The sequence below is a fragment of the Microbacterium sp. OVT16B genome, assembly GCF_019969705.1.
GTDB lineage: Bacteria > Actinomycetota > Actinomycetes > Actinomycetales > Microbacteriaceae > Microbacterium > Microbacterium natoriense.
Map to the genome: position 1 here is coordinate 2,377,083 of NZ_JAHXZA010000001.1, position 914,710 is coordinate 3,291,792.

Consider the following 914,710-nt stretch of genomic DNA (forward strand, 5'->3'; position numbering starts at 1 on the left):
GCTTCGATGACCTCGAGTCCCTTGTTGACCAGGGTCGCGGAGTTCGTGGTGACCATGCGCCCCATGTCCCAGGTGGGGTGAGCGAGAGCCTCCTGCGGGGAGACGGTCTCCATCTCGCCACGACTGCGGCCTCGGAACGGACCGCCGGATGCCGTGACGACGAGTCGACGCACCTCGTCGTGCGTTCCGCTGCGCAGCGCTTGCGCCAGGGCGGAGTGCTCGGAGTCCACCGGCACGATCTGACCGGGCGCGGCGGCGGCGAGCACCAGCTCTCCTCCGACGATCAGCGACTCCTTGTTCGCCAGCGCGAGCGTGCGTCCGGCCTTCAGCGCGGCGAGCGTCGACCCGAGGCCGATCGACCCGGTGATCGCGTTGAGCACGACGTCGGCATCGACGTCGCGCACCAGCTGTTCTGCCTCGACGGCGCCGAGAGCGGTCGCATCGACCTGGAAGCGCTCCGCCTGTTCGGCGAGCATCGTGGCGTTCGAGCCTGCCGCCAGGCCCACGAGTTCGAACCGTCGTGGGTTCGCCCGGATGACGTCGAGCGCCTGAGTGCCGATGGAACCGGTGGAGCCGAGGACGATGATGCGACGCATGCCGCCAGCCTATGTCACGCCCTCGGCTCGTCCCGTGTTACTGCGCGACCTCGATCGGGGTGGTCGCGAGGATGTCGACGACGAAGACGAGCGTCTCGTTCTGCAGCTCGTTGCCCTCCGACGCGCCGTAGCCGTCCTTCGGGGGCATCACGACGACGACCTGCGAGCCCACCTTCTGGCCTTCGAGAGCCGTCTTGAATCCGGTGACGACGCTCGTGGTCTGGAACTGCGCCGGCATGGCGCCACGGCTCCAGCTCGAGTCGAACTCCTTGCCATCCGACCACTTCACACCGCGGTACTGCACGGTGACCAGGTCGCCAGAGGCGACGACCGCACCGTCGCCCTGCTTGAGGACGGCAACCTCGGTCTCGGTCGGTGCATCGCTCTTCGGAACCGTGATCGTCGGCGCGCCGTCGTCATCGAGCTTGACCTCGGGCATGCCCTCGGTCGGGTCGACGGCGGTGCCGGACGCGGTCGTCGGCAGCTCGTCGATGGTCTCGACGTAGAGCACGCTCGGGTGCATCCCTTCCCCCGACGCCGGCAGCGTCAGCACGACGCTCGAGCCGATCGGCAGGCACTCCGCGGCCACCGTGAACACCGTGGACTGCGTGGGGTCGACGATCTGCTGCGACTGCTGGGTCGCCAGCAGAGCGGAGAGGACGCCGTCCGGACCGCGCTCCGAGGTGCTGAGCACCTCGTTGGTCGTCGCATCGACGAGCTGGTAGCGGAGGGAGACGAGGTCGCCGGGCTTGACGTCGTCGCCATCGCCCTTGACCACGACGGAGCGCTCGGCTTCCTTGATCTCCGTGCCCTCGGGGACGGTGACCTTCGCGGCGGCGCCGGTGCCGTCGACGGTGACGGCGTCGGAACCGGCGCCGGACTTCAGGTCGGCGAGACAGGAGCTCGACGCCGTGGGGCTCGGAGTGCTCGACGACTCGGGCTTCGAGCTGCCGGAGCATCCGGCCAGGAGCAGGGTCGCCGCGGCGACGGTGGACAGGACGATGAGCGGACGCTTGCGCACAGTGAAGACCTCAGGATCTCTGGTGGGACATCCCATACTCTCGTACGCGGCTTGGTCCGCGCTGGGAGGCGCGGGGGCTGCGCATTGCATTCCGGTAACGGCATGGGATCGGGAGTAGCCTTCTCTGATGACCTCTGAGCAGTCCGTGGAGCCCGATTCCTCTCCCGCGGAGACCGCGAAGCCGCGTCACGCAGGGTTCACCTATGCGCTCGGCCGCAGCCTGATCAGCCCGCTCGCCCGTCTCATCTACCGCCCTCGCATCGAGGGAAGGGAGAACGTCCCCCTCGACGGCGCCGTGATCTTCGCGAGCAACCATCTGTCGTTCATCGACTCGATCGCCATCCCGGTCGCCGCGCCCCGCCCCGTGCACTTCCTCGCCAAGTCGAGCTACTTCGAAGGCACCGGCGCCAAGGGCTGGTTGAGCAAGACCTTCTTCGAGTCCATCGGGGCGATCCCCGTTCGCCGCGGAGCGGGCCAGGCCGCTCTGGACGCGCTGGACCTGCAGCGTCAGCTCCTCGAAGAAGGGCTTGCCGTCGCGCTGTACCCCGAGGGCACCCGCTCCACCGACGGCCGCCTCTACAAGGGGCGCACCGGAGTCGCCTTCCTCGCGTTGCAGACGGGCGCCCCCGTCGTCCCGGTCGGACTGATCGGCACCGACAAGGTCATGCCGGTCGGCGCGAAGATGCCCACCCTCTCGGAGCGCATCACGGTGAAGTTCGGAAAGCCGCTGGATCTCTCCCCGCACGGCCCGGCGACGAGCGGCAAGGCTCGGCGTCTCGCCACCGACGAGATCATGGCCGCCATCCACGCGCTCTCCGGGCAGGAGCTCGCCGGAGCCTACAACGAGGCGCCCGCGCAGGGCGCGATCGAGAAGATCAAGCAGGCGCTTCCCCACGAGCGCCGCTGACCCGTCGCGCTGCGCTCAGGCCTTCTCGGCTGTGACCGTGGCCTCGTGGCGCACGGGGAAGTTCATCGAGTTCGCGATGAAGCACCACTCGTTCGCCTGCGCGTGGGCGCGCTCGGCAGCCTCCACCATCGAGGCCTCCGCCACGACGACCTCCGGCCGCAGCACGACCTCGACGAAAGCGCCCCCGCCGCGGCCGTCCTCCGTCATCAGACCGGACGCCGTGTCGCGGTACGAGACCACGACGACTCCGGCGGTCACGCAGGCGTGCAGATACGACAGCAGATGGCACTCCGAGAGCGACGCGAGAAGGAGGTCCTCGGGGTTCCATCTCGAGACGTCCCCGCGGAACGGCTTGTCGCTCGACGCGAGGATCTCGGGCTTTCCCTGGACCTCGAGAGTGACGTCGCGTCGATAGTCGCGGTATCCGCTGGTGCCCGTGCCGGTGTTGCCCGTCCACGTCGAGGTGAGTGCGTACCTGTGCTCGCCGAGTGCCATGGATACAGTCTGCCAGCGTCGCCCCGCCACGTGCCCCGACGTACGCCCCGACGGCGGGTGACCGCGAGCGCGCCCCCACCGGCGGTAGTCTTGGGTGGTGCTGGAGACTCTCACCGTTCAGGATGCCGTTGAACTCGCCGTCGTGGAAAGAAGCGGCTTCGTGGAGTCCCGCCACGCGGGCGCTGCCGTCGTCCTGTCCCCCGACGGCGAGGTCGTCGCGAGGCACGGCAACATCGACGCGCTGATCCTCCCGCGGTCCAGCCTCAAGCCTCTGCAGGCAATCGCCTGCATCACCGCGGGAGCTCCCCTCGAGGGCGAGCAGCTCGCTCTGTCCACGGCCAGCCACGTGGGCACCGATCGCCATGCGGAGGTCGTCCGCGAAGTGCTCACCCAGGGCGGGCTCACCGAAGATGACCTCGGCTGCCCCGAAGCCTGGCCGAGCGACACGTCGACGCGTGACGAACTCGTGCGCGAGCACGGCGTCCCGACCCGCATCCGCATGAACTGCTCCGGCAAGCACGCCGCGATGCTCCGCGCCTGCGTGGCGACGGGTTGGCCGACCGATGGCTACCTCGACCCCGCGCACCCGCTGCAGGTGCACATCCGCGAGGTCGTCGAGCGCCTGACCGGCGAGAAGGTCGCCCACACGTCGGTCGACGGATGCGGAGCTCCCGTGCACGCGATCACTCTCACCGGGCTCGCCCGCGCGATCCACCGGATCGGAAGCGCGTCCGAGCGCTCTCCCTTCGCACTGCACCGGGTCGCGGGTTCGCTCGTCCGTGCGGTGAAGGAGAGCCCGTGGACCATCGAGGGCCCCGGACGGCCGGACACCCTCGCGATCGAGAAGCTCGGCGTCTTCGCCAAGGGCGGCGCCGAGGGCATCATGGTCATGGTCGCTCCGAACGGGACCACGGTCGCCCTCAAGATGCTCGACGGATCCGCACGCGCCTCCACTCTCGTCGCCGCGACTCTCCTCGTTCGTGCTGGCGCCCTGCCGGAAGCCGACGTCGCCGCTCTTGCGGAGGCCCTTCCGCTCGCCGTTCTCGGCGGCGGGAAGGACGTCGGCGCCATCCGGCTCGGAAGCGGCATCTGAGCGGCCCACCTGTCACCGCCCGTCCAGCACGGGTACGACCACCCTGCGCGGCCCTTCGGCCTCACGCAGCGACCACGCCCGCCCGGCATGGGTGCGGGCGAACGGCGGTGTCTCCCTGACCCCTGCGAGCTGACGGAGGTCGGCGGGGTTCTCGGCCCTGATCAGAACCTCGCCGCGTGTGCGCACCGTCTGCCACAGCGACCAGTTGCGTTGCCAGGTGTCGGTGTCGGCCACGAGAATGGCGGGCCGCGACGACGACGGAGGGGTCGGAGCGAGGAGCACCTCGCAGTCGGGATAGGCCTCGCCGAGAACCCGCGCCACGGAGTGCGGCCCCGACGTGGCGATTGCGGTGACCTCGGCGGTGGGAATCCAGCCAGTAGACGCGATGGGCGCAGTCCACTCGGACGACGCCTCCTCCGGTACCCAGGCGAAATGCGTCTCACGATCTCCCATCCACGCCCGCCCCGGGCCGCGATCGCGATCGAACGTCGCCGAGTCTCCGCCCGCGGCGAGGTGCTCGACCCTGCTGGGCATCCGCAGGAGGGCCCGTCTCGGCAGGGCGTCCAGGAGGCGCCCGACCGGTCCCGATGCTCTGGACGCGGTGAGGACGAACGTCGTGCCCGAGCCTCCTCGAAGGATCCTGTCCCACAGCTGCACGAACAGCTGAGAGTGCTCGGGCGGCAGCTCGGACGCTCTGACGTCGAGATCGTCGCACAGCACGAGATCCGGTCCGCCGGTTCGCGCCAGCTCGGTCACCGCATCCCACGCGCCCTCCGGATCATCGGGGATCCATAGCGCATCGGGACGCTGTTGTCGGAGCAAGCGCAGCAGTGAGGAGCGTCCCGAACCCGCGGCGCCGAGCACGGCAAGTCCGCGCTCCGAGCCGAGCCGCAGCGTCTCCACCGGTTGGCGTTGATGCTCGGGATCGTCCGATCGTCCCAGCAGGACTGCGCCGCTCTCCTCCTCACCACGGAGAGTCTCGAGAGGGATCGTGGAGGTGAGCACCGGCAGCCACGGGCTGGGAGCACGCTCGGCCTGCGACCACCGCATAGCGACCGCACGGAGGTCCGCGACACCGGTCAGCGCCGCTCTCATCACCGCCGGTTCCGAGTCCTGCGGCCGGCGCACCAGCGCCAAGCCTCTCGATAGCGCACCTCCTGGCAGTTCGGCCGCGGCATCCGTGCCGATCACGATGCGGCTGTCGGCCGGATCCCCGACACGCAGGCTCAGCCGGAGAGGGCAGTTCGCCGCCAGTGCGTCCCTGATCACGCCCGACGCTCGCTGCGTGCCGATGATCAGGTGCATCCCCAGCGCTCTGCCTCTGGCGGCGATGTCGGTGAACACCGCTCCCAGGTCAGCGTGTTCCTGCAGCATCGCCGCGAACTCATCGATCACGATCACCAGGCGCGGCATCCCCACGGCGCCGATGTCGCGGGCTCCCGCCGCGGCGAGAACGCCCTCTCGACGCCGGAGCTCTGCGGTCAGGCTGGACACTCCGCGCCGTGCGCCCGCCTCATCCAGGTCCGTGATCACGGCCGCCACCTGCGGGAGCGCGCGGAGGGGCTCGAAAGCGGTACCGCCCTTGAAGTCCGCCAGGACGAAGACGACGCGGTCCGGCCCGTGCACCGCCGCCATCGCCGTCACCCACGAGACCAGCAGTTCGCTCTTGCCCGTGCCGGTCGTCCCGGTCACGATCGCGTGCGGTCCGTCCTCGACGATGTCGAGGACGACAGCCCCCTGCTCTCCGACGCCGACGGCCGCGGACAGACCTCGCCCCTCGGCAGACGACGTCAGCTCCGACAGCATCACCTCATCGGGGAGAGCTCCCGTCTCGTCGTCTGCCGCCGCCACCGCGATCGCCGCTGCCTGCGCCGACGAGATCCCCTCGACGGCGATCTCCTCCATCACGCCCTGAGGCGTCCGCAGGCGGGCTCGACGCGGCTCGATGATGTCCAGCACCGTCGTGACGCCCCCAGGGACGTCACCGTCCCCTGAAGCGATCCAGAGCACGGCGTCCGCCTGCGGGCGCGTATCGCCCTCACGAGCAACCCCGAGCCTGAAGAGCTCTCTGCGCGATCTCCCCGAGGAGACGAATGCCCCGAGGCCCCATTCGACGAGTCGCTCACCCGCGAGCGCGATCCGACCGGCGCCGAACCGCAGATGCACCTGCACGACGAGGGCGCGCACGGCAGCAAGGACCACCGGCTCCGCCCCACGGAGACAGACTCCCCCGCCGAGAGGAACCACGATGGGCGCGTCGGAGAGCACGCCGCATCGTTCCTGGAAGTCTCTCGCCCTTGCGTCATCGGCGCCGGCGGCGCGGACGCCGCTGCGAACGGTTCCTCGTCCGATGACCAGTTCCGTTTCCGCGTCCACCGGATGGGTTCCGCGGAGAGGCGTCTGCACCAGACACGACGCGGCATCGGGATGACGATGATCGAGAAGACGCCGCTCCTCCTCGTGACGACGCGCGAGTTCTCCCTCTGCCCGCTGCCAGTCGCGCTCTCCATCCCGCTCTGCGTCGCGCCTGGTCTTTCGGCGCACCCGCGACCCATCGATCACCGACGCCGCGATCATCAGCGGACCGAGAGCCGCGAAGCAGAGCGCGTAGAGGGAGTCGGTCAGCAGCCACAGCACGATGCCCGACGCGACGGGGACGAGAGCCGCGAGAAAGGGGATCGGCGGTCTCCGGCCGTCGATGGGTGCGGCGGGAATCGAGATCGGGAGGGAGTCCATACCGACCAGTGGACCGCGTACGCGAGAGGCCCGGAGCGTTCTCCACAGCCGAAGGCCGTGGAGCGGCGATCACTCCGCGGAAGTCGATTCCGTGGAGGACGAGTCGTCCACCTGGACGATGATGAGCGTCACGTTGTCCCTGCCGCCGTTCTCGAGCGCGGCCGCGAGCATCGCATCGACGGCGGGACCAGGGGTGCTGTGCTCGCGGAGGAAATGCTGGATGCCGTAGTCGGTGAGCTCTTTAGTCAGCCCGTCCGAGCAGATGACGAAGCGGTCGCCGACCTGGATGTCGATCAGCACGTAGTCGGGCGCCGTCAGCTCGCTCGCTCCGACCGCGCGAGTGATGACGTTGCTGTAGGGGTGCCCCTCGGCCTCCTCGGGGCTGATCTTGCCCGCGGTGATGAGTTCCTGCACCACGGAGTGATCGGTCGTCACCTGCACGAGCCGATCGTCGCGCAGGAGATACACACGCGAGTCTCCGATGTTCAGGGCGACCCAGCGCGCATCATCGCCGTCGACTTCGAGGAAGACGCCGGTGAGCGTGGTCCCTGTGCCCTCGTCGGTCGTCTCCGGATGCGCGGCGATGTCGCCCACGGCGAGCTCCAACGCGTTCTCGATCGCCTCGCGTCCGACCTCGCCCGCGGAGACGAGAGCCTCGAGACGGGTGACCGTGCTCTGGCTGGCGATCTCGCCGCCGGCGTGTCCGCCCATGCCATCGGCGACCACGAAGAGCGGATACTCGGCATAGAACGAATCCTGATTCGTCTCGCGCCGGTGGCCGACATCGGTGACACCCGCCCACGACAGCGCCAGCTGCCGATGCGCGACCGTGACGCTGTGCGTCTTCGTTGTCGTCTCAGCCACGTGCTGCCTCCGGATTGCCTGCGGCGAATCGGGGGGCCTCAGGATACACACACATCGTAGTGGACTTCGGCACCATCTCACCCACGCGCACGGGCACGGCGGTGACTATCGACGCCCTTCCCCACCCGGCACCGACAACGGCAGAGAGCCCCCGGCCGAAGTCGAGGGCTCTCCGCATCAGATCGTCACGCAGGGGGCTGCGTGGGGTCGCTCGGCGCCGCGGGCGGAGCTGCCGGCGGTGCCGCGGGGGGCGCCGGAGGCGTCTGCGGAGCGGCCGGAGGCGTCTGCGGGGCCGGGGGCACAGGTGCGCCGGTCGCCGGAGCGGCCGGAGGCGCGTAGCCGGGCTGCGCCGGCGGGGCGGGCTGCGTGTAGCCGGGCTGTGCGGGAGGAGCGTACCCAGGCTGTGCGGGAGGCGCGTAGCCCTGCGGTGCGGGCGGCGCGTAGCCCTGCGGCGCGCCATAGCCGGGTGCCGGTGCGGCCGGACGCGGCTGCACGGGAACACCCTGCCAGACCGTCGAGTCGGCGAGGAAGCTGTTCGCCGCCCACGGGGCCGGGGCGATGTTCGGGTTCCAGCGCGACTTGTCGAAGGCGTTGATGCCGAGCCAGATGAGCGACAGGAAGATGTAGAGGACGACCCAGATCGCGTCCTTCTGAAGCTTCAGTCCCACGCGCCACGCCGCCAGGGCGAGCAGCACGACCAGCGCCAGGCTGGTGAGGAAGTTGAGGTACGGGATGAGCGTCAACGCCCAGGCGATGAGCACGGCCCACGGCGAGACATCACCGAGCTTCGCGAAGATGAGGGTGTTGTACACGGGCACCCAGGCACGCCACTTGCCTTCGACACCAGCCTTCTCGAAGATCTTCATGAAGAAGATCGCGGAGATCACATAGAACCCCGCGGCGAAGATGAGTCCGATGAAGGCGAAGATCAGGAGGCCTGCCGCAGCGGCGGCGCCTCCTCCGTCGTAGTAGCCGTCATAGAAGTATGAGGATGCGGCGGCCGTCGATGCGGCACCGATAAGTGAGTTCATGATCCCCTCCGGATCCGATGGGCAGTCGCCGAGATACGCTGCGACACAACCATAGCGAGGTCGTCAGCGACGAGCAACGGCCCACGCGGAGCGGACCTCGACGCCGACATGCGGCGTCATTCCTCGACGACGAGTTCCAGAACCCCTGGCTCCTCTGTGTCGCGCAACGTGATGCCCTGTCGGCCTGCCCAGTTCCGCAATGAGCGCAGAGACCCGATACGAGGACGCTGCTCCGCGAGCTTTCTCACCAGGAGCCCCTTGGACTTCTTGTTGAAGTGGTTGAGTGCGCGGCCCTCGTGCGTCACCACGCGCACATAGGCCGACGGGACGGATGCCGGGATCGGTCCGAGCGCGGCATAAGCTTCGCTGCGCAGGTCGAGGACGAACGGCGGTTCCTCCTCGGCGATCGCGGCGCTCGTCGCCTGCGCCCAGTGCCGGCGAAGCGCGCTCAGACCAGGGAGAGACGTCCCCGCGGCGAGGCGGTAGACGGGAATCGGGTCCAGTGCACCCACCGGGCCGAAGGGCGCCGAATGGACCCAGACGTGCGCGCCGAGCCAGCGGCGCGACGCGGAGCTCAGCGAACCGGCGTCGAGAGCATCGAAGAGGACGCCCGTGTACCGGTCGACGGCCGGCATCGTCGCGGACGTGCGCAGCATCCGATTGTGGGCGATGTCGCCCGCCTGACGCTCGCTCAGCTTGAGCACCTTCTTCGCCGACGCCTCGTCGGCGGAGAGGTCGATGAGAGCGTCGATGACGGCGCTGCGGGGGCCGTGCAGTCCGGGGAGCGCCAGCTCGGCCAGGTCGAGCGGGGCGCCTGTCCCTCCCTCGAGCTTGGTCTCCGACGGCGGCAGCAGGATCTTCATGAGAACACCTCGGTGGATACAGACACGTCCGCCTCGGTGCCGCGAGCAGAACTCGCGGCGACCGAGGCGGACGCGGTGAAGATGATCAGGCGATGAGAGCCGCGTTGCCGGCGACGATCGTCAGGTTGTTGCCCTCCATGGAGAGGAATCCGTCCTGAGCGTTCGCCAGCACCTTGGTGCCGTCTTCCTGGGTGATGCGGACCTGGCCCTCGGCGAGGATGGCCAGCACCGGCTCGTGGCCGGTCATGAAGCCGATCTCACCCTCGACGGTCTTGGCGACCACGAGGCTCGCCTCTCCCGTCCAGACCTCCGCCTCAGCGGAGACGAGGCTGACATGCAGCGCCATGGTCAGGCATTCTCCTTCTGGATCTTCGCCCACTGCTCTTCGACGTCGGAGATGCCGCCGACGTTGAAGAACGCCTGCTCGGCGACGTGGTCGAAGTCACCGCGGGTGATCGCATCGAACGACTCGATGGTCTCCTTGAGCGGGACGGTCGAACCCTCGACACCCGTGAACTTCTTGGCCATGTAGGTGTTCTGCGAGAGGAACTGCTGGATGCGACGGGCGCGGGCCACGACGATCTTGTCTTCCTCGGAGAGCTCGTCGACACCGAGGATGGCGATGATCTCCTGCAGCTCCTTGTTCTTCTGGAGGATCTGCTTGACGGTGGTCGCGACGCGGTAATGGTCCTCGCCCAAGTACCGGGGGTCCATGATGCGCGACGTCGAGGTCAGCGGATCGATGGCCGGGTACAGACCCTTCGACGCGATCTCACGCGAGAGCTCCGTGGTGGCGTCGAGGTGGGCGAAGGTGGTCGCCGGAGCCGGGTCGGTGTAGTCATCGGCCGGCACGTAGATCGCCTGCAGGGAGGTGATCGAGTGACCGCGCGTCGAGGTGATGCGCTCCTGGAGGAGGCCCATCTCGTCGGCGAGGTTCGGCTGGTAACCCACGGCGGACGGCATACGGCCGAGCAGCGTGGAGACCTCGGAACCGGCCTGCGTGAAGCGGAAGATGTTGTCGATGAAGAGCAGCACGTCCTGCTTCTGCACGTCGCGGAAGTACTCCGCCATCGTCAGCGCCGAGAGGGCGACGCGCAGACGCGTCCCCGGCGGCTCGTCCATCTGGCCGAAGACGAGGGCGGTCTTGTCGAAGACGCCCGCCTCCTCCATCTCGTGGATGAGGTCGTTGCCCTCACGGGTGCGCTCACCGACACCGGCGAACACCGACACACCACCGTGGTCCTGCGCGACGCGCTGGATCATCTCCTGGATGAGGACGGTCTTGCCGACACCGGCTCCACCGAACAGACCGATCTTTCCACCCTGCACGTAGGGGGTCAGGAGGTCGATCGACTTGATGCCGGTCTCGAACATGGTGGTCTTCGACTCGAGCTGGTCGAAGTTCGGCGCCTTGCGGTGGATCGGCCAGCGCTCGGTGACCTCGATGGTCTCACCGGGCTCGCCGTTGAGGACCTCGCCGATCACGTTGAAGACCTTGCCCTTGGTCACGTCGCCGACGGGGACCGAGATGGCCTCTCCGGTGTCGCGAACCTCCTGGCCGCGGACGATGCCGTCCGTGGGCTTGAGGGCGATGGCGCGGACGAGGTCGTCGCCGAGGTGCTGAGCGACCTCGAGCGTGATCTCGGTGGACTCCTCGCCGATGACGATCGTGGTCTTCAGCGCGTTGTAGATGTCGGGGATCGAGTCGTGCGGGAACTCGATGTCGACAACCGGACCGTTGACGCGTGCGACGCGCCCGACGACCGCGGTCGCCGGCTTGTCAGCCGTGGCGGTGGGGGTCATTTTCGTCTCTCTCCTGATGGTCTATTTGCTCGACGAGAGCGCGTCGGCGCCGCCGACGATCTCTGCGATCTGCTGCGTGATCTCCGCCTGGCGCGCGTTGTTGCGCAGACGGGTGTAGTCGGTGATGAGCTTGTCGGCGTTGTCGCTGGCGGACTTCATCGCCTTCTGCGTCGCGGCCTGCTTCGCGGCGGACGACTGCAGAAGCGCGTTGAAGACGCGGCTCTGGATGTACACCGGCAGGATCGCGTCCAGCACGGTCTCGGCATCCGGCTCGAACTCGTAGAGCGGGTACACGGTGTTCCCGGCCTCCGACTCGTCGGCCTCCGTGATCTCCAGCGGAAGCAGGCGCACGGATTCCGGCTCCTGCGTCATCATGCTGACGAAACGGTTGAAGACGAGGTGGATCTCATCCACGCCGCCGGCGTCTCCCCCGCGGGTGAAAGCCTCGAGCAGCGTGGCCGAGATCTCCTCCGCGGTGTGGAACGTCGGGGTGTCGGTGTCGCCGGTCCACTCCGCCGCCGCGGTGAGGCGGCGGAACTGGAAGTAGCCCACGGCCTTGCGGCCGATGAGGTAGAACACCGGCTCCTTGCCCTGCTCGCGCAGGAGCTCGGCCACCTCGAGACCCTCACGGAGGATCTGCGAGTTGAAGGCACCGGCCAGACCGCGGTCCGACGAGAAGATCACGACCGCGGAGCGGCGGATGTTCTCGGGCTCACGGGTGAGCGGGTGGTCGACGTTCGAGTGCGTCGCGACGGCGGACACAGCCCTCGTCACGGCCCGCGCGAAGGGGCTGGACGCCTTGACGCGTGCCATCGCCTTCTGGATGCGCGAAGCCGCGATGAGTTCCATCGCCTTCGTGATCTTCTTGGTCGTCTGAGCAGAAGAGATCTTCTGCTTGTAGACCCTGAGTTGAGCGCCCATGTTTCAGTACCCCGCGCGATTACGCGCGACGACCCTTGACGATCTTCTCCTGGTTGACGTCCTCAGCCTCGGCTGCAGCGTGCTCCTCGTGACCAGGGGCGCCGATGGCGTGGCCCTTGCCGCCCTGGAACTCCAGGATGAAGGCATCCGTCTGCTTCGACAGCTCCGCGACCGTGTCGTCATCGAGGACGTTGGTCTCACGCAGCGTGTCGAGCACCTTGGTGTTGCGACGCAGGTAGTCCAGGAGCTCACGCTCGAACCGCAGCACGTCCTCGACCTCGATCGAGTCGAGCTTGCCGTTGGTGCCGGCCCAGATCGAGACGACCTGCTCCTCGACGGGGTACGGCGAGTACTGCGGCTGCTTGAGCAGCTCGGTCAGACGCGCACCGCGCGAGAGCTGACGACGCGAGGCCTGGTCGAGGTCGGACGCGAACATCGCGAAGGCCTCGAGCGAGCGGTACTGCGCCAGCTCGAGCTTCAGCGTTCCGGAGACCTTCTTGATCGACTTGACCTGAGCGTCACCGCCGACTCGGGAGACCGAGATACCCACGTCGACCGCCGGACGCTGGTTGGCGTTGAAGAGGTCGGACTGGAGGAAGATCTGGCCGTCGGTGATCGAGATCACGTTGGTCGGGATGTACGCCGAGACGTCGTTGGCCTTGGTCTCGATGATCGGCAGACCGGTCATCGACCCTGCGCCGAGCTCGTCGGACAGCTTCGCGCAACGCTCCAGCAGACGGGAGTGCAGGTAGAAGACGTCACCCGGGTAGGCCTCGCGGCCCGGCGGGCGGCGGAGGAGCAGGGAGACGGCACGGTAGGCCTCGGCCTGCTTCGACAGGTCGTCGAAGATGATGAGGACGTGCTTGCCGCCGTACATCCAGTGCTGGCCGATGGCCGAGCCGGTGTAGGGGGCGAGGTACTTGAAGCCGGCGGGGTCGGATGCCGGAGCGGCCACGATCGTGGTGTACTCCAGAGCGCCGGCCTCTTCGAGCGCGCCCTTCACCGAAGCGATGGTCGAGCCCTTCTGACCGATCGCCACGTAGATGCAGCGCACCTGCTTGGTGACGTCGCCGGACTCCCAGTTGGCCTTCTGGTTGATGATCGTGTCGATCGCGATGGCCGTCTTGCCGGTCTGGCGGTCGCCGATGATCAGCTGACGCTGACCACGGCCGACGGGGATCATGGCGTCGATCGCCTTGATGCCGGTCTGCATCGGCTCGTGGACCGACTTGCGCTGCATGACGCCAGGCGCCTGCAGCTCGAGCTCGCGAACGCCGTCGGTGGCGATCGAGCCGAGGCCGTCGATCGGGTTGCCGAGCGGGTCCACCACGCGGCCGAGGTAGCCGTCGCCGACGGGGACCGAGAGGACCTCGCCGGTGCGGGTGACCTCCATGCCGGCCTGGATGCCGGTGAAGTCGCCGAGGACGACCACGCCGATCTCGTGCTCTTCGAGGTTCAGGGCCAGGCCCTTGGTCCCGTCGGCGAAGGTGACGAGTTCGTTCGCCATGACGCCCGGCAGTCCCTCGACGTGCGCGATGCCGTCGGCGGCGTCGATGACGGTGCCGACCTCGGTCGCTGCGGCGCCGGTGGGCTCGTATGCTGCGGCGAAGTCCTTCAGCGCGTCACGGATGACGTCGGGGCTGATCGATAGTTCTGCCATTGTCTTCCCTTTGTATCTGGGTGCGCGGTTCCCCGCGCGAAGTCGTGTTAGCCCGCGAGCTTCTGGCGAAGGTCTGCGAGTCGAGCGGAGATGCTGCCGTCGATGACGTCATCGGCGATCTGCACGCGCAGACCTCCGACCACGGCAGGGTCGATGACGACGTTGAGCGAGACCTGACCCTCGTAGCGGCTCGAGAGAGCCGCGCTGAGCCTGGTGCGCTGAGCCTCGCTGAGCGGCGAAGCGCTGTGCACCGTGGCGACGACGCGTCCGCGCTGGCTGGAGACGATGTTCATCGCCCGGCTCAGCAGCTGACGCACTCGACGGTCGCGCGGCTGGCGGACCAGCGACGACACGATGACGGACGTACCCGTGCTGACGCCGCCGGAGAGCAGACGCTCGACGAGAGCGACCTTGGCATCCTCTCCCCCGAGTCGGCTGCCCAGAGCGAGCTCGAGCTCGGAGTTCTGGGCGATCACGCGGGAGAAGCTGAACAGCTCGCCCTCGATATCGGCCTTCGGGTCGGCGATCGCCGCCGCGCGGATGGCCAGCTCCTGGATGCCGTCGATGAGCTCATCGGCGTTCGACCAGCGCTCGGCGACGACGGTCTTCAGGACGTTCTGCACGTCCTGGGAGAACCCGCCGAACACCGCTGCCACGACGTTCTGTCGCGCCGCGGCCGGAGCCGCGGGGTCGGCCAGCGCGCCGCTCAGATGCGACGACTCGCCAACGGCGTGCGCGGCGGCGAACAGCTCGCGCGCAGTGTCGATGCTGACGGACGACGCCGCGGCAAGCGCCTCAGTGGATGCCGCGAGTGCCTGAGTGGTCGCGCTGCCCATTACTGAGCCGCCTTCTCGGATGCCTCGAGGTCTGCGAGGAAGCGGTCGACGACCGCCGTCGCGCGTGCATCGTCGGAGAGCGTCTCGCCGACCACGCCGCCGGCGAGGTCGATGGCGAGCGAGCCCACCTCGCTGCGCAGCGAGACGAACGCCGCCTGGCGCTCGGCTTCGATCTGCGTGTGCGCGGTGGCCGTGATGCGCGCGGCCTCGGTGGACGCGGCGTCCTTCGCCTCGGCGACGATCTTCTTGCCGTCCTCACGGGCGGCCTCGCGGATCTCACCGGCTTCGGTGCGAGCCTCGGCCAGCTGACGCGTGTACTCCTCGAGCGCGGCCTCGGCCTGCTTCTGAGCCTCGTCGGCCTTGGCGATGTTGCCCTCGATGGCGGAGGACCGCGCGTCGAGCAGTGCGTACATCTTGGGCAGTGCGACCTTCCACACCACGATCAGGATGATCACGAAGCAGAGGCCCGACCAGATGATGTCGTACCACGCAGGGATCAGCGGATTGTGAGCCGCCTCTTCTGCTGCGGACGTGACAAGAGCGTTAAGCATCCTGTCTCCTTATCGAAGGGGTCGGATTACTGGAAGATGAAGTAGGTCGCGATGCCGATGAAGGCGAGCGCCTCGGTGAAGGCGATACCGATCCACATCAGGACCTGGAGGCGACCGGCCAGCTCGGGCTGACGGGCGACGCCCTCGATCGTCTTGCCGACGACGATACCCACACCGATGGCCGGGCCGATGGCTGCGAGGCCGTAGCCCACGGTGGCGATGTTGCCGTTGAGTTCAGCGAGAACCGTAGTTGCGTCCACGGGTTTTTCCTTTCGTTGGGTGGGAAGGCAGTTGTTGCCGACCCGCTCAGTGCTCTTCTGCGACCGCGAGCTGGATGTAGACCGCGGTGAGGATGGTGAAGACGTAGGCCTGCAGGAAGGCCACCAGGACCTCGAACAGGGTGAAGGCGAAGCCGAAGGCGAAGGTTCCCGCGCCGAGCGCGATCCATCCGCTGCCCAGAGTGAAGACGAAGAACTGCGTCGCCGAGAAGAACAGCACCAGCATGAGGTGCCCGACGATCATGTTCATCAGGAGTCGGAGGGTGAGCGTCACCGGTCGGATGATGAACGTCGAGATGATCTCGAGCGGCGTGACGATGATGTAGAGGAACGGCGGCACACCGGAGGGGAACAGCGAGTTCTTGAAGAAGTTCTTGGGGCTCTTCTTGATGCCGGCGTAGATGAACGTCACGTAGCTGACGATCGCGAGCAGGAGCGGCACGGCGATGATGCTGGTGCCGGCGATGTTCAAGAAGGGGATGATTCCCGTGAGGTTCATGAACAGGATCATGAAGAACAGCGTCGTGAGGATCGGGAGGAACCGGCGGCCGTCCTTGCGGCCGAGCAGGTCTTCCGCGATGTTCACCCGGACGAAGTCCAGGCCCATCTCGACGACGCTCTGGAAACGGCCAGGGACGACGCGCATCTTGCGGGTGCCCAGCCAGAGTACGAGCACGACGATCGCCGTGGCAAGGAACTGGATCAGGTGGATGCGGTGGATGACCAGGTCGCCGATCTGGAAGACGGCGTCAGGGAAGAACTCATCGATCGACGGTCCGTGGAACTCGCCATCAGTGGCGAGTCGTGGCATCAGGGTCGCAGCAAGATTGAACAGCGCGGGCTCCAGCTTCGGGGCACCGGTCAGAACCGGGGCGACGATGGTCGGTGTGCTTCACAGCGCAAGCGCTCGCGGACGAGCGGCGGGCACGTCTCAACCCTATCAGAATCTGAGGGTCCCCTAAGACGCGGAGCCGCCCTCAGGAGTACTATTCGCGGCCCCGGGAGCACGGTCCTCCGGCACCTCGGTGGGCAGTGACGCATCGCTCACCACGGGCAGGCGCATCTTCATGAGGGTCACGGCATCGATCACGAGCGACATCAGGACCCCTGCGACGAAGGAGAGGATGAAGACGGTCGGGTGGATCCACGGCTGGCCGCTGATGAGAACCATGACGAGGAAGAAGATTCCGAGCTTGAGCAGCCACCCGCCGAGGACGATCGCGAAGAACAGCTGCACGTACAGGGGTTCGCCGTACCAGCGGTTGGCGACGAGGATGCTGATGCCGGTGATCGCGAGGAACAGCGCGGCGAGGAGGACGCCGAGCAGTCCGCTCACGAGACCCTGTCCCTGGGCGACGATGTAGCCGACGCCTCCGGCGATGACCGCGAGGATGCCCGTGGCCACCGCCGACCAGATCAGGGTGCGCCGAAGGATCGGCGTGCTGGAAACGGGGCTCGGGCTCATCAGGACTCCACGGGTGTCGGGTCGGGTGCAGCGCCCGCCGCGTGCGTCCTGCGGCGGGAGGGGTTCAGGGTGATGACGAGGCAGGCGGCGATGCCCACGACGCCGAAGGCCACGCCTGGAAGGTACTGACCGGGCCAGTCCTCGCGCGCGCCGACGTACATGAGGAGCACGGCGAGCGAGATCACGGCGGTCCACGCGTAGAAGATGAGGACGGCGTCGCGGTCGCGGTGACCGAGGTCCAGCATCCGGTGGTGGAGGTGCTTGCGGTCGGGAGAGAACGGCGACCGGCCGGCGCTCATGCGGCGGAGCACGGCGAGGCCGAAGTCGAGGAGGGGCAGCAGCACCACGAGCAGAGGCAGCAGGATCGGGATGAACGCGCCGAGGAGACCCGAGCGGCCGATGCGCTCCGGATCGATCATCGACGGGTCGAGCTGACCGGTGAGGGAGATCGCCGACGTGGCCATCAGGAGCCCGATCACCAGAGCCCCGGAGTCTCCCATGAAGATCTTCGCTGGGCTCCAGTTCAGGGGCAGGAAGCCCAGGCACGCGCCGATCAGGACCGCGGCGATGAAGGTGGAGAGGTTGAAGAACGTCGAGGCGCCGGTGTCACGGGTCACGATGTACGAGTAGGCGAAGAACACACCGTTCGCGATGAGGCAGACGCCGGCGACGAGTCCGTCGAGGCCGTCGATGAAGTTCACCGCGTTCATGACGATCACGATCGCGAACATCGTCATGGTGATACTCAGCCAGCTCGAGAAGACGAGCATGTCCCCGAACGGCAGCGAGAGGATCTGCAGACCGCCGCCGATGGTGATGATCGCGGCCGCGAGGAACTGCGCCCCCAGCTTGATCATCCAGTCGAGATCCCACAGGTCGTCGACGACGCCGATGATCGCGATCAGCAGGGAGGCGCCGAGGATGGACCAGATCGCCTGGGGCGGCGTCCAGATCGTGGCGAAGAACGGATTGGCCGCGGAGACGAGCATCGCGACGGCGATGCCGAGGAAGATCGCCACACCGCCAAGGCGCGGCGTGGGCGTCTTGTGCACATCGCGCTCGCGGATGCTCGGGTAGAGCTTGAAGCGGAGGCTGAGCCGCCACACCGCCGAGGTCAGTGCGAACGTGATCGCGGCGGTGAGGATGATCGTGAAGAGGTACTGCTTCACGAATCCCCGTCCTCTTCGGACGGATCGAGGGCCGGCTCCAGCAGGTCGCCGATGACCTCTTCGAGCTGGGCGCGGGAGATCGCGCCGTCACGCAGGATCCGCACGCCGCCCGTGGCCGGTTCGGCGCCGCGGGTCACCAGCGACGTCGCATCGATGATCGTCGAGGCGATGCCGTCGCGGCTCATCCCGTCGGCGAGGTAGACGGCGACGCTGTCGCCGAGCATCCGCTCCGCGTCGAGGGCCGACACGGCTGCCTCCTTGCCGGTGAGGTTCGCGCTGGACACCGCGAGCGGCCCGGTCTCGGCGAGCAGCTCGAGAACGACCCGCCCCTCCGGCATCCGCACCGCTACCGTGCCCCTCGTCTCGCCCAGGTCCCACACCAGCGAGGGCTGCGCAGGGAGCACGATGGTGAGTCCGCCCGGCCAGAAGGCCTCGACGAGCCGCTCGACGGGCTCCGGCACGCTCTCCACGAGAGCGGCGAGGGTGTTGCGCGAGCCGATCAGGACGGGCGGGGGCTGGTTGCGCCCTCGGCCCTTGGCGTCGAGAAGCCGCTGCACGGCCGTCGGCGAGAAGGCGTCGGCGGCCACGCCGTACACGGTGTCGGTGGGGATCACGATGAGCTCGCCGCGGCTGATCGCCTGACGCGCGTGGCGCATACCGGCGAGAAGCTGCGACTCATCGCCGCAGTCGAAGATGGAAGACATGACGGGTCGATTCTAGTCGGGGATGGCTGTGGGGCCACCGGTCAGGGGCGGACGGCCGTCGTCACGCGGTCGCGAAGGGTGAGATCACGGTGGGTCGCCGTCGCACGCCACCCGTCGGCCGCCAGGATGCTGCGGATCTGCTCGCCCTGCAGCTCGCCGTGCTCCAGCACGAGGAGCCCGCCGCCTCGCAGCAGCTCCAGACCCCTGGTGCTGAGGATGCGCACGATGTCGAGGCCGTCCTCTCCCCCGTACAGCGCCATGGCCGGATCGAACAGCCGCACCTCCGGGTCGCGCGGGATCGCGGCGTCGGGGACGTACGGAGGGTTGGAGATGACGACGGATGCCGTGCCGGCGAGGTCGCGGAACGCATGGGCGAGGTCCTCGTTCACGAGGGTGAGGTTCGCGACGCCCTCGGTGTTCCTCCGCGCCCACTGGTACGCCTCGGGCGAGAGCTCGGCGGCGAAGACCCGCGCGTGCGGCACCTCGGTCGCCATCGCGAGGGCGATCGCGCCGCTGCCCGTGCCCAGATCGATGCCGATCGGCTCGGGCTCGGCCGCGGCGAGAAGCGCGTCGATCGCGTACTGCACCACGGTCTCGGTCTCCGGCCTCGGCACGAAGACCCCGGGGCCGACCGCGAGCTCGAGGTGGCGGAAGGGCGCCGTCCCCGTGATGTGCTGCAGCGGCTCCCTCGCCGCGCGGCGCACGACGACGGCGTCGATGGCCGTGGCCTCTTCCTCTCCCGGCGCATCGCCGCGGATGATCGCCGCCTGCACCTCTCCCCTGCTCCGGCCGAGCACGTGCCCGGCGAGGAGCTCGGCGTCGACCAGAGGATCGGGGACGCCGGCCTCGGCGAGACGCTGAGCGGCGGCGTGCACGAGGGCGGCGAGCGAGGTGTCGGGCATGGGTTCCAGCGTAGAGTGCAACCGACCGTCATAAAGGCGAGGCGCATAGACCCCTCCCCTAGGCTGTCGGCAGTCACCCCGCTCAGGAAAGGCCCTTCCATGCCCGGCATCCACTCCGACATCACCACGGCGTTCGGCAACACCCCGCTGGTGCGCCTGAACCACCTCACCGAAGGGCTGGACGCCACCGTCCTCGTCAAGCTCGAGTCGTACAACCCGGCATCCAGCGTCAAGGACCGCATCGGCATCGCGATCGTGAACGCCGCTGAGGCATCGGGAGAGCTGAAGCCCGGCGGCACGATCGTCGAGGCCACGAGCGGCAACACCGGCATCGCCCTCGCCCTCGTCGGCGCGGCGCGCGGGTACAAGGTCATCCTGACGATGCCCGCCTCGATGTCCAAGGAGCGCCGCGTGCTGCTCAAGGCGTTCGGCGCCGAGCTCGTGCTGACCGACCCGACCAAGGGTATGAAGGGCGCCATCGAGGCTCTGCAGGAGATCATCGAGAGCACGCCGGGCGCCGTCTGGGCCCGCCAGTTCGAGAACGCCGCGAACCCGCAGATCCACCGCGAGACCACCGCGCAGGAGATCCTCCGCGACACCGACGGCGACATCGACTTCTTCGTCGCGGGCATCGGCACCGGCGGCACCATCACCGGCACCGGCCAGGCGCTCAAGGCGGCCAAGCCCGACGTGAAGGTCATCGCCGTCGAGCCGAAGGACTCCCCCCTGCTCTCCGAGGGTCACCCCGGACCCGCGAAGATCCAGGGCATCGGCCCGAACTTCGTGCCCGCGATCCTCGACCGCGACGTGATCGACGAGATCATCACCGCCGAGTTCGACGAGTCCATCTCGACCGCCCGCGCACTCGCCGCACGGGAGGGCCTGCTGGTCGGCATCTCCAGCGGCGCCGCCGTCGCGCAGGCGCTCAAGGTCGCCGCGCGCCCCGAGAACGCGGGCAAGACGATCGTCGTCGTCGCACCGGACACGGGCGAGCGCTACCTCTCCACGGCGCTGTTCGAAGACCTCCGCGAGGACTGACCCGCACCGATGGGCATGATCGGCCGAATGCGCGAGGACATCGCGGCAGCGAGGCTCCGCGATCCGGCGGCCCGCAGCGCCGCCGAGGTCGCGCTGCTGTACCCAGGGCTCCACGCGATCTGGGCGCACCGCGTGTCGCATGCGCTGTGGCGTCGCGGACTGCGGCTGCCCGCACGTGCGGGCTCGCAGCTCGCGCGCTGGCTCACCGGCGTCGAGATCCATCCCGGCGCCACGATCGGCCGACGCTTCTTCATCGATCACGGCATGGGCGTCGTGATCGGCGAGACCGCCGAGGTGGGTGACGACGTGATGCTCTATCACGGCGTCACCCTCGGCGGCCGCACGCGGGACTCGGGCAAGCGGCATCCGACCCTCGGCGACGGCGTCGCGGTGGGAGCGGGCGCGAAGATCCTCGGCCCCATCACCATCGGCGCGGGGTCGGTCATCGGCGCCAACGCCGTCGTGACCCGCGACGCGCCGGCGGACAGCATCCTCGTCGGCGTCCCCGCCAAGGCGCGCAGTCGCACGGTCGGCGAAGACACCAGGGCGCTGCTCACCGCACCCGACTACTCGATCTGAGCGTCAGCGGCGGCGGTTGCGCACTTCCTTCTTGAGGAAGATCAGCGGCAGCACGACGCTGCCGATCGCGGTGACGAGCCAGACGATCACCGCGCCCAGCAGCCAGCCCGTCGCGTCGACGATGCGCAGCCCTCCGATGGGCAGCAGCACGACGACGATGAGGGAGATCAGCGTCGAGAAGATGCCGATGCCGCCCATCAGCACAGGGGCGTAGCGGTCGGCCAGCTTGCTGACCCACGGGGAGAGCACGCTCTGCAGGATCGCGAAGATCAGGATGCAGATGACGAAGCCCCACCACTTGTCCCACTGGATCTGGAATCCGGGGAGCAGCAGGTCGGCGACGATGAGGCCGATGCCCGCGGAGACCAGGTACATGAGCGAGCGGAAGAGAAGCGTGATCACGGGCTGAGCCTATCGCTCCCCGCGCGGCCGGTGGGAGCGCAGCGTCTGCGCGTCCACCGGCCGTCGCGCTCACTGTGCGGCGAAGAAGGGGATGGCGCCGGTCAGGATTCCCACGCCAAGCATCACGAGCGACACGATCGCCGCACGCCACAGCACCTTGCGGTGGTGATCGCCCAGGTTCACGCTCGCGAGGGAGACGAGCAGCAGGATCGCCGGGACGAGAGGGCTCTGCAGGTGCACCGGCTGACCCGTGATCGAGGCCCTCGCCATCTCCACCGGGTCGATGCCGAAGTTCGCGGCGCTCTGCGCGAGCACCGGGAGGATGCCGAAGTAGAAGGCGTCGTTCGACATGAAGAACGTGAACGGGATCGACAGGATGCCGGTGATCGGAGCGAGGAACGGGCCGAGAGCGGGCGGAAGCACGTTCGTGATCCAGTTCGCCATGGCGTCGACCATGCCGGTGCCGGTGAGCACCCCGACGAGGACGCCGGCGGCGATGACCATCGAGACGACGCCGACGATGCTCGGCGCGTGGGCGACGATCTCCGACGCCTGGTCCTTAATCCCGCGGAAGTTGATGAGCAGGGCGATCCCGGCGCCCACCATGAAGACGTACGGCAGCGGCATGATGTCGAGCACGAGCAGCACCATCACGGCGAGCGTGAGCACAAGGTTGAACCAGATGAGCTTCGGGCGGAGCGTGGGCCTGGCGGGATCCAGCATCGTGTCGGCCATCGCCGTGTCGGCCGGGTCGACGCTGGCCGCGGCGACCGGACCGTGTCCGCCGGCCACCACCACGATGTTGCCGGTGCGAAGCGCCGCCCTGGCACCGGGCTTGGGCTCAGCGCCGCGGAAGATCTTCGGCACCGTGGCCAGCGCACCGCCGTCGCCGCCCGTGAGCAGCCCGTCGGAGTCGAGGCGTCCGAGGCGTCGCCGCTCCTGCAGCCCCAGGATCCAGGCGAAGCCGAGGGTCACGATCAGCCCGGCGCCGAGCGCGGGCAGCATCGGCACGAAGATGTCGGTCGGCTGCAGTCCCAGCGCCGTCGCCGCACGCACGGTCGGACCTCCCCACGGCACGATGTTCAGGGTGCCGTTCATGAGACCGGCGACACAGGTGAGCACGACCGGGCTCATGCCGAGGCGGAGGTAGATGGGCAGCATCGCCGAGGTCGTGATGATGAAGGTCGTCGAGCCGTCGCCGTCGAGCGACACCGCGCCGGCGAGGATGGCCGTGCCGAGCACCACCTTCGCCGGGTCGTCGCCGAGCACACGGGTGATCACCCGGATGAGCGGATCGAACAGTCCGACGTCGATCATGATGCCGAAGAACATGATCGCGAACATGAGCAGCGCCGCCGTGGGCGCCATCTTGCCGATCGAGTCGAGGATCATGTCCCCGAGACCGAGTCCGGCCCCCGCGAACAGCCCGAACGCCGTCGGGACGAGGATCAGGGCAACCATGGGCGTGAGGCGCTTCGTCATGATGAGCGTCATGAACGCCAGCACCATGGTGAAGCCGAGGAGCACGAGCACCCACTCCGGCGGCACGAACGCCACGTCGTACGTGGGCGCCTCTTCGGCGGCCGCGAGCAGGCCGGTGAGTGCGTGGGACATGCGGTGACTCCTTCGTCATGGCTCCGTCGTCGGCGACGGATCCTGATGAGACTAGGGAATCGGCACGCTCAGGGTGCGGTATCCCGCATTCCCTCCGGTTGTGCGCGTAGCGTGGGTTCTGCGCATATTGCGCGGGAGGAGCACAGTGCCCAGGACGACGTCGACCAGGCCGCGGTTCGCGACGCGTGCGCTCCTGCTGCACCTCGCCACCGTCGCTCTCGTCGTCGCGCTCTGCACCGGCGTGTATCTCCTGCTCGCGGTGCAGCAGCTGCGGGCTGAGGCCGAGTCCACCGCGCTGGGCATCGCCAGGACCCTGGCCGAGGATCCGCAGGTCCGCTCAGAGGTCGCCCACATCTCCGCATCGGATCGGGAACCGGATGCCGATGCGCTCCGTCACGGCGAGCTGCAGCGTCTCTCCACCGACGTCGCCTCGCGCACGGGGGCGCTGTTCGTCGTGATCACCGACGACAACGGCATCCGTCTCGCCCACCCCACCCCGTCGCGCATCGGCGAGGAGGTCAGCACTCCCTACGAGGAGGTGCTCGCCGGCAGCGAGATCGTGGATTGGCAGACCGGCACCCTCGGCGAGTCCGCTCGCGCGAAGGTCCCTGTGCGCGATGCGAGCGGGACCCCCGTCGGAGAGGTCAGCGTCGGATTCGAGCGCGCCGGCGTCTTCGACGATCTGCCGCCGCTGCTCGCCGTGATCGCCCTCACCGCGGCGGGGGCGCTGGGGCTGGCCGTCCTCGCCTTCCTTCTGCTTCGCCGACGGTGGGAGCGTCTGACCCTCGGCGTCCAACCAGAGGAGCTCGTCGCGCTCGTGCAGAATCAGACCGCGGTGCTCGACGGCGTGGACGACGGCGTGCTGGCCATCGACCCGCAGGGAGTCGTGCGCGTGAGCAATGCCGCCGCGGATCGGCTCCTCGGACTCGACGCGCCCGTCGGGCGCCCACTCGACGGGCTGGGCCTGCCCGCTGCGGTCCTCGACACGACGACCGGCGCCCGCGCGCGATCGAGCGCCCTGGTCGGAGACCGGATGCTGTACCTCGACTCGCGCCCGGTGATCCGCGACGGCCGTGCGCTCGGCGACGTGCTGATCGTGCGCGACCGCACCGATCTCGTGGCGCTGACGGAACGACTGGAGACCGTCAGGACGATGACGGCCGCGCTGCGCGTGCAGCGGCACGAGTTCGCCAACCGCATGCATGTGGCCGCCGGGCTCATCGACGCCGACCGTGTCGCCGACGCCAGGTCCTTCCTCGGCGAACTCGTCGCACGCGGCCCGGTGGCGTTCCCCGTCGCGGGACTCGACCTCCTCGGCGACCCGTTCCTGCACTCCTTTCTCGGCGCCAAGGGCGTGGAGGCCGGAGAACGCGGCGTCGCCCTGCGCATCGCCGAGGACACCCAGCTGATCGGAGGCGTGAGCGCCGCCGAAGACGTGGCCGCCGTGCTCGGCAACCTCGTCGACAACGCGGTCACCGCAGCCGTGTCAGGAGAGCGGACGCCGCGCTGGGTGGAGGTCGCGGTGCTGGACGACGATGACGCCCTCGTGTTCACCGTGTCGGACTCCGGCCCCGGTCTGCGCGGGGTCGATCCGCTGTCGACCTCGACGTCGGCCAACGACGCCCCGGACAGCGTGCACGGTCACGGCATCGGCGTCCCTCTCTCGACCGAGATCGCCCGCCGCAGCGGAGGGGACCTCTGGGTCATCGACCCCGGTGACGACGAGCACGGTGCGGTGTTCGCCGCCCGGATCGGCGGAGCCGTGGACCCCGCGCGAGCAGAGCAGCCCGCCCGCACAGACCGGACAGAACAGCAGGAGAAGCCATGACCGACCCCCTCCGCGTGCTCATCCTCGACGATGACTTCCGTGTCGGGCAGCTGCACCAGGGCATCGTCGACGAGCATCCCGGCTTCACGGTGACGGACACGGTGCGCTCGCTCGCCGAAGCCCGCGACAGCATCCGCTCCTCCCGCCCCGACCTCCTGCTGGCGGACGTGTTCCTCCCGGACGGCGACGGCATCGCGTTCGTACGGGAATCAGGGGTGGATGCGATCCTCATCTCCGCAGCCGACGATGCCCCGACGGTGCGCCGCGCACTGAGATCGGGGACGGTGGGCTACCTGAGGAAGCCGTTCGAGCGGCGCGCTCTCTCCGGCCTGCTCGATCGGTACGTCCGCTACCGCAACCTGCTCGCCGGCGACCGCGCGCTCCGCCAGGAGGACGTGGACAGAGCTCTGGCGATCCTGCACGGAGCCGGCGAGCCGGTGTCGCTGTCGCGGTCGGCGACCGAACAGCTCGTGCTCGCCGCTCTCGGCGACGGAGAGGCCTCCGCAGCCGAGGTCGGCGAGCGCGTCGGCATCTCGCGGGCGACGGCGCAACGGCATCTGGCGGCACTCGCCGCGAGGACAGTCGTGAAGGTGCGGCTCCGCTACGGCGCCACGGGGCGCCCCGAGCACCGGTACGCAGCGCGCACCTGACGCCCAGGGCGGGCGCGCCCGCTCAGGACTCGGAGCCCACCGCGGCGAGGCGGGCCTCTTCATCGGCCTGGATGGCCGACTCGATGATCGGCTCGAGAGCGCCGTCCATCACCTGATCGAGGTTGTACGCCTTGAACCCGGTGCGGTGATCCGCGATCCGGTTCTCCGGGAAGTTGTACGTGCGGATGCGCTCGGAGCGGTCCATCGTGCGGATCTGCGACTTGCGGGCGTCGGATGCCACGGCATCCAGCTCCTCCTGCTGCTTGGCGAGCAGTCGGGCGCGGAGCACGCGCATCGCCGCCTCGCGGTTCTGCAGCTGCGACTTCTCGTTCTGCATCGACACGACGATGCCGGTCGGCACGTGCGTGATGCGGACGGCCGAGTCCGTGGTGTTCACCGACTGGCCACCGGGGCCGGACGAGCGGAACACGTCGATCTTCAGATCGTTCTGATCGATCTGGATCTCCTCGGGCTCGTCGACCTCGGGGAACACGAGCACACCGGTCGTGGAGGTGTGGATGCGCCCCTGCGACTCGGTCGCCGGCACGCGCTGCACGCGGTGCACGCCGCCTTCGTACTTGAGGTGCGCCCAGACGCCCTGCGCCGGATCGGAGGACGAGCCCTTGATCGCGACCTGGACGTCCTTGTAGCCGCCGAGGTCGGACTCGTTGCGCTCGAGCAGTTCGGTCTTCCAGCCCTTGGACGCGGCGTACTGCACGTACATCCGCAGCAGGTCTGCGGCGAACAGCGCGCTCTCCGCGCCGCCCTCCCCCGCCTTGATCTCCATGATCACGTCGCGGGCGTCGTCGGGGTCGCGCGGGATCAGCAGACGACGCAGCTTCTCGTGCGCGGCCTGCAGCCCCTCCTCGAGGACGGGCACCTCCGCGGCGAACGTCTCGTCCTCGCGGGCGAACTCGCGCGCGGCGTCGAGGTCGTCGGATGCCGCGACCCATGCGTCATACGCCGCGACGATCCTCGACAGCTCCGCGTAGCGGCGGTTGACCCGCTTCGCGCGCGCAGCGTCGGCGTGCACCGCCGGGTCGGAGAGCTCCTCCTGCACCCGGCGATGCTCGTCGATCAGAGTCTGGACGGACTCGAACACGGCGGCGATGCTCAGCGGATGTTGTTGTCGTGCCCGTGCGCACCCGACGGGAGCGTGGGGATCGACTTCTGCATCTGGACGAGGAACTCGACGTTCGAGTGCGTCTCCTTGAGCTTGCCCAGGACGACCTCGAGGGCCTGCTGCTGGTCGAGGCCGGCGAGGGCGCGACGCAGCTTCCAGGTGATCTTCACCTCGTCGGGAGAGAGGAGCATCTCCTCGCGGCGGGTGCTGGAGGCGTTCACGTCGACAGCGGGGAAGATCCGCTTGTCGGCGAGGGCGCGAGACAGACGCAGCTCGCTGTTGCCGGTGCCCTTGAACTCCTCGAAGATGACCTCGTCCATCTTGGAGCCGGTCTCGACGAGCGCAGTCGCGAGGATCGTGAGGGATCCGCCGTTCTCGATGTTGCGCGCGGCGCCGAAGAAGCGCTTGGGCGGGTAGAGCGCCGAGGCGTCGACACCGCCGGTCAGGACGCGACCGGAAGCCGGAGCCGCGAGGTTGTACGCACGGCCGAGACGGGTGATCGAGTCGAGGAGCACGACGACATCGCGGCCCAGCTCGACGAGGCGCTTGGCGCGCTCGATGGCGAGCTCGGCGACCGTCGTGTGGTCTTCGGCGGGGCGGTCGAAGGTCGAGGCGATGACCTCGCCCTTGACGGTGCGCTCCATGTCGGTGACCTCTTCGGGGCGCTCGTCGACGAGCACGACCATGAGGTGGACCTCGGGGTTGTTCTGCGCGATCGCGTTGGCGATCTGCTGCAGCACGATCGTCTTGCCCGCCTTGGGCGGCGCGACGATGAGGCCGCGCTGACCCTTGCCGATCGGCGCGACCAGGTCGATGATGCGCTGGGTCAGCTTCTCGGGGGCCGTCTCCAGACGCAGTCGCTCCTGCGGGTAGAGCGGGGTGAGCTTGCCGAACTCGACGCGGGTCGCCGCATCGTCGATCGACAGGCCGTTGATCGAGTCGACCTTGACCAGCGCGTTGTACTTCTGGCGTCCCGGCTGCTCGCCCTCGCGCGGCTGCTTGATCGAGCCGACGATCGCGTCACCCTTGCGCAGGTTGTACTTCTTGACCTGGCCGAGCGAGACGTAGACGTCGCTGGGACCGGCGAGGTAGCCGGTGGTGCGCACGAAGGCGTAGTTGTCGAGCACATCGAGGATGCCGGCGATCGGGATGAGGACGTCATCCTCGCCGATCTCGGTCTCGAACTCGTCGGTCGGGGCGCCGTTGGTGCGGCGCTTGTTGCGCTGACGGTTGCGGCTGTTCGCCGAGCCCTGCTCGTCGTCGGCGGGAGCGCTCTGCTGCTGCGGCTCGTTCGCGCCCTGGGCGTTTCCGTTCTGGCCACGGCCACGGTTGCGGCTGCGGTTGCGGTTGCGGCCACGGCCGCCCTGCTCGTCGCCGCCGTCTGCGGCGTCGGCCGAGTCGGGTCCCTGCGCCCCGTCGGCGGCCGGAGCGGCCTGCTTCTCGGCGGCGGGAGCGGCCTCAGCGGGTGCGGCCTCTGCCGGAGCGGCGTCGGCGGCGGGCGCCTCGGCGGTCTCCGCAGCGGGCTTCTTGGCACCGCGTCGGGCGCGGGTGGTGGTCTTCGCGGCGGGCGCCTCGGCATCCGCGGCGGCGGCCGGAGCCTCGGCAGCGGGTGCGGCGGCGGGAGCATCCGAGGCCGGAGCCTCGGTGGTCTCCGCGTCGGCCTTCTTCGCACGGCTGCGACGAGGGGCCTTCGCCTTGGGAGCGGCCTCTGCGGCGTCGGCCGCAGGCGCCTCGGAAGCGGCCGGAGCCTCAGCGGCGGCGGGTGCCTCCGCTGCGGACTTCTCGGCCTTCGCCGCGGCGGTCGCGGTGGTGGCCCTGCGCGGTGCGCGCTTGCGAGCCGGGGCGGCTGCAGCCGCCGGTGCCTCGGCGACGGGTGCCGCCTGGTCGTTCTGGGTCTCGGAGAAATTCTCCACGAGTACTCCCTCTTTGGTCTCGGAGACATGAGCGTCTCGCGCACAACGGGTGCTGCGCGCGATCGCACGGGCTGACGCTCGGCGCCGGCCGGCCTTGGCACCGGATGCTCAGATGAGCGGTGCCTGAAGGATTTGCGTGCGGGTCTTGCAGAGTTGCAATGGGGCCAGATTCACGCAGTTACGTGGAGCCCTCCGCTCGATCCCCCACTGTACCACCACGCACGTCGACCGCGAGCAGCAGCGCTTCCCACGGGGTGTCGGTGACGCGGTTGGCGAGTTCGACGGCGTCCTGGCGGCTGCCCGGTCCGTCGGCGAGCACGAGCACGCTGGGGCCTGCACCCGAGACCACGGCCGCGAACCCTGAGGCCCGCAGGGCCTGCACGAGCCGCTGGGTCTCCGGCATCGCCTCGGCGCGGTAGTCCTGGTGGAGCCTGTCTGCGGTGGCGTCGAGGAGGAGCTCGGGGCTCTGCATGAGCGCGGCGATGAGCAGCGCCGAGCGCGAGACGTTGAAGACCGCGTCCTCCGTCGACACCTGCGGCGGCTGCAGCGAGCGGGCCTTCGAGGTCGACATCGTGTACGAGGGCACCAGCACGAGCGGAGACACGCCGCGGTGCACGAGGAGCTTCTTGTGCTGCGGACCCCGCTCCCCCATCCAGGCGATCGTGAGGCCCCCGAAGAGCGCGGGCGCGACGTTGTCCGGATGCCCCTCGATCTCCGTGGCCAGGCGCAGCAGGTCGGCGTCGTCGATCTCGACGTCTCCGGCGAGCAGCCCCTTGGCTGCGAGGATGCCGGCGGTCACCGCGGCGCCCGATGAGCCGAGTCCACGCCCGTGCGGCACGCCGTTCTCGGCGACGATGCGCAGTCCGGGCATCGGGCGCCCGATGTCGGCGTAGACGTGCCGGATCGTGCGGACGATGAGGTTCGAGTCGTCGCGCGGGATCTCGGCGGCTCCCGATCCGCTGACCTCGATCTCGAGCTCGCCCGCGGGCAGCTCGGTCACCAGCAGCGAGTCGTAGACGCTGAGCGCGAGACCGAGGGTGTCGAACCCCGGGCCGAGGTTGGCGCTGGTCGCCGGAACGGTGACCTCGACGGTGCGGCCGACGGGCATCGTCACTCGCCTTCCACGCGCAGCACGGACACGACGCGCTCGACGACCGCGCTGCCGGCCAGAGCGTCGACGGTGGCGCTGAGAGCCTCCTCGGTGGCGCGGTGCGTGCCGATGATGAGGCGCGCCGTCGGCTCCGACTCCCCTTCGACCGTCTGCACGACCGTCGCGACAGAGACGCCGCCGTCGCTGAGGATGCCGGCGACAGTGGCCAGGACGCCCGCGGCATCCGCCACCTGCAGGGTGATCTGGTAGCGCGTGGTGACGTGGCCGATCGGGACGACGGGCAGGTTCGCCCTGGTCGATTCGCCGACGCCCACGCCGCCCGCGATGTGACGACGAGCAGCGGAGACCACGTCGCCGAGCACAGCGGATGCCGTCTGCACGCCGCCGGCGCCAGCGCCGTAGAACATCAGCGAGCCTGCGGCCTCGGCCTCGACGAACACGGCGTTGTTCGCGCCGTGCACGTTCGCGAGCGGGTGCGACTGCGGCACCAGGGCCGGGTAGACGCGCACCGAGATCGACTCGGCGCCGTTCGCCTCGATGCGCTCGCATACCGCGAGCAGCTTGATGACGAACCCGGCGGCCCTGGCCTCCTCGATCATCGAGGCGGTGATGGAGGTGATGCCCTCACGGTGCACGGCCTCCAGCGGGACGGCCGTGTGGAACGCGAGGCTGGCGAGGATCGCCGCCTTCTGCGCGGCGTCGTACCCCTCGACGTCGGCGGTCGGATCGGCCTCCGCGTAGCCGAGCCGCTGCGCGTCGGCGAGGACGTCGCCGAAGTCGGCGCCCTCGGTGTCCATGCGGTCGAGGATGTAGTTCGTCGTGCCGTTGACGATGCCCATGATGCGCACGACGCGGTCGCCCGCGAGGGAGTCGCGCAGGGGGCGGATGATGGGGATCGCTCCGGCGGCGGCGGCCTCGTAGTAGACGGAGGCGCCCACCCGATCGGCGGCCTCGAAGAGCTCGGGTCCGTGCGTCGCGAGCAGCGCCTTGTTGGCGGTGACCACGTCGGCGCCGGAGCCGATCGCCTGGAGGATGTTCGTGCGCGCCGGCTCGATGCCGCCGATGAGCTCGATCACGATGTCAGAGCCGAGGATGAGCGACTCCGCGTCGGTCGTGAACAGCTCCTTGGGCAGGTCGACGTCGCGAGGGGCGTCGAGATTGCGCACGGCGATGCCGGCGAGCTCGAGCTCGGCGCCCGCGCGGTCTGCGAGCTCGTCGCCGTGACGCAGCAGCAGCGCCGCGACCTGGGACCCTACGGCTCCAGCGCCCAGAAGCGCCACCCGAAGTCGTCTGTACTCTGTCATTTCGCCGCTCCTGCGTCGCTGGTGGTCATGGGTGTCTTTCAGAGGTGTCTCGCTCGCCGTCCGCCGTCGCGCGCCCGCGCGACGGGAGGATCAGCGCTCGATGTCGATGTCGTCGGCGGAGGCCGGGTCGATCCCGGCATCCCGTGCCAGCACATCGGCGATGGTCTCGCCGCGGACGATGATCTGCGCGCGGCCGTCGCGGACGGCGACGATCGGCGGGCGCGGCACATGGTTGTAGTTGCTCGCGAGCGACGCGCAGTAGGCGCCGGTCGCGGGAACCGCGAGCAGGTCTCCTGGCACGAGGTCGTCGGGGAGGTACTCGTGGTCGACGACGATGTCGCCGGACTCGCAGTGCTTGCCGACGACGCGGCTCAGCTGCGGGGCGCCGATCCCCGATCGAGAGGCCAGGCGGGCCGAGAACTGCGCGCCGTACAGCGCAGGGCGGGCGTTGTCGCTCATGCCGCCGTCGACGCTGATGTACCGGCGCACCGCACCGGACTCCAGCTCGACGTCCTTCGTGGTGCCGACCTCGTAGATCGTCACACCGGCGGTGCCGACGATCGCCCGACCGGGCTCGAAGGACAGCGCGGGGATCTCGATGCCGCGAGCGGCGCACCCCTCGGCGACCGCCGCCACGATCTCTCCGGCGAGCGTCTCGATCGGGGTCGGGTCGTCGACCCGCGTGTACGCGATCCCGAAGCCGCCGCCCAGGTTCAGCTGCGGCACGGGCCCGCCCTCGAGCAGCGACGCGTGCAGTTCCAGCACACGGGATGCCGACTCGCGGAAACCGGCGACGCCGAAGATCTGCGAGCCGATGTGGCAGTGCAGTCCGGCGAACTCCAGCCCGCGGATCTCGCGGATGCGGGCGACAGCGGCCTCCGCCTCGGCGAGAGGGAATCCGAACTTCTGGTCTTCGTGAGCCGTGGCGAGGAAGTCGTGGGTCTCGGCGTGCACGCCGCTGATCACCCGCACGAACACCCGCTGCACGGCATCCGTCCGCGCCGTGATGGCTGCGAGGCGCTCGATCTCGATGGCGCTGTCGACGATGATCGATCCGACGCCGACCTCGACGGCGCGCTCGAGCTCGGCCGTGGACTTGTTGTTGCCGTGGAACCCGATGGACGCAGGAGCGACACCCGCCGCGAGCGCGACCTCGAGCTCCCCTCCGGTGCACACGTCGACGCGGAGTCCCTCGTCGACCACCCACCTGGCCACCGTCGTGCACAGGAAGGCCTTGCCCGCGTAGTACACCTGGGCGGTCGTGCCGTTCTCTCCGGCCGCGGCGTCGAAGGCGAGCCGGAACGCACGCGCACGGGAGCGCACCTCGTCCTCGTCGAGGACGAGCAGCGGGGTTCCGAACGTCCGGGCCAGTCCCGTCGCTGACAGTCCGGCGATGGTGAGCGCTCCGTCGACGTCGCGGCGGGCCGATGACGGCCACACGGCGGGCACGAGGTCGTTCGCGTCGTCGGGGACGACGAGCCACTCAGGGGCGAGCGAGTCGGCAGGGGAAAGCACGGAGCACCAATCGTGGGATGGAGCGCGTCACGGGATGCGCGCGTCGAGTTGACCCGATTCTAAGGCAAGCCCCGGATCGCCTCCGTCACGGAGACGTGCCGAGTCAATCCCCTGCACCGACCGACCCGCGGCTCGTAGGGTGGGGCGTGATGAGCACCGAACAGCACACCCCAGGCCCCGCCCGCCCCGGTCCGATCCCCCGCGCCGTCGCCGCGGTCGTGCGCGGGGCGCTCACCCTCGCCCCGGTCCGCGCCGCGCTCCTCTACGTGGAGCGCCGGGGCCCGATGCTGGCAGACAGCGTCACCTACCGCGCGCTCTTCAGCGTGTTCGCCGGAGTGCTGCTGGGCTTCTCGATCGCGGCGCTGTGGCTCGTGGGCAACCCGGTCGCGTGGAAGGCGATCATCGACGCCGTGCAGGCGGTCGTGCCCGGCCTAATCGGCGAGGACGCCGTCGTGAAGCCGTCCGAGCTGCGCCGCCCCCTCTCGTTCTCGATCGCGGGCGCCGTCTCCATCGTCGCGCTGACCGGTTCCGCCCTCGGTGCGATCGGCTCGCTGCGCACGGCGGTCCGCGTTCTCGCCGGCACGGCGCAGGACGACATCCTCTGGATCTGGGTGATGCTGCGCAACCTGCTCCTCGCCGTGGGCATCGGCGCGGCCTTCGTGCTCGCCGCCTTCCTCACCGTCACCGGCCGCGTCGGCATCACGTGGATCAGCGGCCTGCTCGGCCTCCCCGCCGACTCCGCGGTCGCGGAGTGGAGCGTCAGGCTGGTGTCGCTGCTCGTCGTCTTCGCGATGGACGCCGCACTCATCGCGGCCGTGTTCCGACTGCTGTCGGGACTGCGGGTCTCGAGGCGGACGCTGTGGACGGGATCCCTGCTCGGGGCCGTCGGTCTCCTCGTGCTGCAGGAGCTGTCCGGCCTCTTCGTCGGCGGAGCCGGGAGCAATCCCCTCCTCGCGTCCTTCGCCTCGCTGCTCGCGCTGCTGATCTGGCTCAACCTGTCGGCTCAGGTCATCCTGATCGCGTGCGCGTACATCGTCACCCTCCACGAGGAGCAGGGCGACAGGGTGCGGTCCCGCTACGGCGCCACGACCTTCGAGGCGCGGCGGGTCCAGCGCGCAGAGGTCGACCTCGCCATCGCGACCGCGGCGCTCCGTGCGGCGCAGGACGCCGCCTCCTCCGCGAAGCCCTGACGGACCGCCGCGGCGCCGACGGGGTCAGCCCCGGGGGCAGGTTCCCGGCTGCTGCAGGCTGTCGTCGGTGACGATGGCGCCGTTCACGTCGACGTCGATGACCGCACGCGTGCCCGTGATCTTCAGCCCCGTGATCGTGATGCCCGCCGGGAGCTGATCGGCGATGCAGATCGTCTGCGTCTTCGTGAGAGCGGCGCCGACGGAGCCGAGCGTGTCCTGGACCCGGTCGGCGTCGAGCACGATGCCGCCCACGCTGATCCCCTGCGGCGTGAGCTGCAGGTCGCCGTCGACGACGCCGGGGGTCACGGTGACCGAGACCGGGAGCGCGAGTCCGAGAACCTGCACGCTGCCGCTGACCGTGGCGTCCGGTGCGTCGAAAGCGACCTGATCGACCGGGAGGTCGGTGGACGCGAGCAGCGTCGTGAACTGGCTCTCGTCGACGGTGATCGTGCCGGAGGCTCCGGCGAGATCGCCGCCGCGCAGCGGGACGCCCTTCGCCGTGACGTCGGCGGCGCCCGTGATCCCCTGGATCGTCACGGAGTCCGTCGAGAGGTGCAGGCTGTCGAGACGGCCCCCGATGAGCTGCGGCAGAAGGATGCCGTCGGCGTCGACGTCGAGCTGCTGGTCGGCGGGGAGGTCGAGCTGCTCCACGACGATGGAGCGCACAACGCCGGGAAGGATCGCCCGGACGAGGAGCTCCCCCGCGACGGCGAGGAGCGCGAGCACCACCACGATGATGAGCAGCACCCACGGCCACCGCTTGCGCCTGGCCGGGGCGGCGGCATCCACCGTCTGCTCCCCTCCGGGGATCACGAGGGTGGGATGCTCGGCATCGGCCTCGGGATACGGCAGGGTCGGGTTCTCATCGCTCATGCCCCAATCCTGCCGTACCCGGGAGGTCACATCCGTTCGGGCGCGGAGACTCCGAGGAGGTCGAGGCCGTTGCGGAACACCTGCCCTGCGGCATCGTTCAGCCACAAGCGGGTGCGGTGCACGCTCTCGATCGGGTCGTCGCCCTGCGGGATCACACGGCAGTTGTCGTACCAGCGGTGATACAGCCCTGCGAGCTCCTCCAGGTAGCGCGCGACCCGGTGCGGCTCGCGCACCTCTGCCGCGAAGCCGACGATGCGCGGGAACTCCTGCAGCGCGCCGAGCAGGGCGCTCTCGGACTCGTGGGTGAGAGTCTCCGGAGCGAACTCGGAGCGGTCGACACCGGAGTCGGCGGCGTTGCGGGCGACATTGTGCGTGCGCGCGTGGGCGTACTGCACGTAGAAGACCGGGTTGTCGTTGGTGCGCTTCTGCAGCAGCTCGGGGTCGAGGTCGAGCGGCGAGTCGGCGGGCGAGCGCTCGAGCGCGTACCGCAGCGCGTCGGTGCCGATCCAGGACTGCAGGTCGTCCATCTCGATGATGTTGCCCGCGCGCTTGCTCAGGCGGGCGCCGCGGATCGACACCAGCTGGCCGATCAGCACTTGGATGTTCTTCTCCGGGTCCTCACCCGCGGCCCCGGCGACGGCCTTCAGCCGGTGCACGTAGCCGTGGTGGTCGGCGCCGAGCAGGTAGATCTTGTTCTCGAAGCCGCGGTCGCCCTTGTTCAGGTAGTACGCGGCATCCGCGGCGAAGTAGGTGTACTCGCCGTTGGAGCGGCGGATCACGCGGTCCTTGTCGTCGCCGAAGTCGGTGGTGCGCACCCAGACCGCGCCGTCCTCGTCGAAGACGTGCCCCTGCTCGCGCAGACGGTCGAGCGCCTGGTCGATGAGGCTGGTGCCGTCCTCGCCCTTCGCGTGCAGCGTGCGCTCCGAGAACCAGACGTCGAACGGCACGTTGAAGCGGCCGAGGGATGCCTGGATCTCGGCGAGCTGGAACGCATAGGCCAGGTCCCGCGCCACGACGAGCTGCTCGTCCTCGGGCAGCCCCAGCAGGTCGGGACGAGCCTCCAGCACGCGCCCCGCGAGCGTCGTGATGTACTCGCCGGGGTACCCGCCCTCCGGCGTCGGGCGCCCGTTGGCCGCGGCGACGACGGACAGCGCGAAGCGCTCCATCTGCGCCCCGGCGTCGTTGATGTAGTACTCGCGGACCGCGTTCGCGCCGCTGGCGAGCAGCAGCCGGACGATCGAGTCGCCGAGGGCAGCCCAGCGCGTGTGCCCGATGTGCAGCGGCCCGGTCGGGTTCGCCGAGACGAACTCGACGTTCACGCTCACGCCGCGTTGCGACTCGTTGCTCCCGTAGGCGTCGCCGGCGTCGACGATGACCTTCGCGAGCGCTCCGGCCGCGGCAGCGTCCAGGCGGATGTTGATGAACCCGGGGCCGGCGACCTCGGTGCTCGCGACGCCCTCGACCTGCGCGAGGCCGTCGGCGATCTGCTGGGCGAGCTCCCGCGGGTTCGTGCCGAACGGCTTGGCGAGGCGCATGGCGATGTTCGACGCCCAGTCGCCGTGGTCGCGGTTGCGGGGGCGATCCAGCACGATGTCGGATGCCGAGAGCCCGAGCGGCTCGCCCGGACGTCGCTCGGCGGCAATCGGTGCGAGGACGGCGATGAGGGCTTGGGCGAGCGTTTCAGGATTCATAGGCTCCCCAGTTTACGGCGCGTCGACGGGTCGGAATTTGCGCGGAACCCGGCGTGATCTACAGTCATGCCATGAATCCGGTGTTCGACCGTCGTCGTCTGCTCCTCGCGGGGTTCGCCGTCGGAACCGTGCTCGTCCTCGCGGCGGTGGTCCTCGGCGTGTGGAAGCCGTGGTCTCCTGGGCCGTCGAGCGCAGCCGTGGCGGGCGCCGGGCACGACGATACGGTGACGATCGCCCCTGCACCGCTGACGCTGCCCGAGCATCCGACCGTCCTCGTCTTCGGCGACTCCTGGACGTACGGTTCCGCCGCGAGCGAGCCCACTCTCGGCTACGCCTACCTGCTGGCGGACCTCGTGCACGGGACGACGATCGTGAACGGCGTCCGCGGGAGCGGCTATCTCAAGCCCGGCATCGACGGCCCCGCCTTCGGCGAGCGCATCGCCGCGCTCGACCCCGCTCTCGCACCGGACCTGATCATCATCCAGGGCTCGATCAACGACAGGGCGCAGGGAGAGGCCGGGTATCGCGAGGCGGTGACGGCGGCGTGGGACGCGATGGCGGCGAAGTACCCCGAGGCGCAGATCGTCATCCTGGGCCCTGCACCGCACGAGCTGCCGGTGGGAGCCGCGACGGCGCGCATCGACAGGGATCTCGCCGCGCTCGCCGGCGCGCGCGGCTGGTGGTACATCTCCCCCGTCGCAGACGGCTGGATCACTCCGCAGAACTACCGCGACGTGATCGACGTCGACCTCGGACGCAAGCATCCGTCCACCGCAGGACACCGCTACCTGGCCGAGCGACTCGCCGCCGCGCTCGCTGAACTGAGCGGCGCGCCGGTGACGGTGGCCGGTGGTTCGGAGACCACCCCCGAGCAGTGATATTGTCGATCGGTACGCCTCCGTAGCTCAGGGGATAGAGCGCCGGTTTCCGGTACCGTAGGTCGGGGGTTCGAATCCCTCCGGGGGCACACACGGGTTGAAATGTGCGAGCGAGAGCGTCGCGATGTGAACCCAGAGACACGGAAGGGCCCCGCCTGATCAGGCGGGGCCCTTCGTCGTCTCAGGCCTGCGCCGGCCGAACGGCGTAGCGGACGACCGGTGCACCGCCCTTGCGCATCAGCCAGACGGCCGCGGCGAGCGTGAGCACCCAGCCGATCACCTCGATGAGCAGGTGATCGGTCGCGTTCGGCACCGACTGCAGCAGGTACACCCGGATGCTGTTGATCGCCCCGTGTGTCAGGACGGCGGGCCACACGCTGCCCGACCGCCAGCGCAGCGCGAGCAGGAGCGGCGCCCACGGCAGCATGCCCGCGAAGTAGATCACGATGTCCCAGAACGGGAGGTCGCCGATGACGGCGAGGACGGGCAGGTGCCAGACGATCCACACCAGGCCGCTCACGACCGCCAGCGGCCAGAAGCCCCACGATGCGGCGCGGGTGGCCAGCCAGCCCCGCCAGCCGAACTCCTCGCCGATGGCGAAGACCGACTGCATCACGAACACCGGGAGTATCCACACCGCGGTCCCGATGACCTGATCCACAGGGTTGAGCGTCCAGATCCCCGTGGCCACCGCGATGGCGGTCTGGATCGCCGCGATCGCTGCGATGAGGCCGATGCCGATGCCGGCCCAGCCGAACGCTCCGCGCCAGCCGGTCGCGAAGGTCGACCGGAAGGTTCCCGGCCTCCGGATGAGCCACATGATGATCGCGGCGAGCAGCGGCGTCATCTGCATGATCGGAGTGATCACGTTGTAGAGGTCTGTCGGGACGAGCCGGAAGACCATCGGCACGGAGATCGCGAAACACAGCAGGATCGCGATCGTGAAGAACCAGGCGACATCGGCGCCGAGGGGACCGGCGGGTCGGCTGCGTGTGGGAGACACCTTCATGGAGACCTCTGTTCGTCGACGGGAGCGGGCGAACTTTCGTCGCCTCTGGCACCGTAGGCGTGGGCTCTCGACGGCAGGAACGGGGGTAACCCGACGACTCCCGGGGGAAACCCGGAATCACCGATCTCCGACCCTGAGGACGGTCAGTTCAGAGCTGCGGTCTCCGCGATCAGGTCGAGACGGGAGAGGAGGAGCTCCCCCGCCGTCCCCATGGCCGCCACCGCGCACACGATCACGACGAAGCCGATCAGGACGAAGAGGACAAGCCCTCGTCGTCGCTGCACGATCGTGAGCGCCACCGCGGCGAGCGCGCCGAGCATCGCGACGGTCTGCCCGGCCACGGTCGCGAACGCCATGCGCATCGCGGACTCCTCCGTGAGCGCGCCATAGCTGTTCAGCAGCACAGACAGTGCCGCTGGGAGCACGAGCACGCTCATCAGGAGCACGAAGCGGCGGCGCAGCCACCATCGCGGCATCGTCGATACGACGGGGGCATCCACGGCGACTGCGCTCATGGGGCCACCTTAGAGGTCTCCGGCGTCGACGGTCAGCCGTCATTAAATTGTGCACAATTGAATTGTGTGCAAGACTCGCCTCATGCCGATCACCGAAGAGATGGTGTGCTTCTCGCTCTACTCGGCGGCGCGCGCCACCACACAGGCCTATCGCACCCTGCTCGCTCCGTGGGGGCTCACGTACCCGCAGTACCTCGTGCTGGCGATCCTCTGGAACGAGGGAGAGCAGACCGTCGGATCCCTCGGAGATGCGATGCAGCTCGACTCCGGCACCCTCTCCCCCCTGGTGCGCCGCCTCGAACAGGCCGGCCTCGTGACGAAGCAGCGCAGCACGACCGACGAACGCGTCGTCACGGTGCAGCTGACCGAAGCCGGCCGCGCGCTGCGCGCCGAGGTCGCCCCGATCCGGGCGCAGATCGCCGATCTCGCCGGCGTGCACGACGACGACCGCCGCCGGCGGCTGATCGCCGAACTCCAGGAACTCACCGCGCTGCTCCAGAAGAGCACCGCGAACTGACCACTCGAAAGGAATCCACACGATGGACGCTCTCTACACCGCAGAAGCCCTGGCGACGGGCGCAGGCCGCAATGGCCGGGTCGCCACGTCAGAGGGTCGACTCGACTTCGACCTCGCCGTGCCCAAGGAGCTCGGCGGCAGCGGAGACGGCGCGAACCCCGAGCAGCTGTTCGCCGCCGGCTACGCGGCCTGCTTCCACTCCGCACTGCAGACCGTGGCCCGCGCGCAGAAGGTCGCGATCACCGATTCCTCGGTGGGGGCGCGCGTGCAGATCGGCTCCAACGGCGAGGGCGGGTTCGGGCTCGCCGTGCAGCTCGAGGTGGTCATCCCCGACCTTCCCCACGAGCAGGCCGTGGCGCTGGCGGATGCCGCGCACCGGGTGTGCCCGTACTCGAACGCCACCCGCGGCAACATCGACGTCGACATCACCGTCTCCGACGACTGATCCCACAAGGAGAACAGACATGCGTGCACTCATCCACCACACGTTCGGCGAGCCCGAAGAGGTCCTCGCAGTCGAAGACCGCCCGCTTCCGGAGCCCGGTCCGGGGCAGGTGCGCCTGCGCATCCTCCTCTCCCCGATCCACAACCACGATCTGTGGACCATCCGCGGCACCTACGGCTTCAAGCCCGAGCTGCCGGCGGCATCCGGCACCGAGGCGCTCGGCATCGTCGACGCGCTCGGCGACGGCGTCGAGAACCTCACGGTCGGCCAGCGCGTGGCGACGGGCGGAACCTTCGGAGCCTGGGCGGAGTACCTCGTCACCACGGCCGCAGGCCTCGTACCGGTTCCCGACGCGATCCCCGACGAGAGCGCCGCACAGCTGATCTCCATGCCGTTCAGCACGATCAGCCTGCTGCAGTTCCTGGAGGTCGGCGAGGGCGACTGGATCGTCCAGAACGCCGCGAACGGCGCAGTCGGACGGATGCTGGCGCAGCTCGGGGCTGCGCGCGGCGTCAACGTGCTCGGCCTCGTGCGCCGCACCGAGGGCATCGAGGAGCTCCGCGCCCAGGGCATCGAGAACGTCGTCGCGACCGACCAGGACGACTGGCGCGAGCAGGCGGCGGCGCTCACCGGCGGCGCCCCGATCGTCGCCGGCGTGGACTCCGTCGGCGGAGCCGCATCGGGACACGTGCTCTCGCTGCTCGCCGAGAACGGCACGCTCGTCGCCTTCGGCGCGATGAGCTCGCCCGTGATGGAGATCGCCTCGGGAGACGTCATCTTCAAGCAGGCCACCGTCAAGGGCTTCTGGGGAAGCAAGGTCAGTCAGGCGATGGATGCCGCCACGCGCGGCGCCCTGTTCGGGGAGCTGATCCAGCGCGTCTCCGACGGCACCCTCACCCTGCCCGTCGCCGGAGTCTTCGACGCGGCCGACGCCGCGGATGCCGTCCGCGCGAGCAACACGCCCGGCCGAGTCGGCAAGGTGCTCCTGAAGTTCTGAGCGTCTGCGATGTCGAGGGGCGGGGCGCACAGCGCTCCGCCCCTTCTCGTGCTTCACGCAATGTCCGTGCCCAGGGCCACACTGGGGCCATGGACACGATCACTCTCCTGCAGCCGGACGGCCTCGTCGTCAGTCCCGCGTTCAGCCACGTCGCCGTCGTCCCACCCGGCGCGACGACGATCTACGTCGGCGGCCAGAACGGCGTCGACGCGACCGGCGCCGTCGTCTCCGCAGACGCCGGCGAGCAGTCGCTCCGTGCGGTGGAGAACGCCCGCGTCGCGCTCGAGGCCGCCGGGGCGGGTCTCGACGACGTGGTCAGCTGGACGGTGCTGATCCAGCAGGACGCGGATCTGCGTGCCGCGTACGGCGCGGTGGCGTCGACGCTGGCACGCGAGGGCGCACCTCCCCTCGTGACCGCGGCGCTCGTCGCGGGTCTCGGCGTCCCCGGTGCGGTGATCGAGGTCAGCGCCGTCGCCGCGGTGTTCCGCGACTGAGCGCGCGCCGGGCCTCGCCTCACGACGTCAGATCCTGCCGCGCACCGGCGTCCGCTCCACGGTGTCAGCGTCATCGGGCATGGTCATCTCCGCGCGGACCCCGAGCAGTCTGACCTCGCGGTCTCGATCGAGCGTGCCGCCCAGCTCGAGAGCAGCGGCGACCACCTGGTCGCGGTCGAGGGTCGGCTCGGCCAGCTTGCGTCCGAACGTCTTCGTCTCGAAGGGCGCGTACCGCACCTTCAGGTGCACCCGCACGACCGCACGATCCTCGGCCGCGCAGTCGTCGAAGGCACTGGTGGCGAGCTCGCGGATCGCCGCCTCGACCTCCTCCGCGGTCGTGAGATTCCGCTGAAAGGTCGTCTCGCGGCTGTGGCTGCGCGCCACCCAGGGAGTGTCGTCGACGATCGCGGGGCCGATCCCCGCGCCGAGATCGCGGTACCAGACCCCCATCCGCGGCCCGAACTCCGCGACGAGCTCCTGCTGATCGGCATCCGCGAGCTGGCGCACGGTGTCTATCCCGTGCGTCGCGAGCCGCTTCTGCACCTTGGGTCCGACGCCCCAGAGGTCGCGCGTGGGCTTCTCCCCCATCACCTCGAACCAGTTCGCGGCGGTGAGGCGGAACATGCCGCGAGGCTTGCCGAACTCCGTCGCGATCTTGGCTCTCACCTTGTTGTCGCCGATGCCCACCGAGCAGTGCAGCCCTGTGGCCTCCCGCACCGCCGTCTGCGCATCGCGTGCGACCTGCTCCGGATCGTCGGACTCGACGCCGAGGAAGCACTCGTCCCAGCCGATCACCTCCAGCACGACACCCGGCAGCGAACGCAGCGCGGCCATCACCTCGTGCGAGGCGGCCTCGTAGGCCTCATGGTCGACGGGGAGGAAGACGGCGTCATCCGGAGCCTTCCTCGCCGCGATCTTGAGCGGCATCCCCGAACCGATGCCGAAGGCTCTCGCCTCGTACGACGCCGTCGACACGACGGCGCGCTCCGTGGGGTCCCCCCGCCCTCCCACGATGACGGGGAGTCCGGCGAGCTCGGGGCGGCGCAGCACCTCGACGGCCGCGATGAACTGGTCCATGTCCACGTGCAGCACCCAGTCGGCCATGACACGAGTGTGACGGCTGCGAGCCGCGGTGTCACCCCCGGGGACGCGACGACGTCAGGAGACGGCGACGCCGATCGCGGTGGCGACGACGGCCAGCAGCGGCAGCGTGCCCTGCATGAGCGCGGCACGGGTCTTCGACCGGTCCGACAGGACGAGCACGAGCGCGGCGGCGAGCATCATGCCCGTACCGGCGAAGACGAGAGTGAGCCCGACGGTCGCGCTGCCCATGATGTACAGGCCCACCCCGAGCAGCGCCGTGAGCGCCAGGAAGAGGTTGTAGAAGCCCTGATTGAAGGCGAGCTGCTTCATCGTGACCGCATCCGCTTCGCTGGCGACGCCGAAGATCTTCCTCGTCTCCGGCTCCGTCCACTTCAGCGATTCCAGCGCGAAGATGAAGACGTGGAAGGCAGCCGCGGCGGCGGCGAGGACGAGTCCGGCGATGATCATGACTCGATTCTCCCACCGGCGGGACCGGGAGACGTCGTCAGACGAGGAAGATCGGCAGCAGCCCAGGGTTGTGCGCATGCACGAGCACGCCGAAGACCACCGCGTCGAACAGCAGATGCACCGTGACGACGTAGGCGAGCGAGTGCGTGCGGACGAAGATGAACCCCTGAAGCAGGGCGAACGGGATCGTGAGGACGGGCCCCCACGCGCGATACCCGAGCTCCCAGAGGAAGGACACGAACACGATCGCCTGCAGCACGTTGGCGACGGCATCGGGGAAGTGCCGGCGCAGCAGGGCGAAGACCGTGCAGATGAAGAACAGCTCGTCCCAGATGCCGACGGCCCCGACGCCGACGAACAGTCGGGCGATCAGATCGGGAGAGTCCACCACGGGCCAGTTCTGGTAGACGCCGCTGGTGATGAAGTAGAACGGCAGGATCAGCCATCCGAGCACCAGGACGGCGATGAGCCATCCCCACTGCAACCGCCCCCAGCGACGATGCGCGCGCCAGGGGAACCCGATCGCGCGGTCGCGGAACAGGTATCGCGACACGACGTAGGGCACAGCGACCGCCCCGCCGAGGGCGAGGGTGAAGCGCAGCATTGCGAGGTTGTCGAGTTCGGCGGCGAGGGGGATGACGCTGACGATCAACAGTCCGATCCCGATCAGGGACAGGTCGCGCGTGAGCGAGGGCTGCCGACGGATGCCGATCTGCCGAGCCGTCTCGCGCCGCGCTCCCATGCTGACGATCTGGTCGTCGACGGCCTTCCCGCGTTCGCTCAACCAGGCCGTGCCGATGCCGAGCGCGAGGAGCAGCCAGCCGAGCCACGCGATCTGGAGCACGAAGAACGCCGGCGCGGCCGCGCAGACGAGAAGGGCGGGCGCGATGCCGGGCCATACCGCCGTGCCGCGCCCCTCCGCGCTCATGCGCGGTCTCGCCTCCGGTATACGAGGTCGCGGATGTCCCGCCCCTTGGCGATGCCCTTGCGTTCGAAGGCGGTCATGACGCGCCCGTCGAAACGCTCGGCCCATTCCCCTTCGAAGGCCCGCTCGAAGAGCGGCTCGGCATCCAGGACCTCGCGCATCTGCAGCGCGTAGTCCTCCCAGTCGGTGGCGAGCCGCAGCAGTCCGCCATCGCGCAGCGCTCGCGCCGCGGCGTCTCCGAACCCGGGGCGCACCAGCCGACGCTTCGTGTGCTTCTTCTTGTGCCAGGGGTCGGGGAAGAAGATCCACACCTCGGCCGCGGCTGCGTCGGGGAGATACGACGAGAGCACCTCCGGTGCGTTGGCCTCGACGACCCGCAGGTTGCGCGCGTCCTCCCGGTCCGCATCGAGCATGGTGCGCGCTAGGCCTGCGCGGAAGACCTCGACGGCGAGGAAGTCGTCTTCCGGGCGCGACGATGCCGCCGCCACGATCGCGTGGCCCTGGCCTGAGCCGATCTCGATGTACAGATCGGCGTCGCGGCCGTACTCGGACGACGGATCGAGCCGAGCGTCGGGGTGGACGGAGGTCCACGCGATGTCGCGAGGGACGTCGAGCAGGTACTGCGGGGCGAGCTCTGCGAAGGCGCGCTCCTGCGCATCGGACATCCGACCGCTCCTGCGTACGAAGGACACCGGCTCGTCGCGGAAGATGCGGGGTTCGGGCATCCTTCCAGGGTAGTAGAGAGGCGCGGCGGCATCCGCTCCTCCTATCGGGCTACCGCGGCGCGGGGGCCGTCACGAAGTCGATGAGCTCTTCGACCCTGCCGAGCAGAGCCGGTTCGAGGTCGCGATAGGTGTGCACCTTGGAAAGGATCCGCTGCCACGCGATGCCCGTGTCCGCCTGCGTCTCGTACGGCCATCCGAACGCCCGGCAGATTCCGGTCTTCCAGTCCGTGCCTCGCGGGATCTCCGGCCACTTCGCGATGCCGAGCGCCCGCGGGGTGACGCACTGCCACACGTCGACGAACGGGTGCCCCACGATCTTCACGTGACGACCGTGCGGGCCGCGGGAGACGGCGTCGGCGATCCTCGACTCCTTGGAACCCGGCACGAGGTGATCGACGAGCACGCCGTAGCGGCGGTCCGCGCTCGGCGGCTCGGCGGCGAGCAGCTCGTCGAGCAGATCGACTCCCTGCAGGAACTCGACGACGACGCCCTCGACGCGGAGGTCGGCGCCCCACACCTTCTCGACGAGCTCGGCATCGTGCTTGCCCTCGACGAGGATGCGGCTGGGCAGGGCCACGCGGGCGCGCTGGTCGACCACGACGAAGGAACCGGATGCCGTGCGCCGGGGTCCCTGCTCCACCGCCTTCGGCACCGTCAGCCGCACAGGGCGCCCCTCGATCAGGAAGCCGCCGCCGAGCGGGAACAGACGCTTGCGCCCCTTCCAGTCCTCGAGCTCCACGGTGCCGCCCTGCACCTTCGTCACCGCGCCGCAGTAGCCGTCGTCGGCGACCTCGACGACCAGATCGAGGTCGGCTGGCACCTCGGGCACCGGCTTCGCCGCGCGCTCGCGCCATCCCGCGGCGAGCACATCCGATCCGTATCTGTCATCCATGCCATCCAGCGTATGTGTCTCCGCTGAGGGCGAACGGCGATCAGCGCCCGAGTGCTGTCGCGTGTCGGCCCGTATGCATAGACTCGACCCATGGGGCACGGCCACCGGTCGGAGGGACAGGCATGAAGACTCGCTGGCTGACGTTCGGTGCGCTGGTGCTCGCCGCCACCGCCGGACTCATCTCGTCTGGAGCCGCGTACGCGACCGATCCGCTGACGCTCGACCAGGGCTACGTCACCGATGCCGCGGGAGTGCTCAGCGCCGACGAGGAGAGCGCGGTCGAGGCGCGGCTGCAGACCCTCTCCGAGAACTCGTCGGCCGACCTCTTCGTCGTGCTCGTCGACGACTTCACCTCCCCATCGGACAACGCGCAGTGGGCGGACCTCGTCGCCGAGAACAACAACCTCGGAACCGCGCAGTACCTCCTCGCGATCGCCGTGGAGGGGCGCAGCTATTACATCTCCGCCGCCCCCGGCGGCCCGCTCAGCGACAGCAAGCTCGATGACGTCGAAGACAAGATCCAGCCGCTCGCGAGCCAGAACGACTGGGAGGGCGCGATCGTCCTCGCCGCAGACGAGATCCAGGGCGACGGCGGCGCCGGCGCCCTGCGCACCTTCTTCATCGTCCTCGCCGTCATCGCCGCCGCGCTGCTGATCTGGCTCGTGATCTTCCTCGTGCGGCGGTCGCGTCGCGCCGCCGCGATCCGCGAACGCGGAGGAATGCCCGAGAAGCCCGACCCGAACGACCCGTTCTCGACGCTCACCGACGAGCAGGTGCAGACCCAGGCCGGCGCGGCGCTCGTCCAGGCCGACGATGCGCTGACCTCGAGCAAGGAGGAGCTGGGATTCGCCGTCGCGCAGTTCGGCGATGGCCCCACGTCCGAATTCACGGCCGTGATCGACGCCGCGAAGGCGAAGATGTCCGAGGCGTTCGACCTCAAGCAGAAGCTCGACGACGAGATCGAGGACACGGTCTTCGATCGTCGCGCGTGGCACATCCGCATCATCCAGCTCTGCGCCGAGATCGATGCAGTCCTCGACGCCAACACTGATGCGTTCGACGAGCTCCGCAAACTGGAGCAGAACGCTCCCCAGGAGCTCGAGAGAGTGCGCGCAGAGCGCGCGGCGTTGACGCCGGTGCTCGCGGGGGCCGCTCCCGCGCTCGCCTCGCTCGCCGCGGCCTATGATCCGTCGGCGCTCAGCACGGTCGCGGACAACCCGGCGCAGGCTCAGGAGCGCGCTGCGCTGGCCGACCACTCCATCGAGGCTGCCGCCGCGGCCATCGCCGCGGCAAAGACGGGCGATGCCGCGTTCGCGATCCGCACGGCGGAGCAGTCCGTCGCCCAGGCGACCCAGCTCGTCCAGGCCATCACCTCGCTCGGTGCCGAGCTCGCATCCATCGAGACGCAGGCCCAGGCTCTCATCACCGAGCTGCAGGGCGACATCGCGACAGCGCAGCAGCTCCCCGACGGCTCCGGCACGATCGCGCAGGCCGCCGCCGCGACGCAGCAGCAGCTGCAGCAGGCCCAGGCGAACCTCACGGGTGCCGCGCGCAGCCCTCAGCGGGTTCTGGAGGCCCTCACCGCGGCGAACACGCAGATCGACGCGGCGATCGCGCAGGGCAGGGAGACCGTCGAGCGCGCGCGCCGCGCACAGCAGATGCTCGAGCAGACCCTCGCGCAGGCCGACTCCCAGATCCGCGCGACCAGGGACTTCATCGAGACGAGGCGCGGCAGCGTGGGCAGCACCGCGCGCACCCGGCTCTCTCAGGCCGAGGCGGAGCTCACTCAGGCGCTGAGCCTGCGCGCGAGCAGTCCGGAGCAGGCCCTCGCCTCCGCGCAGAACGCCGTCGAGCTCGCACGCCAGGCCAGCTCCTCCGCGCAGTCGGATGTCTCGTCGTACGTCGCAGACGACAGCTGGGGCGGCAGCCCCTACGGCGGCTCCCGCTCCGGCGGCTCCGGTCTCGGCGGAGACATCCTCGGCGGCATCATCGGCGGACTCCTGTCCGGAGGCGGCGGAGGCGGCGGCGGCTCCTCACGGAGCAGCTGGCGGTCCAGCGGCAGCGGCGGCTTCCGCAGCTCCGGGTTCGGTGGCGGCGGCGGACGTTCCAGCGGGGGCGGACGCTCCGGACGCTCGGGCGGACGACGCTTCTGAAACTCATAGACGCATAAGTGAAGATCTCGATCAGGACCCTCTGAAAGGAAAACCGCATGACCAAGCAGTCCATCTTCGGACGAATCTCGACGCTCGTCCGCGCGAACATCAACGCGCTCCTCGACTCTGCAGAAGACCCGCAGAAGATGATCGACCAGCTCGTTCGCGATTACACCAACAACATCGCCGACGCCGAGTCCGCGATCGCCGAGACCATCGGCAACCTGCGCCTGCTCGAACGCGATCACGAGGAAGACGTCCAGTCGGCCACCGAGTGGGGCAACAAGGCCCTGGCCGCGAGCCGCAAGGCCGACGAGATGCGCTCGACCGGAAACGGTGCGGATGCCGACAAGTTCGACAGCCTCGCCAAGATCGCCCTCCAGCGTCAGATCAGCTCGGAGCGCGAGGCCTCTGCGGCCGAGCCGCAGATCGCCGCTCAGACCGAGATCGTCGACAAGCTCAAGACCGGCCTCAACGGCATGAAGGAGAAGCTCGGCGAGCTGAAGAACAAGCGCAGCGAACTGCTCGCCCGCGCCAAGGTCGCCGAGGCGCAGACCAAGGTGCAGGACGCGATCGGCTCGATCAACGTGCTCGACCCCACCAGCGAGCTGGGCCGGTTCGAAGACAAGGTCCGTCGCCAGGAGGCTCTTGCGCAGGGCAAGGCCGAGCTCGCGGCATCCAGCCTCGACGCCCAGTTCGAGAGCCTCGAAGACCTCGGCGAGCTCACCGAGGTCGAGGCGCGCCTCGCCGAGCTGAAGGCGGGCGGCTCCGCCCCCCGCACGGCCATCGAAGGCTCCTGATACACCCCGCGGATGCTCCGGACCCTCCCGGTCCGGAGCATCCGCTCCTTCCTCTCTGGAGGCACCCATGGTGCGTTTCCTCGTCGTCCCGCAGTGGCAGGGTTCTCCCGCCGCCCGCGCGATGCTCCTCATCGACGGCGCCACCGCCATCGCGGGTGATCTCCCCCGCGCCGCGACCACCGTGCTCGACGTCCCGGTCGAAGCCGGCGAGTCGCTGGGCACCGGTGTGCGGCGCCTGAGCGCCTTGCTGCGCACCCGCGACCTCGTCCGCGATGCGATGACCCCCGATACGGTCGTCATCGGCGGCGACTGCAGCGTGACCGTCGCCGCCCTGGCGGCACTGCCCGGAGGCACCGACGACCTCGCCGTCGTGTGGTGCGACGCGCACCCCGACATGCACACCCCCGAGACCTCGCCGTCCGGGGCCTTCTCCGGTATGGCGCTGCGCGCCGTGATCGGCGACGGCGAGCCTCAGCTCGCCCTCTCCCCCGGGATCCCGCGCGAGCGCATCGTGGCCGTGGGCCTGCGCAACCTCGACGACTCCGAGGTCGCGGAGACCGATGGGCTGAACATCCTGTCCGCCGACGACCTCGAATCCGCCGACGCGCTGGCCGACGCCGTCCTGGCGACCGGAGCCGCACGGGTCTGGGTGCACATCGACGTCGACGTTCTCGACCCATCTGAGCTCTCCGGCGTGTCCGAGGCCGCGCCGTTCGGCCTGGCCACGGCCACGCTGAGCGCGGCGATCCGGAGGCTCCGTGAGAGCGTGCCGCTCGCCGGCGCCACCATCTCCGGCTTCGCGCCGCGGACACCAGCCGATGCCGTCGACGACCTCGGCGCGCTGCTGCGGCTCGTCGGCGCGGTCGCGTGATCGACGACTGGCGACCCGCCGCCGAGGCGGCGCTGGTGCGCGGGCGGCGATTCGATCGACGCATCCCGTCGTTCCTGCTCCGCTCCCCGGTCAGCCGCATCGGCTACTGGTGGGGGACGTCCGTCGGCTGGCTCTGGGGATCCCTGTGGAGCACGGGGCCGGTCGAACGCCGCGCAGGGCTCTGGGTGTTCCGCGGGATGCCGAGCTGGACGTTCAATCGCGGCGGGGTGTGCGTCGGCGGCTGCTTCCTCACGGGCGATGACGACCCGAGCGACGCCGTGCTGCGTCACGAAGCCGTGCACAAGGCGCAATGGCTGCGGTACGGCTTCCTGATGCCCGTGCTCTACCTGTTCGCAGGCCGGGACCCGCTGCGCAACCGCTTCGAGATCGAAGCCGGTCTCGAGGACGGCAACTACGTGCGTCGTAGTCCTGCTCGGCGCACCGCAGCGCGCAGCGCAGATCACTCCCCCGCGTAGGCTCTGCCTCCCGGACGCGCGAACGGGCGAGGCCGCTGTGCAGCCCTGGTCAGCAGTCGGGGATCAGCGCTCGATCGGGAGCAGACCGAAGCGCTCCGGCGCGTGGATCTGCGTCGGCTCGACGTCGAGCGTCGAGGTCAGGTGCTCGATGATGTCGGCTGTGCCGAGGAATCCGCCGAGCAGGGTGACGTGCGTCTCGAACTCGTCGTCGATGAGCATCTCGTCGGCCCAGGCGCAGGTGGCGCGCGCGAGCGCCTGCCCCGGTGCGCATGCACGACCGGTGCCGGGTGCGCCGCTGCGGTCGCCGCGGGCGAGCCACGTCACGGTCATCCGACCGGGAGCCTCGATCACGCCGATGTCGGAGGCCTGAGGAACCTCGATGAAGATCCGCCCCGATGCGCACAGGGGCAGCGTGGTGAGGAAGACCTCCAGCTCGGCGAGCGAGTTCTCATCCGCCGTCACGAGGTGGTGGGAACGCCGACGAGCCGCGCGGCGCTCTGCGCGCGTGCTGCGAGTGTCGAGGGAGGTGTTCATCGTGCCTCCATCGTATCACCCAGTGAAGGCTTGCCTAACCTTGGTCGGCAGGTTCGACCAGCGCAGCCCGCAGCGCGTCGAGTTCGGCATCCGTCAACCCGTTCGCGCGCAGGTAGTCGGCCGCAGACCCCCACCGCTCGTCGACGCGCTCGAGCAGGCGGCGCATGACAGGGGCGGGCGACTGCGTCGCGAGGGCGACCGCGTGCACGGCCTCCGGGTGCTGCGAGCGCAGATACGCGGCGATCCGCTGCGAGCGCTCTGGCGGCAGCTGCGACTCCGTGAGCGCGTAGTCGGCGATGATCGCCTCGCGGTCGGCGTCGACCGCGGCGAGCGCGAGGGCGACGGTCACCCCGGTGCGGTCCTTGCCGACGGTGCAGTGCACGAGCGTGGGGTGACCCACGGCGATGATGCGGACGGCCGCGACCAGCCGTTCGCCGCTCTCCTCGAGCAGGTGGAGGTACAGGTCGTCGAGGCTCGTGTCCGCCTCGAAGAACGAGCGCACCGAGCCGAGGAAGAGCGGAAGGTGCGTGGTGTCGGGTCCCGCGATCTCGGTCGGCTCCGCGGCGACCTCCTCGCCGTCGCGCAGATCCACGATGTGACCCACCAGCTCGCTCAGCGCGACTGCGCCGCGCGGGGTCGCCGTCGACAGCTGTCCTGAGCGCAGCAGCACCCCGGAACGGATCCTCCCTCCGGCCGCGGGCATCCCGCCCACGTCGCGGACGTTGTTCACGCCTTCGACGTCGATGACCGTCATGCCTGAGCCTGGGGCGTGCGAGGCGGGACCGGGTAGCGTCCGGCGATCACGATGCGGTTGAAGGCGTTGATCGAGACGCAGGCCCAGCTGAGGGCCGCGTACTCCTTCTCGGTGAAGACCCCTCCGACGCGGTCGTAGACCTCGTCGGAGATGCCCTCCTCGGAGATGAAGGTGAACGCCTCCGCGAGCTCGAGCGCCGCCTGCTCCCGATCGCTGAACACGCCGCTCTCGCGCCACGTCGCGATCTGCATGAGCGTGTCGGTGTCGATCCCGGCCTTGAGCGCGCGGTCGACGTGGATGCGCGTGCAGTACCCGCAGCCGTTGAGCTGGGAGCAGTGGATCATCACCAGCTCCTTGAGCCGCTCGTCGATGCCGTTCGCGGCGCAGATGTCGCCGACGGTCCGGGAGAACTCGTCCAGCGCCCGGTACGCGGTCGGCTCGGTCTTGGACAGGTGCACTCGCGTCTCGCTCATGACTCCATGCTATTCGCTGCGAGAGCGACTGCGGCATCCGGCGATTCCGTCGCCGGATGCAGACTGCTCGATCAAAGCGCAACATGAAGACCGAAAATGCAACACAAGGTCATCTTCTGCTTGTCGATATGCTCCCGAGTTTCCGTGCAGCCCCGAAGCGGGAGCAGAATATGCAGGTGGCGATCGACATCAGCGAGTTCAGCTATCTTCCCGCACAGGCCGAAGCGCTCGGGGTTCCCCTCCCCCGTGTCGAGCGACTCACCCTCTCCCTTCCCGACGGACGCACGCTCAGCGCCCTCCGCTTCGGCACGGAGTCCCCCCGGGTGACGCTCCTGCACGGCGCAGGCCTCAACGCCCATACCTGGGACACCACGGCTCTCGCCGTCCAGCAGCCTCTCCTCGCCATCGATCTCGCCGGCCACGGCGACTCGTCCTGGCGCGACGACCTCGACTACACGCCACGGCCGCTCGCCGCCGACGTCGCTGCGGCGCTCCAGGCATGGACAGACACCCCTCAGCTCGTCGTCGGCCAGTCCCTCGGCGGCCTCACCGCCGCAGCACTCGCCGCCGCGCATCCCGAGCTCGTCGCCGCGGTGATCGTCGTGGACATCACACCGGGAATCGACGTCACCGCCGGCCCCGCGGCTCTGCGCGAGTTCTACGCCGGCCCGACCCACTTCGCCACGCGGGACGAGCTCGTCGACAAGGCCATCTCCCTCGGGTTCGGCGGCACGCGTCCCGAGACCGAGCGCGGCGTCTTCCTGAACACACGGGTGCGCCCCGACGGCCGCGTCGAGTGGAAGCACCACTTCGCGCACCTCGCCGCCCAGGCCCTGGCCGCGCACGACCCCGGGTCCGCGGCATCCCCGTCCGTCCTGCACGAGACCGGCTGGGACGACCTCGCCGCCGTCACCGCCCCGATCACCCTCGTCCGAGCGACGCGGGGCTTCGTCAGCGAAGCGGATGCCGACGAGTGGGAGCGTCGCGTGCCCGGCGCGCGTGCGATCGCGATCGACGCGACCCACAACGTCCAGGAGACGGCGCCGAAGGAGCTCGCCGAGTTCCTCACCCGCGCTTTGTGACGTTCCGTTCCACAGACGACCCTGACCCACCCGACTGATCCCTAGGCTCGATCCACCGGCACACAGCATCTGCCGCACCGAGAGGAAAATCCATGTTCCGTCGCACCCGACGACTCGCGTTGATCTCCGCGATCGCGGCCACCGCCGTGATCCTCAGCGCCTGCACCGGCACCAGCTCCCCTGAGCCCACCGCCACGGCCACCGGCAAGCCCGACCCCGACGCCACCCTGCAGGTCGGGCTCGTCCTCGAGCCGACCAACCTCGACATCCGCCACACCAGCGGCGCCGCCCTCGAGCAGGTCCTCATCGACAACATCTACGAGGGACTGGTCAGCCGCACGCAGGACAACGAGATCGTCGACCGGCTGGCGTCGAAGCACACGGTCTCGGCTGACGGCCTGACCTACACGTTCACGCTGAACGACGGCATCACGTTCCACAACGGCGCGGCGCTCACCTCCGCCGACGTCGTCGCCTCCTACGAGGCCGTGCGTACGGATGCCACCCTGCAGGGCAACTCCGACTTCGCCTCGGTCGCCTCGATCTCGGCGCCCGACGCCGCCACCGTGCAGATCGTGCTCACCGAGCCGAACCAGAACTTCCTCTTCGCGCTCACCGGCCCCGCGGGGCTCGTGTTCCAGGCTGGCGATGCGACCGACCTCAAGACCGCCGAGAACGGCACGGGTCCGTTCACCCTGACCCGCTGGAGCAAGGGCAGCTCGATCACCTTCGGACGCTACGACGCGTACTGGGGCGAAGCCGCCGGCGTCAAGACCGTCGAGTTCCTCTACATCCCCGACTTCACCGCCGGTGTGAACACCGCTCTCGACGGCGGCGTGCAGGTGCTGACGGCGGTCGATCCCAACCTGGTCTCCCAGTTCGAGGGCACCGACTTCACTCTCACCACCGGTCGCACCACCGACAAGGCGACCCTCGCCTTCAACAACAAGAAGGCGCCGCTCGACGACGTGCGGGTGCGTGAGGCCCTCCGCCTCGCCATCGACCACGAGGCGCTCGTCGAGGCCGTGGGCGCCGGCTCCACCCTGTACGGACCGATCCCGGAGCTCGATCCCGGTTACGAGGACCTCTCCGACGTCATCTCCTACGACCCCGAGAAGGCGAAGGCCCTGCTCAAGGAGGCGGGCCAGGAGAAGCTCGAGCTCACCCTGACGATCCCGAACTTCTACGGAACGACCGTGCCGAAGGTGCTGATCTCCGACTTCGCCAAGGTCGGCGTCACCCTCGACGTGAACTCCGTCGAGTTCCCCGCCTGGCTCGAGGACGTCTACACGAACCACGACTACGACCTCAGCTTCGTGCTGCACGTCGAGCCGCGCGACTTCGGCAACTTCGCGAACCCCGACTACTACTTCGGCTACGACAACGCCAAGGTGCAGGAGCTCTACGCCCAGGCGCTGAAGGAGGTCGACGCCGACAAGTCCGCGAAGCTCCTCGAGCAGGCCGCTCGCATCGTGTCCGAGGACCACGCCGCCGACTGGCTCTACAACGGCGCCACCATCACCGCCGTGAGCCCGCAGGTCTCGGGCTTCCCGAAGGACTCGATCAACTCACGCATCGACCTCAGCGGCGTGACCGTCGCGACCGAGAAGTGACGGCGGCCTCCGCTCCGTGATCCGCTATGCGCTCGTCCGAGGAGCCCTGCTCATCGCAGGGCTCCTCGTGTCGAGCGTGCTCATCTTCCTGACCCTGCGGGTCTTCCCCGGCGACGTCGCCCAGCTCATCGCCGGCACCCAGGCGTCGCCCGCCGAGGTCGAGGCCCTGCGTGAGTCTCTGGGTCTCAACCGCCCGCTGCCGGCCCAGTACGTCGAGTGGATCGGCGGCATCCTCCGCGGCGATCTCGGCACGTCGCTGCTCTCCGGCGCCTCCGTGGGCGAGGAGCTGGCACTCAAGGCACAGGTCACGGTCCCCCTCGGCCTCATGGCCCTGTCCATCGCCGTCCTGATCGCCCTGCCGTTCGGCGTGCTCTCCGCGCTGCAGCGCGGCCGTCGCGGCGGCACCGCCCTGAGCGTCGGGGCGCAGGCGCTGGCCGCGGTCCCCGTGGTCTGGGCGGGCATGATGCTCATCGTCGTGTTCTCGGTGTGGCTGGGGTGGCTGCCCCCTCAGGGCTTCCCCCGCACCGGCTGGTCGACCCCGGGCAAGGCGATCGAGTCGCTGCTCCTCCCCGCGCTCACGATCGGCATCGTCGAGGGCGCCATGCTCATGAGGTTCGTCCGCAGCGCCACCCTCCAGGCCGCGGGGCAGGATTTCGTCCGCACCGCGGCAGCCAAGGGCCTCACCCGCACGCGCGCCCTGATCCAGCACGGCATCCCCGCTGTCGGCCTCTCCATCATCACGGTCCTCGGCCTGCAGGTCGCCGGCATCATCGTGGGCTCCGTCGTCATCGAGCAGCTGTTCACCCTCCCCGGGATCGGGCGGATGCTCGTCGCCGACGTCGGCACTCGGGATCTGGTGAAGGTGCAGAGCGAGCTGCTCGTGCTCACCGGCTTCGTGCTGGTCGTCGGCTTCCTCGTCGACCTCGCCCACCGCGCGATCGATCCTCGGCAGCGGGAGGCCGCATGACCCCGCAGTGGCTCCGCAGACTCTGGAGTACCTCCACGGGACGCTTCGGGCTCGTCGTCGTGGCGGTCGTCGTGCTCCTCGCGCTCGTCTCGCTGTTCTGGACGCCTTTCGACCCCCAGGCCTCGGAGATCAGAGACCGATGGATGCCACCGGGTTGGCCGCACCTGCTCGGCACAGACGACACGGGGCGGGACATCCTGAGCCTGATCATGGCCGGCGCGCGCACGACGGTGTTCGTGAGCGTCGGCGCCGGACTCGTGGCGACGTTCGTGGGCGTCGCCCTCGCGGCCCTCGGCGCGCTCACCGCACGCTGGCTCCGCGAGACCGTCGCCGTGTTCGTCGACATCCTCATCGCCTTCCCCGTGCTGCTGATCGCGATGATGATCTCGTCGGTGTGGGGCGGCTCGCTGTGGGTCGTGATCTGGTCGGTGGGCATCGGCTTCGGGGTCAACATCGCCCGCGTCACCCGCCCGGAGCTGCGCCGTGTGCAGCAGAGCGACTTCGTGCTCGCGGCCAGAGCATCCGGGCTCACGACGAGGCAGAACCTCGTGCGGCACCTGCTGCCGAACGTCGCTCCCGTGTTCATCGTGCAGCTGTCGTGGTCGATGGCCGTCGCCGTGCTCGCCGAGGCGGGGCTGTCGTATCTCGGCTTCGGCGCCTCCGTCGTCGAGCCGAGCTGGGGCATCCTGCTGTCCGACCTGCAGCGCTACATCGGCGTGCATCCGCTCTCGGTCATCTGGCCGGGTCTCGCGATCACCATCACCGTGCTGGCGCTGAACCTCCTGGGCGACGGGCTCCGCGAGGCCACCGATCCGACGCTGCGTCACCGCGCGGCCGAGGTCCACACCCCGGCGGTGGTCGCATGAGCCTGAGCGTCGACGGCCTCGTCGTCGAGATCGATGGTCGCCGCGTCGTCGACGGCGTGTCCTTCGAGGTCCCCGACGGATCACGACTGGGGCTGATCGGCGAATCCGGCTCGGGCAAGTCGCTCACCGCCCTGGCGATCCTCGGTCTGCTCCCCGACGGGGCGACGGCATCGGGCAGCATCCGCTGGAACGGCGTCGAGCTGATCGGGATGCCCGACAGGGACCTCGCACGGCTCCGCGGGGATGAGATCGGCATCGTCTTCCAGGAGCCCCGCACCGCTCTCAACCCCATCCGCACCGTCGGACGGCAGATCGCCGAGTCGATCCGCATCCACGAGCGCATCGGACGTCGCGAGGCCAGGGAGCGTGCGATCGCCGAGGCGGCCCGCGTGCGGCTGCCCGATCCGGAGACGATCGTCGACCGCTATCCGCACCAGCTCTCCGGAGGGCAGCGCCAGCGCGTCGCGATCGCGATGGCCCTCGCCTGCCGACCGCGTCTGCTGATCGCCGACGAGCCCACCACCGCCCTGGACGTCACCATCCAGGCCGAGATCCTCTCTCTGCTCCTCGACCTCGTCGAGGAGCAGGGCATGTCGCTGGTCTTCATCACGCACGACCTCGCCGTCCTCGCACAGGTCGCCGTCGACGGCGTGGTGCTCGAGCACGGCCGCGTGGTGGAGTCCGCCCCGGTGGCGACCCTGCTCAGCGCACCGCGCTCGCCGATCACGCAGGGGCTGCTGCGCGATGCGACCGCGACGCTCTGGCGACCGGATGGAGCAGCATCGTGAGCCTCATCGAAGCACGCGCGCTCCGCCGCGACTTCGTGGTGCCGAAGAGGTCCGCGTTCGAGCGCACGCGCACCCAGACGGCGCTCCAGCCCACCGACCTCGACGTCGTCGAAGGTTCCTCCGTCGGCATCATCGGGGAGTCCGGCTCCGGCAAGTCCACCCTGATCCGCCTGCTGCTCGGCCTCGACCGCGCCACGTCGGGCACGGTCGCCGTCGACGGACGCACCGTGGATGCCACGGCGTCCGCCACCTCGCTGCACTGGCTGCGGCGACAGACCGGGCTCGTCTTCCAGGACCCCTACGCCTCCCTCGACCCGCGGATGACCGCAGGGCGCATCATCGGCGAGCCGCTGTGGGCTCTCGGCATCGAGGGCGACCGCCGCGCGAGGGTTCGCGAGGTGCTGGAGCAGGTGGGGCTCGAGCCCGACATGGCCGACCGGTACCCGCACGAATTCTCCGGAGGCCAGCGTCAGCGCATCGCCCTGGCACGCGCGATCGTCCACCGCCCGCGCATCCTCGTGGGAGACGAGCCGCTGTCGGCGCTGGACGTGACCGTGCGCGCGCAGATCCTCGAGCTCCTCGTCGAGCTCCGGCGCACGACGTCGCTGACGCTCATCACGGTCTCGCACGACATCGGGGTCGTGCAGAACCTGTGCGACACGGTCGTCGTCATGAAGGACGGAGCCGTCGTCGAGCGCGGCACCACGGCGGAGGTGCTGCTGTCGCCGACGCAGGACTACACCAGGACCCTGCTGGCGGCCATACCGGTGATCCCGCACCCCGACCGCTGACCCGCGCTGCGCCGCTCAGCGTCCGAACAGACGCCGCCGCCCCGTCGGCGTGAGCGCCTTCTTCATGTACACCGTGCCCAGATCGCGCCCGAACTTGTGGCCGACCCGTCCCATCCGTCCGGCTTCGACGAAGCCGAGCTTCGCGTGCAGCCTGATCGACGCCTCCGCCTTGCTGTCGCTGATCACGGCGACCATCTCACGGATGCCGAGCTGCTGGCAGGCGTCGATCAGCGCCTGCAGGAGCACACCGCCGAGTCCTTTGCCGCCCGCCCCGGGGCCGAGGTAGATCGAGTCCTCGACGGTGTAGCGGTAGGCGTTCTTGCCCGCCCACGGCTGAGCGAGGGCGTACCCGAGGACCACACCCGACGGCGACACCGCGACGAGGAACGGCAGCCCGAGCCTCGTCAGCATGGCGAACTTCTCGCGCCAGTACGGGATGGAGCTGCGCCGCTCGTCGAGGGTGACGACCGAGTTGCTCACGAAGTGGTTGTAGATCTCCCTGACGTGCGGGAGATCGGAGGCGCGTGCGGGGCGGATCGAGTACGAGAACACCTCGGGGGCGGGAGTCGGACGCAGGTGGCGCGGCAGAACACGTCGGCGGTCACCCGGTTCGAACTGCATGCGCTCAGCCTAGAGGCTGCTCTCCGTCGACGCGCCAGTCGACGGCATCCGCGCCCTGCTCCTCCAGCAGGGCGTTCGCGCGGGAGAACGGACGGGAGCCGAAGAAGCCCCGGCTCGCCGACAACGGAGACGGGTGCGCCGACGCGATCACCGGCGTGCTGCCGAGGAGCGGCTGCAGGTTCGCGGCGTCCCGTCCCCAGAGGATCGCGACGAGCGGGCGGTCCCTGGCGACGAGAGCGCGGATGGCGAGCTCTGTGACCTTCTCCCAGCCCCAGCCCCGATGGGATGCGGCGAGGCCCGGTCGCACGGTGAGCACCCTGTTCAGCAGCAGCACGCCCTGATCGCTCCAGGCCGTGAGGTCGCCGTGCGGGGCCGGGGGGATGCCGAGGTCGCTCTCGCGCTCCTTGTAGATGTTGCCGAGGCTCCTGGGCAGCGGACGGACGTCCCGGTCGACCGCGAAGGAGAGCCCGATGGGATGCCCGGGGGTCGGGTAGGGGTCCTGACCCGTGATGAGCACGCGCACCTCGCTGAGCGGGCGGCGGAAAGCGCGCAGCACGTTCGCCCCCGCGGGGAGATATCCGTGGCCGGCGGCCTGCTCCGCGCGCAGCCGCTCCCCCAGCTCCGTGATCACGTCCTGCGCGGGCGACAGCGCCTCGGCCCAGCCAGAGTCTATCTCGCCGTCGACGGCGAGCTGCGCGAGGGTCCGCCCCGGCATCAGTCGTCCGTGCGCACGCGCAGCGGGCCGCGCGCGAGCAGGTGGTTCGCAGACTGGGCCACGGGGCGCATCGTGATGAGGTCGAGGTTGACGTGCCCGGGAGCATCGAGCGCGTAGGCGATCACGTCGGCGACGTCGCTCGCGGCGAGCGGCGAGACGACTCCCGAGTACACGGCCTCCGCGGCGACGGCATCACCGCCGAGACGGTTCAGCGCGAACTCCTCGGTCTGCACCATGCCCGGCGCCACCTCGGACACACGGATCGGCTCGCCGTTCAGCTCCAGGCGCAGCGCGTGCACCAGCATCGCCTCCGCTGCCTTCGCGGCGTTGTAGCCGCCTCCGCCGGCGTAGGCGAGCTGCGCCGCCGTCGACGTGACGAACACCGTGTCGGCGTGCCCGTCGACCGCGGCGGCTCGCCGTAGGAGCGGCAGCAGGCCCTTGACCAGGCGCTGCGTGGACAGCACGTTCGCGTCGTACATCCACTGCCAGTCCTCGGTCGAGGCGTCCTCGATGCGGTCGGTGCCCCTGGCGCCGCCCGCGACCTGCACGAGAGCGTGCACGGGGCCGCTCGCCTCGACATCCGCGACGAGCGCGGCCACGGCATCCGCATCGGTGAGGTCGCACGGGATCACCTGCGCACCGGTCTCCGCGGCGAGCGCCGCCAGCCGGTCAGCGCGTCGCGCCACGCCGACGACGTCCCAGCCCCGGGCGCGGAGCACACGCACCGTCGCCTCGCCGATCCCCGAACTCGCACCCGTCACCACTGCACGTCTGCCTGTCATGCCTCCACCGTATCCGGGACGCGCGGATCGCGCGGCAGGACCCTCAGACCGTGTCTCCCTGCCGTCACTGCGCGTCGGGAGCGGGAGCCGCTCCCCTGCCCTCTTCCACGGCCGCGCCGATCTGCGGCACTCCGATGATGGATGCGGCCAGCATCCGAGGATGCCTCCGGGGTGTTACGTCACATTTCCCCGTCCTTGTTGACAACGGCCGATATTCCGTACTGTCTCAGCAACGGCATTCGCCACAGACCTCTTCAACAGTTCCAGGGGGAACACATGTCCGCACCCGAGACCTGGCGTTTCGAGACCAAGCAGATCCACTCCGGCGCCGCACCCGACCCCGTCACCAAGGCCCGGGCCACGCCGATCTACCAGACCACGTCCTACGTGTTCGACAGCGCGGACCACGCAGCCAACCTCTTCGCCCTGGCCGAGTTCGGCAACATCTACACCCGCATCCAGAACCCGACCCAAGACGTCCTGGAGCAGCGCCTCGCGGCCCTCGAAGGGGGCACCGGCGCCCTCGTGCTCTCCAGCGGCCAGGCGGCGTCGACCTTCGCCATCCTGAACATCGCCGAGGCCGGCGACCACTTCGTCGCCTCCAGCTCGATCTACGGCGGCACCTACAACCTCTTCAAGTACACGCTCGCCAAGCTCGGCATCGAGGTCACCTTCGTCGAGAACCAGGACGACCCCGAGGAGTGGCGTCGCGCCGTCCGCCCGAACACCAAGCTGTTCTTCGCGGAGACGATCGGCAACCCGCAGATCAACATCCTCGACATCCGCGCCGTCGCCGACATCGCGCACGAGAGCGGAGTGCCGCTCATCGTCGACAACACGATCGCCACGCCGTACCTGATCCGCCCGTTCGAGCACGGTGCGGACATCGTCATCCACTCGGTGACGAAGTTCCTCGGCGGCCACGGCACCACCATCGGCGGCGTCATCGTCGACGGCGGCAAGTTCGAGTGGTCGAAGAACGTCGAGAAGTTCCCCGGCCTCACGGTTCCCGACCCCTCGTACCACGGCGCCAGCTACACGGCCGCGGTCGGCGACGCCCTCGCCTACATCATCAAGGCCCGCGTGCAGCTGCTCCGCGACCTCGGCTCGGCCATCGCCCCGCAGAGCGCCTGGAACCTCATCCAGGGCGTCGAGACGCTGTCGCTGCGCATCGAGCGCCACGTGCAGAACGCACAGGAGATCGCCGAGTGGCTCGACAACCGCGATGACGTCGCGACCGTCAACTACTCTGGACTGCCGTCGTCGCCCTGGTACGCCAAGGCGAACGAGTACGCCCCCAAGGGCGTCGGCGCCGTGCTCTCCTTCGAGCTGAAGGGCGGCGTGGAGGCCGGCCGCGAGTTCGTGAACAGCCTGTCCCTGTTCAGCCACCTCGCCAACATCGGCGACGTGCGCTCGCTCGTCATCCACCCCGCATCGACCACGCACGCGCAGCTCACCCCCGAGCAGCAGCTCACCGCCGGCGTCACGCCGGGTCTTGTACGCCTGTCGGTCGGCATCGAGAACATCGACGATCTGAAGGCCGATCTCGACCAGGCCCTCGCCGCGGCTCGCCGCGTGTCGGAGGCTGCACGCGCCTGATCGCCTCCACAGACGCAGAGATGCCCCGGGTTTCGGCTCGGGGCATCTCTGCGTGCGGCCGCGCCGACCTCTGCTCGGCAGGCGCACAGGCGGGGCCCACGAGAATGGAAGACCCCGCCCTGCCGTGAGGAGCACATGATCGACGCCGACACCCGGACCGCCGTGGTCCGGAGACCCCGGACGCGGGCCGCGCGGACCCTCGCCGTCGCCTGCTTCCTCCTGCTCGTCGCCGTCGTGTGCACATGGATTCCCGGGCCGATCGGCACTGCCGGAGCCGCAGCGCTGCCGTGGCTCGGCGCGGCGCTGCTCGTCGTGGCGGTGCTGGCGCTGCTGCTCGCCCGCCGCGTGCTCCTCGTCCTGCTCGTCCCCGTCGTCGTCTGGGCCATGGCGATGGCGCCCGCCCTTCCCTCCTTCGGGGCCGCCGGCACTCCCGCCCTCACGATCGTGAGCCAGAACGTCCGGGCGCACTCCGGCGGCGCCGCGGCATCCGCCGACGAGCTCGCCGACACCGGCGCCGACGTGATCGCGCTGGTCGAGCTCGACGGCGACAGCCTCGCCGTCGCCGAAGGCGCGCTCGCCGAACGCTATCCGCACTCCTACGCGGTGGGCACCGTGGGGATCTGGAGCAGGTATCCGCTGGCGGATGCCGAGCCCCTCACCCTCGGCCTCGGATGGAAGCGGGCGATCAGGGTCACGGTCGAGGCTCCGGATGCCGCCACCGAGGTCTACGTGCTGCACGCGGCGTCCGTGCGACCCGGGCATCAGGACGCCCGCGACACCATGCTGTCGGGGCTGGCGGCGACCGTCGCCGCCGACCCTGCGGAATCCCTCATCGTCGTCGGCGACTTCAACGCGGCGTCGACGGATCCCGCGCTGAACCCCCTGCGCGGAGAGCTGGACTGGGTGCGCCCCACCGATGCGAGCCTGGGGCTGACCTGGCCCGCCGCCTTCCCCCTCACCCGCATCGATCAGGTCTTCACCCGGGGGCTGAGCACGATCTCGTCCACGACACTCCCGGCGGGCAACAGCGATCACCTCGCCACGAAGACCGTTCTCGGCCGATAGCCGCGACCCTTCCGCGTAACCTTCGCCGCGGGGCCCGCCGCCCGGGCGAGAATGGAACCATGGACTGGCAGACGACCTCTGAGGACACGGTGCCGTCGGCGCCGGTGACGGAGGCCGACGTCCGCCTTCTGCGCGCACGCCCCCCGGCGACCGGGGCCTGGCGCGACGGCGACACGATCGGCGGACGCAGGTTCGCGTCCTTCGGCACGTTCGGCACGGAGAGCGGTGTGGAGCTGCCCGGCATCCGACTCGCCTTCGAGACCTGGGGCGAGCTGAACGCCGCGCGCAGCAACGCGATCCTCGTGCTGCACGCCCTCACCGGAGACAGCCACCTCCGCGGCGACGCGGGGGCAGGGCATCCGACCGCCGGCTGGTGGGAGGACATCGTCGGTCCCGGCGCCCCCCTCGACACCGACGAGTGGTTCGTGATCGCGCCCAACATGCTCGGAGGATGCCAGGGCTCGACGGGCCCGGCGAGCATCGCCCCCGACGGCTACGAGTGGGCCTCGCGGTTCCCGTACCTGACGATCCGCGACCAGGTGGCGGCGCAGGTGCGCCTCGCCGACGCGATCGGCATCGACACCTGGGCCGCGGTCATCGGCGGCTCGATGGGCGGCATGCACGCGCTCGAATGGGCGATCTCCCACCCCGAGCGCGTCGATCGCCTCGCCGTGCTCTCCTCGCCTCCGGTCACCACGGCCGACCAGATCGCCCTGAACACGGTCCAGCTCGAGACCGTGCGGATGGATCCGCGGTTCCAGGGCGGTGAGTACTACGACCTCGCAGACGGCGACGGCCCGCACAGGGGGCTCGCCCTCGCTCGTCGCATGGCTCTGCTGAACTACCGCAGCCCGATCGAGCTCAACCAGCGCTTCCAGCGCTCGTGGCAGTCCGACGTGTCGCCGCTCGGCCACGGCGGACGCTTCGCCGTGGAGTCGTACCTCGACTTCCACGGCAACAAGTTCACGCGGCGCTTCGACGCGAACAGCTACATCACTCTCGTCGAGGCCATGAACTCGCACGACGTCGGTCGCGACCGCGGCGGCGTCGAGGAGGCGCTCCGCACGGTCACCGCGACGACGCTCGTCCTCGGGATCGACAGCGACCGGCTGTTCCCCGTCGACGGGCAGCACCGCATCGCCCGCAGCATCCCGAACACGCTCGACGGAAACGACGCCGTCGTGCTCACCAGCGACTTCGGCCACGACGGCTTCCTCATCGAGACAGATGCCGTCGGCCGCCACCTACGACGGCTGCTCGGCAGCTAGGGTCCAGGGCAGCGTCCTGGTCTCGAGGGCGAGCCCGTCCCACCGGAACGCCGAGCCGTCGATGCGGGTGCGGTAGAACGCGACCTCCGCGGTCGTGATCGCGTCCGCGGCTCGTGCGAACCCGAGCAGACCGTGGAGCGTCATCCACGTCGGAGGGAACAGCGACCACTCCCCCGCGCCGTGCCGCGCGAGCGCGTCCGCAGGTCGCACCCAGGCCACGTCTGCGACCTCGGCGGCAGAGGGCCGCACCTCGTCGTCGAGGGATGTGGCGAGGAAGAACCAGGTGCGGAAGCGCTTCGGGGCCTCGGCGGGCGGTGTCCAGCACGACAGCACCGTCAGATCGTCGATGACGACCCCGACCTCCTCGAACGCCTCGCGGGCGGCCGCCCTGCGCGCGTCCTCCTGCTCCGTCCCGCCGGGTGCCCGATCGGATGCCTCGACCGCTCCACCGGGGAACACCCACGCACCGGCGAACGAGCCGCGGTCAGGGCGGCGCATGAGCAGCGTCTCCGGACCGGCATCGGTGTCGCGCAGCAGCACGACGGTTCCGGCGACGGGAAGGTCTTCGGGGGCGTCCACCCCCACACTCTACGACCGGACGATCGCCGTCTTCCGCGACTCCACGCGGAAGGAGAGCAGGGCGATCAGCAGTCCGGCCACCGCGAGCGCCGCGCCGGTCCACGACGGCGCGGTGAAGCCCCAGCCCGCGGCGATCACGAGGCCGCCGAGGAACGCCCCCATGCTGTTGCCGATGTTGAGCGCCGAGTGGTTGAGCGCCGCGGCGATCGACTGGTTGTCTTCGGCCACGTCCATCAGGCGGGTCTGGATCGTCGGAGCGAGGACCGAGGACACGAATCCGACGACGAAGACGAGCACGGCGAGAGACACGATCCAGAACGAGAGCGCGGCGAGCAGCGCGAACACGGCCGCCATGATCGCGAGGCCGAACAGCAGGGTGCGCCGGAGATCGATGTCGGCGAGGTGACCCCCGACGATGTTGCCTCCGGTCATGCCGAGCCCCATCAGGACGAGCACGATGGGCACGACCCACTCCGGCGAACCGGCGACCTCCGTGACGAGAGGGGCGATGTAGCTGTAGACCGCGAAGAATCCGCCGAAGCCGATGGCGCCGACGCCGAGGGCGAACCACACCTGCGGGATGCGGAACACCCGCAGCTCGGAGCGCATCGTGCGCCCCGGCTCGCCCGGGTGCTCCGGCACGAAGAACGAGATGCACAGCGTCGCGAGGGCGAAGACCAGGGCGACCACGCCGAACGCGGCGCGCCAGCCCCACTGCTGGCCGAGGAAGGTCCCGAGCGGCACGCCCACGACGTTCGCGACCGTGAGGCCGGTCAGGATGAAGGCGACGCCCTTGGCCCTGTTGCCCGGGCCCATGACGTCGGCCGCCACGAGAGCGCCGATGCCGAAATAGGCTCCGTGCGGGAGGCCGGCGAGGAAGCGCGAGGCCCCGACGAGCTCGAACGTCGGCAGCACCACGGTGAGGGCGTTGAAGACGGTGAGTGCCAGGGCGAGGCCGATCATGACACGGTGCCGAGGGAAGCGGGCCACGAACCCGGCGATCGTCGGCGCACCCACCACCACACCGAGCGCGTAGAGGGAGATCAGCCAGCCGGCCTGGCTCAGCGCGTCCTCCGGGCTCGACGCCCACAGGGTCGGCAGAAGGTCGCCGGCGATGTCAGGGAGCAGGCCCATCACGACGAACTCGGTCATGCCGATGCCGAAACTGCCGATGGCGAGAGAGAGGAGCGCCCTCTTCGCCGCACCCCTCGTGTCAGTCGAGGGATTCACCCGTAAAGACTACCGGTCGCGCGCGATCACTCGGGCAGCCAGCCGCGGTAGATCAGCTCCGCGCCGTCGTGGCCGCGAGCGGCGTCCCAGAGATCCAGCCAGCGGCGCCTCGTCCCTGCGGGTCTCCACGGATCGGGACGCAGCTCGCTCGGGATCAGCGGGTCGTCTCGGAGCGCGAGCTCCAACGCATCGGCCAGGCGGAGCTGGCGGGCGACCGGCGACAACCCCGCAGGCAGGGCCACGAGCGCGCGATCGAGCTCCGCGTACGCAGCGAGGGTGGGCTGCGCCGGCCACAGCGACTCCACGATCTCCTGCGGATCCGTGACCCCCCTCATCGTGAGGTCGCCGGATGCGGCTGTCACGAGATACGGACCGGCGCCGGCCGGAAGGAACGCGGTCAGGTCGTGCGGCGTCACGTACAGGCCCGTCGAGAAGGGAGCGGCCCCGAGACTCACGATGTCTCTGCGGAACGCGTCGCGGATCGCACGGTGCGACTCCGGTGCGCTGATGCCGAGGAGCCGCCAGAATCCGTCCCAGGGCGCCTGCCCCGCGTCCTGGGCGAAGGCCAGCCGGACCGCGATCCGGTCGATGTCCAGCCGTGCTCGTCCGGACTCCGTGAGCTCGACGACTCCCGCACGTCCGCGACCGCGCTGCTCGACCTCACCGGCGGAGATGAGGCGCCTGAGCGCCAGCCTCACGGGCTGGTCCTCGATCCCCAGCTCGTTGGCGGTGGCGTAGATCAGAGCGAGGTCGACCTCGCCGGCGAACGGCAGGTGCGCTTCGATCAGGGTGCGCGGCGAGATCTGGTCGGTCATGAAGACAGCTCCTTGGTCAGCACCGTGTATCGATCGAAACCGTACACGAACCCCAGCAGACCCAGAGCGCCCGACTCGATCGGCACGAAGCCTCGACGCATGTACAGCGCGCGGGCGCGGGGGTTGCTGTCGACCACCGACAACCGCACGGACGTCGCACCCCTGGTCCTGGCAAGACGCTCTGCGGCATCGAGAAGAGAGGTGCCGATGCCTGCACCGCGCTGGGCGGCGTCGACGCAGATCCCGTCGAGCACGAGCGAGCCGGGATGCTCATCGCGAGCGAGCACGCTGAGGACGAGTGCCGCGCGCAGCGCTCCCCCGGTCGAGAGGTGGCTGCGCAGGGACTTCATGCTCAGCTCCACGGCGCCGGTGCCATCCGCGTGGAAGCCGCACACGCCGACGACGCCTCCCTCGGATCGCGCGACGAGCATCCGATCTGAGCGCATCGCCGCACGGATCACGCGGAGCCCCACGGCATCGTCGCCGAAGGCGGGACGCAGCTTCCTCCGGAACGCCTCCCAGTACAGCGCGCCGATGTGCTCCCGCTCGGACTCGTCGAATCCGAGGTCGATCTGCACAGCGTTCATGGTTCATTTCTATCAGATAGGCTACGTTCGTGCGCAATTCGAACTCTTGGCGAAAGCCCGTCATCATCGCCGGCATCGTCCTCGCCGTGGTGCTCGCCGCCGCGGGCGTGGTGCTCCTCGGAAACGACTACCGTTTCACCCAGACCGCGGTGCAGATCCCGACCCCCGACGGTCGACTCGACGGCGTGCTCACCATGCCGCGCACCGACTCGCCCCGAGGCCTCGTCGTCATGGTGCACGGCGACAGCGCCGTGGACGCGACGCAGGACGGCCTGTACTCCCCCTGGTTCGAGGGCGCGGCCGACGCGGGATTCGCAACGCTCTCCTGGAGCAAGCCGGGAGTCGGCGGATCGACAGGCGACTGGCTGGACCAGTCGATGGACGATCGCGCCGCCGAGGTGAGCGTCGCCATCGACTGGGCCCTGGGCCAGGCCGGCATCCCGACCGAGCGGATCATCCTGTGGGGAGCCAGCCAGGCGGGGTGGGTCATGCCGAAGGTCGTGGCCGCGCGCGACGACATCGACGGCGTGGTCGCGGCGGGGACGGCGATCAACTGGCTCACGCAGGGTCGATTCAATCTCCTCGCCGACCTCGACCACGAGAACGCGACCGAAGCCGCCCGCGCGCAGGCCATCGCCGAGAGCGACGCCGTGCGCGGGCTCCTCGACCGCGGCGCCTCGTACGAGGAGTATCGCGAGATCACCACCGACGATCCGCCGATGACCGCCGAGCGATGGGCGTTCGTCGCCCGCAACATGCACGCCGACGCCACCGCGGACCTCCGCGCCTCCGCGGTGCGGGAGATCCCGGTCCTCCTCCTCATCGGCGAGCACGACCGCAACGTCGACGTCGATGAGACCGAGCGCGTCTACCGCGACGTCTTCGGCTCGGCGCTGAGCGTGCGTCGGGTCGACTCGGCGCACTCCCTGGCGCGTCCGGTCGTCGAAGACAACGCGTTCGTCGGAACACTGATCGGCACGGTGTGGCCGAGAGCTCTCCTCGCTCTGGGCGTGATCGACGCCTACACGGGCTCTCTCCGCGCCATCGACTGAGACTCCGAGACCCTTCGGGGCAGTTCGTCTGGCGCGGCGCTATTCGGCGGACTCGTCGATCGCCGCCTCCAGGCGCTCGATCTTGGCGTCGAGCTCGCCGGAGTAGCCGGGGCGGATGTCCGCCTTCAGCACGAGCGAGACGCGGGAGCCGAACGGCATCACCGCCTCGGTGGCGCGCTTCACGACATCCATCACGGAGTCCCAGTCCGGGCCCTCGATCTCGGTGAACATGCTCGTGGTGCGGTGCGGGAGTCCCGACTCGCGGACGACGCGGACGGCGGCGGCGACCGCGTCGTGCACCGACGCGTCGTCGCGTTCGGATCCTCCGGACGGTGTGCCGCTCGGGGCGACGGAGAAGGCGATGAGCATGTTCACTCCCTGGTGTTCGATGTGGGGCGGGCTGGCACCCGCAGCAGCGCGCGGATGCCGAGGATGAAGAGGACGACGAGGAGGACATTGCGCAGCGACAGCACGATGACGGGCAGCAGCTCTGCGCGCAGCAGGGCGTCGTAGTTCAGCGGATACACGAGGCAGGTCAGCAGCGCGAGAGCCAGCACGACCCCTGCGGGTGCCTTCGCTCTGACGCGATCGAGCACGAGCCAGAGGATGACCGGCGCGAGCAGCCAGGTCTGGAACTGCGGAGACCCCACCTTGTTCATCACGATGAGCGTCGTCGCCAGCGACAGCGCGAGCGGCGGGAACAGCCGGGAGAAATCCGCCCCGCGTATGGCCTTGACGGCGCCGATCACGGCGATGACGAGGACGACGAGCGCCATCAGCGGGGTGAGCGCGGCGCCGACAGCATCCGCCCCCTGCGCCGAGATCTGGAAGGTGAGGATGTCGTAGCTGTACTCGATGCGCGCCGAACCGGCGACGGCGAGCCAGAGGAACGGCGTCGCCGCCACCGCCTCGATCTGCAGGCCGCGGCCGGTCTGCTCGGAGAGGAACCCGAGGATCTCCTGCCGGGCCCCCAGCAGGTACAGCGCGACGATCACCGCGGCGGTGACGGATGCGGCGGCGAGGAGCATTCGCACCCGCGCCTTGAACGCCACGACGGCCGCGAGCAGCAGGGCTCCCGGCCAGATCTTGATCCACGCGCCGACCGTGAGCAGCGCGGCGGCGAGCGCGGGGCGACGGGTGAGCCAGAGCCCGGCGATCACCACGAGCGGCACGGTCACGGCATCGATGCGGTACAGCGCGATGGGGCCGAGAAGGAGCAGGGCCACGATCCAGAACCATGCGGCGACACGTCGCGGTCGTGCCGGAGAGCGCCCGAGCAGCACGCCGAAGGCGATCGCGTCGAGGGCCGTCACCATCGCCGCCCACGCGAGGAGATAGGCGCTCGATGCGCCGAGAGCCGGGATGAGCGGCAGCGACATCGCCTTGGCCAGCAGCATGGGCAGGAGGGCGAGCTGCGGATACACCCAGGTCTCCGTGACACCCACGATCGGTCCACCCGACAGGGCGGATGCCGCCCACGGCTCGTACACGAGCACCACGTCGCCCATGGGCTGGCTCGGGTACACCCAGCCCACGACGACCGTGAACAGGTGCACGAGCAGGAAGGCCGTCCAGAGCCCGACCAGTCGGACGTCGCCGGAGCGATTCACGAGAGCAGGTCCCCGATCGCACGGGGAAGCGCGGCGGCGACGTCCAGGGCGACGATCGGATGCCCCTGACCGGTCGCCTCCGTGCCGATGACTCCCGCGGCGAGCCTGCCCGCGCGGCCGTGAAGCCAGGCGCCGGCGGCGGCGATCTCCGCGATCGGAGCCTCAGGGCACGCCGCGAGCAGTGCGCCGATGACCCCCGCGAGGACGTCGCCGGTGCCCGCCGTGGCGAGCCAGCCGGTGCTCTCTCGGACGCTCAGGACGACCCCGTCGCGATCGGCGACGAGCGTGCGGGCGCCTTTGAGCAGCACGGTGCCGCCGAGCGCTGCAGCGACCTCGGCGACCGCCGATTCAGGGCTCTGATCTGCAGGGCGCAGCCGCAGACTCTCCCGAAGACGCGCGAACTCCCCCGCGTGCGGGGTGACCACGAACGGCGCCGCCGCGCCGAGAGCGAGATCGAGAGCACCCGCGTCGACCACGACGGGCGCGGCGTCCGCGAGGACCTCCCGCAGCGCGGTCGTCTCCTCCTCGGTACGCAGAGCGGCATCGGTGCCGGACCCGATCACCCACGCGCCCACGCGCGAACGACCGGCATCCTGGGCGATCACCGTCTCAGGGCGGCGCGCGAGCACGGCATCCGCTGCCCGGCCCGGCCCGACGTACCGCACGAAGCCGGCCCCCGCCCGCCACGCAGCCTCGACGCCCAGCACGGCCGCGCCCGGGTAGGCGTCCGACCCTGTGCGCAGGGCGACGACGCCGCGCGAATACTTGTCAACGGCGTCCGAGGGCGCTCTCAGGAAGCGCGCGGTATCGCTCCGCGACCACTCTCGGACATCGACCATGACTCCACGTTAGTGCGACGACCCTCGGTACCTCCCGCAGCGGCTAGCGTCGGAGGAGTGAGCATCCTCTTCTCTCCCCTGAGCGTCCGATCCGTCACCCTCCGCAACCGGCTCTGGGTCTCACCCATGTGCATGTACAGCGCGGTCGACGGCGTCGTGCAGGAGTGGCACCACACGCACCTCGCCCAGTTCGCGTCCGGCGGGGCCGGGCTCATCATCGCCGAGGCGACGTCGGTCGTCCCCGAGGGGCGGATCTCGCCGCGCGACGCCGGCCTGTGGAACGACGAGCAGCGCGATGCGTGGGCGCCGATCGTGCAGGCGATCCACGACCGCGGCGCCGCCGCCGGAATCCAGCTCGCCCACGCCGGGCGCAAGGCGTCGACGTGGTGGCCGTGGGCGGCGGAGCGCGGTTCGGTGCCCGCCGCAGAGGGTGGCTGGACCACTCTCGCGCCCTCCGCCGTGGCCTTCGACGGCTTCGCCGAGCCCCGCGCTCTGGATGGCGCCGGGATCGACGCGGTGGTCGAGGCCTTCGCGGCATCCGCTCGTCGCGCGCTCGACGCCGGGTTCGACGTGCTCGAGATCCACGGCGCGCACGGCTACCTGCTGCACCAGTTCCTCTCCCCCCTGTCGAACCTCCGGGAGGACGAGTACGGTGGCTCGCTGGAGAACCGGGCGAGGCTGCTGCTCCGTGTCATCGACGCCGTCCGCGCCGAGGCGGGGGCCGACGTGCCCGTGTTCGTGCGGATCTCGGCGACCGACCACGCCGACGGAGGCTTCACAGCCGAGGAGGCGACGACTGTCGGCACGTGGTCCTCCGAGCACGGCGCCGACCTCATCGACGTGTCCAGCGGCGGGCTCGTCGCTCATCAGCGGATCGACGTCTTCCCCGGCTACCAGGTCGCGCTGGCCGAGACCGTGCGCCGAGGCGGGAGGGTCCCCGTCTCGGCGGTCGGACTGATCACCGCGGCCGAGCAGGCGGAGCAGGTGCTCGTCGACGGTGCGGCCGATGCGATCTTCGCCGGCCGGGAGTGGCTGCGCGATCCGCACTTCGGGCTCCGCGCCGCGCACGAGCTCGACGCGCAGACGACCTGGCCTCCCCAGTACGAGCGCGCCCGCTGGCGCTGAGCCCCGGAGGGCGCGCGGTCAGTGACCGCGCACCCTCCTGGTCGCGTCCTGGACCTCGCCGACGAGCTCCTCGAGGATGTCCTCGAGGAACAGCACGGCGGTGGTCTCGCCCTCCGCGTTCCGCACCTTCGCCAGGTGGCGTCCGGCGCGGCGCATCACGGCGAGCGCATCCTCGAGGTCCGTGTCCTCCTGCACCGGCACCATGTGGTGGATGCGCTTCGCCGGCAGCGGCTCGGCCATCCTCACCTCGGCGTTCGGCCCCTCGGAGGCGCGCAGGATGTCCTTGAGGTGGACGTACCCGATCGGGGTGTCCTCGGCGTCGACGATCACGTAGCGGGAGAACCCGTAGCGGGCGACCGCCTTCTCGATGTCGTCGGGCGTCGTCGACTGCGGCAGCGTCACCAGATCGCTCAGCGGCACGGCGACGTCGCGCGCCTTCTTGTCGGTGAACTCGACGGCGGCCGCCACGGTGCCCGCCGAGTCGGCCAGCACGCCCTCGCGGCGGGACTGGTCGACGATCGTCGCCACCTCGCCCAGGGTGAACGTCGACGCTGCTTCGTTCTTCGGCTCCACGCGGAACAGCCGCAGCACGCCGTTCGCGGCGGCGTTGAGCACCCAGATGACCGGCATGAAGACCTTCGACACCCAGACCAGCGGCGGGGCGAGCAGCAGCACGGCGCGGTCCGGCAGCGAGAACGCGAGGTTCTTCGGCACCATCTCGCCGAACACCACGTGCAGGAACGACACGATCAGCAGCGTGATCGTGAAGGACACGGCGTCGACGACGGCATCCGTCCACCCGAACGCATGCAGCGGAGCGGCGAGCAGATGGTGGATCGCCGGCTCGGAGACGTTCAGGATCAGCAGCGAGCAGATCGTGATGCCCAGCTGCGAGGTCGCGAGCATGAGCGTCGCGTGCTCCATCGCGTACAGCGCCGTCTTGGCCGAGCGGGAGCCCTGCTCCGCGCGCGGCTCGATCTGCGAACGACGAGCCGAGATGACGGCGAACTCGGCGCCGACGAAGAAGGCGTTGCCGATGAGCAGCACCACGAGCCAGACGATTCCCGCCCAATCGCTCATCGGGTCACCTCCTCATCCGCGTCCTCTGATCTCGGGACGTAGCGGATGCGGTCGACCCGTCGGCCGTCCATGCGCACGACCTGGAGCACACCCGATTCGAGAGGCACCTCGTCGCCCACCGCGGGCACGCGCTCGAGGACGCTCATGACGTAGCCGGCGACGGTGTCGTAGACATCGCCCTCGGGCACCTCGACGCCCGCACGGCTGCGCAGCTCGTCCGGTCGCAGCTCGCCGGGGAAGGTCACGCCGTCGCGACCGACGATGACGCCCGCGCGGGTGCGGTCGTGCTCGTCGGACACCTCGCCGACGATCTCCTCGATGAGGTCCTCGAGGGTGACCAGACCCGCGGTGCCGCCGTACTCGTCGACGACGACGGCGAGCTGATAGCCGCGGGCCCGCAGCTCGGAGATGAGTCCGTCGATGTGCACCGTCTCCGGCACGCGCAGCGGCTCGGTGGCGAGCGCGCCCACCGGCACCTCGGAGCGACGGTCGCGCGGCACCGAGATGGCGGCCTTCAGATGGACCACGCCGGTGATGTCGTCGAGGTCGTCGTCGTACACGGGGAAGCGGCTGTGCCCGGTGCGCCGAGCGAGCTGGATGACGTCATCGGCCGAATCACCCGCGGCGATCGCGTGCATGCTGGGTCGTGCCGTCATGACGTCGGCGGCGGTGAGCCGTGCGAAGGTCAGAGTGCGGTCGAGCAGCGTCGCGGTGTCCTCTTCGAGCAGGCCGGCCATGGCGGAACGGCGGACGAGCGAGGAGAGCTCCTCGGCGGTCCTGGCGCCGGAGAGCTCCTCCTTGGGCTCGACGCCCATGCTGCGCAGCACGCCGTTCGCGCTCCCGTTGAGCACGACCACGGCCGGTTTGAACACGGTCGTGAACGCCACCTGGAAGGGGATGACCATCTTCGCCGTCGCCAGCGGCAGCGCGAGGGCGAAGTTCTTGGGGACGAGCTCGCCGAGGATCATCGACAGCGAGGTCGCCACGACCATCGCCACGACGGTCGAGATCGGCGCGATCGCCGCCTCGGGGATGCTCCACGCGACGAAGGTCGGGCGCAGGAGGTTCGACAGCGCAGGCTCCATCGTGTATCCGGTGAGGAGCGTCGTCAACGTGATGCCGAGCTGCGCCGCCGACAGGTGCGTCGACGTGTGCCTGAGCGCACGGATCGTGAGGGAGAGCCGGGTCTCGCCGCGAGCCTGACGCGCTTCGAGTTCGGCACGGTCGAGGTTGACCAGCGCGAACTCGCTCGCGACGAACAGGCCGGTCCCGACTGTGAGCAGGAGCCCCACGCCCAACAGGATGTAATCCATCAGAGGTTCCTCTCGCTATCGAGAGGCGGGCGGTGGGGCGATGTACTGCAACTGGGAGGGTCGTCCATGGTGAGCACGATTGTACAGAATCCGGCTGAGGGTCAGGCACGCCCGAAGCGCCCGCCCTCTCCTGAGCCTCTCGTGCCGACAGCGGCTCGGGCGCAGCACCCCGCGCGACGAGGTTCTCGCGGCGCGACTACCAGCTGACGGGCAGGGCCTTGCCCTCTTCGTAGCCGGCCGCCGACTGAAGACCCACGAGCGCGCGGTCGTGGAACTCCGCCACAGACGACGCACCGGCGTAGGTGAACGAGGAGCGGACGCCGGAGGTGATCATGTCGAGCAGATCCTCGACGCCCGGACGCAGCGGGTCGAGGTAGATCTTCGACGAGGAGATGCCCTCGGCGAAGAGCTCCTTGCGCGCGCGCTCATAGGCGTCCAGCCGACCGAATCGGGCCTGGACGGCCTTGGTCGACGCCATGCCCCAGGACTCCTTGAAGATCCGCCCGTCCGCATCGCGCTGCAGCTCGCCCGGCGCCTCGATCGTGCCGGCGAACCAGGATCCGACCATGACCGACGCGGCTCCCGCGGCGAGCGCCAGCGCCACGTCGCGCGGGTAGCGCACTCCCCCGTCGGCCCAGACGTGGGCGCCGAGCGACCGCGCTGCTTCGGCGGTCTCGAGCACGGCGGAGAACTGCGGACGCCCGACGGCGGTCATCATGCGCGTCGTGCACATCGCGCCGGGGCCGACCCCGACCTTCAGGATCGTCGCTCCGGCGTCGACCAGGTCGCGCACGCCGTCGGCGGTGACGATGTTGCCGGCGACGATCGGCAGTCCGAGGTCGAGCGACGACACCTCGCGCAGCGCGCGCAGCATCCCCTCCTGGTGCCCGTGCGCGGTGTCGACGACGAGGACGTCCACACCGGCCGCGGCCAGCGCACGGGCCTTGGACGCCACGTCGCCGTTGATGCCGACGGCCGCGGCGACCGCGAGACGGCCGTCCGTGTCGAGGGCGGGGCGGTACAGGGTCGATCGCAGCGCGCTGCGAGCGCTGAGGGTGCCGACCAGGTGTCCGTGGCGGACGATCGTCACCATCTCGACACCGGCATCGGTGATCACGTCGAACGCGTGCCGCTCGGAGCCGATGTCGTCCGCGTCGAGCGAGGGCGTGCCCGTGTGCACGAGATCCCCGAGCTGAGCATCCGTCAGCGCGGTCGCAAGGCGTGCGGCGGGCAGGATGCCGAGGATCTGCTCGACCGTGTAGGGGGCCGTCCCCTTCGCCACGACGATGCCGTGCCCCGCGGTCGCGGGGAGCAGTCGGAGCGCCTCGGAGACGGATGCCGTCGGCGGGAGCACGAGGGGCGTGTCCCAGAGCACCGGCTGGTCCTTGACGTCGCGGATCGCGGCGTCCAGGTCCTGCAGCGGCATGTCCTGCGGAAGCACCCCGAGCCCACCGCGTCGCGCGAGCACCGCGGCGAGCCGCGGCCCCGTCACGGAGTTCATGTTCGAGGCGACCAGCGGCAGCGTCGCCGGGGTGCCGTCGTTCGGGGCGAGATCGACCTGCAGACGGCTCGTCACGCCGGATCGGCGCGGCACGAGGAACACGTCCGAATAGGTCAGATCGACGGTGGGCTGCTTGCCTGCGAACTCCATGACTCCACGGTACCGAGATCATCGGCATCTTGGCGCGCCGCGACGACGAATCCCCGGGGGAAACACGTTAGGCTTGTGGGTCGAGAGTGTGCAGACCCGGGCGCATCCTGCGTCCTTGCGAGCACACGTTGAGATTCAGCGATGAAAGAGGGCGATCGAGCGTGTCGAACCAGGTGACCGGCGTCGGGGGCGACGGGGGGTTCGGAGCCAATTCCTGGCTCGTCGAAGAGCTCTACGAGCAGTTCAAGGTGAACCGCGACTCCGTCGACAAGGAGTGGTGGCCGATCCTGGAGAAGTACCAGTCGGATGCCGCGACCGGCACCGCCGCAGCCGCACCTCCCGCTCCCGCTCAGCCCGCGCACCCCGTGACGGCTCCGATCCCCGTCATCGGCGCGCAGCCCGTCGCACGCACCACGGCCAAGCCCGCAGCAGCCGCCCCGATCCCCGCCCAGGCGCCGAAGCCCGAGGCGAAGGAGACGGCAGTCGACGCGGCCGAAGAGGACAAGGTCACCCCGCTGCGCGGACTGCCCAAGACCCTCGCCGCGAACATGGACGAGTCGCTCACGGTTCCGACCGCCACCAGCGTCCGCACCGTTCCCGCGAAGCTGATGATCGACAACCGCATCGTCATCAACAACCACATGGCTCGCACCCGCGGCGGCAAGATCAGCTTCACGCACCTCATCGGCTGGGCGCTCATCCGCACGCTCGACGAGTTCCGCAGCCAGAACGTCTTCTACGCCGAGATCGACGGCAAGCCCTCGGTCGTCGCCCCCGCACACGTCAACCTCGGGATCGCGATCGACCTCCCCAAGCCCGACGGCACCCGCGCCCTCATGGTGCCGAGCATCAAGCGCGCCGACACGATGACGTTCAGCGAGTACCTCGTCGCGTACGAGGACCTCGTCACCCGCGCTCGCAACAACAAGCTCACCGCCGCCGACTTCCAGGGCACCACGGTCTCGCTCACGAACCCCGGCGGCATCGGCACCGTGCACTCCGTGCCGCGTCTGATGAAGGGCCAGGGCTGCATCATCGGCGCCGGCGCCCTCGAGTACCCCGCCGAGTTCCAGGGCGCGAGCGACAAGACGCTGAACGAGCTGGCGATCGGCAAGACGATCACCCTCACCAGCACCTACGACCACCGCGTCATCCAGGGCGCCGGATCCGGCGAGTTCCTGAAGAAGGTGCACGAGCTGCTCATCGGGCAGCGCGGCTTCTACGACGACATCTTCGCCGCCCTGCGCATCCCCTACGCGCCGATCCGCTGGAACGCCGACATCGCGGTGGACCTCGCCGAGCGCGTCGACAAGCAGGCTCGCGTGCAGGAGCTCATCAACTCGTTCCGCGTCCGCGGACACCTGATGGCCGACATCGACCCTCTCGAGTACGTGCAGCGCTCGCACCCCGACCTCGAGATCGAGAACCACGGCCTCACCTTCTGGGACCTCGACCGCGAGTTCGTCACCGGCGGATTCGGCGGACGTCGCATCGCGAAGCTGCGCGACATCCTCGGCGTGCTGCGCGACTCGTACTGCCGCACGCTGGGCATCGAGTACATGCACATCCAGGACCCGGAGCAGCGCCGCTGGTTCCAGGAGAAGGTGGAGGTCAAGTACCAGAAGCCCGGTCATGACGAGCAGCTCCGCGTCCTCCGCAAGCTCAACGAGGCCGAGGCGTTCGAGACCTTCCTGCAGACCAAGTTCGTCGGCCAGAAGCGCTTCTCCCTCGAGGGCGGCGAGTCCCTCGTCCCCCTGCTCGACGAGATCCTCCAGGGCGCCGCGAACGCAGGACTCGAGGGTGCAGCGATCGGCATGGCCCACCGCGGCCGCCTGAACGTCCTCACCAACATCGCCGGCAAGACCTACGGCCAGGTGTTCCAGGAGTTCGAGGGACACCAGACCCCGGGCAACCAGCGCGGCTCCGGTGACGTGAAGTACCACCTCGGCACCGAGGGCACCTTCATCGCCGAGGACGGCGCTCAGCTGCCCGTCTACCTCGCGGCGAACCCCTCGCACCTGGAGACCGTTGACGGAGTGCTCGAGGGCATCACCCGCGCGAAGCAGGACCGCAAGCCCATCGGCACCTTCACCTGGCTGCCGATCCTCGTGCACGGCGACGCCGCGTTCGCCGGACAGGGCGTCGTCGTCGAGACGCTGCAGATGTCGCAGTTGCGCGGCTACCGCACGGGCGGCACCATCCACGTCGTCGTGAACAACCAGGTCGGCTTCACCACGACCCCGAACGACGGCCGCACGTCGGTGTACTCCACCGACGTCGCCAAGACGATCCAGGCGCCGGTCTTCCACGTGAACGGCGACGACCCCGAGGCCGTCATCCACGTCGCACAGCTGGCGTTCGAGTACCGCGAGCGGTTCCACCGCGACGTCGTCATCGACCTGGTCTGCTACCGCCGCCGCGGCCACAACGAGGGAGACGACCCCTCGATGACGCAGCCGCTGATGACCGACCTCATCCAGGCGAAGCGCTCGGTGCGCAAGCTCTACACCGAGTCCCTCGTCGGACGTGGCGACATCACCGAGGAGGAGTACGACCAGGCGAAGGCCGACTTCCAGAACCGTCTGGAGATCGCGTTCGCCGAGACGCACGCCGCCGAGACCGGTGCGACCCCGATCGCCCCCGACCTGCTGCCCGTCGACGAGCAGATCGGCGCGCCCGAGGTCACCGGCGTCGCGAAGGAGGTCATCCAGCTCATCGGCGATGCCTTCGTGAACAAGCCCGAGGGCTTCACGGTGCACCCGAAGATCCAGCAGCTGCTCGACAAGCGTCTCGACATGAGCCGCAACGGCGGCATCGACTGGGGCTTCGGCGAGCTGCTCGCCTTCGGCTCCCTGCTCGTGGAGGGCACTCCGGTGCGTCTCGCCGGTCAGGACTCCCGTCGCGGCACGTTCGTGCAGCGCCACGCGACCCTGCACGACCGCGCGAACGGCCAGGAGTGGCTGCCGCTGTCGAACCTCTCCGACGCCCAGGGCCGCTTCTTCGTCTACGATTCGCTGCTCAGCGAGTACGCCGCCCTCGGCTTCGAGTACGGCTACTCCGTCGAGGCGCCCGAGGCGCTCGTGCTGTGGGAGGCGCAGTTCGGCGACTTCGTCAACGGCGCCCAGTCCGTCATCGACGAGTACATCTCCGCCGCGGAGCAGAAGTGGGGCCAGCAGTCCAGCGTGACCCTGCTGCTCCCGCACGGCTACGAGGGCCAGGGTCCCGACCACTCGTCGGCGCGCATCGAGCGCTTCCTGCAGCTGTGCGCGCAGGAGAACATGATCGTGGCCCGCCCGTCGACCCCCGCCTCGCACTTCCACCTGCTGCGCCGTCAGGCCTACGCACGTCCGCGCAAGCCGCTGATCGTGTTCACGCCGAAGGCGATGCTGCGTCTGCGCGGCGCCACCAGCCCCGTCGAGGCGTTCACCAGCGGGCGCTTCGAGCCGGTCATCGACGACGACCGCGGTCTCGACCGCAGCGCTGTCAAGCGGGTGCTCGTGCACTCGGGCAAGGTCCACTGGGACCTCCGCGCCGATCTCGAGAAGAACCCGAACCCGGAGGTCGCGCTCGTCCGTCTCGAGCAGCTGTACCCGACCCCGATCGACGAGCTGAAGGCGATCACCGACTCCTACCCGAACGCCGAGCTGGTGTGGGTGCAGGAGGAGCCGGAGAACCAGGGCGCCTGGCCGTTCCTGGCTCTGGCCTTCGCCGACGTCCCCGGAGACCGCACGTTCCGCCCGGTCGCCCGCGCGGCGTCGGCCTCCCCCGCGACCGGCTCGTCGAAGGTCCACGCGGCCGAGCAGGCGACGCTGATCCGCGAGGCGCTCACCGTCTGAGCACGTGAAAAGGGCGCCCCGACGTCAGTCGGGGCGCCCTTTCGCGTATCTCTCCTGATTCAGCGGAGGGATGCCGTGGCCGGCATCCGCTGGGCGAAGCGCTCGTCCGTGCTGAGCCCCGCGCTCGCCCGCGCGAGTGCTGCGGCATCCGCTCCCGCGTCGCCGAGCACGAGCAGGGCGGCTCCGAGCACAGGCGGGGCGTCGACGATCGACAGTCTCGCGAACGGGACCCGCGCGGCGAGCCCCTCGGTGATGCCCGCCAGCAGGAGCGGGTCGCGCGCTCTCGCGACGCCTCCGCCGAAGACGACGGGGACGTCGGCATCGAGGAGTCCGAGCCGGTCGATGCATGCGGCCACGTACGCGACGACCTCCTCCGCCTGACGCTGCACGACGGAGCGGGCCACGGCGTCGCCGGCGTGAGCGGCCTGGAAGATGAGCGGCGCCAGTCGGGCGAAGCCCTCGTCGGCCCGGCGGCCGAGGTGGACGTCCTCGATCAGCGCGCTCACGCTCGGCGCATCGATCGCGTCGAGCAGCAGCGGAAGCAGCGCGGTCGCGGGCCCCCGTCCGTCTTCGGCGCGTGCCGCATGCCACACCACGGCGTCGCCCAGCTCGCTCCCGCCGCCCCAGTCGCCGGACAGCGGGCCCAGCGCGGGGAACCGCACCGCGGCGCCGTCCGCTCGCACGCCGATCGCGTTCATGCCCGTCCCGCAGATCACCGCCACCGCGTCGCCCGAATCGGTGCCCGCCCTCAGCAGGGCGTGCAGGTCGTTCTCGGCGACGACCGAGCCCGCCGCCCAGGGCAGCGGAGCGATCGCCGACCGGAAGGCCTCGATCTCATCGGTCAGGTCGAGGCCGGAGAGGTACAGGCCGACGTGGACGAGCCGCCGCGGATCTCGATCGCCGAGAGCCTTCACGACGAGCTCGTCGATGATCCTCACGGACTCGTGGAGGCCTTCGAGCTGCGGACTCGAGCCGTGGCCGCGCTCCCAGGCGATCACGGCGCCGGTCACGTCGAGCAGCACGACATCCGTCTTGGAGCCTCCTCCGTCGACGGCGAGGACCAGATCGGATGCCGCGGTCACGCCCACTCCAGGAACCGGGAGTTCGCCGCCAGCAGCAGATCGGTGAGCTTCTCCGCTCTGTCGTGCTGCAGGACCAGCGGGTGCGCGCGCATCGCGCGGAGCACTCGATCGCGGCCCCCGTGGACCGCGGCGTCGAGGGCGAGGCGCTCGTACCCGGCGACGGCGCTGATCAGTCCGCTGATGTCGTCGGGAAGCGGGGCGACCGGCTCGGCGACGAACCGTCCGTCGATGTGCCTGGCCGGCACCTCGATCACATGGTCGTCGGGGAGGAAGGGCAGCACGCCGTCGTTCCGGAGGTTGACGACCCTGGGCAGCTCGGTGCCACCGCGGATCGCGATGAGCAGCTCGATCGCCGCCTCCGAGTAGAACGCGCCGCCGCGCTTCTCCAGGATCTCGGGCTTGGTGTCGATGGCGTCGTCGGCGTAGATGCCCAGCAGCTCCTGCTCGATCGCGCGCACCTCCTGCGCCCTGGTGGATGCGTGCAGCTGTTCGTGCAGCACCTCGTCGTGCGCGTAGTAGTAGCGCAGGTAGTACGAGGGGATGACGCCGAGCTGCGAGAGCAGCGCGGGTGCGAGCTCGACGTCCTCTGCGAGCTCGCCCAGACGCGTCTCGAGCGCATTCGGCAGCATGTCGACGCCGTCGACGAACACTCCGCGCTCCCAGGTGAGGTGGTTCAGACCGACGTGCGCGAGCGCGACACGGTCGGGGGCGACCCCGGCCTCCGAGGCGAAACGGCGCTGGAAGCCGATGGCGACGTTGCACAGACCGACGGCGCGGTGCCCCGCCTGGAGCAGCGCACGGGTGACGATGCCCACCGGGTTCGTGAAGTCGACGATCCAGGCGTCGGGCTTCGCGTGCGTGCGGACGACCTCGGCGATCCGCAGCACGACCGGAACCGTGCGCAGCGCCTTCGCAAGTCCCCCGGGGCCTGTCGTCTCCTGGCCGATGCAGTCCACGTCGTGCGGCCAGGACTCGTCCTGCTCACGGGCATCCTGGCCCCCGACGCGCAGCTGGATCAGCACGGCATCCGCGTCGGAGACGCCGGCGACGAGGTCGTCCGTCGTCGTGAGGCGGGCAGGGTGCCCTCCTCGGAGCAGCATGCGACGTGACATGCCTCCGACGAGCTCGAGCCTCGTGCGGTCGGTGTCGACGAGCACGAGCTCCTCGATGGGAAGTTCCCTCTGAAGTCGGATGAAGCCGTCGATCAGCTCCGGGGTGTAAGTCGATCCACCGCCGACGATGGCGAGTTTCATCTGCTCTCCTTGTGCTTTCTTCTGTGCGCCCGTGCGGGTCACTGTGTGGGGATTCGGTCTTCGAGCCGGCCGCGGATCTGCTCCACGAGCAGACGCCGGGCTCCGGCGAGAACGGCGCTGTCGCCGGTCGTGCTGAGTCGGACGGAGGGAGTCGGCCGCTCCTCGCTGAGGACGATCTCGCCGACGAGCTCGGCGAGGCGATCCCCGCCCGCGAGCGAGGTCGGACCGCCGAGCACGACGAGCTGCGGATCGAGCACAGCGAGCACGGGCTCGATGGTCACGGCTATGCGCCCGGCGATCTCCCGCAGCGCGCGCTCGTCCCCTGCGATCGCGGCGACGCCCTGCGGATAGCGTGCCGTCGACGGCGCTCCGGCGAGGTTCATGACGTACGCGGAGCCGAGCAGGGCGGTGGTCACGGCACCCGGCTCCCCCGGTCTGCCGGCCACGGTCAGGTAGCCGATCTCACCGGCTCCGCCATGAGCGCCCCGATGGATGGAGCCGCCGAGGTCGACCCCGATGCCGAGTCCGACGCCGATCCAGAGGAGAGCGAAGCTGCCGGCATCCTGAGCGACCCCGAAGGCCCGCTCGGCCATGGTGGCGAGATTGACGTCGTTCTCCAGGGTCGCCGACACACCGAGGCTCGATTCGATCCGTTCTCGGGAACCCTCCGACGGCCAGCCGGGGAGCGTGTCGGTCAGGGACAGCGTGTCGGAGCCGCTGCTGACGGCGGCCTGCAGTCCGACGGTCACGGCCTCGACCGTGCTCCGTTCGGCACCGGATGCCGCGCACGCCGCCTCGATGGCCCGGCCGACATCGCTCTCCGGCGACCGCTCCACGTCGTGGACCGGCAGCTCGATGATCGGATGCGGTGTGCCGAGAGCATCGACGAGAACGGCCTGGATGCCGTCGTCGAGCATGTTGACGGCGACTCCGTTGATCCGATCGTTGCGGACGCCCCAGCTCACGGCGCTCGGACCTCTGCTGCCGGCGACCTCACCGACCGGGGCGACGAGGTCGGCGCGCTCCAGACGGGCGATCATCTGCGTCGCCGTCGGCTTCGACATCCCCGAGAGCTCTCCGAGGCGCGTGCGCGTGAGCGCGCCGTGCTCGAGGAACAGACGAAGGGCTTCGCGGTCGTTCCTGGTGCGCAACCAGGACGAGGTGCCCGGGTCGATCTGTGACATGGATGCTCCTTTCGCTGATCGGGATGGTCGTTCGGGTCGCCGGATCCACCTCCCCGCTCGTGCGGGGTGGCAGGCCGTGCGAACGGTGTCAGTGGATGCCGAGCTCGGCGCGTACCTCGTCGCGGAGCCGACCGAGGTTGTCGGGTTCGGGGGCGGCGGCGAGGAGGGTGCGGGTGTACTCGTGCTGAGGGTGCAGGATCACGTCGTCCGCGGGACCGCGTTCCACGACATCCCCCTTGTAGAGCACCATGATCTCGTCGCTGAAGTGGCGGGCCGTCGCGAGGTCGTGCGTGATGTACAGCACGCCGAGGTTCTCCTCCCGCTGCAGATCCGCGAGCAGATTGAGGACTCCGAGCCGGATCGACACGTCCAGCATGCTCACCGGCTCATCCGCGACGATGAACCGGGCGCCGGGGGCGAGGGCGCGGGCGATCGCGACGCGCTGCCGCTGCCCGCCCGACAGCTCGTGCGGACGCCGGTCCACGTAGTCCGCGGCGGGCGACAGGCGCACGCGATCCAGCAGCCCGAGCACACGCTCCCGCACCTGCGCCGACGACAGACCGGGGTGGTGCAGCCGGATCGGCCGCTCCAGGTGGTGACCGATCGTGTGGAACGGGTTCAACGACGCGAACGGATCTTGGAACACCATCTGCACGTCCGACCGGTACGCGGCCAGAGCTCGTCCCCTGGTGGGCGTCTCGACCCCGTCGATCAGGATGCTCCCCGACGTCGGCGTCTCCAGCTTCATCAGCATCCGCGCGATCGTGGACTTCCCCGATCCGGACTCCCCCACCAGAGCGACGGTCCGCCCGGCCTCGACGGTGAACGACACGTCCTTCACCGCATGGAGGACGGTCGAGCGGAACCCCGATCGCAGATGGAAGTCCTTGCTGAGATTCCGCGCCTCCAGCGACGCCACCGCTTCCGCGCTCATCGGACACCCTCCTGGCTCGCGCCTGTGCGCACGAAGTCCCCGCGCTCACCCGTCAGCGACGGGAAGCTCGACAGCAGCCGCTTCGTGTACTCGTGCTGCGGAGACCGGTAGATGTCCTCCGCGGTCCCCTCCTCCACGATCTGCCCCTGCAGCATCACCGCGATCCGATCGCTGATCTCGATCAGCATCGGCAGGTCGTGCGTGATGAAGATCACCGCGAACCCCAGCCGCTCGCGCAGCCGCATGATCTCCCGGATGATGCCCCGCTGCACGACCACGTCCAGCGCCGTCGTCGGCTCGTCCATGATCATCACCTGCGGGTCCAGCGCCAGAGCCATCGCGATCATCATGCGCTGCCGCATGCCGCCGCTCAGCTCGTGAGGGAAGGAGGTCAGACGCGCCGGATCCACACCCACCAGGGTGAGCAGCTCCTCCGCGCGCGCCTGCTTGTCCCGCCGCGCCATCCCCGGGCGATGCGTATCGAAGATGTCGAAGATCTGCGCCCGCACGTCGATCACCGGGTTCAGGGAGTTCATCGCGCCCTGGAACACCATCGAGATCTTGTCCCACCGGAACGCCCTGAGGCCCTCGCCGTCGAGCGCCACGATGTCGATGTCCCGACCGTCGCGGTCGTGGAACACGATCTCGCCGCTCGTCATCAGCGCCGGAGCCTTCAGCAGCCGGTTCAGTCCGTACGCGAGAGTGGTCTTGCCGCACCCCGACTCCCCCGCGAGCCCCAGGATCTCCCCCCGGTTCAGCGTGAGCGACACATCCCGTACCGCCCGCACCGGCGGATCCACCTCGTACTCGATCGACACGTTGCGCGCCGACAGCACCGGAACACTCATGCGACAGCTCCCTCTCCGCCGATGCCGCGACCGGAACGGCGTGCGCGGCGCTGACGCCGCGCAGCGGCCGGAGCCAGGCGCAGCTTCGGGTTCACGATCTCGTCGATCGCGAAGTTGATCAACGACAGTCCGGTGCCGATCAGGGCGATGATCGCGCCCGGCGGCACGAACCACCACCACGCACCGCTGCCGACGGCCTGGCCCGTCTGGGCGTCGTTGAGCACGGTCCCCAGCGTGATCGATCCCGTCGGCCCCAGACCGAGATAGGAAAGACCCGCCTCCCCCAGCACTGCGAAGATGACGCCGAAGATGAGCTGGGCCGCCAGCAGCGGCACGAGGTTGGGAAGGATCTCGACGAAGATCACGCGCATCGGCCGCTCCCCGGCGACCACGGCGGCGGCGACGTAGTCGCGCGTCCGCAGCGAGCGTGCGGTGCCCCGAAGCACCACGGCGGATCCTGCCCACCCGGTGACCCCGAGCACGAGGGCCACGAGCAGCGAGCTGCGCGCGAGCGCCCCGAGGCCCTCAGTGTGCTGCACGTAGGCCGCGATGACCATCACGAGCGGCAGACCGGGGATCACGAGCATGATGTTCGTCAGCAGCATCAGCGTCTCGTCGAGGACGCCGCCGAAGTAGCCGGCGAGCACACCGAAGACGAGGGCGAGCACGAGCGACACGACGCCGGCGACGACGCCGACGAACAGCGACCCCTGCGTACCCGTGGCGACCTGCGCGAGCACGTCGTAGCCGAGCTTCGTCGTGCCGAACGGATGCTCCAGGCTGGGCGGGAGCAGCGGATCGAAGTCGGCGTTCCTCGGGTCTCCCGTGAAGAGCGGCCCGAGCAGGCCGAACAGGACGATCGCGACGATGATGACGATGCCCGAGAGCAGCTTGCCCGAGAGCTTGGGGAAGACGCGGCGCGGGCGGTCCGCCCGGGAGACCGCGACGGCATGCGTGGAGTCGGCGACGGGCGCCTCGATCAGATCAGCCATTGCGACGCACCCTCGGGTCGATGAAGCCGTACAGAAGGTCGATGAGGAAGTTCGCCGCCAGCACCGTGAGGGTGATCACGAGGAACACTCCCTGCATGAGGGCGTAGTCGAGGCTCTGCACCGACTGGATCATCAGCTTGCCGATGCCCGGATAGCTGAATACCTGCTCGGTCACGATGGAGCCGGCGACGACGAAGCCCAGCGCGATCCCGAAGCCCGCGAGGCTGGGGATCGATGCGTTGCGGGCCGCGTAGGCGCCGCGGATGCGGGAGGGACGCAGTCCCTTCGCCTCCGCCGTGAGCACGTAGTCCTCCGCCATGGTCTGCACCATCATGTTGCGCATGCCGAGCAGCCAGCCGCCGACCGAGGAGATGACGATCGTCGCGGCGGGGAGCAGCGCATGCACGAAGACGCTCCCGAAGAACGGCAGGCTCCATTCGGGGCCTCCGGGGTACTCGAAGACGTCGTAGGCGCCGATGATCGGCAGTATCCCCAGCTGCACCGAGAACACGGCGACGAGCACGAGTGCGAGCCAGAAGTACGGGATCGACTGCAGGAAGGTCGTGATCGGCACGAGCTGGTCGACCCAGGTGCCGCGGAACCATCCCACCCATGCGCCCCCGATGATGCCGAGCACGAAGGAGATGACGGTGGCCGCTCCGACGAGCGTCACCGTCCACGGCAGCGCCGCGGCGATGAGGTCGCTCACCGGGACCGGATACTTGGTCAGGGAGACCCCGAGGTCTCCGTGCAGCATCCGGCCCCAGTAGGCGATGTACTGGTCCCACAGGCTCGATCCCTTGTCACCGCCGAGGAGAGCGGTGACGGCGTCGACCGTCTCCTGCGACAGCTGACGTCCGCCACGGCGGAGCTTGCCCAGCATGATCGCGACAGGGTCGCCCGGAAGCATCCGGGGCAACAGGAAGTTGAGGGAGACGGCTGCCCAGAGCGTCACGACGTAGAACACGATGCGGCGGATCCAGAACTTCACGCCGTCCTCCTCTCGCAGGATCGAACCATGGAACCGGCCTTACTTCTTGACCGGACGCAGGTGCGTCAGGATGACCGCGGATGCCGTGGACAGGTACGGCAGCGGCGCCGCGAACATGTCGCTCTCGGTCGGCCAGCCCGTGAAGTCCGCCGTGTTGAAGAACGACTGCGAGGCGTTCAGCACCACGGGGATGTAGGGCAGATCCTTCGCGATCTCGGTCTGGATCGTCGCGTAGGCCTGCTGCTTCGTCGCCTCGTCGAGCGTGCTTCCGGCCTGGAGCACCGCGGCGTCGACCGTCGCATTGCTGTAGCGGGCGTAGTTCTGCCCCTTCGTCGGCGTCTCGCCGACCTTGGCCGTGGCGGGAGTGGCGAAGTACTGGTCGTAGTTCGAGAAGGGATCGGCGACGAGCGACTGGGTGAGGCCGTACAGCGCGAGCTGGAACTGGCCGTTCGCGACCTGGCTCCAGTACTCGGTCTCCGAGACGGTGCGGGCGGTCACGCGGATTCCGGCCTTCGCGGCCTGAGAGCTGATCAGCTTCGCGGCGTCGTTGTAGTCGGTCCAGCCGTCCGGCGAGAACAGGTCGAGCTCGATCGGCGTGCCGTCCTTGCCGTAGAAGCCGTCGCTGTCCTTCGTGTAGCCGGCCGCTTCGAGGATCTCCGCCGCCGATGCGGCGTCGGGCTTCTGCGGGCTGGTCGCGAGCTCGGGGTCGCCGAGCCACTTCTCGTCGCGCGGAAGCAGCGCGAAGCTCGGGGACGCCTCACCGGCGAGTCCCGCGAAGGCCTTCGAGGTGATGGCGCTGCGGTCGATGGCGAGGTTCAGCGCCTGCCGCACTGCGGGGTCGGTCTGGGCGCCCTCGCAGCCGAGAGACACGTCGGAGCAGGTGGTGATCACCGTCGGGTCCTGCTGCTGGTTCATGGTGCTGATCCGCCCGTTCGACGTGACGCCGTCGGGGTTCGCGATGAACTGGCCGACCCAGTCGAGCTTGCCGGTCTTGAGCAGGTCCTCGGCCGACTGGTTCGAGTCGATGCCGATGTCCTGCACCTCCTTGACGTCGGGCGCGCCCTCGCGGAAGAGCGGATTCGCCTCGAGGGTGTAGGCGGCGTCGGTGAACGACTTGAGCGTGTACGGCCCTGAGCCGACCGGGTCCGTGTTGGTCTCTGTCATGTAGTCGGTGATGTCCGACCAGATGTGCTTCGGGATGATCCACGTCGAGCCGAGGATCATGGAGGTCGCGGTGAACTTGGGCGTCGAGTACGTCACGACGACGGTCGTGGCGTCCGGAGCCTCGGCCGACACCATGTCGGGATCGAGGTTGGAGGCGTATCCCAGGCTGAAGGCGACGTCCTCGGACGTGAGGTCCTTGTCGTCCGACCACTTGAGGTCGGGCTTGATCTTGATGGTGAGGACGGTGCCGTCCTCGTTGAACTCGTATGAGTCGCCGATCAATCCGACGGGTGCGTCCGCCGAGAGCTGGTTGAAGAAGAACAGCGGCTCGTAGATCGCACCGTAGGTCATGTGCGTGGCGGTGTCGACGGCGAACGGGTTGAAGTTGTTGGTGATCGGCGTCATCGATCCGGACCACATCCGCAGCGGGCGGTCACCGGCTGAGGTAGATCCAGCCGGCGCGCACCCGCCCAGGGTGATGGCGAGTGCGGCGGCGCCGGCGACAAGAGGAAGTGCTTTCCTCCAGCGGTTGTCGTGCATGGGAACCTCGTCTCAAGGGCTTCTTTGGCTTGTCGAGCAGAGCGGAAGGGGGATCCGCCCTCGAAGCGAGGTTATAGTAAAGGTCCTTTCCGGTAAAGACCTTTCCAATTATTTTGTGAAGATTCTTTCCGATTGATGACCGCGAGCGACCGCCACGCCCTCGATCACAGGGATCGACGACGAGCGGACCACTCGTGCGAGGTCAGTACCAGATGTCGAGCGCAGGCACGGGGAACGAGGCGAAGGCCCGATCCAGACGCTCTGCGACGTCGGCATCGGCCGCGATCAGCCCGGCCCCGTGGAGCGTCGAGACGCGCACTCCCCCGGCGTACAGCGTGGACAGCACGGCGACGTCTATCGTCGCGTCGACCTCGGCGGCGGACGCAGGCTCGACGGTCGCGACTCCCGACTCGGCGACACGAAGACGCCAGTCTCCCGACGCGAATCCCAGCGCGTCCTCGATGCGCAGCACGACGTCGAGCGGCGCGGAGAAGCGCCGCGCCGACAGCGCTGCGGCGACGTCGAGGATCCTCAGCCAGCCGTGGTCGTGGACCGTCTGCACGACACCGCGCGGGTCCGCGACCAGCCAGGGAAGAGGATCATCGAGGGGACGCAGTTCCGCGGTGACCTCGTCGACCAGGTCGTGCTGCAGGGCGAACCGCCAGAGCGCAGCCGTCGCATCCGGGGTCTCGGCGACGAGCATCCTCACGTGCAGTCCGAAGCGGAAGGTGCCGCCCTTCTCGCCGAGCGTGTAGACGAGGACGCCGCGGACCGCGCCACTCTCATCGAGGTAGCGGACGCCGCGGACCTTGTCGCGCTCGGAATCGGACGGCGACACGCCTGCGAAGCCCTCCCAGCGCGTGCGCCAGCCCGAGACCTGGCCGGGACGGGTGCGCCGCACGCGGTCGTGCACGACGCCGAGATCGTCGGCGAGCTCCTCGCGTTCGCGGTACTGGATGCGCCCTGCGGGAGACGGCCCCGCCCAGCCGGCACGGCGCGTGTCGACCTCGAAGCGCGACATCGGGATGGCCGAGCCGAATCCATAGCGCCCGTAGATCGTCGCCTCGGAGACGGTGAGACCGGCCATCGGCGCCCCCGCGGACGCCGCGGCGCGGAGCTCCCCCTCGAGCAGCGCTCTGGCGATGCCACGACGTCGGTGTGTCGCGGCCACCGTGACGACGCTGATCGACCACATGTCGATCTCGGAGCCGCCCGGCACGGTGAGCGGGGCGACCCAGGAGTTCACGGTCGCGACGGGGAACTCCGCCGTCGGCGAGGCGGGGTCGAACACCGCCGTGTTGCGCCGCGTCTCGAACGGGGTCTTCCCGTACGCGAGCGCCTCGGCCGTGGGCTCTCCGCCCAGGAAGCCGCGGGACACGGCGCGCTGATAGGTCTTCGCGACGCTCTCATCTGCGAAGTCGACGAGACGGTACTCGAGCCCTGCGGCGGCGAGTCGTTCTGCGGAGATCGGTTCAGTAGGGACGTCTCGGGCATCGAGGGTGGTCATGCCTCTACCGTAGCCGGGGGTTCCGACGCGGGGATCGGCCGAAGCGGTCAGATGTCGCCACGGCTTCGATCAGATCAGTGCGCGCTCGCCTGCACCTCGCGGAGACGCGCGAACACCTGATCGCGCAGCTCCTCCGGAGCGGTCTCCTTGCAGGCGCGGGCCACGACCTCGGTGAGCGTGGTCGCGACCAGAGCCTCATCGCGGCACGACGGGCAGTTCTCGAGATGCTCGCGGATCTCGGTGTGCTCGGTCTTGCACACCTCGTTGCGGAGGTACTCCTCCAGATCCTGACGGGCCTTGTCGCAGCCGCAGTCGCTCATTTCCTGCTCCTCGTGTCAGCCGCGGCGATGCCCCGCTCTGCGGCGTAGTCGGCCAACAGCTCCCGCAGCATCCGCCTGCCACGATGCAGACGGCTCATCACGGTGCCGATGGGGGTCTTCATGATGTCGGCGATCTCCTGGTAGGCGAATCCCTCGACGTCGGCGAGGTAGACGGCCAGCCTGAAGTCCTCCGGCACCGCCTGCAGCGCGTCCTTGACGACGGATGCCGGCATGCGGTCGATCGCCTCGGCCTCCGCCGACCGGCTGTGCGAAGCCGTGGTCGACTCCGCGCCGCCCAACTGCCAGTCCTCGAGCTCGTCGATCGTGCCCTGGAACGGCTCGCGCTGCTTCTTGCGGTAGATGTTGATGTACGTGTTCGTGAGGATGCGGTAGAGCCACGCCTTGAGGTTCGTGCCCTGCGAGAAGGTCGCCCACGAGCCGTACGCCTTCACGAAGGTCTCCTGCACCAGGTCGGCGGCGTCGGCGGGGTTGCGGGTCATGCGCATGGCGGCGGCGTACAGCTGATCCATGAAGGGGATCGCCTGCTCCTCGAACTCGCGGCGAGGGTCGCTGACCGTGTCTGCGGTTGCGGTGTCATCCATCACGGGCCAGTCTAGGCCGCTGAGGTCGACGAACTCGCGCTCAAGCGTTGCGAGCATCCTCTCTCCTTCTCCCCGAATGCGGCTCCCGTTCGGTCGGGCGCACATCGGTGTTCACTAAAGTGGGAACCGATGAGCGCCAACAGGTATTCCCCTCCCCTCGTCCAGGGCTCTTACGCCGCGCCCGCCATCGACGGCTCCGTGCACGCGACGGTGACCATTCCCGGCTCGAAGTCGCTGACGAACCGCGAGCTGATCATCGCCGCGATCGCCGACGGTCCAGGGCGTCTGATCGCCCCTCTGCACTCCGACGACTCCCGCCGCATGGTCGAGGCGCTGCGCGCACTGGGCGTCGGCATCGAAGAGGAGGACACGGGCGGCGAGTTCGGCCCCGACCTCGTCGTGACCCCCGCGAAGCTCACCGGCGGCTCCACCATCGACTGCGGCCAGGCCGGCACCGTGATGCGCTTCATCGCCCCGCTCGCCGGCCTCGCCCAGCACGACGTGCACCTCACGGCCCACGAGACGGCTCTGCACCGCCCCATGGGCGGACTCATCAGCGCACTGCGCGATCTCGGCGTCGACATCGACGACGAGGGCACCTGGGCGCTGCCCTTCACGATCCGCGGCCACGGGCGCATCCGCGGCGGCCGGGTCGAGATCGACGCCTCCGCGTCGAGCCAGTTCGTCTCGGGCCTCCTGCTCGCCGCCCCCCGTTTCGACGTCGGCCTGCACCTGGTCCACACCGGCACGCACCTGCCGAGCCTTCCGCACATCGACATGACGATCGAGGCGCTGAGCCGCCGCGGCATCCGCATCGAGCGACCGGCCACCGGCGAATGGCTCGTGGAGGCCGGGGTGCCCCGCGCCAAGGAGATCGCGATCGAGCCTGATCTCTCCAACGCCGCGCCCTTTCTCGCCGCCGCCCTCGTCACGGGCGGATCCGTCTCCGTCACCGGCTGGCCGGTGCACTCGACGCAGCCGGGCCACCTGCTGCCCGAGATCCTCCAGGCGATGGGCGCCCACGTCGGCCGGCACAGCGGCACGCTGACGGTGCGCGCGGGCTCCGGCATCCGCGGCCTCGATCTCGACCTGTCGGCGGCGAGCGAGCTCACCCCGACTCTCGTCGGACTCGCCGCATTCGCGGACTCCCCCACGACGATCCGCGGCATCGGTCACATCCGCCTTCACGAGACCGATCGGATCGCCGCCCTGATCGGGAACGTCCGTGCTCTCGGCGGTCAGGCCGAAGAACTGCCCGACGGGCTGCGCATCATCCCGAGCGCCCTGCACGGCGGCGTCTGGGCCGCGCATCACGACCACCGCATGGCGACGACCGGAGCGCTCATCGGACTCCGGGTGCCCGGAGTCGAGATCGACGACATCGGCACGACGGCCAAGACGCTCCCCGAGTTCACCGTGCTGTGGGAGCGGATGCTGCGGGGCGACTCCGCGTGAGCTGGCTCTCCGACGACGACGACCTCGAGGACGACTTCGAGGACTACGACGAGAGCAGCATCCGCACGCGTCCCAACCCCAAGGGCAACCGTCCGCGGACCAAGCGCCGGCCGGCGCACGACGACGCGCAGATCGGACGGGTGCTCGGCGTCGACCGCGGCCGCTATTCGGTGCTGATGGGCGAGGACACTCCGGAGGAGCGAGCGATCACCGCCACCAGGGCGCGTGAGCTGCGGCGCACCCCCATCGTCACGGGCGACCGGGCACGCGTCGTCGGCGACACCTCCGGAGACGAGGGGACCCTCGCCAGGATGGTCGGCATCGTCGAGCGCACCTCGCTGCTGCGGCGCAGCGCGGACGACACCGATCAGGTCGAACGGGTGATCGTCGCCAACGCCGACCAGATGCTCGTCGTGGTCGCCGCCGCCGATCCGGAGCCGCGCGCGCGGCTGGTGGACAGATATCTCGTCGCCGCCCTGGATGCCGGCATCCGGCCTCTGCTCGTCGTGACCAAGACCGACCTCGCCGACCCCACGGAGTTCCTCTCGCACTTCGACGGCCTCGACGACCTGCGCGTGTTCACGAGCGCCCAGGAGACCATGCCCGTCGAGGAGATCGGCGCGGCGCTCATCGGACACTCCACCGTGTTCGTCGGCCACTCGGGCGTGGGCAAGTCGACGCTCGTCAACGCTCTCGTGCCGACCGCGGGCCGCGCCACCGGTCATGTGAACCAGGTGACCGGTCGTGGACGGCACACCTCCTCGTCGACCGTGTCGCTGCGCTATCGGACTCCCGAGGGCAGCGGGTGGGTCATCGACACCCCCGGCGTGCGGTCGTTCGGCCTCGGGCACGTCGAGCCCGCGAACATCCTCGCGGCCTTCACCGAGCTCGCGCTGATCGCCGAGAACTGCCCTCGTGGATGCACGCACCTGGCCGATGCGCCGGACTGCGCCCTCATCGAGGCGGCGGACCGCGGAGAGCTGGGAGAGACCGGCCGAGCTCGCCTGGACTCGCTGCAGCGCCTGCTGCAGACGTTCGCCGACAAGGCAGAGCAGACACCGGGACGGTGACGCCGTTCGCGTCCACCGCGTGGACGCGTCATGCCGTCGCCCACCCGGTTGGCCGACGCGACGGCGGGTAGGCTGATCGGGTGACTGTGCGACTGGAACCCGGAACCGCTGCCCCTGACTTCTCCCTCCTCGACCAGGACGGCGAGGCCGTGCGTCTCGCGGACCTCCGTGGAGAGAAGACCGTGCTCTACTTCTACCCTGCCGCGATGACCCCCGGCTGCACGACCCAGGCGTGCGACTTCCGCGACAGCATCTCCTCCCTCCAGTGCGCCGGATACCGCGTCGTCGGCATCTCCCGCGACACCCCGGAGAAGCTCGCGGAGTTCCGTGAGCGCGATGGACTCACCTTCACGCTCCTGAGCGACCCCGACCACGCCGTCCACACCGCCTACGGCGTGTGGGGCGAGAAGATGAACTACGGAAAGGTCATCGAGGGCGTCATCCGCTCGACCTTCGTACTCGACGAGAACGGCACGATCACACTCGCGCTCTACAACGTCAAGGCCACAGGGCACGTCGCCCGGCTGCGCAAGCTCCTCGGCATCGACGCCTGATCGGATGCCGACGGGCGCCCCGGCCCCACGGGCGCGGCGTCAGTCCTCCTGAGGACGCCCGCCCTCGGCGCGCGCGCTGGCGATGAGCAGTGCGAAGCCGATGAGTCCGGGCAGCCCCACCCCGGCGACGAAGGTCCACGAGATCGGCTGCACGGTGAGCGACGCCACCGCGAGGGCGATGGCGAGCACCTGGAACACGACTCCTCCCGAGCGCGCCCAGGAGCGCCCCGCCCGCGCGCCGAAGGCGAACGCGATGAGGGCCACTGCGCCGATCAGCGTGAGGACGATGAGGGCGAGCGCGGTGGGGAGGGATGCCGCGTCCCCCGCGCCGAGACCGACCAGCTCGATCAGGGCGAACACGACGAGCGCGAGCCCCTCGACGGCGAGAACCGCAGCCGCGGCGAGAGCGAGTCCTGGTGCACGCACGATGTCTCCTGGGAATCGAATGAGAAGGAGGAAAACCCTTGATTTCGAAGGTTTCATGTAACAGAATAGACAAAGTCATGTGCTCCCACAGCGGCGTGGGGCGGGCTTCCTGCCCGCATCACAAACAGCGAGCATCCGCCCGCATCTGAACAGGGTAGCCGATCCCCGAATGGCCGCCCGAATCCGAGACGTCGCACTGCGACATCTCTTGAAATCCACACCGAGGAGCCCCCATGGACTGGCGCGACAAAGCCGCCTGCCTGACTGTCGACCCCGAGCTTTTCTTCCCCGTGGGGAACACCGGACCGGCCGTGGACCAGATCGAGAAGGCGAAGACCGTCTGCGCCACCTGCACCGTCACCGAGATCTGCCTGCAGTACGCCCTCGAGACCAGCCAGGACTCGGGCGTCTGGGGAGGCCTCTCCGAAGACGAGCGCCGCGCCCTCAAGCGCCGCGCCGCCCGCGCCCGCCGCGCGTCCTGAGACCGACGACGAAGCGGCCCGAGATCCCCTGGATCTCGGGCCGCTTCGTCGTGTCGCGGACTACTTCGTCAGCCAGCGCAGCGGGATGTCGATGACCACTTCGGTCCCCTCCCCCTCGCTGCCGCGCCACTCGATGGTGCCGCCGAGCTCGCCCTGGATGAGTGTGCGGATGATCTGCGTGCCGAGGCCCTGACCGATCCGCCCCTCCGGAAGCCCGTGTCCCGTGTCTCGGACGGTCACCCGCAGGTTCTCCTCCGTGCGGCTGGCGTCGATCGTCACGATGCCCTCCTGCCCGGCGAGACCGTGCTCGACCGCGTTCGTGACGACCTCGGTCAGCGCGAGCGCGAGCGGAGTGGCGTACTCACTCGGCAGCACTCCGAACCGGCCTGTCGACTGGGTGCGGGCGCGCGTGTTCGGCGCCGAGGCGACCTCGGCGACGAGCTTCAGCACCCGATGGAAGACCTCATCGAAATCGACCTTCTGGGTGAGCCCCTGGGCGAGCGTGTCGTGCACGACGGCGATCGAGTCGACGCGGCGCATGGCCTGGGTCAGCGCGTCCCTCGCCTCGTCCGAATGGGTGCGACGCGCCTGGATGCGCAGCAGAGAGGCGACGGTCTGCAGGTTGTTCTTCACCCGGTGATGGATCTCGCGGATCGTCGCATCCTTGGTGATGAGCTCCTGCTCCTGGTGGCGCAGCTCGGAGACGTCGCGGCACAGCACGATGGCGCCGATGCGGGTGCCGTGGTCCTTGAGCGGGATCGCCCGCAACGACACGGTGACGCCGCGCGCCTCGATGTCGGTGCGCCACGGCGCTCGGCCGGTGACGACCACCGGCAGCGATTCGTCGACCTGACGCGAAGGCGGGACCAGGCGCGTCGTGACCTCCGCGAGCGACTCGCCCTCGAGCTCGTCGTCGAAGCCCATGCGATTGAAGGCCGACAGCGCGTTGGGGCTCGCGAACGTCGTGATGCCGTCGACGTCGATCCTGATGAGCCCGTCGGACGCACGCGGCGCTCCGCGGCGCGGCGACGTGGGCGCGGCGAGGTCGGGGAAGCTCCCGTCGGCGATCATGCGGAACAGATCGTTCGCGCATTCGTCGAACGTGATCTGCTGACGCGAGGGGGTGCGCGCCTCTCCGAGGTTGGTGTGCCTGGTCACGACGCCGATGACGGATGTCGAACGCTCCGCACCCCGGCGGTCGTTCAGGATCGGCACCGCGCGGACGCGGGTCGGCGTCTCCTCGAACCAGTCGGGAGAAGAGGAGTCGACGATCTCCCCCGACTCGAACGCGCCCTGCACCTGGGTGCGCCACTGCGGTCGTACCCGCTCGCCGACGATGTCACGGTAGAACAGGGTGGCCGCGCCGCTCGGACGTGCGTGCGCGACGGCCATGAAGGAGCCGTCCTCCGTCTGGATCCACACGACGATGTCGGCGGAGGCGAGGTCCGCGAGGAGCTGACCGTCGCCGGCGAGGCGGTGAAGCCATTCGACGTCGTTGTCGGTCAGGCGGCCCTGCGCTTGGGCGAGATCACTGAGGGTTGACACCCCCCAAGCCTACTGGGGCCGCGCCTCGTACCCGGCAGGTCAGAGCACAGCGAGGGAGGTGGCTCGCCAGCGGCGATCCACCCCGTCGAGGCGGATGGCCACGGCGCGTGTCCGCCCTGGGCCCGCCACGACCACGACGGCCTCCACGACGCCGTCGACCGGCTCGGCGGTACGGATCGATCGGATGTCGAAGGTCGGGCGCGCAGGCGAAACCCCCCTCGCGCTGCGCGCCCTTGCCGACAGGTTCGCCCTGGCCACCAGGCTCCGGAATGCGTCTTCGCTGAACCAGCGGGCGAGCTGATCGACCTCTCTGACCCCGGCGAGGACCTCGAGGACGCCCTGGGTGAGACTGCGCAGCAGCGGAACGGGGTCCGGCAGCTCGGCGCGGGGCGTCGGCTGCGGTGCGAAGTACTCGTGAAGCGTCATCGTCGTGCTCTCGATCGGGGAAAGACTGCGGCAAGTAGAGCACGGGGGCCGTGGCCTGCAGCTCATGCCTCATGATGAATGTGGATAACTCGTACGCACTTCTGACGGGTCCTTTAGTCTCGGTCAGATGCACTGGGACAGACTGTTCGACGACCTCGAAGGCCAGCTCGCCGCGGAGTGGGAGGCGGAGCGGGCGACGCTCGATGCGGAGTCGGAACGGCTGCGGATCTCCCGCCTCGATCTGCGCAGCCGGCTGCGGCTGCTGTGCGCGGAAGGGACCGCGGTGACCCTGGACCTCCCCGGCATCGGCCGATGCGGTCTGCTGCTGCGCTCGCTGGGAGCGGATTGGACCGCGGCGACCGTCACGGCCGCCGACGGCGCGTCTGCAGCAGCGACGGTGCGGATCGTTCCCCTGCATGCGATCCGCGGGCTCGCCACGGACCACGGTTCGCTGCTCGGAAGCCTCGACGACTCGGCCGCGCAGGAGCGATCGATGCGAGAGCGGATGACCCTGGGCTTCATCCTCCGCGATCTCGCCCGTCGTCGTGTGCCCGTGCACCTCACGACGATCGACGGCGAGCGGCTGCACGGCACCGTGGATCGAGCCGGCTCAGACCATCTCGATCTCGCCGTGCATGATCGCGGGGCCGCCAGACGAGCGAGCGCCGTGCACGGATTCCGCATCGTGCCCTTCACGGCGCTCTCCGCCGTGGACCTCTCAGGTGATCAGCTGCCCTGAGCGGACGACGTCCCCCAGACCTCAGGGAAGCTCGCTTCGTTCGACTGACGCCACAGGGCCATGCGCCTGGCCTCCTCCGACTGCTCGGCGAGATACTCGGCGAGGCTCGGCTCCTCGACGCGCCAGCGCGCGGGCGAGCCCAGCTGCGACCCCCGCAGTCTCCCCGCGTAGATCAGCGCGACCACCTCATCGACCTCGATGCTCAACAGCTCCGCCACCTGGGCGGGCGCCAGGAAGCGCGGCGCGGGAGCATCGGAGTCGACCATGCGTCCATTCTCCACCGGACCGAGGAGGAACCTCCCCTCGACATCGACCTGTGGAGAACTTTCGAGGCTCTCGTCCGGATTCTGTGACCATATGGCCATGACATCCCTGACACGATCCCGCCGCGCCTTCTGGGGCGACGTGCGTTTCCTGATCGGCATAGCGCTCGTCGTGATCTCCATCGCGGGGGTCTGGGCGATCGTGTCCTCATCCGGGCGCACGACACCGGTGCTCCAGGCCCATCGCACCATCGTCGAGGGCGAGGCGCTGTCCTCCGCGGACTTCCGGGCGGTGGACGTGAGTCTGGGAGCCCTCACCGATGACTACCTCGCACCACAGGACCTGAAGGCCGGCGAGGTGGCGGCACGGACACTCGCCGAGGGAGAGCTCGTCCCCGCCACCGCGATCGCCACGGCCGAGAGCAGCCGACGCACGACGATCGTGGTCGAGAGCGGCACCGGCATCCCCGAAGACGTCTCGACCGGAACCCCCGTCGACCTCTGGCAGGCGCCTCCGCTGCCTGACGGCCGGGGTTTCGACGTCCCGCGCATCCTCGTCTCCGACGTCGTCATCGGCACGGTCGTCGAGGCGGAGGGGATGCTGGCCTCAGACACGGCGATGGTGGAGGTCGTCATCGATCGCGCCGACGTGGCCGACGTCCTCGCCGCGATCACGGGCGGCGCGGCGTTGTCCGTCGTACCCATCGGAGCGACGCCGTGAGCACGGTCGTCGTCGCGATCGCCGAGCCCAGGGCGAGCATCCTCGCGGCCGAGCTCGAGCTCGAGGGCGTGCGTGTCGCCGCGGTGACCGAGCCGGGGGCGATCCTGCCCCTGCCCGATGGCGTCATCGCCGTGATCGCTCCCGGCACGCGGGCGGTGCTCAGTCCTGCTCTCATCGCCGCATGCGACCGGGCCGGAGTGCGCATCATCCCCGTGGGAGACGGCGACGATCGTGTTCTCTCCCGTTACGGTCTGCCACCCGCGCTCCCGGCGGCCTCCGCCGGCTGGGAGATCGCCGAAGCACTCGCCGCCGATGCTCCGGAGGTCGTTCCGCGCCCCGCAGAACGTCCGCGTCGAGTCATCACGATCTGGGGTCCTGCCGGGGCGCCCGGTCGCTCGACCCTGGCGGTGCAGCTCGCCGTCGAGATCTCGCGCACGGGGCGCCGCACCGCCCTCATCGACGCCGACACCGTCGCGCCGTCGATCGCACTCCTGCTCGGGCTCGGCGACGATGCTCCCGGCATCGCCGCCGCATGTCGCCGTGCGGAGCTCGGAGCCCTCGACGGCGCCGAGCTGACCAGACTGTGCAGCATCGTCGAGACGAGCGGCGGGGAGATCGACGTCCTGTCCGGCATCAACCGCCCCAGCCGATGGCCGGAGCTCTCCGCTGCGCGCCTTCGAGCGGCGCTGCAGGCATGCCGCGGTTGGGCCGACGAGACGATCGTCGACGTGGCCGCCGCCTTCGACGCCGATGAGGAGGCGACCTACGACCTCGTCGGGCCGCGTCGCCACGCCGCCACCATGGCCGCGCTCCAGGAGGCCGATGCGATCGTCGCCGTCGCCGCGGCCGACCCGCTCGGAATCAGCCGCTTCCTGCGAGAGCATGCCGAGCTGCGTCGACTCACGTCGCCCACGCCCGTCACGGTCGTCGTCAACCAGGTGCGCCCCGGCCCTCTGGGCATCGATGCTCGCGGACAGATCCGGCGCACGCTCGATCGCTTCGCCGGTATCACCGACGTCTCGTTCCTGCCGTTCGATCGGCGCTCCACCGACGCCGCGCTGCTCCACGCGGGGCCCGTCGCCGACGTCGTCCCCCGTTCGACGCTCGTCGCCGCTGTCCGCCGCCTCGCGACGTCGCTCTCCCCGTCAGCGGCGACTACTGCCGATAGCTCGAGAGGAAGTTCCCCAGCCGCTCGACCGCTTCGGCGAGCACGCGCGGCTCGGGAAGCGTGACCACCCTGAGGTGATCGGGCGTCGGCCAGTTGAAGCCCGTCCCCTGCACGAGCAGGATGTGCTCCGAGACCAGCAGATCGTAGATGAGCTTGGCGTCGTCGCGGATCTCGTGCACGTTCGGATCGAGTCGAGGGAAGGCGTAGAGGGCACCCTGAGGCTTCACGCAGGAGACCCCGGGGATCGACTCCAGCCCCTCCCACGCGACGTCGCGCTGCTCGTGCAGGCGCCCGGTCGGCGCGATCAGCGCGTCGATCGACTGCACTCCGGAGAGCGCCGCCTGCACCGCGTACTGCGAGGGGACGTTGGGGCACAGCCGCGTGGAGGCGAGGAGGGTGATGCCCTCGATGAACCCCTTGGCATGCGACTTCGGTCCGGTGATCACCATCCACCCCGAGCGATAGCCGGCCACGCGGTACGTCTTGGACAGCCCGTTGAAGGTGAGGCAGAGAAGATCCGGCGCGAGCGTGGCCGTGGGGATGTGCACGGCGTCGTCGAACAGGATGCGGTCGTAGATCTCGTCCGACAGCAGCAGCAGTTCGTGCTCGCGCGCGATCTGCACCATTCCCTCGAGGATCTCCTTCGAGTACACGACGCCGGTCGGGTTGTTCGGATTGATGATGACCAGCGCCTTGGTCTGCGGCGTGATCTTCGAGCGGATGTCCTCGAGCGACGGCTGCCACTCGTCGTCCTCGTCGCACAGATAGTGCACCGGGGTGCCGCCGGCCAGGCTGGTCATCGCGGTCCACAGCGGGTAGTCCGGGGCCGGGATCAGCACCTCGTCGCCCTCGTCGAGGAGAGCCTGCATGGTCATGGTGATGAGTTCGGAGACCCCGTTGCCGAGGTAGACGTCATCCGGATCGAAACGCGGGAAGCCCTCGATCTCCTCGTAACGGCTGACGACCGCACGACGGGCGGAGACGATGCCCTTGCTGTCGCTGTAGCCGTGGGCGGTGGGAAGCGCGGCGAGCATGTCGCGGACGATCTGGTGCGGAGCCTCGAACCCGAAGATCGCGGGGTTGCCCGTGTTGAGCTTGAGGACCCGATGGCCCTCCGCCTCGAGCCGCGCCGCCTCGACGAGGGCGTTTCCGCGGATCTCGTACAGGACGTTCTTGAGCTTCGACGACTGGTCGAAGTGGCGCGATGGTGTCATCGCCCAAGCCTAGCGCCGCTTCGAGACCTCCTCGTCACGCTCGCGAGGCCGCGCTGCGCAGCGCGGCCTCATGCGCCTCTCGCTCGCGTCGGCTGGTGTCGATGTGAGCGAGAGCCAGTGCGCTCGCCCGCTCGCCGTCCCGGGCACTGATCGCCTGGAACAGAGCCTCGTGCTCGTCGGTGACGTGCACGAGGTCGTCGTGCTGGGAGAGTCCCCAGCGCAGCCTGCTGCGCATGCTCCGCATCAGGTCCTGCAGCAGGCGGTTCTCGGCCAGCGCGGTGACGACCTCGTGGAAGTCCGCGGCGGCGCGCCGCGACGTGACCCGATCCTCGATGACGGCGCTGCTCTTCTCCGCCTCGAGCGCCCTCCGCAGCTCCTCGAGTCCGTCTCGGCGATGGCGCTCCGCGGCGAGACGGAAGGCCAGCGGTTCGAGCACCGCACGCACCTCGTCGAGATCCGTCATGTCGGCGGAGGTGAACTCGCGAACCACCGCCCAGGTACGGGGCCGCAGGATGACGAGCCCCTCCCCCTCGAGCACCTTCAGAGCATCGCGGACAGGAACGCGGCTCACGCCGAACTCCGCAGCGAGGTCGCGCTCGATGAGCCTGCTTCCCGGTTCGCGCACGCCGTCGAGGATGGCTCCGCGGATCCAGTCCGCGACTCTGGTCGATTCGAGGACCCGCTCTTCTGCAGTGCTCACCCCGTCATTCTTCCACCGGGTTCCGCCGAGACCCGATCAGCGGTGCGCGGGTCCTCCACTCGACGTCGCCGGCTCTGACGATGCCCTCGTCGAGCCTCGCAGCGGCCCCAGCGCGGATCCCCCGCGCCCTCCCACGACGAAGGGGCCGATCCGTGCGGATCGACCCCTTCGTCTTCGTGGGCTACTTCTTCTTCTTGCCCTGCGCCCTGCGCTGCTCGCGGTTGCCCGCGGCCGGCGCCGGGGCGGCGGCATCCGTCTTCTGGCCGAAGGCGCCGCGCGGGGCCTCGGCCTCCGCCTCGGGCTGCTCCGCCGCTGCGCGTGCGGCCGCGGCCTGGCGGAGACGCTCGGTCGCAGCCTGCTGGACCTGCCCTCGATCGTTGCGCACCTCGACCTCGCCGGCGTCGTTCGCCGCGGAGTACTCGAGTCGCTGCTCGCCGCCGCCCTCGGAGAGACCCTTGGCCTCGACCTCTGCGGTCTCGGCGTCTCCCGCGCGACGGACCTCGACCTCGAGGTTGTAGAGGTAGCCGACCGACTCCTCCTTGATCTGCCCCATCATGGACTGGAACATCGCGTAGCCCTCGCGCTGATACTCGATCAGCGGGTCGCGCTGCGCCATCGCCCTGAGGCCGATGCCGTCCTTGAGGTAGTCCATCTCGTAGAGGTGGTCGCGCCAGCGGCGGTCGAGCACCTGCAGCACGACGCGGCGCTCGAGCTCGCGGGTCGCCGCCTCGCCGAGGGATTCCTCCCGCTTCTCGTAGGCGATCGTCGCGTCGGACAGCAGCTCACGGGTGAGGCCGTCTGCGGAGATGCCGCCCTTGCGGCCCTGGGCTTCGGCGACGACCTCGTCGATCGTCACGCCCACCGGGTAGAGCGTCTTCAGCTCGGTCCAGAGCGCGTCGAAGTCCCAGCTCTCGTTGTGGCCCTCGCCGGTGTGGTCGTTCACGACTCCGGTGATCGCGTCCTCGATGAAGTGCTGCACGCGGTCGGCGATGTCATCGCCCTGCAGGATGTGGCGGCGGTCGGCGTAGATCGCCTCGCGCTGACGGTTGAGCACGTCGTCGTACTTGAGGACGTTCTTGCGCATCTCGGCGTTGCGCGCCTCGACCTGCGACTGCGCGCTGCGGATCGCACGCGACACCAGGCCGGACTCGATCGGCACGTCGTCGGGGAAGTTGGTGCGGTTGAGGATCGCCTCCGCCGCCCCCGACTGGAACAGGCGCATGAGGTCGTCGGTGAGGCTCAGGTAGAAGCGGCTCTCACCGGGGTCGCCCTGACGACCCGAGCGGCCTCGGAGCTGGTTGTCGATCCGTCGCGACTCGTGACGCTCGGTGCCGAGGACGTAGAGCCCGCCGGCCTCGATGACCTTCTCGGCCTCCTCGGCGACGACGGACTTGGTCGCGGCGTACGCCTCGTCCCAGGCGACCTCGTACTCCTCGGGGGTCTCGACCGGGTCGAGCCCCTTGGACTTGAGCTCCTGCACGGCGAGGAACTCCGCGTTGCCGCCGAGCATGATGTCGGTACCGCGACCGGCCATGTTCGTGGCGACGGTGACGGCGCCCAGACGACCGGCGCGGGCGACGATCTCGGCCTCGCGAGCGTGGTTCTTCGCGTTGAGGACCTCGTGCTTGACGCCCTTCTTGGCGAGCAGGCGGGAGAGGTACTCGCTCTTCTCGACGCTCACCGTGCCGACCAGCACCGGCTGACCGCTGGCATGGCGCTCGGCGATGTCCTCGACGACCTGCGCGAACTTCGCGGTCTCGTTCTTGTAGACGAGATCGGCCTGGTCCTTGCGGATCATCGGCCTGTTGGTCGGGATCGGGATGACGCCGAGCTTGTAGGTGGACATGAACTCCGCCGCCTCGGTCTCGGCGGTACCGGTCATGCCTGCGAGCTTGTCGTAGAGGCGGAAGTAGTTCTGCAGCGTCACCGTGGCGAGGGTCTGGTTCTCCGCCTTGACGGGGACGCCCTCCTTGGCCTCGATGGCCTGGTGGATGCCCTCGTTGTAACGGCGTCCGACCAGGATGCGGCCGGTGTGCTCGTCGACGATCATGACCTCGTCGTTCATGACGACGTAGTCGGTGTCCTTCTTGAACAGGGCGAGCGCCTTGATCGAGTTGTTCAGGAACGAGATCAGCGGGGTGTTCGCGGACTCGTACAGGTTGTCGATGCCGAGGTAGTCCTCGACCTTCTCGATGCCGGGCTCCAGGACGCCGACGGTGCGCTTCTTCTCGTCGACCTCGTAGTCCTCGCCGACCTCGAGGGTCCGGGCGATCTTCGCGAACTCGGCGAACCAGCGGTTCGCCTCTCCCGACGACGGACCGGAGATGATCAGCGGCGTGCGCGCCTCGTCGATGAGGATCGAGTCGACCTCGTCGACGATCGCGAAGTAGTGCTCGCGCTGCACGAGGTCTTCCTTGCGCCACGCCATGTTGTCGCGCAGGTAGTCGAAGCCGAACTCGTTGTTCGTGCCGTAGGTGATGTCGGCGGCGTACTGCTCACGGCGAACGGCGGGCGTCTGCCCGGAGACGATGATGCCCGTCGTCATCCCGAGCGCGCGGTACACGCGGCCCATGAGCTCGGCCTGGTAGGAGGCGAGGAAGTCGTTGACCGTGATGACGTGCACGCCCTCGCCGGCGATCGCGTTCAGGTAGGCGGGGAACGTGGCGACGAGGGTCTTGCCCTCACCGGTCTTCATCTCGGCGATGTTGCCGAGGTGGAGGGCCGCGCCGCCCATGATCTGCACGTCGTACGCGCGCATGCCGAGTGTGCGCTTGGCCGCCTCGCGGACAGCGGCGAACGCCTCGGGCATGAGCTGGTCGAGTGTCTCGCCTGCCGCGTACCGCTCGCGCAGCACGGTCGTCTCGTCGCGCAGCTCGTCATCGGTGAGCTTGGAGATGTCCTCTTCCAGCGCATTCACCGCCTTGACGACCTGGTTCAGACGACGGATGACCCGCCCTTCACCGGCGCGCAGCAGCTTCTCAAGAGGATTGGCCACGGATGTCATCTCCCTGTCAGTGGGTGAACAGCCCGCTCGCCGCACGGCGAACAGCAGGCATACGTGCTCATGTTACCGGTCTGTGACCTGCAGATCGTCTGCACGCCGTCTCAGCGGCCCGTGCGGTACCCCGGATGCACGTCGCGATCGACCCCGTGGGCCTCGGCGAGCTTGCCCAGGAGCTCCGCGAGCGTCGTGCGCTCCTGCTCCGTCAGCACCTCGATCGTCGCCGCTTCGTGCGCCGCACCGACCGTGCGCATCTCGGCGAGCACCTCTCGCCCTCGGGCGTCCAGCTCGAGCCGCTGGACCCGCCGATCGGACTGGCTGCGCACCCTCCGCACGAGCCCCTTCTCCTGCAGGGAGTCGATCAGCGCCACCACACGGCTCGGAACGACGCCGAGCTGGCCGGCGAGCTCCTGCTGACTGAGCCCGTCCGACTGCGCGATGAGGCGCAGGATGCCGAGATCGCTCGGCTGCACGCCCAGCGGCGCCACCCGCTCGGCGAATCGCTGGCCGACGGCGGATCCCACCTGGGAGAGCAGGAACGCGATGCGTCGGAATGGCGGGGTGGAGGGTGCGGGCATGTCGACAGTTTATCCACCCACAGTAATCATTCTGTGCTATGAATGATTCATGACTACGACTGAACCATCGACGGCATCCAGCCGTCGCCAGCCCGGCCCGCCTCTCGCACCGATCGCCATCGTCACCATGGCGCTGTTCATGATGTCCCTCACGATCCCGCTGCTCCTCGCGGGCACGACCTACCCCTCCCCGTTCGGCGAGGATCGGGCGATCCTGGACTACTTCCGCCAGAACACCGCCGCCACGACCATCACCGCCCTCCTGCAGTTCGCCGCCGCCCTGCCCCTCGCCATCTACGCCGCCGTCTCGACGACACGGTTGAACCGTCTCGGCATCCGCGCGCCGGGGGTCTCGATCGCCTTCGCCGGCGGCATCCTCTCCTCCGCAGCCATGACGATCTCGGCGTTCGCATCCTGGGGCCTCACACGACCGGCGACCCTCGCGGACGACGCGCTCGTGCGCACGCTCCACGACCTCGCGTTCATCTCCGGCGGGCCAGGCGCCGTCGTCCCTCTTGGTCTTCTCGTGGCAGGCATCGCCGTTCCGGGGCTGCTCGCAGGACTGCTCCCCCGCTGGCTCGCGATCACCGGTCTCGTCCTCGCGGGGATCGCCGTCCTCGGCACGCTCGCCGTCGCCGTGCCCGCACTCGCCGTGCTCCTGCCCATCGCGAGGTTCCCCTCGATGGTGTGGTTGATCATCGCCGCGCTCCGACTCCCGAAGGACCGCGCACCACGGAACCGCACGCCCTGAGGACGTGGGGGTTCCCCTGCATACCCGGTATCCATATACTCGGTATGCCCGCTTCACGCTCAGGGAGGTCCCCCATGTCGGTTCGTCAGAGCCTGCTCGCCATCCTCGATCAGGGCGCCTGCTACGGCTACCAGCTGCGCCATGAGTTCGATCGTCGCACCGGGTCGACCTGGCCGCTGAACGTCGGTCAGATCTACAACACCCTGGAGAGGCTCGAACGCGACGGCCTCGTCGAACGCGGCGACGCCGACGAGCAGGGGCACATCTACTGGCAGATCACCGAGGCGGGCTCGGCGGAGGTCGCCGACTGGTTGTCCTCCCCTGTCGTGCGCGCACAGGCCACGAGGGACGAGCTCGCGATCAAGCTGGCCGTGGCGGCGACCCTGCCCGGGGTCGACGTCGCCGGCGTGATCCAGACCCAGCGCACCGCGTCGCTCACGCAGCTGCAGACTCTGCAGCGCGCGAAGTACGCCGGCGGCGACCCCGAGGGGCCGGAGGAGCTGTCCTGGGCTCTCGTCATCGACTCGATGATCTTCGCGGCAGAGGCGGAGGTGCGCTGGTTGGACCACACCGAGCAGCGGCTCGCGCTGCACCCGCGGCACACCATGGGACTCGAGCTCACCGCTGATCGGCCCAAGCGAGGCCGTCCGGCGAAGACGGATGCCGCACTCGCCGGCGCCGAGCAGAGCTGATGACCGAGACGGTGCTCCGACTCGTCGGAGTGACCCAGCAGTACGGACAGGGAGCGACCGCGGTGTCGGCCCTGTCCGGCGTCGATCTCGACGTATCCCGCGGCGAGCTCGTCGCGGTCATGGGCGCCTCCGGATCGGGGAAGTCGACTCTTCTCTCGATTGCAGGGGGCCTGGCGAAGCCGACGACCGGAGAGGTCATCATCGAGGGTGCGTACCTCAGCGAGCAGTCGCCGAAGGAGCTCGCGCAGCTCCGTCGCCGGTCGCTCGGCTTCGTCTTCCAGGACTTCAACCTCATCCCCACCCTCTCCGCGATCGAGAACGTGACTCTTCCGCTCGAGCTCGACGGGTTCCGCAACGGCGTGGCCAGGCGGGCCGCGGAGGAGGCGCTGCTCTCCGTGGGCCTCGCCGACAGGATCGACGCCTATCCCGACGACCTCTCCGGAGGTCAGCAGCAGCGGGTCGCGATCGCCAGGGCCGTCGTCGGAGGACGCAGGCTGATCCTCGCCGACGAGCCCACCGGCGCCCTCGACTCGGTCACCGGCGAGCTGGTGCTGAGGATGCTGCGGGAGAGGATCGACGCCGGTGCCGCCGGCATCCTCGTGACCCACGAGGCCCGCCACGCGGCGTTCGCCGACAGGATCGTGTTCCTCCGCGACGGACGCATCGTGGACGAGACCAGACGCCAGGGCGCGGAGGTCCTGCTCGCGGGCAGCGGGAGATGACCCGCGGCGGATCCGGTGCGCGCTGGCGCGTGGCCGCGCGACTGGCCCGGCGTCAGGTGCGCAGGGCGATGCTGTCGAGCATCCTCATCGGGGTGCTCATCATGCTGCCGATCGCCGCGATGACCGCGTACGCGATCATCGCGGCCAGCACGATCGCCACCCCACAGGAGCGCGTCACCAGCGAGCTGGGGCGCGCCGAGGCCTGGATCGCGGTGAAGGGGCTCCCCGGCGACGGCTTCTGGCAGTCGCCGACGCAGCCGGACTGGACCGGCTACTCGTCGGATCTCGTCGACGCCCCGTCCGGTACCGCCGTCGCCGACCCGATGGCTCTCCTGCCGGAGGGAACCGCCGCCATCCCCCTCGTCGAGGGCACGGTGCGCGTCGTCACCCCCGACGGCGTGACCGGGATGCCCGCCTGGTCCGGGGAGTCCTGGGATCCGCGACTGTCGGGGCGGTTCGACCTCATCGACGGACGGAGGCCGAACGACGCCCGGGAGGCTCTTGCGACACCCGCGACGATGACGCGGCTGCAGATTTCCGTCGGAGATGCCGTCACCCTCGCCGAGAGCGGATCGAGGTTCACGGTCGTCGGGACGATGAGCGCCGCTCCTCTCGCAGACGATGTCCCCGCTCTCTTCCTCCCGTCGTCCGACGCTCTCGCCGGAGAGAAGCGCTGGTACCTTCCCGAGCACGAACTGGGCTGGAGCGACGTCACGTCCTTGAACGAGCAGGGGATCGTCGCGTTCTCCCGCACGGTGGTTCTGGACCCGCCCGACCTCCGCGGCACGGACGCGGAGCTCCCCTACGACGAGTACTGGTCTGCGCGGTACTCGATGCTCATCATCCTCTCCGCCGCCGGGGTGTTCGCCGCCTACGTGGTGGTCATGCTCGCGGGTGCCGCGTTCGCCGTGTCCGCCCGGCGCCAGCAGCATGCGCTCGCGGTCGCGGCGAGCGTCGGCGCCTCGTCGGGCGACCTGCGCAGGATCGTGGTCCTGCAGGGCACGATGCTCGGGTCGATCGGGGGCGTCGTCGGGGCGGTCATCGGCGTCGGCGCCGCCGCCCTGATCCTGCGGATGCTCGACGACGGATCAGCGACCGCGTTCCCCGGGTTCCACCTCCCCTGGGAGTTCCTCCTCGCGATCCTCGTGTTCGCCGTCATCGTGGGAACGGTGTCTGCCGCGACTCCTGCGCACACCGTGGCGCGCTCCGACGTCCTGGGCGCGCTGCGCGGCTCGCGCCGCCCTCAGACGCCCCGAGCATCCCGACCGGTGCTCGGGTCCGCGCTCATGCTCCTCGGCGTCGCCGTCACGATCGGCTCGGCTCTCGCGGTCGTCGCGGTGACCTCCTCGGACCTCCCGTGGGACTCGCCGCTGCGCACGATCCCGCCGGTCGGCATCGTGGTCGGCCCGATCGTCGCGCAGATCGGCATCCTGCTCTCCGGGCGCTGGCTGCTCTGGATCACCGCACGCGCGATGTCCCGGATCGGGCTGGCCGCCCGTCTCGCCGCGCGGGACGCCTCGACGAACGCCTCGCGCACCGTTCCGGCGTTCGCTGCCATCGCCGCTACCGTCTTCATCGGCGTCTTCGCGCTCGGCGCGTACTCGATGCAGAATGCGCAGTCCGCACGGAACTGGTTCTACCAGGCGCCCGTCGGGAGCATGTCCGTCGCCTTCCAGCCTTCGGACACGGCCGGTCCCTTCGCGCTCACCACGGAGCAGGCCGCCGATGCCGAGACGGCGGCCAGAGAGCTCGCGCACGCGGCGAGCGCCACCGGCATCGCGACCATCGGCGCCCAGGTGCCCGTCTGGATCTACCCGTCAGCCGACGAGGTCCCCGACGACGTCGTCTCGGCGATCGCCCTGCTGCCCGACGAGCATCTCATCGACCCCACGGAACAGGACTCCTACACGTCTCGCGGACAGGATCCGTCGAACCCGCTCTCGGTGATCGCGCCGGAGGAGATCGAGACGGCTCTCGGTGTCCGACTGACCCCGCAGCAGCTGCGGGACTACCGCGACGGCGCCGCGCTCTCCGCCGATCCGCGCTTCGTCACCGACGGGTCCGTCGAGCTCGCCGCGTGGACGGGTGCGCAGGCGTACGAGGGAGGGATGCCGGACAACATCTGGATCTCCGCGGAATCCGTCGATCACGCCCCTGTCTGGCAGAAGACGATCCCGGCGATCTCGGTGCCGCTCCCCCTTCAGCCGACCCTGATCGCGATCGCACCCGACACCGCGGCGTCGCTCGGCATCGCCTGGCAGCCGCGATCTCTCGTCGCGTCCTTCGACTCGCCGCCGTCGGCCGAGACCCGCGACCGCATCATGTCGGAGGCGGACACGCTCAGCACCTCCTCCTGGGCGCTCACCGCCGGATGGGAGCAGGGTCCCCCCGACGATGCGATGTGGATGGCGCCGATCATCGCCGCCGTCGCGACGCTGGTCCTCGGCGCCAGCGCGGTGGCGCTCAGCCTCGCGCGGGTCGAACGCCGGCCCGATGACGCCACGCTCTCCGCTGTGGGAGGGACGGCGGGTCTGCGCCGCCGCATCGGATTCTGGCAGGGCCTGATCATCGCCGGGTTCGGCACGATCGCCGGAGCGGCGGCCGGGGTGCTCCCGCCGATCGGGTTCGCCATCCAGTCGCGCGGCGACCTTCTCCTGGCTGATGCGCCCTGGACCGTGCTCGCGCTCTTCGTGCTCGCTCTGCCGGTGAGCATCGCGCTGGTGAGCTGGCTCGTGCCTCCCCGCAGACCCGAGCTGATCCGACGAACCGCGATCGCCTGACACGCTGTGAGCGAACCGGCGCGCTCTCAGGCGGATGCACAGCCTGCGCATTCGCACGGATTACTAGGATCGGATCATGGCTGGAATTTGGGGCAGACGCAAGCGCGAGCAGGAAGAGCTGGCGGCTCAGGACGCCGATCTCGCACGGCGGGCGGAACAGGCACTGGTCGCGACAGACGAGCGGATCCGTTCGACCTCCGATGAGCTGTCGTTCGCGGAGGCAGAGCTCGGCGAGTCGCTGACCGCCGACCTCAAGGCGGCGCTGACAGCCGTGCGCACCCACCTGCGCGAGGCGTTCCAGCTGCACCAGCTCAACCACGACGAGATCCCGGACACGCCGGAGGAGCTGCGCACACGCAACGCGCGCATCGCACAGCTGTGCGACTGGGCCCAGGATCTCCTCGACGAGAAGACCTCCGTGCTGGCGGAGTCGATCGCCAAGGTGCGGCGAGCTCCCGAGGTGATCGCGCAGGTGCGCGCGGATGCCGCCGCCCTCAGCGCCCGCATCCCGCAGACGAACGACACGGTCAACCGCCTGAACTCCCGGTACGCCGATTCGGCGATGAACCAGATCACCGCGAGCGCGGCCGAGGCGGAGCAGCTCATCGCGTTCGCCACCCACGGCGCCGATGTGTCGGAGCGACGCCGCGCGTCGAAGCAGAACGAAGAGGCCAACCTCGCGCTGGAGACGGCGACCGAGGCCACCCGGCGCGCGTCCGCACTGCTCGACGCGGTCGAGGACTTCGAGATCGAGGCCCTTCGCGCCGAGTCGACGCTGGCCGAGGTCGTCGCCGATTCCCGATCTGACCTCATCGCAGCGCGTACGGCCCCTCAGGTCCCCGCGGTGGCCTCCGCCGTCACCGCGCTTCAGAAGGCCCTGGACGCGCTCACCCCCGCCGGCACCCCCGGCGACCCGTTCGGCGAGCTCTCCCAGCTCCGCGCCGCCAACACGGCGCTCGACGAGGCCATCGCCAAGGCACGGTACCGCGCGGAGAACCCTCTCCCCAGCATCCAGCAGGTGCAGCACGCCATCGATGACGCCGATCGTCAGCTCGGCGTCGCCCGCGGTCTCATCTCCGGACACCGCGGCTGGATCGGCGCGGACGCACGCACACGGCTCGCCGAAGCCGAGCGTCTGCGCGTCGATCTCTCCGACCTGCTTCCCGCCGAAGAGACGCGCGAGGAGGCGCTCACCGGCGCTCGCCGCGTGGCTCACCTGGCGTCAGAGGCGCTGCAGCTCGCTCAGCGCGACATCGACTCCTCACGCCCGCAGGATCAGGGCTGGGGCGGCGGCGGATGGGGCGGTGGACCCCGCGGCGGCAGTCGGGGCGGCGGCGGCGACATCGCCTCCGGCATCCTCGGCGGACTCGTGATCGGCAGCATCCTCGACGGGATCTTCGACTGACACGGCGACGCGTCTTCTCACGCCGAAAGGCCCGGCCCCTGTGGAGGGACCGGGCCTTTCGCATTTCCTCTCAGGAGGCGAGTGCCTCGGACGGCGGCGCCTGGGTGCTCAGCGCGATGACGCCGTAGTCCCATCCCTTGCGGCGATACACGACGCTCGGGTGGTCGGTGCGCACATCGACGAACAGGAAGAAGTCGTGTCCGACCAGCTCCATGCGGTCAACCGCCTCCTCCACCGTCATCCATTCGGCGTCGAAGCTCTTGGTGCGGATGACGACGGGCGAGTAGGCGTCTTCTTCCTCGCTCTGCACCGGGACGCTCCCGGTGGCGACGGCGTGCAGGACGTCGACGGATGCCGGCTGCACGTCGATTCCCTCCAGGGCTCCGCTGCCCTTCTCGAAGTGCGCGCCTCGTGGGTGCTGGCGCCCGTCGACCCTCTTCTCCTTCGCCCGACGCAGCTGCTCGGACATCTTGTCGACCGCGAGGTCGAGGGCGACGAACTTGTCGCCGTCCGTGGCCTCGGCACGGACCACGGGTCCCTTGCCGACCAGCGTCAGCTCGACGGTCTCGTCAGGTACGTGCCCGTTCCGATACACACGGTGGGTGACCTTCACGTCCAGCCGCTGCGCTCGGGACGCGAGCATCTGGATCCTGGCGATCTTCTCTTCGACAACGGTTCGGAAGCGATCGGTGATACCCACTCCGACGCCAACGATGCTTGTTTCCATTGCTGCCTCCTTGTCCCGGTCCACCCGGCCAAGGGCGGACCGTGGTCGCCTTGTTCTGCCCAACCGTAGTCCGCTCGTCGGCCGTTGTCACCACTCAATTGCTCCGTGTCGTCGGTGCGTCTCCTCTGAGCCCGCTGTGACGCGCCGTCGCCGCGAGCGCCACGGCCGCGACGACCTCGAATCCCGCCTGACCGAGCACTCTCGCGGCCTCGTCGAACGTCGCCCCCGTCGTGACGACGTCGTCGACCAGCACGACGCGTGCGCCCTCACCCCGCCGCCGAGCGCGCATGCTCCCCCGCACGTTCTGCGCGCGCTCCGCCCTCCCCAGCCCGCGCTGGTCGGCGCGTGCACCAGAGTGCCCCAGCAGGCGCCACGGAGCGACACCGGCACGCGCGAGGAGCATGTCGGGCACCCGGTACCCCCGACGGCGGAAGGCCGCGCGTGAGGTCGGGATCGGCGACGCACGGATGCCATCGTCGAGCTCATCGAGGAGAGCGCCCGACAGCGTGGTGCCGAGTGGGCGCGCGAGCACCGTTGCGCCCTCTCCCTTCAGGCTGCGAATGCAGCGCGCCGCCACCCCCTCGAACGGCAACGCCGCGCGTACTCGGAGCCCGCCCGGGGTCCGGAGCTCGCGCGGAGCGGGCGTCAGCGCGCCGCGGCAACCCTCGCAGAGGAAGACGCCCGGCAGATCGCAGCCGGCGCACGAGGCGGCGAGCAGGAACGCCCCGATCTCGGCGCCGATCGCGCGCCAGTGTGGAGGATGCATCCACCGATCATGCCGTCCTTCGGCACGGAGACGACGTGAGAGCGGTCGTGGTCACCGGGATCGGTGGAGACTCTCCCTCCGGCTTCACACTGGGGAGGAGAGGTCTCTCAGCGCCCTGCGCGCGTTGCGAGCAGCAGGATGCCCTTGGTCGACTCCCGCCAGGCGGACCCGCTGCGCGCGAAGAGCGAGCCGCTCGAGGCGAGCACCCGCATACCCGATGAACTCTTCGCGCCCGCGATCGACGCCGCCCCGGCCGGCGCGGTCTCCAAGGTCCCCGGGCCTCCGACGATCTGCGTCAGGATCTTGGGCCCATCCACTTCCGTCAGGATGCCGAGGCGATCGGAACCGAGCCACACCACGTCGTTCGCGGGTCCGTCGAGCCGAGCGACCTGCAGGGCGTCGCCGAGACTCGTCGGCATGCCGTTGCCGTCCCGCACCACCGCGGAGACGACGACCCACCGCTCCCCGCCGACCACCACGATCGCGGCCACGCGAGCTCCATCGGAGGAGACCCGGATCGCCGACACCTCGGACGCGCCCGGCCAGGCATCGGCGACATCATGACGCACGACATCGTCGCCCACCGCGAACAGTTGTCCCGGCGCGCTCGCCGGCACGGACCACGTGTAGCCATAGGGGTCGAGAGACGGCGCGATCAGCCCCGGCCTCGCGTCGAGCTCGTCGAGACTGCCACCTCCTGCGAGGAACACCTTTCCGTCCGTGAGCCGGATGGCCGCGTGGGACTCGTCCACCGACACATCGATCGCCGTCGCGGGCAGCGGGAGGCCGAGGACCGCCCCGCTGATCCCGGCGAGCGGGGTGATCTCCGTGCCCACGATGGTCCCGAACGCGCCGTCCTTCAGCACGATGCTCCCCACATCCGCAGGCTCTTCGACGACCTTCACCACTCCCGCGTTGAGGGCGCGTCCGTCGATGGTGAACCGCACCTGACTGACGTGGATGCCCGCCGCTTTGAGCGTCGCCTGGAGCTGCGTGCGCATGCGCGAGAGCGTCGTCGGGTCGAGGCCCTGCGCGGCCCGGTTCAATGCGACGTCCGCGACCAGTTCGGCATCGATGAACACGGCGTCGCGGGCGAGCTTGACATCGGACGGGAACGCGCTCTGGACCGCCGGCTCCAACCACGGGCTGGGTGCGCCCTCGATCAGGGTCTGCGTGACCGCCGTCGCGATGCTCTCGCGTCGAGGAAGCCAGCGGACGTCGGGGACCAGCCGCGACCAGCCCTCGTCGAAGTACTGCAGCGGATAGTCGCCGAACACCTGCGGGAAGCGCGACTGGTCGATGACGATGCCGTTCGGGGCCTTCGAGATGCGCCATTCGCCCTCGGTCTTGACGACGGAGAAGGTGAGGGAGGAGGTCCCCGTGGCCGCCGAGTACGCGCCCGTTCCGTCCACGCTCGCGACCATGTCGATCCCGACCTGGATCTCCACGGTGTCGCCGTTCTTCGCGTCGGAGACGTCCTCCGCATCGGAGACGAACGTCCGCGAGGACGAGCTCTCGTCGATGGAGACGCCCTCACTGGGGCGCCAGGTCGCCGCGAGTTCGGGCGTGAGGAACTTCCTCGCCACGGCCCAGACGTCGGTCGGCGTCACCGCAGCCTCGAGGAAGTCGTCGACGATCTTCCTCGGACTCGCCCCGGGAAGCGGATCCGACGCGAGCAGGAGGATCTCGGGGACCTCTGACGACTCCCCCAGCGCGAGTCCCTGCTTCGGGTCTCCGCTGGTCGGCAGGCCGGTGCACGACGAGAGCAGGAGGGCGGCCGCCGCCGCCGCGACGATCGTGCGCAGGATGCGTGAGGTGCGCCGCGCCATCAGAGGCTCCCCTCGTCGAACAGATGCGGGGGCAGGTCGGCGAGCTCGATCGGCTGGGTCGCATCGGTGAGCTCGGCCAGGGGCTCCTGTGGTTCCAGCGGCACCGGGGACGGCCCGTCGATCACTCCCTGATGACGGGGCAGCGTGAGGACGAAATTGGTGCCCACACCGATCTCCGACCACACCGCGAGGGTGCCGCCGTGCAGCATCGCGTCGCCCAGCGCGATCGACAGGCCGAGACCCGTCCCGCCGATCGTGCGCTGGCGCGAGGGGTCGGCCCGCCAGAACCGGTCGAACACGCGTTCTGCGTCGTCCGGTTCCATCCCGAGGCCGGAATCCCTGACCCCGACGGCGACGGCGTGCTGATTGCTGTCCACCGTGATGACCACGGGGCGTCCTTCGCCGTGCTCGATCGCGTTCCCGATGAGGTTGCGCAGCACGCGCCGCACCCTGCGCGGATCCATGTCCACGGGAGAGTATCCGCCGGGGGCGACGAGACGCAGTTCGGTGTCGTGCCCCTCGGCGAGCGGCCGCATCTGATCGATCATGTCCTCGGCGAGGTGCGCGAGGCTCGTCGCCTCGAGTTCCAGCTGCACGGAGCCCGCATCGTAGCGGCTGATCTCGAGCAGGTCGGAGAGCAGGGTCTCGAACCGCTGCACCTGGGTGTGCAGCAGCTCCGTCGTCCGCGACATCACGGGGTCGAACTCGTCGCGCTGGTCGTTGAGCATGTCTGCCGCGAGGCGGATCGTGGTCAACGGCGTCCTCAGCTCGTGCGACACGTCGGACACGAACCGCTGCTGCACGAGAGAGAGCTCGCCGAGCTCCTTGATCTGCGCCTCGATGCTGTCCGCCATGGCGTTGAACGAACGACCGAGCGTCGCCAGCTCGTCTTCGCCTCGCACTTCGAGGCGGACGCCGAGATCACCGGAGGCGAGCCGAGCACTCGTCTCCGCGGCCTCGACGATCGGCGTCGACACGGTCCTAAGCACGATGAAGGAGATCGCGGCGACGATCGCGACGAGGCCGATCCCGGCGATCCACAGCGTCCGCTGCACGAAGGACAGCGTCTGATCGGCGTCGGAGAGATCGTAGGAGAAGTACATCTGGAACGGACCGGCCTGAGGCACCTTGATCTGCTGGCCGACGATGATCCCCGGCACCTCCCTGCCCGACACCGTCAGCGCGACGGACTGCCATGTCTGCCTGTCGTCGAACTCGACGACGCGGAAGCGCAGCGCCTGCGTGATGAGGTTCTCGCTCAGTCCCGCCGTGAACCCGTTCAGGCGCACGGCGGCCGTATCCGTCCCGGCCTTCGCGTTGATCCGGATGCCCGCGATCCCCTCCGCGGTCGAGTTGCGCGCGAGGTCCCTCTGCACGCTGTCCCACAGCTCGGACAGCGCAGCGGGGTCGTCGCTGATCGCCGCGGAGTCGAGCACGGCCTGGGCCTGATCGACCGCCCTGCGCGCGTCCTCCAGCACTTCGTTCTTCCGCGAGTCGAAGAGATCCCCCTGGATGACGAGCGCCATCGTGACGCAGGTGACGAGGATCGCCAGCGACGTCAGCAGAAGAGTGACGGTCAAGGTCCGGAACCGCAGCGAGCGCCGCCAGAGCAGGCTCAGAGAGGACGGCCAGCCGCGCCAGTCGCGAAGGACAGCGACCGCCGTGGTGGTCGCTGTCGTCGCGGCCATGATGCGCCTAGCCGACGCTCCCGGCGCGGTAGCCGACGCCACGCACCGTCATGACGATCTTGGGGTTGTCCGGGTCGAGCTCGACCTTCGCGCGCAGTCGCTGCACGTGCACGTTCACCAGACGGGTGTCTGCCTTGTAGTGGTAGCCCCACACCTGCTCCAGGAGCATCTCGCGCGAGAAGACCTGCTGCGGCTTGGAGGCGAGAGCGACCAGGAGCTGGAACTCCAGCGGAGTGAGGGCGATCGGAGCCGTTCCTCTGCGCACCTCGTGCGCGTCGACGTCGACGGTGAGGTCGCCGACGCGCAGCTGCTCACTGGTCTGCTGCGGGGCCGGACGGAGCCTCGTGCGGATGCGCGCGACGAGCTCCTTCGGATTGAAGGGCTTGACGATGTAGTCGTCTGCGCCGACCTCCAGTCCGCGGACCACGTCGGCGGTGTCGCTGCGAGCCGTGAGCATGATCACCGGCACGCCGGATTCTGCACGGATACGGGTGCAGATCTCGATCCCGTCCATACCCGGGAGCATGAGGTCGAGCAGCACGAGATCGGGGCGCTGGGTGCGCCATTCCTCGACCGCCCGCGCACCGTCGGCGCAGAACACCGGCTCGAAGCCCTCGGTGCGCAGCACGATGCCGATCATCTCTGCGAGCGCGGTGTCGTCGTCGACCACAAGAATGCGTGAGGTCATAACAGTTACCTTATGGCACTGGGTACCACCGATCCGGTGTCTGCGCATCTTGGACGTGTTGTGACACGATGGGAGCGCACGACGGAGGGAGTGCTGTGAGTGGCCAGACCTGGACCCCTGCCCCGAAGAAGGGGCTCATCCCCCTGCATCCGCTGACGTTCGGGATGCTGCTGGGGCGATCGTTCTCGGCGCTGCGCCACAATCCGAAGGTGCTGTTCGGCTTCGGAGTCGTCGTGCAGCTGTTCGTCGTCGTGCTGAGCTCCGTCGTGATGGGCTACGTGTTCTTCACCACGTTCGCGCGCCTGCAGTCCGTGTCGATCTCGTCCCCCGACTTCGAGTCGATCTTCGCGGGGACCATCGCCATGAATCTCGTCGCCGGCATCGCGGTCGGACTGGCATCGGTGGCCTTCACCGCGATGATGCAGGGCGTCGTCGCGGCCGAGGTCGGATACGGCGCGGTCGGCGTGAAGGCGTCGCTGGGCACGCTGTGGCGCAGGATGGCGCCGTCCTTCTGGCGTCTCGCCGGCTTCTCGATGCTGGCCGTGCTCGCCGTCTTCGGCGTCGTCGCCGTCGTGTTCGCCGTGATCGCCGGGATCATCGTCGCCGTGGGCGGCAACGGGACCGACCAGATCGGCATCATCGTGGCGGTCGTCATCATCCTGATCCTCGCGATGATCCCGCTCTCGGTCTGGCTGAGCACCAAGCTCCTGCTGGTGCCGTCCGTGCTCGTGCTCGAACGCGCGACCCTGCGCGGCGCCCTCGTGCGTTCCTGGCGACTCACGCGCGGGCGCTTCTGGGTCGCGTGGGGCGTGACGATCCTCATCGGCATCATCATGGGTGTGGCCACCCAGGTGGTGAGCATCCCCGTCTCCCTGTTCGCCGGCCTTCTGGGCGGAGTCATCATGCCCACGGGCAGCTCAGCCGACCCCGGCGCCGTGTTCGGCTTCGTGCTGGCTCTGCTGGTGCCGCAGATCCTCCTCCTGATCCTCCAGGCGATCACCCTGGTCGTGCAGAGCACGGCGGGCACGCTCGTCTACGTCGACAGTCGGATGCGCTACGAAGGCCTCGATCAGACGCTGATCGCCCATGTCGAGAGGCGCGACCTCGGCTGGACAGAGGATCAGCTCGGCGATCCCTTCGTCGTCGACCCCGCGCGTGCCGTCACCGACGCTCCCCCGCCCGTGCAGCCGCCGGAGTGGGCGGTGGCGCAGGCCACCTATGCCGCGAGTCAGGGGTACCCCGCACAGGGGTATGCAGCGCAGTATCCGGTGCAGAGCAACCCCACCGCTCCGTACCCGGGTCAGGGATACCCGGTTCCGCAGCAGTACGCCCCGGCGCCGCCGTACCCGCAGACCGGCGCGGCGACCCCGCACCCGCCCGCATACGCACCGCAGCAGCCACCTGCCTACGCTCCGCAGCAACCGCATGCGCCGCAGCCGCCGGCACACGCACAGCAGCCACCTGCTCCGACGTCGCAGCCTCCTGCGTATCCGACGCCCGCGGCGCCGCAGCCGCCCGCCGCGCCCGCACAGGAAGCCGCTCCGTCCGACCGCGCCCCGGAGACCGGGTGGGCTGCTCCCGGTTCCGACGGGGCGGCATGATCCGTCCGTTCGACGACGTCGTCGTCCCCGATGGGGACGACGCGCGACAGTGGGCCGAGCAGGAGCTCTCGAACCCTCGCTACGCGGATGCGAAGCCGACGTGGTTCGATCTCATGGCACGCGACATCGGCCGCTTCCTCGCCGACCTGTTCTCCTCCGACAACTCGAACGCCGTCGGTCCGAGCGCCCTCATCGTCGTGAGCGTCGTGATCTTCGGCGCACTCGTCGCCGCGCTGATCATCTGGGGCCGTCCGCAGCGCCCCCGAGCGGTGCGGCGCGCCTTGGGCGGACTGCTCGGAGCGGACGACGACCGCACCGCGGCGCAGTTGCGGGCCGACGCCGAGCGCAGCGCACGCGCCGGCGAATGGGACGACGCCACGGTCCTCCGGTTCCGGGCGCTCGCCCGCGGCCTCCTCGAACGCGACCTGATCGACCCCGCCCCCGGGGCGACGGCCCAGTCGATCGCGCGCGAGGTCGGCACGGTGTTCGCGTCCGAATCCTCTGCCGTGCGGACAGCCGCCGGCTCCTTCGACGATGTCCGCTACCTGCGGCATCCGGCGACGGCAGACAGCTACGCCCAGCTCGCCGCTGTGGACGAACGGCTCTGCGCACTGCACCCCGAGGCGGTGACCGCATGAGCCTCGTCGCAGAGGACACCGCGACGGCGTCTGCGGCGTCCACCGCGGAACGCCCACCACGTCGGCGCCGTCTTGGCACGCTGGGCGGTTGGGCCATCGTCGCGATCCTCGTGATCCTCGGGGCGTTCGTCGCGATCCAGGTGGGCGTGTCCATGCCGTCGTCACGCGGATCCCTCGACCCGGAAGGAGTCGGCGACTCCGGAGCGATGGCGCTGGCTGAGCTCCTCCGCGACCAGGGGGTCGAGGTCACCGTCGCCCGCTCCCGCGACGACGCCCGCGCCGCACTCGACGAGAACACGACTCTCGTCATGTCCAACCCCTACACCCTCACCGACGAGGGGCTGGAGCGCTTGATCGAGCCGGCCGATCGGGTCGTCTTCCTCTCGACGAGCTCGCACCTGCTCAGCCTGCTGGGGATCGGCACGAGCGCGAACGGCCTCTCCACCCCGGTCTCCGCGGACTGCACCGTGCCCGAGTTCGCGAAGGTCGGCGACATCCGCCCCGACCGGATGTTCGCCCCCGCGGACGGCGTCAAGGGGTGCTTCGGCGACGCGGATGCCGCCGCCGTGCTGGTCGACGACAACGGCGGCGTCCGTCGGACCGTCGTCGAGGCCGGCCGCCTCTTCAGCAACGCGTACCTCGCCGAGGACGGCAACGCGGCGCTCGGGCTCGCCCTGCTCGGCCAGAGCGAGAAGGTCGTCTGGTACGTGCCCTCCTTCGAGGACTCCGACATCCAGGGCGAGTCGCCCGACACCCTCGGATCCCTGACCCCCGGCTGGGTGACACCGGCGATCCTGCTCCTCTTCCTCGCCGGCGCCGCCGCCGCCTGGTGGCGGGGCCAGCGCTTCGGCCCGCTGGTGGCGGAGACCCTTCCCGTGACGGTGCGGGCATCCGAGACCATGCAGGGCCGCGCGCGGCTGACCGCCAAGGCGGCCGATTCCGCACACGCCGCCGAGGCGCTGCGCGACGGAAGCCGACGTCGGCTCGCCAGACGGCTCGGCCTCGCCGTGACCGCGACCCCCGACGAGATCGCGGACGCCGCATCCGACCGGCTGCGCATCCCCCGCGGCACGCTGCAGACCCTGCTGGCGGGACCGCTGCCCGCAGACGACCCATCGCTGATCCTGTTCGCGCGTCAGCTCGACGAGTTGGAGACCTCGGTCGACGACTCGACCCGCAGCCCGCGCACGCCGGAATGACCCTCTCCACACCGACGGAAGCCGAGGACGACACGTGACCGCTGAGAACTTCAACGACGCCGAGCTGCGGCAGGCGATGCATCGCGTGCGCGCGGAAGTGGACAAGGCCGTCGTCGGCCAGGCCGGCACGGTCACGGGCCTGCTCGTCTCACTGCTGGCCCGCGGGCACGTGCTCCTGGAGGGCGTGCCCGGCGTGGCGAAGACCCTGGTCGTGCGATCGTTCGCACGGGCCCTCGGCCTGGACACGAAGCGCGTGCAGTTCACCCCCGACCTGATGCCCGGCGATGTCACCGGCTCCCTCGTCTACGACGCCCGCACCGGCGAGTTCGACTTCCGCGCGGGCCCGGTGTTCACCAACATCCTCCTCGCGGACGAGATCAACCGCACTCCGCCCAAGACGCAGGCGGCGCTCCTGGAGGCCATGGAGGAGCGCCAGGTGTCCGCAGACGGCGTCAGCCGCGCCCTGCCCGACCCGTTCCTCGTCGCCGCGACGCAGAACCCGATCGAGCACGAGGGCACGTACTCGCTGCCCGAGGCACAGCTCGACCGCTTCCTCATGAAGCTCGTGGTGGGCATGCCGGAGCGCGACGCGGAGGTCTCTGTGCTCCGCAGGCACGCCTCGGGCTTCTCGCCGCGTGAGCTCACCGGCGTCGAGTCCGTCGTGACGGCCGACGAGATCCGCGCCGCGCAGGCGGCGGCCGCCCTCGTCGAGGTCACGGACGACGTGCTCGGCTACGTGGTCGACCTCGCCAGGGCGACCAGGCAGTCCCCGTCGGTCGAGCTCGGAGCGAGCCCTCGTGCATCCACCGGCCTGCTCGCGGCGGCGAAGGCGTGGGCCTGGCTGAACTCCTCCACCGCGGTCACCCCCGACCACATCCAGACCATGCTGGTGCCGGTCTGGCGGCACAGGCTCCAGCTGCGCCCGGACGCGCAGATGGAAGGCGTCTCGGCGGATGCCGTGCTCACCTCCGTCGTCCAGCAGACCAGGGTGCCGATCTAGGTGTTCGTCACCGGTCGCCTCGCCGTCGCTCTCGGCATCGGCATCATCCCGCTGGTCCTCGCCGGACTCGCGGGCTACTCGGGGTACGCCGCGCTGGGCATCTGGGCGGGGCTGTGCGCGGTTCTCGTCGCGGTCGACGTGCTCACGGCGGCGAGCCCCGCGAGAGCCGCGGTGACGCGCCGGGTGCCCGCGCGAGCACGACTGGGCGAACACGTCCCGGTGAGCGTCGCGGTGCACAATCTCGGCTCGCGCACGCTGCACGCCCTCATCCGCGACGCCTGGCAGCCGACCGCCGGCGCCGGGCCGGAGCGGCAGCGCCTGAGCATCCCTGCGGGCGAACGCCGCCGCGCGGACATCCCCCTGCTCCCCCGCCGGCGCGGCGAGCTCGTCAGCGAGTTCGTGGTGATCCGCTCGCGCGGCCCCCTCGGCCTCGCCGGCCGGCAGTCGAAGCACCGAGTTCGCGGTGCGATCCGCGTGCTGCCCGCGTTCTCCTCCCGCAAGCATCTGCCCTCGCGGCTCGCACGGCTGCGGGAGCTCGACGGCAACACGAGCATCCAGGTCCGAGGGCAGGGCACCGAGTTCGACTCGCTGCGCGAGTACGTCCGCGGCGACGACGTGCGCTCGATCGACTGGAGGGCGACCGCACGCGCGGGCACGACGATGCTGCGGACCTGGCGGCCCGAGCGCGATCGTCACGTCGTCATCATCATCGACACCGGCCGCACGGCCTCCGCACGCGTCGGCGACGGCACCAGGGTGGATGCGGCCCTCGAGGCCGCGCTTCTGCTCGCCGCCCTGGCGACGCGCGCCGGAGACCACGTGCACCTGCTCATGTACGACCGCGTCGTGCGCGCGAGGGTCACGGGCGTCGACGGCGCCGCGCTGCTCCCGGCGCTGACCGACGCGATGGCCCCCGTGCACGCGCGTCTCGTCGACACCGACTGGCCGAGCGCCTTCGCCGCCGTCCGCACGCTCACCACACGCCCCTCGCTGATCGTCGTGCTCACCGCACAGGATGCCGCGGAGTCTGCCCGAGGCTTCCTCGGCGCCTTCCCCGATGCGTCGCGGGCGACCTCGATCCTCGTCGGCTCGGTGACGGATGACGGCATCTCGGACCTCGCCAGGAGGCGCGACTCGCGCGAGGAGGTCTACCTCGCCGCAGCGGCCGAGCGCACCATGCGCGACGCCGAGAACGTGGCCGACGCGATCCGACGCGCCGGAGGCGAGGCGATCGCCTCCGATCCGGAGACGCTCCCCCCGCGCATCGCCGACCGCTACCTCGAGCTGAAGGCCGCCGGACGGCTCTGAACCGCAGAGCTGCCCGCCGAACATTGCGGCGACATCTTGCACGCCGAGAGCGTCGCCCGGCGCGCAGGAGTCGACTCAGCCGGCGACGAGCCGCGGAGTGCCGGCCTCGTACTCCACGAGGTCTCCGGTCTCGCCTCGACGGTAGGCGCGACCTCCGATCACGAGCATGTAGATGAGGAACACGGCGAGCGCCGCGGCGCCGATGCCGATCTTGACCGGCCAGGGCAGCGACCATCCCGTGACGAAACCCTCGATCAGACCGGCGAGGAACAGCGCGAAGATCAGGCCGATCGCGACGGTCGCGAGAGACCGTCCCTCGGCGGCGAGGGACTCCCCCCTGGTCCGATGGCCCGGCGCGACCCACGCCCAGAACAGGTGCAGCCCGCCCGCGCCGGCCACGAAGATGCTCGTCATCTCCAGCATCCCGTGCGGCAGGATGTAGAGGATCATGACGTCGACCTGGTCGTGCGCGGCCATGACCGCGCCGGAGACGCCGACGCCCATCGCATTCTGGACCATCGCATAGACCGGCCAGATCCCCGTGATGCCGAACAGGACGCACTGCAGGGCGATCCAGAAGTTGTTCCACCACACCATGCCCATGAACACGGCAGCCGGGTTCTCGGTGTAGTACCCGGTGAAGCTCTCATCCGCGTACTGCTTCAGGTCGGCCGGAGTGCCGAGCGTCGCGATCAGGGCCGGGTCGCTGGAGATCCACACGGCGGTGCCGACGGCGATCGCGATGAACGACAGGGCGATCACGAGGGTCGTCCAGCGCAGCCGGTACAGCGCCGCGGGAAGCTGCCTGGCGAAGAAGCGGGCGGCGAGGGTCAGGACGTTGTCGGACGCGCCGGTCAGCCGCAGCCGCGCCCTGATCAGGATCGTCGACAGGTACGCGCCCTGCGGGGACTCTCCCACCGAGGTCTTGAGATCGGCGAGATCCGCGGATGCCGCGCGGTAGCGCACGATGAGCTCGTCGACCCCGGCGCCGTCCAGCCGCGCACGGCTCAGTTCGTCGAGTCGTTCCCACTCGGCGCGGCGTGCATCGGTCAGCGCATCGGCATCCACCTGATTTACTGTACTCATGTCCGTGCCGTTCGATACGTCAGACGAGATGCTCTCCGGCGAAGCCGTGGCGATCGACGTGCAGCCGATCGGCTTCGTGCTGCGGGCGGCCGGAGCGATCATCGACATCCTCGTCAGCGTCGCGGTGTTCGTGATGTGGATCTTCGTGCGTCTGTGGCTGCTCGGCATCGGCGTCCTCGACGAGGCGACCGACACGATCGCCTCGATCATGGCGATCATCGTCAGCTTCGTGGTGCTGCCGATCACGATGGAGGTCGTCCTGAAGGGACGCAGCCTCGGGAAGCTCGCCGTCGGAGGACGCATCGTGCGCCTCGACGGCGGAGCGACCGGTTTCCGCCACGCCTTCATCCGCGCGCTGCTCGGCGTGCTGGAGATCTACATGACCCTCGGCGGCGTCGCCGTCCTCGCCGGCGCGTTCAGCGCTCGGTCGCAGCGCCTGGGCGACATGGTGGCCGGCACGTACAGTCAGCGCGTGCGCACCCCGAAGCTCGTCCCCCTGGCGCCCGTCCTTCCGCCGATGCTCGCGGGCTGGGCGCAGATCGCCGACGTCGCGCGTCTCCCCGATCGGCTCGCCCGCCGCATCTCGCAGTTCCTGGTGAGCGCGCCGCGCCTCACGCCGTCCGCACGCGAGCGCGTGGCCAGGGAGCTGCTGGCCGAAGCCTCGCCGTTCGTCTCGCCGATCCCCGCCGCGCCGCCCGAGGTCGTCCTCGTCGGCGTCACCGTGCTGCGCCGCGAGCGCGAGCGCCGCGCGCTGGAGAACGCCGGCGCGCGCGCCGAGAAGCTGACCGGTCGTCGCGTCGGCGTCTGAGCATCCCGCTCAGTAGCGGTAGTGCTCCAGCTTGTACGGCCCCTCGACGGGGACGCCGATGTAGGCGGCCTGCTCGTCGCTGAGTCGCGTGAGCTGCACGCCCAGAGCATCCAGGTGCAGACGGGCGACCTTCTCGTCGAGAGCCTTGGGCAGCGTGTAGACGCCGGTCGGATACGCCTCGATGTTCGTGAACAGCTCGAGCTGCGCCAGCACCTGGTTGGCGAAGGAGGCGCTCATGACGAAGGACGGGTGCCCCGTGGCGTTGCCCAGGTTCATCAGACGGCCCTCGCTGAGCACCAGCACGCTGCGTCCGTTCGGGAGGCGCCACTCGTGCACCTGCGGCTTGATCTCGACCTTCGAGACTCCGTCGAGCGCCTCGAGACCGGCCATGTCGATCTCGTTGTCGAAGTGACCGACGTTGGCCACGATCGCGAGGTGCTTGAGCGCCAGCAGATGCTGGGTCGTCACGACGTCGCGGTTGCCCGTGCCCGTCACGACGATGTCGACGGCGCCTGCGACGTCGATGAGACGCGCCACCTGGAAGCCGTCCATGGCGGCCTGCAGGGCGCAGATCGGGTCGACCTCGCTGACGATCACGCGGGCGCCCTGCCCGCGCAGGGCCTCCGCCGCACCCTTGCCGACGTCGCCGTAGCCGCAGACGAAAGCGACCTTGCCGCCCATCAGCACATCGGTCGCACGGTTCAGGCCGTCGGGCAGCGAGTGGCGGATGCCGTACTTGTTGTCGAACTTGCTCTTGGTCACCGAATCGTTGACGTTGATCGCCGGGAACAGGAGATCGCCGGCGGCCGCGAGCTCGTACAGGCGGTGGACGCCGGTCGTCGTCTCCTCCGTCACGCCGATGAGTCCGGCGGCGATCTTCGTCCATCGGTCGGTTGACGCGGCGAGCGAGGCGCGGAGCAGGTCGAGGATGATCGTGTACTCGTGCGAGTCGGCATCCGTCGCAGCGGGCACGGCTCCGGCCTTCTCGAACTCGACGCCCTTGTGCACGAGCAGCGTCGCGTCTCCCCCGTCGTCGAGGATGAGGTTCGGTCCGTCGAATCCGGATGCCGACCAGTCGAAGATCCGCTCCGTGCAGGCCCAGTACTCGTCGAGCGTCTCGCCCTTCCACGCGAACACCGGCACACCGCCCGGGGCGTCGACGGTTCCGGTCGGGCCGACGACGACCGCAGCGGCGGCCTCGTCCTGCGTGGAGAAGATGTTGCAGCTCGCCCAGCGGACCTCGGCGCCGAGAGCGGTCAGGGTCTCGATCAGCACGGCGGTCTGCACGGTCATGTGCAGGGAACCCGCGATCCGGGCGCCCTTGAGCGGCTGCGCCGGGCCGAACTCGGCGCGCAGGGCCATGAGCCCCGGCATCTCGTTCTCTGCAAGCCGCAGCTGGTGGCGGCCGGCTTCGGCCAGGGACAGATCGGCGACGCGGTACTCGAGCTCGGGCATGCCCCTATTCTGTCATCCCGTCAGAACCGGATCGCGTCGATGACCTTCACCCGCAGCGCGACGATCGCCGGGATGAATCCGGCCACGGCGCCGACCGCGACCGAGGCGATCAGGCCGATCATGGCCGCGCGCATCGGGAAGGGCGGGATGTCCTGGATCCCGTAGAACATCGAGGTGACCACCCAGTCCGATCGCAGGACGGCCACGACGATCGCGATCCCGATCACTCCGGCGACCGTCGTGGCGACCAGGCTCTCGAGCAGCACCGAGACGAACACCCGCCCCGAGGTCGCCCCGAACGCCCTGCGCACCCCGATCTCACGCACGCGCTGCCGCATGGCGACGAGCTGGATGTTGATCAGGCTCAGGGCGCCGAGCGCGAGGATGACCCCGGCGATGCCTCCGACGACCATCTCGAACGTCGCCATCGCGTTCACGTTCCCCGGCTGCGCGGCCCAGTCCGATCGGATCACCGTGATGGTCTGCCCCTCGGGGAGACCGGCCCGCAGATCCATCGCGAACACCGGCGCGATCTCGTCGACCCTGCTCTGCGAGACCCACACCTCGTACTGCACCTGGGCGCCTTCCGGGAGGGCGTCGACCCTCGCCCGGTAGGAGTCGAAGAGGAGGTCCACCCGCAGCGAGTCGTCCATGTATCCCTGACGCGGGACGACACCGACCACCTGGTAGGCGCCGCCGGCCGGACCCGCGAGCGACAGCGTCGGATGCTGTGCCAGGGGAACCCTGCCGATCCTCTCCCACAGGGCCTCCGTGATGATCACCGGCGGCGCGAGTGCCTCGACGTCCGCGTCGGCGAGCCAGCGCCCGTCGAGCAGCTCCTCTCGGTGGATCTGCGGGTACACGGGGTCGTACAGCCGTGCGTACACGTCGACGATGCCGTCGGGCAGCGCCACGGGCACGCTGAGCCCCTGCACGACCCTCGCCGCGTGACTGAAGTCGAACCGCGCGGCGGCGCCGGCGACGCGTGCGTCGAAGGCGTCCAGGTCGACGGGTGCGCCGTCCTCGCTCATCTGGCTGACGACCAGGGTCGCTGCGCGCCCACCGGATCTGTCCGACTGCTCCGTCTGATACTGGCGCTGATATTCCGAGAACGCGAAGACCGCGGTGAGCGCCGCGACCGAGACGGCGATGCCGATCAGGCTGAGCAGCACCCGCAGCTTGTGAACCCTGATCTCCGCCCAGGCGTCGGCCAGAGCACCGAGGATGCCGGTCACGATGCCTCCTCCGGTTCGGAGGCGGATGACGGCACGGACGCCGCGAGCGTCGACGCCTCGAAGGCGAGGCTGAGGTCGGCCGTCTCCAGGCGTCCGGCATCGAGTCGATAGTGCCGCCGCGCGCGTGCGGCGACGTGGAGATCGTGCGTGATCGTCACGAGCGCGGCATCCGTCTCGGTGGCGACCTCGTCGAGAAGTGCCATGACGGATGCCCCGGTGTCGATGTCGAGCGCGCCGGTGGGCTCGTCCGCGAGGATCAGCACGGGCCTGCGCACCAGCGCCCTGGCGATCGCCACCCGCTGCTGCTCGCCGCCGGAGAGCCGGTCGGCGATCTGTCCGGTGCGATGCCCGAGCCCGACGCGCTCGAGCATGTCGGCCGCGATCCGTCGGCGATTCCAGAACAGTTGGCCGCGTGCGTGCCCGAGCGGCATCATCACGTTGTCGAGCGCCGTCCGCCCCGGGAGCAGGTTGAACTGCTGGAACACGAAGCCGACGTTGTTCCCGCGCAGCCGGTCGAGCCTTCCCGCCCGCATGCGCCGGACCTCCGTGCCCTCGAAGGCGACCGTTCCCGTGGTCGGGGCGTCCAGCATCCCGAGGATGTTCAGGAGGGTCGACTTCCCCGAGCCGGAGCGCCCGACGATCGAGACGTGATCGCCCGCCCCGACCTCGAGGCTGATTCCGCGCAGGATCTCGAGCGTCGAGTCGTCGGCGAGCGTCACGCTCTTGGTGACGTCGTCGAGCCTGACGAGGGTCACCAGTTCGTCCCGCTGTCGCACTGCTCCACCCCTGGTGCGACCTCGTAGCAGTTCTCCTGCACGGGGGCGACGAAGCCGGGGACGAACTGCCTGATCGACTCCCCCTCATCGAGACCCGAGACCACCTCGACGATGGTGCCGTCGTTGACGCCGAGCGTGACGGCGCGCTCCTCGGGGTCGGCGCCGTCTCCGGCATCCACCCACACGTTGCCGCTGCCCGCTCCGCCCTGCACCGCCGTCACCGGGATCACGAGGGCGTCCTCGACCTTCCCGAGTGCGAGATCGAGCGTGGCCGGAAGCCCGGCGAACACGACCTGATCGGTCGGGATCGCGCATCGCACGCTCGCCGTGCCCTCTGGGCTCACTTCGACCCGCACTCCGGTGCAGGTGAAGGGCGCGGGTCCTCCGGTGATCGTGACGGATGCCTCGGTCGGCGCGTTCACGAGCCGGTAGAGCTGCACGGGCTCGACGGTGGCGAGCAGGTGATACCGGGCCGGGGTCATCTTGTAGATCTCGGTCCCCACGCTGGTGGGCTGCCCCTTCACGAGCGCGATCTCGGAGATCTCGCCCGCCTCTGGCGCGAGGACGTCGATGTCCTTCTTCGGATCGTCCTGCGTGATCGTGAAGAGCTTCTGACCGGCGGCGACCGTCGCGCCCTCGCCGACGTGCACCGCGGCGACGGCCCCGGTGATCTCGCTGCGCACGGTGAACGCGTCGTCGCGCGCGACGTTGCCGCTGAGCGAGAGCTCGTTGACGACGGATCCCCGTTCGACCGCGATGACCGGATCGGTGATCGCCGCCTCGGGTACGACCGCCGCCACGGTCTGGTCAGGGAAGAACGCGATCTTCACGAGCGCCACGGCAGTCGCGCCGAGCACGATGACGAGAAGGAGAGGGAAGATCCAGCGACGCCAGACGATCACGGCTGCCTTTCCGGCCACGCCACCATGGCGCGCCCGGAGTCAGCATAACCAGAAAATAGTTTCCGGGTATAGAGAAATGTTCAGGCGCGAAGAGCCTCGTGCCTCACGACGAGCCAGCCTGCGGGGACCGACAGCCTGTCGGCGTGCGGCGCGCACAGGTCGTGGGCGTTGGCGTGGTGCGCGATGCCGAGCGGCCCCAGAGCCGCCATCTGATCGCCGTAGTCGTAGGTGAGCGTCGCCACGGCCTCGCGAGCGCAGCCGACCTTCGAGCAGAGTCTTCCGTCCATCACCGCCAGGCTACGTCCGGCGGACGCCGGTCGGGGGATGCCGCGCCGCATGCGGAGGCACACCGCCTAGACTTCTGAACATGCCCCGTCGTCGCGCCGATCGCGCCTCCGCCGCTCCGCGGAGGGGCGCCCGTCACGGCCGACACGGCCGCCTCGGCCGCAGTGAGGTGGTCCGACCTCCCCTCGCCCCGCTCGACGGGCGGATCGACCGGTTCGACCTCACCGTCGGCACGGCAGTGGAGTTCCTGCGCGGCACGTGGACCGAACTGCAGGACGTGCGCTTCGAGATCGGCGCCATGCCGCTGTACGAATCGGGAGACGAGGTGCCCCGCTGGTACCTCGACCGCGACAACCGGCGCATCGTTCTGTTCCGATTGCCGATCGAGCGGCTGCTGCCGCCCGGTCACGACGACGCAGCCCATCGGCGCATGGCCATAGAAGGCGCCGTGTTCCGTGCAGCGGCGGAGTACGTCGGCCGCGAGCCCTGGGACCTCGGCCACGACCACTGAGCACGCGGCTCAGGGGTAGACGACGACGCTCTTCTCCGCCCCCGCAGGAGGCCACACGGGCCAGACCGCCAGCGCTCCGTCACCGGTCATGGAGACCGACGCGTGCACGGGCGCCGCGCTGCGAACCGAGTAGACGGTGCCGTCGGTCACATCGACCGACGCCGAAGAGCCAGCGGGCACGGTCACCTGCTCCTCCCCTCCGCCTCCGCCCACCGGGCCGACGGTGACCTGCACGTCCTCGGCCTCGTCATTCGTGAGGACGAGGACTGCGGCAGGGCCCGACGGCACGGCGACGAGAGTCTCACCGGTGAACTCCGGTGCGGGCATCGCCCAGGCGAAGTCGCTGCCAGGACCTGCACCGTCCTGCACGCGCACACCGGCCAGGACCGCGGACTCCGCGTCGACCTGCACGGTGTAGAGGCCCGGGTCGAGGTCGGGGAGCCCGACATCGGTCGCGACCCCTGCGGGGATGTCCATCTGGAACACCGCCGATGCCTCGACGTCGCCGACCGCACGGATCGTGACGGTGGCCTGGGTCTCGGACTCCGGCGAGAAGAGCCGCAGCATGTTGGCGGAGCTGTCGTCGCCCTCGTTCTGGAAGATCTGCACCCCGGGGATCACCGGATGCTGCTGCGGGGCGGAGACCGCGTCCTGGAGATCCACGCCGACGGGGTCGAGAGTCTGCATGAGCGACGACTGCAGCACCGCACGGACCGGAGACCCGGTGGCCGTGACATTGACCACGGGAGCAGCGGTGCCGCCGGCGATCGCCGCGAGCGGAAGCGCGATCTGGGCGCCTGCGGGGACGATCGACGTCGTCGACGTGCGCGTGGTCCCGTACACGGTGAGGGTCACGGTGGAGGGCACCGCACCGGGGTTCGTCAGAACGACGAGGTCCTCGGCGCCCGTCACGACGGCCCCGCCGATGAGCCAGGACTCCGTGCTCGCCTCGCGGCACGGCGCCGCCGCGAATCCGGAGAGGTCCTCCGCCTGGAGCGTCACCGACTCCGTCGCGCCGATGAGCGGCGCCTTCCGCCCTTCGACGGCCCCGGTCAGACGGCGCACCTCACCGGCGCCCGCGAGGTCTCCCGCGGTCAGCGAGCCGATCTCCGGTTCGCCCTCGGTGCCCTCCATGGTGAAGCGGGGGCTCGCCGCGGAGTCCATGCGGAGCGGATCGGATGTGTCACGCCCGAGCGCGCGGAAGTCGCCGTTGCAGACGAGCACGGTGTCGCCGGGCAGCGGCGTCACCTCCGCCTGCGCGGGTCGGGAGGACACCGACGGCCAGGGCGCGGTGATCGCCACGACCACCCCGGCCACGCAGGCCACGGCCACCGCGGCCCCTGTGAGAAGGCGGGCACTCGTCGCCACCACGCGGATCGTCCGGTTGCCGCTCATCGTTCCTCCTCCGGCGTCTCGGTGCGATCCCGCACCAGCGGCGCGTCCGGCTCCGGCTCGTCCTGCTCCGGCTCGTCACCGGCATCCGTCGGCGCCGTCTCTGCACCGGCTTCCGTCGACTGCGGCTCATCGGCCGGATCCGGATCCTGAGTCGCGCGCTCATCGGGTGCGACGTCGCCCACGGGGTGGGCGTCTTCGAACTCCCTGTCCTCCGCGTGTCGCGGCAGAACCATCGGCTCGTCCGGCGTGCGTCCCACGATGCGCGACTGCGCACGGGCCGCGCGGCGGGAGGAGCGCGTGGGGATGGAGAGCAGCAGCGCGGCGAAGACCAGCACCAGTTGCACCGTCGTGACGAGGCGCGCCGTCGCGTGCTCGCTCGCGGAGAGCTCGGCCCGATCGGCGGCATCCGCTTCGAGGTGCCAGAGCACTCCGCGCGCGGTGTTGCCGGCCTGCACGAAGCCCGCCCGCTGGTCGAGGGCGGTGACCGCCGACGTGCGAAGCGTGAGCGCCCGATCCCCCTCCCCTTCCGCGACCTTCGCGAGGAGGACGTAGCCGATCCCGAGTTCTCCGAGCTTCCCCGCGGCGTCGAAATCACGCGCCGAGAGCAGATCGACGGAGAGCGTGGTGATGTCCGTTCCGCGGATGTCGGTCGCTGTCGTCAGCATCGTGCTCTGCGCTCCGAGCGTCTCGCTGACGCCCCAGGCGACCTCCGCCGCGAGACCTCCGTCGTTCTGCGGGGTGAGGACGAGCGTTCCGACCGGCTTCTCGCCCTCCGCCTGCGCCGCCACATATGCGGGGAGCGTCGAGGAGGGACCGTCGGTGAGCACCGGCTTTTCGCCGTGGAACGAGAGCAGCGACGGCACAGCGCAGACGAGGACGGCGAGGGCGGAGACGACCGCGGCGACGACGCGCACGCGGGGCATCGTGAGCATGGTGTCGAGCGTGACGAGAGCGGCCCCGGTCAGGCCGATCCAGGCGAGGCTGAGTCCGGCCCCGGGCCAGATCGCGACGGGAGTCCCCTGGGCGAAGGAGACGGCGATGCCGACGGCCAGGAACGCGGTCGCGAGCCCCGCCAGCGAGACGACGAGCAGCGTGATCCCGGCCCGCCATCGCGGTGCCACGGCCGAGGCGAGCGCCAGGAGCGCGAGCGGGGCGAGCAGGACGCCCGCCCATGTGCCCAGCGGCGTTCCCACCACGGCGGTCCAGTCTCCGAACGATGCCGTGGGGAAGCCGGTGGCGAGGGCGAGGCGCCCTGCGGCGTCGGCGCCGGCCTGCGGACCCACCCAGATCTGACCGGGATCGCCGAGGAGAGCGAGGATGCTGCCGTGCCGGAGCTGCCAGATGACGATCGGCGCGAACAGTGCGATCGCGGGCACCGGCAGCCAGAGCAGCCGCACCGCGCCCCGGATGCGTGCGCCGCCGAGGGTGATGCCGATCGCGACCACCCAGAGCAGGAGCAGGGCCGGGGCGAGAGAGGGCGAGCAGGCGGCGACCGCTGCGAAGAGGAGGGATGCCGCGCCGGCTGCTCCCCAGGAGCGGTGCGCGACGACGGCGGAGTGGAAGAGCCAGGGAAGCAGCAGGTGGACCAGGACGCCGGTGGGACGCCCGTCCATGAGCGCGGCGAGGAAGGTGGGCGCGAGCGCCCAGACGACGCCGGCGAAGATCCGCAGCCCGGAGCGATCCGTCACCCGGGTGGCCGCGAACCAGCCGCCGAGGACGGCGAGCGGCAGAGCGAGGATCCACAGCAGCACGAGCGAGAAGGACGGTCCGGCCGGCCACAGGGAGCCGAGGACGGCGACGACGGCCGCGAACGGATCCGCCGGTCCGATCAGATCGACGCCGACGCCGCGCAGGCCCCACGCCGCATCCGCCCACAGCGCCGCGACCGTCGTGCGCAAGGGCAGCAGAGCGCCGCCGCCCAGCACGGGCCAGGCGAGGAGGGTCGTGAACGTCGCGATGCTCACCACGAGAGCTGCGAGCACGGCCCAGGCCCCACCACCCGAGAAGAAGCGGAGTTCGCTGACCGCGCCGCCCTCGCTTCCGTGGCCGTCGTCCAGCCTGCGCCGGAGGTCGCCACGGGTGACGCGGAGAGGGGCGACGCTCGCCCAGCTCGATGTGCGGAAGGAGCGGATGCCGCGCCGCGAGCGGCTGACGGCGCCGAAGCGGAACATCGCGGTCAGCGCTGCTCCCCATTCCGGAGCCACGGCCTCAGGGCGTTTTCCGATGAGATGGGTGATCGACCGCCAGAGAGCGAGAGGAAGCAGGGTCAGCCAGTGGAGCGGGAGCGCGATCGCCGGCGCGTAGGCGAGACGCCGATGCAGCTGGGCCGTCCTGGTCGCGTACGCACGACGGGCGCCCCCTGCAGGCAGCGCGGCAGGACCGTCGGGTGAGACGGCGATGCGCGCGGAGGGCGTGAGGACGACACGGCCCCCGCCGAGACGCGCGCGCACGCCGAGGTCGAGGCCTTCGTCCGCCCCTGCGAGCGCGCGATCCGGCCGGAGGGCGTCGCGCACCTCCCCGCGGATCAGGATGCCGCGGATGTCGGCCCCCAGCGCATCGTCCCTGCCGTCGTGCTGCCCCTGATCCAGCTCGCCCGCGGCGAGTTCCACGGAGCGCCCGAGGGCGGTCATGCTCACGCCGAGCGAGACGATCTCCCGATCGTCGTCGGTCTGCACCAGTTTCGGCGCGATGATCGCCGCCGACGGCGAGCGCTCGAGACTGCCGACGAGGCGTTCGAGCGCACGGGGGTGAGGCGCGGTGTCCTGAGCGAGCAGCCAGATCGCGCTGCCCTCCAGTACACGAGGACGTGCGAGCTCGACGGCGTCGGCGAACGACGTGCCGCTGCGGGCTGCGATGATCCCCTCGACCGTGGCCGCGACGACCTCGCTCTGGCGGATGGATCCGGCATCACCGCACACGACGAGCGTGATCGCCGCGGGCGGGGTCGACTGAGCGCGCAGTGCGTCCAGGGTGCGGAGCAGTTGGGCACGGGCCGATGATCCGGGGCGCGCGACGATGATGGCGTGTACTCGGGCTGGCATGACGTCGTCAGCCTAAGCGCGCACAAGGGGCGGCTGGAGCAGCGGGTGCGGCGCGCCCGCGAAGCGGTGATGCGCGATGCGGTGGATCAGCTGGCGCGGCGCTTGAGCTTCCGGCGCTCGCGCTCGGAGAGTCCGCCCCAGATGCCGAAGCGCTCATCGTTGTTGAGCGCGTACTCGAGGCACTCGCCGCGGACGTCGCAGGAGGTGCAGATCCTCTTCGCGTCACGCGTGGATCCGCCCTTCTCGGGGAAGAACGCCTCCGGGTCGGTCTGCGCGCACAGTGCGTCGCTCTGCCAGGCGAGGGCGTTGTCGTCGTCAGCCTGGACACTGCGAACCCCTGGAACTCCGAGGTTGACCGGGTCGACGAACCAGTTCTCCGGTACCTCGGAACGGTATCCCGTCATGTCGATCCCTCCAACCCTTGTCTCCGCCCCCCGGCGGGCCGTGCTCAACTAATTACACCCGTGTCATTCGCTGCGGTCAAGTCGCGGATGGTAAACCCTCAATCAGATCTTGAAGGTTCTTGACGGCGCATCGGCGTGTCGCGATCAGCGCCCGGGGGTCGCGATGAAGGCCTCACCATCGCCCGAGATCGTCAGGGCGGTCTCCTCGATGCCTGCGAATGCCACGGCGCCGACGGCGACGTCGACGCTCTCCCCGTCCGCCGTGCTCGCCGACACCCGACCGCCGGTCGCGAGCACCATCGTCGGACCCGACACCTCGACGCGCACCGGGGTTCCGCTCAGCACGACACGACGCAGGGCGAAGTCCGGCACGTCGACCGGGTAGTCGGTGATCGTTCCGTCGGATGCGGGACGAAGAACCGGCACCTCCCCCGGCGTCGTGTCGAGGATGGACAGCAGCTCGGCGACGTCGATGTGCTTGGGCGTGAGGCCGCCGCGCAGGACGTTGTCGCTCGCGGCCATGATCTCGACGCCGAGGCCCGAGACGTACGCGTGCAGGAGCCCCGCTCTCAGGAAGAGACCCTCGCCCCTGGACAGCACGACGTGATTCATCAGCAGTGCGACGACCACACCGGGGTCACCGGGGTAGCTGTCGGCGATACCGGCGATCGCACGCAGTCCCTCGGCCCACTCCCCCGTGCTCGTCGCGGCGGCGTGGCGCACCGCAGCGATGATCTCGTCCACTTCGGTGCGCGCGTCACCCGACAGCAGCCATCCGATCGCGTCGCGCAGCACGTCCCCCTCGGCGAGGAGCCGATCCCGAAGCGCGGCGACGCCTGGGCCGTCGCCGAGCAGCGCGAGCAGCCGCAGCGTGTCGCCCACGGGACGCAGCCCGCTCAGCGACTCGAAACGCTCGCTCAGCGCGACGATCAGCTCCGGCTTGTGGTTGTCGTCGCGGTAGTTGCGTCGCGGGTCGGCGGCATCCATCCCGGCTTCCCTCGCCCACCCCGCCTGCGCCTGCGCGATCGTGGGGTGCACCTGGATCGACAGCGGCGAAGCCGCGGCCAGCAGTTTCAGCAGATAGGGCAGCGAGCCGCCGGTCACGGCGTCGAGCGTCCCTCCGCCTGCCACGTCAGCAGGGTCGCCGGGGTGGTCGCCGAACCACACCTCGGCCTCGGGACCCGCTGCGGGATCACGGCCTTCGAGAGCGGCGAGGAGAGTACGGGATCCCCAGGCGTAGTCGCGGGGCGTGTTCGACAGGCTCAGCAGCATGCCCCCAGCGTAGAGCCACGGATGCCGCTCGCGAGAAAGGACGCCGCGCTCAGGTGAGAGTCCAGCCCGGCGCGGTAGCCTGAACGCGATGGCGCAGTACACGAAGCACCCGATCTCCGCCCCGCCCACCGCGCCAGAGCGCGAGTCGACGGGGCATCTCCTGCTGCGCGGCTACATCATCCTCGTGATGTTCGCGACCTTCGCGCACTCCGCGGTGTACAACCTCCTCGGCATGGAGGGAGCGGGCATCACGCTGGGCGTGTTCCTCGTCGCGACGCTCGCGATCGGCATCCCGATGCTCGCGAGGAATCGCCCGCAGACGTTCGCCTGGCGACGGCTCCCGTGGTCCGCGATCGGCTACACCGTGCTCGCACTGGCCTCGCTCGCGTGGTCGCGCTGGCCCTTCGCGACGGCGATCACCTGGGTCCTGCTCGCCACGGTGACGGTGAACGCCCTCTTCATCGCCCATGTCCTGACCTGGCGCGAGATCATCCGCGCGATGGCGTCCGCCTTCAAGTGGATCCTCGGGCTTTCGCTCCTCCTGGAGCTCTGGGTGTCGCTGGTCGTCAAGGCTCCGCTTCTCCCCAACTTCGCCGACCTGCCGGAGGGCAAGCTCGACCCGCAGTGGTACTGGGTGCGCGGCAACCTCTTCGACGGCGGGCGCCTCCAGGGCATCGTCGGCAACGCGAACCTGCTGGGAATCATCAGCCTGTTCGCCCTGCTCACCTTCGGCGTCCTGTTCGCCGCCCGGGCCCGCTGGCGCACCACGCTCGCGCTGTGGATGCTGCTGGCCGCGTTCTTCCTGCTCCGCGCCTCGTCGGCGACGGCGTTCGCCTGCGCCGCTGCCGCAGCCGTCGTCCTCGTCGTCGCGCTTCTGATGCGTCGCGCGAAGTCCCCCGGCGCCCGCACCCGGCTCTACGTGGTCTTCCTCGGCGGCGGGGCCATCGCGGCGGCCGCGGTCTGGTTCCTCCAGAAGCCCCTGCTCGCCCTCCTCGGCCGCGACTCCGACCTCACCGGACGCTCGAACAAGATCTGGACCGCCGTCATCGAGCGCGCGTCCGAGCATCCGGTCTTCGGCAACGGTTTCTCGAGCCCCTGGCTCCCCACCGATCCCGCATTCGCGGGGTGGATCGAAGACCACGACATCACCGTGTTCCACGCCCACAACATGTGGCTCGACGTGTTCATGCAGCTCGGCGTCGTCGGTCTCGTCCTCGTGGCGATCGCGTTCCTCAGCCTGCTCTGGCGCTCCTGGTTCTTCGCGATCGACCGCCCGCGGTGGGATCTCGCGTCCGACCGCGAGTACTCTCCGCTGACGCTGCTGCCGAGCCTGCTCACCGTCGCGCTGCTCGTGCAGGGCCTCACCGAGTCGACCCCGATCATGCTCTGGGGGTGGATGCTGCTCATCCTGCTGTCGTTCAAGATCAAGACCACGCCGCTCGTCGGCATCGGCGAGCGGGAGCACGTGATCGAGCGGGGCGAGCGGCGCCGGCGGGTGCCGTGACGCCGGGTCAGCGCATGAGGCGGCTGCTCACCTCCGCCGAGATGGCCAGGGCCTTCACGATCGCGGTGCTCGCCGCCGTGTTCTCGGCGTTCACGATCGAGCGGATGTCGTCGCCGGTGACCCAGGCGACGATCCTCGCCGTGCTGTGCGCGATCGGCGCGGCCATCCTCTGGGTGCGGAGAGAGGAGCTGTCGCTGCTGCGACTCGCCCCCACCTCCCTTCTCGTCTTCCTCGCCTGGGCGCTCGTCAGCGTCCTCTGGACCACCGACCGGTCCGACACGCTGTTCGGCTGGATGGCGCTGTTCGGATACGGCTTCCTCGCCATCACGGTCGGGCACATCCGGGACACCCTGCAGACCGTGCGGGCACTCGGCGACACGCTGCGCGTGCTGCTGCTCATCTCGCTCGGGCTGGAGATCCTGTCGGGGGTCCTCCTCGACATCCCGTTCACTTTCCTCGGCATCCAGGGCGACCTCGCCAGCGGCGGTCCGGTGCAGGGCATCTTCGGCAGCCGCAACATGCTGGGCTTCGTCACGGTCATCGCTCTGATCACCTTCGTGATCGAATGGCGCTCCCAATCCCTCACCTCCCGCATCGCGATCCCCTCCATCGCACTCGCCGCCGTGCTGGCCATCCTCTCGGCCTCCCCCACCGTGCTGGTCCTCGCCCTCGCCGTCGGCGTCGTCACCGTCGCGCTCACGATCGTGCGGCACGCCCCCGCAGAGCGACGCAACATCGTGCAGTGGGTGCTCGGCGTCCTCGTCGCGCTGGCGCTCGCCGCCGCGTTCGCGCTGCGGCATCCGATCATCGCGCTGATGGACGCCGGCTCCGACTTCTCCATCAGGGCGACGCTGTGGAACACGATCCTCGACTTCAGCGCGGTGAAGCCGATCCAGGGCTGGGGCTGGTTCGGCTCCTGGGCACGCGGCGAGTACCCCTTCACCTACATCAACTTCCAGCTCGACGACCACCACCAGAGCGCCCTCAACTCCTACTTCGATGTGCTGCTGCAGCTCGGCGCCGCAGGTCTGGTGCTGTTCCTGCTGCTCGGCGGAGTCGCCCTGGTGCGCTCCTGGCTCGTGGCCAGCGTGCGTCGTTCGGTCGTGTACGCCTGGACGCCCCTCATGCTCGTGACTCTGGCGGTCGAGTCCATGTTCGAGAGCTTCACGATCGTCGGGGCCGGCTGGTTCATGCTCGTCCTGTGCGCGCTGCGCGCCGGGCAGTCGCGCTCCTGGCGAGAGAACATCGACGCCGCCCAGACCGGCGTGATCCCCACCCTGCGCGCCGAGGGCTGAGTGCCCCGCCGCGCCCTCGGGGGATTCTGAACTGCGCCGGGTAGGCTTGAGATCGCTCGCGGCGTCCTGCGGGCCGAAAGCTTTCGGAGATCCCACTCGTGACCAACGTCCCCTTCGACCCGGCATCCGCGACGATCGTCATCGTCACGTTCAACCGCTCGCACCTCCTCACCGGCCTGCTCGAGAGCATCATCACGATGGATCCGAAGCCCGGCCACGTCGTGATCATCGACAACGCCTCATCCGATGACACCACCGAGGTCGTCGACTCCTTCCGTCCGCGGCTGGGCACCGAACTGGTCTATCGCCGCCTCGACACCAACACCGGCGGATCCGGCGGATTCAGCGAGGGCATGCGCACCGCGTACGAACTCGGGTCCGAATGGATCTGGATGATGGATGACGACGTCGAGGTCCTGCCGGACGGCCTGGCGAAGATGGGCAAGTGGGCACCTCGGTTCAAGAGCATCCAGGGACGCCGCTACGACTACGACGGCAGCGAGTTCTACTGGCAGTACCGCATCGCCGAGCGGATGGGCATCCCTATCCCGTTCGCACCCTCCGGATTCGACGGCTCCGGCTTCAAGGAGATGAACAGCGGCTGCTTCGAGGGCATGTTCATCCACCGTTCGATCGTGACGCAGATCGGACTCCCCGACCCCCGGTTCTTCATCTACTGGGATGACCAGATGTACGGCTGGCTCGCTTCCCGCAAGACCACTGCCGTCATCGTCGACGAGTTCGTCCTGCGCCGCACCCGCGAGATCAAGCAGTGGGACATGGGCATCCGCCACATGAACGCCTCGAGCAACGCGTACCGCTTTTACATCATGCGCAACCGCGCGTACATCAAGAAGTACTACCGCGTGCACGGCAACTACAACCCGGTACTCTTCGGTCTCGGCACGTCGATGACGTTCGCGAAGGAGCTCATCCGGCTCTTCTTCGTCGAGCGCACGGTGCGCGGAACCAGCAACCTCTTCCGCGGGCTGAAGGAGGGCGGCCGGCTCAGCCGCGATCGCTCCTGGCAGCCCATGGCGCCACTGGAGGCATGACGATGAGCGAAGAACCGCAGCCCGAGCTCCGCTGGGCGCCGATCCCGCCCAAGCCGTCCCGCAAGGGACGCGTGTGGCTCGTGATCGGCCTCGTGGTCGCCGCTCTGCTGATCGTCGGCGTTCTGCTGTTCTTCCTCCTCCCCCGCGGCGAGACCCCTTCGCCTGGTGCGAGTGCGACCTCCTCTCCCACTCCGTCGTCTGCCGAGACTCCGATTCTTTCGTCCTCGCCGACGTCTTCTCCCTCGATCCCTCCCGTGAGCACGCCTCCCACGGCGGATCCGACCGTCGACGCGTTCCGGCAGCAAGTCGGCGGCTGGCTCGGAGATGCAGGGCGCGGTCTCGATATCATCGCCCAAGCAGGCGGACAGGATGCCCTGTCCGTGATCGACACTCTCCAGGAGGACGGGCAGCGACTGTCGGATGCGCAAGCACCTTCATCCATCGAGCAGTCATGGCGCGACGGCGTCGACGCCTATGTGCAGAAGCTCGCCGCTCTCCGCACCGCGGTCGTCTCGGGCGGCGCTACGTCCGGAGCGGTCGATGATGCACGCAGCGCGGCAAACTCTCTCGTTGCGCTCGTCGGCCTCTGAGCCGCACACAGACCATACGACGCGGTGAGGCCGATCACCGCGTCTCTGGCCCTCGCATGGACTCGCGCATGACCTCTTCGCCTCGGGTTGAGGCGCGTCGCACGCTCGCCCTGTGGGTCTCTCCGCCTCGCCTCTGACGACGATTCCGAACCGACGAAGCGTCCCGCGAGGTGGCGAAGCGCAGAAACGGTACTACCCGCGCTGATAGATCGTTGTTCCCGAGGCGCCGACCGGCTCTACGACAGGCCGCCACCCCAGATCCTCGAGGTCACCAGGTACCTCTTCGGGCACGCTCGCGGAAATGGAGATGAAGTCTGACCCGTACTTGTCTGCGGCAGCGACGAGCTCTTCCGCAGACATCGCGTCATACAGGAGTGGACCAACGCACTGCTGCCAGCCCCCGAGATCGTCCAAACGATCGTTCCACTGCGTCCACGCCTCGCCGCCGTAGGGCACATCCTTGCAATCCACGACAACCGCGCGCTGCGTGACGAGCTTCACCCATTCCGTCCGCGGGGACGCGATGATGATCTCCCCTGTCGGCACGGCGTCTCGAACGTTCTCGCCCCACGTGCGGAGGTTGGGATCCGAGATGAACGCGAACTGAGGGGTGCGGACGGTCATGCCGCCGTTGAGGGCATTTGCGAGGACGAGGAGGACGCCGAAAGACAGTGCAGACAACGAGACGATGTTCGAATGCGAGTGACGGCCACTTCGCCGCTGAATCATGGCCCATGCCACGACACCGAGCGCGACCAGCCCGAACAGGACGAGGCGGACCTTGAGGTTGCCTGGCCACCCGATCCCGAGAATCAGAGCCCCGAAGCCGAAGAGCCAGACGAACAGGATGGGCAATGATGTACGTCGTGACATCCGTCCGATAAAGGGCACGAAGGCCCCCCAGAGTGCGAACGGGAGCAGGACCGCACCAAGACGATAGACGTTGACCCCCTGCGCGAGTTCCCCGAAGAAGGGGATGCGGAGAGCGTCGGCGATGAACCCCAGCGTGTAGCCGAGTGCTGCCAACCCCACCGTGGCGAGCCAGAGCGGAACCTGCTTGGGGGGCATCAGCGTGACGGTGAGCACGCACAGAACCACGAGACCCAGCGCAGAGAGCTGATCCTGCCACCCCCACAGATGAGCCGAGCAGTGGTAGGGGATGATCTGGTCGCAGATCTTGACGAAGTCCTTGAGGTTCGAAGCGACCGGCCGAATGATCAGCCCGAAAGCCACGGCGGCTCCGGTCAGGCCGAGAGCTCCCGCCAATCTCCAGTCGATGCGGCGCTCGGTGATGAGGTATGCGACGAGCGCTCCGACCAACAGCACTGCAGCGATCGATCCCTGCTGCACATGTACGACGGCGATGAGCGGAGCGATCACCATCGCGAGAACGCGGCGCTGCGTGAGGAAGCAGGCGATGAGCAGATAGATCAGGTTGCCGGACAGCACAGCGGGGAGCGCGACCGCGATAACGGGCGACCCGGTACCACCGACCATCCACGAGGACATGCCTGCGAAGAGGGTCACGCCGATACCGACGCTCCATGGTGCGGACGGTGCGAATCTGAAGGCAAGCATCGTCGTGGCCGTCGCGAACGCGAGGAGCCCGCACGCCCAGTACAGCGCGTAGACGGCAGAGAGCACGCCGAGGGACTCACCGGCGAACGTGATGAAATCGAAGAACCAGTGCGGTTGGGGCGCCGCCTCCATGAACCAGTCATTCGCGAACGCACCAGGGTGTGCCCAGCTGATTCCCTCCGGTGACAGGACGAAATGATCGCCCCACCCGGCTGTGTAGCCGTTCCCGATGTTGCTCCAGATCTCCAGCGTCCCCAAGATCACAGTGAGAAGCCCGATTAGACCGTACCTCCGGAGGAAGTATGCCCTCCGAGAGACTTGTCCGTGCGTCTCGGCCGTCTCAACGTTCTCGTTCTGCATCGCCGTGGTTCTTCCAAACTTGCTCATGTGTGTTCGACGACGTCGGACTCACGCGCCGTGAAGAGCCTACCCAATCCTCGCGCGTAGCTACTGTGAGGAACGATTGGCGCTGTCCGAGTTGTATCGCCCGAGGACCTCGGAGATCGGCCCATCGAGGACGAGCGCTCCCTTGTCCAGGTAGAGCCCTCGAGTGCAGAACCGGCGCAGATCACGTTCGTTGTGGCTGACGAAGAACAGCGTGCGCCCGTCTGCGAGAAGCTCGTCGATGCGCCGATAGCACTTGTCGCGGAAGGACTTGTCGCCGACGGCGAGGACTTCGTCCACGAGCAGGATTGGCTCATCAAGCTGCGAGACCACCGAGAACGCCAGGCGCACCTTCATCCCGTTCGAAAGGTGCTTGTAGGGAGTCTCCTCGAAGCCCGCGAGCTCCGCGAATCCGATGATCTCGTCGTAACGCCGAGAGACCTCCTCCCGCGACATGCCGTGAAGCCCCGCGGTGAGCCGCACGTTCTCGCGCACCGTGAGGTCTCCGACGAAGCCCCCGGTGATCTCGATGAGGGGCGCGACCCCGCCATTGACGCGGACAGTCCCTTCATCGGGGAGGAGAACACCTGCAACGAGGCGCAGAAGCGTCGATTTGCCTTGGCCGTTGCGACCGACGACGCCGATCGACTCTCCCTTCGCCACCGTGAAGGACACTCTCCTCAGCGCCCAGAACTCGCCCGGAAGAGAACGCCTCGACGCCCCGGCGAACATGTCTTTGAAGCTGCGCCTCCCCCGCCTGTTCCGACGAAAGCGCACGCCCAGACCCTCGACTTCAATGGCAGTCGACATCACAGCTCCTTCAGGACCGGACGCTCGAGCGCGCGGAACACCCACGCGCCGAGGCCCAGGATCGCCACGCTCATGACCACGCTCACACTCAACGCGAACGGGTTCCACTGCTCGGGGAAGAACGGCATCCGGTACAACATCAAGATGCCGGCAAGGGGGTTGAAGGCGCCCAGAGTCTGCGCGACGCCCGGAAGGTCGGTGACGTTGTAGATGATCGGCGTCGCATAGAACATCGCGCGAAGCACCAGCGCGGTCGTGCGTTCGAGGTCCACGTAGAGCACGCACAGCGGCGCGACCAGGAGTCCGAGTCCTACGAGGAGGATCGTCTGCAGAATCATTGCCACGGGCATCCACAGAATCCCCCATCCGATCTGCACGACCTGCGCCGGCTCCTTCTCGAAGATCAGGTTCGCGACGATGAAGACGACGAGGACCGGAAGGGAGAACAGGTATTCCATACCCTTGCTGAGCACGATGCGATTGACCCAGATCGACCTGGGTATCGCGGTCGATCTGACGAGTCGCGCATCTTTCTTGAACGCACGCGTGAAGTCGGAGACGGAAGCGTTGAACCACACCCATGGCAGCAACGCGCTGATGAGGAAGACGATGTACGGCTCCTCGCCAACATCTCGATGGAAGACCTGCGTGAACACGAACCAGTAGATCGCGCTCATCACCAGCGGATCCAGCACCGACCATAGGTAGCCCAGAAGACTGGTCGAGTAGCGGACTTTGAGATCTCGAGCGGACAGAAGCCACAACGAGTGCATGTATCGCCGAGGAGTCCCCGGCGCCCCGGTCATGGCCCTGCTCATGCTGCCTCAGTCCCTCGCTTGGGTGAGCATCCCTCGATACCCGCGAACACCTCAGATGGCCGCCGAACGCGAACGGGTCGCGGCAATCTCGAAGCCAGGCTACCGGTCATCGCTCGGAACAGCTTGCACGGCTCACGTCACCGGGGTCGGCGGGGATGCCCGTGGTGCCAACGGCTCACGAGCGACCTCCCGTAAGCTGAGACAAAACGCACATCGGATGGACTCAATGACTCGCAGCACCCCGGTCGCTCACAGCGCCGCGCCTCAGGCCGACACGATGTGGCCGAGGTCGACGACCCTGTTCCTCCTTCTCGTCGGCATCGTTCTGGCCGTGTTCTCCTTTCTCGTGGTGGTGAACATGCCGCCACTGCCGTGGGCGCCGGCCGCTGACGCGCAGCTGCGTGATGCACTCGCAGCGTTCAGTGAGACCGGCGCGCTTCCCGTGTGGACGACGACGTCTCACGCCACCGGCGTCGGCAGCGTGCTCGTGGCCGTCTTCTTCGGAGCATCCGCTTCCTCGCCGTACGCGGCACTCGGAGTCGCGCAAGCCGCCGCAGTCGCGATCCCGATGCTGTGGCTTCCGCTCTGTGTCGCCCGCATCTTCCGGCGTGCGCGCGCCGGGTACGCCTTGATCATGCTTCCGCCGCTGGTCTGGTTGCTCAATTCCGGCACGATCCTCGTGGGAACGCAGTACGGGCTCGCAGACGAGAGCTCCGCCCTGCGCGTCCCCGCTCTGTTCGGCCTGCCCGCCTCGCTCACGTTCCTCGCCCTGTCCATGCTCGTGCTGCTCAGCACTGTCCCTCTCCGCACCCCGCATCAGCTCATCGCCACAGTCGCAATCGGCGCCTTCGCAGGCTTCCTCGCGCTCTTCGACTGGTACGCCGGGCTCGCGGTCGCCGTTGCGGTGTCGGCACTGTGGTGGCGGCGCGCGCCCCGTCGGACACGAGCCTGGCGATCGATCGGAGGTGCACTCGCCTCCCTCCTCATAGGTGTCGCCGTGTACCTCATGTTGTGGGCGCTCCTCGGAGGCTTCACGCAGCCGAGCGGCGTCGCCGCCGCATTCCCCGTGGGCGACGGCAGCCCGGCGGATTCCTTTGACGAGTACTTCAGGCGTGCGCTCTTCGTGATCAAGCACTTCGGCGCGATGATCAGCTTCATCCTCATCGGCCTCGTGCTCGCCCTCACGCGGCGCGCACCTCAGCGGCGAGCACTCGCCGCAGCATCCTGGATCCTGTTGCCGTCGCTCCTGCTCGGCTTCGTCGCCTCGATCGAGAGCCCTCCCACCCTGTACGGGTTCTCACAGCTCTCGGCAACGCTGGGAATGCTCGCCTCGGTCGCTCTGGGCGCGATCGTCTGGTCGATCACGTCCATGCCCTCGCACGTCCGCTCGCTTGAGCGGACGCGCCTCAGCGGACGCCGTCGCAACGAGGGTGCTTCGCCCTCGCCGTTGATGCCGCCCTCCGGTCTCAGCGTCGTCGTACCGACCCGGAACGGCGTGGACGTCCTGGAAGAGACGATGAACGCCCTCGGGGGAAGACTCACCGCGGAAGATGAGATCATCGTCGTCGAGAACGGCTCGACAGACGGAACCACCGAGCTCCTGACCCGCATTGAGAGCGAGTGGCGATACCCCTCGAGCGTCATCATCACCCACTCGGAACCCGGTCTCGGAGAGGCCCTGCGAAAAGGCGCGGAGACGAGCATCGGCTCGCGGCTCCTTCTCACGGCTGACGATCTTCCGTTCGGGTTCACCGACCTCGACGAGTTCACCAGGCTGCCAGCAGAAGCGGCGGTGGCGATCGGGTCGAAAGCCCACCCCGAATCACGCGTCGCCCGGAGCCGCCTACGGACGATCCAATCGCGCATCTTCCGATTCCTTCGCGCTGCGCTCCTCCAGTCGCGCGTTGGCGACAGTCAGGGGACGCTCTGGGTCGACGGCGTGTGGGGTCGTGAATTCGCTCATCTCTCCCGCGAAAGCGGTCTCATGTGGACCACGGAGCTCGTACTCGCAGCCGAGCAGCAGGGCATCGTCGTCCACGAAGTCCCCGTCGAGCTCAGCAACAGGCATGAGACGGGAACGAGTCGTTTCCGTCTCTCGGACGCGTGGCAGTCGTTCATCGGCTTCACCCGACTGGCGGTCTACAAGGACGACTACTGCAACGAAGACTGGGTCCCGTCGACGCGGCCTGAGCACGACGACGAGGAGATCGAGGTCCCGTGACGCACGACGAGGACGGGCTCTCATCGAGCCCGTCCTCGTCGTGCGGAGAAACGCTCCGGTCAGCGCGTGCCGCCTCGGAGCGCGTTGTTCCAAAGTGACAGTGCAGAGCCGATCGCCATGTGCATGTCGAGGTACTGATATGTGCCGAGACGTCCGCCGAAGTGAACGTCCTTCTCGCCCTTGGCCAGCTCCCGGTAAGCCAGCAGCCCCTCACGATCGCTGGAGGTGTTCACGGGGTAGTACGGCTCGTCCTCGCGCTCGGCGAAGCGAGAGAACTCCCGCATGATGACCGTCTTGTCCGAGTCGAAGACGGCCCTGCGCTCCGGATGGAAGTGCTTGAACTCGTGGATGCGGGTGTACGGCACATCCATGTCGGGATAGTTCATGACGCTTGTGCCCTGGAAATCGCGCACGTTCAGGACCTCCCGCTCGAAGTCGAGAGTGCGCCAGCTGAGCGCACCCTCGGCATAGTCGAAGTAGCGGTCCACCGGTCCGGTGTAGACGACCGGGAGCTGGCCGACGGTCGCCTTCCTGTTCAGCGGCTGCGACCCATCGAAGTAGTCGACGTCCAGCTTCACCTCGATGTTGGGATGGTCGGCCATCCGCTCGAGCCAGGCGGTGTAGCCGTCGGTCGGCAGTCCCTCCCAGGTGTCGTTGAAGTAGCGGTTGTCGTACGTGTACCGCACCGGAAGCCGGCTGATGATGTCGCCGGAGAGCTTCTGCGGGTCGGTCTGCCACTGCTTGGCCGTGTAGTCGCGGAAGAACGCCTCGAACAGCGGGCGGCCGACGAGGGCGATGCCCTTCTCCTCGAAGTTCGTCGCGGTCCGCGCATCGAACTCCCCCGCCTGCTCTCGGACGAGCGCACGGGCCTGGTCAGGCGTATATGCGGACTGGAAGAACTGGTTGATCGTTCCGAGGTTCACCGGCATCGGGAACACGGTGCCCTTGTGCGTCGTGTAGACCCGGTGCACGTAGTTCGTGAAGGAGGTGAAGCGGTTGACATACTCCCAGACGGCGGGGTTCGACGTGTGGAAGAGGTGGGCTCCGTATCGGTGAACCTCGATCCCTGTCTCCGGATCGGCCTCACTGTAGGCGTTGCCCCCGATGTGGTGGCGACGGTCGATGACCGTGACCTTGCGGCCGGCATTCGCCGCCCGCTCTGCGATGGTGAGGCCGAAGAAGCCGGAGCCTACGACGAGGAGATCCATTGGACGCACTTTCTGGATCCGCATCGGTCTGTGCGCGGGCCCGCTCCATACTAGGCGACGCCGCACTGTCCGCTCCTGAGAGGCTCGTAGAGCTTTCCCTGGCATGATTGACATTGTGTCCACCACCTCAACGTCTCCGTCGCGCTCGCTGATCGCACGGCTATGGGCACTCGGCCCAGTCCGCTATCTGACAATGGGAGGGCTCGCCTTCCTCTTCGACGCGGGGCTGCTCTGGCTCCTCCACGACGCGATCGGCATCGATCTTGCAGTCAGCACCGCAGTCGCCTTCCTCTTGAGCTTCGCGGTCACGTACACGCTGCAACGCAAGTTCGCCTTCTCCTCGGACAGCTCCGTAGCGCCGAGCGTGTTCCGTTACACGGTCCTGGTGATCTTCAACACGCTCGCGACGACCGCGATCGTCTGGTTCGGCAGCGTCCTCGGCCTGCCCTGGATCATCGGCAAGGTCGCGGCCGTCGTGGCGACGACGATCTGGAATTACTTCGTTTACCGCCACTGGGTTTTCGCCCCGAAGAAGGACAAGGGTTAGTCAGAAGATGTACAAAGGCGCCACAGTAGCCGCAGTCGTTCCTGCCTACAAGGAAGAGCTGATGATCGCCCAGGTGATCACGACGATGCCGGACTATGTGGATCACATCGTCATCGTCGACGACTGCAGTCCCGACGATACAAGCGGTGCTGCCGCAGCAGTCTCAGATTCTCGCGTCACGTTGATCCGCCATGAGGAGAACCAGGGCGTGGGTGGGGCGATCCTGACCGGACACCGAGCTGCCCTCGATCTGGGCAGTGACGTCAACGTGATCATGGCGGGTGACGCTCAGATGGATCCTGAGTACCTTCCTCCACTCCTGGACAAGGTGACCGACGAGGGCTACGGCTTCGCCAAGGCGAACCGCTTTTACTCTCCGGAGTCTTTCGATGGCATGCCGCGCTACCGAATCTTCGGGAACATCCTCCTGTCTTTCATGACCAAGCTCGCATCCGGATACTGGAATCTCTTCGATCCTCAGAACGGATACACAGCGATCCGCACTGAGGTCCTCAACAGGCTGCCACTGAGCAGAATCGCCAAGCGCTACAGCTTCGAGAACGATCTGCTGATCCACTTGAACATCCTCCAGGTACCCGCCGTCGATGTTCCCGTCCCCGCGATCTACGGCGACGAAGTCTCCAGCATCAAGCTGCGCAAGGTCATCCCCGAGCTGCTGAACCGGCTCACCGTCGGATTCTGGACGCGAGTGTGGTACCGCTACGTGCTCTGGTCGTTCTCCCCGATCGCGCTGCTGCTGTTCCTCGGACTCGTTCTGTTCGTCTTCGGCCTCGGCGTCAGCATCTGGCTGCTCTTCCTGATCGTGGGCTCGACCATCGCGACAGCCGGCACCGTGATGCTGGCAGCTCTGCCTCTTATGCTCGGAACGCAGATGCTGATCAGCGCGTTGCAGCTGGATATCCAGGCGAGCCCGTCTACGCCCACCTATCCCCCGTTCAAACCTCGCGACGCGGAATCACGCTGAGGTACGACAGTGGGGTGAGGATTCGTGAATCCTCACCCCACTGTCATTCTCCCTCGCTGTCAGCTGAGAGCTGCCTCACCGAGCGATACGACGGCACCGGACCTGTCAGCGGATTCGAGTGCAGCCTCGACGACCTCAAGCGTGTGAACCGCTTCTGCCATCGTCGACAGCTCCGTGTCCTCGCCCTTGATCGCGTCGCGGAAGGCTTCGAGCTCCGCTTTGAGAGGCTCCTTCTTGGCGAACGCGAATCGCGTCACGTCGCCCTCGGAGACTCCACGGAAGGCCGACACGGACTCCCATTCGAGAGCGGCCGTGCCGTTGGCGAAGAATGTGAGATCACCGGTCGCGGTGTCCGCGATGAAAGTCCCTCGCTCGCCCGTCACGACGGTGACGCGCTCCTTCATCGGGCTGAGCCAGTTGATGAGATGGTTCACGACCATGCCATTGCCCAGCCGGCCGGTTATGGCGATCATGTCCTCGTGGGATCGTCCGCTCTTGAACGCCGTCTGCGCCGACACCGATTCATAGGTCGAGCGAGCGACCCACGCGGTCAGGTCGACATCGTGCGTACCAAGATCCTTGGCGACGCCGACATCCCCGATGCGTCCGGGAAAAGTACTCTGCCGGCGAGTCGCGATCTGATACAGATCGCCCAAGTCACCGGCTTCCAGGCGCGTCCGCAGCTGTTGCAGTGCTGGATTGAAACGCTCGACGTGCCCCACGGCGCCGACGAGCCCCCGCGCGGCAAAGGTCTCTGCGATGCGGCGCCCCACGGTGCTGTCGTCGGCGATCGGCTTCTCGACAAGGGTGTGGACACCGGCTTCTGCGAGTTCGAAGGCCGCATCGGCGTGGAACCGCGTGGGGATCGCGACGACCGCCATGTCGATGCCTGCGTCGATCAGCTCGCTGACGTGGGAGTACACGGGAAGCCCCGTCGCCACCCGGTGAGGATCACCACCGGGATCGGCCACCGCGACCAGCTCGACACCTTCGACATCGCGGAGGAGACGGCCATGGTGGCGCCCCATCATGCCGACGCCTACGAGTCCAGCGCGCAGCGACGTCATCTCAGGCACCTGCCCGGACGAGAGCGTTCACGGCTTCAACGATGCGCTCGAGGTCACCACGAGACAGAGACGGGTGGACCGGGAGCGAGAGTGCTTCTCGGGCGGCCTTCTCGGTCTCTGGAAGGTCGACTCCCGGGGCGAAGCCGGCGAGCGAGGGCAGTCGGTGATTCGGGATCGGATAGTAGACGCCACTGCCGACCTGGTACTCCTCACGGAGCGCCTGCGCGATGCGATCACGATCCTCGGCGATGCGGATCGTGTACTGGTGATACACGTGCGTCGCGCCTACGGCCACAGGCGGGGTCACGACACCCGAGAGGTTCTCATCGAGGAATGCGGCGTTCTCCTGACGAGCACGGGTCCACGCATCCACCTTCGTCAGCTGGACGCGACCGATCGCCGCGTGGATGTCGGTCATGCGAGCGTTGTAGCCGATGACCTCGTTCTCGTACTGCTTCTCCATGCCCTGGTTCCTGAGCAGTCGCACAGAACGCGCCGTCGTATCGTCTGCGGTGGAAACCATGCCGCCCTCGCCGCTGGTCATGTTCTTCGTCGGGTAGAGCGAGAACATCGCGAACTGGCCGAAAGTGCCGACGGGACGCCCGTCGAGAGCCGCCCCATGCGCCTGAGCTGCGTCCTCATAGAGAGCGATGCCGCGGGATTCCGCGATCGTCGCCAGCTCGTTCATGCGTGCGGGGTGCCCGTAGAGATGCACGGGCAGGATCCCCTTGGTTCGCGGGGTGACAGCAGCGGCGACGGCGACCGGATCAAGCGTGAACGAGTCCGCTTCGATGTCGACGAACACCGGAGTCGCGCCCGTGAGCGCCACCGAGTTCCCGGTCGCCGCGAAAGTGAACGACGGCACGATGACCTCGTCGCCAGGGCCGACGCCTGCAGCCAGGAGGCCCAGGTGCAGGCCGGACGTGCCGGAGTTCACGGCGACGACGGGACGCCCCTGGACGAAGTGCTCGGAGAACTCCGACTCGAACGCCGCGACCTCGGGGCCCTGCGCCACCATGCCGCTGCGCATCACGCGGTCGACGGCGGCGCGCTCCTCGTCTCCGATCAGCGGCTTCGCCGCGGGGATGAAGTCCATCAATTACTCTCCTCAGTCAGGTGCCCTTCGACCTCGACGTATCGAGCGTCGGTCTCCGGGCACTTCCACACACCATCGCCGATGTCTTCGAGACGGAATCCGGCCTTGCCGACCCACCCGATCCGTTTCGCCGGCACACCGGCCACGAGGGCGTAGTCAGGAACGTCTTTGACGACGACCGCTCCAGCCGCAACGGTCGCCCACTCTCCGATGGTCACAGGAGCGACGCACGTGGCGCGTGCCCCGATCGCCGCACCGCGTTTGATCGTGACACCGACCGGTTCCCAATCGTGCGCACTCTTGAGAGAACCGTCAGGATTGATCGCTCGCGGATAGGTGTCGTTCGTGAGCACGACGGCCGGCCCGATGAACACGCCGTCTCCGAGGACGGCCGGCTCGTAGACGAGCGCGTAGTTCTGCACCTTGCAGTTGTCGCCCAGAACGACCCCGGTGCCGATGTACGCTCCGCGGCCGATGATGCAACCGCTGCCGAGCCGTGCGCCCTCGCGGACCTGTGCGAGATGCCACACCGAGGATCCAACGCCGAGGATTGCGTCATCAGACACGTCTGCGGAATGGACGATGCGGACGTTCTCGCGCGTCACCGGCGCGTGCTGATCGGGAGCATTCACAACGACTGAGTCTACCCTGCGAAGTCGCGGCGCAAACGGCACGCCGCACCAAGGTACGATGCAAACCGTGCATCTTTCGCTCGAACGCCCTCGTCGCTCCTGGCTGATCGCGGTCCCGATTCTGCTCTTCATCGCGCTCGCGGCCTGGGCGTTCGCTTCGCCGGCCGGGGCGAGCCCCGACGACGATTTCCATCTTCCGTCGATCTGGTGCGGCTTGGGTGAACGCGAAGGGCTGTGCCAGCCCACCGGCAATCCCGAGACCCGGCTGGTCCCGGAAGCGCTGACAGACGCCAGTTGCTACGCGTTCGAAGCGGACAAGAGCGCCCGGTGCTGGGACGCGGAGGCCACTGGAATGGACCGAGCGAAGCGGCTCAACACCGCCCCGCTCTACCCGCCGCTCTTCTATGGGACTCTGTCCGTGTTCGCGAGCCCCGATGTGCAGACCTCGGTCATCGTGATGCGGCTCTTCAACGCCGCGCTCTACGTCGGCATGCTGACGGCGGTGTTCGTCGCGCTCCCTCGCCGCATCAGACCTGCGCTGGTCGTCTCGGCACTCGGCACACTCGTCCCACTGGGCTTGTTCATCATCCCCTCCACGAATCCGTCATCGTGGGCGTTGCTCTCCGCCACCACCGTCTGGATCTGTCTGTACGGAGCAACCCAAACGACGGGGAGACGTCAGTTCGTGCTCTCGTCACTCGCGGTCGTCGGAGGGGTGCTCGGCGCTGGAGCCAGGGCCGATGCGGGCATCTTCGCGGTGTTCGGCCTCGTGCTCGCGGCGATCCTCGGCGTTCGGCGCGGCAAGCGACTCCTCATGCCGGCGATCGCATCCGGCATCATCCTCATCGCCGGAGTCGGCTTCTATCTGGGCGCCAAGCAGGGCGGCGCGCTCGTCAACGGGTTGCCTACGGCCAATCCGCCGCTCACGACCGACGAGCACCTCAGTAACCTGTTGAACATCCCGTCGCTGTGGACCGGTGCGCTCGGCGGCTGGTACCTCGGATGGCTCGACACGCCCATGCCCTCGATGGTGTCCATCCTCGCCTCCGCCGTGTTCTTCGCCGCGTTCGGCATCGGGATCCACCGCCTCACTCGGAGGCACGCTCTTGCCGTCGTCCTCACGGTTGCAGCCATGTGGGGCGTCCCGTTCGTTCTGCTCGCGCAGTCACGGGCGATCGTCGGGGCGGAGGTTCAGCCTCGATACATCCTCCCGCTCATGGTGATCGCCCTGGGCGTCGCTTCGCTGACCACGAAGGCCACACGCTCCTGGTCCGGCTCCCGTGTCATCTTCGCCGGTGCAGCGCTCTCGGCGGCCGCGCTCGTCGCCCTGCACACGAATGTGAACCGCTACACCAAGGGTCTCGACGACATCTCCATCGATCCCGGTGTACGCGCTGAGTGGTGGTGGTCGCTCGCTCCGAGTCCGGGGGCGATCGTCATCATTGGCGGGATCGCCTTCGTCGCCATGTTCTTCGCGCTCGGAGTTTCGCTGAGAAGACCGCGCCCGACCACCACGGAGGCGCCTGAGACCGGCGCGGCGCCGCTCGTTTCAGAGGCATCCGGTGGCGTCAGTCCCGCCCCTACTGTCGCGCCTGACGCACGAAGCTGACTGATGTGATCGGCACCGGGAGCTGTCGGTGCCGATCACGCAGCGATCCAGATGTTCCTGCTCACTGGACTGTGCTGCGGACGGACCGGAATCGGATGCCGTCGATCGCTCCGCGAACCGCCGCTCCGATCTTGCTCCCCCGGTCGCGCTCACACAGGAGCACCTTGATCCACGACTTCGACGCGTAGGCGGCGTCCTCCCAGAACCAGCGCCCGATGCCATAGCGACGGATCATGATCACTCTGTTTCGCGTCATGTAATACTGCCGCATCGGCGAATAGTTCGACAGGTAGACGCGGCGCCCGAAGAAGGTCGCCGGAGTGGAGGCGCCGAAGCGGTGGTCGAGCACCGTGTCGAACACCTTCACGACCGCGAAGCCCGCGGCCCTGGCCCTGAGCGAGATGTCGTGGTCCACATAGTCGACGAAGAGTCGCTCGTCATGGAGACCGATCTTCTCCAGAGCCTCACGGGAGAACAACGCTCCGGAAGAGATGAGCGTCTGGAGCTCGCCGATGCCCTCTCCACGATCGGCGTCATAGAGGAATCCCGTCTCCTCCGCACGCAGTGCGGGTCCTGCCATCGCGACAGGAGAATCCCATTCCGAGAACGCCCTCTTCAACTGCTTCAGCATCCCGTCGGCGACGGTGCTGTCCTGGTCGAAGATCCACACGTACTCGAAGTCGTCAGCCAGCGCACGACGCATGCCGGCGTTGAACCCGGCCGCGACGCCGACGTTCTTCACCTGGTCGATCACGACGACGCCGCTGTCAGACGAAAGCGCGTCGAGAACCTGCGCCGTGCCTTCGTCGTCGGGAGAGTTGTTCACGACATACACGCGCCCGACCTGCTCCCGCAGGCGGGCGATGTTCGACAGGATGCTCGAATCGGGACGAAAGGCGAGGACCACCCCCGCCGTGTCCCCGATCATGCCGCCTCCGCGCCGCCGCTGACGGTGATCTCCGCGGAGACGGTGCCCATGGTCGTGTTGTCGGTGCGGACGCGGAGCACGGCGCCCCTCATCAGCCCATGGCTGCTCGGCTCGCTCACCCCTGCGGCGTTCGCGTTGACGAAGTAGTCCCCGGGCCCGAAGCTGGCCTCTGCGATTCGCAGATCGACACGCGTGCGCCCGGTGATCGGGTCGAGGCGGACCCCCAGGATCTCGGTGTTCGACGCCATGACCATCTGCCCGAGCGGGGTGTCCATGCTGAAACCGATCTCCCAGCGCTCGATCGGACGCAGAGAGTCGACGTGCACCCTGATCGTGAACGGCGAGCCGCTGCCGATCTCCTTGATCTGCTCTCCCTCGTCGTCGAGGAGTTCGATGCCCTTCACCTGGATCGGGTGGATCGTCTCCTCCGAGGGCGCTTCTCCGACCTCGCGATCCGCGAGCACGTCGCGGAGCCCGTCGACGGCTCCGTTGATGTCGCCGTCGAACACCAGCTTCCCGTGGTGGAGAAGGATTCCCCGGTCGCACAGCTCCTGCACCTGCTGCGCCGAGTGGCTCACGAGGATGATCGTGCGCCCCTCGTTGCGGAACTGGTGGATGCGGTCCATGCACTTGCGCTGGAAGGCCTCGTCGCCAACCGCCAGGACCTCGTCGACGAGGAGCACGTCAGGGTCGGTGTGCACGGCCACCGCGAAGGCCAGGCGCACGTACATGCCAGAGGAGTAGAACTTGACGGCCGTGTCGATGAACTCGCCGATGCCGCTGAACTCGAGGATCTCATCGAACCGCGCGTCAATCTGCTCTCGGCTCAGTCCGAGGATCGCGCCGTTGAGGTAGACGTTCTCCCGGCCGGAGAGATCGGGGTGGAAGCCGGCGCCGAGCTCGAGCAGAGCAGCGACACGGCCGCGGCTCTGCACGGTTCCCGTTGAGGGGGCGACGATGCCTCCGATGAGCTTGAGGAGGGTGCTCTTCCCCGACCCGTTCTGGCCGAGGAGCCCGACGGTCGTTCCCGCCTCGATGCTCAGGGAGAGCTCATCCACCGCGGTGAACTCCTCGCGGTAGGCCTTGCCCAGCCGTCCGAAATGGACGATGCGGTCCTTGAGACTGTTGTCCTTGCGGACCGTGAAATGCTTGCTGACGCCGTTCAGACGGATGATGTCCGGTCGCGTCTCGAGGTCGGTGTTGTCGATCGTCAAGTCACAGCTCCTGCGCGAAGTTGCCCTGCATGCGGGTGAACGACCGATGCGCGAACCAGAGGAAGACGGCGCCGATGACACACATCACCAGCATGCGGAGGCCGAGGTTCGGCGGATAGTCGGCGTCGGTTCCTGAGCCCCAGAACGCGCGGTGGAATCCCATCACCCCGATGGTGAGCGGATTCGCCAGGTAGACCTGGAGAATCCACTCGGGCAGCGAGTACGTCGCGACCACGTCCTGCACCATCTTCCAGGAGTAGACGATGGGAGAAGCCCACATGGCGAGCATCATGACGACCTCGGTGAGGTACTGGATGTCGCGCAGATAGACGTTCAGCGCCGCGAGCAGGAGTCCGAGCGCGACCCCCCAGATCAGCACCATGCCGAGAGCCGGGAAGAACCACAGCATCTGGACCGGAGCGGGCAGCGCATTGAGGATGACGGCCGCGACGAGCAGCACCCCCAGCTGGACGAGGAACATGAAGGCGGCTGCGCCGATGCTCCCCAGCGGGAAGATCTCTCGCGGAAGGTAGATCTTCTTCACCAACCCCGCGTTGCCGATGATCGAACCGGTCGAGCCGAAGATCACGTCGGCGAAGAAGGTGTAGAGCGTGAAGCCGGCGAAGAGGTAGATCGCGAAGTTGTCGATCCCCCTCGCCGCGCCCAGGATCTGGCCGAGCACGAAGTAGTAGACCAGGAACTGCATGAGCGGTCTGATCACCGTCCACAGGAACCCCAGGAAGCTGTCCCGATAGCGCGCTTGGAGATCACGCCGGATCAGCATCATCAGCAGTTCTCGACGACGATACAGCTCGCCGAGCTTGCCTCCACGACCGCCGTCGCGCATGCCGCGCGAGTCGATGGTGGTGAACGGCTCGGCGGCAAGCCGAGTGAATCTATCCACTGGGGTAGTCCTTTACGGGGGGTTCGGGTCGACTCAGCCTATCTTCGGCGACGGCCGCGGGCCGTCAATGACGGCTCAGCGTCGTCTCGGAAGTCGTCGACGGATGCTGGAGCTCACACGCACGCGGAGCGCCCTGAGACGATTGCCCGCGCCGGGGTGGTTGCGTCGCATGTACATCCGGATGAAGTCGCGGAGCTTGCCCTCCCCCACGTGGCCGATGCCCCGGAGGAAGGCGATCTGCTCGTGGGTGCGACCTGGCACCGTCGCCGACATCTCATCGAAGTTGAAGTCCAGGGTCGTGTAGCTGACCGCGGCGTACTCCGCATCCATGATCGTGCGTGTGTGGTAGCCGAGCTCGGCTGCCGCGTAGCTCGGTACACGTTCGAGCACGTGCGCGAGTCCACCGTCCTGGTACGCCTCCGCACCGCCGAAGTCGCTGTAGGACCACGGCTGCTCGACGAGCAGTCGCAGTGCCTCGGGACGGGCGATGAACATCGACCCGTACGGGGCGAGCGGGGAGATGTCGTCGAGAGGGACCATGATCCCCATCTGCGCGGCGAGCTTCTCGAAGCCGGGCTTGTTCGCCCACCATGCGCGCCCCATCGTGGGGTATCCGATGTGCACCATCGGCGGGTAGACGATCCCGAGCCCCGGCTCCCTCTGGAAGAGCGCGAGCACGTTCGCCGTGTACCCCGGGCTGGACAGCAGATTCATGAACTGCTGATCCTTGAACGCGCGGCCGACGTTGAAGCCGTCCTGGGGCGTCTTCTTGGAATGCAGCTTCACGACGAGGTCGTACCCGCCGTCGAGCAGGACGTCACGGCATCCGACGAGGAATGCGCTCTGATCGCGGCCGTCGTTCGAGGCGACGACGCGCACGTCGACCGAACGCCCGTCACGAGGACGAGCATCGATGATCTCGCGGATCGCCGCGGCCCGCTCCTCGTCCTGCGTCGTGACGACGAGATCGTAGGAGACGGGCAGCGTGTCGACGCGATCGAGCATCTCGTCGGTCATGTCGACGTAGAAGATGTGCAGGATCGCGACCACTCGCAGCGGCGCCGTCGGATCGTACGAGACGTCGACGTCGCCGAGGACATCGTTGAGACCGAGATCGACGTTGAGGTCCTTCGGCGCGACGTTGCGGGCGAGATTCGCGTAGAGGTGCTCGATCGGGTACCCGTGCGACGCCATGTCCTCGGCGATCCATCGTCCGATGACGGCATGCCGGTCCATGTAGGGCGGCCAGTGGAAGAAGGGTCGCCGCTTGACCAGCGGACATCCATCGGCGATCAGCAGATCGGGGTTGAAGAGAGCAGGATGCTTGGACGGATAGTTCGCTGCGGGGAACGCGGCGGCAGAGGAGAAGCCTGCCTCCGTGAATCGCTGCGTGAACGTCACCTCATGGTTCAGTACCGCATCGAAGTAGCCGGCCATGGGCGGCAGATCCCGCCAGTAGTCGCGCCAGGCCTCGGAGAGGAACATGTTTCGACGCACCGCGATCCAGAAGGACTGCAGATGATCGGGGACCCGACCGGTTCCCGTCGACGGATCCTTCATGCGAACGTTGTCGGTCATACCCCAGAAGTCGAGCTCCTGGGCGCCCATCCGCTCGAAGACCGCGCCGTACGGGCGCACGGGACCGAACCACGTGTCGTTGGTCAGCACGACCTCGTCGAAGTCGGCGAGCCGCTCGCCGAGGTGATCGAGCCCCGCCTTGTGGCCCCAGATGTCGAACCCCTCGTTGGGACGCACGAGGATCTCATCCGTGACCGCCTCGAGACGTGCACGACCTTCCTCCGTGAGGGCGCCGTTGACGACGGCGAGGATGTGCTCGGCGTCTCCGCGCATCTCCCGCAGGGCGTACTCGACGTACTCCTCGATCATTCCACGACGATCGAAGACGACGTACACGACCGCTCTCCGGCTGTCCTTCGTGAGCGCCTGCGGCGTTCCGGTCGCCATCACAGCGCCTCCCCTTCGACGGCGCGCCCTCGACGCAGCACGGTCCGGACCAGATGCATGCCTCTACGGGCGACGCTGACGAAGGGACGCGCGACAGGCGCGAGCGTCGCCGCAGTCTTCGGGTGGTTCAGCCGCACGTACATGCGCGTCATAGCGACGATCCCGCCGGCTCCCGCCCACCCTGCTCGGTGCAGCCACTGGATCTGCTCGAGCGGATAACCCGGCGGTGTGATCGAGAGCTGATCGAGCTTGTATGCGAGATTCGCGTAGGCGATGCCTGCGTGCTCCTGGTTCATCACGGTGCGAACGTGATACCCCAGCTCACCCATCGCGAGCGTCACCATGCGCTCCTGGACTCTCGCCAGGTCGGCTCCCTCGCGCTTTCCGTTCTTCGGAACCTCGTATGAGCGGTAGTCCTGCTCGTCATCGATGAGGATCTTCAGCGCCTCCGGACGTCCGATCCACATTCCGCCGAGCGGAGCGAGCGGCGTCGCTCCATCCAACGGGACACGGATGCCGAGGCGTTCGCACATCTCCTCGGCACGATCTCGGTAGTGCCCCCAGCCGCGCCCGGCGAGCGAGTAGCCGATGTGCATCATGGGCGAGAACACGGCGCCGAGCCCCTGTTCGCGCTGGAACAGCGCCAGGAGCGCGGCGAACTGGCCGGGCGAGGAGATCAGATTCTCGAGCTGGTAGCGACGGAAGTACCGCGCGATGTTGGCCCCGCGCTTGCTGGGTGCTCGTGTATGGATCTTCACGACGAGGTCGTAGGCGCCCGAGGTCAGGACATCGCGGCAGGCGATGAAGAATGCGCTCATGTCCCTCCCGCGCTTCGAGGGCACCACGCGGACCTCGACCTCGGCCATTCCAGGGATCTCGCGCCCGGAGAGCGCGTCGCGGATCTTGACGGCGGCGCCCTCCTCCACCGTCGTGACGACGAGGTCGAAGCCGACGGGGATGTGGACGAGCCTGTTCAGCAGGTGGTCGACCGTCCGCGGATCGGCGCAGTGGGCGACGACAGCGAGACGGAAAGGCGCCGAACGGTCATAGCCTGTGTCGGCATCCGGGAGCACTTCGAGCATGCCCGCATCCGTGTTGAGCGTCTTGGGCTGCACGTTCCGTGCGAGGTTGCTCCACATCAGCTCGATCGGGTACCCGTACTTCGTGATCTCGGTGATCGTGCGTCGCCCGATCACCGCGTGCCTGTCGAGGAAGGGCGGATAGTGGAAGAACGGTCGCCTCTTGATGAGCGGGCACCCGTCGGCGAGCAGGAGATCGGCGTTGAAGAGCGCCGGATGCTCGGTGGGATAGTCGGCCGACGCGAACGCCACGGAGTGCGAGTAACCCTGATCCGCGAAATGCTTCGTGAATTGGATCTCGTGCTTGAGCACGGCGTCGAAGTACGAGGGCATCTCGGGCAGGTCGCGCCAGTACGCACCCCATTCGGGCGAGAGGAACATCTCCTTCCGGACCGCGATCCAGAAGGACTGCAGGTGATACGGGAGCTCACCCTCATTGGTGAACTTGTTGAGGGGCTCCCAGTCGTGGTCGGTCATGCCCCAGAAGTGCACCTCCTGCTCCCCCATCCGCTCGAAGACAGGAGCGTACGGTCGCACAGGTCCGAACCACGTGTCGTTCGTGAGAAGCACCTCGTCGAACTCGGCGATACGGTCGCCCACGTGATCGAGCGCGTCCTTGTGCGCCCAGATGTCGAAGCCGTCGTTGGACCGCACCAGGATCTCGTCGGTGACGGTCTCCAGCAACGCCCTGCCAGCCGTGTCGAGTGATCCGTTGACGACGGCGAGGATGTGAGCCGCGTCGTCACGCAACCCCTGCAGCGCGTACCTCACGAACTCCTCGACCCCACCGCGGCGGTCGTAGACGACGTAGATCACGAGGCGCTTGCCTCCGTCAGGGAATCGTGCTGGCTTCTGCCCCGGCGTCGTCATCTGGTCCCTTCACAAGTCCCGGCGAACCGGGGCCGACTCACAAACGCTCGCCCCGCGCCATGCGCTGCGAACCCATCGAGCCTAGTCAGCGTCCCTGAGCGAGTGCCTTGAGCAGGTACTCCCCGTACCCGCTCTTGCGCAACGGCTCGGCGCGCTCGCGCAGCTCGTCGTCGGTGAGGAAGCCCATGCGCCACGCCACTTCCTCGGGGCAGCCGATGGACAGTCCCTGACGCTTCTCCACCGTGCGGATGAAGTCGGTCGCCTCGGCGAGTGAGTCGAATGTCCCGGTGTCGAGCCACGCCGTGCCGCGCGTGAGGAGCTGCACCTTGAGCTTTCCGCGCTCCAGGTACTCGCGGTTGACATCGGTGATCTCCAGCTCGCCGCGAGGCGACGGCTTGAGGTTCTTCGCGATCTCGATCACATCGTTGTCGTAGAAATAGAGACCCGGGACCGCGTAGTTGCTCTTCGGCTGCGCCGGCTTCTCCTCGAGGGAGACGACCTTGCCCGCCTTGTCGAACTCCACGACGCCGTAGGCCGTCGCGTCATCGACCCAGTAGCCGAAGACCACACCGCCATCGAGCTCTGTGTACTGGCGGAGCTGGGTGCCCATGCCCTGACCGTAGAAGATGTTGTCGCCGAGGACGAGCGCGGCGGAGTCGGAGCCGATGTGCTCCTCGCCGAGGATGAACGCCTGCGCAAGGCCGTCGGGAGAGGGCTGCGTCTTGTACGTGATCGAGACGCCGAACTTCGATCCGTCGCCGAGCAGCCGCTGGAACGACTCCGCGTCATGCGGCGTCGTGATCATCAGGATGTCGCGGATGCCCGCGAGGATGAGCGTCGACAGGGGGTAGTAGATCATCGGCTTGTCATAGACCGGGACCAGCTGCTTGGAGACGCCGAGGGTGATCGGGTGCAACCGGGAGCCTGTGCCGCCGGCGAGAATGATGCCACGCATACCGACTAGTCTCCCTGATCGGCTTCACCTGAACAAACGCCCCGAGTCTCGCGACGGGCTCCCACTACGCTGGATGCCATGCAGAAACTGCTCGTCACCGGCGGCGCCGGATTCATCGGCTCGAACTTCGTGCACCACGTGATCGCGAACACCGACGCACACGTCACTGTCCTCGACAAGCTGACCTACGCGGGCAACCGCGCGTCCCTCGACGGCCTTCCATCCGACCGCCTGCGATTCGTCGAGGGCGACATCGCCGACGCCGAGCTGGTCGACGGCCTGTTCGCCGACGTCGATGCGGTCGTGCACTATGCAGCGGAGTCGCACAACGACAACTCGCTGCACGACCCGAGGCCGTTCCTCGACACGAACATCATCGGCACGTACACGCTGCTGGAGGCCGCACGTCGTCATGATCGTCGCTTCCATCACATCTCGACCGATGAGGTCTACGGCGATCTCGAGCTCGACGACCCCGAGCGGTTCACCGAGTCGACCCCGTACAACCCCTCCTCCCCGTACTCGTCGACCAAGGCGGGCAGCGACCTCCTCGTTCGGGCGTGGGTCCGCTCCTTCGGCGTGCGAGCGACGATCTCGAACTGCTCCAACAATTACGGGCCCTACCAGCACGTCGAGAAGTTCATCCCGCGTCAGATCACCAACGTGATCCGCGGCATCCGCCCCAAGCTGTACGGCGCAGGGCTCAACGTCCGCGACTGGATCCACGCGGACGACCACTCCTCCGCTGTGCTGACCATCCTCGACAAGGGTGAGATCGGCGAGACGTATCTGATCGGCGCCGACGGAGAGAAGGACAACAAGTCCGTCGTCGAGCTCATCCTCACCGAGATGGGGCAGCCGGCCGACGCCTATGACCACGTCACGGATCGCGCAGGCCACGACCTCCGCTACGCGATCGACTCCACCAAGCTGCGCACGGAGCTCGGCTGGACGCCGACGTTCGGCGACTTCGAGTCCGGTCTCGCGTCGACCATCGCCTGGTACCGCGACAACGAGGCCTGGTGGGCCCCGTCAAAGGATGCGACCGAATCGTTCTACGCCTCCAAGGGCCAGTGATGACCGAGTTCGGCAAGGCGCTCTCGTTCACGGAGACCGCGATCCCCGGTCTGCTCATCGCCGAGCTCCCCGTCCACGGCGACTCCCGCGGCTGGTTCAAGGAGAACTGGCAGCGCGAGAAGATGATCGCCGCAGGCCTCCCCGACTTCCGCCCCGTGCAGAACAACATCTCGTTCAACGACGAGGTCGGCACCACTCGCGGCATCCATGCGGAACCGTGGGACAAGTGGGTGTCGGTCGCGACCGGTCGCATCTTCGGCGCCTGGGTCGATCTCCGCGAAGGACCGACGTTCGGCGCGGTGTTCACGGCCGAGATCGACCCGTCTCGGGCGATCTTCGTTCCCAGAGGCGTCGGCAACTCGTACCAGACCCTCGAGTCCGACACGGCGTACGCCTACCTCGTGAACGACCACTGGTCGGCGGATGCCGAGTACTCCTTCCTCAATCTCGCTGATGAGACCGTCGACATCCAGTGGCCGATCCCCCTTTCCGAGGTGGAGATATCCGCGAAGGATCTCGCGCACCCGCGCCTGGCCGACGTGACCCCGATCGCTCCGAAGAAGACCCTCATCATCGGAGCGAACGGCCAGCTCGGCCTCGCGCTGCGCGAGGCCTTCGGAGACTCCCCTCGCTACGAGTACGCGACACGCGACTCCATCGATCTGGCCGATCCCGATTTCGTCTCCTCTCGACGTTGGCGCGACTATGACACGATCATCAATGCCGCGGCATACACTGCCGTGGATCTCGCGGAGACTCCAGACGGGCGCGCAGAGGCCTGGGCCTCGAACGTCACCGGGGTCGCCGCTCTCGCCCGTGTCGCGACGGAGCACGGCATCACCCTCGTTCACATCTCGAGCGACTACGTCTTCGACGGCTCGAAGGACGGTGCATACACGGAAGAGGATGCCGTGCGCCCTCTCGGCGTCTACGGACAGACCAAGGCCGCGGGCGATGCGATCGTGGGCGCCGTCCCCCGTCACTACATCCTCCGCACCTCCTGGGTGATCGGCGAGGGCAAGAACTTCGTGCGGACAATGGCCGCACTTGCACAACGCGGAGTCGACCCCAAAGTCGTCGACGATCAACTGGGCCGACTGACGTTCACTGATGACATCGTGCGTGCGATCCGGCACGTGGGAGCGTCAGGTGTCCCCTTCGGGATCTACAACGTCAGCTCGTCCGGAGAACCCCAGAGCTGGGCCGAGATCGCCGCACGGGTCTTCGAGCTCTCCGGTCACGATCCGAGACGCGTCACCGGGGTCTCCACGGAAGAGTACTTCTCGACGGCATCCGGCCCGGTCGCACCCCGCCCCGCGAACAGCACCCTGGACCTTTCCAAACTGATCGCCACGGGATTCGCTCCGTCCGACCTGCTCACGCAGCTCAGAGCGTACCTGGCCTGATCTCTCGACGGCTCGAGGTATGCGCCTCCGGCCTGTGGCCGCGGTCCCCGCGGTCGGATCGACGGAACCGACGAGCGCGCCGACTATCCCACGGCTACCGTCCGGCACCCGAGTAGGGTGTGTCCTCCGGCTCCGTTGTTTATGCCGTAGGCGCACACCGAGTAGGTGCCCGGCGCCACCGTGATCTGCTGGGCGAAGCCGTGGCGTGTTCCGTACGCGGGGTACGCGGCGCCCACGTCTGCGCGCTCTTTGTCCGCCCAGTAGGCGAGCCCGACCGCTCCGACGTAGATGTGAACGGAGATCGAGTCAGAGGTGTCCGGGTCGATCGCCCACCCGCCGACGGTGATGGTCCCCGGAGTCGCGACGGCTGCCTCGAAGTTCCCGAACGGCGCGCGCCCGGGATCAGACGCCGGCGCCGTGACCGTCGCGCTCTTGCAACCGAGCAGAGTATGCCCGCCCGCACCCGTATTGATCCCATACGCACAGATCGACGACGTACCCACCGGCAACGTCACCGACTCCGCGAAACCATGACGATCCCCATAACCCGGATTCGCCGACCCGACATCCGCACGAACCTTGTCCGCCGTGTACTCCGTACCCGACGACCCCACATACAGATGCACCTTGATCGACGACGCCGTATCAGGATCCAAAGCCCACCCCGACACAGACGCCACATTCCCCGACACCGACACCGACTCGAACGCCCCCACCGGCGCACGACCCTTCTCCGAGATCACCGGCGCCGTGACCTGTACAGTCGTGCATCCGATCGCGGTGTTCACGCCGGGGCCGACGTTGATCCCGTACACGCAGACGTTGCGCGAACCGGGCGGCGCGGAGATCGTCGTATCGAAGCCATGCTTGGTGCCGTACTCGGCATAGGCCGGAGGAATGTCACCACTCACCTTGTCAGCTGTCACTGCGGTGCCGGCGTTGTCTACGTACACGTGAACCGTTGACGGGTCGATCAGGTCGGGATCGAGAGCCCATCCGGTCACGCGGATGCCTCCCTCCACCGCCTTCGCGGTCATGGAGCCGACCGGCAGCCCGCTCTTCGATTCGACGTCACGGCAGCCCAAGAGGACGTTGGCGCCTGCGCCGCTGTTGATCGCGTATATGCACACGCTGACGACTCCCGAGCCGATCGCCGGCACGGTCGCGGAGAAACCGTGGTTGTTCCCTGATCCGGGATAGGCCGCGCCGACATCCGCGCGCGGCACATTCGCGGTGACAGCCGTGCCCACCGATGCGACGTACACATGGACGGCGATCGGATCTGCGGTGTTCGGGTCGATGGCCCAGCCGGATACCTGGAACTGACCGGGCGCCGCCTTCACGAGCTCGATGTTTCCGAAAGGATTGTTGGCCGCCCCCTGAGCCGATCCGAACCAGTCCGTGAAGTAGTTGTAGAAGTTCCTGTTGCCGTAAGACGAGCAGTAGTCGCCCTCTCCGTATCCTGCACGAAGAGCAGCGGCGTTGGGCTGGTACGGCGTGTAATAGTAGAGCGCCGAGGTCGCCTTGTTCGCGACGTAGACGGGCGCGCTGCCGCAGTTGCGGGACGCCGTGGGGTGGTAGAGGATGTTCCAGGTCCTGCCGGGCGCGTAGTACGTGAAGTAGCGGCCCTCCATGTAGATCTTCATCTGCCGCGCAGCGCCGTAGATCTGATAGAAGAAACCGACGTACGCCGGATTGCAGGAGGCGTCATCGGGGCAGCCCTGACCGAGCGCGATATCGTATCGCCACGCGCTGGGCCAGGTGTGCGTCACGAGACCCTGCTCTTTCTGAAGCATGACGATCAGCACCTGGGGGTTGATCCCGCACGACTGAGCGACCCGGTAGATGATCCGCGCAGCGCTCTCGTTCGCGGCGCCGGTGTACCCGTTGCAGTACGTATCGGCAGGCCGACTGGCCGAGGTGATCGAGAAGTCCTTCAGGCAGACGATCGGTCTGCCCTTCTCATCCGTCCCCCCGAGACAGCGGCTGACCTTGCTGTTGAAGAACGACTGGATCTGCGCTTCGGTCATCGTGTTCTTGTCGGTGAACACGGCATCGCTGATCAGGTTGCCCGGATCGAACCCGTCGAGAGTCATCGGCTTGATACCCGACAGCGCCCCTGTCGTCGGGACGGAAGCGGATGGCGCTGCGATCGCGGCCCCCGTGGGGACGAGCACTCCGAGCACGAGAGCGGCGACGGCGATGAGACTCGCCATGGTTCGTCGGGGCACGAAGAAGCGATGCGGACGCGGGGCCTGTCCAGTCATGCGCTCAAGTCTGACGGAAGATTCCCAGGAAAGGGCATCTGACACGCATGATCACGCGGAACAGCGGCCCTCAGAGATCAGCGTGCAGTCCCCACACACGCTCGGCCGAACCCGCCCAGGAGAAGGATCGGGATCGGTCGGCGCCGAGCACGCTGAGCCGCCTCGCACCCGAGCCGAGTGCATCTGCGACGGCATCCGGGATCTCCGACTCGTCCACGACAGCTCCCCCGTCTGCGATCACGTCGCGGTGCACGCCGCTGGCCACGGCGATGACGGGCACGCCGAGCGTCATCGCCTCGACGACGCGCCACGGCCAGGCGGTCTCGTCGGCGGTCGCGACGAAGGCAGCGGCACCCGCGAAGATCGCGGCTCGGTCCTCGACCGGGAGCGCTCCGCGGATGTGCGCGCGGGACTCTGGCAGTCCTGCCGCAGCAGCCAGCTCCGCGAGACGCGGCTCTGAACCCTCTGGCGCGTCGAGCACCACGGCGTCCGCATCGACGGCGGCCGCCGCGGCGAACCCCGCCGTCAGCGACGAGGCCGTCCCCGTGAGCACGATGTACCGAGCGGGGAGCGAGAGCGCTGCGCGCCGTGCCGACGCATCGAGCGGGACGACGAGCGCCCGTGGGGCGGCTCCGGGGATGACCCTGATGCGATCACCGAGCTTGCTGAGCGCCGCGAGCCGCTCGGCGACCGCGTGCGAGGGGACGACGACGGCGTCCGCGTGCTTCACGGCTCTCCGCAGCATCCCCCGCTGCCAGACGATCGTCGACTTCGACAGAGTCTCGGGCGCCTCCCAGGCACGCAGGTCCCACAGCGTCACCGTGGTCTGGTCGTTGTCGTGCACGCGATCGTGCCGGACGAGCGGAGCCATGAGGGATGCCGAGTGGATGAGGCCTCCGCCGACGCCGGGCGCGAGTCCCATCTGCCACGACGCCGCGAGTTCACGGCGCGCGAGGCCGAGCGTGCGCACGTCGGCCATGCCGGCGATGGACACGGTCGATCCCGACGGCACGATCGCCTCCACCCCGCACCCGGAGGGCGCGGTCTCGACCAGACCGGCCGCGAGATCGAGCGCGGCGGCGGCGTGGTCGGCATCGGCGACGTGCACGAGCTGATCCAGAACCACACGCAGCCGAGCACCCATGCCCCCAGGGTAATCGCGGTGCCGCCGGGAACCTGGGAGCCCGGCCCGCATGGCCGCCGATTCCCGGTATCCGCTCACGCGCACAGGCGCCTTCGTGCTTGAATGCTCGCATGAGCGACGGGCGTCTTCCGGTACGTCGCCGGTGGCTCCGTTGGACCATCGGCGTTCTCGTGACCCTCCTCCTCCTGGCCGTCGGCTGGGTGACCGTGCGGGGAATCGGGGCCGTGAACGACCTGCAGCAGGTCGCCGCCTCATCCGGTCAGCTGAAGAAGGCGATCGGCGACGGCGACCTCGAGAAGGCGGCGACCGTCTCCCAGCGCATCGCCCACCACGCCGGGTCCGCCCACGACCTCACCTCCGACCCGGTCTGGCATGCCTTCGGATTCGTTCCGTGGATCGGCCCCAACTTCACCGCGGTGAGCGACGTCGCGGAGATCGCCGATGACATCGCGACAGACGCGCTGAACCCCGTGCTGAAAGCGGCAGGAGATCTCGATCTCGCGAGTCTGGGGTTCTCGAACGGGACCATCGATCTGACGCCCTTCGCCAAGATCGAGCCGTCGCTCGCGGATGCCGACGCGACGCTCGCATCGGCCGTGACGAGGGCACGCCAGATCGACGCCGACGCGACGCTCCCTCCCCTCGCGGACGCGGTCCGCGAGCTGCGCACCACCGTCACGCAGGCGGCGACCGTCGTGGGGTCGCTGCACGGCGCGTCAGCGCTCCTGCCGAGCATGCTCGGCGGTGAAGGACCGCGAAACTACGTGATCGCGATGCAGAACAACGCCGAGGTCCGCTCCTCCGGAGGCATCATCGGCGCCATCGCGCTCCTGCACGCCGAGGGCGGGAGGATCACCCTGAGCCAGCAGGCGTCGACGCGCGACTTCCCCGCGCTCGATGCCTCGCTCTCCCTCAGCGAGTCGACCGTCGCACTGTTCGAGGATCGCCCAGGGCGCTACCTGCAGAACATCACCAACATCCCCGACTTCACCGAAGCCGCGCCGCTCATCGCCGCCCGCTGGCAGGGACGCTTCGGCACCACGGTGGACGGGGTGATCGCCGTCGACGCCGTCATGACGAAGAACCTCCTCGCCGTGACCGGTCCGATCACGTTCGGGCCCTTCACCGCCGACAAGGACAACGTCGTCAGCCTGCTGCTCTCCGAGATCTACGCCGCCGTGCCGGACCCCGCCATACAGGACGAGGTGTTCGCCCAGGCCGCGACCGCGCTGTTCGGCGCGGCGCTCTCGGGAGCGGCTCCGAAGGATCTCGTCGGAGCTCTCGCCACCTCCGCCGACCAGGGCCGGATCCGCGTGTGGAGCGCCCACGAGGACGAGGAGAGGATCCTCGCCTCATCGTCGCTGGGCGGGGCGCTCCCGGTCGACGGCCCCGACGGGACATATGTCGGGGTGCTCTTCAACGACACCACCGGCGGCAAGATGGACTACTACACGGATGCCGAGATCACCACGTCGATCGGCTCGTGCCAGGGGCGTCCGACCACACGCGTGCGGGTGACGTGGACCAACGGCGCACCGGCGGATGCGGCGACGGCTCTGCCTCCTTATGTGACGGCGGACGGCTTCTACGGCGTCGCCGCAGGATCGGTGCGGACGCTGATCACCGTCTACGGGCCCGAGGGGGCGACACCGTCTCGCATCGACCGCGACGGCAAGGAGGACCCCGTGCAGACAGCCACCCTCCGCACGCGGTCCGCCGTGCAGCACGAGGTGCTCCTCGCACCCGGCGAGTCGACGACGATCACGGTCGAGTTCCAGGGCGACGGCGCGGGCGCGCGCCTCACCGAGGTGACCCACACCCCGCTCGTGAGGGACCCCGCGATCCATCGTGAGGAACTGCGCTGCGCCTCGTGACATTGCCATGCAGATGATGTAGTGTCGTCTGCACTGGGGAATATCTGGGTTCTATCATCCTGTCGTGGGGACAGGAAGGGCCCACGCAGTCGAATGCAGGGGTGTGTTCGGGTGCGATTCCGCGTGAATTTCTGGGGAGAATCATGCTGAAGAAACTGGCTGCCATCAGCCTTACCGTTGGCGCGCTCGTGCTCACCGCACCGGTCGCCGCCAATGCCGCAACGGCCGCGTCCGATTCGTACGCGAAGCCGCCGAGCGTGAGCGTCGACGATCCGATCGTCGACATCTGCGAGGTCTCGACCATCGTCTTCGGCGCCGGCTACTTCCAGCCGTCCGAGCACGTGGGCGTGTCGGTGTCCGGACTCAACGCCGCCGATTCGGCGGTCTCGGGCAACACCGCTGCCGCAGACGGCAGCCTCGTCCTGACGTTCCGTCCGCCGTCCAACGGCGAGGGCTCCTACGGAGTCTCGTTCTCCGGCTCGCGCTCGTACACCGCGACCATCACGGTCTCGCACGGGCACGATGCCGCAGCGAGCTGCGACCACGATCCGACGGTCGCGTCCGCCGGCAGCGAGCTTCCGCTCACCGGTGGGATGGAGCTCGCTCTGACGGGCGGCAGCGTGTCGCCGTGGATCCTCGGCGGCGGAGCAGCAGCTCTCGTCGCAGGTGGAGCGCTCGTCGCCGTGGGAGTCTCCCGCCGCAAGAGCGCCTAGATCTGATCGCCGCCCTGTGCGGTGATCGACTGGACGACGGTGATCCCTCCCCCTCCGATCACCGTCGTCTGGTAAATCCGGTGGTTCACCGGAGGCCCACGACCGCCCCCTTCACTCTCAGGTGGCGGCCGTGGGCTTTTTCATGCCCGCGTTACCGCGATGCTCCCGCTGGTATCCGTTGCGAAGGACGTTCTTCGGCATCCGCCGCCCCGGTTCCGACTCCGGTCACGTCGCCGACGAGTCGCGCGATGGCACGGCGCGTCGTCGCCATCCACGGCGACGACGACGCGGGCAGGTCCGATCGCGCAGTCACGGGCGTCGCGCGTGACGTCGGGTCGCAGCCCGCGTCTCATGGGGTCGGCGTCGGGGTCTCCGTCGGCGGGTGCAGCGCATCCTGGATCATCTGGTGGATGTAGCCGAAGTCGATGCCCTTCTCGGGCACCCCGTTGTCAGGGGTCAGTTCGATCGTCCTGACCTGCTGCTCCTTCGCCTTCGTCATGAGATCGAAGAACTCGGGCAGCTTGTCCTGGGGCAGGTCGGTGTGCACCAGGGCGGTACCCGCCGCCGCGACCTCGTTGAAGCGCGTGAGCACGGTCTGCGGCGTGAACTGCGCCAGAATCGCCTCCTGCAGCTGTCGCTGCCGGAGCATGCGGTCCCAGTCGCTCGTCGTGTACCGCGAGCGGGCGTACCACTGGGCCGTATCGCCGTCCATGGTCTGCTCGCCCGGCTCGATCCAGCCGATGGCCCACGAGTCCACGTCGTGGGCGCCGGAACCGGGGGGCGGCCCGCCCTTCGGTAGACGCTCGGCGACGGTGATCTTCACTCCACCCAGCGCATCCACGAGGTTCGCGAACCCCTTCATGTCGAGGAAGACGTAGTACGGGATCTTGATGCCGAGGATGCCCTCAGCGGCATCCTTCGTCGCCTCGATCTCGGGGTTGGAACCCTGCGCCGTCGCGTTCGGGTAGAGGCTCGCGCCCTCGTCCTTGCGGCACACCTGCACGGCGTTCGTGAGCTGGTTGATGCCAGGGCCCCATCCGCACTTCGAGTCGTTGTGCCCCTCGAAGTAGTTGCGGTAGTCGAAGCCGACGAGCTCCGGATCACGCATAGGGCTGTCTTCGGCGAACGGGAAGTTCGGCATGTCTCGCGGGATGCCGGTGATGGTCACCGCACCGGTGGTCGCGTTCACCGAGACGACCGAGATGCTGTCGAAGCGCATCGAGTCGCGTCCTTCGCCGCTGTCGGCGCCGAGCAGGAGGATGTTGTAGTAGCCGTCGCTGGCGGGGAGACTCGGGCCGCTGCTGCCGAAGATGGTCGAGATCGTGCTGCGCACCGTGCCCACATAGGATGCGGCCACACCGGTGACCGAACCGACGAGCCCGAGCAGCAGCAGGGTAACGACAGGAAGCGCGAACTTCGACAGGCCCGGGATCTTCACGAGCCGCACGAGTCTCAGCGTGTCGAAGGTGAGGACGATCCACAGGATGACGTAGCCGACGAGCAGCACCTGCACCACGGTCAGGACGACAGCGGAGAACCATCCGGCGCCGATCGTGAGCCACAGCAGCGTGGGCCGCGCGAAGAGCGCGAGGCCCGCCGCGACGATGACCAGGAACCAGGCAGTGAGAGTGGCCCCCAGACCGAAGCGGCCCAGCCGTCGGCTGCCTGCCAGGAGCTGGGCGGATCCGGGCAGCAGGACGTTGAGAGCGACGAGCCACCAGCCGCGCTTGATCATGGTCCCGGAGTCGGACACGTCGGGATGCCGCAGCGGGCGCGTCTCGATCAGCGGACGCCCGGCTGCACGCGGCGCGGCCAGCGTCACAGAGACTCCTTCAGCCGTTCGTTCTTCCCCTCGACCTGGGACTCGAGTTCACGCGCATAGGCCTCGACCCGATCCGCGAGGTCGGCATCAGAGGTGCCGAGGATGCGGGCGGCGAGCAGTCCTGCGTTCTTCGCCCCTCCGATGGACACCGTGGCGACGGGGATGCCCGCCGGCATCTGCACGATCGACAGCAGCGAGTCCATGCCGTCGAGATAGGCGAGAGGCACGGGCACCCCGATCACCGGCAGCGGCGTCATCGACGCGAGCATCCCCGGCAGATGGGCGGCTCCCCCGGCTCCCGCGATGATGACGCGGAGGCCACGGCCGCGGGCCTCTCGCGCGTAGGACATGAGCTTGTCGGGGGTGCGGTGGGCGGAGACCACCTCCACCTCGTGCGGGATCCCGAAGTCGGTGAGCGCCTGAGAGGCGTCGCTCATCACCCGCCAGTCGGAGTCGGAGCCCATGACGACGCCGACGAGAGGAGCGGTGGAGGAGTGCAGTGGCTCAGTCACCAGATCAGGCTAAGGTCTCGCGCTGTGAGAACCCCCCAGCGGCACACCTCGACGCGCACTGTCGTCGAGCGGGCGACCGCTCAGTCGAAGTGCGCCGCGGCGGCGCGCGCCACGTAGACCGCGTCGTCGAGATCGTCACCCGACACGTTCACGTGACCCACCTTGCGCCCAGGGCGGGGCGCCTTGCCGTAGGTGTGGATCTTCGCGGATGGGTGCTCTGTCATGGCGGCGGCGAACCGCTCGTCGAGCGTCCCCTCGGAAGGGCCCCCGAGGATGTTCACCATGACCGACCAGGCGGCCCGCGGCGAGGTGTCGCCGAGCGGAAGGTCGGCGACAGCACGCAGGTGCTGTTCGAACTGACCGGTGACGGCGCCGTCCTGGCTCCAGTGCCCGCTGTTGTGCGGACGCATCGCGAGCTCGTTCACGAGGATGCGCTCGTCGTCCGTCTCGAACAGCTCGACGGCGAGCATCCCTGTCACTCCGAGGCCTTCGGCGATCGAACGCCCGATCTCCTCCGCAACCTGGACGAGCCTGTCGGGTGCGGCAGGCGCCGGAGCGATGACCTCGGCGCAGACGCCGTCGCGCTGCACCGTCTCGACGACCGGGTACGCGACGATCTGCCCGCCGGGTCGCCGAGCCACCTGCTGCGCGAGTTCGCGGACGAAGCCGACGAGCTCCTCGACAAGCAGCGCCTCCCCCTCCGCCAGTGCATCGAACCAGTCCTGGGCCTCGTCGGCGGCGCGCACCACTCGTACGCCCTTGCCGTCGTAGCCGCCGCGCGGGGTCTTCACGACCCCCTTGCCGTCGTGGGAATCGAGGAAGGTCTTCAGCTCATCGGCATCCCGCACGGCCGCCCAGTCGGGCTGCGGCACGCCGAGCTCGGCCAGACGCGCCCGCATGACGAGCTTGTCCTGAGCGAACTGGAGGGCATCGGGACCCGGGTGCACGGAGACGCCCTCCGCCACGAGAGCGCGGAGCACATCCTGCGGGACATGTTCGTGGTCGAAGGTGATCACATCGACGTCCTTCGCGAAGGCCCGCACCGCGTCCAGATCGCGGTAGTCGCCCACCGCTGTCGCGGCCAGCTGGGCGGACATGCCGTCGCCCTCAGCGAGCACCCGCAGGTCGAGCCCGAGCTCGACCGCCGGAGCGATCATCATCCTGGCCAGCTGGCCTCCGCCGATCACGCCTACACGCAGCGCCATGTGCCGCCTCCATTCGTCATCACCATTCTCCCGCACCGATGCGGGAGCGGGTGACACGGTCTCAACCGACCGAGACCGCACGGCTTCGTCGGCGGCAGAGACGACTCAGATGCCGAAGGGCGTCTCGGCGCCGGACTGCGCGTCTCTGTGAGCGAGGATCTGACTGACCTCGATCTGGTCGGCCAGAGTCTCGTGGACCAGCGTGACGTTGGGCACGTTCGCCAGACGCAGCGGAGCGTCGACGCCGTTGGTGAGCGTGATCGTCCCTGCGCCCCACATGCGCTGCAGCACCCCGCGCCGAACGCCGATCGAGTATCCGCGTGCATGAGACATCTCGCGCCGGTTCCTGGACCCCACGCCGTTGTTGACGATCACCCTGCGCGTGGTCACCGTGACGGTCCGCGAGTGCCAGATCATGTAGGGGACGATGACCAGAAGAACGATGAGCAGCCCCGCCGCCGTCAGCAGCATCCAGTCCTCGAAGGGCGCAGGGAGGTTGCCGTAGAAGTACGCCGTGGCGCCGCACACCGTGATCAGCACCAGCGCCGACCAGAACAGCCGTCGCGCCTGACCGCGGAACTTCGCGATGAGCAGCTCTTCCGTGGGCACGCCGGGAGGCGGCATCGTCGGGCGGCCTCCGAGAGTCACGGGCTGGGTCACCCCTCCATTGTGCATGCACCGTCCGACAACGGCGCCCGCACTCCGGGCGTGTCAGTCTCGGGCGGGGCGGACGTGGACGACATCACCGGCCGAGACGGCGTGCTCGACGCCGTCCGCCAGGACCATGAGGCGCCCATCCTCGTCGAGCGAGAGCGCGGTGCCCTGGAGCGTCCGATCGCCGGGCAGCGACACCGTCACCTCGGCGCCGATGGTCGCACAGCGAGCGCTCGCGGCGGAGTGGAGTCCGCTGGAGACGGCGTCTCCCGCGTCGATCAGCGCCGTGAGGAGCCGGTCGAGGCCGCGCAGATAGTCGGCGATCAGCCGATCGGCATCGGCCTCCGCGCCGAGCACCGCGAACGATGTCGCGGTGGGGACGGGGAGATCGGATGCCGTCATCCCCGTGTTGACACCGGTTCCGACGATCACCGCCTCGGTAGTGGCTTCGGCGAGGATGCCGCAGATCTTGCCTCCGTCGACCAGGATGTCGTTCGGCCACTTCACGGCGACGTCGTGGCCGGGCAACTGCGCGGCGATCGCATCGGACATCGCCACCCCCGCCGCCAGAGGAATCCATCCCCTGGCCTCGGGCCGCTGCGGAAGCGCGCGAAGAACCACAGACACGGCGATCGCGGCGCCAGGAGGGGCGATCCAGCTGCGGTCGAGGCGACCCCTGCCCTCGGTCTGATTGTCGGTCGCGATCACGGAGAGATGAGGCCAACCGCCGGCATCCGCGGACTGAGCCCTCAGGTCGGCATTCGTCGACCCCGTCGCGGAGAGGACGAGCAGCCGCGAGGCGACGGCTCCGGTGAGCGGGAGCTGCATGCTCATTCGTCCACGTCGTCTTCGTCGCCCTCTTCGTCGTCATCGTCCTCATCGGGGCGGACCGCGCCCATCTCGTGGGCGTGCCAGCGCTCCCACTTCTGCATGAGCTGCTCGACGGCGGCGTGGAACTTCTCCGTGGCGACTCCCTGGGTGGTATCGCCGAAGTAGTGCTGCACCCACATGCGCAGACGCGCGATCGCCGCCTCGTCGGCATGGACGCGCTCGACCTCGGCGACGATGTCTCCCGCGGCATCCGCGGTCAGCCACTCGCAATCGGAGAGGTAGCCGTTCGTGTCGACGGACGCCTGCTCGTCGACCGGACGGGTGATCATGAGGGGCTTGCCCACAGCGAGGCGGTCGTAGACCATGGCGGAGATGTCGACGATCGCGACGTCGGCGGCTGCGAGCTGCCAACCGAGCTCCGGGCCGTCGTCGTAGACGTGCTGGGCGGTCGCATCCGCGGCATTGGCCGCCGCGATCGCGGCGACGATGCGTCGATGCGCGGCGCCGTACCCGTCGTCGATGACGCCGCTCCGCGGGTGGGGGCGGTAGAGCACGCGATGACGGCCGGTGGCGAGCAGCGCGCCGACCAGAGCCTCACCGTGCGACGCGATCGAGCCGTAGTGCGCACTCGGGCGGTCGCCCTCCCAGGTCGGCGCGTAGAGCACGACGGTGCGCTCATCGGGCGTGTACGGCAGTGCCCCGGAGTAGTGATCCGCCTGCGGGCGCCCGATCTCGATCGTGCGCCGGTTGATGTCGTAGTCCCACAGCGTTCGGCTGAGTCGATCTCTCGCCGCCTGCCCCGCGACGAACGCGTAGTCGTACGCCTTGTACTGGTTCGTCGTCATGTACATCTTGTCGGACTCGCCGTGGTTGATGAAGACGTGCCAGCGCCGGCCGTAGCGGAACATCTGGAAGTTGCGCGTGTTCTGATTCACGTACAGCACGATCCGGATGTCCTGATCGGCGATGTACCTCTCGAGGTCTCGCACCGTCGGCACGAAGGCGACGGGAGGAGCGTCCTCGTCGAGGAGCTTCTCAGCGCCCGTGGCGACCCGGGACAGCACGACGACGGGCCAGCGCTTCGCGAGCTCGGCCAGCGGACGGTACCACTGACGCATCTGGTACATGTTCACGGCGCCGTCTGCGAAGTACACGGCGACCTTGAAGTGCCCGGAAGGGTGCGGGCCGTCCTCTGCGAGGCGGCGACGCACGCGCTGCACGGCCGAGCGTGAGCGGAGTGCGCGTCTGAGCAGTCGGTAGGCCTTCTTCGCGTCGGACACTGCACCCATCCCTCCAGAGTACCGAGTGGGGGTCGCGCGCTCGGCTCCTCGGCGGCTCCCGAGAGGGATAGAGATGGTTCCGTTATCCGAGAATCCGGTTCCATGTCGATCCGCGGACGCGCCGACGTCACCGCCGCCCTCGGTCAGCGAACCCCCGATCGCGTCATGACATGATCATCATGTGCCTGACCACGTAACCACCGAGCATCCCGACGGGGTGTCCTTCGTCATGCCGGTGCTCAACGAGCGGGCCTACCTCGAGCACGCCGTGGCCTCCGTCCTGCAGCAGCAGCTCGACATCCCCGCCGAGCTCGTGCTCGCGCTCGGCCCCTCCACCGACGGGACGACGGAGCTCGCGCAGCGGCTCGCGAGTGAGGACTCCCGCATTCGTCTCGTGGAGAACCCGGCAGCGCACATCCCGGTGGGACTGAATGCGGCCATCCGTGCCAGCAGGTACGCGACGATCATCAGAGTCGACGCGCACTCCGAGCTCTCCCCCGGCTATGCCGCCCGCGCCATCGACACGCTGGATCGCACCGACTCCGCGAACGTCGGCGGGGTCATGCACGCCGAAGGGCGCACGCCGTTCCAGAAGTCCGTGGCCCGCCTCTACAACTCCCCCGTCGGCCTCGGCGGCGGGGCCTACCACGGTGGATCGCAGGAGGGCGAAGCCGAATCCGCGTATCTCGGCGTCATGCGGCGATCGGTGCTCGAGGAGGTCGGTCTCTTCGACGAGTCGATCAGGCGGGGCGAGGACTGGGAGCTCAACCTCCGCATCCGCCAGGCCGGACACCGCGTGTGGTTCGATCCCGAGCTGTCGGTGACCTACTGGCCGCGCGAGAACTGGCTGCGACTGGCCCGGCAGTTCCGCGCCACCGGTGCGTGGCGCGGCGAGCTCGTGCGCAGGTTCGGCCGGCGCAACGGCATCCGCTTCTTCGCTCCGCCTGCGCTGGTGCTGCTCGTCGCCCTCGCCCTCGTCGTCGGCGTGCTGCAGGCGACCGGCGTCCTCTCCGGCATGGTGTCGCTCGTCGCATCCCTCGTCTACCTGCCCCTCGCGGTCTACGTCCTGCTCGACGTCGCGGTCGCCTTCGCTCCCGGAGGCGGCGGCATCCGACAGCGGCTCTGGACGCTGCTCGTCATGCCGACCATGCACCTCTCGTGGGGACTCGGCTTCCTCGGCGGCGTGCTGCGCGGTGCGGGCGACACCGTGGACGCGTCACGGCTGGGCACGAGGAACACCCCTCTGCCCTGATCAGGATCAGCGGGTGACGTAACCCTGATCCAGGATGCGCGACACGACGCGCTCGGCGGCATGGCCGTCGTCCCTGGTGTTGAACTGGGCACGCCAGGCCGCGTAGCGCTCCGCATAGGCGGACTCGTGCCCCTGGTCGGCGAGGGCGGCGGCCAACTCCTCCTGGGTGTGGACCAGCGGTCCCGGCGCCCTCTCCTCGAGATCGAAGTAGAAGCCCCGGAGCTGACCCCGGTAGTGGTCGAGGTCGGGAACCAGGAAGTACATCGGCTTGCCCGTGACGCTGAAGTCGAACATCACAGAGGAGTAGTCGGTGATCAGCGCGTCGGCGGCCAGGAGGAGCTGCGACGTCTCGGGGAACCCGGTCACGTCGATCACCCGCGCTCCGGCGTGATCGCGCCCGGTGTCGATGGTGCGCGAGTGCCCTCGGACGAGCACGACGGCATCCGCCTGGGCGGCGAGGGCCTCGGGGTCGATGAAGTCGACCATCTCCCTGCGGTCGTCGCGCCAGGTGGGCGCGTAGAGGAGCACGCGCTCCCCCTCGGCGATGCCCAGGGCCGCGCGTACGACCGCAGGATCGCCGGAGACGAGTGCGTCGTTGCGGGGGTAGCCCTCCACCCAGATCGGTCGACCGAAGAACGCGTAGGCCTTGCGGAGGATCCGCTCGGAGTAGGTGTTCTGCGCGAGCAGCACGTCCCAGCGGCGCGATTCCTTCACCACGGCCGCCATGCGCCGAGGGTCGAACCCGGGGCGATGCAGCGCCAGCCTCTTCAGCGGGGTGCCGTGCCATGTCTGGAGGACTCGCTGGCCCGCCTTACGGGCGAAGCGCCGACGCAGCCAGTCGTTCACCACCAGCAGACGTGCGGCCGCCCTGGCTCTCCACCACTCCGGGCTGCCTTCGACGACGGCGATGGCGCCGTCGGGAACGGCGACGGAGAGATCGACGACGCTCCAGTACCGGGTGACCCCCGGCGCCAGCGCGGCGAGGGCCCTGTCGATCGCCTGCGGGTTGCAGCCGATCGTCTTGCCGTAGAAGCTCTCGAAGAACACCGCGTTCTCGGTGCCGCCTGTCTGCGCCACGTAGCGCTCCTCGAGGGTCGACTGCCCCTCCGCGGTCTCGTAGACGGGATCGATCGGCGCGCCGATCGTCACTGCGGCCGCCTGCACCGCGATGCGGAGCCCTGCGAGCAGGGTCGACGGTATCTCCACGGCACCGAGGTCAGCGCCGTCGATCCGCAGCTCGTACTCACCGGCTGGGAGCGGCAGAGCCGCGCCGCCCCATCTCGATGCGCGCAGCGGGAAGACCGCCTTCCAGGTCTTGCCGCCGCCGGTGAGGCGCACGTCGACGCGCGCACGGGCGCCGAGGAGCGTCGCGCTCGCCGGGCGAGCGCCTGCACCCGAGATGATCAGCTCTTCGGCCGACTCATCGATCCGGGCCGTGGTCATACTGCTCCCTTCGGCGCGGGGACTCCCCGCGCGCGGATCACGTCGTAGACCCGCTGTGTGTTGCGTCCGTCGCGGAACGCATGCATCTGAGCGCTGAGCGTAGCGGAACGCACGGACCTCGCGGCGAACGCGCCCTCGTCGGACAGCAGCGGCTCCAGCTGCGCGATCAGCTCATCCCAGCTGCGTGCGAAGTCCTCCCCCGCGACCTCGGCGAAGCCTCCGTAGAACCCTCGGGTCCGTGCGTACTCCTCGGCATCCGGCGCCAGGAAGAGCACCGGGGTCGCGAGCAGCCCCACGTCGTAGGCGAGGGACGAGTAGTCGGTCACGAGCACGTCGACCGCGGGGAGTGCGGGGGTGACGTCGGCGAGGACGCCGGCCCCCAGCATCCGCACTCTCCTGCTGGGCAGAGGCGGCGCGTACCCGCCCTCCCCGAGCGGATGCGAGCGCACCAGCAGCACGGAGTCGGTTCTCTCGAGAGTTCTGATGATGTCGATCCACTGCGCGGCGCTCGGCACCGCCGGATCTGCCGCGCCGTCGCGCCAGGTCGGGGCGTACAGGATGGTCCTGGCTCCGTCGGTCAGCTCGCCGACGGCGCTCACGAGCAGCGCGGATGCCGCGGCTCGACGCTCGTCGGCGGTCCCCGCGGAGAGCACGTCCACCCGGGGCTCGCCGGTGACGACGACCCGGGCGTCGCCGATCCCGAACGCGGACTCCAGCCGACCGCGCGAGCGGTGCGAGGCGGCGGGCAGCACGCGGATGCGCTGAGCGGCGCCGCGGTAGAGGAGACCGACCACCCGGCGCAGCAACGACGCTCCGGGGACGTTCGGCACCTGGGTCGTGGCCGGCGAGTCGAGCCCGATGCGCTTGAGCGGGATGCCGTGCCACAGCTGCACGACGAACGCACCGGCGTTCGCATAGCGGTTCACGTCGCCGAGGCCGTGGGTGACCACGAGCACCCCCGCCCGCGCCGTGGCCCACCATCCGCGGAGTCCGCCCTTGGGGACCGTGCGGATGCCGAGCGCTGCCGCCTCGCGCTCTTCGCGCTCGGACGAGGTCAGCCACAGCGTGTCGTGCCCGTTCGCCTGCGCCAGCCGCTGCAGAGCCAGCGCGCCATCGCCGATCCCGGCTCCGCAGCCGAAGACCCAGCGCCGACCGCGAGGCACGATCAGCGTGCCGATGCGGCCGGCGGCGTACAGCGGGATCCGGAGCAGCTTGGCCGCATTGCCGGAGCCGAAAGAGAAGGACGCCACCCCGCGAGCCTATCGCGCGGGTGACGTCCTTCTCTGTGAGGCGGGGTGCTACTTGGCGAGCGTGCCGAGCGTGACGTCGGCCTCGTACTCCTTGCCTCCGCGGACGTAGGTGACCTTCGCGTCACTGCCAGCCGCCGCGGCCCGCACCTGAGCGGTGAGGTCGCTCGCGTTCGTGATCGGCACGCCGTTGAACGCGGTGACGATGTCATCGGCCTTCAGCCCCGCGGCACCCGCGGCGCCGCCGTCGGTGACCTCGGCGATGTAGGCGCCCGCCTGAGTGGAGCCCTCGACCGATGCCGCGTCGCGGACCGACGCGCCGAGGAGTCCGTGGGTCGCACTGCCGTCCGCGATGATCTCCTTCGAGACGCGCTCGGCGATGTTCGACGGGATGGCGAAGCCGATACCGATGGAACCGGACTCCTCGGAGCTGCCGGAGCTCGCGATCGCCACGTTGATGCCGATCAGCTGACCCTTGCTGTTCACCAGCGCACCGCCCGAGTTGCCGTGGTTGATCGCGGCATCCGTCTGGATCACGGCGATCGAGATCGACTCGGACGTCTGCTGGTTGGTGTTGCCCGGCAGGTCGAACTGGAACGGGCTCGACTGGCCGTCCTGGGGCGTCTGCTGATCCTGCGGCGCATCCTGCGACGACGAGTCCGGCAGAGCCGAGGACGCGATCTGGATGCTGCGGTTCAGCGCGCTGACGATGCCGGTCGTGACCGAGTTCGACAGCCCGAGCGGGGCGCCGAGCGCGACCGCGGTGTCTCCGACGTTGAGCTTCGACGAGTCGGCGAACGTGATGGGCGTGAGACCCTTGGCGTCCTTCAGCTTCACGACCGCGAGGTCGTAGATGGGGTCGGTGCCGACGACGGTGGCGTCGTAGATGCGGCCGTCCGACGTCGTGACCCTGATCGTCGGGTCGGCGACGGCCCCGCCCAGGGTGACCACGTGCGTGTTCGTCAGGACGTAGCCGTCGTCGCTGATGATGACGCCGGAGCCGCTGCCGGCCTCCTTGGAGCCGGCGACCTCGATCGTGACCACGGAGGGCAGCGCCTCGGTGGCGACGGCCGTGGTCTCGTTGACGGATCCGGGGTTGTTCACCGTGACGGTCTGCGGTCCCTCGGCCGATCCGGTCGAGGGGGTGCTGCCGAGCCCGGTGAAGATCGCGCCGCCTCCGAAGCCGGCGACGCCTCCCACGAGGGCGGCGGCCACGACGATCGCCGCGAACTTCACGCCGCTGCGCGGCTTCTGGTCCTTGGTCTTGGCGGCACCGGTGGGGTCGCCCGTCGCGAACGCCTGAGGGGCGCCGAGCGGGACGGTCGGCTGGGTGCCGTCGTGGATGCCGAACGCGGCTCCGGGCGAGGTCGCCGCGATCTGCGGCTGCGCCTGCTGGCCTCCGTAGAACTGGGGTGCCGTGGACGCTGCGGGGGCGTAGGGTCCTGCCTGGGCCGGCTGGCCGAACGGGGTCGGGACCGACGCCGCGGGGGCGACCGGGGCCGACGGAGCGACGGGAGCCGTCTGCGCCGAGGCGAACGTCGACGGGACCTCGTGTCCCTGCGCGACGGGGGCCGCCGGGGCTTCCACGACGGGCGTGGAGGCGACAGCGGGCGTGTCAGCTGCGGCATCCGACGTCGAACGGTCGACGAACGGGGCGGCATCGGTGGTCGGCACGGCGTCGTTCGACGGGAGTGCCGGGTTGTCCTGGGTGTTGTCTTCGTTCATGGTGTCTGCTCCTTCAGCAACGCCCCTTCAGAGTGCCGCCCGTGTCTGTGCGTTTCTTATGTCGAAGGTGAGTTTCGCCTATGGCCTTAGCCTGTTCTTCATGAGTGTCATTCCCGGCGCATGGAGGCGCACGGCAGCGGGCGCAGGACTGCTCGCATCCGACGGAGGCGTCGCGCCCACCATCTTCGCAGAGATGTCTGGACTCGCGGCGAGAACAGGGGCCATCAACCTGGGCCAGGGCTTCCCCGATGAGGACGGCCCCGCCGAGGTACTGGAGGCGGCGAGAGCCGCGATCGCGAACGGCGCCAACCAGTATCCGCCCGGTCGCGGTGTGCCCGATCTGCTCGCGGCGATCAGCGAGCACCAGGAGCGCTTCTACGGGCTTCACGTGGACCCCGCGACCGAGGTGATCGTGACGGCGGGCGCGACGGAGGCACTCACCGCGACCCTCCTCGCCCTCATCGACGGTCCCGATGACGAGGTCGTCGTCTTCGAGCCGTACTACGACTCCTATGCGGCCGCCGCGGCCCTCGCCGGGGCGAAGCTCGTGACGGTGCCGCTGCGGGCGCCGGACTTCCAGCCCGATCGGGATCAGCTGGCCGCAGCCGTCTCGGATCGCACGAGGATCATCCTCGTGAACGACCCGCACAACCCCACCGGTGCGGTCTTCGGCCCCGACGTGCTCGCCGACATCGTGCGCCTGGCGCACCGGCACGACGCGGTCATCGTGACCGACGAGGTTTACGAGCATCTCTCGTTCCACTCCCCGCACACCCCGATCGCGACGCTGCCGGGAGCGGCAGAGCGCACCCTCACGATCTCCTCGGCAGGCAAGACCTTCTCGACGACGGGATGGAAGATCGGCTGGGTGCACGGCCCCGCCGCGCTCATCACGGCCGTCCTCACCGTCAAGCAGTACCTCACCTACGTGAACGGATCGCCGTTCCAGCCCGCTGTGGCCGTCGGGCTCCGTCTGCCCGACTCCTCCTTCGCCGAGGCCGCGGCTACCCTCGAGCGCAAGCACGCGATCCTCGGCGACGGTCTTCGTGCCGCCGGATTCACGGTGCACGCGCCGCAGGGAGGCTACTTCACGGTGGCCGACGCGACGGCGCTGGGAGGAACGGATGCCGCGGCGTTCTGCCGTGCACTGCCGGAGAGGGCGGGAGTCGCCGCCATCCCCCTCTCCGCGTTCGTCTCCGAGGGGCGCCGTGGGGACTACACGGGCCTGGTCCGTTTCGCCGCGTGCAAGCGGGTCGAGGTGCTGGAAGAGGCCGCGAGGCGGCTGTCTGCGCTCGACGCCTGAGTCAGCGCGGCACCACCCGGTAGCGCCGTACCCGCAGTGACGGGTTCGCCGCCCGCACGCGGTCGATGGCGGAGCGCTCCACCGGGGCGACCGCGATCCCCTCCACGACGCCGACGCCTGCGAGCACCACGCCCTGCGGATCGATGATCTGCGAGTGCCCGACGCCGATCGGCGCGGGGTGGTCGGCCGCGATCACGTAGGCGGTGTTCTCGATCGCCCTCGCCGCGAGCAGCGTCGTCCAGTGGTGCTCCTTGAGCGGGCCTCGCACCCACTCGGCCGGGACCACGATCGCGTCGACGCCTGCGTCCATGAGCGTCCGCGCCACCTCGGGGAAGCGCAGGTCGTAGCAGGTCATCAGCCCGAAGCGGATGCCGGCGACCTCGAACGTCGCCGCCTCCCCCACGTCGCCGGCCTCCACCCAGTCCGACTCGGTCTGGCCGAAGGCGTCGTAGAGATGCTGCTTGCGGTACGTCGCGAGGACGCCGTCTCCACGGACCGCGACGACCGTGTTGCGCACACGCTCGTCGTCCGATGCCCGCTCCGCGAAGCCCGCCACGATCACCACGCCGTGGTCTGCGGCGAGAGCGGTGAGCGTCGAGACGAACTCTCCGTCGAGCTGCTCCGCGTTCTCCGCCAGCGAGGCGTCCATCGGCTCGACGAAGTAGCCGGAGTACTCGGGGAACACGACCAGCGCCGCTCCGCGGCGCGCGGCGTCCGCCGTCATCCGCGCGATCCGCGCGAGATTCTCTTCACGGACGGCCGTGGGCGCGAACTGGCATACGGCGACGGGCACGGCTGCGGTCTCGGACATGCACCCATCCTCCCGCATCCCGGGCCGAACAGCCGGAAAAGGCGAAGGCCCCCTGATCAGATTTCCCTGATCAGGGGGCCTTCTCTTGTTGCGGGGACAGGATTTGAACCTGCGACCTCCGGGTTATGAGCCCGGCGAGCTACCGAACTGCTCCACCCCGCGGCACAAGGGATAGCCTAACACGGATTCTGAGGGTGCGCGAATCGAGGCCGCGAACACTCCCCCGAGACGCGAATGGGCGCCCCTCACGGAGCGCCCATTCGTTCATCGGATCGGTGTCACTTGCCCGTGTCGCCGTCCAGGGCGAGCAGGGTGTTGACGGCGTCCGTCAGCCTCTTGTCGGCCTCGGCGAACGCGGTGAGGTCACCGGCCTTCAGCGCGGCCTCACGGTCGGCGAGGGCCTGAGCCGCTGCCGAGAGAGCCTGGGCTTCCGCGTCCGACGGAGGTGGCGTCGTTCCGCCCTCGGCGGGAGGAGTCGTGCCCCCTTCCTCCGGAGTGGTCGGCGTGACCTGCCCGTCACCACCCGCCGCCCCCGCCTCGCCGCCGAACAGGGCATCCAGCGCCGCTGTCAGCGTGTCCTCGAAGGCGACGTTGCCGCCGAAGGCGACCAGCACCTTCCGGAGCTTCGGAACCTGGGTGTTGTCGGCGGACTGCACGTAGACCGGCTGCACGTACAGCAGGCCGCCTCCGACCGGCAGCGTCAGCAGGTTGCCGTACGCGACCTCCGACTTTCCGATCGTCAGGACGTTCAGCTTCTCAGCGACGACCGGGTCGGAGTCGAAGGTGTTCTGCACCTGGCCAGGACCGGGCACGGTGGTGTCGTCGGTGATCTCGAGCAATCGCAGAGTGCCGTAGCCGTCCGCCCTCTTGCCCTTGTCGCCGCCGGCATCCGAGTCGACCGCCAGATAGCCCATCAGCACGTCTCGCGAGCTGCTCGACCCCGAGGAGGCGGGGATGAACGTGGAGAACATCGAGAACCGCGGCGAATCCTGCCCAGGCATCTTCATGCTCAGGTAGTACGGCGGCTGGAGCATCTCCTTGCTCCGCGGGTCCTTCGGAGTCTGCCAGCGGTTGTCGAGCTGCGCGAAGGAGCCTGCATCGTCGATGTGGTAGATCCCGAGGATGTCGCGCTGCACCTTGAACAGATCGGTCGGGTAGCGCACGTGGCTCATCAGGTCGCCGGACATCTCGCTGATCGGCTTCAGCGTGGACGGGTAGACCTTCTGCCAGGTCTGCAGCACCGGATCGCTCTTGTCCCACGCGTAGAGGGTCACGTGACCGTCGTACGCGTCGACCGTGGCCTTGACCGAGTTGCGGATGTAGTTGATCTCGTCGATCGCGAGCGACGGCGTCGGCGTGCTCGAGTCCGCGATCGCCTTGGAGAGGCTCACGCTCGTCGAGTACGGGTACGAGGCGCTGGTCGTGTAGCCGTCGACGATCCACACCACGCGTCCGTCCACGACGCTCGGGTACGGGTCGCTGTCGAGCTCGAGGTAGGGGGCGACCTTCTGCACGCGGGTCTTCGGGTCGCGGTCATAGAGGATCTGAGACTTCTCGTTGACGAGGTTCGAGAACAGGATCTGCTCGGACTGGAACTTCAGCGCGTACAGCAGCTTCGTGAACGTGTCGCCGATCGCCGGCCCCCCGTTCCCGTCGAAGGTCGTCGTCGTGTTGGCATCGCCCTCTGCACCGCGCGGGTAGTCGATCTCGACCGGGTCGGTGCCCTTGGGGGCGCCGACGATCGAGTACTCCGGCGAGTTCTCGCCGAAGTAGATCCGCGGCTCGTACTTCTCCGAGTCGGTGAGGTCTCCCGAGGTGGGCATGCCGCGCTCGATGAACACCGGCTCGCCCGACGCGGTGCGCTGGTTGCCCGCCATCGCGAGCAGCCCGTAGCCGTGGGTGTACACCGCGACGCGGTTGTTCCAGGTGTCGCTGTCGCCGAGGTTCGCCATGTCGAGGTCGCGGACGGCGACCACCGTGTCCTGGGCGACGCCGTTGACCTGGTACCGGTCGACGTCGAGCGTCTGCGGGAACTGGTAGTAATCGCGCGCCTGGTCCTGCTGGCGGATGACGTCGTTGACGATCTTCGGGTCGATGATGCGGATGGAGGCGGTGGTGTCGGCGTCCTCGCGGAGCTGGCCGGCCTCGGCATCCGTCTTCGCGGTGAAGGGGGTCACCTCGACGTCCGCGACGCCGTAGGCCTCCTTCGTGCCGTCGATGTTGCGCTGGTAGAACTGCGACTGGTACGCGTTCTGGTTCGGCTTGACCTGGAAGGTCGTGACGATCCACGGGTATCCGACGCCCACGACGAGAGATGCGACGAGCAGCAGCGCGGTACCGGCGAGCGGGAAGCGCCAGCGTCCGATGATGGCGGTGACGAAGAACAGCACGGACACCACGGCCGCGACCACCGCGAGGATGGCGAGCCCGGGGATCGTCGCGTTGACGCCCGTGTAGGCCGCTCCGGTGATGCGGTCGTCAGGAGCGACGAGGGTCTTGTACCGGTCGAGCCAGAGGCTCGCCGCCTGCACGAGCAGGTAGAGGCCCGCGATGACGGCGAGCTGGATGCGCGCGGGCTTGGAGATGCGCAGCTCGCCCTGTCCGATGCGCACGGAGCCGTAGAGGTACGACACCAGCGCGGTGACCAGGAGGCAGAGCAGAAGGACGGCCGAGACGAACGCGAGGAGGATCGTGTAGAACGGCATCGCGAACATGTAGAAGCCGGTGTCGAGGCCGAACTGCGGGTCGACCGAGTCGGTCGCCACGCCGTTCGCCCACAGCCACACGGTCTTCCACTGACTGGCGGCGGAGAAGCCGGCGAACAGGCCGAAGAAGATCGGCATGCCCCACATCGCGAGGCGCCGGAGCGGCTCGATGACCTCCTGGTAGCGGTCGAGCTGCGAGCTCAGCCGCACGTAGACCGGTCGCAGCCGGTAGGCGAGCTGGATCGCGACGAACAGGGGCGCCGCCATGCCCAGGAAGCCGATGACGAACATGAGCACGGTGGCGAACCACTGCGTCGTCAGCACGGTGGTGAATCCCAGCTGGTCGAACCAGAGGAACTCGGTGTACAGCGACGCGAAGACGAAGAAGCCCGCGATCAGCGCGGCGATGATCACCAGCGAGATCCCGACGATTCGTCGTGAGGTTCGAGGCGTGGCCGGATTCGGAGAAGAGGTCGAGGTCACCGTCCCATCCTAGGCATGCCTTACTATGCGGCGGCTCCCTGTCCGATCACGGAGAGGTCACGGGCGCTGCGCGATCACTTCGTGCAGGTGGGCAGGGAGTCGACGTCTCCCCCGTCGGCGATGACCTCGAGAGCGCTCAGCGACTCCTCCAGCGTCGAGGTGCTGATCACCGTCAACCCCGACGGCACGTGGCCCACCACGTCGGCGCAGTTCGACTCGGGAGCCAGGAAGTAGTCGGCGCCGGCATCCCGCGCTCCGTAGAGCTTCTGACGGATGCCGCCGATCGGACCGACCGTGCCGGCGGCGTCGATCGTCCCCGTGCCGGCGACGTCCTTGCCGCCGTTGAGCTCGCCGGGGGTGAGCGTGTCGATGATCCCGAGCGCGAACATCATTCCGGCGCTCGGCCCTCCGACGTTGTCGAGCTGGATCGTCACGTCGATCGGGAAGTGGTACTCGGTGCGCAGCGAGACGCCGATCAGCCAGGTCGTGACGTCGCCCTCGGTGTGCTTCTGCGGAGTGACCTCCACCTGCTTCTCCTCGCCGCCTCTGAGCACGGTCAAGGAGACGGGGGCGCCGGCGGCATCCTGCACGGCCGTGCGCAGCTGCGTGATCGACGTCACGTCGACGCCGCCGATGGCGCTGATCACGTCGTCGGCCTGGAGCACTCCGTCGGCGGGCGAGTCCGCGGCGGGCTCGACCACGGTCACCTGCGCGCCCGTGTCGTAGCCCAGCTCGCCGAGAGCCGCTGCCGTCGCCTCGTGCTGCGAATCGACCATCATCGCGGAGTTGCGCTCATCGCGCTGCTCGGTCGTGACGCCCTCGGGGAAGACGGAGTCGAGGGGCACGACCGCACGCGAGGAGTCCGACCAGGCGAGCGCGAGCTCGAACCAGCTGGGCGTGCGCTCTCGGTTGCCGACGACCTGGACGGTCGTGAGGTCCAGGCTGCCGGCGGTCTCGAAGGTCTCCGCGCCCTTGACGCTGATGAGCGGCACCTTCTCGCCGTCGGCCCCTGCGGCGGTCCCCAGCGTGTTGTACACAGGGCCGGGTCGCTGGATCACGTACGGCGAGGGCAGGAACGTGAGCACGGCGAGGGAGAGCAGTGCGACGATCAGCGCCCATACGCCCAGTCCGAGCTTCACAGACCGGGTTCGATCCACAGCAATCCTCCGTCGTTCGCGAGCGGCGTACAGCGAACGGGACCGTGCACCTGTCTCGGTGACTAGCGTAGATCCCACGGCTATAGGCGTGCTGAGAGGGCGAGCGAGATGTCAGACAACGATCCGACCCCCGAGGACTTCCAGGAGTTCCTCCGAAGAATGATGTCCGGCCAGGGCGGTGGAGACATCGACCCTGAGGAGCTGCGCAACGCCCTCGGCGGCATGGAGGGTCTTCAGCTCGACCCGGCGATGATGCAGACGATCATGTCCCAGCTGCAGGGCGCCTTCAACGGCGACCCCTGGGAGAACGCGCTGCGTCAGGCCCTGCACATCGCGAACCGCGACGGCCTCGGCATCAGCGACGGCTCCCGCACGTCTCTCGTCGATTCGTTCGCCCTGGCGAACCTGTGGCTCGGCGAGGTCACGACGATCTCCGAGCTGTCGGAGGCCCCCAAGGCCATGACCCGCGGCGAGTGGGTCGAGGCGACCCTGCCCGTGTGGAAGGAGATCGCCGACCCCGTGTCGACGAGCATCGCCGATGCGCTGACCGGCGCCCTCGACACCCAGGTCCCCGAGGAGATGCGCGGCATCGTGCAGGGCGCGGGAAAGCTCATGCGGGGTCTCGGCGGCTCGGTGTTCGCCGCGCAGTTCGGTCAGGTGCTGGGCAACCTGTCGCTCGAGGTCGTCTCCGGAGGAGACGTCGGCATCCCCGTGCTCCCTGCGGGGACGGCGGCGGTCATCCCGCAGAACCTCACCGCCTTCGGCGAGGGCCTGGAGATCCCCGAGGATCAGATCGCCCTCTACCTCGCCACGCGCGAGCTCGCCTACGCTCGCCTGTACCGGCACGCGAAGTGGCTGCACCTGCACGTCATGGCGCAGATCACCGATTTCGCCCGCGGAGTGTCCGTCGACATGGACGCCCTCGAAGACGTCGCCAGCCGCCTGGACCCGTCCAACCCCGAGGAGCTGCGGGCCGCCATCGAGGGCGGCGCACTGCTGCCCGCGCAGACGGAGGCGCAGCGCGAGGCTCTGGCCCGCCTGGAGAACCTCGTGGCGACGATCGACGGATGGGTCGACGTCGTCACGGCGCAGGCGACCTCCCGGCTGCCCGACGGTGCGCGCATCGCCGAGGCTGCGCGGCGACGCCGCGCGGTGGGCGGTCCCGCCGAAGACGCTCTCGGCGCCCTGGTCGGACTCAAGCTCCGTCCGCGCCGCCTTCGCGAGGCCTCCGCCATGTGGCAGGCGGTGACGGATGCCGTCGGAACGGCCGCCCGCGACGCGCTGTGGGACTACCCGGACCTCATGCCCACCGCCGAGGACATCGACGACCCGAGCGCCCTCGTGTCACGACTGCAGGCGCTCGCCCGCGGCGAGCAGCCAGAGGCCGACGAGTTCGACGAGGCGCTCGCACGCCTCCTCGACGGCGATGACTTCTCCGACAGCGGGCCGGACGCCGGTGCGGAAGACGACGAGCCCGGCCCCGGAGACGAACGACCCGTCTGACCGCCGGCGGATGCCTCCGCCACCCTCCACGGACGAGTTGTCCACCGATGAGTCCGGCCCGCCCCACGGCGGCGCCGGACTCTTCAGAATCGGGGCATGCCTCCGCTGACCTCGAAGACGATCACCCGCCTCGACCCCGCGCTGCCGCTGCTGTGGCGCGACGGGGAGACCCTGCAGTTCGGCGTCGACGGCGACGTCAGGGTGCGTGTCGACGCACCCTGGGTCGAGCTGCTTCTCGCGCGCATGGCGAACGGCTTCCGGCGCGCGTCGTTCGACGTCATCGCACACGGTGCGGGTGCTCCCCACAAGCAGGCCAGAGCACTGCTGGCGCGGGTGGAACCGCTGCTCGTCGACGAGGAGGTCTCGTACCGGGCGGCCTGGGTGGAGAGCATCGATCACGTCGACGGACGCGACGAGTACCGGATGCGGGAGGCTCTCGCCGACGAGGGCGTCTCCCTGGGGCGCCGCGAGAGCCGTGAGGATGTCGGCGTGATCCTCGTGCAGGGTGCCGCCGCTGCGCTCCAGTTCGCCCGCTACCTGCGCGAGGACACGACGCACCTGCCGGTCGCGTTCGAGCGCGGCAGGACGACGGTGGGGCCGCTCGTGGTCCCGGGGCGGTCGGCCTGCCTGGCCTGTCGAGACGGCCACGAGCGCGATCGCGACCCCGCGTGGCCGCGGCTGCACACCCAGCTGATCGGTCGCGGCGCCGGCCCGATCTCCGCCGCGCGCGTCGCGGAGGCCGCGACGCTGGCCGCCCGCCTGCTCTCCGACGCGGCGGAGGTGGGGACGTACGCGGAGGTCAGCGCGACGCGCGGCCGGTCGTGGCGCTCGGTGTCGTTTCACGAAGATTGCCGGTGCCGCGTGCCGTCGTCCCGATCTCCGCGAGGAACCTCGACGGCGCCCGTTCGCCTCGACCAGCCGAGCGAGACCAGGACAGCGACAGCGTTCGCGCGGCCCGCGTGACGCCGACGTACGCGAGTCGGCGCTCCTCGTCGATCGCCTCGAAGCCCGTCGCATACGAGATCGGCAGCGATCCCTCGGCCCAGCCCGCGAGGTGCACGTGGGGCCATTCGAGGCCCTTCGCGGCGTGCAGGGTCGACAGCGTCACCGTGCGCATGGTCGGCTCGTGCTGGTCCTTGGCCCTGGCCATCAGCGCGTCGCTGAACCCGCGCAGCGTCGCGTCGGGGCCCGCCTCTTCCGCAAGACGGAGGATCGCGCGCCTGGCCTCCCAGCCGTCGCGCTGCGCACCGCCCGCCGCGGGCGGCTCCTCCGTGAGGCCGAGCTCGCGGAGCACCCGCTGCACCCCGGCGAGGAAGGAGTGCTCGGTCGGGGCCACAGCGGCGGCCCGGAGTGCGAGGATCGCCTGACGCACTTCGGGCATGTTGAAGAAGCGGGTGCCGCCGAGCACGCTCGTCGCGATGCCCTCCGCGGCGAGCGCCTGCTGGAGCACGGCGGACTGCGCGTGTGCGCGGTAGAGCACAGCGATGTCGGCAGGGGAAGCCCCAGCCTCGATCCGCGCGGAGATCGCCGCGGCGATGCCCGCCGCCTCCTCCCCCTCCGTGTCGAAGGCCGTGACCGTCGGCGGATCCGCGCTGAACGAATCGCGCGCGGGGACCAGCTCGAGTGCGCCAGGACGCCCGTGCATGAGGGCGTTGGCTGCTTCGAGGATGGGCGCCTGCGATCGGTAGTTCGTCTCCAGGCGAACGACGGTGGCATCGGGATGACGGCGCTCGAACTCCAGGAGGAACCGCTGCTCGGCGCCCGCGAACGAGTAGATCGTCTGGCTCGCGTCGCCGACGACGCAGATGTCGCGCCGGTCTCCGAGCCACAGCTCCAGCAGCCGGTTCTGCAGGGGCGACACGTCCTGGTACTCGTCGACGGTGAAGTGCCGGTACTGCTCGTGCACGGACGCCGCGACCCGCGGCTCGGCCTCGAGCATCCCCGCACAGGCGAGGAGCACGTCCTCGAAGTCGAGCTGGTGGCGTTCGTCCTTCAGCGCCTCGTAGGCCCGTTGCAGCTCGACCAGCTGCGTGGCGTCGACGCCGCTCACCGTGCGGCCGAGCGCGGCATGCTGGTCGATCGAGAGCATCGAGACCTTGCGCCACTCGATCTCCGACGCGATGTCCCTGAGCGTCGCCGTGCTGGGGCGCAGCCGCATGGCGTCGGCCGCCTGTCCGAGCATCCGGACCTTGTTGTCGATGATGCCCGGTGCGGGCGCTCCGGCGAGCGTGGGCCAGAAGAAGTTGAGCTGCGCGAGCGCGGCGGCGTGGAAGGTGCGCGCCGCTACGCCCTCGACGCCGAGGGCCCGCAGTCGGCCTCGCAGCTCGCCGGCGGCCTTCGCGGTGAAGGTCACGGCCATCACCCGCGAGGGCGAGTACGCCCCGGTGTCGACGCCGTGCGCGATGCGGTGCGTGATCACGCGGGTCTTTCCCGTGCCGGCCCCGGCGAGCACCGCGACAGGGCCCCGCAGGACGGATGCCGCCTGCCTCTGCCTTTCGTCGAGTGCCTCCAGCGCGCTCACGCGCGCTCCTCGTACCAGGCGATGATCAGCGCGCGGGCGATGGAGGCCGGCCCCGGCAGGCCCACCGGACCCTCTCCGGCGAGCGCGGAGCCGATCTCTGCGCGGGAGAACCAGCGCACGTCGATGATCTCCTCGCCGTCTGGGCGCGCCTCGTTCTCGTCCACCACGACGGCGCGGAAGCCCAGCATGAGAGAACGAGGGAACGGCCACGGCTGCGAGGAGACGTAGCGCAGCGATGACAGCCGCACGCCGGACTCCTCCTCGATCTCCCGATGAACGGTGGACTCCAGCGACTCCCCCGCCTCGGTGAACCCCGCGAAGCAGGAGTACATGCGTCCGGCCCAGTTGGCGTTGGCGCCCAGCAGCAGCCGCTCGCCGTCAGCGCTCTCGACCGCGACGATCACAGCCGGATCGGTGCGCGGGAAGTGCTCGCGTCCGCACTGCAGGCACCGGCGGGACCAGCCCGCCTGACGCAGCTCGGTGCCTCCACCGCACGCGGGGCAGAAGGGCGCGTCGCGCAGCCACCCGCCGAGGGCGAGCGCCTCGATGAGGAGTTCGGTGTCGTCGGCGCCGAGTCTCGCACCGAGATCGCGGAGTCCTAGCCAGGTCTCGTCCGGCGCCGCGTCGATCGTGTCGGCCTCAGGCCCGAGAGCCGCGAGCAGGATGGCGGCGCCCTCAGAGCTGCGCCCCAGGAGAGCCCAGGTCGCATCCGCGATCGTCGACGGTGCGACGAGGAGCAGACCGTCGCGGTCGACGCGCACCCGCCCCTCACGCACGGCGACCACCCGGGTCGTCTCCTCCGCACGCAGTCGCTCGATGACGTCCGGCTCCGCGCGGAGATCGGCTGCGCGGTCGATGGGCGTGTGCGGAATGGTCATCGACTCCCTCTCTCACGGGCGTGGCGGGGGCGGAACAGCCCCTGAGCCGACCTACCCTGGGGGTATGGGACGCTCTCCTTTCACTCTAGCCGCGGCAGTGACGGCCGCACTGCCCGGAGCGGAGGTGACGGGCGCACGCGCTCTGACCGCCGATGGCGACGGACGGTTCGACTCCGCGGTCGCCTCACTGCGCGACGGCCGCGAGCTCGCGATCCGGGTCGCCGACGACGACGAGGCCGCGACGGAGCTGGCCGCCGAAGCCCTCGCGCTGCGCGCGCTGACCACCGGCGCCCGCGCGATGCTGCCGTTCCGCGCCCCCGAGTACATCGGCGAGACCCGTCTCGACGATGCCAGGGCGCTGGTGACCGAACTCCTCCCGGGTTTCCAGATCGAAGCAGCGCATGTCCCCGCCGGGCGCGGCGCTGCGGAGTCGATGGGCGCCGCGATCGCCGCAGTGCACGCCATGCCGACCTCGGTCGTGCGCGGCGCAGGACTCCTCACCCGCACCTCTCAGGAGAGCCGCGACGAGATCGAGCGGCTCGTCGATGCGGCGGCGGCGACAGGCCGCGTCCCTGCACGGCTGACGGTCCGCTGGCGTGAGGCTGTCGCCGACGACGATCTCTGGCGCTTCGAGTCCACCGTGACCCTCGGCGGCGTGCAGTCCACCTCCTTCCTCTTCGACGACGATGCGGAGCGGGGACCCGAGGTCTCCGGCATCGTGGGGTGGCATGCCCTGTCCGTCGGAGACCCCGCCGTCGACCTGGCATGGCTCTCGACGGCGCCGGATGCCGCGGCCGATGTGCAGGCCGCCTACGCCCGCGCGGCCGACCGGACGCCGGATGCCGCACTCGAGGTCAGAGGGCGACTGCTCGCAGAACTGGAGTTCGCCCGCTGGCTCGTGCACGGCGACTCCCTGCGCCGCCCCGACATCGTCGACGACGCGGCCGCTCTTCTCGAGGCTCTGGCCGACGGCCTGCACGCCGATGACCTCACGGTGATCACGGCCCGCAACGAGGGCGTCGACTCCGCCATGGACGCGCTCGACCGCGTGCCCGAGAGCACGGTCGTCGCCGTCGACACCTCGATGCAGACCGATGCCTACAACCCCGACGAGCTCTGGCGCGATGAGGACCTCGACTCCGAGACATCGGAGGCCGCGCACCGCGCCGAGGTCGGCAGCCTGGAGACCGAGGACCTCTCCGCCGTGCGTTCGGTCTCGGCGCAGGCGGACGAAGAAGGACGAACCTCCGCCGCCCCGCACGACTCCGAACAGCAGCGCGAGCGCGCCGCGACCGAGGCCGAGCCGGAGGACGAGGCTCAGCGTGCTGCGCGCGCCGCACTCCAGCGCTGGAAGAGCTCCGACTCCGAGTAGACGCGGTCGCCCCTGATCACCAGGTCGTCCGCCACGTAGTAGAGCGCGACGTCGATCTCCTCCAGAGGCACGCCGAATCGGCGATGGTAGGCCAGCCGGTACAGGGCGAGCTGCAGCATCCGCTCCTCGCGCTCCTCCGCCGTGCGCGGCGCCTTGCCCGTCTTCCAGTCGACGATCTCGATGCGGCCTCCGCGATCCTCGCGCCGGTACACCGCGTCGAGCTTGCAGATGACAATATGTCGCGGTTCTGCCATGGTCGCCGACGCCGAACCGGCGCCCGAGCGCTCACTGCTCCGCACACCCGACACACCTGGCGGTTCTGCCATGGTCGCCGAAGCCGAACCGGCGCCCGAGCGCTCACTGCTCCGCACACCCGACACACCTGGTGGTTCTGTCGCGGGCGCCGACGCCGAACCGGCGCCCGAGCCCAGGGCGAAGTCGATCTCGATCTCGACGGCGATGGGCTGCAGCGCACCCCACTCGCTGCGTTCGAAGGTCTCCTGCAACGCCGTCAGATCGGCGGCATCCGCTGACGACACGTCTCCGGGCCCCGCCGTGGCATCGTCCTCGTCCAGCTCCCAGAGCGCCTCGTCGACCCGCGTCCCGATCCCGACCAGCTCGCTCCGATGCTCGACCCACGCATGGAACAGGGTGCCGAGACGCGTCTGCCGGTACGGTCTTTCGGGCATCGGCCTCACGATCGACGACAGCGTGCCCCCGAAATCCGTGACGTAGTCCTTGAACTTCGACGCCGGCACGCGCGTCGGAGGCGCGGCATCCGTTCCGCGCAGTCGCGCGGCGCGCTCCGCGAGCAGCCGCGCCAGTTCGGGCGTGGGCTCCGGGTCGCTCCCCGCGGCCGCGTGCACCGCGGTCGACGCGGCCTCGACGACCGGCCTCCTCGCCCCGAGAGGATCCAGCGGCCACGTGAGGGTGGCGCCCGGACCGTCGTACGGGTTGTCCTCGGGGTCGACGGGCTCGATCGGATCGGTTCCCAGCACCTGCATGGCCTCGAGCAGATACGGGCTCGGATCACGCGGCTTCTTCTGCCCCGCCCAGTGCGCACCGGTGAGCAGCAGATCGGTGCGCGCGCGGGTGACCGCCACGTAGGCGAGACGCCGTTCCTCCTGCTGCTGGTAGTCGCGGTACGCCGCCTTGAACACCGTGAGCGCTCCGGGGGCGTTCTTGCTGGCGCTGGTGAGCGAGGCGACGCCTGCCTTGAGCCTCTTCGCCGGATCGTCCTCGCCGGCGACGGCCTCGTCCGGATCCCAGGTGAAGCGCGGCAGAGCGTCGCGGTCGCCGCGCAGCGCGAACGGAACGACCCCGAAGCCGAACCACCCCGAGGTGTCGGTCGGTCTGCTGGGCAGCTCGTCGGCGACCAGCCGCACGACCGCGACGGCATCCCACTCCAGCCCCTTGGAGCCGTGGATCGTGAGCAGCTGCACCACACCGGGTTCCGGCGGCTCCGGCCGCGGCATCAGCTCGTCCGTGCTCTCGGCCTTGTCCAGCCAGGCCAGCAGGCTCCCGATGGTGCCCCGCTCGTCGGCCGCGAGGAACGCCCGCACCTCGTCCGCGAAGGCGCGCAGCTGCGTCGCCGCGACTCGAGCCGGTCCTCTGGTCTCGTTCGCGGCGAGCTCGATGTCGAGCCGCAGCTCGAGCTCGATGAGTCTGATCAACTCGGAGATCGGCTGCGATGACGCCCGGCGCAGCCGCTCGAGCATCTCCCCCGCCGCCCGGATGCGTGCACGGCCCTCGGCGCTGATTCCCTCCAGCATCCGGTAGTCGTCACGCACGGCCCGCACGACGTCGACCGCGTCGATGATCGAGATCGCCTCGTCGGCGCCGCGCGATGAGCGCAGACGGATGCGGACCTCCTCCGGGAGCGGCCCCATCGCGGTGTCGGTCTCGGAGAGACGGCGGCCGAGGTCGTAGAGGGCGGCCATGTCGGCGACGCCGACGCCGAACCGCGGCCCGGTGAGCAGACGGATCAGCGCCGAGCCCGCGGTCGGGTCGTGCACCACGCGAAGGGTCGAGACGACGTCGACGACCTCGGGGGTCGAGAGCAGACCGCCGAGCCCGAGGATGCGATGCGGGATGCCGCGCGCCGCGAGAGCCGCGGCGAAGGTCTGCATGTGCTTCTTCGAGCGGAACAGGATCGCCCCGGTGTGCGGGCGCCCGGCGGCATCCTGATCGTGCGCGGCCCGGCGGTCGGCGAACCACGCGGCGACGTCGTCCGCCTCGTCGTCGACCGTGAACGCGAAGCGCACCTCGGCCCTGCCGTCTCCGGCGCCGGGGCGCGGGTCGAGCGGCGGGACGTCGAGCCCCGGGCGCTGCAGCGGCACCAGCACCTCGTTCGCGATGTCGAGGATCCGTCTGTCGTTGCGCCAGCTCGTCATCAGGCTGTAGGTCTGCGCGCCGTGACCGCCGGAGAAGGCCCCGGAGAACGCGTACAGGTTGTCGGCACTGGCGCCGCGCCATCCGTAGATCGACTGGTGCGGATCGCCCACCGCCATGACGGCGGAGTCCCGGAACAGTTCGGCGAGGAATCTGGTCTGGATCACCGAGGTGTCCTGATACTCGTCGAGCAGGACGACGCGGTGCTGCTCGCGGAGCTCCTCCCGCACGTCGGGCGCCGACTCGACGATGTCGTACGCGCCGCCGACCTGATCGGCGAAGTCCAGCACACCGCGGCGCTCCTTCTCGGCGATGTAGTCGCGCACCAGACTGGCGAGCGTCGACAGGCTGAGCAGATTGGCCGTGGCCTTCCCGATGACGTCGTTGCTCGTGTAGGGCTCGAACGCACGAGCCTGTGCGACCGCGATGCGCACGGCCTCGTCGAGATCGACCCGATGATCGAGAACGTCGCCGGCGAGGCGCTGGACGGCGTCGATCACGGTGCCGACGGCGAACTCGATCTCCTCGAGCTCGGCCAGGTCGCTGCGCAGCACGACCTCGCGCGCCAGCATCCAGGATGCCGCCTGGCTGAGCATCGCGACGTCGGAGTCCCGACCGATGCGCGCGGCGTGCTCGCGCACGATGCCGTCGGCGAAGGCGTTGTACGTCGACACGCGAGGGCGGATCATCAGCTCCTCGGCCGTGCGCGGGGCGGCGGGATCCCACCCCGTGCCGTACGACTCCGCGAGCTCGTCGAGCACGTGCCGGCGCACGAGCTCGCGCTGGCGACCAGCGACCGCCTCGTCGACGCGGCGGAGCGCGCCCGATGAGACGATCTCGGGGAGATGCGGCAGGAGACCCCGACGACCGTACTCGTCGATCACCGCGAGCCTGACACCGATCCGCTCGGCGAGCTCTCCCGCCGCCTTGCGCGTGAACGTCAACCCGAGGATCTCATCCCGGCGCACGTGACCGTTCGCGACGAGCCAGACGACGCGCCCCGACATGGTCTCGGTCTTGCCGCTGCCCGCGCCGGCGACGACGAGCGCGGGAGCGGGCGGCGCCTCGATCACGCGCTGCTGCGCAGCGGTGGGCGGTGGCTGCCCGAGCGCCGCGGCGATGTCGGTGGCGGAGAGGCCGAGGGTTCCGGGCCAGGTCGGGGTCATGCGCTCACCGCCGGAACGGTGTGGATGCGGCAGGGCTTGACCCTGTTGCCCTGAGTGTCGGCGCAGTGCGCTTCGACCTGAGCCGTGAAGCTCGACGCCGACATGCCACGCGCGGCCTCGGACACCCGCAGGAGGAAAGCCTCTCGTCCCTCGTCGTCGAGGGTGTGCTGATGCGCGATGCGGTAGTCGCTCTTGGCCAGCGTCTTCGACACGATGACGAGCCGCGCGCCGGCGAGCGCCGTGGGTTCGGCCCCGTCGATGAGGCCCTGCTGCACCGCGATCTGATAGGCCGCGAGCTGGGCGTGGGCGAGCACTCCGGAGTCGGACTCCGGGTCGTTCTTGCCGGTCTTGAGGTCGACGACGACCACCCTCTCCTTCTCCGCAGCCGCGGTGATCGGCGCCGAACCGCGCCCTCGGGCATGACTGTGGTCTCCGGAGCCGACGGGATACGCCTCGACCCTGTCGATGAAGCCGTGGATGATCGCCTGCCCGCTCCGGTCCTCCCCGACCTCGTGCACGGCGTGCACGCCGTCGACGTCGATGGCGAAGCGGAACTCCACCTCGCTCGCGATCGCTCGACCGCGGTCGGCGCGCACGTCGCCGAGATAGGCGTGCAGGCGATCCACGAGAAGATCGGCGCGTCTGCGCTCCTTGCGTCCGATCCACTCGGTCTCGAAGTCGAGCTCCGGCCAGTGCTCCTCCACGATCGCGCGCATCCGCTCGAGGTCTCCGTCCGGCACCTTCTCCATCGCCTCGTGCACGATCGTGCCGATTCCGGCCGTGGGGGGCATCACCGTGTCGCCGCCGAGCGCCGAGACCACCCAGTTCACGCCGCACTCCTCGAACGACTCCATCTTCGACGGCGACACCTTCGCCCCGTCGACGGCGAGATCGCGCAGCGGCGCGTCGGTCGTCGGCGGAGTCACCCCGTACCAGTCGGAGGGGTCTGCGCCGGGCACGCCCTCACGCGCCAGCACGGCGAGTTGCGCAGCGGCCTCGGCTCTCGCCGCGGGTGAGGACGAGGTGGTGAGGATCCGGCGATGACGCGCGACCAGGCCGCGAAGGGTGAGCGGATGCTCGGCGGACGCGTGCAGCTCCGGCGGATCGGGCTTCGGCAGGAACCCGAAGAACGGGCTCGGCGTCAGGTCGTCGTCGTCGACCGCGGTGATCAGCAGCCGCGTGCGCGCTCGCGACACCGCACGCACGAACAGCCTCAGCTCGTCGTGCAGGGCCGCACGCCGCCGATCGAGGACACCGGGCTCGGGGACGACCACTCCGTCGCGCACGGCGGAGAGCGCATCGGCCAGCCGCCAGGTCTGCAGCATCCCTCCGCGCAGCCGCACGTTGGGCCAGATGCCGTCCTGCACACCGGCGACGACGACGGCGTCGAACTCGGTTCCCAGCGCCGTCGCGGGAGTCAGCAGCGTGACGCGCCCCGGACGGTCGGGGCTCGACAGCGAGTCCTCGGGCACCTCGCTGTCGAGGATGTCACGCACGAAGACGTCGGGCTTCTCGTTCGGCGTGCGCTCGACGAACCTCTTGGCCGCATCGAAGAGCGAGACCAGCGCGTCGAGCGCCCGCGCCGTCTCCGCCCCGGACGCCTGCAGCGCCATCTCCCGCCACGCGACCTGCAGACGTCGACCGTCGACGGCGCGTGCCTGGTCCCAGATCCGCCACAGCAGGTCATGGATCGTCTCGCCCCGCTCGGCCGCCGCCGACACCGCGGCGATCGTCTCCGCGAACCGCGAGGCGGTGCGCGACTCGGCCGCATCGATGAGGGTGAAGTGCGCGGGCGCGGCGAACGCCTGGCGCAGGAGCTCGCGCGCCGGAGTGGATCCGCCCTGTTCGAGTTCGATGTGCCGCAGCCGCGCACGCAGGCGACGGAGGCCGATGGCGTCCATCCCGCCGAACGGCGTGCGCAGCGCCTCCTCCAGCATCTGCGGAGTTCGCTCCTCGACGGGCGTGAGCGCGAGCCGCACCGCCTCGACGATGTCGCGCACGATGCTCTCGCTGCCCAGCGGACGCTGCACACCAGCCGCTCTGGTCGGGATCTCACGCGCGGCGAGCTCGCCCTCGAGGGTCGTCACCTGACGGGTGTCGTGCGCGATGACCGCCATCCTGTCCCAGGGGATGCCGCCTGCGAGGTGCCAGTCGCGCATCACCCCGGCGATCCTGTCGAGCTCCTCGTAGGGTGACGGGGCGATGAACGTGCTCACCGCCTCGGTCGTCTCGTCCGCGCCGACGGGAGCGGGCGCGCGGCGGTGATCCACCCGGCCGGAGGCGCCGATGGCCTGCGTGACCGTGCGGGTCAGCGCGGTGAGCGCCGGCGCCTGCCGGTGCGGACCGTCGAGGACGTGCACGTCGCCCAGTGCGCCGGCGAGCCGAGCGAAGAGCTCGGGGCTGGCGCCCCGGAAGGCGCCCGAGGAGATGTCGGGATCGCCGAACGCGAGCACGGCGATGTCCCTGCCTCGGAGCGCCTGCACGACGGCCACCCCGCCTCGGGTGAGCTCCTGCGCGTCGTCGATCAGCACCGCTCGCAGCGACGCGAGGGGGCCGAGGGTCGCCGCGTCGGCGGACCGCAGGATCTCCCCCGCCTCCGCGAGGAGGTCTGCGGCGTCGCGGTGGGCGGCCCTGGAGGCGTCGAGCACCGTGCGATACTCCACGAGGAAGTCCGCAACGGCCGCCCAGGTCGGATCTCCGGCCGTTCTGAGCTCGTCCGGTGACGCGCCCATCTCGACGCACTCCGCGATGAGGGCGCGCAGCTCGGAGCGGAAGCCCTTCGACGCCCGCACCGACGGGCTGAGGGCGTCGGGCCACGAGATGTGCCCGTCCTCCTCGTCTCCGGCGAGCAGTTCGGCGATGAGCCGGTCCTGGTCGGCGCCCGTGAGCAGCGCCGGGGGCTCCTCGCCCGCCCTGACCATCGCCCCGCGAACGAGCTGGAACGCGAAGGAACCGAGCGACCGTGCCAGAGGACCCGGCGTGGCCTGGCCGATGCGCACGCCGATGCGGTCGCGGAGCGCGGTGGCCGCCTGACGGCTCGGCGTGAGGACCAGCACCTCCTCCGGCCGCATCCCCTCGACGTCGAGCAGGTGCACGACGCGGTCGACGAGGGTGCGGGTCTTTCCCGTGCCGGGGGCGCCGATGATCACACCGGACGCCGCCGCAGCAGCGGCGACGACGGCTCGCTGCGCGGCATCCTGAGTCACGGATTCCACGCTACTGGGATGTCCGGACATCGGCCCTCCCGCCCGCGGTGACGCCCGCGTGCGCTCACGGCGAAACCGGCGGCGACCGCCGATCCCCGCGACCGCCGCCGGGGTAGAGTTGGGCACAGTCAGCAGCATCAACCACAGGGAGCACGCGTGGAAATCCGCATCGGCATCGTCAACACCGGCCGCGAACTGAACTTCGAGACCTCCGCCAGCGCCGACGAGGTGCGCGCCAAGGTCACCGCAGCCCTCGAGCAGAGCTCCACGCACCTCGACTTCGCCGACGTGAAGGGCAACTCCTACCTCGTCCCGACCGCGAACCTCGCCTACATCGAGCTGGGCACCGAAGAGTCGCGCCGCGTCGGCTTCGTCGCCTGACCCGCGATGTACATCCTCCTCGCACTCATCGGCGCGTGCGTGCTCGGCATCGCCGCGCACTACCTGATCGGCGGACGTGAGCTGCGCGGCGTCGCCGTCACTCCGGCGATCGCGACCGCAGTCGCCGCTCTGGTCTACACAGGCCTGCAGTGGGCCGGTGTCGGCGAAGGCAGCATCTGGCTGTGGCTGGCGAGCGTTCTCGGCTCCGCGGTGATCGCCGCCCTCGCGACGATCGTGCTCGTCCGCGTCCGCACCGGTCGGGACGCCGAGGCCAGGGCTGCGCTCGGCATCTGAACCGGTGGACAGACGCCGGACCCTCTTCTGGATCCGCCTCTGCATCGTCGTGATGATGCTGGGGCTGATCGTCAGCGGCGTCACGGCGTTCCCGCTGCGCGAGGAGCTCGGACTCGCGTCGGGCTTCCTGCGCGACTCCCCCGTCGCCGCATGGTTTCCCGACGCCGTCGCCTGGGTCGAGCGGGTGTCGCAGGCGCTCGTCGACGTCGGCGACCGCTATCCGTTCATGTCGTACGGCACCGATTGGTTGGCGTTCGCGCACCTGGTCATCGCGGTCGTCTTCATCGGCCCGCTGATCGACCCCGTGCGCAACATCTGGGTCATCCAGTTCGGCGTGATCGCCTGCGCCGGCATCATCCCGCTCGCGCTCATCGCCGGTGGGATCCGGGGCATCCCGCTCGGCTGGCAGCTCATCGACATGTCGTTCGGGGTGATCGGGGTGATCCCGATGGTCATCGCCTGGCGGCTCACCCGTCGGCTGGAGTGCGCCACGGAGTGACGGCACGACGACGTCGTCAGGATGCGAGGCCCATCGCGTCCATCCTGCGGGCGTGCGCGCCCATGAGCTCCGTGTAGACGGGCTCGATCCTCTCGTCGTCTGCGGCGGCGAGTCTCTCGGGGCGCAGCGCCGAGCGGCAGACCAGGATCGTGTCCCCGACGAGTCGTCTGGCCCACATCGACAGCAGCGAACGCCACTCCTCGTCGCTCTCGATCGTCTCCTGGATGATCGCGACGATCTCGTGGCGCGCGTCGTCCTCGCTGAGGATCGTCCGCACCTTCTCGCCGATGTCTCCGTAGCTCGACGCCAGCGCGAGGTAGAAGTCGTCCAGCATGCCCGCGGTGATGTAGACGGCCAGCATCGTCTCGCGAGGGCGGGCGCCGATCGTCTTGCGACGGAACGCGTCGAGGTTCTCGCGGAACGGGAGCATGAGCTGCGTGGGATCCTCACCGCGTTCGGAGATGAGGTCCACGATCGCCCGATGCTTCGTGAGGGTCGCCCCCGCGGCGCGGGACAGCGACTCCTTCTCGGAGAGCTCGGGGGTGGCGCGGATCAGACGGGTGAGCGTCTCGAAGTAGCCGAGCTGCAGGTAGGCCGCCTGCCCGAGGAAGCGATTCAACTCGGGTGCGAGCTCGGCGAAGTCGACGCGCGTCGCACCGCCCTGATCGCCCCTGCTGCGCAGCGCGAGGGTGCGACGAGGAGCCCTGCTCCGATTCCAGAACCAATTGACCACGGATGCTCCCCAACCGATCGACTACGGGATCACACTACTCGGGGAGAAGCCATCCCGAGGGTCGGAGCACGCCTCGGGTAGGCTGGTCCCGTCCCCGCCGTCGGAGCGGGGCCCCGCGCCTGTGGCACAAGAGACGGCGTGGATCCGTGACGAGGCGACTCTCCATGTCGCCGGACAGGCATCTGAACACAGTGACAACTTTCTCTGATCTAGGAATCGATCAGGACATCGTCGACGCACTCGCCGCAAAGGGCATCGTCGACGCGTTCCCCATCCAGGAGCAGACCATTCCGCTCGGCCTTCCCGGCCAGGACATCATCGGGCAGGCGAAGACCGGTACCGGAAAGACCTTCGGCTTCGGCATCCCCGTCGTCCAGCGACTCGGCCAGAACCCCGAGCACGGCGTCAAGGCGCTCATCGTGGTGCCCACCCGCGAGCTCGCGGTGCAGGTGTACGAGGACATCGATCTGCTCACCAGCAACCGCTCGACCAGCGTCGTGGCCATCTACGGCGGCAAGGCCTACGAGGGTCAGATCGACCAGCTCAAGGCCGGCGCGCAGATCGTGGTCGGCACCCCCGGTCGGCTCATCGACCTCGCGGGCCAGCGCCTCCTCGACCTGTCGAACGCGACCGAGGTCGTGCTCGACGAGGCCGACAAGATGCTCGACCTCGGCTTCCTCGCCGACATCGAGAAGATCTTCCAGAAGGTCCCGGCGGTGCGGCACACGCAGCTGTTCTCGGCGACCATGCCCGGGCCGATCGTCGCCCTCGCACGCCGATTCATGAACAACCCGATCCACATCCGCGCCACCGATCCCGACGAGGGCCTCACCCAGGCCAACATCAAGCACCTCGTCTACCGCGCGCACTCGCTCGACAAGGACGAGGTCATCGCCCGTATCCTCCAGGCCGAGGGCCGCGGCAAGACCGTGATCTTCACCCGCACCAAGCGTGCGGCGCAGCGTCTGGTCGACGAACTGGGCGACCGCGGCTTCAACGTCGGCGGCGTGCACGGCGACATGGGTCAGGATCAGCGCGAGCGCTCGATGGCGGCGTTCAAGGCAGGGAAGAAGGACGTGCTCGTCGCGACCGACGTCGCGGCACGAGGCATCGACGTCGACGACGTGACCCACGTCATCAACCACACGATCCCCGATGAGGACAAGACGTACCTGCACCGCGCCGGTCGTACCGGTCGCGCGGGCAAGACCGGTATCGCGGTCACCTTCGTCGACTGGGAGGACCTGCACAAGTGGGCCCTCATCAACCGGGCGCTCGAGTTCGGTCAGCCGGAGCCCGTCGAGACGTACTCGTCGAGCCCGCACCTCTACAGCGACCTCGACATCCCCGCCGGCACCAAGGGCCGCCTGGTGACGGCCCCCAAGGCCGAGAAGCCGGCACGGGCTCCGCGCCCCGAGCGTGCGGCGGATGCCGCGGCCGAGGGCACCGACGAGGGCGGCACCCGCCGCCGCCGTCGTCGCCGCGGCGGTTCGGCGGCCGTCGGGTCGACCTTCGCCGAGGGCGCGACGGAGCCGTCGTCATCCGCGTCCGACTCCGGTCAGTCCGCCGATCGCGGCGCCGAGGGCGCCGGAACTCACGACGGCGCAGGCAAGGAGCATCACGACGGCAAGCCGGCACCCGCTCGTCGCCGCCGCCGCCGTCGCGGTGGTTCCGGTGGAACCGGAGCAGCGCCGGTCACCGGCGCCTGAACGATCTCAGAAGGGGCGGATGCTGCGGCATCCGCCCCTTCGTCGTTCCCGACCGGCCCCGCCGGCGGCGCAGGGGGATACACCCAGGTGACCATCACCACCGAGATGATCATCAGCAGGAACCATGAGCTGAGCTTGCTCAACGACACCGGTTGCCAGGACTCGACCTGGTCGGGATAGGCCCAGGCGCCTGCCCAGGTGCCGATGTTCTCCGCGATGTAGATGAAGGCGGCGACGCCCGCGAACACGGCGATCAGGGGAAGTCGCAGTGTGCGACGCCACACGCGCGCATGCATGATCGTCGGCGACCAGAGCAGCACGATGCACACGACGAGCACCCAGCGCAGATCCCAGAACCAGTGGTGGGTGAAGAAGTTCGCGTAGATCGCGACGGCGAGGACCGTCGTCAGCCAGCGTCGGGGGTAGCGCGTGAATCCCAGATCGAACAGGCGGTGCACTCTCACCATGTACGACCCCACCGCCGCGTACATGAAGCCGCTGAAGAGGGGAACGCCGCCGATGCGAAGAATCCCGTCCGCGGCATACGCCCATGACCCGACGTCCGTCTTGAAGAGCTCCATCGCGGTGCCGGTCAGGTGGAACAGCACGATCACCCAGAGCTCGCGGCCCGTCTCGAGACGGAACGCGAGCATGGCGATCTGGATCGCCACCGCGGTGAGGGTCAGCGCGTCGTTTCTGGCGAGCGCCGCGTCATCCGGGTACCAGAGCCGTGCGGCGACGATCGCCAGCAGGAGCGCCGCCCCGAAGACGCATGCCCACGCCTGCTTGAGCACGAACACCGAGAACTCGACGACCCCCGCACGGAAGCCGTCGATCGGGGCGCCCTGGAGGATGCGGTGAGCGACCGCGTCGATGCGCTGCTCGAGTGATGTCGCCCGTTGCATGTGTCGAACAGTAGGGGCCGTGATCGACAAGCGGCCGGGAGAATCCCGACAGGACGCCCAGATTCACGGGTAGCGCGGTGTGGTACCCGTTGCGCGGGCGATGAGCCGCGCCACCATCTCGTCGGAGGTGGTGTTCTCCCCCGGCCGGTTCGGCTTGCCGGTGCCGTGGTAGTCGCTCGACCCGGTCACGATGAGGTCATGGGCTGCGGCGATCTCGTGCAGCATCCTCTTGCCCGCGGCCGTGTTCTCCCGATGATCGATCTCGAAGCCGCCGAGCCCCGCGCCGATCAGACGCTCGATGTAGGGAACGGGCATCATCCGATCTCGTCCGGACGTCACGGGATGCGCGATGATCGCGACCCCTCCTGCCTCCGTGATGAGCCGCACGGCGGTGAGCGGGTCCGGCGCGTAGTGCGGCTCGTAGTAGCCCTCCCTCGGGTGCAGGATGCCGTCGAACGCCTCCGTGCGGTCGCGCACGATGCCGCGGGCGACCAGGGCGTCGGCGATGTGCGGCCTCCCCACCGTCGCGTCCTCCGTGGTCTGCGCGAGCACGTCGTCCCAGTGCAGGTCGTAGTCGCGGCCGATGCTGCGGACGATCCTCTCCGCACGACCGATCCGGTCGTCGCGGATGCGATCGGTCTCAGCGCGGAGTGCCGGATCCGCCGGGTCGAACAGGTAGCCCAGCACATGCACGCTGCGCCACTCGTGCTTGGCCGACAGCTCCATCCCCGGGATGAAGGTCATGCCCAGCGCGACGGCGGCGTCACCGGCCTCCTGCCACCCGGTCGTGCGGTCGTGATCGGTGAGGGCCGCGGTCCGGACGCCATGGGCGTGGGCCTGTCGCATGACCTCCGCTGGCGCCTCCGTGCCGTCCGACTGATTCGAGTGGAGGTGCAGGTCGGCGGGACCGGCGAACGATGAGGCCATCCTCCGAGCGTACCGAGCCGCGACGGCCCGAGGCTCGCGCCGCGGCAGGGACTTCCCAGACACGGCTCATAGGCTGGGAGGGATGCTTCGACTACTGGGGATCCTGTTCACCGCGCTGCTCGCGATCGCGACGGCGATCGCCGTGTGGCCGCAGTTCTTCCGACTCGAGCAGACCTTCCCGTTCGCGCAGATCGTCGCCGCTCGCGGCGTCGTGCTCGGGGCGCTGCTCCTCATCGCCATGCTCTCGCTGCTGCTCCTGTTCGCGCGGCCGCTGCGGGGTTTCGCGGCGTCCGTCCTCATCGTCGCGCTGCTGGGCGCCGGCGCGACCGGAGCGATCGGCATGAGCCGGGGCTTCGGCGGCGACACCCTCCCCGCCGCGACGGAGTCGAGCGTGCGGGTCCTGAGCTGGAACACCGCGGGCGAGGTCGTCCCGGCGGAGACGATCGCACGGCAGATCCTCGACAGCGGGGCCGACGTCGTCGCCCTCCCCGAGACCACGGAGGCCGTCGGAGAGCAGATCGCGATCATGCTGCGCGCGCAGGGGCATCCGATGTGGGTGCACAACGTGCAGTACAAGCCCGACGTCGTGGACGGCCCGAAGTCGTGGCAGACGACGGTCCTGGTCTCCCCCGACATGGGCGAGTACTCGGTGATCGAGTCGTCGACAGACGGCACCAGCAACACGGCACAGGTGCCCAGCGTCGTCCTCATGCCCATCGACGGCACAGGGCCGACCATCGTCGCCGTGCATGCAGTCGCTCCTCGCAGGGAGGAGATGGGACAGTGGCGCAGCGATCTGCAGTGGATCGCCGATCAGTGCCCGCAGGGCGATGTCATCCTCGCCGGCGACTTCAACGCCACGATCGACCACATGGCGTCGCTCGGCACAGGCGGAGGCGACCTGGGCTACTGCCGGGACGCCGCGTCGCGCACCGGCAACGGCTTCAGCGGCACCTGGCCCAGCTCGCTCCCCGAGCTGCTGAGCGCGCCCATCGACCACGTCATGGCCTCGCAGAACTGGACGCCCACCGGATCGTCCGTCATCGGCGACGCCGCAGGGAGCGATCATCGCGGTCTCGTCGTGCAGCTCGAACCCGCGGGCTGAGCCGAGACGAATCGCCGCCCTGCACCGCCGACCGCCCTCGGCCACGAGACGAATCGTCTGCGCCTCCTTCCGGCGACCCGTGCGGCGCGACGAAACAGCCCGCGCAGTGACAGACTTGAGGGATGAACACCGGAGAACGCGACACGATCGCCGAGACCAGCGCCGAGACCGTCATCGAGAACAGCACCACGAACCGCAAGCAGCCGTTCCCGCAGGGCTTCCTCGACACCATCTCCACCGGATGGGCCGAGCGCCCCGAGTCGTTGCCGGCCGCGCGGGCGCAAGCTCCGTACGCGGCCGCTCGCCGTGCGGCCGTGTCCGCGGCGTTCCCCGGGAAGCGCCTCGTGATCCCCGCAGGATCCCTCAAGCAGCGCAGCAACGACACGGACTACGTGTTCCGCGCGCACTCCGCGTTCGCGCACCTCACCGGGTGGGCGTCCGACTCCGAGCCCGACTCGGTGCTCGTGTTCGAGCCGACGGATGCCGGCCACGACATCACCCTGTACTTCCGTGAGCGCGCCGACCGCACGACGACGGAGTTCTACGCCGATGCCACGATCGGCGAGTTCTGGATCGGCCCCCGACCGGCCCTCGCCGGTGTCGCCGCCGATCTCGGCATCGCGACCGATCACCTGGACGCCTTCGCCGCCGGAGCGGACGACCTCACGCTCGGCGATTCCGACGAGCTCGACCGCTTCGTATCCGAGCTGCGCCTCATCAAGGACGAGTTCGAGATCGCCGAGATGCGCCGAGCGGTCGAGATCACGGCGAACGGCTTCGACGACATCATCCGCGCACTCCCCCAGGCCACCGCTCACGCCCGCGGCGAGCGCGTCGTGGAGGGCGTCTTCCACCGCCGTGCACGCGAGGACGGCAATGGCGAGGGCTACGACACGATCGCCGCATCCGGACCCCACGCCTGCTACCTGCACTGGACCCGCAACGACGGAGCCGTCGTGCCGGGAGACCTGATCCTCGTCGACGCCGGAGTCGAAGCCGACAGCCTCTACACGGCGGACATCACCCGCACGCTGCCCGTCTCCGGAACCTTCAGCGAGGTGCAGCGCCGCGTCTACGAGACGGTACGCGAGGCGGCCGACGCCGCCTTCGCCGCCGCGCAGATCGGCGTGCCGTTCCGCGAGGTGCACGGCGCGGCGATGAAGGTCATCGCCGCCCGCACCGCCGAGTGGGGCCTGCTCCCCGTGACCGCCGAAGAGGCGCTGGACGCGGATGCCGGTGGCCAGCACCGCCGCTACATGGTCCACGGCACCTCGCACCACCTCGGCATCGACGTGCACGACTGCGCCCAGGCCCGCCGCGAGATGTACTACGACGGCATCCTGGCGCCGGGCATGGTCTTCACGATCGAGCCCGGCCTGTACTTCCAGATCGACGACCTCACGGTGCCCGCCGAGTACCGCGGCATCGGCGCGCGCATCGAGGACGACATCCTCATGACGGAGGACGGACCGGTCAACCTCTCCGCCGACATCCCCCGCACCGCCGACGAGATCGAGGCGTGGATCGCGCGCGTCCAGGCCTGAGCACCTGCACCGCACACGGAAGACCGCCCGGGTTCCGGATGATTCGCGAGAATCTGTCCGGAACCCGGGCGGTCTTCCGCATCTCGGAGTGGGGTCGGCGACCGGATGCCGTGCGCACAGGACCCTCGGGGCAGAGGTGGTGGGACTGGTCATTCGGGCGGCAGGATGCCCGGAGGCTCAGGGCGCCTCGGCGACGATCTCGACCTTGAACCCCGCGGCGTTCTCGATCCATCCGGCGTAGTGGTCGGGACCGCCCGCGTGCGGGTAGCGCTCGGAGTAGAGCGGGGTCCAGCCGCGCCCAGGGGCCTCTCGCATGACGGCATCCACCTCCGCTCTCGTCCCGCCGAGGAAGGCGAGGTGGTTCACGCCCGAGCGGCGCCGGTCGTGCGCGGCATCCGCAAGGTTCGGTGAGGTCGTCAGGGTGATGTAGGCGCCGCCGTCTCCCCAGCTGGCTCCCCCCGGCCACTGCGCCGTCACGGCATAGCCGAGCCGTTCGAGCAGCCAACCCCACGAGGAGATCGCTCCGTCGAGGTCGTCGACCCAGACTTCGATGTGATGCAGTCCGCTCATCGCCACCTCCTGATCGTCCGTGCTCCGCCCCTCAGGCATGCTAGCTCCCCGCGAAACCCCTCCGAGTTCCGGAAGACACCCCGAGATCCGGAGAGATCGGCACGGATCTGCCGGAACCGGGGCGAAGCGCCGCAGTTCAGCCGGGAATCGGACATTCGGACCCGCGCCAGAACCCATCCCGGGGCCCGGTCACCAGGCCCCGGAGATCCGTGACTGCCGTCAGACGCTGACCGGCGCCCCGCGTCGGGCGAGCGCCGCGGCCATCTGCTGCACGGCCTGCACGATGATCGGGCGCGGCGTGGCCAGGATGAACCGCAGGAATCCGTCACCCGGCGCCCCGCACGCGTTGCCGTCGGTGAGCGCGACCCCCGCGTGCTCGCGGAAGAAGTCGGCGGGCGACCCGTCGATGCCGAGACCGCGCGCATCGAGCCAGGCGATGTAGCTCCCCTCCGCAGGGGTGTAGCCGATCTCGGGGATGTGTGCGGCGAGCAGCTCGCCCAGCAGCCGACGGTTGCCGTCGAGGTAGGCGTGCGTGTCGGCGAGCCACTCCCGCCCGTCGTCGTAGGCCGCGGTGTTCGCGATGATCCCGGGGTTGCTCGCGAGCAGTTCGTTGCGCGTCACGACGGGTGTGGCCCAGACAGCGGCATCCGCGTCGTTGCTGAGGATCACCTGCGCGGCTTTCAGACCGGGCAGGTTCCACGCCTTCGACGCGCTCGTCGACGTGATGGTGTGGTTCGCGGCGGCCTCGCTGATGCTCGCGTACGGGATGTGCACGTGCGGCGCGAACACCAGCGGGGCGTGGATCTCGTCGGAGAACACGCGTCCGCCGTGCCGCTCCACGATCTCCGAGATCGCCAGCAGCTCCTCGCGCGTGAACACGCGCCCCACGGGGTTGTACGGGTTGCACAGGATGAGCATCCCGCCGCCGTCGGCGAAGGCCCTGTCCAGTCCGTCGAGGTCGAACACGTACCTGCCGTCCTGGACCAGCAGCGGGACCTCGACGATCTCGCGGTCGTGCATCGGCGGGATCTTCAGGAACGGCATGTACGCCGGGGTCGGCAGGATGATCTTCGACCCGGGCGCGGTGAAGTGATCGATCGTGGCGCGCATCGCGATGAGCACGTCGCCGACCGGGCGGATGCGCTCTGCGGGGACCTTCCAGCCGTAGGAATCGTCGAGGAAGCGCGCACACGCGTCTGCCATCGCGTCGACGAGGGCGGGAGTGGGATACCCGACGAGGGCCCCGACAGACCCGGTCAGCGCGTCGCTGATCGCGGGCGCGACACCGAAGTCCATCTCGGCGATGAACGCGCCGATGGCGTCAGGATAGGTCGACCACTTGAAGCTGCCGGTCTGCCGGAGCTGGTCGATGCCGATCGCGTCGTAAGCGTGTGAGGTGCCCATACGCCTCCATGCTCTCAGCGCCCCGCGAACTCCGATACGAATGTGACCAATGATGACCCGATATCGGATGCCTCGCGCCGGTGACCCTTGATCTCGAAGGTGTGCCCGCCGCCCTCGATCCAGACGACGCGCGCGTCCTGACAGGTCGCGACCACCTCGTCGAACTGCGACACCGGCTGGATGAAGGGGTCGTTCGTCCCCTCGATGAACAGCTGGGGAACCGCGATCGCCGGCAGATGCTCCGCGCGCGGCTTCTCCGGCTTGCCCGGCGCGTGCAGCGGGTACCCGAGGTAGACGAGACCGTCCACCGTCATCCCTTCCGCGACCGCCATCGACGCCATCCGTCCGCCGTAGGACTTGCCCGCAGCCCAGATCGCCGCCTCGGGGTCAGCCGATCGCGCGAAGTCGACCACCGCGTTCCAGGTCGCGATCGCATGAGCGGCAGGACCGGGCATCCGCCGCCCCTGCTCGACGTAGGGGAAGTTGAAGCGCAGCGTGGAGAATCCCCGCTCGTGCAGCCCGGAGGCGAAACCGGTCAGGAACGGATGGTCCTTGCCCGTGCCTGCACCGTGCGCGATGACGACCGTCGCCCCGTTCGTGCCCTGATCCCAATCGGCCGACACGGTCGTGACCCCGGTCGGCAGCTCGACCTCGATCGCGACCGTCACGAGGCCGCGCTCACTGCTTCGGCTCGGCCTGCTCGCCGTCCTGCTGCACGGGAGCCTCGGACGCATCACCCTCGATCTGCGGCGCCGCGACGGACTCATCCGCAGGTGCGGCCGCTGCCGACTCCGCGGCGGGTGCGGCATCGGCGGGGACGGCGTCCTGCGGCACCGGGTCGGCGGGCCGCGGCGGGATCACCGGCGCGGCGGGCGCCGCAGGGGCCGCACCGGCGGCCGGGATCCGCTCGCCGTACCTGGGCGGCTCGTCGAGGTTCACCGGGGGCCGAGCGACGGTCGTCTGACGCACGGCGCCGAGGACCTTGCGCGCCTTGGCGACGGATGCGGGCAGCACGGTGACCTCGTAGTGGTCGGCCGCGAACTGGGTGACGCTCGCGAAGTCGCGCCGGCGGCGGACGATCGCATAGGTCACCAGGCTGAGCAGCATCCCTAGTGCGACGCCGATGAAGACGAAGCCGACGAAGAGCTGGATCGGCACGTCGGGGTTGCCGAGCACGAGGATCGCCGAGAGGAAGAGTCCGATGAGCACGCCGTTGATCGCCCCCGAGCGCGCGGCTGCGGCGTAGCCGAGGCGGCCGGTGATGCGCTCGACGGTGCGGACGCTCTGGCCGATGATGGCGATGTCGCGCGCCGGCACCTCCTCGGCGATGAGTTTCGACACCGTCTTCTGCGCGCTCTCGTAGTCGCGCACCGAGGCGACGACCTCGCCGGTGTCGTTGCTGCCTGCCGGACGGTTCAACATGCTCATCCGGCCATTGTTCCATGCCCCTCTGGGCGCTGGCTCTGCGCGGCGAACCGGGGCCGCTCACACGGAGGCGCGCACTACGCTGGACGGGTGAGCACACAACGGGTATTCGCCGCGCGCCTGGCAGGCTGCGCCGTCTTCGACCCCGTGGGCGACCGGCTCGGCAAAGTCCGTGACGTCGTCATCGTGTACCGAAGTACCGCCGCCCCGCGCGTGATCGGTCTCGTGGTGGAGATCCCCGGCCGCAGGCAGGTGTTCCTCTCGATCGGACGCGTCACCTCGATCCGCGCCGGCCAGGTCATCAGCACCGGCCTCATCAACGTGCGCCGGTTCTCCCCGCGCGCCGGTGAGGTGCGCGTGCTCGCCGAGCTGCTGGGCAGACGCGTCAGCCTCGTCGACGGCAGCGGCACCGCCGTGATCGAGGACGTCGCGATCGAGCCGAACCGCCTCGGCGAGTGGGCCATCAGCCAGCTGTTCCTCCGCAGGCCGAAGACCAGCGCCTCCCCCTTCGCGAAGGGGCCGACCACGTTCGCCGCATGGAGCGAGGTGTCGGAGGAACGCGCACCCGGCGAGTCCCAGTCGGCGGAGCAGCTGGTCGCCTCGTACTCCGAGCTGCACGCGGCCGACCTCGCCACGACGCTGCTCGACCTGCCTCAGCAGCGTCTGATCGAGGTGGCGGAGGAGCTCTCCGACGACCGCCTCGCCGACGCCCTCGAGGAGATGCCCGAAGACGATCAGGTCGACATCCTCGATCGCCTGGGCGACGAGCGCGCCGCCGACGTCCTCGACGAGATGGAGCCCGACGACGCGGCCGACCTCCTCGCCCAGCTCCCGCCCGAGCGTCTGGAGCACCTGCTGGCCCTGATGGAGCCGGAGGAGGCCGAGGACGTCAGGATGCTGCTGCGCTACGGCCCCGACACGGCGGGCGGTCTGATGACGCCCGAGCCGATCATCCTCTCGGCCGACGCGACGGTCGCCGAGGCGCTCGCGCTGATCCGACGTCACGAGCTGCACCCCGCCCTCGCCGCCGCGGTGTTCGTGACCCTCCCGCCGTTCGAGACACCAACCGGTCGCCTGCTCGGCGTCGTGCACTTCCAGCGCATGCTGCGCTATCCCCCGCACGAACGCCTCGGCGCGATCGTCGACGACAGCCTCGAACCCGTCCCCGTCACGGCGTCCGCCGCCGAGGTGGCGAGGATGCTCGCCAGCTACGACCTCGTGTCGCTTCCGGTCATCGACGCCGCCCACCGCCTCGTCGGAGCGATCAGCGTCGACGACGTGCTCGACTACCTGCTGCCCGACGACTGGCGCACGCACGACGACGACGAGCAGCCGGCGAAGGAGGTGCGCTGATGGCGAAGAACAACGCCAGGCTCGACGCCCCCCTCGGCCGCGGCGCGGTTCGCCAGAAGCCCGTCTCGCGCGACCGCTTCGGCCGCTTCACCGAGTGGATCGCGCGGGCGATGGGCACACCCGCGTTCCTTCTGCTCCTGAGCCTGTTCTGCGTGCTCTGGATCGGCTGGAACACGCTGATGCCCGACAGCGTCCGCTTCGACGACGCCGCGCTCGGGTTCACCGCACTGACCCTGATGCTGTCTCTGCAGGCCTCCTACGCGGCTCCGCTCATCCTGCTCGCGCAGAACCGGCAGGACGACCGGGACCGCGTGCAGATCGAGCAGGACCGACAGCGCGCCGAGCGCAACCTCGCCGACACCGAGTACCTCGCCCGCGAGATCGTCGCGCTGCGCATGTCGCTCGAGGAGCGCAACGCGCAGGCCGTCACTCGCGACGTGCTCCGTCAGGAGCTGAAGGCGCTGCTCGCCGAGCTCGAAGACACCCCAGACAAGAAGTCATGACCTCCGCCGACGCGATCCGCTCGGCGGTCTCGGCGGTCACCGACCCCGAGCTGCGCCGCCCGATCGGCGACCTCGACATGGTGCGCGACATCTCGCTCGACGGCACGAGGGCGCAGGTCGCCATCGTGCTCACGATCGTGGGCTGCCCCGCTGCAGCCCGCATCGAGTCGGACGTGCGGGCGGCCGCGGCATCCGTCCCCGGTGTCGACGAGGTCGACGTCGAGGTGGGCGTCATGACACCGGCGGAGCGCAAGGCGCTCACCGAGAAGCTCCGCGACGGCAGGCCCGCGAGGCAGATGCCGTTCGGCCCCGACTCCCTGACCAGGGTCATCCTCGTCTCCAGCGGCAAGGGCGGGGTGGGAAAGTCCACCATGACCGCGAACCTCGCCGTGGCCCTCGCCGAGCAGGGGCTCGCCGTCGGACTGGTCGACGCCGACGTGCACGGCTTCTCGATCCCCGGGCTGCTCGGCATCCCCGCCGGCACGCAGCCGACCCGCATCGACGACCTCATGCTCCCCCCTGTGGCGCACGGGGTGAAGACGATCTCGATCGGCATGTTCCTCCGCGACGGAGAGGCCGTGGTCGCCTGGCGCGGACCGATGCTGCACCGCACGGTGCAGCAGTTCCTCACCGATGTCTTCTTCGGCGATCTCGACATCCTGCTGATCGACATGCCCCCCGGCACGGGCGACATCGCGATCTCGATCGGGCAGATCCTGCCCCACGCCGAGGTCCTCGTGGTCACCACTCCGCAGGCGGCGGCATCCGACGTCGCCATCCGCAGCGGCCTCGTCGCACGCCAGACCGGACAGCGCGTGATCGGCGTCGTCGAGAACATGGCGGCGTTCACGCTGCCGGACGGCTCCGTGCTCGACCTGTTCGGCTCCGGAGGAGGCGCTGCGGTCGCCGACGCGCTCTCGACCGACGGCCAGGTCCCGCTGCTCGCCAGCATCCCGCTCAGCCCTGCGCTGAGGGTCGGCGGCGACGAGGGCGTCCCCGTCGTGATCGGCGATCCGGCGGACGCAGCGGCCATCGCCATCCGCGACCTCGCCCGCTCGCTCACGGAGCAGGGACGCGGACTCGCCGGGCGCTCCCTGCCGATGCGGGTGAGCTGACGAATGAACGGATCCCTCACGGTCGACGAGAGCCTGCTGCGCCGCATGGCACGCGACGCGTCCATCTACTCGCTCACCCGTCCCTGGGCGCTCGTGATGTGGGCGGCCCTCGTCGCGGCCCTGATCACCAGCATCCTGAACCTCGACGCCGCCGGAAGCGGCGCAGGGGCGCTCACCGCCTGGATGCCGGTCGCCGTGACCCTGCTCGGCCTCTACGCCGTCTGGCTGACCGTGGCGTCCGCACGCCGGGCCGTGCGTGCGGCGATGCCCCCGGGGACGGACGTGTGGGTGTCCGTCGGCGACGATGCGCTGAGGATCGGCGCCGCCACCCGCACCTCCACGGTGCCGTACGCCGAGTTCCAGAGCGTCCGCGCCGGACGGGACGCCGTGCTGCTGAAGCTGCGTAAGGCGTCCGTGGTCACCGCCGTGCCCCGCGCGCTCCTCGCCGACGAGGACATCGCGATCCTCCGCGCGAAGATCGGCTGAGTCAGCGGCGCGCCCTGCGTCGGTCGCGCAGCCGCCGCAGCGGGATGACGATGACGACCAGCACCGCGAAGAGCGGGCAGACGACGGCGCCGAAAGCGAGCAGCGTGCCGACCGCGAAGTCGTTCGAACCGGTGCGGCCGAGCCCGATGCTCCCCGTGCCGAACGTGTCTCCCGCGACGAGGTACTCGCCCCCGTAGGTGTCGAGGGAGTCGACGCAGCTCACTTTGTGCGCACCGGCATCCGCGGCGGTGAACTGCGCGAACTGCTCGAATCCCGGGCGCGGATTCATCCACCACACCGTGTCGTCCCAGGTGAGCGCTGGGGGGCCGTGCTGCGTCACGGGGTCTCCATCCGGAGACACGACGGAGCAGTCCACGGTGCCGAATATGACGGAGTGCCCGCTCCCCCAGAGGCCTGCGGATTCGCCGGCCGCGAGTTCCACCGTCATGCTGTCGCCGACCGGAGTCGGAGCAGCCTCACCGACGGACCGGGCGATGGGCAGAACCCAGAGCATCCAGATCAGCACACCCGCGATCGCGCACAGCGCCGCGGCCGCGAACGCGACCTGATCCTTGTGCCTCTGCTGCGTCGACCCGTCGCTCACGTGGCTTCGATGTCGAACGGCGGAAGGCTCGTGCGCGAGAACTCCGGCCTCTCGATCGGCGAACGCGGTGCGGCGGGGGTCGGCTCCGCGAGCGCCGCGGATGCCGCCGCCGCCGGGGCGGGACCGTCGTCGAACAGCGCGTCGCGGATGATGCGGCGCGGGTCGTACTGGCGCGGGTCGAGCTTGCGCCAGTCGACGTCGTCGATCTCCGGACCCATCTCCTCGCGCACCCGCGACTTGGTGTCGCGCAGCATCTCGCCGCCGCGACGGACCAGTTTCGCGAACGCCTCGGCGTAGCGGGGCAGGCGGTCAGGACCCACGATGAGAACCGCGATCAGCCCGATCAGCAGAATCTTCTCGAACGAGATCCCGAGTTGCATCTGTCCAGGCTACCGCCGCGCCTGCCTCTTCGATGCACGCCGACCGCATACCCTGGGAGAAGTCACACCTCAGGCGGGAGAACCAGGGCTATGAGCGAGCACGACGCGAACGCGCGTTTCCTCCGCGAATCCATCGTGGAGCCGACATCCATCGCCCGCGCCCGCGCACACGCGGTCGAGCTCGGCGCCGCGCCCATCAGCGCAGCGGTCGGCTCGCAGATCGCCGTGCTCGCCGCGGCCACCGGCGCCCGGTCGATCGTCGAGATCGGGACGGGAGCGGGAGTCTCCGGGCTCTGGCTGCTGCGCGGAGCCCCCCAGGCGGTGCTCACGTCGATCGACAACGAGCCGGAGCATCTTGCTGCGGCACGTCAGGCGTTCGCCGATGCGCGCATCCCCGCGACCAAGGCGCGATTCATCACCGGACGCGCGGCGGATGTGCTCCCCCGCATGAACGAGGCCTCCTACGACATCGTCCTCGTCGATGCCGACGCGGAGAACGTCATCGACTACGTCGAGCACGGCCTGCGCCTGGTCAGGACGGGCGGCATGGTGCTCGTCCCGCGGATCCTTGCCGGAGGTCGCGTCGCCGACCCCGTGCAGCGCGATGAGGTCACCTCGGCGTACCGCTCGCTCGTCCAGGAGACGCAGGAGTCCTCCGCGGTGCTGGCGACGGTCTCCCCCGCGGGCGAGGGTCTGCTGCAGCTCATCAGCGTCGAAGCCGACTGAGCTACTCTCGCCGCGCGAGCCCCTCCCCGTGCGCGAGCCGTCGCACGTGGCGGGTCGCTGCACACTGAACCCGCCGTTTCCAACGGTTCGACGCGCCGCGCCGCACTCGCGCTGCCCCGAGACGAGGAAGAGGGCGACGGATCCGAAGATCCGTCGCCCTCTTCTCAGAGTTCGAAGTGTGTCAGGCCGGCGTCACGACCGCGGCGAGCACGTCGTGAAGCTCCTTCGCCTCAGCATCGTTCACGGAGACGACCAGGCGTCCGCCTCCCTCGAGCGGGACACGCACGATGATGAGTCGTCCTTCTTTCACGGCCTCCATAGGTCCGTCTCCGGTCCTCGGCTTCATCGCTGCCATCGTGGCTCCTTTTCCTCGGTGGTATGCAATCAGTTTATCGGGTGTCACCGAGCTCGGGATGTCGCCTGTGAAGAAATGCATCAATCATTTACATTCACGGCACCTGCCAGAAGGTGTTCCCGAGCGCGTAGACGTAGTGGATCCAGGTCCATTGACCGGCGAGACAGGCGAGGAGAACCGCCAGACGCCACAGCCGGGATCGCGGTGCCGCCACCGCTCCCCACAGCGGACTCAGCGGGAGCAGCAGCCGGAACGTGCTCGACTGCGGGAAGAAGACCGCGAGGAGATACAGCAGGTAGCTGGCGCTCCAGAGTCTCAGATCGGCGCCCAGCGCACGCACTCTGCGCGCGTAGAGGAGCACGATGCCGGCCGCCACGACGAGAAGAGCCAGGGCGATCGGACCCCAGGACTGCGGCATCCCCCACTGCCCGAACCAGAACTGGGATGCCTGAACCCACCCCTCGAAGGGGATGAAGCCCTCGACGCCGCCGATGATCCAGTTCGAGCGCCAGGCGAGTTCGGTCGCGAGATAGGCTCCGGCATCTCCCGTGGCGATGCCGGCGATCACCTGCCAGGCGAAGCCGCATGCCGTCGCGAGGGCGCCCGCCGCGACGATGTGAAGGATCTCCCTGCTCGGCAGCGGGTCGCTCCGGCGATGGATCCACCGCAGGATGCCGTGCAGACCGAGGTAGAGCGCGAAGGCGAGCACCCCGGGTCGGGTGAACGCCATCAGCGGGATCAGCAGATACAGCAGCGCATATCGTCGGCGGGCGACCGCGTCGAGCGACAGGAACAGAAGCAGGAGGAACAGCGTCTCGGCGTATCCCACCTGGAACATCGCGGCGATCGGTCCCGCCGCGAAGAAGATCACAGCCCAGGTCGCGGCCGAACGACCGATCCTGTCGCGCAGCAGACGGTGCAGCACGAGGCACGCGAAGTACCCGGCCACCAGCGAGATCAGGAAGGCTCCCGCTCCCCAGGAACCGAACGGAAGTCCCACGATCTTCGCCGCATATGCGTACAGGGGCATGAACGCCCAGGTGTTCTCCGCGACATCGCCGGAATCGGTGAGCGGCAGCGTCGATGGGTATCCGAAGTCGGCGACCGACCAGTACCACTGCGCATCCCAGCCGAGCACGAAGGTCCCGAGTCCCGGCTGCGCCCCGAAGCGCGACAGAGACGTGGACTGGGTCGCGGCGACGATCAGGAAGGCGGTCGTGACCAGGCGCGCGACCACATAGATCACGGCGATGCGCGCCGCATGCGGGACGTGCGCCCAGCGGCGCGCCGCGATCAGTGCGAGGTGAGCCATGCGCGCAGTCCGCGCTCGACGGCGTCGATCTGGGCGAGCGGCACCCGCTCCTCGTCGTGGTGGGCGAGGTGCGGATCCCCCGGCCCGTAGTTCACGGCCGGGATGCCGAGAGCCGAGAACCGGGCGACGTCGGTCCAGCCGTACTTCGGCTGCGGCACCGCGCCGACCGCCTCGACGAACTGCTTCGCGATCGGCGCGTCCAGACCGGGACGCGCACCTTCGGCGGCATCCGTGATCTCGACGTCGAACCCGGCGAGCACGCTGCGGATGTGCTCCTCGGCTTCAGCGGCCGATGCGCTCGGCGCGAACCGGTAGTTGACCTCGACCTCGCACGCGTCGGGGATGACGTTGCCGGCGACGCCCCCGGCGATGCGCACCGCGCTGAGGCTCTCCCGGTACAGCAGCCCCTCGACCTCGACCTCGCGCGCCCGGTACTCGGCGAGACGGGAGAGGATCGGCGCCGCCTTGTGGATCGCGTTCTCGCCGATCCACGCTCTCGCCGCGTGGGCGCGGACGCCGTGGGTGCGCACCACGGCGCGCAGCGTGCCGTTGCATCCGCCCTCGACCTCGCCGTTCGACGGCTCACCCAGGATCGCGAAGTCGGCGGCGAAGAGCTCGGGGCGATCGGCGGCGAGCAGCGCGAGGCCGTTCTTCGACGCCTCGACCTCCTCGTTGTCGTACCACATCCACGTGATGTCGACGACGGGATCGGACAGCTCGGCGGCGAGCTTCAGCTGGACGGCCGTGCCCGCCTTCATGTCGACGGTGCCTCTGCCCCACAGGTAGGGCTGCCCGTCGAGCTCGATGTCCTTCGTCGGAACGTTCCCATTGATCGGCACGGTGTCGATGTGGCCGGCGATCGCCACGCGCTGCGCGCGACCGAGATCGGTGCGGGCGACGATCGTGTTGCCGTGGCGGATCACCTCGAGGTGTCCGTACGCGGAGATCGCCGCCTCGATCTCATCGGCGAGGGTCTTCTCATCACCCGAGACGCTGGGGGTGTCGCAGATCGCGCGAGTGAGTTCGACGGAGGACGCGGTCAGATCGAGCACCATGTCACCAGCCTACTCAGCGCGGCATCCACGAGAACTCGGGGCGACACATGCGAGAACCGCCCGGCCGATGGACGCTACCGTTGAACGCATGACTGACGCGCGCACGGTATGGGGTACTGGTCTCACGACGATCGCCGGAGACGGCACCGTTCTGGACGCCTGGTTCCCCGAGGTCGGCACGGGGACGCCGGATGCCGGCGACACCGCGGCCGGACTGATCACGTTCGAGGCGCTGGCGGGTCCGGACGAGCGTCGCAACGTGACCGTTGAGACCGTTCACCTCGTGATCGACCTCGATGCGGCGCCGACCTCGACGGCCGATGCCTACCTGCGCCTGCACGCCCTCTCGCACCTCGTGGTGCGCCCGAACGAGCTCAACCTCGACGGCATCTTCGCCCACCTCCCGAACGTCGCCTGGACCAACGCCGGTCCCGTGCACCCCGACGACGCCAACCGCCTGCGTCCGCTGCTGCAGCGCGCGGGCATCCAGGCCGCCGGGCTCGACAAGTTCCCACGTCTGACCGACTACGTGCAGCCCGCAGGCGTCCGCATCGCGGATGCCTCCCGCGTGCGCCTCGGCGCGCACCTCTCCCCCGGCACCACCGTGATGCACGAGGGCTTCGTGAACTTCAACGCCGGCACTCTCGGCGCATCGATGGTCGAGGGACGCATCTCGCAGGGCGTCGTCGTCGGCGACGGCAGCGACATCGGCGGAGGCGCGTCGATCATGGGCACGCTCTCCGGCGGCGGCGCGCACCGCGTCTCGATCGGTGCACGCACCCTGCTCGGTGCGAACGCCGGCATCGGCATCTCCCTCGGCGACGACTGCGTGGTCGAGGCGGGTCTCTACGTCACCGCCGGCACGAAGATCGTCCTCGTCGACGGTCCCGTGACCGCCGACGGCACGAAGAAGACCGTCAAGGGCGCCGACCTCTCCGGTCAGGACGGCCTTCTCTTCCGGCGCAACTCGCTGAGCGGGGCGGTCGAGGCCGTACGCCGCACCGGCGTCGGCGTCACGCTCAACGATGCCCTGCACGCCTGACACTCGACGCACGAGACGACGCGACGCGCTGATACGGCGCGCGCTCAGCTCACGCCGCCCGGTCACTGATAGACTGGGCGGCGTTGCTCGTACCGCCAGTCGAGCGACGTCGTCGTCGTAACGGGGTCTCCGAGGACCGAAGCGAGCAGAGATCTGCTCCCACAACCAGCAATCAGCCTGGCCTTTTCGAACGGCGAACCGATGCGCTGTCTGCGCCGTCGCCCACCTCATACCCACCTTTATCAGGCTCGCCGTCATACGTGCGCCCTACGGAGCTTTTCTCTATGCCTTCTTTCCTTGAACTCGGCGTGCCCGCCGAACTCGCCGCCGTTCTCGCCGCCTCCGGCAAGACCGAGGCGTTCGCCATCCAGCGCGACACCCTTCCCGACTCCCTCGCCGGACGCGACCTGCTCGGTCGCGGACGCACGGGCAGCGGCAAGACCATCGCCTTCGCCCTGCCCCTCGTCGCCCGCCTCGCTGCCTCCGGCGGCAAGCGCCGCTCCGGCCTCCCGCGCGGACTGGTGCTCGCACCGACGCGCGAGCTCGCCACCCAGATCGCCGCGACCGTCGCCCCGCTCGCCGAGGCTGCCGGCCTCTCCGTCACGACCGTCTTCGGCGGCGTCAGCCAGCGTCCGCAGGAGCAGGCGCTGCGCGGCGGCGTCGACATCGTCGTGGCCTGCCCCGGCCGCCTCGAAGACCTCATGAAGCAGCAGGTCGTGCGCCTCAGCGCGATCGAGGTCACCGTGCTCGACGAGGCCGACCACATGGCCGACCTCGGCTTCCTGCCCGGTGTCACCCGCATCCTCCAGGCGACGCCCGCCGGTGGACAGCGCCTGCTGTTCAGCGCGACGCTGGACCGGGGCATCGACAGCCTCGCCCGCCGTTTCCTCTCGAACCCGGTCAGCCACGAGGTCGACGAGGAGAGCGTGCCGGTCGGCGAGATGACGCACCGCGTGCTCGTCGTCGACTCCACCGAGAACAAGACCACGCTCGTGCGCGACCTCGCGTCGGGCACCGGCCGCCGCATCCTCTTCACCCGCACCAAGCACCAGGCGAAGAAGCTCGCCAAGCAGCTCACCGCCGCGGGCATCCCCGCGGTCGATCTGCACGGCAACCTGTCGCAGAACGCACGTGAGCGCAACCTGGGCGCGTTCTCCTCCGACCCGGTTGACGGCGGCGTGCGCGTGCTCGTCGCGACCGATGTCGCCGCACGCGGCGTGCACGTCGACAACGTCGACCTGGTCGTCCACGTCGACCCGCCCATGGAGCACAAGGCGTACCTGCACCGCTCAGGCCGCACGGCTCGCGCCGGCGCCGCGGGCACTGTCGTGACCGTCGTGCTGCCCGAGCAGCGCCGTGACGTGAAGGACCTCCTGCGCAAGGCCGCGATCACGGCCCCGCTCGAGGAGCTCACGACGGCCGCCGTCACCGAGCTCGTCCCGGAGCGCGCGCCGCATGTGCGCCCCGCACCGGTCCAGCAGCAGCAGCGTCAGGCGCCCAAGCAGCGCCCGGCCGGCGGCGAGAAGAGCGGCGCGGCGAACCCGCCCGCCCGTCGCCGTCGTCGCAGCTCAGGCAGCGGCGCGGGTGGCCAGGGCCAGCCCGCCGGCGCCCGCCAGGGCGGCCAGCGCCAGTCGCAGGGCGGCCAGCGCCGCGGCGGCGCGCCCCGTCAGGGTCGCTGACCCGCACCCTTCCGCATCGACGCCCCATCTGGCCGTCGACGCCCCGCCTGACAGACGTCAGCGCGATGGGGCGTCGATGCGCAGGTGGGGCGTCGGCGTCTGCCCGGGAAGGGGCACGGGCAGGGCCCGGTCAGTGCTGTACAGCCGCGAGGACGGCCGGGTCGGAGCATCCGCTCACGAACCCGGCGAGCCTGCGCCTGATCTCGACGCCGAGGACGCGGGCGCCGATCCACTCGGCCACGGGAGCCAGCCAGCGGGGCCGGCAGGAGAAGTTGTACTTCCAGACCGCGAGCGTCCCCTCCGGGACCTCGGTGAAGCGCCATCCGCCTCCGAGCTTCTCGAAGAACCACGGACCGCGCTCCATCACCATGCCGACGTTGGTCGGCGGAGCGTAGGAGACGTAGCGGCTCACCATGCCGAAGCCGAAGCGCTGGCGGGTGAAAGTCCGCACGCCCTTGGCTGCGGCATCCGCCCCGTCGAGGAGATACTGCTCGCTGATGAAGCGATCCCAGCGTCGCCGGACGGATCCCGTCGTCTGCGACACCGCGAACGCCGTCGCTGGATCGACCGGAACGATCGCCTCCGCGCTGACGACGGGCATCGCGGTCGGCGGCTCAGCGGGTCTGGAACGTGCGCTCGGGAGACCCTGTGTAGAGCTGCTGCGGGCGACCGATCTTCGTCTGCGGGTCGAGCTGGAGCTCGCGCCACTGCGCAAGCCATCCGGGAAGGCGGCCGATCGCGAACAGCACGGTGAACATCCGCGTCGGGAAGCCCATCGCCTTGTAGATCACGCCCGTGTAGAAGTCGACGTTCGGGTAGAGACGCCGCTCCTTGAAGTAGTCGTCGGCGAGGGCGATCTCCTCGAGCTCCTGCGCCAGGTCGAGCAGCGGGTCGGTCACGCCGAGCTCGGCGAGCACCTCGCCGGCGGCTTCCTTGACGAGCTTCGCGCGCGGGTCGTAGTTCTTGTAGACCCGGTGGCCGAAGCCCATCAGCTTCACGCCCTCTTCCTTGTTCTTCACCCGGTCGACGAAGCGCGACACGCTCTGGCCGGAGTCGCGGATCTGGCCGAGCATGGTGAGGACGGCCTCGTTCGCTCCGCCGTGCAGCGGGCCGGACAGGGCCTGGATGCCGGCGGAGATCGAGGCGAACTGGTTCGCTCCGGTCGATCCGACGAGGCGGACGGTCGAGGTCGATGCGTTCTGCTCGTGGTCCTCGTGGAGGATGAGCAGCAGCTCGAGGGCCTTCGACATGACCGGGTTGACCTGGTACTCCTCGGAGTGAACCCCGAAGTTGAGCTTGAGGAAGTTCTCGACGAAGCCGAGCGAGTTGTCGGGGTAGAGGAACGCCTGGCCGACGCTCTTCTTGTGCGCGTACGCCGCGATCACGGGCAGCTTGGCGAGCATGCGGACCATGTTCAGCTCGACGTGCTCGGGGTTGTGCGGGTCGGTCTGGCCCTCGTAGTAGGTCGAGAGGGCGGCCACCGCCGAGGACAGCACGGACATCGGGTGCGCGGTGTGCGGCAGCGCGGAGAAGAAGCGCTTGAGGTCCTCGTGCAGAAGGGTGTGGCGACGGATCTTCTCGTCGAACTCCGCGAGCTCGGATGCCGAGGGGAGTTCGCCGTAGATGAGCAGCCAGGCGACCTCGAGATAGCTGGTCTGCCCCGCGAGCTGCTCGATCGGGTAGCCGCGATAGCGCAGGATGCCCTTGTCGCCGTCGATGAAGGTGATGGCGGACTTCGTGGACGCGGTGTTGACGAATCCGTAGTCGAGTCCGGTGTAGCCCGTCTGGCGGGTCAGGGTCGAGAAATCGATGCTGTCGTGTCCTGCGGTGCCTCGCACCACGGGGAATTCTGCGGTGGTCTCACCGATCGTCAGCTTCGCCGTAGCCTGCTGCTCTGCCCCTGCGCTCACGCGGGCCTCCTCAAGGGTGTTGATCAAGCCGGAAGTGGCGATGTCACGGCGCACAGCGCCAGGTCGGGTCACGACCGAATCGCCTTTACAGCCTAGTAGCCACCATGACCAACTGTGACATCCGCCAAAAGGACAGCGGACTTCGAGGGAGAACCTACAGATTCTCACCATTCAGGCGACGAGCGGCCTCCAGGATGCGATCCGTCGGAGCCGTCAGCGCCAGCCGGATGTGATCACCGGAGTGGGCGCCGTAGAACGGACCGGGGCCGGCGAGGATGCCGAGACCGGCCAGGCGGTCCATGCTCTCCCAGGCGTCACGCCCCTCGGTCGCCCAGAGATACAGCCCCGCCTCGGATCCGTCGACGCGGAAGCCTGCGGCCTCCAGCGCCGGACGAAGCGCGTCACGACGGGTGCGGTACAGCTCCTTCTGCAGGCGGACGTGCTCTTCATCGCCCAGAGCCACGGCCATGGCGTGCTGCACCGGCGCCGGCGGCATGAGACCGAGATGCTTGCGGGCGGTGAGCAGCTCCCCCACGATGCGCGCGCATCCGGCCACGAAGGCCGCTCGATAGCCCGCGAGATTGGACTGCTTGCTCAGGGAGTAGACGCTGAGCAGATTCGCCCGGCTTCCCCCCGTCACACGGGGGTCGAGGATCGAGGGGATCGGCTCACTCGCCCAGCGTCCGTCCCAGCCGAGCTCCGCGTAGCACTCGTCGCTGGCGAGAACGGCGCCCAGCTCGCGCGCGCGGTCGACGGCGACGCGCAGCTCCTCGACCGTCCAGGTGCGGCCGTCGGGGTTGCCCGGGGAGTTGATCCAGATGAGCTTCGCACCCTCGGGCCATTCCGCGGGGTCGTCGAGGGCGACAGGGGTCGCTCCGGCCACCCGGGCACCCACCTCGTACGTCGGGTACGCGATACGCGGATGCACGACGATGTCGCCGTCGCCGAGTCCGAGCAGCGTCGGCAGCAGCGCCACCAGCTCCTTGGAGCCGATCGTCGGGAGGACGTTCGCGACGGTCAGGTCGCTCACTCCGCGGCGTCGGGAGTACCAGTCGACGATCGCCTCGCGCAGCGCGGGGGTGCCGACGGTCTGCGGGTAGGCGTGCGCGTCCGTGGCCTCCGCCAACGCCCTGCGCACGATCTCGGGCGTCGGATCGACCGGGGAACCGATGGAGAGGTCGACGATGCCGCGTGGATGCTGCGCTGCCCTGTCGCGGTAGGGGACGACCGCATCCCAGGGGTAATCAGCCAGGTCGCGGACGCTCACCGGCTACTCGCCCTGCGGCGGGAGGGCCGAGATGATGGGGTGATCGTGCGCGATGACTCCGACCTTGGCGGCGCCGCCGGGCGAGCCGATCTCGTCGAAGAACTCGACGTTGGCCTTGTAGTAGTCCTGCCACTCCTCGGGGAGGTCGTCCTCGTAGTAGATCGCCTCCACGGGGCACACCGGCTCGCACGCGCCGCAGTCCACACACTCGTCGGGGTGGATGTACAGCGAGCGTTCACCCTCGTAGATGCAGTCAACGGGGCACTCGTCGATGCAGGCACGATCCTTCACATCGACGCACGGAAGGGCGATCACATACGTCACGGGATCAGTCTACGCGCGCGCGTCCGCCTCGGGCGCCGGCGCGGCCGCCTCGGTGCGCACCGGGAGGCGCCGAAAAGAGGGCCACGCCACGGTGAGCAGCACCAGACCGGCGACGATGTAGATCCACACCTGACCGGCCGGCGTGTTCTGGACGACCACGGATCCGCCGGGGCCGACGCCAGAGATCAGCATCAGCATCCCGACCATCCCGAGTCCGGCCGCGACCGTGGCCGCACGGTCATGCGTGAGGGCGCGGATGCCGATCAGGATCGATCCGCAGGCGATCGTGCCGATGATGATCCCGATCGGGACGGGACCCCACATCACGCTGTGGGCGATGGTCCCGGCGACGCCGAAGACACCGCCGACCATCGCCGCGGCGATCCACGACACGATCTTCGAGAGCCACTTCACCCCTCGATCCTACGCGCGCACCCTGTGGACGCAGGGGCGGCTCAGGCGGCGAGGCCCGTGAGGCGCAGCAGCGCGGCGACGAGCGCCGCCGCGAACACCACGACGAGGAACGACTGCCGCAACCACAGCAGCCCGGCGGCGACCAGGAGCGCGGGCACCCGCGCGTCGACGACGACCGCCTGCCCGGCTCCCAGCGTCTGGACCGCGACGAGGGCGGCGAGCAGCGCGACCGTGAGCAGATCGGAGATGCGGGCGGGACGCGGCTCCTCGAGCACCCGGGGAGGCACCAGATACCCCACGGCTTTCAGGGCGAGGCAGATGATGGCGGCGAGCAGGATCGCGCCCCACAGGCTCATGTGCCGGCCTCCGCACGCGGGGCGGGCGCGCTGAACCAGTTGAACCAGCCGACCAGGATCGCGACGAGGGCGGCGACCAGCACGGGGAGCCCCGGCATGATGAACGGGGTGAGGGATGCCGCGACCACGGCCGCGGCGGCGCCCACCGCGATGGCCTGGCGCTGCTTCAGCCGGGGCCACAGGAGTGCGAGGAATGCGGCGGCCGCCGCGGCATCCAGCCCCCACGCCCGGGGATCGCCGAGAACGTCTCCGACGAGCGCGCCGATGAGCGTGGTGACGTTCCAGCCGGCGAAGATGCCGATGCCCGTCACCCAGAACCCGATCCGTCGCAGCCGAGGATCGCTCTGCGAGATCGCGACGGCGGTCGACTCGTCGATCGTGAAGTGCGCGGCCGAGGCGCGATGCATCGCTCCCCCGCCGATGATCGGCGACATCCGCATGCCGTAGGCGACGTTGCGCACACCCAGCAGTGCGGCCGAGGCGACTGCGGACGGCAGGGCGGTGAGTCCGCCGGCGGCGAAGACCCCGACGAAGGCGAACTGCGAGCCGCCGGTGAACATCAGCAGGCTCAGCACACAGGCCTGCCAGACATCAAGGCCTGCCGCCACCGCGAGGGCTCCGAACGAGATGCCGTAGGCACTGGTCGCGAGCACGACCCCGAGCGCCTCCCGCCACACCTCGCGCTCGGCGCTCACGGAGACACTGTTCGATCTGATGAACACATGAACATCATTCTGAACACGCCAGGGCGCATAGTCAAGCGAACGATCGTTTGACATGATGAACACATGGAAGATCTGCGCACCCGCATCGCACGGACCCTGCGTCGAGAGCGGGAGGCCGCGGGGATCTCCGTCTCCGAGCTCGCACGTCGCGCCGGCGTATCGAAGGCCACGGTGTCGCAGCTCGAGAGCGGGGCGGGCAATCCGAGCGTCGAGACGCTGTGGGCGCTCGGCGTGGCGCTCGGGGTGCCGTTCGCCGTGCTCGTCGACCAGCAGTCGCACGCTCCCACCCTGATCCGCGCCGACGACCTCGCCGGGGTGCCGTCATCGGCGGCCGCCTACAGCGCGACACTGCTCTCGGCGAGCCCGCCCGGTGCGCGCCGGGACATCTACCTGATCAAGGCTGAACCTGGAGACGCCAGGAGGTCCGACCCGCATCACCCCGGCACCATCGAGCACGTCGTCCTCATGACGGGTCGGGCACAGGTCGGGCCGGCCGAGGACCCCGTGCTCCTGAACCCCGGCGACTACCTCACCTACCCCGGCGACGCCCCGCACGTCTTCGAAGCGGTCGCCGCGGGCACCAGCGCCGTCCTCATCTCCGAGCTGCGCTGACCCCGGGTCATCGCGAAGGGCGGGCGCCTGCACGAGGCACCCGCCCTTTGCGGCGGTAAGCGCGGCTCACGCAAGCCGCGCGACTCGCGATCAGTACCAGTTGGTGGCCTGGGAGTGGCCCCAGGCACTGCACGGCGTCCCGTACACGGAGGAGATGTAGCCGAGGCCCCAGGCGATCTGCGTGGCGGCGTTGGTCTGCCAGTCGGAGCCCGCGGAGGCCATCTTGCTCCCCGGCAGGGCCTGCGGGATGCCCGTGGCGCCCGACGGGTTGTGGGCCTGGTAGTTCCAGCTCGACTCCTTGTTCCACAGCGAGCTGAGGCAGGAGAACTGGTCCGCTCCCCAGCCGTACTGGCTCGCGGCCATCGACTGGGCAGTGGCCTTCGCCCCGTCAGGGGTGTTCGCCGCTGCGAGGGCCGCTGCCGCCGCGGCTGCCTGCTCCGCTGCCGCGCGGGCCGCATCCTCCGCAGCCTTCTTCTCCTGGGCCGCAGAGAACGCGGACTGCAGGCTGACCGTCGCGGCGACGACCTCGTCCGTCTCCTGGACGAGGTCGGCCGAGCGCACGGCGAGGATCATCGGCGGCATGACGTCGCGCTCCTTGAGCGCATCGATGCCGTCCCGGAGCTCGCTCGTGTCGACGGTCGCATCGATCGGACCGACATCGAGACCCGACGACACGACGTCGGCCGCGAGATTCTCGGCCGCGGTCACGGCGCCTCGCGCCTCCACGAGCGACGTGGAGGCCTCGTCGGCGATCTTCGCCAGCGGCACGGTGCCGGGGATCAGCTGGGCCGCTGCCGGGGTCGGTGCGCCGTTCTCGGCTCCGGCTGCCGATGCGGAGGTGAACCCCACCGTCAGGGCGATCCCGAGGATCGCGGCGGTCGCGGCGCCGAAGAGCAGGGTCGGGCGGCGGGAGGTGACGGCAGCTCGGGCGGATGCCGCTGCGGCGGCGCGCTGAAGCGCACGGGTGTTCTGAAGCATGAAGAGGTCGACTTTCGGGTCGTCGTACGCCCTCGCAGGAGACTCATCGGGAGCTCGTCCCAGGCGCAAGTCTTCGAGTCTGTACGCGCTTCCTGAACGAAAAATCTGTCCGACCTGGACAATTCATGAGAAAAGGGCCCCGTGCGCGCCATCTCGGCGGTACGGGGCCCTTTCGTGGAGGTGCTGGCTAGCGACCTCGCAGGCTATTCTCAGGCGTTCGCGTCCTGACGCTTGAGACGAGAGGTCTCGCGGCCGCGCACGGTCTGGTCGAGGATCACCTTGCGGATGCGAACGCTCTCCGGAGTCACCTCGACGCATTCGTCGTCACGCGCGAACTCCAGGCTCTCCTCGAGGGTCAGCAGACGCGGAGGCGTCATCGACTCGAAGTTGTCGGCGTTCGCCGAGCGCATGTTGGTGAGCTTCTTCTCCTTGGTGATGTTCACGTCCATGTCGTCTGCACGCGAGTTCTCACCGATGACCATGCCCTCGTAGACCTCCTGCGTGGGCTGCACGAAGAAGGACATGCGCTCCTGCAGCGCGATCATCGCGAACGGCGTCACGACGCCCTGGCGGTCGGCGACGATCGAGCCGTTCTGGCGCGTGGTGATCTGCCCTGCCCACGGCTCGTACCCGTGCGAGATCGCGTTCGCGATGCCGGTGCCGCGGGTCGTGGTGAGGAACTCGCTGCGGAAGCCGATGAGGCCGCGCGACGGGACGATGAACTCCATGCGCACCCAGCCGGTGCCGTGGTTGGTCATGTTCTCCATGCGGCCCTTGCGGTTCGCGAGGAGCTGCGTGATCGCACCGAGGTGCTCTTCCGGCGTGTCGATCGTGAGGTGCTCGAACGGCTCGTAGGTCTTGCCGTCGATCTTTTTGGTGACCACCTGCGGCTTGCCGACGGTGAGCTCGAAGCCCTCGCGGCGCATGTTCTCGACGAGGATGGCGAGGGCCAGTTCTCCGCGGCCCTGAACCTCCCACGCGTCGGGGCGGCCGATGTCGACGACCTTCAGCGAGACGTTGCCGATCAGCTCCTTGTCGAGGCGGTCCTTCACCATGCGAGCGGTGAGCTTGTGCCCCTTGACCTTGCCCATGAGCGGCGACGTGTTCGTGCCGATGGTCATGGAGATGGCGGGGTCGTCGACCGTGATCGCCGGGAGAGGACGGACGTCATCCGGGTCGGCGATGGTCTCGCCGATGGTGATGTTCTCGAAGCCGGCGATGGCGACGATGTCGCCGGGGCCCGCGGACTCGGCCGGGTAGCGCTCGAGGGCGCGGGTCTTCAGCAGCTCGGTGATGCGGGCGTTGCTGGTGGTGCCGTCGGCGCGCACCCAGGCGACCGTCTGGCCCTTCTTGAGCGTGCCGTTGAAGACGCGCAGGAGGGCGAGGCGGCCGAGGAACGGGCTGGAGTCGAGGTTGGTGACCCAGGCCTGCAGCGGAGCCTCGTCGTCGTACGCCGGAGCCGGCACGTGCTCGAGGATCGCCTCGAACAGCGGCTCGAGGTCGTCGTTGTCGGGCAGCGAGCCGTCGGCGGGACGGTTCTGCGACGCGGCGCCGGCACGACCGGACGCGTACACGACCGGCACGTCGAGCAGGGCGTCGACGTCGAGGTCGGGCACGTCGTCGACGAGGTCGGATGCCAGCCCCAGCAGCAGGTCGTGGGCCTCCTCCTCGACCTCCGCGATGCGGGCGTCGGGGCGGTCGGTCTTGTTGACCAGGAGGATGACGGGGAGCTTGGACTCGAGAGCCTTACGCAGGACGAAGCGGGTCTGCGGCAGCGGCCCCTCGCTCGCGTCGACGAGCAGCACGACGCCGTCGACCATGGACAGGCCGCGCTCGACCTCGCCGCCGAAGTCGGCGTGGCCGGGGGTGTCGATCACGTTGATCGTGATCTCCTTGCCGTCGGCGTGCTTGCCCTTGTACGTGATCGCCGTGTTCTTGGCGAGGATCGTGATGCCCTTCTCACGTTCGAGGTCGTTGGAGTCCATCGCGCGTTCCTCGACGTGCGAGTGCTCGCCGAACGAGCCCGTCTGGCGGAGCATCGCGTCGACGAGAGTGGTCTTGCCGTGGTCGACGTGAGCGACGATTGCGACGTTGCGGAGGTCTGAACGGAGGGCGTGCGCCATGCAGGAATCCTAAGAAGGTGGTGGGAAACGCCGGGAACCCGACGTTCCAGGATACCGTATGCGCGCAGCCGGTTCCTGAGCGCACGTCGTACGATCGGGGGCGTGACCAGCGTCGACCCGTCCCGCACCCCCTCTCGCGCCCGCATCTGGTGGGAGATCGCCATCGTGCTCGGCCTCGGTCTCGGCCAGTCCGCGGTCTACGCGGTCGTGCAGCTGGCCTACCGTCTGACCGACTCCACTCCCCTCGCGGATCAGACGGCGACGCTGAACCCCTCGCGAAGCGACCGCGAGGTCTTCGACCTCGTCTATCAGGTCCTGTCGATCGGATTCTCGCTGGTCCCCGTGATCCTGGTGTGCTTCCTCCTGTGGCAGAGCTCGCGCCCGCACCTGGGTCGGCTCGGCCTCGACGGCACCAGGATCGGACGGGATGCCGGGCGCGGCATCCTGCTCGTCGTGGCGATCGGCGTCCCCGGTCTCGCTCTGTACCTCGTCGGGCGCGCGAGCGGACTCTTCGTCGCCGTCGACCCCGGAGGGCTCGACGCCTACTGGTGGACGGTCCCTGTGCTGCTTCTCTCCGCCGCGCGAGCGGCGCTGCAGGAGGAGTTCGTCGTGCTCGGCTACCTCTTCGCTCGGCTGAAGCAGCTCGGCTGGGGACCGTGGACGATCGTCCTGGCGACCTCGGCCCTGCGTGCCAGCTACCACCTCTACCAGGGGCCGGGCGCCTTCATCGGCAACTTCGCGATGGGCCTGCTCTTCGGCTGGCTGTTCCAGCGCACCGGGCGCCTGCTGCCGTTCCTCGTGGCGCACTTCGCCATCGACGCGACCGTCTTCGTCGGCTACCCCTGGGCGGCCACCACCTGGCCCGCGCTATTCGGCCTGCCCGGCTGAGCTCGGGTGTCAGGAGTTCGCGATGAGGACCGATGCGACGGCCCAGACGACGATCGCTCCGAGGGCGATGAGCGCCCGCAGGTCCCAGGACCGGACGATCGGAGCATCCGCTTCGAAGGATGCGGTGCGCCACAGCGCGGTGATGTCGGCGAGGTCGTGCTCGCCCCCACGGGGCGGCGTGGGGTCGTCTTCGCGCATCCTGCTGCGCCGCGGACGGGATCGTGCAGGACCGCCGTAGCAGGAGGTCTTGCTCCCGTCCTCGAAGGTGAACTCGAGCTGCCAGCGCAGATCGATGTCCTTCACACGGCTCCAGCCGAACGAGGTGCGCCGCAGCATGTTATGCACGGAGGCGCCGAGATCGTCGACCTGCACGCGGGACACGAAGCTGATCTCGTACAGGACCCACAGCGCCAGCAGCACCCAGGGTGCGAGCAGCGCCGCTTGCGCCCAGCCTGCGCGGACGACGGCGTCGCCGAGCAGGAAGAGCGCGATCAGCCCCGCGAGGACGAGGGTCACGGGCCCGGAGAGCGGACGGAAGGTCCGCCCGCTCTCCGAACCCGAGGGTGAGTTCGCCGTCACTGACCGGCCAACGGGATGGAGGCGCCGGGGATCGCGTGCAGCAGCTTCTCGGTGTACTCCTGCTGCGGGTTCGCGAAGATCTCGTCGACGGTGCCCTGCTCGACGATGCGACCGCGCTCCATGACGCAGACGAGGTCGCTCGACACACGCACGACCGCGAGGTCGTGGGTGATGAACAGGTAGGTGAGATCCAGCTCCGACTGCAGCTCGGCGAGCAGCTTCAGGATCTGGTCCTGCACCAGCACGTCGAGTGCCGAGACGGCCTCGTCGAGCACGACGATGTCGGGCTTGAGCGCCAGCGCGCGGGCGATGGCCACGCGCTGACGCTGACCGCCGGACAGCTCGTTCGGATATCGCGTGATCAGGGCCTGCGGCAGCGAGACCTGATCGAGCAGCTCGAGCACCCGCTCACGTCGGGACGCGGCGTCCCCGATGCGATGGATGTCGAGCGGCTCCGCGATCGTGTTGCCGATGTTGCGCAGCGGGTCCATCGACCCGTAAGGGTCCTGGAACACCGGCTGCATCCGACGACGGAGCGCGAAAGCCTGCGCGGCCGAGAACTTCGACACGTCCTGGCCGTCGACCTCGATCATGCCGCTCGTCGGCTCCTCGAGCTTGAGCACCATCTTCGCGACGGTGGACTTGCCCGAGCCGGACTCGCCGACGAGCGCGAGCGTCTTGCCCCGGGGGATCTCGAACGAGACGTCGTCGACCGCACGGAACGGCTCGCTGCGGAGGAGCCCCTGACGGATCTTGTAGTCCTTCGTGAGCCCCGCGACCCGAACCGTCGGCGGGATCGCCGACAGGTCAGCCAGCGTCTCGATCCCGCGATCCTCGACCTGAGCCTGGATGCGCTGGGACGCGACGCTGGGCGCCGCGGCGACGAGCCGCTTCGTGTACGGGTGCTGCGGATTCTGCAGGATCTCCAGGCTCGGACCCGACTCGACGATGTTGCCGTTGTTCATCACGATGATCGTCGAGGCCCGCTCAGCGGCGAGTCCGAGATCGTGGGTGATGAGCAGCACCGCCGTGTCGCGCTCCTCGGTCAGCGAGGCCATGTGATCCAGGATCACCCGCTGCACCGTCACATCCAGAGCCGAGGTCGGCTCGTCTGCGATGAGCAGCTTCGGGTCGGCCGCGAGGCCGATCCCGATGAGCGCCCGCTGGCGCATGCCCCCGGAGAACTGGTGCGGGTACTGGTGCAGTCGGTTCGCGGCATCCGCGAGCCCAGCCTGCTGCAGCACCTCGATCGCACGGTCCTTGACCTGCTGGCGCCCCTGGGCGAGGCCGTTGGCCCTGATCGCCTCCTTGACCTGGAATCCGATGCTCCACACCGGGTTCAGGCTGGCCATCGGGTCCTGCGGGACGAAGCCGATGTCACGGCCCCGGACCTGCTCGATCTCGTCGCGGCTGAGGGCCGTCAGCTCCCGTCCGGAGAGGGTCACCGATCCCTCGGTGATCCGTCCGGTCCCGGGGAGGAGGTTCACGATCGCGGTGGCGGTCGTGGACTTTCCGGACCCCGACTCCCCCACGATCGCGACGGTCTCGCCAGGGTGGATGTCGAGGTCGATCCCATGGAGTACCTCGCGCATCCCGTCCTGGCCCTTGAACGCGACCTTCAGTCCTCGGACGCTGAGGATCGGCGGCACGCCTTCCTTGCGGGTCATCGGCTCGCCCTCGCTCTCGGGTCGAGGGCGTCTCGGATGAGCTCGCCCAGCATGATGAACGCGAGCACGGTCAGCGTGAGCGCGATCGACGGATAGATCAGCGACATCGGGGCGACGCGCAGAGACGTCTGCGCGTTACTGATGTCACGTCCCCAGGACATGCCGTCGATGCCGACCCCGAGGAACGTCAGGGTGGCCTCCGCCACGATCGCCGCCGCGAGCGACAGCGTCGTGAGCACGAGCAGCGGTGCGATCGCGTTCGGGATGACGTGCTTGATGAGGATGCGGAAGCGCGAGAGTCCGAGAGCGGTGGATGCCGTGACGAACTCCGCCTGCCGCACCCTGAGTATCTCGGCTCTCACGACACGCGCGGTGGACGCCCACGCGAACCCGCCGATGGCGAGGGCGAGGGTGAACACGTTGCGGTACTGCGAGAACACCGTCATCACGACGACGGCCGCGAGCACGTAGGGGATCGAGAAGAAGATGTCGCCGATGCGCGAGAGCAGCGCATCGAGCCATCCGCCGTAGTATCCCGCGATCGCGCCCATGATGAGGCCGATGCCGGAGCCGATGATGGTCGACAGCAGACCGACGCTCAGCGACGTGCGCGCGCCCCAGACGATGCGGGCGTAGATGTCGCATCCCTGGAAGGTGAAGCCGAGCGGATGCCCGGGAGCCGGACCCTCGTTCGAGTTCGCCAGCTCGCAGCCGTCGTTCGGCGGGGTCTGGGTGAACAGCGTCGGCCACACCGCCATGAGCAGCACGAGGGCGACGACGGCCAGCGAGATCCAGAACAGCGGACGACGACGCAGATCGCGCCATCCGTCGCGCCAGAGGCTCGCGGGCTTTCCGGAGACGCGGACCGCGTCCGTGGCGGGCGCCGGCCCAGCGACCGGCGCGACGTAGTGCGAAGAGTTATCGACTGACATAGCGAATCCTCGGGTCGAGAAGTCCGTAGAGCAGATCCACGGCCAGGTTCACCAGGACGTAGATGATGACGAACACGGTCACGAAGGAGACGATCGTAGGTCCTTCGTGCTTGAGCGTGGCGTGGAAGAGGGTGTTGCCGACGCCGGGGATGTTGAAGATGAACTCCGTGACGGTCGCTCCGACCAGCAGCACGCCGAAGTTGGTCGCGGAGTTCGTGATCACCGGGATCAGCGAGTTGCGCAGGACGTGCACGGGGATCACTCGACGGCGAGGGAGCCCCTTGCTGTACGCCGTGCGCACCCACTCCTGGTTGAGCGTGTCGAGCACCGATCCGCGCATGAGCCTCATGCTCGTCGCGAACAGGCTGAGACCGAGCACGAGAGCCGGGAGCCAGAGATCGTTCCAGTCGTTCTGCCCGCCGACCGTCGCTTTGAACCAGCCGAGCTTGATCGCCAGGAAGTACTGCGCGAGGAACGCCACGACGAAGATCGGCATGGACAGGAACACCAGCGACACGACGAGGGCGCCGTGGTCGAAGAGCTTGCCCTTGCGCAGCGCCGAGAACGTGCCGACGACGATCGCGAGGGTGAACTCGATCCCGATCGCCATGATCGCGAGCCGGCCGGTGACGGGGAGCGTACGGGCGAGGACCTCGTTCACGGACTGGCCGGAGAAGGTCGTCCCCATGTCTCCCTGGAAGACACCGAGGATGTAGTAGTAGTACTGCACCAGGAACGGCTGATCCAGGTGGTACTGAGCACGGATGGCATCGATCAGCGACTGAGCCGGAGGCTTGTCGCCGAAGAGCGCGGCGATGGGATCGCCCGGCATCAGGAAGACGAGGGCGTAGATCAGCAGAGTGGCCCCGAAGAACACGGGGATCAGCTGAAGCAGGCGCCGGATGATGTACGAGAGCATCGTTCTCCTTTCGTGGAGGTGACGTACCCATAGGACAAGCCACGAGGCGGCGACGTTGACCGTCGCCGCCTCGCGGCCTATTCTCCCATGGGATTACTTCGTCTTGGTGATCTCGTAGTAGAGCGGCACCGAGTTCCAGCCGAAGGTGACGTTCTTCACCGACTCGCCGTAACCGCCGGAGACGTTCGAGTACCACAGCGGGATCGCGGGCAGGTCCTTCAGGAGGATCTCCTGAGCCTCCTGGTAGTCCTTGATCGCGTCAGCGGAGTCGCTCGACGAAGCGCCCTTCTTGAGCAGCGCGTCGAAGTCGGGGTTCGCGTAGTCGCCGTCGTTCGAGGAAGCGCCGGTCGAGTACAGCGGGAACAGGAAGTTGTACAGACCCGGGTAGTCGGCCTGCCATCCGGAGCGGTTGGCCGTCTGGATCGTGCGCTTGCCATCGGCGCCGCGCTCGTTGACCGTGGCGCGCAGGGTCGCGAAGTCGACGAACGGAGCACCGGAGGCCTCGATGCCGAGCGTGTTCTTGATCGAGTTCGAGACGGCGTCGACCCATGCCTGGTGCGAGCTGTCCGAGTTGTACGCGATCTGGAAGGTGCCCGACCACGGCGAGATCTTGTCGGCCTCGGCCCACAGCTTCTTCGCCTCGTCAGGGTTGTACTTCAGCACGTCGGCGCCCTTGAGGGAGTCGCTCCAGCCGTCGAGCACCGGCGAGGTGAAGTCGCTGGCGGGCGTGCGGGTGTCGTTGAAGATCTTGTCGGTGATCTCTTCACGGTTGATCGACATCGAGATGGCGGCGCGACGCAGCTGTCCCTCTTCGCCCGAGAAGTGCGCGATCTGCTCGCCGATGGTGAACGACTGGAAGATCGCGGCCGGCTGGTTGACGGCACGCTCGCCCAGCTCGTCCTGGAACGTGGCGATGGCGGTGTCCGGGATGGCGTCGATCACGTCGAGCTCGCCCGAGAGGAGGTCGGCGTACGCCGCGTCGAGGGAGGAGTAGAACGTGAGCGTGAGCCCGCCGTTCTCGACCGTGCGGCCGCCCTTGTAGTCGTCGTTCTTGACGAGCGCGATGCTGACGTCGTGCTGCCACGCGCCCTCGCCGTCGAGCTTGTACGGGCCGTTGCCGATCGGGTTCTCGCCGAACTTCTCCATGTCGTCGAAGGCGACGTCGGGAAGCGGGTAGTACGCCGAGTAGCCGAGGCGCGTCGCGAAGTCCGCAGCGACCGGGCTCGTGAGCTCGATCGTGAACGTGTAGTCGTCGACCTTCTTGAGGCCGGTGAGCTCGGAGTCCTCAGCGTCGCTGAAGCCGACGATGTCGCTGAACCAGGACTGGTTGAGCTGCTTGTTCGAGAACAGGGCGCCGTAGTTCCACGCCTTGATAAAGTTGTCGGCCTTGACCTCGGTGCCGTCCGTGAACTTCTGGCCCTTCTTGAGGGTCACGGTGAGCTGCTCGGGGCTGTCGACCTTGATGTCGTCGGCCATGTCGTTGACCAGCGCGCCCTTGCCGTCGTAGTACGCCAGGCCCGCGAAGATCGCGTCGAGGATCTTGCCGCCGCCGACCTCGTTGGTGTTGGTCGGGATGAGCGGGTTCTCCGGCTCCGAGCCGTTCGCCGTGATGATGGCCGTCGACGAGCCGGACGAGTCGCCCTTGTCGGTCTTGTCCGATCCGCCAGACGCGCAGCCCGCGAGCGCCAGAGCGCTAGTCGCGAACAGCGCGATGCCCGCAAGGGCGATCTTGTTGCGCTTCACTTTATGTCCTCCTGTGGACGATTCATCAGGCTGCGCACGCGTCATCGAGTGCGCAGGGATATCTGAGCGTAACCCGGGGCGCGGCATCCGGTCGCACCAAGTGAATGAACCGTTACTGACTTGCGATCATCTGGATACATCCCCGTCACATGACGACACCGCGGGACACAGCAGAACGGCGCCGTGCTCCCCTCGCGGGTCAGGCACGGCGCCGTTCGGCGTCAGACGATGCGGGTCAGGCGAAGGCCTCCACCGGCGGGCAGGCGCACACGAGGTTGCGGTCGCCGTACGCCTGGTCGATGCGGCGCACCGGCGGCCAGTACTTGCCCGCGACGAGCGCGTGAACCGGGTACGCGGCCTCCTCACGGGTGTACGCGTGGGTCCACTCCCCCGAGATCAGCGACACCGCGGTGTGCGGCGCGTGCACGAGCGGGTTGTCGTCGGCGGGCCAGCGCCCGGCGGCCACGGCATCCGCCTCGGCCTTGATCATGATCATCGCCTCGATGAAGCGCTCGATCTCGCCCAGGTCCTCCGACTCCGTCGGCTCGACCATGAGGGTGCCCGCGACGGGGAACGACATGGTCGGCGCGTGGAAGCCGTAGTCGATGAGCCGCTTGGCGACGTCGTCGACGCTGATGCCCGTGGCCTCCTTGAGGGGGCGCAGGTCGAGGATGCACTCGTGTGCGACCCGGCCGCTCTCCCCCGTGTAGAGCACCGGATAGTGCTCGCCGAGGCGCGCGGCGATGTAGTTCGCCGACAGCACGGCCGCGGCGGTCGCATCGCGGAGACCGGCGGAGCCCATCATGCGCACGTACGCCCAGGAGATCGGCAGGACACCGGCCGATCCGTATGGAGCGCCCGACACCGGACCGCCCTCGAACACGAAGCCGCCCGCGTGCTCAGCGCGCTGCGCGAGCGGGTGCGACGGCAGGAACGGAGCGAGGTGCGCCTTGGCCGCGACGGGTCCGACGCCGGGGCCGCCGCCGCCGTGCGGGATCGCGAACGTCTTGTGCAGGTTGAGGTGCGAGACGTCTCCGCCGAGATCGCCGAACCGCGCGTAGCCGAGCAGAGCGTTCAGGTTGGCGCCGTCGACGTACACCTGGCCGCCGGCCTCGTGCACAGCCGAGGTGATCTCCACCACGTCGTGCTCGTACACGCCGTGCGTCGACGGATACGTGATCATCAGCGCCGAGAGCTCCGCGGCGTGCGCGGCGATCTTTGCGCGCAGGTCGGCGAGGTCGACGTTGCCCAGCTCATCGCATGCGACGACGACGACCTTCATGCCGGCGAGCACGGCGGATGCCGCGTTCGTGCCGTGCGCGGACGACGGGATGAGGCACACGGTGCGCTGGTCATCGCCGTTGGCGAGGTGGTAGCCGCGGATCGCGAGGAGTCCGGCGAGCTCGCCCTGAGACCCCGCGTTGGGCTGCAGCGACACCGCGTCGTAGCCGGTGACCTCGGCCAGCCAGCCCTCGAGCTGCGTGATGAGGTCGAGGTAGCCCCCGACGTCGGACAGCGGCGCGAAGGGGTGGATGCCGGCGAACTCGGGCCACGTGATGGCGGCCATCTCCGTGGCCGCGTTGAGCTTCATCGTGCACGAACCGAGCGGGATCATGCCGCGGTCGAGCGCGTAGTCGCGGTCGGCGAGGCTCTTGAGGTACCGCATCATGGCCGTCTCGCTGCGGTGCGCGTGGAACACCGGGTGCGTGAGGTACTCGTCCTGGCGGAGCTGACCCTCGGGGAGGCGTCCGTGATCGGACGCGGCGATGTAGCCGAAGGACCGGCCGCTTCCCGCCGCGAAGAATCCCGCGACACGATCGAGATCGGTGAACGTCGTCGTCTCGTCGACCGAGACGCCGACGGTGTCGCCGTCGACCTCGTGCACGAGGTAGCCCGACTCGTGCGCGAGCGCCGCGATCTCCGAGGCGCGCCCGGGGACGCGGACCCTGAGCGTGTCGAAGAACGCCTCGTGTTCGAGGTCGAGACCGAGCTCGATCAGCCACGTCGCGAGCGCGTCCGCCTTGCGGGCGACGTCGGCGGCGATCGCGCGCAGCCCGTCGGGGCCGTGGTAGACGGCGTACATCGAGGCCATCACGGCGAGGAGCACCTGCGCCGTGCAGATGTTGCTCGTGGCCTTCTCGCGGCGGATGTGCTGCTCACGGGTCTGCAGCGACAGGCGGTAGGCCGGCTTGCCGTCGGCATCCACGGACACGCCGACGAGGCGACCCGGCAGCTGACGCTCGAGTCCCGAGCGCACCGCCATGTAGCCGGCATGCGGTCCGCCGAAGCCCATCGGCACACCGAAGCGCTGCGTCGTGCCGACCGCGACATCGGCGCCGAGCGAGCCCGGCGAGGAGATGAGCGTGAGGGCGAGCAGGTCGGCGGCGACGACGGCCAGACCGCCGGCGAGGTGCGCGGCGTCGATCACGGCGCTCGGATCCCACACGCGACCGGAGGCGGCGGGGTACTGCACGAACACGCCGAACAGCTCGGCCGGCAGCTCCTCCCCCGCGGCGAGGTCGACGGTCACGAGCTCGATGCCGACAGCATCCGCCCTCGTCTTCAGCAGCGCCTTGGTCTGCGGGAAGGCGTCGGCGTCGACGACGAAGACGTTCGAGCCCGACTTCGAGGCGCGACGGGCGAGGAGCATGCCCTCGACCACGGCCGTCGACTCGTCGAGCATCGACGCGTTGGCGGTGGTGAGGCCGGTGAGCTCGGAGACCATCGTCTGGAAGTTGATGAGCGCCTCGAGACGCCCCTGGGAGATCTCGGGCTGGTACGGCGTGTACGCCGTGTACCACGAGGGGTTCTCGAGCACGTTGCGCTGGATCACGCTGGGCGTGATCGTGCCGTAGTACCCGAGGCCGATCATCGGCCGGTTCACCGTGTTGCGCGATGCGAGAGCGCGCAGTTCGGCGAGAGCCTCGGTCTCGCTCGCGGCGCGCGGGATCACGCTCTCGCCGCGCGCCGGAGTGAAGATCGATGCGGGGACGGCCTGGCGCATCAGCGCCTCGACGGGGCTCCCGTCATCGAGCGCGGACTCGACGCCCAGCGCATCGAGCATGATGCGCTGAGCGGATGCCGGGGTTCCGATGTGACGATCGGCGAAGGAGACCACTGGTCGATCAGCCCTCCGTGTGCGCGACGTAGGCGTCGCGGTCGAGCAGTCCGTCGAGCGCCCCGTCGGCGACCTCGACCTTGACGAGCCATGCGTCCTCGAAGGGCGAGGAGTTCAGCAGGGCCGGGTCGTCGACGACGGCCTGGTTGATCTCCGTGATCGTGCCCGCGACGGGTGCGTAGAGCTCGGAGACGGACTTCGTCGACTCCGCTTCGCCGAACACGGCGCCGCGGGCGAACGTCGTGCCGACGGCCGGGAGCTCCACGAACACGATGTCGCCGAGGGCGTCAGCGGCGAAGTCGGTGATGCCGACGGTCGCCACGGAGCCGTCGAGGGCGACCCACTCGTGCTCTTCGCTGTACTTGAGTGCGGTGAGATCGGTCATTTGGTCCTCCGGTAGAAAGGCAGGGCGGTCACGGTCGCGGGGATCCTGGTCCCCCGCACATCCAGGAATACTGCTGTTCCCTCTTCCGCGGAAGAAGGAGCGACGAAAGCCATCGCGATCGGGTGGCCGAGCGTCGGGCTGAGGGCGCCGCTGGTGATCTCGCCGATCGGCGATCCGTCCTCGGCGACGACGGCGTATCCGGCACGGCCCGCGCGCTTGCCCTCGGCGGTCAGGCCGACGAGCACGGGGGCGCCTGCTGCGGCATCCACGCCGTCCTTGCCGACGAAGCGCTCCTTGGCGGTGACGACCACGCGGCCGAGACCCGCCTGGGCCGGCTTGGTGTCGAGGGTGAGCTCATGCCCGTAGAGCGGCATGCCCGCCTCGAGACGCAGCGTGTCGCGGGCCGCGAGGCCTGCGGGGACGAGCCCGTGCGGGGCGCCGGCGGCGAGCACCGCGTCCCACAGAGCAGTGGCGTCGGGGCCTGCGACGAGAAGTTCGAAGCCGTCCTCACCGGTGTAGCCGGTGCGAGCGAGGAGGATGGCCGCGCCGTTGAAGGTGGCGCTCGCCCAGGCGTAGTACTTCTGCTCCGCCCAGGGCACGGAGACGTCGTCGATGCCCTCGGTCGCGGCGAGGATGGCCTCGGCGGCAGGTCCCTGCACGGCGATGAGCGCATAGGCGTCGGAGACGTCCTCGACGACGACCTCGTGTCCGGCGACCCGCTCCCGCAGCGCCGCACGCACGGCCTCGCGGTTGCCGGCGTTGGAGATGATGAGGAAGTCGTCCTCGCCCAGCCGGTAGACGATGACGTCGTCGATGATGCCGCCGGTCTCGGCGAGCAGCAGCGAGTACTTCGCCTTGCCGATCGCGAGCGCCGAGAGACGTCCGGCCAGCGCGTAGTCGAGGTACTCGGCCGCACCGGCGCCGACGATCGTGAACTCGGCCATGTGCGAGATGTCGAAGATCCCGGCGGCCTCGCGAACGGCGTGGTGCTCGGCCAGATCGGACGTGTAGCGCACCGGCATCTGCCAGCCGCCGAAGTCGGTGAACGATGCCCCGAGCGCCTCGTGGCGCTCGCGGAGCGGTGTGTAGCGGGGGTCGGACATGGAGTTCTCCCGGGCTGGAACGGGCGGAACGGCGGCATCGCCGTTCCTTGGAACTCCCCCTCTGTCATGGGCCTGAGAGCTTCACCCGTGGGGGCTTTCACCGTCGGCGGATCGCGAGATCGCTTTTCAGAGTGGCCGGACTCGCGCGGTACGCGTACCTGAGAGATTGGCGGGGAGGCTTGCTCCTTCGGTGCCCGGCTGCGTTCGCCGGGGCTCTCCCGCGTGGGTCATACGGCCTGTGTTCGGTTGTGGGTTCAGTCTAGCGGCTCCGAGCGGTCCGCTCCCGTCGCACTTTGCGTCGCGCGGAGTGGTCCGGGCGAGGAAGAGTGCGACGGGAGCGGATGCCGTCAGCTCAGGCTGCGCCGACGACGCGCGAGGAGCACCCCGCCGAGCGCGAGCAGGGCGGCTCCGGCCGACATCGCGATGACGGGCACGGTCGCGCCGGTCGCCGCGAGGCCGTCCCCTGCGGTGTCCGCCCCGGGGACGACGACGGTTCCCCCGCCGGGGCTGACCGAGGCGTACGCTGCCGCCGCCGCGGCGAGCTCGGCCGCTGCGGCATCGATCGACGGCTGGGGCACGTTCAGCCGCGTCGACAGCGCCCGCGCCGCCTCGTCCGCCGTCCGCAGACGCCGAGCCGCGGCACGGTCGTCGCCCACGGCCGAGGCGACGCCCTTCCTCGTCGACTCGATCGTCGCCGCGAGCACGGACCGATCGACGGCCACCAGCTGAGCCTGCAGCAGGCCGTCGAGTCGGTCGATCTCCGCAGTGGCGGCATCCACCTCGTCCTGGGTGGTGGCCGCTCGGGCGTCAACCGGAGCGAGGATGCCGAACTGCACCCGCAGCGCGACGATCAGGTCGCGAGCGGTCGCGGCATCCGATACCGCGAACCCGAAGTCGTCCCGCTCCGGAGGCGTGACGTCTCCGAGCACCCGCTCGACGCGGGAGACGAGCGGTTCCGCTGCCGCGACGGCCGCGTCGAAGCCCGTACGATCGAGTACGCCGGCCGTGAAGCGGAAGACCCGCGGGGCGCTCGCGTTCGCGTAGGAGTCGTAGGCGACGACCGTCGCCTCGTACTCGGCACCCAGGGTCAGAGTGCGGTCGATCGCACCGCCGACCTTGCCGCCGGCGCGCAGAGCGAGCGGGATCCGCAGCACCGCGGGCCGCGGGGACTGGGTGTACTGGGCGTTGATCCGGTCTCCGGCGGAGAGGAACTCGGCCGTGCTTCCGGTCGCCAGGTTCTTCAGCGTCACGGCGTAGCTCTTGACGTACTGGTCGTCGGCGGCCTGGGGCAGGTTCAGCACCAGGCCTGTCGCCGTCGTGCGGACGGTCGGCTGCGCAGCTTCTCCCCACGCGGGTGCGATCGTGTTGCGATTCGCCGCGGTGTAGATGAAGCGCTCCTTGACGGCCGCGGGGGTGGCGCCGCGCCCGATCACCCAGGTGGGCCCCGCGATGGTGCCGGTCGAGGCGAAGGGCGGGTTCTTCTGGAAGCCCCATCTGCCCTGATCGTCGTAGGTGCGCCCCTCGTCGGCCGCGTAGTTGATGCGGTCGATCTCGACGCGATCCGCGTAGACCTCGACGAGCACGGACTGCGCCGAGGGGATCGTGTACTCCTTGGCGAGCCCCGCACCGAAGGACTGGTACATGGTGTCGGTCTCCTCGTACGACATCGAGCCGTCGTTCACCGATGTGAAAGCGTCCTGGTGGATCGAGCGCTCATCGGTGATGTTCAGGTGCGAGTGCCCGGAGAAGAACACCACCTGGGGGAAGTCGGACAGGTTGGACTTCAGCCCGGGGTTGGACGACTGCGCGCCGTCCCACACGGTTCCGGGGAGCGGACGATGGCCGAAGACGAACACCGGCGAGCCCTGGGTCGCGGGGTCGGCGCTGATCGCGCTCAGACGCCCGTAGAGCCACGACGCCTGGGTCGCATTCCACGCCTCCGTGTTCACGACGAACGCGGGGAAGCCGCCGAGCTCCGTCTCGTAGTAGCCGGCTCCCGTGTGCGGGAACCAGTCGCGCGGGTACTGCCCCGCCATGCGGTCGACGAGGTCGTCGTGATTGCCGAAGCTCATCAGCACGCGGGTGTCGCTCATCCCGGTGCGCGCGAGGTTCTGCTCGAGCATCGCGCGGGGGAAGCGGTGATCGGCGGCCGTGTCGTGGTTGTTGTCGTTGATCTGGTCGCCGTTGGAGATGATCGCATCGGGGTGCGGAGCGATGCGCTGCAGCGCGTCGAAGTACGTCTGCCATTTGGCGACGAGGTCGGGCGCGTCGGAGGAGAGGTGGATGTCGCTCATCACGGCGAACTGGGCGAGCGGCTCCTCCGCTGTCTTGATGACGTATCCGCGGCTGAGCGGAGCGCTCTGCGCGGCGCCCGCGAAGGCGACCGCCGTGAGGGTCGCGGATGCGGACACCTCGACCGGTCCGACATACAGTGCGCTGGATGCCGTCGGCTCCGTGCCGTCGAGCGTGTAGCGGATCGTCGCACCGGGCTCCGCCGTGAGCGTCACGAGTTGTGTGCCGATGTGGCGGCCGGCCGGCAGATCGGCGTTCGGCGCGCCGACGGCGGCGACGGATACGGCAGACGCGGACGCCGCCCCGGTGAGAGCGGGGAGGCCCGCGAAGAGCACCGCTCCCCCCAGGGCGAGGACGGCAAGACGGCGGGTGGGCATGGCGCTCCGTTCGATCGGGGTCGCCCCTCGGGGGCGGGACACGATCGACGGTGCCGGTATCAGGGCAACGACTTGTATATACAGCTTGAACGAACGCTGAATACATCGGCATACTCGTCGCCGTCAGGACGAGAATCCCCCGACTCCCCGGTGAACAGGAGGTCACGGCATGCCGCACGGTGGCGGCAGTCGGATCCGACCACCGCCACCGCTCCGAGCTCAGCCCTTGACGGCTCCGGCGACGAGACCGCTCGTCATCCGCCCCTGCACGATCACGAAGAAGATGATCACCGGGATCGCCACGATCGCCGACGCCGCCATCACCTGGCCCCAGTCGATCGCCTGCGTCGCGCTCTGCTGCACGAAGCCCCGCAGCCACAGCGGGAGCGTGCGGTTGTTCTCCATGATCACGAGCGCCACCGTGAACTCGTTCCAGCACTGCAGGAAGGCGAAGACCCCGGACGCGACCAGCCCCGGCGCCAGCAGCGGAAGCGTGATCCGCATGAACGCCTGGGTGCGGCTCAGCCCGTCGATCATGGCCGCCTCCTCGAGCTCTGCCGGCACGCCGACGACGAACCCTCTCAGCATCCAGATCGTGAACGGCACGACGGCCGCGACGTACAGGATGCTGAGCCCGAAGACGTTGCTCAGCAGTCCCATCGCGGACATCATCTTGTACTGCGCGATGAACAGCCCCTCGGCGGGGAGCATCTGGATGAGCAGGATCGTGATGATGAAGCTCACCCTGCCCCGGAACCGGAACCGGCTGATCGCGATGGACGCGAGGAACGCGAACACGAGACAGACCGCGACCGAGAGCAGCGTCACACCGACGCTCACTCCGAGGGCGGCGAAGAAGGAGGGGGTGAGCACCCGCTCGAAGTTCTTCAGACTCCCCCCGATGGGGAAGAAGGTCGGCGTCGCCGCCTCCAACGTCACCGAGGACAGCATGGAGGAGTTCACCATCCAGTACACCGGGAACGCCCACATGACGGCGAGCACGAGGGCGAGGATGCTGAGCAGCCACACGCCCGGCCGGAACCGCCGGCGCCTGCGCACGGCTACCCGAGACGGCGAGACGGCGATGCCCGATTCGGCGCGTCGCTCTGCGACCGCTGTCATCATGATGTCTCCTCCTTGATGAGGCTGCGCACGTAGAACCAGCTCAGCGCGATCGTGATCGCGAGCACGAAGATCGACATCGCCGCCCCCGCGCCGTAGTCGAATCCGGCCACGCCGGTCTTGTAGATGTAGGTGCCGAGCAGGTCGTAGTCGGTGGACTTCGGCCCGGCGTCCTGCAGGAGGGTGATCTGCGCGAACACCCGGAGGTCCCAGATCAGGTTCAGCAACAGCACGATCGCGATGACGGGCTTGAGCACGGGGAACATCACGTAGCGGAACCGCTGCCACGCGCCGGCGCCGTCGAGCTGGCTCGCCTCGAGCACCTCTCCGCTGACCTGGGTCAGACCGGCGTAGGCCGAGAAGGCGACGAACGGGACGGACATCCAGATGATGATGATCCCGGCGACCGTGAAGAACAGCGCCGGAGTCGTGCCGATCCAGTTGAACTGTCCGACGTCGACCCCCGGGATGAGGTTCAGCAGGTAGTTGACGACGCCGCGGCGCCGGTCGAACAGCCAGATCCACACGGTCATCGCCGCGATCACGGGCATGGCCCAGGCCAGCAGGAGTGCAATCTGCAGGATGAAACGGACGGCGGCGGGCACCTTCGTCATGAGGAGCGCCATGAGGACGCCCACGACCACGGTGATCGCCGCGGTGACGATGCAGAAGAGGACCGAGCGCAGCGTCACCTCCCAGAACGTGGCGTTCTGCGCGATGGAGATGTAGTTGGCGAACCAGACGAAGTCCGGGGCCTTGCCGCCCAGCTGCTGGAGCGCCCCGTACTTCTGGAACGAGGTGATGATCTGCCAGACGACGGGATAGCCCATGCCGAGGAGGAGGACGAGCGACGCGCCGAGGATCAGGACGTAGGGGGCCCAGTTCCGGCGGCGCGCCGGGGGGACGTCGACGGATGCCGTCGACGGAGAAGGTGCGGTGAGGGTCATGAGATCACGAATCCGAGGATCAGAATGCGGCGGGGCTGGACCGGAGTCCAGCCCCGCCGCAGGCGTCAGCCGTTGATGATCGCATCGATCTTGGCGTCGTACTCCTTCGCCAAGGCCTTCACGTCGCCACCCTCGGCGATCTTGCCGAAGAACTCCTCGAGGATCTTCTGCCCCTCGACCGCCGCCCAGCCGGGCGCCGCCGGGGTGAGCTTCGAGTTCAGCGCGGAGTCGACCAGGGCCTTCGCGAACTGGTCGTCGCCGAGGTCGCCGACGAAGTCGGTGTTGGCCGGACCGAGGCCGTTCTTGGCCAGCAGCTTCTGGTAGTCGTCGGAGAAGATGATGCGCAGCAGCTCCTTGGCGCCGGCCTGCTTCGTGCTCTTCGCCGAGATGGCGATGTTGGATCCGCCCGCGAACACGGGTGCGGGCTCGCCCGCCGTCGTGCCGGGCAGCGGGAAGACGCCGAAGACCTCGTCGTTCCACTCGCGCTTCTCGTTGCCCTTGTCGTCGTCGCCGACGTAGTCGCCGATCGACCAGTGCGCCCATCCCGGAGCGATGATGGTCGCGGCAGAGGGCGCCGCGCCGTCCTTGTCGTTGTTGATGTTGACCCACGGGGTCGAGTCATCCTCGGTCGCCGGCGCGTTCGAGGCGTCCTCGAACAGGGTCTGGAACTGCTCCAGTCCGGTGATCGTCTTGGCGTCGGAGAGCGTCGAGACCCACTTGTCGCCGTCCTTCTTCGCCAGCTCGCCGCCGTTCGCGAACACCCACGACACGCCGTTGCGCCAGTCCTGACCGCCGATGTAGAACCCGGACTGTCCGGGCGTCTTGAGCTTCGCGACGTCGGCGTTGAACTCCTCGAGCGTGGTGGGGACCTCGAGCCCCGCGGCCTGCCAGATGTCCTTGCGGTAGGTGACGTAGCGCGAGCCGAAGTAGTAGGGCAGCGCGTACTGCTTGCCGTCGACCTCGCCGACCTCGACGAAGGAGTGGAGCAGCTTGTCTCCGCCGAGGTCCTCGTAGATCGGGCTCAGGTCGGAGAAGGCGCCGGCCGTGGTGAAGGTCGGCGACCACGTGTTGCCGATCTCGGTGACGTCGGGGGTGTTCTTCGCGTCGGGGAGCTGGTTCGTCAGCTTCGTGAGGGCGTCGGTCCAGTCCTGCTGCTGGATCTTCAGCGTGCCGCCGGTCGCCTGCTTGTACTGGTCGACGAGGTACTCGCGCGCCTCGTCCGGCGTGTCACCGCCCATGACCCAGAACGTGATGTCCTGGCCTTTGGCTCCCTCGGCATCGAAGCCGGCGGGAGCATCGCCAGAGGGCGTGTCTCCCCCGCCGGCGCAGCCGGTCAGGGTGAGGGCGAGAGCCGAGGCCCCCGCGAGAGCGGTGAGCGCGAGTCTGCGCTTCCCATTTCGGATCATTCTGGTGTTTCCTCTCGGTGCTGCACTGCAGGAGGGATCTCCGGATGGAGTCGAACCCCGGGTGAGGTCCATTGAACAAACCGCGAAAGGTTTGTTAGGACAGCAACCTAACAAACCCTGCTCGGGGTGACAACCCTCGACGCCGACCGGAGGTAACGTTTCGGCCTCGACCCTCGGATCCGTCATGATTCCCCCCTAAAGGTCGAAAGGACACTAAGATCGACAGCGGAGGTTAAGGTAACTATGACTCAAAGCATCCGCGTGGCGGTCTCGACCGTCATCCTCACGCTGCGGCGCGCGGAGTCGGGCGCCGCCGTGCTCGCCCTTCCGCTCGTGCTGCGGACGCGCGAGCCCTTCGCGGACCAGTGGGCGCTCCCCGGCGGATGGCTCACGGCAGCGGAGTCCCCCGTCGATGCATCCGCCCGCACACTCGCCGAGACGACGGGCCTCTCTCCGAGCTACCTCGAGCAGCTCTACGCGTTCGGAGCGGTCGACCGCTCCCCCACCAGGGTCGTCTCCCTCGTCTACTGGGCGCTGTTGCGACAGGACGACGTCGATGCCCAGATCGCCGCTCACCGCGCCTCGGGTCTCGCCCCCGAGAACGTGCGCTGGTTCGAGATCGACGCCCTGCCCGAGCTGGCTTTCGACCACGCGAAGATCATCGAGTACGCGCTCTGGCGACTCCGCAACAAGGTCGGCTACAGCCGCGTCGCCCACGGATTCCTCCCCGCCGAGTTCACCCTCGCCGATCTGCGCGAGGCGTACGAGGCGATCCTCGGCAGGTCCCTCGACCCGGCGAACTTCCGTCGCCAGGTCGAGGCCTCAGGCAACCTGCTCCCCACCGACCGCTTCCGCACCGGAAGTCACCGCCCCGCACGTCTCTACCGCTACAACACCGATGTCGCGCTGGCCGATCGCGGCCCGCTCGGCCCCGAGGAAACGAGCATCCGATGAGCATCACCTTCATCCCCGTCACCCGCCTCGACCCGTCGGTCGACCACCAGCTCCAGGAGATCGTGAGCGGGGCGTCGACAGACGCCACCTGCAGCACCGATCTCGCGGCCGGCCCCTGGGACTTCGACACCCGTCCCGGCTACGGCCCCGGCTCCTCGATGGGCGACGTGATCCCCACCGGCGCACCCCGGCAGGGTGAGCTGCCGGTCGAGTACCGCGAAGCGGACGAAGACGAGCTCGACGCCCGCATCCGCGCCGCGAAGGAGACGCTGGGAGACCGGGTCGTCGTGCTCGGCCACTTCTACCAGCGCGAGGAGGTCGTGCGACACGCCGACTACGTGGGCGACTCGTTCCAGCTCGCCACGGCCGCGAAGGGCCGGACGGATGCCGCGGCGATCGTCTTCTGCGGCGTGCACTTCATGGCCGAGACCGCCGACCTGCTCTCCACACCGGACCAGGCCGTCATCCTGCCGAACCTCGCCGCCGGGTGCTCCATGGCCGACATGGCCGACATCGACCAGGTCGAGGACTGCTGGGAGCAGCTCGCCGAGATCTACGGCGACATGGACGCGGTCGACGACGACGGGCGCGTCCCGGTGATCCCCGTCACGTACATGAATTCCTCTGCGGCGATCAAGGGCTTCGTCGGCCGTCACGGCGGCATCGTGTGCACCTCGTCGAACGCCGCGACCGTGCTGGAGTGGGCGTTCGAGCGCGGGAGGCGCGTGCTGTTCTTCCCCGATCAGCACCTGGGCCGCAACACCGCCAAGGCGATGGGCGTTCCGCTGGATCGGATGCCGATGTGGAATCCGCGCAGGGCGCTCGGCGGCTCGACCGCCGACGAGCTGGCCGATGCGCAGGTCATCCTGTGGCACGGGTTCTGCTCCGTGCACCGCCGGTTCACCGTCGCGCAGATCGACCAGGCCCGCGCCGAGCACCCCGGTGTGCGCGTGATCGTGCACCCCGAGTGCCCGATGGAGGTCGTCGACGCCGCCGACGAGGCCGGTTCCACCGACTACATCCGCAAGGCGATCGAGGCGGCGACCACGCCTACGACCTTCGCCGTCGGAACCGAGATCAACCTGGTGCGGCGCTTGGCGGCCCAGTACCCGCAGCACGAGATCTTCTGCCTCGACCCTGTCGTGTGCCCGTGCTCGACGATGTACCGCATCCACCCCGGCTACCTGGCCTGGGTGCTGGAGGAGCTCGTCGCCGGACGCACGCCCAACCGGATCACGGTGTCTGACGACGTGGCGGCTCCCGCCCGTGTGGCGCTCGAACGGATGCTCGCGGCGAAGCCCCCGGTCACGGCGGGCGCGAGATGAACGTCATCGTCGTCGGCTCGGGCATCGCCGGGCTGACCGCGGCGCTGCACGCGCACGAGGCCGGGCATCGGGTCTCGCTCGTGACCAAGGGCGCGCTCGGCGACGGCTGCACCGGGTTCGCGCAGGGCGGGGTCGCGGGCGTCTACGGACCAGGGGACTCGGCCGCTCGGCACGCCGCCGACACGATGGCCGCCGGCGCGGGGCTGTCGGACGCCGCCGCCGTCGACGTGCTCGTCGACGACGCGGCCGCGCGCATCGCCGAGCTGATCGCGCGCGGCGTCGCGTTCGACCGGGCACCCGACGGGCGGCTCCTGCTCGGACGCGAGGCCGCGCACAGCCATGCACGCATCGTCCATGCGGGCGGCGACGCCACGGGCGCCGCGATCTCCCTGGCACTGGTCGCCGCGGTGCGGCACACGAGCATCGACGTCACGGAGCACGCCTTCCTCGTCGACCTCCTGATGCGCGACGGATCGGTGCACGGCATCCGCACTCTCGTCGACGGACGTCTGGTGGAGCGCGAGACGGATGCCGTCATCCTCGCGACCGGAGGAGCCGGGCACCTCTACGCGCACACGACGAACCCGCTCGGAACCACCGGCGACGGGATCGCCGCGGCGCTCCGCGCCGGTGCCGCGGTCGCCGATCTGGAGTTCGTGCAGTTCCACCCGACGATCCTCGTGTCGGAGCCCGCGTTCCTCGTCTCCGAGGCCGTGCGCGGCGAGGGCGCGACCCTGATCGACGACGAGGGCCGCCGTTTCGTGTTCGACACCCACCCCGACGGCGAGCTCGCCCCCCGCGACGTGGTATCCCGCGCGATCGCCAGGCAGGCGGCGGCGCAGGGTTCCCCGGTCCGGCTGGACGCGACCATGCTGGGCGCGGCACGGCTGGCGGAGCGCTTCCCCACCATCGACCGGGTGACCCGCGAGCGCGGATTCGACTGGGCAGGAGAGCCGATCCCTGTGACCCCGGCCGCCCACTACCTGATGGGCGGCGTCGTCACGGATCTCGACGGCCGCACGACCCTTCCCGGACTCTTCGCCGTCGGCGAGACCGCGCGCACCGGCGTGCACGGCGCCAACCGCCTCGCGAGCAACTCGCTGCTGGAGGGCGCCGTCTTCGGGGCCAGAGCAGCCGCGGCGCTCTCGGACCCGCACCCGCCGTTCCGGTCGCGAAACCGGTCGGCTTCCCCGCGCCTCGCCGACCAGATTCGCGACCGCAGCGACCGGGTTCGCCAGCGGGGCGGTCACGAGGGCTTCACCCGCGCGGCGCTCCAGCGGCTCATGTGGGACGACGTGGGCCTCCTCCGCACAGAGGACGGGCTCGCGCGCGCCATCGACGTCATCCTGGCCTGGCAGGCGGATGCCGTCGCCCCTGCCACCGTCGCCGAGCACGAAGACGCCAATCTCCTCCTCCTCGCCGCCGAGACCGCCTCCGCCGCACGGAACCGCACCGCGAGCGTCGGCGCCCACTACCTCGAAGCCCCTCGTCTGGAGAGAGTCTGATGCTCACCGCAGCCACCGTCACCCGCGTCGTCGCCGCCGCCCTCGACGAGGACGCCCCCTGGGGCGACCTCACCAGCACGACCCTTCTGCCAGCCGACGCGACGGCGACCGCCGACCTCGTCGCGCGCGAGAGCGGGGTGTTCAGCGGCGGCGAGGTCTTCACCGCCGCGTTCGCCCTCACCGACCCGTCCCTCGTCGTCGACGTGCACGTCGGCGACGGCGACGAGTTCCGCCCCGGAGATGTCCTCGCCTCGGTCACGGGATCCGCGCGGAGCATCCTCACCGCCGAGCGCATCGCACTGAACTTCACGCAGCGCATGAGCGGCATCGCGACTCTCACGGCGGCATACGTCTGCGCCGTGGAGGGAACCGGCGTCCGCATCGCCGACACGCGCAAGACGACGCCGGGGCTCCGCGCGTTCGAGCGGCACGCCGTGTTCTCCGGCGGCGGCCGCAACCACCGGTTCTCCCTGTCGGACGCCGTGATGGCGAAAGACAACCACCTCGCCGTGCTGCAGCGCGCCGGCGGCGACCTCGCCGGGAGGCTTCGCGACGCCTTCGCGCACCTCCCCCACACGACGCACGTCGTGGTCGAGGTCGACCGGCTCGATCAGATCCCGGCCGTGCTCGACGGCGGCGCCCACACCGTGCTGCTGGACAACTTCTCGCTGGACGACCTGCGGGCGGGCGTCGCGCTCATCGGCGATCGCGCACAGGTCGAGGCCTCCGGCGGCGTCAGCCTCGACACCGTCGCGGCCATCGCGGCCACCGGCGTCGACGTGATCTCCGTCGGCGCCCTGACGCACTCCGCCCGTGCCCTCGACCTCGGGCTGGACGTCAGGATCGACTGATGCTGTACCTGGATCACGCCGCCACCTCGCCGGTGCGACCGGAGGTGCTCGAGGCGATGCGCCCGTACCTGACCGGGGTCTTCGGCAATCCCTCGAGTCACCACACGGTCGGCGAGGCCGCGGCGAGCGCGCTCGACGACGCCCGCCGACGCGTGGCGCGGGTGCTCGGGATGCGCGCGGGAGACGTCGTCTTCACGAGCGGCGGCACCGAGGCCAACAACCTCGCGGTCAAGGGGATCGTGCTCGCCTCCCCGCGGCGGCATCTGGTCGTCTCCCCCATCGAGCACGAATCGATCCTCGAGTCGGCCGACTACCTGCGCCGCTTCCACGGCATCGAGGTGACCTCGCCTGCCGTCGACTCGGCAGGGCGGATCACGCCGGATGCCGTCGCCGCCGTGCTCCGCGACGACACCGCGCTGGTCGCTCTCGGCCACGCGAACAACGAGATCGGCACGGTGCAGGACGTCCTCGCGATCGCGGCCGTGGTCGACCAGGCCGGCGCCGTGCTGCACGTCGACGCCGTGCAGTCCGCCGGGTGGCTGCCGCTCGACGGTCTCGGTACGGGCTCCATCGCGATCGCCGGCCACAAGCTCGGCGCACCGAAGGGCATCGGAGCGCTGGCCGTGCGCGGACGGATCCCGCTGGAGCCGCTGCTGCACGGCGGCGGACAGGAGCGCGGGCGCCGCTCCGGCACCGAGAACGTCGCGAGCGCGGTAGCTCTGGCGACCGCCCTGGAACTCGCCGACGCGGAGCGCTCCGATGTCGCGGCCGGAGTCGGTGCATTCACGCAGCGCTTCATCGCCGGAGTGCTCGCCTCCGTTCCGCAGGCCGCTCTGACCGGCGACCCGGTGCACCGGCTTCCCGGCACCGCGAGCTTCACCTTCGCCGGGGTCAGCGGCGAGGCGGTGCTGCTGGAGCTGGAGCGCCGCGGAGTCGTGTCGTCGAGCGGTTCGGCCTGCGCCGCCGGAAGCGACGAACCCTCACATGTGCTGCTGGCCTGCGGCATCCCGCCCGAGGTGGCGCAGACCTCGGTGCGCTTCACGTTCGGGCGGGAGGCTCTCCCCGATGATGCCGCAGCGCAGCTCGCGGCTCTCGTCGCGGAGGCCGTGCGCTCCGTCGCCGATCGCTGAGCCGCCTCCGGCGCATCCGCTCGCCATAGACTCGGCTGGTGACTGCATCCGCTCCGCTCGTGACCGTGATCGTCCCCGGGCGCGACATCGCCGCGTTCGCTCCGGCCGCTCTCGACTCCCTGCGTGCGCAGACGGAATCACGGTGGCGGGCGATCCTGATCGACGACGGATCGACCGACGAGACCGCGGCGATCTTCGCCGATGCCGCCTCCTCAGACCCGCGATTCCGGATGCTCCGGCATGAGGCCTCTATCGGCCTCGGCGCCGCACGGAACGTCGGGCTGTCCCTCGTCGACACCGAGTATCTCGGGTTCCTCGACGGTGACGACGAACTCGCCCCCACCGCCCTCGCGCGACTCACCGGCACCCTCGCGGAGACGGGGAGCGACTTCGCGGCCGCTGCCTACGTGCGCTCGCGCTTCGACGGCGAGCGCTACGTCGCCGGGCGCGTGCAGCCGTGGGTCGCCGCCGCGACCGACCCCGCACGCCTCGGCACGACGATCGTCGAGCACCCGCGGGCGTCCGCGAACATCGTCGCCTGGTCGAAGGTGAGCCGTGCCGCGTTCTGGGCCGATCTGCGCTTCCCCGAGGGCGTCGCCTACGAGGATCAGATCGTCGCGCAGCAGATGTACACGCGCGCCCGTGCCTTCGACGTGATCCCTGACACCGTCGTGCGCTGGCGGCTCCGCGCCGACGGCACCTCGATCACGCAGGGAAAGGCGCAGCTGCCCGTCCTGCTCGACTACCTCACCGCGCTGCGCGGGGGCATCCGGGTTCTGCGCGATGCCGGTGCCCACGCCGCGGTCACGGCTAGACTCGAGCTCATCCTCACCATGGACGTGCCGCCGCTCCAGGAGATCGCCGGCACCCATCCGGACCCCGCATACGCTGCGGCGGTCTCGGCGTTCATCGCCGAACTGCGGTCACTGCCCGAGTTCGCAGACGCCCACCCCGACCCCGACCTCGTCGCCGCGCTCGCCTGGTGACGCCGGTCCACCTCGGGAAGCCGCAGACCGTCACTCCTCGTGCGGCGTGTCACGCCGTGGACACGCCGCCCAGCCGCTGAACGATCCGCGTCTTCCCCCCTCAGGAGACACATGAACACCTATCTCGACTCCCTCTTCGGCCTCGACGGCCGCACCGCCATCGTCACCGGCGGCAGCTCCGGCATCGGCCGGGGCATCGCCACCGCGCTCGCTGCAGCGGGTGCCGCGACCGTCATCGTGGCCCGCGGGGCCGACCGCGTCGAGCAGACCGTGCGCGAGCTCACCGACGCCGGCGGCCGCGCCGCCGGCGTGGTCGGCGATCTGAGCACTCGCGCCGGCATCCGCGCGGTCGCCGAGGCCGCCGCCGAACCCTTCGGCGAACCGGACATCCTCGTGAACTCCGCGGGGATCAACATCCGTCCGGCCTTCGCCGACATCACCGAGGACGACTGGGACGCGACCATGACCGTGAACGCCCTCGCTCCGTTCCTGCTCGGCCAGCGCTACGGGGTCGGCATGGCCGAGCGCGGCTACGGACGACTCATCCACATCAGCTCGCAGCAGGCGCATCGCGCCTTCGTCGGCAGCGGCATCTACGGCGTCTCCAAGGGGGCTGTGGAGTCGCTCATGCGCTCGGAGGCGGAGGCGTGGGGCGGGACCGGGGTCACCAGCAACACCCTCGTGCCCGGTTTCGTGCTCACGCCCCTCAACGCGCGGCTGCAGGAGGACCCCGTGCAGATCGCCGCCCTCGCATCGCGGACCATGATCGGCCGCAACGGCCTCCCCTCCGACTTCGCGGCGGCGGCGGTCTTCCTCGCCGGCGCGGGTTCGGCCTATGTCACCGGGCACTCGCTGTTCGTCGACGGCGGTCTCTCGGTGCACTGAGCGCCGCTACGCCTCGTTCGGATACACCCGCTCCTCGGCGATCGTCGCGTCGAGGAGCGGGACCGGAGAGGTGAGCGCCGCGACGGCATCCTCCCCCGCAGAATCCGCAGGCGCCCTGTCTGCACGACGATCGGCGAACGCGGCAGCGAGCCCTCCGGTGACGGACTGCTCGACCTCCGTCTCGGTGTCGAGCACCAGCGAGGCGGCGACCTGCTGCGCAGCGAGCTCGGCGTACAGCCCGCCTTGGGCGAGCAGCTCTGCGTGGGTGCCGGACTCCACGATGCGCCCCGCCTCGAGCACGTGGATGACGTCGGCGCCCATCACCGTCGACAGCCGGTGGGCGATCGTGAGCGTGGTGCGGCCCTTGGCCGCTTCGTCGAGAGCCTCCTGCACGACGCGCTCCGACACCGTGTCGAGCGCCGAGGTCGCCTCGTCGAGCAGGAGCACCGGCGGATCCTTCAGCAGCACCCTGGCGATGGCGATGCGCTGCTTCTCGCCGCCGGAGAGCCGGTACCCGCGCTCGCCGACGATCGTGTCGTAGCCGTTCTCGAAGCCGGAGATGATGTGGTGGATGTTGGCCGCTGTGCACGCCGCGACGAGTTCGTCCTCCGTGGCGTCGGGCTTCGCGTAGAGCAGGTTCTCGCGGATCGTCGCGTGGAACAGGTAGGTCTCCTGCGAGACGATGCCCACCTGGTCGATGATCGACTCCTGCGTCAGGGTTCGGACATCGGCTCCGGCGAACAGCACGGCGCCGCCGTGCGCCTCATACAGCCGCGGTGCGAGGTACAGGATCGTGGTCTTGCCCGCACCGGACGGGCCGACGAAGGCGACGTGCTTTCCCGGCTCGGCGACGAAGGACACGCCCTGAAGCGTCGGACGCGCATCGGGGGCGGCATCCGGATAGCGGAAGACGACGTCGGCGAACTCGATCCGGCCCCGAGGCCCTGGGGCCTCGGCGACCGTGATCGCCCCCGGAGCATCCTGGATCTCGGGCACGAGGTCGAGGTACTCGAAGATGCGCGCGAAGAGTGCGGACGAGGTCTGCAGATCGAGGGAGACCCGCATGAGCCCCATCAGCGGCATCAGCAGGCGCGCCTGCACTGTGGTGAACGCCACGACCGTTCCGGCGGTGATCGCACCGGTGCCCCCGGCGATCAGATAGCCCGAGACGAGGTAGATGATCGCCGGGACGGATGACATCAGCACCTGGACGACCGCGAAGAAGCCCTGACCGCTCATCGCCCGTCGCACCTGCAGCATCACCTGGTTGCGGTTCTCGGCCTGATAGCGGGCGGACTCGGTGCGCTGCCTGTTGAAGGACTTGGAGAGGAGGATCCCCGAGACGCTCAGCGTCTCCTGCGTGATCGAGGTGAGCTCCGACAGCGACTCCTGCGTCTCGCCCGCGATGCGCGCCCGCAGCTGGCCGACGCGGCGCTGGACCAGGATGAGGAACGGCATCATCACGACGGCGATGAGCGTCAGCCGCCAGTCGATGAGGATCATGGCGACGAGGGACGCCACGACCGTCACCGTGTTGCCGAGGATGCTGGTGACGGTGTTCGTCAGCACTCCGGAGACGCCGCCGACGTCGTTCTGCAGCCGCGACTGGATCACGCCCGTCTTGGTGCGCGTGAAGAACCCGAGCTCCATCGCCTGCAGGTGCTCGAACAGCTTCACCCGCAGATCGCCGGTCACGCTGTTGCCGACGGTCGACGTCAGCCACGTCTGCGCGACGCCGAGCACCGCCGACAGCAGGAACAGCCCGATCGTCGCGAGCACGAGCCACAGCAGCAGATCGAGCTGCGGTCCGCCGCCGGACACCGGGAACAGCGCGTCGTCGAAGATCCGCTGCACGAGGAGCGGAGGGACGACGGCGATGGCGGCGCCGACGATCACGAGCGAGGCCGTGAAGCCGATGCGCCAGAGGTAGGGGTGGAAGAGGGCGATCACCCGCGAGCCGAGCCCGTCGATGCGCGGAGCGGCGGCGTTGATGCGCCGCTGCGCCGCCGCGTCGACCCCGTGGAATCCGCCGCGCGGACCGCCGCCCATGCCCATGCTCATCACGCCAGCGTACCCAGCCCCGCCGACACCGGCTCCGCATCCGCTGAGGGCGGATTCCTGTGAGTTCGGAATGAAATGTCCGAGGCAGCCGTTACGCTGAGTGACTCTCGTGCACTCGCACGCATCCCCTTACCTCGATGCCTTCTGGAGGCCGCCCATGTCTGCCGTCGATACCGGCTCCATCTCGACGACCCCGGCCCCCTCGACAGGCCTGATCCCGCGCAGGGACATGCGCGTGATCTGGGTCCTGCTGACGGCCGCGTTCGTCACGATCCTCAACGAGACCACGATGGGCATGGCGATCCCGCATCTCATCGACGACCTCGGGATCACCCCGATCGCCGCACAGTGGGTCACCAGCGCCTTCATGCTGACGATGGCTGTCGTCATCCCGACGACCGGTTTCCTGCTGCAGCGCTTCACGACCCGTCAGGTGTTCCTGGCCGCCCTCGCGCTGTTCTCCGCCGGCACCCTGCTCGCCGCGTTCGCGCTGGGGTTCGAGATGCTGCTGGTCGCCCGTGTGGTGCAGGCGGGCGGCACCGCGATGATGATGCCGCTGCTCATGACCACGATGATGAACCTCGTGCCGAACGAGTCCCGCGGCCGCATGATGGGCCGCGTGAGCATCGTGATCTCGCTGGCTCCGTCGATCGGTCCGACGATGTCGGGCTTCCTTCTCGACCACTTCGGCTGGCGCTCGATCTTCGTCGTCGTGCTGCCGATCGCACTGGTCGCGATGTTCGTCGGATGGCGTTGGCTGACCAACGTCGGCGAGACGACGAACGCTCCGCTGGATGTGCTCTCGATCATCCTGTCGGCCTTCGGCTTCGGCGGCATCGTCTACGGTCTCAGCCAGATCGGCGCCCTCAGCGAAGGCGGAGCCAACCCGGCGCCGCTGGTGATCGCCCTGGTCGTCGGCGTCATCGCACTGGGTGCGTTCCTGTGGCGTCAGGTGATCCTGCAGCGCAAGGACGACGCGCTGCTCGATCTGCGCGTCTTCCGCTCGCTCGGCTTCTCGCTGTCCATGGCGCAGATGTTCCTGCTCTCGCTGGCGTTCTTCGGAACCATCACGCTCGTCCCGCTCTACCTGCAGAAGGCGCTCATGCTGCCGACCACCGAGGCCGGCCTCATCATCCTCCCCGGCGCCCTGGCGATGGGCCTGCTCGGACCGATCATCGGCCGCATCTACGACGCGCGCGGCACGCGGATCCTGCTGATCCCCGGTGCGATCCTCGCCGCGGCGACGCTGTGGTTCTACACGACCCTCAGCACGACCACGCCGGTGTGGGTGGTGCTGCTCTCGCAGATCACGCTGTCGATCGGTCTCGCACTGTCGTTCACTCCGCTGTTCACGGCGTCCCTCGCCTCGCTCACGCCGAAGTTCTACTCCTACGGGAGCGCCGTGATCGGCACCGTGCAGCAGGTCGCCGGCGCCGCGGGCATCGCAGTCATGGTCGCGGTGTACACCGTGGTCATGAACGCGAACGGCGGATCCGATGACCCGGCGGCTGTCGCCTCCGGGTCGCAGGTCGCATTCCTCATCGGCGCGGTCATCGCCACGCTCACCGTGGTGGGCGCGTTCTTCATCCGCAAGCCGGAAGACGACGGCAGCACCCCGCAGCACGCCGGACACTGACCGGCGAGGCGTCTGCCGCTACTCGGCCTTCTCGACAGGGGGCGCCGGGAAGTGGCAGACGCCGCCGCTGCAGTAACCCGCGGCGTCGTCGCCGAGCAGGTTGAGGGTACCGAGAAGAGAGTGGAGCGTCTCAGGCGCATCCGCGCCGACGCCGTCCCCCTGTGTCTTCGTCATCCTTCGATGGTACGCCTGCTGCGCGGGGATGGCTCCGTCTTCGACGCCCCTCCGCACTGAATCGGAGCACACGACGCGCCCGGGACGAGGAGGCGACGAGACCGACAGCGGATCGACAGGGCCCACCCCCTACGGTTGAGGGATGCTCAGGTCACTCGTCGCCCGCCTCTTCTGGGTGTTCAGCCGCTGGACGCTCGCCTCGGAGCCGGCGCCGACACGGCCCACCGTGCTCATCGGTGCTCCGCACACCTCCAACTGGGACTTCGTGCTGATGCTCGCCATCGCGTGGCGCCTCGGCATCGACGTGCACTGGCTGGGCAAGAAGAGCCTCTTCCGCGGCTGGCGAGGGCCGATGATGCGTGGGATCGGCGGCATCCCCGTCGACCGGGCCGATCCTGCGAGGGTCGTGAACGACGTGGTGAGCCAGGTCAACGACGGCGCCGTCTTCGGGCTCGTCGTCACCCCGGACGGGACCCGCGGCGGCAACGAGTACTGGAAGAGCGGCTTCTACCGCATCGCCGTCCAGACGGGGATGCCGGTGACGCTCGGCTTCGTCGACCGCACGACGATGACCACGGGGCTGGGCCCGACGATCGACCTCACCGGAGACGTCGCCGCCGACATGGACCGCATCCGCGCGTTCTACGCCGACAAGGCAGGTGTCCGCCCCGAGCGCCGCACCGAGCCACGGCTGCGCGAAGAGGGCTCCGCGCCCACGACGCTCTAGACGGCTCCCTGCGCGCCCCGCGAGACTGGGGTCATGAGCACTGATCCCGAGGTGGACGACCTCGCCGACGGACGCGATGAGACGCCCAACGAGCGCGCCGATCGCAACTGGGACGAGCTGATGCAGGAGCTGCGGGTCATGCAGACCGGCACGCAGATCCTCACCGGCTTCCTGCTCGCCGTCGCGTTCCAGCAGCGCTTCACCGAGATGGACGCCGCACAGCACGTGCTGTACATCGTGCTCGTCGCCCTCGCCGCCGTCGCGACCCTGCTCTCGCTGACCCCGGTCGGCATGCATCGCGCCCTGTTCGGCCGGAGGCGCAAGCCCGAGCTCGTGCGGATCGCCGCGCGCATCGTGACTCTCGACCTCTTCGTGATCGGTCTCCTCACCGTGGGCGTGACGACGCTGATCGTCGACTTCACCGTCGGCAGGTCGGCCGGTGCGCTCACCCTCGTCTGCTCCGTGGTGCTCGTCGGAGCGCTGTGGGCGGGGCTGTGGCGGATGCTCGCCGCTCGTCGGGCGGGCTGAGGTGTGAGGACCCTCCGAATCCGCGGTCGAGGGTTGCGGCATCCCTTCGGGTGAGGAAGCGTGGCCCGGACATGTCGTGACCTCGGCATGCCCCAACCGGAAAGGAGAGCACCCATGCTCACCCTCACCGACAACGCCACCGCGATCGTGACGACCCTGGTCAGCCGTCAGAGCGACGCGGCCGATGCGGGTCTCCGCATCCACTCCACCGCCTCCGAGACGGCGGGCGGCGCGCGACTGGCCGTGCAGGTCACCGCGCATCCAGAGCCCAGCGATCACGTCCTCGACGCGTCCGGGGTGCGGCTCTTCATCGACGAGCCCGCGTCGGCGGTGCTCGATGACAAGATCCTCGATGCGGGAGTCGACGAGGCGGGATCCGTCTCGTTCACGGTGCTCCCCCAGACCGTCTGACCTCGCGGTCGGAACAGCGGATGCCGCGGCCCCCGGGTCGCGGCATCCGTGCTGTCCGGCGCCGGGTGGAACGGTGCCGGTCAGATCACGACGTCGATCCGGAGCGGCGTCCGACGCGGTGCGGGGCGGCTGATCCGGATCAGCCGAGCCCGACCACGAGGTTGATGATCGACGCGAGGATGACGGTGCCGAAGAGGTAGCCGAGCACGGTCTGGGCGATCACGACCCGGCGGAACTCGTTGCGCGTGAGGTTCGTGTCAGACACCTGGTATGTCATCCCCAGCCCGACGGAGAAGTAGACGAAGTCGGTGTACTCCGGGTCCTCCTCCTGGTTGAAGTCGATCCCTCCCACCGGCTCGGAGTAGTACATGCGGGCGTACCTCAGCACGTACTCGGTGTGGATGAGCGCCCAGGATGCGGCGACGCTGAGCACGGCGATCCCCGCGAGCAGATACTCCTCGACGCCCGGGGTCTTCTGCGCCTGCACGAGCACGACGAGCACGGCGCCCAGGCTGACGAGGCTCCCGAGGATCGAGATCAGTCGCGCCACTCGGCGACCGGGGGCCTCCAGCGTCGCGTGCGCCCTCGTGTCGGCGGCATCCATCCTCCAGATGAGCAGCAGCACCCAGATCACGTTCGTCAGCGCGAAGACGCCCCACCCGGTCAGGATGCCCGCGGCGACCCCCAGCAACGGCCCCACGGCGATGCCCGCGGCGAGTCCGCCGATGATCGAGAGGAGAGCCCGCAGACGGACGAATGCGCGCGCGGAGGGTGTGGCCATGCCTGGATGCTATCGGGCGAGCCGCATGGCGGGTCGGAGTGTATCGGCGATCCGGCGCGGCTCGGGCGGCCGGATGCCGGTCACAGCTCGGTGACCTGGCCCTCCTCGACGCGCCAGCGGCGGTCGGTCCGCACGGTGTCGAGCATCCGTCGATCGTGGGTGACGAGCAGCAGGGTGCCCTCATACGAGTCGAGGGCCTGCTCCAGCTGCTCGATGGCCGCGAGATCGAGGTGGTTCGTCGGCTCGTCGAGCACGAGCAGGTTTGTGCCGCGCGCCTGCAGGAGCGCGAGCCCCGCGCGCGTGCGCTCTCCGGGAGACAACTCGTCGACCGGCCGGTTCACATGGTCGGCCCTGAGTCCGAACTTCGCGAGCAGGGTGCGCACCTCGCCGGTCGCGTACTCCGGCACCAGGTCCTCGAATGCTCCCGCGAGCGGTCGGGCCCCGGCGAGGAGGGAGCGCGCCTGGTCGATCTCGCCGATCTGCACGCTCGCCCCGAGGCTCGCGGTGCCTTCATCGGGGAGCTGCCGGCCGAGCAGCGCGCGCAGCAGGGTGGACTTGCCCGCACCGTTGGGTCCGGTGATGCCGATGCGCTCCCCCGCGTTCACCTGGAGCGACACCGGTCCGAGGGTGAACGAGCCCTGGCGGAGGACCGCGGCGCTCAGGGTCGACACGACCGAGCTCGATCGCGGCGCAGCGGCGATGCTGAACTCGAGCTGCCACTCCTTGCGCGGTTCCTCGACCTCCTCCAGCCGGGCGATTCTGCTCTCCATCTGACGCACCTTCTGCGCCTGCTTCTCGCTCGACTCGGTGGAGGCCTTGCGGCGGATCTTGTCGTTGTCCGGCGACTTCCTCATGGCGTTGCGCACGCCCTGGCTCGACCATTCCCGCTGCGTGCGCGCGCGGGACACGAGGTCGGCCTTCTTCTCCGCGAACTCGTCGTACTTCTCGCGCAGGTGCCGTCGCACGGTCGCCCGCTCCTCCAGGTACGCGTCGTAGCCGCCGCTGTACACGCGGTTCGTACCCTGCGCGAGGTCGAGCTCCAGCACGCGCGTCACACAGCGGGAGAGGAACTCGCGGTCATGGCTGACGAGCACCACTCCACCGCGGAGTCCGCGCACGAACGTCTCCAGACGCTCCAGACCGTCGAGATCGAGGTCGTTGGTGGGCTCATCGAGCAGCACGATGTCGAATCGCGAGAGGAGGAGGGCGGCGAGCCCCACTCTCGCCGCCTGCCCTCCGGACAGGGAGGTCATCAGCGCGTCCCCGGCGGCGTCGCCGAGGTCGAGTCCCAGTTCGGCGAGCACGGCGGGGACGCGCTCCTCGAGGTCCGCGGCTCCGCTCGCGAGCCAGCGGTCGAGCGCCGCCGAGTAGACATCGGCCGGGTCTGCTCCCGGGCGCGCGAGCGAGGGGTCGCCGAGCGCGGCAGCCGCGGCATCCATCTCCGCTGTCGCGGACGCGCACCCCGTGCGGCGCGCGATGTACGCCGACACCGTCTCCCCCGCGATGCGCTCGTGCTCCTGCGGCAGCCAGCCGACGAACGCGTCGGCCGGCGCCAGCGCGATGCTCCCCGCCTGAGGTTCGTCGAGCCCGGCGAGGAGACGGAGGAGGGTGGACTTTCCCGCGCCGTTCGCACCCACCACGCCGACCACGTCGCGGGGAGCGACGGTGAGATCGAGGGAGTCGAAGAGGGTGCGGTGACCGTACCCTCCGGCCAGGTCCTGGGCCACCAGTGTCGCGGTCATCAGACAATCCTGTCATCGACGCAGGTCGGCGGATGACACGGCATCCCGCTCACTCGCGCTGCCGGCTGTGGTCCTTCAGGTCGGGTGCCGATCGCAGGATGTCGGCGATCTCCTCCTCCGGCCTCGGAGCGACGTTCTCGTCGATCTCCAGTTCCGGGACGGTCGGCTCGCCGGGCGCGGGGATATGCCCGTGAGGGGCATGCTCATCGTGGTCGGGCACGGCTGCTCCTTCGGTCGGTGACACGCACAGCGTACGCCGACCGCGTCGCTGCGGCACCGTCGCGACGCGTACGCTGGGGAGTCGACCGCGATCCTCGCGGGGAAGGAACGGCTCTCCGTGAACATCACCCAGCTTCGACGTTTCGTCGCCGTCGCCGAGGAGCTGCACTTCCCCCGCGCCGCAGAGTCCCTCGGCATCCCGCTCGCCGCGCTCTACTCGACGATCGAGAAGCTGGAGGACGAGGTGGGGCACCCTCTCGTCACACGTGGAGGCGAGACGAAGGTCACCGCCGCCGGGCTGCTCCTGCTCGATGAGGCGAGGGAGCGGATCGCCGCGGAGCCGGCTCCCGTCGCGAAGCCTGTCGCCCCGGCCGGCGGCAAGGCCAAGGCCTCCAAGGGCAGGGGCCGCGCACCGGTGGTCAAGGGTCAGCCCAAGCCCTACAAGAAGCGCCAGGGGCGCTAGGAACCACCTCTGCGTCTCCGTTCCCGTGCCCGCTCACTCAGCGAAGGAGTGAGCTGGTTGCGAGTTCATCACGATCAGCAAGACACTCTCACCGCCCTGCGCTGATGGAGCCGATGGAGCCGATGGAGCCGATGGAATCGATACTGTCTACGCATGCGCCGTATCATCGCCCCCATCATGGTCATCGCCGCCGCCACAGCGTCCCTCGTCTCCTGTGCGGCGACCCCGAAGGCTCCTCCGACACCCTCCTCGATCGAGTCGACGACCACCGAACCCTCCCCCAGCACAGACGAGTCACCTCAGCTCGTGGTGGGCATCAACGGCGTCACCTACATCGAAGGCGCGGATACGGCGAGCGCGCAGTACGACGATGCTGCGGCGCTGCTCGCGCTGCTTACCGAAGCGACCGGTGAGTTGCCGACGCCCACCGAGATCGAGGACCCGCCGGGATACGAGATGGACAAAGTGGCCTACGACTGGGAGGGCCTGAAGGTCATCACGGATGCAGGAGGCACAGGGGCCGCCAGCATCAGCGTCAGCGGGCCCGAGGTCGACGGCGTCCCGATCGCGACAGAGGAGGGCCTCTCCGTCGGCTCGTCCCGTGCCGATCTGTCGGCCGCGAACGGCTGGGACCAATGGGATGAGGACGGCGACGGCACGGCAGACTATGTCGGGCTTGGCGGTGTCCCGGTGCCGGGGACGACGTCCCTAGCGCATCCCGGTGAGGTCGGGATCCTCTTCCTGCTGTTCGTGCTGGATGGCGACACCGTGGTGCAGATCATGGCGCCGTCGAACGACTTCAGCGACCTGTGAACCGCGGCAAAGCGACCCGGCAGCCTAACGTCCGACGGGCATCTGCCCGATCGCCGTCGCGAACAACGAGATCCAGACGATGAAGAACGCCAGCTGCAGAAGGGTACCCAGGATGCCGATCACCATCGCCCATCTCGCCAGCCCGCGCCCGCTCTCCGCATTGCCGAGCGTATCGAGCTGATGCCTCGCGAAGAACGACAGGATCAGACCGGCCAGGGGGATGACGAAGGCCGCGATGAACGCGACGAGCGCCAGGGTGTCACCTTGGCGGATGCGGGGATCTGGGTCACGCGATCAGCATAGGGCGAACTCAGTCCCAGTCGAGGTACTCCTCGATGACCACGGCGGTCTCGATCGGGTGGTGCATCGGGAAGAGGTGGTCGCCGCCGATGGTCTTGATGCTCGACCGGTCGGGGATCGTCGAGTGCAGGCGCTCGGCATTGACCGGCGGGTTCGCGTCGTCATCGGTGCCCTGCACGATGAGCACGGGGATCGCCGGCGCGATCTCGACGTCGGCCTCCTCGACGCCGAGCAGGAGGAGGCCGTTCGCGCGGTCGGGGTGCGCCGCGACGAGCGCGCGCGCCACGGTCCCGCCGAAGCCGTGCCCGCCGATCCACGTGTCCTGAAGACCGACATGATCGATGACGGCGAGAGCATCCTCGACCCGCTCCTCGAACGAGGCGCCGGCAGCGTCGGCCCTGTGCCCGATGCGCAGCACATGGAACCCGGCTTCCTCGGCGAGGTAGTGCGCGACGACGCCGAGCACGTCGGCGGCGAGGCCGTGCTCCTGGATCAGCACGAGCTTGACCGGACCGTCTCCCTCATCGACGAAGGGGATCGCACGTCCGTCGGGCTCGAAGATCTGGGTGTCGGTCATCTGCGTCGGTCTCCTTGCACGATCGATGCTTCGTCTGCGGCGCTGCGCCTGGGTGTATGGGCCGTCGCTAGCCTCAAGGACCGAAACGGCCTCTCCAGCGTATCTCCCCACAACCGTGCGACGGACGGGCGCGTCGCCGGAAGCGCCGACGCCCCTGCTGCTCGGCCGGTTCAGATCGCTCTATCTGGACTTACAGCACGCCCCCGTCCGCCTGATCCGGCTGGCACCGGGGGCAACGCTGCGCGGATGCTCCTCCGAAGACGTGGTCGACGATCATCGTGCCGCACACTGGGCATGCCTGCCCGCCGCGCCCATGGACAGACATGGCTTGGATCTTGGCGGGTTTGAGGGCGTCCGGAGGCAGCCCCCGGCGGTCGGCGAGCGCTCCGCGCATGATGTCGACGGTGGCGGCGAACAGCCTCTCTCTGGCCTCGGAGTCCAGCACCGCAGCGTGCACGACCGGAGAGAGACGTGCCCGGTGCAGGATCTCATCGGAGTACGCGTTGCCGATTCCCGCGACGGATGTCTGCTCCTGCAGCAGCGCCTTGATCTGCTTCTTGCGGGTGCCGAGCGCGCGCTCGAAGTCCTCGCGGGAGAACTCTGCCGAGAGAGGATCAGGGCCGAGTGCCGCGATGCCCGCGACGTCCGAAGGGACGTCCACGATCGCAGTTGTGACAGCGAGGAAGTCGCCCGCGTCGACGATCCGCATCACTGCACCGTCATCGAAGGTGACGCTCGCGACCTCCGGAACCGGCTCTTCGACGGAGACATCTCCTGCCGCCTTCCACCGGATCCAGCCGTTGCGTCCGAACCCGATGATCATCCACCCCGCCGAGGTATCGATCCCGAGGTGCTTCCCGAATCGCCGTAGACCGGAGATTCGCGCGCCGATGAGCGACGCAGGCGGGCGTTCGCGGGTCTTGACGATGCGGAACTCGCCGATGTCGATCTCAGCGATGACACGGTCTCGGACTCGCTCATCGAGGAACTCGACGAGCGCCTGCACCTCCGGAGATTCGGGCATGCGTCCATCGTCGCACCGGCATCCGACATACGGCCGCCGCCCATGGACGCTGACGGCGGTCGATCCATCAGGGAGATGGTGTCAGCCCACACAGGATGCGACTCGCCGCGAATGCTCAGTTGTTGAAGCGGAACTCCACGACGTCGCCATCCTGCATGACGTAGTCCTTGCCTTCGAGGCGGGCCTTGCCCTTGGCTCGGGCCTCGATGACCGACCCCGTCTCGACGAGGTCGTCGAACGAGACGATCTCCGCCTTGATGAACCCCTTCTCGAAGTCGGTGTGGATGACTCCGGCGGCCTGCGGGGCCTTCCAGCCCTTGCCGATGGTCCAGGCGCGCGCTTCCTTGGGGCCCGCCGTCAGGTACGTCTGCAGGCCGAGGGTGTCGAAGCCGATGCGGGCGAGCTGGTCGAGACCCGACTCGTCCTGTCCCGTCGAGGCCAGCAGCTCGGCGGCATCCTCGGGGTCGAGGTCGATGAGCTCGGACTCGATCTTCGCGTCCAGGAAGATCGCCTTCGCGGGGGCGACCAGCGCGGCAAGCTCCTCCTTGCGGGCAGCGTCCGTCAGCACGCCCTCGTCGACGTTGAAGACGAAGATGACGGGCTTCGAGGTCAGCAGGCCGAGCTCGCGGATCGGCGCGAGATCGAGGCCGGACACCGAGAGCAGCACGCCGCGCTCGAGGGCCTCCTTCGCCGCCTGCGCGGTCTCGAGCACGATCGGCTCGATCTTCTTGCCGCGGACTTCCTTCTCGTAGCGGGTGATCGCCCTGTCCACGGTCTCGAGGTCGGCGAGCATGAGCTCCGCGTTGATCGTCTCCATGTCGGACGCCGGGTTCACCGCGCCGTCCACGTGCACGACGTCGTCATCGGCGAAGCCGCGGACGACCTGGGCGATCGCGTCGGCCTCGCGGATGTTCGCGAGGAACTTGTTGCCCAGACCCTCGCCCTCGCTCGCGCCCCGGACGATGCCGGCGATGTCGACGAACGACACCGCGGCGGGGAGAATGCGCTCACTGCCGAAGATCTCCGCGAGCTTGTCGAGACGCGAGTCGGGCAGGTTCACCACGCCGACGTTGGGCTCGATCGTCGCGAACGGATAGTTCGCCGCGAGCACGTCGTTCTTGGTGAGAGCGTTGAAGAGGGTGGACTTGCCGACGTTGGGCAGGCCGACGATTCCGATTGTAAGAGCCACGGAAGTCGAGTCTACCGGGGGCGGATGCCGCGAGCCTGCGCCCGGTAGACGCCCTCCCGGATCCGGATCTCCGCTCGAGATCCGGAAGGTTCACGCGCGACGATCCGGATCCCGGTCGATTGGCCGGGTCTCGGAGCGCCCGGTCGGCAGGATCCCGCCGCAGGACTCAGCTCCTGATCGCGCGGAACGCCCGCGTCACGTACGGCAGATCGATCACGGTATCCCCATGGAGTCCCAGCTCGTCGAACAGGGCGTCCATCTCGCCGTGGACACGCGCCTTCTCCTCATCGGATGCCGTGATGATGTAGCTGCGCGACGACGCCATGCTGTGCAGCTGCTCCCGGGTGATGGGCCGCACCCATTCCCAGGTCTCCTCCTCGAGCTCCCCGAACGGCGTCGCGACCGAGGGGCCTCCCTCGGCCATCATGATCTCGGCGTTGCTGCCGTGCATGATCTCGGTGAGACGGCGCACCCAGTCGGCGCGCTCGTCGCGAAGGTTCCAGATCAGCCCCAGCACTCCCCCGGACTTCACGACGCGCCCGACCTCCGCGGAGGCCGTCACGGGGTCGACCCAGTGCCACGCCTGGCCGAGAACGACGGCGTCGAGACCCGCATCCGGCAGCGGCAGCGACTCGGCGGTGCCGACGAAGGTCGGCACGCCGGGCACGGCATCGCGCAGGGCGGAGAGCATCGCAGGATCCGGGTCGATCGCCACGATCTCGGCGTCCGGGGCCGCGGCGAGCACTCGGGTGAGCTTGCCCGTGCCCGCCCCGACGTCGGCGATGCGCGTGGAACCCGCGGGCATCGGCTCGAGCATCCAGGCGACCGCCTCGAACGGATAGTCGGGTCGCCCCGCCTCGTAGTTCCCCGCCTCTGCTCCGAACGACGTCGCCATATCCTCAGCCATATCGCCAGCCTACGGCGAGTCTTCCGGACCCGCTCGGAGGGCGGGGTGAAAGTGGAGAGGTGCCCCTGGACTTCACCGCGATCGACTTCGAGACGGCGAACTCCAGCCCCGCCTCGGCCTGCTCCGTCGGACTCGTCCGCGTTCGCGACGGCCGCGTCGTCGCCACCGCGGGCTGGCTGATCCAACCGCCCGCAGGCCACGACGAGTTCCAGGAGTGGAACGTCAAGATCCACGGCATCCGTCCGCACGACGTGAGGGATGCCGCCACCTGGTCCGAGCAGTTCGACCGCCTGTGCGCGTTCGCCGGCGCCGACGTGCTGGTCGCACACAACGCCGGATTCGATCTGAACGTGCTGCGCCGCGCCTCGGAGGCGACGGGCGAGATCTGCCCGCCGTACCGCTCGCTGTGCAGCCTGCAGGTGGCGCGGAAGACGTACGAGCTCGACTCCTACCGTCTGCCCAAGGCCGCTGCCGCCGCGGGATTCTCGGAGTTCTCGCACCACGATGCGCTGGCCGACGCCCGCGCCTGCGCCGAGATCGTGATCGACTCCGCCCGACGTGCCGAGGCGTCGGACGTGTTCGGTCTCGCCAGGGCTCTGGGCCTCCGCGTCACCGAACCGGTCGCCGCCGCGGAGGAACGCGCCGTCGCCTGACATCCCGCCGATGTCGGTGGTCGAGGGCATCATCGGATCCATGGATCCTCTGACGATCGTCCTCCTCCTCATCGCCCTCGCGGCCGGTGCCGCCCTGGGCTGGTACCTGCGCGCGGGCCGAGGAGCGGCGGAGCTGGCCAGAGCACAGGCCGAGCTCGCCGCCGCGCGCGACGACCGCGACAGACAGTACGACCTGTATCGTGATGCCGTCGAGCATGCCCGTGAGGAGCAGCGGGCCGAGGCGATCCGCGTGCAGCAGCAGAACGCCGTCCTGACGGCGCTCGCTCCCGTGCGCGAGAGCCTCCAGCAGATGCAGCACAAGGTCGCGACGATCGAGCAGGAGCGCCATGCGCAGTTCGGGTCGCTCGCCGAACAGCTGCGTCGCGCACAGGAGTCCGATGAGGCGCTGCGCGCGACGACCGAGTCGCTCGCCGGAGCGCTGAAGTCGACCGCGACCAGGGGCGTGTGGGGTGAGACGCAGCTGCGGCGCGTCGTCGAGGCCGCGGGCCTCACCCGGCACGTCGACTTCGATCTGCAGTCGACCATCTCCTCGGATCGCGGCGTCGGCCGGCCCGACATGGTGATCAGGCTCGCCGGTGGCGCGTCGATCCCCGTCGACGCGAAGGTCCCCCTCGACGCCTATCTTGAGGCATCGGCGCTGCCGGCGGGCGACGCGCACGAGGCGGAGCGGCGCATGCTCATGCAGAAGCACGTGAAAGCGGTGCGCGCACACATCGACGCGCTCACCAAGAAGGCCTACTGGTCTGGCCTCGAGTCGAGCCCCGAGTTCGTGATCTGCTTCCTGCCGAGCGAGTCGCTGCTCTCCGCGGCGATCGACGAGGATCCGACACTGCTCGACTACGCGTTCAGCCGCCGGGTGGCGCTGGCCTCGCCCGTCAACCTCTGGGCGGTGCTCAAGACGGTCGCCTACACCTGGACCCAGCAGGAGGTGTCGACCGAGGCTCGCACTCTGCTCGCCCTCGGCACGCAGCTGTACGACCGCCTCGGCGTGCTGGCCGGCCATGCCGACGACCTCCGCCGCGCCCTGGAGCGCACGGTCGACAGCTACAACCGCTTCGCCGGTTCACTGGAGAACCGCGTGCTCGTGACGGCCCGGCAGTTCCCCGGCGTCGACTCCTCGACGCTCGACGCGTCACCGCAGGTGATCGGGGGCAGCGCGCGCCGATTCACAGCGGCCGAGCTCGTCAGCGATGTGGATGCCGCCGAGCCCGTGCGGGCCGAGCTGGGCGACGTGCGTCAGCGGCTCGAGGGCGACTGAGGCCGTCGAAACGACCAGAGTCCGACCGGAGTCCAGTCCGACCAGAGTCCGCTCCGATGAGCGACCTGATCAGGCGACGATCAGAGACCTGATCAGACGACGCCGGAGACTCAGTCAGGCGACGCCAGAGGCCTGATCAGGCGACGCCGGGGACGCCCGAGAGCAGGAGGATCACCAGTCCGCTGGTGGCGAGGAACGCGCCGATCATCCACCAGGCGCTGACCTCGTGTCCCTCGTCGCGACGCACGCGGAAGAGCACATCGGCACGGCGAGCCGGGTCGACCGCGTGGACCGTGGCGGCGGAGGCGGCTGCTGCTTTGGCTGCCGCGTCGATCTCATCGACGTTCACCCGGAGGATGCGCCCGGTGTTCGTCGTGACGAACTTGGTCGGCGCGGCCTTCGAATCGCTCGTGTGCTGCGTTGCCATCTGCTTCGCCCTCCTGTGTCTGCGGTGCCTGCGGCTCCGTCGACGGTGAGAAACCCAGAGACAATTGTCACACGACGCGCACGGAAACCACGGCTCAGCGCTCCGGGCAGGGGTTCCGTCTCGATAACGATGCCGCGCGCACCTCAGCTCTCACGATGGCGCGCGTCGCCGTCAGCGCAGGATCAGAGCCACTTCGAGACGAGGTGCTCCGAGGCGATCCGCCGCAGGGTGCCCGATGCGCCGCGCAGCACGACGCTCTCGGTGTAGATGTAGCCGCCCTCGCGACGCACACCCGCGACGAGCTGGCCGTCGGTCACGCCCGTCGCCACGAAGATCGTGTTGTCCCCCCGGACGAGGTCGTCGGCCTCATAGACCTTGTCCATGTCGAGACCGGCGTCGATGCCGCGCTGACGCTCGTCGTCATCACGAGGCCACAGGCGGCCCTGGATGTGACCGCCGAGCGCCTTGATCGCGCACGCGGTCACGATGCCCTCGGGGCTGCCGCCGACGCCGACGCACATGTCGGTGCGCGCGCCGTGGCGTGCGGCGTTGATGCCGCCCGCGACATCGCCGTCGCTCATCAGACGGGTGCCGGCTCCGGCATCCCTGATCTCCTGGATGAGCTGCTCGTGGCGCGGACGGTTGAGGACGGAGACGACGATCTCGTCGACCGGCTTGCCCAGCGCGGCCGAGAGACGACGGATGTTCTCGCCGATCGGGAGGCGGATGTCGACGACGCCGACGCCCGCGGGACCGGTGACGAGCTTGTCCATGTAGAAGACGCTGGACGCGTCGAGCATCGTTCCACGGTCGGACACGGCGATCACCGACAGCGCGTTCTGGCGGCCGGCTGCTGTCAGGGAGGTGCCGTCGATCGGGTCGACCGCGATGTCGCAGAGCGGCCCGGTGCCCGTGCCGACGACCTCGCCGTTGAAGAGCATCGGGGCGTTGTCCTTCTCGCCCTCGCCGATGACGACCTGCCCCTGGAAGGCGACGGTGCCGAGGAAGGCGCGCATGGCGTCGACGGCCGCACCGTCGGCGGCCTCCTTCGCGCCACGGCCGATGAACGGCACCGCACGGATCGCGGCCGCCTCGGTCGCGCGCACCAGCTCCATTGCGAGGTTGCGGTCGGGACGAAGAGGGCTCAGATCACCAGTCAGACTCACCATGCGGCAAGAGTAGCCAGAATCGCGGTGGCAATCGCCTCCTTTCGGGCGAAATCGCAGGAAGGAATCGTGATTCTTAACCGTGCGGCAGAGAGTCCCCCTCCGGAGCGTCATCCCGACGGCATCCCCTCCCCTTCCCGGCTAGAGTGACTGCTGTCCCGGCTCACCTATCGCAGGAGTTCTCATGCCCGTCGCCACCCCGGACCAGTACGCAGAAATGCTCGACCGCGCGAAGGCCGGCGGCTTCGCGTACCCCGCATTCAACGTCTCGAGCTCGCAGACGATCAACTCCGTCCTCCAGGGCCTGACCGAGGCCGGCTCCGACGGCATCATCCAGGTCACCACGGGCGGCGCCGACTACTTCGCCGGCCACACGGTCAAGGCCCGCGCCACCGGTGCTCTCGCCTTCGCCCGGTACGCGACCGAGGTCGCCAAGAACTACCCCGTCACCGTCGCGCTGCACACCGACCACTGCCCGAAGGACGCCCTCGCCGGCTTCGTCGAGCCGCTGATCGCCGCTTCCGAAGAAGAGGTGAAGGCCGGCCGCAACCCGATCTTCCAGTCGCACATGTGGGACGGCTCGGCCGTTCCCCTCGCGGAGAACATCGAGATCGCCAAGGACCTCCTCCCCCGCATGAAGGCGATCAACGCCATCCTCGAGGTCGAGATCGGCGTCGTCGGCGGCGAAGAGGACGGCGTGCAGCACGAGGGCTCGAACGAAGCCCTCTACACGACCTTCGCCGACGTCGACCAGGCCGTCCAGGCCCTGGGCCTCGGCGAGCAGGGCCGCTACATCGCCGCCCTCACCTTCGGCAACGTGCACGGCGTGTACAAGCCGGGCGGCGTGAAGCTGCGCCCGGAGCTCCTCGGCGAGATCCAGGCCGAGGTCGCTGCGAAGTACAACACGGCTGCCAAGCCCCTCGACCTCGTCTTCCACGGCGGCTCCGGCTCGACCGACGAGGAGATCGCCCTTGCGGTCGCCAACGGCGTCATCAAGATGAACATCGACACCGACACGCAGTACGCGTACACGCGTGCGATCGCCGACTACATGTTCAAGAACTACGACGGCGTCCTGAAGGTCGACGGCGAGGTCGGGAACAAGAAGTTGTACGACCCGCGCGCTTGGGGCAAGATCGCGGAGACCGCGATGGCCGCCCGTGTCGTCGAGTCGACCCGCCAGCTCGGCTCCTACGGACAGTCGAAGAGCTGACAGACGAGAATCGTCACGGAATGCCCCGGCCGGGAACGGCCGGGGCATTCTCCGTCTGAGCGGGGTTCTTCCCGGACAGCCGCGAGCCCCGCCGTCGGCGGCGCCGCGCACGGGTTGCGGGTCACGGACCCCGGTAGATGTCCAGGATGCTCGGGGCGTGATCGGGGCGGTGGACCACGACGATCTCGTCGCCGGCCTCGATCCTGCCGTTCTTCACCACGCGGAGGTAGGGACCGAGACGACGCGCATCCGAGAAGCGCTTCACCCAGCCGCGTTCCGCATCGCCGCCGACGCGACGGGCGAACGTCTGGCACGGCGTGCGCGGCATGGTGACCTCGACGATCACGGTCGAGCCGATCCGCCACTGCTCGCCCACCAGGGCCGCGTTCACATCGATGCCCTCGACCCGCAGGTTCTCCCCGAACCACCCAGGAGGAGTGTCGCGTCCGAGCTCGGCCGCCCAGTAGGCGGCATCCTCCTCGGAGTACGCGTACAGCGCCTTGTCCGGTCCGCCGTGATGTCTGCGATCGGCCTGCACGTCGGCGTAGACGCCGTAGGAGCCGACCTTCACCGGCCCCTCGACCGCCCTCTTGTCGATCGCGGTGATCCCGACGGTGCCGGCATCCGGCAGCAGCTGATGGACAGCGCAGACGGCGACGAGACGGCTCATCGCGTCGTCATGCTCTCGAGGTACGCGATGAACGCCGGGTCTCCCATCAGAGGGATCGCCGCGAAGATCGAAGTCACCAGCAGCGTCACCGCGGCGCCGACGAGCGGCACCCACCAGGTGAGCTTGCCCTGGCGCAGCCTCCGCAGCGAGATCACGGCGGTGAGGCACCATCCGATGACGAGCACGATCGCGGCGACCGTGCCCCAGATCCTGCCCTGGTCGTAGTTCGTGAACTCCCCGTCGATCCCCATCACCTTCATGACCTCGGTCATGACCCTGCCGAAGTCGAGGTACGACAGGCCAGCGGTGATGACGTTGACGAGGCCGTAGGCGAGCAGCACGACGGTCGCGAACCGGTCGACGGGGCGACGGGGCGCTTCTGCGGGCGCGGCCTCGGAGGCGACAGGAGCGACGGACTCGACCTCGCTCAGCGGCGGGAGGCCGGCGGCTCTGCGCTGTTCTTCCGGAGTCGCGAGTTCGCCGTACTGTGGCCGCTGATCGATCATCACGCCATGCTAACCGCCCTGGCCTGGAGCGGCATCCAGGCGGAGACGAGCGCTGCTCCCCTGGCGCCGTGCCGCGAGAAAAGCCCCGAACATGATGGCGGCCCCGGCGGAGTGGGGACTCCTCGGGGCCGCGGACTCAGAGCACTGGGGACGCTCTTCATCCAAGTGGGCTGCAGAACGCTGGGGACGTTCCACCTCCTGTAGCGTCGTTGCACTGACGACTACAACTCTGATCATAGGAAAGCGCATGCCATTGCGCTAGATGCAGTTCTTCAAATAGTGAACCGACGGTCAGATACTGAACTCCGCGCCCGGGCCGCCACCGTCCAGAGCATCCGCTCCGAGCTGGAGCGAGAGCCGTCTCGCGGCGCGCCGCAGCGAGGTCACCAGCGTCATGTCGACGACCGCGAGCTCCGCAGGCAGCGAGATCGCCAGGGATGCCGTGACGTTCGGCGCGATGACCGGGACGGCGACGCAGGTGGCGCCGATCGCATACTCCTCGCGGTCGACCGCGAACCCGGGTGAGTGCTCCAGCTGGGCGAGGAGCGTCGCGCGGTCGCTGATGGTGCGCGGCGTGAGCTCCTCCAGTCGGTGCCTGGCGAGGTAGTCTGCACGCTGCTCCTCCGACAGATCGGCCAGGATCTGCTTGCCCAGCGCCGTCGCGTGCGCGCTCGACTGCAGCCCGACCCACAGCTCGACCCGGGGGTTCTGCACCGCATCGACGATGTCGACGAGGTGCATCTCCCCGTCGGCGTAGCGGGAGAGGTACGCCGTCGCACCGACCTCCTCGGTCACGTCTCGCAGCGCCGCGCGGACCCTGGCGAGGAACACGCCCCTGGCGTCGAGCTCCGTCTGGAAGGCGGGGAACCGACTCCCCAGCACGAGCCCGTCGGGCTCGCTGGACAGATAGCCCTCGTGTACCAGGGTGCGGACCAGGTTGTACGTGGTACCCGGCGTGAGGCCGGTGATGGCGGCGAGCATCTTCGCCGGGAGAGGACGGGGCGAGTTCGCGACGATGTCGACGAGGCGAAGGGCGCGCTGCACCGAGCCGATGAGGGTGGGTTCCGCTTCCGCGGCGCTCACTCCTATGCGCCCCCGGAGGCCCGCCCGCCGAGGGCGCGCGCGTCGCGCTGCCCCGTGGCGTCCTGCCTCAGCTCCTTGGGAAGCGAGAACATGAGGTCCTCCTCAGCCGTGCGCACCTCTTCGACGTCGTGGTAGCCGGCGCCGTCGAGAGCATCCAGCACCTCGCGCACGAGCACCTCGGGAACGGATGCTCCGCTGGTCACGCCGACCGTGGCGACGCCGTCGAGCCACTCCTGCTTGACCTCCTCCGCGTAGTCCACGCGGTAGGCGGCCTTGGCGCCGTACTCGAGCGCGACCTCGACGAGACGCACCGAGTTCGACGAGTTCGAGGAGCCGACGACGATCACGAGGTCGGCGTTCGCCGCGACCTTCTTGATCGCGACCTGACGGTTCTGGGTGGCGTAGCAGATGTCGTCGGACGGCGGGTTGTGCAGCTCGGGGAAGCGCAGACGGAGTCGGTTCACCGTCTCCATCGTCTCGTCGACGGAGAGCGTGGTCTGCGACAGCCAGACGACCTTCGACGGATCCTTGACCTGGACGGTGTCGGCTTCCTCCGGGGAGTTCACGACCGTGACGTGCTCGGGGGCTTCACCCGCCGTGCCCTCGACCTCTTCGTGTCCCTCGTGCCCGATGAGCAGGATCTCGAAGTCGTCCCGTGCGAAGCGCACGGCCTCGCGGTGCACCTTGGTCACCAGGGGGCAGGTCGCGTCGATCGCGTGGAGTCCTCGATCCGACGCCGCGTTCACCACTGCCGGCGAGACGCCGTGCGCGCTGAAGACGACATGGGCGCCCTCAGGCACCTCATCGACCTCTTCGACGAAGATCGCCCCCTTGGCCTCCAGCTCGGTGACGACGTGGATGTTGTGGACGATCTGCTTGCGCACGTAGACCGGCGCCCCGTAGCGCTCCAGCGCCTTCTCCACCGCCACCACCGCACGGTCGACGCCGGCGCAGTAGCCGCGGGGAGCGGCGAGCAGAACCCGCTTCTGTCCCTGGACCGGGTTATCCTGAAGCCGCCCGGCCGCCGCACGCACTCGTGGGATACGCGGGGCAGGCAGATGCACGGCAGTCGAAGTCACTCTGGAATTCTACCGCCGCAAAGCTGGACAGAGCCGGGTAGGACGGGAGCACATGACGGTCTTCGAAGCCGAGACGGCGCCGGGCGAGGCGCCGCCCGCCGATGCTGTCGCGCCGCGCGATTCGACGGCGGATGCTCCGACCTCGGTCGCACGGCTGAATGCGACCATCCGCGACTTCGTCGCCAAGTGGAACACGGTCTGGGTCGAAGGCGAGATCACCTCCTGGAACGTGCGTGCAGGCAACGTGTTCGCCCGCCTCAAGGACACGCGCTCGGATGCCCAGATCTCGATCAGGATCTGGTCGAGCGTGCGCGCGCGCATCCCGAACGACCTCGGCGTCGGCGATCACGTCATCGCCGCGGTGAAGTCCGACTACTTCGTCAAGAGCGGCGACTTCAGCTTCGCCGTCTCGGCCATGAAGCACGTCGGCCTCGGCGATCAGCTCGAGCGCCTGGAGAAGCTGCGCGCGCAGCTGCGTCAGGAGGGTCTGTTCGACCCCGCGCGGAAGAAGCGGCTCCCCTTCCTCCCGCACGTGATCGGACTCATCACCGGCGAGCGCTCCGATGCCGAGAAAGACGTGCATCGCAACGCCGAGCTGCGGTGGCCGCAGGTGCGGTTCCGCACCGAGTACGCCGCCGTGCAGGGTGACCGCTGCGTACCCGACACTCTCGCCGCACTCGCCCGGCTGGATGCCGACCCCGAGGTCGACGTCATCATCATCGCCCGCGGGGGCGGCGATCCGCAGACCCTGCTCGGCTTCAGCGACGAGCGCCTCGTGCGCGCCGTGGCCGCTGCGTCCACTCCGATCGTGAGCGCGATCGGTCACGAGAACGACCACCCCCTGCTCGACGACGTCGCCGACCTGCGAGCCTCCACTCCGACGGACGCGGCGAAGCGCGTGGTGCCCGATGTGGGAGAGCAGCGCGCGCTCATCGCGCAGCTGCGTTCGCGCGCGACGACCCGGCTCACGCAGCGCGTCGGCCATGACATCGCGCAGCTGCAGCAGCTGCGCTCGCGCCCGGCGCTGCGCTCCCCCGATCCGATCATCGACAACCGCGCTCAGGAGCTGTGGCTGCTGCAGTCCAGGGGACGCGACACGATCTCCCGCCAGCTCGACGCCGCAGCGCGGAAGACCAGCGAGCTGCGTGCCTCCCTGCGTGCACTCTCGCCCGCGGCGACGTTGGCCCGCGGCTACGCGATCGCCCACCTCGACGGCGGTGTGATCCTGCGCGACGCCGCCGACGCCCCCGCCGGCACTCCGCTGACGATCACCGTCGACCGGGGATCGGTCGCCGCGGTGTCCGACGGCGAGATCTCCGAAGCGCCCTGACGATGACCGGGCCCGAGGGGAGTGTCCCCGGGCACCGCGTAGGATGGTGGGGTGAGCGCGCAGAACGACACCCCGGTTGAGACGCTGTCGTTCGAGGCCGCACGCGACGAGCTCGTGAGGGTCGTCTCCGAACTCGAGCAGGGCGCACCGACCCTCGAGCAGTCGCTGGCCCTGTGGGAGCGCGGCGAAGCTCTCGCCGCCCGCTGCGAGGAGTGGCTGCTGGGCGCGAAGCGCCGCCTGGACGCCGCCCGTGCCACGGGATCCGAAGAGGACGAATCGTGAACAAGCCCGCCCCCATCGTCGCCGAGCTCGGACGCCCGGAGACTCCCGAGGAGACCGCGGCGCGCAAGGCCGAGTCCAGCAGGGCCTACCGCTCCAGCCAGAACGTGCGCAGCCTGGTCGCCGCCCTCATCGTGACGCTGGCGGTCGTCGCCGTCATCGTCTTCGCGGTACCGCGGGGCGAGCCGGCATCCGCCCCCAAGGTCGACATCGCCGGTATCGCCGCCGATGTCGAATCCACCATGAAGCGCCCCGTCATCCTCCCCGATACCGGCACCTTCTGGCGCGTCAACGCGGCGGAGCTGACCAGCGGATCCACGGTCGTGTGGGACGTCACTCTCGCTCCGAAGGGCGACAAGGAGCGCGGATACATCAAGATCGCGCAGGCCTTCGACGCCGAATCCAGCTGGGCCCCGCAGCGTCTGAACGGCACGGCTCCCACAGACACCACCACGATCGGCGGTGTCGAGTGGGATGTCTACCGGGTCGGCGACGCCGGTGCGAAGCAGAACATCACCTACGCGATCGGCACCCAGGCCGGATCCGACTACGTGCTCCTGTACGGGTCGCGTTCGGCCGATTCGACGGCCGAGCTCGCCGAATCCCTCATCCCGCAGATCCACGCCCTCTCGGAGGCCTCATGACCACGGCTCTCACCCCCGCCGCCGCCTGGAAGCAGATGCAGGAGGGCAACCAGCGCTTCGTCGCCGACGAGCCCCGCCATCCCAACCAGGACGTCGCTCGGAGGAAGGACCTGGCCGCAGCGCAGAACCCGGTGGCTACCCTCTTCGGATGCTCGGACTCGCGCCTTGCGGCCGAGATCATCTTCGACCTCGGCCTCGGCGACCTGTTCGTCGTGCGCAATGCGGGCCAGGTCATCGGCGAGTCGATCGTCGCGAGCCTGGAGTATGCGGTGGCCGTGCTGAACGTGCCGCTGATCGTGGTCCTCGCGCACGACTCCTGCGGTGCGGTGCGGGCGGCGATCGACGGCACCGCCATCGACGCCGCTCCCCTGCCTCCGCACATCTGGAAGCTCATCGCCCCGATCGTCCCCGCAGCCCGCAAGGTGCTCGTCGAGAACGGCGGCACCACGGTCGCCGACATCGACTCGGAGCTGGTCGGCCGGGAGCACCTGCGCAACACCGTCAGCGACCTGCTGCAGTCGTCGGAGCTCATCTCCAACGCCGTCGCAGAGGGTCGCCTGGGCATCGTCGGCGCCAACTACCGACTGGCCGAGGGCACCGCCGTCCCGGTCATCACCGTCGGCATCGACGCCACAGACCCCCGATAGAAGCACCAGACACACATCCAGGGGAACGACCCCGAAACCAAGGAGGGTTCGGAATGACCGACACCGAGTACCGCATCGAGCACGACACCATGGGCGAGGTGCGGGTGCCCGTGAACGCGCTCTACGGTGCGCAGACCCAGCGAGCCGTGGAGAACTTCCCGATCTCGGGCAAGGGCCTGGAGTCGACGCAGATCGCCGCCCTCGCGCGCATCAAGAAGGCCGCAGCGCTCGCCAACAAGGAGCTCGGCACGCTCGACGGCGCCATCGCCGACGCGATCGCCCAGGCCGCGGACCAGGTCGCCGCCGGCATCCACGACGGCGAGTTCCCGGTCGACACCTACCAGACCGGCTCCGGCACGTCGTCGAACATGAACATGAACGAGGTGCTCGCGACCCTCGCGACGCGCATCCTCGGCGCGACCGTGCACCCCAACGACCACGTGAACGCGTCGCAGTCTTCGAACGACGTGTTCCCGACGTCCGTGCACATCGCCGTCACCCAGGCGCTCATCGACACGCTCATCCCCGCGCTCGACCACCTCGCCGTGGCTCTCGAGGCCAAGGCCGAGCTGTGGAAGGACGCCGTCAAGTCCGGCCGCACGCACCTCATGGACGCCACGCCCGTGACGCTCGGCCAGGAGTTCGGCGGCTACGCGCGTCAGATCCGCCTCGGCATCGAGCGCGTGCAGTCTGCTCTCCCCCGCGTCGCGGAGGTCCCGCTCGGCGGCACCGCTGTCGGCACCGGCATCAACACGCCGCTCGGATTCCCGCAGAAGGTCATCGCGCTGCTCGCGGCCGAGACCGAGCTGCCCATCACCGAGGCGAAGGACCACTTCGAGGCGCAGGCCAACCGCGACGGCCTCGTCGAGGCATCCGGCGCCCTGCGCACCATCGCGGTCTCGCTGACCAAGATCAACAACGACCTGCGCTGGATGGGCTCCGGCCCCAACACCGGTCTGGGCGAGCTGCACATCCCCGACCTGCAGCCCGGCTCCTCGATCATGCCCGGCAAGGTCAACCCGGTCGTCCCGGAGGCCGTGCTCATGGTGTGCGCCAGGGTCATCGGCAACGACGCGACCGTGGCCTGGGCCGGCGCCTCCGGCTCGTTCGAGCTGAACGTCGCGATCCCGGTCATGGGCACGGCGCTGCTCGAGTCGATCCGCCTCCTCTCGAACGCCTCGCGCGTGCTCGCCGACAAGACCGTCGACGGCCTGCAGGCGAACCTGGAGCGCGCAGCGGCGTTCGCCGGCATGAGCCCGTCGATCGTGACGCCGCTCAACAAGCTCATCGGCTACGAGGCCGCGGCGAAGATCGCGAAGCACTCGGTCGCCAAGGGCATCACGGTGCGCGACGCCGTGATCGACCTCGGCTACGTCGAGCGCGGAGAGCTGACCCTCGAGCAGCTCGACGAGAAGCTCGATCTGCTGAGCATGACGCACGCCGGCTGAGCCGGTCGTCACAAGACGGATGCCGCGGGGACCTGGTCCCCGCGGCATCCGTCTTTCTGCGTCTGTCAGCTGAGCTCGCTGCCCTCCAGCAACTCGGTCACGAGTGCGGCGATCGCCGAGCGCTCGGAGCGCGTCAGGGTGACGTGGGCGAACAGGTCGTGCCCCTTGAGTGTCTCGATGACGCTGGCGATGCCGTCGTGACGGCCCACGCGCAGGTTGTCTCGCTGTCCGACGTCGTGGGTCAGGATGACCCGCGAGTTCTGACCCATGCGGCTCAGGACGGTCAGCAGCACGTTGCGCTCCAGGGACTGCGCCTCGTCGACGATCACGAACGCGTCGTGCAGCGAGCGCCCGCGGATGTGCGTCAGCGGGAGCACCTCGAGGATGCCGCGCTCGACGACCTCCTCCATGACGTTGCCCGAGACGACCGAGCCGAGGGTGTCGAACACCGCCTGGCCCCACGGTCCCATCTTCTCGTCGCGGTCGCCGGGGAGGTACCCCAGGTCCTGCCCGCCGACGGCGAACAGCGGCCGGAACACGATGATCTTCTTCTGCTGCTGGCGCTCCAGCACGGCCTCCAGCCCGGCGCAGAGCGCCAGGGCCGACTTGCCGGTGCCCGCACGTCCGCCGAGGGAGACGATGCCGATGTCGGGGTCGAGCAGGAGGTCGATCGCGATGCGCTGCTCGGCGGAGCGGCCGTGCATGCCGAAGATGTCCCGATCGCCGCGGACGAGCCGGTACTCCCCGTCGCGGGTGACCCGTCCGAGCGCGGATCCCCGCTCCGAGTGGATGATGAGTCCGGTGTTGACCGGCAGCCCCCTGGCGTCCTCGCTGAGGCCGACCTCGCTCTCGTAGAGGTCGCTGATCTCGTCTCCGGAGAGGTCGAGGGTCGTGATTCCCGTCCATCCGGAATCGACGGCCTGCTCGGCGAGGTACTCCTCGGCGCGCAGGCCGAGCGATGCCGCCTTCACGCGCATCGGGAGGTCCTTCGACACGATGGTGACGTCCTGCCCGTCTGCGGCGAGGTGCATGGCCACGGAGAGGATGCGGGTGTCGTTGTCGCTCAGCCGGATCCCGGCGGGGAGCACCGATGAGTCGGTGTTGGCGAGCTCGACGCGGAGCGTGCCGCCGTCGCCCACCTCGACCGGGAAGTCGAGTCGTCCGTGCTCGACCCGCAGATCATCGAGGTGGCGCAGCGCCTGACGGGCGAAGTAGCCGATCTCGGGGTCGTGGCGCTTGCCTTCCAGTTCGCTGATCACGACCACCGGGAGAACGACGGAGTGTTCGGCGAAGCGGAAGAACGCCTGCGGATCGCTCAGCAGCACGGACGTGTCGAGCACGTAGGTGCGGAGGTCCTGATCAGGGCCCTGCGGCGACGCCCCTCGCGTCGTCTTGCGGGTGGACTGCTGCTGCGCGGTGCCTGTGGGCTGCTGCGCTGTACGTGAGGTCACGACCACTCCCGACCCGGGGATTCCCGGCTTTGCGAACGAGTCGACCAGGGGGTCACGAGTCGAGAACCTGAGGCCGACCCGACCGGGCGCCTTGCCCGATGCCTAGAAGGTACGACCAGGCGCGGACATTTCCGCGCGACGACACGCCATCGATTCGTTACGCGCTGATGAACGTCTCGTTGCCGAAGGATGCCAGGGTGTCGTCGAGGAGCTGCAGGGTCGCGTCGTCCGTCCCGGCGTGCGGGGCCAGACGCACCGATGCGCCGCGGGCGGTGACGACGAGCCCGGCGTTCGCGAACGCCGCCGCGAGCCGCGCGGGTTCCTCGGGCGCCAGCGTCACGATCCCCGCGCGGGCGGTGCGCTCACGGGGAGAGCTCACCGCGATGCCGTGCCGGTCGGCGATCTCCAGGACCGCATCGACCCGCTCCGCGAGGCGCTCCTCGATCGACGCGACGCCGGCGTCGCGCACATCGCGGACGCCGATCGCCAGCCGCCCGGCCGCCAGCGTGTCCGGGCGGCTGACCGTGTACGCCTGCCCCGACGCCGCCGGCGCAGGCAGCTCGTCGATGACGAGTCCGGATGCCGTGGTGCCGGTGATCCCGCTGAGGACGGGCACGATGCGCTCCCGCGCCCGCGCGGAGAACCACGCGAAGCCGGTGCCGCGTCCCGCCCTGAGCCACTTGTATCCGTGGCCGACGACGACGTCGGCCGCGGCGTAGTCGGCCTCCACGAGACCGAAGGACTGCACGGCGTCGAGGATCAGCAGACGGTCGGGGCCGATCAGCTCGCGCAGGGCGGCGATGTCGACCCGGTAGCCCGTGCGGAAGTCGACGTGACTCACCGCGACCGCCGACACCCCGTCGTCGAGCGCTCCGGCGACGGCATCCGGCGTCACGCGCCCGTCCTCCGGGGAGATCCATCGCGGCACGAGGGCGCCGTGAGAAGCCTGGGCTGCGCGCTCCAGAGTGAGACTGACGCTCGGGAACTCCCCTGTCGCGGCGACCACAGCGCCCGAGAGTCCGTACAGCGCCTGCATGAGACCGTGCGTCGACGAGCCCTGCAGGGTCACGTCGGCGGCGTCTGCGCCGAGGAGCTCGGCGACGAGCTCCTGTGCCTGCCCGAGGCGCTCCTCCACCAGCGCGAGCGACGACGGACGTCCGCTGCCGAGCAGATCGGCGTCGGCGAAGACCTCCTCGCGAACCGAGGGCGACAGCGGCCCGAAGGCCGCCCAGTTCAGATAGCCGGGTTCGGCGTCGAAGGTCGCGAGGTAGTCGTCGAAAGTGCTCACCGCGTCATTCTGGCACGCCGGCTCAGCGGCCGAAGCGGCGGTCGCGGTCGGCGTAGTCGCGGATCGCGCGGAGGAAGTCGACCTGGCGCAGGTCAGGGCCGAGAGCCTCCACGAAGTAGAACTCGCTGTGCGCGCTCTGCCAGAGGAGGAAGTCGCTCAGCCGCTGCTCACCGCTCGTGCGGATCACGAGGTCGGGGTCGGGCTGGCCGCCCGTGTACAGGTGCTCGCCGATCATCTCGGGGGTGAGATGGGCCGCGAGGTCCTCCATCGTCCCGCCGGAGGCCTCGTGCTTCACCAGGATGCTGCGCACGGCGTCGACGATCTCGTTGCGTCCGCCGTAGCCGACCGCGAGGTTCACATGGAGTCCGGTGTGATCGCGCGTGCGTTCCTCGGCATCCGCCAGCACCCGCGCGAGCTCCTTCGGGAGGATGTCGGAGCGCCCGACGTGCTTGACCCGCCAATTGCCCTCGCGGGAGAGCGCCTCGGCGAGCTCCGCGATGATCTCGATCAGGTCGGCGAGCTCCGCGGAGTCGCGCTTGCGGAGGTTGTCGCTCGAGAGGAGGTACAGCGAGACCACCCGGATGCCGAGCTCATCGCACCAGCCGAGGAACTCCCGCATCTTGGCGGCGCCGGCGCGGTGGCCCTCCGCCGGCGTCGTGTAGCCCAGCTGTCTCGCCCACCGACGGTTGCCGTCGATCATCATGGCGACGTGGTGCGGCATGGACGCGCGGTTCAGGTGGCGGCGCAGTCGGCTGGTGTAGAGCCGGTACAGCGGACCTCGCCCCTGACTCTCCCGTGACATCACTCCCCTACGCTACCGCGCCGGAGGGCCCTGAGCCGGAGCGGAAGCTGTGGATATGTACGCCGCACGGCATGCGGCCCGGCCTAGAGTGAGCACGTGAGCACACCCGAGCCCTCGCTTCCCGACGTCCCGCAGCTGCCGCTCCTCGACGCGGCGGCGAAGGACGCCGCGGTCGAGATCAAGCCGACCTGGCGCGGCTGGATCCACGCCGGCATCTTCCCGATCGCGATCGTCGCGGGCATCGTCCTCATCGCGCTCACGGTCGGAACTCCCGGCAAGTGGGCATCCGCGGTGTTCATGGCGACCTCGCTGCTGCTGTTCGGCAACTCGGCGCTGTACCACCGCTTCAACTGGCGCCCCGCCGTCAAGGTCATCCTCAAGCGCATCGATCACGTGAACATCGTGCTGCTGATCTCCGGAACCTACACTCCGCTCGCCGTGCTCGCACTCCCCCCGGAGAAGGGCACGCTGCTGCTCGTGTTCGTGTGGAGCGGCGCACTGCTCGTCATCCTGTTCCGGGTGTTCTGGCTCAACGCCCCCCGCTGGCTCTATGTGGCTCTCTACCTGGCGCTGGGCTGGGCCGCGGTGATGTACATGGGCGATCTGTTCCGCGCGAATGTCGCGATGGTGGTGCTGGTGATCGTCGGTGGACTGCTCTACACGGTCGGCGCGGTCATCTACGCGATGAAGAAGCCCAACCCGTGGCCGGGTCGCTTCGGCTTCCACGAGATCTTCCACGTGTGCACGGTGCTCGCGTTCCTGTGTCACTGGGCGGCGTGCCTGCTCATCGCGCTTGCTCCGCTGAGCCCCTCGCTGGGCATCCCGGGCTGATCGCCCGGAGGGGCCGCCCTCAGCGCCTCAGCGCCTCAGCGGATCGTCATCGCCCTCGTCGACGATCGGGAGGTCGGCGTCGGTCTCGGTGGCTCTGTCGGCCGCGAGCGCGGCCTCTTCGGCATCCAGCTCCTCCCTGACCTCCTCGCGGTACCGCACGCGCCGGATGCGGCGGTTCATGTCGAGGATGAGCAGGATCACCGCGATGAGGATGATCACGACCGCGGCGAAGCCGACGAAACCGGGGGTGACCAACTCCGGCTTCACCGTCATCGTGGGCGTCGGCATCGGGGTGTCGGTCAGAGCGAGCATGTGTCGGCCTTTCATGCGCAGGTCGCATAACCTGGAACCACCAGCCTAACGACCGGAAGACCCCACCCGTGACGACCGCACAAGAGCTCGACGAACGCTATGGCCGCACCCGCAGGAAGCGGATGCCGTGGATCATCGCGATCGTCGTCGCCGTCGTCGCGATCGGCGCGTTCGGATGGATGACCGCTGTGCGCGAGATGCAGTCGGTGGATGCCGACGATCTCGGCTTCGACCTCGTCGACCAGCACAGCGTGAATGTGCGGTTCCAGCTCACCGGAGTGCAGGGGAAGGCCGTCACGTGCATCGTCGAAGCACTCGACGAGGAGTTCGGCGTCGTGGGCTGGAAGGTCGTGGAGATCCCCGCAGGGGATGACCATTCCCAGGCGCTGTCCGCCACGGTGCCGACCGTGTCGAAGGCCACCACAGGTTTGGTGAACACCTGCTGGGTCGCCTAGACTCGACGCAGACAGACGACGCCCTGGCACCGTGCCGGGGCGTCTTGGCATATCCCCCGCAGGTGCGGCCGGGATACCGAACGAAGGAGCTTCGTCATGTCTACCGATGCTCAGGTTCCCTTCCTCACGCAGGAAGCATACGACCGGCTCGTCGCTGAGCTGGAGCACCTGTCCACCACCGGCCGCGACGAGATCGCCAAGCGCATCGAGGCCGCACGCGAAGAGGGCGACCTCAAGGAGAACGGCGGATACCACGCCGCCAAGGACGAGCAGGGCAAGCAGGAGGCGCGCATCCGCACGCTGGAGAGCCTCCTCAAGACCGCGAAGGTCGGCGAGGCTCCCGCGAGCCGCGGCATCGTCGAGCCGGGCACCGTCGTCACCGCGATCGTCGCCGGCGGCGAAGAGGTCTTCCTCCTCGGCAGCCGCGAGATCGCGGTGGGCAGCGACCTCGACGTGTACAGCGAGGCGAGCCCCCTCGGACAGGCGATCCTCGGCCTCAAGGTCGGCGAGAAGTCGTCGTACGAGGCTCCGAACGGCCGCTCGATCTCGGTCGAGATCGTGGACGTCGAGACCTACACGGGCTGATCGCGTCCCGCATCACACGAAGAAGCCCCGTCCTCACGGACGGGGCTTCTTCGTGTGATGCGCTCAGTCGGGGACGACGATGGGCTCGAAGCCCGCACGGCGCAGCGTGTCGAGCGTGTGCTCGGAGTGCTCCGCGCCACGCGTCTCGACGCTGAGTTCGAGGAACACCTCGCTGATCTGCAGGCCGTGCCCGTGCCGGGTGTGCATCGCCTCGATGACGTTGGCTCCGGCCTCGGCGATGAGCTCCGACACGCGGGCGAGCTGACCGGGCCGGTCGGGCAGAGGAATGCGGATGGTGAGGTACCGACCGGATGCCGCGAGCCCGTGCGACACGACGCGCTGCAGCAGCAGCGGATCGATGTTACCCCCGGAGATCACCGCCATGGTCGTGCCGGTCGCCGTGACCTTGCCGGCGAGGATCGCCGCCACTCCTGCGGCTCCGGCGGGCTCCGCGACGACCTTCGCCTGCTCGAGCAGCACGAGGATCGCACGCGCCAGGTCGTCATCCGTGACCGTGACCACCTCGTCGACGAGGTCCTTGATGATGTCGAACGGGATCGCCCCTGGGCGCGCCACGAGGATGCCGTCGGCGATCGTGGGCCGTGTCTCGATGTCGACGGGGTGTCCGGCCACGAGCGACGGCGGGATCGCGGCCGCGTTCTCGGCCTGGACGCCGATGATGCGGACCGTGCGTCCGAGCTCGGCGGCACGGGCCTTGACCGCTGCGGCGACGCCGGCGATCAGGCCGCCCCCGCCGATGCCGAGGAGGATGGTGTCGACCTCGGGAGCGTCTTCGAGGAGCTCGAGTCCGAGCGTGCCCTGGCCGATCACGATGTCACGGTGGTCGAAGGGGTGGATCAGCACGGCGCCGGTGCGTTCGGCGAACTCGGCCGCGAGACGGAGCGACGTCGCGACCGTCTCCCCCTCCAGCACGACGTCGGCGCCGTAGCCCCTGGTCGCGAGCAACTTGGGGACGGGAACGCCCAGGGGCATGAAGATCGTGGCGGGGATGCCGAGCGACTGCGCGGCCAGAGCGACGCCCTGGGCGTGATTGCCGGCGGATGCCGCCACGACGCCGCGTGCGCGCTCCTCGGGGCTCAGCCGCGACAGCCGGTAGGCGGCCCCGCGGATCTTGAAGGATCCGGTGCGCTGCAGGTTCTCCATCTTCAGCAGCACCGGCGCGCCCAGAATGTCCGACAGCGCACGGGACGGCAGCGTCGGCGTGTGCGAAATCACCTCAGCCAGGCTCTGAGCCGCGTGCTCGAACTCGGTCAGGCTGGGGACTGCGCTCATCGATTGCTCCTTCTCCGCTGCCGCGGGACTGTACTCCAGATAAGGTCCGCATCGGGCTGGGCGCCGGTGCGCCAGGATCCGGTGCTGACGGTGACGGCCGCGACGTTGACGAACGCCGCGAGGGGAACCGCGAACAGCGCCCCGGGGATGCCGCCGATCATCGAGCCGCCGGCGACGACGAGCACGACCGCGAGCGGGTGCACCTTCACCGCGGAGCCCATCATGATCGGCTGCAGGATGTGACCCTCGACCTGCTGGACGAGGAGCACGACTCCGAGCATCGCCAGGGCGATCCACGGTCCGTTGTAGACGAGGGCGAGCAGGACGGCGATCGCGCCCGTGACGACCGCTCCGACGATCGGCACGAACGAGCCGAGGAACACCAGCACGGCGACGGGGATCGCGAGCGGGACGCCGAGCAGCAGCGCGCCGAGCCCGATGCCCACGGCGTCGATGGCGGCGACGAAGAGCTGCGTGCGGGCGTAGTTGACGATCGTCGCCCACCCGTTGCGGGCGGCGCCGTCCGCGGCGGGGCGAGCGGCTCGCGGGAAGAGCCGCAGCGTCCACTTCCAGATGCCCCCGCCGTCGGCGAGCAGGCAGATCAGGATGAACAGGGAGAGCACGGCTCCGGTGACGATGTGCGCGGCCGTTGCGCCCACGACGAGCGCGCCGTTCCAGAGGAGCTTCGCCTGCTCGTTGATGAACGTGCGACCCGCGTCGAGGTAGTCCTGGATCTGCTTCTCGCTGAGGTGCAGGGGCCCGTTCAGCAGGAACTGGCGGAACTCCTCGATGGCGTCGGTGCTGCGCGCCTGAACGTCGGGCAGCTGGGAGCGCACCTGCCAGACCACGAGAGTCATCAGCACGGCGACGATCGCGAGAGTGCCGGCGATCGCGATTGCGACCGCCGCCCAGCGGGGGAACCTGTGCCGCAGCATCCACTCGAACGCCGGCCAGAGCAGGGCGGTGATCAGGATGCCGACCATGAGCGGGATCACCAGGAGCTTCAGCTGGATGACGATCCAGATGAACCCGGCGACCACTGCGGCGATCAGCAGGATGCGCCACGCATAGCCCGCCGTGATGCGCAACCCGATCGGAACGGCCTCGTCGGCCTCTGTGGTGACGGTGCGGTCGGTCGAGACCGGGCGCGGGCGGAAGAGATCCCTCAGCCTCGGACGCTGCTCTTCACTCATCGCCCAAGTCTACGGGGATCACGCGTCGACGAACGCCGGAGCGGCCGGTGTCGGCGCCCGGCGTTACGCTGGCGACGTGACAGATACCCTCAGCGCCGCCCAGGCCAGACGGATCGCTCTCGCCGCGCAGGGCTTCACGCGCTCGCGCCCCGCATCCGTCTCCGCCCGCCACCTGCACACCGTCATGGGGCGGCTCGGCGTGCTGCAGATCGACTCGGTCAACGTGTTCGCACGGTCGCACTACATGCCGCTGTTCTCGCGACTCGGGGCGTACGATCCGGCGCTGCTCGATCGGGTCTTCCTCTCACGCACGACCCACTACGTCGAGTACCTCGCTCACGAGGCGACCTTCATGCCGATCGAGGACTGGCCGCTGTGGCGCTTCCGCCGCGAGTACTTCCGGAAGCGGCTCTCGAACCCCGATTCCTGGGCCGCCGGCAATGCCCGCACGCTCGCGTGGGTTCAGGACGAGCTGCGGGCACGCGGTCCGCTGCGGCCGGCCGACATCAGAGCCGACGCTCCGCGCGAACGCGGCACCTGGTGGGACTGGGACGAGGTGAAGCTCGCCCTCGAGCACCTCTGGCGCACCGGCGACGTCGCCATCAGCGGGCGCAAGGGCTTCGAGCGCACCTACGCGCTGGCCGAGCAGGTCGTGCCAGCGGGCATCCTGTCGCAGGAGATCGCGGTGCCCGACGCGATCCGCGAGCTCACGCGTCGCGCCGCCCGCTCCTCCGGAATCGCGACGGCGTCGGACCTCGCCGACTACTACCGCATCCGTGACCGGTCCGCGATCAGCACCGCGATCGCCGACCTGACGGACGCCGGTGAGCTGGTGCCCGTGCACGTGAAGGGGTGGGAGCGGCAGGGGCGCCCGCTCCCCGCGTGGCGCCACACCGAGGCCGCCCTGCCGCGGAGGGTGGATGCCGCGGCGCTGCTGACGCCGTTCGACCCGGTCGTCTGGTTCCGGGACAGGGCTCTGCGGGCGTTCGACCTCGACTACCGGATCGAGATCTACGTGCCAGCCGAGAAACGACGCTTCGGGTACTACTCCCTGCCCGTGCTCGTCGGCGACAGGATCGTCGCGCGCGTCGATCTCAAAGCCGACCGCGCCGCCTCGACGCTGCAGGTGCAGTCGGCCTGGTGGGAGCCGCAGTCCCGGCCAGCGGAAGACGCGGAGCGCATCGCGGCCGAGCTCGCCCTCGCAGCCGCATGGCAGGGCTTGGAGCACGTGTCGGTGTCGGGCTGGGGAACGGCCGCCGACGCCCTGCACAGGGAGCTCGATGCGAGAGGTGACGCCTCGGTGACGCGCCACGTGCATGCCAGGGAGAGCGCTGCGTGAGCAGACGGGCGGGGTGGATCATCGGCGCCCTCGTCGCGGTCCTGGTGATCGCGGCCGCGGCGTGGATCTGGCTGGCGGCGAGCGCTCCGCCCGCCGCTCGCCCCACCCCGAGCCCCGCGGCGACCACTGCCGCCCCTGCCGCCGAGCGGGCCCAGGCCGCGCTCGACGACCTGCTCACGGCGTGCGCCGACAGCACGGCGAGCGAGCCACCGGAGCACTGCGGCATCCGCATCCCCTGGGGCACCGAGTTCTCCACGGTGAGCGGCATCCGCTATCGCGTCGAGAAGCTGCCCGAGCTGGTGCTGGACGGAGACTCCTTCACGGCGAGCGGCGGAGCGCTCGTCGCTACGGTCAGCGGAACCGGGCAGGACGGTGCCGCGCGCACCGAGACCTATCGCACAGACGACTGGGCGGTGCGCGGCGACGCGAAGGTCACCGACAGCGCGGTCGACCTCTCCGTGTGGTGAGGCGTCGGATGCCGCACGGCACCGCAGTCTGGTGAGCCGTCAGATCCGGCGGGACAACACCGCGCCGTGAGGCGCCAAGGCCCCGTGAAGCACCACAGTCTGGTGAGACGTCAGATCCCAGCGAGGCGTCAGAACTGCACGCGCGGAGGCTCGGAGATCGCTCCGCTGTCGGCCACCTCGAAGAACTCGCGCTCGGTGAAGCCGAGCCCCTTGGCGAAGAGGTTGTTCGGGAACACCTTGATCTTGGTGTTCAGCTCGCGCACCCCGCCGTTGTAGAAGCGTCGCGCGGCCTGGATCTTGTCTTCCGTGTCGACGAGCGACTGCTGCACCTGGAGGAAGTTCTGGCTGGCCTGCAGCTGCGGGTACGCCTCGGCGACCGCGAACAGGCTGCGCAGCGCCTGCTGCAGGTGGCCCTCGGCGATGCCGGCTTCGCCCGGTCCGCCCGCCGACAGCGTCTCCGCACGCGCACGGGTGACGTTCTCGAAGACGGCCTTCTCGTGAGACGCGTAGCCCTTGACGGTCTCGATGAGGTTGGGGATGAGATCCGCGCGTCTCTTGAGCTGCACCGTGATGCCGCTCCAGGCCTCATCGACGCGGACGTTGAGCTGCACCAGCGAGTTGTACGTCGCCCAGAGATAGATTCCGATGAGCAGAACCAGACCGACGATGATCAGTACCGGTACGAGCCATTCCATCAGAGCCCCACCCTTCCTCGTTTTGTCCCCATCCTATCGACGCTCTCTGCGCGTCGACTGGGTACGCCGCGCGGTGGGGTCAGGCGCCGAGCACGCGGTCGAGGTATCGGTTGGCGAAGCGCCGCTCAGGGTCGAGGCGGTCACGCAGGGCCGTGAAGTCGTCGAAACGCGGGTAGCTCTCGCGCAGCTGATCCGCGGTGCGCGTGTGCAGCTTGCCCCAGTGCGGACGCCCTCCGTACTCGACCATGATCTGCTCGACCGCCTCGAAATACGGGGTCGGGTCGGCGCGCCAGTAGCGGTGCACGGCGATGTAGCCGGACGCGCGTCCGTGGGCGGTCGACAGCCAGCGGTCGTCCTCCTGGGCGAAGCGCACCTCGATGGGGAACTCGATTCGCCATCCGCGCTCCCGGATCAGCTCCTGCACGGCACGGAAGGCCGGAACCACGTTCTCGACCGGCAGCGCGTACTCCATCTCGCGGAAGCGCACCGTGCGGCTCTGCGTGAGCACGCGGTGCGAGAGATCGGTGTACGTGCGGTCGCCCGTGAGCTTCACCGCGAGCCTGCTGAACGGCGGCGTGATCGAGGGCACGGCCTGACCGGCCGCGCAGACCACGCGGTACACGCCGTTGGAGAGCAGCGTCTCGTCGATCCACCGCCCGACGGGAGGGAGCGGCTCACGGCGCGTCGACTCGGGGAGCCGCGTCTGCCTCTTGGTGAGGGCGACGTCCGTGTGGGGGAACCAGTAGAACTCGAAGTGATCGGATGACGCGGCGCGCTCGTCGATCGTGGCGAGCACGTCGTCCAGCGGAGCCGGCTCGTCGATCGCGGTCATGACGAACGCGGGCACGCACTGCAGAGTGACCTCGACGAGGATGCCGAGTGCGCCGAGCCCGAGGGCCACGGCGGGGAGCATCTCGGCGTTCTGCTGCTCGTCGATGCGGAGGAACTCTCCGGCGGCGGTGATCATCGTGACGCCGACCACCTGGGTGGCGAGTCCGCCGTATCCGACGCCGGTTCCATGGGTGCCGGTCGAGATGGCTCCGGAGATCGACTGCCGGTCGATGTCCCCCAGGTTCTGCATCGCGAGCCCGTAGGGCGCGAGCAGCGCGGGGATCCGGTGCAGTCTGGTGCCCGCGAGCAGCGTCACCCGACCGGTCGCGGCATCCGCCGACACCAGTCCCTGCAGGTCGTCGAGCTCCAGCAGCACCCCGGGAGCGACGGCGATGCCGGTGAAGCTGTGGCCTGCCCCCACCGCCTTCACCGTCAGTCCCTGCGAGACCGCAGCGGTGACCGCGCGCTGCACACCCTCGGGAGAGCGCGGACGCTCCACTCTGAGGGGCTTCACGGATGCCGAGCGCGCCCAGTTCTGCCAGGTGCCGCCGATTCTCGTCACAGGAACGCCTTTCCCTCGCCCCGGTACGTCGGCAGCTCGTCGATGATCTCGTCGCCGGAGACGAGGTGGTACGCCTCGATGCGCTCCGCGGCTTCTCCGCTCTTGGAGTGGCGGAACCAGACGCGGTCGCCGACGCCGAGAGTCGTCGCCGCTCTCCCCTGCAGCGGTGTCTGCACCTCTCCCGCGGCCTCGCGCGGCATCGTGCGCAGACCCTCCGGCCACACGGGAAGCGGCTGGCGAGACGCCACGGGCGGCCCGGAGGCGATCCATCCGCCGCCCAGCACGGTCGCGATGTCGGCGGTCGGTCTGCGCACCACGTCGAAGGCGAAGGCAGCCGCCGGGGCGGGGCGGAAGGAGCGGTACCCGTCGAACAGGTGCCCGCCGAGCAGACCGCTGCCCGCACTCGCCTCCGTGAGCGACTCGTCGCTGCCCGTGAACTCCAGGGAGCCGGTGCCGCCGCCGTTGAGGAACTCGAGCGGCGCGATGGGAGCGGTCGCGGCGACGATCTCCGCCCTGCGCTCGCGGAGCTCCGATCGGGACCGCGCCTGCACCGCGCGGATGAGCGGAGCATCCGGCCCTGCGGCGTCTCCCTGACCGGCGATCTGAGCGTCGTACATCTGCAGCCCCACCAGCCGGAAGCCCGGACGGGCGACGACCTTGCGAGCGAACGCGGCGACCTCGCCGGCGGTGAACAGTCCGGAGCGGCGCACGCCGATGTGCCCGAGCAGCGGTGAGCGCAGCGAGGCGTCGACGTCGATCGCGACCCTGATCTCCGGACGGTTCCCGGGTCCTGCGACGCTGTCGATGACATCGAGGTGCACCGGGTCATCGATCATGAGGGTGATGCGCGCGGCGGCCTGCTCGTCGGCGAACAGTCGCTGCAGCGCCGCGCGGTCGACGGTCGGATAGCCGATCACGATGTCGTCGTGCGTGTCGGCGAGCCAGAGGGCCTCCGGCAGTGTGAACGCCAGGATCCCGTGGAACCCCGGAAGCGCCAGCACGGCGTCGAGAACCGCGCGCACGCGCACCGACTTGGAGGCGACGCGGATCGGCAGACCACCCGAGCGCACGAGGAGATCGAGCGCGTTGTGGCGCAGTGCCTCTCGGTCGATCACGGCGACGGGCGCCGGCAGATGTCCGGTGGCCGCGGAGAGCCGTGGCCAGTATCGGGCGGGTTCCTCCCACTCGGGCGCGACCGGTGTGGGGCTCAGTTCTTCGGTGAGGTCGAGCACTCCCCCACCCTACGGCTTCTCGGACTCGGATTCACAGAATCGGGAACCCGGTCGCACCCCGGTCGCGCTTGTAGGCTGGCGACGGGCCCCCGTAGCCCAATGGCAGAGGCAGGCGACTTAAAATCGCTTCAGTGTCGGTTCGAGTCCGACCGGGGGTACTCTCGCTCCCTCGCAGCGTCGAGCACGGCAGCATCGGCGAGTGCTGCGGCCTGGGCTCTCGACTCCCGGACCCTGCGGAGGACCAGCACGATGAGCGCCACGGCGATCGCGGCGTACACGACGTAGTCGAGGTATCCGAGGTAGCTCTCGAGCTTCTCGTGCTGCGTGCCGAGGGCGGCTCCGACGCCGATGAGCATCGCATTCCAGAGGCCGCTGCCGACGATCGTGTACACGCTGAAGCGCACCAGCCCCATGCGCGAGGCACCGGCCGGTATCGAGATCAGGCTCCGAACACCGGGGACCATCCGGCCGACCAGGACCGTCCACCCGCCGCTGCGCGCGAACCAGTGCACGCCGCGGTCGAGGTCGGATCTGCTGACCAGTCGCGTCGCCGCGAGGAATCGCACGGCGCGCTCCATCCCGATGGCGCGTCCGAGTCCGTAGAGCAGCAGAGCGCCGATCCACGACGCGAGCGTGCTCCAGAAGATGAGCCAGCCGAGGTGCAGCTCGCCGCTCTGGCTCAGGTATCCCGCGAACGGCAGGATCACCTCGCTCGGGATGGGAGGGATCAGCACCTCCATGAACACCAGCACCCCCACCCCGACGTCTCCGAGGGCGGTGAGGACATCGGCGGCGAAACCGGTCAGTCCGGTGAAACCGTGTTCGGCGGCCGTCGCGACGGCAGCGGCGTGGCTCATCAAGGGCTCGTCTCTGTCAGGGGCTGTGCGGATATCGGAGAAGGCTCGGCTGAGTCATCCGTTCGGGCGTTCATCTGCCGAACAGGTCGCCGATACCCGGGATGCCGAGGTTCCCCAGCTGCTCTCCCCATCCAGAGGCCGTCTCGCCGAGACCGGACACCGTGTCGCCGACCGAGCCTGCGAGGTCCTCCGCGCCGCCCGTGAGCGACTCGACATCGAACCCGCCGGCGAGCGCCTCGACGTCCAGACCGGCGGCGAGCGACTCGAAGTCGACGCCGAAGCCCGCGGCCTGGTCCAGGAGCGGAGCGGCGACGGTGCTGAGCACGGCGCCACCGGCGACCACCCCGAGCACGCCGACCGCGGCGCCTCCCGCGAGCGCTGCGCCCGCGGCGCCCCCACCGCGGACACGCGAGAGGAGCCCGCGCATGCGGCCGGGGTTCATGGCCTCCGCGCGGCCGGCGGCACGCGACAGATCTTCCGACGAGGAAGAGCGCGGACGCTCGCCCGGCGGGAGCTCCTCGCGCATCCGCGCGGCGACGTGCTCGCACTGCTGCGGGGTCAGCCGCGCAAAGGCGTCGCGGTGGATCCTCTCGACCTGCTCGGGGTCGGCCGTGCGGAGAAGGTAGTCGTAGCGGGCGATCGCCGCTCGATCCGACTCGGAGACCGGCGACGCCGAGCTCGCCGGCCCGGAGGTCGTCGGCGCACCGGCCGGCGGGGGCGAGTACCGGTCGGCGGACGCTGGACGCGCCTCCTGGGGTGCGGGCCGATGGGAGGAGGGCTCGGACGACCCCCGCACGACGTCGGCGGCCCGACGCCCCAGGTCGCCCCACTCGGTCGAGCGGGACGCACCGCCGTGTTCACCGCGTGTCGAACCGGTGGTCTTGTCGAGGGCCTCCGTGGCCAGGCCGAGGAGACGGGAGAGCTTTCCCATGGGTGATCCCTTCGTGGAGCGAAGCGGACCGGCGGGGACCACCACGTCGGGACGACGGCAGGGGGGCACCACGGCGGTCCGCCAGGCGGACGCCAAGGTCTCCTCCACCCTCACGGGCCGGCGGGCCGGGACACGATGACATGTCCGTAGTGACGACTGCGCCGCAGACGGGAGTACTCCCCTTGCTCGCCCGAGACTATCCGGCGGAGTTATGCGTCTCCTCCGAGCCACGCGGGAACGCGAAAGGCCCTCCCCGAGCGGGAAGGGCCTCTCGTGCGAGACGAGGCGGACTACTTGGCGGCGACCTTCTCGGCGGCGGGCTTCTTCGCAGCGGCCTTCTTCGCCGGAGCCTTCTCGGCGACCTCGGCCTTGTCTGCAGCGGCCTTGTCGGCTGCGGAGGCCTTGGCGGCGGGCGCCGTCTTCGCGGCTGCCGGAGCGGCTGCATCGGCCGCCGGACGCGGACGAGCGGCGAACTCCTCGAAGACGTAGCGCGGGTTCTGGACCGTCTCGAGGTTCACGAGGTCACGACCCAGCCACAGGTTGTTCCACCAGCCCCAGAGGACCCGCCACTTGCGCTCCCACGTGGGCATCGCGAGACCGTGGTAGCCGCGGTGCGCGACCCACGCCACGAAGCCCTTGAGGGCGAGCTTGCCGGACTGGAAGACGCCGTTGTAGAGACCGAGGCCGGCGACGGCGCCAAGGTTCTTGTGGAAGTACTCCTTCGGGTCCTCTCCGCGCAGCACGGCGACGAGGTTCTTCGCGAGGAGCTTGGCCTGGCGCACGGCGTGCTGGGCGTTCGGCACGCAGAAGCCGCCGACGCCACCACCGGACAGGTCGGGAACGGCCGAGACGTCACCGGCGGCCCAGGCGCCTTCGACGAAGGCCTCCGGGGTTCCGACGCGCAGGTCGGCGCGGGTCTGGATGCGACCGCGCTCCTCGACCGGAAGGTCTCCGCCGCGCACGACGGTCGGGTTGGCCATGACGCCGGCGGTCCAGACGATGACGTCGGTCGGGATGACCTCGCCCGTCGAGAGCTCGACGTTGCCGTCGACCGCGCTCGTGAGCTGCGTGTCGAGGTGCACGTTGGCACCGCGCTTGGCGAGGTCCTTGAGCACCCACTCGCTCGTCTGCAACGAGACCTCGGGCATGATGCGGCCCATCGCCTCGATGAGGTGGAAGTGCGTGTCGTCGAAGCTCAGCTGCGGGTACTTGCCCACCAGGGACGAGGCCAGCGAGCGGAGCTCCGCGAACACTTCGATGCCGGCGAAGCCGCCGCCGACGACGACGACCGTGAGGAGACGGTCGCGCTCGGGCCCTGCGGGCAGCGACGCGGCCTTGTCGAAGTTGGACATCACGCGGTCGCGGATCGCGACGGCCTCTTCGATCGTCTTGAGGCCGATCGCGTTGTCGGCGATGCCGGGGATCGGGAACGTGCGCGACACGGCGCCCGCAGTGACGACGATCTGGTCGTACGCGAACTCGTACGGCTCGCCGAGCGGCGGGGTGATCGTGGCGACCTTGTTGGCGTGGTCGATGTTCGTCACCTTGGCGGTGAGGACGTTCGTGCGCTTCAGGTGACGACGGTGAGCCACGACCGAGTGGCGTGCCTCGATCGAGCCCGCGGCGACCTCGGGGAGGAACGGCTGGTACGTCATGTACGGCAGCGGGTCGACCATGGTCACGTCGGCTTCGCCCTTGCGAAGGTGCTTCTCCAGCTTCCACGCTGTGTAGAAGCCTGCGTAGCCGCCGCCGACGATCAGAATCTTGGGCACAGTGCTGTTCTGAGGCACAGGGGGACAACTCCTCGGAGTCAGGAATGTGGCGTGCGAGCGCGCGCCGATCGGATGCGCCGGGCAGCTGCGGTGACGCCAAGCGCTATCAGGATACCAGGGACTGTGAGCACGACGAGCGGCAGGGTACCGTAGCGCAGTGAATCGGCGCTGGGAAGCAGCGGAGAACCCGGTTCCGTCGGCGAATCCGCCGCCGGAAGAGGCGGCACGGCGACCGGTGTGGAGGTGGGAACCGGGGCGGGCTGGGTCTGCGCGCGGCGGAACAGCTTGACCCATCCGGCGAGGTCGCCCATGGGGTTCTCCGTGACGGAGGGGACGTCGGCGGTGACCGCGCCCTCGGCGTTCAGGAGCCCGTATCCGTAGAGGGGGTCGGGAGCCTTCGTCATGCCGGGAGCGGGAACCGCCGTCTTGATGATGCGGTTGATGACGTTGGCCGCGGACATGTCGGGGTGCGCGGACCGGACGAGCGCGGCGACGCCGGCGACGATCGGAGCGGCGCCGCTGGTGCCGCTCCACGAGGCGAGCGTGCCGTCCGCCGACATGCCGATCAGGCCCTCGCTGGGCGCGGCGACGCCGATCGTGATGCCCTGGGTCGACGCCTCGACGCTCGCCGAGCCGGTCTGGTCGACGCCGCCGACCGTCAGCACCCCCGGGATGGTCGCGGGTGCGCCGATGATGTTGGTGCCGCTCCCCCGGTTGCCCGCGGCGACGACCACCACCACATCGTGCTCGAACGCGTAGAGGAACGCGTCGTCCCAGCTCCGGTCCCAGTCCAGCGTGTTCGTCGTGAACGAGAGGTTGATCACGTCGGCCCCGTTGTCGACCGCCCAGCGCATCGCCTTGGCGACCTGCTCGGTGAACGGGACGGATGCCGATGCGCCGAAGCCGACGGAGATCGAGAGGAGCTTCGCCTCGGGCGCGACGCCGATCATGCCCTTTCCGTCGGGGGCTCCGCGACCTGCGGCGAGGGAGGCGACCCAGGACCCGTGGTTGCCGTCGATCGCGCCGATCGGGGTCCGTCCGTCCGGGGTCCCGCTGCCCGACACGTCGGTGCCGCCCGCGACGGCGCCGTCGAAGATGCCGGGGACCTTGCCGATGCCGGTGTCGATCACCGCGATCGTCGCGCCGGCGCCGCGGGTCGTCTGCCAGGCCTCGCGGATGCGGGCGCCGTCGAGCCAGTACTCGGTCGCCCGTACGGGATCCGAGGGGTCGTCGGGAACGGGCGCGGGCGTCGCCGCCGCTCCGGCGAGCAGGACGGATGCCGCGATCACCGCAACCGCGACGGCGCTGCGCAGCATCCGGCGTCGGCTCATGCCACGGGTTCCTCGCGCACGGCGGCCCCCGGGTCTTCGCACCGGCAGTTCTGCGGGGACCAGGTCGAGCGGGCGAGCGCCTCGTCGCCGATGGGGTTCACGCCGGGCCCCGCCGCGAGAGCGTGACCCGCGAGCGCGTGCAGGCACTTGACCCTCGTGGGCATTCCGCCGGCGGAGATGCCGTCGATCTCCGGCACGTCGCCGAACTGCGCGCGATCGGCGAGATACGCCTGGTGCGCCGTCAGATACGCGGCGGCGATGTCGTCGTCTTCGGCGAGGAGCGCAGCGAGCTCCGGCATCACCTGCGTGGCCTCGAGCGTCGACATCGCGGCCGTCGCCGCGGGGTGCGTCAGATAGTAGAACGTGGGGAACGGGGTGCCGTCCGGCAGCCGCGGAGTGGTGGCGACCACGGTCGGGTTGCCGCAGGCGCAGCGGGCGGCGATGCCGACGACGCCGCGCGCGGGGCGTCCCAGCTGTGCGGACACCACGGCGAGCTCGGCGGGCGTGGGTGCGGGGAACGGCGGGGTGGTCACCCCACCAGCGTAGGGGAGGCCGCCGAGAGGATGCTCGGAGCGACCTGCTCCGGGCGCGTCACTGAGCGGGGACGGCCGTCTGGCTGAGTCCGGCGGCTGTCAGGGTGCGCAGCATCTGCGGCATCCAGTCGGCCGGATCCTCCTCGAGCGTGTCGCTCACCGGCTTCTGCTCCTGTGGCAGCGCCGCGGGGTCGAGGTCGTTGTCGATGAGGTACACGATCTCGCCCGGCTTGACGTAGTACAGCCGCTCTCGGGCCTGCGTGGTGATGTAGGCCGGGTCGGTCCAGCGATCGCGCTCCGCCTCGAGAGACGAGATCTTCTCCTGCGAGACCTGGATCGACGACTCCAGGGCGGCGATCTTCTGACGCTGGTCGATGAAGGTGCCGAGCGTCGGCACGAGCACCCAGGCGCCGAGGACGACCAGGGAGAGCATGATCACCGAGAAGGCGGACAGCCGGATGCCGGAGGCCCATTCCCTGACGTCGACGCTGCGACCTGCTGCGCCCCCTGTCGAGGAGGAGGTCCGCGCGGAGGGCGTCTTCCGGGAGCCTGGCGTCGAGCGCGGCGCGGCGGTGGTCGGCCGCGGAGACGGAGAAGGGGGAGCCGGACGTCTCGCCAAGGCTCCCCCTCTCGTCTGCCGCCTCAGGGCGGCATGGTCAATCGTGCGTGCGCGTCAGCCGATCAGGCCGAGAACCGCGGGAACGCCGAGCGACCCGCGAAGACCGCGGCGTCGCCGAGCTCCTCTTCGATGCGCAGAAGCTGATTGTACTTCGCGACGCGCTCGGAGCGAGCAGGCGCACCCGTCTTGATCTGACCGGCGTTCGTGGCGACCGCGAGGTCGGCGATCGTGGTGTCCTCGGTCTCGCCGGAGCGGTGCGAGAGCATCGCCGTGTAGCCGGAGCGCTGCGCGAGGCTGACCGCGTCGAACGTCTCGGTCAGGGTGCCGATCTGGTTCACCTTGACGAGCAGCGAGTTGGCGACGCCGCGCTTGATGCCGTCGGCGAGGCGCTGCGGGTTGGTGACGAACAGGTCGTCGCCGACCAGCTGCACCTTCGAGCCGAGCGCGTCGGTGAGGAGCTTCCAGTTGTCCCAGTCGTCCTCGGCGAGAGCATCCTCGATCGTGACGATCGGGAAGTCGTTGACCAGGCCCTGGTAGTACTCGATCAGCTCGGGACCGGTCCAGTCCTTGTTGTCGAGACGGTAGACGCCGTCGGAGAAGAACTCCGTGGCGGCCACGTCGAGGCCGAGGGCGATGTCCTTGCCCGGGGTGAAGCCGGCCTTCTCGATCGCCTTGATGAGGAACTCGAGGCCCTCGCGGTTGCTGGGGAGGTCGGGGGCGAAGCCGCCCTCGTCGCCGAGGCCGGTCGCGTAGCCAGCGGCCTTCAGCTCGCTGCGGAGCACGTGGTAGGTCTCGACGCCCCAGCGCAGCGACTCGGAGTAGGTCTCGGCGCCGATCGGGGCGAGGAAGAACTCCTGCATGTCGATGCCGTTGTCGGCGTGCTCGCCGCCGTTGATGACGTTGAACAGCGGAACGGGCAGCACGTGCGCGTTCGGGCCGCCCAGGTAGCGGAACAGCGGCAGGTCGGCGGAGTCGGCCGCGGCCTTGGCGACCGCGAGGCTCACGCCGAGGATCGCGTTCGCGCCGGTGCGCTGCTTGTTCTCGGTGCCGTCGGTCTCGTTGAGGATCTCGTCGACGATGCGCTGCTCGCTCGCCTCGACGCCCTCGATGGCCGGGCCCAGCTCGTCGATGACGGCGGAGACGGCCTTCAGGACGCCCTTGCCCCCGTAGCGGGACTTGTCGCCGTCGCGGAGCTCGTACGCCTCGAACGCGCCGGTGGATGCGCCCGAGGGGACAGCCGCCCGCTGGACGACGCCGTCGTCGAGGAGCACCTCCACCTCGACGGTCGGGTTTCCGCGCGAGTCGAGAATCTCGCGTGCGCCTACAGCCTCGATCAGTGCCACAGAAGTGCTCCTTGTTCAGAAAAGGGGTTTGTGGTGGAGCGACGTCGATCCGTGGCCAGTCTAGCCGTGCCGAAAGTCACCGCACGAGAGCGATGGCCACCCCGTCCCAGCCCTTGACGCCGACCGTCTGCAGCGCGGTCGCGTCGAACCGGGGGTCCTCCCCCAGCATCCGCAGTCCCTCCCGCGTCCCGACGACCTTCGGATCGGTCGCGTCCTCGCGGACGATCTCGCCCTCGCGCCCGATGTTGTCGAGCACGATCACGGTGCCGGGGCGGCCGAGTCTCGCGGCCCAGTCGAGGTAGATCGTGTTCGACTCCTTGTCGGCGTCGATGAACACGAGGTCGAAGCCGCCGACGAGGGTGGGCAGCACGTCGACTCCCCTGCCGATGCGGATGTCCACGCGCTCGCCGACCCCCGCGGCGTCGATGCTCGCCCTGGCGACGGCGGCGTTGTCCGCCTCGGCCTCGATCGTCACGACGCGCCCCTCCGCGCCGACCGCTCGCGCCAGCCAGATCGTGGAGTACCCGCCGAGGGTGCCGATCTCGAGCACGCGCCTCGCGCCGCTCATGCGTGCGAGCAGATTCAGCAGCTTGCCGCCGACCGGTGCGACCTCGATCTCGGGGAGGCCCGCCGCGTGCTGAGCGTCCAGCGCCGCGTCCAGGCCGGGATCATGACCGACCAGGGTGTCGGCGAGGAAGACATCGGCAGCGGCCCAGGCCGAGGGTGTGGAGTCCATGCCCTCAGCCAACCCCGCGCCGCGAGTCCGGTCAAGGGGCGTCCGGCAGCGGGGGCGCCGAGGCCTCGGCCGGACGCGCGGGAGCGGCGAGCTCCGGCTGCGCGCGGAACTGCCCCGTGAGAGCGAGCACCGCGATGATCACCGCGACGACGATCCATCCCGCGACGCCGAGCGGACCGGCCAGCGCCATGTCGGGCTGAGTCGCCGCGACGAGCACGATGAGTCCCGCAGCGGCGTTGAGAGAGCCGTGGGCGATGACGGCGGGCCAGACCGAGGCCGAGCGCAACCGCAGCCAGCCGAGCAGGATGCCCCAGGCCACGCAGCCCCCGACCATGAAGAGGACCCCGGTGACGTCCGTGCGGCCGAAGTTGTAGCCGAGCAGGATGACCGGGCTGTGCCAGAGACCCCAGATCACGCCGCTCAGCAGGAGCGCGGGCCAGGTTCCCATCGGCCGGAGCGCCGGCACCAGCCATCCGCGCCAGCCGAGCTCCTCACCGAACGCGAAGACGCTGTTCAGGATGGCGCCGACGGGGATCATGGCGATCTGCGCGGCGACGACCACCCCGACCGGAGGCAGCGGCGTCCCCGGCGGCAGAGCGCTCTCGAGCTGCGCGGCGAACCCGGAGAACGCGAAGTCGAGCTGGACGAAGCCGAGCGCCGCGGAGAGCAGGATGCTGAGGGCCACGATGATCGGCGGGGCGAGCCAGCCGAGCACGATGAGCCAGACGACGCGCTTCGCCGGGCGCAGAGGCCAGAGGCCGAGGAACCGCAGCCGTCCGCCTCTCGGCGGTACGCGCATCGCGAACACGACGATGAGAGCGGCGATGGTCGGGGTGAGCATCATCACCGGGAGCAGCACTCCGGAGAGGGGCTCGGCGAGTCCGTCGCCGAGCCACAGCGGCAGGCACACCAGCCAGGCCAGCGCACAGGCCAGGACGGTGAAGGCGATGACGGCGGCCCACGGCACGCGGCCACCCCGAGGTGCGATCCGGTCGGTCATGATGCCGTGCCTCCTGTTCTGTCGCCCCGCGGCGTCGCGGCTCCTCGTTCGACGTAGGCCTGCAGCAGCGCCGCGGCTTCCTCGGCGCCGTCGATCGTGACGATGAACGGCCGCTTGTCGCGTCGGCTGATCTCGATGGCCGCCCCGCGGCGCGTGACGATGCCCGTCCTGCCGTCGACCGCGATGCGCCAGCCCCAGCCGCCGAACTCGCCGAAGGGCGAGATGTCGACGGCGCGGGCCGACTCGATCTCTCGGAGGGGGATGCTGATCCGCGGCCAGCCGACGAGCGCCCTGGCGGAGAACCCCTCCGGCGTGACCCGCACGCGGAAGGCGGTGGCTGTGGCCATCGCGATCACGATGACGACCAGCGAGAGCGCGACCACCCACCCGCCTTCGACACCCGTGCCGAGCATGAACGCGGCGAGTCCGGCGATGCCGAGCAGCAGCACGGAGACGGCGATGAGCGCGACGCGCGGCATCGAGGCCGTGCCGAGCCACACGACCCGCTCCCCGTCTGCGACGTGCACGGCGTGGCGGGGCTCGAGCGTGCGTCCCTGCTCGGCGCGCACGCGGGGCTGCACCGCCCAGGCGACCGCGCCGACGACGAGCAGCGCGGCGAAGGACAGCGCCATGACTCCCCCGATGCCCGGTGTCTCGCCCGCATCGGCGAGGCCGCGCTGTATTCCGAGCGAGCCGAGGCTCATGCCGGCGGCGAACGCGGCCATGCCTGCGGCGAGCGCACCCATCAGCCGGGCGGCGCCGCCCCAGTGCGCCCCGACGGCGGAGAGCGTCGTCACGGCCATGAGCACGGGCAGCGCGAGTCCGATCCCGAGCAGCAGCCAGAGGTACGTCGTCGGAGGGCCGAACCCGTCCGCGCCGCTGACGCCCCAGTGCGTCACGACCGGGTCGGGCAGCGAGGGCAGCCACGCGATCACCACGACGGCCGCTGCGGCGGTCAGCACGAGGGGAACGATCACGGCGACGAGGAAGAACGTCAGACGCGCGCGCCGGAGCAGCGTCGGGGGCGTGCGGGTCAGGTCGTGGGTGGTCATGGCGAGACCTCCTGGTTCTCGTCGGGAGTGCGATGATCGGTGCGATCGCCGCGGTGCGAGTGCACGATGCCGGCGAGCATCTCGGCGGAGACGCCGAGTGCGGCGGCCTTGCGCACGAGGACGTCGATGTCGTGCGCGAGTTCGGCGAGCGGGGCGGCGGACGCGGCGATCACGGCGCCCCGGCCACGGCGGAGATCGATGAGGCCCTCGTCGCGCAGCCGCTGGTAGGCGTGGAGGACCGTGTGCTGGTTGATCTCCAGCGCGCCCGCCACATCGCGCGCCGGCGGCAGGCGATCGCCGGGGGCGAGGGCGCCGGCGAGGATGTCGGCGCGGATCGATGCCGCGACCTGGTCGTACAGGGGCCGCGCGCTGTCGGCATCGACTCTGAGCAGCATCTTTCACCTCCCTCTCCCGTGTTCTAGTAATTCTATGAGAACTAGAACAACTGTGGCAACCCTCCAGAGAGCTTTGTGCCGACTCGGACCCTCGTCCAGACTGACGTCATGCGCATCACTCCTCGCCGTCTCGCCATGGGCATGAGCCTGTGGATCCCGAACCTCTTCAGCGGCATCCGCATCCGTCGATTCAGTGAGGACTGGACGCACGCCACGGTCGAGCTGCGCGTGAACGTGTTCACCCGCAACTACGTCAAGACCGCGTTCGGCGGGTCGATGTCGGCGATGACCGACCCGTACTTCTTCATGCTCGTGATGCACCAGCTCGGCCGCGACTACGTCGTGTGGGACACCCGCGGCGAGATCGAGTTCCTCAAGCCGGGCCGCGGAGTGCTCACCGCCGAGTTCGAGGTGTCGAGGGAGCGCGCGGAGGAGATCCGCGAGAAGGCGAAGGGCGGAGCGAAGGTGCTCGAGTGGTTCGAGACCGTCATCACCGACCGCGAGGGCGACGTCGTGGCCAGGGTCCGCCGCGAGGTCTATATCCGCGAGAAGAAGCGGGTCACCGCGGCGCGTTCCTGACGCCCTCGCCCGCCGCCGACACCGCAGGGACCAGCGTGGAGGCGCGGGCCACCAGCGTCGGGGCCAGCCGCACCGTCTCATGCGAGGCGGTCGCGCCCGAGACGAGCCCGAGCACGAGCTCGAGCGCCGTCCGCCCGCTCTCCTCGAAGGGCTGCCGCACGGTCGTCAGCCCGAGCGCCGCGGCCACCTCGCCGTCGTCGTAGCCGACCACCGCCAGGCGGTCGTGCTCCGGCCGTGCGCGCTGCGCGCTCAGGATCGCGGCGGCGAACTGGTCGTGGTTCGCGACGATCGCCGTGGCATCGGCGGCGAGCGCCGCCCGGAAGACGCGGTCGTCGATCGACGCCGGGTCGGAGACGGCGAGCCTGGTCACCGCCACGTGCTCTTCGAGGCCGTCGATGCGCAGCATCCCCGCCGAGACGTAGGCCTCGGACCGCTGCGGCTCGTGCACGAACAGGACCCGGCGATGGCCGAGCTCCGCGAGGTGACGGCCGATCTGCGCGCCTCCGTCGCGGTCGTCCACGAGCACGACGGGTCCGCCGACATCGGCGCGCGTGGGGACGACGTCGACGTACACGACGGGGATGCGCGCCGCGCGACTCGCACGCCTCGCCGCGCCTCCGAGCGGCACGCCCATCACCACGAGCCCCGACACGTCGGTGCGGGTGGGCAGGACGTCGAGCAGCGGCTCGTCGGCGGATGCCGCGGAGTCGAGGTCGTACGGGATGATGTCGACCGCGGCATCCCTGGCCCGCCGCAGCATGCCGGACAGCCTGCGCAGATACGAGGGATAGGTCGTGAACGGCGCGGCGACGGCGATCCGGGCGGCGCCCACCCGGCGCCCGGCCGTCATCCGATAGCCGAGAGCGGTCGCGGCCGCGACGATCCGCTCCCTGGTCTCCGGACGCACCCGGTGCGGGGCGCTGACGGCGAGCGACACGGTCGAGATGCTCACGCCGGCGCGCTCGGCGACGTCGTAGATCGTGACCCGTCCAGGGCGTGCGCGCATGTTCCGGCCTCCGCACTTCATCGAAGTTCTTCGATTCCTCAGACTAGTCCGCAGCCGTCGAAGGAGATGACCGATGCCGAGAAGCCCCCGCTACCGCAGACCGACGCTCGACAGCGCCGTCGCCGCGTACGAGAAGAGGATCGCTCCCGTGCTCGCGCCCGAACCGGCCGATCCCTCCGGGCGCCGACGGGTCGCCCAGGAGAACGACACGGCGGTGAGCGCGGCGCTGGGGATCGAGCCGATCGCCGTGGCGACGGAGGACAGCACCGTCTCCGTGGACGAGCACCCCGACGTGCGGGTTCGCGTGTACTGGCCGGGCGCCGTGCCCGCGCCGCGGGGTGCGGGGCTGCCGATCCTCGTGTACTTCTACGGCGGCGGCTTCACGATCGCCGGCATCGACTGGGTGTCGTGGGACGCGCGGTTGCGCCAGCGTGCACGGGATGCCGGGATCATCATCGTGGCGGCGGACTACGCCCACGCGCCGGAGCAGCGCTTCCCCGCGCAGCCCGAGCAGTGCTGGAGCGCCTTCGAATGGGCGTACGCGCACGCCGAGGAGCTGGGCGGGTCACGGGACCGTCTCGCGGTGGGCGGCGCGTCGTCCGGCGGCGACCTCGCGGCAGCCGTGACCCTCATGAACCGCGACCGCGAGAACAGGCCGATCGCGATGCAGGTGCTGGAGAATCCGGCGCTCGACCTCACGATCGGCCACGCGGATATGCGCGGCATCAGCGCGGGGATGCCGGGCGTGATCGTGCGCACGGCCGGACAGGCCCTCGTGCGGCAGTACGTCGGCGACGACCGCGCACTGGCCAGGCACCCGTACGCGTCCCCGCTGCTCGCCGACAGCCATGAGGGTCTCCCGCCCGCGCTCATCCTGACCTCGGAGCTGGATCCGCTTCGCGGTGACGGTGAGGCCTACGCGCGTGCGCTCTCCGCCGCCGACGTCCCGGTGACGGCGATCCGGTTCATCGGACAGACCCACGGATCCCTGGGGTCCACGGGGTACGTGCCGGCTGCGGATGCCGCGCACCGCATCCTCGTCGGGGAGCTGCGCACCTTGCACGATCGGGGGCGCGCATGACCGGATCCGAACACGGCATCCCTCCGCTCGCGGCCCCCGTCCGAGAGTGGATCCGTCGCGCCGAAGAGCTCTCCGCCGCGATCCCCGGCATCGACTCGGACGAACCCGCCGCACGACGCCTCGCCGCGTGGGAGCTCAGCGACCTGCTCGCGCTGGAGTTCACCGAACCTGCCGGAGACGGCGTGCGCGTCGACGAGATGGTGGTGGCCGGCGGCGGACTCCTCCGTGCACGCCGGTTCCGCCCGGAGAGCGCGAGCGGGCTCCTGCCGACCATGCTCTGGCTGCACGGCGGCGGCTGGGTGGGCGGGACCATCGATGAGATCGTCAACGAACGGCTCTGCGCCGACCGCGCTCTCCGCTCGGGAGTGCAGCTCATCTCGCTTGAGTACCGCCTCGCGCCCGAGCATCCGTTCCCCGCCGCGGTGGAGGATGCGGTCGCCGCGCTCGCCGATCTGCGCCTCCGCACCGACGAACTCGGCATCGACCCCTCCCGGCTCGGCATCGGCGGCAACTCGGCGGGAGCGACGATCGCGGCATCGACGGCGCTGCGCGAACGGGACGCAGGGCGCGCGCTGCACCACCAGACCCTGGAGGTGCTGCCGGCCACCCTGCGGCCGACCGGCGGCTCCTTCACGAGATACCGCCGCGCCTCTGGGATGGAAGGCGCAGAGGTCCTCGCCGACGTCTACCGCGCCGGGGCGCCCCTCGCCGAGGCCTCCCCCCTCGAAGCGTCCGACCATCGAGACCTGCCACCTGCGCTGATCCTCGTCGCGGAGTTCGACCCGCTCCGCGACGGCGCCGTCGCCTATGCGGGGGCGCTGCGCGCCGCCGGGGTCCCCGTCACCCTCCGCATCGGCGAGGGGCATGTGCACGGCTCCCCCGGTGTCACCCGATGGCAGGGAGCACGCGACTGGCGCGATGCGCTCACCGCCGAACTCGCCGCCGCCTACGCCCCGCTCTCCGTCTCAACCACCGCCCGACCCTGAACCGACCTGACCCGACCTGACCCGACCCCTCACCCGCTCTGGAGACGATGATGTCCACCCATGCAGTCGACCCCGTGTTCCCCTCCCCTCCCGTCCCCCCGCTCGCGGAGGACGCCATCCCGGGCGAGCGCCAGACCCTCTGGTTCTGGATCGCCTTCGTCCTCACCTGGCTCGCGACCGGCATCGCCCAGGGCGTGGCCGGCGTCGCCGTGCCCCAACTGCTGAAGGAATGGAATCCCGACCAGGCGACGGGCGACCTCAGCATCGTGCTGACGGTCGGCGGCGCGGCGATCCTCGTCACGACCCCGATCTTCGGACGCCTCAGCGACCGATCCATGTCGCGGCTCGGCATCCGCCGCCCGTGGATCCTCTACGGCGTGCTCGTCGCGGCCATCGGCTACGTCGTCCAGGCCTTCGCGACCTCGCTGTTCCTGCTGGGCCTCGGGGTCGTCCTCGTGCTCATCGGCTGGGGTGCCGTGTCCATGACCGTGCACACCCTGTTCGCCGATCAGATCCGCCGCCGGATCCGCGCGATCATGTCGGCGGTCACCGGGGCCGCGACGACGATCGGCATCCTCGGCGGCGTCGCGCTGGCCGGAGCGGTCGCCGGCACCGGCCAGGTCGGCATGTTCCTGATCCCCGGCGGGCTCGCGTCCGTGCTCGCGATCGCGCTGTTCTTCGCCCTCCGCGACCTGCACCGCACCGTTCCCGCCCCGCCGATGGACTGGCGCGGCGTGCGGGAGACGTTCTGGCTGAGTCCGCGTCGGTACCCGGACTTCGCGTGGGCCTGGGTCTGCCGCTTCTTCATGACTGCGTCGATCGTGTCGGTGACGAGCTACCTCTACCTCACGATCTCCAGCCGTTTCGGCCTGGACGACCCCGCCGAGATCGCGGGCGTGCAGACCCAGGCGACGGCCGCCTTCACCCTCATGAACCTCGTGATGGCGTTCGTGTTCGGCGTGATCTCCGATCGCACGGGTCGACGCAAGCCGACGGTCGTGATCGGCGCGCTGACCAGCGCGGTGGGTCTCGTGTTCGCCGTCGCGTTCGGAGACATCGCGTTCTTCCTCATCGGCATCGCGATCGTCGGCGCGGGGCAGGGCGCATACATCGCAGCCGACGTCGCCCTGATGACGGAGTGCCTGCCGTCGACGGAGGACGCGGGCAAGGACCTCGGCATCGTCGCGCTCGCCTACCTGCTCCCCGGTATCCTCGTGCCCGTGTTCGGTTTCTTCGTGACGCGCATCGGCTCCCCCACCGGGGAGAACTTCGTGGCGCTCTATGTCGGCGCCGTCGCGATGGCGCTCCTCGCCGCCTTCGCGGTCACCCGGGTGAAGGCGGTGCGATGAGCGGGCCCCGGCGGATGCCGCGTGCGGCACGCAACGAGTACCGCCGCCTCCGTGCGGCCTCGGACATGCCTCCGGCGACGCACCCCGACGTGCATCGCGACATCGGCGTCCCGGTCGCCGCCGACGACGGGGTCGCGCTCCTCACCGACCACTGGTGGGCCGACGGCGCCGGCGATCAGACGCTGCTCATCCGCACGCCCTACGGCCGGGACGGCGCCGCGGGGGTCGCCCGCTTCATCGCCGAGCGCGGGCATCACGTCGTGGTCCAGAGCTGCCGGGGCACCTTCGGCTCCGGGGGCCGCTTCACCCCCCTGCACGACGAGGTCGCCGACGGCCAGGCCACGATGCGGTGGCTGCGCGCGCAGCCCTGGTCGACAGGGCGCGTGCACTCCTGGGGCGGCAGCTACTTCGGCGTGACCCAGTGGGCGTACTGCGACGGAGAGCTCCGCCCCGACGCCATGGGCATCGCCGTCTCAGCGCGACGCTTCGACGACGCGATCCTCTACCCCGGAGGCGGATTCTCGATCGACACGCCGCTCACCTGGGCCTATGCCCTCGGCATCCAGGAGCGCCCCCTGCTCGCGCGCCTCTGGGCGCTGCTGCGCGCGCGGAGGGCCTTCGCGCGAGGGGCGCTCACCGCGCCACCGAGCGATGCGGTCCGCGTGGCTCTCGGTGAGGATCCGCCGTTCTTCCGCGACTGGGTCGAGCACAGCGACGCGGGCGACCCGTGGTGGGAGCCGATGCACTTCGCCTCGGATCCGCAGACGGTGCCGCCGGTCACGCTGATGGCCGGGTGGCAGGATCTCTTCCTCGTCGGCCAGCTGCACGACCATGCGGCGCTGACGGATGCCGGGGTCCCTGTCCGACTCGTCGTGGGCGACTGGATCCACGGTGCACCGGAGACCACTGTGCTCGGGGTGCGCGAGGCGCTGCGCCAGTTCGAGGGCACGGGAAGGACCACGGGAGCCCGGGTGGAGATCAGCGGGGGCGGCGGATGGCGCGAGCTCGCCTCCTGGCCCCCGGACAGCTCACCGCAGCGGCTCGATCTGACCGGAGACGGCGGGCTCTCCGCCGCCGACGGAACACGGGCTCCGACCACGATGTCGTACCGCTACGACCCGTCCGATCCGACCCCGGACGCCGGAGGTCGCACTCTCAACCCGTTCGGCGCGGGCCGTCGTAGGCAGCGTCGACGTGAGGCCCGCGACGATGTGCTGGTCTTCACCGGCGAGCGCCTCGCCGAGCCGCTCACCGTGATCGGGGAGCCGTCGATCGAGCTGACGCTGTCATCGTCGAATCCGCGGGCCGACCTCTTCGTGCGGCTGTGCGAGGTCGACGCGAAAGGCGCATCGCTGGCGATCACCGACGGCTACGTCCGGCTCGCCCCGGAGTCCGACTCCGGGACGGCGGCGGGTGAACCACGGCGCATCCGGCTCCCCCTCGCCCCTCTCGCGCACCGTTTCGCCGCGGGGCATCGCCTGCGCGTGCAGGTCTCGTCGGGCGCCCATCCCCTGCACCTGCGCAACCCGGGCACCGACGACCCCGTGCGCGATCACTCGCGACTCGTCCCGAGCACGCAGACGCTCGCGCTCGGCGGCGACTCCCCCGCCGTCCTCTCCCTCCCCCTCGTCGTCGAGGAGGACACCGATCGTTCACCGGTCCGTGGCACGATGACGGAGTGCCCCTCGCCCGCCGCCTGACTCTCCGCGACGCCGTCGCCATCGGCCTCGGATCGATGATCGGCGCCGGTGTCTTCTCGGTGTGGGGACCGGCATCCGCGGTCGCCGGGGGCGGACTGCTCATCGCGCTCGCGATCGCCGCGTTCGTCGCGTTCTGCAACGCCACGGCATCCGCCCAGCTCGCCGCCGCTCACCCCGTCGCCGGCGGCACGTACGCGTACGCGCGCGCCGAGATCGGCCCGTGGTGGGGCTTCGTCGCCGGCTGGGGCTTCGTGATCGGCAAGATCGCGAGCTGCGCGGCGATGGCGATGACGTTCGCGGCGTACGCGGCTCCGGAGGGCTGGCGGGTGCCCGTCGCCGTCCTCGCCGTCGCCGCCCTGTGCGCGGTGAACTGCCTCGGCGTCACCCGGACGGCCCTGGTCACCCGCATCCTCGTCGTCGTCTCGCTGCTCGGCCTGGCCGTCGTCGTCGCGGCCGGGTTCTCGTCCGCACCGACAGCCGCCCCCGTTCCGCTCCCCGACGCGACCGCCTACGGGGTGCTGCAGGGAGCCGGGCTGCTGTTCTTCGCCTTCGCAGGGTACGCGCGCATCGCGACCATGGGCGAGGAGGTCGTCGACCCGGCTCGCACGATCCCCCGCGCCATCGTGCTCGCCCTCAGCGGAGCCGTGCTCGTCTACGCACTGGTCGCCGTCGTGACGCTGCTGGTGCTCGGAGCGGATGCCGCGACGACGGCCGCCCCGCTCGCGGAGATCGTCTCCCGGTCCGGCTGGGACGGCGCGGTGCCGCTCGTGCGGGTCGCCGCGGCGACGGCCTCCCTCGGCGCGCTCCTCGCGCTCCTCACCGGCGTCGGGCGCACGACCCTCGCGATGGCCAGGGAGGCGGATCTGCCGCGGTTCCTGTCGGCGGTCGACGAGCGGTGGCACGTCCCCCTGCGGGCGGAGATCGTCGTCGGGGCGGTCGTGATCGTCATCGTGCTCGTCGCCGACCTCCGCGGGGCGATCGGCTTCTCCTCGTTCGGGGTGCTCCTGTACTACCTGATCGCGAACGCCGCGGCGTTCCGGCAGCACGGCGCGGCTCGACGCTATCCGCGCTGGCTGCAGGTCGCCGGCGCGCTGGGCTGCCTCGTCCTCGTGAACTCCCTGCCGGTCGTGGCCTCGCTCATCGGCACGGGCGTCGTGCTCGTCGGCGTCGGCTACCGGATGCTGCGTCTGCGGCTCGCCCGCGCCTGATCAGCCCGCCGCATCGGTCCGGTATGTGCGCGGGGCGATCCCGAGGACGCTGCGGAAGTCACGGGTGAGGTGCGCGTGATCGGCGTATCCGAGCTCGGCGGCGAGTGCTGCCAGATCCGCACCGGGGTCGACCCGCAGCCGTTCGGCGGCGTCCTGCAGCCTCCTCCGGCGGATCATCGCCGCGGGAGAGAGTCCGACGTAGCGGTGCGCGAGACGCTGCAGGGTGCGCACGGACACTGCGAGACGTGTCGCCGCCTCCTCGGGCGACGTCGCCGCGCTCTCGCCCAGGAGCACGTCGACGAGGGCGTTCGCCTGCAGGGCCACGTCTCCCGCCTCTCCCACGCGCGCGGCGATCCACGCGGAGAACGCGTCGACCGCCCGCTCGCGATGCCCCTCCCCCGACGACATCGCCGCGACGACGGCGGCGCGCAGCTCCGGCTCGTCGAGGATCCGCTCCCCGTCGACCAGGGACGACGGATCGTCGACGAGCGCCGCGACCGCGGCCGGCCTCAGCATGGCTCCGACCGCCCAGCTCGTGCCGCGGAGGTCGCGGTGCGAGGAGCGCGTCGTCGCGCCGGAGAGGGTGACGGCGTCGGGCTCGACCACGAGGTTGAGGGCCGGATATCCGACGACCTCCTGCCGCGAGGACCGCCCCGGCTCGACGTCCCACTCGGGGACCCAGAACCACACCACGAGCTCGCGTGCGGCATCCGTCGGAGGCAGCCGATGGAACTGCGGCAGCCTCGCCGGATAGAGCACGCCGCGCGTGGGGTTCACCATCGCCCCAGCGTACGGTCCGCCGCCGACACGGCACCCGTCGAGGTTGTCGCGGATGTTCAAGCCCGCGGCATCCTCCCCTTCCTACGCTGTCCCCATGACGAACAGCACACCTGCCGGCGCGACCGGCGAGCACACGACAGACGGGCGCCCGCACGGCGCGACCTCGCTGACCCCCTTCCTGGCGATCGCCGGGGCGAAGGATGCGATCGACTTCTACCGCGACGTCTTCGGCGCGCGTGTGATCGACGTGACGGAGTTCGGAGGGGTGGTCGCCCACGCCGACCTCGACTTCGGCGCAGGGCACCTGCAGCTGGGAGAGCCGAGCCCCGACTACCACCTCGTGCCCGCCCCCACCGGGGAGGACGACTGCTACTCGATGGGCCTGTACGTGCCCGACGTCGACGCGGTCGTCGAGCGCGCCGTGGCCGCGGGGGCCGTCGTGCGCGAGGCGCCGTCGGACTTCGTGTCGGGAGACCGGTTCGCGAGCATCCGCGACCCCTTCGGCGTGCGCTGGTCGGTGATGACGCGGGTGGAGGACATCTCCGAGGAGGAGAGCGCGCGCCGCGTCGCCGAGTGGGCGGCGTCGTTCAGCGCCGCACCGGCGGAGTGAGCCGCTCGACGGAACGGCACAGGACGGGCAGCAGCGCCTCGGCCGTCCGACGGTAGCCCAGGGCGCTGGGGTGGAACCGGTCGAGGCTGAACATCTCCTCCGGCTCGTCGAGGAACATCGGTCCGACCGCGCGGCGCAGGTCGACGGCCTCTGCCCCCGCCTGCGCCGCCGTCTCCGCCTGCACCTCCGCCAGACGGCGGGACATGCTCGCGGCGAGGCGGCGCAGCGGCTGCGGGACTGCGCGCAGGGCACCGAGGTCCGGGCAGGTGCCGACGACGACCTCGGCACCCTGGGCGCGGAGTCTCCGGATCGCGTCGTCGAGGTGCTGGGCGGAGACGGACGTCGGGATGCGATGGGTGACGTCGTTGCCGCCGACCACGATCACCGCGACGTGCGGCCGATACCCCTCCGGCACGGCGTCGAGCTGGGAGGCGAGGTCGGGCGACTCCGCGCCGACGACCGCGACCGTCCGCAGCCGGACGGGACGGTGCATCCGCGCCGCCAGCCCCTTCGCGAGCCGGCCCCCGAGCGTCTGCTTGCGTCGCTCGGCGCCGAGACCCGCGGCCAGGGAGTCGCCGAGCAGCAGCAGCTCGATCGGCTCGCCCTCGAACGCGCGGCGCCAGACGCGATCCGCGTCGAGCGACTCCTCGCCGAGCGGCTTGCCGATCCGGCGGCGGGCGATCGCCGCCTGCCTCGTCAGCAGAAGGCGGATGCCGAAGACGGATGCCGTCGCACCGATCCCGAGCGCGGCGAGGAGACGATAGCGGCCCACGCCACGATTCGACCCGACCGCCGTGAACGCCGGGTGAACGGGCGGCCCGAGACCGTCCGCGGGGCCGATGTCGTGGCAGGAGACGAGCGTGTCGACGCGCTCCGCTCGCTCGACGACCGGCGTCACCCGGTCGTCGAGCGAGGAGCGCAGCGACGAGACGACACGCCCCGCACCCGCTCAGCTGAGCGGCTTGAGCTCCAGCTCCGCCGCACCGGGGGCGACGGTCGCGAAGGCGGTGTAGCCGTCGGCGGCCGAGCGCTCGAGCAGCGCCTTGAGGTTCTTCGTGCGGCGCTCCAGGCGCACGCGCGCGCCGTCGGCGACGAGCGCGGCCTTGTGCGCGACGAGCTCCGCGACCGGCACGTCGGCGTCGTGGATGAGCACCACGGCCCGCGCCGCGGCATCCGCGTCGGCGGTCACGAGGTCGACGAGCCGCTCGAAGCCGAGCGAGAACCCGACGGCCGCGACCTGCTGTCCGAGGAAGCGCCCGATCATGCCGTCGTAGCGCCCGCCTCCGCCCAGCGAGTAGTCCACGGAGGGGTGCGCCAGCTCGAAGATCGTGCCGGTGTAGTAGCCCATGCCCCGGACGAGGAACGGATCGAAGATGAGCGGGATGTCGGTGCGGCCGGTGCCGGCGGCGACGGCGTCTCCGATGCCGACGAGGTGTGCGACGATCTCCTCCGGCGCGTCCTCCGGGAGGGCCTTGCGGATCTGCCGCTCGCCGAACGGGTTGTACTCCATCGTCTGCGGACGCCGCAGGAAAGCCTCGAAGGCGTCCACCGCCTGCGCCGCGGCGCCGCGCTCGCGGAGCTCCGCGGCCACGCCGTCGGGACCGATCTTGTCGAGCTTGTCGATCGTGATCAGCACCCCCGGACGCTCCTCGGCGCCGAAGCCGAAGGTCTCCAGCATCCAGTCGAGCACCCGCCGGTCGTTGATGCGCACGGTCGCGCCCTCGAGTCCCAGCGCGTCCAGCGCGTCGAGCGAGGCGACCATGAGCTCCGCCTCGGCCCGCGAGGACTCGTCGCCCATGATGTCGATGTCGCACTGCACGAACTGGCGGTAGCGACCCTTCTGCGGACGCTCGGCGCGCCACACAGGGCCGATCTGGATCGAGCGGAAGACGCCGGGCAGCTGACCGCGGTTGCTCGCGTAGAAGCGGGCGAGAGGAACGGTGAGGTCGTAGCGGAGTCCGAGGTCGGCGAGGGCCGCCGTGTCGTCGGCCGCCTCGCGGATCGCCTCCGCATCGAGTCCCCGGCGCAGGACGTTGTAGGCGAGCTTCTCGTTGTCGCCGCCGATGCCCGCATGCAGACGCGAGTACTCCTCGAGGGCCGGGGTCTCGATCTCGTCGAAGCCGTGCGCGCGATAGCGGTCGCGGATGACGGAGAGGACGCGCTCACGGCGCGCCTTGTCGGCGGGGAGGATGTCGCGCATGCCGCGCGGCGGGTTCACAGTAGCCACGCCTCCATCTTTCCAGGTCGGCGGAGCGACTCGACGACTCAGCGGTCGGACTCGGCGGCGCGGACCTCGTCTTCGAGCACTCGGAGGCGCTCGCGGAGCGCCCGTTCGGCATCCCACCCGCTGTCGCGCGCCAACGCGACGAGCGAGAGGAGCGCGTCGCCCAGCTCGGCCTCGGACCCCGGGGCCTGTGCGGGCTCCGGCACCACGGCGCCGACGCCCTCGGCGCGGCCGACGACCTTCTGCGCCAGCGCGAGCGCCGGCATGCCACGGGGGATGCCGTCGAGCACGCTCCGCCTGGTGCGCTTCTCGGCGGCCTTCGCGGCGTTCCAGTGCACCAGCACCTCCTCCGGCGTCACGGCCGTCTCGCCGGCGAAGACATGAGGATGCCGCCGCACCATCTTCTCGTTGAGCGTGCGGGCGACGTCGTCCACGTCGAAGGGGTCGTCCGGGTCCTGCGCGGCGATCGCCGAGTGGAACAGCACCTGCCAGAGCAGGTCGCCCAGCTCCTCGCGGAGATCGGCGCGCGATCCGCTCTCGACGGCGTCGATCACCTCGTGCGACTCCTCGATCAGGTACGGCACGAGGTCGCGGTGGGTGATCCGCTGCGACCACACGCACCGCTCGCGCACGGCCCGCATGGTCTCGGCGACCTCGCGCAGCGGGTCCTGGTCGGCAGTCGTCATGCGGACTCCTTCGTGGTCATGAGGACGCGGCGGACACGCGACGGTACCAGCCGGAGCGCAGGGACACCACGACCGCCGAGAGCAGGACGGCGATGAGCGAGCCGACGAGAACGCCGAGGATCGCCTGATCGCGGATGCCGTCGTCCGCCGCGAAGGCGAGGTTCGCGAGCAGCAGCGACACGGTGAAGCCGATGCCGCCCAACGCGCCGGCCGCGAGCAGGTCGGCGAACGGGAGGGCGGGTGCGGCGCCGCGCGGACGGATGCGCATGGCGATCCAGCCGAAGAGGGAGATGCCCACGATCTTGCCGACGGGAAGCGCGATCACGATGCCCCAGAACGCCGGCGACAGCTCGGTCGGAGACACAGCCGGGATCACCACGAACGCCGCGACGAAGGCGAAGAGCGGCAGGATCGCACCGTTCACGGTCGGCTCGAGGGCGTGGCGCACGCGCCCCGCAGGAACCGGGGCCATCACGAGCCCCAGCAGCACGCCGGCGATCGTGGCGTGGATGCCGGACGCGGCGACGAGTCCCCAGGCCACGACGCCGACCGCAGCCATCGCCAGCGCGATCGCCGGATGCCCCGTGGCGTGCAGCAGTCGGCTCAGCGCCCAGAAGGCGGCCACCGCGACCACGGCGAGCACGAGCAGCAGCCACTGCACATCGTGCGCGAACAGCACCGCGATGAAGATGATGCCGATGATGTCGTCGAGGATCGCGAGGGCGAGGAGGAACACCCGCACGCCCGACGGCAGTCCTCGACCGAACATCGCGAGGACGCCGAGGGCGAAGGCGATGTCGGTCGCCGTCGGCACGGGCCAGCCCGACGCGGTGCTCGCGTCGCCGGCGATCAGGAGGTAGACGATGATCGGGACCAGCACGCCTCCGGTGGCGGCGATCGCGGGCTGGAGCGCCTTGCGCGGGGAGTCGAGCTCGCCGTGCGTGAGCTCGTGTCGCAGCTCGATCGCGACGACGAGGAAGAAGACGGCGAGCAGCCCGTCCGACACCCAGTGCGCGATGGAGAGATCGAGCGCGGTGCCGGGCACGGCGATGTGGATGTCCAGGACGGCGGCGATCCCGTCGTGCGTGGGCAGGTTGGCGAGCAGGATCCCGAGGCCCGCTGCGATCAGCAGGAGGACGGCGGGGAACTGCTGACCGCGGAGGGGGTTCGCCGAGATGCGCATTCCCACCATGCTACGTGCGGCCGCGTCCGCAGCGGCCGCACGAGACGCGGAGACCGATCGGACCGGCGCCGTTCATGACGAGTTCGTTACGACGCGTCATGCGGGCGGAGCACCCTTCTGCTCCCGGCTACTCTCGAAGGGTGACCCCCGCACAGTCTTTTCCCGAGCCCACGAACACCGAAGCGATCCGCGTCATCGGCCGGTTCGAAGCAGGCCGCGGCATCCCGGACGCCATGCGATCCGACGTGAGGATGCTGGGCGCGCTGCTCGGACAGGTGCTGCGCGAAGCCGGAGGCGACGACCTGTTCGAGGATGTCGAGCGCCTCCGCCTCGCCACCATCCAGGCGTACGACGAGGAGACCCCCGACGCCTTCGACAGGGCGGCGGCGATCGCCGAGTCCTTCACGGTGCAGCGCGCCGACGAGGTGGCCCGCGCCTTCACCTGCTACTTCCACCTGGTCAACCTCGCCGAGGAGCACCAGCGCGTGCGCGTGCTGCGCGAGCGCGCGGGTCAGCCGGGCAGAGAGGATGCCGCCGACACCGTCGCCACCGCCTACGCGCGACTGAAGAGCGAGGTCGGCGAGGACGAGGCGCGCCGTCGACTGCAGGGTCTGCGCTTCCACCCCGTCTTCACCGCCCACCCCACGGAGGCTCGCCGCCGCGCGGTGTCGTCGAGCATCCGACGCCTGTCGGAGCTGCTGACCCAGCACGACGCGGCGAGCGAGGGCGGGGCCGAGGAGCACCGTGCGCGACGCCGGATGCTGGAGGAGATCGACACCCTGTGGCGCACCGCTCCGCTGCGCGCGCAGAAGCCGTCGCCCACCGACGAGGTGCGCACGGTCATGGGCGTCTTCGACGAGACGCTGTTCACGACGGTGCCCCACGTGTACCGCACCATCGACGACGCGCTGCGCGGCGAGGAGTCGGGCGCGAGCGCCCCCGTCGTGCCGGCCTTCGTGCGCATCGGCTCCTGGGTCGGCGGCGACCGCGACGGCAACCCCTTCGTCACGGCATCCGTGACGCGTGAGGCCTCGCAGATCGCCTCGGATCACGTGCTGCGCGGACTCGAGCGCGCCCTGGAGCGCATCGGCCGCACGCTCACCCTCGACGCGGAGGACACGCCGCCGAGCTCCGAGGTCATCGCGCTGTGGGAGGCGTACGCCGCGAGGGAGCCGCGGGAGGCAGCCGAGCTGGCGACCCGCTCCCCCGGCGAGCCGCACCGTCGGGTGATCCTCGTGCTCGCCCGTCGGGTCGCGGCGACCCGGCGCGGCGACGAGCTCCGCTACTCCGGCCCGGACGAGCTGCTCGCCGACCTCCGCGCCGTGCAGGGATCGCTGGCGGAGGCCGGCGCCCGTCGGCACGCCTTCGGCGGCGTCCAGCATCTGATCTGGCAGGTGGAGACCTACGGGTTCCACCTCACCGAGCTGGAGGTGCGCCAGCACTCGCAGGTGCACGCGAAGGCTCTTGCAGAGATCGAGAGCGGCGAGCCCGTCAGCGCGCAGACCGAAGAGGTGCTGGAGGTCTTCCGCGCCATCGCCGAGATCCAGCGCGATCGCGGGCTCCGCGCCGCCGGACGCTACGTCGTCTCCTTCACGCAGGCGGCCTCCGACCTGGCGGCCGTGCACCGTCTCGCCCGGCACGCGCTCGGCGACGATGCCCCCGTGCTCGACGTCGTCCCGCTGTTCGAGACGTTCGCCGACCTGCAGGCCGCCCCCGGCATCCTCGCCGAGGCCGTCGAGTTCCCCGAGTTCCGTGCGCGCATGGCCGCGACCGGCAACCGGCTGGAGGTCATGCTCGGCTACTCCGATTCCTCGAAGGACGTCGGCCCCGTGGCCGCCAACCTCGCGCTCTACGAGGCGCAGGAGAAGATCGCCCAGTGGGCGAGGGATGCCGACATCGAGCTGACCCTCTTCCACGGACGCGGCGGCGCGCTCGGACGCGGCGGGGGCCCGGCGAACTCGGCGATCCTCGCGCAGCCGCCGCACTCCGTCGACGGCCGGTTCAAGCTCACCGAGCAGGGCGAGGTCATCTTCGCCCGCTACGGCGAGCCGGCCATCGCGATGCGCCACATCGATCAGGTGGCCGCGGCGACGCTGCTCGCCTCCTCCCCCACGGTCGAGGAGCGCACGAGCAGCGCGGCCGCACGCTACGCGGACATCGCCCGCACCATGGACGTGTCCTCGCGGGAGCGCTTCTTCTCGCTGGTCAAGGCGGAGGGCTTCGCGCCCTGGTTCGCCACGGTCACCCCGATGGAGGAGATCGGCCTGCTCGCCCTCGGGTCCCGCCCGGCCCGTCGCGGGCTCTCGGTCGAATCCCTCGAAGACCTCCGTGCGATCCCGTGGGTGTTCGCGTGGACCCAGGCGCGCATCAACCTCGCCGGCTGGTTCGGCCTCGGCACCGCACTCGACGCCGTCGGAGACGAGGCGCTGCTGGTCGAGGCCTATCGCGAATGGCCGCTGCTGCGCACCATGATCGACAACGTGGCGATGAGCCTCGCGAAGACCGACGAGCGCATCGCCCGCCAGTACCTCGCCCTCGGCGACCGCGACGACCTCGCGGCTCTCGTGCTCGATGAGCTCGCTCTCACCCGGCAGTGGGTCATCCGCCTCACGGGCGGTGAGGGCCTCCTCGTGAACAAGCCCGTGCTGCAGCGCGCCGTGCAGCTGCGCAGCCCCTACGTCGACGCGCTCTCGCTGCTGCAGCTGCGCGCCCTCCGCGCTCTGCGCTCCGCACAGGACGCGACGGGTTCGGGTGTCGACGAGGAGCAGCGCCGGCTGCTCCTGCTGTCGGTCAGCGGCGTCGCCGCCGGCCTGCAGAACACCGGGTGAGCGGCGCACGCACGTCGCAGAGGACGGCCCGCTCCGCGCGGCCGGTAGAGTGAAAACTCCGCCTGATCCGGCGAAGCACTCACGCGACACGATCGCCCGCGCTCAAATCCCCCTTTCAGAAAGCATTCGCGTGACCGCAACGACGACCCCTGACTTCCATCCGCTCGCCGACTCCGTGCAGCCCGTCTTCGACACGGTGCTCGCCCGCAGCCCGCACGAGCCGGAGTTCCACCAGGCCGTGCACGAGGTGCTGCACTCGATCGCTCCCGTGCTCGAGCAGCACCCGGAGTACATCGACGGCGGCATCCTGGAGCGCCTGGTCGAGCCGGAGCGCCAGATCATGTTCCGCGTGCCGTGGGTCGACGACGCCGGACGTCTGCAGGTCAACCGCGGCTACCGCATCCAGTTCTCCTCGGTGCTCGGCCCCTACAAGGGCGGCCTGCGCTTCCACCCGTCGGTGAACCTCTCGATCATCAAGTTCCTCGGCTTCGAGCAGATCTTCAAGAATGCGCTCACCGGTCAGGGCATCGGCGGCGGCAAGGGCGGATCGGACTTCGACCCGCACGGCCGGTCCGATGCCGAGGTCATGCGCTTCTGCCAGTCGTTCATGAACGAGCTGTACCGCCACCTCGGCGAGCACACCGACGTCCCCGCGGGCGACATCGGCGTCGGCGGCCGCGAGATCGGCTACCTCTTCGGCCAGTACCGCAAGGTCACCAACCGTCACGAGTCGGGCATGTTCACCGGCAAGGGAACCGGCTGGGGCGGCGCCGAGGTGCGCACGGAGGCCACCGGCTACGGCGCGGTGTTCTTCGCTCAGGAGATGCTCGCCGTGCACGGCGAGACGCTCGCCGGGAAGCGCGTCGGCATCTCCGGCTCGGGCAACGTCGCGATCTACGCGATCCAGAAGGCGACCCAGCTCGGCGCGACCGCCGTCACGGCATCCGACTCCTCCGGCTACGTCGTCGACGACGCCGGCATCGACCTCGACCTGCTCCGGCAGCTCAAGGAGGTCGAGCGCGCCCGCATCGTGGAGTACGCGAACCGCCGTCCGAGCGCCCGCTTCGTCGAGGGCGGCAGCGTCTGGGAGGTGCCGGTCGACATCGCCGTGCCGTCCGCCACGCAGAACGAGGTGAGCCTGGCCGACGCCGAGGCGCTCATCGCCAACGGCGTGCGCGCCGTCTCCGAGGGCGCGAACATGCCCTGCGTCCCCGACGCGGTCGACGCCTTCCAGAAGGCGGGAGTACTCTTCGCCCCCGGAAAGGCCGCGAACGCCGGCGGCGTCGCGACCTCGGCACTGGAGATGAGCCAGAACGCGTCGCGCCAGCGTTGGAGCTTCGGCGACAGCGAGAACAAGCTCCGCGAGATCATGGCCGACATCCACTCCGCGGCCTTCGACGCCGCCGAGCGCCACGGCCGTCCTGGTGACTACGTCGCCGGGGCAAACATCGCCGGCTTCGAGCGCGTCGCCGCCGCGATGCTCGCCCAGGGCGTCATCTGACCCCTCATCGACGAGAAGAAGGCCGCCTCCCGCGTGAGCGAGGGGCGGCCTTCTTCATGGCCGGATGCCGTCAGCTCTCGTCGACCGGCACCTTGACGACCTTGTTGTAGCCCGTCACGGCCTGGTTCTCGTCGAACGCGACGACCTTCTTGCGGAATCCCCTCGTGATGACGGCGAGGTAGATCACGCCGAGCACCGTCCAGATGAGCCCGCCGCGCAGCGCATCCTCGTGCAGGTTCGCCCACAGGAGGCCGGTGAGCACCATGCCGATCGCGGGCATCACGATGTAGTTGAAGATGTCGCCCGGCGTCTTCCGGCGGCCCTTGCGGATCGCGAACCAGGCGATCACCGAGATGTTCACGAAGGTGAACGCGATCAGCGCGCCGAAGTTGATCCACGCGGCGATCAGCTCGAGGGTGAAGGGGATGGCCAGCAGGCAGATCGCGCCGACGAGCACGATGTTGAAGGTCGGCGTGTGCGTGCGCGGGTTGATGTAGCCGAAGAAGCGCTGCGGGAGGACGTTGTTGCGTCCCATCACGAGCAGCATGCGGGAGACCGACGCGTGCGACGCGAGACCCGAGGCGAGCGTGGCCGCGAAGCCAGCCGCCGTCAGGACCGCCATCAGGACGTCGCCGCCGACGAGCTTGCCGATGATCGGCAGCGTCGAGTCCTCGACGTACTGCATGTCGCCACCAGGGGCGAACTCGTTCCAGTCGGGGAAGCGCAGCTGCGTGACGTACGAGGCGACGAGGAAGATCGCACCGCCGAGCAGCACGGTGAGCAGGATCGCCTTCGGCATGATCTTGGGATCCTTCGCCTCCTCCGCGTACATCGTCACCGCGTCGAAGCCGATGAACGAGAAGCACACGATCGTGGCGCCCATGAGGACCGCACCCATCGTGACGCCGTCGTGGATGAACGGTGCGGCCGAGGCGAGGGTGGCAGCGCCCTCACCGCGCATCAGCTGTGCGACGACCATCACGACGAACACGGCCATCACGATGATCGAGAACACCAGCAGGATCATGTTCGCGTTCGAGGTGCCGCGCATCGTCATGTAGATGACCGAGGTGACCAGGATGCAGTAGAGCACGACCCAGATCCAGCCCGGGATGTCGGGGAAGAGCGCCTCGAGATAGCTGCGGAGGATGAGGCAGTTCACCATCGGCAGCAGGACGTAGTCGATCAGCGAGGTCCAGCCGACCATGAAGCCGAGGTTCGGGTGGATCGATTCGCGCACGTAGGTGTACGCCGACCCGGCGCTCGGGATCGCACTGGAGATCTTGCCGTAGCTGATCGCCGTGAAGACCATCACCACGAGGGCGACGAGGTACGCCGCGGGCACCACGTCGTTCGTGTCGCGGGCGACCATTCCGAACGTGTCGAAGACGACGGTGGGCGTCATGTAGCCGAGTCCGAGTCCGACGATCGCCCACAGGCCGAGGTTCCGCTTCAGGGTGCCACCGCCCTGGGCGAGCGGCTTGGTCTTTGTCGCCATATGTTCACTCCTTAGGGAACAACGCAAGGGGTCGGAGTCCGGGTCGTCCGACGTTGAGGATCAGTATGTACCCATCCATTCCTCAGCGCGACCCCTAGAACTGATTCGAAACACGCAGTTAACATGACGGAACGGCACGGGATTCGAAGGGGTGGGTCAGCGACTACCAGCCTTCGCGCAGCACCCTGTCCAGCATCCGGACCACATGGTCGGCACTCGCGGCGGTCAGGCACAGGGGCGGCTTGATCTTGAGGACGTTCGAGCGCTCCGAGGTCGTGAGCACGATCACGCCCAGCTCGCGGAGCCGCTCGCAGATCGCGGCGGCCTCCGCGGCGGCGGGCTCCATCGTCTCCCGGTCGCGGACCAGCTCGACCCCGAGATAGAGCCCCTCCCCGTGCACCGGTCCGACGAGCGGATGCCGGTCGCCGAGGTCTCTGAGCGCTGAGGCGAGCCGCTCTCCGATCTCCAGGGCGTTGCGCTGCAGATCGTCCTCGACCATCGCGTCGAGCACGGCGATGCCGACCCGACAGCTCAGCGTGCTGCCGCCGGCGGAGGAGAAGAACTGCCCCTGCGCGGCCAGGGCGTCGGCGACCGCGGCGGAGGTGATCACCCCGCCGATCGGGAACCCGTTGCCCATGGGCTTGGCGATCGTGACGATGTCGGGGAGCACACCTGAGCGTTCGAACCCCCAGAAATGGCGACCCGTGCGGCCGAATCCGACCTGCACCTCATCGGCGATGCACAGACCGCCGGCGGCGCGGACGAGCTCGTAGGCGCCGGCCAGATACCCGTCCGGCAGGAGCACCCCTCCCGCGTTTCCGAGGATCGACTCGCACAGGAACCCCGCGACGTCCCTCCCCTCGGCGGCGAGCATCTCGATGTCGGCGGCGAGATCCGCGAGATAGCGTTCGGCCGTGCCGTTGCCGCGGTAGGTGCCGCGGAAGACGTTCGGCACGTCGGCGACGTGCACCCACTCCGGGCGGGTGCCGACGGCATCCGGGTTGTCGTATGCGCTCGTCGTCACGGCATCGCTGGCCATGGTCCAGCCGTGATACGCCTCGCGCAGCGCCACGATCGACCGCCGACCCGTCGCGGCCTGAGCCAGGCGCAGCGCGAGGTCGACCGCCTCCGAGCCGCTGTTCACCAGCAGGACCGTGTCGAGCTCGCTCCCCTGCGGCATGAGCGCGAGCAGTCTCTCGCTGTACTCGGCGAGCTCGCGGAACAGGAAGCGCGAGTTCGTGCCGAGCGTGCGCAGCTGCCTGTTCGCCGCCTCGGCGACGCGCGGATGACCGTGCCCGAGGCCCGCCACGTTGTTCACCATGTCGATGTAGGCGCGGCCCGTGGTGTCGACCAGGTGGTGCCGCCATCCGCGTTCGATCTGCGGAGGATGCTCGTAATAGCGTTCCTGCGCGCTGGCGAACAGTCGTTCCCTGCGGCGCAGCTCGGCGGCGGACTCGTCGTGCTGCACGAGAGACGCGAGGCCGAGCAACGGGGCGGGGTCGGCGGTGAGACGGCTCCACGCCGCGACGCGGTCGGGAGCGACGAGCGCGGCTCCCGCCGAGGCGTCGGCTGGAGGCTCCGGCGCGTCCTCGCGCCGCGCGCCGATCGCGATCGTTCGCGCATCATCGGAGGCCGCGAGCGCGCCGATGCGCTCCCCCGCCCGCACCTCCCGAGGGGCGAGCCCGTCGATCCGCACGCCTCGGATGCCGAGCACCCATCCGCCATCGAGGACGATCCACGCCCCGCCCTCGTGCACACTCAGTTCGCCGCCGAGCGGCGCGGCGAGGGCGAGCTCCGCGCCGGCCGCGACGTGGACCTCGGTCTCGACCGGCCAGGTCGCGGCGGCATCCGCCGTGTCGATCTCGGTGCGGGTCAGGCGGAACACTCCGTACGGGAGCACCGCGGCCGACGCCCCCGATGCGAACGCCGCGGCGGCGAGAGCGGCCTCGGCATCCGGATCGAGCCAGAGTCCGGACTCCAGCTCCGCCGACTCCACTCCGGGGTCGAGCACGGCCACAGGGCCGGAGAGCTCGGGGAGCAGCGACGCGAGCGGAGCCGCATCCGTCGCCGCCTCGAACCGCGGCGCATCGAACACCAGACGCGCCCGCACGTGCTCCACGACCTCCCGCAGCGGGATGAGGGTCGCGGCGTCGAAGATCGCCTGTTCACCCGCGATGCGCTCCCTCGCGTAGTCGTTGTCTCCGTCGATCTCGAGCTGACGCCACCCGCTGGCGACGAGCAGGCACGCACGGAGCACGACGAGCGGCCACACGGCACGCGCCTCTTCGTCTGTGAGCGGAGCACGGTCGTGGAACGCCGCGATCGTGTCGAGCACCCGCAGCGGACGGTCCGGCTCGTGATGCAGCATCGACGACGCGCACACGGCGAGCTCCGCGACCCTCCAGCCGAGAGCGAGGTCGCCGAGATCGAGGACGGTGCCCGGGTGCAGGCGCGAATCCGTGCCGCGGGTCCCCGTGACGTTGTCGTCGGTGAGGTCGCCGTGGATCGGCTGCACAGGGAGCGCGGGCCCGAGCTCGGCGACGACGGCCTGCGCCTCGTCGGCGGCCGTACGGACCCGGGCGCGGAGCTCCGTGTCGGTGATCGACGACTCCAGCGCGACGGTCTCCGCATAGGCGACGCGCATGTCCCACATGTGCGCCCTGTCGAGGCCGGGATGCCGGAGAGCGGAGAGCGCCGTCACGGAGGCCGCGGCCAGCGCCCCGAATTCGGCCAGCACGACCGGAGCGAAATACCCCGCATCGACCATCGGCTCGCCCGCGGCGAACTCGCTGCGGCGCACCGCGAAGCCCCGCCAGCGCTGCGTGAGCTCGCCGTCGAGCCCTGGCAGCACGGCGGGCACCGAGACGCCGACGCGACGGTAGGCGTCCAGCGCCGCGTGCTGCGCGTCCCGCGCCTCGTCGCCGAAGACCGGGTTGTCGACGCGGAGCACGCTGCGCGCCCCTCCGGCCTCGGTCAGCACGAAGTTGCGGTCCTGATTGCTGCCGAGCTCGCTCGCCGTCGCGTCGAGGCCGTAGCACTCGCGCGCGATCGTGGCGGCATCCTGCTCTGTGACGGCGGGCCTGACCAGGCCTCCGCCCTGTTCCGCGCTCATGCGTCGCGGACCTCGGTGTCGTCGGCGTGCCGCGCGAGGGAGCTGCCGTAGCGCTCCGTGAGCTGCACCATGAGATCGGGGGTGTCGCGGTCGACCCCGAACACGTGGCCGGGGAAGTCCAGCTCGGGCTGGGCGGCGGCGATCTCCGCCTCGCGGTCGGGCGAGAGCAGCTGGACCGGATCGCCCACCGCGACCCAGCCGATCGGGACGACGGCGCCCGCGGGGAGGACCGCCCTGCGGTGCACGATCGCGTTGACGCGCACCTCGCAGCGGTCGCCGATCAGCGCGCCGTTGAAGATGCGGGCCCCCGAGGCGAGGAAGACCTCCTCGCCGACCGTGGCGCCGGCGATGCTCGCGAGCGTGCCGACGAGGGTGTGCGCCCCGATGTGCACCGCGTTCGCGGCGGTCGCCCTGATGAGCGCGTTCTCCATCACGATCACGTGCTCGCCGAGCGTGATCGGGCCGCCCTCCGCGGTGATCACGGCTCCGTGCAGCACTTGGCAGTTCGGGCCGATCTCGACGTCTCCGGAGATCACGGCTGTGGGAGCGACGACGGCGGTGTCATGGATCCGGGGCCGAGCCCCGAGGTGCTCGTACAACATGCCGCCAGACTAGTGCGACGGACGGACGGGCGTGCACGATTCCCCCGCAACCGGGGTGCGGCAGGTGGGTTTCACCTCGCTCCCCCGAGCACGGCTTCGGAGCGGCGGATCGACACCCCGTCGGCATCCCGCTCGTCCTCGGCGTGTCGCGCCCCTGCTCCGAAGTTGTGCTCCGCCGGTCCCGGACGGGGGTGTCGGTGAGAGAGGGGTTCGCGGTCGAGGTCGACAGCCACGGGCAGACGGGAGCCTTCCGGGTCAGCGTCGCACCGGCAGGCTGACGACTACTCCCGCGACGACCCCACGCGAGGCCGCATCATCGCCGCGACGACGGCGGCGACGACCGCGGGTAGGAAGGCGAACCCCACGGTGGGTGCGCCGAGGAAGGCGACACCGAGGAGCAGCCCCGCCGATACGAGACTCACGACCGGCCACCACCTCCCGCGGACCAAGGCGGGGATCAGCGCGATGACGACCGGGACCGCCACGACGAGCAGCATGATCGGACCGTTGTACTGCCAGATGCTCAGGGTGCTGGTGCTCTCGTCCCCCGCGGAGTCCGTGCGCACCACGGTGTAGCTGGGCAGGAAGAGCACGAGCGCCCCGGCGACGGCCGCCAGCACCGTCGACAGCACCTGCAGCGCGCGCTTGACGCTCAGCCGCCCCACGTCAGTCCCGCTGACCGGCCGCGACCGGCTCGGGGAAGAGCGCGGTGAACAGCTGCGCCACCCACTCCAGCAGGGCCTTGTCGGCGAGCGGCTCCAGCCCGACGCCGACGGCGGCGGGCACGGTCGGCATGGGCACGACCAGCGCCTCTCCCCCGCCGACGAGCTTCGCCTTCGGGTAGAGCCGCTGCATCCGCACCTTGATCGAGTCCTCGAAGCGCGCCGGGGCGATCCGCAGGTTCGACCCCATCGTGACGACATCCGTCAACCCAGCCCTCGCGGCACGACGGCGCAGGCGGGCGATGGCGATCAGCCCCTCGACCTCCTCGGGCAGAGTTCCGTAGCGGTCGGTGAGCTCGGCGATGACGAGGTCGATCGCCTCGTCCTTCGCCGTCGCGGCCGAAGCCGCCGAGAGCTTCTGATACGCCTCCAGGCGCAGTCGCTCGCTGTCGATGTAGAACTCGGGGATCCGCGCGTCGAGCGGGAGCTCGAGCCGCAGCTCCTGCCCGCTCTCGACCTCCTCGCCGCGGAACGTGGACACGGCCTCGCCGATCATGCGCAGATACAGGTCGAAGCCGACGCCCGCGATGTGTCCGGCCTGCTCCGCGCCGAGCATGTTGCCCGCGCCGCGCAGCTCCAGGTCCTTGAGGGCGACCTGCATGCCGGAGCCGAGGTCGTTGTTCACGGCGATGGTCTGCAGCCGGTCTGCCGCCGTCTCGGACAGCGGCTTCATGTCGTCGTAGAGGAAGTACGCGTAGGCGCGCTCGCGGCCGCGGCCGACCCGTCCGCGGAGCTGGTGCAGCTGGCTCAGACCGTACTTGTCGGCACGGTCGATGATGATCGTGTTGGCGTTTGAGATGTCGAGCCCGGTCTCGATGATCGTCGTCGAGACGAGCACGTCGAACTTGCGCTCCCAGAAGTCGTCGACGACCTGCTCCAGCTGGTGCTCCCCCATCTGGCCGTGCGCCACGGCGATGCGGGCCTCCGGCACGAGCTCGGCGAGCTCCGCCGCGACGCGCTGGATCGACTGCACCCGGTTGTGCACGAAGAACACCTGGCCCTCACGGAGGATCTCCCGGCGGATCGCGGCCGCCATCTGCTTGTCGCTGCGGGGTCCGACGAAGGAGAGGATCGGATGCCGGTCCTCGGGCGGCGTCGCGAGAGTGGACATCTCGCGGATGCCGGTGACGGCCATCTCGAGCGTGCGCGGGATCGGCGTGGCGCTCATCGCGAGGATGTCGACGTTCGTCTTCATCTTCTTCAGCGCGTCCTTGTGCTCGACGCCGAAGCGCTGCTCCTCGTCGATGATCATCAGGCCGAGGTCCTTGAACATCACCTGGTCGGTGAGGATGCGGTGCGTGCCGATGACCATGTCGACGGTGCCGTCGAGGAGGCCGTCGAGCGTGAGCCGGGCCTCCTTGTCGGTCTGGAAGCGCGACAGCGGACGCACCTTGACCGGGAATCCGGCGAAGCGCTCGGTGAACGTCTCCAGGTGCTGCTTGACCAGCAGGGTCGTCGGCACGAGCATGGCGACCTGCTTGCCGTCCTGGATCGCCTTGAACGCCGCACGCACCGCGACCTCGGTCTTGCCGAAGCCGACGTCGCCCGACAGCAGCCGGTCCATCGGGATGGGCCGCTCCATGTCGGCCTTGATCTCGTCGATCGTCTGCAGCTGGTCAGGAGTCTCCGCGAACGGGAACGCCTCCTCCAGCTCACGCTGCCAGGGCGTGTCGGGGCCGAACGCGTGCCCCTTGGCCCCCATGCGCGCCGAGTACAGCTTGACGAGCTCGACCGCGATGTCGCGCACGGCCTTGCGCGCCTTGCCCTTCGCCGCAGCCCAGTCGCTGCCGCCCATCTTCGACAGCGTCGGGGCCTCGCCGCCGACGTACTTCGAGAGCGAGTCGAGCTGGTCGGTCGGGACGAAGAGCTTGTCGCCAGGGTAGCCGCGCTTGGACGGCGAGTACTCCAGCACGAGGTAGTCGCGCACCGACTTCGTGGCGTTGCGGCCTCCGGTGGAGACCTCCCGCTGCGTCATCTCCACGAAGCGGCCGATGCCGTGGGTCGAGTGCACGACGAAGTCGCCCGGCTTGAGCTGCAGCGGATCGACGACGTTCTTGCGCCGCGAGGCGAGCTTCTTGACGACGCGCTGGTCGCCGCCGATGGTGCGGCCGTAGAACTCGTTGTCCGTGAGGACGGCGAGTTTCGCCTCCGGCACCTGGAACCCGGCCTCCACCGACCCCGTGACGAGGGTCGCGACCCCTCCGTCAGGCAGGCCGGTGAGGGAGTCGACGACGCGGGCGGCGATGCCGCGGTCGGAGAGCACGTCGCGCGCGCGGTCGACGAGACCGGCGCCGGTCGCGATGACGACCACGCGCCACCCCTCCGAGACCCGGGCGTCGACGAAGGAGATCGCGCCGTCGACGTTGCCGTGGAAGGACGGGATCACCACGGCATCCGCGGTGTCGACGTCGGCGTCGCCGATCGAGAACGGGCTCAGCCGCCACAGGACGCCGCCGCGGTCGCGCACGACCTCGCGGAGCTCGGCGATGGTGAGGAAGTCGCCCGCGCCCAGGTCGATGGGGGCGGAGGCGCCCGAGGTCGCCGCGCTCCACGCGGCATCGAGGAACTCGCGGTTGGTGTCGCCGAGCGTGATCGCGCGTGCGGTCGAGCGCTCCGGGTCGATGATCGCCGTCACACTGCCCTCCGGCAGGTACTCGACCAGCGACTTGAGCGGACCCGCGACAGCCGGCAGCAGCGACTCCATGCCCTCGACAGGGATGCCCTCGGCCATCTTCTCGAGCATGCCCGCGATGGCGGGGAACGCATCCTTGAGCGCACGCGCGTTGTCGCGCACGTCCTGCGTGAGGAGGAGCTCTCGGCTCGGCTGCAGGTCGACGAGATCGACGTCTCCCGGCAGCGAGCGCTGGTCGGCGACGGAGAACGCGCGGATCTGGTCGATCTCGTCGCCGAAGAACTCGACGCGGTACGGATGCTCGGAGATCGGCGGGAACACGTCGAGGATGCCGCCGCGCACGGCGAACTCGCCTCGGCGCGACACCATGTCGACGCGCGAGTAGGCGCGCTCGACGAGCTGCTCGGCGACCGTGTCGAGCTCGTTGCCCCTGCTGCCGATCCTGAGCTCGAGGGGGGCGATCTCGCCGAGGTTGCCGGCGATCGGCTGGAGTGCCGCGCGCACGGAGGCGACGACGATCAGCGGGTGATCCCCCGTCCACTCGGCGATGCGGCGAAGGGCCTGGAGGCGCTGGCCCACCGTGTCGGGGCTGGGGCTCAGCCGCTCATGCGGCAGGGTCTCCCACGCGGGGAAGGTGAGCACCTCGGCGTCCGGCAGGTAGGCGCCGAGAGCGGCGGCCAGGCTCTCCGCACGACGCCCCGTGGGCACCACGGCGAGCGCCGCCGCCGTCTGGCCCGCCGCACGACGCTTCTCGAGCAGCCCGCCGAGCACCGGGGCGTCGAGTCCGTCGACGAGGCCGAGATCGGCGTCGGTCTGCGCCCAGCTGAGGGCGTCACGATACAGAGACGCCTCTTCCAAGGCGCGCAGAATCCCCGGAACAGTCACCGGACAAGCTTAGACCGGGGCCTCCGACATCGGGTCGGCGCGCATAGGATGCCGGGATGGAACCGGTCACCCTCACCACCGATCGTCTCGTCCTGCGCACGCCCACGGAGGCGGATGCCGAGGCGATCGACCGCGCCTGCCAGGACCCGGAGATCCCACGCTGGACGACGGTGCCGAGCCCGTACACGCGCGAGCACGCGGACGGGTTCATCCGGATGATCGCCGACGGCTGGGCGGAGGAGACGGGCGCTGTGTGGGGCATCCGGGCGGACGACGCGTTCCTCGGCGTCATCAGCCTCGACGGATTCACGCCGCAGGTCGGCGGCGCGCACGCCGAACTCGGCTATTGGATGGCGCCGGAGGCCCGCGGTCGCGGATATCTGATCGAGGCGGGTCGCGCCGTGGTCGAGTGGGGTTTCGCCGAGCTCGGACTCGCCCGCATCCAGTGGCAGGCGGTCGTCGGCAACATCCCCTCCGCACGTGCGGCCAGGGCGCTCGGGTTCCGCTACGAGGGCCTGCGTCGCCAGGCCCTGACCAGCCCGCGCGGGCGAGATGACGGCTGGACCGCCGGCCTCCTCCCCTCCGACGACCGCACGCCCGTGCCCTGGCCGATCCTCTGACCCTGCCCGCCGTGAGGGGTCGCTGAATGCCGCATCACCGCCCCCGCATCCGGCAGATGCTGACCCCTCACGCGGTCAGACCCGCTCGTACAGCGTGACGACGCACGCGCTGCCGAGGCCGAGGTTGTGCTGGAGCGCGAGAGTGACGTCGTCGACCTGACGGTCACCGGCCATGCCCCGGAGCTGCCACACCAGCTCTGCGCACTGCGCGAGCCCGGTCGCCCCGAGAGGATGACCCTTCGAGAGCAGCCCACCCGAGGGGTTTGTCACGACCTGTCCGCCGTACGTGTTCTGCCCGTCGAGGATGAAGCGCTCGCTCGTGCCCTCGGGCGTGAGGCGCAGCGCCTCGTAGGCGAGCACCTCGTTCGTCGTGAAGCAGTCGTGCAGCTCCACGACCCGCAGGTCGCGCGGATCGACGCCGGCCTCCTCGTAGACGGCATCCGCGGCGCGCTGCGCGATCGATGCACCGACGAGCGCCATCGCGTCTCCGCCGAACGTGTCGGCTCTGTCGCTCGTCATCGCCTGGGCTCGGATGCGCACCGAGGCGTCGAGTCCGTGCGCCCGCGCGAACTCCTCGGTGCAGAGCACCGCTGCGGCCGCACCACAGGTCGGCGGGCAGCACTGCAGCCGCGTGAGAGGCCCGTACACGTGCGGTGAGGCGAGCACCTCCTCCACCGTGATCGGATCGCGGAACACGGCGTAGGGGTTCGCGGCGGCGTGCCGACGGGACTTGACCGTGACGTGCGCGAAGACGGCGGGATCCATCGCGTACCTCTCCGCGTACGCCGCCCCTGCGTCGCCGAAGAACTGCGCGGCCGGTGGCGCATCGGAGGCGCCGCGATGCGCCACCCGCGACTCGGTGAACCGCCACAGCGAGTCCGGGCGGTCGTCGTACATGCTGCCGATCGCGCCCCGGGCCATCTGCTCGAACCCCACGACGAGCACGCAGTCGGCCGTGCCGGAGAGGATCGCCTGGCGTCCCAGCCACAGCGCGCTCGATCCGCTCGCGCAGTAGTTGTTGACGTTGAACACGGGGACCCCCGTCGTCCCCACCCCGTAGACGGCCGTCTGTCCGGCCGCCGTGTCGGCGTAGACGTACCCCGCGTACACCGCGTCCACGGCGTCGAGTCCGATGCCGGCATCCGCCAGCGCCTCCCGGATCGCCCGCTCCCCCATCACGTCGTACGACGCGGTGCGCGAGGGCGTGACGAACGGGATCATCCCGACGCCGGCGACGACGACGCTCACGACGCGACCCGCAGCCCGCGGCGGAGCGCCGGCTTGTCGATCTTTCCGACCGGGTTCTTGGGGAGCTCGTCGAGGACGGTGATGCGAGCGGGGCACTTGAACGACGCCAGGATGCCGCGCGCATGCGCGTCGAGCTCGTCGGGCGTGGCCGCGGCGTCCGCGCTCAACGACACGAACGCGACGGGGATCTCGCCCAGCACGGGATCCGGTGCGCCGACGACGGCGGCCTCCCGCACGTCCGGATGCGTGTAGAGCGCGTTCTCGATCTCCTTGGGGTAGAGGTTCTCTCCCCCGCGGATGATCATGTCCTTGATGCGGTCGACGATCTGCAGGTAGCCGTCCTCATCGAACCGGCCGAGGTCGCCGGTGCGCAGCCATCCGTCCACCACGGTCCGCTCGGTCTCCTCCGGGCGCCCCAGGTACCCGGCCATGACGACGGGGCCGGCGATCACCACCTCGCCGACCTCGTCCGACGCCAGGTGCCGGCCGTCCTCTCCGATCACGGCGACGCGCTGGCCGGGCAGCGGGAGACCGACGGTTCCGGGCTTGCGGGTTCCGTGCAGCGGATTGATGGTCGAGGCGCAGGTCGTCTCGGAGAGCCCGTAGCCCTCCACGATCGTGACGTCGAACCGCTTCTCGAAGCGCTCGATCGACTCGGCCGGCATCGGCGCCGCGCCGCACACGGCGAAGCGCAGCGACGAGGTGTCCGGCCGCACGTCGTCGGGCAGAGAGGAGAGCAGCGCGTAGATCGCCGGCACGGCGGAGAAGTAGGTGGGGCGCAGCCGCTCGACGTCGGCGAAGAACCTGTCGCGTGAGAAGCGCCCGGTGATGCTGACCTGACCCCCTGCGCGCAGCGGGGTCAGCGTGCCGAGCACGATGCCGTTCGCGTGGAACAGCGGGAGCACGAGGAGACTGTGGTCGGCGGGTCCGAGCTCGAACCACTCCACGAACGACGCGGTCATCGCGTCGAGGTTGGCGTGGGTGAGCATGACGCCCTTCGGGCTCCCGGTCGTTCCGCTCGTGTAGATGAGGAGCGCGAGATCGTCGGTCGTCGTCAGAGGATCCCCGAGGACGCGGTCCCCCGCTGCGAGCTCGTCGAGGAGGACGGAGGGGACACCGAGGTCGCGCGTGCCGTCTTCCGCGACGACCAGCACCGCGCCGGCATCCGCGACCTGATACGCCGCCTCCGTCTGCCCGAGGACCGGATTGATCGGCGTGACCGCCGCTCCCAGCCGCCACGCGGCGAACAGCGCGACGATCAGCTCGACCCGGTTGGGCAGTGCCAGGGCGATGACGCTGCCGGCGCGAACACCGCGCGCGTGCAGCGCTCCGGCCGCGGCCTCGACCCTGGCGAGGAGGTCGGCGTTGCTGAGCTCGACGGCGTCGTCGCGCAGGCTGGGCGCCGCCGGGGCCTCGGCGGCGCGGACGGCGGGCAGTGCGGCGAAGTGCATGGATGCTCCAGAGGGATCGAGGGTGCCTGCGGCGGGGCGCCGCGCCGGGGAGGCGCGGCACCCCTGTGGGGTGGTCACACCCGGGTGACCACGGGTTCGGCGACGAGGCCGAAGGCACGGAGCTGCCCCAGCAGCTCGTGGTGCCCGAACGCCTGGCACGCCGAGGCGAATCCCACCCGGCGGGGCGCCTCCTGGATCAGCGAGAACGCGGCGAAGGCCTGCAGCAGTCCGGTCTGCTTGTAGTTGCTGTTGCCGTGGATCACCACGTGCGACCGACCGAGCGGACCGGACGCGTGCACCGAGTCGACCGACCTGTTGTAACGCGGGTTCTCACGCGGCGGCATGCTCGCCTGGAGGCCCGCGGCGATGTCGGCCAGCGCCTTCTCCTGCGCCTCCGGCTCGAGCGGCTTGATCTGCTCCTCGAACATCTGCACCGTCAGTCCGACGTTCTCCATCACGGCGCGGTTGAGCACGCCGCCGAAGGAGCGGACGCTGGACACCCGCGGGTCGTGCTGGAACCAGATCGGATGCGACATCCCGCCCCACGGCACCGCGACGGCCTGCTCGTGGTAGCCGGGCACCGTCACGTCGAACTTCGAGAGGTGGTCCCACGCGACGAGCTGGTTCTGCTCGAGGTAGTACCAGTCGGCCTTGAGGATCGTGAAGATGGTCTGCGTCGACGCGAAGGTCGGCAGCCCCTTCCAGAACACGAGGATGTCGAGGGTGTCGTATCCCCCGGGCTCGAGGGCGATGTTGGCCGCGATCTCGCTCGTCGTGTACATGTGCGCGATGCCGGGAGACAGCAGCAGCCCCTTCGCGGCGAACTGCGCACCCCATCTGTCGCGCGCCGCCATCACCCAGTCCTGCTCGCCGGTGGTGTCGGTGTAGTGCGCCCCGATCTGCAGGGCGGCCTCGACGACCTCCGGGCCGAACTTGATGAACGGTCCCACCGTGTTGCAGATCACCGTGGCGCCGTCGAATGCCTCCGCCAGCGCTGCGGCGTCGTTCTCGACGCCGACGATCTCGTAGTCGGCCGTCTCGATCCCCGGGATCTTCTCCACGACCTCGCGGACGCGTTCCGCATCACGCCCCGCGGCCACGAAGGGCACGCCGAGTTCGCGCAGGTACTCGCAGATCAACCGGCCTGTGTATCCGCTGACGCCGTAGACGACGACGGGCTTGTCCGTGCTCATGGTGTTCTCCTCACATCCCCATCGCGCCGTCGATCGACAGCGTCGTCCCGTTGACGAATGCCGAGTCCGAGGAGAGCAGGAACGCGATCCCCGCGGCGATGTCGTCCTCCGTCGCGAGGCGCCCCGATGGCGTCAGGCCGACCACGGCGGTCACGGCGTCCTGCGCCGAGGGGAACAGCCCCAGCCGTTCCATGTCCCCGGCCAGCTGCGCGCCCATCGCGTTGGGGACGAGCCCTGGGCAGACGGTGTTCACGCGCACGCCGTAGCCGAGACGGCCCGACTCCGCGGCGGCGACCTTGGTGAGCCGCTCGACGGCGGACTTGGATGCCGAGTACGCCGCGATGCCGGGGAAGGCGATGGTCGCCGCCACCGAGGCGATGTTCACGATCGCGCCGCCCGCTCCCGAGCCGTCGTCCTGGCGCATGCTGCGGAAGGCGTGCTTGATGCCGAGCGCCGTGCCCAGGACGTTCACGTCGAGGATCCTGCGCATGTTGGCGGGGTCGAGATCGACGAAGAGGTCGGAGATCTCGATGCCCGCGTTGTTCACGAGGGCATCGAGTCCGCCGAGGGCGTCCAGCGCCTGCGCCGTGGCGGCGCTCCAGGAGGCGTCATCGGTCACGTCGAGGGCCACGAACGTCGCCTGACGTCCGTCTGCCGTGAGCGCCGCGGCGGCTGCCGTGCCGGCCGACTCGTCGACGTCGGCGAGGACGACGGCTGCTCCCCTCTCGGCGAGGACCTGCGCCGTGCGCAGCCCCAGCCCTCTCGCGCCGCCGGTGATCAGGGCACGCGTCCCCGTGAGATCAGTGGTCATGTCGATCCGTTCCTTTCGTCGTTGAAAGCGATGGGGACAGCAGATCAGAAATTTGGACACTTGACAAGGAAAATCTGGACAACTGCCCAAAACTGCCGGTCAGCGCCCTCCGCAGGGCGTATGATCGCTTCACCGAGACCGGAGGAGGCGTGATGGGCGATGCGGCTGTGCGCGCGGAGCGGGCGGGTACCGACAAGTTCGCCGCGCGTCGACGCGAGCTGGCGGATGCCGCGCTGACGGCCATCGCCGAGCGCGGATTCGCCCGCACCGGCCTGCGCGACGTGGCCGCCCAGAGCGAGCTGTCGCACGGGCTGCTGCACTACTACTTCGAGGACAAGGACGATCTGATCGGCCAGGCGATCTGGCAGTACAAGTCGGAGTGCGCGCGGCGCTACGACCCCATCGTCGAGTCGTCGAGGAGCGGAGCCGAGCTCGCCGAGCGGTTCGGCGCAGAGATGGCCTCCACTCTGCGCGACGAGGCCGACATGCACCGGCTCTGGTACGACCTGCGCAATCAGGCCCTGTTCGACGCGGGCTTCCGCGACACCATCATCGCGATCGACGGGCTGCTCAGCGACATGGTGTGGGCCGTCGTCCAGCGCTTCTCCGAACTCGAGGGACGCGCGCCCGTCGTCGATCCGTCGTCGGCCTACGCGCTGTTCGACGGGATCTTCCTCAACGCGCTCATCGCCTATCTGCGCGGAGACCTAGATGCCGTCGAGCACCTGCGCGCCGCCAGCATCCGCCTGCTGCTGAGCGCCGTCTGAGCGTCGCCCCTAGCCGGATGTCGGATGCCGGTGTCAGGATGAGTCCATGCCGGAGATGCCCGAGGTCCAGGGACTGACGACGTTCCTCGCCGAGCGCGCCGTCGGGCGCACCATCACCCGCGCCACGGTGGCGGCGATCTCGGCGCTGAAGACTTACGATCCGCCCATCCACGCACTCCAGGGCGCGGAGATCACGGCGGCGTCCCGCCACGGCAAGTTCGTGGTGCTGACCTGCCGCGACGATCTGCACCTCGCATTTCACCTCGCCAAGGCCGGGTGGCTGCGCTGGTACGACACCCTCCCCACCACGCTGATCAAGCCGGGCAAGTCGCCCATCGCGCTGCGCATCGCCCTCGACGACGGCAGCGGGTTCGATCTCACCGAGGCCGGCACCAAGAAGTCGCTCGCGGTCTACGTCGTGCGAGATCCGCAGGACGTCCCCGGCATCGCCCGGCTCGGCCCTGATCCGCTGGACCCGTCGTTCACGCGCGAGGTCTTCGCCGGCCTGCTCGCGGGGAAGCGGATGCAGATCAAGGGCCTCCTGCGCGATCAGGCCGTGATCGCCGGCATCGGCAACGCCTACTCCGACGAGATCCTGCACGCCGCGCGCATGTCTCCGTACGCGATCTCCGCGAAGCTCGACGACGACGAGATCGACCGGCTGTTCGCGGCGACGCACGCGACGCTGACGGATGCGGTGACCGCGGCCTCCGGCAAGCCCCCCGCTGATCTGAAGGATGCCAAGCGCCGCGGCATGCAGGTGCACGCCCGCCGCGGGGAGGCGTGCCCCGTGTGCGGCGACATCGTGCGGAGCGTGTTCTTCGCCGATCGCTCGATGGAGTACTGCCCGACGTGTCAGACGGGCGGCAAGCCGCTCGCCGATCGCCGCCTGTCGCGGCTGCTCAAGTAGCACCGCGTTCCCTTTCATGTCGCGGAATGAATCTCTGTCAGACGCGTTGAGTACACTCAGAGCATCAACGTGCTCCGGGGTCGGTGTGAATCCGAACCGGCGGTGACAGTCCGCGAGCGTCTCGGTTCCACCGGGATGCCGATCCGGTGGAAATCCGGAACCGACGGTGATGCGAGAGTCATCTCGCTAGTCCGGAAGGGAGGCAGCACGGCGCGCTCGCGCGCGCGTTCTGCATCCCCCGGAGCCTCAGAGGAGGACGACGGATGGCAGTGACCGAGGCTGAGCGCCGCGCGATGGGTCGCGCGCTCGAACTCGCAGCGCAGGGGCCGCGGGGCGTGAACCCGCAGGTGGGCGCCGTCATCCTCTCCCCCGACGGCGACGTCCTCGCCGAGGGCTGGCACCACGGCGCCGGCACCCCGCACGCGGAGGTCGATGCGCTCTCGAAGCTCACGCCGGGCGCCGCCCGCGGAGCGACGGCCGTGGTCACCCTCGAGCCGTGCAATCACACCGGCCGCACCGGCCCGTGTGCCCTCGCCCTGATCGACGCCGGCGTCGCCCGCGTGGTGTACGCCCTCGACGACCCCGGCGCAGTCTCGGGCGGAGGCGCAGAACGGCTGCGGAACGCCGGCGTCCACGTCGAGTCCGGCGAGCAGGCGGATGCCGCGCACGCCCTGATCGACGGCTGGCTCACCGCGCAGCGTCTCGGGCGACCGCACATCACCGTGAAGTGGGCGCAGAGCCTCGACGGACGCGCCGCAGCGGACGACGGCTCCAGCCAGTGGATCACGGGGCCCGCGGCACGCGCCGACGTGCATCGACGGCGCGCGGCCGCCGACGCCATCGTCGTCGGCACCGGGACCGTGCTCGCCGACGACCCCGCTCTCACCGCCCGTGACGGCGATGTCCTGTATCCGCACCAGCCTGTCCCCGTCGTGATCGGCTCGAGGCCGACCCCTGACGACGCCGCGGTGCGCCGGCATCCCCACTCCCCCGTCTTCTACGACACCCGAGACCTGCGGGCCGTCGTGGCCGATCTGCACGCGCGCGGAGTCCAGAGCGTGTTCGTCGAGGGCGGCCCGACCCTCGCGAGCGCTTTCATCGCCGCGGATCTCGCCGACCGGGTGCTCGCGTACGTGGCCCCGGTGCTGCTCGGCGGCCGGCGCCTCGCCCTCACCGACATCGGCGTGCCGTCGATCGACGCGGCCGTGCGCCTCGACATCGACGAGTGGCTGCCGCTCGGAACCGACCTGCTCGCGATCGCTCACCCGGCGACCGCGACCGACGCTCACGACGAAGGAGCTGCCTGATGTTCACCGGAATCATCGAGGAGATCGGCGAGATCACCGCCATCGCACCAGCGGGCGACGGCTGGCGGCTCACGGTGCGCGCCCCGAAGGCCGCGGCGGATGCCGTGCACGGCGAGTCGATCGCGGTGTCCGGCGTCTGCCTGACCGTGGTGGGCTCGACCGCCGACACCTTCGACACCGACGTGATGAAGCAGACCCTCGATGTGGCGGCCATCGGCGGCGCGACCGTGGGCACCCGCGTCAACATCGAGAAGGCGATGCCCGTGGGTGCCCGCCTCGGCGGCCACATCGTGCAGGGCCACGTCGACGGCACGGGAGCCGTGCTGCAGGTGCGCCCCGGCGCGCAGTGGAGCGTGCTGCGGATCAGCCTCCCCGCCGACCTCGCCCCGCTGGTCGTGGACAAGGGCTCCATCTCGGTCGACGGCACGTCGCTGACGGTGAGCGCCGTGAGCGCCCCGTCCGAGGCCGACGCGTGGTTCGAGGTCTCCCTCATCCCGGAGACCCTCGCCGCCACCACGCTGGGCGTGCGCGCGGTCGGCGACCGCGTCAACCTCGAGACCGACGTCCTCGCCCGACACGTCGAACGTCTGCTCGCCTTCCGCGAGCTCGGCGTCGCACAGGAAGGAGGCTCGCGATGAGCCTGTCCACCATCCCCGAAGCGCTCGACGCGCTCCGCGCCGGCCGGCCGGTGCTGGTCGCCGACGACGAGAACCGCGAGAACGAGGGCGACGTCATCCTCTCCGCCGAGCTCGCGACACCCGAGTGGGTCGCCTGGACCGTGCGCTGGTCGTCGGGGTTCATCTGCGCGCCCATGCCCACCGATCTCGCCGACAGCCTGAACCTGCAGCCCATGGTCGCCACCAGCGAGGACGCGCGCTCGACCGCGTACACGGTCAGCGTGGATGCCGCGTCCGGCGTCACCACCGGCATCAGCGCGCACGACCGCGCGCACACCCTGAACGTGCTGGCGAACCCCTCGTCGACCGCGGGCGATCTGATCCGCCCCGGTCACGTGCTGCCGCTCCGCGCGGTCGACGGCGGCGTGCGCGAACGCAGCGGCCACACCGAAGCGGCCGTCGAGCTCATGAAGCTGGCTGGGCTGCGTCCGGTCGGCGCGATCGCCGAGGTCGTCGCCGAAGACGGCAGCATGATGCGGATGCCCGGCCTCCTCGAGCTCGGCGAGCGCGACGGCGTCCCCGTCATCACGATCGAGCAGCTGATCGCGCACCTCAACGAGATCGACCCCGACGGCGCCGTCGCCTCCCCCGGCAGGAGGGTGAGCCTGAGGGCCGATGCGACGGTTCCGACCTCGCACGGCACGTTCCGCTTCCTCGCGTACAAGGACAGGGTCAGCGGCACCGACCACATCGCCGTCGTCTCGGGAGAGCCGACCGAGACCGCGCTGGTGCGCGTGCATTCCGAGTGCCTCACGGGCGAGGCGTTCGGCTCGCTGAAGTGCGAGTGCGGGCCTCAGCTGGACGCGGCGCTCGACGCGATCGAGCAGGAGGGCGGCATCGTCATCTACATGCGCGGTCACGAGGGACGGGGCATCGGGCTCATCAACAAGCTCCGGGCGTACAGCCTGCAGGAGGAGGGGCTCGACACGGTCGACGCGAACCTCGCCCTCGGCCTCCCCGCCGACGCCCGCGAATACGCGGCGGCGGCCGGCATCCTCGCCGATCTCGGCGTGTCGAAGGTGCGCCTGCTGACGAACAACACGGACAAGGTCAACCAGCTGCGCGAGCTCGGGCTCGACGTCGTGGAGCAGGTGCCGCTGATCGTCGGCGTCGGGCCGAACAACCACCAGTACCTCGAGACCAAGCGTGACCGGATGGGTCACATCATCGGAGAGGCGGAGCTCGCAGAGGCTCTCGCCGACGGAAAGGACGACGAATGAGCGGCGCAGGCGCACCCCAGGCCGGGAGCATCGACGGGCGGGGACTCGACGTCGTCATCATCGCCGGTACCTGGCACGACACCATCACGAACGGCCTGATCGCCGGAGCGGAGCGCGTCCTGAACGAGGCGCAGGCGACGCATCGCCTGGTGCGCGTGCCCGGTTCGTTCGAGCTCGCGGTGGCCTCGCAGGCGGCGTTCGCCGGCGGGGCGGATGCGGTGGTCGCGCTCGGCGTGATCATCCGCGGCGGCACCCCGCACTTCGAGTACGTCTCGGCGGCCACGACCGACGGCCTCACCCGGGTATCGCTCGACGCGGGCAAGCCGGTCGGCTTCGGCGTGCTGACCCTCGACGACGAGCAGCAGGGTCTCGACCGTGCCGGCCTCGAGGGCTCCAAGGAGGACAAGGGCGCAGAGGCCGCGGATGCCGCGCTGCGCACCGCGCTCCTCATCAGGGAGCTGCGGGGCTGACGGGCGACGAGGTCGCGCGATCGGACCGAGCGCGCGACCTCGTCGCACAACGGACGACCCCGCAGTCGCGCTCGAAGGCGTGAGCACTGAGGGTCGCCTATCTGGCGCGGAATACCGGTTCCGGCGTACGGTGAGCGCATGGAGATCCTGCGCCACATCGTCCTGTTCGTCCACCTCATCGGATTCGCCGTGCTCTTCGGCTCCTGGGCTGTGCAGGCGTTCGGCGGCACGCGCGAGTTCACACGGCTGATGAGCGTCGGAATGACGATCGCCGCGATCGCCGGTCTCGCACTCGCGGCGCCGTGGGGTCTGCCGGAGGGCGCCGAGATGAACTACGTGAAGATCGGCACCAAGCTGGTCATCCTGCTGATCATCGGAGCCCTGCTCGGCATCGGCACGGCCCGCCAGAAGCGCGGCGACGCCATCGCCCCCGCCGTGTTCTGGCTCGTCGGCATCCTGACCGCCGTCAACGCCGGCATCGCGGCCATCTGGCGCTGACCCCCGACGGCGTAACCCGCGGCATCCGGAGCGGGCGCTCCGCCCCGCCCGCCAGAACTCCGGAGATCGGGCCCGAGCTCCAGGCGTGAACGGGCGCTGTGCTCCGGATAGCCGAGACTTTTCCGGAGTTCTGCACGGCAAGTCCGCGCGGCTCGACGCAGGGGCCTAGTGCCTCCGCGGGGGCGCCGTGCTGCCCCGAACCACGAGCTCGGTGCCGACGAGCGGAGTGTGCCGTCGCTCTCCGCTGTCGAGCTCCGCGAGGAGGGCGTCGACGGCGAGCGCCCCGACGCGCTCCGGATGCTGCTGCACGGTCGTCAGCGGAGGCCACAGCTGCGCGGCGTCCGGCAGCCCGTCGAACCCGACGATGCTGACGTCGCCCGGCACGTCGCGGCCGATCTCGCGGAAAGCCCGCAGCACGCCGATCGCCATCTGGTCGTTCGCCGCGAAGACCGCGGTGACTCCGTCGACCTCTCGGAGGCGGAGACCCGCCGCGTAGCCGGACTGCGCGCTCCAGTCGCCGACCAGGGCGCCGGGGACGTGGAGTCCGCGCGATTCGAGGGTCGCCTGCCAGGCCTCCCGTCGGCGCTCTGCGGAGTAGGACCTCTCCGGACCCGCGACATGCCAGACCGTGTCGTGCCCGAGGTCGAGGAGATGCTCGGTGGCCAGGCGTGCGCCCTGAGCCTGATCGGTGTCGACGAAGGGATGCTCGACCGTGCGGTTCGAGTCGACGAACACGACGGGCAGCGCATCGGGGATCTCCACGTCGGCCTCGTCGAGCTGGTGGGCCTCGATGACGATGATGATGCCGTCGACGGCATGCTCCTCCAGGCGACGGAAGGCGCCGGCGACGGTGTCGCGCGCGCTGGACTCGACCGGGATGAGGGTGAGCGCGTATCCGAGCTGGGCGGCGCGCACCGCGATCGCGTCGAGCGTGCGCTGGTTGCCGTACGAGCTGAACGAGAACATCACGACGCCGATGGTGCGGAATCTGCCCGACCGCAGTGCGCGCGCTGCGCTGTTCGGCCGGTATCCGAGGCGCTGCATCGCCGCCTCCACGCGCTCTCTGGTCGCCGCGCCGACGTAGCCGCGCGCGTTGACGACGCGCGAGACGGTCTGACCGGACACTCCGGCCTCGCGGGCGACGTCCTCCATGGAAGGTTCACGGCGCCGATGCGGCGACTCTGCCGTTTCTGCTGAGGACACGATCACATCCATTCATGTGTTGACGTTGACACACTAACAGTCCATCGCATATGTTGACGTTGACACATGGCGCACCCGACGCCCGAATCAGAGAAGGTCTCGTCGATGACGACAGAAATCACCGCGGCACGAGGTGCGCTGAGCATCCCCCGCCGCGAGAAGCGCAATTGGAACGGCTGGGCGTTCGTCGGCCCCTTCATGGTCGTCTTCGCCCTGGTGTTCCTCACGCCGCTCGCCTACGCGCTCTACCTGAGCTTCTTCCAGGAGAAGCTCATCGGCGGCACGGCCTTCGTCGGCCTGGACAACTACGTGCGAGCGCTCACCGACCCGCAGTTCTGGGAGGCGTTCGGCCGTGTCCTGCTGTTCCTCGTTGTGCAGGTGCCGATCATGCTCGCGCTGGCGCTCGGCGCGGCGCTCGCCCTCGACAGCGCGCGACTGCGGGGAGCATCCTTCTTCCGCATCCTGATCTTCCTGCCTTACGCCGTGCCCGCCGTCGTCGCCGTCCTCATGTGGGGCTACATCTACGGCGACCAGTTCGGCCTCGCCGGCAACGTCAACGACCTCCTCGGATTCGATGCGCTCACGCCGTTCGCGAAGGAGTGGATGCTGGCCTCGATCGGCAACATCGTGACCTGGGAGTTCGTGGGCTACAACATGCTGATCTTCTACTCCTCGCTGAAGACCATCCCCACCGACATGTACGAGGCCGCCTCCCTCGACGGGGCCGGCGCCTGGCGCACGATCTTCTCCATCAAGATCCCCTCCGTGCGCGGGGCGGTCGTCATCGCGACGATCTTCTCGATCATCGGCAGCTTCCAGCTCTTCAATGAGCCCAACATCCTGCGGCCGCTCGCGCCGAACGTGATCACCACGTACTACACGCCCAACATGTACGCGTACAACCTGTCCTTCGCCGGGCAGCAGTTCAACTACGCGGCGACGATCGCCATCATCATGGGCGTCATCACCGCCGTCATCGCCTACGTCGTGCAACTGCGCGGCTCGAAGTCGGAGGTGCGCTGACATGGCTCTCCCCCTCGCCCGCCCGCGGACTCGTCGGAACGACCCCCTGAACCCGCGCAAGTCCAACACGCTCCTCATCGTGATGATCGTGTACGGCCTGTACACGATCATCCCCCTGGTCTGGCTGCTCTTCAGCTCCACCAAGACCCAGTCGGGCCTCTTCAGCTCCTTCGGGCTGTGGTTCGCCGACGACTTCGCCTTCTTCGACAACCTGGCGGCGACCTTCACGTACCGCGACGGCATCTTCCTGCGCTGGCTCGGCAACACGCTGCTGTACGTCGTGGTGGGGGCGGGCGGCGCGACGCTGCTCGCGACGATGGCGGGATACGGTCTCGCCAAGTACCGCTTCCCCGGCCGCCGTGCCGTGTTCGCCGTCGTGCTCGGCGCGGTCGCCGTTCCCGGCACGGCCCTCGCGGTGCCGACCTTCCTGCTGTTCAGCGAGCTCGGGCTCACGAACACGCCGTGGGCCGTGATCATCCCCTCCCTGATCAGCCCGTTCGGCCTCTACCTCATCTGGGTCTTCGCCTCGGAGTCGGTGCCGACCGAACTGCTGGAGGCGGCGCGCATCGACGGCGCCGGGGAGTTCCGCACCTTCTTCACGATCTCGCTGCGCCTGCTGGCGCCCGGCATCGTGACGGTGGCGCTGTTCACGGTCGTCGCGACCTGGAACAACTACTTCCTGCCCCTGATCATGCTCTCCGACCCCGCCTGGTATCCGCTCACCGTCGGCCTCAACCAGTGGAGCTCCCAGGCGATCGGCGCGGGCTCCCAGCCCATCTACAACCTCGTGATCATGGGCTCCCTGCTCACGATCGTCCCGATCGTCATCGCCTTCCTGCTGCTGCAGCGTTTCTGGCAGTCAGGTCTCACCGCGGGAAGCGTCAAGCAGTAGCCTCCCGTCCCCCTCCCTGCAACACCCGGTCCAGAGCTGGACCACCTCCCGAAAGGACACAGCAATGAAGCACCTTCCCTCACCCGCGGTGCGGCGCGCCCTCGCCGTGCTCGCGGCCGGCACCGTCGCCGCCATCGCCCTCGCCGGCTGCTCCGCCGGCGGCGCCTCCGACGGCGGCGGCAGCGCCGCAGGCGACGGCACGTTCGACTCCGTCAAGGCCGCACTCGAGAAGGGCGGCGAGATCACCTACTGGTCGTGGACGCCCTCCGCCGAGGCCCAGGTCGAGGCGTTCGAGAAGGCCTACCCCAACGTCAAGGTCAACCTGGTCAACGCCGGAACGAACAACGACGAGTACACCAAGCTGCAGAACGCCATCAAGGCCGGATCCGGCGCCCCCGACGTCGTGCAGATCGAGTACCAGGCGTTCCCGCAGTTCTCGCTGACGGACTCGTTCGTCGACCTCGCGCAGTACGGCTTCGCCGACTTCGAGGACGACTACACGGCATCCACCTGGGGCTCCGTGACCAGCGACAAGGCGATCTACGGCCTCCCGCAGGACTCCGGCCCCATGGCCCTGTTCTACAACAAGTCCGTCTTCGACGCCGCCGGCATCGCCGTCCCCACCACGTGGGATGAGTACTACGAGGCCGCCAAGGCGATCCACGCGGCGAACCCGAACGCGTACATCACCAACGACACCGGCGACGCCGGCTTCGCGACCTCGATGATCTGGCAGGCCGGCGGCACGCCGTTCCAGACAGAGGGCACCGATGTCACGATCGACCTCCAGGACGCCGGGTCGAAGAAGTGGACCGAGAACTGGAACCGCCTCGTCTCCGAGGGCCTCGTCGCCCCCACCTCCAGCTGGAGCGACGAGTGGTTCCGCGGCCTGGGCGACGGCAGCATCGCGACCCTCATCATCGGCGCCTGGATGCCGGGCAACCTCATCTCCGGCGCCCCTGACGGCTCGGGAGACTGGCGCGTCGCCCCGATGCCGACCTACGACGGCTCGCCCGCCAGCGCGGAGAACGGCGGCGGCGGTCAGGCCGTCACCACCCAGAGCAAGAACCCGGCCCTCGCCGCGGGCTTCCTGTGGTGGCTGAACAACTCCGAGGACAGCATCAAGATCTTCCTCGAGTCCGGCGGGTTCCCGTCGACCAACGCCGAGCTCTCCAGCGACGAGTTCCTCAGCGAGGCGCCGGAGTACTTCGGCGGCCAGAAGATCAACGAGGTGCTCGCGGATGCCGCGAAGAGCGTCGTCAAGGGATGGCACTACCTGCCCTACCAGGTCTACGCGAACAGCATCTTCGGCGACACCGTCGGCCAGTCGTACCAGAACGGCACCGACCTGAACGAGGGCCTCACCGCCTGGCAGGACGCGCTGGTCGAGTACGGCAACGCCCAGGGCTTCTCCGTCAACAAGTAACACCCGGGGCGGGCGCGCCGCACGGCGCGCCCGCCCTCTCATCGAAAGCACTTCATCGTGACCAGCTTCTCCATCGGCGACGACCACTTCCTCCGCGACGGCCGCCCGCACCAGGTGATCTCCGGCGCCATCCACTACTTCCGCGTGCACCCGGACCAGTGGCAGGACCGCATCCGCAAGGCGCGGCTGATGGGGCTGAACACGATCGAGACCTACGTCGCCTGGAACGCCCACGAGCCGCGGCGCGGCGACTGGGACGCGACGGGCTGGAACGATCTCGGCGGATTCCTCGACCTCGTGCACGCTGAGGGCCTCGACGCCATCGTCCGCCCCGGCCCCTACATCTGCGCCGAGTGGCACAACGGCGGACTCCCCGTCTGGCTCACCGCCGACGGCACCGCGCTGCGGTCGTCCGACCCGGCCTACCTCGCCGATGTGAGCGCGTACCTGCGCCGCGTGTACGAGATCGTCTCTCCCCGGCAGATCGACCGCGGCGGACCCGTCGTGCTCGTCCAGATCGAGAACGAGTACGGCGCCTACGGCTCGGACAAGGAGTACCTCCGCGCTCTCGTCGAGGTCACCAGGGATGCCGGGATCACCGTCCCGCTGACGACCGTCGATCAGCCCACGGCCCAGATGCTGGAGGACGGCAGCCTGCCCGGGCTGCACAAGACCGCGTCGTTCGGCTCGCGCAGCGTCGAGCGGCTCGCCACCCTCCGTCGGCATCAGCCGACCGGACCGCTCATGTGCTCCGAGTTCTGGGACGGCTGGTTCGACTGGTGGGGCGGCGTGCACCACGTGACGAGCACGGAGGCCGCCGCATCCGACCTCGATGCGCTCCTCGCGGCCGGGGCGTCCGTGAACATCTACATGTTCCACGGCGGCACGAACTTCGGCCTCACGAACGGGGCCAACGACAAGGGGCGCTACCTTCCCCTCGTCACCTCCTACGACTACGACGCGCCGCTCGACGAGGCCGGACAGCCCACCGCGAAGTTCTTCGCCTTCCGTGACGTCATCGCGAAGCACGCGCCGGTGCCCGACGAGCTGCCCGCGGCGCGCCGCGACGCTCCGACGTTCTCCGTCGCCCTCGACCCCGCCGGCTCCTGGACGGATGCTCCGGCATCCGCCGTCCGCACCGACGCCCCCGCGTCCTTCGAGGAGCTCTCGCACCTCAGCGCGCTCGTGCGGTACGACGTCGACCTCCCCGAGGGGCGCGGCGGCGTGCTCCGTCTCGACGACGTGCGCGACCTCGCCTGGGTGAGCGTCGACGGCGTGCCCGTCGGCACGCTCGCCCGCACCCGCCACGACCAGACCATCGCGATCCCCGACGGACGCGTGCTCAGCATCCTCGTCGAGGATCAGGGTCGGGTGAACTACGACCACCGCCTCGGCGAGCGGAAGGGCCTCATCGGCGCCGTGACGCTGGAGGGGTCGCCCCTCGTCGGCTGGGCGTCCACGCCGCTGGACGTGGCGCAGATCGCCGCGCACCTGCCCCTGACCACGAGCACGAGCACGGCCGGACCTTCGGCGTGGACCGCGGTGCTCGACCTCGATGAGCCGGCCGATCTCTTCATCGACACCGCGGCGTGGAGCAAGGGGTACGCGTTCCTCAACGGATTCTTCCTCGGGCGGTACTGGCGCAACGGCCCGCAGCGGACGCTCTATGCGCCGTCGCCCTCGACTCGCTCCGGGGAGAACCGACTCATCGTGCTCGAGCTGGAGCAGCTGCTCTCCCCCACCGCCGACTTCCTGCCCGGCCTCTCGCTCGGCGTCACCGAGGAGTGAGCGGCCGGTCACCCAGCCGACGCTCAGGAAAGCGTATACTCCGACGTGCTCCGCATGGGGCGATGATCGGAGGAACATCTTGAGCACATCCACCGCGCCGGCGAACCCGCGCTCACGGGTCATCACCGCGAGCCTCGTCGGAACGACCATCGAGTTCTACGACTTCTACGCCTATGCGACGGCCGCCGTGCTCGTGTTCCCCGTGCTGTTCTTCCCGACCGGGAACGACACGACCTCCCTGCTGTCCTCCTTCGCGGTATTCGGCGCGGCCATGGTCGCCCGCCCCATCGGCGCGGTCGTGTTCGGTCATTTCGGCGACAAGTTCGGCCGCAAGGCGACGCTCGTGGCCTCGCTCCTCACGATGGGCATCGCGACGTTCGTGATCGGGCTGCTCCCCACGTTCCAGCAGATCGGCTGGTGGGCGGCGCTCCTGCTGCTCCTCCTGCGTCTCGCGCAGGGCTTCGCACTCGGCGGCGAGTGGTCGGGAGCCGCACTGGTCGCGACCGAGAACGCCCCGGCGGGCAAGCGCGCCTGGTACGGCACGTTCCCGCAGCTGGGCGCCCCGCTGGGCTTCATCATCGCCAACTTCCTGTTCCTCGGCATCAACTGGATGCTGCCGCACTCCGAGAACCCGGCGCTGAAATCCGAGGCGTTCCTCTCCTGGGGCTGGCGCATCCCGTTCCTGTTCTCGGCCGTCATGGTCATCATCGGCCTGTGGGTGCGCCTGAAGCTCGTCGAGTCGGACACCTTCAAGAAGGCCGAGAAGAAGGGCGCGATCCGCAAGCTCCCGCTCGCGACCGTATTCCGCCACCACTGGAAGCAGCTCATCCTCGGCACGTTCATCATGCTGGCGACGTACGTGCTGTTCTACCTGATGACGAACTTCACCCTCGCCTACGGCACCAAGGCGGCTGATCTGGAGACGGCATCCGCAGCCGCGCAGGCCGCAGCGGAGGCGACGGGCAAACCGTTCGACGCCACCGCGTTCGCCGCGCAGTTCTACCCCGGCCTGGGCTTCGGCTATACGGACTTCGTGCTGATGCAGATCATCGGCGTCGTGTTCTTCGGCATCTTCACGCTGCTGTCGGGGCCGATCGCCGACGCCGTCGGCCGCCGCAAGCTGCTGCTCTGGGTCACCGGTGTCATCATCGTCTTCGGCCTCACGTTCAACGCCTTCCTGCTGCCCGCTCTCGATCCGAAGTTCACCGGCGCGCTGACCCAGGCCTTCCTCGTGTTCGGCTTCATGCTCATGGGGGCGACCTTCGGCCCGATGGGCGCTCTCCTTCCCGAGCTGTTCCCGACGAACGTCCGCTACACGGGTTCCGCGATCTCGTACAACGTGTCGTCGATCCTGGGCGCCGCGGTGGCGCCGCTGATCGCGCTCAAACTCTGGGAGTGGGCGGGCGGCGCCCCGTGGCTCGTCGGCCTGTACCTCTCCGCGATGGGCGTGCTGACGTTCATCGCCCTGATCCTCTCCCCCGAGACCAAGGATCACGACTACGACGCCGATCTGGGCGTCGTCGCCCAGCCCTGAGCAGGGCGGGCGAAGAGAGGGCGGCGCACCGCACGGGTGCGCCGCCCTCCGTCGTCCGTCTCAGTAGTCCGCGGTGATCGTCTGCACGGCGCCGTCGAGCACCATCGTCCCGCCGTAGGGCAGGATCCACTGCGGACGGGTGTGGCCGAACGGGACGCCGACGCAGACGACGGCATCGGGGTTGTATCGTCCGACAACGTCGATCACGACGTCGCGCTGAGCGTCGCGCAGCGCCCTCGCCTCACCGGGCGTCGGCCGGAACTCGAAGTCGCTCACGGGAGGGCGCGCCATGACCACGCCCGCGGCGGTGCCGAGGATGCCGAGCTCGCCGAGGCAGCGCAGCCAGCGCGCCACCCAGCCGGCCGGCGGGCGCTCCTCGCTCGTCTCCAGCAGCAGGATCGCGCCCTCGAGCTCGTGCGGCTGCGGCAGACGCCCGAGGAACGCGAGACCGTCGATCGACTCCAGGCAGCCGCCCCAGGTCCGCCCCGCCACCCGCGCGGCGGGGCCCGCCCAGGTCCACGGCTCGGTGGGCACGCGATCTCCGTACTCGGTGAGCGCGAGCGGATCGGCCCAGCGCCGCCCCACGTCCTCCGACTCCCCCGGCTCGGTGATCTCGAGCGTCCCGCCGTCGAGGAGCAGGGCGCGCAGCGCACGCAGGTGCACGTCGTCGACGGCGGGGCCGGGGCCGAGGTGCACCGCGGTCGAGCCGCCGTAGTATCCGCTGATGCCGTGGGTCCACAGCCAGTTCAGGATGTTCGTGTTGTCGCTGTATCCGACGAACGGCTTCGGATCCGCCGTCGCGAGCGCGGCGTCGAGGTGCGGCACCACCAGAATCTGATCGTCTCCACCGATCGTCGCGAGGATCGCGCGGATGCTCGGATCGGCGAACGCCGCGTTGACGTCGGCGGCTCTCGCCTCGGGCGTCGCGTCGAGGAGTCTCGTCGTCGGATACTCCACCGGGACGAGCCCGGTGAGGGTCGCGAGACGGCTCATCGCCTGCTCGTGCAGGGCGGGCGCGACCGCGGGGGCGGCGAAGGCCGGGGACAGCACGGCGACCCTGTCGCCGGACGTGAGCTTCGGAGCGGACAGCATCCGCCCAGTCTGTCTCAGCACGGCCGCCTCCGCACTCCGGCGGGCTTCTTCTGGCCAAGAACGGCCTGATCGACTATTCTTGGACCCGAGCCACGTCGCACTGTCCGTGCCCGCCTCGAGTCATCTCGGCGAACGCCTGCGATCGTTAAGTTCTTCTTACAGATCACGTGCAGAACTGCTCGATGGACGCCGTCGCAGACGCGCCGACAGACTGCATTCCTGAGAGACCACTCTCGCCCCCGACCCGATGGGGGACCGCCTCACAGGAAGCGCGATCAATGGTGAATCGATCTCGGAAAGTGCTGTTCGGAGGGCTCGCGCTCGTCGTCGCCCTCGTGGTGACCGGGTGCAATGCCAACTCCGGCCCCACGGAGTCCACGTCCGACGGCACGGCGACGGCGATGGAGTCCGTCCCCACCGGCGGCACCCTGCACTACCTCTCCCGTCGTGCGAACGAGTCGTGGGAGACCGCGAACGCGCAGATGGTGCCCACGAGCCGCCTGCGCTGGGTCCACCGCGGACTCACCTCGTGGCAGACGTTCCCCGACAAGGAGACGATCCTCACCCCCGACCTCGCGACGGACACCGGCACCACCGACGACGGCGGGAAGACCTGGACCTTCACGCTCAAGGACGATCTCCTCTTCTCCGACGGCACCCCGATCACCGCCGCGGACGTCAAGTACGGCGTCGAGCGGTCGTTCGCCCCGATGTTCCAGGGCGGCCTCGGCTACCACAAGACCCTGCTCGTCGGCGCGGAGGACTACGAGGGCCCCTACGACGGCGAGGAGCTGGACTCGATCGAGGTCGTCGACGACCAGACGATCGTGTTCCACCTCAACCGCCCGTTCGGCAACTGGCCGTGGATCGTGAGCATGCCCGCGTTCGCGCCGGTGCCGGCCGCAGCCGACACGGAGCCGGAGACCTACGGCGAGCACCCCGTCGCCAGCGGCCCGTACATGATCACCGAGTACTCCAAGGGCTCGCAGGCCGTGCTGGAGCGCAACCCGCACTGGGACGAGAAGACCGACGACGTGCGCTTCGCGGGCCCCGACAAGATCGTCGTCGACATGGGTCTGAACAACGACACGATCGTGCAGCGCCTCATCGACGACAAGGGCGATGACAAGGACGCGATCAGCAACGCCCTGATCTCGCCGTCCCAGTTCCAGCGCATCGAGTCCGACCCCTCGATCTCTGACCGCCTCGCCAACGGCCCCTCCGGCTACTTCCGCTACCTCGCACTGAACATGAAGAGCCCCGAGCTGGCGGATGTGCGCGTCCGCCAGGCGATCAACTTCGCCCTCAACAAGGCCGAGGTTCAGAGCGTCTACGGAGGACCGAAGTTCGGCGGGCAGATCAGCTCCACGATCATGACGCCCGGCATGCCGGGCTACGAGGAGTTCGACCTCTACGACGGCGGCGACAAGGGCGACGTCGACAAGGCCAAGAAGCTCCTGGCGGATGCCGGAGTCACCGATCTCACGCTGAGCCTCACCTACCCGACCGATGTGAGCGCGATCGAGGAGAAGGAGGCCCTCAGCATCAAGAACTCCCTCGAGAAGGCCGGGATCACGGTCGAGCTGAACGGCCTCGACTCCGACACCTGGTACGAGCTCGTCTCCTCCGGGGGCGGCGACTACGACATGACGACGAGCGGATGGGGAGCCGACTTCCCGAGCGGCATGAGCACGATCCAGCCGCTGTTCGCATCCAGCGAGATCGGAAACGGCGGCGGGAACGCCTCGAACTACTCGAACCCGGATGTCGACGCCGCGATCGACGCCGCGATCTCCGAGCCCGACCTCGACAAGGCCGGAGAGATGTGGGCCGCGATCGACAGGCAGATCATGGAGGATGCTCCGATCGTCCCGATCCTGGTGCAGCGCACCCAGGCTCTCGCCGGATCGAACATCGTGAACTACTTCATCCCCGCCTACCCGCCGTTCGCGAACGAGCTGGTCGTCGGCATCTCCGAGTGAGCACCATGACCCTGGTCGACACGAAGCGCGCGGAGGGCCGACGCCCGTCGGTCCTCCGCCGCTTCACCCGGAAGCGCTCGGCGGTGATCGGACTCGTGATGCTCGCGATCCCGCTCCTCGCCGGGCTGCTCGCGCCGGTTCTCGTCGCGCTCGAGGGGCAGGACCCGTACTCGTTCCACACGGATCTCCTCGACCCGAACGGCGGTCGGCCGCTCGGCCCCCTCGGCGGCGTGAGCGCCGAGCACTGGCTCGGCGTCGCCCCGGTGACCGGCATCGACCTGTTCGCGCAGATCGTCTACGGCATCCGCTCCTCGCTGTTCATCGCCTTCGCGGCGAGCATCATCTCGATCGTCTTCGCGGCCGCCCTCGGCACCGCGATGGGCTACTTCGGCGGCTGGCTCAACGCGGTCGCCGGACGGGTGATCGACTTCATGTTCGGCTTCCCCGGGCTGATGTTCGTGATCGCCGTGATGGTGATCGTCCCCCCGGAGTTCCCCCGGGAGCTGGTGCTCGTGTTCGTGCTCGCGTTCTTCGGCTGGACGGTGCCAGCCCGGATCATCGGCGCCCAGGCCGGAGCCGTGAACGCCCGCGCGTTCGTCGAGGCCGCACGCTCCACCGGTGCGCCGCCCTGGCAGATCATCCGCCGGGAGATGCTCCCCCACCTCCTCGGACTCGTCGTCGTGCTGTTCGCGATGTCCCTCCCGGCGAACGTCAGCATGGTCGCCGGTCTCTCCTTCCTCGGCGTCGGCCTGCGCGGCGACGTCCCCGACCTCGGCAAGCTGCTGTCCGACTCCCTCCCCTGGATCTACAGCGGCGCCGACGTCTGGTACATGGTCTTCCCCGGCGCCGTGGTGTTCTGCATCGTGTTCGGGGCCACTCTCGCCGGAGACGCGCTCCGCGACGTCCTCGATGTGCGCACGGAGGACGCATCATGATCGGCTACATCTCCCGCCGCCTGTTCACCGCGGTGTTCATGCTCCTCGCGATCGCCTTCGTGACGATCGCCCTCTTCTTCGGCGCATCGCGCGACCCCGCTCGCGCCATGTGCGGCAAGCCCTGCCCCGCCGACACCCTCGCCAAGGTCAGCGCCTACATGCAGACCGACAAGGGCGTCCTCTGGCAGTACGTCGAGTTCGTGAAGGGTCTGTTCGTCGGCCGCACCTACGGCTCCGGTTCGCAGCAGGTGCACTGCGTCGCCCCCTGCTTCGGGTACTCGTTCCCCAACCAGAGCGACGTGACGACGCTCATCGTCGAGCGCCTTCCCGTGACGCTGTCGCTGACGTTCGGCGCCGCGGTGCTCTGCCTCCTCGTCGGCGTCGGCCTCGGCGCGGCATCCGCCATCCGCAAGGGCGGTCTCATCGACAGGTTCTCCGCCGGCTTCGCGATGTTCGGCCTCGCCGTGCCGACGTTCCTCGTGGGCCTGCTGGTGGTGCAGGTGTTCGGATTCATGCTGAACGCGCTCCCCTACTCGGGGTTCGTCCCGATCTCGGAGTCGCCGTGGGAGTGGGCCTGGCATCTGATCGGCCCATGGATGGTGCTGTCGATCATCCTGGCGGCCGGCTACATCAGGGTGACGCGCACCCAGCTGCTCGGCGAGCTGTCCTCCGACCACCTGGTCGCGATGACCGCGCGGGGCGCATCGCCCCGCCGTGTGAACGCGCACGCCGTCCGCGGTGTGATGATCCCGATCGTGGCGATGTTCGCCCTCGACGTCGCCGCGCTGCTGGGCGGCTCGGTGATCGCCGAGAAGGTGTTCAGCCTGCACTGCCTCGGCGACCTCCTGCTCGCGGGGGTGAACGAGTCGGATCTCAGCCTGGTGGTCGGGGTCACCCTGTTCTCCGCCTTCCTCATCATCATCGGCAACCTCCTCGCCGACATGCTCATGCCGCTTCTCGACCCGAGGATCCGCCGTGCCTGAACCCGTGCTCCAGATCGACGATCTCTCCATCTCCTTCGCCCTGGGCGGCGCCGACGTCGACGTCGTCCGCGGCCTCTCGGTCTCGGTCGAGAAGGGCCGCACGCTCGCCGTGGTGGGCGAGTCCGGCTCGGGCAAGACCATCACGGGCCGCTCGATCATGCGGCTCCTGCCTCCGGCGGCGAGCGCGCGCGGCAGCATCCGCGTCGCCGGTCGCGAGATGCTCACCGCCGACGAGAGGGCGCTGCGCCGGATCCGCGGAGCCGACGTCGCGATGGTCTTCCAGGACTCGCTCTCCGCGCTGAGCCCCTACCTCAGCATCGGGGCGCAGATCGTGCAGGCGGTGCGGCTCCACGACTCCTCCGTCTCCCGCCGCGCCGCGCTCGCTCGCGCCGTGGAGATGCTGGACCGCGTCGGCATCCCGAACCCCGCCGAGAGCGCCCGACGCTACCCGCACGAGTTCTCCGGCGGCATGCGCCAGCGTGCGGTGATCGCGATGGCGCTGGTGAACCGCCCCGCCCTGCTGATCGCCGACGAGCCGACCACGGCCCTCGACGTCACCGTGCAGGCGCAGATCCTCGCGCTGCTGCGGGGCCTGCAGGACGAGTACGGCATGGCGATGCTGCTGATCAGCCACGACTTCGGGGTGGTCGCGAGCGCCGCCGACGATGTGCTCGTGCTCTACGCAGGGCGCGAGGCCGAGTACGGGACCCTGCGCGACATCTTCGAACGGCCGGCCCATCCGTACACCGCGGGGCTCAGGGCCGCGACCCCGCGTCTCGACGCCGAGGGCGAGCGGGCGCGGCTCCGCGCGATCCCCGGGGTCCCCACGTCGCTGCGGGACGCAGGGGCCGGGTGCGCCTTCGCTCCCCGTTGCGCCTTCGCCGCGCGGCTCGACGGACGCTGCGAGACCGAACTGCCGGCGCCGACCGTGCGGGGCGCGCGCACCGACGGCCTGCACCGCGCCGCGTGCCACCTCGATCGTCTCCCCGACCTGCAGGAGGCCGCCCGATGAGCGAACCGATCCTCGTGATGACGGACGTCACCAAGCGCTACCGCACGGGCGGCGTGTTCGCCAGGAACCGCAAGACCGTGCTCGCGGTCGACGGCGTCACCCTGCACGTCGGCCGCGGCGAGGCGCTGGGGCTGGTGGGCGAGTCGGGGTCGGGCAAGTCGACCCTGGCGCGGATGGCGAACGGACTGATCGCTCCGACTTCCGGCTCCGTCGTCACCGACGGGCAGGACATCGCGCAGCTCAGCGCGAAGGGCCTCCGCGGCCTGCGGCGCAACGTCGCGATGGTGTTCCAGGATCCGCTGGCCTCGTTGAATCCGCGGCAGACCGTGCGGCAGACGCTCGAGAACGTGTTCCGCGCGCACGGCGAGACGACCTCGACGGCGGAGCTGATCGACCTGCTCGCCTCGGTGGGGCTGGGCTCCGACTACCTCGAGCGCTACCCGCACGAGGCCTCGGGCGGACAGCTGCAGCGCGTCGCGGTCGCCAGGGCGCTCGCGCTCAAGCCCGCCCTGATCATCGCGGACGAGCCGACCTCGGCTCTCGACGTCTCGGTGCGCGCGCAGATCCTCAACCTCCTCGCCGACCTGCAGCGCGATCAGGGGATCTCGTTCCTGCACGTCAGCCACGACCTCGCCGTGATCCGCCTCTACAGCGATCGCGTCGCGGTCATGAACCGCGGGCGGATCGTCGAGACGGGGCCGTCGGACGAGATCTTCCGCTCGCCGCAGCATCCGTACACGCAGTCCCTCGTCGACGCGACGCCGGAGGCGGAGCTCCCGACTCATGACGACGCCCCCGTGCGCACGATCGGGCGCACGTGCGACGATCGTGACCATGACTCACCGAATGACCACGACGCCGTGGTTCGGCCAGAAGCCGGCCCGGCACGAGACAGAAAGAGGACACGTGGGTACTGACCTGTTCGTCCGAGAGTTCGGACGGGATGCCGAAGAGGCTCCCGTCATCCTGATCCTGCACGGCGCCGTCGAGTCCGGCGCCTGCTACGGGGATGCGGTGCACCGTTGGGGGGACGACTTCCACATCGTCGCCCCCGATGCGCGGGGTCACGGCCGCTCGCCCGGACGCCTCCCCGAGCACGAGGGCGTGCCGTCGACCGACGTGATGGTGCAGGACGCGATCGACATCCTGGAGGACATCCTCGAGGAGACGGGACGGCGGACGCTGATCGTCGGGCACTCGATGGGCGCGCGCATCGCCGCCTTCGTCGCGGCCGACGCGCCTCATCTGGTGGCCGGGGTGGTGCTGGAGGATCCGCCGTGGTGGGTGCCGGAGGCCGGCCCCAACCCGTGGCTCAGCGTGGAGCAGACCGAGAAGGACCCGTTCGACTTCGCCGACACCGCGACCGTCGACGAGCTCGTCGAGATGCAGCGCGCCCAGAAGCCGCACTGGCCCGAGGAGGAGCTGCGGCCCCTCGCCGAGGCCATGAAGGCGGTCGACATCGCCTACATGGAGCAGCGCGTGCACGAGAAGCGCCGGATCTGGACCCCCACGGCCCGCCAGATCACCGTCGGACCGACCGGGGTGCCCGCGCTGCTGGTCACCGGGACCGGCGACGTGATCGTCGACAAGCACTCCCGTGAGCGCCTCACCGCGGTCGCTCCCGGATTCGACATCGTCGTGATCGACGGGGCGCACCACTGCGTGCGCCGCGACAAGCCGGTCGAGTACCACCGGCACGTCGACGCGTTCCTCCGCGAGAACGCTCCGTCGACGGGGTCGGTCACTCCACGCTGAACGTGTCGGAACGCGCGAGCGGACCGTGGATCTCCGAGTCGGGCTCGGCGAGCACGGTCCGCATCGCGTCGAGGCCCGCGCGCACCACCGGGTGCCCCTGGTTGTCGCGACGTGTGGTCATGATGACCTTGCGCAGCGGGGCGATCCCCTGCGTGGGCAGGATCGTCACCCACTCTGCGTCCCGCGCGGACAGTGCGGACTCCGGCACCAGGCACACCCCCGCCTCGGCGGCGACGAGCGAGACCGCGGCGCGGTAGTCGTCAGACACGTGCGTGATCGTGGGGTGGAACCCCAGCTCCGCGCACGCCTGCAGCACCATGGTGCGCGAGGGGTTTCCGGGAGAGGGCATGATCCAGCCGTCCTCGATGAGCTGCGTCAGCTCCACACCGTCGGATGAGGCGAGCGGGTGGCTGTGCGGGACCGCCGCCTTGAACCGCTCGATGTAGAGCGGGAACTTCACGATGTCGGGGGAATCGCGCTCGGGGTCGGACTCGTACTCCAGGCTGACGGTGGCGTCGATGTCTCCGCGCATGAGCATGCGGTGGCTCATGTGCGCCTCGGCGTCGACGACCTTGACGTCGATGCCAGGGGCGTTGCGGCGCAGCTCCACGATCGCGGGGGCGACGACCCAGCTGATCGCGGTCGGGAACGCGCCGATGCGCAGCTGCCCGAGGAGGCCGCCGGAGTGCGCGGCGAGCTCCGCCTCGGCGATCTTGAGGCGGGAGTTGATCTCCTCCGCGTGCTCGGCGAGGATGCGTCCGGCGGGCGTCAGCGCGAGCTTGCGCCCCGTGCGCACCATGAGCGGCTGACCGACCTCCCGTTCGAGCGCGGCGAGCTGCTGGGAGACGGCGGATGCCGTGAGGTGCAGTGCGGCCGCCGTGGCGGTGACGGAGTCCGAGAGCACGAAGGCGCGCAGGACGAGCAGACGTCGGGGGTCGATCGTGGCCACGGGGACTCCATCGGCGGGTGGTGGCCGGTCGCCGTTCCGTGCGGGTTCACGCGGCTTCCGGATGCCTCATCCTATCGAGGCGAAGGGTCGGCGCCCCGGTGCCCGGCCGCCCTGTCGGAGGGGACGGATCTGTCGTCAATTCATGTTGACATTCGCCGACTCTTCGATCAGGATGGACGTCAATGATCGTTGACGGAAAGGTCGTGGCTCATGGTGAAGGCATCCGCCGTCTCCGAAGACGGGGCAGAACCCCTGGCCGAGCTGCACCGCCTGGCGGGACTCCGCCTCGACATCGCGCGCGCCGAGGAGGCGCAGGTGCGCAAGGCCCGCAATCTCGGCTACTCCTGGCAGGCGATCGCGAGCGCACTCGGCGTCACGAAGCAGGCCGCGCACCGCCGCTTCGGCCGCAGCTGAACCGGCCACACAGCCCATCCACAGAAACCGCATCGACACGAAGTACGGTCGAAGTACCCACCCCTCTCAGATCGAGGTTCCGCATGTCCAGCACGGCGACGACACGCCGACGCGGACGCGGCGCGCCGCACGACGGTCCCCGCGCCACGTTCCGCCAGCTCCTCCCCTTCCTCTTCGAGCACAAGCGCACGCTGGTCGTCGTCGCCGTGCTCAGCGTCTTCGGCGCCGCGACCTCGCTCGTCCAGCCCCTCCTCGTCGGCCAGGTCATCGAGGCCGTGCAGTCGAACAGCGGCCTCGGCATCCTGATCTGGCTGCTCATCGGGTTCGTCGTCGTCTCCTCGATCATCTCGGGCTACCAGCACTACCTCCTCCAGCGCACGGGCACCGCGGTCGTCCACTCGAGCCGCCGCAAACTCATCGCCCGCATCCTGCACCTGCCGATCAGCGAGTTCGACGCCCGCCGCACCGGGGATCTCGTCTCGCGCGTCGGCACCGACACCACGCTCCTCTACGCCGTGCTGACGCAGGGACTCGCGGATGCCGTCGGGAGCGCGATCCTGTTCGTCGGCGCCCTGATCGCGATGCTGCTGATCGACCCCCTGCTCCTGCTGCTCATCGTGATCGTGATCGGCGTGTCCGTCATCGTCGTCGTGGCCCTGAGCGGACGGATCCGCACCGCGTCCACCGCGCAGCAGGTAAAGGTGGGCGAGCTCGCCTCCGGCGTCGAGCGTGCGGTGGGGTCGATCCGAACCGTGCGCGCCTCCGGCGCCACCGAGCGCGAGACCGAGAACGTGTCCGCACTCGCCGCCGACGCGTACGGCATCGGCGTGCGGATCGCGAAGATCTCCTCGCTCGTCGTGCCGATCGCCGGCATCGCCCTGCAGTTGTCGCTGCTCGTGGTCCTGGGAGTCGGCGGCTTCCGTGTCGCGGCGGGCACGATCACGATCGCCTCGCTGATCACCTTCATCATGTTCCTCTTCATGCTGGTCATGCCTCTCGCCACCACGTTCGGCGCGATCACGTCGGTGAACCAGGCGCTGGGCGCGCTCGGACGCATCCAGGAGGTCCTCGACCTGCCGACCGAGACGCAGGACGACGAGGCCATCGCGGCATCCGTCCCCCGCGAAGAGGCGGATGCCGCCGCGCCCGCCGTCGAGTTCCGCGACGTGCGCTTCCGCTACCCGGAGAACGTCGTCGCCGCTCGGGAGAAGGCCGCGCGCGAGGCGCGGACCCTGCTCGCCGACGCGCACCTGGAGTCGGCGGACGACCCGGCGCCCTCACCCTCTCGCGAGGTCCTCCGCGGCGTATCCTTCACGGTGCCCCGCGGCGCCCGCGTGGCTCTCGTGGGCCCGAGCGGCGCCGGCAAGAGCACAATCCTCTCGCTGCTGGAGCGCTTCTACGACCCCACCGGAGGGTCGATCCGACTCCACGGACACGACGCCCGCACCTATCCGCGCGACGAGCTGCGCGCGCAGTTCGGCTACGTCGAGCAGGACGCCCCGACCCTCGCCGGAACGCTGGCGGACAACCTGCGCCTCGCGGCCCCGACGGCATCAGACGCCGACTGCGAGCGTGTGCTGCGCGCGGTCAACCTCGGCGAAGTGCTGGAGCGCGATCCCCTCGGTCTCGACGCCCCCGTCGGCGAGGACGGCGTGATGCTCTCCGGCGGCGAGCGCCAGCGTCTCGCCATCGCGCGGGCACTGCTCACCGACGCGCCGATCCTGCTCCTCGACGAGTCGACCTCGTCGCTCGACGGCGTGAACGAGCAGCGCATGCGCGAGGCCATCGACGCGGTCTCGACGGACCGCACCCTGGTCGTGATCGCGCACCGACTGTCGACCGTCGTCGACAGCGATCAGATCATCGTGCTGCAGGACGGCGTGGTCGCCGGCACCGGCACGCACGCCGAGCTGGTCGAGTCGACTCCCCTGTACCGCGATCTCGCCCGTCACCAGCTGCTGGCCTGAGTCCGGCCGGCGCACGCCGCCGAACGCGGACTGCCGCGTCGGTCGGTGCCCAGCCGGACAGCTCGGCCGGTCGACTTAGCTCCCGGAAGGAGCGGCGATCTGCCAAGCCGTCACGTGCACGGTCGCACCGGGGATGATGTCGAGTGAGATGTCCGTGGCGGACCGCAGCTCCCCCGGACGCACGGCGATCCACACGCTGCGGGCGGCCAGCTGACCGTTCACCGAGTTCGCGTCCCAGCCGATGACGGCGGAGGCCGCCTCGCCGGGCTGGAGGGTGACGGGTGCGGGTCCAGGGTCCTGCGCCATGAACGCGCCCCCGTGCTCGACGATCACGTCGAGCAGATGCCCGTTCTGGTCGCCGTACGCGACATCGGGATACCCCTCGACGACGCACGGCTCCTCGGAGACGTTCACGAGCTGGATCCACTGACCGCGATGCCCGGTCGCGGCGTCGGTCCCCGGGGCGGTCAAGAACGTGTCCTCCGCGGTGCACGCGCCGTCGGGTGCCGTCCCCTCGGCGGGGGCTGCTGCCGGCACCGGCTCGCCCGGCGCATCGGGGTCTCGCGGAGCGGCGCCGTCGGGATCGGCCAGTTCCTGAGCCTCGACCTCGGCCGTGGCCTGGTCCTGTCTCAGCTGCTCCTGCGCCGCGTTGCTCCCGGCCTCGGCCGCGACGGGCAGCGCGACCAGCGCGACCGCGACGACGGCCGCCAGCACCACGCTCCGCGACCGGAGACGTTCGGCAGGAGTGGCATCGGCCTCCCGCCCCCGCCCTGCCTTGAGGAAGACCAGAGCGGGGAGCCAGCCGACCAGCGCCGCCCACCAGGTGGTCGACATCGTGAACCCCGTGCTCCCCGCGGCGCCCCTGATGCCCGACCAGCTGATCGCCGACGCGACGCTGCCCAGATCCAGGGCGGCGCCGATCGCGAAGGCCGTCAGCACGGCGGCGAGCCAGGCGGCCGCGAAAGCGGTGCGTCCCGTCGCCGTCGACTCCCTGCTCGTCGAGAACCAGGAGGCGAGCAGCGCGAACCCGCCGACGAGCACGACGAGCGTGAGCACGTGCTCGACGATCGCCCAGCCCACGGGGCTCCCGAACATGCCCCATCGCATCGGCGACGGGAGCAGCTGCCCGAGCGTCGCCAAGCTCCCGCCCGCCCCGGACAGGACGTACGGCAGCCAGCCGCAGAAGAACCACAGGACGGCCAGGACGCCGCCCCCGATCAGACCTCGACGCATCGCACTTCCCCCCGGCAGCACCGCGCGGACCGCGGATATCACGACCCTATCGCCGTGAACTCCCCGGTCCGGGGATTCCGCATGCGCGAAGGCGGGATGCCGGAGACCACTCAGCCATGGGTTCGTCTCGAGCATCCCGCCTTGGCGGAAAGGAGGGCGCCGTATCCCCCGATGGCGGCGCCCCGTCTGTGTCAGGCGTTCGACAGCCTGTAGCGCAGCGATGCCAGCTCGGCGCGCAGCGCAGCGGGCAGCTTGTCGCCGAAGGTGTCGTAGAACGCCTCCGTGAGGTCGGCCTCGGTCTTCCACGCCTCGGCGTCGACCGAGAACAGCTCCTCGAGGTCGGCCTCGGGGACGTCGAGTCCGTCGAGGTTGAGGTCCTCCGTGCGGGGCAGACGGCCGATGGGGCTGTCGACCGCGGTGACCTCGCCGGAGATGCGGCGGATGATCCAGTCGATGACGCGCGAGTTGTCGCCGAATCCGGGCCACAGGAACCGGCCGTCGGAGCCGCGGCGGAACCAGTTGACCTGGAAGATCCGCGGCGCGCGGTCGAAGCGGAGCGTGCGTCCGACCTTCAGCCAGTGCCCGAAGTAGTCGGCCATGTTGTATCCGCAGAACGGGAGCATCGCGAAGGGGTCGCGGCGCAGCTCGCCCACCGTGCCCTCGGCGGCGGCCGTGCGCTCGGACGAGATGTTCGATCCGAGGAACACGCCGTGCGTCCAGTCGGTCGCCTCGACGACGAGCGGGACGTTGCTCGCGCGGCGTCCGCCGAAGAGGATGACGTCGAGCGGCACCGCCGCCTCCCAGTCCTCCGAGATCTGCGGGCACTGCGCGGCCGACACCGTGAAGCGCGAGTTCGGGTGCGCGGCGGGGCGTCCCGAGTCGGGCGTCCACTCGTTGCCCTCCCAGTCGATGAGGTTCGCCGGCGCCTCGTCGGTCAGACCCTCCCACCAGACGTCGCCGTCGGGGCGGAGCGCCACGTTCGTGAAGATCGTGTTGCCCCAGAGGGTCTCGACCGCGGTGACGTTGGTCGACTCGCCGGTTCCGGGTGCGACGCCGAAGAAGCCGGCCTCGGGGTTGATGGCCCACATGCGGCCGTCCTCGCCCGGGCGGATCCACGCGATGTCGTCGCCGAGGGTCTCCACCTTCCAGCCGGGGATCGTCGGGCGGAGCATCGCGAGGTTCGTCTTGCCGCAGGCGGAGGGGAACGCCGCGGCCACGTGGTACGCCGTGCCCGCGGGGTCGATCACGCGGATGAGCAGCATGTGCTCGGCGAGCCAGCCCTCGTCGCGGGCGATCACCGAGGCGATGCGCAGGGCGAAGCACTTCTTCGCGAGGATCGCGTTGCCGCCGTAGCCCGAGCCGAACGAGTAGACCTCGAGCGTGTCGGGGAAGTGCACGATGTACTTCTCCTCGTTGCACGGCCACTCGACGTCGGCCTGTCCAGGCTCGAGCGGGGCTCCGACGGAGTGGACCGTCTTGACCCACGGCGCGCCCTCGGCGATCTGGCGGGTGACGGCGTCGCCGACGCGCGTCATGATGCCGATCGAGGCGACGGCGTAGGCGCTGTCGGTGACCTGGACGCCGATGTGCGACAGCGGGCCGCCGACCGGGCCCATCGAGAACGGCACGACGTACATGGTGCGACCGCGCATCGATCCCTCGAAGATCTCGGTCATCTTCTCGCGCATCTCGGCGGGGGCGGCCCAGTTGTTCGTGGGGCCGGCATCCTCTTCGCGCTCGGAGGAGATGAACGTGCGGCCCTCGGTGCGGGCGACGTCGCTGGGGTGCGAGCGGGCGAGGTAGGAGCCGGGGCGCCACTCGGGGTTGAGCTTGATGATCTTGCCCTCGTCGACCAGTCCGCGCAGCAGCCGGTCGTTCTCGGCGCGCGAGCCGTCGACCCAGTGGATGCTGTCGGGCTGCGTGAGAGCGGCGATCTCGTCGACCCAGGCGGTCAGCTCCGCCATCGCGGGGGTGTCGTAGGTCGGCGCCGTCCCGAACGTGCGCGCGGGGGCGACGGATGCTGCTCGAGGGGTGAAGACTTCGGCGATGGCCATGACTGCTGCTCCTTTGAGTGGGGGGCGTTGCATCCATCTTCTTCTGGGTTGAGGGCGATTTTCTGACGAATCGGGCGATAAGAATCTCAATTCTTTCGATAGGATCAAGGAATGGCTACCTCCGGCATCCACCTCACGACCCTCGGCCACCGCATCCGTCACCACCGGCTGGAGAACGGCTACACCCTCGATGAGCTCGGCGCCCTGGTCGGCGTCGCCGGCTCCCAGCTGAGCCTCATCGAGAACGGCAAGCGCGAGCCGAAGCTCTCCCTGCTGCAGGCGATCGCGCAGGCCACCCGCACCGAGGTCACCGACCTCATCTCGGGAGAGCCGCCGAACCGCCGCGCCGCCCTGGAGATCGAGCTCGAGCGCGCGCAGGAGAGCCCGGTGTTCCGCCAGCTGGGCATCGCACCCGTCCGCGTCACGAAGGGCATGAGCGACGAGACGATCGAGTCGCTGCTGGGGCTGCACCGCGAGCTGCAGCGCCGCGAGCGCGAGGCCATCGCGACCCCCGAGGAGGCGCGCAGGGCGAACACCGAGCTGCGCCTGCGCATGCGCGCCCAGCACAACTACCTCGCCGACATCGAGAAGCTCGCCGAGAAGCATCTGCGGGCCGCAGGGCACGTGCAGGGCGCGCTCACCCACCGCACGGTGAGCATCATGGCCGAGAAGCTCGGGTTCGAGCTCATCTACGTGACCGATCTCCCCCACTCGACGAGGTCGGTCACCGACCTCGAGAACGGACGGATCTACCTGCCCCCTGCGTCCATCCCCGGCGGTCACGGCCTGCGGTCGATGGCCCTGCAGGCGATGGCCCACCGACTGCTCGGCCACACGCCCCCCACCGACTACGCGGACTTCCTGCAGCAGCGCCTGGAGATCAACTACTTCGCGGCATGCTGCCTCATGCCGGAGACGGCATCCGTCGCCTTCCTGCAGCAGGCGAAGAAGGACCGCAACCTCGCGGTCGAGGACTTCCGCGACGCGTTCGGCGTCACGCACGAGGCGGCGGGCATGCGGATGACGAACCTGCTCACGCAGCACCTGGGGATGCCGCTGCACTTCCTGCGCGTCGCGGCGAACGGCGCGATCACCCGCGTCTACGAGAACGACGACCTGCCGCTGCCCATGGACGTCACCGGCGCCGTCGAGGGGCAGCGCGTGTGCCGCAAGTTCCAGGCGCGCGGTGCGTTCACGCAGCAGAACCGCACCACGGAGCACCACCAGTACACCGACACCCCCTCCGGGACGTTCTGGTGCTCCACGCAGACCGGCTCGGCGACCGACGGCGAGTTCTCGGTGACGGTCGGCGTGCCGTTCGACGACGCGCGCTGGTGGCGCGGGCGTGAGACCGCAGACCGCGCCGTCTCGACCTGCCCCGACGAGGCGTGCTGCCGCCGACCCCCGTCCGACCTCGCTGAGCGCTGGAGCGGCAAGGCGTGGCCGAGCGCCCGCGTGCACACGCACATGTTCTCGCCGCTCCCCCGCGGCGCCTTCCCCGGTGTCGACGACAACGAGGTCTACAACTTCCTCGGGCGGCACGCCGACGAGTGAGCCCTGACGACGCGTCGACGCGAAGAGGTCAGCGGGCGACGAAGTCGCCGTACCGGGTGAGCGCCGCGTCGACGGCATCCGGATCCAGCGCGGCATCGAAGGGCTCGGCGATCGGCGCATCGCGGTGCCGCCCCACGGCGGCGGAGTGGGTCCATGCTCCGGCGATGCGCCCACCTGCGAGCAGGCTCGCCCTCACCATCCCGTTCTTGCCTGGGCCGATGCGGGCCATGGCGTCGGCATCGGCGACAGGGGTGCGGTCGGCGTAGGAGATGTAGTACTCGTCGAACATCGGCAGTGCGCGCAGCTCGGCGTCATCGACCCCGCGACCACGGCGCGGCCGCACGGCGGAGACGAAGAGCCCCTCCTCGACCTCGGTGACGCGATGCCGCGCGCGTTCGACCGCTTCGCGGGCCGCGCCGAGGGTCAGCCCCGACCACCACGCGAAGTCCGCGGCGCCCGCGGGGCCGTGGCCGTCGATGTAGCGCACGAAGAACTCCGCCAGCGGGTCGTCCGGCGCGACGGCATCGGGCAGGTGCTCATCGGCCAGCACGAACAGCTGCTCACGCCCGACCGCTCCGTCGCGCGCGACGACCGGCCCCTGCACGAGGACGCCGTCGACGCACAGGGCGCCGATGAGGTGCACCCCGCGCTGCGCCGACGGGTCGATGCCCAGCGCCGCGATGTCGTCGAGCAGCTGCGCCCGCGTTCTGCCGCCGTCGGCGAGGCGCTCTCGAAGCGCCCCTCCGACGCGGGCGAGCATCTCCCCGTCGATGCCGAGTTCCCGGTGCCTGCCCGCGACCTGCTTGCGCTGCCGCTCGCCGGTGACCGAGAGCACCCAGCGCAGGTCGGCGGCGGGGATGATGTGCAGCGTTCCCCGCATCGTCCACGACCGCACGAGCTCGCCGCGCGCGAAGGCCCTGTCGACCGCGGAGAGCGCGGGCGCTCCGCTCGTGCGGATGCCGAGAGCCCACCGGCCGGCGAGGAACTCCTGACCCTGCACTGCGAGCATGTGCGAGGCGGCATCCGTCACGGTGCGCGCGGGCGCGGTGAGCCTGTGGGAGCGGAGCCGTTCGGACAGCAGGGCGCTGGGCGTCATGCCCCCATACTGCCGTGCGGCGCCGACATCCGCCCGCTCAGCCCTCGAGCGTCACCCTGCGGCGCGCCGGCAGCACGACAGGGTGCGACCCCGCCATCGTCTCCAGCACGCGGATCACCTGGCAGGAGTATCCGAACTCGTTGTCGTACCAGACGTAGAGGATCAGCGTGTCCTCGTCGGCGATCGTGGCGAGACCGTCGACGATCCCGGCGCGGTGCGAGCCCACGAAATCGGTCGAGACCACCTCTGGCGACTCCACGTAGTCGATCTGCTGGCGCAGGCGCGAGTGCAGGGAGACGCGTCGGAGGTAGTCGTTGACCTGGTCCTTCGTGGCGGGGCGCGCGATCGTGAGGTGGAGCACCGCGAGCGACACGTCGGGGGTGGGAACGCGGATGGAGCTGCCCGTGAGCTTGCCCTCCAGCTGCGGCAGCGCCTTGGCGACGGCCTTCGCGGCCCCGGTCTCCGTGATGACCATGTTGAGCACCGCGGAGCGGCCTCGACGGTCGCCCTTGTGGAAGTTGTCGATGAGGTTCTGATCGTTCGTGAACGAGTGGACCGTCTCGACGTGCCCCTTGACCACGCCGTAGGCCTCGTCGATCGCGGCGAGCACCGGCGTGATCGCGTTGGTGGTGCAGGATGCGGCGGACAGGATGCGGTCCGCGTCGTCGATGACGCCGTCGTTGATGCCGTGCACGATGTTCTTGAGCGGGCTCTTCCCCGGTGCGGTGAGCAGCACGCGCGCGACGCCCGTGGAGTTCAGGTGCTGAGAGAGACCGGCCTCGTCGCGCCAGCGTCCGGTGTTGTCGACGACGATCGCGTCGTCGATGCCGTACGCCGTGTAGTCGATGGCGCCGGGGTCGTCGGAGTAGATCACCTGGATGCGGGTGCCGTTGGCGATGATCTGCTCGGCCTCCTCGTCCACCGTGACGGAGCCCGCGAACCGTCCGTGCACCGAGTCGTGCAGGAGCAGCGAGGCGCGCTTGACGAGGTCGTTCTCCGAACCGCGGCGCACGACGATGGCGCGCAGGCGGAGCCCGCTGCCGCCGCCGGTGTGGGCGATGAGGATGCGCGCGAGCAGGCGTCCGATGCGGCCGAAGCCGTACAGCACGACATCGGTGGGCTCTGCGGCGACGGCGCCGACCGCGGGGGCGAGCACCTCTTCGAGGTAGGCGCTGAGCTCCTGGCCACTGTCCGCGTGCCCCTCGGCGAGACGGGCGACGTCGAGGGAGGAGGCGCCGGGGGTCAGCGCGTGCACGGCCTCCAGCACGGCGAGCGTGTCGTCGAGGACGAGCGGGGCGTGGCCGAGCCGCTCGACGCGGTCGTGCACCTCGACGATGCCCGTGGCCGAGAGCCCGAGCAGGCGGTGCCCGTGCAGAGACGTGATCACGTCGTGCTCGCGCTTGAGCGCGCCGATGAGGGGGATCATCCGCTCGGCGAGTTCTTCTCGGGCGGTCCAGTCGTCGCGCTGTGCGTCGGTCATCTGCATCCTTGCATCTGTGTGGGCGCGCCGAGGGGTCGCCGGCGCGCGGAATTGCCGGGTGAGCTTCGGGGGTGATACCAGGGTACGCGCCGCCGACACACCCTCGCGAATCCTCTCGCGCTGCGGAATCTTTTCGTCTACGCTGGTGGAATAATGAGTACGACAGTCGCCGGCGACGACGCCGATCTGATCATCCGCGGTGGACGCATCCGCACCTTCGACGCCGCGGGCACGACGGCATCCGCCCTGGCCGTCCGCGGGGGACGCGTCGTCGCGCTCGACGCGGATGCCGAGGCCCTGCGAGCCCCCTCGACCGTCGAGCTCGACGGCCGCACCGTCGTCCCCGGCATCAACGACGCCCACCTGCACGCCGCCTGGCTCGGAGCCCGCTGGCCGCACCTCTTCTTCTCCGACACGCCGCCGGAGCATCAGCCGTCCGGCGCCCTCGTGTCGACCGCCGCCGAGCGCCGCGCCGCGCTGCGGCACGCGTGGAGCCTCCTCGCCGAACTCGGCATCACCAGCTACACCGAACCGGGCATCGGCCCCGGCGAGGACGACGGCGAGACCGGATGCTTCGGCACCGACATGCTCGACGCCTACGTCGCCCTGCACCGCGAGGGCGCGCAGACCTCACGGGTCACCCTGCTGCGGCTCTTCGGCACGATCGACGGCGAGAGCACGCTCGCGGACTTCGAACGCGGCATCCGCTCCCCCGCGCCGGAGACCGACGCGCGATGGCTCTCGATCCCCGGAGTCAAGATCTTCGCCGACGGCATCCCCCCGATGGCCACCGCGTGGGTGTGCGAACCCTACGCCGACGGATCGACGGGCCACCTCCTCACCCGCGGCGACGATCCGCTCGCGGCCTTCCGCCGCATGATCGAGCTCGCGGCGGGTGACGGCCTGCAGGTCGCCGTGCACGCCACGGGCGACCGGTCGATCGAGGAGTTCCTGCGCGTCCTCGAGGAGCTGCCCGCCCCGCCGAGGGCGCCGCACTACGTCGTGCACGGCGACCTCGCGACGCACGATCAGATCGCGCGGCTGCGCGCCGTGGGCGCTGGCTTCGCCGTGCAGCCGATGATCGCCGCGCACACGCGCTCCTGGGCGGGAGCGCAGCTGGGCCCCGAGCGCCTCGCCGCGGCGTGGCCGCTCGCCGAGATGCTGTCGTCGGGCGTGCTCACGACGATCACCAGCGACGCGCCCATCGCCTCCCCCGACTGGCGCCTCGGCCTCGACGCCGCACTCGATCTGCTCGGCTCGGACGACATCGCGACCCGCACGGCGCTGCTGCGCCGGATGACGACGGATGCCGCGCGACAGGACGGCGCCGCCGAGTGGAAGGGCTCACTCGAACCGGGAATGGTCGCCGACCTCACCGTCCTCGACGAGGATCCCCTCGAGCCCGGCCGCGCCTTCGCATCGATCGGAGTCGCCAGGACCATCGTCGAAGGACGCACGGTCTTCGTCCGCGACTGAGGCCGCGCACCCTTCACCGCGTTTCGACTCGCTCCGCTCGCTCAACGACCCCGGAAGGAGACCCGGCCGTTGAGCGAGGAGCGCAGCGACGAGACGACGCGCCAGCGATGACAACACCCGCCCCAGGAAAACGGCGGGCGACACGCTCTCGCGTGCCGCCCGCCTCTCTGATCCCCCTCGGACCAGCTCAGCTCCCCTCTCGGGGAAGACTCACACCGCGGTGGCGACGAGCACGCGCGGGCTGGCGGGGAGCGCGATCTTCTCGCGCACCTGCCATCCGGCATCCGTCAGCCATCCGCGCACCTCGGACTCGGGGTAGACGACCGTGCCGTCGATCACGAGGTACTCGCCCGCGTGCAGCGCGTCGATGCCCCGCGGCTCGGCGTCGTCGTCGAGGAAGAAGTCCAGCACCGTCAACGTCGCCCCCGTCCGCGCGGCGGCACGCAGGTTGCGGAAGATCTGCGCGTTCTCCTCGGCGCTGAAGCGGTGGATCACGTGGTTCGCGAACACCGCGTCGTACTCGCCCTGCGGCGTCGCCGTCGCCGTGTCGCCGACCTCGACCACGGCCCGGTCAGCGACCCCTGCCTCTTCGATCGCCTCGGCGATGCCGCCCTCGAATCCGGGAGCGTAGACGAACGTCGTGTGGAGCTCGGGGTTCTGCGCCATGACCGCGAGTGCGAAGCCGGCGGAGAGGCCGCCGAAGTCGAGGGCCTTCGCGGCTCCCGCGAGGTCGACCAGGCGGCCGAACTCCTGCGCGTGCAGGGCGTTGTAGGTCATCACGCCGGCCATGAACGTCGCCCAGCGCGCATCGTCCATCTGCAGGTCGCCCGGCTCGGTCGTGTCGACCGTGTGCGAGAACTGCAGCCAGTGCGGGTAGCTGATCTCGCCGAGGAACGTGAGGAAGGGCGCCAGGTCGATCGCCGAGTCCGCCCCGGTGAGGTAGGCCGCGGCATCCGGCGCCACGCCGTAGACCCCGTCGGCGCGCGTGAGCAGCCCCTTCGCAGCCATCGCATCCGCGAGGATGCGGGCGATGCGCTCGCTCACGCCGCAGCGCTCTGCGATCGCGGAGACCGTGTCGGCGCCGTCAGCGACGGCGGCGAAGAGTCCGATCCGGCTCGCCTCGAAGAGCTGCTTCGAGGCCATGTAGCCCGTCGCGACGTCCAGGATCCGTGCGGCGTCGGGGGTGTTCGTCATGGTGAGTGCCTTTCGTGAGGATGCGCAGGATGCGCTCAGGTGCAATGAGTGTCTACAGTCGTAGGAATTTGAGGATGGGGGAAGCCCCGAACGCGATCCGCACGCGTCAGTCCGCGAGGAAATCGCGCACGGCGGCGCGGAACTCCGGCGCATGCAGCGCGGCGAGATGGTCGCCGGGCACCCGGACCGCACCGGCATCCGGCAGCAGCGCGGCGAGGTCGTCGATGCCCGCAGCCATGCCGTCCTCGGCGCCGCCGATCAGCAGGACGGGCTGCGTCGGGCCCCCGCTCGCGGGGGTGAACGGCTCGGCGGCCAGCCCCTCGATCAGATCGAGCAGTTCGCCGGCGCGATTGCCGGGCAGGGAGACCATGTGCAGGATCATCCCGGTCAGCGGATCCGCCGGAGACGCTCCCCCGTCGAGGGCCGAGCGCGCGGCCGCGAGATCCACCGAGGCGAAGGGCTCTCCAGCGGCGAGTCCGCCGAGCACGAGCCTTCGGACCCGCACGGACGGATGCCGCGCGAGGTCCCACGCCAGCCGTGCCCCGAGCGAGTAGCCGACGAGATCGACCTCCTCCTCGCCCACCGCGGACGCGATGGCGTCGAGCACCCGTGACGTCTGCGCCGTCCCCGACGCCGGGCTGGAGCCGTGCGCCGGCAGATCGACGACGAGGGCCGGTCGGTCGCCGAGCACGCCCTGCCACTCGGCATCCGGCCAGTCCACGGCTCCGGACGACGCGAGGCCGTGCAGGAACACCACAGGGCGACCTGAGCCGGGACGGCGGTGAACGGAAAGGATAGGAGTCACGGCGCGCCGTCCTCTCGGATCAGGCGCGTCGCCGCCGTCGGAGCGGCGTGCGCTCCGACTAGCGCAACCGCGCCAGGAACTGGTCGATGTAGGCCTGGTAGTCGGCGACCCGGTCGCCGTCGGGGTACATGAGGTTGATGACGGTCGCGCCGACGGCGACGGAGATGTACTCGTTCGCCGCGGCCGTGTAGTCCTGCTCCCGGATCGCCCCCTCGTCGCGCGCCGCCTCCATGCGGGCGATCAACGAGGTGCGCCAGTTCGCGAGGTGGCTGCGGTACAGCTCCGCCAGCGACTCGTTCGACATCGCGTACTCCCACAGCGCGAGCAGCACCCGACCGGCCGCGATCTGCTCGGCATCCCGAGGGATCGTCGCCTCCAGCCACCCGCGCAGCGCGTCCTCCGCCGACGCCGACTCCGCGGTGTCCGCGGCGACGCCCTCGGCCATCTGCTCCAGGATCGTCTCGAACGTCGCCGCGACGATGCTCTCCTTGCCGGGGAAGTAGTGCTTCAGCGCCCCGTTCGCGAAGCCCGCCTCCGCGGCGATGCTGCGCATGGTGGCAGCCTCGAAGCCCCCCTTGAGGATGATGCTCTTCGCCACCTCGACGATGTCCCGCCGACGCTGGTCGTGATCGATGATCTTCGGCATGGCGTCCTTTCAGCCTGGTGCTACCGTACAGCCGCATCGCGCACCTCCCGGAGAGCCAGCCATCGGGCACGCCGTTCGCGCTGCGCGGCGGGGTCGGCGACCGGCGACGCCAGCCGCAGACGCTCGGAGTACGGATGCTGCGGGTGACGCGTGACCTGCTCGCCCTCGCCGATCTCCACGAGCTCGCCGCGGTACATCACGGCGACGCGGTGGCAGACGCGACGCACCACGCCGAGGTCGTGCGACACGAAGAGGTAGGCGACGCCCGTGTCGCGCTGCAGTTCGATGAACAGGTCGAGGATCGTCGCCTGGGTGGTGAGGTCGAGCGCGCTCACCGGCTCATCGCACACGATCAGCCGCGGGCCGCGCACGAGCGCCCTGGCGATCGCGACGCGCTGCCGCTGCCCGCCGGAGAACTCGCTCGGGTAGCGTTCCATCGCCGTGCTCGGCAGCCGCACGCGGTCGAGCATCTCGCGCACCTTCGCCGCCGCCGCGCTCGCGCCGATCCCGGTCGTGAGCAGGGGCTCGGCGAGGATGTCGCCGATCGTCATCGCCGGGTTGAGCGAGCCGTACGGGTCCTGGAAGACGACCTGGATGTCGTCGGCCAGCGCGCGGCGACCGCGCCCTCCGAGTCCGCCGATCTCGCGGCCGTCGAAGCGGATGCTCCCCGAGGTCACCGGGGCGAGCCCCAGGATCGCCTTGCCGAGCGTGGACTTGCCCGATCCGGACTCCCCCACGAGCCCCAGGCACTCCCCCGGAGCGATGTCGAGGGACACGCCGTGCAGGGCGCGGAAGGCGCTGCGCCCTCGGCCGTACTCGACGACGAGATCGTTCACTTCGAGCAGAGCGCTCATGCGGACACCTCCGGGGATCCGAATTTCGGACGCATGCGGGAATCTCGGACGATCCCGGCCGAACTCTCCGAGAAACGCGCGAGCGTCCGAATTCCGGAGGACGGATGCTGCGGAGTCATGCGGACACCTCCGTGATGCGTGCGGCGTCGAGCGCCGCGCGCCCCTCCGCGTCGTCGAGGGATGCGGCGATCAGCTCCCGCGTGTATTCCTCGGCCGGATGCGCGAACAGATCGTCGACCTGACCGGACTCGACGATGTCACCCCCGCGCATCACGATCACCCGATCGCAGATGTCGGCGACGACACCGAAGTTGTGGGTCACGATCAGCAGCGCCATGCCGTACTCGGCCTGCAGTTCGCGCAGCAGCTCGAGCACCTCTGCCTGCACCGTCACGTCGAGCGCGGTGGTCGGCTCGTCGGCCACGAGGAGCGAGGGCTTGCCTGCGATCGCGCCGGCGATGAGCACGCGCTGCGCCATGCCACCGGAGACCTGATGCGGATAGCTGCGCATGACCCGGTCGGGATCGGTGAGGCCGACCCTGATGAGCATGGCCCTGGCCCGCTCCTTCGCCGCCGCCCTGCTCAGGCCGTGGGTGCGGCGCAGCGGCTCGACGAGCTGGTGGCCGATCGTGTACGAGGGGTCGAGGTTGCTCATCGGCTCCTGCGGCACGTAGCCGATCTCGCGGCCGAGCAGCGCCTGACGCTGTGTCGCCGTCGCATGGCTGACGTCCTCGCCGCCGATCCAGATCGCATCGGCCTCCGCCCGACCGGTCGACGGCAGCAGGTCCAGCACGGAGAACACCGTCTGCGACTTGCCCGAGCCGGACTCGCCGACGATCCCGACGACCTCGCCGGGGGCGACGTCGAGCGTCACGCCGTGCACGACCTCGGTCTCGCCGGTCGGCGTCGCGTGCACGACGTGCAGGTTCTCGACGCGCAGCGCGGATTCGGCCGCCTGGTGACGTGCGGTTCCGGTGGCCGGCGTGGAGGGGCGCGCCGCGGCATCCGCTCTGCGCCTCGCCACCCGGGGGGTGCGGACCTGCACGAGCTCGGCGAGCGTCGATCCCATGATCGCGAGCACCGCGATCGTCACGCCGAGCGCCGTCGACGGCCACAGCAGCATGAGCGGATAGGTGAGCATGAGACGGAAGCCCTCGAGCATCATGGCTCCCCAGCTGGGGACGTTCGAGTCGCCGATGCCGAGGAACTGCAGGCCGGCCTGCATGCCCATCGCGATGCCCGCGGTCAGGGCGGTCTGGATGATGACGGGCGGGTACACGGCCTTGATCACGTGGCGGAAGATGATGCGCCCGTCGGAGAGGCCGGAGACTCTGGCCGCGTCGATGTAGGTCTCCCCGCGCACGGCGAGGGTCTGCGACCGCGAGATGCGGAAGTAGCCGGGCACCATGAAGACGCCGACCGTCGCCATCAGGACCTCGAAGTTGTTGCGGCTGCCCGCGGCCACGACGAGGAGGATGATCATGCCCGGGATCGACTGCAGAGCATCGCTGATCCACGTCGCCACCCGGTCGAGCACGCCGCCGAAGTAGCCGGCGGCGACGCCCGACGGCACGCCGATCACGAGGGCGACGACGATCGTGATGAGCGCACCCCAGATCGTGGTGCGGGTTCCGTAGATCAACCGGCTCAGGATGTCGCGTCCGGTGGAGTCCCCGCCGAGCAGGTGCTCCGGCCCGGGGGGCGCCTTGGCCGCGGCGAGGTCGACGAGGTTCGGGTCCATCGGCGCGAGCAGCGGCGCGAACACGCCGACGAGCACGATGAGGAGGAAGATCGCGAGCGGGATGTAGCCGCCCGGATGCCTCAGGAAGCGGCGGAACAGACTCGACCGGCGCTTCTGGGCGGCGCGGTCGAACGCTACGCGGATGTCGGTCGTTGTCATGCGACGCGCACCTTCGGGTTGATCCAGCCGAGCACGAGGTCGAGCAGGAGGTTGATCAGGATGACGAAGACGATCGAGATGACCGTGATGCCGAGGAGCATCGGGATGTCGCCGTTCTGCGAGGACTGGTTGGTGAGCTGACCGAGTCCGGGAAGGCTGAAGATCTGCTCGACGACGATCGCCCCCGAGAGCAGGCCGACGAACATGAGCGCGATGACGGTGAGCGCCGACGGAGAGGCGTTGCGCAGGATGTGCAGGTTCACCCGCGCCGGCGAGAGTCCGCGGCTGCGGAGCGTGCGCACCCAGTCCTGGCGGGTCTGGGCGATCACCGCGTTGCGCAGCTGCTCGGACACCGCGACGATGCCGCCCAGGGCGAGCGAGATCGCGGGGAGCGTGATGGACCGCAGCCACCCGTCGACCGACTGGGTCGGCGTCACGTAGCCCACGGCAGGGAACCACTTCAGCTGCACGGCGAACCACATCACCAGCACGAGGCTGATCCAGAATCCGGGGAGGGCGAAGAGGACGACCGAGACGCCCTTGATGACCCGGTCGAACCAGGTGCCAGGGCGGAGACCCGTGATCATGCCGAACACGACGCCGACGACCGCGGTGATCAGGGTCGCGAAGGTCACGACCGACAGGGTCACCGGGACCTTGATGGCCAGCTGCGCGCCGACCGGCTGGAAGTTGCGCCAGGAGGTGCCGAAGTCGAGCAGCACCGCGTGCGACAGCCAGTCCCAGAACTGCACGAGCAGGGGCCGGTCCAGGCCGATCTTCTGCGCCAGCGCCTCCTGCTGCGCCGGGCTCGCCGTGGTGCCGAGCAGGGCGGCGGTGGGATCGCTGATCGCCAGGTGGGCGAGGAAGAACGTGCCGATCGACACCGCGACCAGCAGCAGGATGCCTGACAGCACGCGCTTCGCCGTGAACAGGAGCATGGGGACCTCTCGGGGGTCGGAGGGGGATCGATCGGCATCCGGTCGTTGAGCGACGAGCGCAGCGAGGAGACGAAACGCTGCTCGCCCTCGATCGCTCAACGACCGGGCATGAGGGCGTCAGCCCTTGGTGATGTACCGCAGCGTCGGGAACATCATCCCGACGACCGGCTGGAGCGTGATGCCGGGGGCGCTGTAATACGTGTTGTTCGCCTGGTACCAGACCGACCACCACGCCTGGTCGACCAGGCCCTTGTTCAGCTCCTCGACCGCGGCGGTCTGGGCGTCGCCGCGCTCCGTCTGCACCTTCTCCACGAGGGGCGCGAGCACCTCGTTGTCGGCGTAGTCCGGTGCGGGGTTGAACCACTGCACGCTGGTCACCTGGCGGGCCACGGTGGCGAGCTGGTTGCCATCCATCGCGAGGAACGAGATGAACATCGGGTAGTTCGGGGCGTTCAGCTGGTAATCCGGCATCTGCATGTTGTCCCACGTGACCTTCACGCCGAGCTCGGTGAGAGCCTGCTCCGCCGCAGGCTTCCACTGCTCGAAGATCGGCGACATCGGCATCGAGATCGAGAAGCCGTCGGGGTAGCCCGCGTCGGCGAGGAGGGCCTTCGCCTTGTCCATGTTGTACGCGTAGGTGTCGTTGAGCGCGGGGTCGTTGATGTCTCCGCCGTCGGGGAACACCTGGTTCGTCGCGACCCCGGCACCGCTGCCGACGGCTCCGAGGATCGCAGCGCCGTCGAACGCGTAGTTGAGCGCCTGGCGGACCTCGAGCTTGCCGAGGGGCTCGCTCTTGGCGCCGGTGTGATCGGTGATCACGAGGCCGGCCCAGCCGGACACGCGGGATGCCGTGTTCCAGCCCTGCTCGTCGGCCTGCGCCTGGTTCGCGACGTCGCCGTACTGCACGTTGATCTGACCGCTCAGCATCGCGTTGTGACGAGCGGTGGCGTCCATGATCGGGAAGATCGCGAGCTCGGAGAACGGGTAGGTCTTGGCGTCCCAGTGGTCGGCCACCTTCGTGAAGTGGTACTCGGCCCCGGCGACGCTCGTCGTGCTGTCGAGCGTGTACGGTCCCGATCCGACGGGCTCCTTGCCCAGCGTGCCGGCGTCGATCGCGGCCGGCGATGCCACGTAGCTCCGCCCGAGCCCCATGAAGTAGAGGATCGTGTCGTCGCGCTGGGTGAGGTTGATGGTGAGGGTGTCGTCGTCGACCTTCTCGAAGGAGGCGACGTTGACGTAGGCCTCCCCCGATCTCGCGCCCGCCTTGAGGTAGTCGAGGCTCTTGATGACGGCTTCCACGTCCACCGGGGTGCCGTCGCTGAACGTCGCGTCCGTGCGGATGTCGAGGTCGATGCTCATGTCGTCGTCGGCGACGGTCCAGTCGGTGGCGAGCGACGGGATCGGGTTCCCGTCGGCGTCGAGGGCGATGAGGGCGTCGTAGACGGCGGACAGGTAGGGGCCGTCGAAGCCGATGTCGGCCAGCGACGGATCCCACGAGGTGACATCGAGGAAGTTCCCGATGTTCAGCGCGTCTGGTCCGGCGGCGCCGCTGTCGCCGGACGGTGCGGGTGAGGTTCCGCCGCTGCAGCTGGTGAGCGCGAGGGTCGCGGCCACGGCCGCGGCGAGCGCGAGGGGCAGTCGTTTCATGGTTCCTTCTCTCGGGTGCAGGGAGTGGTGAAGAAGGTACGAAGGGCCTCTAGCCGGGGAGCCGGATCCGACGCCACTTCGATGTGTCGTGCTGGTTAGTCTACATGCGTGGAAAAAGAGCGCAAGGGGCGATTTCGCGACGCGGGCGCCCTGACATGTCGCCGGGCGCGCCAGGCTTGCCCAGGAGCGCAGGAGTTCATCTGCCGGACAGGGAATCGTGCGAGCATCCCCCGCGTTCCTCCCCACGAACCCTCCACGAAAGGCACTCGATGACAGACCGCCCCCGACCGTCGGCCTGGCCGCCGCTCCTCCTCGCGATCGCCCTCGAGGTGACGGCGACGCTCTCGCTGCGCGCCGCCGAGGGGTTCGCGCACCCTCTGTGGCTGATCCTGGTCGTCATCGGATACTCCGGGTCGCTCTGGCTGCTGTCGGTCGTCCTCGACCGAGGGATGCCGGTCGGCGTCGCCTACGGCATCTGGTCGGCGATCGGCGTCGTGCTGACCGCCATCCTGGGCGCCGTTCTGTTCGGCGAACTGCTCGGCCCCGTGCAGATCGTCGGCGTCGGCGTGATCGTGGCCGGGGTGCTGCTCGTGGAGCTCGGCTCTCGCGCCGGTCACACCGCGGAGGTCTCGTCGTGACCTGGGTGCTGCTCGCGCTCGCGATCGCCAGCGAGGTCACCGCGACCCTGAGCCTCCGCGCCTCGGAGGGCCTGCGGCGCAAGCGCTGGATCCCCGTGATCGTCGTCGGATACCTCGCCGCGTTCAGCCTCCTCGGCGCGATCCTCGCGATGGGCATGCCCGTCGGCGTCGCCTACGGCGTATGGGCCGCTGCGGGGGTCGCCGTCACCGCCGTCCTCGGCCGCGTGATCTTCAAGGACCACTTCTCGCTCCTGATGGGAATCGGCGTCGCCCTGATCGCGATCGGCGTGGGGCTGATCGAGTTCGGCGGAGGACACTGACGTCTCGGAGGGCGATTCCTGCGGTCTCCTGATTGAATGAACCTGATCGCAACCGGCAGGAGAGGAGCCACGACGTGGGCACGTGGGGACCAGGGAACTTCGAAGACGACACGGCCGCCGATGGACTGGGCGAGATCACCGACGACCTCATCGCGAAGATCTCGGAGCAGTTCGCTGATGAGGACGATGACACCGCACTGGAGCCGGACGAGTGGGGAGGGAGCATGGTGCCCGCCTGGCTCGAGCTCCTGACGGACCTGGGCTCCGCCGGACGCGTGGGGGCCACGTTCCCCGCCAGCACAACGATCGAGACCTGGCGCGACCGCTACCTGCGCGTCTGGGACGAGTACATCGACGAACTGGATCCCGACGAGGACTACCGGGTCGACAGGCTGCGCGTCCTCACCTCCACCTTCGAGCGCGCACTCGCCCTCGCCCACAAGCGCGAGGCGTAGCCCCCTCTCACCAGGCCCCGTCTGCGCGCACCTCGCGATCGACCCAGCAGTCCGCGAGCGCCGCACGCACCTCGGGTCCGTGGTCGCGCGCGAGGGCGAGAGCCGCGTGGTTCTGCTCGAGCTGCTCGACGCGCGAGGCGCCGAAGAGCACGTTCGCGGTCGCGGGGTTCGACAGGCAGAACGCGATGCCGAGGGAGGCCGGGGTGACCCCGAAGTCCGCCGCGACCCGCGCGACCTCGGGATAGACGGCGGCGATCCGCTCACGGATGCCGCCGACGTCGGCGCCGATCTTGCGCTGCGGAGTGCGACCGGTGGCGAGGATCCCGCCCTCGAACACGTCGGACGCCTGCAGCGTGAGCGTGCCGTCGGCGAAGAGCGGCCCGTAGGCGCCGCCCTCGGCCATCGCCCGACGCGCGATGCCGTACTTGAGCTGTGCGAACACGGGCCCGGCGAGCCCCCGGGCCGCGGCGTCGGCGAGGGCCTGGCGCGTGTGCTCGATGCGCCAGTTGTTGATGCCCCATGAGCCGACGAGCCCCTGATCGATGAGCTCGTTCACGTCGGCGACGAGGCGCGGGACGTCGGGGGCGTCCAGGTAATCCCCCACCACGAGGGTGTCGAAGCGGTCGAGACCCGCCCTGTCGAGCGACTCGGCGAGCTGCGCGCGGAAGCCCTGGTGCGGCCAGTCCCACAGCCACAGCTTTCCGCACAGCACGATGTCGGAGCGATCCACGCCGCTCTCCCGCAGCGCCCGCCCGAAGAGGACGTCGGTCGTCGAGTTCTCCGCGTGCGGACCCATGTTGTAGTACGCGACGTCGAAGAGGCCAGCGTCGAGCTCGACGGCTCGGCCGATCAGCTCGACCGCCTCGGCCTGCGGCATCCTGTCCCAGGTGTTCCACGATCCGAGGGCGAGCGGGGGCACCGGCGCTCCCCCGCGCTGCAGCGGCATGCGGGGATATGTCGGAATGGGCATGAAGGCTCCTTCGGCGTGCACGACTCGGGGTTGTGTTTTTCTATGTTTGTAGAATATAACGGAGACACCCCCGTCAGAGAAGCGTCAGTGAGGACGAGCATGACCGAATCCACCGCCCGCAGAGTCCTGGTCACCGGAGGCGCCTCCGGTCTCGGCCGCGGCATCGCCGCCGCCTTCCGCGCGGAGGGCGCCGACGTCTTCATCGGCGATGTGAACGCGGAGGCCGCCTCCGCCGTCGCCGCGGAGATCGGAGCGACCGCGCTCGCCCTCGACATCGGCGACGAGGCGTCCGTGCGCGCCGCTGCCGAGAGGATCGGCACGACCGGGGGCCTCGACGTGCTCGTGAACAACGCCGGGATCGTGGCGGGAGGGGGCACGCTGCAGGAGGTTCCCGTCGACGTGGTCGACGCCGCCCTGCGCGTGAACGTCCGCGGGACGTTCCTCATGCTCCGGGTCTTCGGAGCGCTGCTCGCCGAGGCCGGCCACGGCACGATCGTGAACATCTCGTCGATCGGGGCACGCCAGCCCACCCCCGGTCTCGGACACTACGAGGCGACCAAGGCCGCGGTCGACGCCCTCACCCGCACGGCCGCGATCGAGCTGGCCCCGTTCGGGGTGCGCGTCAACGCGGTCGCCCCGGGCCCCGTGCTCACGCCGCTCACGGCCGCCTTCGCCTCCGACCCGCAGGCCCGTGAGGCCTGGGAGTCGCGCATCCCGCTCGGCACGATCGCCGAGGTCGACCAGATCACGCCGCTCGTGCTGTTCCTCGCGAGCGACGCCGCCAGCCACATCACCGGGGTCTCCGTCGCCGTCGACGGCGGACAGCTCCTGGTCTGAGAGGACACTCCATGACGCTCCCCACCACGACCCGCGCCGCCGTGCTCACCGCACACGGCGAGCCGCTCACGCTGCAGGACCTGCCCCTCCCCCAGGACGTCGAGCCGGGGGCCGCCCTCGTGCGCATCTCCTGCACGACCCTGTGTGGCACCGACATCGAGATCTGGGAGGGCCGGATGACGTTCCCCGGCATGCTCCCGATGGTGCTCGGGCACGAGATGGTGGGCGAGGTCGTCGCCACCGGCCCAGACACGAAGGACGCTCTCGGGCGCCCCCTCTCCCCCGGCGACCGCATCGGCTGGTCGGAGTCGACGTGCGGCGAGTGCTACGGCTGCGTCGTGCTGCGCGAACCCGTCGCCTGCTCGCGCCGCGGCTACGGCTTCCTCCAGCGCGCCGACGTGCACCCGTTCGCCACGGCCGGCCTCTCCGAGTACGCCTACGTCACCCCGGGGGCTGCGAAACTGCTGCTGCCGGCATCCGTGAAGGACACCTGGGCGTCGATGGCCGGCTGCGCGGCGAAGACCGTCCTGCGGGCGTTCGAGCGCGCAGGGCGGATCCGCCCCGGCTCGACGGTCGTCGTGCAGGGCTCTGGTGCGCTGGGCATCTTCGCCACGGCGGTCGCGAAGATCGCCGGAGCGGGTCGCGTGATCACGGTGGGCGCCCCGGCGTCGCGCCTCGAGCTCGCGGCACGGTTCGGAGCGGATGCGGTGGTCGACTTCCGCGACGGCCCCGTGGTCGAACAGGTCCTCGAGCTCACCGATGGCCGCGGGGCCGACGTCGTCTTCGACGTCGCCGGGGCGCCGAGCGTCGGGCCGGACGCCGTCGGGATGGCCGCCCAGCGCGGCACCGTCGTGATCGTCGGATCCACCGGCCCCGCCGGCGACGGCTTCGCGCTCAGCACCGTCATGGGCAAGGAGCTCACCCTGGTCGGCTCGCTCAACGGCGACATCTCTGACTACTCCCGTGCGATCGGCTTCTTCGAGTCCTTCGCCGACCGCTACCCGTGGGACGACCTGTTCAGCCCACCGGTCGGCCTCGCCGAGGCCTCGGAGAAGATCGCGCACATGCACCAGCTCGATGAGGTCAAGGCCGTCATCGACCCGAGACGGTGAGGACCCCATGACCACGACGCTCCCCCTCCGCGAGATCGGACGCAGCGGCATCCGCTCCTCCCTGTTCTCGCTCGGCTCCTGGCACACCTACGACCGCATGGACTTCGCGGATGCCGTCGGCATGCTGCGCGAAGCGGTGGATCGCGGCGTGAACCTCTTCGACGTTGGCGTGTACTCCGCACCCGGCTCGCCCCCGGTGTTCACCGACGTGATCTTCGCCGGCATGGTCCGCGCGGCCGGCCTCCGCCGCGACGAGTGGCTGCTGTCGTCGAAGCTGTGGCTCGAGGCCTTCGGCGCCGACGGGTTCCGTCCGCAACTCGAGAACGCGCTCATGCGGGTCGGGGTGGAGCACGCCGACCTCGTGATCCTCGGCGACCTCCGCCGCGACGACCTGGAGCTGCGCGACCTCGTGCTCGACCTGGCGCAGCTGACGGATGCCGGGCTCATCCGGGCCTGGGGTGTGAACAACTGGTCGGCGACGAGCATCCAGACCCTGATCGACATCGCGGCCGCCGAGGGGGTCGCCGGCCCCCGGATCGCGCAGCTGAAGTACAGCGTGTCGCGGCGCTCGATCCCCGACGGCGAACCGTTCGCACGGCTGTGGGAGCAGGGCCTGACCCTGCAGGCGTCGGACTGCCTGGAGGGCGGCGTGCTCGCCGGGAAGGTCGACGGCGGTCGCCAGATCGGCCGCGACCCCGGCGACATCCGGGCGCGCATCATCGCCGACGTGCCCGCGTTCACCGAGGTCGCCTCGTCGCTCGGCGTCACGCCGGCGCAGCTGGGCATCGGGTTCACGCTCACCCACCCGGCGCTCACCACGACCTTGTTCGGCGCGTCGAGCGTCGAGCAGCTGCGCGCCAACCTCGACGCCGCCGATCTCGTCGAGCGCGTGGGCGCTGCCGAGCTGCGTCGCCTGGTCGAGCCGTTCTGGGCCGATCGCGGCGTCGTCGACCCCGAGGGCCCGTAGCCGATGCCGTGCGCGCCGCATCGTTTCGTCTCGCTGCGCTCGCCCGACGACCGGGGCAGGAGCTCTCGGTCGTTGAGCGAGGAGCGCTAGCGACGAGACGAAACGCCCATCCCCAACGACCCCAGGAGAGAGAATGACCGCCACCGCCGCCGGACGCCCGACCGTCGCCCCCGTGCCCTTCGACCCCGAGGTGCAGGCCGTGCTCGACGAGCTCGCGAAGAACCCTCAGCCTCCGCTGACCCGCGACACCCTGCCCCGGACGGACACCGATCGGATGTTCCCCGGCCCCGACGCGGTGATCGCCGGACGTGCGATCGTCTGGGAGGACAGGATCATCCCCGGCCCCGCCGGCGCCCCCGACATCGAGATCACCGTCTTCCGCCCACGGGGCAGCGAGGGCGAGGTGCTGCCCGGATTCGTGAACATCCACGGCGGCGGCATGATCGTGGGGCATCGCTCGTGGGAGACCGCGCGCGTCGTCGACATCGTCGAGGGGCACAGGGTCGTCGCCGTCAACGTCGAGTACCGCCTGGCTCCGGAGGATCCGTTCCCCGCGGGCGTCGAGGACTGCTACGCCGCGTTCGTGTGGACGCACGCCAGAGCCGCAGAGCTCGGCATCGACCCCGAGCGCATCATCGTCGGCGGCGGCAGCGCCGGCGGCGGACTCACGGCCGCCGTGGCGCTCATGGCCCGCGACCGCGGTGGCCCCGTCATGGCGGGGCAGCTGCTGCTGTGCCCCATGATCGACAACACGAACACCACGGTGGCGAGCCGGCAGTACGACGGCATCGGCACGTGGCAGCGCGAGATGAACCTGCTCGCGTGGTCGTGCGTGCTGGGCGACGAGCTCGCCTTCAGCGCGGACGCCCCCGCCTACGCCGCTCCGTCCCGCGCCGCCGATCTCGCAGGCCTCCCTCCCGCGTTCATCGAGGTCGGCGAGGCCGAGGCCTTCCGCGACGAGGACACCGAGTACGCGCTGCGCATCTGGGCGACCGGCGGCCAGGCCGAGCTGCACGTGTGGGGCGGCGGGGCGCACGGCTTCGACATGTACATGCCGGATGCCGAGATCACCAGGGCGGCTCTGTCGGCCCGGTCGTCGTGGCTCCGCCGCACGTGGGGGTCCGCCCGATGAGCATCCCCGTCCCCTACGACCCCGAGCTCGTCGCCGGGCTCGACGCGTTCGTCGACCTCGTCGAGATCATCCCGCTGCGCGCGGACACCATCCACGCGAACCGCGACCACTTCGCCACGATCATCCCGCCCATGGACGTGCAGGCCGCCGGCCGCGCCGTCTCCTGGGACGACCGCCTCATCCCCGGCCCCGCCGGAGCCCCCGACGTCGAGATCACGATCGTCCGGCCCGCTCGCCCCTCCTCCGGCCCCGCCCCCGCCGTGCTCTCCATCCACGGCGGGGGAATGGTGCTGGGCACCCGGTTCTTCGGCACCGGGGAGCTCATCGACCTCGCAGAGCGCCACGGCGTCGTCGGCGTCGCCGTCGAGTACCGACTGGCGCCCGAGCATCCGGGGCCGGCGCAGGCCGAGGACTGCTACGCCGCCCTGGAGTGGATGGCGGCGCACGCGGACGAGCTCGGCATCGACCCAGAGCGCATCATCGCGTCCGGCATGAGCGCCGGCGGCGGTCTCTCGGCGGCGGTGGCGCTCCTCTCGCGCGACCGCGGCGGGCCGCGCCTGGCCGGCCAGCTGCTCGGCTGCCCCATGCTCGACGACCGCAACGAGACCGTCTCCAGCCGTCAGTACGACGGCTTCGGCGCCTGGGACCGCAACAACAACGACACCGCGTGGGACGCGATCGCCGGCGCCGACCGGTTCAGCGACGACCTGTCCGCGTACGTCGCGCCGGCCAGAGCGCGCGACCTCTCCGGACTCGCTCCCGCGTTCATCGAGGTCGGCGCCGCGGAGACGTTCCGCGACGAGGCGGTGGACTACGCGCTGCGCATCTGGGCCACGGGCGGACAGGCCGAGCTGCACGTGTGGGCCGGCGGCTATCACGGCTTCGCCGGCTTCTCCCCCGACGCCGAGGTCTCGAAGGCCGCCGTCGCCGCGCGCGAGAGCTGGCTGCGCCGCGTGCTGCGCCTCGGCGGATGAGCGTTCCCCGCCCGCGCATGGGGGCGCTGCGCGCCATGCTCGTGCTCGGGATGCTCGAGGCCTTCGGCCCGCTGTCGATGGACCTCTATCTGCCGCAGCTGCCGCAGCTCGCGGCGTCCCTCGGCACCTCGGAGGCGCTCGGCCAGGCGACCATGTCGGCGTGCATGATCGGGCTCGGGCTCGGTCAGCTGATCGCCGGTCCGCTGAGCGACCGCCTGGGGCGGCGCCTGCCGCTCATGGTCGGCGTCGCCGCGTTCGCCGTGCTCTCGGTGCTGTGCGCCGTCGCGCCGAGCATCGAGCTGCTGCTGCTCGCGCGGTTCCTGCAGGGTCTCGCCGGATCCGCGGGCATCGTCATCTGCCTCGCCGTCGCCCGCGACCAGTTCGAGGGCGTCGAGCTGTCGAGGATGCTGTCGCTGCTGTTCCTCGTCTCGGGCACGGCACCGGTCATCGCACCCATCGTCGGCGGCCAGCTTGCGCGGATCATGGACTGGCGCGGCATCTTCTGGGTGCTGGGAGGTGTCGGCGTCGCTCTGCTGCTCGTGGTCGTGCTGGCGCTCCCCGAGACCCTCGACCGCGATGACCGGCACGGCGGCGGCGTGCGGGTGCTCGCAGGGCACGCGGGCGCCGTGGTGCGGGATCGGCTGTTCCTCGCCGTGCTGTGCGCGGGCGCCGCGGGCGGGGTCGCGTTCTTCACGTACCTGTCGATGTCGCCGTTCGTGCTGCAGGACCGGTTCGGGCTGAGCCCGCAGACCTTCAGCCTCGCGTTCGCCGCCGGAGCGCTCGCGAACATCCTCGGCAGTCAGGCCAGCCGTCTCGTGGTGCGGCGCTGGGGACCGCTGCGGGTGTACCTCGGGGGCATCACGGCCACCCTGATCGCGACGACGGCGTTCCTGGTGGTCGCGATCGGCGGCGCCGGGGTGATCGGCGTCGCCGCAGCGCTCATCGGCTTCATGCTGTGCGCGGGGATCGGCGGGCCGAACGGGCAGACCCTCGCGCTGGCCCACCACGGAGCGCGGGCGGGCACGGCCTCGGCTCTCCTGGGTGTGTCGATGTTCCTCTTCGGGCCCGTGGTCGCCCCGCTCGCGGCCGGCATCGGGGGCACGACCGCGCTCACCATGGCGCTCACGATGACGGCGGCCGCGACCGTGGCCGCGATCTCCGCCTGGGCGTTCGTGCGCCCGGCCGCGCGCGACTGAGCGTCGGCCTCAGAAATCGGCCGAGAAGGCCCCGTCGGACTTGAGCAGCTGACCGGAGATCCAGCGGCCCTCGTCCGACACGAGGAACTCCACGGTCGCGGCCACATCGGCGGGGCGTCCGAGCCGACCCAGCGGAGTCATCCCGCCGAGGGCCGTGCGGGTCTCGTCGTCCATCCAGCCCGTGTCGATCGGACCGGGGTTGAGCACGTTCGCCGAGATGCCCTTCGGCCCCAGCTCGCGTGCGGCCGAGATCACGAGCCGATCGAGGGCCCCCTTCGAGGCGCCGTAGGGCAGGTTGCCGGTGACGTGATCGCTCGTGAGCGCGACGATCACTCCGCCGCCCTCCCCCGCCTGGCGGGCGAACGCGGCGATCATCAGCAGGCTCGCGCGGGCGTTCACGGCGACGTGCAGGTCGAAGCTCTCGGCCGTCGTGTCGAGGATGCCGGACTCGACGTCGTGCGCGTGGCTGAGGATGAGGGCCGTGATCGCGCCGTATCGACGGTTCACCTCGGCGATCAGCTGCTCAGGCCCCTCGGGCGTCGAGAGGTCGGCGGGCACGTCGGCATCGGTCAGGTCGCTCGTGACGACCGTCCAGCCGGCGGCGCGGAGACGGGGGACGATGCCTGCCGCGATGCTGTTCGCGCGGGCGGCGCCGGTGATGAGGGCGAGGGGCATCCGGCCACGCTACCGAATCCGCGCCGGGACCGGGAAGCGCGGGCGCCGTCGCCGGTTCAGAAGCCGAGGCACATGACGGCCACGCCCGCGGCCATCGCCCACGATTCGATCGTCAGCATCTTGGCCGCCCGCCCCTCGTGCACGGGCTCGATGAACCACTCGGCGACGACCGTCCACAGCACGACGCCGACGACGCCCACGATCCCGATGATCGAGAGGACCCCGTTCAGGCCGTGACCTGCGTGCCCCGAGGTCGCGACGGCGTCGGTCGATGCGCCGGACGAGGCGCTCTGGAACGCGCAGACCGCCATGACGAGAGACACCAGGGCGCGGTGGCAGCACGCCGCCGCAGCGGGCGTCCCCCGCACGCCGATCGTCCCGAGCATGGCCGAGAGCAGCAGCACGGCGCCGAGGAGGAGTCCCCGTGCCGCGTCACCGCCGCCCGCCGCGACGACGAGCATCGCCGCCGCCATGACGAGGGCGGACTGCCGCCCCTGCCAGGGCACCGCGCGCCAGGCCGCGACGCAGGCGACCGCCGACACCAGCGCCGCCAGTGCCATCAGCCACGGTGCTGCGGGCAGAATGGGATCCACCCCCGCATTATATTGATCGGGCGCTCAAAATAGCCAGACCCACTTCGGATGCGGCAGGATGGGCAGGTGCCCCGCGTCGTCGACCATGATGAGCGCCGCCGGCAGATCGCCGAGGCGCTGCTCGCGGTGGCCGCCCGCGACGGGCACGAGAGCGTCTCGTCGCGCGCCGTCGCGAAGGAGCTCGGCGTCGCCACCGGCTCGCTGTGGCACTACTTCGACGGATTCGACGACGTCATCCGCGCCGCCGCCGCGGAGGTCACCCGCCGCACCGACGAGCGCATCGCCGCGGCCACCGCGGGACTGCACGGGCTCGCACGACTGGAGGCGCTCATGGGCGAGGTGCTCCCCCTCGACGAGCGCACCCGCAGCGAGGCGCGCGTCGTCGTCGGCTTCTGGGGACGCCTCGCGACGCTCGCGCCGACTCCGGATGCCGCCGCACCCACCCTCGCGACCTGGCAGAGCAGCATCCGCGACGCCCTCGACGAAGCGGTGGCGGCGGGCGAGCTCCGCACGGAGACGCCGACGGATGCCGTCATGGCGCTGCTGCGCTCGATCACCTACGGCCAGCAGGTCGTCGAGGTCACCGAGCCGCAGGATGCCGCGGCCCACGCCGCCGTGCTCGACGGCATCCTCTCCCCCTGGCGCGCCTGACACTCCGCAGCACGCCCCCATCCCGCACCCTCACCCGCGCCTCATACCCCGCCCGCGCAACGCACCCCACACCCGCGCCGTACGCGCCGCCCGCGCAACGCACCCCACACCCGCGCCGCGCACCCCCACCCACGCCGCGCCCGCATTCACACCCGCATTCACACCCGGTCCGGAGGCTGAGGGGCCACACGTCATCGGATCCTCCGCCGGCGATGCGGCGATACGCGACCCCTCACGCGCTCGAAAGGCTTGTGCGCGCGCCCTGAGCCGTCGTACCATCGTCGAAACCCGTTTATTGAGCAATCGCTCGAAATAGTGAGGTACGCCGATGTCCCACCAGCCCGTCACCATCGACAAGATCGCCACGCCGCATCCCCTCGACCCGCTCACGGGCGCCGAGATCGCCGCCGCCAGGGCGGTGCTCGAGTCCGCAGGCCTCATGGGCGACACCGTCCGCGTGCCGATGCTCCTCCCCGACGAGCCGACCAAGGCCGAGCTCGCCGCATGGACGCCGGGCGCCCCCATCGACCGTCGCGTCGATGCCACCCTGCTCGACACCGCCACGGGCGTCGCGACAGAGGTCGTCGTCTCGATCACGCGCGGCGAGGTCGTGAGCGCCGAGCGCGTGCCGAACGACGCGCCGCCCTACGGCCAGCCGCAGTACCTGTTCGAGGAGTACGAGCGCGCGGAGGCGATCGCCAAGGCCTCACCCGAGTGGCAGGCCGCGATGCGGCGGCGCGGCCTCGAAGACCACATGGAGCTCGCGTTCTGCGGTCCGCTCGCCCCCGGATACACGGGGCGCGCCGACGAGGTGGGTCGCCGCGTCATCCGCTCCCTCACCTTCCTGAAGTACGACGAGGACGACTCGCCGTGGGCGCACCCTGTCGAGGGGCTGATCGTGCACATCGACCTGACGGCGAACAGCGTGATCCGCGTCGAGGACGTGGGCGACGTGCCGGTGCCCGCCGGCCACGGCAACTACTACCCCGAGGTGCAGGGCGAGGCGCGCGCGACCCTCAAGCCCATCGAGATCACGCAGCCCGAGGGCCCGAGCTTCTCCGTGTCGGGCTCCCTGGTCGAGTGGGAGAACTGGGCCATGCGCGTGAGCTTCAACGCCCGCGAGGGTCTCGTGCTGCACGACGTGAGCTTCGACGGTCGCTCCGTGCTCAGCCGAGCGAGCGTGCCCGAGATGGTCGTCCCCTACGGCGACACCGCGCCCGGTCGCTTCTGGATCAGCTACTTCGACGCCGGCGAGTACCTCCTCGGCAAGAACGCCAACCACCTGGAGCTCGGATGCGACTGCCTCGGCGTCATCCGCTACCTCGACGGGTACGTCGCCGACGACCACGGGCACCCCGTGCGCATCCCCAACGTCGTCTGCATGCACGAGGAGGACTACGGCATCCTCTGGAAGCACACCGATCTGGCCGGTCGCGCCGACGTGCGCCGCTCGCGCCGCTTCGTGGTGTCGTACTTCTCCACGATCGGCAACTACGACTACGGCTTCTACTGGCACTTCTACCTCGACGGCTCGATCGAGGCCACGGCCAAGGCCACTGGCATCGTCTTCGTCGGCGCGGGAGAACCGGGCGTGCGGCAGAGGCACGCGACCGAGCTCGCCCCCGGCGTCTTCGCACCGGTGCACCAGCACCTGTTCAGCGCGCGTCTCGACGTGGCGATCGACGGCGAGGACAACCGCCTCGTGGAGGTCGAGGCGCAGCGCGTGCCCCTGGGACCGGAGAACCCGTTCGGCAACGCCTTCAGCTGGTCGGAGACCCCGCTCGTCACCGAGAAGCAGGCGCAGCGCGAGGCCGACACCTCGGTCGCCCGGGTGTGGGAGATCCAGAGCGCCTCGCGCACGAACGCCGTGGGCCGCCCCACCGCGTACCACCTGATCCCCGAGCCGACCGCGCTGCTGATGGCCGACCCCGCATCCTCCGTGGCGGCCCGCGCGGCCTTCGCGACCAAGCATCTGTGGGCGACGAAGCACGAACCAGGCCAGATCTGGCCGGCCGGACGCTACCCGAACGCCCACCAGGGCGGTGCAGGCCTCCCCGAGTACACCGCAGACGACCGGTCGATCGACGGCGAGGACATCGTGCTGTGGCACACCTTCGGCCTCACGCACTTCCCGCGCCCGGAGGACTGGCCCATCATGCCCGTCGACTACGCCGGCTTCTGGTTCAAGCCCTACGGCTTCCTCGACCAGAACCCCGCGATGGACGTGCCGGAGTCGTCCCAGGCGCATGGAACCGCAGACGCAGGATGCTGCGGCGGAGGCGCCGCCTGCACCTGCGGCCACTGAGCTGACGCGCGCCTCGAGACGAGGCGCGCGTCAGCTCAGTGCGGCGATCGCCTCGCGCAGGATGCCGTCGGCGCTCTCCAGGGCGGATGCCGCGGCATCCGCCTGAGCGCCCGTCGCCAGCATGAGGAGTGCGAGCTTGACCGAACCCGAAGCGGCGGACAGCGCGACGGCGGCCTCCTCGGCCTCGACGCCGGCGAGCTGCATCACGGTGCGGATGGAGCGCGCGCGGAGCTTCTCGTTCGTGGCGAGGAGGTCGACCATGACCCCGCGGTAGGTCTTGCCGAGCTTGATCATCGACAGGGTCGTGAGCATGTTCACGACGAGCTTCTGCGCGGTCCCCGACTTCAGACGCGTCGAGCCGGAGATGAACTCGGGGCCGGTGACGACCTCGATCGCGATGTCGGCCTCCGCACCGATCGCGGAGTGCGCGTTCGAGGCGATCGCGACCGTCAGCGCGCCGATGCCGCGGGCGAAGCGCAGTCCTCCGACCACGTACGGGGTGCGACCGGAAGCCGAGATCCCGACGACCGTGTCGTCTGCGGTCAGGGCCAGTTCGCGCAGCGACAGCTCGGCGGCATCCTGATCGTCCTCGGCGTTCTCGACGGCGGAGCGGATCGCCGTCTCGCCTCCCGCGATCAGTCCGACGACCATCGACGGGTCGGTGCCGAAAGTCGGCGGGCACTCGCTCGCGTCGAGCACGCCGACGCGACCGGCGGTTCCCGCGCCGATGTAGATCAGACGCCCGCCGCGGCGGAACCGCGCGGTGATGCCGTCGACGGCTGCGGCGATCTCCTCGGCGCGATCGGCGACAGCCTCGGGGACCCTGCGGTCCTCCGCGCTCATCGCGCGCACGAGTTCGACGGAGCCGAGCAGGTCGAGGTCGCCGCGCTCGGTCGTCGAGGCCTCGGTGTCGAGGCGCGAGAGCTCGTCGAGGAGCTCGGTCAGACGGTCGTCATTCGGCACGGTGCGCGAACCTTTCGTGGGGGAGGTCGGTGCGGAGCGCGAGCATCAGCGCTCCGTCGATGGCGTCGCCCGCGGAGGCGACGACGGTGCGGTCGGCGGAGTCGAGGGACGAGGTGAGCCGGGCGCGGAACCATCCGTGGTCGGTGAGGCCGCCGTGCAGGGCCACGTTCGCCGTGCGGGAGGCGGCCACGGTCGTGGCGGTGAGCAGCCTGACCGCCTCGTCGGCGATCGCGCGGGCGACGTCGTCACCGCGCTCGGCGGAGTCCAGGACGAGCGGCGCCAGCTGTGCGAGCCGTCTGGCCAGGGGCTCATCGCGGCCGATCCACGACGGGATGGCCGACGCGGGGCCCACCACGGCCTCGACGGCGGCGGTCAGCACGGTCGCAGGACCCAGGCCCGAAGACGCGCGCACCACCGCGCGCAGAGCCTCCCGTCCCAACCAGGAGCCGCTGCCGAAATCGCCGAGCTCAGGACCCCAGCCGTCGACGAGGCGCACGCCGTCGGCATCCGCTCCGAGTGCGGCGGCGCCCGTTCCCGCGATGAGCAGGGTGCCCTCGGCTCCGTCCAGAGCGCCCGCATGCGCGGTCACCACGTCGGAGGCGACGACGACCGGCGCCCCCGTCTGCCGCGCCAGTCGTCGAGCCAGGGCGGATGCCGCCTGCGGAGCCGCCCAGGCCCCCGCAGCCCCCACTCCTAGGGGTCCGATCGGACCCTCGAATCGCGCGAGCAGCGATACGATCGCATCGAAGGCGGCGTCCGCTCCGTGCGGGGCGGCCAGGCCCGGAGCGCCGACACCGTCGTGACGCACTCGCTCCCGATCGACGACGCGCACGACCCGGCACCGGGTCTTGCCGAGGTCGACGGCGAACGCGGGGGCGGGCGAAGTCATGAAAATAGTCTACGCATAGTCGCGAGGGCGTGAAACAATTGTTCAACGCGGAGAGGTCCGCCACGACCGAGAGGGCGGCATGAGCATCCAGACCACGATAGCCACGGCCACCGAGACGCTGCCACCCTCCCTCGCGCGCATCGCCCGCGCCGTGAGCGACAACCCGTCGATCGTCGTCGACCTCACGATCAACGAGCTCGCCGCCGCGTGCGGCACCTCGGTCGCATCGGTCGTGCGCTTCTGCCGCGCCATCGGCGTCAGCGGCTACGCGGCGCTCCGCGTGTCGCTCGCGACGGAGCTCGGCAGAGAGTCCGCCCAGTTCAGCATGCCCACGGGCTTCGGCTCGGAGATCTCCGCCGGCGACACTCTGCGCGAGGCGACTGCGAAGATCGCCGCCCTCGAGCTGCTGGCGATCGAGGAGACCGTCGGCAACCTGGACTACGACGTGCTCGCGTCCGCGGTCGACGCGATCGACGACGCCGACAGGATCCTCCTCTTCGGCATCGGCGCCAGCCGCCTCGCCGCCGACGATCTGGGCCACAAGCTGCTGCGGATCGGCCGATCGGCGATCGTGCTCTCGGACTCGCACGAGGCGAGCGCCGCCGCCGCGCTCAGCGCCACCAAGTCGGTCGCGATCGGCTTCTCGAACTCGGGCACCACGCTGGAGACCGTGCGCTTCCTGCAGACCGCCCGCGACAACGGCACCGCCACGATCGGCATCACCGGCGCCCCCGACTCCCCCCTCGCCCGCGGGGCGGATCACACCCTCTTCACGCACGCCAGGGAGTCGCGCTTCCGCGCCGGCGCCATGGTCAGCCGCATCGCGCAGCTCGCCCTCGTCGACGCGGTGTTCGTCGGCGTCGCGCAGCGGCGACACGCGCACTCCGTGCACGCCCTGCAGCGCACGGCCGACGCCACCCGCGAGCTGCGCGCCGAGTGATCCACCCCTCGGGCGACGCTTTCGCATGCCGTCGGGAATACCCCAGGGGGGTATTCCCTTGAGTCCTTTCAGAGGATGCCGGCCGTCGGCGTCCCGATCGAGAGGAACCCCGTGTCCACGACACAGAACGCCGGAGCCACCACGCTCCCGAGAGCCCCCCGCCGCGGACTGGGACTGGCGCTCATCGCCGCCGCCCAGTTCGTCGTCATCATGGACACGTCGATCATCGGCGTCGCGCTCAGCGACATCGCCCGCGACGTCGGATTCGCGCAGGAGGCCCTGTCGTGGGTCTTCAACGCCTATGTGATCGCCTTCGGCGGACTGCTGCTGCTCGGCGGGAGGCTCTCCGACCTCTTCGGGGCGCGACGCATGTTCACCATCGGGTGGGCGGTGCTGCTCGCGGGCTCCCTCGCCGCCGGCCTCGCCGGAGACGCCGGTGTCGAGATCGCCGCCCGCGCCGTGCAGGGCGCCGGGGCCGCGCTGATCGCGCCCGCCGCGCTGACGCTGCTCATGACGCTGTTCGGCGGGACACCACAGCTCCCCCGCGCATTCGCCGTCTACGGCGCGGCCGCCCCGATCGGCGGCACGGCCGGCGTCTTCCTCGGCGGACTGCTCACCGAGTACCTCGGCTGGCCCTGGGTCTTCTACATCACCGTGCCGATCGCGATCGCGATCCTCGCTCTCACACCGATCGCGTTCCCTCGCGGCGTGCGAGCGACCGGTCGCGTCGACCTCCTCGGCGCGATCGCGGGCACGGCGGGCCTCGCCCTGGTCGTGTACGGCGTCGTGCGGGCGCCGGAGATCGGGTGGATGAGCATCGAGGCCACCGGATCGCTGGGCGCCGGCATCCTGCTCCTCGGGCTGTTCGTCGCACGGCAGGCCCGCGCCGCCGAGCCGCTGCTGCGCCTCGGGATGCTGCGCCTGCCCCAGCTGGCCGGCGCCAACATCGCCCAGCTCCTGCTGGGCGCCTCCTGGATCCCGATGTGGTTCTTCCTGAACCTGTACCTGCAGAACGTGCTCGGCGCATCGGCGTTCGCCGCGGGCGCGGCGCTCGTGCCGATGACGGTGCTGATCGTGATCGGCATGACTCTCGTCGCCCCTCGTCTGTCGGCGCGGCTGAGCACCCGGACCATGGTGGCATCCGGCTTCGTCCTGCTGGGCGTCGGCGTCGGCTGGCTGGCGCTCGCTCCCGCCGACGGCGTGTACGCGGCGCACGTGCTGCCCGCGTCCCTGGTCGCCGCATCCGGCATGGCGCTCGCTTTCGTTCCGTCGCTGAGCACGGCGATCGCGAGCGCACCGCCGGAAGAGGCGGGGGTCGCGTCCGGCCTCGTCAACACGAGCTACCAGATCGGCTCCGCCGTCGGGCTCGCCGTGCTCACCGCGGTGAGCGCCGGCGCGAGCGTCGACGGCGGGAATGCCGCCGGCTACAGCGCGGCGTTCGTCGGCGCGGCCGTGATCGCCGCGGTCGGGCTCCTCGCCGCCGTCCTCGGCCTCCGCGCACGCCGCGGCTGAGTCAGCGCGACGACGAACTGGGCGGCCCCGGCCTCGGTCACCCCTCTGCAGTGACCGGGACCGGGTCGCCCGCCGTGCTGCCGACGACGGAACCCGCGGTCCGCAGGAAGACGATGATCCAGCTGAAGATCAGGACGGCGGCGATCAGCTCGACGGCCGTGAGGTTGTAGTAGCCGACGGCGAAGAACGCCCCGAGCACGGCGATCACGAGCACGTACGCCCACCCGAACAGCACGAAGACGCGGGGGATCGTCCGCAGGAACCAGGGCAGGCCCACCACGACCACGGCGAAGACGACGGCCATGCCGGTCGCGACGGTGTTGTGCAGCAGGAAGAACTCGTCGACGGGGAAGATCCCGACGCAGGCCAGGAAGACGCCCATGAGGATCAGCCCGCCGCGCACCAGGAAGCGCCCCCGCCGATCCTTCTCGTCGTCGACCGGCAGCCCGGCCGTCGCGTAGCGGGAGATCGTGGTGATCATGACGCCGGCGATGATCAGCGTCGCGTTGAACGCGATCGACGCACTGTTGGTGCTCATGCCCAGGGCGGACAGGTTGTCGCGCCACCAGTTCTCGTCGCTCGAGGCGAGCATCGCGGCGAACGCCCCGACCACCAGGAACACCGCGAGCACCAGCGAGAGCACCATCGGGGTGAGCGCCACCGCGCTGAGGAAGCTCACGTAGGCGGTGAGCGCGAACGCGACGCTGACGAGGATCGCGCCAGGGAAGGCGAACACGGGCGCGCCGATGAAGCTGAGCTCGAGCAGCTTCGCGATGCCGAGCCAGCCGAGATACGCGATCGCCGCGTGCGCGAAGGCGATCGCCGCGAGGTCGTACCAGCGCAGCCGGTCCCCCGGCACGCTGAAGCCGTCGCGCACGGCATCCTCCGCGATCTCGACCGGACGCACGGCGACCCGTCCGAGGACGAACGCGAGCACGGCGGTGAGAGCCCCGCCGTACGCGGCGAAGCCGCCGATCGAGCCGGATCCGCTGATCGCGAGCTCGTGCCCGAAGAACACCGGGAAGGCGATGACGAACCCCAGCACGAGGAACAGCGTCCCGACGATCAGCGCCGTCGCCTCGAACACGGAATCGGATGTGTCCGGCCCCCGCAGCTGTCGCAGCACCCGCATGGCCTGCTCGCCGATCCTCTTCATACTCCGCCCTCCGCTCCACATCCTAGAAGCCGCGCGGGGCGGGCGCAGTCGGTGATAACATCACGGAACGGATCGTATACAACGTCGTCGTTCCACCACCCGAGGTGATCTTTCATGAACGGTGCACCCACGGCTTCCGCCGAATCGGTGTCGACTCTCGTCGCGCGCAACATCAGCGAGTTCCGCGCCGCGGTGTCGGAGTCCTTCGTCCCCCTGCAGGTCTCCAGCAGCGGAGCAGACCACTTCCGCGGCATGATCCGCGCGGCCTCCGTCGACGAGGTGCACGTGACGGACCTGCGCGCGACGTCGCACGTCGTCGAGCGCACCCCCGAGCTCATCGCCCGTGGAGATCGCTCCTACTTCAAGCTGAGCCTGATGCTCGCCGGCACCGGCCTGCTCATCCAGGACGACCGGGAGGCCGTGCTGCGCCCCGGCGACCTCGCCGTGTACGACACCGACCGCCCGTACTCCCTCGTGTTCGACGAGGACTTCCGCACCATGGTCGTGATGTTCCCGAAGCATCTGATCAGCCTGCCGCCGGAGATGATCGGACAGCTGACGGCCGTGCGCATCTCCGGACAGGAGGGTCTCGGCGGCATGGTCGTGCCCTACCTGACCCAGCTCGCCGGCAATCTCGACCAGCTCGCGGGGACCACCGGCGCCCGCCTCGCGCACAGCGCTCTCGACCTCGTGTCCACCGTCTTCACCCGCGAGCTCGGTCTCGACGAGGTCTCCGCCGATCCGCACCGCGCGCTCGTGCAGCGCATCCGCTCCTACATCGACCGCAACCTCGCTTCGACCGACCTCGGGCCCGCCTCGATCGCATCGGCGCACTACATCTCGACCAGGCACCTTCACGGGCTCTTCCAGGAGCAGGGCGTCACGGTGTCGACCTGGATCCGCACGCGACGCCTCGAGCAGTGCCGCAGGGATCTGCTCGACCCCATGCTCGCCGACCGTCCGGTCGCGGCGATCGCCGCGCGCTGGGGGTTCGTCGACGCCGCGCACTTCAGCCGCGCGTTCAAGACGGCCTTCGGCATCTCGCCCAGCGAGTACCGCGCCGCGCACTGACGGCCCGCCGACGGCCGCTGGGCGGCGACCGGCATCCTCTCGCCGCCCAGCGCGCCCGTGCCGTCGCCATCGCCGTGGCGCGCCGCTGTTCGCATCGGCGCGCGGGTGAGAGCCGTCGCCCAGCATCCTGCACTTGCCCCGGAGGGCACGCCGGTTGACTCTCGGCGCGCGATGGTCGCGCGCGCCTTGAGCGGATGAGGCGCCCGGATCGAGCATGAGGCAAGCGCACCGCGAAGCTGCGGTGCCCGGAGCGAGGATGCTCCGCCGTGTGCGACGTCAGGACCTCCATGACCGACATCTCCACCGACCCGGCGCTCGACGAGTGGCGCACCTACGACGAGTTTGCCGCGGGCATCGACACCTTCCGCCTGCCGAACGTGTCCCTCGCGGGAACCGCGGTGGCGCTCACCCTCGACGACGGCTCGGCCTTCTCGCTCGTGTTCGATTCCGTGGCCGTGACGTGGACCGGGTTCGACGCCACGGGGACCGACCCGTACGATGCGGTCGCGGTGCGCGACGACGTCGTGTTCGTCAACATCCCGCTGGAGAGCCGCGAGCGCGAGGCGATCACCGTCGTCTACTCGACCTCGACCCGCAGGGCGACGGTCGTCCGCTCCCGCATCGCCGCCGAGGCTCTCCCCGGCGAGCCGCAGGTCGGCCAGGAGTTCTGGGCCGCGACCGTCGACGGCGGGGAGCCGACGGGCGAGATCCCCGGTCCGAGCCGCGACCTCATCGGCAAGCGCAACGTCTACCGGTACAGCCCGCACCACCTGTACGAGCATGTCTACGTCTCCAGCCAGCGTTACGCCTGGCAGTGCCTGGAGGGCGTGCAGCGCGGCCACGGAGACATGGACCTCTCGACCGTCTGGAAGTTCGCCGACGGACTGTACCTGTTCTGCTTCCGCGAGTTCCGCATCGCCGTCGCCAGCGTCTGGCTGCACGATCTCGGATACCAGCTCATGACCACCGGCATCTTCCTCGGCCTCAACGGAGACGGGGATGCCGAGCACTCCCGCGGCGGCGGCCACATCTATCCCCTCGGCTCCGTCGCCTATCCCGACGCCCAGCCCGTCTGATCGAGGAGCGCGCACATGAGCAACGCAGACATCATCCGCGAGCACTACGCCGCGAGCGACCGCGGCGACCTCGACGGGATGCTCGCCCCCCTCGCCGACGACGTGCAGTGGACCGAGGCGGCGGGGTTCCCCTACGCGGGCACCTACATCGGCCCCGACGCGGTCGCCGCCGGCGTCTTCCAGCGGATCCAGGAGGAGTGGGACGACTACACGGTCGCGATCGACGAGGTCGTCGACGGCGGCGACGTGGTCGTCGGCATCGGCACCTACTCCGGCACCTTCACGCTGACCGGGCGCTTCTTCGCCGCCAGGGTCGCCCACGTGTGGCGGCTGACCGACGGCAGGGTCACCGCCTTCGAGCAGTTCACCGACACCGAACTGGTCAATCGCGCCCTACGCGGCTGACCCGTCGGCACAGCAACACCCGAAATCGAGAGGCAAGGAAGCACATGAACAAGCGAGTAGCAGGCACTGCGGCCCTTATCGCCGTGGCAGCCCTCATCCTGTCCGGCTGCGCCGACGACGGCGGATCGGGCGGAGGCGGGGGCGGTTCGATCGTCGTCGGCTCCGTCAACACGATCAGCGGACCGGCGACCTTCCCCGAGGCCTCGCAGGCGGCGGCCGCCGTCTTCGACGCCTTCAACGAGGCCGGGGGCCTGAACGGCCAGAAGATCGACTACAAGTCGCTCGACGACAAGGGCGACCCCGCCACGGCCACCGCCTCGGCCCGCGAGCTCGTCGGCAGCGACGGCGCCGTCGCGCTGGTCGGCTCGGCGAGCCTCATCGAGTGCGAGATCAACGCCAAGTACTACGAGCAGGAGAGCATCCTCTCCATCCCCGGCATCGGCGTCGACACGGGATGCTTCGACAGCAAGAACATCTCCCCCGCCAACGTCGGCCCGTTCAACGACATGACCCTGACGCTGCAGTACGGCTCCGAGGTCCTGGGTCTCGACGACATCTGCGTCCTGCTCGAGATCGCCGGTTCCACGCGCCCGACCTACCAGGCCGCGATCGACAAGTGGACCGAGATCACCGGCAAGAAGCCGAAGTACGTCGACGACACCGTGCCGTACGGAGCATCCGACTACACGCCCTACATCGTCAAGGCGCGCGAGCAGGGCTGCAAGGCCCTCGCGATCAACCCGGTCGAGCCCGACGCGATCGGCCAGGTCAAGGCCGCGAACGCGCAGGGCTGGGATGACGTGACCTGGCTCTACCTGACGAGCGTCTACAGCGAGAACTTCGCGAAGGCGGTCGACAACGCCGGCGCCGGCATCTACGTGCCCGCCGAGTTCTACCCGTTCACGGACGACAACGACATCAACAAGGACTGGCGAGCGCTGATGGAGAAGAACGACATCCCGCTCACGTCGTTCAGCCAGGGCGGCTACCTCGCGGCGACGTACTTCATCGAGGTGCTGAAGTCGATCAAGGGCGACATCACGCGGGAGAGCGTCAGCACGGCGCTGCAGGACATGAAGGCGATCGACAACCCGATGGTGGGCACGCCCTACGCGTTCGGCACGCAGAACACCGCCGGTTGGCCGATCATCCTGAAGTCCGGCACCAACGCCTGGGAGAAGGTCGCCGACGACTGGCTGCGCATCGGCGAGTAGTCGTACCGCCCGCCGCCGCTCCACTCGCGGCGGCGGGCGCACCTCCCCCTCAGATCAGAAAGGACGCCTCATGCTGCAAGGCGCCATAGCCGGTCTCGCCGCCGGCGGACTCTACGCCGTCCTCGGCGTGTGCCTGACGCTGATGAGCCGCCTCGTGCGGGTCGTCAACTTCGCCCAGGCCGCGACCGGGATGTTCGGCGCGTTCACGGCCGTGTGGTTCGTGAGCAGCCTCGGGCTGCCGATCTGGCTCGGCTCCGTGCTCGGCATCCTCGTCGCGGGGCTCCTCGCCGCGGCGATCGGCTGGATCGCCGCGACCTGGCTCTCCGAGGCCTCGACGACGACCCGCTCGGCGATGACCGTCGGTCCGCTGCTCCTGTTGATCTCGCTGTCGTTCATCCTGTTCGGCAACAAGCCGCAGCCCTTCACGCCGATCATCGCGGGACCCGCCTTCTCCTTCGGGGGCGTCGTCGTCAGCCAGGTCACCGTCGCCACCGTGCTGATGGCCATCGTCACCGCCGTGGTCGTGCGGATCATCCTCCGCCGCACCAGGGTCGGCACGCAGCTGCGGGCTCTGTCCGAGCGGCCGACCACGGCCGAGCTGCTCGGCATCCGCTCGCGTCCGCTGTCGATCTCGGTGTGGTTCGTGACCGGGGTGATCAGCGCGATCGCGATCATCATCGTCGCTCCGACCCAGTCCAGCGACGCCACCGGGCTGTCGATGCTCATCGTCCCCGCGGCCGCCGCGGCGCTCCTCGGCGGCTTCCGGCGGCTCGACCTCGCCGTCGTCGGCGGCATCGTGCTCGGAGTGCTCGGCGGTCTCGTCGCGCAGATCGACGAGGTCGCGCTGGTGCGCAACTTCCTCCCGTTCCTGTTCATCGTGGTCCTGCTCCTGTGGACCCAGCGCAAGGAGGTGTGGGATGCCGCTCGCTGACCGCTCGCCCCTGTCCGACAACCGCGTGGTCAAGGCCGTCTGGCCGTTCGCGATCGCCGCCGTCGCCGTGGGAGTGGGCGCGATCCTCAGCGCCGCCCTTCCCGGCTACTTCGTGTTCCTCGCGATCAGCGCCGTCGTCGCCGCCATCGCGATCCTCGGCCTCGGCATCGTCACCGGCTCCGCCGGGATGATCGCCCTGTGCCAGCTGACCTTCGCCGCCGTGGGCGCGTGGATCGTCTCGCTGCTGAACGTGATGCAGGCCCCCGGAGGCTTCATCGTCTGGCTCGTGCTCGGCGGCGTCGCCGCAGGGCTCGTCGGCGTCCTCGTGGGGCTTCCCGCTCTGCGCCTGCGCGGCGTCAACCTCGCCGTCGTCACCCTCGGGTTCGCGGCAGCCGCCGACGTCACGCTCGTGCAGATCCAGTTCCCCGGCTCGGTGGACGGCACGTCGATCGAGCGGCCCGCGCTGTTCTCCAACGACCGGCAGTTCTTCTTCCTGTCGATCGTGGTTCTCGCGGTCTGCGCGCTCGGGGTGTTCTTCCTGCAGCGCGGACGCTGGGGATCGTCGTGGAAGGCCGTCGCATTCTCCGAGCGCGGAACCGCCGCGGCCGGGCAGAGCGTGCAGGTCGCCAAGCTCACCGCCTTCGCCGTCTCCGCCGCCCTCGGCGGCATCGCGGGTGGTCTGCTCGCCGGACAGGTGCAGCTGCCGTTCGCATCGAGCTTCACGCCCCTGCAGTCGCTGGCCCTGTACGTCCTGGCGATCATGTCGGGCGCGCACCTCATCGACATGGCCATCCTCGGCGGCATCCTCTGGGTGCTCGTGCCCGAGCTGCTCAAGCGCTGGGGCATCGACCAGAACTGGGGCTTCGTCGTCTTCGGCGTGCTCGGGGTGCAGGCGCTCACCGGCGGGACGAACCTCGGTCAGACCGTGCGCGACGTGTTCTGGCGCCGCGCCGACCGCAGGACCGCGAGCGCGGCGCTGACGGCGCTGCCCCCGGATGCTCCCGCCGACGCCGCGGCCATCACGACGACCACCACCGCGACCGTGGACGAGGCCGCGCTCGACGGCGCCCCCGTGCTCACCGTGGAGGGGCTCACCGTGCAGTTCGGCGCCCTGAAGGCGCTCGACGACGTGTCGTTCCAGGTGCCCGCCGCATCGATCATGGGGCTCATCGGGCCGAACGGCGCGGGCAAGTCGACGTTCGTCGATGCGATCAGCGGGTTCCTGCCGAAGCACGGCGGCCGCGTGCTGCTGGGCGACCGCGACCTCGCCGGCCTCTCCCCCACGCGGCGGGCCCGGCTGGGGCTGCGACGCACGTTCCAGCAGGACCGCGTGCCGCCCGCGCTCACCGTTGGCGCCTACGTGCGGTTCGTCGCGCGGCGGCGGCTCGCGGCATCCGACATCGACGAGGTCCTCGAGTTCTTCGGGTGCCCGCCCGCCCGCGCCCGCCTGTCGAGCGTCGACGTCGGCACCCGGCGGCTGGTGGAGGTCGCGGCGAACGTGATCTCGCGTCCTCGGCTGCTGATCCTCGACGAGCCGGCCGCGGGGCTGTCTCACGAGGAGCACCTGGCTCTCGCCGCCCGCCTGCGGGAGCTGCCGTCGCGCTACGGCGTGGCGCTGATCATCATCGAGCACGACCTCGACCTCGTGCGCTCGGTGTGCCCGATGCTCACGGTGCTCGACTTCGGCAAGGTGCTGGCGAGCGGCCCCCAGGCCGAGGTGCTGGCGAACCCCGACGTCGTCAAGGCGTACATGGGAGAGACGGAGCTGCTGTCATGAGCGAACTCGTCCTGGACGGTGTGACCGTCAGCCGCGGCGCCGGGCCGGTGATCTCCGACGTGTCGCTCACCGTGCGCGGCGGAGAGGTGCTGGCGCTCGTGGGGCCGAACGGCGCGGGCAAGACGAGCCTGATCGAGTCGGTGTCAGGCGTGACCCCGCACTCCGCCGGGTCGCTGACGCTCGACGGCGACCCGATCGACAAGCTGTCGCGGGTCGCCAGGGCGCGGCGCGGGATCGTGCACATCGAGCAGGGACGCGCCGTGTTCCCCTCACTCACCGTGCGGGAGAACATCTCGCTCACCGCGAGGACCCCGGCGGAGCTGGATGCCGCGCTCGAGCAGTTCCCCGAGCTGGAGAAGCGCATCGACTCCCCCACGGCCCTGCTGTCCGGCGGCGAGCAGCAGATGGTCGTGCTCGCGCGCGCGTTCGCCGCGAAACCGCGCATCCTGCTCATCGACGAGATGTCGCTGGGGCTCGCGCCCGTCGTGTTCATGCGGCTCATGCCGATCGTGAAGTCGATCGCCGAGTCCGGGGTCGGCGTGCTGCTCGTGGAGCAGTTCACGCAGCTCGCACTCGGGCTGGCTCGTGAGGCCGTGGTCGTCGCGGGCGGTCAGGTCTCGTTCCAGGGGACGTCTGAGCAGCTCAAGGGCGACCCCGAACTGCTGCATCGCGCCTACCTCGGCGGCTGACCGGGCGTCATTCGGGGGCGTCCTGAGGGGCGCTCCCGAAGACGCCTCCGGCGAGGAGGGCGACCCCGCCGGCCAGGATCAGCAGAGCGGCGCCGTGCGTGATCCACCCCAGCACGGTGTCCATGGCGACGAGCGCGTGGATCGCCTCGAGGTTGCGCACCGCGAACCATGCGAGCGCGAGCCCGACGAGCAGCGCTCCCCCGACGATCAGCATCCCCCTGCGCGTTCTCCGCATCCTGCCCCCTCGGTCTTTCCCCTCGGTCTTTCCCGTCGACGCTACCCGACCCGTCCGCGACCAGGAAGGACGGATGCGGCGGCGCTAGCCTGGGAGCATGACCGAGATCGTCCACGTCCGCGCCGTCCTCCTCGACATGGACGGGACCCTCGTCGACTCGACCGCGGTGGTCGAGCGGCTCTGGCTCGCCTGGGCTGCGCCCCACGGCATCGACCCCGCCACGGTGCTCAGCGTCGTGCACGGCCGTCAGGGGCACCAGAGCATGGCGATCATGCTCCCCGAGCGCGACCACGAGATCAACCTCCAGGAGAACCGGGAGATGCTCGCCAACGAGGCGAGCGACGTCGACGGCGTCGTGGCGATCGAGGGAGCCGACGTGCTCCTCGCCGACCTCCTCCCGTTCCCGCACGCGATCGTGACGTCGGCCGACGTGCGACTGATGAACGCCCGCATGGGCGAGGCGGGGCTCACCGTGCCCGCGCTCACCGTCACGGCGGAGAACGTGTCGAGGTCGAAGCCCGACCCCGAGGGCTTCCTGCTCGGCGCGGAACTCCTCGGCATCGATCCAGCCGACTGCGTCGTCTTCGAGGACTCGGGGGCAGGCATCCAGGCCGCCCACGCCGCGGGCATGCGCGTGATCGGCGTCGGCGCCCACGCGACCTCCCACTCCCCCGAATATCACGTCGCCGACCTCACCCAGGTGGCCGTGGTCGCCGTCGACGGCGGGTTCGAGCTGCACGTCGGCTGAGGTCAGGCGTCGCGCGAGGCCTGCATCGGGACGCCGGCGTGTCGGGCCCGGGGGTTCGGCTCCCGCCCTGCACCCGCCAACCTGCAGACGACGTCGCCGAACAGACGACGTCGCCGAACAGACGACGTCGCCGAACAGACACCGCCTGCTCACGCGACCGCGATGAGAGCGCGTCTCGGTCGGCGCGGCTCACGCCACTCGCGTCTCGGGTCCCACCATCCGGGACCCCTGATCTGCGGAACACCCTCCGACATCCGGATCTCCCACCCGGAGTGATCCAGGGTCCGGTGATGATGCCAGCACAGGGGCACCCCGTTGTCGGTGTGCGTCGGGCCGCCGCGCGCGTGCTCGGTGACGTGGTGGATCTCGCACCACGACGCGGGGACGTGGCATCCGGGGATCAGGCACTCGCCGTCGCGGAGCACGATCGCGCGGCGCTGAGTCGCCGTGAAGACGCGGTCGGTCGTACTGATCCCGACGATGCGGCCCTCGTCGAAGAGCACGCGCTGCACGGCCCCTGAGCACGCGGTGTGGACCGCCACGGGTGCCGGAACAGGCGCCTCGACACCGGGCATGGTCGCCCATCCGCCGCTCTCGCGTTCTGAGATCTGCGCAGCGTCGACGTGCACCACGAGGGTGGGGGCCGCGCCGCCGAGCGAGGGCATGTCGTCGTGTCGAGCCGCGATGCCCAGTGCGGCGGCCAGCGCATCGTGCTGCTTCTGCGCCCGCGTGCGCGAGTCGGTGTCGCCCCGCTGCTCCGCGTCAGGACGCGCATCTCCCGTCAGCTCCTCGGAGGGTCGGAACATCACGCCGAGATCGGCGGGTCCTTCGACCTTCGGATTGAGCTGGGCGTCGAAGATCAGCTGCAGCTGCGCATACACCTCGGGCAGGAGGGCGCCGCGGATCGGATAGGCGCCGTCGCGCAGCCGCCCGATGACCACGAAGCGCCGCTGTGACGCGCGCACCTCGATCGGCGTCGAGCCGTCGGGGTCGAGGTACAGCGCGATCAGCTGCGAGTACTGCCGCAGGTCGTCGGGCGTGGCGGGCGGAACCGCAGTCGTACGGCCGTCGTCTTCCCTGACGATGCCCCGCGCCTGATCTGCCAGCTCGGCGTCGGCGCGCAGGCGGTCGGCTGCGCCGATGCGATCCCCCGCCTGCTCCATCGGGCCGGTCGCCGCGAGGAGTCCGGCGACGCCCACCTCCCCGTCGAGCATCGCCTCACGCAGCGCAGGCCACCGCGCAGGCAGGCGCTCCCCGGTGAGCAGGCTCAGCTCTCGACGCAGGGCAGATGCCGCCTTCACCATGCGCGCCGCAGTCGCGGCATCGACGCGGAGCACCCGCTGCAGGAGCTCGTTCAGCGACCGGCATCCGAACGCATCCGGCAGCTCTCGGGCATCGGCATCTGCGGCCGTCTCGACGACGATCGCCTCGAGCCGCCGCAGTGCCTCGCCGGCGCCTCTGAGCACCTCCATCCGCTCGGTCGCGGACAGCCCCGCGAGCATGTCAGCGCCCAGCATCAGATCGAGGTCGATGACGACCCGATCGAGGATGCCGGCGGTGCTGCTCATGACTCCATCCAACCGAGGGCCACCGACATTCGAGGCCGGTTTTCTGCTGTTCAGGGCAATATTCCGGAACAGAGCCGTCAGACACCTCGCTCAACGATCCCTGGCCCCGCCGCGCTCCCTACATCCCGGCGTGGTCGAAGGCGATCGTCGGCACGTCCACCACGTGTGAGCCGCCGTCGGCGACGATGACGGCGCCCGTGATGTACGACGACTCGCCCGATCCGAGGAACCGCACGACCGAGGCGATCTCGGCCGGACGCGCGGGGCGCCGCAGCGGCACGTCAGCGGTCACCGTGGCGTAGGCCTCCTCGCGCGACCCGAGGCCGGCGTGCGTGGCGAACTCGTCCATCTCGTCGTCGGCCATCGGCGTCTGCACCCATCCGGGGCACACCGCGTTCACACGAACGCCGTGCTTGCCGTAGTCGCGCGCGAGCGTGCGGGTGAGGCCGATGAGCGCGTGCTTGCCGACCGTGTACCCGGCCACCGACGGCCCCGCGAAGAGCCCGGCGAGCGACGACACGATCACGATCTGCCCCTTCGACTCCAGCAGCGCGGGCAGCGCCTCGCGCGCCATGACGAACGCGGTCGTGAGGTTGGCGCGGATGGCGGCGTCCCACCCCGCGTCATCCGTGTCGCCGACCGGTGAGAAGCCGTGGCCTCCGGCGTTCGCGACCAGCACGTCGATGCGGCCGAACGTCGCCAGCACCTCGGCCACTGCGGCCTTGGCGGACTCCGTGTCCGCGGCATCCGCGATGATCGCGTGCGCGCCGACCGCCTTCTCCACCGCCTGCAGCGGCTCGGCCCTGCGTCCGACGACGACGACGTGCGCCCCCTCGGCCGCGTACCGCTCGGCGATGGCCGCTCCGATGCCCGTGCCGCCTCCGGTGATGACGACGACGCGTCCGGAGACCGTCGATCCGACTACGAGTCCCATGTGCTGCTCCTGTCTGTCTGGCGCGTGCGCGCTCAAGCGGGGAATCCCGACCGGGCGGTGTACCCGAAGTCGCTGAGAAGGGTGGTGCCGTTGACCGCGCGGCTGCGGGGCGACAGCAGGTACGAGACGTGCGCGGCCACCTCGTCGGCCGTCTGCACGGGGAACGCCGCCTCGTCGAGAGCCGTGTCGCCCAGGTCGCCGCGGCTCATGGGGGTGTCGACGACCGAGGGGGCGACGGTGTTCACGCGGATGCCGGTGTCGGCGAGGTCGACCGACAGCGCCCTGCCGAACTGCACCAGCGCGGCCTTCGACGCGCAGTACGGCGCCATGCCGGGAGAGGCGACGAAGGCGGAGTCGCTGGAGATCAGGACGACGGATGCCGCGGCCGATGCGCGCAGCAGGGGCAGCGCCGCGCGGAGCACGAGGAAGGGCCCCGTGACGTTGACGGAGAGCACGGCGTTCCACTCCGCGAGGGAGACGTCCTCGATGCCGGCGCCCACGGGGCCGGAGATCCCCGCGCAGCACACGACCGCGTCCAGCCTGTCGACCCGGGCGAGAGCCGAGGCGACCTGCGCCTCGTCCGTCACGTCCGCCACGAGGAGCAGAGCGCCGGGGCATCCGCTGGCCGTCCTGGCGAGGGCCGCCCCGTCGCGATCGAGGAGCACGACGCGCACGCCCTCGGCGGCGAGCGCGAGCGCGACGGCCCTGCCGATGCCGCTCCCCGCCCCCGTGACGAGGGCGGTCGTACCGCTCAGATGCAGGTCCATGTCGCCTCTCCTGACCCCGCCGGCGCATCTGTCGATGCGGAGGACGGCGGCGTCCTGACAGTCATCCTGCTCTGCGGCGTCCTCGACGTCGAAGCACCCCGATGCGGCTGTGCACGCTGACACCATCGTCTTTCGCTCAGGGTCAAGCGCGGGCGACGGGGGCGGAGCAGACTCGCTCTATCGACGATCCCCCTCGTCGTCGATGCCGTGCGCGCACGGCCGTCACCGAGCAAAGGAGCCGCCGTGGCAGATCCGATCGCACCATCCGCAGAGCACACCTCCCTCCGCCCAGGAGCCCTGGGCGTCGCCGGCATCGTCTTTCTCGTGCTCGCCGCCGTCGCACCTCTCACGGGCATCGTCGTCGTCGCCTCGCTCGCCATCGCGCTGGGCAACGGCGGCGGCACGCCCATGTCGTTCTTCATCGTCGCGGCGATCCTGCTGCTGTTCGCGGTGGGCTACGCGCAGATGTCGAAGCAGCTCGTCAACGCCGGCGGCTTCTACGCCTTCGTGGTGAAGGGCCTCGGCCGCACCGGCGGACTGATCGCCGGGCTGATCGCGACGCTCGGCTACAACTTCTTCGTCGTGGGCACGATCGGCACCAGCGGCTTCTTCATGCAGACGATCATCCGCGACCTCACCGGCCTCGACGTGCACTGGCTGGTCTGGGGGCTCGCCTCGATCGTGGTGTGCTTCGTGCTCGCCAGGGTCGGCGTCGACTTCAGCTCCAAGATCCTCGGCGTGTGCCTGGTGCTGGAGACGCTGATGCTCGTCGTGTTCGACGTCTCCGTGCTCGTGCAGACCGGCTACGACGTCGCGGCGTTCAGCCCGGAGTGGGTGCTCTCGGGCTCTCTGCCGATCGGCCTGCTGCTCGCCGCCACCGGGTTCCTCGGGTTCGAGGCCACGGCGCTGTTCAGCGAGGAGGCGAAGCAGCCGCTGCGGACGATCCCGCGCGCGACGTACACGGCGATCATCGCGATCGGCATCATCCTCGGCGTCACCACCTGGGCCGTCGTCAGCGCCACCGGCGTCGCGCAGGCGCAGGCCACCGCGGTGGAGCACCTGCCGACCGGCGACCTCATCTTCACGCTGTCGCAGCAGTACCTCGGCGGTCCGCTCACCACGGTCATGATGATCCTGCTGCTCGTGAGCCTCTTCGCGGCGATGCTCGCCTTCCACAACTCCGCCACGCGCTACCTCTACTCGCTGGGCCGCGCGCGCATCCTGCCGCAGGCGCTCTCCCGCACCCGCGCCAACGGCGCCCCGCAGCTCGCCGGCATCGTGCAGGCGTCGTTCGCCGCGATCGTCGCCGTGATCTTCGCGATCGCCGGAGCCGACCCGATCGTCACGCTCGTGCCCGCGATGCTCGGCTTCGGCACGCTCAGCGTGCTGATCCTGCAGGGTCTCGCGGCGATCTCGATCGTCGTGTACTTCCGCCGCAAGGGCGACCCTCGGTGGTGGAGCACGTTCATCGCGCCGGGCATCGGCTTCCTCGGCATCGCGGCGATCTCGATCCTCGCGATCGTGAACTTCGACATCGTCGCCGGCTCCCAGGAGCTCGCGATCCGCCTGATGCCGCTGCTGCTCGTGCTCGCCGTGATCGGCGGCATCGTCTACGGCGCGTACCTGAAGAAGTCCCGGCCGGCCGTGTACGACGGTCTCGCCACCGACCTCGAGCGCGTCAGCGCCCGCTGACCCGCCCCATCCGACAGGAGAAGAAATGACGACCCTGAACCCCGCAGACACCTCGACCTGGCTGCCCCTCGAGGGACTCGCCCCCGGCTTCGACGCGAACAAGGCCCCGCACACGACCGCCCTCAGCGGCCGCGAGATCACCGTCGTCGACGGGCGCGGCACCCGCATCGTGCACCGCTTCGCCGACACCACGGTCACCTGGGACTACCAGCCAGGAGCCGATGACAGCACCGCCGCGGCATCCGACACCGACGACTACGAGGCCGTCGAGGTCGACGAGGACCTGTTCTACGTGCAGTTCCACCACAACTACCTGCCGAATGAGGCCGTCTCCCTCGTGCTCGATCTTCGGCACGGGCGTGCGCTCGCGGTGATCTCGCTCATCCTCCCCGCGCCCGAGAAGGGGAAGACGCGCGTGCAGCACGTCTTCGCCCCGAGCATCATCGAGGGCGCGGAGGTCACCGGAGCAGAGGCCGCTCCCACCACGTCCCTCATCGGCCGCCGCGTCGAGTGGGTCTACAGCACCGAGCACGCCTACGAGCACGTGTACCTGTCCGAGCGCTGGTACTCGTGGCAGTGCCTCGCCGGCCCCGAGCGCGGCCTCGCCGACACCGACGAGAACACCGTGTGGGAGGTGCGCCCCGGCATCTACATCTTCGCGTGGCGCGAGAAGGTCATCCCCTGCGCATCCGTGACGATCGCCGACCACCGCGACGTGAACGCCATCCGCTCGCACGGCGTGCTGTTCGGGCTCGACGAGACGGGCGAGATCCCCACGCACTTCACGTTCGGCGCGCACGGCCGCCTCATCTCGACCACGCACCACAGCGCCGGCCTGGAGCCCGCGGAGTTCGGAAGGATCTGAGATGACGGATGCCGCAGACCTCATCGTCACCGGATCGGTGATCCGCACCGCCGACCGCTCGCAGCCGTTCGCGGAGGCGTTCGCGGTGCGGGACGGCCGGATCTCGGCCGTCGGCGCTCTGTCTGCGGTGTCCGCCCATCGCGGGCCCGAGACGAGGATGCTCGACGTCGGCGACGCCGCGGTCTACCCCGGCTTCGTCGACGTCCACAACCACCACGCCCTCGCCGGCCGCACCGAGCTCTTCGAGCTCTCGCTGCCTCCGTCGCTCACCCTCGACGAGATCCTGGAGAAGGTCGCCGAGAAGGCCGCGACGCTCCCGGAGGATGCGTGGATCATCGGCGGGGTCGTCGCGACGACCCTGCTCCCGACGCTCGCGAACACCGCCTCCCGCCTGCGGCTCGACGAGGCCGCGGGTGGACGGCCCGTCGTGATCGTCGAGGACTCCCGGCACAACCGCTGGGCGAACACGCGCGCCCTGGAGCTCGCCGGCATCACGGCCGACGGCATCCCCTCCGGCGGCGTGACGATCCTCGATCCCGACGACGGCACCCCGACCGGCGTGCTGCTGGAAGCGGCGGGCATCCCCGTGCAGGAGGCGTACGACCGCAGCGGCGGCCTGACCGCGGAGCAGCACGTCGCCGCCTCTCGGCGCGGGGTCGAGCTGCTCAACTCCTTCGGCATCACGACCTTCCAGGATGCGGGGGTCTCGACCGACATCCTCTCGGCGCTCGCGACGCTGGACCGCGACGGCGACCTGAACGCCTGGGTCGTGTCGTCGCTGCTCATCAACGACGAGATCTTCGGCTTCGACCCGATCGGACAGGCGCTCGTCGAGCGCGGCGAGGAGTTCCGCACGCCGCACCACCGGCCGGACTTCGTGAAGATCTTCCTCGACGGGGTGCCGCCGGCGAGGACGGCGTCGTTCCTCGAACCGTATGTGGCGGATGCCGCGCACGGCGCGCACTACCACGGCGAGACGACGATGACCTTCGACGAGCTCCACGGCTGGCTCCGCACGGTCGCGGAGCGCGGGCTCGGCGCCAAGGTGCACTGCACGGGCGACGGCTCGGCCCGACTCGTGCTCGACGTCGCCGAGCGGATCCGCGCCGACGGCGTCACGACGCCGATCCAGATCGCGCACGGGCAGTTCCTCGCCGAGGCCGATATCCCCCGCCTGCACGCACTGGACGTGTCGGCCGACATCTCCCCGTTCATCTGGTTCCCCGGCGTCATCACGCAGGCGCTGGCCGAGGTGCTCGGCGATCGCGCCGAGCACTCCCAGCCGAACCGGGCCCTGCTCGACGCGGGCGCCCTGGTCGCGGGCGGGTCGGACTGGCCGGTGTGCGAATCCCCCAACACGCTGGAGGGCCTGCAGGGGCTGGTCACTCGCGCCGATCCGCTGCACCGCGCGCCCGGCGTGCTGTGGCCGGAGCAGGCGATCACCGCCGAAGAGGCCCTGGAGGTCTTCACGATCAACGCCGCCACGGCCATGGGCCTCGGCGACGAGACGGGGTCGATCGCGGTGGGCAAGTCCGCCGACTTCGTCGTCCTGGAGCGGGATGCGATCGCGGGAGACGCGGAGCGCATCATCGACACGCGCGTGCTCTCCACGTGGTTCTCCGGCAGAGAGGTGTTCGCGGCCGGCTGACCATGCATCGATACGATGAGCCCATGCGCCGCTTCCCCCGCTCCGTCTACTCCGTCGGCGACGAGCCGGATCCGCGGTTCTCCCTGGCCAACGAACGGACCTTCCTGGCCTGGACGCGCACCGGACTCGCGCTGATCGCCGGCGGCGTCGCCCTCGAAGTGCTCGGCCTCGACCTGCACCCGGGGTTCCGGCTCGCCGCGTCGCTGCTGCTGATCGTGACGGGCACCGCGGTCGCTCCCCTCGCCTGGTGGGAGTGGATGCGCGCCGAGCGCGCCCTGCGCCTGTCCCGGCCGCTCCCCGGAGCCTTCTCCGCCCTGCTGCTCGCCGTCGTGGTCATCGTCGTCGGACTGCTGGTCACGGCCGGTGTGCTGTGGCGATGACGGCGTACCGCCCGTTCGACCCGGGGCTGCAGCTCGAGCGCACCGAGCTCGCCTGGCGCCGCACGGCGCTCTCGATCGCGATCGGCTCGCTGCTGTCGCTGCGCGTCCTGCCGATCGCCCTGCCCCCGGAGGCCACGTTCTGGGGCTTCGCTCCGGGTATCGTCGGGCTGCTCTCCGCATGCGCCCTGTGGTTCGCTGCCCACCGACGCCAGCGCAGGCTCGGCGCATTCCTCTCGGGCGCGACCGGCGTCACCCCGCCCGGTGGCGCCATGCTCGTCCTCCTCACCGTGCTCGGTGCGGGGTTCGGAGCCGTCGCGCTGGTCTTCTCCGTGCTGTCGGCGCTGCGATGAGTCCCGGGATGGTGCGCATCCCCGCCGGGCTCCTCCGGATGGGCTCTGACGATCACTACCCGGAGGAGGGGCCTGTCGTCGAGCGCGAGGTGGCAGCCTTCGACATCGACGAGCATCCGGTCACCAACGCCGAGTACGCCCGCTTCGTCGCCGAGACGGGGTACGTGACCGACGCGGAGCGCCCGCTCGATCCCGCCGACTTCCCCGGAGCCGACCCCGCGACGCTCGTCCCCGGCGGGCTCGTCTTCACCCCCACCGCCGGCCCCGTCGACCTCGGCGACTGGCGCCAGTGGTGGCGCTGGCAGCCCGGAGCGCACTGGCGGGCGCCGCAGGGTCCGTCATCGGACGTGGACGAGATCCTCGATCACCCGGTCGTCCAGATCGCCTTCGCGGATGCTCTGGCCTACGCGGAGTGGGCGGGCAAGCGTCTGCCGACGGAGGCCGAGTGGGAGTGGGCCGCCCGCGGCGGACTCGTGGGGGCGCGCTACGCATGGGGCGACGAGCTGCGGCCCTCCGGCATCCTCATGGCCAACACCTGGCAGGGCGAGTTCCCCTACCGGAGCACCGGAGCCCTCGGCTGGTCGGGCACCTCGCCCGTCGGCGCGTTCCCCGCCAACGGGTACGGTCTGAGCGACATGATCGGCAATGTGTGGGAGTGGACGGCGGATGCCTGGACACCGCGCCACGGCATGACCCCGACGGTTCAGCCCGGCGACCGCGTCACCCTCCTCGACTCGGCGGCACGGGGACCTGCACGGCGCGTCACCAAGGGCGGCTCGCACCTCTGCGCCCCCGAGTACTGCCTCCGCTACCGCCCGGCCGCCCGCTCCTCGCAGACCGAGGACTCGGCGACCACGCACCTCGGATTCCGCTGCGCGCTCTGACCGCGCTGCGCCGCACCCGCGCGCTCAGTCGGCGATCGCCTGCACCGCCTCGCCCACGGCCCGCAGCACGGTCCCGTCGTAGGAGGAGCGCCGGCCGGGCACGTACCGCACCGATCGCAGCTCGCCCCCTCCGAACGGATAGGTGCGATGCGCCTCGTGCAGCTCCCAGTCGACGGGACCGCCGTAGTCGTAGCCGACGCTGATGCCCGTGAACGGGGCCATGCCGAGCAGCATGGGCACGTCGTCGACGACCGCGACCTCGACGCCGTCGACGTCGACGCCCAGGCGCCAGCGCAGGTGGGGTCGCTCGTCGACCCGGACGAGCACACGATGCGCGCCCTCCTCCAGGCGATCGCCGCGTGCGCGGTGCATGGCGCCGTAGGCGTTGTACACGAGGAGCGGCCGTCCGTCGTCGACGGCGAGGAGATAGCCGCCGCCCTGGTCGCCGTGCGCCACGATGACGCCCGCCGCCTCCGCGCGGGTCTCGATCTCGATCTCGACCGTGAAGGAGCGCAGCACCGTGAGCTTCGCCGAGCGGAAGCGCTCCAGCGGGGGCCGGAACGGCACGAGCGTCATCGGCGCCGACAGCGGCTCCTCCGTGTCTGGCCGGAGCCGGAAGAGGGAGCCGTCGTCGTCGAGCGGGAACACGGTGTTGCGCCAGGCCTCCGCGTGCCAGCGCTCCGCCATCCGCGCCACGCGCTCCGGATGCTCCGCCGACAGGTCGACCGTCTCGGTGGGATCGGCGGAGAGGTGGTACAGCTCCCACTCGCCCCCCTCGGCACCTTCCGCCTTCGTCGGCGCCGTCGCCGACAGTGCCTTCCACTCGCCCTCCACCAGCGCGCGGCGGCCGACGCACTCGAAGTACTGCGCCTCGCGCCCGTCGGCGTCGGGATCGGCGAGCACGCCCGCGATGCTGCCGCCGTCCATGTCCTGCGCCGTGCGACCACCGCGCTCGGAGAGCGGGGTCACGCCGGCGAGGTCGAGCAGCGTGGGAGCGAGATCGGAGACGAACACGAACTGGTCGCGCAGCCCGCCCTCCATGGGGGCATCCGGCCACGAGATGATGAGAGGAGCGTGCACCCCGCCCTCGTAGGTCGTCGACTTGAACGAGCGAAACGGGGTGTTCGAGACGCGGGCCCACCCCGTGGGGTACTGCCCGAAGAGCCTCGGCCCTCCGATCTCCTCGACGTCGCGGGGCACATCGGTCACCCAGCCCTCCGGCATCCCTCCGTGCGTGCCGAACTGCGCGAAGTAGCTGCGCGTGCCGCTCGGACCGCCTTCGGCCGTCCCTCCGTTGTCGCTCGCGAGGATGACGATCGTGTTGTCGCGCTCTCCGCTGCGCTCCAGCCGTTCGAGGAGCCGCCCGACGCTCTGATCGATCTCGTCGACCGCCGCCGCATACACCTCCATGTGCCGTGCGAACAGGCGGCGCTCGTCCTCGCCCAGCGCATCCCAGGAGGGGATCCGGTCGCCGTCCGCGATGGCGTCCTCCGGAAGCCGGGCGTGCGACGGCACGATTCCCCGTTCGCGCTGACGGGCGAAGCGCTCCTCGCGAAGGGCGCTCCACCCCGCCTCGTAGCGGCCGCGGTACTTCTCGATGTCGGCGTCCTTCGCCTGGATGGGCCCGTGCACCGAGGTGTGCGCGTAGTAGAGGAAGAACGGCTTCTCCTGGTCGTTCACCCGGAGGTCGTCGATCATCCCGATCGCTCGATCGGTGAGCTCGTCGGTGAGGAAGAACCCGTCGGGGAACTCGCGGATGCCGACGACGGAGTTGTCCTGCACGAGGCGGTGCGGATGGTGCAGCGAGGTGAAGCCGTCCATGCTGCCGAAGTACCGGTCGAATCCTCGCTGCAGCGGCCAGCTGGCGCGATCCGCGCCGTCGTGCAGGCGCGATTCGAGCGTGAGATGCCACTTCCCGACCATGAAGGTCGCGTAGCCGCCCGCGCGCAGCGACTCCGCCAGCGTCGGGGCGTCGGCGGGCAGCTCGCAGCTGAACCCCGGATAGCCGGGGTCGATGTGGGCGACGAAGCCGAAGCCGGCGCGGTGGGGGTTGAGGCCCGTGAGCAGGGCGGCCCTGGCCGGCGAGCACATCGGCGCCGTGCGGTAGTTCGTGAAGACCCAGCCGTCGTCGGCGAGGGCGTCGATGTGCGGCGTCTCGATCTCGCTCCCGAACGGGCCGAGGTCGCTGAACCCGAGGTCGTCGATGAGCATCACGATGATGTTCGGGGCCTTCTTCCGCGCCCGTCGCGGCGAGGGCCACCACGGTGCGGAGTCCGAGGTGAACTCGGCGACCCGCCCCTCGAACGCCTCGTATCCGCGTGCCGTCCGATCCGCCATCTAGCCGGCCCTCCTGATCAGCTCGAAGATCTCCGTCCGCAGCTCCGCGAAGGCGGGCAGTGCGCGCGTGCGGAGCTGATCGCGGGGGGCGCCGAAGTCGATCTCGATGATCTCGGTCACCTTCGCGGGTCGCTCGCCGAGCACGACGACGCGGTCGGAGAGGTACACCGCCTCGTCGATGTCATGGGTGACGACGACGATCGTCATGCCGAACTGCTCGCGGATGCGCAGGCACAGATCCTCCAGCTCGAAGCGCGTCTGCGCGTCGACGGAGGCGAAGGGCTCGTCCATCACGAGGACCTCGGGGCGATACGCGATGGCCCTGGCGATGGCGACGCGCTGCTGCATCCCGCCGGAGAGCTGCCACGGGTACTTCGACTCGGCTCCGGCCAGACCGACCGCGGCGAGCGCTGCGGACACCCGCTCCTCACGCTCGGCGACGGGCAGCCGCAGATGCTTCAGCGGCAGCCGCACGTTCTTCTCCACCGTGAGCCACGGCATGAGCGATCGCGTGTACTCCTGGAACACCAGGGCCATCTCCTCGGGCGGCCCGTCGATGGGCCGGCCGTCGATGGCCGCTGTTCCCGCGGTGATGCTCTGCAGCCCGGTGAGGCATTTCAGCAGCGTCGTCTTGCCGATGCCGGACGGGCCGACGATGCAGCACACCTCTCCGACGCGCACGTCGAAGGTGAGGTCGGCGATCACGGGGACCGGACCGTTCTTCGTCTGATAGGACTTGGCGAGGCCGGCGACGCTGAGGCGGACGGGGGCCTGTTCTGCGATGGTCATGAGTTCTTCTCCTGCTGCTGCGAGGCGATGTACCAGCGCAGCACGCGGCGCCGGAAGAGGGTGAAGACGGCCGTGGCCGCGTAGCCGATGATGCCGAGCACGAGGATGCCCGCCCACATGTCGGGGATCGCGAACGACTGCTGCGCGAGCAGCGTGGCCGCTCCGAGTCCGGTCGACGACCCGAGCATCTCGCTGGCGATCATCACGACGAACGCCGTGATGAGGCTGACCTGCATGCCGGAGAGGATGCGCGGCCCCGCGGCGGGCAGCACGACCTGGAACAGGCGTTCGGCCGGGGTGAGCCGGTAGACCCTGGTGACCATCTCCATCGTCGGCTCTCCCGCCCTGATGCCGTCGATCGTCGAGATGAGGATGGGGAACACCGCGGCCAGCGTGATCGACAGCACGCGGGTCTCGTTGCCGAAGCCGATCAGCGACACGAAGATCGGCACGAGAGCCACCGGAGGGATGGCGCGGAAGAAGTGGATGGCGGGCTCGGCGAACCAGCTCAACGGCCGCACGAGCCCGAGTGCGCAGCCGAGGATCACGCCGATGAGCGTGGCGAGCACGAACGAGAGCGCGAGGTTGCCGACCGAGGAGGCGACGCTGCCGAGGAACGCCGGCGTCTGCAGCAGCTGACCCAGGCGGGTGAGGATGGTCTGCAGCGGAGGGAAGAAGGTGTTCGTCGACCCGGCGGAGGCGAGCCACCAGGCGGCGAGCAGCACGACGGGCACCGCGATCTCGGCGCCGACGAGGATCCACCGCGGCGACCCGCTCTGCGACCTGCTGCGGCGCACGCGGGCCATGGTCTGGATGGAGGTGGTCAGGGTCATCTGTGGTCCTGCTTCCGGTACTGCGGGTGCCAGTGCAGCAGCATCCGCTCCCCCTGCTGGCTCAGACCCTGGATGATGAGGCCGAGCACGCCGAGGATGACGACGTAGGCGAACAGCTGCGGCTGATTGCCGGAGATCTGCGACAGCAGCAGGCTCTGTCCGAGCCCTGGACCGCCGCCGAGGAGTCCGGCGACGACGGCGACGACGAGCGAGGTGGGTGCGGCGACACGCACCGCGGTGCCGATGTAGGGCAGGGCGCTGGGGAGCACCACCCGGCCCAGGATCTCGGCCGACCCCATGCCGTACGACCGCGCCGTCGCCCTCGCCACCGGGTCGGTGTCGAAGACGCCAGCCGCCGACTGCACCGCGATCGCCGTCACGCAGCCGAAGAACACCAGGAACACGCCCATCCCGGAGGTCGGACCGAGCACGAGGACGACGATGGGCAGGATCACGATGGGCGGGATGGGCTTGAGGAACTCCAGCGGGACGCGGGTGGCGTGCAGCGCGAGCGGCGACGTGCCGATCGCTACGCCCAGGAGGACTCCCACCACGACGGCGAGGACGAGTCCGAGCAGGGCCATGGCGAGCGTCGCGCCGATGGCCTCCCAGAGCTGCGCGGTGCCGAGCATGCGCACCGCCTCGCCGATCGCCTCGGTCGCGGTGGGCAGCGGCGACGAGGACAGCGGTCCGACGGTCGCCGCCAGCTGCCACGCCCCGAGACCGCACGCGACGCCGAGTGCCCCGACGAGAGCGCCGGCCACGGAGGAGGTGCGCATGTCCGCGGTCACTTCGCGCTGACGATCACGCCGTCGAGCGGAACGGGCTGCGCCAGGAAGCCGAGCGCGACGAGCTTGTCGTTGACGCGCTCCAGCTCCTCGGGGAGCACGGCGAGAGGCCAGTACGGCACCTTCACCTCGTCGAGGGAGAGCGTGGATCCGGTGTACTCCAGACCCGCCGTGATCGCCTCCTCCGGGTGCTCGTTCGCATAGGCGTTGGTCTTGGCCAGCGCCCGCTGGAACGCCGCGATCGCGTCCTCCTTGTTCTCGACCGTGGAGGCGCCGGCGGTCCAGAGCCCCGTCGCGCCCTCTTCGAAGAACCGGACGGACGGCGAGGAGAGCCGGACGGCGCCGATCGCATCGGCCTCGGCCGTGAAGGGGTTCACGAGGCCCGCGGCGTCGACCGTCCCGCTCTTGAGCGCGGCCACGGCGGAGGTGAAGTCGAGCACCACCCAGTTCACGGCGGCGGGGTCGATCCCCTCGTCCTGGAGAGCGTCGGCGATCACCACCTCGAGCTGCGCCTTGCGGGCGGGGATCGCGATGGTGGCGCCCGCGAGATCGGCCACCGAGGTGATGCCGCTGTCCGCGCTGGCATACAGGCCGGTGTCATCGAGGGCGTCGGGGTCTTCGGAGTCCGCTGCGCCGTCGACGTAGCCGTCGGCCGCGCCGATGACCTTGAGCGGGACGCCGCTGGAGAGCGCGTTCAGCAGGGGGATGCTGGGCGAGTACGCGATGTCGACCTGACCGCTCTGCGCGGCCGCGAGGCCGGCTGGCGGGTTCGCGACGATGGATGTCTCGATCTCGAGCCCCTCGTCCTCGAAGAAGCCCTGCGCGATCCCGGTGAGCAGTGCACCGTCGGACGTGAGGCCGATCGTGGCGACCTTGACCGTGGTCATCCCGCCTCCCCCGCCCTGAGAAGGCTCGGCGGCCGGAGACGACGAGCAGGCGGCGAGGGCGAGCACCCCGACCGCGGCCAGGACACCGCCGGCGCGACGGGTGAGTCGATGGACGTTCATTGCAACTCCTCTTCGAGTTAGTCACCAGTTGGTGATTAAAAAGATCGTACTCTTGCCTTGCATTCGATTGGTTACGATTGCATCACATTCGTCACCACGTGGTGACTAAAAGGGTCAAAACTAGAATCGTGAGAACGAGGGGGGCCTGCCATGCCGAAGATCGTCGACCATGACGAACGCCGCGACCACATCGCCGACGCCGCGGTGCAGGTCATCATCCGCGTCGGGTTCGAGAAGCTGACGATGCGCGAGATCGCGACGGAGGCCGGTTACGCGCACGGCGCCATCGCGCGGTACTTCCCGAACAAGCAGAGCCTGCTCACCGCGGCGTTCCTGCGCCTCTACACCCAGGCGAACGATCGGATCCACGCGGGCATCGAGGGGATCCGCGGCCTCGCCGCTCTGGAGCGGGTGTGCCGGGAGATCCTCCCCTACAGCCCCAACGGCCCGCTGTACGCGCGCGTCGTCATCTCCTTCTGGGATCACGCCTCCCAGGACGACGAGGTCACCCGCATCCATCGCGTGAACAACCTGCACTGGCGTGAGCTGTTCCGGCGATTCCTCACCGAGGCGCGCGAAGACGGCGAGCTCGCCGACCACGTCGACATCGAGACCGCGGTCAGCGAGGTCGCCTCGCGCAACGCCGGATGGCAGATGATCGCCGTGCTCATGCCCGACTCGGCGGGCGACGGGCGCCTGAACGACGCTCTCGAGGCTCTCCTCGCGACGTTCCGCCGTCCGAAGGCCCGCGCCGCGCGCTGACACCGTCATCCCCGCGCCGCCCGCTGACACCGTCATCGTCGCCTCCGGCGCTCACGCCCCGAGCAGGAACCTCGCCCCGCGCTCCGCGATCATCGCCGCAGGCGCGTTCGTGTTGCCCGTCGGCACCGTGGGCATGACCGAGGCGTCGATCACACTCAGCCCCGCGATCCCCCTCACCCGCAGCTGCGGGTCGACCACGGCGCCCGCATCGCTGCCCATGCGGCAGGTGCCGACCTGGTGGTGGTAGGTGATGGCGGTGCGGCGCACCCAGTCCTCGACGTCGGCATCGGCCACCTCGGGTCCGGGGTAGACCTCGGTCGCTCCCCACTCCCCCGCGAGGGCGGGCTGCGCGCCGATGCGGCGTCCCTGGCGCACGGACGCCGCGAGAGAGGCCACATCGCGCTCGTCGGCGAGGGCCGCCAGATCGATCAGCGGCTCGTCCGAGAGGCCGGGGCCCGAGAGCGTGAGCGCGCCGCGGCTGTGCGGAGTGACGAGACCGGCCATGAGCGTGAAGCCGTCGTCGCCCCGCGGCTCGAGGTCGCCCCACATCGGCACCGAGAAGTGGATCGGCTGCGTGTCGGGCTCGGCGAGGTCGGGCCGGCTGCGCCAGAACAGGTGGGTCTGCGTCACCGAGACGCCGGGCTGCGGCGGTCCGATGCGTCGCGACGTGGTGAAGATCACCGGAGACAGGAGGTGGTCGTGCAGGTTCTTCCCGACCTCGGGCGAGTCCTGCACGACCGGGATGCCGAGTGCGGCCAGTTCCTCCGCCAGCCCGATACCGGACCTCAGCAGGATCACCGGAGACCCGAGGGCGCCCGCCGAGAGGATGACCTCGTCGGCCCGCAGCTCCTCGGCATCCGCCCCCTCCCCGAGCCAGACCCCCAGCGCCCGACCGTCTTCGACGATGACCGAGTGCACCTCACGGCCGGTGACGACCGTGAGGCGGTCGGCGATCGGCTGCGCATAGGCCATCCACGTGTTCACGCGGCGCCCGTCGCGCATCGTGACCTGCTCCTGCGAGATGCCGTCGAGGGTGCCGGCGTTGTAGTCCGGGTTGTGCGGCAGGCCCTCCTGCATGGCGGCCTCGATGATCGACGCCTGGATCGGTGACAGCGGGTAGTCGTCGGTCACGGGGAGCAGGTCGTTCTCGATGGCCTCGTAGACCGGCTCCACGTCGGACCAGCCCCAGCCGGTCGCCCCGTCGCGCTCCCATCCGTCGTAGTCGGATGCCGCGCCCCGCACCCAGATCATCGCGTTCAGCGCGTGCGATCCGCCCGTCACCTTGCCCCGAGGCAGATGCAGTCGGCGGCCGGCCGCGTGCTCCTGCGGAACCGTGTAGAAGTCCCAGTCCTCGGCGGAGTGCCACAGCTCCCCCGCACGGGACGGGTCGTGGATCGCGGGGTTGGTGTCGTAGCCGCCCGCCTCGATCAGGGTCACGGCGACGCCCGCATCGGCCAGCCGTCGCGCGACGATGGCGCCCGATGTGCCGGCGCCGACGACGATCGCGGTCCGCACGCCTCAGCCCTTCCGTCCGGGGCCGGAGACGACCTGCGTCACCGCGACCGACTTGAGTCCCTCGACGCCGAACTCGAGGCCGTAGCCCGAGCTCTTCACCCCGCCGAACGGCACCATCGGGTGCAGCCCGCCGTGCGAGTTGATCCACACCGTGCCGGACTGCATGCGCGTCGCCGCCTCGCGGGCGGCATCAGGGTCGCTCGACCACACGGACGCGCCGAGGCCCACGTCGACCGCGTTCGCCCAGGCGAACGCCTCGTCGACATCGGAGTAGCGGATGATCGGCAGGGCCGGTCCGAACTGCTCCTCCTGCACGAGGGCGGCGTCGTTCGAGATGTCGGCGATGATGGTCGGCCGGTAGAACAGCTCGCCCAGCTCCGGGGCGGCCTCGCCGCCCGTGACGACCCGCGCCCCCGACGCCTTCGCGTCGTCGACGAGCCGCGAGACGATGTCGAACTGCGCTCTGTTCTGCAGCGGTCCGAGGACGTTGTCCTCGTCGAGGCCGTTGCCCATCGGGACCGACGCCGCGATCTCGCCCAGCGCGTTCACGACGTCGTCGTACACCGAGTCGTGCACGTACAGGCGCTTCATCGCCGCACAGGTCTGGCCGGTGTTGATGAATGCTCCCCAGAAGAGGTCCTGCGCGATGGCCGCGGCATCCGTGCCCGGCAGCACGATGCCGGCGTCGTTGCCGCCCAGCTCCAGCGTGAGGCGGGCGAGGTTGCCGGCCGAGCTCTCGATGATGCGGCGCCCCGTGGCCGTCGAGCCCGTGAACATGATCTTGGCGACGTCGGGATGCGAGGCGAGACGCGAGCCGACCTCGCGGTCGCCGGAGACGCCGATGAGGACGTCGGCCGGAAGGACCTCGTTCATGACCGAGAGCATCGCGAGCACGCTCAGCGGCGTGTACTCGCTGGGCTTCGCGACGACCGTGTTGCCCATGCGCAGCGACGGCCCGATCTGCCAGATCGTGATCATGAGCGGCCAGTTCCACGGACCGATCGCCCCGACCACCCCGGCCGCCTTGTACACGAGCTCCGCGTGCAGGTTCTCGTCGTCGACCAGCACCTGCGACTCCAGCACCGTGGCGGCGTTCGTGCGCAGCCACGCCGAGCACGCTCCGAGCTCGAACCGGGCGTTCGGACCGTTCAGCGGCTTGCCCTGCTCGCGCGAGAGGATGTAGGCGAGAGCCTCCGCGTTCGCGTCGATCGCGTCGGCCGCAGCGAGCAGCAGCTCGATCCGCTTCTCGTGGCCGAGCGCCTCCCAGGCGGGCTGTGCCGCCCTGGCACGTGCGATCGCGCCGTCGAGGACGTCGACCGAGTCGACGGGGGCCCGTCCGATGATCTCGCGCGTCGCGGCGTCCGGGATCTCTCGTCCTGCGCCCTCCGGCGCCTGGATGCGGTCGAGCAGCGCGGCGGCTGCGGATGCGGCGGATTCGGACATCAGGACTCTCCTTCGAGCGGGGGCTTCGACCGGTGGACGGCCCCGGTCCCCTTCATTGTCGGATGCCGCGGCCCGCCGGACTTGTCGCGGAGCGCGCCGGTGATGTCCGAGTGCGAAGGGATCGCGGGAACCCTCCCGTGACCCTCAGGCCCTGGTGAAGTCCTCGAAGATCAGCGTGGTCCGCGTCGAGCGGATCGACGGGATCGCCTGGATGTCCTCCAGCACGATGCGGCGGAGGTCTCGCGCATCACTCGCGCGCACCAGGAGGATGACGTCGAAGTCCCCGCCGACCAGCGCCATGTGCTCGATCTCGGGGATCGCGCGCAGCCGTGCGCTCACGTCCTGCCAGGTGGCCTGCTCGATCGCGAGCATGACGTAGGCGCTGGCGTGGTGACCGAGCAGCACGGGGTCGGTCCGCACGGCGTATCCCGTGATGACGCCGGCCTCGGTGAGCCTCTTGATGCGGGCGTGGGCGCCGGCGCGGGAGATGTGCACGGCATCCGCGATCGCCGTCATCGAGGCGCGGGCGTCCTGACGCAGCTCTCGGAGGATCGCGTGATCGGTATCGTCGAGCGTGATCATGGCACCCCTTCGTTCTGTCGATGAATTCTGACACTTCGATGCCTGAATCAACAATCCTCATCCATTCGTCCAGGATTCGCGGATAGATCTTGGACGAGTGCGCGGAGCGACGCATGCTGGACCCATCGAGTTCGGCAAGGAGGGCGGACGGATGCAGGACACGGACATGCTCCCGCGTGAAGAAGCGGTGCAGCTGATCGACCAGGACGGCGCTGTCGTCGCCGACGACCACTACGCGCTGCCGGACACCGCCAGCCTGCTGCGCGCGTACCGCGGTCTCGTCGAGGGCAGGCGGATCAACGACCAGGCCAGCGCCCTCGTCCGGCAGGGGCGACTCGCGGTGTACCCGTCGTCGCACGGGCAGGAGGCCTGCCAGATCGGGGTCGCGCTCGCCCTCGCCGAGACGGACTGGCTGTTCCCGACCTACCGCGACTCCGTCGCCGTGATCGCGCGCGGTGTCAGCGCCGCCGACACCCTGGTGCTGCTCAAGGGCGACTGGCACTCCGGCTACGACGTGAAGACCCATCGGGTCGCCCCGCAGGCGACCCCGCTCGCCACGCAGCTCCTGCACGCCGTCGGCTTCGCCTATGCGGCGAAGCAGCGGGGCGAGGACACGGTCGTCGTCGCACTCTGCGGCGACGGCGCCACGAGCGAGGGCGACTTCCACGAGGCGATGAACTTCGCCGCGGTCTTCCATGTGCCCGTCGTGTTCTTCGTCCAGAACAACGGGTTCGCGATCTCGGTGCCGCTCTCGCGCCAGACCGCCGCCCCCTCCCTCGCGCACAAGGCCATCGGCTACGGCATGCCGGGGCAGCGCGTCGACGGCAACGACGTCGCCGCGGTCCTCGCGGTGCTCGGAGAGGCCGTGGAACGGGCACGCACCGGCGGAGGGCCGGCTCTCATCGAGGCCCACACGTATCGGATGCAGGCGCACACCAACGCCGACGACGACACCCGCTACCGCGAGCGCGCCGAGGTGCAGGCCTGGGTGGCCAGGGATCCGCTCACGCGCCTCCGCGCGCACCTGACGGCCTCCGGTGTGCTCGACGAGGCGCTCGACGCCGAATACGCGGCCGAGGCCGAGACGATCGCCCAGGCGATGCGCGACGCGCTGAACGCGGATGCCGAGCTCGACCCCGAAGACCTCTTCCGCTTCGTGACCGCGGCCCGCTCGCCGCAGCTCGAGGAGCAGTGGCAGCTGCTCCGCGGAGAGATCGATCGGACCCCCGCCGAGACCTCAGGAGGCGCACGATGACCATCGCCGAGCACGACGTCCGGACAGAGGCGTCGACACCCGCCGTGGCCACGATGAGCATGGCGGCCGCACTCAACCTCGCCCTCGCCGATGCGATCCAGGCGGATCCGGAGGTCGTCGTCTTCGGGGAGGACGTCGGCGCCCTCGGAGGCGTGTTCCGCATCACCGACGGCCTCACGGCCCGGTTCGGCGAGGACCGATGCTTCGACACACCGCTCGCGGAGTCGGGCATCGTCGGCACGGCGGTCGGCATGGCGATGAACGGCATGCGCCCCGTGGTCGAGCTGCAGTTCGACGCCTTCGCGCTTCCTGCGTTCGAGCAGGTCGTCAGCCACGTCGCCAAGCTCGGCAACCGCACGCGGGGCGGGGTGCGGATGCCGTTGGTCATCCGCATCCCGTTCGGCGGCGGCATCGGCGGGGTCGAGCACCACTGCGACTCGTCGGAGGCGTACTACGCGCACACCCCCGGCCTCACGGTCGTCAGCCCATCGACTCCGCAGGACGCGTACTCGCTGCTGCGCGCCGCGATCGCCTCCCCCGATCCCGTGATCTTCCTCGAGCCGAAGAAGCTCTACTGGGCCAAGGGCGAGGTCGACACCTCGGTCACCGCCGAGATCGGCACCGCACGCGTCGCCCGCGAGGGCACGGATGTGACCCTGCTCGCCTACGGGTCCTCGGTGCCGCTGGCTCTGGAGGTCGCCGAGGTCGCCGCCGCCGAGGGGCGCAGCGTGCAGGTCGTCGACGTGCGCTCGCTGTCGCCCTTCGACGACGAGACGGTCACCGCCGCCGTGCGTTCGACGGGCCGCGCGGTCGTGATCGCCGAGGCTCCGGGCTATGTGAGCGTCGCGTCGGAGATCCAGGCGCGGGTGTTCGAGCGCTGCTTCGAGTATCTGGAGGCCCCCGTGCGCAGGGTCACCGGTTTCGACACCCCGTACGCGCCGCCCAAGCTGGAGCACTGGTACCTGCCCGACGTCGACCGCGTGCTCGACGCGATCGACTCGCTGCACTGGGAGGACGAGAAGTGAGCGCCCTCACCGCGCGCGTCTTCCGCCTCCCCGATCTCGGCGAGGGGCTCACCGAGGCCGGTCTCGTGCAGTGGCTCGTGGCCGTGGGCGACACGATCACGACGGATCAGCCCATCGCGGAGGTCGAGACGGCGAAGAGCGTCGTCGAGCTGCCGTCCCCGTTCGCCGGCGTGGTCATCGCGCTGCACGGCTCCCCCGGCGACACGATCGATGTCGGAGCACCCGTGCTCGAGGTCGCGGATGCCGCGGCATCCGACGCCCACGAGGCCTACCGCACCGAGGAGCGCGCAGGCTCGGGCAACGTCCTCATCGGCTACGGCACCTCGGAGCGCGAGGTCAAGGGGCGGCGCCGGCGCCCCGCCGCGCGTCCGGGTGCTCCGACCGTGACTCCGGATCTCTCGTCTGCCGCTCCGGACACCCCGGTCACGACTCCTGAAATCGGAGACCCGCGCATTTCTCGGACGATTCCGCCGACGGCATCCGAGAATCGTACGATCATCCGAAATTCGGATGCAGAGGCGGCCGCCCGTCGACCGGTCGCCGTGCGCTCACCCCTCGTCCGCCGGCTCGCGCGAGACCTCGGCCTCGACGTGCGCCTCATCGCCCCGACCGGGGCGGACGGAGCGATCACCAGGGCCGACGTGCTCCGCGCGGCCGTCGATCACGCCGTGGACGGCGTGACGGCCGCGGCATCCGCTCCCGTGGAGGGCGGTCCGGCGGCGTCCGCTCTCGAGAGCGACGCACGGATCGACGGCCTGGCCGTGCGGTCCCGCACCCGCATGTCGCCCCTGCGCAAGGCCGCGAATGCGACGCTGAGCCGCAGCAGGGCCGAGATCCCCGAGGCGACCGTGTGGGTCGACGTCGACGCCACCGCGCTCTGGAACGCCCGCGCCGAGATGGCGCCGGAGGGCGGACGTGCGCCCTCGATCACCGCGCTGATCGCCCGCTTCGTGCTGATCGCGCTGGAGGACCATCCGCTGCTCGCCTCGCGTCTCTCCCCCGACGCGTCGGAGGTCATCGAGTTCGAGGGAGTGAACCTCGGCATCGCCGCCGACACTCCCCGTGGCCTCATGGTCCCCGTCATCCCGCACGCCGATGCCCTCAGCGCCGCCGAACTCGACGCCGCTCTCCGCGAGCTCGCCGGCACCGCGCGCGGCGGAACGATGCCGCCGGAGCGCCTGCGGGGCTCGACCTTCACCCTGAACAACTACGGCGGCTTCGGCGTCGACGGGTCCGCCGCGATCATCAACCACCCCGACGTGGCGATTCTCGGCCTCGGTCGCATCCTGGAGCGCCCGTGGGTGGTGGAGGGCGAGATCGTCGCCCGACGCATCGCCCAGCTGTCGCTCGTCTTCGACCACCGCGTCTGCGACGGCGGGTACGCCGCCTCGTTCCTGCGACGCGTGGTCGAGCTCATCGAGCATCCCCTCCGCGCCTTCGGGAGGGTGTGACCGGGGGCGCGTGCTGCCGCCAGCGCCCCCGGTGCGCGTCAGTCGCCCAGCTGCGGAAGGGGCGTCATCGTGGCGTCCCTCGCCGTGATGCCGACGATCAGTGCCTCCGGATCCACGGCGTCCCGATCGGTGTGGAACCGGAGCAGCCTCCCGCTGCGGGTGGCGACGTCGTACCAGTCGTCACCCGAGGAGGCGACGGTCACGATCGTCCCTCCGGGGAAGGCCGAGATGGCCTCTGCCACCGGCGAGCCCACGCGAATCTCCCCGGCTGCCGGAAGAGCCTGCCCCTCCTGCAACGGCCGCTCGAGCGAGGCCCTGGTGCCGACGGTCAGCGCCGCGACCTTCGACCCGTCTCCGGACGCCTCGATCAGGATCGAGCCGTCCGCCCCGGGGGCCGCCGCCTTCCACTCCCCACCCGGAAACTCGGGCTCCGCCACGGAACCGTCGGGAAAGACGGACTTCGCACTGTCGAGAGTGTCGCCGAGAAGGATGGGCCCCACGCCGGCGGTCGAGATCTTCCACTCGCTCCAGGGTGCGGAGGCGTCGCCGGTCGGCGCTTCCTCTTCGGTCGGCGGGGTGGCCGTCAGCTTCTCGATGAGCGCGTCACGCGCGTCCTCCGTGCGTGCGTTCATCGCCTCGGCGATGTCCCCGTTGTCGACCTCAGTGCCGTCGGGGAGAGGGGCTTCGAGCACGGTCACGACGTTGCCCGTCGCGGCATAGCCCCGCACCGTGCGCATGGCCGTCCCGCTCCAGTTGTCCGTGAGGGTTCCCGCGAGCGCCCTGACCTCGCCTTCGCCTTCGGTGGCCACACCGTCGAAGGTCACGGCCGCCTCCTTCGTGAACGCGCTGCACTGCTCTGCCCCCTGGACGACCTGGTCCATCAGAGACCGGGCATGCTCCTCATCGGCGAACTGCAGAACCTGCAGGACCCCTGGCACGTCCTGCGCTGCACCCGGCATGCTCCACGTGACGACGCGAGCACCGACGGCGTGCAGAGCGTGCTCTGTGTAGAACACCTCGCAGATCCTCGGGTCAGCGCTCGGTCCGCTTCCGTCTGAGACCTGCATGAGCACCGACGAGGATGCCGTCACCCCCGTCGCCCCGGGAAGGATCTCCGCGATCTCCTCGGGTTCCAGCACAAGGAGATCCAGTTCATCGCCGACGAACGCCACCGGTCCGTCATACGGTTCCGGTGTCTCGGGGGCCGTCGACGGCGTCCCCCCGGGTTCGGACGCCGGCGCGCAGGCCGCGAGACCCAGCAGAACGACTCCGGCCGCGGCGACGACGATCGAGGACCTTCTCCACACACGCAGATGAGACATGAGAACCCTCCAGTTCATTGATCGCACCGTTCTTCGGTGCCCCCTGGTGTCGAGGATAGAGGCGAGGAGAATCCGTGCTCACCTCTGCGTCCATGTCGAGACGGGAATGATATGAATCACATGCCGAGATGAGCATGTGACGACGCCGGCGCCGTCCTACCGCTGTCGCCCCCGACCCGCCGCATCCCGGGTCTGCTGCACGTCCGACGCCGTCGACACGGCCTCGGCCATCCGTCTGCACTGCAATTCATCGACACCGGCCAGGGACGCCCCGACCCGTCCGAGGGCGCGAGGCGTCATCGACAGGCTGGTCGCTCCGAGTCCGACGAGCACCGGTGCGAGCACAGGGTCTCCCCCCGCTTCACCGCAGACGCCGACGGGCTTGCCTGCCGCCCGCCCCGCGGCGCCGACGGTGCCGATCAGGCGGAGCACCGCGGGCTGCCACGGGTCGTTGAGGTCGCCGAGATCGCTGAGGAGGCGGTCGGCGGCGAGCGTGTACTGGGCGAGGTCGTTCGTGCCGATGCTGACGAAGTCGACGACCTCCAGCATCTCCGCGGCCAGCAGCGCGGCCGACGGCGTCTCGATCATGATGCCGACGCGCGTGAGCCCCGCTGCGCGCGCCCGCTCGGCGAACTCCCGCGCCTCCTCGACCGTGGCCACCATGGGCGCCATGACCTCGACCAGCGCGTCCTCCGAGGCGGCCGCGGCGGCGAGGGCGCGCAGCTGATCGTCGAGCAGAGCCGGCGAACGGCGGGCGATGCGGAGCCCGCGCACACCGAGCGCGGGGTTCTCCTCGTCGTCGGCGTTCGCGAACGGCAGCGGCTTGTCGCTGCCCGCGTCGAGCGTGCGCACCACGACCTTGCGTCCGGGGAACGCCGCGAGGACTCCCCGATAGGCCTCGATCTGCTCCTCGACCGACGGAGCCTCCGTGCGGTCCAGGAAGCAGAACTCGGTGCGGAAGAGACCGACGCCCTCCGCGCCGGCCGCTGCGGCGGCCACGGCATCCGCCGCTCCGCCGACGTTGGCGAGCAGCGGCACCTCGTGGCCGTCCGCCAGCCTGCCCGCGCCGTCGAACGGCACGATGACGGCGGCGGCGACCGCCGCGTCGATCCTGGCGCGTGACGGCTCCACTTCGACGGTGCCTCGGTCCCCGTCGACCAGGACGGTCGCGCCCGAGGCGATCCCCGTCGCCCCCGCGACGCCCACGACGGCCGGCAGTCCGAGGGAGCGCGCGATGATCGCCGTGTGCGAGGTCGGTCCGCCCTGCTCCGTGACCAGGGCGACGCAGCGCCCTCCGTCCAGCGCTGCGGTGTCTGCGGGGGCGAGATCGGTCGCCACGAGCACGAACGGCTCGTCCCGCTGGGGCACCCCCGGCATCTCCACCTCGAGGATCTCGGCGATGATCCGGTCGCGGACGTCGCGGATGTCGGCGGCCCGCTCGGCCATCCGACCGCCGAGAGCGGCCAGCCCCTTCTCGTGCGCTGATGCGGTCTCCCAGACGGCGCGCGCGGCGGTGCGTCCCTTCGTCCGCACGAGCGCGGACGCCTCGGAGACGAGTTCGGGGTCGGAGGCCAGCAGCCGAGAGGCGTCGAGGATGTCGCGAGCCTCGCCCGACGCCTCCGCCGTGCGGCCGCGCAGTTCGTCGGCGACCGCGACCGCTGCCCACTCGATCGACGAGACCTCCGCATCGCGGTCGGCCTCGTCGATCACGATGTCGCTCGCGGGTTCCGGCAGCGGCGGCGCGAGACGCACGACGACCGCAGCGGCGGCCCCCGCGCTCACGCCACGGCCCCGCAGCACCGCGCCGGCCGCGACGGTCGCGGGGGGCGCCTCGACGGGAGCGGAAGCAGGCGCCGCCGCCTCGACGCCCTCGCCGAAACCGTCGTGGAAGAGGGCGGCGAGACGCGTGAGCGCCTCCTCGGCGGCGTCCCCGGACGCCGACAGCTCGATCTCATCGCCCTGACGTGCGCCGAGGATCAGCAGGCGCGACAGGCTGGCCGCGGCCGCCTCCGGCCCATCGGGCAGGAGGCGCAGCCGCACCTCGGCTCCCGTCGAGGCCTTGGCGATGAGCGCGGCGGGGCGTGCGTGGATGCCGAGCGGATTGCGCACCCGCACGGTGCGAGTGATCCGCTCCCCCTGCGCCTCTCCGCGCTCGTCCGCGGGTTCCCGCTCGGGCTCGGCCGTGTGCTCCCCCAGCTGCCCGGTCTTCGCCCCCAGAGCAGCGGAGGCCTCGTCGGCGACGACGTCCAGCGACGCCCCGGCCGCCGCCGACACGACGGCGGCGAGGAGTCCCTCGACGAACGGCGCGGGAACGAGCCGCACGGGAACCTCGCTGGTCCGGAACTCCAGGGCGAGCTCGGCGCTCATCACCGCAGACCCCAGATCCATGAGCACGAGCACGCCGCCGCACTCGGGGGCGAGCTCGTCGATGGCCGCGGCCACCGCGGTCGCGTCTGTTCCGAGGATCGGCCTGCCCTCGGCATCCGTTCCCGCCCCTGCCGCGACGCGCACCTGCACGCCGCCGCCCTGCACCATCTGGAGGGCGAGCTCGAGTGCCGCCTCCCCGAGCCGAGCGCTGTGGGAGACGGCGACGATGCCGATCATCAGGAGGCGGCCGCGATCGCGGCGTCCAGCGTCTCGAACAGCAGAGCGGTCGACGCGGCGCCGGGGTCCAGGTGACCGGCGCTGCGCTCCCCGAGATAGCTGGCGCGACCCTTACGCGCCACGAGCGGGAGCGTCGCATCCCGACCCGTCGCCGCCGCGACCGCGGCCGCGTGGGCCGCCTCGCTCACGGAGGCGCCGCCCGCGAGGGCCCCGTCGAACGCGTCGACGGCCGGAGACATCGCGTCGAACATGGTCTTGTCCCCCGCTTCGGGCTTGCCCCGGGCGACGATGCCGTCGAGACCTGCGCGCAGAGCGCCGGCGAGCGACGCGCCGTCGAGGGAGTCGACCGCTCCCGCGCTCATCCCCATACGCAGGAAGAACGTGCCGTAGAGAGGGCCGCTGGCGCCGCCCACCGAGCTGACCAGGGTCATCCCCACCGTCTTGAGCAGCTCATCCGCCGTGGCCGGCGCGCCTCCGCTCAGCTTCTCGACGACGGCGCCCATACCCCGCGACATGTTCGCTCCGTGGTCGGCGTCGCCGATGGCCGAGTCGAGCTCGGTGAGCCAGTCCTTCTTCTCGGCGACGGCCGCGCTGAATCGCGCGATCCAGTCCTGCAGCGCCGCGACTCCCACGTTCCCCATCAGGCGCCCCACCGCAGACCGGGGGTGACGACCGGCGCATCCCACAGCCGCAGGATCTCGTCGTCGGCCTTGAGCACGGTGACCGAGCATCCGGCCATGTCGAGCGAGGTGATGTAGTTGCCGACGAGGTTGCGCACGATCTGCACGCCGGCCTTCTCCAGCAGAGCAGCCACCTCGGCGTACATCAGGTACAGCTCGATCTGCGGGGTGGCGCCCATGCCGTTGAGCATCACGATCACGGGTCCCGTGAAATCGAGGTCGGCGAGGATCGGCTCCACCAGCTGCCGGGCGATGTCGGATGCCGGGGCGAGAGGCTCGCGGTGGCGACCGGGTTCGCCGTGGATGCCGATGCCGATCTCCATCTGGTCCTCGGGGAGATCGAAGGTCGGCTTGCCGGCGGCCGGCACAGTGCAGCTCGTGAGCGCCATGCCCATCGACCGGCCCTGGGCGTTGACGCGCTGGGCGAGTGCGACGACGGAGGCGAGGTCCTGCCCCTCCTCCGCGGCGGCGCCGACGATCTTCTCGAGCAGCACGGTGAGTCCGACGCCGCGTCGACCGGCGGTGTACAGCGAGTCCTGCACGGCGACGTCGTCGTCGACGACGACCGTGCCGACCTCGATGCCCTCCATCTCGGCGAGCTCGGCGGCCATCTCGAAGTTCAGCACGTCTCCGGTGTAGTTCTTGACGATGTGCAGCACCCCGGCGCCGCGGTCGACGGCCTTCGTGGCGGCCTGCACCCGGTCGGGGGTCGGCGAGGTGAAGACCTCACCGGCCACGGCGGCATCGAGCATCCCGATGCCGACGAATCCGCCGTGCAGCGGCTCGTGTCCTGAGCCTCCACCGGACACCACGGCGACCTTGCCCTGCGCCTTGGGCGTCGCGCGCGTGATGACGCTGGTGTCGAGGTCCACCGACAGCTCGGGGTGCGCCGCGGCGACTCCCCTGAGCGACTCGATGAGCACGTCCGCAGGGTTGTTGATGAGCTTCTTCATCGTCCGATCTCCCTTGATCACTGCCTGGCTGAAAGTCGTCGAAATCCGAAAGGAATTCGTTAATGTCGAATATGCTCGGAGTCGGACGGGATGTCAAGACCCCGTCGAGTCGCCGATTCGAGGAAGAATCGTCTGAGAGGGAGGGCCGCATGATCCAGGCCATCGACCGCGCCGCGAAGGTGCTCGAGCTGCTGCAGGGCGCCCGGCATCTGGGCATCACCGACCTCGCCCTCGCGCTGGACCTCCCCCCGTCGACCGTGCACGGCATCGTCAAGTCGCTCAGGGAGCACGGCCTCGTCGCCAAAGAGCGCGGCGGGCAGCGCTACATGCTCGGCCCCACGCTGCTGCGGCTGAGCAACGTCTACCTCGACACCCTCGACGTCCGCGCCCGCGCGATGCGCTGGACGCAGGATCTCGCCCGCCGCACCGGCCTGTCCGTGCGGCTCGGCGCTCCGCACTTCACCGACGTGCTGGTGATCCACCACAACCTGCGCCCGGACGACAGCCAGCAGATGCTCGAGACCGGAGTCGCGATCCCGGCGCACGCGTCCGCGATGGGCAAGGTGCTGCTCGCCTACGATCAGGGGTTCCAGCGGAACGTGTTCGCGCAGCCGCTGCGCAGTCTGACCGGCGACACGGTGACCGACGTCGCGAGGCTCACCCTCGAGCTGCCGGCGATCGTCGAACGGGGAAGCGCCTCTGAGACCGACGAGGCCGTGCTCGGCGAGACGTCGATCGCGGCGCCCGTGGCCGACGCGCGGGGCGACATCGTCGCGGCGCTCGCGGTCGTGATGCCGACCGCGCAGGCCCCGGCATCCGACGTGGTGCTCGCGGCCCTGCGGGAGACGGCCCGCAACATCTCCCGCGAGCTCGGCTCGACGACGTGGCCCCCGCGGGTCGCGCCGGCCGAGGACTGAACAGTCCGGGCCTCGATGCGCACCTCCTCCGCGGAGGCGATCGCCCACCACCCCGCACGAAGTGTCGAGACGGCCGCTGACGCTCCATGCCCGGGTGGACGCGCGCGGCGCATCCACCCGGGCACTCGACGTGTCCCGCGGGCTCGGGTTCTCCCGTGGCTACTCCGCGAGCAGGAAGCCCGCCGCCCGCTCGCCGATCATGATCGAGGGCGCGTTGGTGTTGGCGCTCGGCACGAAGGGCATGACCGAGGCATCGGCCACGCGGAGTCCCGCCACTCCGCGAACCCGCAGCCGCGGGTCGACGACAGCGAGCTCGTCGCTCCCCATCCGGCAGGTGCCCGCCTGGTGGTGATAGGTGCCGACCGTGCGGCGGGCGAAGTCGCGCAGCTGATCACGGGTGGTCACGTCGTCGCCGGGGGCGAACTCTGCCGCGCGGAACGGCGCGAACGCGTCCTGGGCGCCGACCCGGCGCACGAGCTCGATCGCATCCACCATCGCCTCCAGATCACGGTCGTCGGCGAAGATGTTCGGGTCGACGAGGGGAGCATCGGATGCCGCCGCAGATGCCAGGCGCAGCGTGCCGCGCGAGTACGGGCGCACGATGCCCGCGACGATCGTGTACCCCTGCTCCGGCACGGCTCCGCCGTCGGTCGGATACGGCACGTGGATGAACAGCGGCTGCAGATCGGGGGCCGCATCATCGGCCGCGACGGAGGATCGGGCGTAGAACTGGCTCTCCAGGATGTTCCACTGCGGCGGGGCGACCGGGTCCTTCGCCTCGTACAGCACGCTCACCAGAAGGTGGTCGTGCAGGTTCTCGCCGACACCGGGCAGATCGGCCACGACATCGATGCCGAGGGCGCTCAGGTCATCCTTCGGGCCCACGCCCGAGCGCAGCAGCACCGCGGGTGAGCCGATCGCCCCGCCGGACAGCACGACCTCGCGCGTTGCCCGCGCCACTCGCGTCACGCCGTCGACCGAGTACTCGACGCCGACGGCCCTGCCGTCTTCGATCACGACCCGGTCGACGAGCGCATCCGTGGTCACGGCGAGCCGTGCGTCGCCCAGGATGGGGGCGACGAACGACTGCCAGGCCGACGCGCGTCTGCCGTCCTTCGTCGTCGTGTGGTTGAAGCCCGCGCCGTCGAGCGTCTCGCGGTTGAAGTCGTCGGTCGCGGGGATGCCTTCGGCCACCGCCGCATCCACGAACGCCGAGGCCAGGGGGTGCCGCTTGTCCACGGGCACCCGTTCGACGTGCAGCGGTCCGCCTGCGCCGTGGAACTCGTCGGCGCCGTCGGCGTGGTCCTCAGACGCGGTGAAGAAGGGGAAGACCTCGTCCCACGACCAGCCGGCCGCGCCCCGCTCAGCCCAGCCGTCGTAGTCGCTGCGGTCGCCGCGCATGTAGATCATGCCGTTCAGCGAGCTGGAGCCGCCGAGCGTCCTGCCGCGCGGCCAGTAGAGGACCCGCCCGCCCAGATGCTCCTGCGGAGTGGTCATGACCGCCCAGTCGCTGGGCGACATCAGCAGGCCCGGCCAGCCCTGCGGTGAGTGGATGTTCGGGTCGCTGTCCACCGGCCCCGCCTCCAGCACGTGGACGGTGCGCCCCGCGTCGACCAGGCGGCGCGCGATGGCGCTGCCCGCCGATCCCGCGCCGACCACGATGTAGTCGGCGACTTCTGTGAGCTCGGTCATCGCTCGTTCCTCTCTGAACGCCGGGCGGTCTTCGCCCGCTGTCAGATCAGAATCGCCCGGGATGCGGCGGAACCGACCGGCCACCGGCGAACACCGATGTGCCGGACGCGCACGATCGCCGGGGTCAGTGCTGCAGCGCCTCGGCGCGGTACTCGCTCGGCGTGACGCCGAACCGCGTGCGGAACGCCCGGGAGAAGGCCGTGGCGTCGGTGAAGCCCCATCGCGCTCCGATCGACGCGATCTGCTGCCCGACCTGGGTCGGATTGCTCAGGTCTCTACGGGTGGCGTCGAGGCGGCGATGCCGGATCCACGAGCTCACGGTGTCGTTCCTGCCCTCGAACAGCTTCTGCAGATACCGCACCGAGACGTGGTGGGCGGCGGCGATCTGAGCGACCGTCAGCTCGGCGTCGCCGAGATGCGCGGCGATGTACATCTCGATCCTGGTCAGGAGCGCCCTCCGGTCGGCATCCCCTCCGCTGTCCAGCACGAGCTCCAGTCGTTCCCCGAGGGCAGCGGTCAGCATGTCGAGCACGGCGTCGGACAGCGGCATCCGGTTGCGGAGCGTGCCGTCTTCGAGGGCGCTGTCGAACGCGCGCAGCAGCGAGGAGGCGATCGCGCTCACGCCCTCGTGTCCGGAGAACCGCGAGGCCGTCAGCGCTCTCAGGCGCGCCCGATCGATGCGGAGGGTCTCGAGCGGGAACATCACGACCAGCATGCGGAACGAGTCGTCGAAGTCGACGGAGTAGGGGCGCGTCGTGTCGTAGACGGCGAAGTCCCCCGGCAGCAGGATGGCATCGCGTCCGTCCTGGCTGATCACGCTCCGGCCCTGCAGCTGCACGCCGAGCTTGATGTGGCCGGGGTCATCACGGGCGATCTCGCTCCTGGTGCGGCTCACGCGAACGGGCGATCCCGACACGCTGCTCACCGACAACGGCCCGAGCTCCTGCGCCACGAGCTTGCCCGCGAAGCCCGCCCTGGTCGCAGGATCCGCAGACCAGGCCCGGAGGGGCACGAAGCTGCGATTCACGGCATCCGTCCACATGTCGAAGCGCTCAGCGGAGGCCACGTCGCCGCAGTCGAGCACGACCCTGCCCGGGTTCTCCTCGCGTTCGCGATCGCCCATCCATCACTCCTCGCCTCGTCGCGTGACGGACAGCATACGCGCAGTTCGTCGGCGCGCGCCGCGCGAGGTCGACCCGAGGTCAGCGCGACTGGAGCCCGTCCAGACTCACGCGCAGGATGTCCTCGCCGAGCTCTTCGGGGTCTACGGGGCCGCCTGGTCGGTACCACTCGACGACCGAGTTGATCATGCCGAAGATGAGCCTGGTCGCGACCGCCGCATCGACGTCATCGCGGATCAGCCCCTCGCGCTGCGCCTCGGCGACGATCGCCGTGACCCGCTGGTCGAAGTCGCGCCGGCGCCGCAGCGCCGTCGTCTCGACCTCGCTGTTGCCCCGCACCCGCAGCAGCAGGGTCACGGAGGGGAGCTTCTCGGTGAGCACGCGAACGGCTCCTCGGACGATCGAGCGCAGACGGTCGGCGGCGAGCGGATGCTGCGCCACGGCGTCGTCCACGACCTGCTCCAGTCCGTCGAGCGCGTCGTTCAGCGCGAGTTCGAGGATCGCGGACTTGGAGTCGAAGTGGTGGTAGAGCGCCGACTTCGTCAGCCCGAGCGCAGCGGTGAGGTCGGCGACGCTGGTCGCGTCGTAGCCGTGGTCGTTGAACACCTTCACCGCGACGGCGAGCACCTGCTCGCGGTCGTAGCCCGGCCTGCCCCGCTTCGGCGTCGGATCTGCGGGATCGGTGCGGGGCATGCGACCAGTCTGTCATCTCGGAGTTGCCAACCGCCGGTTCATCTGAGAATGTATTCCTGACCGATCGGTCTGAAATTATCTGCCAGTGGCGGCAGACAGGAGGATGACGATGTCCGAGGCCTACCTCGTCGGCGGTGCGCGCACCCCGGTCGGCCGCTACGGCGGCGCGCTCTCCAGCATCCGCCCGGACGACCTCGCCGCCCTCGTCGTCGGCGAAGCGGTGAGCAGGTCGACGGCGCCGGTCGATGCGATCGACGAGGTGATCCTGGGCGCGGCGAACCAGGCGGGCGAGGACAACCGCAACGTGGCCCGCATGGCCGTGCTGCTCGCCGGCCTCCCCGATTCGGTCCCCGGGCTGACCGTGAACCGGCTGTGCGCGTCGGGGATGTCGGCCATCGCCCTCGCGGCGAACGCCGTGCGCGCGGACGACGCCGACCTCATCGTCGCCGGCGGCGTCGAATCCATGACCAGGGCGCCCTGGGTGCAGGCGAAGCCGGAGCGGGCATGGGGCAAGCCGGGCGCGGCCTTCGACACGTCGATCGGCTGGCGATTCACGAACCCTCGGCTGAGCGCACGCGACAAGGCGACCTTCTCGATGCCGGAGACCGCAGAGGAGGTGGCGCGCGTCGACGGGATCTCGAGGGCGGATGCCGACGCGTTCGCGCTCCTGAGCCATCAGCGCGCCCTCGCGGCGATCGACGCCGGACGGTTCGCCCCCGAGATCGTGGGGGTCGAGACGCCCCGCGGACTCGTCGACACCGACGAGGGTCCCCGCCGCGACACCGCGCTCGACGTGCTCGCGGGGCTCCGTCCCGTCGTCGCCGGCGGCGCGGTCGTCACGGCCGGCAACTCCAGCTCTCTCAACGACGGGGCCTCGGCGATCCTCGTCGCGAGCGCGCAGGCCGTCGCCGCGCACGGACTGCGCCCCCGCGCGCGCATCGTCGCCTCGGCCACGGCGGCCCTCGCGCCCGAGATCATGGGCCTCGGGCCGGTTCCGGCGACCGAGAAGGCGCTGCGCAAGGCCGGACTGAGCATCGCGGACATCGGCGCGGTCGAGCTGAACGAGGCGTTCGCCTCGCAGTCGCTGGCCTGCATCCGCCGCCTGGGACTCGACCCCGCGATCGTGAACGCCGACGGCGGCGCGATCGCCCTCGGACACCCGCTGGGATCGAGCGGATCGCGATTGATCGTCACGCTGCTCGGCCGTATGGAGCGCGAGGGCGTGCGCTACGGCCTCGCCACCATGTGCGTCGGCGTCGGCCAGGGCACAGCCATGATCGTGGAGCTCGTGTCATGACGCTGCGCATCGAGGAGCGCGCCGACCGCGTGATCGCGACCCTGGACCGCCCGGAGAAGCGGAACGCGATCGATCAGGAGACGATCGATGCCCTGCACGAGCTGTGCGCAGGGCTCGAGGCCGCGCCGCGCACGCTGATCCTCACCGGCTCCGGAGGAACCTTCGCGGCGGGGGCCGACATCGCCCAGCTGCGGGAGCGCACGGCCGAGGACGCGCGGAAGGGCATCAACGCGACCGCGTTCATCCGGATCCGCGAACTCCCGATGCCCGTGATCGCGGCGATCGACGGCTATGCGCTCGGCGGTGGCGCCGAGCTCGCCTACGCGGCGGACATCCGCATCGCCACCCCCGCCCTGAAGATCGGCAACCCCGAGACCGGGCTCGGCATCATCGCCGCGGCGGGCGCCGCCTGGCGACTGCCCGAGATCGTCGGGGAGGCGAGAGCGAGCGAGCTCCTCCTCACCGGTCGGGCGCTGGATGCCGAGGAGGCGCTGGCCTGGGGGCTGATCTCCGCTGTGCACGCCGCGGACGACCTCCTGCCCGCCGCCCACGCGATCGCAGACCGGATCGCCGCGAACGACCCCCTGGCGACGCGGCACACCAAGCGCGCCCTGCGCACGCCGAGGGCCCAGCATCCGGCCATCGAGCTCGAGTTGCAGGCCGAGCTCTTCGAGTCCCCCGAGAAGCATCGCAGGATGACCGCGTTCCTGGAGCGCCGCACTGAGCGAGCGCAGCGAGACGAAGCGAGGAAGAAGCGATGAGCGACCCCGCTCCCACCCCCCGGCCGTCGAACGAGCGCAGCGAGACGAAACGCCCGCCGGCACGCGTCGGCGTCCTGGGCGGCGGACGCATGGGCGCCGGCATCGCGCACGCGTTCCTGCTGGCGGGGTCGCACGTGACCGTGGTCGAGCGCGACGACGCCAGCGCGGATGCCGCGGCCGACCGCATCGACGACAGCATCCGTCGCTCGGCCGAACGCGACGCCTCCCTCGACGGGACCGCGCTGCGCTCACGCCTCACGACCGGCACGGACATCTCAGCCTTCGGCGAGTGCGACCTCGTGATCGAGGCGGTGCCGGAGGACCGCGACCTCAAGGAGCAGTCTCTCGCCCGCGCGGAGGCCGCCATGCCCGCGCACGCGACGCTGGCGAGCAACACGTCGTCGATCTCGATCGACGACCTCGCCGCCACGCGCCTGCGCCCGGAGCGCTTCCTGGGCCTGCACTTCTTCAATCCCGTCCCCGCTTCGGCGCTGGTCGAGATCGTGCACGGCACGGCGACCGCGCCCGATGTCACCGAGAGCGCCCGCGACTGGGTCGCGGCCCTCGGCAAGACGCCGATCGTCGTGCGCGACTCCCCCGGCTTCGCGTCTTCGCGCCTGGGCGTCATGCTCGGCCTCGAAGCGATCCGGATGCTGGAGGAGGGCGTCGCATCGGCCGCCGACATCGACGCCGCGATGACCCTCGGGTATCGGCATCCCACCGGCCCGCTGCGCACGACGGACATCGTGGGTCTCGATGTGCGCCTCGGGATCGCGGAGGAGCTGGAGCGCGCCTTCGGCGAGCGCTTCGCCCCGCCGGAGCTGCTGCGCCGGATGGTGGCCGAGGGGCGGCTGGGCCGCAAGTCCGGCCGCGGATTCTACGAATGGAATGAGGAGAGATGACCGAGTACCTGTCGAGCTACGTCAACGGCGAGTGGTGGACGCCCTCCTCCCCCGCCCGGGCGACGGACGTCCGCGACGCCTCCACCGGCGAGCTGGTCACCCGGGTCTCCACCGAGGGACTCGACCTCGCCGGTGCGCTCGAGTTCGCCAGGACGACCGGGCAGCGGAGCCTCGCCGCGCTCACCTTCCACCAGCGGGCGGTGCTGCTCAAGCAGTTCGCGCTCGCCCTCACCGCGCGCAAGGACGAGCTGTACGCGCTGTCCTCGCGCACAGGCGCCACGAAGGTCGACTCGTGGGTGGACATCGACGGCGGGATCGGCGTGCTCTTCTCCTACTCGGGCAAGGGCCGGCGCGAGCTGCCGAACGGCACCGTGCACGTCGACGGACCCGTGGAGCCGCTCTCCAAGGACGGATCGTTCCTCGGCCGCCACGTCTACACGACCCTCCCCGGTGTGGCGGTGCAGATCAACGCCTTCAACTTCCCGGTGTGGGGTTCTCTGGAGAAGTTCGCCCCCGCGTTCCTCGCGGGCATGCCGACGCTCGTCAAGCCCGCGACGCCGACCGGCTACCTGGCCGAGGCGATGGTGCGGATCCTCGTCGAGTCGGGGCTGCTGCCCGAAGGATCGCTGCAGCTGGTGAGCGGCAGCGTGCCCGAGCTGTTCGAGAACCTGCGGCTCGGCGACCTCGTCGGCTTCACCGGCAGCGCCTCCACCGCGGAGAGCCTGAAGGCGCACCCGGCCGTGCAGACGGGCGGCGTGCGGTTCACCGCCGAGACCGACTCGATCAACGCCTCCGTGCTCGGCACCGACGCGGTGGAGGGCACCCCCGAGTTCGACGCGTACGTCCGCCAGCTCGTGACGGAGATGACGACCAAGGCCGGACAGAAGTGCACCGCGATCCGCAGGGCGATCGTGCCCGCCGCATCCGCGGACGCCGTGATCGCCGCCGTGCGGTTGCGCATCACCGAGAAGACCGTGCTGGGTGACCCCCGCGCGGAGGGCGTGACCATGGGTCCGCTCGCCTCGACAGCTCAGCGCGACGAGGTGCGGCGCCAGGTGCGGGTCCTGCAGGACGCCGGCGGCCGGGTCGTCGTCGGATCGACCGACGCCCCCGAGGTGCGCCTCGCCGACGGCACGGTGGGCGACGCCCCCGACGGCGCCTTCGTCTCGCCCGTGCTGCTGCGCTTCGACGACGCGCAGTCGGATGCCGTGCACTCCGTCGAGGCGTTCGGCCCCGTCTCCTCGCTGCTCACGTACGACACCACCGCCGAGGCCGCGGCGCTCGTCGCCCGCGGCGGCGGCTCGCTCGTCACCAGCATCGCGACGCACGACCCCGCACAGGCCGTCGAGCTCGCCACGCGCATCGCGCCCTTCAACGGACGCATGCTGCTGCTCGACCGCGACGATGCCCGATCCTCCACCGGCCACGGCTCCCCGCTGCCGAACCTCGTGCACGGCGGTCCCGGGCGGGCCGGCGGCGGCGAGGAGCTCGGCGGCATCCGCGCCGTGCTGCACCACATGCAGCGCACGGCCGTGCAGGGATCGCCCGAGATGCTGACGGCGCTGACCGGCGTGTGGCATGCCGGCGCCGCGGCGCACAGCGGCGGACGGCATCCGTTCCGCAAGTCGCTGGCAGAGCTGCGGATCGGCGATCAGATCGTGTCGGCTTCGCGCGAGGTGACCCTCGACGACATCGAGACCTTCGCGCACTTCACCGGCGACACCTTCTACGCGCACATGGACGAGGAGGCCGCCGCGGCCAACCCGTTCTTCCCCGGGCGCGTGGCGCACGGCTACCTGCTCGTCTCGTGGGCGGCCGGGCTGTTCGTCGACCCGGAGCCCGGACCGGTGCTCGCGAACTACGGACTCGAGAACCTGCGCTTCCTCACGCCGGTCTCCCCCGGAGACGAGATCCGCGTCGAGCTCACGGCCAAGCAGATCACGCCGCGCGAGACCGACGAGTACGGCGAGGTGCGGTGGGATGCCGTCATCCGCAATCAGGAGGACGAGACCGTCGCCACCTACGACGTGCTGACGCTGGTGAGCAAGTCATGAGGCCGATGATGCAGCGTGACAGCGCCTCGGCGATGCTCGGGATGGTCGTCGAACTCGACGAGCCGGGGCACGCGATCGTGTCGATGCCCGTGCGGGAGGACATGCTGAACGGCTTCGCGATCACCCACGGAGGACTCGTGTTCGCCCTGGCGGACACGGCGTTCGCGATCGCGTGCAACGAGGACGAGCGGGTGACCGTGGCCGCGGGAGCCGATATCACCTTCCTGAAGTCGACGCGGGCGGGGCAGACCCTCACCGCGACCGCCGTTCGGCGCGTGGTCAGCGGCCGCACCGGGCTGTACGACGTCACGGTCACCGACGAGATCGGCGACGCCGTCGCCGAGTTCCGCGGACGCTCGATCACCACGAACCGGCCGGCATCGCGCTGAGGCGCGGGCCGTCACGGATGCCGTCACCATGCGCGCCTCTGACGCAGAGAAGGGCCGGGGTCGTCACGACCCCGGCCCTTCCGCGCGTTCGAGCGGTTCAGCGCTGGATCACCTGGGGAGCGGCGACGGCCTTGAGACCGGCGACGCCGAACTCCTGCCCGTACCCGCTGGCCTTGATGCCGCCGAACGGCACATTCGGGTTGATCGCACCGTGCTGGTTGATCCACACCGTCCCGGCCTGCACCCGACGGGCGACCTCGGTCGCGGCATCCACGTCCGACGACCACACCGACGCACCCAGTCCCTGCGACGACGCGTTCGCCCGGCGCACCGCGTCGTCGACCTCGGAGTAGCGGATCACCGGGATCACGGGACCGAACTGCTCCTCGTCGACCAGCGGGGCGCCGTCGTCGATGTCGGCGACGACGGTCGTCTGGTAGAACAGCGGTCCGTGCTCGGGCGCGGCTGCTCCGCCCGTCACGATGCGGGCGCCGCGCGCCCTCGCGTCATCCACGAGCCGGCGCACGACGTCGAACTGCTTCTCGTTCTGCAGGGGGCCGAGCACGTTCGCCTCGTCGAGCCCGTTGCCGCTCGGCATCGCCGCGGCGAGGTTCGCGAGCGTCTCCACGACCTGCTCGTACTGCGAGTCGTGCACGTACAGCCGCTTGAGGGCCGCGCAGGTCTGACCCGTGTTGAGGAAGATGCCCCAGAACAGGTTCTCGGCGATGGCGGCGATGTCGGTGCCCGGCAGGATGATGCCCGGATCGTTCCCGCCCAGCTCGAGCGTGAGCCGCGCGAGGTTGTGCGCCGAGGCCTCCACGATGCGGCGCCCCGTCTCCGTCGATCCGGTGAACATGATCTTGTCCAGCCCCGGGTGCGCCGCGATCGACGCGCCCACCTCGCGGTCGCCCGAGACCACGGTCAGCACGCCCTCGGGCAGGTGCCGGTTGAACACCGCGGCGAGCGCGAGCACCGAGAGCGGCGTGTACTCGCTCGGCTTCACGACCACGGTGTTGCCCATGCGCAGCGAGGGCGCGATCTGCCAGACCGAGATCATCATGGGCCAGTTCCACGGACCGATCGCGCCGACGACGCCGAGCGGCTCGTAGTGCACCTCTGCCCTCGACTCGCCGGCCTCGAAGACGACCTCGGGTTCGAGCGGGGTATCCGCGGCGCTGCGGGTCCAGAGCGCGCACGCGCCGACCTCGAAGCGCGCGTTGGGTCCGTTGAGCGGCTTGCCCTGCTCGCGCGAGAGCAGCACCGCGAGCTCCTCCGCGTTCGCCTCGATCTCGTCGGCGATCGCGTGCAGGATGCGGCTGCGCTCGGCGTGACCGAGTGCGGCCCACCCCGGCTGCGCCGCACGGGCGTCGGCGATGGCCCTGTCCAGGTCCTCCGTGGTGTGCACCGGCGCGTACGCGATCACCTCGCGGGTCGCGGCGTCGGGGATCGGCCGACCGATCCCCTCGGGCACGCTGATCTCCTCCAGGAGCGTCGTCGTCGTGGTCACAGCATCCTCCTTCTCCGCGGACGGCTCCGTCCGATTGCGGCGAGCCTACGAGCCGGCCGCTGCCCGCGACAGGGGCTTCACCCGTTCATGCATCCGCGGCACAGCGGCGTACGTGTACGGCAGATCGCACCCGACCGACACCCGCTGAAATGAAGATGCCGCCCCTGCGACGAAGGAGTCGACCATGACCTCAGAGCTTCCCGAGATCGGGACCGAGACCGAGCTGCACTCGCGCGATGCGCTCGCCGAGCTGCAGCTGCGCCGCCTGCAGTGGACCGTGCGCCACGCGTACGACAACGTGCCGCTGTACCGGCGCACCTTCGACGAGCACGGCGTTCATCCCGACGACATCCGCGAGCTCGCCGATGTCCAGAGGCTCCCGTTCACGACCAAGGCCGATCTGCGCGAGACCTACCCGTTCGGCATGTTCGCCGTGCCGATGGCCGATGTGCGCCGCATCCACGCCTCGTCGGGGACCACCGGCCGGCCGACCGTCGTGGGCTACACGGCGGGCGACCTGGAGCGCTGGAGCGACCTGGTCGCGCGGTCACTGCACGCCGCGGGCATCCGCGCGGGCATGAAGGTGCACAACGCGTACGGCTACGGGCTGTTCACCGGCGGCCTCGGCGCGCACGCCGGCATCGAACGGCTCGGCGCCACGGTCATCCCGATCTCCGGAGGCCAGACCGCCCGGCAGGTGCAGTTGATCACCGACTTCGAGCCCGATGCGATCCTGTGCACGCCGAGCTACCTGCTCACGATCGCGGATGCTCTGGAAGCCGCCGGCCTCGACCCTGCCGCGACCTCGCTGAAGGTCGCGGTGCTGGGGGCGGAGCCGTGGACGAACGAGATGCGCCGGGAGATCGAGCGGCGCCTGAACATCGACGCCGTGGACATCTACGGCCTCAGCGAGGTCATGGGCCCCGGCGTCGCGAGCGAGAGCGTGCTCACGAAAGACGGTCCGCACATCTGGGAGGACCACTTCCTCCCGGAGACCATCGACGGCGACACCGGAGCCACCGTGCCGGATGGCGAGCTCGGAGAACTCGTGTTCACGTCGCTCACCAAAGAGGCGTTCCCGGTGATCCGATACCGCACGCGCGACCTCACGAGACTGCTGCCCGGCACGACCTATCCCGCGGTGCGTCGGATCGAGAAGATCACGGGCCGCAACGACGACATGATCATCCTGCGCGGTGTGAACCTGTTCCCGACCCAGATCGAGGAGATCGTGCTCGGCATCGAGACCCTGACCCCGCACTTCATCCTCGAGCTGCACCGAGCCGGGCGGATGGACTCCCTGACCGTGCGGATCGAGCGGCATCCGTCCCTGAGCGCCGAGGAGTGCGAGGGCGCGGCCGCCGTGCTCAGGCACCGCGTCAAGATGCACATCGGCACGAGCGTCGAGGTGCAGGTCGAGGAGCCGGGGGTGCTCCCCCGCAGCGAGGGCAAGTACAAGCGCGTGTACGACCTGCGCTGAGGTCTCCTCAGTATCCGCCCCGCGCTGCCGATCAGCCCCGCAGGGCCAGCACGAACGGCAGCACCTCGGTGGCACCGGCCTGGCGGAGCACGCGGGCGGCGATCGTGAGGGTCCAGCGGCTGTCGGCCTGATCGTCGACGAGCAGCACCGGCCCGTCCGGCACGTCGAGCCCCTCGGCGCTGAACCGCTCCCAGAGCCCCGCGACGCGGAAGGCGCTGTTGCCGCCGGGCTGACCGGTCGGCCCTCCGCCGACCAGCCCCAGTTCGCCGAGGTACGGCAGCCGGCCGATCTCCGCGATGCCGCGGGCGAGGGAGTCCACCAGCTGGGGGCGGGAGCGCGACGGCATCGCGATGACGGCGACCGGCCGCTGCTCCCATCCCCACCCGGCGAGCACGCGCACGCACCCGGCGAGGAGCTGCGGCGGGACCACGGCATCCGCGGCCCCCGCGCCGAACAGGTCTCGCAGCGCTCCTCCCCAGCCGAGATCGGTGAGCCGCGCCAGCGCGCGCCCCTCGGCCGCCTGCTCGGCCGGTGCGATGCGCCCCTTCACGGGAACGCCCAGCCGGTCGGCGCCGGTCGGCCAGGCTCGTCGTGGCTCGATCGGCACGCCGACCCGATCGAGGGACTCGGATGCCGCGGCCGTCGCCCGCTCCTCGATGTCGCGGGGGAACCACGCCCCGGCGCAGTTGTCGCAGCGTCCGCACGGGACCGCGGTGTCATCGTCGAGCGCACGCTGGAGGAACTCCATGCGGCAGCCTGCCGTCGTCTCGTAGTCGAGCATGCTGCGCTGCTCGGCGACACGCTCCGCCGCGATCCGCTCGTACCGTTCGGCGTCGTAGATCCACGGCTCGCCCGTGGCCACCCATCCGCCCTGCACCCGCCGCACCGCACCGTCGACGTCGAGCACCTTGAGCAGGAGCTCCAGAGGTGTGCGCCGGATGTCGACCATCGCCTCGAGCACCGGGGTCGAGACCGGGCTGTCGCCGAGAGCGGAGATCACCCGTTCGGCGCGCTCCCGATCGGGCATCGACGCGGTGGCGAAGTAGTGCCAGATGTCGCGGTCCTCGACGCCGGGCAGCAGCAGCACGTCAGCGCTCTCGCTCGCACGGCCGGCGCGACCGACCTGCTGGTAGTACGCCACGGGAGAGGACGGGGCTCCGAGGTGCAGCACGAAGCCGAGGTCGGGCTTGTCGAAGCCCATCCCGAGGGCGCTCGTGGCGACGAGCGCCTTGACCTCGTTGCGCTTGAGCATGCCCTCCGACTCCTCGCGCTCGTCGGCGTCGGTCTGCCCCGTGTAGGCGCGCACCTCATGACCGCGCTCGCGCAGCAGTCGAGCGGTGTCGACGGCCGCCGCGACGGTGAGCGTGTAGATGATGCCGGAGCCGGGCAGATCGTCGAGGTGGCTGAGCAGCCAGGCGAGACGACTGGCCGAATCGGGCAGCCGCAGCACGCCCAGCCGCAGCGACGTGCGTGCGAGGGCGCCGCGGATGGTCAGCACCTCGGCATCCGATTCGCCGGTGCCGAGCTGCTCGGCCACATCGGCGACGACGCGGCTGTTCGCCGTCGCCGTCGTCGCGAGCACCGGCACGTCGGCGGGCATCTGCGCGATGAGGTCGCGCAGGCGCCGGTAGTCGGGGCGGAAGTCATGACCCCAGTCGCTGATGCAGTGCGCCTCATCGACCACGAGCATGCCGATGCGGCGCACCAGCGCGGGCAGCCGCTCCTCACGGAAGGACGGGTTGTTCAGCCGCTCCGGCGACACCAGCAGCACGTCGACCTCGTCGCGGTCGAGCTGCGCCAGCACATCGGACCACTCGTGCGCGTTCGTGGAGTTGATCGCGACCGCGCGCACGCCCGCCCGCTCGGCGGCCGCGATCTGGTCGCGCATGAGCGCCAGCAGCGGTGAGACGAGCACGGTCGGCCCCGCGCCCTGCCGGCGCAGCAGCAGGGTCGCCACGAAGTACACCGCCGACTTGCCCCACCCCGTCCGCTGCACGACGAGCGCGCGACGACGACGGTCGACCAGGGCCTCGATGGCCTCGTACTGCCCGTCGTGGAACTCGGCGTCCGGCCTCCCGACCAGTTCGCGCAGTGCGGAGAGGGCGGCGGTGCGGGTGTCGCCGGAGAGCGGAGAGGTCATGCCCCCACTCTGCCTCACGTCGCGGACATCGTCGGCGACGCGTAGATGTCGATGCTCTACCGTTGACCCATGATCGCCCGTGAGCTCGCCGTCGCCCTGCGCGAGGCCGGGCTGGTGTGGCACCCCGCCGAGGGAGACCGCTTCCAGCTCGATCTGCCCGATGAGGTGGAGCTCGAGGCGGAGGCCGACGTCTTCACGGTGAGCGAGATGACGATCGAGGCGCGTCAGACCCCGAGCGGCACCGACCTCGCGTTCAACGGCACCACGGAGTGGGCACTCGACGCCGTGACCCTCGCAGACGCCGTGTGGCTGCCCCGAGAGGATCAGCTGCGCGACCTCCTCCGCGGCACCTTCCGTCGACTGACCCGCCTCGGCGACGCCTTCCTCGTCGAGATCGAGATCGCCGGTGAGATGCTGGCGTTCGAGCATCCGGATCCCGCGGAGGCGTACGGCCGGGCGCTTCTGGAACTGATCTCCCGCTCGCGCTGACCCTCCCCTCCCGCTCCGGGACTCCGGAGATCGGGCGGCGCCGGCCATCCGGATACCGCTCGACTCACGCGTGCGCGAAAGGGGCAGCTCCCGCATCTCCGGTTTCTCCGGAGTTCTGGAGCGCCGGCCCCGAGCACGGCGGAGGGCTCTGTCTTGCGTGCGATGACGCGCCGTGTCAGAATTACCTAACGAACGGTCAGTAAAGAAGGCCGGACCCTGAGGAGTCGATGATGACCAGCCCCGCAGATCTCTCCCTCGTGAACGAGGAGCTCTCCGACGAGGAGCGCCTGTTCGACGAGCTCATCGCGAACGAGCAGCGCATCGAGCCCCGGGACTGGATGCCCGACGCCTACCGCAAGACGCTGATCCGTCAGATCTCGCAGCACGCGCACTCCGAGATCATCGGCATGCAGCCGGAGGGCAACTGGATCACCCGCGCGCCGAGCCTCAAGCGCAAGGCGATCCTCATGGCGAAGGTGCAGGACGAGGCCGGCCACGGACTCTACCTCTACTCCGCCGCACAAACTCTCGGCATCACCCGCGACGAGATGATGGACCAGCTCATCAGCGGCAGAGCCAAGTACTCGTCGATCTTCAACTACCCCACCCCGACCTGGGCCGACATGGGCGCGATCGGCTGGCTCGTCGACGGCGCCGCGATCTGCAATCAGGTCCCGCTGTGCCGCGCCTCCTACGGTCCGTACGGCCGCGCGATGGTGCGCGTCTGCAAGGAGGAGTCCTTCCACCAGCGGCAGGGTTTCGAGATCCTGCTGACGCTCATGCAGGGCACCGAGGAGCAGCGACAGATGGCGCAGGATGCCGTGAACCGCTGGTACTGGCCCAGCCTGGCGATGTTCGGGCCGCCCGACGACCAGTCGCCCAACTCCGCGCAGTCGATGAAGTGGAAGATCAAGCGCTTCTCCAACGACGAGCTGCGCCAGCGCTTCGTGGGGATGCTCGTGCCGCAGGCCGAGATCCTCGGCATCACCCTGCCCGACCCCGATCTGCGCTGGAACGACGAGACCGGGCAGTACGACATCGGCGAGATCGACTGGGACGAGTTCTTCGAGGTGCTCCGGGGCAACGGCCCCTGCAACGCCGAGCGTCTCGAACGGCGCCGCACGGCGCACGCGGAGGGCGCATGGGTGCGCGAGGCCGCGGCCGAGTACGCGCGCAAGCAGCGTTTCGGCTCGCCTGCGGCTCGCTCGACGACCGGTCGGGGAGCGGCGTGATGGCGACCCCCGGCGCCGATGAGCGCGAGCCCTGGCCGCTCTGGGAGATCTTCGTGCGCGCGAACCGCGGACTCAGCCACGTGCACGTGGGCTCGCTGCATGCTCCGGATGCCGACATGGCGATCCGCAACGCCCGCGACCTCTACACGCGACGCGGTGAGGGCGTGTCGATCTGGGCGGTGCCCGCCGAGGCGATCACGACGAGCGACCCAGACGCGAAGGGCGCGTACTTCGAGAGCCCCGCCGGCAAGAACTACCGCCACGCCGTGTATTACACGGCGTCCGAGGGGGTGCCGCACCTGTGAGCGACGACATCCACGGCGACATCCACGGCGACGTCTCCGTCGACGAGCTCCGGCTGAGCGACGAGCTCGCCGGCACCGGGGCGATCGCGGCATCCGCCGACATCGCCGAGTACGCCCTGTGGCTCGGGGATGACGCGCTGATCCTCTCGCAGCAGCTGGGCGCCTGGATCTCGAACGCCCCCGAGCTGGAGGAGGATGTGGCCCTCGGCAACATCGCCCTCGACTTGCTCGGCCACGCCCGCTCACTGCTGCGCTACGCCGGATCCTTCGACGGCCGCAGCGAAGACGACCTGGCCTACTTCCGCGACGAGCCGGAGTTCCGCTGCGCCTGGATCGTCGAGCAGCCGAACGGCGATTTCGCACAGACCATCGCGAGGCAGTTCATCGTCGCGACCTACATGTTCGAGCTCTACTCCGCGCTGCGCGGAAGCACCGACGAGACCTTCGCCGCGATCGCCGAGAAGGCGCTCAAGGAAGTCGACTACCACCGCGACCACGCCGTGCAGTGGGTGCTGCGTCTGGCCGGTGGCACGGAGGAGTCGCGGACCAGGATCGTCCGCGCGTTCGGCGACGTCTGGCCCTACGTCGAGGAGCTGTTCCGCGACGAGCCCCTGATCGACCGCCTCGGAGACGCCGCGGTGCGTCCGTCGTCGCTGCGCGCCGGTGTCGACGGGGTCATCGACACCGTCTTCGCCGAGGCGGAGCTGTCGACGCCCGCCGTCGCCGCATCGTCTGCCGGCGGTCGGCACGGAGCCCACGCGACCCCGCTCGGCCACCTCCTCGCGGAGATGCAGGTGCTCGCCCGCCGGCACCCGGGGGCGACATGGTGACCGCGGGCGAGGCCCGGTCGCAGGCTCCCTCGCTCGACGACCGGGATCACGACGCGTGGCGGATCGCGGCATCCGTCGCCGACCCGGAGGTGCCGGTGCTCACCATCGAGGACCTCGGCGTGCTGCGTGCCGTCGAGGTCGACAGAGACGCCGTGCGCGTCGACATCACGCCCACCTACAGCGGCTGCCCCGCGATGGACGCGATCCGCGACGACGTGATCCTCGCTCTCACCGCCGCGGGGTACGCGGAGGTCGACGTGCGGCTCGTGCTCTCCCCCGCCTGGACCACGGACTGGATGTCGGATGCCGGCAAGCGGAAGCTGACGGAGTACGGCATCGCCCCGCCCTCCGGCCGCGCCGCCGTGTCGACCGGCCCCATCCGGCTCGCCCTCAGCGTCCGCTGCCCGCGATGCGGGTCGCTGGACACGCGTGAAGTCTCCCGCTTCGGCTCGACCTCCTGCAAGGCGCTGTTCGAGTGCCGTGCGTGCCTCGAGCCCTTCGACCATTTCAAGGTGCACTGATGTCGCTGTTCGCCTCCGCTCACACCGCCCCGGCATCCGCCCCCTCGCGCGGCGTCTCCGGCGAGCGCACGCGCGCTCGCTTTCACACGCTCACGGTGGAGGACGTGCGTCCCCTCACCGACGATGCGGTCGAGGTCACGTTCGCCGTGCCCGCCGAGCTCGCCGACGACTACGACCACCTGCCCGGCCAGTACGTGGCGCTCAGGACGACCCTCGACGGCGTCGAGGTGCGGCGCTCGTACTCGCTGTGCCGCGCGCCGGAGCACAGGGGCGCAGGGCAGCCCACGCGCCTCAGCGTCGCCGTCAAGCGCGACGAGGGCGGGCTGTTCTCGACCTGGGCGCAGACCGGGCTGCATCCGGGGTTCCGCATCGACGTGATGAGCCCGCAGGGGACCTTCACCTCGGGTCTCGACGACCTCGACCAGCGCCATGTCGTCGGCATCGCCGCTGGTTCCGGCATCACGCCGCTCATGGCGCTCGCGCACACCGTGCTCACGCGCTCGGAGACCTCGCGCTTCACGCTGCTCTACACGAACCGGTCGACGCTCGACGTGATGTTCCTGGAGGACCTGGCCGACCTCAAGGACCGCTACCCCACCCGGCTCACGCTGCACCACGTGCTCTCGCGCGAGCAGCGCACGGCGCCGGTGCTCTCCGGCCGCATCGACGAGGAGAAGCTGCGGACGATCCTGCGGGTGCTCATCGATCCGACCGATGTGGACGAGTGGTTCCTGTGCGGCCCGCTGTCTCTCGTCGACCTGTGCCGCGAGGTGCTCGCGGATGTCGGGGTGGCCCGCGAGCACATCCGCTTCGAGCTGTTCACGACGGGCGACGAGCCGCTGCGCACCGCGCGCCCGGTCGAGGTGCGCAAGGGCGAGAAGACGTTCCGCATCGAGGTCAACCTCGACGGCGTCTCTTCGACCGTCGAGAGCCCCGTCGACGCCCACGAGTCCGTGCTGAACGCCGCGCTCCGGGTGCGCCCCGACGCCCCGTTCGCGTGTGCGGGCGGCGTCTGCGGCACGTGCCGCGCGCGGGTCATCGAGGGCAGTGTGACCATGACCGAGAACTACGCCCTGGAGCCGGACGAGCTCGAACGCGGCTACGTCCTCACCTGCCAGTCCCACCCCACGAGCGACCGCGTCGTGGTCGACTACGACGTGTGAAGCGGAGCATCCGATGATCGACCTGAGCATCCACGACGACGTCGCCACCATCGTGCTGAACGCGCCGTCGCGCCTCAACGCGCTCGACGAACAGGCGCTGCACGGCCTGGGCATGGCCTACGACGAGGCGGAGGCCGCAGGTGTGCGCGCCCTCGTGCTCCGCGGCGAGGGCCGGGCGTTCTGCGCCGGCCGCGACATCTCCGGCGTGGATCCGAGGGATGACGACGTCATCGGCTACCTCGACGGCCTCGTGACCCCGCTGCTGCAGCGGATGTCGCGGTTCCCCGCGCCGACCTTCGCCACCGCCCACGGAGCATGCCTCGGTGTGGGACTCGGGCTCCTCATCGCCACCGATGTCGTGTACGTGGCGGAGTCCGCGAAGATCGGCTCGCCGTTCGCTGCCCTCGGCGCCACGCTCGACTCGGGCGGCCACGCGCTCTTCCTCGACCGTCTCGGCGCCCACAAGACGCTCGACCTCATCTACACCGGGCGTCTGATGAGCGGCACGGAGGCGGTGCAGTCCGGCCTCTTCTCCCGGGTGCTCCCCGACGACGAGGTGGCGCAGGCGACGACGGATGCCGCGACCGCCGCGGCCCGTGGAGCCACGGCCGCGTTCCTCGCGAGCAAGCGGCTCGTCGCACGGATCCGCGACGAGCGCCTCGCGCTGTGGGATGCGGTGGGCATCGAGAACGCCGCCCAGGCCGCGCTCTGCGACACCGACGACTACCGCGAGGGCTTCGCGGCGTTCCAGGAGAAGCGAAAGCCGGAGTTCCGCGGCCGCTGACACGACGGGAGGACCGCGGCACCTGTGGGGCCGCGCGACTCAGCGCACAAGCTGGCTCACAATCGTCGGATCCTTGATCTTGTCGTCGCTCGCCAGCATCACCACCTTGGAGACGACCTCGGCGGTGCGAGGGTCGTCGTCGACGAAGGGCAGGAAGACTCGTCCCCTGTGCTGCCCCCCGACCGGGATGATGAACAGGGTGTTCCCGGGGATGCGGTGCACGATCCCCGACCCCAGATGCACGGAGTACACGCCCAGTGCCCCCTTCACCCGGACGTGATGCCCGGAGACCTCGATGTTCTCGAGTCCGAGCAGGAGACAGGTCTCCTCGACGATCCGCCGCCTCGCCTCGATCGTCGACTCTGAACTCTGGGGATCGACGCCGCTCGAGTGGGCGACCGACACCACGAGGTCCAGATCCCGCATGGTCTCGGAGTACACGCGCGGCGGCACGTCGTCCAGCGGGATCGCGCGGTGGCTTCCCGCCGGACCGAACCGCACATCGCTCACCGTTGCGTCTTCGGCTCCCGCTGCTGTGTCCCACCCGTCGTCGACGTTGCAGAACACGTGGATCTTCTCGTTGTGGAAGGTGCGCTCATAGCCGATCCCGTAGTCCCGCAGCCACCCCCTGGCGGTGAACAGCCCGGAGGCGCGACGGGCGTCGATCTGGTGGCCTGCGTAGCGGCGAGACGAGACTCCGCCCTCGCCCTTCTCGTTCTCCGTCGGCACATAGAGTTCGCGGAACACCTGCTTGAACGGCTGCGGCCGGCCCCGCGTCATGACCTCATGCTGCAGGTCGGGCCAGTCTCCACTCGCCAGCAGATCGAGAGGGTGAGCGATCCGCAGTCCGCCGACCGGCTCGAACGCGGTGCCGTCGGCACGAACGAGCTCGTCCCCGGCTCCGCTGAGGAACCCGACGCGTCCCTCGCCGTCGACCAGCACGAGGTCGGCCAGCATCCTGCTGAGCTGCGGATGAGAGGTCAGGAGCGCGATCTCCCCTGCCTCGAACACGTCGCCGAGGACGCAGGCGGCCTCGAGCGAAGACCGCATACGCTGCGCCTGCTTCTTGAGTTCTGCGGCGCGGTTTCGGAGAGCCTCGATGCGCTCGACCTTCCGGCTCGCGGCCGGCACCGACGCGAGGGGCTTCCCGGCGCGGTCCACCGCGATCGTCGGCATCCCCTGCGCGTCGATCGACAGGCTCACCGTCAGGTCTCCGTCTGTGGCGGCGACGGGGCCGTGCAGGAGGTCTGTCGCCGTGCGCGCTTCCATGGCCCAGGTCAGCCGCAGCGGGTCACGATATCCCGCGGAGCGGGCGAGGTTCTCGAGCGCGGTGTGCACAGCTGCGGTCTCGGTGGCGCGACGCTGCGCGCCGTTGGTCTTGCCGGTGCTCACGAACGCGCGCAGCACCTCGTACCGCTGCAGCAGCACCTCGGGCTCGTCGGCGAGCGGTAGCAGCCCATACGCGCGCACGGCATCCTGGTGGCGTTTCTCGTGCATCCGAGCGAGCAGCTCCTCCTCGCCGACGCGGCCTCGGAGGACGTTTGCGAACAGCTCCGCCTGTTTGTGCTCGCCGGCCACCGAGGCGTACTTCGCGGCCTTGAGCACACGGTCGAGGTGATCGTCGCCGAGCTCGGCGTGGAACCGGCGGAACCACTCGGCGTCCGCGCAGCCGCGCTCCCGATCGTCCGACGGCACCGCGGTCCGCCTCGCGATCTCCCGCCCCCGATACGCGCGGATATCTCGGTTGATCTCATGGGTGTCGACCGGAGTGTGCGCGTGGAGCCACCAGACAGCCGAAGCGAACCCCGGCCAGCCCAGGTGCTCCTCGAAGACCTCGGCCCACTGCGGCGAGTACACGGCAGTCTCGATCACCCTGCTCTCGGGGATCTTTGCGGTGGCGAACGCCTTCGCCACGGATTCCGCCGTCTCGTCACTCGCCGGGTGGTGCACGCGGATCAGGTGGGCGAAGACCTCCTCCCTGTCCTCCGCGTACAGGTGTCGCCGCGGAATCGGACGGCGCCCCAGGGCTTTCACCGTCGCGACGAGCGTCTCCGCTCCAGTGACCCTCTGCAACGACATCGCCATCCGGGAGTACTTCGTCATCTGGTCGCCGCGCGGGAGCTCTAGTTCGACGACGGCACGCTGCACGTCATCGACCACGCTCTGCGTGGCGGCGGCGGCCCCGGTGATGCCGCTGAGCCTGGCGAGCGGATTGGTCTCGAGACCACGCAGCTCGCTCTGCCGCAGGGGCCGCACGAACGCCCAGTCGACCAGATCGGCACGGGTCGCGATGCCACGCTCGAACGCGGTGCGCACCACCTCGAGCGGCGGCCGGAACCGGAACGGCTGATCGACCGACACGTCGACCTCGTTGCGATACCAAGGGTCGCTCCACTCGACTTTCGGACCGTCCCATTGGTCGACGGCTCCCTCTGGTTCGTCGACGAAGCGGAGGATGCCCCAGAGTCGGCGGAGCCGTTGGTCGTCGAGGGACGTCGGGTCCAGGTAGCCGGACACGCGGCCGAACATGCCACCCTCGCGGGGGTCGCTGCCGATGCGTCTCCGGTCTTCGCCGAAGCGGACGTTCCTGGGCCCGAGGAACCGGCCGGTCGGCAGTTCTGCGGCCAGGAGCGCCAGCAGATCGATCATCGGGTCCGCCCACGTCGCACGCCGCTCCCTGCGGGCGAGGTGGTCGATCAGAGCGACCCGCAACGATCCCTGTGCATCGCCGCGGTCGCGTCCGATGTCGCCGAGGATCCGCAGGCCCATCGCGTCCTGATCCGCGTTCAGGATGGAGAGCAGAGCCAGCTCCACACCGCCGTCGATCAGGTCGCCGCGCACCCGCTCCCACCAGGGATCGACCAGTTCGGCGAGAGGCATGGTCCCGTCATCGCCCGTGCGGAGCTCGTGCCCCTGCACGTTGGCGAGCAGCTGGACGCCGTGATTCGACTGCACCTCGACGTCGGAGTGCTCGTCCATCCATGCCTCGAAAGACAGCCAGATTCGGCGCGCTCCGGGGTGGTAGCCGTCCCATCGCGACCTCGATGGCGCCTGAGGACGCACGGCCGGCGTGCGCTCCTCGACTCCGAATCGGAGCGCGGCCGGACGATCGGAGAACGCGCCAGCGCTGTCCTGAGGCGCCACGGAGTCGGTCTTCCTCCCGAGTCCTGCCATCTGCGCGAGATCCTCCGCGGCCCGCCGCTGATCCGGCGTACCGGCGCGAAGCCGCTCCACCGACGCGATGACGCCCTCCTGCCCCTGCAGCTGCAGGAGCCGCAGCGCGCACTTTCGGATGTCGTCGGCCTTGCGGGTGAGCGCGCGCTCCAGCTCCCTCGCCTCGTCGTCCGTGATCGACTCGACGGCGAAGCCCCGATGCGCGACGCTCCTCACCTGGGACGACGGGTCGAGAAGGAGCCTGAAGAGGTCGGCCCGATGGCCTTCGAGGTTCTTCGCGTACCTCGCCGCCGCTCCTCGACGCACGTCAGGCGACGCGGTCGCGATGTCGATCTCGTCGGTGTCGGAGTACACCGCGACGACGTCGATGATGTCGGTCTTCTTCAGCGTCACCATGCGCGGCGCCATGATCCCGATGTCGACCGCGAGCGGGGAGGTCAGCCGGCCGCTGCGCTCACGCAGTCCACGGGCCGCGGCGGCCGTCAACGTGCACTCCCGGTGCGCTGCGGCGTGGTGCGCGGGCCAGGCGGCGAGCGCCACCGCGAACACCGCCGGGTCGTCGTCTTCGAGGCCGCGGGCCAGCGCGTCGACGATCGACGGGTGCCCGAGCCTGACCAGCATCCGCGACGCAGCGAGCCGCAGCCCCGCATCGTCGTCGTCCATGAGTTCCGCCGCCGCACCGATCGCCACGCCGATGTCGCGCACCGCGAGGGTCCACAGACCGAGATAGGCCTCGATGCGACTCCCCGCGCGGAGGTCGTCGGACGTCGGCGGAGTGCGCAGGAATCGGACGATCGTCGCGACGGCCGCGTCTGCGCGCACCGCATCGCGCACGGTCAGCTCCTCGTCGACCCACCGCGACAGCGCGCGGATCGAGCTCGAGAAGCGGATGAGCCCCTCGTCGGCCACGGTGCCGAGCACACGTTCGATCGCTCCGGGGTGCGCGACGTCGAGCGCGTCGAGGATCGTCTGCCGAAGGCCCTCCGCACGTCCGGCGTCGAGCAGCTGGCCGACCACGAGGTCCCAGGCGCCGGCGTCGTCTGCCGCGAGCAGGGCGACGTAGGCATGAGCCGATGGACCGGCGACCGCATGCGATCCCGAGATGCCCTCGACGAGGATGCGGCGGACTGCGGCGTTGCCCGCGTCGACAGCGGATGCGACGAAGTCTCCGAGTCGCGGATGCTCGGGGAGGTGCAGCAGCCAGGTCGCGTGCCACTCGATCGGCTGCGGATAGTGGGTGACATGACGGATCAGCGAGACGAGTCTCTCCCACCTCGATGGCAGGGTGAACCGGAGGTCCGTGGAACGATACGGTGCGCTACTCCAGGACCCCTGCACGTAGGGCCGTGATCGCGACCACACCCACCAGGACGAGAGCTCGGCGCCGACCGACGGACACAGCGCCTTGAGCGCCTTCGTGCGCGCACGGTCGTCGAGCGCGTCGACCTCGTCTGCGAGGACCCGCGCCGTGGCCCGCACCGCCTCTGCTGCTTCGGGGTCGTGGGCCCCGCTGCTGACGTTCAGGTGGTCGGCGATGCGGCGGGCGAGACGCGGAGCGCCCCATCCGTGCACGTCGACCGGGCGCGGCACGCCCTCCTTGTCGCACGAGCAGAACCTGCTCAGTTCCTCGGTCGCCTGCTCGGCAGTCAGCACGGTGCTCCTATCCGGTGAGCGCGACGAGCCGCACGAGCCGGAGGCGCGAGTGCGGCTCGACCACGATGATGTCGTCGAGTGCGTGGATCCGGACGTCGTCGAGGAAGACGAAGTACAGCTCGTCGTCGAAGGCCTCCACGGCACGGGCATAGGCCCCGTCGATGACGGGGGACGCCGGGAGCGCACGCGGCTCGTGGCCGTAGCGTCCTGTCTCCACACCCTTGACGAGGTCTGCGGGAGTGAGGATCTGCAGGGTCGCTGAGCGCTCCCGATGGGCGACGTAGAGACCCACCTCGTGCTCGACGAGGAAGCGCAACAGCGATCTCAGGGAGTGCTCGCCGCTGATTCCAAGGAGCGTGACGGGCTCGCCGAACGCTCCTCGGCCCGGCGCGGTGCTCTCGACGATCATGGAGCCAGTCTGGCATGGGGCTCCGACAGCGGATGCGCAGGTCGATCCCGCTGGTCGGATGTCGGAGGCCGGTGCCAGACTGCAGTGATGAAGCTCGCGGACGTCGTCGACAAGACCCGGACGATCTCAGCCACGCGGTCGCGGCTCGCGAAGATCGACACGCTCGCCGCGCTTCTCGCCGAGACAGAAGCGGAGGAGCTCCCGGTTCTCGTCGGCCTGCTGCTCGCCGCACCGCGACAGGGACGACTGGGGGTCGGCTGGCGAGGGATCGTCACGCTCGAGGTCACGCACGCGGCGGCATCCACGCTCACCATCTTGGAGGTCGACGGTGCGCTCGATGCGCTCGCGAGCGCCTCCGGCCCCGGATCCGCAACCGCGCGCAACGAGCTTCTCACGGCTCTCGCCGCCCGGGCCACGCCCGACGAGTGGGACTTCCTCGCCCGCTCCATGCTCGGCGAGCTGCGCACCGGCGCACTCGCGGGCGTCCTGCTCGACGCGATCGCTCGGGCATCCGACCGCCCTCCCGCCGCCGTCCGCCGCGCGGCGATGCTGTCGGGCGACCTCGGCGTCACCGCGGTGATCGCCCTCACCGGCACCCCCGACGAGCTCGACGACGTCGGTCTCGTCGTGGGCCGCCCCGTGCTGCCGATGCTGGCCTCGACCGCCGCGACGCCGACGGCGGCGCTGGAGCTGACGGGAGAGTCGTCGGTCGAGTACAAGCTCGACGGCGCGCGCATCCAAGTGCATCGGCACGGAGACGAGGTCGGCGTGTTCACGCGCAGTCTCGCCGACATCACTCACCGCGTGCCCGAGATCGTGGAGATCGTGCGCGGCCTCCCGGCGCACGACCTCATCCTCGACGGCGAGACCCTGGCGCTCGATGAAGACGGAGGCCCGCGCCCGTTCCAGGAGACCATGTCGCGGTTCGGCGCCGAGGCCTCGCGCGATCTCGCGCTGCGACCCTGGTTCTTCGACCTGCTCCACGTCGACGGACGCGACCTCATCGACGAGCCGCTCTCGGTGCGACTGGCCGAACTCGATCGGGTCGCCGAACGCTGGCGGATGCCCGGCATCGTCACGGGCGACGCCGACGCCGCAGAGCGGCTCTCCCGCGATGCTCTCGCCGCCGGCCACGAGGGCGTCGTGGTCAAGAGCATCGACTCGCCCTACGCCGCCGGCCGGCGCGGGAAGTCCTGGGTCAAGGTCAAGCCGGTGCTCACGTACGACCTCGTGGTGCTCGCCGCCGAATGGGGGTCGGGGCGCCGCCGCGGCTGGCTGTCGAACCTGCACCTCGGCGCACGCGATCCCGACGGGGAGTTCGGCGAGCCAGGGGGCTTCGTGATGGTCGGCAAGACCTTCAAAGGACTCACCGACGAACTGCTCCGCTGGCAGACGGAGACCTTCCCGCAGCACGAGGAGAGGCGCACGGCATCCGCTGTCTTCCTGCGCCCCGAACTGGTCGTCGAGATCGCGATCGACGGCGTGCAGCGCTCACCGCGGTATCCGGGCGGCCTCGCCCTGCGCTTCGCGCGCGTCAAGGGCTACCGACCTGATAAGACCCCCGAGGGCGCCGACACGATCCAGACCCTGCGCGCTCTGCTGCGCGGGTGAGTCCCGCGCAGTCTGAGCGCGACGTCCCACGTCAGGCGGAGGGAGCGAGCCCCAGGTCCTCTTCGCGCACCGTGCCCTGGAACGACCACGGGAAGTTGATCCAGAGATCGGTGTCCTTCCAGGCGTAGTCGGGCTGGATGATCGTCGACGGCTTCGTGTAGATGGTGACGGAGCGCACGTCGGCGCCCTTCTCCTTCAGCAGCTCGACGGCGAGCGCGAGGGTGCGTCCGGAGTCGGCGACATCGTCGACGAGGAGCACGCGACGTCCGTCGAGGTAGGCCATGTCGAGCTCTGGGGGCAGCACCTCCGGAGCGTCGAGCACCGTGCCGATACCCGTGTAGAACTCGACGTTGATCGCGCCGCAGTTCTTCGCGCCGAGCCCGTACGCGATCGCGCCGGCCGGGAGCAGCCCGCCCCGAGCGATCGCCACGACGACCTCCGGCTCGAAGCCGCTGTCGAGGATCTTGCGCGCGAGGTCGCGCGTCGCGGATCCGAAGCCGTCCCAGGTGAGCGTCTCGCGCTCGTTCGATGCATCAGTCACCGGTACATTCTCGCTCATGCACGGGCGTCACGCCGCCGGGTCGGAGGATGCGCTACAAACGAAGGACCATGTGCCGCCTCTTCGCCTTCGTCTCCCCCACCCCGTCGTCGGTGCGCCGCGAGCTCGGCGACACCGGTATGGAGCGCCTGATCTCCCTCGCCCGCCTGCACGGAGACGGCTGGGGCTGGGCCGGGGTCGAGCGCCGGGGCGAGGCGCCCGGGGTGCGCAAGTCCGCTCTCTCGGCGGTCTCCGACCCCGATTTCGAGGATGCGGCGACCACGATGGCCCGCGCTGCGATGGTGCACCTGCGGTGGGCGACAGCGGGCATCGAGATCGCCGACCGCAACGCTCACCCTTTCCTCCGCGGCGCCGTGGCCTTCGAGCACAACGGCTCGCTGAAGCCGATCGAGAGCGCCCGCGCCCTGCTCTCCCCCGAGAGCCTCGCCGAGATGACCGGGGAGACCGACAGCGAGATGTACTTCGCCCTCATCCGCGAACGGCTCGCGCTCGGCATCCCGCTCTCCGCGGCGACGGCCGATGCGGCCCGCATGCTGCGCGAGGTCTTCCCTCTCGCGAGTCTCAATGCGATCATGCTCGACCGGGAGCAGATGGTCGTAGTGCGCGCGAGCGCACGCAGCGTGCTCTCCGACGACGACCTCGACGAGATCGCGCAGCATCCGCTGCTGCCCGAGGAGCACAACGAGGACTACTTCGCTCTGCGTTGGACGCGCACGGACGACGGCACCCTGCTGATCGGCTCCACGGGGGTCTCCGGGTACGACTGGGAGGCTCTGCCGCCCGAGTCGGTCACGACGATCCGCCTCGACGACCTCACCGCATCGACGGTGCTCCTGCACCGCGCCGAGTCGGACGTCACTCGAGCCGGGTGATCTCGACGGAGACGAAGAGCTCCGAGGCGCTCGGCCCCGCGTAGACCCCGCGCAGCGGAGCCACGTCGCCGTAGTCGCGACCGTGCCCCACGTACACGTGAGACTCCCCGATCTCGACGAGGTTGGTCGGGTCGTATCCGCGCCACCGTCCCGAGTACCACTCCACCCAGGCGTGCGACTCGCCGATCACCGGCTGCCCGATCCCCGCTGAGGGGTCGGGGTGCAGGTACCCGGACACGTACCGCGCGGGGATGCCGGCCGCTCGCAGCACCCCGAGTGCGACGTGGGCGATGTCCTGGCACACCCCCGAACGCGTCGGCCAGGCGTCGCGCGCCGTGGAGGTCACCCCGGTCACCCCTCGCCGGTACTCCATCGCCTCCCCGACCGTCCGGCAGATCTCGAAGGCCGTCTCGTCGACGTCGCCGCCCTCCGCCTCGATGCGCAGGGCCAGGTCGCGCATCTCGTCATCGGGTTCGGTCGCCGGCGTCTGCGCCACGCACTCGGCGAGCGCGAGCGACAGCGGGATGCGGGCGGACAGCTCGTCCCAGTCGATCGAGGCCGCCGCAGCCGGAGCGGGCCGCACGTCGACGACGCTCGTCGCGGTGACCGACAGCAGCTGGTGAGGCGTGAGCACCTCGAACGTGGAGACCCTCGTGTCCCAGTAGTCCGCGTAGGAGTGCTGGGTGGCGGTCGGCGTGATCTCCAGGTTCGCCTGCAGCACGAACTGCCCGTCGCGCGAATGCGGGAGCATCCGCGCCTCGTTGTACGACGCGGTGGCCGGCTTCTCGTAACGGAACCCGGTCCTGTGCACGATCCGCAGCCGGCTCACAGCGCTTCTCCGATCCACACCGGCATCGCGATCGACGGGAAGTAGCGCTCCCTGATCGCGTCGCTCGCCATCGACATCCCCACCTGCACCTCTTCCATGCTCTCCGACAGGCGATGCACGATGTCGCCGATCGGCCGGTACTCCAGCTCCGACCGCATCCGTCCGAGCACGCGGTGCGCGCGGTCGGGTGCTCCGAACGCGCCGGCCGGGTCGATGCCGCGCAGACAGTCCTCGGCCTGCAGGATGCTCGACAGCACCGAACGGGGGAACAGCCGATCCACCAGCAGGAACTCGAGGGCGGACGCCGCGGTCGGCATCGCCCTGTGACTCCGGAGGTGCGCCTCGTACGCCCCGCAGCTGCGCAGCAGGGTCGTCCAGCTGGGTCCGGCGGCGTCCGTGAGCGACCGGGTGGCGAGGAGCCGTGCGGTCATGTCGGCGCGTTCGATCGACCGTCCGAGCACGAAGAAGTGCCAGGCCTCGTCGCGGCTGGTCGAGGAGTCCACCACCCCGAACGCGAGGGCGGAGCGGTCGCGCACCCAGCGGAAGAACGGGTGGGTCTTGTCGGAGGCGATGCGACGCGGCATCCGCGCGTTGGACTCGTTGAGCGTCTCCCACAGGTCGGTGGAGATGATCTCCCTGGCGCGCCGCGCGTTCTCCCGAGCGGAGGCGATCGAGTGCGCGATGGATGCGGTGTGCTCCCTGTCGAGGGCGAGCAGGCGCACGACGTCGTCGCGGCTCAGCACGACGTCCGGCTCGGCGCTGGTGCCCATGACCGACAGGAGCGCACGGCACGCCGTGTCCTCCTCGACCCAGGGGTCCTCCAGCAGCAGCTGCAGGTGCACGTCCAGGATGCGCGCGGTGCCGTCGGCGCGCTCGACGTAGCGGCCGATCCAGAACAGCGCCTCGGCGATGCGGCTCAGCACGACGCACCTCCCTGCTGTTGCTGCTGCTGTTGCTGCTGCTGGTGGTGCCGCGCCTCGACGTCCTCGTCCTGCGGGGACGAGAGGAACGGAGGGTGCGGGTCCTCTCGGGGAGGCGCGACCACGGCGATCGCTCCGGTGGCGAGCGAGACCTCGTCGGATGCCGGGTCGGGTGCCCCGGCGAGAGTCGTCGGCCCGGTGAACAGCGAGGGGTCGAGCACCCACGTGTCCTTCGAGCCGCCGCCCTGACTGGAGTTCACCACGAGCTGCCCCTCCGGCAGGGCGACCCTCGTCAGTCCGCCGGGGAGCACCCACACGTCGTCGCCGTCGTTCACCGCGAAGGGGCGCAGATCGACGTGCCGCGGACGGAACCCGTCTTCGACGAGCGTCGGGATCGTGGAGAGCTGCACCACCGGCTGGGCGATCCACCCGCGGGGGTCCGCGAGGAGGGTGCGGCGCAGCTCCTCCAGCGTGGCGCGGGAGGCATCAGGCCCGACGACGAGCCCCTTGCCCCCTGACCCGTCGACCGGCTTCACCACGAGCTCGTCGAGCCGATCCAGCACCTCCTCCAGGGCGGCGGGCTCCTCCAGCCGCCAGGTGTCGACGTTGGGGATGATGGGGTCCTCACCCAGGTAGTACCGGATCAGGGCCGGGACGTACGTGTAGACGAGCTTGTCGTCGGCGACGCCGTTGCCCACCGCGTTCGCGATGGTGACGGTGCCGAGCCGCGACGCCAGCATGAGCCCCGGGGCGCCGAGCACCGAATCGGGGCGGAAGTGCTGCGGATCGAGGTACTCGTCATCCACACGCCGGTAGATGACGTCGACACGCGTGGGGCCTGCGGTCGTGTGCATCCAGACCCGTCCGCCAGAGCAGAAGAGGTCACGCCCCTCGACGAGCTCGACGCCCATCATCCGCGCGAGAAGGGTGTGCTCGTAGTAGGCCGAGTTGTGCACTCCCGGGGTCAGCACCACGACGTTCGGGTGATCGACGCCCTCGGGCGCGGCCGCACGCAGCGCCTGCAGCAGGCGCCCCGGGTAGTCGACGACGGGCCGCACGCGGAGGCTGGTGAACAGCTCGGGCAGGGTCTGCGCCATGACCCGCCGGTTCGCGAGGACGTAGCTGACGCCGCTCGGCACGCGGACGTTGTCCTCGAGCACCCTCCACGCCCCGGCCTCATCGCGGATGACGTCGATCCCGGCGACGTGGATGCGCACGCCGTTCGCCCCGACGATGCCCGCCGCCTGACGGTGAAAGTGCGAGGAGGAGCTGACGAGGGATGCCGGGATGACCCCGTCCTGCACGGCGAGCTGCGGGCCGTAGACGTCGGCGAGGAACGCCTCCAGCGCCCTGACCCGCTGCTTCACACCGGATTCGACGTAGAGCCAGTCGTCCGCCGCGACCACGCGCGGCACCACGTCGAGCGGGAACGGGCGCTCCTCCCCCGCGAAGTCGAAGGTCACGCCCTGCGCGAGGTAGCTGCTGGCGAGCGCATCCGTGCGCGCCCGCAACTCGCTGTCATCCATACCGGCCAGAGCCGGGTACAGATCCCGATAGGGGCCGCGCACCTCTCCGTCCGGCGCAGCCGAGAACATCTCGTCCCAGGGTCCAGGCCCGGTCCGCACCGCGCTCCGTCGTGAGGTGTATCCGTTGAACAGCGACTCCATGACCGCATGCTTCCGCGTCGCGGTTTCCGCGATGTTACGGTCGCGAGACGGCGCCGAGTCGGGCCCTCTCGCGCTAGAATCGACGGGTCCGGCTCTGACGAGGCCGGTGCCTGAAAAAGAGGCACGAAGCACCCCGCATCGCAGCGGGGGCGAGACACATACGGAACAGCATCCTCCGTCCCTGTCTCGAAAGGCTTTCGCATGCCCACCGTCTCCGCGCACGTCGCCCTCACCCTCGCCCAGCACATCGACGCCGTCTTCGGCGTGATGGGCAACGGCAACGCCTACTTCCTCGACGCCATCGAGACCCAGACGGATGCCGTCTTCACAGCCGTCCGCCACGAGCAAGGCGCCGTCGTGGCCGCCGACGCGCACTTCCGCGCCTCGGGGCGCATCGCCGCCGGCACCTCGACGTACGGCGCCGGCTTCACCAACACGCTGACCGCTCTGGCTGAGGCCGTGCAGGCGCACGTGCCGCTCGTGCTCGTCGTCGGCGACGAGCCCACCTCCGGCCCTCGTCCGTGGGACGTCGACCAGATCGCGCTCGCCTCTGCCGTTGGCGCCCGCACCTATACGGTCGGACGGGCGGATGCCGCCGCCACCACCGTCATCGCGATCGAGCACGCCCTGACCTACCGCGTGCCCGTGGTGCTCGCGATCCCCTACGACGTCGCCGCCCTCGAGGCCGGCGATGTGCCGCCGGCACCGTCTCCGCGCATCCCCGCGCCGCTCGCTCCGCGCGGGGAGTTCGCCGAGGGGATGCTCGATGAGATCGCGCACGCCCTGCGCGGCGCCGAGCGCCCGTTCCTGCTCGCGGGGCGCGGCGCCTGGCTGGCCGGCGCCGGTTCAGCGCTCGGCGAGCTCGCCGCCCTCACCGGAGCGCTGACCGCCTCGTCGGCGCTCGGCCGCGGCGTCTTCCCCGAGACGCAGTACGACCTGGGCGTGACCGGCGGCTTCGGCGCCGACGGAGCCATGGAGCTCGTCCGCACCGCCGACGTCGCCGTGGTCTTCGGCGCGTCGCTGAACCAGTTCACGATGCGCTTCGGCGAGCTGTTCGCGCCCGGAACCCGCGTCTTCCAGATCGACACCGCCCCCGCGGCCACCCACCCGCACGTCGGCGGCTTCGTGCGGGCCGACGCCCGCGTCGCGGCGGAGGAGCTCGTGACGCGCGTGGCCGCGGCATCCGCCACGTCTGCCGAGCACAGCGTCGGAGAAGAGGCCGCCGGGCCTGCCGGGCCTGCCGGGCCTGCCGGGCCTGCCGGGCACAGCGTCGGAGAAGAGGACGCCGTGCCTGCCGAGCACAGCGTCGGAGCAGAGGCAGGACAGGCCTGGCGAGCCCTCGATGCGCGCGGCGTGTCAGTGCCGGCATCCGAAGCCATGCCCGGTGTTGCATCCGAAGCCGCGCCCAGCGCCGCATCCGAAGCCGTGCCTGGTGTCGTGCCCGCCCGTCCCTGGCGGGAGACGGTCGACGTGGCCGGCTCGCGCGCATACGAGACCGGCGACGACCTCGCCCCGGACGGACGGCTCGACCCCCGCTCGGCGGCACGACGCATCGCCGAGCTGCTGCCGGAGGACCGCGTGGTCGTGTCCGACGGCGGCCACTTCATCGGATGGGCGAACATGTACTGGCCTGTCGCTGCTCCCGACCGCATGATGATGGTCGGCACCGCCTTCCAGTCGATCGGTCAGGGCTGGCCGAGCGTCGTCGGCGCCGCGCTCGCGCGCCGGGAATCGACCGTCGTGCTCACGAGCGGTGACGGCGGTGGCCTCATGGCGATCGCCGACCTCGAGTCCGCTGTGCGCGCGGCGGCCGGACGGGGCATCGCCGTGATCTGGAACGATGCCGCCTACGGCGCCGAGGTGAACCTCTACGGGCTGAAGGGCCTCGCCGAGGGGCCGATGCGCATCCCGGAGGTCGACTTCGCGGCGTTCGGCGCGGCCGTCGGCGCCGAGGGCGTCGTGGTGCGCACCCTCGCCGACCTCGACCGTCTCGGCGAGTGGGCGCGGGAGGATGCGGCCAGCCGCCGCTTCCTGCTCCTCGACCTGCGGATCTCGGGCGACGTCATCGCGCCGTACCAGCAGGAGATCATCCGCGTGAACTCCTGAGGTCGCCGACTCAGGTCGCGTTCCGCATGGTGATCATCCGTGAACTCCCGAGGTCGCCGACGCAGGTCGCGGTCCGCATGGTGAGATGAAGCATGCGCTACGTGTTCCGCCCCAGCGTCCTGAGCACGCTCATCACCACGATGAAGGCGATCGAGGTCCGCACGGAGACCGGCGCCCTCGTCGGGACGATCAGCCGAGGCACGATCAACGGAGCCGAGACGGCAGGGACGTTCTGTTTCGAGCCGGAGGGCGCGACGCCGACGACAGTGGGGATCGGCAGCTTCAGCCGGTCCTGGCTCAAGCGGCTCGTACGTCCTGACTACCTGGTGCGCCGAGACGATCGCGAGGACCGGCTGAGCGACCGGCTCGGCGAGAACCTGCTCTACTTCGCGGTGGACGGAAGGATCGACGGCCGCGACTACCTCGCCCGACAGGACTGGGACGACTCGGTCGAGGTCAAGGTCGATGGCGCCCTCGCCGCACGCTGGAACATCGACGACCTGAGCGGAACGGTCACGATCGACGCAGATCCGGAGGGCATGATCGCGGACCCGGCCTCCACGCTCTTCGCCGTGACCGTGCTCCTGCCCTTCATGCAGATGATCCACTCCGATGAGTCCGAGCTGCTCGAGTCAATTCTCGACTGAGATCGACGCGCGGTTGAGTCGGTCCTCGGTTGAGTCGGTCCTCGACTGAGCTCCATCCTCGACTGAGCTCCATCCTCGACTGAGGTCGGCCTTCGACTGAGGTCGGCCTTCGACTGAGGTCGGCCTTCGACTGAGGTCGAGCCTCGGCTTCGATCCATCATCGACCGAATCGGCCCTCGACTGAGGTCGAGCCTCGGCTGAGTCGGTCGGATGACCTCTGCGGTCCGAAACTGCTCACTAGACCGCAGAGGTCAACCGGTTCGAGCGCCCCTTCAACAGGGGACGAACCGCATCGGGCCGACGCGGCTGCTCTCAGGCCTGCTGGTTCGCCGCCGCGTAGTCGGGCAGCTCCTGCAGGGTCCACGTGTTGCCGTCGGGGTCGTCGAACCAGACGAAGCGACCCCAGCCGAGGTCTTCGACGCCGCGCGTCGTGACGCCGACGGCTTCGAGCTGCGCCTTCGCCTCGTCGGCGTTCGGGACGACCACCTGGATCGTCTTCTGCTGCCCCGGCTCGAGCGGGATGTCGAGACCGGTGCCGAAGGCGATCGAGCAGGCCGACCCCGGAGGGGTCATCTGCACGAACCGAAGCCCCTCGTAGGGCACCTGATCGTGGTCGGGATTGAAGCCGATCTTCGTGTAGAAGTCCTTCGCGCGGTCGACATCGGTCACCGGCACGAAGATGAGCTCGATCTTCCAGGTCATCGCACACACCCTCCATCGCGGGCATCTCCCGCTGCGACCAAGGTACGCGGAGCCTCCGACATAGCGACACCCCCTTCCGCGCGCCTCCACTGACCGTACATCCGACGCCGCATCGCCCCTCCGGCGCCTTCTCAGCCCTCGACAGCTCACCCTCTCAGGCTGCGGCGCAAGACCCTCTGACCGCATCCCCTCAGCCCCTCAGTCCCTCAGCGCCCCGGTCGCAGGCCGCGCCCGCCCCGAGATCCTGACGCCGCCCCCAGATCCGGACACACCAGCCGACTGCATCCGTAACTCGGTCGATCCTCCGGACTTCAGCCACCCGCGCCACACCGCTGCAACACAGCTTCTCCGCCATGCCCCGCTCACCCCCTCAGACCTCAAGCCGCGCCCGCCCCGAGATCCGCACGCCGCCCCCAAATCCGGACACACCAGCCGACAGCATCCGGATCTCGGCCGATCGTCCGGACTTCAGCCGCCAAGGCGAACGACCCACCGGACGTCGACCGATCGGGCAACCCCCTCAGCCCCGGCCGGCTCCCTGCCCCGAGAACCGGACGACGCCCCGAGATCCGCACAACTGACCTGCATCCATCCGGGTCTCGGTCGATCTTCCGGATCTCAGCCGTCCGACGCGGGCCGGACCCGCCCCTGACCCACCCGACGCGGGCTCAGAGCCATCCCTTGTCGAGAGCGATCCGCACGGCCTGCGCCCTGTTCGCAGCCCCGGTCTTGCCGATCGCCGCGGAGAGGTGGTTGCGCACGGTCCCCGCCGAGAGGAAGACCTCCGCGGCGATCGCGGCGGCCGATCTGCCGTCTGCGGCGAGACGCAGCACCTGCCGCTCCCGCTCACTGAGCGGGTTCGCTCCGTCGAACAGGCTCTCCTCGGCGAGGGCCGGGTCCAGCACGCGCATGCCTGCGTGCACGCGGCGCACAGCATCCGCCAGCTTCTCCGCCGGGCTGTCCTTGACGATGAAGCCGCTGGCACCCGCGTCCAGAGCCGAGCGCAGGTACCCTGGCCTGGCGAAGGTCGTGACGATGAGCACGCGGGTGCCGGGATGGGCCGCGCGCAGCAGTCGGGTGGTCTCGATGCCGTCCATGCCCGGCATCTGGATGTCCATGAGGCACACGTCCGGCGCGGTCTCGGCCGCCAGGCGCACCGCCGTCGCTCCGTCGGCCGCGAGCCCGACGACCTCCAGATCGGGCTCCAGGTCGAGCAGGGCCCCGAGCGCTCCCCGCACGAGCGCCTGATCGTCGGCGATCAGCAGTCGGATGCCGTCGGTCACCAGGTCACCTCCACGCTCGTGCCGCCGGACTCCCCCGCGCCGAAGGCGAACGAGGCCCCGGCCGCTGCCGCCCGCTCCCGCATGCCGCGGACGCCGTTGCCCTCGCGCGAACCGGGCCCGGCGCCGTCGTCGACGATCCTGAGCCGCCCTGGCGCGATCTGCACGTCGACCCGCGTGGCGCCGGCGTGCCGCAGCGTGTTCGTCGTCGCCTCCCGGAGTATCCACGCAGCGGTCAGCGCCTGCGCGGCGGAGAGCGCCCCCGGCGTCCCGTCGACGGCGAGCACGACGTCGGCCGACCGCAGCGCGTCGCGGCTGGATGCCAGCTGCTCGGTCAGCGTCGTCGCGCGCGCTCCGGAGACCGTGGCACGCACCCCGGCGATCGCCTCCGCGGTGAGCGCCTCGATGTCGGCGAGCTCGGCCTTCGCCCGCTCGGGGTCGGTGTCGATCAGACGCCTGACCAGCTGGGCCTTCAGCCCGACGACGGTGAGCGAGTGCCCGATCAGGTCGTGCACGTCGCGGGCGACCGCCTCCCGCCCCTCGCTCGTGGCGAGCTCGAGCCCCAGCCTCTCCGCCTCGTTCGAGCGCAGGATCAGCCAGGTGGACACGGTGTTCACGACCCCCAGCAGCACGATGATCGCGAGCACCGTGAGGAAGTCCAGCCCGCCGGGCAGGAGGAACACGCACAGGGCGGTGATCGTGACGGACGCCGCGAACGTGATCCAGTGCCAGACGCGGGTGAGCCCGTACGAGGCGAAGGACATGATGAACGGGAGGAAGCTGAGCGCCGATCCGCCCTCCGCGGGGATCGACACCAGGGCGCAGACGATCAGGAGCCCGAAGGTGACCCACTGCCGCGGAGCGACCGGGCGCCCCAGGCCGCCCCCGCCGCGCATGCCGTACATGAAGCCGACGACGTACAGCACGATGAAGGCGACCAGGGCGGCCCAGCCGACCACCACCCAGGCGATCGGCGCCTCGGAGCGGAGCAGCGACAGGACGGGGTAGATCAGGAAGATGAGCCAGACGACGGCCATCAGCCAGCCGAATCGTGCCCAGGGATCCGCCGGATGCGCGGACCCCGCCCCCGAGCCGGATGCCGCCCATGCCGCGGGCGGAGCACCTGCTGCGGCGAGCGCCGCCGCGTCGTCTCGCTGATCGGTCATGGAACCAACCTACTGACGTGCGCGGGAGCGCTTGGCGCCCGCCATCACCAGCGCCGCGAAGAGCACGACCCACACCGCGACGTTGAGGAGCAGCATCCAGAGCTCGTCGGTCTGCCCCGTGGTGAGCCGTCCTTCGGTCAGAGGCCACCTGCTCAGGGCCACGAAGCCGTAGAGCGGGGTGAACCGGGCGATGTCGAGCATGACCCCGTCGAGGGGCATGAACACGTTGCCGAAGAAGGCGAAGAACGTCATCGAGATCGACGCCAGCGCGGTCGCGGAGTCGCCGTTGAAGAACAGGCCGACGCCGAGACCCCAGAGCCCGTAGATCAATCCGAGTCCGAGGACGATCCCGACGGTCGCGAGCCACCGCCACGCGCCGTCGGCCTCGGCGCCGGTGAGCATCCCGGCGACGAACACCCCGAGCACCGACAGCGCCGCGTAGGAGAAGGCCGTGAGCACCTTGGTGAGCGCATAGCCGGTGGTCGTGAGCGGCGACATCGCCAGCTGGCGGCCCCATCCCTGCTTCGACTCCGTGGCGGCGAGGGAGGTCAGCGAGCTCATGGCGACGGCGGTGCCGTACGCGGCCATCGACGTCATGACGTAGAACGAGACGTTGCCGTGCCCGGCGGAGAGCGTGCCGTAGCTCATGCTCGCGCCGAAGAGCAGGTACATCGCGATCGGCATGGCCAGGGTGAAGGCGAGCGTGTAGGGGTTGCGCAGCTGGCGGACGGCCTCGATGCGCAGCATGGTGGGTGAGAGAAGCATCGGTCAGTCCTCCGTGAGGGCGGTGAAGGCGGTTTCGAGGGTGGGCGCGGCGATCTCCAGATCCCGGGCCCCGGCGTCGAGCAGGGTGCGCGCGGCCGCGTCGGAGTCGGCGGCCTTGAGGCTGAGGCGATCGGCGTCGACGCGGATGCCGACCACGCCCGCGATCGCGGCGAGCCGCTCGACGATCGACATCGACGACCCGGCCGGCAGCGTGGCCGACACGGTGCGCTCGCCCAGGCTCGCCCTGAGCCGCGCGGTGGGGGCGTCTGCGACGATCGTCCCCCGGTGCATGACGACGGTGCGACGGGCGAACTGCTCGGCCTCTTCGAGGTAGTGCGTCGCGAAGATGATCGTGCGGCCGGCGTCGGCGTCGGCGCGCATGACGTCCCAGAAGTGACGACGGGCCGTGACGTCCATGCCGGCGGTGGGCTCGTCCAGCACGAGGATGTCGGGATCGGGCACCATCGCGAGGGCGAACTTGACGCGCTGCTGCTCACCGCCGGAGCACTTCGAGACCTTGCGCTTCGCGAGCGCGACCAGATCGGCGCGGCGCATCACCTCGGGCACCCGATCGAGCGCCTGGCGTCCGTGGAGCGAGGCGATGAGCTCCACCGTCTCGAGCACCGTGAGGTCGCCGAGCAGCCCGCCGGTCTGCAGCACGGCCGCGATCGCCCCGGACTTCGCCGCGGCATCCGGATGCCCGCCGAGCACCGACACCGTGCCGGAGCTCGGTTCGGTGAGCCCCAGCAGCATGTCGAGGGTCGTCGTCTTGCCCGCCCCGTTCGGCCCGAGAAGGGCTGTGACCTCGCCCCGTTCGATACGAAGGCTCACTCCGTCGACGGCCTGCACGCGCCGGTCGCCGACGCCGAAGTGGCGGCGGACGTCGGTCAGCTCGATCACCGCGGATGCGGCTCCTGATGTGTTCATGCCTCCAGCATCGCGACGCGCAGCCTGCGGCGCCGTCGTCCGCTGTCACGCGTTCGACGTGACACGTGTCATGCCGGACGCCCCTGGGGCCGGTTCAGGACGCAGGCAGGAACGCGCCCTCCAGGAACGACTCCAGCTCGGCCACGGCATCCAGCGGCAGGATCGCGGCGACGTACTGGTCCGGGCGGACCACGACGACGACGCCGTCTCGGGAGAGCTCACGCGCCTCGAAGATGTCGGCATCCGTCCAATGCGAGGGGCCGGCGGCGTACACCTTCTCCCAGTCCGTGAGTCCGAGCGGGCCGGTCTTCGGCTGGAACAGCTCGGGAGCCGACGTCACCTCGACCTCCTCGTACGACTGCTGATAGACGGCCTTCACGTCGAAGACGGCGTCGACGTCGGCATCCGACGGGGTGAACCGGGCGAGCACGGGCGCCGCCTCCGCGGCCCACGACTCCAGCGCGGTCCCGTCGCGGTCGCCGAACGCGTAGAGGCGCCAGCGTCCGTCCGCCTTGGCATGGTGGCCGAGGTGGATGGCGTTGCCGTCGCCGACCCGGACGACCTCGGCGGACTTGAACCGCTTGCCCAGCGGGAACCCGGCGGCGAGCGACTGGTGCGCGTCGGAGCCCGTGATCATGGACGCGGTGTACTGCGTCATGAAGCCGGAGGGGAACTCGGCCGTGCCGAGGTAGAAGGTGGCGAGCTCGTTCGGGTCGGAGATCTCCTCGGGCTTGCGGGCCATGAGCGAGGACCATTCGCGGTCGAAGTCGATCAGCTGCTGCGCCACGGGGCGGCGCTCGGACCCGTATGTCGACAGCAGCGCCTCCGGGCTGCGTCCGGTGAGCACGGCGCCGAGCTTCCAGCCGAGGTTGAAGCCGTCCTGCATCGACACGTTCATGCCCTGCCCTGCCTTCGCGCTGTGCGTGTGGCAGGCGTCTCCGGTGAGGAAGACCCGCGGGGTGCGCTCCACGCCGGGGTCGACGTCGTCGAAGCCGTCGGTGACCCGATGGCCGACCTCGTACACGCTGTGCCAGGCGACCTGCTTCACGTCGATGGAGTACGGATGCAGGATCGCGTTGGCCTTGCGGATGATCTCCTCGACCGGGGTCTGACGCACGCGATGGTCGTCGTCCTCGGCCACCTCGCCGAGGTCGATATACATGCGGCTGAGGTATCCGCCCTCCCGGGGGATGTGCAGGATGTTCCCCGCCTCGGAGTTGATGGCGCACTTGGTGCGCCAGTCGGGGAAGTCGGTGTTCACGAGCACGTCCATGACGCCCCAGGCGTGGGCGGCCATCGCGCCGACGTGAGTGCGTCCGATCGCTCCGCGCACGCCACTGCGGGCGCCGTCGCAGCCGACGACGTACTTCGCGCGGACCGTGCGCTCCTCCCCCTCGCGGGGGCCTGCGACGTAGCGGATGCGCACCTCGACAGGGAACTCGCCGTCGTCGTGGACGGTGAGGCCCGTGAACTCGACGCCGTAGTCCGGCACGATCCGCCCCGGGCCGTCTGCGGCGGCCTCGGCGAAGTAGTCGAGCACGCGCGCCTGGTTCACGATGAGGTGCGGGAACTCGCAGATGTCGTAGGCGTAGTCGGCCGTGCGCGCCGTGCGGACGATCTCGTCGCGCTTCTCGGGGTTCGGACCCCAGAAGTTCATCCAGCCGATGTTGTAGGCCTCGGCGATGATCCGCTCGGCGAACCCGAAGGCCTGGAAGGTCTCGACGCTGCGCGGCTGGATGCCGTCGGCCTGGCCGAGCACGAGGCGTCCGTCGCGTTTCTCGATGATGCGGGTGACGATGCCCGGGTACTGCGACATCTGCGCCGACAGGAGCATTCCGGCGGGGCCGGAGCCGACGATGAGCACGTCGATGTCGTCCGGCAGGTCTGCGGGTCGGTCGGCGACTCCCGCCGGGAGCACGCGCGGGTCACCGGAGACGTAACCGTGGTGGTGGAACTGCATCGTCGTCGATCCTTCCGGACTTCTCTGTCGGGTCTTGCGGCGCGAACAGGAGTGTTCTATATTCGAACACACTGTTCTACTATTGAACACAGCTTAGACGCGCCCCTCTCCGACCGCAAGGGAGCACCATGGCCGACACCGCCCCGGCGTCGCAGACCCTCAGCCGCGGCATCCGCATCCTCGAGGTGCTCGCCGACGCCCGCGGCCCGCTGTCGATCGACGAGATCGCCGCCGCCATCGGCGTGCACCGCTCCATCGCCTACCGACTGCTGCGCACCCTCGAAGACCACCGGCTCGTCGGGCGCGACGCCGCAGGAGCCGTCTCGCTGGGCGCGCGCATGGCGGCCCTCGCGGCCGGCGTCGCACAGGACCTGCAGGCCGAGGCCCTCCCCGAGCTCACCGACATCGCGAACGAACTGGGGATGACGGCCTTCCTCGCCGTGCTCGACGGAGAGGACTGCATCACGCTCGCGAGCATCGAGCCCCGTCACGCGGTCGCCAGCGTGGCGCAGCGACCGGGTGCGCGCCACCCGGTCACCGTCGGAGCGCCGGGCAAGGCGATCCTGATGCAGCTCACCCCCGCCGAATGGCCGGCGGATGCCGCGGCGGCGCTGCGCGCGGAGGTCGAGGCCTCCCGCACGCACGGCTACACGACGAGCCACGACGAGGTGATCCCGACCGTGCAGTCGGTGGCCGTGCCCCTCGCGCTCCGGGGCCAGCGCCCTGCGGCGATCGCGGTCGTGCACGTGGCGACGTCGGTCGAGGATGCGGCGATCGCCGAGCGGCTGGAGCGCTCGGCATCCGCGATCCGCGAGGCGCTCGAGGGCTGACGCGGCTCACGCGTTTCGTCTCGTCGCTGCGCTTCCTCGCTCGACGACCGGGACCTTCGCCGGTCGTCGAGCGAGCGCGACAACCCCCACCCCACCGGTCGTTGAGCGAGCGCAGCGCGACGAAACACCCCAACCGACGCCGAACGGCCGCTGAGGCGTTTCGTCTCGTCGCCGCGCTCCTCGATCGACGACCGGCGGTCAGGCCTTCGCGAGACCGCGGATCGGACTGACGGCCTGCTCGGCCTCGTGATCCGGTCCGAGCGGGATGCCGGAGCGGTCGCGCAGCAGCAGCGTCGCGACGAGACCCAGCACGGTCATGCCGGCGAGGTACCAGGTGACGGCCTGCGTCGAGCCCGTGGCCTGCACGATCGCCGTCGCGATGGTGGGGGCGAAGGCGCCGCCGGCGATCGCGCCGATCGCGTAGGAGATCGAGACGCCGGAGAAGCGGATGCTCGCCGGGAACAGCTCCGTGTACAGCGCGGCCTGGGGGCCGTAGGTGAATCCGAGGCCGATCGTCAGGATCGCGAGGCCGGCGAACAGCAGGCCGATCTGCCCCGTGTTGACGAGCGGGAACAGCGTGAAGACGCCCGCGAGCTGCAGCACCCAGCCGATGATGTAGGTGCTGCGGCGTCCGATGCGGTCGGAGACCCAGCCGGCCAGGAGCGTGGTGAGCAGCCAGGTCACGGCGGAACCGGCGACGGCCCACAGCACCGGCCCGCGCTCGAGGCCGATCGGCCCCTCCGGGTTCGTCGCGTAGCCCTGGATGTAGCCGCCGGTCGTCATGTAGCCGACGGCGTTGTTGCCAGCGAACACCAGCGCGGCGATGATCACGAGCAGCAGGTGCTTGCGGAACAGCTGCACGATCGGCATCTTCGCCTTCTCCTTGCGCTCGGCGAGCTCGGTGAACACCGGGCTCTCCTCGACCTTGCGGCGCACGTAATAGCCGACGAGGATCAGCACGACGCTGAGCAGGAACGGGATGCGCCAGCCCCACGCGGCGAACTGGTCTCCGGGGGCGATCGCGGTCATCAGCGCCATCACGCCCGAGGCGAGGAGCAGCCCGAGCGGGACGCCGATCTGCGGCGAGGCGCCGAAGATGCCGCGCTTCTGCCGCGGCGCGTGCTCGACGGCCATCAGCACGGCGCCGCCCCATTCGCCGCCGGCGGAGATGCCCTGGATGATGCGCAGGAGCACGAGGAGGATCGGCGCGGCGAGGCCGATGGACTGGTAGGTGGGCAGCACGCCGATGAGGGCGGTCGCCGCGCCCATGAGGATCAGCGTCCACATGAGGACGGCCTTGCGTCCGAGCTTGTCGCCGAAGTGCCCGGCGAGGAAGGCGCCGAGCGGACGGAAGAGGAAGCTGACGCCCACGGTGGCGAAAGCGATCAGCGCGCTGTTCGCACCGAGCGGCTCGAAGAACAGCTGACCGAATACGAGGCCGACGGCCGTGGCGTAGATGAAGAAGTCGTACCACTCGACGGTGGTACCGACGACCGTCGCGAAGATGACGCGCCGCCGATCGGCCTGCGAGGCGATGGTTCCGGTGGGCGTGAACCCGCCCTGTGACTGCCCGCTCATGGGGCCTCCTTTGCTGGTGACTGCACTGTCACGGCGCACATCCGAGGGGGAAACGAGTGCTTGCCGAGGGGTGAACCGATGATATATGATTTCAGATACGACGCACAAGGCGTCGTCGAAAGCGCGAGGAGGCGCATCCGTGACGGCATCCATCCCCCGCCCCGGCAAGATCATCGCGATCCACCTGAGCTATGCCTCTCGCGCCGATCAGCGCGGCAGGCGCCCCGCCTTCCCCTCCTACTTCTTCAAGCCGACCAGCTCCGTCGCCGCATCCGGCGGCACCGTCGAGCGGCCGGCCGGCACCGAGCTGCTCGCCTTCGAGGGCGAGATCGCCCTCGTCATCGGCACCGCGGCGCGCCGCGTCTCCCTCGTAGACGCCTGGTCGCACGTGGGATGGGTCACGGCCTCGAACGATCTCGGCCTCTACGACCTGCGCGCGAACGACAAGGGCTCGAACGTCCGCTCCAAGGGCGGAGACGGGTACACCCCGCTCGGCCCCGAGTACATCGACGCCTCCGCCGTCGACCCCGCAGCCCTCCGCGTACGCGCCTGGGTCAACGGCGAGCTCCGGCAGGACGACACGACGGCCGGCCTCATCTTCCCGCTCGCGCAGCTCGTCGCCGACCTCTCGCAGCACTTCACGCTGGAGCCCGGCGACGTCATCCTCACCGGCACGCCGGCCGGATCCAGCGTGATCGTCCCCGGCGACGTCGTCGAGGTCGAGGTGGACGCCCCGACCGCGCACGGCGCCCCCTCCTCCGGTGCGCTCGTGACCACCGTCACGCAGGGCGACGTCCCGTTCGACGCCGAGATCGGCTCGCTCCCCGCGGTCGACGACCTGCAGCGCACCGAGGCGTGGGGCTCACGTGAGGCGGCCGGCCTGCTCCCGGTCGCTGAGGAGTCGCAGAACGCCGCATCGACCCCCTCGGATGCCGCATCTTCTGGCTCCTCGGCATCAGGTGCCGGGCTCTCCCCCGAGTTGCGCGCCAAACTCCTCGAGGCGCCGACCGCCGGACTCTCGGCGCAGCTGCGCAAGCGCGGCCACCACTCCTGCTTCGTCGACGGCGTGGCAGCGAACATCGCCGGCACGAAGATCGTCGGCACGGCGAAGACGCTGCGCTTCGTGCCGTTCCGTGAAGACCTCTTCAAGACCCACGGCGGCGGCTACAACGCGCAGAAGCGCGCGTTCGACGCCGTGGACGAGGGTGAGATCATCGTGATCGAGGCCCGCGGCGACGCCACGACGGGCACGCTCGGCGACATCCTCGCCCTCCGCGCCCGCGCCCGCGGAGCCGCAGGGGTCGTCACCGACGGCGGGGTCCGCGACTTCGACGCCGTCGCCGAGATCGGCCTTCCCGTGTTCTCGCAGGGCGCCCACCCGTCCGTCCTCGGACGCAAGCACGTGCCGTGGGACGTCGACGTCACGATCTCCTGCGGAGGCGCGACCGTGCAGCCCGGCGACATCATCGTCGGCGACGGCGACGGCGTGATCGTCATCCCCCCGTCGCTCGTCGAGGAGGTCGTCGACGACGCTCTCGCTCAGGAGATCGAGGACGCCTGGATCGCCGAGCAGGTCGCCGCAGGGCACCCCGTCGACGGGCTGTTCCCGCTGAACGCCGAGTGGCGCGCGAAGTACGAGGCTGCGACGAGCCGCGCATGACCACCGTCGAGAACTCCAGCAAGTCGGAGCGCGCCTACGACTGGATCCGCTCGCGCATCTCGGCGCACGCCTTCGGGCCCGGGTACCGTCTCGTGCTCGGCTCGATCGCCGACGAGCTCGACATGAGCGTCGTGCCCGTGCGCGAGGCGATCCGCCGCCTCGAGGCCGAGGGGCTCGTGACGTTCGAGCGCAACGTCGGAGCGCGCGTCACGCTCGTCGACGAGAGCGAGTACGCGCACACCATGCAGACGCTCGGACTCGTCGAGGGCGCCGCGACGGCGCTCTCCGCCCCGCTCCTCGACGAGCAGGCGCTCGCGGAGGCCGCGGAGGTGAACGAGCGGATGCACCGGCTGCTCGACCACTTCGACGCCCACGCCTTCACCGAGCTGAACCGCCAGTTCCACTCCGTGCTGTTCGAGCCGTGCCCCAACCCGCATCTGCTCGACCTCGTCCACCGCGGATGGGCCCGGCTCTCCGGCATCCGCGACTCCACGTTCGCGTACGTGCCCGGCCGCGCCCAGCACTCCGTCGACGAGCACACGCAGATCCTCGAGCTGATCCGCGAGGGCGCAGAGCCCCTCGAGATCGAGCTCGCCGCCCGCAACCACCGTTGGCGCACGAGGGACGCGTTCCTCGATGCGCTGCACACCCGTTCCACCCACACCCCTGGAGAAGGCTCATGACCGATTCCCGCATCCCCGCCGACCTGCCGGACCACATCCAGCACTACATCGACGGCGCCTTCGTCGACTCGATCGACGGCGACACCTTCGACGTGCTCGACCCGGTGACCAACCAGACCTACACCACCGCCGCCGCGGGCAAGAAGGCCGACATCGAGCTCGCCGTCGCCGCCGCGAAGCGCGCCTTCGACGAGGGCCCCTGGCCCCGGATGCTGCCGCGGGAGCGCTCGCGCGTGCTGCACCGCATCGCCGACATCGTCGAGTCGCGCGACGCGCGCCTCGCGGAGCTGGAGTCCTACGACTCGGGTCTGCCGATCACCCAGGCCCTCGGCCAGGCGCGTCGCGCCGCCGAGAACTTCCGCTTCTTCGCCGACCTGATCGTCGCGCAGTCGGACGACGCCTTCAAGGTGCCCGGCAAGCAGATGAACTACGTCAACCGCAAGCCGATCGGCGTCGCGGGCCTCATCACGCCGTGGAACACGCCGTTCATGCTCGAGTCGTGGAAGCTCGGCCCCGCGCTCGCGACCGGCAACACGGTGGTGCTCAAGCCCGCCGAGTTCACGCCGCTGTCGGCATCCCTCTGGGCCGGCATCTTCGAGGAGGCCGGCCTGCCGAAGGGCGTCTTCAACCTCGTCAACGGTCTCGGCGAGGATGCAGGCGACGCCCTCGTGAAGCACCCCGACGTGCCGCTCATCTCGTTCACGGGCGAGAGCTCGACCGGACAGCTGATCTTCGGCAACGCCGCTCCCTTCCTCAAGGGCCTGTCGATGGAGCTCGGCGGCAAGTCGCCTGCCGTGGTGTTCGCCGACGCCGACCTGGAGGCCGCGGTCGACGCCACGATCTTCGGCGTCTTCTCCCTCAACGGCGAGCGCTGCACCGCCGGTTCCCGCATCCTCGTCGAGCGCTCCATCTACGAGGAGTTCGTCGAGCGCTACGCGGCGCAGGCGCAGCGGGTCAAGGTCGGCTACCCGCACGACCCCACGACCGAGGTCGGCGCGCTCGTGCACCCCGAGCACTACGAGAAGGTCATGAGCTACGTCGAGATCGGCAAGACCGAGGGACGCCTGGTCGCCGGCGGCGGCCGCCCCGAGGGCTTCGACGAGGGCAACTTCGTCGCCCCGACCGTGTTCGCCGACGTCTCCCCCGACGCGCGCATCTTCCAGGAGGAGATCTTCGGCCCCGTGGTCGCGATCACGCCGTTCGACTCCGACGAGGAGGCGCTGTCGCTCGCGAACAACACGAAGTACGGCCTCGCCGCCTACATCTGGACCAACGACCTCAAGCGCGCGCACAACTTCGCGCAGTCCGTCGAGGCCGGGATGGTGTGGCTCAACTCGAACAACGTGCGCGATCTCCGCACCCCGTTCGGCGGAGTGAAGGCGTCCGGCCTCGGCCACGAGGGCGGCTACCGCTCGATCGACTTCTACACCGACCAGCAGAGCGTGCACATCACGCTCGCGGAGAAGTCCCACAACCCCACCTTCGGCAAGAACTGACCCCACCTCTCCCGTTTCGTCTCGTCGCTGCGCTCCTCGCTCGACGACCGGTCCTGAGATCCGGTCGTTGAGCGAGCGAAGCGAGACGAAACGAACGCACGACACGAAAGCAAGGACGCTGACATGACCAACCGCGACGACATGACGCTGACCTCGTCTGGCTTCTACGTGAGCCAGGAGGCGCCGATCCATCCCGCCGACCCCACCCCCACGCCGACGAGCACGCCCCCGGACGTGCTGCGCTGCGCCTACATGGAGCTCGTGGTCACCGACCTCGCGGCATCCCGCCAGTTCTACGTCGACATCCTCGGCCTTTACGTGACGAGCGAGGACGACGAGGCGATCTACCTCCGCTCGACCGAGGAGTTCATCCACCACAACCTCGTGCTGCGCAAGGGCCCGATCGCCGCGGTTGCCGCCTTCTCGTACCGGGTCCGCTCGGCCGAGGACCTCGACCGCGCCGTCGAGTTCTACACGGAGCTCGGCTGCGACGTCCGTCGCAACCCCGACGGCTTCGTCAAGGGCATCGGCGACTCCGTCCGCGTGGTCGACCCTCTCGGCTTCCCGTACGAGTTCTTCTTCCAGACCGAGCACGTCGAGCGGATGTCGTGGCGCTACGACCTGCACATCCCCGGCGAGCTCGTGCGCCTCGACCACTTCAACCAGGTCACCCCCGACGTGCCGCGCGCGGTGAAGTTCATGCAGGACCTCGGCTTCCGCGTCACGGAGGACATCCAGGACGAGGAGGGCACCGTCTACGCCGCGTGGATGCGCCGCAAGCCGACCGTGCACGACACCGCCATGACCGGCGGCGACGGACCCCGCATGCACCACGTGTGCTTCGCGACGCACGAGAAGCACAACATCCTCGCGATCTGCGACAAGCTCGGAGCCCTGCGCCGGTCCGACGCGATCGAGCGCGGGCCCGGCCGTCACGGCGTGAGCAACGCGTTCTACCTGTACCTGCGCGACCCCGACGGCCACCGCGTCGAGGTGTATACGCAGGACTACTACACGGGCGACCCCGACAACCCCGTCATCACGTGGGACGTGCACGACAACCAGCGCCGCGACTGGTGGGGCAACCCGGTCGTGCCGAGCTGGTACACGGATGCGAGCCTCGTGCTCGACCTCGACGGCAACCCGCAGCCGGTGGTCGCGCGCACCGACAGCTCCGAGATGGCCGTGACGATCGGCGCCGACGGGTTCAGCTACACCCGCCCGGACGACGAGGACGCGATGCCGGAGTGGAAGCAGGGCGAGTACAAGCTGGGGCACCAGCTCTAGTCGCGCGTGGCGGCCTACGGGATGTTCTCGTGGGGACAAGAGCGGGGACCCCTACCCCGATTGTCCCCACGAGAACATCCCTCCGGCCCGACACTCGCGCATCAGCCGCAGCCTGTGTCGGTGAGAAGAAGAGAGAAGGAACGGATGCTGTCAGCAGAGGACATCGCGACGATCGCGGCCGAGCTCGCCGAGGCCGATCGCACGCACGGGGTGATCCCGCGCATCACCGCGCGCTATCCCGCCGCGACGGTCGAGGACTCGTACGCGATCCAGGGCGTGTGGCGCGACTCGCAGATCGCCGCCGGCCGCCGGCTGGTCGGTCGCAAGATCGGCCTCACGTCGAAGGCGATGCAGCAGGCGACGGGCATCACCGAGCCCGACTACGGGGTGATGTTCGACGACACCGTGTACGAGTCCGGGGCCGACATCCCCACGGAGCACTTCTCCAACGTGCGCATCGAGGTCGAGCTCGCGTTCGTGCTGAAGCATCCGCTCGAAGGCCCGGACTGCACGCTGGAGGACGCCCTCGCCGCGATCGACTACGCCGTTCCCGCCCTCGAGGTGCTGAACTCGCACATCGAGCTGGAGGGGCGCACGATCGTCGACACGATCAGCGACAACGCCGCGTACGGGGCGATGGTCCTCGGCGACGTGCGCAAGCGCCCCGACGAGATCGATCTGCGCTGGGTTCCAGGGCTCCTCTTCAAGAACGGCGAGATCGAGGAGACCGGCGTCGCCGCCGGCGTGCTGAACCATCCCGCCACCGGCGTCGCCTGGTTGGCGAACAAGTTCCACCAGCACGGCGCGCGTCTCGAGCCGGGGGAGATCATCCTGGCAGGATCGTTCACGCGCCCGATGTGGGTGACGCGCGGCGATGAAGTGCTGTGCGACTACGGACCGATGGGAACGATCGCATGCCGATTCGTCTAGACGCCTCCTTCCGCGAGCAGCTCGCGGCATCCGACCGCTCGCTGATCGGGATGTGGGCCTGCTCCGGCAGCGCGATCGTCACCGAGGTGGCTGCGGGCTCGAGCCTCGACTGGCTGCTGATCGACATGGAGCACTCCGCGAACTCGCTGGAGAGCGTGCTGCTGCAGCTGCAGGTCGCCGCGGCCTACCCGATCGCCCCTGTCGTCCGCGTGCCCTCCAACGACACGGTCGCGATCAAGCAGGTCCTCGATCTCGGTGCGCAGAACATCATCGTTCCGATGGTGTCGTCCGCCGACGAGGCCCGCGCGGCCGTCGCCGCGACCCGCTACCCGCCGGAGGGCGTGCGCGGCGTCGGCAGCGCCCTGGCCCGCAGCGCCCGCTGGAACCGCGTCGACCGCTACCTGCAGGAATCCGCGGCGCACACGTCGCTGACGGTGCAGATCGAGACGGCAGCCGGAGTGGATGCCGCGGCGGAGATCGCCGCGGTCGACGGCGTCGACGCGGTCTTCGTCGGCCCGTCGGATCTGTCGGCGTCGATGGGCCTGCTCGGCCAGCAGACGCATCCCGACGTCGTCGCCGCGGTGGAGCGCGTGTTCGCCGCGGTGAAGGCCGCAGGGACCGCCGTGGGCGTGAACGCCTTCGATCCGACCGCCGCCGACGGGTACATCGCCGCCGGTGCCGACTTCGTCGCGGTCGGCGCCGATGTCGCGCTGCTCGCCCGCGCCTCCGAGGGACTCGCGAGCCGTTTCATCCCCGTCTCGGACGACACGCGGCGCGCCAGCTACTGACCGTCAGAATCGGAGCGGATCCGCCAGCAACGGAGCGAAGGCGGCCTCGGCGGCGCCGATCAGCAGACGATCGGCGCCGAGCCCTGCGGCCGTCACCTCCATCTGCTCCGCCGGCGCCTGCAGCGAGCGCGCCCGCACCTCGGCGTCGAAGCTCAGGGCGTCGCGGGCGCGCAGCATGGCGAGGAAGCCGCCCAGGACCACGATCGACGGATTCAGCACGTTGACCGCGTTCGCGAGCGCGGCCGTGAGCACGCGGCGCTGCCGGTCGATCTCGGCGATCACCTGCGGATCGCTCGTCGCCGAGAGCACCGCCGCGAGGGCGGTGTCGTCCACGGGGCCGAGCTGGGCGGCCTGCAGCAGGCGCGAGCGGTTGACCTCGTCTTCGAGGACGCCGCCGTCGGTGCGGCGGTCGTCGTCGGACAGGATGCCGGGGCGCGTCTGCCCCCACTCCCCTGCGTAACCCCCGGCGCCGCCGATGAGCCGGCCGTCCAGGATGAGCCCTCCGCCGATGCCGCTCGATCCGCCGTTGAGGTACACGACGTCCTCGTGAGCGCGCGCGGCTCCGAACAGGCGCTCGGCGCTCGCTCCGAGAGAGGCGTCGTTGCCGACGAAGACGGGGAGTCCGAGCGCCGTCGCGAGCGCATCGCCGATCGGAGCATCCCGCCACTCCAGGTGGGGGGCGAGTCGCACGATGCCGTCCTCGGCCCTGACCAGCCCCGGCACGGCGAGTCCGATGCCGATGATCCTCGCCGCCGGCCCGGACGACTCCCGCCACCGTCGTACGAAGCCCTCGACCGCCGCGGTGACGTCCTCGACGGAGGGAGGCTCGACGCACTCGACCCGTACGCGCTCGCGCACGCTGCCACCGAGGGCGATGACGCCGATCTCGATCGCGTCGACCTCGGGGTTGACCGCGATCGCGACGACCTGCTCGCTCGGCGCGACGATCGGCGAGGGGCGCCCCACTCGGCGGGTGGTGTCGGGCTCCTGCTCCACGACGAGTCCGTGCGAGACCAGCTCGGCGACGAGGTCGGCGACCGTCGACCTGTTCAGTCCCGTGTCGGCGGTGATGACCGCGCGGGATCGCGGGCCGTCGTGGTGCACGAGCCGAAGCACCTCGCCGAGGTTCGCCCGGCGCACTCCCTCGACTCCGGATGCTCGATCCGTCATCCCCCGCCTCCTCCGCGCGTCGTGCTGCTCCTGCCACGATATCCGCCCGACGGGCGCGCTCCGGTCAGGCCCGACCCTCGTGATCACCGGGGGACGTACTCGACGCGCTCGACGCGCATCGTCGAGTCGGTCGCCGCACCGTTCGACGTGCCGTGGACCCCGATCCAGAGTCCGAGGAAGCCGCCGGTCGCGATCGAGTCGAGCGTGCGTCCGTCCGCCGTGGCGACGGCGACGAGGTCGTCGCCCGACCTTCCCGCCCGCAGCTCGTAGTCCTGACCGCGCGCCCGCAGCATGAGAACGAGGTCCTCGTGCGGCGCTCCCGCGACGACCGCCTCCCCGATCACGCGCTCCGTTCCGGCGCTCCGGTGGATGGCGACCACGCGCGTTCCCTCCCCCGTGACGCCGATGGCGGACAGCCGCACGTGGTCGTCCTCCGACTGACGCACGACGAGTCCCGCCTCCTCGCCCTCGCGCAGATCGCAGGCGATGGTCGCCGTGACGTCGACGTCTCGATGCTGCTGCCGCACACCGAGGAAGGCGCTGCGGGTGGCATCGGCGAGGGTCGCCGGGAGCAGCGGGAGCACCCACCCGTCGCCGTCGGCCGCGGCGATCTCCGAGGGCAGGGCGCGCACGGAGGTCCAGCGCGGATCGCTCGACGCGATGATCCCGCCGACGGGCGCCGCCGCCCGCGGCTGCGCGAACGGCACCTCGACCTCGTGCTCCACGCGACCGATGCCCGGTGCGAAGACCGGCCATCCGTCCTCCCAGACCACCGGCACCAGGAAGGTCTCCCTGCCGAGGTTGCAGTGGTAGCCGCCGTACGGACGCATGCCGAGCAGCACCGCCCACCAGCTGCCGTCCGGCGCCTCCACGAGGTCAGCGTGCCCGACCGCCGTGATGTCGACGCCGCGCCCGAGGTTCCGATGGGTGAGCACGGGGTTGCCCTTGCTGCCGCGGTACGGACCGGTGACGGCATCCGCCCTCGCCACGCTGATGGCATGGTGGAAGTCGGTTCCGCCCTCCGCGGCGAGCAGATGGTAGGCCCCGGCCACCCGGTAGAGGTGCGGACCCTCAGCCCACACCGCGCCCTGCACCGCCCCGCGCCACAGGACATGCTCCTCGGCCTCGAGGGTCATCGTGTGCGGGTCCAGCTCGCGCAGCCAGACCTCGGTCTGATCGTGCCATTCGGGCTGACGGGCCGGTCGCGTGCCGTGCACCCAGATGCGACCGTCGTCGTCGAAGAACACCGACGGATCGATCCCGTCGACGTCGAGCCAGACCGGGTCGGACCAGGGGCCGGACGGGTTCTCCGCCGTGACGACGAAATTGCCGCCCCTCGCGTCGTCCTCCTGGTCCACGAGCGTGCACAGCAGCCAGAACCGGCCGTCGTGGTGCCGGAGCGTCGGAGCGTAGAGGCCGCCCGACGAGCGGATCCCCTCGAGATCCAGCATCCCCGGCCGATCGATGACGTGCCCGACGACCTCCCAGTCGACGAGGTCGCGGCTGCGGAACACCGGGAGACCGGGCAGGTACTCGAACGTCGAGGTGACGAGGTAGTAGTCCTCCCCGACACGGCAGATCGTCGGATCGGGGTGGCACCCGGGCAGGATGGGATTGCTCACCACCGTCATCGCGACACCGCGCGATCCACGATCATCGCCTCCGATGTCGCCACCCGTGCATCCGCCGTCGTGACGGGGTGCGGTGCCCCCGTGATCCGCAGGGTGGCCCGGGCCGTCGCCGTGCCCTCCTCGACGGATGCCGCGGCGTGCGCTCCCACCCAGACCTCGACGTCTCCGGGTTCGACCACACGGGTCATCGACCGGTCGCTGAAGGCGAATCGCTGGGTGGGGATGTCGAAGGTCACCCGCACCGACTCCCCGGCGTCGAGCGTCACCCGGCGGAACGCCAGGAGCTGGGCGACGGGTCTCGTGACGGATGCCACGACGTCGTGCCCGTACAGCTGCACGACGTGGGCGCCCGCCCGGCCGCCCGTGTTCGTCACCGTGACCGCGACCCGGAACGCTCCTCCGGCGGCCACCTCGTCGTCGGCATCGAGCCGATCGACCTCGAACCGCGTGTACGACAGGCCGAACCCGAACGGACGCACCGGAGTCGAATCGGTCGCCGTCACCTCCGAGGGTCCGCCCAGGCGAGGGTGCAGGTACGAGTAGGGCTGCGCTCCCGCAGACCGCGGCAGCGACACCGGGAGGCGCCCCGAGGGCACGACCCTTCCAGAGAGGACTCCGGCGAGCGCCGAGGCGCCCTCCTCTCCGGGGAAGAACGCCTGCAGCACGGCAGCCGGTGCAGACACAGCGTCCAGAGCCCAGCCGATCGCGTACGGGCGACCGGTCACGGCCACCATGACCACCGGCGTTCCCGTGCGCACCAGCGCCTCCACGAGCTCGCGCTGCACACCGGGCAGCTCGAGGCTCTCGGAGTCGTTGCCCTCGCCGACCGTGCCCCGCCCGAACAGCCCGGCCTGGTCGCCGACGACGACGATCGCCACGTCGGCCGCGCGCGCGACGTCGACCGCCTCCGCGAAGCCCGAGCGGTCGTCGCCCTCGACGTCACAGCCGTGCGCGGCGATCACCTCGACGCCGAGAGCATCCGCCTCCTCCGAGAACGCCTCGAGGAAGCTCGGGATGGAGAAGCCGATCGGATGCTCCGGATGATGCGCGAGCACGTGGTTGGCGAACGAATAGCAGCCCATCAGCGCCTCAGGGCGCGCGGAGTTGGGGCCGATCACGGCGATCTTCCCCAGAGGCGTCGCCGCATCGGCGAGAGGAAGGATGCCGTCGTTCGAGAGCAGCACCGCCGACTCCTCCGCGAGCCGTCGTGCGATGTCGCGATGGCGGGGCGAGTCGAGGTCGACTGCCGCGGGCGGCTCGCCGTCGAAGGCGTCGGGCTCCAGCAGCCCGAGCTCCTCCTTCTGGGACAGCGCGCGCAGGACCGCGCGGTCGACGAAGGCCTCATCGAGCGCCCCCGACAGGACGCGCTCCCGCAGCGGCGCCAGATACGCGTCTCCGCTCGGGAGCTCGACGTCGACCCCGGCCGTGAGGGCGGCCTCCGCCGCCTCTCCCCTGTCGCGCGCGATGCCGTGCATCATCTCCAGGAACGCGACGGCGAAGTAGTCCGCGACGACCACGCCGTCGAAGCCCCACGTCTCGCGCAGCAGGCCCGTGAGATGCTCGGCGCTGCTGCCCAGAGGCACCCCGTCGATCTCCGCATAGGAGTTCATCACCGAGCGCGCGCCGCCGTCGATCACCGCCATCTCGAACGGCGGGAGGAACACGTCGGCCACCTCCCTGGGTCCGGCGGAGACCGGCGCGTGGTTGCGCCCCGCACGCGATCCCGAGTACCCGACGAAGTGCTTGAGCGTCGCGTGCACACCGGCGGACTGCAGCCCGCGCACATACGCCGTGCCGGTCACCCCGACCACGTACGGATCCTCGGCGATGCACTCGTCCACCCGCCCCCACCGGGGGTCGCGGATGACGTCGAGCACCGGCGCCAGCCCCTGGTGGATGCCGAGGTCGCGCATGGTCTCGCCGATCGACGCCGCCATCTCCTCCACCAGCTCCGGGTCGAACGAGGCGCCCCAGGCGAGCGGCGTGGGGAAGGTCGCCGCCTTCCACGCGGCGAGCCCGGTGAGGCACTCCTCGTGCACGAGCGCGGGGATGCCCAGCCGGGTCTCCCGACGGAGGCGGCGCTGCTCCTCCCAGAGCCACGCCGCGCGCTCGGCGGCATCGACCGGGCGCGTGCCGTAGACGCGCGTGTAGTGGCCGATGCCGTCACGCGTGATCTCGGCCAGCGCCCCGGGGGCGGCCTTGCCTCCCATCTCGTTCTGCATGGGCGCCACCACCTCGCCGCCCTGGTCGATCCAGTAGCCGACGAGCTGCGCGAGCTTCTCGTCCAGCGTCATCCTGGCGAGCAGATCCCGCACCCGATCGGATGCGTGGGGGAATGCGGGGATGTCAGCGCTCATGTGCGCCTCCATTCGTGGTTCGTGGTCTCTCAGCCCTTGACCGCGCCGGTCAGACCGCCGACGATGCGGCGCTCGAACAGGCTGAAGAAGATCAGGGCGGGAAGCATGGACAGCGAGGTGTAGGCGAGCACACGGGCGGTGTCGACCGAGTACTGCGAGGCGAAGTTCTGCACGCCGAGCGGAAGGGTGAACAGGCTCTGGTCGCTCAGGATGAACAGCGGGAGCATGTAGCCGTTCCACGCGCCGATGAAGGCGAGGATCCCGACCGTGATGACTCCCGGCAGGCTCAGCGGGATCACCATGCGCCAGAAGAACCCCAGACGGGATGCGCCGTCGATCGACGCCGCCTCCTCCAGCTCCTTCGGGATCGCCTTGAGGAACGGCACGAGGATGATGATCGTGGTCGGCAGGGCGAACGCGATCTGCGGAAGGATGATGCCCGCGAGGCTGTTCACCAGCCCCAGGTTGCGGATCAGCAGGTAGAGCGGCGTGATCGCGACGGTCACCGGGAACATCAGCCCCGCGGCGAACAGCGAGTACATGACGCCCTTGCCCGCGAAGTCGTAGCGCGCGATGACGTAGCTCGCCATGACGCCGAGGATCAGGGCTCCCGCGGTGGTGCCGACGGCCGAGATCGTCGAGTTCAGCATCGCGGTCCAGAACTCGGAGCTGCCGAGCACGTCGGTGTAGTTCGCGAACTGCCACGGGGCGGGCCAGCCCGACGGATCCGTGGTGATCTGCGAGTTCGTGCGGAAGCCGCCGATGATGATGTAGAGGATCGGCGTCACGCAGACCGTGATCAGCACGAGGGCGACGAGGTACACGCCGGGGCTGCCCCAGCGCACCTCGGGGGCGGCGCGGCGGCGGCCCCTGGGCCCGATCGTCTGGATCGCGACGGAGGTCTTCAGGGTGTCGGTCATCGTCTGCGCGCCTTTCCGCTGTCTCCGGTGAGTGCGCCCTCGGTGTCACGCCGCAGCACGAAGCGCTGGTAGATGAGCGCCACGACCATGGAGATGAGGAAGAGCATCACGGCCACGGCGTTGCCGAAGCCGTAGTTCCCCGCCAGGTGGCCGTTCTGGTACATGTAGGTCGCCATCGTCGAGGTGCCGGCGGTCGCCGCGATGTACTGCCCCCAGATGATGTTGACGAGGTCGAACAGCTGGAGGGAGCCGATGATCGACAGGAACGCCCAGATGCGGATGGTCGGGCCGAGCAGGGGAAGCGTGATGCTCCACTGCGTCTTCCAGAACCCGGCTCCGTCGATCGCAGCCGCTTCGTAGAGCTCCTCGGGGATCGACTGCATCCCCGCCAGCATGAGGATGACGGCGAACCCGACGTACTTCCACGTGATGATGATCATCAGCGACCACATGGCGATCGCGGGGTCGGCGATCCACGAGTGCTGGAGCGCGCCGAGGCCCCACTTCTCCAGCAGGGAGTTGAGGGCGCCGGCATCCTGCAGCATCAGGCTCCAGCCCGTGCCGACGACGACCTCCGCGATCACGTACGGGGCGAAGATCAGGACGCGGATGACAGATCGTCCGCGGATCTTCTGGTTGAGCAGCAGGGCGAAGAGGATCGCGACGGGCCCCTGCATGATCAGCGACAGGAAGATGATGATGAAGTTGTGCGACACGGCCGCGCGGAACGTCTCGTCCTGCAGCATGAGCACGTAGTTGTCGAGGCCGACGAACTCGGTCGGCCAGCCGAAGCCGTTCCACTTGAAGAATCCGTAGAACGCCGCCATCAGCACCGGGAAGATGACGAAGCCGACGAACACGAGGAGGGCAGGGCCCGAGAGGAGGGCGATCTCGCCGCGCTTGCGCCAGTCAGGGCGCGGCTTCCGCCGCCGTGGGGCCGACGATGCGCCGGCCCCACGGGAGCTCCCCTCAGGCGCCTGAGCGAGCGCCTGGGTGATGGTCATGGCGCGGGTCAGCCCCTGGCCGCCGCGTTCGCGAGGCTGTCGACGAGCTTCTTCGGGTCTCCCTGACCCGCGAGCATCTCCACGACGCCGGTGTTGAGCGCGTTGCCGACGTTCTGGCCGAGGGCCGTGTCCAGCCAGAGCGAGACGTACGGCGCCTTGCTGTACGCCTCCATGAGCGGGATCAGCGACGGATCGGTGACCGCGCCCATCGCGTCCTGAGAGGCCGGGATCGTCTGGAAGGCGACGGCGTACTTCTCCTGCCACTCCTTCGAGGAGACGAAGTTCAGGAACTTCTCGCAGGTGTCGGGCGAGTCGACGGAGCACGAGTATCCGTCCACGCCGCCCATCATGGCTCCGGGGGTTCCCTTGCCGCCGCTGACCTCGGGGAAGGGGAACCAGCCGAGGTCGGGAAGGGGCTTCTGGTCGGGCGTGAGGCTGGCGATCACACCGACGTTCCACGCCCCCATGAGCTCCATCGCCGCCTTGTGGTTGGCGACGAGACCTGCGGAGGAGTTCGCGCCCTGCTGCGCTGATGTCGTGAGGAACCCGTCGTTGAACGGCTCGGTCTCGGCGAAGTCGGCGAGGTTCTGTGCGGCGTCGAGCCAGCACTTGTCCGAGAAGTCCGGCTTGGTCGACAGGTTGGCGATCACGTCCTGGTCGCATGCGCGCACCGCGAAGAAGTAATACCAGTGCGCGGCCGGCCAGGCGTCCTTCGCGCCGAGTGCGATCGGGGCGACGCCCGACGCCTTCAGCTTGTCGACGGCGCCCTCGAGCTCGTCCATGCTGCTCGGCTCGCCGCTGATCCCCGCCGCGGCGAACAGGTCCTTGCTGTAGAACATGCCGCCGGGGAGCACCGCGCTGGGCATGCCGTAGATCTTGCCGTCGACGGTGAAGGCGCTGAACGGCGCGTCGCCGAAGGCCGACTTCACGTCGGCGTCGATGAGCTTCGTGAGGTCCTTGACCTTGCCGGCCTTCACGACGTCGGCGAGCTTGCCGCCTCCGCGTGCCATGAAGATGTCGGGCATGTCGCCGGAGTTGACGGCGGTCTGGAGCTTGCCGTCCATGTCCTCGTTCTGGATCGAGGTGACCTTGACCGTGACCTCGGGGTTGGCCTTGTGGAATGCGGCCGCAGCGTCCTCCCAGTACTGCTTGCCCGCACCGGTGGTCGAGTTGTGCCACATCGTGAGCGTGCTGCCGTCATCGGCGCCGCCTCCCCCGCCCGCGCACCCGGTCAACCCGAGCGCCCCCAGCGTCACGATGGCCGCCCCCGCAGCCCACGCTTTGCGCATCTTCATGCTGTGTCTCCTCTTCATCGAGTTCCGTGCAGCAGAGCGAACCTATTTGTTGTCAGCCACACCAATGTGTTGTGGGCCCACTCTGGCACCTGGACGAGATCGTGTCAAACGATATCGATAACGTTTTCCATGATTAGTCTGTTCTGATGAACGCACGCACCACGATCACCGACGTCGCCCGCGCAGCAGGAGTGTCCGTGGCGACGGTGTCGAAGGCCATCAACGGCCGAGACGGCGTGTCCGCGGAGACCCACGCCCGGATCCTCCGCGTCGTCGCCGAACTCGGATACGAGAGCTCCCTGGTGGCGACGTCGATGAGGAGAGGGCGCACGAACGTCATCGGCGTGCTCGTCGCCGAGTTCGAGCCCTTCGCGCTGCAGTTGCTGCGTGGCGTCTCCACCGCCCTGCAGGACACGCCGTACGACGTGCTCGCGTACGCGGGAAGCGTCTCGGCGGGCGAGCACCTCGGCTGGGAGCGCCGCTCCCTCTCCCGTCTGGGCGGGACGCTCATCGACGGGGCGATCCTGGTGACCCCGACCACGACTCCCCCGCAGGCCGCGGTGCCGATCGTGGCGGTGGACCCGCACGAGGGGCCGCACGGAACGGCGACGGTCGCGGTGCACAACGTCGAGGGCGCACGCACGGCGACGGAGCACCTCATCTCCCTCGGGCACCGCAGGATCGCGCACCTGCGCGGCCGCTCCGATCTCGAGTCGGCGCAGCAGCGCGAGGCGGGCTACCGCTCGGCGCTGGGCGCGGCCGGCATCCCGTTCGATCCGTCCCTCGTGGTCGACGGCGGCTACCGCACCGCGAGCGCGACCGCCGGCGCCCACGCTATCCTGGATCTCCCCGAGCGGCCGACCGCGGTGTTCGCCGCCAACGACCTCACGGCGCTCGAGGCCATGCGCGTCGCCGCCGAACGCGGCCTGCGCGTGCCCGACGACCTCTCCGTCGTCGGGTTCGACGACATCCCCGAGGCGTCGTCGAACAACCCGCAGCTCACGACCGTGCGGCAGCCCCTCGCAGAGATGGGGGCGGCGGCGGTCGGCGTGCTGCTGGGGATGCTGCGCGGCGAGGACCCCGCGCACATCAGGATGCACGCCGAGCTCGTGGTGCGCAGTTCGACGGCGCCGATCGGCGGCTGACCGCACCCCCGGGCGCAGGATCGCAGCGGACGGACACGTTGCGGAGGCCACCCACCCCTGATATGTTCCTGGCAACAACAATTCGCCCTCACCGTGGAAAGCGATCCGAGCCATGTCCCTCACCCCCACCCGCGACGACAAGTTCTCCTTCGGACTCTGGACCGTCGGCTACAACGGCACCGATCCCTTCGGCGGACCGACCAGGCCGCACCTCGACGTCGTGCACGCCGTCGAGCGACTCGCGGAGCTCGGCGCCTACGGCCTGACCTTCCACGACGACGACCTGTTCGCCTTCGGCTCCACCGACGCCGAGCGTCAGACGCAGATCGACCGCCTCACCGGCGCACTGGCCGACACCGGGCTGATCGTGCCGATGGTCACCACGAACCTCTTCAGCGCACCGGTCTTCAAGGACGGCGGCTTCACCTCCAACGACCGCCAGGTGCGCCGGTTCGCGCTGCGCAAGGTGCTGCGCAACCTCGACCTCGCCGCCGAGCTCGGCGCCAAGACCTTCGTCATGTGGGGCGGCCGCGAGGGCGCGGAGTACGACTCGGCGAAGGATGTCCGCGCAGCTCTCGAGCGCTACCGCGAGGCCGTCAACCTGCTCGGCGACTACGTCACCGACAAGGGCTACGACATCCGCTTCGCGATCGAGCCCAAGCCCAACGAGCCGCGCGGCGACATCCTGCTGCCCACGCTCGGCCACGCGATCGCGTTCATCGACTCCCTCGAGCGCCCCGAGCTCGTCGGCGTGAACCCCGAGGTCGGTCACGAGCAGATGGCGGGACTCAACTTCACCGCGGGGATCGCGCAGGCCCTGTTCCACGGCAAGCTGTTCCACATCGACCTCAACGGCCAGCGCGGCATCAAGTACGACCAGGACCTGGTGTTCGGCCACGGCGACCTGCACAACGCGTTCTCGCTCGTCGACCTGCTCGAGAACGGCGGCCCGAACGGCGTCCCCGCCTACGACGGCCCTCGGCACTTCGACTACAAGCCGAGCCGCACCGAAGACGAGACCGGGGTCTGGGACTCCGCCGCCGCGAACATGCGCACCTACCTGCTGCTCAAGGAGCGGGCAGCGGCGTTCCGCGCCGACCCCGAGGTGCAGGAGGCTCTGGCCGCGGCGAAGGTCGCCGAGCTCGCGGCTCCGACCCTGAACGAGGGCGAGTCCTACGACGATCTGCTCGCCGACCGCAGCGCCTACGAGGACTTCGACGCCGACGCGTATCTCGGCGGCAAGGGCTTCGGCTTCGTCCGGCTGCAGCAGCTCGCCACCGAGCACCTGCTCGGCGCGCGCTGATGGCACTGGTCGCGGGCGTCGACTCGTCGACGCAGAGCTGCAAGGTCGTCGTCCGCGACCTCGACACCGGTGCGGTCGTGCGCACCGGCCGTGCACCCCATCCCGCCGGCACAGAGGTCGACCCCGCGGCATGGTGGGCGGCGCTGCGAACGGCACTGGCGGATGCCGGCGGACTCGACGACGTGTCAGCGATCGGCATCGGCGGGCAGCAGCACGGACTGGTCGCGCTCGACGAGTCCGGCCGAGTGATCCGCCCCGCCCTCCTGTGGAACGACACCCGCTCGGCGCAGGCCGCGGCCGATCTCACGGCAGAGGTCGGCGCCTCCGAGTTCGCGTCCCGCACGGGTCTGGTGCCCGTCGCGTCGTTCACCGTCACGAAGCTCCGATGGCTGGCCGACGCCGAGCCGCAGAACGCCGCCCGTGTGGCGGCCGTGGCCCTCCCCCACGATTGGCTGACCTGGCGCCTGCGCGGGTACGGCCCTGCCGACGAGTCCGACCTCGGCCCCGCACTCGGCGAGCTCGTCACCGACCGCTCCGACGCGAGCGGGACGGGCTACTTCGACCCCGTCCGCGACGTCTACGACCGCGAGCTGCTGTCGCTCGCTCTCCGCAGGGACGCGTCGGATGTGGTGCTCCCCCGGGTGCTCGGGCCCTCGGAGCACGTGCAGGGTTCCGGTGGGCTCGTGGTGTCGGCGGGTGCGGGCGACAACGCCGCCGCCGCGCTCGGCATGGGCGCGCGCACGGGCGACGTGGGCGTGTCCATCGGCACGAGCGGCACGATCTTCGCCGTGACCGATGCGCCGATCTTCGACGTCTCCGGCACCGTCGCAGGGTTCGCGGATGCCGCGGGCGGCCGCCTCCCGATCGTCACGACCCTCAACGCCGCGCGCGTGTTCGACGTGACGGCCGCCCTGCTCGGCGTGGACCTCGAGGAGTTCTCGCGGCTCGCCCTGCAGGCGGAACCCGGTGCCGGTGGACTGTCCCTGCAGCCGTGGTTCGAGGGCGAGCGGACCCCGAATCGGCCGGACGCGACCGCGACCCTCTCGGGCATGACGCTCGCGTCGACCCGTCGCGAGAACCTGGCGCGGGCCGCGGTCGAGGGCGTGATCGGCGGTCTCGCGTTCGGCCTCGGCGCCATCCGCGACCTCGGCGTCCGCACGGAGCGCGTGCTGCTCATCGGCGGCGGCGCGCAGAGCCCCGCCGTCGCGGCCGTCGCCCGCGAGGTGTTCGACATCCCGGTCGTGGTGCCGGAGCCGGGCGAGTACGTCGCCCTCGGCGCCGCCGTGCAGGCGGCCTGGGCCCTCGCCGGCATCCGTCCGTCCTGGTAGACGCCGTCCGACCCTCCTCGCCGCGCGTCGCGTGGCAGGATGGTCGGATGCAGAGACGCGAGGACCGCCGATGACGCGCGGGCTCGCCGCGATGCAGGATGCCGGATTCCGCTGGTTCTTCCTGGCGAGGGCGATCACGATGATCGCCGGATCCATGTCGTCGATCGCGCTCGCCTTCGCCGTGCTGGAGATCGACAACGACGCCCGCTCGCTGTCGCTCGTGCTCGCCGCCTTCACGGTCAGCAACATCGTCTTCCTCCTCTTCGGCGGCGTGATCGCCGACCGGCTCCCTCGGGCGCTGATCATCCAGTCGTGCTACGTCATCGACATCCTGACCATCGGGGCGATGGCCGCCCTGCTGTTCACCGGAACGGCGACCGTGCCGATGCTCGCACTGCTCTCCGTGCTGAACGGGGCGTCCACGGCCTTCGTCCTGCCCGCCATGCAGGGGATCATCCCGCAGCTCGCCTCGCCGGAGCATCTGCAGCAGGCGAACGCGATGCTCTCCTTCGTGCGCTCGGCCACCACCATCGGCGGCCCCATCATCGCCGGCATCGTCGTCGCATCGGCAGGCCCCGCCTGGGCGATGGTCGTGCAGGCGATCGGATGGGTGATCGCGATCCCCGTGCTGGCGATGGTCCGCCTTCCTCCGCCGGCGCACGGCGGAGGGACGACGCTGTTCCAGGATCTCCGCACCGGCTGGCACGAGTTCCGCACCAGGACCTGGCTGTGGGTGGTCGTGCTGGCGTTCATGGTGATGAACGCCATCCATGTCGGCGCGTGGGGAGTCGTCGGCCCGTACATCGCGAAGAACGACCCCCGTCTCGGCATCACCGGCTGGGGCTGGGTGGTCAGCGCGGAGGGCGTCGGCATCCTCGTGATGACCCTCATCCTCATGTGGTTCCCGCTGAACCGACCGCTCCGCTACGGGATGATCGGCATGGCCGCGTTCGCGATCCCGCTCACCGTGCTCGGCGTCCACCCCGCCGTCGTCCTGCTCGCGATCGCGGCCTTCGTGGCCGGCGCCGGCGCCGAGGTGTTCAGCACCGGGTGGAATCTCGCGATGATGGAGAACGTACCGGGCGAGACGCTCTCCCGCGTGTCCAGCTACGACATGCTCGGCAGCTTCGTGGCCATGCCGATCGGCACGCTGATCTACGGCTGGCTGATCACCCACAGCGACGTCGAGACCGTGCTGGTCACGTCCGGCATCCTCTATGCGAGCATCGCGCTGACGACGCTGGCCGTGCCGAGCGTGCGGCGCATGGGGCGTCCGGATGATGCCGTGACGACATGAGCGCTCTGGCGGATTCATAGCAATCCGGGCGAGACTGGGGGCATGACCTTCGCCGCGCTCCAGCCGCTCGCCGACCGCTCCGCCCTCTTCACCGCGCTCCGTCAGGATGCCCTCGCCACGGCGACGGACGAGCTCGGCGACCACCGCTGGGATGCCGACATGACGGCGGGCACGATCACCTTCACCGCGAACGCCGATCCGTCGCGCACGCTGGTGACGACGGCTCATCTGATCGCGACGATCGCACCCGGGCCGCGGTCGCTGCTGTGGGCGTGGGCGCACCCGCAGGGTGACGCGCAGGGCGTCGCCGCGCAGCTCCGCGACTACGGCGTCGAGCACGGACTCGCCGAGCTGGCGGAGCCGGAGCTCCCCTTCCCGGCGGACGCCTCCGGCGACGAGGAGTGGATCGCCGCAGCCGCGCACACGATCGCGGGCGTCGCGGTGGAGATCACCGGACGCTCGCCCTACTACTCCGCCCCGATCTCCGGCGGCACCAGGGCGGTCTTCCTCCTCTACGCGCCCGTGCCCGCACTGACCGTCGCATCGGCGACCACCGCTCTCCCCCGCATCCTCTCCGGCCTGGCTCTGCCCGACGCCAGGACCGCCGTGTGGGACCTCGCCCGCCTCGCCGGCTGGAACCTCGCCTGGACCGACGACGCCTACACCGGCGCCACGATCACCGACGCGACGGCATCGGTCACGTTCCGCTTCGACGAGAGCGCGCGCATCACGAACATCGAGGGCACGCTGCAGCCCCAGAGCTGAGATGAGGGGTGGAGGCCGCGGCATCCACCCACCTCCGTCACCGCCCGAGTCGCTGTCGCGCGGTCTTCATGCCCGGGCCGACGGGCACGTGCGTGGTTGCCGCGGCCAGCCCGAACGCGGGCATGTCGACGTACACGGCCTCGAGATCGGCGACGGGCACCTGATACGTCTCGTGCCAGACGCCGACGCTGCCCGACCCCTGCAGCGAGCGCATGAAGTCACGCCACGGCTGCAGGTGCGGGGCGTCGCGGTCGGCGGCGAAGCGCTGCAGATGCTCGGGGCTCTCCCAGTAGGAGAGCAGGATGGTCGTGCGCCCGAACCAGTTGTGGGCGCCGAGCATCCCCGCCTCCGGATGGGTGGCGAGGTGCCGCAGCATCGGCGGCATCTTGCTGGCCGTCCACCACACCTTCCCCAGCTGCCACCAGCGGTTGGCCCGCATGCCGATGACGAAGACGGTGATGTCAGACCGGTCGGGTGCTGCCGTGTAGCGACCGGGGAAGACCTGCTGAGTCATGCGATTCTCCTTGGAACGTTGTTATGTAACTACGTTATGAAACAACGTTACGATAGACTTCCCTCCATGGCAAGACCTGTCTCCTACGACGACGCTCTCCGCGACCGACTGCTCGACGTCACGGCGGAGATGGTCGACGCGAAGGGCCCGGAGCGCATCAGCCTCCGCGACATCGCCCAGTCAGCCGGCACCTCGACCTCGGCCGTCTACTCCCTCTTCGGCGGCAAGGCGCAGCTGCTGGTCGCCGTGATCGAGCACGGCTTCGCGTCGTTCGGAGCCGCTCAGGCCGCAACCGAGCCGGAGGGGCTCCGCGCCCTCGGATACGCGTACCGAGGGTGGGCGAAGGCCAACCCCGCCCTCTACCGCCTGATGTTCGGCGGAGCGATCACGACCGTCGAGGACTGCGCTCCGGATGCCGCCACGACCTCCACCGCGATGGCTCCGCTCGTGCGCGCGCTCGCGGCGCGCGTGCCGGAGGAGCAGGTGATGGCTGCCGCCGTCACGGTGTGGGCGCAGGTGCACGGCGCCGTGAGCCTCGAACTCGCCGGAGTCGCGCCAGAGGTGCCCGACTGGGATGCCGTCTACGATGCCGTGGTCGACGCGGTGGAGCGCTCCTTCCCGCGCGCGTGAGGTGCCGCACGGCGCGCAGATGTGGAAGTCTGGTCGCATGAAGAACGGAATCGTCCGGTTCGCCGCGCTCTACGTGTTCAACGTCGCGGTCCTCCTGCTCATCGGCCTGCTGTTCAGCGGCGTCCGCGTGGGTTTCAACGCCCTGTGGGCGGCCGTGATCCTCACCCTCGCCGCGCTGTTCGTGAAGCCCGTGCTCGGCTCCGCGTTCCGGAAGTCCGCCGCGAAGTCGTCGGCCAGCCGTACGAAGGTCGGCGAGAAGACCGTGCAGTACGCGCTCGTCTACGTCGTCGAGCTCATCGTCTGGGTGCTGACGGTATGGCTGAGCGGGGTGCGCGCGTCGGGCTTCTGGGCGTTCGTCCTGCCTCCGCTGATCCTGCTCTTCGGCTGGATGATCTACGACCAGTTCGACGACAGGCTGCGCGCCAAGGCGGGCGAGGTGTACGACACCGTCTCCGCGAAGATCTCGAAGAGGTCGGATGCCGCGGCATCCGCTCCCACCCCCGACTCCCCCGCGACGACCGAGGCGCGCCAGGAGCTGAACGACGGCCTCACCCCCGAGCAGCGCCGCATGCTCGACGAGCTCGGCTGATCCGCGCGGCGGAGGAGCCCGGTCGTTGAGCGAGGACGCGCAGCGACCGAGCGCCGTGCTGAGCGAGCGCAGCGAGGCGAAGTGACGAAACGCCCCACGGGATGCGACGCGTCAGGCGAGCCGCTCGGCCGCCTCGACCACGTTCGTCATGAGCAAGGCGACGGTCATCGGTCCGACGCCGCCGGGGTTCGGGGAGAGGAAGCCGGCGACCTCGGCCACGTCGGGATGCACGTCGCCGAAGACGAGGCTCTTGCCGGTCTCGGCATCCGTCTCGCGCGTCACGCCCACGTCGAGCACGGCGGCTCCGGGCTTGACGTCTTCGGCGCGGATCAGGTGCTTGACCCCGGCGCCGGCGACGATCACGTCAGCCTGGCGGAGGTACGGCGACATGTCGGGCGTGCCCGTGTGCACCTGCGTGACGGTGGCGTTGATGTCGCGGCGGGTGAGCAGGAGGCCGATCGGGCGGCCGATGGTGACGCCACGTCCGACCACGACGACGTGCTTGCCCTTGAGGTCGTAGTCGTTGCGCAGCAGCAGTTCGATGACGCCGCGCGGGGTGCAGGGCAGCGGCGTGTGGATCGGGTTGTTCACGTTGAGCACGAGACGACCGAGGTTGGTCGGGTGCAGGCCGTCGGCGTCCTTCGCCGGGTCGATGCGCTCGAGGATCGCGTCGGTGTCGAGGTGCTTCGGCAGCGGCAGCTGGACGATGTAGCCGTGGCAGTCGGGATCGGCGTTGAGCTCGTCGATCAGCGCCTCGACGTCGGCCTGCGAGGCATCGGCGGGGAGCTCGCGCTGGATCGAGTTCATCCCGATCGCCTCGGACTGACGGTGCTTCATGCCGACGTAGAGCTGCGACGCCGGGTCGGCGCCGACGAGCACCGTGGCGATGCCGGGGACGATGCCCTTCTCCCTGAGCGCGGCGACGCGCTCGGTGAGCTCGGCCTTGATGGATGCTGCGGCGGCCTTGCCGTCGAGGATCTTCGCGGTCATGCTGTCTCTTCTCTTCCTTGCGTTCGCCGTTCGGGGCGGTGTCCGCCCTCGTCGAGTTCTCGTGCTTTCGCCGAGTGCACGGCTCGTTCGCGTGAACGGGCCGTGCACTCGGTAGCTTCTCGTGCACTCGGCAGCATCCCGTGCAGTCGCGGACGGGATGCCGCGGGCTTACTGCTGCAGGTCGGGGTACAGCGGGAAGGCCGCGGCGAGCGCGTCGACGCGGGCACGGAGCTCCTCGACGTCGGCGCCGGGCTGCAGCGCGAGGGCGATGACGTCGGCGACCTCGGTGAACTCGGCGTCGCCGAAGCCGCGCGTCGCGAGCGCCGGGGTGCCGATGCGCAGACCCGAGGTGACCATCGGCGGGCGCGGGTCGTTCGGCACCGCGTTGCGGTTCACGGTGATGTGGATGTCGTGCAGGAGGTCCTCGGCCTGCTTGCCGTCGATCTCGGCGTCGCGCAGGTCGACGAGCACGAGGTGCACGTCGGTGCCGCCGGAGCGCACGGCGATGCCGGCATCCTTCACGTCCTGCTGAGACAGACGCTCCGCGATGATGGCGGCGCCGCGCAGCACGCGCTCCTGACGCTCCTTGAACTCCGGGGTGCCGGCGAGCTTGAACGCCGTCGCCTTGGCGGCGATCACGTGCATGAGCGGGCCGCCCTGCTGTCCGGGGAAGACGGCGGAGTTGATCTTCTTCGCGATCTCGGCGTCGTTGGTGAGGATGAAGCCAGAGCGGGGGCCGCCGATGGTCTTGTGCACGGTCGAGGAGACGACGTGCGCGTGCGGCACCGGGTTCGGGTGCAGCCCCGCGGCGACGAGGCCGGCGAAGTGCGCCATGTCGACCCAGAGGAGCGCGCCGACCTCGTCGGCGATCTCGCGGAACGCGGCGAAGTCGAGGGTGCGCGGGTAGGCCGACCAGCCGGCGATGATGACCTTCGGCTTGTGCTCGATGGCGAGGCGGCGGACCTCGTCCATGTCGATGGTCGAGGTCTCGGGGTTCACCCCGTAGGCGACGATGTTGTAGAGGCGGCCGGAGAAGTTGATCTTCATGCCGTGGGTGAGGTGGCCGCCCTGGTCGAGCGAGAGGCCGAGCAGGGTGTCGCCGGGGCGGGCGATCGCGTGCAGCACGGCGGCGTTGGCAGAGGCGCCGGAGTGCGGCTGGACGTTCGCGAACTCCGAGCCGAACAGGCTCTTGGCGCGGGCGATCGCGAGCTCCTCGGCGACGTCGACCTCCTCGCAGCCGCCGTAGTAGCGGCGGCCGGGGTAGCCCTCGGCGTACTTGTTCGTGAGCACCGAGCCCTGCGACTGCAGCACGGAGACGGGCACGAAGTTCTCGGATGCGATCATCTCGAGGAACGTCTGCTGGCGCTTGAGTTCCCGGTCGAGGACCTCGGCGATCTCGGGGTCGACCTCGGCGAGCGGGGCGTTGAAGTAACGGTCGGTCATGTGACGTGCTCCTCTGACAACGGATTCGAAAGGGGTGCTTCCATCGGCCCAGGCGCGCGGTCGAATTCCGTGGTCAGTCGCTCCCCGGTGGTAGTCCACCCAGACGCCAGTCGCGACGGTTACGAGCATAGCGGATGCCGCGGCTGTCGAGCGCGGAGATGACGTCAGGCCCTACCCCTGTTCGTGCGACAGAGGGACCCCGAGGCCGCACTCGCCGTGGCCGTATCTGAGCGCCAGCGGAATGGTCTGCGCGGACGACATCTCCCCGATGCCCCAGAGCAGGCTCAGGGCCACGATCTTCCCTTCCGATGCCGGAAGGCCGATGGCGGCGACAAGGGTTCCGCTCTCCGCCCCGACGACGCCGAACCGCCGACTCGCGTCATCCGCGTCGTGCAGCAGCGCATCGAGCTCAGCGTCCTCCAGTTCGTCGAGTCGGACATCGTCGAGCAGGACCGCCGCCGACTCGACGGAGCCCTGGGAGTCGCGGACCATCGACGTCTCGAACAGCGTGCCGTCCACGAGAGCGACGAGGCCGACGGCGACGTAGAGCCGCTCTCCGTCTTCGGCCATACGACACTCGCTGGAGGTGGGCGCAACGACGTCGAGATGCCCCGGCGTGAAGTACAGACGAAACGCCAGGATCACGAAGAATCCGACACCCAGAATCGTGAGGATGATGAAGACCTTCGCCGTCCGGCGCCAGAAGCGCAGACGTTCGACGAGGCTCTCGGACTCATCGTTCTGTGCTCGTTCCACCACCACGGCATTCCTCCGGCCAGGATCGCCACGCGACCTCTGAGCCCACGGTAACGACTGAGCGAAGCGAACGGTGCGTTCGGGACGCGACCGTTATGGTCGCGGGCCTCATCGGGTGCCGTCGGGCCTGGGGGTCAGTTGAGGTCGAACAGGGCGCTGACGTCGAACCAGGGGATCCTCTGGGTACTGAGCGTGCTCATGCCCGACATGCGTACGAAGGATGGCCGGACTTCCCGACGCATCAGCCAACGGAACGGACCGTTCGACAGCGCCGCGATCAGGTTCGCGACATACCAGGCGACAGCCTGCTTTAGAGACGCCTTCTGAGCCCACGAGTGAACCAGGAGCCAGGCCAAGAAGGCGCTGGGAATCACAACCCACAGCGCGAGCCCGCGAAAGAAGAGGAAGAGCAGCCAACCTAGCCCCTCGGGGAAGCTCATCCTCTTGGCTCCTTCCGCGCGTTGGTCCTGCCGCGAATCGCGCCCCGTTTGCGGTTCGCTCATGATCACGCGCCGGCCGCGTAGGTCGCGAGAAGCAGGATGCCGAACACGACCGCGATCGCACCGTACGTGGCGAGGACGGTTCCGCCGCCCATCCTCACTCGATCACGTGTGGGCATTGTCAGTAAGCCGGAGGAATCGTGCTGCCAGCTCGACCTGTCCTTCCATGCCTGCCAGATGAAGCGCAGGCCGAACAGCATCCCAGCACTGCCTGTGATGCTGAGCGCGATGCTGAGCACAATGCCCCCTGCTCCGAGGATCTCGGAGAGAGCGGTCAGGGCACGCAAGAAGTTGTCCTCACGGCTCCGAAAGGACGTCAGCGGCGTCAGGATCAGGAGGCCGGCGCCGATGAGCAGCTGCATCACGGAGATCAGGACCGAGTAGGTCGTCGCGGACATCCGGGAGCCCTTGACGATTCCGGCCTGCGACATGTTGGCAGCAACCCGACGCCGCCCCAGGAGCATGACCGCGCCCGCGGTCAGAAACAGGATGCCGATGGCCATGAGGATTCCGGACACCACCGACATGCTTGCCCCCTCGGTCACCGCTGACGCTCGTATCTGGACGATAGCAGCAGTCGTCACCAGTACGCCCCCAAGCAGCTTTCTGTAGTGGTGGTTCAGGAGCAGATCCGGAAAGGAGGCTTCGAGGCGTTCTTACTCCGACGGCAGAGAACCCGCCTCCGCCAGCGCCCGCTCGCGTTCGACTTCCTCGCGCCAGAAAATGGCGTGATCCTTCGCCTTCACCCAGAAGACGAAGCTGGGCACGCCGAGCATCAGGAAGGGCAGTACGAACGCCGGGCCATTCAGCGAGACTCCTCTCACCAAGGAAACGATCTCGAACAGGACCAGGACTACCCCGAGCACAATGCAGATGGCGGCAAGAGTTCGATAGAGCAACCAGCGCCGGCGGATCTGACGGCTGTCGCGAAAGTCGTATCCGCCGAACATGGCCGTGGCGAGTGCGTGCCACCGACTCCGCGGCCCCTTCACGCCGTCTTGCGTCTTCAAGCCCTGCTCACCCCCACGAGCGCCTCTTATCAGGACTCGATCGTATGTCCCCGGCGAAGTCGACATCACGGGAGTCCGTCGAGTTGTGGTCCACGGCTACGACCCCGCCCCCTCGTCGTCATCGGCCTGCTCCGCGACGCCTGCCGCGATCGCGGCCTCGAACGCCGCTTCGCTCGCGTCGAGGTCTCCCCTCTCGTGTTCGACATCGGCAAGGTCGAGGTACGCACGCGGTTCACCGGCTTCTGCCGCAGCACGGAGCACATCCGCGGCAGCATCGAGGTCCCCGGCCGCGCGCAAGGCATCGCTCAGCTGCCAGCCGGTCGTGGGGTCAAGGGCGTACGCATGCTCAAGTACTGCCCGTCCGGCGTCGTCGGAGCCGAACTCCAACTCCAACTTGCCTGTCGATGGTCAGCGCCGCCCGCAGCACTCTATGAACTTGATTGCGCTGAGCCACTATCCAAGTTCTGCAGGGTTCGACCCATCCATCCCACTCTGTGTGAGATGTTGGCCATGTCTACCAGTCTGACGTATCGAGCAGTCGGCATGTACTTACCCGCACGCACTCCGACGAGTCCCGTAGCAAGAGATAGAAAGATATTCCAGTCGTACCAACCCAGGCACGCACCATAACTGGCCCTCTGTCGCCACGAGTGGACGAAGATCCATGCAAGAAAGGTTGCGGGTATCAATACCAGCAGATACAACCCTCTGAATGCACAGAGAGCGAACAGGACAATGACGTCAAAGATGACGATCATGGCAAGGCTCTCGATCCCGCGGATCGGGGCGTAAGCCTTGGCGGGAGTTCATGTCCAACAGAAGTACCCAATCTCTCCACGCGCTACTCGCCGGCCTTCCGCATCCCGGCCGAAGCGAGCTCGCCCGTGTAGTACCTCTGGACATACTCATCCATGCTCAATCGACTACGTCGAGTCCCTCCGGCGATCTGATGCCCAGTCGCGACGCCGTCGATTCCCGGAGCGTAGGTGACGACGTTGGGATGCAGCGTCTCTCCATCGCGCAGCCGGGCACGCACGTAGGCGACGACTTCCTCACGCGCGGTCTCGTTGTTCCCCTGCACGACACACCCCATCATCTCGCGCACAGTTCCCTCCGCCGTGGTCGCGTACGCCAACCAAACTATGAATCGTCGTTGACTCCACGGGCCAAGACGCAACCGAGATAACTGAATGTCATATGAGAAAGGACCAGGACTCGGAATCGACGCCCACGGATCCGGCAACGGATCGGGCGCATCGGGCCAGTACAGCGGGTTCGTGCCCGTCTCGATAGACGCATCCGGTTCAGGCACCCTGGAGACGGAAGCATCTTCCGCGACACCTAGCAATGCTTCACCGCTAGCGCCATCGGCATCCCTGCCAGGTCGCGGATGCTCTACGCGGTCGCGGAACACCTCGCGACCCGCCGCCACGATCTCGCATCGGTAGTACAACGACGCATCCGCACTGATCACACGCTCCTCCCCCTCTCCCACACCGACGGTATTGAGGGGCTGGTCAAGCTCACGCAACCGCGCGACCAACGTGTCACGGAAGAAGAGAACATCCCGATACGGCAACGCCTCCAATGCCTCCGTCAACTCCGCGATCTTCTCGTCCTCCAACGACCCGCCGAGACAGTCGATCAGAGACCAGAAGCGATCGTTGTCCATCAATGGCCGCGCTGGAGCATCCTTCCCGGTCTCCGGGATCTCGACGGTTCCAACTACCGAGTCCACCCAGGCAACCGGATCCTTGAACGCTGTAGGAAGCACCCGATCCTGAACCAGTACGGGACCCCATTCGGAAGGGACGGGGAAGTTCCACGCCGCCAGCACCCGGAACTCACCCCCAGGCGGCGCGCCAACCCCCGACCAATCATCCTCGTCACGCTGGAACAGCACGAGGTCGTCGAATCGCCGCCCCCTACGGAACACCACGCGCACCGCATGACCCTCCGAGATACGCCCCCCGAAGAACCCGTGAGCTTCCAAGGCCCCCAATCCACCGACACCGTCGGCGCGCTCCATCAATTCTTCCGGCGTCAGGTGTTTCATATCCACTCCTATTTGCAGCTATCCCCTTGCCCCGGCCGACACACACCGTGTTTGTCAACATACGCAATGATATTGCTAGGTTGAAAAACTCGTAAACCGTGATGTTTCGCATCGTCGACCTAAAGGTGTTCCGAGTCACGAGTCCCGCAGTGTTCTTGATCACCTTTGGGACACGCTCAAAGCCCCCACTTCGATCAAAGCATTCACCCCATCACCTCTCCCATGCGGGTATATAGAGGACGGCGTGCGGGCAGACGGAAGGTAAGGGCGGGGGATTGACTCTAGTGACGCCGAACTCACATGGCGCTTATTCACGCCCAGTTGTTGAGTAAATGCGATAGATGACGGCCTCAATTTCCTTTCGAGTCAAACCGATACGCCATGTCACCCCGCTAGGCTTCAGCGGTCGCATACGAAACACCTCTCCGCTTGAGAGCTCTATCGCAAGCAGAGGATAACAGCCCATGAAGGCCCATTCACCACGAATATCTCTTACGTCTGTCAAATATGTACTCGCTACGGGTGTATCTCTTGCACCTTTGGGGATTCTCAACACGCACACCCGACCATCTCGAACTGAGATGCAGCCTTCTTCGAAGTCGACAAGCGGCTGTCCAAGACCATTTTGCATCTGCGCATGATCGAACGCGACAGCTGGGACAGATTTGTTGAGGGAAAGCTCTAGTGCGTATGTACGCACTCGTCGGTTACGCGTAAGAATAACTGCAACGTAGGCGATGTCAATTGCGCTCACGATTAATACACCCAAGCGCACATCAGATCCGAGAGAGGCCGAAGCGAGGAGGAAGAACAAAGCCACACCAGTAATGACAAGGAAGATCACCCACGCACAGTAGTCCGCGAGTCGCATGTGCGGAATTATGGGTTTCAAATGTGTGGCCTTCCATCCGAGGGAACAAGCTGCCATATAGCAAACTGAGATATTGAGAAAATGGTGCCACCTACCCCAGCCCCGCCTCCAACTTTGGTCAAACCCGCTGCGTAGAACATGGTCGCCATGCCGAGTGCAGGCAATTGCGCGATGCAGATCGCATCCAGCTTGTGCGCGACGCAGTCCGCCCCAGTCGCGACCCAGGCAGCACCGATGCTTACAGTCCCTGCAAGTAGGGCAGTCGCTTTCATTGCAAGTAGGCCTGCCGGGGACAACTCCATGAAGGCAGCAGCTATTTCAGCACCGCCCCCGATCGCTCCAGAAACCAGAGAGGTTATATTCGCGATCTTGGAAATGTTTGTCAACGTTTCATAGTTGAAGAGCGATGAAGAGCGGGAGTACGTTGGACGCGATGCTTTCTTCACCGCACGCTGGATGACCGGGGCACTGTTTTTACTGGTGACTCTACCCCCATCAGACAATGGGGCGATCGAGACCTTCTCGCCGCTTAGATCATGCATGTTGACGGGGTCTGGCGGCCAGACGGATGGAAGAAACAACATTCCCTATATCCAGGGATCACCCCAGACGATAGGTTTTGTTCATGGTCCTTCCCCATCTTCTGCCCCTCGTTCCAGCGCCCGTGACCGCCACCGCAGGAGAAGGACGGATGCCGCTCACCGCCGCCTCCTCTGTGTCCGGACCCGCAGCCGCCACGGCGCAGCTTATCGACGCGGTCGCCCGGCGCAGCGGCATCCGGCTGTCCTCCGTCGAGGGCGATGCCGACATCACTCTGCGTATCGACGGGGCCGTCGCGAACCCCGAGGGCTACGGCCTCACGGTCGGCGAGCGCGTCGAGGTCGTCGGCGCCGATGAGGCCGGCCTCTTCTACGGCATCCAGACCCTGCTGCAGCTGCTGCGCGAAGACGAAGACGGCTCCTGGGGCCTCCTCCGCGCCACCGTCGCGGACGCGCCCCGCTTCGCCCGCCGCGGAGTGATGCTCGACGTCGCACGCCACTTCTTCGGCGTCGACGACGTCAAGAAGTTCATCGACGCGACCAGCGCCCTCAAGTTCAACCACCTGCACCTGCACCTGAGCGACGACCAGGGCTGGCGCATCCACATCGACTCCTGGCCGAAGCTCACCGAGCTGGCGGCGACGACATCGGCGAACGGCGACCCGGGCGGCTTCTACTCGAAGGACGACTACCGCGAGATCGTCGCGCACGCGGCATCCCGCCACATGATCGTGATCCCCGAGATCGACCTCCCCGGCCACACGCACGCGATCGGCGTCGCGTACCCGGAGCTCGTCGAGGCGCCCGTGCTGAACGACGGACTGATCTCGGAGTCCGCGCGCCTCGGCCAGCCGCTCCCCGTCGCTGGCGAGACCTACATCGGCTGGGGCGTCGGGCACTCCAGCGTGCGCATCCACGAGGAGCGCACCTACGACTTCGTGCGCGACGTCGTGCGCGAGCTCGCCGAGATGACGCCCGGCCCGTACATCCACGTCGGGGGCGACGAGTCGCTCGGAACACCTCAGACCGACTTCGACCTGTTCGCCGCACGGGCCACCGAGATCGTCGTCGCGGCGGGCAAGACCCCCGTGGCCTGGCACGAGATGGGCTCCGCGGCCGACATCGCCGAGGGCACCGTCGGACAGTACTGGGGCAACACCACCCCGCAGGGCACACACGCCGAGGAGGCAGCGCACTTCGTCGCACGCGGCGGCGCGCTCATCATGTCGGCCTCGAACGTCGCCTACCTCGACATGAAGTACACGCCGGAGTTCCCGCTCGGACTCGACTGGGCTGCCATCATCGACGTCCGGGCCGCCTACGACTGGGAGCCGACAGCCGTGCTCGACGTGCCCGCCACCGCGATCCTCGGAGTCGAGACCCCGCTGTGGAGCGAGACGACCCGCACCATCTCCGAGGTCGAGCAGCTCGTCTTCCCGCGCGCCGCAGCCCAGGCGGAGATCGCCTGGTCGCCGCAGACAGCGCCGGAGCGCACCTGGGACTCCTTCCGCGCACGGCTGGGTGCACTCGCTCCACTATGGAAGGCTGAGGGGGTCGACTTCCACCCCAGCCCCGAGATCCCCTGGAGCGCACGATGAGCGTCCACACCTCCACGACGGGCTCGCTCGTCATCCACTCCGCCCGCGTCGTGGACGGCGGCGAGATCGTCGAGAACGGCTGGGTGCGATTCGAGCACGGCGCCGTTGCCTCGCGCGGCGCCGGATCGGACTGGGCGCCGGCCGACGAGATCGTCGACGCGTCCGCGGTCGCCGGAGCAGACGCCGTGCTCACGCCGGGGTTCGTCGACATCCACGGCCACGGAGGCGCAGGCGCCGCCTTCGACGACGGCATCGAGGCGATCCGCACCGGCAGGGCGCTGCACCGCGCGCACGGCACGACGCGCGCGGTCGTCTCGCTGGTCACGGCGACACTCGACGAGCTCGCGCTCAGCGTCGCCGGCATCGCCGACCTGATGCAGACGGATGCCGACATCCTCGGCTCGCACCTCGAAGGCCCCTTCCTCGACCCCGGGCACCACGGCGCCCACGAGCCGACGCTGCTGCGGCACCCGGAGGCGGGCGACGTCGAGCGCCTGCTGGAGGCGGGGCGCGGCACGATCCGCCAGATCACGATCGCGCCGGAGCTCCCCGGAGGGCTCGACGCCATCCGGCAGATCGTCGCCGCCGGCACCGCGGCCGCGGTCGGGCACACCGATGCGGATGCCGCCATGGCCGTCGCCGCATTCGAAGCGGGAGCCTCGATCCTCACGCACGCCTTCAACGCGATGCCCGGCATCCACCACCGCGCCCCCGGGCCGGTGCTCGCCGCAGCGGCCGACCACCGCGTCGTGCTCGAGGCGATCGCCGACAACGTGCACCTCGACCCGCACGTGATCAAGCTCGTGTTCGACTCCGCCCCCGGGAGGGTCGCACTGATCACCGACGCCATGGCGGCCGCGGGCAGCGCCGACGGCCACTACGACCTGGGCGCGGTGAGCGTCACGGTCGAGAACGGGATCGCACGCGCCGACGACACCGGGTCGATCGCGGGCTCCACGCTGACCCAGGACGTGGCTCTGCTGAGGGCCGTGCAGGCGGGCGTGACACTGCCCGAGGCGGTGCGCGCATTGACCGAGACCCCGGCCCGCGCGATCGGGCGCGGCGAACGGCTCGGCAGCCTGCGGACCGGATCGGTCGGCGACGCCGTGCTTCTCGATGCACAGCTGCGCGTCGCGCGCGTATGGGTGGGTCAGCGGCTCTGAGAACCGCGCATCGCGCGACGACGCGCAGCTCTGCGCTCTCCGGTCGAAATGTGTGTGCGGGGCGGGAGGCCGCCTTCTCCCCAGATCGGCGGCCTCACCCCCACAACAGAGCAGGTGGGCCGGGAACTCCTCCCCCGAGGCTCCCGACCCGCCAGCTGGTGCTGTTACCCCTCGCACCAGCGCCTCAGAACTCCGCCCCCCGGTGGAGCCCTTATGGCTGTCTCTACGTGATGAGACGAACTCAGCCGCCGTTCATTACGCGACTTCCCAGAAAATCTTCGAAAATCTTTCCCCTCCGCCAGGCCACAGATTCGGAAATAGTGAACGACCTGGACTTTTGGCCAAAACTCAAGATCTGCTTTGGACTTTCGTCAGGGGTGGCCTAGCTGAAAGAATCGGGAGAGAATGGAAAAGACGCGTGATGAAGAGCGGTCTCACGCGTCTCTTCATGTGAAGGCGCACCCGCGCCCCACGACAGATGGATGACTGTGGACGACGAGAACACACTGCACGACGACGCGATCGCGGACGCCGACCTGGTTCTGCGCACCCGCTCGGGTGACGCGACGGCCTTCGGCGAACTGTGGCGACGGCACTACCCGTCCGGCATGTCCGTCGCGCGCTCGATCACGTCTTCGATCGACCCCGACGACCTCGTGCAGGAGTCCTACACCCGCATCTACCAGGCGATCATCAAGGGAGGCGGCCCCAACGGCTCCTTCCGCGCCTACCTCTTCACCAGCATCCGCAACACCGCCGCCGCATGGGGACGCTCCCGCCGGGAGTCCGCGATCGATGAGCTCGACGCGGTCGCCGACCCTGACAGCACCGAGCAGGCGGCGAACGAGGCCCTCGACCGCGGTCTCACCTCGCAGGCCTTCCGCAGCCTCCCCTCCCGCTGGCAGGAGGTGCTCTGGTACACCGAGATCGAGCAGATGAAGCCCAATGAGGTGGCGCCGCTGCTCGGCATGAAGGCCGGAGCCGTGTCACAGCTCGCCTTCCGTGCTCGCGAAGGCCTCAGAGAAGCGTGGATCCAGGCGCACCTGCGCAGCGCAGCCCCCGGGTCGGACTGCCAGTGGACGATCGAGCATCTCGGCGCGTACACGCGAGGGAACCTGAGCACTCGCGACCACAAGCGCCTCGAACAGCACCTCGACGAGTGCGCACGCTGCATGATCGTCGCCGCCGAGGCCAAGGACGTCTCGAAGCGCCTCGCGCTCGTACTGCTCCCCCTCGTGCTCGGCATCGCCGGCTCGGCGGGCTACCTCGCCACCCTCCAGGGCGGCGGCGCACCCATCGTCGCGCTGGCGGCCATGCCCTCCAGCGTCGTCCAGGGCGGCGTCGTCGCCGCCGGCGGCGCTGCGGGCGGAGCAGCCGGCGGATCAGCAGGATCCGGAGCCGGAGGCTCTGCGGGCGGCGGCGCAGGAGCCGCCGGAGGCATCTTCACCGGAGTCGGCGCGCTCGTCGGAGCAGGCTCCGCGGCACTCATCGTCGCCGGCGTCGTCGCCGCGGCCACCATTCTGCCCGGCCTCAGCAGCGCTGACCCGTCGACCTCGCTGTCGAACGCCGCGGCGAGCGACTCCTCGTCTATCGCCGCCGACATCGCCCCCGACGACTCGATGTCGTCCGAGGAGACGACCATCGTCGAGCCGCCGGCACCGCCTGCACCCCCGGCGCCGCAGCCGCCGGTCGAAGAGGCCTCTGCACCGGAATCCGCTCCCGTGGTGACGCCGCCGGCGCCCCCGGTGACACCGGAGAAACCCGTCGACCCCGTGAAGCCGGTCGACCCCGAGAAGCCCGTCGACCCGATCGATCCCATCGACCCCGTGGACCCGGTTCTGCCGGAGGGAGCTCCGACGGTCGGGAGCGCGACGGTGAGCTTCTCCTTCGACGAGCAGGATCTGATCGTCACGCACTATCGCGTCCCCGTCACGGGAGTGGCCCAGGCGAAGGTGAGCACTCTCCTCGGCGGCTCGACCGCCGGAAACGGCGAGGTCGTGCTCGTTCCCTCCGCCCTCGACTCGACGACCGGCGAAGGAACGATCGACCTGCGGCCATCGCTGCAGCAGATCTGCGAGAACGCGACGGTCGAGTTCTTCTATGTGGCCGGAGACAAGAAGGGCGCCGTAACGAGCACGACCCTGCGCGAGCTCAACGACTTCTATCCCGAATTCCTCTGCGATTTCGGCATCGGTGTCGTCACGGATCCCCCCGCTCCGACGGAACCGACCAGCACGGAGCCCCCTGCCGAGACCTCGACTCCCGGGCCCGCGGAATCGGCCCCGCCTGCCCCGACCGAGCCCGTCGCCCCGGTGGACCCCGCGGCCCCCATCGAGCCGGCAGCACCGCCCGCACCGGTCGCGCCCGCGCCCGTGCCCGTAGAGACTCCCGCCGCACCTGCTCCTGAGGACTCCGCCGCACCCGTGCAGGCGAGCCTCCTCGGCGCCGCGATCGACACCGTCGCAGACGTCGCCGGCACCGCTCCCGCGCCGGCCGAGTAGCTCCCGAGCGGCGAATAGACTGGGGTCATGCCCCAGGAATCCGCACCCGTACCCGGCGTAGACCGCCCGAACATCACCGCGCTCGACGTGGTGCGCGCCATCGTCCTGGTCGTCGCCGTCGGCACACTCGCGCTCTGGGGCTTCGCCACCTGGCCGCTGCCGTGGAATGTCGTCCTGGGCATCGGCGCCCCCGTGATCGTCATCCTCGTCTGGGCGCTGTTCCTGTCTCCCAAGCCTGTCCTCCGGCTGCACCCGTTCCTCCGCGCGGCTGTGGAGCTGCTGATCTACGTCGGCGTCACCATCGCCTGGTGGCTCATGGACCAGCCCCTCGTCGGCATCGCCTTCGGCGTCGTCGCCGTCGGCGCCGGACTCGTCAGCGGGCGCCGCAGCCTGTCATGACCGCGCTCGAGCAGCTGACAGCCGCTCTCGGCGACCTCGTCGACACCGCCCCCGCCGCGCTCGAGTCCGCACGGGCCGACCGCTCGGGTCACGCCGCTCCCGGTCTCCCTCTCGCCGTCGTGCACGCCGAGACGGTCGAGCACGTCCAGCAGATCATGCGCATCGCCACGGCGACCCGCACGCCGGTCGTCGTCAGAGGCGCGGGAACCGGTCTCGCCGGGGCCGCGAACGGAGGCGCGGGAGAGATCGTGCTCTCCACGGCGCGCATGACCGCGGTCACCGAGATCCGCGCCGATGATCTGCTCGCAGTGGTCGAGCCGGGCATCCTCAACGCCGACCTCAACGACCTGCTCGCCGAGCACGGGCTCTGGTGGGCGCCCGACCCCGCCAGCCGCGCGATCTCGACCGTCGGCGGCAACATCGCCACGGGCGCAGGCGGGCTCCTCTGCGCCAAGTACGGAGTCGTGCGCGACGCCGTGCTCGGCGTCGATCTGGTCCTCGCCGACGGACGACTGCTCCATCTGGGGCATCGGAGCGTCAAGGGCGTGACCGGCCTCGATCTCACCTCTCTCGTGATCGGCTCGGAGGGAACGCTCGGCGTCGTCGTCGGCGCCACCCTGAAGCTGCGCCGGCTCGTCTCCGGCACCACGTGCACGATCACCGCGACCTTCCCCAGCGTGCGGGCGGCCGCCGTCGCTTCCGCGGCGGTGACGGCGACCGGCATCCAGCCCGCGATCATGGAGCTGATGGATGCGGCGAGCCTGGCCGCGGTCGCCGCTCTGCTGTCCCTGCCGGCGCCGGATGCCGGCATGGCGCAGCTGACCATCCAGACCGACGGTCCCGCCGCCGTCGCCGAAGCGGATGCCGTGGCCGAGGTCCTCCGCACGAGCGGCGGCGCCGTGCAGGTCTCGCACGATCGCGAAGAGGGCGAACGCCTGCTCGCCGTCCGCCGATCCATGCACGCGGCCATGGCAGCGCTCGGCACCACGCTCATCGAGGACGTCTCGGTCCCGCGCAGCGCGATGCCGGCGTTGTTCGACGAGATCGCACGCATCGAACGCGAGTACGCGCTCACGATCCCGACCGTCGCGCACGCCGGAGACGGCAACCTGCACCCGAACTTCATCTTCGATGGTCCCGATGTGCCCGAGCACGTGTGGGATGCCGCTGGCGCGCTGTTCCGCGCCGCCATCGCCCTGGGCGGCACGCTCACCGGCGAGCACGGCATCGGCACTCTGAAGAGCCGCTGGCTGGCCGAGGAGCTGGGCGACGATCAGTGGGAGCTGCAGCGGCAGATCACCAGGGTGTTCGACCCCCTCGGCATCCTGAACCCGGGAAAGGTGTTCCATGCCTGACATCCACGTGAGCGCGGCCGTCATCGTCGACGACGACGGGCGCGTGCTCGTCGTCCGGAAGAACGACACCGTCCGCTTCATGCAGCCTGGCGGCAAGCCGGAGGAGGGCGAGTCCCCCGCGCAGACGCTCGTCCGCGAACTGCACGAGGAGCTCGGCGTGCTGCTCGACGAGGGCGACCTCGAGCCCCTGGGCACGTTCATCTCGGAGGCGGCGAACGAACCGGGGCACCGCGTGGTCGCCGAGGCCTTCGCCGCGACGGTCGACCCCGCCGCCGTGACGGTCCAGGCCGAGCTCGCGGAGCTGCGGTGGATCACCCGCGAGGACGCGGAGACGCTCCCGCTCGCCCCGCTGAGCGTGGAGCACCTGCTGCCGATCGCCTGGTCGCGCTAGAGGCGCACGAACCTCACCCCGTTTCGTCTCGCTCCGCTCGCTCAACGACCGACAGCGGACTCGAGTCGAGCTCCCCGGTCGTTGAGCGAGGAAGCGCAGCGACCGAGACGAAACGCTCCGGGTTCAGGTCAGATGCCCTGCCAGGCCGGCTTGTTCGCGAACGTGTAGCGGTAGTAGTCGGCGAGCTTCAGGCGCGACGCGGCGGCCTCGTCCACGACGACGGTCGCGTGCGGGTGCAGCTGGATGGCCGATCCGGGGAGGATCGCCGAGAGCGGCCCCTCGACGGCATCCGCCACGGCCTGCGCCTTGCCCTCCCCGAACGCGAGCAGCACGAGGTGCCGCGCCCGCAGGATCGTCCCGAGCCCCTGAGTGATGCAGTGGCGCGGCACGTCGTCGATCGAGTCGAAGAAGCGGGCGTTGTCCTCGCGGGTCTGCTCGGTGAGGGTCTTGACGCGCGTGATGGAGGCGAAGGACGAGCCGGGCTCGTTGAACCCGATGTGTCCGTCTGTGCCGATGCCGAGGATCTGCAGGTCGACGCCGCCCGCCGCCGTGATGGCCGCCTCGTAGTCCTCTCCCGCGTGCTGGATGGTCGCCTCGGCGCCGTTGGGCACGTGGATGCGCTGCGGGTCGAGTCCGAGCGGCTCGACGACCTCCCTGGTGATCACCGAGCGGTAGCTCTCGACGTGCGCGGGGTCGAGGCCGACATACTCGTCGAGGGCGAAGCCGCGCACCTGCGAGACGTCGACACCGGCGAGCCGCGAGCGCAGGGCCTGGTAGACCGGCAGCGGCGTCGAGCCCGTGGCGAGTCCGAGAACCGCATCCGGACGACCGGTGATCAGCTCGACGATCTCGGCGGCGACCAGCTCCCCTGCGGCTTCCTTGTTCTCGACGATGACGACTTCAGCCATGGGAAACGATCTCCTTCGAAGGGACGGACGCGCCCACGAGGGCGGCGCCGAAAGCGGCCGCCGGAGACCCGGCGGGGAGCATCTCGATTCTCTCATCCAGGTGGAGAGAGCGCATGAACGGCGACGATGCAGCGCCGGCCAGAAGAGCAGAGCGGATGCCGTCTTCGAGACGGTCTCCGAGGGCGGTGAGACCACCGCCGATGATGACCCTGTCGACGTCCGCCGAGAGGACGAGGACGCGCACTCCGGCAGCGCCCCCGGCGAAGAGGTCGGCACGGAGGGCGAGCGCGAGCGGGTCGCCGGACTCCGCGGCATCCAGGATGTCCCGCACGGGGAGCGCACCGGGGCGGCCCCAGGCCTTGGCCAGAGCACCGCCGCCGCAGAGCGTCTCCACGCAGCCGACCTGGCCGCATCCGCAGAGTCGGCCGTTCGGGTCGACGGAGAGGTGACCGACCTCACCGGCCGTGCCGCGGGAGCCGCGCCAGATCCGGCCGTCGACGACGATGCCGGCGGCGACGCCGGTGCCGAGGTTCAGGTACGCCATCGATCCCGCCGCTCCGCGCAGCACCGCAGCGCCGAGGGCGGCGGCCTTGACGTCGTTCTCCACCCGGAATCCGATGCCGAGACGGGCGCTCGCGAGCTCCGCGAGGTCGAGGGATTCCACGCCGAGGTTGACGGCGTGCAGCACACGACCGGACTCCTCGTCGACGAGTCCGGGGATGCCGACTCCGACCGACCCGATGTCGGCCAGATCGAGGCCCGACTCCGCGGCGAGCGTGGTGACGGCGCCGACGACGTTCGCGACGACCTCCTCGCCACCCCATCCGCTCAGGCGACGGACGCGCCCGATGATCTCGTCGTCCTCCCCCACCGCGACGGCGTCGATCTTGGTCCCACCGACGTCGAGGCCGACCCGGACCGGCCTCGCGGTCACGAGACTCCCAGCTGACTGGAGAGCACCATCACCGCGGCTCCGCGCAGGACGATGTCGTCCTGCTGCGTCAGGCGGATCTCCACGTCTTCGAACACGCCCTCCAGAGTGCGGGCGTGCAGGGTCTCGATGGCGGCGTCGATAAGGGTCCCGTCGAGCAGTTCGGCAGGACCGGACAGCACGACCTCGGAGAGGTCGAGCGCGGCGACGATCGGAGCGATGCCGATGGCCATGCGGGTGCCGGCGTCGCGCAGGATCTCGTCGCGCGACTCGGGGGTCGCGTCGATCGCGGCGCTGAGCCTGCTGACGCTCAGCCAGGCCTCCAGGCATCCGTCCTTGCCGCACGCGCAGCGCGGACCGCCGTCGGTGCCGACCACGACGTGGCCGATCTCGCCCGCGGCGAAGCGGCTGCCCAGCAGCGGCTGGCTGCCGGTGATCAGACCGGCGCCCACTCCGCGGCCGATCTTGATGAGCATGAAGTCGGCCTTCGCCTCACCGAAGGTGTACTCGGCGAGGACGGCGGCGTTGGCGTCGTTGCGCACCAGCACGGGCAGGTCGAGGTCGATGCCGAGCTTGGCCTCGAGCGGCAGGTTCGTCCAGCCGAGGTTCGGCGAGCTGAGCACGAGCCCGTCGGGGCGCACGACACCGGGGGTGCCGAGGCCGACGCCGAGCACCGGCTGCGTCGCCGCGGCGACGAGGGTGCGGGCGAGCTCCAGCGTCGCCGCATAGGCGGCGGCGCCGTCTGCGGCCTCTGGGCGCGGAACCTCACGGCGCTCCAGCACGTCGCCGTCGAGGCTCAGGACGGCGCCGACGAAGGCGCTCGGACCCGAGAGGTCGATTCCGACGATCTGGTGGCCGACGCGATCGATGTCGATCAGGATCGGAGGCTTGCCAGGGCCCACGGTCTCGCGGATGCCCATCTCGACGACGATGCCGTCGGCGATGAACTCGGCGACGAGGTCGGAGATCGTCACGCGGGTCAGTCCGGTCTCCCTGGAGAGGTCCGCCCGACTCATCGCCCCCGCGTGGTAGAGCGTCTGCAGAACGAGGGCGCGGTTGTGCCCGCGGGCGTGCTCGGGAAGCACTTTGGAGCGGGAGCGCAGGTGGCGTCCGGGCCCGAAGGCGTGAGTGTTCGCACCGGCGTAGTCTGACGACGATGGAGGACGCGTTTCATCCGATACGGACATGTTTGTTAGTAGACCTTACGAACAAAATTTACGCAACCCCCGCCACACGGTGCGGAACGAGGGTTACCAAAACGTTACATTACTTCGGCGATGATGTCGCCGCCGCTTCCGCCCTCTCTACGAGACGTTCGACCAGTCCCGCGACGATCTCCTCACGCTGAGCGATCGTCAGCGGCTTCCCGGGGATGCCTGGGCGACGCTGTGCGGGAGTCGGACCGTCGAGGGGACGATACCGCACCCCCGCCTGCGCGAGGCGGCGGAGATGGGTCGGCAGGCGTCGCGAGAAGTCCGCGACGTCACCGGAGTCCCCGCCCTCCCACAGCCGCTCGGCGATCGCCGACAGGCGGGGGAAGGCCGAGAAGTCCACGCGGTCCCTGGTCGGCAGATGCTCGGTCCAGATGTTCGCCTGGCCGCCCGCCGCCCCCGGCTCGACCCGAAGCGAGTACGCCCGCTCGATCGTGAGCGGCGGCCCCACCCTGATCGGCTCCTCTTCGGAATCGGACTGCGGATAGTCGAGGTACACCTCCAGATCGGGGCAGGCGATCACGGGGATGCCGCGGCGGAGCGCCTCGCGCATGGCGGCGGGTCCGCGCCAGGCGAGGATCTCCACGCCGTCCGGGACATCCCCCTCCAGCACCTCGTCCCAGGCGAGGGCCATGCGGCCGTTGCGCCGCACCCGCTCCACGAAGTGCGCCGTGAACCACGGCTGCACGTCGTGCGGATCGTCGAGCCCGAGCTCGCGCATCCGCTCCCCCGCTGCGGCGCTCTCCGCCCATTCCGTGACCGGCACCTCGTCACCGCCGATGCCGATCCAGGGTGAGTCGAACAGAGCGCACAGCGCGTCGATGGCCGCGTAGCCGAACGCCAGCGACGCGTCCGTCGGCGCGAGCGTGCGCGGATTCACTCCGAAGCGCTCCCACGCCGAAGACGGCGGTTCTCCGACGTCGAGGTTGCCGAGCTCCGGGTAAGCGGCGAGACCCGCCTGGATGTGGCCGGGCAGCTCCACCTCCGGCACGACCGTCACGAACCGCTCGGCGGCGTAGGCGACCAGTTCGCGCAGCTCGGCATCCGTGTAGAAGCCCTCGTGCACACCCGGCTCGACGGTCGCCAGGACGCCGTGACCCCGCTGCGTCGCCTCGCGACGGGCGCCGACCTCGACCAGCCGCGGGTAGCCGGGCACCTCGAAACGCCATCCCTGGTCATCGGTGAGATGCAGATGCAGCACGTTCAGGTGGTGATCAGCGAGCAGATCGATCAGACGGCGCACGTCCTCAGCCGGACGGAAGTGCCGCGCGACGTCGAGCATCGCACCGCGCCAGCCGTACGCCGGCGACCCCTCCCACGTTCCCGCGGGTATCCGCGCGGAGTCCGCTCCCGGCTCGCGCAGCTGTCGCAGCACGGTCACCCCGCGGAACACCCCCGCAGGGCTCGCCCCGCACACGTCGATGCCGTCGGCGGCGACGACGATGCGGAACGCCTCCGTCCCGATGCGCCCTTCGGCGTCCGGAGCCGCGGCGAGCGACTCGTCGATCCGCAGACGGATCCCCGGCAGCCCGCCGCCCGCCTCCCCGCCGAGGCGGGCGACGCTCGATGCGAGATCGGGCGAGGCGATGATCGGCGTGGCCGATGTCCAGACGAACCCCGGGGCCGACGGATCGATCGCGCTGTGCACGAGCGGGACCGTCGCGCGGTGCGGGGCGGGCGGCATCCGCAGCGCCGCTCCGGGCGTCGCACCCGTGACCGCTCCCCGCTCGACGACAGGGACGCCGCCGACGAGCACCTCGACGACGCCGATCGGGGCCTCCCTCGGCGACTCGAAGGTCGCTCCGGCCGCCACCGTCTCGGGATCGAACAGGACCAGATCGGCGGTGGCGCCCTCGCGGATCACCCCACGCGGCGCATCGCCGCGGTCGAGCCCGAGCCGGGAGGCGGGTGTCCCCGCGAGATGGCGCACGGCCTCCTCCAGCGTCAGCACGCCGAGCTCCCGCACATAGTGCCCGAGATAGCGGACGAACGTCCCGCGCCCGCGAGGATGCGGCCTGGCGCCGATGAGGATGCCGTCGCTGCCCCCGCTGTGGCGCGGATGCGCCATGATCGCACGCACGTTGTCCTCGTCGCCGATGTGCATGAGGATGCCGGTCGCTCCGGCATCCTGCACGATCGTGTCGAGCACGACGTCGACCGGGCGCCGCCCAGAGTCCGCGGCGATCTCCTCCACCGTGCGCCCGACGAGGTCGGCCAGCTCCGGCGCGGTCGTGCCGGAGATCTGGATCGCGCTCCAATCGGCCTTCTCACCGTGGAACCCGTCGCAGCCGATGTCCTCCAGCTCGACGCGCACGGCCTCTCGACCCTCGTCGTCCAGCGCGGAGATCGCAGCGAGCAGGTCGCCGCTCTCGGAGAGCCTGCTGGGGAGCAGTGCCGCCAGTGTGGTGGCTCCGGGGAGGTAGGGGTAGGTGTCGAGCGTCACGTCGACGCCGTCGGCGATCGCCGCGTCCACGAGCGCGAGCAGCTCGACCGCCCTCCCCCGATTGGGTGCGAAGTTCATGGTGGCGTGGGTGAGGTGCACGGGGCAGCCCGTGCGGCGTCCGATCTCGATCGCCTCGCGGTAGGCGTCGAGGGCGGCGCCTCCGTAGCTGCGCGTGTGCGGAGCCCAGTATCCGCCGCGCTCGGCGACCACGCGGCACAGCGCCTCGAGCTCCGCGGTGTCGGCGTACATCCCCGGGGTGTAGGTGAGCCCGCTCGACATGCCGAACGCACCCGCGTCGAGCGCCTCGCCGAGCAGATCCGACATCGCGGCGATCTCACCGGCGGTCGCCCTCCGGTTCTCGTGGCCGACGACCATCATCCGGAGGTTGCCCTGCGGAACCAGGGCGGCCGCGTTCGCCACCGCTGCGGCGTCGATCGCATCGAGCAGGTCGCCCATCGTGCGCCACGGGACGGATGCCGGCATGCCGTTCCAGCCCGCGATCTGCGCGGGGATCACGGATGCCGTCGCCTCGTCGAGCGGCGCGTAGCCGAGCCCGTCCTGGCCGAGGACCTCGGTCGTCACTCCCTGCAGGATCTTCGCATCGTGACGTGCGCCCTCGAGCACGGCGAGCTCGCTGTGCGCGTGCATGTCGATGAATCCGGGCGCGAGGACCAGACCGGTCGCATCGACCTCCACCGCGCCGGGTGGAAGCTCGATGTCGCCGCCGTGACCGTCGCGCATCAGCGCGACCACTCTGGCGCCCTCGATCGCGACATCCGCGAGGAAGCGCGGGGCGCCGGTGCCGTCGACGACCGTCGCATTCCGATAGACCCGTACCGGCTTCTCCGAGCTCAGAAGCATCCCGCCACCGCCGCTCGCGCGCACAGGTGAACGGCGTTCGGAATTAGTACAGGCATCTAACAACGCTACTAGTCTTGAGCCATGACTGTGAAGACCCGCGTTTCCACCGACGCCGCCCCCGCTCCCGCTCACACGTTCTCCCAGGGTGTCCGCAAGGGCCCGATCGTCCAGGTCTCCGGGCAGGGTCCGGTCGATCCGGTGACCAACGAGTACCTCTTCCCCGGGGACGTCGCCGCGCAGACCACGCGCACCCTCGAGAACGTCAAGGCCATCGTCGAGGCGTCGGGAGCGACCTTCGACGACGTCGTGATGCTGCGCGTCTACCTCACCACGCGCGAGGACTTCCCGATCATGAACGAGGCCTACGGCGCCTTCGTCACGGCGCACACGACCAGCGGAGTGCTGCCGTCCCGCACGACCGTCTTCACCGGTCTTCCGCGCGAGGAGATGCTGGTCGAGATCGACGGACTCGCGGTCGTCGGCTGACCTCTGTGGGATCGCAGGAGACCTGGGGTTTTCCGTTGCCTCCTCGTTACCTGCGATCCCGTACAATTAGTGGACAAAAGAGCCACGTGAGAGCCGGGGGGTGAAGTTCGTGACCGATCTGATTTCAGCGCCGGACGCTGCGACAGGGAAGCTGGTGGATGCCACCGCGCCCAGCGAGGGTCCCGCGTCCGTCTCGCCCGCCGACGACGCGCCCACGCAGGCCCTGCCGCCCACCGATGGCGAGCAGCCTCTCGCCTGGGCTCCGATCGAACCTGCCCCGAAGAAGAAGCGCCTCGGACTCTGGATCGGCCTCGGCGTCGGCGTCCTCGCTCTCGGAGCCGGCGCGGCGTCCATGATCCTCATCGCCCCCGGCACCACCGTCGCCGGCGTGTCCGTCGGGTGGATGACGCCGGGAGCCGCCGCCGACGCGATCAGCGCCCACGTCGCCGAGACGAAGATCACGCTCACCGGGGCCGGCGACGACGCCGTGCTGACCGGCGCCGACCTCGGGGCGTCGATCGACGCCCGCGAGCTCGCCGACAAGGCCTTCTCGTCGAACCCCATGTGGAACGTCACCGCGTGGGGCGCCGCCCTTCCCGGCACGATCACCCTCGACCAGGCGAAGTCCGAGGCCGCACTGCGCGACGCCGTTCCGTCGAGCTTCGTCGACCCGGTCGATGCTGCCGTCGCCTTCGACCCCGCCACCGGCGCCTATGCGGTCACCCCGGCCGAGGCGGGCACGGCGATCGACGTCGACGACCTCGCCGCCGCGATCTCCGAGACCGTGTCCGATGGCGGCAAGAACCTGGAGTTCTCCGGCGACCCGACGCCCGCAATGGCGGCGGTCACCGACGAGAACGCCACGACGATCGCGACCTCGCTGAACACGCTGCTCGGCACCATCGGCTTCTACGTCGGCGATGAGCGCACCGTTCCCGTCGACGCCGCCACCGCAGCGAGCTGGCTCAAGGTCGTCGACACCGACGGGAAGCTCAGCATCGAGGCCGACCCCGCGCTGATCCAGGCGACCGTCGACACCCTGCCCGGTCTCGTCGACCGGGCGCCGGTGAACGCGGCGAACGTCACCAACTCGGCCGGCAAGGTGCTGCGCGCTGAGACCGCAGGAGTCAACGGACGCACGATCGGCGACACCTCCGACATCGCGTCGGACTTCGCGACTCAGCTCGAGAGCGGCGACGGCATCTACCCGCTCACGGTCACCGAGACGCCGTTCCAGTCCGTGAACCTGGTGCGCACCGCCGACGTGAACCTCAGGACCCAGACGGCGAGCTTCTACGAGAACGGCCAGCTGGTCAACTCCTGGAAGATCTCCTCGGGGGCCGCAGGGCACGAGACGCAGACCGGCAACTTCACGATCCGGGCGCACGTGCGCATCCAGGACATGAAGGGCGCCGACTACATCACCAAGGACGTCCCCTGGGTCACCTACTTCAACGGAGACCAGGCGTTCCACGGCACGTACTGGCACAACAACTTCGGACGGGTCATGAGCCACGGCTGCGTGAACATGCCCATCTCCGCCGCGAAGTGGGTGTACGACTGGGCGCCGGACGGCGTCGAGGTCTCGGTCCACTACTGAGCAGCTGAGAGAGCGCCCGTCGGTTCACCGGCGGGCGCTCTCTCGTATGTGCTCGCGCGACCTGAGGCGACGTCGACCGCTCGGGCACATCGACGGCGACCGACCCCCATGCATCCGAGATTCGGATGATCTGCCGTTTCTCGGAGGTTATCCCCCGGATCATCCGAAAAACGGCGCTGCGTCCTTTGGGCCCGCATCGACAAAGAAAGGGACCGGATGCTCTCGGCATCCGGTCCCTCTCGTCGTTCAGATCACGCCAGGGCGTCGACGATCCCGTTCAGCGTGGCCGACGGGCGCATGACGGCGGTCACGAGCGCGTCGTCCGGGCGGTAATAGCCGCCGATCTCGACCTTCTGACCCTGCACCGCGTTCAGCTCGGAGACGATCTTCTCCTCGTTCGCGGCGAGGTCCGCAGCGATCGGGGCGAAGGCCGCGGCGAGTTCGGCGTCCTTGGTCTGCGCCGCCAGCTCCTGTGCCCAGTACAGGCCGAGGTAGAAGTGACTGCCGCGGTTGTCGATCGTGCCCAGCGCGCGGCCGGGCGAGCGGTCCTCCTCGAGGAACGTGCCGGTCGCGGCATCCAGCGTCTCCGCGAGCACGCGCGCCTTCTCGTTGCCCGTGCGGTCGGCGAAGTGCTCGAGCGACGCCGCGAGCGCGAAGAACTCGCCGAGCGAGTCCCAGCGCAGGTAGTTCTCCTCGACGAGCTGCTGCACGTGCTTCGGCGCGGAGCCGCCCGCACCGGTCTCGAACAGACCGCCGCCCGCGAGCAGCGGGACGATGGAGAGCATCTTCGCCGACGTGCCGACCTCGAGGATCGGGAACAGGTCGGTGAGGTAGTCGCGCAGCACGTTGCCGGTCACCGAGATGGTGTCGAGGCCGTGACGCATGCGCGCGAGCGTGTAGCGCGTGGCCTCCTCGGGGGCGAGGATCGTGATCGTGAGGCCCTTGGTGTCGAGGGTCGCCAGACCCTGGTGCACCTTGGCGATGATCTGCGCATCGTGCGAGCGGTTGGCGTCGAGCCAGAACACGGCGGGAGCACCCGTGGCGCGGGCACGACCGACGGCGAGCTTCACCCAGTCCATGACGGGGATGTGCTTGGTCTGGGTCGCGCGCCAGATGTCGCCCTTGCCGACCTCGTGCTCGATGAGCACGGTGCCCTCGCTGTCGAGCACCTGCACGGTGCCGGCGGCGGCGATCTCGAAGGTCTTGTCGTGGCTGCCGTACTCCTCGGCCGCCTGCGCCATGAGCCCCACGTTCGGGACGGTGCCGATCGTGGCGGGGTCGAGCGGGCCGTTCGCGATCACGTCGTCGATCACGGCCTGGTAGACCCCGGCGTAGGAGGAGTCGGGGATGACGGCCAGAGTGTCGGCCTCTTCACCGGACTTGCCCCACAGCTTGCCGCCGTTGCGGACGAGCGCGGGCATCGAGGCGTCGACGATCACGTCGCTGGGGACGTGCAGGTTCGTGATGCCCTTGTCGGAGTTCACGTACGACAGACGCGGACCCGCGGCGATGGCCTTGTCGAACGCCGCGGCGATCTCGGCGCCGCCCGTGACGTTCGCGAGCCCGGCGAGGATCGAACCGAGTCCGTCGTTCGCGTTCAGGCCCGCGGCCGCCAGCTGCTCGCCGTACTGGTCGAACACGTCGGCGAAGAACGCCTTCACGACGTGGCCGAAGATGATCGGGTCGCTGACCTTCATCATGGTGGCCTTGAGGTGCACCGAGTACAGCACGTCGTCGGCCTTCGCCGTCTCGAGCGTCTCCGCGAGGAAGGCGTCGAGTGCGGATGCCGAGAGGAACGTCGCGTCGATGATCTCGCGCGGCAGGACCTTCAGCCCCTCCTTCAGCACCGTGACGGTGCCGTCAGCGGCCGTGTGGCGGAAGCTGAGCACGTCGTCGTGGGCGGCGACCCAGGAGCGCTCGTTGTGCTTGAAGTCGTCGTGGCCGAGCGTGGCGACGCGGGTCTTCGAGCCCTCGGCGAACGGCTTGTTGCGGTGCGGGTGCTTCTTGGCGTAGTTCTTCACCGCGAGCGGGGCGCGGCGGTCGCTGTTGCCCTCGCGCAGCACGGGGTTGACCGCAGAGCCCTTGATGCGGTCGTAGCGGGCGCGCACGTCCTTCTCCTCCAGCGAGCTCGGCTCGTCGGGGAAGTCGGGGATGTCGTAGCCCGCGGCCTGCAGTTCGGCGATGGTGCCCTTGAGCTGCGGGATGGATGCCGAGATGTTCGGCAGCTTGATGATGTTCGCCTCGGGCAGGGTCGCGAGGCCGCCGAGCTCTGCGAGAGCGTCTCCCACCTGCTGCTCGGGAGCGAGCTTCTGGGGGAAGGCGGCGAGGATGCGACCGGAGAGCGAGATGTCACGGGTCTCGACCTCGATTCCCGCCTGGCCGGTGAAGGCCTTGATGATCGGGAGGAGGGAAGCCGTGGCGAGTGCCGGAGCCTCGTCTGTGTGCGTGTAGATGATGGCGTCGTCGGTCACCGGGAGGTTCTCCGTTCACGGGGTGATTTGTCTCGATACCAAGATACCTGAGCGACCCTGCGCCCGCTGTCCGCCGGGTCCGGCATCCATCCGCCGTTGGGAAATGTGTCCCGGCTGCGTGTGCGTGCGCCCGCGAGGGGTTAGCCTGGGATCATGTCCGAACTGCGCATGGTCGAACTCTCCGCCGCGACGATCGTCGCCGTGAACAACCTGTCGCTCAAGCCCGGACAGGAGCAGTTCCTCGCCCCCGTCTCGTACGGGATCGCGGCGACGGTGATGAACCCGCAGACCTCCTGGCAGCGCGTGGTTCTCGACGGCGATACCGTCGTCGGCTTCGTCAGTGCCAACTTCGACCCCGAGGCCCCCGAGGAGCACTTCCGCTCCGTGCTGTGGCGCATCAACGTCGACGCAGAGGGCCAGGGCAAGGGCGTCGGCCGCTTCGCGGTCGAGAAGCTCATCGAAGAGGCACGCGCGCGCGGATTCGACCACGTCAACGTGATCTACGAGGCCGGCGACGGCGGACCCGAGGCGTTCTTCCTTCGTGTCGGCTTCACTCCGGTCGGTGAGACCGCCTACGCCGAGGTCGTCGGCGAGATCCGGATCACCTCCTAGACCGGCGGCGGGGTCTCGAATCCCCTCCCCCATCGAGACTCCGTCGCCCTAGACCGGCGGTGACGCATCGTCCGTGCGTCATCCTGCGCGCGGTGCTCGGACGGCAGGCCGGACCGGCTCAGCGGTCGTCGCGTCGACCGCGCGTCGTCCACGCGGCGATGACGGATGCCGCCGCCCCCGCCGCGCGATCGATCGCATCGGCGGAACGCGCGAGCACGTCCTGCGCTGCGTCCTGCCAGGCTGCGGCGGTCGGCGACTCCCCCGCGAGGACGTGAGCTCTGTGCTCTGCAGCCTCGAAGGCGCGCTCGAGATCAGAGACCGCCTGGCGGTAGGCCGAGAAGTCGGCCGGCGTCGCGCGATGCTCGACCGCACGACGCAGCTCGTTCGCCCGGCCGGCCGCGCGCAGGTAGGCCGCTGTCGACGGCTGCTTGACGTCGGTCATCGCGGGGTAGGTGATCTGCAGGGCGGGGTCGGTCTCGTAGCGCATCCAGCGGGCGACGATCGCGTCGTGCTCCGCGCGCAGGATCTCCAGCGGACGAGGAGCGGATGCCGCAGGAACCGCCGCCTTCGCAGCGCTGAGCCGCACCCTGCTCGCCTTGGCATCGGCGTGGGCCGCCTTGAGGTCGCGCTCCCGCTCCCGCAGGATCCGCCGAGCGCCCGCGAGCTGGTCGGCGCTCGCGCGCTGGGCGCTCCGCTCGGCGGCGATGCGGGCGTGATCGGCACGAGCGAGCTTCAGAGCCGTCCGTCGATCGGTCACGGTCCGCTGGGCCGTCGTCAGGTCATGACGGGCGGCATCCACGGCGAGACGGCGTCCGGATCTCCGCGTGCGGCGACGCATCCCGATCGTCCCGACCGCGGCGACGGCCCCCGCGCCGAGGGCTGACGGCGCGATCCACCACCACTCCGCCACGAACAGGAAGGGGTCCATGACTCGATCGTACCCAGCGACTCGCGCGCAGGTCCTGTGCGGCCTCGACGTGCGCCCGGCCCCACCACGATTTTCGGACGGATGCCGGTTTCTCGGCCTATCCCGAGAGAATCATCCTCGAAACGGGCATCCGTCCGAAAACACGGCGGCGCGACCTCTCGTTCACACTTCGGCGCAACGCCGGATCTCTCCACAATCACCCATCGGCGCCCCGCCGCAGCGTCGGACGTCGCCAGAGTGATCCCCATGGATCTGATCACCTGGCTGCGGCAGCGCGATGGCATCGCCCACCGCGCGGACGCCCTGGATGCCGGCTTCACCGTGTCACGCATCCGCGCCGCCATCCGAGCGGACGCCGTGCGTCGCATCCGGGCACGATGGATCGCTCTGCACGATGCCCCGTCCGACCTCGTGCACGCCGCCGAGGCGGGAGGGCAGCTCACGTGCATGTCGCTCGCGCGGCGCCGAGGCTGGTGGGTGCCGCCCGGAGCGGCGGAGCAGGTGCACGTGCACCTTCGTCCGAACGCCGCAACGCCCGGCATCCCGGTCGTCGCGCACTGGTCCGCGTCGCTCGGTCCTTCCCGCCCGCGCCGGGTGCTCGCACGCACGGAGGACGCGCTCGCCCATGCTGCCCGGTGCTTCCCGCTCGATCAGGCGGTTGCGATCTGGGAGAGCGCAGCCCGAGTCGAGCGCGTCTCGATCGACTCGCTGCGCCAGGTCCGATGGCGGGATGCCGTGGCTAGGCGCTGCGCCGCCCACCTGCGCCCCGGAACGGACTCCTCGCTCGAGACCATCTTCCACGTGCGCCTCAGCGCCTGGGGCGTGCGGCTGCGCATGCAGGTGCGGCTCGCCGGCCACACCGTCGACTTCGTCATCGGCACACACCTGATCGTGCAGGTCGACGGATGGAGCTTCCACTCCTCTTCAGCCGATCGCACGCGCGACATCGCCCACGACGCCGCACTGCGGATGCGCGGGTACACCGTGCTCCGCTTCTCCTACGAGCAGGTGATCAATCGCTGGTGGGAGGTCGAGGCGCTGATCGCCGAGGCCATCGCGCGCGGGCTCCACCTGGGCCCCTCCTGACGCCTCTCCAGCCCCCGATCGCCTCTCCCCGGACTTCCTCCCCAGCCCCTCGGCCCCGGTCGCCACTCCGCCTGACGCCTCTCCAGCCCCGCCCCCTCGGCGAACGTATTTCGGACGGATGCTCGTTTTTCGGACGATCCGAAGTGGATCATCCGAAAAAAGAGCATCCGTCCGAAATACGCGGCGCATCCGTCCGAAATACGGGGGCGGCCCGTCCGAAACACGGGACGCATCCGTCACCGACACGCGGGCGGCCCGTCCGAGGGTCGGATGCCGCGCCGGGCGCCGACGACGATCAGACGAGCGTCTCCTGCCAGGCCGCATGCAGCTGGGCGAACTTGCCCGTGCCGCCGATCAGCGTCGCGGGGGTGTCGTCCTCGATGATGCGGCCGTGCTCCATCACGAGCACGCGGTCGGCGATCGCCACGGTCGACAGACGGTGGGCGATGATGATCGCGGTGCGGTCCTTGAGCAGCGTCTGCAGAGCATCCTGGATGAGGCGCTCCGACGGGATGTCCAGCGACGCCGTCGCTTCGTCGAGGATCAGCACCGCGGGGTCCGCGAGGAACGCCCTGGCGAACGAGATCAGCTGACGCTGCCCCGCCGAGACCCGACCGCCGCGCTTGTTCACGTCGGTGCCGTAGCCGTCGGGGAGGGACGAGATGAACTCGTCGGCCCCCACCGCCCGCGCGGCCGCGCGGATCTCGTCGAGCGTCGCATCGGGCTTGCCGAGCGCGATGTTGTCGGCGACCGTCCCGCTGAACAGGTAGGCCTCCTGCGTCACCATCACGATGGCGCGGCGCAGGTCCTTGGGGTGAAGCTTGCGCAGGTCGACACCGTCGAGCGTCACGCGCCCCTTCGAAGGGTCGTAGAAGCGCGAGATGAGCTTCGCCAGCGTGGACTTGCCCGCACCGGTGGTCCCGACGAGCGCGATCGTCTGCCCGGCGGGGATGTCGAGCGAGAAGTTCGGCAGGATCGTCTTCTCGCCGTTGTAGCCGAAGGTGACCTCGTCGAACTCGATGTGACCGCGGGACTCCCACAGGTCGACCGGCTTCTCGGGATCGGGCACGCTCGGCACCTCTTCGAGAACGCCCGACACCTTCTCCAGCGCCGCTGTGGCGGACTGGTAGGAGTTCAGGAACATCGCGATCTCCTGCATGGGCGCGAAGAAGTTGCGCACGTACAGCACGGCCGAGAGCAGCACACCCACGCTCAGCGCGCCGTCGGAGACGCGGATGCCGCCCCACAGCACGACGAGTCCGAGCGTGAGAGCGGCCACGCCCATCAGACCGGGCTCGAACGTGCCGAACAGCAGCATCGAGCGACGGTTCACGTCGCGGTAGTCACCGGCCACCTTCTGGAAGGCGGCGTCGTTGCGCGGCTCCTTGCGGAACGCCTTGACGGCGCGGATGCCGGTCATCGTCTCGACGAACTGCACGATCACCTTGGCGCTGATCACACGGGACTCGCGGTACACGAGCTGCGAGCGGGTGTAGAACCAGCGCATCAGGAAGAACAGCGGGATGCCGGCGAGCGCGAGGATCACGCCCGACTGCCAGTCCCACACGCACAGGGCGATGAAGGTGAAGACGCCGAAGAGCACGCCGGAGACGAGCTCGTTCAGCCCGCCGTCGAGCAGCTCCTTGATCGAGTCGAGGTCGCTGGTCTGGCGCGAGATGATGCGACCGGACGTGTACGACTCGTGGAACTCGAGGCTCAGCCGCTGCGTGTGCAGGAAGATCCGCTTGCGCAGGTCGAGCAGCACCGCCTGGGTGATCCGCGCCGCGATCATCACGTACCACGCGATGAGGACGGCGGCGAAGAGCCCGGCGAACAGATAGGCGAGACCGACCATGAAGGTCGGCATCCAGTCGGCGTGGTCGAGCACGGCGGGCAGCGCCCTGTCGAGGCCGATGCTGATGAGGATCGGCCCCGCCACCTGCAGCGCGGTCGAGACGACCAGCACGGCGGCGGCGAGCACGATCTGCGGGCGCAGCGGCACGACGAGCGAGCCGAGCAGCCGCAGCGAACGACGGCGGATGGCCTGGCTCTCCTCTCGCGTGTAGCGGGAGCGGTCCTCATCCTGGGTTCCGGTGATCGCGGAGCTCATGCCTGCACCTCCTTCTCGCTGATCAGGTCTTCGTCGGCGGCGGCATCCTCTCGGATCCCCTCCTGCACGACCTCGTCGATCTCGTCTGCCGTGTCGCGGATGACGGGGATCGTCCCGGTCCGCGCCGCCTCCTCGGCCTCCAGGCTGGAGATGACGTGGCGGTAGTGGCGGCTCGACTTCAGCAGCTCGGCATGGGTGCCGACGGCCGTGATGCGGCCGGCTTCCAGCAGGGCGACCCGATCGGCGAGCGCGACCGTCGACGGACGGTGCGCGACGATCATCGCGGTCGTGTCGGCGAGCACGTGGCGCAGCGCCTCCTCGACGAGAGCCTCGGTGTCGACGTCGAGAGCCGAGAGCGGGTCGTCGAGGACGAGCACCTTCGGCTTCGCCGCGACGGCGCGGGCGAGGGCGAGACGCTGGCGCTGGCCACCGGAGAGGCTCAGCCCCTCCTCGCCGATGATGGTCTCGACGCCCTCGGGCAGCGCATCGACGAAGGCCGCCTGCGCCACGTCGAGCGCCTCCCGGAGCACCCGTTCGGCCTCCTCGCTGTGCACGTCGAGGTCGGCGCGACCGAGCAGCACGTTCTCCCGGACGGATGCCGAGAACAGCGTCGCGTCCTCGAAGGCCATCGCGATGTGCTGGCGCAGCTCGGCGAGCGTGAGGTCGCGCACGTCGACGCCGTCGAGCGTCACGCGGCCTCCGGTCACATCGTAGAGCCGCGCAGGCAGAGTGGTGAGCGTGGTCTTGCCGCTGCCCGTGAGCCCGACGAGGGCCATGGTCTCGCCGGGGCGCAGCACGAGGTCGATGCCGTCGAGCAGGTCGCGCTCCGAGGCCCCCGCATCCTGGTACCGGAAGTGGGCCGCCTCGAAGGCGAGCTCGCCGCGCGGCTTCTCGATGCTCACCGGGTTCTCCGGATCGGTGATCGAGTTCGTCTCGGAGTAGATGTCGAACACGCGGTCGGTCGCCGTCCTGGCGTCGAGCATGAACGAGAACAGGAAGCCGATCGACTCGATCGGCCAGCGCAGCACCACGGCCATCGCAAAGAACGCGAAGAGCTCAGGCACCTCGATGGCGCCCTGCGAGATCAGCCAGATGCCCGACATCAGGCTGAGGCCGAACGCGATCTGCGGCATGAGGTCGAGCCAGAACCAGATCGACGCGATCGCGCCGGCCTTGCTCATCTCGGTCTCGCGGAGCGTCTCGGCCTGACGGCTGAAGCGGCTCAGCGCGTGCTTTCCCCGACCGAAGGCCTTGAGCACGCGGATGCCGTGCACGCTCTCCTCGACGCTGGTGGCGAGGTCTCCCGCCTGATCCTGGCTGCGGCGGGTGAGCGCGCCGTAGCGCTTCTCGAACAGGTAGCCGCGGATCCAGAGCGGGACGGCCGTGACGAGGAAGATCGTGCCGAGCAGCCAGTGCCAGCGGAACAGCAGCACCGAGCCGATGATGATCGTGAGGACGTTGACGACGAGCAGCACGAGTCCGAACGCGAGCCAGCGGCGGATGAGGCCGATGTCCTGCATCATGCGGCTGAGCAGCTGTCCCGACTGCCAACGGTCGTGGAACGCCACCGGCAGCGTCTGCAGGCGCGAGTAGAGCTCGGTGCGCATCTTGTACTCGACCTCGGTGGCGGGGTTGAGCACGAACTGGCGACGCAGCCACACCATCACGGCCTCGCCGACGGCGAGACCGAACACGGCGAGCGCGCCCCAGCCGATGGCGCCGAGGTCGCCGGACTGCACCGGACCGCGGATGATCTGCTCGAGGACGATGGGGATCATCAGGGCGATGATCGCGGCGGCGAGCGCGCTCGCGGCACCGCCGGCGAGTCGCCAGATGACCGGCTTGACGAAGGGCTTGAGACGCCACAGCGCCGCCGGCGTGGACAGGGAGGACGAGTGCGAGATGTTCTGCGATGAAGACGAGGAAGACATGTCTCTCAGACGAGTTTCGTATGGAAAGCGGTTGCTGAACGGGGCGGGCGCGTGAGACGGACTCTGAGAGTCCGGGCGTCCGATGCGGAGAGGCGGGTGGCTCTAGATGAAGAGCGGGCGCGCCGGGGTCGAGCCGAGAGCTGCGATCCGCGCGGTGGCGATCGTGGTCATGGTGTCCTCCTCAGGGGCTCGGTGGCGTCGGCCGGTCGGCGCGAAGCCCTCCAGCCTATTCCTGTGAACAAGCTGAGCACAAGAGGAATTCCGAACTCTTCGAAAAGAACCTTTCGTCCATCGAGCCCGACCAACGGAGGCCGTCGCGTTCGGTCGTTCCGACAGCCAGCTCACGCCGGCAGCGTCGCAGGATGGATCCGCAGGGAACCGGCATGCCACAGCAAGGGAGCAGCGATGCCAGAACGCACCGCCGCCATGATCGCGGACATCCAGCACCTGGTGCGGTGCGAGTCCCCGTCCGACGATCTCGTCGCGGTCTCCCGGAGCGCGGATGCCGTCGCCGCCCTGGGCGCGAGGCTTCTCGGCGCCGATCCGGAGCGCATCGTGCTCGACGGCTGCACGCACCTGCGGTGGCGCTTCGGCGAGGGCGCGAAGGTTCTTCTGCTCGGCCATCACGACACCGTCTGGCCGCTCTCCACGATCGTCACCCACCCCGCCGACGTCGAGGACGGCGTGCTCCGCGGCCCCGGCTCCTTCGACATGAAGGCGGGCCTGGTGATCGCGTTCCATGCGCTCGCCGCCCTCGACGACCTCGACGGCGTGACCCTGCTGATCACCGGCGACGAGGAACCGGGCTCGCACACCTCGCGCTCTCTCATCGAGGAGGAGGCCGCCCGGTGCGCTGCGGTCCTCGTGCTCGAAGCCGCCGGCCCCGGCGGCGCGCTCAAGACCGAGCGCAAGGGCGTCTCCCGCTACGAGGTGCACGTCACGGGGCGCGCGGCCCACGCCGGCCTCGAGCCAGAGCAGGGCGTCAACGCGACGATCGAGCTCTCGCACCAGATCCAGGCCGTCGCCGATCTCGCGGCGCCCGACCTCGGCACCACCGTCACCCCCACGCGCATGCGCGGCGGCACGACCTCGAACACCGTCCCCGCGCACGCGTCGTTCATGGTCGACGTCCGCGCCCGCTCCGCGCGCGAGCAGCAGCGCACCCACGAGGCGATGCTCGCGCTCGCACCCCGCATCCACGGCGCCGTCATCACGGTCGAGGGCGGCATCAACCGTCCTCCCCTGCAGGCCGACGCCTCCGCGGCGCTCTTCGACCGCGCCCGCGGGCTCGCCGAGCGCCTCGGCATCCGCCCCCTGGAGTCGATCGCGGTCGGCGGGGCATCCGACGGCAACTTCACGGCGGGCGTCGGCACTCCGACCCTCGACGGGCTCGGCGCTGTCGGCGGCGGCGCGCACGCCGACGACGAGCACGTGATCGTGGCCGAGCTGCCCGACCGCACCCGCCTGCTGACGGCGCTGGTCGCCGACCTGCTGCAGGACGAGCACGCCGTCCGTGCTCCTGAGACGGCCCGGCGATGACGATCTCGGAGCGGGCGGACGCCGACGCCCTCGCCGCGGAGCACGCATCGGGTCTGCGCATCCGCCTCATCGACGACATCGACGAGCACGCGGCGGTGCGCGCCCTGATCGAGCAGGTCTGGCGCACCGGAGAGCGCAACCCGCCGGTGACCGCCGACATGCTCAGCGCGATGCGCGCGGCGGGCGGCTACGTCAGCGGCGCCTTCGACGAGCACGGTCTCGCCGCCGCATGCCTCGGCTTCTTCGCACCGCCCGCCGAGCGGCGCCTGCACAGCCACATCGCCGGAGCGCTGCCCCGCACCCGCGGCTCCGGCATCGGCTTCGCGCTCAAGCTTCACCAGCGGGCGTGGGCGCTGCACCACGGTGCCGAGACGATCACCTGGACCTTCGACCCGCTGATCCGCCGCAACGCCTACTTCAACCTCGGCAAGCTCGGCGCCGGCGTCGGCGCCTACCTCCCCGACCTGTACGGCACGATGGACGACGCGATCAACCGCGACGACATCACCGACCGCGTGATGGCGAGGTGGTCGCTGACGGCTCCGGCATCCGTCGCCGCGGCGGGCGGGCACCCGCGTCTGTCGAGCATCGCGGACGAGACCGATGCCGCGATCGGCCTCAGCGCCGACGGCGACGAGCGCCCCGTCGACGGGCGCACGGACGCCGCGACCGTGCTCATCGCCGTGCCCGCCGACATGGAGGCGATGCGCGAGCAGGACCCGCGGAGGGCGGCCGACTGGCGCCTGGCGATCAGACGCACCCTCGGCGCCCTCATCGCGGAGGGAGCGACCGTGCGCGGATTCGATCGCGCCGGCTGGTACATCGTCGACCGCGAGCCGGTCGACAGAACGGAGATCTCATGAAGCTCGAAGGCGTGGAGATCCTCCACATCGCGATGCCGCTGGTGGGTGCCTTCCGCACCTCGTTCGGCACCGAGGCCGTGCGCGAGACCCTGCTGCTGCGCGCGGTCACCGACGAGGCCGAGGGGTGGGGCGAGAGCGGGGCCAGCGAGGCGCCGCTCTACTCCGGCGAGCACACGCACGGCGTCGCGGATGTGCTCGCACGGCACCTCATCCCTGCTCTCGCCGCAGCGCCCGACCTCGACGCGCACAGCGTCGCCCCTGCGCTCTCGGCCTTCAAGGAGAACCGCCTCGCGAAGGCGGCGCTGGAGACCGCGATCCTGGACGCGGACCTGAAGGCCCGCGGCATCCCCTTGTCCTACGCGCTCGGCGCGGTGCGGCGCTCCGTCGCCTCCGGGGTCTCCGTGGGCATCGCCGACTCGATCCCCGACCTCCTCGACACCGTCGACGGGTACCTCGCCGACGGCTACCTGCGCATCAAGCTGAAGATCGAGCCGGGGTGGGACGTGGAGCCGGTGCGCGCGGTGCGCGAGCGGTTCGGCGACATCGTGCTGCAGGTCGACGCGAACGCGAGCTACGAGCGCAGCGACATCGACGACCTCCTCGCCCTCGACGACTTCGACCTCTCGCTGGTCGAGCAGCCGCTGCCGGCCGACGACCTGCTCGGCCACGCGATGCTGGGGCGCCGTCTCGCGACGCCCATCTGCCTCGACGAGTCCATCGTGTCGGCCAGAGCCGCGGCGACCGCGATCGAACTGGGCGCCTGCCGCATCGTCAACATCAAGGCCGGGCGCGTGGGCGGCTATCTGGAGGCCCGACGCATCCACGACGTCTGCGCTGCGCACGGGGTGCCCGTGTGGTGCGGAGGGATGCTGGAGACCGGCGTCGGCCGGGCCGCCAACGTCGCCCTCGCCGCCCTCCCCGGCTTCACGCTCCCCGGCGACACGTCTGCCTCCGAGCGCTACTTCGCCGAGGACATCACGGAGCCGTTCCGACTCGTGGACGGGCACCTCGCGGTGCCCACCGGCCCGGGAATCGGCGTGTCCCCCGACCCCGACGCGCTCGCCCGCTTCACGGTGTCGCGGCAGTGGGTCCCGGTCCGATGAACGCCCGGTGCGCGGTGCTAGCCTCACAAGAATGCGAGCCGCGATGAACCACCGGCCCCAGGCGAGCCTCGTGCACGTCATGGAGGAGCTCGGCGGCACCCTGCTCGAGGTGGTCGCCGGAGAGGTCAGCGCCGACCGCACGATCGAGGCGGTGGCGATCCACGACCCCCGCGACGAGCCGGAGGCCCCGCGCAACGCGATCGTGCTCGGCGTCGGCCTCGAGCAGAGCGACGACGTCGTGCAGGTGCTCACGCGGCTCGGGCTCAGCGGGGCGGCCGGTCTCGTCGTGCGCGCGCCCTTCGCCGCCGACGACGAGCTCCGTGCCGCGGCGCACCGTGCGGGTGTCGTGCTCTTCTCGCTCTCCCCCGGCACCACCTGGGCTCACCTGGCCGGCCTGTTCCGCGCCCTGATGACCCCCGGGGGCCCAGACGACGCGCGCCCCGTGACGTTCGGCGGCATCCTCGCGGGCGACCTCTTCGCGATGGCCAACGCGATCGCAGCCCTGCTCGAGGCGCCCGTGACGATCGAGGACCGCAACTCCCAGCTGCTGGCGTTCTCGCACGCGCAGGAGAGCGCGGCACCCCGCGGCAGGCAGCTCCCCCCGCACTACACCCGCCTGCTGGAGGAGACCGGCGTCTTCCAGGAGATCAGCCGCAGCGACGACCCCGTGGAGGTGGCGCCGTCGAGCGAGACAGCAGACAGCCGCCGCACCGTCATGGCCGTGCGCGCCGGCGACGAGGTGCTCGGGACGATCTGGGTCGCCTCTCCCACGCCTCTCAGCGAGGAGCATGTGCGCGTGCTCCGCGACTCGGCGAAGCTCGTCGCGATGCACATGGTCTGGCAGCGCACGGATGCCGACGTGGAGCGGCGCCTGCGGGCCGATCAGCTGCGCAGCGTGCTCGACGGCGGCCCGACCGCCGCGGAAGCCGCCCGCCGGCTCGGCCTCCGCGAGGAGCCCGCGGTCGTGCTCGCCCTCTCGCTGCACGCGCCGGCGACCGATCAGCTGCCCCACGCCGCCCTCGCCGCGGAGCGCAAGCGCGTCGCCGACGCCTTCTCCGTGCATCTGCTGTTCGCGCATCCCCGTTCGACGGTCGGGCTCATCGGCGAGGTCGCCTACGGCGTGCTGCCGGTGACCGCGACGACGACGGATGCCGAGGAGAGCGCCGTGCGCCTCGCGAACGAGTTCCTCACCAGGGTGCGCTCCTCGCAGCAGCCGTTCATCGGCATCGGCAGCGTGGTACAGGAGACCGCGCAGCTCCCCCGCTCCCGCTCCAGCGCCGATCGCGCCCTCCGCGTGCTGCGGGCCGGGGTCGCCGAGCGGCAGGTCGCCCGTCTGGAGGACGTGCACGCCGAATCGCTGCTCCTGGAGCTCGCCGGCTCGTCCCGGGATGTGCCGTCCGGTCCGCTCGCGCGCCTCATGGCCTACGACGATTCGCACCAGGCGAGCCTCGTCGACACGCTGCGCGCGTGGCTCGATGCGATGGGCGACGTGACGCTGGCGTCCGCCGCGATGTTCGTGCACCAGAACACGTTCCGCTACCGGCTGCGCCGCGTCGCCGAGGTCGGACGGCTCGATCTCGACGATCCGAACGCGCGCTTCGCCGTGCAGCTGCAGCTGCGCCTGCTGGCGATCACGACCGAGCGCTGAGTCCGAGCGCGCCCATCAGGCACGCGAGCCACTCGGCATCCTGCGCCCGCAGCACCTCGGGGCTCGTGCCCGCGCCGTGACCTGCGTTCTCGAAGACGTGCAGCAGGACGGGCTCGTCGCCGCGCTGCGCGGCCTGCATCCTCGCGACGAACTTGCGCGCCTGCGCCGGAGGACACCGCGGATCGGTGGCCCCCGCCTGCACGTAGACGAGCGGGTACTCCGCCTCGACCACGCGCTCGTACGGAGACGACCGGCGCAGCCGCTCGACGTCGACGGGATCGTCGGGGTCGCCCCACGCCTTGCGGATCACGAACTCGAGGTAGGGGATGCGGATGCCGCCGATGAGATCGAGCAGCGGCGACCGCGGCAGCACGGCGCGCCACAGCTGCGGAGCGGTCGTCACGGCGACGCCGCACATCAGCCCGCCGTCGGATCCGCCCGTCAGCGCCAGCATCCGCGGTGCGCTGATCCCTCTGGCGATCAGGTCGTCGGCGACGGCGCGCAGATCGCCGTCGCGCACGCCTCTCCGCTCCCGGTCGGCGCCGCGGAACCAGTCGCGGCCGAACTCGCCGCCGCCACGGAGGTACGCCTGGATCAACGTGCCCCCCGCTGCGACGAACGCCGCGAGGTCGAGCTGGTACTTCGGCAGGGTGGGGATGCCCGCGGCGCCGTATGCGGAGATCAGCGCGGGGGCCGGTGCTGTCGCCGCGCCGGCCGGACGCACCACGTGGTACGGGATCGGCGTGCCGTCGGGGGCCGTCGCACAGAGGTACTCGACCTCGGCGTCGACGGCGACCAGCGGGGCGAGGAGCTGGTCGATCCCGGCGGCCCCGGGGCGGTGCCGGTACGCGCCCCACGACGCCGTGAGGGTCGAGAACGTGAAGAGGAACTCGCCGCTGCCGTCGTCGGGGTCGAGACCGGTGAGCGGGAAGAACGCACCCCCCAGAGCGCCGTCTACCGGGAGCGGCACGGCGCCCGCGTCGGAGCCGTCGGCGCGCAGCACGCGCACGCGCGCGGCCGTGTCGGCGAAGCCGCTGAGGTACAGATGCCCTCCCACCGGGGTCAAGGAGCGCAGCACCGTGTCTCCCTCGGGGACGAGCACGCGCCAGGTCGTCGGGTCCTCGGGCACCGGTGCATCGAGCGGAATCGCGACGACCCGGCCGCGCGCCGCACCGTGATCCGTGACGGCGATGTACTCGTCGCCGACGATGTGCCCGGCGATCGTGTCGGCGCAGTCGTGGATGAAGGCCCGCCACGGCGTGCCCGCGTGCAGGTCCCTCACGGCGACCGGGATCGGCGTTCCCACGCGATGGCTCGCGACCGCCCAGCGTCCGTCGGCGGAGAACTGGATGCGGGTGTACTCCCGCGAGCCGTCGGGAACGGGGATCTCCTCGACGGAGGATGCCCCTCTCTCGCCGAGCGCGCGACGGTACACGACCTGACGGAAGCCCTCGGCGGTCCCGGCGAGCGCGAGGAAGAAGAACCCCGAGCCGTCGGGCAGCCAGGAGACCCCGCCGGCCCACGAGCTGTGCAGCACCTCGGGCGGAGCGTCAGCGCGCAGCGCTCCGGTGGCGACGTCGACGAGACGGATCGTGTTGTGCTCGCTGCCGTCGGTGCACACGCCGAGGGCGATCACCTCCCCATCGGGCGACGGCGCGAACCACGAGAGCACGGCGGGGCGCCCGGGCTCGTCGAACAGCGCGAGCGAGACCAGCGCCCTGCCGGCGCCGTACGGCTCGTCGCTCACGACGACCGCCCCGCTCTCCACCCGGAACCATCGACCTCCGCCGTGCCGCGGAAGCTCCGGACGGGAGCCGAGCTCGTGCCTCTCGATCAGCGCCAGCGCGGCGTCCGTCCGTCCACCGGCGTCGATCGTCGCGATCGCGAGCTCGGCCTGCGCGCGCTGCCAGTCGTGCACCTCCGCGCTGTCCGCCTCGAGCCATCGGTAGGGATCAGGGATCTGGACGCCCGCGACCTCCTCGACGACGTCGTCCGTGCGCGTCGGCGGATAGATCCGGCTCATGCCTCCGACCGCCCTGGAGCATCGAACTCCGCGCGCAGACGCTCGAAGGCGCCGGGGGTCGGGCGGACCCGGTGCAGGTGCAGCAGGGCGTCGAAGCTCGCGGGGAAGTCGTCGACCCGCTCCAGGCTCCCGCTCGCCAGCATCCCCTCGACGCCGTCGAGGAGGGCCGCGTCGGCGCGAGAGAGATCCACGAGCACGGCATCCGCTCCGATCGCGTCCAGCCGCTCCTCGATCGATCCGGGCACGGTGCCGCGCTGACCGAGCGAGACGTCGCAGTCGAAGGGCCGCGGCGAGCGCTGAGTGAAGGTCACCACGGGGCCGGCGCCGTACGTCATGCCGATGACGCGGATGTCCGCCCCGAGTACGGCCGAGAGGAGGGCGCCCATCATGGGCCTCCCGTCGAGCGGGGTGCGGCGGACGTGGCCGTTGTGCGCGTAGACGAGGATCCTCTCCTCGCGCGCGGCGATCCACTCGACCGTCTCGGCCATGAACGTCTCGCGGGGGTAGGGGCCCGCGTCGTCATCCCCGTCGAGCTCCGCGAGATACGCGTCGATCGACGCGGCGCAGCGCAGCGCGATCTCGTCGCCGTCCTCACGGACCCGGGCGATCAGTGCGCGCAGGGACTCCGCGAACTCCGTGCGCTGCCCGTCCGACATCGAGGCGTAGGCGATGGCGGCCTCCGTGCGGCCGCCGAGGTCGGCGAGGCGCTGCAGCTCCTCGTCGCCGTCGCGCGCCGGGATCCGGGCGAGGCATGCGCGCACGGCCGGCCCCGGCGAGGTGGAGGAGCCGGGAAGGTCCATTCCGTAGAAGCGGATGCCGCCGCCTGCGGCGTTCCAGTCCCGCATCCACTCCAGCTGCCGCCAGAGCGACTCCGACTCCCCGAAGCGGTAGGTGATGCCCTCCCTGGCGATGTCCTGCACGGCGCCGGGGCCGCCGCGGATCCACTCGTCCACGAGCAGCCCCTCGGCGAAGCCCGACTCCATCACGAACGCCGTGACGCCGTGATCGCGCACGAGGGTGCGCAGGAAGGCGTCGCCGTAGGCCGTGAACTCGACGATGCTGTGGGCGCCCTCGCCGAGCGCGACCACCCTGGACGCACCGATGAGCGCGCCGATCGCGGCGGAGCCCGGGAGCTCCGGATGCGCGAGGTCGATCTCGGGGATCGGCTGCGCGTACGCGGCGGTCTGCGCGCTCATCGGCGGGTCCCTACTGCTTCTCGGTGAAGTACCACTGCTCCGGAGAGTAGACGAACTTCAGGAGCGATCGGAAGGTCGAGGGAGGACCCGACAGCGTGTCCTTCCAGACGATCAGATTGTCGGGCGTCGGGAAGAAGAGCACCGGAAGGTCCTTCGACAGCATCGTGACCTCGGCGCTGAGCGCGGTCGGGTCTGAACCGAACGTGCTCGCCTCGATCAGCGCGTCGGCCTCGGGGTTGCTGTAGCTGCCCAGGTTGAAGCTGCCGCCCGTGTTGAAGGCGTTGTTGCTGGTCGGGTACGCGGTCTGCACGAAGGCGCCGAAGTCCTGCATCGCCCACTCGTCGGCGTTGTCCGGCGCGTAGCTGTTGCCGTAGTTCTCGTACATGTAGTTCAGCGACTTCGTCACGATCTTCGCCTCGATGCCGAGCTTCTTGAGCTGGGAGACGAACGCGAGATCCCGAGCGCCCACGTAGGCGGGCTCGTTGGCGGAGGCGATCGTGAAGGTGATCTTCTGCCCTTCGGGGATCCCCTCTCCGCACTCGTCGTCGCCGGTGCCCGGCTTGACGCAGGTCGTGCCCTTCTCGGCATCCACCTTCCAGCCGTGATCGGTGAGCAGCTTCTCCGCCGCCTTCGGGTCGAAGGGGTACGTCGCCTCGTCGCCGAACTCCGGCGGGTACGCCGAGTTCAGACCGCCCGTGCTGTAGTTCTCCGTGGCGGTGCCGCTGTGGATGCCGCGGCTCTTGATGTACCCGGCCTGGTCGATCGAGTGCTGCAGCGCCTGGCGGATGTAGAGCTGCGCGATGACCTTGTCGAAGTTGTCGACGGTGTTCGCGAAGTTGAGGACGAGGCCGTCGAACCGGGCCGGCGACGGGGCGCCGTACACGTTGTAGCCCTTCTTCTTCAGGTCGTCGATCTTCGAGGCGTAACTGGCGTCCAGTCGGCCGACCGTGAGCGTGCCCGCCTCGTACTGGTTGTAGATCGCCGCAGCCGAGGTGAACGCCTTGAAGTCGACGCGCTCGATGGTCGAGTCCCCAGGGCCCGCGTACTCCTCGTTCGGCGTCAGGGAGAACGACCCCGTCGTCGGCTCGAACGCCGACAGCCGGTACGGGCCGTTCACGACCTGCCACAGCGGGTTCGTGGCGAACGTCGACTGGTCGGACGACTGCGCGGTGAGGTAGTGGTAGATCGCCGTGGCGTTCGCGGGGTCGCGGAAGTCGAGCACGGGCCCGCCGGTCTCGGCGATGCTCCAGTCGGCGGACGGCATGACGTAGAGCAGCTGCAGGAGCGACACCAGGTACGACGGGTTGTACGGCGTCTCGAAGGTCAGGGCGAGCGTGTGCGCATCCGCCGCCGTCGCCGTCACGCCGTCGGGGAACTGCCCCGGCGTGTAGAAGCTCCAGTTCGCGGGGCTGTCGGCGATCGCCGCCTTGAGGAGGTCGAAGGAGAACACGACGTCGTCGGCGGTGACGGGCTTGCCGTTGGACCAGGTGTAGTCCTTCAGCGTGATCGTGGCGGTGTGACCGTCGTCGCTGACGACCGGCGCCTCGGCGAGGCTGGTCGCCTCATCGAAGGGCTCACCCTCGAGGCTGGTGCGGTACAGCGCACGCCACATGAGGTCGTAGCCGATCACCGTTCCGCCGGCCTCGGCGGGCGGGAACGGGTAGATGTAGTTCGGGGTGAGGCCCGGCGTCAACGCGATCGTGACGACGCCCCCGTCGACGTGCGAGCTGCTCGCCTCGGGGATCTTGTCGTACGACGCCGTATCGACCTGCGAGCTCGTGCCGGTGCAGCCGGTCAGTGCGAGCACCCCGGCCGTGGCCAGGGCGAGAAGGAGGCGTCCTCGCCTCCGCGGAACCTGCGACATGTGCGGTGCTCCTCGTTCGGGTTGAGATGATGGTCGGACCGATCGGGTGGTGCAGAGGTCCGATGCTCCGAGAGTGCAGCATCCCCGATGTCGGCCGTTCAGGGATCCCGACAGAATCGCGGGGCGTGATCCGTCGAGGCCTACACAGCCCCGCCGGGGTTCACAGGGATCGGTGCTCGATCGCGTCGCGGAGCGCGTCGCCGAGCAGGTTCAGCGCCAGCACGGTGAGCACGATGCACACGCCGACCGGGTAGATCAGCCACCAGTAGTCCGCCGCGAGGAACGTCACCCCGCTGGAGAACTGACTGCCCCAGTCTGTCACCGGATAGCTCAGGCCGAAGCCGAGATAGCCGAGAGCGGCGAGCACGATGATCGAGTCGGCGACCTGGAAGGTCAGGTTCACGATGATCACCCCGAAGGTGTTCGGGATGAGGTGGCTGAAGATCAGGCGCCGGTTGCTCGCACCCATGAGGCGCGCGGCCGACACGAACTCCCTGACGCGGAGCGACAGCACCTCGCCGCGGATCAGCCGCGCCGCGACGAGCCAGGAGAAGCCGCCGATCACGAGGCTGAGGGTGAGCGGCGTGGCCGTGAAGCGCGCAGCGATGATGAGCACGAAGAACAGGAACGGGATCGACAGCAGCACGTCGACGACGCGCATCATGATGCCGTCGACGACCCCGCCGACGAGGCCGGCGACCGCTCCGTAGATCGTGCCGAGCGTGGTGGCGAACAGCGCGGCGAGCAGTCCGATCTGCAGCGACACCTGGCCGCCCTGCATGAGCCGGCCGAGCACGTCGAAGCCGTTGCTGTCGGTGCCGAGCGGGAAGCCCTCTCCCGGGGCGAGCGCGGCGTTGAGGAGGTCGACGTCGGTCTGGTTCGTGGGGTACACGAGCGGTCCGAGGTAGCAGAACAGCACCAGGCCGACGAGGATGAACACCCCCGCCATGCCCGGCTTGTTGCGCCACAGCGCCTTCAGCACCGCGGAGCGCGAGAGGGGGTTGCGCGTGGCGAGGACGGGGAGCTCCTCGGCCGCGATCTCCGCGCGTGCCGTGCTCATGCTCCCAGCTCGATCCGGCGGTCGGCGCGGGCGACGACGAGGTCGGCCACGAAGTTCCCTGCGACGGTGAGCGCACCGCCGATGAGCGTGTATGCCAGCAGCACCGGATAGTCCTCTCGGTGGAGGCTGTTCAGGAAGAGCAGCCCGAGTCCCGGGTAGTTGAAGACCGCCTCGACGATGAGATTGCCCGCGAGGAGGGTGGGGATCAGCACGCCGACGAGCGTGATGATCGGGGTGATCGCGTTGCGCAGCAGGTGCCGGGTGAGCACGATGCGCTCGGAGGCGCCCTTCGCCCGCGCGACCTTGATGTAGTCCATGCCGAGCTGCTCGAGGGCAGAGGAGCGCTGGTACTGCGCGAACACCACGATGTTCGTGATCGCGAGGGTGATCAGCGGCAGCGCCATCGCCCTCGTGTCGGTGAACACGACCCACGGCGAGGTCGACTGCGACGCCTCGGCGGGGAACAACGGGATGGTCTGGCTGAAGACGCCGATGAGCACCAGGGCGATGAGGAACGACGGCGTCGCGTACAGCAGGTACGACACCGACGTCGCGGCCCTGTCGACGAAGCGTCCACGGCGGACGGCCTGCAGGATGCCGAGCGGGATCGCGATCACGAGGGCCAGCACCAGACCGCACAGCGAGAGCATCGCGCTGCGCGGCGCGTTCTGGAGCAGGAGGGTGCCGACCTCCTCGTTGAGCTTGTACGAGCGTCCGAGGTCGCCCTGCAGCAGCTGCAGCAGGTAGTCCACGTACTGGATGAGCACGGGGCGGTCGTAGCCGTTCTCGCGGTTGAACGCGTCGACGGCCGCCTGCGTGGCCTGCTGACCGAGGACCGCGCGTCCGGGGCTGTCGGAGATCAGATGCAGCATGAGGAACACGACGAGCGAGATGCCCAGCAGCACCGCGAGGGACACCAGCACCCGGCGGGCGACGAACCAGATCATGCGTGCGCCTCCTCAGCGGGCGAACCGGTCTTCCGGAGCTTCGGCTGCAGGGGGAAGTGGCAGGCGACCCCGTGGTCGGCCCCGACGGCCTCGAGCGTCGGCTCCACGCTCGCGCACAGCTCCGTCGCCAGGGGGCAGCGGGTGCGGAAACGGCATCCGCTGGGCGGATCGAGCGGACTGGGCAGCTCGCCCCGCACCCGCTCGACCGGCGTCTCCACCAGGTCGGGGTCGGCAACGGGGACCGCGGCGAGGAGACCGGCCGTATAGGGGTGAGCGGGGCGGGCGTAGACCTCCTCGGTCTCGCCCACCTCGACCAGGGCGCCGAGGTACATCACGCCCACCCTGTCGACGAGGTAGCGCACGACGGCGAGGTCGTGCGAGATGACGACGCTGGAGAGGCCGCGCTCCCGCTGGATCGTGCGCATGAGGTTCAGCACCTGCGAGCGGATCGACACGTCGAGGGCGCTCACCGGCTCATCGGCGACGAGCACATCGGGGTCGAGCGCGAGGGCGCGGGCGAGGCCGATGCGCTGCCGCTGCCCTCCGGAGAGCTCATGAGGGTAGCGCTCCATGATCGAGGCGCCGAGGCCCACGCTCGCGAGCGACGCCAGCGCCTTCTCGGTGCGCTCGGCCGGAGTGCCGACGCCCTGGATGACCAGCGGCTCCCGCAGGATGTCGTCGATGCGCATCTTCGGGTCGAGGGACGCGTGCGAATCCTGGAACATCATCTGCAGCTTCGCGCGACGCGGTCCCAGCTGCCTCGACCCGAGACCGGAGACGCGGGCGCCGTCGAGCAGCACCTCTCCCGAGGTCGGGCGATCGAGAGCCACGAGCATCCGCCCGAGGGACGACTTGCCGCAGCCGGACTCGCCGACCAGGCCGAACGCCTCCCCCGCTCTCACCTCGAAGCTCACGCCGGCGACGGCCTTGACGGAGCGCTTGCGCCCGAACAGTCCCTGGGCCGATACCGGATGCTCCTTGCGGAGGTCGACGACGCGCAGGCGCGGCACCGCGGTCACCGGCCGCGGTTCCTGCGCGGCGAATCGACGCTGCACGGCCGTCTCCGACACGGTCGTCACCGGGTTCCAGCAGGAGAACACGTGCCCCTCCCCCGGGCCCGCGACGGAGACGGGCGTGTCCGTGCGGCACTGGTCGGTCGCCGCGGCGCAGCGGGCGGCGAAGCGGCATCCGACCTGCGGTTCCGCCGGGTCCGGAGGCGAGCCGGGGATGCTGAACAGCTCCACGTCCTTGTCCTGCGCCAGCGAGGGGATCGACGACAGCAGCGCGTGCGTATACCGGTGGCGGGTGTGGTGGAAGAGATCGGGGGTGGCTCCGGTCTCCACCAGGCGCCCTCCGTACATCACGCCGACGCGATCGGCGTGCCGCGCCACGACGCCCATGTCGTGCGTCACGAGGATCATGGCCATGCCGAGCTGCTGCTTGAGCCCGCTCAGCAGCTCGAGGATCTCCGCCTGGATCGTGACGTCGAGGGCCGTGGTCGGCTCATCCGCGATGAGCACGCGCGGTTCGCAGATCAGCGCCATCGCGATCATCACGCGCTGACGCATGCCGCCGGACAGCTGGTGAGGGAAGTCGCCCATACGCTCGGACGGACGGGGGATGCCGACGAGTGCGAGCATCTCCTCCGCCCTCTTCCGCGCCGCCCTCTTCGAGAGCCCGCGGTGCAGCAGCAGGGGTTCGGCGACCTGGTCTCCGATGTTGCGCGTGGGGTTGAGCGAGGTCATCGAGTCCTGGAAGACCATCGAGATGTCGTTGCCGCGGATCGCCCGGTACTCGGCGGCGCCGAGACCGACCAGCTCGGTGCCGTCGAAGTCGATCGAGCCGCTCGTGATGCGCCCGCCGCCGGGCAGCATGCCCATCACGGCGAGACCCGTCATCGACTTGCCAGAGCCCGTCTCGCCGACGATGCCGAGGGTCTCCCCGCGGCTCAGCACGAGGTCGACGCCCGTCACGGGGCGCACGGTGCGACCCGACCGGTGGATCTCCACCGAGAGGTCTCGAATCGTCAGCATGCCGCGCTCCCTTGCGAACTACAGTGGCCTGCCCGCGGGGTCCAGGGCGGCCCTGCGTCATCCTCGATACTGCGGCAGAAGCCGCGCATGCCGTTCGTCGGAGCTGTCGAACGGAACCGGCCCCGTTCGTCGGGGCCGACGAATCAGGCGGGGCGTCCGGCGACGCCGAGCTCGGCGCGGAGCAGCCGCTGCACGTTCCCGCCGAGCACGGCGAGGATATCAGCCTCTCCCCACCCTCTGCCCAGCAGAGCCTCGGTCACCAGCGGCAGCCCTGCCGGGCCGTCGAGCCCCGGCAGGTACACATCGGCAGGGACGCCCTCCACCGTGTCCTGCACGCAGCAGGGCGCCGTGGTGTCGGCCAGCACCTCGCGCACGAAATCCGGTCCCATGCCCACGTGATCGACGCCTGCGACGCCGACCAGGTGCTCGAAGTGATCGAGCAGCGTGTCGATCGTGTACGCGCTCTCGTGCAGGTATGCGGCGAAGAAGTTCACGCACACGACACCGCCCGTGGCAGCGATCCCCCGCGCCTGCTCGTCGGTGAGGTTGCGGTGGTGGTCGAACAGCGCACGCGCCGAGGAGTGCGTGGCCATGACCGGTCGCGTCGCGAGCTCGAGCACGTGGTCGACGCCGCCGGAGCCGAGGTGGCTCACGTCGAACAGCATCCCGATGCGCTCCATCTCGGCGACCGCCCTGACGCCGGTCCTGGTGAGGCGGCTGCCCGCGGCGTCCTCGCCGCTGCCGTCGCCGAACGCGCTCCGGCCGAAGTGCGCGATGGAGCCGACGCGCACGCCGAGACGGTGCACGGTCTCCAGCAGCTCGACGTCGTCGCCGATCCCCGGCATGCCCTCGAGGGCCAGCACCAGGGCGATGCGCCCCTCCTCGATCGCGCGGTCGACCTCCGTGCCGGTGAGGCAGAGGGAGACGGCATCCGCGTTGTCCTCCGCGATCCGGTGCGCGGCCTCGATCATGCGGAGCGTGCGGCGCAGCGCCCCCTCCGGACGGTACTGGTCGTCGATGAACACGGGGAGGATCTGCAGGTCGACGCCGCCGGCGTGCAGCTGAGGCAGCCACTGCGCACGGAAGTACTCCGACCACTCATCGGGTTCGCGGCTCGCGACGGAGCACAGCAGGTCATTGTGCGCGTCCGCGACGACCGCGCGGCGGTGAAGGTCCAAGCTCATGAGTCCATCCTCCTGTCTGCGCGTCCCGTATGCAGGTGCGCCGCGCGCCCGGTGCCGTCGTCGCCCAGGAAGGCGATGGGCTGGCGCACGCCGCGCTCCGGGTCGACGGGCAGCAGCACGTCGTCCCGCCAGGAGACGAGCTCGGTGCGGTAGGGCAGATCGCCGAGGTCGGCGACGACGCCCCGGGGTGTGCGGTCGAGCCAGAGCCGCCCGTCGTCGGTGCGGCTGATCGTCGTGATCGCCGTGCTGGACTCGTAGCGGCCCACGAAGCGCCCGGCGTCGTGCGGAGCGGGTCCGGATGCGGCCGGCGTCTCCTTCTGGCCGATGCCCGCGACCTCCCGCAGCACGTCATCGACCAGTTCGGCGAACACCGGATGGGGGTCCCCTCCGTTCGCGAGCACGGCCACCGCCACCCCCTCCTCCGGGAGCAGACGGAGGCAGGCCGACTGACCGATGGTGTTGCCGTCATGACCGGCGAAAACGCGGCCGTCGCGTGCGAAGAGCTCCCAGCCGAGCCCCCAGGCGACACCCTGATCGATGTCCGGCAGCCGCACCTGGGGGCGGCGCATGTCCTCGACGGATGCCGTGGACAGCAGCCGGGATCCGTCCGCCGCGACGCCTCCGGCGAGATGGAGGCGCCCGAAGCCCAGCAGGTCGCGCGCGCTCATCGCGAGTCGGGACCCCGCCGGACTCCCCGAGCGCTCCATCGACCACACGGTCGTCGGAGCGATGTCTCCCGCCGCGGTGCGCAGATGTCCGACCGCCGTGCGGTGGAGGATCGCCTCCTCCGCATCGACGGCGGCGTGCCGGAGTCCGAGCGGATCGAGCAGGCGCTCGCGGAGCACGCGGTCGTACGGCGCTCCCCGCAGCACCTCGACGAGGCGGCCGAGGGTCGAGAACCCCGCGTTGTTGTACGAGAACATCTCTCCAGGGGCGAAGAGCTGCGGAGTCCCGGCGAGGATGTCGACGTAGAGCTCCAGGTTGTCGTCGCCCGCCCCCGTGTCGACGAACACATCGCCCTCGAAGCCCGAGGAGTGACTGAGCAGCTGGCGCACGGTGATCCGCGCCGATGCGTCGGCGTCGGCCACCCGGAATCCGGGCAGGATGTCGCGCACCGCCTGATCCAGCGCGAGCAGCCCCTCGTCGACGAGCTGCATGACGAGCGTGGCCGTGAACACCTTGGTGACGGAGCCGATCTGGAAGACCGCATCGGTCGTCGCCTCCACGCCGGTGTCGCGGTTCAGGATCCCGGGCGCGAACTCGATCGTCTCGTCGCCGAGGCCGATCGCGAGCGACAGCGCGGGGACCCGGTGCGCGGCGACGAGCTCCGGCATCCGCCGCTCGACCCAGGTTCTGATCGTCTCGACCTGCGCCATCGGCCCTCCTCGACCTCGTTTCTCGCGTCGAGCATACGAGCGGGGATACCGCGCCGGTTCGTCGCCGCGCACCACTCGCACGCCGCGGAGTCGTCGGATCGGCTCAACGAGCGGCGGCCTCCCGCGCCAGGAGGCTCTCCTTGACGTCGAGTCCCCACGCGAAGCCGCCGAGAGTGCCGTCCGTGCGGAGCACCCGATGGCAGGGCACGAACAGCGCGGGGGCATTGCGCGCGCAGATGGACGCGGCCGCCCGTACGGCACGAGGGTTGTCGAGACGCGCCGCGAAGGTCGTGTAGGTCAGCGGCGCACCGGGGTCGATGCGCCGCAGGAGCTCCCATCCTGCGAGCTGCAGGGAGGTGCCGGTCTGCATCACGGCGACCGTGTCGATCGCGGCGAGGTCGCCCCCGTAGTAGGCGACCACGGCAGAGGCGGCGTCCGTCTCCCCCTCGAGGACCGACTCCGGGCGACGGGCGACGGCGAGCCGGTCGAGGATCGCCTCCTGATCGGCCGTCCACCCCGAGGACAGCACGCGCTGCCGGTCGTCGGCGAGGATCGTGAAGGGTCCGTCCGCGGTGTCGATGGTCTGGATGAGGGCGTTCATGGGGTCTCCTTCTTCGTCGTCTTCGTGCGTGCCGGCCTGACCGGCGCCGCGCGCCACAGATGCGCGCTGAGGTAGCTGCGCCAGGGCGCGACGCGCTCCGCCCAGTCCGTGAGGGGGCCGGGGTCTCCCGGCAGGCCGGAGGCCGCGGCGCCTGCGCGCAGCGCCACATCCCCGGGGAGCAGGATGTCGGGGTCGCCGAGCACGCGCATGCGCACGTAGTCGGCGGTCCACGGGCCGATGCCGGGCATCGCGAGCAGTGCGGAGCGCTGCTGCACGCCGTCGTCGCCGACCGTGAGGGTGAGGGTGCCGTCGGCAAGCGCGGCGGCTGCTCCCACGATCGCCCTGATGCGCGCGGCGGGCCCGCGGAGCACCTCTGCCCCGTGCGCGGCGATCGCCGACATCGTCGGGAACAGCAGCCCCGGCTCACCCGCTCCGTCGGGAACGGGGTGCGGCGTGCGCTCGCCGAGCGCGTCGGCCAGGGCCGTCAGCGCGGTGCGGGCCGCGACCACGGTGATCTGCTGCCCGATCATCGCGCGGATGAGCATCTCGTGCGGGTCGGCGGAGCCGGGGACGCGGATGCCGGGGGTGCGGGCGACCAGCGGCGCGAGCTCGGGGTGCGCACTCAACGCGTCGTCGACGGCCAGCGGATCGGCGTCGAGATCGAAGATGCGGCGAACAGTGGCCACGAGCGGGGCGAGGTCGCCGAGCTGGGTGACGCTCGCGCGCAGACGGAGCCGCGAGGAGGCATCCTGCCGCACCTCGAACCAGGCGGGACCTCCTGCCAAGCGCAGATGCCGAGCGAACGAGTTCGGTGCGACCGTCTCGATGCCGGGCACGGCTCGCGCGGCCATCCACGCGAACACACCGGCCGCGTCGAACGGACCGCGATACGGAAGCACGAGGTCGATCGCACCGGGGGTGGGATCCGCCGCCGCGTCCCTGCGTCGGCGCGCGCGCAGCTCCCCCGGGGTGAGTCCGAACACCTCGCGGATCGTCTCGTTGCCCTGGCGGATGCTGGCGAACCCGGCGGAGAACGCGACGTCGGAGACGGGCATGTCGGTGCCGACGAGGAGCATGCGAGCCGTGTGGGCGCGATGGGCCCTGGCCAGTGCGAGCGGCCCGGCACCGAGCTCGGCGGCGAGGAGGCGGGTCAGATGACGGCTGGAGTACCCGAGACGCGAGGCGAGCCCCGGCACGCCCTCGCGCTCCACGACCCCGTCGGCGATCAACCGCATCGCCCGCGCGGCGGTGTCTCCCCGGATGTCCCATGCCGGTGAGCCGGGCGCGGCCTCCGGCAGGCAGCGCTTGCACGCACGGTAGCCGGCCTCGTGCGCCGCGGCGCTGGTCGGGTAGAACGTGACGTTCTCGGGCTTCGGGGTGCGCGCAGGGCAGCTCGGTCGGCAGTAGATCCCGGTCGATCGCACGGCGGTGACGAACTGCCCGTCGAAGCGGGTGTCGCGGGCGCTGATGGCGCGATACCGCTCGTCGAAGTCGATCACGGGGAGGCTCATGGCTCCATGCTGTCACGCCCCGCCGACACGCACTGGCGGAAATCGGACATCGCTGTGGTCCCGCCTCACCGCGCCGGCGTCAGCGGTCTCGTCTGATCATCCGGCTCGCCGCGCGCAGCGGCGCAGTGACCGCCCAACTCGTGCTGCCGTGCAACGAGGCGATCGAGCGATCCTGGGCGGCGATCACCTCGGTGAGGCGCAGACGCTCGGTCTGCAACATGTCCACGACGTCGTGCAACGAGGCGACCTCGGCCTCGAAATGCGGGATGCGCGCCATCTCGGCGATGACCGCCCCGAGTCGTTCGAAGTCGGTCCTGATGCGGTCGGCGACGCCGGCATCGGCGTCGAAGAGCACGCGAAGCGGTTCCTGCGCGATGTCGCCGACGGCGAGCACGCCGAGCCCGTGGCCGTGCTCGAACGTGAAGGAGCGGCCGGGCTCGGCGATCTCCTCCCAGAGTCTCCAGACGCCGAAGCCCTCGCGCCGCTCGGCGATGTCGTGGAAGAGGATCACGCCGCCGTCGCGGACCGTGTCACGCCACTGCTCGTAGTCCTCCCTGGCATCCTCATAGCCGTGGCGTCCATCGATGTGGAGGAGGTCCGCGGAGGCTGTGGCGAACTCCGGACGCGTCTCGGAGAAGTAGCCGCGATGCAGCACGACCGAACCGGCGTAGTCGCGCTCGGCGGTCGCGCGCACCGAGAGGTAGACGGAGTCGTCGTAGAAGCCCGCCTGATCGTCGCCTTCCCAGCTGTCCAGCGCATGGATCGTGATCGGGTGGCCCATCCGCTTCGCCGCCTCTGCGAACGCGAAACACGAGAAGCCGTTGTGGGTGCCGAGCTCGATGACATCCCGCGGTCGCAGCACGTCGACGATCCAGGCGGCGAACGACCCGTGAGTGGACCAGGCGGAGTCCACGAAGTGGGCCGGCAGCCAATAGGACGCGGGAGTCAGCCACGACGGCATGGACGTGCCGTCACCCGAAGTCGCACTCGTCTGTGCTGTCATACCGTCGCCCCGTCGCCCCAGTGTCCGTCCAGTATAGATTCCGCGGACGTGACCTGGAGCGACGGGGCCGGAGATCAGTGGAAGAAGTGGCGCTCCCCGGTGAAGAACATGGTCACGCCGGCCTTGCGGGCCGCATCCACCACCTCTTCGTCGCGCACCGAGCCGCCGGGCTGGACGATCGCCTTGACGCCCGCATCGATGAGCACCTGCGCGCCGTCGGCGAACGGGAAGAACGCGTCGGATGCCGCGACCGATCCGGTCGCGCGGTCGCCCGCCCGCTCGACGGCGAGACGGCAGGAGTCCACGCGGTTGACCTGGCCCATGCCGACGCCGACGGTGGCGTTGTCCTTCGCGAGCACGATCGCGTTCGACTTCACGGCGCGGCACGCCTTCCACGCGAAGATGAGGTTCTCCATCTCGGCGTCGCTCGGGCGCTCGCCCGAGACGAGCTCCCAGTCCTTCGCGACCGACCAGATGTCGTCGGGGAACCGGTCGGCGTCCTGCAGCAGCAGGCCGCCGGACACCAGGCGGACGTCCATGCGCTCCTGCTGCCAGTCCTCCGGGAGCTGCAGCAGACGCAGGTTCTTCTTGGCCTTGAAGACCTCGAGCGCGGCGGGCTCGAACGAGGGAGCGACGATGACCTCGGTGAAGATGTCCTTGAGGTTCTCGGCCATCTTGAGGGTGACCGTGCCGTTCGCGGCGATGACTCCGCCGTACGCCGACACCGGGTCGCACTCGTGGGCCCGCAGGTGCGCGCTGGCGATCGGGTCGAGGGCGTTCGGCGCGGTGGTGGCGATGCCGCAGGGGTTCGCGTGCTTGATGATCGCGACGGCGGGCAGCACCATGTCGTAGGCGGCGCGCAGGGCGGCATCCGCATCGACGTAGTTGTTGTACGACATCTCCTTGCCCTGCAGCTGCGTCGCCTGGGCGATGCCGTGGCCGCCGGCGCGCGTGTAGATCGCGCCGCGCTGGTGGGAGTTCTCGCCGTAGCGGAGGGTCGCGAGACGCTCGGCCTGGATCGTGAGGTGCGCCGGCAGATCACCCTGGTCGATCAGGGTCCCCTCGGCGAACCATGAGGCGACCGCAGCGTCGTAGGCCGCGGTGTGCGCGAAGGCGCGCGCCGCGAGCTCGCGCCGCTGCGAGAGGGACGTGCCGCCCTCCTTGATCGCGCCCACGATCGCCGGGTACGACTCCGGCGAGACGACGATGGCGACGTTGGCGTGGTTCTTCGCCGCGGCGCGCACCATGGCAGGGCCGCCGATGTCGATCTGCTCGACGACGTCATCGCCCTGAGCGCCAGAGGCCACGGTCTCGACGAACGGGTACAGGTTCACCACCACGAGCTCGAACGGCGCGATGCCGAGGTGCTCGAGCTGTCCTTCGTGATCCTCCAGCCGCAGGTCGGCGAGGAGGCCGCCGTGGATCTTCGGGTGCAGCGTCTTGACGCGGCCGTCGAGCATCTCGTCGACGCCGGTGACGGCGGCGACGTCGGTGACCTCGAAGCCCGCCTCGCGGATCGTCGCGGCGGTGGAGCCCGTCGACACGATCTCGGCGCCGGATTCGGCGAGCGCCGCGGCGAGGGCCAGCAGCCCGGTCTTGTCGCTCACCGAGACGAGCGCGCGGCGGATCGGGACCGCATCGCGATCGCGGTACAGCGAGGGGTCGTGGCGGGGGCCGGCCATGGAGGGCTCCTTCGTGCGAGGGTGAGGGGTCAGGAAGCGGAGGACAGCGCGAGCTCGCCGGTCGCGATGCGTCGCACCACGTCGATGAGGAGTCGGCGCTCGACGGGCTTGATGCGCTCGTGCAGCGTGTGCTCGGTGTCGCCCTCGACGATCGGCACGCGCTCCTGCGCGAGGATGGGGCCGGTGTCGACGCCGTCGTCGACGACGATCACGCTGGCCCCGGTCTCGGCGGCTCCGGCGGCGAGGGCATCGCGAACGCCGTGCGCTCCGGGGAACTCCGGCAGGTAGGCCGGGTGGGTGTTGATCAGACGCGGCGAGTACGCGGCGACGAGCGACGGCGGCAGCAGGCGCATGAGCCCGCTGAGCACGACGAGATCCGGCTTCCAGACGTCGAGCTGACGGCCGACCTCCTCGCCCCAGTGCTCGCGGCTCTCGTGCAGGTGCCACGGCACCGTGAAGCTCGGGATGCCGAACTCCTCCGCGTGCGCGAGCCCGTCGGCTTCGCGGTCGGCTCCGACCACGACGACCCGCGCGGGGAAGTCGGGGTGACGAGCAGCCTCGAGGAGGGCACGAAGATTCGAGCCTGTGCCCGAGATGAGAACGGCGACCGTGAGCACGCGCCCAGTCTACCGGGGCGCCGCGGCGCGCCCGACCCGCATGTCAGCCCCCGGAGCCGCGCGGAGGGAGATCGTCCAGCGGCGTCGTGTCGAAGGAGGAACCGGCATCCGGCGCATCGTTCAGCGGCAGGTCGGATGCCGCCATCTCGGCGATCCACCGATCGGTGCGCTCCTCCGCGAGCTCGTCGCGGTGACGGGGCGCGAGCAGCAGGATCGCGGCGCCGATCAGCACCTCGCCGCCGAGCGCCATCGCGAAGGGCAGCGCCGCTGGTCCGACCACTCCGAGCCGCCCCGGACCGATCGATCCGTTCGCGACGACAGCGGCCGTCGCAGCCACGCCCGCGGTGAGCACGGCGATGCCCAGCGCGATCGCCCCACGCTGGGCGAGACCGAGCGGCGTGCCCTCCCAGACGAGACGCGAGCGCACCGCCCAGCCGGCGAAGGCGCCGGCCGCGATGGGGACGAGCACGACCACCAGCATCCACATCGAGCCGTTCTCGGGCAGCAGGCCCAGCACCGGGATGCCGGGCACCACGCCGAGCTGCGTGCCCGCCGGCGACACCGCCGTGCCGGCGCCGACGGCGAAGCCGGGACCGGCGAGCCAGGAGGCGGCCCAGACGATCAGCGTGGGGAGGTAGGCGAGATGTCCGAGGGTGAGCACGGTGGCGCCGAGCACGTCGACCCTGGCGGCTTCGAAGAGCGCCACGACCTGCCCTCCGCGCAGCATGGTCATCACCGCGACGGCGAGCGCGGATGCCGCGACCACGCCGACGACCGCGAAGGCCGCTCCCCGCACCGCTGCGGCGGGCACCGGCCCCCACTCCCCCCAGGAGTCGACGGCGTCGTGAACACGGTCGAGGATGCCGCCGTCGCCGTCCTCCCACGCGATGCGCACGGCTCCGCACACGGCGCCGACGAGGTAGACGGCCGACGGCAGCAGGATCGCGAGAGCGAGAGGCGTGCGGGCGACGCCGAGGCTCGAGGACAGCGCGACGCCGACGGCGATCAGCGCGAACGCGGCGGATCCCGAGAGCGCGCCGAGCAGCCACGTGCCCGCGCGAGCCGCCCGCGCACCGGATCGCGCGGCGAAGAGCAGCGTGAAGACGAGGAAGGCCAGCGGCGTCACCGACAGCGTGAACGACGCCGCCTCCGGGGCGATCCCGGCGGCGGTCAGCACCTCGGCGGGGATCGTCAGATCCAACGGCACTCCGTGCCCGAACTGCCACAGGGTTCCCGTGAGAGGCCACAGGGCGCCCCAGTCGGCGCCGACGCCGAACGCGAGCGTCCAGAGCAGGGTGAGGGGCGCCAGCAGCACGGCGAGACCGATCGCGGCCGCGATGGCTGCGTCGACGGCCGCGAGGAGCGCGACGAGGAGGCGTTGCATATCCCTTCGAGACTACGACGAGAACCTGCGGCTCCCCTCGGGGCGCGCGCGACTCGGGCGACACGATATCGTCTCCACGGAGGTTCCCCCGATGACAACTGCCCCGTCCCCTGTCCGCGCGAGCGCAGAGCCCACGAACGCTCTCGACCGCTTCTTCGAGATCAGCAAGCGCGGATCCACGATCGGCACCGAGGTGCGCGGAGGCCTGGTGACCTTCGTCACCATGGCCTACATCGTGATCCTCAACCCGATCATCCTCGCCACCCCCGACGTCGACGGCCACGTGCTGTCCGGCCCCGCAGTCGCCGCAGCCACCGCACTGACCGCCGGGATCATGACGATCCTCTTCGGGCTCGTCACCCGCCTGCCGTTCGCCTTCGCCGCCGGCCTCGGCATCAACGCGTTCCTTGCCTTCACGGTCGTCGGCACCGTGACCTGGCCCGAGGCCATGGCGCTGGTCATGATCAACGGCGTGATCATCGTGCTGCTCGCGGCGACCGGTCTGCGCAAGCTGATCTTCGATGCCGTCCCCGTGCAGCTCAAGCTCGCGATCACGGTCGGCATCGGCCTCTTCATCGCGTTCATCGGCTTCGTGAACGCCGGGTTCGTGACCTCGACCAAGAACGCCTCTCCCCCGGTCGATCTCGGCATCGGCGGCTCCGTGGCATCCATCCCCACCCTGCTGTTCGTCATCACGCTGCTGATCGGCGGCGTGCTCATCGCCCTGCGCATCAAGGGCGCCATCCTCATCGCCCTGGTCGGCGGCTCCGTGCTCGCAGCGCTCGTCAACCTCATCTGGCCCTTCGGTCAGGATTTCGGATTCAACGGCAGCATCGTGGGGCTCCCCGACCTGAGCCTGATCGGCCAGGTCGACTTCGGCTTCGACTTCGCGAAGGTCGGCGGCGTCACCCTGGTGATGTTCGTCTTCACGCTGCTGTTCTCGAACTTCTTCGACGCCATGGGCACCATGACCGGTCTCGCCAAGGAGGCCGACCTCGCCGACGAGAAGGGCGACTTCCCCCGGATCAAGTCGGCCCTCGTGGTCGAGGGCGTCGGCGCGATCGTCGGAGGCGGCACCTCATCGTCGTCGGCCACCGTGTTCGTGGAGTCGGGCGCCGGCATCGGCGAGGGCGCCCGCACCGGCTTCGCGACGGTCATCACCGGCGCGATGTTCCTGCTCGCGATGTTCTTCACGCCGCTCACGTCCCTGGTGCCCAGCGCCGTCGCCGCCGCCGCCCTCGTGCTCGTCGGCGCCATGATGCTCTCGCAGATCAAGAACATCGATCTGAGCGACTTCCGCGTGCTGCTGCCGGTGTTCCTCACCGCCACGGTGATGCCGATGACCTACTCGATCGCGAACGGCATCGGGGCGGGCTTCGTCAGCTGGATCGTCGTGAACGCGTTCTCCGGCAAGGCCAAGACGATCCACCCGCTGCTGTGGGCGGTCGGTGTCGGCTTCGTGCTGTTCTTCGCCCGCGGCCCGATCGAGGCGCTGCTCGGCGCCTGACACCCGCACGACAGAGGGGCGGATGCTGCAGCATCCGCCCCTCTGTCGTCTCTGCCGCCGCTCTGCCGTCTCTGCCGCCCCCTCTGCCGTCTCTGCCGCCCCTCTGTCGTCTCACCGCCCCTCGGACCGTCGCACGTTCCGCGGACGATCGCACGTTCCTCGGACGATCCGCCGCCGATCATCCGAAAAAGCGACAACCCTCCGAAAAACACGAGGACGAGCATCCGCCCGAGTGCACGAACGGGCGAGCGGATGCCCGAGCGGATGCCGCAGCCGGATGCCACGAGCGAGTACGCAGCATCCCCACCAACCCTCGGACCGTCGCACGTTCATCGGACGATCGCACGTTCCTCGGACGATCCGCCGCCGATCATCCGAAAAAGCGACAACCCTCCGAAAAACACGAGGACGAGCATCCGCCCGAGTGCACGAACGGGCGAGCGGATGCCCGAGCGGATGCCGCGAGCGGATGCCGCAGCCGGACATGCATGAAGGCCCCGGGGTGGAGCCCGGGGCCTTCATGTCAAGCGTAGCTCAGATCAGAGAGCTTCCACGATCGCGCGCATGAGGTCGGCGGTCTCGGACGGCGTCTTGCCGACCTTGACCCCGGCGGCCTCGAGGGCCTCCTTCTTGGCCTGAGCGGTGCCCGCCGAGCCCGAGACGATGGCGCCGGCGTGGCCCATGGTCTTGCCCTCGGGGGCGGTGAAGCCCGCGACGTAGCCGACGACCGGCTTCGTGACGTTCGCCTTGATGTAGTCGGCCGCGCGCTCTTCCGCGTCGCCGCCGATCTCGCCGATCATGACGATGGCCTTGGTCTCGGGGTCGGCCTCGAACGCGGCGAGCGCGTCGATGTGCGTGGTGCCGATGACCGGGTCGCCGCCGATGCCGATGGCGGTCGAGAAGCCCAGGTCGCGCAGCTCGAACATCATCTGGTAGGTCAGGGTGCCCGACTTCGACACGAGGCCGATCGGGCCCTTGCCGGTGATGTTCGCCGGGGTGATGCCGACGAGCGCCTCACCGGGGGTGATGATGCCGGGGCAGTTCGGGCCGATGATGCGGGTCTTGTTGCCCTTGCTCTGCGCGTAGGCCCAGGCCTCGGCCGAGTCGCCGACGGGGACGCCCTCGGTGATGACGACGAGGAGCGGGATCTCGGCGTCGATGGCCTCGATCATCGCGTCCTTCGTGAAGGCGCCGGGGACGAAGGCGATCGACACGTCGGCGCCGGTCTCCTTCATGGCCTCGGCGACCGAGGCGAAGACGGGGAGCTCGACGGCGTTGCCGTCCTTGTCCGTGTGCGCGACCGTGGTGCCGGCCTTGCGGGCGTTGACGCCGCCGACGACCTGGGTGCCGGCCTTGAGCATGAGCGCCGTGTGCTTGGTGCCCTCGCCGCCGGTGATGCCCTGGACGATGACCTTGGAGTCCTTGTTGAGGTAGATCGACATTTCTCTAGTCCTTGTGTCTCTCTGCGATCAGGCGTTGGCGAGCTCGGCGGCCTTGTCGGCGCCCTCGTCCATCGTGGCGGCCAGGGTGACGAGCGGGTGCGCGTACTCGGCGAGGATCGCGCGGCCCTCGTCGACGCGGTTGCCGTCGAGGCGCACGACGAGGGGCTTGGACGCCGCGGCGCCCAGCGTCTCGAGGGCGCCCTTGATGCCGTTGGCCACGGCGTCGCACGCCGTGATGCCGCCGAAGACGTTGACGAACACGCTCTTGACCTGCGGGTCGCCGAGGATCACGTCGAGACCCGCGGCCATGACCTCGGCCGAGGCGCCGCCGCCGATGTCGAGGAAGTTGGCGGGCTTGACGCCGTTGTGGTTCTCACCGGCGTAGGCGACGACGTCGAGCGTCGACATGACGAGACCTGCGCCGTTGCCGATGATGCCGACCTCGCCGTCGAGCTTCACGTAGTTCAGGCCGCTCGCCTTGGCCTTGGCCTCGAGCGGGTCAGCGGCGTCCTTGTCCTCGAGCGCCTCGTGCTCGGGGTGGCGGATCTCGGAGGCGTTGTCGTCGAGCGTGACCTTGCCGTCGAGCGCGATGATGTCGCCCTCTTCGGTGCGGACCAGCGGGTTGACCTCGACGAGCGTCGCGTCCTCGCCCTTGTAGACGTCGAAGAGCTTCACGAAGACGTCGGAGACCTTCTCGACGAGGTCCTCGGGGAAGTTCGCCGCGCGGGCGATCTCGACGGCCTTCGCCTTGTCGATGCCCGTGAGCGGGTTGACCTCGACGCGGGCGAGCGCCTCTGGGCGCTCGACGGCGAGCTCCTCGATCTCCATGCCGCCCTCGACCGAGCAGAGGCTCAGGTAGGAGCGGTTGGCGCGGTCGAGCAGCACGGAGAAGTAGAACTCCTCGGCGATGCGGGCGCCCTGTGCGACCATGACGCGCTTGACGATGTGGCCCTTGATGTCGAGGCCGAGGATGGCCTTGGCTGCCTCGTACGCCTCTTCGGGGGTCTTCGCGACCTTGACGCCGCCTGCCTTGCCGCGACCACCGGTCTTGACCTGTGCCTTGACGACGACGACTCCGCCGATCTTCTCAGCGGCTGCCTTCACCTCCTCGGGGGTGTCGGCGACGATGCCGGCGAGGACCGGCACTCCGTACTTCTCGAAAACGTCTCGTGCCTGGTACTCGTACAGATCCACTGTGGTTCCTTCACTGGGATGCGGCTGGTTTTTCTCTCGATGTCGAGACATCGACCAGTCCCCCAGCTTACTACCTCGCTCTGAGCGCCCCGTGCCGGGAAGCCGCCTCGCAGTTCGCCCGCGAGGTTCTAGGCTTTCGTCATGCGAGACTTCCCCGAACCGCGCTCCGCCGTCGTCGCCGCAGCGCTCGAACTGTTCCAGACCCAGGGTTTCGACCAGACGTCCGTCGAGCAGATCGCCAAGGCCGCCGGCGTCTCGCGGTCGACCTTCTTCCGCCAGTTCGGCGGCAAGGAGGACGTGGTGTTCGCCGATCACGAGGTCCTCATCGAGCAGCTCAGGGAGTTCCTCGCCGAGGGGCACGAAGACCCGTGGGGCGCCGTGTGCGCGGCATCGGAGTCCGTCTTCTCGCACTTCGCGAACGATCCGGAGCTCGCTCGTCGTCGCTACCAGATCGTGCGGCAGGTCCCCGTGCTGCGTGAGCGGGAGATCATCACCGTGTTCCGCTACGAGCGCCTGTTCGACGACTACCTGCGCACGTCCCTCCCCGGTATCGACCCGCTGGACGCTGTGGGCTTCGCCGCCCTCGTGACGGCGGTGCACAACCACGTGCTGCGCCAGCTGCTGCGCGGCAAGAAGAAGGTGCCGCTGTCGACGCTGCAGTCGGCGCTGGCCGATGTGCGGCGCCGCTACGGCGTGCCCGCCGAGGCACCTGCGGAGGCGCCGGACGACGTGGTGGTCGCCGTCTTCCCCCGTTCGATGCCGATCGCCGAGGTCACCCGCCGCCTGCGCACGCAGCTCGACTGAGCGCCCGGGCTCGCGCCCCTCACCCCGCGTCGCGACCCGTCGCGAACGGCGGGTTCTCGGCGCACGCACACGCCGTTCGCGACGGCTCGGCTGTCTCGCGCGCCCGGGCTCGGCGTTCTCGCGCGCCCGGGCTCGGCGTTCTCGCACGCCCGGGCTCGGCGGTCTCGCACGCCCGGGCTCGTGAAACTGAGTATCGAGGAGTACGATACTTGGTGCCACGAAGGAGTCTCCCATGAGCACTGCAGCTTCCCCCTTCCCCGGCGAGCGTGTCTCGTCGTACGACATCACCGGTCGCCAGGACAGCGACTACTACGCCGTCTTCCTCGACATCCCCGCCGCCGACCGCGAGGCGTGGGATCGCGCACGCGCGTACATCGACGAGGTCGGCCCGCAGATGGCGGACGCCTGGGACCGCGCGGAGTACCCGCTGGATGCCGCCCGCCGCATGGGCGAGATGGACCTCGTGGTCGACGGCATCGAGCATCCGTCGCTCACCCGCCTGTCGCCGCTGGCCGCGGGCCTCGTGAACATGGAGATCTCCCGCGGAGACGGATCGCTCGGCACCGTGCTCGCCGTGCAGGGCGGTCTCGCGCTGCGCACGCTCGCGCTGTTCGGCTCCGACGCGCAGCAGGAGAAGTGGCTGACGGGCCTCGCCGACGGCTCCGTCCTCGGCTCGTTCGCCCTCACCGAGCCCGATCACGGCTCCGACTCCGTGTCGCTCGAGACCGTCGCCCGTCGAGACGGCGAGGAGTGGGTCATCCGCGGCACCAAGAAGTGGATCGGCAACGGCGCCTCCGGCGGCATCACGTTCGTGTGGGCGCGCGTCGACGACCCGGATGCCGCCGAGCACGGCGCCGTCCGCTGCTTCCTCGTCGAGCAGGACACCCCCGGCTACGTCGGCACCGTCATCCGCGGCAAGGCCTCGCTGCGCGCCATCTACCAGGCGCACATCGCCCTGGACGACGTGCGGGTGCCCCTGGACGCCGTGCTCCCCGGCACCCACAGCTTCAAGGACGCCTCGACCGTGCTCTACGCGACGCGATCCGGCGTGGCCTGGTCGGCTCTCGGGCACGCGACCGCCTGCTACGAGGCCGCACTCGCCTACGCGAAGGAGCGCGTGCAGTTCGGCAAACCGCTCGCGAAGTTCCAGATGGTGCAGGAGCGGCTCACGCACATGCTCGAGGACCTCACCGCCATGCAGCTGTACTGCCGTCGCCTCGCCGACCTGGAGACGGCGGGCGAGCTGCGGCCGACGCAGGCGTCGCTCGCCAAGTTCCACAACACCCGCGCCGCCCGCCGCATCGCCTCGACGGCCCGCGACCTGCTCGGTGGCAACGGCATCCTGCTCGAGAACGGCGTCATGCAGCACATGGCCGACATCGAGGCGATCCACACGTACGAGGGCACCGAGAGCGTGCAGGCCCTGCTGCTCGGCCGCGACATCACTGGGATGAGCGCCTTCGCCTGAACGGAGGCCGCCGGTCGCGCTCAGCCGCGCACGTGGCGATCGCGCCCCGCCGCGGCCCCCGCCACCGTCTGCACCGCGAGCAGCAGGAGCAGCGCGACGACCGGCACGACCCATCCGCCGACCAGGGCGTGCAGCAGACCGAGCCCGATCGGCCCGAACCCGGCCAGCAGGTAGCCCATCCCCTGCGCCATGGTCGACAGGTGCGCGGTGTGGGCGGCATCCGGAGCTCGCAGCACGATGTAGTTCAGCGAGAGGGTGATCGAGGCGCCCTGACCGAACCCGAGGAGCGTCATCCATACCCACGCCAGGGGCTCGAACGGGGCGACGAGGAGTCCCACGAGGCCCGCCGCGCACAGGAGCGAGGCGATGAGGACGGGCAGCCAGCGGGGGCGGATGCGACGCGCGAGCGTCGGGGTGAGAAGAGCCGCGGCGATGCCGGGCAGGCTGGAGTACGACAGCAGCAGTCCCGCATCGGATGCCGCGACCCCGGAGTCCTGCAGCAGGGTCGGGATCCAGGTCAGCGCCGCGTAGTAGCTGAGGCTCTGCAGCCCCATGAAGGCCGTCACCGCCCACGCCACCGGGTCGCGCAGCAGCCGTGACAGGCGGGGTTCGTCTCGCGGCTCGATGATCGCATCCGCCTGCGCCGCTCCGCGCACCTGTGGAGCGCCCGCTCCCCGCAGCGCACGCGGAAGCCAGAGCAGCAGAGCGAGCACGGCGGGAATCGCCCACACTCCCAGCGCACCCCGCCACGAGCCGTCGAACGCCGTCATGAACGGCACCGTCAGCGCCGCAGCCGCGGCCGCGCCGACGAACAGGGCCGTGGAGTACAGGCCCATCATCAGGCCGACGCGGTGGGCGAAGTCCTGTTTGATCACCGCGGGCATGCACACGTTGGCCACGGCGATGCCCGCGCCGATGAGCACCGTCCCGCCGAAGAGAGCGACGGGCGACGGCAGGAGACGGATGCCGATGCCGATCGCGACGACCGCCATCGTGAGTGCGAGCAGCCGGTGCAGCCCGATCCGCCGGGTGAGCGCGGGCGTGAGGAACGCGAACGCCCCGAAGGCGAAGACGGGGATCGTGGTCAGCAGACCCGCCGCCGCGGACGGGAGACCGAGATCGGCCTCGATCGCCGAGAGCGCCGGCCCGACCGAGACGACCCCCATGCGGAGGTTGAGGGCGATCAGGAGCAGTCCTGCGCCGACGTAGGCGCCGAGGAACACACCGCCCCGCCGGTGAGACGGCACCGCCAGAGGCGTGGAGGCGGTGTCGGGATGCTGGTCGATCGTGCTCATGAGTCCACTCCAGCAGTGACACCGGTCGTCGCGAAACACTTAGACTGCCGTGTGATGTCGGATACCCGCCAACCTCGCCGCCTCGTCGATCTTCACCTCGTCGACTTCACGGCCGACGACCCGTTCCCCTCGGAGGGCGCGTACCGATTCGCCCACGCGGAGACCTCGCCTCGCCACTCCCATCGCCGGGGGCACCTCGTGCACGCGGCATCCGGAGTGCTGTCCCTGATCACCGACGACGGCACCTGGATCGCTCCCTCGTCGCGCTTCGCCTGGGTGCCGGCCGGCGTCGAGCACCGCCACCGCGCACACGGCCGCACCGACATGCGGATCGTCCATCTCCCCGACGAGCTCGCCGCCGCGCTCCCCGCCGGCCCCGCCGTCGTCGTCGCCACGCCGCTGGCCCGCGAGGCGGTCCTGGCGATGACGGTCGGCCGACCGCGCAGCGCCGAAGCGCTCGATCACCTGCGCCGCGTGATCGTCGACGAGACCGTCGCCGCGCCCGAGCAGCCGCTGCATCTCCCGGAGCCCCGCGACCCTCGGCTCCAGCGCGTCGCCCGCATCGTCGAGGACGAGCTGTCGGCTCCCGTCGGGCTCGGCGAGCTCGGGCGACGCATCGGCGCGTCGGAGCGGACCCTGAGCCGGCTGTTCCCGCACGAGACCGGCATGGGCTACCGGCAGTGGCGACTCCAGCTGCGGGTGCACCGCGCGCTCGTCCTGCTCGCCGACGGAGCCTCCGTGACCGACACGGCCGCGGCGTGCGGATGGGCGACGAGCAGTCAGTTCATCGAGCAGTTCACCCCGCTGGTCGGCATGACCCCCGGCAGGTACCGGCTCTCACAGCATCCGGAATGACCCTGCGGCTGACCGGTTCCGTCGCAGGCGCAGCTCCGAGAGCGGGCCCCGACATCACGGAGATGAGCGCCTTCGCCTGCTCCCGGGGTTGGTCACACTGAGAAGCTCTCCGCGCCGATGACGGAGAGCAGGCGCAGCTTCTCCCGACTCTCGCTCCCCGGAGCGGCCGTGTAGACGAGAAGCGCGTGGGACTGCTCCGGTTCGAAGAGCGTCTGGCATTCCAGCTCGAGAGCACCCAGTTCCGGGTGGACGAAGTGCTTGACCGCTCGCGGACGGAGCCCCACCTCGTGCAGCCCCCAGATCCGGGCGAACTCGTCGCTGCGGTCGAGGAGTTCCCTCGTCCACCGCGCGGCGCGCGACGAGGGTCCACGGCGCGTCACGACGTCGCGAAGGCCGGAGGCCCAGAGCCGGGAGAGGAAGTCGTGCTCCTCCTCCGCATAGATCCGTCGCGACGAGGGATCGACGAACCACCGGAACCCGATGCTGCGTTCCGGCCCCTCGAAGCGTGTGAGGTCGCCGACGAGCGCTGCGCCGAGCGCGGTCTGTCTGAGGGTCTCGCCGAGCTCCGTCACGACCTCCGCCGGGGTGTCGTGCAGGCGGTCGAAGATGCGCAGCATGCCGGGACTGATGTGACGACTCTCCCCTCCTCTCGGAGGAGGAGCGTGCCCGGCGAGAACGAAGAGGTGATCCCGCTCGGCCAGCGTGAGATGAAGCCCCTGGGCGATCGCCGCGATCATCTGCGGCGAGGGCTGAGGACCCCGCTGCTGCTCGATCCGTGCGTAGTAGTCGGTCGACATGTGGCTGAGGCTCGCGGCTTCCTCGCGCCTCAAGCCGCCCGTCCGCCGGCGTCCGCCTCTGGCGAGGCCCACGTCCTCCGGCTGCAGCGCCTCGCGGCGCAACCGGAGGAACTCCGCCAGCCCTGCCCTGTCGATCTCCATGCGCACCCCCGTCCCGTCCTTTGTACCAGCAGCCTTCGGGCGCATCCACGGACGGACGATCCCTGGATGCCGCACGGCGTGCGGAGGAGAGTCGGAAGGTCAGAAACGAGGAGACCATGCCCCGCACACCATCCATCGACATCCCCCACCTCGACGGCCGGCGCGCCGTCGTCACCGGCGCCAGCGACGGCATCGGCATCGGCATCGCCGCACGGCTCGCCGCCGCGGGCGCCGAGGTCGTCATGCCCGTCCGCAACCGGGACAAGGGACGTGCGGCGATCGAGCGCATCCGCACGACGGTTCCCGACGCGCGGATCTCCCTCCGCGATCTGGATCTCTCCGCGCTCGACTCCGTCGCCGCTCTCGGCGAGTCGCTGCGCGCGGAGGGGACACCGATCGGCATCCTCGTCAACAACGCGGGCGTCATGACGCCGCCGGATCGACGCACCACGGCTGACGGCTTCGAGCTCCAGTTCGGCGCGAACCACCTCGGACACTTCGCACTCGTCGGCGAACTCCTCCCGCTGCTTCGAGAGGGCCGCGCACGAGTGGTCTCCCAGATCAGCGTCGCCGCGAATCAGGGCGCGATCAACTGGGACGATCTGCAGTGGGAGCGCGCATACGACGGCATGCGCGCGTACAGCCAGTCGAAGATCGCGTTCGGCCTCTTCGGGCTCGAACTCGACCGTCTCAGCCGATCGCGCGACTGGGGCATCACGAGCATGCTCTCGCATCCGGGCGTGGCCCCGACGAACCTGCTCGCCGCCCGTCCCGACCTCGGCCGGGAACGCGAGACGAACGGCCGCCGCGTCATCGGGGCGCTCTCACGGCGCGGAATCCTCTTCGGCACCGCGGAGTCCGCCGGCCTTCCTGCGGTGCACGCCGCGACCTCCTCGAAGGCCGTGAGCGGCGGGTTCTACGGCCCCCGCGGACCCGGCCACCTCGGCGGCGCCCCGGGACCGCAGCGGCTCTACTCCCGACTGCGCGACGATGATGCGGCACGCAGGATCTGGGAGGTCTCCGAAGAGCTCACCGGAAGACCGTTCGCACGCCGCCCGTGACGAGACGCGGCACCGCGGTGACGCAGACGGGCCGCGTCGACGGGTTCAGTCGCAGGCGCAGCCGCCGGCGGCGGTCTTGACCATGAAGCACACATCGCACACGCCGTAGTCGCGCTCGATGGGCTTCGGCGTGCGCTCCGTGCGCGGAGAGGTCGCAGTGCGCGGAGCGCTGACGCGCGGGGTGCTCGGCCGCATCGACCGCGCGGTCGTGGTCACCTGGGGGTACTCGCTCGGGTGCGTGACGAAGAAGTACGGCTCACGCCCCTCGCTCGGCTGGAGCCGCAGCGGGGTGGAGCCGATCGTGATGACCTCGCCCTCCCCGAACCCGTTCGTGTACGTGCGTCCGATGTGCAGGGATGCGCCCTCCCCACGACGGATGGCCTCGATGTACCGACCGCGGTCGATGAAGGAGGAGATGCCCACGGCATCGGTGACCGCAGTGATGAACTCGTAGTTCTCCAGGGCGACCCGGTGCGCACGAAGCGCCTCCGTGAGCGAGCGATACGGACGGGAGGTGCCAGTAGGGGTGGGACCCTGTACTTCAGTCATCTCCTCAATGGTCTCACCCCGGAGGCGGCGCGAATACCACTTGTGCCGTGGAAGACTGGGCGCATGGCGCGCGCGACGATCATCGGCTCCGGTCCCAACGGACTCGCGGCGGCCGTGTCGCTGGCCAGAGCGGGATACGAGGTGCGCGTCCTCGAAGCCGCGGACACGATCGGCGGCGGCGTGCGCACCGCCGAATCCACGCTCCCCGGCTTCCTTCACGACGTGTGCTCCGCCGCGCATCCTGCGGCCCTCGCATCCCCCTTCTTCCAGGCCTTCGGCCTCGCCGAGCGGATCGACTGGATCCACCCCGAGATCTCCTACGCGCATCCTCTCGACGGCGGCCGCGCCGGGATCGCCTGGCGCGACATCGAGCGCACGGCATCCGCACTCGGCGAGGACGGCAGGGCGTGGCTGTCGCTGCTGCGCCCACTGAGCACGCACATCGACGGAGTCGTCGACTTCACCGGCAACCAGATGCTGCGCTTTCCGCATGAGCCGATCACGGCCTTCCGCTACGCGATGCGGATGCTGGAGCAGGGCACCCCTCTGGCGCGGCGCACCTTCCGCACCGACGAGGCGGCAGGCCTCCTGTCCGGGGTGCTGGCGCATGCGAACACCCCGCTCCCCTCCCTCGCCGGAGCGGCGGCGGGGCTCCTGCTCGCCGCACAGGCGCACGCCGGAGGGTGGATGTATCCGCGCGGAGGCGCGCAGGGCATCGCCGACGCCCTGGTGGCGGATCTCGTCGCCCACGGCGGCGCGGTCGAGACCGGCGTGCACGTCACCGACCTCTCGACCCTGGACTGGGGCGACCCCGCACGCGGCGATCTGCTGATGCTCAACACCTCGCTCCGGTTGGCCCTCACTCTCCCCGATGTGCCCACCCGCTACGCGAGCGCCCTGCGGTCGTACCGGTACGGCCCCGCCGCCGCGAAGGTCGACTTCGCCCTCGACGGACCCGTGCCCTGGACGAACGACGAGGTCGCGCAGTCGCCCACCGTGCACGTCGGCGGCACTCAGACCGAGGTGTGGGCCAGCGAGAACGCGGTCGCGCGCGGACGCGTCAGCGAACGCCCCTACGTGCTCACCGTCCAGCCCTCGGTGTTCGATCCCACGCGTGCGCCAGAGGGCAAAGCCGTGCTGTGGGCGTACATCCACGTCCCGCAGGGCTCGGATCTCGACGCCACCGAGCTCATCACGCAGCAGGTCGAGCGCTTCGCCCCCGGCTTCCGCGACCGCATCCTCGCGCACCACTCGGTGCCGGCATCCGCCCGCGAGGCGATCAACCCCTCGGAGATCGGCGGGGACATCCTGGGCGGGGCCTTCACGATCCCCCAGGCGCTGCGTCGCCCCGTGCTCGGCACGAAGCCGTGGCGCACCCCGATGCCCGGCGTGTACCTCGCCTCCGCCTCCACCCCGCCGGGGCCCGGTGTCAACGGCATGGCAGGGTGGCACGCGGCGCGCACGGCGCTGGGCGACGCCGGCATCCCGGCGACCCTCGCAGACCTGTTCTGATCGGAACCCGGGTCGCGGCCTCCCCGCCCCCAGGTTCACAACTCCTCAAGAAACGCGCGCCTCGACGGCTCGTCGCCCGCCGATCGGCGGTTTCCGGACTCCGGAGCAGCCGAACGTGAGGAGTTGTGAACCGCGACCAGCGCCGCAACTCCGGAGAACCGGCCCCCTCCGGAGTGAAGAGCCACGCGCGTCCGCGGACCGTCCGCCGACGTCCTCCGATTCTCCGGAGTTCTGGCGCGTGTCCCCGCCAGTCGCCAGGATGGACCCATGCGCTACGACATCCCCGCACCGATGCTGGCGAAGGCCGCGGCATCCGTCCCCGACCCCGCGAAGAGCTCCGGCGGGCTCCTGTTCGAACCCAAGTGGGACGGCTTCCGCGGTCTGATCGCGTGGGACGGCGAGACCGTCGAGATCGGCTCCCGTGGCGCGAAGGCGCTGACCCGGTACTTCCCCGAGCTCGTCGAGGCCATTCCGAGCCTGCTGCCGGGGCCGTGCCTGCTCGACGGCGAGATCGTGGTCGCGACCGGCCCTGCGGGGGCGCAGCGGCTCGACTGGGAGGCCCTCAGCCAGCGCATCCACCCCGCAGCCTCCCGCGTCGCGAAGCTCTCGACCGAGACTCCCGCGATGTTCATCGCGTTCGACCTCCTCGCCGAGGGCGATGAAGACCTGCAGTCGTCACCGTTCTCCGTGCGTCGCGAGCGGCTGGAGCGGATGCTGGCCGGAGTGGCGCATCCGCTGCACATCACGCGCACGACCCGCGATCGTGAGGCCGCCGTCCGCTGGCTGGCCGAGTTCGAGGGCGCCGGTCTCGACGGCGTCGTCGCGAAGCCGCTGGACCAGCCCTACGCGCCGGGCAAGCGCACCCTGATCAAGATCAAGCACGCGCGAACCGCCGACGTCGTCGCGCTCGGCTACCGCATCCACAAGTCGGGGTCGGGAGTCGGATCACTGCTCGTCGGGCTCTACGACACCGACGGCGTCCTGCGCCAGGTCGGCGGCGTCGCGGCCTGGAGCGACGTGCGACGACAGGAGCTCGTCGACGAGCTCGCGCCCCTCGTGGAGCGCGACGAGTCCGGCGGCGCCGTGACCGGGGAGGGCGAGCGCTCCCGATTCAGCGGCTCGAAGGATGTGTCGTTCGTGCGGCTGCGGCCCGAGCGGGTGCTGGAGGTGCGTTACGACCAGCTCGAGGGCGCGCGCTTCCGCCACACCGTGCAGTTCGAACGGTGGCGCCCCGACCGCGACGCTCGCTCGTGTACCTACGACCAGCTCGACACCGTCGCCGGCTACGACCTGGCCGACGTGCTCGGCTGAGCCCGGCGCTCTCCCGGCTCGCTCACTGCGCGGAGGGCTTCCCCTCCTCATCCCAGTTCGCCGCGACCTTCTTGCTCGGCTGCACGCGCGGGGGCTCCCCCGGCATCTTCGGGAACTCCGGCGGGAACGGCAGCTCGCCGAGGCCGTCCGCCTTGTCGCGCTCCCACCACTCCAGCAGGATGTCGATGCGGCCGGGACTGCTCTGCTTGCCGGCCCACGGGTCGCCCACCTCTTCGAGCCGCTTCGGGATGCTGCGCACCGTGAACCGCGCCGGGTCGAGCCCGTCGAGCTCCTCCCAGTGCACGGGGGTCGACACGGTCGCTCCGGGGAGGGCTCGCGGACTGTAGGCGCCTGCCATGGTGCGGTCGCGGTTGGCCTGGTTGAAGTCGATGAAGATGCGCTCGCCGCGCTCCTCCTTCCACCAGTTCATGGTGACCTGCTCCGGCATCCGCCGCTCCAGCTCTCGCCCCGCGGCGATCACCGCGTGCCGCACGTCGAGGAACTCGTGGCTGGGCACGATGGGGGCGAACACGTGCAGTCCGCGGTTGCCGCTGGTCTTCACGAAGGCGTCGAGCCCCGCCTCGCGCAGCACCTCCCGCAGCGCGTGGGCGGCGGTGACGGCATCCGCGAAGTCGGTGCCCGGCTGGGGGTCGAGGTCGATGCGCAGCTCGACGGGGTTGTCGGGGTCGGACGCCAACGACGCCCACGGATGGAACACGATCGTGTTCATCTGCGCCGCCCACACGATCGCGCTGGGCCTGTTCAGCACGATCTGCGGATGCTGTCGCCCGCTGTTGTAGGTCACCATCACCGCGTCGACGTAGTCGGGCGTGCCCGCCGGCGGGTTCTTCGAGAAGAAGCCGCCGCCCTTGCCGACGCCGTCGCGGAAGCGCTCCAGCGACACGGGGCGACCGCCGTTCGCCTCGAGGAACGGCCCGCTGACGATCTGGAAGTACTCGGCGAGCTCGGCCTTCGTGATGCCCGGAACCGGCCAGACCGCCTTGTTCGGGCTGGAGAGCACGACCTCGCGCTCTCCGTCGGGGTCGACGATGGTCAGGGTCACGCGCTCGGAGGCCATGACTCGACCCTAGAGGCAGCCCCGGACGCGCGGAAGCCCCGCCCGTCAGGACTCGATGTCGACCCCGAGCACCAGCACCGGAGCGAGTGCGTCACGCTCGACGAGAAGGGTCGGTCCCGCCGGATCGACGATCACTCCGGCCATCTCGGCATGCCCCGTGAGCACCTTGGCGAGCTGCGTGGGCTCGAACGGGAGCGGGCGGTCGCCTCGTCCCATCGCGATGACCTCGAGCGGGTGCGAGAACAGCTGGAGGAACCTCTTGCCGTCGGGCGTCTGCGCCTCGGCGATGCCCACGGGCGTCCCGTTGCTGCCGTCGTTGACGGCCACCCACATGCGCGTGGAGGCGAGAGCCTCGGCGACCCTGGCCGCCGAGTCCTGCTCGCGCGGGGCCGCGAGGATCGTCTTGACGGTCATCTCGGGGTCGCCCTGCTCGAGTGCCTTCCGCAGCAGCTCTGTCGGGAAGACGACGCGGTGCGGCGCGGAGGCGTTGTCGACGATGAGACCGGCGAAGTCGCCAGCGACGACCTGCTGCAGCACAGAGGTGACGGGCTGGGCGACCGCAGTGGTCGCGGCCGGGTCGGCCTCGAGCTGCACCGAGTCGCGCACAGCACCGGCCGAGCTGAACGCGAGCATGAACTGACGGTCGCCGTCGCGCACCACGGCGACGGACAGCGGCTTTCCCTCGCTGATCTGCGCACGGGCATCGCCGTTGACGCGGATGTACAGGTGCCCCTGCAGCGCCTGACGCATCACGCCGAGCAGCTGATCGTTCGACGCGCCCTGCTCGATCTCTTTGAGCGCGTCGCGGAGGAGGACGTTGTCCTTCATGCCGGCGACGGTCTCGGTCTGCTCCGGAGGCAGCGCAGGAGCGAGCGGAAGACGACGTTCCTGAGGAGCGGGCAGCGCTGCCGGGGGTGCGGACTGCGTCGGAGCAGGAGCGACCGGGGCTGCAGGCGCGGGAGCAGCGGGCTCGTCCAGCGACACCTCGGGGCCGGCCTCGGCCCCCACTCCGCGGAACGCCTGCACCGAGATGCCGATCGTCGGGGCGGGAGCGGCCTCGACCGGGGCGACGGACTCGGCGCCGGTCGACTCGGATTCGACGTTCTCGGAGGAGATGTCGGATGCCGGGACTACAGCGTCAGCGGACTTCTTGCGGCGGGAGAACAGGGCCATAATGTGCCAGCCTAACCGGCGACGACGGCGGTTCCGTGCGCAGGACCCGCCGTTCGGGGTCGGCTCTCAGCATCCGCCCCCGGGCGCTGCTCGCCGCGCGGGCTGCGGCGTCGCGCCTCCTGGGCGCCGGAGCGTCGATGCGGCTCAGATCTTCTCGATCGGCGCGACCTTGATCAGGAGCTTCTTCTGCCCGGCGGTGTCGAAGCGCACGTGGGCGATGCGCTTCGCGCCCTCGCCAGTCACGGCATCCACACGCCCCTCGCCGAAGTCGCTGTGGCGGATGCGGTCTCCGGCCGTCAGCTCGAGATCGCCGTTGTCGCGCATCTTCGCGGTGACCCGGTTGGGGAACTTGTCCATCGCGGTGGAGAGCGGCGTGAGCGAGTCGCGACCGGGGAGCGGCTTCACCGCGAACCTGTCGTTCGAACCGGATCCGCCGAATCCGCCGGAGCCACCGAACCCGCCGGAGCCCGAGCGGCGCGCGTTCAGCGCGCGCGACTGCATGCCGCCACGCGAGTTCACGTCTCCCGGCGACTGGCGCCAGTCGATGAGCCCCGCGGGGATCTCCTGCAGGAAGCGACTGGGCATGGCGACCGAGACCTCGCCGAACTGCGCCCTCGTCATCGCGAGGGAGAGGTGCAGGCGCTTGCGGGCACGCGTGATGCCCACGTAGAAGAGCCGCCGCTCCTCCTGCGGGCCTCCGGGCTCTCCTGCCGAGATGCGATGAGGGATCAGATCCTCTTCGACGCCCGTGACGAACACCGCGTCGTACTCGAGCCCCTTCGCCGTGTGCATCGTCATCATCGACACCGAGCCCGACTCGTCGTCGAGGTCGTCGGCGTCCGAGACGAGCGCCACCTCGGTGAGGAAGTCGACGATCGTGCCCTCAGGGTTGTTGCGCGCGAAGTCGCGGGCGACAGCCACGAACTCGTCGAGGTTCTCGACGCGCGCCTCGTCTTGAGGGTCGCGGCTGGCGCGCAGCGAATCGAGGTAGCCGCTCTTCGACAGCAGCACGCTGAGGCCGTCGGCGACCGTGGTCGGGGCGGGCACCTCGCCCGTCGCGGGCAGCATGATCTCGGTCGCCTCAGCGAGCACGGCGTCGAGCTGGGCGATCGCCGCCTGGATCTTCGGTCCGAAGCCGAGCTGGTCGGGCACGGACAGCGCCTGCCGGAAGGTGATGCCATGCTCCTCGGCGAAGCGCGCGATGGCGGTCTCGGTGACGTCGCCGATGCCGCGACGCGGCTTGTTGAGGATGCGTCGGACGGCCATCTCGTCTGCCGGATTCGCGACGGCCACGAGGTACGCCAGCGCGTCCTTGATCTCGGCGCGCTCGTAGAACTTGGTGCCGCCCATGATCTTGTAGGGCACGGCCGAGCGGATGAAGATCTCCTCCAGCGCACGGGACTGCGAGTTGGTGCGGTAGAAGACCGCCATCTCGGAGTACGGGTAGCCCGCACGACGCAGCGCCTCGACCTCGTCGGCGACGAACTGGGCCTCGTCGTGCTGCGAGTAGCCGGTGAACCCGATGATCTTGTCGCCGTCGCCCTTGTCGCTCCAGAGCTTCTTGTCCTTGCGGTCGAAGTTGTTGCCGATGACGGCGTTCGCGGCCGAGAGGATGTTCTGCGTCGAGCGGTAGTTCTGCTCGAGGAGCACGACGCGCGCGCCGGGGAAGTCGCGCTCGAACTCGCTGATGTTGCGGATGTCGGCGCCGCGGAAGGCGTAGATCGACTGGTCGGAGTCGCCGACCACGGTGAGCGAGGCGCCATCGAGCTCCGGTGTCGTCTCCGGCTCGAAGATCATCATGCCGTTCGAGGCATACGGGTCGGGGGCGTCGCCCGAGACGGGGCGGGTGAGCTCGTGGATCAGCGCGTACTGGGCGTGGTTGGTGTCCTGGTACTCGTCGACGAGGATGTGCCGGAAGCGCCGACGATAGGTGTCGGCGACCTGCGGGAACGCCCGGAACAGGTAGACGGTCTGCCCGATGAGGTCGTCGAAGTCGAACGCGTTCGCCTTCTGCAGCTGGCGCTGGTAGTCGGCGAACAGCTCCACGAAGACGCGCTCTGCGGGGTCGCTCATGTTGGCCTGCCGCGCGTACGCCTCGGCATCGGACAGCTCGTTCTTGAGCTTCGAGATGCGCGACTGCACAGATCCCGGGGTCATGCCGTAGGCATCGGCCTCGTGCTCCTTGACCAGGCGCTTGATGAGCGCGCGCGAGTCACCGGAGTCGTAGATGGTGAACGACTTCGTGAAGCCGAACTGCTCGGCCTCGCGCCGGAGGATGCGCACGCAGGCGGAGTGGAACGTGGAGATCCACATGCCCCGGGCTGCATCGCCGACGATCGCCTGGACGCGCTCGCGCATCTCGCCGGCGGCCTTGTTGGTGAAGGTGATCGCGAGGATCTGGCTCGGCCATGCCTCTCGGGCGCGCAGCAGGGAGGCGATGCGACGGGTGAGCACGCTCGTCTTGCCCGACCCCGCCCCCGCGACGATGAGCAGCGCGGGGCCGCGATAGGTGACGGCCTCGAGCTGCTGGGGGTTGAGTCCGGCGAGGAGGTCGTCCTGCCCCTCCGCCCCAGTGGAGCGGGGGCCGACGGATCCGGGGACGATGAGAGGTGCTTCGGTCATGGCCTTATGAGTCTAGGCGTCACCACCGACACCGCAGACGGGGTGCGAGCGGGCACCGGATGTTCATGCCGCGAGTGCGAGAATCGAGCGGTGCGCACGATCCTGAACATCATCTGGCTGATCTTCGCCGGCTTCGCCCTCTGGCTGGGCTACATGCTCGCCGGCATCCTGCTGTGCATACCGATCGTGACGATCCCGTGGGCGATCGCGTCCTTCCGCATCGCGGGCTACGCGATCTGGCCGTTCGGCCGAGAGGTCGTGAGCAAGCCCACCGCGGGCGCCGGATCCTTCCTCGGCAATGTGCTCTGGGTGATCCTCGCCGGCTGGTGGCTCGCCATCGGGCACATCGTCTCGGGCATCGCCCTGTGCATCACGATCATCGGCATCCCGATGGGGATCGCCGACTTCAAGATGGTTCCCGTGTCCCTGATGCCGCTGGGCAAGGAGATCGTCTCGACGAAGAAGGGCGCGTTCGACCGGACGCTGTGAGACGCGCCTAGACTGGCGCGGATGGATGCCGACCGCCTGATCGCCTGGGACGCGGAGCTCCGCAGCGCCCACGCTCGGCTCCGCGCGGCGCTCGCGGCCACGCGGGAGGCTCTCGATGCGGGGGCAGCGGCGCCGGATGCGGCATCCGACCTCCTGCTGTACTGCATCGGCTTCTGCTCGGCGCTGGACGGCCACCACCGGGCGGAGGATCGGAACCTGTTCCCCGCCCTGCGTGAGGAGCACCCCCGGCTGGGCGGCATGATCGACAAGCTCATGCAGGACCACTCGATGCTCACCCACCTGCTCTCCGGGCTCCGGCACGCGGTCGAGAGCGGCGAGAGCCCCGACTCGATCTCCCGTCATCTCGACGGCGTCGGCGCGATCATGGCGTCGCACTTCCGGTTCGAGGAGCGCGAGATCCTCGAACCGCTGCGCACGATGCGCCTCGACGCAGAGGTCGCAGACGTGCTCGGCCCCCTCTGAGCCGTCGTCCGTCAGCTGCGGAAGAAGCTCACGCCGAGATCGGGGTGGTCGACGAAGACGCCGTCGACGCCGGTCTCGGCGATCACCCGCCACTCCGACTCGTAGTCGCCGTACGCGCCCTTGCCGCCGCTCCCCCGGTACTCCGCCGCGAGGAACGCGTTCTCTGGGCGGCAGGTCCAGGTGAAGACCTTGAGGCCCCGCGCGTGCGCGTCGGCCACGATCGTGTTGCCGCGGACGAGCAGCATCTTCTTGCTCACGCTCACGCCGTCGACCCTGCCCACGAGGGCGTCGAGGCCCTGAGGGGTCACCGTCGACGCGTAGGTCGGGGCCTGCTTCCCCTGCGCGACCAGGAGATCGTACGGACGCCCCGTGGACTCGATCAGGTAGACGTACGACGCCGGGATGCCGCGCTCGCGCAGCTCGCCGAGGATGGTCGACTCGAAGCACTCGATCACGAGCGGCAGCTCGCCATCGGCCCAGCCCGCCGCACGGAGGTCGCGGGCGATGAGAGGGGCGAGATCGATCCCGATGCTCGCGAAGTAGGTGGCGTGCTTGACCTCCAGCACGACGCCGATCTCCCGGCCGTGCTCGACCGACCCCTCGCGCACGAGATCCAGCACGTCGACGAGCCGGAGGATCCCCTGCGCGTCGTCGAAGCTCGCGCTCGAGACGCGCACCGCGGGAAGGCGCTCGCGCGTGCGCAGCACCGACAGCTCCTCCCACGTGAAGTCCTCGGTGAACCAGCCCGTCAGCGCCTGCCCGTCGACCCGCTTGGTCGTCTTGCGGTCGGCGAACTCCGGGTGCAGCGCCACATCGGTCGTGCCCGAGATCTCGTTCTCGTGGCGCACGACCAGCACGCCGTCCTTGGTGGCGACGACGTCGGGCTCGACGGCATCCACCCCCATGGCGAGCGCGAGCTCGTAGGAGGAGCGGCCGTGCTCCGGACGGTAGCCGGGCGCACCTCGGTGCCCGATGACGAGAGGGGATTTCCTGGGCACGCTCTCAGCGTAGAACACCCAGGTGACGCGCCCATCCGGGTATCGTGGAGGGAAGCGACCTACAACCACTTCGGAGTGAGGCCCACCATGAGTAATTTCGCATTCAACAATCCGGCGTTCCAGCAGCAGGATCCGCGCAACGTCGCGACCTACCCCGGGGCACCGCAGGCGGCTCAGGGTGCTCAGGCCGCCTCGTTCCAGCAGGCCGGTGTCGACGCCGCGGTCAACGCGCAGCTGGAGGGCATGTACGCCGCTCCCCCGGCCGGCGCGATCGAGACCGACCGCATGTCGGTCGAGGACACGGTGTGGAAGACGGCCGGTCTCTTCGGCATCCTCCTCGTCACCGCCGCGATCGGCTGGGTGTTCACGCTCGGCGGCATCGCCGCGCCCGAACGCGACCCGTACAACAGCTTCGCGCCGAACATGCTCCCGTGGATCATCGGCGCGCTCGGCGGCTTCGTGCTCGCCATGGTCATCACGTTCACCTCGCGCAAGAAGGTCCGCCCCGCGCTGATCTTCGCCTACGCGGTGTTCGAGGGCCTCTTCATCGGCGGCATCTCGGCGTTCTTCGAGGTGCTGTGGCCCGGCATCGTCATGCAGGCCACGCTCGCGACCGTCTCGGTCGTCGCGGTGACGCTGGCCCTCTTCGCGAGCGGCAAGATCCGCGCCTCGGCGAAGATGACGAAGATCGTCATGATCGCGATGATCGGCTACCTCGTCTTCTCGCTGCTGAACGTCGTCCTGATGTGGACCGGCGTCTTCGGCCCCGGTCAGGGATTCGGCATGCTCAGCGAGTTCAAGATCGCCGGCATCCCGCTCGGTCTCATCATCGGCGTCCTCGTCGTCTTCATGGCGGCGTACTCGCTCGTGCTCGACTTCGACCAGATCCAGCAGGGCGTCCGCAACGGCGCTCCCCGCAAGTACGGCTGGCTCGGCGCCTTCGGCATCATGGTCACCGTGGTCTGGCTGTACGTCGAGATCCTGCGGATGATCGCGATCGCGCGCAGCAACTAGACGCAGAACATGCTCGTCCGAAGAGGCCCGTCCCCCTGGGGGCGGGCCTCTTCGCACACTCCGGCGGTCCTGCGCAAGGGGGTGTCGGAGAAACCCGGATGGGCGGATGGTGGTGTGTACGAGCCCTGGCACCCCGGGGCTCCTGACACAAAGGAGCTGACCATGAGCTTTCTCGGCTTTCTTCTTCTCGGTCTCATCGCCGGAGCCATCGCGAAGCTGATCCTTCCCGGCCGCCAGGGCGGAGGATGGTTCATCACCCTTCTTCTCGGCGTCGTGGGAGCGCTGCTCGGCGGTTGGCTCGGCAGCCTGATCCTCAACCGTCCGCTCACCGAGTTCTGGGACCTGGGCACGTGGCTGCTCGCGATCGCCGGTTCGATCATCGTGCTGCTGATCTACGGCCTCGTGGCCGGACGTGGACGTGCTGTCCGCGACTGACCCGCGCTGATACATACGCCCGTCCCCTTCGAAAGCCGAGGCTGTCGAAGGGGGCGGGTCTTTCAGTCTCCGGCGGCCTTTGACTGCAGCAGCGCCCGCTCGCGATCGTTGCCGGCGAGGGAGGCGGCCGTCGCGAACTCGCTCCGCGCCTCCTCGGTACGGCCGAGCCGCAGCAGCAGCTCGCCGCGGGTGGCGGGCAGCAGGTGGTATCCGCGCAGGGCACCCGACTCCGCGATCCGGTCGATGATCCGGAGAGCGGATGCCGGTCCCGTCGCCATCGCGACCGCGGCGGCACGATTCAGCTCGACCACCGGTGACGGCGCCAGGCGCCCCAGCGCCTCGTAGAGCACGACGATGCTCTCCCAGTCGGTCTCCTCGACGGAGGGCGCGACCGCATGGCGTTCGGCGATCGCCGCCTGCAGCCCGTACGCGCTGCGTCCCCCTCCCCGCGCATCGGCGGCGGCGAGAGCGGCGCGTCCGCGCGCGATGCGTCCGCGATCCCAGCGCGACCTGTCCTGATCGGCCAGCAGTACGGGTTCCCCGTTCGCGTCGATGCGCGCGGGGAACCGGGCCGCCGTGAGCTCCATGAGCGCCAGCAGACTGTGCACGTCGCGCTCGCGCGGCATGAGAGCGGCGAGCACGCGGGTGAGCCTGATCGCCTCCACGCTGAGCTCCGGACGCATCCAGTCGGATCCGCTCGACGCCGCATGCCCCTCGTTGAAGATCAGGTACAGCACGCCCAGGATGCCCCCGAGCCGCGCCGCATGCTCCTCCCGCGACGGCATCTCGAAAGGGACGTTCGCCGCCGCCAGCGTCTTCTTCGCACGCACGATCCGCTGCTGCACGGTCGCCGTGGGCACGAGGAAGGCGCGAGCGATCTCCTCGCTCGACAGGCCGCCCACCACCCGCAGCGTCAGCGCGACCTGCGCCTCCCGCGACAGCACGGGGTGACAGGAGATGAAGATCAGGCGCAGCACGTCGTCATCGACGGCGTCCGGGTCCCAGGGCAGCGCGTCGGCCGCCTCCTCCTGCTCGCGCTCCAGGTCGTGGGCGAGCACGGCGATGCGGTCGTCCAGCCGCTCGCGCCGACGCCAGCCGTCGATCGCCTTGCGCTTGGCGACCGCGGTGAGCCAGGCGGCGCCGTTGCGCGGCACGCCCTCGACCGGCCACTGCGCGAGTGCGTCGAGCAGCGCCTCCTGCGCGAGGTCCTCCGCGAGACCGAAGTCTCCGACCAGACGCGACAGCGTCGCGACGATCTTCGCCGACTCGATGCGCCACACGGCCGCGACGGCGCGCTCCGCCGCTCCCCTGTCGGGTGCGGAGCGCGCCATCGCCTCACCGGTCATCGTCGGCATCCCGCCCGTTCAGGCCTCGGCGGCCTTGGCGGCGGCGTCCTCGATCCACTGCTTCTCCTTCTGCACCCACTCGTTGTCCTGGGGGAAGTCCTCGACACCGTGGATGCGACGGATCTCCAGCTTCGAGCCGGGGCCGAGCGGGCAGCGCTTCGCCCACTCCACGGCCTCCTCCTTGGACGAGACCTCGAGGATCCAGAAGCCGTTGAACAGCTCCTTCGTCTCGCCGTAGGGGCCGTCGGTGACGAGGGGCGGCTCGCTGGAGAAGTCGACGACGACGCCTTCAGCGGCGTCCGTCAGACCGTCACCGCCCGCCATGACGCCGGCCTTGATGAGCGACTCGTTGTAGCGCCCCATCGACTCGATCATCTCCTCGAACGGGATCTCCTTCGACGCCTCGAGTGCCTCGTCGGTCGCGCGCATGATGAGCATGTACTTCATGATGTTCTCCTTGATCGTGGGGCCGTCTCTCGACCCTCTCATTGAAGACGTCGAACGGGAACGCATCGGATCGACATCCTCGCGAAAAAAGTTCCCGAGATCCGTCGCAGGTCCGCTCTAGACTCGCTCCGTGACCGCCGCAGACCTCGTCGACAGCATCCGCCAGGCCCTGCGCGAGAGCGCGGATCCCGCGATCGCGCCCGGTCAGCAGGCGTACATGAAGTCATCCATGCCGTTCCTCGGCGTGAAGGTGCCGCAGTCGCGAAGGATCGCGCGACAGGCCGCCCGCGGACAGAAGGATGCTGCGGAGCTCCGTGCCGCCGCGCTGGAGCTGTGGCGCGGGGCGACGCACCGCGAGGAGCGCTACGCCGCGACCGAGATCATGGGGCTGCGTCCGCTGCGCGGGCGGCTGGACATGCTCGACGTGCACGAGGAGATGATCCGCACCGGCGCCTGGTGGGACCACGTGGACGAGGTCTCGCACCGGCTGGCGGAGACGCTGGACGCCCACCCCGAAGAGCTCACGCCCGTGCTCGTCGCCTGGGCGCGCGACGAGGACTTCTGGGTGCGACGTGCCAGCATCATCGCCCAGCTCGGACGGCGGGGCGACACCGACCTCGCGCTCCTGGTGAGCGCGATCCAGCCGAACATCGCCGACACGGAGTTCTTCATCCGCAAGGCGATCGGCTGGGCCCTGCGCGAGTACGCGAAGACCGACCCGGAGTGGGTGCGCACGTTCGTCGCCGCCCACGAGGGCGAGCTCAGCGGACTCTCACGGCGCGAGGCGATGAAGCACCTGGGCTGAGCCGCAGCGCCCGGGTACGCGAAAGGGCACGGACCGCGATGGCCCGTGCCCTTTCGACGTCAGGCGAGTGGGAGACTCACTCCCACTCGATGGTCCCCGGCGGCTTGGAGGTCACGTCGAGGACGACGCGGTTGACGTCGCGCACCCCGTTGGTGATGCGGTTCGAGATCTTCGCCAGCACGTCGTACGGCAGGCGCGTCCAGTCGGCGGTCATCGCGTCTTCGCTCGACACGGGACGCAGCACGATCGGGTGGCCGTAGGTGCGGCCGTCGCCCTGCACGCCCACGGAGCGGACGTCGGCGAGCAGCACCACAGGGCACTGCCAGATCTCCTGGTCGAGGCCGGCCTTGGTGAGCTCCTCGCGCGCGATGGCATCGGCCTCACGCAGGATCTCCAGGCGGTCCTTCGTCACCTCGCCGATGATGCGGATGCCGAGGCCGGGGCCGGGGAACGGCTGGCGGCCGACGATCGCTTCGGGGATGCCGAGCTCGCGGCCGATGGCGCGGACCTCGTCCTTGAACAGCGCCCGCAGGGGTTCGATCAGCTCGAAGTCGAGGTCGTCGGGGAGCCCGCCCACGTTGTGGTGCGACTTGATGTTCGCGGTGCCGGCGCCGCCGCCGGACTCGACGACGTCGGGATACAGCGTGCCCTGCACGAGGAACTTGACCGGAGCGCCGCCCGCGGCCTTGGCCTCGGCGACGAGGTCGAGCTGCACCTTCTCGAACGCCCGGATGAACTCGCGCCCGATGATCTTGCGCTTCTCCTCCGGGTCGGTCACCCCCTCGAGGTGGCCGAGGAACGTGTCGGCCGCGTCGACCGTGATGAGACGGACGCCGGTGGACTCGACGTAGTCCTTCTCGACCTGCTCGCGCTCGCCCTTGCGGAGGAGGCCGTGGTCGACGAACACCGCGGTGAGCTGGTCGCCGATGGCCTTGTGCACGAGGGCCGTGGAGACGGCGGAGTCGACGCCGCCGGAGAGGGCGGAGATGACGCGGGCGTCGCCGACCTGCTCGCGGATGCGCTCGATCTGCTCGGCGATCACGTTGCCGCTGTTCCAGTCGGACGCGAGACCCGCGCCCTTGTGCAGGAAGTTCTCCAGCACGCGCTGACCGTGGTCGGAGTGCTTGACCTCGGGGTGCCACTGCACGCCGTAGAAGCGACGCTCCTCGTTCGCGAAGGCCGCGACCTTGGTGGCGGACGTGGTGGCGAGGACCTCGAAGCCCTCGGGGGCCGTGGCGACCTGGTCGCCGTGGCTCATCCACACGTTCTGCTCCGCAGGCTGGCCGCCGAGCAGCGTGCCGCCGTCGCCGGAGATGACGGCATCCGTCGCGCCGTACTCGCGCAGGCCGGTGTTCGCGACCTCGCCGCCGAGGGTCTGCGCCATGTACTGGAAGCCGTAGCAGATGCCGAGGGTCGGCACCCCGAGGTCGAAGACCGCGGGGTCGAGGCGCGGGGCGCCCTCCTCGTACACCGACGACGGACCGCCGGAGAGGATGATCGCGACCGGGTTCTTGGCGGCGATCTCCTCAGCGGTGGCCGTGTGCGGCACGATCTCGCTGTAGACGCCGGCCTCGCGGACTCGACGGGCGATCAGCTGCGCGTACTGCGCGCCGAAGTCGACCACGAGCGCTGGACGCTGCTGGGTCTCGGATTGTTCGGTCAACGGACACCTTCCGGGGAGGGGCGGGAATCGGGGTCTGCGGGGAGCGCATCGGGCTCCGGCTGCGCGGTCGCGGCCTCCCTGGTGGAGAGGTACGTCTTCACCTCGCGGGCGACGATGCCCTCCATGAAGAACGACAGCAGCGGGATGACGCCGCCGAGCGCCAGGGTGATGAAGCGCAGGAACGGCCAGCGCATCAGGCTCCACATGCGGAAGCACGCGAAGAGGTAGACGACGTAGAACCAGCCGTGGGCGACGAGGATGCCGAGGGAGAGGTTGAGACCGTCGCCCGTCGACTCGAGGCCGTCCGGCCCCTCGACCACCGGCGCGAACCAGAGGAAACCGCCCCTTCCGCCCGCGAAGAGCTCGAGGTGGATCGGCGTGTACTTGAGCACCATCTCCGTGACCAGCAGGAGCAGCATGACTCCGGTGATGATCGACGCGATCTGATAGAACTTCAGCGCACCGCGGATCGCCGGAAAACTGGCGACTTTCGGTTCTGGCATGGAGTCCAGTCTAGCCGGGCCGGGATCGCATCCGTTCCGGTGCCCGGGCGCTCCGCGCTGCGGACCGCGAGGCGCGACGACGGCCGCCGGGGCTTCCCGGCGGCCGTCGTCATGATCACTCCGCGTCGAGATCCGTCTCGAGCAGGGCGACGAGCTCGTCGAGCGCCTGCTCCGCGCCCTCGGCGTCGGATCGCAGGGTCACGACGGCGCCCTTCGAGGCTCCGAGTCCCATCAGCGCGAGGATGCTGCCGGCGTTGAGCTCGGCCCCGCCCGCGAGGGAGATGGTGATCGGGATGCCCTTCTCCTGCACCGCCGACACGAAGAGCTTGGCGGGGCGGGCGTGCAGCCCTGAGCTGCTGGCGATGGTGGCCTGGCGTTCGGTCATGTCTGTTCTCCTTCGATGCGGTGTCGGGTGCGTGATCAGGCGGCGACGGCGACGGGGTCTCCCGCGCCGATGAACCTCTTCAGGGCGACGATGGCGAGCGCGCTGACGATCGTGCCCGCGGCGAGAGCGAGGAGGAAGCCCCAGATCGGATTGATCGCGAAGAACACGAAGATGCCGCCGTGCGGGGCCAGCGACTGCACGCTGAACACCATGCTGAGCGCACCGGTGACGGCGCCGCCGAGCATGGACGCGGGGATCACACGCAGCGGATCGGCGGCGGCGAACGGGATCGCGCCCTCGCTGATGAAGGAGGCGCCCAGCAGCCATGCGGCGACGCCGTTCTCGCGCTCGACCGTCGTGAACCGGCGACGGGCCAGCACCGTGGAGGCGAGGGCCATCGCCAGCGGCGGGACCATGCCCGAGCACATGACGGCGGCCATGATCAGGTACGGCGCGGGGTTGTCCGAGGACGCGGAGGCGAGACCGGCCGTCGCGAACGCGTACGCGACCTTGTTCACCGGTCCGCCGAGGTCGAAGCACATCATGAGTCCGAGGATCACGCCGACGAGCACGATGCCCGAGGTGCCGGCGAGTCCCGTCAGCCACTCGTTCAGGATCTGCATGAGCCCCGCGATCGGTCGGCCGAGGAACAGCAGCATCAGCCCGGACGCGACGATCGAGGCGAGCAGCGGGATGATCACGACCGGCATGAGGCCGCGCAGCCATCGCGGCGCGTCGATGCGCCCGATCGCCCAGGCGATGAACCCGGCGAGCAGACCGCCGACGATGCCGCCGATGAAGCCGGCGTTCATGAGCACCGCGATGGCGCCAGCGACGAAACCGGGGACGATGCCCGGCCGGTCGGCGATCGCGAAGGCGATGTATCCGGCGAGCGCCGAGACGAGGAAGCCCATCGACGTGGCGCCGATGACGAAGAGGACCGATCCGATGTACTGGCCGAGGCCGCCGTCGGGCAGCGCCCACAGCGCGTTGCCGAGCACGATGTCGAACGCCTGATCGTCTTTGTTGACGTTGAACCCGCCGAGGAAGGGCAGGAAGCTCAGTGCGATCAGCAGTCCGCCCGCGGCGACGAACGGGATCATGTAGCTGACGCCGGTGAGCAGGATGCGCCTGATCCGCGACCCCATGGACTGCGCCTGCGCGGGCGCTGCAGCGGACGACGACGACGCGGCGCCCGACACCCGGGCGGCCGACGGATCCTTCGACGCGGCGATCGCCTCGGCGATCAGGCGTGCCGGCTCCTCGATGCCCCTCTTCACCCCGGAGCGCACTACGGGCTTGCCGGCGAACCGCTCCTGGGCGCGCACGTCGACGTCGACCGCGAAGATGACGGCATCCGCATCGTCGATCACGCTCTGCGGCAGGGCCTTGTACCCGCTCGACCCCTGCGGCTCCACCACGAGGTCGACGCCTTCCGCTCGCCCCGCCGCGGTGAGGGCGTCGGCGGCCATGAAGGTGTGGGCGATGCCCGTCGCGCACGCCGTCACCGCGACGATGCGGGCGCGACGCGGTGCACCGTCTGCGGGGGGCGCTGTCGCCGATTCGGACGGTGCGACGGCGGCGGATGCCTCCGGCTGCGGCTCATCGCTGATCGCCGCGGCCACGATCGTCACGACCTCCTCGGCGGAGCGAGCCGCGCGCAGGGCGCCGGTGAACTCCTCCTGCATGAGGCTCCGCGCGAGCTTCGACAGCATCGCGAGATGCGCCTCGGCGGCCGTGTCCGGCGCGGCGATGAGGAAGACGAGATCGGCCGGCCCGTCAGGGGCGCCGAAGTCGACCCCCGGCGCGAGACGAGCGAAGGCGAGGGTCGGGATCGTCACCGACGCGCTCTTCGCGTGCGGGATGGCGATGCCGCCGGGCAGACCCGTCTCGTCCTTCTCCTCCCTCGCCCAGGCGTCGTCGAAGAGCCCCTGCGCGCTGTTCGCGCGGCCCTGTGCGGCGACGCGCTCGGCGAGAGCGCGGATGACGGCGGACTTGTCGGCGCCGAGGGCCGCATCGATGCTGACCAGCTCGGCGGTGATGGTGTCGGACATGATGACCTCCAGTGGTCGTCAGGGTTACAGAGCGCGGACGATGATGTCGTCGTCGCCGAGATCGGCGGATGACGGCACCTGGGTGCCCGGAAGGGATGCCGCCGCCGCCCCGTAGCGGATCGCGGAGCGCAGACGATCGGCCGGCTGCTCGCCGGCCAGGTCCGCGAGAAGGTAGCCGGCGAGGGAGCTGTCTCCCGCGCCGACCGTGCTCACGACGCGGATGCGCGGAGCCGCGGCGCACCAGGCGCCGTCTGCCGTCACCAGGACGGCGCCGGCCCCGCCGAGCGTGACGAGCGCCGCCGCGACGCGACCGGGGACGATCCCCCGCGCCACCGCGGCGACCGCGCCGTCGAGGTCGTTCTGATCGATCGGCCCCCCGACGAGATCGGCGAGCTCCTCGTCGTTGGGTTTGATGAGGTCGACGGCGGCATGCTCCACGACGTTGCGCAGAGCGGGACCGGAGGCGTCGACGGCGACCTTCGGAGCGCGCGTTCCCCATCGATCCCGCACCGCACGGACGACGTCCGCATAGAACATGTCGTCGAGCGTGTCAGGGAGCGACCCCGCGAGCACCAGCCAGTCCGCATCGGCGCTGGTCTCGACCACGGCGGAGAGCATCGCGTCGGCGTCGGCCACGGTGAGAGGGGCGCCGGGGAGGTTCAGCTTCGTCGTGACGCCGGCGGGATCGGTGATCGCCAGATTCGTGCGGGCGAGCCGTTCGACGGGGACGGGGCGCACCGCGAGGCCCGCGGCGTTGAGCGTGGCGCGGAAGGGATCGTCGGCAGCCAGCGGAAGCACCGCGCGCGTCCTGACGCCTGCCGCCGAGACGACCCGGGAGACGTTGATCCCCTTGCCGCCGGCGTCTTCCCGGGCGGACGAAGCGGTCTGCACCTCTCCGGGGCGCAGTGCGTCGCGGAGGGTGATGGTGCGATCCAGCGCCGGGTTGACGGTGAGCGTGACGATCATGCGACCCAGACCTCGACTCCGGCCTCGGCCAGCGCCTCCGCGAGCTCGGGCGACGGCTCGGCATCCGTCACGAGGATGTCGATGTCGCTCAGCGCGGCGAACGTGACGAGCAGCTCCCTGTCGTGCTTGCTCGAGTCCGCGACGACGACGACCTTCCGTGCCGAGCGGACGATGGCCGCCTTGACGGAGGCCTCGTCGGGGTCGGGCGTGCTCAGCCCGAATCCCGCGGAGATGCCATTCGCACCGACGAACGCGACGTCAGGGCGGAGACGGCCGATCGCGCCGACGGTCTCGGCTCCGACGGCCGCCGCGGTGATCCCCCGGATGCGACCGCCGATGACGGTGAGGGACATCCCCTCCGCCGCCGCGAGGACGGGCGCGATCGTGAGAGAGTGCGTCACCACCTCGATGCGCTCATCTCCGGCTGATGCGAGAGCGCTGCGCGCTGACAGGGCGTCGGCGACGGTCGCGGTCGTGGTGCCGGCGTCGATGAAGACGGAACCGCGGAAGCCGCTCCCCAGGGCGGAGAGGGCGCGGGCGGCGATGGCCTGCTTGGCCGCTCCATGCCGGTGCGTCCTCTCGAGCACCGTCGGCTCGTCGATGCTGTCGGCATCCCGTGCGACGGCTCCCCCGTGCACGCGGACGAGGGCGCCGGCGTCTTCGAGTGCTCCCAGATCGCGACGGATCGTCTCGGTCGTGACATCGAAGCGCTGCGCGAGCTCGATGACGGCGACACGGCCCTCGTCGAGCAGAATGCGCTCGATCAGCTGCTGACGCTCCAGTGCATACATTGCCGACTCCGTTGTTGAGGGAAGATTCCCACACGATACAACAGAGAACAACACAAACACAATGATGAATCTGCGATCACCTGCGTTTCGCGAGCTCGCCGTTCAGCTCGGATCACACACCTACGGCGCCGGCGGTCGGGCGATCAGCAGCTCGCCGCGCCCGTCGACGACGACCTCTCCCTCATCGGCGGCGACGAGCAGAACGCTCCCCCGGTGAACGGCCTCGCCGCCCACCTCCATCCGCCCATCCGTCGCCACGACGACGGAGAAGCCCGCGGCGATACCGGTCACGCCGTCGACATCGACCCGCTCGAGCCGGAAGTACCGGTCGGCCTCCGCCGGGAACACCGAACCGGTGCGCGGGGCCCGATGCACGAGCGACGCGATCTCGGGCTCCGAGCGTCTGACGGTGGAGACCGCGCTCAGGGCCAGATCGGAGCCGAGGCCGAGATGCCACACATCCGTCGCGTCCAGCTCGTACCCGCGCCACTCCAGGAGGATCGAGAGATCCTCTGGCTGCTGGAGCTCCAGCAGCAGGACGCCTGCACCGATCGCGTGCAGCTCCCCCGGCGGCACCCAGACCACGTCCCCCGGTGCGACCTCGATCTCGTGCAGCAGCGAGAGGAGTCCCTCGGAATCCTGCCGGGACACGAGATCCGCGAGCACCGCGGCCCCGGCTTCCTGGCGCAGTCCGACGTGGACGACGCCGCCCTCGAGGATGTACCAGGCCTCCGCCTTGCCGTGAGGCCGGCCGAGATGAGCCGCCGCGAAGTCATCGTGCGGATGCGCGTGCACGGGCAGGCGCTGACCGGCGTCGAGGAGCTTGACCAGCAGGCGGGCATCCGCACCCCACCTCTCTACGTGCGCCGCACCGAGCCAGGCGACGGGGTCGTCGGCGATCGCATCCCGCAGCATCCGCCCGTCGGGCAGGACCGTCAGGCCGAGGTCGCTCTCGCCACGGATCGTGGTGGTCGACGCGATCCAGTCCTCCGGCTCGCGTGCTGCCGCGGGGGCCTCACCGCGGAACCGCGTGATCCGCGGCCCGCCACGGTAGAAGCGTTCACGAGGGCGGTTCGAGGGCAGGGCGATCGGCATCAGGATCGCCGCCCCGTCGCCCGCACGGGTTCGACGTGGCCAGCCAGGAAGCCGCCGACGAACGTGTCCCCCAGCCCGACCGTGGTCGGAGCGAGCACGTCGAGGTGGAACGCCGCGACGCCCGCCGCCTCGGGCAGAGAGCCCTCGACCGCCCTGACCAGCTCGCCGCCGCCCTCATGACGCGGGAGCCCTGTCGTCGCAGCCACGTCGTCGGCCGTGATGCCGTCTCCGAGCCGGTAGCGGGTCGCGGCGACGCTGACGGCGCTGTCGAGAGCCTTCCTGTGGCGCGCGGCCTGCGGGCCCACGGCGACGGCCCAGTAACGTGTGTGCACGACGAGAGCCGGGACCGGGATCAGCGCATGCACCTCGCGCAGCGCATCGGCGACCTCGTCCGCATCGAGCAGCCGCACGGAGCGGCCGACGTACTCCTGGAGCTCGTCCTCGTTCATTCCGTAGACGTCGATCCGCGGCAGCAGCCGCGCACGGACGGTCTCCGAGAACTCGCGCGTGTAGAACCCCGCGTCCTCGTAGTACAGCAGCGCGTCGGCGGGCAGCGTCCGCATCGCGGCCTGCAGCTCGCCGAGGCGCCGCTCCAGGAGAGCGTGGTCCTGCATGGTGTTGAACCCCGAGACCAGGAATCCGCCGGCATCCGTCAGCTCCGCGGAGAGCGCCGGGGCGATGGCCATCTCACGGTTGGGAGGATCGTTCGCGAAGATGAGACGGTTCGACGCGGGCGAGACGATATCGGCATCGACGAGCTGCACCTGAGCTCCGGCCGGGTACTGCACGATGAGGTGCGGGTCGAGGGTGTCGGCGTCGGCCGAGCACACGTACGAGACCGCGTCCGGCAGGAGCCTGCGCACCGTGTCGTCGATGCTGACCAGGTGCTGAGTGCTCGGGATGCCGAGGCCTGCGAGCGCGAGCCCCGCGCGCACCCCGGTGCCGCCGAGGGTCACGTCGTACGCGAAGTGCGCGCTGAAGCGCTCGATCACCGCCGAGTCGGACACGAACCGCTCCGCTCCTGTCCCCGATGCCATGAAGGCGAGGATCGACACGATCAGCGACCTCTCGTCGACGATCGGCGAGGTGGAGGTCACCTCGTGCCTGCGGATCCCGTGAGCCCGCGCCAGCCTTCCGAGCACGGCGGAATCCCACCGCAGCTCGTAGTCGACGGTCCCGCCGAGTCCCAGTACGAGTCTTCGCCTGCCCACGTCGCCGATCATCCTCCTGTCGCGCCCGTCCTGCCGCTCAGTACAGCGGAGCCTTGCCGTCGGCCCCGAACAGCTCGATCTTCTCCGCCGCGGTGACCTTCATCGCCGCGATCGGCTCGGGCTGGATCGCGTTCGGCTCCCGAAGGCGCTCGTCCGTCCCCAGGATCTCGCGCATGCGGTTGTGGTACGACACCTTGATGTCGCTGGAGATGTTGATCTTGTTGACCCCCAGCTCGACGGCGCGACGCAGCTCCGCATCGGGGTTCGAGGATCCGCCGTGCAGCACGAGAGGGATGCCGACGGCGGCCTTGATCTCCTCCAGCAGGTCGTGACGCAGCTCCGGGTTCTTGTCGGCGGGGTAGAGACCGTGCGACGTTCCGATCGCGATCGCGAGGCTGTCGACGCCGGTCTCCTCCACGAACCTCACGGCATCCGCGGGGTTGGTGTAGATGATCTCCGCGGCACCCGACTCGCCGTAGCTGTCGTTGGCGCCGATCGTGCCGAGCTCGCCCTCCACCTGGATGCCGACGGCGTGCGCCGCCTCGACGACCTTGCGGGTGAGTGCCACGTTCTCATCGAAAGGCTGCAGCGACGCGTCGATCATGACCGAGGTGAAGCCGGAGCGGATGGCGGTGATGATCTGCTCGTAGGTGCCGCCGTGATCCCAGTGGATCGCGACCGGCACGCTGGAGCGGTGCGCCCGCGCATGCATGGCCGCGATGAGGTCGGTCGTGATGTGGGAGACCTCGTCGGGGTGGATCGCGATGATGACGGGGGCCTCCTTCTCCTCGCTGACGTCCATGATGCCGGTGAACATCGCCCAGTCACTGATGTTGAAGGCGGGGATGGCGAAGTTGTTGGCGTTCGCGACGTCGAGGATGGACTTGCCGGTGTAGAGCACTTGATTCTCCTGTTTCGTGGTGGTGGGTGGCAGCGGCGGAAAGGTCAGCTCTTCACGGACCCGGCCGTGAGCCCGCTGATGAAGTACCGCTGGAAGAAGAGGAAGAGGATGAGGACGGGGATCGAGCCGAGCACGCTCATCGCCATGATCTGGTTCCACTCGTACGAGTGCTGTCCCATGAGGAGCTGGATGCCGATGGGGACGGTGCGCATGTCGATCGACTTGGTCAGCGTCAGGGCGAAGAGGTACTCGTTCCACGCGATCATGAACGTGTAGATCCCGATGGACACGATCCCGGGCACGGAGATGGGGACGAGCACCCGCCACAGGGCCGTCATCGAACCGGCTCCGTCGACCCTGACCGCCTCGTCGAGCTCGCGGGGAAGGGTGTTGAAATAGCCGGTCATCATGATGATCGCGTAGGGCAGGGTGAACACCATGTACGTGAGGATCAGTCCCGGGTAGGAGTTGTAGAGGCCGAGGCCGACCATGAGCCCGAAGTACGGGATCAGCAGCGTGATCGGCGGAACGGCCTGGACGCTGACGATCACCACGTTCAGGATGCGCTTGCCCCGGAAGTCGAATCGGCTGAACGCGTAGGCGGCCTGGATGGCGACGACGAGGGTCAGGATCGTGACGGCGCCCGCGACGATGTAGCTGTTGAGGAAGAACCTCATCGTCTCGGGGTTCGTGAAGATCGCGATGTACGCGTCGAACGAGAACGTGTCCGTGATCAGCCGGGGCGGCAGCTCGAAGATCTGCGTGTTCGACTTGAACGAGCTCGACAGCATCCACAGCACGGGGCCGGCGGCGAAGACCGCGCCCAGCAGCAGGCCGAGAGTGACCGCGATCTTCGCGACCGTGCGTCGGCGGGTGGCGGTGAGAGCCATGATCAGTCCCTCGCTTTCTGATGACGGACGTAGAACACGGCGAGCACCATCGACATCAGCAGGACCAGCACGGCGGAGGTCGCCGCACTCGAGAAGTCGTACTTCGCGAAGGCGAGCTTGTAGGTGAAGGTGCTCAGCACCTCGGTGACGTCGATCGGACCGCCGCCGGTCGTCATCCAGATGAGGGCGAACTGCTGCGACGTCCAGATGAGGTCGAGCAGCACGAGGCTGACGATGATCGGTCGCAGCTGCGGGATCGTGACGTTCCAGAAGCGCTGCACGGCGCCGGCCCCGTCGACCGTGGCCGCCTCGTTCAGCTCGGTCGGGATGCCCTGGAGACCCGCGAGCAGGCTCACCATGAAGAACGGGTACCCCGCCCAGATGTTGATGAAGATGATGGTGCCGAGGGCGAGCTGCGGGGAGGCCAACCACTCGATGTCGGTGTTGAGCAGGAAGTTGATCACGCCGTTCGGGGCGAGGAGCATGCGCCACAGCACCGCGATGACGGCGACCGTGAAGAGCCACGGGAGGATGTAGAGGGCTCGGAAGACCGCCCGCGACACCCGGCCCAGCAGCGGGCTGTTCAGCATCATCGCGAAGGCGAGGCCGAGCACGAGGTGGGCGACGACGCTCGCCACCGTGAACAGGACGGTGTTGCCCGTCGCCTTCCAGAATCGGGGGTCGGAGAGGATCCCCGTGTAGTTCTCGAGGCCGACGAACTCCGGCGACTTGTTCAGGATGACGTTGTCCTGGAAGGAGTACCCGATCACCATGACGATCGGCACGATCATCAGCACGAACAGCAGGATGATCGTCGGCGAGAGGAAGACGTAGGACTCGGAGGTCTTGCGCAGCTGCCGACGTCGACGCGACAGCGGGGCTCCGGTGACGATCACCTCGGTGTCGTCGGTTGTTCTCAGGCTCATGGGAACCGGTGCTCCTTGGTTGGTCGGGTGCCGCATCGCATCCTGTGCGATGCGGCACCCCGTTCAGAGGGGATGCGGGAGGGTCAGAACTCCGCTTCCCAGGCCTGCTGGGCCTTCTTGAGCGCGTCCGGAATCGACTGCTGCCCGTCGAAGGCGGACTGCAGCTGCTCTCCGAGCTGGCGCATGAGCTCCTCGGCGACAGGGAGACCGGTGAACTCGTTCGCCGGGTAGCCCGCCTGGTAGATGTCGAACGCCGTCTTGAAGAGCTCGTCGTCGTTCACGAAGTCCGGGACGGACTTCGAGTTGCCGGGGAACGCCTTGGCCATCGTCGACAGCTCGGAGTTCGTCTTCTCGCTCATCAGGAAAGACACCAGCTTGAACGCCGCTTCCTTGTGCTCGGAGTTCTCTGCGACGCCGATGCCCCAGGAGGCGTAGGGGATGCCGCGCTCGCCGTCGTATCCGTCCTCGGCGGGCAGTGCCGAGATCGAGAACTTCAGATCGGGGTTGGTCTCCCTGATCAGGTTGATGTGCGCGAGTGAGTCGATCATCATGCCGACGCGTCCGTTCGTGAACTCCTCGACCTTGTCCTGCTCCTTCATCGTGAAGGAGCCCGATGCGATCACCCCGTCGTCCCAGAGGCCGTCGATGTACTCGACCGCCGACGTGACGTCGTCGTTGGTGAGATCGGGCTTGCCGTCCTTCAGCATCGATCCGCCGGAGGCCCACACCCAGGACATGACGTCGTTCTGCACGCCGTTCGGCGCCTCGAGCGAGAGCGGGAGCACCCAGCCGGAGACGTCGCCGCCCAGGGCCGAGACCTTCGCGGCCGCGTCGGCGAACTCGCTGCGCGTCGCCGGCGGTGCGTCGACGCCCGCCTGGGCGAGCAGGGTGTCGTTGGTGAACATCGGGTAGACGAAGTTCACCACCGGGATCATGTAGGTGCTGCCGTCGACCTGGATCTGGCTGGCGAGCTCGCTGTCGTCGTAGTCGTACTCCTTCATGAGGGCCGTGAGGTCGGCGATGACCCCCTGCGACGCGAAGTCGTTGACCCAGGCGCCGTCGAGACCGACGACGTCCGGCATGGTGCCGGATGCCGCACCGGCGAACAGCTGCTCCTTCGTGGAGGCGTACGGGCCGCTGACGAGCTTGACGGTGATGCCGGGGTTCTCGTCCTCGAACTTGTCGATCAGCGCACGGAACTCGCCGTCGGGGAGTTCGGGCTCCCACCACTGGGCGAACTCGATCGTGACGTCTCCGCCTGCATCGCCGCCCGATCCGCTGTCGCCGGCGGAGCAGCCGGCCACGGCGAGAACGGTCAGGGTCGCGGTCACCGCACTGGCGAGCGTCAGAGCACGTCGCCGCCCTCGTCCCACTGTCATCATCACTTCTCCTCTTCGAGATCGTGCCGCATCACGCGCCTCAATGCTTGTTCATGCGGTTTTAAGCAATGTTATGCCGAGATATGCGGCCAGGTCAAGAGATTCTCTGCACGATTTCGCGTACAGCCCTGCCGACGCGCGGCGTCGAGGGCGCATGCACGCGTCCCCCTTCTTGCTGTTTTCTGCCGCAACATGCGGGAAAAAGCGCACCGTGTGCTAAGAAGACTGCATGGAAGCATCCGGAACCGGCCGCAGACGCCGCCTCCCCGCAGGACGAAAGGCCGATCTCGCCGCGTACGTCGAGCAGACGGGTCAGGTCACCGTCGCCGACCTCGCCGAGCACTTCGACGTCTCGATCGACACCATCCGACGGGATCTCGATCAGCTCGACCGGGAGGGCGTGCTGATCCGCACGCACGGCGGCGCGGTGAGCGCCGCCGAGGGGCAGCTGAAGGATCGCGCACTCGACGTGCGACTCCAGATGCAGACGGAGGAGAAGGAGAAGATCGCGCGCGTCGCCGCCGGCCTCATCGACGACGGCGCCGTCGTCATGATCAACGCGGGCACGACGACGCTCGCGCTGGCTCGAGCCCTCCGCAATCACAAGGACCTCACCATCGCGACGAACAATCTCCGCATCCCCGCGGAGATCTCCCCCTCGGCCTTCCGCGACCTCTACGTCTTCGGCGGGGCGGTCAGAGCGATCACCCAGGCGACCACCGGCCCGGTGACGTTCACCATGACGCCCGGGGGCCCCGAGGTCGACATCCGCTGCGACCTGGCTCTCATCGCGGTGGGCGCCGTGGACGAGGCGGGCTACTCGACATCGAACCTGGGCGATGCCGCCATGATGTCGGAGATGATCCAACGGGCGGAGCGGACGGCGATCCTCGCCGACACCTCGAAGCTGGGCCGTCGGCTGTTCGCCCAGGTGGCGCCCCTCGATCGTGCGGACTACCTCGTCACGGACGCGCTCCCGGAGACCGGCATGGCGGAGGCACTCGCCCAGGCTGAGGTCGACGTCCTCACCCCGTGATCGTCGCCGCACGCCCTTCCGCCGATCCGGTCAGGAATCGAGAAGCACGCAGCATGCCGCGTCCGTAGCGTCGAGGGCATGAACAGCGCAATCGAATCCCTCACCCTCGACGTCTCCGACGTCACCACCGCCCAGGCCTTCTACGACGCAGCTTTCGGGCTCGGCGACAGGCTGCGATTCCGTGCAGCCGATGCCGAGAGCTCCGGCTTCCGCGGCTACACCCTCTCGCTCGTGGTCGCCCAGCCCGCGAACGTGCACGCGCTCGTCGACGCCGCCGTCGCGGCGGGAGCCACGGTCATCAAGCCCGTATCGAAGTCCCTCTGGGGCGTCGGCGGCACCGTGCAGGCTCCGGACGGTGCGATCTGGAAGATCGCCACGTCGGCGAAGAAGGACACCGCTCCCCCGAGCCGCACCGTCGACGAGATCATCCTTTTGCTCGGCGCCGCGGACGTCCTCGCCTCGAAGACGTTCTACACGGAGCGCGGCATCGGCGTCGCGAAGAGCTTCGGCCGCAGCTACGTGCAGTTCGACACGGGGACGAGCCCCATCGGGCTCGGACTCTACCGGCACGCGTCGCTCGCGAAGGACGCGGGGGTCGCGGCATCCGGTTCCGGCTCGCACCGGCTCCGCATCAACGGCGTGCTCGGAGCAGCCGTCGACCCCGACGGCTTCGCCTGGGCCCCCGTCGAGGCCGGCGCGAGCCTCTGACCTGCGGGCATCCTCTTCCCCGCTACAGACGACGGAGGCCGCCGGGATCACTCCCGGCGGCCTCCGCGCTGTTGCTCCTGAAGGTCAGAACCAGCCCTTGATGATGTCCCAGAGCCAATCGAGGATCGCACCGATGATGCCGCCGATGCCACCCGCCTTGTTCACGGTGACCGTTGCGGTCGCCTTGTCGCCGTCGGCCTGAGCCACCGCGACCGTGTACTTGCCCGCAGGCACGCTCTTCGGCACGACGACCGACGTGCTGAAGGTCCCGTCCGCGCGCACCTGGACCGTGCCGAGCGTGAGCGGCTGACCCTTCTTCGGCTGCAGCTGAACCGTCACGGTCTCCCCGGGCTGGTAGCCCTTTCCGGTGATCGTGAGCTTCTTGCCCGCGGTGACCTTCGAGGAGTCCAGGGCGATGGTGCCCGCGAACACGGGCTGGCCCGCGATCGTGAACGGCACCTGCGCCGTGGTTCCGGTGCCCGCGACCGAGACCGTGAGCGACGTCGCGCCGTACACACCGGACGGAACCGTGAACGTGAGCGCCGCGCGGCCGACCTCGTCGAAGGTGTCGACGATGGCCGGGTCGATCGCGCCCGTCGCGAGCACGGTGTCGCCGAGCTTCAGCGTCACCTCGCCCGGCGCCTGCTCGCCTGCGCTGAACGCCAGCGAGGAGAGCGACACGGTGACCTGGTCGCCGGCGCTGTAGCCGTCGGCATCCGGGGCGCTGACCGCGACGCCGACCGCACGCTGCGCGAGGTCGGGGGTCGCCGTCTTGTTCGCGTCGAACCAGTCGACCATGGACTGCAGGTCGATCTTGCCGGTGTCGCGCTTGCCCGTGCCGAGCTTGAACGAGGTGAAGTTGTCTCCACCCGCCGCAAGGAACGAGTTCGCCGCCACCGTGTAGTTCGCCGCGGGGTCGACCGGTGCGCCGTTCAGCGTCATCGTCGTGATCCGCGAGCCCTGGGCCGCCGAGGGGTCGTACGTGTACGACAGCTCCTTGGAGACGCCGAGCTTGAGGAACGGACGCGCCGAGCCGGCCGGCTGCCACTGCTCCTCGAGCACGCTCTTCAGCTGGGCGCCCGTGAGCGTCAGCGTGACCAGCGTGTTGGCGAACGGCTGGACCGTCGCCGCCTCGCGGTAGGTGACGTTGCCGTTCGGGTCGCTCGCCCCGCTCGACGCGTAGGTGAGGTTCGCGCGGATGCCACCCGGGTTCATCAGCGCCAGGTCGGCGCCGGTGGACCACTTCTGCACGTCGGCGACGAAATTGCCGATGGTGGACTCGCCACCGCGGTTCTCCGTCTTGCCGTCGCTCTGGCGAGCGCGGTTGAGGTCGCCCGTGATGTCGCCGACCTTGACGGCGCCGAGGATGTCGGCCTCCGCCTTGGCCTTCGCGACGATGTCGGCCACCTCCGGCACTGCCGGGTAGAGCGGCTTGCCTGCCGCGGTGAGGGGCTTGATCTGGTTGGTGATCGAGATCAGGTCCTTCGTCTTCGGGTCGACCTTGATGTTCATCAGGCCGAGGTTCTCGCCGTACTGACCGGCCGAGACAACCGGACGGCCGTCGATGACGTGGTTGTAGGCGAGGTGCGTGTGCGCCGAGACGATGGCGTCCACGTCCTTGTCCACCCCGTAGACGATCTCCCCGAGCGGCGAGTCCGGCGTGATGCTGGACACGTCGACCGTGGCTGCGCCCTCGTGCACGAGGAGGATGACGACATCCGCCTCGCCGTTGGACTCGTCGCCGTCGCGCAGGTCGTCGGCCACGGCGTTCACCGAGTCGACGATGCTGCGGACCTCGAGGTCCTTGATGCCGTCGGGGGACACGAGCGAGTCGAGGTCCTCCGTCACGGCGCCCACGAAGCCGACGCGCACGCCGTCGAGCTCCTTGACCCAGGCCGGGGCGAGCGCAGGCTGCCCGGTCTCGGTGAGGAACACGTTCGAGGAGATGTACTCCCAGTTCGCACGCTCCTGCACGCGGTCGCGCAGGTCGGCCCAGCCCTGATCGAACTCGTGGTTGCCCGCGGCGCTCACGTCGAGTCCTGCGGCGTTGAGCGCGTCGATGGTGGGGTTGTCGTCGTTGATGAACGAGGTGAACGTCGAGGCGCCGATCAGGTCGCCGGCTCCGGCGAAGATCGTGTTCGGGTTCTCCGCGCGGAACTGCTTGACGGCGCCCGCGAGGACCGCGGCTCCGGCAGCGGCCCCGTCTGCCTCGATCCGACCGTGGAAGTCGTTGACCGTGACGACGTCGATGCTCACCGGCGGGGTCGTGGCCGAGACGCCGACGATGATCGGGTCGTGGTCGCTGGAGCGGTAGGGCGTACCCGACTCGGTGGCGCCGAACGCGTAGCCGCGGTCGCTCCACTCGGGCGAGTTGATGCTCCAGACGCCTGCTCCGGTGATCGACGAGGCGAGCGACGGCGAGGCGATGACGTGGTCGAGCGAGCCGACCTCCCCGTCGAAGCTGTACGTGTGCTCGTCCGCCGCCTTCTCACGCGCGACGTCGCTCCAGCCCGCATCCGTGAAGACCCGGATCGGGTCCTCCTTCGCGTAGGCGTTGAAGTCGCCGATGAGCAGCATGTCGGCGCTGCCCGTGGTCTGCTCGATCTTCTGCGTGAACGCGAGGATCGACTTCGCCTGGGCGACGCGGTCGGCGTTGAAGAAGCCCTGCTCGTCGGTCGGCACCGGGGTGCCGTCCTTGGGGTCGGACTTCGACTTCAGGTGGTTCGCGACGACCGTGACGACACGGCCGTCGACGTCGAACGCCTGGGCGATCGGCTCGCGGGCGTTGCCCCAGACGGTCTCATCCGTGACGGTCATGCTGTCGCCCACCGGGGAGACGGCGCCCTTCTTGTAGATGATCGCGCTGGTGATGTAGTCGGTCGTCGCCGCGTTGTTCAGCGCCGCCGGGGTGTGCACGTAGGCCCAGACATCGCTGCCCGCGGCCTCGTTGAGACCCGCGACCAGATCGGCGAGGGCCGAGTCCAGCGTGCCGCCGAGCTTGACCGAGTTCTCGATCTCCATGAGCGAGACGATCTCGGCGTCGAGGCCGTTGATGGCCGCCACGATCTTCGACTTCTGGATCGCGAACTCCGCAGCGGTCGCCGCTCCTCGCGCGTTCGAGTTCTGGCTCTTCAGCGTCGTGAAGTAGTTGTAGACGTTGAACGACGCGACCTGCACGTCGCCGCCGACGACCGGAGCCTTCGCGGGGCGCGGGTTCGTGGCGGTGAAGCCCACCTTGAGGTCGGCCGACGACGTGCTGTCGATCGGCACCACCGGCTGCAGACGCCAGTCGTCGAAGCTCCACTGCAGCACGTAGCCGTTGTCGCCGAAGTCGACGGTGTCGCCGTTGCGGACGACCGCGTCCTTGGTGAAGTACGGCTGGTCGTTCGGGTGGCCGTTGTTCGTGACCTGGATCGACCATCCGTCATCGAGGAGGATGCGGTTCGCACGGTTGGCGGCGGTGATCGCCGCGGCATCCGGGCCGGGAAGAGCGGCCTCGGTGCTCTTCTGGGCGAGTCCGCCACCCACGTTCAGCCACAGCGCGCCGTAGTTGTACAGCTGGTGGCTGGACGCGACGCGGTAGGTGCCGGTCGGAGCGACGTACATGCTCTCGAACTGCTCACGTGCTGCGCCGACCGCCGTGTCGGGCAGCGGAGTCGCTGCAGGGACGCCGACGCCCGCCTGCACCACGGAGATCGCGGAGGCGGTCGCCGGGTTCACCTGCGTCTGGCCGAAGTACTCGCTCACGGGGCCGGTGACCGAGACGAGGTCGCCGATCGCGAGCGTCGGGGTGAGCGCGTTCAGGAACACGAAGACGCCGTCGGATGCTCCGGGCGTCGCGTCGTTCGCGCCGCCAGAGCCCTGCGTCTGGATCGTGACGCCCTTGTAGCCGCCGGTGCGGTAGTCGGCGGTGACGACGCCCTCGACCGTGACGGTCTTGCCGTTCAGCGGCGAGACGTCGGTCGTGCCCTGGACCTCGGCGATGGTGGCCTTGGTGGGCTGCGTGCCGGGGTCGGTGCCCGGATCGGTGCCGCCGGAGCCCTGCGGCGTGACCGACGCCGAGAGGGTGAAGTCGACGCTGTTGTTGTCGGTGTCCGCGCCGCCGGTGCGGTTCAGCGACTTCACGTCGGTGTTCCCGGCCGGCGCGGTCGCCGCCGCGGTCTCGAAGGTGTTCGAGGTTCCGTAGCCGAGGACGTCGATGACGCCGGCGGCGCCCGCGGTCGAACCGGGGGTGAGGTTCACCGCGGCGGTTCCGTCGACGAGTGCGATCGTGCCGGAGGAGCCGCTCGGGTTGAGGGTGCTGACGGCATCCGCCTTGGGGAGCGCCGCGCCGTTCGCACCGTTGCTGCCTCCCTGCACGAGGTAGTAGCCGCCGGCCGGGATCGTGCCGGTGAGGGCGGCGACGCCGGAGAAGGCGGCCGTGCCGGTCGCCGAGCGGTACTGCAGCGACTTGCCGTCGAGCGTGATCGGCGCGGAGGTCGGGTTGTAGAGCTCGACGAACTTGTTGGTGAAGGCCGCGCCGGCGCTGCCGCCGGAGAGGTAGGCCTCGTTGATCACCACCCCCGTTCCGTCGGTGCTGGCGAAGGCGGGGGTCGCGACCAGGGAGCCGAGGCTCAGGGCGGCGATGCAGGTCGCAGCGAGAGCGCCGATGCGCCCCCGCTTCCGGTGCGCAGACGAAGCGAGGCCCTCTCGGGCGCCGTCGTCGGGGGCGAAGTTCATTCGGCAGGTCTCCTCGGCGTTGCGGATCTCGTATGCGGAGGACTCTTGTGGAGCCTCCGATCGTGCTCGCCGGTCTCCCAGCCAACACATATGTGTGGGAGCTTACGGACGGGCCCGGACATCCTCAACGCTGTTTGCCGATTCGTCATGCATTGCTCATCCGATCGACAAAACCGTTCGGAGAGAGCCCACAATCATCGCGCAGATGCGCGCGAGCGGGTGCGCGGATGCGCGGAGTTCACGCGGATGCCGCGTCTTCGAACTCCTCGACCTCTCGCTCCCAGGCGTCCTTCGCGAGGCGGTACCAGAGGTAGAACGCGAAGCCGGCGAAGATCGCCCACTCGACCGCGTAGAAGATGTTCAGCCAGTTCACCGAGGAGCCCTCCTCCGGCGCCGGCGACGAGATGTCGACCAGTCCGTCGACGGCCGAGATCGACGCGAGATACGGGCGGTACACGCTCAGCTGGTCCACGTCGTGCCAGCGGCTCAGCAGCGCGGCCGGGGACATGCGGTCCAGCCTGTCCGGTTCGTCGCGGGGCGGGACGACCGGCCCTTCATCGGAGATGATGCGCCCTGTGACCGAGACCTCGGAGCCGTCGGCATCCGCTTCCAGATCCGCGACGGCGGCATCGGCCGACTCCCGATCCGGCGCCCAGCCGATCGCGACGGCGATCGACGTGCGCTCAGCGACGCGCAGCTGACCGGTCACCCAGTAGCCCTGCGCACCGTCGTTGAAGCGGGTCGACACGACGATGAAGTCCTCGGGGATCCAGTGCCCCTTCGTCTTCACGCGCTGCCCCACGAGAGGCTCGTTCAGATACTCCCCCGGCTCCACGACATCCGTGAGCGGACGGACCTGCTCGGTGGCTCCTGGGGCCTGCGGCGACGTGTCGATCGCGCGCCCGAGCTGCCACTGCCCGAGCCAGGCGAACACGCCGGCGACGACGAGGCAGAGCAGCAGCATGCCGATCCAGCGTCCCCGGAGCATCACCTCACGCAGGGTGGGCGGGAACAGCGCAGGGGTGGTCACGGTGAAGAGCTGGGCCTCAGGCCTCGTAGGGCGCCAGGACGACCTCGACCCGCTGGAACTCCTTGAGATCGGAGTATCCGGTGGTCGCCATCGACTTGCGGAGCGCCCCGATGAGGTTCGCCGTGCCGTCCGCCACCGGGGCGGGACCGTACAGGACCTCTTCGAGCGTGCCGATGCCGCCGACCTCGACGCGACGGCCGCGCGGGAGCTTCGGGTGGTGCGCCTCGGGGCCCCAGTGGAACCCGCGGCCGGGAGCATCGGTGGCACGGGCCAGCGCGACGCCGAGCATGACCGCGTCGGCGCCCATGGCGAGAGCCTTGACGATGTCGCCCGAGGTGCCGACGCCGCCGTCGGCGATCACGTGCACGTAGCGCCCGCCCGACTCGTCGAGGTAGTCGCGGCGGGCCGCGGCCACGTCGGACACGGCCGTCGCCATCGGGGCGTGGATGCCGAGGGTCGCGCGCGTCGTCGACGCCGCTCCCCCGCCGAACCCGACGAGGACGCCGGCGGCTCCGGTGCGCATGAGGTGCAGGGCCGCCGTGTAGGTCGCGGCGCCGCCGACGATCACGGGGACGTCGAGGTCGTAGATGAACTTCTTGAGGTTGAGCGGCTGGTCGACGCTCGACACGTGCTCTGCCGACACCGTGGTGCCGCGGATCACGAACAGGTCGACGCCGGCGGCGGCGACCGTGTCGTAGAACTCCTGGGTGCGCTGCGGCGTGAGGGAGCCTGCGACGGTGACGCCCGCGTCGCGGATCTCCGCAAGGCGGCGCGTGATGAGCTCGGGCTTGATCGGCTCGGAGTACAGCTCCTGCATCCGCGTCGTCGCGCTCTCGTCGCTCAGACCCGCGATCTCCGCGAGAAGGGGCTCCGGGTCCTCGTAGCGGGTCCAGACCCCTTCGAGGTCGAGCACGCCGAGGCCGCCCAGCTGACCGAGCATGATCGCGGTCTTCGGGCTCACGACCGAGTCCATCGGCGCGCCGAGTACCGGGATCTCGAAGCCGAAGGCGTCGATGGTCCATGCGGTGGACACGTCTTCGGGGTTGCGGGTGCGCCGCGAGGGCACCACCGCGATGTCGTCGAACGTGTACGCGCGTCGCGCGCGCTTTCCTCGGCCGAGATCGATCTCTGTGGTCACCAGACCAGACTACCCGGCACGCGGAGGCATCGACGGCTGGGAGACTGGAGCCGACCCTCAGGGAGGACGCATGAAGACGGATGCCGTGCAGATCGCGGTCGTGGGCGGCGGCGTGATGGGGCTGGCGACGGCGTGGGAACTCGCGCGCCGAGGCCTCAGACCCGTGGTGCTCGAGCGCTTCGCCCGCGGACACCACGAGGGGGCCTCCCACGGAGCCACCCGCAACTTCAACAACGCCTACGACGACGAGCACTACCTCGACCTCCTCGTGCGGGCCCGCGAGGGGTGGGATGCGCTCGGCGCCGTCGACGGCGAACCGCTGCTGCGTCTCCACGGCCTGGTCACCCACGGCCTCCTCGACCTCGACCCGATCGCCCGCCGCCTCGGCGAGCGCGGCATCCACGCCGTGATGCTGTCCGCCGCTGAGGCGACCCGCCGCTGGCCGGGCATGCGCTTCGACGACGACGTGCTGTACTCGCGCGACGCGGGCGTCGCCAGGGCGTCGGCCGCGCTGGTCGAGCTGGAGCGCCGCATCGTCGCCGCGGGCGGAGAGGTGCGGTGGGAGACGCCGGTGCTCCGCATCGACGACACGGATGCCGGGGTGCGGCTGACGCTGCCCTCGGGCACGCTGGACGCCGAGGTCGCCGTGGTCACGGTCGGCGCATGGACATCGCGGATGCTGCCGTCACTCGACCTGCCGCGGCTGACGGTCACGGAGGAGTCCCCCGCGCACTTCGCGCCGACCGGCGACGCCGCGTGGCCCTCGTTCAACCACTACGCGGACCCCGAGCGCCACCCGGCCACGGTGTACGGCATGCCGACGCCCGGTGAGGGCGTGAAGGTCGGTTTCCATCGCGTCGGCGACGTGGTCGACCCCGACGCGCGACCGCACCGCCCCGCCCATGCGGAGGCTCTCGCCGAGTACGTGCGGGAGTGGATGCCCGGCCTCGACCCGGCATCCGCCGCTCCGATCAGCTGCACCTACACCTCGACCGACGACTCGGCGTTCGTGCTCGACCGGCGTGGGCGGATCGTGGTCGGCGCCGGATTCTCCGGGCACGGCTTCAAGTTCGCCCCGGGCGTCGGCGCCGTGCTCGCCGACCTCGCCCTCGACCCGTCGGCGCGCGCAGCATCCCCGTTCCGCCTGCCCGACGGTCGGTGAGGGGTCGAGCAACGTCGAGTGCGTGCGGTCGGATGCCGCGCTTCTCGACCCCTCACCGCGTTCCGACTCGCCCCGCTCGCTCAACGACCGGGATCGCGCGCGCCCGGTCGTCGAGCGAGGAGCGCAGCGACGAGACGAAGCGCCCCGAAAGCTGCACGTCGCCCCCTCACCGCGCCCGTCAGCGCGCTCGCAGCACCCGCTTCTCGTCCCAGACCGGGGCGTCGGCCTCGTAGACCTCGCCGTCGGAGCCGAACACCAGGAAGCGGTCGAACGAGCGGGCGAACCAGCGGTCGTGGGTCACCGCGAGCACCGTGCCCTCGAACCGCGCGAGAGCATCCTCGAGCGCCTCAGCGGACTCGAGGTCGAGGTTGTCCGTCGGCTCGTCGAGCAGCAGCAGGGTGGCCCCGGAGAGCTCCAGGAGCAGCACCTGGAAGCGCGCCTGCTGACCGCCCGACAGCGACTCGAAGGTCTGCTGGGCCTGCCGCACGAGGCCGTACCGGTCGAGCGCCGAGCTCGCCGCATCCCTCGGCATCCCCGATCTGCGCTCGTCTCCGCGGTGCAGGATCTCCAGCAGAGTGCGTCCGACGAACTCCGGATGCGCGTGCGTCTGCGCAAACAGCCCTGGGACGACGCGCGCGCCGAGCACCGCCTGCCCGGAGTGGGCGACCTCGCTCAGCTGCTCCCCCGTCGACGTCACATGGCCGAGCGTGGGGTCGGGGTCGGTGCCCCCTCGGGCGAGCAGCCTCAGGAAGTGCGACTTGCCCGAGCCGTTCGAGCCCAGCACCGCGACCCTGTCGCCGTACCAGACCTCCGCGTCGAAGGGGCGCATGAGGCCGGTGAGCTCGAGACCCGTCGCCACGACCGCGCGCTTGCCCGTCCGTGACCCCCGCAGCCGCATGTCGAAGTCCTGCGCCGGCGGGCGCTCCTCGGGAGGCCCTGCCTCCTCGAACTTGCGGAGTCTGGTCTGCGCCGCCTGGTATCTCGACGCGAAGCCGTCGTTCGCGGACGCCTTCACCTTGAGGTTCGCGACAAGGATCCGCAGCTTCTCGTGCTGCTCGTCCCATCGCCTGCGCAGCTCGTCGAGCCGGTCCATGCGGTCGCTCCGCGCCTGGTGGTACGTCGCGAAACCGCCTCCGTGCACCCACGCCGTCGCACCGGCGCCGCCCGGTTCGAGCGTGATGAGGCGATCGGCCGCCCGCGCCAGCAGCTCGCGATCGTGCGACACGAGGAGCACCGTCTTGGGCGTCTGCCGCAGCTGCTCCTCGAGCCAGCGCTTGGCCGGCACGTCGAGGTAGTTGTCCGGCTCGTCGAGGAGCAGCACCTCGTCCGGCCCCCTGAGCAGGGCCTCGAGGGCGAGTCTCTTCTGCTCTCCGCCGGAGAGCGTCGTGAGCTCGCGGTACCGCGCCCGCTCGAAGGGCACGCCGAGCGCCGCGACGGTGCACTGGTCCCACACCGTCTCGTGCTCGTAGCCGCCGGCATCCGCGTACTCGGAGATCGCGGTCGCGTACGCCATCTGCGTGTCGTGCTCGTCGCGTTCGATGAGCGCGTTCTCGGCGACCTCCAGGGCTTCGGCCGCCGCGCGGATGCGCCGAGGCGCCACGCGCACCAGCAGCTCGTGCACCGTCTGCCCCGGCTCGCCGTGGCCGACGAACTGGTCCATCACGCCGAGCCCGCCGTCGATCGTCACGACGCCGTCATCCGCCGCCTGATCACCGCGGATGATCCGCAGCATCGTCGTCTTGCCTGCGCCGTTCGGTCCGATCAGCGCGCTCGTCGAGCCTGATCCGACCCTGAATGTCGCTTCATCGAGAAGCGGTCTGCCGTCTGGGAGCGTCAATGAGACGCCGGAGACATCGATATACCCCACCGTGCGTGGCCGTCCTTCCGCCCGCATGGCGAGCCGACCAGGCTATCAGGACTCGGGGCGCACGGCGAACCGTCGCGGACGGAGGGTGCGGTGCGGGCGCACCCGTCATCCGCGACGGCTCGGTTCCGCGGCGACGCTCAGACGAGCGCGCCCGAGGTCGGCACCGGGTTCGCGAACAGGTCGAGCACGGGGCAGTGCGCGTCGACGACCCGGCGCAGCTCCTCGTACTGCTCGGCCGTGTCGGGACCCGTGATGTCGACCCGCACGCGCACGTCGTGGAACCCCGCACGACCGGACTCGTCGATGCCGAACAGCTTGCGCACGTCGAGGTCGCCCTCGGCCGTGATCTCGATCTCGTCGATCGTGAGCCCGAGCGCCTGGGCGTACAGGCGGAAGACGACGACCTGACAGGAGACGAGCGCGCCCAGGGCGTACTCGACCGGGCTCGCCGCCGCGTCGTCTCCGGCGAGGGCACCCGGCTCGTCGACGAGGAAGCGGTGCTTCCCCGCGCGGATCTCGGTCGCCACGGATCCGATGCCGCGACCTGTGACCTTGTAGGTGAGAGCGGCCGCGCCCGCATCGGCGGCGATGCGCTCGTTCCACGCGGTGCCCGCGGAGGTGAGACGCTGAGCGCGCTCCTCGGCAGTGACGTCGGCGATGATCGAGAGCTGTTCCTGGAGAAGAGTCATGCGGCGAAGGTACCCGCGCGCCGTGCGGCGCCGCACGGTCGGCGTCACCCGCGGTCACCCGCCGTCACGGCGCGACACACGGGGGCGCCGCCGGTGCCTCAGCCCAGGCGCAGCGCCTCGGTGCGGGGCGCGAGCGGCAGGGTGATGCGGAACTCCGTGCCGACCCCCTCCTGGCTGCTGACGTCCATCGATCCGCCGTGCGCGAGCACGATGGCACGCGTGATCGTGAGCCCGAGCCCGACGCCCGGTACCGCGTTCCTCGTCGCGCTGGACGCGCGGAAGAAGCGGGTGAAGAGCATGCCCTGCTCGTCCTCGGGGATGCCGATGCCGGTGTCGGCGACCGAGAGCCGGATCACGCCGTCCCCTCGCTCGACCCGCGCCGTCACCCTGCCGCCGCGCGGGGTGAACTTGATCGCGTTGGAGAGCAGGTTGTCGAGCGCCTGCCCGATGCGGCCGGCGTCGGCGTCGAGCCGGAAGGAGTCCACGGGGATCTCCGCGGCGAGCTCGATGCCCTCGCGCTGCGCGTGCGGCCGCGCCGAGGCCACGGCGGAGACGACGAGGGCGCCGATGTCGGCATCCGCCTTCTCCAGAGGGAACCGGCCCGACTCCACCTGCGCGGTGAAGAGGAGGTCTCCGACGAGGTTCAGCAGCCGTTTCGCATTGCGCTCGATCACCGCGACGAACTCGGTCTGGTCGGCGGTCAGCGGCTGCCCCGGGTCGTTCTGCAGCAGATCGAGGAATCCGATGATCGCGCTGAGAGGGGTGCGCAGCTCGTGCGAGATCATCCCCACGAACTCGTCCTTCATGCGGGCGACCTCGACGGCCTTCGTCTCGTCGGTGATGACGAGCAGATACCCTCGTCGCACGCCGGAGCCGTCGCGGTGCGCCGTGACCGTCAGGCGGGCGGGGACCGACGAACCTCCGGCTGTCCTGACATCGAGGTCGGCCTCGACGAACTGGTCGGTGTCGGCCGCTGCGAAGAGGCGCCGCAGCCCCTCGGGGAGTCCCGGGGCGTGATCTGCCGGAGCCGTGGCCGGACAGTCCTCGAACGTCGAGAGCGCGGAGGCGGGGAAGAAGCGATCGACCCGGACGTCGGCCAGCGCCTCCGCGGTTGTCAGCCCGAGCAGGCGCACGGCTCCCGGGTTCCACTCGACGATCTTCCCGTCGAGGTCCGTCGCGATGACGGCCTGGGCGGTGATCGACTGCCACAGGCTCTGAAAGGAGTCGAGCAGCGTGCGGTACTGGGCTTCGCTCGCACGGAGCTGCTCGACCATGGCGAGGTTCTCGGCGAGGGCTTCGGTGCGCTCGGCCACCAGACGCTCGGCCTGCGCGATGCGCAGCCGCTGCTGCCGCGACAGCTCGTTGACGAGGGCGCCGACCGCCGCGAAGACGAGGGGCCCGATCACGCCGCGCAGCCACGACACCGTGTCGGGCGGCGGCGAGGTCAGATACGGCATGAGCAGCGCGATCGAGGTGAAGATCGCCACGATGAACACGTGACGGATGCCGGGGGCCGCCGCGATCCAGACGACCGGGAGGAGCACGAACGACGAGAACAGGGAGCCCGACCCGCCCGTGCCCGTTCTCAGCAGGCCGATCCCGAGGATGTCGACGATCGGGATGAGAAGCACGACCCAGCCCTCGTGCACATGCCGGATGCTGAGGACGACGGCGAGAGCGGTGGTCGCCATCACGACCGCGACGCCCGCGACTGCGGCGGCGGCGCTGGTGATGGGGAAGCTCGGGATCGTGACCATGAGCACGGCCGCAACGAGGACCGCGATCGTCGTCGGCGCCTGCTTGACGAGCGGCGAGGGGTCGTCGAAGAACCGGCGCCACCCCTTCTCCGTCGTCGTCAGCTCGCTCACCGTCCGATCCTCCCGACGAGCTCGCGGAGATCGGCGCCGATGATCGGCTTCGGGAGCGCGGCGTCCGCCGGCGGGTAGTCCGCCGCGTCGAGGACCGAGCTGATCACGAGGAAGCACTCGGGGAAGCGCCGCTGCACGAGACGCGCGCACTCCTGACCGGAGATGCCGGGGAGAAGCAGGTCGAGGACGGCGATGACGGGCTCGATCTCGTCGAACGCGGCGATGGCGGTCTCGGCGTCCTTCGCCACGAAGACCTCGAACCCCTCGCGCTCCAGGTGCCGGCGCAGCAGCGCCGCCTGATCCTCGCTGTCCTCCACGACGAGCGCCAGACGTCGCGCGCTCATCGGAGGAACAGCTCTCTGACGATCACGATGACGACGACGATGCCCAGTGCGATCAGCGCCTGCGGCACCAGCATCCGCTCCTTCTCGGCGTCGCGCGCGATCTCCTCGCGCTCGTCGTGCTCGTTCGGCATCCCGGTCATGAGTCGACCCGCCCGATCTTCTCGGTCTTGATCCAGGTGGCGTCGGCCCGGCGCCACTCCTTGAGATAGGAGTCCACGGTGACCGCGCACAGGAGCGATCCGTACCCGCAGATGTACACGAGCAGTCCGGCGAGGAACCGGCCGCCGGGCAGCGGCTCCACCGCGCGGGCGAGCCAGATGCCGAGCATCGAGATCGGACCCCAGAGGAAGAAGACCACCGCCCAGGCGAAGCGGGTCTGCTCGGTGAGCGACCCGCCGAGCGCGCGGATCAGCGCGTCGAACGCCCAGGGGAACAGCGCGATCAGCATGAGCAGGAGCGCCCCGAGCCCCGGGAACATGATCGCCTCCCGCCAGGCGTGCCGTGATGTCTTCGGGTCGAGCTGCACCGCGAAGAGGATCGAGAACAGGTAGATGCACGCCGCCGCGATCCACATGAAACGGAACACGAACTCGGCGATGTCGCTGTGCAGGATCAGGAGCACCAGGAGCGCCGCGGCCGCGAGGAGCATGAACGCGGGGAGCAGCAGGATCGTGAACCATGCGAGCCCGAAGGAGAAGCTGCCGAGCGCGTGCTCCTTGCTCGGCCGGAACCACAGCGAGCGGTAGATCGACGTGAGCTGCACGTTGCCGCGGGCCCAGCGCAGGCGCTGCTTCCAGAGGGCGTCGATAGAGCGCGGCTCCTCGGCGAGCACCCGAGCATGCGGCTCGAACACCGCACGACGGCCCTTGAGCTGGCCCTCGAAGGTGGTCATGGTGTCCTCGGCGAGGGTGCCAGCCGGGATCCGCCCGCCGATGGCCTCGAGGTTGGCCCTGGAGTGCAGCTGCGCGCCGCCCGCGAGGCAGGCCATCGCGCCCAGCACGTTCTGCGTCCGCCGGGCGGAGAGCTGCCCGATGATGTACTCGACCGCGATGAACCGCGTGAGGTAGTTGCGGTCGCGGCTGCCCTCGGCGATGTAGGCGGTCACCGCGCCGACCTTCTCGTCGGCGAGGTGCCGGGTGAGCTTGCGCAGCGAATCCCTCGCGAAGATCACGTCCGCGTCCATGATGAGCACCGCTTCGGTCCACTCGTCGGCGAGCACGACGTCGAGACCGTGGTTCAGGGTGTGGGCCTTGCCCTCTCCCCCGACCTGACGGCGCAGATGGACGACGCGTCCGGGGTGAGCGGCGGCCTTGGCGGCCACGACCTCCGGGGTGTCATCGTCGGACGCGTCGTCGACGACGAACACGCGCAGGCGCTCGGCCGGGTACTCCAGCTGCAGCAGGCGCTCGATCGCGGGGCCGATGACCCTGCCCTCGTTCCACGCGGGGATCACGACCGCCACGTTCGGGTGGAAGGGCGCCGCCTTCCCGTAGTGGTTCCTGAACGCGTGCAGAGGCAGCGAGAGGAACTGCAGTCCGGTGTTGATGACGGGCAGGGTGCCGACGAGGACGCAGAGGAGGAGCAGGATCACGACGGCGGTCTGCAGCCAGGTCAGGTCGGCGGTCACTCCCACGCCTCCTCTGCCAGCAGACGACGCACCCGCTCGTAGCGCCCGACGGTCGCCGCCTCATGGCTGTCGGTGGAGGCCACGAGCCTCGCCCCCGCCGCACGGAGGGCGCGCAGTGTCCGCGGTTCGGGGCATCCCCACTTCTCGTTGACCTCCACGAGCGTGTCCGTCCGCGCGGCGGTCTCGGCCCATGCCGCGAGGGCCTCCCCGCCGAGGTCCTGCTCGGAGAGGCCGATCTTGGGCAGCAGGGAGAAGCAGTGGGCGAGCTGGTTGCCGGGGTGCCGCTCCATCGCCGCGATGAACGACGAGGTGAACTGGTCGAGCACGTCGCGGGGCGCCCATCCGCCGGAGATCCGCTCGCGCACCTCGCTCGGGCTCAGCGGTCCGTCGGCGCCGGGGTACTGATGGTCGGCGATGAGGATGCGGTCGACGCCGGTCGGGAGAACGGGGATGTCGAGGCGCCCGGACGCGTCGAGCACCTTCGCCTCCACGCCGGTGAGCACGGTGAGCCCCTCCGGCACGCGGAGCGCGTTGATCGCGGAGAGGTACTCGGGCACCCAGGTGGTGTCGCGGCGGACGTGGTCGACGAGGCGGAGGGTCGTGAGCCCCGCGGCGACGGCCGCGGCGACGTTCTCCTCCGGAGTGGAGACCGCGTCATCCGAGAACGTCGAATGGACGTGATGGTCCCCCCGGAGCAGGGCGTCGCTCACAGCTCCTCCTGGTGCCCCGCGTGATCGGAGACCAGCACCTCGTCGATCTCCACGATGACGTCCTCGAGGAATCTCACGAACGCGACCTCGCGGAACGGCACGCTCGCCGGCAGCTCGCGGCCGAGGAACAGATCGACGACGAGCGACGGGATGTCGACGCCCGCGGCGATCGTCAGCGGCAGCGCTCCGGGGAACCTCGGGTTGACCTCGAGCAGCATGGCGCGCCCGTCGCGGCCTCGGCGCAGCTGCACGTTGGCGACGCCGACGAGTCCGATCGCCTTCGCGATGGCCGACGCGGTCTCCTCCAGCTCCGGGTCGTGCACCGTGCGGCCGGCGATCGCGACCCCGGAGTCGACGCGGGCCCTGGTGCGCGGCACCGCGGCCACGACCTGCCCCGCGGCATCCGCGACCACGTCGACGGAGTACTCCTCCCCGGGGAGGAAGTCCTGCACGATGAGCCCCTCGTCGACGGGGAGCGCATCGAGCGCCGCCCGGTCGGGGACGAGCCGGATGCCGCGGCTGCCTGCGCCCTGGCGGGGCTTCGCGAAGACGGGGAACTCCCAATCAACGGCCTGCGCCGCGGGGCCTGCGAGCACGGTCCGGGGAGCGCGCCCCGTGTCTGCGCATCTCTCGGCGAGCAGCAGCTTGTCGAGGGAGACGTCCAGCGTGTCGGCGGACGGCGCCGCCAGGACGGCGGGGGCCAGCTCATCGCGGCGCTCGGAGAGGGCGATGAGCTCGACGTCCACGGTCGACACGACCACGTCGATCGCGTCGTCCTCGACCAGTCGCGCGAGGGTCGGCACGAACTCCTCCGCCCTGCCGGGGGGCACCAGTCGCCGCTGCTCGGCGGGGACGAGGTAGAGCCCTGCGGCCCAGCCGTCCATGTCGGCCGCGAAGACGGTCAGCTCCGGGCGCTTCAGGAGCGAGCGGATCACCACCACTCCCGCCGGCCCTCCGGCTCCCGTCACGAGTACACGGGGCATGTCAGCCTTCCTGTCGCACGAATTCGTGGGCGCCCACGAAGGCCGCGGTCTCCCGGACGATCTCCAGCGGCTCGACCGCCAGTCCGCCGCCGAACCGCGACCAGTACCGCGCCGTCGCGCGGACGAAGTCCGGTGCGAGGTAGTCGCGGTTCGCCGTCTGCGAGTCGAAGCACGCCAGCAGACGCAGCTTCTGCTCCACGTATCCGTCGATGCGGACGAACCGCGTCGGACGGAAGTCGATCGTCGATGAGGGGCTCTGGTAGCAGGCGACGGTCCCCACGGCGCGGGTCGCGACGGCAGTCGCCTCGTTCACCGCGCGGTGGTCCTGGTGCCGATCGTGCGGCGAGTGGGTGTACACGATGGTGGGCTGGATCTCCTGGACCACCTCTTCGATGAGGCGCACCGTCGACCCTCCGCCCGACATCTCGGTGTCGACGAGGTCGTGCAGGAAGAGCCGTGCGCCGAGGATGTCCGCCGATGCCAGCGACTCCCGCTGACGGCTGTCGGCATCCCCTCCCCGTGCTCCGCGCGAGAGCGTGAGGATCGTGATCTCATCTCCGGCCGCGGCGTGCGCGGCGAGGAGTCCTCCGATGCCGATCTCGACGTCGTCGGGGTGCGCGCCGACGGCGAGCACGACCTCCCTGCGCCGCTCGGCCTCACGCCGACGACGGCCTTCGACGGCCAGACGCTGGACCGACTCGACGAGGCGGGCGTTGTCGAGAGGCTTGGTGAGGAACTCGTCGGCCTGCGCGCGGAGCGCCGAGACCGCGTACTCGACGGACACGTGCGCGGTCATCACCAGCACGGGGATCGCGGGAGCGGAGCTGCGCAGTTCCGCGAGGAGCTCCAGTCCGTTGAGTCCGGGCATCTCGATGTCGGTCACGACCACGTCGGGGCGTATCGTCGCGACGCGTTCGACGGCCTCACGGCCATCGGCGGCGAGGTCGACGATGCAGCCGGCTCGTCGTTCGAGCACGGTCTTGACGAGCAGCGCGACGTCGGGGTCGTCATCGACGACGAGGACGCGAGTGGGGGTCTCGGTTGTCATTCAGCTCTCCTTGGGGAGATTCCCTGCCGTGGGGAACGGCGCTGCATCCTGGTGCCTTCATCACCGTGACGCGGGAAAGGGCGAGCGGGGTATGACGATTCTGGCATACAGGCATATGGGAGGGATGCTCGGCGCGCGAGCCGCGCGCACGAACCGGTGGTGGTCCGTTCCGTGCAGTCGCTACGCTCGGGCTGACGGATTTTCCACCCCAGATCAAGGAGCGATCCATGTCGACCCCGGACCCGCAGAACCAGCCGCCCTCCTCCACGCCGCCGCCCGCTCAGGACGGCGGATTCCCCGCGCCTCCCGCACCCGGCCCGGCCGGGTACGCGGCCCCCGCCGCACCGGGGTACGCCACCCCCGGCTACCCCGCCGCACCCCAGGGCTACCCCGCCACGGCGCCGGTCCCCGGCCGCACCCTGTCGATCGTCGGACTCATCCTCGCCTTCATCCTGCCGCTCGTCGGCATGATCCTGAGCCTCGTGGCCCGCTCGAAGCTGAAGAAGGCCGGCGCGCCGACGGGTCTCGCGACCGCGGGGTTCTGGGTCGGACTCATCCTCACCATCGTCGAGATCATCGGCTTCATCGTGATCGTGATGCTGTTCTCGAGCCTGTTCTCGATGTGCTCCGACCTCGGCCCCGGAGTGTGGGACGTCAACGGAGTCACCTACACCTGCGGCTGACGCGTCGCTACGAGAAGCGGGGACGGATGCCATGGCATCCGTCCCCGCTTCTCGTCTGTGCGGAGCCTGGGGCTACCAGCGCTCGGCGCCGCGCGGGAGCACGTCGAGCACGTGCGGCAGCTCGCTCGGGAAGCAGGAGCGGAACAGCTCGGTGATCTGGGGGTCGGATCCGTAGTCGTCGACGATGCGGAGCCCGATCATGGTGCTGATGAGCATGCCCTCGGCGAAGAACGCCCTCGCCTCGTCGGCATCGAGCCCCACCTCGTCGCGGAAGAAGCGCCAGACCTGTGCGAACCCTCGGCGCGCGGCCGGACCGATCACGGGGTGGCTGCCGAGCAGGTACGAGTGCGCGAGGGTCTGGTGGAGTCCGCGCACCTCGATGAGATCGACGTACGCCTCGCCGATGCGCTTGCCCGCGGGGAGGTCGTCGTCTTCGCGGGCGAGGGCGGCGCGGAACGACGTCAGCAGTCGGGCGAGCGCCTCCTCCACCGCGGCGAGGAAGAGGTTCTCCTTCGAGCCGAAGAGGCGGACGACGTAGGGCTGGCTCACGCCGGCCGCCCGAGCGACCTCGTCGGTCTTCGCGCCTTCGTAGCCACGCGCGCCGAACACCGCGAGCGCCGCCTGGACGATCTGCGCGCGCCGCTCCTCCGAGGAGAGTCGCCTGCCCGAGTCGTCGGAGAGGACGTCGGATGCGGCGGCTGAGGTCATGTCGAAAGGCTATCAGCGAATCACTTGACTTTGTAATCATTCGATTACTACATTGCTCCCAGGACAAGTAATCATTCAATTACAACTGGAGCATCATGTCTCAGCCCACCTCCGCGATCAGGCGTCGCCCGGTCGCGCTCGTCATCGCCGCGGCATCCCTCCCGATGTTCATGGCCACGCTCGACAACCTCGTCATGACCAACGCCCTTCCCGTGCTGCACCAGGAGATGGGCGCGAGCGTCGAGGAGCTGCAGTGGTTCGTCAACGCCTACGCCCTCGCGTTCGCCGGCGCGATCCTCATCGCCTCCGCTCTCGGCGACCGGTTCGGCCGCCGCACCGTCTTCGCGATCGGCATCGCCCTCTTCGGCGTCGGCTCCCTGTTCGCCGCCCTCAGCTCCGACCCCGGCCAGCTCATCTCCGCCCGTGCCGTCCAGGGGCTCGGAGCCGCAGCGGTGATGCCCCTCTCGCTCGCGCTCCTCACCGGGGCCGTCCCCGCATCGCGTCGCCCGCTCGCCATCGGGATCTGGGGCGGCGTCTCCGGACTCGGAGTCGCGGTCGGGCCGCTCGTCGGCGGCGCCATCATGGAGGGCTGGAACTGGCAGGCGATCTTCTGGATCAACATCCCCGTCGCGATCGTCGCCATCCCGCTCGCGCTGCTCGTGCTCCGCAACGACTTCGGCGCCCGCTCCCGCATCGACATCCCCGGAGCCGTGCTCGCGGCATCCGGCGTCCTCGCTCTCGTCCACGCGATCGTGCGCGGCAACGACGACGGCTGGGACTCCCTCGGCGTGATCCTCGAGCTGGTGCTCGGCACGGTGCTGCTCGTGGCATTCGTGATCTGGCAGATGCGCGCGACGGCCCCTCTGGTGCCGCTGCGCCTGTTCCGCGACCGCTCCTTCTCGATCACGAACGTGGTCGGCTTCGCCTTCAGCTTCGGCACCTTCGGCTCGGTGTTCATCCTCATCCAGTACCTGCAGGTCGTGCAGGGGTCGACCCCTCTGGAGGCCGCAGTGCAGACCACGCCCTGGACGCTGGCCCCGATGTTCGTCGCCCCACTGGCCGGCATGATCGCCCCGCGCGTCGGCACGCGCGCACTGCTCGTGCCCGGCCTGCTGCTGCAGGGCGTCGCCCTCGCGTGGATCGCGCAGATCACCGCCCCCGACCTGCAGTACCCGAACCTGATCGCCCCGTTCATCCTCGCGGGCATCGGAATGGGACTCGTCTTCGCCCCGTCGGCGACGGCGCTGCTCGCGACCCTCGGACTCGTCGACCACGCCAAGGCATCGGGCGTCAACTCGACCATCCGCGAGCTCGGCGTCGCACTCGGCACCGCGGTGATGACCGCGATCTTCGTCGGAGCGGGCGGCCAGCTCACTCCCGACCTCTACGTGGACGCCGCGAAGCCCGCCGTGTTCACGGGAGCCGCCGTGCTGTTCGCGGCGACGGTGATCGCACTGTGGCTCCCGTCCGGGAAGTCGACGGATGCCGCCGTGTCCGAGGCCGTCGAGACGGAGCCGGCGCTCGCGCACTGAGCCGGGGATGCAAAAGGGGGCGGATGCCGCAGCATCCGCCCCCTTCTCTCGCCTACGCCGGGCTCACTTCTTGTAGTTCGGCGCCTCGACGACGATCTGCACGTCGTGCGGGTGCGACTCCTTGAGGCCGGCCGCGGTGATGCGGACGAAACGGCCACGGGCCTTGAGCTCCTCGATCGTGCGCGCACCGACGTAGAACATCGACTGACGCAGGCCGCCGACCAGCTGGTAGGCGACGGCCGAGAGCGGCCCGCGGTACGGGACCTGACCCTCGATGCCCTCGGGGATGAGCTTGTCGTCGCTGGGCACGTCGGCCTGGAAGTAGCGGTCCTTCGAGTACGAGGTCTGCTTGCCGCGGGTCTGCATCGCTCCGAGCGAGCCCATGCCGCGGTACTGCTTGAACTGCTTGCCCGACTGGAAGACGATCTCGCCCGGCGACTCGTCGGTGCCCGCGAGCAGCGAGCCCAGCATCACGGCGTCCGCACCGGCCACGAGGGCCTTCGCGATGTCGCCCGAGTACTGCAGGCCTCCGTCGGCGATCACCGGGACGCCCGCGGGGCGCGCGGCGAGCGACGCCTCGTACACCGCGGTGACCTGCGGGACGCCGACGCCGGCGACGACGCGCGTGGTGCAGATCGACCCGGGGCCCACGCCGACCTTGACCGCATCCACCCCTGCGTCGACGAGCGCCTGAGCGCCCTCGCGGGTGGCGACGTTGCCGCCGATGACGTCGATGTGCGCGAACGACTCGTCCGCCTTCAGGCGGCGGACCAGGTCGATGACGCCCTGGGACTGGCCGTTGGCGGTGTCGACCACGAGCACGTCGACTCCCGCGTCGCGCAGCGCCTCTGCGCGCTCCCACGCGTCGCCGAAGAATCCGATCGCGGCGCCGACGCGCAGCCGGCCCTGGTCGTCCTTGGTCGCGAGCGGGTACTTTTCGCTCTTGTCGAAGTCCTTGATGGTGATGAGACCGGCGAGCCTTCCGTCCGCGTCGATGAGCGGCAGCTTCTCCACCCGGTGACGGGCGAACAGCGCGATGACCTCGCCCGCCGCGACGCCGACCGGAGCGGTGACGAGGTTCTCGCTGGTCATGACGTCCTTGACGAAGGTCGTCTGACGCTCGAAGCCGGAGACGAACCGCATGTCGCGGTTGGTGATGATGCCGACGAGCTTGCCGTCGGGGTCGACCACGGGGAGGCCCGAGATGCGGTACTTCGCGCACAGCGCGTCGACCTCTTCGACCGTCGCGTCCGGAGTCGTGGTGATCGGGTCGGTGATCATGCCCGATTCGCTGCGCTTGACGCGGTCGACGTGCGCGGCCTGGTCGGCGATCGACAGGTTGCGGTGCAGGATGCCGATGCCTCCCTCGCGCGCCATCGCGATCGCCATGCGCGACTCCGTCACGGTGTCCATCGCGCTGGAGAGCAGCGGGGTCGCGACCGAGATCCGGCGCGTGATGCGCGAGGAGGTGTCGGCCTCGCTCGGGATCACATCGGTGTGCCCCGGGAGGAGCAGCACATCGTCGTAGGTGAGTCCGACGAAACCGAAGGGATCGTGCTGGTCCATGGATTGTCCTCCTGCGGGGCGCGTGGTGGGGCGGCGGCGTGTACCAATTCTAAGCGTGTCGCGGCTGGAGATATTCCCCGCTTCTCCGCAGGAGGACGGGGATTCTGAGGCCGCAGCCGCATCGTCGGACGACACGGGCGGCGCGCCGTGAGCAGATCGTGCCTTGGCTGAAACAGAACCGACACATTACGCTCATACCGTCGTACATCAAGGCTGATGAACAACTCCGTCATCGCCTGCGTACTGGGGCTGGAGGATCTGTGAGTCTGACGATCACGGCGAGACGGAGCGGAACCCGATGGATCGTGGTGGTGCTCGGCGCACTCCTCGCCATCGCGTTCCTCTGGTTGCAGCCTCCGGCCACGGCATCAGCCGACACGACGGACGACGGCCAGGAGATCACAGACTTCTACTTCGCCGGCGTCATCACCTTCGATGACAAGCCCGTACCCGATGTGGTCATGACCATCAAGGGCAAGGGCTTCGACGGAGAGACCAAGACGGATGCCGACGGCAAGTGGCGCCTGTATGTGCCGGAGAAGGCGACGTACACGCTCACCGTCGACGAGGACACGCTGCCGAAAGGTGTGATCGTCGACGCCGCGCAACTCCCCGAGGGCACGCAGCCCATCGCGGGGACGACGGCGTCGTTCGAGGTCGAGTTCGGGTTGACCGGCACGAAGATCATGAACCTCTTCCTCGGCGAGGGAGAGCGGATCACGGTCTCCTTCTGGGATCAGCTCTTCTCCCGTCTCGTCGGCGGGCTCAACTTCGGGCTGCTGCTCGCGCTGGCTTCGATGGGTGCGGCGCTGATCTACGGCACCACGCGCATGTCGAACTTCACGCACGGCGAGATGGTCACCTGGGGCGGACTGCTCGCCATGGTCACGACCACCTTCTGGCACCTCCCCCTGTGGGCGGGGCTCATCGCCGCGGTGGTCGGAGGCGGCCTGTTCGGCTGGGGCATGGATGCCGCGGTCTGGCGCCCGCTCCGCCATCGCGGTCTCGGCACCGTCCAGCTGATGATCGTCAGCATCGGTCTGTCCCTGGCACTGCGGTACGTCTTCCAGTACTTCGTCGGGGGCGGCACCTACCAGCTCCCCGGCGCGAGCCCTACACCGATCCAGCTCGGGCCGATCTCGCTGTCGTACATCGACATGATCGCGATGGGCGTGAGCATCATCGTCATCCTCGCGGTGGCCTACTTCCTCACCCGCACCCGCATCGGCAAGGCGACCAGAGCCATCTCCGACAACCCGCAGCTGGCCGCCGCCTCCGGCATCGACGTCGACCGGGTGGTCCGGATCGTCTGGGTCGTCGCCGGTGTGCTGGCCGCGATCTCCGGCATCCTGTGGGCGTACTTCCGCCCCGGCGTGAAGTGGGACATGGGCACCCAGATGCTGCTGCTCATGTTCGCCGCGATCACGCTCGGCGGACTCGGCACCGCGTTCGGCGCGCTCATCGGCTCGCTGATCGTCGGCATCGCGGTCGAGGTCTCCACCCTGTGGATCCCCTCCGACCTGAAGTACGCGAGCGCCCTCGTCGTGCTGATCGTGATCCTCCTGGTCAGGCCGCAGGGTCTGCTCGGACGCAAGGAAAGGTTGGGCTGATCATGGACTTCGGAAGCATCTTCTCCAACACCGCCGTCTACCTCATCAGCCCGGTCACGATCGCGTACGCCCTGGCGGCGACGGGCCTGGCCGTGCACTTCGGCTACGCGGGCCTGCTGAACTTCGGCATGGCGGCGTTCATGGCGATCGGCGGCTACGGCTACGCCATCTCCGTGCTCTCGTTCGGGCTCCCCTGGTGGCTCGGCATGCTGATCGGCATGGCCGGCGGCGCCCTGTTCGCCGTGCTCCTCGGCATCCCGACCCTGCGGTTGCGCGCCGACTACCTCGCCATCGCGACGATCGCGGCGGGAGAGATCGTGCGACTGCTGTTCACCACTCAGCTGTTCGACGAGTGGACGAACTCCGCAGACGGACTCGCCCAGTACAACGGCGGTTTCCGCGACGCGAACCCCTTCCCCGAGGGCACCTACGGGTTCGGCCCGTGGACGTTCTCGGCCGACGACCTGTGGAACCGAGTGTTCGGCATCCTGCTGCTGGCCGTGTCGATCCTGCTGGTCTGGTCTCTGATGCGCAGCCCCTGGGGTCGCGTGCTCAAGGGCATCCGCGAAGACGAGGACGCGGTGCGCTCGCTCGGCAAGAACGTGTTCGCCTACAAGATGCAGGCGCTCGTCGTAGGCGGGGTGATCGGCGCCGCCGGCGGCATCGTGTTCGTGCTCCCCTCGGCCGTCGTGCCAGGCAACTACACGACCTCGCTCACCTTCTTCCTGTGGACGATCCTGCTGCTCGGCGGCGCCGCCACGGTGTTCGGGCCGACGCTCGGGGCCGTGCTGTTCTGGGTCGTGTTCGCATTCCTCGCGAACCTGCTGCCCGGCATGGCGAAGGCCGGCGTGCTTCCGATGTCCGACAGCCAGGCCTCGACACTCGTGTTCATCTTCGTCGGCGTCGCACTCATGCTGCTCGTGATCTTCCGCCCGCAGGGCATCCTCGGAGACAAGAGGGAGATGACCTTTGTCAAGTGAACTGAACCCCGAGGGCTCCGCGGAGTCCGCCGCCCCCGCGACGGGAAGCATCCGCCGTCCGAAGACGACGGGCCTCGCGAAGGGACCTGCGGCGCCCGGCGTCGCGAAGGTCGATCCGATCCTGGTGGTCGACGCGGTGCAGCGTCGCTTCGGCGGTCTCACCGCGGTCGACGTGGACCACGTGGAGATCCCCCGTGGCGCCATCACGGCCCTGATCGGGCCGAACGGCGCCGGCAAGACGACACTCTTCAATCTGCTGTGCGGGTTCGACCGCCCCAACAGCGGCTCCTGGTCATTCGACGGGAACAACCTCGCGGGAGTGCCCTCGTTCAAGGTCGCGCGGATGGGCCAGGTCCGCACGTTCCAGCTGACGAAATCCCTGTCGCTGCTGACCGTGCTCGAGAACATGAAGCTCGGCGCCCCGCACCAGAAGGGCGAGGGCTTCTGGGCCTCGCTCTTCCCGTTCGTCTGGCGCTCGCAGGACACCGAGATCGAGACGAAGGCGCGCGAGCTGCTCGCGCGCTTCAAGCTCGACGCCAAGGAGAAGGACTTCGCGGCAGCGCTCTCCGGAGGTCAGCGCAAGCTGCTCGAGATGGCTCGGGCGCTGATGAGCGACCCCACGCTGGTGATGCTCGACGAACCGATGGCCGGCGTCAACCCGGCCCTCACCCAGTCTCTGCTCGACCACATCCTCGACCTCAAGGACCAGGGGATGACCGTGCTCTTCGTCGAGCACGACATGCACATGGTCAGGCACATCGCCGACTGGGTCGTCGTCATGGCCGAGGGGCGCGTGGTGGCGGAGGGTCCGCCGGAGGACGTCATGGAGGACCCCGCGGTCGTCGACGCCTACCTCGGCGCGCACCAGGACCTCGACCTCGGAGCCGTCACCGGTCGCATCCCCGTGCTGGAGGACGCCGCGGCCGCACGACTGCGCGAGAAGATCGAGGCCGAAGCCGAGGCGGAGCTCGCCGCGGAAGAGACCGATTCCCCCGAGGAGGGTCGCGCATGAGCGATGAGAAGGTGATCGTCGAGCTGAAGGACGTCCATGCCGGGTACCTGCCGGGCGTGAACATCCTCAACGGGGCGAATCTGGTGGCCAGGCAGGGCGAGTTGATCGGGATCATCGGCCCGAACGGCGCCGGCAAGTCGACCCTGCTGAAGTCGATCTTCGGCATGGTGAACGTGCGCTCCGGCGACATCACCGTGAACGGCGAGAGCATCGTCGGCCTCAAGGCCGACAAGCTCGTCAAGCGCGGAGTGGCGTTCGTCCCGCAGACGAACAACGTCTTCCCCTCGCTGACCATCGAGGAGAACCTGCAGATGGGGCTCTTCCAGAACCCCAAGATCTACGCCGAGCGGCTCGAGTTCGTCAGCGGCATCTTCGCGGAGCTCGGCAAGCGGCTCAAGCAGCGCGCCGGCTCCCTGTCGGGTGGAGAGCGCCAGATGGTCGCGATGTCGCGCGCTCTGATGATGGACCCGTCGGTGCTCCTGCTCGACGAGCCGTCCGCGGGCCTCTCCCCCGTGCGGCAGGATGACGCGTTCATCCGCGTCTCCGACATCAACAAGGCCGGCGTGACCACGATCATGGTCGAGCAGAACGCCCGTCGCTGCCTGCAGATCTGCGACCGCGGGTACGTCCTCGACCAGGGCAAGGACGCGTACGAGGGCACGGGGCGCGACCTGCTGAACGACCCCAAGGTCATCGGGCTCTACCTCGGCACGCTGGGCACCGACGCCGCCTGAGACGCGTTCCGTCTCGTCACTGCGCTCCTCGCTCTACGAGCGAGACGAACGCGCAGGACACGGAGAAGGCCCCGGATGCGAGCATCCGGGGCCTTCTCAGCGATATCAGTTGGTGCGGGTGATGGTGTTGTCCGCGCCGTACTTGTAGATGCCGATCGTGGCGCCCTGCGGGTCGCCGTTCTCGTCGAAGGTGACCTCGCCGGAGTATCCGTCGTAGTCGGCCACCTTGCCGGAGTTGATGATCTTGGCGCAGTCGGCGAAGGTCGTGCACTTCTCGCCGTCGCCGGAGCCGCCCGAGACCTCCTGCATCTTCGCCGCGATGTCGGCGCCCTTGGTGGAGCCGGCAGCGAGCGACGCGAGCGCCACGAGCACGACAGCGTCGTACGCCTCACCCGCGTAGGTGAAGTCCTTCACCTCGGCGTTGCCCTCGCCCGTCCAGAAGGTCTGCAGACGCTTCGTGAAGTCGTCGGCGAGCTTGGGGCCGGCCTTGGTGCCCTGTGCGCCCTCGAGCGAGACGGGGATGTCGGTGCCGTAGTCGGACAGGTTCCCGTCGACCATGTAGAACTTGTCGGCCGTGATGCCGGCGTTCACCAGTAGCGGGGCGATCGTCTTGAACTGGTCGAACGAGACGATGGCGACGGCATCCGGGTTCTGCGCCTTGATGGTCTCGACCTGCGCGTCGAACTGCGCGTCGCCGACGTTGAACGACGCCTCGGCGACGACCTTGCCGCCGGTGCCCTCGAACGTCTTCTTGATGGCGTCGTTGAGGCCGGTGCCGTACGCGTCGTTCTGGTAGATGATGCCGAGGGTCTTGTGACCGTCTTCGGCGATCAGGTTGCCGAGCACCTCGCCCTGCAGCAGGTCGCTGGGGGCGGTGCGGAAGTACAGGCCCTTGTCGTCCCACGTGGTGAAGTCGGGAGACGTGTTCGAGGCCGAGATCTGGAGGATGCCCGCGGCGACGTTGCCGTCGAGGATGAGCTTCGAGACGCCGGACGCCGCGGCGCCGACGATGGCGGACACGCCTGCACCCTGCAGCTTGGTGATCGAGGTCTCATAGGCCTTCGTGTCGGTGTCGCCTTCGTCCTCGGCAGTGAGGTCGATGGTGATTCCGGCCTTGGCGTCGTTGATCTCCTTGACCGCGAGGCCGACGCCCGACTCCATGGGCGGGCCGAGGAAGGCCAGAGCGCCGGTCTGCGGCAGCAGCGACCCGAGCTTGAGAGTGAGGTCGGCGGACGGCTTGCTGCCGCCGTCGCCGGAGTCGGACGGCGTGCTGCTCGCACAGCCCGAGATGACGAGTGCCGACGCGCTGACCAGCGCGACCCCGGCGAGGACCTTCGCTGCGCGCGAGCCCTTCAGTGCGTTCATGTTGCTCCCTTGGATATCTGAGCGTGGAATGCGACCACGATCGGGTGCTCTAACCCTAGAGCGTGGCAGGAGCGCGTAGTGGGTGCTTAGGTTTCGGTGCGTTAACGATCCGGCACCGGGTTCCGCCGTCGATGCACCCGAGGTTCAGACGAGTTCTGCAGGGCCGCTTCCACGGCTCCGCCGCCCCGCGAGGAGAAGGTCGGCCACGAACACGCCGATCGCGATCCAGACGAGGATGAAGCCCGCCCAGCGTGCGGGAGGCATCTCCTCATGCAGGAAGGCGACGCCGATCACGAACTGCATGATCGGGGTGATGAACTGGATCATCCCGATGATGGTGAGGTCGATCCGTCGTGTCCCCGCCGCGAACAGCAGCAGCGGCACCGCCGTCGCGACGCCGGCGAAGCCCAGCAGCAGTGCGTGGGGGACGCCGTTCGCCCCCATGGTGATGCCTGCGGGGGTGAAGGCCACCAGGATGAGCTGCACGATCGCGATGGGGATGAGCCAGAAGGACTCGAGGGTCAGACCGCTCACGGCATCCACCGCCGGTCCGATCTTCTTCTTGATGAGTCCGTAGATGCCGAAGGACGCGGTGAGCGAGAGCGCGATCCAGGGGAACTCCCCGTAGGCGACGACGATCACGATCACCGCGACGGCGGCGATGCCGATGGCCGCCCACTGCATCCGGCGGATCCGCTCGTGCAGCACGAAGACGCCCAGCAGCACCGTGGTGATCGGATTGATGAAGTAGCCGAGGCTCGTCTCCACCACCCGGTCGTTCAGGGTGCCGAGGACGAACACCTGCCAGTTCACGTAGATCAGCAGGCCCGCGAGCGCCGTGAGGCCGAGCAGCTTCGGCTGCCGGATGATGACGCCGAAGGCCTTCCATCCGCGTGTGACGGTGAGCAGGATCAGGCAGAAGACGAAAGACAGCAGCACACGCCAGGCGACGACCTCCCACGCGCCCGTGGGCACCAGCAGCAGGAAGTACAGCGGCAGCACGCCCCAGAGCAGGTAGGCGGCGACGGCGTAGACGGCCCCCGCGGTCTGGCCGGTGCGGGCGGGGGCGTCAGGGGTCACCGCACAACCCTATGCCCGTGGGCGGAGGCTGAGCGCGTGTTCACCCGCCACGACCGCGGTTCGGCAGGAATCGATCGCCGCGTGACTGCTCCGGACATGCAGAAGGGGTTCGGATGCCGAAGCATCCGAACCCCTTCTGCGATGTGCGCTGGATCAGCGGACGACGACCGCGAGGACGTCGCGAGCCGACAGGACGAGGAACTCGTCTGCGCCGAACTTCACCTCGGTGCCGCCGTACTTGCTGTAGAGCACGCGGTCGCCCACGGCGACGTCGAGCGGGACGCGGTTGCCGTTGTCATCGATGCGGCCGGGGCCCACGGCCACGACCTCGCCCTCCTGGGGCTTCTCCTTGGCGGTGTCGGGGATGACCAGGCCACTCGCGGTGGTCTGCTCGGCCTCGACCTGCTTGATGACGATGCGGTCCTCGAGCGGCTTGATGGAAACCGACACGGTCTACCTCTTCTTTCTTGACGCTGACACGAAAGACTTGTTCGCACTCTCAACCCGAGAGTGCTAATCCAGTCTAAGCGCTCAGCTGGCACTCATGCAATGCGAGTGCCAGCCGGGCACGACCTAAGCTGAACGGGTGGAGATGTCCGAGCTGCGCGCCCTGCTCACCCCCGACGGACTCGAGCTCCTCGACGCCCTCGGGCCGATCGAGTCGACGGGCGAGGCCGCCAGGGCCGTGTCGCGACTGCGCGCTGCGGGCCACTCCCCCGAACTCGTCTCGGCGGTCGTGGGTCAGGCCCACCTGCGCGCCAGGGCACGGGCGAAGTTCGGCGACTTCGCCGAGCGGATGCTGTTCACCCGCGCCGGCCTCGAGCAGGCGACGAGGCTGGGGGTCGCCGCACGGCACGCCCAGCGCATCCGCAGCGCCGGTCTGACGAGCGTCGCTGATCTCGGCTGCGGAATCGGCGGCGACGCCCTCGCCTTCGCCGGGGCAGGACTCGAGGTGACGGCCGTCGACGCCGACGAGGTCACAGCCGCGATCGCCGCGTACAACCTCGCGCCGTTCGGATCGGACGTGCGCCACAGCACGGCGGAGGATGCGTACCGGGAGCTGAGCACGGCGACCGCGCCCGCCGCTCGCGCGATCTGGATGGACCCCGCGCGACGCACCTCCGGGCACAGCGAGACCCGCCGCGTCTCGGCCGACGACTACTCACCGTCGCTGGACTGGGCCTTCGACGTGGCATCGCGCACGCCGACCGGCATCAAGCTCGGACCCGCGCACGATCGCGACAGCCTCCCCGCCGACGCAGAGGCACAGTGGGTGAGCGCGGACGGCAGTGTCGTGGAGCTCGTGGTCTGGACCGGTGTCCTCGCCAGAGAGGGCGTTCGCAGAGCGGCGCTCCTCATCCGCGGCGAGCGCTCCTACGAGCTCACCGCGGGCGCCGACGCCGAGGACGCGCCGGTGCGCCCGCTCGGCGCCTTCCTGCACGAACCGGACGGAGCCGTCATCCGCGCGCGGCTCATCGGCGACGTCGCCCGCAGCCTGGAGGCGGGCATGCTCGACGAGCGCATCGCATACCTCACCTCGGATGCGGCGCTCACGAGTCCGTTCGTGCAGTCGTTCCGCGTGCGCGAGACGATGCCCGCCAATCCCAAGGCGATCAGCGCGGTGCTCAAGAGGAACGGCATCGGCACCCTGGAGATCAAGAAGCGCGGCATGGACGTCGACCCTGCGGCCTTCCGCAGGAAGCTCGTGCTGAAGGGCGCGGAGTCGGCGACGCTGATCCTCACCCGCATCGGCGACGAGCGTCTGGCGATCCTCGCCGACCGGGTGTCTGCGGCCTAGTCAGCCGGCAGGGTCCACGGGGACCTGGACCTCGATCGGATCCCCCGACTCGGTGTCGATCACCACGAGCGATCCGCCGGTCGGACCCTCGGTGATCGTCAGGTAGGGCATGCCCCAGCCGGTGAACTCCACGGTCAGGGACCACGGCGAGTCATCCGCGTCTCCGGAGCTCAGCCGGATCGGCGCCTGCTTCCCGCTGTTGTCCGGCGCGGCGCATTTCGATGCAACCACGACATCGACGATCAGGCATCTCTCCATCGAGCCCGTGTCGGTGAAGCGGTCGGCGACCCACACGGGCTCTCCGCGGAAGTGTCCGATCAGGGACATCCCCGGCTGGTACCCCTCGTCGATGAGCGCCTGGGCACGCACCTTCTCCTCGCCCTCGAACTGATCGAGCATGGAATCGTCGTAGTTCCAGCGGTTGATCGCGACCATCACCTCGCCGGCGGTGGTCAGCATGCCCGTGGCGTTCACACTGCTCCCACCCATCGAACCGCCCTCGTCAGAAGGCACCGAGATCGACGCGTTCAACGGGAACGTGGCGAACTCGTCATCGGTGACGCAGTTGATGGAGGACTGCTCCCCCACATCGAGCGTCAGGCACGACTGCGGCTCCGGCGCGCTCTTGGTGGCGAACCAGACGAGGGCGTCTCCATCGCGCGCGACGGCGCGCAGCGAGCCGTCGTCGAACTTCTGCGCCGTGTAGAGCTCCAGCTTGCGCTCCACCTCCTCCGCGCTGAGCGGGATGTCGCTCGCACGCGGAGAGAACAGCGCCCAACCCGCGCCGAGTCCGATCGCCAGCAGGACGGCGGACGCAACGGCCACGGGCTTCCCGTGCGACCGCAGAGTCCTCCAGATGCCCGGCGCCGCCTCGTCTGCCGCGCTCTCGGTCATGGGCTCTTCGGCCACGGACGCCGCTGCGGTGCTCTCCTCGTCGAGGACTCCCCGCGTGACGGGAGGCTGCACCTCGCCCGCCCGCATGCCGTCCAGGCGGGCTCCGTCCACCGGCGCCGTGTCGCGGACCGCCGTCCGCGCGGAACGCTCCGCCGTGGCCTCGGGGCGGGCGCTCTCGCGGAGGGCGTGCTCGAGCTCGTGCAGACGCCGAGCCTCGGCATCCGTGAGCGACGCCTCGCGGCCATACGCCTTGCGCTGGAGCGCACGACGCTCCTCGCCGTCATGATCGTGCGGCATCGGCCCCCCTGATGACATCGATGTCCGGTCGGCGTCGAGCATCCGCTACCCGAACCTCTCGAACTGCAGACCGGCCCACACCAGCCAGCCCAGACTGTACGTCGTCGCCGCGAGGCCGAGCACGAGAGCCCACGTCGCGACGGCTCTGCTCTCGGCCGGACGCCGCAGCGACATGATCGCCGCGATCACGGCCACCACCGCGACCGGGATCACCCAGCCGACGAAGAACGAGGCGCACAGCGAGACGATCGCGGCGAGCAGCGCCCAGGGCGCGAGCCGCGTCTCGTCGACGGATGCGGGCGCTGCCGAGGGCTCCCACCCGTTGTATTCGTCGTCGTCTTCGAGGTGCGGCCCGCTGGCGACGACCGGCTCCACGGTCACCGGCCCGGTGGGCAGCTTCGTGTACGCGTCGCGTCTGGCGCCGGGGAGACGAGCAGACCCCGCCGGGCGCTCGACCTCGCCGCTGGGTCCTTCGATGCGGGCGCGCAGCCCGTCGTCCGGTGTGGTCATGAGCGCTCGGCCACCTGGATCTCCGTGACGGGGAGGGTCGAGTCGGCGCCGAAGGCGAGGGTCGACGGCCGCCGACCAGAGGAGATCAGCTCTGCGGCGAGCGCCGCGATCATGGCGCCGTTGTCGGTGCACAGCGACAGCGGCGGGATGCGCACCGTCACCCCCGCCTTCTCGGCACGGGCGAGCGCGACCTCGCGCAGCCTGCGGTTCGCGATGACGCCTCCGCCGAGCAGCAGTCGCGGGACTCCGAGATCCTCGCACGCCGCCAGCGCCTTCGTCACGAGCACGTCGACGACGGCCTCGCGGAAGCTCGCCGCCACATCGGCCACCGGCACCTCGACGCCATCGGCCTCGCAGCGCTCGACCCAGCGGGCGACGGCGGTCTTGAGTCCGGAGAAGGAGAAGTCGTAGCGGTGCTTCGCCAGATCGGACGCCTTGGACAGGCCACGGGGGAAGCGGATCGCGTTCGGGTCGCCGTCGGCCGCAGCCCTGTCGATCTCGGGCCCGCCGGGGTAGGGCAGAGAGAGGAGCCTTGCGACCTTGTCGAAGGCCTCGCCCGCGGCATCGTCCATGGTCTCGCCGAGCAGCTCGACGTCGGTCGTGAGGTCGCGGACGTGCAGGAGCGAGGTGTGCCCACCCGAGACGAGGAGCGCGATGGTCGGGTACTCCAGCGGCGCGGAGTCCGCCGTGAGGATGTCGGCCGCGATGTGCCCCACCAGGTGGTTGACCGCGTACAGGGGCTTGTCGATCGACACCGCGAGGCCCTTGGCCGCACCGACGCCGACCATGAGCGCCCCCGCGAGTCCCGGGCCGCTGGTGACCGCCACCGCGTCGAGATCCTGCAGACGGATGCCGGCCTCGTCGAGAGCCGCGTCGATCGACGGCTGCAGCGCCTCCAGATGAGCGCGCGCGGCCACCTCCGGAACGACGCCGCCATAGCGGGCGTGCTCGTCCATGCTCGAAGCGATCGTGTTCGAGAGCAGGGTGCGTCCGCGGACGATGCCGATACCGGTCTCGTCGCAGCTCGTCTCGATGCCGAGCACAAGGGGGGCGGCGGTCATGCGGTCTGCTCCTTCGGCGTCGCGGTGCGCCGCGCATCCCACGCGCGCAGGTCGAGGCGCATCACGATCGCATCCACATCGTCCGGCTGATAGTAGCGGGGGCGGCGGCCGATCTCCTCGAAACCCTCCGAGACGTACAGCCCCGCCGCGGCGGGGTTGTCGTCGCGCACCTCGAGGAACACCTCTCGTGCGCCCCGCCCCACTGCCGCCTCGAGCAGCGCGCGCAGCAGGGCCCGTCCTCGGCCCTCACCGCGACGATCGGCGTCGAACGCGATGGTCTGGATGTCGGCATCCGACCCGCCCTGCAGCGCCCGCACACCGCCGTAGCCGATCATCACGCCGTCGACCTCGTCGACGAGGTAGCGGGCGTGCGGGCTGGCGAGCTCGGACGCCATCGACTCGGCGCTCCACGCGTCGGTCGGGAACGCGCGGTTCTCGATCGCCATGATCCCGTCGAGATCGGCCGGAGTCGCGGGACGCAGCGTCATGATCCCACCCGCTTCGGCGCTCCGGGGAGCACGACGTCGGGGTGCCGCAGGTACAGCGGCTCGTCGTCGGCCAGGACGCGTCCTGCCGCGAGTGCACGCGCCGCGACCCGCGCCAGGTCGGCGCCGGACAGTTCAGACACGTCGATCCGCCGGATGCCGCCCAGGTGCGCATCGGCCTCGACCGCGGGCACGAGAACAGTGTCGGCGACGACGGTGGGGATGCCGGCAGCATCCGTCCCGTCGAACACCGTGACCGCGACCTCTCGACGACGCGCGTCGGTGACGATGGCGAACGGACCGTCGGCGGACACCGAGAGCGCCGCCGCGAGATGGCTCGGCACCGGGACCACGGGGATGCCACGCCCGAGGGCGAAGGCTCGAGCCGCCGCGATGCCGATGCGCAGGCCGGTGAAGGGCCCGGGGCCCATGCCGGACACGACGTGGGTGATCTCCCCCGCCCCCGCGCCCTTCAGGACATCGGCGAGCAGATCGCCGATCACCTCGGCGTGCCCGAGCGGGTCGGCGGTCGCCGCCTCGGCGCGGAGGGCGCCGTCGGCGTCGATGAGGGCCACGGCGGTACCGAGGGAGGTGTCGACGGCGAGGATCACGCTTCCAGGGTAGCCGGGGATGCTGAGCCGTTCTCCTCCGCGCGCTTCCAGCGGTCGCCGCCATCGGCGCGGGCGGACGCCGATGCCGTGCCGGCCGCTGCCGCCAGCGCGTCGTAGTCGTGCCCCCAGGCCGATGCGCTCGCCCAGCCGATGCTCGCCGACACCCGGATCCCGGATGCGCCCGCATCGTGCTCGATCGCCGAGATCCGCTGCAGCAGAGCGCGGATGTGGTGCCGGATCTCCTCTTCGCTCCCGCGGATGACGATGATCGAGTGGGAGTCGTCGACGCGATCGGCGTCGGCACTCGCGGGGAGCACCTCCTCGATGTCGGAGTGGAAGCGCTCGACGATCGCCGCATATCCGGTGCTCGTCGACGCCTCCCTGAGGTCCAGCGGATCGTCCAGCCGCACGTCGAGGACGGACCAGGAGTGGTCGTTCTGGGCCTCCGCCTTGCGAAGCCTGCGCGCCGCACGCGCGGCCGCATCGCCCGTGGCCGGAGCGACCCGATCGGACCGCACGAGGAGCACGAGGGTGAACGCCGCGCAGATGCTGGTCACCACGGTGCCCACGCTGTTGACGCCGCGGAGCACGCTCAGCTGCTCGCCCGAGCTCACGCCGTTGTCCAGCAGCACGGAGACGGCGCCGGCGATCGCGACGACGACGAACGAGCACGCGGCCAGGAGAAGCGGCATCGTGATGTCGCGCGACACCGTCTTCAGTCGGATCAGCTCCCACGCGACGAGCCCGGCGAAGACGCTCGCACTGAGGAACGAGAGGCGGAACGTCACCTGGAACGCCGGTGTCCCCGCCGCGAGCACGAGCACGGTCGGGATGAGCACCATGAAGCCGAGAGACGGCCACCAGAGCGGGCGCGCGCCCCTGTGCATCCGCAGTCCCAGCCAGAGGAGCGGCTCGAAGCAGAGCAGCAGACCGGAGGCTCCGGCCGTCAGACGCGGCTCATGCAGCTGGAGACCGCCGACCCACAGGTAGGTGCCGAGCATCCCCAGTGCGAACGCCGCCCCCCAGGTGATCGTCGCCCTGCTCGGCCGCGCGAGCGTCGCGAGCCCGATCACGACCACCGTCACAACCGTCACCACCGCGACCATGCTGGTCATGACGTCGACGCTGATCGCGGTGTGCGTCAGCTCCCTCATGATCCGTCCTCCTCGGTCAGCGGGAACCGCACCGTGACACGGGTTCCCGCGCCGGGAGCGCTGCCCACCTCGATGCTCCCGTCGTGGTCGGACACGATGTCGCGGGCGATGCCCATGCCCAGCCCGGTGCCGGGGGCGCCCCCGACCACGGCCCGCGCGGTGCGGAAGTAGGGGTCGAAGACCCGCGCGACCTCGTCGGCCGTCATCCCGTCGCCCGTGTCGGCGATCGTGAGCACCGCCCCGCCGTCGTCCGCACCGAGACTCACCCGGATGCCGCCACCGCCCGGGGTGTACTTGACCGCGTTGCTCAGCAGATTGTCGAGCACCTGGCGCAGACGGAAGGCGTCTCCGCGCACCACGAGCCTGTCGAGTCCCTCCACGACGAGCTCCTGCCGGTTGCTCCTCGCGATCGCCGAGTACGACGCCGCCGACGCATCGACGACCTGGCGGAGATCGACCGGTTCCGGCAGCGACTCCGACGCGCGCCTCGCTTCGTCCTGCGTGCTCTCCACCAGCCGCTGCATCCGTTCGCTGGCGTTGGAGATGACCTCCAGCTGCGCGACGACGGAGCCGGGCAGGTCGTCCCGCTCCCGCAGGAGGTCGACGTGGCCGAGGATCGCCATCAACGGGTTGCGCAGCTCGTGCGACACGATCGCGGTGAGGGTGCGCCGCTCCTCGGCGGCCTCGATCAGCGCGGTGACGTCGTCGATGATGAGCAGGGTGCTGCGGTCGCGAGCCGTCGCGTCGGCGAGGCGCTGCGTGCTCGCCTGCAGTGCGCGCCACCGCCCCTCCTGATCGAAGAGCCAGATCCGCTCGCTCCTGAGCTCCTCGCCACGTGCCGCGAGCGACAGTGTCGTCCGCTCTGGTGACAGCGGTGCACCCCTGCGCTCGTCGTACTCCACGGCCGTCGACGGCAGAGCGGCCCCGAATCGATCACGCCCGTACAGCGTGCGATAGGCGTCGTTCATCTTCAGGATCCGACCGTCCGCGTTGACCACGACGAGCGCCACGTCCAGGGCGTCGATCACCTGCGTGACCCGCTGCTCCTGGGTCTGCGCACGATCGGCGGCCCTCTCCGCCTGCTCGGACTGCCGCTGCAGGAGCCGTCTCGCGGCCCGCGAGCGCTGTGCGCCGATGCGGATCGTCGTGCCGAGGAAGCTCAGCGTCAGCACGACGATGAGCACGCGCACGAGCACGTCGGCGGGTTCTCCGCTGCGGCTCGTGAAGAGGAGAAGACACGCGCTGATGAAGCCGATGCCCGCGAACACCCACGGCAGCGCGAAGTACGACGCGAGCCAGGCGACCGGGAACACCCAGAGGAGCTCGATGCGCATGCCGGGAGCGCTCGTCGCCAGACCAACGGCGAGCGCGTCGAGAAGCGGCACCGCGACGACGATCGACTGCGGGATGCGTGGCCACGGAACCATGAGCGTCGCCAGGGTGGTCACGACGAGAACGATGAGCGCCACCGCCACCAGCGGGTTCCCGAGGGTGTGCGGCGCGAAGGCGGCGATCACCACGACGACCGCGAGCATGCTGCCCGTGAAGATCAGCTGCCATCGCCAGATCGACAGCGTGCGGGACATCGTCGACCGCCTCTCCCTCGATCCTCAACGTTCTCGCAAGATTACTCAAAGAAGGCGGATGCTGCGTCCGCCGGGGGCGGCGCGGGCAATACGATCCTGATGGGGACGGAAACCGCGGCTGGGGAGCGCGGCTGGGGGCCGCGGTTGGGGAACCGCGGCCTCGACCGCCCGAGGCCTCCGGGACTCAGCCGGTCGGGAGATCAGCGGAGGTGAGGCGATAGCCCACACCGCGAACCGTCTCGATGAAGCGAGGGTCGGCGGGGGTGTCGCCGAGCTTGCGACGCAGATTCGTCATGTGCGCTTCGACGGTGCGCTTGTCGGGCTCGCCGACGTAGTCGGACACCCCTCCCACGGTGTCGCCGCGGAGGACGAGGGCCAGTTCGGCCTTGCTGCGCACACGGCGTCCCGAATCGAGCAGGGTCGCCAGGAGATCGAACTCGGTCGGGGTGAGCTCGACCTCTCCGCCCCCGACGAGCACCGTGTGCGTATCGGGATCGAGGGAGAGATCGCGATGCGTCTGCAGGCCGGCCGCAGGCGACGGCATCGTCGCTCCGCCGGAGGGGGACCCGGGCACGGGCGGCGCCTCGAAGCGCGGACGACGCATCACGGCCTCGATCCGGGCGCGCAGCTCGCGCGGGCGGACGGGCTTCACGAGGTAGTCGTCGGCCCCCGCAGAGAGGCCGAGGACGACGTCCGGCTCCTCCGACAGCGCGGAGAGCATGATGATGAACGTCGTACTGACCTCGCGGATCCGTCGCGCGGCCTCGAAGCCGTCCATCCCCGGCAGGTTCACGTCGAGCGTCGTGATCACGGGGCGATGCGCGACGACGGCGGCGATGCCCTCGGGCGCAGAACCCGCCAGCACGGTCTCGAACCCTGCGGCGCGGAAGACCTCGTCCAGCAGCGTCTGCACGTCGACGTCGTCCTCGATGATGACGGCGACGCGCGCGGACTCCGAGACGGTGCTCATCGACGCTCCTCTCGAGCGATCGTCACGATCCTGGGAGCGTCGGCGTCCAGCTCGGACGCGTCGAGGCCGTCCGCACGCCCGACTGGTCGCTCCAGCTCGACGTCCCACCACGCGTCGGCGAGATCCTCGGCCATGCCCCGGCCCCACTCGACGACCACGACGGACCGTGCGAGATCGAGATCGAGGTCTTCCAGCTCCGCACCGGAGCCGAGCCGGTAGGCATCGACGTGCACGAGCGGTGCGCGACCGACGAGCGACGGATGCGTGCGCGCTATGACGAACGTCGGGCTCTGCACGGGTCCGCGCACCCCGAGTCCCTCGGCCAGCCCCCTGGTGAAGGTGGTCTTTCCCGCACCGAGCGGACCGGTGAGGATCAGCAGGTCCCCGGCCTCCAGAGTCGCCCCGAGCGTCCGCCCGAGCTCCTCCATGTCGTCTGCGGTCTCGATCTCCCGACGTCCGAGGAGGGAAGGGTCGACGCTCACGTGGTCCTCCGCGGAACCCTGGCGCCGATGCGCGTGACGATCTCGTAGCCGATCGTATCCGCGGCATCCCCCCACTCCGCCGCCGACGGGACGCCGAGCGTGGGGTCGCCGAACAGCACGACCTCGTCGCCGATCGAGACGGGGGTGTCGCCGACGTCGACGACGAACTGGTCCATCGCGATGCGTCCCGCGTTCAGGAAACGGCGCCCCCCGATCGACACCGGAAGCCGGCCGGACGCGTTCCGCGGAACCCCGTCCGCGTACCCGAGCGGCACCAGCACCAGGGTCGTGTCCCGATCGGTGCGGTGGGCGTAGCCGTATGAGACGCCCGTGCCGGCCGGCACCCTGCGCACAGCCGCGATGGAACCGCGCAGGGTCATGGCCGGACGCAGGCCGAGCGACGCCGACGTGCGCTCCTCGAAGGGCGATACGCCGTAGATGCCGATGCCGATGCGCACCGCATCGAGGCGCGTCTCCGGCAGGTCGATGGCGGCGGCGGTGGCCGCGATGTGCCGGATCTCTGGGCGGATGCCGAAGGAGGCCGCCGTCGCGACGCCCTCCTCGAACCGCGCGAGAGCCGCCCTGTCGTCCTCGGGAGAGGTGTTGGAGAGATGGCTGAAGAGCCCCACGATTCGCAGACGTCCGATGCGCTCCAGCCGAGCGGCCTCCGCGAGCACACGGCCCCAGTCGGCGGGGGCGATGCCGTTGCGCGACAGCCCGGTCTCGAACTTCAGATGCACGCCGACGGGATGGTCGACGTCGGCCGCCCTGGCAGCGGCCTCGAGCTGGTCGAACGACGAGATCCCGAGCTCGATGCCCTGCGCGGCCGCCTGCTCGAACCGCTCCCCCGGAGCGTGCAGCCACGCCACGATCGGGGCCGTGATGCCCTGTCGTCGCAGATCGAGCGCCTCGGGGATCTCCGCGACCCCCAGTCGGGTCGCGCCCCCGGCCAGAGCGGCGACGGCCGCGGCCGCGGCGCCATGTCCGTAGGCGTTGGCCTTGACGACGGCGATGACCTGCACGCCGGTGAGCCTCGTGAAGTGGCGCACGTTGTCGCTGATGGCGCCGAGGTCGATGCTCGCCTCGCGGAACGGAACGGTCACAGCGGCTCTCCTTCGGCGACGACGAACGCGGCGGCGAGGCCTGCGTCGTGGGTGAGGGTCAGGTGCAGCGTGGTGATGCCGCGCTCGTCGACGACGGCGGCGGTCGTGCCGCTGAGCACGAACCGGGGTCGACCTGAGGCCTCGGATGCGATCTCGATCTCGGTCCAGTGCACGCCGTCCGAGCCGCCGAGCGCCTTGATGAGCGCCTCCTTGGCGGCGTAGCGCGCGGCCAGCGACGGCAGCCGCAGGGTCTGCTCGCTCGGCGTGAAGAGGCGCTGCAGCAGTCTGGGCGTGCGCTCGATGGTCCGCTCGAATCGCGGGATGTCCACGAGGTCGATGCCGGTCCCGATGATCACCCGTTCAGCCTAGTAGGCGCCGGTTCCGGCATCCCCTCCGTGTTCTTCGCGCCCTCCGTTCGTCGGCGCGAAGGCCTTGCTGTCGGCTGAGAGGCCCGGGTTCCGCAGACACTCCGTGATCTGAGCCGCCAGAGCGTCGCTCGACTCACCTTCCCCACGTCGCACGACTCGTCGTCCACAATCGCGAAGATCCCGGAATCCGTCCACAACGCCGCTCCGAGCCGCCACGGACACGGAAACGGACGGATGCTCGGAGGATGTTCGATCCTGCATACCTGCTTGAGCGCTTCGGCGGCATCAGCCACGGTTCCCGCATCCAGCAGTACGGATGCTCCAGAAGCGAGGTCAGAAGAGCAGCCGATGCCGGCCGCATCAATCGGGTCCGTCAGGGGGTGTACGCGCTCCCGGACCTCGACCCCGACATCGTCACTGCGGCGGCGCATGGAGGGGCGCTCACCTGCGCTTCCGCCCTGCGCGCGTGGGGAGTCTGGGTGCTGCCTGAGTCGGACCGATCGATCCACGTCTGGCTCGGCAAGGCCGGACGCGCGCATGCGCACCCCGACTGCGCCTGCAGCGTGCACTTCTCCGTCGGGAGATCGGCCCTCGGACTCGCGCCGGTCGCCGACTGCCTCATCCACGCCTATCGCTGCATCGACGGGGAGGCGTTCTTCGCCGCTTACGAATCGGCGTGGAACAAACGGCTGATCGACGCCCACGACCGCGCACGGATCCGCACCGCCCTGCCCCGCTCCGCCGAATGGATGCTCGATCTCGCACGCCCCGATGCGGAGAGCGGGCTCGAGTCGCTCCTACGGCTCCGACTGCACCTGCTCGGCATCCGACTCGACTGCCAAGTCGACATCGCCGGCGTCGGCCGGGTCGACTTCGTCGTCGGACGCCGGCTGATCCTCGAGGTCGACGGCAGAGAGAATCACGCCGGCGTCGACCGGAGGCACCGTGATCTGGTGAGGGATGCCGCAGCATCCGCCCTGGGATTCGAAACCCTGCGATTCGACTACGCGATGGTCGTGCACGAGTGGCCGAGCGTGGTCGCCGCCATCGAGCAGGCCCTCCTCCGCGCCGCGCGCTGATTCCGCGCCGCGCACGGTCCGCCCTGCGCGCCGTTCATACGCCTCTGTCGCGTCGTTCTGTCGGCGCTGAGGCCACTCTGTCGGCGCGGTGGGCCCGGTCAGGCCGACAGTCGGGGCTCCGAGCCGACAAAGCAGCACGGGCCCGCGGCACGAAGCGACGCGGACCCGGCCTCAGCATCGGACGAATCCCGCAGGAGGTCTACTCGACCGTGACCGACTTCGCGAGGTTGCGCGGCTGGTCGACGTCGAGGCCCTTCGCGGTGGCGAGAGCCATGGCGAAGATCTGCAGCGGGACGACCGACAGCAGCGGCTCGAACATCGCCCCGGCCAGCGGGATGCGGATGACCTCGTCGGCGAACGGGAGCACGGCGGCATCCCCCTCTTCGGCGACCACGATCACCCGGGCGCCGCGAGCGCGGATCTCCTGGATGTTCGAGACGACCTTCGAGTGGATGAGCGCCGAGTGACGGGGCGAGGGCAGGAGCACGAACACGGGCTGCCCCGGTTCGATCAGTGCGATCGGGCCGTGCTTGAGCTCGCCGGCAGCGAAGCCCTCGGCGTGGATGTAGGAGATCTCCTTGAGCTTGAGCGCGCCCTCGAGCGCGATCGGGAAGCCCACGTGGCGGCCGAGGAAGAGCACCGAGCGGGTGTCGGCCATCCAGCCGGCGAGCTGCTGCACGTGGTCCTGCTCCTCCGCGAGGACGCGGGCGATCTTCTCCGGGAGCGCCTGCAGCTCGGCGACGTCGACGGAGGCGTCGGCGACCGTTCCGCGGACGCGGCCCATGTGGAGGCCGAGCAGCAGCAGGGCGGTGATCTGCGCGGAGAACGCCTTGGTGGACGCGACCGCGACCTCCGGTCCGGCGTGCGTGTAGACGACGGCATCCGACTCGCGGGGAATCGTCGCACCCTGCGTGTTGCAGATCGAGAGCGTGCGCGCGCCGCGTTCGTTCGCGTACTTGACGGCCATGAGCGTGTCCATGGTCTCGCCGGACTGGCTGATCGAGACGACGAGCGTGTCGGCGCCGATCACCGGGTCGCGGTAGCGGAACTCGTGGGCGAGCTCGACGTCGACGGGGATCCGCGCCCACTGCTCGATCGCGTACTTGCCGACGAGAGCCGAGTAGGCGGCGGTGCCGCACGCCGTGATGATGATGCGGTTGATCCCCGCGAAGAGCTCATCGAGACCGTCGAGCTCGGGGATGACGACCTGGCCGTCGTGGATGCGACCGCGGATCGTGTTCGCGACGGCCTCCGGCTGCTCCGCGACCTCCTTGGCCATGAACGACGACCATCCGCCCTTCTCGGCGGCGGCGGCATCCCACGACACGTCGAAGGGCTCGGCCTCGACCGGGGTCCCGGCGAAGTCGGTAACGGTGACGGCATCCGGCGTGATCGACACGATCTGGTCCTGACCGATCGCGAGGGCCTTGCGCGTGTGCTCGACGAATGCGGCGACGTCGGAGCCGAGGAAGTTCTCTCCCTCGCCGAGGCCGATCACGAGGGGGGAGTTGCGGCGAGCGCCGACGACGAGTCCCGGGTGGTCCTGGTGCATCGCGAGGAGGGTGAACGCGCCCTCGAGGCGGTTCACGATGCTGCGGAAGGCGAGCTGCAGGTCTCCCCCGTTGCCCGCGTACTCGCGGCCGAGGAGCGCGGCGGCGACCTCGGTGTCGGTCTCGCTGCGGAAGACGACGCCGTCAGCCAGGAGCTCGTCACGGAGCGTGGCGAAGTTCTCGATGATGCCGTTGTGGATCAGGGCGAGCTTGTCGCCGTCCGCGAGGTGCGGGTGGGCGTTGACGTCGGTCGGTCCACCGTGCGTCGCCCAGCGGGTGTGCCCGATCCCGGTGCTGCCGTCGGGCAGGGCCGATTCGGCGAGCGAGTCGCGCAGGGCGCTGAGCTTGCCGGCCTTCTTGCGCATCCCGAGCGTCCCGGCGTCGTCGATGACGGCGACGCCCGCGGAGTCATAGCCGCGGTACTCGAGGCGAGCGAGTCCTGCGAGCAGGATGTCCTGGCTGGGGCGCGGGCCCACGTATCCGACGATTCCACACATACCCTCAAGGGTAAGCGCACACTTTTGGCAGGATTCCGAACGAATAGCGGATGTCGCGTGAGGCCGCGCTTCGACTCGCTGTGCTCGCTCAACGACCGGGAGGCGGATGCTCGACGACCGGAAAGGCGGAGGAAGAGTCGGTCAGAGCTTGCGCAGCAGCACGCTCTCGACGGAGTGGTCGACGCCCTTGTTCAGGACGAGCCGCGCTCGATGCTTCGTCGGCATCACGTTCTCGACGAGGTTCGGCATGTTGATCTCGTTCCAGTACCCGAGCGCCGTGGTGATCGCCTCGGTGTCGGTGAGGTGCGCGAACACGTTGAAGTACGAGGACGGATTCGAGAACGCCCCCTGGCGCAGCGCGAGGAAGCGGTCGACGTACCACTTCTCGATGTGCGCGGTGTCGGCGTCGACGAAGATCGAGAAGTCGAACAGGTCGCTCACGGCGACGTCGTTCGGCGCGGGCGGCGGCTGCAGGACGTTGAGGCCCTCGACGATCACCACGTCGGGGCGGCGCACCACGACGTGGGCGTCGGGGACGATGTCGTAGCGCATGTGCGAGTAGAAGGGCGCACGGACCTCCGGCGCACCGCTCTTCACCTCGGTGAGGAACTGGAGCAGCGATCTGCGGTCGTACGACTCGGGGAACCCCTTGCGGTCCATGAGGCCGCGGCGCTCGAGCTCGGCGTTCGGGTAGAGGAAGCCGTCGGTCGTGACGAGCTCGACGCGGGGCGTGCCCGGCCAGCGGCTCATCAGCTCGCGCAGCAGTCGGGCGATGGTCGACTTGCCCACGGCGACGGAGCCGGCGACGCCGACGACGAACGGCGTGGTGGAGTCGTCCTCCTGCAGGAAGGACGACGTCGCCGCGCCGAGCTTCTTGGTCGACGTCGCGTACAGGCTGAGCAGCCTGCTCAACGGGAGGTACACCTCGCGGACCTCGGTGAGGTCGAGCCGGTCGCCGATGCCGCGCAGCTCGACGACCTCGGTCTCGGTGAGCGGCTGATCGAGACCTGCCGCGAGCCGCGCCCACTCGGCGCGATCGATCTCCCGGTACGGAGACAGTGGCAGCGTGGGGTCGACGGTGGTCACGCATACATCGTAACGGGGCACCGGTAGTCTCTTCCCGTGCGCTTGGGAGTCCTCGATATCGGATCGAACACCGTCCATATGCTCGCGGCGGACGTCCGCCCCGGCGGGAGGCCTCTCGCGACGACGAGCGACCGCACCGTGCTGCGGCTCATGCGCTATCTCACCCCGGACGGCGCGATCTCCGAAGAGGGCGTCCTGGCACTCGAGGCCGCGGTCACGCAGGCGCGCAGGGTCGCCGCGGAGGAGCGGGTGGACGAGCTGCTCGCGACGGCCACCAGCGCGGTGCGCGACGCCCACAACGGCGCCGACGTGATCGCGCGCATCGAGAAGGCTCTCGGCCAGCCGCTGCAGGTGCTCGACGGAGAGACCGAGGCCGAGCTGACCTTCCTCGCCGTCCGACGGTGGTTCGGCTGGTCGGCCGGGCAGCTCCTGCTGCTCGACATCGGCGGCGGCTCTCTCGAGATCGCGGCCGGTGGCGACGAGATGCCGGATGCTGCGGCATCCGTCCCCCTGGGCGCCGGTCGGATGACCGTGCAGTTCCTTCCGAACGACCCGCCGGGCGAAGACGACGTCGAGCGTCTGCGCGAGCACGCCAGGGCGACGCTCGCCGAGATCCTCCCCCGGTTCGCGTCGCTCCCCCGCCCCGACCACGTGGTCGGCTCCTCGAAGGCGATCCGCTCGCTCGCGCGGCTCGTCGGCTACCCGGTACCCGGCTGGTCGGGGATCGAGCGGATGCTGCTGCCCCGCGCATCCCTCGGGTCCTGGATCCCCCGGCTGGCGCGCCTCCCCGCATCCGCTCGTCAGGAGCTGCCCGGCATTACGCCCGACCGCACGTTCCAGATCGTCGCTGCCGCCGTCTCCCTGCACACCGCGATGACGGTGCTCGACATCGACGAGCTGGAGGTCTCGCCGTGGGCGCTGCGCGAAGGCGTGCTGCTGCGCTACATCGAGCAGCTCAACTGGAGCAGCGGCGCGGGGCGATGAAGGATCTCGACTCCTTCGACGCGCGGGCGGACCGGAGCGCGCCGCGGGCGCTCGACCGGTCCTCCGATGCGTCGGCGGACTCCGGGACGCCCGTGATCCTCACCGTCTGCACGGGCAACATCTGCCGGTCCCCCCTGGCGGAGACCGTGCTCCGCGCCCGCCTGCACGGGGTCGACGCGACCGTGCACAGCGCAGGCACGCACGCGCCGGTCGGCGCCGAGATGACGGGCATGTCGCAGGAGATCGCCGTGGCGCACGGAGCCTCCCCCGATGACGTCGTGACCCACCGCGCGCGGTGGCTGACCGAGCCGATCGTCGCGGGAGCCGACCTCGTCCTCGCCATGTCCCGCGAGCACCGGACCGCGTCCGTCGAGCTCGCTCCCTCGGCTCTGCGGCGCGCGTTCACCGTGCGGGAGTTCGCCGCGCTCTCCACTGCTCTGGACGACGACGCCATCCGCCGGACCGCGGATGCCGCGGGCACGGCCCCGCGTGCGCGCCTCGCGGCCGTGCTCGCGCTCGTCGCTGGGCGACGAGGGCAGATGCCCCCCGCCAGAACGCAGGACGACGATGTGATCGACCCGTATCGTCGCGATCGCGCCGTGTACGAGGAGTCCGCGTCGCAGCTGATCCCCGCCGTGGACGAGGTCGCCAGAGTCCTGCGAGCCGCGCTGCTCTGAGTGGCCGGTCAGCCGAGCAGCGTCCCGGCGACGATCAACCCGACCCCGCTCAGGTTGAACACGATGTGCACCAGCACCGCGGGCCAGATCCGCCCGGTGAGCACGACGAGCGCGCCGGTCGCGATGCCGAGGAGCGTCAGCGCGACCGCGGCATCCGGCGTCAGAGCCGACACGAGCTGATGCGTCAGGACGAAGAGCACGGTGGTGACGGCGACCGATACGACGCCGGCCCTCCGGATGCCGGCGCCCCGACGATCCGGCGATGCTCTCCGCGCGCTCCGCCTCACCACGCTGAACAGGGCGACGAGGAGAACCCCGCGGAAGAAGAGCTCCTCGATCACGGGGGCCACGATCCCCCCGGCCAGGAGGTCCTCCGCCCACCAGAGCCTCGGCAGCGAGCCGTCCAGGGATGCGTAGGACGGGAGGGCGCCGGAGCCTCCGAACGCGACCGCCGACCATCCCTGCACGATCCGCAGCACGAGGCCGAGGACGACGCCGTAGAGCAGGTCCACAGGGCGGACGGCGAGCAGCCCCCGGGGGATCCCCCTCCGGAACGCGAGGATGACGGGTGTCAGCAGCGCCGCCCACAGCGCGGCCTGGCCCCACACGCCCCCGAAGAGCATCCCGAGCCACGCCCCCAGGAGCATGCCTGCGCCGAGGCCGATCACGCTCCAGCCGAGGAGCTCCCCGTTCCATGCGCGCACGGTCGAGCCGCCGCTCCACCACGCCCTCGGTCGAGGCGCGCGCGAGCGATGCGACGGGTCAACGGCGGAGTCGGTCATCGGGATCCACCGTAGCGCCAACCGGAATATCAGAATGCTGTTCCTATGCGACAATGAACCGCCAAGGGGAACCGACGAGAGGCGACATGGAGCTCAGCGACTACATCCGCATCCTGCGCAAGAGCTGGCCCGCGATCGTGATCGCGACGCTGCTCGGACTCGCCGCCGCCGCCGGATACTCCCTCACCCGCACGCCGATGTACGAGTCGCAGAGCGTGGTCTTCGTGCAGTCGCAGGCGGGCAGCACCGTGACCGAACTGCAGCAGGGGTCGTCCTTCGCGCAGTCCCGCATCACGACGTACGTCAGCCTGGTGCGCGAACCCGTCGTGATGAACCCCGTGATCACCCAGCTCGGCCTCGACACCTCGGCCGACGACCTGGCCGAGAACGTGAAGTCGTCGAGCCCGCTGAACAGCACGCTGATCCAGATCACGGTGCAGGACCCCGATCCCGTCATGGCGGCCGACATCGCGAACGCGCTCGGTGCGAGCCTCGCCGCGGCCGTGGAGCGCATCGACACCCCCGCCGGCCAGGACCAGAGCGCCATCAAGCTCACCCGGGTGCGGGATGCCGCCGCCGCGTACGCCCCCGTCAGCCCCAACATCCCGCTGAACCTCGCCCTCGGCCTGCTCGTCGGCCTCGCGATCGGCATCGGCATCGCCGTGCTGCGCTCGGTGCTGGACAACCGCGTCCGCTCCCCTCGCGACGTGGAGGAGCTCACCGATCGACCGCTGATCGGCGCCATCCCGCTCGACCCGAAGGCGAAGGAGCGACCGCTCATCATCCAGGCCGATCCGCTCAACCCGCGCTCCGAGGCGTTCCGCTCGCTGCGCACGAACCTGCAGTTCCTGGAGATGGACGGCGGCCACACGTTCGTCATCACCTCCAGCATCCCCACGGAGGGCAAGTCCACGACGACGCTCAACCTGGCGATCGCGCTCGCCGACAGCGGCAAGCGCGTGGCCCTGGTGGACACGGACCTGCGCAAGCCGAAGGTCGCCGAGTACCTGGGCATCGAGGGCGGCACCGGCCTCACCGACGTCCTGATCGGCCGCGCCAAGGTGTCGGACGTGCTGCTGCCCTGGGGCAATCGCTCGATGTACGTGCTCCCCGCGGGCAAGATCCCGCCGAACCCGAGCGAGCTGCTCGGCTCCGCCCGGATGAAGAAGCTCCTCGACGCGCTGGCCGAGGAGTTCGACGTCGTGCTGTGCGACGCTCCTCCCCTGCTGCCGGTGACGGATGCCGCTGTGCTGTCCCGGGTGACGTCGGGGGCGATCATGGCGGTCGCCGTCGGCAGGACGACGACGCATCAGCTCCAGGGGGCTCTCGACGCCCTCGCGACCGTGGGCGCGAAGGTCGCCGGAGTGGTCCTGACGATGGTCCCGACGAAGGGCGCCGACGCGTACACCTACGGGTACGGCTATGGATACGGGTACGGTCACGGTCACAAGTCGGGCGCCTCGTCGGCGTCCTCGGCGGCGAAGAGGCGCTCGACCGGCAAGGCCGTGATGCCCGCGGAGTCGGACTCCGCCGACGCGTTCGACGACCTGCTCAAGCGCGGCTGAGCCGCCAGCACCCCGAGCCCCGGGCGGTTTGTTACATCCGCGTGAAATCCGCGACCTCGAGCACCTTCCGGCATCCTTCGCTCTGCTACTGTTCACGCGGGGAAATACCAGAATATTACGAGGTCACAGTGACGTCGACACACGACATCGACGCGACGAAGAAGCCGCAGGACGAGAGTGACACCGGGGCGGGCGCAGACAGGAGAGCGCTCGGTTCCGCAGCCGGCAGCACGCGGGCCGGCTTCGACTGGCGCGCGCGCTACGCACGCAACCTCCGGATCACCGATCTCCTCGCGCTCATCTGGGTCGTGTACGGCACGCAGATCGCCTGGCTGGGATTCGGCAACACCTCGGTGCCGACCGACAACCTGCTGGGCGTGGGCAACATCTCCTACTGGCTCTTCTCCGCGGGGCTCGTCATCGCCTGGGCCTGCGCGCTCGGCCTCGCCGACTCCCGCAGCCATCGCGTGATCGGCACCGGAACGACGGAGTACGTCCGGGTTGCGCGCGCCAGCCTCGGCGTCTTCGGCATGATCGCGATCGTCGCCTTCCTGACCAAGTCGGAGGTCGCACGCGGCTACCTGCTGATCAGTCTCCCCGCGGGCATCGTCACGCTCGCGCTCGTCCGGTGGCTCTGGCGCCAGTGGCTGGTGTCCAACCGTCGCGCCGGAGGCTACTCGGCACGCGTCCTCCTCGTGGGATCCAGCGAGTCGGTGACGGCGATCGCCAACGAGCTCCGTCGCGTATCCGACGCCGGTTACACGGTCGTCGGGGCGTGCATCCCCGGCGCGCGGATCGGAGACCTCGTCCCCGGCACGGACGTCCCCGTCGTCGGCTCCGTCGACGACGTCGAGCTCGGCCTCGTCCGCACGGGCGCCGACACCGTCGCTGTCACCAGCACCGGCGACCTGCCGCCCTCGCGGCTGAAGCAGATCTCCTGGTCTCTGGAGGCCGGGCGACAGCACCTCGTGCTCGCTCCGAGCATCACCGACATCGCGGGGCCGCGCATCCACTCGCGCCCCGTCGCCGGCCTCCCCCTCATCCACGTCGAGATCCCCCGGTTCAGCTCGGGGCAGCGCATCGTCAAACGCACCATGGACATCATCGGCGCGCTCGCGCTCATCGCGCTCTCCTCGCCGCTCCTCCTCGGCGTCGCGATCGCCGTGAAGGCCACGAGCCCCGGCCCCCTCCTCTTCGCCCAGGAGCGGATCGGGCTGAAGGGCACCCCGTTCAGGATGCTGAAGTTCCGATCCATGCGCGTGGGAGCCGACGCCGAGCTCCGCGCCCTGCTCGATGCCCAGGGCACGAGCGAGACGCCGCTGTTCAAGGTGAAGGACGACCCGCGGATCACACCGGTCGGACGGTTCATCCGCAAGTACTCGCTCGACGAGCTGCCGCAGTTCTTCAACGTGCTCGGCGGATCGATGAGCCTCGTCGGCCCCCGCCCCCAGGTGGCCGCCGAGGTCGCCCTGTACTCCGATGCCGCGCGGCGGCGGCTCCTCGCCAGGCCCGGCGTCTCCGGCCTCTGGCAGGTCAGCGGCCGCTCGACCACGACGTGGGAGGAGACGGTCCGCCTCGACCTGTACTACGTGGAGAACTGGTCGCTCCTCGGCGACATCGGCATCCTGCTCAAGACGCTGAGAGCGGTGATCCTGCCGGGGAACAGCGCCCACTAGCGTGCGGCGATCGACCCCGTCAGACGCCCGTCACCGCGACCACGACGCCCGCGACGGCGAGCAGGGCGACGCAGGCGGCCACCGGGAGCGCGATCCTGCGGAGCATCAGCCTGGTGGCGTCCCGCGTGACCGGGTCGGGGTTGAACGAACCCAGCACGGCGGCGACCGCGGCCAGCGTCACGGGAGCGATCGCGTAGACCCAGGACAGCCCCTGAAGGGTGTCCGGTCGCATCACGACGGTCGCGAGCGCCCACAGCACCACAGCGCCGCCTGACGCGGTGAGCAGCCTGATCGCGGAGCCGGTCCGGAGCTGGATGGCCGACGAGGAGTAGTACACGGCGAGCGCCGGCACGGTGAGGCCCAGCGGCGCGGCTACCGCGAGGGGCACGGCGACGCCCGACACCATCGGGAGCACGAGATAGAAGATCAGGGTGATCACGGTGCTCGTCAGCGCGAGGGCGCCGTAGCCGACCGACGAGGCCCGCACAGCCGCGGTCAGCGCGGGGTCGTCGGCCATCTGCATCCGCACCGAGAGCAGCGCGTGGACGGAGTTGATCAGGACGCTGACCATCGTGACGCCGAGGGCGGCCAGATGAGCCTGCTCCAGCAGAGCGGGGGCGCCGGCGACGATGGCCGAGAGCCGGATGCCCTGCATGAGCACGGCGAACAGTGCCAGATGCGGCACCAGCACGGTCGCCATCGCGAGCGTCCTCCCAGCCTCTCCCCCCGGCGCGGACGGATGCGCGGACAGCAGCCCTCGCATCCCGAACCAGATCCCGGCGCACAGCACGGTCATCACGGCGACGGTCGCCGTCGCGGCGAGGTCGAGCGGAAGCCCGAGTCCGGCGAAGAGCATCCACGCCAGCGGCAGGATCGGGTTGAGCAGGCCACCCGAGGCCATCAGGAGAGTCGACTCGCGGATGCGGGCGACTTGCGCCGCGATCAGCCACGTCCCCATCCCCGCCGCATAGGACGCGGTCAGCGCTCCCGTCTCCACGGGGAGGCCCGCGATGCCGACGATGGAGAGCACGATCCCGACCCCGAGCGCGACGGCGAGGATGCCGCAGACGATCCGCAGAGGCACCGCCCACGCGCCTGGGCGCAGATGGCTCCCGTCCGCCCCACGGCGGAACGCGTTGGGGAGCGTAACCGGTATACCGATAGTCAGGGGCAACGCTAGGATGGGGCCCAGCGCGAAGGCCACGATCGCGGGCCCCTGTTCCATCCCACTCGCGATGCGCGGAAGGACCATCCACGCGACCATCCCCGCTCCCGCGGAGGCCAGCTGGATCGCCGCGAAGCGCAGCCTGTGCCACGCAGGACCGACGGTCGCCGATTCGCCCATAGCAGGCCCTTCCCGGAAGGAACGAAGCTTGACCCTCGCACTCCACTGGTGGCGGCCACTCGGCAATCCTCGCACAGCCGCCGGGGAGCTCCTGCGACACGGGTCGGCTTGGGCGCACGCCGTCAGGATGGGCGGTGCTCCCCTCAACTTCGGCGACGAGGCCAGCCGCGTGGCCCTCGGCGAGCTCAGCGGACGCCCGATCAGACGCAGCGGAATCGGCTCCGCGGATGTGCTGGGCGTCGGGTCGATCCTCAACAGGGCGTGGAAGGCGCAGCCCGACGCGACGGTGTTCGGAAGCGGACTCCGCGAGCCCGACCACAGGCCGCTCCCGATGGCCGCCGACCGCATCCTCGCCGTCAGAGGCACCCTGACCCGCGACGCCCTTGGCCTGCCCTCGACGCAGACCCTCGGCGATCCCGCCCTGGTCGTCGGCGACGTCTACGGAGGCGGCCCTGCGATCAGGAAGAGCGCCCCGCTGTTCATCCCCCACTTCACGATGCTCGCCGAGCGCGCCGGTCGCGCTCATCTCTCCGGCATCCGCGCCCGCGGGTGGGACGTGCAGCTGCCGACCACCACCCCTCTCGCCGTGGCGGAGGCCATCCGGAGCGCCCCGGTCGTCGCGACGAACAGCCTCCACGGGGTCGTCTTCGCTCATGCACTGGGCACGCCGGTGGTCGCGGTCGACGTGGCCGGGCACGCCGAACCCGACTTCAAGTACGACGACTACCTGTCGGTGTTCGGGCTGCGGCATCGTCCCACCGACGTCACGGTCGTCGCAGACCTCTCGGCCGCCGCGCTGATCGATCAGGTCGCCGCGCAGACCGAGATCGTGCGGGCAGCCCTCCCCACGCTCGTGACGGGCCTGCACAGGGCGGCGGCGCCGTTGCGGAGCACGTCATGAGCATCGAGGCCGTCGTCGCCCTCGGGATCTGCGCGGTCGTGGCCGCCGCGATCGTCACGACGAGGATAGGACTCGTCGCCACCGTGGCGTACGCCGCCTTCTTCTCCCTCGCCCTCATGCCGGTGTCGCTGATCTCCGACTCCGGCGCCTTCCACGTGGGGATCGCCGGCTCCTCCCCCGACCTGCGCACCTTCACCCTCGTCATCGCCGTCGGCGCCGTGCTCCTCACCTTCATCGCGAAACCCCCTCTCGTGGGGATCTTCGTCCCGCTGCTGCTCTGGATCGCGATCGGCGCCCTCTTCATCTGGCCCTCCGACCCGCCGGGCATCGCCGGCATCGTGCAGCTCTGCATCGCCGTCCTCGCCTGGGGGATCGGGATGCGCGCGGCCCGCTCCGACCCGGACTCGAGGCTGCGCCGCGGCCTGATCATCCTGATCGTCATCGTGGTGCTCGCGCACTCCGGAGTCGCCGTGCTGCAGGCGCTGGGTCTGAACATCAACGCCGTGGCCGCCGCCGACCAGGAGATCCTCGGCTCCCGCGTGAACGGGCTCTCGAACCACCCCAACAACCTCGGGAAGATCCTGGTCATCTCGATCGCGCTCCTGCTGAGTCTGCTGAACTCCGCGAAGGACCGCGCCCGGCTCATCTGGATCACGATCGGCGTCGCCTTCGTCCCGCTCGTGCTCGCTCAGGGTCGGGCGAACCTCGCCGCGGCCGCGGCGCTCGTGACCGGCTGGGTCCTGCTGCAGCCGTCCCTGCACCTCTCCCGCAAGCTCTCGGTGATCCTGGGCCTCGGCGTCGCAGGTCTCGCCGCCTCCGGTGTGATCATCACCCGGTTCGAGGAGGACCCCACGGGCGGCGTCCGCGGCGAGATCCTCTCGTACGCGGCCCGCATCGTGTCGACGTTCTTCTGGACGGGCACGGGCCCGAACCGCTACACGATCGAGAACGCCCCGCTGACGGGCTCGTTCATCCCCGTCCACAACTCGTTCGTGCTCGCCCTCGCCGAGCTCGGCATCGTCGGCTTCGTCCTGCTCTTCGCACCGATCGTCGTCATGACCGTCGCCGCGTGGAGGCGACGCAACCTGGTGTCGGCGAACGGGGACGCCGCCCGCGCGATCGTCGCCAGCGCCCTGCCGATGGTGATGATCGCCTACACGGGCTGGGGGATGCTCGCGACGTCAGTGCTGTCGCTGGGGATGTTCTGCTTCGGGTTCATGTGGGGCCAGGTCACGTCGCGCCCTCCCGTCGGCGAGCGCGACGCGCAGGCTCTCTCCGATGGCGCGGCTGTCGTACGCGTCCGCCGCCCACGCCTGCGCGCGCACGCCTAGCTCCGCTCGCAGCTGCGGCGATCCGTGCAGGCGCTGCACGGCATCCGCCCATTCCGTCGGCGACTCCGCGACGAGGCAGTGGATGCCGTCGACCAGGCCGGCGCGTTCCGCCGAGATCCTCGTCGTCACGATCGCCCTGCCCAGCACGGCCGCCTCGATCAGCTTCATCTGCACGCCCGTGGCCATCTGGATCGGGACGATGCACACGTCCGCGGCGGCGTAGTAGGGCGCCACCTCGTCGACCACGCCGATCAGCTCGACCCCGTCGGCGACGAGCGCACGGACATCGGGGCCGGCGCCGCGCCCGACGATGTACAGCGTTCCCGCCGCACCGCGCCTGCGCAGCTCGGGGACCACGTGCTGGACGTACCACGCGAGCGCCTCGCGATTCGCCCGGTACGACAGCCGTCCGACGAACAGCGCCGATGACGGAGCCAGCCTCAGCTCCGCGCCGTCGCCCGGCGAGAGGTCGAGAGCGTGCGGCGAGCGCACGAGGCGGACGACCCCGTCCGGACGCAGCTCCGCGGGAGACGAGACGAGAACCGCGTCGGCTTCGTCGACGACCTGCTCCTCCGCGCGGCTCAGCCGGCCGGCCTCGATCCTCGCGATGACACGCCACAGCGGATTGCGGCCGGTGGCGAGCAGCTGGCGGTAGTAGTCGCTACGGAACTCGTCGAGGTCGACGACGCGCATCCCCCGCGCCAGCGGCAGGAAGTTCGCCGAGCGGATGACGTTGAAGAAGACGATGTCGGGCGCGGTGTCGGCGATGGCGCGTCTGATCGCGGTGTCGGCTTTCCGCGCTCCGGTGAACGCCTGCTGCAGAGGCCGCCGCGAGAACACGGCGCATGCAGCGCGGGCGAGCCCGCCGATCCTGCCGAGACGCACGACGCGGATGTCGGTGTGCTCGGGGAGGAGGGCGATCAGTTCGTGCACGTCCGCGGAGTCCTGGGCCGACCAGACGAGGAGGAGCGCGGTGACGTCGTAGTCCTCGGCGAGCGCCTTCAGGATGCCGAGGCTGCGCGGGCGCTGCCGAGACGGCACCCACGGCGCGACGAAGAGGAGCCGCTCCCGTCCCTGCGATTCCCCATCGTCCACACCCGCTCCTTCGATGCCGAGGTCACTCACCCTGCGAGACTACGCGGTGCCGAGGCATCCGATATACCAATACGACTATCGTGTCCCTGTGACCTCCGCGCCCCGCACCTCCCGTCGCCGACGCCGGGCCGGGCGCATCTCCGCCTGGGTGTTCGGCGGCATCCTGCTCGCCGCCGCCGTGTGCGCGGTGTGGATCGGCATCCGCGGTTCCCTCGCCTACCAGCACTTGGAGAGCGCGAGCGAGGCGGCGGCCGAGGCACCCTCCGTGCTGGCGGATCCCTCGGCGGCGCCCGCCCTCATCCGACGCATCGCCGACGACACCTCTGCCGCACGCGCCCTCACGGGCGACGCGATATGGAAGGCCGGCGAGCACGTGCCCTGGATCGGGCCGCAGCTGGCCGCCGTGTCGACGGTGTCCGCAGCCCTCGACGACATCGCGTCGCACGCCCTGACCCCGCTCTCGCACATCGCGGCGACGTCCTCGCTCGACAGCATCCGCCCGAAGGAGGGAGTGATCGACCTCGCGCCCTTCACAGAGATCGTCCCCGCCGCGGCGACGAGTGCGGACGCGCTGGCCGCTGCACGCGAGACGATCGGCGACATCGATCCCGCCCCCCTGATCTCCCCCGTCCGCGCGGCCGTGGCACAGGTCTCCGATCTCGTCACCGGCGCCCACGAGGGCGTCGACGCCCTGCGTCGCGCCTCGGCTCTCGCACCGTCGATGCTCGGCGTCGACGGCCCGCGCGACTACCTGGTCGTCCTGCAGAACAACGCGGAGTGGCGCTCCCTCGGCGGGATCGCCGGAGCGATGCTGCAGCTGCACGTCGACGGCGGGCGCCTGACTCTCGTCACCCAGAGCTCCTCGTCCGACTTCCCGATCTACGCAGACCCCGTGCTCCCGCTCAGCGAGGAGGAGACGCAGCTCTTCGGCACGCAGCCGGGGCGCTTCGTGCAGAACGTCACTCAGATCCCCGATTTCACCCGCGGCGCCCCCGTCGCGCGGGAGATGTGGCTGCGGCAGACGGGCGTCGAGGTCGACGGGGTCATCGCACTCGATCCCGTCGCGCTGTCGTACCTGCTTGCGGCGACCGGCCCCGTGACGCTCCCGACCGGCGACGTGCTCACCGGCGAGAACGCGGTCGACCTGCTGCTCAGCGGGGTCTACGAGCGCTATCGAGAACCCCGGGAGCAGGATGCGTTCTTCGCCGCATCCGCCGGTGCGGTCTTCGATGCGCTCGCCTCGGGGGCGGGGTCGCCCGCGAGTCTCCTCGAGGCGCTGGCCCGCGCCGGGTCCGAGCATCGGGTGCTGGTGTGGAACCAGGATCCTGCGGAGCAGTCCGTCCTCGACGGCACGACGCTGCAGGGCGCCTTGCCCGAGACCGACGCGACGACGACCGCGTTCGGGGTCTACGTCAACGATGCGACCTCGTCGAAGATGGACATCCACCAGACGCTCGAGACGCAGACGACGTGGTGGTGCGGGGCGGACCAGGCGCAGACCACCGTGACGATCCGCAACACCGCGCCCGCCGATGCCGCCGACCTCCCGAGCTACGTCACAGGCGGCGGCAGCCACGGCGTCCCGCCCGGTCAGGTGAAGACCGCCGTCTATGTGTACCTGCCCCAGGGCTCGACCCTGCTGTCGACGGATGCGGCAGGAGACGCGGTCACCCCCGGCATCGGAAGCGGAGTGGATGCCGGCCGTGACGTGTTGTTGTGGACCGTTCAGCTCGCTCCGGGACAGACCGCGACCTTGACGGTGCGCGTGCGGACTCCGCACACTCCCGTGCTCCTCATCCGAGTGACCCCGACGATCGGCCAGGCCTCTCAGACCATTGGCCAGAGGACTCCGACGAATGGCCAGGAGGAGTCCTCGGCCATTGCACAGGGTTGCGATATTCCGGGATAGTGATATTTAGGAGGGGGGCTTCTGGTGGGAGACCATCGCGGCTCCCCGCCTCGCTTAACGCTCGGAACCCTCACAGCCCTCCGAGTTCTTGCCCCACTCCCCCAGAGAGGCCCCGCCATGAAGCGCAGTTTCATCAAGGCAGCCGCCACGACCGCTCTCGTCGCCGGCGCACTGCTCCTCACTCCGGCCTTCGCCGGCGCAACGTCGTACACCCCTCCGTCCACCGGAACCGTCAGTGCGGCCACCGTCGCACCGGGGGGCACGTTCACCTTCTCCGCCCCCGCGGAGATCTTCGCCCCCGGCGAGAGCGTCACCATCAGCCTCACCGGAGAGAACGCCCTGGGCGCCTCGCTCGGCTTCGTGAAGTTCGCGATCGAGACCAAGGCTCTCGGCACCGTGACCGCCAGCAGCAACGGCGGCCTCGGAGCGGTCAGCATCACGCTCCCCTCCAACGCCTCCGGCCGCTACTCGGTGCTGGCGACCTCGGAATCCAACCCGACCGGCATCGCCGCGTACGTCAGCACGGACGCGGGCGCGGGCACGGGGACCGGCGATGACGGCCTCGCCGCCACCGGAGCCGACAGCTCCGCGCTCCTGCCCATCTGGATCGGCGGAGGCGCGCTCGTCCTGGCCGGCGGCGGCCTCGCCGTCGCCGCGACGGTTCGCCGCAACCGCAAGCACGAAGCAGCCTGACCCGACGAAGAAAGGGGGTCCGGTCGAGAGACCGGACCCCCTCTTCTCGTCAGCGCCAGAAGTCAGAGAGCCCGCCTGCGAGCTCGAACCCCTGGGAGCGGCCGAGCAGCGCCGCTTCCGGGCGCAGGGTCAGGTCCATCGCCGATGCTCCGAACAGATGCACGGCGCCGTCACCGGGGACGATCACCTCGACGCGACTCCCCGTGGAGCGCAGCTCCTCGACCTGAGTGACGAGGTCGCTTCCCCACTCGATCGGATGCCGCGACCGCCCGCCGAACGGTGAGAGCACGAGGACGCGCTCGCACCCGGCTGCCAGATCGGCGTTCTCATTGCGACGATAGCCGCCGTCCAGATAGCGCTCCTCGCCGATCGCGTACGCGAACCCGCTCGAGCAGCTCGCCGCGACGGCATCCGCCAGCTCGACACCGCTCTCCCGCGTGAACACCACCGGCTCGCCCGTGCGCGCGTCGACAGCGGTGATGCGCAGCTCCCGATCAGGCCAGTCCTGGCGCGGGAGCCTCCTCGCGACCATCTCGCGCCACCGCGTGGAGCGCGACCCGTCCTGGTCCATCGCCAAAGCGGCCTCACCGAGCCTGCGGCGCAGATCCTCGATGTCGGCGGAGGCGGCGATGATGTCGGCCGTCCTCGCCATGCCCTCCGCTGCCGCCCTGGTCCGGTCGGGCCCAGTGCCCTGCGGGATCGGAACCAGCGATGCCGCGTACAGCTCTCCCACAGCGCCCGACAGCGCCTGGACGGCCGTCGTCGACCCCGCGGATGTGCCGACGACCACATCCGCGTCCGTGACGTCGAGCCCGCCGTCCGCGATGCCGGCGAGGACGCCGAGAGCCCAGGCGTTGCCCGTGGACCCGCCGCCTCCGATGACCAGCGCCGTTCCGCTCATATCCCCTCCGCACCGCCTCGGATACGACAAAGCGGACGGAGGCCTTCCGGCATCCGTCCGCTTCCTCTCATGATGTTCAGAGTGCGAGACGCTCGCGCACGACAGCGGCGAGGCGCTCGGCGTAGGTCTGCACCGATTCGGCATCCGCCGCCTCGACCATGACCCGCACCAGCGGCTCCGTGCCGGACTTGCGCAGCAGGACGCGTCCGGTGTCGCCGAGTTCGGCCTCCACCTCGCGAACGGCCGCCTGCACGACCTCGTCGCCCTCCAGGGCGTCCTTGTCGACGCCCCGCACGTTGATGAGCACCTGAGGGTAGACCTTCATGACGCTCGCGAGCTCGGCGATCGACTTCTTCTGCCGCGCCATCTCGCTCACCAGGTGCAGACCGGTCAGCAGGCCGTCTCCGGTGGTGGCGAACTCGCTCATGATCACGTGGCCCGACTGCTCGCCGCCGAGCGCGTATCCGCCCTCGTTCATGTCTTCGAGCACATAGCGGTCGCCGACGGCGGTCTGCCGCACGGTGATCCCCTGCTCGCGCATGGCGACGTGCAGACCGAGGTTGCTCATCACGGTCGCGACGAGGGTGTCGTCGGTGAGGTGCCCGCGCTCCTTCATCGACACCGCGAGGATCGCCATGATCTGATCGCCGTCGATGACGTTGCCCTGGGCGTCGACCGCGAGGCAGCGATCGGCGTCGCCGTCGTGGGCGATGCCGATGTCGGCGCCCAGCCGGACGACGGCCTCGGCGAGGTTGTCGAGGTGGGTCGAGCCCACGCCGTCGTTGATGTTCAGACCGTCGGGGTCGGCCCCGATGACGGTCACGTTCGCGCCCGCGTCTCGGAACGTCTCGGGTGAGACCCCCGCGGCCGCACCGTGCGCGCAGTCCAGCACCACGTGGATGCCGTCGAGCTGATGCGGCAGCGAACCGAGCAGGTGCACCACGTAGCGGTCCTCGGCATCCGCGAATCGGATGATGCGTCCGACGCCCGCGCCCGTCGGACGGAGCTTCTCGTCGGCCATCGCGGCCTCGATGCGCTCCTCCACGACGTCGGGGAGCTTGACCCCGCCTCGGGCGAAGATCTTGATCCCGTTGTCAGGAGCGGGGTTGTGCGACGCCGAGATCATGACGCCGAAGTCGGCATCCCTGTCGGCGACGAGGAATGCGAGTGCCGGAGTCGGGATGACCCCGGCCTCGAGCACGTCGACGCCGGAGGACGCGAGCCCCGCGGCGACCGCCGCGGTGAGGAAGTGGCCGGAGACCCGGGGGTCGCGTGCCACAACTGCGGTGAGTCGCTTGCCTTCGGCTTTGCGAGCCTCCGCAGTACGGCCCTGGCCCAGGACGACAGCAGTCGCCTGGGCCAGGGTGAGCGCCAGATCGGCGGTGAGGATGCCATTGGCAAGTCCTCGCACGCCGTCCGTGCCAAAGATCGGCATCGGTCGGATGGACCTTAACGCTTCGAGTACTGAGGCGCCTTGCGGGCCTTCTTGAGACCGGCCTTCTTGCGCTCCTTGACGCGAGCGTCACGGGAGAGGAAGCCGGCCTTCTTCAGGGTCGGGCGGTTGTTCTCGGCGTCGATCTCGTTCAGCGCACGGGCGATGCCGAGGCGGAGCGCACCGGCCTGACCCGAGGGGCCACCACCGGAGATGCGGGCGATGACGTCGTAGCCGCCGGCGAGGTTGAGGACCGTGAACGGGTCGTTGATCAGCTGCTGGTGCAGCTTGTTCGGGAAGTAGTCCTCGAGGGTACGGCCGTTGACCGTGATGGTGCCGGCGCCGGGGATCAGACGCACGCGGGCGATGGCCTGCTTGCGACGACCAACGGCGGCACCCGGGACGCTCAGCACGGGGCGGGGAGCCGCCTCGACTGCTTCGGTCTCGGGAGTCGACGTCGAGAAGTTCTGGAGGTTTTCGGTGGTGTCCTGGATGTCAGCCACGAGTATGTCCTTAAGTCTTTACGGCGCTTACTGGGCGACCTGGTCGAGGGTGTACGGCGTCGGCTGCTGCGCGGCGTGCGGGTGCTCTGCACCGACGTACACCTTGAGCTTCGACAGCTGCTGACGGCCCAGGCTGTTCTTGGGGAGCATGCCACGGATGGCCTTCTCCACAGCGCGGACCGGGTTCTTCTCGAGGAGCTCGGCGTAGGTGACCGACTTCAGACCGCCCGGGTAACCCGAGTGGCGGTAGGCCAGCTTCTTCTGGAGCTTCTGACCGGTGAGCGCGACCTTGTCGGCGTTCACGATGATGACGAAGTCACCCGAGTCGATGTGGTTGGCGAAGGTCGGCTTGTGCTTGCCACGCAGGAGCGTAGCGGCGTGCGAAGCCAGACGGCCGAGAACGACGTCAGTGGCGTCGATGACGACCCAGTCACGCTGGACCTCGCCGGCCTTCGGGGTGTAAGTGCGCGTCACGATAGTGCTGCTTTCTTGTTCGAACGGAGAAGTTCGTGAATCCCACTCCGGGGTGGTTCTCTCCCCAGGGGGAGGAACACGCCAGTGGAGGGCTCACGTTCGCGGCACTCGGCAGTCGAGTACCAAAGTGACAGCTTACGTCATCGGAGCCGGTTCCCCAAAACCGCGCCTCCCTGCCGGAGAGCCCGTCTCCGTCAGGGAGGTCGGCGAGGCGCCTCGCCTCAGCCGATGGCGACGCGCTCACCCGGCGTGAGGATGCGCAGCCGACCGGCGCTCCCCGCGTGCTCGAACATGCCGATGAGACGCTCACGGGTCTCCGAGAAGTGGAACCATCCCTCTGCGTGCACGGGCACGATGATCGCGCCGGCCAGCGCCTCGGCCGCTTCGAGCGCGGTGCGGGCGTTGAGGGTGAGGTCGACGTCGCCGAACCTGCCGACGTTGGCCGCACCGGTGAAGAGCACGGCGACCTCGATGCGCGGGAAGCGCTCGGCGATCTCGCGCACGAGGGCGACGGAGGCGTTGTCTCCCGACACGTACACGGTCGGCTCGCCCGCCGCCTCGAGGATGAAGCCGGTGACGACGCCGGTGAGCGCCTCGGCTCCCTCCGGACCGTGCAGCGCCGGCACCGCCGTGATCACGGCGTCGCCGACGCGGTGCTGCTGCCACGGGTCGAGACCGATGACGTGCGGGATGCGCTGGGCCGAGTCCGGTGTGCCGAGCACCAGGGGGACCTCGGCGAGCAGCGCGCGCCCCGCGGAGTCCAGGTTGTCCTCGTGCTGGTCGTGGGAGAGCAGCACGACGTCGACGGGGCCGAGATCCGCGGCGGCGACCGCGGGGCCGACGAGCTTGTGCAGCGTGATCGGACCGGGGTAGGCGCCGGGCTCGTCGAACGTCGGGTCCGTGAGGATCGAGAGTCCCGCATAGGTGAAGTGGAGCGTCGGGCCGCCGATCAGAAGGGCTGGGATCTGTGTCATGGCATCAGTCTTCGGCATCCGTCGCGGTCGATCCAGTGGCCTTGAGGAATCTCTTCGATAGGATCAGGCCATGAGGAGACGAACCGTCGCGGTGCTCGCATTCCCGCAGATCAGCCCCTTCCACCTGTCGGTGCCGACGCTCGTGTTCGGCGGCGCGGGGCTCGACGGCGTCGAGGGCCTCTACGACGTCACCGTGTGCGCGGAGCACCCAGGGTCCATGCCCACCGGTGCGGGGTACGCGATCCAGGTGGACGCGGGGCTGGAGACGATGGCCGTCGCCGACCTCGTCGTCATCCCGAGCTGGCGCGAGGGCATGGCGCCCTCCCCCGCCCTTCTCGACGCCGTCACGTCGGCCCACGCCCGCGGCGCCAGGGTGGTGGGGCTCTGCCTCGGGACGTTCGTCGTGTCGGCATCCGGCATCGCCGACGGCCGGGAGGTCTCCACGCACTGGGCCGCCGCGGCGAGGCTGACCTCGGAGCAGCCGCAGGTCGAGGTCCGCGACGACGTGCTGTGGACCGACCTGGGCGACGTCATCACGTCGGCCGGCGCCGCAGCCGCCCTGGACTGCTGCCTGCACATCGTGCGCTCCGACCACGGCGCCACAGCCGCGACCGCCCTGGCGAGGGCGCTCGTGCTGGCGCCGCACCGCACCGGCTCGCAAGCGCAGTACATCCCGGCGCCGGTGGTCGCGGCCTCCGCGGACGATCCGATCGGACGCGCGATGATCTGGGCGCGGGCCCGCCTCACCGAGGTCTTCGATCTCGACGAGTGGGCAGAGGCCGTGCACCTCTCGCGGAGGACGTTCACGCGGCGATTCCGCGAGCGCACGGGCACGAGCCCGCAGCAGTGGCTGCTGGATCAGCGGGTGGATGCCGCCCGCACCCTGCTCGAGAGCTCGGACGAGTCGGTCGACCGCATCGCGGAGCTCGCCGGATTCGGAAGCGCCGTGTCGCTGCGCCTGCACTTCCGTCAGCGCCTTGGTGTCAGCCCGGCGGCGCACCGCTCGACGTTCCGGGTCGGGGCCGCATGAGCCGGGGCGTGTCTCACGGGGCTGCAGCGGGCGTCTTTGCGAAGCTGGTGTCTTCTGCACGCCGAAGGAGGACTCGCCCATGAGGGAACGACTGATCGTGACGGCGTGGTTGTACGGCGGACCGGCGCATGGAGACTCCATGGACGTGCCCACACCGCTGCCCCCGACCCTCGGCTCGGATCGTTGGGGGGACGGCGTGTATGCACGAATCGGTCCCGAGCTCGACGAGCTCGGGCGTCATCAGACGACGTGGTGCTACCGCTGGAGAGATGATCTGGAGCTCGACGCACCGCGCGAGTAGCGACGGTCCTCGTCGGATCCGCCTCAGTCGAGTCGTGCGGTCACCAGGATCGGGCGATGGTCGCTCATGCCCTGAGGCAGGGTCGTGACACGTTCGATCTCGAACCCCGAAGAGGTCGCGAAGTCGTAGTGCCCGCGGAACACGCGATACCGCGTGTACGTGTGATCGTCGCTGAGGGTGAGCGCGTAGCCGTGCTCACGCACGGCGTCGCCGAGGTTCTCCTTGAACACGGGGTAGTTGTAGTCGCCGACCATGAGCTGCGGGAGTCCGGCGCCGAGCGCGGCGAGCTGGGTGAGCGCGGCGCGGATCTGATGCCTCCGCAGCGAGTTCAGCGCCGTGAGCGGTGCCGCATGGAAGGACGCCACGATCAGCTCGCGTCCCTCGTCGATCTCGAGCAGTCTCACCCCGAGAACCCTCTCGTGGGCGGGTTTCGCGATGCGGTCGTGCAGCGACTTCTTCAGCTCGAGGGTCTTCACGCCCAGCACCCGGAACGTGCTCGCGCGGTAGTACAGGGCGAGGCCGAGGCGATTGCCCTGGGTCGCCTCGGCGAGCACGAGGTCTCCGATGCGCTCGGGGAGCTCCTGCACATCGCACTCCTGCAGGCAGAGGACGTCGGGATCGTGCACGCCGACCAGCTCGACGAGCTCGCTCGCGGCGCGATGCTTCTGGAGGTTGTAGGAGATGACCTTCATGACACTGACACGCTACCCGTCGGTGCTGAGCGGTCGCGATGAATCACCTGTCATAGCCCCAGCGGATGCCGAGCATCCCCGGGCCGAAGCCGTGCCTGGCGAGGTGCACCGACCCCGACCTCACCGCACGCGCCGTGGACACGTACTCCTCCCCCGTCTCGATGAACTCCTCGCACCAGCTCGGCACGGCATCAGGATGGAAGCGCACCCAGATCAGCGTCTCCCTCGCGGCCCTCGACGTCGCGTGCCAGACGGACTGCCGTGGCGGATGCCCTGGCGGATAGGTCTCGGTGAACTCGATGAGCGTCGTGCCGCCCGTGGTGATGGGCTCGTCGAGGGCGATCACCACCCCGGAGAGGAGACGCCCCGGATGCAGGTACTCGCGGTCGACCCGACCGCCGATGACGTCGGAGAACACCGACATGACGTCGCTCTCGACCGGGGTCGCGTCGATGAGGGGGATCTCGGTGATCGTGCCCTTGGTCGACTGCACGAGGGCCCTCGTGACCACGCGCTCGACGGCTCCGTCGCGACCGACGTGCGCGACGTACTGGGTGGACAGATCCCGCAGCGACTCCTGAGGAGCCGACCGCAGCGCGACGAGGGTCTCCTCCGCCTCGCGCTGCACCCTCTCCTCGTCGAACGGGAGCTTCGGGGGCGCCACCGTCCCGAGCCGCGCCGAGGGCCCGAGCAGGCTCGTCAGGTGGCCGCGGTCGAGGGCGAGGCGATCCTCGATGCCCTCGACGACGCTCAGCGACTGCGCGCCCTCGGGCTGCCGCGCCCCCGATCGCCAGTAGCTCAGCGTCGCCATCGACACCGGGTTGCCGTCGTCGTTCAGCAGCGCCTGCAGACGCGCGAGCGACATGCCGCGTTCAGAGATCGCGACGCGCAGTGCGGCCGCGAACGCCGATGTCCGATCCGTCACAGTTCTCCCTGCCGTCGTGTGAAGGAGCCTCGTCTACAGTCAGCATACGGATTCGCGCTCGCCTCCCCTCAGAGCGGCGGCCCGTCATCACCGTCAGACGGCTGGGGCCTTCGGGTGAAACGTCCGTTGCGGCTGCCCTTCTTTGGGGGAAGGACAGCCGCAACGGAGCCCCGTCAGTCGTCGGACGTGCGGCGTGCGCGCGTCTGCTCGGCCCGCGTCGACAGCAGCTCGTCGGCCGGATAGCCGACCTCGGTGAGGGTCAGGCCGCGCGCGGCGAGCACCTTGAACTCGCTCGTCCTGGCGAGGGCGTCGCGCAGCACGGCGACATCCGCCACGTCGAGTCGCCCCTCGCCGACCGCGGCGCACGCTCCGACGAGGGCGCGCACCATGCTGTGGCAGAACGCGTCGGCCTTGAGCTCCGCGACGAGCACGCCGTCGGCATCCCGCGCCCAGCGGTACTCGAGAAGGGTGCGGATCGTCGTGGCCTCTTCACGGGGCTTGCAGTACGCCGCGAAGTCGTGGAGGCCGATCAGCGTCTGCGCTGCGGCATCCATCGCCTGCTCGTCCAGGACGCCTCGATGGGTGGTCGTGTTCAGCCGGCGCAGCGGATCGTAGCCGGAGGCCTCGTCGGCGAGCCGGTATCGATACCGCCGCCACACCGCGGAGAAACGGGCGTCGAACCCGTCGGGCGCCGGCGAGGAGCGGGTCACCGTGACGTCCGGGTAGGCGCCGAGCACGCCGCGCATGCGACCGGCGAGGGAGCCGGCTGGATCGTGCGCCGCCTTCCCGTGCCGCGACTCGACGCGCGACCACTGCTCATCGTCGAGGTCGACGTGGACGACCTGGCCGGAGGCGTGCACGCCGGCATCCGTCCGCCCGGCGACCACGAACTGCACCGGAGAGCCGACGATGCGGGCCAGTGCGTCTTCCAGCGTGCCCTGCACGGTGCGCAGGCCCGGCTGCTTGGCCCACCCGCGGAAGTGAGTGCCGTCGTAAGCGATGTCGAGCCGGATGCGCACGCATCAAGACTAGGACAGGCGCTCGACCAGGATGCCGTCCTCATCGCTGTACAGGTGCGCGCCCACCGCGAACTCCACGCCGCCGAATGAGACCGTGACGTCGACCTCGCCCGCGCCGAGCTTCGCGCTCTTGCGCGGGTTGGTCCCGAGGGCCTTCACCCCGAGGTCGAGTCCGTCGATCGCGACGCTGTCGCGGATGCCGCCGTTGATCACGACACCCGCCCATCCGTTCTGAACGGCCGACGCGGCGATCAGATCGCCCATCAGTGCGGTGTTCAGCGATCCTCCCCCGTCGATCACGAGCACGGCGCCGTCACCCGGCGTGGCCAGGAGGGACTTCACGAGAGCGTTGTCCTCGAGGCAGCGCACCGTGCGGATGGGGCCGTCGAAAGCCCGCCGCCGCCCGAAGGAGCGCAGCTGCAGCGGAAGCGACTGGATGCCGTCGCCGAGCTCGTCGTACAGGTCGGCGGTGGCCACCGTCATCAGATGCCGCCGTCGATCGAGCGGATGAAGTCGCCCGGCTCGTCGGGCACCATGACCTCGGTCTCCATGTTCAGGCTCTCGCCGCGGAAGAACCGCTTCGACCGCGGGAAGAGGAACCAGATGAACATCAGCACGATGCCGATCGCGAGCGAGCCGATGCCGACGACGAACGTGCCGCCGATGCCGAGGAGCACGGTGTTGCCGTAGTCCACGTCCCACATGTCGATCGCCGACTGCACGAAGGCCGCCGCCAGCATGAGTCCGCCCAGCAGCGGGAACAGCCCCTTGAAGAAGAAGTCGCGCGGCGAGCGCATGAGGTCCTTGCGGAAGTACCAGACGCACGCGAACCCGGTGATCGAGTAGTAGAAGGCGATCGCGAGGCCGAGCGAGAGGATCGAGTCCTGCAGGATGTTGTCGCTGATGAGCGTCATCCCGACGTAGTACGCGATCGCGACGATGCCCATGATGATGGTCGAGAACGACGGGGTCTTGAAAGTCGGGTGCACGTCCTTGAACTTCGCCGGCAGCGCACGGTACACGCCCATCGCGAGGGTGCCGCGGGCGGTCGGGAGGATCGTCGTCTGCGTGGACGAGATGGCCGAGATGATGACCGCGACGACCAGCACCCAGCCGAACGGGCCCAGCAGACCGTCCTTGATGCCGAGGAAGAAGTCGTCGGCGTTCGCCTCGTTGCCCAGGCCCGTGCCCGACTCGCCGAGTCCCGCGTACATCATGGCGGCGATCGTCACGGCGACGTAGGTGAAGAGCAGGATGACGCAGGTGAGCACAGCGGCGCGACCGGGTATCCGCTTGGGGTCCTTGGTCTCCTCGTTCAGAGCGAGGCAGGTGTCCCACCCCCAGTAGATGAACAGCGCGAGCAGGATCGCCTCGGTGAAGCCCGACCACGATGTGAAGGCGAACGGGTTCATCCACTCCCACGAGAAGTCGATGGCGTCGGGAGCGTTGCCGCTGACGATCTGCCAGAAGACGGCGACGATGAAGACGACGAGAGCGAGGTACTGGATGCCGAGCAGGACGTTCTGGATGCGCTCGCCGATCTCGACCCCGCGCCAGCTGACCCAGGTCATCGCGGCGATGAAGAGCACCGCGACGACGATCACGCGCCAGTCGTTGTTCTCCAGGTCGACGCCGATCAATGACCAGAAGTAGACCGACGCGATCTGCGCGAGGTTGGCGAGCACCACCATGCCGGCCACCGCGACGCCCCAGCCGCCCATCCAGCCCACCCACGGGCCGAAGGCCTTGGTGCCCCACGTGAAGGTGGTGCCGCAGTCGGGCACGGCGTTGTTGAGCTCGCGGTACGCGAAGGCGATGAGCAGCATCGGCACGAAGGCGAGCACGAAGGCGATGGGCGCCTGCGCGCCGACGGCGATGACCACCCAGCCGAGCGAGGCGACCAGCGAGTACACGGGTGCCGTGGATGCCAGGCCGATGACGGTCGATCCCCAGAGCCCCAGTGTCCCCGCTGCCAGTCCCTTGCCGTCGGGTCGTTCCAGATGGATTGGCGTCGTTGACATGTTCAGATAGTAGGGCACCTACTGTTTTCGGGTCAACCACCTACGGATACCAATGGAATCCGTCACCACAGTCGTGCCAAACAACAGAATCCGAAGGTTCAGTCTCGTCCGAGCATCCCATCGGAGTGCTCAGCCACCCAGGCGACCAGAGGGAGCATCCTCTCCATCAGGTCACGCCCCAGCGGAGTGAGGCTGTACTCGACGTGCGGAGGGACCGCCGGCAGGGACTCCCGGTGCACGATGCCGTCCTCGGCGAGGGTGCGCAGAGTGGAGGCCAGCATCTTCTCGCTGATCCCGCCGACCTCTCGACGCAGCTCGCCCCAGCGGCGCGTCCCATCGGAGAGGCAGGAGAGCACCAGCACGCCCCACTTGCTCATGACGTGGTCGAGGATGACCCGCGTGCTGCAACCGGGGTCGAAGAGCATGGGAGACGATCCCTTTATCTGCGCAAAACTCACCGTCATGTAGGTACCTTACTTCAAAGTGGGTACCCGAACTCTGGAATGTAAGGCCTTCACGAGCGGGTTGTGGCTGGTGTCACCTACGAAAGGACACCCCATGACCATCCTCGTCACCGGAGCAACCGGGAACCTCGGCCGCCTGATCATCGAGAGCCTGATCGAGCGCGGTGCGTCCGCCGATCAGATCGTCGCCGGAGCGCGCGACGTCGCGAAGGCCGCCGACCTCGGCGTCCGCGCCGTGCACCTCGACTACACCGACCCCGCCTCCGTCTCCGCCGCCCTCGACGGCGTCGACTCGGTGGTCCTGGTCTCGAGCTCCGAAGTGGGTCAGCGCTTCGCGCAGCACAAGGCCGTGATCGACGCCGCCGCCGCTGCGGGGGTGACGAAGTTCGTCTACACCAGCGCCCCGAAGGCCACCACCACAGATCTGATCCTGGCGCCCGAGCACAAGGCCACGGAGGAGGCGATCGCCGCGTCCGGTCTTCCGTCGGTGATCCTGCGCAACAACTGGTACACCGAGAACTACGTGCGCGACCTCGCCACCGCGGCGGAGAGCGGCGTGCTCGCCGCCGGCGTCGGCGACGGACGGGTGGCTTCGGCCAGCCGCAAGGACTTCGCGGATGCCGCGGCCGTCGTCCTCCTCGAGGACGGCCACCTCGGCCAGGTCTACGAGCTCGGCGGCGACGTCGCGTGGAACTACGACGAGCTCGCTGCGGCGTTCGCCGAGATCACCGGCCGCGAGGTCTCGTACGTGCGTCTCGGCGCCGATGAGCAGGTCGCCGCACTCCGCGCCGCGGGTCTCGACGAGGGCACCGCAGGGTTCGTGGCCGCGCTCGACGCCGGCATCCGCGACGGTGCGCTCGCCGACACGGACGGCACGCTCGCGCGCCTCATCGGCCGTCCGACGACGCCTCTCGTCGACGGACTGCGCGCCGCGGCCTGACGCCGCGAGCACGGGTGGGCGGTGCGGTCGCGATCTCCCTCGCGATGAGCGCACTGCCCGCCCGACGGCGATCGTCGTCAGCCTGCGGCGATCCGCGAAGAGCTCTGCCGAGGGGACGGGTGCGGTGAGAAAGTTGCCGTCATCCGAACGGAAGTGTGCTAAATATCTACAACAGGATCTTTAACTCGCACCCTGCCCATCGGAATCGATCCGCGAGGTCGAGCCACTCGTTCAATGATGATCGGAAGGCCGCAGATGAACACCCGTCCCACGACCCCGTCGGCACTCGCTGACGGCGAGCACCTCAAAGTCCTCGGATACGACGACACCTTCGACCGGTCGATGAGCCTCTGGGCCAACTTCGCCCTCGGATTCACCTACCTGTCCCCGCTCGTGGGCGTGTACTCGCTCTTCGCCCTCGCGTTGAGCGTGGGCGGTCCGCCGTCGGTGTGGTGGATCTTCATCGTCGGCGCGGGCCAGCTCCTCGTGTCCCTCGTCTTCGGCGAGGTCGTCTCCCAGTATCCGATCCACGGCGGCATCTACCCCTGGGCGCGTCGACTGTGGGGACGCCGGTACGCCTGGATGGCCGCGTGGGTCTACATCTGGGCGATGATCGTCACCGTGACGGCGGTCGCCGAGTTCGGCTCCGGATTCACCGCGAGCCTGTTCGGCCTGGAGCCGACCCCCACGACGACGCTGCTGCTCACGCTCGCGCTGCTGCTTCTCGCTCTGCTCATCAACTTCTCCGGAACCAAGTGGCTGGGACGCGTCGCCCGCATCGGGCTCGCCGCCGAACTCGCCGGCGTCATCGGAGTGGGCCTGTATCTCCTGCTGTTCCAGCGCAAGCAGGAGTTCAGCGTCTTCTTCGACACGATGGGAGTCGAGGGCGACGGCAGCTACGCGACCGCGTTCTTCGGAGCCGCGCTCGCCGGGCTGTTCCTGTTCTACGGGTTCGAGGCCTGCGGCGACGTCGCGGAGGAGGTGTCCCAGCCCGCCCGTCGCATCCCGCGGGCGATGGTGCTGACGATCCTCGTCGGAGGCGTCTCCGCCCTGTTCTCGTTCGTCGGCTATGTGCTCGCGGCTCCCGATCTGCAGGCCATCGTCGCCGGCGAGAACGCCGATCCGATCCCCGGCATCCTCGAATCCGCACTCGGAACCGTGGGCGCCAAGATCTTCCTCGTCATCGCCGTCACCGCCTTCATCTCCTGCGTGCTCAGCCTCCAGGCCGCCGCCAGCCGCCTCCTGTTCTCCTTCGCACGCGACGGGATGCTGCCCGGCCATCGCTGGCTGTCGAAGATCTCGCCCAGAAACAAGGTGCCCACCAACGCGCTGATCGTCGCCTGCACGATTCCGGCGATCATCGCGGTGCTCGTGTGGATCAATCCGGACCTGCTGGTGGCCGTCACCGCGTTCGCCGTGCTCGGCATCTACGTCGCGTTCCAGATGGTCGTGCTCGGCGCCCTGCGCCAGCGTCTGCGCGGATGGCGACCGGCCGGTCCCTTCTCGCTCGGCGCCTGGGGAATCGTCGTCAATGCCCTCGCCCTCGCCTACGGCGTGTTCGCGATGGTGCTCCTCGCGCTCCCCGGCTCCTCCGGCGATGTCGTCACCGACTGGATCGTCCTGATCGGGCTCGGCGTCGTCGTGGTCACGGGAATCGCCTACCTCCTCATCGCTCGCCCCGACGGGAAGTCCGACGCCCCCGAGGGCGACGCGATCACCGTCGCCGAGGAGATCCGACGCCGCACGGGCGCGATCGCCCTCCCCCAGGCCTCTCGGCGCACGCCGCGCTGACGGGCGGGAGCCGCGACTACTCGTGCACGTGCACGACGGTGAGCCGGATGCCCGACGCCTCCAGCCCCTCCGCCTCGAGCATCGCCGCGACCGCCGCGTGCACCGCGCGTACGGTGTCTGCGGCGCTCGCGGCGACCTCGACGGCGATCGAGACCTCGACGCCCACCCGGTCTCCGCCTCGGTCCACGACGACGAGCGGCTCGTCTCCGTCGCGCAGCCCCAGGGCCTCCGCCGCGCGGCCGACGAGGTTGGACGCGAGGGATCCGGAGCGGTACACGCTCTGCACGCCCGGAACCCGCCGCACCGCGACCTCGATCTCGCCCGCGAGGGAGATGCGCTGCTCCTGCTCCGGAGTCATCGGCCTGCCCCCTCTTCCCAGGATGCGACGTCTTGGATGTCGCGCACCGTGATGTCGATCCCGACCACGTTGAGCTCGGTGTGCCGTCGCAGCCGGTCTGCGACCTCGGCGCGCAGCCTCTCGACGAGGTTCGGGATGGGTTCCCCGTAGGGAACGCTGGCGTCGATGTCGATCCGGATCGGGGCACCGGGCTGCTCGGCGTCGCCGTCGAGCCGGCACCGGCCGACGAGCACGCCGGGGACGCTGCCCTCCGCCGCGCGCACGAGTCCGCGGACCGCGCCCTCGGTGATTCCGAGGTCGGCGCCGCCGACCTCGGACGCGATCGGGACGCGTCGTCCGGAGCGGGCGTCCAGGACGATCCCGCTGAGGATGCGGTCCACCCAGCTGTCATCCACCTCCTGCTCCTCCGCCGCATCGGCGGCGATGAGCTGCCCGGTCAAGGCGCGAAGACGAACCAGCGCATCGAGGGCGAGCTGGCATCCCGCGGATCCGTCGATGGACGGGTTCGCCGGAGTCCGATCGGCATCGAGGTAGTCGGTGAGCTCGTCGATCGTGTGACCGTCGAGATCCGCCGGTTCCAGCCCGAGTCGGCGCAGTTCAGGCGCGTCGTGTTCGTCGCTCATCGCCACTCCTCCATCCGTACGATGATGTACTTCCGGGCGCGGGCCAGCAGGCCGCGCGCCGTGGTGACGGGAATGTCGAGCTCCTCGGCGATCTCGTCATAGGAATATCCGCCGATCTCGCGGAGCACCCAGCACTCGCGCTGTCCGTCGGGCAGTTCGCGCAGTGCGGCGGCGAGTGCCTCGACCTCCGCGCGTGTCTCGGCGATGCGCGGAGGCGACGCGTGCGACGGCGCCGGATGCTCGACGTCGTCGATGTCGAGCACCGGCCGCTGCGCGCGCAGGCGGTCGACCGCCTTGCGGCTGACGATCCGCATGAGCCAGCTCTTCACCTTCACCGGCTCGTCCAGCTCAGGGAGCCGCTGCCACGCCGTCACGAACGCGTCCTGCACGATGTCATCCACGTCGGCAGAGGCGTTCAGCATCCGCTGGGTGTACGCCCTCATCATCGGCGTGTACCTGCGCACGAGAACGGCGAACGCCGCGACGTCTCCGTCCATCGCACGTCCGGCGACGATGCCGTCGTCGGCGCGCTCAAGGGCGCTGCCCGAACGCCTGTCGTCCATTCCCCGCCCTTCCCCCACCTGACCGTCGGCCGGTCCGGGCCGGTGTCGCCACCGCCCCGGACCCAGCATCTCCCTGCGACGGGCATGCCTCGCCGAACTCTGTCTGCTTCCTCACGCCTTCGCGCGGCGTCCGACGAGCAATCCGTAGATCAGCAACACGATGAGCGAACCACCGATCGCGAGCACCCACGTGGAGAGCGAGAAGAACGAGTCGAGGCTCACGTTGAAGAGGAGCCCGCCCAGCCAGCCGCCGAGCATTGCGCCGACGATGCCGAGCAGGAGCGTGACGAACCATCCACCCGCCTGCTTTCCGGGCATGAGGAGTTTCGCGATCGCTCCGGCGATCAGTCCGAGGAGGAGGAATCCGAAGAAGCCCATGGTGTGTCCTTTCGATGAGATGGAGGCGGGGCCGTGTCGGCCCCGCCCGGTCCGCTACTTCTTGAACGCGTCCTTCACGTCCTCCGCGGCGTCCCTGATCTCGCCCTTGGCCTGCTCGGCCTTGCCCTCGGCGACGAGCTTGTCGTCGTTCATGACGTGCCCGACGGTCTCCTTGGCCTTGCCTGCGACCTTCTCGGCTGCGGCCTTGATCTTGTCCTGAGCGCTCATGGCGTCTCCCTTCCGTGAACGGCCCCGGATCTCGGGGCCGAGTCCTTGTCTGCCCTGCGCCTCAGCGCACGGCCTTCTGCAGCTTCCGCTGCGCGTCCTGGATCGACCGGCGCGCCTTCTTGGCCATCCGGGCGCGTGACTTCCGCGCGTCGGGGTTCGTCCACAGGCGCTCCAGCTGATGCCGGATGTCCTCGTAGTCCTTGCCCCGTGCCTTCGCCGTCTCCGCGCCCACGATGTAGGCCGCGATGGCGATGATCGCCACGATGATGATGTTCTTGCGCATGTCGTCCCTTCCTCGTCGTCGTACTCAGCGCACGCGTGTGCGCCGCTTCAGCCCGTCGCGCCAGCTCCGATCGGACAGGTGCAGCAGGATCGGACCGCGGGTGCCCAGCAGTGCGTCCCAGTCATCGACCGCGGACTCGGCGGCGGTCACGACCCTCCGGAGAGAGGCGCCGCGCTGGACCGTCACCGCGAGCTCGATCGTCCGCGCCCGCCGGACGAGGTACGCGTTGGTGCGTGCGGCGAGGACGTCGGGCCGTTCATCCAGAGTCCCGGCGAGCACCGCCTCCGCGACGTTGCGATCGACGACGGTGCTCCCGTCGGCGGCCTCGGCGCGCAGGATGTTCCTCGTCCTGCCTCCGCCTCGTGTGAAGACGAAGACGATCAAAAGGATCGTCAGCAGCAGCGCGATGCCCAGCGCGACCGGCAGCATCCCGGGAACGGACCCCGCCCCTGGAACGTCGACGCTCCACGAGCCGAACCGCGCCGAGAGGTCGTCGACGACCGTCGTCGCACGCTCCTGCCACGGGCTGAGCCAGGGAGCCCCGATGCCGACCGCGAGCGCCGCCGCTCCCGCAACGAGGAGGATCAGCCCGAACACGAGCAGCAGCGCGCGGTTGAGCGCCCTGTTGGTGGAGGTCATGCGACCACCCCCCTCTCCGAGATGTAGACCTTCGGCGTCACGACGAATCCCAGGTCGGACACGGTGTCGACCGCCGTCTCCGCGACAGCGGATTCGTCGATGCGGATGCCGCTGGTCGGCGTCACCCGCACCGTCACGCGACGACGGGCGAGCGTGACCGAGACCTGTCTGCGGTCGATGCCGCACCGGGCCGCGACGGCATCCGCCACCGCATCCGCGAGCACCCCGTCGTCGACGAGGAGGGCGACCCGCTCCGTCGTGCGCGCCCTGCGCGCTCGACGCCCCGGGAGGACGGCGAGCAGCAGCAGGATCAGCGCGACGACGACGGCCACCGCTCCTGAGACGATGAGCGACACCCGGCCCGCATCGGGCGATGTCAGCTCTGCGATGCGAGCGGATGCCGCGTCGCCGAACCGCGGATCGAGCAGACTCCACACGCCGCCGACGAGGAGGGCGAGCAGCAGCACGACCGCGACGGATGCCGCGACCACCGCGGCGACGGACCGCGAAGAGTGCGTCTCCCGGCGCAGCACGCGCCGATACGCTGCCTGTTCGGTGGTCATGCGACCCTCGTCTCTGCGATCTTCCTGACACCCGAGTAGCGGATGTCGACGGTCCCTACGGTTCGCCCGGCCAGCTCCTGCATCCCGCTGATCAGTCCGTGGCGGAGTGCGGCGCCGCTGTCGACGACGGATTCGCGCCGCGACCCCTGCAGGGCGACGGGAACCGTCACCGACACCCGGAGAGAACCCCGGTCGTCGGCCAGCGCGACCGAGACGTCGCGACGCGGAACGCGTGCGAGGTCTCGCGCCAGACCGACGGCCAGGTGCTCGAGGGCACGGGCGCTGACTGTCGTCCGCCCCGGAGCGCCCCCCGGCGCCGGTGCGGTGCGATCGTCGATCATCATGATGATGAACGCCGTCCCCTGAACGCATCGGCGAGCGCTCGTACATCGAGCCGCCCGTCGACGATCCGGCCGATGATCGCGCCGACGAGCATCGCCACGGCCACCAGGACGAACGCCCAGAACCCGAGGACGACCCAGGTCAGCGCGAGCGCTGCCCCTGCGGCGGCGCCGATCACCGAAGTGCTCACTGGACTCGCGCCTCCTGCGGCTGCTCGGCGCCGTCGTCGTCGGAGGGGATGTGGACGTCGTTGACGGTGACGTTGACCTCGGCGACCTCCATGCCCACGAGCTCGACCATGGCGTGCACGATCGCCGCGCGGACGTCGTCGGCCACCTTCTGCAGCGAGACGGGGTACTCGGCGACGATCGTGACGTCGACCGCGACCTGCGTCTCCCCGACCTCGACGCTGATGCCCTGCGCGAGATCCGTCGTGTTCAGCGCGTCGCGGATGGCCCCAACCATGCGCGCGGCGCCTCCGCCGAGCGCGTACACGCCGCTGACGTCGCGTGCGGCGATGCCTGCGATCTTCGCGACCACGCCATCCTCGATCGTCGTCTTCCCGGCCGCCGACGCCTGCGGCGCCGAAACGACCTGAGCCTTGGGCTGGGTGCCACCAGTCACATTCGCCATCATGAGCTCCTTCTCCGTGTGTCCGCGGCCGTTCCCGGCAGCGGGTCGCATTCGTGCGACACCACTAGGACGGATGCCGGAGTCGAAACGTCACAGATTCGTCGGAAAAAGATCTTCGCGGGGACATGACGGCAGGGCCGACCGGCATCCGATCGCCACGATGCCGACGGAGTCCGGGGCGTGAGGCGACCGCATCCGCCTCGCCGAGGACGGGGACATGTCGAAGATCTTCAGCGGAGCCTACGCCGTGGATCCTCTCGACGCGGTGCTCGGCATCCGGATCTGCGGAGGTTCGTCGGAGTGGGTGGACTTACAACGCAAAAGACCCGGACGTATCCGGGGCTGATCTGAAAATTCTGCAGCAGAAGCGCGGTTTGAACCCGGGACCTCACGATCATGAGTTAGATTCGCCGAGCCTGTGGATGCTAATTGGTACTCGACTCCCGCGTGATTCTGCGGATGTTGTGATGGTTGGTTGCGGCTGGTTTGGGGTACTTTCAGAGGGGGTTCCCGGCACGGACTGGCCCATCCTGTTCGCGTGAGTCTCACCCGATCAGTGCGAATGTCCCGGCGTCGCGGGCGTCGCAAAGAGGTCAGGAAGATCCCTCGTGTGCTCGAATACCATGCCCGGGGCGAGGTTGGCGACCATAGATCGCGCCAGCTTGCGCTGCCGTGGCGCTTTCCTGCGGCTCTCCTCAAGTCCTGCTCGGAACTCCTCCGGTCCGTCCATCTCCAGATCAATTCCAGGGAGGTAGAAGTGGGGAAAGGACTCGAAGCACTCTTCGTACGGGTCAAACACCTCTCCGTCAGTCGCCACCTCTTCCTCGATTTCCCCCGGCTCAGCCAAAGAGCCAGTGGCATCATCGTCGTCATCCGACGCGTTCATACTCATCCACGGGCTGAGGAGCGCCAGCATGACGCTGAAGTATCCTTCGAGGTACGCAGCATCACCGTAGTTTCCCCGTTTAAAAGCTCGATCTGCGGCAGCTGCATACCGGCGAGCGAGTACCTGAACGTGATGAGCATCAGAGTACTCACCCGAGCCTCGTCGATGAAGCACCCTGAAACAGGCGTCAAGGACTGCGTCGCTGTAGAACCAGGTGTACACGACCGATGGATACTCGCGGTGATCTATTTCCTTAGCAACCTGATCCGCGCGCTGCGCTCGTTTCTCAATTCTCGCGACGAGATCGTAAGTATCGTCCGGGAGAATGCAGTGGCCCTGGAGTGATCGCTTGATCTCCTTGATGAACTTCACCCCGCTCGTGCGCAGGTGGGTGAGCCCAAGTTTGCTTGCTTCTGGAGCGTCGAACGGACTCACCACATAGGCCCGCGGAGCAAATTTACCTAGATCAGCGCGAAGCGTTTCATACACGCGTCGGAAGTTCCAGTCAGTCAGAGAGTATCCAACAAACACCACGGTTTTCGTCGCGAGAAGCTGGCGCAAATGTGCTCCAAGAGCGTTAGAACCAAGCCGTGCGAGAGACTCCTCGTAGTCTTCACTCGTGGCGACAAGCGTTGCAAGGTTGTTGATTGATCCGTGAATCTTGTACACGCGGCGCTCATACTCATCGTGATACGCGATATCTTCCCCAATCACGAACGGAGTAGCAAGACACGCCTCTTCGAAGTACGTATCCCAATTTGTGGTGATGATGTCACGAATCGCGGGAAGCGTCGCAAGTTCTTCATGGAATTGTCGCGCGGCTCGACGCGCCGTCGGGAAGGAGTCTGCATAGGTGAATCGCTTGCGGATCTCCTTGACTAACGCTGCCCGACCGAACTTCTCTTGAAATGCCTGCATGACCTCAGGGAAGGTCTCAGCAGTGGAACCCGTACGTAGTCGGGCTCGCTCGAAGAGCGTTTCGGATAGAACGGTCGGAACTTCCGTGCTGATGCCCGCGCCCGCAAAGATAGCCAGGTTGCCCCTCAGATACGCCTCGACAACTTCCTGCGGCAAATCAAAATCTAGGTCAAGAGCGCACCACTTGCACCCTGCGTCGTGCACATGACTGATCACAGGCTCATGCTAGTCGGGCACACCGCCGAGGAGCGCCCGGACCGCAGCGGAGCTGCGGATAGCACGCACCGCAGGGGACGAATCCCGGCCGGAAGCCGGGCTTCGAAAGAGCAAAGAAGGCTCTCGATGTCCCTATTAACAAGACGCGCCCGCCGCCCGCAGCAAGGTCAGACTTGCAGTCTACGGTTGAAGTGTGACCTTCCACCTCGCCGACCGCGTCTACGTCGACGAATCGAAGGCCCGCGGGTACTACGTCGTTGCGACCGCCACGGCGATCGGACACGTTCAGACGTCCGAACGGGCGCTGCGCGATCTCCTCAAGCCAGGTCAGCGACGCATACACTTCAAGAGTGAGAGCGACAGTCGCCGCCGCCAGATCCTCTCGCACATGTGCGCTCTCGAAGTACGCGCGTCCGTGTGGATCGTCAAGCAGCGGTCAGACAGGGAAGCGCGACCACTGTCCCTCGGCGCACTCCCTGAGGAGGCTGTCCGCGCTGGTGTGGCGCAACTGATCATCGAAAGAGACGAGTCCCTCGAGCGCGCCGACCGCCGACTGATCGCGGACGCAATCCGCCGTGCTGGATCGCCAGAGATGCAGTATCGGCATGTTGCGCCGCACGAGCATCCGCTGCTCTGGGTAAGCGATGCTGTCGCTTGGTGTTTTTCGAACGGCGGAGACTGGGTCCGTCGCGTCGATGCGATCGTCGATTCCCGGGTCACCCGGCTGTAGAAACACGTGAGCCTGGCTCGTCATACCGTCCGGAAGACTGCCAGGCTCCGAGGGCTACTGCCCGCCGTACTAGAAGTCTAACTTGTACACGATGTAAAGGGTCAACAGCCGGAACATCGGTGCCGATGTCGGTCGTCACAGCTAATCTCCTCGTATGACCGTGAGATGCCCCACAACCCGTGCTGTGATCGGCTCCGAGGCCGAAGCGATCGCAGCATCCCGACGCGCGCAGAAGCCGGCCCGCGCAATGCGATGCCACTACTGCGGATGGTGGCACGTCGTCGGAATCGGCTCGCCACTGGAACGTCCGTCGACGCCCCGTAAGCGCCGCTAGGCACATGTCGCCGCGCCGCTGACCGGCACAAAACGGGGACAACTGCGGCCGCCGCATCCCGGACTCACCCGACCCAGGAACGACAAAACCCCCGGCTACACCGGGGGTCCTATTCTGTAGCAGGAGCGGGGCTTGAACCCGCGACCTCACGATTATGAGTCGTGCGCTCTGACCAGCTGAGCTACCCTGCCGCACTGCATCCGCATCGCAGATACGAACACTGTGAGCCCCGAGTCAGGATTGAACTGACGACCCCTTCCTTACCATGGAAGTGCTCTGCCACTGAGCTATCGGGGCGTGCTGCCCCTCGCGGGGCAACCACACGAGAATACCATCACAGTGGCGTTCTCATGAAATCGAGGCGGTCAATCCAGCGTGTACCGGCCCGCGTTCGCCTTGAGCCAGGGAAGCGGGTCGATCGTCTTGCCGTTGACGATGATCTCGAAGTGCAGATGGGCGCCGAAGGAGTGGCCGGTGTTGCCGGTCAGCCCCACGATGTCGCCGACCTTGACGGTCTGTCCGGCCTTGACCTTCAGCGAGCCGTACTGCATGTGCGAGTAGTGGCTCGTGATGACCTGGCCGTCGATGACGTGGTCGATGTAGACGGTCACGCCGTAGCCGCCGCCCTGCTCCGTCGCGATGCGCACGGTGCCGTCGGCGATCGCCTGGATCGGGGCACCCTCGCCCGGCACGAAGTCGATGCCCTCGTGCATGCGGCCCCAGCGGGGTCCGTATCCCGAGCTCATGCCGACGCCGACGAGGAACGGCCACTGAATGGCCGCCTCGGGGTCGTTCGTGAAGACGGTGTCGGAGAACTTGATGCCCTGCTCGGACGCGAGGTCGACGAGAGAGACGGTCGAGAAGTCCTCGGCGCTGGCAAGCGTCTCGTTCTGCACGTCCGACGAGGTCACGAATGCCTGGATCGGAGTGTCGGACTTCTCCGCGCCCGCGGAGGCGGCGACGAGTGAGGTCGAGGCGACGCCGTTCGAACCGACGGCGGCCACCGCCTCAGCCGGCAGCGTCATCGAGACGGCGAGCAGTCCGGCGAGGCTCATCACGCCGACGGTCGCACCGACGGCCAGGAACTTGCGGGCGCTCGGCCGACGACGGGCCACGTGCTCGACGGTCGGAGCGTCCGCGACAGCGGGCTCCTCGTCGACCGGAGCGGATGCCGCGGCGTCTGCGACATCGCCGGAGACGGAGCGGAACGTGCGGGCAGCCTGCTCGAACGGGTCGGCGGAGGTCGGCTCCCCCACCGTCGGCGTCTCGACGACGGGCTCGGCAGCGGATTCTGCTGCGACAGGCTCGGCGGGTGCGGCTGCGATGTCGGGAGTCTTGTCGGCGGTGAGAGCGGCGACCATGGCGACCGCTTCGGCGACGGTCACGCTCCGGCGAACGGTGCGGCGCGTCATCGGCGCCGATGACACCGGTGCGCTGCCTTCGGAGACAGCTGCCGTCGCTCCTGCCGCGGGGGCCTCGGAGGCCGCAGTGCGGATGCGGCTGGAGCGGCGCGTGGGCGCAGGGGCAGCCTGGGGATTCTCGAAGGGCAAAACGATTCTCTCGGGTCAGACGTCAAGCAGGGGGGATGCTTGCACCCTCATCGCCTCGGGAACGACGAAGGTAACGATCGGATAAACAGTACCCTGAGCCGCCTGAGAAAGCCATGAGTTCGTCATGAATCCTCCAGAAGCTCCAGGAGCCGGGCGTGCACATCGATGCCGCCCGCGACGATCATCGGACGCGCCGACTCCACGTCGAGACGTGTGACCGCGCCGCCGGCCTCCTCGACGATCAGGGCCCCGGCAGCGAAGTCCCAGGGCTTGAGACCCCGTTCGAAGTAGCCGTCGAGACGCCCCGCGGCGACGTACGAGAGGTCGAGGGCCGCCGACCCCGCACGGCGGAGGTCGCGCGCCATGGTCATCACGCGGCGCACCGTGGCCAGGTCGCCGTCGTGCGTCGAGGGGTCATAGCCGAACCCGGTCGCCAGCAGCGCCCCCGCGGGGGTCTCCGTCGTGACGGACAGGCGCCGCTCCCCCAGCCACGCGCCGCCGCCCCGACTCGCGGTGAACAGCTCTCCGACCGCGGGCGCGAAGACGGCCGCGGCGAGAGCATCCCAGTCCTGCGGGTCGGCGCTTCCGCGCACGGCGGCGATGCTCACGCAGTACGCGGGGATGCCGTAGGCGTAGTTCACGGTGCCGTCGATCGGATCGACGACCCAGGTGATGCCGGTCACACCGGGATCGGCATCCGACTCCTCCCCGAGGAAGCCGTCGCCGGGGCGGGCCTCTCGGAGTCGCGTGCGGATGAGTTCCTCGACCTCGCGATCCGCGTCGGTGACGATGTCGGCCAGGCTGCTCTTGGTGGCTGCGAGATGCACGCCTTCGTCTCGGCGACGACGCGCGAGCTCACCGGCTTCGCGAGCGATCTCCGCGGCAAGATCGACGAGTTCGAGGTCGGCGCTCACTGCGGCGGCAGCGGCGGCGCGGGCGGGAACGCCGTGGCGTTGGGAGCCGGCGGCGACTCCGGAGCGGCCGGCGCCGGAGGAGCGGCCTGCACCGGAGGAGCCGTGGGCGCGGGAGGACCCGCGGGAGCCGGTGGCGTCGCAGGGACCTGGGGTGCCGCCTGCGGAGCCGAGAAGTCCGGGATGGCGGGAAGCTGCGGAGCCGCGTACTGCGCGGCCGGAGCGGCGAGCTGCGGCTGCTGCGCGGAGGGGTGACCGGTGTAGTAGGCGTTCCAGTCGGGGGTGCCGTCGGGCAGCACGGGCAGCGGCGTGGCCCCGTCGGCATAGGTGGGCCAGGCCTGCGCCACGGGCGCGTATGCGTGTGCGACGACGGGCTTCTTCGGCGCGAACAGCGCGTTCAGCAACGGGATCAGCGTGGTGCCGACCGCGGTGAGGATGGTCAGCGCCACGAGGATGCGACCGTACAGGTCGCCGAACTCGAAGTTGTGCGTGAACGTGAGGAAGAAGACGAGCATCCCCACGAGGCCGACCAGGAACACGATCGTCGCGATGTAGATCACGCGGGTGAACGACGTGACGTAGCGGTTGGCGGCCGGAGTGAACAGTCGCACATGCAGCAGCGCGAGCTGCAGGATGCCGACGACGAGCAGCAGCTGGAAGAAGCGCTCCCCGCCGCTGAACACCTGGCCGTCTTCAGGGAGCCAGATCTTGAACGCGCCGACGATGAGGGCCACGATCCACGTGACCATGCTCGCGAGAGCGAGCCAGTCGGGGCGGTTCGGCGCCAGTCCCGCCTCCAGGATCGCGATTCCCGCGAAGCCCGCGAGCAGCAGGATCGTGAGGAACGCGCGCCCGATCAGGCCGTCCTGATCGCCGATCAGCACCCAGACCACGCACACCAGAGCGGCGGCGATGAGCGCGCCGATGGCGATCCAGATCGATCCCCTGATCAGAAGGGACATGTTCTTCTTCGGTTCGGCCTGCACGGACTCCGGCTGCGACATGACGGTCCTCTCGACGAGCGGCGGTGTGTTCATCCTCGCATGCGGGGTCGCGGATGCCGCGAGCATCCGTGGCCCTGTGGAAACTTCAGGTCACCGATGCGCGTCAGACGGCCTTCTTCGTCGACGCCGCAGCGAAGGCCGCGATGCGCGCCTGAGCGTCGGGCGTCTCCATCGCTGCGCCGATCGAGCGCGCCTCCTCGCTCAGCTGCTCGACGAACGTGCGCTCGGGCTGAGAGCGGACGAGGCGCTTCGCCTGGCCGTAGGCCGCGGCTGCGCCAGCGAGCCAGAACCGCGCGACCTCCTCCGCCCTGGCGCGAACCAGGTCGGCCTCGGCGGCGGCATCCGCTCCCTCGACGGCCTCGGCGACGAGACCCCACTCGACGGCCTCCTGCGACGTGAGGAGGCGATCCTGCAGCACGAGCTGCAGCGCCCGCCGCTGGCCGATCGCGCGAGCGAGCTGCGCGGAGACCGAGAGGTCGGGGGTCAGCCCGATGTTGGCGTAGAGGCTGCCCAGTTTGGAGCGCGCGCCGACGACCGCGTAGTCGGAGCAGAGCAGGATGCCGAGTCCTCCACCAGCCGTGGTGCCGTGCGCTGCAGCGACGACGGGAACGGCCGATCCGGTGAGCGACCGGATACCCGCATTGATGACCTCGGCGAGCGCGGTGATGTCGTCGCCGGACCCCATCGTCATCGACATCTCGATCACGTCGCCGCCCGCGCAGAAGGCGGGGCCGGCCGCATCCAGGAGGATCGCTCTGACGTCATCACGGCTCGTGACCTCTGCCGTCGCGTCCCGCCAGGCGTAGGCGAGTTCGGCGTTGAAGGCGTTCAGCCGCGACGGACGGTTCAGCGTGAGCCGAGCCAGCCCCTCATCGACGGACAACAGGATGGCATCGCTCATGGCGTCTCCTTCGAGCACAGGACGGATGCCTCCAGGGTAATCGCGATCAGGACCGCTCCCACACCCGCGCGACGAAGGCCTCCATGCGGCGACGGGTCCCGTCGAGGCGGTAGTCGACCTGCCCCGGGGCCCGCACCTCGTTCGGCGCGAGCGGATGAGCCAGCCGGACGCTCTCGTGACAGGAGAGATCGGCGCAGATGTAGGTGCCGACCGAATCGCCCCGCTCGCCCTCGTCGCCCGCACGCCGAGCGGAGAACATCGCGACCTGGTTGCCCGGCTGCATCGTGTGGCAGATGTTGCACATCCCGGAGCGTGCGCGCCCCGGCTCGGAGACGCGCAGCACGACGCCCCTGATCTGGCCTTCGTGCTGGATCAGCACGTACCCGCGCTTGCCGGCGCTCGGGTCGCGCCAGGCGAAGAAGTCGAGGTAGTCCCAGTCGACGAGCACGAAATCGTGCGGCATCTCCATGACCCGCAGCTCGTCGGCATCCGCATTGACGAACGAGGAGCGGACTTCTGCCTCGGTGAGCGCTCGCATCGCACCAGTCTAGGCAGAGCGCTCAGAGCCGGATGCCGTCGATCTCCGACTGCCGGAGAGCACGCAGCAGCTCTCGCGGAGGGTGGGCAGAATCGGGCAGCGCGGAGATCTGCATGATCGCCGCGACACCGGCGACGGTCGGCCGGACGCGGCCGTCCTCTCGGCGCGCCAGACTCTGGGAGATCAGCGTCTCGAGCCTGCGAGCCTTCCGCGTGGAGGGGAAGGGACCGCCGATCGGCTCGTTCTCGAGGAACTCCTTCTCGGTGAGCGGCTCTGCGGTCGCCAGTTCGTGCTCGACCAGAGCGGAGAGCGTGAGACGCAGCGCATCGGAGAGCTCGGCCCCGCGCAGCTCACCGCGCAGGAGCTCGTCGTCGATGCTCACATCGAGGGCGGCACGGCGACGCAGCGGCGCCGCCCCGCTCTGCGGGAGCGGGGTGGTTTCGGGCACGCCGGGTAGGCGCCGATCGTCGGCGTTCATACTTGCAAGACGCGCGAGAACGCGTTCCATTACGCGGAATCGGTCGGAGAGTCGTCGGACGGCACCGGATCCGCGCGCAGATCACGCACCGATTCGCGCGTGATGAGCGGCATCGGAACCACGCCCGCAGGCGGAGGAGCTGGCCGCCGCTACTGCGTGAGGACGCGGGGCTCGGAGTCCTCGAAGCCGCTCTTGAGCACGACCGTGGTCCACGGCACAGGCGCGTCCGCGAAGATCGGCTCGAGGATCTCCCACATCCGCTCGGCGTCTACCCCGGTGAAGTAGAGCGCGTACTCGCCGTCTCCGACGTCGTTGCCGTCGATCGCGCCGGCCTCGGCGGCGGCGAGCGCCTCATCGGCGGCGAGCTCCGTGGCGAGCATCTTGTCCATGAGGTCGAGGTCGAACCGCTCGTCGCGGCTCTCGAACTTCACGACGACCCAGCCTTCACCCGCCGCCTCGGACTCCACAGCCGGTGCGCCGGCATCCGGCTCCTCTGCCACCGGCGACGCGTTCGTCGAGCAGCCGGTCGTGAGCAGCAGCAGGACACCCGCGGCGAGCGCCGCCGACCAGAACCGTGAGGCAGACATGCGCCCGATGCTAGCGGGTCGCTCCCTGACCGCGGGGCTGCTATCGCCAGGCGGCGCGCACGACCTCGGCTGCCTCCTCGGCATCCACCTCGGGGATGCACTGGTGATCGAGTGCCGTCGACCACTGCATCGCGTCCGGCAGCGCAGCGAAAGAGACACGGGCGCTGCTCGTGAACGGGCCGAACCTGGCGAAGAGGCGTTTCGCCTCATCATCGATGAAACCCCGGCGAGCGAGTGCCCACAGATCGTAAAGATCACGTGGCGCAGCGCGGTCGACCCAGGAAGCGAGCTTCGACGCCGCGAATGCGGGCGCGGTGAGCACCCGCATTCGGGCGGGAGGGGCGTCGGAGTACCGCTGCTCGAGATCGAGGATCTCCGTCGGCCATGCAGGATAGCCCTCGGAGGCGAGGAGCTGGACCTGTACGTTCAGCTCTCCTACCCGCATGACGCTGGGCTGAGAGTGGCGCGTGTGCACGATGTCCGGGATGAACTCGGGCGTACGGAAAGCACGTCTGAGACCGGTGCCGAGCGCGCGCTGGATCTCTTCGGCCGCATCCCGCCTCGGCACGAGAGCGATCAGGTCGATGTCCTCCGAGAGCCGGAGCCCCGGCAGGTGCGTCCGGGAGAGCGCCGTGCCTCCGAAGAACACGAGGTGCGTGTCATCGATTCCGCTCAAGGCCGCGAGCGCGTGCGATATGACATGATCGCGTCTGACCTGATCCTCGTCTACTCCGAACCTCGATTGAATGTCGAGCAGTTCGTCCTCATCGAGGACACCGGGAATCGGCGCCGGTGTCGCACGTCTGCCGACCGCCCCCGAGTCCGATCCGTCGTGCACCTCGCGGGCGCGCTCACGACGGCTCATGATGCTTCCATGTCTGCGATGGTCTTCTGCACGGCGAGCGGCACTCGCCGCGCCCGGTCGGCGATCCCGCGCAGCTCGTCAGCGTCGACACGCACCCGCAGATTGGCCGCCGCCTCGCGAGCGACATCAGGGGCACCGCCCTGCATCGGACGCGCCAGCACGTCGTACAGGGTCTGCGCGGGAGTGGTGATGAGCGCCTCACCGAGGGGCGTGCGCTCCAGCACCAGATCGAGGGCGTCGAGATCCCGAGGAATGAGATGCACGGTCCCTCCGGTGGTGAGGGTGACGGGCGGCCGTCCGGCCACAGGTACCGCGATGGTCGTCGTACCGATGGCCCGAGGTATCGCCCCCCAGAATCGCGCGGCCCCCAGCCCCATGAGAGCCACACGTCGCTGACCGAATCGCGCCGTCGCCAGAGCCAGCCCCGCCGCTTCCAGGGGCGGCTTCCAACGACGTCCGTCGGCTCCGTCCGGTGGGGCCGTGTAGACCCCCTGGGCGATCTTGAGGACGACGCCCTCGTCTTCCAGCCGGGCCAGATCCCGGGGGGCGTTCGTGGAGGTCTGCGCGACGTCTTTCCATCGAACCGTTCGCATCGGGGCGCGCTCCACCACGCGTGCAAGCGTGATCGGCTTCATCAGAACCTCCTAGCTAAGACCCACAGTACAGAAAGTGTACTTTCAGTCTCAACTATCCGGTTCTATACGCGGCGATCCGCTCAGTCGATCGCCAGCGCCGGGTCAGCGGCGCTGACGGGCGAGCTCGGCCTGACGGAGGACGCGCAGCAGCTCGCGCGGCAGACGCGGCCCCTCCAGCGACGACGGCCGCAGCACCGCGGAGATGCCGGCGACCGTGGCGTGCAGGCCGCGGCCCTCACGACGGACGAGGTTCATGCCAGCGAGAGCATCGAGCCGGCGACGGTAGCGCCCCGCTCCGAACAGGCGGGGCGTGCGCACAGTGGCGAGCAGCTCGGCCTCGGTGAGCGGTTCCTCCTGCTTGAGCTCGTGCTCGACGACCAGCACCAGCGCCGAACGCAGCGGCTCCTCGAGAGTGGCCCCGCGCAGGTCTCCGCGCACGATCTCCTCGTCGATGCTCAGGTCGAGCATCGCCCGTCGCTGCAGACGAGTCCCGACCGCGGCGAAGGCGGCATCCGACTCAGGATCACGGAACAGGCGCGGCTCGATGATGCTCATACCGATGAGATGCAGAGAGGGGCCGTTTCATTACGCGAATCCGATCGATCTCATGCCGGACCCGGCATGTAGGCGGGAGCTTCGACCGCGCGGCTACACTGGGCGCACTCGATCGCGACCCACCGGAGAATCATGCGCCTCACGGACTTCACGCCACCGGACACCGCGGCCGCACGAGGCGCGCTGGCTCTGCTCGACGACTTCCACACGCCGGCGATCGCGAACCATGTGGTGCGCTCGTGGCTCTGGGCCGAGGCCTTCGCGATCATCGAGGGCCGCACCGACGTCGATCACGAGCTGCTCTACACCGCTGCGATCCTCCACGACATCGGCCTGGTGCCCGCCTACGACAACCACGCTCTCGGCTACGAGGAGGCCGGCGGCTTCGTCGGCGAAGCCCTCACCGCGGGGGCCGGGTGGTCGCCCGACCGGCGCCGGCGAGTGAACGAGGTCATCGTGCGCCACAACTGGCCCGAAGTCGACCCCGACGAGGATGTCGAGGGCTACCTGCTGGAGATCGCGACCGGCCTCGACATCTCGGGGCGACGCGACGAGGAGATACCCCTCGACTTCCGCCGCGAGGTGCTCAACGCCTACCCGCGGCTCACGCTCGCCGAGGAGTTCGGCACGTGCGTGCTCGACCAATCGGCGCGGAAGCCCCGCAGCGCCGCGCGGCGCCTCGTCGACGGCGGCCTCATCCGCAAGCTGGCGGAGAATCCGCTCGAGAGCGTCAGCCGACTCTGACGACGCGAGCGAAGGCCCCCAGTGTCTCCCTCCGGTGCGATGCGGCGATGACCGTGCCGGGGAACGCTCCGAGCACGTCGGAGATGATGCGCTCGGACTCCGCGTCCAGGCTCGCCGTGATCTCATCGACGATGAGGATGCGGGGCTCCCGGCACAGCGCCCGCGCGAGCGCCAGTCGCGCCCGCTGACCCCCGGAGAGGCGCACTCCGTGCTCTCCGAGCTCGTCGTCGAGGGCGATCCAGTCGTCGGCGCCGACCCTCGTGAGGGCGTCCCGCAGCTCGTCGTCGCTGCGGACGCCGTCGCCGCGCAGCAGGTTCTCGCGCACGGTGCCGTGGAAGAGCCTGGCGTCCTGCTCCACGACGGCGACGACGCGTCGGAGGTCGGCGTCGCGGACACGGCCCAGCGGATACGCCGCCCCTGAGTCGTCGGTGAGCGCGACCGCGCCGGCATCCGGATCCCACAGACGAGCCGCGAGGGCGATGACCGTGCTCTTGCCCGCGCCCGACGGGCCCGCCAGCCCGACGTGCTCGCCCGGTGCGACGTCGAGAGACCAGTCGTGCACCACCTCGGACCGATCGTCGTAGGAGAACGAGACCCTGCCGAACCGCACACCCAGCGGTCCGTCCGGCAGGGGGATCGGATCGTCGACCGGCGCGACGACCGGCGGACGACGGAGTCCGGCGCCCACCCGGTCTGCGCTCGCGATCAGCGGATGCAGCTCCGACACGGTGCGCGCGGCATCCGCGACCCCGGCGACCCCCGCGACGGCCAGTGCGACGAGCGCGGGGAGCAGTGCCGCGTGGGCCTCCTCCGTGCCGCGCTGCACGAGAGCCACCGCGATCACACCGATCACGACGACGGCCAGGATCAGCTCGCGCGTCCCGTCGACGAGGTGCGAGATGGCCTCCCGGCGACGGCTGATGCGCGCCGACCGCCGCGTTCCCGCGACCGCCTCCCGCACGACGCGGTCCTGCAGACCGTAGGCGAGTATCTCGCGCAGCGCGCCGAGCGCGTCCACCAGCCGCTCGGACTGCGTCTCCCGTTCCCGCTGCTCCTGGGCCCCGACGCGACGTGCGGGACCCGCTCCCGCCCAGGCCGTGAGCGCGACGGCGAGGGCTCCGCCGAGCATCACGAGCCCCACCGCAGGCATCAGCGCGACGGCGCACACCAGCGCCCCGACGAACAGGGTGAGCGCCGCGCCGATCTGCGCGACCGTGTGCGCGTAGAAGAACTCCAGCTTCTCGATGTCGGTCAGCGCCACGGATGCCGCGCGCCCTGAGTGCTCCCTGCGGCGGCCGGGCACACTGCGCGAGTAGGCGTCGAACAGCGCCATCCGGAGTCGAGCGAGGACCCGATACGCGAGAGCGTGCGAGACATCCATCTCCCGCCAGGTGAGGACCGTGCGCACGAGCACGAGAGCGCCGAGAGCGATCCACCACGCCGCAGGCGGCCAGGATCCGTGCACCACCGCCCCGCCGACGCCCAGGGCGGTGAGCACGCCGATCGCCGCGAGGGCGCACAGGCTCGCCGTGGCGATCGCGTAGCTGCCGACGATCCTCCGCCATTCCGGCCGCAGGGGCGGGAGCAGGCGGGCGAGCACGGCGACGGCGGAGGTCATGACGCCTCCCTCACGAGCATCCCGTCGCGCAGGACGCGCACGTCGGCGACCCGCGCGAGGGCCTCGGGGCGGTGGCTGATCATGAGCACGATCCTCTCTGCGGCGACACGTTCCAGCGTCTCCGCGACGGTCAGGGCGCTGCGGTCGTCGAGGGCGCTGGTCGGCTCGTCGACGAGGAGCACGGGGCGGCGCGCGAGCAGCGCCCTCGCAAGGGCGAGCCGCTGTCTCTGCCCGCCGGAGAGGCTCGTCCCCGCCTCCGCCACCATCGCGTCGAACCCCTCGGGGATCGCTCTGATCTCGTCGAGCACGCCGGCGGCTGCGCAGGCCCGTTCGAGCGCATCCTGCCCCGCACCGAACAGATCGACGTTCTCCCTGATGGTCCCCGCGAACAGGACGGGTCGCTGCGAGACCACTGCGACGTCGGAGGCGCGGAGCGGACGTCCGTCGAGCTCCACCGTGCCCGATGACGCCGGGAGGAACCCGAGGACCACGTCGAACAGCGTGGACTTGCCCGCGCCGGAGGGCCCGGCGATCGCGTGCACCTCCCCCCGCTCGGCACGGAGGTCGACGCCCCGGAGGACGTCGGCGGCGGCGCCGGGATAGCGATACGAGAGCCCCGTGATGCGCAGCACCTCCCCCGCGCCCGTCGCGGCGTCGGCCGCGACGGGCGACGGCTCGACGTCGGGGCGTCGGAACGCCCCCAGCGCGACCAGCCCCGGCACGGCCGTGAGCCCGAGAAACCCCGCATGCCAGTGCCGCGAGAGCTCGCGCACCGGGCGGAACGCCTCCGAGGAGAGCAGGAGCAGCGCGTAGACCTCGACGGCAGGGGGCTGCCCCATCATCACGGAGACGACGGCGAGACCGGCCGCGACGACCACCCCGGCCTGCACGGCGAGATCGGTGATGGCCGTCTCCGCGAGAGACGACCGCATGACCCGCTCGGTGGCGAGGCGGAGGGCTTCGGATCTCGCATACAGTCGGGAGCGCGTCGCGGGCACGTCGCCCAGCGCACGCAGCGTCGACATGCCGCGGAGCGATTCGAGCAGGTCGCCGCTGAGCGCTTCGTAGCTGTCCCAGTGCGCGAATCCGCGCCGCGCGAGCATCCTCTTCCAGAGCAGCGGACCGAGCACGGCGAGCAGGATGCCGAGCGACACGCACAGCGCGGCCAGGGGCGACAGCATCCCGACCAGTGCGACGGCGATCACGCTGCCGACGGCGAGCTGCACCACGGCGGGGATGTACTTCGACACGTAGGCGTCGGTCCCGTCGATCCCGTCGCCGATGGCGAGCTGGGCGGACCCGTCCCGGAGCGCCGCGTCGTGCAGCCGCGACGGCACGAGCACCGCCCTGACGGCAGCATCCCGCAGGTCCTCCCTGACCCGCGCGCCGAGTCGCGCGGCGACGTCGCCCTGAGCGAGCGTGAGCAGCACCCGGGTCGCGCCGATCGCGACGATCGCGCCGATGCCGGCCAGAGCCCCTGCCACGTCCGCACGCACGAACGCCGCGAGCGCACAGGCGAGGGAGAGCGCCTGCAGGAGGTGCGTGGCGAACACCAGGAGCAGGAGCACGACGCTTCCGCCGAGCAGCCACGGATGCCGTCGCGCTTCGCGCCACAGCGGGGGGACGATCATCATCGTGGACCTCCAGGGGTGTCGAGGAGGGCGACGGCGTGGAGGATCCAGCGGTCGCCGGTCGAGGGGAAGCCGGAGACGGGACGGGCGCCCGCGTCTCCGGAGAGCGAGACCTCGTAGCAGAGGCGTGCGGCGGAGAGGTGAGATTCCCAGAGCGCGGCGGCGACGGCACCCGGAGCGGCATCCACCGGCACCGACCAGGAGGAGATCGCCGATGCGCCGCGCACCCACGACTGCCCGGAGGCGCGCGCGATGCGCTCCGCGTCGGGCCGAGGCGCCGGTCCGATGCGTGCGGAGAACTCCTCGATCGATGGTGAACGGCGCCCGGCGAGCGCCGCCCGGCGGGCGGGGAGCGACGCCGGGTCATCCGCGATCTCGACGGCGGCGAGAGGGATCTCCGGCGCCAGTCCGAGCGCGAGCCACGCCTCCGCGTCGGCTGCCCGCGGAACCCCCAGCATCCCGCGCAGGCGGGCGGACGGGCCGAGCTCGACCTGTCCGGTCTGCGTGCCCAGCAGGAACTGCACGGCAGCGAGTGCGTAGGCGGCATCCGCGATCCACAGGGGCCAGGCCCGGTGACGATAGCGCCCGAACGATCGGCCCGGCTGCACGGTGAACACCAGCCTCGTTCCCGCGGTGCCCCGCTCCGACGCGGGCCACCCGGAGGCACCCTCCGCCTCGGCATCCCGCCGGAGGATGACTCCGCGCTCGTGGTCGAACACGCGCCTCGCACCCGTCTCGTCGATCACGTGCGTCTGCACCGGATAGCAGGCCCCTGCCGAGGGAACAGGGCGGCGGGGTATGCGGGTCGGCGTGCCGTCCGCTGCCCGATGGAGGGGCCCGGGGCGCCACAGGTCGTCGAGGAGATCCCGCACACCCTGCGACGGACCGTCGACGATGGCGCCCGCGGCGGCCCAGTCGTTCACCCTCGGTCCGGGCGGAAGCGGACCCGCCGGCGCGCGCGACGACATCGCCTCGGTGAGCGGACCGAGGATGCCGCGGCGCGCCTGTCTCATGACACTCACCGCGGCCCTCACATGTGCGGGGCCGGGAGGAGCGTGAAGTCCTCCGGTCCCCCGGTCCAGGTCGTGCGCCAGCCGCGCTCCTCCGCGGCGGCCCTGAACCGCGGCATCCCGAGATAGGAGAACGCGGCGGGCGCGTTGGGCACGAACCCCGTGACGATCGAGCGCACCACCCGCAGGTGCGTGCGCCGTACGTCGGAGGTGGTGAGGTCGCGCGTGAGCACCCGATGCCCCCGCTCGCGCAGTCGCCGATAGACCTCGTCCATCGTCACCGCAGACATCGCGCTCAGCGGGCGCACTCCCTGCACGGGCGCCTGGAACCGGCGCGCCTCGCCGTGCACGGCGGGATCGAGCCACACCTGCACGTGCGCGCCGAGATCGATCACGTTCTCGTACTGCGGGCCCGCCGCGGTCGTGTAGTCCGCGTCGGGGCGGTGGTCGAGCGTGAGGCCCTTCGCCATCAGCCCCTCGGCGACAGCACGGAACACCCACCCGTCGGCCGCAGTGCAGCCCTGCGTGTAGATCCACGTGTGCACGGCCTCCAGCACCGCCTTGCGTGCGGCGCGCTCCGGCTCGAGGGCTGCGGAGAACCCGGCCGCGTACAGGCCGCGCTCCTCGTCGTGCACGAGCGCACCGATCGCGGGGGCGAACTCCGACGGCATCGCAACGAGCCACACGCGCAGGCTGCTGCCCCGCAGGTCGTCGAGCAGACCGGGGACGGTGGCGGGGTCGATGCCGAACGCGGGGCCGTCGAGGTGCCACCAGACCTCCAGCGCATCGCGCTCCACGACCTCGAGCACTCCCCTGTCGCGCGCATCGTCGACCCCGTCGCCGGTGGCGATACCGGCGTAGTTCAGGTGGTGCGTCCGGGGCAGCGCGCGGAACCGGGACTGCCGCCAGTTCAGGTGCACGAGGGCGTCCGGCACCCAGACGGATCCGCCGCCGAGCTCGTCGCACCTCGCCCACAGCGTCGGGGTGTCGGGGAGCAGCCGCTGATACGGGAAGCCCGGCCGATCGAGCTGCCAGTCGGCGAACCGGGGCAGCGCGGACTCGTCGAGGACCGCCTCCCCCTGTGCTCGCAGCTCCTGCGCCGTGGTGACGCGCAGCTCGCCGGGTGGAAGGACATCCGGCAGCCAGTTGCCGCAGTACCGCTCGACGCCCTCGCCAATGGCGGCGATGCGCGCCTGAGCGCGGTCTCCGAAGGACGTGCCGAGTGAGACGCGGTCGGCCGGCCACTCGCCGAGGATGCGCGCGTCGGCGACGGATGCCGTGAGCGCGAGGTATCGGTCCGGTGCACCGGACGGATGCGGGACCTCCCGCACGGAGCGGATGATCCCGGTCTCCGGGTCGACCAGGACCTCGGCCGTCAGGGTGGGTCGCCCGGGGGTGCGGTGCAGGGTGTCGCTGGTCATGCTGTCCTCTCGTGTCGCCAACGACCGGCGTCGGCGTCGAAGGCGGATCGGGTGCGGCGGGCCCGGTGCCCGTCAGGGGCGGCGGGAGCGGGAGACGCCGAGGGCAGGCCGTTCTCGGCCAACCAGTCGTCGAGCACGCCGCCGATCCCCCCGGCGCTGCGCAGCCGGGATCGCACGTCGTCGTCGACGATGTCGTCGGCCAGCCGATGCCCCCAGGGGCCGTCGACCACGCGGATGCGGGCACTCCACGCATCGGCGAGTCGACCGGCGTCGGCGAAGAAGAAGTCGTGGTCGCCGCGGATGAGGAGCAGGGACGCCCGGATCGCACCGTAGGCGCGAGCCAGGTCGACCGGAGGGGCGGACCAGAGGCGCCGCCATCCCGACAGGACGTCGTGCGTCCATCCCCATTCCTCGGCGGCGCGATGCACGCCCACCTCTCTCGCCCTGTTCACGCGCGCGGCGAGCTCCTCGTCGGCGAGCGGCGGCAGAGACCGGGATCCGCGCCCGTGCTGGTGCCACCAGCCGATGCGGTGGAGGAGCTGCGGCTCTCCGTGTTCATCCCACGCGGTCTCGGCGAGGCCGAGCGCGGGGACGAGGAGCACCAGCGCGTCGACATCGACGACCCTGGCCGCTTCGAGCGCGGTGTGCGCGGCGTATGAACCGCCGGACAGCACGACGGGGAGCCCCGGCTCGTCGCTTCTGATCGCCTCGACGACGGCTCGGCCGTCGCTGCGTTCGGCGAGATAGGGGTGCCAGTCCCCCTCGGAGGAGTGGCGGCCACGGACGTCGTGGATGACGCAGCGGTAGCCCCGTCGCGTCCAGGCCTTCGCGGTGGCGCCGTGCCGCCAGGCACCGTACGGCGTGCGGATGAGCACCGTCCCCCTCGGCTCCTCCGGCTCCCAGACCCATCCGCGCAGGAGCACGCCGTCGGGGGCGACCACGTCGTGCCTGCGGGCGTCGCGCGGCGGCGTCATCGGATCACGCGCTCAGGGGCCGCGGGATACGCGAGCACCGTGTGCTCGGTGACGGCGCCGAGCGCGGGCACCAGCTTCCACAGGGTCGTGCGCAGCCGGTCGAGCGAGGGGTCGTCCTGCGCCCACGCGGCCGCGATCTGCAGCAGTCGCCCCAGCACGAGCACCCGCGTGGCGTCATCGACGGGTGCACTCGCCGGCGGCGCCGCCCGGTGCCAGGCCTCAGTCGCGGTCGGCGCGCTGCTCGCCGCCACGCGTCTCGTGGCGACCTGCACGGAGGTGGGGTCGTCGCCGTCGAGGGCGAGAGGTTCGATGAGGACGCATTCGCCGTCGCGGTGCGCGCGAAGCCAGGCCACGCCGCGCCGCGGCAGCAGGTCGTGATGCGGCCACCGCCGGCGACCCCGCGCGTCGTCGGCGTACGCGATCACGAGGGCCGCGTCCTGCGGGGGCTCCTCATCGGCGTCAAGACGGGTGACCGCCGCTCCCCACGCGGCGAGGGCGCCACCCAGTTCATCCAGGATCGGGTCGGAGCCGAGGAGGCAGACGGCACGACGCGCGGTCGGCCAGCGGCGGCTGGCGTCTTCAGCTTCCCGCGTCCGCACCTCCTCGGTCAGTCGATGGAGGTAGTCCGCACCGTCTCCGTCCGGCCCGCTCTCGATGGCGGCGACCAGTCCGTCGGGCGGCGCATCGAGAAGCGTGAGGCGCCCGGTGCGCAGCCTGACCCGGTGTCGGCCGTCGGCGCCCGAGACGAGGTGCGCCCCGGTGCCGGGGAGCGGATGGATGCGGGATTCGGCGGTCATGGATCCTCTCGAGGGTGGGCCCGGCCGGGCGAGGACGCCCGGCCGGGGTTGAGTGCGCTCGGAAGCGCGGCGGAAGGATCCGCGGTCAGTCGAAGGGGTTCTCGACCAGCGCGTTCGAGTGCGTCGCCGACAGGTGCGCCAGCTGCTCGGACTCTTCGATCTCTGCGAGGATCTGCTTTTCCATTTCGTGCTCCTTCTGTGAGGTGGTCCGCTCCGCGATCGGCGGAGAGGGGTTCACGGTGTGTGAACACTGACGACCCTAAATGATAATGATTCTCAATATCTACTAGGCTGACCCCCATGTCCTCTTCGCTCCCCCTCCTCGCCGCTGATCACCGGGCCGGAATCGTCTACGAGATCCAGAACGGCTCTCGGCGTGTCGTCGTCGCCGACGCCTGGCTCGCCGAACATTCGGGTTTCCTCCGTCTCCCCGCCGGCGCATCGGGACGGTGGGCCTTCGCGGACGATCGCGGAGGCGCCCTCGTCGTCGGAGGCGCCGGGGAGGTCCGCCGCATCCCGATCGCCATCCCCGCCGAGCACCTCGCCTGCGACGCATCGGGTCGGCACGTCGTGGTCACATCGGGCCTGGGGATGAACGAGGCAGCCTGGAGCGACCTCGTGTCGGTCGTCGACCTCGCGGCCGGATCCTCTGCGCGATTCCGCGTCCGCACCGGAGAGCCGGGCGTCGTCATCGCGCCGGACCAGGCATCGGGCGACGCGATGATCGTGCTCCGCCACCGCGAGCCCGGCGCCGTCGAGGCGCTGCCGCTGGCCTCGGCGCTCGACGTGGGGCCGCACGCGCCGGTGCTCCGTGGTGCGCTCCTCGACGACCTCGCACCCGACGGTCACGGCGATGTCGTCGACCCCGCGTCCGGCGTCGTCGGCGTCGCGACCGGCCGCGGCCTCGAACGCTTCATCGTCGACCGCGGGGCGCCCCGGGCCATCGGCATCATCCGCTGGCCCGTCGAGGGTCGCGCGTTCTACCTGCGCCTCGCCGGCGACACCGGGCGCGTCACGGGCATCGTGCGCGGTGGGCCGGCGTCGCCAGGAGCGTGGCCTGAATGGACCAACACCTTCGTCGAGATCGACCTCGCATCCGGGGCTTCCACGGCGGTCGCCCTCCCGCCAGGGCTCGCGTTCCGGTTCGCCCTCGCCGCGGGTGTCGCCGCCGTCGCCGTCATCCACCCCGACGGCGACGCGATGGTCGTGATCGATCGGGAACAGGCGCGCATCTCCCGGATCGTCCCGCTCCCCCCGATGACGCACCCGCCACAGGCCGGACGGATGCCGTGGGACGGCGTCGACGGACAGGCGGCGCAGCGCCGATCGATCGCGATCGATCCGCTGACCGGCGCCATCGCGGTCACCAGCGGCGGCGACGGCGTGATCCACCTGATCGACGAACAAGAGATCACCACGATCGCGGTCCCCACCGCCCTCGACGAAGGCGGTCACCTCCTGTGGGCCGGCGACGACGACCGCGTGAACGATCTGGTCGGCCGATGAGCGCACACCGTGCGGTGCTCGACGCCGCCCTGTCCCGCGCCGAGCACCACGGTCGGCCGGGGCTCCCCATCGGAGGCTTCGTGCTGGGCCGCCGAGACGGCAGCCCTCGACGCGGCATCCATCGGCTCGACGGCACCCCGGTGATCGAGCCAGACGGCCACCTGCAGCGGATCCACCCCTCGCCCGACGGCCGCCTCATCGCCGTCGAGTGGGCTCCCTCCGCCGACGAGAACGCCGTCCTCGGCATCGTGGACGCGTCCTCCGGCACGATGCATCCGCACCCCGGCATCCGTCTCCGCTACGACACCGTGCTGTGGACACCGGACTCGCGCTCCCTCGACGTCGTCGCGAGCCGAGACGACGCTCTCGTCTCCCTCGACGTCGAGACCGGTGCGGTGCAGTCGACTGCCCTCGCCCCCGGGACGCGCGTGCGGTTGTTCCCCGGCGGCACGCGCGGCCTGCTCGCCCGCAGCCTCGCCGGGGGCACGAGGCTCAGCGACCGCGCGACGGAGACGACTCTGGGCCGATGGCCGGCGCTGCGGCGCGCATGGCCGCTCGCCGACGCGGTGCTGGTCCATCACGACGGAGGGCTCGACGCCGTGGGTCTCGACGGAACCGCGCTCTGGCGCTGGAGCGATCCGCTGGTGCAGATCATCGACGCCACGGTGCACGGCGACCGGGTCGTCGTGCTCGCGGTCGCTCAGGGGTGCAGCGTGCTCATCGACCTCCACGACGGCGTCGAGGTCGGTCGCACGGAGGCCGCATCGTCGGCCGCCGACGCCCTCACCGTCACGGAGATCGGCGTCGACGACGGCGTGCTGCGCCTCTCGGTCGAGGGCCCGCTCACCCCGCCACGGATCGTGGAGCGGATGCCGCAGGGCTGCACGAGCCTCCCCGCTGTCGCCGCGTTGCCCGGGACCACCACCCGGTACGACCTCCCCGCCGACGACGGCGAGACCCTGTCGGTCCATGTCACCGTCCCGTCGGGCGCGGAGGGCCCGCTGCCGCTGCTCCTCACCTGCTACGGCGGCTTCGGCATCCCTCATCTCCCGGTCTACGAGCCCACCGTCTCCGCCTGGATCGCGCACGGGGGTGCGTATGCGACGGCGCAGCTCCGGGGCGGTGGCGAGCGCGGAGAGGCCTGGCGCGACGCGGGCCACGGCGCCCGCAAGACGCGAACGGTCGCCGACCTCGCCGACATCGCGCGCGGTCTCATCCGCAGCGGTGTCACCCGCCCCGATCTTCTCGTCCTCGTCGGAGCCTCGCTGGGCGGTGTCGTCGCGGCCGCGTGTGCGCTGCGGCATCCCGACCTGTGCGCAGGATTCGCGACCACGGCTGCTCCGCTCGATCTGCTCGCCCTCGACGAGCATCCGCTCGGGTCGCGCTGGCGAGCGGAGTTCGGCGACGACGGCGCCGCGGAAGCCCGCGAGCGGCTCCGTGCGCTCTCGCCCCTCGCCCGAGCCGAGGCGCTGCAGATCGGCGCGACGGTTCCGGCGTACCTGGGGATCGTGCTCGGACAGGACACGAGAGTCCTCGCCCGCGACACGCATCGGATGACCGCGGCGCTGCGACGCGCGGGCGGATCCGCCCGGACCTGGACGGCGGCGGATGCCGGGCACGGGGCGAACGAGCAGACCGTGCTGCACGAGATGGGCCTCGCCGTGCTCGAGTTCGCCGCCGACGTCACGACAGGAGACGCACGATGACCGCATCCGCCGACACCACGATGGAGAGCTCCGGTCGGAGCAGCCCGTCCTCCCGCCCTGAGCCGAGACGGCGTCGTCGCGGTCGGACGCTCCCCGTCGGTGCGACGGTGACCACGGCCGCCGTGCTCTCCCTGCTCGTCCTCGTGTTCTCCGCGGCCGTCGGCCCCGTCTCCGTCTCCCCCGTCGACGCCGCGAAGATCGTGATCGGCCATCTCCTCCCCGGCATGCCGTGGATGACCGACGGCACGCTCACGCCGCTGCAGGATCAGGCGGTGTGGCAGTTCCGGCTGCCGCGCTCGCTCCTCGCCGGGCTCTCGGGCGCTGGGCTCGCCCTCGCCGGGGCGATGATGCAGGCGGTGGTGCGCAACCCGCTCGCCGAGCCGTACATCCTCGGCGTCTCCTCCGGGGCGAGCGTCGGCGCCGTGCTGGTGATCGTCTCCGGCGGCGCCACCTTCCTCGGCCTCACGATGAGCGGAGCGGCCTTCGTGGGCGCGGTCGTCGCGTGCGTGCTCGTCGCCGCCCTCGCCCGCATCCGCGGAGAGCTGTCGCCGACGAGGATGATCCTCGCGGGCGTCGCGCTCGGCTCGCTGCTGAGCGCCGTGACGAGCTACCTCACGCTGACCACCGACGCCCAGAACGTCGTCAGCGTCATGTTCTTCCTCCTCGGCAGCGTCTCCGCCGCCGACATGTCGTCGCTGGCGATCCCCGCCGCCGCCCTCGGCGTCGCCGTCATCGCCGCGCTCGGACTGTCGCGGTCGATGAACGCGCTTCTCGCGGGCGACGAGTCGGCCCTGGCCGTCGGCGTGCGGACCACACGGGTGCGCGGGCTGCTGCTGATCTTCGCGTCGCTCCTGACCGGCGCGATCGTCGCGGTGAGCGGGGGCATCGGCTTCGTCGGTCTCGTCGTGCCGCACATGGCCCGCCTCCTGGTCGGCTCCGACCATCGTCGGATGCTCCCGGTCACGATCCTCGGCGGCGCGCTGTTCCTCATGGTGGCCGATCTGCTCGCCCGCACGGTGGCGGCGCCGACGGAGATCCCTCTCGGCATCCTCACCGCGTTCGTCGGGGCGCCCTTCTTCCTCTGGCTGATGCGGAGCGGCGGCGAGCGGGCGGGGTTCGACCGATGACCGTCCTCTTCGACGACGTCAGCGTGGTGCGCGGCGGCCGCACGGTGCTCCACGGGATCGACCTCGAGGTCGGCACCGGACGCATCGTGGGGCTCCTCGGTCCGAACGGCAGCGGCAAGTCGACCCTTCTGCGCACCCTGTTCAGCGGGCGGCGTCCGCACCGCGGGCGGGTCGAGATCGACGGCGCAGACGTCTCGCTCATGGCCCCTCGCGCGCTCGCCCGCACCGTGTCGGTCATGCTGCAGGATTCGCCCTCCGAGTTCGATCTGACCGTGCGGGAGACCGTCCTCGTCGGACGCTCGCCGCACCGGCCGCCGTTCAGCCGCGACACTCCTGACGACCTGCGCATCGTCGACGACGCCCTCCGCACGGCCGACGTGCACGAACTCGGCGACCGCCTCGTGCGCCGACTCTCCGGAGGCCAGCGCCAGCGGGTCATGCTCGCGCGCGCGCTCGCTCAGAGCGGCGAGATCCTCGTGCTGGACGAGCCGACCAACCACCTCGACATCGCGCACCAGCTCGACCTCATGCGCGTCGTCAGCGGGCTCGGCACCACGGTCATCGCGGCGCTCCACGACCTCAACATCGCCGCGGCGTTCTGCGATGACGTCGCGGTGCTCGACGAGGGAAGGATCGTGGCCTTCGGCCCTCCGGATGCCGTGCTCACCCCTGCCCTGGTCGACGAGGTGTTCCACGTCACCGCGCGCATCGCCGTCGAGGTCGACACCGGCGCCAGGGCGATGACCTTCCACCCCCGCGGGCCCAGCGACCGCTGAACCCGCATCCGACCCCTCAGAAGGAGAAGAAGAGAGAATGACACCCCGAACCCGAAGCATCCGCCTGCTCGCCGCCGTCGCGGTGGGAGCAGGATCCCTCGCACTCGCCGCATGCGGCACCGGCGTGACGTCGGGAGCCGCGCCGACCACCTCGACGGATGCCGTCACGATCGAGAACTGCGGCCGCACGGTCGAGATCCCGTCGACGCCCACCGCGGTCGTCGGACTGCACCCGTCGCAGACGGAGCTGCTGCTGCGGCTCGGCCTCGCCGATCGCCTCGTCGGACAGGCCCAGGCCACGGCGCAGGAGCTGCCCGACGACGTCGCCGGCCTGGCGGCCGATGTGCCCGTCATCGGCGGAGACACCCCGCCGAGCCGCGAGGAGCTGCTCGCCGTCCAGCCCGACTTCGTGTACTCGCCGACCACGTACGAGTTCACCGCCGAACAGGGCTTCGCCAGCATCGAGCAGCTGACCCAGGCCGGCGTCGCCGCCTACACGGCCACCGGAGGATGCTTCGACCGCCGCATGGAGGGCACGGTCGACGACCTCTTCACCGACCTGAAGAACCTCGGCACGATCTTCCACGTCGAGGGCGAGGCCGACGACCTCATCGCCTCGTCCCGGGCTGAGCTCGCCGCGGTGGATGCTGCGATCGACGGCCGCGACCGGCCCCGCGTGGCGCAGGTCTTCGTCGAGGGCACGACCCTGACGGCCATCGGAGCCGGCATCGAGTACGACATCCTGCACCGCGCAGGGGCTGACAACGTGTTCACCCCCGACGACCCCGCGTTCTCGGACTTCTTCGCCGCCGAGATCACGCCGGAGTCGCTCGCCGCCGAAGCCCCCGACGCTCTCGTCTTCGCGGTGTCGGACCCCGCGCACGAATCGGCGGTCCGCGCGTACCTCTCGGCGACCTTCCCCGACATGCCAGCGGTGCGCGACGGACGACTCATCGCCGTGCCCGCCACGGACATGTTCCCCGGCACGCTCGGCAACGTCTCCGCGGTCAGGCAGATCGCCGAGGGCCTCTACCCCGACGCGACCTTCGAGACGCCTACGTCGTAGGTGATCCCGTGCGGCGCTCCCCGGCGGGGCGCCGCATGGCGAGGGCGGGGGCGATGCGGGGTAGCTCGCTGCTCGGTCCGCCCTACGCATGAACGAAGGGCCCCGCTTCGCGAGGCCCTTCATGTGGTGGCGAGTGAGGGATTCGAACCCCCGAATGCAGTGCAGTCTGATTTACAGTCAGATCCCTTTGGCCGCTTGGGTAACTCGCCATTGCGCACCCGTCCAACTTCGACAGCCAACCGGGGGCACGAGTGTCAATCATACCGGTCGGAACGTGGGGAGAGAAATCGAGAATCGAGGCGGGTCCCCGGTCGTCCGAGCCGGCTCTTCAGCTCCCGTACACGCCGCGGTCCGCGTCGGCCAGCGACTCCGGAGTGCACAGCAACCCGCCCTCCATGCGGCAGGTCGCGGCGGCCACGTCCATCGCTCTGCGCAGCAGCGCAGCCCAGTCGGATTCTCCCGCCACGAGACCAGCGGCCACTGCGGCGAGAGTGGCATCGCCCGCCCCCACGGTGTCGACGACCCGACCGGGAAGCGTCGAGATCGGGGCGCTGACGACGCCGGCATCCGACTCGATCACCGCGCCCTGAGACCCCGCCGTCGCGAGCACCGCCCGCGCGCCGAGACCTCGCAGTCTCGCACGCAGCGCATCGAGGTCGCCGTCGTACAGCAAGGCTGCGTCATCCGCCCCGACCTTCACGATCGCCGCGTCGGCGGCGACGCGCTCGAATCCGCGCACGAACTCGTCCCGGTCGCTCAGCATGCCCGCCCGGGGATTCGGGTCGACGGCGAGACGCGCGCCCGTGACCGCCTCCACGAACGCGTCGGCCTCCGCCGGCACGTCGAACGGGAAGCAGCTGACCACCACGAGATCGGCCCGGGAGATCGCCTCCCTGGCCTCGTCGGAGTAGCGGATGCTGCGCTGCTGCGCCGCCTCGTTGAAGACGTACTGCGGCTCGCCCTCGGCCGAGCGGGTGACGATCGCCCGGGAGGACCCGTGCGGTGCGGTGCTCGCGATCAGCCGCACGTCGTGGTCGGCGAGATACTCGCGGATGTGCGCTCCCGGCTCGTCATCGCCGACCATCGCGATCAGCGTCGTCGGCACCCCCAACCGGCGCAGCCCCACCGCCACGTTCAACGCGGCCCCTCCGACCAGTTCGCGGACGTTGCCGCCATCGCGGATCTCGTCGATCAGCGCATCGCCGATGACGACGACGCGTCCTTCAGCCGCAGAATCAGTGCTCATCCCGCCGACATTACCGCGCCGTCCTCCGACGCACACGCTGTGTCCCGTATCGCTCCGGCGACTCCTGACGGTACGGTGAGCGCATGAACGCTCGAATCGCCGCAGGAGCCGCCGCGCTGCTCCTCATCTCCGTCCTCGCCGGATGCGGACCCGCGGCGTCCAGCGGCGGCGGAGCGAGCGGCAGCCCGAAGCCGTCCTCCTCCGCAGAGGAGTCCGGAAAGCCGTCGCCCACGGCATCCCCCTCCCCGACCGCGACGACGAAATCCGTCGCCCTGCCCACCGACTGCCGGGCGATCCTGTCGGCCGACGTCCTCGCCCAGCTCGACGGCGTGCCGCTCAACGACGCGGCGTTCGGCCCGTCCGGCGTCGGATCCAACGGCACCCTCACCTGCATCTGGGCCGACCCGGGCGCCGACACGACGAGCCTGGTCACCACGATCTCCCGCATGAACCGCGGCCCCGCGCTCGACCTGCTCAACGGCCTCGTGTCCGACGAGGGCTTCAGCTGCTTCACGCCCGACGACGGCACCCGCTGTGAGAAGACCTGGCCCAACGCGCAGTACCCGGTCACCGACGGTCGCACGCTGTTCTGGCGCGACGACGTGCTCATCGACACCCGGTACTCGAACCTCGCCCCCAGCGGCTACACGTCCAGCATCATCGCGAAGCTCTTCGACTGAGTCCCGCTCGCTCTCCCGCGCCGGCCGATCTCCCGCGCCGCTCGCTCTCGCGCGTCCGATCCGACCTGAGGAGTCAGAGAAAGCCGGATCGGGGGCGCGTGAGGCGACGATTCCCGACCCCTCACGGCGCGCCGAGCACGAAGAAGGCCCCGGGCGAATCGCCCGGGGCCTTCTCACTCACTCAGCACGTCAGTTATACGTGCCCGGCGTGATGTCGTCCGTCGAGAACGCGTCGAAGTCGACGTAGCCGAAGTCGCCGTCCGCGTACGCGCCGTCGGATGCGAAGATCCGGTTCGGGTAGCGCTCGCTCTTGGCTTCCTCGGTGGCCTCGACCGTGACGTCGCGGTACTTCGAGAGACCAGTTCCGGCGGGGATGAGCTTACCGATGATGACGTTCTCCTTGAGACCGACCAGCGGGTCGCGCTTGCCCTCCATGGCGGCCTGCGTGAGCACGCGGGTCGTCTCCTGGAAGGATGCGGCCGACAGCCACGACTCCGTCGCGAGCGACGCCTTCGTGATACCCATCAGCTCCGGACGGCCCGACGCGGGGCGCTTGCCCTCTGCCACGGCCTCGCGGTTGATCGCCTGGTAGCGCTTGAGGTCGACCATCTCACCCGGCAGCAGGGTCGTGTCGGCGTGATCGACGACGGTGACCTTGCGGAGCATCTGACGGACGATGACCTCGATGTGCTTGTCGTGGATCGGCACACCCTGCGAGCGGTACACACCCTGGACGCCGTTGACGAGGTAACGCTGCACCTCGCGGGCACCCATGACGCGCATGACCTCCTTGGGGTCGAGCGTGCCCACCAGGATCGGCTGACCGACCGTGACGTGCTGCCCGTCCTCGACGAGGAGGGTCGCGCGGCGCAGGACCGGGTAGACCACTGCCTCGTCGCCGTTGTCGGGCGTGAGGATGACCTTCTTGGCCTTGTCGGTCTCGTCGATCGTGATGCGTCCATCGGCCTCGGCGATCGGCGACGCACCCTTGGGGGTACGAGCCTCGAAGAGCTCCTGGACACGGGGCAGACCCTGGGTGATGTCATCCGCCGATGCCGAACCACCGGTGTGGAACGTACGCATCGTCAGCTGGGTACCGGGCTCACCGATCGACTGGGCCGCGATGATGCCGACGGCCTCGCCGATGTCGACGGTCTTGCCGGTCGCGAGCGAGCGGCCGTAGCACTGCGCGCAGACACCGACAGCGGAGTCGCAGGTCAGGACCGAGCGCACCTTGATGGTCTCGACACCCGCCGCGACCAGCTTGTCGATGAGCACGTCGCCCACGTCGTCGCCAGCGGAGGCGAGGACCTCGCCGGCCGCGTTCACGACGTCGGAGGCCAGCGTGCGGGCGAACACCGAGTTCTCGACGTTCGCGTCGCGCACCAGCTCACCCTGCGAGTTGGCAGCCGCGATCGGGAGCTCGAGGCCCTTCGACGTGCCGCAGTCCTCTTCGCGGATGATGACGTCCTGCGAGACGTCCACCAGACGACGGGTCAGGTAACCCGAGTCGGCGGTACGCAGAGCGGTGTCGGCCAGACCCTTACGGGTACCGTGCGTCGCGATGAAGTACTCCGCCACCGACAGACCCTCGCGGTACGAGGAGATGATCGGACGCGGGATGATCTCACCCTTGGGGTTGTTCACCAGGCCTCGCATACCCGCGATGTTGCGGATCTGCAGCCAGTTACCACGGGCGCCCGAGGACACCATGCGGTTGATGGTGTTGTCTTCGGGGAAGTTCGCCTTCATCGCGGCCTGGACCTCGTCGGTCGCCTCGGTCCAGATCTTGATGAGCTCCTGGCGACGCTCCGAGTCGGTCGTGAGACCCTTCTCGTACTGCGACTGGACCTTTGCGGCCTGCTTCTCGTAGCCCGCGACGATCTCCGCCTTGTTCGGCGGCGTGAGGATGTCGCTCAGGGCGACGGTCACACCGGAGCGCGTGGCCCAGTAGAAGCCGGCGTCCTTGATGCGGTCCAGCGACGCAGCCGTCTCGACCTTGGGGTACTCCTCGGCCAGCTTGTTGACGATCTGCGACAGCTTGTTCTTGTCAGCCTGCTCGCGGACGAACGGGTAGCCCTTGGGCAGCGTGTCGTTGAAGATCGCCTGACCCAGCGAGGCGTCGACGAGACCGTGACGCTCGTAGCCCTCGGGAGCGTCGCCCTCGAGGAACGTCAGGCCGGGGATGCGGATGCGGACCTTGGCCTGCAGGTCGAGGGTGCCCTCGTCCTTCGCCAGGATCGCCTCGCCCACCGAACCGAATGCACGACCCTCACCGGCTGCGCCCTCCTTGACCGTGGTCAGGTGGTGCAGACCGATGATCATGTCCTGCGAAGGCAGGGTCACCGGGCGGCCGTCGGACGGCTTCAGGATGTTGTTCGACGCGAGCATCAGCACGCGGGCCTCGGCCTGAGCCTCGACCGACAGCGGCAGGTGCACAGCCATCTGGTCACCGTCGAAGTCGGCGTTGAACGCCGCGCAGACGAGCGGGTGCAGCTGGATGGCCTTGCCCTCGACGAGCTGAGGCTCGAAGGCCTGGATGCCGAGACGGTGCAGGGTGGGTGCACGGTTGAGCAGCACCGGACGCTCGCGGATGATCTCCTCGAGCACGTCCCAGACCTCGGGACGGGTGCGCTCGACGGCGCGCTTGGCAGCCTTGATGTTCTGCGAGTGACCGAGATCGATCAGGCGCTTGATCACGAACGGCTTGAAGAGCTCCAGAGCCATCTGCTTGGGCAGACCGCACTGGTGCAGCTTCAGCTGCGGGCCGACGATGATGACCGAACGGCCGGAGTAGTCGACGCGCTTGCCGAGCAGGTTCTGGCGGAAGCGACCCTGCTTGCCCTTCAGCATGTCGCTGAGGGACTTCAGGGCGCGGTTGCCGGTACCCGTGACCGGGCGACCACGGCGACCGTTGTCGAACAGTGCGTCGACGGCCTCCTGCAGCATCCGCTTCTCGTTGTTGACGATGATCTCGGGGGCGCCGAGGTCGATCAGACGACGAAGACGGTTGTTGCGGTTGATCACACGACGGTAGAGGTCGTTGAGGTCGGAGGTCGCGAAGCGGCCACCGTCGAGCTGCACCATCGGGCGCAGCTCCGGCGGGATCACCGGGACGACGTCGAGGACCATGGCGGCCGGGCTCATGCCGGTCTCCAGGAACGAGTTGACGACCTTCAGGCGCTTGATCGCGCGGATCTTGCGCTGACCCTTGCCCTCGGAGATCTGCAGGTGCAGGTTCTCAGCCTCGGCCGCGAGGTCGAAGGCCGCCAGGCGGCGCTGGATCGACTCGGCGCCCATGTAGGCCTCGAAGTACTGGCCGAAGCGGTCCTGCAGCTCGTGGAAGACGTCGTCCTCGGGGCGGAGTGCGCCGACCTCGAGCGTGCGGAAGTCCTCCCACACGCGCTCGAGCTTGGCGATCGCCTCGTCGGCACCCTTGCGGATGAGCGACATCTCCTTCTCAGCGGCGTCCTTGACCTTCTTCTTGACGTCGGCCTTGGCACCCTCCGCCTCGAGAGCGGCGAGCTCCTCCTCCAGCTTCGCAAGGCGCTCCGCGATCTTCGAGTCGCGGCGGTCGCCGAGCGTCTTCAGCTCGAGGCGGATGTTGTTCTCCTGCGTGCCCAGGTCGCGGTGACGAGCATCCTCGTCGACCGAGATGACCATGTAGGCGGCGAAGTAGATGACCTTCTCGAGGTCCTTCGGCGCCATGTCGAGCAGGTAGCCGAGACGCGAGGGCACACCCTTGAAGTACCAGATGTGCGTGACGGGCGCGGCGAGCTCGATGTGGCCCATGCGCTCACGACGGACGGAGCTCTTGGTGACCTCCACGCCGCAGCGCTCGCAGACGATGCCCTTGAAGCGGACGCGCTTGTACTTGCCGCAGGCGCACTCCCAGTCGCGGGAGGGGCCGAAGATCTGCTCTCCGAAGAGACCGTCCTTCTCCGGCTTCAGGGTGCGGTAGTTGATGGTTTCGGGCTTCTTGACCTCACCGTACGACCACGCGCGGATGTGATCCGCAGTGGCCAGGCCGATGCGAAGCTCGTCGAAAGTGTTTGACTCGAGCACAAATTCTCCTGTGTAGGAATTCTTCTGAAGAAATCGGGGAGGTGGGCCGCTGCCCTGGCGTGACGCTCAGGGCAGCGGCCAGAACCTTAGATCTCGTCGATCGAGGCGGCCTCGAAGCGGCTGGAGATGTTGATTCCGAGCTCCTCCGCTGCGCGGAAGGCCTCGTCGTCGGTGTCGCGGAGGTTGACAGCCGTGCCGTCCGCCGAGAGGACCTCGACGTTCAGGCAGAGCGACTGCATCTCCTTCATGAGCACCTTGAAGGACTCGGGGATGCCGGGCTCCTGGATGTTCTCGCCCTTGACGATCGCCTCGTACACCTTGACGCGGCCGAGGATGTCGTCGGACTTGATCGTGAGGAGCTCCTGGAGCGCGTACGCGGCGCCGTAGGCCTCGAGGGCCCACACCTCCATCTCACCGAAGCGCTGTCCACCGAACTGCGCCTTACCACCGAGCGGCTGCTGGGTGATCATCGAGTACGGACCCGTCGAACGCGCGTGGATCTTGTCGTCGACCAGGTGGTGGAGCTTCAGGATGTACATGTAGCCCACCGAGATCGGCGCCGGGAACGGCTCGCCGGAGCGACCGTCGAACAGCTGCGTCTTGCCGCTCGAGTCGATCAGGCGCACGCCGTCGCGGGTCGGGGTGGTCGCGTCGAGAAGACCTGCGATCTCCTCCTCGCTCGCACCGTCGAACACCGGGGTGGCGACCTTGGTGCCGGGGGCGGCCTCGAACGCGTCCTTCGGGAGCTTCACAGCCCACTCCGGAGTGCCCTCGACCTTCCAGCCCTGCTTCGCGATCCAGCCGAGGTGGGTCTCCAGGACCTGGCCGAAGTTCATTCGACCGGGGATGCCCAGCGGGTTCAGGACGATGTCGACCGGAGTTCCGTCCGCGAGGAACGGCATGTCCTCGATCGGGAGGATCTTCGCGATGACGCCCTTGTTGCCGTGACGGCCGGCGAGCTTGTCACCCTCGGTGATCTTGCGCTTCTGGGCGATGTAGACCACGACGCGACGGTTGACGCCGGAGCCGAGCTCGTCGTCGCCGTCCTCGGCGTTGAACTCCTTGACGGCGATGATCGTGCCCTGCTCGCCGTGGGGCACCTTCAGGGAGGTGTCACGGACTTCGCGGCTCTTCTCGTTGAAGATCGCGCGGAGCAGACGCTCCTCGGCCGACAGCTCGGTCTCGCCCTTCGGCGTGACCTTGCCGACGAGGATGTCGCCGGGGCGGACCTCGGCGCCGATGCGGATGATGCCGCGCTCGTCGAGGTCCTTCAGGAGCTCGGGGCTGACGTTGGGGAGGTCACGGGTGATCTCCTCCTTGCCCAGCTTCGTGTCGCGGGCGTCGACCTCGTACTCCTCGATGTGGATCGAGGAGAGGGTGTCGTCCTTCACCAGGTCCTGGCTGAGGATGATCGCGTCCTCGAAGTTGTAGCCCTCCCACGTCATGAACGCGACGAGGAGGTTCTTTCCGAGTGCCAGCTCACCGTTCTCGGTGGCGGGGCCATCGGCGATGACCTCTCCGACCTCGACGCGCTCACCGGCGTTGACGACGACCTTCTGGTTGTACGACGTGCCCTGGTTGGAGCGGTCGAACTTGCGCAGGTGGTACTCCTGCGTTCCGCCCTCGTCGAGCATGACGACGACGCGGTCCGCGGAGACCTCGGTGACGACACCGGCCTTCTCGGCGGTGAGCACGTCACCGGCGTCGATGGCCGTGTAGCCCTCCATACCGGTTCCGACGAGCGGCGAGTCGCTGCGAAGCAGCGGCACAGCCTGACGCTGCATGTTGGCGCCCATGAGTGCGCGCTGTGCGTCGTCGTGCTCGAGGAAGGGCACGAGCGAGGTCGCGACCGACACCATCTGGCGCGGCGAGACGTCGATGTAGCCGATCTCCTCGGGCAGGAAGAGGTCCACCTCGCCCGAGCCGCCCTTGGGGCGTGCGAGGACGTGGCTCTCACGGAAGCGGCCGTTCTTGTCGAGCGGGGCGTTCGCCTGCGCGATGTTGAAGTCGACCTCTTCGGATGCCGTGAGGTAGTCGATGCGATCGGTGACGACGCCACCCTCGACCTTGCGGTACGGGGTCTCGATGAACCCGAACGAGTTGATGCGCGCGAACGTCGCGAGAGCACCGATCAGACCGATGTTCGGGCCTTCAGGGGTCTCGATGGGGCACATGCGGCCGTAGTGCGACGGGTGGACGTCACGGACCTCGACGCCTGCGCGGTCACGGCTCAGACCACCGGGGCCGAGAGCCGAGAGACGGCGCTTGTTGGTCAGACCCGCGAGCGGGTTGTTCTGGTCCATGAACTGCGACAGCTGCGAGGTTCCGAAGAACTCCTTGATCGCGGCGACGACGGGGCGCACGTTGATCAGGGTCTGCGGCGTGATGGCCTCGATGTCCTGCGTGGTCATGCGCTCGCGGACGACGCGCTCCATGCGGGAGAGACCCGTGCGGACCTGGTTCTGGATCAGCTCGCCGACCGCGCGGATGCGACGGTTGCCGAAGTTGTCGATGTCGTCGGTGGCGATGCGGATCTCGGCCTGCTTGCCGCCGCGGATGCCGTCGAAGCTCTCGACGCCTGCGTGGATGCGCACCAGGTACTTGATCGTCGCGACGATGTCGGCGACGGTCAGCACCGAGTCGGTGAGCGGAGCGTCGAGACCCAGCTTGTGGTTGATCTTGTAGCGACCCACCTTGGCCAGGTCGTAGCGCTTCGGGTTGAAGTAGAAGTTGTCCAGGAGCGCGCGGGCGGCCTCGGCGGCGACCTGCTCGCCCGGACGGAGCTTCCGGTAGATGTCGCGGAGCGCGTCTTCCTTGGTGACGATGGTGTCCTTCGCCAGGGTCTCCTCGATGGAGGGGAAGCCGGCGAACTCGGCGAGGATCTCCTCGCTGGTGAGGCCCAGGGCCTTGAGGAAGACGGTGACCGACTGCTTGCGCTTGCGGTCGATGCGGACGCCGACCTGGTCGCGCTTGTCGATCTCGAACTCGAGCCATGCACCACGGCTCGGGATCACGCGCGCAGACACGATGTCCTTGTCGGACGTCTTGTCGGGGGTCTTGTCGAAGTAGACACCGGGCGAACGGACGAGCTGCGACACGACGACGCGCTCGGAGCCGTTGATGATGAACGTGCCCTTGTCGGTCTGCAGCGGGAAGTCGCCCATGAAGACCGTCTGGGTCTTGATCTCACCCGTGAGGTGGTTCATGAACTCGGCCTCGACGTACAGCGGGGCGGCATACGTCTTGCCGCGCTCCTTGCACTCCTCGATCGAGTACTTCTCCGGCTCGAGGTACGGGTTCGTGAACGAGAGCTGCATCGTCTCGCCGAGGTCCTCGATCGGGGAGATCTCCTCGAAGATCTCTCCGAGGCCCGAGATCTCGTTGACGTCGGTGCGCCCCTCGGCCTTCGCCTCGGCGACGCGCGCCTTCCAGGCGTCGTTGCCGACGAGCCATCCGAACGACTCCGTCTGCAGAGCGAGCAGGTCGGGGACAGTCAGCGTGTCGGAGATCTTGGCGAACGAGAGGCGGGATGCTCCGCGTCCGTTCTTGGTGGTGGTGGATGTGGATGCGTTGCGAGCAGCAGCCAAGGGAATAACCTCCGTGAGCCCCGCAGGGCTTCTCGATTCCTTTGTCGTCAGGTGGAGTTCGCGCTCTGAAACTCAACGAATGCCGACCACCATATGAGGGCACGGAGAAGCGAGCGCAACTACCAACTATACGTGCGATTCCACGACATGGCAAGTCAAATCCTTGACCAATTCCGGATGCTGCGGTATTGGCATCCGCTCCCCTGCTCAGGCGAGGGTCAGGACCACTTCCACGAGGCGAGCACCGACTCGGCGAGCGCGACCCGATCGGCCTGGGCGACCGTGCTGTTGAACGAGAACGTGACGACGAAGGTCGCCTCGTCGTTGCTCAGGTAGTACTGCTCCATGGCTGCGGTCACGCCGCCGCCGGACATCTCCGCCGACAGGTGCGCGGCCTCCGAGCCCGCGATGGTCTGACGGGGGTTCACCGTCACGTTCGATGCGCCCGCGGCCTTCAGCTCGGCGACGCCCGCGGACTCGACCTGGTCGGCGGTGACCACACCGGCCGGCGACTTCACGACGTTCATGTTGTCGGCGAAGCCGTCGGCATCCGCGACGTCGGCGACGATGCTGTCTGGTGTGAAGCCCGGGATCTCCTGCGTGGGCACCGACCACCCCTCAGGGGCGTTGAACGTGTACGCGGATCCCGTGATGACGGGGCCGGTCGACGGCGTGGCGCTCAGCTCGGAGGCGCCTGAGTCCGAGGACTCGGATGCCGACGCCGACGGCTTGTCAGAACTCGCAGGGGCGGGGATGGCCGACGAGCACCCGGTGAGCGCGAGCGACGCGGCGAGCAGGACGGCGGCGGAACGGAGCTGGGTGCGCATGCCGCTCAGCCTATCCACAGGATCCGACGTCCGCCTGGTGCCGATGCGGAAGACCCCCTGCCGCGACCGACGTTCCGGGGCGACAGGGGGTCTTCGAGAGCGAGCCTTTCAGCACGCGATGTTCAGCTCGTTGCCCGGGATGGACGCGAGCAGGCGCCGCGTGTACGGATCGCGAGGGTTCGTGAAGATCTCCTCCGAGGAGGCGGCCTCCACGAGCGAGCCGTCCTTCATCACGCACACGTAGTCGCTGATGAGCCGCACCACCGCGAGGTCGTGCGAGATGAACAGATAACTCAGGCCGTACTCGCTCTGGAGGTCGCGCAGCAGCGTGAGCACCTGGTCCTGCACCAGCACGTCCAGCGCCGACACCGGCTCGTCGCACACGATGAGATCCGGCGAGAGCGCGAGCGCCCTCGCGATCGCGACGCGCTGACGCTGACCGCCCGAGAGCTCCGATGGGTACCGCCTCAGCATCGACTGCGGCAGCGCGACGTCGTCGAGGAGCTGACGGACGCGCTTGCGGCGATCAGCGCCGCTGCCCCTCCGGTAGAAGTCGAGGGGCTCGGCGATCAGACGCTCGATCGTGAACATCGGGTTCAGGCTCGAGTACGGGTCCTGGAAGATCGGCTGCACCCGCTGGCGGAAGTCGCGCGTCTCCGCCTTGCTCAGAGACGACACGTCCTTGCCCTCGAAGCGGATCAGGCCGCTCGTCGGCTCGATCACCTTCAGCAGCATCCTCGCGGTCGTCGTCTTGCCCGACCCCGACTCGCCCACGATGGCGACCGTCTCCCCCCGCGGGATCGCGAGCGAGACGTCGTTCACCGCCACGAAGTCCTCGCCCCGCCCCCGGACGGGGTAGACCTTCGTGAGGTTCTCGATCTCGACGATGTTGTCCACAGGAGCGGCCTCCGCCTCGGCCTCCTCCTCGCGCTCCTTCGCTGCGGACACGAAGGCCTCCGGCCGCAGCCGCGCCGCGGCCACGGAGGGCGCGGCCTTCACCAGGGACTGCGTGTACGGATGCTGGGGATCCTCGAGGATCTGCCGCGCCGGCCCCTGCTCGACGACCCGGCCCCTGTGCATCACGACGACCCGCTCGGCCCGCTCGGCCGCGAGGCCGAGGTCGTGCGTGATGAGCAGCACGGCCGTGCCGAGCTCGCGCGTCATCGCCCCGATCTGGTCGAGGATCGTCTGCTGCACCGTCACGTCGAGGGCGCTGGTCGGTTCGTCAGCGATCAGCAGACGGGGCTTGCACGCGAGGCCGATCGCGATCAGCGCGCGCTGCCGCATGCCGCCGGAGAACTCGTGCGGATACTGCTTCGCCCGCCGCTCCGGATCGGGGAGACCAGCCGCGGTGAGTGCCTCGACGACCTTCGCCTGCACGTTCTGTCTGTTCGCGAGACCGTGCGCCAGCAGCGTCTCGGCCACCTGCGTGCCGATCTTCGCGACCGGGTTCAGGTTCGACATCGGATCCTGAGGCACCAGGCCGATGTCCCGTCCGCGGATCTTCCGCAGCTCGTGCTCCGGTGCGTGTCCGATCTCCTTGCCGTCGAGTCGGATCGTGCCGCTGGCGATGCGCCCTCCGCCGGCGAGCAGGCCGATGATGGCCATCGCCGTCGTCGACTTGCCCGACCCCGACTCCCCCACGATCGCGACGGTCTCACCCGCCGCGATGTCGAGATCGACGCCCTCGACGGCGTGCACGACGCCGTCCATGGTCGAGAAGTCGACGGCCAGTCCCTCGACGGTGAGCAGCGGCTGTCTCTGGTTCAGATCGTTCATCGTGCCCTCGTCCTCGGGTCCATGGCCTCACGCAGGGCCTCGCCGAACAGCGTGAAGCCGAGCGCGGTGATCGCGATGCAGATGCCGGGGAAGAACGCCAGCCACGGTGCGATCGCCAGTTCATCCTGTGCGTAGGTGAGCATGCGGCCCCATTCCGCCGTCTCGGGGCGTCCGCCGCCGAGTCCGAGGAACGAGAGCGCTGCCGCGTCGATGACGGCGGTGGCGAGCGTCAGGGTGCCCTGCACGATCACCGGCCCGATCGCGTTCGGCAGCACGTGCGACATGGTGATCCGACCGCGGCCGAGTCCGAGCGTCTGCGCCGAGAGGACGTAGTCGCTCGATCGCTGCTGGAGCATCGACGCGCGCAGCAGGCGCGCGAAGATCGGCACGTTCGCCGCACCGATCGCGATCATCACGGCGAACGGCGTCTGCCCGAGGATCGCGGCGATCGAGACCGCGAGCAGCAGGTTCGGCACCGACAGGATGATGTCGACGAAGCGCATGATGAGCGTGTCGACCCACCCGCCGAACGTGCCGGCCAGGAGGCCGAGCAGCATGCCGCCGGCGAGACCCATCACGGTGGAGATGACGCCGACGAGCAGCGACGCCTGGGCGCCCCAGATGAGCTTGGAGAGCACGTCGCCGCCGAAGCGGTCGAGCCCGAGCGGGAATTGCGCCAGCTCCCCCGGTCCGGGGATGTGCGTCGGCGTGATGAACTTCGCACCGGGCAGGGCCGTCTCCGGGTACGGAGCGAGGATGGGCGCGAGGGCGGCGACCAGCAGGAACAGCAGGACGATGCCGGCGCCGATCCAGGCGGTCGGATTGCGGCGGATGCGGCGGAACACGTCGCGCCAGAAGCCGCCGGGCCCGTCCTTGAGGTCCGCCTGGGCGATCGCGACGGTGTCGATGATCTCGCCGCCCTGGGCGGGTGGGAGTGCGACGCTCATGACGTCACCTCATTTCGGATGCTGAGCCGGGCCATCACTGCACCCGCACTCTCGGATCGATGAAGCTGTACGACACATCGACCGCGAGGTTGATGAGCGCGTACGCGATCGCGATGAAGATGATGAACCCCTGGAGGACGGGGAAGTCCCTGGTGAAGATCGCCCTCGCGAGGAACGATCCGATGCCGGGGAAGGCGAACACCGTCTCGGTGAGCACCGCGCCGGAGATCAGCAGACCGGTCTGCAGGCCGATCGTCGTGATCACCGGGAGCATGGCGTTGCGCAGGATGAACCGGTTGCGCAGCGTCGAGGATCCGACGCCCTTCGCGCGACCTGTGCGCACGTAGTCCGCGTTCTGCACCTCCAGGACGCTCGCCCTGGTGATGCGCACGATGATCGCGAGCGGGATGGTGCCGAGGGCGAGGGCGGGCAGCACGAGATGCAGGATCGCGTCCCAGGCGGCGTCGAACTCCCCTGTTATGAGGCCGTCCCACACGTAGAAGCCCGTGGGATGTGTCGCGTCGATCCGCGGGTTCTGACGCCCGTCCGAGGGGAGCCAGCCCAGCTGCACCGCGAAGACGTACTTCAGGATGAAGGCCAGGAAGAACACCGGGATGGTGATGCCGACGAGGCTCAGAACGACCGAGGCGTGGTCGCTCAGCTTGCCGTGGCGGCGGGCCGCCCAGTAGCCGAGCGGGACGCCGACGCCCACCGCGAAGATGAGCGCCATCACGCTGAGCTCGATGGTCGCGGGGAAGCGACGGAAGAACTCCTCGACGACCGGTCGGTTCGTCTGGATGGAGGTGCCGAAGTCTCCCTGCAGGAGACGGCCGACCCAGACGAAGTACTGCTCGATGAGCGGTCGGTTGAAGCCGTACAGCTCGTTGACTCTGGCGATGGCCTCCGGTGTCGCCTTCTCACCGAGAAGAGCGACGGCGGGGCCGCCGGGAAGGGCCCTGACCCAGGCGAACAGCAGGATGCTGAGGCCGATCAGGGTGGGGATGAGGAACAGCAGTCGCCTGCCGATGGTGCGCAGCACGAAGATCTCCTATCACCCGGTCGTCGAGCGAGCGAAGCGAGACGAAACGCAGCTTCCGCAGGTCTCTGCTGCTGCGTTTCGTCTCGTCGCTTCGCTCCTCGCTCAACGACCGGTTGTCGGCGTCAGCCCGTTACTTGGTGAGGACGATGTCCGTGAAGACCTCGTCGTTCACCGGGCTGGCCGGGTAGCTCTTCACGCGGGGGTCGAACGCCAGGGTCGGCGCCGGGTGCGCGAGCGGGACACCGGGGATGAACTGCGCGACATCCTCGTTGATCTGCTCGTAGAGCTTGCTCTGCTCCTCGAGGTTGGAGACGCCACGGGCGTCCGCCAGCTTCTGGAACAGCTCGGGGTTGTCGAAGCCCCACTCGGAGCTCTTCTGTCCGAAGAAGACGCCGACGAAGTTGTCGGTGTCGTTGTAGTCGCCGGTCCAGCCGAGCAGGTGGATGCCGTGGTCGGACGTGCCGGTGGTGCGGTCGAGGTACTCGACCCATTCCTCGGACACCGGGGTGGTCTCGACGCCGACCTCCTTGAGCTGCGTGGACAGCACGGTGAAGATCTGCTCGGGGTCCGGCATGTACGGACGCGAGACGTTGACCGGGTAGTTGAAGGTCAGCTTGAGGGGGTTGGCCTCGGTGTAGCCGGCCTCGGCGAGCAGCGACTTCGCCTTCTCGGGGTCGAAGTCGTAGGTCGTGACGTCGGGGTTGTAGCCGTTGACGACCTCGGGGACGAACTCGATGGCCTTCTTGGTGCCCTCGGGGAGCACCTGGCTGATCAGCGCATCCTTGTCGATCGCGTAGGAGAGCGCCTCGCGGACCTTCGGGTTCTGCAGCTCGGGAACCGCCTGGTTGAACGCCAGGTAGAGGATGGTGAACGGCGGACGGGCGACCATGGTGAAGCCGTCGTCGGAGAGCGCCTTCGTATCAGCGGGGCCGACGAGGTCGTAACCGTCGATCGAGCCGGACTCGAGCGCCTGGCGGCGTGCGGTCGGGTCGTCGATCGTGCGGAAGATGATCTCGTCGATCTGGCCCTTGTCACCCCAGTAGCCGTCGTACGACTTGAGCGTGACCTGCTCACCCGGAGCCCACTCCTCGAACTGGTAGGGACCGGTGCCCACGGGGTGGCCCATGGCGTACTCGGAGAGCACGGGGGCCTCGGCGGATCCCGACACCTCGTCTGCGCCGAACTCCTTCAGCGCCGAGGGGCTCTGCATCGCGAACGCGGGCAGGGACAGCGAGGCGACGAAGCCGGCGAACGGCTTGTTCAGCTCGATCGTGACCTTGTCGTCGCCGTCGGGCGTGCAGGACTTGTAGACAGCGTCAGCAGCGGTCGAGGCGTAGCCGTGGAACAGCTTGTTGTAGTAGTAGCCGAAGGCCTCGGACGCTGCCAGGCCCGTCCAGTTGTACCAGCGGTCGAAGTTGACGCAGACGGCCTCAGCGTTGAACGGGGTGCCGTCCTGGAAGGTGACGTCCTTCTTGAGGGTGAACGTGTGGGACATGCCGTCGTCGGACGACTCCCACGACTCCGCGAGCAGCGGAGCCGGGTCTGCGGTGCCGGGCTTGGTGCCGACGAGACCCTCGAAGATCTGACGCGAGACGCGGAAGCTCTCGCCGTCCTGAGCGAAGGCGGGGTCGAGGCTCGCCGGGTCGGAGGACGCGGCGAAGACGAACGTGCCGTCGACGTCGCCGGAGGCGGTGTCGCCCTTGTCCCCGCGCTCGCTGGCGACGCAACCCGCCAGGACGAGAGCGGCGAGAGCGGCTCCGGTGACGGCGATGAGACCCCGCCGTCGCGTGACTGTGTGGTGCATGGTGTGACCTTCCCTGTTGGGGCGCTTCGTTGCGCGAACCGGGAGCCTCTTCGCTCCCGGACACGGTGATCCCTCGACGCTACCCAGCGAATCCATAGATGCCAAATGCTTGCAGGTTGCGATCCGGTATCGGACTGACGGGTGTCGGGGCGATCCGGTAGCGTCGGAGACGTGCCCGACACCTCTCCCCTCGCCGTCTGCGTCGGCGAGGGCCTGATCTCGCTCGTACCGGTCGCGGCAGCCCCGCTCGAGGACTGCAAGACCTTCCGCAGATCACTCGCCGGCGCCGAGTGGAACACCGCGATCGCCCTCGCCTCGGCGGGCATCCGCACCGCCGTCGTGTCGCGCGTCGGAGACGACGGATTCGGTCGCTTCCTGCGCAGCGAGCTGCGCGACCACGGCGTCGACGACTCGGCGGTCGAGGTCGATCCCGACGCCCCGACCGGTCTCTACGTGAAGGAGCTGTCTCCGCTGCCCGACGGCTCGATCGACGGCACCATGCACTACTACCGGAAGGGATCTGCGGCATCCGCCCTCTCCCCCGGCACCCTCGCGTCTCCGGCGGCATCCGCTCTGCTCGATCAGGCCGCCCTCGTGCACACCTCCGGCATCACGCCCGCCCTCTCGGCGAGCGCCCGTGCCGCGCAGGACGCGCTGTTCGACGCCCCGCGGGGCGAGCGTCTGGTGAGCTTCGACGTGAACTGGCGCCCTGCGCTGTGGCGCGGGCGGGAAGACGAGGGAAAGGCCCTGATCGCCGCCTACGCGCGACGTTCCGACGTGCTGTTCTGCACCCGGCCGGATGCGGAGGCCGTGTTCGGCACCTCCGACCCTGACCGCCTCCGCGAGCTGTTCCCCGAACCCCGATATCTGCTGGCGACGCACGCCCGCGGAGCCGAGGCCTTCGACGGATCGGAGCGCACGCACAGCGACGCCCTCGACGTCGCCGTCGTGGAGACGATCGGCGCCGGCGACGCCTTCGCGGCCGGTTTCCTGGCCGGCATCCTCACGGGCCTGTCACTCAGCGGCAGTCTCTCCCGCGCGCACCGCATCGCCACGCGCGCCCTGGCGAGCACGCGCGACCACGTCGACTGAGGCGCGCCGGACGACACCCCGTTTCGTCTCGTCGCTGCGCTCCTCGCTCAACGACCCGCGGAGGAGACGGCGCCCACCCCGCGGAGAAGACGCCGCTCACCGCGAAGAAGAGCCCCCACCCCGCGGGACGAGACCGCCGCCCGGTCGTTGAGCGAGCGCAGCGAGACGAAACGCGCTTCAGCGCCCTCGTCGGGTCGCGGCGTCGTGCGTCAGCTGGAGCGGGATCACGACGGGCAGTCCGCGATGCTGCACGACCCTGACGAACAGGATGTCGACGAGCACGAGCTGTGCGATGCGGCTGGACATCGCCGCCATCCGGAAGGGCGACTCCTGCGCGTGGGTGAGCAGCACCACGTCGGCGGCGAGGGCGAGCGTCGACTCCTCGACGCTCGTGACGGCGACCGTGAGCGCGCCGGCATCCCTGGCGACCTCCACCGCGCGCACCACCTCAGCGGTCTCCCCGCCGTGCGAGAACGCGATCGCGACGTCGTCGGATGTGCGAAGCGACGCCGTGGTGAGTGCCAGATGCGGATCGGCGGAGTGCGCCACCGAGCAGCCGATCCGCGCGAGCTTCTGCTGCAGATCCTGCGCGGTGAGCGACGAGGCCGCCTGCCCGTAGACGTCGATGTGGCGAGCCGCCACGACCGCGCGCGCGACCCTGTCGAGCGCCTCGGCATCGACGCCCAGCGCCGTCTTCTCGATCGCGTCGATCTCCTGCGCGGCGATCTTCGCGCCGATCGCCGTGGGCCCGTCCTCCGGGTCGATCGCCGTCGTGTCGAGGCCGAAGCGCGCCTGCTGGGCCTGCGCGAGGGTGATCGTGCGCGCGGCGGCGACCCGCAGCTCGCGATAGCCGCTGAAGCCCAACGACTGCGCGAAGCGGGCGACCGTGGAGACCGAGGTGCGGCACAGCTTCGCGAGGTCGTTGATCGCGAGGTCGACGACGAGCGTCGGGTCGCCCAGGATCGTGTCGGCGACCCTCGCTTCGGCGGCGCTCAACCGAGGAAGGGATCGCCGAACCAGTGCGAGAACGTCAGCGTCCACGGTGGCCTCCGCGCTCAGCCTACGCGGCCGAGCAGCGTCTCCCTGGCGATCAGAGCCCCGATGCGGCTCGCGGCTCCCACCTCGACGGTGGGCAGTGCCAGCGGGCGCTCGGCGGCCAGTCCGACGTTGACGGCGACGGCGGCCGCATCGCGCTGCGCTGCGCGCTCCACGAGGGCCCGCTGCGCCGGATCGGCGTCGGGGCGGTCGACGAGGATCACCGTGGTGCCCTCGGCGGCGACCGCCGCGTCCAGCGCGGCATCCTGCTCGTCGACGCCGGTGCTCGCCACGTCGAGCCGCACCCGGTGGCCGTCGCCGGCCAGCGCTGCGGCGACATAGCCCGCAGCGCTGTCGACGGCGAGCGACGAGCGGCGGCGCGCATCGACGACGGAGAGAGCGGATGCCGGTGCGACGCCCGCGTCGGCGACGGCCCTGCGGACCACCTCGGCCGCGTCGAAGTCGGCGACCTGCACGGCATCCGCCTCCCGCAGTCTCGCGGCCAGCGCGGCGACGCGACCCGCGGCCTCGCGGACCCGCTCCTCCGACAGCGAGCCGTCGCGGAGAGCGGCGACGATGCCGTCGCGCGCCGCGAGGAAGTCGCGGAGATCCTGGTCGGGAAGCGCGGCCTCGCCCGGGTTGGTCGGGTTTCCGATGCACAGGAGGTCGGCTCCGGCGGCCAGCGCCTCGGCTGCTCCCCCGCCGATGCCGACGGTCTCGCGGATCGCGGCCATGTCGAGCGCATCGGTGATGATCACCCCCTCGAAGCCCATGTCGCGCAGCATCCCCAGGACCCGCGGATTCAGGGTCGCCGGCCGCTCGCCCCACGCGGGGACGACGATGTGCGCGGTCATGATCGTGTCGACGCCGGCGGCGATCGCGGCGCGGAACGGCTCGAGGTGCACGCGCTCGAACTCCTCGACCGGCAGGGCGATCTCGGGAAGCGAATGATGCGAGTCGAGATGGGTGTCCCCATGACCGGGGAAGTGCTTGACGCAGGCCGCGACGGCGCCGTTCTGGATGCCGCGCACCTCCGCCACCGTGTGCCGGGAGACGAGCTGCTCGTCGCTGCCGAAGGAGCGGACGCCGATCACGGGGTTGCGCGGGTCGGTGTTCACGTCGGCGACCGGTCCGAGGACGACGTTGCCGCCGATCGCACGCACGCGTCGTGCGAGCTCGGCGCCGGTGGCCTCGGTCGCCGCGACGTCGTCGAGGCGTCCGAGCTGAGCCGCCCCCGGGAGGGTGGAGCCCGTGGCCGTCTCGAGGCGGGTGACGCTGCCGCCCTCCTCGTCGATGCCGATCAGCGCGTCCGGTCGGGCGGCGAGGATCTCCTCGCTGAGGGAGGCGAGATCGTCGCCGATGTTCTGACCGAAGTAGACGACGCCGGCGAGACCATCGCGCAGCTCCTCCAGGAGCCACGCGGGGGCCGTCGTGCCGAAGAAGCCCGGCCAGAGAACGCCGTTGGCGAGGCGGGTGAGGTCGTCGCTCATCCCTTCACCGCTCCCGCCACCATGCCCGCCGAGAGGCGGCGCTGCACGATCACGAAGAAGATCATGACCGGGATGGTGATGATCGTCGACGCGGCCATGATGCTGCCCCAGTCGTTGGAGTGCAGGCCGAAGAACGACTTGAGTCCGATCGACACCGTGTACTGGTCGGTCGCGCTGCCGAGGATCGTCATGGCGAAGATGAACTCGTTCCACGCCGTGATGAAGCTGAAGATGCTCGTCGCGACGAGGCCGGGCATGACCAGCGGCAGCAGGATCGAGCGGAACATCCGCCACCAGCTCGCACCGTCGATGTACGCGGCCTCCTCGAGCTCGACCGGGACCGCCGCGACGAAGCCGCGCAGCATCCAGATGCCGAAGGCGAGCGAGAGCGCCACGTAGACGACCATCAGACCCAGGATGCTGTTGAGCAGCCCGAGGCTCTTGACCTGGAGGAACAGCGGGATGACGAGCGCCTCGAGCGGCACCATCTGCACCACGAGGATCATCATGAGGATGGTGGTGCGGAACTTGAAGCGGAACCGGGCGACGGCGACCGCCGCGAGCAGGCAGACCAGCGCGCTGACGAGGACGGTGACCAGGGCCACGATCGCCGAGTTGCGCAGGTAGGTGCCGAAGCCGCCGTCGGTGAGCACGAACTCGAAGTTCTCGAGGCTGAACTCCTGCGGCAGCAGCGACTGCCCGCCGCTGGACGCCTTGGCGTCGAGGGCGCTGGAGACCATCCAGTACACCGGGAACAGGGTGAAGATCAGGACGGCGGCGATCGCGACGCCGGTGCCGACCCTCGACATGACAGACCGACGGGAGCTCACAGCTCGTCCTCCTTCATGAGAGAGCGGATGTACACGATCGTGATGCCGATCAGCACGAGGGTCAGCAGCACAGCGAGGGCGGCGCCGAACCCGTACTTGTTCTGGCCGAAGGACTCGACGTACGACCACACGCCGAGGTTGAGCACGGAGCGGTTGCCTCCGTTTCCGCCGGGCATCAGATACACCTGAGCGAAGACCTTGAAGTCCCAGATCGTCGACAGGATGATGACGACCGAGAACACGGGCTTGAGCGTCGGGAAGACGATCTGCCAGAACCGGCGCCAGGCGTTCGCACCGTCGAGGGCGGCAGCCTCGAGCATCTCCTTCGAGACGCCGAGGAGTCCGGCCAGCACCGTGATCGCGACGAACGGGAAGCCGTGGTGCACGACGTTGAGAAGGACGATCGCGTAGAACGACCACTGGTTCGTGAACCAGTTGACGGGCTCGTCGATCAGCCCGAGGTCCTGCAGGACTGCGTTGAAGATGCCGCGGTCGGCATCGAAGATGAAGGTCCAGACGTAGGTGCCGGTCACCGCGGGCATCGCCCAGGCGACCATGATGCAGCTGGAGACGATGGTGCGCCACACCGGGCCGAGCTTCGCGAGCAGCAGGGCGACGAGCGTGCCGACGGCGACGGTGACGAACACCGCGACGGCGGCGAAGCCGACCGTGTTCGGCAGCACGACGGTCCACAGCTGCGGGTCGCTGAGCGCCTTCGCGTAGTTCTCGAGGCCGATCCAGTTCTGCTCGCCGGTGTTGATCTCGCGCAGACCGTAGTCCTGCAGCGAGAAGAGGAACACCTGCACGAGGGGCCACAGCATGAGCACCGCGAGGATGATCAGGCCGGGAGCGAGAAGAAGCCACGGGCGGGCCTTCACCAGGGAGAACCCGCGCGGCCTGCCGGCCACGGAGGCGGAGGAGGACTCCGCCTTCGTGGCCGGCAGCGGTGCTTGCACCATCGACATGGAGGGAGACTTTCCTACTGGTTGAGGAGCTCGGTCATCTCAGCGGCGGCATCCTTCGTCGCCGTGGCGACGTCCTTCTGCCCGCTGAGGATGGCCTGGATCATCGAGTTGGTGGTCTTCTTCGCCTGCACGGCGCCGAAGTTCGGGGTGACGGGCACGGAGGCGCCGCCCTCGACCATCTGCTGCGCGAACGGGGCGACCAGCGGGTCGGTCGAGGCGAGGGCCTCTTCCATCGCCGACTGCACGCCGGGGAAGTAGCCGGTCTCCTGCGACCACTGCTCGGCGAACTTGCCGGTGGTCATGAGCTGGACGAACTTCCAGGCGAGGTCGGCGTTCTTGGTCGTGTTGAAGATCGACAGGTGCGAGCCGCCGAGCACGGAGGGGGCGATGCCGCCGTCCTTGCCAGGGATGACCGCGGCGCCGATCTTGCCGTCGAGCTCGGGGTTGGCCTCGATGAGGGCCTTGGGGGTCCACGAGCCCGAGAGCATCATGGCGACGTTGCCCTGGGTGAAGGCGTCGCGGAGGTCCGTCTCCTTCCAGGTCGTGGCGCCGGCCGACGAGAAGCCGTGCTTCGTCGCGAGGTCGGTGTAGAACTCGATGCCCTCCTGGGACTTCTTGCTGTCGAGCTCGCTGGTCCACGTCTTGCCGTCGAGGGTCGCGACCTCTCCGCCCGCGCCCCAGACCCAGGGGTAGACCTGGAACTCGGCGTCACCCGGAACCGGGAAGGGCAGCATGTCGGGCTTGGCGGCCTTGATGGCCTCGCCGGCGGCGACGATGTCGTCCCAGTTCTTCGGAGCGTCGAGACCGAGCTCCTCGAAGACGTCGGTGCGGTACACGAGCGAGCGGACGCCGGCGTACCACGGCATGCCGTAGAGCTCGCCGTCGTAGGTGCCCGCGACCTTGAGGCCCTCGACGAGGTCCTTGTCGAGGCCCTTCTCGGCGGCGACGTAGTCGTCGATGGGCAGCAGTGCGCCGGCGTCGGCGAACTCGGCGGTCCAGGTGGTGCCGGTCTCGGCGATGTCGGGGGTCGTCTGTCCCGCGATCGAGGTCACGAAGCGGTCGTGCGCATCCGCCCACTGCACCTCTTCGATCTTGACCGTCGCGCCGGTCTCCTTCTTGAACTCCTTGGAGACGGCGTCGTAGAAGGCGGTCGAGTCGGGGTTGGTGCCCTTCATGATCCAGACGGTGAGCTCCTTGCCCTTTCCGTCGACGGATCCGCCATCACTGGAGCCGGTTCCTCCACCGCTCGAGCAGGCTGCAAGGCCCAGGGTGGCCACGGCGCCCAGCGCCACAGCCGAGAGAATGCGCTTGTGCATCAGGGATCTCCTCTTTGAAACGTCCTGGCGGCATCGGGTGCTCACCAACTGAGATAAGTATCTACGACTAACTAATTCGCTGCAACTAATTCTCAAGATCGTCATCTCGTTGTGACACAAATTTCCAAAGGTAGGCTCTGCCCATGCGCCGTCCCCACGACAGCACCGATCGCTCGACCGTCGCACGTCACGCACATCTGCCCTCCCCCTCCCGCCTCTCCGTTGGCCTCAAGCTGACGGGCATCGCCCTGAGCGTCGTGCTCGTGTCGGCGATCGCCGTGGCCGGATACCTCGTCGCCGACTTCGCGAACCGCATCGGCGATGGCGCCGTCGTCCTCGAGGGCGCACCCACGGTCGCGCCACCCGCTCTCGGCCCCTATCCGGCGGACAAGTCGTTCGACATCCTCGTCGTCGGCACGGACGAATGCGGGGAGATCTCGAAGCAGTACCTCGCCGAGCGCTGCGAGAAGGTCGACGACGGCATCCGCAACGACGTGAACCTCCTCGTGCACGTCTCCGCCGAGCCGCGAAACGTCACGGTCGTATCCTTCCCGCGCGACCTCATGGTCAAGGTGCCGTCGTGCACGAGAGAAGACGGCTCCACTGCGCCCTCCTCCCCCAGGGTCGCCTTCAACAGCCTGTTCGACCGCGCCGGCGTCTCCTGCATCGTGAAGACCGTCTCCGAGCTCAGCGGCATCCCCATCGGGTTCGCCGCCAAGATCAGCTTCGACGGCGTGATCGAGATCACCGACGCGATCGGCGGCGTCGAGGTCTGCATCGCGGGCAAGGGCATCCGCGATTCGCAGGCCGGCATCAACCTGCCGCCGGGCACCCACACGGTGTCGGGCCCGGACGCTCTCGCGTTCATCCGCACCAGGCACGGCGTCGGCGACGAGAGCGACCTCGCCCGCATCTCGAACCAGCAGCAGTACATGTCGCGTCTGGCGAAGAAGATCCTCAGCGCCGAGACGCTCACCGATCCGGCGAAGGTGCTGCGCCTGGCGACCACCGTCGCCGACAACATCGTCCCCAGCGAATCGCTCAACAACGCGCTGACGCTGACGCAGCTCGGCCTCGCCCTGAAGGACGTGCCGTTCTCGGACTTCGTGTTCGTGCAGTTCCCCAACGGAGCAGACCCGGCGGACAGCGACAAGGTCGTCCCCGACGAAGCCGCCGCCGAGCATCTCTGGCAGGCGCTGATCGCGGGTCAGCCGATCGCCCTCTCCGGCGACGTGGCGACGAACTCCGGCGTCGAGCTGGTCACCCCGGCGCCCACCGCGCCTCCGGTCGAGACCGCGACGCCCACCGAGACTCCCGAGGTGCGCACGACGCTGCCCCCGGAGATCTCCGGACAGTCCGTGGATCAGGAGACCTGCTCCAACGGCAGGCAGTCGAAGTGACCGCAAGGGCTCGGAGCACGACCGCGTAGGTCTCGGAGCACGACCGCGTAGGTCTCGGAGCACGACCGCGTAGTCTCGGAGCATGGGCAGGACGCGCGCACGAGACACCGAGCATCCGCAGGCCCGCCTCGACCACGGAGGCCTCGCCCGCATCGTGCCCTCGGAGTTCACGAGCGGGTTCGAGCTGATCGTCGACGACACCCCGCAGTCGCACGTCGATCTCGACGACCCGACGCATCTGCACTTCGAGTACATCGTGCGCATGGGCGCCGTGATCGACCAGCTGCCCCCTGGCTCGCTGACGGCCGTGCACCTGGGTGCGGGCGCCATGACGATCCCTCGCTACGTCGAGGCCACGCGGCCCGGATCCCGTCAGCAGGTCATCGAGCTCGAGGGTCCGCTCGCAGCACTCGTGCGCGAGCACCTGCCGCTGCCCCGGGGCGCGGCGATCCGCGTGCGCATCGGCGACGCGAGGGCGGGCGTGCAGAAGCTGCCACCGGCGCTCACGGGCGCCTGCGACCTCGTCGTCTCCGACGTCTACTCTGGAGCGCAGACTCCCGCGCACCTCACGAGCGTCGAGTTCTACCGGGAGCTGCGCGAGCTGCTGGCGCCATCCGGCGTGCTGCTCGTGAACGTGGCCGACGGCCCAGGGCTCGCCTTCGCCCGACGCCAGGCCGCGACGGTCGCGGAGGTGCTCCCAGAGATCGGCATCCTCGCCGACACCCAGGTGCTCAAGGGCCGCCGCTTCGGCAACCTCGTGATCGCCGCATCCGCCACCCCGCTGCCCACCGAGTGGCTGCCGAGGATGCTCGCGGCGGGTCCGCATCCCGCGAAGATCGCCCAGGGTGCGGAGGTCGCCTCGTTCATCCAGGGCGCGAGAGTGGTGACGGACGCGGATGCCGTGGCATCCCCTCGCCCCGACGCCTCCCTCTTCCTGCGCTGACCCGCCGCCTTCACTCTCGCGCGCCGCTCTGCCGGGCTGAGGGGTCACACCATGTCCCTTCGAGGGCTCTGCATCCGACGATTCTCGGCTCCTCAGCCCGGGCGGAGCACGACCTGCGGAATCGGATGCCGAGGAGCGGGGCGCGCCGCCCCCGCGACCACGGCGAGGCGATGCAGACTGGAACGCGGGACGCTGCGGAAGGAGAGCAATGAGTTTCATCCGGGGATACGACCAGGACACCCTCCGCGAGCTGGTCGATCTCGATGAGTGCGAGACGAGGCTCGCCGAGATCGAGTATCAGCGCAGCCTTCCGGCTCTGCTGGAGCGCGTGTGGCTGCTGAAGGTGCTCGGACGCCTCGACGACGCGCTCGCGCTGGCGGACGAGGCCGTGCGCCAGGCCCGCATGGCCGGCACCCGCAAGGACGTTCTGCGCGCCCGCGTGCTGCATGCGACCGTCCTGCAGTTCCGCGGCGCCCACGCGGCGGCCGAACAGGAGCTCGCCACCTGCGCCGACGAGGCCGAAGGACAGCGGTGGCTGTCGATCGCCGCCTTCGCCCACCAGCACCACGGCAAGAACGCATACGAGGCCGAGGACTACGAGACTGCGCGCGAGAGCTTCAAGAGGTCGCTCTTCCTGCGCCGCGAGGCCGGCGCCGAGGACCGCGAGCTGGAGACGGCGCTGCTCGCCATCGACGCGGCGGAGCGTCGTCGCTCGACGCAGCTCGTGGCGGGCTGAATCCGCCCGTTCACCCTGACGCGGTGCGTCGAGCCGACCTCAACGTCCCCGTCATGGCTTAGCCTGGGCGCATGGCGGAACTCGACCGTGTGCGCGTCTGGGGCGAAGCACTGATCACGCTGCATCTCGATGACAGCTGGTCGTTCGGCTTCGACAATGCGAAGCGCCGTGCAGGACAGTGCGATTACACGAACAAGCGGATCACCGTGTCGCGCTATCTCGCCGCGCGATTCGACGACGATGAGATCCATCAGGTGCTGCTGCACGAGGTGGCCCACGCGCTCGCCGGGCACCGAGCGGCGCACGGCCCGACGTGGAAGCGCGTCGCGCGCGATCTGGGCTACGTCGGCGGCACCACGCATCACGGCGAGACGGCGGTGGAGCTCGCCCCCTGGGTCGGCACCTGCCCCGCAGGGCACGTGACCTATCGACACCGCCGTCCGACGCGTGCGACCTCGTGCGCCCGCTGCTCGCGGTCCTTCGACGCCCGGCATCAGTTCACCTGGACGCGACGCGAGATCACCGCCGACGTGCGGCTGGCGGCACAGTCCGCACGCTGACCGATGGCGGCCCGCGGGCTCAGACCGACGTCGGCTCCTCGGGAGCATCGGATGCCGCGGCATCCGTCGTGCTCTCCTGCACGCCCCGCCTGCGACGCAGCAGGGCGGCGATCGCCCGCCATCCGACCAGGAAGACACCGAGCACGATCGTGGCGACGATGATGAACGGCACCTGCGCCGTATCGCCCGAGACCACGCGCAGCAGCATCCCGCCGGCCACGGTCACCACCCAGACGACGGCGCCCCACAGGATCGACCACGGCTTGCGCGGTCCGCTGCCCATCAGGGCGGCGAGGGCATGTCCGACGACGAGGGCGACGAGGAACGGCCAAGCCGTGAGGAGGAAGCCGATCGGACTCTCGCCGTGGGACGCACGTCCGATCACGGCGAAGATCAGAACGAGCACGGCGTCGACGAGGAAGGCGGGGAGGTACCTCATGCCACGACCCTACGTCCGCGGCGGCGGATTCCTCGCCGGACGCACGGCCTGTTGAGGACTGCGACGGATGGTCGCGCCGTGCGCCGCCACCCTACGTCGCGGCGGGGCGGATGCCGCGGCCTACTCGAACCGGACGAACAGGCCCTCGCGAAGAACAGGGACGACATCGCTCGAGTCCAGGGCAGCCGCCTCGGCGACGGACGCGGGGCGGATGCCGGACTCCGCCATCCGCGCGGTGGAGGCCACGCCGATCTCCAGCTCTCGGGCGGAGCCGCTGGCGCTGAGCAGGTGGCCCAGAGCCCGCCGCAGTGCGCGGAAACCCTCGGCGGCGACCGCCGCATCCGGCGCGGTGTGATCGATGCCGAGGTCGGTGAGCGCGGCGATCACCGCACCCGCCCCGAGCTGATCCTCCACCGCGAAGCGCAGCGACCCGTCATCCGCCTTCTCGCCCGCCGCGATCACGGCGACCGAGGTGCGCGCCTGTCGTCGCTCCTGCACGGTCTGCACGGCTCTCGCCACCGCCGCGGCGTTGCGCAGCCCGCCCACCAGGACGAGAGCGTCGCCCGCCGATGCGGCCACGGCGGCGCCGTTGCTCGACCACTCGACGGCGTCTGCGAGCGCGACGGCGGTCCCCGACGCCACGGCGTCCGGGAGCGTCGAGGAGAACCGCAGCACGTCGACCACCACGACGATGTCGGCCGCCGCCAGGCGCGCGAGCCCGGCGACACCCCACTCGTGGCGGACCTGATAGGTGGACTGATCGAACGGCGAAGCCATCCGTCCAGCCTATGCGTCCCGGAGAGCGGGCCCGCCGCCCCAGGAAGCCAGGCCCGCCGCCACGGAGTGCCCGAAACGGACGCCTCCGCACCGCAGAGGCGTCCGTCTCCGTCACCGGGGCTCCGCACGCGAGATCGGCTCCCGCATCGGTCCCAGAGACGTTCAGTCGGCGGCCAGCGCCTCGACCGGAGCGACGCGGGTCGCAAGACGCGTCGGGGTGGCCGCCGCGACGAGCGTCAGCACCGCGGTCGCGGCGACGATGATCACGATCGGCAGCCACGGGACGTGCGGAGGCACGAGACCCGCCGGCACGAAGTCGGGCAGCGTGGGGACCGATCCCAGCAGCGACTGCGCGGCGATCCAGCCGTACACGACGCCCAGCACGAGTCCGGTCAGCGTCGCCGCGACGGTGATGTGCGTCGCCTCCAGCAGCACCATGCGGCGCACCTGACCGTTGGACAGCCCGATCGAACGGAGCAGCCCGAGCTCCCGACGGCGCTGCACCACGCCGATCGTGAGCAGGTTCACGAGTCCGACGGCGGCGATCACCGCGGAGACCGCGACGAGCACCATCATGACCGAGGCGAAGGCGTCGAAGGGCGCGAAGAACTCCGCGGGCACCTCGCCCTCCACCTGGTTGATCATCATCTGCTTCACCGACTCGAGCGCGACGGCGAACATCGTCACGAGCGTCACGCCCATCACGACGCCGATGGCCATGCGCGAGGAGCGCTCCGGGTACCGGAGGGCGTTCTCGGCGGCGAGGCGCGCCGTCGCACTGCGCCCGAAGAGACGGCCGACGAGGCGGAGCACCGGAGGCATGAAGAGCACCGAGCCCAGGGCGAGCCCGGTGAACGACAGCAGACCGCCGAAGAACGCGACGACGACGCCGAGCGGGCTCGCGAGCCCGACCAGCACGCCGCCGGCGAGGAGGGCCGCGCCGATGGACAGAAGCACCCACGCGCCGATGTGACGGCCGGGGCGGGAGACCTCGTCGTGCGTGCGCTCGACGGAGCCGCCGATCGCCTGCAGCGGGGTCACCGCCAGCACACGGCGGGATCCCGCCCAGGCCGCAGCCCAGGTCGTGAGCGCGACGCCGACGGCGGGCAGCACGATGAACGGCTGCGCGAGCGAGAAGCCGACGGGAGGGTTGGCGAGCAGCCCAGAGGCGATCTGCACGCCGGCGACGGAGGCGAGCAGCCCGATGAGCAGTCCGAGCACGGCGCCGATGATCCCGACGATCAGTCCCTGACGCCCCACCTCACCGCGCTGCGAGCGCGCCGTGGCCCCGATCAGGCGCATGAGGGCGATCTGCCTGGTGCGCCCCGCGATGATCGTGGAGAACGTGTTGGCGGTGACGATCGCGGCGACGTACATCGCGACGCCCGTCAGCAGCACCGACAGGATGCCGACGACGATGGCGAGCGTCTCGCTGTCTCCGATGAAGGGGTCGGCTTGCAGCACCGCGCCGATGAACACCGTCGTCTCCACCAGGAGCACGCCGAACGCGGCCGACAGCGTCGCCACGAGGATGCTGGCGCCCATGCCCCTGTCACGGAGCCAGGCCAGCCGAGGACCGGTCGCCGATGTCTGAGGAACGACCGTCGCGACCGCGCTCACGCCGCCACCTCGGCAGCGAGCATGTACGCCGAGATCTCCTCGGCGGTCTGCCGCGGGTGATCGGCGACGATGCGGCCGTCGCCGAGGAAGAGCACGCGGTCGGCATGGCTCGCGGCGATCGCGTCGTGCGTGACCATCGCGATGGACTGGCCGTGCTCGCGACTGGCGGTGGCGAGCAGCTGGAGCACCTCACGACCGGTCTTGGAGTCGAGGTTGCCCGTCGGCTCGTCGGCGAAGACGAGGTCGGGGGCCGTGGCGAGGGCGCGGGCGATCGCGACGCGCTGCTGCTGGCCGCCCGAGAGCTGGTGCGGGCGGTGGTCCAGGCGCGCGCCGAGTCCGAGGGTGTCGATGAGGCCGTCGATGCGGGCCTTCTCGATCGCGCTCGGACGACGCCCGTCGAGCTCGAAGGGCAGCATGATGTTGCCGAGCGCCGTGAGCGTGGGCACGAGGTTGAACGCCTGGAAGATGAAGCCGACACGGCGTCGGCGCAGGATCGTGAGGTCGAGGTCTCCGAGTCCGGTGATCTCGGTGTCTCCGATCCAGGCACGCCCCTCGGTGGGGGTGTCGAGTCCGGCCATGATGTGCATGAGCGTGGACTTGCCGGAGCCCGATGGGCCCATGATCGCGGTGAACTGACCGCGACGGATGCCGACGCTCACATCGTCGAGGGCGCGCACGGTGCCCTCGCCGGCGCCGTAGGTCTTCTTCAGGTGCTGGACGCGGGCGGCGAGCCCCAGGTCTGTGGTCGTGATCTCCATGCCTTCGACGCTATTTCGGCGGCATCAGCGGGCGCGTCGCCCGTGCGGCGCATCCGCGTACATCTGGAGGATGACTTCGCCGTCACCCCGCACAGGCGTCTGTGGCCTTCACCCCGCACAAGCGTCCGTGGCCTTCACCCCGCACAGACGTCTGTGGCCGTCACCCCACCCAGGCGTGCGTCGACACCCCGACCGTGTTCCAGGCGTTGATCGTGACGATGAGCGCCACGAGCGCCCCCAGTTCCTCGGTCGAGAAGACGGCGGCGGCCTCATCCCAGTCGGCGTCGGGGACGTGCGTCTCCGACGTCCTCGTGATGCTCTCGGTCAGCGCGAGGGCGGCGCGATCGCGGGCGGTGAACAGCGGGGACTCGCGCCACACCGCCACCGCGTTGATCCTCTGCGGGGTGTCGCCCGCCGTGAGGGCATCGCCGGAGTGCAGCTCGACGCAGTAGCTGCAGCCGTTCAGCTGGGAGGCTCTGAGACGCACCAGCTCGCGCAGGCGGCTCTCGAAGCCCACCGCGTCGAGCTCGCGGACCATCGCGTTGTCGAGATGGGCGAGCGCCCGGGAGAAATGCGGGGCGACGGTGTCGATGTCGATGCGGACGGGGATCGGGACGAGAGGTTCTGTCATGACGACAGCATCCTCCCGTCCGCCGACATTCGGCGCCCAGGACCGTGGATCGGGTCAGGTGAGCCCGTGCTCGAACGCGAACACGACGAGCTGCACCCGGTCGCGCAGGGAGAGCTTGGTGAGGATCCGGCTGATGTGCGTCTTCACGGTCGCCTCGCTGAGGTACTCGCGCGCGGCGATCTCGGAGTTCGAGAGGCCCCTCGCCGCGAGCGCGAAGATCTCCCTCTCCCGGTCGGTGAGGTCGGCGTACTGCGCGGGGACGGGCTTGGGAGCCTCGGCGAAGTGCGCGAAGAGATCACGGGTGGCGGATGCCGCGATCACGCTCGACCCTCCGTGCACGGTGCGGATCGCCGCGAGCAGGAACTCGGGGTCGGCGTCCTTCAGGAGGAAGCCGCTGGCCCCCTGACGGATGGCTCTGGCCGCCGCCTCGTCGAGGTCGAAGGTCGTCAGCATCACGATGCGAGGGGCGTCGGGCTGGGTGAGGATCTCGGCGGTGGCCGTGAGGCCGTCCATGACCGGCATCCGGATGTCCATCAGCACGACGTCGGGGCGCGTGGCCCGGACGACGTCGATCGCCTCTCGCCCGTCGCCCGCCTCGCCCACGACGTCGAGGTCGGGCTGCGACGCGACGAGCATGCGGATGCCGGCGCGGAACAGCGCCTGGTCATCGACGAGTACGACCCTGATCATGCGGCTCCTCCGATGGGAAGCGAGGCGCGCACGACGAACCGTTCGCCCTCCTGCCCCGCCTGAAGGCTACCGCCCACGAGCTGGGCGCGCTCACGCATGCCGATGACGCCGTGGCCGCCCCCGAGCGACGCGGTCTCCTTCTCGAAGGCGTTGGCGACGACGACGTCGACGCGGTCGGGGAGCCACGCGAGCCGCACGTCGACCGCGCCGTCGCCGTGTCGGATGGCGTTCGTGAGCGCCTCCTGCAGGATCCGGTAGACGGCGAGCTGGATCGCCCCAGGCGGCTCCCCCGGCGGCATCGGGTCGACGGTGATGCGCGGTTCGACGCCCGCCTGACGCACCTGCGCGAAGAGCGTCTCGAGGTCGGCGAGGGTCGGCTGAGGGCCGTCTCCCTGCCGATGCCGCAGCTGGGTGAGGAGCAGCCGCACGTCCGACAGCGCCCCGCGAGCCGTCTGCGCGATCGTGCTCAGCGCCTCGGTCGCCATCTCGGGTTTGACCGCCGCCGCATACCGCGCGCCGTCGGCCTGCGCGATCACGACGGCCAGCGAGTGCGCCACGATGTCGTGCATGTCGCGCGCGATCCGCACGCGCTCCTGCTCCTCGGCCGCCAGCAGTTCGGCCTGGGCACGGGCGACCTGCGTCTCCCGTCCGTTCAGCACCACGCGCCAGAGGAGCCCCGTGCCCCAGGACATCACCATCGCGAGCACGAAGACGGAGGCCATCAGCGAGCCGATCAGCGCCGCGCGCATGGTGCTCGCGGCATCCGTCAGCAGCTCTCCCGACCAGATGACCGCGAAGTACAGGCCGCCGATGATCCCGCCGCCCAGCGCCGAGACGCCGCCGATCCAGAGGATCCGCCGCGTGCCCCACGCGGCCGTCGCGAAGAGCACCACGAGGATGCCCGCGTCATAGGCGCTCGGAGGCAGCCCTGCCGCCATCTGCACGACGGCGCCGAACCAGGCGATGCCGATCGCGAGGGTGGGAGACAGGCGGCTGATCGCCGCGGCTCCCCACAGGATGAGGCCGACGATGACGTACATCACGACGGCCACCGGCTCGGCGCCGATCCACGCGCTGAGCCAGCTGGAGCCGGCGATGAACGTCAGCGGGGTGGTGACGACGAAGCCGAAGACGGCGCCGATGATGTCGACGACGAGCCAGGCTCGGGAGACGGGGCGGAACACCCTCCTACGGTACGGGGCCGCGTCAGGACGCCGCATCCGTCTGCGGATGTATCCGGTCCGCCGCGTTCACAACTCCTCAAGAATCCGATGATCGGGCGCTGCGAAGACGCGGTCGCGGCATCCCGGCCCGATTCTTGAGGAGTTGTGAACCTCAGGCGCGCGCGATGATCTCCCCGTGCGGCACGAGGAACCAGCCGTCGCCGTTGTCGGCCCAGCGATGCCAGGCCTCGCTGATGCCGCGCAGTTCCGCGTCGGTCGCCATGCCGCTGTCGAGCAGCTGACGCGTCAGCGCGGACTCCAGGATGCGGTCGGCCCACATGCCGCCCCACCACGCCCGATCCTCGGGGTTCGCGTAGCACCAGGTGGATGCCGTCGCCGTGACGTCGACGAAGCCGGCGGCGCGCGCCCACGACAGCAGACGTCGCCCGGCGTCCGGTTCACCGCCGTTGGCCTGCGCCGCGCGCCGGTACAGGTCGAGCCAGCGGTCGAGCTCCGGCAGCATCGGGAACCAGTGAAAGCCCGCGTAGTCGGCGTCCCGCGCCGCGACGACGCCGCCGGGCACGGTGACCCTGCGCATCTCCCGCAGCGCCTGCACCGGGTCGCCGACGTGCTGCAGCACCTGGTGCGCGTGCACCACGTCGAAGCTGTCGTCGGCGAAGCTCAGCGCGTGCACGTCCTCGACCGAGAAGTCGATGTTCGCGACGCCCCGGCTCTCCGCGAGCCCGCGCGACAGCGCCAGGGCGTTCTCGTCGATCTCGGTGGCCGTGACGCGGGCCACGAGTCCGGCGAAGTCGACCGTGATCGATCCGGGCCCGGCCCCGACGTCGAGGAGCCGCGTCGACGGGGTGAGGCGCGGGCGGAGGTACTCGGCGGAGTTCGAGATGTCGCGGATGCTGTGGGAGCGGAGGACGGACGAGTGGTGTCCATGCGTGTACGTGGCCATGCTCCAGTCTGGCACCGGGAGGAGGCCCACCCGCCACGGCGACGATCAGCGCAGTTCGGAGACGGCCCTGCGGATCGACTCGCGGTCGGGCTTGCCCGAGGTCAGGACGTCGAGCTCGTCGACGAGGATGAGCCGCGCGGGGCGCGCGTGCCTGCCGAGCTCTTCGGCGACGGCATCCCTCGCGTGGGCGAGCTGCTCGGACTCGCTGCGGCGGAGCGCTTCACCACGGGCGGCGACGATCACGGAGGCCTCACCCCAGCGCTCGTCCGCGACGCCGACGACGACGGCGCCGCTGAGTCCGGGGACGCGCCGGACGATCCGCTCGACCCGGTCGAGGGAGATGTTGATGCCGCCGGACACGATCACATTGTCCGCACGGCCGTGCACCCGCACGATGCCGTCCTCCACCAGTCCGAGGTCGCCGGTGCGGTACCAGCGGATGCCGTGCTCGTCTCGGGTGAAGGAGCGGGCGGTGAGCTCCTCGTCTCCGAGGTAGCCGTCGGCGAGCATGGGTCCGGCGATGTGCAGCTCTCCGTCGACGGAGCGGACGGCGACCGTGTCGAGGGGCTCGCCGTCGTACACGCAGCCCCCGCTCGTCTCGCTCGATCCGTAGGTGCGGACCAGGCGCGCACCGAGCTCTCCCGCACGGTCGCGGAGCGGCTCCGGCAGCGCCTGACCGCCGACCAGGATGGCGCGGTAGGCCTGCAGCGCCGCACGGACGGGGGTGCTGTCCGCGGCATCCAGCAGCGTCGCGAGCTGCGCGGGCACGAGGGAGGTGTAGAGCCTCTCCTCCCCCGTGCGCAGCATGGACAGGGTGGTCTGCGCGAACGTCTCCGCCGAGAACCGGCCCTCGAGCACGGCGGGCTCGGTGCCGGCGACGACGGAGCGGACGAGCACCTGGAGCCCGGCCACATAGGTCGCGGGGAGGGCGAGCAGCCAGCGTCCGCTGCCGATCCGCGACGCGGTGGCCTCGGCGCTGGAGCGCAGCGCCTCCCCGCTCAGGACCACCCGCTTCGGGATGCCGCTCGACCCGGAGGTCGCGATGACCGCGGCCGTGCCGTCTGGCACGCGCTCAGGGGCGCCGTCGAGCATGCCGAATCCCAGAGCGGGTCCGCCGTCGAGCGCCCGGGCCAGCGCCTCACGCAGCGCGACCGGGTCGTCGGCATCCGTGGGCCTGAGCGCGATCATCGGTCGCCCCGCCGAGCACGGGGCTTCTCCCCCACGATGCCGGGGTGGAGAGGGTCGAAGATCGTCGAGACCATGAGCGGGATCAGTAGTGGTACGGGAAGGACGACCAGTCGGGAGCGCGCTTCTCGAGGAAGGAGTCGCGACCCTCCACGGCCTCGTCCGTGCCGTAGGCGAGACGGGTCGCCTCCCCCGCGAACACCTGCTGGCCGACGAGTCCGTCGTCGACGGCGTTGAAGGCGAACTTCAGCATGCGGATCGCGGTCGGCGACTTGGTGAGCACCGTCCTGGCCATCGCCAGTGCTTCGCGCTCCAGCTCCGCGTGCGGCACGACGCGGTTGACCGCGCCCATCTCGTACGCGCGCTGCGCCGAGTACTCCTCGGCGAGGAAGAACACCTCTCGCGCGATCTTCTGGCCGGTCTGCCGCGCCATGTACGCGGAACCGTATCCCGCGTCGAAGCTGCCGACGTCGGCATCCGTCTGTTTGAAGCGCGCCTCCTCCGCCGATGCCACCGAGAGGTCGCACACGACGTGCAGCGAGTGCCCGCCCCCCGCGGCCCACCCGGGGATGACCGCGATGACGACCTTGGGCATGAAGCGGATGAGCCGCTGCACCTCGAGGATGTGCAGACGCCCGCCTCGTGCGGAGTCGTGCACGGTGGTCTCTGAATCGGAGTACTTGTAGCCGTCGCGTCCGCGGATGCGCTGGTCGCCGCCTGAGCAGAACGCCCAGCCGCCGTCCTTCGGGCTGGGGCCGTTGCCCGTGAGCAGCACGGCTCCGATGCGCGGGTCCTGCCGGGCGATGTCGAGGGCGCGATACAGCTCGTCGACCGTGTGCGGACGGAACGCGTTGCGCACCTCCGGCCGGTTGAACGCGATGCGCGCGACCCCGCCGTCGTGCGTGACGTGCGCCGTGATGTCGGTGTAGTCCTCGGCACCGGGCGCGAGCACCCACTCCTCGGGATCGAACAGGTCGGAGACGAAGGGTGTGGTCACGGCATCCAGCCTATTCCCGTGGCCGCGTGGACATGCGGAAGGCGCTGCTCCCCCGGGGAACAGCGCCTTCTGCATGGATGCCGTCAGCGGCGGCTGCGGCGGACGGTCTTGAGCCATCCGTCGACGATGTCCCACCCGACGCCGATCGCGACGCCGAACCCGAGGAGGACGGCCAGGATGCGGAAGACGCCGCCTTCGCCTGCGGCCCCGGCATCGCCGGCCGCGAACCCCTCCCCGCCCACGGCGACGATGTACGAGAGGAAGTCCGGGTTGACGAGCTGCCCGCCCAGCAGCAGGACGAGCGTCCAGGCGAGGAAGGCCAGCGCCAGGACGGTGTTGACCACGGCCAGCCCGGTGCTCCAGCCGCGACGGAACACGACGACGGCGAACACGACCTCGGCCACGATGAGCGCGAACAGGACGCTGATGCCCCACGGCCACAGGGCCGGGTCGAGGATCGGCAGCGCCTCACCGGGGACGAAGCCACGGAAGCGGTCCCAGAGCAGCGCACCGGCCGCGATGCCGAGAAAGACGAGCGAGGCGATCAGCTCGCTGCGCCCCACCCCGTCGTCGGTGATCTCGGGCAGCTTGTCGAGATCCCACTCGTCGATCGTCGTCGTGCTCCCGGTGCGCTCGAGGATGACGAACACGAGGGTCGTCCAGAAGCAGATGTGCATGATCGCGCCACCTGCCGCGACGAGCGAGGTCGAGATGACCTCGCCCACAGCCGCGCCCGAGATCGTCTGCCCGAGGGCGACGGCGCCGAGCACGCACACCGGGACGATCGCCAGCAGCAGCTTCAGCAGCCGCCACCACGTGAGGTAGAAGCGCGGACCGATCAGGTGCAGCGGACGATCCGCGTACCCGGCGGCGAGGATGCCGGGGTCGCCGAGCTCCGTGAGGACGGCGCGCTCTGCGTCATCCGGCGCCTCGCCCTGCTCGAGACGCGCCTCGATCGCGTCGGCGATGGAGGCTTCGAGCTCCGCCCGCACATCGTCCTGCGTCTCGGGTCGCAGGCCCTTGACCGTGGCGGCGATGTAGCGCTCGGTGAGAGTGGCTGTCGTGGTCATGTCAGTTCTCCTCTGCGGTGAGGGCGGAGATCGCTGTGGTGAGCGATCGCCATTCGTCGGTGAGGGTGTCGGCGAGCCGGATGCCGGCATCCGAGGTGCGGTAGAACTTGCGGGGCCTGGCCTCTTCGGTGTTCCACTCGCTGGTGAGGTACTCCTGCTTCTCCAGCCTGCGGAGCAGCGGGTACAGCGTGTTCGCGTCGGTCGCGAAGCCGCGCGCCTCCAGCTCTTCGAGCAGTCCGTAGCCGTAGCCGGGCGTGCGCAGCAGCTGCAGGCAGGCCAGGACGACGGTGCCGCGCCGCAGTTCCTGCAGGTGCGTGTCGAGCGTCTCGTTCATGCCCATCACATTACTGTGCGTCACACACTATAGTCAAGCGCACATTGATGAGATTCCTTCCTTGCTCCCCACCTGCCGAGGCAGGAGAGGGTGCCGGGTAGCGTGGAGGGATGAGTCTCGAGATCAGCCGGGTCGACCCGTTCGACGATGCGACGGTCGACGAGTGGTGGGACGCGTACGCCGAGGCCGAGCGCGCCGACCGCGCGAAGGGCACCCCGGTATGGACCCGCGAGGAGACCAGGCGAGAGCTGCAGCAGGACTCGTCGGCCGTGGAGCGGCGGACCTACCTGCTGCGCTCGGGCGGCGAGTGCATCGGCGCCGCGAGCCTCGCGCTGCCCCTCAAGGACAACACGCACGTGGCGCACCTCGGCCTCGGCGTGCCGCCCCGTCATCGCCGTCGAGGCTACGGCTCGCACGCACTTGCCTTCCTCGAAGGCGAGGCCGTGACTGCCGGACGCACCACCGCGCAGTCCACGACGAGTTGGCTGTACGAGCTCGGACCCGACGGCTCCGGTTCACCGGGGCGCGAGTTCGCGCGTCGCCACGGCTACTCCCTCGCCCTCGGCGACGTGCAGAACCGGCTGGACCTGCCCGTCGACCCCGCGCTGCTCGACCGACTGCAGGCCGGAGTCCCCGACGAGGGCTACACGCTGCGGAGCTGGATCGGCCCTGTGCCCGACGACGTGGTCGAGGGCTGGGCGTCGCTGGACGCGTCGATCGAGACCGAGGCCCCCAGCGGCGAGCTCGACATCGAGCCCGCGACGCCGGACGTCGCCGGCATCCGCGAGACCGAGGACCTGCTCGTGCTGCAGCACCGCATCTCCTTCGGCACCGTCGCGCTGGCCTCGGACGGCGCTGTCGCCGCCTACACGCAGATCGTGGTCTCGGGCGACGACGGCAACGCCTACCAGTGGGGCACGCTCGTGCGCCGTGAGGATCGAGGGCACCGACTGGGAACGGCCGTCAAGGTCGCGAACCTCAGGATGCTGCAGCACGAGTCACCGGGGACCCCCTGCGTGTACACGTACAACGCGGAGTCCAATGCGCACATGCTCGCCGTGAACACCCTGCTCGGCTTCCGCCCTCGGGAGCGGATGGGCGAGCTGCAGAAGCGCCTGAGCTGAGGGCTCCGCGCGACGGGGCGCGCGGCCGAATGTGACACGACGGACGGGCGAGATGTCCCCGATTCCGTAGGGTGTAACGGTGACCCCGAAGACCCGCCACCTCGCCCTGTCCCTCGTCGCGGCATCCGCCCTGACGCTCGCGTTGACCGCCTGTACGCCGCCGGCGCCCTCCTCCGAGCCCACGTCGTCGCCGTCATCCTCGTCGACCGCGTCTGCTGAGTCGTGCGCCGGGGTGACCGTGGTCGTCGACACGGGCGACCTCGACGTCTCCGACGATCCCTCCTCCTCGGTCTGCGTCGACACGGACGGGAAGATCCTGGGGACGGATGCCGTCTCCGAAGCCGGGTTCACCACCGTCGGCACCACGACGTACCCCGACGACGTGATCTGCCGTGTGAACGGCGTGCCCGCCGAAGACACCGAGCTGACCGGCGACGACGGCGCCGCCTACCACGAGACCTGCGCCGACATGCCTCCGGCCGCCGCGTACTGGGGCCTGTGGGTCAAGCCCGCAGGCGGCACGTGGGACTACGCGCAGACGGGTCTCTCCGCCCTCGAGCTCAACCCCGGCGACAGCGTCGAGCTGCTCTTCACGCTGAACGGCGCTCCCGCCGCACCCGCGTCGTGAGCGATGCGGGCCGGCTCAGACTGAGACCCGGCCCGCTGCGCGCGGCGGCGGGGCTGGCGGCGGTGTTCGTCGTCGCCCGCATCCTCTACCGCGTGCTCTTCAACGGAGCCGCCGGCAGCGGCCCCGTGCTGCTCCCTCTGCCCGCGATCCGCCTCCCCGCGCCGTTCAGCTGGGTGACGCTCCTCGGCCCCGTGACGGTCGACGGACTCGCGGATGCCGCGCTGTCCGCACTGCCGATCGCCGCCGTCATACTGCTGTTCGGGCTGCTGAACGCGATCTTCGACGTGTCCAGGGCGTTCGGGCTGCTCGCGAGGCGCGGTCCGCTGCGCGGCATCGCCCGTGCTCTCGCCGTCGCCTGGTCCACGCTCCCCGGGCTCGGTCAGGCCGTTCGCACGGTGCACACCGCCCAGCGTCTTCGCGGCGAGAGGCCGGGACCGCGGATGCTGGTGCCGGTGCTCGAACGCACCCTGGAACGCGCCGCCGCCGTCGCGAACGGGCTGGAGCTGCGCGGCTTCGGCGGCGATGCCGTCGACGGGGAGTGCACGAGCCCGGTCCGCCTGCGGGACGCGGCGTTCGGGTTCGGCGACGACGCGGTGCTGACCGTGCCCGAGCTCACCCTCGGCACCGGAGCGCTCACCGCCGTCACCGGACCGACCGGCTCGGGCAAGTCGACGCTGCTGCGCGGGCTCGCCGGCCTCGTGGACCACGTCGACGGGGGCTGGTCGACGGGCGTCGTCGAGGTCGCAGGCCGCGACCGACGGCGGATGCCGCCGCGCGACTCCTCGCGGCTGGTCGGCGTGGTGCTGCAGAACCCCCGTGAGGCGTTCTGCAGCGAGCTCGTCCGCGACGAGATCGGCCTGTCGCTGCAGCTGCGCGGCGTCGCCGCCGTGATCGTGAGCGCCCGCGTCGACGAGGTGCTGGAGCGCCTGGACATCGCCGGCCTGCGGGACCGCTCCGTGCACACGCTCTCCGCGGGGGAGGCGACGATGGTCGCGATCGCCGCCGCGGTGGTCGAGCAGCCGATCCTGCTGCTCGTGGATGAGCCGCTCGCCGATCTGGACGCGGAGGCGCGCGTGCGCGTCGTCGCCGCCTTGGACGCGCTGGCTCACGAGGGGGGAGCCTGCGTGCTCGTCGCCGAGCACAGGGCAGCCGCGTTCGACGGCGTCGCCGACGAGTGGCGGTCGATCGAGCAGGGCACGGTGTCGACGGGGTCGACCGAGCGCAGCACGACGCCGAAGGTCATCCATCCGGAACCTGCACCGCATCGCACCGCGTCGGCCCCTCTCCCTCCGGCGGCGTCTCCGTCGCCTGTCCTCGCGGTGTCGCACGTCCGCATCGCCCACGGCGACGTCGTCGCGGTGCACGACGCCTCCCTCGCTCTCGGGAACGGCGAGATCGCCGCGCTGATCGGACCGAACGGCGCGGGCAAGTCGTCGCTGCTCACGGCCCTCGCCCTGCCGCCGCACGGCCTGGAGGTCGTCGGCGCCCCCGTGCTCGTCCCCGACGCCTCCGACGATCTGTTCACGCGCGACACCGTCGCCGCCGAGTGCGCGCGGGCCGACCGCTCGGCGCAGCGGCACGGCATCCACTCCCCCACGTCCACGGCCGACCGATTCGCGGCATTCCTCAGCCTCGACGCCGCAGGTCTCGCAGAGCGGATGCCGCGGCATCCCCGCGACCTCTCCCTCGGCGAGCGCAGGTGCCTGGCGATCGCCCTGCAGCTCGCGCGCTCCCCCGAGGCGCTGATGATCGACGAGCCCACGCGCGGACTCGACTCCCGCGCCCGCGAGCAGGTGCGCTCCGCGCTGGAGCAGGCGGCGGATGCCGGCGCCGCCGTGCTCATGGCGACGCACGACGCCGACTTCGCGGCGGCACTCGGCGCGAAGGTGCTGCCGATGCGGGACGGCATCGTCCCGGCATCCGTCGCAGCGCCGTCTCTGCCCTCCCTCGTCGAGCGGGCGGGCAAGAGCCGTGCATCGCGGATCGACGCGGCGCTGCGCACGGATCCGCGAGCGGCGGATGCCGTGGCCGGCGCCCCCGCTCCGGCTCGTTCACCGCGCGTGACCGGTGGGCGCGTGGCGGGGTCTGCCGCTCCTCGTCCCGCCGCGCGCTGGACACCGCTCACACTTCTCGCCGCGAACCTCGTGGCCCTGGCATCCTTCACCTGGCCCTTCGTCGCCGCGGCGGTGCCCGCGCAGGCCGACGCGGCGGTCCCGTGGGTCGCTCTCGCGCTGGCGCCGATCGCCGTGGTCGTCGCCGTCGCGGCCCTCGACCAGACCGTGCGATCAGCGCACGTGCTCGCGTACCTCGGCGTGCTCGCGGCGATCGGCACGGCCCTGCGCATCGCGAGCACCGGCGTGGGCGGCGTCGAGGCCGTGTTCATCCTGCTCGTGCTCGCCGGTCGCGCCTTCGGCGCACGGTTCGGCATGCTGCTCGGGGTGTCCACCATCCTGCTGTCGTCGACCGTGTTCGGCGGGTTCGGCCCGTGGACGCCCTTCCAGATGTTCGCGTGCGCCTGGGTGGGAGCCGGTGCAGGGCTCCTCCCCCGCAGGGTCCGGGGCTGGGGCGAGATCGTGATGCTGTGCGCATACGGAGCCCTCGCCTCCTACCTGTTCGGCCTGCTGCTGAACCTGTGGTTCTGGCCCTTCGCGATCGGATCGGGCACGGCCATCTCCTACGCGCCGGGTGCGCCGATCGGGCAGAACCTCGGCAGCTTCCTGCTGTACTCGCTCGTCACCTCGAGCGCGGGCTGGGACACCCTGCGCGCGATCACGACGATCGTGGGCGTCGCGCTGATCGGCCGTCCCGTGCTCGCCGCCCTCCGCCGCGCGAAGCCCGTGGCGGCCCGCCGTACCCGGTCGACGCCCCACCTGGCCGTCGACGCCCCGCTTCGCTGACGTCTGCCAGCGGGCGTCGAGACTCAGACGGGCATCAGTGATGCAGCCTGCTCAGACCGAGAAGTACTTCGCCTCGGGGTGGTGGAACACGAACGCGTCGGTGGACTGCTCCGGGTGCAGCTGCAGCTCGTCGCTGAGCTCGACGCCCATGCGCTCGGGGCGCAGCAGCTCGACGACCTTGCGGCGATCCTCCATGTCGGGGCACGCGGGGTAGCCCAGCGAGAAGCGGGCGCCACGGTACTCGAGCTTGAACAGACCAGCCGTGTCGGTGGGGTCTTCGGCCGAGAAGCCGAGTTCGGAGCGGATGCGCGCGTGCCAGAACTCGGCGAGCGCCTCCGTGAGCTGCATCACGAGGCCGTTGAGCTCGTAGTAGTCGCGGTACCGGTCCTCGGCGAACAGCTTCGCGGTGACCTTGTCGATCGCGGCGCCCGCGGTGACGAGCTGCACGGGGAGCACATCGACCTGCCCCGACTCGCGCGAGCGCACGAAGTCCGCGAGGTCCAGGTGTCGATCGCGACGCTGCCGCGGGAACGTGAACCGCAGCCGATCCGTCCCGACGGGTCCGCCGGAACCTCCGTCGGGTGCGAGCAGTCCGGGCACGCCCAGGGTGCCGGTCGGGTCGTCGCCGTGGTGCAGCACCACGACGTCATCCCCCTCCGACACCACAGGGAAGTAGCCGTAGGCGACGGAGGCGTCGAGCATCCCCTCGCCGAGGATCCGGTCGAGCCAGTACCGCAGGCGCGGGCGCCCCTCGGACTCGACGAGCTGCTCGTAGGACGCTCCGTCTTCGCCTCGGCCGGGCTTGAGACCCCACTGCCCCATGAAGGTGGCGCGCTCGTCGAGGAAGGCAGCGTAGTCGGCGAGCGCGATGCCGCGCACGATGCGGGTGCCCCAGAACGGCGGCGCAGGGACCTCGTTGTCGGATGCCACGTCGGAGCGGCCGGGCATCGCCTCGGGCTCCGTCAGCGTGAGCTGGGCGCCGCGCGCGTGGATGCGCTTCTTGAGCGCCGGCAGTCCGACTTCGGAGGCGTCCTCGCCGCGCGCGACCCGCACGAGCGGCTCCATGAGCGCGAGCCCCTCGAACGCGTCCTTGGCGTAGCGCACCTCGCCGTCGAACATGCCCGCCAGATCGTCCTCGACGTAGGCGCGAGTGAGGGCGGCGCCGCCGAGGATCACGGGCCACTTCTTCGCGAGCCCGCGGGCCTGCAGCTCCAGCAGGTTCTCCTTCATCACGACCGTCGACTTCACGAGCAGGCCCGACATGCCGATCACGTCGGCGTCGTGCTCCTCGGCCGCCGCGATGATGTCGGCGATCGGCTGCTTGATGCCGAGGTTGATCACCCTGTAGCCGTTGTTCGTGAGGATGATGTCGACGAGGTTCTTGCCGATGTCGTGCACGTCTCCGCGCACGGTCGCGATCACCATGGTGCCCTTGCCCGAGGCATCCGACTTCTCCATGTGCGGTTCGAGCAGCGCGACCGCGGTCTTCATGACCTCGGCCGACTGCAGCACGAACGGCAGCTGCATCTCACCCGCGCCGAACCGCTCGCCGACGATCTTCATGCCCTCGAGCAGGTGGTCGTTGATGATGCCGAGCGCGGTCTTGCCCTCGGCACGTGCGAGGTCGAGGTCGGCTTCGAGCCCCTTGCCCTCGCCGTCGATGATGCGCCGCTCCAGCCGCTCGCCGACCGGGAGTGCCGCGAGCTCGGCGGCGCGCTGGTCGCGCAGGGCCGCGGTGTCGACTCCGGCGAACAGGTCGAGCATGGTCGACAGCGGGTCGTAGGTGACGTTCCCGTCAGCGTCGTACTCGCGGCGGTCCCACACCAGGTCGAGCGCGACCTTGCGCTGCTCCTCGGGCAGGGAGGCCAGGGGGACGATCTTGGCGGCGTCGATGATGCCGCTCGACAGGCCGGCCTCCGATGCCTCGTGCAGGAACACCGAGTTGAGCACCATGCGCGCGGCGGGGTTGAGCCCGAACGACACGTTCGAGACACCGAGGGTGGTGTGGATGCCGGGGTACTTCTGCGTGATCTGCCGGATGGCCTCGATCGTCTCGATGCCGTCGCGCCGGGTCTCCTCCTGGCCGGTGGCGATCGGGAACGTCAGCGCGTCGACGATGATGTCCTCCACGCGCATGCCCCACTCGCCCACCAGCGAGTCGATCAGGCGCGAGGCGATCGCGACCTTGCCCTCGGTCGTGCGGGCCTGTCCCTGTTCGTCGATCGTGAGCGCGACGACCGCGGCGCCGTGCTCCTTGACGAGCGGCATGATGCGGCCGAACCGGCTGTCGGCGCCGTCGCCGTCTTCGTAGTTCACGGAGTTGACGACGGGGCGCCCTCCGATGAGCTCCAGTCCCGCCTGGATCACGGGCGGCTCGGTCGAGTCGATCACGAGCGGCAGCGTCGACTGCGAGGCGAAGCGCGAGACGACCTCGCGGATGTCGGCGACGCCGTCACGCCCCACGTAGTCCACGCACACGTCGAGCAGGTGCGCGCCGACGCGGATCTGGTTGCGGGCGATCTCGACGCAGTCGTCCCAGCGCTCCTCCAGCATCGCCTCGCGGAACGCCTTCGAGCCGTTCGCGTTCGTCCGCTCGCCGATCGCGAGGTACGAGGCGTCCTGATCGAACGACACGTGCTGGTAGAGCGACGCGACGCCCGACTCGACCTCGGGCGTGCGAGTGGTCAGCGCGCGGGTACGGTACGGCTCCAGCCGCTCGACCACCGCAGCGAGGTGCTCGGGGGTGGTGCCGCAGCATCCGCCCACCAGCCCCAGACCGAACTCGCGCACGAACTGCTCGTGCGCGGTCGCCAGCTCCGCAGGGGTCAGCGGGTAGTGCGCGCCGTTCGCGCCGAGCACGGGCAGCCCCGCGTTGGGCATGCACGCGATCGGCACCGTGGAGTGCTTCGACAGGTGGCGCAGGTGCTCGCTCATCTCGGCGGGGCCGGTGGCGCAGTTCAGGCCGATCGCGTCGACCCCGAGCGGTTCCAGCGCCGTCAGCGCGGCGCCGATCTCCGACCCCATCAACATGGTGCCGGTGGTCTCGACGGTCACCTCGACGAAGATCGGCAGACGGATGCCGCGCGCCACGATCGCCTGACGGCATCCGTTCACCGCGGCCTTCGTCTGCAGCAGGTCCTGGCTGGTCTCGATGAGGAACGCGTCGGCGCCTCCGTCGATCAGGCCCTCCGCCTGCAGCGCGAACGTCTGCTTGAGATGGTCGTACGTGGTGTGGCCGAGGGTCGGCAGCTTGGTGCCTGGCCCCATCGACCCCAGCACCCAGCGCACGCGACCGTCCACGGCCTCGGCGGCCTCCGCGCGCTCGCGGGCGATGCGCGCGCCGCGCTCGGCGAGCTCATGGATGCGGTCGTCGATGCCGTAGTCCGACAGGTTCGACCAGTTGGCCCCGAACGTGTTGGTCTCGACCGCGTCGATGCCCGTCGCGAAGTACGCGTCATGGATGCCGCCGATCACGTCGGGGCGGGTGACGTTGAGGATCTCGTTGCACCCCTCGAGCCCCTGGAAGTCGGCCTCGATAGACAGATCGTGCTGCTGCAGCATGGTGCCCATCGCGCCGTCGGCGATGACCACGCGCGAGTGCACGGCATCCAGCAGCGCCTGCGAGCGGGCCGGGCGGTCGAAGGCCTCGATGTCGAGGGCGTGACGGGGGTGCGACATGCTCCCAGCCTAGGGGCGAGTTCCCGCCGTGTTTCGGCCCGCGACGGAGCAAGATGGACCCTATGACGCTCCCGCCGCTCGCAGACCTGATCGACTCGGCACGGGTCGTCTCCCTCCCGATGCACACGCGCTTCCGCGGCGTCGACACGAGAGAGGCCCTGCTCTTCGAGGGCCCCGAGGGCTGGGCGGAGTTCTCCCCCTTCGTGGAGTACGCGGATGCCGAGGCCTCGACCTGGCTCGCCGCGGCGATCGACTTCGCCTGGAACGCCCAGCCGGAGCCGCTGCGCGACCGCATCCCGGTCAATGCCACCGTCCCCGCGGTCGACGCGTCGAAGGTGGCCGAGGTGCTCGCCCGATTCCCCGGGTGCCGCACCGCCAAGGTCAAGGTCGCCGAGCCCGGTCAGACGCTCGCCGACGACGTGGCCCGTGTGCGCGCCGTGCGCGAGGTCATGGGTCCGGAGGGCCGCATCCGCGTCGATGCGAACGGTCTGTGGAACGTCGACGAGGCCGAGCACGCCGTGCACGCCCTCAACGAGTTCGACCTGGAGTACGTCGAGCAGCCGTGCGCGACGGTCGACGAGCTCGCCGAGCTGCGCCGACGGGTGAAGTACATGGGCATCCCGGTCGCCGCCGACGAGAGCGTGCGCAAGTCGTCCGACCCGCTCGCCGTGGCCCGCGCGAAGGCGGCCGACCTCCTCGTCGTGAAGGCGCAGCCGCTCGGCGGCGTCACGCACGCGCTCCAGATCGTGACCGCCGCCGGACTCCCCGTGGTCGTGTCGAGCGCCCTCGACACCGCGATCGGGCTCTCCCAGGGCGCCGCCCTCGCCGCCGCGCTGCCGCGGCTCGACTTCGACTGCGGACTCGGAACGGCGTCGCTGTTCCTCGACGACGTCGCCGACCTCCGTCCGGTCGACGGCTCGATTCCGGTGGGCAGGGTGGCACCGGATGCCGCGGCGCTCACGCGGCTCGCGGCCTCCGACGAGCGCCGCGACTGGTGGCTGGCCCGCCTCGGCCGCTGCCACGAGGTGCTTGGCGGCGTCGGAGATGCGTCCTAGCCTGGCTGCATGTGCCGCAACATCGTCCCTCTGAACAGCCTCGAACCGGCCGCCACCGACGAGGAGTGCCACGACGCCGCGCTCCAGTTCGTGCGCAAGATCGCGGGCACGACGAAGCCCTCGCGAGCGAATCAGGAGGTGTTCGACCGCGCCGTCGCCGAGATCGCGGAGTCGACGCGTCGTCTGCTCGACGAGCTCGTCACCCCGGCGCCGCCGAAGAACCGTGCGGAGGAGGCGGCGAAGCGCCAGGCCCGATCCGCTGAGCGCTACGAAGCGATCCGCGTGTTCCAGCAGGAGAAGCGGGCAGCGCGCGCCGCATCCTGAGTCCGGCCCTTACGAGGTCTGCCGCTACGAGGAGACGGGCCGCTCGACGGGCTCCCGGAAACGCGGGTGCACCCACACGAACACCGTGACGAAGGCCATGATGACGGCGCCGATGGCGATGGGGAGCACCGGCTCCACGCCGTAGAGCGCCGTACCGAGCAGCGGAGCGACGACGAAGGTCAACCCCGTGGTCGCGCCGATGAGTCCGGCGAGGCCGCCCTGCTCGTCGCGCCGGACGAGCAGGGTGGGGCCGGCCGTGTACCCGGGCATCGCGGTGCCGAGGCCGAGCCCGATGAGGAAGATCGCGGTGAACAGCGACCACGCTCCGAGGTCCACGGTGAGCAGCGCGAACCCGAGCAGGGCCGTGCCCCCGCCGACACGCAGCAGCGTCGGCGGCATCCATCCGCTGCGCGGCACGATGACGGTCTGCGCGACGACCATGCCGATTCCTGCCGCCAGGAGCGCAGCCCCCGTCACGACGCCGGTCTGCGCCGACGCCAGGCCGAGGCGGTCCTGAACGATGAACCCCGTGATGACCTGGATGAACCCCAGCGCCGTGAACATCCCGAAGCCGGCGACGAGGAACGGCCAGACTCTCGGGTCAGACGGGCGCACGCGGACCGGCTCCGCGATCAGCTCCGTCCTGGTCTCCCTCCGCAGACGGAAGGCGACGACGAGGAGCGCCACGACCAGCAGGAGCGGGACGACCGCCAGCGGGGTGAGCAGCCCGAACGCCGAGAGCACTCCCCCGACCACGGAGCCCGCGATCATGGCGATCCCCTGGACAGCTCCGACGCCCGCCATCCCCTTGACCCTCGCCTTCTCGTCCTCCGTGACGTCGGCGATGTACGCCTGCGCGGTGGGCGGAACGGCCGCCAGCGCCGATCCGAATCCGATGCCGCGGAAGAGGACGAAGAGCAGGAAGAGCACGGTGCCGCTGAGGAGCCCCGTCATGCCGGCCCACGCCGTGAGCGCGAAGAGCACCATGGTCGCGACGGCGAGCGCGAGTGCGAGGACGAGCACGGGCTTGCGTCCCCACGACTGCGAACGGCGACCCCAGAACTGGCTGGTGAGGACGATCATGACGGCAGCGACGCTGATGGTGGCGCCGATCTGCCACTCGGCGAGACCGACATCCCTCGACAGCGGCGCGATGATCGGATTGAGGGTCATCTGCGCGAGATAGGCGAGGAAGACCGCGGCCAGCAGCAGGGGCACCTGTGGACGCGGGGCAGCGGGGGCGATGGGGATCGAGGCGGTGTCGGCGCCGGTCATGGGCAAGTCCTCTCAGACGGGTTCGGGTGGACGGCGGTCACTGTCGACCGGCGAGTTCGTGTCGGATGCCGGCGAGGACGACGCGGAGCTTGCCGTGGAACCACTCGAACGGATCGGCGGTGATGGCGCGGATCATCGCGGATCGCACGTCGTCGGTCGCCTTTCCGCTGTGCGGCGCCCTCCACTGGCGCTCCACCATCGCGCGCATCCCGCCCGCCTGTCCTGGCAGCGGAGCATCGAAGGCCTCAGCGCCCCGACGGCTGTCCGCGGCGAGGTCGAACACGAGATCGACCGCGAGCACGGCGGCGTTCGGCGAGAATCCGCGCTCGACCAGCGCAGCGGCCACGCTGTCTGCGATGGTGACGATCGACGCCGGGATGACGCCCCTGGCGACCTCGGCCGCGGCTCCCGGATGCTGCTCCCAGATGCGCCAGGAGGCGATCGCCCAGCGTTCCAACAGCGGATGCCAGTCACCGTCGAGTCCCGGCCACTCCCCTCTCCGCAGAGCGAGGTCGAGACCGAGGCGCACCAGCTCGTCCCTCGTGCGGGCATGGCGGTACAGCGTCGCCTGTCCGACTCCGAGCCGTGCGGCGACGGCGGCGAACGTCAGCTCGAGGAAGCCGATGTCGAGCACGGCGCGGGCGATCGCGTCGGCGTCGACCGCGACGGGCCTGCCGGGACCGCGTCGGGACGGCGGACGATCCGGAGATGGGGTTAGGGTCACCTAACCAGGTTATGAGAGTGTGCTCTCTATAACAAGGCCCACAGCCGATGCGCCGTCCGCGGCACTCCGTGGGCGGCGGGAAGGGGCGCGCACGGCGCGCGCCTCACTCCTCGATGAGCAGCTGCACCAGGCGTCCGAGCTCGACACCGCCGGAGCGGCGCAGCTGCGCAGCATCCTGCCCGTCCATCGCGCCGCGCACGGTCATGCCCTCCCACACGATCATGAGCATGCGTGCAGCAGCCTCGGCGGGCACGCGCAGCCGCAGGAGACCGGCGGCGACGATGTCGGTGATGATCTGCGCGATGCTGGCGACCATCTCGCGCTCCTGGGCGAGATAGGCGGCGCCGAAGGCCTCGTCCCGAAGTGCTCGGATGCGGATCTCGCTCATGAGCATCACGCCGAGACGGTCGTCGCCGCCCGAGTCCATGACGTCCTGCACGAGCTCGACGGGATCGCACCCCTCGGCGAGCGCGCCGTCGGCCGTCATCTCCTCGACGCGGGCGCGGACCGCCTTCACGCGCACCTCGCCCACACTGGCGGCGAGCGTGAGGAAGAGCTCGTCCTTGGACTCGAAGTTGGAGTAGAAGGCTCCGCGGGTGAAGCCTGCGCGCTCGCACACGGCCTCGACCGATGCGCCGTCGAGGCCCACCTCGGCGAACACCTGTGCTGCGGCATCGAGCAGCCTGGCTCGTGTGTTCTCGCGACTGCGCGTCGTGGATGTCGTCATCGAATCCTCCTGCCCCCTCATTCTCACACCCGGCACACAGACTTTCGCGGGCCGACACCTTTACGATACATCTATGTATTGGATACACCTGTGTATCCAACTGGGATCCTCGGAGGAACGTCGTGTCCACTCTCCTGTCCTCGCTCGGGCGCTGGTCGTTCCGGCACCCCTGGCGCGTGCTCGTCTCCTGGCTCATCGTGCTCGGCATCGCCGGCGCCGGTGCGCTGGCTCTGGGGCAGGGCACCGACAACACCTTCTCGATCCCCGGGACCGAATCGCAGGCCGGCCTCGAGCAGCTGTCCCGCTCGTTCCCCCAGGTGAGCGGCACCAACGCGCAGTTCATCGTCGTCGCTGCCGACGGCGACCACATCACGGATGACGCCTACCGGACGGACGTGGAGCACGCCGTCGACGAGCTGTCGACGATGAAGGGCGTCCTCGCCGTCACCTCGCCCTATGACGAGATGGTCAAGGGCATGATCAACGACGACAAGACCGCCGCGATCGTGCGCCTGCAGTTCGAGGGGCAGGCGACCGACGTCTCCGCCGAGACGAAGGATGCTCTCACCCGCACCGTCGACGAGCTCTCCACAGCGCTCCCCGACGGCTCGCAGACCTCCCTCGGCGGGGACCTCTTCGCGATGTCCATCCCCGGTGTGACGCTCACCGAGGCCGTCGGCCTGCTGATCGCCCTGCTCGTCCTCATCGTCACGTTCCGCTCCTTCGTCGTCGCAGGGCTCCCGCTGCTCACCGCGATCCTCGGCGTCGGCATCTCCATGGCCGGCATCTTCGCCGCCACGGCCTTCGCGACCGTCTCCTCGACCACGCCGCTCCTGGCGCTCATGCTCGGGCTCGCCGTCGGCATCGACTACGCCCTGTTCATCATGGCGAGACACCAGGATCAGGTGCGCGAGGGCGTCGACCCCGAGGAGTCCGCGTCGCGCGCCGTGGGCACAGCGGGGTCTGCGGTCGTGTTCGCCGGAGTCACCGTGCTGATCGCGCTGATCGGCCTCGGATTCGCCGGCATCCCCTTCCTCACGACCATGGGCATCGCGGCATCCGTCGCGGTCGCCGTGGCCGTGGCGATCGCCGTGACCCTCACCCCGGCCGTCCTCGGCTTCGTGAAGGGACGGGTCACCGGCTGGCCGCGCCGCGAGCGCAAGGCGCGCAAGGGCGCCCCCGCCCCCGCCCCCGAGGCCCGTCGCTCGTTCAGCCAGCGCTGGGTCTCCGGCGTCACGAAGCGCCCGATCCTCGTGTCGCTCGCGGTCGTGATCGGACTCGGCATCGTCGCGGTGCCCGCGCTGAGCCTGAACCTCGCGCTCCCGAACGCGGGCGTGCTGCCGAAGGACTCCGAGGCGCGGCAGACCTACGACCTCGTCGGCGAGGAGTTCGGCGCCGGCTTCAACGGTCCGCTGATCCTCACCGGCACGATCGTCACGTCGACCGATCCGCTGGGCCTCATGGAGGATCTCGGAGACGCCGTCGCGAAGGTCGACGGCGTGAAGGAGGTCGCCCTCTCGACCCCCAACGAGACCGCCGACACCGGCATCGTGCAGATCATCCCCGAGACGGCGCCCGACGCCCCCGCGACAGCCGATCTCGTGCGCGAGCTCCGCTCCCACCACGACGAGTGGCTGAAGGAGTTCGGCATCGACCTCAAGGTCACGGGCTTCACCGCCGTCGGGATCGACATCTCCGACCAGCTCGGCAACGCGCTGCTGCCGTTCGGCATCTTCGTGATCGGCCTCTCGCTGATCCTGCTGACCATCGTGTTCCGCTCGATCTGGGTCCCCGTCACCGCCGCCCTCGGCTACCTGCTCTCGATCGTCGCGGCGTTCGGCATCGTCGGCGCCGTCTTCGAGTGGGGCTGGTTCGCCGACCTCCTGCACGTCGCGAAGGTCGGCCCGATCATCAGCTTCATGCCGATCATCCTGATGGGCGTGCTGTTCGGACTCGCGATGGACTATCAGGTGTTCCTCGTCTCCCGCATGCGCGAGGACTTCGTGCACGACAAGGACTCGAAGAACCCCGACCGTGCGGCGCGCCGGGCCGCGGCGCTCCGAGCCGTGCGCAGCGGCTTCACGGGCTCGGCGAAGGTCGTCACCGCCGCAGGACTCATCATGTTCGCGGTGTTCGTCGCGTTCGTCCCCGAGGGCGACTCCTCGCTCAAGCCGATCGCGCTGGGGCTCGCCGCGGGCATCGCGATCGACGCCTTCCTCGTGCGGATGACGCTGATCCCGGCGCTCATGGCCATCCTCGGCGAGCGCGCCTGGCAGATCCCCGCGTGGCTCGAACGGATCCTCCCCAGCGTCGACATCGAGGGCGAGGCCGTTGAGCGTGAGCGGCACCTCTCCTCCTGGCCCGGAGACGACTCGGTCGTCGCCGCCGACGGCCTCGTGCTCGCCGACACCGGCATCGACGGACTGCACCTGCGTGTCGCACCAGGCGGATCGGCGGTCCTCACCGGAGCCGCCCCCGGTGCGCTCCGCGCGCTCGCCCTCGCGATCGCCGGCCGCGTCACCCCCGACGACGGTCGACTGCGGGTCGCCGGCCACCTCCTCCCCGGACGCGCAGCGTGGGTCAGGGCGCACGTCGGAACGGTGATCGCGACGGATGCCGGAGCCACGGCATCCGATCTCTCCGAAGCCCTGCGCGGCCGCCCTGCACTCGTCGTGATCGACGGCGTCGACCTGCTGCCGCAGGCGGCGCGCGATCAGCTCGCCGCGCGACTGCGCGACGCGGATGCCGCCACGGCCGTGCTCCTCACCGCCGCCGCTCCTGCCGCGGCGCTCGACATCCTCGCGTCCGCCGGGCGCGAGACCACGGACCTCGTCGATGTGAGCGCACCCGCTCCTCGCCTCGCCGACGAGCCCGCCGCCCACCCCGACTCCGCCGCAGACGCGACGGATGCCGCCGGCCTCGACGCCGAAGACTCCGCAGAATCCACCGAGGTGACCGCATGACCCTCCCCATCGAGCGCGCACGCTCCCGCAAGCCCATCACGTGGCTGACGATCCTCGGCATCCTGCTGCTCCCCGCAGCCGTCGGGGGCATCCTCGTCGCGGCGCTGCAGAACCCGACCGAGCGGCTGGACTCCATGACCGCCGCGATCGTGAACCTCGACGACCCGGTCACGATCGACGGGCAGCTGACCCCGCTGGGCCGACAGCTCTCTGCGGGGCTCGTCGAGGGCTCGGACGACCTCGACTCCAACCTCACCTGGGTCATCTCCAACAAGGACGACGCCGCCGAAGGTCTCGCCGACGGCACCTACCAGGCCGTCATCACGATCCCCGAGGACTTCTCCGCCGCCGCGACCTCAGCAGGCCAGGCGATCTCCGACGGCGGCGGCGCGGCCTCCGACAAGGCCGAGAAGGCGACCATCACCGTCACCACTCCGCCAGACGGCCTCGTCGCCGACGATCTCATCACCAGCCAGATCGCCTCGGTCGCGACGTCGACGATGGGCTCGATGCTCAGCGAGGCGACCATGAGCAACGTGCTGGTCGGCTTCACCACCCTCGGCGACCAGATCGGCGAAGCGGCTGACGGCGCGCTGCAACTCGCCTCCGGGGCACGGGATGCCGCGACCGGTGCGGCCGCGATCCCGGACGGTGCCGCGAAGCTGGCCACCGGCGCGTCCGGTCTCGGATCCGGCGCCTCCGATCTCGCGAACGGCCTCGGCACGATCGCCGGCAGCACCCGTCAGATCGCCGCCGGCGCGGGACAGCTCGGGTCCGGGCTGCTCGGCGGGGCGTCCGGATTGCAGCAGACGGGCCTCGTCCCCGCAAAGCTGTCGGACGGCGCGGCTGCCGTGCAGCAGCTGACCAGCGGCGTCGCAGCCGGAGTGTCCGGTCTGTCGACGGAGCTCACGAAACTGGTCGGTGAATGCGACACGGTCGCGACGCCCGACTTCTGCGCGAAACTCAAGAACGCATCGGCGACGGCGGCCGGCCTCGTCGACCCGGAGAAGGGTCCGGCGATTCTGGCAGCAGGAGCCGCGACCGGCACCGCGGCAGGACTCAAGGCCTTCAACACGGAGGCGACCGCGACCCTCTCCGCACAGATGCGCGATGCCGGCACCGCCGCCTCATCCATCTCCGCCGGCCTCAACCAGCTCGCCACCGACGGCATCGACAAGTCCGCGAGCGGCGCCCGCCAGCTCGCCGACGGGGCGACGCAGCTGTCGGACGGCGCCACGCAGCTGTCCACCGGAGCGACCGAGCTCGCCACCGGGCTCGACACCCTGGCGACGGGCACCGGTGATCTCGCCGGTGGACTGCGCAAGGCCTCCGACTCCCTGCCGTCGTTCACCGACGGCGAGTCGAAGTCGCTGGCGACCGTGATGGCCGACCCGGTCACCTCGAACTCGAAGATGGACACGATCTTCGGCCCGACCGCGATCCCGCTGCTCGCCGCCGTCGTGCTGTGGTTCGGCGGACTAGCCTCGTTCATCGTGATGCGGGCGCACACGGCGCGCACCCTCACGTCCCGCCGTTCCTCGGCCGGTCTCGCTCTGCGCTCCTTCGCGCCGGCCGCGCTGATCGGCGCCGGCCAGGGCGTGCTCGTGGCGCTCATCGTGCAGATCGTGGCGAGCTATGACGCGGCGACCTGGTGGGCGTTCGCCGGCACGGCTGTGCTCGCCGGCGTCGTGTTCGCCGCGGTGAACCAGGCGCTCGTCGCGGTCTTCGGCGGGATCGGCCGCTGGATCGGCGCTCTGGTCGGTGTGCTGGCCGTCGCGACCGGGCTCATCTCGACCGTTCCCGGGTGGCTCTCGGCGATCGGCGCCTCCCTGCCCACGGCGCCCGCGTTCACGGGTCTCATCGCCGCGAACGGCGGGGCCGCAGCGGGGCTCGTCGTCTGGGGTGTGCTGTCCCTGATCGTCACGACCCTCGCGATCGCCCTTCGCCGGACGACCTCTGCGAAGACGGTGCTCGCGACCGCCTGAGCATCCATCGACCGTCGTCCTCCGGGGGACCGAGAACGCCTCCGCACAGCGACCTGCGGAGGCGTTCTCGTCGGCGCCGGCACAGATCTCCCCCGGCGCATCGGAGCGTGTGCGAGCTCATACGTAGATCGGATGCGAGACTGGGTGCAGCGTCGAGGGGGATGCGCGTGTGAATCCTCCTGATGAAAGAAGCGTGCATGATCTCGTTGTCCGCCGCCCTCGGTATCGCGCTCATCGAGCTCGGGCTCGCCCTCACCCCCGGACCGAACATGATGTATCTGGTCTCTCGCAGCATCAGCCAGGGATGGCGTGCCGGGATGATGTCGCTGTCCGGGACGGCTGTGGGCTTCGTCGTGTACCTCGTCATGGCCAACCTCGGGTTGGCGGCGGTCTTCCTCGTCGTCCCCTGGCTGTTCATCGTTGTGAAGATCGCGGGCGCCCTGTACCTCCTCTGGCTCGCCTACAAGACGCTTCGCCCGGGTGGGAGGTCCCCGTTCGAGACCGATGATCTGCCTCGCGATTCGTTCGGCACGCTCTTCCGCATGGGGCTTCTGACGAACCTGTTGAACCCGAAGGTCGCGATCCTCTATCTCGCGCTCATTCCGCAGTTCATCGATCCCGCCGCCGGCAGCATTGTGGCGCAGGGATTCCAGCTCGGCGCGATCCAGATCCTCGTCGGGGTGGTGGTCAACGGCGCGATCATCGTCGTCGCCGGCTCCGTCGCCACCTTCCTTCAGCGCAGGCCCACGTGGATGCGATGGCAGAAACGGGTCACCGGCACGCTGCTCGGCGCGATCGGCGTGAAACTCGCCATCGACGCTCCCGCTCCCGCCGTCGCCCCCTGACGTCGGCAGCACCTTCGAGTCGCCGCCCGGTCGTCGACCGCGCTTCTCCGGAACGTCACCGTCATGTGACGCACGGGGGCGACCGGGCTCGCGTACCCTCGACCCATGCGCCGACCGTTCATGGACACCCCGGATCAGCTCGCCTCGCTGCAGGGCCAGCAGTACCTCGTGCTGCGGCCTTCCGCGGCCGTCGCGCACGAGTACGAGAGCACGCAGCGCACGCTGCTCGACGGGCCGGCACGCGGCCTTCGGCATCCGCACACCGGACATGTGACGTTGCGCGGATTCTTCGAGGCGGAGCGCCGAGAAGAGGTCGCGGCCCTGGTCCGCGAGTGGGCTGCTGAACAGCCTCCGATCGAGGTGACGGCGGATGCCGTCGACGCGTTCCCGTCTCCCTGGCAGGTCGTCATCCTCCGCGCGGCGCGGTCTGCATCTCTCGTCCAGGCGTACTCTCGCCTCACGGACAGGCTCGAGCCGACCGACTACCGACGGCTCGATGAGCTGAGCGTCGACGACTGGACCTTCCACCTCTCCCTCGTCTACGCACGCTCCCTCGGCGCTGCGGAGTGGGAGGTTCTGGAGCGCGCGGCGCGTCGCGCATTCGAGCTCCCGCCGACCGAGACCATAACCGAGGCCGAGTTCGTCTGGTACGACGAGGGCGGGGAGCACGCCGAGATCATCCCGCTCGGCGGCTGACTCACTCCAGGTAGGGCTGGATGGGCGCGTAGCCCTCGATCTCCTCCTGGATGCGGTCCACGGCCGCCTGGTCGAGACCCGCGTCGCCGGCGACCTCGCGCCAGCCCGTCGTGACGACATCGCCGAAGTTGTGTCCGTGCCGTGCGGGCACGGCCTCGCCGCCGAGCATGTCGATGCCGACCTGCACGGCGGTCACGACCGGTATCCACCGCATCTCCGGGCTGACGTCATCCGCTCGCTGCGACGGATCCAGCCACTCGGGCGGACTCCAGATCAGCTCGGGAGTGAGCCAGGTCACCGGGTCGGTCGCGTGCTGCAGGTACAGCACGCGCGGCTCCGACCAGGGCCCTGGCAGCAGGCTCTCGTCCCCCGCGCGGGAGATCCACCGCACCTCTCGTCCGTCTGCGAGCACCGGCTGCCACACCGGGCTCCCGGGATCGCGCGCCCCCTGCAGTGTGCGCCACAGCGCCGATCCGTTGGGGCTGCCGACGAACATCGCCCCGTCCGCACGAGACCGCAGATCGCCGAGGCCGTCGAACACCGCCTGTCCGCCGTGAGCGCCGAGGCTCAGACCGTACACGATCAGCTCGGGGCGGTCATCGGCGGGGAGCTGGGACCACCGCTCCTCGACCGCGTCGAACAGCGCCCGCGCCGACTCGACGGGAGCGTCCGGATCGAACAGGAACGACACCCAGCTCGGGGTGTAGGCGTACTGCATCGCGGCGATCGCGGTGTCACCGGCGTGCAGGTACTCGATCGCGTCGACGGTCTGCGCCTCCAGCCAGCCCGACCCGGTGGTCGTCGCGACGACGAGCACCGAGCGGTCGAACGCGCCCGTCCGCTCCAACTCGTCGACGACGAGCTGCGCCCTCGCCTCCGAGGTCTCCGCGGACTCCAGCCCCGCGTAGACGCGGATGGGGTCCTTCGCCTCCACTCCGGTGAGCGCCGTGATCTCCGACGCCGTTGGTCCACCGCCGATGAAGGCGCTGCCGTGCCGCCCCAGGTCCTCCCAGCGGATCGCCGACCCGGCCCCGGCGGAGCGGAACTCGCTCGACGGCTCGACGGCCTCGGCATCCGGGGCTCCGTTGAGTCCCTTGTAAACCGCGTCGACACCGAACATGACGACGAGCACCGTCGCGGCGACGCCCGCGACCAGCGCGGTGAGGGTGCCGAACAGCGACACCGGTGTTCCCGACGTGCGCTGGAGCGCGCGGAAGACGCGACGGTTGAGTTTTCCGACCGCGATCAGGATGACGACGACCGGGAGGAATCCGAGCAGGAACCCGGCGAGGTCCACGGCGTCCAGCGGAGGCATCTCCACTGCTCTGCGCACCTCGTTCTGCCATGCGACGGCGAGCACGGACAGCGCTCCGACCGCGACGAGCCAGAGCACCCCGTACGCGATCCAGAGGATCGGTCGGCTGCGCATCGGCACGAGGCGTCGGATGCCGAGCCACGCCGCCGTGCCGACTCCATAGCCCACAGCGAAGGCGACCGCCGTGATGAGCCCCTGGAACAGCGCCGCACGAGGGAGCAACGACGGGGTCGCCGACAGCACCGCCAGCAGCAGGCCGCCGAGCGCTCCGCCCGGATCGACGTGCCACCAGCGACGGCGGGGCGAGTCCGAATCCTTCATGGCATCAATGATGGACGAGCGCCTTCAGCGCGATGAGCACCCCGCCGAACGCGGCGGTGACGAGCATGCTCCCGAGGCGCACCCACAGGCTGTCGCTGCGGGAGGCGGCGATGAACCAGCCCAGCAGCCCGAGCAGCATCACATCGGCGCCGAGGGCGAGCCACACGGCGTCCGCATCGCGGAGGACACCGATCACACCGAGCAGCAGGATGACGACGGGAACCGCACCGACGACGATCATTCCGGACGACTCCCCGATCCCGTGCGCGAGCGCCTCGCCGAGCGATCGGCGCTCGGACCCCCTGGCCATCCAGGAGACCGCCGAGGAGTAGACGTGCGCCGCGAAGAACACCAGCAGCGTCGTCACGACCGAGATCAGGGCGTCTCCGGAACTCGCGGTGAGGTTGCGGCTGACGACGATCATGCCGGCGACGATGATCAGCCCGTAGATCCCCTCGGCGGAGGTGGCCAGCCGGCCGGCCCACGAGGCGCCGGCCGACGGCATCCCCCTTCCGGAGAAGGGGGCGCCGCCGACCGGGGCCTCGTCGTGATCGCGCATCGCCTGCCCGATCAGCCGCTGCACTGCATCACGCCGAGGCGCGACGCAGCGCGGACTGCTTCAACGAGGCGAACTCGGCCTCGCTGATCGCACCGGCGTCGAACAAGCGCTTGGCCCGCTCGATCTCGTCGGTGGGCGTCGCGGCCGTCCCGGCAACCGAGCGGACGTAGTCCTCGGCGGCGGACTGCGCGGCGGCGGACTGCTGCGCGGCGCGCTCGCCCATGCCCTTGCCGCGCACGATGAGGTACACCAGCGCGGTGAGGAAGGGCAGGAACACCAGGAAGAGCAGCCAGACCGCCTTCGCGAAGCCGTTGAGCGCGCGGTCGCGGAACAGGTCGCTGATGATCGAGAACAACGCCATCAGATAGGCGACGAAGACGAAGACCGTGAGAGACCACCAGAGGATGTCGACGATCGAGGACCAGAAATGCATGCTGTTGTACTCCTTGCCGCGTCTGCGGCGTTCGTGACGGATGCCGCAGGTGCGGCATCCGGGATCATGGGGCGGGCTCAGGCGCCGAGGAGCCGCTGCTTCTGCGCCTCGAACTCCGCGTCGGTGAGCACGCCGGCATCCCGCAGCTGGCCGAGCTGCTGGAGCTGTGCGATCACCTGGGTCATGTCCGGCGCAGCGGCGGGTGCAGGGGCGGCGGGCGCGGGCGCGGTGGCCGCGAGGCGAGCAGCGGCGTCATCCACCGCCTGCGCCTGCTGCGCGGCCACGGCGGCGTCCTGGGCCGCCCACTGCTGGTGCTGCCGACGCTGGACGTTGCCGACCACCCGGGTGGCGACCGCCGCGCGTGCGGCCGTGCGGAGCAGGCTCATGATGCGACTCCCTCGTCCAGATCGGCGGCGTCGATGCCGCCCGCCCATGCCTCGCGCCCGCCGAGCGCCGTGATGCGGTCGGCGACCGTCGCGAGGCTGCGGTCCTCGTAGACGACCACGAGCGCCCGCTCGCCCGCTCGCAGTTCGCGTCCGATCTCCGAGAGGTCGTCGTCATCGAGCAGATCGGTCTCCGCGGCGGCCGCGGTCTCGTCTGCGAAGGTCAGCCGGCGCACCGTCCCGTCGTCGGAGCGCTCCACCAGCTCGAGATCGAGCACCTCGACGGCGTGCGAGAGCTGCAGGCTCTGCAGCTCGGCGATGACGGAGACGAGCTCCGCGTCGGCCGGCACAGCGAAGACCGCGAAGCTCAGCGGTCCGACGTAGTTCGACGTGGTCATGGTGGTCACTCCCCCGCCCGGAACGCGCGCGCGGACTCCAGCAGGATGCGCGCGCCGAAGCCCGTCGCCCCCGCCGTCCGCCAGGAGTCGTCCTTCTCGGTCTGCATGGTGCCGGCGATGTCGAGGTGCGCCCACGGGGTCTCCCCCACGAAGTGCGCGAGGAAGAGCGCCGCAGTCGTCGCCCCGGCGAACGGCCCGCCGAGGTTGGCGATGTCGGCGATCTCCGAGTCGAGCTGCGGCCGGTACTTGCGCTCCAGCGGCAGCTGCCACACGGATTCGTCCACCGCGGCGGATGCCGTGCGGACGAGGTCGATCGTCTTCTGGTCGTTGCCGAGCACCGGCGCGGTCGCGGGGCCGAGCGACACCAGCGCGGCGCCGGTGAGCGTCGCGATGTCGATGATGGCGTCCACGCCGTCCTCGTTCGCGAGCATGAGAGCGTCCATCATCACCAGTCGTCCTTCGGCGTCGGTGTTCTTGACCTCCACAGTCGTCCCCCCTCGGGCGGTCAGCACGTCGCCGAGCTTGTACGAGGTGCCCGAGGGCATGTTGTCGGTGCACATCAGCCACCCGGTGACCTGAGCGGTCACGCCCGCGTCGCGGAGGCCGGTGAAGGCCCCGAGCACCGCCGCGGCTCCTCCCATGTCCATCTTCATGAGCAGGTGCATGGGGTCGCTGGGCTTGAGGCTGATGCCTCCGGAGTCGTACATGATGCCCTTGCCGACCAGCCCGAGGTGGCCGGTCGCCTCACCCGACGGCGTGTAGCTCAGCTTCACCATCCGAGGCTCCTCCACGGAGCCCTGGTTGACGCCGAGCAGGCCGCCGCAGCCGAGGTCGATGAGCGCCTGCTTGTCGAACAGCTCCACCTCGAACCCGAATCGCTCTCCGAGCTCCGTCGCGATCTCTCCGAGGTTCACGGCGGTGAGGTGCCCCGGCGGGGTGTTGGCGAGGTCGCGCGCGACCACGCCCGCCCGCGCACCCGTGCGTGCTTCAGCGATGGCGGCATCCGCACCCCCTGGCACATCGAGCACGAGCGAGGCGAGCGGGACGTGCGGCGAGGAGCCGCGCAGCACGGTGTACCGGTAGCGGGCGAGCAGGGCCCCCTCCGCCAGCATCCGAACAGCGGTGTCCGCGTCGACGTCGTCGAGGTCGTCGATGCGGAGACCCAGTCGCGAACGGCGGGATGCCGCGCGCACGAACGTCGCGGCGGCATCCCGCAGCGCATTCGCCGTCGTCTCGCCCCGTGCTCCGAGCCCTACGGCGACGATGTCGGCCGCACCCGCCTGAGGGAGCAGGAGAGACGACCCCGCCGCGCCGGTGAAGCCGGCCTGCTCGAGCGCCGCTCTGTCGAAGACGAGCTCCGCCGGCACGTCGCCATCGGAGTGCACTCCGATGCCGAGCGCCTCGATGTCGTCTGGCACGACCCCGACCGTGATCGTCGCGGCGTCGAGCGCGTCGAGGCCCGGCACGGTCGGGAGGTCGGCGGGGATCAGCTTGTTCGGTCTGCGTTCCATGATGGCTCCTTGCGTGCGGTGGTGATGTCGAGGCCCGCCGCCCGGTCCCGGGGGAGGGTGAGGCCGGACGGCGGGGAGGGTCAGCCGACGACGTCGACCGGTGAGCCGGGTCCCCACGGGATGCCGAGGAGGAACCACACGACGTAGAGCGCGACCCAGGAGATCAGCATCCAGACCGCGTACGGGATCATCAGCGCGATGATCGTGCCGATGCCCGCGTCCTTCTTGTAGCGCTGCGCGACCGTCACCATGAACGGCAGATACACCATCAGCGGGGTGAGCACGTTGACCGGGGAGTCGCCCACCCGATACGCCGCCAGCAGCGTCTGGGGCGCGACGTCGAGCGAGGCGAAGATCGGGATGAACACCGGAGCGAAGATCACCCACTTGGGCACGAGCCCCGGGAGGATGAAGTCGAGGATCACGATCACGAGGATGAACGCGAGCAGGAGCACGATCGCCGGCACGCTCGCCTGCTGCAGGAGCTCGGCGGCTGACACCGCGGCCACGGTGGGCAGGTTGGTCCAGTTGAACAGCGCGATGAACTGGGCGATCATCAGGAACATCACCAGCAGTCCGCCGAGGCTGGCGAACGTCTTCGCGATGGCTCCGACCGCGGCCGAGCCTCCCCTGAGCGTCTTCGCCCCGGCGCCGTAGGCGACACCGCACACGAGGAACGCGAGCGAGATGATGAACACGAGACTCGCCATGAACGGCGTGGTGCCGATGATGTCGCCCGTCTCGGGGTCGCGCAGCGGCGCGCCAGGGGGAAGGGTCAGCAGCAGGATCACGGCGAGGTAGCCGAGCAGCGCCCAGAAGGAGAAGCGGAGTCCCCGGGCCTCGGCATCGTGGTCGACGCCGTCGGCCTCGTCGGCGACGGTCATCTCCGAGCGGTCGTACGAACCGAGCCGCTTCTCGGTGATGAACATGGTCACGAGCAGGGCGACTGTGGTCAGCAGCAGCGTCGACACGATGCCGAAGTACCAGTTCTGGGTCACCTCGATCGGCTGCATGCCCGCAGCGGTGAGCACCTCGTTGGTGATCTCGGTGAGCATGCTGTCGCTCGGGGTGATCAGGATGTTGGCGCCGAACGCGGCTCCGACGCCCGCGAACGCCCCGGCGAGCCCCGCGAGCGGATGCCGCCCGACGGTGAGGAAGGCCGCGGCCGCGAGCGGGACCAGGATCAGATACCCGGCATCCGTGGCGACCGAGGAGAGCACGCCGACGAAGATGAGGATCGCGGCGATCCAGCGGCGCGGCGCGACCTTCACGACGCGACGGATCATCGCCCCCATGAGACCGGCGTGCTCGGCGACGCCGACGCCCGCCATCGCGATCAGCACGACGGCGACCACTCCGAAGCCTGCGAAGTTGTCGACGAAGGAGGAGAAGAAGAAGCGGGCGCCCTCGATGGAGAGGAGGTTGCGCACCTCGAAGGTGCGCTCCTCGATCGTGTAGTCGGGCGTCTCGGCCGGCAGCCCGGTGGTGGTGTCGTAGATCTGCCAGCCGCCGCCGAACTGCTCGTTGAGCTCGTCCAGCTGGCTCTGCGGACCGGGGACGACCACCTCGTCGGTGACGGAGACTCCGGCCCAGGCGAGCAGGAAGGAGAGGACGGCGATGAACCCGATCAGATAGACGAACATGATCGTCGGATCAGGGACTTTGTTGCCGACCTTCTCGATCCAGTTCAGGAACCCCTTGCGATCGGCGTCGGGGGCACTCAGCGTCATATCGCCAGCCATAGCCCCATGATCTTGGCGCGAGGGATGCCGGGGCAAGCTGACCCCCTAGAACTAGGGGGTCCCCTTGACGTCGGGGCCTTCTATTGTGTGAACCAATGGATCCGATCACCTCCACCCTCGTCATCCTGCTCTGCGCGGTGATCGCGTTCGTCTCGAACCGGATCCCGCTCGGGGTCGTCGCCGTGGGCGTCTCGATCGCGCTGTACCTCTTCGGCGTCCTCGATCTGAACACCGCGCTGTCAGGGTTCGGCGATCCGACGGTGCTGTTCATCGCCTCGCTCTTCGTCGTGAGCGAGGCTCTGGAGGCCACCGGCATCGTCGCATGGGCCGGACAGGAGGTCATCGCCAGGACCGGCACCCGGCGCCGGAGACTGCTGCTGACGATCGGGCTGCTCACCGCCGTGCTGACCGCAGTGATCAGCGTGAACGGGTCGGTCGCCTCGCTGCTGCCCCTCGTGGTCGTGGTGGCGGCGCGCGCGGGCATCGCGCCCTCGCAGATGCTGATGCCGCTGGCGTTCTCCGCGCACGCCGGTTCGATGCTCGCCCTGACCGGGACCCCGGTGAACATCATCGTCTCCGACATCGCCGCCGAGAACGGCGGCAGGCAGTTCGGGTTCTTCGAGTTCGCTCTGGCCGGTCTCCCCCTGCTCGTCGGAACTCTCGCGATCATCCTGCTGCTCGGTTCGCGCCTGCTGCCGACGCGCAGCCCGGTGTCGGCCCCGGTCGACCTGGAGCAGCTCGCCGCGGCGCTGCGGGCCGACTACGAGATCGCCCCCGAGCGTGCGCTGATGTCTCCGGCGCGCGGCGTCGCCGAGGTCGTCGTGCCTCCTCGGTCCTCGCTGATCGGGCTGCACGTGTTCCCTGGAATGTGCACGCCCAGCGGCGACCTCGTCATCCTGGGCGTCCGTCGCGGCGAGGAGGCCTTCGACGAATCGGGCACCGAGCTCAGCGCCGGAGACGCCCTGCTGCTCGACGGGTCATGGGACGATCTGCAGCGGCACACCGCGAAGCGCGAGGAGGTGCTCGTGGTGGACGCGCCGCTGACCCTGCGTCGCTCCGTGCCACTCGGGGCCGGAGCCAAGCGGACGGCCGTGATCCTGCTCGCGATGATCGTGCTGCTCGCGACGGGCATCGTGCCGGCGGCGATCGCCGGGCTCCTCGCCGCCGGCGCCCTGATCCTCACCGGAGTCGTCTCGATCACCCGGGCCTACCGCGCGATCTCCTGGACCACGGTGATCCTCGTCGCCGGGATGATCCCGCTCTCGACCGCCTTCCAGGAGACGGGCGCGGCGCAGCTGATCGCCGACGGGCTGCGCTCGTTCCTCGGAGAAGCCGGTCCTCATGCGGCGGTCGCCGTCATCGTGCTGATCACGCTCGTGCTCGGCCAGCTCATCAGCAACACCGCCACGGTGCTCATCGTCGCACCGGTGGCCGTGGCCCTCGCCTCGGCCATGGACGCGTCAGTGATGCCGTTCATGATGGCGCTGACGGTGGCCGGGGCGGCGGCGTTCCTCACGCCGGTCGCCACCCCCGCGAACCTCATGGTGATGGAGCCCGGGGGCTACCGCTTCGGCGACTACGCCAAGCTCGGGTTGCCTCTGATGGCGCTGTTCTTCGCGGTGGCGGTGTTCTACGTGCCGCTGATCTGGCCGTTCTGAGAGCGGGGCTCCGCGCTCAGCTGAGGCCCGAGTACGCGTGCAGACCCTTGAAGAAGACATTCACGATGGTGAAGTTGAACATCACCGACGCGAAGCCGACGATCGACAGCCATGCCGACGGGTTGCCGCGCCAGCCACGCGTCGCCCTGGCGTGGATGTAGCCCGCGTACACGACCCAGATCACGAAAGTCCAGGTCTCCTTGACGTCGAAGCCCCAGTAGCGACCCCAGGCGTCCTGCGCCCAGATGGACCCTGCGATCAGCGTGAACGTCCACAGGATGAAGCCGATGATCGTGAAGCGGTAGGCGAGGCTCTCGAGGCGGTCGGACCCCGGCAGCGTGCGGAGGAATCCGGGACCGGTCTTCGCGGCCTCCTCGCGCACCAGCCGCTCGCGGCGGGCCTGCATGAGCTGGATCACCGAGAGTGCGAACGCGAGCGCGAAGAACGCGGTGGCGAGCGACGCGACGAACACGTGGATGATCAGCCAGATGCTCTTCAGCGGGTCCATCAGCGGCGTGACGGCGACGTAGAAGTTCGTCGCCGCGAGTCCGAGCAGGACCACGACGAGACCGGTGATGAAGGTGCCGAGGTAGCGGAGGTCGATGCGGGTGAGCACGACGAGGTAGACGAGGACGATCAGGAGCGTGCCGATCATCGCGAACTCGTAGAGGTTGGCCCATGGCACGCGTCCGGCCGCGATGCTGCGGGTGACGACGGCGGCGAGGTGGAACACCCAGGCGAGGATCGTCAGCGAGGTGCCGATGCGCGCCATCACGAAGCGCTGCGGCGCGGGATCCGCGGCGGCGCCGGTCGCGGTGACCGTCGGCGCTCCCCCACGGGCGCCGACGCCGACGAGCTCGCCCTCGCGGACGGTCTTCGCATCGGCCGTCGCCTGCGAGCGGCGCGCCAGGTCGAAGGCGTACGCCACGAAGGAGGCCGCGTAGATCGCGATCGCGGTCCACAGGAGGACGGGCGAGATCACGGTGAGCTCGAGCATGCTGTCAGTCTACTTTCGGAGTGTCGGATGCCGGGGGCTCGGATGCCGGGGGCTCGGATTCGTGTTCCGCCTCATGGGCGGCCGTGACACCGGCGGCGTCGAGCAGCCGTGCGTGCCCGGCCACGAGGTCGTCGACGGCGGCGCCGAGCGTGGGGTCCTCACCTCGCGCCAGACCGGCGTACTCCAGCGCGACCCCGTCACCGGAGTGGGTGGCCTTGACCCACACGCGACGGCGCGGCACGAAGAGCGCCAGCATCAGCCCGCCGAGGGCCAGGAGGGCGAACACGAGCACCCACACCGACGACGCGTCGTGGTGGATCTGCAGCGACGCGAACCTCTTCACCGAGTGCGTGAGGTCGGTCGCCCCAGCGGGAGACTCGTCTTCGAAGGTCACGGTGCCGAGCCCGTTCGGGAGATCCGCGGTCTTGCCCGGGGTCAGCTTGATCGACTCGACGTCCGTCGTGCGGCCGGTGAGCTTCGTCATCCCCGTGGTGTCGAGCACGTAGACCGAGCGGGGCGTGCCCTCGTTGATCCCGAGGTCACCCGAGTAGACGTCGAGGGTGAGCGTGGGGTTGGTCAGATCGCCGTACGCGGAGAAGAAGGCCCCCGTGTCGAGCACGCCGGTGGTGGGGTAGAAGAACCCGAGGAGACCGAGTTGCTCCGGCATCCCGTCGGTGACCTTGACGACGCCGAGCGAGGTCATGCTCGTGTCCTGCGGGAGGAAGGGGACGCTGTTCTTGAAGACGACCTTGCCGTCGGCGTTGCGGACCGTGATGGTCGGCGCGTAGCCGTTGCCGAGCAGGTAGATCCGGTCGCCGCCGACCTCGAGCGGATGGTTCACCTTCACCGAGCCGGTGCGCGTGTCGCCGTTCTCCTTGAGCGTGACGTTGGCGGAGAAGTCGCCGGCCTGCCCCGAGCCCGGCTCTCCGAACGGCTGGTAGGTGACGTCGAAGCTGTCGAGCCGCATCGAGTAGGGCGTGAGAGCTCCGTCGCCGACGAAGCGGCCGCGGTTCATGGAGTCGTAGTCGAGAAGGGTGTTCGCGAAGGTCTCCCCCTCGACCAGCACGCGCTGGCCGGTGTAGGCGAAGCCGCCGCCGACGCCGACCGTGATGAGCACGCCGACCAGCGCGATGTGGAAGAGCAGGTTGCCCGTCTCGCGCCAGTACCCGCGCTCGGCGGAGACCGAGAAGGTGCGCCCGGCGTCGTAGCGCTCGACGCGGTACCCGAGGGCCTTCAGCTGCTTCTGGGCGATGTCGATGGACGCGGCCGCGTCGGCGGCGGCATCCGTGCTCGTGCGCTGCACCGCGCGGAAGTCGGCGAGCCTCTTCAGCCGTGCGGGGGTGCGCGGCGGGCGCGCCTGCAGGGCTTTGAGGTGGTGCTTGATGCGCGGGATCACGCAGCCGACGAGGGAGGTGAACAGCAGCAGGTAGATCGCCGAGAACCACGGCGACAGGTAGACGTCGAACATCTTCAGCGAGTCGAGCACCGGGAAGATGTCGGGGTTGTTGCGCTCCCACTGCGTCACGCCGTTGGGGTCGGCCATGCGCTGGGGGAAGATCGAGCCGGGGATCGCCGCGATCGCGAGCACGAGCAGCAGGATCAGGGCCGTGCGCATCGAGGTGAGCTGGCGCCATCCCCACCGCAGCCAGCCGATGAAACCGAGCTTGGGCTGGACGATCGTGTCGTCGCCGTCGATGTGGTCGGACGGGCGCAGCGGGTCGGTGTCCACGGGGTCCTTCTGGTCGTTCAGGTCAGAGCGGGAGGATGACACTGTTCATCACCGCCGTCAGCCGGGACATGATGTCGGTCCACAGCCCGGTCACCATGAGGATGCCGAGCACGATGAGCAGGACGCCGCCGATGACGTTCACCACGCGGATGTGGCGGCGCAGGAAGCCGATGGCCCTCGTCGCCCAGCCGAACCCGAGGGCGACGAGCAGGAACGGGATGCCGAGGCCGAGCGAGTACGCGAGCCCGAGGAATCCGGCGCGCACCGGGTCGCCCGCATTGAACGAGAGCGCGAAGATCGCCGTGAGAGTGGGCCCGAGACAGGGCGCCCAGCCGATGCCGAGCGCGACGCCGAGCAGCGGGGCTCCGGCGACGCCGAGCTTCGAGTCGACGTGGAATCGGAACTCGCGCTGGGCGAAGCCGAAGAGCCCGAGGAACACCAGGCCCATGATGATGATCACGACGCCGAGGATGCGGGTGATCAGATCGCCCCATCGGATCAGGAACACGTTCGCGACGCCGCCGAGTGCCGTGATGGCGACGAAGACGACGCTGAAGCCGAGGATGAAGAGCAGCACTCCCAGCACGAGACGACCGCGCCCTGGTGCGACGGCGTTCGGTCGTCCCTGCGCAGCGCGCGGCGACACTGCACCGCCGAGGAAGCCGAGGTATCCGGGGACGAGCGGGAGCACGCACGGGGAGAGGAAGGAGATGAGCCCCGCCAGCATCGCCACAGGGATCGCCAACCAGAGCGCACCCGAGTTGATGATGACCTCGGGGTTCACAGCGCACCCCGCGCGCTCACGAGGTCTCCGCGAGCGCGTCCTTGACGAGCGTGGAGAGGATCGACGGACTGTCGATCGGCCCGATGATGCGGGCGGCGACGCGGCCCTGCTTGTCGAGCACCAGCGTGGTCGGCGTGGCCTGGATCGGCACGACCTCGGCGAACGCGAGCTTCGCCTCCGCGGTGTCGACGTCGATCAGGCTCGGGTAGGTGATGCCGTACTCGTCGGAGAAGGCCTTGGCGGTGTCGGCCTGATCCCTCGTGTTGATGCCGATGAACGAGACGCCCTGGTCGCCGAACTTCTGCCAGACCGCTTCGAGGTCGCCCGCCTCGACGCGGCACGGGGCGCAGCCCGCGTACCAGAAGTTCACGACGGCGACCTTGCCGGCGATGTCGGCGCTGGAGAACTTCTCCCCCGCCTCGGTGACGCCTGCGAAGTCGACGGGGTCGCCGCGCTCGGCGACGGGGATCTCGACGATCGCGCCGTCGGCCGCCACGTAGCCGGTGTTCTCGCCGCTCAGGAACGAGTCGCTGACGGCATCGGGGGCGCAGGCGCTGAGGCCGATGGCGAACACCGCGGCGAGCGCGGCTCCGACCGCACCACGAAGGACGCGAATGCGGGAGCGGCGGCCGCTGCGGATCGGGCGAACCGTCGAGGCGAGTGGCACGATTCCCAGTCTACGCAAGGGTTCCTATGCGTGAGCCGGACGGGTGGGGCCTCCGCGGGCCCGTTCTCGAGGGCGTCCGGAGGGACGTCAGAACCGGGCGAGGACGTCGGCGACGCCCTCGCGGAAACGCGGGCAGGTGGCGATGTCGTGCGACCGGCAGCGCATCGCGTGCTCGGTCATCTCTCTCGACCGGCGCATCTCCTCCATGCGCCGGTCCAGATCGTCGAGGTGCTCCTGCAGCACCTGATGCCGACCAGCGCTCCCGTCGTCGAGCAGCACCCCGATCTGCTCGAGGCTCATCCCCGCCGCCTTGCTGCGCTGGATCACGGCGATGCGGACGACCTCGTCCTCGCCGTAGCGGCGCCGGTCGGCCGTGTCGCGTTCGGGCCGCAGCAGGCCCACCGCCTCCCAGTGCCGCAGCACGTTGGTGGGGAGGTCGAAGCGGGCGGCGACCTCGCCGACGGACCACGGATGCTCGGCGCTTGACTTCATGTCGACATGAAGTCACAGACTGAGCGGGAACGCAACCCCATCCACGGAAGGACACCCGCACATGTACGACGCGATCGTCATCGGCGCAGGCCCCGCGGGCCTGCAGGCGGCACTCACGCTCGGACGCATGCACCGGTCGGTGCTGCTCCTGGACTCGGGCGAATACCGCAACGGCACGGTGCTGCACATGCACAACGTCGTCGCGAACGACGGCACCCCTCCCGCCGAGTTCCGGGCGACCGCACGCGCGCAGCTCGGCGCCTACGACGACGTGGAGCTCCGCGATGTCCGCGCCGAGAGCGTGTCCGGCAGCGAGGGAGACTTCACCGTGGCGCTCGCCGACCGCTCCACGGCATCGGGTCGGAACATCATCCTCGCGACCGGGGTGGTCGACGACCTGCCCGAGATCGCCGGGCTGTCGGAACTCTGGGGCACCCGAGCATTCTCCTGCCCCTTCTGCGACGGCCACGAGCACGCGGGGAAGCGGATCGCGGTCCTCGGTGGAGCGGCGCGCGCCGAGCACCTGATCGGCATGCTCGGCCGGATCGTGAGCGAGATCTCGGTCATCCCCGTGGGGGCCGCATTCACGACCGAGGAGGTCGTGTCCCTCGAGGCCCGCGGCGCCAGGGTGAGCGGCTCGGCGGTCGTCGCGGTCTCGGCTGCTGACGCCGGTGTCGTGGTGCGCACGTCCGACGCCGAGCACACCGTCGCCGGTGTCTTCGTCGCCTCGGGGACGATGCGCCAGCGCGCACCGTTCGCGGCGCAGCTCGACCTGCGGATGCTCGAGTCCGGTGCGATCGAGATCGACGACTTCGGACGTACCTCCGCGCCCGGCGTCTTCGCGGCCGGCGATCTCGCGCACCGCGCGACGCTGCCGGGACCGATGGCCGCCGTGATGCTGGCGGCGACGGCCGGCCAGCTCGCCGCGGTGGGGATCATCCAGTCGCTGCTCGCCGCCGAGCACTGACCCGGAGCGTCGAGGGCGTCAGGGGTCAGACGGCGCCGACGTCCACTGCGCCCTCGGTGGTCGCCGGTTCCGCATAGGCGACCTCGCGCCACACATCGCCGACGAGCTCGAACGACGTGACGCTCGACAGCGCACATCTCCGCGTGCGCGGGTCGTGCCGCAACGGCAGGCCTGCCACGCGGAGATGCGTGATCCAGATCGGCGCCTGGTGCGAGACCATCACCACGTCGCCGTCATCGGCTGCCTGCCAGGCCTCGCCCATGGCGCCCAGCATCCGCTCCGCGATCGAGGTGTACGGCTCGCCCCAGCTCGGCAGCGACGGCTGTCGCAGGTGCCACCAGTTGAGAGGATTCATGAGCGAGCGCCGCATCCGAGTGCCCTCGAACACGTTGGTCGGCTCGATGATGCGGATGTCGATCTCCGGCACCAGGTCGAACCGCACCGCGAAGGGCTCCGACGACTCCTGCGCCCGCTCCAGCGGCGAGGAGTACAGGGCGGCGACGGGCCGATCCAACGAGGCCACGTGATCGGCCGCCGCCTGCGCCATGCGACGTCCCGCGGTGCTCAGGTGGTAGTCGGGCAGCCGCCCGTAGAGCACCCGCGCGGGATTGTGCACCTCGCCGTGGCGGACGAGGTGCAGTCGCTTCGCCGGCACGTCAGGCCTTGCTGTAGCGGGACTCGCCGAAACCGAGGATCAGGTAGCCGATGTAGGGGAACAGGAACAGCAGGAAGAACGAGAAGACGCCGCCCTTGCCGAAGCGCTCACCGAGCTTGATCGCCACGATGATGCCGAACACGAAACCGACGATCGGGATGAGGTACAGCAGTGCGAGCCATCCGGACATCCCGGCGATGCGCACCAGGATGACGATGTTCACGATCGGGATGATCGCGAGGATGCCGGGGTACCCCGCCTTGGAGAACACCTTCCACAGGCCGATGGCCACCAGGACGTAGAAGACGAGCGCGATCAGACCGGTCGTGCCGGAGAAGATCGATGCGTAGAGATCGGAGATGCCGTTGGAGTCCACGATGCATCCTTTCTGTGTGATGGCTGTGTCGAGGCGATCATACTGATCGACACCACACAGGCGGGGAGGCGATCCGCGCCCACGTAGAATGGGCGGGTTCATCATTTCCCAGATCAGGAGGAATCCTCCGTGCTTCGCACTCACTCCGCAGGCTCCCTGCGAGCCGAGAACATCGGTCAGACCGTCACCCTCACGGGCTGGGTCGATCGTCGTCGTGATCACGGAGGAGTCGCGTTCATCGATCTTCGGGATGCTTCGGGCATCGCCCAGGTCGTCATCCGCGACGAAGAGGTGGCCCACCCGCTGCGCAACGAGTTCGTTCTCAAGGTCACCGGAGAGGTGTCGCGTCGCCCGGACGGCAACGAGAACCCGAACCTGCCGACCGGCGAAATCGAGCTCATCGCGAGCGACGTCGTCGTGCTGAACGAGTCGGCCCCGCTGCCGTTCCAGGTCTCCACAGCTCTCGCCGAGACCGAGAACGTGGGCGAGGAGGCTCGCCTCAAGTACCGCTACCTCGACCTGCGGCGTCCTGCGGCGGCATCCGCTCTCCGTCTGCGCTCGAACGTCTACAAGGCGATCCGCGACGTGCTGCACGCCGAGGACTTCACCGAGGTGGAGACGCCGACGCTCACGCGTTCCACCCCCGAGGGCGCCCGCGACTTCGTCGTGCCCGCGCGCCTGCACCCGGGCAGCTGGTACGCGCTGCCCCAGTCGCCGCAGCTGTTCAAGCAGCTGCTCATGGTCGGCGGCGTGGAGAAGTACTTCCAGATCGCGCGCTGCTACCGCGACGAGGACTTCCGCGCCGACCGTCAGCCGGAGTTCACGCAGCTCGACATCGAGATGAGCTTCGTCGACCAGGAAGACGTCATCGCCCTCATGGAGTCGATCGTCGTCGCCATGTGGAAGACGATCGGCGTCGAGGTGCAAACCCCGCTGCCGCGCATCACGTACGCCGACGCCATGGCGAAGTACGGCTCTGACAAGCCTGACCTGCGCTTCGGCCTGGAGCTCGTCGAGGCCACCGAGTACTTCGCTGAGACGCCGTTCCGCGTGTTCCAGGCGGAGTACGTCGGCGCCGTTCGCATGCCCGGCGGAGCCTCACAGCCCCGCAAGCAGCTCGACGCCTGGCAGGACTGGGCCAAGCAGCGCGGCGCCCGCGGCCTCGCCTACGTGCTCTTCAACGAGGACGGTTCGCTCGGCGGCCCCGCCGCCAAGAACCTGTCCGAGGCCGAGCAGGCAGGGCTCGCGGCGCTCGTCGGCGCCGAGTCCGGCGACTGCGTGTTCTTCGCCGCGGGTTCGGCGAAGGAGAGCCGCGCGCTCCTCGGCGCCGCGCGCGTCGAGATCGGCCGCCGCCTCGGCTACCTGAACCCGGACGAGTTCGCGTTCACCTGGGTCGTCGACGCTCCGATGTTCGAGTCCGCAGCGGATGCCGTCGCCTCGGGTGACGTCGCCGTGGGCGCAGGGGCATGGACCGCTGTGCACCACGCCTTCACGGGCCCGAAGCCCGAGTTCGAGGACACCTTCGACACCGACCCCGGCTCGGCTCTCGCCTACGCGTACGACATCGTGTGCAACGGCTCCGAGCTCGGCGGCGGATCGATCCGCATCCACCGCGAAGACGTGCAGAAGCGCGTGTTCGAGGTCATGGGCATCAGCGATGAGGTCGCACAGGAGCAGTTCGGCTTCCTGCTCGACGCGTTCAAGTTCGGCGCACCGCCGCACGGCGGCATCGCGCTGGGCATGGACCGCGTGCTGCAGCACCTGTCGAAGAGCGAGTCGATCCGCGACGTGATCGCCTTCCCGAAGTCGGGCGGCGGCTTCGACCCGCTCACCTCGGCTCCGGCGCCCATCAGCCCCGAGCAGCGCGCCGAGGCCGGCGTCGACTTCGTCCCGGAGGACGACGAGGCCTGACCCTCGCACGGCGCCCGACCACCCGCTCGTTGAGCGAGCGAAACCACCCGGTCGTTGAGCGAGCGAAGCGAGACGAAACGCCTCATGTTCCCCGGAGCATGGGGCGTTTCGTCTCGTCGCTTCGCTCCTCGCTCAACGACCGGTGACAGGGAGCCGCTCACCGACCGGGCAGGCCGAGCGCCGGGGCGATGTTCTCGTTCCAGACGTCGACGCCGAGCTTCGCGATGAGGCCGATGACCACGATGAGGAAGACGACGCGGATGAACGTCGTGCCGCGGGAGATGGCCATGCGCGACCCGAGGTAGCTCCCCGCCACGTTCGCGACGGCGAGGATGCCGCCCAGCAGCCACAGCACCGAGCCGTGCGGGATGAACAGCAGCAGCGCCCCGGCGTTGGTCGCGAAGTTCACGATCTTCGCCTTCGCGCTCGCCTGCAGGAAGTCGTATCCCAGGAGAGCGACCAGGGTGATCACGAGGAACGTGCCGGTACCGGGGCCGATCATGCCGTCGTAGAAGCCGATTCCGAGGCCGGCCGCCCCCGCCGCGATGTGATGCCGGTGGCCGCTGAAGCGCAGCTGCGTCGCGGCCCCCATCTGCGGGCGGAAGGCCGTGAACAGCGCCACGGCCAAGAGCGCGACGACGATGATCGGCTTGAACGCGGCGGACGGGAGCACCGTCGCGACCGCCGCCCCGCCGAACGACCCGATGAGCGCGATCACCGCCATCGGCACCGCCGTGCGGATGTCGGGCTTGGCCCTGCGGTAGTAGGTGATGCTGCTCGTCGCCGTGCCGAAGACAGAGGCGAGCTTGTTCGTCGCGAGGGCCTGCACCGGAGCCATCCCGGGGATCAGGAGCAGGGCGGGCAGCTGCAGCAGACCGCCGCCACCCACGACGGCGTCGATCCAGCCGGCGGCGAACGCGGCGATCACGACGAGGATCAGCATGCCCCAGGTGAGCTGCTCCAGCCCGAGCACAGCGCCGATGTCCATCCGCCCAGGATGTCAGACTGGGAGCATGCTCGACGCCCTGCCGCTGCCGCACGTCTTCGAATCCCGAGCCGGACGGGCCACGCTGAGGCGCGCGACGGCTGACGATGCGGATGCTCTCATCACTCTGCTCTCCGACGACCCGATCAGCGCGGCGCGGGGCGACGTGGCCTCGGCCGAGGACCGTCCCGCGTACGAGACCGCCCTCGCAGAGATCCTCGCCGAGGCGTCGAACGACCTGGTGGTCGTCGAGCTCGACGGCCGCGTCGTCGGCACGATGCAGCTGACGTCCATCCCCGGCATGGCCCGCCGCGGCGCACGGCGGCTCCTCGTCGAAGCCGTCCGAGTCCGGAGCGATCTGCGCTCATCGGGGATCGGGTCGGCGATGATGCGCTGGGTGGCGGATGCCGCGGCCCCCGCGCTGGACGCGGCGATGGTCCAGCTCACCTCGGATGCCGCCCGCGTCGACGCGCACCGCTTCTACGAGCGGCTGGGCTACACGGGCTCGCACGTGGGCTTCAAGCTCCGCATCCCTCAGGACTGACCCCGGCGCCTCTTCCCGGCGCCTCTTCCCGGCGCCTCTCCGCGGCGCCTCTCCCCGGGGCGTCAGCCGGCACGCAGCATCCGTCAGCCACCACCCGGTCATCTGTCGTTCACCCGACCCGCGACGATCGGCAACCTCCACCCCGTAGCGTCCACTCGCAACCCGACCCGGCGTACCCGCGCCGGACACCGAGAGGACCCTCATGGCACACTTCCCCCGCCGCGCCCGCTTCGGCGCCGGCATCGCCCTCGCCGCCACGGCCGCGCTCGTCCTGGCCGGATGCGCATCCGGCGGCGACGCTCCCGCCGCTGACGGCGACAAGGTCGACGCGGCATCCGCGACCTCCGTCTCCGACTTCGGCACGTTCGCCGACCTCGAGGCCGCAGCCAAGGCCGAGGGCGCGCTCAACGTCATCGCCCTCCCCCGCGACTGGGCGAACTACGGCGAGATCCTCGATCTCTTCGCGAAGAAGTACCCGGAGATCACCATCAACGAGGCCTCCCCCGACGTGTCCAGCGCCGAGGAGATCCAGGCCGCCGAGACGAACAAGGGCCTCGACACCGCACCCGACGTGTTCGACCTCGGCATCGCGGTCGCCCTGCAGAACACGAAGAGCTTCGCCCCCTACAAGGTGCAGACGTGGGACGAGATCCCCGACAACCTCAAGGAGTCCACGGGTCTCTTCGTCGGCGACTACGGCGGGTACATGTCGATCGGCTACGACTCGTCGAAGTACGACGCCCCGAAGACCCTCGACGACCTGCTCGGCGCCGACTACAAGGGCGCCGTGGCGCTGAACGGCGACCCGACGCAGGCCGGAGCGGCCTTCGCGGCGGTCGGCCTCGCCACCGTGCAGTCCGACGGCACCCTCGACGACTTCGAGCCCGGCATCGACTTCTTCTCGAAGCTGCAGAAGGCCGGCAACCTGCTCAAGGTCGACGTGACCACCTCGACCGTCGCGAGCGGTGAGACGCCCGTCGTCTTCGACTGGGACTACCTGAACACGTCGCACCAGAAGGACAACGAGAACTGGAAGGTCGTCGTCCTCCCGGGCACCGGCTACTCCAGCTACTACAACCAGGCGATCAACGTTGACGCCCCGCACCCGGCGGCCGCGCGCCTGTGGCAGGAGTTCCTGTACAGCGACGACGTGCAGAACCTGTGGCTCAAGGGCGGCGCACGCCCGGCGCGCGTCGACGCGATGACCGAGGCCGGAACGATCGACAAGGACCTCCTCGCGAAGCTCCCCGAGGCTCCGGAGAAGACGGTCGTCCCGACCGAGAAGCAGTCCGCCGACGCCGGAAAGCTCCTCGGCGAGAAGTGGGCAGCGGCGGTCCAGTGACCTCGACTGCGCTGACGGGGGCGGATGCCGCGGCATCCGCCCCCACCCCGACCGCCGGACCCTCGCGGGTCCGGCGGTTCGCCCCTTCCCTCTCCTGGCTGGGACTCGTCCCCTTCGCCGTCTACGTGGTCCTGTTCCTCGCCGTCCCGACGGTGCTCTCCATCGGCTCGGGCTTCTTCACGAAGGACGGCAGCTTCACCTGGACGAACCTGACCGCCCTCGTCGACCCGGTCGTGCTCACGACCTTCGCCAACTCCGCCTGGCTGTCGCTGCTGACCGCCGCCGTCGGAGCGGTCGTCGGCGCTCTCGTCTGCTATGCGCTCCTCGGCATGAACCCCGAGGGCATCGTCCGTCAGACGGTGGATGCCGCGGCCGGCGTGCTCGCCCAGTTCGGCGGCGTCATGCTCGCCTTCGCCTTCATCGCGACGATCGGCATCCAGGGCGTCATGACGCTCCTCCTCAAGGACACGTTCGGTCTCAACATCTACGAGAACGGCACGTGGCTGTACGAGCTGCCCGGGCTGATCCTGCCCTACATCTACTTCCAGGTCCCGCTCATGGTCATCACCTTCATGCCCGCCCTCGCCGCTCTCAAGCCGCAGTGGGCCGAGGCCAACCTCACGCTCGGCGGCACCAGGACGAGCTTCTGGCTGCGCATCGGCATCCCGGTGCTCGCGCCCTCGTTCCTCGCCAGCCTGCTGCTGCTGTTCGCCAACGCGTTCTCGTCGTACGCGACCGCGGCGGCCCTCGCCAGCCAGGGGTCGCAGATCGTTCCCCTGCAGATCCGCACGGCGCTGACCAGCGAGACCGTGCTCGGCCGCGAGAACCTCGCAGGGGCCCTCGCTCTCGGCATGATCGTCATCGTCGGCATCGTGATGGCGCTGTACTCGTCCATCCAGCGTCGGGCTGCGAGGTGGCAGGCATGAACCGCCTCGGCCCCTCGCCACTGACCCGCTGGATCATCGGCATCCTCGTCGGTGCGTTCTTCGCGATCCCTTTGGTCTCCACGCTGCTGTACACGCTGCGCGATCCGAAGGGCGGCCTCTCGTTCGCGCGCTGGATCGCCCTGTTCGACCCGGTGAAGTCCGCCGCGATCAAGCCGATCTGGATCGGTCTCGGCAATTCGCTGGTGCTCGCCCTCGTCACGGTCGTGATCGTGCTGCTGATCCTCGCACCGACCATGATCCTCGTGAATCTTCGTTTCACGAGGCTCAAGCCGGTGTTCGAGTTCGTCGCCCTGTTGCCGATCTCGATCCCCGCGATCGTACTCGTCGTCGGCCTCGCCCCGATCTACCTGCAGATCGGGCGGGCACTCGGCACCGGGACCTGGACACTCGCGTTCGCATACGGCATCACGGTTCTGCCCTTCGCCTACCGCTCGATCCAGGCATCCATCGACGCGGCCGATCTGCGCACCCTCTCGGAGGCCGCGCGCTCGCTCGGTGCCAGCTGGCCGACCGTCGTCCTCCGGGTGCTCGCACCCAACCTGCGCCAGGGGCTGCTCGCCGCTTCCCTCATCTCGATCGCCGTGGTCCTCGGCGAGTTCACGATCGCATCGCTGCTGAACCGGCCCGTGTTCCAGACCGCCATGGTCGTGGTCGGAAAGCAGGACCCGTATGCCCCGGCGATCTTCACGCTGCTGGCGCTGCTGCTCGTCTTCGCCCTGCTCCTCCTCATCGGCCGCCTCGCCCGCGGCACCCGAAAGGCCCGCTCATGACTCTTCCCCGGACTGCCGACAATATCCTCCTCGCCGAGGCGGGAGAGGGCACCCGCGTGCAGCTGCAGGGCATCGTGAAGAGCTATGCCGGCACCACCGTGCTGCACGGCGTCGACCTCGACATCGCTCCGGGCGAGTTCGTCTCGCTGCTGGGCCCGTCGGGCTGCGGCAAGACCACGCTCCTGCGGGTGCTCGCCGGCCTCGAGGGCGCCGACCAGGGCGCCGTGCTCCTCGGCGGAGGGGACGTCTCCCGCGTACCGACGAACAAGCGCGACATCGGAATGGTGTTCCAGTCGTACTCGCTGTTCCCGCATCTGAGGGTGGTCGACAACACCGCCTTCGGGCTGCGTCGTCGTGGGGCAGGCAAGGCGGATGCCGCGGCGCGGGCCCTCGACGCCCTCGCTCTCGTCGGCCTCGCAGACTTCGCCGACCGTTTCCCGCATCAGCTCTCCGGCGGCCAGCAGCAGCGCGTGGCACTCGCCAGGGCTCTCGTCACCGAGCCGAAGGTGCTCCTGCTCGACGAGCCGCTCTCCGCGCTCGACGCGAAGGTCAGGGTGCAGCTGCGCGACGAGATCCGCCGCATCCAGCTGCGGCTCGGCATCACGACGGTGTTCGTCACCCACGACCAGGAGGAGGCCCTCGCGGTGTCCGATCGGATCGCGGTGATGAACTCCGGCCGCATCGAGCAGATCGGCTCTCCCGAGCAGCTGTACACGACGCCGTCCACGGCAGGGGTGGCCGCATTCGTCGGGCTCTCCAGCGTCGTCTCCGGAGTGGCCGAGGGCGATCACGTCACGGTGTGGGGGCAGCGGCTTCCGCTCCAGAACCCCGCGGACGGCCCCGTCGACGTGTACCTGCGCCCGGAGAACGTGTACTTCGCATCGGAGGCGGATGCCGCCACCGACGCCCTCGTCGAGGAGAGCACCTTCCTCGGCAGCATGCGGCGCACCCTGGTGCGCACGGAGTCGGGTGAGCTGGTGCGTCTGCAGCACTCCCCCGGCATCCACCCCGCCTTCGGGGACCGCGTGCGCATCGCCGTGTCCCCCGAACCCGTCGCGGTGCATCCGCGCGGCTGAACACCGCCGCGACGATTCGTGACGACGCCCTTCCCCCCGCTGCATCCCGGGGCTAGCGTGTTCCCGGGAGGGGCGTCGTTCCCTCGATCCGAAGAGAAAGGACGCCTCATGGCAGGCAAGTGGGAGCTGTACACCGACAAGTCCGGCGAGTACCGGTTCCGTCTGAAGGCGGGCAACGGCGAGGTCATCGCGCTGTCCAGCGAGGGCTACTCCTCGAAGTCGGGAGCCCTCAACGGCATCGACTCGATCCGCCGGAACGCCGACTCCGAGATCGTCGAGACCGACTGACCGTCGGTCCTCAGATTCGCGAGGAGACCCCCTGCCTCGGCCGAGGCAGGGGGTCTCCTCGTCGGTCGGACTCTCGCCCTCAGATCTCGATCTGCGCCGAGACGGCGGCCAGCTTGTGCCTGGCCAGGGCGAGGTTGGCCTTCGACCGGTCGAGAACCAGGTAGATGAACAGGCCTTCGGCGCCCGCGCCGTTCAGCACGTTGATCAGGTGATACTGCTCGTCGAGCGTGATGAGGATGTCGTCGATCTGCCCGGCGAGCCCCAGCTCCTTCATCGTCTGCAGCTTCGCGCGGACGACGTTCGAGTTGCCGGCGGCCGCGACGCCCAGATCGAATCCGGGGTGCCCTCCCTGTCCGAGTGCCATGCCGGACGCGGAGTCGACGATGGCCGCTCCGGTCGCGCCGTCGATCGACAGGAGGTCCTGAACGGACTGTTCGAGATGTGCCATTGCTGCTCTTTCTTGTTCGCTGCCGGTGTGGCTGATGGATGCTGCGCGCAGGGTTCGATCCCGCATCGCAGAGTTGTCCGGGGTCACGTGAAGGCTCGGGATCGTCTCCGTCGCGGCCGCTCGTGCCCGTTTCGCCGCACCGTCGCTCCGATCGACGTCGAGAGCAGGAAGTCCCGCGTCCGAAGCGCTCAGCGCGACATGATGCGCAGCGCTGACGGTCTCCGATTCGGAGGCCGTCCACGAGAACGTGAGCGAATCCGCAGCAGACGACACGGTCGACGCGAAGAGCTCCTCGATCACCGCGAGCGCATCACCACCCGATGCCGCCCCCGCCGCCGGTTCCGCACGCTCTGTGCGCACGTCGATTCCGTGGCGCCGACGCCCGAATAGAGCCATCGCTTCCCCCTTGCCCCACAGCATGGCTGCCCGCGCACGATCCGCATGCGGATCGACGTGAGCAGCCCCCCAGAAGCCGGCACACCCCCGTGAACCGGCATGGGCGAGCGTAACAAGCAGGCGTCGCGAGCTGAGCATCCAGACGTGGAATCCCGCACAAGTGAGGGACCGACGCGAGCAGGATCAGCGCCGCAGAGTCCTCGCCAGTGCCAGGTACTCCGACGCCGTGACGTGCGGGAGATAGGCCCTGGCGAGCGCCAGCCCGATCGCCGGCAGCCGACCGGGATCCGGGTAGGCCATGTACAGGGGCCGGTACTCCGGATTGAACTTGGCCTTGAACTGCAGCAGCGAGCGGAACCCGTACGCCGGCTCCAGCACGCGCCCCAGCCACGACAGCAGCTCCGACATCGTGCCGTCGCCGATCTCCCCGGTCTGCGCCAGCGGAGCCCCGGAGAGGCTCATCACCGCGAGCCCCTCTCCCTGCATCCGCAGCGCGGCGGACGCGAGCAGGAACTCCATCACGCCGGGCATCGCGTCATCCGCACGCCGCATGAAGTCCAGGGTCCACCCCACCCGCTCGCCGCCCTCCCACACCGGCAACCAGCTGGTCACGGCCTGGAGGCCGCCGTCTGCTCCGATGGCGAGCATCAACGCCACGTCCGGGTCCTTCAACTCGTCGAGACCGCCCAGGGTGAAGCCCATCTCGGGCAGCGCCTTCTCCGCGATCCAGTGCTCGCTGAGGGCCTCCAGCTGCGCCGACAGCCCGGCGGGAAGATCATGCCACCTTGTCCACTCGGCGCGCAGCCCGTCGCGCTCCCCACGCCGGTAGGGCTGGCGTACCTTCGCCCAGGAGCGCCCTTCGAGCCCGAAGCCCTCCAGCGGCACCACGGTCTCCTCGCCGACGGGGATCTCCGTCCACCCCAGTGCACGCGTCACCGGAAGCGTCTCGTCGTGCACGCTGTAGAGCACCGGCATCCACCCCTGCCGATCGCAGAAGTCGACGAAACCGCGCACGGTCGCCGCGGCGTCTGCGCCGACCGGATCGGCGACGGCGATCGCGATGCCCGAGATCACCCGATAGGCCATCACCCCGCCGCCATCCGGGGTGAACCAGTGCCGGCTGCCCTCCCAGGTGCCGAGGAACCCGAGCGTGCCGCTGTGCGCGTGCAGGAGCGCACGGTGGCGATCGCTCTCATCGACGGACGCGCCGATCGCCGGCGCACGCAGCAGCCGCACCATCGCGAACGCCGTCACGATCCAGAACAGCACCCCGATCAGGTGCCTCACGAGTGGGGCCACACCGCCGAAGTGCGTGTGCGGGTGCCCGTGCGTGAACCCCGCAGGCAGCAGTCGCCGCAGGGAGTCCAGCAGAGCGAAGCCGATGTCTCCGCCAGACAGCAGCACCACGACGACCCCGACGACCAGGACGGATGCTGCGGAGACAGAGAGAGTGACGGCGAAGCGCCGCACCGCACTGCTCTCTGCCCTCACCGCGAACGGCCGACGGGCCGCGAGCAGGACAGCGGCCATCGCGATCGGGACGAGGAGGGCGACGACGGCGAAGCCGGGGAACGCCCGGTCGATGGCGACGATCTCCGCCGGATGCCGCAGGTCGTCCATGCCCAGGCTCACGCCGATGAGCGCAGCACTCCCGACGTTCACGAAGAGCGCGAGGATCCACCCCGCCCTCCTCCCGGCCCGCAACCCCATGGCCGCGATCAGGCTGAGGAGAACCGGCGCGAGACTCGACAGGAGCGACCAGGTCCCGAAGCCCAGCCCGGCCACGCAGCGATCGGAGAGCTGCGCCGCGCAGCGGGTCAGGATCGCGTCGACGCCGGTGCCGCGGAATCCCGCGATCACAGGAGAGAGCGGCCCGACGCCCACCCCGGTGATCAGGACGATCAGCGGCCCGAGTCCTGTCACGGCGACCGCGGCGGCGACGAGCGCCCGCACCTCGCCGTAGGAGCTGCGGTGCCACAGCGGATGCCGCACCCGACGCGCGAGCACCATTCCGACGAAGACTCCGATCACCGCCGAGAACAGCCGGTACACGCTGTCGACGTCGCCTCCGTACAGCGCGAACATCAGGAGCAGGGAGAATCCCAGCAGTCGGATACGCCGACGCCAGAGCGCAGGGGCGAAGGCGCTGGCCGCCATGATCGCTCCCACGACGCCGATCGCGGGGTCGAGCACCGGCTCGGCCGTTCGCGCCCAGACCGCGCCCTGCGATGCCGCGAGAGCCTGTGTGCCGATACCCGCGAGAGTCCCGAGCACTCCGGTGCCCACGATCAGGAGGACGCTTTTGACGGTCCCCAGCAGCCGCTCCGCATACGCGAGGACCGTGAGGATCAGCAGCAGGGTCAGGATCAGCTCGATCAGCGAGTCCGGCACCAGCAGCGCGGTGAACGGCGTCCACCAGCGCCCGTCGGCGATCGCTGCCGGACTCGCCGCGAGCCAGCGCGGATGAGCCCTCCACAGAGTGCCGCAGACGAGCGATGTCAGTACGAGGGTCGCGGCGAACGACGACGACACCGGATGGGCGCGCAGGTGCCTCAGCGCGCGGGTGATCATGACACCAGCCCCCATCGCGGCGCGAGCACCCGCAGCGCCTCGTCGAGCCCGCCGGAGAGAGCGGGCCCGACGTGACCGGCGCCGGGGATCGAGAAGAACTGGGTCTCGAATCCGGCAGAGCTCGCCGCTTCAGCCCCACGCTGCGCCGCCGGACTGTAAACGTGATCGTCCGCCCCCGCGGTGAACAGCGCGAAACGGTCCGCATAGGCGCCGGGGTGCTGCGCGAGCACGGTCTCGGGCTTGTTCGCATCGAACGCGGCCCGGTCACCGGCGAACGCGTTCTCGAGCACCGGCGTCGGGTTCTCCATCCCTGGGTACTCCTCCCCGGAGATGCTCACGAAGGAGCCCCAGATCTCGGGATGCGCCGCGCCGTAGAGGAAGGAGCACGCGCCGCCGTTGGAGTATCCGCTGATGGTCCAGTTCGCGGGCCCCGGCAGCACGCGCAGGTGGGTGCGGATCCACTCGGGGATGTCGGTGTTGATGTACGTCTCCACGCCTCCGTACGCACGGGAGTCGGCGCACCCGGGGTTCTGGTCGGAGGCCCCGAGCTGATCGGCCACGATCACGATCGGCCCGAGTCCCTGGTGCGCTGCCGCGAAGGCGTCGACGGCGGTCTGGATCGCGGTCGGCGACGGGCTCCCCGGCAGGCCCATCATCTGCACCATCACGGGGAGCGCCGGCGGGTCCTTCACGAGCGCCGCGGGCGGAAGGTAGATGGCGGCGTCACGGGGTTCGAAGCCGGCGGTCGAGGGGATGCGCTGGGCTCCCGACAGCTGTCGGACCTCCCCGTGCGCCGGCATGTCGGCCGGCGGACGCCAGGTCTGAGCGAGCGGCGGGTCGGAGCTGGGCGTCGGGAGCGGTGTGGAGAACGTCCCCGCCGGGGGCAGCGCCGACAGCTCGAGCAGGTCGCCCAGCGTGCGGTCGAGGCCGAATGCGGCGTTGACCCCCAGCACGGTCGACAGCAGCGAGCAGAGGATCGCGAGGACGGCGATCGCCTTCCGCCACAGCCCCGAATCCCACAGGTGCACGATCCCGAGCGCGACCCCGGCGAAACCTCCTGCGGCCCACCAGGGAACCGCGTCCGGCAGTGGAGTGCCGAACACATCGAAGGCGTCGATCGCCCAGCAGGCGACCGCCCCGAGAAGTGCCCCGACCGCGACGGCGACGACCATCCGGCGTGCGCGCCTGATGGACGTCTTCCGCATCGGAAGAGCGACGAGCAGAAGCGCGGTGGCGCTCCACACGATCAGCGGGAGCAGGCCCCCGGAGATGTCGAGACCCAGAAGCCCAGCAAGCATGCCCCCTCGATTCCCGCGACCACGTGTCGTGCTGACCTGATCGTAGGACCGCTCCCCCGCATGACTCCTAGGCGTGCGCTATGCGCCCGCTCGGAGTCTGCTGAGGCTCGTCAGAGGACGCGCGAGAGGAAATCCTTCGTGCGCTGGTGCTGCGGGTTGCCGAGCACTTCGCGCGGATCGCCCTCTTCGACGATGTGCCCGCCATCCATGAAGATGAGCCGAGAGCCGACCTCGCGCGCGAAGCCCATCTCGTGGGTGACGACGAGCATCGTCATCCCCTCGTCAGCCAGAGTGCGCATGACCTGCAGCACCTCGCCCACGAGCTCGGGGTCGAGAGCCGACGTCGGCTCGTCGAACAGCATCATGTCGGGGTTCATGCAGAGCGCTCGCGCGATCGCGACACGCTGCTGCTGACCGCCCGAGAGCTGCGTCGGATACGCGTCGGCCTTGTGCCCCATGCCTACACGGGCGAGCATCTCGTGCGCGACCTTCTCGGCCTCCTCCTTGCCCCGCTTCTTCACGCGCCGCTGGGCGATCGTGAGGTTGCCGAGCACGCTCATGTGCGGGAAGAGGTTGAAGCTCTGGAACACCATGCCGATACGGGTGCGCACCCGGTCGATGTCGATGTCGGGGTCGGTGATGTCGATGCCCTCGATGAGCACCTTGCCGCCCGTGGGCTCCTCGAGCAGGTTCACCGAGCGCAGCAGCGTCGACTTGCCCGAACCGGACGGGCCGATCACGCACACGACCTCGCCGGCGGTGACGGTGAGGTCGATGCCCTTGAGCACCTCGTTCTCACCGAAGGTCTTGACGAGCCCCTGCACGTCGATCGCGGGGGCGTGGACATCGATCAGGTCGGTGATCATCGCTGGTTCGCCATCCGTCGCTCGAGGTACGCGGTGAACCGCGTGAGGGGGATCGTCACGATCAGGTACAGGATCGCCGCCATGACCAGAGGCGTGGCGTTCTGATTCTGCGTCGTCGCATCCTTGGCGAAGTTCGTGAGCTCCTTCGACCAGATGAACGACCCCGCCACGAAGAGCAGCGAGGTGTCCTTCAGCAGGAGGACGAACTCGTTCGTGAGGGGCGGGATGATGATGCGGAACCCCTGCGGCACGACGACCCAGAAGGTCGTCTTGAAAGGCGACATGCCCAGCGATCGGGCTGCCTCCGTCTGCCCCTTGGGAACGGCCTGGAGTCCTGCACGGATCGTCTCCGCCATGTAGGCCGAGGCCACGAGGACCAGACCGATCAGGCCGAGGACCACGGGACCGCCGAGCTTCTGGCCGGAGATCCCGGTCGCGATCGGGAGCACCTGCGAGATGGCGAAGATCGTCATGATCGCGGGGAGACCGCGGAACAGCTCGATCCACGCCGTCGCAATCCACCGGAACGGTCCGATGCTCGACATCTTGAGCAGAGCCAGGAGCACGCCGAGGAGCAGCCCACCCGCGAACGCCACGGCGGTGAACCACAGCGTGTTGACGAGAGCGGTCGTGATGATCCCGGGGAACATCTTCGCCGCGATCTCGGGGTCGAAGAACAGCGGCCCGATCCGACCCCAGTCCGTCGTCACCGCAGCCCAGACGACCAGGATGATCAGGATCGCGTAGACGATGTACCGGTACAGCTTCTGTTTTTGAGTGCGCCTCAACGCCATTGTCAAGGTCCTCCTGTTTTCGCCTGCTCGCCGCTCAGTGTGCGGTGAAGTAGGTGTCGTAGATCGTCTGGTACTCGCCGCTGTCGCGGAGATCCTTCAGCGCGCCGTTGACGGCGTCGAGGAGCTCGGTCTTCTTGCCCTTCTCGAAGGCGAAGCCGTAGGACTCCTTGGTGTTGTAGGTCTCGACGATCTTGTACGCGCTGTCGGCCTTCTCGTGCTCGAGGTTCACCGGCTGGTCCTGAAGGATCGCGTCGATCTGGCCCGCCTGGATCGCCGGCCACAGCTCGCCGTCGGACGGGTACTGCACGAGCTGCGCGCCCTTCGCGTTGTCGGTCGCGTAGGTCTCGCCCGTGGTGCCCTGCTGGACGCCGACGTTCTTGCCGTCGAGGTCCTTGATGCTCTTGATGCCCGAGTCGGTGCGCACGAGCAGCGACTGCAGCGAGTCGTAGTACGGCTCGGAGAAGTCGATGTTCTTCTTGCGCTCGTCGGTGATGGTCATCGCGGACGCACCCACGTCGCACGTGCCGTTGGCGAGAGTGGTGCCCGACTGGAGCGCCTCGAAGCCCACGTCCTGCACGGCGAGCTTGAGGTCGAGCTTCTTCGCGATGGCCCCGAGGAGGTCGATGTCGAAGCCGGTGTACCCGGTGCCGTTGTCGCCGCCCTCGAACTCGAAGGGCGGGTAGGGGATGTCGGAGCAGACGGTGAGCGTGCCCGCGTCGACGAGGCCGTACGGGTCGTCGGTCGAGCCGCCGCCAGAACCCGCACCGGTGGATCCGCCGGCACAGCCGGCGAGAGCGAGGGTGGCGGTCGCCACGAGGGCGAGCCCGGCGAAGATGTTGCGACGCTGCATGTCAGCTCCTGTGAGTCGGGGGCGGATCACGCCCACGTACGGGTAGGAGTTCATCTTGACATGCGGTCAGCGGACCGCACGACGGCTGAGGGCCTCAGCGCATCACATTTGTGTTGCAAGTGCGCGAGGCTCAGACCTCGAAGTCGACGGCGACACGCGACGACACCACCGAGCGGATGTACACGGCGACCTCCTCGTGCGCAGGGTGCACCTGGTACTGCTCGATCGCCTCGACCGAGTCGAAGTCGGCGACGAGCGTCACGTCCCAGTTCACGTCGGTGAACGCGACGTTCGCTCCCGCCGAGATCGAACGCAGCTGCGGCACGACGCCGTCGAGCGCGTTGAGCCGACGGGCGACCTCTGCGGCCTGCTCGGCGCGCACGGCGCCGTCTTCAGCGGCGAGCTTCCAGCTCACGACATGGCGGATCGTCATTTCGACTCCTTCGATGCGTCACGGGTCACTGCCTCTTCGAGCGCGGCGCGCAGCCGGTCGGCCGACAGCCGCCAGTGGGCGTGCAGCTCTCCGTCGATCAGCACGACGGGGATCTTCTCCCACCACAGCTCGTACAGGGCGGGGTCGTCGGCGATGGACGCCTCGACGATCTCGATGCTCTCGGCCGCGGCATCCGGAAGCTCGGCGACCACCGCGTCGATGATCTCGGATGCCACGTCGCAGAGGTGGCAGTCGGGCTTGCCGATCAGGGTCAGCGTCGTCACGCCGACGGGACCTCGACCTCGCGGCCCTCCGCGATCCACTCGGCCGTGCCGCCGTCGACGTTCGTGACGTCGTAGCCGCGGCCCTCGAGCGCCTCCACGACGCGAGCCGAACGCCCGCCGAGCTGGCAGATCACGTCGAACGCCTCAGCGGGAAGCTCCTCGAGACGGTTGCCGATCTCGGACATCGGGATGTTCACGGCCCCGGGGACGTGACCTGCGGCGAACTCATTCGCCTCGCGAACATCGATGAGCGGGGTGTTCGCACGGGCGGCGAGCTCGGCGACGGTGATCGACTTCATGGCATCCTCCTGGCGATGTGGCGAGACGCGGGCAGAGACACAAAGCGCCCGTCCGGAGACAGGCGCTCGGTGTCTGGCCGCTTACTTCTTGTTGCGGCGCTGGTGGCGAGTCTTACGAAGCAGCTTGCGGTGCTTCTTCTTCGCCATGCGCTTGCGGCGCTTCTTGATGACAGAACCCACGGAAACCTCACTAAGTCAGGGGCTGGGCGTCGCACGTGGCGGACACCCGGGTACGGGCACGGAAAAATGCCTCGGAACAGTCTAGCAAACCAGCGGAGTGCTATCCGACGTCGGCGATCGGACGCTGCAGAGCCTCTGCGACGGCCGACTCGGGGACGCGGAAACTGCGCCCGAAGCGGATCGCCGGCAGCTCCCCCGCATGCACCAGCCGATAGACGGTCATCTTCGACACACGCATGAGTTCGGCGACCTCGGCCACCGTCAGGAACTTGACGTCAGGAACTTCGGGCATCCCACGTACCCCTTTCTCGATGTGCACACTCTATGTGTTGCCTGGGACGTGTGTAAACCCATGTGGCCCCTGTGATCAGTGGGACGGTCCCACGGTCGCGAACGCCCGCACGGGGAATGTGCCGAACCCGCGCACCGCCGGCGGAGCCGCCGTGAACCGCGCACCCCGCGCCGGGACCTCGTCGAGGTTCGTCAGATGCTCCACCACGTGGACTCCGGCGGCGAGCAGGATGCTGTGGGCCGGCCGCTCCCCTCCGTTCTCCGTGTCGTCGATGTTGAGCGCGTCGATCCCGACGAGGCGGACCCCCTCGTCGACGAGGAACCGCGCGCCCTCCTCGGTGAGGAACGGAGAGCCCGCGCCGTACTCCGGGGCGCCGAAGAAGCGGCTCCACCCGGTGTCGAGGAGCACGGCGCTTCCGGAGAGCTCCCTGTCGGCGAGGGTGGCCGCGCCGATCCCTCGGCGGTCGGCGGTCCAGGCGTCGCGCAGGTGGAAGACCTCGGCGCGGAGCCCGACGAGCCCGCTCAGCTCCAGCGAGGCGAGGTCTCCGCCGTCGGCGTAGCGGTGGTACGGGGAGTCGAGGTACGTGCCGGTGTTGCCGATCATCGTGATGATGTCCATGGCGAACTCCGTGCCCGGCGCGTACTTCGCTCTGGAGTCCTCGCGGGTCAGATGCGAGGTGATCGTCGGGGCCGGAAGGCCGGGGTAGGTGATGAGACCAGCCTCGATGGGATGGCTGAGGTCGATCACCCTCGGCCGCTCGACCGGAACGGCATCCACTCCTCTGCTGCCGCGATGAGGCTCCTCGACGATGCGCACCCCGCTGAGCTCGACCTCGCCCACGAGCGCGAGACCCAGGTGCTTCACCAGCAGCGCGGCGATCTCGGCCTCGCGCAGCTCCGGGCCAGGCAGGTCGAGCCGGAAGCCCTCCCCGCTCATCCCCCCGCCGTTGGCGAAGGAGATCGAGAAGTCGAAGTGGGCGCGGTGCTCGACGGGTGCGGTGACCATGAGCACATCATGGCAAAGGCAGGAATCGGGACGGGCCGATCAGCCGACCTTCCTCGCCTTCGCCAGACGCTCCCCCGCCTCGCGCAGCGCCTGCCGTTCGGTCTTGCGGGCCGCTCGCAGCGCCTTCTCCGCCTCCCTGACCGCCTTCTGCGCCTCCCTCAGGCGGCGGTCACCCGCGAGCTCTGCAGGATCGAGGTGGATCCAGTCCTGTGCCTCCCCGTGCGGTTCGCCGCGATCGAGGTCCGCGATGTAGGCGGCGACGCCGTCCAGGAGCCTCTCGACGCCGAACCGGAAAGGGTCGGCCGCCGAGGTGAAGATCCCCTCGTCGATAGCGCGACGGAGCGCAGGGAAGCCCTCGGCGTCTATGACCCGGTCATAGAGCGCCGCTTCGCGCTCTGCGACCTCGTCTGCGGAGAGACCCGTGCCCCGAGCCTGCTCGGTGTACCCCGCCTGCACGATCCCGCACCACCGCGCGTCGCCCGTGACCGCGAGAGCGACGGCGAGCCGCTCCTCCGCTGTCAGCGGCGTCTGCCCGAGGGCCGCGAGACTCGCGTCGAGCCAGGCGGAGCTGTTCGGGGTGATCGGCGATCCGTTGATCGGCAGCGACAGCATCCACGGATGCCGGAGGTAGAGCAGCACCTGGGCCTCGAACAGCGCACGCAGGCGGTCCCGCCAGCCGTCGTGGTCGAGATGCGACTCGGGCGGGAGGCCGGTGGCCTGCTCCTGCATGAGCAGCAGCAGGTCGTCCTTCGCGCTCACGTAGCGGTACAGCGACATCGGCGTGAAGCCGAGCTTCGCTGCCACGGCGGCCATGGAGACCGCGCCGATGCCCTCGGCGTCTGCCAGGTCGACCGCCGCATCGACGATGCGCTCGACGCTCATCTCCCGCTTCGGGCCGCGCTGCGGATTCGCCGCGACGCCCCAGGCGAGGGCGATGCCCCGCGGCAGCTCCGGTGCTTCGTTCTCGGTCATGGAGCCATCCTACTTCTGTTTATTAAATAAACAGTGTGTTATGGTCATACACAGTTGCGTTGGGCATACACAGTTTCCGCCCGGCGTGGAGTCCATCACAGACGGAAGGGAAGACACGATGACAACCGCCATCGACGTGCACGGGCTGCGCATCGCCTTCGGAGACAGGACCGTCGTCGACGGCCTGGACTTCTCGGTAGAGCGCGGCGAGGTGTTCGCCCTGCTCGGCCCCAACGGGGCAGGCAAGACCACCACCATCAACATCCTCACCACCCTCATCGCACCGGATGCCGGAACAGCGACGGTCGCCGGCTACGACGTCGGCACGCAGCGCACCGAGGTGCAGCAGCGCATCAGCCTCACCGGGCAGTCGGCCGCAGTCGACGATGCCCTCACGGCGACCGAGAACGTGGCGATGTTCGCGCGCCTCGCCGGTCTCGACCGTGCGGCGGCACGGCTGCGCGCCGAGGAGCTGCTGGCGCGGTTCGACCTCGTCGACGCCGCCGATCGTGTCGTCCGCACCTTCTCCGGCGGGATGCGCAGACGGCTCGATCTCGCCCTCAGCTTCGTCGTCACCCCCGAGGTGCTGTTCCTCGACGAGCCGACCACCGGCCTCGACACCCGCAGTCGACGAGACCTGTGGGACATCATCCGCTCCCTCGCCGCCGCAGGCACCACCGTCTTCCTCACCACGCAGTATCTGGAGGAGGCCGACCAGCTCGCCGATCGCATCGCCGTGCTGCACGACGGTCGGATCGCCGCGCTCGGGACGCCCTCCGCGCTCAAGGCGCGCATCGGCGGAGACACCGTGGAACTTCACGACGAGCGCGGAGAGCTGCTGAACGCGATCCCCACCGACGGCAGCGTCGCCGACCTGCGGCGAGCGCTCGACCGGCTCGCCGACACCGCGGCCGAGGGGGTCGTCACCCTGCGTCGCCCCACCCTCGACGACGTCTTCCTCGCCGTCACCGCCGGAACCACGAACGTGGAGGAGCACGCATGAGCACCGCATCCCTCGCCATCGCGCCCCGCCCTCCCCTGCGCGGCTTCGCCGCCGAGTCGGTCTTCGTCGGCAGGAGCCTGCGTCACTCCCTCCGCGACGGCGAATCGCTGGTCATGGCGATCATGCTGCCCGTGACGCTCATGCTCATGTTCACGTGGGTGTTCGGCGGGGCGATCGATCCGTCCGGCGCCTACGTCGACTACGTCGTGCCCGGCATCATCCTGACCTGCGCGGGCTATGGAGCGGCATCCACCGCCGTCTACGTCGCGAACGACATGCGCAGCGGCATCATCGACAGATTCCGGACCATGCCGCTGAGGGCCAGCGCCGTGCTCACCGGCCATGTGGTCGCCAGTCTGCTCCGCAACCTTCTGGCGACGGCGGTCGTGATCGGCGTCGGGGTCCTCGTCGGCTTCCGGCCCGAGGCCTCGTTCGCGGAGTGGACGGGGGCGGCCGCCCTCATCGCGCTGTACATCCTGGCGATCACATATCTGTTCGCCGCGATCGGACTCGCGGCGGGAAGCCCTGAGGGCGCGAACGGCTACGGGTTCGCCCTGCTGTTCCTGCCCTATCTCTCCAGCGCGTTCGTCCCGGTGGCGAGCATGCCGTCGTGGCTGCAGCCGGTGGCGGCGCATCAGCCGATCACCCCGATAGTGGACTCCCTCCGCGGGTTCCTCACCCACGCTCCCCTGCACGCGGAGCCGCTGTGGGCGATCGGCTGGTGCCTGCTCATCCTCGTCGTGGCCGTGCTGTGGGGGTCCTGGCTGTTCCGTCGAAAGGCCGCGCGGCGGTGAGGGTTCACTCGCGCCCGCCACAGCAAAGGCATAGGAATCGTCCCGGATCCGCACAGTCAGCTCTGGGAGTCTGACACCACGGTCCGAGCCGGGCACTGCTCGGACCGCCGCGGATATGGGGTCCGCACGACGCCCCTGATGACAAGCCCCCTGTCGTCAGGGGCGTCGCCCGTCTCGGGCGGGTCCTCCGATCGGCGGCGCCGTTCGGAGGACGACGGATGCCGTCAGGCGCTGAGCCTCTTGAGGGCGTTCGCGACGACGTGCTTGGCGGAGGCTGCCGCTCGTCCGACGACCTCGGCGGCGTGCGCCGCCCCGTCGGGAAGGGGCTGACCGGGGTAGTCGATGTCCGGCGCGTCGTCGCCGTAGGCGTCGACCAGGAACGGGACCAGCCAGTCGTCGACCGCTCCGAGCGGCTCGACGGCCAGGCTGTAGAACCGGCGCTGGCCGTCTTCACGCACGTTCACGAGCTCCGCGTCCCGCAGCACCTTCAGGTGCTTCGACACGGTGGGCTGGCTGATTCCGAGGTCGGCGACGATCTGGCTCACGCTGATGCCGGATTCTCCCTCGTCGCCGCGGCGCAGAAGGAGCTGGAGGATGTCGCGCCTCGTACCGTCTGCGATCACGTCGAAGATGTCCGTCATGAGTTCAGGCTAGTCGTCCGCGGCACGGAGTACCATGACGAAGGCCTGTCGAGCAGGTCTCTCGACCCGCACGAGGCGGTGAGGGCGAACACGGGAAGGGGAGGCGATGTCGGGCATCGCATCGGGTTCGTCCCCGCGACGTCGTCTCGAAGGCCTGGCAGGCCGCGCACGCCACATCATCACCTCGTCGCCGTCGCGCTTCGCCATCGTCGTGTTCGCACTGCTCATCCTGGTGTTCACGGTGCTGCTGTCGCTGCCGATCGCCTCGGCCAAGGGCGAGGTCACCCCGCTCAGCGACGCGCTGTTCACCGCCGTGTCCACCATCTGCGTGACCGGCCTCGCGACCGTCGACATGGCCTCGCACTGGTCTCCGTTCGGCCATGTGCTCGTCTTCATCGGCGTGAACGTCGGCGCACTCGGCGTGCTGACCCTCGCATCGCTCATGGGCATGCTCATCTCGAAGCGCCTCGGCCTCAGGGCCAAGCTCATGGCCGCGGGAGACACCAATCCGATGCGCGCGCACGGCGGCGTGGTGAACGAGAGCCAGACCGTGCGTCTCGGCGAGGTCGGCCAGCTGCTGATGACCGTCGCGATCTCCGCGCTCGTCATCGAGGGCTCCCTCGCGATCCTGCTCTACCCCGCTCTCGTCATGGCGGAGGTCGATCCGATCGCCGCACTGTGGGAGGCGCCGTACTACGCGGCCATGGCATTCACGAACACCGGTTTCGCGCCGAACGCAGGCGGCGTCGCGGTGTTCGCCGACGACTACCTCGTGCTCACGCTGCTGATGACCGGCGTGTTCCTCGGAAGCATCGGCTTCCCCGTGATCTACACGCTGGCCAAGCACGTGTGGCACGTGAAGAAGTGGTCGCTGCACACCAAGCTCACGCTCGTCACCACGGTGCTGCTGTTCTTCCTCGGCGCGGCCGTCTTCCTCATCCTCGAATACAACAACCCGAAGACATTCGGGTCGATGGATGCCGCCGACACCACCTTCCAGGCCTTCTTCCTTTCTGCCATGACCCGCTCCGGCGGCTTCAACGTGATCGACATGGCCGACCTCAACGGATCCTCGCTGCTCGCGGCATCCATGCTGATGTTCGTCGGCGGCGGCTCGGCATCCACGGCCGGCGGCATCAAGGTGACCACTCTCGCGGTCCTCGCCATCGCGGTGTGGTCGGAGGCGAAGGGACGGCAGTCGGTCGAGGCGTTCGGCCGCCGCATCCCGAGCGACGTGCAGCGCGTCGCGCTCAGCGTCGTCGCCTGGGGCGCCACGATCGTCGCGCTCTCGACGATCATCATCGCGCAGATCACGAAGGACGACATCAGTCACGTCCTGTTCGACGTGATCTCGGCGTTCGCGACCGTCGGCCTGTCGTCCGGCCTCACCGAGACGCTGCCGGACTCGGGCTCCTACGTTCTCGCGGCGACCATCTTCATGGGCCGCGTTGGTACAGTGACTCTCGCCGCGGCAGTCGCCGCGACGTCGCGATCGCAGTATTACTCGCTGCCCGTGGAAAGGCCGATCGTTGGTTGAAGTCCTCCGGGGCGACGCTCCCGTCCTCGTCATCGGCCTCGGCCGGTTCGGCGCCGCGTGCGCCGGTGAGCTCGACCGCCTCGACCGCGAGGTGCTCGCGATCGACGACAACCTCGAGCTCGTGCAGAAGTGGTCCGACCGGGTCACGCACACGGTGCAGGCCGACGCCAAGAACATCGACGCGCTGCGCCAGATCGGCGCCCAGGACTTCCAGGTCGCGGTCGTCGCGGTCGGCTCCTCGATCGAGGCGTCCGTCCTGATCACGGCCAACCTCGTCGACCTCAAGGTGCCGCAGATCTGGGCCAAGGCCGTCTCACAGTCGCACGGCAAGATCCTCGCCCGCGTCGGCGCCAACCACGTCATCTACCCGGAGCGCGAGGCCGGCGAGCGCGTCGCGCACCTGGTGTCCGGGCGCATGCTCGACTTCATCCGCTTCGACGACGACTTCGTGCTGGCCAAGATGTACCCGCCGAAGTTCATCCGCGGCGTCGGCCTGAACGAGTCGGGAGTCCGCACGAAGTACAAGGTCACCGTGGTCGGTGTGAAGAGCCCCGGCAAGCCGTTCCGCTACGCCGAGGCGAACACGATCGTCACGAACCACGACCTCATCATCGTGTCGGGAACCAACGTCGACATCGAACGGTTCGCCGCGCTCGACCGCTGAGCCCCGGCATCCCTCCGGAGCGGGTCTCCGCGCTGCGCGCGCGATGGCCTCGAGCCCCTGGCCCCCGAGATCCGGTCGACCGCCCGGCATCCCGAACTCCGGCCGACCGCCCCAGACCCGGAGGCTCCAGCGCCGGCAATCCGGAACCCGGCCGATCATCCGGAAACGGGACGACCATCCGGAAACGGGTCGATCATCCGGCATCCCGGAACCCGGCCGACCGCCCGAGACCCGGAAGCTCCAGCACCCGCCAACCGGAACTCGGCCGATCATCCGGAAACGGGACGACCATCCAGCATCCCGAACTCCGGCCGCCCATCCGGCATCCCGGAACCCGGTCAACGGCCCGAGACCCGGAAACCCCAGCACCCGCCAACCGGAACTCGGCCGATCATCCGGAACCCGGCCGACCACCCGGCATCCCGGAACCCAGCCGACCATCCGGAAACGGGACGATCGCCGCGGCGCGACCGCGGGATGCCGAGGCGCGGAGGAACCCCGGTCCGGATATCCCCCGCTCGGCGGATGCCTCTGCGTCCGCCTCCGTGGTGGGATGGGGGCATGACCGACCAGACAGCGGCCCCTCCCGTCCTCGCCCTCCGCGGCCTGCGCAAGCAGTTCGGCCAGAAGGTGGCGGTCGACAACCTGTCGCTCGATGTACCCGCTGGCACCATGCTGGGCCTTCTCGGCCCCAACGGCGCGGGCAAGACCACGACGCTCTCGATGACGACGGGTCTGCTGCGCCCTGACGCCGGAACCGCCTGGATCCTCGGGGTCGACGTGTGGCAGAACCCCGCGGAGGCGAAGGCGCGCATGGGGGTCCTGCCCGACGGCATCCGGATGCTCGACCGCCTCACCGGCGCCGAGCTCCTGCGCTACAGCGGACTGCTCCGGGGGATGCCGGAGGCGGAGGTCGTGTCGCGCGCCGCGGAGCTGCTCGACGCCCTGGGACTGACGGATGCGGGCGACACCCTCGTCGTGGACTACTCCGCGGGCATGCGCAAGAAGATCGGTCTCGCCTGTGCGCTGATCCACGCCCCTCGGCTCCTCATCCTCGACGAGCCGCTCGAAGCGGTGGACCCGGTGTCGGGAGAGACGATCAGGCAGATCCTCCGCGCCTTCGTGAACGGCGGCGGCACGGTGGTGCTGTCGAGTCACGTGATGGAGCTCGTCGAGTCCATGTGCGACCGGGTCGCGATCGTCGCAGAGGGCCGTCTGCTCGCGGACGGCACGCTCGACGAGGTCCGCGCGGGGATGAGCCTGCAGCAGCGCTTCCTGTCGCTGGTCGGCGCGCACGAGCTCGGATCGGAGACGCTGTCATGGTTGCGCTCCTCGTAAGCCTGCGGTGGCGCCAGCTGGGCCATCAGCTCCGCCGCAACCCGTGGATGATCGTGACGCTGATCATCACCGGGATGATGGCGCTCGGATTCCTCGCGCTGCTCGCGTTCGGTCTCGTCGCGATGCGGATCGCGGCCCCCGAAACCGCCGTCACGGTCATGGTCATCACCGGCGCGGTCATCGTCGCCGGCTGGTGGCTCGGATCGCTGCTCGTGAGCGCGGACGACTCCCTCGCTCCCGAGCGGTTCGCGCTGCTGCCGGTGACCGCCTCCGCGCTCCTTCCCGGAATGGTCGTCGCCGGCGCCACCACGATCGGCGGAATCGGCACCGCGATCGCCCTCGTGCTCATGCTGCTGGGGTGGTCGGTCAACGCGTTCGCCCTCATCGCCGGGCTCATCACGATCCCCCTGGCCCTCGCGACCTGCGTGCTCGGCGCGCGCGTCATCAGCGGGCTCCTCGCAGGGTGGCTCGCCCGGCGCCGCACCCGCGACCTGGTCGTGACGCTCGGCGTGCTGCTCGCTGCATCCTCCGGGCTGCTGATCAACCTCGCGCTCAGCGCCTTCCGGCAGATGGGCGATGTGGGATCGGCCTTCTCCGGCGCCGCGGACGCCCTCGCCTGGACACCGCTCGCCGCCGTGTTCGGCGTGCCTGCGGCGCTCGTCGACGGCGACATCGGCACCGCGGGACTGCGGATGCTGATCGCCCTCACCACCGTCGTCGTGTTCTGGTTCGCGGCGCGGGCCCTGCTCGCGGCACGGCTGGTGGCCCCGATCCAGGGCAGCGGCGGCGGTCGGGTGCGGTCGGGCGGCCTCGTCGACCGGATGCTGCCCGCCACAGCCGTAGGAGCGATCGCCGCGCGCACGCTCCGCTATTTCCGCCGCGATCCTCGTCAGGTCATCAACGTGGTCATGATGCTGCTCCTGCCGGCGATCCTGATCGGGGTCGTCTTCATGAACGGCCTGCAGGACGAGCAGATCGGCTTCGGTCCGGTGATCACGCTGGTCCCCGCGATCAACGCGCTGATGATCGGCACCATCATGCAGATGGCGATCGCCTACGACAACGATGCGGTCGCCATGCACATCCTCACCGGGGTGAGCGGCACCGTCGACCGCTTCGGGCGACTGCTCGGCTTCGCGATCATCGCCGTGCCGCTCACTCTCGTGCTCTGCGTCGCCAGCTGCGTGCTGGCAGGACGTATCGACCTGCTGCCGGGAAGCCTGGGGGCTGCGCTCGGACTGGGGGCGGTGTCGGCAGGCGCCGGCGCGTGGGCGGGGAGCTTCCTGCCAGGACGTGCGCCGGCCCCGGAGGCCAACCCGTTCGGACGCGGGTCGTCGGGCGGCGTGCAGTCGCTCATCGCGATGATGGTGATGTCGCCGATCACGCTGATCCTCGGCGCTCCGGCGCTCGGGTTCGCGATCGCCGCGTTCTGGGTGCCGCCGCTCGGCTGGGTGAGCCTGGTGTGCGGACTCGTGATCGGCGCCGCCGCCGTATGGGGCGGGGCCGTCCTGGGCGGACGAGTGCTCGACGGCCGCTGGCCGCAGGTCCTCGCCGAGGTGTCGAGCGAGGCGTAACCGCGGGCTATCGCCCTGATCTCGAGCGGTCCTCCGTGGCAGAGGCGGTGGATCAGGCCCCGGCCGCGAGCTCCTTGGCACGGGCCAGCGCCGCCGCGGCAGCATCGGCGAAGGTCCGGTCGAGGTGCGCATCCTGCAGCACCGCGATCGCGCGCTCGGTCGTGCCCTTGGGGCTCGTGACCCGGCGGCGCAGCTCGGCGGGGTCCTCTCCCGATGCGTCGAGGAGCGCGGTCGCCCCGATGAAGGTCTGCTCCGCCATCAGGCGCGCATCGGCCTCTGTGAAGCCCAGATCGACCGCCGCCGCGGTCAGCTTCTCGATCAGCAGGAACACGTACGCGGGTCCGGAGCCCGAGATCGTGGAGAGCGCGTCGATCTGCGACTCCGGCACCTCGATCACGGCGCCGACGGTCTCGAACATGCGACGGACCTCGGCGAGATCGGACTCCGTGACCGCAGCCCCGGCGGCGAGTCCGGTGACCGCCTTGCCGACGGTCGCGGGGGTGTTCGGCATCGAGCGGATGACACGCGCCTCAGCGCCGAGCACATCGGCGAAGGTCTGCAGGGTGACCCCTGCGGCGATGCTGACGACGATCGCCTCCGGCTTCAGGTGCGGCCCGATCTCGCGGAGCAGGTCCGGCACCATCGCGGGCTTCACGCCGACGATGACGATGCCGGCGGATGCCGCGGCGTCGAGGTTGCCGGTCGGATGCCCGTCGAGGGCGATGCTGGTGACGCCCGGCATCCCCTCCAGCGTCGCCGCGCTCTGCGCGGTGCGGTTGGTCGCGGTGATGCCGCCGTCGACCGCGATGCCCGAGGCGACGACGCCGCGGAGGATCGCCCCTCCCATGGAACCGGCACCGAGAAAAGCGATCGAGGGAAGCGCGTCAGTCATGTCGTCATCCTACGGCGGCTCGCCGCTGATCCCTCGGGGAGGAGATCTAGACTCGTCCCATGAGTGCATCCGGCGGCAGCAGAGCAATCATCGCGGCGTTCCTGGCGAACCTGGGCATCGCGCTCGCGAAGTTCATCGCGTGGGCGCTGTCAGGCTCGGCCTCGATGCTCGCCGAGGCGATCCACTCCGTCGCCGACTCGGGCAACCAGCTTCTCCTCATGTTCGGCGGGCGCAAGGCTCAGCGCCAGGCCGACCGCGAGCATCCCTTCGGCTACGGCCGGGAGCGCTACGTCTCCGCGTTCGTGGTGTCGATCATCCTGTTCTCGGTCGGCGGTGTCTTCGCGATCTACGAGGGCGTCGACAAGCTGCGCCACCCGCACGAGCTCGACCCGGTGTGGTGGTGGCTTCCGATCGTGGTGCTGCTCGTCGCGATCGTGCTCGAATCGGTCTCCCTGCGCACCGCGGTGAAGGAGAGCAACCTGGTGCGCGAGAAGGGCCAGTCGTGGGTGTCGTTCGTGCGCCGCGCGAAGGCCCCCGAGCTCCCCGTCGTGCTTCTCGAAGACACCGGAGCCCTCACCGGCCTGGCGTTCGCGCTGCTCGGCGTCGGCCTCACCGTCATCACGGGCAACCCGCTCTTCGACGCCCTCGGCACCGTCATGATCGGTCTGCTTCTCGTGGCCATCGCGATCGTGCTCGGCATCGAGACCAAGAGCCTGCTGGTCGGCGAGGGCGCGAACCCCGCCGACTACGACCGCATCGTCGACGCCGTCAACGAGGGTCCCGAAGTGGAGAAGATCATCCACATGAAGACCCTGTACCTCGGCCCTGACGAGCTGATGGTCGCGGCCAAGATCGCGCTGAGCGCCGACAAGCCGCTGCGCGAGGTCGCCGACGACATCGACGAGATCGAGGCGCGCATCCGTGCGGCGCTTCCGATCGCCCGCGTGATCTACATCGAGCCCGACGTGTATCGCCCGGCGATCGACCCGCAGCCGTCGACCGATGTGTTCGTGCTGAAGTCCTCGGACTGATCGTGCCGGTGCGGGACGAGCTGAGGTCCGCGCTCGCGCGCCCCGACCTGCCGGTCGAGACGCGGACGAAGATCCAGCACGTCCAATCCGTGCTGGACGCCGACTCTCAGGCGCGGCTGGAGTCCTTCACGATCCTCGACGGTCGGCCCTACGCCGTCGTCTCCTTCGGCGATCCGAGCACGGCCGACCTCGTCGTGTACCTGCTGCACGGCATCGACACGGACCTCGCGTCCTTCCCCGAGTGGGCGGATGCCGCGCAGCGACTGTGCGTCGACATCATCCGCACGTGCGTGGCGCGCGGCGAGCCGCGCAAGGTCGCGACCGTCGCCTGGTTTGCGTGGGACTCCGGAACGCACGTCACGGCGCTCGCGACGAAGCACGCGACCATCGGCGCCGCCCGGCTGTCGGTCGACATCGATCGGCTGATCGTGCGGAATCCCGGCGCCCACATCGCCGCCGTCGCCTACTCGTACTCGACCACCCTGCTCGGCGAGATGTTCGCGCTGAACATCGCAGACGAGGTCCGCACGGCGTTCTGCATCGCCTCGGCCGGCGTCACCCACGCCGCGAGCACGGCGATCGAGGACGCGATCGAACGAGAAGAGGCCGTGGTCTACGCCACCGAGGGCGCCGGCGACGGCGTCGCCCCGATGGGACGGCTCGGCAACCACCCGATCGATCCGCGCGACATCCGCGGCGTCATCGTGTACGACTCCGACGGCGGCGAGGCACCGGGCATCGACGGCGGCGTGGTCGCGGGGGTCCCCGTCGAGGGCCACGCCTCCCAGACCGCGGTCGACGAACGAGGCATCCGACACCCCGGCTACTTCGACGAGCGCGCGCAGTCGTACCTGACGCTGGTCGCTCGCCTGGCGGACGCCGTCACGACCGCTCTCTGACGCCGGCGCGGGGTGCCGGGGCAGAGCACGGGCGGGTGCCGGGGCAGAGCCCGGGGATCAGATCGCTGGGCGTGATCGCGGGTACTGCGCTCAGCGCCGCTGTTCGAAGAAGGCGCGGAGAAGACCTGTCGCGGCATCCGCTTCGACGCCCCCGACGACCTCGGCCCGGTAGGGCAGCCGGCGGTCGCGCAGCACGTCGTACATGGAGCCGGCGGCTCCGGCCTTGTCGTCCCAGGCCCCGAACACGACGCGCGAGATGCGCGACTGCAGGATCGCCCCTGCGCACATGACACAGGGTTCGAGGGTGACGACGAGGGTGCATCCGTCGAGATTCCAGGAGCCGAGGGATGCCGCCGCTCCGCGGAGCGCGTTCACCTCCGCGTGGCCGGTGGGGTCGTGCGTGGCCTCTCGATCGTTGCGTCCCTCGGCGAGCACGCGTCCTTCCGCATCGAGGACCACGGCTCCGACGGGGATCTCATCGGCTGCGGCGGCCTCGGCGGCGAGCTCCAGAGCACGCGTCATCGCACGGTCGTCGGCGGAGGTCATGGGATGAGCCTACGGCGCGCGGCGCGGGTGCCGCGGCATCCGATGTCGTGCGGGGCTGTGCGGCGCATTAGCCTGTATCCATGCGCGTTCACGTTGCCGACCACCCTCTCATCACCCACAAGCTCTCGGTGCTGCGCGACGAGCGCACCCCGTCGCCGGTGTTCCGCCAGCTCACGGAGGAGCTCGTGACGCTGCTCGCCTACGAGGCGACGCGCAACGTGCGGGTCAGCCCCATCGAGATCACCACCCCGGTGACGAAGACGATGGGCGTCAAGATCTCCGAGCCCCGGCCCATCGTGGTGCCGATCCTGCGCGCCGGCCTCGGCATGCTGGAGGGTCTCGTCAAGCTGCTGCCGACCGCCGAGGTCGGGTTCCTCGGCATGGTCCGCGATGAGGAGACCTTCGAGCCGACGACCTACGCCGAGCGTCTTCCCGACGACCTCAGTGACCGCCAGTGCTTCGCGATCGACCCGATGCTCGCCACCGGCGGCTCGCTCGCCGCGGCGATCCAGTTCCTCTTCGACCGCGGAGCCAAGGATGTCACCGCGATCTGCCTGCTCGGCACCCCCGAGGGAGTCGCCGCGATCGAGGCGCTAGTCGGCGACCGCGACGTCACCCTGGTGCTGGGCGCACTCGACGAGCGGCTCAACGAGAAGGGCTACATCGTCCCCGGTCTCGGCGACGCCGGAGACCGCCTGTACGGCACCGTCTGACCCTCGGGCCCAATTGCGGCTTCCCCGGCGCAGCAGAGCTGCGTTGGGTAGCGGGCGGAGGCGCCGCGGCGGAGCTCTGCGCATGGGCCCGGGCCTGAGTCAGACGCTCGATCAGGGCTGCAGAGCGGCGCCCGGTTCAGTTGCTCGGGCACGCCCACAGAGCTGGGCACCGAGAGCGGGCGGAAGCGTCGCAGCAGAGCTGCGCTCGGGCGGGGCCGGAGTCAGACGCTCAGCCGGTACGCGCGCTCGTCTCCGTAGTGCCGGAACCCCGCTCGTTCGAGGATCGGCGCGGATGTCGAGATCCTGCCCTTCACGAGCGCGGTCGTCGCGCCGAGCTCGGCGCTCGCTCGGAGCCGCTCCGCCAGGACCGCCCGATACGCGCCGCGGCCTCGAGCCCGCTCCAGGGTCGCGGCACCCCACAGGCGGGTGAAGCCTTCGACGATCGTGCAGCCGCCGGTGCTCACAGCCTCGCCGTCGAGTCGGCCGAGCACGCGCACGCCTTCTGCGGCTTCAAGCCCGGCAGTCACCTCCGCCAGCTCGGTGCGCAGTCCCTCCTCATCGAGCGGCGACTGCTCCCACACCGGCACGTTGATCGCGTCCACTTCGCGCACCTGCTCCAGCGTGCGGACCACCTCCGCTGTGACACCGCTCGGAACATCGATCGCGAGCTGATCGATCGCGAGGGCGAACACGGTGACCGTGTCCTCGTGCACGGCGCCGCGGCGGCGCAGCTCCTCCTCGAGATCAGGGTCGTCGGACGGATTCGTCCAGAAGGTCAACTGTGACTCGCCCCATGCTCGGGTCTTCTCGACAGCATGATCGAGAACCGCGGCGGCGCTCGACGCCGAGCTGACCTGAGAGCCGCGCACACCGCCTCCGAATCGCGGCGGGTACTTCACCAGCAGCAGGTCTTCGCGCACATGCTCGCTGTCGCGTGGCAACCAGGCCCAGGCGGCGGCCGCGCGAAGGATGTCTTCCGTCGTGTGCATCAGGTCAGTCCTCTCCGGCGCCGACCAGTCGGGCGAACGCACTGAGCCGGGCAACGCCCTCCGGCGTGTACGGCAGATCGTCGAGAAGCGCGGGCGAGTGGATCAGATAGGCGACGACCTGAGCCCGCGAGATCGCCACGTTCAGTCGGTTCTGCAGGAGCAGGAACTCCGGACCGCGAGGAGCGTCTCGCCCGCTGGATGCGGCGAGCGAGGTGATCGACACGACGGCCTCCTTGCCCTGGAAGTTGTCGACCGTGCCTACAGGGACGTCGGGGAAGCCTGTGGTGGAGAGCGCGTCGTGCACGAGCTGTCGTTGCGCGTTGTAGGGCGTGACGACGATGATGTCGGACTGACCGAGAGGGCGCGCCGTGGCCTCCGCGTCGTTGTCGGTGAACGTGCGGCCCAGCAGATCGGCCACGAGGGCGACGACGGCCTCCGCCTCTTCAGCGGACTGCGTCGCGTTGCCACGGTGGCGCAGGGGCAGGACGTGAAGGCCGGGATCGATGCCGGCGAGCGATCTTCTCTCGGTGCCGGGAGCAGAAGCCAGCTTGCCTGCGTAGGCGAGCGTGGAGACCGGGGCGGCGATGGACGGGTGCATTCTCCACGACCTCGCGAGGAAGTACCCGTACTCGGGCTTCACGACCGCGTCACCGTCCATGACCCATCCGAGCGCGGAGGTGTCGACCGGTTCGGGATGAGCGCCCTGGCTCACCTGGGGCAGCTGCTGGGGGTCTCCGAGCAGCAGCAGTCGCTTCGCCCCCGCGGCCACCGCGATCGTCGACGCGAGCGAGAACTGTCCGGCCTCATCGATCACCAGCAGGTCGAGACCCCGGCGGCCGACCCGCTGAGTGTTGCTGAAGTCCCAGGCCGTGCCGCCGACCACGACGCCCTCACCGCTGTGCTCGGCGAGGAACGACGCCATCCCGCTCTTCGGGATCACCGTGTACGACGGATCGCCGTCATCGGACTTCGGCGCCTTGCCCACCTGCGAAGGAGACACGCCGTCGGCGACCACCCGCTCGAGCAGGGTCTCGATGATCGCATGGGATTGGGCGACGACTCCGACCTTGAAGCCGTGCTCGTTCACCAGCCGCGCGATGACCTGGGACCCGGTGTACGTCTTGCCGGTACCGGGAGGCCCCTGCACCGCGAGGTAGCTGTGGTCGAGATCGAGGATGCCGCGTACGATTGCATCGATCGTGTCGCCACCCGCTTCCGGAAGCGGCGCTCCCGACACCGTGCGCGGAGGGATCCGCCGGAGGATGTCGGTCGCCGCGTCGTCGGGGAAGCCCGGCGCGGCCAGGTGCACGGCATCCGCCCACTCGTCGATCGCCCCCTGCAGGGAGACCACTCTCGGCGGCGCGGCCGGAGTCAGCGCGATCGGGAGCTCGTCCCACGTCTGCCCCTGAACAGCGGTCTCGGTCACGAGATATCCGTCGTCGAGCACCTCGGCGATCGTCACCGTGTGCGGCACGTGCACGACACGTGAGGGCACTTCGGTGTCAAAGGGCGCGGGGACCTCGTACAGCGCGAACGGCTGCGACCCGACGCCGAGCGTCGTACCCGGGGACACCTCGCCGCGGATCTCGATGTCGCGCGACATCACCCGACGGCCCTCGCCCACGCTCCAGTCACGGCTCACGGTCGACGAGAACCGATCGACGCGGATGACGTCTCTCGTGCCGTCCCACATCGTGACCGGCTCACGGAGTCTCTGGAAGTGCGAGACCCAGAAGCTCTTCGCCTCCCGGGGGAAGTAGTCGATGGCCGCGGCGGCGATCCGGTGCACCTGACCGTCGCCGCCCGCCTCGACGTCATGCTCCGCGTCGCCGAGCAGGGCGACTGACCGCGGAGACGGCTCGTACATGGCCTCGTCGGCCTGGTCGGGCGGCGCCGGGTGCACACCCTTTTCCCGAGCGATGTTGATCAGCCAGTTGCGCAGACGCCGCGTCGACACGCAGTCGTATCGGTTGTAGTCGGCGAGGTCGGCGAACACAGCATCCGCCTCGGCCTGCTCCCCCGCGGCCGCGAACTCGCGCGCTGCGACGTACTGGACGATCGAGTCGTCGCCCTTCTGCACATCGCTCGTGCGCACATCGGCGCCCATGTAGAGCGGTTCGAGCTTCTTGATCGAGTACGAGCGCGATCCGACGCGCACCGTGCGCAGCACGAGCGGGTAGAGGTCGACGAACACGCCCTCTCTGAGGAGCCGATCGACCTCGCCCTCCCGCACGCCGTGCCTGGCCGCCATCGCGACGAGGTGCGAGGTCTCGTACGGGGCGTAGTGGTAGATGTGCATGCCAGGGTGGGCGGCTCTGCGCACCTTCACGAAATCGAGGAAGTCCTCCAGAGCCCTCTTCTCCGCGGCGAAGTCGTGCGCCCACAGCGCGGTGTACTGATCGAGGTTGTCGACCCAGCCGAAGAGGTAGTCGATCCCCCACTCCGACTCCCCCGCCGGCGCCGGCTCGGTGTAGAGCGGGTCGCCCTCGAAGTCGAAGAAGATGTCGCCGTGGCTCGGAACAGGGAGCGTGTGGATCGCCGCCGCGTAGTGCACGTCGAACGTGGGAGTCCCCGCCGCATCTGCCCGCAGCTGGAGTTCGGCCTGCGCACGGAGCGTCGCGAACGTGTCTGGATTCATGCCCTCCGGCGCATCGGACGCCGCGGCGAGCTGATCGATCGTCTCGATGCCCGCTGAGCGCAGACGAGCGCGCTGCACCGGCCGCATGCGCGCCACCATGAGCAGATCCCTGTGCGCCAGCACCTGTTCCTCGCACGTGGCGCAGCGGCCGCACGCGACGACATCGAGATCGCCGCGGTCGTCTCCCCACGCGAGCGGAGCCCCGGCCGAACCCTCCGCGATCCGACGATCGGCGATCAAGGCTCGCAGCCGCCCACGCCGCACGCGGAACAGCGGGAGGAGGTCATCGACCCGGTGCGTGCTCCGCGTGCCGTCGCCGAGGATCAGATCGACCTCGTCGGATCGGGGGATGCCGAGGCGGTCAAGCTGGTCGACGTATGCCGCGAGCTGCATGAGCGCCGTGACCCGCGCCTTGCGGGCGAGCTTGGAGTCCTCCACCCGCCAGCGGCCGTCGGGATCGCGCCGCAGGAAGTCGGCGAAACCGACGAACTCCTCGGTCGCGAACGCCGCCTGGAAGATCACCCGGGCGTCGGAGGACAGCGCGGCGATCGTCTCGGCGACCACGCCGGCGAGCGCGTCGGCATCCACCGACGACACCTTCGCGACCTCGTGCACGCCCTGCCCGAACTCGGCCACGTAGTCGGCGAGGACCTTCTGCTCGTGGACGTCTCCGAGACGGGCGGCACGGGCCAGCGTCGCGTCCTCTGGCTCCTCGACCGCGGGAACGCGGCCGAGCTTCGCGTCGATCGCTCTGCACCACGCGAACTCGCACTCGGCCGCGGCCTTGAGGTCGCTCGCGCTCCAGATGACGCGCTGCGCCTGAGTGTCGATCCGCACGATGCTCCCGTTCTGTCGGATGCTTCGACACTAGCCGCGGCATCCGACATCACAGGACGCGCTCAGCGCCACCAGGTGTCGTCGGGGGTCACCGGAAGGTGCCGCTTGTGCTGGGTGCCGAGGTACTTCGCCTCGATGCGACCCGCGACGTCGGGAGCGACCTCTCGCCCTTCCAGGAAGTCGTCGATCTGCTCGTAGGTGAGGCCCAGTTCGTCCTCGTCCGCACGGCCGGGCTGCCCGTCGAGCAGGTCGGCCGTCGGCACCTTGAATGCGAGGCGGTCGGGGGCTCCGAGCACCTGCAGCAGCGAGCGTCCCTGACGCTTCGTGAGGCCTGAGAGCGGCAGGATGTCGGCCGCACCGTCGCCGAACTTCGTGTAGAAGCCCGTCACCGCCTCCGCCGCGTGGTCGGTGCCGATCACGAGCAGTCCGTCGTGTCCGGCGAGCGCGTACTGCGTCACCATCCGGACGCGGGCCTTGATGTTGCCGCGGTTGAAGTCGCTGATGTCGCTGGTGACGGCGAACTCGATGTCCTCCTCGACGCCGTCGACGCCGTTCTGGATGTTGACCTCGACCGAGGAGTCCGCGGAGATGAACTCCAGCGCGGCCTCGGCATCCGCCGCATCCTGCTGCACGCGATAGGGCAGACGCACCGCGAGGAACTTCGCGTCACCGCCCTCGGACCGCACGCGTTCCACGGCGAGCTGCGCCAGCCTTCCGGCGAGCGTCGAGTCCTGGCCGCCCGAGATGCCCAGCACGAAACCGCGGGCTCCGGTGGTGCGCAGGTAGTCGACGAGGAACTGCACCCGCCGCTCCACCTCGGCCTCGGGATCGATCTCGGCCTTGACGCCGAGGGCTTCAGAGATCTGCTGCTGCAGGGACACGGGGACTCCTCACTCGTTCTCGACCCAGTATCCCCCCTGCGTGTTACGAGGGGATGACACATGCTTCTACCAGGTGCGACCTGAAAAGATGAGGCAGTGAAACTTCTCGTCGCCGCCCTGAGCTCCGAACTCGCCGCATTCCCCGATACCCTCCCCGGTTTCGACCGTCTCGTGACGGGCCCCGGAAAGCTGCAGGCGACGTACGCCCTCACCCGCGCGCTCGACGCGAACAGCTATGACGAGATCGTCGTCGTGGGCACCGCCGGCGCGATCGACCCCGACCTCGCCGACGGCGTGCACGAGGTCGGCGAGGCCTTCCAGCACGACGTCACCGATCTCGACGGGATCTCCGGACAGCACGTCTCGCTGCCCGCGCGGGTCTCGACCGGCCGTGACGGGGTCCTGATCGCGACCGGCGATCACTTCGTCGACGACGCGGAGGTCACCGCCGTGATCCGTCCGACCGGCGCCGCTCTGGTCGACATGGAGACCTACGCCTACATCTGGGTCGCCGCGCAGTTCGGCGTGCCGATCCGCGTCTTCCGTGCGGTCTCCGACAGCGCAGAAGACGGTGCGCTCACCGACTGGCGTGAGGCCGTCGCACGCTGCAGCGCCCAGCTGCGGACCTTCATCCGCGAGGAATACGGGGTCTGACCGGCTCCGTTCCGCCGAGCAGCGTCCGGAAACGGATGCCGGAGGCGGTCCTGTGGACGTGCGTGGTCAGCGGGCCTCGATGACGCTCGGCCCCTCGGCCGTGGCCCTGACGGTGAGCTGAGCAGGGATCTGCTCCTGCATCGCCTCGACGTGACTGATCACGCCGACCGTGCGGCCGCCCTGACGCAGCTCGTCGAGCGTGCGCATGGCGACCTCCAGGGTGTCGCCGTCGAGCGATCCGAACCCCTCGTCGATGAACAGGGTGTCGAGTCGGATGCCGCCCGCGCGCGCCGTGACGACCTCGGCGAGCCCGAGCGCGAGAGCGAGAGAGCTGAGGAAGGTCTCGCCCCCGGAGAGCGACTGCGCAGGGCGGCTCTGGCCGGTGAAGGCGTCGAACACCACGATGCCGAGGCCTGAGGCCGCGCCCCTGGCGGCCAGCGCGTCGGAGTGCTGCAGCTGATAGCGTCCGGCCGACATGTCGCTCAGCCGTCGGTTCGCCGCCCTGACGATCTCCTCGAGCTCGGCGGCGAGCACGAAGGTCTCGAGGGTCATCTTGCGGCTGTTCGCCCCGCGGCCGGCGATGGTGTCTGCCAGCTCCCGCAGGACCTCGAACTCGGCGGCGTCGTCGCCGACGCGCGCCTGCTCGGATGCCGCGGATTCGATCAGACCCCCCAGCCTCTCGGCTGTGCCCTCCGCGCGGGAAGCGGCATCCACCGCCGCGGTCCAGCGCGCCCTGGCCTCGACGGATGCCTGCTCCTGAGGCAGGAGATCGATCGGCTCCTCGGGGAGAGTGCGCAGCTCCAGGTCGAGCAGGATCGCCTTCTCCTTGCCCCGCTGCGCCGTGTGCTCGTCGATTCGAGCTGTCAGCGCCGCCTGCGCCGCGGGCGAGCGCAGCGCCGCCTCGGCAGCTGCGACATCGTCGAAGGCCGACGCGGCGAGCGCGGCATCCCGCTCCGCGACAGCGTCGGCAGTCGTGTTCGAGTGACGCTCGCGCTCCGCGATCGCTTCGGACAGAGCACGGGCAGAGGCGATCCGCTCCTCGGCCTCCTCCAGGCGCGCCGCGACCGTCTCGTGTTCCCCCCGAGCCGAGAGGATCTGCGCCTCGGCGTCTGCACGGCGCTGAAGAAGCACGGCGAGCTCTTCCCGAGCGGCGGAGAGGGCGGCAGTGTCGTCCGCGCGACCGTTCTCGAGAGCCTCTGCTCTTGCCGTCAGAGCGGCGAGTTCCTGCTCGAGCTCCGCGACGGCCGACGCCGATGCGACACTCGTGTCGTACTCCTCTTCGGCCGCGGTGAGGTCTGCGGTCGCCTGCTCCACCGTGCGCCCATCGGCGCGGGCCGTCGCCGCAGCGAGTGCGGCGCGCGTGGCCGCGAGCTTCTCCGATGCCATGCGCTCGCGCTGGGCCGCGGCGTCGCGCGCGGCCTCGGCCTCGGCCACGTCGTCAGCCGACACCGGGTCGACATGCTCGGCGGGGGCGGGATGCTCGTACGCGCCGCAGACCGGGCAGGCCTCTCCGTCGACCAGGGCGGAGGCGAGTTCCCCCGCCATCCCGTCGGAACGGCGCTTGCGCAGCTGCGCGAACCGCGCCTGCGCCGATGCGAACGCTGCCGCCGCATCGTCGACGGCAGCGTTGTCGATGACCTCCTGCGCTTCCACCCGCTCACGCTCGGCAGCCGCCGCCTTCCGGGCTGCCGCAGCCTCGCGCGCGGCGAGGAGATCTGCGGCCCGATCGGCCCGTCGTCTCGCGTCGTCACGTCGTCGGGTGGCCGCCGCGATCCGCTCAGGAATCGTCGACCGCTCCATCTCCCCTGCGTCGATCCGTGCGGACGCGGCCGCCACACGATCTTCGGCGGCCTGGAGATCGACAGCCAGCTGCGGCGCCCGGCGCTCGAGCGCGCGCGCGTGCTCCCAGGCGCCTGTCTCCTTCGTCTGCTCCGAGGCCCAGGCATCGAGCTCCTCCGTGCTCTCGGCGGGAAGGTCGATGCCGAATCGGGTCCAGCGCCTCCGGGCCTCCTGCTCGGCATCGGTCGAGACGGTGAGCGCGACCTGCGCACGCGTCGCCGCGGCGATCGTCGCACGCAGCGCCTCGGCAGCGCGGGCAGCATCGAGCTCTGCCCGGGCGTCGGCGATCTGCGGGAGTTCGGCATCGAGCCGATCGAGGGCCGCACGGGCGCGATCACGCTCGCACTGCGCGCGCTGATCCTCTCGCAGCGCGGCCAGCGCCGCATCGGCCGCGGTGAGGCGCGTCTCGGCGTCGTCGCGCTCGGCCGCACGCCGCTCGACGCGGTAGTCCGCCCTGGCCTTGGCGCGGCGCAGGTCGTCGAGCCGCTCGTCCGTGGGGGCCGTCGACGTCAGTCCGGCAACGCTCACGTCTTCGCGCTCAGCGCGCGACGAGCCCTCTGCTCCGTCGGCCCCGAGCTCCGCGCTCGCGACCAGACGATCGGCCTCGTCGAGTCGCGCTGTCACGGCGGCGAGCCTCGTTCCGAGCCGGAGCTCCGCCTCCCGCCGACGCTCGTCGAACCGCGACTGCACATCCTCGAACCGCTCCGTGCCGAAGAGGCGGCGCAGGAGCGACTGGCGGTCTCTGCTGTTCGCGAGCAGGAACTCCGAGAACCGGTTCTGTGCCAGCAGGATCACCTGCAGGAACTGCTCCCTGCTGAGCTGCAGGATCTCGTCGAGCTCACCGGCGACATCGACCGCTCGGGCGGCGCGACCAATCCAGCCGACGTCCGTCCACTCGTCGAGAGCGACCGCGGCCGCCTGCTTCGTGAGACCGCCGCCTCGCTTCGCCGGCCGCAGATACTCCGGCGAGCGGGTGACCCGGAACCGCCCGGAGGGCGTGCTGAACTCCACGACGACCTCGGACACCTCATCGGGCTCGCTGTGATCGCTCCTCAGCCTCTTCTCGCTCCCGTCGTAGCGGGGAACACCTCCGTAGAGGCCGAAGCACACCGCATCGAGGATGCTGGACTTGCCTGCGCCCGTCCGCCCGGCGATGAGGAAGATGCCGTCGTCGGCGAACGCGTCGAAATCCACGATCTGACGCGAACGGAACGGGCCGAAGCCCTCGACCTCCAGGCGGTGCAGCTGCATCGGATCAGTACCCGCTCAGACCAGTGCCTCGGTCCGCGCACGATCGTCGAGGATCTCGCGGATCAGCTCGCTCTCTCGCTCGGACGCTCCCTGCCCTGCGCGGACGTGCTGCAGGAAGGCCTCGATCCGGTCGGTGTCGGTGACGGCCATCCGCAGGCGCTCGGAATAGGAGCGCTCATCGACGTCGGCACTCACCGAGGGCTGATGCTGCACCATCGCGCAGAAGGGATACTGCTCGCGCAGACGGCGCATCGGCTCTGCCTGTGCGACGGCGTCGGTGTAGATCGCGCACACCCAGTCTTCGGCGTGCGCGGCGACGTTCTCGACCGACAGGATCTCGTCGAGAGTGCCGGTGAGCGTCACGAGTGCGCGGGGCACGGGCAGATCGAGCCACTCGACAGACGCCAGGCCGTCGGCGTCGAGCTCGACCAGCCAGGAGCCTCGCGGCTTGTGCTGCTCGCCGAAGCTGTAGTGCAGCGGCGCCCCCGAGTAGCGCACGCGTTCGCTCACCTGCTGACGACCGTGGATGTGCCCGAGCGCCACGTAGTCGGGACCGTCGAAGACCTCGAGCGGGACCACGTCGAGACCGCCCTGGCGGACCTCGCGCTCGAGGCCGGCGGTGACGTCGACGCCCGCCGCGAAGCAGTGCGCGATCGCGACCGAGCGCCCTTCGTGCCGGTCGATGCCCTCGCGCACCAGCCCCATGGCGTACGCCATCGTCTGGGCCTGAGTGCGCAGCTGCGCCTCCGGCCAGTGCTGGCGGACGATCGCCGGCTCGAGGTACGGGATGCCGAAGAAGCGCACGGGGCCGTCGGCGTCGTGCACCGTGACGGGGTCGCCGATCGCACGCGGATCGGTGAGCACGTCGATGCCGTCGCGCAGGAGCCTGGCCTGGAACCCGAGCCGCGCGGCGGAGTCGTGGTTGCCGCTCGTCACGATGACGCGGGCTCCCGTCTCGTGCAGCGCGACGAGCGCATCGCCGAGGAGCGTGTACGCGGCCGCAGCCGGTGTCGCCGAGTCGAACACGTCGCCGGCGACCACCACGACGTCGACGTCGTTCTCGCGAACCTGCTCCGTGAGCGCCCCGAAGACCTCGGCCAGCGCATCCATGGTCGAGTTGCCATGGAAGGTGCGGCCGATGTGCCAGTCGGAGGTGTGCAGGATTCGCATACCCTCACGGTACGGAGGGCCTCCGACATCACGTCCGAGGCGTGCCGGACGCGATCCTGAATGAGAGAGCGGAAGGTCCCCTGACCCACCCTCGCCATGACGATCGGCACGCGGTGATGCGAGATGCGCTGTGCGCTGTCACCTGTGCGGGGTGCGGGGCTGCGCGATACGGGATCTGGGCTGCCCTCCGCCCGACAAGGGCCGGTCTTGCCCCACCGGCAGGGGTTGTGCCCGCTTCGTCGTGGCTACCGACTTCCGCTCTACTCCTCCAGGTCGCTCGTCCAGTTCGCCTGCTGGATGCGGTTGTCCAGCTCCCGCAGCTCGACGGCGACGGCATCCGCCCTCTCGCGCAGCGTCGCGACGGGAAGAGCCGCCACCTGCCGCAGCTCGGAGCGCATCTGCCGGAACATCCCGGCGGACCCGGAGGCCGCCGACGCCGCGTCCGCGAGCAGCGAATGCCGCAGGCGCAGCACGTCGCGAGCCGCGAGCGCGTCTGTCATCGTGCCGTCCGCGTCGAGATCGAGCCGGGAGTTGGTGGCGTTGATGCGGCGGATCAGCTCCTGGAGGCGCTCCAGCGCGGCATCCGCCTCGACGATGAGCGCCGCGGCGTCCTCCGCCGGCTCCTCGCCCTCCTGATAGCGCGCGTTCGCGGTGATGCGGGAGCGGAGCTGCTCGATCCTGCGCTGCAGATCGGCTCTCGCGGTGAGCGCTTCGGCGAGTTTCATCCGGTCATCTCCTCGGGGTGCACGTGCGGACGGCGTCGTAACACAGTGTCACAGAAGCCGGATCATCGTGTACGGAGCAGATCCGCGTGCTCGGGGTGCGCGGCGAACCAGTCTGCGACGTACCAGCAGACCGGATCGACCTTGCGATCCCCCCGGGACTCGAGGTCGGCGACAGCGCCCTCCACGACCTTCGCGGCGTAGCCTTTTCCGCGGAAAGTCGGGATCGTGAAGGCTCTGGTGAGCGCGACCGTGCGTCCGTCGTCGCGGTAGTCGAGCACGCTCACGAGCTCGCCGTCGTGCAGGAGCGTGTAGCGCGACGCGTCCTTCTCATCGGTGAAGCTGAAGCCTTTTATCGCATGCGGGAGCACCATCTGAGCAACGTTACGCCCGCCCCGGCGGCCGGTGGTCGTTTTGACACGCGCAGACTTCTTCCGACATAATCCCCCCATGACCACCAACGCACGCCCTTTGTCCGCCCAGGAGGCGAACAGGACTGCCGGGATGATGATGCCCGGTCGCGTTGGCATGTGTTGCCGAATGTGTCGCTGAACGAACAGCCACCCCGCCTGACCTGACCCTTCGCGATCTGCGAGGTCGGTGTCTCCGAGCATCCACCCTTGCTCGCTCTCCCGGCGCCGCCGGTCATTCATGCAACGCATCAGAGCCGCATCGGCTCACGTCCTGAGGACTCATCATCATGTCGAACACCGCCCTTCTCGAGCGTCCCGCCGCATCCGTCCGCCCGCAGGCCGCCACCGCGCCGCTGGCCGCCGACCTCCCCGCCGTCCGCTCGCCCCGTGGCTTCGCCCTGTACGTCGGCCTCGACGAGATCAAGGCCGCCGAGGCCGGGGTCAGCCTTCCGCTCCTGGTCGACGCCCTCCGTCGCACCCTCGCCGAGCTCGCTCCCGGTGCCGAGACGCACGCCACCGTGGCGCTCGCCCCGCACGGCTCCGGCGGCCGCGACCTCGACGTCGTGCGCCTCGCCCTGCAGGAGCCCGGCGCGATCGCCCGCACCAAGGCCGCCGCCGAGGAGGACGTGACCGACGAAGAGGGCGGAGTCGTCGTCGACATCTCCCGCAAGCGCGTCCTCATCGACGGAGAGTCCGCGTCCTTCACCTACAAGGAGTTCGAGCTCCTGCAGTACCTCGTGCTCCGCGAGGGCCGCACGATCGAGCGCAGCGAGCTGGTCTCCGCGCTCTGGCAGGCGCAGGACGACGAGACCCCCGGCGAGCGCACGATCGACGTGCACGTGCGTCGCCTCCGCGCCAAGCTCGGTCGCTACGAGGACATCGTCCGCACCGTGCGCGGCATCGGCTACCGCTTCGACCGGCACGCCGACGTCGTCATCCGCTACGGCCACGGCACCCCCTCGCCCGACCGCTTCTGAGTCGGGGCGCAGGCCTTCCGGGCGCAGCACTCCGGCGACAGAACTCCGGAGATCCGCGCTCATCACCGGGGCCCGTTCGGTTCACGCGTCGCATTCCCGGGATTCTCCGGAGTTCTGCGCACGAACTCGAGGCTCACGACGTCGAGTCTCACGACGTCGGAACCGCCGCGTAGGGTGATCGCATGACCGTGACGGCAGCTCCCGAATCGGATGCCGCGGCATCCGGCGCACCGCTCGAGACCGTCTATCGCCCCGCGCGCCCCGTCGACCTCCGCTCCACCGTCGGCGTGCTCCGCCGCGGGCCTGGCGACCCGACCATGGTGCACGACGGCCCGGTGATCTGGCGCGCCCTGCGTACGGCGACGGGCACAGCCACTCTCGCACTGCGCTCATCCTCCGGCGAGATCAGGGCGACCGCCTGGGGCCCTGGCGCCGCCGCCGCCCTCGACACCGTGCCCGCACTGTGCGGAGCCCAGGACGACGACTCCGGCTTCGACGCGTCGCATCATCCCCTCGTCGCCGAGGCCGCCCGCCGCCATCCGTCGCTGCGCCTCGCCAGGACGGACCAGGTCTTCGACGCACTGGCCTGCGCGATCCTCGAGCAGAAGGTGACGGGGCTGCAGGCGTTCCGCGCGTGGCGCGTGCTGGTGACGCGCTTCGGCGAACCCGCTCCTGGTCCGACGCCTCGGCCGATGCACGCCGCCCCCTCGGCGGAGGGCTGGCGCCGCATCCCGTCGTGGGCCTGGCACAGCGCGGGCGTGCAGCCGCCGCAGTCGAAGACGATCGTCCGCGTGGCGGAGCGCGGCGACAGCATCCGTCGCGCGCTGATCGCCGCAGCGACCGGGGCCGACCGTGATCGCGTGCTCACCAGCCTCCCCGGAATCGGCCTCTGGACCTCGGCCGAGACCCGCATCCGCGCCCTCGGCGACCCGGATGCCGTGAGCGTGGGCGACTATCACCTGGCCCACGAGATCGGCTACGCGCTGACCGGCTCTCGGACCGACGACGACGGGATGCTGGAGCTGCTCGCCCCCTGGGCTGGTCACCGCCAGCGTGTGATCCGGCTGATCTCCGCGAGCGGCGTGCGCGAGCCGCGGCGGGGCCCGCGGCTCGCGCCGGAGGACCACCGCGGTCGCTGATCGCCCCCTAGGCTGAGGGCATGAAGACGCCCCCGCGCACCGGCTTCCGCCTGCTCATCTCCGCCGGACTCCTGGTGATCGGCGTCGTCGTCGGACTCATCTTCGAGAACGTGTGGCTCGGAGTGCTGCTCGCGGTCATCGTGTGGTTCGGCTGGTTCCTCGGCTTCGAGTCCCGCCGCGGGCACAACGAGGGCGTGAACGACGAGGACCACGGCATCGAGCTCTGACCCGCCGCCGATCCCGCTCCCCGCGGCGCCGTCCCGCGCCGAGCGCACGGGAAGCCCGCCACGCGCACGGCTCCTCGACGACGGCATCCCGTGCACCCGGCGAGGTCACGGGAGATCGACGACGTCGGCCGTCAGTAGTAGACCGCAAGAGGGCCGGAGGGGCCCTCGACCACCCGCACGGGGGTGTCGAACACGCGGGTGAGCACCTCGTCGGTCATGATCTCCTCCGGGGTCCCGAACTCGACCACCGCGCCGTCCTTCATGGCGCAGATGTGGTCGGCGTAGTGGCCGGCGAAGTTGATGTCGTGCAGCACGATCACGATCGTTCGGCCCAGCTCCTCGGCGGCGCGGCGCAGGTGCTTCATCATCTGCACGGCGTGCTTCATGTCGAGGTTGTTCAGCGGCTCATCGAGCAGCACGAACTCGGTGTCCTGCGCGAGGACCATGGCGACGTAGGCGCGCTGTCGCTGACCGCCGGAGAGCTCGTCGATGAACCGCTGTTCGAGATCCGTGAGACCGAGGAAGTCGATCGCCTCGGTGATCTTGTCCTCGTCGAGCTGGGTGAGCCGCCCGCCGGAGTGCGGGTAGCGGCCGAAGCCCACGAGCTGGCGCACCGTGAGCCTGGTGACGAAGTGGTTCTCCTGTCGCAGGATCGACACGATCCTCGCCACCTGCTTCGACGGCGCCCGGTGCACGTCGAGACCGTCGATCTCGACGGTCCCCTCGTCCGGGGCGAGCAGCCGCCCCATCATGGTGAGCAGGGTGGACTTGCCCGCGCCGTTCGGCCCGATGAGGGCGACGATGCCGCCAGCCGGGAGATCGATCGAGACGGGGCCGATCTCAGTGTCGCTGCTGTAGCGCTGGACGAGATCTCTGATGCGGATCACAGTCGCCCCTTTCGGAGGATGACGAGGAGGAAGAGGAGACCGCCGAGCAGCTCGACGATGATCGTGACCGCGTTGACGAGAGTGAACACATGCTTGAGCAGGAAGTAGGCGAGCCCGAGAGCGACGTAGCCGAGCAGCCACGCCATCGGCAGCAGGAGACGGTGGTCGTAGGTGTCGGCGATCGCGTAGGCCAGCGTGGCGACGAGGAAGCCGAGGAAGGTCATCGGCCCGAAGAGCGACGTGCTCATCGCCATCAGCACCGAGACCAGCGTGAGCATCAGCATCACCTGGCGCTTGTGGTTCAGCCCGAGGTTCGTGCTGATGTCCTTGCCCAGTGACAGCAGGTCCAGTCGCCGCGACAGCATCCAGATCGCCCCTCCGGCGATCGCGCACACCGGGATGACGAACCACAGGAAATCGGTGTTGGCGTTGGTGATGCTGCCGAAGAGGCGGGCGGCGAGAACGTCGAACTCGTTCGGCTCGAGCATCTGCTGCAGGAACGTGGAGAGGGCTCCCATCCCCGTGCCGAGGATGATGCCGATCAGCAGCATGACGTGCAGGTTGCCGAACCGCCCGGAGAGCAGCCACGAGTAGAGCAGCACGGCGAAGAGCACCATCAGCGCCGACTGCAGCAGGAACCGGGCGAACGGCGTGACGCCACTGAATCCCGCGACGCCGAAGAAGAACACGATCACCGTCTGGATGAGCACGTAGAGGGACTCGAAGCCCATGATCGACGGCGTGATGATGCGGTTGTTCGTCGCGGTCTGGAAGGCGATCGTCGCGCATGCCTGGCAGAAGGTGACGACCGCGATGACGACGACGGCCGAGACGCGCATGCCCGAGATGCGCAGCCACCTTTCGCTGAACAGCGCGTACGGGTTGTTCCAGCACAGCAGCAGGGCGGTGATGACGATCGCGCCGACGATCAGGCCGATCAGCACGAGCCGGTAGCGGAGGCGGTGCGCGGGGTCGGCGAAGGACCCGGAGCGCCGCACGGACGGACGGTTCACGAGGTCAGCGGACACCGGTCCTCCTCGTCCGAAGGAGCATGAGGATGAACACGATCGATCCGACGACTCCCAGCACCAGCGAGATCGGCACCTCGAAGGGCATGATGATCGTGCGTCCGATGAGGTCGCAGATGGTCACGATCCAGATTCCGGTGAGGAACACCCACGGCAGGTTCGAGCGCAGGTCGTCGCCGCGCACCATCGACACGAGGTTCGGCACGATCAGTCCCAGGAAGGGCAGAGCGCCGATGATGACCGTGACCACTCCCGTGGTCATCGCGACGAGACCGACGCCCAGGAGCACGACCCGCTCGTAGTGCAGGCCGACGTTCGTGGCGATGTCCTTCCCCAGGCCGGCGACCGTGAAGCGGTCGGCGGCGATCACGACCACGATCGCGACGAAGAGCACGATCCAGAGCGGCTCGTAGCGACCGATCTCGATCCCGGTGAACCGGCCCATGAACCACCCGCCGATCACCTGCAGCAGATTGAAGCGCAGCGCGAGGAACGTCGACACGGCGCTGATGACGGAGCCGAACATGATGCCGACGATCGGCACGATGAGCGACGACTTCAGCGTCACCCGCCGGAGGAACGCGAAGAACACGAGCGTCCCGGCGAAGGCGAAGACGATCGCGATCACCATCTTCGTGAAGACTCCGGATGCCGGCAGCACGATGTAGGTGACGAGCAGCCCCAACCCCGCCCACTCCGTGGTGCCGACCGTCGTCGGCTCGACGAAGCGGTTCTGCGTCATCAGCTGCATCACGAGACCCGCCATCGCCATGCTCGCCCCGGCGAGGACGAGGGAGGCGGTGCGCGGTATGCGGGTGATCCAGAGGAACTCCCGGCCATCGCCCTGCGCCGCGGTGATGTCGGCGACGCCGGTGAAGATCGACACCGTCACGAGGGCGAGCGTCAGGAGGACGGCGAGGAGCAGCGGCCACGTCCGGGACCAGCGGGAGCGGTCCCGTCGGGGTGACGCGGTGGCGGCGACGGCGTCGGTGTTCGTGATCCGTCGCGGCGCCGGCGCGGAGGGCGTCGAGGTCATGGGGTCTCCGGGGCAGTGGGGCGCGCCGCCGCCGCGTCCGGAATGCGGACGGGCAGCGGCGCGCGGGTCGGCGTCGGCGCGTCAGCTCGCGTCGAACATCTCCGTGAGCCCGTTCAGGACCGCGATGTAGGCGAAGACGTCCTCGGTGAGGTAGTAGTCCGCCGGCATCACCGTGATGGCCTCGTTCTTCACGGCCGGGACGTTGGAGAGGGCGGCGGAACCGGTGATCAGCTCGAGCGCGGGGACGACGGTCTGACCTTCCTCCGACACCGCGGCGTCGCGGTCGAGGACCAGGAGATAGTCGGCGTTCGCCTGGGCGAGCGCCTCGAGCGAGACGTTGTCGCCGGTGTGGTCCGACGACCCCGCGGCGTCGAGGGCGGGAGTGAGCCCGAGCAGGCTGAAGAAGATGCTCGCGCCGCGGCCGTCGGTGGGGTTGGAGTAGTTGATCTCGCCGCCGGAGGTGACCAGGCCCATGACCGTCTTCTCGGGGTCGTACGCGTCCTTCGCCTTCTCGATGGCGGTGTGGAGCTCCTCGACGAGCGCCTCGGCCTCGGCCTTCTTGTTGAAGACCTCCCCCATCAGGGTGACGCTCTCGACGACGAACTCGTCGGCCGTCTGCCCCTCCGGACCCGTCATGTCGATGAACGCCGCGTCGGGGGCGGCATCCTTCACGCCCTGGGCGTTCTCCTCGCCGCCGAAGCGGTAGCCGTTGACCACGACGTCGGGGTCGGCCGCGACGATCTGCTCGAAGTCGGGCTCGGTGTGAAGGCCGATGTTGAGGATCTCGGTCGAGTCCTTGAGCGGGTTCTTCGGGCTGAACAGGTCGAGCGGGGCGACGGAGACGGGGAGATCCCAGTCGGCGGCGAGCTGGAAGAAGCGGTTGTCGGTGATCGCGACGCTGTCGGCGCTCTCGATGGTCACCTCGTTGCCCGCGAGGTCGGTGACGGTCACCGGATAGTAGTCCTCCGCAGCCGCGGGCTTCTCGGTGTTCGGGGCCTCCGCCGACGGGGAGGCGCAGCCGGCGAGGGCGAGCAGAGTGACGAGCCCGAGGCTCGTGGCGGTGAGGATTCTGGGCATGGACATGGAGAGACTCCTGTTCTGCGGGGGTTTTCGCGCGAAGGGCGCCGGATCGGACGAAGTTAGGGTTGCCTATCCTCGCCTCGAATGTAGGTTAGCCTTACTTCATGAGCGATACGAAATCCGGCTTCTCCATCGAGCGTCGCGGCCTCGAGCTGCGCTTCCGCACCGTCACGCTGACCGCTCGGGAGTGGCTGGCCCCCGATTTCGTGCGCGTCCGCCTCTCCGGCAGCGACCTCGCCGGCTTCGACTCCCTCGGCTCCGACGACCACATGCGCCTGTTCTTCCCGGCGGGTCCCGTCGACACCGTCGAGGAGCTGCGTGCCTCCCCGAGCCGCGAGTACACGCCGCTCGCATGGGGTGAGGACTGGCTCGACGTCGAGTTCGCCGTGCACGGCGACGAGGGCGTGGCTGCGCCGTGGGCGGCCACCGCACCGCTCGGATCCTCGATCGGCGTCGGCGGTCCCCGCGGCTCCGCGGTCATCTCGGGACAGCCCGGCTCCTGGTTCCTCGCCGGCGATGAGACCGCCATCCCCGCCATCCGCCGCTTCGCCGCGTTGCTCCCCGCCGATGTGCCCGCGCGCATCGTCATCGAGACGGTGTCGGCGAGCCGCGAGGTCGAGATCGAGGCCCCGGTCGACGTCGAGTGGGTGCACCGCGGCGACGCCCCCTCCGGCTCCGCGCTCACGACCCTCATCGACGGGCTGACGGATGCCGTCGGCGCCGACCCGTTCGTCTTCATCGCCGCCGAGCAGTCCATCGTGAAGCCCGGTCGCGCGCTCCTCGAGCGCTGGGGCGTCGACACCGCGCACGCCGTGGTCAAGGGCTACTGGAAGCGCGGCGAGGCCGAGTACCACGCCCCGCACTGAGCTCACCCGCTCTCGCGGGAAGACTCTCACCCGCTCTCGTGGGAGAGCCCGGAGCATCGGATGCCGGTGCGGCGCGCCTCCCGGCGACACGCCGCCACGCGAGCGGATGCTCCGGGTTCTCCGGCAGAGCCGACGATGCGCGACGATGGACGTATGGCACTCGTCGATCACCTGGGTATCACCGTCAACGACATCGCGCGCGGACGTGAGCAGTTCCATCCTGTGCTGACGGCGCTGGGCTACGAGCTCGGAGTCGAGGCCGAGGGCGGGTTCTCGTGGCACCACGGCGACGACACCGAGATCATCGTGTTCGCCCCGCGCGAGGCGGACTCCGGTCCTCACGTGCACGGCCGCGTCGGATGGCAGCACCTCGCCTTCGCCGTCGACTCCCGTGAGGACGTCGATCGACTGCATGCCGTCGCGGTGGATGCCGGGTGGACGGTCGTGCGCGAGCCGAAGATCTACGAGCGCTTCAGCGACACGTACTACGCCTCGTTCGTCGAGGAGGACAATGGCATCCGCATCGAGTTCATGCACAATCCGCCGCGGGACGCTTGACGCACGCAGCGGATCTCCCCTAATGTTGCAAAGCTGTGCCGACCGGCGCAGCACTCAGCCGAGGAGACGACGGATGACCGCCCTGCGGAAACTCCCCTTCACCGCGGTCGATGCCCTTCAGCAGAAGCGCAACGACCGCCACGAGTCGTACCCTCCGGCGCGCGCCGTGTAGCAGCATCCGCTGCTCTCATGCCCCGCACCGTCAGGTCCGGGGCATTTTTTCTGTGCCTCCCGACCTGTGGCTGACCATCACGAAGGAAAGGAATCATGGAGAGGCTCTCCGCACGGCTGCTGTCGTGGGCGTCGCTGATCGACGAGAAGACACTCGATCAGGCGAAGACCACGGCGCGCATGCCGTTCATCCACCCGCACCTGGCGCTCATGCCGGATGCGCACCTCGGCAAGGGGGCGACCGTCGGGTCGGTCATCCCGACCCTCGGCGCGATCATCCCGGCCGCCGTCGGCGTCGACATCGGCTGCGGGATGATCGCCGTCCGCACGCAGTTCACGAGGAGCGACCTCGACGGTCGCGACCTCGCCGAGCTGCGGGAGCAGATCGAGCGGGCCATCCCGCTCTCCGCCGGGCGCTACAACAACAAGATCGTCGCCACGGCGCAGCCGAGGATCGACGAGCTCGAGGCGCTGGCGGAGAAGAGCGGATTCGATCCGGAGTCCTACGCAGGGAACTGGCGGCTGCAATTGGGCACGCTCGGCTCGGGCAACCACTTCATCGAGGTGTCGGTCGACGAGCTCGACCGGGTGTGGCTGTTCCTGCACTCGGGTTCGCGGGGAGTCGGCAACCGGATCGCCGGCCACCACATCGCCGTCGCGCAGCGGCTGGCGAAGCAGTGGTGGATCGACCTTCCCGACCCCGACCTCGCCTACCTGGTCGAGGGCACGCCCGAGTTCACGCGGTACATCAGGGAGCTCCGGTGGGCGCAGCACTTCGCTCTGCTCAACCGGGAGGAGATGATGGACAGGGTGGTCCGGCAGGTGTCGGAGTTCCTCGGGACGACGGTGGACGAGCAGGAGCGGATCAACTGCCACCACAACTTCACCGAGTCGGAGAAGCACTTCGGAAAGCAGGTGTGGGTCTCCCGGAAGGGAGCGATCCAGGCGGATGCCGGACGGCCGGGGCTCATCCCCGGCTCGATGGGGACCGCGTCCTACGTGGTCGAGGGCCTCGGCAACCCGCTGTCGTTGAACTCGTCTCCGCACGGTGCAGGGCGGGAGTACTCCCGGTCGGCCGCGCGGCGGACGTTCACCCACGACCAGCTGCGGGAGGCCATGGTCGGGATCGAGTTCCGGGACACGGATGCCTTCATCGATGAGATCCCGCAGGCGTACAAGCCGATCGACACGGTGATGGCGGATGCCGCCGATCTGGTGACGATCCGGCACACGCTCAGGCAGCTCGTCAACGTGAAGGGCGACTGAGCACAGAGGTGGGCGGTGGCGATGCCATCGCGCACCTCTGCGTCTTCGGGGCCGAGCAGCATACTGCGCGGTCACGGGAGCGGTGATTACACTGACGTCCGAACCAGGAGATGCCCTCATGCCACGACCCGAACTCCGCCCGCCGCTCATCGGCGCCGAACGGAGCAGCGATGTTCGTCAGGACTGACGATCTCGCCTCGGCGCTGAGGCTGATCACCGCGGGTTCCTGCGTCAGCATCGTGGGGCCGGATGGCAGCGGACGCTCGATGCTGCTGCGCGAGATCGCCGGACACCTGGAGCAGCGCGGCTATCCGACCATCCGGATCCTCGGCATCGAGTCGCTTCGCGGACGCCCCTTCGACGCACTGGATCTCGCCGGCGAGACGCCGACGGGATCGTCACCGCTCCAGGCCAGACAGCTGGTCGCCGCGTTGGCCGAACGCGCGGCGGGGACGCGCGCAGTGCTCCTCGTCGACGACGCCCCGTTCGTCGACGAGGAATCGTGGGGAGTCATCGCCGCCGTGCACGCACGCACGGGCGCCACGATCGTCACGACATCGGCGGCGCCCCGAGACGGAGCCGCGAAGAGACTGCATGCGATCGTGAGCCAGGCCGCGGAGCTCCGCCTGCGTCCGCTGACCTTCGAGGCCGTCTCCGATCTCGTCCACGAGCAGCTCGGGAACGCCGTCGACACCGGCCTGGTCGGACGCGTGTACACCCGATCCGCCGGCATCCCCAGCCTGGCCGTGGCGATGATCACGGCGGCGCGCGCGTTCGGCCACATCGCGCTCGAGGACGGCACCTGGACCACGATCGGCGAGCTCTGGCACGATTCGATGTCCGGAGCGGTCGAGCACCTCCTCGCCCACCTGGACGCCGACGACCTCGAAGCGATCGAGACGCTCGCGCTCGCGGGCGTCCTGGACATCGACACCGCAGAGGAGCTCGTCGGCCGTCACGCCATCGAGTCGCTCGAATCGGCGAGCCTGCTGCTGAGCATCGAGCCGTTCGGACGTCTGTCGGTCGCCGTGACTCCCCCGCTCGTCGCCGACTACTTCCAGAACCGCCCGACCTCGGTGCGGCGCACCCGCATCCTGCGAAGGATCCAGGAGCGCTTCGGCCCCGCAGAGGACGCCGCCGCGCGCATCGAGCTCCTCCCCGGAAGCGCCGCGGACGCCTCGCTCGAACCGGATGCCGCGGAGATGGCCCTGGTGCGGCTCATCCGCGATCGGCACGCGGCGCAGCTCTCGGCACGACGGCGCGCGTGGGAGCGCGACCCGAGCGTGGAGACGGCCACGAACTACCTGTTCACGCTCTTCGACGGGAAGCACGACTCCTCGGTGGCGCTCCAGGTGTTCGAACGCACGCCCACCAGCATCGGGGACGGCGGAGCGCGGGCGATGTTCCGCATCCTCCAGGCGCGGTGGCATGCGCTCGCTGCGGGCGAGACGGCATCCGCACTCGACATCCTCGAGGCCGCCGCCGACCAGCCCCGCTACGAGACGATGCTGGAGGTCTGGGCGACCCACCTGAAGATCGTCGGCGACGGCGCGACGCGCGCGCAGATCGACCGCCTCGCGACGTTGTCAGGACGGGATGCCACCACCGACGACTCGATCAGGTCCGTCCTCTCGACGGCGCTGCTTCTTCGAGGTCGCGCCGAATCGGCGCACGAGCTCCTCACGGACGCGGACGACACCTCCACGAAGCTCGGACGCGTGCTCACCCTGCTGCACGGATGGTCCCTGCTGGGTCGGGGCGATGTGGCCGAGGCGCACGACTGGGCGGTCACCCACATCGAGCAGAGCCGGGTCGAGCTCGACCTCGAGAATCTGCGAGGGCACACCTATCTCGCCGCGGTCTCGGGGATCACCCTCGGGCGGTTCCGCGCCGCCGAGATCCATCTCGGCAGGTTCCTCGCCCTGGGAGAGCCGGGCCTGGGCCAGGAGGGCAGCCAGATGGGAGCGCTCGCGCTGGCGGCGATGCTCGCGGCCAGGTCGGGGCGGATCAGCACGGCGACATCGCTCGCTGCGCAGGCCACTGCCACCGGGGTGACGATCGGCCCCTGGCCCGGCATGGTGGCGGCGCTGCCCGACATCACCTTCCAGCTCCTCGCGGGCGATGCCGAGGGTGCGGAACGGGAGATCCGCGCGCAGATGAGCGCGCTCGAGAGGCGCGGCTACCTCCTCGCGGCCGGGATGCTGCGCGTGCTGACCTGGGGCCTCGGCGTGCAGGCGCCGCCCGCGGCGAGCGCCGACGACGACGCCATCCGCGTCGAGGGCGCCCTCGTCGCTCCGATCCTCGATGTGCGCGCGGCCGTCGCACGCGAGGACCATACGGAGCTCGCGCGCCTGGGCGCGTGGTTCGAGGAGCAGAAGCGCCTCGAACACGCGGCGACGTCGTACGAGCTGGGTCGCGACATCGCGATGCGGCACGGTGACGACGTGGCGGCGGCACAGCTGTCCGATGCGCTCGCCGACCTGCGGGGTCGACGCGATCCCCTCGATTCCGTGTCGACGGCGGGGCGTTCGAGCACGCAGGCGCAGCTGTCGAACCGCGAGCGCGAAGTCGCCCGTCTCGCCGCGCACGGCCAGTCCAATCACGAGATCGCAGAGCACCTGCACATCAGCACCCGCACCGTGGAGAGCCACCTGCTCAAGGCGTTCCGCAAGCTGCGCATCTCCGGTCGCGCGGAGCTCTCCGCGTTCTCCTGGCTCTGAGCCACGGCGACAGACGCCGCGCTCCCGCTGCGCATCACCGGGTTCGACGTGTGACGTACCCGGTCGCGCATCACGCCTACTGAGTTCCGCTCCCCCACTACGGATCTCGACCCGCACGCGGCACCGCGCGTCCGCACCCTTGAGAGGTTGCCCCGCGCACCGGAGGCACTCCGACCCACTCTCAGAGAGGACTGCCTCATGGCACGTTCAGCCCGCAGATCGACACACGCGGCCCCACCCGGCCTCCGTTCACGACGAGGAAGGACCGCCGGTCTCGCGGCGGCCGCCCTCGCCATCGGCGCCGTGGCGATTCCCGGCGGAGTCGCCTCGCCCGCGCCGGCTTTCGCCGCGGATGCGATCGACTGCTCCGCCATCTACGCCATGAACTCGACAACGGCAGCGGCAGCACGCTGTGGAGCATCGACACGGCCACGGGAGCGCAGACCGAAGTGGGCGAGATCGCCGCGGGGGCCGATGCCCGCTCGACGTTCAACGCCCTCGGCGTGCACGTCACCCCCGAGCATCCGGGCGGACTCGCCTATGTGATGCGTTCCGACCACTGGACGACGAACAAGGGCGCGATGGAGACCTACGATTTCGCGACCGGAACGACCACGAGTGTCGATGTCGTCGATCTGCCCACCGGCTGGACGAGCACCCAGACGCACGGCGCAACGGACCCGAAGACCTCACGGTACTTCCATGGCTCGACGAACGGCGGCTCCCTGAACCTGGATGCACGCGCGCTCGACTCCGGTGCCCGCGAAGGCCGAGTCCGGATCACGTTTCCGTCCACCATTCCAGGAACGAACGGCGACATGGCCTTCGATCACGGGGGAAACCTCTACGTCGTCATGAGTGACGCGAAGGAAGCGGCGATCTACGTGGTGGACGCCCGAGACATCATCCTCGGGCAGGGGAACCCCGCCCCGGCAGTGCGCTCCAAGCTGATCCAGCGCTTCACCGTCGCAGACCCGGGGAATCTCGGCATCAACGGGGCCGCCTTCGACCGCGACGGCTTCCTCGTCGTGAGCACTGAGCTCGAGCTGCTGCGGATCGACCCGATGTCGGGAGAGGTCACGAGCACGGTGACCTTCTCGGAGCCCGGCGTCGTCGACCTGGCATCCTGCACCGCCCCGAGCCACCTCACGCTCGAGAAGGACTTCCCCGAGGGCCGGGAATCCGACGATGACACCGACCAGGTGCGCCTCGCGGCATCCGGCAGCGGTCTCGGCGACATCGCCACGCAGACGACCGGCACTGCGCGGGGCGTGCAGCGCGAGCGAGTGCTCGTCCCGGTGCTCCCCGGCTCCGTCGTCACGATCGAGGAGAGCGGCACCGGCACCGATCCGGAGCGCTACCGATCGTCGTGGATCTGCCTGGATGGCGCCAGCGGCGATCGGATCGCGGGCGGCCGAGGCACTCGTGCCGACGTCACGATTCCCGAGGGCCGTCCCGACGGCGTGGGCGTGCGCTGCACGTTCACGAACACGCCGCGCGTCGAGGCGGAGATCCTCCTGACGAAGTCGGCGGACGTCTCGCAGGCCCAGGTCGGCGACCGTGTCACGTACTCGTTCGAGGTCACCAACTCCGGCACCAGCCCGCTGAGCGATGTGACCGTCGACGAGACCGCGTTCACCGGCGCCGGCACGCTCTCGCCGGTGGAGTGTCCCTCGCGACCGCTCGCTCTCGACCCCGACGAGACCGTGACATGCACCGCGACCTACGTGCTGCAGCAGGATGACGTCGACAGGGGCTCCGTCGAGAACACCGCGACCGCATCGGGCATGACGCTCACCGGAACCCCGGTGACCTCGCTCCCGTCTTCGGCGGTGATCACCTCGGAGCAGGCCCCCGGGCTCGCCATCGTGAAGTCGACGGATGCCGCGTGGTTCTGGAGCGGCAGCACGATCGACTACACCTTCCTCGTCACCAACACCGGAACCGTGACGCTCACGGACGTCCGGGTCGACGAGACGGAGTTCAGCGGCACCGGATCGGTGTCCGCGGTGGAGTGCCCGCCCGAAGCGGCATCCCTCCGGCCAGGGCAGTCGATCACCTGCACCGCGAGCTACACGACGCAGGACGCAGATCTCGCACTCGACACGATCGACAACACGGCGGTCTCTGCGGGGACCGCGCCGGGCGGCGAGCCGGTCGAGTCGGCGCCGTCGAGCGCGACCACACCGCGCGGTGACGGGGACTCGGGCAAGACCGGGCAGCCGACGCCCCCTGCCGAGAAGGGTGAGAACTCCGGCCCCGGCGGCCTCGCCGACACCGGACTGGACCTGGTCGGGCCGCTCGTGGCCGGAGGCGCGGCTCTCGCGCTGCTGGCTCTCGGGATCGCTCTGGTCCGCGCCCGTCGTCACGCCGGCAGCCACGACGGCTGAGCCGCGAACAGAGACCGCCCCGGGGCTCGACACCCCACCTCTCCCCTCGTCGAGCCCCGGGGTTCTCGCGATCCCGCACGACGACCGGATGTCGGGGGCATCCGACAGACTGTCCTCATGGCCTCCTTCGATCACCTCGGCATCACCGTCGACGACGTGCCCGCCGCATCCGCCCAGTTCCATCCGGTCTTCGAGGCCCTCGGCTACACGAGGGCGCACGACGCCGACGACCTGGCGTACTGGCGCAAGACCGACGAGCCCGAGATCCTGCTGTACCCGGCGCGCGACAACGCCACGGGTCCGCACGAGCACGGCCGCATCGGCTGGCAGCACCTCGCCTACGCCGTCGACTCCCGCGAAGAGGTCGACCGTCTGCACGACATCGCGCTGGCCGCGGGCTGGACCCCCGTGCGCGGGCCCAAGGAGTATCCGCGCTTCAGCTCGCGCTACTACGCGTCGTTCGTGGAGGATGCCAACGGCATCCGCCTGGAGTTCATGTACAACCCGCGCGACTGAAACGGGGCGCTCACACCGCGGGCGCGGCCTCGGCCTCGACCGCCCGGTCGGTGAACGCCTCCTTCGGCACGAAGACCAGGAGCACGGCGGCGGCGAGGGCCGTCACGCCGCACACCACCCAGACCGTGACGTAGCCCGCGAAGGATCCGGCCGTCCCCTCCGACGCGGCGCCGACGGCGCCGTGCAGCAGGGCGATGCCGAACACGCACGACGCGATCGCCCCGCCGACCGTCTTCACCGAGTTGGTGAGCCCGGTGGCGACGCCCGTCTGCGAGGCCGGCGCGGCCGACGCCGCCGCGGCGGGAAGGGCCGCGACGAGCGCTCCCGACCCCAGCCCGACGACGACCATGTTGGTGATGACCTGCGCATAGGAGTCGTGGAAGGGCAGGAACAGCAGGAATCCGATGCCGACCAGCACCGAGGCCCCCATCAGGGTGAGTCGCGGCGTCACGAGGCGAGCGATCACCGGGAAGAGGAGCGCTCCGCCGATCATCGCGACCAGGTAGACCCCGATGATGAGCGACGTCGCGAACCCGGTCGTCCCGAGTCCGTATCCGTACACCGAAGGGTCGGTGCGGGCGAAGGTCGACAGCGGCGCCTGCGCACCCAGCACGCTGACGCCGAACAGCCCCGCGGTGAGGAACACCGGGCCGAGCGCCGGGGAGCGGAACATCCGCACGTCGATCAGCGGGTCGCCGCAGCGCAGCTCCCACAGTGCGAACGGGATCACGAGCAGGATGCCGAGCGCGACGACCGCCCATGACCAGGGGTTCGCGAGTCCGCCGTCGAGACGCAGGAGGCTGAGCCCGCCCGTGAAGCAGATCAGCGCGAGGGAGATCAGCACGAGGCCGACCGTGTCGAAGACGCCCCCGGTGGGCTCGGGCGACTCCTTCACCCCGAACAGGACGACGAAGAAGCAGACGATGATGAGGAGCGCGGGGATCAGCAGCACGACGGTCAGCGGCAGCACGTCGATGAGCGCACCGCCGACGAGCGCACCGATGATGGCCCCGCCCTCGAGTGCGGCGACGAGGAGTCCCGCGGCCTTCGCGGTGATGGACGAGCGTCCCTCCATGCGGCGGGAACGAGACCAGATCAGCGCGATCTCCAGGGGCAGCCAGACGACGTAGAACCCCATGAGCGCCCACCCGACGAGGAACACCGCGAACGAGTCCGTGAACGGGAGCACGAGCGCGGCCGCACCGGTGAGAGCCGTCGAGATGAGCAGCATCCGCTTGTGCCCGACCATGTCGCCGAGCTTCGCGAAGGCCGGGACGACGAGTGCCGAGAGCATGAGTTGCGTGCCCTCGAGCCAGTTGACGTCGGCGTCGTGGATGCCGAGGTGGCGTGCGATGTCGCTGAGCATGGGCGTGTAGTACCCCTGCAGCACACCGCTGGTGAACTCGACGAAGGCGAGGAAGCCGACGACCGTCGCGAGGGTGCCGAGGGTCCGGGTGCGCGTCATCGCGGCTCCTGTTCAGGCGTCTGATCTCCGCTCCTGCCGGTTCCCGAGCGGAACACGGACGCGAGCAGAAGGGCGGGTGAGATCACCCTAGCCGTTCGATGAGGGCACGGTGGAACCGCTCCCCGCGTTCGAGCGCGGCGATCTCGACGTTCTCGTCGACGCCGTGGATCGACGCCCGCTGCGCGTTCGACATGTCGAGCGGCGCGAAGCGGTACACGGCCGGGGAGAAGCGGTGGAAATGACGCGAATCGGTCGCCGCCATCATCACGTACGGCACCGCGGCGACGCCCGGATACGACGCGGCCAGGGCATCGGAGAGGAGGGCGAACTGCTCGTTGTCGGTCGGCGATTCGGGCGAGGGCTCGCTGGCCTCGACGACGGCGACCTTCACGAGAGGGTCGGCGATGCGGCGACGCACACGCAGCACCGCCTGCTGCGTCGTCTCGCCCAGCGCGATGCGCAGGTTGATCGTCGCGGACGCCTGCGACGGCAGCACGTTCGCCGCGGTGCCGCCGGACTGCATCGTCGGAGCGACCGTGGTGCGGACGAGTGCGGCGGGTTCTCCACCCAGGGCGGCGAAGAGCTGGGCCGTGAGCACCGGTGCTCCCCCGAGGAGCCGAAGCAGATGCCGGGCGGGGCCGGGGGTCTGGTCGGCGAGCTGGGACAGCATCCGTCCGATCGCCCGGGATGCGCGAGGACGGAAGGTCCGCGGGCCGAGCCGGTCGACGGCCCTCGCGATGCGGCGGACGGCGGTGAGCGCCGGGGGCGCGGAGGCGTGCCCGCCCTCGCCGCGCGCCGTGAGGGTCAGGGTCATCACGCCCTTCTCGCCGACGCCGATCATCGCGGCCCGCCCAGGGACGAAGGGCAGCGGAGCCGCCACGACCGCACCGCCTTCGTCTACGACGAGCCAGGGCACGATCCCTCGTTCACGGAGCACCCGCGCGATCTCCTCGGCCGCGTGCCCGTAGGTCTCCTCGTTGCCGCCGAAGCTGAGGTAGACGTCGCGCGCGGGCGTGAAATCCGAGGCGAGCAGGTTCTCGACGGCCTCGAGCACCACGATCAGCGGCCCCTTGTCGTCGAGCGCCCCTCGCCCGTACACGATGCCGCCGTCGATCACACCGGCGAAGGGCGGATGGGTCCAGGCATCGCTCTCGTCGACGGGGACGACGTCGTAGTGCGCCATCAGCACGAGAGGTCCGTCGGAGGTCTCGCCCCTCCCCTTCCAGTGGAACAGGAGTCCGAAGTCGGTGTGCCGCTCGAGAGTCAGCCGCTCGTGGACGAGCGGATACTGCGTGGCGATGAGGGAGACGAACGCCTCGAACGGCTCCCTCCCCCGCTGGTCGAGCTCGGCCGACACCGTCGGCAGCTGGATCATCTGCGAGAGGCGTTCGGCGATGCCGGGGCGTGCGTCTGTCACGAGGGCCATCGTATCCCCGGGGTGGATGTCGGTCACGGCCGATGCGCACTCATCCTCCACACCCGCTTGTGAGGGAAAAGTTCTCCACCGTCCGCGTGTTCACCCGCCGAGCATTGGCAGGTTGAAGACCACCGACCAGAATGGGAGCGTGATCAGCATGACCGAACCGCAGACGTGGACGATGATCGGGGCGTTCATCGCCCTGATGTTCGGCATGCTGACGGTCGTGTCGACGCTGTTCGTGCGCGTCCTGCGCGCAGAGGTCGGCGGACTGCGCACCGAGATGGTCGTGCGGTTCGAGTCGGTGGATCGGCGGTTCGAGGCGATGGACGCGAAGTTCGAGGCGAAGTTCGATGCCGTCGACGCCCGCCTCGACTCGGTGAACAACCGCATCGACTCCATGAACACCCGCATCGACGCTCTCGACCGTGACGTACAGGCGCTCGTGAAGCGCACCTTCGGGCTGGATCGCGAATGACCCGCGCGGCGGAGATCGACGCCTACCACGCGCGGCAGGCCCCGAGCGACCGGGAGATCTGCGAGCTGCTCGCGCGCGAGATCGAACAGGGGCTCCCCGAGGCCGTGAGCAAGGTGTGGCACGCGCATCCCGTCTGGTTCCTCGACGGCAACCCGATCGTCGGGTACAGCCGCCTGAAGGATGCCGTTCGGCTGATGTTCTGGTCGGGTCAGTCGTTCGACGTCGACGGCCTCGCTCCGTCCGGCACCTTCCAGGCTGCCGAGGTGCGCTTCACCGACGTCACCGAGATCGACACGGCGGCGCTCGCGGGCTGGCTGGCGGCGTCTCGCGAGGTCCAGTGGGACTACGAGCACATCCGCACGAACCGCGGTCTCGTCAAGCGCACCTCGTTCTGACTGATCCTCTTGCGAGACGCCCGGAGACGGGCGCAGACTGAGCGTGCACATCGGGGCCGGCCGAGTCGAACACCTCACTCTGGGAGAAACAATGGCGAATCTCAACCCCTATCTCTCCTTCCGCGACAACGCGCGCGAGGCGATGGAGTTCTACCAGGTCGTGCTGGGCGGTGATCTCGACGTCAACGTCTTCGCGGAGTTCCCCGACATGCTTCAGGATCCGAGCGAGAAGGACCTCGTGATGCACGCGCAGCTGACCACGCCAGACGGTCTCGTGCTCATGGCGTCGGACACGCCGAGCGCAATGCCCTACGTCACCCCGCAGGGCTTCTCCGTCTCGCTGAGCGGAACGTCGGCCGACGCGACGCGGGCGGTCTGGGACGGACTCGCCGACGGCGCCACGATCACGATGCCGCTCGACGTCGCACCGTGGGGCGGCCTGTTCGGAATGCTGGTCGACCGCTTCGGCGTCAACTGGATGCTCAACGGCGACCCCGCGTAGAGCGGTCCGGTCGGCCGTGCCTTTCCGACGATCCGCATCCCCTGCGATCCGCGCAGTTCAGCGCGGCTGCACCGCACGACATGCGAGATGCAGTGCCAGGCGCGCCTCGGGATCAGCCATGTCGATCCCGAGGAGCTCCTGGACACGGCGGATGCGCACGGCGACGGTGTTGCGATGCAGCCCGAGCGCCGCGGCCGTCGCGGCGATGCCCGATTCGTTGTCCAGGTACGCCGACAGCGTCGAGAGGAGTTCGCCGCCGCCTTCCTGCAGCGGAGCGAGCAGGGACTGAGCGGCCGGCACGAAGGTGTCCGTGCCCGTCCAGGCGAGAAGGAGCTGGTCCAGGCCGAGACTGTCGACGCGCACGAACCATCCGGTCGCCGACCGCGCCGCGGCGATGCGCGCCGCATCGGCTGCCTCGTCCAACGTCGCCGCGAGACCTTCCGGGCCGCTCTGCAATGAGCCCACCCCGGTCGCGATCGTGAAGTCGCGGAGGGCCGCGGCATGCAGCTCGCGCAGGGCCGCGACGGCGCGCTCGACCCGCTCGGGGCTCGGCGCGTCGGCGAAGGTCAGCCACCCGCCGATGCCGCGGCCCGTCGTGGTGGCGTGGGCTTCGGCATCGACCGCGGCCAGGTCGGAGCTGATCGATCGCAACAGGGAGAACGGATCGAGCCTGCCTCTGGCGACCATGCGGAATCCGAGATGGTGTCCGGACGTTCGCCATCCCCGCTCCGCCATGCGACGGGCGACCTCGATGTCGGCCGCCCCGCGGATGTCGACGAAGTCGCGCAGGAGCCCGGAGGACACGGCGACGTCGTTGACGGCCGCGACCTCGTCGATGAGGAGTCGCGCCGCGACGGCCGGCATGGCCACCTCGGCGGCGACGGACAGCGCGAGCAGCTGCGCGTCGCTGAGCCCGTGACCGAACAGGACCAGACGAAGACCGCTGCGCCCCGGGCTGTCGACGCGCACCGACGCCGCCGCGAACGCCGTCGTGCGCGTGCGATCGATCCAGGAGTCGTAGCCGATGGCGGCGAGGAGCCCCTCATCGAGGTGATCTCCGGCCTCGTGGATCACGGTGCCCGCCTCGACGAGCGCGACACCGAGTCCGAGGTTCGCCGAGATGTGCCGCAGGAGGTCGGCCAGATCGTCGGCCGAGTACTCGAAGGACTGCGCCACCTTGCGCACCTGGCTCAGCGTGAGCGCGTCGCGAGCCTCGATGAGCATCCAGCACGCCTTCGCGAGCTGCACCGGACGCACGACGTCGAGCAGGGTGAGTCCGAGCCGATCGGCGAGACGCAGGGCGCCGGCATCCATCCCGGCCGCTCCGGGAAGAGCGAGCCCGGTGAAGCCGCGGTCGCGCACGCGGCGCAGCAACGCGTCCTGCTGCCAGGTCGTGGCGGGCGCCGCAGAGGTCAGCACGGCGAGACGTCCGTCGCCGTGCTCCCGCAGGTCGGCCTCTCCCGCCTCGACGGAGACCGCTGACCACGATGCATCGGAGGGGCCCGCGACCAGGCGAAGGCCGCCGTTCTCGGCGTGCGCCAGGAGGGCGCTCAGCAGCAGCTCGTTCATGCGGCATCCAGCCCGAGGAGACCGTATGCCGAGGGGAGCACACGCGCGAGTCGTTCCGGGCGTTCCCGCCACCAGCCCGGCGCGGGGATGCCGAGCACCGCGACGGTGCGGGCGAGGCCGAGATCGGTCACCTCGAGGATCTCCCGCGACACCGCATCGAGGATCACGATGATCGTCGGCGCCGAGGCGATCAGCCGCCCGTCGGCGAGAACGGCGAGGGTCTCGGAGTGCGTGACGACCCTGTGCACGACGCCGCCGAGCCCGGAGATCTCCACCGCGTTCGCGTGAGGATCCATCGGAGACGGCGCCGCGGAGACGATCCGGCCCTCCGCGAGCAGCTCGCCGCCGAGCGCCTCCGCGAGGATGGGCAGCGGTGCGCGCCCGAACTCCAGGAATGCGCGCCCGAGACCGAGCGCGTATGCGAGGTGCCCCCCGATCGCGTGCTCGCGGAGATCGCCGACCGTGAAACCGCCGAGCACGGCGCAGCCCACGCCGCCGGCCTGGATGATCGCCGAGCGCACCACCCTCTCCGCGTCGATCGGGCGCCTCGCCTCGACCAGGGCCACACCGTCGGCCCCTGTCTCGCACGCGAAGACCAGCCCCGGCACGTGATCGACGAACAGCGACATCTGATCGAGCCCTGGCACGGCACGCCCCGTGCAATCGGCGTCGACGACGACGTGGGTCCCGGCGAGAGTGAGCGGGGCGAGCCCGTTCATACCGCCGCCCTCGAGCGAGCAGACTGCGGGCACGGGATGGCCGAGCCACCGCTCGACCGCCGAGAGGAGCGGGAGGAAGGGATCGGCTCCCGGCATCCGCTCCCCCAGCAGCATGGTCGATCCGACGAAGGCGACGCCGAGGCACGGGGTGGCCGGGTCCAGGTCGGATGCCGCCGCGATGCGCATCGGCCACTCCGGAGAGCTGCCGAGCATGAGTTCGAGCATCGTGGTGGACCCGCCGCCGCCGGATCCGAGGAGCGCATAGCCGCGGGCGAGCGCGGTGAGGTCGTCGCGCGCCAGCTCCATGCGCTCCAGCCTAGGACGCCGCGAGAGTCTCGACCGGGACGAAGCCCTCGGTCAAGCCGAAGGCGGGCGGCCCGAACGCGGCGAGCGCCTCCGGAGTGCGCATCATGTCGGGCGTCGATATCCCGAGCACTCGCACGCGCTGCCCGTAGCGGAGCCCTTCGGTGGTGATCGGCTCCGCGGTCTCGTGATCGACGACGCAGATGAGATCGGGCACGATCGCGACGACGGCCCCGCCCCTGCGCGCGATGAGGTTCTCGTTCTGGAAGGAGATCTCGAAGGGCGGCTCATCCGCGTCGCCGAGCGGGGCGATGATCGCTCTGCCCTTCGCGAAGCCCTCTGTGGTGCGCCGCTCGACGTCGACGACCTTGCCCACGCAGAGCTCGCGCACATGCGGATAGAGGGTGGGTGCGAGTGTGTCGGCGATCGCCTCGAACGGAGAACGGTGCTCCTCCCGTGCCAGACGGATCGCGCGGCCGAGCGCGAGCGCCATCGAGATCGTGCGCGGCACGGCGGTGCGCCGCACGTCGGCGCCGGTCATCGCGTACTCGGCGATGTGCCCGACGCCGCCGAGGCGGATCGTGATGCCGCGGGCCAGCCACTCCATCTGCCGGTCGTCGGCGCCGGTGTCGATGACGACCCGCTCCCCGCGCTCCCCCGCGAGGGCGAGCGGCGAGCCGTGCACGCCGTAGACCGCGAAGGTCTCCATCGACAGCTCGGGGAACGCGCGCCCCATGCCGTCGGCGTCCACGACGGGGAGTCCGGTCTCCGCCGCGACGACCAGAGGGATCATCGAGTTGATCCCTCCGCACTCGATCGGCATCGTGGCATCGGCCGTGCGTCCGAGGTGCTCTTCGAGGGTGCGCAGCGCGAGGGTCGGCTCGGTGCCGGCGGGGATCTTCTCGACCATCACGGTGGGCGCGCCCATCTGCGCCGTGGGGATCACGAACAGGTCGTCGGCGAGCTCGTCCGGATCGAGGATCGTGATGCTGCCGTCGCCGAGGACGCGTTCCACGAGCATCTTGCCGATGTACGGATCGCCTCCGCCTCCCGTGCCCAGCAGCGTCGCGCCGCGCGCGAGGTCGGGAAGATCGGCCGCCGTGAGCTGCCAGCTCATCTGGCCTCGCTCCTCACGCCGGGCGCATCGCCTGCGACCGCGCCCGTCGACACGGCGCCGTCGAATCGGTGGGCGGCGATGTCGTAGCCGAAGTACCCCGGACCGACCATCGCGAGCGCCTCCGCCGAATGCCAGCGCTCGTCTGCCGGCGCCGCGATCACACGGACGCGCTGTCCGTAGCGCAGCCCTTCGGTGGTGATGGGCTCACCCGACTCGCCGTCGAGAATCATGATGAGGTCGGGTGTGGTGGCGAGCACGGCGCCGTCGCTCTCGGCGACCAGGTGCTCGTTCTGGAACCGCAGCGTCAGGGACGATCCGCCCTCGGCGTCGATGCGCGCGCTGCCACGAGCGAAGCCGGTGGTGGTCGCACGCTGCACGTCGACGACCTTGCCGTCGAAGAGCTCGCGACCCCCGAGCAGGTCGACCACCGCCGACACCGGGTCGGACTTCTCGTCGCGGGCGCGGGCGATCCGCTCTCCGATGGCGATGCAGCGGGAGAGCGAGCCGCCGACGAGCGACTCCCTGGCCGCTGCGCCCGTCATCGAGAATCCGGAGATCATGACGGAGCAGCCCATCTCGACGCACGCGACGCGGGCGATGCGCTCCGTCCAGGAGTTGTCCACCGTCTGCAGCACGCCGGTGTTTCCCTTTTCGTCGCTGAACGCGAGGGGCGAGGCGGTCACTCCGTAGAGGGTCGGCAGCACCATCTGGAGTTCGGGGAAGGCGCGCCCCATGCCGTCGGCGTCCACGAGGGGGAGGCCGAGGGCGGCGGCCGCCGCGATCGGGATGGTGGAGTTCACTCCCCCGACCTCGGCGCACGCGATGTGCGTGACCGGTCGGCCGAGGTGGATGCCGAGGGCCTTCACGGGCTCGATGACCTCGTCGAGGCTGGGAAGCTTCTCGACCATCACGGTCGGCGCGCCCATCATGGCGACGAACAGGACGAGTGCGTCGTCGGGCACCTCGTCGAGACCGACGACGGTGACCTCGCCGCCGGCGGCGAGCGCCTGACGGGCGAGCAGCGCGCCGATGTACGGGTCGCCGCCACCGCCGGTGCCGAGCACGGCGGCGCCACGGGCGAGACCCTCGATGTGGGCGGGGGTGATCGACCAGCTCATGTCAGGCCCCCATGTCGAGATCGCCGACCGCCTTCACGCGGATGCGTGTGGCGTTGCCGGGGAGGTACGGGATCGGCACCTCGTCGAAGTCGATGATCGCGACCGTCGAGGGCTTCGCGCCCGCGGCGATCGCCTTGTCCACGGCCTCCGCGCGCACCTCGGCGAGCGTCTCGTCCCTGCGGCCCGGTTCGATCGCGTAGACCTTGTCGATCTCGCCGCCCACCTGGGCGATCGAGGCGCCGATGGCGTTCGCGACCGCGTAGTTCTCCGGGCGATGCACCGTGCCGAACAGCGGCAGCTCGTCCGGCAGGAGGATCGATCCGCCGCCCACCGCGACCACGGCGATCGGCTCCGGTGAGGTGCGCATGCGGTCGACCGCCTCGGAGACGCGCTCGGCGATGCGATCGAGCACTCGCGCGACGAAGGCGGGGTCGAGGTGGGCGACCTTCGACGGATCGCCGACGGATGCGCGTCCGGCCGCCACGGCGATGTCGGTCGCGGTGAGCGTCGATCCCCCGAACACGAGCGCTTCCGTCGTGAGCCGATAGCCGACCGAGGCCGGACCGACCTCCGCGGTCTCCTCGTCGACGATGCTGCCGCCGCCGATGCCGAGCGACAGCACATCCGGCATCCGGAAGTTGGTGCGGATGCCGGCGACCTTGACTTCGTTGGCGGTCTCTCGCGGGAAGCCGTTGATGAGGAGTCCGATGTCGGCGGTGGTGCCGCCCACGTCGATCACGGCGCAGTCGTCGAGCCCGCTCGTCGCCGCCGCTCCGCGCATCGAGTTCGTCGGACCCGACGCGAAGGTCGCGACGGGGTAGCGACGCACGTACTCCTCGTCCATCAGCGTGCCGTCGTTCTGGCTGAGGAAGATCGGCGCCTCGATGCCCTGAGCGCGCACGGCGGAGGTGAGCCCGTCGACGATCTCCGACGCGAGCTCGCGGAGCGCGGCGTTGATGATGGTCGCGTTCTCGCGCTCGAGCAGGCCGATGCGGCCGATCTCGTGGGACAGCGAGATGGCGGCATCCGGCCCGAGCACCGACGACACGATCTCCGCCGCCTGCACTTCGAGGTCGTGGTTGACCGGGCTGAAGACCGACGAGATCGCCACAGAGCGGATGCCGTGGGTCTTCATGTCCTCAGCGTGCGCGCGGATCTCGTCGGGATCGAGCGGCGAGATCGGGCGACCGTCGAACTCGTAGCCGCCGTGCGCGAGGTAGCTGCGCGCCTGCGTCGCCGCGACCAGCGCCTCCGGCCAGTCGATCAGCGGAGGCAGCGCCCGCGTCGCCGGCAGCCCGAGCCGGAGGGCGGCGACCGGCGCCAGCCTGCTCGCCTGCACGAGCGCGTTGATGAAGTGCGTGGTGCCGATCATCACGGCCTCGATGTCGGATCCTTCGAAGGCGTGCCCCGCTCGCAGATACTCGATCGCCTGGACGATGCCGCTCGTGACGTCGGGGGTCGTGGAGTGCTTCACCCCCGCGAGCGTGCGGGTCCGGTCCATGAGGACTGCGTCGGTGTTGGTGCCGCCGACGTCGATGCCGATGTGCATGATTCTCGCTTCCGTGTGGTGGGTGTCGAGTGGACGGGTCAGGCCGTGGCCTCGACCGGAGAGGACTGGCGTGTCGTCGCCACGCCCACGCCGCGCACCCAGCCGAGCTTGCCCGCGATCACGTAGAGCGCCATCGACAGGAACAGGCTGATGAGCGACGGGATGCCCCAGGTGACGAAGTAGCCGACGAGCGCCGACACCAGCCACACCACGATGGTCGCGGGGACGATCCGGGGAGCGGTGGCGGGGAGCGTTCCCTCGTCGCGGGTGGCGTCGAGGTCGGGTCGCCAGCGCCGCACGATGTAGTACTCGGCGACCATGATCCCGGCGATGGGCGGGAAGGCGACGCTCAGCACGATGAGGAACTCGGTGAACTGCCCGAGGATGCCGACCGCGGCCAGCACCGAGCCGACGACGCCGAGGACGATCGTCGTGGTCACGCGGTGCAGGTTGCGCCCGAACGCGGTGGAGATGAAGTTCACCAGGCCCAGGGTCGAGGAGTACAGGTTCCAGTCGTTGATCTTCAGGGTGCCGGTGAGGACGATGAACAGGCCGATGAAGCCGACCGAGGAGGTCACGATCGCCACGATGTCTCCGGTGCCCGCCGCGTGGGCGAGCAGCACGCCGGCGAGGCCGATCACGAACTCGCCGAGGGAGACGCCGAGCACGGTCTGCTTCACGACGTCTGCGCGGGAGCGGTTGAAGCGGGTCATGTCTCCGGTGATGATCGCCCCGACGATCAGACCGCCGGCCACGATCCCGGTGCCCGCCCACACGCTCATGGCGGGGCCGGGCGCGGGTCCGGTGAGCAGCTCGCCGATGTCGTGACGGCTCAGTTCGGAGATGACCGACCAGCCGACGAGGATCAGGAACAGCGGCACGGTGATGTTCGCCAGCCACTGCATCCCGACGAAACCGAAGGCCACGATCGCCGTGACGACGAGTCCGAAGATGAGGCTCCACGCCCACACCGGCAGGGCACCGGGCATGAGGGCGTCGAGCGACTGCGCCGAGATCGCGGACTGGATGCCGAACCAGCCGATGAGGCTGATGCCGATGGCGAGGCCGACGAGGGAGGCGCCGATCTCACCGAAACCGGTCCACCGCGCCAGAAGAGCGGTGTTGAGTCCCTCGCGCTGGCCGATGAAGCCGACCACGCACATGATCACCTCGAGGATGAGGGAGCCGAGGAGGAAGGCGAGGACGGCCTCGCCAAAGGTCATGCCGTAGCCGAGGGTCGCTCCGAGGAGGAACTGCGAGAGGGCCGAGACCTGACCGAACCGCTGTACGGCGATTCCGAACCAGGGCTTGCGGGCCTCGGGAGTCACTCGGGAGAGCGCGAAGTCATCTGCGTGCGCCGTGCGTGCCATGAGGATCCTTCGAGAGGAGGGACGGGTTTTGTCGGCCACAGTAGCGACGCGACAAGACCTCGCGACATGTGCATTGCGCACGAGAATGCCTCATCGATGTGCAGTGCGCACATCCTGGCTCTTACTCTCCGACTCCGACTCCGGCTCCGGCTCCGGGTCGGCGACTGCGCGTGAAGTCGCCGAACGCACGGGATATCGACGCACGGATGCCGTGCACTCGACGACTGCACGTGAACTCGACGCAGGCACGAAGCAGGCACAGGCATCATGCGAACGCTCGCGGGGGCCTGTCGGGCTCGGCGCGGACGGATCAGCGCAGTGCGTGCTCCTCGATGAAGGCGCGCAGCACGGCGGCGGCGTCGGCCATCTCGGTGACGTGCTGCGGGGCGTCGAGCATCGCGCGCAGATCGGACGAATAGTCCAGCTCGACCCCGATCGCCTCGTGGATCGTCTCGGCGAACTTCTCGGGCTTCGCCGTCTCCAGCACGAGCATCGGGACCCCGGACTCGACGTGCTGACGGGCGACGAAGACGCCGTCGGCCGTGTGCGGATCGATGATGTCCTCCGCCGCCTCGTAGACGGCGCGGATCGTGTCGACCCGGTCGGCATGGGTCGAGGTGCCGCTGACGATGCCGAACTCCTCGGTGAAGCGCGCGAGGTCGGCGGTGAAATCGAAGTAGCCCTGCTGATCGAGGTCGCGCCACGCGGCCACCACGCGGGCGGGGTCGCGATCGACCAGCTCGAAGATGAAGCGCTCGAGGTTCGAGGCCTTCGAGATGTCCATCGACGGGCTCGACGTGGCGAGCGTCTGCTCGGCGTTGCGCGGACGGTAGACGCCCGTGCGGAAGAACTCGTCGAGGACGTTGTTCTCGTTGGCGGCGAGCACGAGCCGGCGGATCGGCAGCCCCATCTGCTTGGCGTAGAAGCCGGAGAGGATGTTGCCGAAGTTGCCCGAGGGCACGGTGAACGACAGCTCGGTCCAGCCGCCGGCATCCGTCGCCCGCAACCAGGCCCAGAAGTAGTAGACGACCTGCGCGGTGATGCGCGCGAGGTTGATGGAGTTCACGGCGCCGAGGTGCTGGGTGCGCTTGAAGTCGAGGTCTCCCGCGAGCTCCTTGACGAGGTTCTGGCAGTCGTCGAAGACCCCGTCGATCGCGATGTTGTGCACGTTCGCGTCGTCGAGGGAGAACATCTGCGCGCGCTGGAACGTGCTCATGCGCCCCTGCGGGGAGAGCATGAAGACCGAGATGCGATCCTTGCCGCGGAGGGCGTGCTCAGCGGCGGAGCCGGTGTCGCCCGACGTGGCGCCGAGGATGTTGAGGACGGAGCCCTTGCGCTCCAGCGCGTACTCCACGACCTGGCCGAGGAACTGCATCGCCATGTCCTTGAAGGCCAGCGTCGGCCCCTCGGAGAGCCCGACGAGCGTGAGGCCGCCGTCGATCTCGCGCAGCGGGACGACGGATCCGGGGAACGGCGCGTACGCCGCCTCGGTCATGCGCGCGAGGTCCTCGCGCGGGATGTCGGTGGCGAAGAGCCCCAGCACCTCGGTCGCGAGCTGCGGGTAGGTGAGGGCCCGCCACCGCTCCAGCGTCTCCCCGTCGACGGTCGGCATGACCTCGGGCACAGCCAGACCTCCGTCTGTCGCCAGCCCTTCGAGCAGGGTCTCGCAGTACGGCAGCGGCTGCATGCCGCCTCGGGTCGAGATGTACTGCACGGTGGCTCCTCAGATCGGAATCGGCGCGGGACTCCCATTCTCGCAGGTGGCGGAGAGCCCATGACACAGGGGCGGATGCTCAGAACAGCGACGTCGGCAGCGCGCCCTCGTGCTCCAGGAGCCAGCGCTTCGTCTGCAGGCCCTGCCCCGGGTCACCGCCGGAGTAGCCGCCGAGGCCGTCGCCCGCGACGACGCGATGACACGGCACGATCAGCGGAACCGGGTTCGCGCCCATGATCGCGCCGATCCCCCGAGCCGGAATGCTCGTGCCACTGCGGGCGGCGAGCTCGCCGTAGGTCACGGTCTCCCCCGACCCGACGGTCTCATAGAGGGCCATCAGCACCGCACGAGTGGCGTCGGTCTGCACGCCGAGGTCGATCGGCAGGTCGAAGTCGGCACGGTCGCCGGAGAAGTACGCGTCCAACTGCGCGAGGGCCTCGTCGAGGAGGGCGTCGGGCCCGGCATCCGCTCCGACCGGTGCGACCGACCGCCAGGTCACCCGGGTGATCGCCGTGCCGGAGCTCTCGACGCCGATCACGCCGACCGGGGTCTGCAGCGTTCCGAAAGAGGGCATGCTGCGACTCTACGCCGGGTCGCGGACACCGAGATCGCGTGCGAAGCAGAGGGACAGAGCACTGTCGACGTAGTGCCCGAAGAGCGGGATCGGCGCGTATCCCTCGCGCTCGTAGAACCGCACGGCATCGGGTTGGGCGGTGCCCGTCTCGAGGACCAGCCGTCGGATGCCGAGCGCCAGCGCCTCGCGCTCCAGAGCCCGCAGAAGCGCCACCGCCGCGCCCGTGCCCCGGGCCGACGGCGCGGCGTACATGCGCTTGATCTCCGCAATACCCGGGCCGAGGACGCCGTCATCCAGCGGCCGCAGGCCGCCGCACACGATCGCGAGCCCCGCCGCATCCCTCGCGACGAGGAAGACCGGCACATCGTGCGCCGTCGGGACCACACCGGGCTCGTGGTCGTCGCTGCCGTAGCGCTCGTCCAGCTCCGCGCGCTGCGCGGCGCGCAGGCGCACGGCATCCGGATGCTCCCACTCGACCCTCTCGATCGACACCGTCATCGCCGCTCCTCCACTCATACGCCGTCACGCTACCCTCCGCGGATTTCCGTTCTGTTGCGTGAATTCAGCATGATCTGAATTCAGACTTTCATGTACATTGAGGACGTGACGACCACCGCCTCCCTCACCCACACCGCAGCCGTGTCCCGCCTGGGGCATGCGCTGTCCGACCCCACCAGGGCCGGCATCCTGCTCGCCCTCCGGGAGGCGCCGTCATATCCGTCCGACCTCGCCGAGACGCTCGACGTCACACGGCAGGTGATGTCCAATCATCTCGCCTGCCTCCGCGGCTGCGGCCTGGTCGAGAGCGTCCCCGACGGACGCCGCAGCCGCTACCGCCTCGCCGACGAGCATCTCGCCCCGGCCCTCGGCGACCTGATGCGGGTGGCGCTCATCGTCGAACCCGGCTGCTGCGACGGCGAAGGGTGCACCTGCTGATGGCGTCGACGATCGCACCGGAGCGGCGCGCGGTTCTGGAGAGGCGCATCCGGATCATCGTCGCCGTGACCATCGGCTACAACCTGATCGAGGCCGTCATCGCGATCGCGGCCGGCTCAGCCGTCTCATCGACGGCCCTGATCGGCTTCGGTCTGGACTCGACGATCGAGGTGCTGTCCGCGGCGGCGGTCGCCTGGCAGTTCACCCGTCGCGACCCCGAGCGCTGGGAGAAGCCCACTCTGCGGGTCATCGCGATCGCGTTCTTCGCCCTGGCGGCCTACGTCACGGTGTCATCGGCTCTCACGCTCCTCGGCGGCACCCGCCCGGAGCACAGCACGGTCGGGATCATCCTCACCGCCGTGAGCGTCGTGGTGATGCCGTTCCTCTCTCTCGCCGAGCGGAGGGCCGGCCGGGAAATCGGTTCGGCCACCGCCGTCGCGGACTCGATGCAGACCCTGATCTGCACGTACCTCTCGGCGGCCGTGCTCCTCGGACTCGTTCTGAACAGCCTGTTCGGATGGTGGTGGGCGGATGCCGTCGCCGGCCTCGTGATCGCCGTCTTCGCGGTGCGCGAAGGGCTCGAGGCGTGGAAGGGAGACGCCTGCGCGACATCGGTGGGCATGCTCCTCGAGGACGATCACGCGGAGCACTGAACCACGCACTCGGAGAAACTTTGCCGAACTCGCGTCATCATCCGCCCCTCGCACCGTCTTGCTCATGTGACGAAGAACGGATCTTGGGGATAACCTTCGTATCTGCGTCTGGGCCGCATCTCCCCTCACTTCGCGGCCCGGCGAGCGGGGCCGCCTCCCATGGCCCCGCTCGCCCCTTCTCCTCCTCCGGCCCGTTCACCGGCGTGAGGTAGTCTCGCTTCACGACCGGCGCCCGAAGCCGATCGGCAAGACGAGGTTCCATGGACGACCCCAGCGACACGACAGACGCGGAGACAGACGGTCAGCTTCTGCTCCGCAGCCGTGACGGCGATCGCCACGCCTTCTCCGAGCTCTGGCGCCGACACGCACCCGTGGCCGTCGCGTACGCGCGGAGTCTCGGCTCGTCGCCGCCCGACCCCGAAGACGTGGTGTCCGACGCGTTCGTCAGCATCCTCCGCCAGCTCAGGGCCGGCAAGGGTCCGCAGCGCAGCTTCCGCCCCTATCTGCTCACGACGGTCAAGAACACCTGGATGAGCCACGCACGCCGCACGCCGCTGATGAGCTCCCTGGACGACACCGAGCATCCGCCGTCCGTCCTCGGCGCGATCGACGTCGAGGCGATGGTGAACTCGACCGCTCTGGCGGAGGCGTTCGACTCGCTCCCCGAACGCTGGCAGCACGCGCTGTGGCTGAGCGAGGTGGAACAGCTGCCCCCTCGTCAGATCGCCGAACTCCTCGGCATCCGCCCCAACTCGGCGGCCGCGCTCACCTACCGCGCCCGCGACGCCCTTCGCAAGGCATGGATCCGGGCCCATCTTCGAGCGGCGCCCGACGGCACCGACCACGCGCGCGTGATCGAGATGCTCGGAGCGTACGCGCACGACGATCTCTCTCCGCGCTCCGAGCGCTTCGTCACCGCGCACCTCGACGGGTGCGCGACCTGCCGCTCGGCCGCGGGCGAGGCCAGGAAGCTCGCCAGAGCGATGACCATCGGCCCGCTCCTGGCCGGCGGTGCAGGTCTCGTGCTCGCTCCCGCGCTCTTCCACGCAGAGCAGGCCGCGGCCGCGGTCGTGGGCACGACGGGGCTGTCCGGCTGGGTGGGAGCATCCGCCGGCGCGCAGCCGGTGCTCCACGCAGCCGGCCACTCGGCGGCCCTGCTGTGGCCTGTCGCCGCGGCGACCGCGGTGGCGCTGTCGGTCGGGGGCAGCCTGTTCGTGCGCCCCGATGCGGCGCCGGACGCGACCGGTGTGCTCACACCCACGGTGTCGGCCTCCGTGCCCACGGCATCCGCTCCGACCCCCTCGGCATCGCCTGCCGTCGCCGAGCCCGCCGAGCCGACTCCGGCCGCCCCGTCGGCGATGCCCGACCCGACTCCCCCACCCGCCGTGCCGCCGGCCGCACCGCTGCTCGATCCCGTCGAGACGACGGCGCCATCCGCCGCCGAGAAGCCCGTGGAGATCGTCACGAAACCCGGCAGCGGCAACGCCTTCGGCAACGATCACAGGGATGAGGCGACGCCCGCGCGCAACGATGCCAACGAGGACGACGAGCGCGTCGACGCCCTCACGACCGGGCCGCGGGGCTCATCCTGGTGGTCGTCGACCGTCGTCGTCCGGGTGACGACCGACGCGAAGAAAGACACGGCCAGCATCGCGGTGTGGGGCGCCGGTGACGCCGACCTCGCCATCGTCGTGGACGCGCAGACGATCGGGATCGCCCCGGACGCCCTCGGCTGGTCCGACGCGTTCGTGGTGACGCTGCCCGAGGGCGAGCACACCGTATCGGTGCACTACGTCGACGCAGAGGGTCGGATCGGCGAGGCCGCCGCCCAATCCGTGTTCTCGGTCTACTAGCCGGAGCGCCCCGGCGCCGCCATCGGCATGGACGTCCGGTCTCCCGACGAGGCCACGCCGTCGAGCAGCGCGCCAGCGGCGGTCAGCACCCGTGCCGTTCCCGCATGCCCCTGCGCACGGGCGATCACCGGCCCGAGCGCGCGCGTGAAGGCGGTCACCGCGGGAAGCGGTCGCATGTACAGCGTCAGCTCTCGGATCAGTCCGGAGTCGTCGAGGCGAAGCCACTGGCACTCGTTGAGCGTGCGCCCACGGACCGTGGTCGTCGCGAACAGCACGACCTCATCGTCGCCGCGCACCTCGCCGTCGAAGCGGATGCCGTCGAGAACCTCGAACGCCGAGACGAGGAGCTCGCGGATCTGCTCACGCCCGCGGAAGGCGAAGCCGTCCGTGAGCGGAGAGATCAGCACGGCGTCGTCGGCGAGGACCTCCGCGGCGAGCGCAGCATCCGCCGTCTCGCCCGCGCTCTTCCACTGCTCGATCACGTCCACGATGTCGCCCCCTGCCGGCTGCCCTGCGGTGCCCAGAGTCTACGGGGCCACCTCGAAGTACAGGTGCGCATGAAGGGAGCACCCGGGGTTGAACCCCGCCGCGCAACGCGGACATGAGGAGGACTCCAGATACTCGGCGATGGTGAGCACGGAGCCGCAGACGCCGCACAGCACCGCCTCGGCACCGCGTTCGTCGAGCGGCCACACCGCCGAGGGATGCCCGGCAGCCTCTTCGTGGCAGAAGTGGCACGGATAGAACTCGCCGCAGCACGCGAACCGGATCGCGACGACGTCGAGCTCGGACCGGTAGTGGACGCATCGTGTCTGCCCGTCGACCACCGCTCCCCGCACGGGCGGGGCTCCGGGCGTCGACGTCGGATCCATGCTCCCCATTGTGCGCCCGCGACCCTCCGGAGAGGAACGCCGCTGGGAGAAGAGAAGAGGGGCGGCGCTCGGGGAGAGCGCCGCCCCTCGGGGAGGTGTTGAAGGGGGCACGTGGGGAGTGCCGCCCTTCAGGGGAGGTGCTGTGCACCGCGTGACGGGGAGGTCACGGTCAGCCCGGGGAGACGGGCTATGAGTACCAACGGATGTCCGGAGGGAATCTGTCGGTCCCCGCGCAGATTTCTCAGGATGCGCGTCGGCGACGCGACCCGATCAGGTACACCCCGCCCGCGAGCGTGAGGATGCTGCCCACCGCCGCCGCGACGATCGCGAAGGACGCGGTGCCTCCGGTGATCGCCAGCGAGGCGCTTCCGCCGTGCGAGCCGCCACCGGCCCCGCTGCCTCCGCCCGTGCCTCCGGACCCGCCACCAGACGGATCGGTCGGCGTCGGGCTGGGCGTCGGCTGCACCGTCCGGTCGACGATCACGATCGTGTACTCCTGGGTGTCGGTGCCGTACTCGTTCGTCGCGGTCACGGTGAACGTGTAGGTGCCGGCCGCCGTCGGGGTTCCGCTGAGCGCCCCGGTCGCTCCGTCGAACACGATTCCCGGCGGCAGAGACCCCGCGGATACGGCGAAGGTGATCGGACCGGGGCCCGTCGCCTCGACCATGGCCGTGTAGCCGGTGCCGACGGTTCCGCCGGGCAGCGTCGGAGTGACGATCACGGGCGGCTCGAGGTAGGTGAAGCCGCCGGGATAGACGGTCGAGGTCTGGTACGGCGTCGGCGTCGTGCCGGCGATCAGCCCCGTGGTCACGGCGACGTCGACCGGCCCGTGCACGTGCGGCGGGGTCACGACGCTGATCGGGCAGCCCGATGCGTCGAGGTCGGTTCCGGGGATGCCGTCGAAGGTGACCTCGGTGACTCCGAAGCTCAGCGCCAGTCCCGGCCGCATGCGTCCCTCGGAGGCGTAGCTGCCCAGCTGCGCCGGACCCGAGATCCCGCCCCAGCTGGGCCGCATTCCGCCCCAGCTGTAGAGCCGCCCGTCCGAGCCCAGCCCGAACGACGCCTGGAGGCCGACCTCGATGTCCGTGATCGTGACTCCGGCGGGGATGTCGCTCGTGTCGACCTTCATCGGGGCGGCCGCGTTGGTCATCGTGTTGTTGCCGAGCTGCCCGTCGGGATTGGACCCCCAGCTGTACATGCTGCCGTCGTCGGCGAGGACGAGAGTGTGGAATTCGCTGGCGACGATCTTCGTGATGCCGATTCCTGCGGGCATCTCGCCCTGCGCGACCGCTACGGGCACGCCCGACGCAGGCGCGGCGGGGTCGCCGATACCGAGCGAACCGTTGCCGTTGTTGCCCCACGAATAGATCTTGCCGTCGGTGCCGAGCGCGTAGCCGACGTACGACCCTGCCGCGACCTGGGTGAACGTGACCCCCGCGGGGACGGCGCCCTGCGCGAGCTTCACCGGCGAGAGCCGGTCAGGACCGCCGACGTTTCCGTCGCCGTTGCCGCCCATGAAGCTGCCGCCCCACGAGTAGATCCAGCCGTCGCTGCCGAGAGCGTAGGCGTTGCCGTTGCCGTTCGCGATCTGCGTGATGGTGACACCCGCGGGGATCTGCCCCTGCGCGAGAGCCACCGGCTCAGGACGCCAGTTGTTCGTCCCCTCGCCGTTCGAGGGCTCGCCCCAGCTGTAGACCCAGCCGTTGTCGGCGAGCACGGAGGCGCGTCCGGATCCGATCGCGAGCGACACCGGGGTGACACCGGCGGGGATCTGCCCCTGGTGCACCTTGACGGGCGTCGCCGACTCCGACGGGTTGAAGGCGCCGATGCCGAGTTGACCCGACGAGTTCATGCCCCAGGCGTAGATGCTCCCGTCAGCGGCGAGCACATACCCGGCGTACTGGTCGTAGTCGGCATCCACGATGTCAGCGCCCGCGGGGATCTCGCCCTGCGAGATCTGCGCAGGACCCGAACCGCCTCCGTTGCCGTTGGCGCCGTACTGCCATGCGCCCCAGGTCAGGACCCTGTCGTCCTTCGTGACGATCATCGCGTTCATGCCGCCGGCGGCGAACATGTCGATCGGCGACACCTCGACGCAGTCGATGAGGACGGTCGTCCCTCCGGCGACGGGCCCGGAATCAGGAGTCGGCGCCGCCCATCCGATGCCCGATGCGGTGATCGCGAGGACCGCTCCCACCGTCGCTCCCGTACCCAGCAGGCGCCGAAACGGCGCACGATTTCGTTCAGACATGAATGCTCCCCAGCGTTCTTCCGGCGGCATCCCCGCAATGCGCCCGAGGAGAGAGATGCTCGCTCCGGCGATCCATTACGCGAATACCGCGGATCGGTATGTCGGAGCGCGTTCGCCCTCCGACAGAGCGCGCCCGTCTGACGGAGCGCACCCTCTCCTGGGTTAACGAGGCAGCGGCGAGAATCTGACGGCGTCAGCCGACGAAGGCCCGCACCGTCTGCGGGGTCGAGCGCAGTTCCCCCTGCGCGCGACCCGTCACGTCACGATCGTCCATCCGACCCGACAGCGAGAGCGAGTACCGACCCTCGTCATCAGGGCGGGAGTCGGAGAGGACGAACCGCCCGTCACCGCCGCCGTCGGCCTGGCACACGGCCCCGGCCGGGCCCGTGGTGCAGTCCCACCCCTCCGGAACCTCCACGACGGCCATCCCGGCGGGCAGGATCAGAACCAGTCGGACGTCCTCCGCTGCCTCCAGATCCAGCGCGACGTCGATCTCCGCGCGCCCCTCCCCGACCGCGTGCGATGTCACGCTGAAGCTCCCCCTCGGATCAGCCCCGGCCGGAAGGAACTGCTGCACTCCGGCGAGCACGAGAAGCCCCACTCCGGTGACGATCGACAGGATGGCGAGGGCACGGGAGGTCGACGCGGGCACCCGAGACCACCATCGGGCCACCGCTCCCGACACGGTGCTCGGCATGCGGGGCGTTCGGCGCGCACTCGGCGCATCGGGCGCTCTCTCAGCGTCGGGACCGCGCCCCTCGTCGGCCTGGGCAGGGCTCGGAGCATCCAGCACGCTCCCCACGACGAAGAGCGGGATCACGCCGAAGAGCGTCGTCAACGCACCGAACCGCGCCCATGCGGCGCGACACCGGGCGCAGGTGCGGATGTGCGACATGCCACGTGAGTCCGGCGCATCGTCGACGAGTTCGGTCACCGTCTCGGGGAGCCGTCGGGCTGCCCGTCTGCACTCCTCAGGGGCGCCGTCCTCCAGGATCTCCCGCAGCGTCGCCCTGCGCAGCCCGACCTTCGCCCGCCGCACGAGCGAGTAGATCGCCGACGCCGGCCTGCCCAGCTCGGCTTCGAGCTCCGCCGGCTTGCGGCCGTCGATGACGACCCCGACGAGCACCTGCTGCTGGTCGGGCGGAAGGGAACGAAGCGCAGACGTGACGTAGCGGTACTCGCGGTGCAGGTCGGCATCCCTCGTCGAGTCGACATGGGGCGTCATCTCGGCATCCGCGTCGATGACTCCGCGCACACGGGATCGCGGCGAGCGGTACTCGTCGATCACCCGATTGCGCATCGAGCGGGCGACGTACGTGTTCGGGTTCGTCGTCGGGCCCGTGCCCTGAGCCCACACGCCCAGCAGCGCGGTGATCGCCTCGGACGCCAGATCCTCGTGGTCGATGACGCCGTTCGCGATCCATCGGGCCATGTACAGCAGGTGCGGCAGATTGTCGGCGAGGTACTCTCCCGCGGCACCGCGGTCTCCCTCGTTCGCCGCGCGGGCGCGTGCGTCGTCGAGGGCACGCCGATCAGCGGGCGCTGGTCCGTCCGTCATTTCCTCTCCCCTGCTGCACCCCCGTTTCGCGCGCCGTCGGGCACGGCACGCGACGGGACGATGACACGCCGTCCCGATAACGCCGACACTACGATGCGGATGCGCTGATCACCGCATCCTGGTCGGATTGTGTCCGCGCCCTCGGAACGAGTCGGCGCGGCCGCTGAGACCCCCTCGCTGCGCGACCGCCCCGACTCGTCGACGCCCCCCACTGAACACAACGAGAACGAACCGCGAATCTGACGGTGTGCGGGAAGAGAACCCGGCTCATGAGATGATCGCGGAATCGCGCGGAGCGGTTCGCCGCCGCCCGCGCTCAGGGCAACACGCGTACGGATCGGGAGACGCAGGGTGGAAGAGATCGACGAGACCGAACGCGCCGCTCGTGCCGCCCATCTGAAGGAGCGGATCTACCTCACCTTCGCCGCACTCGCCGTCGTCCTCGCGCTGTCGAGTCATGGCCACGTCACCGCCGGCGAGGCCGCCACCACCCTGATCGTCACCGTTCTCGGCACGCTGCTCGCCGTGTTCACCGCGGATGCCGTCTCCCACATCGTCGTGCACGGCAGGTTCTTCACCCGCCAGGAGCTCGGCCACGCCCTCGGCTCCAGCTTCGGAGCGCTCAGCTCGGTCGCCCTGCCGTTCGTCTTCCTCGGCCTCGCCGGGCTCGGCGTCTGGAGCGCAGAGGCTGCGCTGCGCGCGGGCACGATCGCCCTCGTCGCGTCGCTCGTCGTGATCGGCTGGATAGCCGTGCGCCGCATCCCGCTCACCTGGTATCAGCGGCTGGTCGCGCTGGGCGCGGAGGCAGCACTGGGCCTGGCCGTGATCGGGCTGCAGGTCCTCGCGCACGGGTAGGCCGCTCGGAGAGACGGGGCTCCCTGAGCGGCGCCCGCGTCACGGGGTCAGGCTTCGTCGATCACGACGTCGAAGAACGCATCGCGGGGCTGATCGGGGTCGGGGCCGCCGCGCACGCCCGTGTCGAGCGCGTCGATGCGGGCGAGCTCCTCCCCCGTCAGCGCGAAGTCGAAGACGTCGAGGTTCTCGGCGATCCGGGCGGGGTTGACCGACTTCGGGATGACCGAACGCCCCTGCTCGATGCCCCAGCGGAGCATGATCTGCGCCGGGCTCTTGTCGTGCGCGGCGGCGATCTCGCCGATCGTGGGGTCCTCGATCACGCTGCGCTTGCCGTCTCCCCACCCCGGGTAGAACGTGATGCCGCCGATGGGCGACCACGCCTGGGTGAGGATGCCGTGGGCCGCGTTCGCAGCCTGGACCTCGGGCTGGGTGAAGTAGGGGTGCACCTCGACCTGGTTGACGGCAGGAACCACGTCCGTCTCTGCGAGCAGGCGGTCGAGGTGGTTCGGCATGAAGTTGCTGACGCCGATCGCGCGGACCCTCCCCTCCGCGAGCAGAGTCTCCAACGCCCGGTACGCCGCGACGGTGGCCTCGAATCGCGTCGGCGCCGGCTGGTGCAGCAGGAGCAGATCCAGCGTCTCCACCTGCAGCTTGCCGACGGCCTTCTCGAACGCGTGCAGCGTCTGCTCGTAGCCGTAGTCGCTGACCCACACCTTCGTCTCGAGGAACACCTCATCCCGAGGGATGCCGGAGCGGCGCAGCCCTTCCCCGACCTGCCGCTCGTTGCGGTACGCGGCCGCCGTGTCGATGTGGCGGTATCCCGCGCGCAGGGCGGTGTCGACGGCCGCCGCCGTCTCCTCCGGCGGGCTCTGGAACACGCCGAGCCCGAGCGCGGGGAGCACGACACCGTTGTTGAGTGTGAGGTCGATCATGATCGCGAGTCCTTCCGGTCGGTTCGCATCGCGCGGCACTCCGCGTCGACTCGACGCTCATTCCATCACCGCTCACGTGCGCACGGGAGTCACCGGGAAACCCGGTACTGCCGGTACCCCTCTCCGCGAGCCGATCCACGCCCGGTTGCTGTGAGCGCACACAGCAACCGGGCGTAACGTCGGTACATGAACGCACAATTGAAGATCGCGGGGCACAGCCCCGACCTGCTGGGTCTGGAATCCGTCCTCGTCGGCTCGCTCCCCGCGACGCTGATGACGAATGACGCTCCCGACCACTACACCGTGGAAGCGGTGTTCACGCGCAAGACCGATCGCGACGAGGTCGCCGCGATCCAGGGCAGCGAGACGCGCGCCCACCTGTCCGCGAACGGATTCCCGACCGTCGAGCTGCATGTCGCCGATCGTCGTCTGGAGATCGCGAACACCAACCTGGAAGAGCTCCGCGACGGCCTCGCTGCCGTGATCGCCGAGCGACTGGCCGAGATCAGCGCCGCCCTCCAGGCGGAGCATGAGATCGCGGCCCACCGTTTCCAGGACGCCTCCGATCGCGAGCAGGAGCGCGCGGCATCCGTCGCCGCCCTGGCCGAGTCGGTGGCATTCACCCGTCGCACTGCGGAGGTCGCCCTCGACGACGACGCGCGCATCGACGACTGGGTCGAAGAGGGCGGTGCCGTCCGCGCATAGGGCGGCGCCCGAGAAGAGGTCATCATGGACGGCATCCGTCCGATCGTCCGCACGCGCCCGCGCGACAGCGCCCCGCGTGCGACGAGCACCTTCACCGAACTGGCGCAGCAGATCCGCGGACTCGGTCTGCTGCGCCGCCGATACGGCTACTACTGGACGAAGCTCGTGGCCGCTCCTCTCGCCGTGGCGGTCACGCTCATCGCCTTCGTCTGGATCGGCGACACCTGGTGGCAGCTGTTCACCGCCGCCGTCCTGGCGATCGTGTTCACGCAGATCGCGTTCCTCGGACACGACGCCGCGCATCGGCAGATCTTCGTGTCCGGCCGCTGGAACGACTGGGTCAGCATCGTCCTCGGAGACCTGCTGGTGGGGATGAGCTACGGCTGGTGGCAGCACAAGCACACCCGCCACCACGCCAATCCGAACAAGCTCGGCTCCGATCCCGACATCGAGCTCCCCGTCATCGCGGTCACGGCGGAGACGGCGGCACGGCACCACAGCCCGCCCGTGGCGTGGATGCGGGCGCACCAGGGGCTGCTGTTCTTCCCGATCCTCCTCTTCGAGGGGCTGTCGCTGCACGCGTCGAGCGTCCGGCGGGTGTGCACGAAAGGGCGCCTCGAGAGGAGATGGGCGGAGATCGCCTTCCTCAGCATCCGGATGATCGGCTATCTGGTGCTGGTCTTCATCGTGCTCTCCCCGGGGATCGCCTTCGTCTTCCTCGCCGTGCAGCTGGGGCTCTTCGGGTTCTACATGGGCATCGCGTTCGCCCCGAACCACAAGGGGATGCCGGTGGTGCCCCGCGACATGACCCTGGACTTCCTCCGGCGTCAGGTGCTGATGAGCAGGAACGTCAAGGGCGGCCGCTTCCTGGACGTCGCCATGGGCGGGCTCAACTATCAGGTCGAGCACCACCTCTTCCCGTCGATGCCTCGGCCGCATCTGCGCAGGGCCGCACCGGTCGTCGCCGCGTACTGCGATGCGCACGACGTGCGGTACACACGCGTCGGGCTGCTCGCGTCGTACGCGATCGTGGTCCGCTACATCAACCGCGTGGGGCTGGGCGAGCGCGACGTGTTCACCTGTCCGCTCGTGGAGCAGCGGAGCGCCGTGGGCTTGGCGAGGGGATGATCAGAGCGCACCCTGATCTCCGGAGTCCGTGCGGGGCCGACCTCCACTCCTCGACCCCGCACGGAGCGGGAGCCAGGAGACGCCGGCACGGGGAGTGTGCTGCGGCGTCTCCTGGTGTCATGCGGTGCGCGACCGACGCGAACGGGTGCGAGCGACGAGTCCGGCGCCCGCCAGCATCAGCAGCACCGAGAACGTGAGCGCGCCGACGGCGAGCTCACCGCCCGTGGGCGGCAGCGCGACCGCGAGCACTCCGGTCTTCGCTGTGGAGGGGTCGGAGACGATCTTCGGTCCACTCGGAGGCGTTCCGGTCGCCGTCGCCGTGTTCTCCAGGGAGCCCTTCTTCTCGTCGGCCTTCTGCACGACGTACGTCGCCGTGCAGACGACCTTCTCACCGGGCGCCAGGCTGCGTCCACCGTCGGCGCACACGGGCGTCGACAGCGCGCCGGTGCCGGTGAAGGCTCCCTCGGCGATGGCGACGTCGGCGACCGTCACGTTGCCGGTGTTGGTCACCGTGAACGTGTAGGTGACGGTGTCGCCTTCCCGTGCGACCTGCTTGTCGGCGACCTTCACGAGCGACAGCGCGGGGTTCTGGGACCCCTCGATGACGACACGGGACGGGTCCGTCACGACAGGCTCGCCAGTGGGCGGGGTGCCGGATGCCGTCGCGCTGTTCTCGAGCGCACCGGCATCCACATCGGCCTGCTGCACCGTGTAGGTCGCCGTGCAGACGAGCTGCTGACCGGGGATGAGGGTGCGTGCGTCAGGGCAGTCGAGAGCCGAGAGCTCACCGGCGCCGCTGAAGTCGCCCTCGGCGACGGCCACCGCAGACATCGTCACGTTGCCGGTGTTGGTCACGGTGAACGTGTAGGTCACGGTCTCGCCGACGACGAGGTCGGTCTTGTCCGCGGTCTTCACGATCGCGAGCGCCGGAGCAGGGGTCGCATCGCTCGTCGTGGTCGACGGGTCCGACTCGATCGGGTCGCCGCCAGGAGGCGTGCCCGTCGCGGTGGCGGTGTTCGCCACGCGCCCCGCGTCCACATCGGCCTGCTGCACGACGTACGTCGCCGTGCAGATCAGCTGCGCACCGGGTGCGAGCGTGCGGTCGGCCGGGCACTCGACCGCGGAGATGTCTCCGGCGCCCGTGAACTCGCCCTCCGCGATCTCCACGTCGCTCAGGGTGACGTTGCCGGCGTTGGTGACGACGAACGAATACGTGATCGTCTCTCCGAGCACGAGCTGCGCCTTGTCGGAGGACTTCACGATCGTGATCGCCGGAGACTGCGTCGCCGCGATGTTCACCGCGGACGGCGCCGAGACCACCGGGCCACCGGTCGGGGGGTTGCCCGTGGCGGTCGCGGAGTTGTCCACCGCTCCCGCATCGACGTCCGCCTGCTGCACCACGTACGTGGCCGTGCATTCCAGCTCCCCACCGGGGGCGAGGGTCCGATCCGTCGGGCAGTCCAGCGCCGACAGCGCACCCGCACCGGTGAACGTCCCCTCGACGACGGAGGCGTCGGTCAGGGTCACGTTGCCGGTGTTCGTCACGAGGAACGTGTACGTCACCGTCTCCCCCGCGACCAGCTGCGTCTTGTCCGCCGACTTCACGATCGTGATCGCCGGGGACTGCGTCGCCGCGATGCTCACCTCAGAGGGCTCCGAGACCACCGGGTCGCCGGTGGGCGGGGTGCCCGTGGCGGTCGCGGAGTTGTCCACCGCACCGGCATCGACATCCGCCTGCTGCACCACGTACGTCGCCGTGCACTCCAGCTCCCCACCGGGAGCCAGGGTCCGGTTCGCCGGGCAGTCCAGTGCCGACAGCGCACCCGCACCGGTGAACGTCCCCTCGACGACGGAGGCGTCGGTCAGGGTCACGTTGCCCGTGTTCGTCACGAGGAACGTGTACGTCACGGTCTCGCCGAGCACGAGCTGCGTCTTGTCGGCCGACTTCACGATCGTGATCGCCGGGGACTGCGTCGCCGCGATGTTCACCTCAGAGGGCTCCGAGACCACCGGGTCGCCGGTGGGCGGGTTGCCCGTCGCGGTCGCGGAGTTGTCCACCGCGCCGGCATCGACATCGGCCTGCTGCACCACGTAGGTCGCCGTGCACTCCAGCTCCCCACCGGGAGCCAGCGTCCGATCCGTCGGGCAGTCCAGCGCCGACAGCGCACCCGCGCCCGTGAACTCGCCCTCCACCACGGAGGCGTCGGTCAGAGTGACGTTGCCCGTGTTCGTCACGAGGAACGTATACGTCACGGTCTCGCCTGCGACCAGCTGCGTCTTGTCCGCCGACTTCACGATCGTGATCGCCGGGGACTGCGTCGCGGTGATGCTCACCTCAGACGGACCCGACACGACGGGATCACCCGTCGGAGGAGTGCCCGTCGACGTCGCGGAGTTCGTGATGCGGCCGGCATCCACGTCCGCCTGCTGCACCACGTAGGTGGCCGTGCAGTCCATGAACTCGTTCGGCGAGAGCGTCCGATCCACCGGGCAGTCGACGGCCGAGAGCGCCCCTGCGCCGGAGAACGTCCCCTCCACGACCGAGGCGTTCGTCAGCGTCACGTTGCCCGTGTTCGTCACACGGAACGAGTACGTCACCGTCTCGCCGGCCACCAGCGTGCGCTTGTCGGCGGTCTTGACGATCGACACCGACGGGTCCGGGACCGACGGCGTACGCGTCGTCGACGGGTCGGAGGTCACCGGGGTACCGGAGGGCGGGGTGCCCGTCGCGGTCGCGGTGTTCTCCATGGAACCCGCATCGACATCCGCCTGCTGCACCACGTAGGTCGCCGTGCACACCATCTGCGCGCCGGGAGTCAGCGTCCGGTCGGCCGGGCAGTCCACGGCCGAGATCGTGCCGGCGCCCGTGAAGGAGACATCCTGCACGGCGGCATCCGTCAGCGTGACGTTGCCGGTGTTCGTGACGACGAACGAGAACGTGACGGTCTCGCCCACGACGAGCACGGCGGTGTCGGAGGACTTCTTGATCGAGATCGCCGGAGTCTGCGTTCCGGTGATGTTCGCCGCGGAGGGCGCCGAGGTCACCGGGTCGCCGGTGGGCGGGGCGCCCGTCGCGGTCGCGGAGTTGTCGACCGAGCCGGCATCCACATCCGCCTGCTGCACCACGTACGTGGCCGTGCAGTCCATGAACTCATCCGGCGAGAGCGTCCGGTCGGCCGGGCACGTCACGGCGGAGAGCGAGCCCGCCCCCGTGAAGGTCCCCTCCACCACGGAGGCGTCCGTCAGGGTCACGTTGCCCGTGTTCGTCACACGGAACGAGTAGGTCACCGTGTCGCCCGCGACGAGGTTCGTCCGGTTCGCGGTCTTCGCGATCGTGATCGCGGGAGCCTGCGCACCCGTGACCTTCGCCTCGGACGGAGCGGAGACCACCGGGGTCCGCGACGGCGGGGTGCCCGTGGCGGTGGCCGTGTTGTCGATCGCACCGGCATCCACATCCGCCTGCTGCACCACGTACGTCGCCGTGCACTCCAGCTCCCCACCGGGGGCGAGCGTCCGATCGGCGGGGCACGAGACGGCCGACAGGGCGCCGGCGCCGGAGAACGACCCCTCCACCACAGCGGTATCGGTCAACGTCACGTTGCCCGTGTTCGTGATCGCGAAGGTGTACGTGATCGTCTGACCGACGACGAGGTTCGTCCGGTCCGCGGTCTTCACCAGAGCCACCGAGGGCGTCTGCGCCGCGGTGAGGTGCGCCGCCGAGGGGTCGGACGTCACGGGGCCGCCCGAGGGCGGGGTGCCGGTCGACGTGGCCGTGTTGTCGAGCACGCCGGCATCCACGTCAGCCTGCTGCACCACGTACGTGGCCGTGCAGTCCATGAACTCGTTCGGGGAGAGCGTGCGGTCGGACGGGCACGTCACGGCCGAGAGCGAGCCCGCTCCGGAGAACGTCCCCTCCACGACCGACGCGTTCGTCAGCGTCACGTTGCCCGTGTTCGTCACCCGGAAGGAGTACGTCACGGTCTGACCTGCGACCAGGGTGGCGCGGTCGGCCGTCTTGACGATCGACACGGACGGGTCGGGGACCGACGGCGTGCGCGTCGTCGACGGGTCGGACGTCACCGGGATGCCAGAGGGCGGGGTGCCCGTCGCGGTCGCGGTGTTGTCCATGGAGCCGGCATCGACATCCGCCTGCTGCACCACGTACGTGGCCGTGCAGACGAGCTGCGCACCGGGGGCGAGAGTCCGATCAGCGGGACAGCTCACCGCCGACATCGTGCCGGCGCCGGTGAAGGCGGTCTCGTTGACGCCGACGTTGTTCAGCGTCACGTTTCCGGTGTTGGTCACGACGAAGCTGAACTTCACGGTCTCGCCGACGACGAGCACGGCGGTGTCGGAGGACTTCTTGATCGTGATGCCCGGGGTCTGCGTCGCGGTGAGGCGGACGCTGGAGGGGGTCGAGGTCACGGCGATGTCGTCGGGAGAGACGGCTCGCGCGGTCGCGGTGTTGTCCACGGCTCCCGCGTTGACGTCGGCCTGGCGCACCACGTACGACGCGGTGCAGGTGGTCGAGGCTCCGGTCGCCAGCGGCTGGGGCAGCGCCGGGCAGCTGATCGCCGACATCGCTCCGGCGCCGGTGAACGCGGTCTCCGACACGGAGATGTCGTGCAGCGGCACGTTGCCGTCGTTGGTGACCTTGAACGAGTAGGTCACCGTCTCGCCGGCGACGAGGGTCGAGGTGCTCGCCGTCTTCTGCAGCGAGACGTGCGGCAGCCGGGCGCCGTTCGTGAACGTGCACACCGCGGCGACGCCCTTCGGACCGCCGTCCGGAACGATGAACGAGCCCGTGCTGCCCGTGCCGGAGGCCAGGACGTTGCCGGAGTTGCGGTCGACGCAGGTCCAGCTCGAGTCGTACTTGGGCCTGCCGGTTCCCGTGCCGGTCTCGGTCACGGTGATCTGCTGACCGGAGAGCACGAGGACGGGCCCGGCTTCCTGCGGCTGGACGCCGGAGGCCGTGCCGGCGGTGGTCGCCGTGTTGCCCTTGGTGATGCCCGCGCCCGAGATCGTCATGGTGACCTGGTCGGAGGCGGTGTGACGCCCCGCCGGGAAGTCCTTGACGATGGAGACCGTGTTCGGGGAGGCGCAGGAGGCCATGTCGACCGAACCGGCGGTGGCGAAGGGCACATTGCTGATGACCGCGCCGCTGGTCGGGTTGACCTTGTACATGCGGTTGCCGCCCGCCACGTACAGGTAGCCGTCGCCCGCGAAGGCGATGCCGTTGAGCGCCGTGCCGCCCGCGTCGATGCGGACGAGCTCGGTGGCCGTGATCGCCACGGGGGTGCCGGCGGTGGCAGGGATCTTCTGGTCGATGACGCTCACGACGTTCACCGTGCCCGCGCCGCTGCCGCCGGCGACGACGTAGAGGTTGCCCTGGCTGTCGAAGGCCCAGTCGCCGTTGCCGCCGCCGTTGGGGATCGTGCCGGTGGCGACGAGGCCCATGGACTGGTTGGTGGTCGTGTTGAAGCCGTAGACGTTCAGGACGTTGCCGGTGAGGCCGCCGTAGTAGTAGTGGCCGTTCGCCTGGTTGATCGCGCCGTGCGTGACCGCGGCATTCGCCTCTCCCGCGCCGAGCAGAGTGGTCTGGCCGGTGATGCTGGAGTACTGGTAGATCGAGCGAGCTGTGCCGGCGTTGGCCGGGAGGACCCCGACGATGATCTCGCCGTAGCCGTCACGGTCGGCGTCGTAGATGCCGGTGCCGTTGAGGTTGCCGGTCGCGCCGGCGATCGAGAACGATCCGACGGAGGTCTGCGCTCCGCCGGTGCGTTCGATCTGCCAGATGTTCCGCGGGCTCACCCCCTGCTGGGTGTAGACGTCACCGCACGACAGACCGCCTGCGGCCACCGCCGTTCCCTGGTCGACCACCACCACGTTGACCGCAGCGAGAGCGGTCACGACGACCGCCACCACCGCCGCCGCAATGGATTTCGAACCCTTGAGCTGTGTTTTCCGGGCGTGCCCGAATCCCCACTTCATCGGCATCCCGTTCTCCCCCGGTTACCCGTTGCTAATATCCCCTGAACCAGGGGACCCACAACCCCCCACCCTAGGGGTTATGCGCAGATCTTTTCAGCGAACGCCTAGCTAGCATCCCAGTTAGACCGATATTTCAGCCCGAGGATGTCGAATCCGCCCTTCCGCGTTCGTGGTACTGGTGAGAGAAAGGTACTCATCATGAAGCTCACCGTCAGCCTGCAGGTCACTCTCGACGGAGTCGCTCAAGCGAACGGCGGCAACAACGAGGAGATGGACCCCGGTTTCACCCGCGGAGGCTGGGCGATCCCCTTCGGCGACGCGGATGCGGCGCAGTACATCCTCGACACCTGGCGCCGCCCCGACGCGTTTCTGCTGGGCCGGAAGACGTTCAGCCTGTTCGAGACGTTCTGGGGAGCACGCAGCGACGACGGCGGGTTCGGCGAGGCGATCAGCTCGGCGCCGAAGTACGTCGTCTCGAACACGCTGACCGCGCCCGCCTGGTCGGGAACCACCGTGGTCTCGGGAGATGTCGCCGGGGCGATCCGCGACCTGAAATCGCAGCCGGGAGCCGAACTCCTCGTCGTCGGCAGCGCAGCGCTCGCACGCTGGCTCCTCGAGAACGAGCTGGTCGACGAGATCAACCTCGTGCAGTTTCCCGTGATCGTCGGCGAAGGAGAGAAGTTGTTCCCGCAGAGCGGTCGCGACTTCGCCCTGGATCTGGTCGACTCGACGGTGTTCGGCACCGGGATCATCGCATCGACCTATCGAGTGGGCGGCCGCCCCGTCTACGCGCAGTGAGAGGAACGACCGCATGCACTACCTGGTCAACGTCATCGACCATCGCAGCGAGTCCGGCACCGAAGAGGAGGCCGTGGCGATCGACGCGTTCAACGAGAAGCTGGTCGCCGGCGGGCACTGGGTCTTCGCCGCCGGACTGGCCGATCCCACGGCGTCGACGGTCGTCGACGGGCGCGGCGCCGAGCCGGTCTTCACCGACGGCCCGTTCGCCGAGGCGAAGGAATGGGCCGCGGGGCTCTGGATCATCCAGGCCCCTGACCTCGATGTCGCGCTCGCGCTGATGGCCGAGGGATCGAAGGCGTGCAATCGCCGGCTCGAGATCCGTCCGATCCTTCCGCCGCCCGTGTGACCGAGGTCCGCGACGCCCTGTCCCGCGCCCACCGCGAAGAGTGGGCGCGGGTCGTCGCGACGCTCGCCAAGCGCTTCGGCGACCTCGACACGGCCGAGGATGCGGCGGCCGAGGCGTTCGCGACGGCGGCCGAGCGCTGGCCAGACGACGGGGTCCCTCCCGCGCCGGGGGCGTGGCTGACGACGACGGCGGTCCGCAAGGCGATCGACCGCATCCGGCGTGAGAGCACGCGGGATGCGAGGCACAGGGAGGCGATGCTCGTGTACGACGGCGAGACGACGCCGCTCGGCGTGATCGACGACGATCGGCTGCGGCTCCTCTTCATCTGCTGCCATCCAGCGCTGACGATGGAGTCGCGCGTCGCGCTCACCCTGCGCATGGTCGGCGGCCTGAGCGTGCCGGAGATCGCGAGCGCGTTCCTCGTGCAGGACACGACGATGGGCGCGCGCATCACCCGGGCGAAGGCGAAGATCGCGGCGAGCGGCATCCCGTACCGCATGCCAACGGCGGAGGATCTACCCGTGCGGACGTCGGGAGTGCTGGCCGTGCTGTTCCTCGTCTTCAATGAGGGGTACCTCGCATCGGACTCCGCCTCTCCTCCGCTGCGTCAGGAGCTCACCGCCGAGGCGATCCGCCTCACCCGTCTGCTGCGCGAGCTGCTTCCGGCGAACGGCGAGGTCACGGGGCTGCTGGCGCTGATGCTGCTGATCGACGCTCGGCGCGCGGCGCGCGTCTCCGTCGCGGGTGAGCTGATCCCGCTGTTCGAGCAGGACAGGATGCTGTGGGATGCCGCGCTCATCTCCGAGGGGCACGCGCTCGTGCGCGAACGGCTGGCCTCCGGCGTCGCGCCCGGTCGGTTTCAGCTGCTGGCCGCGATCAACGCGGTGCACACCGACGGGGCGGCGACCGACTGGTCGCAGGTGGTGGCGCTCTACGATCAGCTGGTGCTGATCGACCCCTCTCCGGTCGTGCGGCTCAGCAGAGCCATCGCTGTCGGGGAGTCCGAGGGTGCGGTCTCTGGTCTGGCTCTGATGGACGGTCTCACCGCCGACCTCGGCGGATATCCCCCGTTCCCCGCGGCCCGCGCCCTTCTGCTCGCGCAGCTGGGCCGCGACGACGAGGCCCGGGTGGCGTACGACGCGGCGATCTCTCTCGCGCAGAACTCGGCGGAGGTCGCCTATCTGAGGAGGCGGCGGGCCGAGCTGGGGTGCTGACGCCCTTGATGCCGGCACGAGTCGCGCCCTGACGCAGAAGGCGCCGTTCCGGCGCCACGTGCCAGGCCCGGCGCGTCCCTCACTCCGACCGCTGGCCCCCGCCTGCGCGGACGTGGGCGCGCTCTCCCTGACGACCGAACAGACTCAGCACCTCCGCGGGAGCGCCGTCTGCGCTTCCGAACCAGTGCGGCACGTGCGTGTCGAACTCGGCGACCTCTCCCGCTTCCAGCGTCAGATCGTGGGCGCCGAGGATGAGCCGCATCCGCCCACTCAGCACGTACAGCCACTCGTACCCCTCGTGCGCCCGCGGCTCCGGCCTGATCTGGCTGCCGGGAATCAGGATCTTCCAGGCCTGCACCGATCCGGGCTGCGGAGTGAGGGGGATGACCACTCGCCCGTTCACCCGCCTCGGCTTCAGCCGCACCCGCGGATCGCCCACCTCCGGCGCTCCCACCAGCTCATCCAGCGGCACCCGATACGCCTGGGCAAGAGGGAGCAGCAGTTCGAGGCTCGGCCGACGCTGCCCCGTCTCGAGACGTGACAGGGTGCTCGTCGAGATTCCCGTGGCCGACGACAGCGCCGCCAGGGTCATGCCGCGCTGACCGCGCAGCCACTTCAGACGCGGACCGACGGCGTCCAGCGCCGAGTCGATCATCGCAGACGGTTCCATCCCGTCAGTGTGACCCATCCATCCCAGAAACGGCAACGAACTTTGCCGAAACCGGTGCCGTCGATCGATCCTTGCCTCATGAACGACTACGACGCACTGATCATCGGCGGAGGCGCCGCAGGGCTCAGCGCAGCCCTCGTCCTGCTGCGAGCCCGCCGCCGGGTCGCGGTGATCGACGCGGGTCACCCCCGCAACGCTCCCGCGTCGCACATGCACGGGTTCCTCTCCCGCGAGGGGATGCCGCCCGCCGACTTCCTCGCCGCCGGACGCGCCGAGGTCATCGCGTACGGCGGTGCGATCATCCACGACACGATCGTGGCCCTCACGCCGGGGTTCGTCGCCGACCTCTCCGACGGCACGTCCGTGCGGGGGCGCCGAGTGCTCGTGACCACGGGCCTTCGCGACCGGATCCCCCTCCTCCCCGGCCTCTCCGAACGGTGGGGCAGAGACGTGCTCCACTGCCCATACTGCCACGGCTACGAAATGCGCGATCAGCCCCTCGGGGTCCTCGGCGGCGACGCGGACGCGATCGCCCACGCCATCCTCATCCGCCAGTGGTCGGACGACGTGATCCTCTTCGTCGGCGACACCGCTCTGGGCGACGAACAGCGCGAACTGCTCGACGCGCGAGGCGTCCGGATCCAGCCGGGAGAGGTCCGCGGGCTCGTCATCGACGACGACGTGCTCACGGCGATCGAACTCGACGACGGGCAGCGGATCCCCCGACGAGCCCTGTTCGTCCGCCCCGTCTTCGTCGCGAACGACGCGCTGCTGAGAGACCTCGGATGCGGTGTCGACGAGGCCGGGTGGATCGTTCAGCGCACCGGCGGCGCCACGACCATCCCCGGCGTCTACGTCGCCGGCAACGCCGCGGACCCCCGTGCCCAGGTCATCACCGCGGCAGGGCAGGGCTCTGCGACGGCGATCGCGATCAACGCCGACCTCGTCGCCGACGACCTGCAGGCCGCGCTCTCCCGAGCACGCACCGCCTCACCGTCGGCGCCCGCCGACTGAGCCACCCGCACCACCGACCGAAAGACCCCGAAGGAGCACTCCCATGACCGCACGATCCGACACCCCGCCCGCACCCGGCGCACCGGCCGTCGCGCCACCCTCGAAGCATCAGCTCGCCCTCATGATCTGGATCGCCGTGTTCCCCACGCTCACGATCCTCAATCTGATCCTCGGCGATCTCCTCGCACCGCTCCCGATGATCGTCAGGACACTCGTCCTCGTCAGCATCGCCGTGCCCATCGTGATCTACGGCGCGATGCCGGTGCTGCACCGTGCTCGTCGCGCGATCATCCTGCGTCGCCGCGAGCGGGTCTCGACCGTCGGGGCGTAGACGGCGGCGTCCTAGGCGCGCACCCGCTCGTACAGTCCGTTCGCGGCCGCGGTGAACACGGCGACGTAGTCGATGCGCTCCGGCAGTGTCGACCACTGATCGCGGATGCCCTCGTTGAGCGCCAGCAGCTCGAGGATCAGCTGCTGCGGATCCGTGCCCCTGGCGATCTCCCCCGCGGCGATGCGCTCCTCGATGAGCGGGATGAGGGAGTCGAGTGCGGCTTCGAGGGTGCGCTGCGCTCTGCCCTCGACGGGGTGCCCCGCGATGCGCGAGGCACCGGTGAGCATGACGCGGAAGCGCAGCAGCTCCGGCTCCTCGGCGGCCCGACGCACGGCCTCGATGAACTGGTCGAACAGCGAGCGCACCGAATCCGTCGGCAGCGTGATGGTCTGGTAGACCTCCTCGCGGCGCTCGACCACGGCCATGAACAGGTCGTGCTTCGTGGCGAAGTGGTGCAGCACTCCGGCATCCGTCACCCCGGCGGCGCGTGCGATGTCGGCGATGCGGGTGCTCTCGTACCCCTTGCGCCCGAACTCCGTGGTGGCTGCCGCCAGGATCCGCGTGCGTCGGGCGTCACCGCGGGCCACGCGCTTGTCGACGTCGGTGGAGGACTCGGAGCTGCTCACCCTAGAACCCTACGAGATGTTCGGCCAGCGGAGACCCTGCCCGAAGCGCCACAGCGGATCGGCCGTGTCGAAGGGCACGTCCTCCCGCGAGGCCTCCACCGCCGCCATCGACCGGGGCAGGTCGAACGGCAGACGCCCGGTGGTCGCGGCACGGCCGGAGACGGCGTCGAGCAGGATGCCGTCGTCGACGCCGAACGTGCCGAGAAGAGTCACCCCGAGCTCGGCGAGCGGAGTCAGCACGGCGGGCCGGTCGAGGAACACGTCGATCACGGTCGGAGTCTGCGCTGCGATGTCGGAGATCCGCGCGACCTCCTCGTCGGAGAACTCCAGGCTGCCGCTGTGGAACCCCTGCTCCAGCATCCCCTCGCGCTGCTCGTATGGGGCCGCGAGGCGGACGATCGCGAGATCGGCGGATGCCGGGTCGTCGACGACGAGCGCGCGTCCGGCGAGGGCGTCGGTGTCCATCTCCTCGACGTACACGCGGGTGGTGGGGGTCAGCGCGACGGGCTCGCCCTGCAGCGCCACGACGGACGCCCGCTGCACGCGCTCGCCGATCGCGAGGTGCGCGGGGATCGCGATGCGTTCGCGGACCTCGGCGGGGGCAGCCGCGCGTGCGGCCGCATCGTCGAACAGCCCCAGCCGCTCCTTCTCGCGCAGCACGCGCCGCACCGACTCGTCGATGCGCTCCTCGGACACGAGGCCGCGGTCGAGCGCCTCCAGCACGGGCGCGGGATCGTCCTCGCCCCCGAACTGGTCGACCCCGGCGTCGAGCAGCCGCACGACGCGCTGCACGGGGTCGGCGTCCAGCATCCCCCACGCCCGCACGGGCAGCTCGACGCCGAGGCGGGGCAGACACATGCCGTTCACGATGTTGAAGTCGGTGACGACCACCCCGTCGAAGCCGAGCCTGTCGCGCAGAAGATCCGTGATGAGGCGACGCTCGAACGCGAAGCCGACCTCGTCGTACTCCAGCCCGAGCGGCGCGGCGTAGCCGGGCATGACCCGCACGACGCCGGCGTCGATCGCTGCGGCGAAGGGGCGCAGATGGTCGTCGAAGCGTCCGCCGGGATAGACGGTGTGGGCGCCGCGCTCGAAGTGGGCGTCCTCACCGCCGCGCTGGGGTCCGCCGCCGGGGAAGTGCTTCACGGTCGCGGCGACGCCCGACTCGCTGAGGCCGGTGACGTACTCGCTCACGAGGAGGGAGGCGAGGCCGGGGTCTTCGCCGAAGGTGCCGGAGACGCGGGCCCAGCGCGGCTCGGTGGCCAGATCGGCCATCGGGTGCAGTGCGATGTGGATGCCGGCCGCCCTGAGCTCCGCGCCGATCATCCGCGCCGCCTCGCGCACGAGCGCGGGGTCGTGGGTCGCGGCGAGGGCGATGGGCTCGGGGAACGACGTGAAGCCGCCGCCGCTCATCGCGACGTCGTGATTGCGGCTGCGGCCGTGCACGGGGTCCGAGGCGACGGAGACGGGGATGCCGAGCCTGGTCGACGCCGCGACGCCTCGGATCGCCTCGCCCCACCTCGCCAGCTCGGCGACGGGGGCGGGGTTCATCAGCGTCACGTGCGAGACATGGCGCTCGCGCAGCAGCGCGGTGGTGGGGGCGAACCCGAACGGCGACTCGTCCTCGGCGCCCTCCCAGAGCGTGCCGCCGGCGCCGGTCACGATGCGCGCGACGAGCAGACTGCCGACCTTCTCCTCGATGGTCATGGCGGAGAGCAGCGCGTCGAGGCGCGTCTCTGCGGCGGAGATCGTGGTGTCGGTCATGTCGGCGTCCTTCGTCGGCTCGGCGGCTGCGGGCAGTGGCATCCGCTCCAGTAGACCATAAAACCTAGTGACGACTAAGTGAATTTTCGACGACCTCTTGCGCGGGGAGGAATCCGCGCGTTATCGTCGGCTGAATTAACTTAGTGGTCACTAAGTTTTTACCCCTGGGAAGGGAACGGCTGGTCCAATGAGGGACCACACGGACCGAGGAAGGACCCATGCACACCACTCCCCCCACCCCGCAGACGCGCGTGCCGATGTCGCGCATCTACCTGTTCGCGCTCATCGAGCTCGCCGCACTCGGCGCTCTCGTCACCCCGCTCGTCGTCTCGCTCTCCCTGAAGGTGCTCCAGCTCGTGCCGGAGTCGCAGAAGGAAGGAGCGCTCGGTCTCGTCACGGCGCTCGGCGCTCTCGCCGCCCTCGTCGCCAATCCGATCTTCGGCCACCTCTCCGACCGCACGCGCAGTCGCTTCGGCCGACGCCGCCCCTGGCTCATCGGCGGCGTGCTCGGCGGTGTCCTCGCGGCCGCGCTCATGGCCGTCGCCCCCAGCATCCCCGTCCTCGTCGTCGCCTGGGTGCTGTCGCAGGCGGCGTACAACGCGACGCTGGCCTCGCTCTCCGCGCTGCTCGCCGATCAGGTCCCCGAGGAGCAGCGCGCCAAGGCGTCCGGCATCTTCGGCGCGATCGGCTTCCTCGGGATGGTGCCCGCCATGCTGGTCGCGGCGTTCTTCGCGTCGAACCTCACGATCGTCGTCCTCGCGATGCCGATCGTCGCCGTGATCATCGTCGCGATCGTGTGCCTCGTCATCCCCGACCCGCCGATCGAGCGGGTCGACGGAGAGCGCGGCTCGATCGCGCAGGTGTTCCGCGCCTTCCTGTTCAATCCGGCCAAGGCGCCGATGTTCACGCTGGTGTGGGTGCAGCGGGCGACCATGCAGTTCGGGTTCACCGTGGTGTCGACCTTCGGACTCTTCTACCTGATGATCCGACTCGACATGGATCAGGTCGCCGCGGCATCCCTCACCTCCACGGCGGCACTCGCCGGGGCGGCGCTGAACTTCGTCGCCGCGTTCGCGTGCGGCTACCTCGCCTCCCGCCGGGGCAACTACGCGCCGTTCATCATCGGGTCGGCGCTGCTCATGGCGCTGTCGCTGCTGCTCAAGGCGTTCACGCAGGACCTCTCGGTGTTCTGGGTGAGCACGCTGCTGGCCGGGTTCGCGCTCGGCGCCTACTACGCGGTCGACCTCGCCCTCGCGATGCGCACGCTGCCCGTCGGCGAGGAGGGCAAGTACCTCGGCATCTTCAACGTCGCCAAGACCCTGCCGCAGTCGATTGCCCCGGCCATCGCTCCCCTCGTCGTGCTGATCGGCGGGAGCGACCCCGTCGTCGGAGGAGAGAAGAACTACACCGCCCTGTACCTCGTCGCGGCCGCCGCCGTGCTCGCCTCGCTGCTGACCCTGCCGGGTCTGCGCCGAGTGCTGCGGCGCGACGTGTACGACGCAGGGCGGTCCACCGCCGCGGCCAGCGCCGCGCAGAAAGAGGAGGTCGCGTGAGCGCCATCATCGCCGGAACCTACAACTCCCGAGACACCGGAGGCACGCCGCTCTCCGCGGGAGGCGTCACCCGCGCGGGCGTGCTCTACCGCTCCGACGCTCTCGCCGGCATCACCGACGACGGCATCCGCACACTGAGCGACAGCCCGATCGGCACGATCGTCGACTTCCGCAGCGACTTCGAACGTGTGGAGGCCCCCAACCGGCTCGGCACGGAGCGCTCGTTCGTCGAGGTCGGCCTCCCTCTGCTCGAGGGGTCGATGACCGGGATGCCGTCACCCGGCGATCTCGGAGACCTCGGCGATCTCGACGGCGAGGCCGCGCGGGCGATGCTCTCGCGCATCCCCTCGCTGGCGGATCTCTACGTGGGCATGCTCGGATCGGCTGCGGCGTCGTTCGCCGAGGTCGCGCGGCTCGTCGCACGGCCCTCCGACGAGAGCCGCGGCGCCGTGCTCGTGCACTGCACCGCGGGCAAAGACCGCACCGGCGTCGCGACGGCACTGCTGCTCGACGCGGCCGGTGCGGACCGCGCCGCGGTGATCGCGGACTACGTGCAGAGCGAGGCGAACCTCGCCGGCGACTGGGCGGATCGGATGCTGGAGCGCGCCAGGAGCTGGGGCATGCCGATGGTCCCCGCCCTCACCGATCTCGTCACCGCGACGCCCCCGCAGGCGATCGAGACCGCGTTCGCGTGGATCGACGAGCGCGGCGGGTCGGCCGAGTACCTTCGCGGCGGAGGGCTGTCGGACGACGACCTCGAGGCCCTGCGCTCTCGTCTCGCCGGCTGAGGGGTATGACCCTCCTCGACACGGGCGCCCTGCTCCTCACCGCCGCACTGGCGGCGGGGCTGGGCGCCCTCATCGGCCTCGAACGGCAATGGCGCATGCGCACCGCCGGCATGCGCACGAACGCTCTCGTGTCGCTCGGCGCCGCACTGTTCGTGATCCTCGGTTCGCAGGCGCTCCCCGGCGAGACCGCTGATCCGACACGCGTGGCCGCTCAGGTGGTCTCCGGCATCGGGTTCCTCGGCGCCGGTGTGATCCTGCGCGAGGGACTCAACATCCGCGGACTCACGACGGCGGCGACGCTGTGGTGCGCGGCCGCCGTCGGCTCCCTCGCCGGAGCCGGGATGCCGCTGCTCGCCGCCGGAGGGGCGATCCTCGTCTCGGCGACCAACATCCTGCTGCGCCCGCTGAGCACCGCGCTCAACCGGAGGCTGCGGCTCAACGCCGAGGACGAGTCGACGGAGGACGGCACCGACGCCGGCGCCCCGCAGGACTTCGTGCTCGAGGTCACGACGGGCGAGAAGAGCGAGCAGCGGGTCCGCGCCCTGCTGCTCCAGGCCGCGACGCACCCGGAGCTCACCCTGCGTTCGGTGCGGGTGCGCCACGGCAAGAACACGGAGGTGCACGTGCGCGCGGAGGTCAGCATCGACGACCCGGAGAGCGTGGACGTCATCGAGCGTGCGATCTCCCGCGTCGGCACCGACCCGAAGGTGATCGGCAGCCGCTGGTGGCCGGTCGAAGAGGCCGGGTGACGACGGGGGCTCCGCGCGAGCGGACAAAGCACGGCCGTGCCGCAGTCGAGACGTCTGCGCGCGGCTCAGTGCATTTCGGCGTCGGCCGCCGTCAGCTTCCCCAGAAGGCGCTCGAGTTCGCGGAGGTCGTGCGTCGACCAGTCCTTGAGGCGTCCGAAGAACTCGGCCCCGCGCTCTTCCATCGCGCTTGCGAGCCGGGCCTCCCCCCGGTCGGTGAGCTGAACGATCACTCCGCGACGATCCTGCGGATCCGGCCCGTCAGAGACCAGCCCGAGACCACGCATCCTGGTCAGAAGCGTGCTCGTAGAACTGCGATCCATACCCACCGACTCAGCGATCTTGCTGGGCCGGGCCGGACCGAAGGCGTGCAGCCACCGGGCGATGTGGAAAGCAGCGGGCTGCAGCCCCTCGTGGAACTGAGCCGCGCTGCGCTCACTCAGCGCCCGCGTCGCACTCAGGAGTGCGTTGAGCCTCTCGCCCAATGCCATTTCCAGATCCAGCCGCGCTCGCTGTTTCGTTTGCATATCCAAACAATACCACGTACGGTGATTTGGATTCACAAATGACTTTCATGAGATCACACCGTCTTGGAGCACCCGCTATGCCCTCACCCGTCATCGTTCTCACCGGTGCCACCAGCGGCCTCGGACGACTCGCAGCCCTGCGCCTCGCGCAACGGGGCGCACACCTCATCCTTCCGGCCCGCAACCCCGCCAAGGCGGCGGAAACCGTCGCGCTCATCAGAGAAGGCACTCCAGCGGCCATCGTCGAGACCCCCGTCGCCGATCTCTCCCGCATGGACGATGTCCGCAGGCTCGGGCGGGAGATCGCCGGCGCCCACGCCCACGTCGACGTCCTCATCAACAACGCCGGCATCCACGCCTTCGAGTCGCGCATCACGACCGACGGCTATCCGGAGATGATCGCCGTCAACTACCTCGCCCCGTGGCTGCTGACCCACGAGCTCCTGCCCGCACTCGACGCAGCCCCCGCCGCACGGGTCATCACCGTCGCCTCCGAAGCCTCACGACGTCACGGCAGACTTCATCTCCCCGATGACCTCACAGCCACCCCGACGTTCACCGCCCGCGGATCTTCCGAGCACTACGGCAAGAGCAAGCTCCTCGACATCATGTTCACCAAGGAACTCGCCCGTCGGAACATCACCACCGGCATCACAGCGCTCTGCCTCGACCCCGGGTTCAACGTCACAGGGCTCGGACGGGAAGTCCGAGGCGCCGCCGTCATCGAGCGCATCCTCACAGCCCTCCGCATCGGCGATCCCCGCAGGGGTGCCGACCTCATCGTCCAGCTCGCCACGCACCCCGACTACCACGACCGAAACGGAGAGTACTGGACCGTTCGCGGGCCCCGAGCGATCCAACCCGCCTCACCCGGCGACGACTCAGCGCTGCAGAAGGAGCTGTGGATCCACACAGAGCGGATGCTCCTTTCATAGGCGCGGCATGTTCGCATCGCCGCTCTCGCCGCTGCGCTGGGCGGCGAGCGTGTTAGATGGGCAGATGGAGCACTCCCCCGCACACGATCCTGACGGAAGCCCGTCGGCGCACACCCGTCGACGCTTCCTGATCGCTGCGGGCTCGGGCGTCGCCGTCACGGCAGCGGGAATCCTGCTCGCCACGATTCCCCCGGGCACAGACGGCGGGGCGCCTGCCGTGGACCCGGACAATCCGAGGGGGCTGCCCGAGTACGAACCCGTCTACGATCGCGCGATCAAGGGCCTCGAGGCGCCGCTCGGATTCGCGGACTGCCGGAACCCCACAATCCGGTCGACACGTGACACCGCAGGGAGCGACCACCACGCGGTGACGCCGATCATCGACCGCTTCGTCATCCACCACACGGGCACGACCGAGGAGCAGCTGGACTTCCTCTCGCGCTGCAACAGGCGCTCCTCCGCGCCCACCTTCTATCTGCGGAACGACGGGTCCGTCTTCGAGCTCATCCGCCCCGGCGCGAAGCCGTCATCGACCGGCGCCGACTGGAACTGGCGGTCGCTGGCCGTGGAGACCCTGGACGCCACGGGAGCGCCGGACTACACCGTGACGGCGGTGCAGCTGGAGGAGCTCGCCCAGATGATCGCGTGGCTCGCGACCTACGATGGCAGGACGCTGGACGGCGTGCCGGTGTCGTTCACGATCGACAGGGAGCACGTCATCAGCCACAGGGAGACCTGGTCGGGGACCGAATGCCCCGGACCGTACCTGCAGTCCCGGCTGGACGACATCGTCGCCCGCGCCCGCGAGATCTTCGCCGCACGCTGACCGGGTCAGGCGCGCGGTGAGCGCGACGCGGATGCCTGCAGCGGGATGCCTCTGCCGCGGATGCGCAGAGCCGACCGCGTCAGAAAACGTTCAGCGACCTTCGTCGCCGATGAACCGGTCGACCAGTGACTCTGCGGCGACATTGCGGCCCCGGAGCATCGCCTCCATCATGTTCACCTGAAGCTCTTCCTGCCTGAGCATGTAGTCGAAGAAGTCGGACTCGCTCGTTGGTCCGATCACGGCGAGACGGCGGAGGTCCTCCACGTACTCGACAGTGCGAGGAAACGCGAACCTGATCGATTCGCGACGGAGACTGTTCGGCATCCACCCGACCAGTCGGCCTCGCAGCCGGGCACCGGCACCCGTGCTGTCCGATATCCCGAGGCGTTCGGCGGCCGCTCGGTAGCGCGGGGCGTTGAACCGCTCGAGGCGATCGTAGGCGCGCCAGAACGGCGCCGTCTCGTGCTTCTCAGTCCGTATCGCCGTCGCCGCCATCCCGATACGGGCGAACTCCCGGTTCGCCAACTCGGCGCGGAATCCTTGTTCGAAGGTGGTGAATCGCATCGTGCTCCTCTGGTCGGCGTGCGAAGGTCGTGCCGGACGGCGGCAGGTGCGAACGGAGTCGCCGGGCTCCGTTCGCACCTGCCGCCTGAAGAGACCTGCGTGCTACTTGCTGGGCCGGGAACGGCGGGAGACGAGGACGCTGCCGCCGACCGCGATGAGAGCCACCCCGAGCACGACCATAACCAGCGACAGCTCGCCACCGGTGAGCGCGAGCCCCGACGTCGATCCTGATCCCGCGCTGGCACCGGTGCCGTGGCCTGCTTCTCCTCCTCCCGCGCCGATAGCGTCCGCGTCCAGCGTGAGGGTGTTGGTGACCGTCACGCTGACGGGCTCATCATCATCGATGGTGACCGTGCCGGTGGACAGCACCGGGGCGGCCCAGGTCGCACCCGCGATCGCGTCCGGAGCCCGCTCGCTCAACGTGAGCACCGCACCGACCGGCAGAGCACCCGACGTCACCACGTCACCGTTCGCCGACAGCTCCAGAGCCCCAGAACCAGCCTCGAACCCCTCACCGGCCGGGTAGTCGTATTCGAGGAGGAACACCGCATCATCAGCGACGAGCGATGCCCCGTCGCCAGCGACCACCTTCGACGCCTCGAACACGCCCGTGTTCAGAGTCGCCCGGTTCGTCAGAGTCACGGCGACCGTTGTCTCGTCGCCGAGGATGAAGTCGTTCGTGCTGAACACCGGTGCGGCCCAGATGATGCTCGAAGGTCCTGTCGGCAGTATCTCCTCGATATGCACGGTGGAGCCGGTCTCGTACCCTTCGCTCGTCCACGTCGACCCCTCTGCCACATTGAACGGCTGGTTCTCGACGATAGCTGTGCCATCGGGTGCCGTCACGGTGTAGGTGCCGGCGAAGACGATGCCGTCGATAGCCTGACCGTCCCAGGTCACAGCCTTTGTGATGGAGAAAGCACCGAATCCTTCTCCTGTGCCGGTGCCCCCGCCGCCTTCTGTCGCGAACGTTGCAGATGCTGAACTGTTGATCGTGACTTGATCCGCGACGCGGAAGGTAGCGAAGACCTGGCATGGCACGTCATCGGCGGAACGCCCAGGGCTCTGGTTCCATGCGATGTGAGCGGTCGAAGGAGGGGTTGCCGCTGCGGAGAGCGTCGCCGTGCCCTGCTCGGTTGCGGTTAGCGCAAGAGTTACCGTCACCGGAGCACCCGATCCCGAGACCTGGAGCTGATCACCGGAAAGCACTCCTGGGCCGCTGACGACCGTCAAGGTGCCCGGAATCCCCGCGGTGCTGAGCGTCAACGGTGAGCTGAAGACGTCGGTCGTGATGACGAACTCGCCAGATCCGCCGATCGGTATCGGCGCAGAGGGTCCAGCCACCGACAGCGTCGGATCGGCGGAGATGCTTGCGAGAATCTCCGCCTGACGTTCATGACCCATGTTGTCCAGGCAGGTGGCGCCTCGCTCGAGCTCGGTTCCCGTTGCGCTCGGCGCCACGGGATCGCTGATGCACCAGATGAGGACCTGAAGTGCTGAGCGCTCCCACGAATCACCGTCGGATACTGCGCGCGCCGCATTGTTGAAGTTGAAGTAGCCCGTTCCCTGATAGGCGTCCTGTCCATGCTGGATCAGGTAAGCGATCAGCGACTCCTGTTCTGGCGTGAGCTTGGGATTCGCCCCGGCGAGCTCGTTCAGTCCCGGAATGGGATTGCCATCGATGTCGAGCAGGTTGCCGTCAGCATCCACTCCACTGCAGACGTGGGAGAAGTAGTCGGTGCAGAACATCCACTCCGAGACCGGGCCGATGCCTGAGACGTAGCGCGTGGAGCACACCGGCGGATACGCGTTGGTGTCGTTCGCGGCGAAGGAGTCGTAGAGCGGGACGACACGCCCTTCGTTGTATTCCGCGAGCCTCGTCCCGAAGACCGATCGCAGGTCCGGCACCGGGCCGGACGAATCTGCTGGGTCCAGCAGCGTTGCGCCCTCACAAACCGGAGCCGTGAACGCTTCAGCCGGCACAGTGGGAGCCTCGGCTGCCGCGGGGCCTGCGAGACCCCATAGGCTCCCCATCACCAGAATGACCGTCAGCAGTGCTCTCCATGGAGCCGCCTTGGCACTGATATCGCGACCTTGTCGCCTGATTGTCATGAGCTGTCCTTCTTCGTGAAGTCGGAGGGAGCGCACGCTTGCGCTTTCCGAAGTGCGGTGCGGGCCATCGGGTTCGGGCCCAGTCGTTCGTGAGATGAAGCCCTGGGGGGAGGCGGAGCTCCCCCCAGGGGCGGCCTGTTGGGGACCCTGGGGAGTCGGGGAGAGCAGGCCGCGGTCTGACAGAGACTGCGTCAGACGTTGCGGGGCGGGCTGCTTCGTCGAAAGCGCCCGGATGTCGTACCGAGGTGGTGAAGGTGATGCATCGCCGCATCCGTCATTCGCCGCGATGTCATCACGACCCCATTCCCAGTCGTACAACTGACTTAGAATAACTCAGCTTCGGTCGAGACGCAAGACTTCCGCCTAACATCGCTTCGATCTCACGCCAGGGCCGCCACGACCTCAGCTGCGGCGCGCTGTCCCGATTCGATCGCCCCGTCGAGATACCCCGGGTGCTCCATGGCGGTTTCGGAGCCAGCCCAGTGGATGTGGCCCACCGGCGCGGCACCAAGCGGCCAGAACCCGCTTCGCGATCCGAGAACGGGCAACGCGACGTATCCTCCGCGAACATCGGGATCGAGATGCCACGCCTTCTCGTGCCAGCTGTTCGGCTCCAAGACCCTGAGACCGTAGTGAACCGCAAGCGGACCCAGAACTCGCGACATGCGCTCATCGGCAGACAAGGCGTCGAGGGCTCTCGCCGCTCTGCCGCCGATCAAGATGCACAGGTGCCCCGGCCCCTCGGGCGGCGACGTATCGAATATCGCGCCGCCACCTCCGTGCAGGAACAGCAGATCCTGCGGAGCACTCCCCCGCCAGAAAGGACGGTCGTAGACGGCGATCGCCTTGTACACAGCGCCCATCTCGGTGCTCTCTTGAACGTTGCGGACCGCTGACGGGAGAGGGGGAGTGTGCGCGATCGCCGAAGCGACAGGTGCAGGCACGGCGATGACCACTTTGGCCGCCTGGTATGTCGCAGCGCCCGTGCAGACGACGACTCCGTCGGCGTTCGAGTGCAGACTCAAGACCCGTTCGTCGGTTCGCACTCGGTCGCCGAGGTCCCGGGCGAGGCGTTCCACGAGCGTTCCCATCCCGCCGACGACGAGCGAATCCTGAGCGCCCCCAGAGGCCGAGAGGATGGTTCCGAGCCCATGCTGCGAGTGCACGACTCGACGCACTCCGTACAGAGAGATGCGATCGAGATCAGCCGTCCAGGACAGTTCGGCCCCGACTCGCAGAAGTCGCCGCGAGCGTCCCCACGACAGCTTTCTCAGGAAGAGGTCGAACGGCTGGCGATTGGACCAGCGCGCCGGCGCGAGCGCGGCAATCGTGCACGTCACGGCTGCGGCCGCAACCGCTCCGAGACCGGTCAGCGAGAGCCACCCCACGCCTTGCGCTCCATCGACGATGCGCGGGAGGTTCCCCACCTGGCGTTCGAATGTCACCTCGCCGAACTCGCGAGCCAGGGCTGCGACCCGCTGATGATCGGCACCGATCCACTGTCCGCCGAGATCCAGCCGCGAGCCCAATGGGGATGTCTCCGCCAGCACGCGTCCACCGACGCGGTCAGCCGCCTCGAGCACGATCACCTCTCGCCCCGATCGGACGAGTTCACGCGCGGCGACGAGCCCTGACAGACCCGCCCCCACGACGACGACCGTGTTCGGCTTCGGAGGATGCGATGAGTCCATGTGTTCATCTTTCTCAGTCGGTCATATGACTTGTACACGTGAGCCAGAGATCTGCGATGGCGGGTTCCGGCTTCATCCGACGCGGAGAAGGACCTGCGCGAGCCGCCGCACGATCCCGTGCGATCCGGGTTGAACCGCCCGCAGCGTGTCAGGACGGAGCGGCTTGCGGAGTATCGGCTTCAGGTGGGAGAAGCTCGACCACGAGTAGGCGCCGTGATAGGCGCCCATGCCGCTGCCGCCGACCCCGCCGAACGGGAGCGTCGGTGCGCCGACATGGATGATCGCCGCGTCATGCACGAGCGCACCAGACGAGGTGCGTTCCTCGAACAATCGGCGGACACGCGCAGATCCGGAGAAGACGTAGAGCGCCAAAGGCTTCTCGGTGGCGTTGATCGCGTGGATGGCGGCTTCGACCGACGGGACGGCCACGATGGGCAGGATCGGCCCGAAGATCTCGTCTTGAAGTACGGGCGCGGGCGACTGCGGACCTATCACCATCTCACCTGACTGCGCGAGCGTGACGATGGACGGCGCGATGTACCGTTCTGCACGGTCATGCGCTCCACCGACCGCGATATCCACCCCCTCGAAAAGGGATACCAGCCGATCGAAATGGCGATCCGTCGCGATGCGGCCGTACTGGGGGTTGGTGCGCGGTTCCGCTCCCCAGAGGTCGATGAGAGCCGACCTCATCGCGGCGATGAGCGGCTCCACCCTGCCCGGAGTGGTGAGAACGTAGTCCGGCGCGACACAGGTCTGCCCGGCATTCGTGAACTTAGCCCACACGATGCGCCGAGCCGCCTCCTGAAGCCCCTCATCGTCGTCGAACCACACGGGCGACTTTCCGCCGAGCTCGAGCGTGACGGGAGTGAGGTGCTCAGCCGCAGCTCGAAGAACGACACGACCCACGCCGGCGCTGCCGGTGAAGACGATGTGATCGAAGCGCTGAGCGAGGACGGCCGTCGTCTCGTCCACGCCCCCCTCGACGACACTCACCGCGCCGTCCGGAAAATACTCGGGAACTAGCCGCGCGATCAGCCGCGAGGTCGCGGGAGCAAGCTCGCTCGGTTTCAACACGGCAGCGTTTCCTGCCGCAAGCACGCCGACCAGGGGAGCCAGTAGAAGTTGCACCGGGTAGTTCCACGGAGAGACCACGAGGATGACACCCAGCGGCTCAGCGAGCAGACCGGCCGATGCGGGTTGCAGAGCCATGGGAACCGGCACCCGTCTCCGCCGGGTCCACCGGCGGAGGTTGCGCAGCGCGAAACTGATCTCGCCGAGAACGACATCGGATTCGGTCAGCTCCACCTCTTGGCGGCTCTTTCCGAGGTCCTCCCACAGTGCACCGGCGAAGCTCGAACGATTGTCGAGGATGAGCGCACGAAGCGCCCGAAGCCTCTCGATGCGGGATGAGACCGATCGCGTCCTTCCGGACAGGAACACCTCTCGGGTCGTGCCGACGGCTGCTGCGATCGCCTCCTCATCAGGTGACGTCGCTTTCGCTCTCCCCCACATGTTTCTCCCTCAGCATCCGGGGCTCTGCGGCGCCCGACCCTTCGATCATAACTCAGTCAGTCGTATGACTGGTGTCGACTAGAGTAGTGGCGGAACACAAAGACAGGGAAGCCCGAATGCGTTACGTGGAATCATCCGTTCGATCGCCGCAGATCGTCGCCGCGGCCCGGCGCGTCATGATGCGGGACAGCGTCGCGCGAACGACGATCAGGGCGGTCGCGACCGAGGCCGGCATTCCCCTGGGCACCCTTCAGCACGTGTTCCCGACCAAGGAGCTCCTCCTCAAGGCCGTGATCGACGACGTCGCGTCCGAGTCGAACGCCCACACCGGGTCATTGGTCCGCCACGCCGGCCTCGCCGAGACCATTCGTGAAGGTGCACGCAGCTACTGGCACGGACTCATCGACGACAACGTCCCGTACCAGGTGATGCAGGTCGAGCTCCTCAACTACGCGCTCCGCAGCACGGGAGACGACTTCTCCGAACGCTGGCCCTTCTCCGCACAAGCGGCCGCCGTCGTCTCACTCCTGGAGGCCACGGCATCGAACGCCGGCGAAGTGACGGGGGCGCCCTTTGAACGCATCGCGCGCCTCTTCATCGCTGGCCTGGACGGGCTCATGCTGCAGTACGCGGCTGATCTGGACAGTCGTCGCGCCGAAGAGGATCTCGAGGCCCTGATCGACGCGACGATTCTGTATGCCCGGATCCGACCGTCACATTGACAGGTTCAACGATGCGACAGCCTGCCCGATGCGGGTAGCCCTCGCATGCCGGGCATCGAGTGCTTCTCGCATGTCCACCGGAACGAACCTCGTTTTCGTCCCCGGGGCCGCCCGAGCGAGCAGGTCCATGTCTGCGGAGATCACCGTTGCGACCATGGCGTAGCCGCCACCGGACACGGCGTCGCGATGCAGGACGATCGGCTGCGTGCCTCCGGGGATCTGAATCGACCCGACTGCGTAGCCCGCATCCACGATGTTCGAGGGATCCTGACCGGCGCCGAAAGGCTGTTCGCGCTCGCGCCACTCGACGCCGGGGCCGTCATAGCGCAGCCCCATCCTGTCCGCCGTCGGGGTGAGGGTCCACTCCTCCTCGACCAGGCGGCGGACTCCTTCGTCGGTGAGGAGGTGGTCATACAGCCCGAGAACGATCCGCACACGCTGCGAGCGCCCGAACGAGGGACGGAACCGCTCGTCGAGGGTCGAAATCGCCGGGACCGACAGCAGCGACTCCCCCACGGGGAGCGAATCGCCCGCCGCGACTGCGCGTCCGCCGACACCACCGATCGAGCCGATCACATAGGTCGAACGACTGCCCAGCGCCTCGGGCACATCAATGCCTCCGCGCACCGCGATCCAGTACTTCGTGCCGCCCTGGATCACGCCGAAGGAGAGCATGTCGCCCTCCACCAGCTCGATGCGCGTCCATTCCTCGCGCGGCTCGCCATTGACCAGCACCGGCACCGGAGCCCCCGCGACGGCCACGACCGTGGACTCGGTCGCTCGCAGCACCGGTCCGATGTAGGTGCACTCGAGCACAGCTGCGGATGCCTGGTTGCCCACGAGGGCGTTCGCGAGCCGGGCCGACTCCTGGTCCATGGAGCCGCCCTGGGGGATGCCGAGACTGTAATAGCCCCTCCGTCCCTCATCTTGGACGGTCGTCTGCAGTCCTGGCTGCACCACCTCAAGCATCGAGAGCCTCCATCATCGTTCGGTTCGCCGCGTCGGGATCCTTCTGCCATGCGTCCAAGGAGAACGTCACCGGCGCCTGTCGCCAGCGCCAGGTTCCCGCGTCCACCTCGGCCTGAATCGCCTCGTACTCCGCCCTCTCCACGGAGCGGTAGCGGACGATGTCCCCGGGACGGAACAGCACGGAGGACTCCGCGAAGTCTGCGAGCCGCTGTTCGGGGTCGTAGATCGGCGGGGCGACCACTCCGAACATCTGATAGCCGCCTGCTCCCCTCACGGAGTAGATCGCGCCGAAGCATCCGCCGTGCCCGATCGTGAGCCTGGGGGTATCCGTGCGAGGGCTCAGGTACTTGGGCACCACCAGTTGCTGCTCGCGTTCGACGAGCTGGTACAGGAACGGGAGCCCGGCGACGAATCCGACCATGCTCACGATCCACGGCTGTGCCTGGTGGCGGCGGATGAACTCGGCCCTGTCGGCGAGGCCGTTCACCGCGGCCGCGTAGTCGAGGTCGGTGCCCGAGGGGTCCTGGTGGTACCCCTCGCGGAAGCGTGCGCCGACCTCGGCGGTGAACGGGTCGTCGTACCAGACCGGCACGTCGATGATCCGGGTGGGGATGGCGGCGCCCTCACGGTGCTCGATGCCGCTCTCGATCTCGCGGACCATCGACTCGAGCGTGGTGTGCGAGAGCCGATCCGGGTCGAAGCGCACGAGCAGCGATGCGTTGGCGGGACAGATGTCGACGATGCCCTCGGCCGCGCGGCTCGTCAGCTCCTGGGCGATCGCCATGACGGTGAAGTTGGCTGTGAGGCTCATCGCCTCATCCACCTCGACGAAGAGGAACTCGTCGCCTCCCCACGTGTACCGCGACGGCGTCGGTGCGCTGATGCTCTGGCTCACAGCCCCTCCAGGATCTTCCCGGTCTCGATTGTCTTGGTGTGGTGCGCCGTGGCCAGGAAGTCAGGCTCCTCGAGCAGACGCAGGTGCAGCGGGATGGTCGTCTCGATTCCCTCGATGCGGGTGGCGGTGAGCGCCGCGCGCATCCGCTCGATGGCCTCGATCCGGGTGGGAGCGTGCACGATGACCTTCGCGATCATCGAATCGTAGAAGGGGACGACGACATCGCCCGCCTCGAATCCGGAGTCCACGCGGATGCCGTCGGGCCATTCCAGGACGGCGATGCGTCCGGGGCTGGGGAAGAAGTTCTGCGACGGGTTCTCCGCGTTGATGCGGCACTCGATCGCATGCCCGTCGAACCGCACGTCATCCTGGGTCATCCCCAACGCCTCCCCGTCGGCGATGCGCAGCTGCTCGCGTACGAGGTCGATGCCGGTGATCTCCTCGGTGATGGTGTGCTCGACCTGAAGGCGAGTGTTCATCTCGATGAACGCCGCCTCCTCGCGCGCGGCGTCGTACAGGAACTCGACCGTGCCAGCGCCGCGGTATCCGCTGGCCAACGCCAGCCGCACGGATGCTGCGCGCATCCGCTCGCGGACATGGTCGGGGATCTCCGGCGCGGGCGCCTCTTCGACCACCTTCTGCGAGCGCCGCTGCAGAGAGCAGTCGCGGTCACCGAGGTGGATGCAGTTCTCGCCATCGGCGAGCAGCTGCACCTCGACGTGCCGGGCCTGGGAGACGAACCGCTCCAGGTACACGCTCGGGTCTCCGAACACGCTCGCGGCCTCACTGCTGGCGAGTTCGATCGTGGAGATCAGCTCGTCTTCGCTCGCAATGTGGCGGATGCCGCGGCCTCCGCCACCGGCGCTCGCCTTGACGAGCAGCGGATAGCCGATCTCCCTTGCGATCGCGACGACATCGTCTTCCGGCGATAGCGGGCCGCCGGTGCCGGGAAGCACCGGAACACCGGCATCCTTCGCGGCACGGATCGCATTGGACTTGTCGCCCATGAGCTCGATCGTGTCGGGGTCAGGGCCGACCCAGATCAGACCGGCCGCGATGACGGCGCGTGCGAACGCAGCGTTCTCGCTGAGGAAGCCGTAGCCGGGGTGGATCGCGTCGGCTCCGGTCTCCCTGGCTGCGGCGAGCACGGCGTCGGGGTTCAGGTATGAGTCCTTGGCCGCGGCCGGGCCGATCACGACGGACTGATCGGCGATCCTGGCGATGAAGGAGTCGCGGTCGGCCTCCGAGACGATCGCAACCGTCTCGATGCCGAGTATCCGCGCAGAACGGGCGATGCGGACCGCGATCTCGCCTCGGTTCGCGATGAGCAGGCGGCGCATCAGTTCTCGTCGACCGTGACGATCACGTCACCGGGATTGACCATGCCGCCGTCCTCCACGAGAAAGGAGCCGACCACGCCGGCCGCCGAGGCGCTGATCTCGGTGAACTGCTTCATGATCTCGACCATGCCGATCGCCTGTCCGATCTCGACCGAGACGCCCTCCTCCACGAAGACGGGCTTGCCGGGTCCCGGCCTGCGATAGAAGATGCCGGGCAGTGGCGAGACGATGTCAGCCATGGTCGTCCTTTCGGTGGGGGTCAGGCGGCGTCGACGACGGCGCGCACGGCGCGCGCGACGTCGGGAGAATTGGGAGCGTCAGAGTGCACGCAGACGCTCTGGAAGCGCACATCGATCAGCGATCCGTCGATCGCGGCGATGCGTTCACCGCGCAGCGCCGTCGCGACGCGGTCGGCAGCGGCCTCGGGGTCGGTGCGGTGGGCCGCGCGAACCAGCGCGAGCGTCCCATCGGAGTTGTAGTCCATGTCGACGTAGAGCTCGCCCACGAAGGGCACCCCCTCCTCTGCGCACACCCGCTCATGCGCAGTACCGGCGAGGCCGAGGAAGGGCACATCGAATGCCCGCACCGCGCGGGCGGCGGCACGCATCAGTTCTTCGTCGCCGGCGAGCATGCCCCAGAGGGCGCCGTGCGGCTTGATGTGGTTGAGCGGCACATCGGCGGCCATGAGGAAGCCGAGCAGCGCACCCGTCTGGTAGAGGATGAGGGACTCGACCTCATCGGGGCGCAGCGCCATGCGCCGTCGACCGAACCCCACGAGGTCGGGGAGCCCCGGGTGGGCGCCGATCCGGACTCCGTGATCCTTGGCCAGAGCGACTGTGTCGTGCATGACGCCCGGGTCGCCGGCATGGAACCCGCAGGCGACGTTGGCGAGATCGATGATCCGCATCAGCTCGGGGTCGTTCCCGAAGGTGTGCAGCCCGAAGGCCTCCCCCATGTCGGAGTTGATGAGTACCGGTGCCTGCGCTGCCATGCGGCCACGTTAGCCCTCGGCACCACTCGAGATCGTTGGGCAGTATGCTCAATCTCCGATGTGGACAAGTGGAGTCTGCACAACGGCAGGAAGGCCACGGATGCGCGTACGCGATCTTCTGGACGACGACGTCCTCGGTGTCGAGCTGCGTTCAGAGCCCGACCAGCCGCAGCTGGACCAGCCCATCAGCGGCTGTGCGCAATCAGAGCTGATGGACCCGACGCCGTTCCTCCAGCGCGGCGAGCTCATGGTGACGACCGGCATGGCGCTGCACTTCGAGGACCACCGCACCTGGGAGGCCTACGTCGAGCGCCTCGCCACCGTGCCGATCAGCGGCCTGGCCTTCAGCCTCGGACGCATCCACGGCGCGCTGCCGAACGGGCTCGTGTCGGCGTGCAACCAGCACGGCATCCCCCTTCTCGAGCTGCCCGAGGACCTGCCTCTGCTGCAGTTCTCTCGACACATCTGGCAGGAACTGGCCGCGCAGCGCTACGAGATCGTGCGTGCGGGCTGGGAGCTGGCCGACGAGTGCACGCGCCTCGCAACGCACGGCGTCCCGATCGTCACGGTGCTGCAACGCATCGCCGACGCGATCGACGCCCACGTCGCGCTGATGGATCCGGCTGACTTCCCGCTTGCCTCCGCGGGCGTGCCGGTCACGAGGTCGAGCGCTGCCGCGACCACGCTCGCGCTCCCCGGCGGAAGCGGCGCTCGATTCACCCTTCGCATTCGCGGCGGCGCTGAGGGACAACTGCTCCAACCTCTGCTGGGTCCCGTCGCCGCCGTGCTCGCGATGCAGCTGTCGTACACGCTGGCGTCCTCATCCCCGCTCCACTCACCGGCCGCCGCGCGGCTCATTGAGGCGATGCTCGACGACTCCGTCGGCACGGAGGCTCTCGCTACGCTCGCCAGATCGGCGGGTCTCGACCCGGATGCTCCGTGCCAGTTGCTGTCCGTGTCCGCCGATCCGAATGCGTCGACCGCCAACGCTCGGCTCGTCGCGTGGCGAGCGCAGGTGCATCTGGAATCCCGATTCGGCGTCGTGCGGTTCTTCGAGCATCCCCAGCGGACCGTGTTCCTCCTCCAGCGCCCCGGGACTGCGGAGGGCGCGGCCCAGGGGCTGGCGGCAGCGATCGATCTCGCCCAGGTCGGCGTCATCCACTCAGGAGACCTGTCCTGGGAAGAGATCCCTCTCGCGCTGAGGATGGCGATGCGTCAGTCGCACACGGCAGGGGTGCGCGCGCTCCCGCCTCTCGACCTCGCCTCGATCGCCCAGGCGCTCCCGTCCGCAGGGCTCGCTTCGCTCGCCGGTCGCTTCATCGCACCACTCGACGCCGCCGACCCGACCGGCGTGCTCACAGAGACTCTCGGCGCCTACCTGCGCCACAGTGGCGCCGCGCGGGCCATCGGCGACGAGCTGTTCATCCATCGGAACACACTCGCGTACCGCATCCGCCGGATCGAGACGCTGCTGGGGGTCGACCTTCAGGACGGGGAGACGAGGGCGACACTGCTGCTCGCCCTGCACATCATCTCGGCGTAGTGCAATCCGCACAGGGCAGGGGGCAAGACAGGGCAAAGGGCCGATTCCACGGCGTCAGCGGCGTCACTAGATTCACTGCTCATCGGCATTCCGCCGTCTCTGCGTGACACCCGACCCGAAGGAGTAGCCATGGCTTACGCCGACTACGTCATGCCCGCATCCGAACGAGCCCCTCGATGGTCCCTGTCCATGGCGTGGTGGGCACTCTTCTCCGCCATGTTCTGGATCTACGTGGCGGTCGCCTCGGCAGGTGCCGTCGGGCTCGTCGACACCATCATCGGAATGGCGCTGACCGTCGCCACCTACGGCGTGATCAACCTGATCCTCTCCCGTCACGCCGCCCGTACGGGTCTCACGGTGGAGCTGACGTCTCGATCGATGTTCGGCGTGGTGGGTTCGGCGCTGGCCACCCTCATCTTCGCCGCCACCGCGATCTACTACTGCGTGTTCGAGGGGTCGATCATCGCGATCGCATTCCAGAAGACCTTCGGCGGAGAGCTCAACCTCTGGTACGCAGCCGTGGTCGCCTACGCGATCCCGCTCGCCTCCGGTCCGGTGCAGCGCTGGCTCGACCGGCTGAACGGCATCCTGCTGCCGATCTACGCGCTCGGACTCATCCTCGTGGTCGTGTTCGCCACCGTGCAGAACGGCGCGCCCACGAGCGTCTTCGACGTCGCAGCGGCCGGACCACTCCCGGGCTGGGTCACCTCCTACCTCATCTACATGGGGGTGTGGATCATGATGATGTACACGTTCGACTACGCCAGGATGGGCCGGAAGCAGGATGAGAGGTTCCACGGCCAGTTCACGTTCGGCTGGGTCTTCTACTTCTTCACCTTCATCGTGAACGGGCTCGTCGGCATCTACATCATCGCCGCGACGGGACACGAGGGCAGCGAGACGGGCGTGGTCGACGCCTTCCTCGGCAGCATGGGCTTCTTCGGACTTCTCGTGATCTTCATCTCGCAGACGCGCATCAACACGGCGAACTACTTCCTCGCCTCCAGCAACCTCGACGCGTTCGCGACCAGGGTCTTCCGCCTTGCACTCCCCCGTTGGGTCTGGGTGATCGTCGCGGGAATCATCACGTACGTGCTCATGCTCACGAACGTGGTCACGTGGCTGCTCAAGGCCCTGGCCTGGCAGGGTGTGTTCGTCGTGGCGTGGGTCGCGATCGCGCTGGTGTTCATCTGGATGCTGCGCGGCAAGGATGTCGTCCCCGAGGTCCGCCGCCCGTACCTCCCGGCCGTCACCCTCGGCGCCCTGGCCTGGATCGTCGCCTCTGCCGTCGGCATCCTGCTCACCGAGCTCGCGGGGGCCACCGTATTCGGGGCTCTTGCACCGGTGATCACGTTCGCGATCGCAGCGGTCGGAGCCTGGGCGGCCTTCCGCCTGCAGCCGCCGCGCACGATCGCGACGGACGATGCTCCGCGGATCGACGAGCAGCACCTCGCCTGAGACCCGCGAAAGCAGCGTCGCGCCCGAGGCCGCGTCTCGCCCTAGCCGCCGACTCGGGACATCCACCTGCTGAGCTCGGCGGCCAGGGCGGCGGGCGCATCGAGCTGGATGAGGTGCCCCGCCCCCTCGATCAGCGCGACCGAGGCGTGAGGGATCGCCGCTCCGAGACGATGGGCGCGGTCGCTCGGGATCCAGGTGTCCTCCGCGCCCCACACGATGTGCACGGGTTCGGTGAGTTCCGCGTAGCGCTGCTCGATCTCGTCGGTGAACCGTTCGTCGGCCTGCGCGATCTGCCGGTAGAAGGCCGCCTGTCCGGCGGCGTCAGTCCACGGCTCGGTGAGCATGTCCAGGTCGTCGGGGCGCAGCCCCCGATGGCTCGCGCCGCTGATGTACGCCTCGATCGCACCCCGGTGCACCGCCGGAGGCAACTGCTCGAACACCGCGGCATGCTCTTTGACCAGCAGGAAGAACGGAGATCCCCACGGCGAGAGCGCGACGACGTCGACGAGGCAGAGCGACCGATACTCCGCCCCGTGCAGCAGGCGCGCGCGGAGTGCGACGGCGCCTCCGAAGTCGTGCGCGATGACATGAGGATGCTCGAGCTGCCAGTGCGTGAGGAGATCGGCGAACAACTCGCCCTGCACGCCGAGATCCACCGCATGCGTCGGGTCCTTCGAGGATGCCCCGTACCCCGGCATGTCCCAGAGATAGACCGTGAACTGGCCGGCGAGCGTCTGGGCGATCGGCCACCACAGGCGAGAAGACCAGGGTGTGCCATGGAGGAAGACGACGGCAGGGCCGGAGCCGTGGCGATCCCACCGAACGGTCCGCCCTCGCCAGACGAACTCCTGCGTCAGGGGCGTGCTCACCGTTCCATTGTTCACCGTCATCGGCCAGTCGAGCTCCTGCCGTCGCTCACACGGATGCCGACGGCGTCACGCTCCACGGGTCTCCCCCGTGTCGCTCAGCGAAGCGAGCCGTGTCATCGCGGCCGTCTCGATCTCCGCGATGCGCCGCAGCATCTCTGCCGCCTCGACCAGTGACTCCGCATCCTGCGTTTCGCCTGCCCGCGCGATCCACTCCGAGACCCGAGCCCACAGGAGCGCGGATTCCGCGAACAGGACCGCGCTCTCACGGATGACGTCGGCATGAGTCTCGTGCACGACGAGTTCCGCACTCTCGGCCAGGAAGTCCCGGTACATGTTGCGGAACAGGGCCCCTCCGGTGCCGGCCCGCTCCATGAGCATGGCGATGACGGGGAGGTCGCGGGCCGGGTCATCGACCCGGTCGAGCCAGGTCGGAACGCGCGTGGCCGTGGTGAGGATGCCGCGATTGCCGAGGTTGGCGATCGGGGGCGCGAGGAACTCCTCGGCGCAGGCGGTGATCGCCGGGACGATCGACTCGCGGATCCGCTCGGGTCGCGCGGCAGCGGTCGGAACATCCACGACGAAGGCGCGGTGCCGTGCGGACATCGGGCCCCGCGCTGCACGAGCACGCGCGAGGCTCTCCAGACTCGTCGAGACCTCACCTCCCTGCTGGGCCGTGTCGACCAGGTACGCCCTGTCGTGGTCGTAGCCGTACATGGCCACGACGTGGCCGGCGAAATGCACCCGAGACCCGAAGTACTCCAGGTCGTGACTGTCGAGCTGTAGACCCACGGGCTTTCCCTGATCGATCTGCGCGCGCAACCGATCCCACGCCTTCCGAGGCGAGGTGGTCTCCTCGACCCGCAGCTCGATTCCCAGGCGCGAGGTCAGGTTCTGGGTGAGCTCGAAGGGCTTCACCCGTCCGCCGAGGAACGGGAGCTCCTGCCGCGCGGAATCCCAGTAGATGAACGACAGACCCGACCCCAGCCCGAACAGCATCGCTTCGGACAGCGAGAGCCCTGCACGCTCCAGCAGCACGCCGAGGGCCGTCGTCTCGCAGTGCAGTCCCCCCGAGGCGTCGATCCCGTCGATGATCGTCGCATCAGCCCGTTCATCCCCGTGCCCCAGCCGCATCTGATCACTCATCGGACACCTGGACTCGCTCCGCGAGCCACGACCTCTCCGCCTCGAGGAGGCTCAGCGAGTAAGAGAAGACCTCGCGCGCAGCCAGAGGCAGAGCACCCTGCGAGCTCTCGGCCGCGATGACGCCGGAGATCCGCTCGTCGATCCAGGCCAGACGTCGCTGCAGCGCATCCGCGTACTCCTGCTCCGGGAGCAGGGCGAGGTTGGCGAGACCGACGAGGGCGGGATGCGCGACGGTTCGTCTCTCGGCGATGAACGCGACAGCGGCTTCTTCCGCCGCGCGCCTGCCCGCTTCTGTCGCGTGGAACACCTTCCTCGATCTGGCGCCGGCCTTGGCGCCCTCGGACTGTATGAGTCCGCGACCCTCCAACTTCGAGAGCACGTAGTAGATCGACGAGAACCCGATGTCGGCCCACCGGCGGATGCCGCGCTGCTCGATCACCTGCTCGAGGTCATAGCCGTGCCGAGGCTGCTCGGCGATGAGCCCCAGGATGGTCAGCTCGGTCGGGGTCAGGTTCATGGCAGTTACTCTAGCACTAGAATAGTGCGTCGCTGGGGACGGCCCAGACGACAACTGATTCGATGCTGACCGCTCGAGATTCAGACGATTCCGGAACCCAGGAGATGGTTGCTGAAGTCGCGGATGTCCGGCATGTCTCCGAACGTTCGGGCGAGTTGCATCGCAGCAGAAAAGTCGGCGTCGGTCACCTCAGCGACGCTCTCCAGAGGGACACCGGCCGGGCCTTCGAGCCCGACGACTGTCACGTTTCGAAGACCAACTTCGGTCATCTCCTCCTGGAGCTCTTGTGGAGTGTGGAAGTGGCCGCCCGGGAAGCGGAGAGAGGGAACCGGCGCGCCGTGTCTCAACAGGTCCAGCCACGCGTCGAGGGAGGCGTCGAGGAGGTCAGGATCGAGGGCCGCCGCGGCGAAAGCCAACAGCCGGGGAATCGCCGCAGCGTGCACGAATCCGCCGGGTCGACACACTCGGCGCGCCTCGTTCAGTGCTTGCAGGCGTTCCTCGCGCTCGGCCAGGTGATAGAGGGGGCCAGCCATGAGAACCGCGTCGAACGAGTCCTCCGGAAAGTCGAGCTGTCGGGCGTCTCCGACCGCAGCGGTGAACGTCCCGATCTGTCGCGCCGCAGCAACCTGGCTCTCAACAGGGTCGATCAACACCACTTGGTACCCGCTGCGTGCCAGCGCGGCCGCGTGAACACCAGTGGCCCCTCCGACATCCAGCACTCGCGCCGGTGCAGGGGTGGCGGCCCGAACGACTTCCTGTGTGCGCTCGAACTCGAGTCGCCCCTGCGCGGACCTCGTGGTCAGCCGTGCATGCTCATCAAAAACACTGCCGTAGTACGCCTGTATCGCAGCATCGATTCTGTCTTGGTCCATGCCTCATCATCCTGCAAGACAGCACCAATCGGCCGCTGCAGTCACGCGGTCCCAGCGAAGCCCTGATCGGCGAGAACGAGAAGGTGGGACACGCTCTCACCTCTCACAGATTTCCGTGATCAAACCGTTGCATTCGTTACCTCGCCGTTATAGAGTGATCGCACGGTGAATGTTTGCTGTGGCATCCACCTCATGTGATTGCAGGACCTCTTGGTGCAAGGGACAAGGGCCGGTCGGAAGCCTCTCCGATCGGCCCTTACTGCGTCCGGTCACGCCGCGACGGATCCGCCTCGTCAGCCGGCGTCGATGAGCGCAGCGAGTCCGTCGAGTGTCCGCGTGAGACCGAACCGCCAGGCCCGCCCGGCATCCCACGCGCTCCCCTGCGCCTCACCCGCGGCCGCTCCGATGCGCGCAGCCCGGGGATAGACCGCGGGGTCGAACGCACGTGCGAGCAGGGGCTGGTTGGCGGCCCACCACTCGGCGTCGGTGAGGGCCGTGTCGGTCGTCGCGCGATCGGCGTCGTGAGCCGCGCGACAGTGCGACTGCACGAACCCGAGCAGGTAGGCGAGAGCCGCATCGACGTCGACGTCGGAGAGACCGGCACCGTCGAACGCCGACAGCTCGTGCTCGTACTTCGCCATCACGCCGGGTCCAAGCGGAGGGCGGCTGAGCGCGGCGACCTCGGTCAGCCACGGATGCGCGGCCAGCAGCATCCGGTTGGACTCCGCCACCGCCTCGAGCCGCTCGCGCCACGACTGCGCACCCCAGTCCGGACGCTCCATCGACAGGTAGAGGGCGTCGACCATGAGGTCGAGCAGCTCCGGCTTTCCGGGGACGTAGGTGTACACCGACATCGTCGACACCCCGACCCGTTCGGCGACGGCGCGCATCGTGACGGCCGCGAGCCCTTCGTCGTCGGCGAGAGCCAGCGCCGCCGCGACGATCTTCGCCGCGGTGATCGACCGGGCCGGCCCCTTGCGAGGTTCGATCGGCTGACCCCACAGGAGGGCGAGCGTCCTGCTCGGCTCACCGGATCCGGTGCGTTCTGACGTCACGGGAATGATCTTGCCACGTCTGCGTTGTACCAGCTACATTGTACGCCGTACAACGTTACCGAAAGGGAGATCCCCATGCAGATCACCTCGTCCGCTCTCTCGCTCAACGTCCCCGACGTCGAGGCCTCCGCCGCCTGGGCGCAGAAGCACCTGGGCTTCTCGGTCGCCATGTCGGCCGACGGGTTCAGCTCCCTCAGCCACCCGCAGGCCGGCTTCCACCTCATCTATCTGCGCACCGGACTCTCCACCTTCAGGCCCGCATCGCAGGCGGGATCGGCATCCGGCCTGCTCGTCGTCTTCACCGTGGACGACATCGACGCGGACTACGCGCGGCTGCGCGAGACGGGCGTCGACATCGTGACACCCATCGAGACCGAGCCGTGGGGAGAGCGTTATTTCCAGATGGCCGACCCGAACGGCGTGATCTATCAGCTCGTGCAGTGGATGACTCCCGAGCACGACCAGGGCTGACCGACCGGGCCGGCCGGACCCTTCCGGTCGGCCCCGCCCGTGTCGGCGGCTCCCAGTACGCTGTTCTCCATGACCGATCGCAAACTCGCTCTCGAGGCATGGGAGAGCCTGTTCCGCGCGCAGCACGAACTGTTCGACGAGATGGTCCAGGACTTCGACGACGCCCACCTCACCCAGGCCGAGTACGACGTGCTGCTCACGGTCACCCGCTCCCCCGAGATGACCTCGCGGCTGCGCGACGTCACGGGCAACATGCTGATCAGTCAGCCCAGCGTCTCCCGTCTGGTCGACCGCATGGTCACCCGCGGTCTCATCGCCAAGTGCCCCGACCCCGACGACGGCCGCGGAGCCCTCATCAGGGCGACGGATGCCGGCGCCAGGGCGTTCCGCGCCCTCGCGACGGTGCACGGCCGCTCGATCGCCGACCGCATGTCGCGCCTCGACGACGACGAGCTCCGCACCCTCCGCGACCTCGCCGAGAAGCTGCGCCGGCGCTGACCTCCTGAGCCGCGCGCACCCGCACGCTTCTTCTCGCCGAACGCCCGACTTCTCGCCGAACGCGCGACGCTTAGACTGAACGACCCTTCAGCGGCCCCCGCGCATTTCTGGCAGGGTGGAACCGAGTGCCGACATCTCCGCGTCGGCATCGCAGACCACCCCCGAGGGGGGCAAAGGGAGGTCATCCATGGAGATCGCCGGAATCGTCGGCATCCTCATCATCGTCGGGATCGCGGTCGTCATCGTCGTCGTCCTGCTCCTGATCCTGCTGCTGTTCGCACGCAGCTGGATCAAGGTCGCCAGGGCTGACGAGGCTCTCGTCATCTCCGGGCGCAAACAGAAGGTGCAACGCGCCATCATCTCGGCCGACGGATCGAGCCGCGCCGAGATGGAGGAGTCCCCCGTCACGGTCATCGTGAACGGCAAGTCGCTCGTCAACCCGATCACGCAGCGCCACGAGATCATCTCCCTGCGCTCGCGGCAGGTGTCGCTCAACGCCGAGGCGCAGTCGCTCGACAGCGTCACCCTCAACGTCGATGGCGTCGCGATCGTGAAGATCGGCTCCGACCCGCTGTACGTGCGCCGCGCCGCCGAGCGCTTCGCCTCGCAGGACAAGGCCATCGAGCAGTTCACCACCGAGCAGCTCGAGGGCGCCCTGCGCGGCATCGTCGCCACGCTCTCGGTCGTCGAGCTCATGCGCGAGCGCAAGAAGTTCTCCGACCAGATCGCCGCCGACGTCTCGCAGGAGCTCGCCGAGCAGGGCCTCATCCTCGACTCGTTCCAGATCAAGGGCATCACCGACAAGGTCGGCTACATCCAGTCGCTCGGCGCCCCCGAGATCCAGGCGAAGCGACAGGCCGCGGAGATCTCGCAGACCAACGCCGACCGTGCGATCAACCAGAAGAACATCGCGAACCAGGAAGCGAACCTGATCGAGCAGACCGCGCTCGACACCAACACCGCGAACGCCAACGCCGGAATCGGCCGGGCCCGCGCCGAGGCCGAGCAGGCCGAGAACCTCACGCGCGCGCAGACCGAGCAGGCAGTGCTCCAGCAGCAGGCCGAGAACAAGCAGGCCCAGCTGGACGCCGACGTCAAGCGCGTCGCCGACGCGCAGCGGTACGAGGCGGAGACCCGCGCACAGGCCGAGCTGTACACGCGCGAGCGTGCGGCGGAGGCCGCGGCGATCGAGCAGGTCAAGCAGGCAGAGGCCCGCACCCGCATCGCTGAGCAGCAGGCCCAGGCCGACCAGGCGAAGGCCGCCGGTGAGGCTGCGGCCGCGATCGCCCGTGCGACCGGTGAGGCCGACGCGCTCCGCGCCCAGGCCGAGGCAGAGGCAGAGGCCCGCCGTCTGCGCGCCAACGCCGAGGCCGACGCCATCCGCGCCGAGGGTGAGGCGCGCGCGGCAGCCGTCGAGGCCGAGGCGAAGGCCATCGCGTCGAACCAGGACGCGTTCCTCTCGCAGCGCGTGCTCGAGACCCTCCCCGCGATCATGGCCGAGTTCGCCAAGGGCTACTCCACCATCGGCAACGTGTCGATCATCGGCGGTTCCGGAGACGGCGCATCGGAACTCGTCGGCGCCGACAGCGCCAAGGCGCTGAAGTCGGTCTTCGACAGCGTCAGCGCGGCGACCGGACTCGACCTCGCGTCGATCATCCAGGGTCAGGCCGTCGGACGCGGGATCGGCGCCGGCGTCGCCGCGGCCACCCCCGCGCCCGCCAAGCGCGAGCCGAAGCCGACCACTCCTCCGCCTCCCGCAGCGGAGTAGTCGAGCAGACACGCAGAAGAGCGGATGCCGCGGCCGGATCGGTCGCGGCATCCGTCGTGTACGGGTCGGGCCGGGCATGACGCCGAGATTCGTCAGCGTTCGCGCCGAGACGACGCACTGGGAATCCGCCGCACCCGGATCTCCGGAGTTCTGGAGAACCGGCGCCCCCGAACCGGCAGACTGGAGGGATGACCTCCGCCGCCTTCGACCTCGCCGCCCTCGGCGCGGGGCTCTCGTTCGCGGCAGCCCTCGGCGCGCTCTCCTCCGCTCTCGACGAGAGCACCGCGGTGGTCGTGAGCGCCCCTCCCGGTACCGGCAAGACCACGCTCGTGCCGCCGCTGCTGGCGAACCGCTCCGCGGGGCGCGTGATCGTCACCCAGCCGCGCCGGGTTGCCGCCCGCTCTGCGGCCCGACGGCTCGCACAGCTCGACGGCACGGCCCTCGGCGGCCGAGTCGGGTTCACGGTGCGCGGCGAGCGCCAGGCCGGGCGGGACACGCGCGTCGAGTTCGTCACCGCCGGAGTGCTGCTGCGGCGGATGCTGGACGACCCCGGCCTCGACGGCGTCGACGCCGTGATCATCGACGAGGTGCACGAGCGCGCGCTGGAGACGGACCTCCTGATCGGCCTGCTCTCCGAGGTCCGCGAGCTCCGAGACGACCTCGCTCTCGTCGCGATGTCGGCCACGCTCGACGCCGACCGCATCGCCGCGGTCATCGGAACGGATGCCGCGCCCGCACCGGTGGTCGATCACGACGTCCCCGCCTTCCCCCTCACCGAGCGCTGGGCTCCGAGCCCGGCCCCGCGTCTCGACGATCGCGGGGTGACATGGGCCTTCCTCGATCACGTCGCACGCACCACTGCATCCGCGGCTCGGGACCTGACCCGTGACGACTCGACAGCCGACGTGCTGGTGTTCGCCCCCGGCGCCCGCGAGGTGTCCGAGATCGCTCGACGCCTCAGAGACGCCGGTGGCGGGTTCGACGTGCGGGAGCTGCACGGGCAGCTGCGCGCGAGCGAGCAGGATGCCGTGATCCGCGGTCGCCGCCCGGAGGAGCCGCCGCGCATCATCGTCACCACCTCGCTCGCGGAGTCCTCGCTCACGGTTCCCGGTGTGCGTCTCGTCGTCGACAGCTGCCTGTCCCGGCATCCGCAGCGCGACGCCTCGCGCGGGATGACCGGGCTGGTCACGTCGGCGGCATCCAGGGCGACCTGCGTGCAGCGCGCCGGACGCGCGAACCGCCAGGGCCCGGGGACCGTGATCCGCTGCGTCGACGAACGCACGTACGCGGCCGCTCCCGCTCGCCCGGCCCCGGAGATCGCGACGAGCGATCTCGCCGATGCCGCGCTGCTGCTCAGCTGCTGGGGGGCGCCGGGCGGGTCGGGCCTGCGCCTGATCGACCCGCTGCCCGCCGACGCTCTGGACGACGCCCTGTCCGTGCTGCGCGGGCTCGGGGCGATCGACGACGACGGCCGCGCCACCGACGACGGCCGTGCACTCGCCCGCATCCCGGCCGACCCGCGGCTCGCCCGCGCCCTCCGCGACGGCGGCCCCCTGGTCGGCAGCCGGCTCGCCGCCGAGGTCGTCGCGCTGCTGGGCGGCGACGTGCGCATCGCGGACTCCGACGTCGCCAGGGCGCTCATCGACCTCCGCGGAGCCCGCGGTCCGGAGGCCCGGAGGTGGAGCAACGACGTAGATCGCCTGCAGCGTCTGGTCGCCCCGGCGCCTGATGCCCGCTCCGGACTCGACGGCGCCGGACTCGTCGTCGCCCTGGCCTTCCCCGAGCGGATCGCCCGCCGCGTCGAGCGGACGGCCGAGGGCGCGACGTACCTGCTGGCATCCGGCACCCGCGCCGGGCTACGCGGCCCCCTGGCATCGGCCGAGTGGCTGGCTGTGGCCGACGTCACGCGCGCGACCGGACGCGCAGCCGCGGGATCCGGCGCCATCGTGCGATCCGCCGCCGTGCTCAGCGAACAGCAGCGTGACGAGGCCGCGAGCCATCTGCTGACCGACCGCGTCGAGGCGGAGTTCGTCGGCGGTCGGGTGCAGGCCCGCCGCGAACGCCGCGTCGGAGCGATCGTGCTCTCCTCCTCCCCGGTGCGCGCGTCGGCGGAGGCCGGGCGCGAGGCGGTCCGTCGGGCGATCGGACGAGACGGTCTGAGCATGTTCACCTGGTCGGATGCCGCCGACGGACTGCGCCGCCGCCTGGCGCTGCTGCATCGCGAGTGCGGGTCGCCCTGGCCTGCCGTCTCCGACGCCGCTCTGCTCGCCACGCTCGACGGGTGGTTCGCGCCGGAGCTCGACGCCTTGGCCGGCGGCGCCCCGACCGCGAGAGTGGACCTGGCCCCCGCCCTCCGCCGCCTGCTGCCCTGGCCGGAGGCCGCGCGGCTGGATGAACTCGCGCCGGAACGTCTCGAGGTGCCCACCGGTTCCCGCATCCGCATCGCCTACCCGCCCATCGACGACCCCGGCGCACGCCCCGTCGTCGCCGTGAAGCTGCAGGAGTGCTTCGGCTGGGCCGAGACCCCGCGGCTCGCCGACGGCAGGGTTCCCGTGCTCTTCCACCTGCTCTCCCCCGCCGGACGCCCGCTCGCGGTGACCGACGATCTCGCGTCGTTCTGGTCGGGTCCGTATGCGCAGGTGCGTGCGGAGATGCGCGGGCGCTACCCCAAGCATCCGTGGCCCGAAGACCCCTGGGATGCCGCGCCGACCAGGCACACCAAGAACCGCGCCGCGCGGTGAGACCGCCCCGACCTCAGCGCGTGCGCCGCCGCAGCGTCAGCGCCGCCAGCACCAGCGCGCCCACCGCGAATGCCGCGACCACGAGCAGCGGCCCGTACACGTCCCATCCCTCGTCACCGGCCGTGACCGCGCCGATCGCATCGATCGCATAGCTCAGCGGCAGCCAGTCCGAGATCGCGTGCAGCACGTCGGGCATCTGATCCCTCGGCATGAAGAGTCCGCCGAGAATGATCTGCGGGAACACCAGCAGCGGCATGAACTGCACCGCCTGGAACTCCGTCTGCGCGAAGGCGCTCGCGAGCAGTCCGAGCGCGGTGCCGAGCAGCGCGTCGACCACGGCGACGAGTCCGAGCTGCCACAGCGGACCCTCGACGTCGAGTCCGCACACCCCGACCGCGAACGACACCGTGATCACGGCCTGCAGCACCGCCATGAGACCGAATGCGAGCGCATAGCCCAGGATGAAGTCGGCCTTGCCGAGCGGGGTGGTCATGAGCCTCTCGAGGGTGCCCGAGCGACGTTCCCGCAGCGTCGTGATCGAGGTGATCAGGAACATCACGATGAACGGAAACAGCGCGAGGATCGCCCCGCCGAAGCGGTCGAAGACGCCGTCCTGGTCGCTGAACAGCCAGGCGAACAGCCCGACCAGCAGGCTCGGCGCGATCAGCATCAGCGCGATGGAGCGCGGATCGTGCCGCAGCTGCCCGAGCACGCGGGCGGCGGTGGCGAGCATCCGCCGGCCGTTCACTCCGACACCTCCCTGCGGCTGCGGCGGCCCGACCCGTGGGCTGCACGGTCCCTCTCGATCAGGGCGAGGAACGCGGCCTCCGGATCGGACGTTCCGGTGTCGTCGAGCAGCGCCCGCGGGGTCGTGTCGGCGATGATCCGTCCATCGCGCATGAGCAGCAGCCGGTCGCAGCGCAGCGCCTCGTCCATGACGTGACTCGACACGATCATCGTCACGCCGCGATCGGCCAGTGCGCGGAACAGCCCCCAGAGCTCGGCCCGGAGGACGGGGTCGAGGCCCACGGTCGGCTCGTCCAGCACGACGAGCTCCGGAGCGCCGATCAGCGCCATCGCGAGAGACACCCGCGTGGACTGCCCACCACTGAGGGACTCGACGAGCTGCCCCGCCTGATCGCGGAGACCGACCTCGTCGATGACGCGGTCGACGTCTCCCTTCGGCGCCCTCAGCAGCGCCGCGAGGTACGACAGGTTCTGCCGCACGGTCAGATCCCCGTAGACCGCGGCCCCCTGCGTCCCATAGGCGACGCGGTCCCGCAGGCGTGCCGAGCCACCGGGCTCGCCGAGCACGGAGACCTCACCCGAGGCGATCCGCTGCACGCCGACGATCGATCTCATCAGCGTCGTCTTGCCGCACCCCGACGGGCCGAGGAGCCCCGTGATCTCTCCCCGCGGGATCGTCAGGTCGATGCCGTCGAACACGCGCGTCCGCCCCCGCCGCACCCGCAGCTGGGTGATCTCGACCGCCGAGTTATTCATCATGTGATGAATTATGCGCCCGGGCGCCGCCGAGGTCAATGGATGTCGTCGACAACGGCGCGGGGCCACAGCATCCGCTCACTGCCGGAAGGGATAGCCAAGAGAGGGGGATGCCGCGGCATCCGTCGCGTCAGTCGAAGAGGTACCGCTGCACCGTCGGTGCGACCCTGGCGACGAGTTCGTCGATCGGAGCCGCGGTCAGCGCGGGGAGCTTCACGACGTAGCGGGCGATGAGGAGCCCCGCCACCTGGGAGGCGACGAGGCTGGCGCGCAGCTGCGCATCGTCGACGCCGAGGGCCTTGGCGATGCGTCCGATCAGCTCGCGCGAGAGGAACCCCGCCAGCAGCGGCGTCGTGAGCTTGCTGCCGATCGCGGTGCGGATGAGCATAACCCCGCGGCGGCGGATCTCCGGCTGTTCGAACGAGTCCAGCAGGTAGCGGATGAGCCGCTCCCCCACCTCGTCCTGCGGGCCGGCGAGGATCGCGGGCACGTCGATGTCGGGCCGGAGCGGGATGCCGACGGCCTCGGCGAACAGATCGGCCTTGGTGCCGAAGTAGTGGTGCACGAGCGCGGAGTCCACCCCGGCGCGCGCGGCGATCGAACGGATCGTGGAGCCGTCGTATCCGTGCTCGCCGAACTCGTCGACCGCCGCCCCGATGATCCGCTCCCGCGAGTCCGTTCCTCCGCGGGGTCGCCCGCGGCGCCGCGGCGCTCTCGACTCGGTCATGCTCGACAGCCTACGACCCGGTGACCGCGCTCCGCCGCCCCGCCGTCGGCACCTGCGTTCAGGTGACCGCGCCCCGCCGTCGGCACCTGCGCTCAGGTGACCGCGCCCCGCCGTCGGCGACCGCGGCCCGCCGCCCGCCGCCGCACATGTGCTCAGGCGAGGAGGTGCCGCAGGTAGCGTTCCGGTGAGTCGAGGAACGACCGCCAGTGGTTCACGAGCTCGAGGTCGTTCCACGCGGCGGGGCGGATGCCCCAGTCACCGACCTCGAGGATCTGCGCACCGGGCAGGGCGGCGAGCACCGGCGAGTGCGTGGCGCACAGCACCTGACCGCCGTCGTCGACGATGCGCTGGAGCACGGCGATGAGCGCGAGCGTCGACTGGAACGACAGCGCCGCCTCGGGCTCGTCGAGACAGTAGAAGCCGGGCTCGTCGAAGCGGCTCTCCAGGATCGCGAGGAACGACTCGCCGTGGCTCATCTCATGGAACGGGATGTCGGGACCCCTCGTCGACGGATTCTCTTCGAGGTACGTGTAGAACGAGTGCATCGTCTCGGCCCGCAGGAAGAAGCCCCAGCGATTGGCCCCCACGCCGCGCTGCAGTCGGATCCAGTCCGACAGCAGCGACTCGGTCGGGCGGGTGCTGTGCATGGCCTGACGGGAACCGCCCTCGGGCGAGAGCCCGTAGGCCACGGCGACCCCCTCGACGATGGTCGACTTGCCGCTGCCGTTCTCGCCCACCAGGAACGTCACTCCTGGAGCGAGGTCGATGCCGTCACGCAGCACCTGCGCGACGGCGGGGATGCTGGTCGGCCACTGCCGGCTCGGCGCCGGAGCGTCGTCGGCGGGGCGCACCGCCACCACCGGCTGCTCGCGGCGACGCCTGCTGCCGGCCTTCCAGATCGACTCCATGCCACCTCCTCCGAGGAGGCTACCCGGAGCCGCTGACATGAGACGGGGACGCCGTCAGCACTCGATGACGTTGACCGCGAGGCCGCCCTCGCTGGTCTCCTTGTACTTCGTCGACATGTCGAGTCCGGTCTGGCGCATGGTCTCGACGACGGCATCCAGGGAGACGTAGTGGCTGCCGTCGCCGCGCAGGGCGAGGCGGGTCGCGGTGACGGCGGTCGACGCCGCGATCGCGTTGCGCTCGATGCAGGGGATCTGCACGAGCCCCCCGATGGGGTCGCACGTGAGCCCGAGATGGTGCTCCATCGCGATCTCCGCGGCGTTCTCGATCTGCCGGTTGGTGCCGCCCATGACGGCGGTGAGCCCGCCGGCGGCCATGGCGCACGCCGATCCGACCTCGGCCTGGCATCCGCCCTCCGCTCCGGAGATCGACGCGTTCGCCTTGAACAGCGACCCCAGAGCGGTCGCGGTGAGCAGGAAGCGGCGGATGCCACGGCGGCGGTTCGCCTCGGCGACGGCGTCAGGGTCTTCGATCGCGCCGACCGCGACGAGCGACGCCTCCGCGCCGAAGCCGAGCAGGGCGCTGCCGACGAGCTCGCCGTAGGGGGTCACCGCGTTGCCCGCGCCGAGACCCGAGTCGGCGAGGAAGCGCCACCAGTACATCGCGACGGCGGGCAGAATGCCTGCCGCACCGTTCGTCGGGGCCGTGACCACGCGTCCGCCGGCGGCGTTCTCCTCGTTCACCGCGAGAGCGAAGGCGCCCAGCCATTCGCCGGGGAGCTCCCGGTGGCCGTCTGCCTCCGAGGCGTCGAGCTGCGCGCGGATCGTCCCAGCGCGACGCTTCACCTTGAGGATGCCGGGGAGGACGCCGTCGGCGTGCAGCCCTGCGTCGACGCATGCGGCCATCGCGTCCCAGATCGCGTCCAGCCCCGCGGCGACCTCCTCCTCGCTGCGCATGGCGGTCTCGTTGAGACGCGCGAGCTCGGCGATCGTGAGCCCGTTCTCGTCGCACAGCGCGAGGAGGGACGCGGCATCCGCATACGAGTACGGCAGGGCGGCGGTGGAGAGCTTCGCCTCCTCGCCGTCGCGGCGGATGAAGCCGCCGCCGATCGAGTAATAGGTCTCCTCCGCGACGGCGCCGCCGTCGGCATCCCAGGCCGTGATGGTCATGGCGTTCGGGTGACCCGGGAGGCGCGTGCGGGGCGCGAAGACGATGTCGTCCTTGCTGAACGCCACCTCGTGCGTGCCGTTCAGGCGGAGCGACGCCCCCGCGGGGAAGTCGGTCCACGCCGAGCGGACGTCGGCGGGGTCGCAGGTCTCCGGGGCGAGTCCGCGGAGACCGGCGACGACGGCATCCGGCGTCCCGTGACCGATGCCGGTGGCGCCGAGCGAGCCGTAGAGCGTGCTGCCGACCCTGGTGACACGGTCGATCGCGTCGGTCGCTCCGAGCCGCCCGGCGAACTCGAGAGCCGCCCGCATCGGGCCGACCGTATGGGAGCTCGAGGGCCCCACTCCGATGGAGAACAGGTCGAAGGCCGAGACGTACGCAGTCACCGTCTCAGCCTACGCCCCGTGCCCTCGGCGGCGGCGTGTCTCCGCGATCCCGACGCGCGTGTACCTCCCCCGGTCGACGCGCGCAAGGCCGTTCCTCTCACCGGCATCCGCACCTAGCGTGAGCCGTTCACGGACGACGAGACGACAGACCACCACGAAGGGACGGCGACGCACATGAGCGCTGCAGACATCAAGAAGACCGGCAAGGCCGCGACGAGATCGCCGCGGTCGTCCACCGCGCGGCGCACGGTGAAGGAGGGAGCCGAGTCGGCGTTCACCGCCTCGGCCGCGCTGACGGACGACCTCCAGCGCGTCCTCGTCGATCTCATCGAGCTCGCGAGCCAGGGCAAGCAGCTGCATTGGAACGTCGTCGGCAGGAACTTCCGCGACACGCACCTGCAGCTCGACGAGATCATCGATGCGGCGCGCGGCTTCGCCGACACGATCGCCGAGCGGATGCGGGCGCTGCACGCGCTCCCCGACGGGAGGAGCGCCGTCGTGGCGAAGAGCACCACGCTCGCCGACGCGCCGCAGGGGGAGATCCTCACCAGCGACGCCATCGATCTGATGACCGCCCGGCTCGACGCGGTCGCCGCGACCTGCCGCGATGTGCACGACGAGGTCGACGAGGAGGATCCGACGAGCGCCGACATGCTGCACGCGATCCTCGAGAGGGTCGAGCAGCTCTCCTGGATGGTCAGCGCGGAGAACCGCACTCCGAAGACGAAGTGACGACGTGCCGGCGGCGGCTGTCACCCGCCGCCTCCGGGCATCGGCGATACTGGGCGGTATGGGCAGGCTGAAGTACGACGGCACCTCGGGGCCGATCCCGATCGACGATGTCACTCTCGCGCACGTGAAGATCGTCATCTCGACGAAGCTGCGGCGTCAGGAGAGCTTCATGCTCACCTGGAGCCCGGAGGGCGACGGGCCGGACGCGCGCATGACCATCTGGATCCATCCGGCGATCCCCCTGCAGTTCGGCTACGACCATGCCGAGATCCCCGCGCTGGATCCGTCGCGCGTGACGGCCATGATGAATCGGCTCAACGCCTCGGGCGAGCTCAACCTCGATCAGCTCGATCTCCCCTGACCCCGCGCCCGCTGCGCCTCAGATCGGCGGAGTGACCGGCACCTCGCCCGACCCCGGCTCCGAGCCGGCCTCCGCAGGCTCCGGCACCAGGTAGAGGCCGCTCGGCGCGTTGGCGGTGAACGCGAGAGCCTCGATCCAGGCCCGGTTGATCGACGGCTGCCTGCTGCCGAAGTACTTGAACACCAGGGCGCTGCCCGGCTGGATCCACACGGTCGTCCGCCCGCCGCCCACGCTCGCGTCCTCACGCCAGCTGAACGGGAACGGCTCGCCCCGACGCAACTTCGCCGTGATCACCAGCTGAAGGTGCGTGAGGGCGCGATCCTCGATCTCGGTCTTGACATCGCCCTCGTAGACGAACTTGCCCATCCGCTGTTCTCCTCGACTCGATGACAGAGGCCCGACGAATGCTGTCGGACCAAACCCTCTCTGCGTAGCGTAGAACGCATGGGCATGTTCTATTACGGCAACGCCGACGATCCGATCCACATCGACGACCTCGCCCTGGCGCACCTCAAGGTGGTCGTGGCGACCAAGCTCCGTCGCAACGAGAGCTTCACCCTGTCGTGGGCGCACCCGGAGGGCGACGTCCCCGGTCGCTCGACGATCTGGCTGCATCCGTCGATCCCGCTGCGGTTCGTGTTCGACGATCCCACTCCCCCTCCGCTGCAGCCGGAGTGGATCGCGGCGATGGCGAACTCCGCGAACTCCTCCGGCGGGATCGTCCTCGTCACGGCCGACATGATCTCCAGCGAAGATGGGATCACTGCGGAGGACTGAAGTCAACCCCCTGCGCCACAGCATCCGCGTCTGCCTAGCCTGAGGGCCGACACGGAGGAGGTGCGGTCCATGGACGCACGAGACGACCGCGGTGCAGACGACGCCGGCATTCCCGACGACGAGCGGTACGTTCCCACGACCACCCACGCGGAGTGGGGAGCAGGGTCGCCGCGCCTGCGCATCACCCGCGACGACGACCGCGCCGAGTACGCGATCGAGTCCGACCTGGTGCGGATCGGCTCGGCCGACGACAGCGACCTGCGCCTCGCCGACACCGAGCCGCTGCACGCCACCATCACGCACGACGAGCGCGACGAGTACGTCCTCGAGCTGCACGGGGAGGGCGAGATGAACGCGAGCCCCGGCACGGATGCCACGCACGGAGGCGCCCGCACGGAGACGCTCCGCACCGGAGCCCGGTTCACCGCCGGACCGTGGACCCTCGTGTTCGCCCGCGAGGAGTTCGCCGACCACGGACGCCCGTATGGAGGGCGAGAGGGCGGCGAGTACTCCGATCAGCCCGTGCAGCCCCCGCGGCCGGACTACTCGGACGGCCCGCAGCGGGAGCCGCGCACCGACGCCTGACACGGCATCCGCGGATCACGGCGCATCGCAGGACATCAGGACGAACGATCGAGACGAGAGGGAAGACGATGACCACCGCACGAGAGATCATGACCCCCAGCCCGCGCTGCATCGGCGAGAACGACTCGCTGCAGATCGCCGCGACACTGATGGCCCAGCTGGATGTCGGCGCGCTGCCGATCTGCGGGGAGGACAGCAGGCTGAAGGGGATGCTCACCGACCGCGACATCGTCGTCGGCGCGATCGCCGCAGGCCTCGACCCGGACACCACGCCCGCCGGTGCGCTCGCCAAGGGCAAGCCCGTGACGGTCGCCGCCGACGATGACGTGCGCGTGGCCCTCGACCTCATGCGGGAGCATCAGATCCGCCGTCTTCCCGTGATCGAGGATCACCTGCTGGTCGGCATCCTGAGCCAGGCGGACGTGGCGCTGTCGCTGTCGGCGGCCGCGACCGGCGCGACCGTCGCCGACATCAGCCGCTGACGTCCCGCCCGCTCCGAGCCCGCTCCGGTCGCGAAAGATCGCGCTCCGGGGGAACCTGAGCGGGATCTTTCGCGACGGGAGCTGGTGGAGCGCCGGGCTACTCGACGAGCTTGCCCTTCGTGTCGACCTCGCGCATCAGCTCCGCGATCTCGGCGGGGATCGGCGGGATCTCCTCGCGCGTGATGCCGTCGCGCGGGCTCCAGACGAGGTTGACCTGCAGCGTCGGGTCGGTGTCGGGGAAGTCGCTGCGGTTGTGGCATCCGCGGGTCTCGCGACGCTCCAGCGCGGCCTCCAACGTCGCGCGCGCCGCCAGCGCCGAGGCCTTGAGGTCGAAGGCGTGAGCGAGGTCCTGGAACCCGGCGATGTCGGGGTGGATGCCGACGTCCTCCATGCGCCCCTCGATGAGGTCGAGCTCCGCGAGTCCGGTGCGGAGCCCCTCCTCCGAGCGGACCACCCCGGCGTAGGCGGTCATGGTGTCGCGGATCGCGCGCTGCAGGGCGCGCACGTTCTCCCGCCCGTCCGTGGCGAGGAGGTCGTCGATCTCGGCCCGGGCCTGCGCCACGGCATCCGCCGAGCGGCGCTGGGCGTCGAGGCCTGCGGCGTGCGCCATCGCGGCCTGTCCAACGATCCGCCCGTACACGAGCAGCTCGATGAGCGAGTTGCCGCCGAGGCGGTTCGCTCCGTGCAGACCGCTGGAGGCCTCGCCGATCGCGTACAGCCCGTCGACGTCGGTCTGGTGATCCTCCGGCCGCACCCACACGCCGCCCATGGAGTAGTGGGCCGTCGGGGCGATCTCGATCGGGTCGGTCGTGATGTCGAGCATCTGCAGCTCCATCATCGTCTGGTAGACCCGGGGCAGCCTCGTCATGATCGTCTCGCGGGGCAGGTGCGAGACGTCGAGCCAGACGCCGCCGTTCTCGGTGCCCCGCCCCTCGGCGATCTCGGTGTACGCGGCGAGCGCGACACGGTCGCGGGTGGATAGCTCCATCCGCTCCGGGTCGTACTTCGGCATGAAGCGCTCGCCGAGCGCGTTGCGCAGGACACCGCCCTCGCCGCGGGCGGCCTCGGAGATGAGGGTGCCCGCCGCGTTCTCCGGCTCGATGATGCCGGACGGATGGAACTGCACGAGCTCGGGGTCGCGCAGCCGTGCGCCCGCGTCGACCGCGAGACGGAAGGAGTCTCCGGTGTTCTCGTCGCGGCGGGAGGAGGTGCGGCGCCAGATGCGGTTGTGTCCACCGGCGGCGAGGATCACGGCATCCGCGTGGATCAGGTACCGCGTGCCGTCGGCCTGGTCGAATCCGTAGGCGCCGAACACGACGTTGTCGCGCACGAGGAGCCGCGTGATGTAGACGCCGTCGAGGATCGGCACGTCGAGCTGCTCGGCCCGCCGCACGAGGGTGCGCTGGATCTCGAGGCCCGTGTAGTCGCCGGCGAAGGCGGTGCGTCGGAAGGTGTGCGCGCCGAAGAAGCGCTGCGAGATGCGCCCGTCGTCTTCACGGGCGAAGTCCATGCCCCAGCGCTCGAGGTCGCGGATGCCGCGCTCGGCGCCCTGGGTCACGATCTCGACCGTGTGCGGGTTGGCGAGCAGGTAGCTCTCCGTGATCGTGTCGGCGGCGTGCTGCTGCCAGCTGTCCTCGGCATCCATCGTGCCGAGGGCCGCGTTGATGCCGCCGGCGGCGAGCGATGTGTGCGCGTCGTTCCGCGGTCGTTTGCCGACGGCGACGACGTCGACGCCGTGCTCGGCGATCTCGATCGCCGCTCGCAGCCCCGATCCGCCCGTGCCGATGACGAGGACGGTGGTGGAGATCTGACGTTCGCGTGTGCTCATGTCGGCCACGCTAGTTAGGGTTGCCTAATAACTCCAATGCATAGTTCGAGTCAGAATCATGCGGCTAAGCTATGGCCATGAACCTGGAGCAGCTGCGCGGTTTCGTGGAGGTGGCCCGGCTCGGGCACTTCACCAGAGCCTCCGAGAGCCTGCACCTGGCGCAGCCCTCGCTGAGCCGGCAGATCTCCACTCTCGAGCGCGAGCTCGGGGCCGAGCTGTTCCACCGGGCACGCGGACACATCGCCCTCACCGCCGCCGGAGAGACCCTGCTCCCCCGGGCGCAGCGGATGCTCGCCGAGGCCGACGCCATCCGCGAGGAGATGGGCGAGCTGGCCGGGCTCCGCCGCGGACGCGTGCGCCTCGGGGCTCCGCCGACCCTGTGCATCAGCCTCGTCGCCGAGGCCCTCAGCGCGTTCCACTCCTCCTACCCCGACGTCGACCTCCATCTCACCGAGAGCGGCTCCCGCCTGCTCGTCGAGCAGCTCGCCGTGGGCGCTGTCGACATCGCCCTCATCACCGAGTCGACGGCGCAGCCTGTCCCGGGGGTGAGCCTCACCCGCACCCCCCTGCTCGCCGAGGAGCTGGTGGTCGTGTCATCCGCCGCCCATCCCCCGATCGCCGAGGATGCGGTGATCGACATCCACCGGCTGTCCACGCTGCCGCTCATCGTGTTCGACGACAGCTACTCCCTGCGGACGACGACGGATGCCGCCTTCCGCGCCGCCGACCTCACCCCGAACGTCGTGCTGGAGGGGGCGGAGATGGATGCCGTGCTCCGCTTCGTCGAGCGCGGAGTCGGCGTCGCCGTGGTGCCCGCCATGGTGCTGCTCGATCGACCCGAGCTGCGGTCGGTCCGCTTCGCGCACCCCTCGATGACGCGCACGATCAGCCTCGCCCACCGCTCGGATGTGACACCTGCGCTCGCGGTGGCGGCGATGCGCCACGCGATCATCTCCACGGCGACCGAGGTCGCCCGCCGCGACCCCGCCATCACGAGCCTGCTCTAGCCGTCGCGGCCGTGCGGTCGGTGGGCCCGCACGGCCCGCTGTCCCGGCATCCGCGCACCCAGGCGCCCAACCGTCGCGAACGGCGGTTTCCCTCGCGGAGAATCCGCCATCCTCGACGACTCGACACCGCTCGCACGAGGCGCCCCTCGCCCGAGAGGCTTCAGCGCGAAACCCGGGGTCAGGCGTCTTCCGGGAGCCCGACCTTCGCCTTGGCCCAGGAGCGGCCCCTGGTGTCCTTGAGGATGTCGTACTCGACGTCGACGTGCGGCTCGATCGCGCTGTACTTGTCGTTCGGCGCACCGATGACGAGCTGGAACCCGAGCCCGCGCCACGCGCCGATCGCCCGCTTCGTGAAGTGCGCGTCGGCCTTGATGAGCGCCTCGTCCATGAACACCGGCGCGTAACGAGGACGCGGGGCGCCGGCGTCGCCGAGCTGGTAGCGCAGCGCGGCGCCGACGATGAACGCCACGAGCTCCTGCGACTCGCCTCCGGACTTCTCCCCGATGTGGTCGTAGAGGGCGACGTGCTCTCGCGTGACGGCGTGGATGCGCTCGGCGCTCACCCGCACGTGGTTGCGCACGTCGATGAGCTCCGCGAAGTCCGGAGCGGTGCGCCGCATCCGCCCGATGAGACGGCTCATCCTGCGGTAGACGGCATCGCGCTCGGCATCCGTGGAGGCGGCCTCGATCAGCTGCCTGACCTCGCGGAGCTCCCTGAGGAATCGCTTACGCGCCTCGGACTGGTTCTCCCGCGGCGCGATCTGCAGCCGGTGATCGTCGTCGTAGAAGGGCAGCTCGGCCATGATCCGGTTGATCGGCTCGATGCGGTCCTTGATCTCGCGACGGGAACGGGCGAGCGTGGAGTCGAGGCTCGTGAGGTCGTTGCCGGAGAGCTTGAGGAGACTGTCCCGCCACTCGATCTCGAGCTCGTGCAACCCGTTGGTCTGCAGCGCCTCCAGGATGCTCTCGAACTCGGCGACCGATTCGTCGGGGTCGGGGAGGATCGTGAGGTCGTTCCAGCGCTCCAGGAAGCCCGTCATGAGCCGGCGCATGCTCTCGCGCTGCTCGTCGTAGGCCTCCGCGGCGGCACGACGATCCTCGAGCAGACGCTGAGCGGCGGTGCGCAGGGCGGTGTCGAGGTGCGCGAGCCGCTGCGCAGCCGTGGGGCTCGCCGCGTCGACGAGCAGGAAGCGGGAGTCGAGGAAGGACGCATGTCCGTCTTCCAGCGCGATGCCGCCGGCGTCGGCAGCATCGATGACGCTCTGGCAGGCGTCGACCTCGTCCGTGACCTGAGCCCAGTGCGCCTGCGCCTGCTCCAGGTCGCTCGTCAGCCGAGCCTCCTCCTGGCGGAGACGACCGGCGCGGACCTTCAGCTCATCGGCCTGCCGCGTGAGCTGCGCGATCTCGGGGTTGCCCTCGGTGACCTCCGCCTCGACGGCGAGCCAGCGCGTGCGCTCCGCCTCGACCGCGGCGACGTCGATCTGCTCCCAGGTGAGATCCTCGATCCTCGCGAACGCCTTCGAGCGCGCCTCGATCCGGTCGAGCGCGGTCTCGGCATCCTGCGCCGCCGACGCCGCATCCTCGTACCGGGAGGCGAGCTCCTGCAATTGCTCGTCGAGCTCGCGCAGCCGACGGTCGTTCGTGAAGCCGAGCAGGTTGCCGCGGCCCTGCCCGCCGTGCGCGCCGCGGCTGCCCTGCGACACCTGTCCGGTGATCGTGAGCGCCTTCTGGTGGTCGCCGAGCTGCGTCGAGGAGTCGACGCAGGCGTACCCGAAGCGCTCCTGCAGACGCTGCTGCAGCCATCCGGTGAACGGGCTCTTCTGGTGGTCGAGGCGACCGGGGAGCGTCTTCGCGTCTGCGGCGCGCAGCTCGGCCAGCCCGGTGTGCACGCCCTCGTAGTTCAGCCGCTCCGGAGTGCGGATGCCGTTGATCGCCGCGCGGAAGCCGTCGAGCTGAGCGACGTCGATCAGGAGGGTCCTCGCGAAGCCGCCGAGGGCGAGGTTGAACGCCTCGCGCCAGGGCTCGAACTCGGTGCGCACCTCGACGAGCTCGCCGACGAAGGGCAGCTCGCTCGGATCGAGCCCGGCCGCCTCCGCCAGCATGTTGCGGGACTCGTCCAGGTGCGCGGGGATGCTGCTGCGCATCCGGCTCGTGCGGTCCCGCTCGCCCTGCGCGCGATCCAGCTCGGACTTCGCCGTTCGACGCGCGGTCTCGGCGTCGGCGAACTCGGCACGCAGGTCGCGCACCGACGCGCCGGGCCCCGCGCTGCGAGCTCCCTTCACGAGAGCCTCGAAGTCCGTCGCAGACGTCACGTCGGCGCCGAGCTCCTTCGCGACGAGGTCGAAGCGCTCGCGCTCGCGGCGCACCTCCTCCAGGCGACGCTCGGCGACCCTGAGCTCGCGCTGCGCCGTCTCCAGCCGGTCTCCGCCCGACTGGCGCAGCACGTCGAGAAGACCCTCGCGCTCCACGTCAGCCGCCTCGACGAGCGCGCGCTTCTCCCGGACGGAGAGCTGCAGCGAACGCGTGCGGTCGCCCAGCTCCGTCTCGACCTCGCGCAGCAGACCGAGGCGACGCTCGGCGCTCCACAGCGCGGCGAGAGACGACGGCTCGGAGAACACGCCCACCTCGTCGATCACGCGCACGCGCTCGGCTGCCGCCGCTATCCGCTCCTTGATGCCGCGGATCGGCTCGAGCGCGCTCACCTGCTGCTTCGCGGTGAGCATGCGCGTGCGCGTGCTCTCGAGTTCGTCGAAGTGCGCGACCACGGCATCCGCCGTCGCCATCGTCTCCGGCTCTTCGAGCACGAGCTTCTTGTAGAGGTCGTCGACCGTGGTGATCTGCTGACCAGCCTGGATCCGCGCGAGGAGGCTGATCGCCTTCGCACCGGAGCCCGCGGCGCCGATGCCGAGCACGGCGTGCAGGCGCGCGGAGAACTCGCGATCGGTGGCGAGGGTCTCCAGCCCGGCGTCGCGGACGGCGGCGTCGGAGAGGCGCTGCGCCGCGGCCTGCTCCAGCCGCGCCAGATCGAACGGGCCGTTCACGGTGGCGCGCACGCGGACGGTGTCTTCGAGGACGCGCGCGTCGGCGGGGATGTACCACGCACGCACCGCCGTGAATCGGGTCCCGTCGTGGTCGAGCCACGTCGTCGCGATCGCGCTCCAGGTGTCTTCGCCGTCTCCGCGGAGGACCCGCAGCTTCGTGCCGTCCTCCGTGCGTGACTCGTCGATCTTGCCTCGGCCGTAGGACAGGATGTTCCGCTGCTCGTCGCCACGCGGGCGGCCGGTGACGCCGCCGTTCGATGCGCCGTTGAAGGGCGTCGTGTGCGGCATCATGAGCGCGATGTAGGCGTCCATCAGCGTGGACTTGCCCGACCCCGATCCGCCGCAGAGCAGGGTCGCGTAGGGCGAGAACCGCACACGGTGCGGTCCGCCGTCGTATCCGCCCCAGTTGATCAGCTGCAGGTCTTCGGCGACCCACTGCTGCCCCCGCGAACCGGCGGGGATGAGTCCGAAGAGCGTGTCCACCATCGTCATCGCGCGACGACCTCCTGCGATCGCAGCCATTCTCGAAGCTCCTTGAGCGTCTCCGCGCTGAGGACGACTTCGACGAGGGCGCTGATCCGGTAGCGCCCGCTGGTCTCCTCGTGCACGATGCCCTCTCGGTCGAGGCGATCCAGGGCGTTCCTGATCGCCTTCTGCTGCCTGGCCGTGCTGCCCTCGACCTCGGTGAAGTAGCTCAGCACGGTCTGCTCGACGTCCTCGACATCGATGCGGACGGATGCCTCGCCCGCGGCCGACTCGCGCTGATAGACCGTGCGCAGATGCACGAGCACCAGGGTCTCGGCGCGCGAGTACGGGGTGTCCTTGAGGAGGACGGGCATGTCGATCTCGTCGGAACGCAACTGCTGCTTGTAGGCGAAACCGCGGCCGTGGTCGACGACCAGACGGAGGTACAGGTCGTTCAGGCGCGACTCGATCACCTGCTGGTGGTCGAGCAGCAGCGTCCACTCCCGGCGGTTGCGCTCGGCGGCGATGAACCGGCGCTGGAGGATGTGCACGAGCACCCGTCGGATCTCGGGATCGAGCGTTCCGCGGTCGCCCGGGAAGTGCTCCTCGATGTCGTCTTCCATCGCGACCGGGGAGATGAACGGATCATCGACCGGCGCCGCCGTCTCGAAGTCTTCGTCAGTCATGTGCTTCTTCCTTCGTGGTGCGCGCCGTGACCGCACCGAACGCGAACCGTCGCGTGGTGCCGTCCGGACGCAGGGCGACGACCACCGACACGTCGTCACCCTCGCTCATGCCGTTGCGATGGGCGATCTCGAGCAGGCCGAGGAGGTCGACGGGGCGACGGGTGTCGTCTGCGGCGTGCGCGAACGCCGTGCCGAGGTCGAACTCCTCCCCGAGGCCGGCGACGTACTCCTCCAGCTCCGCGTACCGCGGCCCGCCCCAGGCCCTGGTGTCGGCGTCGACGAACTCGACGTCGACGGCATCCGCGAGCGGAGCCGGCGCTCCGGGCGGGCGGACATCGCTCGAGGTCTGCCGGAGGTGGCCGAGATCGACGAGCGGCATGCTGCGCACCGGCTCGGCGACGGACCCCGCACCGCTCCATGCGTGGAGGCCGGCGATGACGTCGCGCAGAAGGTCGTCGATCTGGCGGTCCCGCAGGGGGTCGTGGGTCTTCACCTGTCCTGTGATGACGTGGGATGCGCGGCGCTGCGCCGCCAGCACCTCCTCGACGCCCAGCTCGACCCGTCGGCCGATCGCGTCGAGCTCGGCGCGACGGCTCCCGTCGAGCATCCGCGCGAACGGCTGCCGGAGCAGGGTGTGGAGCTGGTCATTGAGCGCGTCGATGCGCTCCGGGTCGCCGATCAGCCGCAGCGCGCCGGAGAAGGCGCGCCCCTCGGGGGTCGACTGCATGACGTCCTGCGCACGCTGCAGGTACTCGCGGAGCACCTCGCCCGTCGGCCGTTCGTCACGGCGCAGATGGGCGACGACGTCGCGCTGCATCGCCTTGAGCGACTCCGCCACGCGGGTGAAGTCGGCCGGCAGCTCGCGCGCCAGGTGGAGGACGTTCTCAGCCTCTTCGAGCAGTTCCTCGTCGTCGAGGGGGTCGGCATGGCCGGACTCCTCGATCCGCGCGATCTCCGCGTCGAGCAGGGCCCGCTCCTCGTGGAGGCGGGCGAGACGACGTGCGGGGTCGGCCTCGGCACTGTCGGCCAGGTGCTCGACAGCCTCGAGGAGGGTCCGCACACGGGAGTTGGAGACGCGAGTGCGTCCGCCGCCCGTTCGCCCGGCGATCTCCAGCGCCTCCACCGCGTGTGCGGAGAGACGGTACACCTCGACGTCGTCGTCGATCTGCTGCACGAGCCAGCCCAGGCGGACCCAGTGCCGGCACACGTCGCGACCGCTGCCCGCAGGAACCCGGCGGTCGTCTTCGTCGTAGCCCGCCGCCCTCAGCTCATCGAGCACCTCGGTCAGCTCGGCATGGGCTTCGGCGATCGGGACGGAGGCGCGATCCGCCGTGAACAGGATCGAGAGGGAGGCGACGACGAACGGCGCGAATCGGCCGTGGAGAAGGTCGAGGGTCGGCGTGCTGAACGCCGTGACAGCGCGGGAGTACGCGGCCTCGGCTCGGGATGCAGTCACACCTTCGAGATTATCCTGAGCGGCGGACGGCGACCGCACCTCACGGAAGCAGGTCGAGCATCTGAGGCCGCGCCTTCATCGCGTGGATGACGAGTTCATTGCCGCTATCGAATACGAGGACCACGGTTTCCAGCAGTCTCCCCTGGGTATCGAACCCGAGCCTCAGCTGGCGGGATGGCGTGTCCTCGTCAAGATCTTCGATCCACAGAGGCCAGGATGCCGCCTGCCGCGCGTCGTCCTCCAAGATGCCGTGCTTGCGCGCCGAATCGTGGATGTTCACGCAGCGTATGCGGCGAGCGCAGCCCGAATCAGTTCAGACCGAGTCGTGTGGTGCCGTGCCGCACTCGCATCCAGCTCAGCGAGCTCCTCGCTCGTCAACCGCAGCGCGACGACCTGCGACGGTTCAGCACCCCGGCCGGGTCGTCCCCGCCCGCGCTTCTTCAACTCGGCGACGTCATACCCGGCTTCTGCTTCTGCGGCCCAGTCGGAGATCTGCTGCTCTGTGACGGGAGCCCCGTTGATCGTCTCACCTGCGCTCATAAGATAAGCGTAATACGAAACTCACGCGCGAACCAGACCCGTCACGGCCACCTGCGGGCCCCGGCGACAGAACAGTCGGCAGGGCGAGCGACTACCGCTCTTCTCCGGATGCGGGCGCCCTCTCCCGGGCGAACTGACGCGTCACCTCCACGGCGCCGAAGACGAGGGTCAGCACCAAGATGAGATCGAAGATCACGGCGAAGACCGTGAACGACATCCTCTCCGCGTCCGTCTGAGCGATCTCGCCGAACCACCCCAACACGGCGACGACGGTGAAGCACGCGGCGATCGCGCCGAGAGGCACAAGAGTCACGACTCCCCACACGATGCGTCGTGCCGCCGTGCGCGGCGCTCGGCGCAGACCCGCATGGAAGAGACCGGAGGACACGCTGCCGATACTAGCCGCCGTCCTCTGCCGGACGACGGGCGCAGACGCCGCGCCCGCCGCTCAAACCGTGGGACTCACAGCGCCCGTCAACGCAGAAACGGCCCCCGCCGAAGCGGAAGCCGTCTCATCACTGTCTCAACACAGTGTGCGCCCGAAGGGACTCGAACCCCTAACCTTCTGATCCGTAGTCAGATGCTCTATCCATTGAGCTACGGGCGCCCAGCCCGCTCAGCGGGCCGTGGAACAGCCTACAACAGTCTCCGCCGGAAAGCGAAACGGGGCCTCAGTCGCCCTTCGACGACCCCTTGGAGGCTTTCGCGGACTCCTTCTCGGCCGCCTTCTGCTGCTTCTTCCTGCGCTTCTCCTTGGCCCGCTGCTCCGAGGACAGCGCCTGCAGATCGACGAGCCTCAGCGCCTGCATCCGCGCCTCGCGCATGCGCTCGTAGTCCGGGTCCTGGTCGGGGCGCATGCCCTCCACCTTGAGGCGACGATCGAGGTTGTGGCGCACGTCGGCCCACGCGGCCTTGCGTGCCTCCTCGACGATCACGCCGAGCTCTTCGGGGTCTTCCATCATCTCGCGCAGCTTCGCGGCGACGCCGTGCGACTGCCTGGCCCTGCGCTTGAGGTTGCGCACATCGCGATCGCGATAGTCATGGGTGCCGACCGGGTCGGAATGACGGCCGCGAGCACGCTTGCGGAGGGCGTTCAGCGCCTTCTCCGACTCCTCGGCCTCCTCGGCCATCGCGCGGAGGGCCTCACGGGTGTCGGCGATGTACTTCTCGGTGTCGAACACGCCGTCCTCGGCGATCGTCCCGACGAGGATGTGGTTCTTCACGGCGAGGCGCGCGGCAGAGGTCGCGATCGCGACGCCCTCAGCGATGGCATCCGCAGTTCGTCCCACCGCAACCTCCTCTCTCACGAGCGTAGCGGTTCCCCTCCCCCGGCTGGTCGGTCAGAATGGATCACGATCAGGAACTCCCCGCCTGCGACGAAGCACGAGGGCGCACACCCGGAAACGCGCCAGGAGGAGGATGCATGCAGCGTCTCGCCCTTGCCGGAAGCACGACCGTCATCACCGGCGCCGCCAGCGGGATGGGCGCCGACATCGCGCGCCTGCTGGCCGCCTCCGGCGCGCATCTCGCGCTCATCGACCACAACGCGGAGGCGCTGGATGCCGTCGCCGTCGAACTCGCCGGCACGACCGTCACCACGCACGTCGTCGATCTCCGCGACGACGACGCCGTGCTCGCGGCATCCGCCGACATCGTCGACGCCCACCCTCGGATCAACGCGCTGATCACCTGCGCCGGATCGTCGATGCTCGGCAGCCTCGAGCAGCTGACGATGGAGGAGATGCGCTGGCTCGTCGACGTGAACCTCTGGGGCACGGTGTCGATCACGAAGGCCCTGCTGCCGGCGCTCAGGGCGGCGCCGGCCGCGCACATCACGCATCTCGCCAGCGTGTACGCACTGGCAGCGCCGGCGGGGCGCATCCCGTACTCGCTGAGCAAGTTCGCCGTCCGCGGTTTCTCCGAGGCCCTGCGGCACGAACTGGAGGGCACGTCGGTCACCGTCGGGGCGGTGTACCCCGCCGGCGTCCGCACGGGCATCATCCTGCACGGTCGCTATGCGGCCGCGATCGACCCGGCGGTGGCGGCGAGGGCGGCCTCAGCGCAGGCGGCCATGTACCACACCGAGCCTGCGGATGCCGCGGCGCAGATCGTCCGCGCGACCGAGCGGCGCCGCGCGCGCACGATGGTGGGCAGGGAGGCCGGGCTCATCGACGTGCTCGTGCGCCTCGCGCCGCGCTCCTACTGGAAGGCGATGCGGCGGCCGCTCCGCGAGGCGATCGACACGACGACCCCGATCTCCTGACTCAGCGGACCGCGCCGACCCAGATCCCCGACGCCCAGGCCTGCTGGTCGGCGTCGCATCCGACCGCCCCGGGGAAGCCTCGCACGACGGCCATGCAGTTCGCGAGGAACTCCGGGTCGCTGCCGAACATGGTCTGATACGTCGATGACGAGGTCAGCGCACCCCACACCTGGAACTGGTAGATGTGCGCGAGCTCGTGCGCCATGGCCCAGTTCAAGCGGTCGGCGCTCCAGCCGACGATGCCGGCGCTGTACTTGATGTAGCCGTTGCTGTTGGCGCACGCCGCCGCGCTTCCGCCCGCGCACGAGGTCGACTCGTACAGACCGACCCCGGCACCGCCGACCCGGTCGAGCGCCGCGCGAACCCGCGCATAGCCGTCCGGCCCGCTCGACGACCATGCCGGCCCCCCTGGTCCGCTCCGGGCCGACTGGGCCGCCTGCCACGTCGCCACGTCGCCCGTCACCTTCGCCGTGAGCGCATGCACCGTGGCGGTCGCGGCCTGCACGACCGCGGGGTCCTTGCGCTCGGCCAGCACGGACTGCTGCGCCGACAGCGCCGAGGCCCTGGTCGCCGAGGTGTCGATCTTGCCCTCAGCGCCGCTCAGCGCCGAGGTCAGCGCGGCGACCTCCGTGGTGAACGCGGGCCTGACGGCGAGCACGGCCGCCCTGTCCGCAGCATCCTTCTCCGCGGCGTCGATCAACCCGTGCAGGTGGTCGGAGCGCCCCTGGGCGTCGTCCAGCGACGCCACGACGGCTCGCAGCTGGGCGACGGTCTCCGCCCGCTCCGCATCGAG

The 914,710-nt window shown here is 69.7% G+C and carries 839 protein-coding genes, 7 tRNA genes, 1 pseudogene and 3 riboswitches (2 of these 850 only partly in view); of the genes and pseudogenes, 332 read left to right on the plus strand and 515 right to left on the minus strand.

Features of this window, described 5'->3' with window-relative positions:
• Together dxr and LC438_RS11355 are read right to left on the minus strand one after the other, a co-directional pair.
• A protein-coding gene (gene dxr / locus LC438_RS11350; protein ID WP_223586632.1) for a 1-deoxy-D-xylulose-5-phosphate reductoisomerase crosses the window boundary here: on the minus strand, positions 1–596 show its 5' portion. Its footprint begins 496 nt before the window's first position; 596 of the gene's 1,092 nt are visible here — the first part of the coding sequence; the start codon lies at positions 594–596; the stop codon falls past the left edge of the window.
• 37 nt (positions 597–633) lie between these two features.
• On the minus strand, positions 634–1,617 hold the full coding sequence (locus LC438_RS11355) for an FKBP-type peptidyl-prolyl cis-trans isomerase (RefSeq protein ID WP_105674662.1): 984 nt from the start codon (positions 1,615–1,617) through the stop codon (positions 634–636).
• A gap of 127 nt (positions 1,618–1,744) precedes the next feature.
• Here LC438_RS11355 and LC438_RS11360 point away from each other — a divergent pair, with 127 nt between their 5' ends.
• Entirely contained in the window at positions 1,745–2,524 is a 780-nt protein-coding gene (locus tag LC438_RS11360) for a 1-acyl-sn-glycerol-3-phosphate acyltransferase (RefSeq protein WP_105674664.1), read from the plus strand.
• Between the two features lie 15 nt (positions 2,525–2,539).
• Here the strand turns inward: LC438_RS11360 and LC438_RS11365 are convergent, their stop codons facing one another.
• Positions 2,540–3,019: an OsmC family protein gene (locus tag LC438_RS11365; protein ID WP_223586633.1), complete on the minus strand. Its 480-nt coding sequence runs from the start codon at positions 3,017–3,019 to the stop codon at positions 2,540–2,542.
• A gap of 97 nt (positions 3,020–3,116) precedes the next feature.
• Between LC438_RS11365 and LC438_RS11370 the strand changes: the two genes are divergently transcribed.
• Positions 3,117–4,112, plus strand: a complete 996-nt coding sequence (locus LC438_RS11370; protein WP_105674724.1) for an asparaginase — start codon at positions 3,117–3,119, stop codon at positions 4,110–4,112.
• 12 nt (positions 4,113–4,124) lie between these two features.
• Here the strand turns inward: LC438_RS11370 and LC438_RS11375 are convergent, their stop codons facing one another.
• The 16 genes from LC438_RS11375 to prmC all read right to left on the minus strand — a co-directional run bounded on the left by LC438_RS11375 (position 4,125) and on the right by prmC (position 19,895).
• Complete coding sequence (locus LC438_RS11375; protein WP_223586634.1) at positions 4,125–6,848, minus strand: FtsK/SpoIIIE domain-containing protein; 2,724 nt, start codon at positions 6,846–6,848, stop codon at positions 4,125–4,127.
• A 69-nt stretch (positions 6,849–6,917) separates the two neighbouring features.
• Positions 6,918–7,712 carry a PP2C family serine/threonine-protein phosphatase gene (locus LC438_RS11380; RefSeq protein ID WP_223586635.1) on the minus strand — a complete coding sequence of 265 codons (795 nt, stop codon included), beginning with the start codon at positions 7,710–7,712 and terminating at the stop codon, positions 6,918–6,920.
• Positions 7,713–7,897: 185 nt separating this feature from the next.
• Positions 7,898–8,743 carry a DUF5684 domain-containing protein gene (locus LC438_RS11385; protein ID WP_223586636.1) on the minus strand — a complete coding sequence of 282 codons (846 nt, stop codon included), beginning with the start codon at positions 8,741–8,743 and terminating at the stop codon, positions 7,898–7,900.
• Positions 8,744–8,859: 116 nt separating this feature from the next.
• On the minus strand, positions 8,860–9,606 hold the full coding sequence (locus tag LC438_RS11390) for a YaaA family protein (RefSeq protein WP_223586637.1): 747 nt from the start codon (positions 9,604–9,606) through the stop codon (positions 8,860–8,862).
• An 85-nt stretch (positions 9,607–9,691) separates the two neighbouring features.
• Positions 9,692–9,952, minus strand: a complete 261-nt coding sequence (locus tag LC438_RS11395; protein WP_045258871.1) for a F0F1 ATP synthase subunit epsilon — start codon at positions 9,950–9,952, stop codon at positions 9,692–9,694.
• Positions 9,953–9,954: 2 nt separating this feature from the next.
• The gene (gene atpD, locus LC438_RS11400; protein WP_105674674.1) at positions 9,955–11,409 is read right to left on the minus strand and encodes a F0F1 ATP synthase subunit beta; all 1,455 of its coding nucleotides are present in this window, start codon (positions 11,407–11,409) and stop codon (positions 9,955–9,957) included.
• A 21-nt stretch (positions 11,410–11,430) separates the two neighbouring features.
• Positions 11,431–12,330: a F0F1 ATP synthase subunit gamma gene (locus LC438_RS11405; RefSeq protein ID WP_223586638.1), complete on the minus strand. Its 900-nt coding sequence runs from the start codon at positions 12,328–12,330 to the stop codon at positions 11,431–11,433.
• 19 nt (positions 12,331–12,349) lie between these two features.
• Positions 12,350–13,990, minus strand: a complete 1,641-nt coding sequence (gene atpA, locus LC438_RS11410; RefSeq protein WP_105674678.1) for a F0F1 ATP synthase subunit alpha — start codon at positions 13,988–13,990, stop codon at positions 12,350–12,352.
• A gap of 47 nt (positions 13,991–14,037) precedes the next feature.
• Positions 14,038–14,826, minus strand: a complete 789-nt coding sequence (locus LC438_RS11415; protein ID WP_223586639.1) for a F0F1 ATP synthase subunit delta — start codon at positions 14,824–14,826, stop codon at positions 14,038–14,040.
• Positions 14,826–15,377: a F0F1 ATP synthase subunit B gene (locus LC438_RS11420; RefSeq protein ID WP_105674682.1), complete on the minus strand. Its 552-nt coding sequence runs from the start codon at positions 15,375–15,377 to the stop codon at positions 14,826–14,828. Before LC438_RS11420 ends, LC438_RS11415 begins: the two co-directional genes overlap by 1 nt.
• A 26-nt stretch (positions 15,378–15,403) precedes the next feature.
• Positions 15,404–15,637 carry an ATP synthase F0 subunit C gene (gene atpE, locus LC438_RS11425; RefSeq protein ID WP_105674684.1) on the minus strand — a complete coding sequence of 78 codons (234 nt, stop codon included), beginning with the start codon at positions 15,635–15,637 and terminating at the stop codon, positions 15,404–15,406.
• Positions 15,638–15,683: 46 nt separating this feature from the next.
• The gene (atpB, locus tag LC438_RS11430; protein WP_105674686.1) at positions 15,684–16,466 is read right to left on the minus strand and encodes a F0F1 ATP synthase subunit A; all 783 of its coding nucleotides are present in this window, start codon (positions 16,464–16,466) and stop codon (positions 15,684–15,686) included.
• 147 nt (positions 16,467–16,613) lie between these two features.
• The gene (locus tag LC438_RS11435) at positions 16,614–17,120 is read right to left on the minus strand and encodes a hypothetical protein (RefSeq protein ID WP_105674688.1); all 507 of its coding nucleotides are present in this window, start codon (positions 17,118–17,120) and stop codon (positions 16,614–16,616) included.
• Positions 17,120–18,289: a glycosyltransferase family 4 protein gene (locus tag LC438_RS11440; RefSeq protein ID WP_105674690.1), complete on the minus strand. Its 1,170-nt coding sequence runs from the start codon at positions 18,287–18,289 to the stop codon at positions 17,120–17,122. Before LC438_RS11440 ends, LC438_RS11435 begins: the two co-directional genes overlap by 1 nt.
• The gene (locus LC438_RS11445) at positions 18,286–18,993 is read right to left on the minus strand and encodes an L-threonylcarbamoyladenylate synthase (RefSeq protein WP_223586640.1); all 708 of its coding nucleotides are present in this window, start codon (positions 18,991–18,993) and stop codon (positions 18,286–18,288) included. Before LC438_RS11445 ends, LC438_RS11440 begins: the two co-directional genes overlap by 4 nt.
• 41 nt (positions 18,994–19,034) lie before the next feature.
• A complete protein-coding gene (gene prmC, locus LC438_RS11450; RefSeq protein ID WP_223586641.1) occupies positions 19,035–19,895 on the minus strand; it encodes a peptide chain release factor N(5)-glutamine methyltransferase in 861 nt (286 codons plus the stop codon).
• 99 nt (positions 19,896–19,994) lie between these two features.
• On the opposite strand from prmC, the gene cysK reads away from it, so the two are divergent.
• Together cysK and epsC are read left to right on the plus strand one after the other, a co-directional pair.
• Complete coding sequence (gene cysK, locus LC438_RS11455) at positions 19,995–20,933, plus strand: cysteine synthase A (RefSeq protein ID WP_223586642.1); 939 nt, start codon at positions 19,995–19,997, stop codon at positions 20,931–20,933.
• Positions 20,934–20,942: 9 nt separating this feature from the next.
• The gene (epsC, locus tag LC438_RS11460; RefSeq protein WP_223586643.1) at positions 20,943–21,512 is read left to right on the plus strand and encodes a serine O-acetyltransferase EpsC; all 570 of its coding nucleotides are present in this window, start codon (positions 20,943–20,945) and stop codon (positions 21,510–21,512) included.
• A 3-nt stretch (positions 21,513–21,515) separates the two neighbouring features.
• On the opposite strand, the gene LC438_RS11465 is transcribed toward epsC, so the two are convergent.
• Both LC438_RS11465 and LC438_RS11470 read right to left on the minus strand, forming a co-directional pair.
• Entirely contained in the window at positions 21,516–21,914 is a 399-nt protein-coding gene (locus tag LC438_RS11465) for a phage holin family protein (RefSeq protein WP_105674700.1), read from the minus strand.
• Positions 21,915–21,983: 69 nt separating this feature from the next.
• On the minus strand, positions 21,984–23,528 hold the full coding sequence (locus LC438_RS11470; RefSeq protein WP_105674702.1) for a CitMHS family transporter: 1,545 nt from the start codon (positions 23,526–23,528) through the stop codon (positions 21,984–21,986).
• Positions 23,529–23,673: 145 nt separating this feature from the next.
• On the opposite strand from LC438_RS11470, the gene LC438_RS11475 reads away from it, so the two are divergent.
• Both LC438_RS11475 and LC438_RS11480 read left to right on the plus strand, forming a co-directional pair.
• Positions 23,674–25,356 carry a sensor histidine kinase gene (locus LC438_RS11475; RefSeq protein WP_223586644.1) on the plus strand — a complete coding sequence of 561 codons (1,683 nt, stop codon included), beginning with the start codon at positions 23,674–23,676 and terminating at the stop codon, positions 25,354–25,356.
• The gene (locus LC438_RS11480) at positions 25,353–26,006 is read left to right on the plus strand and encodes a response regulator (RefSeq protein WP_223586645.1); all 654 of its coding nucleotides are present in this window, start codon (positions 25,353–25,355) and stop codon (positions 26,004–26,006) included. The genes LC438_RS11475 and LC438_RS11480 overlap by 4 nt, the downstream gene beginning before the upstream one ends.
• 22 nt (positions 26,007–26,028) lie before the next feature.
• Here LC438_RS11480 and prfA read toward each other — a convergent pair whose 3' ends face one another.
• The 5 genes from prfA to lysA form a co-directional block, all read right to left on the minus strand.
• Positions 26,029–27,108 carry a peptide chain release factor 1 gene (gene prfA, locus LC438_RS11485; protein ID WP_105674708.1) on the minus strand — a complete coding sequence of 360 codons (1,080 nt, stop codon included), beginning with the start codon at positions 27,106–27,108 and terminating at the stop codon, positions 26,029–26,031.
• Positions 27,109–27,119: 11 nt separating this feature from the next.
• Entirely contained in the window at positions 27,120–29,042 is a 1,923-nt protein-coding gene (gene rho, locus LC438_RS11490) for a transcription termination factor Rho (RefSeq protein ID WP_223586646.1), read from the minus strand.
• Between the two features lie 178 nt (positions 29,043–29,220).
• Positions 29,221–30,150, minus strand: a complete 930-nt coding sequence (gene thrB, locus LC438_RS11495) for a homoserine kinase (RefSeq protein WP_223586647.1) — start codon at positions 30,148–30,150, stop codon at positions 29,221–29,223.
• Positions 30,151–30,152: 2 nt separating this feature from the next.
• The gene (locus LC438_RS11500; RefSeq protein ID WP_105674712.1) at positions 30,153–31,457 is read right to left on the minus strand and encodes a homoserine dehydrogenase; all 1,305 of its coding nucleotides are present in this window, start codon (positions 31,455–31,457) and stop codon (positions 30,153–30,155) included.
• 90 nt (positions 31,458–31,547) lie between these two features.
• Complete coding sequence (gene lysA / locus LC438_RS11505; RefSeq protein ID WP_223586648.1) at positions 31,548–32,972, minus strand: diaminopimelate decarboxylase; 1,425 nt, start codon at positions 32,970–32,972, stop codon at positions 31,548–31,550.
• A gap of 149 nt (positions 32,973–33,121) precedes the next feature.
• Between lysA and LC438_RS11510 the strand changes: the two genes are divergently transcribed.
• The gene (locus tag LC438_RS11510; RefSeq protein ID WP_223586649.1) at positions 33,122–34,162 is read left to right on the plus strand and encodes a YihY/virulence factor BrkB family protein; all 1,041 of its coding nucleotides are present in this window, start codon (positions 33,122–33,124) and stop codon (positions 34,160–34,162) included.
• A gap of 24 nt (positions 34,163–34,186) precedes the next feature.
• Here the strand turns inward: LC438_RS11510 and LC438_RS11515 are convergent, their stop codons facing one another.
• Entirely contained in the window at positions 34,187–35,035 is an 849-nt protein-coding gene (locus LC438_RS11515; RefSeq protein WP_223586650.1) for a DUF2993 domain-containing protein, read from the minus strand.
• Positions 35,036–35,061: 26 nt separating this feature from the next.
• Positions 35,062–36,726, minus strand: coding sequence for an arginine--tRNA ligase (gene argS / locus LC438_RS11520; protein WP_223586651.1), 1,665 nt, complete (start codon positions 36,724–36,726; stop codon positions 35,062–35,064).
• A 71-nt stretch (positions 36,727–36,797) separates the two neighbouring features.
• Between argS and LC438_RS11525 the strand changes: the two genes are divergently transcribed.
• Together LC438_RS11525 and LC438_RS11530 are read left to right on the plus strand one after the other, a co-directional pair.
• On the plus strand, positions 36,798–37,604 hold the full coding sequence (locus LC438_RS11525) for an SGNH/GDSL hydrolase family protein (RefSeq protein WP_223586652.1): 807 nt from the start codon (positions 36,798–36,800) through the stop codon (positions 37,602–37,604).
• 16 nt (positions 37,605–37,620) lie between these two features.
• A tRNA-Arg gene (locus tag LC438_RS11530) sits at positions 37,621–37,693 on the plus strand.
• A 92-nt stretch (positions 37,694–37,785) separates the two neighbouring features.
• On the opposite strand, the gene LC438_RS11535 is transcribed toward LC438_RS11530, so the two are convergent.
• Entirely contained in the window at positions 37,786–38,613 is an 828-nt protein-coding gene (locus LC438_RS11535) for a CPBP family intramembrane glutamic endopeptidase (RefSeq protein ID WP_223586653.1), read from the minus strand.
• Between the two features lie 143 nt (positions 38,614–38,756).
• The gene (locus LC438_RS11540; RefSeq protein ID WP_105676556.1) at positions 38,757–39,128 is read right to left on the minus strand and encodes a hypothetical protein; all 372 of its coding nucleotides are present in this window, start codon (positions 39,126–39,128) and stop codon (positions 38,757–38,759) included.
• 82 nt (positions 39,129–39,210) lie between these two features.
• On the opposite strand from LC438_RS11540, the gene LC438_RS11545 reads away from it, so the two are divergent.
• The 4 genes from LC438_RS11545 (at position 39,211) to LC438_RS11560 (ending at position 41,581) form a co-directional block, all read left to right on the plus strand.
• The gene (locus LC438_RS11545) at positions 39,211–39,645 is read left to right on the plus strand and encodes a MarR family winged helix-turn-helix transcriptional regulator (protein ID WP_223586654.1); all 435 of its coding nucleotides are present in this window, start codon (positions 39,211–39,213) and stop codon (positions 39,643–39,645) included.
• 22 nt (positions 39,646–39,667) lie between these two features.
• Positions 39,668–40,090 carry an organic hydroperoxide resistance protein gene (locus LC438_RS11550; RefSeq protein WP_105676554.1) on the plus strand — a complete coding sequence of 141 codons (423 nt, stop codon included), beginning with the start codon at positions 39,668–39,670 and terminating at the stop codon, positions 40,088–40,090.
• Between the two features lie 19 nt (positions 40,091–40,109).
• Positions 40,110–41,087: a zinc-binding dehydrogenase gene (locus LC438_RS11555; RefSeq protein ID WP_223586655.1), complete on the plus strand. Its 978-nt coding sequence runs from the start codon at positions 40,110–40,112 to the stop codon at positions 41,085–41,087.
• Between the two features lie 89 nt (positions 41,088–41,176).
• Entirely contained in the window at positions 41,177–41,581 is a 405-nt protein-coding gene (locus LC438_RS11560; RefSeq protein WP_223586656.1) for a RidA family protein, read from the plus strand.
• A gap of 27 nt (positions 41,582–41,608) precedes the next feature.
• On the opposite strand, the gene LC438_RS11565 is transcribed toward LC438_RS11560, so the two are convergent.
• From LC438_RS11565 to LC438_RS11585, 5 genes are read right to left on the minus strand one after another with little or no spacing between them, the layout of a single operon-like run.
• Positions 41,609–42,685 carry a DNA polymerase IV gene (locus tag LC438_RS11565; protein ID WP_223586657.1) on the minus strand — a complete coding sequence of 359 codons (1,077 nt, stop codon included), beginning with the start codon at positions 42,683–42,685 and terminating at the stop codon, positions 41,609–41,611.
• 54 nt (positions 42,686–42,739) lie between these two features.
• Positions 42,740–43,132, minus strand: coding sequence for a DUF1304 domain-containing protein (locus LC438_RS11570; RefSeq protein WP_105676549.1), 393 nt, complete (start codon positions 43,130–43,132; stop codon positions 42,740–42,742).
• 37 nt (positions 43,133–43,169) lie between these two features.
• Positions 43,170–44,060 carry a CPBP family intramembrane glutamic endopeptidase gene (locus LC438_RS11575; RefSeq protein WP_223586658.1) on the minus strand — a complete coding sequence of 297 codons (891 nt, stop codon included), beginning with the start codon at positions 44,058–44,060 and terminating at the stop codon, positions 43,170–43,172.
• Positions 44,057–44,782 carry a tRNA (guanosine(46)-N7)-methyltransferase TrmB gene (trmB, locus tag LC438_RS11580; protein WP_223586659.1) on the minus strand — a complete coding sequence of 242 codons (726 nt, stop codon included), beginning with the start codon at positions 44,780–44,782 and terminating at the stop codon, positions 44,057–44,059. Before trmB ends, LC438_RS11575 begins: the two co-directional genes overlap by 4 nt.
• A 49-nt stretch (positions 44,783–44,831) precedes the next feature.
• Positions 44,832–45,674 (minus strand): DUF3097 domain-containing protein, encoded by an 843-nt coding sequence (locus LC438_RS11585; RefSeq protein WP_105676544.1) that lies wholly within the window; start codon positions 45,672–45,674, stop codon positions 44,832–44,834.
• 122 nt (positions 45,675–45,796) lie between these two features.
• Here LC438_RS11585 and LC438_RS11590 point away from each other — a divergent pair, with 122 nt between their 5' ends.
• From LC438_RS11590 to LC438_RS11605, 4 genes are all read left to right on the plus strand, one after another.
• A complete protein-coding gene (locus LC438_RS11590; RefSeq protein WP_105676543.1) occupies positions 45,797–47,827 on the plus strand; it encodes a TPM domain-containing protein in 2,031 nt (676 codons plus the stop codon).
• Between the two features lie 56 nt (positions 47,828–47,883).
• A complete protein-coding gene (locus LC438_RS11595) occupies positions 47,884–48,627 on the plus strand; it encodes a PspA/IM30 family protein (RefSeq protein ID WP_105676542.1) in 744 nt (247 codons plus the stop codon).
• A 67-nt stretch (positions 48,628–48,694) separates the two neighbouring features.
• On the plus strand, positions 48,695–49,498 hold the full coding sequence (locus tag LC438_RS11600) for an arginase family protein (protein WP_223586660.1): 804 nt from the start codon (positions 48,695–48,697) through the stop codon (positions 49,496–49,498).
• Complete coding sequence (locus LC438_RS11605; RefSeq protein ID WP_223586661.1) at positions 49,495–49,974, plus strand: Fe-S oxidoreductase; 480 nt, start codon at positions 49,495–49,497, stop codon at positions 49,972–49,974. The genes LC438_RS11600 and LC438_RS11605 overlap by 4 nt, the downstream gene beginning before the upstream one ends.
• 63 nt (positions 49,975–50,037) lie before the next feature.
• Here LC438_RS11605 and LC438_RS11610 read toward each other — a convergent pair whose 3' ends face one another.
• Genes LC438_RS11610 through LC438_RS11620 form a run of 3 tightly spaced genes read right to left on the minus strand, consistent with a single transcriptional unit; the run spans position 50,038 to position 51,735 of the window.
• Positions 50,038–50,508, minus strand: coding sequence for an SIP domain-containing protein (locus LC438_RS11610; protein WP_105676538.1), 471 nt, complete (start codon positions 50,506–50,508; stop codon positions 50,038–50,040).
• Between the two features lie 34 nt (positions 50,509–50,542).
• Entirely contained in the window at positions 50,543–51,262 is a 720-nt protein-coding gene (locus tag LC438_RS11615) for a tyrosine-protein phosphatase (RefSeq protein WP_223586662.1), read from the minus strand.
• Positions 51,259–51,735: a carboxymuconolactone decarboxylase family protein gene (locus LC438_RS11620; RefSeq protein WP_105676535.1), complete on the minus strand. Its 477-nt coding sequence runs from the start codon at positions 51,733–51,735 to the stop codon at positions 51,259–51,261. The genes LC438_RS11615 and LC438_RS11620 overlap by 4 nt, the downstream gene beginning before the upstream one ends.
• Before the next feature lie 170 nt (positions 51,736–51,905).
• Here LC438_RS11620 and LC438_RS11625 point away from each other — a divergent pair, with 170 nt between their 5' ends.
• From LC438_RS11625 to LC438_RS11650, 6 genes are all read left to right on the plus strand, one after another.
• A complete protein-coding gene (locus LC438_RS11625) occupies positions 51,906–52,817 on the plus strand; it encodes an alpha/beta fold hydrolase (protein ID WP_105676534.1) in 912 nt (303 codons plus the stop codon).
• A 92-nt stretch (positions 52,818–52,909) separates the two neighbouring features.
• Positions 52,910–54,430 (plus strand): ABC transporter substrate-binding protein, encoded by a 1,521-nt coding sequence (locus LC438_RS11630; RefSeq protein ID WP_105676532.1) that lies wholly within the window; start codon positions 52,910–52,912, stop codon positions 54,428–54,430.
• Between the two features lie 16 nt (positions 54,431–54,446).
• On the plus strand, positions 54,447–55,397 hold the full coding sequence (locus LC438_RS11635; protein ID WP_105676531.1) for an ABC transporter permease: 951 nt from the start codon (positions 54,447–54,449) through the stop codon (positions 55,395–55,397).
• A complete protein-coding gene (locus tag LC438_RS11640; RefSeq protein WP_105676530.1) occupies positions 55,394–56,263 on the plus strand; it encodes an ABC transporter permease in 870 nt (289 codons plus the stop codon). Before LC438_RS11635 ends, LC438_RS11640 begins: the two co-directional genes overlap by 4 nt.
• Positions 56,260–57,051 (plus strand): ABC transporter ATP-binding protein, encoded by a 792-nt coding sequence (locus LC438_RS11645; RefSeq protein WP_105676528.1) that lies wholly within the window; start codon positions 56,260–56,262, stop codon positions 57,049–57,051. Before LC438_RS11640 ends, LC438_RS11645 begins: the two co-directional genes overlap by 4 nt.
• Positions 57,048–57,842, plus strand: a complete 795-nt coding sequence (locus LC438_RS11650; protein WP_105676527.1) for an ABC transporter ATP-binding protein — start codon at positions 57,048–57,050, stop codon at positions 57,840–57,842. Before LC438_RS11645 ends, LC438_RS11650 begins: the two co-directional genes overlap by 4 nt.
• 15 nt (positions 57,843–57,857) lie before the next feature.
• Here LC438_RS11650 and LC438_RS11655 read toward each other — a convergent pair whose 3' ends face one another.
• Genes LC438_RS11655 through LC438_RS11665 form a run of 3 tightly spaced genes read right to left on the minus strand, consistent with a single transcriptional unit; the run spans position 57,858 to position 59,960 of the window.
• On the minus strand, positions 57,858–58,463 hold the full coding sequence (locus LC438_RS11655; protein WP_105676526.1) for a GNAT family N-acetyltransferase: 606 nt from the start codon (positions 58,461–58,463) through the stop codon (positions 57,858–57,860).
• A 4-nt stretch (positions 58,464–58,467) separates the two neighbouring features.
• Positions 58,468–59,178 (minus strand): uracil-DNA glycosylase, encoded by a 711-nt coding sequence (locus tag LC438_RS11660; protein WP_223586663.1) that lies wholly within the window; start codon positions 59,176–59,178, stop codon positions 58,468–58,470.
• A complete protein-coding gene (locus LC438_RS11665; RefSeq protein WP_181155960.1) occupies positions 59,178–59,960 on the minus strand; it encodes an SDR family oxidoreductase in 783 nt (260 codons plus the stop codon). Before LC438_RS11665 ends, LC438_RS11660 begins: the two co-directional genes overlap by 1 nt.
• Before the next feature lie 276 nt (positions 59,961–60,236).
• Between LC438_RS11665 and LC438_RS11670 the strand changes: the two genes are divergently transcribed.
• The 3 genes from LC438_RS11670 to LC438_RS11680 all read left to right on the plus strand — a co-directional run bounded on the left by LC438_RS11670 (position 60,237) and on the right by LC438_RS11680 (position 63,892).
• Positions 60,237–61,559, plus strand: coding sequence for a bifunctional o-acetylhomoserine/o-acetylserine sulfhydrylase (locus tag LC438_RS11670; protein ID WP_105676523.1), 1,323 nt, complete (start codon positions 60,237–60,239; stop codon positions 61,557–61,559).
• A 135-nt stretch (positions 61,560–61,694) separates the two neighbouring features.
• Positions 61,695–62,624 carry an endonuclease/exonuclease/phosphatase family protein gene (locus LC438_RS11675; RefSeq protein WP_105676522.1) on the plus strand — a complete coding sequence of 310 codons (930 nt, stop codon included), beginning with the start codon at positions 61,695–61,697 and terminating at the stop codon, positions 62,622–62,624.
• A 59-nt stretch (positions 62,625–62,683) separates the two neighbouring features.
• Positions 62,684–63,892, plus strand: a complete 1,209-nt coding sequence (locus LC438_RS11680; protein ID WP_223586664.1) for a homoserine O-acetyltransferase — start codon at positions 62,684–62,686, stop codon at positions 63,890–63,892.
• On the opposite strand, the gene LC438_RS11685 is transcribed toward LC438_RS11680, so the two are convergent.
• Genes LC438_RS11685 through LC438_RS11700 form a run of 4 tightly spaced genes read right to left on the minus strand, consistent with a single transcriptional unit; the run spans position 63,869 to position 67,103 of the window.
• Positions 63,869–64,471 carry an NUDIX domain-containing protein gene (locus tag LC438_RS11685; protein WP_105676519.1) on the minus strand — a complete coding sequence of 201 codons (603 nt, stop codon included), beginning with the start codon at positions 64,469–64,471 and terminating at the stop codon, positions 63,869–63,871. The two genes, LC438_RS11680 and LC438_RS11685, sit on opposite strands and share 24 nt — an antisense overlap.
• Before the next feature lie 9 nt (positions 64,472–64,480).
• The gene (locus LC438_RS11690; protein WP_105676518.1) at positions 64,481–65,701 is read right to left on the minus strand and encodes an MFS transporter; all 1,221 of its coding nucleotides are present in this window, start codon (positions 65,699–65,701) and stop codon (positions 64,481–64,483) included.
• 26 nt (positions 65,702–65,727) lie between these two features.
• Positions 65,728–66,516, minus strand: coding sequence for a PaaX family transcriptional regulator (locus LC438_RS11695; protein WP_223586665.1), 789 nt, complete (start codon positions 66,514–66,516; stop codon positions 65,728–65,730).
• A complete protein-coding gene (locus LC438_RS11700) occupies positions 66,513–67,103 on the minus strand; it encodes a GNAT family N-acetyltransferase (RefSeq protein WP_223586666.1) in 591 nt (196 codons plus the stop codon). Before LC438_RS11700 ends, LC438_RS11695 begins: the two co-directional genes overlap by 4 nt.
• Positions 67,104–67,132: 29 nt before the next feature.
• Between LC438_RS11700 and LC438_RS11705 the strand changes: the two genes are divergently transcribed.
• Entirely contained in the window at positions 67,133–68,155 is a 1,023-nt protein-coding gene (locus tag LC438_RS11705) for a S9 family peptidase (RefSeq protein ID WP_223586667.1), read from the plus strand.
• Positions 68,156–68,194: 39 nt separating this feature from the next.
• Here LC438_RS11705 and LC438_RS11710 read toward each other — a convergent pair whose 3' ends face one another.
• Genes LC438_RS11710 through LC438_RS11720 form a run of 3 tightly spaced genes read right to left on the minus strand, consistent with a single transcriptional unit; the run spans position 68,195 to position 70,604 of the window.
• On the minus strand, positions 68,195–68,524 hold the full coding sequence (locus LC438_RS11710) for a thiamine-binding protein (RefSeq protein WP_105676514.1): 330 nt from the start codon (positions 68,522–68,524) through the stop codon (positions 68,195–68,197).
• Between the two features lie 2 nt (positions 68,525–68,526).
• Positions 68,527–69,765 carry a hypothetical protein gene (locus LC438_RS11715; RefSeq protein ID WP_223586668.1) on the minus strand — a complete coding sequence of 413 codons (1,239 nt, stop codon included), beginning with the start codon at positions 69,763–69,765 and terminating at the stop codon, positions 68,527–68,529.
• Positions 69,762–70,604, minus strand: coding sequence for an NAD(P)H-hydrate dehydratase (locus LC438_RS11720; RefSeq protein WP_105676512.1), 843 nt, complete (start codon positions 70,602–70,604; stop codon positions 69,762–69,764). The genes LC438_RS11715 and LC438_RS11720 overlap by 4 nt, the downstream gene beginning before the upstream one ends.
• A 57-nt stretch (positions 70,605–70,661) precedes the next feature.
• Between LC438_RS11720 and LC438_RS11725 the strand changes: the two genes are divergently transcribed.
• Entirely contained in the window at positions 70,662–71,729 is a 1,068-nt protein-coding gene (locus tag LC438_RS11725; protein WP_105676511.1) for an NADH:flavin oxidoreductase/NADH oxidase, read from the plus strand.
• Between the two features lie 18 nt (positions 71,730–71,747).
• Here the strand turns inward: LC438_RS11725 and LC438_RS11730 are convergent, their stop codons facing one another.
• The 3 genes from LC438_RS11730 to LC438_RS11740 all read right to left on the minus strand — a co-directional run bounded on the left by LC438_RS11730 (position 71,748) and on the right by LC438_RS11740 (position 75,773).
• On the minus strand, positions 71,748–72,809 hold the full coding sequence (locus LC438_RS11730) for a hemolysin family protein (RefSeq protein ID WP_105676509.1): 1,062 nt from the start codon (positions 72,807–72,809) through the stop codon (positions 71,748–71,750).
• Positions 72,806–74,122 (minus strand): hemolysin family protein, encoded by a 1,317-nt coding sequence (locus tag LC438_RS11735; protein WP_105676507.1) that lies wholly within the window; start codon positions 74,120–74,122, stop codon positions 72,806–72,808. Before LC438_RS11735 ends, LC438_RS11730 begins: the two co-directional genes overlap by 4 nt.
• Before the next feature lie 196 nt (positions 74,123–74,318).
• Positions 74,319–75,773, minus strand: coding sequence for a GuaB1 family IMP dehydrogenase-related protein (locus LC438_RS11740; RefSeq protein WP_223586669.1), 1,455 nt, complete (start codon positions 75,771–75,773; stop codon positions 74,319–74,321).
• A gap of 161 nt (positions 75,774–75,934) precedes the next feature.
• On the opposite strand from LC438_RS11740, the gene LC438_RS11745 reads away from it, so the two are divergent.
• On the plus strand, positions 75,935–79,609 hold the full coding sequence (locus LC438_RS11745; RefSeq protein WP_223586670.1) for a multifunctional oxoglutarate decarboxylase/oxoglutarate dehydrogenase thiamine pyrophosphate-binding subunit/dihydrolipoyllysine-residue succinyltransferase subunit: 3,675 nt from the start codon (positions 75,935–75,937) through the stop codon (positions 79,607–79,609).
• Between the two features lie 59 nt (positions 79,610–79,668).
• Here LC438_RS11745 and LC438_RS11750 read toward each other — a convergent pair whose 3' ends face one another.
• The 11 genes from LC438_RS11750 to LC438_RS11800 all read right to left on the minus strand — a co-directional run bounded on the left by LC438_RS11750 (position 79,669) and on the right by LC438_RS11800 (position 91,083).
• Positions 79,669–80,691 (minus strand): BadF/BadG/BcrA/BcrD ATPase family protein, encoded by a 1,023-nt coding sequence (locus LC438_RS11750; protein ID WP_223586671.1) that lies wholly within the window; start codon positions 80,689–80,691, stop codon positions 79,669–79,671.
• Positions 80,688–81,944: a 6-phospho-beta-glucosidase gene (locus LC438_RS11755; protein ID WP_223586672.1), complete on the minus strand. Its 1,257-nt coding sequence runs from the start codon at positions 81,942–81,944 to the stop codon at positions 80,688–80,690. The genes LC438_RS11750 and LC438_RS11755 overlap by 4 nt, the downstream gene beginning before the upstream one ends.
• 38 nt (positions 81,945–81,982) lie before the next feature.
• Positions 81,983–83,128, minus strand: a complete 1,146-nt coding sequence (locus LC438_RS11760) for an ROK family transcriptional regulator (protein ID WP_105676500.1) — start codon at positions 83,126–83,128, stop codon at positions 81,983–81,985.
• 88 nt (positions 83,129–83,216) lie between these two features.
• The gene (locus LC438_RS11765) at positions 83,217–84,062 is read right to left on the minus strand and encodes an ABC transporter ATP-binding protein (protein WP_105676499.1); all 846 of its coding nucleotides are present in this window, start codon (positions 84,060–84,062) and stop codon (positions 83,217–83,219) included.
• Complete coding sequence (locus LC438_RS11770; protein ID WP_223586673.1) at positions 84,059–84,910, minus strand: ABC transporter ATP-binding protein; 852 nt, start codon at positions 84,908–84,910, stop codon at positions 84,059–84,061. Before LC438_RS11770 ends, LC438_RS11765 begins: the two co-directional genes overlap by 4 nt.
• A complete protein-coding gene (locus LC438_RS11775) occupies positions 84,907–85,902 on the minus strand; it encodes an ABC transporter permease (RefSeq protein ID WP_223586674.1) in 996 nt (331 codons plus the stop codon). Before LC438_RS11775 ends, LC438_RS11770 begins: the two co-directional genes overlap by 4 nt.
• A complete protein-coding gene (locus LC438_RS11780) occupies positions 85,895–86,893 on the minus strand; it encodes an ABC transporter permease (RefSeq protein WP_105672435.1) in 999 nt (332 codons plus the stop codon). The genes LC438_RS11775 and LC438_RS11780 overlap by 8 nt, the downstream gene beginning before the upstream one ends.
• Before the next feature lie 39 nt (positions 86,894–86,932).
• Entirely contained in the window at positions 86,933–88,462 is a 1,530-nt protein-coding gene (locus tag LC438_RS11785) for an ABC transporter substrate-binding protein (RefSeq protein ID WP_223586675.1), read from the minus strand.
• Between the two features lie 337 nt (positions 88,463–88,799).
• Complete coding sequence (locus LC438_RS11790; protein WP_223586676.1) at positions 88,800–90,104, minus strand: GNAT family N-acetyltransferase; 1,305 nt, start codon at positions 90,102–90,104, stop codon at positions 88,800–88,802.
• A 74-nt stretch (positions 90,105–90,178) separates the two neighbouring features.
• Positions 90,179–90,424 (minus strand): zf-HC2 domain-containing protein, encoded by a 246-nt coding sequence (locus LC438_RS11795; protein ID WP_105672438.1) that lies wholly within the window; start codon positions 90,422–90,424, stop codon positions 90,179–90,181.
• Positions 90,421–91,083 (minus strand): sigma-70 family RNA polymerase sigma factor, encoded by a 663-nt coding sequence (locus LC438_RS11800; RefSeq protein WP_341942498.1) that lies wholly within the window; start codon positions 91,081–91,083, stop codon positions 90,421–90,423. The genes LC438_RS11795 and LC438_RS11800 overlap by 4 nt, the downstream gene beginning before the upstream one ends.
• 72 nt (positions 91,084–91,155) lie before the next feature.
• Here LC438_RS11800 and aroA point away from each other — a divergent pair, with 72 nt between their 5' ends.
• The 3 genes from aroA to bcp all read left to right on the plus strand — a co-directional run bounded on the left by aroA (position 91,156) and on the right by bcp (position 94,105).
• Entirely contained in the window at positions 91,156–92,481 is a 1,326-nt protein-coding gene (gene aroA, locus LC438_RS11805; RefSeq protein WP_105672440.1) for a 3-phosphoshikimate 1-carboxyvinyltransferase, read from the plus strand.
• Positions 92,478–93,551: a ribosome small subunit-dependent GTPase A gene (gene rsgA, locus LC438_RS11810; protein WP_105672609.1), complete on the plus strand. Its 1,074-nt coding sequence runs from the start codon at positions 92,478–92,480 to the stop codon at positions 93,549–93,551. The genes aroA and rsgA overlap by 4 nt, the downstream gene beginning before the upstream one ends.
• Before the next feature lie 80 nt (positions 93,552–93,631).
• Positions 93,632–94,105, plus strand: coding sequence for a thioredoxin-dependent thiol peroxidase (gene bcp, locus LC438_RS11815; RefSeq protein WP_223586678.1), 474 nt, complete (start codon positions 93,632–93,634; stop codon positions 94,103–94,105).
• A gap of 39 nt (positions 94,106–94,144) precedes the next feature.
• On the opposite strand, the gene LC438_RS11820 is transcribed toward bcp, so the two are convergent.
• A complete protein-coding gene (locus tag LC438_RS11820; protein ID WP_223586679.1) occupies positions 94,145–94,531 on the minus strand; it encodes a hypothetical protein in 387 nt (128 codons plus the stop codon).
• Positions 94,532–94,764: 233 nt separating this feature from the next.
• On the opposite strand from LC438_RS11820, the gene LC438_RS11825 reads away from it, so the two are divergent.
• Positions 94,765–95,013 (plus strand): WhiB family transcriptional regulator, encoded by a 249-nt coding sequence (locus LC438_RS11825; RefSeq protein ID WP_017203224.1) that lies wholly within the window; start codon positions 94,765–94,767, stop codon positions 95,011–95,013.
• A 60-nt stretch (positions 95,014–95,073) separates the two neighbouring features.
• On the opposite strand, the gene LC438_RS11830 is transcribed toward LC438_RS11825, so the two are convergent.
• Entirely contained in the window at positions 95,074–96,558 is a 1,485-nt protein-coding gene (locus LC438_RS11830) for a sensor histidine kinase (protein WP_105672443.1), read from the minus strand.
• 39 nt (positions 96,559–96,597) lie between these two features.
• Complete coding sequence (locus LC438_RS11835; protein WP_105672444.1) at positions 96,598–96,984, minus strand: Rv3235 family protein; 387 nt, start codon at positions 96,982–96,984, stop codon at positions 96,598–96,600.
• A gap of 127 nt (positions 96,985–97,111) precedes the next feature.
• Between LC438_RS11835 and LC438_RS11840 the strand changes: the two genes are divergently transcribed.
• Positions 97,112–97,723, plus strand: coding sequence for a hypothetical protein (locus LC438_RS11840; RefSeq protein ID WP_105672445.1), 612 nt, complete (start codon positions 97,112–97,114; stop codon positions 97,721–97,723).
• Here LC438_RS11840 and LC438_RS11845 read toward each other — a convergent pair.
• Positions 97,711–97,989 (minus strand): helix-turn-helix domain-containing protein, encoded by a 279-nt coding sequence (locus LC438_RS11845; RefSeq protein ID WP_105672446.1) that lies wholly within the window; start codon positions 97,987–97,989, stop codon positions 97,711–97,713. The genes LC438_RS11840 and LC438_RS11845 overlap by 13 nt on opposite strands.
• 97 nt (positions 97,990–98,086) lie before the next feature.
• Between LC438_RS11845 and LC438_RS11850 the strand changes: the two genes are divergently transcribed.
• Together LC438_RS11850 and LC438_RS11855 are read left to right on the plus strand one after the other, a co-directional pair.
• Positions 98,087–98,707 (plus strand): SAF domain-containing protein, encoded by a 621-nt coding sequence (locus LC438_RS11850; protein WP_223586680.1) that lies wholly within the window; start codon positions 98,087–98,089, stop codon positions 98,705–98,707.
• Positions 98,704–99,939, plus strand: coding sequence for a P-loop NTPase (locus LC438_RS11855; protein ID WP_105672447.1), 1,236 nt, complete (start codon positions 98,704–98,706; stop codon positions 99,937–99,939). Before LC438_RS11850 ends, LC438_RS11855 begins: the two co-directional genes overlap by 4 nt.
• On the opposite strand, the gene LC438_RS11860 is transcribed toward LC438_RS11855, so the two are convergent.
• The 4 genes from LC438_RS11860 to LC438_RS11875 form a co-directional block, all read right to left on the minus strand.
• Positions 99,863–101,089, minus strand: coding sequence for a pyridoxal phosphate-dependent aminotransferase (locus LC438_RS11860; protein ID WP_105672448.1), 1,227 nt, complete (start codon positions 101,087–101,089; stop codon positions 99,863–99,865). The two genes, LC438_RS11855 and LC438_RS11860, sit on opposite strands and share 77 nt — an antisense overlap.
• A gap of 34 nt (positions 101,090–101,123) precedes the next feature.
• A complete protein-coding gene (locus tag LC438_RS18780; RefSeq protein WP_105672449.1) occupies positions 101,124–101,789 on the minus strand; it encodes a GntR family transcriptional regulator in 666 nt (221 codons plus the stop codon).
• Positions 101,790–101,970: 181 nt separating this feature from the next.
• Positions 101,971–104,784 (minus strand): preprotein translocase subunit SecA, encoded by a 2,814-nt coding sequence (gene secA / locus LC438_RS11870; protein ID WP_105672611.1) that lies wholly within the window; start codon positions 104,782–104,784, stop codon positions 101,971–101,973.
• 110 nt (positions 104,785–104,894) lie between these two features.
• A complete protein-coding gene (locus LC438_RS11875; RefSeq protein ID WP_223586681.1) occupies positions 104,895–105,368 on the minus strand; it encodes a MarR family winged helix-turn-helix transcriptional regulator in 474 nt (157 codons plus the stop codon).
• Between the two features lie 49 nt (positions 105,369–105,417).
• Between LC438_RS11875 and LC438_RS11880 the strand changes: the two genes are divergently transcribed.
• From LC438_RS11880 to LC438_RS11900, 5 genes are all read left to right on the plus strand, one after another.
• Entirely contained in the window at positions 105,418–106,119 is a 702-nt protein-coding gene (locus LC438_RS11880) for a hypothetical protein (protein ID WP_223586682.1), read from the plus strand.
• A 74-nt stretch (positions 106,120–106,193) separates the two neighbouring features.
• Positions 106,194–106,811: a PadR family transcriptional regulator gene (locus LC438_RS11885; protein ID WP_105672452.1), complete on the plus strand. Its 618-nt coding sequence runs from the start codon at positions 106,194–106,196 to the stop codon at positions 106,809–106,811.
• Positions 106,811–107,533 (plus strand): ABC transporter ATP-binding protein, encoded by a 723-nt coding sequence (locus LC438_RS11890; protein ID WP_223586683.1) that lies wholly within the window; start codon positions 106,811–106,813, stop codon positions 107,531–107,533. The genes LC438_RS11885 and LC438_RS11890 overlap by 1 nt, the downstream gene beginning before the upstream one ends.
• Positions 107,530–110,313, plus strand: coding sequence for an FtsX-like permease family protein (locus tag LC438_RS11895; RefSeq protein WP_223586684.1), 2,784 nt, complete (start codon positions 107,530–107,532; stop codon positions 110,311–110,313). Before LC438_RS11890 ends, LC438_RS11895 begins: the two co-directional genes overlap by 4 nt.
• Positions 110,314–110,389: 76 nt before the next feature.
• Complete coding sequence (locus LC438_RS11900; RefSeq protein ID WP_105672455.1) at positions 110,390–111,718, plus strand: hypothetical protein; 1,329 nt, start codon at positions 110,390–110,392, stop codon at positions 111,716–111,718.
• 70 nt (positions 111,719–111,788) lie between these two features.
• Here the strand turns inward: LC438_RS11900 and hpf are convergent, their stop codons facing one another.
• From hpf to mtrA, 5 genes are all read right to left on the minus strand, one after another.
• Positions 111,789–112,445, minus strand: coding sequence for a ribosome hibernation-promoting factor, HPF/YfiA family (hpf, locus tag LC438_RS11905; protein WP_223586685.1), 657 nt, complete (start codon positions 112,443–112,445; stop codon positions 111,789–111,791).
• A gap of 94 nt (positions 112,446–112,539) precedes the next feature.
• Complete coding sequence (locus LC438_RS11910) at positions 112,540–113,211, minus strand: ComF family protein (protein ID WP_223586686.1); 672 nt, start codon at positions 113,209–113,211, stop codon at positions 112,540–112,542.
• A gap of 107 nt (positions 113,212–113,318) precedes the next feature.
• Positions 113,319–115,040, minus strand: a complete 1,722-nt coding sequence (locus tag LC438_RS11915) for an LpqB family beta-propeller domain-containing protein (RefSeq protein WP_223586687.1) — start codon at positions 115,038–115,040, stop codon at positions 113,319–113,321.
• Positions 115,040–116,728: an MtrAB system histidine kinase MtrB gene (gene mtrB / locus LC438_RS11920; protein ID WP_223586688.1), complete on the minus strand. Its 1,689-nt coding sequence runs from the start codon at positions 116,726–116,728 to the stop codon at positions 115,040–115,042. The genes LC438_RS11915 and mtrB overlap by 1 nt, the downstream gene beginning before the upstream one ends.
• 7 nt (positions 116,729–116,735) lie before the next feature.
• Entirely contained in the window at positions 116,736–117,416 is a 681-nt protein-coding gene (mtrA, locus tag LC438_RS11925; protein ID WP_105672460.1) for an MtrAB system response regulator MtrA, read from the minus strand.
• A gap of 95 nt (positions 117,417–117,511) precedes the next feature.
• Between mtrA and LC438_RS11930 the strand changes: the two genes are divergently transcribed.
• From LC438_RS11930 to LC438_RS11950, 5 genes are all read left to right on the plus strand, one after another.
• Positions 117,512–119,017 (plus strand): hypothetical protein, encoded by a 1,506-nt coding sequence (locus LC438_RS11930; protein ID WP_223586689.1) that lies wholly within the window; start codon positions 117,512–117,514, stop codon positions 119,015–119,017.
• The gene (locus LC438_RS11935; protein WP_223586690.1) at positions 119,014–119,655 is read left to right on the plus strand and encodes a DUF4129 domain-containing protein; all 642 of its coding nucleotides are present in this window, start codon (positions 119,014–119,016) and stop codon (positions 119,653–119,655) included. Before LC438_RS11930 ends, LC438_RS11935 begins: the two co-directional genes overlap by 4 nt.
• Entirely contained in the window at positions 119,652–120,854 is a 1,203-nt protein-coding gene (locus LC438_RS11940; RefSeq protein ID WP_105672463.1) for a DUF4350 domain-containing protein, read from the plus strand. Before LC438_RS11935 ends, LC438_RS11940 begins: the two co-directional genes overlap by 4 nt.
• A gap of 76 nt (positions 120,855–120,930) precedes the next feature.
• A complete protein-coding gene (locus LC438_RS11945) occupies positions 120,931–121,854 on the plus strand; it encodes a MoxR family ATPase (RefSeq protein ID WP_223587469.1) in 924 nt (307 codons plus the stop codon).
• Positions 121,855–123,162, plus strand: coding sequence for a DUF58 domain-containing protein (locus tag LC438_RS11950; protein ID WP_223586691.1), 1,308 nt, complete (start codon positions 121,855–121,857; stop codon positions 123,160–123,162).
• A 75-nt stretch (positions 123,163–123,237) separates the two neighbouring features.
• On the opposite strand, the gene LC438_RS11955 is transcribed toward LC438_RS11950, so the two are convergent.
• Positions 123,238–124,230, minus strand: coding sequence for a stage II sporulation protein M (locus LC438_RS11955; protein ID WP_223587470.1), 993 nt, complete (start codon positions 124,228–124,230; stop codon positions 123,238–123,240).
• 16 nt (positions 124,231–124,246) lie between these two features.
• Here LC438_RS11955 and LC438_RS11960 point away from each other — a divergent pair, with 16 nt between their 5' ends.
• A complete protein-coding gene (locus tag LC438_RS11960) occupies positions 124,247–125,056 on the plus strand; it encodes an RDD family protein (RefSeq protein ID WP_105672467.1) in 810 nt (269 codons plus the stop codon).
• A 9-nt stretch (positions 125,057–125,065) separates the two neighbouring features.
• On the opposite strand, the gene ahcY is transcribed toward LC438_RS11960, so the two are convergent.
• The 5 genes from ahcY to LC438_RS11985 all read right to left on the minus strand — a co-directional run bounded on the left by ahcY (position 125,066) and on the right by LC438_RS11985 (position 129,711).
• On the minus strand, positions 125,066–126,511 hold the full coding sequence (gene ahcY, locus LC438_RS11965; protein ID WP_223586692.1) for an adenosylhomocysteinase: 1,446 nt from the start codon (positions 126,509–126,511) through the stop codon (positions 125,066–125,068).
• A gap of 20 nt (positions 126,512–126,531) precedes the next feature.
• Positions 126,532–127,746: an ABC transporter permease gene (locus LC438_RS11970; protein ID WP_105672469.1), complete on the minus strand. Its 1,215-nt coding sequence runs from the start codon at positions 127,744–127,746 to the stop codon at positions 126,532–126,534.
• A complete protein-coding gene (locus tag LC438_RS11975) occupies positions 127,743–128,501 on the minus strand; it encodes an ABC transporter ATP-binding protein (protein WP_223586693.1) in 759 nt (252 codons plus the stop codon). Before LC438_RS11975 ends, LC438_RS11970 begins: the two co-directional genes overlap by 4 nt.
• Entirely contained in the window at positions 128,498–129,442 is a 945-nt protein-coding gene (locus LC438_RS11980) for an efflux RND transporter periplasmic adaptor subunit (protein WP_223586694.1), read from the minus strand. Before LC438_RS11980 ends, LC438_RS11975 begins: the two co-directional genes overlap by 4 nt.
• Positions 129,443–129,504: 62 nt before the next feature.
• Positions 129,505–129,711, minus strand: a complete 207-nt coding sequence (locus LC438_RS11985; RefSeq protein WP_105672472.1) for a DUF3499 family protein — start codon at positions 129,709–129,711, stop codon at positions 129,505–129,507.
• An 80-nt stretch (positions 129,712–129,791) separates the two neighbouring features.
• On the opposite strand from LC438_RS11985, the gene LC438_RS11990 reads away from it, so the two are divergent.
• A complete protein-coding gene (locus LC438_RS11990) occupies positions 129,792–130,220 on the plus strand; it encodes a hypothetical protein (protein ID WP_223586695.1) in 429 nt (142 codons plus the stop codon).
• Positions 130,221–130,229: 9 nt separating this feature from the next.
• Here the strand turns inward: LC438_RS11990 and LC438_RS11995 are convergent, their stop codons facing one another.
• From LC438_RS11995 to manA, 4 genes are all read right to left on the minus strand, one after another.
• Positions 130,230–131,615: a DUF5719 family protein gene (locus LC438_RS11995; RefSeq protein WP_223586696.1), complete on the minus strand. Its 1,386-nt coding sequence runs from the start codon at positions 131,613–131,615 to the stop codon at positions 130,230–130,232.
• Positions 131,612–134,656, minus strand: coding sequence for a glycosyltransferase (locus tag LC438_RS12000; protein WP_223586697.1), 3,045 nt, complete (start codon positions 134,654–134,656; stop codon positions 131,612–131,614). The genes LC438_RS11995 and LC438_RS12000 overlap by 4 nt, the downstream gene beginning before the upstream one ends.
• A gap of 86 nt (positions 134,657–134,742) precedes the next feature.
• A complete protein-coding gene (locus tag LC438_RS18535; RefSeq protein ID WP_105672476.1) occupies positions 134,743–135,060 on the minus strand; it encodes a WhiB family transcriptional regulator in 318 nt (105 codons plus the stop codon).
• Positions 135,061–135,204: 144 nt separating this feature from the next.
• Entirely contained in the window at positions 135,205–136,332 is a 1,128-nt protein-coding gene (gene manA / locus LC438_RS12010) for a mannose-6-phosphate isomerase, class I (RefSeq protein ID WP_223586698.1), read from the minus strand.
• An 88-nt stretch (positions 136,333–136,420) separates the two neighbouring features.
• On the opposite strand from manA, the gene LC438_RS12015 reads away from it, so the two are divergent.
• The 4 genes from LC438_RS12015 (at position 136,421) to LC438_RS12030 (ending at position 140,776) form a co-directional block, all read left to right on the plus strand.
• A complete protein-coding gene (locus tag LC438_RS12015; RefSeq protein WP_105672478.1) occupies positions 136,421–137,836 on the plus strand; it encodes an O-antigen ligase in 1,416 nt (471 codons plus the stop codon).
• A 14-nt stretch (positions 137,837–137,850) separates the two neighbouring features.
• Positions 137,851–139,131, plus strand: coding sequence for an O-antigen ligase family protein (locus LC438_RS12020; protein ID WP_223586699.1), 1,281 nt, complete (start codon positions 137,851–137,853; stop codon positions 139,129–139,131).
• A gap of 98 nt (positions 139,132–139,229) precedes the next feature.
• Positions 139,230–140,186 carry a glycosyltransferase family 2 protein gene (locus LC438_RS12025; protein ID WP_105672480.1) on the plus strand — a complete coding sequence of 319 codons (957 nt, stop codon included), beginning with the start codon at positions 139,230–139,232 and terminating at the stop codon, positions 140,184–140,186.
• A 2-nt stretch (positions 140,187–140,188) separates the two neighbouring features.
• Entirely contained in the window at positions 140,189–140,776 is a 588-nt protein-coding gene (locus LC438_RS12030) for a hypothetical protein (RefSeq protein WP_223586700.1), read from the plus strand.
• A 192-nt stretch (positions 140,777–140,968) separates the two neighbouring features.
• Here the strand turns inward: LC438_RS12030 and LC438_RS12035 are convergent, their stop codons facing one another.
• The 3 genes from LC438_RS12035 to LC438_RS12045 all read right to left on the minus strand — a co-directional run bounded on the left by LC438_RS12035 (position 140,969) and on the right by LC438_RS12045 (position 144,366).
• Positions 140,969–142,714, minus strand: a complete 1,746-nt coding sequence (locus LC438_RS12035; RefSeq protein ID WP_223586701.1) for a DUF6798 domain-containing protein — start codon at positions 142,712–142,714, stop codon at positions 140,969–140,971.
• Positions 142,715–142,801: 87 nt separating this feature from the next.
• The gene (locus tag LC438_RS12040) at positions 142,802–143,548 is read right to left on the minus strand and encodes an ABC transporter ATP-binding protein (RefSeq protein WP_105672482.1); all 747 of its coding nucleotides are present in this window, start codon (positions 143,546–143,548) and stop codon (positions 142,802–142,804) included.
• Positions 143,548–144,366, minus strand: a complete 819-nt coding sequence (locus LC438_RS12045; RefSeq protein WP_105672483.1) for an ABC transporter permease — start codon at positions 144,364–144,366, stop codon at positions 143,548–143,550. Before LC438_RS12045 ends, LC438_RS12040 begins: the two co-directional genes overlap by 1 nt.
• 226 nt (positions 144,367–144,592) lie before the next feature.
• On the opposite strand from LC438_RS12045, the gene LC438_RS12050 reads away from it, so the two are divergent.
• On the plus strand, positions 144,593–146,587 hold the full coding sequence (locus tag LC438_RS12050; protein ID WP_181155795.1) for a glycosyltransferase: 1,995 nt from the start codon (positions 144,593–144,595) through the stop codon (positions 146,585–146,587).
• A gap of 59 nt (positions 146,588–146,646) precedes the next feature.
• On the opposite strand, the gene glf is transcribed toward LC438_RS12050, so the two are convergent.
• Entirely contained in the window at positions 146,647–147,795 is a 1,149-nt protein-coding gene (gene glf / locus LC438_RS12055) for a UDP-galactopyranose mutase (protein WP_223586702.1), read from the minus strand.
• A 103-nt stretch (positions 147,796–147,898) separates the two neighbouring features.
• On the opposite strand from glf, the gene LC438_RS12060 reads away from it, so the two are divergent.
• Positions 147,899–148,342 carry a GtrA family protein gene (locus LC438_RS12060; protein ID WP_105672486.1) on the plus strand — a complete coding sequence of 148 codons (444 nt, stop codon included), beginning with the start codon at positions 147,899–147,901 and terminating at the stop codon, positions 148,340–148,342.
• Between the two features lie 7 nt (positions 148,343–148,349).
• Positions 148,350–149,327: a glycosyltransferase family 2 protein gene (locus LC438_RS12065; protein WP_105672487.1), complete on the plus strand. Its 978-nt coding sequence runs from the start codon at positions 148,350–148,352 to the stop codon at positions 149,325–149,327.
• A gap of 59 nt (positions 149,328–149,386) precedes the next feature.
• On the opposite strand, the gene LC438_RS12070 is transcribed toward LC438_RS12065, so the two are convergent.
• The 3 genes from LC438_RS12070 to LC438_RS12080 are packed head-to-tail and all read right to left on the minus strand — an operon-like array spanning position 149,387 to position 152,095.
• Positions 149,387–150,394, minus strand: coding sequence for a Gfo/Idh/MocA family protein (locus LC438_RS12070; RefSeq protein WP_105672488.1), 1,008 nt, complete (start codon positions 150,392–150,394; stop codon positions 149,387–149,389).
• 1 nt (position 150,395) lies between these two features.
• Positions 150,396–151,490, minus strand: coding sequence for a DegT/DnrJ/EryC1/StrS aminotransferase family protein (locus LC438_RS12075; protein WP_105672489.1), 1,095 nt, complete (start codon positions 151,488–151,490; stop codon positions 150,396–150,398).
• Positions 151,490–152,095: an acyltransferase gene (locus tag LC438_RS12080; protein WP_223587471.1), complete on the minus strand. Its 606-nt coding sequence runs from the start codon at positions 152,093–152,095 to the stop codon at positions 151,490–151,492. Before LC438_RS12080 ends, LC438_RS12075 begins: the two co-directional genes overlap by 1 nt.
• 85 nt (positions 152,096–152,180) lie before the next feature.
• Between LC438_RS12080 and LC438_RS12085 the strand changes: the two genes are divergently transcribed.
• Positions 152,181–153,731, plus strand: coding sequence for a DUF2142 domain-containing protein (locus LC438_RS12085; protein WP_223586703.1), 1,551 nt, complete (start codon positions 152,181–152,183; stop codon positions 153,729–153,731).
• A 61-nt stretch (positions 153,732–153,792) separates the two neighbouring features.
• Here the strand turns inward: LC438_RS12085 and LC438_RS12090 are convergent, their stop codons facing one another.
• The 6 genes from LC438_RS12090 to rfbA form a co-directional block, all read right to left on the minus strand.
• Positions 153,793–154,659: a glycosyltransferase family 2 protein gene (locus LC438_RS12090; RefSeq protein ID WP_223586704.1), complete on the minus strand. Its 867-nt coding sequence runs from the start codon at positions 154,657–154,659 to the stop codon at positions 153,793–153,795.
• A complete protein-coding gene (locus LC438_RS12095) occupies positions 154,656–155,873 on the minus strand; it encodes an ABC transporter ATP-binding protein (protein WP_105672492.1) in 1,218 nt (405 codons plus the stop codon). The genes LC438_RS12090 and LC438_RS12095 overlap by 4 nt, the downstream gene beginning before the upstream one ends.
• A gap of 1 nt (position 155,874) precedes the next feature.
• Positions 155,875–156,777, minus strand: a complete 903-nt coding sequence (locus LC438_RS12100; protein ID WP_223586705.1) for an ABC transporter permease — start codon at positions 156,775–156,777, stop codon at positions 155,875–155,877.
• A gap of 75 nt (positions 156,778–156,852) precedes the next feature.
• Positions 156,853–158,742 (minus strand): rhamnan synthesis F family protein, encoded by a 1,890-nt coding sequence (locus LC438_RS12105; RefSeq protein ID WP_223586706.1) that lies wholly within the window; start codon positions 158,740–158,742, stop codon positions 156,853–156,855.
• A complete protein-coding gene (locus tag LC438_RS12110) occupies positions 158,742–160,691 on the minus strand; it encodes a rhamnan synthesis F family protein (RefSeq protein WP_223586707.1) in 1,950 nt (649 codons plus the stop codon). The genes LC438_RS12105 and LC438_RS12110 overlap by 1 nt, the downstream gene beginning before the upstream one ends.
• A gap of 85 nt (positions 160,692–160,776) precedes the next feature.
• Positions 160,777–161,646 carry a glucose-1-phosphate thymidylyltransferase RfbA gene (gene rfbA / locus LC438_RS12115; RefSeq protein WP_105672495.1) on the minus strand — a complete coding sequence of 290 codons (870 nt, stop codon included), beginning with the start codon at positions 161,644–161,646 and terminating at the stop codon, positions 160,777–160,779.
• Positions 161,647–161,724: 78 nt separating this feature from the next.
• Between rfbA and rfbB the strand changes: the two genes are divergently transcribed.
• Together rfbB and LC438_RS12125 are read left to right on the plus strand one after the other, a co-directional pair.
• Positions 161,725–162,723 (plus strand): dTDP-glucose 4,6-dehydratase, encoded by a 999-nt coding sequence (gene rfbB, locus LC438_RS12120; RefSeq protein WP_105672496.1) that lies wholly within the window; start codon positions 161,725–161,727, stop codon positions 162,721–162,723.
• A complete protein-coding gene (locus LC438_RS12125) occupies positions 162,723–164,129 on the plus strand; it encodes a bifunctional dTDP-4-dehydrorhamnose 3,5-epimerase family protein/NAD(P)-dependent oxidoreductase (protein WP_105672615.1) in 1,407 nt (468 codons plus the stop codon). The genes rfbB and LC438_RS12125 overlap by 1 nt, the downstream gene beginning before the upstream one ends.
• Before the next feature lie 83 nt (positions 164,130–164,212).
• Here the strand turns inward: LC438_RS12125 and LC438_RS12130 are convergent, their stop codons facing one another.
• Together LC438_RS12130 and LC438_RS12135 are read right to left on the minus strand one after the other, a co-directional pair.
• Entirely contained in the window at positions 164,213–166,225 is a 2,013-nt protein-coding gene (locus tag LC438_RS12130) for a hypothetical protein (RefSeq protein ID WP_181155799.1), read from the minus strand.
• Positions 166,226–166,466: 241 nt separating this feature from the next.
• A complete protein-coding gene (locus tag LC438_RS12135; RefSeq protein ID WP_223586708.1) occupies positions 166,467–167,540 on the minus strand; it encodes a glycosyltransferase in 1,074 nt (357 codons plus the stop codon).
• Between the two features lie 110 nt (positions 167,541–167,650).
• Here LC438_RS12135 and LC438_RS12140 point away from each other — a divergent pair, with 110 nt between their 5' ends.
• Positions 167,651–169,414, plus strand: a complete 1,764-nt coding sequence (locus LC438_RS12140) for a DUF4012 domain-containing protein (RefSeq protein WP_223586709.1) — start codon at positions 167,651–167,653, stop codon at positions 169,412–169,414.
• Positions 169,415–169,557: 143 nt separating this feature from the next.
• Positions 169,558–170,127 carry a hypothetical protein gene (locus LC438_RS12145; RefSeq protein WP_105672499.1) on the plus strand — a complete coding sequence of 190 codons (570 nt, stop codon included), beginning with the start codon at positions 169,558–169,560 and terminating at the stop codon, positions 170,125–170,127.
• Between the two features lie 349 nt (positions 170,128–170,476).
• On the opposite strand, the gene LC438_RS12150 is transcribed toward LC438_RS12145, so the two are convergent.
• The 6 genes from LC438_RS12150 to LC438_RS12175 all read right to left on the minus strand — a co-directional run bounded on the left by LC438_RS12150 (position 170,477) and on the right by LC438_RS12175 (position 176,440).
• On the minus strand, positions 170,477–171,949 hold the full coding sequence (locus LC438_RS12150; RefSeq protein ID WP_105672500.1) for an LCP family protein: 1,473 nt from the start codon (positions 171,947–171,949) through the stop codon (positions 170,477–170,479).
• Positions 171,946–172,413: a 5-(carboxyamino)imidazole ribonucleotide mutase gene (gene purE, locus LC438_RS12155; RefSeq protein WP_223587472.1), complete on the minus strand. Its 468-nt coding sequence runs from the start codon at positions 172,411–172,413 to the stop codon at positions 171,946–171,948. Before purE ends, LC438_RS12150 begins: the two co-directional genes overlap by 4 nt.
• A gap of 128 nt (positions 172,414–172,541) precedes the next feature.
• A complete protein-coding gene (locus LC438_RS12160; RefSeq protein WP_105672501.1) occupies positions 172,542–173,666 on the minus strand; it encodes a 5-(carboxyamino)imidazole ribonucleotide synthase in 1,125 nt (374 codons plus the stop codon).
• Between the two features lie 105 nt (positions 173,667–173,771).
• Entirely contained in the window at positions 173,772–174,290 is a 519-nt protein-coding gene (locus tag LC438_RS12165; protein WP_105672617.1) for a PH domain-containing protein, read from the minus strand.
• Between the two features lie 87 nt (positions 174,291–174,377).
• A complete protein-coding gene (locus LC438_RS12170) occupies positions 174,378–175,154 on the minus strand; it encodes a biotin--[acetyl-CoA-carboxylase] ligase (protein WP_105672502.1) in 777 nt (258 codons plus the stop codon).
• Positions 175,151–176,440, minus strand: coding sequence for a CDP-glycerol glycerophosphotransferase family protein (locus tag LC438_RS12175; protein ID WP_105672503.1), 1,290 nt, complete (start codon positions 176,438–176,440; stop codon positions 175,151–175,153). Before LC438_RS12175 ends, LC438_RS12170 begins: the two co-directional genes overlap by 4 nt.
• Positions 176,441–176,612: 172 nt before the next feature.
• Here LC438_RS12175 and LC438_RS12180 point away from each other — a divergent pair, with 172 nt between their 5' ends.
• The gene (locus LC438_RS12180; protein WP_258132425.1) at positions 176,613–177,683 is read left to right on the plus strand and encodes a glycosyltransferase family 2 protein; all 1,071 of its coding nucleotides are present in this window, start codon (positions 176,613–176,615) and stop codon (positions 177,681–177,683) included.
• 6 nt (positions 177,684–177,689) lie between these two features.
• Here LC438_RS12180 and LC438_RS12185 read toward each other — a convergent pair whose 3' ends face one another.
• From LC438_RS12185 to LC438_RS12195, 3 genes are read right to left on the minus strand one after another with little or no spacing between them, the layout of a single operon-like run.
• Positions 177,690–179,126, minus strand: coding sequence for a CDP-glycerol glycerophosphotransferase family protein (locus LC438_RS12185; protein ID WP_223586710.1), 1,437 nt, complete (start codon positions 179,124–179,126; stop codon positions 177,690–177,692).
• On the minus strand, positions 179,123–180,376 hold the full coding sequence (locus tag LC438_RS12190; protein WP_105672506.1) for a CDP-glycerol glycerophosphotransferase family protein: 1,254 nt from the start codon (positions 180,374–180,376) through the stop codon (positions 179,123–179,125). Before LC438_RS12190 ends, LC438_RS12185 begins: the two co-directional genes overlap by 4 nt.
• A gap of 48 nt (positions 180,377–180,424) precedes the next feature.
• Positions 180,425–182,098, minus strand: a complete 1,674-nt coding sequence (locus LC438_RS12195; protein WP_223586711.1) for a S1C family serine protease — start codon at positions 182,096–182,098, stop codon at positions 180,425–180,427.
• A 100-nt stretch (positions 182,099–182,198) separates the two neighbouring features.
• On the opposite strand from LC438_RS12195, the gene LC438_RS12200 reads away from it, so the two are divergent.
• The gene (locus tag LC438_RS12200) at positions 182,199–183,401 is read left to right on the plus strand and encodes an aminotransferase class I/II-fold pyridoxal phosphate-dependent enzyme (protein ID WP_105672507.1); all 1,203 of its coding nucleotides are present in this window, start codon (positions 182,199–182,201) and stop codon (positions 183,399–183,401) included.
• Position 183,402: 1 nt separating this feature from the next.
• Here the strand turns inward: LC438_RS12200 and LC438_RS12205 are convergent, their stop codons facing one another.
• The 4 genes from LC438_RS12205 to LC438_RS12220 all read right to left on the minus strand — a co-directional run bounded on the left by LC438_RS12205 (position 183,403) and on the right by LC438_RS12220 (position 188,557).
• Complete coding sequence (locus LC438_RS12205; protein WP_223586712.1) at positions 183,403–184,212, minus strand: carbon-nitrogen hydrolase family protein; 810 nt, start codon at positions 184,210–184,212, stop codon at positions 183,403–183,405.
• 88 nt (positions 184,213–184,300) lie between these two features.
• Positions 184,301–184,374 (minus strand) — tRNA-Met (locus LC438_RS12210).
• A 116-nt stretch (positions 184,375–184,490) separates the two neighbouring features.
• Positions 184,491–187,400 (minus strand): UPF0182 family protein, encoded by a 2,910-nt coding sequence (locus LC438_RS12215; protein WP_223586713.1) that lies wholly within the window; start codon positions 187,398–187,400, stop codon positions 184,491–184,493.
• Between the two features lie 74 nt (positions 187,401–187,474).
• Positions 187,475–188,557 (minus strand): S16 family serine protease, encoded by a 1,083-nt coding sequence (locus LC438_RS12220; RefSeq protein WP_223586714.1) that lies wholly within the window; start codon positions 188,555–188,557, stop codon positions 187,475–187,477.
• Between the two features lie 108 nt (positions 188,558–188,665).
• Here LC438_RS12220 and LC438_RS12225 point away from each other — a divergent pair, with 108 nt between their 5' ends.
• Positions 188,666–190,060 carry a zinc-dependent metalloprotease gene (locus tag LC438_RS12225; protein WP_105672511.1) on the plus strand — a complete coding sequence of 465 codons (1,395 nt, stop codon included), beginning with the start codon at positions 188,666–188,668 and terminating at the stop codon, positions 190,058–190,060.
• Positions 190,061–190,859: 799 nt separating this feature from the next.
• On the opposite strand, the gene LC438_RS12230 is transcribed toward LC438_RS12225, so the two are convergent.
• The gene (locus LC438_RS12230; protein WP_105672512.1) at positions 190,860–192,581 is read right to left on the minus strand and encodes an ATP-dependent helicase; all 1,722 of its coding nucleotides are present in this window, start codon (positions 192,579–192,581) and stop codon (positions 190,860–190,862) included.
• Complete coding sequence (nudC, locus tag LC438_RS12235; protein ID WP_105672513.1) at positions 192,578–193,459, minus strand: NAD(+) diphosphatase; 882 nt, start codon at positions 193,457–193,459, stop codon at positions 192,578–192,580. The genes LC438_RS12230 and nudC overlap by 4 nt, the downstream gene beginning before the upstream one ends.
• 64 nt (positions 193,460–193,523) lie before the next feature.
• On the opposite strand from nudC, the gene LC438_RS12240 reads away from it, so the two are divergent.
• Entirely contained in the window at positions 193,524–194,831 is a 1,308-nt protein-coding gene (locus LC438_RS12240) for a phosphotransferase (protein WP_105672514.1), read from the plus strand.
• Here LC438_RS12240 and LC438_RS12245 read toward each other — a convergent pair.
• Both LC438_RS12245 and LC438_RS12250 read right to left on the minus strand, forming a co-directional pair.
• On the minus strand, positions 194,777–198,388 hold the full coding sequence (locus tag LC438_RS12245; protein ID WP_223586715.1) for an ATP-dependent DNA helicase: 3,612 nt from the start codon (positions 198,386–198,388) through the stop codon (positions 194,777–194,779). The genes LC438_RS12240 and LC438_RS12245 overlap by 55 nt on opposite strands.
• The gene (locus LC438_RS12250) at positions 198,385–201,594 is read right to left on the minus strand and encodes an ATP-dependent DNA helicase (protein ID WP_223586716.1); all 3,210 of its coding nucleotides are present in this window, start codon (positions 201,592–201,594) and stop codon (positions 198,385–198,387) included. The genes LC438_RS12245 and LC438_RS12250 overlap by 4 nt, the downstream gene beginning before the upstream one ends.
• Before the next feature lie 156 nt (positions 201,595–201,750).
• Between LC438_RS12250 and LC438_RS12255 the strand changes: the two genes are divergently transcribed.
• The 3 genes from LC438_RS12255 to LC438_RS12265 are packed head-to-tail and all read left to right on the plus strand — an operon-like array spanning position 201,751 to position 202,768.
• Positions 201,751–201,975: a DUF3107 domain-containing protein gene (locus LC438_RS12255; protein ID WP_045259005.1), complete on the plus strand. Its 225-nt coding sequence runs from the start codon at positions 201,751–201,753 to the stop codon at positions 201,973–201,975.
• Between the two features lie 6 nt (positions 201,976–201,981).
• A complete protein-coding gene (locus tag LC438_RS12260; RefSeq protein WP_105672517.1) occupies positions 201,982–202,269 on the plus strand; it encodes a hypothetical protein in 288 nt (95 codons plus the stop codon).
• 4 nt (positions 202,270–202,273) lie between these two features.
• Positions 202,274–202,768, plus strand: a complete 495-nt coding sequence (locus tag LC438_RS12265; RefSeq protein WP_223586717.1) for a hypothetical protein — start codon at positions 202,274–202,276, stop codon at positions 202,766–202,768.
• Positions 202,769–202,784: 16 nt separating this feature from the next.
• Here LC438_RS12265 and LC438_RS12270 read toward each other — a convergent pair whose 3' ends face one another.
• Complete coding sequence (locus LC438_RS12270) at positions 202,785–203,501, minus strand: ferritin-like fold-containing protein (RefSeq protein ID WP_105672518.1); 717 nt, start codon at positions 203,499–203,501, stop codon at positions 202,785–202,787.
• Between the two features lie 191 nt (positions 203,502–203,692).
• On the opposite strand from LC438_RS12270, the gene LC438_RS12275 reads away from it, so the two are divergent.
• Entirely contained in the window at positions 203,693–205,210 is a 1,518-nt protein-coding gene (locus LC438_RS12275; RefSeq protein ID WP_223586718.1) for a DEAD/DEAH box helicase, read from the plus strand.
• Here the strand turns inward: LC438_RS12275 and LC438_RS12280 are convergent.
• Both LC438_RS12280 and LC438_RS12285 read right to left on the minus strand, forming a co-directional pair.
• Positions 205,120–206,115, minus strand: coding sequence for a DUF817 domain-containing protein (locus tag LC438_RS12280; RefSeq protein ID WP_223586719.1), 996 nt, complete (start codon positions 206,113–206,115; stop codon positions 205,120–205,122). The genes LC438_RS12275 and LC438_RS12280 overlap by 91 nt on opposite strands.
• Positions 206,116–206,178: 63 nt before the next feature.
• Positions 206,179–207,042 (minus strand): PHP domain-containing protein, encoded by an 864-nt coding sequence (locus tag LC438_RS12285; RefSeq protein WP_223586720.1) that lies wholly within the window; start codon positions 207,040–207,042, stop codon positions 206,179–206,181.
• Between the two features lie 82 nt (positions 207,043–207,124).
• On the opposite strand from LC438_RS12285, the gene LC438_RS12290 reads away from it, so the two are divergent.
• On the plus strand, positions 207,125–208,147 hold the full coding sequence (locus tag LC438_RS12290; RefSeq protein WP_223586721.1) for an endonuclease/exonuclease/phosphatase family protein: 1,023 nt from the start codon (positions 207,125–207,127) through the stop codon (positions 208,145–208,147).
• 122 nt (positions 208,148–208,269) lie between these two features.
• Entirely contained in the window at positions 208,270–209,691 is a 1,422-nt protein-coding gene (locus LC438_RS12295; RefSeq protein WP_105672522.1) for an aminopeptidase P family protein, read from the plus strand.
• 177 nt (positions 209,692–209,868) lie between these two features.
• Here LC438_RS12295 and LC438_RS12300 read toward each other — a convergent pair whose 3' ends face one another.
• From LC438_RS12300 to LC438_RS12315, 4 genes are all read right to left on the minus strand, one after another.
• Positions 209,869–210,261 (minus strand): VOC family protein, encoded by a 393-nt coding sequence (locus tag LC438_RS12300; protein WP_223586722.1) that lies wholly within the window; start codon positions 210,259–210,261, stop codon positions 209,869–209,871.
• Positions 210,262–210,480: 219 nt separating this feature from the next.
• On the minus strand, positions 210,481–211,665 hold the full coding sequence (locus LC438_RS12305; protein WP_223586723.1) for a MalY/PatB family protein: 1,185 nt from the start codon (positions 211,663–211,665) through the stop codon (positions 210,481–210,483).
• A 14-nt stretch (positions 211,666–211,679) separates the two neighbouring features.
• On the minus strand, positions 211,680–212,333 hold the full coding sequence (locus tag LC438_RS12310) for an alpha/beta family hydrolase (protein WP_223586724.1): 654 nt from the start codon (positions 212,331–212,333) through the stop codon (positions 211,680–211,682).
• Between the two features lie 10 nt (positions 212,334–212,343).
• Positions 212,344–213,093 (minus strand): general stress protein, encoded by a 750-nt coding sequence (locus LC438_RS12315; RefSeq protein WP_223586725.1) that lies wholly within the window; start codon positions 213,091–213,093, stop codon positions 212,344–212,346.
• 87 nt (positions 213,094–213,180) lie between these two features.
• Between LC438_RS12315 and LC438_RS12320 the strand changes: the two genes are divergently transcribed.
• From LC438_RS12320 to LC438_RS12335, 4 genes are read left to right on the plus strand one after another with little or no spacing between them, the layout of a single operon-like run.
• Positions 213,181–214,443, plus strand: coding sequence for a magnesium transporter MgtE N-terminal domain-containing protein (locus LC438_RS12320; protein WP_105672524.1), 1,263 nt, complete (start codon positions 213,181–213,183; stop codon positions 214,441–214,443).
• Entirely contained in the window at positions 214,443–214,946 is a 504-nt protein-coding gene (locus tag LC438_RS12325) for a DUF1003 domain-containing protein (RefSeq protein ID WP_105672525.1), read from the plus strand. The genes LC438_RS12320 and LC438_RS12325 overlap by 1 nt, the downstream gene beginning before the upstream one ends.
• Positions 214,943–216,061, plus strand: coding sequence for an Mrp/NBP35 family ATP-binding protein (locus LC438_RS12330; protein ID WP_223586726.1), 1,119 nt, complete (start codon positions 214,943–214,945; stop codon positions 216,059–216,061). The genes LC438_RS12325 and LC438_RS12330 overlap by 4 nt, the downstream gene beginning before the upstream one ends.
• A 3-nt stretch (positions 216,062–216,064) precedes the next feature.
• On the plus strand, positions 216,065–216,547 hold the full coding sequence (locus LC438_RS12335; protein WP_105672527.1) for a hypothetical protein: 483 nt from the start codon (positions 216,065–216,067) through the stop codon (positions 216,545–216,547).
• Between the two features lies 1 nt (position 216,548).
• Here the strand turns inward: LC438_RS12335 and LC438_RS12340 are convergent, their stop codons facing one another.
• Together LC438_RS12340 and LC438_RS12345 are read right to left on the minus strand one after the other, a co-directional pair.
• Complete coding sequence (locus LC438_RS12340; RefSeq protein WP_105672528.1) at positions 216,549–217,151, minus strand: hypothetical protein; 603 nt, start codon at positions 217,149–217,151, stop codon at positions 216,549–216,551.
• Positions 217,148–217,531 (minus strand): twin-arginine translocase TatA/TatE family subunit, encoded by a 384-nt coding sequence (locus tag LC438_RS12345; RefSeq protein WP_105672529.1) that lies wholly within the window; start codon positions 217,529–217,531, stop codon positions 217,148–217,150. Before LC438_RS12345 ends, LC438_RS12340 begins: the two co-directional genes overlap by 4 nt.
• A 90-nt stretch (positions 217,532–217,621) precedes the next feature.
• On the opposite strand from LC438_RS12345, the gene LC438_RS12350 reads away from it, so the two are divergent.
• On the plus strand, positions 217,622–218,257 hold the full coding sequence (locus tag LC438_RS12350) for an O-methyltransferase (RefSeq protein WP_105672530.1): 636 nt from the start codon (positions 217,622–217,624) through the stop codon (positions 218,255–218,257).
• Positions 218,258–218,438: 181 nt separating this feature from the next.
• Here LC438_RS12350 and LC438_RS12355 read toward each other — a convergent pair whose 3' ends face one another.
• The 3 genes from LC438_RS12355 to dapE form a co-directional block, all read right to left on the minus strand.
• Complete coding sequence (locus LC438_RS12355; RefSeq protein ID WP_067122349.1) at positions 218,439–218,612, minus strand: DUF3117 domain-containing protein; 174 nt, start codon at positions 218,610–218,612, stop codon at positions 218,439–218,441.
• Between the two features lie 94 nt (positions 218,613–218,706).
• Positions 218,707–219,924 carry a hypothetical protein gene (locus LC438_RS12360; protein WP_223586727.1) on the minus strand — a complete coding sequence of 406 codons (1,218 nt, stop codon included), beginning with the start codon at positions 219,922–219,924 and terminating at the stop codon, positions 218,707–218,709.
• Positions 219,906–220,979 carry a succinyl-diaminopimelate desuccinylase gene (gene dapE, locus LC438_RS12365; protein WP_223586728.1) on the minus strand — a complete coding sequence of 358 codons (1,074 nt, stop codon included), beginning with the start codon at positions 220,977–220,979 and terminating at the stop codon, positions 219,906–219,908. The genes LC438_RS12360 and dapE overlap by 19 nt, the downstream gene beginning before the upstream one ends.
• Positions 220,980–221,067: 88 nt before the next feature.
• Between dapE and dapD the strand changes: the two genes are divergently transcribed.
• Complete coding sequence (gene dapD, locus LC438_RS12370) at positions 221,068–222,021, plus strand: 2,3,4,5-tetrahydropyridine-2,6-dicarboxylate N-succinyltransferase (protein WP_223586729.1); 954 nt, start codon at positions 221,068–221,070, stop codon at positions 222,019–222,021.
• A 284-nt stretch (positions 222,022–222,305) separates the two neighbouring features.
• Complete coding sequence (locus LC438_RS12375; RefSeq protein ID WP_223586730.1) at positions 222,306–223,700, plus strand: DEAD/DEAH box helicase; 1,395 nt, start codon at positions 222,306–222,308, stop codon at positions 223,698–223,700.
• A 130-nt stretch (positions 223,701–223,830) separates the two neighbouring features.
• On the opposite strand, the gene LC438_RS12380 is transcribed toward LC438_RS12375, so the two are convergent.
• The 7 genes from LC438_RS12380 to LC438_RS12410 all read right to left on the minus strand — a co-directional run bounded on the left by LC438_RS12380 (position 223,831) and on the right by LC438_RS12410 (position 228,666).
• On the minus strand, positions 223,831–224,301 hold the full coding sequence (locus LC438_RS12380) for an SRPBCC family protein (protein ID WP_223586731.1): 471 nt from the start codon (positions 224,299–224,301) through the stop codon (positions 223,831–223,833).
• Positions 224,302–224,314: 13 nt separating this feature from the next.
• Positions 224,315–225,610, minus strand: a complete 1,296-nt coding sequence (locus tag LC438_RS12385; protein ID WP_105672536.1) for a citrate synthase — start codon at positions 225,608–225,610, stop codon at positions 224,315–224,317.
• Between the two features lie 154 nt (positions 225,611–225,764).
• Complete coding sequence (gene dapC, locus LC438_RS12390; RefSeq protein WP_105672537.1) at positions 225,765–226,877, minus strand: succinyldiaminopimelate transaminase; 1,113 nt, start codon at positions 226,875–226,877, stop codon at positions 225,765–225,767.
• A gap of 3 nt (positions 226,878–226,880) precedes the next feature.
• A complete protein-coding gene (gene fdxA / locus LC438_RS12395) occupies positions 226,881–227,201 on the minus strand; it encodes a ferredoxin (RefSeq protein WP_091231642.1) in 321 nt (106 codons plus the stop codon).
• Positions 227,202–227,210: 9 nt separating this feature from the next.
• Positions 227,211–227,615: a histidinol dehydrogenase gene (locus tag LC438_RS12400; protein ID WP_223586732.1), complete on the minus strand. Its 405-nt coding sequence runs from the start codon at positions 227,613–227,615 to the stop codon at positions 227,211–227,213.
• A 41-nt stretch (positions 227,616–227,656) separates the two neighbouring features.
• A complete protein-coding gene (locus LC438_RS12405; protein WP_223586733.1) occupies positions 227,657–227,971 on the minus strand; it encodes an AzlD domain-containing protein in 315 nt (104 codons plus the stop codon).
• The gene (locus LC438_RS12410; protein WP_223586734.1) at positions 227,968–228,666 is read right to left on the minus strand and encodes an AzlC family ABC transporter permease; all 699 of its coding nucleotides are present in this window, start codon (positions 228,664–228,666) and stop codon (positions 227,968–227,970) included. Before LC438_RS12410 ends, LC438_RS12405 begins: the two co-directional genes overlap by 4 nt.
• 93 nt (positions 228,667–228,759) lie before the next feature.
• Between LC438_RS12410 and LC438_RS12415 the strand changes: the two genes are divergently transcribed.
• Complete coding sequence (locus tag LC438_RS12415) at positions 228,760–229,308, plus strand: helix-turn-helix domain-containing protein (RefSeq protein ID WP_105672539.1); 549 nt, start codon at positions 228,760–228,762, stop codon at positions 229,306–229,308.
• Between the two features lie 90 nt (positions 229,309–229,398).
• On the opposite strand, the gene LC438_RS12420 is transcribed toward LC438_RS12415, so the two are convergent.
• Both LC438_RS12420 and typA read right to left on the minus strand, forming a co-directional pair.
• A complete protein-coding gene (locus LC438_RS12420) occupies positions 229,399–230,286 on the minus strand; it encodes a phospholipase (RefSeq protein ID WP_223586735.1) in 888 nt (295 codons plus the stop codon).
• 209 nt (positions 230,287–230,495) lie between these two features.
• Positions 230,496–232,409: a translational GTPase TypA gene (gene typA, locus LC438_RS12425; protein ID WP_223586736.1), complete on the minus strand. Its 1,914-nt coding sequence runs from the start codon at positions 232,407–232,409 to the stop codon at positions 230,496–230,498.
• A 102-nt stretch (positions 232,410–232,511) separates the two neighbouring features.
• Here typA and LC438_RS12430 point away from each other — a divergent pair, with 102 nt between their 5' ends.
• Positions 232,512–233,297 carry a CPBP family intramembrane glutamic endopeptidase gene (locus LC438_RS12430; RefSeq protein WP_223586737.1) on the plus strand — a complete coding sequence of 262 codons (786 nt, stop codon included), beginning with the start codon at positions 232,512–232,514 and terminating at the stop codon, positions 233,295–233,297.
• Positions 233,298–233,306: 9 nt separating this feature from the next.
• Here LC438_RS12430 and LC438_RS12435 read toward each other — a convergent pair whose 3' ends face one another.
• The 12 genes from LC438_RS12435 to LC438_RS12490 all read right to left on the minus strand — a co-directional run bounded on the left by LC438_RS12435 (position 233,307) and on the right by LC438_RS12490 (position 249,887).
• Positions 233,307–233,813, minus strand: a complete 507-nt coding sequence (locus tag LC438_RS12435; RefSeq protein WP_223586738.1) for a PH domain-containing protein — start codon at positions 233,811–233,813, stop codon at positions 233,307–233,309.
• A gap of 59 nt (positions 233,814–233,872) precedes the next feature.
• Positions 233,873–235,543: an ABC transporter ATP-binding protein gene (locus LC438_RS12440; protein ID WP_223586739.1), complete on the minus strand. Its 1,671-nt coding sequence runs from the start codon at positions 235,541–235,543 to the stop codon at positions 233,873–233,875.
• Positions 235,540–236,475 (minus strand): ABC transporter permease, encoded by a 936-nt coding sequence (locus LC438_RS12445; RefSeq protein WP_223586740.1) that lies wholly within the window; start codon positions 236,473–236,475, stop codon positions 235,540–235,542. Before LC438_RS12445 ends, LC438_RS12440 begins: the two co-directional genes overlap by 4 nt.
• On the minus strand, positions 236,462–237,394 hold the full coding sequence (locus LC438_RS12450) for an ABC transporter permease (protein ID WP_223586741.1): 933 nt from the start codon (positions 237,392–237,394) through the stop codon (positions 236,462–236,464). The genes LC438_RS12445 and LC438_RS12450 overlap by 14 nt, the downstream gene beginning before the upstream one ends.
• A 93-nt stretch (positions 237,395–237,487) precedes the next feature.
• Positions 237,488–239,137: an ABC transporter substrate-binding protein gene (locus LC438_RS12455; RefSeq protein ID WP_223586742.1), complete on the minus strand. Its 1,650-nt coding sequence runs from the start codon at positions 239,135–239,137 to the stop codon at positions 237,488–237,490.
• 235 nt (positions 239,138–239,372) lie between these two features.
• Entirely contained in the window at positions 239,373–242,201 is a 2,829-nt protein-coding gene (gene gcvP, locus LC438_RS12460; RefSeq protein WP_374197888.1) for an aminomethyl-transferring glycine dehydrogenase, read from the minus strand.
• Positions 242,202–242,262: 61 nt separating this feature from the next.
• On the minus strand, positions 242,263–242,640 hold the full coding sequence (gene gcvH, locus LC438_RS12465) for a glycine cleavage system protein GcvH (protein WP_105672547.1): 378 nt from the start codon (positions 242,638–242,640) through the stop codon (positions 242,263–242,265).
• Positions 242,637–243,743, minus strand: coding sequence for a glycine cleavage system aminomethyltransferase GcvT (gene gcvT, locus LC438_RS12470; protein WP_105672548.1), 1,107 nt, complete (start codon positions 243,741–243,743; stop codon positions 242,637–242,639). The genes gcvH and gcvT overlap by 4 nt, the downstream gene beginning before the upstream one ends.
• 136 nt (positions 243,744–243,879) lie before the next feature.
• Positions 243,880–243,974: riboswitch (glycine riboswitch) on the minus strand.
• Positions 243,975–244,090: 116 nt separating this feature from the next.
• The gene (locus LC438_RS12475; protein WP_223586744.1) at positions 244,091–246,412 is read right to left on the minus strand and encodes a chitobiase/beta-hexosaminidase C-terminal domain-containing protein; all 2,322 of its coding nucleotides are present in this window, start codon (positions 246,410–246,412) and stop codon (positions 244,091–244,093) included.
• A gap of 219 nt (positions 246,413–246,631) precedes the next feature.
• Positions 246,632–247,534 carry a carbohydrate ABC transporter permease gene (locus LC438_RS12480; protein ID WP_374197889.1) on the minus strand — a complete coding sequence of 301 codons (903 nt, stop codon included), beginning with the start codon at positions 247,532–247,534 and terminating at the stop codon, positions 246,632–246,634.
• Positions 247,534–248,481: a carbohydrate ABC transporter permease gene (locus tag LC438_RS12485; protein WP_223586745.1), complete on the minus strand. Its 948-nt coding sequence runs from the start codon at positions 248,479–248,481 to the stop codon at positions 247,534–247,536. Before LC438_RS12485 ends, LC438_RS12480 begins: the two co-directional genes overlap by 1 nt.
• A gap of 65 nt (positions 248,482–248,546) precedes the next feature.
• The gene (locus tag LC438_RS12490) at positions 248,547–249,887 is read right to left on the minus strand and encodes an extracellular solute-binding protein (protein WP_223586746.1); all 1,341 of its coding nucleotides are present in this window, start codon (positions 249,885–249,887) and stop codon (positions 248,547–248,549) included.
• 243 nt (positions 249,888–250,130) lie between these two features.
• Between LC438_RS12490 and LC438_RS12495 the strand changes: the two genes are divergently transcribed.
• The 7 genes from LC438_RS12495 to LC438_RS12525 all read left to right on the plus strand — a co-directional run bounded on the left by LC438_RS12495 (position 250,131) and on the right by LC438_RS12525 (position 257,523).
• A complete protein-coding gene (locus LC438_RS12495) occupies positions 250,131–250,841 on the plus strand; it encodes an NUDIX domain-containing protein (protein ID WP_105672553.1) in 711 nt (236 codons plus the stop codon).
• The gene (gene nadA, locus LC438_RS12500) at positions 250,838–252,166 is read left to right on the plus strand and encodes a quinolinate synthase NadA (protein ID WP_223586747.1); all 1,329 of its coding nucleotides are present in this window, start codon (positions 250,838–250,840) and stop codon (positions 252,164–252,166) included. The genes LC438_RS12495 and nadA overlap by 4 nt, the downstream gene beginning before the upstream one ends.
• Positions 252,163–253,671 (plus strand): L-aspartate oxidase, encoded by a 1,509-nt coding sequence (gene nadB / locus LC438_RS12505; protein WP_223586748.1) that lies wholly within the window; start codon positions 252,163–252,165, stop codon positions 253,669–253,671. The genes nadA and nadB overlap by 4 nt, the downstream gene beginning before the upstream one ends.
• Positions 253,671–254,522 carry a carboxylating nicotinate-nucleotide diphosphorylase gene (gene nadC / locus LC438_RS12510; protein ID WP_223586749.1) on the plus strand — a complete coding sequence of 284 codons (852 nt, stop codon included), beginning with the start codon at positions 253,671–253,673 and terminating at the stop codon, positions 254,520–254,522. The genes nadB and nadC overlap by 1 nt, the downstream gene beginning before the upstream one ends.
• Positions 254,522–255,652 carry a cysteine desulfurase family protein gene (locus LC438_RS12515; protein ID WP_223586750.1) on the plus strand — a complete coding sequence of 377 codons (1,131 nt, stop codon included), beginning with the start codon at positions 254,522–254,524 and terminating at the stop codon, positions 255,650–255,652. Before nadC ends, LC438_RS12515 begins: the two co-directional genes overlap by 1 nt.
• Before the next feature lie 38 nt (positions 255,653–255,690).
• On the plus strand, positions 255,691–256,638 hold the full coding sequence (locus LC438_RS12520) for a glycosyltransferase family A protein (protein WP_105672558.1): 948 nt from the start codon (positions 255,691–255,693) through the stop codon (positions 256,636–256,638).
• Positions 256,639–256,749: 111 nt separating this feature from the next.
• A complete protein-coding gene (locus tag LC438_RS12525) occupies positions 256,750–257,523 on the plus strand; it encodes an SDR family NAD(P)-dependent oxidoreductase (protein ID WP_223586751.1) in 774 nt (257 codons plus the stop codon).
• A 6-nt stretch (positions 257,524–257,529) separates the two neighbouring features.
• On the opposite strand, the gene LC438_RS12530 is transcribed toward LC438_RS12525, so the two are convergent.
• Entirely contained in the window at positions 257,530–259,584 is a 2,055-nt protein-coding gene (locus LC438_RS12530; RefSeq protein ID WP_223586752.1) for an ABC transporter ATP-binding protein, read from the minus strand.
• Positions 259,585–259,741: 157 nt separating this feature from the next.
• Here LC438_RS12530 and LC438_RS12535 point away from each other — a divergent pair, with 157 nt between their 5' ends.
• Positions 259,742–261,220, plus strand: coding sequence for a DHA2 family efflux MFS transporter permease subunit (locus LC438_RS12535; RefSeq protein ID WP_105672561.1), 1,479 nt, complete (start codon positions 259,742–259,744; stop codon positions 261,218–261,220).
• 18 nt (positions 261,221–261,238) lie between these two features.
• On the opposite strand, the gene LC438_RS12540 is transcribed toward LC438_RS12535, so the two are convergent.
• Entirely contained in the window at positions 261,239–261,394 is a 156-nt protein-coding gene (locus LC438_RS12540) for a hypothetical protein (protein ID WP_181155804.1), read from the minus strand.
• Between the two features lie 142 nt (positions 261,395–261,536).
• Between LC438_RS12540 and LC438_RS12545 the strand changes: the two genes are divergently transcribed.
• The 3 genes from LC438_RS12545 (at position 261,537) to LC438_RS12555 (ending at position 263,060) form a co-directional block, all read left to right on the plus strand.
• Positions 261,537–262,121, plus strand: a complete 585-nt coding sequence (locus LC438_RS12545; RefSeq protein WP_105672562.1) for a 1-acyl-sn-glycerol-3-phosphate acyltransferase — start codon at positions 261,537–261,539, stop codon at positions 262,119–262,121.
• Positions 262,122–262,154: 33 nt separating this feature from the next.
• Entirely contained in the window at positions 262,155–262,649 is a 495-nt protein-coding gene (locus LC438_RS12550) for a DUF6328 family protein (RefSeq protein ID WP_105672563.1), read from the plus strand.
• A gap of 114 nt (positions 262,650–262,763) precedes the next feature.
• Positions 262,764–263,060 (plus strand): Fe-S cluster assembly protein HesB, encoded by a 297-nt coding sequence (locus LC438_RS12555; protein ID WP_223586753.1) that lies wholly within the window; start codon positions 262,764–262,766, stop codon positions 263,058–263,060.
• Positions 263,061–263,199: 139 nt separating this feature from the next.
• On the opposite strand, the gene LC438_RS12560 is transcribed toward LC438_RS12555, so the two are convergent.
• The 3 genes from LC438_RS12560 to LC438_RS12570 form a co-directional block, all read right to left on the minus strand.
• Positions 263,200–263,841, minus strand: coding sequence for a DUF1345 domain-containing protein (locus tag LC438_RS12560; protein WP_223586754.1), 642 nt, complete (start codon positions 263,839–263,841; stop codon positions 263,200–263,202).
• Positions 263,842–263,921: 80 nt separating this feature from the next.
• The gene (locus LC438_RS12565; protein ID WP_105672566.1) at positions 263,922–265,583 is read right to left on the minus strand and encodes an ABC-F family ATP-binding cassette domain-containing protein; all 1,662 of its coding nucleotides are present in this window, start codon (positions 265,581–265,583) and stop codon (positions 263,922–263,924) included.
• Positions 265,584–265,632: 49 nt separating this feature from the next.
• Complete coding sequence (locus LC438_RS12570) at positions 265,633–265,803, minus strand: hypothetical protein (protein ID WP_181155805.1); 171 nt, start codon at positions 265,801–265,803, stop codon at positions 265,633–265,635.
• A gap of 117 nt (positions 265,804–265,920) precedes the next feature.
• Here LC438_RS12570 and LC438_RS12575 point away from each other — a divergent pair, with 117 nt between their 5' ends.
• Complete coding sequence (locus LC438_RS12575) at positions 265,921–266,265, plus strand: LysR family transcriptional regulator (RefSeq protein ID WP_105672567.1); 345 nt, start codon at positions 265,921–265,923, stop codon at positions 266,263–266,265.
• 177 nt (positions 266,266–266,442) lie between these two features.
• On the plus strand, positions 266,443–267,078 hold the full coding sequence (locus tag LC438_RS12580; protein ID WP_146114247.1) for a hypothetical protein: 636 nt from the start codon (positions 266,443–266,445) through the stop codon (positions 267,076–267,078).
• Positions 267,079–267,388: 310 nt separating this feature from the next.
• Here LC438_RS12580 and LC438_RS12585 read toward each other — a convergent pair whose 3' ends face one another.
• The 4 genes from LC438_RS12585 to LC438_RS12600 all read right to left on the minus strand — a co-directional run bounded on the left by LC438_RS12585 (position 267,389) and on the right by LC438_RS12600 (position 271,075).
• Positions 267,389–267,955, minus strand: a complete 567-nt coding sequence (locus LC438_RS12585; protein ID WP_105672569.1) for an alpha/beta fold hydrolase — start codon at positions 267,953–267,955, stop codon at positions 267,389–267,391.
• Positions 267,956–268,145: 190 nt separating this feature from the next.
• Positions 268,146–268,979 carry a DNA-formamidopyrimidine glycosylase family protein gene (locus tag LC438_RS12590; protein WP_223586755.1) on the minus strand — a complete coding sequence of 278 codons (834 nt, stop codon included), beginning with the start codon at positions 268,977–268,979 and terminating at the stop codon, positions 268,146–268,148.
• A 115-nt stretch (positions 268,980–269,094) separates the two neighbouring features.
• The gene (ychF, locus tag LC438_RS12595) at positions 269,095–270,168 is read right to left on the minus strand and encodes a redox-regulated ATPase YchF (protein WP_105672571.1); all 1,074 of its coding nucleotides are present in this window, start codon (positions 270,166–270,168) and stop codon (positions 269,095–269,097) included.
• 166 nt (positions 270,169–270,334) lie between these two features.
• Positions 270,335–271,075, minus strand: a complete 741-nt coding sequence (locus LC438_RS12600; protein WP_105672572.1) for a class I SAM-dependent methyltransferase — start codon at positions 271,073–271,075, stop codon at positions 270,335–270,337.
• A gap of 59 nt (positions 271,076–271,134) precedes the next feature.
• Here LC438_RS12600 and LC438_RS12605 point away from each other — a divergent pair, with 59 nt between their 5' ends.
• Together LC438_RS12605 and LC438_RS12610 are read left to right on the plus strand one after the other, a co-directional pair.
• Complete coding sequence (locus tag LC438_RS12605) at positions 271,135–271,728, plus strand: 3'-5' exonuclease (RefSeq protein ID WP_105672573.1); 594 nt, start codon at positions 271,135–271,137, stop codon at positions 271,726–271,728.
• Positions 271,729–271,768: 40 nt separating this feature from the next.
• Positions 271,769–273,007: a DNA recombination protein RmuC gene (locus LC438_RS12610; RefSeq protein WP_105672627.1), complete on the plus strand. Its 1,239-nt coding sequence runs from the start codon at positions 271,769–271,771 to the stop codon at positions 273,005–273,007.
• Positions 273,008–273,143: 136 nt separating this feature from the next.
• Here LC438_RS12610 and LC438_RS12615 read toward each other — a convergent pair whose 3' ends face one another.
• Together LC438_RS12615 and glpX are read right to left on the minus strand one after the other, a co-directional pair.
• Complete coding sequence (locus LC438_RS12615; protein ID WP_105672574.1) at positions 273,144–273,434, minus strand: hypothetical protein; 291 nt, start codon at positions 273,432–273,434, stop codon at positions 273,144–273,146.
• A 182-nt stretch (positions 273,435–273,616) separates the two neighbouring features.
• Entirely contained in the window at positions 273,617–274,603 is a 987-nt protein-coding gene (glpX, locus tag LC438_RS12620) for a class II fructose-bisphosphatase (protein WP_105672575.1), read from the minus strand.
• A 181-nt stretch (positions 274,604–274,784) separates the two neighbouring features.
• On the opposite strand from glpX, the gene fbaA reads away from it, so the two are divergent.
• Complete coding sequence (gene fbaA / locus LC438_RS12625; RefSeq protein ID WP_105672576.1) at positions 274,785–275,813, plus strand: class II fructose-bisphosphate aldolase; 1,029 nt, start codon at positions 274,785–274,787, stop codon at positions 275,811–275,813.
• Between the two features lie 121 nt (positions 275,814–275,934).
• On the opposite strand, the gene LC438_RS12630 is transcribed toward fbaA, so the two are convergent.
• The 4 genes from LC438_RS12630 to LC438_RS12645 all read right to left on the minus strand — a co-directional run bounded on the left by LC438_RS12630 (position 275,935) and on the right by LC438_RS12645 (position 279,115).
• Positions 275,935–276,483 (minus strand): MOSC domain-containing protein, encoded by a 549-nt coding sequence (locus LC438_RS12630; RefSeq protein WP_105672577.1) that lies wholly within the window; start codon positions 276,481–276,483, stop codon positions 275,935–275,937.
• Positions 276,480–276,989: a DUF6264 family protein gene (locus tag LC438_RS12635; protein WP_223586756.1), complete on the minus strand. Its 510-nt coding sequence runs from the start codon at positions 276,987–276,989 to the stop codon at positions 276,480–276,482. Before LC438_RS12635 ends, LC438_RS12630 begins: the two co-directional genes overlap by 4 nt.
• A gap of 291 nt (positions 276,990–277,280) precedes the next feature.
• On the minus strand, positions 277,281–278,072 hold the full coding sequence (locus LC438_RS18785; protein ID WP_223586757.1) for an IclR family transcriptional regulator: 792 nt from the start codon (positions 278,070–278,072) through the stop codon (positions 277,281–277,283).
• Positions 278,073–278,074: 2 nt separating this feature from the next.
• Positions 278,075–279,115, minus strand: coding sequence for a 4-hydroxy-3-methylbut-2-enyl diphosphate reductase (locus tag LC438_RS12645; RefSeq protein ID WP_308116192.1), 1,041 nt, complete (start codon positions 279,113–279,115; stop codon positions 278,075–278,077).
• A gap of 88 nt (positions 279,116–279,203) precedes the next feature.
• Here LC438_RS12645 and xseA point away from each other — a divergent pair, with 88 nt between their 5' ends.
• The 5 genes from xseA to LC438_RS12670 are packed head-to-tail and all read left to right on the plus strand — an operon-like array spanning position 279,204 to position 283,499.
• Positions 279,204–280,481 (plus strand): exodeoxyribonuclease VII large subunit, encoded by a 1,278-nt coding sequence (gene xseA / locus LC438_RS12650; RefSeq protein WP_223586759.1) that lies wholly within the window; start codon positions 279,204–279,206, stop codon positions 280,479–280,481.
• A gap of 51 nt (positions 280,482–280,532) precedes the next feature.
• Positions 280,533–280,763, plus strand: a complete 231-nt coding sequence (locus LC438_RS12655) for an exodeoxyribonuclease VII small subunit (RefSeq protein ID WP_223586760.1) — start codon at positions 280,533–280,535, stop codon at positions 280,761–280,763.
• Positions 280,760–281,404, plus strand: a complete 645-nt coding sequence (locus LC438_RS12660) for a DUF4245 family protein (RefSeq protein ID WP_223586761.1) — start codon at positions 280,760–280,762, stop codon at positions 281,402–281,404. The genes LC438_RS12655 and LC438_RS12660 overlap by 4 nt, the downstream gene beginning before the upstream one ends.
• Positions 281,401–282,051, plus strand: a complete 651-nt coding sequence (locus LC438_RS12665; protein ID WP_105672583.1) for a carbonic anhydrase — start codon at positions 281,401–281,403, stop codon at positions 282,049–282,051. Before LC438_RS12660 ends, LC438_RS12665 begins: the two co-directional genes overlap by 4 nt.
• Before the next feature lie 53 nt (positions 282,052–282,104).
• Entirely contained in the window at positions 282,105–283,499 is a 1,395-nt protein-coding gene (locus LC438_RS12670; RefSeq protein WP_223586762.1) for an aspartate ammonia-lyase, read from the plus strand.
• A 65-nt stretch (positions 283,500–283,564) separates the two neighbouring features.
• Here the strand turns inward: LC438_RS12670 and LC438_RS12675 are convergent, their stop codons facing one another.
• The 3 genes from LC438_RS12675 to LC438_RS12685 form a co-directional block, all read right to left on the minus strand.
• A complete protein-coding gene (locus LC438_RS12675; protein WP_374197879.1) occupies positions 283,565–284,950 on the minus strand; it encodes a PhoH family protein in 1,386 nt (461 codons plus the stop codon).
• Between the two features lie 157 nt (positions 284,951–285,107).
• Positions 285,108–286,238, minus strand: a complete 1,131-nt coding sequence (locus tag LC438_RS12680; protein WP_223586763.1) for an aminotransferase class V-fold PLP-dependent enzyme — start codon at positions 286,236–286,238, stop codon at positions 285,108–285,110.
• A 22-nt stretch (positions 286,239–286,260) separates the two neighbouring features.
• Positions 286,261–287,040 carry an isoprenyl transferase gene (locus LC438_RS12685; RefSeq protein ID WP_105672586.1) on the minus strand — a complete coding sequence of 260 codons (780 nt, stop codon included), beginning with the start codon at positions 287,038–287,040 and terminating at the stop codon, positions 286,261–286,263.
• Positions 287,041–287,136: 96 nt separating this feature from the next.
• Between LC438_RS12685 and LC438_RS12690 the strand changes: the two genes are divergently transcribed.
• Positions 287,137–287,871 (plus strand): hemolysin III family protein, encoded by a 735-nt coding sequence (locus LC438_RS12690; protein WP_105672587.1) that lies wholly within the window; start codon positions 287,137–287,139, stop codon positions 287,869–287,871.
• 27 nt (positions 287,872–287,898) lie between these two features.
• Here the strand turns inward: LC438_RS12690 and LC438_RS12695 are convergent, their stop codons facing one another.
• Positions 287,899–288,183, minus strand: a complete 285-nt coding sequence (locus tag LC438_RS12695) for a hypothetical protein (RefSeq protein WP_223586764.1) — start codon at positions 288,181–288,183, stop codon at positions 287,899–287,901.
• A gap of 68 nt (positions 288,184–288,251) precedes the next feature.
• Here LC438_RS12695 and LC438_RS12700 point away from each other — a divergent pair, with 68 nt between their 5' ends.
• Both LC438_RS12700 and greA read left to right on the plus strand, forming a co-directional pair.
• Entirely contained in the window at positions 288,252–288,638 is a 387-nt protein-coding gene (locus LC438_RS12700) for a DUF4307 domain-containing protein (RefSeq protein WP_105672588.1), read from the plus strand.
• 96 nt (positions 288,639–288,734) lie between these two features.
• On the plus strand, positions 288,735–289,223 hold the full coding sequence (gene greA, locus LC438_RS12705) for a transcription elongation factor GreA (RefSeq protein WP_105672589.1): 489 nt from the start codon (positions 288,735–288,737) through the stop codon (positions 289,221–289,223).
• A 63-nt stretch (positions 289,224–289,286) separates the two neighbouring features.
• Here the strand turns inward: greA and ilvA are convergent, their stop codons facing one another.
• Both ilvA and LC438_RS12715 read right to left on the minus strand, forming a co-directional pair.
• Positions 289,287–290,516, minus strand: coding sequence for a threonine ammonia-lyase (gene ilvA / locus LC438_RS12710; RefSeq protein ID WP_105672590.1), 1,230 nt, complete (start codon positions 290,514–290,516; stop codon positions 289,287–289,289).
• Positions 290,513–291,709 carry an AI-2E family transporter gene (locus LC438_RS12715; RefSeq protein ID WP_223586765.1) on the minus strand — a complete coding sequence of 399 codons (1,197 nt, stop codon included), beginning with the start codon at positions 291,707–291,709 and terminating at the stop codon, positions 290,513–290,515. Before LC438_RS12715 ends, ilvA begins: the two co-directional genes overlap by 4 nt.
• Positions 291,710–291,785: 76 nt before the next feature.
• On the opposite strand from LC438_RS12715, the gene LC438_RS12720 reads away from it, so the two are divergent.
• The gene (locus tag LC438_RS12720; protein WP_223586766.1) at positions 291,786–293,048 is read left to right on the plus strand and encodes a winged helix-turn-helix domain-containing protein; all 1,263 of its coding nucleotides are present in this window, start codon (positions 291,786–291,788) and stop codon (positions 293,046–293,048) included.
• Positions 293,045–293,515, plus strand: coding sequence for a hypothetical protein (locus LC438_RS12725; RefSeq protein WP_223586767.1), 471 nt, complete (start codon positions 293,045–293,047; stop codon positions 293,513–293,515). The genes LC438_RS12720 and LC438_RS12725 overlap by 4 nt, the downstream gene beginning before the upstream one ends.
• Positions 293,516–293,643: 128 nt before the next feature.
• Here LC438_RS12725 and LC438_RS12730 read toward each other — a convergent pair whose 3' ends face one another.
• The 3 genes from LC438_RS12730 to LC438_RS12740 all read right to left on the minus strand — a co-directional run bounded on the left by LC438_RS12730 (position 293,644) and on the right by LC438_RS12740 (position 296,835).
• Positions 293,644–294,210, minus strand: coding sequence for a LemA family protein (locus LC438_RS12730; protein ID WP_105672593.1), 567 nt, complete (start codon positions 294,208–294,210; stop codon positions 293,644–293,646).
• A 79-nt stretch (positions 294,211–294,289) separates the two neighbouring features.
• On the minus strand, positions 294,290–295,603 hold the full coding sequence (locus tag LC438_RS12735; RefSeq protein ID WP_105672594.1) for a D-arabinono-1,4-lactone oxidase: 1,314 nt from the start codon (positions 295,601–295,603) through the stop codon (positions 294,290–294,292).
• Entirely contained in the window at positions 295,600–296,835 is a 1,236-nt protein-coding gene (locus LC438_RS12740) for an alanine racemase (RefSeq protein ID WP_223586768.1), read from the minus strand. The genes LC438_RS12735 and LC438_RS12740 overlap by 4 nt, the downstream gene beginning before the upstream one ends.
• A gap of 85 nt (positions 296,836–296,920) precedes the next feature.
• Here LC438_RS12740 and LC438_RS12745 point away from each other — a divergent pair.
• Positions 296,921–296,993 (plus strand) — tRNA-Leu (locus LC438_RS12745).
• Here LC438_RS12745 and LC438_RS12750 read toward each other — a convergent pair.
• The 11 genes from LC438_RS12750 to LC438_RS12800 all read right to left on the minus strand — a co-directional run bounded on the left by LC438_RS12750 (position 296,964) and on the right by LC438_RS12800 (position 307,404).
• Positions 296,964–297,692: a DedA family protein gene (locus LC438_RS12750; RefSeq protein ID WP_223586769.1), complete on the minus strand. Its 729-nt coding sequence runs from the start codon at positions 297,690–297,692 to the stop codon at positions 296,964–296,966. The two genes, LC438_RS12745 and LC438_RS12750, sit on opposite strands and share 30 nt — an antisense overlap.
• A 70-nt stretch (positions 297,693–297,762) precedes the next feature.
• A complete protein-coding gene (locus tag LC438_RS12755; protein ID WP_223586770.1) occupies positions 297,763–298,623 on the minus strand; it encodes a cation-transporting ATPase in 861 nt (286 codons plus the stop codon).
• A gap of 290 nt (positions 298,624–298,913) precedes the next feature.
• Positions 298,914–300,395 carry an NAD(P)/FAD-dependent oxidoreductase gene (locus tag LC438_RS12760; protein ID WP_105672598.1) on the minus strand — a complete coding sequence of 494 codons (1,482 nt, stop codon included), beginning with the start codon at positions 300,393–300,395 and terminating at the stop codon, positions 298,914–298,916.
• A 38-nt stretch (positions 300,396–300,433) separates the two neighbouring features.
• Positions 300,434–301,726, minus strand: coding sequence for a S8 family serine peptidase (locus LC438_RS12765; RefSeq protein ID WP_223586771.1), 1,293 nt, complete (start codon positions 301,724–301,726; stop codon positions 300,434–300,436).
• Complete coding sequence (locus tag LC438_RS12770) at positions 301,723–302,259, minus strand: DUF501 domain-containing protein (RefSeq protein ID WP_105672600.1); 537 nt, start codon at positions 302,257–302,259, stop codon at positions 301,723–301,725. The genes LC438_RS12765 and LC438_RS12770 overlap by 4 nt, the downstream gene beginning before the upstream one ends.
• Before the next feature lie 58 nt (positions 302,260–302,317).
• Positions 302,318–302,878, minus strand: a complete 561-nt coding sequence (locus LC438_RS12775) for a septum formation initiator family protein (RefSeq protein ID WP_223586772.1) — start codon at positions 302,876–302,878, stop codon at positions 302,318–302,320.
• Positions 302,879–302,940: 62 nt separating this feature from the next.
• Positions 302,941–304,221, minus strand: a complete 1,281-nt coding sequence (gene eno / locus LC438_RS12780; protein ID WP_105672602.1) for a phosphopyruvate hydratase — start codon at positions 304,219–304,221, stop codon at positions 302,941–302,943.
• Positions 304,222–304,297: 76 nt separating this feature from the next.
• Positions 304,298–304,957 carry an O-methyltransferase gene (locus LC438_RS12785; RefSeq protein WP_223586773.1) on the minus strand — a complete coding sequence of 220 codons (660 nt, stop codon included), beginning with the start codon at positions 304,955–304,957 and terminating at the stop codon, positions 304,298–304,300.
• Between the two features lie 31 nt (positions 304,958–304,988).
• Entirely contained in the window at positions 304,989–305,957 is a 969-nt protein-coding gene (locus tag LC438_RS12790) for a CPBP family intramembrane glutamic endopeptidase (RefSeq protein WP_105672604.1), read from the minus strand.
• Positions 305,954–307,009, minus strand: a complete 1,056-nt coding sequence (locus LC438_RS12795) for a DUF1648 domain-containing protein (RefSeq protein ID WP_223586774.1) — start codon at positions 307,007–307,009, stop codon at positions 305,954–305,956. The genes LC438_RS12790 and LC438_RS12795 overlap by 4 nt, the downstream gene beginning before the upstream one ends.
• Positions 307,006–307,404: a GntR family transcriptional regulator gene (locus LC438_RS12800; RefSeq protein WP_223586775.1), complete on the minus strand. Its 399-nt coding sequence runs from the start codon at positions 307,402–307,404 to the stop codon at positions 307,006–307,008. Before LC438_RS12800 ends, LC438_RS12795 begins: the two co-directional genes overlap by 4 nt.
• Before the next feature lie 108 nt (positions 307,405–307,512).
• Between LC438_RS12800 and LC438_RS12805 the strand changes: the two genes are divergently transcribed.
• On the plus strand, positions 307,513–307,983 hold the full coding sequence (locus LC438_RS12805; RefSeq protein WP_223586776.1) for a DUF4442 domain-containing protein: 471 nt from the start codon (positions 307,513–307,515) through the stop codon (positions 307,981–307,983).
• Here LC438_RS12805 and LC438_RS12810 read toward each other — a convergent pair.
• Positions 307,964–308,989, minus strand: coding sequence for a LacI family DNA-binding transcriptional regulator (locus tag LC438_RS12810; protein WP_223586777.1), 1,026 nt, complete (start codon positions 308,987–308,989; stop codon positions 307,964–307,966). The two genes, LC438_RS12805 and LC438_RS12810, sit on opposite strands and share 20 nt — an antisense overlap.
• 73 nt (positions 308,990–309,062) lie before the next feature.
• Here LC438_RS12810 and LC438_RS12815 point away from each other — a divergent pair, with 73 nt between their 5' ends.
• Genes LC438_RS12815 through LC438_RS12835 form a run of 5 tightly spaced genes read left to right on the plus strand, consistent with a single transcriptional unit; the run spans position 309,063 to position 315,313 of the window.
• Positions 309,063–310,070: an alpha/beta hydrolase gene (locus LC438_RS12815; protein ID WP_223586778.1), complete on the plus strand. Its 1,008-nt coding sequence runs from the start codon at positions 309,063–309,065 to the stop codon at positions 310,068–310,070.
• On the plus strand, positions 310,067–311,056 hold the full coding sequence (locus tag LC438_RS12820; RefSeq protein ID WP_223586779.1) for an alpha/beta hydrolase: 990 nt from the start codon (positions 310,067–310,069) through the stop codon (positions 311,054–311,056). Before LC438_RS12815 ends, LC438_RS12820 begins: the two co-directional genes overlap by 4 nt.
• A 50-nt stretch (positions 311,057–311,106) precedes the next feature.
• On the plus strand, positions 311,107–312,405 hold the full coding sequence (locus tag LC438_RS12825) for an MFS transporter (protein ID WP_223586780.1): 1,299 nt from the start codon (positions 311,107–311,109) through the stop codon (positions 312,403–312,405).
• A complete protein-coding gene (locus tag LC438_RS12830) occupies positions 312,402–314,105 on the plus strand; it encodes a CocE/NonD family hydrolase (RefSeq protein ID WP_223586781.1) in 1,704 nt (567 codons plus the stop codon). Before LC438_RS12825 ends, LC438_RS12830 begins: the two co-directional genes overlap by 4 nt.
• The gene (locus tag LC438_RS12835) at positions 314,084–315,313 is read left to right on the plus strand and encodes an APC family permease (RefSeq protein WP_223586782.1); all 1,230 of its coding nucleotides are present in this window, start codon (positions 314,084–314,086) and stop codon (positions 315,311–315,313) included. The genes LC438_RS12830 and LC438_RS12835 overlap by 22 nt, the downstream gene beginning before the upstream one ends.
• Here the strand turns inward: LC438_RS12835 and LC438_RS12840 are convergent, their stop codons facing one another.
• The gene (locus tag LC438_RS12840) at positions 315,314–316,093 is read right to left on the minus strand and encodes a helix-turn-helix domain-containing protein (protein WP_105677391.1); all 780 of its coding nucleotides are present in this window, start codon (positions 316,091–316,093) and stop codon (positions 315,314–315,316) included.
• A 94-nt stretch (positions 316,094–316,187) separates the two neighbouring features.
• Here LC438_RS12840 and LC438_RS12845 point away from each other — a divergent pair, with 94 nt between their 5' ends.
• Entirely contained in the window at positions 316,188–316,703 is a 516-nt protein-coding gene (locus LC438_RS12845) for a glyoxalase/bleomycin resistance/extradiol dioxygenase family protein (RefSeq protein ID WP_223586783.1), read from the plus strand.
• Here LC438_RS12845 and LC438_RS12850 read toward each other — a convergent pair.
• The 4 genes from LC438_RS12850 to LC438_RS12865 all read right to left on the minus strand — a co-directional run bounded on the left by LC438_RS12850 (position 316,681) and on the right by LC438_RS12865 (position 320,796).
• Complete coding sequence (locus LC438_RS12850; protein ID WP_374197890.1) at positions 316,681–317,475, minus strand: SGNH/GDSL hydrolase family protein; 795 nt, start codon at positions 317,473–317,475, stop codon at positions 316,681–316,683. The genes LC438_RS12845 and LC438_RS12850 overlap by 23 nt on opposite strands.
• A 177-nt stretch (positions 317,476–317,652) precedes the next feature.
• Complete coding sequence (locus tag LC438_RS12855) at positions 317,653–318,903, minus strand: HisS family protein (RefSeq protein WP_219844655.1); 1,251 nt, start codon at positions 318,901–318,903, stop codon at positions 317,653–317,655.
• Positions 318,904–318,968: 65 nt separating this feature from the next.
• The gene (locus LC438_RS12860) at positions 318,969–319,613 is read right to left on the minus strand and encodes a MazG family protein (RefSeq protein WP_105677382.1); all 645 of its coding nucleotides are present in this window, start codon (positions 319,611–319,613) and stop codon (positions 318,969–318,971) included.
• 16 nt (positions 319,614–319,629) lie between these two features.
• Positions 319,630–320,796: a Na+/H+ antiporter NhaA gene (locus LC438_RS12865; RefSeq protein ID WP_223586784.1), complete on the minus strand. Its 1,167-nt coding sequence runs from the start codon at positions 320,794–320,796 to the stop codon at positions 319,630–319,632.
• 140 nt (positions 320,797–320,936) lie between these two features.
• Between LC438_RS12865 and LC438_RS12870 the strand changes: the two genes are divergently transcribed.
• Both LC438_RS12870 and gdhA read left to right on the plus strand, forming a co-directional pair.
• Positions 320,937–323,624 carry a phosphoenolpyruvate carboxylase gene (locus LC438_RS12870; protein ID WP_223586785.1) on the plus strand — a complete coding sequence of 896 codons (2,688 nt, stop codon included), beginning with the start codon at positions 320,937–320,939 and terminating at the stop codon, positions 323,622–323,624.
• A 130-nt stretch (positions 323,625–323,754) separates the two neighbouring features.
• The gene (gene gdhA / locus LC438_RS12875; RefSeq protein ID WP_223586786.1) at positions 323,755–325,125 is read left to right on the plus strand and encodes an NADP-specific glutamate dehydrogenase; all 1,371 of its coding nucleotides are present in this window, start codon (positions 323,755–323,757) and stop codon (positions 325,123–325,125) included.
• Between the two features lie 70 nt (positions 325,126–325,195).
• Here the strand turns inward: gdhA and LC438_RS12880 are convergent, their stop codons facing one another.
• The 6 genes from LC438_RS12880 to mfd form a co-directional block, all read right to left on the minus strand.
• Positions 325,196–326,623 carry an APC family permease gene (locus tag LC438_RS12880; RefSeq protein ID WP_223586787.1) on the minus strand — a complete coding sequence of 476 codons (1,428 nt, stop codon included), beginning with the start codon at positions 326,621–326,623 and terminating at the stop codon, positions 325,196–325,198.
• A 163-nt stretch (positions 326,624–326,786) separates the two neighbouring features.
• Complete coding sequence (locus LC438_RS12885) at positions 326,787–329,735, minus strand: aminotransferase (protein ID WP_223586788.1); 2,949 nt, start codon at positions 329,733–329,735, stop codon at positions 326,787–326,789.
• Entirely contained in the window at positions 329,732–330,337 is a 606-nt protein-coding gene (locus tag LC438_RS12890) for a gamma carbonic anhydrase family protein (protein WP_105676176.1), read from the minus strand. Before LC438_RS12890 ends, LC438_RS12885 begins: the two co-directional genes overlap by 4 nt.
• Positions 330,338–330,408: 71 nt before the next feature.
• Positions 330,409–330,570, minus strand: a complete 162-nt coding sequence (locus LC438_RS12895; RefSeq protein WP_181155944.1) for a hypothetical protein — start codon at positions 330,568–330,570, stop codon at positions 330,409–330,411.
• A 48-nt stretch (positions 330,571–330,618) separates the two neighbouring features.
• On the minus strand, positions 330,619–331,002 hold the full coding sequence (locus LC438_RS12900; RefSeq protein ID WP_223586789.1) for a hypothetical protein: 384 nt from the start codon (positions 331,000–331,002) through the stop codon (positions 330,619–330,621).
• Position 331,003: 1 nt separating this feature from the next.
• The gene (gene mfd / locus LC438_RS12905) at positions 331,004–334,576 is read right to left on the minus strand and encodes a transcription-repair coupling factor (RefSeq protein ID WP_223586790.1); all 3,573 of its coding nucleotides are present in this window, start codon (positions 334,574–334,576) and stop codon (positions 331,004–331,006) included.
• A 56-nt stretch (positions 334,577–334,632) separates the two neighbouring features.
• Between mfd and LC438_RS12910 the strand changes: the two genes are divergently transcribed.
• A complete protein-coding gene (locus LC438_RS12910) occupies positions 334,633–335,196 on the plus strand; it encodes a GNAT family N-acetyltransferase (protein WP_223586791.1) in 564 nt (187 codons plus the stop codon).
• 75 nt (positions 335,197–335,271) lie between these two features.
• On the opposite strand, the gene LC438_RS12915 is transcribed toward LC438_RS12910, so the two are convergent.
• From LC438_RS12915 to LC438_RS12930, 4 genes are all read right to left on the minus strand, one after another.
• Entirely contained in the window at positions 335,272–336,444 is a 1,173-nt protein-coding gene (locus LC438_RS12915) for a lipid-transfer protein (protein ID WP_223586792.1), read from the minus strand.
• The gene (locus LC438_RS12920) at positions 336,441–337,895 is read right to left on the minus strand and encodes a class I adenylate-forming enzyme family protein (RefSeq protein WP_223586793.1); all 1,455 of its coding nucleotides are present in this window, start codon (positions 337,893–337,895) and stop codon (positions 336,441–336,443) included. Before LC438_RS12920 ends, LC438_RS12915 begins: the two co-directional genes overlap by 4 nt.
• Positions 337,896–337,969: 74 nt before the next feature.
• Positions 337,970–339,088, minus strand: coding sequence for a DUF5938 domain-containing protein (locus LC438_RS12925; RefSeq protein WP_223586794.1), 1,119 nt, complete (start codon positions 339,086–339,088; stop codon positions 337,970–337,972).
• A 10-nt stretch (positions 339,089–339,098) separates the two neighbouring features.
• Complete coding sequence (locus LC438_RS12930) at positions 339,099–339,899, minus strand: SDR family NAD(P)-dependent oxidoreductase (RefSeq protein ID WP_105676165.1); 801 nt, start codon at positions 339,897–339,899, stop codon at positions 339,099–339,101.
• Between the two features lie 152 nt (positions 339,900–340,051).
• Between LC438_RS12930 and LC438_RS12935 the strand changes: the two genes are divergently transcribed.
• The 7 genes from LC438_RS12935 to LC438_RS12965 all read left to right on the plus strand — a co-directional run bounded on the left by LC438_RS12935 (position 340,052) and on the right by LC438_RS12965 (position 345,748).
• On the plus strand, positions 340,052–340,666 hold the full coding sequence (locus LC438_RS12935; protein WP_223586795.1) for a TetR/AcrR family transcriptional regulator: 615 nt from the start codon (positions 340,052–340,054) through the stop codon (positions 340,664–340,666).
• A gap of 46 nt (positions 340,667–340,712) precedes the next feature.
• Positions 340,713–341,576 carry an Fpg/Nei family DNA glycosylase gene (locus LC438_RS12940; RefSeq protein WP_223586796.1) on the plus strand — a complete coding sequence of 288 codons (864 nt, stop codon included), beginning with the start codon at positions 340,713–340,715 and terminating at the stop codon, positions 341,574–341,576.
• Between the two features lie 67 nt (positions 341,577–341,643).
• Positions 341,644–341,787, plus strand: a riboswitch (FMN riboswitch).
• Between the two features lie 52 nt (positions 341,788–341,839).
• Positions 341,840–342,883: a bifunctional diaminohydroxyphosphoribosylaminopyrimidine deaminase/5-amino-6-(5-phosphoribosylamino)uracil reductase RibD gene (gene ribD, locus LC438_RS12945; RefSeq protein ID WP_223586797.1), complete on the plus strand. Its 1,044-nt coding sequence runs from the start codon at positions 341,840–341,842 to the stop codon at positions 342,881–342,883.
• Positions 342,883–343,521, plus strand: coding sequence for a riboflavin synthase (locus tag LC438_RS12950; protein ID WP_223586798.1), 639 nt, complete (start codon positions 342,883–342,885; stop codon positions 343,519–343,521). Before ribD ends, LC438_RS12950 begins: the two co-directional genes overlap by 1 nt.
• Positions 343,518–344,780, plus strand: a complete 1,263-nt coding sequence (ribA, locus tag LC438_RS12955; protein ID WP_105676156.1) for a GTP cyclohydrolase II — start codon at positions 343,518–343,520, stop codon at positions 344,778–344,780. Before LC438_RS12950 ends, ribA begins: the two co-directional genes overlap by 4 nt.
• Entirely contained in the window at positions 344,777–345,250 is a 474-nt protein-coding gene (gene ribH, locus LC438_RS12960) for a 6,7-dimethyl-8-ribityllumazine synthase (RefSeq protein WP_223586799.1), read from the plus strand. Before ribA ends, ribH begins: the two co-directional genes overlap by 4 nt.
• Before the next feature lie 138 nt (positions 345,251–345,388).
• Positions 345,389–345,748, plus strand: a complete 360-nt coding sequence (locus LC438_RS12965; protein ID WP_223586800.1) for a Fe-S protein — start codon at positions 345,389–345,391, stop codon at positions 345,746–345,748.
• 165 nt (positions 345,749–345,913) lie between these two features.
• On the opposite strand, the gene LC438_RS12970 is transcribed toward LC438_RS12965, so the two are convergent.
• Complete coding sequence (locus LC438_RS12970) at positions 345,914–346,900, minus strand: LacI family DNA-binding transcriptional regulator (RefSeq protein ID WP_105676150.1); 987 nt, start codon at positions 346,898–346,900, stop codon at positions 345,914–345,916.
• A 156-nt stretch (positions 346,901–347,056) separates the two neighbouring features.
• On the opposite strand from LC438_RS12970, the gene LC438_RS12975 reads away from it, so the two are divergent.
• The 5 genes from LC438_RS12975 to LC438_RS12995 all read left to right on the plus strand — a co-directional run bounded on the left by LC438_RS12975 (position 347,057) and on the right by LC438_RS12995 (position 353,614).
• Positions 347,057–347,974, plus strand: a complete 918-nt coding sequence (locus LC438_RS12975; protein WP_105676186.1) for a carbohydrate ABC transporter permease — start codon at positions 347,057–347,059, stop codon at positions 347,972–347,974.
• 1 nt (position 347,975) lies between these two features.
• Positions 347,976–348,866, plus strand: a complete 891-nt coding sequence (locus LC438_RS12980) for a carbohydrate ABC transporter permease (RefSeq protein WP_181155942.1) — start codon at positions 347,976–347,978, stop codon at positions 348,864–348,866.
• A gap of 64 nt (positions 348,867–348,930) precedes the next feature.
• Positions 348,931–350,292, plus strand: coding sequence for a sugar ABC transporter substrate-binding protein (locus tag LC438_RS12985; RefSeq protein ID WP_223586801.1), 1,362 nt, complete (start codon positions 348,931–348,933; stop codon positions 350,290–350,292).
• Between the two features lie 57 nt (positions 350,293–350,349).
• Positions 350,350–352,080 carry a beta-galactosidase family protein gene (locus LC438_RS12990; RefSeq protein WP_223586802.1) on the plus strand — a complete coding sequence of 577 codons (1,731 nt, stop codon included), beginning with the start codon at positions 350,350–350,352 and terminating at the stop codon, positions 352,078–352,080.
• 79 nt (positions 352,081–352,159) lie between these two features.
• Positions 352,160–353,614, plus strand: a complete 1,455-nt coding sequence (locus tag LC438_RS12995; protein WP_105676145.1) for an MFS transporter — start codon at positions 352,160–352,162, stop codon at positions 353,612–353,614.
• A gap of 60 nt (positions 353,615–353,674) precedes the next feature.
• Here the strand turns inward: LC438_RS12995 and LC438_RS13000 are convergent, their stop codons facing one another.
• Positions 353,675–354,706 carry a S66 peptidase family protein gene (locus LC438_RS13000; RefSeq protein ID WP_223586803.1) on the minus strand — a complete coding sequence of 344 codons (1,032 nt, stop codon included), beginning with the start codon at positions 354,704–354,706 and terminating at the stop codon, positions 353,675–353,677.
• 299 nt (positions 354,707–355,005) lie between these two features.
• Here LC438_RS13000 and LC438_RS13005 point away from each other — a divergent pair, with 299 nt between their 5' ends.
• Genes LC438_RS13005 through LC438_RS13030 form a run of 6 tightly spaced genes read left to right on the plus strand, consistent with a single transcriptional unit; the run spans position 355,006 to position 361,373 of the window.
• On the plus strand, positions 355,006–356,688 hold the full coding sequence (locus tag LC438_RS13005; RefSeq protein WP_219844626.1) for an ABC transporter substrate-binding protein: 1,683 nt from the start codon (positions 355,006–355,008) through the stop codon (positions 356,686–356,688).
• 5 nt (positions 356,689–356,693) lie between these two features.
• Positions 356,694–357,623 carry an ABC transporter permease gene (locus LC438_RS13010; RefSeq protein WP_223587476.1) on the plus strand — a complete coding sequence of 310 codons (930 nt, stop codon included), beginning with the start codon at positions 356,694–356,696 and terminating at the stop codon, positions 357,621–357,623.
• Entirely contained in the window at positions 357,620–358,606 is a 987-nt protein-coding gene (locus tag LC438_RS13015) for an ABC transporter permease (RefSeq protein WP_223586804.1), read from the plus strand. The genes LC438_RS13010 and LC438_RS13015 overlap by 4 nt, the downstream gene beginning before the upstream one ends.
• Entirely contained in the window at positions 358,599–359,618 is a 1,020-nt protein-coding gene (locus LC438_RS13020; protein ID WP_223586805.1) for an ABC transporter ATP-binding protein, read from the plus strand. The genes LC438_RS13015 and LC438_RS13020 overlap by 8 nt, the downstream gene beginning before the upstream one ends.
• Complete coding sequence (locus LC438_RS13025) at positions 359,615–360,535, plus strand: ATP-binding cassette domain-containing protein (RefSeq protein WP_105676135.1); 921 nt, start codon at positions 359,615–359,617, stop codon at positions 360,533–360,535. The genes LC438_RS13020 and LC438_RS13025 overlap by 4 nt, the downstream gene beginning before the upstream one ends.
• Positions 360,525–361,373 (plus strand): alpha/beta fold hydrolase, encoded by an 849-nt coding sequence (locus LC438_RS13030; RefSeq protein ID WP_181155940.1) that lies wholly within the window; start codon positions 360,525–360,527, stop codon positions 361,371–361,373. The genes LC438_RS13025 and LC438_RS13030 overlap by 11 nt, the downstream gene beginning before the upstream one ends.
• Here the strand turns inward: LC438_RS13030 and LC438_RS13035 are convergent.
• Entirely contained in the window at positions 361,360–362,322 is a 963-nt protein-coding gene (locus LC438_RS13035) for a LysR family transcriptional regulator (RefSeq protein WP_223586806.1), read from the minus strand. The two genes, LC438_RS13030 and LC438_RS13035, sit on opposite strands and share 14 nt — an antisense overlap.
• 210 nt (positions 362,323–362,532) lie before the next feature.
• Between LC438_RS13035 and LC438_RS13040 the strand changes: the two genes are divergently transcribed.
• Together LC438_RS13040 and LC438_RS13045 are read left to right on the plus strand one after the other, a co-directional pair.
• Positions 362,533–362,736: an AsnC family protein gene (locus LC438_RS13040; protein ID WP_223586807.1), complete on the plus strand. Its 204-nt coding sequence runs from the start codon at positions 362,533–362,535 to the stop codon at positions 362,734–362,736.
• An 83-nt stretch (positions 362,737–362,819) separates the two neighbouring features.
• Complete coding sequence (locus LC438_RS13045) at positions 362,820–364,703, plus strand: ABC transporter ATP-binding protein (RefSeq protein ID WP_223586808.1); 1,884 nt, start codon at positions 362,820–362,822, stop codon at positions 364,701–364,703.
• A gap of 75 nt (positions 364,704–364,778) precedes the next feature.
• Here the strand turns inward: LC438_RS13045 and LC438_RS13050 are convergent, their stop codons facing one another.
• Entirely contained in the window at positions 364,779–365,936 is a 1,158-nt protein-coding gene (locus LC438_RS13050; RefSeq protein WP_223586809.1) for a DUF4232 domain-containing protein, read from the minus strand.
• 191 nt (positions 365,937–366,127) lie between these two features.
• Entirely contained in the window at positions 366,128–367,990 is a 1,863-nt protein-coding gene (locus tag LC438_RS13055) for a phosphoenolpyruvate carboxykinase (GTP) (RefSeq protein ID WP_181155939.1), read from the minus strand.
• Positions 367,991–368,101: 111 nt separating this feature from the next.
• Between LC438_RS13055 and LC438_RS13060 the strand changes: the two genes are divergently transcribed.
• Complete coding sequence (locus LC438_RS13060; protein ID WP_105676123.1) at positions 368,102–369,544, plus strand: XRE family transcriptional regulator; 1,443 nt, start codon at positions 368,102–368,104, stop codon at positions 369,542–369,544.
• 28 nt (positions 369,545–369,572) lie between these two features.
• On the opposite strand, the gene LC438_RS13065 is transcribed toward LC438_RS13060, so the two are convergent.
• Both LC438_RS13065 and LC438_RS13070 read right to left on the minus strand, forming a co-directional pair.
• Positions 369,573–370,640, minus strand: a complete 1,068-nt coding sequence (locus tag LC438_RS13065) for a winged helix DNA-binding domain-containing protein (RefSeq protein ID WP_223586810.1) — start codon at positions 370,638–370,640, stop codon at positions 369,573–369,575.
• 37 nt (positions 370,641–370,677) lie between these two features.
• Positions 370,678–372,126 carry a glyceraldehyde-3-phosphate dehydrogenase gene (locus LC438_RS13070; RefSeq protein ID WP_223586811.1) on the minus strand — a complete coding sequence of 483 codons (1,449 nt, stop codon included), beginning with the start codon at positions 372,124–372,126 and terminating at the stop codon, positions 370,678–370,680.
• Positions 372,127–372,273: 147 nt separating this feature from the next.
• On the opposite strand from LC438_RS13070, the gene LC438_RS13075 reads away from it, so the two are divergent.
• Positions 372,274–373,596: an amidohydrolase gene (locus LC438_RS13075; RefSeq protein ID WP_223586812.1), complete on the plus strand. Its 1,323-nt coding sequence runs from the start codon at positions 372,274–372,276 to the stop codon at positions 373,594–373,596.
• A 210-nt stretch (positions 373,597–373,806) separates the two neighbouring features.
• Here the strand turns inward: LC438_RS13075 and LC438_RS13080 are convergent, their stop codons facing one another.
• From LC438_RS13080 to LC438_RS13110, 7 genes are all read right to left on the minus strand, one after another.
• Complete coding sequence (locus tag LC438_RS13080) at positions 373,807–374,790, minus strand: methyltransferase dimerization domain-containing protein (protein WP_223586813.1); 984 nt, start codon at positions 374,788–374,790, stop codon at positions 373,807–373,809.
• 106 nt (positions 374,791–374,896) lie between these two features.
• The gene (locus LC438_RS13085) at positions 374,897–375,547 is read right to left on the minus strand and encodes an alpha/beta hydrolase (protein WP_308116181.1); all 651 of its coding nucleotides are present in this window, start codon (positions 375,545–375,547) and stop codon (positions 374,897–374,899) included.
• A gap of 106 nt (positions 375,548–375,653) precedes the next feature.
• A complete protein-coding gene (locus tag LC438_RS13090) occupies positions 375,654–376,241 on the minus strand; it encodes a TetR/AcrR family transcriptional regulator (RefSeq protein ID WP_223586815.1) in 588 nt (195 codons plus the stop codon).
• A gap of 20 nt (positions 376,242–376,261) precedes the next feature.
• Positions 376,262–377,095: an ATP-binding cassette domain-containing protein gene (locus tag LC438_RS13095; protein WP_223586816.1), complete on the minus strand. Its 834-nt coding sequence runs from the start codon at positions 377,093–377,095 to the stop codon at positions 376,262–376,264.
• Positions 377,096–377,210: 115 nt separating this feature from the next.
• Complete coding sequence (locus tag LC438_RS13100; protein ID WP_223586817.1) at positions 377,211–378,995, minus strand: dipeptide/oligopeptide/nickel ABC transporter permease/ATP-binding protein; 1,785 nt, start codon at positions 378,993–378,995, stop codon at positions 377,211–377,213.
• Complete coding sequence (locus tag LC438_RS13105; protein ID WP_105676105.1) at positions 378,992–379,933, minus strand: ABC transporter permease; 942 nt, start codon at positions 379,931–379,933, stop codon at positions 378,992–378,994. The genes LC438_RS13100 and LC438_RS13105 overlap by 4 nt, the downstream gene beginning before the upstream one ends.
• Positions 379,934–380,050: 117 nt before the next feature.
• A complete protein-coding gene (locus tag LC438_RS13110; RefSeq protein ID WP_223586818.1) occupies positions 380,051–381,580 on the minus strand; it encodes an ABC transporter substrate-binding protein in 1,530 nt (509 codons plus the stop codon).
• A gap of 269 nt (positions 381,581–381,849) precedes the next feature.
• Here LC438_RS13110 and LC438_RS13115 point away from each other — a divergent pair, with 269 nt between their 5' ends.
• From LC438_RS13115 to LC438_RS13125, 3 genes are all read left to right on the plus strand, one after another.
• Positions 381,850–382,218 carry a multidrug efflux SMR transporter gene (locus LC438_RS13115; RefSeq protein WP_105676103.1) on the plus strand — a complete coding sequence of 123 codons (369 nt, stop codon included), beginning with the start codon at positions 381,850–381,852 and terminating at the stop codon, positions 382,216–382,218.
• A complete protein-coding gene (locus LC438_RS13120; protein ID WP_105676101.1) occupies positions 382,215–382,538 on the plus strand; it encodes a multidrug efflux SMR transporter in 324 nt (107 codons plus the stop codon). Before LC438_RS13115 ends, LC438_RS13120 begins: the two co-directional genes overlap by 4 nt.
• Before the next feature lie 74 nt (positions 382,539–382,612).
• Positions 382,613–382,993 carry a DUF4259 domain-containing protein gene (locus LC438_RS13125; RefSeq protein ID WP_105676099.1) on the plus strand — a complete coding sequence of 127 codons (381 nt, stop codon included), beginning with the start codon at positions 382,613–382,615 and terminating at the stop codon, positions 382,991–382,993.
• A gap of 7 nt (positions 382,994–383,000) precedes the next feature.
• Here the strand turns inward: LC438_RS13125 and LC438_RS13130 are convergent, their stop codons facing one another.
• The gene (locus LC438_RS13130; protein ID WP_105676097.1) at positions 383,001–383,963 is read right to left on the minus strand and encodes an aldo/keto reductase; all 963 of its coding nucleotides are present in this window, start codon (positions 383,961–383,963) and stop codon (positions 383,001–383,003) included.
• 99 nt (positions 383,964–384,062) lie between these two features.
• Here LC438_RS13130 and LC438_RS13135 point away from each other — a divergent pair, with 99 nt between their 5' ends.
• From LC438_RS13135 to LC438_RS13160, 6 genes are all read left to right on the plus strand, one after another.
• Positions 384,063–384,800 (plus strand): SDR family NAD(P)-dependent oxidoreductase, encoded by a 738-nt coding sequence (locus LC438_RS13135; RefSeq protein ID WP_223586819.1) that lies wholly within the window; start codon positions 384,063–384,065, stop codon positions 384,798–384,800.
• Between the two features lie 11 nt (positions 384,801–384,811).
• Positions 384,812–385,912: a zinc-binding dehydrogenase gene (locus LC438_RS13140; protein ID WP_223586820.1), complete on the plus strand. Its 1,101-nt coding sequence runs from the start codon at positions 384,812–384,814 to the stop codon at positions 385,910–385,912.
• Positions 385,913–385,919: 7 nt separating this feature from the next.
• Positions 385,920–386,879, plus strand: a complete 960-nt coding sequence (locus LC438_RS13145) for an aldo/keto reductase (protein WP_223586821.1) — start codon at positions 385,920–385,922, stop codon at positions 386,877–386,879.
• 133 nt (positions 386,880–387,012) lie between these two features.
• Positions 387,013–388,011, plus strand: coding sequence for an alpha/beta hydrolase (locus LC438_RS13150; protein ID WP_223586822.1), 999 nt, complete (start codon positions 387,013–387,015; stop codon positions 388,009–388,011).
• The gene (locus LC438_RS13155) at positions 388,008–388,985 is read left to right on the plus strand and encodes an alpha/beta hydrolase (protein WP_223586823.1); all 978 of its coding nucleotides are present in this window, start codon (positions 388,008–388,010) and stop codon (positions 388,983–388,985) included. Before LC438_RS13150 ends, LC438_RS13155 begins: the two co-directional genes overlap by 4 nt.
• Positions 388,982–390,181: a multidrug effflux MFS transporter gene (locus LC438_RS13160; RefSeq protein WP_223586824.1), complete on the plus strand. Its 1,200-nt coding sequence runs from the start codon at positions 388,982–388,984 to the stop codon at positions 390,179–390,181. Before LC438_RS13155 ends, LC438_RS13160 begins: the two co-directional genes overlap by 4 nt.
• A 9-nt stretch (positions 390,182–390,190) precedes the next feature.
• Here the strand turns inward: LC438_RS13160 and LC438_RS13165 are convergent, their stop codons facing one another.
• Both LC438_RS13165 and LC438_RS13170 read right to left on the minus strand, forming a co-directional pair.
• Entirely contained in the window at positions 390,191–390,856 is a 666-nt protein-coding gene (locus tag LC438_RS13165) for an SDR family oxidoreductase (protein ID WP_223586825.1), read from the minus strand.
• Between the two features lie 56 nt (positions 390,857–390,912).
• Positions 390,913–391,449: a hypothetical protein gene (locus tag LC438_RS13170; protein ID WP_223586826.1), complete on the minus strand. Its 537-nt coding sequence runs from the start codon at positions 391,447–391,449 to the stop codon at positions 390,913–390,915.
• 66 nt (positions 391,450–391,515) lie between these two features.
• Here LC438_RS13170 and LC438_RS13175 point away from each other — a divergent pair, with 66 nt between their 5' ends.
• A complete protein-coding gene (locus tag LC438_RS13175) occupies positions 391,516–392,100 on the plus strand; it encodes a TetR/AcrR family transcriptional regulator (protein ID WP_223586827.1) in 585 nt (194 codons plus the stop codon).
• Between the two features lie 328 nt (positions 392,101–392,428).
• Positions 392,429–394,405, plus strand: coding sequence for a primary-amine oxidase (locus LC438_RS13180; RefSeq protein WP_223586828.1), 1,977 nt, complete (start codon positions 392,429–392,431; stop codon positions 394,403–394,405).
• Positions 394,406–394,435: 30 nt separating this feature from the next.
• Here the strand turns inward: LC438_RS13180 and murQ are convergent, their stop codons facing one another.
• Together murQ and LC438_RS13190 are read right to left on the minus strand one after the other, a co-directional pair.
• A complete protein-coding gene (gene murQ, locus LC438_RS13185; protein WP_223586829.1) occupies positions 394,436–395,368 on the minus strand; it encodes an N-acetylmuramic acid 6-phosphate etherase in 933 nt (310 codons plus the stop codon).
• Positions 395,358–396,257 (minus strand): N-acetylglucosamine kinase, encoded by a 900-nt coding sequence (locus LC438_RS13190; protein WP_223586830.1) that lies wholly within the window; start codon positions 396,255–396,257, stop codon positions 395,358–395,360. Before LC438_RS13190 ends, murQ begins: the two co-directional genes overlap by 11 nt.
• A 79-nt stretch (positions 396,258–396,336) precedes the next feature.
• Between LC438_RS13190 and LC438_RS13195 the strand changes: the two genes are divergently transcribed.
• Positions 396,337–397,197 carry a MurR/RpiR family transcriptional regulator gene (locus tag LC438_RS13195; protein ID WP_105676995.1) on the plus strand — a complete coding sequence of 287 codons (861 nt, stop codon included), beginning with the start codon at positions 396,337–396,339 and terminating at the stop codon, positions 397,195–397,197.
• A gap of 111 nt (positions 397,198–397,308) precedes the next feature.
• Entirely contained in the window at positions 397,309–398,709 is a 1,401-nt protein-coding gene (locus LC438_RS13200; protein WP_223586831.1) for an MFS transporter, read from the plus strand.
• 37 nt (positions 398,710–398,746) lie between these two features.
• On the opposite strand, the gene LC438_RS13205 is transcribed toward LC438_RS13200, so the two are convergent.
• Positions 398,747–399,865, minus strand: a complete 1,119-nt coding sequence (locus tag LC438_RS13205) for a DUF998 domain-containing protein (protein WP_223586832.1) — start codon at positions 399,863–399,865, stop codon at positions 398,747–398,749.
• A 114-nt stretch (positions 399,866–399,979) separates the two neighbouring features.
• Between LC438_RS13205 and LC438_RS13210 the strand changes: the two genes are divergently transcribed.
• From LC438_RS13210 to LC438_RS13240, 7 genes are all read left to right on the plus strand, one after another.
• Positions 399,980–400,936: a helix-turn-helix domain-containing protein gene (locus LC438_RS13210; RefSeq protein ID WP_105676999.1), complete on the plus strand. Its 957-nt coding sequence runs from the start codon at positions 399,980–399,982 to the stop codon at positions 400,934–400,936.
• A gap of 287 nt (positions 400,937–401,223) precedes the next feature.
• A complete protein-coding gene (locus LC438_RS13215; protein WP_223586833.1) occupies positions 401,224–402,012 on the plus strand; it encodes a MoaF C-terminal domain-containing protein in 789 nt (262 codons plus the stop codon).
• 15 nt (positions 402,013–402,027) lie between these two features.
• On the plus strand, positions 402,028–402,417 hold the full coding sequence (locus LC438_RS13220) for a nuclear transport factor 2 family protein (RefSeq protein WP_105677001.1): 390 nt from the start codon (positions 402,028–402,030) through the stop codon (positions 402,415–402,417).
• Positions 402,418–402,461: 44 nt separating this feature from the next.
• Positions 402,462–403,631, plus strand: coding sequence for an ABC transporter substrate-binding protein (locus tag LC438_RS13225; RefSeq protein ID WP_223586834.1), 1,170 nt, complete (start codon positions 402,462–402,464; stop codon positions 403,629–403,631).
• A 70-nt stretch (positions 403,632–403,701) separates the two neighbouring features.
• Positions 403,702–404,562 carry a branched-chain amino acid ABC transporter permease gene (locus tag LC438_RS13230; protein ID WP_105677004.1) on the plus strand — a complete coding sequence of 287 codons (861 nt, stop codon included), beginning with the start codon at positions 403,702–403,704 and terminating at the stop codon, positions 404,560–404,562.
• On the plus strand, positions 404,549–406,339 hold the full coding sequence (locus LC438_RS13235) for an ATP-binding cassette domain-containing protein (RefSeq protein WP_223586835.1): 1,791 nt from the start codon (positions 404,549–404,551) through the stop codon (positions 406,337–406,339). Before LC438_RS13230 ends, LC438_RS13235 begins: the two co-directional genes overlap by 14 nt.
• Positions 406,336–407,028, plus strand: a complete 693-nt coding sequence (locus LC438_RS13240; protein ID WP_105677006.1) for an ABC transporter ATP-binding protein — start codon at positions 406,336–406,338, stop codon at positions 407,026–407,028. The genes LC438_RS13235 and LC438_RS13240 overlap by 4 nt, the downstream gene beginning before the upstream one ends.
• Before the next feature lie 7 nt (positions 407,029–407,035).
• On the opposite strand, the gene LC438_RS13245 is transcribed toward LC438_RS13240, so the two are convergent.
• Entirely contained in the window at positions 407,036–407,263 is a 228-nt protein-coding gene (locus tag LC438_RS13245; protein WP_146114379.1) for a hypothetical protein, read from the minus strand.
• A 97-nt stretch (positions 407,264–407,360) separates the two neighbouring features.
• On the opposite strand from LC438_RS13245, the gene LC438_RS13250 reads away from it, so the two are divergent.
• Positions 407,361–408,011, plus strand: a complete 651-nt coding sequence (locus tag LC438_RS13250) for an HAD-IA family hydrolase (protein WP_105677009.1) — start codon at positions 407,361–407,363, stop codon at positions 408,009–408,011.
• A gap of 149 nt (positions 408,012–408,160) precedes the next feature.
• Here LC438_RS13250 and LC438_RS13255 read toward each other — a convergent pair whose 3' ends face one another.
• The 3 genes from LC438_RS13255 to LC438_RS13265 all read right to left on the minus strand — a co-directional run bounded on the left by LC438_RS13255 (position 408,161) and on the right by LC438_RS13265 (position 411,280).
• Positions 408,161–409,579 (minus strand): HNH endonuclease signature motif containing protein, encoded by a 1,419-nt coding sequence (locus tag LC438_RS13255; protein WP_223586836.1) that lies wholly within the window; start codon positions 409,577–409,579, stop codon positions 408,161–408,163.
• Positions 409,580–409,697: 118 nt separating this feature from the next.
• Positions 409,698–410,513, minus strand: a complete 816-nt coding sequence (locus tag LC438_RS13260; protein ID WP_105677011.1) for an SDR family NAD(P)-dependent oxidoreductase — start codon at positions 410,511–410,513, stop codon at positions 409,698–409,700.
• Positions 410,514–410,545: 32 nt separating this feature from the next.
• Positions 410,546–411,280, minus strand: a complete 735-nt coding sequence (locus tag LC438_RS13265) for an SDR family NAD(P)-dependent oxidoreductase (protein WP_223586837.1) — start codon at positions 411,278–411,280, stop codon at positions 410,546–410,548.
• A gap of 243 nt (positions 411,281–411,523) precedes the next feature.
• Here LC438_RS13265 and LC438_RS13270 point away from each other — a divergent pair, with 243 nt between their 5' ends.
• Genes LC438_RS13270 through LC438_RS13295 form a run of 6 tightly spaced genes read left to right on the plus strand, consistent with a single transcriptional unit; the run spans position 411,524 to position 417,099 of the window.
• Positions 411,524–412,972: an APC family permease gene (locus LC438_RS13270; RefSeq protein WP_105677013.1), complete on the plus strand. Its 1,449-nt coding sequence runs from the start codon at positions 411,524–411,526 to the stop codon at positions 412,970–412,972.
• Between the two features lie 25 nt (positions 412,973–412,997).
• A complete protein-coding gene (locus LC438_RS13275) occupies positions 412,998–413,837 on the plus strand; it encodes a molybdenum cofactor biosynthesis F family protein (protein ID WP_223586838.1) in 840 nt (279 codons plus the stop codon).
• A 1-nt stretch (position 413,838) separates the two neighbouring features.
• The gene (locus tag LC438_RS13280; protein ID WP_223586839.1) at positions 413,839–415,485 is read left to right on the plus strand and encodes an amidohydrolase; all 1,647 of its coding nucleotides are present in this window, start codon (positions 413,839–413,841) and stop codon (positions 415,483–415,485) included.
• A gap of 23 nt (positions 415,486–415,508) precedes the next feature.
• A complete protein-coding gene (locus tag LC438_RS13285; protein ID WP_223586840.1) occupies positions 415,509–415,865 on the plus strand; it encodes a YidH family protein in 357 nt (118 codons plus the stop codon).
• The gene (locus LC438_RS13290) at positions 415,862–416,215 is read left to right on the plus strand and encodes a DUF202 domain-containing protein (RefSeq protein WP_105677018.1); all 354 of its coding nucleotides are present in this window, start codon (positions 415,862–415,864) and stop codon (positions 416,213–416,215) included. Before LC438_RS13285 ends, LC438_RS13290 begins: the two co-directional genes overlap by 4 nt.
• 8 nt (positions 416,216–416,223) lie before the next feature.
• On the plus strand, positions 416,224–417,099 hold the full coding sequence (locus tag LC438_RS13295; protein ID WP_223586841.1) for a formylglycine-generating enzyme family protein: 876 nt from the start codon (positions 416,224–416,226) through the stop codon (positions 417,097–417,099).
• 24 nt (positions 417,100–417,123) lie between these two features.
• Here LC438_RS13295 and LC438_RS13300 read toward each other — a convergent pair whose 3' ends face one another.
• From LC438_RS13300 to LC438_RS13320, 5 genes are read right to left on the minus strand one after another with little or no spacing between them, the layout of a single operon-like run.
• Positions 417,124–419,436: an arylsulfatase gene (locus LC438_RS13300; RefSeq protein ID WP_223586842.1), complete on the minus strand. Its 2,313-nt coding sequence runs from the start codon at positions 419,434–419,436 to the stop codon at positions 417,124–417,126.
• Positions 419,437–420,225, minus strand: coding sequence for an ABC transporter ATP-binding protein (locus tag LC438_RS13305; RefSeq protein ID WP_105677022.1), 789 nt, complete (start codon positions 420,223–420,225; stop codon positions 419,437–419,439).
• On the minus strand, positions 420,222–421,058 hold the full coding sequence (locus LC438_RS13310) for an ABC transporter permease (protein ID WP_223586843.1): 837 nt from the start codon (positions 421,056–421,058) through the stop codon (positions 420,222–420,224). Before LC438_RS13310 ends, LC438_RS13305 begins: the two co-directional genes overlap by 4 nt.
• On the minus strand, positions 421,055–421,837 hold the full coding sequence (locus LC438_RS13315; protein ID WP_223586844.1) for an ABC transporter permease: 783 nt from the start codon (positions 421,835–421,837) through the stop codon (positions 421,055–421,057). The genes LC438_RS13310 and LC438_RS13315 overlap by 4 nt, the downstream gene beginning before the upstream one ends.
• An 8-nt stretch (positions 421,838–421,845) precedes the next feature.
• Entirely contained in the window at positions 421,846–422,853 is a 1,008-nt protein-coding gene (locus LC438_RS13320; RefSeq protein WP_223586845.1) for an ABC transporter substrate-binding protein, read from the minus strand.
• A 150-nt stretch (positions 422,854–423,003) separates the two neighbouring features.
• Here LC438_RS13320 and LC438_RS13325 point away from each other — a divergent pair, with 150 nt between their 5' ends.
• A complete protein-coding gene (locus LC438_RS13325; RefSeq protein ID WP_105677027.1) occupies positions 423,004–423,615 on the plus strand; it encodes a TetR/AcrR family transcriptional regulator in 612 nt (203 codons plus the stop codon).
• A 51-nt stretch (positions 423,616–423,666) separates the two neighbouring features.
• Here LC438_RS13325 and LC438_RS13330 read toward each other — a convergent pair whose 3' ends face one another.
• The 3 genes from LC438_RS13330 to LC438_RS13340 all read right to left on the minus strand — a co-directional run bounded on the left by LC438_RS13330 (position 423,667) and on the right by LC438_RS13340 (position 427,155).
• Entirely contained in the window at positions 423,667–425,130 is a 1,464-nt protein-coding gene (locus LC438_RS13330) for a GMC family oxidoreductase (RefSeq protein ID WP_223586846.1), read from the minus strand.
• Between the two features lie 3 nt (positions 425,131–425,133).
• Positions 425,134–426,573, minus strand: a complete 1,440-nt coding sequence (locus LC438_RS13335; protein ID WP_223586847.1) for an aldehyde dehydrogenase family protein — start codon at positions 426,571–426,573, stop codon at positions 425,134–425,136.
• A gap of 144 nt (positions 426,574–426,717) precedes the next feature.
• Positions 426,718–427,155 carry an Lrp/AsnC family transcriptional regulator gene (locus tag LC438_RS13340; protein WP_105676682.1) on the minus strand — a complete coding sequence of 146 codons (438 nt, stop codon included), beginning with the start codon at positions 427,153–427,155 and terminating at the stop codon, positions 426,718–426,720.
• A 151-nt stretch (positions 427,156–427,306) separates the two neighbouring features.
• On the opposite strand from LC438_RS13340, the gene pdhA reads away from it, so the two are divergent.
• From pdhA to LC438_RS13355, 3 genes are read left to right on the plus strand one after another with little or no spacing between them, the layout of a single operon-like run.
• Positions 427,307–428,410: a pyruvate dehydrogenase (acetyl-transferring) E1 component subunit alpha gene (pdhA, locus tag LC438_RS13345; protein ID WP_223586848.1), complete on the plus strand. Its 1,104-nt coding sequence runs from the start codon at positions 427,307–427,309 to the stop codon at positions 428,408–428,410.
• A complete protein-coding gene (locus tag LC438_RS13350; RefSeq protein ID WP_105676681.1) occupies positions 428,407–429,435 on the plus strand; it encodes an alpha-ketoacid dehydrogenase subunit beta in 1,029 nt (342 codons plus the stop codon). Before pdhA ends, LC438_RS13350 begins: the two co-directional genes overlap by 4 nt.
• Positions 429,432–430,886, plus strand: a complete 1,455-nt coding sequence (locus tag LC438_RS13355; protein WP_223586849.1) for a dihydrolipoamide acetyltransferase family protein — start codon at positions 429,432–429,434, stop codon at positions 430,884–430,886. Before LC438_RS13350 ends, LC438_RS13355 begins: the two co-directional genes overlap by 4 nt.
• 38 nt (positions 430,887–430,924) lie before the next feature.
• Here the strand turns inward: LC438_RS13355 and LC438_RS13360 are convergent, their stop codons facing one another.
• The 4 genes from LC438_RS13360 to dhaK all read right to left on the minus strand — a co-directional run bounded on the left by LC438_RS13360 (position 430,925) and on the right by dhaK (position 436,445).
• Positions 430,925–432,208, minus strand: a complete 1,284-nt coding sequence (locus tag LC438_RS13360; RefSeq protein WP_223586850.1) for a sensor domain-containing protein — start codon at positions 432,206–432,208, stop codon at positions 430,925–430,927.
• 156 nt (positions 432,209–432,364) lie between these two features.
• Positions 432,365–434,812, minus strand: coding sequence for a phosphoenolpyruvate--protein phosphotransferase (gene ptsP, locus LC438_RS13365; protein ID WP_223586851.1), 2,448 nt, complete (start codon positions 434,810–434,812; stop codon positions 432,365–432,367).
• Positions 434,812–435,453 (minus strand): dihydroxyacetone kinase subunit DhaL, encoded by a 642-nt coding sequence (gene dhaL, locus LC438_RS13370; RefSeq protein WP_105676688.1) that lies wholly within the window; start codon positions 435,451–435,453, stop codon positions 434,812–434,814. Before dhaL ends, ptsP begins: the two co-directional genes overlap by 1 nt.
• Positions 435,453–436,445: a dihydroxyacetone kinase subunit DhaK gene (dhaK, locus tag LC438_RS13375; RefSeq protein WP_223586852.1), complete on the minus strand. Its 993-nt coding sequence runs from the start codon at positions 436,443–436,445 to the stop codon at positions 435,453–435,455. The genes dhaL and dhaK overlap by 1 nt, the downstream gene beginning before the upstream one ends.
• A gap of 149 nt (positions 436,446–436,594) precedes the next feature.
• On the opposite strand from dhaK, the gene LC438_RS13380 reads away from it, so the two are divergent.
• Positions 436,595–437,362 carry an IclR family transcriptional regulator gene (locus tag LC438_RS13380; protein WP_223586853.1) on the plus strand — a complete coding sequence of 256 codons (768 nt, stop codon included), beginning with the start codon at positions 436,595–436,597 and terminating at the stop codon, positions 437,360–437,362.
• Between the two features lie 159 nt (positions 437,363–437,521).
• Here LC438_RS13380 and LC438_RS13385 read toward each other — a convergent pair whose 3' ends face one another.
• The 3 genes from LC438_RS13385 to LC438_RS13395 all read right to left on the minus strand — a co-directional run bounded on the left by LC438_RS13385 (position 437,522) and on the right by LC438_RS13395 (position 440,868).
• Positions 437,522–439,054, minus strand: a complete 1,533-nt coding sequence (locus LC438_RS13385) for a GMC family oxidoreductase (RefSeq protein ID WP_223586854.1) — start codon at positions 439,052–439,054, stop codon at positions 437,522–437,524.
• A 124-nt stretch (positions 439,055–439,178) separates the two neighbouring features.
• The gene (locus tag LC438_RS13390; RefSeq protein ID WP_105676676.1) at positions 439,179–440,177 is read right to left on the minus strand and encodes a helix-turn-helix domain-containing protein; all 999 of its coding nucleotides are present in this window, start codon (positions 440,175–440,177) and stop codon (positions 439,179–439,181) included.
• A 79-nt stretch (positions 440,178–440,256) separates the two neighbouring features.
• Positions 440,257–440,868, minus strand: a complete 612-nt coding sequence (locus tag LC438_RS13395; protein WP_105676674.1) for a TetR/AcrR family transcriptional regulator — start codon at positions 440,866–440,868, stop codon at positions 440,257–440,259.
• Positions 440,869–440,977: 109 nt separating this feature from the next.
• Between LC438_RS13395 and LC438_RS13400 the strand changes: the two genes are divergently transcribed.
• Genes LC438_RS13400 through paaI form a run of 5 tightly spaced genes read left to right on the plus strand, consistent with a single transcriptional unit; the run spans position 440,978 to position 446,271 of the window.
• Complete coding sequence (locus LC438_RS13400; RefSeq protein ID WP_223586855.1) at positions 440,978–442,165, plus strand: acetyl-CoA C-acyltransferase; 1,188 nt, start codon at positions 440,978–440,980, stop codon at positions 442,163–442,165.
• A complete protein-coding gene (locus tag LC438_RS13405; protein ID WP_223586856.1) occupies positions 442,162–442,926 on the plus strand; it encodes an enoyl-CoA hydratase/isomerase family protein in 765 nt (254 codons plus the stop codon). The genes LC438_RS13400 and LC438_RS13405 overlap by 4 nt, the downstream gene beginning before the upstream one ends.
• Complete coding sequence (locus LC438_RS13410) at positions 442,923–443,828, plus strand: 3-hydroxyacyl-CoA dehydrogenase family protein (RefSeq protein ID WP_223586857.1); 906 nt, start codon at positions 442,923–442,925, stop codon at positions 443,826–443,828. Before LC438_RS13405 ends, LC438_RS13410 begins: the two co-directional genes overlap by 4 nt.
• Positions 443,825–445,882: a phenylacetic acid degradation bifunctional protein PaaZ gene (gene paaZ / locus LC438_RS13415; protein ID WP_223586858.1), complete on the plus strand. Its 2,058-nt coding sequence runs from the start codon at positions 443,825–443,827 to the stop codon at positions 445,880–445,882. The genes LC438_RS13410 and paaZ overlap by 4 nt, the downstream gene beginning before the upstream one ends.
• Positions 445,879–446,271, plus strand: a complete 393-nt coding sequence (gene paaI, locus LC438_RS13420; RefSeq protein ID WP_105676669.1) for a hydroxyphenylacetyl-CoA thioesterase PaaI — start codon at positions 445,879–445,881, stop codon at positions 446,269–446,271. Before paaZ ends, paaI begins: the two co-directional genes overlap by 4 nt.
• Positions 446,272–446,368: 97 nt before the next feature.
• On the opposite strand, the gene LC438_RS13425 is transcribed toward paaI, so the two are convergent.
• Positions 446,369–447,778 (minus strand): aldehyde dehydrogenase family protein, encoded by a 1,410-nt coding sequence (locus tag LC438_RS13425; protein WP_223586859.1) that lies wholly within the window; start codon positions 447,776–447,778, stop codon positions 446,369–446,371.
• 184 nt (positions 447,779–447,962) lie between these two features.
• Here LC438_RS13425 and paaK point away from each other — a divergent pair, with 184 nt between their 5' ends.
• Positions 447,963–449,258 (plus strand): phenylacetate--CoA ligase PaaK, encoded by a 1,296-nt coding sequence (gene paaK, locus LC438_RS13430; RefSeq protein WP_223586860.1) that lies wholly within the window; start codon positions 447,963–447,965, stop codon positions 449,256–449,258.
• Positions 449,259–449,289: 31 nt separating this feature from the next.
• On the opposite strand, the gene LC438_RS13435 is transcribed toward paaK, so the two are convergent.
• Entirely contained in the window at positions 449,290–451,398 is a 2,109-nt protein-coding gene (locus LC438_RS13435) for a RecQ family ATP-dependent DNA helicase (protein ID WP_223586861.1), read from the minus strand.
• 69 nt (positions 451,399–451,467) lie between these two features.
• Here LC438_RS13435 and LC438_RS13440 point away from each other — a divergent pair, with 69 nt between their 5' ends.
• The 7 genes from LC438_RS13440 to LC438_RS13470 all read left to right on the plus strand — a co-directional run bounded on the left by LC438_RS13440 (position 451,468) and on the right by LC438_RS13470 (position 456,722).
• Positions 451,468–451,887, plus strand: a complete 420-nt coding sequence (locus LC438_RS13440) for a pilus assembly protein CpaE (protein ID WP_223586862.1) — start codon at positions 451,468–451,470, stop codon at positions 451,885–451,887.
• A 230-nt stretch (positions 451,888–452,117) separates the two neighbouring features.
• Positions 452,118–453,119, plus strand: coding sequence for a 1,2-phenylacetyl-CoA epoxidase subunit PaaA (paaA, locus tag LC438_RS13445; protein ID WP_105676661.1), 1,002 nt, complete (start codon positions 452,118–452,120; stop codon positions 453,117–453,119).
• A complete protein-coding gene (gene paaB, locus LC438_RS13450; RefSeq protein WP_105676660.1) occupies positions 453,119–453,424 on the plus strand; it encodes a 1,2-phenylacetyl-CoA epoxidase subunit PaaB in 306 nt (101 codons plus the stop codon). Before paaA ends, paaB begins: the two co-directional genes overlap by 1 nt.
• The gene (paaC, locus tag LC438_RS13455; protein ID WP_223586863.1) at positions 453,421–454,254 is read left to right on the plus strand and encodes a 1,2-phenylacetyl-CoA epoxidase subunit PaaC; all 834 of its coding nucleotides are present in this window, start codon (positions 453,421–453,423) and stop codon (positions 454,252–454,254) included. The genes paaB and paaC overlap by 4 nt, the downstream gene beginning before the upstream one ends.
• Positions 454,248–454,775 (plus strand): 1,2-phenylacetyl-CoA epoxidase subunit PaaD, encoded by a 528-nt coding sequence (paaD, locus tag LC438_RS13460; RefSeq protein WP_223586864.1) that lies wholly within the window; start codon positions 454,248–454,250, stop codon positions 454,773–454,775. Before paaC ends, paaD begins: the two co-directional genes overlap by 7 nt.
• Positions 454,775–455,938, plus strand: coding sequence for a 1,2-phenylacetyl-CoA epoxidase subunit PaaE (paaE, locus tag LC438_RS13465; protein ID WP_223586865.1), 1,164 nt, complete (start codon positions 454,775–454,777; stop codon positions 455,936–455,938). Before paaD ends, paaE begins: the two co-directional genes overlap by 1 nt.
• A gap of 13 nt (positions 455,939–455,951) precedes the next feature.
• A complete protein-coding gene (locus LC438_RS13470; RefSeq protein ID WP_105676653.1) occupies positions 455,952–456,722 on the plus strand; it encodes an enoyl-CoA hydratase/isomerase family protein in 771 nt (256 codons plus the stop codon).
• Between the two features lie 39 nt (positions 456,723–456,761).
• Here LC438_RS13470 and LC438_RS13475 read toward each other — a convergent pair whose 3' ends face one another.
• Together LC438_RS13475 and LC438_RS13480 are read right to left on the minus strand one after the other, a co-directional pair.
• Positions 456,762–461,549, minus strand: a complete 4,788-nt coding sequence (locus LC438_RS13475; protein ID WP_223586866.1) for a DUF5724 domain-containing protein — start codon at positions 461,547–461,549, stop codon at positions 456,762–456,764.
• 7 nt (positions 461,550–461,556) lie between these two features.
• Positions 461,557–461,958: a hypothetical protein gene (locus LC438_RS13480; protein ID WP_105676650.1), complete on the minus strand. Its 402-nt coding sequence runs from the start codon at positions 461,956–461,958 to the stop codon at positions 461,557–461,559.
• Between the two features lie 87 nt (positions 461,959–462,045).
• Here LC438_RS13480 and LC438_RS13485 point away from each other — a divergent pair, with 87 nt between their 5' ends.
• On the plus strand, positions 462,046–463,569 hold the full coding sequence (locus tag LC438_RS13485; protein ID WP_223586867.1) for an ATP-dependent DNA ligase: 1,524 nt from the start codon (positions 462,046–462,048) through the stop codon (positions 463,567–463,569).
• Positions 463,570–463,600: 31 nt separating this feature from the next.
• On the opposite strand, the gene LC438_RS13490 is transcribed toward LC438_RS13485, so the two are convergent.
• Positions 463,601–464,110, minus strand: coding sequence for a phosphoribosyltransferase (locus LC438_RS13490; RefSeq protein WP_223586868.1), 510 nt, complete (start codon positions 464,108–464,110; stop codon positions 463,601–463,603).
• Positions 464,111–464,178: 68 nt separating this feature from the next.
• Here LC438_RS13490 and LC438_RS13495 point away from each other — a divergent pair, with 68 nt between their 5' ends.
• Positions 464,179–465,000: a class II glutamine amidotransferase gene (locus LC438_RS13495; RefSeq protein ID WP_223586869.1), complete on the plus strand. Its 822-nt coding sequence runs from the start codon at positions 464,179–464,181 to the stop codon at positions 464,998–465,000.
• Here the strand turns inward: LC438_RS13495 and LC438_RS13500 are convergent.
• From LC438_RS13500 to LC438_RS13510, 3 genes are read right to left on the minus strand one after another with little or no spacing between them, the layout of a single operon-like run.
• Positions 464,984–465,829 (minus strand): transglutaminase family protein, encoded by an 846-nt coding sequence (locus tag LC438_RS13500; protein ID WP_105676645.1) that lies wholly within the window; start codon positions 465,827–465,829, stop codon positions 464,984–464,986. The genes LC438_RS13495 and LC438_RS13500 overlap by 17 nt on opposite strands.
• A complete protein-coding gene (locus LC438_RS13505) occupies positions 465,826–466,752 on the minus strand; it encodes an alpha-E domain-containing protein (RefSeq protein ID WP_105676644.1) in 927 nt (308 codons plus the stop codon). The genes LC438_RS13500 and LC438_RS13505 overlap by 4 nt, the downstream gene beginning before the upstream one ends.
• Positions 466,746–468,416, minus strand: a complete 1,671-nt coding sequence (locus tag LC438_RS13510; RefSeq protein ID WP_223586870.1) for a circularly permuted type 2 ATP-grasp protein — start codon at positions 468,414–468,416, stop codon at positions 466,746–466,748. Before LC438_RS13510 ends, LC438_RS13505 begins: the two co-directional genes overlap by 7 nt.
• 201 nt (positions 468,417–468,617) lie before the next feature.
• Here LC438_RS13510 and LC438_RS13515 point away from each other — a divergent pair, with 201 nt between their 5' ends.
• Together LC438_RS13515 and LC438_RS13520 are read left to right on the plus strand one after the other, a co-directional pair.
• On the plus strand, positions 468,618–470,522 hold the full coding sequence (locus LC438_RS13515) for a thiamine pyrophosphate-binding protein (RefSeq protein ID WP_223586871.1): 1,905 nt from the start codon (positions 468,618–468,620) through the stop codon (positions 470,520–470,522).
• A gap of 101 nt (positions 470,523–470,623) precedes the next feature.
• Positions 470,624–471,169: a hypothetical protein gene (locus tag LC438_RS13520; protein ID WP_146114359.1), complete on the plus strand. Its 546-nt coding sequence runs from the start codon at positions 470,624–470,626 to the stop codon at positions 471,167–471,169.
• A gap of 312 nt (positions 471,170–471,481) precedes the next feature.
• Here the strand turns inward: LC438_RS13520 and LC438_RS13525 are convergent, their stop codons facing one another.
• From LC438_RS13525 to LC438_RS13550, 6 genes are all read right to left on the minus strand, one after another.
• Positions 471,482–471,871: a VOC family protein gene (locus tag LC438_RS13525; protein WP_223586872.1), complete on the minus strand. Its 390-nt coding sequence runs from the start codon at positions 471,869–471,871 to the stop codon at positions 471,482–471,484.
• A 668-nt stretch (positions 471,872–472,539) separates the two neighbouring features.
• Positions 472,540–473,154, minus strand: a complete 615-nt coding sequence (locus LC438_RS13530; protein ID WP_223586873.1) for a response regulator transcription factor — start codon at positions 473,152–473,154, stop codon at positions 472,540–472,542.
• On the minus strand, positions 473,151–474,317 hold the full coding sequence (locus tag LC438_RS13535) for a sensor histidine kinase (RefSeq protein WP_105677408.1): 1,167 nt from the start codon (positions 474,315–474,317) through the stop codon (positions 473,151–473,153). The genes LC438_RS13530 and LC438_RS13535 overlap by 4 nt, the downstream gene beginning before the upstream one ends.
• Before the next feature lie 9 nt (positions 474,318–474,326).
• Positions 474,327–475,082, minus strand: coding sequence for an ABC transporter permease (locus LC438_RS13540; RefSeq protein WP_105677410.1), 756 nt, complete (start codon positions 475,080–475,082; stop codon positions 474,327–474,329).
• A 3-nt stretch (positions 475,083–475,085) separates the two neighbouring features.
• Entirely contained in the window at positions 475,086–476,009 is a 924-nt protein-coding gene (locus tag LC438_RS13545; protein ID WP_105677411.1) for an ABC transporter ATP-binding protein, read from the minus strand.
• Positions 476,010–476,103: 94 nt separating this feature from the next.
• The gene (locus LC438_RS13550; protein ID WP_223586874.1) at positions 476,104–477,969 is read right to left on the minus strand and encodes an FAD-dependent monooxygenase; all 1,866 of its coding nucleotides are present in this window, start codon (positions 477,967–477,969) and stop codon (positions 476,104–476,106) included.
• 128 nt (positions 477,970–478,097) lie between these two features.
• Between LC438_RS13550 and LC438_RS13555 the strand changes: the two genes are divergently transcribed.
• On the plus strand, positions 478,098–478,799 hold the full coding sequence (locus LC438_RS13555; RefSeq protein ID WP_105677413.1) for an IclR family transcriptional regulator: 702 nt from the start codon (positions 478,098–478,100) through the stop codon (positions 478,797–478,799).
• A gap of 198 nt (positions 478,800–478,997) precedes the next feature.
• Here the strand turns inward: LC438_RS13555 and LC438_RS13560 are convergent, their stop codons facing one another.
• The gene (locus tag LC438_RS13560) at positions 478,998–480,377 is read right to left on the minus strand and encodes an MFS transporter (protein ID WP_105677414.1); all 1,380 of its coding nucleotides are present in this window, start codon (positions 480,375–480,377) and stop codon (positions 478,998–479,000) included.
• Positions 480,378–480,462: 85 nt separating this feature from the next.
• Between LC438_RS13560 and LC438_RS13565 the strand changes: the two genes are divergently transcribed.
• The 6 genes from LC438_RS13565 to LC438_RS13590 all read left to right on the plus strand — a co-directional run bounded on the left by LC438_RS13565 (position 480,463) and on the right by LC438_RS13590 (position 487,221).
• Positions 480,463–482,037: a fumarylacetoacetate hydrolase family protein gene (locus LC438_RS13565; RefSeq protein ID WP_223586875.1), complete on the plus strand. Its 1,575-nt coding sequence runs from the start codon at positions 480,463–480,465 to the stop codon at positions 482,035–482,037.
• Positions 482,034–482,720 carry a GntR family transcriptional regulator gene (locus LC438_RS13570; protein ID WP_105677417.1) on the plus strand — a complete coding sequence of 229 codons (687 nt, stop codon included), beginning with the start codon at positions 482,034–482,036 and terminating at the stop codon, positions 482,718–482,720. Before LC438_RS13565 ends, LC438_RS13570 begins: the two co-directional genes overlap by 4 nt.
• Positions 482,717–484,216, plus strand: a complete 1,500-nt coding sequence (hpaE, locus tag LC438_RS13575) for a 5-carboxymethyl-2-hydroxymuconate semialdehyde dehydrogenase (protein WP_105677418.1) — start codon at positions 482,717–482,719, stop codon at positions 484,214–484,216. The genes LC438_RS13570 and hpaE overlap by 4 nt, the downstream gene beginning before the upstream one ends.
• Positions 484,217–484,339: 123 nt before the next feature.
• On the plus strand, positions 484,340–485,503 hold the full coding sequence (hpaD, locus tag LC438_RS13580; RefSeq protein WP_223586876.1) for a 3,4-dihydroxyphenylacetate 2,3-dioxygenase: 1,164 nt from the start codon (positions 484,340–484,342) through the stop codon (positions 485,501–485,503).
• A 144-nt stretch (positions 485,504–485,647) separates the two neighbouring features.
• Positions 485,648–486,433, plus strand: coding sequence for a fumarylacetoacetate hydrolase family protein (locus tag LC438_RS13585; protein ID WP_105677175.1), 786 nt, complete (start codon positions 485,648–485,650; stop codon positions 486,431–486,433).
• Positions 486,418–487,221, plus strand: coding sequence for an HpcH/HpaI aldolase/citrate lyase family protein (locus LC438_RS13590; protein ID WP_223586877.1), 804 nt, complete (start codon positions 486,418–486,420; stop codon positions 487,219–487,221). Before LC438_RS13585 ends, LC438_RS13590 begins: the two co-directional genes overlap by 16 nt.
• A gap of 3 nt (positions 487,222–487,224) precedes the next feature.
• Here LC438_RS13590 and LC438_RS13595 read toward each other — a convergent pair whose 3' ends face one another.
• From LC438_RS13595 to LC438_RS13620, 6 genes are all read right to left on the minus strand, one after another.
• The gene (locus LC438_RS13595) at positions 487,225–488,391 is read right to left on the minus strand and encodes an ROK family transcriptional regulator (RefSeq protein WP_105677172.1); all 1,167 of its coding nucleotides are present in this window, start codon (positions 488,389–488,391) and stop codon (positions 487,225–487,227) included.
• An 83-nt stretch (positions 488,392–488,474) separates the two neighbouring features.
• Positions 488,475–490,022 carry a glycoside hydrolase family 43 protein gene (locus LC438_RS13600; protein WP_223586878.1) on the minus strand — a complete coding sequence of 516 codons (1,548 nt, stop codon included), beginning with the start codon at positions 490,020–490,022 and terminating at the stop codon, positions 488,475–488,477.
• A complete protein-coding gene (locus LC438_RS13605; RefSeq protein WP_223586879.1) occupies positions 490,019–492,379 on the minus strand; it encodes a glycoside hydrolase family 3 N-terminal domain-containing protein in 2,361 nt (786 codons plus the stop codon). The genes LC438_RS13600 and LC438_RS13605 overlap by 4 nt, the downstream gene beginning before the upstream one ends.
• A gap of 29 nt (positions 492,380–492,408) precedes the next feature.
• Entirely contained in the window at positions 492,409–493,299 is an 891-nt protein-coding gene (locus LC438_RS13610) for a carbohydrate ABC transporter permease (RefSeq protein WP_223586880.1), read from the minus strand.
• Positions 493,296–494,303 carry a carbohydrate ABC transporter permease gene (locus tag LC438_RS13615; RefSeq protein WP_105677168.1) on the minus strand — a complete coding sequence of 336 codons (1,008 nt, stop codon included), beginning with the start codon at positions 494,301–494,303 and terminating at the stop codon, positions 493,296–493,298. The genes LC438_RS13610 and LC438_RS13615 overlap by 4 nt, the downstream gene beginning before the upstream one ends.
• An 8-nt stretch (positions 494,304–494,311) precedes the next feature.
• Complete coding sequence (locus LC438_RS13620; protein ID WP_223586881.1) at positions 494,312–495,598, minus strand: ABC transporter substrate-binding protein; 1,287 nt, start codon at positions 495,596–495,598, stop codon at positions 494,312–494,314.
• A 146-nt stretch (positions 495,599–495,744) separates the two neighbouring features.
• Between LC438_RS13620 and LC438_RS13625 the strand changes: the two genes are divergently transcribed.
• From LC438_RS13625 to LC438_RS13645, 5 genes are all read left to right on the plus strand, one after another.
• Positions 495,745–496,743: a LacI family DNA-binding transcriptional regulator gene (locus tag LC438_RS13625; RefSeq protein WP_223586882.1), complete on the plus strand. Its 999-nt coding sequence runs from the start codon at positions 495,745–495,747 to the stop codon at positions 496,741–496,743.
• A 112-nt stretch (positions 496,744–496,855) separates the two neighbouring features.
• Positions 496,856–498,046 (plus strand): xylose isomerase, encoded by a 1,191-nt coding sequence (gene xylA, locus LC438_RS13630; protein ID WP_105677163.1) that lies wholly within the window; start codon positions 496,856–496,858, stop codon positions 498,044–498,046.
• Complete coding sequence (gene xylB / locus LC438_RS13635) at positions 498,046–499,374, plus strand: xylulokinase (RefSeq protein ID WP_105677161.1); 1,329 nt, start codon at positions 498,046–498,048, stop codon at positions 499,372–499,374. The genes xylA and xylB overlap by 1 nt, the downstream gene beginning before the upstream one ends.
• A gap of 70 nt (positions 499,375–499,444) precedes the next feature.
• Positions 499,445–500,671 (plus strand): MFS transporter, encoded by a 1,227-nt coding sequence (locus LC438_RS13640; RefSeq protein ID WP_223586883.1) that lies wholly within the window; start codon positions 499,445–499,447, stop codon positions 500,669–500,671.
• Positions 500,672–500,713: 42 nt separating this feature from the next.
• A complete protein-coding gene (locus LC438_RS13645) occupies positions 500,714–501,436 on the plus strand; it encodes a DUF6882 domain-containing protein (protein WP_223586884.1) in 723 nt (240 codons plus the stop codon).
• Between the two features lie 37 nt (positions 501,437–501,473).
• Here LC438_RS13645 and LC438_RS13650 read toward each other — a convergent pair whose 3' ends face one another.
• Entirely contained in the window at positions 501,474–501,950 is a 477-nt protein-coding gene (locus LC438_RS13650; protein WP_105677156.1) for a DUF4188 domain-containing protein, read from the minus strand.
• 66 nt (positions 501,951–502,016) lie between these two features.
• Between LC438_RS13650 and LC438_RS13655 the strand changes: the two genes are divergently transcribed.
• Positions 502,017–502,580 carry a TetR/AcrR family transcriptional regulator gene (locus LC438_RS13655; protein WP_223586885.1) on the plus strand — a complete coding sequence of 188 codons (564 nt, stop codon included), beginning with the start codon at positions 502,017–502,019 and terminating at the stop codon, positions 502,578–502,580.
• A gap of 37 nt (positions 502,581–502,617) precedes the next feature.
• The gene (locus LC438_RS13660) at positions 502,618–503,169 is read left to right on the plus strand and encodes a phage holin family protein (protein WP_223586886.1); all 552 of its coding nucleotides are present in this window, start codon (positions 502,618–502,620) and stop codon (positions 503,167–503,169) included.
• Between the two features lie 111 nt (positions 503,170–503,280).
• Here LC438_RS13660 and LC438_RS13665 read toward each other — a convergent pair whose 3' ends face one another.
• The 10 genes from LC438_RS13665 to LC438_RS13710 all read right to left on the minus strand — a co-directional run bounded on the left by LC438_RS13665 (position 503,281) and on the right by LC438_RS13710 (position 511,379).
• A complete protein-coding gene (locus tag LC438_RS13665; RefSeq protein WP_223586887.1) occupies positions 503,281–504,159 on the minus strand; it encodes a bifunctional methylenetetrahydrofolate dehydrogenase/methenyltetrahydrofolate cyclohydrolase in 879 nt (292 codons plus the stop codon).
• A gap of 168 nt (positions 504,160–504,327) precedes the next feature.
• Positions 504,328–505,602 (minus strand): serine hydroxymethyltransferase, encoded by a 1,275-nt coding sequence (gene glyA, locus LC438_RS13670; RefSeq protein WP_223586888.1) that lies wholly within the window; start codon positions 505,600–505,602, stop codon positions 504,328–504,330.
• A 39-nt stretch (positions 505,603–505,641) separates the two neighbouring features.
• Positions 505,642–505,726, minus strand: a riboswitch (ZMP/ZTP riboswitch).
• Positions 505,727–505,773: 47 nt separating this feature from the next.
• On the minus strand, positions 505,774–506,361 hold the full coding sequence (locus tag LC438_RS13675; protein WP_223586889.1) for a hypothetical protein: 588 nt from the start codon (positions 506,359–506,361) through the stop codon (positions 505,774–505,776).
• 131 nt (positions 506,362–506,492) lie between these two features.
• Positions 506,493–506,798, minus strand: a complete 306-nt coding sequence (locus LC438_RS13680; protein ID WP_223586890.1) for a hypothetical protein — start codon at positions 506,796–506,798, stop codon at positions 506,493–506,495.
• A 65-nt stretch (positions 506,799–506,863) separates the two neighbouring features.
• Positions 506,864–507,361, minus strand: coding sequence for a hypothetical protein (locus LC438_RS13685; RefSeq protein WP_223586891.1), 498 nt, complete (start codon positions 507,359–507,361; stop codon positions 506,864–506,866).
• Positions 507,362–507,514: 153 nt separating this feature from the next.
• Positions 507,515–507,868 (minus strand): hypothetical protein, encoded by a 354-nt coding sequence (locus tag LC438_RS13690; protein WP_146114386.1) that lies wholly within the window; start codon positions 507,866–507,868, stop codon positions 507,515–507,517.
• Positions 507,869–507,964: 96 nt separating this feature from the next.
• Complete coding sequence (locus LC438_RS13695; protein ID WP_146114385.1) at positions 507,965–508,261, minus strand: hypothetical protein; 297 nt, start codon at positions 508,259–508,261, stop codon at positions 507,965–507,967.
• A gap of 448 nt (positions 508,262–508,709) precedes the next feature.
• Positions 508,710–509,924 (minus strand): DUF4240 domain-containing protein, encoded by a 1,215-nt coding sequence (locus tag LC438_RS13700; RefSeq protein WP_223586892.1) that lies wholly within the window; start codon positions 509,922–509,924, stop codon positions 508,710–508,712.
• A gap of 307 nt (positions 509,925–510,231) precedes the next feature.
• Positions 510,232–510,768, minus strand: coding sequence for a hypothetical protein (locus LC438_RS13705; protein ID WP_223586893.1), 537 nt, complete (start codon positions 510,766–510,768; stop codon positions 510,232–510,234).
• A gap of 44 nt (positions 510,769–510,812) precedes the next feature.
• Complete coding sequence (locus LC438_RS13710) at positions 510,813–511,379, minus strand: hypothetical protein (RefSeq protein ID WP_223586894.1); 567 nt, start codon at positions 511,377–511,379, stop codon at positions 510,813–510,815.
• A 41-nt stretch (positions 511,380–511,420) separates the two neighbouring features.
• Between LC438_RS13710 and LC438_RS13715 the strand changes: the two genes are divergently transcribed.
• The 6 genes from LC438_RS13715 to LC438_RS13745 all read left to right on the plus strand — a co-directional run bounded on the left by LC438_RS13715 (position 511,421) and on the right by LC438_RS13745 (position 518,741).
• Positions 511,421–512,932, plus strand: a complete 1,512-nt coding sequence (locus LC438_RS13715) for a family 20 glycosylhydrolase (RefSeq protein WP_223586895.1) — start codon at positions 511,421–511,423, stop codon at positions 512,930–512,932.
• Positions 512,929–514,095, plus strand: coding sequence for an N-acetylglucosamine-6-phosphate deacetylase (locus LC438_RS13720; RefSeq protein WP_223586896.1), 1,167 nt, complete (start codon positions 512,929–512,931; stop codon positions 514,093–514,095). Before LC438_RS13715 ends, LC438_RS13720 begins: the two co-directional genes overlap by 4 nt.
• Before the next feature lie 482 nt (positions 514,096–514,577).
• The gene (locus tag LC438_RS18550) at positions 514,578–516,596 is read left to right on the plus strand and encodes a sigma-70 family RNA polymerase sigma factor (protein WP_263294827.1); all 2,019 of its coding nucleotides are present in this window, start codon (positions 514,578–514,580) and stop codon (positions 516,594–516,596) included.
• Positions 516,597–516,623: 27 nt separating this feature from the next.
• On the plus strand, positions 516,624–516,995 hold the full coding sequence (locus LC438_RS13735; protein WP_105677123.1) for a YrdB family protein: 372 nt from the start codon (positions 516,624–516,626) through the stop codon (positions 516,993–516,995).
• Positions 516,992–518,350, plus strand: a complete 1,359-nt coding sequence (locus LC438_RS13740) for an FAD-binding oxidoreductase (protein ID WP_223586897.1) — start codon at positions 516,992–516,994, stop codon at positions 518,348–518,350. The genes LC438_RS13735 and LC438_RS13740 overlap by 4 nt, the downstream gene beginning before the upstream one ends.
• Positions 518,343–518,741, plus strand: a complete 399-nt coding sequence (locus tag LC438_RS13745; RefSeq protein ID WP_105677125.1) for an NUDIX domain-containing protein — start codon at positions 518,343–518,345, stop codon at positions 518,739–518,741. The genes LC438_RS13740 and LC438_RS13745 overlap by 8 nt, the downstream gene beginning before the upstream one ends.
• Before the next feature lie 128 nt (positions 518,742–518,869).
• On the opposite strand, the gene nagB is transcribed toward LC438_RS13745, so the two are convergent.
• The 4 genes from nagB to LC438_RS13765 all read right to left on the minus strand — a co-directional run bounded on the left by nagB (position 518,870) and on the right by LC438_RS13765 (position 525,095).
• Positions 518,870–519,649: a glucosamine-6-phosphate deaminase gene (nagB, locus tag LC438_RS13750; RefSeq protein ID WP_223586898.1), complete on the minus strand. Its 780-nt coding sequence runs from the start codon at positions 519,647–519,649 to the stop codon at positions 518,870–518,872.
• Positions 519,642–520,583 (minus strand): ROK family protein, encoded by a 942-nt coding sequence (locus LC438_RS13755; protein ID WP_223586899.1) that lies wholly within the window; start codon positions 520,581–520,583, stop codon positions 519,642–519,644. The genes nagB and LC438_RS13755 overlap by 8 nt, the downstream gene beginning before the upstream one ends.
• The gene (locus LC438_RS13760) at positions 520,580–521,767 is read right to left on the minus strand and encodes an ROK family transcriptional regulator (protein ID WP_105677129.1); all 1,188 of its coding nucleotides are present in this window, start codon (positions 521,765–521,767) and stop codon (positions 520,580–520,582) included. The genes LC438_RS13755 and LC438_RS13760 overlap by 4 nt, the downstream gene beginning before the upstream one ends.
• A gap of 79 nt (positions 521,768–521,846) precedes the next feature.
• Complete coding sequence (locus LC438_RS13765) at positions 521,847–525,095, minus strand: family 20 glycosylhydrolase (RefSeq protein ID WP_223586900.1); 3,249 nt, start codon at positions 525,093–525,095, stop codon at positions 521,847–521,849.
• A gap of 81 nt (positions 525,096–525,176) precedes the next feature.
• Here LC438_RS13765 and LC438_RS13770 point away from each other — a divergent pair, with 81 nt between their 5' ends.
• The gene (locus LC438_RS13770) at positions 525,177–525,581 is read left to right on the plus strand and encodes a RidA family protein (RefSeq protein ID WP_105677131.1); all 405 of its coding nucleotides are present in this window, start codon (positions 525,177–525,179) and stop codon (positions 525,579–525,581) included.
• Between the two features lie 109 nt (positions 525,582–525,690).
• Positions 525,691–527,181, plus strand: coding sequence for a L,D-transpeptidase family protein (locus LC438_RS13775; RefSeq protein ID WP_223586901.1), 1,491 nt, complete (start codon positions 525,691–525,693; stop codon positions 527,179–527,181).
• 251 nt (positions 527,182–527,432) lie between these two features.
• Here LC438_RS13775 and LC438_RS13780 read toward each other — a convergent pair whose 3' ends face one another.
• Complete coding sequence (locus LC438_RS13780; RefSeq protein ID WP_223586902.1) at positions 527,433–529,652, minus strand: NADP-dependent isocitrate dehydrogenase; 2,220 nt, start codon at positions 529,650–529,652, stop codon at positions 527,433–527,435.
• 153 nt (positions 529,653–529,805) lie between these two features.
• Here LC438_RS13780 and LC438_RS13785 point away from each other — a divergent pair, with 153 nt between their 5' ends.
• Positions 529,806–530,264 (plus strand): GNAT family N-acetyltransferase, encoded by a 459-nt coding sequence (locus LC438_RS13785; RefSeq protein WP_105677135.1) that lies wholly within the window; start codon positions 529,806–529,808, stop codon positions 530,262–530,264.
• 118 nt (positions 530,265–530,382) lie between these two features.
• Here LC438_RS13785 and LC438_RS13790 read toward each other — a convergent pair whose 3' ends face one another.
• The gene (locus tag LC438_RS13790) at positions 530,383–531,192 is read right to left on the minus strand and encodes a hypothetical protein (RefSeq protein ID WP_223586903.1); all 810 of its coding nucleotides are present in this window, start codon (positions 531,190–531,192) and stop codon (positions 530,383–530,385) included.
• Positions 531,193–531,438: 246 nt separating this feature from the next.
• Between LC438_RS13790 and LC438_RS13795 the strand changes: the two genes are divergently transcribed.
• Positions 531,439–532,278 (plus strand): endonuclease domain-containing protein, encoded by an 840-nt coding sequence (locus LC438_RS13795; RefSeq protein WP_223586904.1) that lies wholly within the window; start codon positions 531,439–531,441, stop codon positions 532,276–532,278.
• Positions 532,279–532,573: 295 nt separating this feature from the next.
• Here LC438_RS13795 and LC438_RS13800 read toward each other — a convergent pair whose 3' ends face one another.
• Both LC438_RS13800 and LC438_RS13805 read right to left on the minus strand, forming a co-directional pair.
• Positions 532,574–534,388, minus strand: a complete 1,815-nt coding sequence (locus LC438_RS13800) for an ABC transporter ATP-binding protein (RefSeq protein ID WP_223586905.1) — start codon at positions 534,386–534,388, stop codon at positions 532,574–532,576.
• On the minus strand, positions 534,385–536,319 hold the full coding sequence (locus tag LC438_RS13805) for an ABC transporter ATP-binding protein (protein ID WP_223586906.1): 1,935 nt from the start codon (positions 536,317–536,319) through the stop codon (positions 534,385–534,387). The genes LC438_RS13800 and LC438_RS13805 overlap by 4 nt, the downstream gene beginning before the upstream one ends.
• Before the next feature lie 405 nt (positions 536,320–536,724).
• Between LC438_RS13805 and LC438_RS13810 the strand changes: the two genes are divergently transcribed.
• Genes LC438_RS13810 through LC438_RS13825 form a run of 4 tightly spaced genes read left to right on the plus strand, consistent with a single transcriptional unit; the run spans position 536,725 to position 541,472 of the window.
• On the plus strand, positions 536,725–537,858 hold the full coding sequence (locus LC438_RS13810) for a M20 family metallopeptidase (protein ID WP_223586907.1): 1,134 nt from the start codon (positions 536,725–536,727) through the stop codon (positions 537,856–537,858).
• Positions 537,855–538,721: a GNAT family N-acetyltransferase gene (locus LC438_RS13815; protein ID WP_223586908.1), complete on the plus strand. Its 867-nt coding sequence runs from the start codon at positions 537,855–537,857 to the stop codon at positions 538,719–538,721. Before LC438_RS13810 ends, LC438_RS13815 begins: the two co-directional genes overlap by 4 nt.
• The gene (gene menC / locus LC438_RS13820; RefSeq protein WP_223586909.1) at positions 538,718–539,824 is read left to right on the plus strand and encodes an o-succinylbenzoate synthase; all 1,107 of its coding nucleotides are present in this window, start codon (positions 538,718–538,720) and stop codon (positions 539,822–539,824) included. The genes LC438_RS13815 and menC overlap by 4 nt, the downstream gene beginning before the upstream one ends.
• 43 nt (positions 539,825–539,867) lie before the next feature.
• Entirely contained in the window at positions 539,868–541,472 is a 1,605-nt protein-coding gene (locus LC438_RS13825) for a CdaR family transcriptional regulator (protein WP_105672792.1), read from the plus strand.
• Here LC438_RS13825 and LC438_RS13830 read toward each other — a convergent pair.
• The 14 genes from LC438_RS13830 to LC438_RS13895 form a co-directional block, all read right to left on the minus strand.
• Positions 541,456–543,495: a prolyl oligopeptidase family serine peptidase gene (locus LC438_RS13830; RefSeq protein ID WP_223586910.1), complete on the minus strand. Its 2,040-nt coding sequence runs from the start codon at positions 543,493–543,495 to the stop codon at positions 541,456–541,458. The two genes, LC438_RS13825 and LC438_RS13830, sit on opposite strands and share 17 nt — an antisense overlap.
• Entirely contained in the window at positions 543,492–544,691 is a 1,200-nt protein-coding gene (locus LC438_RS13835; RefSeq protein ID WP_223586911.1) for an erythromycin esterase family protein, read from the minus strand. Before LC438_RS13835 ends, LC438_RS13830 begins: the two co-directional genes overlap by 4 nt.
• A 10-nt stretch (positions 544,692–544,701) precedes the next feature.
• Positions 544,702–546,555, minus strand: a complete 1,854-nt coding sequence (locus tag LC438_RS13840) for an ABC transporter substrate-binding protein (RefSeq protein WP_223586912.1) — start codon at positions 546,553–546,555, stop codon at positions 544,702–544,704.
• 160 nt (positions 546,556–546,715) lie between these two features.
• Complete coding sequence (locus LC438_RS13845; RefSeq protein WP_223586913.1) at positions 546,716–547,615, minus strand: ABC transporter permease; 900 nt, start codon at positions 547,613–547,615, stop codon at positions 546,716–546,718.
• Positions 547,612–548,562 (minus strand): ABC transporter permease, encoded by a 951-nt coding sequence (locus tag LC438_RS13850; protein WP_223586914.1) that lies wholly within the window; start codon positions 548,560–548,562, stop codon positions 547,612–547,614. The genes LC438_RS13845 and LC438_RS13850 overlap by 4 nt, the downstream gene beginning before the upstream one ends.
• A complete protein-coding gene (locus LC438_RS13855) occupies positions 548,559–550,595 on the minus strand; it encodes an ABC transporter ATP-binding protein (protein ID WP_223586915.1) in 2,037 nt (678 codons plus the stop codon). The genes LC438_RS13850 and LC438_RS13855 overlap by 4 nt, the downstream gene beginning before the upstream one ends.
• Positions 550,596–550,738: 143 nt before the next feature.
• Complete coding sequence (locus tag LC438_RS13860) at positions 550,739–551,779, minus strand: dipeptidase (RefSeq protein WP_223586916.1); 1,041 nt, start codon at positions 551,777–551,779, stop codon at positions 550,739–550,741.
• Positions 551,776–553,155 carry a serine hydrolase gene (locus LC438_RS13865; RefSeq protein WP_223586917.1) on the minus strand — a complete coding sequence of 460 codons (1,380 nt, stop codon included), beginning with the start codon at positions 553,153–553,155 and terminating at the stop codon, positions 551,776–551,778. The genes LC438_RS13860 and LC438_RS13865 overlap by 4 nt, the downstream gene beginning before the upstream one ends.
• A gap of 103 nt (positions 553,156–553,258) precedes the next feature.
• Complete coding sequence (locus LC438_RS13870; protein ID WP_105672761.1) at positions 553,259–553,756, minus strand: methylated-DNA--[protein]-cysteine S-methyltransferase; 498 nt, start codon at positions 553,754–553,756, stop codon at positions 553,259–553,261.
• Positions 553,753–555,267, minus strand: coding sequence for a DNA-3-methyladenine glycosylase 2 family protein (locus LC438_RS13875; protein WP_223586918.1), 1,515 nt, complete (start codon positions 555,265–555,267; stop codon positions 553,753–553,755). Before LC438_RS13875 ends, LC438_RS13870 begins: the two co-directional genes overlap by 4 nt.
• A gap of 79 nt (positions 555,268–555,346) precedes the next feature.
• The gene (locus tag LC438_RS13880) at positions 555,347–556,270 is read right to left on the minus strand and encodes a class I SAM-dependent methyltransferase (RefSeq protein ID WP_223586919.1); all 924 of its coding nucleotides are present in this window, start codon (positions 556,268–556,270) and stop codon (positions 555,347–555,349) included.
• Between the two features lie 74 nt (positions 556,271–556,344).
• On the minus strand, positions 556,345–557,952 hold the full coding sequence (gene purH / locus LC438_RS13885; protein WP_223586920.1) for a bifunctional phosphoribosylaminoimidazolecarboxamide formyltransferase/IMP cyclohydrolase: 1,608 nt from the start codon (positions 557,950–557,952) through the stop codon (positions 556,345–556,347).
• Positions 557,953–557,981: 29 nt separating this feature from the next.
• The gene (purN, locus tag LC438_RS13890) at positions 557,982–558,569 is read right to left on the minus strand and encodes a phosphoribosylglycinamide formyltransferase (protein ID WP_105672758.1); all 588 of its coding nucleotides are present in this window, start codon (positions 558,567–558,569) and stop codon (positions 557,982–557,984) included.
• A gap of 43 nt (positions 558,570–558,612) precedes the next feature.
• Positions 558,613–559,953 carry a DUF6350 family protein gene (locus LC438_RS13895; protein WP_223586921.1) on the minus strand — a complete coding sequence of 447 codons (1,341 nt, stop codon included), beginning with the start codon at positions 559,951–559,953 and terminating at the stop codon, positions 558,613–558,615.
• Between the two features lie 91 nt (positions 559,954–560,044).
• On the opposite strand from LC438_RS13895, the gene LC438_RS13900 reads away from it, so the two are divergent.
• A complete protein-coding gene (locus tag LC438_RS13900) occupies positions 560,045–561,460 on the plus strand; it encodes an NCS2 family permease (RefSeq protein ID WP_223586922.1) in 1,416 nt (471 codons plus the stop codon).
• 539 nt (positions 561,461–561,999) lie between these two features.
• Here the strand turns inward: LC438_RS13900 and sucD are convergent.
• Complete coding sequence (gene sucD / locus LC438_RS13905; RefSeq protein WP_223586923.1) at positions 562,000–562,902, minus strand: succinate--CoA ligase subunit alpha; 903 nt, start codon at positions 562,900–562,902, stop codon at positions 562,000–562,002.
• Positions 562,903–562,929: 27 nt separating this feature from the next.
• Entirely contained in the window at positions 562,930–564,096 is a 1,167-nt protein-coding gene (sucC, locus tag LC438_RS13910) for an ADP-forming succinate--CoA ligase subunit beta (RefSeq protein WP_105672754.1), read from the minus strand.
• Positions 564,097–564,237: 141 nt separating this feature from the next.
• Between sucC and LC438_RS13915 the strand changes: the two genes are divergently transcribed.
• Both LC438_RS13915 and LC438_RS13920 read left to right on the plus strand, forming a co-directional pair.
• A complete protein-coding gene (locus LC438_RS13915; protein WP_105672753.1) occupies positions 564,238–564,900 on the plus strand; it encodes a TetR/AcrR family transcriptional regulator in 663 nt (220 codons plus the stop codon).
• A 232-nt stretch (positions 564,901–565,132) separates the two neighbouring features.
• On the plus strand, positions 565,133–566,368 hold the full coding sequence (locus LC438_RS13920; protein ID WP_223586924.1) for an acyl-CoA dehydrogenase family protein: 1,236 nt from the start codon (positions 565,133–565,135) through the stop codon (positions 566,366–566,368).
• Between the two features lie 20 nt (positions 566,369–566,388).
• On the opposite strand, the gene LC438_RS13925 is transcribed toward LC438_RS13920, so the two are convergent.
• On the minus strand, positions 566,389–567,663 hold the full coding sequence (locus tag LC438_RS13925; RefSeq protein ID WP_105672751.1) for an MFS transporter: 1,275 nt from the start codon (positions 567,661–567,663) through the stop codon (positions 566,389–566,391).
• 54 nt (positions 567,664–567,717) lie between these two features.
• On the opposite strand from LC438_RS13925, the gene LC438_RS13930 reads away from it, so the two are divergent.
• Positions 567,718–568,518: a helix-turn-helix transcriptional regulator gene (locus tag LC438_RS13930; protein ID WP_223586925.1), complete on the plus strand. Its 801-nt coding sequence runs from the start codon at positions 567,718–567,720 to the stop codon at positions 568,516–568,518.
• A 92-nt stretch (positions 568,519–568,610) separates the two neighbouring features.
• On the opposite strand, the gene LC438_RS13935 is transcribed toward LC438_RS13930, so the two are convergent.
• Positions 568,611–569,456, minus strand: a complete 846-nt coding sequence (locus LC438_RS13935; protein ID WP_223586926.1) for a helix-turn-helix transcriptional regulator — start codon at positions 569,454–569,456, stop codon at positions 568,611–568,613.
• Positions 569,457–569,572: 116 nt separating this feature from the next.
• Between LC438_RS13935 and LC438_RS13940 the strand changes: the two genes are divergently transcribed.
• Complete coding sequence (locus LC438_RS13940) at positions 569,573–570,517, plus strand: SDR family oxidoreductase (protein ID WP_105672748.1); 945 nt, start codon at positions 569,573–569,575, stop codon at positions 570,515–570,517.
• Positions 570,518–570,562: 45 nt separating this feature from the next.
• Here the strand turns inward: LC438_RS13940 and LC438_RS13945 are convergent, their stop codons facing one another.
• Positions 570,563–571,066 (minus strand): hypothetical protein, encoded by a 504-nt coding sequence (locus LC438_RS13945; RefSeq protein ID WP_105672747.1) that lies wholly within the window; start codon positions 571,064–571,066, stop codon positions 570,563–570,565.
• A 63-nt stretch (positions 571,067–571,129) separates the two neighbouring features.
• On the opposite strand from LC438_RS13945, the gene LC438_RS13950 reads away from it, so the two are divergent.
• Positions 571,130–572,578, plus strand: coding sequence for an NAD(P)/FAD-dependent oxidoreductase (locus LC438_RS13950; RefSeq protein WP_223586927.1), 1,449 nt, complete (start codon positions 571,130–571,132; stop codon positions 572,576–572,578).
• 267 nt (positions 572,579–572,845) lie between these two features.
• The gene (locus tag LC438_RS13955; protein ID WP_223586928.1) at positions 572,846–573,889 is read left to right on the plus strand and encodes an ATP-dependent DNA ligase; all 1,044 of its coding nucleotides are present in this window, start codon (positions 572,846–572,848) and stop codon (positions 573,887–573,889) included.
• 22 nt (positions 573,890–573,911) lie between these two features.
• On the opposite strand, the gene ligD is transcribed toward LC438_RS13955, so the two are convergent.
• The 3 genes from ligD to LC438_RS13970 all read right to left on the minus strand — a co-directional run bounded on the left by ligD (position 573,912) and on the right by LC438_RS13970 (position 578,762).
• Positions 573,912–574,967, minus strand: a complete 1,056-nt coding sequence (ligD, locus tag LC438_RS13960; protein WP_223586929.1) for a non-homologous end-joining DNA ligase — start codon at positions 574,965–574,967, stop codon at positions 573,912–573,914.
• A gap of 45 nt (positions 574,968–575,012) precedes the next feature.
• Positions 575,013–576,140: an SseB family protein gene (locus LC438_RS13965; RefSeq protein ID WP_223586930.1), complete on the minus strand. Its 1,128-nt coding sequence runs from the start codon at positions 576,138–576,140 to the stop codon at positions 575,013–575,015.
• A 144-nt stretch (positions 576,141–576,284) separates the two neighbouring features.
• Positions 576,285–578,762, minus strand: a complete 2,478-nt coding sequence (locus LC438_RS13970; RefSeq protein ID WP_223586931.1) for an ATP-dependent helicase — start codon at positions 578,760–578,762, stop codon at positions 576,285–576,287.
• 90 nt (positions 578,763–578,852) lie between these two features.
• Between LC438_RS13970 and LC438_RS13975 the strand changes: the two genes are divergently transcribed.
• Both LC438_RS13975 and LC438_RS13980 read left to right on the plus strand, forming a co-directional pair.
• Entirely contained in the window at positions 578,853–579,251 is a 399-nt protein-coding gene (locus LC438_RS13975) for a YccF domain-containing protein (protein WP_223586932.1), read from the plus strand.
• Positions 579,252–579,272: 21 nt separating this feature from the next.
• Entirely contained in the window at positions 579,273–579,734 is a 462-nt protein-coding gene (locus LC438_RS13980) for a hemerythrin domain-containing protein (RefSeq protein ID WP_223586933.1), read from the plus strand.
• Positions 579,735–579,745: 11 nt separating this feature from the next.
• Here the strand turns inward: LC438_RS13980 and LC438_RS13985 are convergent, their stop codons facing one another.
• Positions 579,746–580,732 carry a glycerophosphodiester phosphodiesterase family protein gene (locus tag LC438_RS13985; RefSeq protein WP_223586934.1) on the minus strand — a complete coding sequence of 329 codons (987 nt, stop codon included), beginning with the start codon at positions 580,730–580,732 and terminating at the stop codon, positions 579,746–579,748.
• Positions 580,733–580,819: 87 nt separating this feature from the next.
• Here LC438_RS13985 and LC438_RS13990 point away from each other — a divergent pair, with 87 nt between their 5' ends.
• Both LC438_RS13990 and LC438_RS13995 read left to right on the plus strand, forming a co-directional pair.
• Positions 580,820–581,746, plus strand: coding sequence for a Bax inhibitor-1/YccA family protein (locus tag LC438_RS13990; protein ID WP_223586935.1), 927 nt, complete (start codon positions 580,820–580,822; stop codon positions 581,744–581,746).
• Between the two features lie 162 nt (positions 581,747–581,908).
• Complete coding sequence (locus LC438_RS13995; RefSeq protein ID WP_223586936.1) at positions 581,909–582,181, plus strand: GlsB/YeaQ/YmgE family stress response membrane protein; 273 nt, start codon at positions 581,909–581,911, stop codon at positions 582,179–582,181.
• A gap of 62 nt (positions 582,182–582,243) precedes the next feature.
• On the opposite strand, the gene LC438_RS14000 is transcribed toward LC438_RS13995, so the two are convergent.
• Together LC438_RS14000 and LC438_RS14005 are read right to left on the minus strand one after the other, a co-directional pair.
• Positions 582,244–583,527 carry an RNA polymerase sigma factor gene (locus LC438_RS14000; RefSeq protein ID WP_223587477.1) on the minus strand — a complete coding sequence of 428 codons (1,284 nt, stop codon included), beginning with the start codon at positions 583,525–583,527 and terminating at the stop codon, positions 582,244–582,246.
• Between the two features lie 18 nt (positions 583,528–583,545).
• Positions 583,546–583,974, minus strand: coding sequence for a YciI family protein (locus tag LC438_RS14005; RefSeq protein ID WP_105672789.1), 429 nt, complete (start codon positions 583,972–583,974; stop codon positions 583,546–583,548).
• A 130-nt stretch (positions 583,975–584,104) separates the two neighbouring features.
• Here LC438_RS14005 and LC438_RS14010 point away from each other — a divergent pair, with 130 nt between their 5' ends.
• A complete protein-coding gene (locus LC438_RS14010; protein ID WP_223586937.1) occupies positions 584,105–584,779 on the plus strand; it encodes a DNA alkylation repair protein in 675 nt (224 codons plus the stop codon).
• 76 nt (positions 584,780–584,855) lie between these two features.
• Here the strand turns inward: LC438_RS14010 and guaA are convergent, their stop codons facing one another.
• The 12 genes from guaA to LC438_RS14070 all read right to left on the minus strand — a co-directional run bounded on the left by guaA (position 584,856) and on the right by LC438_RS14070 (position 597,546).
• A complete protein-coding gene (gene guaA, locus LC438_RS14015; RefSeq protein ID WP_105672735.1) occupies positions 584,856–586,442 on the minus strand; it encodes a glutamine-hydrolyzing GMP synthase in 1,587 nt (528 codons plus the stop codon).
• Positions 586,439–586,945, minus strand: coding sequence for a DUF3817 domain-containing protein (locus LC438_RS14020; protein ID WP_223586938.1), 507 nt, complete (start codon positions 586,943–586,945; stop codon positions 586,439–586,441). The genes guaA and LC438_RS14020 overlap by 4 nt, the downstream gene beginning before the upstream one ends.
• A 115-nt stretch (positions 586,946–587,060) precedes the next feature.
• Positions 587,061–587,330 (minus strand): HPr family phosphocarrier protein, encoded by a 270-nt coding sequence (locus LC438_RS14025; protein ID WP_105672733.1) that lies wholly within the window; start codon positions 587,328–587,330, stop codon positions 587,061–587,063.
• 35 nt (positions 587,331–587,365) lie between these two features.
• Complete coding sequence (locus LC438_RS14030; protein WP_223586939.1) at positions 587,366–589,384, minus strand: fructose-specific PTS transporter subunit EIIC; 2,019 nt, start codon at positions 589,382–589,384, stop codon at positions 587,366–587,368.
• Between the two features lie 24 nt (positions 589,385–589,408).
• Positions 589,409–590,350: a 1-phosphofructokinase family hexose kinase gene (locus LC438_RS14035; RefSeq protein ID WP_223586940.1), complete on the minus strand. Its 942-nt coding sequence runs from the start codon at positions 590,348–590,350 to the stop codon at positions 589,409–589,411.
• Positions 590,347–591,141: a DeoR/GlpR family DNA-binding transcription regulator gene (locus tag LC438_RS14040; RefSeq protein WP_223586941.1), complete on the minus strand. Its 795-nt coding sequence runs from the start codon at positions 591,139–591,141 to the stop codon at positions 590,347–590,349. Before LC438_RS14040 ends, LC438_RS14035 begins: the two co-directional genes overlap by 4 nt.
• A 120-nt stretch (positions 591,142–591,261) precedes the next feature.
• Entirely contained in the window at positions 591,262–592,236 is a 975-nt protein-coding gene (locus tag LC438_RS14045) for a class I mannose-6-phosphate isomerase (protein WP_223586942.1), read from the minus strand.
• Complete coding sequence (locus tag LC438_RS14050; protein ID WP_223586943.1) at positions 592,236–593,447, minus strand: ADP-dependent glucokinase/phosphofructokinase; 1,212 nt, start codon at positions 593,445–593,447, stop codon at positions 592,236–592,238. The genes LC438_RS14045 and LC438_RS14050 overlap by 1 nt, the downstream gene beginning before the upstream one ends.
• A 37-nt stretch (positions 593,448–593,484) precedes the next feature.
• Positions 593,485–594,348, minus strand: coding sequence for a ketose-bisphosphate aldolase (locus tag LC438_RS14055; RefSeq protein ID WP_105672727.1), 864 nt, complete (start codon positions 594,346–594,348; stop codon positions 593,485–593,487).
• Between the two features lie 44 nt (positions 594,349–594,392).
• Positions 594,393–595,238: a carbohydrate ABC transporter permease gene (locus tag LC438_RS14060; RefSeq protein ID WP_223586944.1), complete on the minus strand. Its 846-nt coding sequence runs from the start codon at positions 595,236–595,238 to the stop codon at positions 594,393–594,395.
• 2 nt (positions 595,239–595,240) lie between these two features.
• Positions 595,241–596,164 (minus strand): carbohydrate ABC transporter permease, encoded by a 924-nt coding sequence (locus tag LC438_RS14065; RefSeq protein ID WP_105672725.1) that lies wholly within the window; start codon positions 596,162–596,164, stop codon positions 595,241–595,243.
• Positions 596,165–596,247: 83 nt separating this feature from the next.
• Positions 596,248–597,546, minus strand: a complete 1,299-nt coding sequence (locus tag LC438_RS14070) for a sugar ABC transporter substrate-binding protein (protein WP_223586945.1) — start codon at positions 597,544–597,546, stop codon at positions 596,248–596,250.
• A 226-nt stretch (positions 597,547–597,772) separates the two neighbouring features.
• On the opposite strand from LC438_RS14070, the gene LC438_RS14075 reads away from it, so the two are divergent.
• Positions 597,773–598,579, plus strand: a complete 807-nt coding sequence (locus LC438_RS14075; RefSeq protein ID WP_105672723.1) for a DeoR/GlpR family DNA-binding transcription regulator — start codon at positions 597,773–597,775, stop codon at positions 598,577–598,579.
• A gap of 78 nt (positions 598,580–598,657) precedes the next feature.
• Positions 598,658–599,287 (plus strand): glyoxalase, encoded by a 630-nt coding sequence (locus LC438_RS14080; RefSeq protein WP_105672722.1) that lies wholly within the window; start codon positions 598,658–598,660, stop codon positions 599,285–599,287.
• An 84-nt stretch (positions 599,288–599,371) separates the two neighbouring features.
• Here LC438_RS14080 and LC438_RS14085 read toward each other — a convergent pair whose 3' ends face one another.
• The 3 genes from LC438_RS14085 to LC438_RS14095 form a co-directional block, all read right to left on the minus strand.
• Positions 599,372–604,006, minus strand: coding sequence for an ExeM/NucH family extracellular endonuclease (locus LC438_RS14085; protein ID WP_223586946.1), 4,635 nt, complete (start codon positions 604,004–604,006; stop codon positions 599,372–599,374).
• A 238-nt stretch (positions 604,007–604,244) separates the two neighbouring features.
• Positions 604,245–604,994, minus strand: coding sequence for an SURF1 family protein (locus LC438_RS14090; protein WP_223587478.1), 750 nt, complete (start codon positions 604,992–604,994; stop codon positions 604,245–604,247).
• Positions 604,995–605,052: 58 nt separating this feature from the next.
• Positions 605,053–606,174, minus strand: coding sequence for a GuaB3 family IMP dehydrogenase-related protein (locus LC438_RS14095; RefSeq protein ID WP_105672720.1), 1,122 nt, complete (start codon positions 606,172–606,174; stop codon positions 605,053–605,055).
• A 70-nt stretch (positions 606,175–606,244) separates the two neighbouring features.
• Between LC438_RS14095 and LC438_RS14100 the strand changes: the two genes are divergently transcribed.
• Positions 606,245–607,336 carry an FAD-dependent oxidoreductase gene (locus LC438_RS14100; RefSeq protein ID WP_105672787.1) on the plus strand — a complete coding sequence of 364 codons (1,092 nt, stop codon included), beginning with the start codon at positions 606,245–606,247 and terminating at the stop codon, positions 607,334–607,336.
• Between the two features lie 178 nt (positions 607,337–607,514).
• On the opposite strand, the gene LC438_RS14105 is transcribed toward LC438_RS14100, so the two are convergent.
• The 9 genes from LC438_RS14105 to LC438_RS14145 all read right to left on the minus strand — a co-directional run bounded on the left by LC438_RS14105 (position 607,515) and on the right by LC438_RS14145 (position 616,472).
• Positions 607,515–609,203 (minus strand): ABC-F family ATP-binding cassette domain-containing protein, encoded by a 1,689-nt coding sequence (locus LC438_RS14105; protein ID WP_223586947.1) that lies wholly within the window; start codon positions 609,201–609,203, stop codon positions 607,515–607,517.
• A 137-nt stretch (positions 609,204–609,340) separates the two neighbouring features.
• Entirely contained in the window at positions 609,341–609,892 is a 552-nt protein-coding gene (locus LC438_RS14110; protein ID WP_105672786.1) for an OsmC family protein, read from the minus strand.
• A 98-nt stretch (positions 609,893–609,990) separates the two neighbouring features.
• Positions 609,991–611,760 carry an ATP-binding protein gene (locus LC438_RS14115; protein WP_223586948.1) on the minus strand — a complete coding sequence of 590 codons (1,770 nt, stop codon included), beginning with the start codon at positions 611,758–611,760 and terminating at the stop codon, positions 609,991–609,993.
• Positions 611,757–612,104 carry a response regulator gene (locus LC438_RS14120; RefSeq protein WP_223586949.1) on the minus strand — a complete coding sequence of 116 codons (348 nt, stop codon included), beginning with the start codon at positions 612,102–612,104 and terminating at the stop codon, positions 611,757–611,759. Before LC438_RS14120 ends, LC438_RS14115 begins: the two co-directional genes overlap by 4 nt.
• Complete coding sequence (locus LC438_RS14125) at positions 612,101–612,244, minus strand: hypothetical protein (RefSeq protein ID WP_223586950.1); 144 nt, start codon at positions 612,242–612,244, stop codon at positions 612,101–612,103. The genes LC438_RS14120 and LC438_RS14125 overlap by 4 nt, the downstream gene beginning before the upstream one ends.
• The gene (locus LC438_RS14130) at positions 612,241–613,731 is read right to left on the minus strand and encodes a glycosyltransferase family 2 protein (protein WP_223586951.1); all 1,491 of its coding nucleotides are present in this window, start codon (positions 613,729–613,731) and stop codon (positions 612,241–612,243) included. Before LC438_RS14130 ends, LC438_RS14125 begins: the two co-directional genes overlap by 4 nt.
• Positions 613,728–614,441, minus strand: a complete 714-nt coding sequence (locus LC438_RS14135; RefSeq protein WP_223586952.1) for a PHP domain-containing protein — start codon at positions 614,439–614,441, stop codon at positions 613,728–613,730. Before LC438_RS14135 ends, LC438_RS14130 begins: the two co-directional genes overlap by 4 nt.
• Positions 614,438–615,424, minus strand: a complete 987-nt coding sequence (locus LC438_RS14140; RefSeq protein WP_223586953.1) for an ATP-grasp domain-containing protein — start codon at positions 615,422–615,424, stop codon at positions 614,438–614,440. Before LC438_RS14140 ends, LC438_RS14135 begins: the two co-directional genes overlap by 4 nt.
• 1 nt (position 615,425) lies before the next feature.
• The gene (locus LC438_RS14145) at positions 615,426–616,472 is read right to left on the minus strand and encodes a response regulator (protein ID WP_223586954.1); all 1,047 of its coding nucleotides are present in this window, start codon (positions 616,470–616,472) and stop codon (positions 615,426–615,428) included.
• A 227-nt stretch (positions 616,473–616,699) separates the two neighbouring features.
• Here LC438_RS14145 and LC438_RS14150 point away from each other — a divergent pair, with 227 nt between their 5' ends.
• Entirely contained in the window at positions 616,700–617,155 is a 456-nt protein-coding gene (locus tag LC438_RS14150; protein ID WP_223586955.1) for a DUF4190 domain-containing protein, read from the plus strand.
• 72 nt (positions 617,156–617,227) lie between these two features.
• Here LC438_RS14150 and LC438_RS14155 read toward each other — a convergent pair whose 3' ends face one another.
• Positions 617,228–617,863 carry a TetR/AcrR family transcriptional regulator gene (locus LC438_RS14155; RefSeq protein ID WP_105672712.1) on the minus strand — a complete coding sequence of 212 codons (636 nt, stop codon included), beginning with the start codon at positions 617,861–617,863 and terminating at the stop codon, positions 617,228–617,230.
• Between the two features lie 95 nt (positions 617,864–617,958).
• On the opposite strand from LC438_RS14155, the gene LC438_RS14160 reads away from it, so the two are divergent.
• Complete coding sequence (locus LC438_RS14160; protein WP_223586956.1) at positions 617,959–619,395, plus strand: DHA2 family efflux MFS transporter permease subunit; 1,437 nt, start codon at positions 617,959–617,961, stop codon at positions 619,393–619,395.
• A gap of 63 nt (positions 619,396–619,458) precedes the next feature.
• Here LC438_RS14160 and guaB read toward each other — a convergent pair whose 3' ends face one another.
• A complete protein-coding gene (gene guaB, locus LC438_RS14165) occupies positions 619,459–620,961 on the minus strand; it encodes an IMP dehydrogenase (RefSeq protein WP_223586957.1) in 1,503 nt (500 codons plus the stop codon).
• A gap of 260 nt (positions 620,962–621,221) precedes the next feature.
• On the opposite strand from guaB, the gene LC438_RS14170 reads away from it, so the two are divergent.
• Genes LC438_RS14170 through LC438_RS14185 form a run of 4 tightly spaced genes read left to right on the plus strand, consistent with a single transcriptional unit; the run spans position 621,222 to position 625,297 of the window.
• The gene (locus LC438_RS14170) at positions 621,222–622,571 is read left to right on the plus strand and encodes a branched-chain amino acid ABC transporter permease (protein WP_105672709.1); all 1,350 of its coding nucleotides are present in this window, start codon (positions 621,222–621,224) and stop codon (positions 622,569–622,571) included.
• A gap of 2 nt (positions 622,572–622,573) precedes the next feature.
• Positions 622,574–623,551, plus strand: a complete 978-nt coding sequence (locus LC438_RS14175) for a branched-chain amino acid ABC transporter permease (protein WP_105672708.1) — start codon at positions 622,574–622,576, stop codon at positions 623,549–623,551.
• 49 nt (positions 623,552–623,600) lie between these two features.
• Positions 623,601–624,563, plus strand: coding sequence for an ABC transporter ATP-binding protein (locus tag LC438_RS14180; protein ID WP_223587479.1), 963 nt, complete (start codon positions 623,601–623,603; stop codon positions 624,561–624,563).
• Complete coding sequence (locus tag LC438_RS14185) at positions 624,560–625,297, plus strand: ABC transporter ATP-binding protein (protein WP_105672707.1); 738 nt, start codon at positions 624,560–624,562, stop codon at positions 625,295–625,297. The genes LC438_RS14180 and LC438_RS14185 overlap by 4 nt, the downstream gene beginning before the upstream one ends.
• 105 nt (positions 625,298–625,402) lie before the next feature.
• On the opposite strand, the gene LC438_RS14190 is transcribed toward LC438_RS14185, so the two are convergent.
• From LC438_RS14190 to groES, 3 genes are all read right to left on the minus strand, one after another.
• Positions 625,403–626,662, minus strand: coding sequence for an ABC transporter substrate-binding protein (locus tag LC438_RS14190; RefSeq protein ID WP_105672706.1), 1,260 nt, complete (start codon positions 626,660–626,662; stop codon positions 625,403–625,405).
• Between the two features lie 144 nt (positions 626,663–626,806).
• On the minus strand, positions 626,807–627,742 hold the full coding sequence (rarD, locus tag LC438_RS14195; RefSeq protein WP_105672705.1) for an EamA family transporter RarD: 936 nt from the start codon (positions 627,740–627,742) through the stop codon (positions 626,807–626,809).
• A gap of 153 nt (positions 627,743–627,895) precedes the next feature.
• Positions 627,896–628,192 carry a co-chaperone GroES gene (gene groES / locus LC438_RS14200; RefSeq protein ID WP_017203655.1) on the minus strand — a complete coding sequence of 99 codons (297 nt, stop codon included), beginning with the start codon at positions 628,190–628,192 and terminating at the stop codon, positions 627,896–627,898.
• 142 nt (positions 628,193–628,334) lie between these two features.
• Between groES and LC438_RS14205 the strand changes: the two genes are divergently transcribed.
• Positions 628,335–629,540 (plus strand): class I SAM-dependent methyltransferase, encoded by a 1,206-nt coding sequence (locus tag LC438_RS14205; RefSeq protein ID WP_263295179.1) that lies wholly within the window; start codon positions 628,335–628,337, stop codon positions 629,538–629,540.
• Here LC438_RS14205 and LC438_RS14210 read toward each other — a convergent pair whose 3' ends face one another.
• From LC438_RS14210 to LC438_RS14260, 11 genes are all read right to left on the minus strand, one after another.
• A complete protein-coding gene (locus LC438_RS14210; RefSeq protein WP_223586959.1) occupies positions 629,541–630,731 on the minus strand; it encodes a hypothetical protein in 1,191 nt (396 codons plus the stop codon).
• Between the two features lie 45 nt (positions 630,732–630,776).
• Positions 630,777–631,241, minus strand: coding sequence for a hypothetical protein (locus LC438_RS14215; RefSeq protein WP_223586960.1), 465 nt, complete (start codon positions 631,239–631,241; stop codon positions 630,777–630,779).
• Positions 631,238–632,302: a tRNA (adenosine(37)-N6)-threonylcarbamoyltransferase complex transferase subunit TsaD gene (gene tsaD, locus LC438_RS14220; protein ID WP_105672701.1), complete on the minus strand. Its 1,065-nt coding sequence runs from the start codon at positions 632,300–632,302 to the stop codon at positions 631,238–631,240. The genes LC438_RS14215 and tsaD overlap by 4 nt, the downstream gene beginning before the upstream one ends.
• Complete coding sequence (rimI, locus tag LC438_RS14225; RefSeq protein ID WP_105672700.1) at positions 632,299–632,790, minus strand: ribosomal protein S18-alanine N-acetyltransferase; 492 nt, start codon at positions 632,788–632,790, stop codon at positions 632,299–632,301. Before rimI ends, tsaD begins: the two co-directional genes overlap by 4 nt.
• Entirely contained in the window at positions 632,787–633,398 is a 612-nt protein-coding gene (gene tsaB / locus LC438_RS14230; protein ID WP_105672699.1) for a tRNA (adenosine(37)-N6)-threonylcarbamoyltransferase complex dimerization subunit type 1 TsaB, read from the minus strand. The genes rimI and tsaB overlap by 4 nt, the downstream gene beginning before the upstream one ends.
• A complete protein-coding gene (locus LC438_RS14235; RefSeq protein WP_223586961.1) occupies positions 633,395–634,552 on the minus strand; it encodes a hypothetical protein in 1,158 nt (385 codons plus the stop codon). Before LC438_RS14235 ends, tsaB begins: the two co-directional genes overlap by 4 nt.
• Complete coding sequence (locus LC438_RS14240; RefSeq protein WP_223586962.1) at positions 634,549–636,138, minus strand: HAMP domain-containing sensor histidine kinase; 1,590 nt, start codon at positions 636,136–636,138, stop codon at positions 634,549–634,551. The genes LC438_RS14235 and LC438_RS14240 overlap by 4 nt, the downstream gene beginning before the upstream one ends.
• Before the next feature lie 184 nt (positions 636,139–636,322).
• A complete protein-coding gene (locus LC438_RS14245; protein ID WP_223586963.1) occupies positions 636,323–637,108 on the minus strand; it encodes a response regulator transcription factor in 786 nt (261 codons plus the stop codon).
• Positions 637,105–637,590, minus strand: a complete 486-nt coding sequence (gene tsaE, locus LC438_RS14250; protein WP_223586964.1) for a tRNA (adenosine(37)-N6)-threonylcarbamoyltransferase complex ATPase subunit type 1 TsaE — start codon at positions 637,588–637,590, stop codon at positions 637,105–637,107. Before tsaE ends, LC438_RS14245 begins: the two co-directional genes overlap by 4 nt.
• Positions 637,587–638,693: an alanine racemase gene (alr, locus tag LC438_RS14255; RefSeq protein WP_223586965.1), complete on the minus strand. Its 1,107-nt coding sequence runs from the start codon at positions 638,691–638,693 to the stop codon at positions 637,587–637,589. The genes tsaE and alr overlap by 4 nt, the downstream gene beginning before the upstream one ends.
• Positions 638,690–639,049: a holo-ACP synthase gene (locus LC438_RS14260; protein WP_105672694.1), complete on the minus strand. Its 360-nt coding sequence runs from the start codon at positions 639,047–639,049 to the stop codon at positions 638,690–638,692. The genes alr and LC438_RS14260 overlap by 4 nt, the downstream gene beginning before the upstream one ends.
• Positions 639,050–639,306: 257 nt before the next feature.
• Here LC438_RS14260 and LC438_RS14265 point away from each other — a divergent pair, with 257 nt between their 5' ends.
• The gene (locus LC438_RS14265) at positions 639,307–640,140 is read left to right on the plus strand and encodes a DUF559 domain-containing protein (RefSeq protein WP_105672693.1); all 834 of its coding nucleotides are present in this window, start codon (positions 639,307–639,309) and stop codon (positions 640,138–640,140) included.
• 199 nt (positions 640,141–640,339) lie between these two features.
• Here LC438_RS14265 and glmS read toward each other — a convergent pair whose 3' ends face one another.
• On the minus strand, positions 640,340–642,187 hold the full coding sequence (glmS, locus tag LC438_RS14270; RefSeq protein ID WP_105672692.1) for a glutamine--fructose-6-phosphate transaminase (isomerizing): 1,848 nt from the start codon (positions 642,185–642,187) through the stop codon (positions 640,340–640,342).
• Between the two features lie 141 nt (positions 642,188–642,328).
• The gene (gene coaA / locus LC438_RS14275; protein WP_105672691.1) at positions 642,329–643,273 is read right to left on the minus strand and encodes a type I pantothenate kinase; all 945 of its coding nucleotides are present in this window, start codon (positions 643,271–643,273) and stop codon (positions 642,329–642,331) included.
• A 36-nt stretch (positions 643,274–643,309) separates the two neighbouring features.
• Here coaA and LC438_RS14280 point away from each other — a divergent pair, with 36 nt between their 5' ends.
• Positions 643,310–644,257 (plus strand): Ppx/GppA phosphatase family protein, encoded by a 948-nt coding sequence (locus tag LC438_RS14280; protein WP_105672690.1) that lies wholly within the window; start codon positions 643,310–643,312, stop codon positions 644,255–644,257.
• The gene (locus LC438_RS14285; protein WP_105672689.1) at positions 644,254–644,934 is read left to right on the plus strand and encodes a low molecular weight phosphatase family protein; all 681 of its coding nucleotides are present in this window, start codon (positions 644,254–644,256) and stop codon (positions 644,932–644,934) included. Before LC438_RS14280 ends, LC438_RS14285 begins: the two co-directional genes overlap by 4 nt.
• Before the next feature lie 8 nt (positions 644,935–644,942).
• Here LC438_RS14285 and LC438_RS14290 read toward each other — a convergent pair whose 3' ends face one another.
• Entirely contained in the window at positions 644,943–645,716 is a 774-nt protein-coding gene (locus LC438_RS14290) for a CPBP family intramembrane glutamic endopeptidase (protein ID WP_223586966.1), read from the minus strand.
• Between the two features lie 86 nt (positions 645,717–645,802).
• Here LC438_RS14290 and LC438_RS14295 point away from each other — a divergent pair, with 86 nt between their 5' ends.
• Both LC438_RS14295 and LC438_RS14300 read left to right on the plus strand, forming a co-directional pair.
• The gene (locus LC438_RS14295) at positions 645,803–647,281 is read left to right on the plus strand and encodes a polysaccharide biosynthesis tyrosine autokinase (RefSeq protein WP_223586967.1); all 1,479 of its coding nucleotides are present in this window, start codon (positions 645,803–645,805) and stop codon (positions 647,279–647,281) included.
• 128 nt (positions 647,282–647,409) lie between these two features.
• Positions 647,410–648,957 carry a sugar transferase gene (locus LC438_RS14300; protein ID WP_223586968.1) on the plus strand — a complete coding sequence of 516 codons (1,548 nt, stop codon included), beginning with the start codon at positions 647,410–647,412 and terminating at the stop codon, positions 648,955–648,957.
• Between the two features lie 19 nt (positions 648,958–648,976).
• On the opposite strand, the gene LC438_RS14305 is transcribed toward LC438_RS14300, so the two are convergent.
• Entirely contained in the window at positions 648,977–650,041 is a 1,065-nt protein-coding gene (locus LC438_RS14305; RefSeq protein ID WP_223586969.1) for a hypothetical protein, read from the minus strand.
• Between the two features lie 289 nt (positions 650,042–650,330).
• Here LC438_RS14305 and LC438_RS14310 point away from each other — a divergent pair, with 289 nt between their 5' ends.
• The gene (locus tag LC438_RS14310; RefSeq protein ID WP_223586970.1) at positions 650,331–651,203 is read left to right on the plus strand and encodes a polysaccharide pyruvyl transferase family protein; all 873 of its coding nucleotides are present in this window, start codon (positions 650,331–650,333) and stop codon (positions 651,201–651,203) included.
• A complete protein-coding gene (locus LC438_RS18555) occupies positions 651,200–652,534 on the plus strand; it encodes an O-antigen ligase (protein WP_263294831.1) in 1,335 nt (444 codons plus the stop codon). The genes LC438_RS14310 and LC438_RS18555 overlap by 4 nt, the downstream gene beginning before the upstream one ends.
• A gap of 12 nt (positions 652,535–652,546) precedes the next feature.
• Here the strand turns inward: LC438_RS18555 and LC438_RS18560 are convergent.
• Positions 652,547–653,227, minus strand: a pseudogene (locus LC438_RS18560) (glycosyltransferase family 4 protein); the annotation flags it as partial.
• Between the two features lie 490 nt (positions 653,228–653,717).
• Between LC438_RS18560 and LC438_RS14325 the strand changes: the two are divergent.
• Positions 653,718–655,538 carry a DUF4012 domain-containing protein gene (locus LC438_RS14325; protein ID WP_223586972.1) on the plus strand — a complete coding sequence of 607 codons (1,821 nt, stop codon included), beginning with the start codon at positions 653,718–653,720 and terminating at the stop codon, positions 655,536–655,538.
• A 117-nt stretch (positions 655,539–655,655) separates the two neighbouring features.
• Positions 655,656–656,231 (plus strand): cell wall protein, encoded by a 576-nt coding sequence (locus LC438_RS14330; RefSeq protein ID WP_223586973.1) that lies wholly within the window; start codon positions 655,656–655,658, stop codon positions 656,229–656,231.
• Between the two features lie 49 nt (positions 656,232–656,280).
• Here the strand turns inward: LC438_RS14330 and LC438_RS14335 are convergent, their stop codons facing one another.
• The 5 genes from LC438_RS14335 to LC438_RS14355 all read right to left on the minus strand — a co-directional run bounded on the left by LC438_RS14335 (position 656,281) and on the right by LC438_RS14355 (position 660,515).
• On the minus strand, positions 656,281–657,132 hold the full coding sequence (locus tag LC438_RS14335; protein WP_105672679.1) for a patatin-like phospholipase family protein: 852 nt from the start codon (positions 657,130–657,132) through the stop codon (positions 656,281–656,283).
• Positions 657,133–657,208: 76 nt separating this feature from the next.
• Positions 657,209–658,567, minus strand: a complete 1,359-nt coding sequence (gene glmM, locus LC438_RS14340; protein WP_223586974.1) for a phosphoglucosamine mutase — start codon at positions 658,565–658,567, stop codon at positions 657,209–657,211.
• A gap of 14 nt (positions 658,568–658,581) precedes the next feature.
• Positions 658,582–659,067, minus strand: a complete 486-nt coding sequence (gene rpsI, locus LC438_RS14345; RefSeq protein ID WP_105672677.1) for a 30S ribosomal protein S9 — start codon at positions 659,065–659,067, stop codon at positions 658,582–658,584.
• 27 nt (positions 659,068–659,094) lie between these two features.
• The gene (rplM, locus tag LC438_RS14350; RefSeq protein WP_105672676.1) at positions 659,095–659,541 is read right to left on the minus strand and encodes a 50S ribosomal protein L13; all 447 of its coding nucleotides are present in this window, start codon (positions 659,539–659,541) and stop codon (positions 659,095–659,097) included.
• Positions 659,542–659,762: 221 nt separating this feature from the next.
• Positions 659,763–660,515 (minus strand): MBL fold metallo-hydrolase, encoded by a 753-nt coding sequence (locus LC438_RS14355; protein WP_223586975.1) that lies wholly within the window; start codon positions 660,513–660,515, stop codon positions 659,763–659,765.
• A gap of 70 nt (positions 660,516–660,585) precedes the next feature.
• Between LC438_RS14355 and LC438_RS14360 the strand changes: the two genes are divergently transcribed.
• Positions 660,586–661,545: a GlxA family transcriptional regulator gene (locus LC438_RS14360; RefSeq protein WP_223586976.1), complete on the plus strand. Its 960-nt coding sequence runs from the start codon at positions 660,586–660,588 to the stop codon at positions 661,543–661,545.
• A gap of 324 nt (positions 661,546–661,869) precedes the next feature.
• Here the strand turns inward: LC438_RS14360 and LC438_RS14365 are convergent, their stop codons facing one another.
• The 6 genes from LC438_RS14365 to LC438_RS14390 all read right to left on the minus strand — a co-directional run bounded on the left by LC438_RS14365 (position 661,870) and on the right by LC438_RS14390 (position 666,967).
• A complete protein-coding gene (locus LC438_RS14365) occupies positions 661,870–662,538 on the minus strand; it encodes an endonuclease/exonuclease/phosphatase family protein (RefSeq protein ID WP_105672673.1) in 669 nt (222 codons plus the stop codon).
• Positions 662,539–662,581: 43 nt separating this feature from the next.
• On the minus strand, positions 662,582–663,463 hold the full coding sequence (locus LC438_RS14370; protein WP_223586977.1) for a hypothetical protein: 882 nt from the start codon (positions 663,461–663,463) through the stop codon (positions 662,582–662,584).
• Between the two features lie 173 nt (positions 663,464–663,636).
• Entirely contained in the window at positions 663,637–664,482 is an 846-nt protein-coding gene (gene truA / locus LC438_RS14375) for a tRNA pseudouridine(38-40) synthase TruA (protein ID WP_105672671.1), read from the minus strand.
• 9 nt (positions 664,483–664,491) lie between these two features.
• Positions 664,492–664,965 carry a ribonuclease E activity regulator RraA gene (gene rraA / locus LC438_RS14380; protein ID WP_105672670.1) on the minus strand — a complete coding sequence of 158 codons (474 nt, stop codon included), beginning with the start codon at positions 664,963–664,965 and terminating at the stop codon, positions 664,492–664,494.
• A complete protein-coding gene (locus LC438_RS14385; RefSeq protein WP_105672782.1) occupies positions 664,965–666,503 on the minus strand; it encodes an APC family permease in 1,539 nt (512 codons plus the stop codon). Before LC438_RS14385 ends, rraA begins: the two co-directional genes overlap by 1 nt.
• Positions 666,504–666,601: 98 nt before the next feature.
• Positions 666,602–666,967 carry a helix-turn-helix domain-containing protein gene (locus LC438_RS14390; protein ID WP_223586978.1) on the minus strand — a complete coding sequence of 122 codons (366 nt, stop codon included), beginning with the start codon at positions 666,965–666,967 and terminating at the stop codon, positions 666,602–666,604.
• Between the two features lie 94 nt (positions 666,968–667,061).
• Here LC438_RS14390 and LC438_RS14395 point away from each other — a divergent pair, with 94 nt between their 5' ends.
• A complete protein-coding gene (locus tag LC438_RS14395; RefSeq protein WP_105672668.1) occupies positions 667,062–667,907 on the plus strand; it encodes an SDR family oxidoreductase in 846 nt (281 codons plus the stop codon).
• Between the two features lie 255 nt (positions 667,908–668,162).
• Entirely contained in the window at positions 668,163–669,698 is a 1,536-nt protein-coding gene (locus LC438_RS14400) for an APC family permease (protein WP_223586979.1), read from the plus strand.
• A 16-nt stretch (positions 669,699–669,714) separates the two neighbouring features.
• Here LC438_RS14400 and LC438_RS14405 read toward each other — a convergent pair whose 3' ends face one another.
• From LC438_RS14405 to LC438_RS14460, 12 genes are all read right to left on the minus strand, one after another.
• Entirely contained in the window at positions 669,715–670,056 is a 342-nt protein-coding gene (locus tag LC438_RS14405; protein WP_223586980.1) for a hypothetical protein, read from the minus strand.
• A complete protein-coding gene (locus tag LC438_RS14410; RefSeq protein ID WP_105672780.1) occupies positions 670,053–670,679 on the minus strand; it encodes an Asp23/Gls24 family envelope stress response protein in 627 nt (208 codons plus the stop codon). The genes LC438_RS14405 and LC438_RS14410 overlap by 4 nt, the downstream gene beginning before the upstream one ends.
• Positions 670,676–671,242 carry an RNA polymerase sigma factor gene (locus LC438_RS14415; RefSeq protein ID WP_223586981.1) on the minus strand — a complete coding sequence of 189 codons (567 nt, stop codon included), beginning with the start codon at positions 671,240–671,242 and terminating at the stop codon, positions 670,676–670,678. The genes LC438_RS14410 and LC438_RS14415 overlap by 4 nt, the downstream gene beginning before the upstream one ends.
• Before the next feature lie 111 nt (positions 671,243–671,353).
• Positions 671,354–671,620, minus strand: a complete 267-nt coding sequence (locus LC438_RS14420; RefSeq protein WP_105672665.1) for a GlsB/YeaQ/YmgE family stress response membrane protein — start codon at positions 671,618–671,620, stop codon at positions 671,354–671,356.
• 54 nt (positions 671,621–671,674) lie between these two features.
• Complete coding sequence (locus tag LC438_RS14425) at positions 671,675–671,848, minus strand: CsbD family protein (protein ID WP_223586982.1); 174 nt, start codon at positions 671,846–671,848, stop codon at positions 671,675–671,677.
• Positions 671,849–671,909: 61 nt separating this feature from the next.
• Positions 671,910–672,131, minus strand: a complete 222-nt coding sequence (locus tag LC438_RS14430; protein ID WP_105672663.1) for a hypothetical protein — start codon at positions 672,129–672,131, stop codon at positions 671,910–671,912.
• Between the two features lie 24 nt (positions 672,132–672,155).
• A complete protein-coding gene (locus LC438_RS14435; protein ID WP_223586983.1) occupies positions 672,156–672,770 on the minus strand; it encodes a hypothetical protein in 615 nt (204 codons plus the stop codon).
• Entirely contained in the window at positions 672,767–673,333 is a 567-nt protein-coding gene (locus tag LC438_RS14440) for a DUF6286 domain-containing protein (RefSeq protein WP_223586984.1), read from the minus strand. The genes LC438_RS14435 and LC438_RS14440 overlap by 4 nt, the downstream gene beginning before the upstream one ends.
• Positions 673,330–673,677, minus strand: a complete 348-nt coding sequence (locus tag LC438_RS14445; RefSeq protein WP_146114254.1) for a hypothetical protein — start codon at positions 673,675–673,677, stop codon at positions 673,330–673,332. The genes LC438_RS14440 and LC438_RS14445 overlap by 4 nt, the downstream gene beginning before the upstream one ends.
• Positions 673,674–673,865 (minus strand): DUF2273 domain-containing protein, encoded by a 192-nt coding sequence (locus LC438_RS14450; RefSeq protein ID WP_105672659.1) that lies wholly within the window; start codon positions 673,863–673,865, stop codon positions 673,674–673,676. The genes LC438_RS14445 and LC438_RS14450 overlap by 4 nt, the downstream gene beginning before the upstream one ends.
• Positions 673,862–674,308, minus strand: coding sequence for an Asp23/Gls24 family envelope stress response protein (locus tag LC438_RS14455; RefSeq protein WP_105672779.1), 447 nt, complete (start codon positions 674,306–674,308; stop codon positions 673,862–673,864). Before LC438_RS14455 ends, LC438_RS14450 begins: the two co-directional genes overlap by 4 nt.
• Before the next feature lie 553 nt (positions 674,309–674,861).
• On the minus strand, positions 674,862–676,328 hold the full coding sequence (locus LC438_RS14460) for an SIR2 family protein (RefSeq protein ID WP_223586985.1): 1,467 nt from the start codon (positions 676,326–676,328) through the stop codon (positions 674,862–674,864).
• Between the two features lie 193 nt (positions 676,329–676,521).
• On the opposite strand from LC438_RS14460, the gene LC438_RS14465 reads away from it, so the two are divergent.
• Positions 676,522–677,058, plus strand: coding sequence for a hypothetical protein (locus LC438_RS14465; RefSeq protein ID WP_223586986.1), 537 nt, complete (start codon positions 676,522–676,524; stop codon positions 677,056–677,058).
• A gap of 451 nt (positions 677,059–677,509) precedes the next feature.
• Here LC438_RS14465 and LC438_RS14470 read toward each other — a convergent pair.
• The 12 genes from LC438_RS14470 to LC438_RS14525 form a co-directional block, all read right to left on the minus strand.
• Positions 677,510–677,583, minus strand: a tRNA-Met gene (locus LC438_RS14470).
• A 34-nt stretch (positions 677,584–677,617) separates the two neighbouring features.
• A tRNA-Thr gene (locus tag LC438_RS14475) sits at positions 677,618–677,689 on the minus strand.
• Positions 677,690–677,757: 68 nt separating this feature from the next.
• Positions 677,758–678,777, minus strand: a complete 1,020-nt coding sequence (locus LC438_RS14480) for a M23 family metallopeptidase (RefSeq protein ID WP_223586987.1) — start codon at positions 678,775–678,777, stop codon at positions 677,758–677,760.
• Between the two features lie 287 nt (positions 678,778–679,064).
• On the minus strand, positions 679,065–679,856 hold the full coding sequence (locus LC438_RS14485; RefSeq protein ID WP_223586988.1) for an inositol monophosphatase family protein: 792 nt from the start codon (positions 679,854–679,856) through the stop codon (positions 679,065–679,067).
• On the minus strand, positions 679,853–680,890 hold the full coding sequence (locus tag LC438_RS14490; protein ID WP_223586989.1) for a hypothetical protein: 1,038 nt from the start codon (positions 680,888–680,890) through the stop codon (positions 679,853–679,855). Before LC438_RS14490 ends, LC438_RS14485 begins: the two co-directional genes overlap by 4 nt.
• A gap of 70 nt (positions 680,891–680,960) precedes the next feature.
• Complete coding sequence (locus LC438_RS14495) at positions 680,961–681,758, minus strand: enoyl-CoA hydratase/isomerase family protein (RefSeq protein ID WP_223586990.1); 798 nt, start codon at positions 681,756–681,758, stop codon at positions 680,961–680,963.
• A 46-nt stretch (positions 681,759–681,804) separates the two neighbouring features.
• Entirely contained in the window at positions 681,805–682,296 is a 492-nt protein-coding gene (locus LC438_RS14500) for an FBP domain-containing protein (protein ID WP_105672652.1), read from the minus strand.
• A 22-nt stretch (positions 682,297–682,318) separates the two neighbouring features.
• A complete protein-coding gene (locus LC438_RS14505) occupies positions 682,319–682,744 on the minus strand; it encodes a hypothetical protein (protein ID WP_223586991.1) in 426 nt (141 codons plus the stop codon).
• Positions 682,745–682,923: 179 nt separating this feature from the next.
• Positions 682,924–683,361, minus strand: coding sequence for a hypothetical protein (locus LC438_RS14510; protein ID WP_223586992.1), 438 nt, complete (start codon positions 683,359–683,361; stop codon positions 682,924–682,926).
• Positions 683,362–683,401: 40 nt separating this feature from the next.
• On the minus strand, positions 683,402–684,226 hold the full coding sequence (locus LC438_RS14515; RefSeq protein ID WP_223586993.1) for a nucleotidyl transferase AbiEii/AbiGii toxin family protein: 825 nt from the start codon (positions 684,224–684,226) through the stop codon (positions 683,402–683,404).
• Complete coding sequence (locus tag LC438_RS14520; RefSeq protein ID WP_223586994.1) at positions 684,223–684,861, minus strand: hypothetical protein; 639 nt, start codon at positions 684,859–684,861, stop codon at positions 684,223–684,225. The genes LC438_RS14515 and LC438_RS14520 overlap by 4 nt, the downstream gene beginning before the upstream one ends.
• A 102-nt stretch (positions 684,862–684,963) precedes the next feature.
• The gene (locus LC438_RS14525) at positions 684,964–685,416 is read right to left on the minus strand and encodes a hypothetical protein (RefSeq protein ID WP_223586995.1); all 453 of its coding nucleotides are present in this window, start codon (positions 685,414–685,416) and stop codon (positions 684,964–684,966) included.
• A gap of 132 nt (positions 685,417–685,548) precedes the next feature.
• Between LC438_RS14525 and LC438_RS14530 the strand changes: the two genes are divergently transcribed.
• Positions 685,549–686,160: an HD domain-containing protein gene (locus LC438_RS14530; RefSeq protein ID WP_223586996.1), complete on the plus strand. Its 612-nt coding sequence runs from the start codon at positions 685,549–685,551 to the stop codon at positions 686,158–686,160.
• Here LC438_RS14530 and LC438_RS14535 read toward each other — a convergent pair.
• The 7 genes from LC438_RS14535 to amiA all read right to left on the minus strand — a co-directional run bounded on the left by LC438_RS14535 (position 686,147) and on the right by amiA (position 693,795).
• A complete protein-coding gene (locus tag LC438_RS14535) occupies positions 686,147–687,778 on the minus strand; it encodes an ABC transporter ATP-binding protein (RefSeq protein WP_223586997.1) in 1,632 nt (543 codons plus the stop codon). The two genes, LC438_RS14530 and LC438_RS14535, sit on opposite strands and share 14 nt — an antisense overlap.
• A complete protein-coding gene (locus tag LC438_RS14540; RefSeq protein ID WP_223586998.1) occupies positions 687,775–689,412 on the minus strand; it encodes an ATP-binding cassette domain-containing protein in 1,638 nt (545 codons plus the stop codon). The genes LC438_RS14535 and LC438_RS14540 overlap by 4 nt, the downstream gene beginning before the upstream one ends.
• Complete coding sequence (locus LC438_RS14545; protein WP_223586999.1) at positions 689,409–690,422, minus strand: hypothetical protein; 1,014 nt, start codon at positions 690,420–690,422, stop codon at positions 689,409–689,411. Before LC438_RS14545 ends, LC438_RS14540 begins: the two co-directional genes overlap by 4 nt.
• Before the next feature lie 17 nt (positions 690,423–690,439).
• Positions 690,440–691,840: a YcaO-like family protein gene (locus LC438_RS14550; RefSeq protein ID WP_105672644.1), complete on the minus strand. Its 1,401-nt coding sequence runs from the start codon at positions 691,838–691,840 to the stop codon at positions 690,440–690,442.
• The gene (locus LC438_RS14555) at positions 691,837–692,814 is read right to left on the minus strand and encodes a CocE/NonD family hydrolase (RefSeq protein WP_223587000.1); all 978 of its coding nucleotides are present in this window, start codon (positions 692,812–692,814) and stop codon (positions 691,837–691,839) included. The genes LC438_RS14550 and LC438_RS14555 overlap by 4 nt, the downstream gene beginning before the upstream one ends.
• Positions 692,811–693,611 (minus strand): hypothetical protein, encoded by an 801-nt coding sequence (locus tag LC438_RS14560; RefSeq protein ID WP_223587001.1) that lies wholly within the window; start codon positions 693,609–693,611, stop codon positions 692,811–692,813. Before LC438_RS14560 ends, LC438_RS14555 begins: the two co-directional genes overlap by 4 nt.
• An 85-nt stretch (positions 693,612–693,696) precedes the next feature.
• Positions 693,697–693,795: a streptamidine family RiPP gene (amiA, locus tag LC438_RS18565; RefSeq protein ID WP_254408313.1), complete on the minus strand. Its 99-nt coding sequence runs from the start codon at positions 693,793–693,795 to the stop codon at positions 693,697–693,699.
• A gap of 116 nt (positions 693,796–693,911) precedes the next feature.
• Between amiA and LC438_RS14565 the strand changes: the two genes are divergently transcribed.
• From LC438_RS14565 to LC438_RS14585, 5 genes are read left to right on the plus strand one after another with little or no spacing between them, the layout of a single operon-like run.
• A complete protein-coding gene (locus tag LC438_RS14565) occupies positions 693,912–695,117 on the plus strand; it encodes a hypothetical protein (protein WP_223587002.1) in 1,206 nt (401 codons plus the stop codon).
• Complete coding sequence (locus tag LC438_RS14570) at positions 695,114–696,823, plus strand: prolyl oligopeptidase family serine peptidase (protein ID WP_223587003.1); 1,710 nt, start codon at positions 695,114–695,116, stop codon at positions 696,821–696,823. Before LC438_RS14565 ends, LC438_RS14570 begins: the two co-directional genes overlap by 4 nt.
• On the plus strand, positions 696,820–697,950 hold the full coding sequence (locus LC438_RS14575; protein ID WP_223587004.1) for an iron ABC transporter permease: 1,131 nt from the start codon (positions 696,820–696,822) through the stop codon (positions 697,948–697,950). The genes LC438_RS14570 and LC438_RS14575 overlap by 4 nt, the downstream gene beginning before the upstream one ends.
• Positions 697,947–698,726 carry an ABC transporter ATP-binding protein gene (locus tag LC438_RS14580; RefSeq protein ID WP_223587005.1) on the plus strand — a complete coding sequence of 260 codons (780 nt, stop codon included), beginning with the start codon at positions 697,947–697,949 and terminating at the stop codon, positions 698,724–698,726. The genes LC438_RS14575 and LC438_RS14580 overlap by 4 nt, the downstream gene beginning before the upstream one ends.
• A gap of 37 nt (positions 698,727–698,763) precedes the next feature.
• Positions 698,764–699,792, plus strand: a complete 1,029-nt coding sequence (locus tag LC438_RS14585) for an ABC transporter substrate-binding protein (protein WP_223587006.1) — start codon at positions 698,764–698,766, stop codon at positions 699,790–699,792.
• 124 nt (positions 699,793–699,916) lie between these two features.
• Here LC438_RS14585 and LC438_RS14590 read toward each other — a convergent pair.
• A tRNA-Tyr gene (locus tag LC438_RS14590) sits at positions 699,917–700,001 on the minus strand.
• 119 nt (positions 700,002–700,120) lie between these two features.
• Complete coding sequence (locus LC438_RS14595) at positions 700,121–701,038, minus strand: PfkB family carbohydrate kinase (protein ID WP_223587007.1); 918 nt, start codon at positions 701,036–701,038, stop codon at positions 700,121–700,123.
• Between the two features lie 83 nt (positions 701,039–701,121).
• Here LC438_RS14595 and LC438_RS14600 point away from each other — a divergent pair, with 83 nt between their 5' ends.
• Positions 701,122–701,718, plus strand: a complete 597-nt coding sequence (locus LC438_RS14600; RefSeq protein WP_223587008.1) for a hypothetical protein — start codon at positions 701,122–701,124, stop codon at positions 701,716–701,718.
• Positions 701,719–701,907: 189 nt separating this feature from the next.
• On the opposite strand, the gene rpoC is transcribed toward LC438_RS14600, so the two are convergent.
• The 7 genes from rpoC to LC438_RS14635 all read right to left on the minus strand — a co-directional run bounded on the left by rpoC (position 701,908) and on the right by LC438_RS14635 (position 715,766).
• Positions 701,908–705,783 carry a DNA-directed RNA polymerase subunit beta' gene (gene rpoC / locus LC438_RS14605; RefSeq protein WP_105672636.1) on the minus strand — a complete coding sequence of 1,292 codons (3,876 nt, stop codon included), beginning with the start codon at positions 705,781–705,783 and terminating at the stop codon, positions 701,908–701,910.
• An 86-nt stretch (positions 705,784–705,869) separates the two neighbouring features.
• Positions 705,870–709,370 carry a DNA-directed RNA polymerase subunit beta gene (locus tag LC438_RS14610; protein WP_105672635.1) on the minus strand — a complete coding sequence of 1,167 codons (3,501 nt, stop codon included), beginning with the start codon at positions 709,368–709,370 and terminating at the stop codon, positions 705,870–705,872.
• A 218-nt stretch (positions 709,371–709,588) separates the two neighbouring features.
• Entirely contained in the window at positions 709,589–710,197 is a 609-nt protein-coding gene (locus LC438_RS14615) for a hypothetical protein (RefSeq protein ID WP_223587009.1), read from the minus strand.
• Between the two features lie 108 nt (positions 710,198–710,305).
• Positions 710,306–711,976, minus strand: coding sequence for an ABC transporter ATP-binding protein (locus LC438_RS14620; protein ID WP_223587010.1), 1,671 nt, complete (start codon positions 711,974–711,976; stop codon positions 710,306–710,308).
• Positions 711,973–712,923 (minus strand): ABC transporter permease, encoded by a 951-nt coding sequence (locus LC438_RS14625; protein WP_105676079.1) that lies wholly within the window; start codon positions 712,921–712,923, stop codon positions 711,973–711,975. Before LC438_RS14625 ends, LC438_RS14620 begins: the two co-directional genes overlap by 4 nt.
• 34 nt (positions 712,924–712,957) lie before the next feature.
• On the minus strand, positions 712,958–713,962 hold the full coding sequence (locus tag LC438_RS14630) for an ABC transporter permease (protein ID WP_105676077.1): 1,005 nt from the start codon (positions 713,960–713,962) through the stop codon (positions 712,958–712,960).
• 130 nt (positions 713,963–714,092) lie between these two features.
• Positions 714,093–715,766 carry an ABC transporter substrate-binding protein gene (locus LC438_RS14635; protein ID WP_105676075.1) on the minus strand — a complete coding sequence of 558 codons (1,674 nt, stop codon included), beginning with the start codon at positions 715,764–715,766 and terminating at the stop codon, positions 714,093–714,095.
• Between the two features lie 171 nt (positions 715,767–715,937).
• On the opposite strand from LC438_RS14635, the gene LC438_RS14640 reads away from it, so the two are divergent.
• The gene (locus LC438_RS14640) at positions 715,938–716,858 is read left to right on the plus strand and encodes a sugar kinase (RefSeq protein WP_223587011.1); all 921 of its coding nucleotides are present in this window, start codon (positions 715,938–715,940) and stop codon (positions 716,856–716,858) included.
• Positions 716,859–717,035: 177 nt separating this feature from the next.
• Here LC438_RS14640 and LC438_RS14645 read toward each other — a convergent pair whose 3' ends face one another.
• Genes LC438_RS14645 through LC438_RS14665 form a run of 5 tightly spaced genes read right to left on the minus strand, consistent with a single transcriptional unit; the run spans position 717,036 to position 722,494 of the window.
• A complete protein-coding gene (locus tag LC438_RS14645) occupies positions 717,036–717,899 on the minus strand; it encodes a MurR/RpiR family transcriptional regulator (protein WP_105676071.1) in 864 nt (287 codons plus the stop codon).
• A gap of 14 nt (positions 717,900–717,913) precedes the next feature.
• Complete coding sequence (locus LC438_RS14650; RefSeq protein WP_223587012.1) at positions 717,914–719,383, minus strand: glycoside hydrolase family 3 N-terminal domain-containing protein; 1,470 nt, start codon at positions 719,381–719,383, stop codon at positions 717,914–717,916.
• Positions 719,380–720,192: a carbohydrate ABC transporter permease gene (locus tag LC438_RS14655; RefSeq protein ID WP_181155938.1), complete on the minus strand. Its 813-nt coding sequence runs from the start codon at positions 720,190–720,192 to the stop codon at positions 719,380–719,382. The genes LC438_RS14650 and LC438_RS14655 overlap by 4 nt, the downstream gene beginning before the upstream one ends.
• A gap of 17 nt (positions 720,193–720,209) precedes the next feature.
• On the minus strand, positions 720,210–721,178 hold the full coding sequence (locus LC438_RS14660; protein ID WP_223587013.1) for a carbohydrate ABC transporter permease: 969 nt from the start codon (positions 721,176–721,178) through the stop codon (positions 720,210–720,212).
• A 14-nt stretch (positions 721,179–721,192) separates the two neighbouring features.
• Positions 721,193–722,494: a sugar ABC transporter substrate-binding protein gene (locus LC438_RS14665; protein WP_105676062.1), complete on the minus strand. Its 1,302-nt coding sequence runs from the start codon at positions 722,492–722,494 to the stop codon at positions 721,193–721,195.
• 143 nt (positions 722,495–722,637) lie between these two features.
• Here LC438_RS14665 and LC438_RS14670 point away from each other — a divergent pair, with 143 nt between their 5' ends.
• The 4 genes from LC438_RS14670 to LC438_RS14685 all read left to right on the plus strand — a co-directional run bounded on the left by LC438_RS14670 (position 722,638) and on the right by LC438_RS14685 (position 726,133).
• Complete coding sequence (locus tag LC438_RS14670; protein WP_223587014.1) at positions 722,638–723,894, plus strand: LCP family protein; 1,257 nt, start codon at positions 722,638–722,640, stop codon at positions 723,892–723,894.
• 82 nt (positions 723,895–723,976) lie between these two features.
• On the plus strand, positions 723,977–724,837 hold the full coding sequence (locus LC438_RS14675) for a spermidine synthase (RefSeq protein WP_223587015.1): 861 nt from the start codon (positions 723,977–723,979) through the stop codon (positions 724,835–724,837).
• A gap of 208 nt (positions 724,838–725,045) precedes the next feature.
• On the plus strand, positions 725,046–725,573 hold the full coding sequence (locus LC438_RS14680; protein WP_105676056.1) for a hypothetical protein: 528 nt from the start codon (positions 725,046–725,048) through the stop codon (positions 725,571–725,573).
• Between the two features lie 71 nt (positions 725,574–725,644).
• Positions 725,645–726,133 carry a SprT-like domain-containing protein gene (locus LC438_RS14685; RefSeq protein WP_105676054.1) on the plus strand — a complete coding sequence of 163 codons (489 nt, stop codon included), beginning with the start codon at positions 725,645–725,647 and terminating at the stop codon, positions 726,131–726,133.
• 19 nt (positions 726,134–726,152) lie between these two features.
• Here LC438_RS14685 and LC438_RS14690 read toward each other — a convergent pair whose 3' ends face one another.
• The 12 genes from LC438_RS14690 to LC438_RS14745 all read right to left on the minus strand — a co-directional run bounded on the left by LC438_RS14690 (position 726,153) and on the right by LC438_RS14745 (position 736,761).
• Positions 726,153–726,572 carry a DUF3054 domain-containing protein gene (locus tag LC438_RS14690; RefSeq protein ID WP_223587016.1) on the minus strand — a complete coding sequence of 140 codons (420 nt, stop codon included), beginning with the start codon at positions 726,570–726,572 and terminating at the stop codon, positions 726,153–726,155.
• Between the two features lie 120 nt (positions 726,573–726,692).
• Positions 726,693–727,349, minus strand: coding sequence for a 2-phosphosulfolactate phosphatase (locus LC438_RS14695; RefSeq protein WP_105676050.1), 657 nt, complete (start codon positions 727,347–727,349; stop codon positions 726,693–726,695).
• A gap of 162 nt (positions 727,350–727,511) precedes the next feature.
• Positions 727,512–728,969, minus strand: a complete 1,458-nt coding sequence (locus LC438_RS14700; protein WP_223587017.1) for an FtsX-like permease family protein — start codon at positions 728,967–728,969, stop codon at positions 727,512–727,514.
• Entirely contained in the window at positions 728,966–729,727 is a 762-nt protein-coding gene (locus LC438_RS14705; RefSeq protein ID WP_223587018.1) for an ABC transporter ATP-binding protein, read from the minus strand. Before LC438_RS14705 ends, LC438_RS14700 begins: the two co-directional genes overlap by 4 nt.
• 160 nt (positions 729,728–729,887) lie before the next feature.
• The gene (locus LC438_RS14710) at positions 729,888–730,358 is read right to left on the minus strand and encodes a carboxymuconolactone decarboxylase family protein (RefSeq protein ID WP_223587019.1); all 471 of its coding nucleotides are present in this window, start codon (positions 730,356–730,358) and stop codon (positions 729,888–729,890) included.
• Positions 730,359–730,412: 54 nt separating this feature from the next.
• Positions 730,413–731,048 (minus strand): response regulator transcription factor, encoded by a 636-nt coding sequence (locus tag LC438_RS14715; protein ID WP_105676044.1) that lies wholly within the window; start codon positions 731,046–731,048, stop codon positions 730,413–730,415.
• On the minus strand, positions 731,045–732,232 hold the full coding sequence (locus LC438_RS14720) for a sensor histidine kinase (RefSeq protein ID WP_105676042.1): 1,188 nt from the start codon (positions 732,230–732,232) through the stop codon (positions 731,045–731,047). Before LC438_RS14720 ends, LC438_RS14715 begins: the two co-directional genes overlap by 4 nt.
• Positions 732,233–732,383: 151 nt before the next feature.
• Positions 732,384–733,175, minus strand: coding sequence for a class I SAM-dependent methyltransferase (locus tag LC438_RS14725; protein ID WP_223587020.1), 792 nt, complete (start codon positions 733,173–733,175; stop codon positions 732,384–732,386).
• 45 nt (positions 733,176–733,220) lie between these two features.
• Positions 733,221–734,363 carry an AMP-binding protein gene (locus LC438_RS14730; RefSeq protein WP_223587021.1) on the minus strand — a complete coding sequence of 381 codons (1,143 nt, stop codon included), beginning with the start codon at positions 734,361–734,363 and terminating at the stop codon, positions 733,221–733,223.
• Positions 734,364–734,445: 82 nt separating this feature from the next.
• The gene (locus tag LC438_RS14735) at positions 734,446–735,357 is read right to left on the minus strand and encodes a 1,4-dihydroxy-2-naphthoyl-CoA synthase (RefSeq protein WP_105676036.1); all 912 of its coding nucleotides are present in this window, start codon (positions 735,355–735,357) and stop codon (positions 734,446–734,448) included.
• Positions 735,358–735,440: 83 nt separating this feature from the next.
• The gene (locus tag LC438_RS14740) at positions 735,441–736,427 is read right to left on the minus strand and encodes a permease prefix domain 1-containing protein (RefSeq protein WP_105676034.1); all 987 of its coding nucleotides are present in this window, start codon (positions 736,425–736,427) and stop codon (positions 735,441–735,443) included.
• A gap of 1 nt (position 736,428) precedes the next feature.
• A complete protein-coding gene (locus LC438_RS14745; RefSeq protein WP_105676085.1) occupies positions 736,429–736,761 on the minus strand; it encodes a PadR family transcriptional regulator in 333 nt (110 codons plus the stop codon).
• 110 nt (positions 736,762–736,871) lie between these two features.
• Between LC438_RS14745 and LC438_RS14750 the strand changes: the two genes are divergently transcribed.
• The 3 genes from LC438_RS14750 to LC438_RS14760 all read left to right on the plus strand — a co-directional run bounded on the left by LC438_RS14750 (position 736,872) and on the right by LC438_RS14760 (position 741,410).
• Entirely contained in the window at positions 736,872–737,885 is a 1,014-nt protein-coding gene (locus tag LC438_RS14750) for a GNAT family N-acetyltransferase (protein ID WP_223587022.1), read from the plus strand.
• 79 nt (positions 737,886–737,964) lie between these two features.
• Positions 737,965–738,513, plus strand: a complete 549-nt coding sequence (locus LC438_RS14755) for a hypothetical protein (protein ID WP_223587023.1) — start codon at positions 737,965–737,967, stop codon at positions 738,511–738,513.
• Positions 738,510–741,410, plus strand: a complete 2,901-nt coding sequence (locus LC438_RS14760; RefSeq protein WP_223587024.1) for an ATP-binding cassette domain-containing protein — start codon at positions 738,510–738,512, stop codon at positions 741,408–741,410. Before LC438_RS14755 ends, LC438_RS14760 begins: the two co-directional genes overlap by 4 nt.
• Positions 741,411–741,461: 51 nt before the next feature.
• On the opposite strand, the gene metH is transcribed toward LC438_RS14760, so the two are convergent.
• Positions 741,462–745,088, minus strand: coding sequence for a methionine synthase (gene metH / locus LC438_RS14765; protein ID WP_223587025.1), 3,627 nt, complete (start codon positions 745,086–745,088; stop codon positions 741,462–741,464).
• 62 nt (positions 745,089–745,150) lie between these two features.
• On the opposite strand from metH, the gene LC438_RS14770 reads away from it, so the two are divergent.
• Entirely contained in the window at positions 745,151–746,143 is a 993-nt protein-coding gene (locus LC438_RS14770) for an o-succinylbenzoate synthase (RefSeq protein ID WP_105676024.1), read from the plus strand.
• Positions 746,144–746,152: 9 nt separating this feature from the next.
• Positions 746,153–746,467: a DUF2277 domain-containing protein gene (locus LC438_RS14775; RefSeq protein ID WP_223587026.1), complete on the plus strand. Its 315-nt coding sequence runs from the start codon at positions 746,153–746,155 to the stop codon at positions 746,465–746,467.
• Between the two features lie 24 nt (positions 746,468–746,491).
• Here the strand turns inward: LC438_RS14775 and LC438_RS14780 are convergent, their stop codons facing one another.
• The 3 genes from LC438_RS14780 to LC438_RS14790 all read right to left on the minus strand — a co-directional run bounded on the left by LC438_RS14780 (position 746,492) and on the right by LC438_RS14790 (position 749,193).
• Positions 746,492–747,742, minus strand: a complete 1,251-nt coding sequence (locus LC438_RS14780; RefSeq protein ID WP_223587027.1) for an MFS transporter — start codon at positions 747,740–747,742, stop codon at positions 746,492–746,494.
• A gap of 37 nt (positions 747,743–747,779) precedes the next feature.
• Positions 747,780–748,466 (minus strand): helix-turn-helix domain-containing protein, encoded by a 687-nt coding sequence (locus tag LC438_RS14785; protein WP_223587028.1) that lies wholly within the window; start codon positions 748,464–748,466, stop codon positions 747,780–747,782.
• Between the two features lie 103 nt (positions 748,467–748,569).
• Positions 748,570–749,193 (minus strand): TetR/AcrR family transcriptional regulator, encoded by a 624-nt coding sequence (locus LC438_RS14790; protein ID WP_223587029.1) that lies wholly within the window; start codon positions 749,191–749,193, stop codon positions 748,570–748,572.
• A gap of 122 nt (positions 749,194–749,315) precedes the next feature.
• On the opposite strand from LC438_RS14790, the gene LC438_RS14795 reads away from it, so the two are divergent.
• The 4 genes from LC438_RS14795 (at position 749,316) to LC438_RS14810 (ending at position 755,682) form a co-directional block, all read left to right on the plus strand.
• Complete coding sequence (locus LC438_RS14795; RefSeq protein WP_223587030.1) at positions 749,316–752,156, plus strand: efflux RND transporter permease subunit; 2,841 nt, start codon at positions 749,316–749,318, stop codon at positions 752,154–752,156.
• Positions 752,153–754,141, plus strand: coding sequence for a YhgE/Pip domain-containing protein (locus LC438_RS14800; protein ID WP_223587031.1), 1,989 nt, complete (start codon positions 752,153–752,155; stop codon positions 754,139–754,141). The genes LC438_RS14795 and LC438_RS14800 overlap by 4 nt, the downstream gene beginning before the upstream one ends.
• A 197-nt stretch (positions 754,142–754,338) precedes the next feature.
• Positions 754,339–754,986, plus strand: a complete 648-nt coding sequence (locus LC438_RS14805) for a LysE family translocator (protein WP_105676014.1) — start codon at positions 754,339–754,341, stop codon at positions 754,984–754,986.
• A 105-nt stretch (positions 754,987–755,091) separates the two neighbouring features.
• Positions 755,092–755,682, plus strand: coding sequence for a 2'-5' RNA ligase family protein (locus LC438_RS14810; protein WP_223587032.1), 591 nt, complete (start codon positions 755,092–755,094; stop codon positions 755,680–755,682).
• 1 nt (position 755,683) lies between these two features.
• On the opposite strand, the gene LC438_RS14815 is transcribed toward LC438_RS14810, so the two are convergent.
• The 7 genes from LC438_RS14815 to LC438_RS14845 form a co-directional block, all read right to left on the minus strand.
• Positions 755,684–757,318, minus strand: a complete 1,635-nt coding sequence (locus LC438_RS14815; protein ID WP_223587033.1) for an alpha/beta-hydrolase family protein — start codon at positions 757,316–757,318, stop codon at positions 755,684–755,686.
• A 4-nt stretch (positions 757,319–757,322) separates the two neighbouring features.
• Positions 757,323–757,901 (minus strand): hypothetical protein, encoded by a 579-nt coding sequence (locus LC438_RS14820; protein ID WP_105676008.1) that lies wholly within the window; start codon positions 757,899–757,901, stop codon positions 757,323–757,325.
• Between the two features lie 4 nt (positions 757,902–757,905).
• On the minus strand, positions 757,906–758,310 hold the full coding sequence (locus tag LC438_RS14825) for an SHOCT domain-containing protein (protein ID WP_105676006.1): 405 nt from the start codon (positions 758,308–758,310) through the stop codon (positions 757,906–757,908).
• Between the two features lie 77 nt (positions 758,311–758,387).
• Positions 758,388–758,696, minus strand: coding sequence for an SHOCT domain-containing protein (locus LC438_RS14830; RefSeq protein WP_223587034.1), 309 nt, complete (start codon positions 758,694–758,696; stop codon positions 758,388–758,390).
• Positions 758,693–759,091, minus strand: coding sequence for a hypothetical protein (locus LC438_RS14835; RefSeq protein WP_223587035.1), 399 nt, complete (start codon positions 759,089–759,091; stop codon positions 758,693–758,695). Before LC438_RS14835 ends, LC438_RS14830 begins: the two co-directional genes overlap by 4 nt.
• A 5-nt stretch (positions 759,092–759,096) precedes the next feature.
• Positions 759,097–760,602 (minus strand): M17 family metallopeptidase, encoded by a 1,506-nt coding sequence (locus tag LC438_RS14840; RefSeq protein WP_223587036.1) that lies wholly within the window; start codon positions 760,600–760,602, stop codon positions 759,097–759,099.
• 80 nt (positions 760,603–760,682) lie between these two features.
• Complete coding sequence (locus LC438_RS14845; protein WP_105675998.1) at positions 760,683–762,332, minus strand: AbgT family transporter; 1,650 nt, start codon at positions 762,330–762,332, stop codon at positions 760,683–760,685.
• Positions 762,333–762,439: 107 nt separating this feature from the next.
• Between LC438_RS14845 and LC438_RS14850 the strand changes: the two genes are divergently transcribed.
• Positions 762,440–764,002 (plus strand): SLC13 family permease, encoded by a 1,563-nt coding sequence (locus LC438_RS14850; RefSeq protein WP_105675996.1) that lies wholly within the window; start codon positions 762,440–762,442, stop codon positions 764,000–764,002.
• A gap of 16 nt (positions 764,003–764,018) precedes the next feature.
• Here the strand turns inward: LC438_RS14850 and ccsB are convergent, their stop codons facing one another.
• The 5 genes from ccsB to LC438_RS14875 form a co-directional block, all read right to left on the minus strand.
• The gene (gene ccsB, locus LC438_RS14855) at positions 764,019–764,999 is read right to left on the minus strand and encodes a c-type cytochrome biogenesis protein CcsB (RefSeq protein ID WP_105675994.1); all 981 of its coding nucleotides are present in this window, start codon (positions 764,997–764,999) and stop codon (positions 764,019–764,021) included.
• Between the two features lie 4 nt (positions 765,000–765,003).
• Entirely contained in the window at positions 765,004–766,728 is a 1,725-nt protein-coding gene (locus LC438_RS14860; RefSeq protein ID WP_223587037.1) for a cytochrome c biogenesis protein ResB, read from the minus strand.
• A 22-nt stretch (positions 766,729–766,750) separates the two neighbouring features.
• A complete protein-coding gene (locus LC438_RS14865) occupies positions 766,751–767,512 on the minus strand; it encodes a cytochrome c biogenesis CcdA family protein (protein ID WP_223587038.1) in 762 nt (253 codons plus the stop codon).
• Between the two features lie 16 nt (positions 767,513–767,528).
• Positions 767,529–768,179, minus strand: a complete 651-nt coding sequence (locus LC438_RS14870) for a TlpA disulfide reductase family protein (RefSeq protein WP_105675990.1) — start codon at positions 768,177–768,179, stop codon at positions 767,529–767,531.
• Between the two features lie 87 nt (positions 768,180–768,266).
• Positions 768,267–768,671: a MerR family transcriptional regulator gene (locus LC438_RS14875; protein WP_223587039.1), complete on the minus strand. Its 405-nt coding sequence runs from the start codon at positions 768,669–768,671 to the stop codon at positions 768,267–768,269.
• 61 nt (positions 768,672–768,732) lie between these two features.
• Between LC438_RS14875 and LC438_RS14880 the strand changes: the two genes are divergently transcribed.
• Positions 768,733–769,638: an NAD(P)/FAD-dependent oxidoreductase gene (locus LC438_RS14880; RefSeq protein ID WP_223587040.1), complete on the plus strand. Its 906-nt coding sequence runs from the start codon at positions 768,733–768,735 to the stop codon at positions 769,636–769,638.
• Between the two features lie 25 nt (positions 769,639–769,663).
• On the opposite strand, the gene LC438_RS14885 is transcribed toward LC438_RS14880, so the two are convergent.
• Positions 769,664–770,293, minus strand: coding sequence for a histidine phosphatase family protein (locus LC438_RS14885; protein WP_105675984.1), 630 nt, complete (start codon positions 770,291–770,293; stop codon positions 769,664–769,666).
• A 1-nt stretch (position 770,294) separates the two neighbouring features.
• Positions 770,295–770,669: a DUF5684 domain-containing protein gene (locus tag LC438_RS14890; protein ID WP_105675982.1), complete on the minus strand. Its 375-nt coding sequence runs from the start codon at positions 770,667–770,669 to the stop codon at positions 770,295–770,297.
• Between the two features lie 129 nt (positions 770,670–770,798).
• Between LC438_RS14890 and aspS the strand changes: the two genes are divergently transcribed.
• Positions 770,799–772,580, plus strand: a complete 1,782-nt coding sequence (aspS, locus tag LC438_RS14895; protein WP_223587041.1) for an aspartate--tRNA ligase — start codon at positions 770,799–770,801, stop codon at positions 772,578–772,580.
• 157 nt (positions 772,581–772,737) lie between these two features.
• Here the strand turns inward: aspS and LC438_RS14900 are convergent, their stop codons facing one another.
• A complete protein-coding gene (locus LC438_RS14900; protein WP_223587042.1) occupies positions 772,738–773,568 on the minus strand; it encodes a TSUP family transporter in 831 nt (276 codons plus the stop codon).
• A 25-nt stretch (positions 773,569–773,593) separates the two neighbouring features.
• Between LC438_RS14900 and LC438_RS14905 the strand changes: the two genes are divergently transcribed.
• The 6 genes from LC438_RS14905 (at position 773,594) to LC438_RS14930 (ending at position 778,532) form a co-directional block, all read left to right on the plus strand.
• Positions 773,594–774,109: a GNAT family N-acetyltransferase gene (locus LC438_RS14905; protein ID WP_223587043.1), complete on the plus strand. Its 516-nt coding sequence runs from the start codon at positions 773,594–773,596 to the stop codon at positions 774,107–774,109.
• Positions 774,110–774,311: 202 nt separating this feature from the next.
• Positions 774,312–775,451 carry an ABC transporter substrate-binding protein gene (locus LC438_RS14910; RefSeq protein ID WP_223587044.1) on the plus strand — a complete coding sequence of 380 codons (1,140 nt, stop codon included), beginning with the start codon at positions 774,312–774,314 and terminating at the stop codon, positions 775,449–775,451.
• Positions 775,448–776,377 (plus strand): ABC transporter permease subunit, encoded by a 930-nt coding sequence (locus LC438_RS14915; RefSeq protein WP_223587045.1) that lies wholly within the window; start codon positions 775,448–775,450, stop codon positions 776,375–776,377. The genes LC438_RS14910 and LC438_RS14915 overlap by 4 nt, the downstream gene beginning before the upstream one ends.
• Entirely contained in the window at positions 776,374–777,168 is a 795-nt protein-coding gene (locus tag LC438_RS14920; RefSeq protein WP_223587046.1) for an ABC transporter permease, read from the plus strand. Before LC438_RS14915 ends, LC438_RS14920 begins: the two co-directional genes overlap by 4 nt.
• Positions 777,165–778,244: an ABC transporter ATP-binding protein gene (locus tag LC438_RS14925; RefSeq protein WP_105675968.1), complete on the plus strand. Its 1,080-nt coding sequence runs from the start codon at positions 777,165–777,167 to the stop codon at positions 778,242–778,244. Before LC438_RS14920 ends, LC438_RS14925 begins: the two co-directional genes overlap by 4 nt.
• A gap of 108 nt (positions 778,245–778,352) precedes the next feature.
• Positions 778,353–778,532, plus strand: a complete 180-nt coding sequence (locus LC438_RS14930) for a DUF1508 domain-containing protein (protein WP_105675965.1) — start codon at positions 778,353–778,355, stop codon at positions 778,530–778,532.
• Positions 778,533–778,611: 79 nt separating this feature from the next.
• Here LC438_RS14930 and LC438_RS14935 read toward each other — a convergent pair whose 3' ends face one another.
• The 13 genes from LC438_RS14935 to LC438_RS14995 all read right to left on the minus strand — a co-directional run bounded on the left by LC438_RS14935 (position 778,612) and on the right by LC438_RS14995 (position 789,220).
• A complete protein-coding gene (locus LC438_RS14935; protein WP_105676081.1) occupies positions 778,612–778,980 on the minus strand; it encodes a hypothetical protein in 369 nt (122 codons plus the stop codon).
• 579 nt (positions 778,981–779,559) lie between these two features.
• Complete coding sequence (locus LC438_RS14940) at positions 779,560–781,947, minus strand: bifunctional lysylphosphatidylglycerol flippase/synthetase MprF (RefSeq protein ID WP_223587047.1); 2,388 nt, start codon at positions 781,945–781,947, stop codon at positions 779,560–779,562.
• The gene (locus LC438_RS14945; protein ID WP_223587048.1) at positions 781,944–783,245 is read right to left on the minus strand and encodes an esterase family protein; all 1,302 of its coding nucleotides are present in this window, start codon (positions 783,243–783,245) and stop codon (positions 781,944–781,946) included. Before LC438_RS14945 ends, LC438_RS14940 begins: the two co-directional genes overlap by 4 nt.
• Before the next feature lie 110 nt (positions 783,246–783,355).
• On the minus strand, positions 783,356–784,111 hold the full coding sequence (locus tag LC438_RS14950) for an amino acid ABC transporter ATP-binding protein (protein ID WP_105675525.1): 756 nt from the start codon (positions 784,109–784,111) through the stop codon (positions 783,356–783,358).
• Entirely contained in the window at positions 784,108–784,905 is a 798-nt protein-coding gene (locus LC438_RS14955; protein WP_105675523.1) for an amino acid ABC transporter permease, read from the minus strand. The genes LC438_RS14950 and LC438_RS14955 overlap by 4 nt, the downstream gene beginning before the upstream one ends.
• A gap of 34 nt (positions 784,906–784,939) precedes the next feature.
• Positions 784,940–785,755 carry a basic amino acid ABC transporter substrate-binding protein gene (locus LC438_RS14960; protein ID WP_105675521.1) on the minus strand — a complete coding sequence of 272 codons (816 nt, stop codon included), beginning with the start codon at positions 785,753–785,755 and terminating at the stop codon, positions 784,940–784,942.
• Positions 785,756–785,885: 130 nt separating this feature from the next.
• On the minus strand, positions 785,886–786,188 hold the full coding sequence (locus tag LC438_RS14965) for a Dabb family protein (RefSeq protein ID WP_223587049.1): 303 nt from the start codon (positions 786,186–786,188) through the stop codon (positions 785,886–785,888).
• The gene (locus LC438_RS14970; RefSeq protein WP_105675517.1) at positions 786,185–786,472 is read right to left on the minus strand and encodes a glutaredoxin family protein; all 288 of its coding nucleotides are present in this window, start codon (positions 786,470–786,472) and stop codon (positions 786,185–786,187) included. The genes LC438_RS14965 and LC438_RS14970 overlap by 4 nt, the downstream gene beginning before the upstream one ends.
• Positions 786,469–786,771 carry a rhodanese-like domain-containing protein gene (locus LC438_RS14975; RefSeq protein ID WP_105675515.1) on the minus strand — a complete coding sequence of 101 codons (303 nt, stop codon included), beginning with the start codon at positions 786,769–786,771 and terminating at the stop codon, positions 786,469–786,471. The genes LC438_RS14970 and LC438_RS14975 overlap by 4 nt, the downstream gene beginning before the upstream one ends.
• A gap of 81 nt (positions 786,772–786,852) precedes the next feature.
• Positions 786,853–786,951, minus strand: a complete 99-nt coding sequence (locus LC438_RS14980; RefSeq protein WP_003792170.1) for a 30S ribosomal protein bS22 — start codon at positions 786,949–786,951, stop codon at positions 786,853–786,855.
• A gap of 100 nt (positions 786,952–787,051) precedes the next feature.
• A complete protein-coding gene (locus LC438_RS14985) occupies positions 787,052–787,243 on the minus strand; it encodes a helix-turn-helix domain-containing protein (RefSeq protein WP_105675513.1) in 192 nt (63 codons plus the stop codon).
• Positions 787,244–787,318: 75 nt separating this feature from the next.
• Entirely contained in the window at positions 787,319–788,248 is a 930-nt protein-coding gene (locus tag LC438_RS14990; RefSeq protein WP_105675511.1) for a cyclase family protein, read from the minus strand.
• A gap of 39 nt (positions 788,249–788,287) precedes the next feature.
• Positions 788,288–789,220: a TetR/AcrR family transcriptional regulator gene (locus tag LC438_RS14995; RefSeq protein ID WP_223587050.1), complete on the minus strand. Its 933-nt coding sequence runs from the start codon at positions 789,218–789,220 to the stop codon at positions 788,288–788,290.
• A gap of 118 nt (positions 789,221–789,338) precedes the next feature.
• Here LC438_RS14995 and LC438_RS15000 point away from each other — a divergent pair, with 118 nt between their 5' ends.
• On the plus strand, positions 789,339–790,223 hold the full coding sequence (locus LC438_RS15000; RefSeq protein WP_223587051.1) for an ATP-binding cassette domain-containing protein: 885 nt from the start codon (positions 789,339–789,341) through the stop codon (positions 790,221–790,223).
• A complete protein-coding gene (locus tag LC438_RS15005; protein ID WP_223587052.1) occupies positions 790,220–791,017 on the plus strand; it encodes an ABC transporter permease in 798 nt (265 codons plus the stop codon). Before LC438_RS15000 ends, LC438_RS15005 begins: the two co-directional genes overlap by 4 nt.
• A 224-nt stretch (positions 791,018–791,241) precedes the next feature.
• On the opposite strand, the gene LC438_RS15010 is transcribed toward LC438_RS15005, so the two are convergent.
• Positions 791,242–791,658 (minus strand): helix-turn-helix transcriptional regulator, encoded by a 417-nt coding sequence (locus tag LC438_RS15010; RefSeq protein WP_105675503.1) that lies wholly within the window; start codon positions 791,656–791,658, stop codon positions 791,242–791,244.
• Between the two features lie 106 nt (positions 791,659–791,764).
• Here LC438_RS15010 and LC438_RS15015 point away from each other — a divergent pair, with 106 nt between their 5' ends.
• The 4 genes from LC438_RS15015 to LC438_RS15030 all read left to right on the plus strand — a co-directional run bounded on the left by LC438_RS15015 (position 791,765) and on the right by LC438_RS15030 (position 796,771).
• Entirely contained in the window at positions 791,765–793,195 is a 1,431-nt protein-coding gene (locus tag LC438_RS15015; protein WP_105675501.1) for a TrkH family potassium uptake protein, read from the plus strand.
• Positions 793,188–793,859 carry a TrkA family potassium uptake protein gene (locus LC438_RS15020; protein WP_105675499.1) on the plus strand — a complete coding sequence of 224 codons (672 nt, stop codon included), beginning with the start codon at positions 793,188–793,190 and terminating at the stop codon, positions 793,857–793,859. The genes LC438_RS15015 and LC438_RS15020 overlap by 8 nt, the downstream gene beginning before the upstream one ends.
• Positions 793,860–794,420: 561 nt before the next feature.
• A complete protein-coding gene (locus LC438_RS15025; RefSeq protein WP_105675497.1) occupies positions 794,421–795,197 on the plus strand; it encodes an ABC transporter ATP-binding protein in 777 nt (258 codons plus the stop codon).
• A complete protein-coding gene (locus LC438_RS15030; RefSeq protein WP_223587053.1) occupies positions 795,179–796,771 on the plus strand; it encodes a hypothetical protein in 1,593 nt (530 codons plus the stop codon). The genes LC438_RS15025 and LC438_RS15030 overlap by 19 nt, the downstream gene beginning before the upstream one ends.
• A gap of 52 nt (positions 796,772–796,823) precedes the next feature.
• Here LC438_RS15030 and proC read toward each other — a convergent pair whose 3' ends face one another.
• Positions 796,824–797,663 (minus strand): pyrroline-5-carboxylate reductase, encoded by an 840-nt coding sequence (proC, locus tag LC438_RS15035; protein WP_223587054.1) that lies wholly within the window; start codon positions 797,661–797,663, stop codon positions 796,824–796,826.
• Between the two features lie 59 nt (positions 797,664–797,722).
• On the opposite strand from proC, the gene LC438_RS15040 reads away from it, so the two are divergent.
• Positions 797,723–798,694, plus strand: coding sequence for a cation diffusion facilitator family transporter (locus LC438_RS15040; RefSeq protein WP_223587055.1), 972 nt, complete (start codon positions 797,723–797,725; stop codon positions 798,692–798,694).
• 2 nt (positions 798,695–798,696) lie between these two features.
• On the plus strand, positions 798,697–799,593 hold the full coding sequence (locus LC438_RS15045) for an alpha/beta hydrolase (RefSeq protein ID WP_223587056.1): 897 nt from the start codon (positions 798,697–798,699) through the stop codon (positions 799,591–799,593).
• A gap of 90 nt (positions 799,594–799,683) precedes the next feature.
• Here LC438_RS15045 and tadA read toward each other — a convergent pair whose 3' ends face one another.
• Complete coding sequence (gene tadA / locus LC438_RS15050) at positions 799,684–800,139, minus strand: tRNA adenosine(34) deaminase TadA (RefSeq protein WP_105675487.1); 456 nt, start codon at positions 800,137–800,139, stop codon at positions 799,684–799,686.
• 80 nt (positions 800,140–800,219) lie between these two features.
• Between tadA and upp the strand changes: the two genes are divergently transcribed.
• Positions 800,220–800,852: a uracil phosphoribosyltransferase gene (gene upp / locus LC438_RS15055; RefSeq protein WP_105675485.1), complete on the plus strand. Its 633-nt coding sequence runs from the start codon at positions 800,220–800,222 to the stop codon at positions 800,850–800,852.
• Positions 800,853–801,073: 221 nt separating this feature from the next.
• On the opposite strand, the gene LC438_RS15060 is transcribed toward upp, so the two are convergent.
• The 3 genes from LC438_RS15060 to nadE all read right to left on the minus strand — a co-directional run bounded on the left by LC438_RS15060 (position 801,074) and on the right by nadE (position 806,197).
• Complete coding sequence (locus LC438_RS15060) at positions 801,074–801,841, minus strand: hypothetical protein (protein ID WP_223587057.1); 768 nt, start codon at positions 801,839–801,841, stop codon at positions 801,074–801,076.
• A gap of 4 nt (positions 801,842–801,845) precedes the next feature.
• Positions 801,846–805,316 carry a bifunctional RecB family nuclease/DEAD/DEAH box helicase gene (locus LC438_RS15065; protein WP_223587058.1) on the minus strand — a complete coding sequence of 1,157 codons (3,471 nt, stop codon included), beginning with the start codon at positions 805,314–805,316 and terminating at the stop codon, positions 801,846–801,848.
• Between the two features lie 62 nt (positions 805,317–805,378).
• Positions 805,379–806,197, minus strand: coding sequence for an ammonia-dependent NAD(+) synthetase (gene nadE, locus LC438_RS15070; protein ID WP_105675479.1), 819 nt, complete (start codon positions 806,195–806,197; stop codon positions 805,379–805,381).
• 96 nt (positions 806,198–806,293) lie between these two features.
• Here nadE and LC438_RS15075 point away from each other — a divergent pair, with 96 nt between their 5' ends.
• Positions 806,294–806,851 carry a nucleosidase gene (locus tag LC438_RS15075; RefSeq protein ID WP_105675477.1) on the plus strand — a complete coding sequence of 186 codons (558 nt, stop codon included), beginning with the start codon at positions 806,294–806,296 and terminating at the stop codon, positions 806,849–806,851.
• A gap of 66 nt (positions 806,852–806,917) precedes the next feature.
• Here LC438_RS15075 and LC438_RS15080 read toward each other — a convergent pair whose 3' ends face one another.
• The 4 genes from LC438_RS15080 to LC438_RS15095 form a co-directional block, all read right to left on the minus strand.
• Positions 806,918–809,941 carry an AAA family ATPase gene (locus LC438_RS15080; RefSeq protein ID WP_223587059.1) on the minus strand — a complete coding sequence of 1,008 codons (3,024 nt, stop codon included), beginning with the start codon at positions 809,939–809,941 and terminating at the stop codon, positions 806,918–806,920.
• Between the two features lie 15 nt (positions 809,942–809,956).
• Positions 809,957–811,111 (minus strand): exonuclease SbcCD subunit D, encoded by a 1,155-nt coding sequence (locus LC438_RS15085; protein ID WP_223587060.1) that lies wholly within the window; start codon positions 811,109–811,111, stop codon positions 809,957–809,959.
• 260 nt (positions 811,112–811,371) lie between these two features.
• Positions 811,372–811,836, minus strand: coding sequence for a DIP1984 family protein (locus LC438_RS15090; RefSeq protein ID WP_105675470.1), 465 nt, complete (start codon positions 811,834–811,836; stop codon positions 811,372–811,374).
• A 62-nt stretch (positions 811,837–811,898) separates the two neighbouring features.
• On the minus strand, positions 811,899–812,207 hold the full coding sequence (locus LC438_RS15095; protein WP_105675468.1) for a GNAT family N-acetyltransferase: 309 nt from the start codon (positions 812,205–812,207) through the stop codon (positions 811,899–811,901).
• Positions 812,208–812,533: 326 nt separating this feature from the next.
• Here LC438_RS15095 and LC438_RS15100 point away from each other — a divergent pair, with 326 nt between their 5' ends.
• From LC438_RS15100 to LC438_RS15110, 3 genes are all read left to right on the plus strand, one after another.
• A complete protein-coding gene (locus tag LC438_RS15100; RefSeq protein ID WP_105675466.1) occupies positions 812,534–813,223 on the plus strand; it encodes a winged helix-turn-helix domain-containing protein in 690 nt (229 codons plus the stop codon).
• Between the two features lie 182 nt (positions 813,224–813,405).
• A complete protein-coding gene (locus LC438_RS15105) occupies positions 813,406–814,362 on the plus strand; it encodes a DNA-3-methyladenine glycosylase (protein WP_223587061.1) in 957 nt (318 codons plus the stop codon).
• Between the two features lie 20 nt (positions 814,363–814,382).
• On the plus strand, positions 814,383–814,589 hold the full coding sequence (locus LC438_RS15110) for a hypothetical protein (RefSeq protein ID WP_105675463.1): 207 nt from the start codon (positions 814,383–814,385) through the stop codon (positions 814,587–814,589).
• Between the two features lie 131 nt (positions 814,590–814,720).
• Here LC438_RS15110 and LC438_RS15115 read toward each other — a convergent pair whose 3' ends face one another.
• The 4 genes from LC438_RS15115 to LC438_RS15130 form a co-directional block, all read right to left on the minus strand.
• On the minus strand, positions 814,721–815,476 hold the full coding sequence (locus LC438_RS15115; protein WP_223587062.1) for an ABC transporter ATP-binding protein: 756 nt from the start codon (positions 815,474–815,476) through the stop codon (positions 814,721–814,723).
• The gene (locus tag LC438_RS15120) at positions 815,473–816,504 is read right to left on the minus strand and encodes an iron chelate uptake ABC transporter family permease subunit (RefSeq protein WP_219844617.1); all 1,032 of its coding nucleotides are present in this window, start codon (positions 816,502–816,504) and stop codon (positions 815,473–815,475) included. The genes LC438_RS15115 and LC438_RS15120 overlap by 4 nt, the downstream gene beginning before the upstream one ends.
• A complete protein-coding gene (locus LC438_RS15125) occupies positions 816,494–817,540 on the minus strand; it encodes an ABC transporter permease (protein WP_105675460.1) in 1,047 nt (348 codons plus the stop codon). Before LC438_RS15125 ends, LC438_RS15120 begins: the two co-directional genes overlap by 11 nt.
• An 81-nt stretch (positions 817,541–817,621) precedes the next feature.
• Positions 817,622–818,623 carry an ABC transporter substrate-binding protein gene (locus tag LC438_RS15130; protein WP_105675458.1) on the minus strand — a complete coding sequence of 334 codons (1,002 nt, stop codon included), beginning with the start codon at positions 818,621–818,623 and terminating at the stop codon, positions 817,622–817,624.
• A gap of 101 nt (positions 818,624–818,724) precedes the next feature.
• Here LC438_RS15130 and LC438_RS15135 point away from each other — a divergent pair, with 101 nt between their 5' ends.
• The 6 genes from LC438_RS15135 to LC438_RS15160 all read left to right on the plus strand — a co-directional run bounded on the left by LC438_RS15135 (position 818,725) and on the right by LC438_RS15160 (position 827,107).
• Positions 818,725–819,486: a siderophore-interacting protein gene (locus LC438_RS15135; protein WP_105675456.1), complete on the plus strand. Its 762-nt coding sequence runs from the start codon at positions 818,725–818,727 to the stop codon at positions 819,484–819,486.
• A 153-nt stretch (positions 819,487–819,639) separates the two neighbouring features.
• Positions 819,640–820,044, plus strand: coding sequence for a VOC family protein (locus LC438_RS15140; RefSeq protein WP_105675454.1), 405 nt, complete (start codon positions 819,640–819,642; stop codon positions 820,042–820,044).
• A gap of 267 nt (positions 820,045–820,311) precedes the next feature.
• Entirely contained in the window at positions 820,312–821,481 is a 1,170-nt protein-coding gene (locus LC438_RS15145; RefSeq protein ID WP_223587063.1) for an RtcB family protein, read from the plus strand.
• Between the two features lie 170 nt (positions 821,482–821,651).
• Positions 821,652–824,201 carry a LuxR C-terminal-related transcriptional regulator gene (locus LC438_RS15150; RefSeq protein WP_223587064.1) on the plus strand — a complete coding sequence of 850 codons (2,550 nt, stop codon included), beginning with the start codon at positions 821,652–821,654 and terminating at the stop codon, positions 824,199–824,201.
• A gap of 449 nt (positions 824,202–824,650) precedes the next feature.
• Entirely contained in the window at positions 824,651–826,591 is a 1,941-nt protein-coding gene (locus LC438_RS15155; RefSeq protein WP_223587065.1) for a DUF11 domain-containing protein, read from the plus strand.
• A gap of 117 nt (positions 826,592–826,708) precedes the next feature.
• Positions 826,709–827,107 (plus strand): VOC family protein, encoded by a 399-nt coding sequence (locus tag LC438_RS15160; protein WP_105675446.1) that lies wholly within the window; start codon positions 826,709–826,711, stop codon positions 827,105–827,107.
• 10 nt (positions 827,108–827,117) lie between these two features.
• Here the strand turns inward: LC438_RS15160 and LC438_RS15165 are convergent, their stop codons facing one another.
• Together LC438_RS15165 and LC438_RS15170 are read right to left on the minus strand one after the other, a co-directional pair.
• Positions 827,118–828,572 (minus strand): MFS transporter, encoded by a 1,455-nt coding sequence (locus LC438_RS15165; protein WP_105675443.1) that lies wholly within the window; start codon positions 828,570–828,572, stop codon positions 827,118–827,120.
• 82 nt (positions 828,573–828,654) lie between these two features.
• A complete protein-coding gene (locus tag LC438_RS15170) occupies positions 828,655–829,998 on the minus strand; it encodes a M20/M25/M40 family metallo-hydrolase (protein ID WP_105675535.1) in 1,344 nt (447 codons plus the stop codon).
• A gap of 148 nt (positions 829,999–830,146) precedes the next feature.
• On the opposite strand from LC438_RS15170, the gene LC438_RS15175 reads away from it, so the two are divergent.
• The 3 genes from LC438_RS15175 to LC438_RS15185 all read left to right on the plus strand — a co-directional run bounded on the left by LC438_RS15175 (position 830,147) and on the right by LC438_RS15185 (position 831,364).
• On the plus strand, positions 830,147–830,467 hold the full coding sequence (locus LC438_RS15175; RefSeq protein ID WP_223587067.1) for a hypothetical protein: 321 nt from the start codon (positions 830,147–830,149) through the stop codon (positions 830,465–830,467).
• Positions 830,464–830,862, plus strand: a complete 399-nt coding sequence (locus tag LC438_RS15180) for a DUF1801 domain-containing protein (protein WP_105675439.1) — start codon at positions 830,464–830,466, stop codon at positions 830,860–830,862. The genes LC438_RS15175 and LC438_RS15180 overlap by 4 nt, the downstream gene beginning before the upstream one ends.
• Before the next feature lie 91 nt (positions 830,863–830,953).
• Positions 830,954–831,364 (plus strand): VOC family protein, encoded by a 411-nt coding sequence (locus LC438_RS15185; RefSeq protein WP_105675437.1) that lies wholly within the window; start codon positions 830,954–830,956, stop codon positions 831,362–831,364.
• Between the two features lie 57 nt (positions 831,365–831,421).
• Here LC438_RS15185 and LC438_RS15190 read toward each other — a convergent pair whose 3' ends face one another.
• The 9 genes from LC438_RS15190 to LC438_RS15230 all read right to left on the minus strand — a co-directional run bounded on the left by LC438_RS15190 (position 831,422) and on the right by LC438_RS15230 (position 841,895).
• Complete coding sequence (locus LC438_RS15190) at positions 831,422–832,933, minus strand: CdaR family transcriptional regulator (protein ID WP_223587068.1); 1,512 nt, start codon at positions 832,931–832,933, stop codon at positions 831,422–831,424.
• The gene (locus tag LC438_RS15195; RefSeq protein ID WP_105675433.1) at positions 832,930–833,958 is read right to left on the minus strand and encodes a DUF917 family protein; all 1,029 of its coding nucleotides are present in this window, start codon (positions 833,956–833,958) and stop codon (positions 832,930–832,932) included. Before LC438_RS15195 ends, LC438_RS15190 begins: the two co-directional genes overlap by 4 nt.
• A 10-nt stretch (positions 833,959–833,968) precedes the next feature.
• Positions 833,969–835,072: a DUF917 domain-containing protein gene (locus LC438_RS15200; RefSeq protein ID WP_105675431.1), complete on the minus strand. Its 1,104-nt coding sequence runs from the start codon at positions 835,070–835,072 to the stop codon at positions 833,969–833,971.
• Positions 835,069–836,190, minus strand: coding sequence for a DUF917 domain-containing protein (locus LC438_RS15205; RefSeq protein ID WP_105675429.1), 1,122 nt, complete (start codon positions 836,188–836,190; stop codon positions 835,069–835,071). The genes LC438_RS15200 and LC438_RS15205 overlap by 4 nt, the downstream gene beginning before the upstream one ends.
• A gap of 1 nt (position 836,191) precedes the next feature.
• A complete protein-coding gene (locus LC438_RS15210; protein WP_223587069.1) occupies positions 836,192–837,739 on the minus strand; it encodes a hydantoinase/oxoprolinase N-terminal domain-containing protein in 1,548 nt (515 codons plus the stop codon).
• Between the two features lie 38 nt (positions 837,740–837,777).
• Entirely contained in the window at positions 837,778–839,109 is a 1,332-nt protein-coding gene (locus tag LC438_RS15215; RefSeq protein WP_105675425.1) for a cytosine permease, read from the minus strand.
• A gap of 310 nt (positions 839,110–839,419) precedes the next feature.
• Entirely contained in the window at positions 839,420–840,823 is a 1,404-nt protein-coding gene (gene thrC / locus LC438_RS15220; RefSeq protein WP_105675423.1) for a threonine synthase, read from the minus strand.
• Between the two features lie 79 nt (positions 840,824–840,902).
• Positions 840,903–841,397, minus strand: coding sequence for a methylated-DNA--[protein]-cysteine S-methyltransferase (locus LC438_RS15225; protein ID WP_223587070.1), 495 nt, complete (start codon positions 841,395–841,397; stop codon positions 840,903–840,905).
• 9 nt (positions 841,398–841,406) lie between these two features.
• Positions 841,407–841,895 carry a GNAT family N-acetyltransferase gene (locus LC438_RS15230; RefSeq protein WP_223587071.1) on the minus strand — a complete coding sequence of 163 codons (489 nt, stop codon included), beginning with the start codon at positions 841,893–841,895 and terminating at the stop codon, positions 841,407–841,409.
• Positions 841,896–842,000: 105 nt separating this feature from the next.
• Here LC438_RS15230 and LC438_RS15235 point away from each other — a divergent pair, with 105 nt between their 5' ends.
• The 3 genes from LC438_RS15235 to LC438_RS15245 all read left to right on the plus strand — a co-directional run bounded on the left by LC438_RS15235 (position 842,001) and on the right by LC438_RS15245 (position 844,839).
• Positions 842,001–842,333 carry a helix-turn-helix transcriptional regulator gene (locus LC438_RS15235; protein WP_223587072.1) on the plus strand — a complete coding sequence of 111 codons (333 nt, stop codon included), beginning with the start codon at positions 842,001–842,003 and terminating at the stop codon, positions 842,331–842,333.
• Entirely contained in the window at positions 842,333–842,986 is a 654-nt protein-coding gene (locus LC438_RS15240) for a cation transporter (RefSeq protein WP_223587073.1), read from the plus strand. Before LC438_RS15235 ends, LC438_RS15240 begins: the two co-directional genes overlap by 1 nt.
• Before the next feature lie 260 nt (positions 842,987–843,246).
• On the plus strand, positions 843,247–844,839 hold the full coding sequence (locus tag LC438_RS15245) for a sigma-70 family RNA polymerase sigma factor (RefSeq protein WP_223587074.1): 1,593 nt from the start codon (positions 843,247–843,249) through the stop codon (positions 844,837–844,839).
• On the opposite strand, the gene LC438_RS15250 is transcribed toward LC438_RS15245, so the two are convergent.
• From LC438_RS15250 to LC438_RS15265, 4 genes are all read right to left on the minus strand, one after another.
• On the minus strand, positions 844,836–845,327 hold the full coding sequence (locus LC438_RS15250) for a nuclear transport factor 2 family protein (RefSeq protein WP_223587075.1): 492 nt from the start codon (positions 845,325–845,327) through the stop codon (positions 844,836–844,838). The genes LC438_RS15245 and LC438_RS15250 overlap by 4 nt on opposite strands.
• A 39-nt stretch (positions 845,328–845,366) precedes the next feature.
• The gene (locus LC438_RS15255) at positions 845,367–845,711 is read right to left on the minus strand and encodes a CHY zinc finger protein (RefSeq protein ID WP_223587076.1); all 345 of its coding nucleotides are present in this window, start codon (positions 845,709–845,711) and stop codon (positions 845,367–845,369) included.
• A gap of 241 nt (positions 845,712–845,952) precedes the next feature.
• Entirely contained in the window at positions 845,953–847,962 is a 2,010-nt protein-coding gene (locus LC438_RS15260; RefSeq protein ID WP_181155920.1) for a putative Ig domain-containing protein, read from the minus strand.
• Between the two features lie 193 nt (positions 847,963–848,155).
• Positions 848,156–849,520, minus strand: a complete 1,365-nt coding sequence (locus LC438_RS15265) for an RNA polymerase sigma factor (RefSeq protein ID WP_105675407.1) — start codon at positions 849,518–849,520, stop codon at positions 848,156–848,158.
• A 351-nt stretch (positions 849,521–849,871) separates the two neighbouring features.
• Here LC438_RS15265 and LC438_RS15270 point away from each other — a divergent pair, with 351 nt between their 5' ends.
• Positions 849,872–850,375, plus strand: a complete 504-nt coding sequence (locus LC438_RS15270; RefSeq protein WP_219844616.1) for a hypothetical protein — start codon at positions 849,872–849,874, stop codon at positions 850,373–850,375.
• A gap of 47 nt (positions 850,376–850,422) precedes the next feature.
• Here LC438_RS15270 and LC438_RS15275 read toward each other — a convergent pair whose 3' ends face one another.
• On the minus strand, positions 850,423–851,307 hold the full coding sequence (locus tag LC438_RS15275; protein WP_105675531.1) for an aldo/keto reductase: 885 nt from the start codon (positions 851,305–851,307) through the stop codon (positions 850,423–850,425).
• Positions 851,308–851,493: 186 nt separating this feature from the next.
• Between LC438_RS15275 and LC438_RS15280 the strand changes: the two genes are divergently transcribed.
• Positions 851,494–852,012 (plus strand): hypothetical protein, encoded by a 519-nt coding sequence (locus tag LC438_RS15280; RefSeq protein WP_105675403.1) that lies wholly within the window; start codon positions 851,494–851,496, stop codon positions 852,010–852,012.
• A gap of 24 nt (positions 852,013–852,036) precedes the next feature.
• Positions 852,037–853,140: an acyl-CoA desaturase gene (locus tag LC438_RS15285; protein WP_223587077.1), complete on the plus strand. Its 1,104-nt coding sequence runs from the start codon at positions 852,037–852,039 to the stop codon at positions 853,138–853,140.
• Between the two features lie 117 nt (positions 853,141–853,257).
• Here LC438_RS15285 and LC438_RS15290 read toward each other — a convergent pair whose 3' ends face one another.
• Positions 853,258–859,050 carry a DUF11 domain-containing protein gene (locus LC438_RS15290; protein ID WP_223587078.1) on the minus strand — a complete coding sequence of 1,931 codons (5,793 nt, stop codon included), beginning with the start codon at positions 859,048–859,050 and terminating at the stop codon, positions 853,258–853,260.
• Positions 859,051–859,329: 279 nt separating this feature from the next.
• On the opposite strand from LC438_RS15290, the gene LC438_RS15295 reads away from it, so the two are divergent.
• Genes LC438_RS15295 through LC438_RS15305 form a run of 3 tightly spaced genes read left to right on the plus strand, consistent with a single transcriptional unit; the run spans position 859,330 to position 861,492 of the window.
• Positions 859,330–859,929: a dihydrofolate reductase family protein gene (locus LC438_RS15295; protein ID WP_223587079.1), complete on the plus strand. Its 600-nt coding sequence runs from the start codon at positions 859,330–859,332 to the stop codon at positions 859,927–859,929.
• 13 nt (positions 859,930–859,942) lie between these two features.
• Positions 859,943–860,278 (plus strand): YciI family protein, encoded by a 336-nt coding sequence (locus tag LC438_RS15300; protein ID WP_223587080.1) that lies wholly within the window; start codon positions 859,943–859,945, stop codon positions 860,276–860,278.
• Positions 860,275–861,492: an RNA polymerase sigma factor gene (locus LC438_RS15305; protein WP_223587081.1), complete on the plus strand. Its 1,218-nt coding sequence runs from the start codon at positions 860,275–860,277 to the stop codon at positions 861,490–861,492. The genes LC438_RS15300 and LC438_RS15305 overlap by 4 nt, the downstream gene beginning before the upstream one ends.
• A 79-nt stretch (positions 861,493–861,571) precedes the next feature.
• Here the strand turns inward: LC438_RS15305 and LC438_RS15310 are convergent, their stop codons facing one another.
• Positions 861,572–862,162 (minus strand): helix-turn-helix domain-containing protein, encoded by a 591-nt coding sequence (locus LC438_RS15310; RefSeq protein WP_105676930.1) that lies wholly within the window; start codon positions 862,160–862,162, stop codon positions 861,572–861,574.
• A gap of 78 nt (positions 862,163–862,240) precedes the next feature.
• On the opposite strand from LC438_RS15310, the gene LC438_RS15315 reads away from it, so the two are divergent.
• Positions 862,241–863,176, plus strand: coding sequence for an NAD(P)/FAD-dependent oxidoreductase (locus LC438_RS15315; protein WP_105676928.1), 936 nt, complete (start codon positions 862,241–862,243; stop codon positions 863,174–863,176).
• Between the two features lie 43 nt (positions 863,177–863,219).
• Positions 863,220–863,507, plus strand: a complete 288-nt coding sequence (locus LC438_RS15320) for a hypothetical protein (protein WP_105676926.1) — start codon at positions 863,220–863,222, stop codon at positions 863,505–863,507.
• Positions 863,508–863,518: 11 nt separating this feature from the next.
• Here the strand turns inward: LC438_RS15320 and LC438_RS15325 are convergent, their stop codons facing one another.
• Both LC438_RS15325 and LC438_RS15330 read right to left on the minus strand, forming a co-directional pair.
• Positions 863,519–864,133: a TetR/AcrR family transcriptional regulator gene (locus tag LC438_RS15325; RefSeq protein ID WP_105676925.1), complete on the minus strand. Its 615-nt coding sequence runs from the start codon at positions 864,131–864,133 to the stop codon at positions 863,519–863,521.
• 9 nt (positions 864,134–864,142) lie between these two features.
• Positions 864,143–865,939, minus strand: a complete 1,797-nt coding sequence (locus LC438_RS15330) for a glycoside hydrolase family 3 protein (RefSeq protein ID WP_223587082.1) — start codon at positions 865,937–865,939, stop codon at positions 864,143–864,145.
• Positions 865,940–866,115: 176 nt separating this feature from the next.
• Between LC438_RS15330 and LC438_RS15335 the strand changes: the two genes are divergently transcribed.
• The 3 genes from LC438_RS15335 to LC438_RS15345 are packed head-to-tail and all read left to right on the plus strand — an operon-like array spanning position 866,116 to position 868,987.
• Positions 866,116–867,450, plus strand: a complete 1,335-nt coding sequence (locus LC438_RS15335) for an MFS transporter (RefSeq protein WP_105676922.1) — start codon at positions 866,116–866,118, stop codon at positions 867,448–867,450.
• On the plus strand, positions 867,447–868,238 hold the full coding sequence (locus LC438_RS15340) for a tyrosine-protein phosphatase (protein WP_223587083.1): 792 nt from the start codon (positions 867,447–867,449) through the stop codon (positions 868,236–868,238). The genes LC438_RS15335 and LC438_RS15340 overlap by 4 nt, the downstream gene beginning before the upstream one ends.
• Positions 868,239–868,243: 5 nt before the next feature.
• Positions 868,244–868,987, plus strand: a complete 744-nt coding sequence (locus tag LC438_RS15345; RefSeq protein ID WP_105676919.1) for an MgtC/SapB family protein — start codon at positions 868,244–868,246, stop codon at positions 868,985–868,987.
• A 65-nt stretch (positions 868,988–869,052) separates the two neighbouring features.
• On the opposite strand, the gene LC438_RS15350 is transcribed toward LC438_RS15345, so the two are convergent.
• The gene (locus tag LC438_RS15350; RefSeq protein WP_223587084.1) at positions 869,053–869,511 is read right to left on the minus strand and encodes a MarR family winged helix-turn-helix transcriptional regulator; all 459 of its coding nucleotides are present in this window, start codon (positions 869,509–869,511) and stop codon (positions 869,053–869,055) included.
• Positions 869,512–869,588: 77 nt separating this feature from the next.
• On the opposite strand from LC438_RS15350, the gene LC438_RS15355 reads away from it, so the two are divergent.
• Complete coding sequence (locus LC438_RS15355) at positions 869,589–870,446, plus strand: SDR family NAD(P)-dependent oxidoreductase (RefSeq protein WP_223587085.1); 858 nt, start codon at positions 869,589–869,591, stop codon at positions 870,444–870,446.
• Between the two features lie 7 nt (positions 870,447–870,453).
• Complete coding sequence (locus tag LC438_RS15360; protein WP_223587086.1) at positions 870,454–871,272, plus strand: peptidoglycan recognition family protein; 819 nt, start codon at positions 870,454–870,456, stop codon at positions 871,270–871,272.
• Between the two features lie 90 nt (positions 871,273–871,362).
• On the opposite strand, the gene LC438_RS15365 is transcribed toward LC438_RS15360, so the two are convergent.
• The 4 genes from LC438_RS15365 to LC438_RS15380 all read right to left on the minus strand — a co-directional run bounded on the left by LC438_RS15365 (position 871,363) and on the right by LC438_RS15380 (position 877,154).
• Entirely contained in the window at positions 871,363–871,767 is a 405-nt protein-coding gene (locus LC438_RS15365) for a hypothetical protein (protein WP_223587087.1), read from the minus strand.
• Positions 871,768–871,938: 171 nt separating this feature from the next.
• Complete coding sequence (locus LC438_RS15370; RefSeq protein WP_223587088.1) at positions 871,939–873,819, minus strand: DUF5979 domain-containing protein; 1,881 nt, start codon at positions 873,817–873,819, stop codon at positions 871,939–871,941.
• A gap of 509 nt (positions 873,820–874,328) precedes the next feature.
• Positions 874,329–875,639: an FAD-dependent oxidoreductase gene (locus LC438_RS15375; RefSeq protein ID WP_223587089.1), complete on the minus strand. Its 1,311-nt coding sequence runs from the start codon at positions 875,637–875,639 to the stop codon at positions 874,329–874,331.
• A gap of 72 nt (positions 875,640–875,711) precedes the next feature.
• Positions 875,712–877,154: an aldehyde dehydrogenase family protein gene (locus LC438_RS15380; protein WP_223587090.1), complete on the minus strand. Its 1,443-nt coding sequence runs from the start codon at positions 877,152–877,154 to the stop codon at positions 875,712–875,714.
• Between the two features lie 125 nt (positions 877,155–877,279).
• On the opposite strand from LC438_RS15380, the gene LC438_RS15385 reads away from it, so the two are divergent.
• The gene (locus LC438_RS15385) at positions 877,280–877,876 is read left to right on the plus strand and encodes a TetR/AcrR family transcriptional regulator (RefSeq protein WP_223587091.1); all 597 of its coding nucleotides are present in this window, start codon (positions 877,280–877,282) and stop codon (positions 877,874–877,876) included.
• Here LC438_RS15385 and LC438_RS15390 read toward each other — a convergent pair.
• From LC438_RS15390 to pxpA, 5 genes are read right to left on the minus strand one after another with little or no spacing between them, the layout of a single operon-like run.
• Complete coding sequence (locus tag LC438_RS15390; protein WP_105676909.1) at positions 877,868–878,845, minus strand: biotin-dependent carboxyltransferase family protein; 978 nt, start codon at positions 878,843–878,845, stop codon at positions 877,868–877,870. The genes LC438_RS15385 and LC438_RS15390 overlap by 9 nt on opposite strands.
• Positions 878,838–879,740, minus strand: coding sequence for a carboxyltransferase domain-containing protein (locus tag LC438_RS15395; protein WP_223587092.1), 903 nt, complete (start codon positions 879,738–879,740; stop codon positions 878,838–878,840). The genes LC438_RS15390 and LC438_RS15395 overlap by 8 nt, the downstream gene beginning before the upstream one ends.
• The gene (locus LC438_RS15400; protein WP_223587093.1) at positions 879,737–881,080 is read right to left on the minus strand and encodes an acetyl/propionyl/methylcrotonyl-CoA carboxylase subunit alpha; all 1,344 of its coding nucleotides are present in this window, start codon (positions 881,078–881,080) and stop codon (positions 879,737–879,739) included. The genes LC438_RS15395 and LC438_RS15400 overlap by 4 nt, the downstream gene beginning before the upstream one ends.
• Entirely contained in the window at positions 881,080–881,319 is a 240-nt protein-coding gene (locus LC438_RS15405) for an acetyl-CoA carboxylase (RefSeq protein WP_105676905.1), read from the minus strand. Before LC438_RS15405 ends, LC438_RS15400 begins: the two co-directional genes overlap by 1 nt.
• Positions 881,320–881,339: 20 nt before the next feature.
• Entirely contained in the window at positions 881,340–882,071 is a 732-nt protein-coding gene (gene pxpA / locus LC438_RS15410; protein WP_223587094.1) for a 5-oxoprolinase subunit PxpA, read from the minus strand.
• 100 nt (positions 882,072–882,171) lie between these two features.
• Between pxpA and LC438_RS15415 the strand changes: the two genes are divergently transcribed.
• Positions 882,172–883,614 (plus strand): PucR family transcriptional regulator, encoded by a 1,443-nt coding sequence (locus LC438_RS15415; RefSeq protein ID WP_223587095.1) that lies wholly within the window; start codon positions 882,172–882,174, stop codon positions 883,612–883,614.
• A 129-nt stretch (positions 883,615–883,743) separates the two neighbouring features.
• A complete protein-coding gene (locus LC438_RS15420) occupies positions 883,744–885,072 on the plus strand; it encodes a cytosine permease (protein ID WP_105676902.1) in 1,329 nt (442 codons plus the stop codon).
• A 41-nt stretch (positions 885,073–885,113) separates the two neighbouring features.
• Here LC438_RS15420 and LC438_RS15425 read toward each other — a convergent pair whose 3' ends face one another.
• The 5 genes from LC438_RS15425 to LC438_RS15445 all read right to left on the minus strand — a co-directional run bounded on the left by LC438_RS15425 (position 885,114) and on the right by LC438_RS15445 (position 889,528).
• The gene (locus LC438_RS15425; protein WP_223587096.1) at positions 885,114–885,941 is read right to left on the minus strand and encodes an alpha/beta fold hydrolase; all 828 of its coding nucleotides are present in this window, start codon (positions 885,939–885,941) and stop codon (positions 885,114–885,116) included.
• Positions 885,942–886,007: 66 nt separating this feature from the next.
• Entirely contained in the window at positions 886,008–887,084 is a 1,077-nt protein-coding gene (locus LC438_RS15430) for a BtrH N-terminal domain-containing protein (protein ID WP_223587097.1), read from the minus strand.
• A complete protein-coding gene (locus LC438_RS15435) occupies positions 887,077–887,601 on the minus strand; it encodes a PadR family transcriptional regulator (protein ID WP_223587098.1) in 525 nt (174 codons plus the stop codon). Before LC438_RS15435 ends, LC438_RS15430 begins: the two co-directional genes overlap by 8 nt.
• A gap of 80 nt (positions 887,602–887,681) precedes the next feature.
• Entirely contained in the window at positions 887,682–888,473 is a 792-nt protein-coding gene (locus LC438_RS15440; RefSeq protein WP_223587099.1) for a class I SAM-dependent methyltransferase, read from the minus strand.
• A gap of 293 nt (positions 888,474–888,766) precedes the next feature.
• Complete coding sequence (locus LC438_RS15445) at positions 888,767–889,528, minus strand: TetR/AcrR family transcriptional regulator (RefSeq protein WP_105674726.1); 762 nt, start codon at positions 889,526–889,528, stop codon at positions 888,767–888,769.
• A gap of 75 nt (positions 889,529–889,603) precedes the next feature.
• Between LC438_RS15445 and LC438_RS15450 the strand changes: the two genes are divergently transcribed.
• From LC438_RS15450 to hrpB, 4 genes are all read left to right on the plus strand, one after another.
• The gene (locus LC438_RS15450) at positions 889,604–889,999 is read left to right on the plus strand and encodes a VOC family protein (RefSeq protein WP_105674728.1); all 396 of its coding nucleotides are present in this window, start codon (positions 889,604–889,606) and stop codon (positions 889,997–889,999) included.
• A 69-nt stretch (positions 890,000–890,068) separates the two neighbouring features.
• On the plus strand, positions 890,069–890,497 hold the full coding sequence (locus LC438_RS15455) for a MarR family winged helix-turn-helix transcriptional regulator (RefSeq protein ID WP_105674730.1): 429 nt from the start codon (positions 890,069–890,071) through the stop codon (positions 890,495–890,497).
• A gap of 187 nt (positions 890,498–890,684) precedes the next feature.
• Complete coding sequence (locus LC438_RS15460) at positions 890,685–892,265, plus strand: flotillin family protein (protein WP_223587100.1); 1,581 nt, start codon at positions 890,685–890,687, stop codon at positions 892,263–892,265.
• Positions 892,266–892,453: 188 nt separating this feature from the next.
• Complete coding sequence (gene hrpB, locus LC438_RS15465) at positions 892,454–895,006, plus strand: ATP-dependent helicase HrpB (RefSeq protein ID WP_223587101.1); 2,553 nt, start codon at positions 892,454–892,456, stop codon at positions 895,004–895,006.
• 13 nt (positions 895,007–895,019) lie between these two features.
• Here hrpB and LC438_RS15470 read toward each other — a convergent pair whose 3' ends face one another.
• The 5 genes from LC438_RS15470 to LC438_RS15490 all read right to left on the minus strand — a co-directional run bounded on the left by LC438_RS15470 (position 895,020) and on the right by LC438_RS15490 (position 899,695).
• Positions 895,020–895,754, minus strand: coding sequence for an ABC transporter permease (locus LC438_RS15470; protein WP_181155897.1), 735 nt, complete (start codon positions 895,752–895,754; stop codon positions 895,020–895,022).
• Positions 895,751–896,512: an ABC transporter ATP-binding protein gene (locus tag LC438_RS15475; protein ID WP_223587102.1), complete on the minus strand. Its 762-nt coding sequence runs from the start codon at positions 896,510–896,512 to the stop codon at positions 895,751–895,753. Before LC438_RS15475 ends, LC438_RS15470 begins: the two co-directional genes overlap by 4 nt.
• A 127-nt stretch (positions 896,513–896,639) precedes the next feature.
• The gene (locus tag LC438_RS15480) at positions 896,640–897,236 is read right to left on the minus strand and encodes a TetR family transcriptional regulator (RefSeq protein WP_223587103.1); all 597 of its coding nucleotides are present in this window, start codon (positions 897,234–897,236) and stop codon (positions 896,640–896,642) included.
• A gap of 152 nt (positions 897,237–897,388) precedes the next feature.
• Positions 897,389–898,144 (minus strand): AAA family ATPase, encoded by a 756-nt coding sequence (locus tag LC438_RS15485; protein WP_223587104.1) that lies wholly within the window; start codon positions 898,142–898,144, stop codon positions 897,389–897,391.
• Between the two features lie 54 nt (positions 898,145–898,198).
• The gene (locus tag LC438_RS15490) at positions 898,199–899,695 is read right to left on the minus strand and encodes an L-serine ammonia-lyase, iron-sulfur-dependent, subunit alpha (RefSeq protein WP_223587105.1); all 1,497 of its coding nucleotides are present in this window, start codon (positions 899,693–899,695) and stop codon (positions 898,199–898,201) included.
• A 174-nt stretch (positions 899,696–899,869) separates the two neighbouring features.
• On the opposite strand from LC438_RS15490, the gene LC438_RS15495 reads away from it, so the two are divergent.
• Both LC438_RS15495 and LC438_RS15500 read left to right on the plus strand, forming a co-directional pair.
• Complete coding sequence (locus tag LC438_RS15495; RefSeq protein ID WP_223587106.1) at positions 899,870–900,427, plus strand: Dps family protein; 558 nt, start codon at positions 899,870–899,872, stop codon at positions 900,425–900,427.
• 58 nt (positions 900,428–900,485) lie between these two features.
• Positions 900,486–900,788: a hypothetical protein gene (locus LC438_RS15500; RefSeq protein WP_105674746.1), complete on the plus strand. Its 303-nt coding sequence runs from the start codon at positions 900,486–900,488 to the stop codon at positions 900,786–900,788.
• 18 nt (positions 900,789–900,806) lie between these two features.
• Here LC438_RS15500 and LC438_RS15505 read toward each other — a convergent pair whose 3' ends face one another.
• Positions 900,807–901,154: an ATP-dependent DNA ligase gene (locus tag LC438_RS15505; RefSeq protein WP_105674748.1), complete on the minus strand. Its 348-nt coding sequence runs from the start codon at positions 901,152–901,154 to the stop codon at positions 900,807–900,809.
• Positions 901,155–901,232: 78 nt separating this feature from the next.
• On the opposite strand from LC438_RS15505, the gene LC438_RS15510 reads away from it, so the two are divergent.
• From LC438_RS15510 to LC438_RS15520, 3 genes are all read left to right on the plus strand, one after another.
• Entirely contained in the window at positions 901,233–901,565 is a 333-nt protein-coding gene (locus LC438_RS15510) for a hypothetical protein (protein ID WP_105674750.1), read from the plus strand.
• A 69-nt stretch (positions 901,566–901,634) separates the two neighbouring features.
• Positions 901,635–902,150: an FHA domain-containing protein gene (locus LC438_RS15515; protein WP_223587107.1), complete on the plus strand. Its 516-nt coding sequence runs from the start codon at positions 901,635–901,637 to the stop codon at positions 902,148–902,150.
• Between the two features lie 68 nt (positions 902,151–902,218).
• Positions 902,219–902,632, plus strand: a complete 414-nt coding sequence (locus LC438_RS15520; protein ID WP_105674754.1) for a CBS domain-containing protein — start codon at positions 902,219–902,221, stop codon at positions 902,630–902,632.
• Positions 902,633–902,729: 97 nt separating this feature from the next.
• Here the strand turns inward: LC438_RS15520 and LC438_RS15525 are convergent, their stop codons facing one another.
• The gene (locus tag LC438_RS15525; protein ID WP_223587108.1) at positions 902,730–904,460 is read right to left on the minus strand and encodes an L-aspartate oxidase; all 1,731 of its coding nucleotides are present in this window, start codon (positions 904,458–904,460) and stop codon (positions 902,730–902,732) included.
• A 77-nt stretch (positions 904,461–904,537) separates the two neighbouring features.
• Between LC438_RS15525 and LC438_RS15530 the strand changes: the two genes are divergently transcribed.
• Positions 904,538–905,467, plus strand: coding sequence for a LysR family transcriptional regulator (locus LC438_RS15530; RefSeq protein WP_105674891.1), 930 nt, complete (start codon positions 904,538–904,540; stop codon positions 905,465–905,467).
• A gap of 178 nt (positions 905,468–905,645) precedes the next feature.
• Here the strand turns inward: LC438_RS15530 and LC438_RS15535 are convergent, their stop codons facing one another.
• The 8 genes from LC438_RS15535 to LC438_RS15570 form a co-directional block, all read right to left on the minus strand.
• Positions 905,646–908,999 (minus strand): ATP-binding protein, encoded by a 3,354-nt coding sequence (locus LC438_RS15535; protein ID WP_223587481.1) that lies wholly within the window; start codon positions 908,997–908,999, stop codon positions 905,646–905,648.
• Positions 908,996–909,658: a DUF4194 domain-containing protein gene (locus tag LC438_RS15540; RefSeq protein ID WP_223587109.1), complete on the minus strand. Its 663-nt coding sequence runs from the start codon at positions 909,656–909,658 to the stop codon at positions 908,996–908,998. The genes LC438_RS15535 and LC438_RS15540 overlap by 4 nt, the downstream gene beginning before the upstream one ends.
• Positions 909,651–911,114, minus strand: a complete 1,464-nt coding sequence (locus tag LC438_RS15545) for a DUF3375 domain-containing protein (protein ID WP_223587110.1) — start codon at positions 911,112–911,114, stop codon at positions 909,651–909,653. Before LC438_RS15545 ends, LC438_RS15540 begins: the two co-directional genes overlap by 8 nt.
• Positions 911,115–911,154: 40 nt before the next feature.
• A complete protein-coding gene (locus LC438_RS15550; protein ID WP_223587111.1) occupies positions 911,155–911,394 on the minus strand; it encodes a toxin in 240 nt (79 codons plus the stop codon).
• The gene (locus LC438_RS15555) at positions 911,391–911,654 is read right to left on the minus strand and encodes a ribbon-helix-helix protein, CopG family (RefSeq protein ID WP_105674762.1); all 264 of its coding nucleotides are present in this window, start codon (positions 911,652–911,654) and stop codon (positions 911,391–911,393) included. Before LC438_RS15555 ends, LC438_RS15550 begins: the two co-directional genes overlap by 4 nt.
• A 91-nt stretch (positions 911,655–911,745) precedes the next feature.
• Positions 911,746–912,042 carry a hypothetical protein gene (locus LC438_RS15560; RefSeq protein WP_223587112.1) on the minus strand — a complete coding sequence of 99 codons (297 nt, stop codon included), beginning with the start codon at positions 912,040–912,042 and terminating at the stop codon, positions 911,746–911,748.
• Positions 912,043–912,188: 146 nt separating this feature from the next.
• A tRNA-Arg gene (locus LC438_RS15565) sits at positions 912,189–912,261 on the minus strand.
• Positions 912,262–912,325: 64 nt separating this feature from the next.
• Positions 912,326–912,943, minus strand: coding sequence for an asparagine synthase (locus tag LC438_RS15570; RefSeq protein ID WP_223587113.1), 618 nt, complete (start codon positions 912,941–912,943; stop codon positions 912,326–912,328).
• A 134-nt stretch (positions 912,944–913,077) separates the two neighbouring features.
• Here LC438_RS15570 and LC438_RS15575 point away from each other — a divergent pair, with 134 nt between their 5' ends.
• Complete coding sequence (locus tag LC438_RS15575) at positions 913,078–913,917, plus strand: SDR family oxidoreductase (RefSeq protein WP_105674768.1); 840 nt, start codon at positions 913,078–913,080, stop codon at positions 913,915–913,917.
• A 1-nt stretch (position 913,918) separates the two neighbouring features.
• Here the strand turns inward: LC438_RS15575 and LC438_RS15580 are convergent, their stop codons facing one another.
• Positions 913,919–914,710, minus strand: partial view of a hypothetical protein gene (locus LC438_RS15580; protein WP_223587114.1) — the 3' portion only. It continues 66 nt past the right edge of the window; 792 of the gene's 858 nt are visible here — the last part of the coding sequence; its start codon lies off the right edge, out of view; it ends in the stop codon at positions 913,919–913,921.

Excerpts from the sequence above, each read along its gene's own strand:
- LC438_RS13740 (WP_223586897.1), top strand. The coding sequence starts at position 516,992 with ATGACCGCGCTCGAGCAGCTGACAGCCGCTCTCGGCGACCTCGTCGAC.
- dhaL (WP_105676688.1), bottom strand. The coding sequence starts at position 435,453 with ATGGGGAACGTGGGAGTCGCGGCGCTGCAGGACTGGATCGCGCGATTC.
- LC438_RS12545 (WP_105672562.1), top strand. The coding sequence starts at position 261,537 with ATGCTCAGGTCACTCGTCGCCCGCCTCTTCTGGGTGTTCAGCCGCTGG.
- LC438_RS13665 (WP_223586887.1), bottom strand. The coding sequence starts at position 504,159 with ATGACCGCGAAGATCCTCGACGGCAAGGCCGCCGCAGCATCCATCAAG.
- LC438_RS15095 (WP_105675468.1), bottom strand. The coding sequence starts at position 812,207 with ATGGTGCTCCCGCATGCGATAAAAGGCTTCAGCTTCACCGATGAGAAG.
- LC438_RS14990 (WP_105675511.1), bottom strand. The coding sequence starts at position 788,248 with ATGGTCACCGCACCCGTCGAGCACCGCGCCCACTTCGACTTCTCGATC.
- LC438_RS13610 (WP_223586880.1), bottom strand. The coding sequence starts at position 493,299 with ATGACCGACACCCTGAAGACCTCCGTCGCGATCCAGACGATCGGGCCC.
- LC438_RS13860 (WP_223586916.1), bottom strand. The coding sequence starts at position 551,779 with ATGAGCTTGGACCTTCACCGCCGCGCGGTCGTCGCGGACGCGCACAAT.
- LC438_RS14730 (WP_223587021.1), bottom strand. The coding sequence starts at position 734,363 with ATGATCGCGCTCAGGCCCACGGATGCCGACGACCCGGTCGCGCTGCGT.
- LC438_RS14925 (WP_105675968.1), top strand. The coding sequence starts at position 777,165 with ATGACTCTTCCCCGGACTGCCGACAATATCCTCCTCGCCGAGGCGGGA.
- LC438_RS12315 (WP_223586725.1), bottom strand. The coding sequence starts at position 213,093 with ATGAGCATGTTGAACCGTCCGGCAGGCAGCAACGACACCGGCGAGGTC.
- glmS (WP_105672692.1), bottom strand. The coding sequence starts at position 642,187 with ATGTGTGGAATCGTCGGATACGTGGGCCCGCGCCCCAGCCAGGACATC.
- LC438_RS11675 (WP_105676522.1), top strand. The coding sequence starts at position 61,695 with ATGATCGACGCCGACACCCGGACCGCCGTGGTCCGGAGACCCCGGACG.
- LC438_RS11510 (WP_223586649.1), top strand. The coding sequence starts at position 33,122 with ATGAGCACCGAACAGCACACCCCAGGCCCCGCCCGCCCCGGTCCGATC.
- nagB (WP_223586898.1), bottom strand. The coding sequence starts at position 519,649 with ATGGCTGAAGTCGTCATCGTCGAGAACAAGGAAGCCGCAGGGGAGCTG.
- LC438_RS14750 (WP_223587022.1), top strand. The coding sequence starts at position 736,872 with ATGAGTCTCGAGATCAGCCGGGTCGACCCGTTCGACGATGCGACGGTC.
- LC438_RS12885 (WP_223586788.1), bottom strand. The coding sequence starts at position 329,735 with ATGAGCGCGGAACAGGGCGGAGGCCTGGTCAGGCCCGCCGTCACAGAG.
- LC438_RS15330 (WP_223587082.1), bottom strand. The coding sequence starts at position 865,939 with ATGCCACTGCCCGCAGCCGCCGAGCCGACGAAGGACGCCGACATGACC.
- atpA (WP_105674678.1), bottom strand. The coding sequence starts at position 13,990 with ATGGCAGAACTATCGATCAGCCCCGACGTCATCCGTGACGCGCTGAAG.
- LC438_RS13945 (WP_105672747.1), bottom strand. The coding sequence starts at position 571,066 with ATGACTGAAGTACAGGGTCCCACCCCTACTGGCACCTCCCGTCCGTAT.
- LC438_RS13110 (WP_223586818.1), bottom strand. The coding sequence starts at position 381,580 with ATGAAACGACTGCCCCTCGCGCTCGCCGCGGCCGTGGCCGCGACCCTC.
- LC438_RS12090 (WP_223586704.1), bottom strand. The coding sequence starts at position 154,659 with ATGATCGGGGACACGGCGGGGGTGGTCCTCGCCTTTCGTCCCGATTCG.
- LC438_RS18555 (WP_263294831.1), top strand. The coding sequence starts at position 651,200 with ATGAGCATCGAGGCCGTCGTCGCCCTCGGGATCTGCGCGGTCGTGGCC.
- aroA (WP_105672440.1), top strand. The coding sequence starts at position 91,156 with ATGAGCGCCAACAGGTATTCCCCTCCCCTCGTCCAGGGCTCTTACGCC.
- pdhA (WP_223586848.1), top strand. The coding sequence starts at position 427,307 with ATGCAGGACACGGACATGCTCCCGCGTGAAGAAGCGGTGCAGCTGATC.
- LC438_RS11615 (WP_223586662.1), bottom strand. The coding sequence starts at position 51,262 with ATGACGGTCATCGACGTCGAAGGCGTGAACAACGTCCGCGACGTGGGC.
- LC438_RS14845 (WP_105675998.1), bottom strand. The coding sequence starts at position 762,332 with ATGACGCTGAGTGCCCCCGACGCCGATCGCAAGGGGTTCCTGAACTGG.
- LC438_RS15175 (WP_223587067.1), top strand. The coding sequence starts at position 830,147 with ATGACCGAACCGCAGACGTGGACGATGATCGGGGCGTTCATCGCCCTG.
- LC438_RS11525 (WP_223586652.1), top strand. The coding sequence starts at position 36,798 with ATGAATCCGGTGTTCGACCGTCGTCGTCTGCTCCTCGCGGGGTTCGCC.
- LC438_RS12975 (WP_105676186.1), top strand. The coding sequence starts at position 347,057 with ATGACGACAGAAATCACCGCGGCACGAGGTGCGCTGAGCATCCCCCGC.
- ribH (WP_223586799.1), top strand. The coding sequence starts at position 344,777 with ATGAGCGGCGCAGGCGCACCCCAGGCCGGGAGCATCGACGGGCGGGGA.
- LC438_RS13230 (WP_105677004.1), top strand. The coding sequence starts at position 403,702 with ATGCTGCAAGGCGCCATAGCCGGTCTCGCCGCCGGCGGACTCTACGCC.
- LC438_RS14830 (WP_223587034.1), bottom strand. The coding sequence starts at position 758,696 with ATGAGCCTGCTCCGCACGGCCGCACGCGCGGCGGTCGCCACCCGGGTG.
- paaA (WP_105676661.1), top strand. The coding sequence starts at position 452,118 with ATGACCAGCCCCGCAGATCTCTCCCTCGTGAACGAGGAGCTCTCCGAC.
- LC438_RS12195 (WP_223586711.1), bottom strand. The coding sequence starts at position 182,098 with ATGAACGAAGACAACACCCAGGACAACCCGGCACTCCCGTCGAACGAC.
- LC438_RS12280 (WP_223586719.1), bottom strand. The coding sequence starts at position 206,115 with ATGCAACGGGCGACATCACTCGAGCAGCGCATCGACGCGGTCGCTCAC.
- LC438_RS13405 (WP_223586856.1), top strand. The coding sequence starts at position 442,162 with ATGACGCTGCGCATCGAGGAGCGCGCCGACCGCGTGATCGCGACCCTG.
- LC438_RS13265 (WP_223586837.1), bottom strand. The coding sequence starts at position 411,280 with ATGGACCTGCATCTGAGCGGTACGACCGCCCTCGTCACGGGGGCGGGG.
- LC438_RS15085 (WP_223587060.1), bottom strand. The coding sequence starts at position 811,111 with ATGCGAATCCTGCACACCTCCGACTGGCACATCGGCCGCACCTTCCAT.
- atpB (WP_105674686.1), bottom strand. The coding sequence starts at position 16,466 with ATGCCACGACTCGCCACTGATGGCGAGTTCCACGGACCGTCGATCGAT.
- LC438_RS12285 (WP_223586720.1), bottom strand. The coding sequence starts at position 207,042 with ATGGCCTCATCGTTCGCCGGTCCCGCCGACCTGCACCTCCACTCGAAT.
- LC438_RS12305 (WP_223586723.1), bottom strand. The coding sequence starts at position 211,665 with ATGGGCACCTCACACGCTTACGACGCGATCGGCATCGACCAGCTCCGG.
- LC438_RS11900 (WP_105672455.1), top strand. The coding sequence starts at position 110,390 with ATGGCTGGAATTTGGGGCAGACGCAAGCGCGAGCAGGAAGAGCTGGCG.
- LC438_RS15430 (WP_223587097.1), bottom strand. The coding sequence starts at position 887,084 with ATGAGTGATCAGATGCGGCTGGGGCACGGGGATGAACGGGCTGATGCG.
- LC438_RS12420 (WP_223586735.1), bottom strand. The coding sequence starts at position 230,286 with ATGCTTCAGAACACCCGTGCGCTTCAGCGCGCCGCCGCAGCGGCATCC.
- LC438_RS12295 (WP_105672522.1), top strand. The coding sequence starts at position 208,270 with ATGAACACCGGAGAACGCGACACGATCGCCGAGACCAGCGCCGAGACC.
- LC438_RS12070 (WP_105672488.1), bottom strand. The coding sequence starts at position 150,394 with ATGACGTCGCTGCGCGCTGGACTCGTAGGCGTCGGCATGATGGGGCGC.
- LC438_RS13280 (WP_223586839.1), top strand. The coding sequence starts at position 413,839 with ATGACGGATGCCGCAGACCTCATCGTCACCGGATCGGTGATCCGCACC.
- LC438_RS13360 (WP_223586850.1), bottom strand. The coding sequence starts at position 432,208 with ATGTCTCATCTGCGTGTGTGGAGAAGGTCCTCGATCGTCGTCGCCGCG.
- LC438_RS13325 (WP_105677027.1), top strand. The coding sequence starts at position 423,004 with ATGCCGAAGATCGTCGACCATGACGAACGCCGCGACCACATCGCCGAC.
- LC438_RS13545 (WP_105677411.1), bottom strand. The coding sequence starts at position 476,009 with ATGAACACATCAGGAGCCGCATCCGCGGTGATCGAGCTGACCGACGTC.
- LC438_RS12325 (WP_105672525.1), top strand. The coding sequence starts at position 214,443 with ATGGCGAAGAACAACGCCAGGCTCGACGCCCCCCTCGGCCGCGGCGCG.
- LC438_RS11770 (WP_223586673.1), bottom strand. The coding sequence starts at position 84,910 with ATGAGTGTTCCGGTGCTGTCGGCGCGCAACGTGTCGATCGAGTACGAG.
- LC438_RS15480 (WP_223587103.1), bottom strand. The coding sequence starts at position 897,236 with ATGACCGAGTCGAGAGCGCCGCGGCGCCGCGGGCGACCCCGCGGAGGA.
- LC438_RS14160 (WP_223586956.1), top strand. The coding sequence starts at position 617,959 with ATGTCTCAGCCCACCTCCGCGATCAGGCGTCGCCCGGTCGCGCTCGTC.
- LC438_RS14515 (WP_223586993.1), bottom strand. The coding sequence starts at position 684,226 with ATGAGCCGTCGTGAGCGCGCCCGCGAGGTGCACGACGGATCGGACTCG.
- LC438_RS12065 (WP_105672487.1), top strand. The coding sequence starts at position 148,350 with ATGTACAAAGGCGCCACAGTAGCCGCAGTCGTTCCTGCCTACAAGGAA.
- nadC (WP_223586749.1), top strand. The coding sequence starts at position 253,671 with ATGCTCACCGCAGCCACCGTCACCCGCGTCGTCGCCGCCGCCCTCGAC.
- LC438_RS13615 (WP_105677168.1), bottom strand. The coding sequence starts at position 494,303 with ATGACCATCACCCAGGCGCTCGCTCAGGCGCCTGAGGGGAGCTCCCGT.
- LC438_RS14665 (WP_105676062.1), bottom strand. The coding sequence starts at position 722,494 with ATGCACAAGCGCATTCTCTCGGCTGTGGCGCTGGGCGCCGTGGCCACC.
- LC438_RS12600 (WP_105672572.1), bottom strand. The coding sequence starts at position 271,075 with ATGGCTGAGGATATGGCGACGTCGTTCGGAGCAGAGGCGGGGAACTAC.
- LC438_RS13510 (WP_223586870.1), bottom strand. The coding sequence starts at position 468,416 with ATGGAGTCGCTGTTCAACGGATACACCTCACGACGGAGCGCGGTGCGG.
- LC438_RS13470 (WP_105676653.1), top strand. The coding sequence starts at position 455,952 with ATGATCGACCTGAGCATCCACGACGACGTCGCCACCATCGTGCTGAAC.
- LC438_RS11575 (WP_223586658.1), bottom strand. The coding sequence starts at position 44,060 with ATGAGCGCGGAGGGGCGCGGCACGGCGGTATGGCCCGGCATCGCGCCC.
- LC438_RS14635 (WP_105676075.1), bottom strand. The coding sequence starts at position 715,766 with ATGCACCACACAGTCACGCGACGGCGGGGTCTCATCGCCGTCACCGGA.
- LC438_RS13055 (WP_181155939.1), bottom strand. The coding sequence starts at position 367,990 with ATGGCCATCGCCGAAGTCTTCACCCCTCGAGCAGCATCCGTCGCCCCC.
- LC438_RS12110 (WP_223586707.1), bottom strand. The coding sequence starts at position 160,691 with ATGACGACGCCGGGGCAGAAGCCAGCACGATTCCCTGACGGAGGCAAG.
- LC438_RS11360 (WP_105674664.1), top strand. The coding sequence starts at position 1,745 with ATGACCTCTGAGCAGTCCGTGGAGCCCGATTCCTCTCCCGCGGAGACC.
- LC438_RS11825 (WP_017203224.1), top strand. The coding sequence starts at position 94,765 with ATGGACTGGCGCGACAAAGCCGCCTGCCTGACTGTCGACCCCGAGCTT.
- LC438_RS15435 (WP_223587098.1), bottom strand. The coding sequence starts at position 887,601 with ATGAACCTGACCCCGACCGAGCTGACCATCCTGGGGCTCATCGCCGAG.
- LC438_RS11885 (WP_105672452.1), top strand. The coding sequence starts at position 106,194 with ATGTCGGTTCGTCAGAGCCTGCTCGCCATCCTCGATCAGGGCGCCTGC.
- LC438_RS12050 (WP_181155795.1), top strand. The coding sequence starts at position 144,593 with ATGACTCGCAGCACCCCGGTCGCTCACAGCGCCGCGCCTCAGGCCGAC.
- dapD (WP_223586729.1), top strand. The coding sequence starts at position 221,068 with ATGACTGACGCGCGCACGGTATGGGGTACTGGTCTCACGACGATCGCC.
- LC438_RS15510 (WP_105674750.1), top strand. The coding sequence starts at position 901,233 with ATGGGCATGTTCTATTACGGCAACGCCGACGATCCGATCCACATCGAC.
- LC438_RS11445 (WP_223586640.1), bottom strand. The coding sequence starts at position 18,993 with ATGTCTTCCATCTTCGACTGCGGCGATGAGTCGCAGCTTCTCGCCGGT.
- LC438_RS13495 (WP_223586869.1), top strand. The coding sequence starts at position 464,179 with ATGTGCCGCCTCTTCGCCTTCGTCTCCCCCACCCCGTCGTCGGTGCGC.
- LC438_RS14430 (WP_105672663.1), bottom strand. The coding sequence starts at position 672,131 with ATGCGCAAGAACATCATCATCGTGGCGATCATCGCCATCGCGGCCTAC.
- LC438_RS14390 (WP_223586978.1), bottom strand. The coding sequence starts at position 666,967 with ATGACGGTGAGTTTTGCGCAGATAAAGGGATCGTCTCCCATGCTCTTC.
- LC438_RS12965 (WP_223586800.1), top strand. The coding sequence starts at position 345,389 with ATGGAGATCCTGCGCCACATCGTCCTGTTCGTCCACCTCATCGGATTC.
- LC438_RS14805 (WP_105676014.1), top strand. The coding sequence starts at position 754,339 with ATGATCTCGTTGTCCGCCGCCCTCGGTATCGCGCTCATCGAGCTCGGG.
- LC438_RS14555 (WP_223587000.1), bottom strand. The coding sequence starts at position 692,814 with ATGACGCCGCCGCGCGACGCCCGCAGGCACGACGTGGTCGCCCCCGAC.
- LC438_RS12335 (WP_105672527.1), top strand. The coding sequence starts at position 216,065 with ATGAACGGATCCCTCACGGTCGACGAGAGCCTGCTGCGCCGCATGGCA.
- LC438_RS14235 (WP_223586961.1), bottom strand. The coding sequence starts at position 634,552 with ATGAGGGAGCTGACGCACACCGCGATCAGCGTCGACGTCATGACCAGC.
- LC438_RS11420 (WP_105674682.1), bottom strand. The coding sequence starts at position 15,377 with ATGCTTAACGCTCTTGTCACGTCCGCAGCAGAAGAGGCGGCTCACAAT.
- LC438_RS14950 (WP_105675525.1), bottom strand. The coding sequence starts at position 784,111 with ATGATCACCGACCTGATCGATGTCCACGCCCCCGCGATCGACGTGCAG.
- LC438_RS14875 (WP_223587039.1), bottom strand. The coding sequence starts at position 768,671 with ATGAAGTCAAGCGCCGAGCATCCGTGGTCCGTCGGCGAGGTCGCCGCC.
- LC438_RS14955 (WP_105675523.1), bottom strand. The coding sequence starts at position 784,905 with ATGGCGTTGAGGCGCACTCAAAAACAGAAGCTGTACCGGTACATCGTC.
- LC438_RS12290 (WP_223586721.1), top strand. The coding sequence starts at position 207,125 with ATGCTTCGACTACTGGGGATCCTGTTCACCGCGCTGCTCGCGATCGCG.
- gcvT (WP_105672548.1), bottom strand. The coding sequence starts at position 243,743 with ATGTCCGACCCCCGCTACACACCGCTCCGCGAGCGCCACGAGGCGCTC.
- LC438_RS15280 (WP_105675403.1), top strand. The coding sequence starts at position 851,494 with ATGAACGCACAATTGAAGATCGCGGGGCACAGCCCCGACCTGCTGGGT.
- LC438_RS14425 (WP_223586982.1), bottom strand. The coding sequence starts at position 671,848 with ATGAGCGCTCAGGACAAGATCAAGGCCGCAGCCGAGAAGGTCGCAGGC.
- LC438_RS14595 (WP_223587007.1), bottom strand. The coding sequence starts at position 701,038 with ATGAGCACTGATTCTGCGGCTGAAGGACGCGTCGTCGTCATCGGCGAT.
- LC438_RS14655 (WP_181155938.1), bottom strand. The coding sequence starts at position 720,192 with ATGTCGAGGGTCGGCACCGGCGTCGCGATCGCCGCCGTCCTGATCTTC.
- LC438_RS13315 (WP_223586844.1), bottom strand. The coding sequence starts at position 421,837 with ATGCGCACCTCCTCCGTGGCCGGCGCTCTCGTCGGGGCACTCGGCGTC.
- LC438_RS11735 (WP_105676507.1), bottom strand. The coding sequence starts at position 74,122 with ATGGATTACATCCTGTTGGGCGTGGGGCTCCTGCTCACAGTCGGGACC.
- LC438_RS14405 (WP_223586980.1), bottom strand. The coding sequence starts at position 670,056 with ATGACTCCGGAGCAGGAGCAGCGCATCTCCCTCGCGGGCGAGATCGAG.
- LC438_RS13045 (WP_223586808.1), top strand. The coding sequence starts at position 362,820 with ATGTCCAGCACGGCGACGACACGCCGACGCGGACGCGGCGCGCCGCAC.
- LC438_RS14330 (WP_223586973.1), top strand. The coding sequence starts at position 655,656 with ATGAAGCGCAGTTTCATCAAGGCAGCCGCCACGACCGCTCTCGTCGCC.
- LC438_RS12805 (WP_223586776.1), top strand. The coding sequence starts at position 307,513 with ATGCGCATCACTCCTCGCCGTCTCGCCATGGGCATGAGCCTGTGGATC.
- LC438_RS15185 (WP_105675437.1), top strand. The coding sequence starts at position 830,954 with ATGGCGAATCTCAACCCCTATCTCTCCTTCCGCGACAACGCGCGCGAG.
- LC438_RS14185 (WP_105672707.1), top strand. The coding sequence starts at position 624,560 with ATGAGCGATGAGAAGGTGATCGTCGAGCTGAAGGACGTCCATGCCGGG.
- LC438_RS13350 (WP_105676681.1), top strand. The coding sequence starts at position 428,407 with ATGACCATCGCCGAGCACGACGTCCGGACAGAGGCGTCGACACCCGCC.
- LC438_RS15105 (WP_223587061.1), top strand. The coding sequence starts at position 813,406 with ATGACCGTGACGGCAGCTCCCGAATCGGATGCCGCGGCATCCGGCGCA.
- LC438_RS13715 (WP_223586895.1), top strand. The coding sequence starts at position 511,421 with ATGGTCCTTCCCCATCTTCTGCCCCTCGTTCCAGCGCCCGTGACCGCC.
- LC438_RS11990 (WP_223586695.1), top strand. The coding sequence starts at position 129,792 with ATGCCCCGTCGTCGCGCCGATCGCGCCTCCGCCGCTCCGCGGAGGGGC.
- LC438_RS14440 (WP_223586984.1), bottom strand. The coding sequence starts at position 673,333 with ATGACCACCGAACAGGCAGCGTATCGGCGCGTGCTGCGCCGGGAGACG.
- LC438_RS14500 (WP_105672652.1), bottom strand. The coding sequence starts at position 682,296 with ATGCGAGCGCTCACCGAGGCAGAAGTCCGCTCCTCGTTCGTCAATGCG.
- LC438_RS14215 (WP_223586960.1), bottom strand. The coding sequence starts at position 631,241 with ATGACCACACCGGACGACGGGCTGCGCGCCCGCATCGAAGGACCCAGC.
- LC438_RS13435 (WP_223586861.1), bottom strand. The coding sequence starts at position 451,398 with ATGACCTCTCCGCTCTCCGGCGACACCCGCACCGCCGCCCTCTCCGCA.
- LC438_RS11655 (WP_105676526.1), bottom strand. The coding sequence starts at position 58,463 with ATGCAGTTCGAACCGGGTGACCGCCGACGTGTTCTGCCGCGCCACCTG.
- LC438_RS14745 (WP_105676085.1), bottom strand. The coding sequence starts at position 736,761 with ATGAACGAGACGCTCGACACGCACCTGCAGGAACTGCGGCGCGGCACC.
- LC438_RS14495 (WP_223586990.1), bottom strand. The coding sequence starts at position 681,758 with ATGAGCGATGCCATCCTGTTGTCCGTCGATGAGGGGCTGGCTCGGCTC.
- LC438_RS15025 (WP_105675497.1), top strand. The coding sequence starts at position 794,421 with ATGACCGACCAGACAGCGGCCCCTCCCGTCCTCGCCCTCCGCGGCCTG.
- LC438_RS12920 (WP_223586793.1), bottom strand. The coding sequence starts at position 337,895 with ATGCACTTCGCCGCACTGCCCGCCGTCCGCGCCGCCGAGGCCCCGGCG.
- LC438_RS11760 (WP_105676500.1), bottom strand. The coding sequence starts at position 83,128 with ATGTCACAGATCGACCCGGGCACCTCGTCCTGGTTGCGCACCAGGAAC.
- LC438_RS12935 (WP_223586795.1), top strand. The coding sequence starts at position 340,052 with ATGGGCGATGCGGCTGTGCGCGCGGAGCGGGCGGGTACCGACAAGTTC.
- LC438_RS14710 (WP_223587019.1), bottom strand. The coding sequence starts at position 730,358 with ATGACAGAACCTCTCGTCCCGATCCCCGTCCGCATCGACATCGACACC.
- paaD (WP_223586864.1), top strand. The coding sequence starts at position 454,248 with ATGGTGACCGCGGGCGAGGCCCGGTCGCAGGCTCCCTCGCTCGACGAC.
- LC438_RS14175 (WP_105672708.1), top strand. The coding sequence starts at position 622,574 with ATGGACTTCGGAAGCATCTTCTCCAACACCGCCGTCTACCTCATCAGC.
- LC438_RS15535 (WP_223587481.1), bottom strand. The coding sequence starts at position 908,999 with ATGACGATGGTGGACACGCTCTTCGGACTCATCCCCGCCGGTTCGCGG.
- LC438_RS13300 (WP_223586842.1), bottom strand. The coding sequence starts at position 419,436 with ATGGCGGATCGGACGGCACGCGGATACGAGGCGTTCGAGGGGCGGGTC.
- LC438_RS14770 (WP_105676024.1), top strand. The coding sequence starts at position 745,151 with ATGACGCTCCCGCCGCTCGCAGACCTGATCGACTCGGCACGGGTCGTC.
- LC438_RS12260 (WP_105672517.1), top strand. The coding sequence starts at position 201,982 with ATGTACATCCTCCTCGCACTCATCGGCGCGTGCGTGCTCGGCATCGCC.
- LC438_RS12040 (WP_105672482.1), bottom strand. The coding sequence starts at position 143,548 with ATGTCGACTGCCATTGAAGTCGAGGGTCTGGGCGTGCGCTTTCGTCGG.
- LC438_RS14625 (WP_105676079.1), bottom strand. The coding sequence starts at position 712,923 with ATGAGCGTCGCACTCCCACCCGCCCAGGGCGGCGAGATCATCGACACC.
- LC438_RS11915 (WP_223586687.1), bottom strand. The coding sequence starts at position 115,040 with ATGGCGCGGCGCACCTCACGCATCCTGCGCACGATCGTCGCGGCGGCG.
- LC438_RS14535 (WP_223586997.1), bottom strand. The coding sequence starts at position 687,778 with ATGACCTCCGCCGTCGCCGTGCTCGCCCGCCTGCTCCCGCCCCTGCGG.
- ccsB (WP_105675994.1), bottom strand. The coding sequence starts at position 764,999 with ATGCTCGAGCTCACCGTGATCTCGCCCGTCCTCCTGTGGACCGCGATC.
- LC438_RS11645 (WP_105676528.1), top strand. The coding sequence starts at position 56,260 with ATGAGCCTGAGCGTCGACGGCCTCGTCGTCGAGATCGATGGTCGCCGC.
- LC438_RS15485 (WP_223587104.1), bottom strand. The coding sequence starts at position 898,144 with ATGGAGTCGATCTGGAAGGCCGGCAGCAGGCGTCGCCGCGAGCAGCCG.
- LC438_RS15360 (WP_223587086.1), top strand. The coding sequence starts at position 870,454 with ATGTTCGCATCGCCGCTCTCGCCGCTGCGCTGGGCGGCGAGCGTGTTA.
- LC438_RS13745 (WP_105677125.1), top strand. The coding sequence starts at position 518,343 with ATGCCTGACATCCACGTGAGCGCGGCCGTCATCGTCGACGACGACGGG.
- LC438_RS14880 (WP_223587040.1), top strand. The coding sequence starts at position 768,733 with ATGTACGACGCGATCGTCATCGGCGCAGGCCCCGCGGGCCTGCAGGCG.
- LC438_RS13990 (WP_223586935.1), top strand. The coding sequence starts at position 580,820 with ATGAGTAATTTCGCATTCAACAATCCGGCGTTCCAGCAGCAGGATCCG.
- LC438_RS13225 (WP_223586834.1), top strand. The coding sequence starts at position 402,462 with ATGAACAAGCGAGTAGCAGGCACTGCGGCCCTTATCGCCGTGGCAGCC.
- LC438_RS15060 (WP_223587057.1), bottom strand. The coding sequence starts at position 801,841 with ATGCACACGACGGAAGACATCCTTCGCGCGGCCGCCGCCTGGGCCTGG.
- LC438_RS11375 (WP_223586634.1), bottom strand. The coding sequence starts at position 6,848 with ATGGACTCCCTCCCGATCTCGATTCCCGCCGCACCCATCGACGGCCGG.
- LC438_RS13140 (WP_223586820.1), top strand. The coding sequence starts at position 384,812 with ATGACGCTCCCCACCACGACCCGCGCCGCCGTGCTCACCGCACACGGC.
- LC438_RS12615 (WP_105672574.1), bottom strand. The coding sequence starts at position 273,434 with ATGGCAACGCAGCACACGAGCGATTCGAAGGCCGCGCCGACCAAGTTC.
- LC438_RS13655 (WP_223586885.1), top strand. The coding sequence starts at position 502,017 with ATGGCAAGACCTGTCTCCTACGACGACGCTCTCCGCGACCGACTGCTC.
- paaK (WP_223586860.1), top strand. The coding sequence starts at position 447,963 with ATGACCTCAGAGCTTCCCGAGATCGGGACCGAGACCGAGCTGCACTCG.
- LC438_RS13840 (WP_223586912.1), bottom strand. The coding sequence starts at position 546,555 with ATGTCGCAGGTTCCGCGGAGGCGAGGACGCCTCCTTCTCGCCCTGGCC.
- LC438_RS14080 (WP_105672722.1), top strand. The coding sequence starts at position 598,658 with ATGAACAGCGCAATCGAATCCCTCACCCTCGACGTCTCCGACGTCACC.
- LC438_RS11665 (WP_181155960.1), bottom strand. The coding sequence starts at position 59,960 with ATGACAGGCAGACGTGCAGTGGTGACGGGTGCGAGTTCGGGGATCGGC.
- LC438_RS13070 (WP_223586811.1), bottom strand. The coding sequence starts at position 372,126 with ATGCAGATGACCGACGCACAGCGCGACGACTGGACCGCCCGAGAAGAA.
- LC438_RS12925 (WP_223586794.1), bottom strand. The coding sequence starts at position 339,088 with ATGAGCACGGACAAGCCCGTCGTCGTCTACGGCGTCAGCGGATACACA.
- LC438_RS14110 (WP_105672786.1), bottom strand. The coding sequence starts at position 609,892 with ATGACTCTTCTCCAGGAACAGCTCTCGATCATCGCCGACGTCACTGCC.
- LC438_RS13555 (WP_105677413.1), top strand. The coding sequence starts at position 478,098 with ATGGCCGACACCGCCCCGGCGTCGCAGACCCTCAGCCGCGGCATCCGC.
- LC438_RS12105 (WP_223586706.1), bottom strand. The coding sequence starts at position 158,742 with ATGGCGACCGGAACGCCGCAGGCGCTCACGAAGGACAGCCGGAGAGCG.
- LC438_RS13000 (WP_223586803.1), bottom strand. The coding sequence starts at position 354,706 with ATGCTGTCCGCTCCGAAGCTCACGTCCGGCGACAGGGTCGCCGTGCTG.
- LC438_RS13560 (WP_105677414.1), bottom strand. The coding sequence starts at position 480,377 with ATGAGCGGGCAGTCACAGGGCGGGTTCACGCCCACCGGAACCATCGCC.
- LC438_RS13025 (WP_105676135.1), top strand. The coding sequence starts at position 359,615 with ATGAGCGAACCGATCCTCGTGATGACGGACGTCACCAAGCGCTACCGC.
- LC438_RS13585 (WP_105677175.1), top strand. The coding sequence starts at position 485,648 with ATGCTGTCAGCAGAGGACATCGCGACGATCGCGGCCGAGCTCGCCGAG.
- LC438_RS15130 (WP_105675458.1), bottom strand. The coding sequence starts at position 818,623 with ATGTCCATGCCCAGAATCCTCACCGCCACGAGCCTCGGGCTCGTCACT.
- LC438_RS13310 (WP_223586843.1), bottom strand. The coding sequence starts at position 421,058 with ATGACCCTGACCACCTCCATCCAGACCATGGCCCGCGTGCGCCGCAGC.
- LC438_RS12245 (WP_223586715.1), bottom strand. The coding sequence starts at position 198,388 with ATGACCCCGACCTGGCCCGGAACCCTCGGCCTCTCCGCCACCGACATC.
- LC438_RS13135 (WP_223586819.1), top strand. The coding sequence starts at position 384,063 with ATGACCGAATCCACCGCCCGCAGAGTCCTGGTCACCGGAGGCGCCTCC.
- LC438_RS14835 (WP_223587035.1), bottom strand. The coding sequence starts at position 759,091 with ATGACCACGTCGAACTACGTCGGACCGCTGAGCTTCGCGGTCTTCGCT.
- LC438_RS13925 (WP_105672751.1), bottom strand. The coding sequence starts at position 567,663 with ATGAGCACGATCGACCAGCATCCCGACACCGCCTCCACGCCTCTGGCG.
- LC438_RS11785 (WP_223586675.1), bottom strand. The coding sequence starts at position 88,462 with ATGACGCCGATCACCAACAACTTCAACCCGTTCGCCGTCGACACCGCC.
- LC438_RS14690 (WP_223587016.1), bottom strand. The coding sequence starts at position 726,572 with ATGAGGTACCTCCCCGCCTTCCTCGTCGACGCCGTGCTCGTTCTGATC.
- LC438_RS14510 (WP_223586992.1), bottom strand. The coding sequence starts at position 683,361 with ATGTCTGCCTCACGGTTCTGGTCGGCGGCGCTCGCCGCGGGTGTCCTG.
- LC438_RS12125 (WP_105672615.1), top strand. The coding sequence starts at position 162,723 with ATGACCGAGTTCGGCAAGGCGCTCTCGTTCACGGAGACCGCGATCCCC.
- LC438_RS14125 (WP_223586950.1), bottom strand. The coding sequence starts at position 612,244 with ATGACCGGGATGCCGAACGAGCACGACGAGCGCGAGGAGATCGCGCGC.
- LC438_RS14680 (WP_105676056.1), top strand. The coding sequence starts at position 725,046 with ATGAGTTTCATCCGGGGATACGACCAGGACACCCTCCGCGAGCTGGTC.
- LC438_RS13955 (WP_223586928.1), top strand. The coding sequence starts at position 572,846 with ATGCGCTACGACATCCCCGCACCGATGCTGGCGAAGGCCGCGGCATCC.
- LC438_RS15440 (WP_223587099.1), bottom strand. The coding sequence starts at position 888,473 with ATGGACCAAGACAGAATCGATGCTGCGATACAGGCGTACTACGGCAGT.
- LC438_RS14800 (WP_223587031.1), top strand. The coding sequence starts at position 752,153 with ATGACCCTCCCCATCGAGCGCGCACGCTCCCGCAAGCCCATCACGTGG.
- ahcY (WP_223586692.1), bottom strand. The coding sequence starts at position 126,511 with ATGCCCGAGCTCGAGTACCGCGTCGCCGATCTGTCCCTGGCCGAAGCC.
- LC438_RS11590 (WP_105676543.1), top strand. The coding sequence starts at position 45,797 with ATGAAGACTCGCTGGCTGACGTTCGGTGCGCTGGTGCTCGCCGCCACC.
- LC438_RS13835 (WP_223586911.1), bottom strand. The coding sequence starts at position 544,691 with ATGAGCGCGCAGACCGCCGCGTACGCGCAGCCGATCCCCGAGATCGAC.
- LC438_RS15520 (WP_105674754.1), top strand. The coding sequence starts at position 902,219 with ATGACCACCGCACGAGAGATCATGACCCCCAGCCCGCGCTGCATCGGC.
- LC438_RS14070 (WP_223586945.1), bottom strand. The coding sequence starts at position 597,546 with ATGATGACAGTGGGACGAGGGCGGCGACGTGCTCTGACGCTCGCCAGT.
- LC438_RS11730 (WP_105676509.1), bottom strand. The coding sequence starts at position 72,809 with ATGAGCGATTGGGCGGGAATCGTCTGGCTCGTGGTGCTGCTCATCGGC.
- LC438_RS13685 (WP_223586891.1), bottom strand. The coding sequence starts at position 507,361 with ATGGCCATCGGCATCCTGTTTCTGACCGCGGGCGCGGTCATGCTCCTG.
- LC438_RS13275 (WP_223586838.1), top strand. The coding sequence starts at position 412,998 with ATGACGACCCTGAACCCCGCAGACACCTCGACCTGGCTGCCCCTCGAG.
- LC438_RS12610 (WP_105672627.1), top strand. The coding sequence starts at position 271,769 with ATGGATCCTCTGACGATCGTCCTCCTCCTCATCGCCCTCGCGGCCGGT.
- paaI (WP_105676669.1), top strand. The coding sequence starts at position 445,879 with ATGAGGCCGATGATGCAGCGTGACAGCGCCTCGGCGATGCTCGGGATG.
- LC438_RS14190 (WP_105672706.1), bottom strand. The coding sequence starts at position 626,662 with ATGAACGCACTGAAGGGCTCGCGCGCAGCGAAGGTCCTCGCCGGGGTC.
- glf (WP_223586702.1), bottom strand. The coding sequence starts at position 147,795 with ATGGATCTCCTCGTCGTAGGCTCCGGCTTCTTCGGCCTCACCATCGCA.
- LC438_RS14045 (WP_223586942.1), bottom strand. The coding sequence starts at position 592,236 with ATGCCGATCGCCCTGCCCTCGAACCGCCCTCGTGAACGCTTCTACCGT.
- LC438_RS13220 (WP_105677001.1), top strand. The coding sequence starts at position 402,028 with ATGAGCAACGCAGACATCATCCGCGAGCACTACGCCGCGAGCGACCGC.
- LC438_RS15015 (WP_105675501.1), top strand. The coding sequence starts at position 791,765 with ATGTCGGGCATCGCATCGGGTTCGTCCCCGCGACGTCGTCTCGAAGGC.
- LC438_RS13870 (WP_105672761.1), bottom strand. The coding sequence starts at position 553,756 with ATGAACGCCCTCATCCAGACCATCGACACCGCGGACGGACCCTTCACG.
- LC438_RS15335 (WP_105676922.1), top strand. The coding sequence starts at position 866,116 with ATGCACACCACTCCCCCCACCCCGCAGACGCGCGTGCCGATGTCGCGC.
- LC438_RS11875 (WP_223586681.1), bottom strand. The coding sequence starts at position 105,368 with ATGCCCGCACCCTCCACCCCGCCATTCCGACGCATCGCGTTCCTGCTC.
- LC438_RS11595 (WP_105676542.1), top strand. The coding sequence starts at position 47,884 with ATGACCAAGCAGTCCATCTTCGGACGAATCTCGACGCTCGTCCGCGCG.
- LC438_RS12560 (WP_223586754.1), bottom strand. The coding sequence starts at position 263,841 with ATGGCCACACCCTCCGCGCGCGCATTCGTCCGTCTGCGGGCTCTCCTC.
- LC438_RS13180 (WP_223586828.1), top strand. The coding sequence starts at position 392,429 with ATGTCCCACCAGCCCGTCACCATCGACAAGATCGCCACGCCGCATCCC.
- LC438_RS15505 (WP_105674748.1), bottom strand. The coding sequence starts at position 901,154 with ATGGGCAAGTTCGTCTACGAGGGCGATGTCAAGACCGAGATCGAGGAT.
- LC438_RS15215 (WP_105675425.1), bottom strand. The coding sequence starts at position 839,109 with ATGGCACGCACGGCGCACGCAGATGACTTCGCGCTCTCCCGAGTGACT.
- LC438_RS13660 (WP_223586886.1), top strand. The coding sequence starts at position 502,618 with ATGAAGAACGGAATCGTCCGGTTCGCCGCGCTCTACGTGTTCAACGTC.
- LC438_RS13305 (WP_105677022.1), bottom strand. The coding sequence starts at position 420,225 with ATGACCATCGCAGAACAGGCCCCCGTCCGCCTCAGCGTCGCCGGCCTC.
- LC438_RS13850 (WP_223586914.1), bottom strand. The coding sequence starts at position 548,562 with ATGATCTGGTTCGTCGCCCGCCGGGTGCTGGTGTCCCTCGCGGTGCTG.
- xylB (WP_105677161.1), top strand. The coding sequence starts at position 498,046 with ATGGCACTGGTCGCGGGCGTCGACTCGTCGACGCAGAGCTGCAAGGTC.
- LC438_RS11790 (WP_223586676.1), bottom strand. The coding sequence starts at position 90,104 with ATGACCACCCTCGATGCCCGAGACGTCCCTACTGAACCGATCTCCGCA.
- ilvA (WP_105672590.1), bottom strand. The coding sequence starts at position 290,516 with ATGAGCGCAGTCCCCAGCCTGACCGAGTTCGAGCACGCGGCTCAGAGC.
- nudC (WP_105672513.1), bottom strand. The coding sequence starts at position 193,459 with ATGACCATTCCGCACACGCCCATCGACCGCGCAGCCGATCTCCGCGCG.
- LC438_RS14920 (WP_223587046.1), top strand. The coding sequence starts at position 776,374 with ATGAACCGCCTCGGCCCCTCGCCACTGACCCGCTGGATCATCGGCATC.
- LC438_RS12475 (WP_223586744.1), bottom strand. The coding sequence starts at position 246,412 with ATGCCCACCCGCCGTCTTGCCGTCCTCGCCCTGGGGGGAGCGGTGCTC.
- LC438_RS12495 (WP_105672553.1), top strand. The coding sequence starts at position 250,131 with ATGACTCAAAGCATCCGCGTGGCGGTCTCGACCGTCATCCTCACGCTG.
- LC438_RS11560 (WP_223586656.1), top strand. The coding sequence starts at position 41,177 with ATGGACACGATCACTCTCCTGCAGCCGGACGGCCTCGTCGTCAGTCCC.
- hrpB (WP_223587101.1), top strand. The coding sequence starts at position 892,454 with ATGACCTCCGCCGCCTTCGACCTCGCCGCCCTCGGCGCGGGGCTCTCG.
- LC438_RS14900 (WP_223587042.1), bottom strand. The coding sequence starts at position 773,568 with ATGGACATCGGCGCTGTGCTCGGGCTGGAGCAGCTCACCTGGGGCATG.
- rfbB (WP_105672496.1), top strand. The coding sequence starts at position 161,725 with ATGCAGAAACTGCTCGTCACCGGCGGCGCCGGATTCATCGGCTCGAAC.
- LC438_RS14545 (WP_223586999.1), bottom strand. The coding sequence starts at position 690,422 with ATGAGACAGGCGCGCCGCGGCATCCTCGGTCCGCTCACCGAGGCGATG.
- LC438_RS14410 (WP_105672780.1), bottom strand. The coding sequence starts at position 670,679 with ATGAGCGACGAACACGACGCGCCTGAACTGCGCCGACTCGGGCTGGAA.
- nadA (WP_223586747.1), top strand. The coding sequence starts at position 250,838 with ATGAGCATCACCTTCATCCCCGTCACCCGCCTCGACCCGTCGGTCGAC.
- LC438_RS13155 (WP_223586823.1), top strand. The coding sequence starts at position 388,008 with ATGAGCATCCCCGTCCCCTACGACCCCGAGCTCGTCGCCGGGCTCGAC.
- LC438_RS13680 (WP_223586890.1), bottom strand. The coding sequence starts at position 506,798 with ATGAGCTTCCCCGAGGGGCTAGGTTGGCTGCTCTTCCTCTTCTTTCGC.
- LC438_RS13830 (WP_223586910.1), bottom strand. The coding sequence starts at position 543,495 with ATGAGCCGGATCTATCCGCCGACGCGCACGGACGACGTCGTCGAGGAG.
- LC438_RS14740 (WP_105676034.1), bottom strand. The coding sequence starts at position 736,427 with ATGACCACGACAGCCACTCTCACCGAGCGCTACATCGCCGCCACGGTC.
- LC438_RS13845 (WP_223586913.1), bottom strand. The coding sequence starts at position 547,615 with ATGAGCACGGCACGCGCGGAGATCGCGGCCGAGGAGCTCCCCGTCCTC.
- LC438_RS15240 (WP_223587073.1), top strand. The coding sequence starts at position 842,333 with ATGGCGTCGACGATCGCACCGGAGCGGCGCGCGGTTCTGGAGAGGCGC.
- LC438_RS11435 (WP_105674688.1), bottom strand. The coding sequence starts at position 17,120 with ATGAGCCCGAGCCCCGTTTCCAGCACGCCGATCCTTCGGCGCACCCTG.
- LC438_RS11710 (WP_105676514.1), bottom strand. The coding sequence starts at position 68,524 with ATGCTCATCGCCTTCTCCGTCGCCCCGAGCGGCACACCGTCCGGAGGA.
- LC438_RS13995 (WP_223586936.1), top strand. The coding sequence starts at position 581,909 with ATGAGCTTTCTCGGCTTTCTTCTTCTCGGTCTCATCGCCGGAGCCATC.
- rfbA (WP_105672495.1), bottom strand. The coding sequence starts at position 161,646 with ATGCGTGGCATCATTCTCGCCGGCGGCACAGGCTCCCGGTTGCACCCG.
- LC438_RS13190 (WP_223586830.1), bottom strand. The coding sequence starts at position 396,257 with ATGACTTCGCCCGCCCCCGCGTTCGCCGTCGACCTCGGCAAGACCCGG.
- LC438_RS14075 (WP_105672723.1), top strand. The coding sequence starts at position 597,773 with ATGGAAGCATCCGGAACCGGCCGCAGACGCCGCCTCCCCGCAGGACGA.
- LC438_RS13245 (WP_146114379.1), bottom strand. The coding sequence starts at position 407,263 with ATGCGGAGAACGCGCAGGGGGATGCTGATCGTCGGGGGAGCGCTGCTC.
- LC438_RS12580 (WP_146114247.1), top strand. The coding sequence starts at position 266,443 with ATGGTCATCGCCGCCGCCACAGCGTCCCTCGTCTCCTGTGCGGCGACC.
- LC438_RS12175 (WP_105672503.1), bottom strand. The coding sequence starts at position 176,440 with ATGGGTGCAGTGTCCGACGCGAAGAAGGCCTACCGACTGCTCAGACGC.
- purE (WP_223587472.1), bottom strand. The coding sequence starts at position 172,413 with ATGGGCTCCGACTCCGACTGGCGGGTGATGAGCGACGCCTCTCAGGCG.
- LC438_RS14520 (WP_223586994.1), bottom strand. The coding sequence starts at position 684,861 with ATGAAGCCGATCACGCTTGCACGCGTGGTGGAGCGCGCCCCGATGCGA.
- LC438_RS11555 (WP_223586655.1), top strand. The coding sequence starts at position 40,110 with ATGCGTGCACTCATCCACCACACGTTCGGCGAGCCCGAAGAGGTCCTC.
- LC438_RS14020 (WP_223586938.1), bottom strand. The coding sequence starts at position 586,945 with ATGCCAGAACCGAAAGTCGCCAGTTTTCCGGCGATCCGCGGTGCGCTG.
- LC438_RS13205 (WP_223586832.1), bottom strand. The coding sequence starts at position 399,865 with ATGAAGAGGATCGGCGAGCAGGCCATGCGGGTGCTGCGACAGCTGCGG.
- LC438_RS13760 (WP_105677129.1), bottom strand. The coding sequence starts at position 521,767 with ATGTCCGTATCGGATGAAACGCGTCCTCCATCGTCGTCAGACTACGCC.
- LC438_RS15540 (WP_223587109.1), bottom strand. The coding sequence starts at position 909,658 with ATGACTGACGAAGACTTCGAGACGGCGGCGCCGGTCGATGATCCGTTC.
- LC438_RS11680 (WP_223586664.1), top strand. The coding sequence starts at position 62,684 with ATGGACTGGCAGACGACCTCTGAGGACACGGTGCCGTCGGCGCCGGTG.
- LC438_RS11695 (WP_223586665.1), bottom strand. The coding sequence starts at position 66,516 with ATGACCGACCAGATCTCGCCGCGCACCCTGATCGAAGCGCACCTGCCG.
- LC438_RS12910 (WP_223586791.1), top strand. The coding sequence starts at position 334,633 with ATGGAACCGGTCACCCTCACCACCGATCGTCTCGTCCTGCGCACGCCC.
- LC438_RS12030 (WP_223586700.1), top strand. The coding sequence starts at position 140,189 with ATGAGCGAAGAACCGCAGCCCGAGCTCCGCTGGGCGCCGATCCCGCCC.
- LC438_RS13050 (WP_223586809.1), bottom strand. The coding sequence starts at position 365,936 with ATGCGTCGAGGTCTGATCGGGGGCGGCGTCCTGGCCGTCCTGTGGTTC.
- rraA (WP_105672670.1), bottom strand. The coding sequence starts at position 664,965 with ATGACGGTGGCCACCGCCGACCTGTACGACGAGCTCGGCGACGGCATC.
- LC438_RS15500 (WP_105674746.1), top strand. The coding sequence starts at position 900,486 with ATGGGCAGGCTGAAGTACGACGGCACCTCGGGGCCGATCCCGATCGAC.
- LC438_RS14100 (WP_105672787.1), top strand. The coding sequence starts at position 606,245 with ATGAAGACGGATGCCGTGCAGATCGCGGTCGTGGGCGGCGGCGTGATG.
- LC438_RS14035 (WP_223586940.1), bottom strand. The coding sequence starts at position 590,350 with ATGATCGTCACGCTCACCGTCAACCCGGCGCTGGATCGCACCATCACC.
- LC438_RS13105 (WP_105676105.1), bottom strand. The coding sequence starts at position 379,933 with ATGCTCCTGTTCACGGCGAAGCGCGTGCTGTCAGGCATCCTGCTGCTG.
- LC438_RS11550 (WP_105676554.1), top strand. The coding sequence starts at position 39,668 with ATGGACGCTCTCTACACCGCAGAAGCCCTGGCGACGGGCGCAGGCCGC.
- LC438_RS13090 (WP_223586815.1), bottom strand. The coding sequence starts at position 376,241 with ATGCCGAAGATCATCGATCACGACCAGCGTCGGCGGGACATCGTCGAG.
- LC438_RS14935 (WP_105676081.1), bottom strand. The coding sequence starts at position 778,980 with ATGGCACATCTCGAACAGTCCGTTCAGGACCTCCTGTCGATCGACGGC.
- LC438_RS15345 (WP_105676919.1), top strand. The coding sequence starts at position 868,244 with ATGACCCTCCTCGACACGGGCGCCCTGCTCCTCACCGCCGCACTGGCG.
- LC438_RS14205 (WP_263295179.1), top strand. The coding sequence starts at position 628,335 with ATGTCCGAGCTGCGCGCCCTGCTCACCCCCGACGGACTCGAGCTCCTC.
- LC438_RS14600 (WP_223587008.1), top strand. The coding sequence starts at position 701,122 with ATGAACGCTCGAATCGCCGCAGGAGCCGCCGCGCTGCTCCTCATCTCC.
- LC438_RS12855 (WP_219844655.1), bottom strand. The coding sequence starts at position 318,903 with ATGCGCGACATCCTCCCCGCCGACAAGGCGCGCCGTGAGCGCGTCCTC.
- LC438_RS12565 (WP_105672566.1), bottom strand. The coding sequence starts at position 265,583 with ATGACCGCGACACTGGTGGCCCAGGACCTGGCCGGAGGGTACGGTCAC.
- LC438_RS12635 (WP_223586756.1), bottom strand. The coding sequence starts at position 276,989 with ATGATCGATCAGCGGCCACAGTACGGCGAACTCGCGACTCCGGAAGAA.
- LC438_RS12360 (WP_223586727.1), bottom strand. The coding sequence starts at position 219,924 with ATGGCTCACCTCGCACTGATCGCGGCGCGCCGCTGGGCGCACGTCCCG.
- LC438_RS13160 (WP_223586824.1), top strand. The coding sequence starts at position 388,982 with ATGAGCGTTCCCCGCCCGCGCATGGGGGCGCTGCGCGCCATGCTCGTG.
- LC438_RS14815 (WP_223587033.1), bottom strand. The coding sequence starts at position 757,318 with ATGAAGGATTCGGACTCGCCCCGCCGTCGCTGGTGGCACGTCGATCCG.
- LC438_RS14060 (WP_223586944.1), bottom strand. The coding sequence starts at position 595,238 with ATGGCTCTCACCGCCACCCGCCGACGCACGGTCGCGAAGATCGCGGTC.
- LC438_RS14565 (WP_223587002.1), top strand. The coding sequence starts at position 693,912 with ATGTCCTCTTCGCTCCCCCTCCTCGCCGCTGATCACCGGGCCGGAATC.
- dapE (WP_223586728.1), bottom strand. The coding sequence starts at position 220,979 with ATGGTGCTCGATCTGACCGCGTCCTCCGTCGAACTCACTCGCGCGATC.
- amiA (WP_254408313.1), bottom strand. The coding sequence starts at position 693,795 with ATGGAAAAGCAGATCCTCGCAGAGATCGAAGAGTCCGAGCAGCTGGCG.
- LC438_RS12825 (WP_223586780.1), top strand. The coding sequence starts at position 311,107 with ATGTCCACCCATGCAGTCGACCCCGTGTTCCCCTCCCCTCCCGTCCCC.
- LC438_RS12840 (WP_105677391.1), bottom strand. The coding sequence starts at position 316,093 with ATGGTGAACCCCACGCGCGGCGTGCTCTATCCGGCGAGGCTGCCGCAG.
- LC438_RS13800 (WP_223586905.1), bottom strand. The coding sequence starts at position 534,388 with ATGAGCTCCGCGATCACCGGAACCCAGGATGAGGACCGCTCCCGCTAC.
- LC438_RS11845 (WP_105672446.1), bottom strand. The coding sequence starts at position 97,989 with ATGGTCGACTCCGATGCTCCCGCGCCGCGCTTCCTGGCGCCCGCCCAG.
- LC438_RS11570 (WP_105676549.1), bottom strand. The coding sequence starts at position 43,132 with ATGATCATCGCCGGACTCGTCCTCGCCGCCGCCGCGGCTGCCTTCCAC.
- LC438_RS13735 (WP_105677123.1), top strand. The coding sequence starts at position 516,624 with ATGCCCCAGGAATCCGCACCCGTACCCGGCGTAGACCGCCCGAACATC.
- LC438_RS15040 (WP_223587055.1), top strand. The coding sequence starts at position 797,723 with ATGAGTGCATCCGGCGGCAGCAGAGCAATCATCGCGGCGTTCCTGGCG.
- LC438_RS12880 (WP_223586787.1), bottom strand. The coding sequence starts at position 326,623 with ATGGCGACAAAGACCAAGCCGCTCGCCCAGGGCGGTGGCACCCTGAAG.
- LC438_RS15450 (WP_105674728.1), top strand. The coding sequence starts at position 889,604 with ATGCAGATCACCTCGTCCGCTCTCTCGCTCAACGTCCCCGACGTCGAG.
- LC438_RS15460 (WP_223587100.1), top strand. The coding sequence starts at position 890,685 with ATGGAGATCGCCGGAATCGTCGGCATCCTCATCATCGTCGGGATCGCG.
- LC438_RS15495 (WP_223587106.1), top strand. The coding sequence starts at position 899,870 with ATGAGCGCTGCAGACATCAAGAAGACCGGCAAGGCCGCGACGAGATCG.
- LC438_RS12350 (WP_105672530.1), top strand. The coding sequence starts at position 217,622 with ATGAGCGAGCACGACGCGAACGCGCGTTTCCTCCGCGAATCCATCGTG.
- LC438_RS15260 (WP_181155920.1), bottom strand. The coding sequence starts at position 847,962 with ATGTCTGAACGAAATCGTGCGCCGTTTCGGCGCCTGCTGGGTACGGGA.
- proC (WP_223587054.1), bottom strand. The coding sequence starts at position 797,663 with ATGACTGACGCGCTTCCCTCGATCGCTTTTCTCGGTGCCGGTTCCATG.
- LC438_RS13710 (WP_223586894.1), bottom strand. The coding sequence starts at position 511,379 with ATGTTGTTTCTTCCATCCGTCTGGCCGCCAGACCCCGTCAACATGCAT.
- LC438_RS11515 (WP_223586650.1), bottom strand. The coding sequence starts at position 35,035 with ATGAGCGATGAGAACCCGACCCTGCCGTATCCCGAGGCCGATGCCGAG.
- atpD (WP_105674674.1), bottom strand. The coding sequence starts at position 11,409 with ATGACCCCCACCGCCACGGCTGACAAGCCGGCGACCGCGGTCGTCGGG.
- LC438_RS15200 (WP_105675431.1), bottom strand. The coding sequence starts at position 835,072 with ATGAGCTGGCAGCTCACGGCGGCCGATCTTCCCGACCTCGCGCGCGGC.
- LC438_RS12345 (WP_105672529.1), bottom strand. The coding sequence starts at position 217,531 with ATGCAACTCGGGATCTCGTTCGAGAAGATTCTGCTGATCGGGCTGATC.
- paaB (WP_105676660.1), top strand. The coding sequence starts at position 453,119 with ATGGCGACCCCCGGCGCCGATGAGCGCGAGCCCTGGCCGCTCTGGGAG.
- LC438_RS15320 (WP_105676926.1), top strand. The coding sequence starts at position 863,220 with ATGACCGCACGATCCGACACCCCGCCCGCACCCGGCGCACCGGCCGTC.
- LC438_RS13060 (WP_105676123.1), top strand. The coding sequence starts at position 368,102 with ATGGCTACCTCCGGCATCCACCTCACGACCCTCGGCCACCGCATCCGT.
- LC438_RS15455 (WP_105674730.1), top strand. The coding sequence starts at position 890,069 with ATGACCGATCGCAAACTCGCTCTCGAGGCATGGGAGAGCCTGTTCCGC.
- dhaK (WP_223586852.1), bottom strand. The coding sequence starts at position 436,445 with ATGAAGAAGCTCATCAACAACCCTGCGGACGTGCTCATCGAGTCGCTC.
- LC438_RS13785 (WP_105677135.1), top strand. The coding sequence starts at position 529,806 with ATGTCCGAACTGCGCATGGTCGAACTCTCCGCCGCGACGATCGTCGCC.
- LC438_RS13235 (WP_223586835.1), top strand. The coding sequence starts at position 404,549 with ATGCCGCTCGCTGACCGCTCGCCCCTGTCCGACAACCGCGTGGTCAAG.
- LC438_RS15005 (WP_223587052.1), top strand. The coding sequence starts at position 790,220 with ATGAGCACCGCATCCCTCGCCATCGCGCCCCGCCCTCCCCTGCGCGGC.
- LC438_RS12045 (WP_105672483.1), bottom strand. The coding sequence starts at position 144,366 with ATGAGCAGGGCCATGACCGGGGCGCCGGGGACTCCTCGGCGATACATG.
- LC438_RS12985 (WP_223586801.1), top strand. The coding sequence starts at position 348,931 with ATGAAGCACCTTCCCTCACCCGCGGTGCGGCGCGCCCTCGCCGTGCTC.
- LC438_RS12530 (WP_223586752.1), bottom strand. The coding sequence starts at position 259,584 with ATGAGCATGGGCATGGGCGGCGGTCCGCGCGGCGGATTCCACGGGGTC.
- LC438_RS13855 (WP_223586915.1), bottom strand. The coding sequence starts at position 550,595 with ATGCTGACGATTCGAGACCTCTCGGTGGAGATCCACCGGTCGGGTCGC.
- LC438_RS12755 (WP_223586770.1), bottom strand. The coding sequence starts at position 298,623 with ATGGGAAAGCTCTCCCGTCTCCTCGGCCTGGCCACGGAGGCCCTCGAC.
- LC438_RS12015 (WP_105672478.1), top strand. The coding sequence starts at position 136,421 with ATGGCGCAGTACACGAAGCACCCGATCTCCGCCCCGCCCACCGCGCCA.
- LC438_RS11535 (WP_223586653.1), bottom strand. The coding sequence starts at position 38,613 with ATGAAGGTGTCTCCCACACGCAGCCGACCCGCCGGTCCCCTCGGCGCC.
- epsC (WP_223586643.1), top strand. The coding sequence starts at position 20,943 with ATGGGCATGATCGGCCGAATGCGCGAGGACATCGCGGCAGCGAGGCTC.
- LC438_RS12165 (WP_105672617.1), bottom strand. The coding sequence starts at position 174,290 with ATGCCGCCTCCCGGCGTGCCCACGGAAGAGCTGCTCATCGCGAAGTTC.
- glpX (WP_105672575.1), bottom strand. The coding sequence starts at position 274,603 with ATGGTGAGTCTGACTGGTGATCTGAGCCCTCTTCGTCCCGACCGCAAC.
- LC438_RS14290 (WP_223586966.1), bottom strand. The coding sequence starts at position 645,716 with ATGACCGACTCCGCCGTTGACCCGTCGCATCGCTCGCGCGCGCCTCGA.
- xseA (WP_223586759.1), top strand. The coding sequence starts at position 279,204 with ATGACGGTCTTCGAAGCCGAGACGGCGCCGGGCGAGGCGCCGCCCGCC.
- LC438_RS13645 (WP_223586884.1), top strand. The coding sequence starts at position 500,714 with ATGACCTTCGCCGCGCTCCAGCCGCTCGCCGACCGCTCCGCCCTCTTC.
- LC438_RS12075 (WP_105672489.1), bottom strand. The coding sequence starts at position 151,490 with ATGGACTTCATCCCCGCGGCGAAGCCGCTGATCGGAGACGAGGAGCGC.
- LC438_RS15145 (WP_223587063.1), top strand. The coding sequence starts at position 820,312 with ATGGAGAGGCTCTCCGCACGGCTGCTGTCGTGGGCGTCGCTGATCGAC.
- guaB (WP_223586957.1), bottom strand. The coding sequence starts at position 620,961 with ATGGACCAGCACGATCCCTTCGGTTTCGTCGGACTCACCTACGACGAT.
- gcvH (WP_105672547.1), bottom strand. The coding sequence starts at position 242,640 with ATGACCGATCTCACCGCACTCAAGTACAGCGAAGAGCACGAGTGGGTC.
- LC438_RS12135 (WP_223586708.1), bottom strand. The coding sequence starts at position 167,540 with ATGGGTGCTCGGCTGCGTGTGGTTCTGGATCAGCTCGTGCACGTCGCC.
- LC438_RS14975 (WP_105675515.1), bottom strand. The coding sequence starts at position 786,771 with ATGAAGTCGATCACCGTCGCCGAGCTCGCCGCCCGTGCGAACACCCCG.
- LC438_RS13650 (WP_105677156.1), bottom strand. The coding sequence starts at position 501,950 with ATGACTCAGCAGGTCTTCCCCGGTCGCTACACGGCAGCACCCGACCGG.
- LC438_RS13790 (WP_223586903.1), bottom strand. The coding sequence starts at position 531,192 with ATGGACCCCTTCCTGTTCGTGGCGGAGTGGTGGTGGATCGCGCCGTCA.
- LC438_RS12485 (WP_223586745.1), bottom strand. The coding sequence starts at position 248,481 with ATGACCCTCACCGCACCTTCTCCGTCGACGGCATCCGTCGACGTCCCC.
- LC438_RS15170 (WP_105675535.1), bottom strand. The coding sequence starts at position 829,998 with ATGGCCCTCGTGACAGACGCACGCCCCGGCATCGCCGAACGCCTCTCG.
- LC438_RS15135 (WP_105675456.1), top strand. The coding sequence starts at position 818,725 with ATGAGCGATACGAAATCCGGCTTCTCCATCGAGCGTCGCGGCCTCGAG.
- LC438_RS14005 (WP_105672789.1), bottom strand. The coding sequence starts at position 583,974 with ATGAAGTACATGCTCATCATGCGCGCGACCGACGAGGCACTCGAGGCG.
- LC438_RS13565 (WP_223586875.1), top strand. The coding sequence starts at position 480,463 with ATGATTTCAGATACGACGCACAAGGCGTCGTCGAAAGCGCGAGGAGGC.
- LC438_RS15190 (WP_223587068.1), bottom strand. The coding sequence starts at position 832,933 with ATGAACGAGCTGCTGCTGAGCGCCCTCCTGGCGCACGCCGAGAACGGC.
- LC438_RS11540 (WP_105676556.1), bottom strand. The coding sequence starts at position 39,128 with ATGAGCGCAGTCGCCGTGGATGCCCCCGTCGTATCGACGATGCCGCGA.
- LC438_RS12550 (WP_105672563.1), top strand. The coding sequence starts at position 262,155 with ATGAGCACTGATCCCGAGGTGGACGACCTCGCCGACGGACGCGATGAG.
- LC438_RS15255 (WP_223587076.1), bottom strand. The coding sequence starts at position 845,711 with ATGGATCCGACGTCGACGCCCGGAGCCCCGCCCGTGCGGGGAGCGGTG.
- LC438_RS14435 (WP_223586983.1), bottom strand. The coding sequence starts at position 672,770 with ATGACCTCCACCAACAGGGCGCTCAACCGCGCGCTGCTGCTCGTGTTC.
- LC438_RS13150 (WP_223586822.1), top strand. The coding sequence starts at position 387,013 with ATGACCGCCACCGCCGCCGGACGCCCGACCGTCGCCCCCGTGCCCTTC.
- LC438_RS13815 (WP_223586908.1), top strand. The coding sequence starts at position 537,855 with ATGACGATCTCGGAGCGGGCGGACGCCGACGCCCTCGCCGCGGAGCAC.
- LC438_RS13095 (WP_223586816.1), bottom strand. The coding sequence starts at position 377,095 with ATGAGCGCTCTGCTCGAAGTGAACGATCTCGTCGTCGAGTACGGCCGA.
- LC438_RS12685 (WP_105672586.1), bottom strand. The coding sequence starts at position 287,040 with ATGTCACGGGAGAGTCAGGGGCGAGGTCCGCTGTACCGGCTCTACACC.
- LC438_RS14840 (WP_223587036.1), bottom strand. The coding sequence starts at position 760,602 with ATGGAACGCAGACCGAACAAGCTGATCCCCGCCGACCTCCCGACCGTG.
- thrB (WP_223586647.1), bottom strand. The coding sequence starts at position 30,150 with ATGCCCGTCGGCCGCACCGTCGAGGTCACCGTTCCGGCGACCAGCGCC.
- LC438_RS11945 (WP_223587469.1), top strand. The coding sequence starts at position 120,931 with ATGCATCGCGTGCGCGCGGAAGTGGACAAGGCCGTCGTCGGCCAGGCC.
- LC438_RS13880 (WP_223586919.1), bottom strand. The coding sequence starts at position 556,270 with ATGACAGCACAGACGAGTGCGACTTCGGGTGACGGCACGTCCATGCCG.
- LC438_RS13075 (WP_223586812.1), top strand. The coding sequence starts at position 372,274 with ATGAGTACGACAGTCGCCGGCGACGACGCCGATCTGATCATCCGCGGT.
- LC438_RS14615 (WP_223587009.1), bottom strand. The coding sequence starts at position 710,197 with ATGCGCACCCAGCTCCGTTCCGCCGCCGTCCTGCTCGCCGCGTCGCTC.
- LC438_RS12170 (WP_105672502.1), bottom strand. The coding sequence starts at position 175,154 with ATGAGCATGCAGCTCCCGCTCACCGGAGCCGTCGCCTCGCGGCTGCTC.
- LC438_RS12405 (WP_223586733.1), bottom strand. The coding sequence starts at position 227,971 with ATGAGCCTGTGGGGCGCGATCCTGCTCGCCGCCATCATCTGCCTCGCC.
- LC438_RS14560 (WP_223587001.1), bottom strand. The coding sequence starts at position 693,611 with ATGACCGCCGAATCCCGCATCCATCCGCTCCCCGGCACCGGGGCGCAC.
- LC438_RS15405 (WP_105676905.1), bottom strand. The coding sequence starts at position 881,319 with ATGGCTGACATCGTCTCGCCACTGCCCGGCATCTTCTATCGCAGGCCG.
- LC438_RS12200 (WP_105672507.1), top strand. The coding sequence starts at position 182,199 with ATGAGTGTCATTCCCGGCGCATGGAGGCGCACGGCAGCGGGCGCAGGA.
- LC438_RS11470 (WP_105674702.1), bottom strand. The coding sequence starts at position 23,528 with ATGTCCCACGCACTCACCGGCCTGCTCGCGGCCGCCGAAGAGGCGCCC.
- LC438_RS14695 (WP_105676050.1), bottom strand. The coding sequence starts at position 727,349 with ATGGCTTCGCCGTTCGATCAGTCCACCTATCAGGTCCGCCACGAGTGG.
- LC438_RS13260 (WP_105677011.1), bottom strand. The coding sequence starts at position 410,513 with ATGGGACTCGTAGTCGGATCGACGGTCTCCGGACGCGTCGTCGTCATC.
- LC438_RS13900 (WP_223586922.1), top strand. The coding sequence starts at position 560,045 with ATGACAACTGCCCCGTCCCCTGTCCGCGCGAGCGCAGAGCCCACGAAC.
- LC438_RS13335 (WP_223586847.1), bottom strand. The coding sequence starts at position 426,573 with ATGTCCGAATCCGCCGCATCCGCAGCCGCCGCGCTGCTCGACCGCATC.
- LC438_RS14675 (WP_223587015.1), top strand. The coding sequence starts at position 723,977 with ATGGGCAGGACGCGCGCACGAGACACCGAGCATCCGCAGGCCCGCCTC.
- LC438_RS12440 (WP_223586739.1), bottom strand. The coding sequence starts at position 235,543 with ATGACCCGCAAGGAAGGCGTGCCGCCGATCCTCAGCGTCCGAGGACTG.
- LC438_RS13390 (WP_105676676.1), bottom strand. The coding sequence starts at position 440,177 with ATGGGCGATCGCGAACGCGAGGAGAACCCGGGCAGGGTCGTGCTCGAC.
- LC438_RS14295 (WP_223586967.1), top strand. The coding sequence starts at position 645,803 with ATGGAGCTCAGCGACTACATCCGCATCCTGCGCAAGAGCTGGCCCGCG.
- LC438_RS14395 (WP_105672668.1), top strand. The coding sequence starts at position 667,062 with ATGACCATCCTCGTCACCGGAGCAACCGGGAACCTCGGCCGCCTGATC.
- LC438_RS15390 (WP_105676909.1), bottom strand. The coding sequence starts at position 878,845 with ATGCTTGAGGTGGTGCAGCCAGGACTGCAGACGACCGTCCAAGATGAG.
- LC438_RS12665 (WP_105672583.1), top strand. The coding sequence starts at position 281,401 with ATGACCACGGCTCTCACCCCCGCCGCCGCCTGGAAGCAGATGCAGGAG.
- LC438_RS15150 (WP_223587064.1), top strand. The coding sequence starts at position 821,652 with ATGTTCGTCAGGACTGACGATCTCGCCTCGGCGCTGAGGCTGATCACC.
- LC438_RS12445 (WP_223586740.1), bottom strand. The coding sequence starts at position 236,475 with ATGTCAGTCGATAACTCTTCGCACTACGTCGCGCCGGTCGCTGGGCCG.
- LC438_RS13385 (WP_223586854.1), bottom strand. The coding sequence starts at position 439,054 with ATGACCGAGCTCACAGAAGTCGCCGACTACATCGTGGTCGGCGCGGGA.
- cysK (WP_223586642.1), top strand. The coding sequence starts at position 19,995 with ATGCCCGGCATCCACTCCGACATCACCACGGCGTTCGGCAACACCCCG.
- LC438_RS13720 (WP_223586896.1), top strand. The coding sequence starts at position 512,929 with ATGAGCGTCCACACCTCCACGACGGGCTCGCTCGTCATCCACTCCGCC.
- LC438_RS11405 (WP_223586638.1), bottom strand. The coding sequence starts at position 12,330 with ATGGGCGCTCAACTCAGGGTCTACAAGCAGAAGATCTCTTCTGCTCAG.
- LC438_RS12715 (WP_223586765.1), bottom strand. The coding sequence starts at position 291,709 with ATGAGTGAAGAGCAGCGTCCGAGGCTGAGGGATCTCTTCCGCCCGCGC.
- LC438_RS14910 (WP_223587044.1), top strand. The coding sequence starts at position 774,312 with ATGGCACACTTCCCCCGCCGCGCCCGCTTCGGCGCCGGCATCGCCCTC.
- LC438_RS12375 (WP_223586730.1), top strand. The coding sequence starts at position 222,306 with ATGCCTTCTTTCCTTGAACTCGGCGTGCCCGCCGAACTCGCCGCCGTT.
- LC438_RS11610 (WP_105676538.1), bottom strand. The coding sequence starts at position 50,508 with ATGAACACCTCCCTCGACACTCGCAGCACGCGCGCAGAGCGCCGCGCG.
- LC438_RS13825 (WP_105672792.1), top strand. The coding sequence starts at position 539,868 with ATGAACCACCGGCCCCAGGCGAGCCTCGTGCACGTCATGGAGGAGCTC.
- LC438_RS11755 (WP_223586672.1), bottom strand. The coding sequence starts at position 81,944 with ATGAAACTCGCCATCGTCGGCGGTGGATCGACTTACACCCCGGAGCTG.
- glmM (WP_223586974.1), bottom strand. The coding sequence starts at position 658,567 with ATGCCGATCTTTGGCACGGACGGCGTGCGAGGACTTGCCAATGGCATC.
- LC438_RS13920 (WP_223586924.1), top strand. The coding sequence starts at position 565,133 with ATGAGCACTGCAGCTTCCCCCTTCCCCGGCGAGCGTGTCTCGTCGTAC.
- LC438_RS11850 (WP_223586680.1), top strand. The coding sequence starts at position 98,087 with ATGACATCCCTGACACGATCCCGCCGCGCCTTCTGGGGCGACGTGCGT.
- LC438_RS12540 (WP_181155804.1), bottom strand. The coding sequence starts at position 261,394 with ATGACGAAGACACAGGGGGACGGCGTCGGCGCGGATGCGCCTGAGACG.
- xylA (WP_105677163.1), top strand. The coding sequence starts at position 496,856 with ATGTCCCTCACCCCCACCCGCGACGACAAGTTCTCCTTCGGACTCTGG.
- LC438_RS14065 (WP_105672725.1), bottom strand. The coding sequence starts at position 596,164 with ATGAGCCTGAGAACAACCGACGACACCGAGGTGATCGTCACCGGAGCC.
- LC438_RS12930 (WP_105676165.1), bottom strand. The coding sequence starts at position 339,899 with ATGACCACTGATCTCACGGGGACGCGTGCCCTGATCACCGGCGGCGCG.
- LC438_RS14245 (WP_223586963.1), bottom strand. The coding sequence starts at position 637,108 with ATGAGCACCGTCTCGGAGTCCGCGCGCGTCGCCGTCATCATCGAGGAC.
- LC438_RS12750 (WP_223586769.1), bottom strand. The coding sequence starts at position 297,692 with ATGAGCCACGCCGCTGCCGTCGCGACGGCCGCCGAACACGGTTTCACC.
- LC438_RS14240 (WP_223586962.1), bottom strand. The coding sequence starts at position 636,138 with ATGTCCCGCACGCTGTCGATCTGGCGATGGCAGCTGATCTTCACGGGC.
- LC438_RS13065 (WP_223586810.1), bottom strand. The coding sequence starts at position 370,640 with ATGACGCCCAGCGCCCTGCTGTCCGAACGGCTCCGCTCCCACAGGCTC.
- manA (WP_223586698.1), bottom strand. The coding sequence starts at position 136,332 with ATGCTGCTGAGCCTGTCGAACACGCCCCGCGACTACGCCTGGGGATCC.
- LC438_RS18535 (WP_105672476.1), bottom strand. The coding sequence starts at position 135,060 with ATGACGGGATACCGTTCCGAGGTACCGGAGAACTGGTTCGTCGACCCG.
- LC438_RS14085 (WP_223586946.1), bottom strand. The coding sequence starts at position 604,006 with ATGAACTTCGCCCCCGACGACGGCGCCCGAGAGGGCCTCGCTTCGTCT.
- LC438_RS12670 (WP_223586762.1), top strand. The coding sequence starts at position 282,105 with ATGACCGACACCGAGTACCGCATCGAGCACGACACCATGGGCGAGGTG.
- LC438_RS13590 (WP_223586877.1), top strand. The coding sequence starts at position 486,418 with ATGCCGATTCGTCTAGACGCCTCCTTCCGCGAGCAGCTCGCGGCATCC.
- LC438_RS11620 (WP_105676535.1), bottom strand. The coding sequence starts at position 51,735 with ATGAGCGAGACGCGAGTGCACCTGTCCAAGACCGAGCCGACCGCGTAC.
- LC438_RS14210 (WP_223586959.1), bottom strand. The coding sequence starts at position 630,731 with ATGCCGCACGATCATGACGGCGAGGAGCGTCGTGCGCTCCAGCGCAAG.
- LC438_RS13875 (WP_223586918.1), bottom strand. The coding sequence starts at position 555,267 with ATGAGCCTCCCCGTGATCGACTTCGACGAGCGGTATCGCGCCATCAGC.
- upp (WP_105675485.1), top strand. The coding sequence starts at position 800,220 with ATGCGCGTTCACGTTGCCGACCACCCTCTCATCACCCACAAGCTCTCG.
- LC438_RS14040 (WP_223586941.1), bottom strand. The coding sequence starts at position 591,141 with ATGTATGCACTGGAGCGTCAGCAGCTGATCGAGCGCATTCTGCTCGAC.
- LC438_RS12480 (WP_374197889.1), bottom strand. The coding sequence starts at position 247,534 with ATGACAGCGGTCGCAGAGCGACGCGCCGAATCGGGCATCGCCGTCTCG.
- LC438_RS14030 (WP_223586939.1), bottom strand. The coding sequence starts at position 589,384 with ATGTCCGACACCATCACCGCCGAGCTGGTCAGCATCGATGCGGCCCTC.
- LC438_RS11660 (WP_223586663.1), bottom strand. The coding sequence starts at position 59,178 with ATGCCGGGGCGGACCCTCGCGCAGCTCGCCGTCGACGGCGAGATAGAC.
- LC438_RS15100 (WP_105675466.1), top strand. The coding sequence starts at position 812,534 with ATGTCGAACACCGCCCTTCTCGAGCGTCCCGCCGCATCCGTCCGCCCG.
- LC438_RS13980 (WP_223586933.1), top strand. The coding sequence starts at position 579,273 with ATGGATGCCGACCGCCTGATCGCCTGGGACGCGGAGCTCCGCAGCGCC.
- LC438_RS13485 (WP_223586867.1), top strand. The coding sequence starts at position 462,046 with ATGAAGCTCGCGGACGTCGTCGACAAGACCCGGACGATCTCAGCCACG.
- LC438_RS14580 (WP_223587005.1), top strand. The coding sequence starts at position 697,947 with ATGACCGTCCTCTTCGACGACGTCAGCGTGGTGCGCGGCGGCCGCACG.
- LC438_RS14620 (WP_223587010.1), bottom strand. The coding sequence starts at position 711,976 with ATGAACGATCTGAACCAGAGACAGCCGCTGCTCACCGTCGAGGGACTG.
- LC438_RS15010 (WP_105675503.1), bottom strand. The coding sequence starts at position 791,658 with ATGACGGACATCTTCGACGTGATCGCAGACGGTACGAGGCGCGACATC.
- LC438_RS12330 (WP_223586726.1), top strand. The coding sequence starts at position 214,943 with ATGACCTCCGCCGACGCGATCCGCTCGGCGGTCTCGGCGGTCACCGAC.
- LC438_RS15080 (WP_223587059.1), bottom strand. The coding sequence starts at position 809,941 with ATGCAGCTGCACCGCCTGGAGGTCGAGGGCTTCGGCCCGTTCCGTTCG.
- LC438_RS14540 (WP_223586998.1), bottom strand. The coding sequence starts at position 689,412 with ATGATGATCGTCCCCCCGCTGTGGCGCGAAGCGCGACGGCATCCGTGG.
- LC438_RS14150 (WP_223586955.1), top strand. The coding sequence starts at position 616,700 with ATGTCGACCCCGGACCCGCAGAACCAGCCGCCCTCCTCCACGCCGCCG.
- LC438_RS14120 (WP_223586949.1), bottom strand. The coding sequence starts at position 612,104 with ATGAGCGCGCGACGTCTGGCGCTCGTCGTGGAGGACAGCGAGGATCAG.
- LC438_RS12585 (WP_105672569.1), bottom strand. The coding sequence starts at position 267,955 with ATGACCGACACCCAGATCTTCGAGCCCGACGGACGTGCGATCCCCTTC.
- LC438_RS14725 (WP_223587020.1), bottom strand. The coding sequence starts at position 733,175 with ATGGCCACGTACACGCATGGACACCACTCGTCCGTCCTCCGCTCCCAC.
- ptsP (WP_223586851.1), bottom strand. The coding sequence starts at position 434,812 with ATGATCGGCATCGTCGCCGTCTCCCACAGCGCTCGGCTCGGGGAGGCG.
- LC438_RS11625 (WP_105676534.1), top strand. The coding sequence starts at position 51,906 with ATGCAGGTGGCGATCGACATCAGCGAGTTCAGCTATCTTCCCGCACAG.
- LC438_RS12185 (WP_223586710.1), bottom strand. The coding sequence starts at position 179,126 with ATGACCACGGCCCGGATCGATGAGTCGGCCGAAGAGCTGATCATCTCG.
- pxpA (WP_223587094.1), bottom strand. The coding sequence starts at position 882,071 with ATGGCAGCGCAGGCACCGGTACTCATCAACTCCGACATGGGGGAGGCC.
- LC438_RS13380 (WP_223586853.1), top strand. The coding sequence starts at position 436,595 with ATGATCCAGGCCATCGACCGCGCCGCGAAGGTGCTCGAGCTGCTGCAG.
- LC438_RS11880 (WP_223586682.1), top strand. The coding sequence starts at position 105,418 with ATGACTACGACTGAACCATCGACGGCATCCAGCCGTCGCCAGCCCGGC.
- paaE (WP_223586865.1), top strand. The coding sequence starts at position 454,775 with ATGTCGCTGTTCGCCTCCGCTCACACCGCCCCGGCATCCGCCCCCTCG.
- LC438_RS12800 (WP_223586775.1), bottom strand. The coding sequence starts at position 307,404 with ATGCTGCTCAGAGTCGATGCCGACAGCGCGCGGCCCCTGTACGACCAG.
- LC438_RS11835 (WP_105672444.1), bottom strand. The coding sequence starts at position 96,984 with ATGACGCTTCACGAGTACTTCGCACCGCAGCCGACGCCCCGCGCCGAG.
- LC438_RS12300 (WP_223586722.1), bottom strand. The coding sequence starts at position 210,261 with ATGAGCGGACTGCATCACATCGAAGTCTGGGTCGACGACCTCGACGGA.
- LC438_RS15475 (WP_223587102.1), bottom strand. The coding sequence starts at position 896,512 with ATGATGAATAACTCGGCGGTCGAGATCACCCAGCTGCGGGTGCGGCGG.
- LC438_RS11480 (WP_223586645.1), top strand. The coding sequence starts at position 25,353 with ATGACCGACCCCCTCCGCGTGCTCATCCTCGACGATGACTTCCGTGTC.
- LC438_RS14790 (WP_223587029.1), bottom strand. The coding sequence starts at position 749,193 with ATGACGACATCCACGACGCGCAGTCGCGAGAACACACGAGCCAGGCTG.
- LC438_RS13165 (WP_223586825.1), bottom strand. The coding sequence starts at position 390,856 with ATGCCCCTCGCCCTCATCACCGGCGCCGCCCGCGCGAACAGCATCGCG.
- LC438_RS12820 (WP_223586779.1), top strand. The coding sequence starts at position 310,067 with ATGACCGGATCCGAACACGGCATCCCTCCGCTCGCGGCCCCCGTCCGA.
- mtrB (WP_223586688.1), bottom strand. The coding sequence starts at position 116,728 with ATGGCCGCGACGACAGCGACCACCACGGCGGTCGCTGTCCTTCGCGAC.
- LC438_RS15525 (WP_223587108.1), bottom strand. The coding sequence starts at position 904,460 with ATGAGCACACGCGAACGTCAGATCTCCACCACCGTCCTCGTCATCGGC.
- LC438_RS13480 (WP_105676650.1), bottom strand. The coding sequence starts at position 461,958 with ATGATCGTCGAGAGCACCGCGCCGGGCCGAGGAGCGTTCGGCGAGCCC.
- LC438_RS12525 (WP_223586751.1), top strand. The coding sequence starts at position 256,750 with ATGAACACCTATCTCGACTCCCTCTTCGGCCTCGACGGCCGCACCGCC.
- LC438_RS12020 (WP_223586699.1), top strand. The coding sequence starts at position 137,851 with ATGAGGCGGCTGCTCACCTCCGCCGAGATGGCCAGGGCCTTCACGATC.
- LC438_RS13515 (WP_223586871.1), top strand. The coding sequence starts at position 468,618 with ATGCCCACCGTCTCCGCGCACGTCGCCCTCACCCTCGCCCAGCACATC.
- LC438_RS15295 (WP_223587079.1), top strand. The coding sequence starts at position 859,330 with ATGAAGCTCACCGTCAGCCTGCAGGTCACTCTCGACGGAGTCGCTCAA.
- LC438_RS13965 (WP_223586930.1), bottom strand. The coding sequence starts at position 576,140 with ATGGCCCTGTTCTCCCGCCGCAAGAAGTCCGCTGACGCTGTAGTCCCG.
- LC438_RS15160 (WP_105675446.1), top strand. The coding sequence starts at position 826,709 with ATGGCCTCCTTCGATCACCTCGGCATCACCGTCGACGACGTGCCCGCC.
- LC438_RS12205 (WP_223586712.1), bottom strand. The coding sequence starts at position 184,212 with ATGTCCGAGACCGCAGCCGTGCCCGTCGCCGTATGCCAGTTCGCGCCC.
- LC438_RS14810 (WP_223587032.1), top strand. The coding sequence starts at position 755,092 with ATGCGCCGACCGTTCATGGACACCCCGGATCAGCTCGCCTCGCTGCAG.
- LC438_RS13195 (WP_105676995.1), top strand. The coding sequence starts at position 396,337 with ATGAGCATCCAGACCACGATAGCCACGGCCACCGAGACGCTGCCACCC.
- LC438_RS12860 (WP_105677382.1), bottom strand. The coding sequence starts at position 319,613 with ATGACGACTGCCGACCAGGACCCGCTGCGCGAGGTCGCCGAGACCATG.
- LC438_RS11840 (WP_105672445.1), top strand. The coding sequence starts at position 97,112 with ATGCACTGGGACAGACTGTTCGACGACCTCGAAGGCCAGCTCGCCGCG.
- trmB (WP_223586659.1), bottom strand. The coding sequence starts at position 44,782 with ATGCCCGAACCCCGCATCTTCCGCGACGAGCCGGTGTCCTTCGTACGC.
- LC438_RS12695 (WP_223586764.1), bottom strand. The coding sequence starts at position 288,183 with ATGCTCGCTCTGACCGACACCCCGATGCCGACGCCCACGATGACGGTG.
- LC438_RS14850 (WP_105675996.1), top strand. The coding sequence starts at position 762,440 with ATGGATCCGATCACCTCCACCCTCGTCATCCTGCTCTGCGCGGTGATC.
- LC438_RS12140 (WP_223586709.1), top strand. The coding sequence starts at position 167,651 with ATGAGCGACGGGCGTCTTCCGGTACGTCGCCGGTGGCTCCGTTGGACC.
- ribA (WP_105676156.1), top strand. The coding sequence starts at position 343,518 with ATGAGCCTGTCCACCATCCCCGAAGCGCTCGACGCGCTCCGCGCCGGC.
- LC438_RS18550 (WP_263294827.1), top strand. The coding sequence starts at position 514,578 with ATGACTGTGGACGACGAGAACACACTGCACGACGACGCGATCGCGGAC.
- LC438_RS13320 (WP_223586845.1), bottom strand. The coding sequence starts at position 422,853 with ATGAACGTCCATCGACTCACCCGTCGCGCCGGCGGTGTCCTGGCCGCG.
- fbaA (WP_105672576.1), top strand. The coding sequence starts at position 274,785 with ATGCCCGTCGCCACCCCGGACCAGTACGCAGAAATGCTCGACCGCGCG.
- LC438_RS14960 (WP_105675521.1), bottom strand. The coding sequence starts at position 785,755 with ATGCAGCGTCGCAACATCTTCGCCGGGCTCGCCCTCGTGGCGACCGCC.
- LC438_RS11565 (WP_223586657.1), bottom strand. The coding sequence starts at position 42,685 with ATGGCCGACTGGGTGCTGCACGTGGACATGGACCAGTTCATCGCGGCC.
- LC438_RS15365 (WP_223587087.1), bottom strand. The coding sequence starts at position 871,767 with ATGGCGGCGACGGCGATACGGACTGAGAAGCACGAGACGGCGCCGTTC.
- LC438_RS12790 (WP_105672604.1), bottom strand. The coding sequence starts at position 305,957 with ATGACCGACCGGATCGCACCTCGGGGTGGCCGCGTGCCGTGGGCCGCC.
- LC438_RS11640 (WP_105676530.1), top strand. The coding sequence starts at position 55,394 with ATGACCCCGCAGTGGCTCCGCAGACTCTGGAGTACCTCCACGGGACGC.
- LC438_RS11765 (WP_105676499.1), bottom strand. The coding sequence starts at position 84,062 with ATGAGCGCGGAAGCGGTGGCGTCGCTGGAGGCGCGGAATCTCAGCAAG.
- LC438_RS14775 (WP_223587026.1), top strand. The coding sequence starts at position 746,153 with ATGTGCCGCAACATCGTCCCTCTGAACAGCCTCGAACCGGCCGCCACC.
- LC438_RS14705 (WP_223587018.1), bottom strand. The coding sequence starts at position 729,727 with ATGGAGATCACGACCACAGACCTGGGGCTCGCCGCCCGCGTCCAGCAC.
- LC438_RS14685 (WP_105676054.1), top strand. The coding sequence starts at position 725,645 with ATGGCGGAACTCGACCGTGTGCGCGTCTGGGGCGAAGCACTGATCACG.
- nadB (WP_223586748.1), top strand. The coding sequence starts at position 252,163 with ATGAACGTCATCGTCGTCGGCTCGGGCATCGCCGGGCTGACCGCGGCG.
- LC438_RS14930 (WP_105675965.1), top strand. The coding sequence starts at position 778,353 with ATGGCAGGCAAGTGGGAGCTGTACACCGACAAGTCCGGCGAGTACCGG.
- LC438_RS12795 (WP_223586774.1), bottom strand. The coding sequence starts at position 307,009 with ATGACCACCCACGACCTGACCCGCACGCCCCCGACGCTGCTCCGGCGC.
- LC438_RS13210 (WP_105676999.1), top strand. The coding sequence starts at position 399,980 with ATGAACGGTGCACCCACGGCTTCCGCCGAATCGGTGTCGACTCTCGTC.
- LC438_RS12035 (WP_223586701.1), bottom strand. The coding sequence starts at position 142,714 with ATGCAGAACGAGAACGTTGAGACGGCCGAGACGCACGGACAAGTCTCT.
- LC438_RS12630 (WP_105672577.1), bottom strand. The coding sequence starts at position 276,483 with ATGAGCCGTCTCGTCGCCGTCTGCGCTGTCCATCAGCTGCTGCCGGAT.
- LC438_RS15530 (WP_105674891.1), top strand. The coding sequence starts at position 904,538 with ATGAACCTGGAGCAGCTGCGCGGTTTCGTGGAGGTGGCCCGGCTCGGG.
- LC438_RS14650 (WP_223587012.1), bottom strand. The coding sequence starts at position 719,383 with ATGAGCGACGACCTCACCCGCCTCGCCAACGGCGTTCTCTGGCCGGGC.
- LC438_RS13535 (WP_105677408.1), bottom strand. The coding sequence starts at position 474,317 with ATGACCGATCAGCGAGACGACGCGGCGGCGCTCGCCGCAGCAGGTGCT.
- LC438_RS11775 (WP_223586674.1), bottom strand. The coding sequence starts at position 85,902 with ATGGCTGATCTGATCGAGGCGCCCGTCGCCGACTCCACGCATGCCGTC.
- LC438_RS13570 (WP_105677417.1), top strand. The coding sequence starts at position 482,034 with ATGACCACCGTCGAGAACTCCAGCAAGTCGGAGCGCGCCTACGACTGG.
- LC438_RS15285 (WP_223587077.1), top strand. The coding sequence starts at position 852,037 with ATGGACGGCATCCGTCCGATCGTCCGCACGCGCCCGCGCGACAGCGCC.
- LC438_RS13865 (WP_223586917.1), bottom strand. The coding sequence starts at position 553,155 with ATGGCGCAGGTCGAGACGATCAGAACCTGGGTCGAGCGGCGGATGCCG.
- LC438_RS15350 (WP_223587084.1), bottom strand. The coding sequence starts at position 869,511 with ATGCAAACGAAACAGCGAGCGCGGCTGGATCTGGAAATGGCATTGGGC.
- LC438_RS15420 (WP_105676902.1), top strand. The coding sequence starts at position 883,744 with ATGGCTTACGCCGACTACGTCATGCCCGCATCCGAACGAGCCCCTCGA.
- LC438_RS13550 (WP_223586874.1), bottom strand. The coding sequence starts at position 477,969 with ATGCAGTTCCACCACCACGGTTACGTCTCCGGTGACCCGCGCGTGCTC.
- LC438_RS12785 (WP_223586773.1), bottom strand. The coding sequence starts at position 304,957 with ATGGACTCCACACCCTCGGCCTGGGCCGCTGCCGATGTCTTCCTCGCC.
- typA (WP_223586736.1), bottom strand. The coding sequence starts at position 232,409 with ATGGCGCACGCCCTCCGTTCAGACCTCCGCAACGTCGCAATCGTCGCT.
- LC438_RS14825 (WP_105676006.1), bottom strand. The coding sequence starts at position 758,310 with ATGCATTTCTGGTCCTCGATCGTCGACATCCTCTGGTGGTCTCTCACG.
- LC438_RS11365 (WP_223586633.1), bottom strand. The coding sequence starts at position 3,019 with ATGGCACTCGGCGAGCACAGGTACGCACTCACCTCGACGTGGACGGGC.
- LC438_RS15195 (WP_105675433.1), bottom strand. The coding sequence starts at position 833,958 with ATGGAGCTGGCGCGCGACGACCTCACCGCGCTCGCCCGCGGCTATGCG.
- LC438_RS12060 (WP_105672486.1), top strand. The coding sequence starts at position 147,899 with ATGATTGACATTGTGTCCACCACCTCAACGTCTCCGTCGCGCTCGCTG.
- LC438_RS13765 (WP_223586900.1), bottom strand. The coding sequence starts at position 525,095 with ATGCTTCTGAGCTCGGAGAAGCCGGTACGGGTCTATCGGAATGCGACG.
- LC438_RS12845 (WP_223586783.1), top strand. The coding sequence starts at position 316,188 with ATGACGAACAGCACACCTGCCGGCGCGACCGGCGAGCACACGACAGAC.
- LC438_RS14400 (WP_223586979.1), top strand. The coding sequence starts at position 668,163 with ATGAACACCCGTCCCACGACCCCGTCGGCACTCGCTGACGGCGAGCAC.
- LC438_RS13895 (WP_223586921.1), bottom strand. The coding sequence starts at position 559,953 with ATGCAACGCCTCCTCGTCGCGCTCCTCGCGGCCGTCGACGCAGCCATC.
- LC438_RS15275 (WP_105675531.1), bottom strand. The coding sequence starts at position 851,307 with ATGATCGACCTCACACTCAACAACGGTGTCGTGCTCCCCGCGCTCGGG.
- LC438_RS12085 (WP_223586703.1), top strand. The coding sequence starts at position 152,181 with ATGCAAACCGTGCATCTTTCGCTCGAACGCCCTCGTCGCTCCTGGCTG.
- LC438_RS13100 (WP_223586817.1), bottom strand. The coding sequence starts at position 378,995 with ATGACAACGACCGACATCCGCGTAGCGTTCGACCGCGCCGCCCAGAAG.
- LC438_RS13255 (WP_223586836.1), bottom strand. The coding sequence starts at position 409,579 with ATGAGCAGCACCGCCGGCATCCTCGATCGGGTCGTCATCGACCTCGAT.
- LC438_RS12865 (WP_223586784.1), bottom strand. The coding sequence starts at position 320,796 with ATGCGCATCTCGGCGAACCCCCTCCGCGGTCAGCAGTTCCCCGCCGTC.
- ligD (WP_223586929.1), bottom strand. The coding sequence starts at position 574,967 with ATGGCCTCCGAGCGCGTGACCCTGACCATCGTCGACCCCGACGGAGAG.
- menC (WP_223586909.1), top strand. The coding sequence starts at position 538,718 with ATGAAGCTCGAAGGCGTGGAGATCCTCCACATCGCGATGCCGCTGGTG.
- LC438_RS14415 (WP_223586981.1), bottom strand. The coding sequence starts at position 671,242 with ATGGACGACAGGCGTTCGGGCAGCGCCCTTGAGCGCGCCGACGACGGC.
- LC438_RS14155 (WP_105672712.1), bottom strand. The coding sequence starts at position 617,863 with ATGACCTCAGCCGCCGCATCCGACGTCCTCTCCGACGACTCGGGCAGG.
- LC438_RS15515 (WP_223587107.1), top strand. The coding sequence starts at position 901,635 with ATGGACGCACGAGACGACCGCGGTGCAGACGACGCCGGCATTCCCGAC.
- LC438_RS14780 (WP_223587027.1), bottom strand. The coding sequence starts at position 747,742 with ATGACCGGCGCCGACACCGCCTCGATCCCCATCGCCCCCGCTGCCCCG.
- LC438_RS14995 (WP_223587050.1), bottom strand. The coding sequence starts at position 789,220 with ATGACCGAGAACGAAGCACCGGAGCTGCCGCGGGGCATCGCCCTCGCC.
- LC438_RS13395 (WP_105676674.1), bottom strand. The coding sequence starts at position 440,868 with ATGCCCCGCACCGATCCCGCAGATCCGACGCCGAAGCGGGGCAGGCCG.
- LC438_RS15375 (WP_223587089.1), bottom strand. The coding sequence starts at position 875,639 with ATGGACTCATCGCATCCTCCGAAGCCGAACACGGTCGTCGTCGTGGGG.
- LC438_RS11740 (WP_223586669.1), bottom strand. The coding sequence starts at position 75,773 with ATGGAGTTCGCAGGCAAGCAGCCCACCGTCGATCTGACCTATTCGGAC.
- argS (WP_223586651.1), bottom strand. The coding sequence starts at position 36,726 with ATGAATCCTGAAACGCTCGCCCAAGCCCTCATCGCCGTCCTCGCACCG.
- LC438_RS14715 (WP_105676044.1), bottom strand. The coding sequence starts at position 731,048 with ATGATCAGGGTCGTACTCGTCGATGACCAGGCGCTGTTCCGCGCCGGC.
- metH (WP_223587025.1), bottom strand. The coding sequence starts at position 745,088 with ATGTCGCACCCCCGTCACGCCCTCGACATCGAGGCCTTCGACCGCCCG.
- LC438_RS12490 (WP_223586746.1), bottom strand. The coding sequence starts at position 249,887 with ATGATCCGAAATGGGAAGCGCAGACTCGCGCTCACCGCTCTCGCGGGG.
- LC438_RS13010 (WP_223587476.1), top strand. The coding sequence starts at position 356,694 with ATGACCCTGGTCGACACGAAGCGCGCGGAGGGCCGACGCCCGTCGGTC.
- LC438_RS14385 (WP_105672782.1), bottom strand. The coding sequence starts at position 666,503 with ATGTCAACGACGCCAATCCATCTGGAACGACCCGACGGCAAGGGACTG.
- LC438_RS15575 (WP_105674768.1), top strand. The coding sequence starts at position 913,078 with ATGCAGCGTCTCGCCCTTGCCGGAAGCACGACCGTCATCACCGGCGCC.
- LC438_RS15165 (WP_105675443.1), bottom strand. The coding sequence starts at position 828,572 with ATGACGCGCACCCGGACCCTCGGCACCCTCGCGACGGTCGTCGGCTTC.
- LC438_RS15000 (WP_223587051.1), top strand. The coding sequence starts at position 789,339 with ATGACAACCGCCATCGACGTGCACGGGCTGCGCATCGCCTTCGGAGAC.
- LC438_RS13915 (WP_105672753.1), top strand. The coding sequence starts at position 564,238 with ATGCGAGACTTCCCCGAACCGCGCTCCGCCGTCGTCGCCGCAGCGCTC.
- LC438_RS12240 (WP_105672514.1), top strand. The coding sequence starts at position 193,524 with ATGGGACGCTCTCCTTTCACTCTAGCCGCGGCAGTGACGGCCGCACTG.
- greA (WP_105672589.1), top strand. The coding sequence starts at position 288,735 with ATGTCTACCGATGCTCAGGTTCCCTTCCTCACGCAGGAAGCATACGAC.
- LC438_RS15245 (WP_223587074.1), top strand. The coding sequence starts at position 843,247 with ATGGACGACCCCAGCGACACGACAGACGCGGAGACAGACGGTCAGCTT.
- LC438_RS14455 (WP_105672779.1), bottom strand. The coding sequence starts at position 674,308 with ATGGCGAATGTGACTGGTGGCACCCAGCCCAAGGCTCAGGTCGTTTCG.
- LC438_RS13285 (WP_223586840.1), top strand. The coding sequence starts at position 415,509 with ATGCGCCGCTTCCCCCGCTCCGTCTACTCCGTCGGCGACGAGCCGGAT.
- LC438_RS14530 (WP_223586996.1), top strand. The coding sequence starts at position 685,549 with ATGCGCCTCACGGACTTCACGCCACCGGACACCGCGGCCGCACGAGGC.
- LC438_RS15140 (WP_105675454.1), top strand. The coding sequence starts at position 819,640 with ATGGCACTCGTCGATCACCTGGGTATCACCGTCAACGACATCGCGCGC.
- LC438_RS12130 (WP_181155799.1), bottom strand. The coding sequence starts at position 166,225 with ATGACTCTCGACGGGTTCGATCCGGGCAACCTGATCAGCGATGCCGTG.
- LC438_RS15210 (WP_223587069.1), bottom strand. The coding sequence starts at position 837,739 with ATGCACATCGGCATCGACGTCGGCGGCACCAACACCGACGCAGTCCTC.
- LC438_RS13340 (WP_105676682.1), bottom strand. The coding sequence starts at position 427,155 with ATGATCACGCTCGACGATACCGATCACGCGATCCTCCGAGAGCTGCGT.
- LC438_RS13540 (WP_105677410.1), bottom strand. The coding sequence starts at position 475,082 with ATGCTTCTCTCACCCACCATGCTGCGCATCGAGGCCGTCCGCCAGCTG.
- LC438_RS12890 (WP_105676176.1), bottom strand. The coding sequence starts at position 330,337 with ATGTTGTACGAGCACCTCGGGGCTCGGCCCCGGATCCATGACACCGCC.
- LC438_RS13810 (WP_223586907.1), top strand. The coding sequence starts at position 536,725 with ATGCCAGAACGCACCGCCGCCATGATCGCGGACATCCAGCACCTGGTG.
- LC438_RS13605 (WP_223586879.1), bottom strand. The coding sequence starts at position 492,379 with ATGAGCGCTGACATCCCCGCATTCCCCCACGCATCCGATCGGGTGCGG.
- LC438_RS13595 (WP_105677172.1), bottom strand. The coding sequence starts at position 488,391 with ATGACGGATCGAGCATCCGGAGTCGAGGGAGTGCGCCGGGCGAACCTC.
- LC438_RS14445 (WP_146114254.1), bottom strand. The coding sequence starts at position 673,677 with ATGATGATCGACGATCGCACCGCACCGGCGCCGGGGGGCGCTCCGGGG.
- LC438_RS11910 (WP_223586686.1), bottom strand. The coding sequence starts at position 113,211 with ATGCATCCTCCACACTGGCGCGCGATCGGCGCCGAGATCGGGGCGTTC.
- LC438_RS15230 (WP_223587071.1), bottom strand. The coding sequence starts at position 841,895 with ATGACGGTGTCGATCGAGAGGGTCGAGTGGGAGCATCCGGATGCCGTG.
- LC438_RS14945 (WP_223587048.1), bottom strand. The coding sequence starts at position 783,245 with ATGCTTGCTGGGCTTCTGGGTCTCGACATCTCCGGGGGCCTGCTCCCG.
- paaZ (WP_223586858.1), top strand. The coding sequence starts at position 443,825 with ATGACCGAGTACCTGTCGAGCTACGTCAACGGCGAGTGGTGGACGCCC.
- LC438_RS13400 (WP_223586855.1), top strand. The coding sequence starts at position 440,978 with ATGTCCGAGGCCTACCTCGTCGGCGGTGCGCGCACCCCGGTCGGCCGC.
- LC438_RS13620 (WP_223586881.1), bottom strand. The coding sequence starts at position 495,598 with ATGAAGATGCGCAAAGCGTGGGCTGCGGGGGCGGCCATCGTGACGCTG.
- hpaE (WP_105677418.1), top strand. The coding sequence starts at position 482,717 with ATGACCGATTCCCGCATCCCCGCCGACCTGCCGGACCACATCCAGCAC.
- LC438_RS13805 (WP_223586906.1), bottom strand. The coding sequence starts at position 536,319 with ATGTCTTCCTCGTCTTCATCGCAGAACATCTCGCACTCGTCCTCCCTG.
- LC438_RS13295 (WP_223586841.1), top strand. The coding sequence starts at position 416,224 with ATGGTGCGCATCCCCGCCGGGCTCCTCCGGATGGGCTCTGACGATCAC.
- LC438_RS14335 (WP_105672679.1), bottom strand. The coding sequence starts at position 657,132 with ATGAGCGGAACGGCGCTGGTCATCGGAGGCGGCGGGTCCACGGGCAAC.
- LC438_RS12450 (WP_223586741.1), bottom strand. The coding sequence starts at position 237,394 with ATGCTCTCGTACATCATCCGGCGCCTGCTTCAGCTGATCCCCGTGTTC.
- LC438_RS12145 (WP_105672499.1), top strand. The coding sequence starts at position 169,558 with ATGCTGAAGAAACTGGCTGCCATCAGCCTTACCGTTGGCGCGCTCGTG.
- LC438_RS15030 (WP_223587053.1), top strand. The coding sequence starts at position 795,179 with ATGGTTGCGCTCCTCGTAAGCCTGCGGTGGCGCCAGCTGGGCCATCAG.
- LC438_RS12535 (WP_105672561.1), top strand. The coding sequence starts at position 259,742 with ATGTCTGCCGTCGATACCGGCTCCATCTCGACGACCCCGGCCCCCTCG.
- LC438_RS15090 (WP_105675470.1), bottom strand. The coding sequence starts at position 811,836 with ATGAAACTCGCCGAAGCGCTCACCGCGAGAGCCGATCTGCAGCGCAGG.
- LC438_RS14490 (WP_223586989.1), bottom strand. The coding sequence starts at position 680,890 with ATGAACACACCGCCGCTCGTCGAGAGGACCGTCATGTCGCAGCCGGAG.
- LC438_RS13290 (WP_105677018.1), top strand. The coding sequence starts at position 415,862 with ATGACGGCGTACCGCCCGTTCGACCCGGGGCTGCAGCTCGAGCGCACC.
- LC438_RS12555 (WP_223586753.1), top strand. The coding sequence starts at position 262,764 with ATGCTCACCCTCACCGACAACGCCACCGCGATCGTGACGACCCTGGTC.
- LC438_RS13700 (WP_223586892.1), bottom strand. The coding sequence starts at position 509,924 with ATGAAACACCTGACGCCGGAAGAATTGATGGAGCGCGCCGACGGTGTC.
- LC438_RS14360 (WP_223586976.1), top strand. The coding sequence starts at position 660,586 with ATGAGGAGACGAACCGTCGCGGTGCTCGCATTCCCGCAGATCAGCCCC.
- glyA (WP_223586888.1), bottom strand. The coding sequence starts at position 505,602 with ATGACCGACCGTTACTTCAACGCCCCGCTCGCCGAGGTCGACCCCGAG.
- hpaD (WP_223586876.1), top strand. The coding sequence starts at position 484,340 with ATGACCAACCGCGACGACATGACGCTGACCTCGTCTGGCTTCTACGTG.
- LC438_RS14140 (WP_223586953.1), bottom strand. The coding sequence starts at position 615,424 with ATGCCCCGTGTACTCGTGACGGGAGCCGGAGGGCCGGCGGGAGTGGTG.
- LC438_RS11860 (WP_105672448.1), bottom strand. The coding sequence starts at position 101,089 with ATGACACCATCGCGCCACTTCGACCAGTCGTCGAAGCTCAAGAACGTC.
- LC438_RS12940 (WP_223586796.1), top strand. The coding sequence starts at position 340,713 with ATGCCGGAGATGCCCGAGGTCCAGGGACTGACGACGTTCCTCGCCGAG.
- LC438_RS13770 (WP_105677131.1), top strand. The coding sequence starts at position 525,177 with ATGACTGTGAAGACCCGCGTTTCCACCGACGCCGCCCCCGCTCCCGCT.
- LC438_RS14670 (WP_223587014.1), top strand. The coding sequence starts at position 722,638 with ATGCGCCGTCCCCACGACAGCACCGATCGCTCGACCGTCGCACGTCAC.
- LC438_RS12515 (WP_223586750.1), top strand. The coding sequence starts at position 254,522 with ATGCTGTACCTGGATCACGCCGCCACCTCGCCGGTGCGACCGGAGGTG.
- LC438_RS14355 (WP_223586975.1), bottom strand. The coding sequence starts at position 660,515 with ATGACACAGATCCCAGCCCTTCTGATCGGCGGCCCGACGCTCCACTTC.
- LC438_RS14525 (WP_223586995.1), bottom strand. The coding sequence starts at position 685,416 with ATGAGCATCATCGAGCCGCGCCTGTTCCGTGATCCTGAGTCGGATGCC.
- LC438_RS12380 (WP_223586731.1), bottom strand. The coding sequence starts at position 224,301 with ATGCCCGTCGTCAGCGCGGAGGCGATCGTTCCGGTCGATCCAGCGACG.
- ribD (WP_223586797.1), top strand. The coding sequence starts at position 341,840 with ATGGCAGTGACCGAGGCTGAGCGCCGCGCGATGGGTCGCGCGCTCGAA.
- LC438_RS13215 (WP_223586833.1), top strand. The coding sequence starts at position 401,224 with ATGACCGACATCTCCACCGACCCGGCGCTCGACGAGTGGCGCACCTAC.
- LC438_RS11545 (WP_223586654.1), top strand. The coding sequence starts at position 39,211 with ATGCCGATCACCGAAGAGATGGTGTGCTTCTCGCTCTACTCGGCGGCG.
- LC438_RS11985 (WP_105672472.1), bottom strand. The coding sequence starts at position 129,711 with ATGGACGGAAGACTCTGCTCGAAGGTCGGCTGCGCTCGCGAGGCCGTG.
- purH (WP_223586920.1), bottom strand. The coding sequence starts at position 557,952 with ATGGCCGGCCCCCGCCACGACCCCTCGCTGTACCGCGATCGCGATGCG.
- LC438_RS13040 (WP_223586807.1), top strand. The coding sequence starts at position 362,533 with ATGGTGAAGGCATCCGCCGTCTCCGAAGACGGGGCAGAACCCCTGGCC.
- LC438_RS11385 (WP_223586636.1), bottom strand. The coding sequence starts at position 8,743 with ATGAACTCACTTATCGGTGCCGCATCGACGGCCGCCGCATCCTCATAC.
- LC438_RS13640 (WP_223586883.1), top strand. The coding sequence starts at position 499,445 with ATGACGCGCGGGCTCGCCGCGATGCAGGATGCCGGATTCCGCTGGTTC.
- mtrA (WP_105672460.1), bottom strand. The coding sequence starts at position 117,416 with ATGACCTCACGCATTCTTGTGGTCGACGACGACACCGCGCTCGCAGAG.
- LC438_RS13015 (WP_223586804.1), top strand. The coding sequence starts at position 357,620 with ATGATCGGCTACATCTCCCGCCGCCTGTTCACCGCGGTGTTCATGCTC.
- LC438_RS15300 (WP_223587080.1), top strand. The coding sequence starts at position 859,943 with ATGCACTACCTGGTCAACGTCATCGACCATCGCAGCGAGTCCGGCACC.
- LC438_RS12355 (WP_067122349.1), bottom strand. The coding sequence starts at position 218,612 with ATGGCAGCGATGAAGCCGAGGACCGGAGACGGACCTATGGAGGCCGTG.
- LC438_RS13600 (WP_223586878.1), bottom strand. The coding sequence starts at position 490,022 with ATGACGGTGGTGAGCAATCCCATCCTGCCCGGGTGCCACCCCGATCCG.
- LC438_RS15205 (WP_105675429.1), bottom strand. The coding sequence starts at position 836,190 with ATGAGCTGGTCGATCACCCCCGCCCACATCGAGGGTCTCGCCCGTGGC.
- LC438_RS14575 (WP_223587004.1), top strand. The coding sequence starts at position 696,820 with ATGACCGCATCCGCCGACACCACGATGGAGAGCTCCGGTCGGAGCAGC.
- gcvP (WP_374197888.1), bottom strand. The coding sequence starts at position 242,201 with ATGCTCGATGCGCTGGGCGTCGAGTCCGCGCTCGATGACGGGAGCCCC.
- tsaD (WP_105672701.1), bottom strand. The coding sequence starts at position 632,302 with ATGACCGCCGCCCCCCTTGTGCTCGGCATCGAGACGAGCTGCGACGAG.
- LC438_RS12815 (WP_223586778.1), top strand. The coding sequence starts at position 309,063 with ATGCCGAGAAGCCCCCGCTACCGCAGACCGACGCTCGACAGCGCCGTC.
- LC438_RS15555 (WP_105674762.1), bottom strand. The coding sequence starts at position 911,654 with ATGAGCGCAGGTGAGACGATCAACGGGGCTCCCGTCACAGAGCAGCAG.
- LC438_RS13625 (WP_223586882.1), top strand. The coding sequence starts at position 495,745 with ATGAACGCACGCACCACGATCACCGACGTCGCCCGCGCAGCAGGAGTG.
- LC438_RS13935 (WP_223586926.1), bottom strand. The coding sequence starts at position 569,456 with ATGGAGATCGACAGGGCAGGGCTGGCGGAGTTCCTCCGGTTGCGCCGC.
- LC438_RS13250 (WP_105677009.1), top strand. The coding sequence starts at position 407,361 with ATGACCGAGATCGTCCACGTCCGCGCCGTCCTCCTCGACATGGACGGG.
- LC438_RS12590 (WP_223586755.1), bottom strand. The coding sequence starts at position 268,979 with ATGCCCGAATCTCCGGAGGTGCAGGCGCTCGTCGAGTTCCTCGATGAG.
- LC438_RS15225 (WP_223587070.1), bottom strand. The coding sequence starts at position 841,397 with ATGCCCTCTTTCGGAACGCTGCAGACCCCGGTCGGCGTGATCGGCGTC.
- tadA (WP_105675487.1), bottom strand. The coding sequence starts at position 800,139 with ATGACCTCCGCCGACGACCGTGCGATGACGCGTGCTCTGGAGCTCGCC.
- LC438_RS14905 (WP_223587043.1), top strand. The coding sequence starts at position 773,594 with ATGCTCGACGCCCTGCCGCTGCCGCACGTCTTCGAATCCCGAGCCGGA.
- LC438_RS11995 (WP_223586696.1), bottom strand. The coding sequence starts at position 131,615 with ATGAGCGGCAACCGGACGATCCGCGTGGTGGCGACGAGTGCCCGCCTT.
- LC438_RS11795 (WP_105672438.1), bottom strand. The coding sequence starts at position 90,424 with ATGAGCGACTGCGGCTGCGACAAGGCCCGTCAGGATCTGGAGGAGTAC.
- LC438_RS11390 (WP_223586637.1), bottom strand. The coding sequence starts at position 9,606 with ATGAAGATCCTGCTGCCGCCGTCGGAGACCAAGCTCGAGGGAGGGACA.
- sucD (WP_223586923.1), bottom strand. The coding sequence starts at position 562,902 with ATGTCGATCTACCTCAACAAGGACTCCAAGGTCATCGTCCAGGGCATC.
- LC438_RS12830 (WP_223586781.1), top strand. The coding sequence starts at position 312,402 with ATGAGCGGGCCCCGGCGGATGCCGCGTGCGGCACGCAACGAGTACCGC.
- LC438_RS11800 (WP_341942498.1), bottom strand. The coding sequence starts at position 91,083 with ATGCTCGCAACGCTTGAGCGCGAGTTCGTCGACCTCAGCGGCCTAGAC.
- LC438_RS12160 (WP_105672501.1), bottom strand. The coding sequence starts at position 173,666 with ATGGCGCTGCGTGTAGGCGTGATCGGCGGAGGCCAGCTGGCCAGGATG.
- LC438_RS12950 (WP_223586798.1), top strand. The coding sequence starts at position 342,883 with ATGTTCACCGGAATCATCGAGGAGATCGGCGAGATCACCGCCATCGCA.
- LC438_RS11600 (WP_223586660.1), top strand. The coding sequence starts at position 48,695 with ATGGTGCGTTTCCTCGTCGTCCCGCAGTGGCAGGGTTCTCCCGCCGCC.
- LC438_RS15355 (WP_223587085.1), top strand. The coding sequence starts at position 869,589 with ATGCCCTCACCCGTCATCGTTCTCACCGGTGCCACCAGCGGCCTCGGA.
- LC438_RS14265 (WP_105672693.1), top strand. The coding sequence starts at position 639,307 with ATGTTCGATCCTGCATACCTGCTTGAGCGCTTCGGCGGCATCAGCCAC.
- LC438_RS15110 (WP_105675463.1), top strand. The coding sequence starts at position 814,383 with ATGAAGACGCCCCCGCGCACCGGCTTCCGCCTGCTCATCTCCGCCGGA.
- LC438_RS15125 (WP_105675460.1), bottom strand. The coding sequence starts at position 817,540 with ATGACCTCGACGCCCTCCGCGCCGGCGCCGCGACGGATCACGAACACC.
- LC438_RS13940 (WP_105672748.1), top strand. The coding sequence starts at position 569,573 with ATGCCCCGCACACCATCCATCGACATCCCCCACCTCGACGGCCGGCGC.
- LC438_RS11415 (WP_223586639.1), bottom strand. The coding sequence starts at position 14,826 with ATGGGCAGCGCGACCACTCAGGCACTCGCGGCATCCACTGAGGCGCTT.
- LC438_RS11935 (WP_223586690.1), top strand. The coding sequence starts at position 119,014 with ATGATCCGTCCGTTCGACGACGTCGTCGTCCCCGATGGGGACGACGCG.
- LC438_RS15380 (WP_223587090.1), bottom strand. The coding sequence starts at position 877,154 with ATGTGGGGGAGAGCGAAAGCGACGTCACCTGATGAGGAGGCGATCGCA.
- LC438_RS11890 (WP_223586683.1), top strand. The coding sequence starts at position 106,811 with ATGACCGAGACGGTGCTCCGACTCGTCGGAGTGACCCAGCAGTACGGA.
- LC438_RS13145 (WP_223586821.1), top strand. The coding sequence starts at position 385,920 with ATGACCACGACGCTCCCCCTCCGCGAGATCGGACGCAGCGGCATCCGC.
- LC438_RS13525 (WP_223586872.1), bottom strand. The coding sequence starts at position 471,871 with ATGACCTGGAAGATCGAGCTCATCTTCGTGCCGGTGACCGATGTCGAC.
- LC438_RS15315 (WP_105676928.1), top strand. The coding sequence starts at position 862,241 with ATGAACGACTACGACGCACTGATCATCGGCGGAGGCGCCGCAGGGCTC.
- LC438_RS14285 (WP_105672689.1), top strand. The coding sequence starts at position 644,254 with ATGAAGGATCTCGACTCCTTCGACGCGCGGGCGGACCGGAGCGCGCCG.
- LC438_RS14570 (WP_223587003.1), top strand. The coding sequence starts at position 695,114 with ATGAGCGCACACCGTGCGGTGCTCGACGCCGCCCTGTCCCGCGCCGAG.
- LC438_RS13970 (WP_223586931.1), bottom strand. The coding sequence starts at position 578,762 with ATGACCGAAGCACCTCTCATCGTCCCCGGATCCGTCGGCCCCCGCTCC.
- LC438_RS11720 (WP_105676512.1), bottom strand. The coding sequence starts at position 70,604 with ATGGTCGATGTCCGAGAGTGGTCGCGGAGCGATACCGCGCGCTTCCTG.
- LC438_RS14025 (WP_105672733.1), bottom strand. The coding sequence starts at position 587,330 with ATGACCGAACGCCAGGCCACCATCGCCAGCAGCTCAGGGCTGCACGCC.
- LC438_RS12810 (WP_223586777.1), bottom strand. The coding sequence starts at position 308,989 with ATGCGCGCACGCCCTGGACGGGTCACGATCTACGACGTCGCCGAGCGC.
- hpf (WP_223586685.1), bottom strand. The coding sequence starts at position 112,445 with ATGGAAACAAGCATCGTTGGCGTCGGAGTGGGTATCACCGATCGCTTC.
- prmC (WP_223586641.1), bottom strand. The coding sequence starts at position 19,895 with ATGCCCGACACCTCGCTCGCCGCCCTCGTGCACGCCGCCGCTCAGCGT.
- LC438_RS14985 (WP_105675513.1), bottom strand. The coding sequence starts at position 787,243 with ATGCCCGAAGTTCCTGACGTCAAGTTCCTGACGGTGGCCGAGGTCGCC.
- LC438_RS11500 (WP_105674712.1), bottom strand. The coding sequence starts at position 31,457 with ATGACAGAGTACAGACGACTTCGGGTGGCGCTTCTGGGCGCTGGAGCC.
- LC438_RS12000 (WP_223586697.1), bottom strand. The coding sequence starts at position 134,656 with ATGCCAGCCCGAGTACACGCCATCATCGTCGCGCGCCCCGGATCATCG.
- LC438_RS11670 (WP_105676523.1), top strand. The coding sequence starts at position 60,237 with ATGTCCGCACCCGAGACCTGGCGTTTCGAGACCAAGCAGATCCACTCC.
- LC438_RS13795 (WP_223586904.1), top strand. The coding sequence starts at position 531,439 with ATGGATCTGATCACCTGGCTGCGGCAGCGCGATGGCATCGCCCACCGC.
- LC438_RS14090 (WP_223587478.1), bottom strand. The coding sequence starts at position 604,994 with ATGCTCCGGGGACGCTGGATCGGCATGCTGCTGCTCTGCCTCGTCGTC.
- LC438_RS11395 (WP_045258871.1), bottom strand. The coding sequence starts at position 9,952 with ATGGCGCTGCATGTCAGCCTCGTCTCCGCTGAGGCGGAGGTCTGGACG.
- rimI (WP_105672700.1), bottom strand. The coding sequence starts at position 632,790 with ATGACGCTGCGTCCCGCGACTCCGGCCGATCTCGACGGGATCATGGCG.
- LC438_RS13950 (WP_223586927.1), top strand. The coding sequence starts at position 571,130 with ATGGCGCGCGCGACGATCATCGGCTCCGGTCCCAACGGACTCGCGGCG.
- LC438_RS11960 (WP_105672467.1), top strand. The coding sequence starts at position 124,247 with ATGTCCGTGCCGTTCGATACGTCAGACGAGATGCTCTCCGGCGAAGCC.
- LC438_RS14965 (WP_223587049.1), bottom strand. The coding sequence starts at position 786,188 with ATGACGATCCGCCATGTCGTGAGCTGGAAGCTCGCCGCTGAAGACGGC.
- LC438_RS11895 (WP_223586684.1), top strand. The coding sequence starts at position 107,530 with ATGACCCGCGGCGGATCCGGTGCGCGCTGGCGCGTGGCCGCGCGACTG.
- LC438_RS14145 (WP_223586954.1), bottom strand. The coding sequence starts at position 616,472 with ATGACAACCGAGACCCCCACTCGCGTCCTCGTCGTCGATGACGACCCC.
- LC438_RS14940 (WP_223587047.1), bottom strand. The coding sequence starts at position 781,947 with ATGATCACCCGCGCGCTGAGGCACCTGCGCGCCCATCCGGTGTCGTCG.
- LC438_RS14000 (WP_223587477.1), bottom strand. The coding sequence starts at position 583,527 with ATGACCGGTGAGGCGATGGCGCGCTCCGCACCCGACAGGGGAGCGGCG.
- LC438_RS11700 (WP_223586666.1), bottom strand. The coding sequence starts at position 67,103 with ATGAACGCTGTGCAGATCGACCTCGGATTCGACGAGTCCGAGCGGGAG.
- LC438_RS13440 (WP_223586862.1), top strand. The coding sequence starts at position 451,468 with ATGATCGCCCGTGAGCTCGCCGTCGCCCTGCGCGAGGCCGGGCTGGTG.
- LC438_RS14420 (WP_105672665.1), bottom strand. The coding sequence starts at position 671,620 with ATGGGCTTCTTCGGATTCCTCCTCCTCGGACTGATCGCCGGAGCGATC.
- LC438_RS15400 (WP_223587093.1), bottom strand. The coding sequence starts at position 881,080 with ATGCGCCGCCTGCTCATCGCGAACCGAGGCGAGATCGCGGTCCGCATC.
- LC438_RS14585 (WP_223587006.1), top strand. The coding sequence starts at position 698,764 with ATGACACCCCGAACCCGAAGCATCCGCCTGCTCGCCGCCGTCGCGGTG.
- LC438_RS13240 (WP_105677006.1), top strand. The coding sequence starts at position 406,336 with ATGAGCGAACTCGTCCTGGACGGTGTGACCGTCAGCCGCGGCGCCGGG.
- LC438_RS15415 (WP_223587095.1), top strand. The coding sequence starts at position 882,172 with ATGCGCGTACGCGATCTTCTGGACGACGACGTCCTCGGTGTCGAGCTG.
- LC438_RS12730 (WP_105672593.1), bottom strand. The coding sequence starts at position 294,210 with ATGGAATGGCTCGTACCGGTACTGATCATCGTCGGTCTGGTTCTGCTC.
- LC438_RS11630 (WP_105676532.1), top strand. The coding sequence starts at position 52,910 with ATGTTCCGTCGCACCCGACGACTCGCGTTGATCTCCGCGATCGCGGCC.
- LC438_RS14660 (WP_223587013.1), bottom strand. The coding sequence starts at position 721,178 with ATGTCGATGGTGCAAGCACCGCTGCCGGCCACGAAGGCGGAGTCCTCC.
- LC438_RS12225 (WP_105672511.1), top strand. The coding sequence starts at position 188,666 with ATGTCAGACAACGATCCGACCCCCGAGGACTTCCAGGAGTTCCTCCGA.
- LC438_RS11940 (WP_105672463.1), top strand. The coding sequence starts at position 119,652 with ATGAGCCTCGTCGCAGAGGACACCGCGACGGCGTCTGCGGCGTCCACC.
- LC438_RS14365 (WP_105672673.1), bottom strand. The coding sequence starts at position 662,538 with ATGAAGGTCATCTCCTACAACCTCCAGAAGCATCGCGCCGCGAGCGAG.
- LC438_RS12970 (WP_105676150.1), bottom strand. The coding sequence starts at position 346,900 with ATGGAGGACGTCGCCCGCGAGGCCGGAGTGTCCGGTCAGACCGTCTCG.
- LC438_RS13930 (WP_223586925.1), top strand. The coding sequence starts at position 567,718 with ATGTCGGATACCCGCCAACCTCGCCGCCTCGTCGATCTTCACCTCGTC.
- LC438_RS15310 (WP_105676930.1), bottom strand. The coding sequence starts at position 862,162 with ATGGAACCGTCTGCGATGATCGACTCGGCGCTGGACGCCGTCGGTCCG.
- LC438_RS13115 (WP_105676103.1), top strand. The coding sequence starts at position 381,850 with ATGACAGACCGCCCCCGACCGTCGGCCTGGCCGCCGCTCCTCCTCGCG.
- LC438_RS12765 (WP_223586771.1), bottom strand. The coding sequence starts at position 301,726 with ATGAGCCGACGCCGGATGCTGCGCAGCGCCGTCGCGGTTGCGGTGATC.
- LC438_RS12980 (WP_181155942.1), top strand. The coding sequence starts at position 347,976 with ATGGCTCTCCCCCTCGCCCGCCCGCGGACTCGTCGGAACGACCCCCTG.
- LC438_RS11585 (WP_105676544.1), bottom strand. The coding sequence starts at position 45,674 with ATGGATGACAGATACGGATCGGATGTGCTCGCCGCGGGATGGCGCGAG.
- LC438_RS14550 (WP_105672644.1), bottom strand. The coding sequence starts at position 691,840 with ATGACCAGCGACACCCTGCACCGCACCCCCGGGCGACCCACCCTGACG.
- LC438_RS12415 (WP_105672539.1), top strand. The coding sequence starts at position 228,760 with ATGGAAGATCTGCGCACCCGCATCGCACGGACCCTGCGTCGAGAGCGG.
- LC438_RS15180 (WP_105675439.1), top strand. The coding sequence starts at position 830,464 with ATGACCCGCGCGGCGGAGATCGACGCCTACCACGCGCGGCAGGCCCCG.
- LC438_RS15265 (WP_105675407.1), bottom strand. The coding sequence starts at position 849,520 with ATGACGGACGGACCAGCGCCCGCTGATCGGCGTGCCCTCGACGACGCA.
- LC438_RS13130 (WP_105676097.1), bottom strand. The coding sequence starts at position 383,963 with ATGCCCATTCCGACATATCCCCGCATGCCGCTGCAGCGCGGGGGAGCG.
- LC438_RS13410 (WP_223586857.1), top strand. The coding sequence starts at position 442,923 with ATGAGCGACCCCGCTCCCACCCCCCGGCCGTCGAACGAGCGCAGCGAG.
- LC438_RS13080 (WP_223586813.1), bottom strand. The coding sequence starts at position 374,790 with ATGACGAACACCCCCGACGCCGCACGGATCCTGGACGTCGCGACGGGC.